The sequence below is a fragment of the Proteus appendicitidis genome (genome assembly GCF_030271835.1).
GTDB classification, from domain to species: domain Bacteria; phylum Pseudomonadota; class Gammaproteobacteria; order Enterobacterales; family Enterobacteriaceae; genus Proteus; species Proteus appendicitidis.
This window is the reverse complement of sequence record NZ_CP127389.1, coordinates 1,263,015-2,185,760: the sequence shown is the minus strand read 5'-3', so window position 1 is coordinate 2,185,760 and position 922,746 is coordinate 1,263,015. Positions and strand designations below refer to the sequence as shown.

Genomic DNA, 922,746 nt, shown 5'->3' with positions numbered 1-922,746 from the left:
CTCGGTTTACAAACCGCTCACGATAAAACATTAAAACAGATTAACCGCGGGCATGATTTTCAGTGCTACCAAGCAACCGCGCGTGAAGCTCGCCGTCGTGGCTTAAAAGTATGTACGCATCTTATTGTTGGGTTACCACGAGAAGATCATCTCCTTAATATGCAAACATTAGAGCGAGTCGTTGAGACAGGCACTGATGGGCTTAAACTACATCCATTACATATTGTTGAGGGAAGTACGATAGCAAAGGCATGGAAAGCAGGGCGTATTAATGCATTGACGCAAGAACAGTATGTTTATACTGCGGGTGAAATGATCCGCCATACTCCCCCTGAAATTATTTATCACCGCGTGTGCGCCAGCGCCAGAAAACCCACTTTATTAGCTCCAGAATGGTGTGAAAATCATTGGCTGGGTATGAATGCACTTTATCAAGATTTATTAAAAAAGGGCGTGCAAGGAAGTGGAATTGGTAAAGTATTTATTCAAAAAGCTAATTAGTCTTTATTAAAAATAATAAAATTTTATGCATTCTAACTGTAAATGCGTTTTCAAAATCTATTGAAAATGCCGCTTTTTCTTGCTTAATATAAAATATCTTGTAACTTTTTTAATCATATTGTACGCTTTCAATATGTACAAAGGAGGCTATTATGGCTCAAACACTTGTAGAAAACAGTGAGAGAGTATCAATTCGTATTACTACAGAAGATAAATCACTGCTTGTTCGTGCGGCTAGTTTGGAAAATACAAACCTAACAGAGTTCGTCCTTCGTAATATCGTACCTGTCGCTCGGCAAATCATTGAAAATAATGAGCGTTTAAAATTATCGGAAAAAGACACATTGCGTGTTATGGAACTTTTAGATAATCCGCCAAAGCCTAATGCTAAGTTACTTGCTGCGGCTTTTGCTTTACCGGACAAAGTATGACAATACCGAATTGGCATGAAGAAGCGATAAGTAAAAAGCATGATAGAAATACATTTAATTGTGGCGATGCAGTGCTTAATCAATTCCTGTATCGTCACGCAAGACAAAATCATGAAAATGGGAGTGCTAAAACCTATTTAGCTATTAATACAAATAACAATATTATTATAGGCTATTACAGCTTATGTCCCGCCTCAATTGAATTCGAACGGACTCCTGAAGTGATCGCACGAGGCTTAGCACGTCATGATATCCCTGTGTTTAGGCTTGCCCGTTTAGCAACTGACTTATCAGTTCAAGGAAAAGGGCTTGGAGGACAATTATTGCTTGCAGCAGGAAAACGCTGTCTTGCTGTTGCGAGTGAATTAGGTGGTGTTGCATTGCTTATAGATGCTAAAAATGAAAGAGTCGCTAATTGGTATATTAGCTATGGAGCTGTACCATTATTAGATTCACCTCTCTCTTTATTAATTTCCTTCAAGACAATTTATACTGCACTGAGAATGGCAAACAAAATATGAATGATTAACATAGCCCTTAATTAAATAATTTAAATTAAGGGCTATATAGCTATATATTATTTTAGAATTGAACAACTACTGAATTAATTCCAAATCATCTAGTGCTTTTTGTAATGAAGGGTAGAAACTCAGTGTACCTTCAATTGGCGTGACTCTCGCTCTTGCTAACGTCTTTAATGGCTGGAAAGGAATGTCACACACAATCACATGGGTATCATGTTTTACATCAGTAACGAAATGTTGGAATGCATGTAATCCACCTGCATCCAATACAGGAACGGCATCCCATTGCATAATAACGGTTTTATAACCTTTACTACGTTCACGTAACTCATTAAAGATACGTTCAGCAGCGGCAAAGAATAATGGACCATTAACACGCACAACTAATAACTGTTTATCATCATCAGTATAAGGAGATTCTGTTATTTTGGTCATATTGGCAATACGACGCATAAATAACAATGATGCCAACACAATACCGATAGTAATTGCAATTACCATATCAAAGAGAACGGTGAGAGATAAGCATAATACTAAGACAATAATATCGTCTTTAGGGGCATGTCGGATCAGATCAATTACTTTACGTGCTTCACTCATATTCCATGCAACAATTAACAGCAATGCTGACATTGCAGCTAAAGGTAAATAAGAAAGAAAAGGCGCTAATACAAGTAAAGTGAGCAATACCAACAACGAGTGAACAATAGCAGAAACGGGTGATGTTGCCCCTGCACGCACATTAGCGGCTGAACGAGCAATAGCCGCAGTTGCCGTAATACCACCAAAGAAAGGTGCGACGATATTACCAACACCTTGTCCCACTAATTCACCATTAGAGTGATGTTTTTTGCCTGTCATACCATCAAGTACAACCGCACATAATAACGATTCAATTGCACCTAACATTGCCATTGAAAAGGCGGCGGGTAATAAAGCAGAAACGGTACTCCAATTTAACTCAAGTGATGTACCAGAGCTTGGTAAATTCCAAGGTAAAACAAACTGAGGCAAAATAGGTGGAATACCTTGCCCTGTTGTTCCATTAGGCAGCATATAGCTAAATTGCGAGCCAATTGTTGCAACGTCATGACCGAACATATTCACAATACCCATTACTGCAGTACCTGCGATTAGAGCGGGTAAGTGTCCGGGTAAACGTAAATTCAGCTTAGGCCAATAAATTAAAACAAACAGCGTTGTCAGACCAATAAGTGTATCACCAATATGAATAGTCGGTAATGCAGAGCCTAGGGCGATAACTTTATCGATATAGGTTTCTGGCACATGTGCTAATTCAAGACCAAAAAAATCTTTTACTTGCATCGTGGCGATTGTAATCGCAATCCCTGAAGTAAACCCAAGTGTTACAGAAACAGGAATATACTCAATAAGCTTACCAAAGCGAGCTAATCCCATAACTACTAAGATCACACCAGACATCAGTGTAGCAATCAATAAGCCACTCAAACCAAATTGTTGTGATACAGGATACAAGATCACAACAAACGCGGCAGTAGGACCTGAAACGCTGTATCGAGAGCCACCAGAAACAGCAATAACTATACCGGCAATCGCTGCGGTATAAAGACCGTATTGCGGGGGAACACCGCTACCAATTGCCAATGCCATGGCTAAAGGTATCGCGATAATCCCGACGGTGATCCCTGCAATAATATCTTTTAATAAACGCGCAAAAGAGTAAGGCTCTTTTACACATGCATCAATAAATGCACTAAAGGGACGAACCCGGTTAACTTTATGAGTTTTCATTTAGGATCAAACCAAAATAAGAAGTCAGATGCCGAATAACGGCGATAAGGAAAAGAGAGGATATCGCTTTTATTCGCTGATAATAATGTGATACATCAAATTATTAATGCATATCTTAAAGCTTAGCAAAAATAAAATCAATTAAACTAATAAGTTAACCTAAATAGATAATGTAATGTATCTTGTTGTATTTATTCTGTTGCTTGCTTGAAAATAAAGTTTAAATTTATTTTAAAATTATAAAAAGCGTTTTATTTTAGAATAAATGTCGTTTATAGATAGGATAATAAAAATCTTTTTACATCATAAAAATCGGATAGACATAAATAACAACTACATAAGTTGTTTTAACTCATTAAAATTAATTATCAGAGATTATTAAATGATAGGAAATTATTAAATAAAACGATTAAGCAAAAAATAAAATAAAAAATGTATTGTATACTAACAACACTGCCACCAAAAAATGAAGAAAGACGGATATAAACAACTCAGTGAAGAGAGACAAAAAAATAGAGCCTAACTAAAAAGCTAGGCTCTATCTTAGAATATGGCGGTGAGAGAGGGATTCGAACCCTCGATACGTTGCCGTATACACACTTTCCAGGCGTGCTCCTTCAGCCTCTCGGACATCTCACCATATTGTTGTTGGATATGTACTTAACATCTCTCAACGGGGCGCTACTATATGGAAAAGGAGCATAAGCGTCAACAGCTAAATGCATTTTTCCTTTAACTTTTGCATCAAGCAGTCAAATAAAAAACAATATGCACAAATGCTAGACAAATTATGCAGTAAACCAATACGTATATAGATTGGCGTATTGAAAAAAGAATGTAGATTTTCGTTAACTGGTTAACATTCTCAACATTTTTATTAACAACTTATTCAAAGAGACTTGAAATCAGAACGTAACCCTCGCACCCTATTATAAAAATGCTGGAGGAAGGCAAAATGAATATTATTTATTATCATCCTTTTTTTGACGCAGAAACATGGATAAACGGTATGAAGGCGCGTTTGCCTGATGCCAATATACGTATTTGGGAACCTGGTGATAACGCACCTGCAGATTATGCCATGGTTTGGCTTCCTCCTTATGAAATGCTTGCAAGTCGCAATCACCTTAAAGGTATTTTTGCGTTAGGGGCGGGTGTTGATGCTATTTTAAAACAAGAACAACAAAAGCCCGGCACATTGCCAACAGGTGTTCCGGTTATGCGTTTGGAAGACACCGGAATGGGGCTTCAAATGCAAGAATATGCGATTGCTAAAGTGATGTATTACTTTCGTCGCATGGATGATTATAAACGCCAACAATCACAACGTTTATGGAAACAACTTCCAGCGCACTCTTATGATAACTTTGTGATCGGTGTTTTAGGTGCCGGTGCATTAGGTGGAAGTGTTGCGACTAAACTTGCTGAACTTGGCTTTAACGTTCGTTGCTGGAGTCGCAGTAAAAAACAAATTAAAAATGTTGAAAGTTTTTATGGTAAAGAGCAACTCAGTGATTTTCTAAGCGAGTGTAATTTACTGATTAACTTATTGCCTTATACGCCAGAAACACATGGTATTTTAAATTTCTCACTCTTTGAGCAACTTAAACCTTCTTCTTATTTAATAAATTTGGCACGAGGTGCGCATTTAGTCGATCAAGATTTATTGGAAGCCATAGATCAAGGCTATATTGCTGATGCAACACTTGATGTTTTTGCTCAAGAGCCTTTAGCGGGAATGCACCCATTTTGGACGCATCCTCGTGTTTCTATTACGCCACATATTGCTGCTTTTACCATTCCGAATATTGCCATGGATACGATTGTTGAAAATATTCAGCGAATTGAAAAAGGAGAGGCCCCTTTGGGAGTGGTTGATATGAAGAGTGGTTACTAAGTCTATTTTATTTATATTTTAATTTTAGATAATAGGCGGCAAACTTTAGTTTGCTGCCTATTTTTTTGTCTGGACTTTCAAAAAAGGTACTTTTTTTAATTTTTATATATTGTCATAAAAATCTGGTTGTAAAAAGATATCGTTTGCAGATTATCTTATTGATTATTGCTTCATGATTTGAAAACAATGAGGCATATATGACGAATAAAGTAGGGATGATTCCTAGTAAACTAATACCTATAGGTGTTTTTGATGGAAAAAAAGAAAAATATCCAGTAGAAGGGCTGGCTAATAGTAATAATATTTATCATAAAAACAATGATAAACAGAAAGAAGAAAAAAAATTTAGCCTAAATAATGCAAATAACTATGTATACTTAGGATCAACAAATACACCTTCACTTAATAATATGGGGATCACCCTTTCAGATGATGGCTCCTTGACCTTAATTAAAGGTAAAACACATGACTTATTTACGGGGATATATCAAAAACACTTTAAAGGAGGATTTAAATATAATCTTTTTAATATAGAGTCCCAAGATGGTGACAATATGAAGTTTAAAGAGCTATATGTTGATCATAATGGTTTTTTGATTGGAAATAAATATAAAAATACAGATAATAGTAGTGATCTCTACAAGATTAAATTTAACAAATTAGAAGAAGAATATAATTTAAATGATACCTCATCAAATGCTATCAGCAGTAACTTTGCTGTTGAATATGAAAAATATATAGTTGATGATAATCTAAAGCAAGATTTATCAAACATTAATAATGTTGTGGAATTAAAAGAAAACAATATAATTAAAATCAACCGTGAAGGATTAGATTTAACCATTAAGCTTAAAGATAATGCGCTTTATGCTCAAGGACTACCTAATAAAATTGCTTCTGAAGATCAAGTTGATGGAGTTGATGGTGCTTCCATGGAAATGGAGGCGTATAAAATAAAAATTCCATTAAAAAATACAGATAAAATATTAGCAATCAAACCAATATTAAATCAAGTACAACTTGTTGTAGATAAAGGAAATAAAATAAAAATATATTATCTTGACCCTTTGAATATTTTTGCAATTAAAGATTATCAATATGAAGTTACTCGTTTAAAACAAGAACCTCCTTTATCTTTTTATTCAGTAATAGGTGAAAATAATTATAAAAATTATCATTCAGGACAACCATTTTCTACTCAAACAATTGGCAATTTTAGTAGCCGAAATATCCCTTTTTTCTCTTCTTTTATTGATAATGCCCGGTTAAATATTAATAAAGCTAAAGAGCAATATGCATTAAAAAAATATAAGGCAATGATGAAAAATATTGCAAAAGCTGTTGATCCTGGATTTAGAGGATTATTTTGTAATATAAAGCAGCTTATTAACTCTTCGACTTCTGTATATAACAGTAAGCCGATGGCATTATATGGTGTTAAAGAAAATATAGGGAAAAGCTATGATGTGTTAAATCGTGCTGTTAAAGGTGTAAAAAATGGTATAACACAAGGTGAGGTGATTCATTCATTAGTTAAGTCGCTAAAAGATAAGGAAAGTATTACCATTAATCACCATAATGATGTTCGCGCCTTCTTTGGTATTAATGCTTTTCAACTGCCAAATAATATAGGGGTTAACGCCTTTTTATTAGCTTCTTATGTAAAATCGCACTCTATCACATTATCAAAAAGTGAAGATAATAAGATTACTTTCTCTTTTATTAATAATAATAAGAATCTTTTGGCTGCGGGTTTATCAGCGGGGATTGGTGGGTATGAAAAAAGATGGGATTTAGGAAATGTTGACTATGGTTTTGTTACTCCTGTCATGGCAAGTGCTTTATTAGGTGCCACTTACGCTAAAAAATCTAATTTCTCATTTAGCCTTGATATTAATGAAATCCCAAATTTTATTAATCAAGGATTAAATCAAAATGAAAATGAATTAATCAATAATTCTACCCTTGAAATTGAACGCAATATAAGTCTTTCGTTAGGAACTGAGGTAAGAAGTGAAGCCAGTTTTGATGTTGATGTAATGATTAACCCCAATATGGAACTCACCGTACCCAGAAATGCTATTGGTATAAACTTTATTTTAAATTTATTAAAACTTGATTTAAATCTTAATGAATTTATCGATTATGGTAAAACCGATGTGACAAAAAAAACAAAAAGGCTTGATCTCAACTTATTAGAACTTGGTGTTGATATTTATCGTGATTTAAAATTTACGCCTTCTACGAGCAATTCTGATAATGTTATTCAGTGGTACCCATTAACGTCTGTAAAAGATTTCGAATTAATGGTAAAAAAAAGAATAAATAGCTTGTTAAGTTTTACACTTTTTAAAAGTGAGAAATTAATAAGCGCAGAAAAATTAGATCAAGATAAAAAAAATATAAAGGGAATTTATAAAAGAGTATTAAAAATAAATAGATTATTAGAAAAATATCCAGAGATATATCATATTTCTAATAGTATATCTAAATTAGATAGCATCTATTTAAATTTATCATCAGATAAAAAGGAAATAAATAAATTAAAAAATAGTATTAATGAAAATTTAATGACTGCTCCATTCCAAAGTAAAGAAGATATTTTTCAGGATCAAATAACAAAAGAAAATAGACAATATAATATTGATCGTTTTTTATCCTCATTAAAGGAAAGAAAAGAGACATTGTCTTCTCAAACAAAAAATAATATGAATGAAAAATTTAAGCCTTATTTTACAGCAAATTATCAGTTAGATAAACAGGGGTGCTCACTGCGTTCTAATTTAGAAACTGAAGTAAATCATTTTGTTGAAGAGAGTAGAAATTCTGAACAGATTGATTTAAATAAAGCCAAAAAAAATCTGGATGATTTATATACTAAATATAAACAGCAGTTTGCTCATGTTGAATATCAAATTGCTTCTACAGATCTAATGTCTGTTAGTGAACTTTCGTATAAAAAGAAAACATTACCGACAGGATTTGTGCGATTAGGAAATAAAAAAGCGATTATACATACTCAAGTTAAAGGGAATATTAATTATATTTATAATGAAGGTAAAGAGAGTGTGGATAAAATATCGACAAATTATTTTTACTAAAAAAATCATTCATTTTGCTTATTGTTAATGTGATGCAACTTATAAAATGACCCTTGTGAAAATGAGGTTTTTAAAAGCATCAATAGTGTTAAATCTTGTTTGATCTTTTATTTTTGATTTTTATAAGATTTATCTCTAATTAATTGATGTTATCGAAAAGATAAGTTTATTAAATTGTAATTTTGCTTAACTTGGTGCTATAAAGTAGTTTCCCATGTTTATCAGACAATATACTTAATGAATATAGCAGAACTTCTTGAGCAAATAGCAGAGAAAGGATGGTGTGTATGGGATGATTTCCTCACACCAGAGGCTGTTCAACAACTACGCGCTTGTTTTGATGGCGATGCACAGCAAGCGCGTATTGGTCGTCATGAAAATCGACTCGCAGAAACCACCATTCGAAGTGATAAAATACGTTGGTTAGAACCTGAAATGGGAACACCCGTTCAGCATTATTTAATGCAAATGGAGTCTATTCAACGTGCTGTTAACCGAGAGTTTTATTTAGGTCTTTTTGAATACGAAGCGCATTTTGCTTGTTATGAGAAAGGCGCTTTTTATAAAAAACACCTTGATGCATTTAAAGAAAATGTCACTCGCCGTTTAACGACAGTCTTGTATCTTAATGAGGATTGGACAAAAGAAGATGGCGGTGAGTTAGTTATTTATGATTTGGAAGATAATGAACTTGCGACAGTCGCTCCAAAAGGCGGACGTTTGGTCGTTTTCCTTTCAGAACAATTCCCTCATGAAGTACTTCCTACTTTTAAAGAGAGAATAAGTATTGCAGGGTGGTTTCGTGTGAATGGTGTAAGAGATAATTTTCTTGATATAGCCAGTTAACAAATACAATAAAATGCTGTTGTCATAAAGTCGTTTTTAATACTTTATTATAAAATTACTTTAAAAGATAAGTAGCATGGGATTAGGCGCGTTTCTTATATTAAGTAGAAGACTTAATAATAAGAGCGCGCTTTTTCTGTTTTAAGAGAACACAGATAGTAAGATTAATATTAACAATAAAAGAGACATGACGAAAAAAGTTGATTTTCTTACCATTAAAAGCACAATAACGCGAAACTTTATGGGGTAAAAATAGAATGAATGAATTTTCGATTGTTTGTCGTCTTTTAGGCACATTATTTCAACGTGAACCCAATGATCCTATCTTAGCGCCAATTATAAAAATGATTGGTGAAGGGAAACTGAGCCAGTTATGGCCATTAGAGCAAGATGAGCTATTTAACACCTTAAAAAATAGTGTTAAAGATTTGGCTATTGTTGAAGCTGATTATCAATCTCTTTTTGGTGGTGATGCGCCTGCGGTATCTGTTTATGCCCATGATTATGAAGAAATCAAAGAAGACGATATTCGTCAATTCCTAGTCACAAGAGGAATGCCTGTTACTGACAATGCAACAGACAGTTTTGGTTCTTTATTACTTGCTGCTTCATGGCTTGAAGATAATTCTGCGCAAGATGAAGTCTTAGCACAAATACAATTATTTGATGAATATCTGCTGCCTTGGGCTGGAACATTTTTAGGTAAGGTTGAAGCTCATGCAACCAGTGGCTTTTATCGTACACTAGCAGGTGTTGCGCGTGGTGCATTATCAGCGTTACGCGAAGAACTCTCTGATGATGAAGAGAGTGATGAGGCAGAAGCAGAGTAATATAAATATTTCTTTGTAAAAGCATTTTATTATTCATAAAAAAGGCAAACCATTAGGTTTGCCTTTGTCATTAATGACGATAAATATTTTTAATTGACCTTGGTGATTATTAAAGCTGGATCACGAATTTACCCGGTTTAACTTCAATTCCTTTAGCCAGTTTAAACGCGGCTGCTTCAGCACTGTTTTTTTCCGGATTAAGAACATAAACAGGATGATTATCAAAGTAAGTTGTGATTGTAGAATCTAAATAAGGTTTTAGTGCTACAACTACAGCATCCATTTTTTCTGGAGAAACTTTGTAGCTATCAATAGCCATTGATTTTATGTATATCGCCCCTTTATCAGCTTGATAAGAAGGTTGACCTGATAACGTAAGCTCCACTTTAGCGTTTGTCTTACCAAAGAATGAATTAATTGTTAGGTCGGTTGTACCAGAAAGATTAATTTTACCTGGCTCCGTGCGACCAATTTGAATGGAAAGATTGCTCAATTTAATATCAGCGGATACAACTTCATCTTCACCAATGTGTTTCTGGAGATTTATTTTTTGACTGATATAGTCATTAATAAGGTTTTCACTCACATCAAATTGCTTGAGCTGATCACATCCTGTGACTAAGCTTGTTAATACTAATATAGCTGTTAGAAAAATTGCTTTCATAAACACTCCTTGATCATTGATAACTAAAAGTTTACCCGATCTTTAAGGAGTAAGCATGGCTGTTTCTATTTTTTTACGATTAAATTGGCGATGTAATGCATAAAGTGTTATTAAACCTACCGTTCCCAGTAAGAACCAAGGCAATTCAGGCATATCAAATTGATTGCCTAAATCATACATCCATCCACCACCGGTATAACCAATTGCACCACCAAACGCCAAACCTAATCGGCTAAAGCCCATATAACTACCACGAGCGCGAGGATCAGCAAGTGATGCACTTAATGTTTCTCGTGCAGGCTCTGCCGTAATAGTACCAAGATAAAACAAGCCAATAATCAAGAAGATGCTTTGTAATGAATGGATCATACCAATAGGGAACATGCTGATGCTCATTAAAAATAAGCCAGCCATTAAACGCTGTTCTAATTTGAAATGTTTCTCGCTCCAGCGAGCAATAGGATAAAGCAATGTTAAAGAAAGCAGCGCTTCAATGGCATACATCCATTTTACTGCAGTTGGCGTGCCCGCAATATCATTGACGATAATAGGAAACATCAACATGACTTGAACGGATAATACAAAATAGCCTGTCAGCGTTAAGACATAACTAACAAAGCGTTTATCAATAAATACCCGTTTTAATCCTTCTTTAATTGGTGTTCGGGTTGTGGATATACGGTAAGCGGGTAATAACCAAGCATTAAATAAGGCTGCGATCACAAAAACACCCGCACCGACCCAGCAAACTAAATGAAAATCATACTGTAATAACCAACTACCGATGAGAGCGCCAATAACAGCGCCAGCGCTATCTTGCATTAATAATAAAGAATAAAAACGACCGCGCTCATAAGGACGGGTTAATTTGATAACTAGCGCTGTGCGAGGTGGATCAAATAAAGTCCCACCTAATGCAGATAAAATGCAAGATAACCAAAGTATCCAAGGTTGATCTGCCATTGCCATTAAAGCAAAACCTAAAGCTCGTAATAACATGCCTGTTATTATCATTGGTTTTGCACCAAAACGGTCTGCAATAGCGCCACCAAAAATGCCAAGACCTTGTTGCACTAATTGTCGAAGCCCTAATGCAAAGCCGACAATAACACCAGCCCAACCTAATTGTTCGACGAAACGAATAGAAATTAGCGGAAAAACGACGAAAAAACCTAAGACAACTAACATATTGTCAATTAGGAGGAAGTATTTACCCAAAGTGCGGGCTTGTGTTACCAGCGCCATTACTCACCATCAATAAGCAAATAATTTAAATAAAATAGGGGGGAATGAAATAATTTATTTCTTCAGCTATTCTGTCTCTAAATGTGCATAATTCCTAGTAAATTAAAGATGATATTTTTTTATTAAGGTTAGTGGCAGAATAAGAAGAGTTGCTTCAGAATTAGACTTATTTATATCAAAGGATAATGAGATCGTAATGTTTGGTTATCGTGGCGGAATTCCTAAAATTCGTTTTGAAACACAAAGAATGGTAATACGTTTAGCATATGAAAGAGATGCTGAAAGATTGGCTGATTATTATACATTAAATCGTCGCTTTTTAATTCCATGGGAACCCGTAAGAGATAAAACACATTATTTGCCCTCCGGTTGGGATCACCGTTTACAATATATGAACGAACTACATCGACAAGAAAGTGCCTTTCATTTTCTGCTATTAACACAAAATGAAGATGAAATTATTGGTGTTGCTAATTACAGCAATGTTATGCGTGGCGCTTTTAATGCCTGTTTCTTGGGATATTCCGTTGGTGAAAAATGGCAAGGTCAGGGCTATATGTCGGAAGCTTTAACGGAAACACTTCGCTATATGCAACGACAGCAAGGGATGCATCGTATTATGGCAAATTATATGCCTCATAATTTACGCAGTGGAAACCTATTAGCTAAACATGGTTTTGAACGGGAAGGTTACGCCAAAAACTATCTACAAATTAATCAAGAGTGGCGAGATCACGTATTAACTGCATTAACAACGCGAACATATTTTAAACGTTAACAATTCCAAACAGCCTCTAATTGCCGACATTGGTTAGGATTAGTGCTATCAATATTAAAAGCATTCAATTTAATTAGTATTGAAATTTTTGCTGAAGCATCGCGTAATGCGAGCATTCACGAGATTTTTATTGAAAATGAAAGAAACAACAAACAGCGTTTGATTGCGATGCTGAAAAACGGTATTAAAAAAGGGCAGATAGATTCAGCACTGGAGCCAGAGAAAATTGCAACATGGTTGCTAGTTATCGCAGAGGGTTCTATGGGAAGAAGTATTATCGATCCTAAATTTAATGAGAGTGAGGATCACGTTATGTTGGAAGCGATGTTGAGAAAAATGCTTACAAGCCATAAGTAGCTATTTTTTAATCGCTTTGGTTAGTCGAAGATAAGCAGAGTCAGCATATTCTTAGCTAATTGAAGATTGATTTTTCGATGTTAGAGACGGAGTATAGTCCCTTTCTTTTTATTCCATTCAACAAAAATTAGAATAACTTTATGAATTTACTTAAATCACTTGCTGCAGTGAGTTCTATGACCTTATTTTCACGGGTACTAGGATTTATTCGCGATGCAATTATTGCGCGTATTTTTGGTGCAGGTATGGCAACAGATGCCTTTTTTGTTGCTTTTAAATTGCCAAACTTATTGCGGCGTATTTTTGCAGAAGGGGCATTTTCTCAAGCATTTGTTCCGATCTTGGCAGAATATAAAAATCAGCAAGGTGAGGAAGCAACGCGTACTTTTATTGCTTACGTTTCGGGTATGCTGACGCTTATTTTAGCCGTGGTTACCGTGATTGGCATTATAGCTGCGCCTTGGGTGATTTATGTTACAGCGCCGGGTTTTAGTAGTTCACCTGATAAATTCCAATTAACAACCGATCTATTACGGATCACCTTTCCTTATATTTTTCTTATTTCACTGGCTTCATTGACAGGCTCTATTTTAAATACTTGGAATCGCTTTTCAGTACCCGCTTTTGCACCAACGCTGCTCAATGTCAGCATGATCTTTTTCGCTTTAGTGGTCGCACCTTATTGTAATCCTCCTATTATAGCATTAGCGTGGGCGGTTGTTGCTGGGGGAATATTACAACTTGGTTATCAATTACCGCATTTGAAAAAAATCGGTATGCTGGTTTTGCCGCGTATTTCATTTAAAAATAGCGGTGTTTGGCGTGTGATGAAACTGATGGGACCTGCAATTTTAGGGGTTTCGGTTAGCCAAATATCTTTAATTATCAACACTATTTTTGCTTCCTTCTTAGTTTCTGGTTCAGTTTCTTGGATGTATTATGCCGACCGTTTGATGGAATTACCGACAGGGGTATTAGGCGTTGCATTAGGTACAATTTTACTTCCTTCCTTATCGAAGAGTTTTGCCAGTGGTAATACTGAAGAATATAGAAAATTAATGGATTGGGGATTAAGACTGTGCTTTTTATTAGCACTGCCTTGTACTATTGGTTTAGCGGTATTATCTGGACCTTTAACTGCGTCTTTGTTCCAGTATGGTAATTTTAATGCTCATGATGCACTGATGACGCAACAAGCGCTAATCGCTTACTGTGTTGGGTTAATGGGGCTGATTATCATAAAAATCTTAGCTCCGGGTTTTTATTCTCGTCAGGATATTAAAACGCCCGTAAAAATTGCTATTGCGACATTAATTCTCACACAATTAATGAACCTTGCATTTATTGGTAGTTTAAAACATGTAGGTCTTGCGCTCTCAATCGGTATTGCGGCATGTTTTAATGCCTCGATGTTGTTTTGGCAGATCCGCAAGAAAAATATCTATAAGCCTTTAGCTGGCTGGCCTGTATTCTTATTAAAACTTGTTATTGCGCTTGCTGTAATGGGCGCTGTATTAGCTGGAATGTTGTGGATCATGCCAAGTTGGGATAGCGGCAATATGTTAATGCGTATCTTACGCTTGTTGTTAGTTGTCGTAGCTGGAGCAGGAAGTTATTTTGTTGCGCTGTATGCGCTAGGGTTTAGACCTCGTCATTTCTCACTACGTGCTTTATAACTGATAACACGAACTCCTCGCTTTTGTATAAAAGCGAGGAGTTGCAAAATTAACAATACTTTTATCAATGTAATTCTCTTCATTTAGAACCTTCCTCTATTTTTAGACTATTTATAATGCTACATAGATCACACTTTTAGTATTTAGTTACGCAGATCTGTATATTCTTAGAAAGAGAAAAAAGTGAGAAAACAGCAAAAATATTTTTTCTCACTATTTTTTTATTAAATTTTTTTTCCATTTTCTAAATGATTTATACAGTTTTTCGGCATTGGAAAGTGTTTTTTAATGGATATTAATAAATTTATCTAAACATTAATCATATCGAATATCTTTAGACAATTTGTTTACTCGTAGTGGGATTCTACATAAAGTAAAAAAATAGACACTATATTCTAAGTACTTACGGTTTGACGAATTATCTTTTTTTAGATAAACTCTCTTGTGTTGGATAGGTTTAAAAATTGACACATCTGTTAAATATTTCTTACTTAATGATGAGATATTGCAAATATTTCAAAATATTGCAGTATATTTTAAAACATTTGATTTTTTTGATTTAAGACATATTATTATTTCTGTATTCAGGTAGATTAACCGTGACTGTAAAGTTATTTGCTTGTTATCGTTCAGTACTACTGAAAGTGATCATATCTATTTTGTCTGCGCTTCAAATAGGTAACACGATTGCTGGGGATAAGCAGTAAACAATAAGTCGCGTGAATAGTGAAATTAACGCTAAATCTATTATTAATAGATAATTAGATTACTGAGAATTCAGTATGGTACACTAATTGTTATTTTCATTTATCCGCCGTTGTTTTCTGTTTTCCCTCTCTTTTCTATTCCTTCTCAATATTTCTTATTTTTTTCATTAATAGCTCAATAACTCAAATATTTCTCTATTTATTCGTTATACTCAAAGCAGTTATAAATCATTAGATATTTCTAGTTTAAAGACTACTTAATAATCACTTCGTGATTTTTGGTAAAAATAAAAATAAGAGTGTCAAGGAGCTACTATGAAAAAAGCAATTATCATTTCTGTATCATTAGCTACGTTATTTCTTGCAGGTTGTACTGCCGACGGAAAAATTAATACCTCAAAACTTACCCCAGTTAACTGTGTTGGCGTATTCGATAAAACTAATGAGAAGCTTGCTTTCACAGCGAAAGACGTTAATGACCGCTTATACAGCCCTAGTAAGCCAATAGACAGTGTCGATGGTTGGATTGAGGCAAAAGATATTAGAGGACTATTGTGTCAGGATGTTATAACTGCTAATGAAGATTAATGATTAAGTAGCATTGGAAATTTAATTGAGTCATTGTTTGAAGTTTTTTTTTAGCTATCTTGAATTAAAATTTAACGCATAATAAAAAACCGATGGTTTATACCATCGGTTTTTTTTGTCACTGCTATTTGAAAATAGAAATGAATTACATTCTATCTACTGTTTCAATACCTAAAGTATCTAAACCTTGTTTTAAGGTTCTCGCGGTTAAACGAGCCAGTTTTAGACGGCTTTGGCGAGTGTTTTCATCTTCAGCAGATAAGATAGGGCAGTTTTCATAAAAGCCGGAGAAAGCTTGCGCCAGATCGTAAAGGTAAGCACACATAACGTGAGGCGTTCCTTCACGAGAAACTTGCATAATTGTCTCATCAAATTGGACTAAACGTAATGCAAGTTGTCTTTCATGAGATTGGGTTAGTGTGATAGGTTGCGTTAACGCATTTTCATCAATTTCTGCACGTTTGAAGATGGAAGCAACGCGAGTATAAGCATATTGCATATAAGGCGCAGTGTTACCTTCGAAACTTAACATTAGATCCCAATCAAAGATGTAATCTGTTGTACGGTTTTTAGATAAATCAGCGTATTTAACAGCACCAATACCCACAACGCGAGCAACGTTATTTAATTCGTCTTTACCCATATCTGGATTTTTTTCAGCAATTAATGTACGCGCTCTTTCTTGAGCTTCATCCAGTAAGTCGGTTAAACGAATGGTGCCGCCAGAACGAGTTTTAAACGGACGACCATCTTTACCTAACATCATACCGAACATATGGTGTTCAAGTGACATTGAATCAGGGATGTAGCCTGCTTTACGAACAATCGTCCAAGCTTGCATTAAATGCTGGTGCTGACGAGAGTCGATATAATAAAGTACACGATCAGCATGTAATGTTTCGTGACGGTATTTTGCACAAGCAATATCTGTCGTTGTATATAGGTAGCCACCGTCTTTTTTCTGAACGATAACACCCATAGGTTCGCCTTCCTTGTTTTTATATTCATCAAGGAAAACAACTGTTGCACCATCACTTTCTACTGCAAGACCTTTTGCTTTTAAATCGGCAACAATACCAGCCAACATTGGGTTATAAAGACTTTCACCCATAATGTCATCTTCGGTTAATGTGACGTTAAGGCGTTGATAAGTCACTTGGTTTTGTTGCATGGTGATATCAACTAATTTACGCCACATTGTACGGCAGTATTCATCACCACTTTGTAATTTTACAACGTAATTACGGGCGCGTTCTGCGAATACTTCATCTTCATCATAGTGTTTTTTCGCTTCACGATAGAACTCTTCGAGATCAGATAACGCCATATCAGCGGCATTTTCATTCTGTTTTTTCTCTAAATACGCAATTAACATACCAAATTGCGTACCCCAATCACCCAAGTGATTAGCACGAACAACATTATGACCTAAGAAAGATAAAGTACGGGCACTTGCATCACCAATAATGGTTGAGCGTAAGTGACCAACGTGCATCTGTTTTGCAACGTTCGGAGATGAATAGTCGATAACAATAGTTTGAGGTTCAACAGGAGTTACATTTAGATGTTCATCTGCTAATGCATCTTCAGCTTGTTTTGCAACCCATTGTGGAGATAAAAAGATATTGATAAAACCCGGGCCTGCGATTTCAACTTTATCTGCAACATCCGTAATATCGAGCTTTTCTAGGATCTTTTCTGCGAGTTGTCGGGGTGGGATCCCCATTTTTTTTGCAGCTCCCATGACACCATTTGCCTGATAGTCACCAAATTGTACTTTGGCTGACTGACGGACAAGAGGTTCGCTATCAGCGGGTGCGCCAGCAGCACACATTGCCACACTGATTTTTTCTGAAAGAAAAGCCTGAATATTCACCGGGTTACCTTAAATTATTGAGAAAATAAAACCTGACGACAAAAGTCTGACAGGTTTCTTATAAAGAATTAGGATTAACCTTGAATTTATAACATATTCCGGCTAGAACATGCTACCATCTCGGGCTTATCTTTAAGGTTTTTTCTCTGTTTTTTCATTAAGGTTATTCAAAATGGTGTTATTTTCTTCAATTTCTCAATTAAATGATTTAACTCACGAGCTTTCTTTGTTTGAAGAAAATATGACGTCATTTGCCGATAGTTTGGGCATAGATTTATCCGTCTATCGCACTGATCATGTATCGTTACGTTGTCACGATTTGGCATTGGCGGAGCAGTGGCGAACAGGATTAAGCCAGTGTGGAAAGTGTATTTCTGATAATGTGATTAATGGACGCCCAATATATCTCTTTCAATTAGAAACACCGTTAACTATTTTGAATCAATCTGTTTCTATTGTTGAATTGCCTTTTCCTACGAATAAAAAATATGAATACCAAGGTTGGGAGCATATTGAGCAAGTGATCTCCGTCGAACCCGCTTTTCTCGTGAATAAAGTGATGTCTTTTTTACCCGAAACGTTACCTGAGAGTGTTAGCTTAAAAATCAGCGAACCTAAAGGTGAGAAAGAGCGTTTACCTAATCCAACGGTGGCTATTTCTAATGGAAAAGTCACTGTGAAGTATCATCCTTATTCGTTACTTGAAATCGTTGAAAGTGAGTGTTGAACGACACTTTCAGAAAATAGTTTGCTTGTGTCAGCACAAAATTCTGATAGCAGAATTGAATGAATTACAAGATTCGACAACTATTGTTAGTAATCGCTGAGAAATGATATTTATTTTCTGATTACTTTCTATATTAAGGATGGAGAGGGATGATATGACTACATTGGAGATTTGTTGTTTTGGCGCTGAATGCGCGTTGGTAGCAGAACGAGCTGGTGCAGACAGAATAGAGCTGTGTACAAGTCCGGCAGAAGGCGGTATTACGCCAAGTTTTGGAATGCTACGACAAGTCAGAGATCTGGTTCGTATTCCCGTTCATCCTATCGTTCGTCCGCGTGGTGGCGATTTTTGTTATACACAAGCTGATTTTTCAGCAATGAAAAATGATATTAGTTTGATCCGTGATATGGGATTTTCAGGGGCCGTTGTTGGTCTTTTAAATGAAGAAGGGCATATTGATTTGCCTAAAATGGAAATTCTAATGGAGCTTGCTGGTCCCTTAGCTATTACTTTTCATCGTGCTTTTGATATGTGCATTAATCCATTATTAGCGCTAGAGCAACTGACTCAGCTAGGTGTTTCTCGTATTTTAACCTCAGGGCAGCAGGCGAATGCAGAATTAGGTTTGCCATTATTACGAACGTTAAATGAAAAAACACAAGGCCCTATCATTATGGCAGGCGCAGGTGTAAGACTGAGTAATATCCAAAAATTCCTAGATGCAGGATTAAAAGAAATACACAGTTCAGCAGGAAAAGTGGCACCTTCAACCATGATTTATCGCAAAGCGGGTGTAACGATGAGCTCTGACAGTGAGATTGATGAATTTACGCATTATTGCGTGGATGAAGATACTGTTGAAGCAATGAAAGATATTATGAGTATTCATGCACCATTAGCATCTTGATTGAAACAGATTGAATCGTTTAGAACTGCGCCTTTTATGGCGCAGTTTTTTTATATCATTGTGTCTAATAACAGCGTATGTGTAATACCGCAGCGTTCAACAAAATCGTCATCATGCGAAACCAGTAACAATGTACCTTGATATTCAACAAGTAGATTTTCCAATAGTTGTTTAGATTCGATATCAAGGTGATTATCTGGCTCATCAAGTAATAATACGGCAGGTGGCTTGGGGCTATGTGTTAAAGCTAATAACGTTGCTTTTAATTGTTCGCCGCCACTGAGTTTTTCAAGTGGTAGTAAAGATTTATCACCTCTAATTCTCAACATTCCAAGACGTGTTCGCCATTGCTCGACAGAAATCGCAGATTGATATTGGTGTAGTGCCTGTGCAACCGGCAATGTTTTATCAAGTAAAGCAAGATGTTGATCGAGATAGCAATAGTCTTTGTTAAGACGAAATTCACCAGAAAGGGGCGCAAATTGTTCAATTAAACATTTTAATAATGTTGATTTTCCACAGCCATTTTTACCTTTAATATGCCAATGTTCATTGCCATAAGCTGAAAATGAAATAGGGTGTTGGTAACCATAAGGAAGTTGAAGATTATTAACAAATACATTTAAACGACGCCCGTCACTTTGATAATTCAATACCATTTTCTGCTGATGAATCTGTGCTTTTTCTTCATCGACACCTTGTTTTTGAGATTGCATATCATCGATTACACGCTGATGCCGTTTTGCTACGGCAGATTGGCGTTGTTCTGCTCTGTTTTTTTGCATATCCAGTAAAAGTAGGCACTGAGAGCCACTTTGCCTAATTGATTCGCCTTGCCGTTTCCGTTGTGCCGCTTTTTGTAATGTTGCTTGTTGCTGGCGTTTCTCATTTTTAATTTGGCTGTTTAGCCGATCACTTGCGGCTTCCAATGATGTTATTTCCGCACTTTTTTGTGCTTCATATAACGTATAATTTCCACCATATTCAGATAAACCTTTCTCACTTAATTCAAGAATAGTATCAGCATATGAGAGCAAGTTTCGATTGTGACTAACAATAAGAGAGCCAGCTTTGTGCTGAGCTAATTGTTTTATTAGCCATTGTTGCCCTTGATAATCAAGATGGTTATCTGGCTCATCTAACAGCAGAAAACTCTCTTCGCATAAAAAAGCGCGACAAAGAGCCAAACGTGTTTGTTCTCCGCCACTTAGATGCGCAATAGGGGTATTTAATGCGACGGGAAGTTGCGCCGAATCTAATAAATTCTGCCACATGACAGGAAGTTGCCATTTACCATCAAGTAACTCAATATCTTCTAAGGTGGCAATGCCGTCATCAACACGTTGGAATGCTTGATACATTTCATGAATATCTAACGCTTGAGCAAGTGTATCGCCTTGTAATCGCGTTAATTGATCAACGTGAACAAAAGGCATATTCCAGTTAACTTGACCTGAAGTTGGTAATATTTTTTGTGCTAATAATCTTAATAGTACGGATTTCCCTTTACCATTGTGGCCAATTAATGCATTTTGCTGGCAAGCCAGTGAGCGAGTTAATGGTGGAAAAAGAGCTTCTTGATTAAATTCGATATTAAGTTGTGAGAAGTGACAGGCTATTGTCATAGTAAGACCTCCTAAGCGAAATAGGTGGCAGACAGCCGAGATCTTTTTTTGATGCGACGAAATAAATTATTGTCTGCCAGTAACAGAAAATGAATACCGAAAAGGTATTTGAGAAATTTTCTGGCAGAATTTAGTTCATCGTAGGGAAGTGCCTTCTTAGAAAGAGAAATAATTGGAGTGATAACGCGCGTATTTAAACATAAATAAAGATGAACAACAAGTGTTCTATTTTAGAATTATTGTTCTGTATTTATTTTGCTTGTTTTAGTTTTTGTATTACACGCGGATAAATAGAGGAGACGCTATTTATCGTAATAAAAACTAAAGGAATACCATAGAATAATGTGCCGTAAGCCATACCAACATGTGGAACATTAAAATAATCGCTATGCTGTGGAATTAAATAAAGATAGTCAATTTTATTTAAATATTGAGGTGTTAATCCACCATAAGGAACTAAGAACTTAAAAATCATGACAGAAAAAAGGCAGAGCATAAAATTTAAAACTAATAGCGCAGAATAAAATAAATTCTTCCCCATTTCTTCTTTAGTTTTTACTTGGTAACCATTGATAATTCGATTAGCAACAATCACAGCATAGAGCCAAAGGATCAAGTTTTCATCACCCATAATCATACTATTGATAATCAGTGCAAATATTCCATAAAAGGGAATAAGAGCAAAAACAAGTTTAGTACGAGCAAATGCAGCCATAAAAACACCTGAATGCACGAGAATAAACTCAAATAAAAATAAAACGGTGAGATTATAAATTGTTTGAACTGAGAAATGTTCAGGAAACCACCAAACGGTAATAATAAAAGCGATATATAAAAGTTGTGTGGCATAGTCAAATAATGAAAAAAAGAGTTGTACCCCTCGTTGTAATGGCGTTAGTGGGAGGCATTTTGCTGATGTGGTTTCTACAAAGGATGAAAAAATAGGATCATCATATTGCAGACGCTTATTCTTTTTCTTTTGCAAAAGAGCGTGTTGTTTTTTTTGTGTTATTTCTTTTTGAGTAGCAACTTTGCTCTTTGGTGTTTTTGCCATAAATTTCTTTAATTGTTTATCTGCAAATAAGGGGGCATACAGGGTGTCTTTAATAAAAACCAAGATGAATATTATGAAAGAAAGGGATATTAAATAACTTGATATCCCTTTAGATCTCAATAAAAAATTAAGGCTTGGTTGCAATTAATATCGCACGTTTAGGCGCAGGATAACCTTCAACAGTTTTTGTTTTATCATCAGCATCTAAAAATGCATCTAAAGAATCCGTAACCATCCAATCTGTTTTACGTTGTTCTTCTAAAGAAGTGACGTTTTCATCAACAATACGCACATCTTTAAAACCACATTTTTCTAGCCAAACTTTCAGCATTTTTGCTGATGGAATAAAGTACACGTTACGCATTTGTGCATAACGTTCACCAGGGATCAGGCATTGAAATTCATCACCTTCAACAACCAGGCTTTCTAACACTAATTCGCCACCAGAAACTAATTGGTTTTTTAATTGCCATAAATGATCAAGTGGTGAACGGCGATGGTAAAGGACACCCATTGAGAATACGGTATCGAAGGCATTTAATTCAGGCATTTGCTCAATACCCACAGGAATTAAATGTGCGCGTTGGTCATTACCTAATAATTTTCTGACGGCTTCAAATTGGCATAAGAAAAGTTGAGTAGGGTCGATCCCTACAACAAATTCTGCGCCTTCACCTAACATTCGCCACATGTGATAACCACTGCCACAACCCACATCTAATACTAAACGACCTTCAAGCGGTGAAAGATGAGGTAAAACACGATCCCATTTCCAATCAGAGCGCCATTCTGTATCGATATTGACGCCATAAAGTGAAAAGGGACCTTTACGCCACGGCATTAAATTTTTTAAAACGTTGCTTAACCCCAGTTGTTCTCCTGCGCTTAATGCTGGAGTGTGCTGAGCAATCACACCATTTTTCAAATCAATCTCAGTAGGCGTAATTTCGGGTAAACCATCGAGCATTCTTTCCCAAGAAGAAAAGTGACCGTGTAACGCATTTGAACGCCATTCTGACAATTGAGCCGGTAATGTATCTAACCAATGAAATAAGCGCTCATCTTGCGCAATAAGTTGATAAAAAGAGCCAAAATTAATCATTAATTATTGCCTTTAATCGCTAAAAGAGAGCCGAAATTAAAACATTGGAACCAAACTTCCGCATGTGGGAAACCTGCATTATGTAAGCGAGTTTTATGCGTTTCAACAGAATCGGTCAACATAACATTTTCTAACATGCTACGTTTTTGGCTAATTTCTAATTCGCTGTAACCGTTAGCACGTTTGAAATCATGGTGCATATTAAACAGTAACTCGCCAATTTCTTTATCTTCAAAACTGAATTTTTCAGAAAGTACGAGCACGCCACCTGGATTAAGACCTTGGTAAATTCGATTTAATAATGTTTGTCGATCATGAGGTTCTAAAAATTGTAAGGTGAAATTGAGCACAACCATTGAAGCGTTGTTGATTTCAATATCAAGAATATCACCTTCAATAATATCAACAGGTGTATCTGCTTTATAAGCATCAATATGGCGCTGACAGCGTTCTACCATGGCGGGTGAGTTATCAACACCAATAATTTTGCAGCCAGCAGCATCAATATTACGACGCATGGAAAGGGTTGCAGCACCTAAAGAACAGCCTAAATCATAGACTTGGCTATTGGGTGTAACGAAGCGACCTGCAAGCATACCAATCATGGAGATGATATTAGAGTAACCCGGTACTGAGCGTTTTATCATATCAGGAAACACTTCAGCGACTTTTTCATCAAAGCGCCAGTCACCAAGGTTAGCAATAGGTGTCGCAAATAAGCTGTCTTGTTGTGATGATTTTGAATTCGACATAACTAAAATAGGTTTAAGGAATAAAAGAAGCAAGCATTCTACCAGAAGCGACGGTGCTCACAAAGTTGCATTATTTAGAAAGAAATTGGAAAAAATAAATAAACCTTTCTGATACCTTGCCGTTATTAGACACAACAGCAAGGATGTCGGTTTTGATCATGGATGATCATGTTATTCCCGCGAGGACTTAGTAATAAAAGGAAAAGATTTGTATCCAAGGAAGGAAATAAATATTAGCAATGATCATCAATACCATTGATAAGTAAGTGGCTGCCATGCCTGAACGACGCCAGCGAAGTTCACGGTGTTTTAATCCATAAGAGTGTAAAAAGCGACCAGCGATTAAAATTGAGCCACAGATGTGTACCATCCAAACAAAAGCACCATTCATTTCCATGACCAGTAATAAGATCATGGAAATTGGAATATATTCTACCGCATTGCCATGAACACGGATGGCTGTTTGTAATTCATAAAAGCCACCATCGCCATAAGCAACCCGATATTGTGTTCTGAGTTTTACGACATTGAGGGACAATTTAATCAATAATAGTGCGCCCAGTACGATGTAAAGCGAGCTAACCATCTTTTCTCCATTGCCAAAGCCAAAAAACGGCGAATTTAATGATAAACCTCAAAGCGACTTCTGTCGCTATAAATAATTATTATTAATTAATTGTTTGGGGATTAGCAAATCCTTGAAAAGATGTATCATATAAACTAGGTCTATACTCTTATCTCCAGGAAGAATTTTCGTTATAATGTCTGCCTTTTTTTGACACTACTCGAAAAAGACTATTGCCAAAATTTCCGCAGCAGAAAGCACAACAAGCTGAGTAAAAGGATATTGTATGCGTACTAATTATTGTGGGCAGTTGAATAGCGCCCATGTGGGCCAAAAAGTGACTCTTTGTGGTTGGGTTAACCGTCGCCGTGACTTAGGTGGACTTATCTTTATTGATATGCGAGATCGCGAAGGTATTGTTCAAGTCTTCTTTGACCCAGAGCAGAAAGAGGCATTTTCTCAGGCTTCAGAACTGCGTAATGAATTTTGTATTCAAGTCACAGGAACAGTACGCGCTCGTCCTGATAGCCAAGTTAATAAAAATATGGCAACAGGTGAAATTGAGTTAGCGGCAGAATCTCTGTCTATATTTAACCGTTCAGAGCCATTACCGTTAGATAGCAATCAAACAAATACTGAAGAGCGTCGTTTAACATATCGTTATTTAGACCTGCGTCGCCCTGAAATGTCAGATCGCTTAAAAACCCGTGCTAAAATCACAAGCTTTGTTCGCCGTTTTATGGATGGTGAAGGTTTCCTTGATGTTGAAACTCCTATGCTGACTAAAGCGACACCAGAAGGTGCGCGTGACTATTTAGTGCCAAGTCGTGTACATAAAGGTAAATTCTACGCATTACCTCAATCACCACAGCTTTTTAAACAGCTGTTAATGATGTCTGGCTTTGATCGTTACTATCAAATCGTAAAATGCTTCCGCGATGAAGACTTACGTGCTGACCGTCAGCCTGAATTTACCCAGATCGATGTTGAAACCTCTTTCATGAGTGCAGACCAAGTGCGCGAAGTGATGGAGCGTATGATCCATGCATTATGGTTAGATATTCTTAATGTTGATTTAGGTGCGTTCCCAGTAATGACTTTTGCTGAAGCAATGCGTCGTTATGGCTCAGACAAACCAGATTTACGTAACCCAATGGAACTTAAAGACATCGCTGATTTAGTCAAAAATGTTGAGTTTAGCGTATTTGCACAAGCTGCCAACGATGAAAAATGTCGTGTTATCGCATTGCGTGTACCGGGTGGTGCAGCATTAACCCGTAAAAATATTGACGAATATACACAGTTTGTTGGTATTTACGGCGCTAAAGGTCTTGCGTGGATGAAAGTCAACGAAAGCGCGAAAGGCATTGAAGGTGTACAAAGCCCTATCGCTAAATTCCTGACTAACGATGTTGTTAACGCTATTTTGGAAACAACAGGCGCAACAGATGGCGATTTAATCTTCTTTGGTGCGGGTCGTAAAGGCACAATGAGTGATGCGATGGGCGCTCTGCGTCTAAAAGTAGGTCGTGATCTTGAACTGACTGATTTAAATGCATGGAAACCATTGTGGGTCATCGACTTCCCAATGTTTGAAGAAGATGAAGAAACCGGTAGCTTAAGTGCGATGCACCATCCATTTACTTCACCAAAAGACTTATCACCAGCTGAATTGACTGCACATCCAGTCGGTGCTGTGGCAAATGCTTATGATATGGTTATTAATGGTTATGAAGTGGGTGGTGGCTCGGTGCGTATTCACCGTAATGAAATGCAACAAGCAGTATTTAGCATTTTAGGTATTACACCGAATGAGCAACAAGAGAAATTTGGTTTCTTATTAGATGCACTTAAATTTGGTACTCCACCACATGCAGGTTTAGCATTTGGTTTAGACCGTTTAGTTATGTTGTTAACAGGTACTGATAACATCCGTGATGTTATTGCTTTCCCTAAAACAACAGCTGCTGCGTGTTTAATGACTAATGCACCAAGCTTTGCTAATGAAGATTCTTTAAAAGAGTTAGCAATTGCAGTAACTCAAAAAGAAGTTAGCGAAGATAAAGAGTAAATGATGAAATATAAGCGCCCGGTATCCGTTTTAGTTGTTATTTATGCAAAAGAGACCAAACGGGTGCTTATGCTAAAGCGTCGAGATGATCCTGATTTCTGGCAATCTGTGACAGGCAGTTTAGAAGAGGGTGAGACGCCTTTTCAAACGGCGTTGCGTGAAGTGCAAGAAGAAGTTGGAATTGATATCATAAAAGAAAATCTGAAGCTGGTGGATTGTCATCGCTCAATTCTTTTTGAAATTTTTGCACATTTTCGGCATCGTTATGCACCAGGTGTTACTCATTGTCAGGAACATTGGTTTACGTTAGCACTACCCGCAGAGCGAGATATTGTGCTAACTGAGCATTCGCAATACCAATGGTTAGACGCGAAACTGGCGGCAAAATTAACAAAATCCGCCAGTAATCAGCAAGCGATTGAAGAATTTGTTATTTAATGATTAGACCACGTTTGGAGATATTTCATGGCAGGTCATAGTAAATGGGCCAATACAAAACACCGTAAAGCAGCGCAAGATGCGAAACGCGGTAAAATTTTCACTAAAATCATCCGTGAATTAGTTACAGCAGCACGTTTAGGTGGTGGTGATCCTGCAACTAACCCACGTTTACGTGCGGCAGTTGATAAAGCATTATCGAACAACATGACTCGTGACACTTTAAATCGTGCAATTGCACGAGGTGTGGGTAATGATGAAAACGATAATATGGAAACCATCATTTATGAAGGCTATGGTCCTGCGGGTACTGCGGTGATGGTTGAATGCTTAAGTGATAATCGTAACCGTACTGTTTCCGATGTTCGCCATGCATTTACCAAAACAGGTGGTAATTTAGGAACAGATGGTTCTGTATCTTATCTGTTTACCAAAAAAGGCGTCATTTCCTACGCACCGGGTGTGGACGAAGATGCCATTATGGAAGCTGCGTTAGAAGCTGGTGCTGACGACGTTGAAACTTTTGATGATGGTGCTATTGATGTTTACACCACACCAGAATCTTTTGGTGAAGTAAAAGATGCAATGGATGCAGCAGGTTTTGTTGCTGAATCAGCAGAAGTTTCAATGATCCCATCAACTAAAGCAGAATTAGATATTGAAACTGCACCAAAATTAATGCGTCTTATCGATATGTTAGAAGACAGTGATGACGTGCAAGAAGTCTATCACAACGGTGATATCTCAGATAAAGTTGCAAAACAACTGGAAGATATCCTGTAATCGTTCTAACGATTATCGAAAATAACGGTGTTTAACGCTGTTATTGAAAGTGCGAAGAGAAGAGCAGAGCAGATTTTTTTGCTCTTTTCTCTCGCCATCGACCATATCGGCAACAGGAATTGATATGGCTATCATTCTAGGTATAGACCCCGGCTCGCGTGTTACAGGCTATGGTGTAATTCGACAACAAGGGCGTCAGCTTATCTATTTGGGAAGCGGTTGTATTCGTACACAAGTTCCCGATCTCCCCAATCGACTTAAGCGTATTTATGCTGGTGTTAGCGAAATTATTACTCAATTTTCGCCGGATGTGTTTGCCGTTGAACAAGTGTTTATGGCTAAAAATGCTGACTCCGCATTAAAACTGGGGCAAGCGCGAGGTGTTGCGATACTCGCCGCAGTAAATAATGATTTACCTGTTTTTGAATATGCAGCTCGCCAAGTTAAACAGACCGTTGTGGGCACGGGCGCTGCTGAAAAAAGCCAAGTACAACATATGGTGCGCTCAATACTAAAATTATCTGCGGCACCACAATCAGATGCTGCTGATGCCTTGGCGATTGCTATCACTCATTGTCATTTTAACCAAAATTTATTACGTGTGGGCGATCCTCGATTAGTGTTAACACGAGGCAGGTTAAGATAAGTTGTTATCTTGGTAAATGTGTTTGGTTTTTTACAGGCTGGATATACGTCCAGCTTTTTTTATGTTATAAACTTGACGTAATTATATTTGCGGAGGCGTTAGGGTGATAGGTCGTATCAGAGGAATTATTCTTGAAAAACAGCCACCAGTGGTGCTGATCGAGGCAGGTAATGGTGTGGGTTATGAAATCAATATGCCAATGACCTGTTTTTATGAATTGCCTGATATTGGTCAAGAAGCCATTATCTACACGCAATTTATCGTACGTGAAGATGCACAATTACTTTATGGTTTTAACCAAAAACAAGAGCGCGCACTTTTTCGTGAATTAATTAAAGTGAATGGTGTGGGACCTAAACTTGCATTAGCCATTCTATCTGGCATGTCTGCTCGTCAATTTGTCACCGCGATTGAAAATGAATCTATCACTTCACTAGTGAAATTACCGGGTGTAGGTAAGAAAACGGCGGAGCGTTTAGTGGTTGAAATGAAAGATCGCTTTAAAGGTCTTAATGGTGATTTATTCGAAAATAATGATATCGAGTTACCAGAAAGTACTTCACCTAAAGCACCAAAAGCGGCAGATATTGAAGCCGAAGCCTCTGCGGCATTAATCGCATTAGGCTATAAACCACAAGAAGCTGCAAAAATGATCAGCAAAGTGGCAAAACTGGGTACAGATAGCGAGACACTTATCAAAGAAGCGTTGCGCGCGGCTATTTAGGAGTAACACATTGTGATTGAAGCAGATCGCCTGATTTCAGCAGAAATTCAACAACCTGAAGAAGAAATTATTGATAGGGCGATCCGTCCTAAATCTCTTGCCGAATATGTTGGGCAACCGCAAGTTCGAGAACAAATGGAGATTTTTATTCAGGCGGCTAAATTGCGTCATGATGCGCTCGATCATCTGCTTATCTTTGGACCTCCCGGATTAGGTAAAACCACATTAGCAAATATCATTGCTAATGAAATGGGGGTTAATTTACGTACCACATCAGGCCCTGTACTTGAAAAAGCCGGTGATTTAGCCGCTATGCTAACTAACCTAGAGCCTCATGACGTATTATTTATTGATGAAATTCATCGTCTTTCACCTGTTGTTGAAGAAATTCTTTATCCAGCAATGGAAGATTATCAACTTGATATTATGATTGGTGAAGGACCTGCGGCTCGTTCAATTAAAATTGACCTCCCTCCATTTACCTTAGTGGGTGCAACCACAAGAGCTGGCTCTTTAACATCGCCATTGCGCGACCGTTTTGGTATTGTTCAACGTCTTGAGTTTTATAATGTTGACGATCTTCAACATATTGTTTCTCGTAGTGCCAATTTTATGGGATTAGAGATGACAGATGAAGGCGCTCGTCAAATTGCGATGCGTTCACGAGGTACACCGCGTATTACTAACCGATTATTGCGCCGTGTGAGAGATTTTGCCCAAGTAAAAGGCAATGGTGCCATTGATGAAGAGATTGCTTCTAAAGCGCTTGATATGTTGAATGTGGATGCAGCCGGTTTTGATTATTTAGATCGAAAACTCCTTTTTGCCATCATTGATAAATTTATGGGTGGCCCTGTCGGATTAGATAACCTTGCGGCAGCTATTGGTGAAGAGCGTGAAACCATAGAAGATGTATTAGAGCCTTATTTAATTCAGCAAGGTTTTATTCAGCGTACACCACGGGGCCGTGTTGCCACTAATCATGCCTATCGTCATTTTAATCGAGTTATGGAAGATTAGATTCTTTACAATAACCCGATAATGGATCATAAAAATAACCCTCACTAGAAATTAATAGTGAGGGTTATTTTTTGCATGAAATCTTATTTATATTTCAATTACTGTTTAGTCGGGGCAAATAAACTTAAAATAAAGAGGCAACTCGCCGCTAAAACCACTGAAGGACCAGCAGGCGTGTCATAGAAAGCAGAGAAGGTTAAGCCACCAGTAATTGCCAACATACCAACCGCGATTGCAATCAGAGCCATTTGCTCTGGGGAACGAGCAAAACGACGTGCTGTTGCTGCAGGGATGATCAGTAACGAGGTAATGATCAGCGCACCGACAAACTTCATAGCTAAACCAATGGTTAATGCGGTGATCATCATTAGCTTTAAGCGTTCTCGTTGAATATTCACACCATCAACAAATGCCATATCTTGATTAATTGTCATGGAAAGTAGTGGACGCCATGAGCGAATAATCACAAATAAAACAATTACAACACCAATAAAAATGCTGATAACGTCTTGATAGTTTACAGACAGCAAATCACCAAACAGATAAGCCATTAAATCAACACGTACATTCGACATTAAACTAACAACCACAAGCCCTAAAGAAAGCGCACTGTGTGCCATGATCCCTAAAAGAGTATCAACAGAAAGTTGAGGTTTTAACTCTAACCAGACCAATAAAATAGCGAGAAGAAGCGTGACTGCAATAACAGCATAAAAAGGCTCGATGTTAAATAGCAAACCAAAAGCAACACCAAGTAGTGAGGCGTGAGCTAAAGTATCACCAAAATAAGACATACGACGCCAAACGACAAAAGAGCCTAAAGGACCCGCCGCCATTGCTAAGAGCATACCGGCAATCCAACCCGGTAACAGCAACTCAATCATGACGACACTCCTTACTATGCTGGTGATGATGACGATAAATACCCAGTTGCTCAGCACCGCGGCTTCCAAACATGGCAATAAATTCAGGGTGAGAAGACACCACGTCAGGTGTACCCGAACAGCAAATATGACCATTTAAACAGAGGACTTCGTCTGTTTTCGCCATTACAAGATGAAGATCATGAGAAACCATCAAGATGGCACAACCTAATTCATGACGAAGCTGATTAATTAAATCATAAAGTGCTAATTGACCATTCACATCAACACCTTGTGTGGGTTCATCTAAAACTAAAAGTTGAGGTTGATTAAGCAACGCTCTTGCTAACAACACTCGTTGAGACTCACCGCCAGAAAGTTTCTGCATAGGCTGATTGATTAATTTAGCCGCATTAACGCGTTCTAAAGCAGGGAGAATATCTTTATCATGAACCCCCGGTTTTAATGTCATAAACCGTTTAACGGTGAGTGGCATGGTGGGATCGAGATAAAGTTTTTGTGGCACATAGCCCACTCTTAGCGCATTTTGACGCTCAACTTTTCCTGAGGTTGGATTTAATAAACCAAGAACTAAACGGATAACCGTAGATTTACCTGCGCCATTAGGACCAAGTAAAGTAAGAATACGGCCTGCTTTTAGATCAAAAGAGATATCTTTTAAAATTTCTCTTTCACCAAAAGAAACACAAACCGATTTTAAACAAATCAAGTCAGACATAAAATTAGCACTTGCAGAATCATTGAAACGTTATAATATAACATTTCCAATGATGATTCACGAGAATTCTTCCTATGTTACATAAAAACAACAAATTTGCGCATCGTTTTTTATTGAAATCATTTTTAGCGACAGCGATGATAAGCTCATTCAGTGCTTCAGTGCAGGCTGATGTCGTCGTTTCCATTAGACCATTAGGATTTATTGCTGCCGCTATCGCTGATGGAGTCACTCCAACACAGGTTTTATTACCAGATGGAGCATCTCCACACGATTATGCATTAAAACCCTCTGATTTGAAAAAAATCACCTCCGCAGACCTGATGGTATGGGTAGGACCTGATATGGAAGTGTTTTTAGATAAGCCATTAAACAGACTTACTGACAATCATAAGTTGGCTTTAGCGGAAACTGACGAAATAAAGTCGCTTTTATTGAAAGATGATGATGACAATGTGCATAAACATGAGGAAAATCACGAACATCATTCTCATGGTGATTATAATATGCACATCTGGTTATCACCAGAAATTGCGTTGTCGTCTGCAAAACAGATCCACGAAAGGTTAATTACACTCTATCCAGATAAAAAAGAACTTCTGGACGTAAACCTAGGTAAATTCAGCGAACAACTCAAGCAAACTGATAAGAATCTTGTTAATATTCTGTCGCCTGTGAGAAATAAGGGTTATTTTGTCTTTCATGATGCTTATGGCTACTTCGAAAAACATTATAATTTAAAGCCGTTAGGTCATTTTACGATCAACCCTGAAATACAGCCGGGTGCGCAGAAATTACATCAAATACGAACACAGTTGGTTGAGCAAAAAGCAACTTGCATCTTTGCTGAGCCACAATTTAGGCCGACAGTAATAGAAACAGTGGCGAAAGGCACTGGGGTTAAAATGGGTGTATTAGACCCCCTAGGAAGTGGGATTGCTCTAACTCAAGAGAGCTATACAAAATTCCTTACCCAACTAGCTAACCAATATGCGAGCTGCCTGAATGAAACACAATAAGGAATTAAGAACGTGCAGCAGAAGAAATCCATTGCACAGGTATATTTAAGTTTACCGCTCCCACATAAGATCATGCTTGGTTCGTTAACTGCAGCAACACTGGTCGTCGCAATTTGGCGACCAGTAGTTCTTCAAAATGAGCAAGGCCGTGAAGTTCCTGTCAGCATTCAGATGCCTCTTGCCAACCAAGATGAAAATACTGATGACATTATCACTGACAGTAGTGATCAACTGACTGATGAAGGCTTAGTCGGTACAGATGATGATTCCGATACAAGTACTGCCGTTGCACAAGTCCCTCATACCTATATTGTCTCTAGTGGTGATTCATTAAGTTCAATACTGACTCAGTTTGGTATTGATTCTGCTGATATCGCAACTATCTCTAATCAAAATAAAGATCTTAGAAACCTTAAAATTGGGCAGCCTATTAGCTGGGAGCTTGATGATAATGGATTGCTAAAAGAGTTAAGTTGGGGCGTTTCTCGCCGTGAAACCCGTGTTTATACTCGTACAGAAACGGGCTTTAATGAGACAAAAGAGTTTCAAAAAGGTGAGTGGAAAAACAGTGTTACCACAGGTGTTATTCGTGGTAGCTTCTCTGTTAGCGCAACGAATGCAGGTTTAACTAATTCAGAAGCGCGCGCAGTGACCAAAGCATTACAATGGCAAGTAGACTTTAAAAAACTACAAAGTGGCGATCAATTTGCAGCGCTCTTTTCTCGTGAAGTGCTTGATGGTCGTACAGAGCAAAGTGAGCTCATTGGCGTGCGTTTACGCAGCGCGGGTAAAGACTACTATGCTTTCCTTGCTGAAGATGGTCGTTTTTATGATAGTCAAGCTGGTGGATTAGAACGTGGATTTATGCGATTCCCAACGGTGAAGCAATTTAGAGTTTCCTCTCAATTTAACCCTCGTCGTATTAACCCTGTTACAGGTCGTTTAGCTGCTCATAAAGGTGTCGATTTTGCTATGCCAGTAGGAACTCCTGTATTAGCAACAGGGGATGGTGAAGTTATTGTCGCTAAATACAGTGGTGCCGCAGGTAACTTTATTGCTATTCGCCATGGTAGCCAATACACAACACGTTATATGCACTTACGTCAGTTACTTGTAAAACCGGGACAACGTGTTAAGCGTGGGGATAGAATCGCGTTATCAGGGAATACAGGACGTTCTACGGGGCCTCATTTACACTATGAGCTGTGGATCAACCAACAAGCAGTCAATCCACTAACGGCAACATTGCCTCGTGCTGATGGTTTAACGGGTAAAGATAAACAAGAATATCTTGCTAAAGTAAAAGAGATTAAACCTCAGTTAGTGCTAGCCGATTGACAATAAACACGATTTTAAAGACATAAAAGCGGATGATTGATATCATCCGTTTTTGTTTTAATGTTTTTTACGCCTATTTGGGGTATCAGTTCAGAGAGTTATCTGATGAATAAAGAAAAAGATACAGATAGCAAAGCGGGTTATGTACCCACTTTTCACCGTGCATATTTGCATCCTCGTCATTGGGGAACATGGTTAGGTGCCGGTGTATTAAGCGCATTAGCTTACATGCCCGTAAAATGGCGTGATCCATTTCTTGCTTCCATTGGTCGTTTTGTTGGACGTAAAGCGAAAAGCGCAAGACGTCGTGCAGATATCAACTTGAGATACTGTTTTCCTACATGGAATAAAACGCAACGTGAAAATGTACTCGACAGTATGTTTGAAACTGCGCCTCAATCTTTTGTGATGTTAGCAGAGCTTTGCTTAAGAGGTCCTGAGCGTATATTAAAACGTACATCTTGGCAGGGATTGGAAATTATTGAGCGTTTTAAAGCGCAAGGTCGTAATGTTATTTTTATGGTACCTCATGGCTGGGCTGTTGATATCCCAGCAATGCTGTTAGCATCAACAGGTCAGAAGATGGCAGCGATGTTTCACCACCAAAAAGATCCTGTTGCTGATTATTTATGGAATAAAGCACGCCACCATTTTGATGGTCGATTACATTCACGCGAAGCGGGTATTAAGCCTTTTATTTCTTCTGTGCGACAAGGTTACTGGGGCTATTATTTACCAGATCAAGATCATGGTGCAGAGCATAGCCAATTTGTGGATTTTTTCGGTACCTATAAAGCGACATTACCCGCGATAGGGCGGTTAATGAAAGTATGCCGAGCGGCTATCGTACCGTTGTTCCCAGTGTATTGTCATAAAACACATCAGCTCAGTATTATTGTTCGAGAGCCAATGGATGATATTGAAGATAAAGATGATGCCTACATTGCACGCAGAATGAATGAAGAGTTAGAAGCATTAGTGACACCAACACCAGAGCAATATACGTGGATCTTAAAATTACTGAAGACACGTAAAGAGGGCGAAATAGAGCCTTACGCTCGTGAAAATATCTTGGACTAGTTTTTACACGAAAATAACTAAATAAAAAACGGGCGCTTTATTAAGTGCCCGTTTTGTTTTGAATATTTATGGCTCAGTATTATTCAACAGTTAGAATACGGCATGTATTGGTGCTACCGATTGTGCCCATTTGGTCACCTTGAGTAACTAACACTAAATCACCAGAAACTAAGAAACCTTTATCACGTAAACGGCCAATGGCTTCATTAGCAGCGGCAATACCATCAGTGTGAGTACTGCAATAAACTGGGGTTACGCCACGATAAAGTGCGGTCTGATTTAATGTTTTTTCATGACGAGACATTGAGAAAATAGGTAAGCCTGTACTGATACGAGACATCATGCGCGCAGTGCGACCTGATTCAGTCATCGCAATAATCGCATTAACGCCTTTCATATGGTTAGCGGCATACATTGTAGACATCGCAATGGCTTCTTCTACCGAATCAAACACCATATCTAAACGGTGCTTAGAAACATTGGCGGCTGGCATTTTTTCAGCGCCTAAGCAGACCTGTGCCATGGAAGCGACGGTTTCTGCTGGATATTGTCCTGCCGCAGTTTCTGCTGAAAGCATAACGGCATCAGTACCATCTAATACTGCGTTAGCAACGTCCATTACTTCGGCACGCGTTGGCATTGGATTTGTTATCATTGACTCCATCATTTGAGTGGCAGTGATAACGACACGATTAAGCTGACGAGCACGACGAATTAATTTTTTCTGTACGCCAACCAGTTCAGGATCACCAATTTCAACGCCTAAATCACCACGAGCAACCATCACTACATCTGAAGCGAGAATGATTTCATCAATAATTTCATCATTAGCAACCGCTTCAGCGCGTTCTACTTTTGAAACAATTTGGCATTCACAGCCAGCATCACGGGCTAAACGGCGAGCAAGGTTAAGATCTTCGCCCGTTCTTGGGAATGAAACGGCAAGGTAATCAACACCGATTTTTGCAGCCGTAATAATATCTTGCTTATCTTTTTCGGTTAATGCATCAGCAGAGAGACCGCCACCGAGCTTATTAATACCTTTATTGTTAGATAAAGGGCCACCGACAGTCACTTCAGTAAAGACTTTTAAACCATCTACTTTGAGGACTTTTAACTGAACTCGACCATCATCAAGAAGTAAAATATCACCTGGAACCACATCAGCAGGTAAGCCTTTATAATCAATACCCACTTGATTTTGATTGCCTTCGCCTTTTTCGAGCGCAGCATCAAGTAAGAATTTATCACCGACATTCAGGAAAACTTTTCCGTCTTTAAAGGTAGATACACGGATTTTAGGGCCTTGTAAATCCCCGAGAATAGCAACATGGCGACCTAATCTTGCTGCGATTTCACGCGTGCGATTAGCGCGAGCAAGATGATCTTCCGCAGAACCATGAGAGAAATTTAATCGAACAACATTTGCACCAGCAATAATAATTTTTTCTAAGTTATTATCACGATCTGTTGCTGGGCCTAAGGTGGTAACAATTTTTGTTCTTCTGAGCCGTCTGGACATGTATTACTCCGTTGACCTTGAAAGAAAGGTGTTGGCAATTGGATAAAACAGAAATCAGGCTGTGTTTTATCCAATATGTTAAGTGAAACGCTTCAAGCTAATTGTAACATACACTACTGTTTTCATTATATGCGAGAGTTAGCTCGCAGATATGCTACCATTTTTCAAAAAGTTATCTAGTCAGGGGCACAATTGTAAGTGTGACAATACTAACAGAATAATTAAAAACGGTTACTTATCAAACCGTGAATCACGTAAAGCTTCTTTGACGCGCTTCAAGTTATCTCTGAATTTTGGTCCTCGGCGTAAAATAAATCCTGTTGCGAGAACATCAATAATAGTGAGTTGTGCAAGGCGGGAGATCATTGGCATGTAAATATCAGTATCTTCAGGCACATCTAGCAAGATGGGCAGGGTCGCTTCAGAGGCTAAAAGAGAGCCTGGCGTTGTAATGGCAATAACGGCTGCATCGTTTTCGCGTGCGATTTTGGCAATTTCAACTAAATTTTTAGTGCGCCCTGTATGCGAAATAATAACAACCACATCGCCATCAGTACTATTTATGCAACTCATACGTTGCATAACAACGTCATCAAAATAAGTGACAGGAATATTAAAACGAGAAAACTTATTCATGGCATCGTGGGCAACGGCTGCTGATGCACCTAAACCAAAAAAAGAGATCTTTTTAGCTTGCGTTAAAATATCAACAGCGCGATTAATTGCCGCGATATCAATATTATTTTTAACGTCTTCAAGTCCCGCCATTGCGGATTCAAAAATTTTATTGGTATAAGAAGAGACAGTATCAGAATCATCAATATTACGATTTACATAAGGCGTACCATTGGCAATGCTTTGTGCTAATTGTAATTTGAAATCAGGAAATCCTTTTGTTGCCATACGTCGGCAAAATCGATTAACAGTCGGCTCACTAACATCAGCCGTTTTAGCCATTAAAGCAATACTTGAATGGATAACTGTTTGTGGCGCAGTTAAAACAGCCTCTGCGACTTTTTTTTCTGATTTGCTCAAGATGTCCAGATTAGACTGAACCCTTTCCAATATATTCATTAAATATACAGATCCTTGGCTTTGCCAATTTCAATAAAAGGAGAAATCTATAACGGTTTTATGAAAATATACTACGCAAAGAACAAGGCTTGCAGTGCAAACCATCGGTAAACAGGGCTTTTTTCGTTAAAGTATGACGTGTGTCTAACTTTCAAAGCTGAAAACAAGAAACAAAACTGTTGTAAAGTTACAAGAAAGGATAAAACACTAGGCATAAAATGAAGCATTACAATATGTGTGGTAAGTTAGAGACTAAAATGTGCAAGTGTATTTACTGAATACATCCAAAAGAGTACATTAATACAAAATTCTGTAACAAAATTACAAAATCTCATCATGAGGAGACGTTCTATGGCAGCGATATCGACTGCTCAGGCCTGTGATCTGGTTATCTTCGGTACGAAAGGGGATCTAGCACGCCGTAAGCTCATTCCATCATTATATCAATTGGAAAAAGCAGGATATATTCACCCTGACTCTCGCATTATTGGTGTCGGTCGTGCTGATTGGGATGTTGAGGCATATAAAAATGTCGCTCACGAAGCGTTAAAAACCTTTTTAAAAGAAGAAATTAACCCTGAAATTTGGCAACGTTTAAGTGATCGCTTAGATTTTTGTAATCTTGATGTTAATGAAACCGACCATTTCATTGAGTTATCAAAGCATCTAAAACAAGATAAATTACCAGCTATCTATTACTTTGCTATGCCGCCAAGTACCTTTAGCGCGATGTGTCAGGGACTAGGTCATGCAAAATTAAATAAAGAGCCTAATCGTGTCGTAATGGAAAAACCATTAGGGACAGACTTAGCGTCTTCTGTTTCTATTAACGATAGCGTGGCGAAATACTTTAAAGAGACTCAAATTTATCGTATTGACCACTATTTAGGTAAAGAAACCGTTTTAAACCTATTAGCACTGCGCTTTGCAAACTCACTATTTGTTAACAACTGGGACAATAAAACGATTGATCATGTCCAAATTACGGTTGCAGAAGAAGTGGGCATTGAAGGACGTTGGGGCTACTTTGATCAAGCAGGTCAAATGCGTGATATGGTGCAAAATCACCTATTACAAATCCTGACTATGATTGCGATGTCACCTCCAGCAGATTTAACGGCTGACAGTATTCGTCAAGAAAAAGTGAAAGTGTTACGTTCACTGCGTCGTATTGATAATACGAATATTCGCGAAAAAACAGTTCGTGGACAATATACGGGTGGCTTTGTTCAAGGTAAAAAAGTACCCGGTTATCTTGATGAAGAAGGTGCCAATAAAACCAGCAATACAGAAACATTTGTGGCAATCCGCGCTGATATCGATAACTGGCGTTGGGCAGGTGTTCCGTTCTATTTAAGAACAGGTAAACGTCTACCAAGTAAATGTTCAGAAGTTGTGGTTTATTTTAAAAAGCCGGCGCTGAATATTTTCAGTGAGACTTATCAAGAGTTACCACAAAATAAGCTGACTATTCGTTTACAGCCAGATGAAGGTATTGATATCGAAGTGCTAAATAAAGCACCAGGGCTTGATCATAAGCACCGTTTACAAACCACTAAGCTGGACTTGAGTTTCTCTGAAACATTCAATCAAACGCATTTAGCAGATGCTTATGAACGCTTATTGTTAGAAGCTATGCGTGGCATTCAAGCGCTCTTCGTGCGTCGTGACGAAGTAGAAGAAGCATGGAAATGGGTTGATTCAATTATCAATGCATGGGAATGCGATAATGAGTTACCTAAGCCATATCAAGCAGGCACATGGGGACCTGTTGCATCTGTTGCAATGATCACCCGTGATGGTCGTTCTTGGAATGAAATTGAATAATTGATTTTGATTGTCCATTCTGAACAAAAAAACACCCAGTTATGCTGGGTGTTTTTTTGTTCAGAAAATATTTTTAAGCATAATTACTTGCTAATAGATGAATAAAACCCATGCTAAAACGAAATTTGTTTCAATAACTATTCATAAAATCGATAAAACATGATGTGATGAAAAATTAAAACTTAAACAAAACCAACCAATTAACTAAAAAAATTTGCTCAAAAGCATTGCTTTAAATAATTTGGCGTGATAGAAATATCATGTAACATTTAACCATCTTATATGAGGGTTCGGAGTATATCGTGCGGATGGTCTGTGCGATGAAAGAATAAATAATCATGACTAGCGCCAAAAGCGTCAAAGTTAAACGTTCTACCTATAAGTTATTCCTTTCTGCTATTTTATCCAGCGAACACTACTGGTGTGGCGCATTATAGAAATCTCTCATCTTAATTCCTGAGTTATCAGGAAATGACGTTGCCTTAACGTTCGGCTACTATTGCCGCCAGAAAGACTATCTACATATTCTCTATCTTCTGCGCAAGAAACGTTTCGGCGTATTTCAAATGTGTATGAGAGATGAAAAAATGATTTATTGGATATTTTTAGCATTAGCTATTGTTTGTGAAGTTATCGGTACTTTATCGATGAAGTACGCCAGTGTAAGCGGTGGTTACACCGGTATGATAGTGATGTGGTTAATGATTGCCACTTCCTATATCTTTTTAGCCATCGCCGTTAAAAAAGTGGCATTAGGTGTAGCATATGCACTGTGGGAAGGTATTGGAATTGTCATTATTACGACATTCAGCGTTCTGTGGTTTGGTGAATCACTCTCACCATTAAAATTAGGTGGTCTAGCAATGTTAATTGCAGGGATCACGTTGATAAAATCAGGCACTAAAAAATCGGCTGTTGCTAAGAAAACAACAGATTCGGTAAAAAGTATTGCCGGTAAAGCCAAGCACGTTGCCAGTGCTGTAAAAGGAGCGAATAAGCCAATTCCTGCCAATATTAAGGAGGCTTAATTATGTTAGCTCAATTTGAATGGTGGCATGGTGCGTTTTTAATACTTGCCGTAGCGCTTGAGATTGTCGCCAATATATTCTTAAAAATGTCTAATGGCTTTAGCCGAATGGGCTTAGGAATATTATCACTGTTTTGTGTATTAGGTGCCTTTAGTGCACTGGCAATGGCAGTTAAAGGGATAGAGCTTTCGGTTGCTTACGCTCTTTGGGGCGCATTCGGAATTATTGCAACTATCGCTGCTGGTTGGATTTTATTTAATCAGAGACTTAATTATAAAGGATGGGGTGGAATTATATTATTACTGATTGGTATGGTAATGATTAAATTTGCCTAAATCTAATTAACTTAATAAATGAGATATTGATAAAACAAAAAATCTAATTATTACAGCAAATAAGTGACATTAAAAAAGCTGAGTTCTTATGAATTCAGCTTTTTTTATACCAACATAAAAGGTTAATAAATAATACCTATTTACATTGCCGCAATAATTTTAATTTCAACTTTATATTCAGGGTGCATTAATTGCGCTTGTACAGTACAGCGCACTGGTGCGCTACCTTTAGCAACCCATGCATCCCACGCTTTATTCATGCCTTCAAAGTCGGCTTTATCAGCTAAAAAAATGGTTGCATCAAGAATTTTAGTTTTATCAGAACCTACACGTTGTAATAAAACGTCAATTGCCGCTAACGTGTCCGCTGTTTGTTCAATAATATCGCCTGATAAATTTTCTGGCACTGCAGTGTAATAAATTGTGTCGTTATGAATAACGGCTTCAGACCAGCGATCTTCGGGGTCGATACGTTTAATTGTCACTATGAGTTCTCCTTTGTATTAACGGCATAGGTGGTACTTTTGGTAATCCACTGGCATAATTTACGTCTTATTTTATAAAAAGAGTATGCCTGTGTCAGACGATTTTGCAGAAAACGGGATTTTAACCCGAACTATTCCAGGATTTCATCCCCGTGAAGCTCAACGACAAATGGCGAAATCAATAACAGAAACTATTGATAAACAAGGTGTACTTATCGCTGAAGCGGGTACAGGTACTGGAAAAACGTATGCTTATCTTGTGCCTGCGTTGCGTTCAGGTAAAAAAACGATTATCTCAACAGGCTCTAAAGCCTTGCAAGATCAATTATATAGTCGAGATTTACCCACGATCATCAAAGCGATTAATTATGATGGTAATACGGCATTATTAAAAGGGCGTTCTAACTATCTTTGTTTAGAGCGACTTGATCAGCAAATGCTAAGTGGTGGTGATCTTGAAGCCGAAGTTTTGTCTGATGTAATGTATGTACGCCAATGGTCAACACAGACCGAAGATGGTGATGTGAGTCGTTGTCATAGTGTTGCGGAAGATAGCCGAGTTTGGCCTTTAGTCACTAGCACTAACGATAACTGTTTAGGAAGTGATTGCCCTCGCTATAAAGAGTGTTATGTTTTAAGCGCACGTAAAAAAGCAATGGATGCAGATATAGTGGTGGTTAATCACCATTTATTTATGGCAGATACGGTCGTTAAAGATACCGGTTTTGGTGAGCTAATTCCGGAAGCTGAAATTATGATCTTTGATGAAGCCCATCAAATTCCAGATATCGCTAGCCACTATTTTGGTCAACAGCTTACGAGTAGACAGCTTTTTGATCTCGCCAGAGATATGACCGTTGCTTATCGCACAGAAGTTCGTGATCAAGTTCAATTGCAAAAAAGTGCCGATAGATTAACGCAAATGGTGATGGATTTTCGTTTAGCGTTAGGTGAGACAGGTTATCGTGGAAATTTACGTGAGTTAGTGCAAGGTGGTGAAACAAAACGTTTTCTCACGTTACTGGATGACGCCTTAGAACTGAGCTATGACGTAATGAAACTTTCGTTAGGGCGAAGTCAATTACTCGATAGTGCTTTTGAACGCGCCACTGTTTATCGCAATCGCTTAAAGCGCCTGATTGATACCACAATTCCGGGTTATAGCTACTGGTTTGAAAGTTATGGTCGCCATTTTTTACTGGCGATTACGCCACTTTCTGTTGCAGATAAATTTCGTGAGCTTATCAAATCACACAAAAGCAGTTGGGTGTTTACCTCGGCAACACTTTCTGTCAATGAGCAGATGTCTTATTACACAGATAGATTGGGCTTAGAAAATGCGACAACACTGATTTTAAACAGCCCGTTTGATTATCAACATCAGACACTACTTTGTGTGCCACGCTATTTGCCACCATTAAATCAACCTTATACGGCGAAACGTTTAGCCACTATGTTAGCGCCTGTTATTTTAAAGAACCAAGGCCGCTGTTTTTTCCTCTGTACTTCACATGCCATGATGCGGGGGCTTGCCGAAGAGTTTAAAGCCAGTTTGCCATTACCCGTATTGATGCAAGGTGAGATGAGCAAAACGCAATTACTGCAAAAATTTGTCTCATCAGGAAATGCACTTTTAGTGGCGACTCAAAGTTTTTGGGAAGGTGTCGATGTGCGTGGCGATACCTTGTCTTGTGTGATTATTGATAAATTACCCTTTACAGCACCTGATGATCCTTTATTAAGAGCGCGTATTGAAGATTGTGAATTGCGCGGTGGGGATGCCTTTAGGGATGTTCAAATTCCTGATGCGGTTATTAGTTTAAAACAAGGTGTCGGGCGATTAATTCGTGATGTACACGATTATGGTGCAATTATAGTTTGTGATGATAGGTTGGTTTCTCGTGCTTATGGCGAAGTTTTTTTAAGTAGTTTGCCGCCATCACCACGAACGCGCTCACTTGAAAAAACAATGACCTTTTTGAGCCAACGCGCACAGCAGAATGAAACACAAGAAATATCGGATTCATAATAGCGATCGCACAGAATGTGTGTTTATTCTGTTGAACACTATTATGATATTATTCTTTCTCTTTTAATTATCGAATTTGCCGGAGTTATGGCGTGTCACTGCGAATTTTAGCAATTGATACTGCAACTGAATCTTGTTCAGTTGCAGTTTGGAATGAAGGTGTTGTTGCTTCACGTTTTGAAATCTCACCTCGTGAACATACACAAAAGATTTTACCTATGGTGAAAAGCGCCTTAGAAGAAGCAAACATTACATTGCAATCATTAGATGCACTTGCTTTTGGACGAGGCCCAGGAAGTTTTACAGGGGTTCGTATTGGTGTGGGTGTTGCTCAAGGTATTGCGTTAGGTGCTGAGTTACCCATGATTGGTATTTCATCACTTGCCACAATGGCTGAAGGTGTCTTTAGAACAACGGGTATAAAACAAGTTCTCGTGGCCATTGATGCTCGTATGGGTGAAATTTATTGCGCTCAATATCAGCGTAATGATGTAGGTGCTTGGGTAGGGGAAGACACTGAAGCGGTGATGAAACCTGAGCAATTTATTGAAGTATTACAATCAACAACAGGAACATGGGCAATAGCCGGTACAGGCTGGCAAGCTTATCCTGATTTAAAAGAAACGCTGCCTTTCACTGTTGTGGAAACTGAAATTACGCTTCCTGCTGCACAAGATATGTTACCTCTTGCTGTAACTGCTTGGCATGAAGGTAAAGCAACTAAAGTTGAAGAGGCTGAACCTGTCTATTTACGTAATGAAGTGACGTGGAAAAAATTGCCCGGTCGTGAATAGATTTGTGAGTATCTATTAGAAATCGAAGAGTAAAGCTATAATAGTACTATAGAGTAACGTCAATAATGACTTGCAATGAGGTGGTTTATGAACAGACAATTAAACTACCGTTTGGTAAGCAAAGCGCTATTTTTATCTGGTGCTTTGTTTCTGGCGGGATGCGTCTCTATACCTGAATCAATAAAAGGTACATCGGCAACACCTGTTACTGATTTAAATGGCGTTTTTGTTGCACCGGAGCTTTATATTGGTCAAGAAGGGCGTTTTGGTGGACGTGTGATTGATGTTAAAAATCTTCAATCGTCAACACAGCTAGAAATTGCTGTTATGCCTCTTTCTCAATACGATGCTGCGCCCGAATTGCAACAACCTTCTGTTGGGCGTCTCTATGCTAATGTTATGCACTTCTTAGATCCTACTGATTATAAAAATCAGTATGTCACTGTTGTTGGTACCATTAAAGGTGTTGAATCTGGCAAAGTTGGTGAGGCTCGCTACCCATTTTTGCGTATTGATGTGACGGGTATGAAACGTTGGACACTGACACAACAAGTTATTATGCCAGCACCTGTTATGATGTGGGGATATTATGGAGATGGCCCATATTGGGGTTATCACCATGGATATGGCGGTTATGGTGGATATCCATATGGAACTGGTCAGGTTGTGCCCATTTTAGAATAAAAAATGGGTATTTAATAACATGACGATATAATATTTTATCTCCATTTGTATGAAACGGTGTATAATCAACGCCTATAATATATTAGGTAACTATCTAATAGAGTTATTAAAGTTGAATAAAAATAAAAGAGAGGGCGGTTTTGACCGCCTTCTTTTTTGTTAATCTAAAAATAAAATATTTAGTGACACACTTCGCATCTTCACAACAGAAAATTGTTTGTGCTGGTAGGATGAGTTAATACTTTGTTAAAAATGAAACATAATATTAACTCAAGAAGTGCGATTAATCAGGAGTACTACTTTGGAAAAAGTCTGGCTTAAACGTTATCCGGCAGATGTTCCGGCTGAAATTGACCCGGACCGTTTCGCATCTCTTGCTGAGATGCTTGAAAACGCTGTCGCAAATTACGCAGATCAACCCGCCTTTATTAATATGGGCGAGGTCATGACTTATCGCAAACTTGAAGAGCGTAGCCGTGCTTTTGCAGCATACCTGCAAAACGGCTTAGGATTAAAAAAAGGTGATCGTGTTGCCTTAATGATGCCTAATTTACTGCAATATCCTATCGCGCTTTTCGGTATTCTTCGTGCAGGAATGGTTGTCGTAAACGTAAACCCACTTTACACACCAAGAGAACTTGAACATCAGTTAAATGACAGTGGTGCAACTGCCATTGTCATCGTCTCTAACTTTGCGCATACACTCGAAAAAATCGTATTTAATACCAGTATTAAACACGTTATTTTAACCCGAATGGGTGATCAGCTATCTCGTCCTAAAGCAACATTAGTTGACTTTGTTGTTAAATATATCAAACGATTAGTACCTAAATATAATTTACCAGATGCAATTTCATTCCGTAGAGCAATGCATTTTGGTTATCGTATGCAATATATCAAACCTGAAATTACAGGAAGTGATTTAGCCTTCTTGCAATACACAGGGGGAACAACAGGTATTGCTAAAGGTGCAATGTTAACGCACCGCAATATGTTGGCAAATCTTGAACAAGCAAAAGCAGCTTATGTACCTGCACTAAATATAGGTAAAGAGCTGGTGGTTACGGCGTTACCGCTGTATCACGTTTTTGCTTTAACCGTAAACTGTCTGCTCTTTATTGAAATTGGTGGTAAAAATTTACTTATTACCAATCCTCGTGATGTGAAAGGGACAATTAAAGAACTAGGACGTTACCCTGTCACGGCAATTACCGGTGTAAATACTTTATTTAATGCTTGGTTACAAAATCCAGAATTCCGTCAGCTTGATTTCTCCAAATTAAACCTCTCTGTCGGCGGTGGTATGCCTGTTCAAAGTAGTGTTGCGAAAGAGTGGGAAGAGCTAACGGGCAAGCACTTGTTAGAAGGTTATGGTTTGACTGAATGTTCTCCTTTAGTCACGGGTAACCCTTATAATCTGAAAAAATACAGTGGCAGTATTGGATTGCCTGTACCTTCAACAGACGTTAAGTTTATCGATGATGAAGGTAACGAAGTTGACCGCACTGTAGGCGGTGAATTGTGGGTTCGTGGACCTCAAGTCATGAAAGGTTATTGGAATCGCCCTGATGCAACTGATGAAGTCTTACATGATGGTTGGGTTGCAACTGGTGATATTGCCACAATGGATGACGAAGGCTTTATTCGCATCATTGACCGCAAAAAAGATATGATCTTAGTTTCAGGCTTTAATGTATATCCTAATGAAGTCGAAGAGGTTGTTACGGCGCATCCTAAGGTTTTAGAATCGGCTGCGATTGGCGTACCAAGTAAAAACTCAGGTGAAACAGTTAAAGTTTTCATTGTGAAAAAAGATCCATCATTAACAGAAGATGAAATAAAAACACACTGTCGTCGTTACCTAACAGGTTATAAAGTACCTAAAATTATTGAGTTTCGCGATGAATTACCAAAATCAAATGTTGGTAAAATTTTACGCAGAGAGTTAAGAAATGAAGAAAAAGGGTTGAAAACCTCAACTGAATCTTGATACAACACTCAATAACCTTTTTCAATTTCGCCGGTTTATACCGGCGTTTTTGTGATTACATAAAAAGTCATTAGACATAAAAACAAGAGAAACCTGTTTTGAATTATCAATTGATTACGACAGACACTGCACTAGATACCGCCTGTAAAGCCGCTTCAGAGGCTTCACAAATAGCTTTAGATACAGAGTTTGTCCGCATACGTACCTATTACCCACATCTTGGTTTGATCCAGATGTATGACGGTAAACAGATCTCTCTTATTGATCCGTTAGCAATTAAGGATTGGACGCCTTTTGTTGAACTATTAACAAACCCAGAAATTATGAAGTTTCTCCATGCAGGAAGTGAAGATCTCGAAGTCTTTTCTCACCAGTTTGGCTGTGTTCCAACACCTATGATTGACACTCAAGTGGTTGCCGCATTCTTAGGGCATCCCATCTCTTGTGGCTTTGCGACATTAGTTGAGAAATATGAAAATGTTGCACTAGATAAAAGTGAATCCCGAACAGATTGGTTAGCGCGTCCTTTAACTGAAAAACAGTGCCAATATGCCAGTGGTGATGTTTTCTATTTGCTACCTTTAGCTGAAAAATTAATTAAAGAGGCGGAAGAAGCAGGCTATATGGATGCAATTGCAGATGAATGCAACATGATTGCAGAACGTCGGCAAGAAACGGTTGTACCAGAGCTTGCCTATCGTGATATTAGCAATGCATGGCAATTAAAAGGTCAGCAACTAGCATGCTTACAAATGCTTGCTCAGTGGCGTTTAAATCAAGCTAAATCTCGTGATATGGCATTAAACTTTGTTGTAAGAGAAGAACATTTATGGTCTGTTGCGCGTTATCTTCCTTCATCATTGGCAGAACTCGATGCATTATCGCTTTCAGGGCAAGAGATCCGTTGCCATGGTCGTCGTTTATTAGATTTTGTTGTTAAAGCAAAAGAAATTAAAGATGAAGATTGCCCAGAGCCTATTGGTAATTTAATTGAACAACCAAACTATAAAAAAGCGTTTAAAGCAATCAAATCGGTTATTCAAGAAATTAGTGAAGACAAGCGTTATAACCCTGAATTATTAGCTTCAAGAAGACAAATAAATCAATTATTGAGTGTTCATTGGAAAATAAAAGAAGGGCAACCTGAACTGACTTCGCGCTGGCGTAAAGCATTATTAGAAGAGAAAGTGACAGAGATCCTTACGCAATATCCATAGCTTCACGCATTGTTTATTTTCTAATCTCTTATATCCAAAATAAGATGGATTATTAGTTCGATAAATAAACAAAATAAAGCATGACGAATAGGAGTCTCTTTTGAGGCTCTTATTTTTTGCACACAAAAAACACCTAGAAAAGGTGAAGGCTATAAATAGGTTAAATAAAATATTAGTAAATATAGATGTTATTACGAAATAACTTGCCTCCTTTGACTTATCACCAATGATTAAAATAGCAACGAGATATAGCGCTATTTGCGCATTCAGGTGCATTCAATTTGTATATAATTAAACACAGAGCCAATCAAATTAATTATAGTTCATGGCTGGCTCTGTGAATAATGACTTATATAAAGCGTAAAATATGATTTACTTTGTAGGTTCTTCACTCTCAGGTAAAGTCACATTTAGCTCTAATACCGAGATATCATCACCTTTTTGTTCAAATTGAACAGAAAGCATTTCTGGATCTATCTGCACATATTTGCAGATGACGCCTAATAAATCTCTTTTCATATCAGGTAAATAAGCTGGCTCGCTATCACCACGGCGGCGTTCTGCTACGATAATTTGTAGACGCTCCTTGGCAATATTAGCTGTTGACTTTTTACGCGACAGGAAAAAATCTAGTAAAGCCATCTTTTACCCCCCAAAAAGGCGTTTCAGAAAGCCTTTTTTCTCTTCTTCAATAAAACGGAATGGATGTTCTTCACCTAACAAACGATTTACTGTATCTGAATAGGCTTTACCTGCATCAGATTCGCCATCTAAAATAACAGGTTCACCTTGGTTAGATGAACGTAAAACAGATTGATCTTCTGGAATAACACCCAATAGTGGAATGCATAGAATTTCAAGGACATCTTCCATACTTAACATGTCGCCACGGTTAACACGACCAGGATTATAACGAGTTAATAGCAGATGTTCTTTAATTGGATCTTCACCACGTTCAGCACGACGTGACTTAGAGGCAAGAATACCTAAAATACGGTCGGAGTCACGTACAGATGATACTTCTGGGTTTGTTGTGATAATGGCTTCATCTGCGAAGTAAAGAGCCATTAATGCACCACTTTCAATACCTGCAGGTGAGTCACAGATAATAAAATCAAAACCCATTTCATCAAGTTCATCTAATACTTGTTCGACACCATCACGGGTGAGCGCGTCTTTATCTCTTGTTTGTGAAGCAGGGAGAATAAACAGATTTTCTGTACGCTTATCTTTAATCAATGCTTGATTTAAAGATGCATCGCCCTGAATAACGTTAACAAAATCATAAACAACTCTACGTTCACAACCCATGATAAGGTCTAAATTACGTAACCCAATATCAAAGTCGATGACAACCGTCTTATGACCTTTTTGAGCGAGGCCGGTAGAAATGGCCGCGCTGGAAGTTGTTTTACCAACCCCACCTTTACCTGACGTAACAACAATAATGCGTGCCATGGAGTGATTCCTTGTCGATGCTCTAAATTAAGTTCTCGATTGTTAATTCATTCTCTTGCAGACTCAGTTGTACTGATTTACCAACAAAGTCTGTAGGAATTTGGTCGCTTAGCCAATATTGACCAGCAATAGAAACAAGTTCAGCAGACAGATGTGTACAAAAAATATGGCTCTCTTTATCACCCGATGCTCCTGCCAGCACACGTCCACGCAATACACCGTAGACATGAACATTACCATCAGCAATTAATTCAGCACCTGCGCTTACATTGCTGATAACGACTAAATCGCTATTTTGAGCATAAACACGCTGACCTGAACGAACAGGAGTGTGGATGATTTTTGTTTTTTGACGAACAACTGTCGGTGCTTCATTCGTTCTATCGTTATTTGCCTGAGTGCTTGGCTTAACTATTTTACCTTCATTTAAGATAGGTAACTGTGCGGCAATTATCGCTTCTTTCTGTTGAGCGTTTGAACTACCACTAATTCCCACGACGCGTAAGCCAGCATCTTCTACAATTCGCCTCAGTTTTTTAAAATCAATATTTTCATCTGCTAAAGCAGAGACATTGATAACCACAGGTGCGTTTTTCAGAAATTGAGGCGCTTGTGCAATTTTTTCTGAAATCGCCTGACGAATAACTTTCGGTGTTCCATCGTTTAAATGGAGTACTGAAAGGGTAAAATTACTGCCTTTTAACTCAATGGGCGTGTTTGACATCTATCTGACTCAGTAAATTTTTTATAATCTGGCACAAAAAACCAGAGACGATATTACGAAAGTATATAAGCATGTTATATTTACTAAAATATTCAGGCAAGTCGCTTATTTTAATAATTAGAGTTTAATGAAAATGATTTGTGCAATTTACCGTAGTACCAAACGTGATCAAACTTATTTATACATCGAAAAAAAGGATGATTTCTCTCGAATTCCGGACGAATTATTACAAAGTTTTGGCGAACCACAGTTTTCAATGTTGCTTAATCTCGCGGATAGACAGCGTTTAGCGCATGCTGACATTGAAAAAGTCAAAAAAGCATTAGTTGAGCAGGGTTTTTACTTACAAGTTCCGCCACCTGTCGAAAGTATGTTAAATGCTTATTTAGATGAATTAAAAAAATCAGAAAAAACTGAATAAATCATCGAGATAAAAGGAGCATAAATGTTCAAATATTCATTCATCGCTGTGATTGTTTCCGGTTTAATGTTATCTGCGTGTACAAATGGACAACAAAAGTTGGCTGAAAGGCAAATTACTGCACCAGAGGCAACGGCAGTTGAAACACAAAAAACACCTCGATGGAAGCAAGTGAATGTTGCATCGTTAGAACAAGCATTTCCTAAAGAAACTCGTACTTCTGCACAATTTCCTGCTTATGTTGACGCATTAAAGTTAAAAGCAGCTCAATTGGGATATAAACAAGAAACAATAGATTTTGCTTTTTCAGAAGCACATTTTATTGAACGAGTTATTAAATCAGACCGTAATCAACCGGAAAAGAAAATAACACTCGATGTTTATTTACCACGCATTGTTACCAATGGCCGTTTAAACCAAGGTGCTAAGCTTTACCAAGAGAATCAAGATACTCTAGAACAAATCAGCAACAAATATGGTGTACCTGCAAACTATATTGTTGCGTTATGGGGACTTGAGAGTGGCTTTGGTAAGGTGCAAGGCAAAGAAGATGTTGTCTCTGCACTTGCAACGCTTGCGTTTGAAGGGCGTCGAGAAGAACTCTTTGCGCGTCAATTAATGGCAGCATTAGAGATTATTGAAGAAGGGCACATCCCTCAAGGACAACGCCTCAAAGGCTCTTGGGCGGGCGCTATGGGACAAACTCAGTTTATGCCATCTTCCTTCCTAACTTATGCCGCAGATGGCAATGGCGATGGGAAAATCGATATTTGGAATACTCAAGAAGACGCATTTGCTTCGGCAGCTAACTATTTAGCGACTGAAGGTTGGAGAAGTGGACTTCCTTGGGGAGAACAGGTTACTTTATCGGTAGATTTTAACCAACAGCTTGAAGGCATTAAGACCGAACAGAAAAAAACGGTCGCTCAATGGAAAGCATTGGGTGTTAAATTACCAGTCAATAGCCAATTGAACGATGATATGCCGGTATGGTTAATTATTCCTGATGATGATTTGCACAGAAGCTATTTAGTAACACAGAACTTCCGTACGATTATGCATTGGAACAGCTCTTACTTTTTTGCTCTCAGCATTGTCACAATGGCTGATGGCGTTGCTAATAAAATAAATTCACTGCCTAACGCGAGCTAATTGCATTTTTACAGTGAAATAAAACACAGCAATTTACCTAAAAGGAACACATTATGTATCAACATCGTGATTGGGAAGGTGCGTTACTTGATTTTCCTGTCAATAAAGTGATTTGTGTTGGGAGTAACTATGCTAATCACATTAAAGAGATGGGGTCCGTTCGATCCGAAGAGCCTGTGATTTTTATCAAACCAGAAACAGCTATGTGTGATATTCGCCAACCTATTGCTATCCCTAAAGATATGGGAGCGGTTCATCACGAGATTGAATTAGCAGTACTTATTGGTCAGCCACTTAAGCAAGCTAATGAAGATAGAGTTGATCGTGCAATTGCGGGTTTCGGTCTTGGTCTTGATCTCACATTACGTGATTTACAAGGTAAATTGAAAAAAGCAGGGCAACCATGGGAAAAAAGTAAAGCATTTGATGGCTCTGCGCCATTATCAGGTTTTATCCCGGTCAATTCATTTGGCGACCCGCAAAATGCGGATTTAATGTTACGTGTTAATGACGAGATTCGTCAGCAGGGTAACAGTCGTGATATGCTAACTCCTGTTTTACCCCTGATCAGCTATATGTCTCGCTTTTTTACCCTACGTCCTGGTGATGTGATTTTAACGGGGACACCTGAAGGTGTTGGTCCTCTAGAATCAGGTGATATGTTGGTATTAAGTGTTAATGAGCATCAGCTGACAACGCGGGTTATTTAATTCGTATTAGATGAGCAATAAGGTAATAACGTAGAGATGACACAGGCTTTTTGGCAGACTAAAACATTAGATGAAATGAGTGATGATGAGTGGGAATCGCTCTGTGACGGGTGTGGGCAGTGTTGTTTACACAAGTTAATGGATGATGATACTGATGAGATATATTTTACCAATGTCGCTTGTAATCAGCTAAATATTAAAACTTGCCAATGCAGTAATTACGAAGATCGTTTCCGTTATGAGCCAGATTGTATCAAGCTTACACGGTATAATTTACCGACATTTGAGTGGCTACCAATGACGTGTGCATATCGCCTGTTAGCAGAAGGCAAAACGTTACAAAATTGGCATCCACTTATTGCGGGTAATAAAGCAAAAATGCACCAAGGCAATATTTCTGTAAGATATATTGCGGTGCCAGAAACGGAAGTTGAAGATTGGGAAGATCATATTCTTAATCGTCCCAAAGGACGTGGTTAATTTCTTATTTTCATTAAAAAGCGCCTTTATAGGCGCTTTTTGTTAAGGGATCTAAGTCATGACAATAGATATTGCTGGGCTGATTGCTCAATTAGGAAAGAAATATCAAGATGTTTACGATAAAAATTTAATTCCTTATAAGTCCAAACCCAAAAATGGTAGTTTGGCGATGAAAAAAGAATCTCTTCACTTATATTTTGAGCCGTATGGTGTTGGTTTAAGTGAAATTACACTGACGCTATTTGATAAAAAAACAAATCAATTTCATTTTCCCCATGCACTTCCTTTCGGATTACAGCCATTAATGACACAAGAGTGGCTACATGCTCATTATGGAAAACCGATCCGCTTTGCTAAAAAGAAAATTGTGATGTCACTTCATTTAGGTGAAGCAGAAGTCTTTGAATTACCCAATAATAATCAGGTTATTTTTATCGCCAGATATCCTTACGTTGGTGAGAATGTGGTGATTTCGCTTACCTTTGAATTACGCGAAAGTTTAGAAAAACGATGGGATGTTAACTATACAGGTTGATATTATATTAATAATAAAAAGTTCCTGATTTAATGCTAATAAGAGAAAAAGTTTTTATCAAAAAATATTTTCAAGAAAAATTATTGACGCAATGGGAAATATAGGACATGATTATTTCCATGGTGGGAGATTTGAATTTCACCAACTAGATGAATAAATGCCTCGCTTATGCGGGGTTTTTTGCATTCTAGCGCTGTGAAAACTCCCGCCATATTTTGTAGCAAAATTTTGAGTCATATTCAGTTATTAAAAAGTACATCAATATTAAATTGATGCGTTTTTTATCGTTTATTACCAGAATTCATTAAAAAAGAGAAGAATGGATTTTCTCTTATCTAAAACATTAAAACTCGCTTCGGCGAGTTTTTTTGTTTCTTCATTTTATAAAAAGGAATTTTATATGAAACGTATTATCCCAATTGTTTTATCACTGCTTATGGTTTCAGCTAGCTATGCCAATCCAGAGGTGACAGTAGAACCTGATCTTGTTACTCAACCATCTGCTGTTGCGCGTGATACTTCAATGCGTGCAATGAATGATGAAAACTGTGGTATTGGTTGTCCATTAGGCGGCAGTGAAACCAGTATTCAACGCGATGTTTATACATTAAATAATAATAGCGAAACCAAGTTTGCAGACTGGGTGGCTTATTTAGTGACTAAAGACAGCATTGGCAGTGGTAAAGCGCGTAACTGGAAAAAAGATCCGGCTTTAGGCAATGATGAAACCTTATCGCCAACGGATTACAAAAATGCCAATGCCACATTAAAAGTTGACCGTGGTCATCAAGCACCTTTAGCTTCATTAGCTGCATTACCTGGTTGGAATGCGCTTAACTATCTTTCTAATATCACCCCACAAAAAGCAGATTTAAACCAAGGTGCGTGGGTGCGATTAGAAGATCAAGAACGTAATTTGGCAAATGAGGGGCATAAAGTCTTTACAGTTACAGGTCCTATCTATGAAAGAGATATGGGTAAATTGCCAAATACAGATAAAGAACACATAATTCCAAGTGCTTATTTTAAAGTGATTTTTCTAAATGATTCACCAGAAAACGCCTCTTATGCAGCGTTTATTATGGATCAACAAACACCGAAAAAAGCAAATTTCTGTGAATTCCAAGTAACAGCGGCAGAAGTGGAAGCTCGTACAGGTTTAACACTCTGGAGTCAGCTACCTGAAAGTGCTCAAGATGTGAAATTGCAATCTGGTGAGTTAGTCAAAAAAATGGGATGTACGGTATTAAAATAAGATTTTAAACTGGTTTCTTAGTCAGTAATAAAAAAGGTCACTCAATTGAGTGACCTTTATCAACATAGTTAAATCGCTATAAGTTAAATCGCTATAGCTGGGGGTTTTCAAAATTAATAAGCTGGTGGCGCTGATTAAAAAACTTCTTATAGGTTAAATAGCAAGCAATAATGGTTGAGATGCTGGCTGTTGCCATCAACATAAAAGTCACCATAATTTGATATTTAACAGCTTGTAGTGGATCAACACCGGCAAAAATAAGCCCTGACATCATGCCTGGTAAACTCACAATACCCACTGTTTTTGCTGCATCAACGGTTGGGATCAATGAAGATTTAATGCTATCTCGAATAATACTCATTGAGGCCAATTTAGGTGTTGCACCAAGGCTTAGCATCTCTTGCAATTGCTGTTGTTGATTTTGAAAACGTTGACCCAAATTATTATAACAAAGCCCGGTTGCTATCATTGCATTACCGGCAATCATCCCCGTAATAGGAATAATTTGAATTGGCGTAAAAGCAATGGAACTGGTGAGTAATAAAATAGTTAAAGTTAATAATGCCCCAGTTGTAATAGCAGTAAAAGAGATCAGAAAAATATCTTTAACGTATTTACTCCGCTTTTTGGCATTATGAGCTGCGTTATAGCAGATAAATAACACCATTAAGAAGGTGAGAATAAAATGGTCAACATGGAAAATATAGGTCAAGACATAGCCAACAATTAATAGTTGAACAATGGCTCTTGCTGTACTCCAAATAATATCTTTTTCTAAAGCTAGTTTTTCTTTGCGACTAATAAAAATAGCCACGAGAACTAATAAAAGCGAGAAAATCAGAGATTCATTGCTTATCGTATGTTCGTTCATAGTATTATGTTCGCTCATAACAAAAGGGTGACTGATAAAGAAATAAAAGGTCAGGCATTATTGTGAGAAGGTAATACGATCACATCATCAGCATGTTTTATTTCATTTTGATCGTGAGTAACCCACAACACGGCAATGTTTTGATCTTTAACATAATGATGAATAACATCATTCACTTTTGTTTTATTATCTTCATCTAATGCACTTGTTATCTCATCAAGTAATAAGATTTTTGGCATAAATTGCAGATTTCTTATCAGTGAAATACGCTGTTTTTCACCGCCAGAAAGTTCATTAATTCCTTTTTTCATAATGGATTCTGGTAAACAAAAATAATCCAAATCATGTATCAATTTCTTATCATCCACTGAGAGTTTTCGTAAGAAATAAGGAAATTTAAGGTTATCGTAAACAGTTTCACCAAATAACATTGGTGTTTGAGTGCAATAAGAAACTTGTTGACGATATTCTTCGGGCGACAGTGTCAAATAATCTTTATTTTCAAAGAAAATTGAACCCTTAGTCGGTGACAATAGAGAAGCAATAATTTTGAGTAAGGTACTTTTACCACAACCTGAAGGCCCTGTGATAAGTTTAAATTCAGAAGGTTGAAGTTCAAAATTGATATCATCAAGGATGGTTTTGCTATCGACTCGATAACTTATTTTATCAAGACGTAAAAGTGCAGTCGTGCTTTCCATTCTTATCCCAAACTTAAAAGAGTGAATAATAATTATTATACAGAATTAACGATATAAAGATCCTGCTTTAAATCAGTTAGTAAGCAAATTTATTACTATTTAAGTATAGGATAATAAGAATGCGAGCCAATAAAAAAGATAAAATTATTTCGCATATTGAGAGTACCAATGCTGTATATCATGGATTATTTCATTCGTTAAACGCTCGCCTTGCTCATTATAAAATCCGTGATCTAACTTATTGTATTTAATGAATTTCACATTAGGCTGATTGATATCTTGGCTTAGCTGATAAAATGCATCGACATTTACATTGGTGTCATTAAGTGTCTGAATAATTAATACAGGGGTGTGGTGATTACTTTTAATGATTTTAAGTAAATCGATAGTAAAAAATTGCTGCCACCATATTTTACTGTGTTCGCTTATAAATTGTTCATCATCTATTTGATTATTTTTTATTGCGTCAGCAAATTGCTGAAAGCCATTTAGAGCATCTTCAACATGTTCTTTCGGTGTGGTATGACGGATATTATAAAGAACATCATCAAGAAAAAAACGACCCCCGCCATTTAGCGCAATAGCAGCTTTAATATCATTACGCTTAGTGACCACTAAATGCACCATCGTGGCACCTTCACTGCCACCAATTAAAATAATATTCGGATACTGTGAGGATAATTTATCTAACACCGCCTCATAGTCTTCGGTTCGTTGCTTGGGATTATCATGACGTTTATAGCTTTCAGGGCAATCAACACGTTCACCTTCATATTGTGAATAAGGTAAGAGGGCAGTAATGCCATATTTTTCCACCATTAAAACATCACTATTTGGTAACCATTGACCAAAAGTTTCTTGGATAAACATATTATTTTTAATGCTGTTACAGTCAGAGCCTTGCATTAACACTAATAGAGTTTGATTTTTTTCAGCTCGTTTATCCAAGTAATAGCTAATTTCACTACCATCTTTTCGTGGGAGTAGATGTGTCGATATTTCTGCATAACTTGCAAAAGAAGGAAGCAAAATAATAAAGAGTAAAAATAGACGTGAAATGCGCATGATCACCTGATTTGTTTTTGTAGGGAGGTAATAAGAAATTTTATTTTAATAATAAGTAAACAGCTAATTTAGTGAGTTATTGTACAGAAACAAGCGATGAAAAATTTATCGTACAGATAATTGCGATAAAATTAATCTACACTGAATAAAATAGCCTGAAAACTCAGGCTATTTTAGGATCATTAATGAATGGGAACGAAATAATCAATTTCTAAAGTTTTTGGTAATTCCATTAAATCGACATCCGTTTCTATACTGACATATCTTTCAATATCAGCCCCTGAGCGGCGGCATAAACCTAATGCAGGTAGCGTATAAAAATAAATTTTCATTGCAAATTGCTTATATTCTTCCAGCGTTCCTTTAAATTGGAATCTGACATAACGTCCTGCCTCAATCATTCTTTTTCTAAAACTACTGGTTTTTGTAAAATGATCTAAGCTATTTAGTCCAATTTCATAGTCAATCTGGATTTTATTTTTACGTAATGTATTGGGTTGGTATGAGATAAGCACCGTACTTTCCGTAAAGTTTTTATCCGTATACAGTAAAAAATCATTCCAAAATTGGTGACGAATATCTTCATGTAATTTGCCGATATCTTCGATAGAGCAAAAATATTGATATTGCATCCCATAAACATAACTTTCAGGTAATTCCATAATTTTAGGAATAGGCAAATCAACAACATCAAAATTGATAGGGGGCTGAAAGTTATCACCACAAAGATTATCAAGTTTACGATATTCCGTAGGTGTTACACCAAATGTGGCTTTAAAACGACGAGTAAATGATTGCTGAGAGTCAAACTGATAACGCAGTGCCACAGTCAGAATGGGTAATTTAGTTAAACGTAATTCTGTTGCCGCTTTTGTTAAGCGTCTTCCTCGAATATACGAAGCCAGTGTTAACCCTGTTGCTTGCTTAAATACACGTTGTAAGTGCCACTTTGTATAACCGGATTTAATTGCCACATCATCAAGTAACAACGGTTTTTCCAGATTTACCTCAATCCAGAGAAGGAGTTCTTTGATAATTTCTATATTAAATGAGGATAAGGTATTGGAGGGGATAAGCCCATTGTACTGAGATGACATGATAATTTCCTGAAAATATTTTGTTCAGTTTACACAAAACTGATACCCATATATTATTACATACTTATGGTATGTTTTAAGGGTTTTATCATGAAAATAAAATCACGGCAACAAGAGAATTCAGAGCAAACACGCGCTGCGTTACGTGAAGCGGCACAAGAACTATTTATAAATCAGAACTATTGTGATGTTTCCGTTGATGAAATATCACGTCATGCAAGAGTAACCAAGGGGGCTTTTTATCACCACTTTAGTAATAAGAAAGCGCTATTAAAAGAGTGCTATCTTTTTCAGGTTGATAAAGTTGTCGAAAAACTGGTTCAAATTCCTACTTATGATGATCAGTGGCAAGAGCTAGAAGCTATTTTTAGTCTCTGTGTTGATCATATTTATCAACATAAAGATAAGCTTATTCCCTTACAAGAAATAATTTCTGTTCTGGGTTGGAAGGAATGGGATGAAATTGATTCACAAATTCTTATCCCTAGAATTAGAAAATGTGTAGATACTCTTTATGATAAACAAGAAATTTGTACTTATTCTCCTGATATTGTTGTGAATTTAGTTTATGGATTTGTCACGCATATTGCGATTAATTTAAAAAATGAAGCGACATTACCTGAAAATGCTTGTAAGGATTTTAAAAAGATATTTTCTGATTTTTTAATGGGAATAAAACAATCGTCAATAAGTGCCAAAGACTATAAATAGCACAAAAGTCATGATAGATGTGATGTACATTGGATAAAAATAAATAAAGTAAAGGATCAGAATATTATGGCAATAGAAATGCCTAAAAGTCATTTCACCGCAACGGGCATTGTATTCATGAGCAGGGTAAATTCCTTCTCCATTTACATTCTAAAATAGGTTGTTGGTTACCACCAGGTGGTCATATAGAAGAAAATGAAGAGCCACAAAATGCCGTATTAAGAGAAATAGAAGAAGAAACAGGTTTACTGTGTGAGTGCCTTTGCTATCAACCTGAATTTAGCCTTAACCTAAATAACAATGATGTTATTGAGCTTGTAAAACCTCTCGCCATTTTAAAAGAACCCATCCACGATAAAAAACAAGGATTTCATTATCACATCGATATGATTTATCTTTGTAAACCGTTAAAAAATAGCCAATTAACAAATAAATCTTTCCAATGGTTTTCTTTGGAAGAAGTTAAAAAAATAGAAACACCATTAAATGTGATAAGACTTATTGAACTAACCGAAAAACTATTAATAGAAAAAATTATTTAAATTTCTTAATAAAGCTAAATTACTCATAATAAATAAACAATAAAAGCAGTTTTTGGAAACTGCTTTATTTTTATTGGAAATAAAATATTTTTAAAACTCACTATAAATTAATCTTAAAATTAAATAAATTAATGTTAATAGGTAAACATACCTATTAAAACTTAAGGTGAAAATGTATAAATAAAATCACAAAAACTAAAAAATAATTAATAAATTATCTTTTTCTGAGTAAAATCACCTTCATTGCGGGATATTATATAGTTAATTTGTATCTTGGTGGCTAAAACAATCGTTTATTTCATAAATGAAAAATGGTTTTCACTACACTCTAAAGTTTTCCCTCATTATTACCGACATTATAAACAAAGGTAGATCCTACGTGCCTTTATATTCTAATGAATAAATCTTAGCCTTATTTTATTGACACCAGGGAATATGCTCTTTATCAGAGAAAGAGTGCATTCTGATATCTTACAAATGTACAGATAACAAACTCTGTATATTTTGATGGAATATGACCATGTTTAAAAATATCAGTATAGAAAAGACCGTTAAGGTCATGCTGGCCATTTTATTTGCGTTGATTATGAGCATTATTTATTTTAGTTATGATGCTTCCACTCGATCCTACAATAATTTCGTTTCATCAAATAGCCTAAGTCAGCAAATGCTACTTATGGGTAAAGCGCGATATCAAATGGCGGTGATCAGGGCAAATATTAATGGGTTAGATGGACAATTACGCGTTAATGAAAAACCCTCAGCAAAATACTTTCACCAAACTGCGGAATATATTGAAATAACGCGTGAAGAGATCCATCGTTGGTCAGATACGGAAAAACTCACCCAAGAAGGGCGAGAATTGGCCGATGATATGACAAAGCGGTTTGATGAACTGCTGGATATCTTCACTGGCGCACTAGATAGACTGCGTAAAGGTGAGCTAACAACACACTCTGCCAGTGTTAAAATGGATGAGCTAAATGATATTACTATGCAATATTATGCTGTTGCTAATGGCATTGAGAATAGCTATATCGATATTGCAAAAACATCCCAAGAACGCTTGATGTTAGTGTCGATCTCTACTGGCACTATCGTTATTCTCTTATTTATCTTCATATTACGTTGGTTCTCTCATACGTTTATTGGCAATATTAAAATCTTAATCAATATCTTTAGTAAGATGAGCCAAGGCGATTTAAGTATGCGTGTAGATAATCACGGTACTAATGAATTTGGTCAGTTATTCAATGAAATGAATAAGATGAAAAATTCATTAAGCCATATGATCTCTTCCGTAAAAAATGCCGTTAATACTATCAGTGTTAGTGCGAGCGAAATCGCGACAGGAAATACCGATTTATCTTCCCGTACTGAGGAACAGGCGAGCGCATTACAAGAAACTGTTGCGAGCATGGAGCAAATTAAAACAACGGTTGAGAAAAATGCGGATAACTCGCGCGAGGCCAGCAAATTAGCGCTAACAGCAACGGCATCTGCTCAAAATGGCGAAAATGTGATGGATAGCGTGGTCGAAACCATGTCTTCAATTTCTGAAAGTGCGAAAAAAATTGCAGATATCAATGACATTATTAACAGTATTGCCAATCAAACGAATATTTTGTCATTGAATGCGGCTGTTGAAGCGGCAAGAGCGGGTGAGCAAGGTAGAGGATTTACCGTTGTTGCGTCTGAAGTGCGTAATTTAGCGAGTCGTAGTGCTGAAGCCGCAAAAGAGATCAATGACTTGATTACGCACTCTGTTAATAAAGTGCATGTAGGTTCGCAACAGGTTGCTCAAGCTGGACGTTCGATGTCAGAGATCGTTACAACTATTAATCAGGTAAATGATTTCATGCAACAGATTGCCCTTGCTTCTAATGAACAAAGCATGGGGATTAACCAAATCGCATTAGCTGTCAGTGAAATGGACACCGTGACTCAGCAAAATGCAGCATTGGTTGAAGAATCAGCAGCTATTACAGCAAATATGGATGATGAAGCTCATCAATTAGCTAAATTGGTTTCACAATTTAAAGTAGATGAAGAGAACGAAACCCTCTCACGTTTCGATTCAACGAAATCAACAGCAGCTATTGATACTCAAGAAAAATAAGTGTTGTATCAACGATAAATAAAAGAAGCCCCCTTGGCTAATCTGGCGAAGGGGGCTTTTTATGATATTTGCTCTTAATGCCTAGAATTAAGCTTTGATCTGATTAACGCACTCATTGCCTGAAGCAATCTCTTGAATGTTGTGCAGGGTTGTTTCACTAATACTGATTAAGGCTTCTTCTGTTAAGAATGCTTGATGCCCAGTAAACAACACGTTATGACAAGAAGAAAGACGACGGAAAATATCATCTTGAATAACGTCATTTGATTTATCTTCAAAGAAAAGATCGCGTTCATTTTCATAAACGTCCATTCCCAGCGCACCAATTTTACCTTGCTTCAACGCATTAATTGCAGCTGCAGAGTCAATTAATGCACCACGGCTGGTGTTAATAATCATCACACCATCTTTCATTTGCGAAAAAGCAGCTTCATTTAATAGATAATGATTATTTGCTGTTAATGGGCAATGTAATGAAATTACATCAGAATTTGCATAAATTGTCGCCAAATCAACATATTCGGCACCTAAATCAAGTACGGCTTGATTTGGATAAGGATCATAAGCAAGTAACTTCATGCCAAAGCCTTTTAATATGCGTAATGTCGCTAATCCTATTTTACCTGTACCAATAATACCGGCAGTGCGATTATGCATATTAAAGCCAGTTAAGCCTTCTAATGAGAAGTTAGCATCACGAGTACGTTGATAAGCTCTGTGTATACGACGATTAAGCGACAGCATCATACCAACAGTATGCTCGGCAATAGCCTCTGGCGAGTAAGCAGGAACACGGACAACCGTTATGCCTAATTCAGCAGCAGCTTCTAAATCAACATTATTAAAGCCCGCGCAGCGTAATGCGAGAATGCGTATATTAAGGCTAGCAAGCTCTTGCAAAACTGCACGGTTTGCATCGTCATTGACGAAAATACAGACAGCATCAGCGCCAACGGCATTTTTTGCGGTTTGTTTTGTTAAATTAAAATCGAAATATTCAATATCATAATGATATCCATTATGTTGATTGACCCATTCCATGTGCTTACGATCATAATGTTTAGTACTATAGGAAACGATTTTCATCCAGTTTTCTCGGCTCTAGATTAAATTTTTATTCAGAGGCTGGAAAAACAAGAATTATCCAACCCCAAGAAGAAAGAAATTAATACTATTATTATAAAACAATTTGACGAGGTAAGTGGATAATTCAGGTTTGTTTAAAAGGAATATGATGTGTTGTTAAGAAAAACAATCAAATGGACAGGGACGATACTATTAGGCACTGGTCTAATAGGCACTGCTTTATGGGTATCTATTCCTCGTTGGCTACCTGTTGTTGCTCATTATTACTTACCTGAAGGTGTAATACTTTCTTTATCACAGCCTAAGTTACAGCGTATGGGTGTTTCAATTGAAAACATCGAATTAAAAACAGCGAGTTGCACTTTAGCGTCTCTTGATAACTTTGTTTTCTCCTATCAAAAAGAACAGCTTGATAAGCTGCAATTTAATAGCCAGCAACTTGCCATTGATGAAAAATGTTTTTCAATGATGCCTGTCAGTAAGCAAGAAGAAACGGCAACCGTTCCTCTTGAGATAAATTCACTACTGGCTTCAATACCTCATCTATCAGTCAATATTGACAATGTGGTCTTAAAAGAAAATGCTCGCTACCAAGGTACATTACAGCTAAAAACACAAAACAATGGACGATTTATCTCTTACCAAGGAAAAAATGCTCAACTTGGTATTTTTATTAGAGATAATCAGTGGCTTGATATTAAACAGTTTAAAGTGAATTTACCTGATGATAATAATATTGAACTTGCTGCTGAAATAGCACTTCCTCTAGATATAGCATCATTACCTGAAAAGGGTTCAGTTAATGCAACATTATTAACTTCTCATTATGCTCACCCTTTAGTGTTTATTCTTGAATGGATAGGACAATCTGGCACTATTTCAGTTGCAGAGCAAGGAGGTGGTCACGCGTTGGCTTTATTACCGTGGACTGTTACATCTGAAACTATTGCCATTGAGCAAGGTCGTTGGGAATGGTTTGGATTAGATCAACCTTTGCGAGGCGGTGTAAATATTAATATTACCCAATGGCAAAAAGGATTGACTGACTTAAGATTAACAGCACGATTAAACGTGATGACAGAAGGCAAAGCGGGGAAAGGAAATTTAGTAATATCGATCCCTGAAACCGCAGTAAATTGGTTAGATGCTCAAATTCCTATTCAAATCACGGGTATTGTTAATAAAGAATTAATGCAAGCCAGTGCGCAATTACCTGTTAAAGTCACAGGCATGTTGACAGATCCTACTGTTGAATTTCAATCTGGCTCTTTATTTCGTTTTAAAGGACCACTCACTGAAACGCTTACCATCACAGATGCTCGTTTACCTTTAGCGGGAACCACACTTTCATCAAAAGGTTTTAATGGTCGTTTAAATGCGATAGTCGTTGCTCAAGATACTATTTGGGGAGATTACCGTATTCATTTTCAAGGTAAGGCAGTTGATTTTTTACCTGATAATGGGACTTGGCAATGGCGCTATTGGGGGGACGGAGATTTATTGCCTTTAAAAGCACGTTGGGATATCGCAGGAACGGGCTATTGGGCTGATAAAGTGGTGAGTTTTGAAAAACTCAATACAGGTTTTGATGTTTTAAAATATCAACATACTACGATGACTGCACCTCGATTATCTTTAGAAAGCCCGTTTCAATGGATAAGAGATGAGAAAAAACCAGCATTTGGGGGAAAAATAAAATTAACTAGTCAACGTATTGATTTTCCTGCTGGTGGTTTTTTAGATAAGACTGATTTTATTGCCACTATTCGAGGTGAATCACCTTTTAATTTTAATCTAAAAGGCGAATTAAGTGCTAAACCCAATATAGGACCTATTGCAATAAATACGCGTTGGGATGGCGCAAGATTAAGAGGGCAAATGCGTTGGCCTTCACAACCTATTAATGTTTTTCAATCGCTCTTGCCAGAAGATTTAGGAATAACTCTTGATAAAGGTGAACTCTATACACAAGCTGACTTTTCTGTTGCACCAGAACAAGGATTAATAGCAGGAGGGCATCTTGTTGTTAAACAAGGTGGAATGTGGCTTAAAGATGGTGTTTTAGAAGGTTTAGATTTTATTTTGCCTTGGCGTTTAAATGGCAACGAGTGGCAATTAGGCGTTAAACAGCCTGTCCAGTTACGGATAAAGCGTGTTAACAATCTTTTTGATATGACGGATATTACGGCTGATCTTCAAGGTTTTTATCCTGCAACAGAAAATAAACCGTTAGTTTTATCTAATGTGAATGTAGCCATGCTTGATGGAACCATTTCATTGGCAAAACTCACCATTCCACAACATGATGCAGCGATTATTTCTCTTGATAACATTCAATTAAGTCATCTTTTTACTTTGTTAAAAGTGACGCAGTTTGCGGCATCAGGTAAAGTGAGCGGTGAATTTCCATTTTTTATTAATAATAACCAATGGATTATTAAAGATGGTTGGCTGGCTAATTCATCTTATTTAACGTTAAGACTTGATAAGGATTTTGTAGATTCTATTGATGAAAATAATATGTCTGCAGGCGTTGCTATGGCATGGTTGCGCTATTTAGAGATCAGCCGTTCTTGGACGCGCGTTAATTTAAGTAATTTAGGTGAGTTAGTGCTAGAGGCAGAAATTAATGGAACGAATCCTCTAGAAGATAAACGTCGAAAAGTTAATTTAAATTATCGACATGAAGAAAATGTCTTCCAATTATGGCGAAGTTTACGATTTGGTTCACAATTGGAAGAGTGGTTAGAAAAGAGCTTATCAGATTTAGGGAGTGAGTCAGAGTGAAACCATTATTCTTAAGAAAACTATTCTTACTAACAGCTTTGATGATGGGAATATCAGCATTAACAGGATGTATTCGGTTAGAAGTCGCCACGCCGGATAAGCCCATTAACATTAATATGAATGTAAAAATTGAACATGAAATTAATGTAAAAATAGATCGCCAAGTAGAAGATCTGTTAAAAAATAACAGCGCCATTTTTTAAAGGATAAATGATGAATTATAAAAAATATCTCTTAAGTTTTGCGCTAATGATAACTTTAGGTAGTGCAAATGCCATAGCATTAACGCTTGATGAAGCAAGATCACAAGGATTGGTAGGAGAAACCTTTAGTGGTTATATTGAGCTTGTGCAAACTAATAACAAGCAAGCGCAGCAACTTGCAGATGAAATAAATCAAGCAAGAAAAGCAAAATACGCTGAAATTGCTAAGACTAATCAAGTGACACCAGAATCTGTTGCTCGCCTAGCGGGTGAAAAATTAGTGGCGAGAGCTAACGAAGGTGAATTTGTTAAAGGGATCAATGGGAAATGGGTAAAGAAGTAGCTCAATCTTAAGTAGATAGTTAATTCCATTTTATTTATTGTAAAAGCACGATTTATTATCATTATTTATCGTGCTTTTTTTCTTTTTTTTTCTTATTAATTAATCGTACTCATTAAAAACAACAATATCATCATTTATTGTCATAATAAAATGAATGTTTGATTCTATATAGCCCGATGCTGGTGGCATATTATCCTTTTTTACATAGTTAACTAAAAAATAAAACTCAGCCTCTCCATCAATCAGTTTTTCAGTGAACTCACTCTCTTTATTGAGATTTATAGGTCTTTCTTCCACATTGTACAATAATTGAAAAGCAATATTACTGCTTGCATTATTGTCATTAATCGTATTTTTTAAATAACCCGTTATATGATCAATACTGGTATTTTCAATTTTTAAGCGAACATCACCGTAACTTTTAGAACAATCTTTGATAGAAATAAGAATAATATGAGGATCTGTGCTTGCTAATTCACCTGCTTCATACGATAAAAAGTCATTTCCGTTAATAGAAAATCTATCACTTGTATTTTCATAAATATAATCTATATCACAGCTTTGTGGAATATAGTGATCACCACGTCTTGGCATTGATGAAAATGAGAATGATGAATAGAGCAAAGTTATAATTAAATAGACGAAATGTATTTTGTTTTTCATATCTAATACTTTATTTTTACTTAAAGACAATTAACTTCTTTTTTTATCAGGTTTTTTTTCGTTTCATCGGAACTCAAATTATAATTAAATTGACACTGTTTATCTTCTCCCCATTTTACTTTGATTAACCCATTGTCAGGAATGGCAGAAAGAAAAATAATATTATTTTCTGTCACTAATCCTTGAGAAATAATATTATTCTCTTTATCTAGCACGGTAACTTTTGACGCAAAAGGAAGGGGGGTTATTGACTTAAAAAGAATACGATAGCCAATTTTTATTGGAAAAGTAATTTTAGATATTGCGCCTAAGGTAGGAATAATATTTTTATTATAATATTCGCTCTCAGCGGATTGAGGAAGTGTTGTAGCATTGAGTTTAATGTTATTTATTCGATAAGGCGTAATATTATTTAAAATTAAGTTACCAAAGATATCTGTTTCTAAATTGGGTGAAAATGATGTTTTAATACCAGTAATGCCTTGTGTACTCACTAATGCAAAGGTCTTACTTAAACGAGGGGTTAGTGTAATTCCTTCTGAATGAAGTAATAATGCACCATTGACTGAAAGATTGAAATTGTAATTATTTTCTGATTTATTTCCAGAGAAAAGGTAAGATTGATAATTATTTTGATAGCGAGTATGAACAGAAAATTGATCAAATTTTCTTTTAGGATGATGTGTATGCTGATAGCTTACTGAATATCCTAAATTATTATTCAGTAATGTACCACCAATGTTTGTATTGTTTGAATAACGTTTATTATTTACTTGATAATTTGTTTGATTATTCATCCAATGATGATGTGCATTGCTTCCTATCGGGATCTGAAAGTTAAATGAAAAATAATGATCTGAAAATCTTTTTTCTTTTTTAAAATCATATTTTAAATTATAGTTTATTTTATTTATTGAAGATGAAAATGATGTTCCAATTTCATATGTTTTAGATGAGTTATCATATAATTTATCATTGTAGTGTAATGATATATAACCTATTTTATTAATATTTTTAGATAAAGAGAATGAGTGATCTTTTTTTATCCTATTTTCTAATAAAAAATTATCTAAATAATGATAAAAGGATACTCTAGAAGTAAAGTAAGTTTGTGTTATCGGCATGTTTTTTTGATAACGAAATTGATATTTAATTTTATCATTGTTATTTTTCTCATAATTAATGTCTGTCGCTAAACCGCCTAATAGACCTAAGTCTAAAGATAGCCCTAATAAATAGTTATGTTTGTTATCACGTTTTCTTATGGCACTGTAAGATGTGATTTTTTGACTAAGCCCATATGAAAATTCACCTAAAAGGAAAAGAGGTTTTTTATTATTATGATAGTTAGTTAATGTACCCGATATAATATTATATTGATAATTTCCTTTATTTAATTGATTCGGTAATGATGTAAAGTAGTGTGTCGAAACTTTTACTCTTCCATCTGTTTCTTTGATTTCCAAAGTGAGTTTTTCACTTCCTATTGAAGGTAATGAATTTAAAAGAAAAGGGCCGGGCGGAACCGTTGTTTCATAGATGATTTTATCATCTTGTTTTATGATAACGTTAGCGTGAGTATCTGCAATACCTTCAATAACAGGTCTATTAGTGTAAAGTGTATTGTTTGCAATTAAATTATTGGATATTAATTGAAAGCCAACTATTTTATCATTTGATAATATTCGTGTTGTGGGTGAAAACTTACCTCCATAAAAAAGAGAAGAAAAAGAATTAATTTGTCGATATGCATAAATTGATGAAAGCTTAGATTGATGGCTATCTTTCCTCCAATTAAATCCACTTTGGCTACGTACACGCCAAGCACCTATATTAATACCTGAGTGTAAATTAAGTTTTTGCTCAGGTAATTTTTTCTGATGATATTTAATCCAATAGGAATATTGAGTGAATAATGCGGTAATTCCGTCATCCCAGTCTTGTTCATTGATTACATAATCTGTTTTTTTTATTAATGCTTTTTGAGGAATAATCAAGTTTAACTTTTGATTGGAAAATTGGTATTTAAAATCAATTGAGCAATCGCTTAAAAGCATAGGCTCTGGGATTGCTTTATTGATGGTATAAAAATCGGTATCAATACCAAGAGATATTAAATCCTTAACAAAAAGAGAGGGCGTTAATTTATTTTCTACATTTTTATAATATAGAAGTTTTACCATTTTTTTTCTATTATTAATATGAATAATAGAATGATAGAACCCTTCAGGTTTTTTATTTTCAAGAAGAAGTTTAATAGTTTCATCACTAACATTAGAAAATGAATGGGAATAAAGAGAAAGAGTATTATTTTTAGCGATGGCATTATTGTTAAAAGCAATTATCAAAATAAATAAAGTAAGCTCTCTTTTTTTTAGTTTAATCTTCATTTATTATCGCCTTATCTGTTGCATTTATTTCAACGCCATATTGGTCGATTGTTTTCCATTTAATCAACCCCTGTTTTTTGATTATTTTTTTTGTATTGTATTTTTTAAATGGTGGTATGGTTTTATTCTTTTCAATAAATACAACACCATCAGAATTAACTTTAAGTAAAGTAATAAAATATGGAGTAGGATTATTTACAATAAACTCATCATTTTTATTTTTTAAAAACTCTATTTTTTTATATGCATCTGCTGCATTTTTTTCTATTGATATAGGTCTATATATTAAGTTATAAATAGAATTCATTGAAATATGTAATAAGTTTGTATTATCATCTTGATCTGATAATGAAGGTATTCTTTTTATATTTATTTTATATAGTGTTTCCTGTTCTTTTTTTTCTATTTCTTCAGTCTTAAAGATCTTTAAAAAGTAGGTTTCGTCTTTTTCTATTTTAAAGAGTGGTGGGGTGATCATAAATGGTAAGTCAGTATTATTACTTTCATCATAATGTGAAATCCAACTCTGTATAAAGTAATCGCTATTTGTATTGTTTTTTATTTCAATGACTTCTTGATTTTTACTTTCAATAAAAATAAATTTATCTTTATTTATTTCTATTGATGTATGACCATAAATAGGAAAAAGTGTAAATATAGATAATATAGTCAGTTTTATTTTTTTAATCATTTTTATTTAAGTCTAATAATTTAAAAGTTAAAAGTTAAAAGTTAAAAGTTAAAAGTTAAAAATAGAAATAGAAATAGAAATAAAAAACAAAGCTGGAATACCAGCTTTGTTGATTTTTAAGATCTTAATCTACAGCAACATCACTATAAATAACATCAAATGATAAGCTAGATCTTACTAAACCTGGAGTTGCATCTAATCCATTTGGTTTCATATAATTCACTTCAAATAAAAAATCTGCAGTCTTAGCATCTTTATCAATATTTAAATTAAATGCTTTAGGTCTTTCATTACTTAATTCAATAATATTTTTATCTGCATCAAAAATGGCAATATCAACATTGCTGCCATTGTCTGCTTGATTTTTTAATAATTTTTTTGTTTGTTTTGGGATTTTTAACTGAATATTAGCAAGACTCTCATTACAATTGGAAAATTGAATGACAAGCGGTTGGGCATCTGTTTTTGCTATATGGTCATCGCCAAAATGACTTGCTTGGACTGGCGGTAATTCAACAGGTTGTATATCTTGTAATTGGCAAGTAGGGGCCGCTGTAACAGAACCATTAATTGTAATTGTGCCTACGTTTTTCTCTGTATATTCAACTGCATTTGATTGTGTGGATAAAAAAGCTGTAGATAAAATGAGTATGGAGAGTAAATTCTTTTTCATTTAAAATTCCATTTATTTATTGAATTAATAAAATTATTTAATTGTTTCTATATTAATTGAAACAATTAAATGTTATTAATTTGCTTTTTATAAATCAAATTGATTTTTTATTGATATATTTATCATTAATATGAATCAAAAAATAAATAATAAAAAATGGCTATAAAAATAATTTTTATTTAGCTATTGATTCGAAAGTTTGATTAATTTTGGTGTTTTTCTCTATCAAGGTGTTTTAATTATAAATTAATAGCGTGTTTTTTATAAAAGAAGAATTGATATGAAAATAGTGCGGGTAAATATAGATATAAAAAAAGCACCAGAGTGAGGTGCTTTTAAAGAGAAATACTAATTATTATTTTACTATAATGCTTCTTTTATTAACGATAGCATCAATTTCTTTTTGTGCTTGCAGGTGAGATTGCTGTGCGTATTCTTCACCATATGCTGTACCTTCAGCCATAATAAACTGTACGTCATTGATACCGATAAAAGCTAAAAACTGTGTTAGGAATGGAACAATAAGATCAGATGGCTGATCTTTATGAACACCACCACGACTGGTTAATACAACTGCTTGTTTATTTTCAAGTAAGCCAATAGCACCCGCTTCAGTATATGTAAATGTTTCACCCGCACGAGCAATAAAATCAATATAGTGCTTTAATTGGGCCGAAACTGAAAAGTTATACATTGGTGCAGCAATGACTATCACATCGTGAGCTTTTAATTCACGGATTAATTCATCTGATAATGCTCGGGCTGTTTTTTGTTCATCCGATAACATTGCTGTCTCTTTACCAAACGCAAATAGCGTAGCTTGATCTAAAGCAGGTACAGGATCTTTAGCAAGATCACGCACTGTAATTAAGTCATCTTTATGATTACTTTGCCAATTTTCAATTAAGTAATCGGTCATTTTATTACTGTGTGAATAGCTATCTAAAATGCTAGATTTCAGTACAAGGATCTTTTTCATTATTTTCTCGTGGTCTATAAAGTGTTCTATTTATTTAAATTTATTAGTTAATCGTAGTTTACTCTATCTTTAAATTATCACATCACAATCCTTTGAATATGCTATTCAAAATTATTGATTATATGAAATCATATACTAAGAATTTTAATCAAGCCTTTATGTGCCAATAGTCTGTTGTGATATCATACGGCCATTAGTTTTGATTAGAATAACCTCAAAAAGGATAATAAAAGGTGACATTATCATCTGCCACGCTCTATCAAGAAATAGAGCAATTATCGCTGCGGGAGCAGCAGCGATTAAGAAAACGTCTACGTGGCGTCGCTAAAATTAATAATGAAGAGTCTAAACAAGCGGTATTAAGTGCAATTAAAGACGATATTACAACAGCACAACAGATGATAATTCGCCGTCGTGCCAATTGTCCTGAAATTACTTACCCAGAAAACCTTCCTGTTAGCCAAAAGAAAGATGCCATTTATAATGCAATACGCGATAACCAAGTTGTTATTATTGCGGGGGAAACTGGCTCAGGTAAAACAACGCAGATCCCTAAAATTTGCCTTGAATTAGGAAGAGGGATCAAGGGTTTTATTGGCCACACTCAGCCTCGTCGTTTAGCTGCACGTTCAGTGGCTGAACGTATCGCTCATGAATTAAAAAGCACGTTAGGAGAATCTGTAGGTTATAAGGTTCGCTTTAGTGATCATGTTGGTGATAATACCCTCGTTAAGCTAATGACAGACGGTATTTTATTGGCTGAATTACAGCAAGATAAACTGCTATTACAATATGACACCATCATTATTGATGAAGCCCATGAACGTAGCTTAAATATCGACTTTATTCTTGGTTATTTAAAGCAGCTATTACCTAAGCGCCCTGATTTAAAAGTCATTATTACTTCTGCAACCATTGATCCTGAACGTTTTTCCAAACATTTCAATCAAGCGCCTATCATTGAAGTTTCAGGTCGAACTTATCCTGTTGAAGTGAGATATCGTCCTATTGGTGGTGACGAACTTGATAATGATAAGGATATGACAGATGGCATTGTTGATGCTATTGATGAATTAAGCAGAGAAAGTGCGGGTGATATTCTTATTTTTATGAGCGGTGAGCGAGAAATTCGCGATACTGCTGATGCGCTGAATAAACTACAACTTCGCCATACTGAAGTATTGCCTTTATTTGCCCGTTTATCTAACAGTGAACAAAATCGAATTTTTCATCCTCATAACGGCAGGCGTATTATTTTAGCCACTAACGTTGCCGAAACTTCATTAACTGTACCAGGCATTAAGTACGTTATTGATACCGGTTTTGCACGTATTAGTCGTTATAGTTATCGAACTAAAGTACAACGACTTCCAATAGAACCTATTTCTCAAGCTTCAGCAAATCAGAGAAAAGGGCGTTGTGGCCGTGTTTCTGATGGTATTTGTATTCGTCTTTATTCAGAAGATGATTTTATTTCTCGTTCTGAATTTACTGATCCTGAAATATTAAGAACTAACCTTGCATCGGTTATTTTGCAAATGACATCGATAGGGTTGGGGGATATTAGTGCTTTCCCATTTGTACAGCCACCGGATAAACGCAATATTCAAGATGGTGTGCGTTTATTAGAAGAACTAGGCGCGTTACAAAATGAAACCGATCACAATGGTGCTTATCGTTTAACCCCAATGGGGAAACAACTTGCTCAACTTCCTATCGATCCTCGTTTGGCGAGAATGGTACTTGAAGCGCGTAAATATGGTGCAGTAAAAGAATTGATGGTTATTACATCTGCACTTTCAATTCAAGATCCGCGCGAAAGACCGATGGATAAACAGCAAGCTTCTGATGAAAAACATCGTCGCTTCCAAGATAAAGATTCTGATTTCTTGTCTTTTTTAAATATGTGGGATTATTTAAAAACTCAACAAAAAGAGTTGAGTCATTCTCAATTTAGAAAGCTGTGTCGGCAAGAGTTTTTAAACTTTATGCGTGTTCGAGAGTGGCAAGATGTTTATACGCAATTACGACAAGTTGTTAAAGAACTCGGCTTTCCTGTTAACAGTGAACCTGCCGATTTTAGAAGCGTCCATGTTGCGTTATTAAGTGGTTTATTGTCGCATATTGGACAAAAAGATGCTGATAAACAAGAGTTTACTGGGGCGCGAAATGCGCGCTTTTCTATTTATCCGGGGTCTGGTTTATTTAAAAAACCACCAAAATGGACAATGGTCGCTGAACTGGTCGAAACCTCTCGTTTATGGGGGCGAATTGCAGCACGCGTAGAGCCAGAATGGATTGAACCTATAGCTGAACATTTAGTGAAACATCACTATAGCGAGCCACATTGGTCAAAAGCGCAAGGCGCTGTAATGGCTAATGAAAAAGTTACGCTATATGGTTTACCTATTGTTGCCTCTCGACCTATTAATTATAGCCAAATTGATCCGTTATTATGCCGGGAGCTTTTTATTCGCCATGCGTTAGTAGAAGGTGATTGGCAAACTCGTCATGCATTTTTCCGTGAAAATTTAAAATTACGGACTGAAGTGGAAGAGTTAGAGCATAAATCTCGTCGTCGTGACATTCTTGTTGATGATGAAACAATGTTTACTTTCTACGATCAACGAATACCACAAGACGTTGTTTCATCACGTCATTTTGATAAATGGTGGAAAGAAGCACAAAAAGCATCACCGGATCTGCTTAACTTTGAAAAGAGCATGCTTATCAAAGATGATGCTAAGCGTGTGAGTGCATTAGATTATCCAAATTATTGGCATCAAGATAATTTAAAATTGCGCTTAACTTATCAATTTGAACCGGGTACAGCGGCTGATGGTGTCACTGTTCATATTCCATTACCGATTTTAAATCAGGTAAAAGAGGAAGGTTTTGATTGGCAAATTCCGGGCATTCGCCATGAATTGATAGTGGCTTTAATTAAGTCATTACCAAAACCTATTCGTCGTAATTTTGTCCCAGCACCTAATTATGCCTCTGCTTTTTTAGAGCGCGTACCTCAAGTTGAAGGTAGCTTACTCGATAAACTCGAAAATGAATTACGCCGTATGACAGGCGTGACTGTTGATAGAGAGAGTTGGCAACTAGACCAAGTTGCTGATCACTTAAAAATGACATTCCGTGTTGTTGGCGATAAAAATAAAACACTGGCAGAAAGTAAAGATCTCAATAAATTAAAAGAGAACTTAAAGGAAAAAGTGCAAGAAACATTATCAGCAGTCGCTGATGATGGCATTGAACAACAAGATTTACATATTTGGAGTTTTGGAGATTTGCCTCAGCGTTATGAGCAAAAACGCGGTGGCTATTCAGTGAAAGCTTATCCGGCACTCGTTGATGAAAAAAACAGTGTGAGTATTAAGCTTTTTGAAACCGAATCTGAACAACAAACTTCCATGTGGGAAGGCGTAAGACGCTTATTGTTATTAAATATTCCGTCACCGATAAAATACCTACATGAGAAATTACCTAACAAAGCAAAACTGGGTCTTTACTTTAACCCTTATGGCAAAGTGTTAGAGCTGATTGATGATTGTATTGCTTGTGGTGTTGATAAACTTATGGCTTCTTATGGTGGTTTAATTTGGCAAGAAGGCGAATATCAAAAACTGCAAGAATATGTCAGAGCTGAGTTAAATGATGCTGTGGTTGAAATAGCAAAACAAGTTGAAGCGATTTTAACTCAAGTATTTGCTATCAATAAGCGTCTAAAAGGGCGGGTGGATATTAGTGTTGCTTTTGCATTATCTGATATTAAAGCCCAACTTGGTCAGTTAGTTTTTCCTGGTTTTGTGACTTCGCATGGATGGAAACGTCTTGCGGATATTCCTCGTTATTTGAGTGCAATTGAAAAACGAATGGAAAAATTGGCCATTGATCCTAATCGTGATCGCGCTCAAATGAGCCGAGTTGAAAATGTTATTCAGCAGTGGCAACAGTGGTTAGGTAAGTTAACAGAGAAACAAAAGCAGCAAGAAGAAGTGCAAAATATTCGTTGGATGATAGAGGAGCTTAGAGTAAGCCTGTTTGCTCAACAGATAGGTACACCATATCCAATATCAGACAAACGTATATTACAGGCGATGGAACAAGTCAGTTTTAACTAATTTAATCGTGACATATATAGACCCACGGGAACTTATGCTTCTTGTGGGTTTTTTATTGTATAGCGAATAAATAGCTACCTATAAATTAGTTACAACATACAATATATTTCTTGCTTTATAAGCACCTAACCATCGATGTTAAAAATCACTGCTTAGCAGAAAAAATTTTTGACTTAAGTGGAATTTATTTAAGTGAAATTTGTTTTGAAGAGAAGTTAGGAAGAGAAGAAGAGAGTAAAAAAAAGAGGTACTGTTTTTCCAGTACCTCTCAGATTGTCTTTAGGATATAGCTAAATAACCTAACGCAGGAATAGCGCCAAATAAGACAAGCGCCAACAGAATTTTTTCACTTAACAATAGTGGCTTTTTATCTTTATATTGTTTTCGGGTGTATAAAAATATCAGGATACCAGGTGCATAAAGTACAACAGAGAGTAATAAGTTAATAACACCTGATGCATAAAGTAGCCATAAGCCATATAGACTTGCAGGTATAGCTATTAATAATAAAGCACGACTACTGCGTGCAATTGCGACTTTAAATAAAAATGCACCAACAAGAAAGTAAGGAACAAGGATCATCTCTGATGCAATGGTCAGCAATGTATTGTAGTTACTTCCCGTCAACCAAATTAAAACTAAAGAGAATTGGACTGCACAGTTGGTAAACCATAATGAAGATGAAGGCGCATCATTTTTATTCTGCTTTCCTAATTGTTTAGGGAAAGAATGATGTAGTGCGGCAATATAAGGCACTTCTGCTGCCATAATTGTCCAACTTAAATAAGCACCACATACAGAGAGAATAAGACCCGCTGCAATAATTATCTCGCCTATGCTACCAATAAGTTGAACAAGTAATGGTGCCATTGACGGGTTTTTCATCGCCGCCAATTCAGCTTGGCTAACTAAACCTTGCGATAATAAAGTGACAAGAATATAGATAATTAATGCGATGACAACAGCAAGTACAGTTGCTAAACCAACATCACGACGATTTTTAGCTCTTGCGGAAACTACGACCGCGCCTTCAATACCAATAAATACCCACAGTGTAATCAGCATGGTATTTTTGACTTGATCCCAAACAGGAACACCCAAATTTACACCTTTAAAATCAAGGGTAAATATATCCATATTGAAAGCTAATAGGGCGACAATAACAAATAATCCTAAAGGAAGAAGTTTTGCCATTGTCGCCATTAAATTAATGCTAGCTGCAGTTTGCACACCACGCAATACAAGAAAATGGACAACCCAAAGTAAGATTGATTCTCCAATTAATGCCTGCCATGTATTCCCATCACCAAAAATAACGTTCTCTGGTGTATCTGTAAAAAAACTAAAGGCAGCAAAAACAATAACAAGATAAGAAACGTTAGCAACAACAGCGCAGACCCAATAACCCCACGCTGAACAAAAACCAATGAATTCGCCAAATCCTTCTTTCGCGTAGGTAAAAATACCACCATCAAGATCAGGTCGCAGGCGAGAGAGGAGTAATAAAGATGTAGCAAGAAAGAGAATACCAATGCCGGTTATCACCCAACCAATAATTAATGCGGCAGGGCTAGCAACTTCGGCCATATTTTGAGGCAAACTGAATACACCTGCACCAACCATTGAGCTTAATACTAAAGCGGTGAGTGATATTAAGCCAAGTTTCTTATTCAAGGATAATTACCTACGTGATTAAAATTGTAAATAAATAGCGTATTTTCTTATTTTTTGGTCAGTAAATAGAATAAATATGAATATCTCAAATTTAAATAAAGATAAAAACACTAAAAAACAGCGAGATTTTACGGAGAGTTGACTTGGTTGTCTATGCATTAAATCATAAAAATTATGCAGTTTTTGTAAAGCGGGGTTGGTTTGATGATATTTTGAGTAAAAAAAACCTCGCATTAGCAAGGTTTTTTTAATTAGAAAGTTTTATTACTTGAATAGGTCAGCGGTAATAGTGACTGTACCACCATCACTTTGCCATTCATTTGTAATATGGTAGTACTTGGCACCTTTTGCTGCCGCACGTTTAGCAACCTGATAAGAAATTTCTGGTGAGTTTACAAAGTATCCGCTAAATGTAATGGTATCAAACGGGTCCATTAATGCAGCTGCTGCTTTGTTAACTTCTTGGATTTCAGTACCATCAGGTAATGTGACAGTGTAACGACCACTAGCACCTGAAGTTTGTGTATCAGCAAATGTTCCTACACTTCTATCAAAATCAGTGTTTGATGCAAGACCTGGTTTCTCAACTTTATTGGCAGCGGCTCCGCCTTCTGCAATAAGTGCGCGACCTGCATCTGAATCATAAGGAACGACAGCCTCTGGTGCTTGAATTGCACGTTTAGGCGCATCTTTTTTGTAGATATAAGCTGTTACTTCTTGGTTACCACCATCATTTGTTGATACGTTACGAACAATAAAGAATGATGCTGCACCTTTTTTAGCTGCCGCTTTTGCAATTGCGTCGTTAATATCAGGGGTTGTAGGGTAGTAACCACGGATAGAAACGGTATCAAATGGTTGTAGCAGAATTGCTTCAGGTTTTGGTAGTTCTTTCACGCCATGAAAGACGCGATAGTTTTCTTTATCTGCTTTTGGTGCATCTTTATGGTATAGATCAGCAGTAACACTCATGTTGCCGCTATCACTAATATCATCTAGACCTTGAATATAGAAACTATCAGCACCGACTTTATCCGCACGACGAGAGACCGCATCAGCGGCTTCATAAATAGCGTTAAAACGACCGATAACTGTAATTCTTTCAAATGGTTTTAGTTCTGCAGCTTGTTCGGGTGTTAATTCCTGAGCAGCCTGCGCAACAGTGATATTAGTTAAAGACAACATCGCTGCTGCGATGACTGAGGTTTTCAGCTTCATACAAAATCCTTCCGCCTTGCGCAATTAATATTGGTCATGTGCTGAACGTAGTGGTTTATCACATAGGGATTAATTATTACATGTAATAATAGCATTTGTCGCATTATTTTATTTAGTGAGTCACCACAGAGTCAAATGACCAGTATATGTTACCAGATATTTACCTGAATATAGTGAATAATTCATAAATATGCCTTTTCGACTAAAATGATCTAATTAAGTTCAATTTTAGCTTTACACAGATATAGATTATTGGTTTTATTTTCAGTAGGTTATTAGAACTCCGATTAATAGCATGCATATTATTATTTTTAACATTTTTTTTGCATGAATGTGAAGTTAACGGAGAAATTTTAACAGAACGCTATGGATAAGAAGGGAAAATTATGCGAATTGGTATACCCAAAGAGCGACTTTCTAATGAAACAAGAGTTGCAGCTACACCCGCTACGGTGACTCAACTCATAAAATTAGGATTTACAGTCGCAGTTGAAAATGGTGCAGGCGTTGCCTCAAGCTTTGAAGATAAAGCTTATCAGGAAGCCGGTGCCGAGATCCTCTCTCTTCAAAATGTTTGGGAATCAGACATTATTTTGAAGGTAAATGCACCACTGGATAATGAAATTGCGTTGCTACAAGATGGCGCAACATTAGTGAGTTTTATTTGGCCAGCTCAAAATGCGGCATTACTCGAAAAGTTAGCTGAAAAGAATATTAACGTGATGGCAATGGATAGTGTGCCACGTATTTCTCGTGCACAATCTCTTGATGCGTTAAGTTCAATGGCAAACATCGCTGGTTACCGCGCTGTTGTAGAAGCTGCCCATGAATTCGGAAGATTCTTTACTGGGCAAATCACTGCCGCAGGTAAAGTGCCACCAGCTAAAGTTATGGTTATTGGTGCTGGTGTTGCAGGTCTTGCAGCGATTGGTGCCGCAGGAAGCCTTGGTGCAATTGTTCGTGCATTCGATACTCGTCCTGAAGTTAAAGAGCAAGTTCAAAGCATGGGCGCTGAATTCCTAGAGCTTGATTTTAAAGAAGAAGCAGGCAGTGGTGATGGCTATGCTAAGGTAATGTCAAAAGCATTTATTGATGCTGAAATGGCATTATTTGCAGAACAAGCAAAAGATGTGGATATCATCATTACAACGGCATTAATTCCAGGAAAACCAGCGCCTCGTTTAATTACGAAAGAGATGGTCGATTCAATGAAGCCGGGAAGTGTTGTAGTAGACCTTGCGGCTCAAAATGGTGGTAACTGTGAATATACCGTGCCTAATGAAGTCTTTACGACAGAACATGGTGTAAAAATCATTGGTTATACTGATTTAGCGGCTCGTTTACCGGCACAGTCATCTCAACTTTATGGTACTAACTTAGTTAACCTATTGAAATTATTGTGTAAAGAAAAAGACGGTAATATCAATATTGATTTTGATGATGTTGTTATTCGTGGTGTGACTGTGATTCGTGCTGGTGAAGTCACATGGCCTGCGCCACCAATTCAAGTCTCAGCACAACCTAAGGCCGCACCTGCTGCAAAACCACAAGAAAAACCCGTTGCTAAACCGGTTTCACCTTGGAAGAAATACAGTTTATTAGCGATAGCCTTTTTATTGTTTGCATGGCTTGCAAATGTTGCACCGAAAGAGTTTTTATCTCACTTTACGGTATTCGCACTTTCTTGTGTTGTAGGTTATTACGTTGTTTGGAATGTAAGCCATTCATTGCACACGCCATTAATGTCAGTGACTAATGCAATTTCGGGCATTATCGTCGTCGGTGCTTTACTCCAAATTGGTAGCGGTGGCTGGGTTAGCCTATTTTCATTTATCGCAATATTGATTGCGAGTATTAATATTTTTGGTGGATTTACTGTTACTCAACGTATGTTGAAAATGTTCCGTAAAGGATAAGGGAGACAATTATGTCCAGCGGAGTTGTTACAGCGGCATATATTGTCGCCGCGATATTATTTATTTTCAGCCTTGCCGGCTTATCAAAGCATGAAACCTCTAAACAAGGTAACTATTTTGGTATTGCAGGGATGGCAATTGCCTTGTTCGCAACCATTTTCGGGCCTTATGCTGGCAATGTGGGTTGGATCATTATTGCAATGGTAATCGGTGCCGTTATTGGTATCCGTTTAGCTAAAAAAGTCGAAATGACTCAAATGCCAGAATTGGTCGCAATCTTACACAGCTTTGTAGGTTTAGCGGCAGTTTTAGTGGGCTTTAACAGTTATCTTGACCACAATACAGCAATGGACCCTGTCATGGTGAATATTCACCTAACAGAAGTCTTTTTAGGGATCTTCATTGGTGCTGTTACATTTACAGGTTCAATTGTCGCTTATGGTAAATTAAGCGGAAAAATGTCCTCTAAACCGATGATGTTACCTAATCGTCATAAATTAAACCTTGCTGCTTTAGTGGTTTCTTTTTTATTGATGGTTTGGTTTGTTAAAACTGACAGCGTTGGTTTACAAGTTTTCTTAATCATCATCATGACAGTGATTGCCTTGGCATTTGGTTGGCATTTAGTTGCTTCAATTGGTGGCGCAGATATGCCAGTTGTTGTTTCGATGCTGAACTCTTACTCTGGATGGGCAGCTGCCGCAGCTGGTTTTATGTTAAGCAATGACTTGTTAATTGTAACGGGTGCATTAGTGGGTTCTTCAGGTGCTATCCTTTCTTATATTATGTGTAAGGCGATGAATCGTTCTTTTATTAGCGTAATCGCAGGTGGATTTGGTACTGATGGCTCAGCTTCAACAGAAGAAGGTGAAATGGGTGAGTACCGCGAAACAACCGCTGAAGAAGTGGCTGATATGCTGAAAAACTCAACCTCTGTCATTATCACTCCAGGTTATGGATTAGCGGTTGCTCAAGCACAATACCCTGTACATGATATTACTGAAAAATTACGCCAACGTGGTGTGAAAGTGCGTTTTGGTATTCATCCAGTCGCAGGGCGTTTACCGGGTCATATGAATGTGTTGTTAGCAGAAGCTAAAGTGCCTTATGACGTTGTATTAGAAATGGATGAAATCAATGATGATTTCTCTGACACTGATACAGTCTTAGTTATTGGCGCTAACGATACAGTAAACCCAGCGGCACAAGATGATCCAAATAGCCCAATTGCAGGTATGCCAGTATTAGAAGTGTGGAAAGCGCAGAATGTTATTGTGTTTAAACGCTCAATGAATACCGGTTATGCAGGGGTGCAAAATCCACTGTTCTTTAAAGAGAATACACAAATGTTGTTTGGCGATGCTAAAGCCAGTGTGGATGCCATTTTAAAAGCACTGTAATAGATACAGATAGCGAATAGTACAAAGCCAGTCAAAATTTGACTGGCTTTTTGTATATAGAGCAATAAGTTTAAATAAGTTTAATCGTGATCACTATCAACAGTAATAGGGCAGGTAAAGCCATCTGGCTTAATGGCTAGTAAATCACATTTGAGATGATCAATGAGCTGTTCTGCAGTATTTCCTAAGAAGGCGGCAGAAAGACCAGTCCTGCCTAAAATACCCAAAACAACAATACCCGCATTTAACTCTTCACACACTTGAGGGATCACTTGCTCTGGCAATCCTTCTTTAACATGTGTTTTCTCTTCAGGGATAGAGAATTTCTGGCGCAACTCTTTCATCGCAATAAGATGCTGACCACGTAATGCAGTGTTATAAAGATTTGGATCAAAATCAGGTAGCTCAATTGCAATATTAATAGGCGCAACAGGATAGGCGCTAAGCAAATGGACATCAGGATTTTTTTGTATGCGATGAGATAAGTCAGTTGTTAGCTCAATCAGTTTGAGATTAAGAGCATCATGATAAGATTCTTCATTCGATAAATTTGCGGCGACAACGATAGTACCGTATTCAGGCCACTCTTTATCTTTGACCATCCAAACAGGGCAAGGGCATTTTCTAAGCAATTGCCAATCCAGAGGAGTAAAAATGAGTGAACCTAATTTATCATGTTGGTGAGCCATTTTTATGAGTAAGTCATGTTGATGTGCAACAACTTCTTCAATAATGGCTTCATAGGGGCGATTATGCCAAATGACTTTTATATCAATCTCTATGCCCGCTTCAAGGTAATAGCGCGCTTGTTGTTTGATCCAAGCAGCCTTTTGACTGATAACACCTTTACGCATTGCATTACGTTCATCGGGAGATAAAAGGGTTGTCATGTCATAAGAGAGATCATAAACAGGTAGAAAAGCTTTTATCCGCCCACCATTACGCTGAACGATATAGACAGCACGGCGAAGTGCTGGTTGGTCATCTTGGTTAGGATCAATGACAACGAGAAGGTTTTGATATTTTTCCATTGTAATATCCTCTTTAGGGCTGGATTTATCCATCTACAATTTAAAGATAACCCAAGAAGATAAAATGCAATAGCACAAAATAGAAAACGGGGCACAAATTTGTGTGCCCCGTTATAAAATTAGCGTGTGAAATGTAACAGATTAAACTTCAACTGATGAAGGAAGTTTGCCTGCAAGTTCACTTAACAGTGTACTATCTTCGATAGTAATGTATTTGCCTTTAACGCTCAACATACCGCTTTTTTGGAAGCGGCCCAGCAAGCGACTAATTGTTTCGACGGTTAAACCCAAGTAATTACCAATATCACCACGAGTCATGGTTAAACGGAATTCACGAGGAGAAAAACCACGCTGTGCGAAACGGCGTGAGAGGTTATAAATAAAAGCAGCCAGACGCTCTTCTGCATTCTTTTTCGATAGCAGTAAGATCATTTCTTGGTCACCTTTGATTTCACCACTCATTAGGCGCATCATTTGTTGACGTAAGTTAGGCATTTTGCCTGACAGATCATCCAAAGTTTCAAATGGAATTTCACAAACCATCGATGTTTCTAAAGCTTGTGCGAAACTTGGGTGTTCAGTATTAATAATGGCGTCAAAGCCAACCAAATCACCAGCAAGATGAAATCCTGTTATTTGCTCGTCGCCTTCTTCCGTGATGGTATAACTTTTAATTGTACCAGAACGTATGGCATAAAGTGATTTCAGCTCATCACCTGCTTTAAACAAGGTTTGACCTTTCTGGATGGGCTTTTTACGCTCGATAATATTATCGAGTTGATCAAGCTCATGCTCGTTTAAAGTAAACGGGATGCAGAGCTGGCTAATACTGCAATCCTGACAATGGATTGCACAACCGCCAGATTGGATTCGGCGAACGACGCGTTTTTCTGGGATCATAAGCTTGCTCATTACAAATAAAAATATTGATATGCGTCAATTTTAACACATACTGCAGTAATTAGTAAGGGGAATAACGATACGTGTGGAAATAATTCTGAATGTAACAAAACATGTATCTTGATAAAAACAATGTTTTGCTTAAAGGTCTATTTAGAACAATTTGCGCTAACCCAATACTCAATTGGTATATTATTCGATTTTCTAACGAAGTCATAGTGCTATTACTAAATTATCCTTGTCAAAAGCCAAAAATGAAGAGGCGCTTCAATATTTTTTACCTTTATATTGACATTTTATTTACGGCTCTACCTTAAATTCGTGTTTTTTATACATAACTCTTTATTTTTATAACAAAAAATTAGGTAAAGTTAACGAGGTGTATTTTTGATACAACTTAATGCTACCTTGAATTAGCTTTTCCTTATAAAAAGTGGGGGATCTGCAAAGAAGTGTGGAATATTGAAACATTCTATTACCTCTTTAGTGGTATTGATATACATCAATGAGGGTTTACCACTATATCCTATCATTTTCACTGATGAGCGTTGTTATGTGAGAATGATAAGATAATGAAAAAAATAGAAAAAAGTGAAAAAAATAGAGGGGAGATGTCGCTAAGTCGTCGCCACTTTGTTCAAACGAGTGCTGCATTAGTTACTGTGCCATTTTTCGCACGAAATGCACAAGCTAATGCAGATAAAAGTTTGCCAATTGCAAAAATGGAAGGAAACCCAGCTACCGTTGTAACGACATGTAGTACTTTTGACTGCGGTGGAAAGTGTGATATACGAGCCAATATTAAAGAAGGGATTGTCACTCGGATCACAACAAGACCTGATAATGAATTAGATGAAACGATGCCTATTATGAGAGCGTGCGTGCGTGGCAGAGGTTATCGTAAATTTTCTTATCATGCTGACAGACTAAAATACCCAATGAAACGTGTGGGCAAACGTGGTGAGGGTAAATTTGAACGTATTTCATGGGATGAAGCGACAACACTTATTGCAGAAAATATTACGCGTTTAACTGAAAAACATGGTGCAGCAAGTCGCTTTTTAACCGTCAATACCGCTGTAACAGGGGGGATCTTCTCTGGTGATACCATGATGAAGAAACTCTTCAATTTAACTGGTGGATACTTACCTTATTATCATTCTGTTAGTTTAGGGAATACGGTCAAAGTGACCCCTTATACTTACGGCATATCTAAAACAGGCAGTTCACTCGATACACTTGAAGATACACCACTCGTGATTTTATGGGGTCATAACCCCAATGAAACTATTTTTGGTCACACAAACCATTATTTTCAGAAAATGAAAAATAAGGGTACTAAGTTTATTGTGGTCGATCCTCGTTATTCAGATACGGCACAGTCTCTTGCTGATCAATGGGTTCCTCTTTTACCGACAACAGATAATGCCTTAATGGATGCAATGATGTATGTCATTGTCACCGAAAATCTTCATGACAAACCTTTTATTGATAAATATGTCATTGGTTTTGATGAAGAGCATATGCCTGAAGGTGTTCCTGCTAATGAGTCCTTGGTTGCTTATTTAACAGGTCAAAAAGATGGAATAGAAAAAACGCCTGAATGGGCAGAAAAAATCACTCGAGCGCCCGCAAATACTATTCGTCAACTCGCACGCGAATATGCCATGACAAAACCCGCGGCTCTTATTCAAGGCTGGGGACCTCAACGCCATATTTGTGGTGAGCGTAGCGCTCGAGGTTCGACATTATTGGCCGCGATCACCGGGAATGTAGGTAAAAAAGGGGCATGGGCGGCTGGTTATGGTGGTATTGGTAATCGTCAATCTCTGCGTGGCCCTAATGTTGGAAAGAACCCAATCAAAGCCCAAATTTCCATTATGAACTGGATGCAAGCAGTTGATGATGCAAGCCAAATACGTGTTGAAGATGGTCTTTTAGGTGTTGATAAACTCGATACTAATATCAAAATGATATTTTCTTTAGCCGGCAACTATTTAGTTAACCAGAACCCAGATGTAAATGCAGCGGCTAAATTATTAGCAGATGATTCAAAAGTTGAATTTATTGTTGCTAGTGACCTATATCTCTCTCCATCTGCAAGATATGCCGATCTTGTTTTACCTGAAACCAGTTTTCTAGAGCGTTGGAACATTGGTAATACATGGGGTACGGGTAACTATTTTCTTCTGTCCGAAAAAGTGGTAGAGCCGGCTTTTGAGCGTCGCTCTGATTATGAGTGGATAACAGACGTAGCAGAAAAAATGGGCGTAAAAGAGGCATTTACTGAAGGTCGAAGTGAAAAAGAGTGGATTGCTCATCTTGTTGATACCAATAAAGCGCGTTTTCAAGATAGACCTGACTTCCCTAATTTTGACGAGCTGGTAAAAACACGTCGTTATCTTTTCAAAGATGAGCCTTTTGTCGCCTTTGAAGAAAACATCAATGATTTTGCGAGTAACCCATTCCCAACACCATCAGGAAAAATTGAGATTTTCTCTAAGCGCCTTTATGACATGAATGATCAGGATATTCCTGCTTTATCTCATTATGTTCCAGCGATTGAAGGCCCTGAAGATAAATTAACAGCAACGTATCCATTACAAATGCTAACTTGGAAAGGAAAAAACCGGGCAAATTCAACACAATATGCCAATCCGTGGTTACAAGAAGTACAACGTCAAGAAGTATGGATAAACCCAATTGATGCTGAAAATAGAGGTATCAAAAATGGTGATATGGTGCGTGTCTATAACGACAGAGGAATAACTCAAATCCCTGCATTAGTAACACAACGCATTATTCCTGGTGTGGTTGGATTGCAAGCGGGCGCATGGTGGATGCCTGATGAAAATGGCGTTGATCATGGTGGATGCCCTAATGTTTTAACATCAACACGAATGACACCATTAGCACATGGTAACTCGCATTTAACCGTTTTAGTTGAGGTAACCAAAGCATGAGTGACTTTAAAGAATATGCACCAGTGAGTGATGAACAGCTCGGTTTCTTTATTGATTCCTCTCGTTGCTCTGGTTGTAAAGCTTGCCAAGTGGCATGCAAAGACAAAAATAATTTAGAAGTAGGACGTCGTTTTCGCCGTATTTATGAAGTAAAAGGTGGCGGTTTTGCACCAACAGGACAAGGCGGTTTCGTTAATAATGTTTTTGCTTATACATTAACCCTATCTTGTAACCACTGCGATTCACCCGTTTGCGTGAAAAACTGCCCGACTACTGCAATGCATAAGCGTGAAGGTGATGGTATTGTCCGTGTCGATACCTCTAAATGCGTAGGTTGTGGTTACTGCGCTTGGTCATGCCCTTACGGCGCACCACAAATGAATGAAGAAACTGGGCAGATGTCAAAATGCGATTTTTGTATCGATTTGTTAGCAGAAGGCAAAAATCCAATTTGTGTTGATACCTGTCCACTAAATGCGATTAAGTTTGGCAAAATTAAAGATCTCAGGGCGAAATATGGGCATTTAAACCAAGTTCAAGGATTGCCTGATTTTACGATGACAAACCCGAATTTAGTTATCAAACCTCATATGGGTGCGACGAAAAAGGGAGGAGTTCAAGCATGAGTGAATGGCCATTAGTTACCTTTACTTTATTCGTCCAAAGTTCTGTGGGTGTGACTATTTTCACCGCACTTTATTTTTGCTGGTTAGAAAAAGCAATTGGTAATCAAAGAGCAACCGTTGCTATGCGTCCTGTATTATTAACAGGTGCTATTTTAGGTTGCTTGGGATTATTAGCTTCAACATTACACATGGGATACCCATGGAATGCTTTTCATGCATTACGCCATATATCTTCATCATGGCTAAGTCGTGAAATCATATTTGCTGCAGTTTATCTTGGTGCATTATGCCTTTATACCTTAGTTGTTTTGATAAAAGGGCATATGAATAAAACCATACTGGCAATTATTGGTTTGCTTGGCATCATCGATATATTCTGTATGGCATCACTGTATTACAACACCTCAATGCTGACATGGATGCACGCAAATACCTATTTTATGTTTATAGGAGCATTATTTGCAGCTGGCTCGGTTATTGCACTATCAATAACGGCATTTCGTGTTAAAGCATTTGTGAATGATGAGTTAGCAAAAAGAATTGTAATAAGTGCATTAGTGGTTGTTTTTCTTGCTGTAACATTACGTATGGCTGTACAGCCGTTCTATTTGGAATGGATGTCAGCAGTCATTTCAACAAATGATGCAATAACGTTCCCTCATACGCCTATCATTGCGTATAATGAAACATTCGGATTAAGAATATCTGCATGGCTTATGTCAGTTCTTGGTATTTTAATGATGGGATACAGTGTATGGAAATATCGTAATGCTGTATTTACTTCAGGATTGCGTATGGTGTTAGCAAGTAGCGCAATAATACTGATTGCAGAAATTCTTAATCGTTTTGCATTCTTTATTGTTAAGTAGTGGAGTAGTGATGTATGAGGCGTTTTATTAAGGTGGAGCTTCCTCCTGAACCGATTATTAATGATAAATGTGTTAGAAAACGCCTCAAGCAAAGCCTATGTGATAGTTGCTCCAAAGTTTGCCCTGTGGGCGCTATCACTTTTGCTCACTTAGATGTAAAAATAGACAATGAACGCTGTTTTCAATGTGGTAATTGTCTATTTACTTGTCCCGTTGACGCGATAGAAAATATCGCGCCCCACGAAAGAACACACCAAGATAATTACCTTGTTGTTAATCATGATGAACCGTTAGCAAGTACAGAAGAATTATTAGTGTGGCACCGCCAATATCAAATTAGAGGAATGAAGATAACGCAACCTTTAGTGGATAAATGGCTTCCTGTTTTAGCAAACTTAAATCTTCAATTAAAAACATTACAAGAGCCTATTTGGCAATTAATAATCACTGAACCTACGGATATTGATAGCGGGCGTCGCTTTATGCTTTTTCGTCAAAAACTAGATGAAAAGCCACTCAATAAAAATCAAGTAAGAACAGGATTAAATGCAAGAAAACAACTTTATCCTGAAGATAGTTGGTTTCAAATTCAGTTAGACAAAGACAGTTGTATTCTTTGCTCTGCCTGCGCCAAAGTGTGTGATGAAGGTGCGATTAAACTTGAAAATAATATATTCATGCTTGATGAAAAGCGTTGTACTGGTTGCATGAGTTGTGAAGTGGTTTGTTTTCCTAAATCTATTCATGTTAATAAACACGTTGCTAAAAATAACGAACCAACACACTACCATTATTATGATGCCCACTGTGAAAAATGCCGTTTAGCCTTCTTATCTTGGAGTCCAGAAGCAAAATTGTGCCCGATTTGCATACAACATCAGAAGCAAGGTTGGTTATAATCTCTCTCAATTACACTTAAGTTACTTATTGCTTAATAAACTCTCATCCTTATAAAAAAAGAGATAGGATGTTGATTTTGTTTATTTATCATTAAATTCCGAGAGTGACCAAATAAAATGGGAGTATATGATGAAAGCAACTGTTTTACCTGCGGAAATGTTAGAAATTGCCATTACAGAGCCAGGTGGTATAGATAAGTTACAACCTCAACTATCACCGATACCGTTACTTCCTCCACATTATCTTTTGATCAAAGTTGCAGCTTCTGGTGTTAATCGCCCGGATATTTTTCAACGCCAAGGCAGTTATCCGCCACCAGCAGATGCTTCACCTATTCCAGGTCTTGAAGTTGCCGGAGAGGTTGTCGCATTAGGGGAAGGCTGCACTAAATGGCAATTGGGAGATAGAGTCTGTGCTTTAGTTGCTGGTGGTGGTTACGCTCAATATTGTATTGCCCATGAGGACATAGCATTACCGTCAATGAATTTAACGGACATTGAAGCCGCGGCATTGCCTGAGAATTTATTTACTGTTTGGGCTAATTTATTCCAGTTAGGAAAACTAAAACAAGGTGAATCTGTTCTTATTCATGGCGGAACATCGGGAATTGGATCAACTGCCATCATGCTTGCTCACACAATTGGTGCGACAGTTTATACAACGGTTGGCTCTGAAGAAAAAGCTACCGTGGCTCGCGCGCTCGGCGCTGATTATGTCATCAATTACAAACAAGCCGATTTTGCTAAAGAAATTCCTATATTAACTGAAGGGAAAGGCGTTGATGTTATTCTTGATATTATTGGTGGGGATTACGTAGAAAAAAATTATCAAGTTGCCAGCAAGTTTGGGCGCGTTATACAAGTGGGTATGATGAAAGGAATGCCTAAAAATTTAAATATGATGCCAATGATGATTAAGCGTTTAATTCATACTGGTTCCACGATGCGATCTCGCTCAATAGAAGAGAAGGCGCAAATAGCACAAGAATTAAAACAGCAAGTGTGGCCACTTATTGCTGAAGGAAAAATTAAACCAATCATTAATGCTATTTTTCCATTAAAAGAAGTAGGGAAAGCACATCAGTTAATGGAGTCCGGTGATTTAATTGGTAAGGTGATGCTTGAAATCCCATCTTATAACGGAAAAGAGTAAAAATAAGAGTGCTTAAAACTTATTTGATATAAGAGGTAAGCACTTCTTTTCCTTTCTAAAAAGCGAATATTCCGAAAAATACATACTAAATATTTTATGTGTTTTTTATGTATTGAAGGAAAAATGAATAACATTTAAATAAATAAATTTTTATTTTAGATAAGTAATTTAATATCTATTCTTTTTTATAGATGTTAAGCGATAGAAATATTCATTGATTCTGATTAAGGTAGGTTTAAGTATTGACCTTGGCAAAAATAATATCATATTTACAGAAATATAACTTAAATCAAAATTGATAGTGAATTTAAGAAACTAACAAATAAAGCTAAATCATTTATCATTAAGATATCATTTGCTTAAATCAAATTAGAAAAATATTAACTGATATCAATAAAATAAAGAAGATTCTTACTCATCATGTGGTATATCATTTGAATAAAGATTAAGTATCGACGATTAATAAACACAAATTTCATTAAAACAGATAATAAAAATTTATATATAGGTGCGATGATGGCAAATCACAAACAAACCTGTCTGAGTGCTGCAGAGCGTGTATACCATACCCGAACCATTGATACTCTTACATGTTATCATCGAGAGATGGCAAAAATACTAATGAATAGTGAGTATTCTTTTCCTAAAGCAAATAAAATGAAAAGAAATAATAGCGAGAGTTTAGACGCTAAAATAAAAAGTAACGCTATTGAAAAAAAAGCAGTAGATAATGCTTATGAAAGTATTTTAGAGACTTTAAAACAGCAAAATAATTATAATCAATCTGATATTGAACCTTATTTTTCCCATCATCATTCACAAGTGATGCAATTGGCGAAATTCGGTTATCTTTCTGCATTAGCATACAACTCGGATAATGTTTTTAATAACCATTCCCCCTTACTAAAAGAACAAGAAAAGAAAATTACAGATGATCTCTGTAAATTAATCGGTTTCTCATCAAAAGATGCATTTGGTCATATCACAACAAGCCATACTCTTGCTTGCTATGAAATATTATGGGCGCTTAGAAATTTAAAAACATTACCAATGGCAATTGCTCGTCATCCAAAATCACGAGATTTGGTTGCAGATAAAAAAGCCTTTGAGTTATTTAATATGTCTGTCACAGATATTTTAGCCATAAGCGAACAACTCAATGAGCGCGGGATTTTTGATGATGTAAGTCATTTAACATGCCGAGGAACGGGCATGACAAAAACAATGCATTTAGGAAAACTGCTTGTTCCTGTTTCCCGTTTTGAATTTTGGAAAAAAGCAATGGATATACTTGGGTTGGGATATGACAACCTTATTGCATTGCCTATTGATGAAACATTTAAAACCGATATTGAAAAAACACGCAGTATTGTTTTTCGCCTGATTGAACAAGGTGAGCCTATTCTTGGGGTTATAGGAATATTAGGCGCACCGTCTTATGGTTGTGTTGATAAGTTAAAACCACTTTTTGAGCTAAGAAAAGAGTGTGAGGAAAAATACAACAATTCATTTTATATCCATATTGATGCATCGCAATTTGGTTATATGAAAAGCTTATTTCTTGATGATAATTATGAAATTATCCCTTATCAGATTTTGTGTGAAAAATTAAAGAAAGAAGCCCCATTACTTGAATTAACATCCGAAATATATGAAAGCATTACACAGCTTTCTCTCGCTGATTCAGTCTCTTTTGAACCGTTTCAAGCTGGATTTTCACCATATCCAACAGGTGTAGTCTGTATTAAAGATGCGCGTATTAGTCGCTTTTTAACAAATCCCCCTAGATTATGCCCAGAGCAAGCAGACGATGTTCCGGAAATTGATGGTATTCAATCTGCACCAGCAGTGGCGTCTATGTGGAGTGTGCATCAACTCTATCCTTTTACTTCATCTGGATATGGGAAATATGCACAAATTCAATGGGAAACGCGTATCAAACTTGAGCAGTTTTTTAATCAAGCCGCAGCTTTCGAAAAAGAAGGTGAGCGCTATTATATTCGTATTTTATCTGCATCTGACTTTAATAAACTAAATTTTGCGATAGTAAAGAAAGGAAATAAGGACTTAGAAACGCAAAATGATCTTAATAAAACAATCTATGAAAACTTGGTTATAAAAAGTCATCATAAACAAGATTTAAGTTTATTAACGCTTTGCGCTCGTAATAGTGATGATGCACCAGCGCAGTTTTGTTCTGAGTGTGGTTTTGATAGCAATGAGTGGGAAACCATCAAACACTTAAATTTGTTGCAGCTTACTATAAAAAGTACTGAGGTCTGTGATGAACAACAAATTGAAGCTGGATATCAATATATTAAGAAAGTGGTTTTATCCGCATTAGACCAGTAGCGATATCGCTTTTTTGTGATATTTCCTACAATTAAAATAAATTTTGTTAAAAAGCGAAGTAGTGGGTTGTTACTCATTATCTTCGCTTTTTTTAAAATGAATTTAAGGTGACGTTGTCACTTATTGCATTATAAAACCGTATGACTTTTTGTGTGTATTTTAATCTAAAGGTGCCTGTTTTGTATTCTTCTTTATTATTTATTTTCTTTTATTTTCATTGATAGCACATAAAAGCAAGCTAGAGAATGATAATCATTCATAATTAAGCCCAGATTTGAAAAAATTAATCATAGATAAATCATATTGTTAATAAGTGAGTCGATTTAAATGTGCATTTAGATATATCTAAAACTTGATTGTTTAGATATATCGGATTATATTGCACTACATGATTTCGATATATCTAAAACAATGAGGGAATATTTATGATGATTCGAGCATTAAACTCACTTTATCAACAGCGTGCTGAAGATGGCGAACATGGTAGTCATGGACATGGTCACGGAAGAGGTCGCTGTGGTGGTAAAGGTAAACATAGTCGTCACCAAGAAAATCATGGCGAGCATTGCTGTCATGGTGAACATGGTCACGGACACGAAGGTCATGGCGAATGCCGCCATGGTGAACATGGTCATGGACACGAAGGTCATGGCGAATGCCGCCATGGTGAACATGGTCACGGGCACGAAGGTCGTGGTGAATGCTGCCATGGTGAACATGGTCGCGGACACGAAGGCCGTGGCGAATGTCGTCATGGTGAACATGGTTCTGGCGAGCACGGAAACCAACGTGGCCGTGGGTGCGGTGGCAGAGGTAAAGGTCAAGGTCGCCAGTTAAAACGTATGTTTGATCATGGTGATTTACGCGTTCTGTTACTTAGCATGATCTCGAAAAAACCAAGTCATGGCTATGAAATTATCAAAGAAATAGATGAGGCTTCTTCAGGATTATATGTACCTAGCCCTGGTGTTATTTATCCAACGCTAACACTACTTGAAGAGCAAGATCTATTAGTTGCTACGATTGCTGAAAAAGGTCGTAAAAGCTACAGCATTACATCTGAAGGCACTGCATTTTTAGCAGAACATCAAGATATAGATGCCAATATTCAAAGAAAACTGGCTTATGCGAGAGATTTATCTCAAAACGCAGGTGGTGTTTCTGAGGAAATTGAATCTGCTGTTGGTAAATTAAAAGCAGTTTTACGCCATAAATTAGTGTTAAAAGAGCTTTCGGTGGAAAAAGCAGGACGTATTGCTTCTATTCTTAATGAAGCAGTTGAGAAAATTGAAGCTATCAATGAGGCATTGATCTCAGAGGAAAGGGAAGATGAATAAAACAGATACTCAGCTACAAAATTCAAGAAGAAATAATGAAATAGATAAAGATGATTTGGAAAATAATCCAGCAGTAAAAGAACAAATTTGTCCTAAAATGCCAGTTTCTTACTTTCGTAGAGCGTTACGTAAACCTGGCAGAATATGATAATGATGGACGGAGGTTATAATGACATGACCTCTGTCAATTCTTCTTCTTTCTCATCCTATTTACTCTCCCCACCGTATTAACACCTCTTTACAGTAAGTAAGGTTTCTAAATAATAGAAGCTAACAACACCGTGATAAAATTATTCTCTTCCAATCTTAACTATCATTTGCTTAGTTTATATTCCTCTTAATCAATAGCTTTATTTTCTTTCTATATTCTCTTTTTTGATGGTTATTTGTGTCGTTTTTCTTAGGTTATTGTACTAACCTCAAAAAAATCACAAATGGTTGTGGAAATGTTCCATATTAGCGATTATTTTATTTAGCGAGTGAAGCCATTATAAAATTTGAAAACTTAAACCAGAGATATGCTTGAAATAATAATAAATTAAATACTGAGTCAAAATAATAAACGTTTGTAAGTACTTAAACGAGAATAAGTACTTAAATAAGAAGAAGTACTTAGGTGAGAATTAGTACCTTCATTCAAACGTAGCCTTACTTATGAAGCAGGAAGCTACCCGCATAAGTAATGGCAAAATGATCAGGTATCGGCTTATTTATTATTAAGAATAGAAATAATGATGCGAATAACCGATTGATATTTATAAAAATATTATCGAATAAAAATAACAATACGCTCACCAGATAGAACAATCGATCAACTAAATTGATTGTTATGTATTTGCCGTACCTGTTAAACCAACATTTGCTAATTTAGGAATATTCGAATGAAAGTAAAAGCATTATCTGCTGTGATAAGTTTAATACTCGCTACACCATTATGTGCAAACGCACAAACTGATATAAGTGCAATTGAAGCAAGGTTAAATGCACTTGAACAACGTGCAACAGCTGCTGAGGCTAGAGCCGCTGCTGCGGAACAAAAAGCGGCTCGGCTTGAGCAATTAATTAACTCCAACAGCCAATCTCAAACGGATCATGTTACAACCGTCGGCATGGAGCAACGCGTTGCGATATTAGAAAAGCAATCTGATGAGGCTCAAGCAAAAGTAAACATTGCACAAACTCAACTTAATGAAATCCAACAAAAACAATCAGATCAGCTTGCTAATACGAAAAATAAAGAAGGTACAGGTTTTTTCTCTACCAATACAAATTGGGGTGATCTCAAATTGTATGGTGACGTTGAATATAATATCGATGCTGCGAGTAAAAAAGGGCAACTAACATCTATGAGAACGATGCCCGGTAATCAAAAAGACTTTGATGATAATGAAAAGTGGTCACTTAATGGACGCATTTTAATTGGTGTGGATGGTGAACGAGAATTAAAAAACGGCAATTATGCAGGTTTTCGTGCTCAGCCTATGGCTGACATGACAGGTAAAATGAATCTAGATGATGCTGTTTTCTATTTTGGTCAACGCGATAAATGGCAATATAAAATTGGTCGTTATGAAGCTTACGACATGTTCCCTTTAAACCAAGATACATTTGTTGAATATTCAGGTAATACAGCAAATGATTTATATGGCGATGGTTTTGGCTATATCTATATGATGAAAGAAGGGCGAGGCCGTAGTAGTGATGGTGGTAGTATGATGGTTAATACACACTATAACGACTGGTATTTTGAGTTAAATGCTTTAGTTGAAGATGGAACTTCTGTTTTTAAAGACAATGAATATCATGGACGTAAACTTGATAACCGCAAAAATGTTATTTATATGCGTCCGGTTGTTGCATGGCAGAAAGATAATTTAACTATTGCAGGAGCAATAGATGCGAACGTGATAAGCAAAGCCTATGGCTATGATGATGAAAATGGAAAATTCCAAGATCAATCGCGACGTACAGGTTATGGCTTAACTGTAAAATGGGACACTTTAGCTGATGATCCTATCAACGGCATTGTTGCAAATTTAAGTACTGCTTATCTTGATGCTAAAGATGAAAATGATTTTTCTATTGGTAGTAATGTTTTATGGCGCAAATTTCAACTTGGTTATATTTATGCTCATAATGATATTAAAGCTTACTATCACAAAAGCGGGAACAACAGTGGTCAAAATGACACCTATTTAACGCTCAATCCTGGTAAGTACAATATCAACACGGTATTTGCGTCTTATGAACTGCCTAATATTTTAGATATGGATAATTTTAAAACCTATTTAGGTGCTTATTATTCACGTATAGATGGTAAAGATGATATTAATGTACACAGCAGTGACAAAGATCGTTACGGCGCTCGTATCCGTTTTAAATATCTATTTTAACTTCATTTTTAGCACTTTTTGTTAGCGATTGATTTTATATAAAGACTTCAAGATACAGAGTATTGTGGCTAATTGAGGTCTTTATATTTTTATATAGTTTGCACAGTTGTAGGGATATAAAACATCAAATACCAGATAAGGAAAAAGCCTTAACTAACTTTTCAGCTGACCACTCTTTAATGTCTGAAACTTGCCCATCACCAATTTCAACTAAACGTAATTCTCCTACTGCGTTTTTGACTACATCAATGGAATAAAAGGGGGTGTTTATATGCTGTGCTACTTTTTTTACAAACTCAGGAACTTCATCATCCGCAGAGAATATTTTCTTATTTAAAACAAAATATCTACGTTCACTCTCATTAATAAATTCCTCAACATAGCGAAGACTTACACCACCTTCAATGTTCCCTCTATACTGCGCAATAAGTTTTAGTATTTCTTTAATTTCATCTGCATTTTTAGCGATGGAACCTCTTGTGGTGGTTAAAGATTTTACATAGTCTTTTACAAAGTAAGCTGGCCATTGAAGTTGGTTAGTTAAGCTTTCAAAGTCAGTATCCATGGTTGTGATAACTGTTTTGGGTGTGAACTCTTTACATTTTTCATACCAACCCGCTATATGGTGGTTTTGGATATAATCTTCAGGCGTTTCGAGCATTTGACCACCATAAGTATTAACAGCATCGTATAGTTGTTGATATTCGTCTTTATTTAGCATCCACCCACGCCAAATAACGGGAGAGTCTGATTTAAAAGGGTGTGAAAACTTATATTTACCTAATGCCATATCTTCTGATGAGAGTAACAAACAATGAATATTTAGCATTTGGGCGCAATGATATTCTTGTTCAAAAGCCTCATCGGGTTTTCCTGTTTTTGAATAGTCATCAGGGTAAATTATTTGCATAAGAAATTCCTTTTAATTAAATAGGTTTGATGAAGAACATCCTAACGCTTTATTTAACGACTTGAACCTTTTTTCTCTTAATTACATGTTCTCTTTTCTAAGTTGTGAGATCTCTCGATTTTTTGAACTTTTTCGACTAGGTATCTGATTTTACTCGTGCCATTGTTTTATTTCCTGCCATAATCGACTTAATGTTTACAGACACTTAACTCGCGTATTAAGTGCAAATGATATTTATTAGGAAATCATTCAATGCCTTTTTATATACAAAACAGTAATTCAAATAGTGACAAAACCGATAAGAAAAATAGAACCAAACCACTATTAATCGGCTTAGCCTTAATTCCTTCATTTGTCTTTGCTAATGATCTTTCTCAATTACCGCAAAAAGAACGCGTAGCTTACTTTACGCAAGCTCAACAAGCAGGGATCACTGGTGTTGCAATTAAAACAAAGCCTGTTCTAGCAAGACCAGCCAAAGAAGGTGAGATCATCACAACGATAATTAAAGGTGAAGGTGTTGAAACAGTTTCAGAACCGGCAAAAGTAGGTGATTGGGTAGTGCAAAATATTTGTCCTGAAACGGGAAATGAAGAAATTTTGGTAAGAAAAAACAAATTTATTCAGCGTTATAGTGAAACAGATAAAAATCAAATCAATATAACGTCTTATCCTGATAACTATCAGCCTTTTATCCCCAAAGGTATCGAAATGAATTATTTTATTGTGCCTGAATCTACGCCAGCGTTTGCAATGAAGGCTCCTTGGGGAGAATTACAACGTTTTCAATCGGGCGATGCTATTGTGCAATCCACAACAGATAGCCAAGATGTTTATCGTATTCAAAAGGCGGCATTTGAATGTACTTATACAATTCTTAAACCTGCCAAATTAGCGCAATAGTATTGAATCTATCTATGCCGGATTGAATATTAACTTTATAATTCATAGTGTTACAATCATACTCTTATCGAAGTTAAGGATATTAAATAGAGAGTAGGTTAAGAAAGTAGGTTAATAAAAGGTAGACGTAATTGGCTTGTTGTCCATTTGCTTTAATAGCTACATTTCGTTAACCTATCTCTATCAATTTCTTCAACTCATTAGGTAAAACCTATTGAACTGATAGCAGGAATGTATTAGCTATTCTCAAATGGAATAGGTACATTAGTCCCATACCAAACAGGAGGAAATACAATGTCTTTAATTAATACCCCAATCAAACCATTCAAAAACATGGCATTTAAAGACGGTCAATTCGTAGAAGTGACTGAAAAGGACGTCGAAGGCAAATGGAGCGTTTTCTTCTTTTACCCTGCAGACTTCACTTTTGTGTGCCCAACTGAATTAGGTGACTTAGCTGATCATTATGCTGAGTTCCAAAAAATGGGCGTAGAAATTTACTCAGTTTCTACTGACACACATTTTACCCATAAAGCATGGCATAGCAGCTCAGAAACTATCGGTAAAATCAAATATGGTATGATTGGCGATCCAACTGGCGCATTAACTCGTAACTTCGAAAATATGCGTGAGAACGAAGGTCTTGCAGACCGTGGTACTTTCGTTGTTGACCCACAAGGTATCATCCAAGCAATTGAAATCACAGCTGAAGGCATTGGCCGTGATGCATCAGACCTGCTACGTAAAATTAAAGCAGCTCAGTATGTAGCTAGCCACCCAGGCGAAGTTTGCCCTGCAAAATGGAAAGAAGGTGATGCAACTTTAGCTCCATCACTGGATTTAGTTGGCAAAATCTAAATAAGAATTAAGCCACTAAAAAAGTTATTTATCGGGTGTTTCGGCACCCGATTTTATTGAGGGTGCAAAAATGTTAGATAATAATTTAAAAGCTCAATTGAAAGCTTATTTAGAACGATTAACCCAGCCAGTTGAGTTAGTAGCAACATTAGACGACAGTAAACATTCTGCTGATATCCAAGCGCTATTAAAAGAAATCGAACCATTATCCGATAAAGTCACTTATCGTGAAGATAATAACGCGAATGTACGTAAACCATCTTTTCTTATTACCAACCCAGGGAAAGAAACAGGTGTTCGTTTTGCTGGTTCGCCATTAGGTCATGAATTTACTTCATTAGTTTTAGCATTATTACAAACTGGTGGACACCCATCAAAAGAAGCACAAGAATTACTTGAACAAATTCGTCAGTTAGACGGTGAGTTTCATTTCGAAACCTATTATTCGCTCTCTTGTCATAACTGCCCTGATGTTGTTCAGGCATTAAACTTAATGGCGATTTTAAATCCGAAGATCACACATACTGCGATTGACGGAGGCATGTTCCAAAATGAAATTCAGGAACGTAATATCATGGGCGTTCCTGCTGTATTCTTAAATGGTAACGAGTTTGGCCAGGGTCGTATGACCTTAGCTGAAATTGTTAACAAAGTAGACAGCAATGCAGAAAAACGTACTGCAGAATTATTAAACCAAAAAGATGCATTTGATGTATTAATTGTGGGAAGTGGTCCTGCGGGTGCATCAGCGGCGGTTTATTCTGCTCGTAAAGGTTTAAATACAGGTCTTATCGGTGAACGTTTTGGTGGCCAAGTTCTTGATACTGTTGATATTGAAAACTACATCTCAGTACCAAAAACCGAAGGTGCAAAACTTGCTGGTGCGTTAAAAGCTCACGTTGATGATTATCAAGTGGATGTGATTGATAGCCAAACGGTTAGTCGCTTAATTCCGGGAGCATCAGAAGGGGAGTTACATCAAATTGAAACAGCATCAGGCGCAATTTTAAAAACTCGTAGCTTAATTATTGCAACAGGCGCTCGCTGGAGAAATATGAATGTTCCTGGCGAAAATGAATACCGTACTCGTGGTGTCACTTATTGTCCACACTGTGATGGTCCACTATTTAAAGGCAAAAGAGTTGCTGTTATTGGTGGTGGTAACTCAGGTGTTGAAGCTGCAATTGACTTAGCTGGTTTAGTTGAACATGTAACAGTGTTAGAATTTGCTCCAGAGATGAGAGCAGATGCGGTATTACAGAAAAAATTACGTAGCTTAAGCAATGTAGAAGTTATCTTAAATGCACAAACCACAGAAGTATATGGCGATGGCACTAAGTTAACCGGTCTAAAATATAAAGATCGTACTAATGATTCTATGCATGATATTGCATTAGCTGGTATTTTCGTTCAAATCGGTTTATTACCTAATACACAGTGGTTAGAAGGTACTGTTGAGCGTAATAAAATGGGTGAAATTGTTGTTGATGCCCGTGGCGAAACTAATATCAAAGGTGTGTTTGCAGCCGGTGACTGTACAACAGTACCTTATAAGCAAATCATTATTGCTGCTGGCGAAGGTGCAAAAGCCTCACTTAGCGCTTTCGATTACTTGATTCGCACGACTGCAAAATAAGTAAATCAAATATAATCAATAAGTTATAGAGAAAGGCATCTTTTTTAAGATGCCTTTTTTTGTACATAAAACCATCAAAAAGGGCTGAAAAGTGCCCCTAAGTGTTCAAGTGTGGACAATATGTGGACACTCTAAACCAGTAATTCTGTGCTACCTTTCAAAGGGTTATATTGAATGGCATCTTGTAAGAAGTCTGGCGCAAAGTGTGCATAGGTCAACGTTTGTTGCAAATTAGTGTGTCCTAAGATGCGTTGTAACGTAATAATACTTCCGCCGTTCATCATAAAATGGGTGGCGAATGTATGGCGTAATGCGTGGGTTGCCTGACCTAATGCCATACTCGGTTTCACTTTTTTAATTGCTCGGCGAAACATGTAATAAGACGTTTCAGTAAAGAGCAATCCTGATTTCTTTGTACAAATCATGTCAGCAACAGCTTGAGAAATTGGCACAATTCTTGGCTTATTGGTTTTGGTGTAAGTAAATCGCACCTTATTTTGGATCACATGTTCACGTTTTAGTTTGAGCGCTTCACCCCAACGGGCGCCAGTGCTTAAACAGAGAACGGCAACTTTTAGGTTGTCACCTTCCAATAATGCTAATAATTGCTGAATTTCATTATCTGTTAGATATGACATTTCAGTCGTTTGCTGTTTTAACCGTGATATTCCTTGAACGGGATGTTTACTTAAAAAGAAATCCGTTTTTTTAAGGGCCGTAAACATACCGCTGAGTGCTGAGATATCCCTATTTATCGTTGAGGCTTTTACGCCAGAAGCGAGTCTAAGCTCACGATAGAGTACCAATTGCTTATCGGTTAATTGGCAAACAGGGGGATTATTCAGTGATTCAGCAATACGTCTCACCCTTAGGTGTGTCATTCTTCCATAAGGTGTATTTTTGCCGAACACTTCCCACCAAATATCAATTAAATCGCTAAGAGGGCGAATATCGGTTGATGTTTCTACCCAATCTTTTGTTTGCTGATTAGCTAGTGAATAACGTTCAAATAAAATAGCTTCTTGCTTCTTTTCAAAGCGTCGTCTGATCCGTTTTCCGTGACGGCCAGCCGGTCTAATGTCCACTTCATATTGACCATTTTCGAGTTTCTTAATTGTCATAAGAAAGCCCTCCAATGGAACAAATGCTTTGCGAATCAATAAATTCACAAAATGCTTGATGTATTGTTATCCAATTTTCTTGTCTGAGCGGGATGATTGCGTGCTGTCTTGCCCACTGTGTGCGAGTGCCGGTGCGATTTGCCCAGCATCAGGATTAACTTCATCGAACATAAACCAGTCTCGATACTTTCTAAATTGTGGGTGCTTAAAGAATTTCATTGCCGATTCTAAAGACATTTTAGCTTTTCCACTTTCATAACCATGATAAGTAACATAATTAATACCAACCAAATCAGCCGCTTGTTTAACATTTAGTCTTTCTGATTCACGTATCAGTTTTAGTTTTTCGTTATCGTACATTGACATTATATAAGAGATCTCTTATTTTATAAGAAAGTTGATACCTCCTTGCCGTGAGGCAAAGAGTCCGAAAGCGCTATAAAGCGCCTGATATAAGAGGGTAGCAGATGAGAGAGAAAATCGTAAGTCTGTCAGATGGCGTGACTGAGGAAAAATTTGCTGAATTAATCGGTAAGCCAGCGAGTGCAGTTGCAGATATGCGCAAAGCAGGAAAGTTACCCATTATTCAAATGAAAAGACCAGGTTCAAGTAGAGCCGAAAACTATGTTTATCTGCCTGCATGGAATAACGGTCTAAAGATGGCATATGAATCGTTACCAAAAGAGATGCGTGACGGTTGGTTAGTGTGGTTAGGGCTGAAATCATGATACGACAAATAACTGAGCATAGTTTTCTGTATCGTGGCTTTACGATTATTAAGTTGCCACGAAAAGCAATGAACCCAGTTACTCGTTATCACGTTTGGTTAGATGATCAGTCATTCGGTAAGTTTGATGCAATGGCTGAGGCGGTTAAATATATTGATGGGTTAAGGAAAGATAAAAATGAAAAGTAATTCAATCGTTAAGAATACACAAAATGGGGTATATATTTGTATTGAAGATAAATACTCACCAATCAATAGTATTGTTTTTGAATTATCACAATTAATACATTTTATTCCAGTTAATAATATTGGTAATACAGTTTTAATTTCTGTAAGTGGAATGGCTGACTTTAGCCCAAGTATTCCGTTTGCAAAATTTTTAAGTTTTTTTCGTTATATCATTGAGCAAAGTCAGAAACTAAATAGCCACTCACATTTATTTACGATAACAATAAATAAAGATTTGTCTTGTGAATGGCAATGTTAGTTAATTAAAAATGTTTACGGCGTGCAGATGGATGTAAATCACCAATATCAAATTTAGAAGAGAATTCTTTTGAAAAATGCATATTGGGAATTAATACGCCAGCAGAATCGACAATAGGGGATGAAATGATTTCATTTTTAAATATTTCAGCTTTTAAGCGAGCTGTCTCATATGAAGGCAGATGCGTTTCTTGCTTTATAACTAAGTTGGTTATGCCGTTGAAATCAGAGAGTGCGATCCAGTGCCAACCATTGGATGTTTCTTCAAATTTAAAATATATCAGGCTCTTATCGTCACAGACATCTAAATCAGCTTGCTCAGTATATAAAATAGTTTCTTCTAAATTATCAATGGATTCCATTCTAGAAGAAAAAGCTGGACTAGCTATTTTTAAATCATTATATACCAGCTCCCAATAAGAGCTTTGTTTAATTGCATGAACATAAAATTTCATTGGATTTCCTTTTTTGCAATGGTTTTTATGCCTGTTTCCTGTCAAGAAATTGCAGGCATAAAAAATATACCATACACCATGTTTCCGATCATGGATAAAAAACCGAATATAAATGGAGAAATAATTTATGAATGAATTAATTAAGCAACGAAACAAATATAAATTAAGTAGTAAATCTTTTACTTATAAAAGTAAAAAGTATTCAAAGGCAGATAAAGCAACATTAACTTTATGTGCCATTGTTATTGTTTCGTTTCTTGTGAAAGTTTCTATCTAGGTGTTGTTATGAATGCCGCGGAGCTTATTCAAGCAAGAGAGCAACTACAAGGTAATGATGATTTTTATCAGCCTAAAGTGGTAAGGCACTATCGCAATGATGGTCTTTCATTTGATGAGCGCGTCAGTGGTATGAATAAAACAGCAGAAGTTAGGGCTGATTTATTAAGTAAGTTAAATAAAAATAGTGATGATATTCAGGTTAGTGAGTTTCTTGATTATTTAAGAAATGAAAATAATCGTATATATCAGATGATTTATTATCTTGCTGAGATAGAAAAAGAAAAGAACGGAACAGATTATTTATTATTAAAGAGGAAAGATAAAATAAAAATAATTAATGCACTTCATCAAATAAAAGTATTAAGCGCATTAATCCCGAATAAATTAGCAATGCCTATTTAATTACACCTAAAAAATAAATGACATTTATTTGTCAGGACTTTTTATATCTGATTATCAGAGGTCTGATTATGTCTAAAGAAAGTGATGTAACCGATTTAATTAATGCCGTTCGAGAAGATGAAAGAAAATCTCGGGCGGTTCTTTTTTCTGCCCGTTTACGCAAATTAGCATCAAGAGCACTAAGTGAACGAATGGAGCCTTCACAAGTATTTCAATTATTAGAAGGTGAAGCCGAGTCTATCGAACATCAAGCGCAGGAATGGAATTATGTCTAAAGAAATGGATTTAGCCTGCGAACAATCACAGTTATTGCTTGATAAACAAATAAAAGCAGTAACAGGGCGTTACGTCGGTGTATCAGCGTTTGAATGTGAAGATTGCGGTCGTGAAATACCCGAAAAGCGCCGTATTGCAGTAATGGGATGCACCCGCTGTGCGGATTGCCAGACAGTGCATGAATTGAAATCTAAGCATTATCGGAGTGTTTAAAATGCAACGATATACGCATGAATTAAAAATAAACCATCAATATTTCAATCAAGTACGTATTGGAGCGAAAAAAGCCGAATTTCGTCGAGCTGATAGAGATTTTCAAGTCGGGGATCTTTTAGTTTTACGTGAATTTAATGCTATTCCTCCAAGAGAATTCCGTCACCTTTTTCATTATGGCGAATATACGGGAAATGTTATTAGAACGGTTATTACAGATATCACCTGTATTAATTCTATTATTCCAGAGTTAGGCGATAAACCTAAATTTGTAATGCTTTCATTTTCTATTATTGAGGATGATGAATAATGGCTAATAAAACCATTCTGAAATGGGCGGGTTCAAAAGCCCGCATCATGGATAAATTAATTACGTATTTGCCAAAAGCAAAGCGCTTAGTTGAGCCGTTTGCGGGTTCTTGTGCGGTTATGATGAATACGGAATATGAAGAATATTTAATTGCTGATGCCAATCAGGATTTAATTAGTTTATATCGTAATGTCGTAGAACATACTGAAATAATGGCACGTAAAGAGTTCTATGCATGGGAAGAAAATAATCATAAAAATGATTACATTTCTATTAGGAAATTATTTAATTCAATTAAGGTATTAGATAAAAGCGAATGTGATAAATATATACAGTCAGCAAGATTTCTATATTTAAATCGTCATTGCTTTAATGGGTTATGTCGATATAACAATTCAGGTGAATTTAACGTGCCATTTGGAACATATGGCCGTGTTTATTTTCCAGAGGAAGAAATCAGGCAATTTGCTGAAAAAGCTACTAATGCCATTATCGCCTGTTTAGAATGGCAAGATACTTTATCACTCGTTGACTTCGGGGATGGTGTTTATTGTGATCCTCCATATATGGGGGATGAGAAATGTTTTACTAAATATCATCACACTGATTTTACTCACGCTCATCAAATTGAATTAGCTCAAGCGCTAAAGGCATTAAATCAATCACAAGGTAACCCGATTACCGTCTCTAATTCCATTCATGCAAAAGAGCTGTATGCCGACCTCGGTTTTATTATTCACGAGATTGATGCGCCTCGTTCTATTTCTGCAAATGGAAATCGCCAATCAGCAAAAGAAATTATCGCCGTATTGCCGGAGGTATGCTGATGGAACAGGGCTATGTTGATATTCAAGATCCAAAAAATGGGGTGCATATTACCGGCACCCGTTTTGCTATCGTTTATTGGAAAAAACAATTTGGGTTAATTGAAGTCACTGTTATTGATGGTCGTGTGCGCCGTGAAGTGATTGCGTGGTATGACTCTGCGGTAAATGTGACTGCTGGCGTTGTTGGTGCGCATGTGAGTCGTGTTATTTGCGCAGAAATTAAGTCTATCTCTGAATTGATAGAGATAATGACTCACGTCGCTAAACTGTGCGAAACAGCCATTGAAATTATTGATCCGAAACGTTTAGGCGGTGTGCTGTAATGGCTAGCCGTTTGATTGATTTTTCTCAGCCTCCTGTTTCCTATCCTGCTGATATACAATGGACATATTGGTGGAATGGGAAACAGCACGAGCCTGTTGTTTATGAAAGACCGCTTACCCGTGAGCAACTGGCTCAGGGGCAAGCGATTTTATTCGATATTGAAAAACTGCCTCGTTTTCTTAAATCCCGCTTATTTAAATACATCGAACATCTTAGAAAAGAGAAAACACCTAAAGAAGTTCATAACTGGCTGGTGTTTAAGTTTCATAAAAGCGTTTATCAGCGTTTGCAAGCTGTTAATGCGCGCTATGGTTTAGCGAAAGATAAGCGTCAATTCTTGTTAGATAGAGATTTTGATCAAGCCATGTTCTTTAATCGCTTGCCCGATGCGCATGACAAAATATTGCGTCATATGGCGAAGTCATTCGCGAATGCGTGTGACAACTTATTCGATGAATTAGCTGATCAGGCAATTGCTGAAAATAACGGTGATCGTGAGGTGTTACTTAACCTAAAAGTGATTAACCCTATTTACCAACAACTAGGACAGTTAATTACCTATTTGCATGTAAAACCGTTGTTTTGGGGGAAGGCTCAAAAAGGGAAATTAACACCAGAAAATGCGTTATCTGGGTTAAACCGGTTAGCAGATGAAAATTGGTGGCTTAAAAAGTTAAAGGCTCATCGTCAACGTTGGCGTGAGTCTTTGCATATTGCCTTTGGTGATGTGAATTCAGATAAGACGCCTTACGCCAGTAAAAATGCAGTACATGAAGTCAGAGCACAGCGTTTAGCAAACATGAATTATCTTGAAATGATGGATATTCAAGATGTTGAAACGGGTGATCGTTTTGATTTAATGGAAAAAGTATTAGCGAGTATCGCTAACCCTAAAATCCGCCGCATGGAATTAATGGCGCAAGCCGCAGGCATTCAAAAAGTTGCGGAAGAACGGGGCGATATTGGTTTATTTATCACCTTAACCACACCTTCAAAATACCATCCCACCAAGCAAATTAACGTTTCTAAAGATGAGAAAAAGAAAAAAGTTCTCATTAACGAGAAATGGAATAACAGCGCATACACTCCGAAAGACGGTCAACGTTATTTAGTGAAAGTTTGGGCGAAAATTCGCACCGCTTTTAAAGATAACGATATTAACGTTTACGGGATCAGAGTTGTTGAGCCACATCATGACGCTACACCACATTGGCACATGATGATGTTTTTGGATAAATCTCAACGTGCATCAGCGATTGAGATCATGCGTAAATATGCCCTTGAAGAAGATGGTGAAGAACGGGGCGCAAAGAAACACCGTTTTGAAGCAAAGCATTTAAATAAAGGCGGTGCTACGGGTTATCTCGCTAAATACATTTCAAAAAATATCGACGGTTATGCGCTAGAGGGCGAGGTTGATGATGAATCGGGAGAGCTATTAACCGAAGTTGCATCAGCTGTTGCCGCGTGGGCATCAACTTGGCGTATTCCTCAATTTCACATGTTTGGCTTACCGTCTAAAGGTGTATGGCGTGAGTGTCGCCGTGTTCGTGGTGTGAGTATCGCTGATAAGTTGGGGGATATAGCGGAAAAAGTAAGAGCGTCTGCCGATGCGGGGGATTTCGCCGCTTATATCGAACATCAAGGAGGCCCTAACGTTAAGCGTAACCTACAAACGTTATTAGTCGCTCGTACTGTTGCTGATGAGCCGAATTGTTATGACGAAGAGGTTTTACGAGTCATCGGATTATATTCACCGTTAAAAAGTGGTGATGTAGTGAAAACGCGTGAACGTCAGTATCGTTTAGTCCGTAAATCTAAGCAGGATATAGAGGCGATTGAGCATAAGCGTAAGTTAGAAACGGGTCGGGTTTTGACTTTAAAAAGCGCGATTAGCGCGCCTCGGAGTCCTGTCAATAACTGTGGATCGGGCAGTTCACCCGATATTAAAAATCCACACGAGAGAGGCTTAAAATCGCCCGTATGGGGGATTTCTGAGCCTGAATATTTCGACCTTCATTCACAATATAGCGATTGGGAGAAATCATTTGGCGAGGTTTTAGAGCATAAAAAGAGTCAGCGGATAATTTCAACCGTGTCATTAAGTGAAAATCAGGAACGTTTGATACCTGAATTCAAAGCCTTTGCCGAAAAAATGGGATTGGATTTACCACCAGACACAATGTGGTCAATGATGATGAACGGTATGCGCCTGAGTTATGGTGATGAAGTGATTTGGTTTGAGAACGGGAAGATTCAAATTTCATCAACGAAAAGTGAAAAAGTTAATTTTGAAGAAGTGAAAAGGAAAAATATTGATAAAAGGAGAGGTCGAGTTATGGATAAAGTTAAAAAATTATGGAAGAAACAGATAGTATGATTAATATTAACTCCTAATAAGAATATCGTACTAATATGGAAATTAAGGTTGTTTTTCTAAAGGAAAGATAATTTTAAAGATAGATATAATATTATATTGGGGTTTGTATAGCATTTCTGAGTAGCGATGGTTTTATTACCAACTTGATTAGTATAAGTTATATATTTTCATTAATAGTTTTGGTGAATGTATATGAAATTGTATGAGCATGGTTCAGAGTGGAGAAGGTGGGATCTTCATGTTCACACTCCAGATTCAGTGTTAGAAACACAGTTTAAAGGCGATTGGGAGGGTTATATAACAGCAATTGAACAGTCTAATTCAGGTATTTCTGTTATAGGTATAACTGACTATTGCTCTATATCCGGCTATGAAAAAGTTTGTAATTATCGGAAAAATGGAAGAATGAAAAATATTGATACAATTATTCCAAATATTGAGTTCCGGATTACTCCAAACACGGATAAAAATAAAGGTATAAATATACATTTATTAATAAATCCAGAGGAAAATGCTCATATTGATGAAATCAAAAATGCATTAAGTCGGCTATTTATTGATCATAAAGGGCAGAATTTTGCTTGTATTGAAGCTCAACTTATTTCATATGGTCGAAGCTTATTACAGAATGTTAATAAAGATAGTGATGCTAGAACATGTTTAAAGGAAGGTATTAATAACTTCAAACCATCCTATGATACTTTTAAGAAGTGGTATAATGGGGAAAAATGGTTAAGGAATAACTCAATAATTGTTGTAGCAAATGGTTCTAATGATGGTGTATCAGGTATCCGAGATGGTGGTTTCTCTGGTATAAAGAAAGATATTTTCGAATTCACTGACATGGTATTTTCTGCTACGCCAAGTGATATTAATTTTTTTACTGGTCAAGGAAATAAGAGCAAAGATGATATTATTAAAGAGCTTGGACGTCTTATTCCTTGCATTCATGGTTCTGATGCTCATTCAATTAATAAATTATTTGATCCCGATGGTAAAAGATATTGCTGGATTAAGGCTGATCCAACATTTAATGGGTTAAGGCAAGTGATTTTTGAGCCTGATAGAGTATTTATTGGAGAGATTTCTCCAGAAAATAAATCTGAATATCAGACGATCAAAAGAGTAAGATATATTGATAGTTCGGGTAAAAATAGATTTCCCCAAAAATGGATTGCTCTTAATAAAGACTTAAATGCAATTATTGGTGGAAAATCTTCTGGTAAATCTATGCTTTTATATCATATAGCTAAGACTATAAATCCAGAGGAAGTTTCTACTAGAATTGAGCTATCTAAATCATCATCATATGATGATATCTCAGATTTGGATTTTGAAGTTGAGTGGTCTAATAATGAAGTATCTAAACTTTCTGATATAAAAGATCCATTACAATTAAAAGCAGTAACATACATTCCACAGCTATATATAAATCAATTGGCAGATAAAGAAGGTAAAGATGATTTTAATGATTTAATCTCTAAAACATTACTTCAAAATGAATCCTATCGAGGTATTGTTAATGAGCTTGAAAATAAAATAAGAACTGTTAATTCTGAAATTCATAACAAAATAGAAACCAGATTTCTTTTACTTAGAGAACACAGTAAACTATCTTTTGAGTTAAGCGAGATTGGTAATGAGGATTCTGTTAAAAATGAAATTTCAGCACTTGAACTTAAGGCTAAAGCTATTAGAGAAAAATCTCAATGGACAGAGGAACAAGAAAAAATATTTTTTAGCTTAACTCATAAGCGACAGTGTACGTTAAAAGCTAGGGATAAATTTATATATATTCAATCTAGCTTGATTAAACTTAAAAAAACCATTAATGAACAACAGGATTACTGGTTATCTTTAATACAGAAACAGCTTATACAAGATTCAGGATTTACTGATAAATCAACAATATTAATTAATATTTTAAATATTATTAAAAGTAATTTGTTGGTTGGATTTGAAAAAACGAAAATAGAAATTTCTAATAAATTAGAATCAATTCCTAGTAGAATAGAGTTGTTAGATATTAAGTTAACGTTAATAGATAAAGAAATTAAGCCATTAGATGAAAAAGTAAAAGATAAAGCATCACTGGAAAAGTTAAATACTCAACTTAATTTTGAAAAAGATAAACTTAAGAAGATTAATATAAAAATTAAAGAGCTAGACTCCATTGCTGATAGAGGAAAAAAATGTATAAGCGAATTGAACGAGCAATATTCTAAATTAATAGAATTATATAAATCTCATTGTGCTGAGGTAAGTCAACATCAAATAGATGATGATATAAAAATTGAGGCAAAAGTTGTTATTGATCCATTAAAGTTTGATTTTTTTGTAAGTTGTTATCATAAATCAGGTTCAATTCGCTCTATTATTAAAGATGTTATGGATGATAATGGTAACTATAATTTTGATATTAATACTCATGGAGATTTTGTAAAAAATACAGCTATTAAAATAAAAAGTAGTGGTGCTCCAACTCTACGAAAAAGTTATACGTTACAAGATGCGTTTAGTAATCTTTATGCTGACTATTTTAGTATTGATTTTTCAGTGAACTATAAAAACGATAGCATTGCTCATATGTCTCCAGGTAAGAGAGGCTTAGTTTTACTCAGTTTGATGCTCGAATTAAGTAATTCAACTCACCCTATATTAATTGACCAGCCAGAAGATAACTTGGATAACAGAACAATATATTCAGAACTTAAGGATTTTGTTCGGAAATGCAAAAATAAACGACAAATTATCATGGTGACACATAATGCAAATCTGGTAGTTGCTGCAGATGCTGAATGTGTTATTGTTGCTGAGCAACGGGGGCCATTAGATTGTATAAATACACATCAATTTGAATATTTGGGTGGTAGCTTAGAACATAGCCTAGATACTGATAAGAATTTTGAATATAAATCAATTAATGAATTAGGAATTAGGCAGCATGTTTGTCATATACTGGAAGGAGGTATTAGTGCCTTTAAAGAACGAGAAAAGAAATATAATTTAATTTAATATATTTATTATAAAAGCATTAACCTTTCAATAAGTTATAAAAGAAAGAGATAATTTAATAATATTTATCTCTTTCTTTTTTATGAGCATTATTAGATATTTATATCTGCAATAACAGGAATAAATCTGCAAGATCAAAAAAGGATCAAAGTTGCTTGAGCGCACTAGATATCACGGGCTTTTGTGGCACTCATGCAGGTGCATAAAAAGAGGTCGATTTAGTGCGCGGGCGTGGCGGGGTCACGATTGCGTTTTGAGGGGGTTGAAAACATTATTCCTCGCAAATTTCCAGCGCGTAGAACGATTAAAACAAGATACAGTTATCGGAATGTCAAACAAATTACATGCGCTTAAAATGGATTGTAGGCGCATTTAATACGGGTTTGAGAGGGTAAAAATTAGGCGGATTCGCCTTATCAAGGGGTAAGCGGTATAATAGAATTGGGTCACTATTATTATTAGTCAGACCGATACTTATACCTTACAGGTAAAACAATACCGCCAGTGTCGGCGGTATTGTTCTTTGTGCGGTGATGTTACTCATCATCTAATGTGTACTTATCAAACTTAATCACTTCTTCACCTAGCCAATCATTAATCTGTAATATCTTGCTTTGCAGTGGCGCCAACTCATTACGAAAGAAAACCTTTGCCGCTTTTTCTACGTCGCCAAAGCCACCGGTATTCTGTGGAATGATCCCCATCATTTGAGGCGGTACACGGTGTGCGGCTAACATATCGTCACGGCTAACATTCTTGATATTCATAAATTCATCTTTTGCCGCAATCTCACTTAGTGGAATAACTTGTACCCCGTCTTTCTTGCCGTTCGGTGCGTGGATAAACAGGTTGCGGAAATTGCCGGGGCCTTTGGAATTTTTCATTGCATCACGAATTTTATCAATATCACTTTGGTTTTGTGATGCATCACTGACGTATAAAATAAATCCGGCATGGCTACCATTGCGATAATACTTAACACGGAATAGGGTAGCGGCTTCATTCAGTAGCACTGACATAGTGGATGCCAGATATTCCGGTAATCCATATAGCTCTTGATTTAAATCGGGTTCGTATAACTGAAACACGCTACCGGGCTTAAATTCATACGGTTTTGAGTGATAGCCATAGCGTACAAACCAATAGCTATCATCAGCAATACCACGGCGGGTATATTTTGCTAACGTTGGTGTGAGTTTTAATAAGTTACCCACCATATTATTACGCCGTTCAAGATAGGCATTGCCAAAGGTTAAGAAGTCGAGCGCAAACCGGCTAAAGTCTAACTTAGAGAGAAAACGGTTAGGCTGGAACGTGCTGACTAAAATATTACGTTTCACATAAATCGCACTGCTATGATGCGTTGCCGCACGAAATAATTTTGATAACCCATCAAAGCTAATTGGTGGCTCATACCAATTATCAATTTGCGCACACTCCAGATAATCAAAAATTTCTCGTTTATCTAACACTGGAACGGGATCACCAAAGGTAAAGGCTTCCATGCTGTTATTGGCGGTTGCCGTTTGTTGTGCTTTAAAACTCTTTTTATTTTTACGGCTCATCAATAAATCTCCACAATGTTATTACTGTTCTCGGTGGTGCCAGTTAATGGTTCGTTGAAAAGGGCGTGCATCGTTGCCCATGCAAGGTCAGCATGTCCGCTTTCTTCACTGCGTGAGGCTTCATAAGTAGGGCGGTTACCGCTTCCGGTGGTAGTACGGCGAATGGAAGTAAAGGATTGAATGATATCAACGCACTGCGCATCGAACTCTAAACGTCCGTGACTAATCACGTCATAAGCTTTAATGACTAAAGCATTTTTGACATTCGGGTTATAAATAAACTCACGCGCAGCAGGAAAAAACTGAATGACATTTTGATAAACACCATGACCTAGCCCAGTGGTATCAATGCCCATATATTCAACATAGAAACGTTCGGTGATTTTTTTAATGGCGTCAGCTTGTGCGCGAAAATCCATGCCTCGCCATTGATGGCGTTCTAATATGCGGAATTTCCCTCCTGGTACTTTCGGCGGAGCGATAACCACACAACCGGCACTATCACCATTTTCACCGCCTTTGCTGGGGTCGTAACCTACCCAAACAGGATTATAGGCATAAGGGCGAAGGGCTAACGGTTGAATGTCATCCCACACCTCCCAACTGTCCACCATGCAATTTTGCATCATGTTAAAGTTGAATAGAGATTCGATATCATCCATAAAGTGACACATAAGCAGGTTGTTATATTCGTCTGGGCTATACTCTTTTTTGAGTTGCTCTAAATCGAATAAATCACAACCGCCCCGCAACGCATCTTCAATATTGACGATTTGTCGCCACTGCCCATCCTCACATAAACGCCCATTCACTAACGCTTCATGTGAGATATCAATATCAACACGATCTTCTTTTTTGCGTCCGCGGTTATACAGCTTGCCCGACCAAAACGGGTACGCTTCATGGCTCATGGTTGACGGTGTTGAAAAGTAGGTTTGTCGCCAATGTTTTTGTATGGCCATACCTGAAGTAACTTTGCGTAACTCCTGAAACTTGGGTATCCAAAAGGTTTCATCCAGATATAAATTGCCGTGATAACTTTGTGCCGTGCGGGCATTAGTGCCAAGGAAATAGAGCGTTGCACCGTTGCTTAACATCAATGGGTCGCCTTTTAATTCAACATCAACCTCCAATGCCATTTTGATAATGTATTCACGGAACATATAGGCTTGCGCTTTACTGGCGGAGAGAAAAACCTGATTACGTCCGGTGGTCAGGGCATCAATAAAGGCTTCACGGGCAAAGTAAAACGTTGCGCCGATTTGACGGGATTTTAAAATATTGCGGATACGGTGATGACCGGCGCGATACCACACTTTTTGATATTCAAACAGCGTATTGCGAAACTCATTTTCTAACTTTTCAATTTGTTCTTCTGAAAAGAAGTTTTTCTCTGGCTGACGGCGTTCGCCTTTATTGCGGTTAGCAATCTTAGGGTTTAGGTCCGTTTCATTACCGCCGTTTTGATATTTTTTTATGCGGGATAACTGCGCCATTTGACGCCCTAATAAATCAATTTCTTTAAAATCTTTTCCTTCTTTATTTTCTTTTAAAACAAGCTTGCAGTAACGCGCTTCAACGGTTAACTCTGCGCGTTCGGTCGGATTAATTTCATCCCAATTATCACGGCGTTTCCAACTGTGAATAGTAGACGCCTTTTCGCCTAGCGATTCCGCTATGCGGGCAATGCGGTAACCTGAAAAATACAGGTGCATTGCTTTTTTTCGGTTATCAAATGTTTCGGTAATAGCCATTGCACAATCACTATTTCTTGCTTAAGTTACGGCTAGTCTATTGACCGTGGATCACCGATTCGCTTCATTCCTTTTGTGCCATTTCTCAAACAAACCTTATTCATTGTTTAACGCCCCTTTTAACCGACAACATACAGACCAACGAATAAACGGATGCAGTCTGGAGTAGTGTGCATGTCGAAGAAATCAAAACCGGTTCGTCTTTGTGTTGAAGGGGCGACAACGGACGGGCGTCGAGTTGACCGCGAATGGTTAACCCAAATTGCAAAAAACTTTGATCCCGCGGTTTATGGTGCGCGAGTCAATATCGATCACTATAACTATTCATGGGCGCCACGCTTTGGTGATGTGGAATCGGTGTATACCGAGGAAATCAAAGAAGGGGCACTGGCAGGTAAGTTGGCATTATACGGTGTGATCAATCCGACACCTGATTTAATTGAACTCAATAAAAAACGTCAAAAAGTTTATACCTCTGTCGAAATTAACCCGAGTTTTTCAGATACCGGTGAAGCCTATCTGGTCGGTCTTGCAGTAACCGATAACCCCGCGAGTTTAGGCACTGAAATGTTGCAATTTAGTGCCAATGCACAAAGTAGCCCACTTTCAGAGCGCAAACAAAGCAAAGATAACGTCTTTACTGCCGCAGAAGAAACACATCTCGAATTTACTGACGAAAAACCAGAAAGCGATAAGCCGGGACTTTTTAGCGTCATTAAAGAGATGTTTTCTAAAAAACAACACAGTGATGATGCGCGATTTACCGATGTGCATCAGGCGGTAGAGCTGTGCGCCCAAGAAGTACAAACCCTTTCAGCAGAAATTACCGCATTAAAAAGCGCAGACCAAAGCGAAGCGGTAAAAGCGCTCACGCAACAACTCACGGAATTAAAAAACCAATTTGAAAATACAGACGCCTCGTTCTCACATCGTCCGCCGGCAACGGGTGGCGAAAATAACGGCGAAGTGCTGACGGATTGCTAAGGTAGTGAACAAACCATGAAAAAAGAAACTCGTTTTAAATTTAATGCGTATATGACGCAACTCGGTAAAATTTACGGTGTTAGCGCCCAAGAGTTTAGCGATACCAAAGTACCGATTGAACCGTCTGCTGCTCAAAAATTAGAAACTACGATCCAGCAATCGGCAGAGTTTTTAACGCACATTAATATTGTGCCGGTTGATGAGCAAGTCGGTGAAGCCATTGGTTTAGGTATCGGTTCGACTATCGCGGGTACCACTGACACAACAGCAAAAGACCGTGAAACAAGCGATCCGATTAAGCTGACCAAAAATAGCTACCTTTGCCAGAAAACCAATTACGACACCCATCTGGAATATTCGAAAATTGATATGTGGGCGAAGTTTACCGACTTTCAAACCCGTATCCGTGATGCGATTATCCGCCGTCAGGCATTAGACCGCATTATGATTGGTTTTAATGGTACGCACCGCGCCGATAACTCTGATCGCAAAAAATATCCCTTACTGCAAGATGTGAATTCAGGCTGGTTACAAAAAGTCCGCGAGCGTGCGCCTGAACATGTGATGGGCAGTATCACGCAAGACGGTACAACAACAGCCAAACCGGTTTATGTTGGTAAAGGGCGCGCGTATCAAAATTTCGATGCGTTAGTCCAAGACACCATTGATAAGGCAATTGATCCAGAATATCAGGACGATACCGGTCTTGTTGTGATTTGTGGGCGCAAATTATTAGCAGATAAATACTTCCCACTGGTCAATAAAGACCAAAACAACAGCGAAAAGCTGGCAGCAGATACCATTATCAGTCAGAAACGTATTGGCGGTTTACCTGCTGTACGTGCGCCGTTCTTCCCTGATAATGCCTTTTTTATTACTCGTCTTGATAACTTGTCGATTTATTTCCTTGCGGATTCTCGTCGTCGCCAAGTGCTGGATAATGCAAAACGTGATCGCATCGAAAACTACGAGTCAGTGAATGAAGATTTCGTGGTTGAAGATTTCCGCGGTGTGGCATTGGTTGAAAATATTGTTTGCAAAGATGCCGAAGAAACACCACCCGAAACCACTGACGTTACCGACGACAACGCGGTAACGGAAGAAACACCGGCTGAAAATAAAAAGGCGAAATAATGGTGTTATCTCCGTGGGAAAAACACCGCATGAGCCTAAGCGCGCAACAGTCCACCCAATTGGGTGGGCATGTGAGTCGCAACACGAAAGGCTATCACATGATGCTGTTACGTCTTGCGACAGATAAAAAAGAGCTAAAACATTTTCAGTCACGCGAGCGCAAAGAGGCTTATAAACGCAAGATATTAGCCAATTATCAGCCGTGGGTTGATGGGGCGCTATCCGGCGGCAGTGGCGTGCAAGATGATGTCTTAATGACGATTTTGCTGTGGAAAATTGATGCGGGTGATTATGAGGGGGCGTTAGATATTGCCGTTTATGCATTAGCTAACCGTTTAGTGATCCCCGGTGTTAACCGCACCACGGGCACCGTGATTGCCGAAGAAATTGCCGATTCGGCAATGCGAGCGTATGCCGTGAAATCACCGGTATCTTTAGCAACGTTAGAGCGTACACGCGCCCTTACCGATAATGAAGATATGCCCGATGAAGTGAGAGCAAAACTCTACAAAATCTTAGGGTTAGTGCTACGCGATAATAATCGCCCACAAGAAAGCTACTGCGTATTAAGCCGAGCCTTAGAGTTAAATATTAATGTCGGAATAAAAACCGAATTAAAACAACTCGACAAAGTGCTCAAAGCCCAGCATGACGCTGAAAAAGTATTGTGACACCACGTCAGGGCGGCACGGAAAAAGCCACTCGCTTTCTTTCGTCCACCGCCCACCTATTTTAAGGTTTTCCTATGGATTATGTTTCTGCTAACCCTGTGCCACAACATGATGAAACCATTAAAAATAATGACTTTTTCCCTGATATTCAGACTCGTGATTTTCAATTGCAAACACGCGTCGATGGCACGGTGACACCGGAACGACTGAAAAGCACGTTACTGAACGCCATGATTGAAGTGAATCGCGAGTTGTATCAGTGGCGCATTGGTCAATCTGCAAAAACATTAAAAGACGTGCCTGCCGAACAGATTAACGGTGAAAGTGAACTGATGGTTTTATATCAGCGTGCGGTGTTCTGTTTTGCAAAAGCCAGTTTAATCGAACGTTATCGCGATATTGATACCACCGCACAAGGTAATAAAAAAGCCGACACCATGACACCGGTGATTGATGAAGTGTGGCGTGATGGTCAATGGGCTTTACAACGTATCAAAGGGGAAACCCATAACACGGTGGAGCTTATCTAATGCGGATTTATACCCAGCAAGGGGATACCGTAGATGATATTTGTTGGCGTTACTTTGGTCAGTCATCCGGCATGATTGAACAAGTATTAGAAGCTAATCCGGGGCTTGTTGAATTAGGGGCAATATTACCCACAGGCACAGTGATTGAGTTACCGGACACGCCACAACAACACAGCACCACACCGATTTTACAACTTTGGGATTAACCCCTTTAAGGGGGAAAGGTATGAAGAAGATGCCCTATAAAGATCCAAGTAATATTAATTGGCTGACTGCGTTATTGGTTAGCTTAATGGCGCTCTTTGGCAGTATCGCCAGTTATGCTAACAAGGTGTTAAAAGGGGAGCCGTTCCGCTTTGGGATTTTAATTGCACAAATTATTGTTTCCATGTTTGCGGGTATGTTTGTTCTGTTAGGTGCCAGTTATTTTCAATGGCAAATGGAGATAGCCGGTAGCTTTGCGGGTATGGCTGGCTGGTCTGGTGCTGCATTGGTGAGTGCATTAGAAAAACAATTCTTAAGGAAGGCATCAGGTGAATAAATTTATCTTCAGTCAGCGCAGTAAAAATAATCTTATTGGCGTTAACCCGCTACTAGTGAAAATTGCTTATCGTGCATTAGCCATTTCTACGGCAGACTTTGCGGTGATAGAAGGTATTCGCACACTTGAAAAGCAAAAAGAAAACGTCAAAAAGGGTGTTTCAAAAACATTAAACAGCCGTCATTTAACAGGCGATGCCATTGATATTTTACCCTCTGTCATTAAACCGGGGATGGAATGGCAACCGCATTTTTTTGAACCCGTATTAATGGCATTCAAACAAGCCGCAGATGAAGAAGGGGTGACATTGCGTTTTGGTAAAAACTGGAAAAGTGATCCCAACTTACCCGTTGAAACTCGTTTTCCTGATTATCCTCATATCGAGGTACTGAAATGAAATTAATCGGTTTAAGGTTTGCTGCGATCACGGGTGTTGCGGTGACTATCTTGTGTTTCTTCTTACTCTTGAAGATGAGTACATTAGAGGCAGAAAATCATAAGCTTAAGGGTGACAATCTCGCCCTTAAGCAAAATGTTATCAGTCATCAAGACGCTATTGAACGCTATCAGAAAGAACTAACCCGTTTATCAGAACTGGATAAACAACACATAAAGGCGCTAACCGATGCAAAAAATGATATTAGCCGGCTTAATGATGAGTTGCGCAATAATACTAAACGGGTGTACATCAAAGCCGATTGCCCCAACTCCGATAATCGCACCACCGCCACCGCCGGCATGGGTGATGCAACCCCCGCACGACTTACCGAAACAGCTCAACAAGATTATTTACGTCTCCTCGAAATGATGGCGGAGAATAAGGCACAAACGGAATATTTGATTGATTATACAAACCGATTATTACAATACATCAATAAGTTAAACCATGAAAAAGCCTGCAAACCTGCGTGATACATTAATTAAAAAGGTAAGCTATTTAGGGGATAACCCCGATAGGCTCTACACCTTTATTGACGGCGGGGCGATTGTGGCAACGGGTGCAAGCAGTCAATCTTATGAGTATCAATACAATCTCAATATTATTATTGATGATTATCCTGGTGACCAAGATGTGTTAATGGCGGTGATCATTGGTTGGATTGAACAACATCAGCCTGATATTTTCCTTAATCCCGATAAACGCCAAAGTCATTTTACCTTTGATGCCTTTATTGATAGCAACCAAACCGCCAGTATCAGCATTGATTTAAAGCTGACTGAGCGTGTCCTCGTTAATGTGCAAGCGGGTAAATTGGTTGTCGGTGCAGTTGAAGAGCCAGCTGATCCGTTTGAAAGTTGGGAGAGTGTGGCTCATGAACGCCGATGATTTCAGCCCGTTAACCCAAGCGTTATCCGCTATGCTGGCAAAAGCCTCACCCAATGAGCGTAAAAAGTTAGCTCGTGAAATTGCCCGTGATTTACGCAAAAGCAATTTACAACGTATTCGCGCGCAAAAAAATCCAGATGGAACGGCATTCACTAAGCGTAAAGCCGCAACGGTTACCGTGTTGCGAGGAATGAAATTTGTCTGGAAAGGGCAACCGCGCAGTTTAAAAAATTGGCGATTACGTAAAACGAAAAAGGGCGAAGTGATCACCGGCTATGATTTGGAAAAGAAAGCCGAACGTAGTTTTTATAAGCGCGATATTTTGCGTTTTATTGAAGTGAAAAAAGACAAAATCAGCACTTCAAAACCCAATAAACAGACTCGCATGTTTAAGCGTTTAGCCACCGCCCGTTATTTGCGCATGACAGCAAATGATAAAGGTGTCTCCCTCTCTTTTGCCCCTCAAGTCGCGGGCATTGCTGCGGTGCATCATTACGGTTTAAAAGAGCGAGTGCGGGGCAAGTCATTAGAAATTCAATACCCTGAAAGAAAGCTATTAGGCTTTTCACCGGCAGATATTAAACATATTGAAAATCAATTACTGGAATTCCTTTCCCGTTAATTGTCCTGTCTTTGAAACAATCCCAACCTCGTGAGTTTTTTTATTTCCCGTTGCACATTGCGAGTATGAATATCGCAGAACTTATCCGAAAAATACAAAACTTGATCCGCACTGGCGTTGTGATTGATGTCAGTGCGGAAAAAGGGTGTCGAGTTAAAACGGGCGACAATGAAACCGACTGGCGCCCGTGGCTTACTGCGCGTGCCGGAAAATCGCGTTCATGGTGGGCGCCGAGTATCGGCGAACAAGTGTTATTGCTGTCAATCGGTGGTGATTTAACCACCTCGTTTGTGTTACCGGCAATATTTAGTGACGATTTTTCAGAGCCATCAACCTCATTAACTGCCCATCGTCATGAGTATAAAGACGGTGCAGTAATTGAATATGAACCCGCAACCGGGGCGTTAATAGTCACAGGAATTAAAACCGCCGAGATTGAAGCCAGCGAATCGGTCACGGTCACATCACCCGATATTACGTGTGTCGCGACAAGCAAAATCACCTTAGATACTCCTACCGTTATTTGTACCAACAACTTAACCACGGGATCACTGACGGTGCAAAAAGGCGGCACAATGACCGGCGATATTACCCATGTTGGCGGACAAATGTCCTCTAATGGCGTGGTGGTTTCAGCCCATACTCACGGTGGTGTGCGTACAGGTGATGGTAATACAGGACAGCCGCAATGAACTATCTCGGTATGAATGTACAAACCGGTGAACGTATTACCGATATTGAGCACGTTCGCCAGTCGGTGAGAGATATTTTTAACACCCCCATTGGTAGCCGATTGATGCGCCGTGAATATGGCAGTTTGCTTGCCGATTTAATTGACGGCCCGGTTAACGCCAAGATGCGACTGCAATTAATGTCGGCGTGTTACACCGCGGTTTATCGTTGGGAGCCACGTATTGTGATGACTGCCATTGATATTCATAGCCAACAGGAACAGGTGATTGTCGATATCACCGGCTATTACGCCCATAACCAACAACCGATTAATTTCTCTCTACCGGTGACATAATGCCAACGATTAACTTAAGTCAATTAACACCGCCCGATGTGATTGAGTCGTTAGATGCAGAGCAACTGTTACGGGAACGCAAAACGACGTTGATTGCCTCGATGCCAACACATTTACGTGATGCGGTGGCTAACACGTTATCATTAGAGTCTGAACCCCTGACCAAGCTGTTAGAAGAAAACGTCTATCGTGAGTTGTTATTGCGCCAGCGTATCAATGAGTCCGCGCGTGCGGTGATGGTGGCATATGCGAGAGGGGCAGATTTAGACCAATTAGCCGCGAATTATAATTTATCGCGTTTAGTGTTACGTCCCGCCAATAACCAGACTATTCCGCCCACACCGGCGATTTTAGAGTCTGACGATGATTTGCGTTTACGCATTCCCGCCGCTTTTGAGGGGTTAAGTGTTGCGGGGCCGGTGGGCAGTTATGAATTTCATGCCCGTAGTGCCGATGGTCGGGTGTCTGATGTGTCCGCGATCAGTCCAACACCGGCAAACGTCACTATTTCCGTGTTATCTCGTGAGGGTGACGGTACTGCATCGGAAGAGTTACTGCGCATTGTTGAACATGCGTTAAACGATGAAGATGTGCGACCGGTTGCTGACCGAATCAAAGTACAATCCGCAAAAATTATCCCTTATCAAATTGATGCGACGTTATTTCTCTTTCCGGGACCCGAATCGGAGCCGATACGCAAAGAAGCAAATCAACGTCTGACGCAATACATTACAGAGCAACACCGCTTAGGGCGTGATATTCGCCTGTCAGCGATTTATGCCGCATTGCATGTGGAAGGTGTGCAACGTGTGGAATTAAAACAGCCCGCAAAAGATGTGGTGCTGGATAAAACGCAAGCTTCGTATTGCATCCAAAGTACCTTGACCCTTGGTGGCTCGGATGAATAGCTTGTTACCGTCAGGCAGTAGCCCATTAGAAAAGGCGGCCGCTATTGCTTGTCAATCCTTGCAAACCTTGCCCGTGCCATTGCGCCAATTATGGAATGCCAGCACATGCCCCGTTGATTTACTGCCGTATCTTGCGTGGGCCTGGTCGGTTGATCGATGGGATGAAAACTGGTCGGAGCCTGTTAAGCGCCAAGTAGTACGGGATTCGATGTTTATTCACCGGCACAAGGGCACCATTGGCGCACTTAAGCGTGTAGTTGAGCCGTTAGGTTACATCATCAAAGTCACGGAGTGGTGGCAAACCGACGATCCGCCGGGCACGTTTCGCCTTGATGTGGGTGTGCAAGAAAACGGTATTACCCAAGAAATCTATGACGAATTAGAACGTTTGATCGCTGATGCTCGCCCTGTTAGTCGGCACCTTTTGGGTTTATCTATCAACCTTGATTCACAAGGTGAGTTTTATCTCTCTGCCGCAACGTTTAGCGGTGATGAGTTAACGGTTTATCCGTATTTTGCAGAAGAAATTACCGTGTCTGGTGCGCCATTAACGGCGGTCGGAGTACACATTATTGATAAAGTTGAGGTCGCACATGAGCGCTAAATTTTTCGCCTTATTAACGGTGATTGGTGCCAATAAACTGGCAAAAGCCACGGCATTAGGCACCACCTTAAAAATTACTCAAATGGCGGTGGGTGACGGTGGCGGAACGTTACCAACACCCGATACACAACAAACTAAACTCGTGGGTGAGAAACGCCGGGCGGGATTAAACACCTTATTTGTTGATCCAAAAAACGACAGCCAGATTATTGCTGAACAAGTGATCCCTGAAAATGAGGGCGGTTACTGGATACGTGAGATTGGTTTATTTGATGATGAAGGCAGTTTAATTGCCGTAGGTAATTGCCCAGAAACCTATAAGCCACAATTGCAAGAGGGAAGCGGACGAACACAGACTATCCGCATGATTTTAACCGTTAGTCATACTGGTTCGGTTGAGTTAAAGGTTGACCCCTCGGTGATATTGGCGACCCGTGAATTTGTCAATGATGCCATTGAAAGTGCCTCAAAACAGACATTGGAGGAGGTGGCTAAGCTTTATGCCACCAAAGCCGAATTAAGTACGGGTTTAAGTAAAGTACAAAAATCAGCGGATGACGCTAACACAAACGCCAATAGTCGCGTACCTAGTACCCGTAAAGTTAATAATAAACCACTGAGCACTGATATTACGTTAACGGCGGGTGATGTGGGTGCTGCGACGCCAGCACAAGTTAACGAAGCCAAAACTGCCGCAAGCAATGCACAGACTGCGGCTAATAATGCTAACAATAATGCCAATGGTCGAGTACCTAATTCGCGTAAAGTGAACAATAAACCATTGAGTGCAGATATTACATTAACGGCGGGTGATGTAGGTGCTGCAACACCGGCACAAGTTAATGAAGCAAAGACTGCCGCAAGCAATGCACAGACTGCGGCTAATAATGCTAACAATAATGCCAATGGTCGAGTGCCTAGCACTCGCAAAGTGAACAATAAACCATTGAGTGCAGATATTACATTAACGGCGGGTGATGTGGGCGCTGCGACGCCAGCACAAGTTAACGAAGCAAAGGCAGCTGCATCTAATGCACAGACTGCAGCAAGCGCAGCACAAACCACAGCAAACAATGCGAATAACAACGCTAACGGTCGAGTGCCTAACACTCGCAAAGTGAATGGAAAACCACTAAGTACTGATATTAGTTTGACTGCCGGTGATGTGGGGGCTGCAACCCCCGCACAAGTGAATGAAGCCAAGACAGCCGCTAGTAATGCCAACACTAATGCCAATGGTCGAGTACCTAACACGCGTAAAGTAAATGGCAAACCACTAAGTGCTGATATTAGTTTGACTGCCGGTGATGTAGGCGCTGCAACACCCGCGCAAGTTAATGAGGTGAAAAATTCAGGGTTTGGATTTAATCAAAATTGGTCAGATGTTACAACGCAAAGACAAGCGAATGTGACGTACACCAATACATACAATAAACCCATTATGATTAGTATTTACGTGGAACTATCTGGCAATAATGCTCCGGGTGTAAAGCTATATATAAATAGTTTATTGGTTGCGTATTCTCATGTTCGGTATGACCAAAATTTGAAAGTTGCTTTTGTAACGTCGGTTATTCCAGTGGGTGCTAAGTATTCTTATCAATTAGATGAAGGCAAAGCAAAAGTCATGGAGTTTAAATAATGAATTATTATCGAGATAAATTGACAGGGATCGTTTTTGCTTATGATGACTTTCAAGTCAAAGAGGGTTGGGTTGAAAAAGGATTAATCGCAATGTCTGATGAAGAAATTAAGTTACATTTAAATCCGCCATTAACCCAAGAGCAATTAACTGCACAATCTTTAGAGCTGAAGCGACGACTCATGGGAGAAGTTCGTACAGAAACCAGCTTGTTACAGTCAAAATTATTATTGGGAAGAATAAGTGAAGATGAAAAAATATCACTTAATCAGTGGTTAGATTACTTAGATGAATTAGAAGCTATTGATATTAGTTTAGCCCCTGATATTGAATGGCCACAAAAACCAGAATAACCTTTGTACCAACCCTCAAACAATCTCGCTTTCGTGCAATTTAACCGCTAATTTTTCATGCTACACGGACACAGTTATAGGAGTCCGTAAGCATGGCACAAGATTATCATCACGGTGTCCGCGTTATTGAAATTAACGAAGGCACCCGCCCCATTCGCACTATCAGCACCGCTATTGTCGGCGTGGTTTGCACCGCTGATGATGCGGACGAAAAAACTTTTCCTTTAAACAAACCCGTCTTATTGACCGATGTGTCACAGGCTATCGGTAAAGCAGGGAAAACCGGCACCTTAGCCAGCACGTTAAAGGCGATTGCAGATCAGGCTAAACCCATCACCGTTGTGGTGCGTGTAGAACAAGGCGAAAGTGAAGCAGAAACCACCACTAATATTATTGGTGGCACTACTGAAGAAGGGCTAAAAACAGGGTTGCAAGCACTGCTAGCATCACAAGCCCAGCATGGCATTAAACCTCGCATTATTGGCGCGCCCGGTCACGACACGTTAGCGGTTGCCAATGAGATTGCAGTAATTTGTCAAAAGCTCCGTGCCTTTGGCTATGTGTCTGCTTACGACTGTAAAAATATCAGCGAAGCAATCAAATACCGTGACAACTTTGGTCAACGTGAATTAATGGTTATTTTCCCTGATTTCACGTCATGGGATAGCACCACCAACAGCGAATCAACCGCTTACGCCACGGCGCGCGCGCTAGGTCTGCGTGCCAAGTTAGACAATGATATCGGTTGGCATAAAACCCTATCTAACATCACCGTTAACGGTGTGACGGGCATATCTAAGGATATCTATTGGGATTTACAAGATCCCGCTACCGATGCCGGTTTACTGAATGAAAAAGGGGTGACGACACTTATCCGCCGTGATGGTTTTCGTTTTTGGGGTTCGCGTACCTGTTCGGATGATCCACTGTTTGCCTTTGAATCTTATACCCGTAGCGCACAAGTCCTTGCTGACACCATGGCAGAAGGGCAAATGTGGGCGGTTGATAAGCCGTTAACACCGTCTTTAGCGCGGGATATCGTTGAAACCATCAACGCAAAATTACGTTCACTGGTCAGTCAGGGTTATTTGTTAGGCGGTGAATGTTGGTATGACCCGACATCAAATAGCAAAGAAGCACTTAAAGACGGCAAGCTCACACTGGATTATGACTATACACCCGTGCCACCAATGGAAAATCTGATGTTACGTCAGCGTATTACCGATAAATACCTGATGGATTTCGGTAACAAAATCAAGGGGTAAATCATGGCGTTACCACGCAAGCTAAAGAATTTTAATTTATTTATGAATGGCGCCAATTATGTGGGCGTTGCCGAAGAACTCACATTACCCAAAATCACCCGCAAGTTAGAAGCCTATCGCGGGGGCGGTATGAATGGTTCGGTGCAAATTGATATGGGCCTTGATGACGGCGCGCTTGATAGTGAGTTTACCCTCGGTGGTGTTGATATTGACGTTTATCGCCAGTGGGGTGCATCTACTATTGATGCGGTTCAATTGCGTTTATGTGGCGCTTATCAGCGTGATGATACGGGGGAAACATTAGCCGTTGAAGTGGTTCTCCGTGGTCGTTATAGCGAAATTGATGGCGGTAACTGGAAATCGGGCGACAACACACAAACCAAAATTACCGTAAAACCCACTTACTACAAGTTAGTGATGGACGGCCAAGAAATCATTGAGATTGATATCGTCAATATGGTGGAAAAAGTGGACGGTAAAGACCTGTTACAAGCACAGCGTGATGCGCTGGGGCTTTAATTAAATGCGGAAAGAGAACATGAAAGAGCCAATCGAAGAACAAAACAAAGAGCAAATTGAGTGGGTTGTTGTGAATGGTGACCAAGCCACGGTGACACTAGAACAACCGATTATTCGCGGTGAAACCAAAATCGACAAAGTGACCGTAGGCGATATCGTCAGAACCATTGCAGGGCGCAATAATGTCACAGCGGTAGTTGATCCTGGTCTTGATACAGTGAAGATTGAACACATCGACCAGACTAATGAGTCAGACGGCAGTTTTTTAACGCGCTTAGGGCAATTAAACGGCGCCACCGCCTGCGTTAAAAACGGGTGTTTACTGTTTATGGTGCAAGGAGGCAATACCACCGCCAGTGGTCAAGCATTACCGCTAGTACAAATTACCCGTAGTGTGGGTGATGGCCACCGTTTTTCATTAGTGGATAGAGGCGCTTATACTGGCGTGACTGCCAATTATTTAAACACCCGTAAGCCACAAGAGAAAACACAATCACAAATAAGGCGCAGAAAACCCACTACAGATAAACCGAAAAAAGAAGAAGAGAAACAAGGGGAGTATCTTGTTGGTGAAGAAGGTAATGTGATGGTGTTGTCACACACTTACGCAAGTAAAAGTAATGCCGAACGTGCTGCGAAAGCCGCGTGGGAAAAAATCCAGCGGGGTGTTGCTTCATTTAGTATTACGCTGGCGAAAGGGCGTGCGGATCTCTTTCCTGAACTGCCGGTACAAGTGAGCGGATTTAAGCCTGAGATTGATGAAGCCTATTGGACGTTGGTCACGGTGAGCCATTCACTGAACAATAGCGGATTTACCACCTCGTTAGAATTAGAAGTCAAAAGCAGTGAGATAGATATGGATAAGGAATAGTGCCTGTGTATAATTACAGGTAATTTCCACATCATAAAGAGGTAACCCGTTTATGATGATTTGTCCTGTTTGTGGTCATGCCGCGCATACTCGTAGTAGTCAGCAAATATCTTCCGATACCAAAGAACGTTATAACCAGTGCCAGAATATCAATTGTGGCGCGACGTTTGTCAGCCATGAAACCGTAACGCGGTTTATTTCAAAACCTCAATTGATTGAACGGGTAGAGCCGCATCTTGATAAGTATTGTCAGCAGGTGTTGGGGATTTGATGAAAAAGCCCGGAGTGTTCCGGGCGTTGTTTATATCTGAAGTGTTCTATTTTTTCTTTGTATCACTTTCATCAGTACAAACTCGTTTTGATTTACTTGTGCTTCCATCATTACAAATAAATTTACCATTCTCACAGTGAGATACACCGCCTTTTTTACCAGAACAAGGGTAGTTTTGAGCGGATACAGTATTGATTGAAAACAAGCTGAGAAGTGTAATTATGAAAGCTGAAATAATAACTTTGTTCATTACAAATATTCCTGTCAGTAAGATTATTTGAGATAAGTTGCAGAGTTATTATTGTAGTATAAGTTTGCATGTTGGAGATGAAGTGTTATCAATATACTGTACGAAATTATTTTTAACATTAAATTTTTCTAATTTTATTTTGTTACTATTAGATACAAATATTAAATCTTAAATATCTTGATAGGAAACGATTAAATTTCACTAAAATTCATGTACTCTTAATGGATATGAAAGATTTATTTAGACAAGGAAAATATGATGATAAGAACATTTCACTCTATTGGGCAAGGTGCATTTTATACAGAGGAATTTGATAATTTTACCTTTGTTTATGATTGTGGTACTGCGACGGTAGGGGTAGATGCTCATGGAAAATCAACTAATTCTAAAGCACGGATAAATACCTACGTGATGAACTATTTTGAAAGTGGAAAAATTATAAACTTTTTATTTATTTCTCATTTTCATAGAGACCATATTAATGGTTTGGAGTATTTATTATCGCACTATGAAGTTAATCATATTTATATTCCCCAATATGATATTTATGAGCGAGTAATTGAACTTATTAATATAAATAATGAAGATGGTCATGAAGAAATAAAAATAAACTTTAACTTGTTCGATAATAAATTAATTTTAGAACCTATTAAAACAATAAAAGCCATATCAACAAATATAAAAGTAAATTTAGTTAAACATGACTATAGTGATAATATAATTGATAATGATATCAGTGATTATGAAGTATCTCCAGATAACTATCTGAATAGTGGTGAACTGTTGTCTTCTCCAATTCCTAATTGGATATTTATTCCTATTAATTATAAAAATGAATCTCGTTCACGTAAATTTAGTGAAAAACTTAAGAAGTTAAACATTGAATTCAGAAATACTGATGATTTTGTTAAAGCCTGGGGTGATGAAGATAAAAGGAATAATATTACCAGTATATTCAAGGGGTTACCAGGAGAAGCAAATGAGAATTCAATGGTAGTTTATTCTGGTTCCAGTATAAATAATTATTTATTTAGTGACATTAATCATATTTCTCTCACTGAAAAAGAAATCGAAGAAGATGAAATTAATTTTGAAAGAAATGTTATTGGAATGAATGAAAGTAGTTGTATATATTTTGGTGATTATGAGGCTAAAAAGAAAGGTGCATTGGAATTAATTAAGAATAGATTAAAAGCGTATTATAACTCTGTTTGTACTATTCAAATACCTCATCATGGTTCATTTGAAAATTATAGTGAAGACATAAACGAAACACATAACATCTATTCTGTTATCTCGTATGGAGAAAAAAATAGGTATGGGCATCCTAGCCCTTGTACAAGAAAGCTTATTGAAAAAAATGCTGGTATTTTGTTCGAAGTTACAGAAAAACCATCAACAATATTACGTTTTTTTATAGATGAAAGATAATTTAAACCACAATTACATATTGAAAAACCTTCAAAACAAAAAGCCTCTCTTTCAAGAGGCTTTCCGAAATGTGGTCAATATGTGGACATTGACGCTGATTAAATCCTTTTATATCAATCTATTAAGTCAGTATAAAAAGCCTCACTTAGCGCATTTGATTACTTAATTCGCACGAGTGCAAAATAAGCAAATCGAAGATAATCAATAAGTTATACAGAAAGGCATCTTTTTTAAGATGCCTTTTTTTGTACATAAAACCATCAATTGATAAAAATAGAATTACCAGCAAATTTAACCTTGTTAGAGCCAAATATATAGTGCTCGAATTGCTGATATTGAGACATCATTGACCCCAAATATTGGTTGAACATTGAAATCCGAATATCATTAACTTATCTTGAGCCTCATATTGATGGAACTTTGTTATTACTATATACCTATCAAATAATTATGGTTATATTCACTACTTATCCCTCATATATTCACTCTTTCTGCTCAACAATAAACATCGTTAAAAAATTATCAAGAACATCAAGTATGAGAAGATTAGGAAATTATTTTGTTATAACTGTTCATTAATTAATCAAATAGTCTAAAGTGAGACATAAATTAAGACAATTAATGTATTTATTGTGTAATATTTTGTTTTGTATGTATTAATTAAGGAAAGTGAGATGTTTCAACCACATATTTTAGTTTTATCTGGTCGTAGTAATGTAGGCAAAACACAGTCTATAAAACTAGTTTACGACAAAATTGTAACCTATGTGTATAAAAGGCTATTAATAGATTTTAAAGGTGAAATTAAAGTTACCAACTATTTGAGTAAAAAAGCGACATCAGATATAAAAATCATGATTGAAATAGGTGATTTTAAAATAGGAGTTGAGAGTCAGGGGGATCCTGTTGCCCCATCAAAAGGTTTGGGACGTCTTTATGAGAGCCTTGAATTTTTTGATAAAGAAAACTGCCATTTAATTATTACTACCTCAAGAACTAATGGAAATACTGTCGATTATATAAAAGCATATCAAAATAAATATGAAATCAAATGGTATGAAAAAAAATTGGAATCTAACGAATTTATGGAGTTAGGCTGGGAAAGAGCAGCCAATTGTATGTATGAAGATGCACTTGAGCTATATCTATTATTTATTAATAACAATAAATATATAAAAAAAGAGAAGTGAAGTGTCTAAACATGAAAAATGGCTTGATAGAGTATTACCAAACCACTCATTTTGTTTGTTAACAACTTGAAGTTTGAAATTCAAGTTAGAACGGTACTCCAACATGCGTGAGCTGAATTAGCTCATGCTAGCAATTATAAAATATACTGAAAAATTACCACCTAAGATTGAAAGAACAATAAATTTGTATGAGGGAATGTTAGAGTTAGTTAGATAATATAAATCTATATATTAGGGGAAATATAATAAACTAATCTTTCTAGAAGTGCCAGAAGACTGTGGGTCTATGAACTGAAGTAGTCAATAATGATTGGTCGCGATTTTAGAGTTTCCCCAATATAATCATTCTGATTTATAGGGAGTTAATCCACCATTATATTGATGAATTTTGAGTTAACTGTAATAATCAATCCTATATCGCTTTATTTGCTACTGAACTTCAGCAAAGCTTCGATAACCTACCATCAGTACCCACTCTATCTTTAAACTTCGAAAAAAACGTTCCATGGTACATTATCCCAGTGATTACCTCACCGAAATAAGCTTTGTTCTATCTGATAATGCCATAATAATTGACAAAATGACGGCTTGTATAATGGCGTCCTTAATTTGAATGAAAAAGGATATTAGTGGGCGATAGTGTGCTTGATTACTTGATTCGCACAACTGCAAAATAAGCAAATTATCGTTAAAAAAATTAATTATTTTATATTGCTTAAAGCATCTCAATTGAGATGCTTTTTTCTGCATTAGTTCCTACTAGCCTTAAAATCCTATTCATCAACTCTAAACAACCTATGCTATTATCACGCAAAATTAATAATCTATAGGGAAGTTGATATGAATATAAATAAAATGTGTTTTAAACAGGTTGTTCCTGCGCTACTTTTCTCTCTGCTATGTGCTAGCTCTTTTTCTGTTAATGCAGATATTGAAGTTCGTGATGAAAGCTTATTTGAAGCGCATCAACGCTTTAAAACCGAAATTATAAACGACAGTTTTGATAATATTGATCCACCTTGGGAAGCTCCGGCAGAAATATTTAATGTGATTAAATATCCGGCAAAACCGGGAGATATGTATGCCTATTTAACACCACCTCCAGCAAATAAAAAAACGAAATTACCTGCTGTAATTTGGTTAAATGGAGGCTATGGCGGAATTGGTGGTGACGATTATTTTTGGCAACCTAAACCGGTTGATAATGACCAGACAGGTGCTACTTTTCGTGATCCTAATATGGTGTTGATGATCCCATCTTTCCGAGGTGAAAATACCAATCCTGGTCGTTATGAAATGTTTTATGGCGAATTAGAAGATTTAGAATCAGCGAGAGAATATTTAGCATCACTGCCTTATATTGACTCTAAACGTATCTATGTTGTTGGGCATAGTACGGGGGGAACACGGGCATTATTAGCGAGTGAATATAGTGATAAATTTAGAGCTATTTTTTCCTTGGGCGGAATACCTGATCTTAAATTAAGGGCTGAAGGTGATATGATAGTTGAATTGCCTTTTGATAGAAATAACGAAGAAGAGTTTAATGTCCGCTCTGTTTATCGCTATATTAAATCAATAAAAACACCAACGTTCTATTTTGAAGGACGTGACTATTTTTGGAATGAGTTTAATGAACTACGAGCAGTTGCAATGGTGCATGATATTCCATTAAAAATATATAGCATTAAAAATGGTGACCATTTCAATATTATTGTTCCTGTCAGTAAATTAATTAAAGATAAAATATTGTTAGATACTGATACGACAAAAGAAAGTAATATTCGATTCACTAATGAAGAGATTAAATGGATCAATAAACAAGTTCGATAATAATTTAATTTATATTTGAAGAGATTTATTTTAATGACTCGCCCTTTTATTTAATTGATAAAAGGGCGATTTTTTCATCTAAAAGCCAATACATTATTTTGAGAAAGATATTAAGTGTATTATGATAAAAAGATTACTATTTAAAAAATGAAGGGATTTATTATGCAAGCTAAACTTGCTTATCAATGGAAACAACAAAGACGTGGGAGACTCTCTTTTTTAGGTCTAGAGATTGCTTGGTCAATTTTCTTTTTTATTGCAGAAAACTTAGCTGATCGATGGTATATAGAGCTTTATCCCGAAAATATCGAGTTAATTACTGAAAATTATTTTTACTATCAATTTTCTTTTACATCATATGGTCTAATGGAAATAGTGTTTCTAATAGTACAAGTCTACATATTTACACTTATTTTATCCCAACGAATAAGAGATATAGGTATAGGCTATCCTGTTATTATTTCACTTATTTTAACGGCTAGTCCTATTTTCTTAACACCATACTTGTTATTTAATGCACCATCTATGTTCATAGTGTGGATTTCTATTTTATTAATAACTGGGCTGGTTGCTTTATTAGCACCATCCGCTTATAAAGTTGATATCAATATAGACTCAAAAGAAAATAATAGTGAAATAAATAACTAAAAAGTAAGTAAATTAAGCAGAAAAAGCATCTGTTAGATGCTTTTTTACTTAATCGGCATTATTTATCTAATAATCAAGATAAGATCTCTATAATACCTTTTTGCCCATCAACCCTTACTTTTTGCCCATTCTTTAATATATTTAGAACATTACGTACTCCCATGACTGCGGGCAATCCTAATTCTCTAGCAGTAACCGCACCATGAGATAATGGTCCGCCACTTTCTGTAATAATGCCTGATGCACGATAAAAGAGGGCTGTCCAAGCAGGGTTAGTTGTTCTTGCAACTAAAATAGCATTCTGCGGAAATTCAGCAAAATTCTCTGGGCCATAAACCAGATAAACTTCACCTTCAACAATACCGGCACTACCAGCTAGCCCCTTTAATTGATGCTCATTTGTATTTAGCGCATTACAACTATCCTCACCATAGATCCATTGTGGTGTGACTGATTTTGCTTTTAGATATCCAGCCTTATTTTGATATATATGATGACGTAACTGATTCCAGTCAGTGGGATTATCTGCAAGAATTGCATCAGCTAAAGGTTTTTCATTAGCAAAATAAATATCCATTGGGCAATCTAAGACGCTACGAATAACCAATCGTTCTCCTAATGCTTTTAGCCCGCGACGCATAGGTAGGGCTAATCGAGTTGTTTGATAATGCTCTAAGTCATCAAGTGCAGTATAAACTCGAGCTAATCGAATAATCTCTTGTAAGAAAAAGCGTAACTCTTCAGGTGCATCAGAGATAATTGAAAATTCTGTTTCTGACTGCAGAATTTTTTTACCTAGTGGATCATCGGTTTGTTTATCATCTGCTAAGTCTGCCATTGCTTTAATTTGAGTTAATACAATATGTGGGGCATCTAACCAAGTAGGATGATATGCATCAAAATCTAATTCTCTATGGCCATGATTAGCTAAGAATAAAGTAAATTGCTGGTGAAAATGAGGATCACATACCTCAATTTCTTGCATAATACTTTCAGGGACAATGGATGTTATAAGTTTTAGCAGTTGAGGGTGCTGACGCACATAACGAGAAAGCGTCCAGAGTTCCGCATTCACTTGTCCTGTTTTAGTTTCAGACATAGCTATTAAATTATCGAACGCGGTATGTGCATATTTTTCTTCTTTAAAGAAGAGTTTTAACAATGCCATCAATGCGGAATAGAGTGAGCGTTGAGTTAACGATATGGCAATATTAGGTAAAAAGTAATCAGCACCTAACTTATTAATTCTTTGCACATAATCCCATAATTGAGGCAAGCTTTTATCTTGCAATGGTTCATTCATCAATGCACCAATAGAGATTAAATATTTATCTAAGTCACGCATCCAAGTAATAGGCAATTCCTGCACCCAACTGAATTTTTGTGCAATTTCGGGCAAAGATTTTAATAGGGTAGGTAAATCATTCATCATCGATGTAGGGAGACGATTACTATACAAGGAAACCGCATTTTGGTTGCCATAAATATAATAATCTTGCATCCCGAACCATTTACCATTAAATGAAGGAAGCCCCATAAGATTAAGGCTAAAGTTTAATGATGAGTGAAAACCAGCTTCACACATATCCCATGTTAATGGCGTGATAGGATTAGGGAACCTTTCTGCCGATTCTTCTCTTGTCCATATAGGGGCGATTTGTGTCACATTACGTGATTGCAAAAGCCACAATTTTCCATCATGAAATGCCCATTCTATATCTTGTGGAAAATCAAAATATTTTTCCGCTGAAATAGCAAGTTCCGCAACTTGTTTGCATTGTTCTGCTGTCAATGAAGATATGGATTTTTGGGCAGGTCTGAGAGGTAAGATTTTAGTACCATTATCAACCATAACAATGGCATTTACTTTTTGAGCAATCGTTTCTTGTTTTAATGCGAAACTTTTTCTATCAATAATAAATTCATCAACAGGATCTTCACCAGCAACGACGGTTTCACCTAATCCAAATGCGGCATTAATTAATACAGTTGAAAGAGAGCCTTGAACCGGATCAACAGAAAAAGCGACACCTGCCGCTTCATTTTCTTGGACGTTAATCATTCTTTGTAACACAACAGCCATCGATGCTTGAGTATGGGGTAAATTTAAATGCTGACGATAGAGCATAACGTGTGTGTGCCATAAAGATGCATAACATTGGCGAATAGCATCTAATAAATTAGGCAACGTCTTAATACCTAATATAGTATCGTGTTGCCCTGCAAAGGCGGCTCCTGGCATATCTTCTAATGTTCCAGAAGATCTTACGGCCAACGCGGTATTATTTAATTGAAGCTCATTTAATTTTGAACTTAAAGAATGAATTAAGTCCTCTGGCATAGGTGATTGTAAAATTAAGTGGCGAATATTTTGACTAACAGCTTCAATTTCTTGCTTTTTTTCTGATAATAAGCGGCTAATTTCAGGTAGTAATGGTGTGATAAATAACTGATAAGCTTGGCAAGATAGAATTAAACCATCAGGAACAGGCAATGACTGAATTGTTTTTGCTAAACTCGCGCCTTTACCCCCACTAATAGAGACTTCAGAAGCAATAGGCTCGTTAATTTTATAAATGAGTTCCATATTCGACCTTATTATTTTTACAAGTGATGTAAAGCACTAATAATGCAAGTAATGCACCGACAATAACATCAATGCCGTAGTGGTAATGCAAATAGACAGTTGCCAAAACAAGTCCTATTAAGATAGGAGACAAACAATACGCTATTTTTCGATAACCTGAAAAATAGAAAAAACCAACAATATAAAGCGTGATCCCTGTATGTAATGAAGGAAAAACATCCATTCCTGTAATTCCTTTATCAACAAGATCAGTTAGAAATAATGTCATGGCACCAGAGTAAACAGGGTAGTTAAAATCAGAAGGAAAAGCAGAGTAAGGACCCGCCGCAGGGATAGCGAAGTAACCAATAAAGCCCCAAAAATACATTAGCATTAAGCCGAAAAAATAGTTTTTAGTTAATATGCTATTTCGGCTAAAAAAGAAGAAAAGGGCGCTGCCAATAATTAAAAAGTAGAAACTAAAATAGCAAAAAGAGAGAAATTCACTTAGCCAACCAGACTGTAAAGAGATTGCCCATTCTGGCAAACTTTTTCCAAACCATAAGAATTTGTCTAGATTATATAAGATGTTATCAAAACTCCATTGGTATAAACCATAGCGAATCGATTTAAACAGAGGGAAAATAGTCCAACAAACGATCAGTTGTAATAAACCAAACCAATAGAATCTAGAATGAGAGGTCGCTTGTTGTGTCTTATATCCAACAAAAATGAGCAATACCCATAAAAAGAAGCCTAAAAATATGGGTATCAACATTTCTGTCGCATTTGTCAACCAACTTCCATACGTTCCCAAGGCCCAAATAATAAACAGTTGTAGAGAAAATAAATGGTTAAAAAGCATCCTGGCTTTCGTGGTTAACATATTTGAGCGCCTTTCTTCCTTATTAAGATAAAACCGAATAGTGCACTGACTAAACTTATACCAATAAACATGGGGAAAAAGAATAGGAGTATGACTAAGATAGGAAACCAAATTGCAGTTGCTATTGCACCACCTAGTATTTTAAAAAAGCTAATAGTATTACGGGCATCAGCAAAATGAGATGCAACAAGTGAGGATAATAATATTGGAAATAAAATATACATAAATAAAAATGAAATATAACGCCAAATTAATATAGAATATTGAGAATTATTTTCTATATTCTGATTATCATTATTTGATTTAAATGGATTATTTTGATAATCAATAAAGGATTCAGCATAAGATTTACCATTCTTATTTTTATTAAAAGCATAGGAAGATGCTTTCTCAAAAATATCAATATTTGGACAATTAACAGAAATTTTATTTAGTGATGTAGAAACTTCTGTATGTATATTTTGCTCCCATTCTCTGATTGACAAATTACCTTTTTGTGAATTTATACAAATATTCTCACCAATATAAACTTCTACTTTTGAACTGAATTTATCTGGGGCTATATAAAACAATCCCATAGGAATAATATCAAAAACTACTCCCTCACTGATCAAGGTTCTAATAATCCTCGCGGCACCTCGTTGATAAGGCAATGGTTGGAAACCCCACTCACTGCTGCCTTCTGGAAATAAGAGTAGATTACCACCCGCCTTTATATGTGCAATTGCAGCATCTGAAGGGCTTGAAAATATATTTGCTTTTATACCTAAACGTTGTCTATCCTTTTTCCTGACTACGGGAATACCCGTAAAAAAACTTCTCATTAAAGGACTATTTAATAATTGAATTGAAGCCAAAGCTTGAATGTTAGAAAATGCTTTTAATACAATGTAACCATCAAAAGCACTGTTCCGATGACTACATAGAATTAACTTTGGATGTGTATTTTCAGCTTGAGATCTACTATGGTAAATAAGTGAGACTTTGGAAAAGTAGATTTCTCTAATTGCACTCGATATGAAGCGATAATAAAAAGGAAGTGGAGAACCAGCAACAAAAGAGGAGGTTTTTCTTATTGATGAAGGCAATATTGAATTAAACATGAGATTTCCTTACATTATTCCTTCTTCAAAAACATATCACGCTCTTAAAAAAAGTAACACTAAAAAATTAAAATTTAAAAAGCATTATTAGAATAAATTATTTCACTAATTTGAGGCTGTTAATTCTAATGAATAAGATGGAAATGAGTATGATTCAACTTAGACTCGCTGAACCACAGGAAGCCAAAAGATTGTGGTATTTACGAAATCAAGCACTGCGATTTGGTTGTGAGAATGTTTATCCATCAGAGATTTTAGCCGCTTGGACTCCTGATGAAATGCCTGAAGGATATCGGCAAGCTATTATTGATAATCCATTTTATGTGATTGATTATAAAGAATATAATATTCCTGTTGCTTCGGGTTTTTTAGATGTTAAAACGGGTTTTGCTGAAGCTATTTTTACATTACCTGAATATATGGGGAAAGGATTCGCTGGACTAATTTTAAAACAACTTAAACATGAAGCAATTAAGAGAGGGCAATCTAAGTTGTTTTTAGATGCAACACCTAATGCGGTATTATTTTATTTAAAGCAGGGTTTTAAAGCATTAGAAGAACGAGATTATTATTCTGATTTAGCGAAAGCAAATTTGCATTGTTACCGCATGTACATTGATTTAGATTAGTTGTTTGTATTTTAACCATCTTAAAAGGATGATTTTTATAATAGACTAATAATAAAAAAAGCTATTCTTAAAATGCGGTATAAATTTATTTTTATCATTTTTTGAATTAGCTTTTATATTAAATAACATGAAATAGCAATTTGCATAATGTTGCGATATTGTAAAGTATCACAATATCTCTAGGATAAATATTATGCAAAATGTGTTATTAACGTTATGGCCGTTATTTGCGTTAATTGCGCTAGGTGCAATTTTAAGAAAAAATAAAACGTTTGAGCCTGCGTTTTGGGTGGGGGCTGAAAAATTAAATTATTTTTTACTTTTTCCCGCTTTACTAATTAATAGTTTGGCAAATGCACCTTTATCTGATCCTCAATTACCTCACTTAGCTGGGGCTATTTTTTCTGTAGTCATTATTGTCACTATTTTGTGTGTTATTTTGAAAAAGATAACAGGTTGGTCTGCTGGGCGCTTTGGTGCGATCGTTCAAGGCAATATTCGATTTAACACCTATTTAGGTTTAGCCATTGTCGCTGATTTATTTGGTGTTGAAGGTTTGGGGATCGCCGCCTTGATATTAGCAACACTGGTTCCTCTATCAAATGTCACTTCAGTACTTTGTTTAACCGCAGGGCAAAATGTGACTTTGCGTCAATTGATATTTCCTATCATAAAAAACCCTTTAATTATCTCTTGTGTTATTGGGATCATAATAAATCTGTCAGGAATGGGGCTTCCTTTTGGTAGCGATCAATTTCTTAAATTGCTAGCAGCAACCAGCTTACCCTTGGGGCTTATTTGTATTGGTGCAGCATTACATTTATCAACACTAAAAGCAGAAAGTAAAATGATTAGTATTAATACGGTTACTCGTTTACTTATTGTGCCGATAATCGCCTATAGTGTCGCCTACTTTTTAGGTTTATCATCACTTGTTACAATACTTCTCGTTATTTTCTTTTCTATTCCAACTGCTCCTACTTCTTATATTTTAACTCGACAATTAGGGGGAGATTCTGAACTTATGGCAGGGATAATTACTGCTCAAACGATATTTTCTACGATTACATTACCTATTATTTTAAATTTTTTAGTACCATAGAAAAATTGACGTTATTTAAAAAATACTATTTCAAAATTTAATGATGTTTTTTTATATCATAAATTCTATTTCGTGATATTTTGAATTTCATAAACTCTAGACTTAGGTATAAAAACTATGAAAATCAACGGTGTTTCAATTCATCACGATAGAATGGAGCAGATAAAGAATACAGAAGAACCATTAAACGTAAGGACATTATGGGAGAAAATAAAAAACTGGTTTGGTTTTGGGAAAGAAGAAATCGTTATCCCATTAATTAAAGAGACTTTTTTTGATCATAGAATAAATGATTTTGAGAAAATAAAAGGATTTTGCAAATTAAGAAATCTTACTGGTGATGCATATAAAGAGAATTTCTTTATTGAAAATAAAAATAATGAAATAATTTTCTCCATTCTTTTGGATGGGAATTTTAATGGTGAGAAAATAAGTTTTATATGTAATATAAATGAGAATAGATCTGATGAAATCAAATTAATAAAAGATATGATTATATCATTAGAAAAAAATGGATTTGATGATTTATTGTTCTATGCTGTAGATAAGGTTATCGAAATAAAGAAGAAAAAAATTGAAAGTGATGAAATTAAAAAAGAAGTTATTAGAGAATTGATGACTGATAATGTAAGTAGATTTAAGGATAAGGAAAAATTCAGTAGGGATTATATATTAAAACATAAATTATGTAAAAAGGCTAAATTTGATTGTAAGCTATTCACAGATAAATTTAAAGAGCTTATTGAAATTGAAAAGGAGAATATAAAAGGAGTATCAGAATATAAAACTCTGTTAGAGAAAATTGAATCCGAGCTGTTTAAAGATCTATCAAGGATGACGCTGAGTATTAATTCAATTCCAATAGCTGATCTAAAAAATAAACCACAATATTTAGACGAGGTGAAGTTCAAAGAGTTAGAATTCGAAAAATTAAAAAATAAATTTACAAACTTGGATGAAAATGATAAAGAAATAATTTACTCCTTATTGTATCAAAAAGGAATTCTTGAATTTAAATCATTTTTGATTGAACAAGATCCATATTCAGGATTAATTAATGTTCCTTATTCAGGAAAAACAACAATAAATGTTATAAAAGATGATAGTAAAAATAAAATAATAATTGAAATAGAAAATAAAAAATCATTACAAGATAAAAATACTGATGATATAGGTAAATTAGACAAATTAGACAAATTAGACAAATTAGACAATTTAGACTATTTAATAAATACAGGGTTAGCGTACGTTAATGAACAACACTATAATTTAGTCAACCTCGTTAGTGAGGTGCTTGTAGAAAAGCCTTTTTCATTGGATAAATATCTTAATATTGCTGACTCTGACTCTAATCTTTCAGCATTATTATTAGTCGGAAATAAAATTACGTTAGAAAATAATATAAAATTAATTTTCGAGTATGATTTTGAAAATAAAACACTTATTCTTGATAATAAAAGTAAATATGAATACGCGATCTTAAAAGATTGACTATTGGGCTAAACAGAGCTTCTTGCTATTATGTAGACAGACCAATAATAAACAAGAGGCTCTTTTTATGTCACAACCTCACAACCCAGAAATTCAAAGAATTATTAATGAGTTAAAACAACAATATCAAAATGCTGTTGATGCATTACGCAATGCCATTATTGATTATGTTCAAGATGGAAAATTACCAGATATAAAACAAAGAGCTGAAGGGATATTTGCTTACCCTCAATTAACTGTACATTGGTATGGTGAAGTTAAAACAGAAGATAAAACGCGTGCTTATGGTCGATTATCAAAATCAGGTAATTATTCTACTACGATTACTAATCCGGCTTTATTTGAAAATTATCTGTCAGAACAACTACAACTTATTGCTGATGCTTACCATGCCACTTTTGAAGTAACTGCTTCAAAACAAGAAATTCCTTATCCTTTTGTGATTGATGGTACAGGCATTGGTTTTGATAGAAAGATGAGTGCCTCTTTAGCAAAATATTTTCCAACAACTGACTTGTCTAAAATCGGTGATGAAATTACCGACGGCTTAATTTGTGATAGGGAAGTGTTGCCACTTTCTCATTTTGATGCATTGCGTACTGATTTTTCACTGGCGCGTTTAAAACATTATACAGGTACATTACCTGAAGACGTTCAGCCATATATTTTATACACAAATTATAATCGTTATGTTGATGAGTTTGTTCGTTGGGCTTGCGAACAAGTTGCAGATAAGAATAGCGCATATTGCGCACTCTCTTGTGCGGGGTTTCAGCAAATTACGGCAGAAACGGTTGATCCTGAAAAGTTAATTTCTGATTTAACTTGGAAGAAATATCAAATGCCAGCTTATCACTTAATTGCTAAAGAAGGTCCCGGAATAACATTAGTCAATATTGGTGTTGGCCCTTCAAATGCGAAAACAATTTGCGATCATTTAGCGGTTTTACGTCCTCATGTTTGGCTAATGATTGGTCATTGTGGGGGATTACGTGAGAGCCAGCAACTTGGTGATTATGTATTAGCTCATGCTTATTTACGTGATGATCATATTTTAGATGACGTTTTACCTCCTGATATTCCTATCCCAAATATTGCTGAAGTACAACGAGCACTTTATGATGCTACGAAGATGATCAGCGGTAAACCAGGGCATGAAATAAAACAGAGATTAAGAACAGGAACTGTTGTTACAACGGATGATCGCAACTGGGAATTACGTTTTTCCGTTTCAGCGAGAAGATTTAACTTAAGTCGCGCCGTCGCTGTTGATATGGAAAGTGCCACAATTGCTGCTCAAGGTTATCGTTTTCGCGTTCCTTATGGCACCTTATTGTGTGTATCAGATAAACCGTTACATGGTGAAATTAAATTGCCTGGTCAGGCTAATCATTTTTATGAAGGTGCGGTATCAGAACATCTGCAAATTGGTATTCAAGCGATTGAGCTATTAAAAGAAGAAGAAGATAAATTACATTCTCGTAAGTTAAGAACGTTTAACGAACCACCTTTCAGATAAACCACAACAAAATAACAGCAAAATAGCATGTTATAAAAATAAGCTTAATTTAAATACCCAATTTAATTTATTAAATTGGGTATTTTTCAGAGTAAACACTAAAAACGTAAATGTCGAGCCGCTTTTCTTAGTCGATCATCTCCACGTCTATCATAACGCTGAGTTGTCATAATACTGGCATGTCCCATAGCATCTTTTACCGTGACAATATCTTCACCGTTATCAAGCATTGCTGAAGCAAAGGTTCTTCTCAAATCATGGGGAGCAAATTTATCAATACCACTTTCTTGTTGGCGTATTTCTAAAATATAGTAAATCGCTTGGTCTGTTATTCGCTCATCAGTAACATCATCGAACCGACGAATTCGAGTAAAAAGGGCGCCATCTTGAGTACCTCTTATTTCATCGATCCATAATTGAACACGATCCCAAGTATCATCAGGCATATAAGACATGCGTTCTTTATTACCTTTACCTCTGACAATAAAGGCTTGATCACGAAACTGAATATGTTCGTAATTTAGAGCCACAATTTCTGAGCGACGCAATCCACAACCTAATAGCACACCTAATATTGCGGCATCCCTTAAACCTTTCGATGAATTGTCTTTTTCACAACTTCTAAATAACGCACGAATTTCACTACTAGTTAGCGCTCGACCTTTGGGTAACCGACTTCCTCTTACTGATTTAACTTGGCGGATATGCTGATAACTTTCAGTATCCATTTGTTTCATTGCCCAAGCTTCTAAAGCGACACCTTTTAATGCGGCAAGATAAGTATTGATAGTGGCAGGGGCTTTATTGGCATCAGACAACATATCAATAATTGCTTGAATATGATGACGACGAAGTGCTCCCCATTGGCAATTTTTAAGAGAAGAGAAACCGATCATCTTAGCAACAATAGTTAGAAACGATCCCATTGTTTGACGACTACGTTTTGAACCTAAACTCATTAAATATGCCATTGCAGGATTAGTATGAGCAGGCGAGGTGAATGTTGCATTCAGATCCAATATTGCTTGTTTTTCAGGCAAGACTAGCGATGTTTCAGGCGTTAAATCCTGATCGTCGTGGTGAAATTCCACTGTGATTTCCTTATTAAATCAACATAACCATGATGAATATTCTAACAGATCCAAAAAAGAAAAAAGCTACTTTTTCAAAGGATCATTTTAATAAGTAGAGATGATCTTGTTTATTTCCTCATCAATAAGGTTGTTTGGTGAGCTTTTTTGGGGTAAATAACAGTCAAACCGAACTAAGGAAAAAAATGAGGTAAATAGCGTTAAGAAAAAGAGTAGGGAATAAGACGGGTAAAAGGGAGTTTATATGGTTTTCGCACCCAAGATTTTCATCTTTTATTGATTTAAAAATAATGAAGATAACGGCAAAAATTGAGTGCGAAATAATCAATGGTTATTTAAATTACTCTTTATAAATTGCGACAACGGGTTTTCCATCATTACCAATTGTGCCACGATACATGCCTTCAGAATTAAAACTCATTGTGTAGTTACCTGTTTTATCTAATACGATAACACCGCCACTACCATCAATCGCTTTAACTTCATCAAGTGCATTTTGAGCTGCTTTTTCTAAAGGTAAATTTTTATATTTAACTTGGGCTGCGATATTAAATGCCGTTAATGTTCTGATAAACATTTCACCAGATCCTGTTGCAGATACAGCAACGGTTTCATTATCAGCATAATTACCCGCACCTATAATTGGGGAATCACCAACTCGACCATAACGCTTATTTGTCATTCCTCCCGTAGAAGTTCCTGCCGCCAAGTTGCCATGTTGGTCAAGAGCGACTGCACCCACGGTGCCATATTTATAATCGTACATCATAGGATCAACAAAAAGAGCTGCTGTTTTACCATCATGATCTAAAACGACTTGTTCTTTTTCTATTGCTTTTTGAAGTTGTTGCCAACGATGTTCAGTTCTAAAATAGGAAGGGTCAACAATAGTAAGCCCTTGTTCTTTAGCAAAAAGATCAGCGCCATTAGAAACCATCATAACATGTGGGCTTTTTTCCATCACAGCAATGGCTGCGTTAATTGGATTTTTAACCGTAGTTACACCGGCAACAGCACCAGCTTTACGAGTTTTGCCATCCATAATAGAAGCATCAAGTTCATTACGACCATCATGGGTAAAAACGGCACCTTTCCCCGCATTAAATAATGGCGAATCTTCCATGACATTAATGGATTTTTGAACTGCTTCTATGCTGGTGCCTCCACTATTTAAAACAGCATATCCAGCATTTAATGCCTCGGTTAGTTTTTCTTTATATTCTTTTTCTTGTTCTGGCGTAATGGTGTCTTTAGTGATTGTTCCTGCGCCACCATGAATGACAAGGCGAATAGGGGGATTGTTATTTGCGAAAACAGTGGTAGCAAACAGAGTGCAAAGTGTCATTGTGGCGAGTTTATACTTAATATTATTCATATAACCCTTCTTATTTTTAATTAAAATTGACGTGGTATCATCATATGGATATTACGATCTTGATCTTAAATTCTAATTAATTGCATCAACGTACTTTGATAACTAACTGCAATAATCACTATATAAAAAGTTTAAGGCATAAGTGGTCTGAACACTCAACTTTCTTTTTAATTTGTCGATCTTTATCATGTAATAGGCGGTTGTTATTATTGTTTTTATTTATTTTAAATAGATAAATCAAAGTGTTACGTGTTTTTAATGTTTCTTGATTAAATGAAGGGAATAAATATAAAACGTAGCTAATAGTGTTTTTTTAAAAACAAAAATAATAATGCTATTTTTATTTTTATTTTTATATGATGAAATTTAAAATATAAAATTTATTAAATGATATAAAAAATACAATTTTTATCATTTTAAATTAGGTAATAATTTAGTTATGAATTGAAATTTCATCAAAATGTTAAGTGTTACTTTAATATTGATTAATGTGTAATAACTCAATGTTACTATTTCATTTGTATTTTAATGTAACGAAAACAGGTTTTCTATATACAATTTGTGTGGTTCCTCGAATAATCAAAAATAGATGGTGGATTATGTGATAAAAGTACTACATTAATTTGAGTTAAGGCTCTATTATAATAACATAACATTTATAATTCATAAGGTTAGCATCTAATATTTTATTTTTTTATAGTGAGTGCATTAGCTTTATCAATACAAATGAACTATTTTTAAATATAAATAAAAAATAAAAATTTAAGACGTCTCATTATTTAACTATTTTCTTACATACAGCGGATAAACATATTTTTGGTATTCTTTTATGGCTAAAGGAAGGTTAAATAATTTATATGAAAAATCAAAAAAAGAGTCGTTTTTTTGTTTATAGCATCATTCTTATCGCGGTTGTTGCCGCGGGAATTTTTTGGTGGAAATCTCAAGCGCCAACTCTTCCTTCAGGATTTGCTCAAAGTAATGGGAGAATAGAAGCAACCGAAATTGATATTTCAACAAAGAGTCCGGGAAGAATAGACTCTATTTTAGTTCAAGAAGGTGATTTTGTTAAAGCGGGTGAAGTGTTAGCAAGCATGGACACTCGAACCCTTAAAGAACAACTTCATGAAGTTCAAGCTCAATTAAACCAAGCAAAAAGCAGTGTGGTCACTGCACAATCTGCATTATCACAACGTAAAAGTGAACAACTTGCAGCTCAAGCAGTTGTTCGTCAACGTATTGCAGAGCTTGATGCTGCACAAAAAAGGCTTAATCGTTCTCGTGCATTAGTAAAAACTAATGCTATTTCTATTCAACAATTAGATGATGATATTGCAAGAACAGAAGGCGCTAGAGCGGCAGTTGAAGCCGCTAAAGCTCAAGAAACCGCAACGATTGCAGCAATAGAATCAGCTAAAGCGGGGATCATTCAAGCTAATACAAAAGTGGATGCTGCAACGGCAACCGAAAGACGCATTTTGGCGGAATTGGATGACAGCATTTTAAAAGCTCCGCGTAATGGTCGAGTTCAATATCGTGTTGCAGAGCCAGGTGAAGTTTTAGGTGCTGGCGGTCGTGTATTAAATATGGTCGATCTAAGTGATGTTTATATGACGTTCTTTTTACCAACAGAAGCTGCTGGTAAAGCGGCATTAGGAAGTGAAGTTCACATTATTTTAGATGCAGCACCTCATATTGTTATTCCTGCAAAAACAACCTACGTTGCTAGTGTCGCTCAATTTACACCAAAAACTGTTGAAACTGATAATGAACGATTAAAACTCATGTTCCGTGTAAGAGCGCGTATAGCACCTGAATTACTTGAAAAACACCTTGAATATGTAAAAACAGGTTTACCGGGTCGTGCTTATATTCGTTTAGATAATAACCAATCTTGGCCAACTGATTTAGAGGTGAAATTACCGCAATGAGTCAAACAATGAGAACGCAAAGTCATTCTCATATCATTGAATTGACTCATGTATCCCAACATTATGGCGATACCAAAGCGCTTGATGATGTGACATTGGCTATTCCTGCTGGAAAAATGGTCGGGTTAATTGGTCCAGATGGCGTAGGGAAATCGAGCTTGATTTCTCTTATTGCTGGTGCGAGAGAAATCCAAACTGGGCAAATAATTGTTTTAAACGGTGATATGAATGATGTAGAACACCGAAGAGCCGTTTGTCCTCGCATTGCTTATATGCCTCAAGGATTAGGTAAAAACCTTTATCACACACTTTCTGTTTTTGAAAACGTTGATTTCTTTGGCCGTTTATTTGGTCAATCCAAACAAGAACGTGCAGAACGCATAAATGACTTACTTGAAAGTACCGGTTTAGCACCGTTTCGTGATAGACCCGCTGGTAAACTTTCTGGGGGAATGAAACAAAAACTGGGTTTATGTTGTGCGCTTATTCATGATCCAGAATTACTTATTCTTGATGAGCCTACTACTGGGGTTGACCCATTATCACGAGCGCAATTTTGGGAATTAATTAATCGTATACGTAAGCGTCAAAAAAATATGAGCGTATTAGTTGCGACCGCATATATGGAAGAAGCTGAGCGTTTTGATTGGTTGGTTGCTATGGATGCCGGAAAAATATTAGCAACAGGTCATGCCGATGAATTAAAAGCCCAAACCCATACTGATGAACTAGAAGCTGCTTTTATCGAGTTATTGCCAGAAGAGAAAAAGAAAGATCACCAAAAAGTGATTATCCCCCCAAGAGATAAAAGTGACGATGATACTATCGCCATTGAAGCGCAAGATTTAACTATGCGTTTCGGACAATTTGTTGCCGTAGACCATGTAAGTTTTCGTATTCCTAAAGGGGAAATTTTTGGATTTTTAGGATCGAATGGTTGTGGTAAATCAACCACCATGAAAATGCTAACTGGTTTACTCGAAGCGAGTGAAGGGCGAGCTTGGTTATTTGGTCAAGAAGTTGATCCTAAAGATATCGAAACGCGTCGTCGTGTTGGTTATATGTCTCAAGCATTTTCACTTTATAGTGAATTGACTGTACGACAAAACCTTGAATTACACGCCAAACTTTTTCATATTCCAGAAGAGGAAATTCCTCAACGTGTTAAGGAAATGAGTGAGCGTTTTAATTTAACTGATGTTGAAGAAATAATGCCTGATGGTTTGCCGTTAGGTATTCGTCAGCGTTTGTCGCTTGCAGTCGCGGTTATTCATAAACCTGAAATGTTGATATTGGATGAACCGACTTCAGGAGTGGACCCCATTGCGCGAGATATGTTCTGGAACTTGATGGTTGACCTATCAAGACGTGACGGTGTCACTATTTTTATCTCAACTCACTTTATGAATGAAGCAGCACGTTGCGACCGAATGTCGCTGATGCATGCTGGTAAAGTATTAGTCACAGATACACCTGCAAATTTAGTTAAAAATAGCCAATTTGATACGCTTGAAGAAGTCTTTATTGATTACCTTAAAAAGGCATCTGGTGAACAAGAAACACCTGAACTTGATGAAAAAATCCTACAACTTCCTGCATCTAGCCATGAAAGTGCAGAAAAAGCATTAAAGCAGCGATTTAGCTTACGACGTTTATTTAGTTATAGCATTCGTGAAGGTATGGAATTGCGCCGAGATCCGGTACGCCTTACTTTAGCGCTATTAGGTACGGTGATCCTGATGTTTATTATGGGTTACGGTATTAGTTTGGATGTTGAAAATCTACGCTTTGGTATTATGGATAGAGATAAAACAGGGTTAAGTCAGGCATATAGCCAAAACCTTTCAGGCTCTCGCTATTTTATTGAAAAAGCGCCTATCACCGATTATGACCAACTGGAAAAACGGTTACGTAGTGGTGATATTACAGTTGCAATTGAAATTCCGCCTAATTTTGCGCGGGATGTAGCCAAAGGTCACACTGTAAAAATAGGTGTTTGGATTGATGGTGCAATGCCTAATCGGGCTGAAACTGTTCGCGGTTATATTCAGGCAATGCATACAACATGGATGCTTGATATGGCTATGCGTCAACCCACTAATGTGGTTGATAAATTGTCACCTATTAATATCGAAACCCGCTACCGTTATAATCCTGATGTAAAAAGTTTACCCGCAATTGTACCTGCAGTTATTCCTCTTTTATTAATGATGATCCCCGCAATGTTAAGTGCGTTGAGCGTCGTTCGTGAAAAAGAGCTAGGTTCTATTATCAATCTTTATGTTACACCTATCACCAAAGCAGAGTTTTTATTAGGTAAGCAATTTCCTTATATCTTATTGGGTATGTTTAACTTTTTCATGCTCTGTGCGCTTTCTGTCTTTGTGTTTGGCGTGAGTTTTAAAGGGAGTATGTTAACGCTTTCTTTAGGCGCATTACTCTATATCACTATTGCCACAGGAATGGGATTACTCATTTCTTGCTTTATGAAAAGCCAGATTGCCGCCATTTTTGGTACTTCAATTATTACCTTAATTCCGGCAACACAATTTTCAGGAATGATTGACCCTGTTTCGTCACTGGAAGGTATAGGTAAATGGATAGGGCATATTTATCCTACATCTCACTTTTTAACTATTTCAAGAGGGACATTCTCTAAGGGATTAAACCTTTTTGATTTACCTTGGTCTTTTATTCCTTTGCTTATCACTATCCCAATTGTTATTGGGTTGAGTATCTTTTTCTTGAAAAAGCAGGAGGCTTAAATGTGGCGCACAATTCAAAATGTGTTTAATTTAGGCGTAAAAGAGCTACGCAGTCTCTCTCGTGATAAAGCGATGTTGGCGTTAATTGTGTTTGCTTTTACTGTGTCTATTTATTCATCAGCAACTGTGACACCCGGCTCGTTACATCACGCACCGATTGCTGTTGCTGATCAAGATAAATCACAGCTATCTGCACGTATTGTAAATAGTTTTTATATGCCTTATTTCTTACCTCCCGCTGAGATTACTCCTGAGCAAATTGATGGTTTGTTAGATAGAGGAACATATACCTTTGCACTTGATATTCCGCCTAATTTTCAGCGTGATCTCTTAGCTGGTCGGAAACCTGAAATACAAGTTAATATTGATGCAACAAGAATGAGCCAAGCTTTTTTAGGTAATAGCTATATTCAAAATATTGTAATGGGTGAAGCAAAAACCTTTTTAGCGAAAAATAGAACCAACGATCCACTGCCTGTTGATTTGGAAGTTAGAATGAGTTTCAACCCGAATCTAACACAATCTTGGTTTGGTTCTGTTATGGCAATTATCAATAATATCACTATGTTATCGATAGTATTAACAGGGGCTGCATTAATAAGAGAGCGAGAGCATGGCACCATTGAACACTTACTGGTTATGCCTGTAACGCCCTTTGAAATCATGCTTTCTAAGATATGGTCAATGGGATTGGTTGTGTTATTGGCATCAGTTATGTCGTTGGTATTAGTCGTGAAATCTTTACTTCATGTTCCTATTGAAGGTTCTGTTCTACTATTTATGTGTGGTGTTGCTTTAAGCTTATTTGCGACAACTTCAATAGGTATTTTTTTAGGAACAATGGCTCGTTCAATGCCTCAATTTGGTTTATTGATGATTATGGTCTTGTTGCCATTAAATATGTTATCAGGAGGGATGACATCGCGAGAAAGTATGCCTCAGTTTGTACAGGATGTAATGCAAACAATGCCCACTACACACTTTGTTAGCTTAGCCCAAGCTATTTTATATCGTGGTGCTGATTTCTCGATTGTGTGGCCTCAATTCATTATCTTAATTGTTATTGGCTCGGTGTTTTTTTCATTAGCTTTATTACGTTTTAGAAAAACCATTTCGGCTATGGCCTAATAAATTTAAATATTAATCGATAAATTAACCTATTTTCTTCTATTGTTAAATATAGAAGGGAATAGGTTTTTTATTAATTTAATTATTTAACATTGGTGTTTTTACTTAACGATTAAATTTCATAAATAATATTCATGAAGGTAAATAATTCATTTAAGTCAAAGCGTTAAGTTAAATTCATTAATAAAGAATTTTATCCATTAATTGAATGACATAGTTTATATATTTTTATTGATTGAGTTAAATTTATTTTTAATAAGGCTAATTTTATGAGAATAATAAAGATATTAAAAAAAGTAATAGGAGAAAGGAAATTTAATAAAGAATAAAAGATTGGCATAGATATAATGGATGTTAAACCAATTAGAGATAATTTGTTATTTAGGCATCAACCGTTTTTTAGATAATAAAACGGGTTTAACAATAGATAGAAGTAAACAGCATTTTGTTTTTAATCCTGATGGTATTTTATCAAATAATAGACATACAGTCGGATATACATGCTTAGAATCACAACCTAATGGTAAAGGTCAATCTGTGATACTCAAAGAGAACAGTAAAATGATGGTGGGTTTTTGGCTAACCAACAGCGCCCCTGATGATACCTTAATGCTAAGAGACTGCCCAAACGAAGCATAGACTATTTTTAGGAAAAGTCACTGAAACATAAGAAAATAATAGAAATAACTTGCGAAACTTTGCCTTGCGTTAGATTTATTACATTTCCCTTTGAAAAGTTATGTACATCCGCACTATAAAAGATAAGATTTTCTTATTGGTTTTAAATATAAGTTTTTCTTATTGGTTTTTAATTTATTAGTTTCTGGCAAGGGTGGAAGCTAATCGAGAGAAAACACATTAAATCACTCATTCTGTTTTTTTATCATTGCTATAACTTAAGAGGTTAAATATGTCATCTACACTTAAGCTTAATGATGGTTTATCTGATATCGGTTCGATAATACATTATGGTATCAGTCAGATCCCAGTGGTCGGAGGTGTACTAGGCACCATTTTTGGTCTTTTATGGCCAACAAATAAGGAAGATATATGGAGCACGATTAAACAGGAAGTACAAAACCTTATTAATGAAGATATTCAAGAGGACGACTGGAATCGCCTTGTGGCCGCAGTAAATGAGCTTCAGGATAAAGTATCATTTATCAATGACCAGTTAATTAATGCCCAGTATGATACTGCTGGCCCTGAACTGATGACAGTAGTTGTAGATATAATTGGAATTGAAGAAAACTTCAAAATAAAAGGGACTAATTTCGAATATGCATTTGCTCCACTTTTTGTCGCCGCTATGAATTTAAAAATTGCCTTATATCTTGAAGGTATTAAATACTCTAATGAATTAGGATTAAGTCAAGATCAAGTTAATCAATTAAAGTCATTGCTTCAATCTGATGTTCAAAGCTCCAAGAGTTATTTATCTCCAATAAATTCTGCAATAGGCAGTACTTATCTTAACAATATACAGACCTACTTTAGTGTTAAGTTATATTATGAAACCAGCGTGTCTTTATTTAATGAACTATGGTCAGGGGATTATGAAGACTATAATGCGCCTGCACCGCTGGAAAATTACTACGTTCCAGTCATGGCAGCTGGATCTTTCTATAAGCTTATAAGCCTAGACGGGCAAAATTTCTCAGTGCCTATGGCATTTGCTGAAGTAGCTGATAACTCAATGATGCCTTCTACAAACATCCAGGGATCTTTATATCAGGACCCAACATCTTATCCAGATGGCTATATTAATTTTATCGATGTTTATACAGACCTGTCAGTGTCACATCGAACTACTGGGTTAATGTTTACCTGTAGTGGGTCTGATGAACAATATGAAATGGGTATGACGCCAAATAACAATTACTCATTTAATGTTGGACAAAACAAAATGAGTATTAATGCTGATGGTGGTGAGTTTATTAATCAGGTGTCCGTGAGAGCGGAATCTTTTGTTTCACAAATTCAGTTCACCACTAATCTTAATAATACAATGGTAGCAGGTCAGCATCCTGATGATGACTCTATACAAGAAGTCACTTTAGTCAGCCCATTTTCAATTAACTCCATGTATGTGGTTTCTGATGTTGCAGGATATATACAATCATCTGGCCATCAAATGTGTGGGATAGCGATTTCAGCAATATATAATAATGAACTCGCGATGCAATATGTCAGCAGTCTATATAAAAACAGTTAAGGATGCGCGTTATGTCAACTAATTATGTTATTCAACCTTTGGAAACAGTTACAGTATGGGACGATGCTGAGCCTATCATTCCAACAGTTAGTAAAAGTGTAATTGTTACTAATAATGGCGAAACGAAATTAGAAGTTGTGAATTACTGGGCGCCACCATCACATGTTTTTTACCCCGATACCACATATTGGGTTGAACCCAATGACACGATTATGGTTCCAGCACCCGAACGATCATTTTACTACTACAGAGTTAATGTAACTAACTCGGATGATACCAAGGTGGGTGCGGCTATCGTTGAAATTTTAGATTAGCATTTACTTGATGGTCAGGTGAGATCTTACGTGGGTTAGGTATATATATTGTATAAACAAGAAAACTGATTAATTAATAGATTAACCTTATTTTTTCTCCAATAGCCTTTAGTTAAGGCATAAATCGATAACCGATCCCCGTTTCCGTCATTAAATGCACCGGACATGCGGGATCGGTTTCTAGTTTTTGGCGTAAATGCCCCATATAAATACGTAAATAGTGACTATGTTCAACGAAATTAGGTCCCCAAACATGTTGCATTAAATGCCGTTGAGTGAGCACTTTACCGCTGTTATTAACCAATTCGCTTAGCAAACGAAATTCTGTCGGTGTTAAATGAACGGGTTCATTTTGACGAGTAACAATACGATTAACCCAATCAATTGTAATATCACCAAACGTAAATTGTGCGCTCTGTGTTTCTTGTTTAACAAAACGGCGTAGTGATGCTCTGACTCTGGCGAGTAGTTCACTAATGCCAAAGGGTTTAGTCAGATAGTCGTCTGCTCCTGCATCAAGCGCTTTCACTTTATCTTGTTCTGAGTCTCGCGCTGAAAGTACGATAACGGGCGTACTACTCCATTGGCGAAAGTCTTGAATAAAACAGAGACCATCTTTATCAGGCAAACCAAGATCAAGAATAACTAAATCAGGTTTTCTTGATGCAGCTTCAATTAATCCTCGTTGGCATTCATTGGCTTCATAAACACGAAATCCTTCGTTCTCTAAAGCCAGCCGAACAAAGCGTAAGATCTCTTTTTCATCTTCAATAATTAAAATGTTATATGGAGTCACTGTTTTATTTCAATCTCATCAATATCAGGGAGTGATTTTAAAGGTAAAACAAAGTGGAAACTTGCTCCACCTTTTTTATGGCTTTCATCAGGGAAATTATTGTTTTCAGAGAAATTGTGGTTTTCAGCCCAAATTTCACCCTCATGTAAGCGAATAATCGCGCTACATATCGCTAAACCTAAGCCAACACCAGGAATTGCGGATTCTTTTACTGCGCGTGAAAATTTATTAAAGATAAGTTGTAGTTGGTCAGTCGGAATGCCATTGCCTTCATCCCATACCTCAACATGAATTTTAGAGGCTTCAATATAGGCTCTTACTCCAAGCTTTGTATTTGGAGTCGTATATTTTACTGCATTTTCAAGTAAGTTCGTGATAACCCGTTCAATTAAATTACCATCACAATAAAGCAGTAAATCGGCCGGAATATCAATTTGTAATGGATGTTTATCAAGTAAATAAGAGAGTGAACGAATAGCACTTCCTGTAATTTCTTGCAACGAATTCCATTGTAAATTCACTTGAATACCGCCAGATTGAATGCGTGCCATATCAAGTAAATTATTGACCAAACGTGAGGTTGTCAGGATCTGCTGTCGAATCTGGTTAACTTGTTCTGTATGGGATGAACCTTCAGCACTTAAATCGAGAAGTAAAATTTCTGATTGCCCAAAAAGCACAGTAAGCGGTGTTTTTAAATCATGAGAAAGTGCGGCTAGTAATGCATTTCTTAATTGTTCTCGTTCGATATTAATTCGAGATTGTTCTGCAATTTCAGCCTGTTGTAATCGTTCAAGCGCATTAGCAATTAAACCATTAAAAGTTTGCAATAGCTGCTGTTGTTCAGGAATAAGCAGTTGGCGAAGATTATTCGGTTCAATCGCTAAAATAGCTAAAACTTGTTGAGAGGCGGTGATCGGATGTAATTGATAAGGCACACTTGGCAAAGTATCTGTGCCTGCACCGGCAATTTGGTCTTTATCGCAACACCAGCGTGCAATTGCATTATCAATAGGTAAATGCCCCATACCTTGTGCATGAAAAGGTGTTAATTCACCTTGTTTGTTAGGGATCAACAAACAAACTTTTGCATCAAACGCACTTGATAAAAAATGGTAACTGGTGCGAACAACATCTTGTAACGTTACCGCTCGACCCAGTTCTCTCGTCATTTCAAATAAGTGACGAGTGCGTTGTTCTCGATAACGTGCAACGCGAGTTTGATAACGCATACCCGCAGTTAAATTACCGACCACTAATCCTACAATAAGCATGACGGTGAAAGTGATCAAATACTGCATGTCGAGTACAGCGAGCGAAAAGTGGGGCTGTACAAAAAATAAGTCAAAACTAATGACATTGATTAATGCTGCAAAAATAGAAGGGCGACGGCCAAAAAAGAGTGCAATTAATACAACACCCAATAAATAGAGTGTCACTAAATTGGCTTTATCAAGTGCTAATAGAAATGTGCGAGAGAATAAGGTTATCGCTAAACATAATCCAATCGCTGTTAAATAGCCTTTTATCTCTTGTCGCCATTTATCATTTTGCAGTGGTGCTGTTTTGGTTTTATAACGAATTTCCTCATCATTGAGAGCAACACTAATAACATGGAGATCGGGGGCGTAGCGTGCTAATTTTTCTGCAAAACGCATCCGTACCCAGCGTTTTAGCCATTGCCATTTTTGGTAAGCACGCTGACCAATAATCACTTTTCCAAGATTATGCTCTCTGGCGTAACGGATCACGGCTTTTTCAGCTTGGTTATCAGAAAGGATAGCGGCTCTTGCACCTAAATGTTGTGCCAGTTTTAGAGAGTGCAAAATAGCTCGACGTTTATGCTCTCCAATTTGATGAAGCTTAGGGGTTTCAACATAAATAGCATGCCATTGGCAACCAAAGGCGGCAGCATAACGCGCTGCCGTGCGAACTAATTTATCGTTACCACCATGAGCGCCAAGACAGACCATCAGACTATCTGTTGTGTGCCAAACAGGAGCCGTTCCTTGGCTATCTCGAAACTCTTTAACTTGTGTATCAACTCTATCTGCCATACGGCGTAAAGCTAATTCTCGTAGTGCGATTAAATTACCTTTACGAAAAAAGTGTTCGATGGCGCGTTCTGCTTGTCCGGCTAGATATACTTTGCCTTCGTGCAAACGTTGTTGTAGATCGTCAGGCGGCAGATCCACCATAACCACTTCATCAGCACTATCAAAAATATAGTCAGGGATCGTCTCTTGAACACGAATGCCAGTAATACTTCCTACGATATCATTAAGACTTTCAATGTGTTGTACATTTATTGTAGCGAGTACATCAATACCCGCATCCAACAGTTCTTCCACATCTTGCCAACGCTTAGGATGCCGGCATTTATGAGGATTACTAAATGCCAGTTCATCCATTAAGATCACCGCAGGGTGTCTGGCTAATGCGGCATCTAAATCAAATGCGATAAGCTTTCTACCATGATGATGAATACGTTGTGGTGGCAATAAAGGTAATCCGTGAAGTAGCGCAGCCGTTTCTTGCCTTTGGTGTGTTTCAACAACCCCCGCAAGCACATCAATACCTTGCTGGTGGAGGCGTTGAGCTTCTTGCAACATGGCGTAAGTTTTTCCTACACCCGCACAAGCACCAAAGAATATTTTTAGTCGTCCACGAGTTGTTGTTCGCGTTGAAGCGAGCAGATCATCGGGTGAGGGACGTTGCCATTGCTGATCGAGTTCCATTTTATTGAGTACTCACTTTTTGCTGCTTTTCTGCACTTAATTTATCAAGTGCCTGATTTAGCATAAACACATTCACAACAGGTTCGCCCATAAACGGCATTAGTGGCGATGTTGTATTGTCTTTTATTAATTGCTCAATTTCATTTTTAGTAAGTTGGCGAGAATATGCAATATTTTCAATTTGATAATAAGCGGCTTGTAATGAAATATGAGGATCAAGCCCGCTCCCTGATGCGGTCACTAAATCAACAGGAACAGCCTGATGATTATCAACCTCTTTTTGCCACGTTTGAACGCGTTTTGCGACTTCATTAAGCAATAATGGATTTGAAGATGCTAATTGGCTAGCGCCTGATGCCATGCTGTTATAGGGCATTTCTGCTGTTATTGATGGACGACTTTTAAAATAATCATCCCGCGTAAATTGTTGCCCAATCAGTTCAGAGCCAATAAGTTTATTATCTTGATAGATCCGTGAGCCATTCGCTTGCCATGGGAAAATAAGGTTAGCTAATCCTGTAACAAGCAAAGGATAAGCCAGCCCAGTTATTAGTGTAAGTAATAATAACATTACTAATGATGATCGAAATAGATGCATAGAGAACTCCTTAAAACCCGATAAATGCTAAGAGCATATCGATGATTTTAATCCCAATAAAAGGGACTAATAATCCGCTGATCCCGTATAAAGAGAGGTTTCGGCGCAATAATGAATGCGCTGAAACAGGGCGATAATGCACACCTTTAAGGGCAAGAGGGATCAAGAAGACAATAATTAAGGCATTAAAAATAACCGCAGATAACATTGCAGATGCTGGTGAATGTAAGTTCATGACATTAAGCATATTGAGCTGTGGATAGGTGACAGCGAAAGCCGCAGGAATAATGGCGAAGTATTTAGCAATATCGTTGGAAATACTAAATGTCGTTAAAGCGCCTCGTGTCATTAGCATTTGTTTACCAATATGCACAACTTCGATTAATTTTGTTGGATTAGAGTCTAAATCGACCATATTACCCGCTTCTTTGGCGGCTTGAGTACCTGAATTCATCGCAACAGCGACATCCGCTTGCGCTAAGGCTGGAGCATCATTAGTACCATCACCCGTCATTGCAACTAATCGACCTTCAGATTGATATTGACGAATTAATGCTAATTTTGCCTCAGGTGTTGCTTCAGCCAGAAAATCATCAACACCAGATTCTGCTGCGATAGCGGCTGCCGTAAGGTGATTATCACCAGTGATCATAACGGTTTTTATCCCCATTTGGCGCAGTTGAGCAAAACGCTCTTTAATTCCACCTTTCACAATATCTTTAAGTTCAACAACACCTAAGATTTTCTGATTTTCAACCACCACCAGCGGTGTTCCTCCCGTTCTCGCTACTTGCTCAACTATCGTGGTGACTTCATCAGGAAAATGACCATGACTGACTTCAATATGACGACGAATAGCATCAACGGAACCTTTGCGGATCAAGCGCTCTTCTAAATTAACACCGCTCATTCTTGTCATTGCAGAGAAGGGAATAAAAGAAGCACCAATTGATGCTAAATCACGTTCGCGTAAATTAAAACGCTGTTTAGCGAGGATCACAATGCTTCTGCCTTCAGGCGTTTCATCTGCAAGCGAGCTTAACTGTGCCGCATCAGCAAGTTGTTTTTCGCTAATACCCGAAAGCGGGATAAAACGAGAAGCTTGACGATTACCGAGTGTAATTGTGCCTGTTTTATCAAGAAGTAAGACATCAACATCACCCGCAGCTTCAACAGCACGCCCACTGGTTGCAATCACATTGGCATCCAGCATTCGACTCATTCCAGCCACACCAATTGATGAAAGTAAGCCGCCAATCGTTGTGGGAATAAGACACACCAACAAAGCAATTAAAGTGACAACAGAGATAATCTCACCATGACCTTGAAACTCGACAGCAAACACACTAAATGGATAGAGCGTTATACAAGCCAATAAGAAAATCAGTGTCAATGCAGTCAATAAGATAGTCAAAGCAACTTCGTTTGGCGTCTTTCTACGCTTTGCGCCTTCTACCATTCCAATCATACGGTCGAGAAATGAATTACCTGCTTCAGCAGTACAACGTATGATTAACCAATCGGATAACACCCGAGTACCGCCAGTGACAGAAGAAAAATCACCACCCGATTCACGAATAACAGGTGCGGATTCACCCGTAATAGCACTTTCATCAACAGAAGCACCACCTTCAATGACTTCACCATCACAAGGAATAGCTTCGCCAGCGTTGACTAAAACGATATCACCTTTATGCAATAAGAAAGAGTCAACGGTTTCTTTTGCGGCATTAATGTCTGCGTGATGTAAACGTATCGCTTTAGATTGTTGTTTAGCCCCACGTAAGCTAGCCGCTTGTGCTTTGCTTCGACTTTCTGCTAATGATTCAGCGAAATTAGCAAATAGCAATGTCACCCATAACCAAAATGTGACTTGTGAAGTAAAGTGATTATCATCAGGGAGATAACCTAACAGCGAAGCAATCCAAATTCCGGTAATTAAGAGCGCACCCACATAAACGATAAACATAACGGGATTACGCCATTGTGCTTGAGGCGTACATTTTTTTATCGCATCAAAGAAAGCCGATATCACGGTTTTTCTGTCAAAGAGTTGAGTTTTTTTCATGACACGTTTCCTTATTTAGCCCAAAACAGTTGTAAGTGTTCTGCAATAGGGCCAAGTGCTAATGCCGGAACAAAAGTTAAAGCGCCGATCATTAATACCGTGAGGATCAATAACAAAATAAATAGCGGTGAAGTGGTAGAGAGTGTTGCCAAGCTTTCTGGCTGACGCTTTTTCACGGCTAAACTACCTGCAATAGCTAAAACAGGTAGCATGACACCAAAGCGACCAATCAACATGGAAAGCCCTAATAATAGATTATAAAAAGGTGAGCTGGCGTGAAGCCCGGCAAAAGCACTACCGTTATTATTAGCCGCAGAAGTAAAAGCGTATAACACTTCACTAAAGCCATGAGGACCTGGATTTAAAATGGCTTCACGACCAACATCAGTAAATAAGGCAAGGGTTGTACCTAATAAAACAACGGCTGGAGAAATTAAAATTGCAATGGCTACCCATTTCATTTCGGCAACACCAATCTTTTTACCAAGATATTCAGGTGCGCGACCAACCATTAATCCCGCGATAAACACAGCTAATAATACATAGAGGATCATGCCGTAAAACCCTGATCCTACTCCGCCAAATACCACTTCTCCTGTTTGCATTAACCACATTGGCACCATGCCACCCAAAGCGGTTAATGAGTCATGCATGGCATTAACTGCACCACAAGATGCCGCTGTTGTGACAGCAACAAAAATAGCACTACCGATTATGCCAAAGCGTGTTTCTTTGCCTTCCATATTTAGCGAGCTTTCTGCACCCGCAAAGATAAACTCTGAATTTCCTTGCCATTCAGCCCAAGTGACCACAGTAACAGCAACGATGAAAATTAATGTCATCGCCCAAAGCAAGGTATGCCCTTGGCGTTGTGTTCCACTTAAACGACCAAAGGCAAAACATAAGGCAGTAGGAATAAGAAATATGGCAAGTATTTGTAAGAAGTTACTTAATGATGTTGGATTTTCATAAGGATGGGCAGAGTTTGCTGCAAAATAGCCACCGCCATTTGTGCCTAATAATTTAATGGCTTCTTGAGAAGCAACAGGTCCCATTGGTAACCACTGTTGTTGTCCATCAAGCCCTTGACTTAATACCGCGGGGTGAAAGTTTTGTATTACCCCTTGGCTGACAAATAACAGTGACCAAATAATTGATAAAGGGAGTAGGACATATAACGTAATGCGCCCAATATCAATCCATGCATTCCCTAATGAGGTACAAGAGGACTGTGTTAGCGCTCTAATTAAAACAAAAGCGACAGCAATACCGGTTGTTGCAGATAAGAAGTTTTGCACTGCAAGCCCCGTCATTTGGCTTAAATAACTCACTGCGGTTTCACCGCTATAAGCTTGCCAATTAGTATTAGTGATAAAGCTAATTGTGGTATTTAACGCTAAATCCCAATTCATATTAGGTGCAACTTGAGGATTTAACGGTAAATAGCCTTGGTTTAGCAACATGACAAATAATAGGATCGCACCCATTAAATTAAAAATAAGTAGGGCGAGCATATAGTGATACCAGCTCATTGGCTGGATTGATTTTCCTGCGGGTTTAAAACCACAACAACGCCAAATAACATGTTCGGTTTGAGTAACCCAATGAGGTAAATCACCTTCGATAAGGCGAGCTAAATAATATCCAAGCATTTTCCCTATCACTAATAATGTGATCAGAAAAATAGCAAGATATATCAACATCGTTATTGCCATTTTTAAAATGCCTCTGCGTTAAATAACACATAGATAAGATAAGCAGTGAGCAAAACAACTAACGTCACAGCACCGAATATCAGCATCAGAACAATCCTTTTACTATTTAGATTGAGTGAGCGTACTGAATGGGCTGTAAAGATGTTGATAAAAGAGTAGTGATAAGTGTAAAAAAAGTATAAAAATGACTTAATAGGTGGTTTATTACCCTTTGATTTATTGAATTAATGTCATACCTTTGTTAGATATGAGGGTGAGTTCAAAGAGTATACTAATTAAATGAGTGGAAATTAGCACTTTCTAGGAGATTTTGAATGAACACCCTCTATCTAAAGGCTAAATGGTTTTTATACTTCTTAAGCCTGTTAATGATTTCATCTCTCTTTATGGTTAAAGCGATGGCAAATTCTGATAAGGCATACTTAGTTACATTGGCACAAGAAGGAAATTTATCTGAGTTAAAACGCCAAATAGAACAAGGTGCAAATATTGAACAACGTGATCTAAAGTTACGCACACCGCTTATGGCAGCCACACATGCAAACCAAATTGAGGTTGCGAAATATCTGATTGAGCATGGCGCAGATGTTAATGCCCGTGATGCTATTCATGATTCACCATATCTTTATTCGGGCGCTAGAGGGTTACAGGAGATCTTAGAACTAACGTTATCGCATGGCGCCTCGCTTAAAAGTATTAATCGTTATGGTGGAACAGCATTAATTCCTGCTTCAGAACGAGGTCATGTAAAAACAGTAAAAACACTGATTGATGCTGGTGTGGATGTTGATCATATTAATCGTTTAGGTTGGACGGCTTTAATCGAAGCTATTATTTTAGGTGATGGTAGCCAAAGATATGAAGAGATTGTGAGTTTACTTATTGAAGGTGGAGCTAACGTTAACCTTGCCGATGGCTCTGGCCACACACCATTAACCTTAGCTAAAGATAAAGGGTATACAAACATCGTTAATATACTTGAACAAGCGGGGGCAAAATAATGTCAGATAATCAATTTATACAACAAGCCATATCGCTTGCAATGGATAATGTGAAAGTAGGGGGAAGACCATTCGGCGCAGTCATTGTGAATAATGGTCAAGTAATTGCAAGTGCTGTTAACCAAATAGTAACGACCAATGATCCTACTGCTCATGCTGAATTGTTAGCATTACGGGAAGCTGGAAAAGTATTAAAGCGAACAAAATTAGATGATTGTATTGTTTATGCCAGTGGGCAACCTTGCCCAATGTGTCTTGCCGCAATGCGCATGGCGGGGATCTCTAAAATTTTTTATGCCTATTCTAATGAGGATGCAGAGCCTTACGGACTATCGACAGCCAATATTGCTAAAGCATTAAGAAAGGTGCCAGAACAGCAAGAAGGTCTTCAATTTGTACAGATAAGAACGGAGGATGAAATGCAACCCAAGCTTTATCAGTATTGGTCAAAACAATCTTAAAAAGATTAATTATTACTATAAATAAAAGCCCTAAAAGTGAGAATTGAAGTAACTGCATAAATAGATACTTTTAGGGCTTTCTATTCTAATATTTATTAATAATCAACAAAATAACTGCTTTTCAGCAGGGGTGACATTTAACAAAGATTGCCAGTTTTTTAATGTTAATGTCGCCAGCATGGCTAAACCTTCATAATATGGGAATGCGCCTTGCAGAGATAACTTCTCTAAATAACGATAAGCCCATGGCAGAAGGTGTTCTGCTAATAGCTCATTTAGTTTTTCAGGTCGAGTTTCTGCAATCCATGCCACCATCATCACCATTAAACCAAAGTGATCTTCCGGCTCGTTTTGAGTTAACGCAATATCAATGCCATTTTCTAGCATCCATTCACGTAAATCTAATGTTGAGTTACCGAATAATACATTTTCATGATCAAGGTAAACAGAACCCCAAGGTGGTGCTGGCAGTGCGTAAGGACCGACAAATAAGCGTTGATATGCCTGTGCTAAAGTTTCTTCCGCTAATGTGGTTTGTGAAAGAAGACTAGCAATGCGTTGCTTTTCTTCATCACTGCCATAAGGCCATTCTTCAACCCATTTTTGACTAGACAGCAGCTCGACAATGTCACTTTTCTCAGTAGGTGCATAATAAAAAGCTGCGCCTAAAATACGGGCAGTAAGAGAAATATCAGTAATAACTTGTTGTTTCATAATATTTTTATAATCCGCTTAGATTTATTGTCTTTACTATATGCGATTTTCTATCTAAACATAATGACGAAGATTAAAAAAGAGCGATACCGTAATATAAAAGGAAAACCGCTATAACAGATAAAAAGAGTGAGCCTTTTAACTATTACAGCGGTTTAGCCGGGTGAGAACTTAATTAACCAACAACTGCCATGCCGACAGTCATATGTAAACCATAGAACACACCGCGCCCTATAAACTCACCCACAAACACTAAAATAAAGCCCAATGCTAATAACGCCACAGAAGGGTTATTTTTACGTAACAGTGGAGCAATCCAGCAACTTAAGCCTAAGACTAAAGCTACTAATTTAATTCCCATCAAAGTGCCATAGTTAGGAACTAAATCTACCGCTTTTTGTACAGAGGTTTGAATAGAGCCTAATTCAAAACCTTGTGATGTTGCCACAATAGCGCTAACAACAATGGCGATAACACTGAGTAATGGCAATGCACTGACGCAGTTTAGGTTAAAGCCCGCAATACGCATTAAGAGTGCCGCTAAAATAGGACCACCGATAAAGGCTGTCAGTACAAAATTAAATGTGGTATAGCCATTATGCCAAGTCGGAACAGTATCAATTTGGTATACACGAGAGATAGCCGTAATAAATAATGCGGCTAATACCATAACCAACGCGACCCATAATTTGCCTAATGCAGCCGGCATTTTATTAAATACAGCCAGTAACCAGTAAATACCACCCAGTGCAAAGAAAATAGAACCGCTGGCAATTTCATTACTTAATGATGAGTGACCCAAACGAAGTAATGAGTTAAATGCGCGTAATGGGGTTCCCATATGCATCATGGATAATAAGAAACCAATACCCATTAATACCCAAAGTCCAAACATGCTGTAATGCACTTTTCGGTTCATTTCTGCGGAAAGCTTACCCGAAAGAATCGCGCATCCCATAATAATAAAGGCGCCAGCAACACTTTGACCGATAACGGTAAAAAACATTAGTGGCCATTCATGCAATCCCACCATCTTACACCTCCTCTGGGTTTGCCAGATGACCAGTGGTATCACCCACAGGACGGCTATTGGCATTTAATTTAAGGACAATATTTGGCTTGGTGTATTTTGCTGAAGGAAGTGGGGCAATTTCAGCTAAATCACCATATTTAGCGCGTAACTCTTCAATAGGTGCCATATCTAATGCACGTAGTGGACAAGATTCGACACAAATAGGTTTTTTGCCTTCTGCGACACGTTCATAGCAACCATCACATTTGGTCATATGACCTTTGACTTCATCAAATTGCGGTGCGCCGTAAGGGCAAGCCATATGACAATAACGACATCCAATACAGACTTCTTCATTAACAACCACAAAGCCGTCTTCACGTTTATGCATCGCACCACTTGGACAAACTTTGGCACAAGCAGGATCGTCACAGTGGTTACAAGAGATCGATAAGTAATAAGCAAAAACGTTCTGTGTATAAACACCATCTTGCTCAGTCCAATCGCCACCTGCATATTCATAAATACGGCGGAAATTGACTTCAGGGGATAAATTTTTAAAATCCTTGCACGCCAGTTCACAGGTTTTGCAGCCGGTGCAACGACTTGAATCAATATAAAAACCATATTGCGTTGACATAACCAGACTCCTTACGCCTTGACGACTTCAACAAGATTACTGTGAGAAGGATTACCCTTAGCGAGAGGTGAAGGGCGTTGTGTCGTTAACACGTTAATACTACCTGCGTGATCAATTCGATTACTGTCTGGGTTATACCAAGCACCTTCGCTTAAGCCGACAACGCCCGGTAAAATACGAGGTGTGACTTTTGCATTGATCCGAACTTCACCACGATCGTTATAAATACGCACTAAATCACCGTGTTTGATACTACGTTTAGCCGCATCAACAGGGTTGATCCATATTTCTTGAGGGCAAGCTGCTTTTAAGACATCAACGTTGCCATACGTTGAGTGGGTGCGTGATTTATAATGGAATCCCGTCATTTGTAATGGGTATTTTTCCATTGCCGGGTCGCCATAGTTTTCAAAACCAACAGAGTAGACAGGTAGTGGATCAATCACATCGCCAGATTCAAGTTCCCACGTCGCTTTTATGTCGGCAAGTTGAGAAGAATAAATCTCAATTTTACCTGATGGTGTGGTTAATGGGTTATTTTCAGGATCTTCACGGAATTGGCGATAAGCAACGTGATGACCTTCAGGGTCACGTTTTTTGAAGATACCTTGAGCACGGAACTCTTCAAAAGTCGGCAGTTCAGGTAAGTTTTGACGAGATTGTTCGTAAAGGTGACGTAACCACTCTTCTTGAGTACGGTTTTCAGTGAATTTTTCACCCACCCCCATGCGTTTTGCAATTTCGCTGGTCATTTCATAGATATTGCGGCTTTCAAAGCGGGGTTTGATTGCCTGATCTGCAAAAATAACATAAGCCATATTACCTGCTGATGCATCCATACAGAAATCCATTTGTTCTGATGCTGTGCAATCAGGAAGTAGAATATCGGCATATTTAGCGGATGCTGTCATATGGTTATCGATCACCACAATCATTTCGCATTTTTTATCGTCTTGCAAAATATCATGAGTACGATTGATTTCAGAATGTTGGTTAACTAAGCAGTTGCCCGCATAGTTCCATACCATTTTGATTGGTACATCAAGCTTGTCTTTACCACGAACACCATCACGGGTTGCGGTCATTTCTGGGCCACGTAAGATGGCATCCGTCCACATAAACATAGAAATGCTGGTGGTAACAGGGTTAGTAAAGGTTGGCATACGAACAAAAGGAATACTGTAAGAGCCTTCACGAGCGCCAGTATTACCGCCGTTAATTCCCACATTCCCCGTTAAAATAGAGAGCATTGCGATAGCACGAGAAGCCAGTTCACCGTTAGAACGACGTTGAGGACCCCAGCCTTGTGTAATATAAGCAGGTTTCGCTGTTGCAATCTCACGGGCTAATTTCACAATGCGTGAAGCAGGAATACCGGTGATCTGCGCTGCCCATTCAGGCGTTTTTGGCTGACCATCTACACCATTACCTAAAATATAGGCTTTATAGTGACCATTTTTTGGCGCACCTTCTGGCATAGTGGTTTCATCGTAACCAACACAATATTTGTCTAAGAAAGGCTTATCAACTAAGTCTTCTTTGATCATGACATAAGCTAATGCATTAACTAATGCAGCATCTGTTCCTGGACGAATAGGGATCCATTCATCTTCACGACCAGCGCCCGTATCGGTATAGCGTGGATCGATGATAATCATTCGTGCATCAGATTTTTCACGAGCTTGCTCAACGTAATAGGTGACACCGCCACCACTCATACGTGTTTCACCCGGATTATTACCGAACATCACGACAAGTTTGGTGTTTTCAATATCAGAAGGGCTATTACCATCTGCCCAACCACCATAAGTATAATTTAAGCCCGCTGCGATTTGCGCCGTACTATAGTCACCATAGTGGTTAAGATAGCCACCACAACAATTCATTAATCGTGCAATTAATGTTGCACCTGGTGGCCAAGATTTCGTCATGGTGCCACCTAAAGTACCTGTACCGTAGTTTAGATAAATAGATTCATTACCATAATCTTTAATTAAACGTTTCATGGTGTCTGAAATAGTATCAAACGCTTCATCCCATGAAATACGTTCAAATTTACCTTCACCACGTTTACCTACACGTTTCATTGGGTAGCGCAAACGGTCTGGATTGTAAACACGGCGACGCATAGAACGACCACGTAAACAGGCGCGAACTTGGTGTAATTCTTCGTAGACATCATTGCCAGTGTTGTCAGTTTCGATGTATTTAATTTCACCATCAACCACATGCATACGTAATGGGCAACGACTACCACAGTTTACAGTGCATGCGCTCCACACGACTTTTTCGCTATTAGCTGTTGGTTTTGTTTCCGAGGCAATGGCTTGATTAAAGGGCAGTGATAATCCACCCGCGGTTATCGCTAAACCACCCGCTGCACCTGTTTTTACAAAACGACGGCGAGATAAGGGAGTGGAAAGTAACGCCATCTCTTTGATGTTTTTCATACATTACTCACTTGATTATTAACATTTTAAGAAAAAAACAGAAGCTAATAAGCTTATAAAGAAATAATTATTGTTATTGTTGTTAAAAAATAAGTACTTTAACGTGGGCAACAAAACCCGACAGTTAGTGTGGATACTACGTATTTCCTGAAATTTGTAGTTGCTTTACATCAAAGAAAAGTGATTTATTACAATGGTTACCAGTTTTTGTGATTACCTTAAGCGTATGTATTAGTTGTGTTTAATTATATCGCCAACATCATTATATAAGTAAATACATAACGATTGGTTAAGTTTTTTTATGTTATCAGTAACATTTATTAAGCCTGTTTGCTTGCTTCTATCTATATGATTTTGTTAGTTCAATAGTTAATTTTAGAAGCTATAATTATCTAACAATTCATTAACCTACCTAGCTAAACAAAAATTAAAATTTGTTTAGCTTTTCGTTGTTTTTAATTATTTAAAAACGTCAAAATATGATTAATAAATGTGCTTTTTTGTAATTGAGATCACAATTGAACGCCCTTTATCTGAGTTTTTATTGCTATCTTGAATTGATTTTTATTTAATCTAATTATTAGCTAAACCGGTTTAGTTTTTTAATTGAACTAAATACTCGCTACATAAATAAAAAAGAATGACAGAGGCTATGATGAATATTGAAAAAGTTGCTCACCAACTTATACCTTTATTAGGTGGTGCTGAAAATATCGCAAGTGCAGCACATTGCGCTACGCGCTTAAGGCTTGTTCTTATTGATGATTCAAAAGCGGATAAAGAAGCAATAAACAAATTAGAGGGTGTGAAAGGATGTTTTAGTAATGCAGGGCAAATTCAAGTTATTTTCGGCACAGGGTTAGTCAATAAAGTACATGCCGCATTTATTGCTGCTGCGGGTATTGGTGAATCAAGTAAATCTGAAGCAGCCAATATTGCGGCTAAAAAGCTCAATCCATTTCAGCGAATAGCAAGACTGCTTTCTAATATTTTTGTGCCCATTATTCCTGCCATTGTAGCGTCAGGCTTATTAATGGGATTGTTGGGGCTAATGAAAACTAACCAGTGGGTAAGCCCTGACAATGCATTATATATTATGCTGGATATGTGTAGTTCGGCGGCTTTTATTATTTTACCCATTCTTATTGGTTTTACTGCGGCAAAAGAATTTGGCGGAAATCCTTATCTTGGTGCGACATTAGGCGGAATTTTAACGCATCCAGCGTTAACTAACGCGTGGGGGGTTGCGGCTGGTTTTAATACCATGAATTTTTTTGGATTAGAAGTCGCCATGATTGGCTATCAAGGAACCGTTTTCCCGGTTTTACTTGCTGTTTGGTTTATGAGTGTACTGGAAAAACAATTACGTAAAGTTGTTCCTAATGCACTCGATTTAATTATCACGCCATTTTTAACGGTAATTATTTCAGGCTTTGTTGCGCTATTAGTTATTGGACCTGTCGGTCGCCTTTTAGGTGATGGTATTTCATTAATATTAAGTACGTTAATTACGCAAGCAGGATGGATTGCGGGGCTTATTTTTGGTGGTCTTTATTCTGTTATTGTTATTACGGGAATTCATCACAGTTTTCATGCGGTTGAAGCAGGCTTATTAGGCAATCCTAATATTGGCGTTAATTTCTTATTACCGATTTGGGCAATGGCGAATATTGCACAAGGGGGAGCTTGTATTGCCGTTTGGTTTAAAACCAACGATGCGAAAATTAAAGCAATTACGATCCCTTCAGGTTTCTCCGCTATGTTAGGTATCACTGAAGCGGCAATCTTTGGGATTAATTTGCGTTACGGTAAACCTTTTATTGCTGCATTAATTGGTGGTGCAGCGGGTGGAGCTTGGGTTGTTGGCTCTCATGTTTATATGACCGCGGTTGGTCTTACCGCAATTCCAGGTATTGCGATTGTGCAAGCGGGTTCAATTAGTAATTATGTTATTGGTTTAGTGATTGCATTCTTAACAGCTTTTGTTCTTTCTCTTTTACTGAAATACAAAGTGGAGTCTGCATAAATGACAAAAAGCGAAGGGTTATCTGCAATTTTACAAGCGGTTATGCGTAATAGTGCTAACGTAGCAAAGGATAAATATTATCCGCGTTGGCATTTAGCTCCAATAACCGGGTTATTAAATGATCCGAACGGATTTTGTTTTGATGGTAAGTATTATCATCTTTTCTATCAATGGGCGCCTCTATCTTGTGAGCATAAAAATAAATGTTGGGGGCATTGGCGCTCAAAGGATCTTATTACTTGGCAACATCAACCTATTGCTTTATTGCCTGATGAATTTTATGACAAAGATGGCTGTTATTCTGGTAGTGCCGTGATCAATCAAGGACAATTAACGCTTTGTTATACCGGAAATGTTAAATTTCAAGATGGAACTCGTACGGCTTGGCAATGTTTAGCCGTAGAAAATAAACAGGGTGGTTTTGATAAGTTAGGACCTGTTTTAGGGCTTCCTGAAGGTTATAGCGGGCATGTTCGTGATCCTAAAATTTGGCGGTACAACGATAAATGGTACATGGTATTAGGAGCGCAAACTCTAGATAAACAGGGTAAGGTTTTACTCTATCGTGCATCTCACTTATATCAATGGCAATTAATAGGTGAATTAGCCGGAAGCCATTTAGGTGGGTTAGGTGATGCGGGTTATATGTGGGAATGCCCTGATCTTTTTGAACTTAATGAACACTTTATTTTATTAGCTTGTCCTCAAGGAATAAAAAAAGAGCAACAGCGATTTTTAAATTCGCATCCTAGTGCTTATTTAATAGGAGGCTTTGATTATTCAACCTTACAATTCCAACATGGTGATTTAATCGAGCTTGATGCAGGTTTTGAGTTTTATGCGCCACAAACCACACAAGTTGATGGTCGGCGTTTATTATTTGGTTGGATGGGTGTTCCGGATGGAGAGGAAATGTATCAACCCACTATTGCTAATGGCTGGATACATCAAATGACTTGTCCTCGTGAATTACAAATAAGAGAAGGGCAACTTTATCAGCAACCCGTAAAAGAATTACAGCAACTCAGACAAAATGCACAATATTGGCAAGGCATTGCAGATGATGCACCGGATATTAACGAATTTTCGTTTGAACTTGAAATAGCGTTATTCGGCTCTCTAGAGATTTACTTTTCTGATACTCTGGTTTTAATCATTAAGAATAACCAAGCAGAATTAAAACGCCGTAGTGTTAAAAACGGGGAATGGCAATCACGTTTCTGGTCTGGTGATATAAAACATCTTCAAATATTATGTGATAACTCAAGTGTGGAAATTTTCTTTAATGGCGGTGCGGGTGTAATGAGCAGTCGTTTTTTCCCTTCAGAAAAACAGACTGTCTGCTTCTTGGGGAAAGACACAATAAAACTCACAACGTGGCAATTAAAGAATGCATTGGTTAGTTAAATACGATTATATAAACGATAAAACAGTTTAAGTTCAGCGAACGTGACATTAAGTAAAATAACAGTGAAAAAACAAAAACGTATCACGATCACCGATATTGCAAAATTAGCAGGTGTTTCAAAAACAACGGCAAGTTTAGTGTTAAATGGTCGAGGTAAAGAGATGCGCGTCTCTAATGATACCATTGCGCGTATTACGACTATTGCTGAACAATATCAGTATCAACCCAATATTCATGCTCGCTCTTTACGTGATAATCGTAGTTATGCGTTGGGATTAGTTATTCCTGATATTACAAACTATGGTTTTGCTTCTGTGGCTTATGAGCTAGAAATATTATGTAGAGAAGCGGGTATTCAGTTACTTATTTCCTGCACTGATGAAAATGCAGCTCAAGAAACACTGGTAATAGAACATCTATTATCACGACAAATAGATGGTTTGATTGTCGCCTCGTGTTTACAAAGTGATGTTGAATATCAACGTTTGAGTCAACAAATTCCCGTTGTGTTATTTGACCGTTATTTTGAAGGGACAACACTTCCTTTTGTTGTTACAGATTCAACTACCACAACGCAACAACTTATTGCAGAGATTGCTTCAACGCAACGCATTGATGAGTTTTACTTTTTAGGTGGACAATCCATGCTTTCACCGACTAACGATCGTCTTTTAGGTTTCACACAAGGGCTTTCGCAAGTGAATATCAAACCAGAGTGGATCATTCATGGGCATTATCACCCAAGCTCCGGCTATGAAATGTTTGGCTCTTTATGTGCTTCTTTAGGGCGAGCGCCTAAGTTTGTTTTTACTTCTGCCTGCGGTTTATTAGAAGGGGTATTACGCTATTTAAGTCAAAATAAACATATGCAAAATGAAGTCTATTTAGCAGGTTTTGATGATCACTATCTTTATGATTCATTATCAATACCAATAGACACTATTGCTCAAAATAACCCCGAATTAGCCTCACACTGTTTCCGGTTGATTATGGGATTAATTAACCAGACAAATTTAGGAACCCATCAAATTTTTGTTCCAGCAAAAATACACCAACGACATAAATAAGATTGAGCAATTTTATGCAATATCATTTATCTTTACTGACTGATAATTATTCTCTATAGAATTAATGTATTAAAAGTGAAGACAGGTAAATGGAACAAATAAAAAATAATAATGAAGATAGGCAAGTAATGCGTGCTTTTGGCCTTGGTGCTTTGCATGTTTTACCTTTATGCCTTGCGGTTATTCCTTGGGGAATATTAGCGGGTTCAATGGCGGTTGATGCAGGGTTAACCTTTGCACAAAGTGTCGGAATGTCTGCAATTATATTTGCAGGGGCAGCACAACTCGTTACTTTAGGATTAGTGGTTTCTGGTGCAGGAATGCTGACCATTATTGTGTCTGTCTTTTTTATTACAGCACAACATCTTTTATACGGGCTAACCTTACGTCCTCATGTTGCCCATTTAAAATGGTATCAACGTATTACAATAGGCTTTTTATTAACGGATGAACTCTTTGCTGTTTCAGCACAACCTAAAGTAAAACTAACACCCGCCTATATGATTGGCGCGGGATTATGTTTTTATTTAGCGTGGGTTGCTGTCAGTATTGTTGGCATTATTATGGCAAGCCAAGTTTCTGATTTATCCCGTTACCATCTTGATTTCTCTATTGTCGCCACATTATTGGCAATTGTTATTCCGTTAATAAAAACATTTAGTACATTAGTTGGCGTTATTGTCTCTTTTTGCCTATCGATTATTTTCAGTTGGTTGAATATAGAAGGTGGCGTAGTTATTGGTGGATTAACAGGCATGTTTATCGCTGTTTGTGTTGCTAGAGTCAGAGGTGAACAAAAATGACATGGTCGTTACTATTTATTTTGGCACTCGTCATTTTCATGTTGCGCTATTTCTTTCTTGAACCGGCGATCCCCGTCAAATTACCGTCAGTGATCAGACAGGCATTAGGATATTCTGCACCTTGTTTATTAACTGCAATTTGCGCACCTATTGTGCTGTTAGAAAAAGGCGAATTTAAAGGTATTTTAGATAATCCTTATCTTTGGGGAACCTTATTATGTATAGGGTTAGCGCTTAAAATACGAAATACCTTAGTCGTGGTTTTGCTGACATTAGTGGGCTTTTATCTGCTTAATGCTTTGTTAAACTAAATACCAAAGTGATTTTATTTAACATGATATTTACATTTTAAAACTATCATTACTGTAACTATCTAAGTTATTATTTTATCAGCCGTCTTTGAACGGCTGATCCTACCTCTCTTTTCTTCATTACCATTCTTTATTCGACTCGTTTCACCTCTCATTTTTAACGTATAGCAATTGATGTTGTGTTAAAAAAATGTGATCTAAATTGCTTTGATTTGGTTTTGCTTTTGCTTTTGGTTTTTTGTTTTGAATACCATCGCAGAATCACTGACTGAATCTCCTTATTCTCGTTATCAATGATACGGAGGCACTTTATATGTTTTCAGAAGAACGGCGGCAGGAAATTTACACCATCATCAGAGAACAAAAGAAAGTTAAAGTGGCTCTACTTGCGGAAAAATTCAGTGTCACATTGGAAACTATTCGCAGTGATTTGAAATACCTTGAAGGAGAAGGGTTGATCAAACGTTGTCATGGTGGCGCCATACTAGGGAAACAAGAAATTAAAAAAATAAGTAAATTTAGTGATAGTTTTGATATTTCATGTTTATTGCACGATCTATTAATCGTGAGAGAACGTAAAGATAGAACGCCAGAAGGCAAAGTCTGTGTACTTGGGTCATTTGTGGTAGATATTATTGCCAATGTTGATTCTTTTCCAAAAGTCGGTGAGTTAATTAATTCTAAAAGCAATTCGATAGGTCCCGGTGGCAAAGGAACAAATCAGGCAATAGCTGCCAGTTTTTCTGATGCGAAAGTGCATTTAATAACAAAAGTTGGTGAAGATCATTTTAGTAAATATGCTTATAAATATTTACAAGAAAGTGGAATTGATTCTTTCACTATTTTTCAAACAGACATAGAGCCAACAGGCAGTTCAATTAGTTATTTAGCAGATAAAACACAAAATAATATTACAGCAACTTATTTAGGGGCGAACAATACATTCTCAGATCAAGAGATTGATATTTCTTTACCTTATGTAAGTGAGGCTGATGTGTTATTGCTCCAAGGTGAAATTAATATAGAAGCCAATATTAAAACGGCACTGTTTGCAAAATCAGTTAATAAAACCGTGGTGCTGAATGTTGCGCCTTATAACGAAAACCTAAAGCAGCTTTATTCAAATCTTGATTTTATTACCTTAAATGCGAATCAAGCATCACATTGGGCTGGCATTGAAATAAACGATATTAATGACGCTAAACATGCTATTGGTGTTATTTCAGGTGATGAAAACAAGAAAGTAATTATCTATATGGATGAGCTTGGCGTGGTCTATTTTGACGGACGAGCCACATTTCATATTCCCCCGATGCCATCGTTACGAGTAGATACGATGGCAGCCACGGATGCTTTTAATGGCGCATTCGCTTCAAAAATAGCGGCAGGAGGCACAATGCATGAGAGTGTATTATTTGCCAGTGCTTTCCTCTCTGCATTTATAGAACAAAAAGGTGTAACAGCAATGCCTGTACTTTCTCAAGTTCAGGCTCGCCTTAAATCAAGGCTCGAAGATATTCGACCACAAATAATCTGCAATGAGAAAAGGTGCATATAATGAAAAAAACACTTCTGGCATTTACCCTATGCAGTTCCATTTTTACACTTCCGGCTTTTGCTCAATACCCTGAAAAGCCGATTACGATTGTTGTTCCTTGGGCTGCTGGAGGTAATACTGATACAGTTGCACGCTTAGCGGCTAAAGGGTTGCAAGAAGAATTAGGCGTGACTGTTAATGTGGTAAATAAAACGGGCGGCAGTGGTGTGGTAGGTCATGATGCTATTAAAAATGCAAAACCTGATGGTTACACTCTGGGGATTGCAACAGTTGAAATTACCATGATGCATCATCAAAGCATGACAAATTTAACTTATCAAGATTACACACCGATTACACGTCTTGCTGTTATTTATGGTGGATTGCAGGTGGGGAAATCTTCGCCATTTAAAAATGTACAGGAAATTATTGATTACGCAAAAGCAAATCCGGGTAAATTAAAAGCATCCGGCAGTGGTTTAAATTCAATCTGGCATCTCAATACTATTGGTATGTTGCGTGCTGCAGGATTGCCTGATAACGCCATTCGTTTTATCCCATCTCAAGGTGCAAGTGCTGCATTACAGGAGCTTGCTTCTGGTGGTGTTGATATTGTGACCTCTTCATTAGGCGAAGCGGACAGTATGGTAAAAGCAGGATTAGTGAAGCACATGGCAATTATGTCAAATGAGAAATCGGCTTTTTATCCTGATGTACCATTATTTAAAGAGGCCACACCTTATAACTGGGATTTACAAGCATGGAATATGCTAGTTGCGCCAAAAGGGCTAGATAAAGAAGTGCAAGATAAACTCACTGCTGCAATGAAAAAGGTGTACGCATCTGGTGAATTAGCCGAGTTTGCAAATAAACAAGGGTTTGAAGTTATCGAATTATATGGCGATGATGCCACTCAATTTATGGCCAATGAAGATAAAAAGTTTGGCGAAATTATAAAGAAATAACTGAGGAAACGGCTGAACAACAGCCGTTTTTATGCCTATGCTAAATCGTCATATTCTATCGCTAATATTTTGTTGCTTTGGTTTATTTCTTATTGTTTATAGTGCGTATTCATTAGGTGATTTTAGTGAATATGGTGCCGCATTTATGCCTTCTATTATTGGCGGTGGCATGATTATATTCTCATTAATAGATATATTTTCACGTAATCAAGAAAGTGATATTCCATTAATTTCATGGCATGAAATAAAATTCGTTTTATTAATTATTGGTATTATTCTTTTTTATGTTTTTGCATCAAATTATTTAGGTTTTATTTTAACGGGTTTAATTATTACAGCACCGTTAATGATGAAATATGCAACAACAAAACCGATATACAGTTTTATTATTTCAGCCAGTGTGGTGTTAGGTGTGTATTACTTATTTACCGCTGTACTGTTAGTACCGCTACCTCAGCTATTTTCATAAATAGAGAACAACAGTATGGATATATTAATTAGCGCACTTGCTTATATTGATTACACAACAATACTTGTCGTTATTGGTGCTTGTTTATTTGGCTTATTCGTTGGTGCCATTCCCGGATTAACATCAACAATGGCTATTGCATTAATGGTGCCATTTACTTTTTTTCTTGATCCTATTCCTGCATTAGCCTTAATGATTTCTGTCGGTGCATCTTCTATATTTGCGGGTGATATTCCTGGTGCTTTATTGAATATTCCGGGCACGCCTGCATCGGCAGCTTATACCAATGATGCACACAGCTTAGTAAAAGAAGGTAAAACTAACCGCGTATTAGGTATGTCGTTAACAAGCTCTGTGATTGGTGGCGTTATTGGCACGATCATATTAGCGTCAACCGCGCCAATTTTGGCTGAGTTTGCTTTAAAGTTTAGCTCTTATGAATATATGTGGCTGTCTTTAATAGGGCTTAGCTGTGCAACGATTGTTTCAGGTTCACATATTAGAAAAAGCTTATTAGCACTGTTCTTTGGTATTGCATTAGCCACCATTGGCTATGATGAATTTACAGGGCAAGCACGCTTTACTTTCGGTGAAGTCTCTTTAATGCAAGGTGTAAGTTTTATTCCAGCAATGATCGGATTATTTGCAATTTCTGGTGCAATTAAATATTACGTTGAGCGTTGGAAAGAAAAGCAAATCACGCTAAGTGAAATGAATGCTGAAAATAACTCTTACAATATTTTTAAAGGAATAGGCGGTGTTGTTCGCCAGCGTAAAGGCGGTATTTTCCGTAGCGGAATAATAGGCACATTAATTGGTGCGTTACCCGGCGCGGGTGCCGATATTGCGGCATGGATCTCTTATGCTGTTTCAAAGAAACTCTCTAAAACACCAGAAAAATATGGGCATGGTTCTGAAGAAGGTATTGTTGATGCATCAGCAAGTAATAATGCAAGTTTAGCCGGAAGTTGGATCCCATCGCTAGTATTTGGTATTCCGGGCGATTCTGCCGCTGCAATTATTATCGGTGTATTGTATATGAAAGATATGCAACCAGGGCCAACACTGTTTTTATTCAACCCTGATAAATTGTATGCTGTCTTTATTATCTTCTTTATCGCGAATCTAATTTTATTACCGATTGCTTTTATTGTTGTCAATTTATTGAAGAAGATCGTTGCTATTGATAATGCGATTATTTATCCAGCAATTATCTTATTTAGTCTCGTCGGCTCTTACGCAATCACTAATACGATGTCTTCTATTGTTGTTATGTTAGTAATGGGAGTTATCGGTTATTTCCTTCAAGAACGAAAATTCCCAATATCACCCATTATTCTGGGCATGATATTAGGTCCAATGTTAGAAAAGAATTTAATCTCATCTTTAATGAAATCTGATGGTGACTTAATTAATTTCGTTAACAGACCTATTTCGATGGTATTAGCCAGTGTATTTCTACTTATTGTAGTTATGCAAATTAGAGGTGCATTTAAATCTAAATAAATAATCTATCTAATACTAAATATTTATTACTAAACATCTATTTATAGAAAGATACTTTTTAAGTATCAGGGAAAACTCATCTTAAATAAAATAAGTTTATTTAAGATGTCAGAAATCAGCAGATAAATAAAATATCGGGTGATCACATGAAAAAAATATTAAATAAGCCAGAAAACTATGTCGATGAAACATTAGCGGGTTTATGCCTTGCTCATAGTGATATTTATCGTCAACCACAGCCAAGATTGATTGCTCGTTCGAAAAAAGTAAATAAGACCAAAGTGGGTATTGTAACGGGAGGTGGATCGGGTCACTTACCTGTATTTACAGGATATGTGGGTGAGGGCTTATTAGATGCGGCTGCCGTAGGCGATGTTTTTGCTTCACCTTCAGCAGATTTAATGGCAGATGCCATTCGTGAAGCCAACAATGGCTTAGGTGTGTTGTTACTGTATGGCAATTATGGTGGCGATATCATGAATTTTGATATGGCGACCGAAACGGTCGATTTTGAAGATGATATTCGTTGTACAACCGTTTTAGCCGCTGATGATGTGGCTTCAGCAAAACCAGAAGAAGCACACAAACGTCGTGGTGTTGCTGGGATGATCTATGGTTTTAAAATGGCGGGTGCCAAAGCTGAAGAAGGAGCAACACTTGATGAAGTTACGCGTATTGCTCAAAAAACCATGGAAAATACCCGAACCATTGGTTGTGCGTTGACATCTTGCACCTTACCCGCAGTAGGACATCCTACTTTTGAAATCGGTGAAGATGAAATGGAAATGGGGATGGGTATTCACGGTGAACCGGGAATTTGGCGTGATAAATTACGCAGCGCAGATGATATTGCACAAGAGATGTTTGATCGCTTACAGGCAGAATTATCATTAAAAATAGGTGATAAAGTCTCTGTATTAGTTAACTCTTTAGGCGCAACGCCATTAGAAGAGCTTTATATTCTGTACAACAAAATAGCACAACTGATTGATAAAACAGGTGCAACAATTGTACATCCATTAGTCGGTCGTTATGCCACATCCATGGAAATGACTGGGGCAAGTTTAACATTGTGTAAATTAGATGAAGAGCTAGAAGCCTTGATGAATGCACCCGCTCATTGTGCATTCTGGAGGGTATAGCTATGAATATTACACTTGATATGCTCAAACAAGCGGTGAGCCGTATCGCTATCGCTTGTGAGCAATCTCAATCAATGCTGTGTGAAGCAGATAGTCGTCTAGGTGATGGGGATCTCGGGATCACGATGCAAAAAGGCTGGCGACAAATTGCGGACGATTCACAAGATTGGTCTGATGATCTCAGCAAAGTACTTTTTCAATGCAGTAAATCATTACAAAAAGCCTGTGCTTCTTCTTTTGGTACATTGCAAGCTACGGCTTTTATGGCAATGGCAAAATACTGCAAAGAGAATCAACTTCAAGAAATCTCGCCTTCTGACATTTCACCGCTATTAACTATTGCATACCAAAGCATGATGGCGAGAGGAAAAGGGGAATTAGGGCAAAAATCCGTACTCGATATTCTTTACCATTTATCTGAAGCGCTAAAACCAACTTTAGCTATCGATAATCTAAAAGCAGCAGCCTTACAAAGCGTCGATAGTACGCTTAATGAATTTCGCCAAAAACCTAATTTATTAGGTCGCGCTCGTATGTTCCCAGAAAAATCTATTGGTTTAGATGATCCGGGTATGTTGGCAATTAAAGTTATTGTTGAAGCAATCTGATTTAATAAAGGTCTTTATATGAAAAAATTATTTGGCGTTACAGTGGCAATGGTTACTCCGTTTAATTCGCACGATCAAGTAGATATTAAAGCGTTATCTGAATTAACTGAAATGCTCGTAACCAAAGGCGTTGATTGCCTTTATCCTTGTGGTACAACGGGTGAGATGTTGCGTTTATCTGCATCAGAGCGTAAAAATGTTGCTAAAACCGTTGTTGAAACAGCGAATAAGCGTTTACCGGTCTTTATTCATGTTGGTGCAATGACATTAACTGAAACCATTGAATTAGCCAAACATGCCGTTGAAATTGGTGCCGATGGTATTGGTGTGGTGACACCACAATTTTTTGGTGCGACAGACAGAGAATTAGAAAACTATTTTGTAACCGTGGCAAATAGTGTGCCGGATAATTTCCCTGTTTATCTGTATAACATTCCACAATGTGCTGCAAATAATATCAAGCCTGAATTAGCGGCCAAAGTACAACAACAGTGTAAAAATGTAATTGGTATTAAATACAGTTTTGCTGATAACAATACAACATTAAGTTATCTTGCGGTTGAAGAGGGTTTTTCAGTCCTTCACGGTTACGATAAATTATTCCTAGGCTTATTAGATGCAGGCTGTGACGGTACGGTTTCAGGTTGTGCTTGTGTATTCCCTGAGCCATTTGTGAATATGTATAAAGCTTATATCGCAGGTCATTACCAAGAAGCAAAATACTGGCAACAATTTTGTGTGAAATTTAGTGATGCACTTAAGTCTGGCGCGAATATGGCAATATTTAAATCGGCATTAACCATGCGTGGTTTAGAAGGCGGACATATGCGTTTGCCGCAACTTGATTTATTGCCTGAAGAAAATCAACAATTAAAAGAAAATCTAACTCAATTATGTAAAGAAGCAGGTATTACTTTTTCACTTAACTAATAAGTGGTTAAACAAATGTCCCCGTTATTTTAGTTGATTGGCTGTATGTTGATCCTTTTAAGCAGTATAGGTTTTTCTATACTGCTTTTTTTCATATTAGAGCATGTTCATATTAGACAATGCATAAGATGTCATGGTTTATTGTGCTAAAAAGTGGCCATATTGCGTGATATCAACATTACCACCGCTGATAATAATACCTATTTTCTTACCTTTTAATTTATCACCAAATTGACGAGCAGCCGCTAAACTTAAACAGCCCGTTGGCTCTACAATTATTTTCATTCGCTGAGCATAAAACTGCATAGCCAAAATTAATTCTTCATCTGTCGCCGTTAAAATATCGTTCACATTGTTACGAATAATATCAAAAGTATAATTGCCTAAGTGCTGAGTTTGTGCGCCGTCTGCAATTGTTTTCGGTGTATCAATATGAATGATTTCGCCTTTGCGTAATGATTGTTGCCCGTCATTTCCGGCTAAAGGCTCTACGCCAAATATTTTACAATGTGGTGAGAGGGCTTTGGTTGATAATAAAGAGCCGGAAAGTAATCCACCACCACCTAATGGAACAAATAGCATATCTAATGCACCAACTTCATCAAACAACTCTTTTGCGGCAGTACCTTGCCCGGCAATAATATGAGGATGATCGTAAGGTGGAATTAATGTTAGACCTTCTTTTTGTGCAAGTTGTTGCCCAATTTCTTCACGATCTTCTGTATAACGGTTATAGCTGATCACGCGACCACCATAGCCTTTTGTGGCTTCCATTTTTGCCTTTGGTGCATCTTCAGGCATGATAATAGTTGCAGGAATACCTAATAGCTTTGCCGATAAAGCTATAGCTTGCGCATGATTGCCTGATGAGAAAGTCACGACACCCTTTTTACGTTGTTCTGCGGTAAATTGAGATAACGCATTCATCGCACCACGAAATTTAAATGCGCCCATTCGCTGAAAGTTTTCACATTTAAAATAAAATTGCGCTCCTGTTAGCTCATTAATAGTGCGAGAGGTTAAAACCGGTGTTTTATTAAGATATGGCAGAATACGTTGATGAGCGTCAGCAACATCTTTATAAGTAGGAGCAAGTAACTTATTCATAAGATTATTCCTTAATAACAACGGCTTCAATTTCAATTTTACTCCCAAAATGTAGCTCTTTTACACCCGCCACTAATCTTGCTGGTCTATGCTCGCCAATCCATTTTGCATATAACTCATTAACGATAGGCCATTCATTAATATCTGTCACATAGACTTTAACTTGAGCAATATCGGTTTTCTTTGCATTAATTCCGAGAAGACAAGCAGTTAAATTTTCAAGTACTTGTGTGATTTGGACTTCAACGGGTTTGTCTGCTAAAGGTTTACCTTGTTTATCTAATGGCAATAACCCAGAAACAAACGACATATTATTTGCAGTAACGACATGAGAGTAATGCCCACCAGGTGAAGAGAGTGCTTCAATATTTTGTTGGATAAGATGTGAGGTCATTGTATTTTCCTATTTCACTTAAGTTAGATAAAATGTACATTCATTTATACATAATGTCTAACTTTAGATCAATAGTTTATTTTTTGCTAAAAGCGAGTGTAAATCTAGGATAAAGAAAAGGATGCGCTAATTCATTTTTAGGTGTGTTAAATAAAAGAAATTTTGACAGAATAAAGAATAAAATCTTTCATAAATAAAACCAATGGATCTAATAAAAAAGAGGTGAAAATATATCACCTCTTTTTGTTTTTTATATGATATTAAATATAAGATTTAATAAGAACAACGTGTTATTTTCCACGCGGTATAAATCGCTATTAATGGCGCTAATGCTAAAAATAAGAAGAGGGCAGATGCAGAAGAAGAAAGCCCTTCAGGAGAACCACTATTAAAACCATTTAAATTAACTATCATACCTGCAAGTGCAGAACCTAGTGCGGTTGCAAACAGTTGTACGGTAGTAATTGAGGCACCCGCAATATCTTTATCTTGTGTGGAAGCGGCTTGCAATATACGTGTTAATAGGTGAGGCCAACCAAAACCAATACCATAGCCCACTAAGAACAAAGCAAATAAAATAATAAAAAGACTCATTGCGTTTCCTGATTGCAACAGTGGATTAGGAATAACAAAAGCCAATACGACTAAACCGATAAAAACAATAATAGGGCCACTTAAAATACTAAAACGCATTTTAGCACCTTGCCAACTTGCACTAATGACTTCAGCAACTGTCCAGCCTAATGCCATTAATGCACTCATATAGCCAGAAGCTAAAGGCGTTTGCATATGTAAACTTTGTAGATAATAAGGGACAAAGATCTCACAAGTCATACCGATGGCCAATAGCGAAATAGTTAAATACAAAAGTGCGTGTAAAGATAGCCCTTTAAATGTATTGGTGGGTAATAGCCGAACGGTAAAACGTTTTTCGCAGAAAATAAGTACACCAATTAAACCAAATACAGCCACAATACTAAGCAAATTAATGGTAAGTGAGGACGAAAGGCTACCCGATGAAATCAGCAAAACAGCGACTGTTAAAATGATCAGTTGAAGATAAGGCAGGCTTTGTGAGGTTGATTTTGGCGCGTCACTGCTATTTTTGGGTAAAATAAACCACAGATAAATACCATAAAAAAGCATGATAGGTAACATAATACCAAAGGCATAACGCCAAGCATCTAATTGAGCAAAAATCCCACCAATAGCAGGGCCAATTAAGGTAGCAACACCCCACATTCCTGAAATTAATGCCATTGCTCTTGGCCATAATGCTTGATCGTAAACGATATTCACCATGGCATAAGAAAGCGCAAATAAAAGCCCCCCACCAAGACCTTGAACAAATCGGCCAATAAGCATCACTTCCATTTTAGGTGCAATTGCACACAACAAACTACCAATAAAAAATAATACTGTACCAGCTAAATACGCACCTTTAGCACCTAATAAATTGAGTAAGCGAGCAGACAATACGGAGCCAATAATTGAAGCTGCTACAAATAACGTGGTATTCCATGCATATAATCCCATTCCGCCAATATCTGTTACAACAGAAGGCAAAATAGTCGTTGCCATTAAAATATTAATCGCGTGGATCACGACACCAAAAGAGAGGGCAAAAGAGATTGCACCATTCCGCCCTGAAAAGAGATCACGCCATTGGCTATTATTATTTGGGTGCATGAGAAAAAATATCCTTCTTTCATTGCTATTACGACATAGCTTCGTTAAATTACCAAGATAAAACTTGGATAAATAGATACTGAGACGCTTAATATGTCAAGAAAAAACTTGGAATATAATTATCCTGCTCAACGAACTGTTGGCGATAAAATTCTATTTTTAATTAAAAAACATGGACCTATGCAAGCAAGTGAAATTGGACAACGTCTTGGTACAAGTGGTGAAGCAGCAAGACAACAATTTGTAAAACTGGCTAATGCAGGATTTGTTGAGGCGATAACTGAACCAAAAGGTGTTGGAAGACCTATTCAATATTGGCATTTAACCGAATTAGGGCAGAAACAATTTCCAGATACTCATGCTGAATTAACTGCGCAAATTTTACTGACTATACGTGAAGAATTGGGTGAAAGTGCTATCGAAAAAATTGTTTTAGCACGAAAGAAACAAAGCTATGAGCGCTACACACAAGCAATAAAAGATGCGGATGAACTCACAGAACGCTTAGATATTTTAGCCACACTACGTAGCCAAGAAGGCTATATGGCACACTGGAAGCAAGTAAAAGATAACGAATATCTTTTTATTGAAGATCATTGTCCAATTTGTGCAGCAGCAAAAGTGTGCCAAGGTTTTTGTAATACGGAAAAAGAGCTATTTTCTGAAACACTTGGGGTAGAACTACAACGTGTTGAATATATCTTAGAAGGTGCCAGACGTTGCGCTTATCGTATTAAAATCTAATGTGACTCAGCCCTGAACGATAAAAGCAAAAACCGCGCGATTAAGCGCGGTTACTGTTCTGTCCTTAGAAATTTAGCTTCGTTTTTATAATGTAATCGCAGAAGCTTTCCAAATTCGTTGCATATATTCTGTTACCGCACGATCCGCAGAAAAATAACCCATCTGGCAGATATTTAACGCCGATTTTTTCAACCAAGCATCTTCATCTTGATAGAGAACATCAACACTATCTTGAGTATCAACATAACTACGGTAATCGGCTAATACCTGATAATGATCGCCAAACTCAATTAAGCTATCGAAAATAGATTTGTACTTATCAGGATCAGTTGGATTAAAGAAACCATTAGCAATTTGATTAAGCGCAGTATGTAACTCAACATCTTCATCGTAATAACGACGAGGGGAATAACGCTGTCTTAATTCCGCCACTTCTTGTGCATTGTGACCAAAGATAAACATATTATCGAAACCGACATGTTCACCAATTTCAATATTAGCACCATCAAGTGTACCGATGGTTAATGCACCATTTAGAGCAAACTTCATATTTCCTGTGCCAGAAGCTTCTGTTCCTGCTAATGATATTTGCTCAGATAAATCTGCCGCAGGGATAATATGTTGCGCTAAACTTACGCCGTAATTAGGAATAAAAATCACTTTTAGTTTATCTTTAATACGCTCGTCACTATTAATCTTACAGGCAATATCATTGATAAGATTGATAATTTTCTTCGCATTATAATAGGCTGATGCTGCCTTACCACCAAAAATAAAGACGCGAGGTACCCAGTTTTTCTCTGGATTTTCTAAAATACGATTATAACGAGTGATAATGCCTAACACATTGAGAAGTTGACGTTTATATTCGTGAATACGTTTGATTTGCACATCAAACAGTGCATTAGGATTAATATCAATATTTAAATCTTCCTTAATGAGCTGAGCAAGATTTTGTTTATTGATATGTTTTGAATCTTTTAGTTGGTACAAGAAATTTTTATCTTTTACCAATGACATTAATTCACCCAATTGTTCTAAATTAGTTCGCCAATTTGTACCAATATGGCTATCAATAACTTTAGAGAGAGAAGGGTTTGCTAATGCCAACCAACGACGCGGTGTGATCCCATTGGTAATATTGCAGAATTTCTTAGGGTAGATCATCGCAAAATCAGCAAATAAAGATTGCACCATTAATTGACTATGAAGTTCAGAAACACCATTAACCTGATGACTAATAATAACTGCTAGCCATGCCATACGAACATTACGACCATTCTCTTCATCGATAATTGAAACACGACGTAATAAGTCGTTATCGTTCGGGAATTGCGCTCTAACTTGTTTCAAGAATTTATCATTGATTTGGAAAATGATTTGTAAATGGCGAGGAAGAGAACGACCTAACATATCAACAGGCCAAGTTTCTAATGCCTCACCCATTAATGTATGGTTGGTGTATGAAAATATATGAATCGTTTGTTCCCATGCCTCATCCCAGCTAAATCCATGCTTATCAATTAACTGGCGCATTAACTCAGGAATAGCAAGAACAGGGTGAGTATCATTAAGATGAATTGCAATAAAATCTTTTAGATTATCAAAGCGTTGATGCAGATGATAATGACGTTGCAAAATATCTTGAACAGAAGCACTCACTAAGAAATACTCTTGCTGTAAACGCAACATTTTGCCTGACGTTGTTGAATCATCAGGGTAGAGAATACGAGAGATATTTTCAGAGCGATCTTTTGCTTCTGTTGCCTCTAAATATTCACCTTTATTAAATTTACCTAAGTTAAATGCCACATTTGATTTGGCTGACCATAAACGAATGGTATCTGTTGCTTGTGTGTTATAACCCGGAACAATAGAGTCATAAGGTTGAGCCATAACATTAAAGGTATCAACCCAATAATTTTTCTCACCTTCTTGTTGTAAACGTCCGCCAAAATCCACTTCAAATTGCAGATCATGGCGAGGAAATTCCCAAGGATTACCTTTTTCAAGCCAGTTATCCGCAACTTCATGTTGTTCGCCATTTTGAATTTGTTGGCGGAACATTCCGTATTCATAACGAATACCATAACCTGTAACGGGATAACCTAATGTGGCACAAGAATCAAGGAAGCAAGCCGCCAAACGACCTAACCCCCCATTACCTAAACCCGGATCTGGCTCTAGTTCAATTTGCTTTTCAAGATCAAGACCTAGCTCTTTTAACGCCTCTTTGACTTCGTGATAAACACCTAAAGAGAGCATGGCGTTGGTTAAAAAACGCCCCATAAGAAACTCCATCGAAATGTAATAAACTTGTTTTACTTTCGGTGAAAGCTCCGCTTTGGTTGATTTTAACCAACGCTCGACTAAGCGGTCTCTAATAGCGTAAGAAGTTGCATTTAACCAATCTGTTGGTGTTGCATATTTTGGCGACGTACCCACGATAAACATAAGTTTATAAACAATGGAACGCTTTAATGATTCAATATCCTTATCGGGTGATAGATAATCAAATTCACATAAATTTTTCATTATAAATCTCTTTTTGTTATCCATGAGTTCAAATAGACTTCATGTCTATAAATTTTGATACAGTGTCGCATACGTTTTTGCAGCGGTTTCCCAACTAAAAATAGTTTGATTCATGCCATCAGTTTGAACTTGTTGCCACTGTTTAGGCATACTCCATAAGGTAAAGGCTCGATTTATCGCTTGGCGCAGAGAATCAGGAGTCGCTTCATAGAACACAAACCCCGTAGCTTGATGATGCGCTAAATTTTCTAATGAACAATCATTAACCGTATCGGCTAATCCACCGGTGTGCCTTACTAAAGGTAGTGCGCCATATTTCAAACCATATAACTGAGTTAACCCACAAGGTTCAAAACGACTCGGCACCATAATCACATCAGCACCAGCGACAACTTGGTGTGAAAAACTTTCGTCATAGCCAATATTCACAGCCACATTTTGCGGATACTGTTGTTGTGTATGTAAAAATGCCGCTTCAAGGTGGCTATCGCCAGTACCTAATAAAACAAACTGACCACCTTGTTCAACGATATCTGGGAGCGTTTCAATAACTAAATCCAACCCTTTTTGCGAAGTTAAACGACTTACCGCTGCAAAAAGAGGGGCATTATTATTGACAGGTAAACCACATTTTTTCTGTAATGCCGTTTTGTTTTCTAAACGCTTATTCAGGTTTTTAACATCATAACGACGTGTAATTAAGCTATCTGTTGCTGGCGCCCAAACTGCCTCATCAATACCATTTAAGATGCCACTTAATCGCTGTTCATCAGCACGTTGGCGTAATAATCCCTCTAAACCGTAACCAAACTCGTGAGTGGTTATCTCTTTGGCATAAGTGGGGCTGACTGTCGTAATGTGGTTAGCATAAAAGAGACCCGCTTTTAGGAATGAAATTTGTCCGTAATATTCCAGCCCATTAATTGAAAAACTGTTATCAGGTAATTCAAGTTGATGCAGATGGTAGGGTGAAAATTCACCTTTATAAGCCAGATTATGAACAGTAAAAACAGATTTTGCGCTGTAATGTTTAACCGCGAGATAAGCACAAGCCAGCCCTGCGTGCCAATCATGAGCGTGAACAATATCAGCCCGCCATAAAGGATCTAATCCCGCTGATAGCTCGCTTGCCACCCAACCTAATAGGGCAAAACGAAAAACATTATCACCATAAGGATGTTGATGTTGATCGTGATAAGGGCTACCTGTACGTTGATAAAGGTGAGGTGCATCAATAAGATAAATATCAACACCTTGGTATTGTCCGTAAAGTAGCGAAACATGACCTGCAAATGTATCGATATTAGTCACTAATTTGAGATCGGGAATATTATCTTTGATAGCAGGAAACGCGGGAATAACAACCCGCGCATCTAAACCTATTTTTTTCTGAGCTAAAGGCAAAGATCCCATAACATCAGCTAATCCCCCTGTTTTTAGCAGGGGGAATAATTCAGAACAACAGTGAAGAACATTCACGAAAATGTCTCCTCATTTTGAGGCTTTTGTTCCGCCGTTGTTTCAGTTGGATTTTCTTTACGTGCTAATTGCTCAAGCATTTCTCTTGTTACAAGCACGATACCTTCTTCAGTGCGGTGGAAACGTGCAGCATCTTCTTCTGCATTCATCCCAATGACAGTACCTTCAGGAATAGTACAGCTACGTTCAATAATACAGCGTTTTAAGTAGCAATGATGGCTCACCGTTACATCAGGTAAAATCACAGAGTCTTCAATATGGCAGAAAGATTCAACGCGAACTAATGGGAATAGGATAGATGAATAGAGCGTTGAACCATTGATAATACAACCATCAGCAATCAATGAGTTCATCATTTGTCCATGTTCACCATGATTATCTTGAACAAATTTGGCTGGCGGCAAAGGTGTCATAAAGGTGCGGATTGGCCAATCTTTCGCATACATATCAAGTTCTGGTGTTACAGAGGCTAAATCGAGGTTAGCAGACCAATATGCTTCAATGGTTCCTACATCGCGCCAGTAAGGTGGTACTGAAGGATCGGAACTGACACAAGAGAGTTCAAATGGGTGAGCAAGAACATCACCGCGTTCGGTGATTTTAGGAATGATATCTTGGCCAAAATCATGATGTGAATTTGGATCACGGCTATCTTCTTCTAATAAATCAAAAAGATAATCTCTATCAACCACATAAATACCCATACTTGCTAATGCGTGCTCAGGATCATCAGGAATACAAGGCGGGTTTGATGGTTTTTCTAAGAAATTGAGCACTTTACGATTTTCATCGATATCCATAATACCAAATTGGAATGCATCTTCTTTAGGAACACGAATACAAGCCACGGTAAATTTTGATTTGTTTTCAACGTGATCAAGCAATAAACGTGCATAATTCATTTTATAAATATGGTCGCCAGCTAAAATCACGACATATTTTGCTTTGTAGCTACGAAGAATATCGAGGTTTTGATAGATAGCATCCGCTGTGCCCATATACCAATGTTCGGTATTACGGCGTTGCTGAGCCGGTAATAAATCAACAAATTCATTCATATCTTCGTTGAAGAATGACCAACCCCGCTGAATATGTTGAACTAAAGAGTGCGACTGATATTGGGTGATTACACCAATACGACGGATCCCTGAGTTAAGACAGTTTGATAGCGTAAAGTCGATAATTCGAAATTTCCCACCAAAGAAAACCGCCGGTTTTGCACGTTTTGAAGTCAATGCTTTTAAGCGTGTGCCACGACCTCCCGCTAATACGAGTGCAATTGCCTCTTTAGGAAGTTGTTGTGCCAACATTAATTTTTGGCCTTGTTCTGTTGTCATCATAGTTATAGCACTCCAATCAAATTACTTAACTTGGGAGGAAATAATGGGTAATTTTTCAGTAGAAGACTGAGTATAAAAAACGCTATTTCGCCAAAGGGTGATACTGTTAGGTTGTACTTCACAATGCTGAGATTGTGTTGGGTGACAGTCCGGCCAGATAGCTGTATCAAGCAAGCAAGACCAAGCCCCTTCAGGTAAAGAAAAAACAGTGCTGTTTCTTAATGGGTTAAACATTAAGATCCATTGTTGCGCTAAAAGAAGTTGTAATGGTGAAGGGGGAAGTTGTTGCCATTCTTCATTACTCATAGGTTGAGCATTTTGATTTAACCAAATGATATTTTGGCTATCTTCTTCCCACCATTTAAGCGAACTTAAAGGTGTAATTTGGTGACGTAATTCAATAAGGTGGCGAATGTAATCAGTTAAGTTGTAAGGCTGTTGAAACCATTTGATCCAACTGACTTTATTATCCTGACAATAAGCGTTGTTATTACCATATTGCGTATTACCCACTTCATCACCGGCGAGTAAATGAGGTGTTCCTCTAGAAAGCAGTAAAGTTGCTAGCATGTTCCTTGTTGCAAGCAATCTGTATTGACTTATTTTTTCGTTAACTATCAAACCTTCTTCACCAAAATTCACACTGTAATTGGTGTTATGTCCATCTAGGTTTGATTCTCCATTCTCCTCGTTATGTTTATTTTGATAACTCACTAAATCCCGTAGTGTAAAGCCGTCATGGCTAGTTATCATATTGACGCTAGAATAGGGAGGTCTGCCGTTTTTGCGATACAGCTTTGCAGAGCCAGTAATATGGTCTGCAAATGTTGCAATGGCCACATCACGCCATAGCCAAAAACGACGAATAACATCGCGATAACCATCATTCCATTCTGTAAATGGAACAGGGAAATTGCCGACTTGATAACCATCAGAGCCTAAGTCCCACGGCTCTGCAATAAGTTTGATACGGGAAAGTAGCGGATCTTGGCGTATCGCTGTCAGTAGTGGTGATTGAGTGTCAAAATAAGGAACTCGACCAAGACTTGTCGCTAAATCAAAACGAAAACCATCAATATGAAATTCTGTCACCCAATAACGCAGGCAATCCATAACCCACTGTACTGTTTCAGGGCGACTTAAATTGAGCGTATTACCACAACCCGTCCAATTTTGAGCTTTATTTTCGTCGTTTAGCCAATAATAGCTTTGGTTATCAATACCGCGTTGCGAAACAATATAACCATCGAATTGATCACTTAATTCTGCGGTATGGTTAAAGACCACATCTAAAATCACTTCAATATTAGCTTTATGTAGGCATCTTACGGCTTCTCGAAATTCATCAATAATATTCCGACCTGAATTAGAATAATATTGAGTCGATAAAGCAAAAGGCGCTAATACGTTATAACCCCAATAGTTTTTTAAACCGATTTTATGAAGATGTGGCTCTGTTAAATGATATTGGACAGGTAATAACTCTAATGCCGTAATACCTAATTTTTTCAGATGTGAAATAAAAGCAGGATGCCCTAATGCGGCATAAGTACCCTGCAATTTTTCGGGTATTTCAGGATGCAGTTTTGTCAGCCCTTTTACGTGCCCTTCGTAAATAATGGTTTCTGACCACGGCGTATTTAAACGCTGATAAGTGCCTTTTTCTTTATAAGAATGGCAAAAACAACCGCTATCATCTGTAATAACGGCTTTAGGTGTAATCGCACTATCATCATGCTCTAATGCATTAAAAACAGGGGAGGTATAAGGTAATGTATTATCAATAATACCTGTCACCTGTTTTGCATAAGGATCTAATAATAGTTGCTGAGGTTGATAGAACAATCCTTGCTCTGGGTTCCATTCACCTTCTACACGATAACCATAATGTAAGCCAGGCCCTGCACCGGGCAAATACCCATGCCAAATTGCGCCTGTTTTACCCGGTAACGGGTAGCGGATCTCTTTACCTGCTTTATCAAACAGGCAAAGAATGACTTTAGTGGCATTTTCACTAAAGAGTGTAAAGTTTACTCCATAGCCATCATAATGACTGCCCATAGGAAAAGGGCGACCATAATCTAAAGACATATTAATCCTTCAATCTTAAATACAGCGTCGCAAGCGGAGGCAATGACAACGACAAAGAATAAGGCTTGCCATTAAATGTACTTGCGGTTGTTGTTATTTCACCTAAATTTCCTACATTACTGCCGTTATAAAATTCAGAATCGCTGTTGAGAATTTCCTGATAAGCACCGGCTTTATTTACACCGACAACGTAATTGTGATGAACAACAGGCGTGAAATTACTGATAATAATAATTTCATTGCCTTGCGCATCTTTACGGCAAAAAGCAAAGACAGAGTTATCGTGATCATCAACGGTAAGCCATTCAAAGCCTTCGCGTTCAAAATCACATTCATAAAGCGGAGCATTAGCTTGATAGGAAAGATTCAAATCACGTACAAAGTGTTGAACGCCTTGATGCGGGCTATTTGGCTCTTCAAGAAGATGCCAATCTAAGCTACTGTCGTGGTTCCATTCACGCCATTGTGCAAACTCACATCCCATAAATAGCAGTTTTTTGCCGGGATAAGCCCACATAAAGCCGAGATATGCACGTAAATTGGCAAATTTTTGCCAATTATCACCCACCATGCGACCAATCAACGAACCTTTACCATGCACAAATTCATCGTGAGAAAGGGGCAGGACAAAGTTTTCGTTATAGGCATAGAGCATGCCAAAAGTCATTTGATTGTGGTGAAATTTACGGTAGATAGGATCACGTTGCATATAAGCTAACGTGTCATGCATCCAACCCATATTCCATTTGTAATTAAAACCTAAGCCACCATCATCAGGCGGTAAGGTAACACCCGGAAAATCAGTAGATTCTTCTGCAATTGTGATAGTACCAGGGCAAGTTGTTCCCAGTAATTTGTTAGTATGGCGAATAAAATCAATGGCTTCTAAATTCTCACGTCCACCGTGTTTATTGGGAACCCATTCGCCTTCTTTTCTGCTGTAATCACGATAAAGCATTGAGGCAACTGCATCGAAACGAAAACCATCTAGCGCAAAATGCTCATGCCAATACAATAAATTACCGGAAAGGTAATTCAGCACTTCATTACGCCCATAGTTATAAATCAAAGTATTCCAATCGGGATGAAAACCTTCACGTCTATCCGCATATTCATAGAGTGATGTGCCATCAAAATTACGTAAACCGTAATCATCTTCAGGAAAATGACCGGGAACCCAATCTAAAATAACGTTAATTTCTGCTTGATGTGCCGCTTCAATAAAGTCACGAAAATCCATCGGGGAACCAAAGCGACGAGTGGGTGAATATAACCCTAACGGTTGATATCCCCATGAGCCATCAAAAGGATGTTCATTAATAGGGAGCAACTCAATATGAGTAAAACCCATTTCTTTAACATATGGAATTAACTGTTCAGCCAATTCGCGATAGCTTAACCAGCTTTGATCGTCAGTATGTCTACGCCATGAACCTAAATGAGCTTCATAAATAGATATAGGTGCATTACGTTGATTCGCTTGCTGGCGCGATAATGGCATGGGGTTAATTGGTGGTAATATATTGATAACTGAAGCAGTTTCAGGGCGTATTTGTGTTTCAAAAGCATAAGGATCGGCTTTTAATCGACGTTCACCATTCGCATCAAGAATAGAATATTTATAACAATCACCTAGAGAAGCTTGTGGAAGGAATAGCTCCCATATTCCACTTTCACGGCGTAATCGCATTGGAAAACGTCGCTCATCCCAGAATGAGAAATCACCTACAACGCTTACACTTTTTGCATTGGGCGCCCATACAGCAAAAGTAATACCATAGATATCACCCAGTTTTGCAGGGTGTGCGCCTAAACATTGGTAAGGGCGAGAATGATGCCCTTGCGCTAAAAACCAAATATCCATTTCTTGCAATAAAATGCCAAATTGATAGGGATCATCAACGATACCTTGCGCATTTTCCCACGTTACATCTAAACAGTAACCAAAACGACGTTTACGTCGGGGGATAGCGCCACAGAAAAAACCACTAGGATGTTTACGCTCTAGTGTTGCTACTTTTCGTCCATTTTTTCTATCAATGACACTGACTGCAATTGCATCTGGTAAAAAAGCACGAACCTCTAAACCTGCCGATGTTTCATGCATACCAAGAAGTGCAAAAGGATCAGACTCATACCCATTGATTAGCTTTTCTATTGCTTTTTTTGTCACAGCTACAGACATCTTATCGTCCTTAGTTGCCAGCAAAATAAATTAATAAATTTTATATATAAATGTCAGCATAGAACGTTAATTTAAGTTAAACAATAAGTGTTTATAACAGAATATTTAAAATCAAAATAATTTACATAAGTTAATATACTTACTTTTTGATTTTAATATATTGAATTTAAATAAATTTATTGACAGGGGTAGAGAAAGATCGCGAATTATAAAAACAACACAATTAGCGTTTTTACCTATTCATAAAAAGAAGGTTACCATTAGATATTTTTAATAAAATAGCTAGAAATTAGTCTTAAAAAGTGTAGTTAATAGAAAAATAATTGCTATTTTTATGAAAAAAAAACACTTATTTCATTAGAGGAATTAACTTTTTTGTTGGGTGAGCCATTGTTCAAAATCAAGATGTGTTTTAGTTTTTTGAACACCCAATGGCGTTAAAGCGTAGTAGCTTATCGGCGCAATTTGAATATTCGGAAATAACACTTTTAAAGTACCGCTATTTATTTCATTCGATAAAATCGAAACAGGGCCAATACCGAGACCTAATCCTTCAATAATGGCTTGAAGAGAAATATGAAAGTGATCAAAGCGATAGTGACGTGAAAATGAACGCTGAGTATTAAGATGAGTCGCCATTAACCATTGCTGCCAATGCCCTGGGCGAGTAAGCGTATCAATAACAGGGCAGTCAAAAACATCTTCAAAACTAGTGACGCTGTAACGTTTTAAGAATTTTTCAGAAGCAATTAAACAATGTTCATCCTCTAAAAAAACAACAGATGAATACTCTTGTTGCTGAAGTTGAGGGCGAATAATCAGATCATCATGACTAATCAAGTGAAATCGCTCGCTATTTGCAGACGCAATTTGGATATTTGCATTAGGATATTGAAGATAAAAATCCTCCATTCGCGGAATAAGCCATTTTAAACAAAGTGTTGTAGGCACACTAATATTTAAAATATCGTTTTTCCCACCATTGCCATAACGAAAACCAATATCATTTAATTTATCAAAAACGTCACTTAACTCTTGCGCTAACGTCAATGCATAAGGCGTAGGGACGCGGCGTAGACCTTGTTTATTAAATAAGGTGACACCAAACCATTTTTCTATAACTTGGATATGACGACTGATAGCACCATGAGTGACACATAATGTCTGTGCGGCTTCGGTATAACTTTGGCTATGGCAAGCGACTAAGAAAGCACGCAATGAAGGTAATGGAGGAAGGTTTCTCATCATAATTGTCTCATCAAAGTTTATTTATCATAAATAAAGCGGCTTTCTGATTAAAACTCACAATACCGTGACATTTTATCACAGGTAAAAATAAAGAAGGCGGGTATGATACAGCGTCTTTAACTTATTGAACTTAAAGGATGATAATGAGTTTTATCGCAGTTATTTTATTGGCAGTATTGTCTGGTGTAATTAGTGGCGTTGTAGGAACTGGCTCTTCTATTTTACTAATTCCCGCGTTGACCTATGTGTTCGGTGCTAAGGAAGCCGTACCTATTATGGCATTAGCTTCAGTGATGGGAAATTTATCGCGTATTTATTTATGGCGTCACAGCATTCGCTTTAAACCACTATTTTATTATCTATTACCCGGTATTCCAGCCGTTATTCTTGGTGCGAATACATTATGGATAATGTCTGAAAAATGGCTAAATATTGGTATGGGAATGTTTTTTATCTTGATGATCCCCGTGATCCACTTAATACGCAAACATCAAATCAAAATGAAAACGTCCCAAGTTATTATTGCCGGTGCTGTTATCGGCTATTTAACGGGAGTTGTGTTTTCCACTGGGCCATTAACTATCCCCATATTTTCTGCATATGGTCTGACATTAGGGCCATTACTTGCGACTGAAGCGGCTGCCTCATTTGTTATTTATCTCACCAAAGCCCTAACATTTAGCCAACTGGGTGCAGTTAATAGCTTTATCTTTATTAGCGGGGTGTTAGTCGGTTGTGGTTTAACCGTAGGAAATTATCTTGGTAAAAAACTGGTATTAAAACTGACACCAAAACTTTTTCAATGGCTATTAGATGCTATGCTGATTTTTGCGGGTGGCTCACTGCTATTTAATGGCATTTATTCTTAATAAAATGGCTGTATTAACAGCCTTTACTTTAAATCTGATAGATAAGGCATGAGTAAAGTCTGCGAAATACCAGCAAATGGCAGTAATTCATTGACTGTGGCCCCGGCTCTTGCCCTTAATGAGATTGAATGTAAAAGAGCAACCACACCCAACGCAATAGCGTGAATATCCGTTCCTTCTTTTAATTCTCCCGCTTCTAACGCTTCTTGCAAGGCATCTTCAACTTGCTGAGTTTGTGCGTTAATAACCTGATTTAGCATTGTTTTTATTGCCGGATCTTCAACTTCACTCACTGCGGTTGAAAGTACCATACAGCCAGCTAAACCTTCGCTATCAGTATAAAAATGGATAGCTGAAATCAAATAGCGCTTTATTCTTTCTGTCACGTTGTCTTGAAGTGATTGTTTCTCAAGTTCATGGCGATAACGTGTAGAAGCAATATGATTAAAGCGTTCAATTGCTTTCTCATACAAGGCCGCTTTATTACCAAATGCGGCATAAAGGCTAGGCTTATTCATTTGTGTTTCAATGACTAAGTCATCCATTGATGTTGCTGTAAATCCTTTGCGCCAAAATAATGCCATTATTTTTTCAAGTGCAGCATCACTATCGTAACGGCGAGGACGACCTTTCTTTTTCATTTTGTACCATTTAGTAATAAATGTATTTACTCAGTATAAAACAAATGTCATTATTTTACTAACTAGTACAAAATAGGAAAATAAAATGATCCGTAATGAAATGCTGTATGGAAAGAATATGCCTTCAATTATTAAGCTTGTTGAAGAAGGGCGTAAACAACAATCTAAACCGCTCAAAGTCGGTATTTTTGTTTGCCCCGGTTTTATGCCGATGGATATTAATGGCACTCAATCGGTATTTACTATTGCAAGTGCAGAAATCTATTTTATATGGAAAAAGAAAGAGTTAGTTGAAGGCTATATTGGCTGGCCGACAATGCCAACCATGACTTTTGATGAGTGCCCAGAAGATCTTGATGTATTAGCAGTTGGAATGGTGCCACCAGAGATTGTTGAAGATGAAGAGACATTGGCATTCTTCGCAAAAATGGGTAATAAAGCGCGTTTTATTATTGGTACATGTTATGGTTCTTTGGTTTTGGGTGCTGCTGGATTATTAAAAGGTAAAAGAGCGACCAGTAATTCAAATGTCGTTCCGATGTTACCTGATATGGGAGCCATAGCAGTAGAAGGAAGCGATGTTGTTATCGATGGTAATATTTATACTTCAGGACCTGCAACTGGTTCATTCGACGCTTCATTATTAGTATTGGAACAATTACTAGGCACACCTTTTGCTCAATTAGTTGAATTAGCGATTGAATATGATCCTCGCCCGCCTTTCGGTACGGGTTCACCCACTTTAGCAGGAGCTGAAATGACCGCTATTTCACAAAGCTTAACCGCTAATTTAAATGATCAATTTCATCAAGCCGCACTTAATGGACTTAAAAAACACCGCTAATTTAAGTTAATTAACGCTAGAATAAGGAAATTAATATTGACGTTTATCTAAACTGTTTTATTTAAAATTCGGAGCATCACAATGACAGAATACGAAAAAATGGTATCAGGTCATCTTTATCATGCCAATAAAGATGATAGTTTAGAGCCACTTAGAGTAAAAGCGCGTGAAATTATTTATGATTTTAATATGACGCGTCCTTCTGACGTTGAAAAGAGAAAGACATATTTAAAACAGCTTTTAGGAAAAACAGGCAATAATTTTACTATAGAGCCGCCATTTCATTGTGACTATGGTCAGTTAATTGAAATTGGTGAAGCATTTTACGCTAATTTTAATTTAACTATCTTAGATTGCGCCCCTGTGAAAATTGGACACAATGTGATGTGTGCGCCAAATGTCAGCATTTTAACTGCAACTCATCCGATTGATCCTGAAATACGTAACAGTGAATTCGAATATGCATTACCGATTACTATCGGTAATTCGGTATGGTTAGGTGCGGGGTGTATTATTTTACCTGGTGTGACTATTGGTGATAATTGCGTTATAGGTGCGGGCAGTGTAGTAACAAAATCTATTCCGGCTAATTGCGTTGCTGTTGGAAATCCTTGTCGTGTGATAAGACAAATTAGCGATAAAGATAAACAAAACGCTGAAAAAAGACTTAGTCTTTATTAATATTTAAAAAATAGGCTCTACAAACATGATTGAGCCTATTCATAAAACTGCTTTTATTCTTTAATAAAACTGAGGTAGTTAAAGAGCGATTTAAAACCAAACTTACGGTATAACGCTAAACCATCTGCTGAGGCATCTAAGAAGCAACGTTCAACGCCTTGTTCACGGCAAAACTCTAAAACATGCTTAATCAAATGTGTTGCATAACCATTACCTTGATAGGCAATATCTGTCCCAATATCATCAAAACGCGCTAATTTATCGTGTATTGTTAACGTTAATGAAGAGACTGGCTGACCATCAACTAATAACGCGTAATGGAAAATAGCTGCGCCATTATCTAATGCTTTTTGGTGATAACGAATATATTCATTAACAATCGTATCATCACTATCATCTCCCACAGGAAACGCCGTTTTTAATGGATGCGCCCACTGTTCAAGGTTGTGATTGGTTAAAATAATATCGCAAGGATTATTTCTGTAAGATGGGAATACCGCGTCAGACAATGTTAAATACATTGCGGTTGTCATGCCATCACCGGTATAACCTGCATTTTTTATTATTTCTTCAAATTCAGGCAATAATGACTCTGGTAATACCAAAATATGATTTTTTTTCTGCGAAGTGAAAAGGGTACTGGCTTGCTGGAATGAACTTTCTGTTGCGCCTTGGCGCAAATAAATAAAGTTAAAAATGGCAGCATCCATTGGTGTCATAAAGCAGTGAGTATGATCACCAATACGAATATTATTTTCACAAATTTCTGACCAAAAGGCTTTTTCTACTATTTTAAATTCTTTATACAGTTGTGCATCCATAATGGTTCTCTAGCTGAATCGTGGTACGCAATAAGGCGTTAATAGAGGTTCCGCTTTTCGTAAACAAGCTCTTGTGCAACTCATTCACATAATAAAGATGACGATGTCACACCAACAGTAACCCATTTTATTATTAGTTTACCTGTTTGCGTAAAATTATCATAAAAAGTCGCTTGTGCATGATATGCAATTCGCTCAGGGTGATGTTCATCACTATTATCAATGTAATCTTCAGTTGCAATAATCTCATTTTGAGCAAAATGGCGTAACTCCATCTCTGGTGTGGAGATAAATGCAAAATAACGGTAAAAACAACCTAGAATAATGGTTTTGGTAAATATAATCTTTTTTATTCTCTCTCTTTTCGTGCTAATTAACGCACCTGATATCAATAAAAACACTTATTTTTCATAAGATTAATCAATAAGGATATTTTAATGTTAAAAATAAAATATCGCTCAAGATCACAAAAAGAATAATGAACCATAACACAAAACAAACAATAGGATATTACATCTAAATTTAAACCACAATGCAGTTTATAGCTCCAATTAAATGACTTTAATTAGATGCTAAATCTGTATAAATTTTAATTTCAGCATCATACTATAACTAGAATTCAAACTGGTTTTTAAATCTAAAATTGATAACAAAAAAAGGCTTACAAACTGCTTTTCACATTCAAAAGCAGAGTAATTAACTTATCTTTATCTATTATAAAGATTATTGTTTTACAAAAAAATTATTGTGGATATGATAGCTCACATATTCAGCATGTTATTTTTTTAAAAAAGGCGTCGTATGTTAGAAAGTATCGGTATTTCAAATATTTGGACATACCTTTTAGGCGTTATTTTTATTACTTTAGTACCAGGTCCAAACTCGATTTTCGTCCTTACTTCCAGTGCGAAGCATGGCGTAAAAGGGGGGTATAAAGCCGCTCTTGGTGTTTTCACGGGTGATGCATTATTAATCTTTTTGGCATTTTTGGGGGTTGCTTCATTAGTCAAGACTTCACCCGTCTTCTTTATTGTCATTAAATACGCGGGTGCACTTTACTTAACCTATTTAGGGTTAAAAACGTTATATGCAACGTTCCAAAAGAAAAAAGAGACGCCAGAACAAGTGTCTGAAGTCGTAGTAAAAGCAAAAGATGGTCTTTATGTTAAGGCGTTATTTTTAAGTATGCTTAACCCTAAAATGATCATTTTCTATGTTTCTTTCTTTATTCAGTTTATCGATCCTAAGTATGAAAGTGCAGGTGTTCCATTCTTTGTATTAGGTGCGATTTTAGAAACATGCAGTATGCTTTATTTATCAGTTCTTATATTTGGCGGTGTTGCTATTACTAATAAAGTAAAACATAACAAACGGTTAGCTTCATTATCAAATAGTTGTATTGGCGCAGTGTTCTTACTTTTTGGTGCCAAACTAGCGTTAACCGCATAAAAATATACTTTTAGTTAAAAAGGTCACTGTAAAGTGACCTTTTTTTGATCTCAATAATTTATTAGAGAAAAATTTTATTATTTAATAACTACTTCTAATATTGAATTATATGTCTCTGTTTTAATAAATTTATTGATTTTTAAATCTGCGTTATCTAATAATTCAATGAACTCTTCTTCAGTACGTTCACCCGATTCATGAAATGCACTCATACAAATCAAATCCATACATTTAGCGATATCAGGTATATTCTTTTTAAAAATAACAGGTTCAATAATAAGTACTTTTGAACCTTCCTTCATTACTTTACGTAAATTTTTAAAAATTTTGATAACGTTGTCATTATTCCAATTATGAATTATATATTTAATTAAATAAATATCTGATTCTGGATAATCTTCAAATAAATCACCAGGAATTAATTTCCAACGACTATCATCACCTAATTCAACTAGCTTCGTTCTTTCTAATACATGCTGGTGATCAAACAACTGTCCTTTTAAAGTAGGATTTTCTTTTAAGACTTCTAATAATAATCCACCTAATCCTCCAGCAATATCTGTCACTATTTTATTATCTGGGAATTTATAATGCTTAATTATAAAATAATTTTCTATTTTTGAAAGCGAGTTCATACCTGCTTGAAAATCATGATCATCTCTTACATTATCTTGCCAATATTGATAAAAAGACATGCCATATAAGTTTTCAAAAGCGGGGTTACCCTGAACTGATTCAACAACATTACCTACTGGGCGCCATAACGTTTCATTTGTTAACATTAATACGGCATCACGCAAGCTATATTGATGATCACTTAATAAAAAGTACCCAGCAGGAGCAAGAGAATAGCGAGATCCTTCTGATTCAGAGAATATGCCTTCAGAAGCTAACATTCTTAATATTCTATTTAGAACAACAGGTATTGAGTTTGTTTTTTCGGCCAGTTCATTAATATTCTTAGAACCTTCTTTTAATAAATCTGCGATATTTAATTTAGCAGCAACTCTTAATGCGGCAGGAATAGTAAAGCTTATGGCTTTCTTCATTATTGCCAGCGCATCAGCTTTGTTTTGTAAATTGAGTGTATAATTTTTCATATTAAATCCTGAAATTACAGAATAACCAAGAATTGACCTAAGTAAAAATTTAAAAAATCTAATAAAGTATAGGCGGTAATTTAAATTTTATATTTTTATCACTTTTAATATAAAATTATAGTTTTCAAATGTAATGATATTTTTATTGAATAACTTCTGCTAAATATTATCTTTGTTTGCCTATGATAGACGGTGTAAAACTCAAAAAAGCAAGAAATGGAGTGCGTAGTACACTTATTTTCACGTTATACTGACACAAATATTCTATTTAAATTAAGTTAACTTATGCACTTTAAGTATGGCGAAACAGAGATAAATACATTAAAAAAACGCGATAAGCGCTTAGCTAAACTCATTGAAAGAATAGGAGAAATTAAGCGCCCCTTAACACCGGATCTATTTACAGCATTAGTTAAAAACATTATTGAACAACAACCGTTAACCAGCGATTACTCAATTTATGTGACGGTATTTACACACCAGAACATATCGCCAAATTATCAGAACAAGAGATACAACAGTGTGGAATGACTATGCGCAAAGCTAGTTATATTATCGGTATTGCTGATGCCGTTATTTCAGAAAGATTAGATCTAAATAAAATTCCTGAGATGACAGATAAAGAGGTTATCGATACGTTAATTCAACTAAAAGGTATCGGGGTTTGGACTGCAGAAATGCTATTAATTTCTTCGCTTAATCGGCCAGATATTTTAAGTTGGGGAGACTTAGCTATTCAACGCGGAATTATGCGTCTTTATCGCCATAAAACGCTAGATAAAGCACGCTTCGAACGTTACCGAAAACGTTATTCACCCTATGGTTCCACGGCATCACTGTATCTATGGGCATTATCTAAAGAACCAGAGTGATTGAGCAATAAACGGAGTTCTTTATTTATTATGTTTGTCAATAATAGCCATAATTCCGTATTTAAAGGACTACCATAATGGAAAATAAACATAATCAACTTATTGAGCGAGCCTGTCGTTTTATTGAAAAAAATAACGGTGACGTATCTCTTGCCTGTATTGCAGAGCATGTTATGGCAAGCCCATATCATTTCCATCGTCTCTTTAAATCAACGATGGGGATCACGCCAAAAGATTATGCCAATGCTTATCGTCAAAAATTAATAAAAAAAGCATTAGCTCAAGATGGCAGTATTACAGATGCGATTTATCAATCAGGCTTCAATGCTAATAGCCGTTTCTATGAAAATGCAACGGCTATATTAGGAATGACGCCAACAAATTGGCGTACAGGTGGTAAGAATATTGCTATCTTTTTTGCTATCGCTCAGTGCTCTTTGGGAAGTATCCTTGTGGCGCAAAGTGAAAAGGGGATTTGTGCCATTATGTTAGGAGATGATGCAGAGCTGTTATTAGAGGATTTGCAAAAACAATTCCCTTTGGCCGAATTAATCGGTGCCAATGAAGAATTTGAGCAAATCATTGCACAAGTCATCGGTTTTATTGAATTACCCAAACAACCCTTATCTTTACCTCTTGATATCCAAGGTACTGTGTTTCAGCAAAAAGTTTGGCAGGCATTATTAGATATTCCTTTTGGTAGCACGATGACTTACCAAGAAATTGCCGACAAAATTGGAGCGCCTAAGGCATATCGCGCAGTTGCAAATGCCTGTGCCGCCAATAAGCTAGCAGTTGCCATTCCATGCCATCGAGTTATTCGACAAAATGGTGAATTATCCGGTTATCGTTGGGGGATTGAGCGTAAAGCTAAGTTGCTTCAGAGAGAAACTTTAAATAATACCGCTGTGGGCAAAAAAGAATAAAAAGTAGTTGTTGCATGATAAGATAATCAGCAATTTATCAATAAATTTATGAGTCAATATTATGTCAGCAATACCAACAGAAATTACTTTTTTTGAGCGTTTAATCCCTTCCATTCTTGAAGAAAAAAAAGTGATTACGATCCGAGATGAAAGTGAAAGTAATTACAAACCGGGAAGCATTGTTGAATTATTTGCTAATGAACATCGTACTCATTATGGAAAATTGAAAATCATCGCGGTATCGCCTTTACGTTATGATGATATCAATGAATATCACGCACAACAGGAAGGTATGACACTTCCAGTGTTAAAAGCGCTTATCAACGATATTTATCCGACAACGAAATCTTTATATCTTATTGAATATCAATTATTAAAATAAGAATAAATAAAAAAGGATCACATTGTGATCCTTTTAATTTAAACAAAATCTTACCTATCTTATATCAATTTAAGTGCTTGCTTTAGCTGGTTAATCTCTAACTTCCATTGCGCTTGTAAAGCAGGTTTTTGATGGTTAGTTTTACGTGCTAAATCAGCTTCTAATTTCTCTTCTAACTCAATTAACTTAAAGAGTTTTTCATCATCATCGTGATGTGAAACTAATGGAGCCGATGAGATATTTTGCAAATTATTGAGTTTATCCACTCGCGGAGCTTCTGATATTTCCTCTTCAGAGATAAGCTGATAAATCACTTCAATATCATGATGTTCCGTTAAAATGCCATTATGAATATACCAAAAACGATTACAACTATTTTCAATTAATTCTCTATCATGGCTAACTAATAAAACACCACCAGGAAATTGGTTAATTTGTTCAGCTAATGCCTTTTTGCCTTCCATATCGATATGATTTGTAGGCTCGTCCAACATTAATAAAGAGTAGTTTGCTAAACTCAGACCAACAAACAATAAACGCGCGCGTTCACCACCACTTAATGTACTCACTTTCTGCCCGTGGCGCGTATAAACAAAGCCAGCATTAATAAGTGCCATTTTTCTCTGTTCATCCGTTAATGGTGCAAAAGGTTTTAATGCATCAGAAAGGGTATCATTATCAACTAATTGAGCAATTTTTTGATCGTAATAACCCAATTCAACGCGGGGATGCAGCTTTATTGCATTTTGTTCACTTATATCAACTAAACTCAGTGACCAAATCATCTTTAATAATGATGATTTACCTGTTCCATTAGCTCCAATTATTGCTACTCGATCACCACTTTTTATACGCTGATTTTCAACAGTATATAAAACGGGTGTATTTTCAGCAGGAATAACAGCAAGTTGATTTAATTCGCAAAGCCTATCCGCACGTAATGTCGTACCAGAAAACTGTAATACCCACTGATTTCCAGACGTCACGTCGGTTTGCTCATCTTTTAAACGAACAATATGTTTTTCCATCTGTTTGGCTTTACGAGATAAACTCTCGTTATCATAAACGTGCCCCCATATTGCGAGTTGCTTCGCACTTTGGGCTATTCTATCTATCTCTTTTTGTTGTGCATCATAGCGATGTTGCGCACTGATATCTTGCTCTTCTTGTGCAACTCGAGCTTGAGAACAGGGTAATCGAAAGATAGATAGCGATTTATCACGAATAATCCATGTACAATTCGTTACGTTGTCTAATAACGTATTATCATGTGAAACCAGAATGAAGCTACCACGCCACTGTTTTAAAAATGTTTCCAACCATAAAATGGTGGGTAAATCGAGGTGGTTGCTTGGCTCATCAAGTAATAATAAATCAGGCTCCGTAATTAACGCTCTCGCTAATAATAAACGAGTGTGTTGGCCACCACTTAATTGCGAAACAAGCAGATCTTTTTCGTGAAGTTTAAATCCCATTTCACTTAGCAATAACTCAGCTCGCCAGCCTTCAGATAATCTGTATTCTTTAGGTAATTTATGAAGTACAGCATCCATTAAAGTCATTGACTGTAATTCAGTGGGTAAGTGTTGTTCTATATATGCCATAACCGTTTGATTAGCGACGGAAATAACACCCGAACTTGGTGATAATTGATGTGAAAGTAATTTTAATAAAGTACTTTTCCCACAACCGTTATAACCAATTAAACCAATCTTCTCACCTTTAATCAGTGCTAAAGAAATATCGTTTAATAATAAACCGTGATTATTATGGAAAGACAGATTTTGTGTAGATAATAATGTGCTCATAGCTTACTCATTTTTAGGCGTAACAACGCCTTGGGCAATATCAAGCGATAACCCTGTAAGCTGAGGAGAGGTAATAGTTAACGTCGCTCAGGCAGGTTAACGCAGTAAATTACTGTGAAAGCCTGAGCTGTGGCGATTACCAAAGAAGTGTGAGTATTCAATAAGATCACACAAAAACATAATTAGCCTCCTTCTCTAAGTTTAAACGTTAATCGGTAGCGTGATTCTATCAAGATAGCGTTATTACATACAATCTTATAGAAGAGATAAAAGGTGTCATTTTGTGTGTTATCGTTATGGAAACTCTATAACTTAAAATAGTGATGTTTTAACACGCAAAATCATAGAATTTCATCATTTTATCGTAATTTTTCGCAGATAAGAACTATCTACCTACATTGGGGGTTTTTATCATGATATATTGCTACCTATTCGCTATAGCTGTCCTATAAAAGGTTAGAAAATGAGTAAATTAAGAGTCGCTATTATTTTTGGTGGTAAATCCACAGAACATCAAGTTTCATTACAGTCAGCAAAAAATATTATTAATGAATTAGATCGAACGAAATTCGACCTTTGCTTAATCGGTATTAATGAACAAGGTCAGTGGCATGAATATTCAGAAACTGACTACTTACTAAATAGCGATAATCCTAAAACTATTTCATTAAGCAAACCTTTAAGAGCGGTTGCTATTATTCCTGGTAGTGTAAAAAACCAATTTATTTCACTTGAAGATGGTCAGGCATTACCTCAAATTGACGTTGTATTCCCAATTGTCCATGGTGCGTACGGTGAAGATGGAACACTTCAAGGCTTATTACACATGATTGATATGCCTTATGTAGGACCAAATATCATGAGTTCAGCAGCTTGCATGGACAAAGATATTACTAAACGCCTACTTGATGGTGCAGGTTTAGCGGTTGCCCCATTTATTACTATTATGGCGCATCAAATTAATGACATTCCTTACAACGAAATGGTTCGCCAATTAGGGCTTCCTTTATTTATAAAGCCAGCAAACCTAGGTTCTTCTGTAGGAATTAGCAAAGTTAATAATGAAGAAGAATTCAGTGCAGCATTAGAAATGGCTTTTGAATACGATCTTAAAGTGATTGTTGAAAGTGCTATTGTAGGCCGTGAAATAGAGTGTGCTGTTTTAGGTAATGAAGATCCTGAAGTTAGTCCTTGTGGTGAAATCGTATTAAACGATGCTTTCTATGCCTATAACACAAAATATATTGATGAAGACGGTGCTAAAGTTATTGTCCCAGCGGTAATGGATGAAAATACAAGTTTGCATATTCGCCAAGTTGCATTAAAAGCATACCGTGTGCTTAATTGCTTAGGTATGGCTCGTGTAGATGTGTTCTTAACGCAAGATAATCGTGTTGTGATTAACGAAATAAATACACTACCTGGTTTTACCAATATTAGTATGTATCCAAAATTATGGCAGAGTGCAGGTTTAGGCTATCAATCATTAATTACTAAATTAATTGAGTTAGCACTAGATCATCATAGAAAAACGGCTATTTTAAAAACCAAGTGTGAAATTTAATTGATATATAAAAAGTGAGAGCTTGATAAAAATCACACACCTTGATCATCTGTCTTTAACGTTATTACGTTTAAAGAAGGGCGCAAAGCACTCACTTTTGGTTCTCAAAAAACAAAACACGCTAAATAACCCTATTTAGCGTGTTTTATAGTTTTAAAAATATAGTTTTTAAAAGCAAGCTTTTAATTAAGCATATTTTCTGGAGCCAGCAACACAAAAAATAACACCAATGGTGACTAATAACATCAATAAATTGACAGATTCATGAAGCAATACAGCAGCAAAGCCTAACCCAAAGAATGGTTGCAATAATTGAAGTTGTCCTACTGCCGCGATCCCACCTTGCGATAATCCTTTGTACCAAAATATAAAACCAATCAACATACTAAAAAGTGAGACATAGCCTAAGCCTACCCATGCCGAAATACTAATTGTAGCGAGATGTTCAGGCATAAGAATAAAGCTAAGAATTAGCATTGGAGGTAAAGATACAATCAATGCCCAACAAATAACCTGCCATCCGCCTAATGCTCTCGTTAAAGTCGCTCCTTCGGCATAACCTAAACCACAAACGATGACTGACGCTATCATTAATAAATCTGCGCTGATTGAAGATGCTCCGCCTTGAGAAATAGCATAGCCCATCACCAATAAACTACCAATAATAGAGAAAAACCAAAAAATAGGGCGAGGCTTTTCGCCACCCCGTATTACCGCAAAAATTGCCGTAGATAACGGTAATAAAGCTAAAAAAACAAGGGAGTGTGCTGAGGTTATTTCTTGTAGCGCAATCGCCGTTAATAATGGAAAACCGACAACAACACCTAATGAGACAACCGTTAATGAAATCCACTGTTTAAAGGTAGGTAGTTTTTCTTTATATAACAGCAACATTGCTAAAGATAATAGCCCTGCAATTGTTGCTCTTGCCGCGGTTAAAAATAAGGGATCAAAACCTAATACAGCCGCTTTTGTTGCGGGTAAAGATCCACTAAAAATCAACATACCTATAAATCCATTTATCCAGCCATTTTTCCGCTCTTTTTGCTTCATTTGTTGCATACGATTTTCCATTTTTATTATGATAAATTTCAATAAAAAACAATTAATTACAATTTTCGCAATAGCAACAGATATATAAAAATCTATTTATATAAAACTTGTATCTACGATGTAACTTGCTGAATTCCATCTTATGGAACACAATTATGACAATCAAATAATTGTCATGGATACAATGTCTATGGTTCAGCCCCGTTATAAGTCTTTAGTTGATAAATTAGCGAGTGAAATACGTATAGGTAAATTATTACCCGGTACGCGTTTACCCACACATCGACATTTAGCCGCAGAGCATAAAATGTCTCTTGCAACAGCAAGCCGTGTCTATGCTGAATTAGAAAGTATGGGCTTGATCATTGGTGAAACAGGGAGAGGAACTTTTGTTCGTGAATTGTCACTTCCGCTAAATCATGGAATAGAAAATCCTACGGCAGCTGATATGTTGGATCTTAATTTCAATTATCCCTCATTGCCTATTCAAGCTGAATTATTACGTACCGAGCTAAAAAGATTATCGACATCAGGCGAAATTGAATCATTACTTCGCTATCAGCCACATAGCGGCAAACTACACGATAAAATAGTGATTTCTCAATATCTTAAAAGTAAAGAAATCACCGTTGAACCTGAAAATATTATTATTACTAACGGCGCACAACAAGGTATCGCGATTACATTATTAAGCGCTTTAAAACCGGGAGATGTTGTAGCGGTAGATGCATTAAGTTATCCCGGATTTAAATTAGCGGCACTCGCTCATCATTTGGAAATATTACCCATTCCCATAACACCTACAGGAACAGATTTAGATAAACTGGAAGAGCTATGCAAAAAAAGGGCAATACGCGCACTGTATTGTATTCCCACACTTCATAATCCAATGGGCTGGGTATTAACATTAAAACAGCGACAACAATTAATTACTTTGGCAAGACAATATCATTTTATGATCATTGAAGACGCGACTTATGCTTTTCTAGTTAACAAAGCACCACCTTCAATTGTTACCTTAGCGCCAGATATTACATTTTATATTTCGGGATTTTCTAAAAATATCGCTTCTGGATTAAGAGTGGGGTTTATTGTTGCTCCAACAAACTCTATTTCATCGTTAGAGCGTTCAATGAGAGTAACCACATGGAATACACCGGCACTAATGACTTCCATTGTCTGCCAATGGGTGAAAGACGGGGTTGTTGATAAATTAGAACGTTTATTACGCAAAGATGCACAGCAGCGACAAAAAATAGTGAGTGAGATATTTGAAGGGCTTTCTTATATTCATCATCCAACTTCTTATTTTTTATGGATACCTTTACCTGAAGAAGTTAGAGCCGATAAAATTGTTGCTTCATTACATCAGTTACAAATATCTGTTGCAACAGCGGAACCTTATGCCACAACGCCCAATATTCCTCATGCAATTCGTATTGCACTAGCTTCAATTGATATTAATTTATTGCGTGATGCATTAATAAAAATCAGAGAAATTATTGAATATCAAATTGATTTATAATGTTTTTACACTTTAACGTCTAAAGAGCAACGCTCATTTAGGCGTTATCTACAGTATTGCTCTAATTAGATGAAATTAATGTTCCAGATAAAGTGTCTGTTTTATAAGCAAAACTAATCGGTGTTATCGTAGATGCATGCTCATTCAATTCAAAATCAGAATACTGACCACCACGAATGATTATCACAAAAATAAGAGTGACAAGCCCTAAACAAAACTAAATTGATTTGAAATATTTTTTCATATCTTGAAAAATCCACCATGGGCACATAGACCCGTGAGTATTATAAATTAGACTGGTTAGTCTAATTAATTAAAGTGATTTTATTAAATCTTGCTTAAGTAGGCGCTGACAAAACAAGTTTCTTGTTAAAGTAAGATTGATTAGGTATTTCAATAAAAGTGACTCAATACAAAAAACCAAACAATAGAATATGACTACTATTTTACTTATTTTTTTACAAATGACATTTATTGTTAAAGAAAAAAGATATTGAGTTATCATTTTTTTAAATTTGTATTAAATAGACATTTTCTCTAAACTAAATATTAGCATAATTGCTCAGAATTAAATATTTTCGTCTAAATTGGATTATTTAAAATAGAGTGTTTTTGTATTGTCCTCACGTAATTGTCATCTAGGAAATTTTGCTAAAATGATAAATAGCTTACTTTGTTTTTATCTTTAAATTAAGTAGTAAAGGAATAAAGTAAATATCTTTAGCGATATTTTTAATCAAAAAAAGGACTGTGTGATGAAAAAACTTATCCTATTCGGTGCAATATCTGGCGGTATACTATTTTGGTCTATACATTTACAAGCAGATAATTTTGATTGTCGAAATGCAGCAACCCAGACTGAAATTAATCAATGTGCATATCAAGATTTTCAACAAAAGGATGAAGAGCTTAACCATATTTATCAACAATATTACACCAAATTAGATGGTGGTCGAAAAGCTCAGCTTAAACAAGCCCAATTGGTTTGGATTAATTTTAGAGACCTCTCTTGCCAATATGAAGCTGACTATTATCAAGGTGGAAGTTTGGCACCAATGGTATATAGCAGTTGCTTAAAAGATAAAACGAAAGAAAGAATTAGCGACCTTAAAAATTATATTGCTCTATATTAAAGATAAATTTTAAATCTAAAAAATATAATCACTAAAAATACATTCTTTTTATAATAGTCAAATAAGTATAGTGGTTGCCATGAAAATAATTTATATATGATATAAATGTAAATTTTGTATTGTTTTGAAACATAAAACCCCTTGACTAATTACTGTTACAAAGTAGTCTGATGCGCAAGTAATAAGCAACAAAGAAGTGAATAAAATGGGTAATATATTAAAACTTGGGCTAGGATTACTTTTTTTATCGTTACCATTTGTTTCAACAGCAACTGATATTCAACTCGAATATGGAGTAAATCTTATCGATTTTAATGGTGATGGTGTTCCTGATGTCGTCGTTAAATCTAGACGAGCATTAAATGATTCAACCTTTGTTGATCTGGTAACTGTTTATATCAAAGGAAGTGATCAAAAAGCTTATATTGTTCCATCCATATATGCTAATGCGTTGAGCCTTTTCAACAATAAGATTAAAGGTACAGATATCACTATCTCTGATTTCAAATTTATTGAGAAAAAAAACCACGTTGTATTGTTAAGCGCTGAAAAAGTAGGAAACAACCTACAAAAAACTACGCCAATCCGCTTTTCAAGTTATTCTATTTTAGAACATAAAAAAGGTGATGAAATTCAGTTTAAATGGCGATTTAATAGCTATTGTGTAACTGAATCATTTTATCTTAGTGTAGAAGATGCGTATTCTGATAATTGTATAGACAAAATCATTAATGAATAAATCTACAATTAAATAACAAATACATCATATTATGATGTGTCCTTTTTTTGTTTTATAAAACAATGTATTGTGAAAATATAAATAATATTCCTTTCTTTATCTGCATTAGGTACTTGTATCATTTCTTGTTCCTTGTTATTAATCTACTGTTAGGATATTTCTTAATCAAAATGATTTTTATGGCGCTGTTTTATCAAAGTCTGTTTAAGAGGGAGATATGAAGGAAATTATTACAGGTTTACTTCTAGCCTCAATATCACTATTTACTGTATCTTGTTCACAAGAAGATACACATAAAGTAAAAGTGGCAATTAATACAGGGCCTGATCAAGTGATTTGGGATGAAGTAATTCGTTTAGCGAAATTAACTGAAGGGTTAGATGTTGAGGTTGTTGCTTTCAATGATTATGTTCAGCCTAATAAGGCATTGAGCGATAAAGAAGTTGATGCGAATGCGTTTCAATCAATTCCTTATCTTCAAGCTCAAATAAAAGAGCATGGCTACCAATTTCATATTGCCAGCAAAACATATATCTTTCCTTTAGCCGCGTATTCTAAAAAAATTAGCGATATAAATGAATTAAAACCTGGTGATGTCGTTGCAATCTCAAATGAAGTTAGCATGAAAGGGCGCGCACTTTTATTACTAGCAGAAAATAATCTCATTACTCTTAATGATAATGTTGGTTTCACGCCAACAGTAGATGACATTATCTATAACCCAAAAGAAATCACTTTTGTTGAAGTAGACTCACCTAAGCTTACTGAAGCATTAAATGATCCCAATATCACAATGGTTATAATCAACAATAATTTTTCCTCTCAAGTAGGGCTTATTGCAACTCGTGATGGATTAATCTTAGAAAATAAGAATTCACCTTATGCTAATGTTATTGTAACGCGTGAAGATAACAAAAATGATGAGAATATAAAAAAATTAGTCTCAGTTCTGCATTCAAGGCAAATCGAGTTAAAATTCAAGGAAATGTATAAAGGTGATGCGGTAAGAGCTTGGTAACGTCCCTTAACTTAAAGGTAAAAAGAAACACGCATTCTTTTTATCTTTAAGTTTATCCTACTGTTTTTTCCTTCTTTTTAACTAGAATAATCAACTTTTATTTAGTCAAATAACCTTGATTAAATACCACTCAACGAATAGAACCTTTTATTTAGCGTTATATTTATGCTTAAACTCGATATGTTTATATAACTGCTGGTTTTTATTCTATATAAAACATTCTAACAACATGAATTTTTTTCAGTATGATAAAGATCCTTCATTAAACATAAGAAATAAAAAAATGACTGACACTCAATTGAAAAAACAATATATCGGCGAGCATAAACTATCACCAGAAACACTAATGATGAGTTATGGCTATGATCCATTACTCTCTGAAGGCTCCGTTAAACCACCTGTATTTTTAACATCTACCTTTATTTTTAAAAGTGCAGAAGAGGGTAAAGCTTTTTTTGATACCGTAAGTGGTCGAAAACCTTTACCAGAAGGTGAAAAGGCAGGTTTAGTTTATTCTCGCTTTAATCAACCTAATAGTGAAATTGTTGAAGATAGACTGGCTGTTTATGAAAATACACAATCTTGTGTATTATTTTCATCAGGAATGTCCGCAATTACCACAACATTAATGGCATTAACACAGCCCGGTGATGTTATTTTACATTCACAGCCGCTTTATGGTGGAACAGAGACGTTAATTGCCAAAACACTTGCTAAATTTGGTATCCAAGCCACACCATTTACTGATGGGCTAAACCTTTCACTTATTCAAGAACAAGCAGATAAAGCCAGTCAAAAAGGGCGCGTATCCGTTATTTTTGCAGAAACTCCTGCAAACCCGACTAATTCATTAGTTGATATTGGAGCATTAAAGAACGTTGCGGACCAATTAGAAAAAGCGCAAGGCTATCGCCCTATTATTGTCTGTGATAACACATTACTTGGCCCTGTATATCAGCATCCGATAGAACAAGGTGCTGATGTCTCAGTCTATTCTTTAACTAAATATGTTGGTGGACATTCAGATTTAGTCGCCGGTGCTGCAATGGGATCTCGTGAACTTATTAATCAAATCAGATTATTAAGAGGGGCAATAGGGACACAATTAGATCCTCATTCTTGCTGGATGCTAGGTCGTTCTTTAGAAACGTTACAAATTAGAATGGAAAAAGCCAATCAGAATGCATTATTAGTTGCAGAATTTCTGCGTGAACACGAAAAAGTAAAAGCAATTCATTATTTACCTTTTGCCGATAAAAATTCTGTTGAAGCTCAGGTTTTTGCTAAACAATGTACAGGTGCAGGATCAACTTTCTCATTTGATATTGTGGGTGGCGAAAGTGAAGCTTTCCGTTTTCTTAATGCAATGAAAATTTTTAAACTTGCAGTAAGTCTGGGTGGAACGGAATCTCTAGCTTGTCATCCTGGTTCAACAACGCATTCGGGTGTACCAATAACATTACGACATAGCATTGGCATTCAAGACACAACTATTCGTTTATCTATTGGAATAGAAAATCCACAAGATTTAATTGCTGATTTATCCCAAGCATTAGCAAGTGCTTAATTAAATTGCCTTGTTAATATTAAAAAACACCAGATAATGTGAATTTCACAATCTGGTGTTTTGTTTTAATAGGTCTGTTTTTGGATCTCAACCCATTCCTCTTTAGTTAAGCGACAAATATTTTCAACTTTCACTTCATCTAAAAATTCTGCGTATTGTTCTTCAATAACGTGATGAAATTTAAATCCGCATTTTTCTTGTGCCTTTTGTGACTTCTCATTATCAGCGAAATAGCCACACCATAAATTATCTAATTCCAGTGTTTCGAAGCTATGGCGACTGATTTCTTTGACGGCTTCTGGTATTAAACCGTTCCCCCAAAATGGCACACCAATCCAATAAGAAACTTCAGCATCATTATCCCCAATCGGGAAATTACTCTCATTTGCGAAAGATAATCCAACCAAGCCGATGGCAAGATCATCATCAATTAACGTAACGGCATAAACTTCATCACGCATAAATATAGTGCGAATAATTTCGGCACTTTCTTCAACGTTTTTATGTACTGGCCAACCTGCAATGGGACCAATGCGTTCATCTTTTGCATATTGATACAAACTTGATGCATCAGAAAGTTTCCATGGGCGTAGTATAAGTCTCTCTGTTTTTAATGTTTTCATTTCAATAATTTCTCTTAATTTTTAAATATTCTACAAATTATCTTACGGCTTTAAGATGCGTGTATTCTAAAGAAAGCAACTAAAAAACCGAATGTCATAAAAGAGGTAAAATCGGTACTTTTAACAACTAAATGAGAGGGAATACTTGTTATTACGTTCAATATCGTCAAATATAAAAACATAAAGTTGGTTAAGTCAGGAGCAAAAAGAGGTAATGGATTTATGCTGAGCCAAGTATTGTCACAACTTAATACTTCACCGCAACATGCCATTATAGGTGAAAGTAATATGATGAATGAAATAGGTTATCCTTTACCATTATCCTATATCGTCGTCATGATTTGCTTAGAAGGGAGGGCGGTAATCAATATTAGTTTTCAAAAACAGGTGATCAAAGCGAATGATATTCTTATTTTAGGCGATGATATGATGGCCGTTTTGAGTCAAAAATCAGCGAATTTTCGCTTATTCTATTGTTTTCTCGATAAATCTTTTGCTTCAGAAATTGCTTATTCTCTTTCTAATACTTTATTTGCTTTTCTCCATGACAATCCTATTTGTCACCCACATAAAGAACAATATGAAGCCTTAAATAGATGGATTCAACAACTAACACATATAGATAACAGTTATTCTGAACACAGAAAATTAATGTTAAAAAACCACTTACAAAATCTCTTTTTTGCTATTACTGAATCAATACCCGCTCATTTCTCTATCGCCAAAAAAGAATTTACTCGTAAAGAAAAGCTCTGTTGGCAGTTTTGGGAATTGATTGGCAAGCATTGTTTAACACATAGAGAGGTGGCTTTTTATGCAAATCAGCTTAACATTACACCGTTCTATTTATCTCAAATAACAAAGCAATTCTTTAATGATGCGCCTAAGACTTTGATTAACCGTCAAGTCATCCTTGAAATAAAGGCATTATTAATGCACACTTCGCTGTCGGTAAATGAATTATCAGTGAAGCTCCATTTTGAAGATCCCTCTTATTTATGCCGATACTTTAAAAGAGAAACGGGTAATTCTTTATCTGGTTACCGTAAACAACACCAACGACAATAAAACTGATGATATGGTATTTATTGTTTTATTTTTAATTAAAGGAGGCAATTATGTTGAAAAAATATCACTATACAGACCGAGGGAAAATATTTTCTTTAGGTTAAGATTTTTATTACTTATTAAGAAATTACTATGATTTACTTTACTTCTGATACACATTTTTGCCATTCAAATATCCTCAATCTTTGTGGTCGTCCATTCAATAGTGTTAGCCATATGAATGATACTTTAATTCATAATTGGAACGCTTACGTCTCCGATAATGATGAAATCTACATTTTAGGTGATTTTCTTTATCGAGGAACAGGACGAGATGCCAATCAAATCTTGCGCCGATTAAAAGGTAGAAAGTACCTTATCCGTGGAAATCATGACAAATTTCTAGACGATCCGGAATTTGATGCATCTGCATTTGAATGGGTAAAAGATTACTTTGAATTGGATTATAAAAAACGAAAAATTGTGATGTTTCATTATCCTATATTGGAATGGGCTGGTTTTTTCCGTGATTCAATTCATTTATATGGTCATGTACACAATTCACAAAAAGATCCGGTTCAACGTAAACGTTTAGATGTTTTAGGAAAAAATGCAATTAATGTCGGTGTTGATGTCAACGATTTTTTCCCTATTAGCATTGAAACCATACTAAAAAAACATCGAAATAATCTTATAAAGATATAACTATTATTTAATTCATTGTTAAATAACAAATTTATTAATTTGCCAATGTTGACTAAAATCATCTTATTGGCAAATAAATCACTCTTGAGCCACAAATACGATAATTCCTTGTAATTAATTTCTGCTAATTTCAGAAGCATAAGAAAAAAGATCAACAACAAAGGTAATTATTGTGAGCCATAAACTGCCTCCTTATATCACAACAGATGCTAACCAAGCTGTTGCTTCTATCGCTTATCGCTTAAATGAAGTTATTGCTATTTATCCCATAACACCTAGCTCTACGATGGCGGAATATGCTGATCGTTGGGCCGTTGCTCACCAGCCCAATCTTTGGGGGGATATACCTCGATTAATGGAAATGCAATCCGAAGGCGGTGCGATAGCAACAGTTCATGGTGCATTACAAACAGGTGCGTTAGCCACCACATTTACCTCGTCTCAGGGATTATTATTAATGATCCCATCACTTTATAAAATAGCAGGGGAATTAACGCCTTTTGTATTACATGTCGCTGCACGCACTGTCGCAACACATGCATTGTCTATTTTTGGTGATCATTCGGATGTAATGGCAATACGACAAACGGGCTGTGCGTTACTTTGTGCCAATAGTGTGCAAGAAGCGCAAGACTTTGCGGTGATTGCGCAGATAGCAACACTCAATAGCCGTATTCCATTTGTTCATTTTTTTGATGGATTTAGAACATCACATGAAATGAATAAAATAATGTCCATTTCTGATGATGAACTCAAACAGCTTATTCCATACTCTGCGATTGAAGCTCATCGCCAACGTGCATTATCGCCAGAATCGCCTGTAATAAGAGGAACTTCCGCTAATCCTGATACTTATTTTCAAGCTAGAGAAGCCTCAAATCCTTGGTATAACAGTGGTTATCAACATGTTGAAGAGGCAATGAATTTGTTTGCCAAAGTGACTGGGCGTACTTATCAGCCATTTGAATACTATGGACATCCTCAAGCAACACGAATTATTGTTCTAATGGGTTCAGCCGCGGGTCCTTGTAAAGAAGTTATTGATATGCTCAATGCGCGAGGCGAGAAACTCGGCTTACTTTGCGTACATCTTTATCGCCCATTTTCGGCGCGCCATTTTCTTGATGCTATTCCAAATTCAGTTGAGTCTATTGCTGTTCTTGATAGAACTAAAGAGCCTGGCGCACAGGCTGAACCTCTCTATCTTGATGTTATTACGGCATTTGCCGAAGCCTATCATCAAGGTGAACGTGAAATATTGCCTCTGACTATTTCTGGTCGTTATGGATTATCTTCAAAAGAATTCGATCCAGATTGTGTTATGGCTGTGTTTAAAGAATTACAGCAATCTAAACCTAAACGTCGGTTCACTGTTGGTATCTATGATGATGTAACACATTTATCAATTATGCCTATAGATGCCAAATTACCTGAACATCATAAACTTAGCGCACTCTTTTATGGATTAGGTAGTGATGGTTCTGTTTCTGCGACTAAGAATAATATTAATATTATTGGTAACAACACACCGTTATATGCCCAAGGCTATTTTGTTTATGACTCAAAAAAAGCAGGTGGATTAACTGTTTCTCATTTAAGGATCAGTCAAACGCCGATTAACTCAACTTACCTCATTAAACAGGCTGATTTTATTGGTTGTCACCAATGGCAGTTTATTGATAAATACCAAATTGTTGAGAAATTAAAAGTAGGGGGCACACTTCTATTAAATACCCCTTATTCAGCGACAACCGTTTGGGCTAAATTACCGCAAGAAGTTCAAGCGTTACTTATTGAAAAAGAAGCGCGCATCTATGTTATTAATGCTTATAAGATTGCGCGTGAATGCCAATTAGGCGCACGAATTAATACCATAATGCAAACAGCATTTTTCCACTTAACATCTCTTTTCCCTGCCGAAAAAATAAATGATTATCTGCATCAGACAATTATTAAAAGTTATCAAAATAAAGGCGAAGCATTGGTTAATGCGAACTTAATGGCGATTTCACAAACATTGTCTGCATTAGAGCGCATTCCTGTGGGAGCTGTATTAACCGAAAGCCCTTATAAATCCCCGATTGTTGCTGATAATGCACCTGATTTTGTCAAAACAATCACGGCCATGATGATAGCAGGGCTTGGTGATAGTTTACCTGTTTCGGCATTTCCACCTGATGGCACATGGCCAACTGGCACAACACAATGGGAAAAACGTAATATTGCTGAATTTATTCCTGTCTGGAAACCGTCATTATGTACACAGTGCAATTATTGCGTTGCCGCTTGCCCTCATGCTGCCATTCGCGCAAAAGTGACCAAGCCTAGCCTGTTAGAAAATGCGCCAACGACCCTTGAAAAACTGCCTGTAAAATCTCGTGAAATGAAAGGGTTAGACTATATTTTACAAGTTGCACCTGAAGATTGTACTGGCTGTAACTTATGCTATGAAGTTTGCCCAGCCAAAGACAGACAAGATCCAAACATCAGAGCGATCAATATGATTGAAAAGCTTGGTGTATTAGAACAAGAAAAACAAAACTTCAATTTCTTCAATCAATTACCTGATTTACATCCTTCTGAATTAGAAAAAATAGATATCAGAACATCACAATTAATTACGCCACTATTTGAATATTCAGGTGCATGTTCTGGCTGTGGTGAAACCGCCTATATTAAATTGTTAACTCAGCTTTATGGCGATGAATTATTAATTGCAAATGCCACAGGGTGTTCATCTATTTACGGTGGTAATCTCCCAACCACACCCTATACCACAAATAGAGAAGGTAGAGGTCCCGCTTGGGCTAACTCCTTGTTTGAAGACAATGCCGAATTTGGTTTAGGTTTTCGTCTCACTTTAGATCAACATAAAAAACGTGTTGAGCGCTTATTAAATCGATTTGCAACAGAAATACCCGCTTCGCTTTATCAAACGTTGACTGATACGAACAATTCTAATCAGGATAAACGCAATGGAATTAATGAGCTATCTACTTTATTAGGTCACAGTAGTGATCCACTAGCCAAAGAGTTACTCCATGATGCGCACTATTTAATGCAAAAGTCTGTATGGATGGTTGGCGGTGACGGTTGGGCTTATGATATTGGTTTTGGCGGGCTTGATCATGTATTGAGTAGCGGTGAAAACGTTAATGTACTGGTGTTAGATACACAATGTTATTCCAATACGGGTGGGCAGCAATCTAAAGCAACCCCAATGGGGGCTATTACTAAATTTGGTGAGAATGGAAAAAACAAAGCTCGCAAAGATTTGGGGATCACCATGATGATGTATGGCAACATTTATGTTGCTCAAATCGCTATTGGCGCTCAAATGAACCAAACTATTAAAGCCATTCAAGAAGCGGAGGCCTATCAAGGACCTTCACTGATTATTGCTTATAGTCCTTGTGAAGAGCATGGTTATGACTTGGCCTTTAGCTATGAACAAATGAAGCAACTGACTGCATCAGGTTTCTGGCCTCTCTATCGGTTTGATCCTCGCCGTGAACAAGAGGGTAAAAATTCGCTAATGTTAGATTCCAGAGTCACTAACCAAGTCGCTTCTGCGGTGTTAAATAAAGAGCAACGTTTTAATCGGCTATTTAAAATCTATCCTGATAAAGCAATGGCATTAGCGGATCAAGCACAACGTAATATTGAGAAGAAATATGCTTTACTTAGTCTATTGGCAGAGAAAGCATAAAGTCAAAGACTGAATAAACTATAAATCCCGCTTTGCTAAAAATCATAACCCCCGTAAAACAGGGGGTTATGATTTTATTAATACCCAATATATTAAACAGATATCATTTTATTTCGGCTGGCATTCATACCTTGGATCATACAAAACCAAGCCAATGCAGAAACGACCATTAAAATAGTGAATAAAGAGGCTGGTGGAAATGCAGTTAAAATAAAACCACTAACAAGTGGATTAAGCGCAGCGCCTAACCAACCGAGTGACTGTGCCGAGAAATAACTGGCTTTCATTCCTAACGGGGCAATATTATCAATCATCATATACTCACCAGGCGCATAAATTAATTCACCAAAGGTAAATACCGCGATAGCTAATGCCCAAAAGATTAGATTATCGCCAGCAAATATAAAACCAAGTAAGCCCAGCATAAAAAATAACGTACCCAGTGTCATTAATTTACGAAGTCTTTCGGCTGTAACATGCTTACCGACAATATATTGTAGAGAGACAACAATGGCAGCATTTACAGGTAATACAACCGCAATGACAGACTCTGCTAATTTTGCATCGTACACCACTAAAATATATTGTGAAATACACGATGCGAAAGAGCCAAATGTTAATGTTCCGAAAAAAGTTGAGAGCACAAACCAACTCAATGCTCTGTCTTTTAGCATTATTTTCGGGTCCCATTTCACACTATTTTCTTCATCTGTATTCACCATTTTTGAGCGTTGAACAAAAACTTGGATCATAAATAGTGGCAATGTTGCAGAAATAGCCGCAAGCCAGAAAGGCAATTGTGTCCCATACATTAATAATAAGGTGCCGATAGGAGGACCCACCGTCCATCCCATATTGATAAAGGTATAGTTTAAAGAGAATATTTTAGGCTTTGCTGAAACCGATAAGGTTTCAGAAAAATACGCTTTTAATACGGTTGAAAACACTAAATAAGAGCAGTTAATTACAGAGAAAAAGATAACGACTAAAATAGTGCTATGGACAAGAGGGATTGCGGCAAATCCGAAAATAAACGTTAGAATTGCCAATATCATATAACGTTTTTTCTCAAATTTATCAGCAAGCATGCCAAAGCCAAGGCTGAAAAAAATTCCCGTTGTTAATGCAATAGACATGGCAATACCAATATCATCGACGGGTAATTGATACTCTCGTGACAAATAGATTGCCATAAACGGTAATGTTGCACCTCTTCCGATGGTAAGAAGAAGTGATGAAAATAGCAGAGCAGTTGTGGAGCGTGTTTTTTTTGAGAACATATTATCTTTATTCTAATTATTTGTATTTTATGGGGTATTTTATTATTTGTGCGATTTTTTACGGGTGAAAAAAGAACAAATTCGCACTGTATATTAATACATGACTTAGTAATTACTGTATAGCTTAAAATTAGAAAAAAAGCTCTTTTTGATCTTGTTTTTTTCCTTGCTGATCTTGTAGTAATGTTTAATTATCCCATTTTTGATAATAGTGTTTATCAAATTCCTCTCTATCAACACATTGTTATTTTTTCTAAACTGAATCAATCACTGTTTTATTTACTGCATTAAATCTGAGGTCGTTATGTCTTTTATTCATCTTGAATTTGAAAAACCTATTGTTGAATTAGACGAAAAAATAGATGCATTGCTCACCTTTAAGCAATCTCAAGATGAACCAACAGGGATTAATTTAGATGAAGAGATCGCACGTTTAAGGCAAAAAAGTCTTTCGCTGACAAAATCTATTTTTACTGATTTAGGTGCTTGGGAAATTGTGCAACTCGCTCGTCATCCCATGCGCCCATATACCCTTGACTATATTAAAGCGGTTTTTACTGATTTTCAGGAGTTGGCGGGTGATAGAGCTTACGCTGATGATAAAGCGATTGTTGCGGGTTTAGCGCGTTTAGACAAAATGCCTGTCATGGTGATTGGGCAACAAAAAGGGCGTGATACCAAAGAGAAAATTCTGCGTAATTTTGGTATGCCATCACCAGAAGGTTATAGAAAAGCATTACGTTTAATGAAAATGGCAGAGCGCTTTCATCTACCTGTTATTATTTTTATTGATTCTGCTGGGGCTTATCCCGGTGTCGGTGCTGAAGAACGAGGACAAGCAGAAGCTATCGCTCGTAATATTCTTGAAATGTCACGATTAAAAACACCTATTATTTGCACTATTACTGGTGAAGGATTTTCTGGAGGTGCGCTCGCTATTGGTGTAGGTGATAAAGTGAATATGCTGCAATACAGTACTTATGCAGCTATTTCGCCAGAAGGGTGTGCTTCTATTCTATGGAAAAGTTCTGATAAAGCGCCAATTGCAGCAGAAACCATGGGAATGACAGCACCTAAATTACAATCATTAGGTATTATCGATGCCATTATTCCAGAGCCATTAGGCGGCGCTCATCGTGATCATCAACAAGCTGCAGAATTTCTTAAACAACAGCTATTAACTGACTTAGCCTTGTTAAAAAGTTATTCAACCGAAGAACTCCTAGATAAACGCTATCAAAAACTCATGTCTCACGGTTACTGTTAATTATTAACGAGTGAAAAGAAAATGAATGATACACTGCCTATATTGAGTAATAGAAATACAGTAGGCAGTGAATTATTTATGCAAATCGATCTTAATTTATTACGTATTTTTTCTGCCGTAGCAGAGCAAGGGCAATTTGCAGCCGCCGCTCGGCTATTATCTATGCCTACTTCAAATATCAGTCGTGCAATTAAGCAACTTGAACAACAACTTAATTGTAAACTTATTGATAGAACAACTCGAAAAATGCGCCTTACTGAGCAAGGAAAAATCCTCTATCAGCAAGGAACAAAAACCTTAACTGAATTAGACAACGTTGTAAGCAATATCACCAGTGATGGACCATTAACTGGCACTTTCCGTTTAACGATCCCAAGTGAATATGGCAGTGAGCTACTTGGTGATATTTTGGCTGATTTTGCTGCACTTCATCCTAATTTACTGATCCAATGTGATACCCAATTAATGCCAAGAAATATCATCGATGATGATATTGATTTACTATTAACTTTTCACCGTGGAAATTTAGCGGATAGTAGCCATCACTCACGCTTAATTAAATCATGGCGCAGTATTGTTGTGGCATCTAATGAATTATTAGAAAAAACAGGAATACCTACACATATTGAACAGTTAAGCAAAATGCCTTGTATTTCTAGTTTAAGCGCCTTAGAAGGGCAACCCTGGATATTTATGGATGAAGATAAAAAACCAATCAGGGTAACCATTAATAGTAATTATCGAGTAAACAGCGCTATATTGGCAAAATCAGCAGTATTAAAAGGATTAGGATTTGCTATTTTAGCCGAGCATTGCTGCCTTGATATGATTAAAGAAGGGAAGTTACGAGCTATTGAGTTTCCTCAACAACCCGCAACAATTAATTTAGTGGCAATATATGCAACTCGCAGTAAGCTCTCACGTAATATAGAGTCTTTTCTAGAATTTTTATCTCAGCGTTTATAAACATTAATCTGTGATTTGTTGAGTAAGTGCTTTATGTTTTGCTTTAACAGGAAAGAGCACTATAAATAAAGTCACAAAACATGAGATCCCCGCAGTCGCAATTGCATAAGCAAACCCCGAATTAAATGCCTCTGGTAACAAAGTGATAAACCCTTTGTCTAAACCATTTGTCGTATTTTCAGTCACCAAACTAACAATATCGATATAATTTACAGATATTCCCAATACTTGGCTTTGGATCACCATATAATGAATTGCTTGTTGCACCATCAATGTACCTAATAAAGCAATTCCCATTGTCATACCGGTTTGTCTTAATGCATTCATGGTTGCAGACGCCATACCAGAACGAGACGGTGGCACACTTTTCATCACTAAAGCACCTATTGCGGGTGTTGATAATCCCATTCCAGCACCTAATACAAACAGATAGCTTCCTGTTATTCCATAGTGGCTATTTGTTGCTAATGTCGCTAATAGACAAGAAGAAATAGCGATAAATAAGAAACCACAGATCATGAGTTTCCTAACGGAGAAATAAGAAGAGAGTCGTCCAAAAGACATAGAAAACAGCGCCATTGCAATAAATTCTGGTGCCATTCTCCATCCCGTTTCTAATGCACTCCAACCTTGTGCTTTTTGCAAAAAGAAAGCGATAAAAAATACATTGCTGTATGTAGCAAAACCCAAGGTAAAAGAAGAAAGGTTATATTGAAAGAATGTACGATCTTTAAATAAGGTCAGTGGTAATAAAGGGCGTTCAACACGTTTTTCTATCATGACGAAAAGGGCAAGAAATATAATCCCCGCAATCAGTGTTGATACCGTTCTATAATGTGACCAACCCACAGAGCCAGCTTCAATCAAACCATAAGTCAGTGATCCTAATCCCAACATACTGGTTAATTGGCCAAAGGGATCTAAAGCAACATTATCAGGATCAGCACTCTCACTTAATCCATACCAACCTAATAAAACGGTAATAATGCCAATAGGAATATTAATAAGAAATATGCTCGCCCAACCACTAGCATGAACTAAAACACCCCCTAAAATAGGACCAATGATAAGCGACAATGCACTAACAGAAGACCATATTCCGATGATACGAACTCGCTCAATATCAATAGGAAAAGCATGAGTAATTAAAGACAATGCGCCCGGAATAAGTGCAGCAGCGGCAATACCTTGAATAATACGACCAAGAATTAATATTTCATGTTGCTGTGCAATTGCACAAATTACTGAGCCTAACGTGAAAATAATCACGCCCCATAGCCACACTTTTTTTCGCCCAAAGCGATCACTTAAAGGACCTGATGACAAAATACAGGCTGATAAACAAAGCGCATAAGCATCCACAATCCACTGCAAGGTTGCCATATCAGCATGTATATCATTTTGAATAGTTGGCAGAGCCACATTCACGATACTAATATCGAGAGTTGCCATAAAAGTACCTAAACAAATGGCACAGATAAGTGACAGTCGTTTTAAATAAGTCATAAGCTTTATTGCCTTAATGATGAATAATATTAGCATAATAATACTCGACTGACCGTCGGTCAATGGTTATTGATAATGAGTTTCATTTATCATCATTGTGAGTCGCTTTAATATAGAGTACTCTTTACCAGCGACTTTGAGGGAGATAAGCAATGTCATTAGAAGAACAAACCACAGATAAACCGAGAACAAAACCCGCAGAGGTTCGTTTAGAAGAGTTAATGAATGCGGCAGAAGCGTTATTTCTTGATAAAGGTTTTGATGCCACAACCGTTAGCGATATCGTAAAAAAAGCAGGGGTAGCAAAAGGAACGTATTATCACTATTTTTCTGCCAAAACAGACGTTCTTGATGCACTCAGAACACGTTATATGGATTGGTATTTAAATAAAATAGATAACGCAATGGACGCCTGCTCACAACAAGATCACCGTGAAAAATTAAAACAATGGTGTGAAATCAGCGTTATTGCTTATGTTGAGAAACAAGAATTACACGATATGCTTTTTCATCAAGTATTTCATCAAAGCAGCAATATTCATGAAAATAGAGCATTACAACAAATTCAAACACTGTTAATTTCGGGTACAGAAAATAAAACGTGGCACGTTACACAACCGGAATTAACCAGTACATTGATTTATCATGGTATGCATGCTGCGGTTGATAATTTAGGTCATAGCGAAGAATATACCGCAAAAACATTAGGTAATATGTTATATCAGCAATTTACTCAATTACTAAAATAAGCCAAATTTTATCGTGACAGTGTCACGATATTAGTTTTCTAAAAGAGAAAAGGGTAATAACTAGCTATTACCCTTTTTATTTATGCCAAACGTGAGTGTATTATTTATCTGAACATTTCATGTACTTTGATGCAAAAATACACAATAAAGCGGATGCAATAAACAATATAGCAATAAGTAATGTTGAATTTAATCCATAATTATCAACAATTAAGCCACCTAAATAAGCACCTAATGCAATAGCTAAATTAAAAATTGCAATATAAGCAGAACTTCCTAATTCAATTCCTTTAGGAACCGCAGTCATTATCCATGTCATTAGTGCTACTGAAACACCACCATACATTAATCCCCAAATTAACATAACGGCGATTGCTATTACTGGAGATGCCACCCAAAACAGAAAACCTAAAAAGACGCTTAAAATGCCGATAATAATAATCGAAACCGCAACATTGAGCCTTTTTGCTGATTGAATACCAAAAATAAAATTACCGATGATACCACTGATACCATAGGCAAATAGAAGTAATGCTAATGTGTTATTTGACAACATAGCCGTCGTTTGAAGTAATGGGCGAACATAAGTAAACACCATAAAATGCGCGCACACGAGAAAGAGTGTAACTAATAATCCTAAGACTAACTTTGTATTTCTAAACTGTACAAAGAAGGCTTTAGTGTGCGAAGACCTTGAGCCTAGTAATGAAGGTAAACAAATAAACATTAATACTAATACGGCGAATGAGAATAACCCCATAACAATAAAAGCACCACGCCAACCTAGATATTCACCAATAAAAACACCCATAGGAATACCTAATACTGATGCTGCGGCAACACCACCAAAAATAAGTGAAGTCGCCAAAGCAACAGATTTTTCTGGCACTAATCTTAATGCTAAGCCACCGGCAAAAGCCCAAATACCACCAATACAAAAACCAACGATAGCTCTGGCAATTAATAGCTGAATGATTGTCGTTGAATAAGCTGAAATGATATTGGAAACAACTAAAAGTAGAGCCAAAAATAAGAGTATTTTTTTACGATCTTGCTTACCAGCACTAATAACAACGATGGGTGAAAAAAAGGCGGCAATAATGGCAGGAATAACTATCATAAAACCAGATATTCCTGTTGATATGCCAAAACTATCTCTAATGGGATTTAATAACCCCACAGGCAACATTTCTGTGGTTACCACTGAGAAAGTGGCAAGGCTTAATGCAATAACGGCCCACCAATGATGATGGTGACTGCAATTCATTTTCTGTGATACTGACGCGATATTCTCCATTGAGACTCCAATTACTCGTTCTTTATTTATCGCGTTTTAGTCTATCTGTCGCTATATTGGAGATAAACACCGTTAAAGTCACAACATTGGGGAATAAAAGTGGCAAATAAAAAGCTCACAATGCCTTTTGATAATATTTCTGATCTTACTGTTTTTATTCGAGTGGCAGATTTATTGAGTTTTACCCTTGCAGCAGAAAACTTAGAGATGTCTCGCTCAGCGGTAGGGAAAAGCATTGTACGTTTAGAAGAACGACTAAGTTTACGTTTATTTCATCGAACTACACGCAGTATTAGTCTAACGGCTGAAGGTGAATTATTTTATCAACATGCACAACTTATCTTAAATGAAATTGAAGAAGCGAGCGCTGCTCTTGATAAACTTAATGAAAACCCAAGAGGGCGTTTACGCATTGATTTACCTGTTGCTTTTGGGAGACGTTATATTCTACCGTTATTACAAACTTATTTAGTGCAATGGCCAGAGTTAGATGCTGAAATTACTTTTTCGGATGAATACACTGATTTAGTTAAATACGGTGTCGATTTGGCTATTCGCATTGGAGGTAATGATGATAGTCGATTAATGCGTAAAGTATTAGCACCTCACCGTTTAATAACCTGTGCATCTCCTGATTATTTTGAACGAAATGACACGCCTCAATCTCCTAATACATTGTCACAACATCAACTAATTGCTTTTTCCCATCAAGGAACAACCGTACCGTGGAAATATCAAACTCATCAAAAAGAGTTTACGCTTCCCGTTAAAGGAAAATTACGTTTAGATAATACAGAAGCTATTTTAGATATGGCATTATCTGGTTATGGAATATGCCAACTAGGCGAGTTTTTAGTAGGTGAATATATTAAATCTGGCAAACTAACTCCTATATTATTAGAATATACGATTAATCTTGCACCAATTTGCGCTGTTTATCCCTCTAAACGCCATTTATCTCCTAAAGTACGCTATTTACTTGATTTTATTGAGAAGCAATGGCAGGGAAAAGCAATATGGCAAATAACATAATCACTAAAATCATGGTAGAAAATACGATAAACAATGGCGAGGCTTATTCAAATAAACCTCGCTGTATTTTATTTATGCTGCCGAAATACGTAAGCTGTTTAATAAAGTATCTAATGTTGATTTGGCTTGTTTTAGCTCAGTTTCACCATCAAGACTGTTTGCTATCCATAAAGCCGTAGCTTCTAAGCTACCATAAATAAATAGAGCCAACATTTTTGAGTCAGACTCTACCAGTATTTTATTCTCAATAAGTTTATCAATCATATTGCTCATAGAGATTACACAATGAGTCGGTAGTTCAGTCAGTTTATCACTTAAAACAGCCCTTGAATCTCGCATAATAATACGCTGAATTTCAGGCTCTAAAGCCATTTCTAAATAGGTATGACAGCGCATTGAAAATGCCAACCAAGGATCATCAATGGTATTTGAGATAGCCTGCAAACGAGCATCCATCTCTGTATCTATTTGTGCAACAACAGCAGATAACAATCCTTTTTTATCGCCAAAATGGTGATATAACGCTCCTCGCGTTAAACCTGCTTGTGCCGTTAAATCATCCATCGATGCTTCTGCATAACCTTGTTCACAAAAGACTTTTCTTGCAGTTTCTAGTAATAACAGCCGTGTTTCTTCCATTTCAGCACGAGTACGCCTAGCCATTTTCTCTCCTTTTTCAAATATACATACGTACTGTTTGTATATTTACATTCAGTTCGTATGTATATATGATTTATACATACGCCATGTATGTATTATCTTGAACCCTTGTAAAAATGGCAAGGGTAAACATAAGGAAAACTATGATAAGTACTTATCAAACGCTATTTAGCTATAAAGGAACCGCATCTTTTACTTTGGCTGGAATGATAGCTCGATTACCGTTACCCATGATGGGTATTGGTATCATTATGATGATTTCACAAATCACAGGCAGTTATGCATTAGCGGGTACAATTTCTGCTAGTTTTGTTTTTACTTATGCTGTGTTATCGCCTCAAATATCACGCCTAGTTGATACTTATGGGCAATCTAGAATTTTACCTCTATTCACATTAATGAGTGTCATTGGAATAGGGGGAATGCTATTGGCAACATGGTTACAGTGGCATATTAGTTTATTATTTATTTTCGCGGTACTAATTGGATTTATGCCATGTATTTCCGCTATGGTAAGGGCGAGATGGACGGCAATTTATAAAGAAGATGATCATTTACAAACCGCATATTCATTAGAAAGTGTATTTGATGAAGTGACCTTTATTCTTGGTCCACCCATTTCTGTCACATTAAGTGTCGCTTTTTTTCCACAAGCAGGATTATTAATGGCGGCTATTTTTCTTATTATTGGTGTATTATTACTCGTTTCACAACGCAATACAGAACCCGCAATAAAATCAATATCTTCTGAATTAACACTTTATAAAACACAATCTGTGATCCGCTTTTCTCTCGTGAAAATCTTAACTGTTATTATGATTTTTATGGGGGCAATTGTAGGCACCATTGATATCTTTAGTGTGGCTTTTGCTAATATTCAAGGAGCGCCCATCGGTGCCAGCCTTGTATTATCAGCTTATGCCATTGGCTCTTGTTTTGCTGGTTTGTTTTATGGCACGCTAAAATTATCAACACCATTGCATCGCTTATTATGTTTAGGTGGTATCGCAACTTTTCTCACTATTTTACCTCTTGTTTTTGTCGGTTCTATTTATAGCTTAAGTTTTGTCGTATTAATTTCAGGAGTCTTCTTTGCGCCCATGATAATCGTGACAATGTCACTTATTGAGAAAATTGTGCCAGAAAATCAGCTTACTGAAGGAATGACATGGTTACTTGCAGGGTTAAATGTAGGTACGGCAGTTGGGGCGATATTAACAGGGCAACTTATTGATTATTCGGGTGTTCAAGCGGGTGTATGGATTGCCATTGGCGCAAGTGCTTTAGTGATGTTAATTGCATTTATTGGTTTTAAACGCATAAATAATTACAACAATAAGATTTAAGCATAATCAATAATAATTAAAGCCTAAGAATATCAGCAAGATTAATGTTGATATCTTAGGTTTTTTTTAATCAGCGATTACGATTTAACAGCATTAAACAAAGGAAATAGCTCCCCCCTAAAATTGCCACTAAAGTTCCTGCGGCAATTTGTGCAGGATAAATCAATATTTGCCCAAGCCAATCAGCCCAAACCATTAAAGTCGCACCAATTAATCCCGAAAGAATTAATTGTGATTTTATTTTTTGAGCGCCAATTAATACCGCCATATGAGGGGCGACTAAGCCAATAAAGGCGATAGGACCAACGGTTGATGTAACTAATGCACATAACAGAGAAACAATGATCAGTAAAATAATACTTGCTTGTGCTGTATGTAATCCTCGCGCTAATGCAAAGCTTCGACCGATAGATATTAATGCCAACCATCGAGTGAGTAATAAAACAACGCCCACAATAAAGATGATAGCTAATGCAAAATAAATAGCTTGTTGCTCTGTTACACGATAAGTAGAGCCTGATAACCACAGTAATATTTTATAGCTACTTAACGAACCTTTTGCTAAGAAAAACTGAATAAAAGCCTCTAAACTCGCGGTTAATGCAATACCTGTTAAGATCAAGCTGGCAGGGGCATATTGGTGTCTTTTACCCAACACTAATAAGATAATCATAACCACACCGCTTCCTAATAACGCGGTTCCCCATTGTGATGTTTGTAAAGTACTTCCCAGAATTAAGCTAGAAAATACTAAAGCGAAAGTGGCACCGGATGAAACACCTAAAATATCGGGGCTGGCTAACGGGTTATAAATTAAACGTTGTAAAATAACGCCAGCAATAGCCAGTGCAACACCAGCAAAGAGTGCTGTTAATAGGCGAGGAAAACGTAAAGCCCCTTGATAAACAGAAGGTACTTCCCAAAACCATTGGCGCTCATTAATATGAATAAACAGGGTAAGCGTCAATCCAAGCATTAATAATGCAGTTATTCCTATAACCGTATAATTTGATAGTTTTTTAGTTTGAGAAATAATTGAAATAGAAAGCTGATCTAGAGCTTGCATTTTCTTACGACTAAACCAAATTAATGCAGGCGCGCCAATAGCGGCAGCGGTAACACCACTTGGAATAACCGTATTAAGCCACTGGCCAGCCCATATTGCCAAGCTATCCGTAATAAGCAATAAACATATTCCCATTAGACCACTGGCAATAAGTTCTTGGCGAGCAGTTCTTGCGCCTAATGTTCTTACAATATTAGGTGCAAGTAATCCGATAAAACTAATCACCCCAACAACGGTAATAGAGACAGAGACTAACCAAGTACTTAATATAATAAAAAAGGCAAATGCAGGTAAAACAGATAATCCTCGAGCCGTTGCGCCTTCATGGCCCAAACGTAATAATGTAAGAATACGAGGGGCAAAAATAAAAATAAGTAAAACAGGGGCTATCCGAGGTAATAGCCAAAAAAACGGTTCCCAGCCATCTTGAGCTAAATCTCCGGCTCCCCACATAAATATATTTTGAGCGAATTGAGCGTTTAATGTCACTAATGCCGTTGCAATAGCACCTAATAAAATATTGACCACCATACCTGAAACAACTAAAGGTAAGCCGGTCATATTGCGAATTCCTGCAATAATAATTACCAGAGAAAAGGCGAATAAAGCCCCCATTGTTGCGGCTACTGCACTATAATCTGCAACCAAGCCTGTGAACCAAATATTAACGATCACTAGGGCTAGCCAAGCACCTGATGAAGTTCCTAAGGTTAAAGGAGACGTTAAATTATTTTGCGTTAATTGCTGCATTAAACTTCCAACAACACCAAATAAACCGCCAATAACAACCGTCATGGCTAAACGTGGTAATTGCGCATGTAAGAAAAAAACATCAGCAAAAGGCATTGTTGTGGCTGAATGAGTCAATAAATATAGTTGGCGAGATAAAGAAAGAGAATTATCAATTTGTAAGCTGATAATGCTTAATAAGATGATCGCCAAAAAATAGAAAGTATATTGCTTAATTTTCATTATTCGGTGCCATATCTAATAAGCTTTCTGTAATTGCATCTGCCATTAATGTTAACGAGGTCATCCCTCCATAATTCCAGACAGGCTTAACTGAATGAAAATGCCCATTTTGTACAAATGGCATCGCTTTCCATAATACCGATTTTTGCAGTTTACTTTCATCAGGAAAAGGCAACATATAAAGAACATAACCATGTGTAATCTGTTGCAATACATTCATTCTTCGTTGATCAATCCCCCAAGGTTGAGGAGGTAATGATATTGCCGATTTCAGCCCCAGCTTATTTATCACATATTCAGTTGTTGAGTTTTCAGTATATAAAAAGACGGAGGTAAGCGTAGAAAAGCGGATCACTTCTACTTCAGGTAATGTGATAAATGCTTGCTGTAACTTTGCTTTTAATTGCGCAAAAGTCGCATTCATTTCATCTAATTTTTGCTGTGCGAGAGCTTGTTTTCCCAAAAGTGAAGCAAGGGTATTAAAATGTGCTAGAGCAACTTGTGCCGCATTATCTTGGCGAGAAAAATTAGGTAAATAAATCACCGGGGCAATGGTTTCTAATACAGGTAATAAGTCTTGTTGGGAGCTTGACGCTAAAATAAGATCGGGTTTTAACGTCGCTATTTTTTCTAAATTAGGCTCTGCTCGCATTCCGACTTCTTCAATAGAATCTGGTGCAATAGGGTGAGCAACCCATTGGTTATAACCTGCAATTTCAGTTGCCCCTACGGGGATAACGTCGAGTGTTAATATTTGTTCAAGTAAATCCCAGTCTAAAACAATAATACGTTGCGGTATGTTAGAAGCCTTTTCATTATTATTTTGCGCTGCATTTGCTGTGGGAATAATGAAGAAAATAACTAAACACAAGGACAGTAAATTAACTATTTTTTGTAATACTACACGCATACCACTGCCACCTTATGTTGTTGTGAACCTTTATTATCAGGGTGCTCAATCAGCTTAATCGGTGTTTCATAAAGTGCAGAAAGTCGTTTATCATCAAAAAGTAATGACGCTTCACCTTCAAACGCAATTTTGCCTTTTTTAAGCGCGATGATATGAGTGGCATAACGTAAGGCAAGGTTAAGATCATGCAAAATAACAATAATACCAACGTGCTGAGTTTGATTTAATTCACTCAACAATTCCATAAGTTGATATTGATGATGTATATCTAATGCTGATGTTGGTTCATCTAAAATTAAAATAGGTGATTGTTGAGCGAGTAACATGGCAACCCAAGCCCGTTGACGTTCGCCACCCGATAAATTATCAGCCAGCGTATCAGCAAAAGGAAGTACTCCCGCTTTTTCCATCGCTATTGTGATAATTTCATCATCTTTTTTATTCCAACGCCCTAATGTTCCACGCCAAGGAAAGCGTCCTAAACGCACTAATTCTCTGACAGTTAATCCAGCAGAAGCAGGGAGTTTTTGAGGAAGAAAGGCGATTTGTTTAGCCAGATCACGAGGCTTATAATGTGAGATATTGCTGTTATTTAGTGTAATAGATCCACTATCTGGAGCTTGCTGGCCTGATAACAAACTGACTAAAGTCGATTTACCGGAGCCATTATGACCTAGCACAATGGTTAGCCCTAGATCTGAAATACGCAGTGAGGGGATTGATAGGATAGTGCGTCCACCGCGATCCATTTGAATATTTGAGAGTTCAAACATGGTCACTCATTTATAAAATGATATTCCGCCTTTTATTGTATGATTAACAACAAAAGGCGGAATAATAAAGAAAATTACCAGCGATATTTAGCATTCAATAAAACAGAACGAGATTGCCCGTAATAGCAGTAATAATCACAGCCAGAGAGATACTCTTTATCAAGAATATTGTTGATATTTAACTGTAATTGCCACTGTTTATTGAAATTATAAATTGCAGCCATATCCCATAATGTTGCACTAGGTACGGTTAAATCACTGCTCTTAGGATTATCTTTAGATTTACCTAAATAACGAACACCCGTTCCTAAAGTTAAATCTTGGGTTCCCGTAATTGGAATAGTGTAACTACCCCAAGCAGAAGCAGTATGTTTAGGAATTAAACCTGCTTGTTGTTTACCTTTATTACCCGTGTCATCGGTTTGCATATCGGTATAAGTGTAATTGGCTTTTAACGCTAAACGTTCGGTTAATTGCATTTCACTTGTTACTTCAATACCTTTTGACGTTACTTTACCGGTTTGGGTTGAAACAAAAGTCGTTGGGTTTGCAACCAGTGCATTCTTCTGTGTGATATCAAACCAAGCAATATTAAAGTAACCATCTATAAAATCAGGTGTATATTTTATCCCTGCTTCAATCTGGTCACCTTTTAATGGTTTATACAGATCATGAGTCGCAGGATCGATAGTGCTCATCACTTCAAAAGACTCAGAATAACTCACATAAGGCGATAGACCATTATCCGCTAAATACATTAATCCTGCATTGAGGCTAAATTCGCTATCAGTGCGTGATTTATCCTCATTTTTTGCTTTGGCTCTATTTTCTGTTTTCACCCAGTCTTGGCGCACACCCGCCATGGCAATCCAACGACTATCAAATTTGGTTTGATACTGTGAGTAAAGGCTATATTGTGTTTTATCAATGGTACGATTGACATTATCAGCAGGATTAAGAGGAATATAGTTGCCGTAAACTGGGTTCCATGGATTAATCTTACCAAAGCTGTAATTATCTTGCTCATCACCTTTGGTTTGGTGATATTGCAATTCAGCACCCGCTAATAACGTATGTTCGAAATTATCCGTATCCCATTCACCAACAACATTATTATCAAAAGAAATGCTTTGGTTTTTACCATCACGGAAAACAACGCCACGATTCAGTTCTGTTGCTGTAATATCTGAATTAGGGAATGCATAAACACTACGCAATAACAGATCGTTATAACCATAATTTAAACGTTGAGAAAAACGCCAAACATCATTGATATTACTTTCTAATAAATAACCTGCTGAAATTTGGGTGCGTTTATATTTATCGTAGCCTGGTTCACCTAAGTTAGTTGACGGTTTAATTTTACCAAAAGGAGATGAAATTAATGTACCGGCAGCAGGGAAGAAAGGATTGGTTGGTGTGCCATCATCATGCAAATAAGTTGCCATGAAGGTTATTGCTGTATCGTCGGTCAGATTAATCGCAACACTTGGTGCAAGGTAAATACGCTCATTATCAGTGCGAGATAATTCCCCATCTGACTTTTTCATTAGCCCAACAAGACGATAACGCACACGTTTATCATCCGTTGTACTTGAAACATCAAAGCCTAACCCACGTTGGTCATTATTTCCGACTTCAAGAAATACTTCATTTTGAGGCTTAAAGCTGGGTTTCTTTTGTACGACGTTAACCGCACCACCGGGTGTTGATTCGCCAAATAATACTGCTGATGCGCCTTTTACCACTTCAATTTGTTCAAAGCCATAAGGCTCCAGCAACCATGTATAATAACCATCACGAAAGAGGCGGCTGTTATCTAAATAAGTGGCAGCTTCGAAACCTCGTACGCGAAGCCAGTCAGTATCGTTATCAGCACCAAAAGGCTGAGAAACAACACCAGAGGTATAACGTAAGGCTTCATCAAGTTTTTGAGGAGCATGTGTTTCGAGATCTTTTTGGGAAATGATAGAAACGGATTTAGGAGTTTCTTGCAGACTGGTATTTACTTTTAGAGCCTGAGCGCTAACGACAAGTTTCTCAACTTGTTCCATTTTTGCTGTTTCTTCTGCAAAAGCCTGTGTAGTCAAAATAAAAGGAAGGGTGGCAGAACAAAGTAATGCCACGGGTTTCAATTTAAACGCACAAAAATTAATCACAATGAGTCACCGAATAATAATCATTACTATTACCGCTATTATTCATGTAATCGATACTAAGGTAAATTAATTTATGCAAATATGTCTATAAATGACAATTTTTCGGTTTAATTAACTGGTTATGTCAATCCAAGCAAGGCGACCACCGACAGAAGTGCTGCGATGGCGTGCATTATGGCTTAAACATAAAGTTCGCATTCCTGCTAATTGCTGTGAATACCATGCACCTCCTCGCATTAAAGAGCGCTGCCCATAATTTCGTAAATAAACCTGATCGTGATCTTGCTGGTTTATTGCTGGATATAATCCTAATGCTTTAAATAATGTGGGCACTTCAAGATCATCTGCAGCCATTATTGCGTTAAAATCACCATCCATTAATCCTGCAGGATAACCATTATCTGCGGGTGCGCCGTTATAGTGTTTTATTGAAGTTGATAAAATAGGTATACCTGCATTTCCCTCACAATAATCAGAAGGAGCATCGTATTTTGCGCTATGAATATCATTAATAGGCAATAACTTACCTGTTGATAACGCTATTGAATGCCATTGCTCTGTTATCGTTGGATCACCACAAAATACGGCATCATTATCTTTAATTATCTGTATCTCTCCGGCATCTAGTTGCATTCCACTTTGCCATTCCCAGAGGTTTCCACATAAATCACTAATACCAAATAAGCTATTGTCATGATACCAATTCGGCCACGGTGGCGATGTTATTGTCGTTGGATCACCAGTAATAAAATCGGTATCACCAGCCTCTTTGCCATCAACTCGATTAGTGCATTGTTCTGGATTTAAAAAACTACGCCCATAATCTGTATTTCCATCTTCAACCTTATTATGGTGACGACACCACAGCATAAGTGCAGCCCATTCAGCATGGGTGCTTAAATGAAATCCCATTCCTGTCTGTTGAGCATATTGTTGAAAACTTAACAAATCTAACTGACTAGCGGGTTTTTGATTGGGTAAACTGAGTAATTCACCTTGATGTAATGAAGCGGGATAACACGCATAGAGAAATGTATCCTTAACTTTTCCATTTACAATAAAAGCAGGGTGAATAGTACTATCAAGATCATCCGATACTTCATTTAATCGAAAACGAGGCATTACATACATATAATTTGGCTGACCTTTTGCAGAATACAAGATAGTTCTTTTTCCTGCTGATTGTGTCTCAACTTTTATCCGTAAAGGATCAGGTGAATAGATATCGAACATGATTATTCCTTATCTTCATCAAGTAATGTCACCCAATAACCTGTTTCCCATTCTACTGGCAAAAATTGGGTATGGTATTCATGAAAAATAGCGTCTGCATCAAGGTGGGAAAAGCGTTCAGGATGTAGCCATTTTGCCATTTGCAAAATAGCAATAAAGCCAAAAGGGCTGTCATAAAAAGAGTGCCAAATAGCATATACTTGTTTGTTTTTAACCGCATCGAGTGTTTTATAAGCAAGGCGTTGCATTAAAACTGTCAGTTGCTGTTTTGCCAAAGCTAAATTTGCGCCAGGCCCTAAATTAATCCAATCGCCAGAAGGGTTATAGCCACTCCAATCAGCCCCCGTTAAAAAGATCTTATCGGATTCAGAGTAAATCACCGTTTCCTGATTCAAAAGACCATAAGTACTTTTTATATATTCTGAACCTAGATTTTTACCACCTGCACTTTGTAGCATTTGTCCCATACTGCCATTACCATATGAGAGGCAACATTCTGGAGTAAAGCCCGCGGCTCGTTCAAATAATACATTAGGGCGTTTAAATGGCTTTTTTCCTAATTGCTGAGAAATATAACTAAGTTGTTTCTCACGAAATTGATTCATTGCTTGGCTTTGTTGGGTATTACCAAGCATATTTCCCATAATCGATGTGCTGATTGGTGTGTTATTAAGTGGGTCGATACTCAAATCAAGCGCCACAACGGGAATATTTGCTTTAGTTAATAAGTCCAACACACCATTAACGCTGATTGCGCGATAAGTCCCAACAGCGACAATAATGACATCTGGTTTTAGCGCGATAAGTTTTTCACTATTAAAGTGCCCACTCGACATCGCCGTAAATTCAGGTAGCGCCAATAATTGTGGAAAAGCTCGCGTATATTGATGATATAAACTTAAATCAGCGGTACGAAAAGCAGAAGGCATTGCGATAAGACGCTCATAAAGAGCGCCTTCATTTAATGAAGCATAAAGTAAAAATAACCCACTATCTGCCACATAAATACGTGTTAGTTCTTGTGGTAATACACTTTCTCTTCCTAGAATATCAACAACTTCTCTCTGTTTTGGTTTTACATAAATAGGCTTTGCATAAACAGGAAAAGGACTCGCTAATAATAAAGAGAATGCACTGGCACCTTTTAGTAATGAACGTCGATAATTATCCATGTTCATTTCCTAAAAATAGTAATTTAATACACCAAGAACTACGCGATCAGTACCAATACTGCAGTAAGTCGAGCTGGTACAACTCGCAACATAGGATTTATTTGTAATATTGCTGACAGTTAATCCTAACTCTAATCCCTGCAATTCACGGTTTATTGACGATAATTGGTAGCGGAAACTCATATCAGCTAACCATACTGCGGGTACTTTAAACGTATTTGTATTATCACCATAACTGGAGCCTAAATAGCGTACGCCGGCACCTAATAATGCACCTTCTAAGTAAGGCTGGTGAAAACGGTAATCTATCCATGCAGAGCCGGTATGAGTAGGCACTTGTACAGGGTGTTTATTTAACGTTGTCGGATCACTCGTTGATGTCACAATATTATGAATATAAGCATAATTGAGCATCATATTAACTCGTGGTGTTAACGCTAATTTACTTTCAAACTCAAGCCCCCGAGAACGAATTTCTCCAGATTGCTGATAATAATCAGGATTTCTTGGGTTATGTGTTGTGACATTTTCTTGCGTTAATTGATAAACAGCAACACTCACTAATTGTGTTGACTCAGGATTTTGATACTTAATACCCGCTTCATATTGTTTTGATTTCATTGGAATAAAAGCTTTTCCATCTGCATCTGTACCTAATACAGGATCAAAACTATCTGATGTACTTACCCAAGGTGAAAATCCATTATTAAATTGATAGCTTAAACCCACACGATGGCTCCATGCCGTGTTATGGCTGGAGCTTGTAGCACCTGAAATTTGATTATGTGTGTCTAAATCAGAGGAATCATAACGACCACTTAGCAGTAAATTCCATTGCTGCCAGCGCAAATGATCTTGTAAATAATATCCATAGCGATCAAATTGTTGTTTTGTTGACGTACGTGAAACAGGGTAAGGCTCAAAATCTGGCTTGTGATGTGATGCCCAAGGATCAAAACTAACTGTTTGTGAACCCCACCAATCTTTAGTCATATTGCCATGTTGATAATCAAAACCAGCCATCACCGTATGATTGATATCCCATGTCGATAATTTACCAATCAATTGAGTATCTGTTACCCATGTTTCTGATTTACTCGGTGCTTCTTGATAAACCGCAGTGAGCAGACGATCACCTGGTAAAAAACCACGGGTATAATCACGACTGATTTCCGTATCAACCTTCATAAAACGGGTATTTTGCTTAAACTGCCACTGAGGTGTTAGATCATACGCGAACAGTGAGGTTAATGATTGTTGCTTACGGTGTGAATTATCATGACTTTGATTATTATAATTTCGATTAGGATCGACTTTTCCATTAGGGTTTGGTAACAAACCTAATGCTTGAGCAGGCAATGTATTATAGTAACCAAGACGAGGCTCTTTTTGATATTGCCCCAATATTGTCCAACTCAATGCATCATTTGGTTTCCAAGTAACAGCGGGCGAGATAAGAAATCGAGTTTGACGAGAAGAGGGTATTTGCGACTCTTGTTCAAGCGCCAAGCCTGAAACACGATATAACCATGTTTCATCCTCATTAAGTGCAGATGTAGTATCAAATTTAATACCATGGTTTTTATTATTACCAGCTTGTAGTTGCACTTGATGCTGAGTTTCTGCTGAAGGGCGACGTGACGTCATATTTATCACACCACCGGCACCACCTTGCCCATATAAAGCAGATGCAGGTCCATGCACAGCTTCTAAACTTTCTAAACTCCAACTATCAATCTGTGGCGCCCAAATACCACTATTACCCAGCATTCTTAGCCCATCTAAATAATAGTCAGCGTCAAAACCACGCATTTTCGAGTAATCAATACCGCTACCAAAAGCGCCAAATTTTTCACTCACAACCCCTGAGCTATAACGCAACGCTTGGCTGATAGATTCAGAAGGTAAATTATCTAATTGCGCACGATTAACGACAGAAACCATTTGTGGCGCTTCTAATAACGTGGCATCACTTTTTGTTGCCGTTGTCTGCTTCTTGGCGATATAACCGACAGGTAATGACTCATTTTCATTACCGCTACTCGCAGTGACCACAATTTTTTCCGTGGTTTCCGCATAAACAGGGGATAGGGCAGTTAATGTAAATAATGTAGGAATAACAATAGAATAGTAGTTACGTCCACTTTTAAAGTGCTTATTTGGACAATGATTATTTTCAGGTAATAGCAACATGATAATTCCATCGAAAATGAAAAATTGATAATGACTGACTCAGGGTCGGTAACATACAACAACGACCGACTGTCAGTCAATATAAATAATAATCATTTTCATTTAAAAATGATGGAGTATAAGTTTTTAATATTATGATCCTAAAAAATGAGCAATTATTTATATATTAATTTTTAATATTAGATTAATTTTATAATAGAAATAAAGTTATAGAGGAGAATACTTAAATTGTATTATTGATACATTGCCATATATTCTACATTATAAAAAGCAAAAATATTTTTTATTAAAATAATCAAGGCATTTATTTATATTAAGTAATTTTATTATTATTTATTATCATCTTACTTTAAGTTTTTTCAAACTAGGCGAAATATGAATAGCATAACCATAGGAAATAGTAAACTAACATCAGCTCAGATTAATAGCGTTTTATCTGGAGAAAAAGTCAATAAAGTCATGACTATCTGGGATAAGATAAAAGATTTTTTCCATATTAGCGATAAAAAGCAAGTTATGACATTGCTTTATGATGTTTATTACAACCCTGATGTTTCATTTTTAGATAAACTAGATAAATTTAAAGAATTAAGGAATTTATCACTAAATGATTATAAAGATACATTTAACATTAAAATAGATAATAATGTTTTTTATTTTGAGATAGGGTATATTCAGAATGGTACACACATATCTCAGTCATATTTTGAAATTGATTGTTCAGAAAAACAAAGGAATAATATTATTAATAACCAAAGTATTAAATCATTATTTAATCAATCACTGAAAATGGATATTAATAATATAGAATTAATGGTAGTAAATTATGTAAATAAAACAAATGAAATGGAAAATAAAAGCACGGAAGAAAAAATAGAATTAATAAGAAGCAATTTATCATTGTTATTGAATGATAATGTTTATAGAGATGAAGAACTAGATTCTTTTAAAAAAGGAAACTCAAAACTAAATGAGGTTGCATCAAAAAAAAATTGCAGTGGAATGACAAAAAAATATGTGATGGATAAAATATGGGAAATAATAAAAGAAAATAGTAATGAAGAATATAATGATTCTCAGACCAGTTTATTACTAAACAATATTTTTAACGATACTTTTTATTCAACCTATAATATAATACATAGTTATCTAGGACTGAAAGAAATTCTTAATAAAGACAGAAAAATATTAGATATAGAGTTTACACCAGAAAAAGTAACTTTTTTTCTTCTAGATGAAAATAATAATAAAATCATATCCAATGAACATTCAAATATAACAAAGGAATTTAATTTAGACTTTGCAGCATTCGAATACATTATAAACAATGAAAACTTATACAATAATGCAACATCACAGGAAGATGAAGGAAATTTAAATAATTTTTTATCTACTTACGATACATTAAGTGAGAAATTAAATGAAAAAGACAAAAGCGAACTGTTTATGAACATGTTGCTTTTAAACAAAAAAAATACTATTTTAAGTGAAAAATTAGAATTAATTAAATCGATATCTAAACAATATAATAATAGTAATATAGATAAAAAACTAGACATTAAAATAACTCAAGAAAAACAAATAAAATTTAATATTAAAACCGGTGGGGTGAAGGAAGACAATGTATTAAAATTCATCATTCCTAATGATGATAATAATTTAGGTTTGCTTAATATAAATAATTTTAACAATGGCGATTTATCTATTGAAAATAAAATAAGTATATTATCAAATTTAGATGAATATAATAAAAACTCAACCATATTAAAAATTTTTTATTATCATAATCTTAATGAAAGTTCAGAGTTAAAGGAAGAATTAAAAAAAGAATTTGACGGAATAATCGAGCCTTTATTGCTGGATGAAAAAAAGACAAATATTTTTGAAACTAGCACAGAACAAAAAGCTATAATAGAAAATTTACCTAAAAGTATCGGTATTTATAGTATCGAACAAATAAATGAAGTATTTAAATATTATAACGATATATTATTTATAAAAAGATTAGACTTACAAGACATTGATAATAATAATGAATATATAATAAATTCAAAAATCGATAATTTAATTTTAAATGGCAATAACAAGAAAGAAACTATTAGCGAAGAGCTTTCCGATGTGCTAAATAAAACAGTTGTAGAAAATATCACCGAAAAATTAAAAAAAATAGAAACAGAGTCTAAAAAAAATAAAATAAATATTTTATCCTCCAATAAAAATGACACAGAAAAATATCTTAATACCTTATTTTCTGGAGATTTTAATAAAATTATAGAAACATACTATAAGGATGGAAAGTTTAAGGATATAACTGATCCACTAGAAATTAAAGTAGATAAAAAAAGTGAAAAAGATGAAGAGATAATTAAAATTAGAGTATCAGAAGAACATGCACAAACTTCTCTAATTAATGCAATTCAAGAATATGTAAAGTCCCCCGCAAGCTTTCTAGCAAATAAACTTAGCAATTCAACAGAAAAAGTTGAATCAATATTAAGATTAGAAGATATAGACCACTCTTTATTGGAAGAAATTAATTATCAAATATCAGGTTTAATGAAAGTTATTACAGAAAAACAAAATAAAAATGATTTAAATGATATTGAAAATTTATTGTTGAAATATAAAAATAACAGTGAAATGATTAGTAACAACGCAAATATAAATAAATTTGCAAAGAAAGAAAAAGATACTACTGGGTCTATAATCAATGATAGTGCGTTAAATGTAGCATTATTAGACAATAAAAATATGTTGGATATTTTATTATCAGAACAATATATGGATTTAAAATATAAAAATGATAAAGAAGAGAAAGATAAACTTGTCAAAGAAAAACAAATCAGTGAAGATTTATTATCTGTAACTCCTCTATTATACAGTGGCTTGGAAATAATAATAAGAATAAATAGAAAAATAAAAAATAAGCCAGAGGTGGAAATTTCAGGACACTATAATCAAATAAGACTATAAAAACATTTATCAAAATTAAAAAAGGCCTAGTAAATATACTAAGCCTTTTTCATTTATCTTATCTACTATTTAATAAATAGGGCAGCGATTAAGCCTCAACACCTTTTTTCGCTAAGAACTCATCATAAGTTCCTTGGAAATTAGTCACTTTTTCAGGTGTGATTTCAATAATACGATTTGCCAGTGAACTGACAAATTCACGGTCATGAGAGACGAAAATCAATGTACCTTGATAAAGCTCTAATGCCATATTCAATGATTCGATAGATTCCATATCTAAGTGGTTGGTTGGTTCATCCATAATCAGAATGTTTGGTTTTTGCATCATCAGCTTACCAAATAACATTCTACCTTTTTCACCACCAGATAAAACTTGAACTGATTTTTTCAAATCATCTTGAGAGAACAGTAAACGACCTAATACGCTGCGTACAGATTGCTCATCGTCTTCTGGTTTCATCCATAAACTCATCCAATCAAACACAGTCATATTGACTTCAAAATCAGTTGCGTGATCTTGTGCATAATAGCCAATGTTTGAGTTTTCAGACCATTTTAAACGACCAGTATCAGGTGTTAATTCACCGACTAATGTTTTGATCATTGTCGATTTACCCACACCGTTATTACCTAAAATGGCCACTTTTTCGCCCACTTCAAGCATCATATTGACGTTTTTAAACAGCGGGGCATTATCATCATAGCCTTTAGAGATATTTTCCACTTCAAGCGCATTACGGAATAATTTTTTCTCTTGTTCAAAACGAATGAATGGGTTTTGACGGCTAGACGCTTTCACTTCTGCTAATTGAATTTTCTCAATTTGTTTTGCACGAGAGGTTGCTTGGCGTGATTTAGATGCATTAGCACTAAAGCGACTCACGAAAGATTGTAATTCACTAATCTGTGCTTTTTTCTTCGCATTATCCGCTAATAAACGCTCACGAGCTTGGGTTGCAGCAAACATATATTCATCATAGTTACCCGGATGAACAGCAAGCGCACCATAGTCTAAGTCTGCCATATGCGTACAGACCATATTTAGGAAGTGGCGATCATGGGAAATAATGATCATGGTACTGTTACGTTCATTTAGCGTTTGCTCAAGCCAACGAATGGTATCAATATCCAAGTTGTTCGTCGGTTCATCCAGTAACAAAATATCAGGATCAGCAAACAGAGCTTGTGCAAGTAGCACACGCAATTTCCAACCGGGAGCCACTTCACTCATAGGACCATTGTGTTGTTCTAATGGAATACCTACGTTTAGCAATAATTCGCCAGCACGAGATTCAACGGTATAACCGTCCATTTCACCAAATTTCACTTCAAGATCGGCAACACGTAAGCCGTCTTCTTCGCTCATTTCAGGTAAATTATAGATGCGTTCACGCTCTTGCTTCACTTCCCAAAGTTCAGTGTGCCCCATAATCACCGTATCAAGCACAGTAAACTCTTCATAAGCAAACTGGTCTTGTTTTAGTTTACCAAGGCGTTCATTAGGATCGAGGAATACGTTGCCGCTACTTGGCACTAAATCGCCACCTAAAATTTTCATAAAGGTTGATTTACCGCTACCGTTGGCACCGATTAAACCATAGCGATTTCCGCCACCGAATTTGACAGAAATGTTTTCAAACAGTGGCTTGGAGCCAAACTGCATAGTAATATTATTGCTGATTAACAAGACGAATACTCATTATTAGTGAATGACAAAAGATAATGGGGCGACATTATGCCACAAGTTCCCCCTATTAAGACAGTAAAGTGACGAATGTCTGTTAAGGAATTTTTGCTGTAAGAGAAAAACGCATTATCTTGTGAGTTATTACCCATAACAAAAGTAAGAAAAAAGAGATAACGCAAATGCGCTATCTCTTAATGGTGATCTTAACTTGAAGCGAAAAATACTTATCGCGAGGGCAACTACTTGGAAGGGAGTAAACCCGGTTCAACCACAGCATAAATTTGATCATCAAGAAGATCGGCTTCAAGAAGCTGAGTCACTAAACGCGCAACATCTCGACGATTAACTAAACCATGAGTCTCTTCATACTGATAAAGCTGGGCTTTGCCTGTTTCTTCACCATTAAGTAATCCACCCGGTCTAACTATCGCATAATCAAAACGACTGGTTTGCAACCACACTTCAGCCAATGATTTTTCTCTTACAGCTTGACCAAACGCTGCTTTTGCTCTGTCAGATAAGGCAATCCAACTATCCCCACATCCTAAAGATGAAACCATTAGCATACGTTGAAAACCCATTTTTTCCGCAATATCAATAACGGTTCGATGGGCTAAATAATCATTTTCACCCCCCATTGTGGAAATGATGTCTGCTTCTTTTCCTGCCAATGTTAAAACAGCTTCAACCGCGTTAGCATCAATCGCATCGCCGATAACTGTTTTGATCCCTTTTTCGTTTAACCGATTCGCTGCCTCTTCGGAACGAACTAAAGCCACAATAGGGCGTTGTTGTGTAACGCCAATATCTGCAATATGTGCGCCGATACCTTTACCGCCGGCGCCAAAAATAACCCATGTTTTCACGCGCAATTATTCCTTATTTAATTGTTGTGCTAATTGACGGAAGGCTGATAATTGCTCTGGTAACAGTTGACGGTGTTCGTCTCTGCCAAGGAAAATCTTAAACATTGCAACGCCTTGATGATTGAAAAATAAGATAGAGGCGGTATCCATACCCATAAATTTACGCTCGATCATTGCAATATATTGGCAATTTTCGGCTTTAATATGGCCTGTCATTCCTTTCTTACCACGTAAGTTAAAATAGCCATGACGATGAAAACCACTGGGTAATTCACCGCTAAATTCTAAAATAACATCTTGAGTATGCACAAGCGTGGTGACATTACCCCATTTCATCACGTTATCCCACACAATATCGAATTGCTCACCACTCATTAATGAGCGTGATGGTAAATGTCTCACAACCTCTAATAAGGTAGTATCAAATTGCGTTGCGATAGTTTCTAGTGTTCCATCAGGCTCAGTCATTAAAAATTGTTGTAACTCTATATTCATGATGTTATTTCCATCTTTTAATTAATATTTAGGGTAATAAAATTAACGGGGTGTATTTAATTGCAAAATTAATTGCTGTAAAGATGTCAGCAAATTGCTTGCCCAAAATCGACCTTCATTGGTGAGTTTCATACAAAGAAAATCGTCTTCAACAAGACCCGCTTGATACCATTGATTTAATAAAGGGGAGAGCTGAGTCGCTTGCGGGCTTAATTTGGCTAAATCAACACGCCCACACTCTATGCCGGCTTGTAGTTCATGACGCCAACGAAAACCACTATCAGTTGTACGACTCATCATCATTAAGGGCTTTTGGTTATCTGTAATTTTTTGATAATAGCTATCCAGTGATCGTTCTATCATCCAAGAATAACCATTAACTGAACCACCAGCCCCAGAGCCAAAAGCAAGGCAATCCGCACCTTGTTTAATTAATAAATTATAGAGATTGCGCTCACGAGTTGTTCTAGCCCAATGACTATTACTTATCTGATGCCAACCCACGTTTTCCATAAAATCACAGCCTTGAAGATAGAGCGCACGCCGTTCTATTGGTGTTGGTACAGTCACTCGCTGATTTTCCACCGCTTTGCCCAATGGTGTATTTGGCAATAAATTCAATGCATATAAATCGACACCATCTAAACCAATATCATGGGCAATAGTAAGATCCTCTTGCCAATTCACTGCATTTTGTCCCGGTAATCCAAATAACAGATCACACACCACAGCAGCTCTATCTCGTAAACAGAGTCCTTTCATAAATTTGGCGGCTTCTTCACCCGTTGATGTCCTTGCCATCCGTTTACGTATTTTGCTATTAAAGGTTTGAATGCCAATAGAAAAGCGGTTTGCACCTGCATCTAAACAAGCATCAATTCGATTATCATCAAAATTTAAAACGCGACCTTCAATTGTGATTTCACAATCTGGTGCTAAAGGAAGTGATTGGCGCAAATGAGTGATCACTCGATAGAGATCTTTTGCTGATAATGCAGAAGGGGTTCCACCACCAAAGTAAACAGCATGAATGGGCGCTGACTGATAAAGTAAGCTATCTGATTCAGCCGATATCTCACGCAATAATGCGTCGGTATAGCGCGTACAGGCTTCTTCATGGTAGTTATTTTGATAAAAACCACAAAACGTACAATGCGTTGCACAAAAAGGAATATGAATATATAACAATCGTTTACACGCAGGCGTTTTACTGTTTAACAGTGTTTGCCATGTAGATTGTTGATCTTCTTTCGCAATAGGTACAGAGCCTCGCCATGGCATCGTGGCATGTCTATCAAGAAAAGGGCTATCACCATCAAGTGCAAAATGAGGAGTAAGATCGATTTCTGCTGAAGATTGGGTGCTATGTGTTGCGACTAACTCTTTCATTATTAAATCATTCCTACTTATTAACATTAACAGGATCAGCGGGATAAAACTGTTGATGCAATAACTCCACCGCATCCACAATACGAGGTCCCATTCCCAAAATAAGGGATTGATCAATTTCAATAATGCGCTGGTTTTTCCATGCTTGAGTCATTGAGACACCAGGAACAGACGCTAATCCTTCAGAGGCTCTTATACCGCCAGTATGATTTTGTTGGCTTTGTGTGGTTATCACGATAACTTCTGGATTAGCCGCGATAATAGCTTCTGCGCTATAAATACGATAATTTTCGTGCGTGGCGATATTATCGCCACCCGCTAATGCCAAAATGGCATCTGCAACACTATTTTTTCCTGCAACTTGAGGAATTCCCCCTCCGGGCGAAAGAAAAAACAACACTTTTACTTTCTGTTTAATGTGATTATTTTTTTCAGCGATAACCGCTAAACGAGATTGTAATGTGTGAATTAATGCTTCAGCCTCAGTTTTCTTATCAAGAGAAGCCGCCAGTGTGCGAATATTTTTCAGCATTAAATCAAATGTTGCAGGTGTTCGTGGTAATGCAATGACATCAACATTATGTTGTGCTAATTGGCGCAACACCATTTTAGGTTCAGCATCATCCCAAGTGACAAAAGTAGAAGGGCGTAAAGACAGAATTCCTTCTGTACTTAACTGCTTCCAATATCCGATATGGGGCAATGCTTGCGTTTGTTCAGGATAAGACGTTGTTTCATCAACACCGACAATCTTATCGCCAGCACCTATGGCATAAACGAGTTCTGTTATAGAGCCACCAGCAATAACCCAACGCTCACTATTATTGTTGTCTTTTGCCATTAAGTTAAAAGGTAACAATAACAAACTAAGTGCGATTGCAATTTTTTTCATAATTAAAATGCCCATGTCAGACCAACTGCAGCATTAATACCTGCGGCAGGAATAGATTCATGAGCAGTTTGATAACGCTTATTCAAAATATTATTTAAATCAAAGTTAATACGGTATTGATCGTTATTACCAAATTCTGTACTCAGTGAAAGATTAACGGTTGTCCAACCTGCATAGTGCTGTTTATTTTCTGGGTTGCTATGATCTTTTGCTTTTGTTGCTGCTCTTAAATATAAGTCCGACATTAAATTCATATTATTGAGCAATAATACATGTTTAGCACCAATACGAGAGGTTAATGTCGGTTCGCCGGTATCCCATGTTTTCAATGTAGAGCCAATAAATTGACGACGCATCACATTAGCAGAAACATAAGGAGTAATTGACCAACCTTGGTATTGAGCCATCACTTCCATACCATAAGTTTTGGCGCGATCGATATTATCGTAATAGAAATAATCTGCGCGACCCGTTTTACTATTTCCTTCGCAAATAGACTCTCCTGCACAGGCGAGTGATGTGATGTAATCTTTGGCTTCAGAATAATAAATCGCGCTATCGATATACCAATTATTCCCTTTATAACGCGCACCAAATTCCACGTTATTAGAATGTTCAGCATCAAGATTTGGATTACCGTAAGTCACCGCACCGCCAGCCGTTGTGTTCATAAATTGCTGAACAAGTGTTGGGAAAACATAACCTTGAGCAAATGCGAGACGTAATTCAGTATCTTTAAATCCAGAATAACGCAAATTAGATGACACAATAAAAGCGTTATCTCTTACAGGATCAGAACCTAATGTCTTATAGCTTGTTCCTGTTTTATTATGATGAATAGTTTCATCACCATCTTGTAATTCTGATTTCAACCAATATTGTCTGGCCCCCATTGTCCATGACCAATCATCTGTTATTTTCCAATCATTTTGGGCGAAAACAGAGATATTAGTTTGTTTACTGCGGTTATGTAACAGGGATTGTTTTTCATAATTTACCGCCGGTGGAAACCCTGTTGTGCTATTTGAAGAGGTTTGCCCAGCAGAGGTCTGTTTTACTTTATCTTGTTGATATTGAGAGCCTAAAATTAACTCATTATTTGCAGGTAAAGTAAAATTAGCCTGTATTGTCATGCCTTGCGTATTTTGCGTATCTTCAGATTGAGTTCTATTTTTTACGGTTAAATTACCAATCATCGGGCTGCCCGTAGGCGTAACAACGCCTACGCGGTTTTCAAATTCTCGCTCTATACGTTGTGTATAGGCATCAATATGAAGTTTTTTGAAATAATCAGTATCTGCATCATAGTCATAAAATAAACCGACTTTTTCACGCTCTAGTTTAGGTACTTTAACGCTAAACTCTTGATATTTTCCTTCATCAGCATAATAAGATTGTGTTGATAAATTATAACGATCGAGCGAAAGCCCTAACTTATGTTTATCCACTTTATAGCCTAACCATGCACCTTGACCGTTATTTCTAAAATGCGTATTAGGTAAACGCCCATCAGGAGTATATCTATCCCCATGATCGGCATAACTTCCATTAAGGCGATATTCAAAATCACCGACAGTGCCTGAAATTAATGCAGATTCTCGCCATCCCATGGTTGCTGAGTCATAAACGACTTTAACATTTCCGCCAAAAGGCTTATCGCCACCTTTTTGAGTAATTAAATTTACGACACCGCCAATAGCTTGCGAGCCATAAAGCACCGAATAGGGACCTTTAACCACTTCAATACGCTCTAATGCAGATTCATCAATTAAAATACCAGCACCAAAGTTTTGACCACCGCGTTGATAGGTCACTTCCTGCCCATCAACCAACAAGAGTACGCGTGATGAAGCCTCGCCACGAATACGAATTTGTTTACGACCAGCAAGGCTATTATCAGTGACTTCAACACCAGGAATATCACGCAATTGATCAGCAATAGAAGAAGAGGTTGATTGCGTTATTGTTTCTTTATCAATGACTTGAATGGTGGCTGGGCTGTTCCATAAAGAAGCTTCGTTACGTGTTGTTGTCACAACAAGTGTATCTTCTTTAGGTGAGGCATTATCAGCGATAGCATATTGAGAGAGTGAGAGTGTTAAAGCAGACAACACGAAGCAAGATTTAAATTGAATGCACATAGTCGCAAACCTTAATGAGATCAGTAATTATTATCATTCGCTTTATAATTTAAGTTTGGATATTCATCAACCTAAAAATGGTAAATAGAATACATCTTTGATTTAGATCAAGGTAAAAATGTGATTTCATGCACATTGGATGCTTAAATAAACAAAAATGGCACAAAAAGAAGGGTTTTTAAGCAAATAAAGAAAAGAGGATAAGTAAGAATACAGGGGGCTTATTCTTACGTATCCTCGTTATTAAGAGGGGTAAAATTAATAACAGAAAATAAAACGCTATTCTAACGAGTTAAGAAAAACTTTAAGTAATTGATTTAATGTTTGTTGCTCTTGTTGTGATAAACCAGAGACTAAACGTTTTTGATTCTCAGTGTGTGCTTCTATCACTTGATTGATTAATTCCAGACCTTGCGGTGTTAGCGAAACTAAAAAACCACGTCCATCTTCTGGATTAACTTTACGAATAACCCAACCCGCTTTTTCTAATTGATCAATACGATTTGTCATCGTGCCTGATGTAACCATCAGAGTTGATAGCATTTCACCTGGAGAAAGGGTGTAAGGCTCTCCTGAACGCCGTAATGTAGCAAGAACATCAAAACTTGATGTGTTTAAGCCGAATTGGGAGAAAACTTTCTCCATTTCGCGGGAAAGATGCAAAGTAACATTCCCCAATCGTCCAATTAATCCCATCGGGCTAATATCAAGATCAGGGCGCTCGCGCTGCCATTGCTTAGTAATTTTATCGATTCTATCCATGCATTCATCATGTCAATTATTTATCTTGACGTCAAGGTATTATCAATTTATCTTGACCTCAAGATAAATTAGTTCAGTAACCACTAAACGAGTGATTTTATGAATCGATACACAACATTACTATTAACGGCATTGGCTCCCATTGTATGGGGGAGCACTTATATTGTGACAACGGAAATGTTGCCAGCTAATGTTCCCATGACATTAGCTGCATTGCGTGCATTACCAGCAGGAATTTTATTATTAATCATCATGAGACAACTGCCACAAGGTATATGGTGGCTACGTGTCATTATTTTAGGTATTTTAAATTTCTCACTGTTCTGGTGGTTATTATTTATTTCAGCCTATCGTTTACCCGGCGGTGTGGCTGCAACAGTAGGGGCAGTGCAGCCTTTAATTGTCTTATTTTTATCTCGTTGGTTATTACAAACGCGCCTATCATGGTTATCTATTTCAGCCGCATTAGGGGGTATTTTGGGTGTAGCAATCCTCATTTTGACACCGAATGCAGCACTTGATCCTATCGGAATAATTGCAGGATTAGGAGGCGCATTCTCTATGGCTGCAGGTACTGTATTAAGTCGTCGTTGGCAACCGCCTGTTACACCTTTAACTTTTACAGCTTGGCAATTAACCGCTGGTGGTGCTGTATTATTACCTTTTGCCTTATTATTTGAACCTGCATTACCTTCATTAACAGGTATTAACCTTTTAGGCTTAGCTTATTTAGCCTTAATTGGTGGAGCATTAACCTATATTTTCTGGTTTAGGGGATTAGCATTATTAGGTCCAAGCTCTGTGGCGTCATTAGGCTTTTTAAGCCCACTAAGCGCGGTTATTTTAGGTTGGGCATTGCTAGGACAACAATTAACAAGTTTACAAATATTGGGGATGATCGTGATATTACTCAGTATATGGGCTAATCAACAGTCAGAAAAACGAGAAAGAGTAAAGCTTCAATCACTTAGTTAGTATTAATGTGCTATTTTAAACGCCATAAATACAGACCATTTAATACCGAATAATAAAGAGAGTGTTGTTATGCCTATATGGGTTGATGCTGATGCATGTCCAAAAGTAATCAAAGAAGTGTTATATCGTGCCGCAGATAGAGAAAAAGTGATTATTACTTTTGTTGCGAATCAACGATTAATTGTACCTGCATCACCTTTTTTACGCACATTACAAGTTTCTGCTGGATTTGATGTTGCTGATAACGAAATTGTCCGCCGCACCAATAAAGATGACTTAGTTATTACCGCAGATATTCCATTAGCTGCCGAAGTCATAGAAAAGGGCGCAGTAGCGCTAAATCCAAGAGGTGAACGTTATACTGACGCAACGATCCGTGAACGTTTAAATATACGTGATTTTATGGATACGATGAGAGCAAGCGGTATTCAAACTGGAGGACCCGCAAGTTTAAGTCAACGTGACCGCCAACTTTTTGCGAATGAATTAGATAAGTGGCTTTTACAACAGAAAAAGCGCGCTTAATTTAAATCAGTAAACAAATGCGATAATAACTTAAATTAATTATTTATTCGGTGATCTCGTTCACTTTCAATTGATATTAAAAGCCAATGAATTTATTTATAATCTTAGGGAAATTTTCCCATCAAGACGAGAGGTAATGATGTCATTTTCTAAATCTATGCTTGCTTTGGCTGTAATGGCGGTCTCCTTTTCTAGTTACGCGGCAAAACAGGCTGATTTGATGATAGTTGACGGCACTGTTCTGACTATGGATCAGCAAAATAAAATCATTGAACAGGGTACTGTTGTCGTAAAAGAAAATAAAATTATTGCCGTTGGTGGCCCGGAACTTTCTAAAGAATATCAAGCCAATAAAGTATTAGATGTTGATGGTGATATTGTGATGCCGGGTTTAATTAATACCCACACTCACGGTTCAATGACTGTATTTCGTTCATTGGCCGATGATGTGCCAGACAGACTTCACCGTTATATTTTTCCACTTGAAAGCAAAATGGTTTCTCGCGAAATGGTCAGAGTAGGTGCTGATCTTGCCAATATCGAAATGGTAAAAGGTGGCGTAACAACTTACGTTGATATGTATTATTTCGAAGATGAAGTAGCCAAAACGGTTGATAAAATGGGTAACCGTGCAGTATTGGGAGAATCTGTTATTAATTTCCCTGTTGCCGATGCAAAAACACCAGAAGAGGGTATCCAATACGCAGTAAACTTTATTAAAGAATATAAAGATCATCCTCGTATTATTCCCGCATTTGCACCACATGCTCCTTATACAAATACCACAGAAAATCTTCAGAAAATTGCTAAGTTATCAATAGAACTTGATGTTCCTGTTATGATCCATTTAGCGGAAACCGATCGTGAACAAGAAGAAATCGCTAAACGTACTGGCGGCAAAAGCCCCGTTCAATATATGGCAGATATCGGAGCATTAAATAATAAAGTTATCGCGGCTCACGCAATTATGGTCGATGATAAAGATATTGATTTACTGAAAAAATATGATGTTGGTGTTGCTCATAATATCAGTGCAAATACTAAATCAGCGAAAGGTGTCGCACCAGTCGTTGCAATGCTAGAAAAAGGTGTTCGTGTAGGTTTAGGAACTGATGGTCCAATGTCAAGTAACACACTCACGACCATGAATGAGCTAAATCTTGTGGGTAAAATCCATAAATTAGAGAATAAAGATCGTGCTGCAATGCCACCATTAACTGTTGTAGAACTAGCAACAATGGGGTCAGCAAAAGTATTACATATGGAAGATAAACTGGGATCTTTAGAATCAGGCAAACTTGCTGATATTATCGTTGTCGATACTAAATCGCCTAACATGGTGCCAATGTATAGCCCTTATGCAGCATTAGTTTATGGTGCAAATGGAAGTAATGTTCGCCATACCATTGTTGATGGAAAAATCTTAATGGAAGATCGCCAATTATTAACAGTTGATGAAAAAGCCATTATTAAAGAAGCACAAGATTTCTCTGATAAAGTGCGTAAAACGGTTATCGACAGTGGTGAAGTTGTTAAATAAAAATCGATAACAATATTTTTATCTTAGGCAGTTTATTTTCAAACTGCCTTTTTTATTGTTTATTTGTGAAGTTTTTCTCTTATTCTTATCTAAACAAGACTAGATAAAGCTAATAAAAGCGAAATATCTCTCTATCATTAAGATAATCCTTATTATTTAAATATTCATTTAAATAAAAACACTAACATGCTGTTTTATCTATTCTTTTCACTTTCACACAATTAGATCTTTAAGTTTATTCTGTTATCTAATTTATTAGAGATGCAATACTATCTAAATATACTTGTACAACAGTGCATCTCTATTTTGCCGTTCTTACTAATACTGCTCATCAACTATGGATAGAATGAAAATGATGATTAAACCCAATAGACTAACGTTATCGCTTATTACATTATCTATTATTAATTCAACGAGTGCTTTTGCTAATGAGATCAATTCAATAGATCCCACTAACCCGCTTAATTATGAGATAAAACTCAACCAAGCAACTATTTTTCTACGGGGTGCCGAACTCAATAATAACGTCACTCTCAATTTACCCGCAGGGCAGAGTGAAGTTGTTTTATCCAATGTTGCAAACAATATTGACCCTAAAAGCTTGTCAATTAGCATTGATAATGACGATGTGATTATTAATACCATTAACGTTAAAAAAACGCCTATTGCCCCTAGTTATCCCTCTGAAATTGCAGTATTGATAGAAAAACAGAAAGATATTAATAAGAGAATTGAAGTATTAAATATCAATATTAATGTGGGCGATGAGCAAATTGCATTACTTAAAGATCAATCTTTCTTTGGTTATGGTGATACTCAAACATTAGAACAATCATCACAAAAATTTGATTTTATTAGCCAAAAAATGACCTCTATTCTTAATCAACAAAAAGCAGCTCGAGAAGAGATAGCTGAACTCACCGAGCAATTAGAAGAATTAACGCGCCAATTAGAAATTGATATGCCAATTATTACAAAAGAGAAAACGCAAATTGTTTTATCTTTAGGCACATCAAAAAACCTAACCAGTAAAATGCGTATTTCTTATATAACACCAGATGCTGGATGGTCACCCGCTTATGATATTCGAAGCCAAGGAATGGATAAGCCGATATTGCTCACCTACAAGGCAGACGTTATTCAAAATACAGGTCTAAATTGGGATAAAGTAAAACTGGTTTTAACATCCACTAATCCATCACTTAATATCACTGCGCCAACCTTATCACCTTGGTATTTGTCTCTTTATAATAACACTGCGAAATTCAGACAATCTAGTGATATGAAGATGGCAATGCCAGCTCCCGCATTAGAAGCAATGAGTGAAGCACCAAGAGAGCGATTAAGTAAAGGAGTGACTCGTTACGTAACCACCAATAATAACGGGATTAATTTAAGCCATGCTATCGCGTTACCTTACAGCTTAAAAAATAGCACAGAGCCTAATACATTAGTGATTAATCAAAAAGAAGTTGTTGCCGATTATCGCTATTTAACGACGCCAAAATTAGTTGAAGAAGTCTATTTACAAGCTGAAGTAAAAGATTGGGAAAACTTGAATTTACTCAATGGTCGCGCGAATATCTACTATATGAATAGCTTTGTGGGTAATAGTTATATTAATACTAACGAATTAACAGAATTACTTAGCATTCCGTTTGGGGTAGATAAAAATATTCAAATTAGCCGTATTAACAATGAGAAGATAAGAAAAGAACCTATCTTTATTGGTACTACGATTGAACAAAAAGAGAGTTATACCATTAAAGTAAGAAACACTTACAATTCTCCTGTAAAAGTAACTATTTACGATCAACTACCACTTAGTCAGGAAAACAATATCAATGTAACAGATGCCGTTTATAAAGATGGCGTACTTGATAAAGATACTGGTGAAATTAAGTGGGATATCACATTAGGTGCAAAAGAAGAAAAATCATTACCTCTAAATTACACTCTTTCTTATCCTAAAAATAGACAAGTTATGGGGTTATAATTTTTCTCATCTAAATTTAAAAGTAAAATAGAAAAAGGTGCATTTGCACCTTTTTCTATTTTCAAGAAGAACTAGTTTTATATTTTTTATTATATTTATTGACTATAATTTTTAGTAAACACAAAAGAAACTAAATAGCTAAATAAATAGTAGTAAAACTTTTAATGGGTATTTTTCTACATAAACTGATTAACACTCTTTTTGATAGTTTCTCTTAACCACAGCACTTTAGAATTATACGCATGACGCTTATGCCATAGTAAAATAAATGAAATATCAAGTTGTTTAGAAACACTGTCTGGCAGTGGGATAGGCAATGTGACTAAATTAGGTAAAGCTTGAGAGATATAATGGGCGCAATATCCAGGCAAGCAAGTAATAAGTTCATGATTTGGTTGAGAGATTGTAAATAAAGTTTGCTCAAATGACGTGTAAGTTATCGCAATATTACGTAAACGGCCGTGCTCTGCCAATATATCATCTAACGCCCAATGCGCACGTTTATCATATTCTGTTGAAATGTGAGAATAGCGCAAAAATGTCTCTAAATTCCAAGGCTCTTGGAATAAAGGATGATCTTTTCGCACATAAACCAATGGGGTATCACTAAAAAGCTCCTCACAATCGATGACTTCAGGTAATAAATGTAACGCCTCTTTAGAGCCTGAGTAATATTCACGACCTAAAAAAGCAATATCAGCATCACCATCAATAATGCTTGATAGCGAGTTATATTCCCAATTTCGTATTTGCACCATTGATTGAGGATAATAATTCAATATTTCCAGAGGAAATTGATTTAATAGCACCTGATGTAAAGGAGATTCTAATATTAAACTGAAATGAACGCCTTTAGGCGTTTCACTATTTTGCTTGCCCGCAATATGGTTACCAATATTAATAAAATCAGAAAGCGATTCTTCAATACTTAGTGTTAAAGGCGTTGGAATTAATCCTTGAGGGCTACGAACGAAAAGGGGATCATCAAACCAAACCCGTAATTTAGCCAATGCTTTACTGACTGCTGAAGGTGAAATAGACAACCATTTTGCAGTTAATGTCACACTGCGCTCTTGTAAAAGAATTTGCAGAATAACTAATAAATTCAAGTCTATTCGATGTAATGGCTTATGCATCACAATTTACCTTTTGTTGTTGTCCTGAAGAACGAAAGAGATGCAAAAAGGTAAAACCAATAAGGCAACTAACAAATAATATAACCATCAGCATATTAATTGCAGATATTCCCAACCATCCCATAGTCCAGATATAGAGAGAGGCAAAACTCAATTGCGAAATCCCTAAAATCGAACTGGCAAGCCCCGCACGCTGACTAAACGGAGAGAGCGCTTGGCTCATTATAATACCAAATAACAGCGCAAACCCCGCACCACATAATGAAAATGAAGCAAAGAACCAACGAGGATCACTGTTTTTTCCAATAAAAAGAAAAATAACGGCACCCAAAAAGCTCGATAAGCCAGTATACAAAATAGTTTCATAACGAAATTTTGTTAATATTTTAGGCATCATAAACGAAGTTGCCATACTGACCATTGAAAGTAATGTAATTACTGTTGAATACTGGCCAGTGGTGTAATGCATTTGCTGCATAATTACGATTGGAGAGATATTAACATAAGTCAGGATCACGCTCATTCCCAAGCACGAAATAAGTAAGCGACTTAAAAAGAAACTATTTAAGAAAGATTCGCCAGTAATTTTGTTACTTTTGCTTTTAGCACATTGCTTTGGTTTAGTTTCTTTTATTCCAAAGAAACAATAAATAAAGATTAATAGCCCATAGATTGCCATGGCATAAAACATCACTGGCCATTTAAACTTTAACAAGATCAGAAAACCTAAAACAGGCGCTAATACTGGAATAATACAAGTAATGCCATTTATCATAGAAAGAACTTTAGCGCGTTGTTTTTCCGCTAATGTATCTCGCAATATCGCAAATGTAACAACATAACAAAACCCAGCACCAATCCCCTGAAAAAAACGTGCGATCAAAAAGTTATTTTCCGTTATCGAAATTCCCGCATAAAATGATGCCAATAAGAAAATAACTGTACCGAGCAATACAACCGGCTTACGCCCTAAATTATCACTACACCATCCTGCAACTAACATGGCTGAAACCATGCCCATTAAATAAATTGAAAAAGCTTGATGTAATGTCGCTTCTGATGCCCCTAAATCACTGGCTATTGCCGTTAAACCGGTTAAATGTAAATCCACACCAAGAGGATAAATAAGTACTAAACAAAAGCTAAAAAGGATATATTTTGTCATCCAGCCACCTCAATTATTCTGATGAAGAGGCATTCTAGTCGTCAAAGAAACTGATACCTAATGACAAAAAAGCAATCTCTAATTTCCATTTTGGAAATAATATATTTATTCCATTATCAAAAATGGTCACGCTTTCTTAGGCATATACACTAAAATCCGATTATATTTTTCCAAATCAAACGCTAATGATGTGTATTCATAATGCTCTTTTCTATTATCAAAATTTAGTATCCTGACGCCATCACAAGGAGGATATATCTCATGTTTTTCCCACATTCTCTTAAATTCAGGTGATGAGCAATTTAGCGTAGCAATTAATTTACGAATATTTGGATCGTTCTTTGTTCTTGCATGGTCACGACGAAAACTAGCCAGCAATCTTTCAGCAATATTTTCCCAATCATCAATACGTGTTTTGTAACGAGGGTCCATAAACAACAAGTAAAGGTAATTACGATTTTCAGCACTGAAGTCTGAAAAATGAAAATAAGTATCTGCCTTTTGATTATAAGCTAATACATCCCAATGCAGATTTAAAACATAACAGAGATATTCTTGTGGAAAATCAGCCAAAATTCGCAAAATAGTTTCAGGAACCTGATGTTCTGTTATTCCTGTTTCTGTTGGCTCCCTCATATGTGATAACAAATAAAGGTGCTGCCTTTCTGCACTATTTAAGCGTAAAGCTGTGGCTAAACTATCTAAAAATTGGCTCGACACACCAATATCTCTTCCTTGTTCAAGCCATGTATACCAAGTTAGCCCAACACCAGAAAGTGCAGCAACTTCTTCTCGGCGCAATCCTGGTGTACGACGACGTCCAGTACCAAGTAACCCCACGGTTTCAGGTGAAATGCTTTGCCGTTTAGTTCGTAAAAAATCGGCTAATTCAGGGCGCGTTCGTTTTCTTTCAGTCATAGCCTATTGCTTTTAGTAATAGTATAAGTGGTTAAATTGTATCAGGATAAACAACTCATTATAGTCTCATTTCTTTAATTATTGAGACAAAAAAATGAATACTCAACAACGCATCGCCTTATTTGTTCTGCTATTGGCAGGATTTGTCACAATTTTTGATTTATTTGTCGTCAATGTCGCTATTGTGAATATTGAACAAACACTCAATGCAACACTAACAGAACTAACATTAATTATCGTAGGATACGAATTAGCCTTTGGTTTATTATTAATTACAGGAGGGCGGCTAGGGGATATTTACGGTCGCCGTACCCTTTACCGCATTGGCATGTTTGGTTTCACTTTAACATCTGTATTATGTGCAATTTCTCCTAATGCTATTTGTCTTGTGATTGCTCGTTGTTTGCAAGGATTAACAGCAGCGCTATTATTCCCCCAAGTTTACTCAAGTATTCGCCTTAATTTTAATGATACACAGGCAAAAAAAGTATTTGGATTATTAGGAATGACATTAGGATTAGCCGCAATAGCAGGGCAAGCATTAGGAGGATTGTTAATATCACTAAATCTTTTCGGACTTGAATGGCGTACTATTTTTTTAATTAATCTCATTATTGGTATTGCTGCATTGGCTCTTTCTCACTATTTAACTCAAAGTGAGACTCTAGATTATATAAGATTAGATATTGGTGGTGTCGTTTTATCTGCTTTTAGCATAACGTTCACATTACTTCCTTTATTAATGCTACCGATCTGGGGATGGAAATTACATAGCACGCTGCTTTTTCTTTGCGGTTTAATGTTATTAACGCTCTTTGTTTACTATGAAAATCGATTAAAGCAACAAGGAAAACAACCTCTTTTTGATCTTGTTTTATTTACTAATCGTCCGTATGTAATTGGGATCGGAATTGTCATTTGTGTATACGCAACATCATCGGCTTTCCCCATGATGATGTCGATATTATTACAAAGTGGATTTAAACGTTCTGTTCTAGATTCTGGATTAATTTTTGTTCCATCAAGTATAGGATTTGTTCTTTCATCATTATTAACACCTAAATGGGTAAGAAAGTTTGGTGAGCAGATTATTTATTGGGGAGCGGCGTGTTACGCTTTAAGCTATCTCTTTTTAATTGGCAGTATTTATTATTTGATATCACCAGAAAATAGCACTCTTGTGATCCCATTCCTATTCTTAGTCGGGTTTACACAAGGCATGATAATGACGCCTATGCTCAATTTAGTATTAGCAAAAGTAAAGCCCGAATTTGTTGGTATTGCTTCAGGATTAACCGCAACATTACAACAAGTTGGTGCCGCTATAGGAGCAACGTGTGTTTCTATTATTTTACAATTTAGTCTTAGCCACACACTTTCAACAAATATGATTGAGCAATATAAGATTGCATTTAGTTTTAGTATGATTTTCAATTTCACTATGGCTATATGTGCCACTTTACTATTAAGAAAGTGTATAAATAATCAATAACTCATCATATAACGCCATTAATAAGCTCACCATTAGTGGCGTTTTTGTATTAACCACCATGAATGATTTTAATCTTAATAATCGTTGTGATATCAGATAAAGTTTAGCTAATCTACTGATATACTCGTACTAATTTTAGTTATTCATCTTCATATTATAGAGATATTCCTATGCCGTGGACTTTTTCCCATCCTTCCATTGTTTTCCCCATAAAACAGTCCCGTATAGGAAGAAACCTTAGTTTACCTGCACTTATTGTAGGAAGCACTTCACCTGATTTACTCTATTCTTTTGGTTTATATCAATCAGCCACAACGGCACATGATTTATTAGGTTGGTTTTATACTGCATTTCCTTTTTGTTTACTGGTCTTTGCGCTAAATTATTTATTGCGAGAGCCATTGAAATACGTATCACCCATTCCTTTGTATGAGCCGATAAAACCCAATATTCGGGCATTCAGTCTATTTGTTTTATCCCTGTATATTGGCGCAGTAACACATATTGTGTGGGATTCTTTTACTCACGAAACAGGAACCGCTGTCAGATTTTTTTCTGTACTACAAGCACAATTATTACAAGGAATGACAGATAGCCAAGAGATTGCTATTTATAAATTATTACAACATTTAGGCTCTGTATTAGGGCTTCTTTATTTATGTTGGAAATACATTCAATATCAGCGTAAACAAGACTACCTAACACAAAAAGAGAACCGTACTAAGTTATATCGCTTAATTGGAATTGGTTTTCTGTCTGGATTATGTGCTTTGCCTTTAGCTTTACAACTCTCAAATAAAGGGCAGGGAATTAACATTAATCGGTTTATTTTCCTTGAGCTTTCTTTAGCAGTTCCTTTTTTCTTTGGTTTAATGATTATCTTAGGAATAGGGTTATATCGTACTAAGAAATAAGTAATACCACTGGTTATTGCTAAAAAAAGCCCCGTAATATAAATTTTACGGGGCTTTTCTTTGGTGTTTTTTGGGTATTTTTTTGGGTATTTGCTTTGGTATATATATTTAATACCAGAAATCTTAGCTATCTACTTATTGTTAAACCACTGCATGACTTCTTCATAACTTCCTTGGTAAATAATTTTATCTTCCTTTTTGCTTAATTGGTAACGATACATAGGATCGTAATACTCTTTAAGTAAAGGTGTTAACCAAGAAAAATGCGCCTCTGTGTTAGACTCTTTTTTCTGTATTTCTAGGGCATTATCTAGCAACTGAGTTAATTCTGTTGCTCTTTGAGAGCCTAATCGGCGGCGGATAGCAAATAAACCATGATGCAAATAATCACTGTAAGCTTGCCAGCCTTTTTCTTCGCCATATGCTTCCAGATAATCATGTGTCATGCGATCAAAATATTCTGCCTTCAAACGTTCTATGCGACGCTCTAAGGGATCATCAACAACAACTATTGATGCCTCAGCCATTTTTGCTCGTAAACATTCAGGCAATCCATTAGCACCAATAGCGCGACCTTCATCCTCAAGTACCCATCGTGTATATTTCGGTGCTTTCTTTAACATTTCAACACCAAGATGGTTTTCAAAGGTAGCTTGAGGAAATTGATCTTCTACAGTGCGACCAAAAGATGAACCTCGATGGTGTGCAATACCTTCAAGATCAATACCTTCAGGTAACGAACGCACTAAAGTCGTTTTTCCATTGCCGGTACATCCACCAATTAAAATAATAGGTCGTTGAACCAATTCATTGGTCATTTCAATAACAGCCTGTCTTAGCGCCTTATATCCACCTTCAATTAATGGATAATCTACACCTATTTCTTTAAGCCATTGCTGAACTATATGAGAACGCATTCCTCCTCGAGCGCAGCAAATATAACCATTAGGAAATTGCTCGCAAGCTTCACGCCAAGCTGCAATACGGTTATCACGAATTTCACCACTCACCAATTGATGCCCTAAAGCAACCGCTTTTTGTGAACCTTGCTGTTTATAACAAGTCCCCACAGCAGCACGCTCTTCATCATTCATTAAAGGCAAATTGATAGCATGAGGGATCGCGCCTTGATTAAATTCAATAGGCGCACGCACATCAATAATCGGTGTGTTATTAGCAAGAATATGTCGAATGTTTTGAGCAGAAAACGCTGATTCCATAATAAAAATTGTTATATCTAGTCTGGCTGAAAGATTGACTACTATACTCTTAAAATCATGTAACGCCCATAATTACAGCCATATTTGAAAATGGAGTCCTGCTTTCAATAAAAAATTTAAGATAATGCTATGGATTGATAGATAAAAAACATCTAACATCTATTTGATGGATTGTATTAGATTAATTCATTGATTAAATACTATAAATAAAAACACTATCTTGTTGAAAACGAACCATAAAATTTATCGTAAAATGACGAGTGTATTACCTTGGATAGAATAAAAAAATATTATCGTATTACTAGCTTGAGCATAATGATATTGCTGTTATCAGGTTGTTCTCGAGGCCATTCTCCTTTTATTAGTATGTTAGGCTCCTATTTCCCGTATTGGATGTTATGTACATTTATCGGCTTATTAGGAGCTTTTGTCATACGTGTGTTACTTATCTATTGGGGTATTGATGATAAATTGCCACTTCCTTTAATCTTTTATTTTGCAATATTGTTATCAATTTCTTTAACTATCTCTTTATTTTATTTTTCTTATTAAATTATGGATAAAAAAATCAAAAAAAAGCTGGCGCTTATAATCACGGTGAGTGTTTTTGTGATTACACTCATCTTATTGTGGAAAAATATTCAATTATCAGCGTTAAACCCACTCAGTGAAGATGCAATAATTGACGCTAACAAAATTAACATATCATCAACTGTGCCAGGTCGAATTAGTGCTATTTACGTCAAAGAAAATAGCAAGGTTAATAAAGGGGATTTACTCTTTACTATCGATCCCACTATGTACGCATTAAGAGTTCAGCAAGCAAAAGAACAACTCATGATTGCTGAAGCAACATTAAGTAACAAACAACGTATTATTATTGCAGAAACATCAAATTCAGAGGTTGCAGAAGCACAAATAAAACGTGCTCAAGTCAATTTGTTATTAGCGACTCAATCACTCAATAGACTAGAGCCATTATTAGCAAAAGGATTTGTGACCGCACAACAAGTTGATGATGCCAGAACATTAAAACATGATGCAGAAGTCACATTAAAACAGGCACAAAAACAAAATGTCGCCTCAGAAGCTTTAATTAATAATACAGATTCAGAAGTAGCATTAGTGAAATCGTTAAAAACCTCATTGGCAATGGCTGAATGGGAATTAAGTAATACTGAAGTAAAAGCGCCAAGCAATGGTTACGTTGCTGGATTAGTGCTATCACCTGGTGAATTTATTATTTCTGGACAGTCTGTATTTACCTTAATTGATACTGATACTTGGTATGCTTCAGCTTATTTTAAAGAGACCGATTTAAATAATATAAAAATAGGCAACTGTGTCGTTATTTATTCAATGATTGATAATAATCACCCTGTTAAAGGCAAAGTAGAAGGTATTAGCCGAGGGATCATGTCAACTGATCTTATTAATATCCCAAGAGACTTGCCCTATGTACCTAAATCATTAAATTGGGTTAGAGTTCAACAACGGTTTCCTGTTAAAGTCACTATCACCAATCCACCAGAAGATCTTATGCGGGTTGGCGCTACAGCAACTGTCAATATAATAGCTAACGACGATGATTGTTAAACCCTCTCTAATAGTGAAACAAGTCAAAAAAGACTTGTTACCCTTTGATTTTCGTTTAGCAACTACTTGGCGCATTGCATTGCTTTGTGCCTTAATGGCTGCTATTGCGATGATTTATGAAATTCCCGAATCCGCAATAAGTTGCTATTTAATTATCTATTTAATCAAAGCTGATGCTGTACAAAATATATTATTATCTGTTGGCGTAATTATTTTATGTTCTATTGTTGTGTGTATTATCTTTGTTCTTTTTAATCTCACGATACAAAACATTATTTTACGATTCTTTTTTATGGCTTTGTTTTCAGCTGTTTTTATGTATTTAGCATCGGCCAGTAGCCTTGGTGACATTGGTAATTTAGTCGCTTTAGTTATCGCCTTTTTAATGACTTTAATTGATGATATCCCTGTAGGAGATGTTGCAACAAGAGCGTTACTTTATGCATTACTGATGGCAGTATCTCCAATGTTATTGGTTATTTTATTTAATTTCTTTGTTGGCATTAGCCCAAGAAAATTACTGTTAAACAGAATTGCCACACGCTTTTCTACTGCAAGTGATTTCTTTTTAGGAAGAAAAGAAAGCCAACTCGAAATTAGTGAATTACTGAGTACGCAAACAGAATGTAAACGTTATTTAATGTTTATTAAAATATTTTATTTACGGGGAAGAGAAGATATTCAATGGTTAGAGAATATTATTGATAACTCTTATAAAATATTAATTATGTCATTAACTTTTGATAAAGACACACCAACTTCTATACGTTTTCTTCTTTCTAAAAGATGTTTAGAAATGGCCGATTATTTTACACATCATCAAATAGATAAAATAAAAGATAAACAACAATCTCAATATACAATAAACAAACTTCATTTATTAAATACTTTTGATAATATTTTATCTAATAAAAGAGAAACTAAACCGGTACAGAAAAAAACACCTTTTTTTGTTAGTGATGCATTTACAAATCCTAATCATAAGTACTTCGCTTTAAAAACTACTATAGCCGCTATTCTATGTTATATTTTTTATGATTATTTTAAATGGCAGGGTATTCATACTGCAATGATCACTTGTTATGTTGTGGCATTAACATCTGTTGGTGAAACAGTTCATAAATTAACATTACGGATCACCGGATGCCTAATTGGGGCGCTAATTGGCATGATTTCACTGCTCTATATTATCCCTAACTTATCTGATGTTTTTGAATTGATGGTGCTGATCTTTTTCTGCTTATTACCTGCAGCTTGGGTTGCTGTTGGTAATGAACGTATCTCTTATGCTGGTGTACAAGTCGGTTTAGCATTTTTATTAACAACATTACATGGATTTAAACCTAGTTTTGATATGGATGTGGTCTCTGATCGTATTTTAGGCATTTTGTTAGGTAATATTGTGATGTACATTATTTTCACAAAAGTATGGCCTTCAAGTATTGTTAATACGATATATAAGCAATTTACTACTCTTTTAGATAACTATACAGACTTAAGATATTCACCCAATAAAGATGACATGCTTGATTTAGTTTCATCTGTTAATGAAACAATTACACAATCTAAAGATAATGTAGACTTACTCATTTTTGAGAAAGAAAATAGAGAGAGAAACAAGGATTTAATGTTATTTTTTAAAGAGTCGTTAAATAAAATTTCTTATATTAGTTATCATAATTATGCTCATAGGTTTATTTTTGAAGACGATCTCACTCATTTAAATATTAGCGAAGAATCAAAAGATGAGTTTAAGAAAACCATTCTTAATAAAGAAATGAAAATGCTACCCACAGATGAAAGAGAGCTGGTGTTTAAAAATTTAATAAGAGAGAATTCATGATGATAAAAGTAGTTATTAATAATAAAAAAAATATTCTGTCATCTCTATTAAGCCTATTACTTGTTGGTTGCGTTGACACAAGCAGTTCATTTAAGCAGTATTCTCAAAATCCTATCGCTTATGATAATACTCAATATCTTTCCTCACCTGCTGAGCAATACTTATCGCTCCCTCAAGAACGAATGGTTAAATCTCACTATGCTTTAGCTGATCTGATAGATTTAGGGCAACAAAATAACCCAGACACACGTATTGCATGGGAATTAGCAAAAAAATCTGCCACAGATATCGGTATGATAGAAAGCACATATTTGCCAATTATCACAGCAACAGCACTCGCAGGATATCAACATGGTAAAATTGATTTACCTAAAAATCCTATTGTTGATGATATAAAAACATCTAGTAGCGCTTTTATTCCAGCACTCACATTTAGATGGCTTATTTTTGATTTTGGTAAACGAGGAGCATTAGTCGATGCTGCCAAACATACTTCATTAGCAATAAATCTTAATTTTAATCTGATGCATCAGAAAATTATTCATGATGTTTCGGTTGCCTATTTTAGCTATGGTGCAGCACAAAAAAAGGTGAATATTACTCAAAAAGCCCTTCAAAGAAGTAAAGATATTTTATATGCCGTTGAGCAAAAACGAGTGAAGGGATTAGCGACCGTATTGGATGTGGCATTAGCAAAACAACAAGTTGCACAAATTGAATTACAAAACGTGTTAGCTAAAGGTCATGAAAAAGATCAATATCAAATCTTATTGTCTGCTATTGGCGTTTCACCTTTTGAAAAAATAACCATTAATTATGCCGATGATAATTTTCTTCCTGATGATATTTCACCACTAACTCATGATGTGATAAAAAAAGCACTTGCACAACGTCCTGATGTTTTAGCGCAGTATGAATTACAACAAGCCGCAATTAAGGCTGCTAATTCTGTCGAATCTGACTATTTCCCTAAAGTATATCTTGCTGGTGCTCTTGCAGGAGGAACTGGTAGCTTTGATGTTCAGGGACTTCCTGATATTAGCCAAAGAACGTCATCTTCTAATATCTTGATTGGAGTCAGTATTCCATTATATGAAGGCGGAATACGTCAATCTAGAATGGCAAATGCACAATCAGAAATTAGGCTAGCTCAAGAAAATTTACGCAAAAGCCAAGATCTTGCAATAAAAGAGATTTCAATTAGCGAAAATACTCTCAAGTCGGCACTTGAGGCAAATAAAGCGTCTAAAAATTTAGTCGAGACAACACAATTAACATATACCGCCAGTGTAGAATTTTACCGTAACGGATTGGGAACCGTAACCGAAATTAATACCGCAGAGATTGCATTATTAAATGCACAAATGTCTCAGATTGATGCCTATACAGGATCACAGATTGCAGCCGTTGATTTAGCATTTGCATTAGGCGAAATAGATAGGGCATTGCCTAATTCAGCATCACATTAAAAATATTTCTTTTATATATTGTTATTTTAGTAGAGGCGGCGTTAATAATAAGTCGCCAGCCTCTAACGTAACGATGAAAGATTATTTATTCAAGTTAATCTGTTCAAAAACAGGTTTATTCATATCTTTAAACTGTGAAAGAGAATATTCGGTATAGTTGAAATCGTTATAGCCTCTTATTTTCATTACACCATTTGTTAAATCAGATAACGTTGTCCAAACAGTGTATTCCGTTTGCGGTTGATTATTGGTGCTTTGACTTTCTCCCATGATATCAACCGTGATATTTTTTGTTCTATCAAAGCGATTCATAATGTGTGCAAGGGTATTCATCGCTTCAGGTGTCGATTTGGCTGTTGGTGCGTAGGTTGAAAAATAAACCGCGCGAATAAAACGACCGACAGACGTATCTGATGAAGGTAATTGAGATGTTGCAATGCCGCTATCAGGCTGTACCACATTGATATTAGCCAATTTACCTGAAGATTTATCAATATTAGTTAATTGACTATAATTATTAAGGTTAGTTAAATGCCAAGGAAAGTCTGGACCATTTGTCATTACACGGGTTGGATTTTGATAAACGTGTAATTTACCGTTTGTGGCTTCAACGACAATACTGCCACCTTTTTTATCATAGAAGGCATAGTGAAAAGGCGATTTTAGATTGCCAAAGTTTTTTAACACGGGGGCCCAAAAATAACCTGACTCAACCGCTTTTTGTACTTCTTCAACTGTTGAAAAATTAGCTAAAGCCCATTCACCTATCGAAGTGACGGGAATAGCTTTATCATAATCCTTTTTATCAAGCGGTGATAATTCAGCTTCTGTTATCATATTGGCGCTAAATGACAAACCTGCACTATTTAAACCTTGTAATAAGTTATGATCATCGCCGTCAAAAAAGATATCTGTTGTAACGGCTAATATGTCATATTTATTGCTATAACTTAGGCTATTTTCACCATTAGGAGCTTTTTTTGTGAATTGTGTATTTTTAGGATAAAAAGTAACCCATGAAGGTAAATCTTCCGTCAGTTCAAGTGTTCTACCTTGGTAAACGTTATTATTTTTATCAAGTATAGCCAAACTAGAGCAGGCTTCACTCGCTACCGAAACAACAAGTAATGAGGATAATAAACCAACCAATATTTTATTACGTTTCATTATAAATTCCTTAATTAAAAAACTACTTTAAAGTTAGTTCAAATAAAGGATATGACAACTATTTGGCAATTAAATAACAAATATTTTTAGAACATTGGGGATCTTGTGATACTTGAAATTGTTAGAACACTTTTACATTACAGTTTACACTTTTTAGCACCTATTTTATTAGGCTATCTTTTCTGGCGTAAGAATTGGAAGATAGCCTCATTGCTTATGATAGGAACAATGGCTATTGATATTGACCATTTGTTAGCAACACCTATTTTTGATCCCAACCGTTGTAGCGTAGGTTTTCACCCATTACATACTGGTTGGGCTGCCTTAGCTTACTTAGGCATAGGATTTTTACCATCATGGAAATTTAAAGCCATTGCGGTAGGGTGTTTATTTCATTTATTTACCGACTCGGTTGACTGCTATTTAGGTGGATTAAAACCAAATTTAGCAATCACGATGAGTTGTGATAAAAATCACTTTATATCTAATTTAAATAACAACTTTATTATCCAAGAATAGAAATAAATTTAATTTTCCCTTTAATTTTTTATTTGGATTTTTTATTTGGATTGCTTAGTAAATTTAATTAACACACCACCGATAATCAGCAAAACACCTATTATTTGCAATAGTAGGTTATTGCTTCCAACACCACTAAATATATCAATAACCAGACTTGAGATCATTTGCCCACAAATAGCTAAAACAGACGTTAACATCACACCCAATAGCGGTAATACGTAGCTATTAATGACAACAAAGAACGCACCAATAATACCACCAGCGAAGGCAATTAAAGGGATCGTTGAGAGTTCAATAGAGTGGTAATCTTTTATCCATAAAACGAAAATAGTTAAAAATATAAAGCCAACTAAGTGATTGATTAAAGAGCTATAAAAAGCATTGCTATTTTGTGCTAGTTTACCATTTAAAGTACGGCTTGTTACAATACAAACACCATTAAATAATGCAATTAAAATAAAAACACTCATTAGTTATCTACCTATAATTAATAATGCACTACCAGAAATAAGTAAAAAGCACATAAATAAATCACGTAAGGTAATTTTTCTTTTTTCAACCCCAAACCATCCCATTGCATCAACAATAACGCTAAAAAGAATTTGTCCTGTAATCATTAAAATAATGCTACCAGAAAGCGACAATGCACTATTTACTGTAATTGCAGCTAATAACACCGTAAATGCTCCAGGGATACCACCTAAATACCATAGGATTTTTATTTTATTATTGTTTTTTTTGCTCTGTTGATTCTTTCTTAAATATAAAATATATATAATTAAAGAGAAAATAGCCCCTATACCGTGTGTTATCCATGATGCGGTTAATGGCGTTGTAAAACTGGCCAAGTAGCTATTACTCATAATCATTAATGAAAGTAAAACACCAGAAAAAATTGCAATAAGAGAGAGAATATACTTGTTATTCATAATATTAAGTCTATATAAATCATTTTTTGTGTGGATTTAAAATATTCCTTTTCGAGAATACTGGCAAGAAAACACACTGTTTACTCTAGGTTGACAATATGAATGATATGAATGTCTTTCCCATCCTGATTGCTGTAGCTGAACACTTAAGTATTACCAAAGCTGCCAAAACATTAAATATGACAAAATCGGCAGTCAGTAAGGCTATCCAAGGTATAGAAGAGAAGTTAGGTGTACGCTTATTTCATCGAACGACAAGAAGTGTCAGTTTAACTGAAGAGGGAATTGTTTATATTGGTTATATTCGAGAGTCTTATAATTTAGCTGTAATGGCAGAAGAGGCTGTTTCACAATTTAGCGATAAAGCAAAAGGTAGCATTAAAATTTCGGCTCCTATGTCATTTGGTACGTTACATATTGCTAAGATAATGCCTTTATTTATGCAGAAATACCCCGAGCTGGATGTACAACTTTTATTTGATGACAAAGTAACGGATTTAGTCGCAGAAGGATACGATCTTGCAATTAGAATTGGTGAATTACCCGATTCATCATTAATAGCACGTCAATTATCACCTTGTTATAGCCAGCTTTACGCCTCTTCAGAATATCTTGATAAATATGGTGAACCCATGCAAGTTTCTGAGCTAAAAAATCACAATTGCTTATCGTATTCATTATATCAAGCTGGCATGGAGTGGATTTTTTATCAAAAAGGTAAAAAATATAGCCATATTCCTAAAGGTAGCTATCGTGTTAATAACAGCGAGGCATTATTACAAGCTGTTTTACAAGGGATAGGTATCGCCTTACTTCCACATTTTATTACTCACACAGACTTATCAAACACAAATAAAAAGCTTATTCCTATTTTGACATCCTTTGATTTACCTGAGCACTTTATTTATGCAGTTTATCCTGACAAGAAAAACCTTCCTCGCAAGATAACGCTATTTGTTGATTTCTTAAAAGAACAATTCGGTGCAAATAGCGACTACCAACGCAACATCGAAAGAAAATCATCACAATAAACGGTTATCATCGCCGAAAAAGTCATCGGCTAGCCACTGTGCTACGGTTTTAGTATTAATTTGATTTGCTTGTAGCTTTTCAATCGCAAAATATTCCGGGAATGAGGCATCAGATCCTTCATACTCTTTTTCGAGTTGTTCTACTTTGGCGAGCGCATTTTCATAGTTATCAAAAATGGCTTCAATATCACGATAGATCTGCCCAAAACCTTCACTAAACCGTGAAACAGGGTAATAAAAATCGGAAAGGGGGATATCACAGCTAAAACTGTTTAATTTCACATCTTCGATTTCTATCCATCGCTCTTTTTCAGTGAGCACTTTAACTTGATTGCCTTCGCTTTGATTATCTTTAATAAATGTCGCTTTTGCTTTTTGAGCTGCATCTTCATTATCAAAAGCCCCTAAAATAAAATTAGGTCCTTCGTAACCCGAAATTCCAACTATACACAAGTAAATTGTATTCATATTTTTTTACTCTTTCCCAAGACAAACCTTTTAGATGATTTTACAACCATTATTAATATCATTTCAGGCATTATAAGCCTCTAATATGCTGCATGACTTCACTTATTTTCTCTCTTTTTAGCCACATAATCTGGTGGTAATTACAAAAAGCTTGATGTAGAGTGCTCAGTCTTTTTTTAATGAAGTCTATTGGGGAGGCTGAATGTTTATTGGCTTTGACTACGGAACATCAAATTGTTCTGTTGCAATTATGAAAGAGGGAAAACCGACTCTTTTGCCTTTAGAAGGTAATGATGTGTATATTCCATCAACCCTTTGTGCGCCAACCCGTGAATCTGTTTCTGAGCACTTATTTCGCCATTTAAATATTAAACCTTCCAGTGAAGTTGGCGAACAATTACTAAGAAAGTCGATCGCGTTTAATCGAGAAGAAGATATTGAATTAGTTCCTGAAGATATTCTCTTCGGACAATCTGCATTAAGTTTATACCTACGTGATCCTCGTGATGTCTATTACGTTAAATCACCTAAATCCTTCTTAGGTGCTTCAGGGCTACATGATATACAAATTAGCTTCTTTGAAGATTTAGTTTGCGCCATGATGGCAAATATTAAGCACCAAGCAGAAAAAAGCACACAAGAAGCGATCACAGATACCGTTATCGGCAAACCTATTAACTTTAATGGGTTAGGTGGCGATGCTTCAAATAGGCAAGCTGAAAGTATTCTTATCCGTGCAGCTAAAAGAGCTGGCTTTAAGAATATTATGTTTGAATTTGAACCTGTTGCTGCCGGGCTTGAATATGAATCGACGTTAACTAAAGACCAAACTGTATTAGTCGTTGATATTGGGGGTGGTACAACTGACTGCTCATTAATTCAAATGGGGCCGAGTTATCAAGGCAAAACCGACCGTTCAAACACATTACTTGCCCATAGTGGACAACGTGTTGGTGGTAATGATCTTGATATTTACCTTGCTTTTAAACAGCTTATGCCTTTATTTGGTATGACAGGATTAACGTCTTCAGGTATTAAATTACCGCTGAAACAGTTTTGGGACCCTATTGCGATTAATAATGTAGAAGCACAAAAAGAATTTTATTCTCGTCAAAACCTTGCTGTATTAAATCAGCTAAGACGGGATGCAAAAGAGCCTGAAAAAATATCGCGCCTTATTGAAGTCTATAATGAAACATTAGGTTACAGCATTGTTCGTCGTGCTGAAGAAGCTAAAATCGCTTTATCAGATTCTCCTGAGTATATTGCTAATATCGCATTATTAAGTGAAACCTTAGAATTAACCATTGAACGCGATCAGATGGTTGAATCTATTGAATCGCCAAAAAGTAAAATGATTGAATTGGTTAATGATGTGGTAAAACAAGGGAGAATAAAACCGGACGCTATCTTTATGACTGGAGGTTCGGCACGTTCGCCTATTTTATGCCAAGCAATAGAACAACAGTTACCCAATGTTCCTATTGTTAAAGGTAATGACTTTGGCTCTGTCACCGCCGGATTGGCGCGTTGGGGCGAGGTTTGCTTTAAATAATTAATATCAAATAATGGGTTTTAAATAACCGGCATTTTCAATATATTAAAACGCTTTACATTCAATCTTTGTATTGATTAGATGTGGGGCGTTTTTCTTTATAAACACGATAAAAACACAGCACCCGATCTAAATACATTAAAAATACTTCACATTTGATATTATATTTTTTAGGTAATAGGCTTCTTTTCTATTTAAATCACAATAAAAACACAAAACCACAACAGAATACATTAATATTTCTTTACATTTAATCGTTATATTGATTAGATGTGAGGCGTTTTTTGTATAAAACACGATAAAAATACAATATTCGACAGGAGAACACATGTACCGCTTCCAAAATGATTATAATGAAATTGCACATCCTACGGTTATTAAGGCAATCACTGATACAATTGGGCAACGCTATGATGGATATGGGATGGATACGCTTTGTCATCAAGCTACGCAATTAATAAAACAGCGTATTCAACAACCTGATGCGGATATTCATTTTTTTAATGGTGGCACCATTACAAATTTAACCGCTATCTCTCATTTTTTACGTCCATACCAAGCTGTTATTTCTGTCAGTACTGGGCATATTGCGACACATGAAACCGGTGCCATTGAAGCAACAGGGCATAAAGTTATCACTACATTTTCGGCTGATGGCAAATTAACACCTGCTCTATTAAAACCTATTCTTGCTGAGCATAATGATGAACATGGGGTTCAACCTAAGCTTGTTTATATAACGAATGCCACAGAAATTGGTACGGTTTATCGTAAAGATGAGTTACAAGCGCTACGTAACTTCTGTAACGAACATAATTTGTGGTTATATCTTGATGGCGCCCGTTTAGCAGCCGGATTAATGTCTGCGCAAAGTGATCTAACTATCGAAGATATCGCCAACTTAACCGATGCTTTTTATATTGGAGGCACTAAAATCGGTGCAATGTCAGCTGAAACGCTAGTAATTTGTCATCCAGCATTAAAATCTGATTTCCGTTTTAGCTTAAAACAAAAGGGTGGATTACAAGCGAAAGGTTGGTTATTAGGCGCGCAATTTGAAGCTTTATTTAAAGATGATCTCTATTTTAAATTAGGCAAACACCTTAATGAAATGGCGTCACAATTAGCCGCATTCTTTACTACACAAGGTTTTGAGTTTTTAGCGCCACCGGAATCTAACCAAGTTTTTGTTATTTTACCAAACACAATTGCAGAAAAATTAACACAGCAGTTTGTTTTTCATCGTGTTTTACTTGAAGATCCTAATTTGAGTTGTTTACGTCTTTGTACTTCTTGGGCAACAACACAGCAAGACATTGATGAATTTAAAACAGCATTTCTTCAATTAGTTTAAAATTTCAGTCTATATTCAGCTCTTATTTTTATGCATTACACGCTTATTAAGTGTGTAATGCATTTTCGATATAATCAGAATTTAATTACCTTAAATCTAAACATAATGATGGAGAGGTGCATTAATAATGTTATATTAATACTTCCTCTCTCAACATAGGTAGGGTAAAAGAATGAAGAAATTGACACTCCAAGAGATGACAGATGCCCAACAAATGCGAGTAAAAACCAGAATAGGTCAAGAGAGAAAGAAATTAGGGCGTGAATTAACCAATGCTGAAATGAATAAAGTCAAAGACTCCATTATTACCGAAATCTCCCTCGAAGTTGAAAAAGCCACCAAAAAAGCACAAGCCCTCAAGAAAAAACAGAAATTAGCTCCTAGTGATGAAACCTACAGTTGGTCAGCCAAAAACCATACTCGGGGATATCGTTAATTTTTTGCCTTGCTAATTAATTCGATGACTAGCAAGGAGTTACCTAAACACAAAAAAATAGCGCCAATCCTTTAAAGATGGCGCTATTTTTCCCTGATGTTGATGCAATATTGCTATATTTCCATTGTTTCAATTAATGAATATAGCTTTTTAAAAGCATGATATTTTTTTTCGTATATTTTGTGTTTTTCTAAATTAGGTGTATGACGTTTTTCAAGCTTAGGTTGAGAAAGAATAACCTGTGATGAATGAGCAGGGTTTACCGCTAATTGTGCGAGCCTTGCTGCACCAAGTGCAGGGCCGACATCACCGCCTTGACGATAATCGAGGGTTTTTCCTGTAATGTCTGCCAGAAGTTGTCGCCAATATTCACTTCTAGCACCACCACCAATTAATGTAATATTATCAGCTAATTGCCCCGCATTTTCTGCAACTTCAATCCCTTGTCGTAACGCAAAACTTACACCTTCAAGAACCGCTTGGCATAAGTCAGCCCGTTGATGCTCATGGGTTAATCCCCAAAAGACACCTTTCGCATTAGGGTTGTTATATGGTGTCCGTTCACCTGAAAGATAAGGTAAAAACAGGAGAGGGCTATCAGCAAAAGTCGCGTGTTCCACTTCTTCAAACATCGCACCGACATCCTCGATCCCTGTTAATTGGCACACCCAATCAAGACATGATGCAGCACTTAGCATCACTGACATTAAATGCCAAGTCTTGGGTAATGCATGACAAAAGCTGTGTACTGCATTATCACTATTTTGGAGAAACTTTTCGCTAACAACAAAATAAACACCCGAAGTACCTAAAGAGAGCATCGCTTGGCCAGGTTGATAAACACCAACACCAATTGCACCCGCGGCATTATCGCCACCACCCGCAATAATAGGGACTTGTTTCATCTGCCATTTTTTAGCGATATCAGCCAATAGATAGCCTGTTATTTGATTACCTTCAAACAACGTAGGCATTTGGCGACGCGTTAATCCTGTCGCATTTAAAAGCTCTTCACTCCAATCTCGCTTTTGCATGTCTAACCAAAGCGTGCCGGCTGAATCTGACATATCACTGGCGAAATTACCGCTCATCTTCCAACGTAAAAAATCTTTAGGTAATAAAACATGTGCAATGCGTTGAAAAACTTCAGGCTCCTGTTCAGCAACCCATTGTAGTTTTGGTGCCGTAAAGCCGGGCATAACTAAGTTACCTGTGATCTTTTTAAACTGAGGATATTGCGCCTCAAGCACTTGGCACTGCTTAAAACTACGACCATCGTTCCATAAGATTGCAGGACGTAGCACCGCTTGTTGAGCATCAAGTAAAACGGCGCCATGCATCTGACCGCTTAATCCAATCGCTTCGATTTTATCCATAGGATAACTTCGTCCAAGCTGAAGAATAGCGTCTTGCGTGGCTTGCCACCATTGCAGTGGATCTTGTTCTGACCATTGAGGGTGAGGGCGTGATATTGCTAAAGAAACAGAATGACTGGCAACAACGTCACCTTGCTCATTCATGATGATCGCTTTAACGCTTGAAGTGCCTAAATCTAGCCCTAAATACATAAAGTTACCTCATGACCTATATCTAATTAATAGACACAGCGGAAAACCCGCTGTGTTATTACATTTATGCAATTAACCAAAAATATAGCGATTCACTAAACTTTCGAGCATTTCTTGGCGTCCACTTTGTAACTGTGGCGCTAATGTATTGTTTTGTGCATATTTCGCCACATCTTCAAGGCTATATTTACCTTGTAAGATATTTTGACCAAACTCTGCACTCCAGCCCGAATAACGCTGTGCCGTAAACTTATCAAGACCACCATCTTGGATCATTCTTGCTGCGATGCGTAATGCCATTGCCATTGTATCCATTCCTGAAATATGCCCATAGAAAAGGTCATATTTATCATTACTTTGACGACGAACTTTAGCATCAAAGTTTAAACCACCCGTTGTAAATCCACCTGATTTAAGAATTTCATACATCACAAGTGCATTTTCTTCTACGCTATTTGGGAATTGGTCTGTATCCCAACCTAATTGTGGATCGCCACGGTTAGCATCAACAGAGCCTAAAATCCCTAACGCAATGGCAGTCGCAATTTCATGATGGAAGCTATGTCCTGCTAATGTTGCGTGGTTGGCTTCAATGTTTACTTTGACTTCTTTTTCAAGACCAAACTGTTTTAAGAAACCATAAACAGTCGCAGTATCATAGTCATACTGGTGTTTTGTCGGCTCTTGTGGTTTGGGTTCAATCAGTAATGTACCTTGGAAACCAATTTTATGTTTGTGTTCAACAACCATCTGCATAAAACGGCCAATTTGCTCTCTTTCTTGGCGTAAATCTGTATTTAACAGTGTTTCATAGCCTTCACGCCCGCCCCATAATACATAGTTTTCGCCACCCAGTGTTTTTGTCGCTTTCATCGCTTCACAGACTTGTGTCGCAGCCCATGCAAAAACGTCAGGATCTGGATTGGTTGCTGCACCTGCACCATAACGAGGATTAGTGAAGCAGTTTGCTGTTCCCCATAATAACTTAACGTTGGTTTCTTCTTGTTTTTTCGCTAATACATCAGTGATTGCCGCCATATTAGAGATATATTCATTGATGTTATTACCTTCAGAAATAACATCGACATCATGAAAACAGTAGAAAGGAACATTGAGTTTATGAAAGAACTCAAAGGCTACATCGGCTTTGCGTTTTGCTTGTTCTAAGGCTTCACCCGGAGTTTGCCACGGTCTATCAAAAGTACCGATACCGAACATATCAGAACCATTCCAACAGAAATTATGCCAATAACAAGCCGCAAATCTTAGGTGATCTTCCATTCGTTTACCTAAAATAATCTCATCAGGATTATAGTAACGAAACGCTAATGGGTTATCGCTTGTTGTGCCTTCATATTGAATTTGTTCAATTTTATCAAAGTAAGACATGGAACCGTCCTTATTTAGTATCAAGTTGTAATTCTGAATGTGATTCAAGCTCAGCAGTCATCTCTTCCTGCTCTTCTGGTGTTAATTTGGCAATGCCAAAGCCCGTGAAACCCCACAGCATGGCAAAGAAGATGCCACTCCAGCACAATACAGCCCAAGGTAAGTAACTTAAGGTTGCAACACCTAACGTACCTGCCATATAAGCGCCTGCAGCTGTCCACGGTAAAATAGGTTCAAAGATAGTGGCGGAGTCTTCTACGGTACGAGCTAGGTTTTTAGGGTGTAAACCTCGTTCGATGTAGGCACCGCGTAACATTTCGATAGGAATAAGGATTGAGATTTGTCCATTACAGGTCACGCCAATCATGGTTAGCCCGCAAGCAATTGTGGCTAAGATCATAGAGCCTGTTGAGTGAACCATTTTTAACAATGCATGGACAATCACCTCTAATGCACCACTTAACGATAAAGTACCGGCAAAAGAGAGGGCGCAGAAACAGATAAGCAGGGTGCTCATCATTGAGTTCATGCCACCACGATTTAATAAGTTACCTAATAATTCAGGGACTTCTTTACCTTGGATCATCGAGACATTAAAGCCATCAACTGCACTTTTTACGATGTCATGTAATCCAAAACCTTGAATAAGATAGGCATTAAACATCGCGATTGCAGCAGAAGCTAACATCACGGGGATTGTGGGTTTCTTTGTTACTGAACCATATAAAATCACTAATACAGGAATGAGAAGGATCAGATTGAAGTTATAAACACTCTCAAGACCATTTGTAATTAATGTCACTTTTTCTGGCACACCTTGACCGGCTAAATCACCATTCATGCCATAAACCGTCATTACAATCGCGGTTAAAATCAGAGAAGGTAGCGTGGTATAAAGTAAGTGCCAGATATGCTGATAAAGGTCGATCCTCGCTGCCATTGCGGCAAGATTGGTATCACCTGATAATGGTGATAATTTGTCACCAAAATAAGCACCCGCAACGACGGCACCAGCGGTTGCAGCAAGGTTAGCATCCATACCGACGGCAACGCCCATAAAGGCAACACCGATGGTTCCCGCAGAACCCCATGACGTTCCCGTACAGACTGACACTAATGATGTAACCAATAATGCCGTAACATAAAGCATTTCTGGGCTGATCATTTTTAAGCCGTAATAGATCATCAGTGGAATGGTGCCACCAATCATCCATGTGCCTATTAATAAGCCCACGCTGATTAAAATTAACAATGCGGGCATGGTTTTAGCAATTTTTTGTGAAATTGCCGTTAAGATCTCGTCATAGCGATATCCTAATCGTTTTACTAATAGCGCTGCTACAACTGTGGATAGCACCATTAAAGGCTCTGGTGGTAAATCAAAAGCAGCGTAGCCTCCACCTAATAGCACCACCATGGTGAATATAGGAAAGAGTGATTCGAGTAATGTAGGTGTTCTCGGGCTGTTTATCGTTTGCGTTTTCATTGTAATTTATTCCAAACTGGCGTGAGGTAAGGTACGAATAAGCCGAGTGAAAACGGTTTCTAATATTGAACGAGGTGTCGCGATATTAATGCGGAAAAAACCATCCCCAACCGCACCAAAACCACGCCCCCAACTCATTTCCACTTCAGCTAATGAAACAAACCAATGTTTTAGTTGTTCTTCAGATAACTGCATTTTTTGGTAGTTGATCCATAGCATGTAGGTGCCATGACTTTGAGTGATAACCCAATCAGGAAAGTAACGTTCACATTGTTCTTTTACCCAACGTCGGTTATCAGCAAGGTACGTTTTTAATTCACCAACCCATTGTTGGCCTTGTAAGGTATAAGCTTGTAAAAAAGCGGGAACTGAAAAATAGCCAGGATTATGAATACCCGCAGCAATTAAGCATTGCTTGAATTTTTCACGATATTCAGGATTGGCAATAACTATATTCGCAACTTCAAGACCTGCTAAATTGAATGTTTTAGCGGGAGAAGTACAAATAAAAGAGTGTTGTTCTACATAAGTATTTACTGATGAAATAGGGTGATAAGTTGCGTCATCAAAAACAAAATCGGCATGCACATCATCAGAAATAATAAAAACCTGATATTTTTGTGCAAGTTCCGCTATTTTTAATAAATCACTTTTTTGCCATACTGTTCCTGTTGGATTGTGCGGTGATAGCAAAATAAAGCAGACAGACTGTTTAAACTTATTTTCCAAGTCATCAAAATCAATTTCATAATAGCCGTCACGATAAATCAGCGGGCTTTCTAATAGTTCACGTTGATTGACACAAACAGCATTACTAATAGGATGATAAGCGGGAGATAACGTTGTCACTTTATCGCCCATTTGCGTAAAGTTCTGAATATAAAGTGAAACAGCCTGAATAATACGAGGGCAAAAGACAATTGTCTCAGGGGCAACAACCCACTGATATTGCGTTTTAAACCAATTAGCAGCAACATTATTCCAATCATGGCTCAGGTCGGTATAGCCATAAATGCCTTTAAGATTAAATTGGGTAAGTTCATTAATAATAAAATCAGGCGCAGGAATATCCATATCTGCAACAGATAACGGGATAACATTGGCGTTACTATTACACCATTTTGCGCTATAGGTATTTTGCCTAGAAATTAATTTATTAAAGTTATTCTGATACATGAGAAATCTCCTCGGCAATCGGGTTTAAAAACAAAATACCTGTTGTAATTAACATTGGTTATTCCTATTTTTTACTTTGCCATTACGAAATTTGGCTTGTGTGATAGTAGTCACATAGCAATGAAAGCAAGTTCTTACAAAATTAAAGCTGTGGTTTAATGCCAAACGAGAAAACTAGGTAGCGTAAAATGAAAAAAGATAAATACTTTCGTATTGTGCTGTTATTCAATGCTAATAAAGTGTATGACCGACAAGTTGTTGAAGGTGTTGGAGAATATCTTCAGGCATCACAGTGCCATTGGGATGTATTTATTGAAGAGGATTTTCGTACTCGGCTTGATAATATAAACCATTGGGTTTGTGATGGTATTATTGCAGATTTTGATGATCCAATTATTGCAAAACATTTAAGCCAATTACCATTAGCAGTTATTGGTGTGGGTGGCTCTTATCATCAAGAAGAAAATTATCCATCTGTACCTTATATCGCCACAGATAATTATGAATTAGTCCAGCAAGCTTTTTTACATTTAAAGCAAAAAGGGCTGAAACACTTTGCTTTTTATGGCTTGCCAGCAAAAGATCATCCTCATTGGTCTAATGAACGAGAGCATGCATTTCGTCAATTAGTCACCAGTGAAAAATATCCGGGTATTGTTTATAACGGCATGGATATTACCCAAGAAAATTGGCAACATGCGCAAAACCGTTTATCCGATTGGATACAAACCTTGCCCCCACAAACAGGTATTATTGCGGTAACAGATGCTAGGGCGCGCCATTTACTGCAAGTTTGCGATAATTTAAATATTAATGTGCCTGAAGAGATCAGCATTATTGGTATTGATGATGAAGATATGACGCGTTATTTATCTCGTATTGCATTATCTTCTGTTGTGCAAGGTTCACGACAAATGGGATATTTAGCTGCGAAGTTGTTGCATCAAACGCTGGAAGGGCATGTCACAGAGAAACCGCAAAGAATATTAGTACCACCGGTTAAAATTGTTGAGCGCCGTTCAACAGATTTCCATTCATTTAACGACCCTACCGTTGTACAGGCTATGCATTATATTTATTACAATGCTTGCAAGGGAATAAAAACGGAGCAAGTTTTAGACGCGGTTAATATGTCGCGTTCTAATTTAGAACAGCGATTTAAAAAAGAAATTGGCAAAACAATTCATACCGTTATTTATGAAGAAAAGCTCAAACGCGCTCAAAATTTATTAGCCACCACAACACTGGCGATACAAGAAATATCTGTGATGTGTGGCTATCCATCACTGCAATATTTTTACTCTATCTTTAAAAAAGAATTTGGTATGACACCGAAAGAGTTTAGGGATGAGTAGTACTAAATAAAAAAATATGGCATTATTAATATCTTATTTTTTTAATATAAAAGAAAAAATATTCTCAATACTACCTACATAAACTACATATATTTTATAGGAATATTTATGTTAGATTCCGACCGTCTTATCTCATTATTTAGAAAGTATGGTTTTGAGTATAAAAAAAACGCATCAGGAGCTGGTTATTATGCATTTACATTTAAAGCCGGTTTTTTCCATAATGCTGAATTGGTTTATACTGAAAATGTTAATCTTCAAGAGATGGAAAAAAGTATAAAAGGACTGGACGATATAGGATATTCAACAAAAAAATCTTTTTTTACAGACTTAAAAGATATAGAAAATAATTTATTTGAAGGTTTTTTCAATGTTGATGATTGGAGAATAAGAATTAAAAATGAGTACAATGATTATTGTGAAAAAATGCTATCTATTTTACCTTTTGGTGCGAAAAACTATAACTATGTACATGTTCCATATGAAAAAGAGAACTCCCCCCCAAAACATGAAGAAAATATTATTGAGGATATTTTAAAAGAAATAAAAAAAAATGAATCTAAATTAATTCTTATTGAAGCACCAGCCGGTTTTGGAAAAACCTGTACATCATATGAGATACTTAAAAATTTAGTTGAAACTGAAGGTACTCCACTTCCTTTCTTTACCGAATTTTCGCGAGATCGTCAAGCAAAAGTATTTAGCCATGTCTTTGTTAGGGAAGTCGATCGTAGTTTTCGTACCGTAAAAAGTGATCTTGTTATCGATGAAACAAAAAATGGTAAAATTGTTCTCGTATTAGATGGATTTGATGAGTTATTAAATGAAACCACAATAAATAAAAATAATGATATTGATTTTGAAAAAGCCCAACCAATGTTAGAAACAATAGGTGAACTTCTTACCAATTCAGCTAAAGTTATATTAACATCTCGTCGCACTGCAATTTTTGATGGGGAAGTGTTTCAAGAGTGGAAAAATAAATATAAAGATAATTTTAATGTCATTAGATATAAATTAAGTATACCTGAAGTTAAAGATTGGTTATCTACTGAAAGGATTGATAAGTTAAAATCTCAACATATTGATATAAAAAAATTATCAAACCCAGTATTGCTAGCTTATCTTCGTTCCATCAATGATGAAAACTTTAATGCTCTATGTAGTCAAAGCTCAAAAATTGTAGATCATTATTTTACATCTATGCTTGAAAGAGAAAGAGAACGGCAAGATCTTCTGATGATCCCAGAAAAACAATCTGCTGTCTTATCTAGTATTGCAATGAACATGTGTGAAAATGACTATACGTCAGATAATAAAGAAAAAATAATAAATTTAATTAAAAGCAAAAACACATTGATTCTTGACGAAACAAGGCTTTTATATCCAGGGAAAGATCGCCCTACTATCGATGCATTAGCCAATAAATTAGCCACACATGCATTTTTTGACAGAAGTAATCAAGGTGAAAATAGAATAGAATTTGTTAATGAATTTGTTTTTGGTAATTATATCGCTCGCGGTATCATTGAAAATGATGCTGACGATTGGCTAGCAGCAGATGAACGATTTGTTGAACCAGCAGTACAATCATATTTGCCTCGTAATAATAGTGAACGCCATTTATTATGGAAACGACTTTTAGGAATGAGAGAATTTCTAACGTCTACCGAACATATGAAATATGAATATTTATTAGAACAACATATTGATTTGGATATTTATTCTAGTACAACCATCACAGGCTTGGAGTTTGAAAATACAGTATTTTTTGAGAAGTCAGAAATAAAAAACTCTGTTTTTAACGAGTGTTCTTTTTCAAATAGCGTTTTTAATTTTATAAACTTTCATGATGTTACATTTATTTCTTGCCAATTTTATAATTGTACTTATCCTATGGATTCTAAGCCTTATGATATAAGTTTTCTAAATTGTACAGACAATAACAACCTAATTTTAGATAATGAACAAATTGAAGAGGATATACCTAATGATGATGAATTAAATTTAGAAAGAGAGATATTAGGTAAATTCATGCCATTAGGTTCTAATTCAATCACTAGATTACATATCTATACAGGTGTTTTATATAAAATTGAAGGTTACTCTAGAAGAAATATAACAAAAGCTATTAAAAGACTGAAAGATAAAGAAATTCTTGAAAGTGCAAATAGTAGTTCATTTACTGCGATAAATAAATTTAATGTTGGTGAAGTTAAAAAAATATTAGGACGCTAGAATGAACAGTACACTCAATAAAATAAATTTTTCCTTTAGTGAATCAACAAAAGAAGACATAGAAGAATTAATTTCATCCAAACTTACAAATCTCGGAATTATGTTTAGAGTTTTTTCTAGAAATAAGGATATTATATCAATCAACAAAAAATTGAGCGATCCTAAATATGGTGATACACATAAAATTCAAGATGCCATAGGTGTTAGAATAGCTCTATATTTCAATGATGATATAGAGATTGTTCATAATATTTTAAATACTATTTTTTCGGAAAGAGAGAAAGATCATAGCATTGACATTATGGGAGCGGATGAATTCTCTGCAGTAAGATATAATATAGTATATGACATTCCAAAAAAACTTCTAGAAAAAGAATATTTATTTAGTGAGCCAATTAGTAAACTCATTGATTCAACTTTTGAACTTCAAATACGGTCTATTCTTTCTGAGGGATGGCATGAAGTAGAACATGATCTTAGATATAAATCTAAACCAGATTGGGCTAATCACGATAATGAAAGCCGTAGGCTTAATGGGATATATGCAACTTTAGAAACATCAGAGTGGACGATGATAAAAATATTCGATGAATTAGCTTACAAACACTATAAATCTAGAAGTTGGGAATCAATGCTACGTCAAAAATTCAGATTGCGGATGCAACCAATGAAGCTCAATGAATCGATTAGTAAATATTTTGATGATAATCCTCAAGTTGCAAAAGAGTTTTTTCGATTATTGAGAAAAGAAGTTATAAATGATATGTCATCAAATAATTTCACACTTCCATTAAATGTAAATAGTCTAATTTATTTTTGCAATATGTTTCATGTGAAAAATGATACAATTGCTTCAATGACTCCATCAATTTTCAAAGATGAATTCTAATAAACTCTATTATAATTTATAGGATATAAAATATTTAAAATATAATTATCTTTTAAGATTATAGCATTTAAAATGCTACTTTAGTTACTAAAGTAGCATTTTTTATTTCAAAATTTAAATACCCCTCATAATAAAAAATAGATTTTATAGGATATATCTACTTTGAAATAGAATTTCATTTTAAAACTACTTTCGACTATTTGCCCACGGATCGCAATCAGGATGGTCGATAACTTCAATCACATCATCAATATCTGCTTCTAAAGAATCAAGATATAACGCTTCCACTTCCGCGCGCGCCCAAGGTGTTCTGCGCAAAAATTTTAAACTCGATTTCACGCTAGGATCACTTCTAAAGCAGTTAATTTTGATAAGTTGTCCTAATTTAGCCCAACCATATTTTGCCACCAGCGCATTTACTTGCATTTCAAGAGTGATGCCATGTAGCGGATCTTTAGAAATATGTCCTGTCATGATTTTCTCAAATACGTTTTCGTTATTTCAAAGGTAAGAAGCGGTGCAGAGTACAAGAAAGTAGAGTGAGAGGCAATGAAAGGATAAAAAACACAAAACCACCCATACACCTTATTGACCGAAATAAAAATAAATAAAGTGTATGAGCGATTGATGTAATTATTTTTTGGGTGAAAAAGCAGAGAAAGAGTGTGTCACTTTTTTAGCGCTAATTATTTTATCTAATTGTTGTTGCAACTGTTTATCATCCATTGTCGCGCGATCATGTTGACGAAGATGCTCAGCCCAAGAAGCGACCATAAACGTTTCCATATAAGTTTGAGCGTTATTATCTGTAATCGCATCAGATGAAACAAACAAGCCCCATGAATAACCACCATCTCTTAAACGAACCGTTTTTAATCGATTCATTAAACTAAGGAATTGTTCTTGGTGAATTGCTTCAATTTGATAATTTACGGTAATTAACACAGGATCTTTATCTGCTGTGATCTCAATAAGCCCCTCATCAAGAATAAAGTGTTCTGAATGCTGTAAGTTGATGTTGTCATGGTCTAATTTGACACGCAAAACACATAACCAAACTAAAATAATCCCAACCGTTGCACACAGCAAAGCTATCGTCACTGAAGTATGTGAAGCGATTTGTCCCCAAACAAGAGAGCCTAACGCCATAGCGCCTGAAAACACAGTTAAATAAAGTGCGAGACCTCTCGCACGAACCCAATTAGGCAATGCTGTTTGTGCAGAGACCATTAATGTGGAAAGGGTGATTATCCAACTAAATCCTGCAAGCATACTGGCGAAAATAGCGAGATATTTTGAAGTCGCACTAGCAAAAATAAATAACACCAATGCAGTACCCAGAGTGCCAAAAGCAATAAGTGTGCTGGTGCTAAATTTTTCACGTAAGGTTGATAAGCTAAATGCACCAACCACCGCGCCAATACCAATGCTAGTTGTTAATAGACCATAAAGTGTCGCATCACCATGTAGTGAGACTCGAGCAACTAGCGGTAACATTGCCCAATAGGCGCTGGCAAAAATAAAAAAGCTGGCGGCTCTTACAATCGTTTTTATCAATGCAGGGCTATAACGCGCATAACGTAAACCGGAGATCATTGCTGCCACAACAGATTCAGCAGGGAGTTTCTCTTCTTCTTTTTTCTCACCTTCCCACCACCAGACAGCAAGAATAATGGCAATAAAGCTCAAGGCGTTAAGTAAAAAAGGAAGATAAAGACCAACCTGAGAAATCAAAATACCTGCAAGTGCGGGACCTATCGCTCGGCTGATATTAATTCCCATACTGTTTAAGGCAATGCCTGATTTTAATTCATTAGGCTTGACAATACTTGGCACAATGGCTTGCCATGCAGGGCCTAAAAATGCGGCACCAGAACCCAAAACAAAGGTAATTAATAATAACCAGCCAATGCTGATAACATCGAAATAAACCAAAATAGCCAATAACGTGGCCGCACAGAGCATTAAAATATTGACGAAAATAAGCAGTTTTCGTTTATCGAAAATATCAGCAATGGCTCCTGCGGGAAGCGCCAATAAGAAAACAGGTAATGTCGTCATGGCTTGAATAGCGGCAATCATCACGGGATCAGGGCTGAGGTTTGTCATCAACCAACCAGCACCCACATCATTCATCCAAGTACCAATATTAGAAAATAGCGTTGCCATCCATAATACGAAAAAAATACGATTACGTAAGGGCGACCATGCAGAGGCGCGTTGCGTTGCCATCGTCTTATCTCTCTTTGTTTGAGATGGTCGATAAATAATTACCGACCATCGTTATCATAAAAATTAGAATGTAAAGCAAGAACAGCCTAAAGCGCCCCAAAATGCATTATCATCTGAAATAGGAATGGATGATTGGCGAGCGATATCATGTTGATGCCCATGAACATGGCAGGCACCACAGCATTGATGTAGCTGATTTAACACCGCGGCTTTTGTCTCTTGTTGCAAGTAAGAATAATGACCTGGTACTTTTATCACTGGCGACCAATCAGGTAATACTGGAATAGACGGTGGTGTTAATGATGAAAAGTCACCATTTGCATACACAATCTTGCCATCCACTACCGTTAAAAGTGATTCAATGGCTTTGATCTCATTTTCAGGCACGCGAAAATAATCAGCAGAAAGGGCGATAAAATCAGCAAGTTGTCCTGCTTTAATTTGACCTTTTTTACCTTGTTCATTGGAGAACCATGAGCTACCCATCGTCCACAACATAAGCGCGGTATCTCTGTCTAAACGATTATCGCCATCATACATTTGCATTCCCCCCACAGTACGTCCCGAAACTAACCAATAAAGCGCTGTCCACGGATTGTAACTAGCAACACGAGTTGCATCTGTCCCTAATCCAACAGGAACTTGTGCATTTAGCATTTTGGCAACAGGGGGAGTTTGTTTCAGGGCTTTTGTGCCATAACGTTGTGCAAAATATTCGCCTTGGAATGCCATACGATGTTGAATTGCTAATCCACCGCCAAGTGCTTTAACACGTTCAATATTTTTCTCACTGATAGTTTCAGCATGATCGAAAAACCAGTGTAATCCATCGAAAGGAATGTCTTTATTGACTTTTTCAAAGACATCTAACATACGGCTAATGGATTCGTTATAAGTGGCATGTAAACGAAATGGCCAGCGATGTTCGACTAAATGGCGGATCACTTTTTCTAATTCAGCTTCCATATTTTCAGGAAGATCAGGTCTTGGTTGTAAGAAGTCTTCAAAATCAGCCGCAGAAAAAACCAACATTTCACCCGCACCGTTATGGCGGTAAAAATCACTACCATCACCGGGGGATACCATTGATGTCCATTGTTGGAAATCTTCAAACTCTTGTTTTGGTCTTTGAGTAAATAAGTTATAAGCAATACGAATAGTTAATTGGTTATTCTTGGCAAGTTCATCAACGACTTGATAATCTTCAGGATAATTTTGAAAACCACCACCTGCATCAATAGCACTAGTTACACCAAGGCGGTTGAGTTCTCTCATAAATTGACGGGTTGAATTAACTTGATATTCAAGGGGTAATTTAGGGCCTTTTGCTAATGCCGAATAGAGCAACATAGCATTCGGTTTAGCGATTAATAATCCAGTTGGATTACCGTGTTCATCACGTTGAATTTCACCTCCCGGTGGATTTGGTGTCTCTTTGGTATAACCAATCGCACGTAAAGCGGCTTTGTTTAGCAATGCACTGTCATAGAGGTGTAAAACAAAAACAGGCGTATCAGGCGAAACCGCATTAATTTCATCTAGCGTTGGCATACGGCGCTCTGCAAATTGAAATTCGCTCCAACCACCAACAACACGTACCCATTGCGGTGACGGTGTCACTTGTGCTTGTGCCTTTAACATCTCAAGGGCAATAGAAAGAGAAGGCACGCCTTCCCACCGTAATTCAAGGTTGTAGTTTAATCCACCACGGATCAGGTGAAGATGTGAGTCATTAAGCCCAGGAATAATAACGTGGTTTTTTAGATCAATGATTTTTGTTTCTGCATTTTGAAACTGCATCGCTTCATCATTTGAGCCAATAAAAAGAAATTTACCTTGATAAATGGCTATCGCTTGAGCGATAGGATTTTCTCTATCAAGAGTATGGATCTCACCATTGATAAATATTTCAGTCGCGAAAGTTTTATTCATGATTTTTGATTTCCTATTTAAAAGGAATTAACCCTTTGTTGAATAAAAGGCGTGAGCGTGCCGCGCTTTATTAGCAATACAGATAACTATTTCTTTTTTAAATAAATTAAAGATAAGAAAGTACGTTTTTTATATTTATTCCAGCAGGTTTATTAAATTGTAGCTTAAGTTTATTTCATTACCATTTAAAACATTTGCTTTAAGGGAACAAAAAAAATGAACAAGATAAAGATAAGGTAATCTATTGATATTTAATTAAATATCTATTATTTACAATTTATTAATTTGAATTATCAATGTGAGATAAGCATTCAAAATCTAATACCGTTATTGATTTGTTCTTTAATGTAATCGCGTTAATATTCACTAAATATGCTAAAGCACGGTTTAATTGTCTGGTTGAGATCCCAAGCATTGCTGCTAATGAGTCTCTTTTTTCTAATTGAAAAGAAGGTCCTTCTTGCTGAGTTTTAAAAAATAAATATCGGCGCAATTTAAATTCTGAAGAATAGGGAGATTGAGAGTGTTTTAACGATGATTGATAAAGTTTTTTGCTTAATTGTTGGCAAATAAAGGTTAAAAAATTAGCGTCTTGTAACGCTTTTTGCCTGACAATGGAAAGCGGTAGCGCTAATAAATAAGAAGGTACTAAGGCTTGTACCGTACTAAACACTATTTCATCTTTGGCTGAGAAAAGTTCTAAATCACCAATAACACAGAAAGCTTGTTCAAAAGAAAAAACCACATGCTCACCGTTTATTTCATAACGTTCAATCTGTAATTTCCCTTCCACTAAGCAGTATAAATGTGTTGCTTGGCTATTTTGCGTTATTAAATATTCTCCCGTTTTCACTTCCATTAAGCGCATAGAAGACAACAACGTATCAGATAAATAAGTATCAAGTTGATGCATTAAAATAAAAGCGTTACGTTTTTTTTCATCGTTAACTATTCTCACTTTTATTTTCCTTTCACGTTGAAGATCTCATTTATTATCGAAAATAGCATACTTTTCAAAAAAGGACATATGTCCTTTTTTAGGCTGGTGGAGATTATTACTATCATGATATTCCTAATATTTAGAGCCTATATTGATGACATTTAATCCTAGTTTATTACCTAAAGTGGAGCTTCATGTGCATTTAGATACCTGTTTAAGCTATTTTTATCTTAAACAGCTAGATCCAACAATAAGTTTTGACGAGTTTAATCAGCAATTTGTTGCTCATAAACCCTGTTTTGATTTGGGTGATTTTTTAAGTAAAGTCACACCACAAATCAATATTCTGCAGACAAAATCAGCAATTACACTGGCTGTTGACGATCTATTTTATCAGTTGAAAGCAGACAATGTTATTTACGCTGAGATACGTTTTGCCCCGTTATTACACACAAAACAAGGCTTAACAGATAAAGACGTTGTTGAGATTGTTATTTCAGCAATGAATGAAGCCGCTGAAAAATATGCTATTAAAGCAGGATTGATTTTATGCACATTACGTCATTTTAGTGCATTAGAGAGTCAGCAAACCGCCAAGTTGGTTGTGAAATACCTTAATAAAGGCGTAGTTGCGCTTGATCTCGCGGCTGATGAAGCGCGCTTCCCTTTAGATAATCATATTGCTGCTTTTGATTATGTTAAAAAAGCAGGAGGTCATTTAATTGCTCATGCCGGAGAAGCAAAAGGCGCTGAAAGCGTTACTGAAACATTGGATAAACTGCAAGTTACTCGAATTGGTCATGGTGTAAGAAGTATTGAAGATAGTGAAGTAATTAATAGACTTAAATCTCAAAATATATTACTAGAGGTTTGTCCAAGCTGTAATATTATCTGCAATATATATGAGCAAATAGAACAACACCCAGTTAATCAACTAAAAAAGCAGGGCGTTAAATTAAATATAAATACCGATGCGCGAACAGTTGCTAATACTTCATTAAATAAAGAGTATCAGTTATTACATGATATTTTTGATTGGTGCGAAAAAGATTTTCAGCAATGTAATATCGATGCTCTTAATGCCAGTTTTATTTCCCATGACGTTCGTAAAAAGCTAATGGATGAACTTAACTACTTTTACGAAAAGTAGCGATCTACTCATCATAATCATGAGAAATAACACCTTTATTTTTAAGGTGTTTTTCTCTTTTTAAGTTAAAACACCTATTATTGAACATCTTTCCAGCCCTTCATTTATTTATGTTGCTAAAGACCAACCTATCTCAGTATCTATCGATGTCGCTGACTTTATTAAAATAATGTGCGGTGAGAAACTTTATAATTAAAATAAAATATAATTATATTAATAAATAACAATAAAATAAGCTGGATATGAATTACTTCAACTTGTTTTTTGCTTTTAAAAGACAATTATTTATAGATAATATTAAGTTAAATATAAAATCCATTTTAATTAAATTAAAAGAGTTGAGTCAAAAAATAAAAACCTACATAATGCGATTATCTCACCGTTAAACTCTTAATTTGTGCGTAACCATATGACATCAAATATAAATGGAATTATCGATAATATTCGCAAAGCAATACAACACTCAACACAAGGTATGATTGGACGCGAGCAACTTGTTGAACTGGTTGTTTTAGCCGCCGTTGCTCATGAACATTTACTTGTTATCGGCCCGCCAGGTACAGCGAAAAGCGCTGTTGTCCGTAGAGTTTCTCAAACATTAGGTGGGGGCTATTTTGAATATCTTCTGGGACGTTTTACCGAACCTTCAGAATTATTTGGTGCCGTTGACCTCAAAAAACTAAAAGAAGGTAAAGTCGAAACGGATATCACAGGAATGCTACCTGAAGCGGATATCGTTTTTCTTGATGAAGTTTTTTTAGGTTCGACGGCTATTTTAAATACCTTATTAGGTATTTTAAATGAACGTCGATTTAAACGTGGTCATACCGATATTATTAGTCCATTAAAGGTGTGTATTGGTGCTGCTAATAGTTTGCCAGATGATCCGAACCTTGCCGCATTCTCAGACCGCTTTCTTATTCATCTTTTTATTGAATCCACTCCCGATCACCAATTAGAAGCCATGCTTGAAGGTGGGTGGGCTTCAAGTTTAACGCCACTTTCAGCTCAACTCGATATTACTCAATTAGATGAATTACACCTTGCTGCTAAAAATGTCGATTTAACGCAAATTAGACCGTTGCTGGCTAATGCCGTACGTTCATTAAGAAATGCAGGGATCACGCTTTCAGATAGGCGTATTGTTCGTGTTCAGCGTCTTATTGCCGCAGCAACCGTACTCAATAATCGAGAGATTGCGACAGAACAAGATCTCTGGCCTTTACTGTATGTCCTTCCTACTGAAGATACACAGCAACAAGGACGTGAAATCTTACGAAAGGAACTCTCACTTTCAATGAATTCGCGGTTATTTAGTTCAGTAGAAGAGGCGACATTACAACCCCAATCCCGTATGAACCGTTTAATTGAGAGAGCCAAAGATGTGCTCCATGCAGAACCAGTATCTAAAGCAGAGATTGAACTGACGTTACGAGAAATAGATGCCAATTTCTCAACAGAGATGTTAAGTGAAGAACTTGCCATATTACGAACTCAATTAGCAATACAGTTTAGCCACTTATTATGAGCCTAACATTTCCACTCACTTGGCAACCTAATTCGACACCACCTAAACCGCAAGGGGTGTTTGCAACAGGTATAACGGCTAAACAGCTTATTGAACGCATTATTCATTTGCCTGATGTTCAGCAACAACGATTGAAAGTGATCACCAGTCAACATCGGCTTATTGTGTTGGGTAAGCAAGCTGATTTACCTTGGATTGACAAGATAACGCTGATTGCGCCTTCTACTCAAACAGCAAAATTATGGCTCCCTATACACCAACAGCTTTTACAGCCTTATGGGCTGGTGGAGCAAGCCTTAGTGCAGCATTTTAAACGCCAGCCACTATTACTTTTACCATCACCTCAAACGGTGATCCCTTTAGATAATCAGTGGACATTAACACCAACGCTACGGGATACACTCACCCAATTGTGTTTTGAGTGAAATATATAATGTGATACAAGGATCGGTTTATCATCATGTCATTATCCACAACACAGCCTATATCGTTACCCGAAGCGCTACAACCTTGGCAAACTTGGCTTAGCTGGTTAGATCCCCAATTAGTTCCCGCATTTTCTGACATATTGCAACGTCTCAGCCGGGTATTAGGTCCTGTACAAGGAAGACAACTCGGTGGTTTACCCGAACAAGATGGTATAGGGCAAATACAGCGTAAAGGGAATTATCAAAACCTACTACTTAGCGAATGGTTAATGGCTGATGAAATGCCTGATGAATTTATGAGACGCGCCATTAATGCAGAACATCTCTTTTTGACGCCACACTATAAATCTCAACAATCTTTAAATCAGATCACTGTCCTTTTTGATACTGGTATTTCGCAACTGGGTGAATGCCGTTTAGTTCATATTGCAATGCTTATTATATTGGCGCAACGAGCAGAAAAGGCGGGTTGCACATTAATGTGGGGAACGTTGCAATCACTCATTCCATTAATGCCGTTAAACACCATAAATGATCTATACGAATTATTGACACGTCGAACTTATTCTCCTGTTTTAAAAGAAAATATTACACATTGGCAAGACGTTATTAGTGAAGATGTTGATGTGCAAAACGGTGAGATTTGGTTAGTTACAGGAGCAAATCAACAATCTATATTGAAACAAATTGCATCAAGTCATCATATCGAATTAACAGGAGATGATTGTTTCAATAAAACCATTGATGTCAAAATTCGCACACCGCATTTTCAACGCCATATTGTATTACCAACACCACCTAGAACATTAAGCACACAAATATTAAAAGGGCAAATAAGAGCAGCTTCAGCGCAAAATACGCATCAACATGAACACAAAATATCGTTGATGTTTTCGCCCGTTATCTCATTTCATGGTAGCGCGGTGGGGGTTACTTTATTAGGTAAACCTGGATTGATGGTGATTAAAATTCCACCGCTTAATAGATTAAATCAAAATAACTCACTTAAAAAACCATTTATATACCAAATATATCCTGATGGTCACACTATTTTAGCGTTACAGTGTCACGGAAAAAAGATAGGCGCATTACTTTCCAATAACAATGGGCTCTATTTTTGGCAATTACCCAAACTCTCTTATATGCCTCGACCTTCCGATGAGGAGTTTTCAGCGGGTATTGGACGAGGTAATACGCTTGCCAGCGCCTATTTAGTTAATCTAAATAAGGAATATTTCAGCTTATTTGTACATGACAGAGCAAGACGGCTGGTGGCTTTTTCATACAATATTTATACTGAAGAAAAAAATACCTTTAAAATCATTGAAGAAAAAGTCCTTGGCATAGAGAAAATAGCAGACAACCTACTTGTGTATATTTATCTCAATGATAGTAATGAATTAATTCAAATGGTCACTCGTGCAGACGTTTCTCAAAAGTGTTATCGGCACCGGTTCTATTTCACCCAGTTTATTTCCTATCAAAGAGGTGTTTTATTTGCCTATCGTCATAAATATACTGATGGTTCTAAATCAATATCTTGCGCTATTTCACTAGGTACTAATCGACAAAGTTGGCATGTTTATAATATGGAAGTTGATGAGGTTTATGGCTATCAAATAGATTTACCTCAGGGATGGCAAGGAATAGGGCTTTTTCATCCAACACTTAATGGCTCTTCAGAAGAAGATTTAACCACCTTAAATATTTTGATGATCAGTCCAAACAAACGAAATATTGCCAGTTATTCAAACGGCGAGATAGAAATTTTATATCGTGCAGATAATCCGTTTACACGTTATTCATTTAGCCCATCTAAAGGTCTTTTTGCTGCATTAACGGATCATGCTCAAGTCGTTGTTTATGATGTATACCAAAAACAATTACGCCTAAATCTCTATACCATTGCACAAGAAGGTGACTCCCCAAATGCATAATGATTATATTCGTCATCCAATGTTATTGGGATATCGTCAAATCGAAGGTTTATGGCTACCTAACGATTGGTTTAATGAAACTCAACGACTCACCTATTTAATAAAACATTGGCAAGTTAATTGTCGAGTTTATCGATTCGAGCAAGGGGATGTTCTCTGCTTTACTGAGAGTAAAACAGTGGATTGTTCATCAATTGAAGGATGGCCTTTAATTCGTTACGGTCGCCTTTATAGCACTGCGCCTTTAGATAATGACGAGATAAAAAAACTGCCTTATGCAGATCTTGCTTTGGTCCGTAGTGGTGTTGTTACAACGCTTTTATTCTCGCAAGCTAAACCTTTATCACTTGCTGACTATCTTGATATAAAAGAGATTGCTTTTGAAGAGACAGATAACTACGCCAATTTGTATGAGATAAAACCTCAAGCATTGTCAGAAGAGCAAAATATTAGAACAATTATTGGTGGCAATATTCCACCGGCAGCAGACCAACAAAAGCAATTTATAAAAACGGCATTTAACAACGTTTCATCGTCTTCTCAAACACAAATACCTCACGTAAAAGCGTCATTATCACTGACTCAGAAAATAATTAATAAATTTCTGACACCTCAAAGTCGTGAAGCTATGCGCGATCCCTCTAAAACGGCATCTCAATTATCACCGTGGCAACATTGGCTAAATAAACTTTCAATAAAAAGTGGATTAGCCTCTATGATGAGCAAGCAACAAGCGGATTATATTAATAAAATGATGAAAATGTTTGAAGACGGTAATGTCGATCAAGCGCTGCGTCATGGTATTCCGCTTAGCCAATCTCAAGAAAATCAAGAAACAACGCCTTCACCTTATTTGGGAAGATTAAAAGGGCGAAATAAACTAGAAATATCCGCGGCTTCACAAGGGCATAAAAGCCTTTATCTAGGAGATGAACTTCAAAATTATTTAAAACAACTTTATCGTCAACAGTTTATAAAACTAGATAAAGCAGGATGTAATGAAGAAGCTCTATTTGTTCTCGCTGAGTTATTACAAGAAAAAGAGGAAGCACTTAGTTATTTAGAAAGCTTTCAACGCTATCAACACGCAGCGGAGCTAGCACGTTTGTGGGGAATGCAACCTGATCGCATTATTCGTTTATATTGCTTGGCGGGTGACATTGATTCTGCTGTTATTTATGCTCGCCTACATAATGCTTTTTCATACATCGTATTACAGTTACAAGAAAAACATCCTACGATTGCAGATAAAATGCGTGAAGAGTGGGCTGAATATCTGGTTGACTGCGAAGATTATTTACAGGCTATCGATATTATCTGGCCGTTAAATAATGAATTAAGTCGTAATAAAGCCAAACACTGGTTAGAAATTGCCTATCAAGCTGGTGGAGAATTAAGCCTACGCAGCCTTGTGAAATCAGTATTTCTATTACCTGACACTTTTCATTTATATCAAGATGATATTAAAAAGGTATGTAACGATCCACTGGCAACTATTCAACGCGCTATTTTAGCCAGAGAAGTATTAGCATTACCTAAGCAGACTAAATTAACAGAACAACTCATTAATCAACTTATTCGACCTATTATTGTTGATCAATATGGCGCAAATTCTGTGTTAGAAAGAAAAGAAATTAGCCAACTTATTCATAAAAGCACCAATAAGCTATTAAAAACAGATATACCCCATAATGATATTCCTGAAGCTAAACGTTATTCCTTAGATGCACAAAATCACTTTATTTCAGCGACTATTCCAAAACAAGGGCTTTACGCTATTTATGATATGGTTGCCTTAAATGATCACCAATATCTTATTGCTTTGGGTGAATCTGGGGTGTTATTAACCGATAAAGCAGGGAAAAAACTTTGGCATAATTTAACACCAACATACCATATTGTTATCGCAGAAAATCACCAAAGCGCTTTATTATTAGCACCAAGAGGTGGTTATTTCCAGATCCATTCATTAGCGATCACAACACAGTCTATTCAAGAGCTTGGCATACTAAAATGTACTGTTTTTGCTCGTCTTTTTGATGGTGTTTTTTGGACAATTGCAGTTAATAATACAGTGCAAGTTGTTGATATTAAAAATGACTTTAAAATAGTATGGAATGTAGATGCATTGAATGGCGATGTTATCGAGATCCTTCGCCACAATAACACTGAATATTGGCTAATTAATAGTGAACCTAAAGAGCGCTGGTTGTATATTTTACCTGAGCGTCGATTAACTCAACGAGAAAGCCTGCTTCACCATTTAAATGAGGGATTAAAATATGATTTTATTTCTAACTCATATTATGACGTAAAGTATGATAAATGCGTACTAGCCTCAGCAAGCTCACACTATACACAACGATTACAACTACCTAATACTCAATCTATTGAAGAGCAACGTACATTTTATTTAATAAAAAAAACAGCCACGTTAATTTATTGGCAAAAAGATGAGTTCACGATATTTCGTTTATATAACAATAAAAATCACTGTACCTTTGAGCTAAAATGGCCCACAGATTTAGCACCGCAATATCGCAATGAATTTAACCAATGGTGTTTTTTCGATAAAACAGGGCGTTTAGTGCATCTTAATTGGGATAGTGGGCGAGTAAATACATTGAGTTTACTTTTAAAATAAAGATCAGCTTAAAAGAAGAATATGATTTTTATTCTTCTTTTAAAAGTGTCTATGCTCTCGCTTTATTCTTACCGGAACAACACACAATACCGAAAACAATCATCACGAGTGAAATAACGTGATATAGATGAATTTTTTCATCTAGCAAGATAATACTCAGCAGACCACCCGATACAGGGATAAGGTGCGTGAATATTTCACTTCGTGTTGTCCCTATCATCGCAACGCCTTTATTCCAAAAAACATAAGATAGCCATGATGGGAAAATAACCAAATAAGCAACGCCAAGCGCAGGGTAAAAGTAGTCACTCCCCATCGTTACAGGGGTTTCCTTCGCATAAAATAGATACACCAGATACATTGGGATCAATATAGCGGTACCAATCAGCGAGCAAAAACCAACAAATGAAGTATGTGTGACTCGCTTGTCTTTAAGACGTAACAACGCACAATAAAATGCCCAGCTCAGTGCTGAAATAATGGTTAACACATCACCAATACCGAATGATGAGAATGAAGCTTCGCCATCAGAACCCGCGTAAGCAAGGTAGATAACACCAATTGTACTGACTATTGCACCAATGACATTGCGTGTTGAAATATGCTCTCTAAAAAATAAGAAATTAATCATCAACACAAGACAAGGTGTGGCTGATATATAAATCGCGGCATTAAGTGAACTTGTATATTGCAAGCCGATATATAACGTAAGTGGGAAACTGACTTGTCCAAGGAAAGCAAAAAGGGTATTGATACCAAGATGTTCAGTAAGTAAATGCCACTCCTTGCGGATAACTTTCCAGTACAAGATGAACATGAGCATTGAGGTAAATCCCCAACGCAACACACTGAGAAGATAAGGGTTGATATAACCAACAAGCAAATGTCCTGCTACGTAGTTTCCACCCCAAAAAATAGCAGCGAGTGCTAGTAGTAAATATGCCATATCTTATCCTAAGTGACCTTTCGGTCACTTATTATTAGTGATTAAATGTTTTTTAGTTTCATCAACAGATTATCGTAATATCTTTCTGCTGTTTGTAACCGCAAAAGACTCCCTAAGTAAAACTCTTTTTTCGCATCAGGGTACTGATCTGTAATAACTTTGATGACCTTATACAGCCAATCTTCACCATGTTTGATATCGATGGTGATGTGTTCTGAATAATAATGGAAATCACCGCTGGTCAGTCCTAGACGTGTACATCCTTTAACAAGTTTGGAGTATTGTGGCGGATCTAATAATTCCGTCATTGCCATAACCCCAAGCAATTTGTATGACTATTTAGAGAATAAGTTTTTTCTTTTTGATCATGCTTAACCTCTAAACTCACTTAAATTTCTCATTTCAATTCTTATCGAAATGTTATTGTTTTTTATAGGTAGACTCTCAACAACTAAACAAAAAGGAGAATGTGATGATTGCTGTTATATTTGAAGTGAAGGTAGAACAAGGGAAAATGAGTCGCTATTTGTCTTTAGCGACTGACTTAAAACCGTTATTACAAGACATCAAGGGATTTATCTCAATAGAGCGTTTTCAAAGCTTATCAACACAAGGAAAGTTATTGTCACTTTCTTGGTGGGAAAATGAAGAAGCCGTTTTACAGTGGAAGAAGAATATTTTACATAAAAATGCACAACAAGAAGGCCGTAGCTCTCTTTTTAATTTTTACAGAATTAGTATTGTTTCTATGACTCGCGAATATTCATTTAATAAAGAAAATCCGTAGACTCTAGATATTGTTACAATAGCATTATCACAATACTCAATAGCGCATTCTATGAGAGAGACGGTAATATTTCAAATGACTAAATCAGAGATAAAGACGGAATATCAGCACAGCGTAGAATCTGCAATAGCCGCTGTTGGCGCAGCGATATCGGATATTTCCAGAGTAAAAATACTTTGTGCTTTAATGGATGGAAGAGCGTGGACAGCTACTGAGCTTAGCATTGTTGCGAATATTTCAGCCTCTACGACAAGCAGTCATTTATCAAGATTACTCAATAGCAATCTTATTTCTGTGATAGCTCAAGGTAAATATCGTTACTTCAGGTTAGCTAATGATGATATTGCAAAAATCATTGAAAATTTGATGAGCTTTTCAACAGAAAATATTTCTCAAGCAAAAATTACAACCCCGAAAAATCTAAGAAAAGCACGCACTTGTTATAATCATTTAGCGGGTGAAGTTGCTGTTGATATTTATCATTCGCTTTGCCAACAAAAATGGATAACAGAAGATGGTCGCGCTATTACAACGTTAGGTCTTGAGCGATTTAAAAATATGGGTGTTGATTTCCAAGCCAAAGGTTCACGCAATATTTGTTGTCCATGTTTAGATTGGAGTGAGCGCCGATTTCATCTTGGCGGACAAATCGGTACGGTTTTTCTTAATCACGCAGAAGTGCAAGGGTGGTTAATAAGACATCAAGGATATAGGGAAGTCAGCATTAGCGAAAAAGGATATAAAATATTTGCTCAGCATTTTAATGTGAAAAGGTAAGGGAAGGTTTGATTATATACAATCAATATATGTAATATTAAACATTACTATCCCTTAATCCCACTACATTAATTCCACTATTAGAAAAATAAAAATCGACCTTTACCTGCCGATTTATATTCGAATTAAAAGTGCGTATGCTCTATTCTAGTTTTAAATAGGTTGAAGAAAAACAAGTATCTATAATTAATTGCTTTATTTCTTCTATTACATAATCATGTTTTCCGCCAATTCGATTCCCGATAATTAATTCATAAGAAGGCATCTTGGCAGGTGGCAAAAAGACATGCATATTCGCCATTTCTGCAATTGCATAGGCAGCATGAGACGGTATTGTTGTTAACATATGCGAATCTGATAATAAAAAAGGAACTGCTGAAAAATGTGTGGTTGATACCACAACCTTGCGCTTTAATCCTAATGTTTTTAATGCTTCATCAACAACACCAACAAAACCACTTGAAGAGACGAGAAGGTGAGGGTAATCAGCATATGCCCTAACATTTTCGGGAATATCATTCTTTTTATCCGTAATACATAAATAATTACTTTTACCTAATCGATAAGTCTTAATTAAATGCGAAGCCATACCTCCCGCTGTAATAGCCAAATCGATTTGATGCCTTAGCAGCATATCCTGAACAATACGTGAATGCGTTTGCCGATATATAACATGTATGCCTTTCAATGATTGATTAATTTTATCCAAAAGTTGCTTACCTAACGCGATTTCAAAATCATCAGATAGCCCTATTGTGACCGTTTTCCCTTCAAAATGCCCTTTAGGAACAGCATAAGAGGCTACCAATCGACATTGACCAAGAGCACTTTCTATTATTGGCGCAAGCTCATTCGAACGTGCCGTAGGCTTTAATCCTCTGCCAGTCCTCTCAAATAATGGATCATGATAAATTAATCTTAGTTTTGATAATGAAGCACTTACTGCTGATTGTGTTAATCCTAACCGTATTGCGGCTCTTGTCGCACTACCTTCTTCAAATAACGCCTCAAAAACCTTCATTAAATTTAAATCCATGGATTCGATATTAATATTATTCATATCAGATAGTCTCTATTTAGTATTGAAGGTTTTTTCCTATCACTCCATCATATTAACAGTGTTTTTACAAAGGTTCATCTAGTTATGGGATGATCATGAATATATTCACAATATAATGATAAATAATAGATTATTATAATTTTAAAACATAAAAAATAATAGAGAAAACATATGATGATAAAAAATAAGATATTATTAAAATTAATACTATTGCTCTTTTGTGTTGATGCTAATGCCATGGCAGAAATAGAACTTGATTGCAAAGATAAAGGAATGGTTACTATTTTTCATACAAACTATAGGATAAGCACAATGAAAAATGGCGATGATTTCTATGTATCACCCGGTGTGAATAGGAAAACTATAAAAGGAATTCAATATAATATTTACCAATTTTTAAGCGGTGATACTTATATTAACAATGGTTATTCTCACGTCATGATATTTAATGATGGTGAAAAAATAGAATGCAAAAAAACAAGAACAAAAAATGTCCACATCACAAATTTATCAATCGCAAAATAAAGAATAAATCATTTCCTTAAACCTATAAATTACTAAATAAAAGGGTAATCAAAAATTATTATGAAAAATAGTTTTAATTCTTTTTTTATTGTTTTTTTAATATTATTTTCTATTACTGAAAAAACCCATGCTGAATATTCAACACCTATCATTTCATCAGAAGCTTGGGTGTTAATGTCATACGATACAGGGGAAATATTAGCAGAAAAAGGGGGCGATGAAAAAGTTGAACCAGCAAGCTTAGTTAAGCTAATGACATCATATTTAATAGCGAAATCAACATATTTAGGCTACATAAAAAATGATGATAACGTTACTATTGATAAAGAAGCATGGGCTTTTGCAAACCCTGTATTAAATGGCTCACCTCTTATGTTTCTTAAAGCAGATGAGCACGTATCTATATATCAACTGAAAAAAGGCTTAATTATCCAATCAGCCAATGATGCTGCTATTGCACTAGCTAAATATATGGCCAGTAATCAGGATAGCTTTGTTGACCAAATGAATAAAATGGCTACCAGTATTGGTATGACTAATACCTATTTTAAAAATGTACATGGTCTTAATAATAATGGAGAGCAATATACTACTGCTTTTGATATGGCATTGTTAGCAAGACACTTAATTAAAGAGACCCCAGATGATTATAATTTATATAAAGAAAAACAATTTACTTATAATGGAATAAAACAATTTAATCGTAATAAATTATTATATCAAAGTAAATTTGATATTGATGGGTTAATAACAGGAACAACATCAGAAAATAAATACCATATTGTCACATCAGGTGTAAAAAAAGGAGTTAGATATATCGCTGTTATTTTAGGTGCTGATTCTTCTATATCCAGATTTAATGAGGCAGATAAATTATTATCATGGGGTTTTGATAATTATACCGTTTATAAACCAGACATAAGTATAGATAGCGCGATAGCTGTTCGTATTTGGTATGCCGATAAATCCCAGCTTCTTGTTAATTATCCACGAGAAACCGCAGTTGATGTTAAAAAAGAAGATATTAAAAAAATTAAAGTAAATTATATTTTTGATAACCCTTATATTTCAGCACCAATCACGAAAGGACAAGTTGTAGGATATGCAGAATTTATCGTTGATGATACCGTGATTGCAACAAGACAATTGATTGCTATTGAGGATGTTGACGATGGGAATATCTTTGAAAATATCTGGGATTATATTTTACAAACATTAGATAAAATTATTGAGGATATAAAATCACTCTTGCACACCTAATTTTTGTTCATTTTTTAGTTGCATCTATATATTTACCTCCTTATCATACAACCGACCGATCGGTCGTACGGTAAGGAAAAATAATGGGCACAGAAACAACATTTGAAAAACTCACTCAAGCATCAATGCTTGAGTTTTCACTATATGGATATAATGGGGCGTCGATATCTAAAATAGCTCATGCAGCGGGCATACAAAAATCATCGTTATATAGCCATTTTAAGAGCAAAGATGCACTATTTATGCATGCATATCGTTGTGCGCTGGATGAAGAACTTATTAATGTTCAAAATGCTTTTTCAGACACACAGATTAATCGTAATGCACCTGGTTTTAGTTACTGTGAAAATTTAGTTGAGCGGTATGATAATACACCAATATTAAAATTTTTCTTACAAACCAGTTACTTATCGCCTTTGCATCTTGCTGATGAGATTAATGAATTACATAGCGCCTATATCCAACGATTAACCTCTGAATTTAAAAATACAATAACGACATATACAGCATTAAAATTTGATACTGATTTCTATACCGAGGTCTATATTTCAATTATTGATAGTATTCAAATTAAATTAGTATATACAAATAAAGAACTTACCAAACTAAGGTTGGATGCTTTAATGACACTTTTAAAGCATTTAATTGGAGAGAATAATGTTAGCTTCAAATAATAATTCAAACACGTTTAGCGCATTATTAGTGGTATTGCTCGCTTTAATAACTGCTTTAGATGCAATGGCCATCGATCTTTATTTACCTGCAATGCCGACTATCGCTAATGATTTAAATGTTACTTCAAGCGATATTCAGCTAACACTTTCTTTCTTCTTAATTGGATTAGCGATTGGGCAGGGTATATATGGTCCTTTATTAGATAGATATGGCAGAAGAACGCCATTACTCGTCGGGATCGGTATTTTTATTTTAGGTTCATTTATTGCCACTATTTCACAAAGCCTCGAATGGTTATTAATCGCAAGGTTAATCCAAGCAGTAGGGGCAGCAGCGGGTTTGGTCACACCAAGAGCTATTGTTGATGATGCTTGTTCATTAAAAGAATCATCAAAAATATTCTCATTATTAATGCAAATCATGATGATAGCCCCCATTTTAGCACCTATTATTGGCGGTTTTTTATTAGGGCATATTGGGTGGAGAAGCATATTTGGTTTTATGACGCTATTAGGGAGTATTCTTTTTATATGGAGTTATCGCTCAATCCCCGATACATTGCCCATAGACAAACGTTCACCTTTAAGCATTAAAAATAGTGTTAAGGCTTATATCAATCAAATTCGCAATATTACCTATATGGGATATATGCTCTCAGGTGGTGTTATTTTAGCCTCACTATTTGTGTATATCAGTGGCTCTTCCTTTATTTTTACGACATATTATGGATTAACACCGACAGAATTTAGTTATATTTTTGCAGCTAATGCTGTTGCTTTAATTATCGGTGGGCAGGTTGATTTTTTATTACAAAAGAAATATCTATCATCTAAGGTTGTCATTATTTTAGGGATACTTATTCATACTGCTATCGGTGCAACACTATTAATTATGATGAGTTTTGGACCAGTTTCTCTATTCACATTTGGTACATTATTAGCTATTGGTGTAGGGTCGTTAGGTTTAATTTTTGGTAATTTAACGGCATTAACTATGGCAAGTGTTAAATCACAATCCGGTGTTGCTTCATCATTAATGGGGATGATCCAATATTTTATTTCAGCCATTGTCGGCTATTTAATTAGCTTAATTTCATCCATTACATATCAATTACCTTTTGCATTCTTGTTATGTGGTATATTCGCCATGATATTTTTAGGTGTTTCTTTATTTAAAATGAGAAAGACCCAAATATCGATTGATAGTAATACATAACAAACCGTAAATTAAAAACTCGTTATTTTTTATAAAAATAACGAGTTTTACTCTCTATTTCATTGCATCATACGATGAACAATATCAATAACCTTAATCAGCGTATTTTGAACGCAGATTTACCTGCAAATACAGCAGCATCACCTAATTCATCTTCAATGCGCATCAATTGATTATATTTCTCAACACGTTCTCCACGGCTAGGAGCGCCAGTTTTCAGATGACCAGCACGTAGCCCCACAGTCATATCGGCAATAAAACTATCGACAGTTTCCCCACTACGGTGGGAAATAAAGGTTCCCCAATTGTTATCTTTACATAACTGAACGGCTTCAATAGTCTCACTAAGGGTACCAATTTGATTCAGTTTGATCAGTGCAGCATTGGCAAGGTTTTCATCGATGCCTCGCTGGATATACTTCACGTTAGTCACAAAAAGATCATCGCCAACTAGCTCTAATTTACCACCAAGTGCTGCATGTAAGATTTTCCAACCAGCCCAATCATCTTCGGCTAAGCCATCTTCAATCAACATTATCGGAAAATCGTTCACTAATCGTGCGTAGTACTGAGTCATTTCTTCAGCATTGAGCTGCGTATTTTCAGTACGCAGAGTATATTTACCATCTGCATAGAACTCGCTAGAGGCAGGGTCCATACAAATAACAATATCTTCACCTGGACGATATCCCGCTTTAGTGATCGCTTCTACAATAAGCTCAAGTGGCTGGCGATTTGAAGAAACGGCAGGGGCAAACCCACCTTCATCACCAACTCCCGTAGATAGCCCTTTTTCCAATAGAACTTGACGCAAAGCTTGATATACTTCACTGCCCCAACGAATTGCTTCGCGCACAGAGGAAGTCCCCCAAGGGGCTATCATAAATTCTTGAAAATCAGCACCTTGCCAACGAGCATGAACACCGCCATTGATGATATTCATACAAGGAACAGGGAGCAAATTAGCGCTAATCCCCCCTAAGTAGCGATAGAGTGGCATATCAGAGAGTTGCGCTGCCAAACGAGATACCGCCAAAGAAACACCAAGAAGGGCATTTGCACCCAATCGACTTTTATTTTCTGTACCATCAAGGGCGATCAAACAGTTATCAATATCTTTTTGATGGCGAACATCATAGCCTTTTAGGGCATCATTAATTTCAGTATTGATGCTGTGGATTGCATCTAACACACCTTTGCCACCAAAACGTTTTTTATCACCATCACGGCGTTCGATAGCTTCGCGAGAACCTGTACTTGCACCAGAAGGAACCGATGCCCGAGCCATGCATCCCTCTGCAGAGGTTACTTCGACTTCTACGGTTGGGTTACCTCGTGAATCAAGAATTTCTCTTGCGATAATATTTTTAATTTCAAAGCTCATAAGTTCGACCTTATTCTATAGATTTGGAAGATGTTTAATCAGGACATCAACAGAAAAATGGTTAATAAATAGGCGTATCGATAAATTTTCATATATCATCCCTTATAAGAAGCAAGTCGTTCGGTCAGCCAAGGAAGTATCTCTTTTTTCCGGCTTATCATGCCGGGTAATGAAACTTGGCTAGAACCAATCAGGCTACTTTCGGAAAAATACAAAACAGAGTTCCGTTGAGTAATATCTGTCACTATTAATACGACCATTTTTAATGAACGATGGTTATGAATCTGTACCATTTCCTGCAACAATGCCGGCAGTAAAGGGGTAATATCATCCATATTGCTCACCTCAATTTGTGAGAGCAAAAGGGGCATATCATGGATACAGTAATTTTTAGCATCACGATTGAGCAATACTGAAATGGGTTGCCCAGCGATATCCGTTTTGGCACGGAGAAGCTCGTTTACGAATTGGTCATAATCAACACCCGCAATATCCCGTAATATCGCCACAGCATGATGATCTTGTGTCGTTGTGGTAGGACCCGTTAATGCAACGGTATCACTAAGTATAGCCCCCATTAGCAAAATAGCCTGAGAGGCGGTAAGTGGCATTGGCACTTCGTGCATCAGAATAGAAAGCAGAACAGTTCCGCTGCATCCTACGGCTCTGATCCAAACATCAGGAGGGTTTCGGGTGATGATGGTTCCAATACGATGGTGATCAATGATCCCGATGATATTGCTATTCATTAGGGAAGGCGGACCTTGCTCAGCATCGGTAAAATCGACTAACCATACAACTTTATCGGTTAAGTCCGTCGTGAGTAAATTGGGCTGAGGAACACCAGCTACGCTAAGGATATAACGGGTTTCTGGGGTGATATCGCCCAAACGCCAAGAGGTTGCAGATCTACCAGTATAATTAAGCCAATCAGCCACAACGAGTGTGCTACAGATAGCATCACTATCAGGATTTTGGTGACCCAAAACATAGATTGAGTCTTCTTTTTGAAGGGGAAATTGTTTATGATCGAGATTTGATTTAGTCGTTTTTTTCATAGCGATACCTGACATACATGCCTATAAGAGGACAAATTAATTGTATATCAGGCGTCATCATCTGGTATTGTGAGAATAACCAGCGGTTGGGAAAGGTGGAACACCATCACCTTGTAAAATTAAGCTTATATCGGTCTTAGTATTAAATCAACCCAAAAGTATTTTCCATAGTCATATATCAAAAATAGCAGAAGTAAAATTCTTCCATTGAGTATATTGAAATAGCTTGAGTAGATGGGGCGAAAAGAACCATCAGTTCAAGATTTACATTTATAGGAGGAAGGCACTGTATTATTGTTCTTTAGATTCAATTTAACATAATATACATTATGCGAATCTTGGTATCTAAATACGGGTAGGCATTGAAATCTCTATTTTTGGCAAGTTGATTATGTTGGTTATTTTTAACTAAAGCTCATTTGCCAATGCTTTTTCTAAGTCTTGAATATAGGCTTTTTGCCTTTTCTTCAGATACGACTTCACTAAAGGTTTTAATAAAATCTAATTTGATATTTTCATTTTCCATATCAAATTCCCATCGTTGATATTATGGCACTTTAGCTATTTTCGTAAATGTGGGCGTATAACCATCTTTGGTATGTTCAATAAATTTATGATCGTTTATCACTTCAATACTGTGTAAATCACTACGCCATTAATAATTTTCTGTCGAGGTAATCACTTTCCACAACATTTCGATATCGCACTAAAAAGTTGCTTTTATATTGAGTGTTGCCATAAATCTCCTCCAAACCACTTTTCCTTCTTATTATATAGTTTTACTTACTATTTATATTCAAAAATTAGAAAAACAATGCCTAAGACTGCCAAACACATAAGAATATGTTATATTTAGATAAGGTTTTTGTTGCAAATGATTAATTGAAGCGGTTGTTTTTTAGCCATTTGTGCTGAGATCTTGATATTTCCCTGAGACTACCTTTGTAGTACAGCATGGGGTTTTGTAAAGAATAAAAAGGAAATGAAATGACACCTAAAGAATACGCTGCCATAACAGCTAAAAAAATAAAAGAAACACCATACTCTTCAGTTGAGTTAATCGAAGAAGCAGAACGTGTTTTAGAAAAGTCAAATATTAATGAAGATAGCAAAAAACAATTCTGGATTGAATTATATTCAGAACTGACTGATTTATTCGGAATGCATTTATCTTTAGGTATGGAAAGCCAAGGCGCTGGTGAATTGAGTAAAATAGTGGCTATGGCTAAAGCAATTATCACTAAAAAGGCAAGCTAAAATATGCAACAAGATCTCTATAATTTGTTAAGTTTAATTACGTACATTATATCAGCCGTAATTGCGCTACTTATGTTGTGGAGTGTGAGAGGTCAGATAAAAGAAGCAGTTGAGTCAAATAAAATAAACACTTTAAACTCTTTACTTGCTTTAGAAGCTCAGATAGCTGAAAGACGCAGGGAATTAAGTTCAGCAGGAATTGCTCTCGGTAAATTTGACACTGAAGAAGTATCTGAAGAATATACTGCTGCCAATCTTAGGTTCGGTGAAGCTGTACAAATGTACTTAAATGGGCTAGATAGACTTTGCTATTGTGTTAAGAAAAAATACCTAGATAATAATGATATGAAGCTAGAGTACAGAACTATAATTTCTGAAGCTATAGCTGACCACCCTGAAAAATTCACAGCAACCACAATATATACAAACATATTAGATATTAATGAACAATGGAAACGAAGTTAACTTCGTTAAGGATAATAATTGACATATCAAGAATATGCTAAAAAAGTAGCTGACGATTTATCTTCCAATATATCTAACTACAAAGAAATTATTTCAAAAGCAGAACAAAAAATAAACCAATCCAATATCTCTGAACAGAGTAAAAATAAATTTTGGTTAGAGCTGTGTAAACAGTTTAAATTAAATAATGAACCTGAATGTGATTACTCAAAACTACATGCAATTAGCGAAAGTCAAGGTGCTGATGAATTAAGCAAGATTATAGCAAAGGCTAAATCTGCGATTGCCCAAAAAACAAATAAGAAGTAATAGTAATCCACACAATTCACTCTATATAAAGACTAACCTGAACCATTCCGGTAAACTCCAATCTCATTTTGCTGGAATGGCTCAGCCCCCTTATGTAACATAGCGTCAAATATTATACGACTTTGTGGTATCTAAATTATTAACTCCATTTCAGAAAGAGTTTTATAACACCTTGATCCTCCATATTCAGATATTCCCATCCGTGTTATTAACTGCCATTTGACGCCAAACAAAAATATCACTGTGTATTACTTCTATAATTACCCACTTATTCATTGATACAGATGTGGTCACATGGTTAATAAACTGAATCTTAACTGGCCTGAATTTTTAGAAAAATACTGGCAAAAAAAACCTGTTGTACTGAAAAATGCATTTCCTAATTTTGTCGATCCTATCACACCAGATGAACTGGCAGGTCTGGCAATGGAGCCAGAAATTGACAGCCGCCTTGTCAGCCTTACTGGCGACAAATGGCAGGCAAGTCATGGTCCGTTTGAAGACTTCAGCGAATTAGGTGAAGAAGGATGGTCACTATTAGTTCAGGCTGTCAACCATTGGCATATGCCGGCAGCTGAACTGGTGAAACCGTTTCGAGTATTACCTGAATGGCGTCTTGATGACCTGATGATCTCCTATTCTGTGCCGGGAGGTGGTGTTGGCCCACATATTGATAACTATGATGTTTTTATCATTCAAGGAATGGGACGTCGCCGCTGGCGTGTAGGTGATGCCTTACCAATGCGCCAGTTCTGCCCTCACCCCGCATTACTGCATGTTGATCCATTTGAACCAATTATTGATGTAGAAATGGCACCGGGAGATATTTTATATATCCCCCCTGGATTCCCTCACGATGGCTTCACCTTTGAAGATACTATGAATTATTCTGTCGGCTTTCGTGGGCCAAATGGACGTGATTTGCTGAGCAGCTTTGCAGATTATGCATTGGAACAAGATCTGGGTGGAATAAATTATGGCGATCCAAATCTAACAGTACGCGACAATGCAGGAAGAATGGAACCTCATGAAGTTGAACGTCTGCGCGCTATGATGATTGAGATGATCAACAAGCCCGGTGATTTTGAACAGTGGTTAGGTCGCTTTGCAACTACACCGCGTCATGAGCTAGATATTGCGCCTTCAGAACCACCTTATCAACCAGAAGAAGTACTGAATGCACTGAATGATGGTGAAAAACTGATCCGACTAAGTGGGCTACGCGTCCTGCGCATCGCAGAGAGTTTCTTTGTGAATACAGAAAATTGGACCACCAAAGAAACGAAGGGAGCAGATGCATTGTGCCAGTTTACAGAAGTTGGCGCAGATGAACTCGGTGAAGCATTGAATAACCCAGCCTTTGTTGCCGAATTAACCGAATTTATCAATCAAGGATATTGGTACTTCGAAGAATAAGCGATATTTGCTGGATATGATAAAACACCTGCTTGCGGGTGTTTTATTTTTTGTTTCCCCCTGCTTCTTTCTCAAAATCAGATGACGTTGGCTTATTAATTATAAGTACGCCCTGTTGACTTATGTCAAATAAACCAAAGTTAAACGAATCGATTCAACTCATTGATGAGCTACCTCTCTTGACTTAATAACCAATGGGGCGAGAATGCACTAATACTTTAATTTATCTGAATAATAATCTGATATTGGAAGGTTTATCATGAGCTATCGTATGTTTGATTACTTGGTACCGAATGTTAACTTTTTTGGTCCAGGTGCTATCTCTGTTGTTGGCGAACGTTGCAAACTATTGGGCGGTAAAAAAGCCCTGCTGGTAACAGATAAAGGTCTACGAGCAATAAAAGATGGTGCTGTAGATAAAACTATCGGTTATCTAAAAGAAGCGGGTATTGATGTTGCCGTATTTGATGGCGTTGAACCTAACCCCAAAGACACTAATGTACTTGAAGGTCTTGCAATGTTCCGCAAAGAACAATGCGACATGATAATTACAGTGGGAGGCGGTAGCCCGCACGACTGCGGTAAAGGTATCGGTATTGCAGCCACTCATGAAGGTGATCTTTACAATTATGCAGGTATTGAAACACTCACAAATCCACTTCCTCCTATTATTGCAGTAAATACCACTGCTGGTACAGCAAGTGAAGTTACTCGCCACTGTGTTCTGACCAATACAAAAACTAAAGTTAAATTTGTTATTGTGAGCTGGCGTAACCTCCCTTCTGTTTCTATTAACGACCCACTGTTAATGATTGGCAAACCCGCAGGACTCACAGCCGCAACAGGTATGGATGCGTTAACTCACGCAGTTGAAGCTTATATCTCTAAAGATGCTAATCCAGTCACTGATGCTTCAGCTATTCAAGCAATTCGCTTAATTTCTCGTAACTTACGCCAAGCCGTAGCCTTGGGAACAAACCTGAAAGCCCGTGAAAATATGGCTTATGCTTCATTGTTAGCTGGAATGGCATTTAATAACGCTAACCTTGGTTACGTGCATGCAATGGCTCACCAATTAGGTGGTTTATATGATATGCCACATGGTGTCGCGAATGCGGTGCTATTACCACATGTACTGCGTTATAACCTGATTGCTAATCCAGAAAAATTTGCAGATATCGCTGAATTTATGGGTGAAAATATCACAGGATTATCCGTGATGGATGCTGCAGAGCGCGCTATTGCAGCTATCGCTCGCCTCTCTACGGATATTGGTATTCCTCAACATCTAAGGGAATTGGGTGTGAAAGAATCTGATTTCCCATATATGGCGGAAATGGCACTCAAAGACGGTAATGCATTCTCTAATCCTCGTAAAGGTAATGAAAAAGAGATCATTGAGATTTTCCGTCAAGCCTTCTAATTTTTCCTAAATGATAAATCCGTCAGTATTATTCTACTGGCGGATTTAAGATCACGCCTTTTCATCTTTTGTCACATCAAATATAATAATACGTATAAATAACAAATAAATGCTAACTCTAACAAGGTAGTTTAATGAGTAAAAGTGGCAAAAATCATACAAAAGAAAAAATAACACAACGAAACTTATTGGAAAAAAAGAAAAATCACCCTGTTCGTCTTTTTATAAAAAGTTGGGATTTCTGGGGTAAATCATTTCTTAGTTTTTTTATTTTTATTCCAATTGTTTATTTTTTAAGTGATAGCGGCACTAAACATATTTTAATTATTATTTATAGTTGTATCTGTATCCCCTTACTTCCGTTCGCTAAAAAATGCAGTGACGACATATTTCTTCATTACTTTTCAAAAGACATTTTCGATGAATATATCAATGGCGGTGGAGCCAAAGGTGGCGGTGCATTATATCTAATGGTGCTAATCCCATTGATCATACCGTTAGCAATAGGATATTTTGTCTATCAAATTAAAAAGTATAGGAAATAATTAACGTTTAGATGTCTTTTTAATACCAAACTTGAATTATCCCCAAACGTTATTATTCTCAGAGTTTCTTTATATGTGGATATATGTAATAAGAAACTTATAAATGGCTAATTAATAACTTTGCTCTTTTTATATATTCACTTAGCCATTTTACCCATATATGTATTTATCTATTTTTATTTATCGATATAATCTAAAAACTGATTTTTATAAAAATATCATAACTCATTGTATGCTTTATTTGACAAGGAAAATAAATAATGAAAAATAATATGATGTCTTTTACTTCAGCATTATGTTGGCTAAGTTTTTGGTTTGGTGCTGTTCTTGTTGGTAGTTCATGGCTATATGCAAAATTACAAGAAAAGGTATTTTTAACAGGGTTAGATAAAGGATTTTTAGAATTAACCTCACCAGATAGCACTGTAGCGTTAATGCTATCTATTGGTGTTATGATGATTGCACTCGGCTTGATTTATGTTCCTTTATATTACTCAGCGATGTTTATCGGTAATACCGTGGCTATTTTAAGTAGAAAGCCGATTAGAATTTAATTCTAACTTAATGCACTTTTTTTAAAATTTTATTAAATTATCTTTCGACGTAAAATAAAAAGAGCCTAAATAATCTTGTTTAGGCTCTTTTTTTTCTATGGTTATTAAAGTGCCTTAGAAGGACAACATAATTGTTTTAGTCCTCTAAAAAGCCATAATAACGAATGCCAAATCAGTAGTAATATAATTAAATTAGCAAAGATAAATAGTGCTGTTGAGAGTAACTGCATAAAATGGCTATTAGCTATCATACTCATATTTAATGATGCCTTTGCTAATGCAGAGACTCCAAAGGAAAAGCTCCAAAATGGTAGTGAAAATGGCTGTTTAATAAACCAAGGGATTAATCTCACCATAAATAAAAGTTGTAATAGACCATAGCCTAATAACATTTTAGCGAAAAAGTCGATATGATTATCATTAATAGCCAAATAAGCACTGCAAGCCACTAAAGCCGGCGCTAATTGAATACCAAAGGATAGCCGTGATTTTTCATCCATTACCCCTTCACTACGTATTCTTTTTAAAATAGCAGGTTCTAAACTTAACCAAGAAAATACGCCAGCACCAAAAAATAAAATACCCAAATCATTAAATCCGAATGCACCACATGCCATGGCACAGATAAAGTTATTCGCCACTGTCGGTAAATATAATACGGGTGTAGTGGCCATTTTAGGATATTCGCCCTTCCATTGATAACCAATCAGCCAACTGGAATACGCTAACTGAGCAAGCGCACCGAGGATAAACAATACAAGAGAGAATAATGGTAAATAAGGGTTTAAACCTATTGATACTAAGACTGTTGTTGCAGGAAATAAACTTGTAAACCCACTGGCAACCGGATGTTTAATTTCATCCAGAATAGCATATCGATGAAATAACCATTTACCCAATAAAAATAGCGTAAGCGTTAACCAAACCAAGCAACCTACACCAATAAATATTTCACCGATAAAAGACGGATAGTGGTGCTCTTTTGCTGCATAGCGCCATGCCATTCCCGTACCAATCATTCCTAATACAACACCAAAATAGCCCGAGGCGAATTGCGAAGAGAGTGCTTTTAATTTATTTAGCAATATCATATTGTTACATTAACTCATATAAATGACATAGTTACATTGATGCTTTTCTTATGAGCATCAAATAATAATATAAATAATAAAATTTATTTTGATTTAATGCATTTAAAATGTATGTTATCAGTATTCACTCATTTTAAGAGTTTTCACCCCTAATGTTCCCGAATATTCTGATGCACGTATAAATACGATAACGATATCTTTATATTGTCCTTTATATCGGAGTTTATAAAAATGAATATCACGTTAAAAAAGATTGGAACACTGTGTGTCGCTTCTGTTCTGCTTTTTTCTCTTGCGGGTTGTTCAAGCATGACAAAACGCGATCGTAACACAGCAATTGGAGCCGGTGCAGGTGCCATTGGTGGCGCAATTTTAACTGACGGTAGCGCATTAGGCACTATTGGCGGCGGTGTTTTAGGTGGCGTTATTGGTCATCAAGTTGGTAAAAAATAATTGATATTGTTATTTGACTAGGCTGGGTTTGTTGCTCAATAAACCCGGCCTCAGCGTTGTTAATTGCTCTGTTTAACCACCTTTGTCTTACAGTTGAAAACAAAAATCTGACTTATTATTAAAGATAAAAATCTTTCATATAAGAAAAGGATCTTGTTTTTAGCCTGATTTATCGCAAAGCCGCTTTTTAAACTTGACTCTTTCTAGTGATAGCCTTTTACTTTCAATCATTATAACTATCGAGGGTAATTAAATGATTATTTTTATCACGGGTGCTTCTGCTGGCTTTGGTGAAGCCATTGCTCGTCATTTTATCAGCCATGGACATAAAGTTATTGGTACTGCTCGTCGTTTGGATAAACTGAATAACTTGCATAAAGAGCTAGGTGAACAATTTTATCCATTACAGCTAGATGTTACAGATAAAAAAGCAGTCAGTGAGATTTATACACAATTACCTGAAAAATGGCGTGAAATTGATGTGTTGGTTAATAATGCAGGATTAGCCCTAGGTTTAAATACCGCCGATAAAGCCAATCTTGATGATTGGGATACGATGATCGAGACAAATAATAAAGGTCTGGTTCATGTCACCCGCGCTATTCTTCCTTTTATGGTAGAAAGAAACCAAGGTCATATTATTAATATCAGTTCAACAGCAGCGTCTTGGCCTTATATGGGCGGAAATGTTTATGGTGCGACCAAAGCGTTTGTTAAGCAATTTAGCTTAGGATTACGTGCTGATCTCCAAGGTAAAAAAGTCCGCGTGACCGATATCGAGCCAGGGCTTGTTGGTGGTACAGAGTTTTCATTAGTTCGTTTTAAAGGCGATAGTGATAAAGTTGAGCAAACTTATGCTAATGCAAATGCATTAACACCTGAAGATGTAGCAGAAGCAGTATATTGGACAGCAACATTACCTGCTCATGTGAATATCAATACATTAGAAATGATGCCGGTGAGTCAGTCATTTGCGGGGTTAAGTGTTCATCGTCAAAACTAAATACACTGAAAACACATTTTTTATTAAGGTATCAGCTATAATGATTAAGATATAATAGTCATTGAGAGTAATAGCTACATAACTTTAGAGGATAGCAACCATGATAAACACACTAACTAAGAAACAAGTCATCAGAACCATGGTGTTCTCCTTATTTCTTGGTTTATCAGTGTCTTCTTTTTCTTCTGTTGCCGCTTCAACTAATGTAACCATTAATGGCAATGGCTATGACAATGTCTTAGATAAAGAACAAGCTCGACAAATGAAAGAAGACTGGGATCAAAAGCGTGAGCTTCGAACCCAAATCAATCAGCGGGAAAAAACCGAATTTAATAAAATAGATAAAGCCATTGATGAGCGAGATGCTTGTCTGAAAAGCGCTAATGTCTATGCATATTGGGAGCCTGAAACTCGTCGTTGTTTAGACAGTAATACTGGTCGCCCTGTTAATCCGTAAGAAAATAGTGTAAAACAATGATGTTTACTCCATAAAACAAGGAGAGAATGATATGAAAAAATATGTATTTGCAGTAATGGCCACACTAGTTGCATTTGCACCTTTAGCCGCGAATGCGGGTTGTGATGAAGTTGTTGAGTCTATTCAACAAAAAATCGTTAATAATGGTGTGCCAGCCGCTAACTTTACTTTGACTGTCGTTGAAAACGATCAAGTTGCACAAACAGAAGGTAAGGTTGTTGGAACATGCGAAAATGACAGTAAGAAGATTGTTTATACTCGTCATTAATCTATAGTTGATAAAATCATATCGACTAATCCTGATATAGGTTGATAACTTTTCAGGTATAAAACGCCCGATAAACTTTATCGGGCGTTTTATGATTTAATGATAAGTGTGAGTATTTTCATTATAGATCTGCATGGTATTTCAACGATTTTATCTGATCCGTTCTATCTTATTTAGTCTTAATGTTGAGTGCGATTTTTATCATTAATTATGCTTGAGGCTAAATCAGAAAAAATAAAAACACCCAATGAATTTAATCATCAGGCATTTAAAAGTAACAAGTTTGGTATCGTTTAAAAACAGATAGCAATCCACTTCGTTACTTATTGATATTTTCTCTTTTATATTCTCTCTTAAGCAGGTACGGCAATTTCTAACTGACTTAAATCGAGGTAACAAGAGAGATCACGTTCTTCAGGACGTAATAAATACGGGATTTCACCAATCAGCGGTGCAGGAATATGCTGAGATAGCCTTTCCACAATTTTCGCGTAATAAGGTAATCCTGGATTTATTCTGTTCGCAACCCAACCTACTAATTTAACACCATCATTGATAATAGATTGCGCTGTTAATATTGAGTGATTGACACAGCCTGGTTGAATACCAACAACCAAAACAACTGGAATTTGTTCTTTCACCACCCAATCAGAATAAAAAGTATTATCATCAAGAAGATAACGCCAACCACCATTACCTTCGATAACAACACACTCTGCTTTTTTACTTAAATTATCTAGCTCATTTGAAATTTTATTAAAATCGATTTCATTTTCACTAACATAACAATTATCAAGCAAAATAGGATTAATTTCGTCGTAGCGAACTTCAACTGGCGATGAATTATGAATAATCATAGCGTCACGATTACGTTCACCATCAGCCGTTTCATGCAATTCTGTTGCAATAGGCTTATAACCCACTGCCGTTGACCCGCCACGATTTAATGACTGAAGAAGTGCTCGGGTTACAACAGTTTTACCCACGTTGGTATCTGTCCCCGTAACAAAAAAGCGTGTTAACATATAATTTACTTCCGTTATGACAGATAAATCAGGTTCATAAAAAATGACAGAGATTAGAGTTTAGGGTAACACTGTTTCTGGTGGCTTGAGGTAGCTCAATTTTTTAGTTAATTGCTCAAAAATAGAGAATTCGTTAATGATCAATTGGCGCATTTACGCATACAAAACAGTTTTGTTACGTTTTATTTAGCTTAATTTAGCCTTGCATTAATTCAATTAACAAAGAACCGTTATACAGCGCTTCTTTCACTAAAGATGCGGCTGGCAATGTACCTTTATTTCTTAACTCTGTTTCTTCAATAATGAGTGACTTTGCATAACGAGGCATAACGTGATCTTGGATATGATCCAACATCAAAGGAAAAAGCACTGATTTAGCACGACACAACGGTGAACCAATTAATATTTTTTGTGGATTAAAGATATTGATCATCACAGCCAAAATAAAACCTAATCGCTGAGCGACTAAATTTACAATTTCAAGCGCGGGTTTATCGCCAACTAATATCGCATCACACAATGTCTCAACGGTTATAGGATATTTGTTTAGCAACGAAGTGGGATCTTCTTGAGCTAATAATTGGGCTTTCTTAATTAATTGAGGAATAGCAATTTCTGTTTCTAAACACCCTTTTGCCCCGCAATAACAGCTATTTTGAGAATCGATAACTTTAGTATGTCCAATTTCGATGGCACTATGGCTGTTAGAATGTAATGTTTTTCCATTGTTTATCACGCCAGCACCAACAATATCATCGATAACAATTTGCAGAACGTCTGAATTGTTTTTTGCCGCACCATATAAAGATTCCGCCATTGTCCATGCAGTTACGCTATGCTGTAAAAATACAGAAACACCTGTTTTTTCATGGATTTTATCGGCAAGTGGGATGTCTTTAATATCATAATAAGGCGAGCTATAAATAACGCCACTAATGGGATCAACAATGGCATTCATTGTAATGCTAATTGCCGTCAATCTTTCAACATGGGATTGATAACGTTCGAAGAATTTATCAATTGCAATTAAAAAGTAATTAAGAAAATCATCGCTGTATTCTTTAGGAAAATCGAATGTATCTTCAGTAACCAGTTTGCTATCTAATTCTCTTAAACTAAAAAGTAAACTGCCTTTATTGATACGGATACAGAGAAATTGCCAGCCTTGGCTTTCTAATTTTAATCCGACAGCGGGTCTGCCGCGAAATCCCACATCAGGGAATTCCGTTTCATGAATAAGGTGTGCTTCAACTAATTCTCGCGTGATCTTTGTAATACTTGCTGGTGCAAGCTCTGCCTTTTTCGACAATGAAATACGAGAAATGGGACCATGTTCATCAATCAAGCGAAAGACTGTGCCAAGATTAAATTGTTTTACGTGATCGATGTGACTAGGTTGGTTCCCCATTGAATGCATCCTTAATTAAAGAGCCATAATTAATTCGAGGCTCCAAATAATTCATTACCGATTATGTCGTCAATTTGTGATAATTGTACAATACTTACATAAAAAGCGTGATCAAAAACACATATAAATCAAGATTTTTGGTGATCTAAGATATTTTTCAATAACAATTGCGTTAATCGATTCGCCGCCGCAGGAATAGCGCGTTTATTATGTGAAACTAACCAAACTTCAGAGAATGCCTGAGTATTTGCAAAGTGTAGATAGTGCACGCCATCGACTTTCATTCGCGTAAATGATTTTGTCACAATAGAAATACCAAGCCCTGCGGCAACTAGCCCTAAAATCGTCATCGCTTCACCCGCTTCTTGTGCGATAGTTGGCGTAATTCCTGACAAACTAAGCAGTTGAATAATTTCATCATAAAGTGCCGTACCAACATCTCTTTCAAAGAAAACAAAAGGATATTGCCCAATATCTTGAATATTGCCCCCTGTTTCTTTGTAAGCAAGCAGTGGATGCCCTTCATAAACCGCTAAAATAAAAGGTTCACGAAACAATAGCTGGTGGTGCAAATTTTCAGGTAATGTCGTGTTTCGCATGATCCCCAGATCAATACGCCCCGTCAGTAACGGTGATATCTGTTGTTTGGTATTCATTTGATGCATATGAATACCGACTTCTGGATAGTTTTCTCTAAACTGCCGCAAACTCAAGGTGACTAAATGCATAAAAGGTGTTGTTGAGGTAAAACCAATTGAAATCTCACCTAATTCACCTTTTTCCATTCTAGCGGCGCGCGTCGCGGCTGCGTTGACCTGCGCCATAATTTGATACGACTCTTTTAAAAACATTTGTCCTGCAGGTGTTAACGAGACTGAACGGTTTGTTCTCTCTAAAAGTCTTGCGCCTATTTCGCTTTCAAGTGTTTGTATTTGTTGGCTTAAAGGAGGTTGAGAAATATTCAATCTTTCGGCTGCTTTACCAAAGTGAAGCTCTTCTGCAACAGCAATAAAGTAACGCAAATGTCTAAGTTCAATATTCATATTTCTCTCATATTGTTATTGATACTTTAAAAGTCTTATTCTTAATGATTAATATATTAGACAAAAAAATCAAATATTTCTAACATTGACATAAATCAAATTTAAGTAATGGAAGTTTAATCAATATGGATACTCACGAAATAGACAGTAAAGGTATGCGCTTAAACACTGATATTTCAGACAATACATCAAGTATAAAAAAGCCTGCTCAACGCCAATCTAACCCTAAACACTATATTCAACGTGATGATGCACTGTATATAAAAGTGACAGTGTCATTTTTTATGGTCGGTTTAGCGACATTCGCCTTACTCTATTTTGTGCAACCCATATTGCCAGTGTTATCGAACGAATTTTCCGTCAGCCCTGCAACCAGTAGTTTAGCGCTCTCACTTTCAACCGCTTTAATGGCATGTGGATTATTAATTACAGGTCCACTTTCAGACGCCTTTGGCCGTAAAAATGTCATGGTTATCGCACTGTTTTGCGCCGCATTTTTTACATTATTAAGTGCAGCCATGAATAGCTGGACAGGCATTTTAATTACGCGAGCTTTAGTTGGGCTTTCATTAAGTGGCGTTGCAGCAGTGGCAATGACATATTTAAGTGAAGAAATTCATCCTGCTTATCTCGCCTTATCAATGGGTTTATATATTAGCGGAAACTCTATTGGTGGAATGAGCGGGCGTGTTATTACAGGGGTACTAAGTGATTATTATTCTTGGCGTTTATCCGTTGTTATTCTAGGTATTTTTGCCCTATTTGCTGCGATTACTTTCTGGAAGATATTACCCGCTTCACAGCACTTTAGACCGACAGCATTAAAACCTCGTAATCTTCTTATAACGACTAAATTGCATTTTAGAGATAAAGGGCTGCCTTTGTTATTTATTGAAGGTGGCTTATTAATGGGTGGTTTTGTTACTTTATTTAACTATATTGGCTATCGTTTATTAGATGCGCCCTATTCATTAAGTCAAACAACTGTGGGTCTGATTTCTATTGTCTATTTAAGTGGTACTTATAGCGCATCTAAAGCTGGCTTATTAACCACTAAATACGGTTTAGGCAAAGTCTTTATTGCTGGGATTTCAATGATGCTAATTGGCATATTGATTACCTTGATTGAATCACTACCCGTTATTTTTATTGGGATGCTTATCTTAACGACAGGTTTCTTTGCTGCACATGCAGTCGCAAGTAGTTGGGTTGGTCGTCGCGCTAAACGAGGAAAAGCCCAAGCCTCTTCACTTTATCTTTTTACTTACTATGCGGGATCTAGCCTTGCCGGTACAGTGGGTGGATTATTCTGGGTGAGTTTCGGCTGGCTTGGTGTAGGATTATTTATTGCCCTATTAATGACCATCGCACTTATAATCGCATGGCATTTAAACAATACGCTTAATAATTAATTATCTAAGTTAATAAAAGATGATACGTATTTGATAGTAAAGGATATTGATTGTACTCCTCTCCTTTTCTACGATGGTGATGGTAAACCAACCATAAAAAAAGGATAAATATGATGATATATTTAAAAAAATTACTTATGGCATTTTCCATTTCTCTTACTTTCTTTCTATCAACAACAGCGATTGCTGCTACTGAATGTCCGCCAACGCACCCTGATTGTGGCGGTGATGTATGGATACAATCTCCAATAAATTTGGCTTCTTAATATCGCTTAATTTTTAATATTTAATACCTTTTTTTCAGAAAATTAATCATAAAAATGACCAAACCTACAGTATACTGTACATAAACACAGTATACTGTTTTTTTGGCATTTTCCCTACTAGACGATGTACTTTTCACTGAAGCTAATGTATTGTTTTAAACAAAGGCTTGTTGTATGTTGTAACTAAATAAGGATATTAAGATGAATCGATATGATTTAATCGAGCAGTTCAATCTCTGTTTTCAGCAATTAGAAATTGAAATAAAAAAGCTAACGGATGTGTTGAAAAATTTAACTTTATTGCCATCAGCAGTATTTGAATTGCCTGAAGTGAGCAAAGAAGAGGAACATGATGAGGTTGTTCGCGTTACAGTGTCACCTTACTATGATGATGAAGCCAGAGATCTCACTTTAAAGCTAATGGCGAATCTTTTTATTTATGACAATGCCCCGCACATCAGCAGTAAACGTGCTATTCGGTTACCCGGAGCGCTCTGCTTTAGTACTGATAACCAAACATTTAAGTTTGTAAAAAAACAAGTTGAGCAAATTAATTTATTAAAAAAACAGCTTTCTGATATTGTCACTAAAGAGTCTGGTATCTCTAAGGAAGAACGGTTTGACTTCGTCCATAACCAACTAAAAGGCTTAATTACACTTAATGCTTATCGCACTATTACCCTACTGTCTGATCCAGATACAGTGCGTTTTGGTTGGGCGAATAAGAATATTATTAAGAATTTAACGCGTAATGAGGTATTAACGCAATTAGAGAAAAGCCGTGAAGCCAATCGCGCTGTTCCCCCTTATACCAGTGAACAATGGGCAGAACGTATCGATAAAGAGATCATTACCCTTTCACAATTACCTGAAAATGCAAAATTAAAAATAAAACGCCCTGTAAAAGTGCAACCTATTGCGCGTGTTTGGTATTCAGAACTTCAAAAACAAGTGCAATATGCATGTCCCTTGCCTTTATTGGCTTTCTATATTGATAAAGAGAGCGACTTTAAACCTGTTATTGGCGAACTTCCTGATTATGATGCCAATAACATTCAAATTCGCCATCGCCCTAAAGCTAAAAAGCTGGAATTAATTATTCCAAGGATGCACTTGTATCTTGAAAAATAGCGAATAGAGAATTCTTATTTCTCAATAAGCTTAATGGAGCTTCCTTGAAGGATTTGCTGAAGATAATCATTAAGCTGAACAAAGTGATTGTCTTCAACATCTAAATGGATTGTTATCACCACACTATCTTTTAATACAAGGATAATATTTTTTCGATCAAGAGTAATTTTTTCGAGCGTATTAATGGCTTCAATATCAGATAAATGGGTCATTAAACCAATTGAATTATCGATATCTTCATCTTCTTCATCAAATCTTGAAAGAATAATAAAATGATCGGGAGAAACAGCATCATCCCCTATTCCGATAATGGTGACATCATCTTCGACATAGCAATTAACTTCTGTCGCAGTAAACGTAATTTCTTCAGTCATTATTTTTCCTATAAGATCTAAAAATCCCGCCATTATAGCGGGATTTAATATCGGTTAAATAAGTGTATTTAACACTTATTTTTTCATGCTACCAACCATATCTTCTGGACGTACCCAGCTATCGAATTCTTCCGATGTTAAGTAGTTCAGTTTCAATGCTGATTCTTTTAGCGTTAAGCCTTCTTTATGCGCTTTCTTAGCAATTTCAGCAGCTTTATCGTAACCAATATGAGTATTTAACGCAGTAACTAGCATTAATGATTCATGCAGTAGTTTATTAATACGTTCACGGTTTGGCTCAATACCAATTGCACAGTGCTCATTGAAACTACGCATACCATCAGCCAGTAAGCGAACTGATTGTAAGAAATTATCAATGATCATTGGGCGATAAACATTCAGTTCAAAGTTACCTGATGCGCCACCAATATTAATAGCAACGTCATTACCCATTACTTGAGCACATAACATTGTTAATGCTTCACATTGTGTTGGGTTAACTTTACCTGGCATGATTGAACTACCTGGTTCGTTTTCTGGGATAGCGATTTCACCAATACCACAACGAGGACCAGAAGCTAACCAACGCACGTCGTTAGCAATCTTCATTAATGATGCAGCTAAACCTTTCAATGCACCGTGTGAATGAACTAATGCATCACAAGTTGCTAATGCTTCAAATTTATTAGGCGCGGTTACAAAAGGCTGACCAGATAATTCAGCGATACGTTTAGCAACACGAACAGCATATTCTGGATGGGTATTTAATCCCGTACCCACGGCTGTACCACCGAGCGCTAATTCACAAACATGAGGAACTGAATCATCGATATGTTTGATGCTGTGCTCAAGCATAGCAGCCCAACCGGAGATCTCTTGACCTAATGTCAGTGGTGTCGCATCTTGCAGGTGAGTACGACCAATTTTAACGATGTCATGGAAAGCTTCGGCTTTCTCTTTGAATACTTTCAGTAGTGATTTTAATTCTGGCAGTAAATCCTGACGTAATGCAATAACAGCAGCGACATGCATGGCAGTTGGGAACACATCATTTGAACTTTGACTTTTGTTAACATCGTCGTTCGGATGGATTTTGCGTTCCATGCCACGGATACCACCAAGTATCTCACTACCACGGTTAGCTAACACTTCATTCATATTCATGTTTGACTGAGTGCCAGAACCGGTCTGCCAGATTGCTAATGGGAATTCAGTTGGGTGTTTACCTGCAAGCACTTCATCTGCTGCTGCGATAATGGCATCAGCGCGCTCTTTTGGTAATAAACCTAAATCCATGTTAACACCTGCGGCTGCTTTCTTGGTGATAGCAAGCGCATGGATAAGTGCAACAGGCATTTTTTCAACTGAAATACGGAAGTGTTCAAGAGAACGCTGCGTTTGAGCTCCCCATAACTGGTCAGCAGGTACTTCGATTTGCCCCATTGAGTCTTTTTCAATGCGAGTGGCTGCCATTTCAATCTCCTTAAGTACACAGAATAATTGATTAATTCCGAATCACTTTCTAGTAACTAACTCGGATACCAGTATCATGCCATAAACAGAATAATAAATATGAGAGCTAAAGCGAGCTTATGAAATTTATAACAGAATGAAATCTGTTGATTTTTTGGAAAAATACGGTTAGCAATCTTATTTTCCTACTAATGTTATTACTTAAGCTTGCATATTTATATCCACATTTATTATGAGCCTTTATTATTCATCATAAATAGAATTACATCACAATTAAATATTGTCTTAATCTAAAAGTGAGTAAGAAAAAAGAATTTTAATCCTTAATTAAATTATCTTATAAATCATATTCATTTTGCTTTAAACTCATTATGTTAGCGATTAACTAAGTAAGTTCTGATTGCGATTTTATTCCACTAAATCTATATTTACAGTTAATATAGATGGCGATGTATATATGTGGATTATCTATATTTAAATTTAGTAAAATTTATCACCAATTTATCGGGTTGTTTAAGGGTTACAAAACAGCCTTTATAACGTACATCGCCAGATGTACACAGAGGATGGACTAGAATTATGAAGAAATCGCTTGTCGCTGTTGGTGTTATCGTCGCACTTGGTGTTGTTTGGACTGGTGCGTCGTGGTACATGGGCAGCAAAATTGAAAGTCGCTTACAGGAAGAAACGAAACTAGCTAATGAACAATTGGCGCAACTTGCTAAAAAAGCACAGTTTGGTGCTGATGTAAAACTTGAAATTCGTGACTATAAGAAAGGGGTTTTCACCTCTAATGCAGACTTTGTTGTCGTGATTTCACCAGATACTAGTGACGCAGACGCAGACCAAGAAAAAAAAGTAGAAGAAGTTGTCTTCTCTACTGATATTGACCATGGTCCATTCCCTCTTTCTGATCTGGCTAAATTTAATTTGGCACCAAAATTAGCGGCGATGAATAATACGTTGGTTGATAACAACTCAACAAAAGAGTTATTCAAACTGACAAAAGAAAAATCTATTCTTAGTGGTCATACTTCTTTAGCTTTCGATGGTGCAGTATCTGGTACTGCGACACTAAATTCTATCGATTTTGCTGAAAACGGTGGCACAGTTAAAACGACGCCTATCACTGTTGAGTTCTCATCTGACAAAAATGCAACAAACTTTGCAACCAAAATTAAAGGTGATCAAGTTGTTGTGACTAAAGATGGTGAAGAAACTTTCACAATTAAAAATATTTCGGGTTCTATTGTTGGAACAAAAATTAACGATGATCAGTACTTATTTAATGAACAATTATTAAATTTTGCTGAAATCGCACATACCAGCAAAGACAAAGCCTCTGATTTCTCGCTGAAAGATTTTTCTCTGACAACAAAAAGTGATATCAAAGATAAGCTCTTTAATATCTCTCAAACTTATTACTTTAAGTCACTGAATGTTGCAGGGCTAGAATTTGGTGCCGGTAAATTTGGCTATTCAATTGATAAAGCTGATCCCGATGCGATGCTGTTATTAACCAAAGTTTATAACAACTCATTGTTACCGTGGAATAAAAACCATTTCGACAATTCAGAAATAGTTGAACAAGCCGTTCGTGATGTTCTGGAAAAAGGCTTAGTTTTCCGTATCGATGAAGCCTCTTTAACAAATAAAAGCGGTGCAAGTAAGTTAACCTTTAACTTAGACTTAAATGCTTTTAACGTTAAAGTATTAGAAAGCCAAGAGAAATCACCAGCAGAGTTATTTAACTATCTGTTTAAAAACATTGATTTCAATGTTGATTTATCTCTTCCGATGTTAGCTGAATTCCGTAACACCACTCAATATCTTGATGCAGCTCGTTACCAAGAAACCGCATTAACAGATGAAGAGAAAAAAGAGATCGAAGTAGCAACAGCGGCTGATATTGAACAGTTGAAAAATGAGTTACAGCAAAATATCAACCAAATTTCTCAAGACGAGAAAGATGCATTACCTCTGATGTTACTTGCTAAAGATAGTAACGCATTAAGCATGAAACTGAACTATGCTGCTGATAAATTTACCATGAATGGTAAAACGTATACTTTTGATGAGTTTATGGAAGTGACCCAAGCGCCTCAAATGTTAGGTTTAGCAGCAATGTTATTCGGCATGGGCGCATCATCTTATGATTACGATGATTCTGATTATTCAGAAGAAGGTTATCAAGAAGAGATGACAGAAGATCCAGCAATTATCGAAGAACAAGACATTTTAATTCCTGAGCAACCAGCACAAGCTCAATAATTAATCTATTGTTAGAACGATAAACTGTTAGAACGGTAAGCTGTTAAAGCAATAGTCTGTTCAAACAATCAATAAATACCCCATTTGCATAATGGGGTATTTTTTTAGCATCGTATTTTAATTATCAATCACAATCTTTAGCCGGAAGCTGGCGATTCCCCCATTCATCTTTACAGCAAGAATCAATGGTTTTATTAATTATTTCTGCCAGTGTATTTACTGTTGAAATAATAGAAGCTAATTGTTCACAAACATGGCTACAGCTAGATTTTTTATCATGCGGTTTAGGAATTTTTGGTAACGTCAAACTATCACAGAGAATTTCTTGTAATACTAAAGAGAAATTCGCAATACCTGTGGTGTAAATATAAGAGCGCCCTCCTGTTTGCTCCGCTAAACGTACATACTCTTTTGTAACGCGATCTCTATCAGCCACACTTGGGAAACGATCGATGTTCGTTACACTATCGTCTGGTGTTCCTTGGTAGGTATATACTTTGACTTTTTCATGTTGAGCAACTGCAATCGCTTCGTCATTTTTTATCTTTGCAGCGTTGGTCAATACGCCTCCGCCACCTTCCATACCTTCATCACCCAAAACAAAAACAGCACGACGAGCGCCATCACGCCAATCAAAATGCTTACTTAAATCAATCACTGCACGACATAAGTCTTCTTTATTACCCGCATGATCACGCCCATCAGCCTCTTTAAAAGGCTTTCTTGCCTGTAAGCGACTTTCAGGTACGCCTAGCCCTTTTAAATAGTCACTAGCTGATTGATCAAATTTAGTATCATCCCATGTACCTTCAATACCTAAAAAAGTTACCCGAAGTTTTGATGGGCACTTTTCCAGTGCTTTTTGTATTGCAATATCAATATCTTTACTTAAATCTGACGACTCATCGGTCATTGAACCACTGGTATCAATAACAACAACTAAATCTAATGCAATGGCACCATCACCGGTAACGACTTGTGAGCCATAAGTAAGATTATTTGCAGATGAAGGCGGAAGTATTTTAGACATTAATTCGTCTTGCACTTTATTAATTTTATTTTCAAAATTGAAATCAGAATTCTCATTCATATTTATATGCCTTGATTTTAAATAATTAGGTTTCTATTAAAAAGCCATCATGTAAATAATTATATTTAGTTGAATATATCTATTTAACAGCAACCTATTATGGCGTTAATCTCCTATTCTTTATTCCTTATTTAATAAAAGAGATGTTCTATTTTTTAGTTCTATTATATTTATGCAAATACATTAAAATAAAAACAAACCGTATTTTCTTTATAAAAATAATATTTTCATTTTTATCTAACTACTTTAAAATGAGGAAAACAAATCACCTATTAAATAAAATCATAACAAAATGATATTTCAGTTATTTTTTTACTCATTTTGCTCCATTAAACCTATCAAAATAACTGATAAGATATTTCAATTATAATGATAAATGTTTTTAAACTTAACATTCAATGTATCAATTTACTTGATAATACACGTCAATTACATTGAATGTTATTGCTAATAAATAAACACTTCTTTTTTCCATCTTTTATTTTTCAACTTAAAAGTGAGAAAAAATGGCATTTTTAGTTTTAAAAATAACCAATTTAAGTTTATTTATTAGTGAATAAAATAAAAATCAGTCATAATAATCTGCAACTCATTTATATTTACCCAATTATAAGAAAATCACTATAAACGATAGATTTTCATTATTTCTATTAAAAGGAAAATAACACGTGATTGACACACAGTTGCCTTTAACCGATTTACATCGCCATTTAGATGGTAATATCCGCCCTCAAACTATTTTAGAGTTAGCAAAACAACATAACATTGCGCTACCCGCTTACGAATTAGAAGCATTGCGCCCTCATGTACAAATTACAAAAAATGAGCCAAGCCTCGTTAGCTTCTTACAAAAATTAGATTGGGGTGTAGCGGTTTTAGCTGACTTAGACGCATGTCATCGTGTTGCTTATGAAAACGTGGTAGATGTGGTTAATGCTGGTATCGATTACGCTGAACTGCGATTCTCACCTTATTATATGGCAATGAAACATCAATTGCCGGTTGAAGGTGTCGTGGAAGCCATTGTTGATGGTGTACAAAGCGCACTGCAATCACACGATGTAGATATTCGTTTAATCGGTATTTTAAGCCGTACCTTTGGTGAAAATGCCTGCCAACAAGAGTTAAATGGCTTACTAAAACATCAAGATAAAATTACAGCACTGGATTTAGCTGGTGATGAATTAGGTTTCCCTGGTCATTTATTCCAACCTCATTTTAATCGCGCTCGCGATACTCACTGGAATATTACGGTTCATGCCGGTGAAGCCGCGGGAGCAGAAAGTATTTGGCATGCTATCAAAGAATTGGGCGCAAGTCGTATTGGCCATGGTGTTAAAGCAATTGAAGATCCACGCTTAATGGGCTACCTTGCCGAGCATCAAATTGGTATTGAGTCTTGCCTAACGTCAAATATTCAAACCAGTACCATCAATTCGTTAGCAGAACATCCTTTAAAAACATTTTTAGAACATGGCATTATTGCCTCTCTTAATACCGATGATCCTGCGGTTGAAGGTATTGAGTTAAAACATGAATATACCGTTGCTGCCCCTGCTGCTGGATTAACGCCAGAGCAAATCCGCCAAACACAAATTAATGGCTTAAAAATGGCATTTATTAGCCAAGCAGAACGTGACGCATTAATTAAGAAAGTAAGTTCACGCTAATACTTTATCGCTTTTTGATTAAAACCATCTGTTTATCAGGTGGTTTTTTTATCTTTATTAAAAATAAATGGAATTATTAATGGCTCTTAGACTAGAATTAATCTTCAAGGGGTCATTTATTATTAAGGAAAAACGATGTGGAATATTCATCCGACAAGAGGTCAATATAAATTATTAGCACAATATCTATCACCACTTGATGCTTCTATTGAAGCAGGTTTTCTTCAATCAGAAGGCATTGATGCGATCCTTTTAGATGAAAATATTGTTTGGAATAACCAAGTATATGCTCAAGCAACTGGGGGCGTAAAATTACTCGTTAACTATAAAGAGTTTGAACAAGCACAGGCAATGCTTAAGGCGCTTTACCAAGGTAAATATACTATTAACGACCAGTTAGAACCCACCGATAGTGAATTAAGGGTTGATGTGAAAAATAATAAATCTGACTATTTAAATATGGGTTTTGTGTTATTAGTTTATCTTGTATTTGGCTTACCACTTCCTTTTAAATCTCATTCCCCGTCATTGGCAGATGAAAAAGAAAATAGTGAAAATCATGATATTCATAACAAATAAAAAAGCACCGATACAAAGTTAACTCGATGCTTTTTCTTATTTATTTGATAATCAATATTTAATTAATTTTATTGATTATCCACCAGCTTAAATTCGTTATTTCTTTTTAGCGTCTTTAGCTTGATTAGCATAGCGCTGTGCTAACACCGCACAAACCATTAATTGTATCTGATGGAATATCATTAATGGTAATAACATTACCCCAACAGTCGCTGCAGGAAATAATACATTCGCCATAGGAACACCATTTGCTAAGCTCTTTTTAGAACCACAAAAAACAATGGTGATTTCATCTTCTTTATTAAAACCAAGCAATCTTGCACTGTACACGTTCACAAAAATAACAATCGCTAACAGAATACAACTCACTACGGCAATCAGTAATAGCGACCAACCATCAATTTTATGCCAGATCCCTTCAACAACGGCCTCACTAAATGCCACATAAACCACTAGCAAAATAGAAGAACGATCCGTTCTATTCACTAATTTCTTATGCTTATCAACCCAACGACCAATTAAAGGACGTGATAAGTGACCAATAATAAAAGGTACCATCAATTGCAGTAAGATAGATTGAATCGCCCCTGCTGTATCAAAATCACTGGCAGAACCTTGCGTTTGCATTAAAAAACCGACTAATACGGGTGACAGAAAAACACCCAAAATACTGGATGCAGATGCACTACAAATCGCAGCGGCGACATTTCCCCCTGCCACAGAAGTAAAGGCAATGGCAGATTGAACCGTTGCAGGCAACGCACAAAGATATAAAAAGCCCATATAGACAGTGGGTGACATCCATTCAGGCACAATAACTTGCAAACCCAGCCCTAAAATTGGGAAAAGAATAAAAGTGCTAGTAAACACGGTAAGGTGTAAACGCCAATGTCCCATTCCTGCTAGTATTGCTTCTCTAGACAGCTTCGCACCATGCAAGAAAAACAGCAGTGCTATCGCAGCGGTCGTAAGATATTGGAACAGGATTTTAATATCACCTTGTGCGGGTAGTAGTGTTGCCAGCGTCACCACACAAATCATAATCATGAGGAAAGGATCGAGTTTTAGTTTTTGCCACCAAGACATTAGATTTAGCGCTCCTTTTTGCTTATAGCGTTATAGTTTGTTTTAAACGATTAGAAATTTCGCCAGCTTCAATCAAACGCATAATGGCTGTTGCTTGTATTGGCGTAACCGGGTTTTCTTCACCCAATGTAATTGCACGATAAATTTGTTGATAGTAAGCAGGATAATCACCAGAAAGCGTAGTGAGTGTGGTTGTTTCTAACTCACCAGACTCTGATAGTATAGTTAGTTCACCATCATTATGGTCCATCCCCCAATTATAAGTTTGATTAGGAAAATAACCGGCTTTTAAGGCATCTTCTTGGGTATCTAAGCCATACTTAACATAGCTTCCTTTTGTCCCATGAATAGCAAAGATAGGTGTCGGTGATGCAACTAACATAGAAGCATGAAGAACAACTCTAAGATTGTCATATTCTAGTAATGCATGAAAGTAATCAGCATTTTTTGCATTAGGGCGTAATTGAGCAATATCAGCAGTAATCGCTTTAGGTTCACCAAATAGGCAAACTGCTTGGTCAAGAACATGAGGCGCAAGATCGTACCAAAGCCCCCCACCAATTCCTGCATCTTCTCGCCAACGTTGACGAACAACTGGGCGAAAACGATCAAAATGCGCTTCATATGCACTGACATGACCTAGTGTTTTATCAGCTAAAAGCTTTTTAACGGTTAAGAAACCAGAATCCCAACGGCGATTATGAAAGACGGAAAGAAGTTTACCGGCATCTGTTGCTTGCTGAGTCAATTTTTCAGCTTCTTCTAGTGTCAGAGTAAACGGTTTATCAACAACAACATGCTTACCTTTGTCCAGAGCCTGTGAAGCCAGTGAATAGTGAGTATTATTCGGTGTTGGAATAATGATTAAGTCTATTGAGGGATCATTAATCAGTGCTTGAGGATCAGCATAAACCGTAATGTGAGGAAAATCTTGTTTAACTTTATTTTCATCAGAGCTTGAAATTGCACTAAGATTTAAGCCTTCGGTTGTTGTTATTAGCGGAGCATGAAAGGTTTTACTGGCATAGCCATACCCGATAATTCCAACATTAAGTTTAATTGCCATCACCCTATCCTATTTTTATCTGTTTTTTTATTAACAAAAATCACTTTCACTTTTGTAGCTAAATAAATAATAACAAAGTTTGTGATAATATCCCGTTTAGTTCTATACATTAGTTCTATACATACGAGTAGGAATAATTAATTAATGAAATTTGATCTCAAAGCAAACACGTCGAATAACCTTTCAGGAAAAGCGCCTATTACAGGGTGGTTGCTTGCGCCATTGGCGTATATGATCTTGTCGATTATTGGCTCTGGGTTGATGTCGGTTCTCTATGTTATTAAATATTTTTCAGATTTTTCGATCCTCCACCAGCTTTCTTTTCATGTAATCTCAAGTTGGTATCTTTCTGCATTAACAACCTGGGTGATGTTCGCCTTCACGTTATATCTGTTAAGACAATTTTTTTATCGCGCTCAAAATTTCCCACGTCTATTTATTTTGTGGTTACTGATTAACTTACTCTTAGCCATTAAAAGCTTTGGTTTTGCTCCTGTTGACGACCAAACAGCGTTAAAATCCCTCCTATGGTCAGTCTTCTCAACAGTCTGTTTTGTGCCTTATATCAAATATGCTAAGCGTGTTCGTGAAACTTTCACACAACTTCGATAACCCCGCATCTTTACCCTTGATATTATATACGCTTGTTTAGCCTCTTTATTTCTGGAGGCTTTTTGTTTCTCTGTTTAACAATTTTGGCATAACAATGACTGATTACTTGCTTCTATTCGTCGGCACCGTATTGGTGAATAACTTTGTACTCGTCAAATTCCTAGGTTTATGCCCATTTATGGGTGTATCAAAAAAATTAGAAACCGCGATCGGAATGGGATTTGCGACGACCTTTGTTATGACGCTCGCCTCGATTAGTTCTTGGCTGATGGATAATTTTATTTTAGTTCCTTTGGACTTACTTTATTTACGCACACTGAGCTTTATCTTAGTTATTGCAGTAGTTGTTCAATTCACTGAAATGGTCGTAAGAAAAACAAGCCCTACACTCTATCGTTTGTTAGGGATCTTCTTACCATTAATTACCACAAACTGTGCCGTCTTAGGTGTTGCGTTATTAAATATCAATCAAGCTCACACATTTATGCAATCAGCTGTGTATGGTTTTGGTGCAGCGGTAGGATTCTCTCTTGTGATGGTATTATTTGCCGCTATTCGAGAAAGATTAGCCGTCGCCAATGTACCTGCGCCATTTAAAGGTGCTTCAATTGGTTTAATTACCGCAGGTTTAATGTCTCTTGCCTTTATGGGTTTTAGTGGTTTGGTGAAACTGTAATGAATTCTTTATGGATAGCAATTGGCGTACTAGGTGCGCTAGGTCTTATCTTTGGACTAATTTTGGGCTATTCCGCACGTCGTTTTAAAGTGGAAGAAGATCCTATTGTCGAAAGAATTGACGCAATATTACCGCAAAGCCAATGCGGGCAATGTGGTCATCCTGGGTGTCGCCCTTATGCCGATGCAGTTGCAAACAATGGTGAGATGATTAACCGTTGTGCGCCGGGTGGCGAACAAGTGATGTTAAAAATAGCTGAATTGATGGGGGTTGATCCTCAACCGCTTGATGGTGACGAAGAAGCGTTAAATCCAATTAGAAAAGTTGCCTTAATTGATGAAGATAATTGCATAGGATGCACTAAGTGTATTCAAGCCTGTCCTGTTGATGCCATTGTGGGCGCAACACGAGCTATGCATACTATTATTGAAGACTTATGTACTGGGTGTGATTTATGTGTTCCCCCTTGCCCTACTGATTGTATAACCTTGGTTCCTGTCAAAGTCACAACCTCTAACTGGAAATGGGATTTAAACACAATCCCTGTTAAAAACATTCCAGCAGAGCCTGAAGAAACACCTGAAGATGAACCGTCATTAAAGACGGAGGATAACGCTCATGTTTAATCTCTTTTCGTTATTTAAAAAAGATAAAATCTGGGATTTTAAAGGCGGTATTCATCCTCCTGAAATGAAATTACAGTCAAGTCGTACACCTATGCGCATAGCGCAATTACCTGATGAAGTCATTATTCCTATTCATCAGCACTTAGGTGTACCGGGTCAACTTTGTGTCAACGTAGGTGAACATGTATTAAAAGGGCAACCGCTAACAAAAGGGATTGGCAGAACATTACCTGTACATGCCTCTATTTCAGGTACGGTCATAGCAATAGAACCCTTTCCAAGTGCTCACCCTTCTGGATTACCTGAAATTGCGGTAAGAATTCAGTCTGACGGTAAAGATGAATGGCGAGAAAAATCACCTATCATCAATTACCAGTTAGAAAGCAGAGATACATTACTTAGCCGTATTCATGAAGCCGGTATTGCAGGATTAGGCGGTGCAGGATTCCCAACCGCATCAAAATTAAAAGGTGGTGGCGATCTCGTTAAAACATTGATAGTCAATGCAGCAGAATGTGAACCTTATATCACCGCTGACGATCGCTTAATGCAAGAACACGCTGATGAAGTGATTGCAGGATGTCAGGTATTAATTCACCTTCTCTCTCCTAATGAAGTCTTAATTGGTATTGAAGATAACAAGCCTGAAGCTATTGAGGCATTAAAACACGCCTTAAATGCAGTACCTGATGAAAAACGTATTTTCATTCGTGTTATCCCAACAAAATACCCATCAGGCGGTGCTAAACAACTTACCAAGATCTTAACGGGTAAAGAAGTACCATCAGGAGGTCGTTCATCTGACATTGGCGTTTTAATGCAAAACGTAGGTACGGTCGTTGCTATCAAACGCGCAATTATCGATGATGAACCTTTAATTGAGCGTGTCGTCACCGTTACAGGTAATGGAGCAAAAACACCGGGTAACTTCTGGGCGCGTTTAGGTACACCCATTTACTCGTTATTAAAACAAACTGGCTTTGTAGCAGGCTCTGAACAAATGGTGATTATGGGTGGGCCATTAATGGGCTTTACCTTACCAGACTTAAATGCCCCTGTTGTTAAGATAACGAACTGTCTACTTATCCCTTCCGTTGAAGAGATGGATACAGATAACCTTGAAGAAGCCTGTATCCGTTGTGGTCATTGTGTTGATGCTTGTCCTAGTGGTTTGTTACCTCAACAACTTTACTGGTTTAGTAAAGGTAAAGAGCATGAGAAAGCACAACAACATAATTTATTTGATTGTATTGAATGTGGTGCATGTGCATTTGTTTGCCCAAGTAATATTCCACTCGTTCAATACTACCGCCAAGAAAAAGCAGAAATACGTGAAATCGATGCAGAGGCAAAGCGCGCGGCTGAAGCCAAAGCACGTTTTGAAGCGAAAAAAATACGTATGGAGCGAGAAAAACTTGAACGTGAAGCAAGACATCAACGTGCAGCAGTTAAACTCGATGATACTGAACAGAGTGAAGTTCAATCCGCACTCTCTCGCGTAAAAGCAAAACAAAATATCGGTAAAATTATTTCTGTTAAAGCAGGTGAAGAGCCAGATAACGCAGCCGCTATTGCCGCCCGTAAAAAACGGAAAGAAGAAGTCAGAGCAAAACAAGCAGCTAAATTAGCACAACAAAAAGCACTAGAAGCATCAAGTGAGAATACAGCGAGTGAGAGCGAAGATGCTGATCCGCGTAAAGCTGCCGTTGCTGCCGCATTAGCTCGTGTTAAAGCCAAGAAGGCACAGCAAGCTTCCCAATCTTCAACTGTTGAAGCACCTGTTCAAAATGCCGAAGCAGAAGAAGTCGATCCGCGTAAAGCTGCCGTTGCTGCCGCATTAGCTCGTGTTAAAGCCAAGAAGGCACAGCAAGCTTCTCAATCTTCAACCGTTGAAGCGCCTGTTCAAAATGCCGAAGCAGAAGAAGTCGATCCGCGCAAAGCTGCCGTTGCCGCCGCATTAGCTCGTGTTAAAGCCAAGAAGGCACAGCAGGCTTCCCAAGCTTCAACCGATGAAGCGCCTGTTCAAAATGCTGAACCAGAAGAAGTCGATCCACGTAAAGCTGCCGTTGCTGCCGCAATTGCTAGAGTAAAAGCGAAAAAAGAGGCTTTACAAGCTCCAACAGAAACAACTACTGATGAAGCGCCTGCTCAAAATGCTGAAGCAGAAGAAGCCGATCCACGTAAAGCTGCCGTTGCTGCCGCAATTGCTAGAGTAAAAGCAAAAAAAGAGGCTTTACAAGCTCCAACAGAAACAACTACTGATGAAGCACCGGCTCAAAATGCTGAACCAGAAGAAGTCGATCCACGTAAAGCTGCCGTTGCTGCTGCAATTGCTAGAGTAAAAGCAAAAAAAGAAGCCGAACAACATCGAGCTAAAGAAGAAGTTACCTTGGACTAATCACAGATGAAATTCAGACCAATACAAAATAACAACAGTAAATTAAAAATTGCGAGTTCACCTTTTACGCATAATCAACAGTCCACCAGCCAAGTCATGCTATGGGTAACGTTAGCTGCATTGCCGGGGATCTTAAGCCAAATCTATTTCTTTGGCTTAGGCACCCTTTACCAAATTATGTTAGCGATTATCGTAGCGCTTGTTACTGAAACACTGTGTGTAAAACTCAAAAAAGAAGATCCCTTACTTTATCTGAAAGATAACTCTGCACTTCTTACTGGTGTATTGCTCGCCATTAGTATTCCGCCTTTAGCACCATGGTGGATCATTGTATTAGGTACTTTTGTTGCCATTGTTATCGCAAAACATATTTATGGTGGCTTAGGACAAAATCCATTTAATCCCGCAATGGTGGGTTATGTCGTTTTACTGATCTCATTCCCAGTACAAATGACATCTTGGATGCCTCCCGTTGAATTACAGGCAGTCTCTTACAATGTCATGGATAGCTTAAGTATCTTCTTTACAGGGCATACATCATCTGGCTTAACGCTTGAAGATTTAAGACGCTCTGTTGATGGCATTACACAAGCAACACCTCTTGATAGCTTTAAAACAGGTTTATTAACTCACTCTATTAACGAAGTCTTAGCGACACCTATTTTACAAGGTGAATTTGCGGGCATTGGCTGGCAATGGGTGAATGTAGCTTATTTAGTCGGTGGATTAATTTTGCTATATAAACGCATTATTAGCTGGCATATCCCTGTTGCCATGATTTCTGTTTTAGCATTATGTTCTGTGATTAGCTGGGGTATTGATCCTACGCGTTATTCACAACCGCTATTACAACTCTTCTCCGGTGCAACAATGTTAGGCGCCTTCTTTATTGCGACAGATCCGGTTAGTGCCTCAACCACCCCTAAGGGGCGCTTAATTTATGCAGGTATGATTGGTTTATTAGTTTGGGTTATACGTGTTTATGGTGGATACCCAGATGCAATCGCCTTCTCGGTATTGCTTGCCAATATCGCTGTGCCACTCATTGATAGCTATACACGCCCTCGTGTTTACGGACATTAATCCAAGGAGAAAATGATGATCGAAATCTTAAAACGTCATGGGTTAACATTAGCTATCTTTGCTGCCTGTACGACAGGTTTAACTGCGGTGGTTTATCACTTAACGGCAAATACCATTGCAGAACAAGTCTCTTTAGAGAAACAAAAATTATTAGATCAGGTGATCCCACAATCAATATATAACAACAATCTTTCTAAAGACTGTTATCTGCTGATGGCTCCTGAATTAGGAAATACCAAGCCCCATAAACTTTATGTTGCCCGTTTAGACGGTAAACCTGTTGCTGCCGCATTAGAATCTACTGCGCCAGATGGATATTCAGGAGCAATAGAGCTTCTTGTGGGTGCTGACTTTACAGGAAATGTACTTGGTGTGCGTGTTACCGCACACAATGAAACACCAGGGTTGGGTGATAAAATTGAAACACGAATTTCGGACTGGATCACAACGCTGAGTAATAAATTCATTTCTAGTGAAAACGATCCACACTGGGCAGTAAAAAAAGATGGTGGCGATTTTGATCAATTTACGGGCGCGACGATCACCCCTCGCGCTGTCGTCAACTCATCAAAACGTACTGCGTGGCTAATACAATCTTTACCAGAGAAGTTAGATACACTCTCTGTCTGTGAGGCAAATTAATATGAACTCAATTAAAGCGCTCTTTTCTCAAGGGTTATGGACCAATAACTCAGCTTTAGTTCAACTACTGGGTTTATGTCCTTTACTTGCCGTTTCTTCTACTGCCACTAACGCATTAGGCTTAGGGCTTGCAACAACATTAGTGCTCTTTTGTACTAATGTGGCGGTTTCAAGTTTACGTCGTTGGGTTCCTTCTGAAATTCGTATCCCAATTTATGTTATGATAATTGCGTCTGTCGTCAGTGCTGTGCAATTACTGATCAATGCGTATGCCTACGGCTTATATCAATCTTTAGGGATCTTCATTCCATTGATCGTCACTAACTGTATTGTTATTGGTCGTGCTGAAGCGTTTGCCGCTAAAAATGAAGTCTTTCCTTCCGCTATTGATGGTTTAGCAATGGGATTAGGCGCAACCGCGGCACTCTTTGTTTTAGGTGCAATACGTGAAGTTTTAGGTAACGGCACATTATTTGATGGTGCAGATTTACTATTAGGTGAATGGGCGCAAGTATTGAGAATTGAGATAGTACATTTAGACTCACCCTTCTTACTTGCCATTTTGCCACCGGGTGCTTTTATCGGCTTAGGCTTTATGTTAGCAGCAAAATACCTGATCGATGAAAGACAGAAAAAGCGCAGCACTTTGACAACGAAAACTTACGAAAAAGAACAAGGCTGTGGTAGTCATATCGTCAAAAATTAATTTGTGAGCATAATGAATCAAGCAAAACGTATTGAAATTCTAACTCGGTTGCGCGATAACAATCCGCAACCAACGACAGAGCTAAAATTTGACTCTCCGTTTGAACTATTGATCTCCGTGTTACTCTCTGCACAAGCAACCGATGTGAGTGTAAATAAAGCAACAGCCAAGCTTTACCCCGTTGCCAATACACCACAGGCAATACTGAATTTAGGTGTTGATGGTCTTAAGAAATACATTAAAACCATCGGTCTCTATAATACTAAAGCTGAAAATGTGATTAAGACGTGTCAAATCTTAGTCGATAAACATAACAGTGAAGTACCTGAAAACAGAGAAGCCCTAGAAGCCTTACCCGGCGTCGGTCGCAAAACCGCTAATGTCGTTTTAAACACGGCATTTGGCTGGCCAACAATCGCTGTCGATACGCATATCTTTAGAGTGAGTAATCGCACAGGTTTCGCTCCAGGTAAAAATGTTAATGAAGTTGAACAAAAGCTGTTAAAGGTTGTTCCAGCAGAGTTTAAAGTTGATTGCCATCATTGGCTTATTCTTCATGGTCGTTATACCTGCATTGCACGAAAACCACGGTGTGGCTCTTGTATTATTGAAGATCTTTGTGAATTTAAAGAAAAAACAGATCCTGAGTAAAAATTTGTCGATTTGTCTGTTTTTATGATGCGATATTACTTGCGTCACTACACACAATCGAATAAAACTATTGCCCACTTTTATTATTAAAACTGCCGACTTTCCGGAAAAATATGTTTCAAGACAATCCGCTGCTTGCACAGCTAAAACAGCAACTCCATGCCCAGACACCGCGCGTGGAAGGCCTTGTAAAGGGAACAGATAAAGGCTTTGGCTTCCTTGAAGTTGATGGTCAGAAAAGCTATTTTATTCCCCCTCCGCAAATGAAAAAAGTGATGCACGGCGACCGAGTTATTGCTGCCGTTCATACAAACGGTGATAAAGAATCGGTTGAACCTGAAGAACTAGTCGAACCTTTCTTAACACGTTTTGTCGGTCGTATTCAGAAAAAAGAAGGTGACAACCGTCTGTGGATAATCCCAGATCACCCGCTTTTAAAAGACGCCATTCCTTGCCGCCCAGCTCAAGGCTTAACACATAGCTTTGTTGATCAAGATTGGGCTGTTGCCGTTATGCGTCGTCATCCACTGAATAAAGGTGATAAAGGTTTTCAGGCTGAAATTACAGACTATATTACCGATAAAGACGATCACTTTGCGCCTTGGTGGGTAACCTTAATGCGTCATCAGCTTGAACGTGATGCACCTGAAATGAGTGACGAAGCGCTCACACTACATGACACTTTACCTCGTGAAGATCTGACTTCTCTCTCCTTTGTCACTATTGATAGTGCTTCAACAGAAGATATGGATGACGCCCTCTTTATTCGTAAAGAAGAGAACGGTCAACTCACACTCTTTATCGCTATTGCAGATCCAACCGCTTATATTCTGCCTAACAGTGAATTAGATAAAATTGCCGCACAACGTGCGCTAACTAACTATCTGCCAGGCTTTAATATCCCAATGTTGCCTCGCGAACTATCAGACAATATTTGCTCATTACGCCCTAATGAGAAACGTCCTGCATTAGTTTGCCAAGTTAACATCACTGAAGATGGCGCTCTGCTTGAAGATATTCATTTCTACTCTGCATGGGTAGAATCAAAAGCTAAACTGGTTTATGACAACATTTCAGATTGGTTAGAAAGTGAAAACGCCCAATGGCAACCTGAAAATGAAATGGTTCATGAGCAAGTGATGTTATTAAAAGAGATGTGTGAAAAACGTCATGAATGGCGTGAAAAACATGCTCTGGTCTTTAAAGAACGCCCTGATTACCGTTTTATTCTTGATGAAGGCGGCAATGTTTTAGATATCGTTGCGGAAAAACGCCGTATCGCAAACCGCATTGTTGAAGAAGCAATGATCACCGCCAATATCTGTGCGGCAAAAGTGCTGGCGAAAAACTTAGGTTTTGGCGTTTACAACGTTCATACAGGCTTTGATCCACTTTATATCGATCAAGTTGTACAGACTTTAAAAGATAACGGAATTGAAACTACGTCTGAAAGTTTATTAACGCTTGAAGGTTTCTGCCAATTGCGTCGCGAGCTTGATAATCAGCCAAATCAGTTCCTTGATAGCCGTATTCGCCGCTTCCAGAACTTTGCTGAAATCAAAGCAGAGCCTGGTCCTCACTTTGGTTTAGGATTAGAAGCTTACGCAACATGGACTTCACCTATTCGTAAGTACAGTGATATTTTAAATCACCGTTTGCTCAAAGCGATTATCAGTAAAGAAAGTGCTGAAAAACCACAAGAAGAAGATGGCATTCGTATTGCAGAGCGTCGCCGTGCTAACCGTATGGCAGAGCGTGATGTAGGTGATTGGTTATATGCACGTTTCTTAAAACCTTTTGCTGGCACTGAAACACCATTTAATGCAGAAATTATCGATATTACGCGTGGTGGTGTTCGTGTTCGTTTAGTTGAAAACGGTGCTGTTGCCTTTATTCCTGCACCATTCTTACATGCTGTACGTGATGAAATTCAATGTAGCCAAGAAACAGGCACCGTCATTGTAAAAGGCGAAACTGCTTATAAGCTCAATGATATCATTCCTGTACGCATTGAAGATGTAAAACTAGAAACACGTAATATCGTTGCTCGCCCTATCTAATACGGCTTAAATCGGTATACAATAAGGCTGATAGTTCACTTAGAACTATCAGCTTTTTTATATCTTTAATTTCTAGTCAAACTAGCGATAAAAAAGGATCTTAAAAAAAGGAAATGCTTTTATGATGCATTGATATTTTCTCTGCGTCATAAATTTAATAAGTAATAGAAAGTATAGAATGAAACACAAAAAAATAGGTGACATCGTCACCTGTAATCTTACTTATCGACTTCGCTGTTTTATGAATAATTAATCAGGGTGACCAGTGATTGTTATTTTAGTGCCTTTCTGATCTTCTTCTAACAATAATTCAGTAAAACCACCCGCGAACTGTTGCTCTATCATTAATTTCTGCGGATTTTCCCATTTATAATCAACAGAAACACCGTCTTTTGTATACTCTTTTTGGATGTTATTGTTCACCTTGATGGTTTTTACAAGATAATCTTCATCATGCTCATTAACATATTTTTTATATGCATCTGCAATTGAAAGCCCTGTGTAAACACAATCTGTTATTGCGCCATTCTCATAAACGTCATCCATGGTCTGTTCAGGTGAAGAGCAATATTTATCATGAACAACCCTGTTCTCAGTTTTGGTTTCTGCAAAAAGTGCAGAAGAATATAATAGTGCGCCAATCATCAAATACGCTTTCATAAAATACCTTTTAAAAGACATCTATTAGTGACAATAAAAAATGCGCTAACCTCAATAGAAAATCAGCGCACTATCATTCATTTCGTTGCTATCTCGCTAAATCAGCCACCAGCCAGTTTAACTTTCATGCCTTTGGCTTCTAATAGCGATTTAATTAAATCACGTTTATCACCTTGGATCTCGATTAAACCCTCTTTGACACTACCACCGCAGCCGCATTTTTTCTTCAGTTCAGCCGCAAGTTTGGCTAACTCTGCATCATCCAGATCGATACCTGAAACAACGCAAACACCTTTGCCTTTACGTCCACTAGTTTGGCGTTGAATACGCACAATACCATCACCGGCAGGACGTACTGGCTTTTGTTCTTCTTCTTTTATACGACCCGTATCTGTGGAATAAACCAAACGAGAGTTATTATCCATGTTAATTACATACCTTGTATATATTCGTCTTACTTTAATATAGAACGATTAATTTGTTGCAATGTTTCATGAGGGTTATCGCTACGAGTGATAGGACGACCAATCACCATATAATCAACACCCGCTGCAATAGCTTGCTCTGGTGTCATTACGCGACGTTGATCGCCAACATCACTTCCTGCTGGACGTATCCCCGGAGTGACTAATAAGAAATCATCACCACAAACTTGTTTAAAACGTGTTGCTTCATGTGCAGAGCAGACAACACCATCAAGACCACAAGATTTTGTCAGTAACGCTAAACGTTCTGCTTGTTCTGCGGGCGTCAATGTTATTCCCAATTCAATTAAATCTGATTGATCCATACTGGTAAGTACAGTCACTGCCGTTAAAAGTGGTGCATCCTTACCAAAGGCAGCAAGGCTCTCTTTGGCAGCACGCATCATACGACTTCCACCACTCGCGTGTACATTGACCATCCATACACCAAGATCTGCAGCAGCAGCGACGGCTCTTGCAACCGTATTGGGAATATCATGGAATTTTAAGTCGAGGAAAATATCAAACCCTTCTTTTTGTAATTGAGTCACAAATTGAGGTCCAAAACGGGTAAACATCTCTTTACCAATTTTTAAACGACAAGACGAGGGATCGATACGCTGTGCAAAATCTAATGCACTTTTTTGGTCTTCATAGTCTAGTGCCACAATAACGGGCGCGCAGGTAAGCTCGGGCGATTTTTTATCACAATGAAATGACATTTTAGGGCCTTTATTTATAGAGAGACTATTAAAAAAGTGACATCATCACTGACCATCTAAACCGCGAATAGGCTTAACGGTATCCCATGAACGACAGGATGGACAATGCCAATATAATGCATGAGAGGTAAAACCACATTTATGGCAACGATAATCTGGTTTCGTGCGAATTTGTTCACCAACCATATAGCGCAATAAGATAAGGCTCTCTTTAGCGCGTCCTTCTTCCGCTTCTGCTAAATGGTAACGCATTAAACGATAGAACAAGCGCATGGTTGGATGACGCTCTAATTGACGATTAATGTATAACTGAGCCGCTTCAATACCTTCTTTAGCTTCAATAATGTCAGCAAGGTACAGCTCCGCAATTGCACCACAATTACTATCTACACATTGACGTAAATAAGTTTCCCAACGAGAAGTATCGCCTAGCGTCTGAAAACATTCAAAAAGCATAGGTAAGGTTTCACTGACCATCTCTTTATCTTGCTCAATGACTTTCATTAAAACATCGATAGCTTTTTGTTTATCATCACGAGCAATATAAATACGACCATACATAATTGAAACACGGGCGCAGAGAGGGTCCATTTGCCCTGCTTTTTGCAACAAATTTAGCGCACTATCAAGATTATCACTGCTCATTTCTTGAAGTGCTAATTCACAATAAAAATGCGAAATTTGTTCTTTTAATTCATGCTGACCTAATTTAACCAGTTTTTCAGCCGTTTCAATGGCCTTTCCCCAATCGCTGATTAACTGGTAAATAGCAAGCAACGATTGTAGTGCGCTTTGGCGAAATTCTTGTTCATCAATAAGCTGCTGAAACATATTTTCAGCACGATCGTAAACACCCGCCGCCACATAATCACGACCTAACTGTTGAACAGCAAGCAGACGTTGATCAAAGGATAATGCAGCACTTTCCATTAATGATTGGTGGATACGAATAGCACGTTCGACTTCGCCACGAGAGCGAAAAAGATTACCTAAAGTAAGATGGGCTTCAAACGCTGAGCTATCTTCTTTAAGCATTTCGAGGAAAAGATCAACCGCTTTATCTTGTTGATCAGAGAGTAAAAAGTTAACACCCGCCACATACTCTCGTGACAGGCGGTCGGCGTTCTGCTGTTTATCCTGTTGAGCGCCACGACGCCCCATATACCAGCCGTAAGCCGCAGCGACAGGTAATAACAGAAACAGCAATTCTAGCATCAGCTATCGTCCTTATTTCGTAGCAGAAGCAACCGTTGGGCGACTTTCTTGGTTTTCTTGTTTTGTTTGGGCGCTTTCAAGACGTTTAATTTTACGTTTTGCTCGGCCTAATGATAAACGAGCGCGTAGATAAAAAACACCACTTACAATCCAGCCAAGCACAAAGCCCACACCGAACAAGGTAGCTAACAAGGTAGAAATACGATACTCACCTTGAGCAATAAGATAATTAAATGTGACTACCTGATCGTTATTGGAGCCTAAAGTCATGGCAATCACCACGATGGCAAGAACAAGAATAACCAAAATAAAAAGTAGGACTTTTTTCACATTATTTCCTTTTTTATTCTCTTTTCTTTAGTAGACAGATAAAGGTAGCATTTTCACTGCGCACAAAGAAAGTCATTTCTTAGAGACATCTGATTTTCGTATATTTTTTCACATAAATACTGAAAAAGACATTCTGTATCTCAAAAATAAAGGCTATTGTCAGGATTAGAGCCATAAACGCCGCTCAATCACCTTAAATGCACACCAAACCAACACTGTGCTGATAAGAATACCGACAATCACATCAGATGCCCAGTGCATTCCTAATACAATACGCCCTACCGTGACATTAATTCCCCATAATAACCCGAGTGACGCTAAAAAATAATGGCGACGCAACATAAAAAGGGCAAAAACAAATAATGCGAGTGTGGCTGAAAATAAACTATGACCAGACGGAAAAGCATAACCTGTTTCAGCTTTCCAATGTTTAAGCTGCCATTTGGGGATCACAGGTGAATGAATTAATCCATTTTGAAGCAATTGTTCTCGCTCAGATCTTGATACTTGATAAAACGCCTCTGGGGTAATGTGCAAATTTTCACTCACCCAAACAACATAAGGGCGAGGCTCTTTAACTGTATTTTTAACCGCAACCTTAATTAATTGCCCAATAGATAATGTAGCAATAATTATCACTGCTAATTGAATGAAATGGTTAAGTTTCAATTTCAAAACCATAAAGAGTAACGCTAACACAACAATAACCGTCACTGTCCCCCAAGGTTTTGCGGCACTATCTGCTATCCATAATGTACTTATACCGCCTAAAGGGTGATCGGTAGGTTGCCATTGCCAACCTAATATCAACACAGCACTTGGTATGATTAAGAGCAACATACTACCTAATAGGATCAACTTTGTTACTTGCTTATTCAATATATTGCCTTTTCTTAAATACACATGTTCTCTTCCATTTACGGCTAAAGACTATCAGTATAAACGATGCAAGTTTAGCAATAAATCATTATGCAAGAAGGCGTAAAATCTGATAGCTTGTAGTGGTGTGAATTTATAAGTGTGTGTTATCCCCATTCCTTGTCTATCAGACATGGAAGCATTTCAGTGTTTTATTTCTCTTTGTTCTCGTTATAAAGTGTATAATCTCGAACAAGAGTTTCACCTGAAATTATGAGTCAAAAATAATGAAATTAAGACGTATCGCAGAAGCAAAACTACCTACTCCTTTTGGTGAGTTTTTAATGGTGGGTTTTGAAGAAATCGCAACAGGAAAAGATCATGTCGCCCTTGTTTATGGTGATATTTCAGGCTCCGAGCCAGTATTATCTCGCATTCATTCAGAATGTTTAACAGGTGATGCCTTATTTAGCCTACGTTGTGATTGTGGTTTCCAACTTGAAGCTGCGCTTTCACAAATAAGCAAAACAGGTCGTGGCGTATTACTTTATCATCGCCAAGAAGGGCGAAATATTGGATTACTAAATAAAATACGAGCTTATGCATTACAAGATAAAGGATTAGATACCGTTGAAGCGAACCTTGAACTAGGTTTTAAAGCTGATGAACGTGATTTTACCCTTTGTGCTGATATGTATAACCTCTTAGGTGTTCATGAAGTTCGATTATTAACCAATAACCCGAAGAAAATTGAAATCATGAAAGCTGCTGGTATCAATGTCATTGAGCGAGTGCCCTTAATTGTAGGACGTAATCCAAGTAATGCACATTATCTTGATACTAAAGCCGATAAAATGGGCCATCTTTTATTTAAGAAAGTGCAATAATACAGCAACAACTCAGCATTAATTCTTTTCAAATCCGAGTCTAAGCGCTCGGATTTTTTATTTATTCCTTTTATTCTATTACCTTATAAATTCATTCTTTATCTATTTTTCTTTCCTTACTTCTTATTTTTACATCTTTTTTATCATTAAATTATATCATGTGAAAATTTGTCATATGTGATTTCATTGACTATCTATCGGTTCCTAAGTTATTTATTAATAAATAAATTTTTATAGGAATACATTATGCCATTACATTTTTCTGGTCGGATTTTCGGCGCGTTGCTATTAGCAGGAACATTATTAACAGGCTGTGATAATAGCGATAAAAATAGCTATTCAATCAAGGTTGGTGTGATTAATGGTGCTGAACAAGATGTAGCTGAGATTGCTAAAAAAGTCGCAAAAGAAAAATATGGCTTAGAAGTCGAATTGGTAAGTTTCAGTGGTTCATTATTGCCTAATGATCCCACTGCAAATAAAGAACTTGATGCCAATGTTTTTCAACATCGCCCTTTTCTTGCCCAAGATAATCAATCTCGTGGTTACAATTTAGTCGCTGTCGGTAATACCTTTGTTTTTCCTATGGCGGGTTATTCAACTAAAATCAAACATATTTCAGAGTTAAAATCAGGTGATACCATTGCAGTTCCTAACGATCCCACCAATTTAGGTCGAGCATTACTGTTATTAGATAAAGAAAATCTTATTACGCTAAAACCAAACAGTGGTTTATTGCCTACGGCTATCGATATTATTGATAATCCTCACAAGCTTAAAATTATGGAGCTAGAAGGCGCGCAATTACCACGAGTTTTAAACGATCCAAAAGTCACTGTCGCTATTATCAGTACAACTTATATCCAGCAAATTAATTTATCACCTACCAAAGACAGTATTTTTATTGAGGATAAAAACTCGCCTTACACCAATATTATTGTGACAAGAGAAGATAATAAAAACGCTGATAACGTCCGTGATTTTATTAAGGCTTATCAGTCACCCGAAGTTGCCACGGCTGCCGAAACCATTTTTAACGGTGGGGCAATTCAAGGCTGGTAAAATTATTAATAATATTGATTGGTCACTTGTGATTAACATGTGACCCAATCATTTATTTACTCTTTTATCTCGATAAGGTTATTCCATTATATTTTTTTGATTCATTAGTAAACTTATATTCCATGAAATATCCTTATTATTAATTGGCGATTTTATTATCACAAACAAAAATTTAATAGTTTAGTTTTAGTATATGTTCTATTTAAAATAGAAAAATGGTATTTTTATTGAGAATAAAACTCGCCTTACACCTATATTATTTATAAAAAGTGTATAAAGTTAATACCTAGTGATTAAATTTAATCTCAATATAAATTAATAGGCTAATTTCACTTTATTATCTAACATAAAAATTAATTTATTATTTTCATCTGCTTTAACTGAAACATTAGCACCATTCCCATATTGATCTCGAATAATACAATCCATTTTTTCTTCTTTCTTACTTGAAAATAATGGTAGCCCAATATTTATACTATAAGTCCAGAAACATAATCCTACTCTTTTTTTATTACTTGATGTTACTTTAATTGAGGGCATATTCTCAAAATGGAAATTCTTTGTATAATAACCAGAAGGATCTAATAAAACCGATTGATCCGTTGATGTACCTATTAATTGATAAATATTTTTATGATAATAATAAAAATCTTTATTTTCCTCACATTCTGCACCTGTTGTTATTGCACCGCCATTACCATTAAATGCAAGGTAATACTTAGACAGCGTTCCACCGGGTATCGATACATTTTTTTCTACTTCTGGGTATATTAGCGGATCAATATTCATATCCTCTTTTGTAAAAATGCGAGGCGGTATAACATTTAATGTTACAACACTCTGCCGATATATAGGACTATTAGATCTAAAAGCGGTTGTATATTGTTTACCATTGACAGTAAATTGTGCACATAGTTTTAAAGTATCCATGATTTTATCAACAGATACATACCATATACATGCTGAATAATTTATTTGCTCATAAAGATTCTCAGTGTGAGGATGAACATAACCTTTTGCTTCTTTAGAAATATGGATATCTGGATTTAACGTTTTATTTTTATCATCAACAATACAAATATTTTTATGCATTTCTTCTTCTGACACTTTAAAATGTCTTTCTTCTTTATCTAGTACAATTAAACCAACACCGATAGGAACTTGATGTTTACCATTTGCATAAATATTTGATTCTTGATCCGTGTGATTAATATAAAAAGTAAATTGTATTACACGTTCAATATCTTCCCAATTACCTACATAATATTTAACTTTTTCATCACCTGATACGACGGTATTTCCTTCAACAATAGCATGCTTAAAAACAACCGCATTACCTTCAACTTTTGCATTTCCTCGAACAACACCTCTATTTTCAATACTCGCGTTTTGTGTGACTACAGCAGAATCATATATTGCTGCATCATCAGATACTTTAGCATTACCTGAAATTATCGCATTATCATAAACTTTAGCATTTTTTGATATTATTGCATTTTCTATTACTCTCGCATTACCAAATACCATTGCATCATCATAAATAAAACAACCATCTTCTCGACTTAAATTACTTTCATCTTCAATCCACCCCCCTGGACTACCAGTATATACTCTTTTAATTTTAAACAGAGTAACGCCATTATATTCTTTGGATTCATTTGTAATAATATATTTTTTCATTATACGCCTCGCGTTTATTTAATATAATCTTGCTAAAATAGAAACACCTCCAAAACAAGAGCCATTGAAATAATATAAAGAAAAAAATAATTAGGTAACATTAAATAAAAAAACAGACCTATTAATAAAAAATAGAAAGACAGTATTTAAAATTTAAATACTGCCTTTTGTGAGAATAACTTAATATTTTTTATATATGTTATTAGAATATTATTTATAACATATTTCTAATTACATAATGCAATATGCCACCATGTTGGAAATAAGCTAATTCAGTTTGAGTATCAATACGACAACGCGCCATAATAGTTTCAGTACGATTATTTGCAAAAGTAATATTAACCGCGACATCTTGATTCGGTATTAATGCATGAAGCCCGGTGATCTCAATTTTCTCATCACCTTTTAGACCCAATGTTTGACGAGAAACCCCTTTAGGAAATTCTAAAGGTAAAACCCCCATGCCGATTAAGTTAGAACGGTGAATACGCTCAAAAGAGCCTGCGATGACGACTCGCACACCTAATAAACGCGTTCCCTTCGCTGCCCAATCTCGGCTAGAGCCAGAGCCATATTCATTACCTGCAATAATTGCCAGTGGTGTATTTTCTTGCTGATAACGCATTGAAGCATCATAAATCGCCAGTATTTCACCCGTTGGAATATGCTTGGTAAAACCGCCCTCTATTCCTGGCACCATTTCGTTACGAATACGAATATTGGCAAATGTGCCTCGCATCATTACTTCATGATTCCCGCGTCTGGAGCCATAAGAGTTAAAATCTTTCGGCTCAACACCATGTTCACGCAAATAACGCCCTGCGGGACTATCCGCCTTAATATTACCTGCTGGTGAAATATGATCAGTTGTCACCGAATCACCTAAAATAGCCAAAATACTGGCTTGATGAATATCTTTAATCGGAGCCGGCGTTTTTGACATACCTTCAAAGAAAGGAGGATGTCGAATATAGGTAGAGTCTGGTTGCCAATCATAGACAGGTGTATCTTGTGTTTGCAGTGATTTCCATGTTTCATCACCTTCAAATACAGCGGAGTACTCTTTATGGAACATCTCTGTTTTAACTTTCTCGACAGCATCAGCAATGGCTTTACTGTCAGGCCAAATATCTTTTAAATAAACGGGAGCACCCTGTTTATCTTTACCTAATGGTTCTTTCGTAAGATCGATATTCATATTTCCTGATAAAGCATAAGCAACCACTAAAGGTGGCGATGCTAACCAGTTGGTTTTCACTAAGGGATGAATTCGACCTTCAAAGTTACGGTTGCCGGATAATACAGCTGCAATAGTTAAGTCATTATCCTTAATTGCACTTTCAATCGGTGCTAATAAAGGTCCTGAGTTACCAATACATGTTGTGCAACCATATCCCACAAGATTAAATCCTAACTCATCAAGATAAGGCGTTAATCCTGCCAAATTAAGATAATCTGTGACCACTTTAGAGCCAGGAGCCAAAGAAGACTTAACCCAAGGTTTACGCTGCAAGCCTTTTTCTACCGCATTTTTAGCCAGTAATCCGGCGGCCATTAAAACATTAGGATTTGATGTGTTGGTACATGATGTGATAGCTGCAATAACGACTGCACCATCGGTTAACTCAAATGCAGGATAATCATCAATTTTTACTTGAGGAAACTGAGCCAGTGGTTTTTTATTGGTTTCAAGATCGACTGCTGCTTTAAATGCCTTAGGTACACTCGGTAGATTGACTCTATCTTGAGGGCGTTTAGGTCCTGCAAGGCTCGCTTCAACGGTTCCCATATCTAACGATAATGTTGACGTAAAGATAGGCTCATCACCTGTATGTCTCCATAGACCTTGCTCTTTGCTATAAGCTTCAACAAGTGCAATTTCTTGTTCTTCACGTCCTGTTAAACGCAAATAATCAAGGGTGATATCATCTATTGGGAAGAATCCACAGGTTGCACCATACTCTGGCGACATATTCGCTATGGTTGCACGATCAGCTAAAGGTAATGACGCTAAACCATCTCCATAGAACTCCACAAATTTACCCACAACACCATGAGCGCGTAACATCTGTGTGACGGTTAATACCAGATCCGTTGCCGTGATCCCTTCACGTAATTTTCCTGTTAATTTAAAGCCAACAACATCTGGAATTAGCATGGAGATAGGTTGTCCTAACATTGCAGCTTCTGCTTCAATGCCGCCTACTCCCCAACCTAAAACACCAAGACCATTTATCATTGTGGTGTGAGAATCCGTACCGACTAAGGTATCAGGATAAGCCACATGGCGCCCGTTTTGCACCTCAGACCAAATCGCTTTGCCTAAGTACTCCAGGTTTACCTGATGGCAAATTCCTGTACCCGGCGGCACGACACGAAAGCGTTCAAAGGATTGTTGTCCCCAACGTAAAAAAAGGTAGCGTTCATAGTTACGCTCCATTTCAATTTCCACGTTTTCAGCAAACGCATTTTTACTGGCATATTCATCAACCATAACAGAGTGGTCAATAACCAAATCAACGGGTGATAATGGATTAACTTTATCCACTTGCCCACCCAAAGATTTTACAGCTTCACGCATAGCGGCTAAATCAACAACAGCAGGCACACCAGTAAAATCTTGCATAAGTACCCTTGCCGGTCGATATGCAATTTCTCGTGATGCATGTGCTGTTTTTTGCCACTCAACGAGTGCCTTAATATCCTCCTCAACAACAGTATCATTGTCGAGATAACGCACTAAGTTTTCTAGTAACACCTTCAGAGACTTAGGAAGACGGGTAATATCGCCTAATTGGCGGGCAACTTCTGAAAGGCGGTAGTACTCATATTCTTGAGATCCGACTAAGAGCGTAGCATGGCTCTCTTTTTTCAAACGTAACGACATAGCTCCTCCTTCTTATTTTTATACTGACAGCATGTTTAAACTATCAAAATAGGTAAGGTTATTTATTAAACATATCATATAACGCCGAATTTCGCTTAAAGACCACACAATTTGTTAACGTAATGTTATGGCTGTCATAGTGTTAATAAATTTTAATCTCGGGATTTTTGCTTAATTAAGATTTAATGGTGGAGGTATGACTACGTAAGGATAACTTTTATGAGTAATAAACAATCTGATTTACTTAAAAATATTATGAATGCGGATAGCTATTTCGCAGAACCTATTACCCCCCCATTTCCGCAAACCTTATCGATGAATCCATTACATTCTCAAAATATAAAAGATTCAGAAGGTTTAGTGCAATTTATCATCGCGTCACCCAAACCTTTTGAGCCGTCCGAAATAGAAAAAATGTCACAGCTTAAAAATATCCAAATTGGACTTATTTCTATTATGGCAAACCATCTTGCAGCATTAAAAAAAGAGGATAATGAAGCCTATTATCGCCCCGAACATTGGTTAGATACTCTCAATCATTTACCACTTCTAGGACACAATAAAGTCGAAACAAAAAAGCTTCATAAACAAACCTATGATTTTTCTGTTGCTCAAGCGTTTATTCAATTATTACTAGGAGCAGCAATCAATGCCACCTCTCCTGCACTTGGCGAATTTATTGATTTTTTACGTACCCAAGGACAAAAAATAGAAGTCGGCTTACGAAAATCATTAGATAGCTATCAAACGATAACGATTGCGGGGATCACGGAGATACTCAATCATAATAATCATCTTATTTTTGTTCCCAAGCTGAAAATTTTGAGCCTGCGTTTTTCTTATCAATCAGCAAAAATGCTACTTGCCAGTTGTATAGGCCGTAAATTTACCCTCTCTTTAGAGTACACCACCATTACCTCTGTATTTGATGCTAGCGCTCTTGATGATCCACTGATTAATCGCCAGTTTTATGATTTTTTAAATAAGTACCGTCAGTTAAGCATTGCAAAATCAGATGCTTTTTTTAGTGGGGATTTTTATTTGAAATGAGTTGAGTAATAGCAGAAATTAGATTTATGAACACGCTTGAAGGCGGGAATAACCCGCCTTTCAGTATTACACGAGTGGTAATTCGATATCTTTAAATAACTCTTCAATCTCTTCGTTAGTTCGCAACGCAACAGCTTGCTCAATCAAATTACGCGTAAGATGAGGGGCAAAACGCCACATAAAATCATACATATAGCCACGTAAGAAACCACTACGACGAAACGCAATTTTAGTGGTGCTATAACTAAACTTATCACGCATATCAATGGCAACTAAATCGCTATCAAGTACAGGATCAAATGCCATGCTGGCAATCACACCAATACCTAAATGCAGTCTTACATAAGTTTTAATGACATCCGCATCGGTTGCAGTGAAAACAATTTTAGGTTTTAACCCTACTTTACCAAAAGCATCATCAAGATCAGAGCGTCCGGTAAAACCGTGGGTATAGGTAACGATATCGTAACCCGCAAGCTCTTTTAACGTCACTTCTCGTTTTTGTGCAAGTGGATGATCTTTTGAAACCACAACAATACGGTTCCAACGATAACAAGGTAGCATCACTAAATCGTTATAAAGATGCAGTGATTCTGTCGCGATCGCAAAATCACTTTTACCTCTGCATACGTCTTCAGCAATTTGCGTTGGTGAACCTTGGTTCATATGCAATGAAACATCAGGATAACGCTCAATAAAACCTTTTATTACTGGCGGTAATACATAACGAGCTTGCGTATGCGTTGTTGCAATTGATAGCGAACCTCTATCTGGATAAGTGTGCTCACCCGCCGCTGATCGAATAGCTTCGGTTTTTGACAAAATCTCTCTAGACAGCCTTACAATTTCTTCACCTGCCGGTGTCACATGCGTTAGATGCTTACCACTACGAGAAAATATTTGTATACCAAGCTCATCTTCTAACATGCGAATTTGTTTACTTATTCCCGGTTGAGATGTATACAAACGCTCTGCCGTGGTCGAAACATTTAAATCGTTATTCACCACTTCAACGATATAACGCAACTGTTGTAATTTCATAGAGAGGCTATCCCTTCAACAAAAGACTTATTATTCCGTTATTCTATTTATATTCATATAACTAAAAAGAATAATAAAGATGTAATTTATAACCACTATATCACTTATTTCATTTCGGTCTAACGTAATTAATAGTGTTATTTAGGTTTTGTTATATCGAATAGTTATAAGCTATAAATAAGCATAAAAAAAGCCAACGTTATCTGTCAGCTTTTATTTCATAATGCGAGTGTTACTAAATTATTTAATCACACCACATGCCATTCTTGCGCCACCGCCACCAAGTGCCTCAGGATCATCAGAATAGTTGTCGCCACCCACATGCACCATAATTGCTTTATCTTTCACTTGTTCAAGTTTAGTGAGTTTTGGTGCTAATACTGCGTAATCAGCAACGCCATGATCATTTACAACTAATCCTGGTAAATCACCTAGATGCCCAGCTTTATTATACGGTCCCAAGTGAACACCGGTTTTTTCAGGATCTAAATGCCCTCCTGCTTTTAACGCTGGTACAGGTTTGCCATCTTTCATATCCGGCTCACAAGAACCATTAGCATGGATATGAAAACCATGAATACCCGGTGTTAATCCAGTGAGTTTTGGCGTAAATAACAGCCCATAATCAGTTTCAGTGATAGTCACAACACCAATATCGTTGCCTGCTCCCGTCGGTAAAGCTTCTTTTAACGTGACATCTAACGTTGCAGCGCTTGCCACAGAAGTGAAGAGTAAGCCAGATAGTAACAAAGGCATCAGTTTCATAGTATCTCCGTCTTATTATTAGCAAAGTAAAATATCAGACAAATAGAAATTAACCATTAATACTGTTTCAATGTATTTAATTAGCATACCTTCTTAATACAAAAAAGCGACTAACTTTCATTAGTCGCTTTTTTATTTATCACGTAATGCCAATATTATTTGGTTTTTTCAACCCATTTGCCATCGACATAAAACGCAGACCAACCTGTAGCCTTGCCATCTTTCTCTGAAGAAACATATTGCTGTTTTGTTTTACGACTAAAACGCACAATAGTTGGATTTCCTTCAGGATCAGCCACCGGAGCTTCTGCTAAATAGCGCATTTTCTCTGCTAAACGGTCTTTAAAGCGAACCAGTTCTTCTACTTTTGGCGCGCGCGTTTCTCTTGATTTAGGGAACGTGTTTGCGGCCAAAAATACACCCGCAGCGCCATCTCGTAAGACAAAGTAAGCATCTGATTTTTCGCATGGCAACTCAGGAAGTGGAACGGGATCTTCCTTCGGTGGTGCAATTTCACCGCTTTTTAAAATTTTACGCGTATTTTTGCAGTCATCATTAGTACAACCCATGTATTTACCAAAACGCCCCATTTTCAGGTGCATTTCAGAGCCACATTTATCACACTCAATAACTGGACCTTCGTAACCTTTTAAGCGGAATTCACCTTCTTCAACTTCATAACCATCACATGCAGGATTATTACCACAAACATGTAATTTACGATGAGTATCAATCAGGTAACTATCCATTGCAGTACCACATTTCGGACAACGACGACGTGCACGTAATGCGTTAGTTTCTGCATCTTCCCCTTCAAGAATATTTAATAATTCATCTTCAGGGATAAGGTTGATGGTTTGCTTACAACGCTCTTTAGGCGGTAAAGCATAGCCTGAACATCCTAAGAATACGCCTGTTGTCGCTGTTCTAATGCCCATATGACGAGAACAAGTTGGACATTCAATCGACGTGATCACCATTGGATTTGGTCGCATTCCACCTTCTTCAGGATCTTTTTCAGCGACATCTAATTGCTGACTAAAATCAGTGAAGAATGCATCTAATACCGCTTTCCAGTTTTCTTCATTATTAGCAACATGGTCGAGGTGATCTTCCATTTGCGCAGTAAAATCGTAATTCATTAAATCGCTAAAATTCTCTTCTAAGCGATCTGTGACAATTTCACCCATTTTTTCTGCATAAAAACGACGGTTTTCAACTTTCACATAACCACGATCTTGAATAGTGGAAATGATAGATGCATATGTTGAAGGACGACCAATACCGCGCTTTTCTAACTCTTTAACTAAAGTTGCTTCGCTAAAACGTGCTGGTGGCTTAGTAAAGTGCTGAGTTGGTTCTAATTCAACTAAAGCCAGTTTTGCCCCTACATCAACTGCAGGTAAGGTTTTATCTTCATCTTTATTACGCATCGCTGGCATGACTTTCGTCCAACCGGCAAAACGTAAAGTACGACCTTTAGCACGTAGTTTATAATCACCTGATTCGACTGTTAATGTGGTTGAATCGTATTTTGCTGGTGTCATTTGACAAGCAACAAATTGATTCCAAATCAGTTGATATAAACGTTTGGCATCGTTATCCATATCTTTTAAAGATTCTGCGATAACGTTGATATCAGAAGGACGGATAGCTTCGTGCGCTTCTTGAGAATTTTCTTTACTCGAATAAACATTTGGTGCTTTCGGCAAATATTTAGCGCCAAAATTCTCATTGATATAATCACGCGCCATTTGAATTGCATCCTGACTTAAGTTAGTTGAGTCAGTACGCATATAGGTTATATAACCTGCTTCATAAAGGCGCTGAGCTAGCATCATCGTCTTTTTCACACCAAAGCTTAAACGCGTACTGGCCGCTTGCTGTAAGGTTGATGTGATAAGTGGTGCGCTCGGTTTGCTCGATGTTGGTCTATCTTCACGATCTTTTACCGTGAAGGTCGCATTTTGTAATGCTTTAACCGCAACCTGTGTTTCATCAGATGAAACAGGGTTGAAGGCTTTATCATTATAATGCGTGACTTCCATACGCAATGGCTGTTCGTCAGGCGTTAACAGCGATGCATGTAATTGCCAATATTCTTCAGGAACAAAGGCTTTAATTTCACGCTCACGCTCAACTAAAAGACGCACAGCAACGGATTGCACTCGCCCCGCAGATAATCCACGGGCCACTTTTTTCCAAAGTAAAGGTGAAACCATATAGCCCACAACACGATCCATAAAGCGACGTGCTTGTTGCGCGTTAACGCGATCTATATTTAACTCACCTGGAGTTTGGAAAGCTTGTGTAATGGCATTTTTAGTGATCTCGTTAAAAACCACTCGACTAAATCGTTCATCATCACCGCCGATAACTTCGCGTAAATGCCACGCGATAGCTTCTCCTTCGCGGTCAAGGTCCGTTGCGAGATAGACATGATCAGCTTTCTCAGCCAATGCTTTTAGTTCAGCCACGACTTTTTCTTTGCCGGGTAGAATTTGATAGTTCGCATTCCATCCATTATAGGGATCAACTCCCATACGGCTGACTAAGGCTGATTTCTCATCCTTTTTAACTTTTTTCACGCCTTTCGTGGCGGATGAGTTTTCGCTCTTCTGGCTGCCAGAACCACTCTTTGGCAAATCACGAATGTGACCCACGCTAGATTTAACTACGTAGTCATTGCCAAGATATTTATTGATCGTTTTGGCTTTAGCCGGGGACTCCACGATAACAAGAGCTTTACCCATAATTACCTTTACCTAATTAAACTTTGTTATGACGGTATTGTTTAATACCCTCAACTAAAAAAATGTTTAAAATCTCTTTTTTATATTGCGTTAGTTTTGCAATATATCAACCTGTTTTTATTCAAAGCTTTTGTTTAAGCTCAAAACTCATAACTTTTTTTGAGGTATTTTAATCACCTCACTGCCTTGATCGGGTACAGGTAAATCATTGTTTGCTACATATAGAGTAGCTAAGCTTTTAAAAATGCCACACTCTACCTGATAAAAAGTGAGGCGCAACAAATTATTTTTCTAAGGAGCACATATTATGTCAACACAAACTACACCGATTACAACAGAGATGCTACTTGAAAAAGCGAATAAAATCATATGTGAACATGAAGATTATTTACAAGGTATGCGTGCTGATTCGGTTGAACAGAAAGGTAATGTCCTCGTATTTAAAGGCGAATTTTTTTTAGATGAACAAGGTTTACCTACTGCAAAAAGCACAGCAGCATTCAACATGTTCAAGCATTTAGCTCATGTGTTATCTGATAAATACCACTTAGAATAAGTCATCTTCGTGATTATTTTTATTTAATCACTGAAGTAAATTAATTTACTCTTAATCGATAGCAAAAAAGAGGCTTTACTTGCCAGTTATTGCGTTCACTCAGATACGCACAACTGGCATAATTAAGCAGTAATAAAGAATAATGATTCAACCTATTCATAATGCCGTTTTTTGTCGCATCTTCATTCACGATTACACTTACCTATCAATACAATCAGTAAGATCAATTATTTTTATTTTCTATTTACGGCTATATTGAAGCCTCCTAGAAAGAGGAAATATTTACCCTGTTGTTGTTATAAGCAATATCAATTATTTCTTTGATTGCCAGTGAAATTTTCACTGGCTTTTTTTTTGTTTTATCAAAATAAAAGCTTTTAAAATAGAAAGTTAGAATATTTATTAAGAAGGCTTAGAAATAGTGACTGGATTAAGGAAGGATGATATCAGCGATAATCCATATCACTGATATCATTATTGCGTACTTATTGACTTATATAACTTAGCAGCTTGGCTTATAGCAGCGGTTTTTTACTTCTTTGCACCCAACGCATCATCAGTTTATCGATACTTTCCATTACGCCACCGGTAACTCGCTCAACCATTTTCTTTTTGGTAACATATTGAACAGAAAGAACTTCAAAATCATTAATATGATCAATCAGCCAATCATCACTTACACCAACTTTATCAATTAAGCCTCTGTTTAGTGCTTCTGAGCCGTACCAATACTCACCCGTTGCAACGCTATCAATATCAAGTTGAGGACGATATTTATGCACAAATGATTTAAACAATAGATGCGTTTCATTTAAATCTTGCTTAAATTTCTCGCGACCTTCTTCAGTATTTTCACCTAATAAGGTCAATGTACGTTTATATTCGCCAGCAGTATGCAACTCAACATCAATATCGTTTTTCTTGAGTAAACGGTGAATATTAGGGATTTGAGCTACGACACCAATCGAGCCAATAATCGCAAATGGCGCTGCAACAATGTTATCTGCCACACATGCCATCATATATCCCCCGCTAGCAGCCACTTTATCGACAACCGCAGTCAGTTTAATTCCCTTTTCTTTTAAGCGTGTTAATTGAGCCGCAGCTAATCCATATCCGTGAACCATACCGCCAGGGCTTTCTAAGCGCAGTAATACTTCATCACCTGTTTGTGCAACAGAAAGAATGGCACTGATTTCTTCACGTAGTGAACCCACTTCATGGGCATCCATACTACCGTTAAAATCAAGCACATATAAACAAGGTTTTACAACGCCTTTTTTACCTTCTTTTGCATTGTTTTTACTCTGTTTATTTTCTTTTTTCTGCTGTTTTTTAAATGCTTTATACCAGACTTTTAATTCAGCATCGTCCATTTTTGCTTGTTGCATAACACGCTGTTTTTCTTCGTAAGCTTCAGCAAGATCAGTGACTCTTAACGTCCCTTTACGATTTTGCTTTTTATTTCCAATCACAACGAAAAACAACACGATAGCGATAATCGCCACAACAACAGTGACAATTTCTGCTAAAAACAGTCCATATTGCAAAATATACTCCACAAAGACCTCTTTTTAAGGTTAATAACACTGACTAAAACCAATATGCCTAGTTTAACGAAATTCTGCTTTAGCGCCAGCAACAAAGGCATGATTATGTTTAATACCATAAAGAAAACAGCCATAATTTGTAAACAAAAAGTCAGACTAAACTGGTCGCTAAGCAAATAAGACGTTACACTTTATTTACTTTTTACTAGACAGGATATCAATATGTTGCAATATCAACCCGATCATAGCGTGCTAAAAGATAAAATTATTCTAGTAACGGGTGCTGGTGATGGCATTGGAAAAGAAGCTGCACTAACTTATGCGCAATATGGCGCAACACTTATCTTATTAGGTCGTACTCTATCAAAACTTGAAGATGTTCAAGAAGAGATAATCACATCAGGTGGTCAACAGCCCATGTTATATCCACTTGATCTACTTACAGCGACAGAAAACGATTTTCAGCAATTTGCTGATACTCTCGTTAAACGCTTTCCTCATCTTGATGGTGTATTACAAAATGCCGGTTTATTGGGTGTTGTTGAGCCTATCATTAATCAACCGAGTAATCTTTGGCATGACGTTATGCAAGTCAATGTTAATGCGACATTTATGCTCACAAAAGCACTCTTACCATTGATGCTTAAAGCACCTCATGCAAGCCTTATCCTCACCACGTCGAGTGTAGGTCGCCAAGGCCGTTATGGTTGGGGCGCTTATTCTGTCTCTAAATTCGCAACAGAAGGCTTTATGCAAGTACTTAATGAAGAATATAACGAGAGTACCTTGCGTATTAACTGTATTAATCCTGGTGGCACTCGTACCGCAATGCGAGCAAGTGCATTTCCAGATGAAAATGCACAAAAGCTAAAAACACCTAAAGATTTGATGCCGTTATATCTCTACCTTATGAGTGATGACAGTATTGATGTGAAAGGACAATCTTTAGATGCACAACCTGGTCGTAAGGCAGGTCCCGCTGAATAATGTACTTTAAGTTTAAGGTAGCAAAATGAATGATGCACAACACCAAAAACGCCAACAACGTTTAAAAGAAAAAGTAGATACCCGAATTGAACAAGCTCAACGTGAGCAAGGTATTGTGATGATTTTTACTGGCAATGGTAAAGGTAAAACAACGGCGGCGATGGGAACTGCAACGCGTGCTGTTGGTCATCAAAAAAAAGTTGGTGTTGTGCAGTTTATAAAAGGGACATGGGAAAACGGTGAACGAAACCGATTAGAACAATTCGGTGTGCCATTTTATGTAATGGAAACAGGTTTCACTTGGGAAACTCAAGATAAAAGCGCAGATACTGCTGCCTGTTTGAATACTTGGCAATATGCACTCAAACTACTTAATAACCCAGAATATGATCTGGTTATCCTTGATGAAATTACCTATATGATTAGCTTTAACTATTTACCATTAGATGAGGTTATTTCAGCCATTAGCTCTCGCCCGCCTCACCAAAATGTCATTATCACAGGAAGAGGCTGCCATAGAAAATTAATTGAGTTAGCTGATACAGTGACAGAAATGCGTCCTATTAAACATGCTTTTGATAGTGGGATAAAAGCACAAAAAGGTATAGATTGGTAATAATCTCTTACTGCCTTTTCAATTATCTTAAAAATAAATAATAATTATATTAAAGCTGGCTCACTTAATATGCCAGCACCAAATATACGCCCTGTTTCATCTATTAATTTAAAGTAAGCTTCTTTATCATCGAATATATCATTTTGTATTTGTTGACTATACACCATAGCCATTTTCATTATATGGAAATGATATTCATTATAGTAATTTTGCTTCTCATTCGGTTCCCGTGAAGTCAAATAGGAATTAGTTACTTTATAAATATTATTAGCTTCTTTCAGCATTTCGCTATTATGAAATTCAATATGACTCAATGTCGGAATAAAATCATCTGTCCGTGTATTTTCATCATTTATCCAATTGTATTTATCTTTTTCTTTATGTGCTTCTAATAAATTAGGACCAGAATAAACATGAATACCATATGGCTTTCTTGATATAAAATCTTGAAATTCAGATTGGGAAAAACACTTAGTTAATACATTTACTACTCCCTTATTACTCCAATCAGGTAAGTAAGTCGGTATAGGCTCATTTAAAGGAACATCACAGTGAAAAACATTATTATCAATAAAAATAGCGTCAGAGCTATTAATAGCGCCATTCACTAGTTGCCCATCAATCCAAACAGAGCGCATTGTTAAGTATAAATGCTCACTATCTTCTTTAGGTGAAAAAATAGAAGTAAAACTATAGTATATTTCCCTAGATGGATTAATTATTCCTCCATGATTTCCAGGGTAAATCATAAAAATTTTCTTTTCCCCGTCAGCACCAACTAATACATGCTTCCCATTCTCTAATTTTATTTCTTTTACTTCACCTGTATTAAGCCAAAAAGCATTTTCATCAATTTGAAAGACTAGCGGTGTTGTTTTATTGTTACTAATGTAAAACACACCAGATTGTGAGTTTAAATTAGTCGTTGGCTCACAACCCGTAGTAAGAGTAGTCGCACATAACATTGTTGTTAAATAAAAAGAACGATGCATATATCGCGTATACCTTATCGTAAAATATACAAATAAAATATTATTATTAATAAAAGTGACTTCTCATCTCATCAATTGTGCATCATAGTTTTATTTATGGAAAAAATAAAGTCATCAAAAAAAGAAGCACCCTATTTCTATGGGTGCTTCTTCATAAAGAATGATATTTTAATTTAAAATAATAAATAATTATTCGCTAATTACTTTTTATTTCCTGCTGATTGGCGACGGCTTGACGCTCTTTTAGCTGGTGATGTTGAAGTACGTGTTGATATCTTAGTATGACGCTTAACCGCACGACGGATCTGATTCGCTTTAATACGACGCTGATCTTTTTCTACTGCAACTTTTGTTACTGTTTCGTCGTTTAATTCAACTAACTGACGTAAATAGTTGATTTGATCTAATCCAAGCTCTACCCAACCACCACGCGGTAAACCTTTTGGTAAATCAATATCACCGTAACGAACACGAATAAGACGGCTGACTTGTACGCCCACCGCTTCCCACATACGACGAACTTCACGGTTACGCCCTTCAGTCAGTGAAACGTTATACCATTGGTTAATCCCTTCACCACCACGGTAAGAAACAGAGCGGAATGAAGCAGGACCATCTTCTAATTGTACACCTCGCGTTAATTGACGAATTTTCGCATCATCAATTTCACCAAAAACACGAACAGCGTATTCACGCTCAACTTCACGGCTAGGATGCATTAAACGGTTAGCTAATTCACCATCAGTTGTAAATAACAGTAATCCACTGGTATTCACATCAAGACGACCGACTGCAATCCAGCGAGCACTGTTAAGGCGAGGAAGACGTTGGAAAACGGTTGGACGACCTTGTGGATCACTGCGAGTACACAATTCACCTTCAGGTTTGTAATAAGCAAGCACACGACAAACATCTTTTTGTGCTTCACGAATATTTAGAATGCGGCCATCTAAGCGGATTTTTGCTGTCGTGGTGACATCAATACGATCACCTAATTTTGCTTTTGTACCATCAATGCTGATACGCCCTTCTTGAAGATAGCCTTCAATTTCACGGCGAGAACCGTGACCAGAACGAGCAAGGATTTTTTGTAATTTTTCAGTGCGTTGCGATTTATCGCTCATGAAACAACCTCATGTGTCGCCTTCACAGGCGTCATAAAAATAGAATTAATTTTTAAAAATCAATTAAATATAAATAACCCATGTTTATTAAAATAAGAAATAAACACAGGTTTATTGATTCAATAGTGAACAATGTTGATGATTTTTCACATAAACCATCAACATTGTGATAAATAGTGACGATAAAACGATGTTGGCAAAATCTAACAATAACTTAGCCGTTTGTCTGCAGATCAAGTTATCGTGTTTAGCGTCTAAAATACGCGTTGATATAACCGATTTCAAAAACAGACACCATGATTTTTATCGCAATGTATAAATTTAACACAAGCGATAAATCCCTTCACCTTTTATCTCTTTATCTCGTGATAAATTTCTTCACTATTGAGTCATTTTCTCCAAACTCAGTTTAATCAGCTAAATGACTTACTGAAATGGCGTAATATCTCCCATACCTTCACGCACAATAACTGGAGTATCTTCTGTTAAATCAATTACCGTTGTCGGTTTTTGCCCTAAATAGCCACCGTGGATCACCAAATCAACTTGCTTGCTTAATAAATCTTCGATTTCTTCTGGATCAGATTCGGCAAAATCATTACCCGGTAAAATCAGGCTTGTTGACATTAATGGCTCACCAATATTTTCTAACAATGCCAGTGCAATAGGGTTAGAAGGAACACGCAAGCCTATGGTTTTACGTTTATCGTTCATCAATCGCTTTGGTACATCTTTAGTTGCTTTTAAGATAAACGTGTAATTACCTGGAGTGTTATTTTTTATTAAACGAAACACGACATTATCAACATAAGCGTAATTGGCAATTTCTGATAAATCACGGCACATCAGTGTAAAATTGTGGTTTTTATCTAATTGGCGAATACGACAAATTCTCGTCATTGCATCTTTATTGTCTAAACAACAACCAATAGCATAGCCAGAGTCTGTTGGATAAATCACCACACCGCCTTTACGTAAAATATCAGCACTTTGTTCAATTAAACGAGCCTGCGGATTATCAGGGTGAATATAAAAAAGTTGGCTCATACATCCCTCAACGAATTTCTAATGTTACTCTTGCCATAGCGACCAAACTGGTTCTACACCACTGGGTAACCATAAATTACGCCCCAATTCTATCCACGAGCAAGGGCGATGAAAATCAGAACCTAACGAAGCTTTTAACCCATAAAGTTGCGCTAATGCTGCGTGTTGTTCCCGTTCTTGTGGTGGTTGTTGGCATTGTGCCACTTCGATTGCATCACCACCGAGTTGTTTAAAATAAAGCGTTAAGCGTTTTAACCATTTAGAGGATAGACCATATCGTCCTGGGTGTGCTAATACTGCAACACCACCAGCTTCATGAATTGCTGTGACAGCGTCACCTATTGAGCACCACTGTGGTGGAACATAGCCGGTTTTACCTTTCGCTAAATAACGTTTAAACACTTTATTAACTGAGGCAACATGCCCTTCATTCACAAGAAAACGAGCGAAGTGCCCTCTTGTAACTTGTCCACCAAGTGCTAAGGCTTTTGCCCCTTCAAATGCATTTGCAATACCCGATTTTTCTAATCGCTCACCTATCATTATCGCGCGTGTTTCACGACATTGGCTTTGTGACGAAAGGAGCGTTTTCATTGCATTATGGTTGATATCAATATTCAATCCAACAATATGGATTTCTATATTCTCCCACAAAGTCGATATTTCGACACCTGATATCAGGGTAAGAGGCAGATTTTTTTCTGCAATATAATCATTAGCTGGAGTAATTGCTGCGGTTGTATCGTGATCCGTAATTGCTAAGACATTAATTTGACGCTCTATCGCTCTCTCAACCAATTCTTCTGGTGAAAGCTCGCCATCTGACGCGGTAGTGTGGCTGTGCAAATCATAAATCACTCTTAAATCAGATAGCACTTCTGTCATCGCTTCTCCCTTTTCATCTTAGCAAGATAATAATTTTTAAAGAGTATGCCATAAAGTACTTGACGAACCTAACGCAATCCAGTTTACTAGTACACAACACGAGCTAGTCTGTTAACTTATTATCTGTCGTTAGCTGTAAGGAGATCTTATGAATATTAATCAACATCTTATCGCTCTTTGGTGGCGCAATACTCTTTTATGGGCGGTTTGATCTCCTGCTTCACGTCAGTGATATCTAAAACCCGCCTACGCGGGTTTTTTTATGCATTAAAAACAGTTAGTAAAAAATAATATAGAGCGATAATAATGAATACATCACTTGCATTCTCATTTAATACCAAGGCAACGCCACTGCCTTACCATAGTGAACCGGCTTTACTTTTCAATACATTATGTGAAAACAAACATCACACATTATTGTTAGAATCTGCACAAGTTGACACTAAAGCAAACTTAAAAAGTTTGTTAATTGTTGATAGCGCATTGCGTATCAGCGCAGTAAAAAATCAAGTCACTATTGATGCATTAAGCGTTAATGGACAAGCTTTATTACCCGCATTAAAAATCGCACTAAAAGAAAAAGCTGTCTTAATACAAGAGAGCGATAAACAGTGTGTTTTTACTTTTTCAGCACCTGCACAAGATATTGATGAAGAAAGCAAATTAAAATCAGCCAGCGTATTTGATGCCTTACGCTTCTTCCTTGCGAATAAAGACGCTAAAGATGCTAATGCTATTTTTGTTGGCGGTTTATTTGCTTATGATTTAGTCAGTGGTTTTGAACCTATTCCTGAATTAGACACCGTTTTTTCATGCCCAGACTACTGCTTTTACTTAGCAGAACAATTAATCGTGATCGACCATCAGAATAAAGATAGTCAATTAATTTCCATTGCCTTTACTGATGATAAAACAGAGTGTCAGCGCCTCACTTTACGACAATCTGAGTTAACTTCACTGGCTAAACAGCCTTTAAAACATCCTATTCGCCGCGCATTAACTGCAGCAGAGTCAACAATACAAGGCAATATGGATGATAAAGGTTATGGCGATATCGTTGAAGCAATGAAAACCTATATTCGTCGTGGTGATATTTTCCAAGTTGTTCCATCACGTCGCTTTCAAGTTGCTTGCCCTTCACCACTTGCCGCTTATCAAGTGTTGAAAGAGAAAAATCCAAGCCCTTATTTGTTCTATATGCATGATGCTTTATTCACGGTATTTGGTGCATCACCAGAGAGCGCATTGAAATATCAAACAAGCGATCGCCAAATTGAAATCTATCCAATTGCAGGAACTCGCCCAAGAGGACGCAACACAGATGGTTCAATCAATGCCGATTTAGACAGCCGAATTGAACTTGAAATGCGCACAGATACGAAAGAACTTTCTGAACATTTAATGTTAGTTGATTTAGCACGTAATGATTTAGCGCGTATTTGCCAAGCAGGTAGCCGTTATGTCGCTGAATTAACAAAAGTTGACCGTTATGCTTTTGTCATGCACTTAGTCTCAAGAGTTGTGGGTAAATTACGTGATGACTTAGATATTTTTCATGCTTATCAAGCTTGTATGAATATGGGTACGTTATCGGGTGCGCCCAAAGTCAGTGCAATGCAATTGATTGCTCGTTATGAAAAAACAAAACGTGGCAGCTACGGTGGCGCTATCGGCTATTTCACTGGCGCAGGCGATTTTGATACTTGCATAGTTATTCGCTCTGCTTATGTTGAAAATAATATTGCAACTATTCAAGTTGGTGCCGGAATTGTGCTTGATTCAGATCCTCAAATGGAAGCTGAAGAGACACGTAATAAATCACAAGCTGTGATCAACGCTATTTTACAAGCTCATACTGATACACAACTGCAGGAGGCTTGCTAATGGCGACTATCTTACTACTCGATAATATCGACTCATTTACTTATAACCTTGTCGATCAATTACGTAGCCTTGGCAATAACGTTGTGATTTATCGCAATAGCGTCACTGCCGATTTTATTGAACAAAAATTACGTGAACTCGATAACCCGATTTTACTGTTATCTCCAGGGCCAGGAGCACCTTCACAAGCCGGTTGTATGCCTGAACTATTAAAACGTGTATTAGGTACATTGCCTGTGATTGGTATTTGCTTAGGTCATCAAGCGATTATTGAAGCTTACGGTGGCAAAGTTTCTTCATGTGGAGAGATCTTACATGGTAAAGCGACATTAGCTGAACACGATAACAGCGAAATGTTTGTGAATTTACCTAACCCTTTACCCGTAGCTCGTTACCATTCGCTTTCAGGAGAACAAGTTCCAGAACAACTCATTATTAATGCTTGGTGCGATAACACTGTTATGGCGGTGCGTCACCGTCAACATAAAACGTGTGGTTTTCAGTTTCACCCAGAATCAATTTTAACCACCAAAGGCGCACAACTTTTAGAGCAAACAATCGCATGGGCATTAACTCCTAAAGGAGACGCATAAAATGGAAACTATCTTCAACAAATTATTTAGCGCACAACAATTGACGTTAGAAGAAAGCCAAACACTGTTTAGCGCCATTATTCGCGGTGAGTTGACAGAATCACAATTAGCGGCTGTTTTGATCAGCATGAAAATGCGCGGTGAACATCCTCAAGAAATCGCTGGTGCGGCGCGCGCGCTACTTGAAAATGCACAACCATTTCCTCGCCCTGATTACACATTTTGCGATATTGTCGGCACAGGAGGAGATGGTGCCAATAGTATCAATATTTCAACAGCAAGCGCCTTTGTTGCGGCTGAAGTAGGTATCAAAGTTGCGAAACACGGCAATCGTAGCGTATCTAGCCGCTCTGGATCTTCCGACTTATTAGCAGCATTTGGTATCCCTTTAGACAGAAGTGCTGCTGATGCACGCCAATTACTGGATGAAGTGGGTTTATGCTTTTTATTTGCACCTCAATATCACAGTGGTTTTCGTTTTGCCGCGCCTGTTCGCCAACAACTGAAAACACGCACATTATTTAATGTATTAGGCCCCTTGATTAACCCGGCTCGCCCGCCATTAGCATTAATCGGTGTGTATAGCCCAGAGTTATTGATGCCAATTGCAGATACATTAAACGTTTTAGGTTATGAGCGTGCTGCTGTTGTTCACAGTGGTGGAATGGATGAAGTTTCACTGCATGCGCCTACTCAAGTCGCTGAATTGCGTAATGGTGAAATTACTAGTTATGAACTGACACCAAGTGATTTTGGTCTTCGCCCTTGCGCCATTACTGATTTAGAAGGTGGTACACCTGAAGTCAACCGTCAATTATTGGCAGATTTACTACAAGGTGAAGGAAAAAGAGCACATACCGAATCTGTTGCAGCTAATGTCGCTTTATTAATGCGTTTACATGGGCAAGAAGATTTAAAAATAAATACTGAAGTTGCTATGCACGCCATTTATAGCGGTAAAGCAATAAATCGTGTAACTGCATTAGCCGCGAGAGGATAAGAGCATGACTGTATTAAACGCCATTGTAAAAGATAAAGCTGAATATCTAATTGCTCGTAAAGCAAGCCAACCATTATCAGAGTTTATGCACCAGATAGTGCCATCAACACGCTCGTTTTATCAGGCATTAACTCAGCCTAATACTGTTTTTATTTTAGAGTGTAAAAAAGCATCGCCCTCAAAAGGTTTAATTCGTGCTGATTTTGATCCCGCGACGATCGCAAAAATTTATCAGCCTTATGCGGCAGCAATTTCGGTATTAACGGATGAGAAATATTTTCAAGGAAGCTTTGATTATTTACATCAAGTTAGCCAAGCCGTACACCAACCCGTTTTATGTAAAGATTTTATTATTGATGAATACCAAATCTATTTAGCGCGTTTTTATCAAGCAGATGCCATTTTATTAATGCTCTCTGTCTTAGATGATGAGCAATATCGCGCTCTGTCAGCCGTTGCTCATCAATTAAATATGGGTGTATTAACCGAAGTAAGCACCGAAGAAGAGCGTCAACGTGCCATTAATCTCAATGCCAAAGTTATTGGTATTAACAATCGTGATTTGCGTGATCTCTCTATCGATTTAGCTCGCACCCAGCAGTTAAGCCAAGGGTTGCCTAAAGATGCAATCGTCATCAGTGAGTCAGGTATTCACACCCACCAGCAAGTTCAAGAGTTAAGCCAATATGCTAATGGTTTTCTGGTAGGTAGCGCTCTAATGTCACAAGAAAATATTGACCAAGCGGTGAGAGCGCTAGTTTTGGGAAAGCATAAAGTGTGCGGGTTAACTCGTACACAAGATGTAAAAGCGGTTTATCAAGCGGGTGCTTATTATGCAGGGCTGATTTTTGCAGAAAAATCCCCTCGTAAAGTGACATTGTCACAAGCACAAGAGTTGATTACACAAGCACCTTTGGCTTTTGTAGGCGTTTTTCAAAACCAATCTATAGCGCTTATTTGTGACTATGCTGAAAAACTTAATTTAGCTGCCATTCAACTACACGGGCAAGAAGATGCTCAGTTTATTGAGCAACTTAGACAAAGAATTCAACCTAGCTGTGAGATTTGGCAAGCAATAAATATGGCAACTCACACAGATATTTCTCTTGTGTCACACGTTAATAAATATGTACTTGATAACGGCACTGGTGGCACAGGAACAACGTTTAATTGGCAAAAAATTCCTAATACATTACGTGAAAAAGCATTACTTGCAGGCGGTCTTAATAGTGAAAACTGTTTAGATGCAGTTAAAACAGGTTGTATAGGGCTTGATTTTAACTCAGGAGTTGAATCGGCTCCTGGCATAAAAGATGCACAACGTCTGAACCAAGTATTTGCACAATTACAGCTAAGCTAAATTTCACAAAAATAAAATTTTAAACAGGATGACATCACAATGAGAAAACTTAACCCCTACTTTGGCGAATTTGGTGGCCAATATGTACCTGAAATCTTAATTCCTGCATTGGATCAACTCGAACAAGCTTTTATTGATGCGCAAAACGATCCCTCTTTTCAGCAAGAATTCCAAGATTTACTAAAAAATTACGCTGGCAGACCTACGGCTCTTACGCTCTGTCGTAATTTAACGGAAGGCACACGAACTCGTTTATATCTAAAACGTGAAGATTTACTGCATGGCGGTGCGCATAAAACTAACCAAGTATTGGGTCAAGCCTTGTTAGCAAAACGTATGGGTAAAACTGAAATTATTGCAGAAACAGGTGCGGGTCAACACGGTGTTGCAACAGCTTTAGCCTGCGCACTACTTAATATGAAATGTCGTATCTATATGGGGGCTAAAGACGTCGAACGTCAATCGCCTAACGTATTTCGTATGCGCTTAATGGGTGCCGAAGTGATCCCTGTTCACAGTGGTTCATCTACCTTAAAAGATGCCTGTAATGAGGCATTACGTGACTGGTCTGGTTGTTACGATCGGGCGCATTACTTATTAGGAACTGCGGCAGGCCCTCATCCTTATCCAACCATTGTCCGTGAGTTTCAACGTATGATTGGTGATGAAGCTAAAGCACAAATTCTAGAGCGTGAAGGTCGTCTACCTGATGCTGCTATCGCTTGTATTGGCGGTGGTTCTAACGCTATCGGTTTATTTGCTTCCTTTATCCCCGAAACTTCGGTGCAACTAATTGGTGTTGAACCTGCGGGTAAAGGTATTGAAACGGGTGAACATGGCGCACCACTAAAACATGGGAAATTAGGGATCTATTTTGGTATGAAATCCCCAATCATGCAGACGGATGAAGGGCAAATTGAAGAGTCATATTCAATTTCAGCAGGTCTTGATTTCCCATCTGTCGGACCTCAACACGCACATTTAAATAGCATTGGTCGTGCTGATTATGTTTCTGTTACCGATGATGAAGCCATCGAAGCATTTAAAGCACTTTCTCGCCGTGAAGGGATTATTCCAGCCTTAGAATCTTCTCATGCATTGGCTTATGCACTGAAATTAATTGCACAAAATCCTGACAAAGAGCAGCTATTAATTGTGAACTTATCAGGTCGTGGTGATAAAGATATTTTTACTGTAAACGATATTTTAGCAGCAAGAGGAGAAATCTAATGAGCCGTTATCAAGTATGCTTTGAAGCATTAGCACAAAAACAGCAAGGCGCATTCGTTCCTTTTGTCACATTAGGTGATCCTTCTCCTGAGCTGTCATTACAAATTATTGATGCGTTAATTGAAGGTGGTGCAGATGCATTAGAGATTGGTATTCCATTTTCCGATCCTCTTGCTGATGGTCCTACTATTCAAGGCGCTAATTTACGGGCGCTGAATGTAGGTGTCACCCCCACGGATTGCTTTGCACTTTTAACAAGTGTACGTAAAAAACATCCTAATATTCCTATTGGCTTATTAGTGTATGCCAACCTTGTTTTTAGTAATGGCATTGATAATTTTTACAGTAAATGCGAACAAGCTGGCGTGGACTCTGTTTTAATTGGTGATGTACCTTTACGTGAATCAAAAGAGTTTCGTGAAGCAGCACAACGCGCCAATATCAGCCCTATTTTTATTTGCCCACCTAATGCTGATGATGAACTTTTACAAGAGTTGGCTGCATCAGGTAAAGGTTATACCTATTTACTATCAAGAGCAGGGGTAACTGGTACAGATAAACGCGCAGAACAATCACTAACACATCTTACTGATAAGCTAAAAACCTATAAGGCTCCCCCTGCATTACAAGGGTTTGGTATTTCAGAACCTAAACAAGTGAAAGAAGCGATTGCAAATGGCGCGGCTGGGGCTATTTCAGGCTCTGCCGTGGTTCAAATTATTGAGAAAAATCTTCATCAACCCGATGTGATGTTAAAAGCACTGACGACATTTGTGAAAGAGATGAAGGCAGCCACCCTCGCCTAATTGCTTTAAATACACCGACTAAGATCCGCTTTAGAGAAATAATTGCGATTTTTCTAAGCGGATTATTCTTAATTTATTATCTATTCAATCCCACTCATTGACTGCTGAAACCGCGATAAACCGCGCTCTTATTTACTCTTCGATATTCTTAATCAAATAATCTTTTTATCTAAAATTGGGCGAATTTTTATTTTTTGGTCATACTTTATAAGGTACTTTATATTTTCTTTTCATAAATACTCAACCAACAATGTGATTACAAGGAGTTTGATAATGAAACTATGGGCAAAAATCTCTGCCGTTATGGCAGCATTGCTGATGGCATTTACCTTATCTGCATGTTCACCTACTGCAACATCAGAGGGCACTGGGGGTTATTTTGATGACTCAGTGATCACCACTAAAGTAAAAACTGCATTAGTCGGTGAAAAAAATCTTAACTCAACACAAATTAGCGTGGAAACATTTAAAGGCAAAGTTCAACTAAGTGGTTTTGTCTCTTCTCAAGCGGATGCTAATCGTGCCATTGAAACAACACGTAAAGTGACTGGCGTAAAAGGTGTTATCAACTCAATGGTTATTCGCTGATCCTCTCTTTATTCTAGTCTTCCTTTAGCCTTACTTTTTAGACCACTTCGGTGGTCTTTTTTTGTCCTGACTTTTGTCTTAACTGTTTAATCTTTCATAAAGCAGATCAATTTTTGCAAAAAAAGACAAATAAGCTAAAAAGTGCCTATCTTTATTCCTCGCTAAAAATAGCTCATAAAAAGAATAAAATATAAATATTATTAATCATTTCAAGGTTGTAATTTAACCACCTAATTACCCTGAATATCTCCTATGTTGATATCATTTTATTCTTTTTCTATTTTCTTCTATCTATTGATAGATAAAGCCGTTTTACTAAATCCAAATATAAAGATGCATTTTAAATACATCAATAAAATACACTCTTTTACTCATTAAAATGCCAGCAACTCTTAATAAATAAAACTACACTTTTTTATTTTGATAATATCAATAAACGAAAGATGCATATTAAATACATTTTAATGAATGTTAAAATGATAAATGTCTTATTTTAGATGTATATTTACCTATTTAACGCTGCTTTTAATAACTCATAATTCAGGTATTAATAATAAAAAAAGAAGCTGTATATAATCTAGAAATGAAATATTTTTAGTAAATCAAAAAGATAAAAAAAAGCGAAGGTAATCTTCGCTTTTTCATTATGAGATATTCTTTTAAAGAAAGAATAATTAGAAACGGTAACCCACACCAAACATAAATACAAATGGGTCTAAACGTGTGCTAATTGATTGTCTATCTTCACCCGCTTTAAATTTAACATCCGTTTCGATGTTCATCCACCAAACAGACGCATTCAGCATCCAGTTTTTATCGAGGTTATAATCTAAACCTGCTTGTGCTGCAAAGCCCCATGAATCCTTGAGATCTAAGTCAGATAAGCCGGCATTTTTACCCGCTGAATTGAATTTCTCATCAAAGAAAGTGGTAAAATTAAGACCTGCACCTAAATAAGGACGTAGTTTATCTTCGCCATTACCGAAGTAATATTGTGCCATTAATGTTGGTGGTAAATGTTTAACAGTCGCAATTTCACCAAAGTTTGTTAATGATACTTTGTGCTCAAAAGGAGTAGCTGCTAATAACTCAACACCGATATTATCAGTGATCATATACCCGAAAGTTAAACCTAATTGGGTATTATTATTAGCTTCAAAATGCCCAATACCTAATACATCATCAGAACCCGCATTAGGACGAACTGTTGCAGTACCTGCACGGAATAAGAAATCACCTGCTTGGTGAGCAAAAGAAATAGAAGGCGCAAGAGTTGCAGCCGCTAAAATAAGCGCAGAAAGTTTTTTCATTATTTAACCCATTCCTGTAATAAGTAAAATCTCCGCTAAAAATATAACCATTTATTGATAATTATGATCTAATGCCGATCACAACTTTGGAATTATTTTTGCAGAAAGTGTTATTTCTCTTTTTATTATTTATCAATACTATTATTTATAATTGATCCACATCAAATTACACATTAATACCATTTTTTCTTATAATTAAATTTATTATTACTGTTATTTTTTGAATAAAAAATATCCTTAAAAGACATATTTAAAAATAAAGTTATTATTGTGTTAATATAATGTTTATTTTATTTTCGGTGATGAGGGTGTTCTGATTATCAACATCAAGAAACAATCCAAATAAGAGAAGTAAGAGAAAATATCCCTTTTTGTTGTTGTAAAAGGTACAATAGCGCGCATTGACACAGTCTATTTTTATAGGAGCAGTTTCATGCCTACCACGGCACGCACAATCTACCGAGACAGTCTTAATTTTTATAAGAATGAACGACGTAGCATTGTTACTCTTTCCGCTATTCTTGCCATTATTTTAGCGTTCATTCATGTCTTCATTGGTCCTAATCCTCAAGAGTACCAATTGATGATTGAATTTGTGGCTAATTTTAAAAATACACAGCTTTCTTCTGCTTCTCCTGCTGAGTTAGAAGCAATGTCAAACAGTGTCGTGGGTATTGCCAAAAAAGTGTTATCACTGTATGCATTTGAAACATTACAGCAAAGCATCTTGGTTCTAACCTTATTGATGTTCGCCATGGCAATTTCCACAGGTCATAACGTCACCTTAGGTCAAACATTTAATGCAGCCCTACCTCGCTTACCTAAAATGTTCCTATTGATTGTACTGTGCTCTATTTTGATTAGCGCGGGTTTTATGGTGATGATTATTCCTGGCATCATTTTATTAATTGGTTTTGCATTAGCCCCCGTTGTTTTAGTACGTCAACAAAATATGGGAAGTGCAATACGTTTGGGCTGGAAAGTTGGGTTTAGTGAGTCGGCTGCGCTGATCCCTGCTTTAGGTATTTGGATCTTATTGCAATTCGGCATTGGTTTTGTGAGTAATCTTACAATTCAACTACCTGATGTTATCCATAACTTCTTATTCTACTTCCTAAAAAATATGGCTTCGGCTTGGATGATTATTTATCTGTTCCGTTTGTTTATGTTGGTTGAAAACAAATACACAACGCAACAGCGCTAATTTATTCTATTATCACCATCTATTAAAAATCCCGTGTATAAGCTAATCACTTATCACGGGATTTTTTATTTATTATGCACCGATGATTATGCACCAATTATTATGTACCAATAAAGTTTAACCAATACACTTAGAGAGTAGATGTATGGCTCATTGTTGGCACATCTAATGTATTCTCATCATTATTTTCAGCGTCTTGTTTTAGCGCCTCTTTCCTTGCCTCTTTCTGTTTTTCTTTGATCTGCTGTCGGCTTTGATACAGTCGGATCACAAAATAAAGATCGGGGGCAATAATCAGGTCATCTTCATTAAGTGAAATTCTATTGCGTTCAATCCAGCGATTTAACTCGGTTCTACGCCCTGCCAAAACCAATTTAACGCCTTTTATTCGTAACTCTCGTATTAATTCATCAATAGCAGCAAATACGCTAACATCGTCATAAGTAAAGCTTACAGCAGCATCTACCGCTAACCATGCGGGTCTTTGAGGTGCGCTATCAACCAGTTGTAGTACTCGTTTTTTAAAATAACCCACATTAAAATATGTCAGGGGTGAATTAAAACGGTACATCATTAAACCATCAATAGGCTCTATGCCATTATCCTTATTCATTGAATGAACCATTCCTTGTTCATCAACACCCAATAATTGATCGCTAGGTCGAAAGACAATACGTAAAAATTGTAATAAACCTAATAAAACCGCAAAGCCAATACCATTGATTAACCCTGCTAATAACACCGCTAATAAGGTAAAAGATGCCAATGTGAATGCTTGTTTATTACGTTTACGATAAGACCAAATATGACGAATACTCAGCAATGACCATGAAGAGACGATCAACACAATGCCGAGTGAAGATAATGGAATATAGGCGAGAAAATCGGTCATAAATAATAGCACTAGTAAGATCACCAGTGCGGCAATAATAGATACTAACTGCGTTTTGCCACCAACTGAATCATTGACTGCAGTACGGCTACTTGCCGCACTGACAGCAAATCCTTGAGAAAGAGCCGACGCAATATTGGCAATACCTAATGCTTTTAATTCTTGGTCTGCATCGACGTCATAACCATTTTTACTGGCAAAACTACGTGCGGTCATCATAAAGCTCACAAAGCTAATTACCGCTAAGTTTATGGATGGAACTAATAATTCGCGTAATACACTGGGGTGAAATCCACTCATCGAGACGACTGGTAAAAATAGGTCAACATTTCCTGCCTCTTTATTCACAATAGCAATACCATAGCTTGCTAAATCAAATTGCCAACTCAGATAAGTCATCACAACCATGGCAATTAATGGCGCTGGCCATCGGCTCCGAAAATAGCGAATACCCAATAATAAGGCGAGTGTTATCGCTGACATCAATAGCGTAGGTAAATGTGCATCCATTAATCGAAATGGAACTTCAATGAGTTTTTCAATTAAGTGGTCTGGGGAAGTATCAAAACCAAATACTTTACTAAGTTGCCCAACCATAATGGTGATCGCCACACCATTTAATAAACCTTGAAGAATAGGACGAGACAGAAAATCAGTAAAAGCCCCTAACCGAAAATGACTGGCTAAAATACACCAAAAACCCGTCATTGCCGTCATGATAATTGCAAGTTGCCATCGTGTATTTTCATCACCAGCAGATAATGGAATAACTACCGCCGCAATAACGGCACACGTTGCTGCATCAGGCCCTGTAATTAATTGTCGAGAAGTACCAAATAATGCATAAATAATCATGGGTAAAATACAAGCATATAATCCAACAATAGCATTAATGCCTAATAATTCGGTATACGCAATGGCAACTGGTAGTGCGACAGCAGCCACTGAAAGCCCTGCTTTTAAGTCATAGCCAAAATATTCACGCTTATAGTTAAATAATAAGCCTAATCCTGGCATCCATTTTATTATTCTTTTTCCGTTCATTGATGTCCTCTTATCAGAAATACTTTTTTATTTATGCATTCATCAAAAAGTGGCGGGTGATAATGATGAGTTAATGAATCATATACTAGTGTAATATTTAAATCCTCTTTCATAACTCAAGCTTGAGTTTTAATTTTACATAAATGCAATTACATTGATTTTTCATTGAGTTATTTCAGATAAAACTCGCATTTTTTGTATAAATTAACACTCTGTCGTTAAAGATATGCAATTGTTTACCCATTTTCTGTCGCTTTGCATTAGAATAGCCAAGTTTATGAATTTAATTACCATAGGTTCCTATCTGTTATGAAAAATGGCTGGCTTAAGCAATTACTTGATTTTGCTCCACTATTAGTGTTTTTTATCTTCTATAAATGGCAAGATATTTTCTATGCTTCAGGTGCATTAATTATCGCGACGTGGATCTCAGTTGGTTTAACATGGCTTATTTTCCATAAAGTTGAGAAAGCGCCACTCATTACCGCTATCGTGGTCACTATTTTTGGCTCCTTAACCATATTCTTCCATTCTGCTGATTTTATTAAATGGAAAGTGACGGCTATATATGCCATTTTTGCCCTCGTTTTAATTGGTATGCAGTTATTTACGCCAAAAACGTTAATGGAAAGAATGTTAGGCAAAGAGCTAGCTATGCCGCCTGCAAATTGGAAAAAACTCAATATTGCATGGGTGATTTTCTTTTTTGCTTGCGCTCTTGGTAATATTTATGTGGCATTTTCTTTGGCAGAAGAGACTTGGGTTAATTTTAAAGTCTTTGGCTTAACTATTTTAACCTTTATCTTTACTATCGCCAGTGTGGTTTATATCTGGAATAACCGTTTACCAGAAGAACAAACCGATGACGAAGCGACAGAAAATAGTGAACACGAATTATCAGATAATATGACAAAGCAAGCATCTAAACCGACATCACACGATGCTCATTCAAAATCTGAATAATCATTTTTATTTTATTGGAAGATATGTGTTCTAAATAATTTAAGTTGTAGCTATTAGAGCATAGCCTGTAGCTACTCTAATAGCGGCAACTTGAAGTATGACGAGTAACTATCTCCTTGGTTTCAACATTATTTACAGATACCTTAATTCCCATGACTGAACAACAATCTTTGCCTAATGGTGAGCTAGTTTTACGTACCCTTGCCATGCCTGCTGATACTAACGCCAATGGTGATATTTTCGGTGGCTGGTTAATGTCTCAAATGGACATCGGTGGTGCAATTTTAGCAAAAGAAATTGCGTTAGGTCGTGTCGTTACTGTAAGTGTAACAGGCATTACCTTTCTTAAACCTGTTGCTGTTGGCGATGTCGTTTGTTGCTATGCGCGTTGCTTAAAAACAGGTAACTCTTCAATTACTGTCAATATTGAAGTATGGGTTAAAAAAGTCGCCACAGAACCTGTTGGCCAACGCTATCGTGCAACAGAGGCGGTGTTTACCTACGTTGCCGTTGGCGAGAACAATTCAGCTCGTCGCTTACCTGAAGGTAAAGCTCACTTCACGCTAACAAGTACCATGGAATAAAACGTCATTACGATAATTTGATTACGACGCTAATCGCGTGACAGGATTAAAAGTTGAGTACTAAAAAAGGCACTTATTAAAGTGCCTTTTATTTATCTGCTATCAGATAGTGATATCGCTTTGTTTAACCGCTAACTTTATAAAAATTAGCTTGCTGATATCCCTGTCATTTTGAACTCAATGAGGATCACTTTTCCTTTATAAGGAATTTTTTCATAACGCCATTGGCGCATCGCTCTTTTAACATCTCTCTCAAATACATTCTTAGGATCAGCAGAAAGTATTTCTACATTATCTACGCGTCCATCAGCATCAACATCAAAACGAACTTTTATAGACCCTTCAATACCCACAGCTTTTGCTCGCGGAGGATATTCAGGTAAACCTTGGCGTAATACATTTGGTACTCTGCCTTCACCACTGCTTGCCACTGCAACTGGTTTTTCATCGCCTTTATCACTTGGCTTAGCTGTCGGGTTAAGATTTTTGAGATCATTACCTTTATTAACAACTAAAGGTTGTGGTCGCTCAACAGGCGGTTTCGGTTTGTCCACTGGTTTTGGCTTAGGCTTAGGTTTTGGTTCTGGTTTTTTCTCTATTGGTTTTTCGATAATAGGTTTTACATCAGGAATAGGTTCTGGCTCGGGTTCTGGCTCAACAACCGGTTCCGGTTCTGGAGGAGTAACTTCTTCAACCACTGGTTCTGGTTCACCTGCAGGCTCGTCTGCTGCAAATGCCAACATCTGTATAGAGATAGGCTCCGGTGTAACTGGCTTATCTTCTACAACATATAACATCGCAGCCGCAACAAGTGAGGCATGTAGACAAAGCGATATGAATACCCAAAGCTTCCAACGCATAACTGATCTTATTTCACCTAAAGAAAAAATAATGCCCCTAGTTTAAATGCAAATAGCAATCATATTCAATAACGTTTAGTAAAATGATTGATATTAACTGTTAAAAAGTGAAATTATGAGTTCCATTCTATGTGTTGTACAAATAAAAGTGCTCTATGTTTTCTAGAAGTATCAAGTTTACGCAGTTTATAAATTCGGAAATTACGACGAGATTGCCCTTCTAACCATCGACGTCGTTTACGTATAGCTTGTCTCATCATCCGCCAACGAGCTACTTCAGTCCTACTGTGTCTCATGCTATCAGCACCTATTTTTTCGAATAAGTGGACTATTATAAGACGTTCATTTTGTGATCCAAGGGGTGATTTATGATTTGCTTGAATTTCATCCATTATTTCAGCATTTCTCACAGAGAAAAAATGAATAAAGAGTTGTATCTTATTACTTATTTAATGCTTATCTCTTAAGAAAGAGATTTGACAGAGATAATAATCCTGATTTAATAGCAACATTCGGCAAATAACAAAAATAATCGACTATTTTTAGTAAATTGCCTTTAGCTTATCCATGCAATTCATTTTCAACGGAAAATAGCTCTACTATGACAACATTTTATACTGTATTAAGTTGGCTAACCTTTTTCTTCTATTGGCTATTAATTGCGGGGGTCACATTTCGTGTCCTAATGCATCGACGACCCGTTACATCAACAATGACATGGTTATTGATCATCTATATTCTGCCATTAGTTGGGGTTATTGCGTATTTTGCTTTTGGTGAATTACACCTAGGGAAACGACGCGTTGAACATGCTAAACAGATGTGGCCTTCTGTTGTTGCGTGGCTCGAAGAATTGAGGAAATGTAAACATATCTTTGCTACAAGTACGAGTGATATTGCTACTCCTCTTTTCCAGTTAACCGCTAAACGCCAAGGTATTAAAGGTGTTAAAGGTAACAAAATTGAACTTTTAACCACCTGTGAAGATTCACTAAATTCAATTACACGCGATATTAATAATGCGCGTGATAATATTGAAATGGTCTTCTATATTTGGCAATCAGGTGGTTTAGTCGATGAAGTAACCGACGCCTTAATCAGAGCCGCTAAACGCGGTGTAAAATGTCGAGTCATGGTTGACTCTGCGGGTAGTTGGAATTTCTTCCGTACTAATGGCCCAAAGGTAATGAGAGCTGCAGGTATTGAATTTGTTGAATCACTGCATGTTAACTTATTCCGTTTCTTCTTACGCCGCATGGATTTACGCCAACATCGAAAAATCGTATTGATCGACAATTATATTTCCTACACAGGAAGCATGAATATGGTCGATCCTCGTTATTTCAAGCAAGATTCCGGTGTTGGTCAATGGATTGATATTATGGTAAGAATGGAAGGTCCTGTATCAACTACATTAGGTATGATTTATGCCTTTGACTGGGAAATGGAAACAGGTGAACGTCATTTACCCCCTCCACCTGATGATAATATTATGCCTTGTGAACAAGAAAGCGGTCATACAACACAAGTCATCGCCTCAGGTCCTGGATTTCCTGATGAGCTAATCCAGCAGTCACTTATTACAGCCATTTACTCTGCAAGAAAAGAATTGGTACTGACAACGCCTTATTTTGTGCCTAGCGATGATCTTGCCCATGCAATCTCAACCGCTGCAATGCGAGGTGTTAATGTAAGTATTATTGTTCCTCGCAGTAATGACTCTTTCTTGGTACGTTGGGCAAGCCGTTCATTCTTTACAGAAATGCTCGAATCTGGTGTAAAAATATTCCAATTTGAAGATGGTTTATTACACACTAAAAGCGTGATGGTTGATGGACAACTCAGTATGGTAGGTTCAGTTAACCTTGATATGCGTAGTTTATGGTTAAACTTTGAAATTACAGTTGTCATTGATGATGAAGGTTTTGGTAGTGACTTAAGCATTGTTCAATATGATTATATTGCCCGCTCAACAGAGCTAACCATCGATGAATGGGAAAAACGACCATTCTTCAATCGTGTATTAGAGCGTATCTGCTATTTCTTTAGCCCTCTGTTATAACAGAAATGTTATAATCAATAGACTACTAAGAACTGGCAATAAATAACTGTGCTAAATTAGTAAAAATGCGATACAAATAACACGATAATTATTGGAACAATAGACAGGCATTACCATGAATGAACCAACTTTAATCAGTGAAGACGATGCTCTAGAACAAGCTTATGATCTATTTTTAGCCCAAGCAGCTGATAATTTAGATGTTGCAGACCAATTATTGTTTAACCTGCAATTTGAAGAAAGGGGCGCAGCGGAAGTGGTTCCATTAGGTAATGATTGGCAATTTATTGTTGGCCAGCCTGTCACACCAGCCCGTTTTAGCGAAGTAATTATTGGTCTTGCTCCAGACGATGATTCCGATATTGATGATATTTTTGGTCGAGTCCTAATTAGTCGCGATCCACTACAGCCTATGTTCCATATTATTTGGAAATCATAATCACTTTTATCTTCACCTGCTTATATTTTAGCAGGTGATTTTTTTATTTCGCTCTGAAATAAAATGAATAAAAGTCACTTATTGCGTGTAATATCTGTTACTCAAAGCATTTAGATGAATGAGCAATAGTTAAAAACATCGTGCCCTCTCTTGTGAGTGTACTGTCTTGTTTTATTGGTGGTGATTTGACCATTCTATCTATTTCAGTTGAAGAAAATTTATTACTTGCTTCATTATAAAAACACAAACATTGGTCTTTACTCACATGGCTATAGACACTTAATGTATCCATACAATATTCAATAACTTTATTTTCTTGTGATTCAGAGCAAGCAGGTAGTAAAAATAAAGATAAAATAACAACTAAGTTTTTTTTCATAGCTATTCCACTGTTGTGTTAGATCTATTTAATTATGAAAAAATTATTTCATTAAAGCAGGGGGTTTATCACGATATAAATCAAACTTGAGTGGATAATTATTATTTATACAAGATAAATAGAGATAATCTTCACTTCCCCCTCTATTTTGTATCTTTAATATTTCTTTATTTGGTACTTATATTTAGTATTTGTACTTACTTTTATTTAATCTTAAATGTAACAGTGGAAAAGGATTACCTTGCCCATCTAATTCTGAACGCCCTATTTGCTCAAATCCAATATGAAGATAAAAGCCAATTGCTTGAGGATTTTGCTCATTTACATCTAATTCATCAATATGCAGTGTATTTATCGCAAAAGTTGTAAGTAATTTACCACAGCCATACCCTCTAGAATTCGCATCGACAAAAAGCATTTCTAACTTATTTTCTGCTGTGCCTAAAATCCCATGAATAACATTATTATTGTCTATCGCAATATAAGTATTAAGCATAGGGAAATACTGTTCTACAATATCCTTTTTAAGCGATAAGATGATATCTTCTGATAGAAAGGCATGCGTTGCTCTAACTGAAGACTCCCAAACTGCAATCATTTCATCATAGTGTGAAGGTTCTGCTTTTATTATAGTTAACATAATTTCCTCTACATAAAATATGGGTATCTTAAAGGTCCTTTATTAACAGTCAAGCATCCCAAATAAAAAGCACACATTTAATGTATATTTAATACGCTTTGATAAGTGAATATCCTACATGAATATCCTACATATAGTGATGCATTTACATTTGTATTCACAAAAAGGCCACATACCGTGACCTTTTAAAAATATTATTTATTAGCTGAAAATTAGAAACGGTAACCCACACCTAATACCCAAGTACCAAATTTCATATCATCTAATTTTGAGTATTCATAAGATGCATCAATTGCTACGTTTGGGATTGGATTAATTTGCAAACCTAATCCATAACTTATAGATACTTTGCTTTCATGCTGTTCAGTATCAGGAATTTTATAATTAACATTAAAAACACTGGTACCGATTAAACCATAGGCATTAATATATTCATTAAAACGATAACTTGGTCCGCCTGAAAATAAATAATAATTTACATCAGCATGCCCTGTACTTTTATCATTCTTATCATAGCAATTATATCTTTTATTATTATAAGAAAACGAGCCTATAATCCCCAAACCATTATCTATCTTACGATCATACTTAATATTAAATCCTTTAGGATCTTCATCTACCTTATCGCTATCTACTTTTATCTGGCTTTGTGCATAGCCTAGAGACAATGTGTTTTTTAATGTAGCGGATGCATTAAATGTCATCATTGATGATAGAATAGCTGTGATTGAAATAAACAATTTATTTTTCATTAAATATCTCGATATTATTTTTTAATTAAGAATATAAGACTAAGAAAGAAATATAATTTAAATTACAATTAATTCAATATTATTGAACTTAAACCTCACTTAAAATAATAAATCAAATTAAAAAATAGATGAACGGTTTATTTTCAATATGAAAACAATAAATATATTGTTTTAAATAAACATTGACAATAAAGGGTTACATTCAAATAAAGAAAAATAAAAAGCATTAAATTTCAGATAAGTTAATTAATTTTTATATTATTTATATTTTATAAAAACTAAAAAGGTCACATAACGTGACCTATTAAAAATATTATTTATTAACTTAAATTTAGAAACGGTAACCCATATCTTATAAAGTGTTTTTTCTTTTATGTATTATTAGCAAGTTGCATTTTTAACCAAAAACTTTGCTGGCATAAATTAAAAAATTCTTTTCTACAAGGAGAAATTAGCTTGTTATTTGACTCTACAATTTCCCAAGTGATCCAATGTTCAGGACATTGAGCGTCATTATCATAGTGTTCTGTTTCTATCTCTTCTGTGCATTTCAAGATGACACCATCAGGAAATAACCAAGTATGAGTTGCTCTGGTTATTTCTGTTAAGTTATCCAAAAAATTCTGGGTACTTAAAATTTGATAGCTATCTTCTTGGTTAACAATTTGAGATATATACTTCGCTAACATCACCTTCTCTCTTGTTTTACTTCTTATTATTTAGTGCGCCCATTATAAATGAACCGAATTTTATTACTCTTGTTTTTCATCAAAAGCATCTGCCATAAGTAAAAATTTAGGCTCTGCTTTTTTATATGCATTAATCATCGGGACTAATCGCTGAAAATGTTCACTAGCACAATGCACATCAAGCGCAGCATGATCAGGCCATTGTTCGACAAAGACAAAGTGACCTGGATCTTTTTCATCAACATATAAATTATAGCTAATACACAGAGGCTCTTTCTTAGTCGCTTCAACAAGTTCGCGATAAAGAGGTAAAACAGTATCTATCGCTTCTGTTTTAATAAAATCTTCGGCAATCACTTTTAACATCACATTTTCCTTACCGTAATTAAATAACACAAGATACTGTATAAAAACACAGATAAATATAATCTAGTTAACTTAAGAGATCTAGATTCTTTACATACGAAAAATGCTTCTTTAAAACAATAAAAACCATCTTAGCTTTTCAGGCTATCCTCTTTATCTTTCTTTAAACACTCAATTTCTAACCAATGAGTAAATAGCTTTGCTTTTTGTATAAACACATTTACATCATCGATTGGGTTTATGCTTTCAGATAAAAGGTAATTAATACTTTTTTGTTGCTCTGGATAGTTTGCTTCTACTATTTTTACGAAGTCTTCTGGTGTTTCAGGCAATATTCATCTTTAAATGATAAAAAAGGCTTGTTTTTTACACTGTAGGCAGTAAATATCAAAAATTTATTCTCAATATCGATAAAAATATACGTTTAAATAATGCGGATTCTCTTTATATAATAGCAATTCATTAAGTAATGCAGAGAAAGTAGGATTGGGGGTTAACGTGTGGCTTGAACAATTTGGTGTACTCAATATCTGGACATACCTTGCAGGCATGTTTTTTATTATCCTTGTTCCAGGTCCGAATACGCTCTATGTGCTAAAAACAAGTGCATCTGGTGGTGTTCGCGATGGGTATCGTGCTGCATTTGGTGTGTTCTTAGGTGATGCTATTTTAATTTTTCTCGCCTTTATTGGGGTTGCATCTGTTATCAAAGCCTCTCCTGTACTCTTTACTATTGTTCGTTTTTTAGGTGCTTTTTATCTTCTCTATTTGGGAATAAAAATTATCCACGCAACTTTTTTCTCCAAAAAAGTACATTCAGAACAAACAACAACGGTACAGAAACACGTTTTTAGAAAAGCACTTACATTAAGTCTAACCAATCCTAAAGCGATTTTATTTTATATTTCATTTTTTGTTCAATTTATTGATTTTAATTATGCACATACTGGATTATCTTATTTAATCCTCGCTTCCATGCTTGAAGCATTTAGTTTTATCTATCTCTCTTTTCTAATATTTGGTGGCGTAGCCCTTGCTCGTTTCTTTGGCTCCCGTAAAAATATCGCTAAATTAGGTAATGGTGTTATCGGGCTTTTCTTTATGGGATTCGCGACTAAATTAGCCACATTATCATCATAATTTTTAATAAAAAAATATCCATTAAAAGAAGCGGCAATCGAAATAAGATTGCCGTTTTTTCATCTAAGATTATTTACGTATATTATAAAATCTTATATCTATTATTTTATTAAATACTATTCATTCTCATTTGAGTTAAGCTTAAAAATTCTTTTTTATTTAATTGTTATTATTTAACCTTATTTATTAGAGATAATTTTGATTAATATTATTAAAATAAACCGCCACTCATTATATTATAAATTATATAACCCTATAAATAGGTATTGAGATGAATAGCCAAATTGTTATTGACTCTAAAAAATGTATTGGCTGTAAGACATGTGAGGTTGTTTGTTCAGTCGGTCATACATCAGAAAAAGATGGGAATGATTTTCTCAATAAAAAGAATTTTCATCCGAGGATCCGCATTATTAAATTAATGCATCAATTTACAGCTTCTGTTTGCCATCAATGTGAAGATGCTCCCTGCGCCCAAGCTTGCCAGACAAAAGCATTAGTGCGTGGTGAAAATTTTGTCGAAACTCATCCTGAAAATTGCATTGGATGCAGAGCTTGTCTTTTAGCTTGTCCCTTTGGCGCTATTGAACTTGAGAAAAAGGCGCATTCCGTACCTACTTCTTGTTTAGATCTTGGTCAGCAGTTTCACATTGATATCGTTAAATGTGATTTATGCAATCATAGAGAACAAGGACCTGCTTGTGTTGAATTTTGTCCTCAAAATGCCTTAATTTTTGTCTCTGATAATGAATTGTCACAATTGACCGCTGAACGTAGAAAAAATTCTATTTTACGTGAACTACCAACAATATCTTATTAAGATTAAGGTCTATGCCGATTAATAATCACCGCGTGATACAAAAAGTTTATAGCCTTATTCAGTTTATATAAGGCTATAACTTCTTACTTTTTTACTGCCTTGAAATCGCTTAACTATAGTTATCTATATCGAAACTACCCTACCATCTGGTATCATTGGCGACTTATCAATTTTCTTGCCATAAATAACTTTGTTTTGCACACAACTGATTATTGGAGCCTATAAGATATTTTATTGATTTATCATATTGTTAAGGTCTCAGAACAGCGAAGAACAAAGCCTTGGTTAGCAAGTTACAGAATAATCAGCAACGATATAGAACCGTAAAAAATGAGCATCCCAAAAGAGCAGTATAATTTCAACAAACTACAAAAACGCTTACGCCGTGATGTTGGGCAAGCTATCGCTGACTTTAATATGATTGAAGACGGCGACAAAATCATGGTCTGCCTTTCTGGTGGTAAAGATAGCTACACGCTACTTTCTATCTTAATGAATCTGCAAAAAAGTGCGCCAATTAACTTTTCACTTGTTGCAGTCAATTTAGACCAAAAACAACCCGGATTCCCTGAGCATATTTTACCTGAGTATTTAAATGAGCTTGGTGTGGAATATAAAATTGTTGAAGAGAATACCTATGGGATCGTTAAAGATATTATTCCTGAAGGTAAAACAACCTGCTCTTTATGCTCACGTTTACGTCGTGGTATTTTATATCGCACAGCGACAGAACTTGGCGCAACTAAAATTGCTTTAGGGCACCATCGTGATGATATTTTAGAAACATTATTCTTAAATATGTTTTATGGTGGAAAACTTAAAGGTATGCCACCGAAATTAATGAGTGACGATGGCAAACAAATCGTTATTCGCCCTCTTGCTTACGCTCGTGAAAAAGATATTGAGCGTTTTGCACAAGCAAAACAGTTTCCAATTATTCCTTGTAATCTTTGTGGCTCCCAGCCTAATCTCCAACGTCAAGTGATTAAAGAGATGCTAAGAGATTGGGATAAGCGTTACCCTGGTCGTATTGAAACCATGTTTAGAGCAACACAAAATATTGTTCCATCACACTTATGTGATACTCAATTATTTGATTTTGCTAATATCAAACATGGTGATGAAGTCATTAATGGTGGCGACTTAGCTTTTGATAAAGATGATATTCCAGCCGTTCCAGTTATGTTCCAAGAAGAAGATGATGAACGTCCTGACTTTAGCCAAAATAAGCTCGATATTGTTGAAGTGAAATAATGCACTATATCCTAAGCCTTGCATTCAGGGCTTAGGATTTTTATGACTAAATAATCGCCAATAATTAATTTGAGCAAAAAAAAACCGATGTTAATAAACATCGGTGTAATAATGGTCAATTATTCTGTATTAAGAACTCAATATGAGAAAAACTACAATTATGGAGCACAACGTTCATCGCTCAACGTTGTATTCACCTGCGAGAGTTATAATGCCAGATGTTCTATTTTAAAAAATTGATATATCTCAAACAGGGTTAGAGAATTCTTTTTTAAATCCATTTAGTTACGATTAATTTGCTGAAATTTTACAACCACCTACTACGCTTTAACCACCAAGTAACAATCACAATCAAAATAAAGAGAGATAAACAAAAAATGGTAAAACCATAAGGAAATTCATTTCCAGGTATTCCGCCTAAATTGACACCAAATAGTCCTGTTAGAAATGTTGTTGGTAAAAATAACATTGCCATTAGCGACATAGTATAAGTACGTCTATTCATCGCATCAGCCATCATGGATGTTATTTCATCTGCAATCACCGCAGTACGAGAAATACTACTGTCCAAATCTTCTAAACGTCGAGAAAGTCTTTCTGAGATTTCTAACATCGTGACTCTATCGCTATCACTCATCCACGGTAATTTTTCAATAGAGAGTCTTGAGAATACATCTCGTTGAGGTGCCATATAACGACGTAAAACAATTAACTGTTTTCTTAATAATGCAAGTTCACCTCTTGCTGGTATTTGTTGATCGAGGATCATATCTTCCAATTCAATTAATTGGTCATGTAGCGTCTCAACAAATTCACCTATTTCATCAGTGACTGCATCAGCCATGGTAATTAGCCAATCGCCGCTATTTTCAGGTCCATTACCGAGTTCTAAAGTATGAATAACCGAATCTACAGAATTGACTCGGCGATGGCGGCTTGAAACAATTGTTTGACTGTTAATATAAATTCTAAAAGCAACAAGCTCATCTGGTCGATCATTAGGATTATTATTAATTGTTTGCAAGTTGATGACGACACCTTCGCCAATGCGTTGTGCTTTTGGTCTGACGTTCTCTGCAAGTAATATATCTTTAGCAATAGGTGGAAGTAATTCTGTTTCTTGTATCCATTGTGCGCTTTGTGGCTTGCGGTAATCTAAATGCACCCAATAGGGATTTTCATTTGTTGCAACACTCTCTGCTGTGATTTCTGTTGATCCGCCATGCCCATTAAGCTGTGCTGTATAAATAGCATCTGAATCTTGTATAACAGAGTCATTAATTGTTTTCACTTAGCTTCCTCCATAACTTTTGCTTTAAAAGTAATACTTGAATTCAATACTCAACTGTCAAATATGATTAATCTACCTTCATTTTATAACGCTATGTTTTGAACCGTTATTCTATACTTTTTTCTAGTTAACTGTATATCAAGACTATTTTTGTTTAATTTATCTATAACCTCTAATTATCTTTATTACTTTAGGATTATTGCACTAAATTAAATGCTGATAGTTACGCTAGTATATTAATACTTAGAACAACAGTAGGTAACTTATTTTATTTGTAGGTAAAAAGTTACCTACTATAATTTATAATAACTATCTAACTGGTGTATACTAAATATTCTTTAATACATTTATTGCACCCTAAAAATAAGGTTCTCAATATGAAAAAATTTATCGCTATTCCTTTATTTTTGCTTTTGGCTGGATGCAATGATGCAACTTCAACTGAAAGTGCCAATACAACATCATCTACGGGAACAATAAAAACACTTCTAGTGGATTCACAACTGTATGATTGTGTTGGTGTCGCGCCAATGAAGTGTATGAAGGTGAAAGAGCTACCTGCTGGCGAATGGTCCCTGTTCTATCAAAATATTGATGGTTTTGAATATAAACCAGGCACTGAATACACATTAAAAGTTAATGTTACAGATATTCCTAACCCGCCAGCAGATGCATCAAGTGTGAAATATACGTTGGTGGAAGTTGTAGATAAAAAATAGAACATCGCACTCAAATCTGACTCACAATAGGTATTCAAGCTTATTGTGAGTATTTCCACTTATTACGCTCAGTTTCCACTCCCTCCTATTTAAATAATTTCTTGTCATTGTACCAATTGTACCAATATTAAACTGATTAATAATTTTCATGCTATTTAATAATTAGCTATTTATAATAGTTTGATTTTTTATTGAGTTTAAAAATAAGCACTCAAACTTTTTTTAAGAGTAATTTCAATCAATTAATATTGAAATCAACATTTATTTTACTAAAAATAGTGTTCTACACATCAACATAGAAACTCTATAATGAATAAATTAGCCCTTATTTTAATTAGCTTAGCTTTATCTTATTCCTCTACATTACATGCCTATGATAAGACACATACCCTATCTGGTGGCTATATTTATGGCAAAATAAAAGGTGACACTGCAAAAGGAGAAATAATCAGTTATCGTTATGAAACAGAAAATGCTTGGGGAATATTAATTTCTCTACTGAGTTTAAATGGAAACCATAAAGAATATTTTATTGAACCTCGTTTTACCATACCTTCAATGACAAAATACCGAACTAAAACCACTGCCCTATTAATCGGTCCTACTTATAGAATAACACCTGAAATTTCTGTTTATGCTCAAATGGGTCCTAATAAATTAAAACATCAAGAAGATAAATATCACCCTGAAATAAATACAACAGATACCCACATTGTTAAGACAACAAGTGTAATTGGTCAAGTTGGCATCGATTATAATCCTGTTAAGAATATCTCATTTAGCTTGGGCTACCTTTATTCTGATACCACGGCAAATAAGCGGCATATCGAATTAAGTGCTTTACAATTATCTCTAGGATTCCGTTTTTAAACGATTTTTTAATAATTATTGATAATCCGTAATTTAACTTAACAATAAAGAAAAACAAATAGATAATTCTGATTGTGCGTTTATCAAATGCCACAATAAATACATTAGACTTGATTATAACTACGTGTTTATATCTATAAATAAAATAAGGTATAATATTTAACATTAAGCACATTGCACAATTAGTCAAAACAATACCATAAAAATGTATTAACATATCTCCTGCAATGTTTATTCCTTTTGAGTCTCCTTCTGTTTTTATAACAGAGGGATTTTTTTTGTTATAAATATTTTATTAATAACTGTAACAGTTAGATACAATAAAAAGCGTGCAAAGAAAGCATTAACAATATAATTTATATTTAGACAAGAAATCACCCTGCTTTATTTTGCTACGCCCCTTTTTATAAAAGGGGTTCTTTTTTATTTATACGCTTTGTTATAACCTCTTTTATTTTCTTGCTTTTTCTTAGCTTTTCGACTAACAGTAGTATATCAACTTATATATTCCGAAAACTCTATTTTTACTATTGATGTTCGAATAAAAAAATACCCCAAAGTCGATTTTAACTTTGAGGTATAGTTTATGCTTAATGATCTGTTGCTAAATTAAAATTTTCATATTGGCTTAATTTTAAGCTTCTAATTTAGTTTTTACATTAATGCTTCAGAATATAAAGCGTATGGCTATAAGCAACATCTTCTGGATTCTCAATGGGATAACCTTTTAACCACGGTTTTATCAAGCGTCCATTTGTGTATTGATAAATAGGCGCGATTGGTGCATCTTCAGCAATAATTTGCTCAGCGCGGTTATACAGACTATTTCTTTCATTTGTATCAATAGTCATGCCAGATAATGTTAATATCTCATCATATTGCTTATTCTGATATTTAGCGATATTACCAGCGTGTTTAGAACCTAATAAGCTTAAAAAAGTAGAAGGCTCGTTATAATCGCCAACCCACGATGCTCTTATAACATCAAAATCTCCCGAATTTCGGCTATCAATATATGTTTTCCATTCCTGATTGCGTAATTCAACTTTCACACCTAACTTTTTCTTCCACATAGAAGCAACGGCAATAGCAATTTTCTGATGATTCTCTGAATTATTGTATAGCAATGAGAGCGTTAATGGATTATGAGGGCCATATCCCGCAGCCGCTAATAAGATCTTAGCCTGGCTATCTAATTCATCTTGATTGTATTCATCATAAATTGTAGGTTCTGGGGTAAAGCCCGCCGTTACATCAGGTGTAAAACGATTTGCTGATTTCTCCCCTGTTCCTAATACTTTATCAGTGATAATGTTTCTATCTATTGCCATCGATAACGCTTTACGTACACGAATATCTTTTGTTGGCCCTGATTGGGTATTAAAAGCATAATAATAAGTCCCTAACTGGTCAGGAATATAAACCTCATTAGGAATATCTTTCATTAATTTATGATATAAATTTTTCGGGAATGACTCTGTAATATCAATATCACCCGCTAAATAACGCTTAGTCGCATGTGATTCATGATTAATCGGCACAAAAGTGACTTTGGTTAATACTGTATTTTTATGATCCCAATAATAAGGATTTGGCGTTAATACGATCTTCTCATTAACGACTCTATCTTTTAAAACAAAAGCTCCATTTCCAACTAAATTGCCAACCTTAACCCATTCAGCACCATATTTTTCAATACTATGATGTGGTACAGGATATAACGAAAAGTTAGTCGTCAAATTTGGAAAATAAGAAACGGGTCGTTCTAAAGTGACTTTTAGTGTCTTTTCATCTATCGCTTCTACACCTAATGATGTTGGTTTAAATTTGCCATCAATAATTTTTTGTGCATTTTCAATAGATGCAAGTGATGCATACCATGCAAAAGGTGAAAGATTTTTAGGATCAACCAGTCTTTGCCAGCTATAGACAAAATCCATTGCTGTTACTTTTTCACCATTAGACCATTTTGCATTATCACGTAAAGTGAAGATCCACACACGATTATCTTCTGTACGCCAACTTTGAGCAACACCCGGAATGGGGCGTCCATGCTCATCTTCTATCGTCAACCCTTCAAATAAATCACGTTGCACTTGAGCTTCTGTTAACCCTACGGCATTAATAGGATCAAGTGATGCTGGCTCATCTTTTAAATGTCGCACGACTTCTTGCTTTTTATCGAGTATCGTTCCTGCTGGGACTACTGCCGCATTTATCTGCGATGTGAGTAATCCTTGAACGACAAGTGCACATGAGATGACGAATATTTTGCGCATGTCTGTTTCGTCCTGTAATCTGTATGAGAGTAAACTGCACAATTATAAGAGCCTGATAAAAAGGCACAATCACTGATTACAAATATTTTATAAATTTTTATGTTTTTAGTGGTGACTATGCCAATAGTGGCAAATTTTAATAATGGTTAAGCATTAACGGTAATTATCGTTAATAATGAGTATTAATAACGGTTAGTCTGACAACTAATAAAGGAGAACAACAATGGCACATCAAGTTACTTTACAAGGAAATGCAGTAGCACTATCGGGTAATTTCCCAACAGTAGGTCAAACAGCTGCAGATTTTTCTCTTGTTGGTAAAGATCTTAATGATGTTTCTTTAGCGAATTTTGCAGGTAAACGTAAAGTTCTAAACATTTTTCCAAGTGTAGATACTGGTGTTTGTGCTGCAAGTGTTCGCCAATTTAACAAAGTTGCAAATGAATTAAATAACACGGTTGTTTTATGTATTTCAGCTGATTTACCTTTTGCTCAAGCGCGTTTTTGTGGTGCAGAAGGCTTAGATAACGTTGTGACATTATCTACAATGCGTGGCGCTGAATTTAAAGAAAACTACGGTGTTGCAATTACATCAGGTCCATTAGCTGGCTTAACAAGCCGAGCTGTGGTTGTTTTAGATGAAAATAACAAGGTTATCTACACTCAGTTGGTTGATGAAATTACAACTGAACCTAATTATGATGATGCGTTAAAAGCACTGAAATAATACTGATAAAAAAATAGACGAGTATTAGCTCGTCTATTTTTATTATGCACAAAATCTTACTACTCAATTATTCTTCAGACTTATCACTCTTTTTATTCGTAAGATTATATTCTCTTAACTTATTCGCAATAGCAGTATGTGAAATACCTAAGCGTTTCGCTAATTTACGTGTACTAGGATAATCACGGTATAAACGCGTTAAAATCGAAGCTTCAAAGCGTTTTGTCATTTCATCTAACGAGCCTTCTAATAAGTTCTCATCAAATAATGTTTCATCCGTATGCTCAGGTAACGTAATATCTTGAACACGCAATGTATTTCCAACTAACTGTGCCATTGCTTGATAAACCGTATTCCGTAATTGACGAATATTACCCGGCCAAGAATATTGCATTAAACAATTTGAGAAATCACTAGAAATGGACGGTACACTCACTTTTTGTTCTTGGCAGTACTGATTAATAAAATGAGTTGCCAACGGAATTATATCGTCCTTTCTTTCCCTTAATGGCGGTAATGTTAATGTTAATACGTTCAAGCGGTAATAAAGATCTTCTCTAAACAATCCTTTTTGTACCAATTCCCACAAATTTTTCTGAGTAGCACAAATAATACGCACATCTACATTAACTTCTTCTTCTTCACCCACTCTGCGAAACGTACCATCATTTAAAAAGCGTAGAAGTTTGATCTGCATTTGTGGTGACATTTCACCAATTTCATCAAGTAAAACAGTGCCACCATTGGCTTGCTCAAAAAAGCCCTTTTTCCCTTCAATGGCATTAGGATAAGCACCTGCTGCATAGCCAAATAATTCACTTTCAACAACATCATCAGGCATTGAAGCGCAATTTAAGCCAAGAAATGGATATCTTAAACGGCTACTCAGTAAATGGCAGGCTTTGGCTAATAAATCTTTTCCTGTGCCGGTTTCACCCACTAATAACAATGGATCATGCATTATTGCCATTTTCTTTGCGCGAGTAATAAGCTGCTTCATTTTAGGTGTTACGGCAATAATTTGGTCAAACCCACTTTGATCGTTAGTGGCTAATTTAGGATAATTATAAATAATTTCATTATATTTCAGTAAAACAAAAGCCCCAACGCAATGATTATATTGGTTATCGTCGGTCAGTTTAATTGGGACTATTTCCATTTCAAAGTTCTGTTTTTTCACAGTAATAGGCACCTTTTGAATAAAGTGCTCTTTTTGTTCTAAAAAACGATGAATATTAAAATTTGGGATCAATTGGTTAAATGTTTTCTCAGCATAATCATCTGGAGATAAACCAAAAAGCTGTCTTGTCGCAGGGTTAAGTAATTTAACCTTACCCTTGGTATCAATAGAAAAAACAGGAACAGGAACAGATTCTAATAATGTCCAAATTGCACGATGTTCTTGCTCTGATGGCATAAATGCAACAGTTCGTACATCAATAACACCATTTATTCGACGTATTTCCGCCATAAGCGGTTGAAATATATTAAAATCTATCTGTGAGAAATTCAGGTAAATAAGACCAATTGGGAATATTTCAATTCCACGCAAATCAATATTTTTTAATACAAGCAGATCTAATAATTCACGGGTTAACCCGATGCGATCTTCACAAGTGACCTCTAAACGCATTATAAACCTTCTTAATACTGAGTGACCCTGAACTAATTCTAGATATTATACATAAATATCAACGAAATAAAGAGGCTTGTCAGCAAAGGTTGACACCACTAGCATTTATTTTTACACAACTAAATTAATCTCCTAATTTTTAACCAAAATTATTTATGCTTTAAAAATGCTGAATAACGAAAATGAAGAGGTTTTTATTATTTTTTTTAATTCAAAATCGATAAGATATTCGACATCTTTTACCAAAGGGCTTAATTCTCGACGGATCACCTTTTTGATAGTTTTACATCCATTATCAAAACAAAAAAGGAGATACTCTAACGCCTTTATTGCCTTTTCTTTCTTATCTGGCTCAGCCAGATATTCAAAAAATTGGGATATCTCTTTTATTTGAAATGACTTAGGCTGCTTTTGATATTGTCTCTTTTTAATCTCTCCGATCGTCTCACTAAGAATAGGGATTAAAATACTGAGTTGGTTATCAATATTTGAAACATTAAATGCCGAACTCAGATAGAGTTTACGCCTTGGTTTAGAGAGTTTCTTTATTACTGAAATTTGCATTTCTTTCATTTTTTAACCTTGTTAGAATAATTATTGATTAACTATTTTCTATTTTTTATAAATAAAAAACCGTCTCTATTTATTAAATAACGAATAGCTTACAAATTAGATAGTTGAAAATATATTGACCAAATAGGTCTATGATACATTTCTGCGGTGACATTTAACGCTATTTATTAAACCAAACTCAATACTATTTTCTTTCAAAAAAGGAATATTTTGATTAAAATTACAAACATTTCACTAGAGAGACACATATAAACCTTTACATACAAACAGTTACAACACCCTTGTTTTTTTGTGTGAACTGACTCTTTTTATAGTTTTTTATCACGATAGTTTTATTTTAAAATGATTACATTAATTAGTAGTAAAAATCATAAAAACATTTTATAGCATTTTGTTCCTTATTTTAAAATAATATCTTATCATCTTCATTGTTTTGGCTATTTTATATAAACAACACCTTGCCAATATTTATATAAAAAAACCGCAGAATGGCTTCTACGGCTTTTATTTAAAACAATTAAGAGGTGAAAAATAATTTATTCTTTCTTTTTACTACCAATAGTATTTTTTAATTTTCCAATTAGCTCTTTTCTAAAATCGCCTAGCTTAGGTTTATTATCATCAATCCATGGTAAAGGACGGCATAATTCCATGGCTTTTATTCCTAAGCGTGCCGTTAATAAACCAGCTCCAATGCCTTGAGCCGCTCTTGTCGATAATCGTGCTGCAAGATCTTGTGAAAGCCAGTCCATTCCGACTTCTCTAACCAGCTCTGTTGCACCCGCAAATGCAATATTGACTAGAACAAGGCGAAAGAGTTTTAAACGACTATAGTAGCCTAATTCGATGCCGTAAATTTCTGCAATACGATTAATTAAACGAATATTACGCCAGCCAATAAAGGCCATATCAACCATTGCCAGCGGGCTGACAGCAATCATTAAAGTTGACTCTGCTGCAGAACGACTAATTTCAGCTTTAGCTTGTTTATCCAAAATAGGTTGAACAAGTTGACTATAAAGTTCTAATACTTCTTTGTCATTATGGGTGTCGTGTAATGCACTTTGCCAACGAATCAATGCAGGGTGTTGTGAGCTAATACCCGCTTGTTTTGCGAGTTTTTCACAAAATGGTCGCCCATTCCCCATTGCATGGCTATAAAGTAACTCTTTTGCTTTATCTCTTTCATCTGCGCGTTGGCGTAAACGATAAATGCGACACCACTCTGTTATCACTGATCCAATACCAGCAATAACGATTAACCCGCCCGCACTGGCTGCACCCAACGCAATCCAGTCAGAATTTACCCATGAGTCATAAATCCACTGTCCGGTTTGGGCAATAACACTGATCCCTAAAATGGTACTTGCAATCGTTAATAAACATTTCCAGAGACTTTTTTTCGGTTTTAAAATTGATTGAACATCGCCTTCTAATTGCCCTTCATTCTCTTCATCCAATTGTGGATCAATAGGCAAAAATTGCTCATTTTCATTAAAACCAACACCTTTTTTCAAGGTGATTTCTTCTTGAAGTATCGGTTCTTTAAAATCAATTCGCGATTTTAATGGTTCCGTCATTTTAATTTATCCCCTAACAAGAACTCCATTGCACTATCCATACGAATATGAGGAACCGCGCTATCTCTTGATATTTGCTGCGGTCTAAAAGATTCGAAACTAAATCCTTGTTTTTCCCAAAATGTTTTTTCAGGTAATCGCTTAGGAACCTCACCGGGAAAATACACCAATGGAGTGTTATCACTTAAACGAAAACCTTTTAAGGCTGGTATTTTTTCGCCATGATGATCAACTATCCCGCTTTTAGTTGCCGCAATAGAAGCGAGTCCCATGCAATCAATACTGATCCCTTCAAAAATAGCATTTTGTTTAGCATCTTGAATAAGCTGTTGAAGCAATGACACTAAATTTTCATGTTGATCAACCGTGATATGGTCGGCTTTTGTGGCCGCAAATAGAAGTTTATCGATACAAGGCGAGAATAAGCGTCTAAGTAAGGTTCTTTTTCCATAATGAAAACTGCGCATTAATTGTGTTAATGCTTGGCGCATATCATTAAAAACATCTGCACCTTGATTTAAAGGTTGTAGACAATCAACCAAAACAATTTGTCGATCAAACCCTTGGAAATGATCACGATAAAAACCTTTTACAACATGCTGCCCATAATATTCATAGCGCTGTTTTAACATACCAATATTAGTACGTTTATCTGCGTTCTTTAATTTAGCAATATCGTATTTTTGTAAATCAACCCATGGGAAAAACTGCAAAACGGGCGCTCCAGCTAATTCACCCGGTAATACAAAACGCCCAGGCTGAATAAAATGAAGCCCTTCGTCTTTACATGCTAATAAATAGTCAGTGTAAGCGGAGGCAATATCAGCTAATAATGTTTCATCAGCTGGCGCAAAAGGATCACATTTTTTAAGCAGTAATTGCCAATGTTGTTCTGGTGACGTTCTTTGGCGATTTATCTTATTCATTTGCTCTGACCATTCAAAATAGTCTTGTTCGAGCATAGGTAAATCTAATAGCCATTCTCCGGGATAATCAACAATTTCTAAATAAAGAGAAGATGTTTCTTTTATAAAACGAGTTAAAGATTCATTAGAACGATAACGTAGTTGTAAACGAATTTCGCTGACCCCTTTCGTAGGAATAGGCCAACTTGGCGGTGTATGATAAAGAGATTCCATTCCCTCATCATAAGTAAAACGAGGAATATTTAAATTGTGTTGAGGAATACGTTTTACACCTAGTAGTTGCTTATTTCGTGCAGCCGAGAACAGCGGTAAACGTGCGCCTGTATGCACATTAATAAGTTGATTAACTAAAGAAGTAATAAATGCAGTTTTACCGCTTCGACTTAATCCCGTTACGGCCAAACGAAGATGTCTATCAACACCACGATTAATAAAAGCGGTAAGTTCATTTTGTAGGCGTTTCATGTTTCTCCCAAGACATTTGACGCGATAGCTTATTAAACCCTGCTTTGATAATAGGTTCAGCTATCAATAGAACCAGCCAACGTAACGGTTTGCTACTTACTCGTTTTAATATACCGCCTGTGATTGCTGCTGGCCCAAATAAAGTGAATAACATTAACCCAAATGTTAACCCTTTTTTAGCTAATTGGGCGAGTTTATTTGTTTTTAAAGAAACGAATACTTGATTGGAATTCACAATAAGCACCTCAATCAGAAATTTTATTGTCTCATAATACAAGCGTTGAAAAAGATAAACGGGCTGAAAGAAAGACGCTCCAAAAATGGAGCGTCTTATCAGATTAAATGGCAAAAATATTACAAATCTCGAAAGCGTTTATTTAACTGATAAGTAGAAGAAGTAATATAACGTTCCATTTGTTGTAAACGTTTTTCACCTTGCATCAATTGATTATCGACCCCGCTTAAAATCTCTTTTAAGCTCTCTTGCTGATCTTCACCTTGCTGGTAATTAGCAGGAGCTGGCTCCATAAAGAAACTTAAGACAAGATAAGCAACAATAGTTAAACCGAAAAAGCCAGCAAACAGCGCAATCACCGCAATAACCCTGACAAGTAAAACAGGAATATTAAAATAATGGGCAAGCCCAGCACATACACCACGGATCATGCCTTCTTGTGGCAAGCGATACAATTGTTTGCTTTGCATCGTCATTGTGATTGCCTCCAGTTAGGATGTTCTGCATCAAGTATTTGTTCTAACGTCTTAATGCGTTCCTGCATTTGCTGAGCTTTATCCACCAGCGCGCTCAGTCGCTGCATTTCTTGATGGGTTAACTGAACATTACCTCCACCTTTCTGATTGTTATAGTGCAACCACAACCAAATAGGGAGAATAAATAAAACGAAAATTGTCAGTGGTATTCCCAGAAATAAATAGCCCATTACATATCCTTTATAAGATGGTTATTACGCTTGCTGTTACTCTTTATTGATATTGATTTTAGCTTTTAATGCCACTAATTGCGCGCTAATTTCATCGTCAGCTTTTAATTCAGCAAACTGTTGATCTAACGATTTTTCCTTGCCTAAACCATAACTTTGAGCTTCACCTTCCATATGGTCAATACGGCGTTCAAATTGTTCAAAACGCGCCATTGCTGCATCCATTTTACCACTGTCTAACTGGCGACGAACTTGGCGAGATGAATTTGCCGCTTGATGACGAACCACTAAAGACTGTTGCTTAGCGCGTGTTTCTGTTAGCTTGTTTTCTAATTCGCTAATTTCGCCTTTTAAACGAGTTAATGTTTCATCGATGATAATGAGTTCATGTTTCAATGTGTCATTAACTGATGCGACACGTTGTTTTTCGATTAATGCTGCACGAGCTAAATCTTCTTTTTCCTTGATAAGAGCCAACTCTGCTTTATCCTGCCAATCTTTTATCTGTTTTTCAGCTTGTTCGATACGACGCTCTAATCCTTTCTTTTCAGCTAAAGTACGTGCAGAAGTTGTACGGATCTCAACTAACATATCTTCCATTTCTTGGATCATTAGGCGGATCATTTTTTCAGGATCTTCCGCTTTATCTAATAAAGAAGCGATATTGGCATTAATAATGTCAGCAAAACGTGAAAATATACCCATGATGTTATCCTTAATAGCTATGCTAATTAGTGACGTTAAATTATTTCAATAATGGCGCACTTGCGTAACGCCGGCATACTTTAGTTAATACAATTTGCGTGCCAACTTTTAAAATTCACTTAAGTTATTAATAATCGGTGATTTATATTATTCGCCTATTTTTCGAACACCTGATAAACTGGTAAAAAATACCTCAATATGGTGAATTTAACCAATGAATGAGAATCTTGAGACAATAATCGGTGTTGATAGTCAATTTATTGATGTATTAGAACAAACCTCGGCGCTTGCTCAATTAAAAAAGCCGGTATTAATTATTGGTGAACGAGGTACAGGCAAAGAGTTGATCGCGCATCGATTACACTATCTTGCTCCTTGGTGGCAAGGACCTTTTATTTCAATTAACTGTTCTGCGCTCAATGACAATTTACTTGATTCGGAGCTTTTTGGTCATGAAGCTGGCGCTTTTACTGGTGCTAAAAATCGTCATCAAGGGCGTTTTGAACGTGCGGATGGAGGTTCTCTTTTTCTTGATGAACTGGCGACGGCTCCTATGCTTGTGCAAGAAAAGCTTCTGCGTGTCATTGAGTATGGTCACTTAGAGCGCGTTGGGGGGAGTCAATCTCTGCATGTTGATGTTAGGCTTATTTGCGCGACAAATGCAGATTTACCCGCAATGGCGGAAGAAGGTAAATTTCGTGCCGATTTACTCGATAGATTAGCGTTTGATGTGATTAGACTTCCGCCATTAAGAGAGCGACGAGCGGATATTATGTTGCTTGCTGAAAATTTCGCTATCTCAATGTGCCAAGAGTTAGGCTTACCTTTTTTTCCTGGTTTTAGCGATAGCGCACGCCAAGTACTTTTAGATTATTCATGGCCCGGCAATATTCGTGAGCTAAAAAATGTTGTTGAACGCTCAGTTTATCGTCATGGAACCAGTGATAACGTACTCAACAATATTATTATTGATCCCTTTGCGGGTCTTCAGACATCAAAAATACCCACATTAAAAAAATCGCCTAAAGAAAATTTCTCACTGCCTACATTACCGTTGGATTTACGCCAATGGCAGAATGATGTAGAAAAAAAATTAGTAAATAGTGCATTAAAAGAGAGTTTATATAACCAGAAAGAGGCGGCTGAGAAGCTATCACTCAGTTACGATCAATTTAGAGGGCTAATTAAAAAACATCAAATAACAAGTTAATTTATTGATAAATAACGGTTTTAATGACTAAAGGATTCTGTAAACGATAGGCAAAAAAAAAGCCAGCACCCGAGCTGGCTAGTAAAAAAATACTGGAAGCAATGTGAGCAATGTCGTGCCTTCTGCGGAAAACCTCTTACCGCTGAAGGACAATACGGATGATAATCTTTATCATTAGCATTTGTAAAGCATTTTATTGAGAATTTTTCTCACTTTGTTTTTTTTGACTATTTGGGGATAGAAAGTTTTTTAAGTTACAATAGCAAAATCGTTTCTCTAAAAGACATTATTTATGCGCCCTATTTTATTTATTGGTACTTTGCTACTCACCTTTACAAGCGCAACTTGTATTGCGGATGTAGCACCAAAAACACAAGCACCATCTATAACGCTTGAGCCAACTCCAATTAATCAAAATGGCTTTGTTTACTGTGTTGATGGCAGTGTAAATACCTTTAATCCACAGCTATCAAGTAGTGGATTAATTATTGATCCTCTAGCTGCACAGCTCTATGACCGTCTTTTAGATGTCGATCCTTACACTTATCGCCTGATCCCAGAAATTGCCGCTCGATGGGAAACATTAGATAACGGCGCGACATACCGCTTTTATTTACGTAAAAATGTCTCCTTTCAGCAAACATCTTGGTTTACACCAACACGAAAACTTACTGCTGATGATGTTATTTTTAGTTTTGAAAGGATGATTAATCCACAAAATCCTTTCAATCAAGTTAATGGCGGGAAATATCCCTATTTTGACAGCTTAAGTTTTGCCAATAATATCCAATCGATAAAAAGACTCGGTCAATATACGGTAGAATTTAGCCTAAAAGAGCCTGATGCCTCTTTTCTATGGCATTTAGCAACACATTACGCCCCTATTCTTTCTGCTGAATACGCCCAAAATTTAGAAAAATTAGGCGATCAAACGCAGCTTGATTGGAAACCAGTAGGAACAGGTCCTTTCTTTTTAGATGAATATCAAGCTGGGCAATTTGTTCGTTTATTTAGAAATAAAGATTACTGGAAAGGTCAACCCAAAATGCAGCAGATTGTTATTGATATGGGTGCCGGTGGTACAGGCCGTATATCTAAATTGCTCACTGGTGAATGTGATGTTTTAGCCTATCCTGCCGCAAGCCAATTAAAAGTCTTACGTGACGATCCACGCCTAAGATTAACGTTGCGTTCTGGTATGAATATCGCTTATTTAGCCTTTAACACCAGTAAGCCACCATTAAATGATCTTAAAGTTCGTCAAGCTATTGCTTATGCCATTAACAACGAACGTTTAATGGAATCTATTTATTATGGTACGGCAGAAACAGCAGCATCAGTGCTTCCTCGCGCATCTTGGGCTTATGATAACCGAGCAAAAATTACAGAATACAATCCTGAAAAATCGAAACAGATTCTTAAACAACTTGGTCTTGATGGGCTGAAATTAAATCTTTGGGTACCTAGCGCCTCACAATCTTATAACCCAAGCCCTTTAAAAATGGCTGAACTTATTCAAGCAGACTTAGCGCAAGTAGGTATTCAAATGAGCATTCGTCCTATCGAGGGGCGATATCAAGAAACAAGTATGATGGATCGCACCCATGATATGACCTTATCGGGTTGGTCAACTGACAGTAACGATCCTGATAGTTTTTTCCGTCCTCTCTTTAGCTGTGCCGCAATTGGCTCACAAACTAACTTAAGTCATTGGTGTTTACCTAACTTTGATGATATTTTGAAAAAAGCGCTTTATAGTCAGCAACTTGCTTCAAGAATGGATTATTATCATGAAGCTCAAGATATCCTTGCTCAAGAGTTACCAGTATTGCCTTTAGCAAACTCTTTACGTATGCAAGCATATCGTCATGATATTAAAGGATTAGTATTAAGTACTTTTGGTAATGCGTCTTTTGCTGGTGTTTATCGAGAGGCAGAAGTCGATGAACAAAATCACAAGAAAGAGGCTGTAAAATAATCCATGATTATTTATTCAATACGTCGATTGCTTTTATTACTTGTGACACTGTTCTTTTTGTCGCTAGTAAGCTTTAGCCTAAGCTATTACACACCTAATGCTCCGTTAAGTGGTGCATCATTCACCGATGCTTACTTTTTTTATGCCCATAATATGATCCATTTTGATTTTGGTATTTCCTCTATCAATGGTGAACCAATCAAAGCGCAATTGATAGAAGCACTGCCTGCGACCATGGAGCTTTGTACATTAGCCTTTCTTTTTGCCCTTATTATAGGTATTCCTGCTGGTATTATTGCGGGAGTGTGGCGTAATAAATCTGCCGATATTATTATCAGTAACTTCGCGCTCTTAGGTTTTTCTGTGCCTGTATTTGGGCTTGCATTGCTGCTAACTCTTTTCTTCTCACTAAAATTGGGTTGGTTACCTGTTTCAGGTCGTATTGATTTGCTTTATAACTTGCAACCTATTACAGGCATTGCATTAGTAGATGCGTGGTTATCTGATCCACCTTATCGCCAACAAATGATCATTAATGTATTACAGCATCTTATTTTGCCTGTAATCACTCTGGCGATTGCACCAACAACTGAAGTTATTCGATTAATGCGAAACAGTACGGAAGAAATTATGTCAGAGAACTACGTGAAAGCAGCCGCAACTCGAGGTCTTTCACGTTTTACAATTATTCGTCGCCATATTCTTCATAATGCTTTACCTCCTATCATCCCTAAATTAGGCTTACAGTTCTCCACCATGCTTACACTCACGATGGTAACAGAAATTGTATTTAACTGGCCGGGGCTTGGTCGTTGGTTAGTTACAGCAATCCGTCAACAAGATTACTCGGCTATTTCAGCAGGGGTAATGTTGGTGGGTTCAATGGTCATTATTGTCAATGTCTTATCAGATATTGTGGGCGCCATGAGCAACCCAATGAAACATAAGGTGGGATATGCCTTTAGATAGCCAATTTTATAAAGAGAAAAAAACACCCTCACCCGCTGCGGTGATTTGGCAGTGTTTTTCTAAAGACGTTATCTCAATGGTAGGATTTTATGGCGTTCTTTTTCTCTTAGTGCTCAGTATTATAGGTCCTTATATTGCGCCTTATGCACTCGACCAACAATTTTTTGGTCATCAACTAACGCCACCATCTTGGTATCAAAACGGTAATGTCTCTTATTTCTTTGGTACAGATGATTTAGGTCGTGATGTATTCAGCCGAATTTTAATTGGCACAAGTATGACCTTTGGTGGTGCATTTATTGTTACTTTTGCAGCAACACTGATGGGCTTAATTATCGGCTGTTTTGCAGGTATGACCCATGGCTTAAAATCTGCCATTCTTAATCATATATTAGACACACTGTTATCCATTCCATCCCTACTGCTGGCTATTATTGTTGTGGCATTTGTTGGAACAAGTCTTGGCCACGCGATGATAGCTATTTGGCTGGCGCTGTTACCTCGTTTAGTCAGAATGATTTACTCTGCTGTTAATGATGAATTAAACAAAGAGTATGTTATTGCTTCTCGACTTGATGGTGCATCTAACATTTCCATTTTATGGTATACCGTATTGCCTAATATTACGCCTGTATTAGTTTCTGAATTAACACGCGCTTTCTCAATTGCTATTCTTGATATTACCGCATTAGGTTTTCTCAATTTAGGCGCCCAACTTCCTTCACCGGAATGGGGAGCAATGTTAGGTGATTCGTTAGAGTTAATATATGTTGCTCCTTGGACGGTCTTAATTCCGGGTGCAACCATTATGATAAGCGTTTTACTGGTGAACCTTTTAGGTGATGGTTTACAGCGTGCCATAAATGAGGGAGTTGAATAATGCCTTTATTAGATATACGCAATTTAACCATTGAATTTATGACACCCGATGGCCCAGTAAAAGCGGTAGATCGTGTTTCTATAACCTTAAATGAAGGTGAAGTGAGAGGTCTTGTTGGTGAATCAGGATCGGGTAAAAGTTTAATTGCGAAAGCGATTTGTGGCGTTACGAAAGATAATATCAATGTGACAGCCGATCGTTTCCGTTTTGATGATATCGACTTACTTAAATTATCACCAAGAGCTAGACGCCGTGTTATTGGTCATAATGTTTCAATGATTTTCCAAGAGCCACAATCTTGTCTTGATCCTGCGACAAAAATTGAGCAGCAGCTTATACAGGCAATTCCCGGCTGGACCTTTAAAGGGCATTGGTGGCAACGCTTTCATTGGCGAAAACGCCGCGCAATTGAACTATTGCACCGTGTAGGTATTAAAGATCACAAAGACATTATGCGCAGTTATCCTTATGAATTAACCGAGGGTGAATGCCAAAAGGTGATGATTGCCATTGCTATTGCAAATCAGCCTCGATTACTGATTGCGGATGAGCCGACTAACGCGATGGAGCCAGCAACACAAACCCAAATTTTTCGTTTACTGACTCGACTTAATCAAAATAACAATATGACCATTTTGTTGATTAGCCATGATTTGCAATGGATGAGCAAATTGGCGAATAAAATTACAGTTATGTATTGTGGTCAAACCGTCGAAACAGCATCCCCTGACGAGTTATTAGTGACACCTTATCATCCTTATACTCAAGCATTGATCCGCTCTATTCCTGATTTTACCAACTCATTAGCACATAAGAGCCGTTTAAATACACTACCCGGCGCGATCCCTTCTCTTGAGCATTTACCTGTGGGGTGCCGTTTAGGACCTCGTTGCCCTTATGCGCAACGACAATGTATTGAAGCTCCTCGGTTACGTTTATTTAAAAACCATGCCGTGGCTTGTCATTTTCCGTTAAATGTGGAGCCAACTGATGTTCGATAAGCTACTTGAGGTGAAAAATCTATCAAAAACATTTCGCTATCGTACTGGATTATTTCGACGTCAGCAGTTAGAAGCCGTAAAACCTATCAGTTTCACGCTAGAACCCAAGCAAACTTTAGCTATTATTGGTGCTAATGGTTCGGGAAAATCTACACTCGCGAGAATGTTATCAGGTGTGACAGAGCCTACAGGTGGCGATATTTTTATTAATGGGCATCAACTGACTTTTGGTGATTATCCTTATCGTAGTCAGCGAATTAGAATGATATTTCAAGATCCCACTAACTCGTTAAATCCACGCCAACGTATTGGTCAAACATTAGAGATCCCTTTACGTCTGAATACAGACTTAAGTGCAATTGAGCGTGAAAAACGAATTTATCAAACATTACGTCAAGTGGGTCTTTTACCTGAACATGCGAACTATTATCCTCATATGTTTGCATCAGGTCAGCGCCAACGAATTGCGCTTGCACGCGCATTGATATTGCAGCCTCAAGTCATTATTGCCGATGAGGCAATTGCTTCGCTGGATATGTCTTTGCGCTCTCAAATTATAAACTTGATGTTAGAGTTACAAGAGACTCATGATATTGCCTATATTTATGTGACACAAAACTTAGGCATGACAAAACATATTAGCGATAAAATCATAGTGATGGATAATGGCGAAGTCGTTGAACGTGGTAATACAGCAGAAGTTCTTGCGTCACCATTACATGAAGTCACTCGAAGATTGGTAGCAAGTCACTTTGGTGAAGCCTTAACAGCAGAAGCTTGGCGTCAAGATTTGATTTAAGTGTAAACAATATAAGCATAATGTTGATTGCACATTATTTCGCCCTTTTCCCTTAACTCCTCGGAGGTGCTAGGGAAATTAAACAAATTTACAAATGTCGTGGTAGAATCAGCCACGTTTATTAACAATAAGCGTGATAACCTAACAGATAAATAAAACTGTGAATGATGTTATTATCGCGATTTACGAAAAAACAAGGATACAGCTATGGGCTTTATGACCGGCAAACGCATTCTTATTACTGGTGTTGCTAGTAAATTATCAATTGCTTATGGTATTGCCAAAGCTATGCGTGACCAAGGTGCAGAACTTGCATTTACTTACCAAAATGAAAAACTGAAACCACGCGTTGAAGAATTTGCAGCATCATTAGACTCAAATATCGTATTAGAGTGTGATGTGTCAAAAGACGAAAGCATCGATACCATGTACGCAGAACTTGCAAAAGTTTGGCCAAAATACGATGGCTTTGTTCACTCTATCGGTTTTGCTCCTGCTGACCAATTAGATGGCGACTACGTTAATGCCGTAACTCGTGAAGGCTTTAAAATTGCTCACGATATCAGTGCATACAGCTTCGTTGCTATGGCGAAAGCAAGCCGTGAAATGCTAAATCCAAATTCAGCTCTATTAACTCTGACTTATTTAGGTGCTGAACGTGCAATCCCTAACTATAACGTTATGGGTCTGGCGAAAGCCTCTTTAGAAGCTAACGTTCGTTATATGGCAAATGCTATGGGTCCTGAAGGTATTCGTGTTAACGGTATCTCTGCTGGCCCTATCCGTACATTAGCGGCATCTGGTATCAAAGATTTCCGTAAAATGTTAAGCCATTGCGAATCAGTAACGCCTCTGCGTCGTACTGTAACAACCGAAGATGTGGGTAATACAGCGGCATTCTTATGCTCTGACTTATCTGGCGGCATCACAGGTGAAATCATTCACGTAGATGGTGGTTTCAGCATCGCTGCAATGAATGAATTAGAACTAAAATAATTCTGTTCTATAAATAATAGAAGCCAGCCTTACTGTTAAGGCTGGTTTTTTTGTGTTTTTTTGTGTTGCTTCTACGGTTTTTACTCTTAACTCTATTAAATACCGGTTTTTTATCTAATATCTCCCTTTTTCCTTTCATTTTTAATATCATGACTCTGTTAGATAAATTTCACTTTTGTTTTTTAGCTTATTCCTATAATCTTTTCTTTATATTAGCGATAAAATAATTACATATTAATAAAAGGATTTAATGTATGAAGAAATTTAGATTTCTGTTTTATATTTTTGCTCTTATTGGTGCAATTATTTTTGTTGTGGCTTTATTCGTTATTAAATCTGAATTAAATGTAGTAAGAAATGGAATAGAAACAACAGGCGTTGTTATTGACCAAAGTGTGAGTAAATCTTCTGATGGTAACTACTTTTATCACCCTATTATTCAGTTCAATACAGAAGATAATAAAGAAATAACGTTTCGCTCACCGGAAGGTGGTAGCCAATCTCGTTTTTATCTTGGTGAAAAGATTAACGTTATTTATCTTCCTAGTGATCCACAAAGAGCAACGATAAACAACTTTTTAGGCTTATATGGCGCGGGAACTATATTAAGTATTTTGGGATTAGTATTTGCATCAACAGGGCTTATCCCTTTGTATTTTATCAGAAGAAGAGCCACAAGGGATCAACGATTAAAACGTGATGGCATGCCTATCAATGTAAAAATATCTGAAATTATTATTAATACTCATATTCGTTTTAATCACCGTTCTCCCTATCAAATTATTGCTGATTATCATGATACATTAAACAATCGATTAATTCGTTATAAAAGTGGTTATATCTTCTTTGATCCCACACCTTATATTAATAGGGAGCTGGTTACCGTTTATGTTGATAAAAAGAACCCCAAAATCTATTACCTTGATATTTCATTTTTGCCTTCATTTGAAGAGTCATAAATAAATGTTCTTTATATTTAAAAATATAGGGAGCATTTATTTTCGTGTAATTTCATCAATTAACTGCCTTGTTCACAAATTTACAAAAGCCTTTTTTATTCGCACCTTTTGAGTTTGCTAATTTCTTAGAACCTCTTATCATCTTATATTAGTAAAGATATTCTGATATCTGTAAGTTAATTCATCACCTCATTGATAGGGAGCTATTCAATATGAAATTGTACTACACGCCTGGTAGTTGCTCACTTTCCCCTCATATCGTTTTACGTGAAACTGGTTTAGATTTTTCAATAGAGCGCATCGACTTACGCGCTAAGAAAACAGAATCGGGGAAAGATTTTCTAACCATCAATCCAAAAGGCCAAGTTCCTGTTCTTCAATTAGATAATGGTGATATTTTGACTGAAGGTGTTGCAATTGTTCAATACCTTGCGGACTTAAAACCTGATAGAAATTTAATTGCGCCACCAAAATCACTAGAACGTTATCATCAAATTGAGTGGTTAAACTTTCTTGCAAGTGAAGTACATAAAGGCTATGGCCCTCTATTTTCACCCGACACACCTGAAAGCTATGTGCCTGTTGTTAAAACTAAATTAAAAAGTAAATTCACTTATATTAATGATGTATTAAGCAAACAAAAATATGCCTGTGGTGAGCATTTTACGGTTATTGATGCCTATTTATTTACATTAAGCCAATGGGCGCCGCATGTCGGTTTAGATTTAACTGATTTAACACACCTACAAAGCTACCTAAAACGCATTGCACAACGACCTAATGTGCATAGCGCACTGGTTACCGAAGGGTTAATTAAAGAGTAAGTTAAAACGTTATAAAAGTTAAAACCGAATAAACGATAAGTTCATTACAATAAAAAAAGCGGACGTAACATTCATATCCGCTTTTTCTTTTCTTAGAATTTGTGTGGTTTAATCTATCTGTGTTGCGCAGAATTTGTGTGTTGGATGCACCATTTGATCTTGAGCAGCAACGAGTTGCAGTTCGTACTCATTCATCTCTTTCGTTTTTAGCATCACTTCATAAACTGCCGCAGCAACGTGTTCTAATGCAGTTTGTAGTTCAACACCTTTAAGTAAATCCACCAGCATTAAACCACTTGTTAGATCACCGACACCCACAGGTTGACGTTCACCAAAATCAACTAATGGACGGCTCACATGCCAACTATGCTCTGCGGTTACTAACAGCATTTCAAAGCGATCATGACGATATCCAGCGCGTGATAAGTGTTTTACTAATACAATCTTTGGACCTTGTTTACACAATTCACGAGCAGCATTGACGCATTCATCAACGTTATGAAGGGCTTTGCCACCACTTAATGTTTCAAGCTCTAATAAATTAGGTGCAATGATATCACTAATAGGTAGTGCATCTTCACATAGCACTCCTGAAACAGCAGGAGGAACAATACACCCTTTTTCAGGATGTCCCATTACAGGATCACAAAAGTACCATGCGTTAGGATTCGCTTGTTTTACTTTTTTAACGATATCAACAATACGCAAACCTTGTTCAGCCGATCCCAAATAACCACTGAGTACGGCATCACATTGTGAGAGTTTACCAATTGCGGCAATACCATCAACAATCTCAGTAATATGTTCTGCTGACATAACACAGCCAGTCCACTTTTCTGGGTATTGTGTGTGATTTGAAAATTGCACTGTATTTAGCGGCCAAACATTTACCCCCATACGACGCATTGGAAACTCAGAGGCGCTGTTACCTGCATGACCGAAAACAACATGTGACTGAATAGAGAGTATATTTTTCATGACATAAACCGATTATTGTGAATACACACAACACCCAAGCTTTATCATCATAGGCGAGGTATATACGTTTATTTATTGTTATTAAGAAAAAGGGCAACTCACCGGCTGCCCTTTACTGTCAATTATTTCCAGATAACGAGGCAGTAATGTTTTTTACCGCGACGCAAAATAGAATAATGACCAAATAAGAAATCTTTTTCTTCAAAGACGTATTCAGGATTGTCTTGTTTTTCGCCATTAATTGAAACTGCGTTAGAACCAATCATTGTACGAGCCTGACCACGAGAAGGAACTAATTCTGCGTTAACCAGTGCTTGTTGCAAATCACTGCCTTTTTCTAACTCAATTGTTGGCATACCATCTTGTGCTAATTGTTCAAGGTCAGCTTGTGTTAAGTCTGCAATTGCACCAGAGAATAAGCTTTCTGTAATACGTTTAGCGGCGATTAAACCTTCTTCGCCATGAACTAAACCAGTAACTAGTTCTGCTAATACACGTTGAGCACGAGGCGCTTGACCGCTATTTTTATCTTCTTCTTCAAGTGCATTAATTTCTTCAATGCTCATAAATGTGAAGAATTTTAAGAAGCGATAAACGTCAGCATCTGCTGTATTGATCCAGAACTGGTAGAATTTGTATGGGCTTGTTTTCTTAGGATCTAACCAAACCGCACCGCCTTCTGTCTTACCGAATTTAGTTCCATCAGATTTAGTAATTAATGGTACAGTCATACCAAATACTTGTTTCTGATTGAAACGACGGGTTAAATCGATACCTGAAGTGATATTACCCCACTGATCAGAGCCACCGATTTGTAATTCAACACCTAATTGCGTATTTAATGACGCAAAGTCATAAGCTTGTAATAGGTTATAGGCGAATTCAGTAAAAGAGATACCCACATCGTCACGGTTTAAACGTTGTTTAACCGCTTCTTTGTTGATCATTTGGTTCACAGAGAAGTGTTTACCGATATCACGCAGGAATGTCAGCACATCCATTTGACCAAACCAGTCATAGTTGTTTGCTAATTCCGCACTGTTTTCACCACTGTTGAAATCTAAGAAAGGTGACACTTGTTTACGAATTTTTTCTACCCATTCGTGAACAGTATCTTGGGTATTCAGTTTGCGCTCGGTGGCTTTAAAACTAGGATCACCAATTAGACCCGTTGCACCACCCACCAACGCCACAGGCTTATGCCCGGCTAGTTGGAATCGTTTTAAACACAGCAAAGGAACCAAATGCCCCAAGTGCAGGCTATCAGCGGTAGGATCGAAGCCACAATAGAGAGCGATAGGACCTTGCTCCAAACGCTCTACTAAAGCTGCCTCATCCGTGACCTGAGCGATTAGCCCACGCTCCTGCAATTGTGTGATTAGGTTCTTGCTAGACATCAATGACTCCATCGGTTTATTGTTTTTTGTCTATTTAAAATATAAGTGAAACACTAGTGGTATAGCATAAAGCGCCACTACATTAAGTACCAGTAGAAAAAGACTTTTTGAGACAAATTTATTAACACACCATTAAGGTGCTAATCGCTCAATGTCCCATCCTTGTGGTGATTTTTGGTAGATAAAGCGATCGTGTAGACGATTTTCTCGCCCTTGCCAAAATTCGACAGAATCAAATGTCACACGATATCCACCCCAGAAACTCGGTAATGGTACTTCTCCATTTTTGAATTTCTGTTTTAATTCCAGAAATTTACTTTCTAAGACGCCTCTTGCGGAAATGCGAGAAGACTGTTGAGAAGCCCACGCTGCAATTTGACTATCTTTAGGGCGACTATGAAAATATTTAATAACTTCAATGGGTGAAAGCTTTTCAGCTTTCCCTAAAAAACAAACTTGTCTTTCTAATGGATACCAAGGGAATAATAAACTGACTCGTTGATTGTGCTCTAAATGACTCGCCTTGCGACTGCCCAAGTTGGTGTAAAAGACTAAACCATGTTCGTCGAAGTGTTTTAATAACACAATACGTTGGTAAGGTTGTCCATTTTCATCAACCGTGGCAACACACATTGCAGTAGGATCACTCAAACGCGCTTCACAAGCCTGTTTTAGCCACTTTTCAAACAAAACTAATGGCTGTTCAGTTAATTCATGACGTCGTAGTCCACCGTTCATATATTCTCGGCGTAAATCTGCAACATCAATAAAATCAAGTTCTGTCATTTTTCACTCTCTCTTTTGAGAAACTGCGTTCAGCATATCACGCTTAACGAGGATTTGTAGGGTAAATCGCCCCTAAAACGGTTTCTCTTGATGCCCCTGTTACAGAAGGCAAATTCCCTGATTCATTGGCAATAGTACGAGCAGCTAACCAAGCAAATGCCAACGCTTCCATATCATCGCCACTTAAACCATATTTATCCGTTGTTGCGACTTCTGTACCCGGTAATAATGAAGCTAAACGATGCATAATTTGCCCATTTCTCGCCCCACCACCACAAACAAGTAAACGTTCACATCCACCGTTTAATTGGATCTGTTGCACAATACTTATCGCGGTTAATTCAACTAGCGTTGCTTGTACATCTTCAGGAAAAACATTAGGTACTCTTGCTAAATGGTAATTTAACCATTGTGTATTGAAATATTCTCGCCCTGTACTTTTAGGTGCTGAACGTGAAAAGTAAGGATCTGAGAGCATATCTTTCAATAAAGTTGCGTTTACAGTACCAGTAGCCGCCCATTTGCCATTATCATCATAGGGGGTTTGGTTATGGACCCAATTCCAGCTATCTAATAGCATATTGCCGGGTCCGGTATCGTAGCCTTTAACTGCAATACCAGGTAATAACAATGAGATATTGGCGATACCACCAATATTTAAAATCACTCGTTTTTCAACAGAGTGTCCTAACACGGCAAGATGAAAAGCAGGTACTAAAGGTGCGCCTTGTCCGCCATAAGCAATATCTCTGCGACGAAAATCACCGACTGTTGTAATCCCCGTTAGGGCAGCAACACGGTTGTTATCACCAATTTGCATAGTAAATGGCATATCACTTTCTGGCTCATGCCAAACGGTTTGTCCATGACACCCTATCGCCGTAATATCACTCGCGCTAAGTTTTACTTTTGCGAGTAACTCTATAATTGCTTGCGCATAAAGTTCGCCCAGTTGGGCATCTAATAGACCGATTTCATGCAAGGTAGTAGGTTGCCCTTGGCAAACAGCTAAAATTCGTTGGCGTAAATGTTGTGGATAAGGCAGAAAGTGATTTTCTTGTTGTGCAACAAACTTATTATTGATTGCAGCTAATACAACATCAACACCATCTAAGCTTGTGCCAGACATCACGCCAATGTACCGCCCTGCTATCATGTTCTTTTCCTTATAATCAAGATGATGCAAATTTTTAACATATAATGTTATATTCTCTTTTTTCAGAAATCTCTTCTGTTTGTACTATCGGCCTTTACTATATAGTAAGCTATATATTATTAAAATCAGTGTCGACATACGCAAAAAACGAGCTATAACTGATACTAGATAACATTGGTATAATCTGAACGATTTCCCTCAGATTTTCTTTAGGAGTGACTATGTTTAAGCATTTACTTATTGGTCTTTTTACAATGACTGTACTTACTGGTTGCGTGAATACAAATTCACTATCCGGTGACACTTATACCGCAAGCCAAGCAAAACAAGCTCAAAATATTACTTATGGTACAGTGGTTTCTGTGCGTGCAGTGAATATTCAGGCGGGTAGCGATGAGAATATTTTAGGCGCTATCGGTGGTGCTGTTCTCGGCGGTATGTTAGGTAACACAGTGGGTGGTGGTACAGGTCGTAACCTAGCAACAGCCGCGGGTGCAATAGCAGGTGGTATGGCAGGACAACAAGCACAAGGTGCTTTAAATACCACTAAAGGTGTTCAAATTGAAGTTCGTTTAGATAGTGGTAAAACTGTCGCTATCGTTCAAAAAGCAGATAATACTGTTTATAGCCAAGGTCAACGTGTTGCAGTTATTGGTAACGGAAATAACTTAACTGTTTCTCCTCGCTAATGAACAACAAAAAACAGGCAACATTAAAGTTGCCTGTTTTATTTATGACTCAATAATAAGTAATCTAAAGAGAGAACGAATATATAATCTAGTTATGGCAATTAAGACTATATAATGATATTTGTTATATACTCGTTATATTTCAAGTTTCAGTATATTTCAAATTTCAATATTGTTGACATCGTTTACTCGCACCAGTGATATATTTTATATATTTCTAGTGAGTCATTCATTTGTTGTATAGCTGAACAATCGAATTGTTTAGAGTATCGTTATCATCATGTCATTAATATTATTTAAATAGAATATATATTAAATTTGAAATTATTAGTCATTTAACCTATTTATATTTTTTTCTAGTTTTTGAATTGTACCTATTAGCCTTTCAATTTCTTCTAGTTGAATACCACCTAGTATTTCTCGTCTCGTTTTTTCTATAACAGAATAATACCAATAAACATTTAACCAAATAGAATCAATTAGTTGAAATGATTACTAATAATTTAAATTGGATTATGAACACAATTATGTACACAAAAAATCATGTACAATGATGATTGTATACAACCATCAATGAATACTAATTTTAGCGCCCATACACCAACTAATGGGATCATTACAGATTCGAAACCTCTTATTGCAGGGTAGATGTAACCCACAATAAGGAGCGCTAAAAATGAGAATGACCTCACGAAAAAAGAGATAATGGAATTATTTAAACCTGACAATCTTGAATGGGTAACAGGTGAAATTGGCGCCCCTCCTTTTGATGTTGCAGGAGTGGCTTATATGGAAAGTGTCGTCTTGTGAAATGCGAAGATGACGGAGAGGATTTTATTGAAGGTGAGTGTGTGGTAGTTGGCTAACAACAGGCAGTTTCTGGCACCTTAAATACTCAAACGCACTTGCTGTGCTTTATCATGTGGTGTAATAAAACTTGTCACCACAAATAAAAGAACAAAAATTAAGCAATTAAATACAAAGTAGCGTACACTGAATCACGATATCCCTATAATGGGTGAAAGATATGAAAGCTTTTAATGTGATAAGAATGTTTCAAGACGCACTAGTAGAAGTTACCTGCCCAAGTTGTTCTTATGTTGCCAAACAAAACAAACATAAACTTAAGAAAAACCTAATCTTATTGTGTCCGAATTGCGGTTACATGTTCTATGCCAATAAAATATAAAACTAAACTCAATATGCTGGCTATTGCCGTAGAAGTTGAACGACAACAACCAGCACATTTGAGAACGTACTTTAATAAACGATTGGCGTTTTATCGTGAGAGAAGCAAGAAATTGCCAGATGCAAATTCTGTGCAGTATTTGAAAGCAGAGTGATTGACATGAGATAATTGGCTTCTCATAGAAAATAATTAGATTTGATAGCCAGTTTTTCGCTCAAAGCTGGCCTTTAAGTTCAATTGATTAACCTTGGCTGTCAGTTCCGCCATCGTTAACATGAAACAGATCGAATAATTCTCTTATTTCATTTTTTACAAATACGCAGTGACAAGAAATATAGATTCTGCCTCATGACAAGTAAAGTGATTCATCTGTATAAAGAGGCTTCGCCTTCAGGACGGGTTTTGAACCTGCGATGCATCCATAGGTATTGCTCAGGAGCACGGAGAATTTCACGCTCGATGATCTTGTTCATATAAACAGCTGCGGCGACCTTGTCTTCCCCTGGATAGCCTGACAACGGGTTGCTGATATACATGTGATAACCTTTTTGATCACTACGTCGAATCATGCTGAGTGTGATCAATTGTACATCAGCGAGTTTTGACAAAGCATAAGTTCCGTTCGTTGTAGCTGCTTTTTTTACCGAGAAAAAAGGTGCAAAAATGCTTCCTTTAGGCCCATAATCCTGATCTGGTGCGAACCACACTGCTTCACCAGCTTTTAGCGCATGAACAAAACCAGATAAATTACGTCTATTAATCAACGCTTTATTTGAACGCATACGCCCTTTTGTCTGTACCCATTCCATTAATAGATTATTGTGTGGGCGATAAGTTGCCATCATAGGATGGCATAAACCCATGGCTCTTCCACACAACTCAAGAGACATAAAATGAATACCGATAACCATTACCCCTCTGTCTGCACTGGTCAGATTTTCAAGCCCTTCAACATCAAACCATTTTTTAACTCTCGCATCACTCCAGAACCAGGCCATTCCTGTTTCCATCAATCCCATTCCAAGAGAAGCAAAGTTTTTATTAACCATCAGACTTCGGGCAAACGGTGTCATTTTGGGAAAGCAGAGTTCGATATTTCTGATAGCAATGCTTTCCCTACGTTTCAAAAAAGGCCTGGATATTTTTCCAAGGTTAGAGCCTAGAATATGTAAAACTGGGTAAGGAAGTTGAACAAGAAGCCACAGCAGAACCAAACCAGACCAAGTAAGCCAGTAGCGGGGGTGGAGTAAATTATAAGTAAAAGTCTGTGACATAAATTTCCTTAATGCTAATAATGAAGGTGATAACGAAAAAGGAAAATAATAAGAAAATTCGCCTTTAGCGATACTTATTCTTTTAGGCAGCGTAAATCCGTATAAATTCAGAAAATTACCATTTCAATCACTGGCAAAGAATTTGATGAGAACGAATGGATTAAATCCTCTTTATGGTATAACTGTATCATCGATGTCGCTGAGGAACTGTTTAAAATGTGGCTCAAGGAATAAGATAATTAACAGCTGAACACTATAGCGAACGAAGATAAAGCCATGCAGAGCTTTCAAGCCGTATCAATCAGGGCAAATCTTCGTGAATCCATACGGCTTGAACTTAATAACGTCCCTTTCTGGCTCATATACAGACCTATGGTATAACAACATAAATTCTAATATTTAGCTAGTACAGTTAATGGTTACAGCAATATGTCATTTTCACCCTGATTGGATTACCTTTTCATTTCCTCTTCCGCTTTCTGCGCTTCTTCCATCTCACGCATTCTCAAGTTATAGATTGATTGCTCTGGCATCTGTACACGGACAGAAATAAAACGACCATTAGGAATATCAATCGGATCGCCATCGTTGAAACCATCAATTTTATTATTAGCAAACTCAGGCGCATTAGGGTGAGTTCGGTGATGCGTTTTAACGAGAATAGAACCGTCTTTGTTAACTTTAGAGTCTACCCAAATAAGAGGCTGTTTATTGACATCGAGTGGAATTTCAATACCACCATCGATACCACCCCAGCCTGCGTCAGCGTTAAACCCAAGAACTCCTTCAATGAGATATTCACCTTGAGCTACTCGAGTAACTGTAGCGCCTTCTGATTCGTCATTAGTGGTAAATGTGCCGTCAGGATTGATGTTGATGACAGGGGAGGCTTTTTTGATAAAACCTTGTGGATCTGTAGTTGTATTGCCACTTCCCCATAATACATTCCAAGAAAGAACATCTCCTCTTTTTGTGCATACTGTCGGCGTACCTGATGAACCATGAAAAAAAATTTTTACCGAATTATTCCAGTCGTATTTTAAATTTATTCCAGAACCCCAGCCACTAAACCAATCACTAGTTCCTGCACCACCACCTTGCCTAAAGAACCCCGTTCCCATTCTCGTATCATTCAATGTATCATTATCAACACCATCAACTTGATTATCATCAAGTATCCTCTTCATATTAAGATTTGGATATTCATCTGAACCAGTGATACCTGATCTGTAATAAAGCTTACTATTAATTGGATCACCACCAATACAAGCGAGTTGAAAGCATGAACCATGACCTGATTTATCACCCCAATTCCTAAAATTAACCAGACCAACAGCCCCCAATCCTGTTCCACCAAACAACCCTTTGATATTGATAAAACCACTGGAATAACCGAACGGATAAGACAAAACATTATTAATTGATATGTAGTGTTGTCTAAAATCATGGTAGCACTGTAAAGCAAGGCTAGTGTCTTTCTCTACAATAACCGGATTTTTATAATCATATATTTTACTTGAAGATAATAACTTTCCTCCTTTAGTATCTGGAAACTTATATGCATCAGCAACTCCATTTCTTTTAATAGATATATCAGGTTCAACTCTAGTTAAAGATAACCAAGCAGCATTTTTTTCGTCACGAGAAACGGTTCCTACAGCATCAGTAAATCGAACTTCACCATCTACCCACTGAATACCTCCTTTTTTAGCATCTAGTTTATTACTAATATCCCCTTGCATCTTCTTAATGCTATCGAGCGTAATAACTTCACCATTTGGCATCTCAATTTTTGTCTGCCCTGTTTCAGACATCCACGTATTCATCGCATCGAGGAAATATTGCGTGTATGCATTTATTGCAACCATCGTTCTTGCTGCATCACTATTATTATCTGGCTCAGTAATATGAATTGAGAATATGGTGTTAGTTGCGGTAGCTAATGCAGGTTGTGCTAATACTAATTCTGTGTCGGAATTAACGGATTTAATCATATACGGAATATTAGTATTTCCCGATTTAATTAAAATCGTCATTCCGATATTAATGGCGGGATTATTATTTTTAAATTTAGTGCCAGTGCCTTTGACAATAGCAGACCCTGACACTGTGTTAACAGTGCCTGTTGTGTATATCATAAATAAGTTTTCCTAGAGGTATAAATGAAATGAAGAGTTAATTAAATATTGAAGTAGTCGCTGAGTTCGATACCGTAGATATTAAATTCTATTTTAAATGCATTACCGCCATCTGCTCCGTATGGACCACCGTACTCTGAACCTATACTGTATATGTCATCCCAATAAACACTATTACTATCATTTCTAAAGCCAAAGCCAGTACGCATATAAATAACATCATCTCTATTATTTCCCTGTATTCTCCAGTTAACAAATTGTGCATCTGGAATAATCATCGGCTTCTTAAGTTTAGAGAATGAAGCACCATTCCGATTACTAAATCGTGTCGTCTCTCCGAGTTTCATAGGTTTATAGTTGGATGAAAATGTAATTTCTTTTTTATCATTATAAATAACAAGACCATATTTAGGCGGGTTTAATTTAAAGTTAGTACAAAATATAACAACATACATTTCACAAGAAGCACTAACAACCAAACCCCTTGCTTTATTATATGAGAATACAGCATCTGAATTTTTTGGTCTTACAAAGATAACAGGATTCATTTCATCGGTAATATGAGTCGGCATTCTCCAGCCATTATCTTTACCTGCATTAATTTTTACAATTTCAGCAAAAATACAATAACCACGCATTGACGGCGTTAATTCACTAATACCGTTCATTCCATGTAGACGAATTCCGTATGATTCACTATTTGATTTTGGATAACCATAAAAATCAAATACAAACTCAGGATCTTCCTCTGCGTCTTCTGAGTTTACTCGTGATCCGGCTGGTCTTTCATCGACATAGAAATTAAAACTATCACCAGATATATTATAATCTGTTACATTTGATGAGAACCAATAATACGAACCAGGGATTTTATATGTCCTAGATACTATTCTAGGAATAATAATGATGTTATATCGTTCATATTCATGGATATTGTGCTTCATGGTATTCCATCCAGTATTTGGGAAGAAATAGCCATACCACCCCATTTTGACAGTCCCAAGATATCCCATCACTTGATTATCATCAGCATCTAAATAATATTCATTACCAATATCTGGCTTAATATAAACACCATACATTAATTAAACTCCTTCTATTTTTCCTATTTCAATCCTAAGTTCTCCTTTAGCACCGTAAACCGCAATCCGTTCATTGGTGATAACGGTATGCGCACCCGTCTTGTTTGTTCCTATATCTAATTCACCCCGGAACGTTCCTTTGTTCATTTCAATATTGCTAGTTTTACCATCAATCAAAAAACCACTTTTCCCCGGAACATAATCGCCAGATTTAATATATTCAGTGACAACAACGGAATTAAGCCACGCTTCATTAATAAAGACTTCACGCATAAACAATTGCCCGTTCTTGGCATACATGAATAATTCCATTTTCCCGTTAACAGGGTTATACCAAACGAAATTATTCGCGTTGTAACCAATATACGACTCAAGCTTTCCATTCTTAACTTGAGCGCTAATGACCTGTCCTGCTGCATTGTATTTCACGTTATTATGAACAATCGTAATATTGATTGAATGAGTGACAACACCGTCGCCTGATTGACTAAATTCAGCCTGCATTTTTTGATTAATCATGCCCTGCTGTTTACCGAATTGCGCTTGTACCTGTTCTTCGGATTTAGCCATGGCTTTATTCGTTTCAGATATTGCTTCTTTATTTGTTGCAACATCAGCACGAATACGACCAACTTCTTTATCTGTATTGCCTAACTTCTGGTTGGTATCGGCTAAATCTTGGTTGGTACCATCAATGCGTTTATTTGTTGCATCATTAGTTGTTTTTAACTCTGTACGGATCTCCGTTGATGTTTGCCCGAACGCCTTATTTAGCTCAGTAATTGAAGTTTGAGTCTCTTTAATTGCAGACGTGTTATCACCAACCGCGGAGTAAATTTCTTTAACTTCCTGTGCCCATGCTTCGTTATCCGTTGCACGAACTTGCCATAGCTCTTTGATCCCAGCCTGTGATTGACCATGACTTACTAACAAACGGCGCGATAGTCTAGAGTCTTCATTACTAAGAATAATTGCTGTCTCAGCATTCCAATCTAATTTATCACTGAGTTGTTTGCCGGCATCTGTTGTCATGAACTGACCGTCTAGCTCATCGAGTATTTCTTTGGTATTACTATTAGGCTCCCCTTTGGCTTCAACAAACACTGATTTTCCAACAGCGTTTATACTACGAACATAAATATAATAGGTATGACCTGCTTTTAGGTTTCGTCCCTGAATAACCCACATCGTACTGAGACCTAGATACTCGGCGCGACTTTCCACTTCGCTAATATCGGTGATCTGTTTTTCTGAAAACCAAAACTCATACTGTGCTCGCAAGCTATTTTGACCGCCAGAACGCGGAATAATACCCAAGCTAAAATAACCGGATTCCACTTCAATATAACTCGGTGGTAACGGTGGGTTAATCGCGAATGAAGTTGTGGCCACCTCGCCTTTTTGTTTCCGATCATTTTGAGGTACGACGGATAAAACGTAATTTCCTTGAGGCAAACCACCAAAACGATACATCGTGTCCGTGGTTGAAGCGGTACCGACAATGCGATCACCGGTAGTGAGTTTTAATAAAAAGTCTACTCCTCGACTGGAATAAGGCGTGTTCCAACTGGCTTCCACCTGCCATGCGCTTGCATCTGATTCGATATCCACAGAAAGGTTTTCAACCGGTGGGATAAATCCACCCAGTGGCGTATCGGGCTTTGGCTCAAATTTAGCGCCTTTATCAACAATCGCCTCTTTTTCGGGTATGTGCTGTACGGCTATAACCGTAAAACTGCCATCACCATTATCAGCTAAACTGATGGCACGAAATAGTCGGCGACGTAAAGACGGGAGTGTCAACGTCCAAATTCCTCCCTCGCGTAATCCTAGCGGTAAAGTATCCAGCTTTATTTGATTAGATGCGGGATAGCTCACCACTTCATAAGATTGTGGATCACCTTGCGCATTGATGAGTGTGACGCTTGATTTACCGCTTTTGGGTGTATCGATATTGCGATCTAAGGTTAATGTTTGAGAGGCATAATCAATGTGTGTTAGACGCCCACCCACTTGATTGTCCGCGTAATAGTTATCGGCAATTTCGATAATATCACCCGGCATATGACGCAAGCCTTCACTACCAACAGTAAATTCAACCGTCTGTGTCTCTAATTTCTCAGTGGTTAATAACCAAAGACCATGACGATGGGCTTGCCCTCTGCTAGTACAACCAAAAGCATCGACGCGCATCACATTACGCCCAAAGCGGGCAATACTGGCATCATCTTCAACTAGTTCAACACTGGTTTTCCAGCCATTATCGGGATCAATAAAACGAACCTCTACAGCGGTATGACGCGATTTTAATGCACTAAAACTATACTGAAAGTTACCATCAATCACATTGGCGTTGGTATAGGGCCACACCACATCAGACGGCCTATCTTGAATAAAGGTTAATGTTCGCCCATTCCAGACAGGCATAATGCGCATCATGGCACACATATCACCCATGACATCATAGGCTTTGCGCATATCCGTAATGTAAGCATTACACGTCATACGGGGTTCTTTTCCACCGAACCCATCATCAACCTGTTCATCACAATAACGACCGATTGCATACAGGGCGAATTTATCGACTTCACTAATATTAAGACGTTTCCCCATGCCATAACGCGGATGGGTTAATAAATCCCATAATATCCATGCGGGGTTGTTAGTAAATGCGGGCTTAAAGGTACCGTCCCAAATCCCCGAATAAATCCGTTTATCCGGATCATAATTACTGGGTACCTGAATAATGCGACCTTTGATAAGGTAATTACGGCGTGGAAATTTATTGCCAAACTGCTCACTATCAAACATCAATCCCGCCACGGCAGAACCCGGATAGGTTTGTGAAATATCCACTAACTCAGAATAGCTCGACCAAACGGTATTATTTTGAATTTTGTCCGAAGTGCTGTCTTGGGTGATGCGGATCATGCGTACACTAAACGGCACAGGCGGTAAATCATCCAACACAACAGCCATTAAATAAGGTGAGTTAGAGCGCTTGCCATTAATTGTGACATTTTTCTCTGTTATCCACGCTCCATTGCGCTGAATTTGGATTTGCAATTGAACAGAAGTCGGTACGCGATCACCATTATCTTTAGTTTCAACCAGTGCTTGTGTACCAAAGGTTAGACGTAAACGGTCAATATTGGGTGAGGTGATAGTACGAGTGACGGGGGAATTATATTTAACTTCGATACCCACTGGTACTTCATTCGCAGACGCGGTAAAGCCACTCATTGCCGGTTGCTCTAATGTCCCTGCCCGCCATTGTGCATACATTCCATTAATCGTGCTATTGCCAGAGCCGTCTATCACAGGCGTATCATCCAAATAAATACACCCCAAATCATCCATCGAGCCTTGAATATGGATCGGTCCTTCAATCGGTCCCTCACTGATTAAATCAATTAATGAGGCTTTTTGACGTGATGTTAAATCGTTTGGTGCCTCATACGGTGTTTTTTGACCACCACCACCCTTACCCATAATACGAACTCCTCTTATCCACCGTGTTTACCGGCATCGATATCTTCGCCGTCACTGTCATCCATAATCTCAACTGATTGTGAAATGACGCGTGAACCACACATAATTTCACCATACGCAATGGGCACCGGCATCCCTTGTGCAACCGCGTTATCAAGATTACTAAAATAGGTATTGCCTTTTTCTTCATCACCACGAGATAAATTAGGCGGTTTAGGCGCGGGGATCAGCATTTGAGCGACACCGCCAATCATCATGGCTGCGCCACCTGCCATCAAAGACGTGGCAACGGTTGCGGAGATCCACGCAGGTCCCCACCACCCCAATGAAAATAAGGCCGCACCCGCAACAAACTGAAAAACACCGACGTTTTTAGCGCCTGATAATTTCGGCACAATATGGACGACCGCATTATCAGGTAAGGCTTCATTGAATTTTTGGTTAATTTCTTGCGGGGAAATATCGGTACCAGCAATGCGAACTTGATACCAACCCTCACGAATGGCGAGGCGTAAAGCTGGAATTTGAATAAAAAGCGCGTGAAGCCCTTCAGAGGCGGTATTCACATTTAAATCAAAGCGACGTCCAAATCGTTGCAAATTCCCATAAAGTCGGAAGGTTGCCAATCGCGGTAACGCCAAATTGAGTGCGTCATTCGTTGCCATCGTTCGTTATACTCCTCGCGTTTGCTAAGTTGGTTTGGAATGTGATGCAAAATCGTTTGATTGCCTAAATAGATCCCTGCGTGGTTGGCGCGAGAGCTGGCATAACAACACAAAATAATATCGCCGGGTTGCGCCTCTTTTTTGACCTGCCGAAAACCAGTGCTCACCATATTATCGAGGTACAGTTCTTTACCTTGGCGCCACCAATTATCATGTCGCTCAAAGTCAGGCAATTCATGCCCTGCCAAATGGTAAGCATCACGAAACAACCCATAACAATCTGTTGAGCCATGAACAAATTGGCGACCTAACAGATGAGGCACTGGCTGATAACAGTGGATTTTTTCATCACAGACCACCCACCACGGCAACGCGCTGTTCACCTGCAGTTGTCGGTCCAAGGGACTGAGATAAGGCTGACCATCGGGGTGACTGTGGACAACCGCAATCACCTCACCCTGCTGTTCGGCGCGAATAAAATCATCAAAAGAAATCGTGAAATGGTTTTTCGGATCGGCATGCTGATTAACACAAGGTAAATACTGTTCACCCCGCGCGGTACTTATCAATAAGCCACACGCCTCTAAGGGCGCTTGCTCTTTTGCCTGCGCCAAAATTGCTTGTTCAATCATAAGAAACACCTTAGGAGGGAATTAACTATTACCAATACGGGACGTGGAGACAAACGCACCTATACGTGATTCGTTTTTTCGTAACTTACAGTCACTCAGACGTTTACCACATTTATCTTTTAACGGATCGGTGGTTTGATTTCCCCATTCATCGGCAACAGGAGGCCCTTTATATCCGCACTCTTCAGAACGATATCCCCAAGGGCAGATATCCGACAAAATCACGCGACCAGGAAGCATCAATCCGTCTGTTTCACTGGGTGTCGCCAACATAAAAGTGGCGGTCACTGAATTTAAACTGGTCATCTGCTCAATGATCCAACGTGTCACAATCTCTTGTGATGGGTCAGCATTAGGATTGCCATGAGGAAAATTGACCGCATCTAAAAATTGGGTGCTGACAATGCGACGTACCACCAGCCCACCAATTGCACTATCTAGCTGACTGGCAATCCCTGTAATCAGCCCGAATAAATTCGACAATGTAATTGTGGGTCGCCCTGATGGGCCTTTGCCATTAAAGGCAAATCCCTCACCTTTCACGGGATAAGGTTCATAGGTGCTTCCTTGCCAGATTAACGGTTCTTTACGCTGATTGAGTCCATCAAAAAAGCGGTACCGAATACCGCCTATTTTGGTTAAATCAAATTCGTAAAGTTCAAGTAGAGCATCTGTAGAGGAGATTTCGGTAACACTAATTCGCATTTCAGGAGGAATATGTTGCATATTAGCTCCAATAAAAAACCCGCCGAAGCGGGTCTTTAAGTTAATATTATTATTTCTTCATATCGTTCATATTTTTATCATACTGTCCTTGTATATAATCAAACATCTCTACTGCTCTTAGACACTCTTTGTCTTTTTTATTATCAAGCTTACATCTGTAATAAGTTAATGTGTTTATACTTGATACAGCACTTATATTTTCTACCTGCCAACGGCAAAACTCAGGATCTTTATGTTCCGCACAAACTATATTAATCGTATCAATAATAAAATCTTTTTCTGAAACTTCAGCTTGTGTAAAAAATGGAAATAATAAAACTATCAATACAAGTTTTTTCATATGTCCTCAATTAATAATATTTAAGATACAACTTGTTCGAATTCAGCTGTTATTTCAGTTCTAATCATTCCAGCAGAAGACGACCATTTTCGACATAGTACCTTAATTAATTCTGATTGATGAGGAGGCTTCCATAAAAATGCGCTGATACCAGCATGTTTTTCTAAAAATGACTCAATCTGCAAGCTTTCACTATTTATATAGATCAGCGTTACATTGTATTTTTTTAGATTATTATTAATACCATCAGGGCGACGCTGTTCATAGCCGTCGCCAAATTTCACTGATTTTACTCGAGGCTCAAACTCCTTTTTCATATCAGGTTTGACTTTCCACTTAAATGTTTCCATCTACATAGCTCCACCATCCCGGCGCTGGCTCATAATATAGTCCTGAGCACCACGTTTACTGATTTCATAAATCTTTTTCAAGGCTTCAGGCCCTATTTGACCATTGCTACCATCATTTTGAATAGTTATATGGTTTATCTGAGTAACACCTACTCCTTGATTAGGCATTTTCGCAATAACGCCCAGCTTTCCATCAGCACCACGACGCAAGGGAAAAATACCTTCCGGCCCAGCTTCTCCCATCAAGCCTGCACCTTTTGCAAACGCGAACATGGTAGGTTTATGAACAATCTGCCCACTGTAAGCGCTTAAACTGGCTGAGTTGTAAACCCCACCGTCCGCATTCGCAACTGGAGCACCAAACCCAAAGCCCATCGCCTCTATTCCTTTAACCAAAGACATTTTAATTAAAATATCAGTTAGCATCTTAAGAATCGATTTCGTAAAGTCCTTAAAGTTGGCTTCTCCTTCAAATAACACGTTGGTTAATTGGCTACTAAACCCATTAAGCGCCATAGAAGTGGCATTTTGCACTTGAGAGTTAACATCAAGCGCGGTGTCTTTATAATTGCCCCATGCTGTTTGCGCACCCGCTAACCAATCAGCACGTTTCTGATCTTCAACTTCATAGGTCTTTTGTTGCTCGGCTAACATATTATTTAGCTGTGGGTTCTCTTTTTGTCCTGCCAGAAGTTGAGCGCGTTCTAAGTAACGTTGTTGCTCTCTTGCTGATTTACCCATACTTTCTTCAATTGCTTTACGTTTTTCCGATTGTTGAGCAATATATTTATCAGCCTGATCTTGCATCTTATTTAAACGTTCTTGCAAAGCAACTTCATCACCCACTAATGCAAGTTTTTCCTTTTGAGCAAGAATATTTTCTTTATTTGATAGTAAAGACTTTTCCGCGCTAGTTAATCGACGCGTCAATTGTGCTTCTTCTAAAATTGCAAATTGTGCCTGCTCTTTCTGAAGATCTTTGCGTTGTTGACTGATAACATCATTAGCGCTTTGATGTTTTTTAAGAATTTCTAACTGGGCTTGTAATGATAGTAAATCACGAGAAGCATTTTCCTCTTCTTTATCACCTGCAGGAACTGTATATGGTTTACTTCGACCAGAACCCGGCATTTGACGGTCTCTTAGTCGATAATTAATCATTTTTTCATATTCTTTATACTCTTCTTCAGATAATGCATGTTTATTAGCGTTCAACTTTGCTAACTCTTCATTTCTCCTTGTTTCCCAGCTTGCATATTTATTATAGAATTCTTGTTTAATTCGGAATTTATTTACCTCTGATTGGTTAGCTACTTTTTCAGCTTGATCCTGAGCCTTTTTAAGATCAATATCTGCTTTTTGCTTATTTAAAGATGCAATATTTTCCTGTATCTCATTTATTCTATATTGAGGTGCAATCCCGACATTATTTAAATTCTTTAATAATTTTTCCTGCTCCCTAATTTGCTCTTCTAGTGTTTTTTCTCTGCCTATATCAAGCATGGCATCCCAGCCTTCTTTTGCTGCATTCTTAATACCCACCCATGCAGACTCTAGATATCCAAGATTTTCAACAATATCATTAGCACCGTCATTGATAGATTGCGCATAAGCATCGATTGCCAATCGTGCTGCTTCGGTTTTATTACCTTGTAATTCGAGCGTTCTGATTTGCTCTAATTGGGATGCTGTAAGGTGGTGGTTCGCTTTTTCTAATTCAAGCGACATTTGAAGCGGTTCATCTTGTAAGCGTTTAAACTGATCAATCGTGGTATCAATCGCCTGCCCTGTGATGTAATTCATCTGTGCAGCTGCTTTTGAAACACGGGAAATCTCATTATTTGAAAATACGCCTGTACCGACAACACTCGAAATGGATGATGCCATTTCACCACGCGTAATACCGCCACCCGCAAGAGTTCTCGCCATTTCATTTAATTGACTTGCTGACTTATTGGCGTAATTACCGGTTAATATTAACTGCTTGTTAAATTGAGAAAACTCTCTTTCCGCATCATAGGCTAATTTTGCAACACCCGTTAAACCTGCAGTAATTCCTCCCAAAATACCACCACGAACCAGTGACCCCATATTAAAGGAATTGGCAATACTCTGAAGACGGTCAGATAATGACTTGCTGTTCTTATCAAACTCTTTGGTTTCTTTGCTCGATTCAGATAATCGACGAATATAAATTTCGGCTGAAGAACTGACACCCAGTTGAGACGCTTGATAACGCAACATTTGTTCACGACTTAAATTTTGAGTAGCAACTTGTTCCTTTAATTTTTGAATAAATCGTGTTTTTTGTTGAGTCTGGGATTCTTCTTCACGATTTACTTTTTGTGTTTTTTCTGCTATCTCAGAAAGAATGTTTTTATAGTCTTGTTGATGAATCCTTCCTTTTTTAAATTCATCTGTAAGTCGTGATTTAATTTTAGTTAATTCATTACTGCGGTTACTAAGCTTAGATATGCTATCTAATTGTTGATAATAACTTTCTGCATTTGCACTATATTCATTACGCATCGATCTCACTTTTGCTTTTAACTGCTCTTCCGCGTTAGAAAAATGCTCCATCGACATTTTTCCCTTGTCAAAGCTTTTAGCGAGGCCTTTAGTCACCTCTATCAATCTCTCCAATGGATCGCTAGCCTTTAATGCATTTTCAGCCTGAATTAAAAAATTATTAGCGAGTTCTGCTGATAGTTTTTTAGCAACAGCTTCATCACGAGCAATCCGCTGATAATAATCCGCTCGTTGTTGCTGAGAAATTTCTTGTTGATTGTTAAGTTCTTGAAGAGACTGCGCGGTGCTTTCTGCTGAACTGCGAGCCGATTGCGCCTGTTGTTCAACCAGTTGAGCCATGCGTCGTTGACTAGCTTCGGCTTTTTCTGCGGTTTCTTGCAGTTGACGTTCAACACGCCCCATTTGCTGGCTGAAATCGGCTGTTTCAGCCCCTAAATTAATCGTGAGATCCGCTATTTGTTGGCTCATATCGTACTCCGCCCGCTATCCCTTCACTGACCGCCATCATGGTTTCATCGTCCATATCAACAGCGGGTTTTCGTAATAACACGCTAAAATCCTCTGGCGATAAATTATCACTGCCACCAAAAACACTGGCGACAGTGAAATTAAGCCCAGAAAAAGCATGATCAATGAGTTGGAGGGTGAAGGGAGTTTCATTAAAGAAGTGTAACCAATCAGCGAGTTCGGTCGCTGTCATTTCGCTGAGCATCCTGCGCCAATCAGCGCGTTTAAATTCATGTGACAAACGCAGGATAAATTGATGTTCACGGGCAACTACTTTTCCAGTGACTCTTCCTGTGCATCACTTTGGATATTTTCATTTTCCGCGTTTTCAACTTGTGCCATCCCACTAATCACCAGCACTTCTTTAGCTGCAAGAGCGAGTGCTTCAGGATTCCATGTTGATAGAACATCATTATAAATTTGCTCAACATCATCAGATCCGCCATGTGCTAATGAACGAGACACTAACCACGCATTTGATTCTGTGTTTGCACGAATAATCAGCGCTGTTTTTTTAACACCTTCTATTTTTTCAATATCGTCGTTTTTTTCTGATTGCTCGACTAAAAAATCAAAATATTCAATGCGTTGCAGTGCTGATAATTCATATAACGCAACAGAATTACCACCATAAGTAAACTCTTTTTTCTTTAAAAACATACTGTTACCTTTTATTCATTGTCTTTTTTAATAACGGGCGCACTTTTTCCTTGCTCTGACGCTGATTTAATTTCTTCAGCAAGAGCTGGACGACCACTATTCGTGATCTTAATCGTGCGGGTGATCACTTCTTTTGCGGGTACCGTTTTTCCAAGCGAACTTACCCAGCCACGATAAATATCGACTGCCCCATTCGGATAACGAATGCGATAGTGACGAACATCACCCAGTTGGAACCAATCAACCAGATCTTTTTGTCCTTGCTCACCCGGCTTCCATGCCAGCGTAATATTGGCTTCACCTGCTGATTTTTCCCCCTGAGCAGTCGCTTTCCAATCTGCATCTTCATCGTCAAGATACGTATCGTCATAACTGTCTGCAGTAATTTCACCCGGCTGTAATTCTTTAATTTTTGCCAGTCGCGTCCAATCCGTATCATCAAATGGCGCTTTTAATGGGTCTTCGGTACCGCTATAAATCCAAAGTGTGGTACCAGCACCTTTTACGGGTGCCAATGGGTTTGGTGTAGGCATAATGATTCCTTTTACATTGAGTAACTAATTTGATAATTGAGATCGACAGAACCCCACAACCCCATTTCTTCATCACGATGGTAGTCGTAGCCATTAGGGGTCATATTTTCGATAAGATCGGACAGTGCGGGAATGGAGGTCAGTGCGGGATAAATCACAGCTTCAACCCATTTATCTAATTCAGCATCAGGGCTATTCGCACTGAGAAAAACTTCTATGTGAACAATCGCTTGCCAGCTATCTTCATCAAGGTTTTCACCTGTTGAGACAGCATCCGTGATATACACGGCAACCGCTGGGAAGTCGTTTTCATCCACAAAAAAAGGGCGACCATCAAATACTGCCGCCCCATTGGCATGAGGCTCAATCGCCTCTTTAATTGCGTGTCGGATCTGTGTGTGCTTGATCACCAAACCCTCCCTTTTATATAAAGCCGTAATTGTTGCTTTAAGGCCGATGCCATTTCTTTAGGCATATCAGATTCAATAAGCTTCTCTGACTCTTCGGTGTAAGCCGTTGTTAATGGTGTGACGAGCGAAATTTTAACCACTTCGATGGGATAACGGCTTTGACCAACGCGCTGAAGAATATGCCAGCGCCCATTATCAAGCTGTTGAATAAAGGCATTAGGAAAAGAAAATTTGCCCACTTTCAACACACTTCCTGCTCCTTTTTGATTACCTCGTTTTCTTGATAATTGAACGCGCGCATTACCCAGCGCGATAGCGGGCAAATTACCCCGATTTATCACTAATCTAGCACGAGGTGTTTTATAGCGACTGCTCGCACGATTAAGTCGAACACGTTGACGAATAAGGCGTTGTGGCACTTTCGTTTCGGCTGAAACCCGTTTAACACTATGGCTAATGACACGGCGAGCAACACGGTTAATCGCCATTGCCGTTGCTTTCGGTACCATTTCATCATTAATGCTATTCAGGTTTTTAATGGCTTGCTCTAATCCTTTCATATCACCCACCTATTTAATCCAAATATGTGGCTTCCCATTAAACTTTTGATATCGAGTGATTTGGTAAGTTTTGCCCTCAATTTCAACAGGATCCTTACGGTCAGGTTGATAGGTTGACGAAAAAATAACATAACTCACCCCATCACCACTCATCGGCCCCAATTCAGGGATAAAGTGAGATTCGAGTGCTTGATAAAAAACACCATTAATACGGATGGGAACCCCCATCCGTTCTTCGGTCACGTTATCCATTCTTTTTACCAACCGTTCAAATGGATTCATCGTTTCCTACCTTATGGCGTACCCACTGGTGCGAATACATTAAGCTTAACGGTGACGCTTTCACTCGATGCATCCGCATCATCCCAAACAACACCTGCAGGTGTGCCACCTGTATCCACCACGACATTGTCTTTAACGGACGCCGTCGCACCGGCTTTTAAGGCAATACCGGCTTTCTTGTTCAGCAAGAAAACACCTTCTGAAAAACCATCACCTTTCTCACTAGGTTGAATATCCGTAATCGCAACACAAGCAATAGCGCCAACGTGCACCAGTTGACCACTTTTAATGATCTCTTTTGTGCTATTAACCAGAGCAATTGTGCCACCCTGTTGTACATAATTTTTAGCCATAAAAACTCCTTCCGATGCCGAAGCACCGGATTTTAGATATAAAAAAAGCCCATCAGGGCATCAGGGTAAAACGAAGAAAAAAGACGTCTTATTTACCGGAAACTTTCAGCAGACCACGATAATCAACTGGCGCTACACCCGCATCAATACGCACTTTCGTAGTGACACCATCTGAGGTAAAGCCTTCAAGCTGATCAATATACGGCACATCAATCCCATTTAAGTACGCCACTTCAATGGTGTCGCTACCTTGACGTGAGGCCATATACCAATCTTTTTCGCTTGCATCATCTAAACGAGGTTCGGCAATAATTTCCGCTAAATCACGCACTGGGTTAATAATATTTGCATTAACATCAGCGCCTTTCACACTGCCTGATTTAACCACTTGGATAGCTTGTGTTTCCAGTGTGGTCGGTACCAACATAAACGCGGGACGAATATTTAATGAGCGTTCGCCTTCTTTTTGTTGACGCATAGCTGTACGACCCGCACTGATGGTTTCTACATCCATCCCGCCGGTGATCATGTTTTTATGATCGGCACTAAATAGTGCTTTTTTATCGCTCATTTTTTCATTGTCGATAAGTACCGCATACACCAAATCGCCGACGGTGGCTTTAGCTGCACGACCGAACTTCATTGGCACATCTGTCAGCATGTTCATATCATCATTGATGATGGCTTGACGGGTAATACTAAATAACTCACCGTAGGTCGCTAGCGCAATAGTTTCGCCTTTATCATCGAGCGTAACGTACTTATACTCGGCACCTTCACGCACTTGACGTAAGGAAGGGAATGCCCCTAATCCCACACGGTGTGCGGTTTTAAAGTCACTGAGTTGCCCTTTTTTCGTCCATTTTTCAAAGGTTTCTTCGTTTTCTTCCCAACCCAGTAAAATCGCTTTGTTTGCGACATCCAGCAGGATATTACCGAAGTCAGACGTGCTGTGCGTAAAGGCCATTCCAATCATTTGCATCGGATTATACGTAGCCACACCAACACCACGCTCCGTCAGTGATGCTCGTGCTAATTCACGCAGGGTCATGCTGTTATAGGCGTTATCTTTTTCATAATCCTGATAACCCGCACGCGCCATCACAGAGGCGCGCACACTGTCACCAACGATATTGCCGTTTCCTGCGTAAATATGAACATTATCTTTATTGGATGGCTCAGGATTTTGTTGTTGTGCAACGGTATTGAGTAATTGTTCCCGCGCTTTTTCAACAGAACAACTCGCATCCGCTAAACAAGTGATCATCAAATCATTATGACGACCTCCGAACATGGCAAATAAATCTTTAATACCATTTAAGCGCACTTGCTCATCAGCATAGGAGACATTAGGTTGAGGCGCAGGTGTCGGCGCTGGATTAGGTTGTTGAGTAGGACTCGTCGTGTTTTTAGGGGTAATTTGATTTTTAATTGCACTTGGCATAGATGAAAATTCCTCAATTCGTTTAGATGTAAGACTTGCCATTGCTTTCACTGGCTCAATCACTTTATCGGCGAAACCGTGTTCAACACACTCATCGCCATCAAGCCATGTTTCCTGATCTAACATGGCAGTAATTTCTTCGGTTGTTTTTCCTGTTTTAGCCACATAAGCAGGAATGAGTACGTTTTCTAACTTGTCGAGCAAGTCAGCATATTCGCGCATATCATTCGCATCCCCCCATGAGACGCCCCACGGTTTGTGGATCATCATCATGGCATTTTTCGGCATAATGACCGTATCACCCACCATCGCAATGACTGATGCCATTGAAGCAGCTAATCCATCGATATAAACCGTGATTGTTGCGGAATGGTTTTTAAGTTGGTTATAAATGGCAATACCATCAAATACCTCACCACCAGGAGAGTGAATATGCAGATTGATATGACTGAGATTACCCAGCGAGATTAAATCTTCCGTAAAGCGTCTTGCACTAATTCCCCACCCACCGATCTCATCATAAATATAGATATCTGCGGTTTGGTCTTCTTTAGCTTGCATGCGAAACCAGTTTTTTTGAGTTACTGGCCCCGACATTTTAGGCATCGTTATCAGGTTCTTGTTGTTTAGCATCTTGTGCCCCTTTGTCATTAGCAGGATCAGTATCAAATACCAGTCCTAATCGTTTATTTTCGTCAATTTCGGTTTTACGACGACGCTTCACATCCGCAGGGTTGCCCCCTTTGGCACGTATCCAGTCGCTTTCTGTTGACGCACCACCGCGTAATAAGGTTTTCCATGCCTCAGACTCTTTCTTCGGATCAATCCACGGCATCACAGGTCCACTGTAAACCGCATTAAACAGGGATTTAGCATCAACATCAGGAGGCACCGCAACCACACCACTGGCTATCGCCATTTTTAACCAATTGCGATACATCGGACGGCTAATACCTGCCACAAAGGTATCTTGGAAAATGTTATAACCTTCAAATGACTCCACCAGCTCTTGTCGCTGAGCACTATAAGTACCGTTATAGTCACGGGCGATACTGGAATAACTCCCGCGACTGCCGGCAGAAACCGCACGTAATTGTCCATTGCGAAACGATTGTAGGTTGGGGTTGGGTCGGTCTGATTTGATCATGCCCACTTCTTCACCCGGCTTTAAGCCGTCGTAAATCATGCCCGGCTGAATATCGATGTTACGTTGTTCATCTTCGTCATATTCACCCTCAGGGAAAGAACCAGCATCCCCTTTTTTGATGTACATCCCCAATGAAGCTGCAATACGTGCGGAGGTTAATTCTGCATCTTCGTAATCTTTTAACGCACTTAACCGCATTAAGATCCCCGAAAACAAACTGACTCCCCGCGCTTGATGAAGCCGACGAGTGAATTTCAGGTGCAACATATTTTCAGCATCGATGGTTTTGATATCCCCTAAATTGGCACTAAATTGGGGGAGGTTTTTATACACCTGATACCCTGTGGGTCGCCCCCACTCATTGAATTTAATGCCTTGAATAATCTTGCTTTCAGGCATATTCATGTGGATCGGCACAAAGTCAGGCTCTAAGGCTTCGAGCCAAAAATAGATATTGGCTTGAGGATCTAGCCCTTTGGCTTTACCTTTGACCAGTTGAGCAAATACCTCACCATCACGGAGCCACGTTCTCACCAATAAACGCTCTAATACAGGGCGACTAAATTGCCCTGTCACTTCGGGTAACACGGACCACTCCGCCCAGGCTTGACGAATTTGTGAGGCTAAATCTTCATGGATTTGCCCTGCACCATCGAGAGGTTGCGGTTCGACAATAATGCCTTTTGCCCCGACAATGCGCTCTTCCATCTTATCGAGAATACCGATAGAGATATCGTGATTGTTATCTAGCCATCGTGCTTGCTCCCGTAACGAAGTCCCACCAAACTGAGTCAGTTGGTTACCATTACGATTTTCACGTTTAGCGGGATGAGTGCGAGTGGGTAAAACGGCTTCATAGGCTTTAATTTGTAAGCGAGAGCGGAGGCGCGAGGCTTGCCAGTTTGGGGCGAAATAACCAATAGCGCTGTCTAATAATGTCATCTAAACCTCGCTAATTTATACATCGGATTGCCTCGTTTTCGTGATATCAACGCCGACAAACGAGATTCCCAACGCTCACGACCTTTTATGATCTCGTTGAGATTTTCCATTGTCATGGCTTGTCCATTAAAGGTGATGGATTTTCCTTTTAATACCGCCTCTTCCGCTAAACGGTATTGCTCAATCATGTGTTCAATTTCTTCTTTCGTCATATCCAGCCTCCGCTGTTTGATACCGGTGCCCATGCTGATACGGTAGGCGTTTCCTGTTTTGGGGTTTCGGGTGAGGGTTTTATTTCAGGCTCTGTGGCGATATCGGCAATTGGCGGGGACGAGGAAAGCATTACATCAGGCAATCTCGCCCATTTAGGCGGTTTTTCCCAATTAATATTCTCGTACCCTTTTAATATCACCAAGGCATGAGCGTAAACCATCAGGTCAAATGCCTCATTAGCACCTCGACCCGGCTTTTCCCAATGCCCTTTTTCATCACGCTCTTCATACGTCAACTCGTCATAGAACGATTCATCCAGCCAATCGGGGAAATGAATATAATTAGGCCCGACGGTATCGCGCGATAACGCAGAACTGATCCGGTCTTTAAGTTGGTCTGTTTGCAGTAAATAAAGAGGCACATCTCCTTTGGCTTGGGCGCGCCGTTCAGAACGACTGGTGTTATCGGGGAATGATTTAGTAATTAACTTACTGCGTTTATGCCCATCGCCCTTAAAGAGATAGACTTTACGGTGTAATCCCTCTTTTCGACAGCGACGCCAAAATTTATAGGCATTATCAGTAACGCCATCTTCACCGCCGGAGTCTACGCCCAACATCATGATTTCCATTTCATGGTGAGGATAATGCTGTAATGAATAGGTTTTCTCTAATACATCCGTGATTAATACTTGCCAATCTTCGGGATACGAACCCGGATCGATTCGACGGCATTCACCGTTGTTGTCATAACGTAGGGATTGGGTGATTTCAAAGCGGTCAATCACCCAGCGTTCGCCTTTTTCACCGTAACCGACCACCTGAACCACAAAGCGTCGTTTTTTACCGCCCTGTACGTCAACTGTGGCAACCAAGAATCGCACACCATCTGGCACAACTGATTCTTCCCAGTTTTCTACACGATTGATTAATTCATCACTCTGACGCTGTTCTTGTGCAACTTTCGGCAGATAAGGCAAACCCCAGTCTGTATTAGTCACTGACTTTAATGTTTCTTCACTGCCCGTTAATTCATATTCTTGCTCTGCACCAACAAACTTATTTACTAGTTGAGCCCATGTTTGATAAGCGGCAGCTGGCCCTTCCATCCAAAATGATGCAAATCTTGAGTAGCGAGGGTTACCCGTTATTTTCCCTGTTTTATCAATTGATTGCCCCTCTATCAGCCATACGCCTTTATTGTTTAATGTTCTTTTTTGGTCATGTTCTATCTTTGATAAACAGTGAGGGCATTGAAGATAAGCATTTTTACCTGCTTCAAAGGGATCATCCGTTAATGAAAACCCAACCATGTTATCTTTTATAGGTTGAAAATATTCACCGCAATGTGGGCAAGGCCAATACCAACGACGGCGATCACCTCGGTTATAAAGTGATAAAATCCCTGTTGTGGGTGGTGCCTCATGAGGCAATGTTCGGCTCCACTTTGTATTTGTTATTTCACGACCAGGAGAGCTTTCCACCAGCGTCATGCCAGCAGACATAAAGGTGGTTGTCCGTTTTGATGCTAGCGAAAATGCATCACCTTCACCGTCAATATTCTCAGGAAAGCGGTCATAATCCGTTAAAGCAACAAAGCGATAGTCTGATGACGACATAATATTGACAGTTGGCCATCCTATTTTTAGGTAGTTTCCCGCTCTAAATGTTTTATCGTGAACGTTATTATCGTTTGTGCGAGGACTTAACCGCTTTGATACCTCTTTACTGACTCTAAATGTTCTATCCAATCGTTTTTTAGAGTGCTCTCTGGCTTTATCCTCTGTCATTTGAATTAATAAAAAATCAGCAGGATCACAGACAATGGTGTAAACAATCCATCCATCAATTAACGCTAAGGATTTACCTGTTCGAGCTGGACCCACAAAAATAACAGCATCATATCGCCTTGATGTTAAACAATTCATAGGCTCAATAATGTAAGGTGTTAATGTGTCATCCCAAGGTAATGAGCTACCACCATCAAGAGGAACTCTCATATATTTTTTAACGGCTTCCGCGACAGGTAATCTGTTTGGTGGTTTTAATAGTGTGGATACATCACGACGAATGGATGAAGCGGAAGCAAATCTTACTGTCATTATTCCTCCATCGCTTCTGCATTATTCACTTCACTGGATAGCAGCTCTCTCATTTCATCAATAACAATTTGAACCTGCACTAATTGTTCTGCATTCCATCCGTGATCTCGCTCTAACCTGTCTGGCCACGTTTCCAGAACCTGAGCAATCGCCTTGACAATAACCGCCATTTCTCGATGAACTTCTGATGCTGGAATAAGTTGTTTTAATGTAGTTTCAAATTTAATTCTTTCATTTTCAGACTGATACCAATCTTTTCTATCTTTAGGAAACATGAGGTCAGGATCTTGAATCCCTTCCCCACCTTTACTGTCATCTGCAAAAATTATTGGCCCAACATCTCGCAATGCATAAACAGGGTTTCCTCTGACTGTATTAGCAATGGGAACATTAGCTTCTAATAATCTCTTTTTAACTGTGCCTCGGTTTAGCCCGAATGCCTCAGCAATCTTTGCAACACTCCAGTTATAGGCGTCTCCCAGATTGCTGACATTAGACATCGACACCTCACTTGGTCAGGTGATTTTCTTGTTTTTTAATAAAAATCAATATGATAAATAGCCTTGAGGTGACAACAATTAAATAATATTGTCACCTCAATACTGTTTATATCTATATATATCAATCGATTATGAGACCTGTTGCTGACACCATGAAAATCAGAAAACTAGCCGTTTCCCGCGTGCGCGTCGCCCCGTGGAGAGGGTACCCCGACGGGAGTACCTTTTGACTTTAGATCAAAGCCTACTATCATTTTCTTTTTATTCTTTAAGGAAAATTGAAATGTTAAATATTAATACGATTCACAGAATAGAAGAGATTATCGAGGCTGGAATAATAAAATCCCACAATATTGATCCCGAAAACCTCACCCTTCTAACAAAACTAAAGATTGCTAGGCGAATGAATCAAATGATCAGACTTTGTCTTTATATCGAATTATATAGAAGAAAAAATGCCACTAATTTTGAACCATTATTAGAAAGAAAAGCATTACATCATGCTATGCGTACTTTGTTTTCTATAGATCCAGTGAAAGCACAACTGTATCAATTAAAAGATATAGTTATTCTATTTCACAACGAAATTAAAGAACTTTCTCTTACTGGTGATGCCAATAATTTTATTGAACAGCTTGATAAGAATGTGGAGTATTACAGCTCTAAAACAACGGCATCTTGGCGAAACACAGACATTGAATATAGATATATGTCCGATTATCACTGGGATGAATTCCCTATTGAAGAAACTCATAGGCTTCTTGGTGAAATAATCTAACACCTATAAATAAGGTGAGATATCTCACCTTTACTTTTGACTACACCACGTTTTGTTAGTGAATTCCCTTGCCATATCTGCAAATACTTTATTCTGAGTTTCCATTACTCTTTTTAACTCAGTGATGGCAACATCTTGTTGATTGGCTTTCATACGCAAATCTGCCAACTCTGCCTTAGCGTCCTGATCTAGTTGATAACTGACAGCTGCATTTTTTAGTGCCACGAAATTAATAAAGGCATCTTTAATAAAAAATTGACCAGCTGGCTGAAAGAAAGGTTGTGAATTTGATTTAGGCTTCACACCTACATCTTGCATTAGTTGCTTAATACGATTGAGTTGTTTTTCTAACTTATCTAACTCAGTGGTATCTACTGAGACTTTGTAAATCAGCTCACCTATTTCTTTTTTAGGATGGTTAATGGTTATCTTTTCAGGAGCCTTACCAACCATTGAAAATTTTAAATTACCATTCGCGTGATAAGTGGCGCTGTACGAGGTTGTCTCAATGCGAGCAGAACCATCATCATTAATCGTTATATTCATTTATTATCTCCAATAAAAAAGCCACCAGCTATTAACTGATGGCTATCTCTATAAACTCTATCACCGCCACTCAATGAATGACGTTTGTAGAATTAATAATGTCTCTCCATTGTCACGCCGTTTCTTCTCTCATAGCTGACGTTGCTACTCGTACTAGAACTGAGTGGATTCATTGTTTTTGATTCTTACTATGCGCTCACAGTGAGGTAATGCAGGTCATAGCTAACATAGGAGACAGCGACAATGCGACGCATAAAAAAGCCCCACTATTGAGCGAGGCGATTGTTTTCTAAAAACTTACGTTGATTATTAACAGATTGGCTTACTGGATATTGGTAATCTATCGTTTTCACACATACTAGTGAAAGCCCTGTGGGCGCCCAAACTCACAGGGTTCTTTTTATCTACTTAATTCAATTTCCCGTATTGCTTTCTTGTCGGCTACTTAATTGGCTTTCCCATTTTAATAGCCCACTCCTCGTATGGCGTGAACTGGTGAATTACTTCTGCTAAATCCAATAACCATTCAGGCCACCAATTACGAACAGCAACACGACACTGACCATGAACATCACCAACATAGATTGGAACGATACACATAAATAAGGCGTAATGGTCATAGTCTTGTTTAATTTGCTCTTTGGTCAGTCGCTTAAAAATAGCCATTACTGCGAACACTCCGTTTTAATGTAATCCTGCAAATACAAAGTTTGCTGTTCGTTCTCGACTATCATTTCTCTGAGACGTAGATAATCTTGCTCAACTGCTTTGTTAAGTCGTGCGGAGGCTTCATTGCTTCCGCTTTCGGTGGAATTCTTGGTGACTGCTGGACACTCGGCTTTGATGTACACCCGCTTAGAACCAGAGCTAACAGCATCACGAAGAGTGTTGATTTCATTCTTTGCACTAGCTAACTCCTGTGAGTAACGAATATCGAGTTGATTTAATCGAGTGATACGGGATTGATAGTCTTTATTGATTTCGACTTGTTGGGATAACTGAGTGGTTGCTGTGTTGTAGTCTTTGCTTAATTTGTTGTAGTCACCTATTACCCACCAAAGCCAGAATGCAAGAATGAGAAAACCACCAGCCGAAAGCTTCGTTAATATGCTCATGAGTTTTCATCTCCTTAAAATTAAGGATACACCCTTTCAAAAAAGAAAAAGGAGACTCTAAAATCAGAGGCTCCTCACATCAGTGCATGCAATTTTGCAGGCTGAGTGCTTTTAATCTTCCGTTTTTTGTATCCGTTTCCATTTGCGCTAAGCCCTCAAGGAGTTCTGATATTTCGTCTACAGCTTCATGCGTTAATTCATGACGAGGAAATAGAGAAATAATGACATTAGGATCTGCCTCTGCATTACTTTTCAGCATAGACATAAAATGTACTGCGATATCAGAATCAGACAACTCTCCAGCACCATAATAAGAAAGGAGAAAGCTCTGTAATGATTCAACACCAAACCGAATATCGCCTAATGAAGTTCTAAAAATAGGACGACAGTGCATAGCGACTTGCCTGATTAGAAACAGTTCACAGACAATGTAAGAAACGGTTTTAATTTTCTTATCTAGATCATTATCCTTCATATTGTCGATTACCCCTCCCTTTCCATTAATGACACCAAATCAGGATCCATTTGAGCAATAATATTCAGCCTTGCCGTTTCAAGCATTTTCTTACGTCCACCGACTCCCCAGTTATTCATTCGTTTACCGCAATAGCTAAGATCACCTTTTTCATTACTAATTTGTAAATCAAGGCGGTTTAACTTGGTCATATTTGAAATTCCATTAAGCGTTGCCTCACGGAATGTTTCATACACACTGATTTCAAACTCGGGCTTAATCCATGCTGCATAACGGATGGCAAGAAGTTCAACAGCCCATACACCTTGCTCATCACCACCATTAATAACTTTAAGTGATTGATTTTCTTCCAGAGGACTTTTTTGTCCTCTGGCGTCAAGGGCAGAAACAAAGCGTTTTACAGAAGCGCTACGAATAAATTTACTGGGTTTTTGCGATTCATTTGCCTCTCCTTTCAATACTGCAGCTGAGTGCAAATCATTCAAACTATATCGACCTGTATTATCAACTCGTACTGATACACCATTAATTATGACTTTTGGGTATTTCATTGCATATTTCCTATAGAAAGAGAGCCTGTTAGCACAGAAAAGCCGCCCCAAGAGAGCTTGCCAGCTATAACGGCAGTTCTCAGGCTCACTTTCTGTAGGCTCTTGGTTATTTAAATGTGCGTGCTATGCACAAAAAGTAAAACTTAGATACAAAAAAGCCCCACGAATGTGAGGCTATAAGATGGGAATAATCGCTGAGTTAAAGTAACAACCAAGCATCTTCAAAGACTTTATCTGTGTAAGGTTGATAGCCCAACTCAACGCTAACAATGGCTGTTGCTAAGGCTATCCCTGTTTTTTTATCTGCTGTATTGATGCGCTCGTTAATACCAACGCCTATTGATACTGCTGCACGATTAATGTAACCGGAGGTATTATTTTCAACTGGCGGTGCATACTTATTAATGATTGCTGATACTGAGTTCAAACCATATTTACGTTGATAGGTTTGGGTTAACTTATAAATTGCTCGGATGCCGTATTCTGGCGACTCAAAGACACAGAATCGAGGATTAGACACTCCTGTTTCAATACCGACCAAACCTTTCCATTTATTAAATGGGTTATAATCAATATTACCCGGATTGTTATTGCGTTCACCGCGAGCTATCTTTGCCATGCCTGACACCTCTGAATATTTGCATTATGTTTCCACGACTCAATAAGATGAGTACGCATAGTGATAAATTAATGCTGACTTCAAATGGATCTGCATGCGTGTAGTCATTCGTTAATATTCGTAACGGAATCGAACCTAGTAGAATAATGAGTACCCACGCTATAAATGACGGGATAAATTTATATTTAGCACCGTTACGGTCATAGTTAATGAGTCGAATAACAGCAAGCAGACATGAGAAAAAGTTGATGTAAATCCAAAACATTGAGATGGTCATCTTCCACCTCCTCTGAATTTATCTATCAGGTTATTAATAACGTTGTTGATACTGTCTGTGAGCGCACCGGGTTTAGATATCGTTACTAACACACCAACCAAACCAGCCGATGAGAACATTGCACCAACAGAGCGATCGACCTCTCTATCTCCGATAATGCCACTCAGTAGTGACGACATGAAATCAGCGCCTAATATCCCGATCGCAAATGCAACCGTGAAATACGCCCATCGTTTTAAAAGCCGGATGTCATGAGCAGACAATACAAATATCACCGCCCCTGCGAACGCACCGATTACAACGCCTGCGTCCATACCCGAATAGAGACCTACAATAGAGACACCCGCTAACGAGGCGGTTGCTGTGCCTGTTAACGGCTCTTGCATATATGTAGTCCTGATTAGTTAATAGAACGCCGACTCACATCTCTTGCGTGAATTTGAGGTGTTGTGATTGATTCTGTGGTCGGCATATACGAAAAAAGACCGCCTAGGCGATCTTTAAGAGATTTATAACAGATTAATGCTGAACTTCCTTATCTATTCAGCATCTTTTTCTTTAGTTAAACAATAACGCAAATTTTGTCTAATCGCTTCAATTGACCAGATCCAAAAAGCTGTTCCGATAAACTCAGAAACTAATGCTTGATAACCTGCTGTCCAAAGCCAGCTAGATAGCCCTAATAATGGTACAACTAAACCATGAGCAAAAACAGAAACACCAATACCAAAACAAATACCGTGTAATAGTTTAACCTTTGGTAAGTATTCAGCAATAACACAATATATCACAGCGATAACTATTGAGAATAATATATGAACACCATTACCGCCCCAATTAATACTATATCCCATCCAATGATAAGTCATAGTATCTATATTTAATCCTAGTTTTTCTAATAAGACGACTGGAGGTGGTGTCGTTTCAAGTGTTCTCGGTGGAATTAGGTCTTCAAAACCAGATTTTACTAAAGCAGAAAAGATACCCGCTATAATACCAACGTATATTGCTATACCAATATGCCTAGAACTTTTTTTCGTTAATTTAAACAAATCAATCATTATATATACTCGCTCTATAAATTGAATATTATGAGTATAGTAGAGATAAGAATATCTGTTTATTATTTTAATTTAGTTAAATACTGCAGATTTATCCTTATAGGATAACAATAAATTTCATCTTAAATATAAACAAACAATCAATGAAAACAAAAAACTTCCAACAAATTTTTTAATTAATAATTATAAATATATAAAAAAACAAAACCCCGCCAAAGCGAGGTCTTGATAAAATTCAGTGTGGTAAGTAATAAATCGCCCACTATTTAAAGATGATAAGGCAGTTCCGGACAAAATGCAATAATACCTATCAATAACTTACTTTTCTAACCCCGTACAGAATCATAAAAAGTAATACTTAAAGGGGATTCAAAGTCTAATGATGAGGCTGTAACTACTGTTATCTGCTTCATCATGTTAGCTAAATAGTTCATCTTATAAAGTTTAAGTTCAGAGCTATTACCATTTTGTCCAAAGTAATTTTCCCCTTTTTTATTTTCTAAATCTGAAACTTCAATCTTGCTTACCCTAAAGCTACCTTGAGGATTTTTATCTGAATGGTTAGAAAAACGAAAACTTGCTTGAAATTCAAGATTGAAATATGTGTAATTTTCACCTGAACCAAACGCCAAACCAACATATGCTGATTCACTCATGTGTTCATCCTTTAGGGTATATGGAAAATGCAAAGTAATAGTACTTTGGCTAGAAGGAAGAACTAGAATACCGTCAAGATTGTGGCTATAAGGGCTATTTACAGAAGATATTATAATCGGTGAATCAGTGCAGTTATTCAACCTAATATCTAGTGGTGTGGTTCTGACTTTTTTTAATTCGGCGGTCTTCTTTTTCCCTTTCAATACTTGCGAGGCAACAGACACTCCAATACCAGTCAGAAGTGAAAAAAAATCAAATCCTCCTCCACGACTGTTTACGCCTTGTGCTCTTAGATAATTCACATGGTGCTTCACAAGTTCTTCATCTTTATCATAACCAACATATTCGTAAAATGCTCTATCCATATCAGTTATCTCCATTAATAAAGAAAATATTTAAGCTGGAATCATTATTCTGTTGCTCCTCAGCTTTTGTTACAAAACCAGGAAGTATGCCGATACCTAAGTTAAAAAAGCGACTAAATCTCTCACTTTTTTTTATTTCCGCCATTTCTAATTGAATGGGTTTTTCTTTATTCTCATTAAATTCTCCTTCAAGTGTTTTCGTAGGATGTTCATGGTCATCCTCTTCGTATACTATTGTGTGGATTTTTTTTGGTATTATGGCATGCCCATTACCATATGAAATTGAGGTGAACACCAGCTTATAGTGATTAGGATAATGTTCACCATCAAAAACAATTAGTGGTAACTCAAATTTTTCATCATTTTTTAGACCGCCCCTTATGGATAAATCAATTGTGCCCGATTCACCTTGACTTAGAGGGAAAAATGTATTTTTAGGCTTTATATTTTCAGCATTATCCGGAATGTCTATATTCAGAATATAAACATTATGATTAGATAAATTACAGATACTGACAGAAAGAGCACTCTCTTCCTCTTCAGAGTCTTTCGTTCTATGTTTAAAACCAAAACCTGCAGCATTTGCCACAGATGTAAATAGGCCTAAAACAGAGGTAGCTTCACTCATTCCATCTGATAAAGGTCCTCTATTTTTCTCTTGATTACTGAGGAGTGCGATTACCCTCCTTTGAGCCATACTAGAAGAATAAAATAACAGCTTGGAATTTGAACTACTAGTGCGAGGTTCCATATTTTTATCACCTAAAATATATTATTTTTATTTGTTTATTAAAATAAATTAACATTAATTTTACTTACATATTGAAGTTAGCAGAAACCTAAATCATGTCAAGAAAGTAATCTAGATATCAGATATTCGTATATAAAATTAGATTTAATAAAGATTAAAAACAATAAGGTAAATAAAAAATCATCTTATCTACTTTTCCTTTGAGTTATTATTTAATCTATAAAATTACTAAATTAACTACATATCATTTACTGACAAGCCGTATTAATTAAAAGAAAAACAAATGAATATTAAAAAACAAATATTAATTATCATTTGATTAGTCCAATAAATATCTGCTCAGCACGACTTTCTTCGATGAAACATTTATTAACTAAACTTTCATAAAAGGGTTTCCAATTTCTGCGCCATGTTCTCTCATTTAATTCAGGAAGTAGCTTGCTAATAGCCTGATATGCGACTGAAGAAGGCATTCTTTTATAACCTCGGCCAGAACAGCGTGGGCAATCTTTAAATGCAGGAATACCACCTTGTAATTCTGTTTGTTCTTCATCTAAAACCTTACCTCTACCTTTACAGCGACAACGATAGGTTAACGTTCCTTTTCCATTGCAGATTTGGCACAACTCACCAACAAGCTCATTTTTTACTTTAGGTTCAACAATAACATCGCCATTAAAATTGATAATGCCTGAGTATTTTATTACATCATTACAATTGTAAACTATACCTTTACCTTTGCATGCTTGACATTCACAAACCGAACCTGCTGAACGGGCATAATCCTCGAACGCCATCTTAGCGAGGATCACTAAACAGTAACCTAGTTTGTTGCCTGCTGATTTAGCCACCAGCCTAGGTGTGATTTTAAGTGCATATTGCGTTAAGTGTTCTAAGGTGCTGAACTTGTCCTCTTCGCTCACATCATTCTTAGCAAAAAAAGCAGACATACCAAATTTAGCGCGATGTTCAGTCATGCCAAGTGCTCCTGCAGTGTCCATCCCCTTCATTCTGTTGGGATCTGTACAGTTTGACGTATCGGTGATCATCGGTGACTTTGGATAAAATTGTTTTAATGCTGACTCTAGTTTCATGCTAATACTCCTCGTGCCGTACACACGTTAAATAAATGCACCGATGCCTAATGAACGGTTTAAAAAATGAAATAACAATTCGACTTGATTGCCATGAGTGGCTTCCCATAGTTTGGGGTCACAATGTAACTCGTCATGGTGAATGCGACACAATGGAATAGTGAATAAGTCGTGAGCCTTAGTACCCATACCGCCCATGCCATGCCCGATAATATGGTGCGGATCATCAGCCTGTTGCCCACACACGCAACACGGTTGAGTTTTCACCCATTGCAACCATTGGGTATTTTCCCAACGTTGCATTTTAGGTTTCAGCAGAAACGATGCTGGTGGCTCCGGAACGACAGATACTTTAATAACCGGCTTTATCGCATCTAAACGTTCATTCATTGCGGATAATGCGGTTACGTTGCTCGGGATAATGTCAGCTTCAGGAAAACCACCGTGAACTCTGCGTTCTTCTTGTTTATCTGACCAATTTAAAATCTGGCGTAATATCGCTTCGGGTAATTCATCGATAACGTTATGCATAACCGCAAAGGTGAAAAAATCAGGTATCGTTAGCTGGTGGCTACTATCTAATCTCAACCGAAAACGAATAGTGTCTAACATCCAATTGATACGATTTTTATGAGCTAATTCAGCAACCCACCCCGCTGATGAATTTCTAATATGGTTATCATGATGCCAACAAGTGCGGATCACACCAGCCTCATTAAATGTTGTTACTAATTCATGGTGATGATAATTATCTTCATCGTTATCAATCTGACAGCATTGAATATGACGGATAACCCACGTATCCATCTGTGAAACTTTATCGATGGTGTGGATCACTTTTTTGTTATTGAGAAATTGAACAATGTGCTTATTGTTTAAAATTGGCTGTTCATCACCTGTTAATGCACCTGAGGGCAACACATCTAAGCTTTTAGGCACATCACTGATGATCACACGGTGGTGCTTTTTAAATTGCTCGAGTAATTCAGCACCCGGTTTAAGTAACACAACACCCAATTCTGGCTGAATGTAGGGAGTTAACAGTAATTTCATTAGATGATATCCCCTACTTTATATTCAGCCCATAGCCCTGCGATCCACTTCACGCCTTTAGCGGTAAACCGTGATTGTGCAAATGAATGGTTATTGGTTTGGTTAGTGCCTGTCTTTATCTCAAAGCGACCAAGGTCTACATGGGTTTGATAAGGCGTAAAAGTATTATTCAGGCGGTACATAATTTTCTTATCTATTAGAAAACAGCGAAAATCCGTTTCTTTCACCTGCAGTAATTTACACACTTGGCGAAACGTCATAGAACCTGTGGATAAAACATAATTATCAACAAACTGAGCCTTAGGTGTAGCAATCGCCAATTCACTTTCTAGCTTTTGTTTTTCTTCTGCTAAGTCTGCAGCTAATCGCAATGCCTCCGGTAATGTTTGAGGAATGAGAGGTTGCATTTTTGACTCTAATTCCTGCCAGCGATCGACAATTTTCGCTGTGAACTGAGGTGATAATCGAGCCACCAGCACTAAGGAGTCTCTTTTATTAAAACGATATTCAGTATATTGATTGCCGTTATGCTCAAAAGGGAACTCAGCCAATGGCTGGGTTAAAATTTGAGCAACAAAAAGCCTATCTGCAGAACGTTTAACATCTGAGTGATTACTGCCTGTTAAACTGGCAATCTCTCTGCTCGACATGGTTAATTCGCGATTCATTGCGGGTAATGCTGAAACTTCCATTGTTCTTTGCATCATGCTATTTCTCTCCACTTTTACTCGTGACCGTACATCACGTTATTAAATGAGCGGATAGTGATTTCTAATTTTCCACCCTTTACGACTTCCATTAACATCACATCCATATGCTTCACTTGCTGATCATCTTCCCAAACACCCGCATGTGTTAATGCATCAAACGGGGCTTTTAAAAAGTTATCAATATCTCTGCGCTGTTTTGTGGGCGGGTATAAGCGAACCAGGACAGAAACATTTTCTTTAATTGCTTTAGGTTTTCGTTTTAACTGCTCATACACAGAAGCAATGGTGTTAATTCGAAACTTACGCCCTTTTTCACTGATCAGCGTTCTACCTTTAATGTTTCGCCAATACGAGTTAACACTAGGTGGAAATGGCAACGTGAGCATGAGTTCAGGCATAAGTCCCCCATAAGCCAATCAGTAATGTCACTACAAACCAAAACCCAACGAACAAAATGTATTTAGTTAGCATTTGCATCCCCTTGGTATTGTTCAAACCAGAAAATTACAGGTTCATCAACAAGCTCAATCATTCCAAAACGCTCCGCTGTTCTAAAATTCACAGATGATTTTCATGCGACACCTCTCGATACAAGCCATTTCGCTTGTTCAATAAATGTTTTACCGATCTGCTCTAATTCATCACGATGAATGTAATCAAACTTTTTACCCATCCACATTTTGTCGAAAACAACTATTGCCCCAGCAAAGAATGCACCGGTTGGTTTCTGTTTTTCATCTGCGGGAACAAACCACTCAGGAACGTCAAAACCAATACGTCCACGAATAAAACAAACGTGATCCGCTTCTTCTGGCCACCATGTTTCTGATGTAGCTGCTTTTAATAAAAAAACATATCGACCGTGTTTTTCACGCATAGCTAATGCATGACTAATGATATGACCAACACCTGTTAAAGGTTGACCTTCGTGATATGAACTACGTGAGTAAGGAGGGTTGCCAAATGCTGAACCGCCGATTTCTTTCAGCTTTTCTGACCAGTCTTGAGTGAGCGCATTATCTTCCTCTGTGTAGAAATGTGGGCATTTGCTGTTTTGACCATCAGTGAATAAATCTAAAGTAAACGGTCCATATTTAGAGTTGATGCCATAGTAAAGGTTATCTGGTGATCGCCATTGGTCACCAATTTCTTTTAATTTATGCGTGGACTTTGATTTCAATAGAGTAAGCTTTCGCGAATACTCATTTATCTTTTTTACTTCAGCAACAACATTACAAATACGATCACCAATCCAATGCATAACTGGTACAGCCATTGAATTACCAAGCGCTCGATAACGGTGCCCATCAGGACAATCGTCAATAGCTTTATTTTTAAAAGGAACTTTAGTGTGATTATCGGGAAATCCTTGTAATCGCTCACATTCAATAGGTGTCAATCGGCGAACAATATTATTAATATTTACACCATGAACATCTGTTTGCGTTAACGTATATGAAATATCAAGCTCATTAAAACCATTGCCATTACCACCATTTTCAGGCTTTCTGCCAATGGTGTTACCAGCAAGAGCAATTGCAGGATGTTGAGATGCCTGTAAACAACCCGTTAATTCAGAGTTAGCCCCCAATGTTGCTGATGTATTCCCACCAGCTTGATGATTAAAAACAATCAAGTCAGTGGCACTTTTATCATCACGGCTTCTTAATGTAGATGCTGAATCATCTTGGGTATACTGACCAAAAGATTGTAATCGGAATGTATCAACAACATGAAAATCACCAGTAAATGCCTCTTGATTTCCAAGCCAGTGTTTAGCACCACAATTTGCTAAGATTGTTCCTGTTGTTTTATTGCCACTTGCAAGGCATTCTCCAGCATTATTGGTAATTTCTTCTGCCTGCGCTCTGCCCGTCTCAATATCCCCTCGCATGCCTGCTTGCTCAAATAATACTTGTGAGACACTAATGTCTTTTCTAGCAGTTGCGATAACGAAGATACGACGACGTCGTTGGGGCACTCCGAAATATTGAGCATCAAGGATCCGCCAACTGATAGTTCTTTGGGGTCCAGACACATAACCCGCGTTTGACCATTTTTTCCCTGCTGGCTTAAGTTCTTCACTTTCTCCAGCGAGTCCAGCAAGGAAGCATCCGAATGCGTTATCTTTACTACTGAGGACTCCTGGCACATTTTCCCAGACGATAATGGCTGGCTCTTTCCCTTCTTTTGTTCTAATTTCATCAATACAATCCGCTAATTCAACAAATGATAAAGTTAATTGCCCTCGCTCATCACTTAAACCACCACGCAATCCTGCAACGCTGAACGCTTGGCATGGTGTACCACCCACCAATACATCAGGCGCAACCACTTCGTTAGCTTTTAATTTGTCAGTAATAGTGGTCATATCACCTAGGTTTTTAATTTCTGGCCAGTGATGACTTAGTACAGCACAAGGAAATGGTTCTATTTCACTAAACCATTCAGGCTTCATGTTCAGAGGTTCCCATGCAACACTAGCTGCCTCAATTCCAGAGCAGACAGATCCATAAGTTAAACGCATTACATTTCCTCCTTGGCTAGTTGCTCTGCTACCTGTTTCCAAATGCCACGCCATGCAGATAATCCAGCAACATCACTCATTCGCCCTAATCCATTTTTTCGAGCTTGAATTGCTGATAACTCCTGAATTTTATTTTTAGGTTTCCAACCAGTACTGAAAATTAAACGGAATGTCTCATCACGCTCAACAGTATCAATAGTGATTTTTTCTTCACCCGCTAAACGCAATGTGACGTTATCCCACTGCTCCCTTAGCTTTTGAGGACATTGAATATTCTTTTTCCAGAAATCATCTTGAGTAATGCGCTTGTAGAGTTGGCAAATTTCTTTGTGTGAGCGTCCGTCAATCGTGCTCATTAAGCGAATATCATTAGCCCATTCCGTGAAATTAGGCTCTTTAGGTGCTTGAAGCCCCATATCTTCGAACACTTCACATTTGCGAGCGAATAACCACTGAGCACATTTTAAATCGTCAGCTGAACCCCATTTTTGGAAGTTAGCGCTGTAAATCACCGCTTCTGGATAACGAGTTAAAAAATCATTTTTCGGCTGGTCGCTGGATTCGTTAGAATTCTGCGACGAAAGGTCTTTAGTGATCTGTAAGTTTTTATCTGAGTTAAGATCTGTATAAAGATAGGATTCCTCACTTTCGACGTTTCCATGATTCTGCATTTCTGCGGTTTCCATTCCGCAGTTTCGACGTTCCGATTCCTCACTTTCGACGTTTCCATTCCTCATTTTCGACGTTTCAGAAATAGACGGGAAAATCATAGAGATAAGTTTATTGCCATCTATCTTGTAGTGAGTAACAGGGGTACCGTTAACCTTTTTTGTCTTAGTTTCAATCACACCAGGGAAATACTTTTTGCGTAATTTATCAACGAGGCGTCGAGCTTGCTCTTCACCAGAAAGCCCGTGAATTTCTTCTGCCAGCTCTTCATGGCTTTTATAGAACCAACCATCATCAGCACTTGATGAAACGCCAGACCAGAAGACAAGCTGATTTAAAATTGCAGACAAGGCGTGAGCTTGTTGATCACCTTTGAAAAAATCTAAATAGGGAACAGGAATAACAATGACGTTTTTCTGCCCTGACATAGCTTGTACAACATCAAAAATAGTCGTCATAGCAACGCCTCACTTAACTCTGGTGTATTTCTCTTTAAATCGTTGCAAGGGTTCACATTGCGGATCATCACAACCATCGAGCATAAAAATGACACGCTGTTTTTCTCTGTCATAACGAACAACATGAACAACGATACCCCTGTGATTTTTGTAGTAGCGATCAAGTTGATTTGGGTTCTCATTGTTCATTGCCCCGCTCTCCACTTGAAAAATAAAAATCAGCCCATGCCTTTTTAAGCGACTGTCTATCTACCAAACCTGTTTTTTGTTGGTAGTTGTTTGGTTGTTCGTCAGACGCTATGATTTCTACATAGCGAAATGACTGACTACCCGAGACAGGTAAACAACGGAATTGCTTTTTAGGTATTAAATGCGCTAATCTACTCATGCTAATTTCTCTTCACACAATTGAAATTTGCAAACCGAAGCCAGAGGCCGTACACCTTTGGCTTCACCCTTTCTAAAGCCCATCATTATTTTTTCTTCCGATGTAATGAGATAAATGCATTAACAAATGCACGACCGCTTGCTATTACGCGATCTAGCATTACGTTAAGTTGTTTTTCTTCTTCACTATCAACAACGCCATCTTCTAAGCTTTTTTCTAAAAAAATTGCCAATTCACCTTGTTTTGAACCGACTTTGTTGTGTAGACGAAATAACTCAGGTTCATCTATCTCGTCAGGCTTAATACGCTCCACCAGCAACATTCCAGACTCACGAGCAATGAATTCAGCAAACAGAACAGTTTTAGAAATATCTTGCATGGCTAACAGTTCGTTTAAATCAAATGAACGACAGCCGTTTTTTTCATACAACTTGTTGTTGAATGAAGTTAACGACATACCCAAAGCACCCGCCATTGCTTCACGCCCGCCTTGTACTTCGTCGCACATTTCTTTCACTACCTGTTTTATTGATTGGTTACTCATTTCCTACCACCATTGATAAATTCTTGTAGTTAACTGCTTTAAACGGTTTTGCTATTGTTTTGGCAGACCATCGGTTTTATTTGGATAGAGATCTGGGCGCAATTGATGAGGTGATACAACCCAACCACCTAACTCACATAATTGGATCACTCGCTCTGCTGGTACTTTGTTATTTTTAATCCAGTTAAAAACTGACTGAGGGGAATTAAAGCCAAACATTCGAGATACCGCAGATGGCACTCCAATTGTTCTAATTGCTTTTTCTGTATAATTTTCTTGGTGCATAAATGCCTCTCCTTAAGTAATACATTAATACTACTTAAAGTAGACAAATAAAACAACTTAAAATAGAAATGACAATGACAGGATTGGTGGATAGAATTCTACTTATGGTAGAAAATAACAAATATGATAGTTTCGCTAAACGACTAACACAGCGAATGGAAGAGGTTAATGTAGATATTCGGCAACTGTCCGAACGAGTTGGCGTGTCTTATGAAATGGCACGTCGATATACATTAGGCACAGCCAAACCTAGAGATGATAAGATGGAATTAGTTGCTAAAACCGTTTTTTCAACCCCCGCATATCTTGATTATGGTGTCGGTATACAAGCTGAATTTAATAAAGACACAGCAATAGTTAGGCAAATTGAAGCCTTTGCATCAGCAGGAAATGGTTATGTTAATAATCCATTCCCAGAAGTGGTTAGATCAATAGAAATACCTCAAGAGCGTGTTTATGAGCTGTTTGGCCGCAGGAATCTAGATGGCGTGATGATCATCAATGTTGATGGCGATAGTATGACTCCAACACTGAACCCTAAAGATTTACTTTTTATAGATACAAAAATAAATCAGTTCAATGGTGATGGTATTTATATCTTTAACTTTGAAGATTCTACCTTTATCAAACGATTGCAACGCGTTAAAGGCAGAAAGTTAGCTGTAATATCAGATAATGATTTTTACCCTCCATTTTTTATTGATGATCATGAAATACATGAAGTTTATTTTCATGGAAAGCTTATAAGAAGCCTACCAATGTCATTTAAACAATTCGCATAAATATTAAAACCAACTAAAAGTTGGTTTTTTTACGCCCTTAATTTCTACTTTTAGTTGTTGACAATGTCTACTTTTAGTTGCATTCTATTTCTAAAGCGAAATAAACTGTGTGAAGAGAGCAGCTATGACAACTGAGCCAGTAATTATACCGCCAGCAAATTTCACTGATGAAGATATCGTTGCTTGGATGAAAGATAAATTATCTTCTGTTGATCATCTGCTTGAGCTTTATGCTAAACGTGGGGAGCTGGTGGCTGACTTATCAAAACTGGATGATGAAATAGACGAGTACAGAATCAAAAGTGCTATTCAGACCCAAAGTAAATGATTTTTATGTGTGAAGAGAACGAGTGAAGAGAAACAATGGCTGGCTGAGTCTTAAACCATTAACGGGGGTGTGGTGATAATGTTCTGCTCAGTCAGCCATTTTTATAGAGTTAGTTTTAGGATTGGTGGTTAGCGTTCTCATGCGAGATGCAACGCTGGTAATGTGATAAGACCTGATAAATCGACTGAGCTACAATTAGGGTAGCCAATACAAAAAACAGAGCGTTCAGGAAATAAGCGAGTATAGCGGCTCGGTGTTAACCACCAATCACTAAAACTAACTCAATAAGCAAGGGTACTGGCATTATTTGTGAAATGTCTTATCAGGATTATGTCAACTCGCTAGTGCCCTTTCTTATTGTGTGAAGTGATAACGTGAGGTTATAGAAATGAGCCAAGAAGATCGTAAGACAAATGTTCCCGACTTTCTTTCCGAATTGGACGCTGGCGTTTTTGAAAATAAAGTCTCTGCTGTTTTAAATGACGTGGCTTTAGGCGTTTTAAATAATGGTGGAAAAGGCAAAGTCACTATTGAATTAGATATTGCTCGCCTTAGTAATTCAATGGAAGAAAAACGAGTTGAAATAACTCATAAACTTAAATTCTCTGCACCAACACCACGCGGAAAACGGGCTGAAGAAGACACCACCAAAACACCAATGTACGTGGGTAAAGGTGGTAAGTTGACAATTATGCAAGAAGACCAAGGTCAATTATTTTCTTTGCAGGGTCAGCCCGACGGGAAATTAAAATCCGTTAATTAGTTTCCTTATTTTTAATTAAACCTATCCATTTAATTTAATGCTTTTAAATAAGTAGGAGTTTATTCATGTCTCAATTAGACGGTAATGCTATTTCGCAAATTAAAAATATGGCAGTGGCTTCATTAACTCTCGAAGCAATAGAGAAATCTCTTTGCCCCGCCATTGTTCTTCCAAATGACTTTAAAGTAAGTAGTTTAGAAAACTTACAAGAAGGTCGCTTCCGTTTTCGTGGTGAAATGAAAACAACCAGCATCAGTGATTTTATTAAATACTCAATCAAAAATGCAATTGATGAAGGTGTTAGCTGCTTTATTGATGCCGATGAAATGAGCGCCAAAACTATTTTCAATATTGGCACAATTGGTGAGCCTGGTCATGCTGATAATACGGCTCTTGTGAAATTAAAACAAACTGCCCCATTCGCAGCACTATTAAAAATTGATGGTGTTAAACATCGTCAAAAAGAATTAGCGGAATGGTTAGAAGACTGGCGTGATTATTTAATGGCGTTCGATGCAGAAGGTAATGTTTTAGATATCAAACAAGCTATTTCTGCTGTTCGCCGTATTACGATTGAATCAACACGCTCTGCCGAACATGAAGATCACGATTTTAGTGCCAAACGTTCAGTATTAGAAAATGTTGAAGCAAGGAGCAAAGATGTTATGCCTACTGCATTCCAGTTTACATGCACTCCGTATGACGAGTTAAAAGAACGTAGCATTAAATTGCGTTATAGCGTGCTTACTGGCGGTGATGTTCCTACTTTAGTGCTCCGTATTGTTCAACTTGAAAACCTTGAAGAACAAATTGCTCAAGAGTTTCGCAATCTGCTTTGTGATGAATTCGATGAAAGTGAAATCGAAACATTCATTGGCAAATTTTCAGCTTAATTATTAATTAATCGCCATCTTATTGGTGGCGATCCGCTAATATTAAAATAAAACATGTGTATGAGTTGTTGAATTTAAAAAGAAGAGCAATATTATTAACATTTGATAATATACACTATCCAACCATCTATAATAGCTAACATTTATTCTGGGATCACATATGATTAACAAAACATTTATATTATTCAATAAATTCATAGATACTATGCTTGCTTTATTTATATCAACTTTCATTATATACGCTATGTATTCTGATAAAGTGGATATAATAAACCTATCAATATTTCTCGCATCTATGTTGATATATTATATTTCAATATGGCGTACTAACTACGTATCTCAAGTGATTTTAAGGGCATTAACTCTAGCAATAATAGTCATATCTGGGGTGTTAATTTATAAAGGAACTAATAATATAGTAAGTGATTTTTTTAAAATTTATTATTTTGAGATCACTATGTTTTTCTCATTTCTATTTTTTGTTAATACATTTTTTTACTATATAAATCAAAATAAAATAAAAAAACGGGAAGTACAAAGAAAGAAAAAACTGAGGGAAGAAAGAGAAAAAAGAGAGAAAAAAGAGAGGGGAAAAATATATAATAGAATAGATAGTTCATTAAATGAACTATCACAAGAAGTAATATTAATAAAAAATATTATAACTAAATAATCAATTGCTCACCGCATTAACTAATATCTATTAAAACTGTGTACGGACAGTGTGGAGAGAAAAATATGTTTTATGGACAAAATAGTATTGTTCCTATAAAGATCAATTATTCAGTGAGTTACCAAGAGAAACCGCTAAACAAAGAACCAGCTAAAAAAACTAATCCTACTTTTATCGGAACAAAGGAACTCGCTAAAAGGATCGGAATAAAACCACACACATTACGTGTATGGGTTAGTGATGGGAAGCAAGCTAAGGAAGGCTTCCCAAAGCCTAGCCACCGATTGAAAGAACTACAGTTCAGAATGAAAGATATTATTGACTGGGAGAATGGTAAACGATTTTAGTCACTTTATCCCACCACTTCTCATAAGCTTCACGTTGTTCTTCTAGGTAGGTGTGCTTATCGTACACCTGCCATATTCCCGGTAATTTATGTCCTAACATTATTTCAGCAATATGTGGCTGTGTTAATTCAGACATCCCTGTTCTCATTGTTTTACGTAAGTCATGCATAGACCAAGTGGTATACTTTGTGAAATAACGTGACATTTTTTTATTAGTCAGCTGAACTATTGAGTTATGTCCTGATTCAACAATCCTATTACCTGACGCAACAGAAAATAAATAACTATCTGATGGGCTGATCTCGAACGCCTCTCTTATTAGCTTTTCGGCTTGAGGTATTATTGGTCTGATTATAGGTTTTCCAGACATAAAACCCGTTTTATGTTTACTTGCAGGAATAACCCAGATCTTTTTATTAAAATCAAAATCTATTATTTCAGCACTGAGTAACTCGCCTATTCTAGAACCAAATAATAATGAAAGTTTAATGAGAATTTCATTTCTCTTATTATAGCTAGGGTTTTCTATAACCTTAAATAACACTATTAACTCTTCACTAGTTAAAATATGCTCTTTAGAAGCCGTTTTAGTTTCAATATCTTTCCCGCTCATACTCTGCAAAGGCTCGACTTTAATGAGTCCTCTTCTTATTCCCCATTTATGGGCTGCTTTGGAATAACGTAATATTCTTTGTGCTATTGAAGGTGTCTCATTAACTAGATCTTCAATTACTGATAACCATATCTGAATGTTAGTTTCATCATGAGGCAAATGCCCTATTTTAGGAAATAAATGAAGCTCAAATGAACGTATAATTAGATCTGCACTTACCTGTTTTTCTTTTAAAGATTTTTCGTACCATAATCTAATCAAAGATTCTATAGTGTGAGCATCAATGGCATTTTGCTTTTTTATCCTCTTTACAACTTTTGGGTTTCTATATTGCTCTAACTCCCCTTTATAGAATAATGCTAAATCCCTTGCTTCTTTTAAGCTTGTGGCCGGATAAGTGCCAATATCCATTCTTTCTGCATTACCATTCCATCGATATCTGTACTGGAAAACCACTTTACCCTTTGGGCTAATGCGTACAGATAGCCCATCTCTATCCGCTTTTGTAACCACTTTTTCTTGAGGTTTACCAGTTACAGTTCTCAAATATGAATCCGTAATAGACATTGCAATATCTTCCTCTTTACCAATCCCTTTACTACGAAATTATGTACACTAAAATGTACATAATTTTAGTGACACTGTAATTGCATTATATGATAACTTATGAATAAAATAGATATAAAAATGAATTAAATTATATAATGCATTGATTCTATAAGGTATTTAATAACATGAATGAATATCCATGATGACATGTAAATATATAAACTTATTCTATAACAGTATAAACCTCATTAATAAAAGGCTCAGATTCTTTTGTTAATTTTATACGTTTTGCTCTACGATCATTTGCACATGTATGCCGACAAATCAGTTTTTTTTCTTCCAGTTGATCTAAGGTTCTCACTAAAGATGGCTGCTCTATTCCTATTGCTTTTGCCAATTGGATTTGTGACTGCTCTGGAGGTAATTGGCTGATATTGTACAAAGTAACCCAGTGGGTTTGGGTTAATTTTAATGGCTTGAGACGATGATCAATTAAAGCACGCCATAATCGAACTAAACGCGCTAAATCAGCTCCTAATGTTGATTCCACTTATCTCTCCTTAATTAGCATTTTCAGTCAACTTATTACAAAGTTTAGATATTCATTTTTAATACAATTATTACCTATTCTTTTTAATTAAAACATTACCTTTAATAACTAATATAGTTATAACCCCATTTATTAGATAAGTAATTATTTTCCAGATATAATTAAAGCTTTTCTTTCTAGCAACGAAAGTTCATAAAGAATAACCTTGTTATAAAAACTAATCTATATTTTTTTACATAATAATTATTATTATTTTAAACTCAACACAAAAATCAAGAAAAACACTCTTCTTATCAATTAATTGCAAATAAAACAGAGCGAGAATACTTTAAAGTTACAATTTTATATTAATAAAGAAAAAATAATAAACCACACAACTACAATAAATAACAATAATGAATTAAGAATATAGTTAATTATTATTTTAACATTAAAAAATAAGTGGAAAATTTAAAATAAATTGAGTTGTTCATTCTCTTTTTCAATTGAGGAACCCAATTTTTTTAATGTTCTTAAATAACGTTGCTGACAAAGTCGTAATATATTTCTTTTCTCTTGTTGATTCATTGTTGACCAATTAAATCGCTCTTGGCGGCTACGATAGCACCCAACACAATATCCTTGCGCATTCATTTCACAGCGCCCAATACAAGGGCTAGGAATATCAAAAAATTCTAATTGTTCTTGCATTTGATTTTCCCTCCCTATTGTTTGTTACAATAGAGTATAGTTAATAGAGATATTATCTGCACAACATGATTTATTGAACTGTTAAAGGCGTAGTAAAATTGAACTTTAGGGCTTTAACGCGTTATAGTACTCCGCCATCAGTTTAACTGTAGGGTTTAATCATTAAAAAAACACAAGAGGTTTATATGCGAGTACTTCATACCATGATCCGTGTGGGCGATTTACAACGTTCCATCGACTTTTATACCAAGGTTTTAGGTATGCAACTTCTACGCACTAGCGAGAATGAGGAATATAAATACTCGTTAGCTTTTGTTGGTTATGGTGATGAAAGCACCGGTGCGGTTATCGAATTAACCTATAACTGGGGTGTAAACAGCTACGAAATGGGAACCGCTTTTGGGCATGTGGCATTAGGTGTTGATGATGTTGCCGCAACCTGTGAAGCCATTCGCCAAGCTGGCGGTAATGTTACCCGTGATGCGGGTCCAGTAAAAGGTGGCTCCACAATTATTGCTTTTGTTGAAGATCCTGATGGATATAAAATCGAGCTAATTGAAAACAAAAGTGCCAGTCACGCTCTAGGTAACTAATTTTTATTAAAACCAGAAAGATAACATGTGTATCTTTCTGGCCTTACTGATTATCAATTTCCGATATTCTATTTTTATCGGATAAGTACAACTTAATGCCTGATATAAATAATCCCAATAAGCTTTGTAACCGTTTTCGGGGTTACTACCCTGTTGTCATTGATGTTGAAACAGGTGGATTTAATGCGAAAACAGACGGTTTACTTGAAATCGCCGCTATTACACTAAAAATGGATGAGCAAGGTTGGCTAAAACCTGATAACACATTACATTTTCATGTTGATCCCTTTGAAGGGGCTAATTTAGAGCCGGCAGCCTTAGAATTTACAGGTATTGATCCAACTAATCCTTTACGTGGCGCAGTCAGTGAATATGAAGCCTTACATGCTATTTTTAAAATGGTACGTAAAGGGATGAAGGATGCAGATTGTAATCGAGCTATTATTGTCGCTCATAATGCAAATTTTGATCACAGCTTTGTAATGGCTGCTGCTGAACGTGCTGGGTTAAAACGTAATCCTTTTCACCCTTTTGCCACCTTTGATACAGCAGCTTTAAGTGGATTGGTATTAGGACAGACTATTTTGGCTAAAGCCTGCATCACTGCTGGCATTCCCTTTGATAGTAAATTAGCGCATGGTGCGTTATACGATACTAATCGTACATCATTACTTTTTTGTGAATTAGTTAATCGTTGGAAAAAGCTTGGTGGATGGCCATTGCCTACACCTTGAAGCCATGATTTCGCTGATACATTTATGAATCGCAGAAAAAGTATGAATAACAGAAAAAAGCCAGTTCAAAAATTGAACTGGCTTTTTTATTGTAAATCTCATTATTTTTATGCGTTTCAATACTGAAACAATAAAAATGAATTACTGTGCTTCTTCTTCACCACGATATTTATCAGCAGTCTCTTTTAATAACTTCTGTAATTCACCGCGCTGATACATTTCTAAAATAATGTCACATCCACCGACTAATTCACCACCTACCCATAATTGTGGGAAGGTTGGCCAGTGTGCATATTTTGGTAGTTCTGCACGAATATCTGGGTTTTGCAAGATATCAACATACGCAAAACGCTCACCACAAGCAGAGATAGCTTGAACTGCCTGAGCAGAAAAACCACAACTTGGTAATTTTGGTGAACCTTTCATGTATAAAATAATTGGGTTTTCATTGATCTGGCGTTCAATTTTTTCAATAGTCGTCATTTGTAAGTCCTTACAGCCTTTTATATTCGATATGCTTTATAGGGGAAAACATGGAAGAAGAATACCACTTTATATTAGAAACCTCTATATAAGTTTAATTCTCGATATAAAACAATAAGCTGGTGTTAAACCATAAGATTATTGATGAGAAAACACACAAGAAAGTATAAAAATAAATCAATACGTTACAGATGTTTATGAGTACATTTTATCTTATTATTTCGCCTCTTATCACCAACACAATCCGTTTTCTAAAAGGATCAAGCAACCCAGTGCAGCAGTAATATCGCTTATTTCACCTTTTATTTTTGCAGTTTGTCCTTTCTTAATTTTAAGAACATTTTCTTCTTCACTAGGTTTTAAAGTATATGAAGCACTGGCTTTATTATTAAATGAAATAGCAACAAATTTCTTAAATTAAAATGAACGTTGTTATTTTTAGCATGCGATTTAAAAATATAAATTATTATAAAATATTTAATATGTTTCTTTATTTGAATTCTATTTAGCTTTATATCCTTTTAAATTAAAAAAGTAAAAAGAAAAGGAAGAGTAACTTTTATATCAAAATCAATATATTAAATTTCATAACCTTTACATTAAGATAAAACGCTACTTTTTTAAAAGAATATAATGTATATAAATGAGTTTGTTATAAATCCTAATGAGTACTAACTATGGACATGATTTTGCTGTTTCTTTTAGTGGGCTGTATTACTGGTTTTTTTGCTGGGCTACTTGGCATCGGAGGCGGTGCAATCATTGTTCCGGTGGTTATGTATGTTGTGAGTCAACAAGCTATTCCAACAGATATGGTGATGAAAATTGCCTTATCTACTTCATTTTCTGTCATTATATTTTCCACAGCATCTTCAGCGTATTCTCATAACAAACATAAAGCCATTTTATGGCAACAATTTCCTTTATTATCCATCGGTACTCTCATTGGTATGCTTGTTGGGACATTTCTGGTACAAAAAATGTCAAATACGATATTGCAAATCGTGTTCTGTATTTTCATGGTATATACCATCTATGGATTATTAACTAAAAAGAAAGAAGCTGAACGTATAGAAAACGTGAAAGATCCTATCGTTTCAAAACCAGCGTTAACCAGTGGTGGCGCATTAATTGGCTTTATATCCAGCTTTATCGGTATTGCTGGTGGTACTATCACCATTCCTCTTTTAAGTCATTGGGGATTTAATACTCGCAAATGCATTGCAACCTCATCAATGATTGGTGTCATCATCGCTTCCGTAGGCACAATTATGGGTATTATCTATGGTTGGAATCAAACAAATATTGATGACTATTACTTCGGTTTTATCTATTTGCCTGCCTTTATTGGCATAAGCATTACCAGCATTCTCTTCGCCCCTGTCGGCGTAAAAGTTGCTTATCGCCTGCCTATTCCAAGAGTTCGCCAAATATTTGCACTATTCTTATTCTTAGTGGTCGTGAAAATGATGTATACACTAATAATGGAGTAAGCAGAAAATATACAATTAGAAGATACCGACTCTGATCACAGTCAATATTTTACTGCTTTACGAGTAACTCTGAGGGATATACTCTTATGAGTATAATTAATCTATATGGCTTATATCTATAGATAAAAGATATTTAGCTGTTATTTCAACAGATTTTTGTTAAAATAATTAGCAAAATAGTAACAACTTAGTGATTCATTTGCCTCATTCTATCAATTCAAATGATTTTGATGGAATGATTTTAGGCACAAAACCCGAAATAGATAGTTTAAAGGAGTACGCAATGTCTTTCGAATTACCAAAATTACCTTATGCGTTAGATGCTCTTGAGCCACACATCTCTAAAGAAACTTTAGAATATCACTACGGCAAACACCACCAAACCTATGTAACCAATTTAAATAATCTGGTTAAAGGTACTGATTTAGAAAGCAAATCCTTAGAAGAAATCATCAAATCTACTGATGGTGGTATCTTTAATAATGCTGCTCAAGTATGGAACCACACTTTCTACTGGAACTGCTTAGCACCAAACGCAGGCGGCGCACCAACAGGTAAAATTGCTGATGCTATCAACAAAGCATTTGGCTCTTTTGAAGAGTTCAAAAAGCAATTTAATGATGCGGCAGCTAAAAACTTCGGTTCAGGTTGGACTTGGTTAGTTAAAAAAGCCGACGGTTCAGTTGCAATTGTTAATACGTCTAATGCTGCAACGCCAGTTTCAGGCGCAGACAAACCACTGTTAACAGTAGACGTATGGGAACATGCATACTACATCGACTACCGTAATGCGCGCGTTAAATATTTAGAAGAGTTCTGGGCATTAGTTAACTGGTCATTTGTTGAAGCTAACCTTGCTTAATAGAGCGTGATAATCAAAGGTGAGTGATTGAGATTCATTTTTGGTGACAAAATAACAAAGGGCCTTCAGCCCTTTGTTATATTCAGATATTCGATAATCTATTATTTAAATTGATCGGATATTTTATAAAGCGGTGATTAGAACAACATAGTCGAAAATAAAACGATCATAACAAGCGCTGCTACTGCTGTACTCAAACCAAATTTCAGATCCGTATCCATCTATTTCTCCCTCAAAATGATTATAATACACATTTTTAACCATAACATTGTCATGGTTAATTATTATTACATATCAATATTTGCTAAAATAGCGACCAGTGCACAATTTATAACATTGATTAATACTTTCACTTTTGAGCTAGATCATACAAAATTCACAGCTAATCGCTAAATTATTGCCAGTGTTTGCCCTATGTATGACTATACTGGCAGTTAAACCATAAAATTAGATAAAAGAGACCAATGAAGGTCAGGAGTTTTCCACACCATGGCAACAATAAAAGACGTGGCAAAACGCGCAGGCGTATCAACCACGACTGTTTCTCATGTGATCAACAAAACACGTTTTGTTGCTGAGAACACACGGGCAGCAGTTTGGGCCGCTATAAAAGAATTAAATTATTCGCCTAGTGCCGTTGCGCGTAGTTTAAAAGTCAATCACACCAAATCTATTGGCCTGTTAGCCACGTCCAGTGAGGCTCCTTACTTTGCTGAAGTGATTGAAGCGGTTGAAAATAGTTGTTATAGCAAAGGCTACACACTGATTTTATGTAATTCACATAATAACCTTGATAAACAAAAAGCCTATTTAGCGATGCTGGCACAAAAACGTGTTGATGGATTGTTAGTCATGTGTTCTGAATATCCCGATCACCTTCTTACACTTTTAGAGGGCTATCGTAATATTCCAATGGTTGTCATGGATTGGGGCAAAGCGCGTGGTGACTTTACAGATACCATTATCGATAATGCTTTCCATGGTGGTTATATTGCAGGTCGTTACCTTATTGAGCGTGGTCATCGTGATATTGGTATTATTCCTGGTCCATTAGAACGTAATACTGGTGGTGGTCGCTTACAAGGTTTCTTAAAAGCCATGGAAGAAGCAAAAATCACAGTAAAAGATGAGTGGATTGTACAAGGCGACTTTGAGCCAGAGTCGGGTTATAAAGCCATGTACCAAATGCTAAATCAAAAACATCGCCCTACTGCTGTTTTTTGTGGTGGTGATGTGATGGCGATGGGCGCAATTTGTGCTGCGGATGAACTTGGTCTGCGCGTTCCTTTCGATATTTCTATTGTGGGTTACGACAATATTCGTAATGCACGTTATTTTACACCCGCACTAACGACCGTCCACCAGCCAAAAGAACGTTTAGGTCAAATGGCATTATCAATGTTGCTTGATCGCATCGTCAATAAACGCGAAGACGCCCAAACAATCGAAGTTCATCCACGATTAGTTGAGCGCCGTTCAGTTGCTGACGGTCCTTTTATTGACTACCGTCGTTAATTCAGATTTATTCAGCTATCTGATTTCTAGCGAAGCCATTCCTCATTTAAGGTTTGGCTATCTCCAAGATAATCTAGCAACCATGTCAAAGCGGGTGATTCACTTTTATCTACCCACGTCAGGCAGCATGGGCTGTCTGGCAATGGTTGTGCTAGTTGTAAAGTAACCAGCTTACCTTGTTCAATTAAAGGCTCAGCGCGGTGCCAAGGCACCATTCCTACGCATAATCCCGCTAACAAGCATTCAAGCCCCATATCCCATGTCGGGACAACCATTCTACGCTGATTATTGAGCGCCCAAGTGTCACGCTTTGGTAAACTGCGTGAGGTATCTTCTAAACATAAACTAGGATAAGGGCGCATCTCATCATCCGTTAATGGATGTTGTGCTTTCGCTAAAGGGTGATCAACATGGCAAACGCAGCGCCAAGGCATAAATCCCATATCTCTAAAACTATAACGTTCACCAATTGGTGAGGCTCTTGTTGCACCAATTGCTAAATCAACACGACCATTAACTAAAGAGTCCCATACGCCATTAAACACTTCAGGGTAGACATACAGCTCAATATCAGGAAAATGGCGGTAGAAATCGAGAATAAGTTGTTGTGTTCTTTCAGGTTTAACAATGCCATCAACTGCTATACTAAATTGACCGCGCCACCCATTAGAAACTTGTTGACAAAGATGCCGAGTGTCATTCATTTTTTTGATAACAGATCGTGCTTCTTTGATGAAAATTTTACCTGCATCGGTTAATTCTACATCACGGTGACGGCGCTCAAACAAAGGAACGGCAAGCCATTCCTCTAATTGCCGAACTGTGTAACTAACGGCGGATGGCACTCTGTGCAATTCTTGAGCAGCGGAGCTAAAACTTCCTGTTCTTGCAACTGCATCAACAACTTCTAAAGAGTATTCTGACCACATAGAGTTTATTCCTTTGAAAATTTTTCACAGCATTAACCAAATATTCCCGTTTCACAAGTAAAATAAGTCTTAGTTACAATATATAAAATGTTCTACATCACATAGCATAGAAAATAAAATGAATTCTAAAACGTCCACACAATCAAAAACACCTATGAGCTTTATGGTGTACCTAGCGGGTTTGAGTATGCTAGGTTACTTAGCTATTGATATGTACTTACCTGCATTCGGTATGATGCAGCGTGAACTCTCTATCAGCGAAGGTGCTATTAGTAATAGCTTAAGTATCTTTTTATTTGGCTTTGCTGTTGCCCAATTACTTTGGGGACCACTTTCTGACAAAGTAGGTCGTAAACCTATTCTACTTATTGGTTTAAGCCTTTTCTCTTTAGGCTGTCTTGGTATGCTGTGGGTTGAGAGTGCAACTGGCTTACTTGCTATGCGCTTCCTACAAGCTTTCGGTGTCTGCTCTGCTGCTGTTATTTGGCAAGCTCTTGTCATCGACCGTTTTGATGAATCTCGCGCTCAGCACGTTTTTGCTTTAATTATGCCACTGGTTGCATTATCACCAGCACTTGCACCTTTAATTGGTGCATCATTATTAAATCACGGCGGCTGGCGTATGATTTTCATGCTGTTAATGGCAGTAACATTAGTTCTAATGTTACCGACATTAATGCTAAAAAACATTAAACAAAAATCAGTCACAGATGCAAACCAATCTACCGCTTCATTTATAACTTTACTCAAATCCCCTCTCTACACAGGTAACGTATTAGTTTACGCTTCTTGTAGCGCGGGTTTCTTTGCTTGGTTAGCTGGCTCACCAATCATTCTTGAAAAGATGGGTTACTCGCCACAGGATATCGGTTTAAGTTATATTCCACAAACTATTGCATTTATGGTGGGTGGTTATGGTTGTCGTATCTTACTGTCAAAAATGACAGGTAAAACACTGCTTCCACTGTTGTTAATCGGTTATGCTGTCAGTATGACTGCGTTATACCTTGTTGCTAAATTTACTGAGCCAACATTAACAACTATTTTAATTCCGTTCTGTATTATGGCTGCAATGAATGGTGCATCTTATCCAATCGCAGTATCTAATGCTTTATCCGCTTATCCTGAAATTAGTGGTAAAGCAGCTGCGTTACAAAATGCACTTCAACTGGGTCTTTGTAGCTTAGCAAGTTTTATTGTGTCTGCCTTTATCAGTCAACAACCTCTGATTAACACCACTGCAATTATGGCATTAACAGCAATCCCAATGGCAGTTGGCTACTTTATTCAGCGCAATAAATCTGTTATCAAACACACGGTTCAAACCGCAGAATAATCCCCTCCTTTATTTTAAGAATCATCTTAAAAAGGCCATTTTATAAAAAATGGTCTTTTTCTTTTCTAGAGAAAAATAATTTACGTCTCTATACTTACCTATACGCTGTATAGCGTTTTGTTTATTTTTCTTTCGGATTTTGAGACATTAAACAAATTATTTGCTGATTATGTCAGATTAGTTGTCTTATTAATTTTATTCGTTCAATTCATACTGAACACAATACCATTTTAATACTATCAATCTGTACACATCCTTTCTTAGCTTTATGTCTCAAAACCCGCTTAGTTTACGCGGAGAGTATATGAGTACATCTTGTGTAGAAGAAGGCCGAAAGACCTCCAACGATCCTTATGAAAAGATCGTAATAGAACTGTTAGCTCACACAGATATTCGAATTAATGGTTCAGAACCTTATGATATTCAGGTTCATAATCAGAATTTTTATAAAAGAGTATTACAGCAAGGCTCATTAGGTCTCGGCGAAAGTTATATGGATGGTTGGTGGGATTGTGAACGACTGGATATATTCTTTCATAAAGTTTTACGTGCAGGTCTTGAAAATAAGCTTCCACAAAACCTACGTGACATTTTCAAGATTGCGGCAGCCCGCCTTTTTAATCTGCAAACACAAAAACGCGCATGGATGGTAGGTAAAGAACATTACGATCTGGGTAATGATCTATTTACTGCCATGCTTGATCCTAATATGCAATATTCCTGTGGCTACTGGAAAAATGCAGACAATTTAGCTCAGGCTCAAGAACATAAATTAGATTTAATTTGCCGAAAATTAGATTTAAAACCAGGTATGACCTTATTAGATATTGGCTGTGGCTGGGGGGGGCTTGCAGGCTACGCAGCCAAACACTTTGGCGTATCTGTTACGGGTGTCACCATTTCTGTTGAACAACAGAAGCTGGCACAAGCTCGATGCCAAGGGCTTGATGTTAATATAATCTTAGAAGACTATCGTGATTTACATGAAAAATTTGATCGTATAGTTTCAGTGGGTATGTTCGAACACGTTGGCCCTAAAAATTATGCCACTTATTTTGATGTCGTTCGTCGTAATTTAAAAGAAGATGGTCTGTTTCTATTACACACCATTGGTTCTAACCGCGATAAGGTGAATGTAGATAGCTGGATAAGCAAATATATCTTTCCTAATGGATGTTTACCGTCTATTCAAAAAATTGCTCATGCCATGGACAATAAATTTGTGATGGAAGATTGGCATAACTTTGGTGCTGATTACGATAAAACATTAATGGCATGGTATCAGCGTTTCTTAGATTGTTGGCCAGATATTGAACCCAATTATACACCGCGTTTTAAACGTATGTTTAGCTATTATCTTAATGCCTGTGCTGGCGCATTTCGTGCCAGAGATATTCAGTTATGGCAAATAGTACTAAGCCCTAAAGGGCATATTGGCGGTTTACAGATCCCTCGTTAATTATTTTTTATAAAAAGAGAAAAGCCAGTTTGATTAATAAACTGGCTTTTTCTTTAATTTTCTTTTCAGAGCAACAACATTAATGATTAATTATGTGAAGCTTGTTCTTCATTTTCAATTTGTTGCGCTGCGAATAAAGCTTGTTGCTGTGCTTGTTGTGCCATAACGCGCTCTACTGTATCGACAATCGCTTGAGTTTGAGGATCAAGCTCAATATTGACTTTATCACCAAGGCGCTTACGACCTAATGTTGTTCTGTCACGAGTTTCTGGAATTAAATGAACACAAAAACGGTTATTAACCACATCGCCCACAGTTAGGCTTATTCCATCAATACCAATAAAACCTTTGTGTAAAATATACTTCATTAATGCTTTATCGAAGATGCGAAACCAAATTTGTAAATTATTTTCTGATGTAATAATTTTGGCAACTTCAGCGGTTGTGACAATATGACCAGACATCACATGACCACCAATTTCATCACCATACTTAGCTGCTCGTTCAATATTGACTTCAGAGCCAACTTTTAATTCACCAAGGTTAGTTAAACGTAATGTCTCTTTCACTAAATCAAAGCTAATATGTGTGCCTTCAATTTTAGTGACCGTTAAACAGCAACCATTATTTGCAACAGAAGCGCCTGTTTCTAAATTGCCGACTAACTCGTTGGGTAATTCAATGATATGGGTACGAAAATCGCCTTTATCTTCGATAGCAATAACCCGCCCTTTTCCCTGAACAATACCTGTAAACATCTTACATCTCCTTGGAACGATAAACTGGTAAACTCACTTTAGGTTTATGCTATTAAGGATAACATAGCTCGTATTAATACAAAGGAACAATTATCGCATTTATTCCTTATCGATTATTGCCGTTAAATATAACGTAAAAACACCTAATAACTTATCAAAATCCTGTGTTTGAAAAGCTAAACTTCTTTCGTTGCTAATTAAACTTTTATCATTAGAATAAGCGGTCTTGAGGATCTCTTTACGTCATGTTAACAATACGACGTTTGTTCCCTTCCTTTCCTTTCGTTTTCTTATAATAAATAAAGGTGTATGCGTGCAGAAGTACATAAAAGAAGCGCGTAGCTTACTTGCTCTCGGTATCCCCGTTATCATCGCGCAATTTTCCCAGACAGCAATGGGTGTGGTTGATACTGTCATGGCGGGTGCTGTAAATGCCACAGAAATGTCGGCAGTGGCAGTAGGTACGTCTATTTGGTTACCAACGATTTTATTAGGCCAAGGCATATTAATGGCATTAACTCCAATCGTTGCACAATTAAATGGTTCAGGACAACGAAAACACATTGCTAATCGTACACAGCAAGGTTTTTGGCTCGCCACTTTCTTATCAATCATGGTCATTGCTATTCTTTATAACAGCCGTTTTATTATTGAAGCGCAACATGATATCGAGCCAGAATTAGCCGAAAAAGCCATTGGATTTATTCACGCCATTATGTGGGGTGCACCAGGCTGCCTTTATTATCAGGTACTGAGAAGCCAATGTGAGGGTTTATCTAAAACCAAACCCGGCATGATAATTGGTTTTGTTGGCTTATTAATTAATATCCCTGTTAACTACGCCTTTATTTACGGTAAATTTGGCGCGCCGCAATTAGGGGGTATTGGTTGTGGTGTTGCAACAGCCTCTGTTTTCTGGGCAATGTTCTTAATGATGCGTTATTACGTGCGTAGAGCGCCAACACAACGTGATGTTATGCCAGAAAAACGTTTAGTCAGCCCTGATTTTCACACGATAAAACGTATTACATTTTTAGGATTACCCGTTGGTTTAGCCTTATTTTTTGAAGTAACACTCTTTGCCGTTGTGGCATTATTAGTTTCACCTTTAGGCGTTACCGCGGTTGCGAGTCATCAGATTGCACTTAACTTTAGCTCCCTGATGTTTATGTTCCCGCTATCATTGGGAATAGCGGCAACAATCCGTGTTGGTCATAACTTAGGGCAACGCTCCACAGCACAAGCCCGTACTTCAGCCATTACAGCACTTGTTGTTGGGCTAATGTTGGCAAGTTGTACTGCGATTTTCTCTATCATCTTCAGAGAAAAAATTGCATTAATGTATAACGATAATATTGAAGTGGTGACATTAGCTTCTCATCTTATGTTATTCGCTGCGCTTTATCAGTTATCAGATTCTGTGCAAGTTATTGGCTCCGGTGTATTACGAGGTTATAAAGATACCCGCTCTATCTTCTTTATCACCTTTATTGCCTACTGGGTAATTGGATTACCTTCTGGTTATATATTAGGACGTACTAATTACTTTGTTGAAGCCATGGGACCTGCTGGTTTCTGGATTGGCTTTATTCTAGGTTTAACTGCCTCAGCAATTATGATGGGTTCCCGTATTTGGTGGATCCAACGCCAATCTGATGAAGTGGTGTTATTACGCTCAGAGCGTTAAAGAGAAACGGTTATTTAGGCAAGGGAATGACACAAATATCAACAAATAGCTTTAAATACGAGCAGTTGAATATAAATTTGTGTTTTTCCTCTTGCCAGAATCGAATCATCTCGTTAATATTCGTCCCCGTTGTCACCCAATAGATAATGCGTCCATAGCTCAGTTGGTTAGAGCACCACCTTGACATGGTGGGGGTCGGTGGTTCGAGTCCACTTGGACGCACCATTTATTTTTCGGCAACATCTCAATACAGTGCGTCCATAGCTCAGTTGGTTAGAGCACCACCTTGACATGGTGGGGGTCGGTGGTTCGAGTCCACTTGGACGCACCATTTCTCTTTCTCTATTTTCTTAAATTTATTCATCTTACCTCCCCTACAAAATAATTAATTCAGCTTGCAATATTCTATTGCGCAACAAAGTGTTTAAAAAACAAGCAGTCAGCGCTGTATTTTGATCACATCACTTAAATTTACCTTTTTTCGATTTTCTTCATAGAAATTAACCTCTATAATACGAAACATAATTTTGTTGAAAGGTTTCAGCGTATTGATTTACGGGCATCTTTAGAAAACAGAACAAATGAATCGTGATAGACTATAATGTAAGATGTCTGCCAACCTTTGATACAAAATAGTGACAAGATTTTTATGATGTTGCTGAACCATTAACATGTTGCGCAACTTATCCATTAGGAATGAGTTTGTACATCCTGTTTTGCACCATTGATACTGTTAATAGAAAACAGCGACATTAATCCTTATTCATCCATTACAATACAACCATTAAATAGACTGCCATGAAAAAGACAAAAATTGTTTGCACCATCGGGCCAAAAACCGAATCTGAAGAAAAACTGAATCAATTACTAGACGCTGGCATGAACGTTATGCGTCTAAACTTCTCTCACGGTGACTATGAAGAGCATGGCAACCGTATCAAAAATCTGCGTAACGTTTGCGCTAAAACAGGCAAAAAAGCCGCTATCTTATTAGATACTAAAGGTCCAGAAATCCGTACCATCAAATTAGAAGGTGGTAATGATGTTGCTTTAGTTGCTGGTCAAACTTTCACTTTCACTACAGACAAAACTGTTGTGGGCAACAAAGACCGCGTTGCTGTAACTTACGAAGGTTTCGCTAAAGACTTAACTGTTGGTAATACCGTTTTAGTTGATGATGGTCTTATCGGCATGAAAGTAACTGCTGTAACTGATACAGAAGTTGTTTGTGAAGTTTTAAACAACGGTGACCTAGGTGAAAATAAAGGTGTTAACTTACCGGGCGTTTCTATCGGTTTACCAGCATTAGCTGAAAAAGATAAACAAGATCTTATCTTTGGTTGCGAGCAAGGCGTTGATTTCGTTGCTGCATCATTTATTCGTAAACGTTCTGACGTTGAAGAAATGCGCGCACACTTAAATGCACACGGCGGCAAAAACATCATGATCATCTCAAAAATTGAAAACCAAGAAGGTTTAAACAATTTTGATGAGATCTTAGAAGCTTCTGACGGTATCATGGTTGCTCGTGGTGACTTAGGTGTTGAGATCCCAGTTGAAGAAGTTATCTTCGCACAAAAAATGATGATCGAAAAATGTAACGCTGCACGTAAAGTGGTTATCACTGCAACGCAAATGTTAGATTCAATGATCAAAAACCCACGCCCTACTCGTGCTGAAGCGGGTGACGTTGCGAATGCCATCTTAGATGGTACTGATGCTGTTATGTTGTCAGGTGAAAGTGCGAAAGGTAAATACCCAGTAGAAGCTGTAACTATCATGGCAACTATCTGTGATCGTACAGACCGTATCATGCAATCTCGCCTTGATTACAAACAAACCGCTGCAAAATTACGCGTCACAGAAGCAGTTTGTCGCGGTGCAGTAGAAATGGCTGAAAACTTAGATGCACCTCTGATTGTTGTTGCAACTTTCGGTGGTAAATCAGCTCGTTCTATCCGTAAATATTTCCCAACTGCGCCAATCTTAGCATTAACAAACAACGAAGAAACAGCTCGTCAGTTACTGTTAGTTAAAGGTGTAACAACGCAATTAGTTAACGAAATCTCTTCTACTGACGACTTCTACCGTATTGGTAAAGAAGCAGCATTAGCAAGTGGTTTAGCTCATGCTGGTGAGCGTGTTGTTATGGTTACTGGTGCGCTGGTTGATAGCGGCACAACAAATACTTCATCTGTTCACGTTCTGTAATTTAACAGTACGTCAATAGTTCAAACGCCACGGTAACCGTGGCGTTTTTTCTTCTCTTTCACTATTTTTTCTCTTTCATTATTTTTTTTAATTCTGCTGATTTTTTTCTCTTACTGCCCTCATTTCTTCTATGCTTTTAATAAACTATTTTATTAATATAAGTAAATAAGGATGTAAAATGTCTAATGACACAAAAAATACCCGCGTTTTTGCTTGTACTACCCTTGCGATTAAAGATAAGAAAAATCGTATTTATCATGGTAGAACAATGGAATTTTCAACAGACAAACCCGCCTCAATATTTGCATATTATCCTAAAGCTCATACATTCCAACAAAATGCTCCCGATGGTACACCAGGATTAAAATATGTCGCTAAATACCCTTTTATCGCCATTACAGCCCCCATTAATTTAGAAGGAACAAAAGACGTACTGGAAGGAGTCAATACACAAGGGCTTTCTTTTAGCTTGAATATGCTTCCTGATTCAAAGCTCCATGATATTAGCCCAGAAGACTACGCAAATTCAGTACCTATCGCAGCAATTGGTGAATGGGCTTTAGCACAATATTCAACCGTTGAAGAATTAAAACAAAACATCCCTAAAACCGCATTTTGGTCACAAAAATTATTGTTATTACGCAATTTACCCAGCCCTTTCCATTATGCTTTTTATGATAAAACGGGAGCCTGTATTGTTGTTGAGGTTTCAGAAGGGAAATTGCATATTTATGATAATCCGACTTATTGCATGACCAATGGTCCCTTATTTCCATGGCATCTTACCAACTTAAATAATTACACTCATCTTTCTAATATTAATATTTCCACCAGCACTCTGGGTAATATTAAGGTAAAACAACCTGATAGTGGGATTGCGTTAGTAACATTGCCAAGCTCTGATACTTCTGTTGATAGGTTTATTCGTGCTGTTTACTACACAACGTATTATCACCAAGTTTCTGATCCAGACACACAACTTGTTGAATTATCGCATATTATGAACCGTTTTGATCGTCCTAAAAATTCCACAATCGATCCTTTACTGGGACATAATACGTTAAAAGCCCTTCATACCAGTGAATTTTCAGTATGGACAACACTCACCGATTTAGAACGCGGGATACTCTTCTTTAGGGGATATAACGATCTAAACTTCCAAAAATTTACACTTGAATCGTTTAAAAATGAAGTAGAGCCTGTTTTCATAAAAGTAAATTTAGGTGGTGTTTTATAGCTATAAATATAAGTAACAATAAAACAATGCAGATAAAATGTTTTTCTATCAGACTTTTATGAATAAAAATCTTTTGTGAAATAACACGCATTTTTTGTACTGAACATTTGCATTGTAGGTGTTATTTTTTCTATTGTTCAACTAATGGTTCAGTAGAATGAGATAAATAAATCCAGCATTTTCTTATATATGTGCCATACTTATTAGTGGTTTCATATAAATGCTACTTGTTCCTTTACACAAACTAATAATAGAGGTTGTAACTATGAAAGCGAAACTTGTACTAGGTGCGGTAATTCTGGCTTCAGGCTTATTAGCAGGTTGTTCTTCTAGTAATAATGCACAATTAGATCAAATCTCTTCTGATGTAAGCCGCCTGAATACTCAAGTTCAGCAACTAAGCGGTGATGTACAATCTGCTCGCGCTGAAGCTAAATCAGCTTACGACGAAGCAGCTCGCGCAAATCAGCGTTTAGATAACCAAGTCACTACTTATAAAAAGTAATTTGACTCACCAATAGGCTGAAAACAGCTTTAGGTAAGCATTAATAGCAAAGCCCTAACGTAATGTTAGGGCTTTGGTTTTTATAAGGTTTTTAATTATTATTAAGTGTATCAATGCCAAAAGCTTTTATACGTTCATTTAAATTAAGATTCGTTGCTAGGTATGAGTTATGCCTGATATTTTTGTCTGTTTGAGTAGATATCTGACTAAATGTATCCTTAATTTTATCAACATTTTTTTGTTGATCTTTCGTCAGTACAAAATATTCCATGCCACTGACTTTTTTTAATTCATTCTCTAGAATATTAAATAGCTCTGTCACTGACTTTGAATACTTTGAGTAAGATACTCTGGAGCTAACCTTATCAGGCAAAGTCTCTATTTCAATTAACTCATATACCCTACATCCCTCTTTAGGAATGACTCGCTGAAGAAGCTCCTCGCACATTAATTGAATATTTTCACTTTTTAGCTTTTTATCCCCAATTAAAAATGTTTTACAGCTATTTCTCGCCTGAGATAACTTATTAAATAGCAAACCAGAATTATCCGCCATGTTAGGCGTGATACTGTTATTTCTCTTTATCAGATTTTCATTATTAGCTGAAACTCTCACTAAATTTCCTTATTATCAGTAAAATAATATGACTTATAGTAAGGTATCTTTAACGCTATTAATTTTATAAAGAGGTCTTTTGCTATTTATAAAATATCATCCACACTTAGTAGGCTGTAACCTCTACAGGAATACCAGAACGACGAATAAGCTCTGCATCGACTTTATTTTTATCGACTTTGCCACTTTCATACCAAGCATTAAATTGCTTTGTGAACGTAAGAGGCATCGTTTGCGGATCGTCATCTTCATTACGTGATAATGGCTGATGAACTTCAATAAACTGTCTACCATCCGCAGTTTCAGTAAATTTAATCGGCTTATTGATAACCTGAACACGGCTACCTTTAGGCACTACGTTAAATAACGTCTCAATATCATTGGGTCTTAAACGAATACAGCCTGAACTCACTCTTAATCCAATACCAAAATCTGCATTTGTACCGTGAATTAAATATTCACCGCGACTATGAGCCAATCTTAATGCATAAGCACCCATTGGATTTTCAGGGCCGGCAGGAACAACGGCAGGGAGCGTGATCCCTTTTGCTGCATAGTTTTTACGAATATTTGCCGTCGGTGTCCATGTGGGATCTTTAATCAATTGAGAAATCGATGTCACCATTTCAGGCGTTTCTCGTCCTAATTGACCAATACCGATAGGATAAACATCAACGGTGCTACCCTCTTTCGGATAATAATAAAGGCGTAATTCGGCAAGATTGATGACAATACCTTTATATACCGTATCAGGTAAAATCATCTGCAATGGAATATTTAATGTTTTACCTGCATCTGGTAAAAGCGGATCAATACCCGGATTTGCTTCCATCATATTGAGCAATCCCACTTGATATTCAGACGCAATAGCTTCTAGTGAACGCTTATCATCCGGCACTATATATGAAACATTCTCGCCGATAATACGCTGGCCATCAGCGGGTAACAGGTATTCTGTCGCATAAGATAAGTGGCTGTTCATCCCTAACAGCGATACTCCCAATAGGGTTAACCATTTATTCATCATTTATCCCGTGTGTTAGAAATAAAATAAACTGACTATTATGATGATAACATTATCATTGTTATGCTATTCATATAATAAGTCAGTTTAGAACATTAATGTGGGATTAGGTAACATTTATGCTACAGCGTATTCTGAAAAACGCTTAATCAGTGTCGTAACCATCGCATGCAAGCCTTGAGTTCGAGAGGGTGTTAAGTGGCTTTCTAGTGCGAGTGATGAAAAATACTGTTTTACATCTGTGGCTAATGCTTGTTCGAGCGTCTTTCCTTGAAATAAGATAATTACCAAGGCAACAAGCCCTTTGACAATGCCTGCATCGCTATCACCAGCAAGAATAAGTTGTTTATTCTCATTAAACGAAACAGCAATCCACACCTGACTTTGACAACCTTCGATAAAATTAGCGGAAATACGTTGTTCATCTGTTAAAGGAGTAAGGCGTTCACCTAACTCCATCATATAGAGATAACGTTGTTCCCAATCCTGACAACGAGAAAAATTGCGTAATAGTTTTGCTTCATCTGGCAAATTGGCTACTGCCATGAATAACCTCTTTTCTTTAATCTTTAACCTAATAACATTTCAACACGTAATAGCGCATTAACCAACGCATCAATATCATTTTTATTGGTATATAAACCAATAGATGCACGACACATCGCAGGAACTTGGTAGTAATCCATAATTGGCATCGCACAATGATGCCCTGTACGGATAGCAATACCATAATTATCAAGAAATGCCCCAACATCATAAGCGTGGTGTTTACCTAAATTAAACGCTATCACACCTTGTCGAAGATCATTACCATAAAGCGTTAAAGATTTTACTTTTTGCAACTGCTCTTGAGCATACTTCATTATACGATTTTCATACTCAGCAATATTATTCATACCTAGCTGTGAAAGATAATCTAATGCCGCACCTAAGCCAATCATTCCTATTATATTAGGTGTTCCCGCTTCAAAACGCCAAGGTGCATCTGCGTAGGTAATATCACCATTAATATGAACATGTTTTATCATTGCGCCACCGCCTTCCCAAGGCGGCAATTCATCCAGTATCGCTTTTTTACCATACAGCAAGCCAATACCCGTAGGACCATACAGTTTATGCCCGCTACAAACAAAAAAGTCGCAATCAAGTTGTGAAACATTAATTGTTTGATGCATGGCACTTTGAGCACCATCAACCAATATATGTAACTCCCCGCCTTGATCAATAGCATATTGGCGAGCATCACGAATAATCTGAGCGATAGGATTCACTGTGCCCAATACATTTGATTGGTGTGTAAGGCTAAATAATTTAGTTCGCTCGTCGATTAAGCTAGGTAATTTAGCTAAATCGAGTGTGCCGTCTTGTAATAGCGGTAACACTCGAACATTAAAACCATACTGTTTTGCCAACATATACCAAGGAACAATATTTGCGTGATGTTCCATTTCTGTGATGATGATATTGTCACCATCATTTAAAAATCGTTGGCTATAAACATTTGCAATTAAGTTGATCCCTTCCGTTGTGCCTTTAACAAAAATAATCTCGTCTTCGCTATTGGCACCTAAAAAATCACTGGCTTTTTTACGGACATTTTCAACTAACGTTGTCGCATTTGCACTTAACGTATGAATGCCGCGGTGAACCGCGGCATATTGTGTTAAGGCAAATTGCTTTTCATGTTCAATGACGCAAGCCGGTTTCTGAGCACTTGCGGCACTGTCGAGATAAACCAGTGGTTTCCCTTTTACTTGTTGTAAAAGGATTGGAAAATCATCTCGCGCTTTTTCAATGGAATGCGTCATAATGCCTTATTTTATACCTCTAATAAGCGCTGATTAATTCTGTCTAACACCTGCGCCTTAATCACGCTATTTTCTAGCGATTCAGTTAATTCAGCCGCAAATGCATGGATGATCATTTTACGGGCATCACTTAAAGAAATACCTCGTGAACGCAAGTAAAATAGTTGCTCATCATCAATTCGCCCCACAGTCGCACCATGGCTACATTTTACATCATCAGCATAGATCTCAAGCTGTGGCTTAGTATCGATTTGCGCTTTCTCACCCAGCAACAGATTATTATTAGTCATTTGACCATCTGTTTTTAATGCTTGAGGTGTTACCGTGATCATACCGTTAAATACGGCTTTCCCTGCATCCATTGCAATACTTTTATGCAGTTGACGACTCTGGCAATTTTTCTCACCATGAACCAACCATGTACGGGTATCCGCTATTTCGCCGGCTTTAGGTAATACAACGCTATTCATCGAAAGCTCTGTATTTTCACCTTTTAGTGCAGAACTTGTATGATGACGACTAAGTTTAGCCCCTAATAAGAAAGCATAACTATTGACACGAGCATCACGACCTATCGTCAGATCGTTATGAGCAAAATGCTGACTTACACCATTCTCAAAACTTAATTTGATATGATTAAAAGAGGCATTATCACCAATCGCAGCAGTTAATCTTGCCCCTGTAAAGTGACGGTTTTCGCTATCACTGCTGATATAGTGCTCAATAACTTGCATCTGTGTATTTGCACCGACATCAAGGTGAAAACGATAATTTGCGCTATTTACTTCTGCACTTTGATCACCTTGAGTAATATTGAGGATATAAAGTGGTTTATCCGCAATAACGCCCGCTTTCAAGGTAATCAACAAAGGATGTGGTGCTAAACTTTCAACTAAATGCAGGAAAATTTCACCATTTACCGCTTTAGGCAATTCACTTTGGTTATCAAGCAAAGTGACTTGATAAGGACCAAAATCTTTGCTGCTTTCTATCGGTGAAAATGTGCCATTTACCATAACAATACGATAGCAATCAAAAGATAATGCGTATTTAGCCATTAAATTTTGCACATCAAAAGCTGGCAACTGTTGATAGCGCTGGCTTAGCGTTTCTTCTAATGGCGTATAGTGCCAATCTTCATGACGATAAGCCGGGAAACCGACTTTCTCGACTTGTAGCCAGTGATTACGCGCATTGAGACTATCGTCGCCTTTACGTTGATGATATAACGCTGAAAACGTTTCTAATGCTTGTTGATTACGCAGTTCAACTTGGCGCTGCTTTTCACGCTTTTCATTGAGGGTCAATAAGCCAGCCATAACCTTGTTCCTCCAATTTTTGCGCCAATGAGAAATCACCAGATTTAATGATTTTCCCCTGATAAAGCACATGTACAAAATCAGGTTTAATATAGTCAAGAATGCGCTGGTAGTGTGTTACAACAATGAAAGCACGTTTACCATCACGTAAGCTATTAACACCATTAGAAACGATTTTTAAGGCATCAATATCAAGCCCTGAATCTGTTTCATCTAAAATACATAATTCAGGCTCTAACGCAGCCATTTGTAAAATATCGTTACGTTTTTTCTCACCACCAGAAAACCCCACGTTAACTGAGCGTGTTAACAAATCTTGTGGCATATCCAATAATTTGATTTTATCTTCAATAAAATCTTCAAAATCAAAGCGATCTAACGGCTCTTGACCACGATATTCTCTCACCGCATTCACAGACGATTGTAAGAAAAATTGGTTGCTGACACCGGGTATTTCAACCGGATATTGAAATGCCATAAAGATGCCTTCACCTGCGCGATCTTCTGGTTCTAATTCCAATAAATCTTTATTTTTAAAGGTGATTGAACCTTCATCGACTTCATATTCATCACGACCAGCAAGTGTTGCTGATAAGGTACTTTTACCCGAGCCATTTGGCCCCATAATCGCGTGAACTTCACCCGCACGAACTTGCAAATCTAACCCTTTCAGGATCTCATTGCCTTCAACACTGACATGTAAATTTTTAATTTCTAACATAATATATGCCTTCGGTATCTTTATTCTCAGAATTTGGTTAATCGTTAACCGACGCTATGTTCTAAGCTGATTGCTAATAATTTTTGTGCTTCTACAGCAAATTCCAGCGGTAATTCTGAGAACACATCTTTACAAAATCCGTTTACAATCATTGAGATTGCATCATCTTCGCTTAACCCACGCTGACGACAATAGAACAACTGATCCTCACCAATACGTGACGTTGTTGCTTCGTGTTCAAGCTGTGCTGAGTTGTTCATTACTTCAACATAAGGGAAAGTATGCGCACCGCACTGCGTACCAATTAACATGGAATCACATTGGGTAAAGTTACGGGCATTTTGCGCACCAGGGAGTACTTTTACGAGTCCACGGTAACTGTTTTGGCTTTTACCTGCAGAAATACCTTTAGAGATAATGGTTGATTTGGTATTTTTGCCGATATGGATCATCTTAGTACCGGTATCTGCTTGTTGGTTGCCATTCGTTAAAGCAACCGAGAAGAATTCAGCGGTCGAATTATCCCCTTTTAAAATCACACTTGGATATTTCCATGTAATCGCAGAACCTGTTTCTGATTGCGTCCATGACATTTTTGCGTTTTCGCCTTCACAAATCGCACGTTTAGTCACAAAGTTAAGAATACCGCCTTCACTATCGCCTCCAGAGAACCAGTTTTGTACCGTCGAGTATTTTACTTCAGCATCTTTATGGATAATGACTTCAACCACAGCAGCATGAAGCTGATAGCTATCACGAACAGGTGCTGAACAACCTTCGATATAACTGACGTAACTACCTTCATCAGCAACCAGAATAGTTCGTTCAAATTGACCTGTTTGAGCCGCATTAATACGAAAATAAGTCGATAATTCCATTGGGCAACGAACCCCTTTTGGAATATAGACAAAAGTACCATCAGATGCGACAGCCGCATTTAGTGCAGCAAAGTAGTTATCATGACTTGATACAACGGTGCCTAAATATTGGCGTACTAAATCAGGATATTCTTGAATAGCTTCGCTAAATGAGCAGAAAATTATGCCATGTTCGGCAAGCTCTTCACGATATGTTGTTGAAACAGAAACAGAGTCAAAAATGGCATCAACCGCAACCGCTTGCCCTTCTCTTACAGGCACACCAAGTTGGTTAAAGGCATCTTCAACTTCTTTAGTTAAATAATCTTGCGCGGCTTGTTTATCACTTGCAACCGCTTCATTTGTACCACCAGCACAACTGCCATTAGCACAGCATGAACTGCAAGATGGCGCCGAATAATAGCTATAATCTTGATAATTAAGCGATGGATAATCTGCTTTTAGCCAATGAGGCTCTTCCATTTCTAACCAATGGCGATAAGCATCTAAACGAAATTCCAGCATCCACTCTGGTTCGTTTCTTTTTGCCGATATTGCACGCACAACCGCTTCGTTTAATCCTTTTTCTAAGGTATCGGTTGAGATATCGGTATAAAAACCTTCTTTATAGTGGTGATCGCTTAGCCATCCCTGAACTTCATCACCAATTTCAACATTGCTCTGAGACATAATCTGACTTCACTATGTTATACCCCGAAGCTCTCACCACATCCGCAGACGTTTTGAGCTTTAGGATTATTAAATTTAAACATTTGATTAAGTCCTTCACGAACATAATCAACAACCAACCCATCGATAAATGGCATTGCTTTTAATGAAACAAAGAGTTTTGCTCCATTGTGTTCATAAACAAGATCATCATCATTTGGGGCAGTAGCGAGTTCAATAACATAACCATACCCTGTACAACCAGAGGGTTTGATACTTAAGGAAAGTCCTTGTTTTTCTGGGTTTTTCTCAACTAAATGACAGATATGCTTTGCCGCATTATCCGTTAATACAATGCCTTGCCAAGCTGTGTCATTAAGAGAAAAAGTTTCAACGTTGTTTGTCATTTCTGACCTCATTTCGAAAGGAGATTGATATCTTTCCTGACACTAATGGTAATGATAACCCTTATCACTTCAACCATGTCTTTTGAAAGGATATTCCATAAATGTGTGTTTTTTGTTCTATTTTTGCAATTACTTTGTTAACAATTAATGTTAACACAATGTAATATAACACTTTTATTCTCTTTCATTACAAAAAATAAAACTTTTAATTTTTCTTATATTTCGCACAATACGCACATAAGTTGCAATATAAATACACTTTATATGTTATCACTGAAATTTAGAGAAAAAAGCATAAAAATGTGTTTTTACATGACAGCTTATTAACTCTGTTCACATTCATTTTTATGCTTATCATGCAGGATAAGATAGCACCACTTATGTGATGACCTCTTATTGGATTGTGTGCTCTTTGAACTTATTTATTGATAGTAATGGTTTGAATATATTTGTTTGTACATTCAAGGATTTGACTATTTTTTTGTTTGTTCGATTGGCTATTGAAGTTGCTAATCAATTGTAGTTGCCATACTCGGTTCGTTTTAAGATCAGCCACTAAAACACCTTCATAACTCACATTCTCTTTTGCGTATTTTCCTTCAAAAAAGACATGTCTACTTTCTACGTTTGGGATGGTTAATGGTTTTATCGATGTAGATATTTCCTTCATGCCATCTATTATCGCAATATTATCAACTATGCCTTGTGCTCCCGCATCCACATCATAACTCATTGCATCGATCATTTTAAAATAAACCAGACGAACATCTGTTAAATCACAAATAGGCTCTGATTTATAAACCATCATTTCTGTTGTGACATCCTGAATATTATCGGGTAATAATTTAAAATAATTTTCAGTATCTTCTCTGCTCATTGTAAATGAAGTGGGATAAGCCATATTAAAACCAGAAACAGTTTGCACTGGAATATTGCTTATATCATTACTCGTTTTAGAGGTAGAATTATTGTCACACCCACTGATTAATAAACCTACAATTAATAATACTGTGGTGTTGAATTTAGAAATAGTTAACATTATTGATCGTCTTATCTTTTATTATGAAGATAATGATTATCATTAAAAATAAAATCTAAATAAAGAAATAATTCTCTTTTCTCTCTCAATTTTTATTCTTTTTGACATTATCTATAAACATAAAAAACGCACAAAGCGAGTATTTCACTTTGTGCGTATAACTTTTTTATTTTTTAAGAAATAACAGATGTTGTTAATCTAGAAATACATACTTGACGACCTTCATCATCAAATATTTCTATTGACCAAACTTGATGTGAACGACCTAAATGAATAGGTTTGCATACACCTCTTACCTTGCCTTCTCTTGCTGAACGAATATGATTCGCATTAATTTCAAGCCCGACAATCTTTTGTTCACCTTCGGTACAAAGATAACCCGCAACAGAGCCTAATGTTTCAGCTAACACAACAGAAGCACCACCATGCAAAAGCCCCAAAGGCTGCTTAGTACGATGATCAACAGGCATTCTTCCTTCAAGATAATCATCACCAAGGCATGTTAATTCAATACCCAAATGGCTCATCATATTGTTTTGTCCAATACGATTAAGATCCTCAATTGTCATTTTACGTTTCCATATCATGGCATAATCTCCAAAAGTGCCTGTAGTGGGTGTTTTAGCTCAACATTATCAATACGTTTCACTTGACTACGACAAGAGTAACCGGTGCTTAAACAACGCATTGTTGGTAACGTTTTTAATGCATTACCCCATGAGAGTTGATAAATGCCCAACGAGTTTTCATAATTATTTAGTTCATGTCCATAAGTACCAGCCATTCCACAACATCCAGTGCTCACAAATTCGAGTTGCTGCCCATAACGTTGGAAAATAGCCTGCCACTGTTTCATACTTTGTGGTAGCGCCGTCACTTCTGTACAGTGCCCAAAAAGATACCATTTTTCAGCATCATCGCGAACTGCTATTGGCTCAGATACCAATTTACTTAGCCATTCATGAACAAGTTGAACATTAAAACCCCCACGTTTATCACCCAGTATTTCACGATATTCATCACGATAACAAAGCACTAACGCAGGATCGACTCCCACCATAGGGATACCTAATTTTGCAACACGATTAAGCATTATTGAGGTTTTTTGTGCTGTTTTACTAAATTGCTGTAAAAAACCTTTAATATGTTGCGCTTTACCATTAGGTGAAAACGGCAGCAAGACAGGTTTAAATCCAATCTTTTCAATTAGCTTGATAAAATCGGCAACCACTTTTGCATCGTAATAACTGGTGAATGGATCTTGAACCACCAGCACATGATGGCTTCGTTGCTTTTCAGATAAACGCTCTAAGTCTTCTAGCGTCATATCTAACGCATTGTGCCCAGCCAATTGCTGCTTTAATGTTGGTGATGACAGCAAAGGTAAATCAACCATTCCTATCGTGTGTTTACTTAATGATTGCACCAAAGGTTGCTTCATAAAAAAGTTAAAGAATCCGGGTGCTTTCGCCATAATCGGCGTAGTTAACTCAACATTAGCGACAATATGATCTTTTAACGGACGTAAATAGCGCTGGTGATAAAGCTCAGTAAACTTAGAACGAAACGATGGCACATCAATTTTAATCGGACATTGCGTTGAACACGCTTTACAAGCCAAGCAACCGTTCATTGCCGCTTTGACTTCATGAGAAAAATCATATTCGCCACGTTTAGCTTTCCAAGTATTACGCGTTTTCTCAATTAAACTTCTTAAGCTAGGTTTATTATTTTCAAGGCTAGATCCAAGTTGTTTTGGGCTAACGCCTTGCTCTGTTAATAAGCGTAGCCACTCCCTTACAAGTGCGGCTCGTCCTTTAGGTGAATGAATGCGTTGTCCGCTGATTTTCATTGAAGGGCACATAGGGCTTTTAGCATCAAAGTTAAAGCAAAGCCCATTGCCATTACAATCTAATGCACCTTTGAAATCTTGGCGCACAGATAAAGGAATTGTGCGATCAAAAGTCCCTCGTTTGATAGTATCAACTTGCTTCATAGGCTCATCGACCTCTAATGGAGGGCAGATTTTCCCAGGATTCAGTCTATTTCGAGGATCGAACACCGTTTTGATTTGACGCAGTTCATGATAGAGCGTTTCACCGAAAAATTCGGGGCTGTATTGCGCTCTAAAGCCTTTTCCATGTTCACCCCAGAGTAACCCACCATATTTGGCTGTTAACGTGACAATGTCGTCTGAGATGGATTTCATCAATAATTCTTGTTGTGGATCGCACATATCAAGAGCAGGTCTTACGTGCAATACACCCGCATCAACATGTCCAAACATGCCATAATTGAGCTGGTGGCTATCAAGTAGCGCTCTAAATTCTGTAATATAATCAGCAAGATGTTCTGGCGGTACACAGGTATCTTCAACAAAAGGAATTGGCTTTGCTTGCCCTTTTGCGTTACCTAATAAACCAACCGCTTTTTTACGCATGGCATAAATACGGTTTATATCCGCCAAATCTTCACAGACTTGATAACCGATAACACCGCTCTGACCCTCTTTCATTAATGAATCTAAACGTTGGCATAATGATGCGACTTGTGAAGCGATAAGATTTTCATCATCACCCGCAAATTCAACAATATTAAGACCTTGCATATCTTTATCAGGTATATCAGTGATCAGCGCTTTAACGGAATGCCACACAATATCTTCACGAGCGAGATTTAATACTTTGGAATCAACAGTTTCAACAGAAAGTGCATTTGCTTTAACTAAAAAAGGCGCATTACGTAATGCTGAGTCAAAAGAATCGTATTTTACATTGACTAAACTGCGCTGTTTAGGAATTGGCGTGATATCGAGTGTCGCTTCAGTAATAAAAGCGAGCGTTCCTTCAGAGCCTGTTAAAATTCTCGTTAAATCAAATCGTTTCATGTCATCACTAAAGACATGACGTAAATCATACCCAGTTAAAAAGCGATTTAATTTAGGGAATTTTTCAAGAATAAGCTTTCGTTGCTCTTTGCAACGAGATAAAACGGTACGATAAACTTTACCGATTGCAGAGCTCTCTTGGGCAATATTTTCAGCTAGTGCGATATCCATCGCTCGCGTTTCAAGAAGTTCACCGCCTAACAAAACCGCTCTAACACCAAGAACATGATCAGAAGTTTTACCATAAACCATTGAACCTTGCCCGGATGCATCAGTGTTAATCATTCCGCCTAATGTGGCACGATTACTGGTAGAAAGTTCTGGAGCAAAAAAGAAGCCATAAGGTTTTAAAAAGAGATTAAGCTCATCTTTTATCACTCCTGCTTCCACTTTTACCCAACGTTCTTCTGGATTTATCTCAATGATGCGTTTCATATAACGAGATAAATCGACGACAATACCATCCGTTAATGCTTGCCCATTAGTACCTGTGCCGCCCCCTCTTGGAGTCAGAGAGAGTGAATGAAATCGAGGTTCATCAACTAAGCGAGCTATAATAGTGACATCCGCTGTTGAACGAGGAAAAACAACCGCCTGTGGCAATAACTGGTAAATACTATTATCTGTTGCCATAGTGAGTCTGTCAGCATAACTGCTGGAGATATCACCGGTAAAACCATTTTTTCGAAGAGTATCAAGAAATTCTGTTGTGAGTTCACTGACTTGCGGTGCTTGCGATATACGTGGGATCATGGGTTATAGCTCTTTAATCTAATAGTCCACATTGCTTAATTTTAGATGTTGAAATGTATGCTAAGAGGTACTCTGCCTCATTTTGTACTTTCAGACCGATACCTATTCACCTTATCATACAATTCTGGCAAATTGCGTAGTGATATAAACAACGTGATATTTGCAATGTTTATTCATCTGCTTCTAGCATTTTTATTCGTGTAGGGATTTAAAACCATGGAAAAACCGCAGATCCATACAGATATACCCAAAGTTTTATTCACTGTTCTTTTTATTTCTTTTTTTATTATCGCCAGTTTTTGGATCTTAAATCCCTTTATTGTGGGTTTCATTTGGGCTGGAATGATTGTTGTAGCAACGTGGCCTTTACTTCTTATTATTGAAAAACGAGTAAAATATCGTTGGCTATCAACCATGATAATGATGATTTTGATATTACTGATCTTCGTTATCCCTATTATCTTATTAATTAGTAGCGTTATTGATAATAGCGCCCCCTTAATTGAATTAGCGAAATCACCTTCGAATATTCAGCCTCCTCAATTATTATGGCTTAACGATATCCCCATGATAGGGAGCAAGCTTTATGATACATGGCACTCTATTCTGGTTTCAGGGGGGAATGCGTTAATCTCAAAAATCCAACCTTATGTTGGGCAAGCTGCAAACTGGTTTTTTGCTCAAGCCTTAAATATTGGTCGATTTGCCCTACATTTGGGTGTGATGTTGTTATTTTCAGGCTTACTGTTTTTACAAGGTGAAAATGTCGTATCTTGGTTGCGTCATTTTGCTATTCGCTTAGCCGGTCAACGTGGTGATGCCGCAATCTTACTCGCTTCTATGTCTATTCGCGCCGTTGCATTAGGTGTAGTTTTAACCGCCTTAATTCAGGCTATTGTTGGCGGTGTTGGTCTTGCTGTATCTGGCGTACCTTATGCTACGGTATTAACCGTCGTTATGTTTATTTGCTGCCTTGCTCAAATAGGTCCTTTATTAGTTTTGATCCCTTCAATTTTATGGCTATTTTGGACGGGTGATACCACTTGGGGCATTGTTATGGTGATTTGGGGTGGTGCTGTTGCAACAATGGATGGTGTATTACGCCCTTATTTAATCAAGATGGGTGCAGATTTGCCTATGGTATTAATTCTCACAGGTGTTATTGGTGGAATTTTAACATTAGGTATGATTGGTTTATTTATTGGTCCTGTTGTTCTTGCTGTTGCTCATAGTTTATTAAATGCATGGGTTAATGAAGTACCAAAACCTAGTCCTGATTTAACTGAAACAGTAGAATTTATGAATAAAAACTTTATTGAAAAAGAATAAATAATAATGGAGCATGTAAGTGTAGCTACTTACATGCTCTAAAAATAACAGAGTAAAGTTTAATAAAGATTATCAATTTAGGAATAAACCATTATATTTCTATATTAAAACTTACATCTTGAAACAAATTACATTTTTTTAAACCTGTTTGTTACCAGCAAGTTATATTCAATTTTAAATAAACCATTATTCTTTTTATTGAGATAATTCTTAGAGCATAATTAACGCATTTCTCTTAATATAAATATCAACGAAACAAATGTTTCATCGAATTAATAATTTCGCCTTTCATATTAATAGATTAATTGGCGGGATTAAAGAATATAAAATATTGCTGTGTGTAGTCTTTGCCTGTCAGCCCATGATAGGCTTTTTTTTTGCCTATTATTTAATAATTGTATAAAAAAAGCTCACATAATATTGTGAGCTTTTTATTTATAACGATGATATTAATTCTATTGTGCTAATTTCACCCAAGTCTTAATTACGGTATCTGGGTTTAACGATAAACTATCAATTCCCTCTTCCATTAGCCATTGTGCGAAATCTTCATGATCAGAAGGTCCTTGACCACAAATACCCACATATTTTCCATTACGTTTTGCGGCTTGGATTGCCATTGATAATAATGCTTTCACTGCATCATTGCGTTCATCAAACAGAGCAGAAACCACACCAGAATCGCGGTCAAGACCTAATGTTAATTGGGTCATGTCGTTAGAGCCGATAGAAAAACCATCAAAGTGTTCTAAGAATTTATCCGCTAATAAGGCATTTGATGGAATTTCACACATCATAATGACTTTTAAGCCATTCTCACCTCGTTTCAAACCGTTTGCCGCTAATTCGTCAATCACCTCTTCAGCTTGGCGTACAGTACGAACAAATGGGATCATGACTTCAACATTCTCTAAGCCCATATCATTACGAACACGTTTTACCGCTTCACACTCAAGAGAGAAGCAGCGACGGAAATCGTCAGAAACATAACGACCCGCACCACGGAATCCTAGCATTGGGTTCTCTTCGTCTGGCTCATAACGATCGCCACCCACTAAGTTGGCATATTCGTTAGATTTAAAGTCAGATAAACGAACAATAACGCGTTTAGGCCAGAATGCCGCAGCTAATGTTGCAATTCCTTCCGTTAATTTACTGATGTAATACTCTACTGGAGATTCATAGCCTGCCATCATTTCATTGATTTCAGCTTTCAATGCTTCAGTTTGGTCGTCATATTCTAATAATGCACGAGGATGCACACCAATCATGCGGTTAATAATAAATTCTAAACGCGCAAGACCGACACCATCATTTGGTAAACCAGCAAAATCGAATGCACGATCAGGATTACCGACGTTCATCATGATTTTAAGCCCTAATTCAGGCATGTTATCGATTGCGGAGCTTTGAATAGAAAAATCCAGTTTGCCATCGTAAACAAATCCTGTATCACCTTCAGCACAAGAAACGGTAACAACTTGGCCTTCAGTAATACATTCTGTTGCATCACCACAACCCACCACAGCGGGAATACCTAATTCACGAGCAATAATTGCAGCATGGCATGTTCTACCACCACGGTTGGTCACAATCGCAGAGGCTTTTTTCATGATAGGCTCCCAATCAGGGTCTGTCATGTCAGTAACCAGCACATCACCCGCTTCAATTCTATCCATCTCATTTAAGTTATGAATAACTTTAACGACACCTGTACCAATACGATGACCAATAGCACGGCCTTCGATGATAACAGAGCCACTTTCATTTAATTGATAGCGCTCCATAACTTGTTGGTTAGAACGAACGGTTTCTGGGCGTGCCTGAACAATATATAAGCGACCATTATGCCCATCTTTAGCCCATTCGATATCCATTGGACGACCATAGTGACGTTCAATTAATACCGCTTGTTTAGCCAACTCTTGAACTTCATGATCAGTCAAAGAGAAACGATTGCGCAGTAGCTCTGGCGTATCTTCGATACGAACTTGTTTACCGTGTTCAACACTGTCTGCGTAAACCATTTGGATCTTTTTAGAACCAAGATTACGACGAACAATAGAAGGTAGACCTTTTGCTAAAGTTGGCTTGTGTACATAGAACTCATCTGGGTTAACTGCACCCTGTACTACCATTTCACCTAAACCATAAGCTGATGTAATAAAGACAACTTGATCAAAGCCAGATTCAGTATCGATGGTAAACATCACACCTGAAGAAGCAAGATCAGAACGCACCATACGTTGAACACCCGCAGATAATGCAACACCACGGTGATCATAACCTTGGTGAACACGATAAGAGATTGCTCGATCGTTAAATAACGAGGCAAATACATGTTTGATTGCAACGAGTATGGCATCAATACCTTGAACGTTTAAAAACGTCTCTTGTTGACCTGCAAAAGAAGCATCAGGCATATCTTCTGCAGTCGCAGATGAACGAACGGCAAATGAAGCTTCAGATTCACCTTCACTTAATGTGAGATAAGCATCGCGAATATCTTTTTCAAACTGAGGCGTAAAAGGTGTATCAATTACCCACTGGCGAATTTGATTACCTGCTTGAGCCAGTTGATTGACATCATCAACATCAACGCTATCAAGTAATTCATAAATACGCTGATTGATACCGCTCTGTTCCAGAAAATCATTAAACGCTTGCGCTGTGGTAGCAAACCCATTAGGAACAGAAACACCCAGTTCCGCTAGGTTTGTGATCATTTCACCGAGGGAAGCATTTTTCCCACCAACACGATCAACGTCATTCATACCTAATTGGTTATACCAAAGCACATTGCACGGGGTGAGGCTATTGCTGGACATTGAGAACAATCCTTTTTTAAACAATTATGAGAGAGAGAAAAAAAGAAAAACCCGCTGTCAAAACGACAACGTAAATAAGCGTATCACAATGTTATGCTGAATATAGAAAGGTGAATCGATCAACCAGAAAACTTTATTTTTTTATCCTTTATAATCGCTAAAAATGCTATAGATAATATTGTTTGATTTGCTAATTCAGCTAAAAAAAGGTGAGTGTTATGATATTAAGCTTGAATTCTATTAATTGTGATAATAATGAACCCATTGATAGGACAGTCTTTTTTATCTCTGATGGCACAGCGATTACGGCAGAGGTATTAGGCCATGCGGTGCTTTCTCAATTTCCATTAAAAATGAAAAGTTATACATTACCTTTTGTGTCTACTGTAGAAAGAGCTGAAGAAATAAAACAGAAAATCTCTGAAATTTATAAAAAGAGTGGCGCTAAACCCCTGGTTTTTTATTCTATTATCAGCCCTGAAGTTAAACAGATAATAAATAGCAGCGAGGGTTTTTGTCAGGATATTGTCCAGTCTCTTGTATTACCACTAGAAAAAGAAATGGGGATCAAGGCATCGCCAAAATTAAATAAAACCCATGGATTGACTGAAAAAAATCTTAGTAAATACGATGCTCGTATTGCCGCCATCGAATACACCCTTTCCCATGATGATGGCATATCATTACGTAATCTCGACCAAGCACAAGTGATCTTAATTGGTGTTTCTCGTTGCGGAAAAACACCCACCAGCCTCTATTTAGCAATGCAATTTGGTATTCAGGCAGCCAACTATCCTTTCACCGCAGATGATATGGATTTCTTAAAACTGCCTGCTGAATTAAAAGAATACCAACATAAATTGTTTGGTTTAACCATTGCACCAGAACGCTTAGCCGCTATTCGTGGTGAACGTCGTGAAAACAGCCGTTATGCCTCTATTCGTCAATGTAGAATTGAATTATCAGAAGTTGAAGCACTCTTTAGAAAGAACAACATTCCTTATCTCAACACCACCAACTATTCTGTTGAAGAAATTTCAACCAAGGTGATTGATTCTATGGGATTAGCAAGAAGAATGTTCTAACGCATTTTTGTCATTTTTTTATTCGGTTTTCACTGAGAAGGCTGTTGAAATTAGCTGAATTTCGTTTATTGTGATCTTAATCACTGGGTAGACTTACCCTGTATATTTATTGAGATGAATTATGCTAAAGACAGACGAACTACGGACTAAGGTGCTAGATAGTCTAGTAACACCAGAAACCTTAGCACAAGAGTTCCCCATTTCTGATGAGATAACCCAAAATATCACATCAGCACGTAAACGAATTGAAGCAATCCTTACCGGAGAAGACCAACGACTATTAGTGATTGTAGGCCCTTGCTCTATTCATGATCCTAAAGCGGCCAAAGAGTACGCCTCTAAGCTTAATCAGCTAAAAGAACGTTATCATGACCGCTTAGAAATCGTCATGAGAACCTACTTTGAAAAGCCACGTACGGTCATTGGTTGGAAAGGTTTAATCTCTGATCCTTACCTTGATAACTCTTGCAACGTCAACGAAGGTATTCGCCTTGCAAGAAAGCTATTAATTGAAATAAATGCATTAGGTTTACCCACTGCAACTGAATTTCTCGATATGGTTACAGGCCAATATATTGCAGATTTAATTAGTTGGGGTGCCATTGGTGCTAGAACGACTGAAAGCCAAGTTCATCGTGAAATGGCTTCTGCGCTTTCTTGCCCTGTTGGCTTTAAAAATGGCACTGATGGTAATACCCGCATTGCGATTGACGCTATTCGAGCTTCTCGTGTTGGCCACACCTTCTTATCGCCAGATAAAAATGGCCGTATGACAATTTACCAAACCAGTGGTAATCCGTATGGTCATATTATTCTGCGCGGAGGTAAAAAACCTAATTATCACGCAAGCGATATTGCTGACGCTGTTGATGCGCTAAAACAAGTAGATTTACCAGAGCATCTTATTATCGATTTTAGCCATGGCAACTGTGAAAAAATTCATCGTCGTCAATTAGAAGTAGCCAGAAATGTTGGTCAACAAATTAAAGATGGCTCACAAGCAATTGTTGGCGTGATGGCTGAAAGCTTTTTACAAGAAGGCTCCCAAAAAGTTGTGCAAAATAAACCTCTTAATTATGGGCAATCAATCACTGATCCTTGTTTAAGCTGGAATGACACAGAACAACTTCTTGAGTTATTAGCACAAGCCGTTGAGAGTCGATTTCAATAGTCTTGTTTTTAAGGGGATAATCCTTATCCCCTTTTATCTTTTATATTCATTATGTTCCTCCTGATCCTCCCTCTTTCTGACTTTATATTCAGGTAAAATATCAGCCTATTTTATTCCATTGTTTTAAATTTCATCACCTACCTCTTTATTACTCACAATATGACTTAAATTTACTTATTTACGTTAAAAAAAGCTTGTCTAAACACTTTTGTTAACGATAATGATTATCATAATGATAACGCTTATTACTCTTAGTGTATTATGAATAAAAAAGCTAATAATTTGGATAATTCTTTAACCAAACAAAATTCTCATTCTTCAATAATTCAATCGATTAATAGTATTGAGTTATTAGGTAAAGATGGCATGGTTTACATTCAACATAACGGAGAGTTGTACCAACTACGCCAAACTAAAGCAGGAAAACTTATCCTGACTAAATAATTTTTTTTGACAATAACGTGCAAGCCACCTATCGACTCAGCTAGGCAGCCAGCTAAATAACTCCATATACAAGGACTTTTTATGGATATTTATGGTATGTGTATGCTGAAGAAACATTTCAAATATTCAGGTATAGCAACAGCACTTTGTCTGTTGTATTCCCCTATTGCCTCTGCACACTCTGAAAATACAGGAACGGACTCTCTTACTGTTATTGGCTATAACGACGATCGATCCTCAGACTTTCACTCTGTTATTGATACTTCTTCGGCTAAAACACAAACCGCATCAACTACTGGTGAAATATTAAAAGATGTTGCTGGTGTGACGTTATCAGGAACCGGTATCACAAATGGCACGAATATTTTAATGCGAGGATACGACCAAAAAGGTATCAAGATCCTCGTTGATGGTATTCATCAACCACTAGAGAACACCATAAATAATTTAGGTGGTATCTTTCTTGATCCCTCTTTAATTAGACGTGTTGATGTAAAACATGGCTCCGCATCCACTTTGCATGGTGCAGGTGCTATGGGAGGCGTTGTCGCGTTTAATACTCTTGATCCTCGCTCCATATTAGGTACGGATAAAAAATTAGGCGCAAAACTATTTAGCTCAGTTTCATCAGCAGATCGCCATTTTTCTTATGGTGGCATGATTGCAGCCAGACACGATATTGCAGAAGGTTTATTTGCGTATAGCCAACGCCAACGTGGTCCTATTCGTCTTGCTAATGGTGATAAATTAGAAAACCACGAGCATATTAAAAATTTCTTTGCAAAAGCCTATTTTTATCCAACTGAAAATCAAACACTTATTATTTCAGCTCGCCATTATGATAATTCAGGTGAACAACGAGAAGTTTTGCATCGAATGGGCGGATTTGGCAAGAATGAAAGTAACCAGATGCAGCGCGACACTCAGCAAAAAAATTATGCGCTCACTCACCATTATGTTTCTGATACAAACTCATGGTTAGATTTAACCACTTATCTTTACTATTCACAGTTTGATATTAACCAAACGTTTTTAACGGATACTAAATTAACAACGTCAGATTTAAAAAAAAATATCCAAGGTAAAATAGGTAAATACGAAGCACGTACACAATCGACTTATGGGCTTAAATTTGAAGATAATGCCAGTATCAATTGGTTTGATACATTCAATCAATCTGTGATTATTGGAACAGAAGCTTATCAGCAGAAAATGCAATCAAATGAAGAAGCAAAAAACTTTCCTTTAGCGAAAATGAATTATATCGCAGGTTGGTTGCAAAGCTCTCTCAGTACACCATCACTCCCTCTCACACTCACAACGGGTATACGTTATCACTATTACAAAAATATACCTGGTGAAGGGCTTGATCCTTTCTTCAGTAAATTTTCGGCGAAAACATTACAAGCAGAAAAACATACATCGAGCTATCGAGGAACCACTGAAAATATCACGTTAGCCTTCACACCAACACGTTGGTTACAACTTTATTCTACCTATTCAACTGCGTTTCGCGCGCCAACTTTAAATGAAATGTTTAATGATTCATTCCATTTTAAAGCAGGTTTTTTTAATGCGCATTGGGTGCCTAATCCAAACTTAAAACCTGAAAGAAATAGCACTTGGGAATATGGCGCTGATTTCTCATTTAAACAGCTTTTATCACAACAAGATAAACTCATTTTAAAAGCCGCTTATTTTGATACTAAATCAAAGGATTACATTACTTATGGTCCGTGGCATTCAAGTTCATTTGCGGGTAAATTAAATCTCCAAGCATTTAATATTCCCAACGCAATGATTGAAGGTATTGATCTTAGTCTGCGTTATTCACACCCATTAATTTCTCTAGGCTTAAGTTATAACCGTACTCATACCCTAGAGTTAACCACACATGAAACCATTTCGCCGGTTCGCCCTGAAATACTGACGACCTTTATTCAACTTCCTGTCGCTAAAACCCCATTCTCATTAGGGTGGTCAGGAAAATTCGCTGGTACTACCGCGAATAAAGGCACACATCGCGGACAAGCGCCTCATGTGAAAGGTAAAACCACAAATCGAATGCAAGAGCTTATTACTCAATATCCAGGCTATGGTATTCATGATTTTTCAATCAGTTATCAATCTCAAAACAATAAAGATATTCAAGCCGCGTTAGCGCTCACCAATGCGTTTAATCGAGAATATTTCTCAGCATTAGGTGTGCCACAAGAAGGTCGAAATATCAAAATGTCCATCAGTTATCGCTGGTAGATGAGGAGCAATAATTTACATAACAAAGGGCTGTATTTAACAGCCCATTAAATAACGGAGATCCATCTGCATGTCTCAGTCATCCCTATTGATTAAATTCAGTTTACTGGCAATTGCAGTTTCTTCTGCTTGTGCCTCTGCACAAGAAAAGACCCAAACTAATGAGAAGAAACAAACAGAAGTGCTTACAGTTTATGCGACAGGTAATGAGCGTGATAGCTTTACATTACCGATGATGTCAACGGTTATAAAAAATAACAATGCGTTGTCAGAAACCGCAGGAAGCGCTTCTGAATTACTTCGTCATGTACCGGGAATTTCAATTTCAGGTGCAGGTCGTACCAATGGCGAAACCATCAGTATGCGTGGATACAGTAAGAATGGAATATTGACACTTGTAGATGGCGTTCGCCAAGGAACAGACACCGGTCATATCGACAGTATTTTTGTTGATCCTCTGCTTATAAAACAAGTTGAAGTGATTCGTGGTCCTTCAGCTCTGTTATATGGTAGCGGCGCCCTTGGTGGTGTTATCGCTTACGATACGGTTGATGCAAGCGACTTGCTTTCAAACAATCAACAAGGCGGTGTTCGAGTTACTGGTCTTGGTAATACCGCCCAGCATAGTCAAGGTTTGGGTGTTACGGCTTTTGGCCGACACGATAACCTTGATGGACTCGTCGCATTCTCAGCCCGTGATAAAGGTGATACCCGCTATGGTGGTGGTTATCGCGCTCAAAATGACGAAACCATTATTAATCTCCTTTCTAAAGGACGCTGGTTAATTGATGATAGCAACACATTAAGTGGACAATTCCGCTATTACCATAACAATACAAATCAACCTAAAAATCCTCAAGTTCCCTCAAATCCTACACTTGCTAATGTAGAAACTGATCGCACCACGACACAAAAAGATGTTCAGTTAACCTATCAATTTGATCCTTCAGATTCACAATGGATTAATTTGAAAACACAGGCTTATTACAGTGAAGTTGATATCAATGCCAAAACGGTACAAAAAGGATTTGAAGGTCGAGAGCAAAAAACCTATGGCGTAAAACTCGAAAACCGCTCACAGGTGGGTACGTACAGCTTTGCATCACATGGATTGACTTATGGTGGCGAGGTTTATAAACAAAAACAATCACCAAGCCAAAATGCAGAAAGCTTCCCACAAGCCGATATCCGTTTTATGTCCGGTTGGGTACAAGATGAAGTCACTTTACGTGATTTACCTGTCTCCCTAATTTTAGGAACACGTTTTGACAAATATAAGAGCCAAAACGATCGTTATGATGACATTACTGCGGATAAATGGTCATCAAAAGGGGCAATCAGTATCACACCAACTGACTGGTCAATGCTGTATACCTCTTACTCACAAGCATTTAGAGCGCCAACTTTAGGTGAGATGTATAACGATGCAAAACATTTTGATGCACCTTTTCCTGGCGCGCCAACAAACTATTGGCGTCCAAACCCTAATTTAAAGCCTGAAACCAATTCAACTACTGAATATGGGTTAGGTTTTCAATTCGACGACTTATTATCTAATAATGATAATCTGAAAATTAAAGCTGCCCATTTCAATACTCGCGCAAAAGATTATATTGATGCAGATGTTGCTATTTTTCAGGGATATACACAATCAACAAATATTCCAAGAGCAACTATTTGGGGATGGGATGTTTCTATGAGTTACCAATCGAAATTCTTCAATTGGGATTTAGCCTACAACCATACTAAAGGGAAAGATAATGCGACTAACGCCTCAATTACCTCAATTGAGCCAGATACATTAACCAGTCGCTTTGATATTCCTGTACCGAGTACCGATTTTTCTGTGGGTTGGGTCGGTCAATTTACCAAAAAAACGGACTTTACCAAGCATGACCGTTTTAATCGTCCAACCAATCGCCAACAATCAGGTTATGGCGTTAATGATTTTTACCTTCGTTATGAAGGTAATGCCTCATTAAAGGGGCTAACAACCTCATTTGTACTGGGTAACGCATTTGATAAAACGTATTACTCTTCTGCAGGTATTCCTCAAGAAGGCCGAAATGCAAAAGTACTTGTGAGTTATCAGTGGTAATTAACAATAAAATCAACGATATAATAGGAGTTTCTGTGAATAAACCTCTTTATGAGAGCTACCTGCAAGCTAAAGCGGACAAAAAAGCATCGTTCGCGCGAGATCTCGCAACTTACTTAAATGTCAGTGAAGCCGAACTCACTCATGCCCGTGTAGGGCACGATGCAAAGCGTCTACGTAATGATGTACAAGAATTATTAAAAGCATTAAGTAAAGTAGGTGAAGTCAAAGCAATTACTCGTAATGATATTGCAGTTCATGAACACCTTGGTGAATACACAAATGCCCGTTTTAACGATCACGCAGGTTTAATCTTAAATCCGCGTGCTATGGATTTACGCTTCTTCTTCGCTTATTGGTCAAGTATTTTTGCACTTACCGAAGAAACAGCAAAAGGAACGCGTTATAGCATTCAATTCTTTGATATGCATGGTGATGCATTACATAAAGTCTATGCGACAGATAACACGAATATGGATGAATGGAATGCACTTATTCAATCATTCTTATCAGAAGAAAATCCTGCTCTTGATATCACTCCTGTTGAACCATACTCAAACACGCCTGTTAGTAATGAATTAGCGGAACAACTTGAACAACAATGGCGTTCAATGACTGACGTTCACCAATTCTTCAAATTACTAAAAGAAAACAACTTAAGTCGTCAACAAGCATTCAAAGCGGTTCCTGATGATCTTGCTTATCAAGTTGATAACAACGCGCTGAAAACCTTATTAGAGCTAGCTAAAGAAGCGCAAAATGAGATCATGATATTTGTCGGTAGCCGTGGTTGTGTACAAATTTTCACAGGTCAAATTGATCGCCTAGTACCGCATCAATTTGAAAATAGCGAGCAAATTTGGATCAACGTTTTCAATCCTGCTTTTACACTTCATTTAATTGAAAGTGAAATTGCAGAAAGTTGGGTAACACGTAAACCAACTCAAGATGGTTTTGTTACCAGTCTTGAAATCTTTGATAACAAGGGACAGCAAATTGCTCAACTCTATGGACAACGCACTGAAGGTACTGCTGAGCAACTACAGTGGCGTGAACAAGTGAACACTCTCACTAAAATCGCCTAATCGGAGAATGATTTAATGAAAAAATGGCTTCTTTTGATCCTGTGTAGCGTCATATCGTCCATCACTTTGGCCAATGAGCGTATCGTTACTATTGGTGGCGATATTACAGAAATTGTTTTCGCATTAGGTGCAGGTGAGCAAGTTATTGCAAGAGACAGCACCAGTTTAGTTCCCGAACAAGTGAAAACACTTCCTGATGTGGGTTATATGCGAATGCTAAACCCAGAAGGGATCTTATCTGTCAAACCAACATTGATCATTACCAGTGAACTCGCTCGCCCTTCTTTAGCATTACGTCGTATTAAAGAAGCTGGAGTTGCTGTTAAAACGATTACTGGTACACATTCATTAGAAGCCATTAATGAAAAAATAGACACCATCGCAACTGTTTTAAATAAAGAACAAGAAGGTCATCAACTAAAAGAGAAGCTCGCCCTCTCTATCAAACAAATTTCAACCACTCCTATCGATAAGAAAGTCATTTATATCATGAGTCATGGTGGTGTTGTTCCAATGGCAGCAGGTCAAAATACAGCTGCAGATACCATTATTTCACTGGTGGGTGGTAAAAATGCCATGCAAGGTTTTACAAGTTATCGTCCACTTTCTCAAGAAGGTGTGATTGCAAGCCAACCTGATATTTTACTAGTAACTAAAGAAGGTATTAAAGGCATTGGCGGAATTGAAAAACTATGGGAACTACCCGGCATAAAATACACACCCGCGGGTAAAAACAAGCATTATGTTGTTGTTGATGACATGGGATTATTAGGCTTTACCCTTTCAACACCAGAAGTCATGCGTCAAATTCGTCAAGCATTGGAGCAATAATGTCTCGTTTTCGTTCACCGTGGATGAGTATTTTAGTTTTACTCTTTTTACTCACCACTGTTACATTAATTTCTGTGAATAGCGGTGCATTAGCCCTTTCGTTTCATACACTATGGAATAGCTCTTTTGATGATATGGAATGGCAAATTTGGCTTGATATCCGTTTACCTCGCGTATTATTGGCTATTCTTGTTGGGAGCGCGTTAGCAATATCAGGCGCAATAATGCAGGGATTATTTAGAAACTCATTAGCTGATCCTGGTTTACTTGGTATTAGTAGCGGTGCGGCACTAATGGTTGCCATTGTAATTATTCTACCGTTCTCTTTTTCGCCAGCTTTTGCATTCTACAGCCATATTGTTGCCGCCTTTGTTGGCGGTTTAATTGTGGCAATGATTATCTTCTCATTGCATCAATTGAGTGATGGTAATTTAGCACGGTTATTGCTTGCCGGTATTGCTATCAATGCGCTATGCATGTCTTTTATTGGTGTATTAAGTTACATCAGTACCGACCAACAGCTACGTCAATTCTCACTTTGGATGATGGGTTCATTAAGCCAAATTGACTGGAAAACTTTATCCATTGCAACCCTTGTGATCATTCCTGTCAGCATTTTGGCATGTTGGCAAAGCCATAAATTAAACCTATTACAACTTGGTGATGAAGAAGCGCATTACTTAGGGCTAAATGTAAGAAGAACCAAATTTATTCTGTTACTTCTTAGCGCCATTTTAATTGGCTGTGCTGTCGCACTGAGTGGTGTTATTGGATTTATTGGACTTGTCGTTCCACACCTTATTCGTATGCGTATTGGTAGTAACCATGTATGGCTATTACCTGCCACTATTTTAGGTGGTGCAACACTATTGCTCGCTGCTGACACATTATCACGAACACTAGTATCTCCAGCAGAAATCCCTGTGGGGCTGATTACAGGATTAATTGGCGGCCCTTATTTCCTTTGGCTGATCTTACGACAACCCGCAGGAAGAATGTCATGATTGAAAAACAAAACACACCATTACTTTATGGAAATAATTTAACTTACCAAATTGGCAATAAGACCATTATTGATGATGTGTCACTTTCACTGAATGCTGGGGAGTTAGTTGCCATTATTGGTCCTAATGGCGCAGGAAAATCATCGCTCTTACGCTTACTAACAGGCTATACAACACCCACACAAGGTCAATGTTATTTTAAGCAAAAAAAATATTCTCAATGGAATAGCCAACAATTAGCGCAAAACCGTGCCGTTATGCGACAAAATAGCCAGCTCTCATTTTCATTTTCAGTCGAAGAAGTCGTTGCTATGGGAAGAACACCTCATGGACAGCAACATAAAAAAATGGCCATTGAAACCGCACTACTCCAAACAGATTGTTTAAAATTTAAAGATAGAGACTATCGTCAATTATCGGGTGGAGAACAACAACGAGTACAACTTGCTAGAGTGCTAGCGCAATTATGGCACCCGACACCACAAGAAGCCGTATTGTTCCTTGATGAACCAACTTCCGCACTTGATCTTTACCACCAGCAACACAGCTTACGTTTATTAAAACAATTGGCAAAAACACAGAATCTTATGGTTTGTTGTGTTTTGCATGATCTTAATTTAGCGTCTCTTTATGCTGATAGAATTTTATTACTGCATCAAGGAAGGTTAGTTTGTGAAGGTACGCCACACAGCGTACTCACAACAGAAAATATACAAAAATGGTATGGTGCAGATGTGAGTGTTAATACTCATCCTGAACATTTATATCCTCAAGTTTTTCTACGCCCTTAAAAAGAACACTACCTAACGTTTTATTACCAAGCCACCTTTTAGCATTACTTTCTAAAAGGTGGCTTAGTTAATTTATTATCAATAAACTTATCAAGTGAAAATAAAATGGTGAAGGCAACACCACATCAATTGATTAGAAAATCTTATTTTAATTTTTCAATGTTTAGTCAAATAAATTGACTTTCAAATACACCTTAATCAATGATTAGCTTGTGTTTCGCACAAAAAAGCATAACAGAACGACAAATAAAAGGTATAACAGTATTATTAAGTTAAAAAAATAAATCAATAAATTCAACAAACTAAAAGTCATACAAAATAACATTTTTAATCAGAAAGATTCAGCAAGTTAAACCTTACTTAAACTATATAAGCCTCACCTATCGTTGTGATAATGATTATCAATCACGAAAAGCACTTTTTGCCTACCTGTTATTTTCCCCATGCTTAAAATAGGTTATAAATAACATACGTTACTATTCTATTTACTTGGGCACTGTGTCCCCACCATTTTTGTGGGAGGTTTTATGGCTGAAAATGTCGTTAATGATATTCTGAAATGGTTAGAAACCCAGTTACAACGTAACGAAGGTATAAAAATCGATACGATTGCAAATAAAAGTGGTTACTCTAAGTGGCACTTGCAACGCATTTTTAAAGACTTTAAAGGCTGCACATTAGGCGAATATGTTCGCAAACGTCGCTTATTAGAAGCAGCTAAATCATTACAAGAAAAAGATATGTCTATTTTAGATATCGCTTTAATGTATGGCTTTAGCTCTCAAGCAACATTTACACGCATCTTTAAAAAGCATTTCAATACTACACCCGCTAAATTTAGAGAAAATGGCAAAATGCCAGACACTCATTGCTTTATGTCATGTGAAAATCACTAATCAATTTCGCATCACGTTATTCTTTATGAAAAAACCAGCTTTTTTAGCTGGTTTTTATGCTTATTGTTTATCGTTTTCTAACGTTGATAAAAATTACGCTATCGCTGTCATAAGCCATTCTTGAAGCTCGTTAAGCTCTATTTTATTGTTAGGATATCGCTGAATGAGTTGCTCAATAAGCCCTTTTAGAGACTCAGGTGTATAACGTTGCCCTACCAACATCTCTGATAATGCTTCTAATGGTGCAGGATCTAAACTGTCTGTATATATTTGGCTTCTAATAACGTTGCCACGCTCAATATCAAAATGCAGCTCTACTCCCCCCCATTTAAAACGATTATCTAAAAGATGTGAAAATGCAGGTGCTTGTCCAAAATTCCACTCCCAACTACTTTGTTTAGTGAAAGTTTCTTCAAAACCGGGTAAATCAGGTAATTTTTGTGGTGAAATAATCTCTGCTTCTACTCGCTCACCATAGTATTCAAAAAAGCTTTCAGTGATAGTTTCACACAGTTTTTCATGGGTAATATTAGGTTTGATCTCAACCAAATTAGCCACTCTGGAGCGTACAGAGGTGATACCTTTAGCTTGAAGTTTTTTCGGATCGGGATTGAGGTAATTAGCTAATCTAGATAAATTAGCATTTATTAATAATGTACCATGATGAAAACCACGATCTTTAGTCTCTTTATAGGCTGATCCAGAAACCTTTCTTTCACCATCATCTTGGGGAACGACTAAATCGTTACGCCCTGATGCCGTAGCATTAATGCCTGCTTTTAATAATCCATTAAGAATAATTTGAGTTGAAATCGTTTTATTATATTCTGGCTTTCCTGCCATAAAGGTAAAACAAGTATTGCCAAGATCATGGAAAACAGCGCCACCACCACTTGAACGGCGTGCTAATTTCACACCATCTTCATCCATTTTACGGGTATTACACTCTTTCCATGGATTTTGCGCTCGACCGATGACTACCGTATTATCGTTACGCCAAAGAAAAAGTACGCGTTGATCAGCGGGCATTTGTCTAAAAATACACTCTTCAACAGCAAGGTTAAACCAAGGATCATAAGACTCTGAAATTAACAGACGCAATTTGCCTGACATAAGGAATACCTATATGAAGAAAATAAGGTATAAGATACCATAACTCTCAATATATTAGGCTGTTAAATGGCACGAAACTACAATCGGCGAGCTTGCCAGAATGTCTTTTTCCAATAGACATTATCAAGGGATGAGCGAGTTACCCCTTTGCTAGTTGATGCGTGGATAAATGTATTATCAGTATCATAAATACCGACATGAAGACCATTTTCACCACCACCGGTTTTGAAGAAAACCAAATCACCTGGCATTAAATCACTTTTACTGATTTGTGTACCATATTTGGTTTGATCAATGGTCATTCGAGGAAGTTTTATATCAAAGCGATCACTGTAAGTTTTATACACAAAGCCCGAACAATCAATACCAGAAGGCGTCATTCCACCATAGCTGTATGGCGTACCATACCATTGCTCAAGCTGCGATTTTAATTGCACTATCACCATGATAGGGTCAGAAAGTTGTGTTTTTAAAGGAGGCGCTGGTGGAATACGCTTAGATGGGCTAGATGAACATCCAGCCAGCAGAATAATACAGAGTAAGAAAGGATAAAAAATAGACTTTCTCATTGCATCCACCATTATTGTTATCATAGATTTTAAAATCTATCTGCTTTTTTAAGCAAAAACAAGTTATTGAAGATGAATGAGTGATGATTGATAGCATAAATCGCACAATTAACAACAGAATTCAAAAAATAAATTCTACAATCATTAAGTTAGTGTGTTTGAGCATCTTTCGCTTTTTGACTGATTAACCACACTCCAATCATGATAAATGCAACACCCGCTGTTTTTGTCCATGAAGGTGTTTCTTGAAACCAAGGTAATATCACTGCAAGAATATAAACAAACACATAACTCAAGCTGATCAGCGGATAGGCTTTATTTAAAGGAATGGTACGTAAAGTGAATAGCCAACAAACCATAGAAAGGACATAACCGACAAGACCAGCAAACACGATAGCAAGTGGCATTACATTGGCCCATAACCATGAAAAATCAAACCACTGTTTTTCTAGCTGTAAAGCCGGTAGTTCAGACATGCCAAACTTTAGCAATAATTGAGCCACCGTCACTAATAGTGCGCTTCCAATTGCCCATAGATAGCCTTTCATGCTTGTATACTCATCAATATAATACCAACCATAATTGACGCGATCCCAATCCAATGTTTCACATTAACCGGCTCTTTATAAACAAACTGGCCAATTAATGTCACCACAATAAAGTTAATACTTAACATGGGATAAGCAATACTTAGAGGAAGGAGCTGTAATAATCGGAGCCAAAATAACATGCCTAAACCAAGCATCGCAATTGCAACAAAAAGCCAGAAAATCGTTTTTCTGGCTTTTGTTAAAGAGTCACTTTGCCAGCTAACCACCGCTTGTTTTTGACATACTTGCCCTATACAGGTCAAAAAACTCACGATCAGCAATAAAACAAATGACATTAATTACGCTTCTCATAAGTTAAAATAGCCACTCGATGGTTTGTCACTAGCTCTTCAGGTCTTGGCAATTGTGCTAATCTTTTAGGATCTTTAAAGGTAATAACAACTGAAACATTCCCTTCTTTTCTTGCTTCTTCTAACCACTGAGCAAAATTATCAGGTTTAATTAATTTATGCTGAGAATCTGGATACTCTTCAATACCATAAGTTAATTCGCCTGTTCTTTCATAAAGGTAAATATCGCTACGTTGTAATTCCCACGCTAATCCCGCACCGACACCAACGCTATTGCTCACAATGTATTTGCTTGCGTTTAATGTCTCGATATTTTGGCGAATAAATTCTTGAGGTAACTTTCCATCTACGCTGCTATTTGGTATTGCCTGACCAATACATAAGCTAACACCTAGCGAACAAGACGCCGCCCATAACCAGTGTTTTCCATTAAGTGTAGAGCAAAGATAACCAATAATACCCCATAATGAAAATGCGACTATCGCTAATACCCATTTAGACCATTCATATGGCATATAAATAGGTTTTGAAGATACGAGCTGAATAACTAAAATAGCGATAACAACAGCAACACCAATAAAGATATTAATATAACCATTTATACGCAGCGCTTTCATTCTAAATTTGCGTGCGCAATCTACGCCATATTTCGCCATTAGCATTGCTAGTGGTGCCATAAACGGCAGCATATATGTCGGTAGCTTACCTTTCGCAATACTAAAAAATAAGAACGGAACGACAAACCAGCATAATAGGAAGAATAATTCAGGACGTTTGCGTCTTTTCTTCCAAGCGTCCATTAATGCGCCCGGCAGTAATCCAAGCCAAGGGATCACACCTAATAAGACAACTGGGATATAGTACCAAAATGGAGAGCTGTGTTGAGCATCTTCACCTGAAAAACGCTGAATATGTTCAATCCAGAAGAAGTAGTGCCAATAATCTGGCTCTGCTTTAGCAACAGCCAATGCCCACGGCAAACTAATTAATGCGGCACTAAATACCGCAAGTAAGCCATAGAGCAACATTTGCATAAATTGTTTTTGATACAGCGTGATAGGGATCATAACAATGACCGGGATAGCTAAGGCTAAAAATCCTTTGGTCATAAATGCCATACCACATGCAAGCCCTAATGTTATCCACGCTAATATTCGTGTTTTGACTGTGGTCACTTTAAGCGCCCAAAAACAGCAAACCATACTCGCAGTAACCCAAAGTGCCAACATAGGATCTAATACACTGTACGTACCTACGCTAAACACTAAGAACATGGATAAATAGATTAAACTAGAAACAAAAGCGACTTGGCGGTTACGCCACATCATTCTTGCCAATAAATAGACAAGTAATGTGCTTAACAGAATAGAAATAACAGAGCCAAAACGTACAGCAAAATTAGTGTGGCCAAAAATTAATTGGCTAACATTATTAATCCAATAACCTGCAACAGGTTTCTCAAAATAGCGGATATCGAGCATATGAGGAACAATCCAGTTCCCGCTCACCACCATTTCACGGCTAATTTCCGCATAACGGGTTTCATCTGGCTGCCATAATAACCGGCTGTTCAATGGAAATAAGTAGGTAAGAACAAAAAAAAGAGCCAAGAGGATGGCCCCTATTTTACTCGCCCGGTTATTCAACATAGTTTCGTTAGACCTCTTGTTGGCACCCTAACCAGCCTTCTCGACCTGGAAAGTCAGATCGAACAACTTTACCCATCGGAAGCATTTCTTTATCTAGTGGTAATAAATCGCTTAACGGGCAGAATTCGATGCCTTCATTTGCAATCATTGCCAGTAACTGCTCAAATTGAGCGGCTTTTGACATTCCTTCAACTTCAGTATGGATAGTATAAACAGGTATTCCCCTGTCTTTTTTGATTTCATCAATAATAAATTGATTAAAATCTTCATCCTTAACTTTTGTACCAACGACTTCATCATAAGTTGGTAATGTTACTGGAATTTGCACCGTACCGATAGAACCATTTTCTAAAATAGGTCTGAAAGGATGTGTTCCTCGACAATCGCTATTGTAATCGAATTGAAAAGTTTCTTTAACTGTTAATACACGTTCATCTGCTCGCCATCCAGCAACTGCCGAACATTTTACAGGGTTTTCAAGTGCTTTTTCCAGTGCTTCAACACCTAAACGAACTTGTTGCATTAATTCTTCTGTTGACCAGCGCCCGACTTTTGCTTGCCAACCTTGATGATCCCATGAATGCAATCCAACTTCATGCCCTGCATCTTGGGTTTCTTTCATCAAATAACCTAAATTTTTAGCAATTTTTTTACCCGGCCATGCTGTACCGGCTAATAAAATATCTAAGCCATACAGTGATGCAGCATTAGATCTCAGCATTTTCCATAAAAATTTGGGCTTTAAAAGGCGCCATAAATGACGCCCCATATTATCTGGACCCACACTAAAGAAGAAGCTGGCATGAATGTTATGTCTGGCAAATACATCCAGCAATTGTGGAATACCTTGTTTCGTTCCTTGATAAGTATCCACATCAACTCTCAAACCAACTTTCTTCATTGTTTATTCCTATTTAGTGCCTAATTCTTCAACTGCGCCACGTAAGAAGAAATCTAATGTTTCTTCTACTGTTTGACGAGTTTCGATACTTGGTTTCCAATCCAATAAACGCTCTGCGTTTTTAATGCTTGGCTTACGGTGTTCAACATCTTGATAGCCTTTACCATAGTAACTGCTACTTTCAATTTTCTTGAAGCCGGCAAATGGAGGAAAATGACCACGTAACTCATGTTTTTCAAAGCAATCTAACAGCATTTCTGCTAATTCGCGAATACTTGCTTCGTTAGTTGGATTACCGATATTGATAATTTGACCATCACATTTGTTATCACGGTTTTCAATAATACGGAATAAAGCTTCAATACCGTCATTGATATCAGTGAAACAACGTTTTTGCTCGCCACCATCAACCAATTTAATTGGTGAACCTTCAACTAAGTTCAGAATTAATTGTGTGATTGCACGAGAACTACCAATACGCGCTGAATTTAAGTTATCTAAACGAGGTCCCATCCAGTTAAATGGACGGAATAGCGTAAATTTCAGATCTTCTTTGGCACCATAAGCCCAAATAACTCTGTCTAATAACTGTTTAGATACAGAATAAATCCAACGTTGTTTATTGATTGGACCAACAATCAGACGTGAATTATCTTCGTCAAATTCTTTATCATCACACATACCATAAACTTCTGATGTGGATGGGAAAATAATACGCTTATTATATTTAACGCAATAACGTACAATTTTTAAGTTTTCTTCAAAGTCTAATTCGAATACACGTAATGGATTACGGGTATATTCAATTGGCGTTGCAATAGCCACTAATGGCAGAATAACGTCACATTTTTTAATGTGGTATTCAATCCATTCTGTATGAATGCTCACGTCACCTTCAATAAAGTGGAAACGTGGATTACCAATAAAGCGCTCAATTGCAGAAGAACCGATATCCATACCATAGATATCATAGTTATCATCTTTCAATAAACGTTCAGTTAAATGGTTACCAATAAAGCCATTCACACCTAAAATCAGAACACGTTTGCGACGTTTAACTTGTGCAGTCGCTTTCGGTCCAACGCGAACATCAGTCACAATACCCATTTCAGTCGCTAAACGACTTCCTTGAACATAAAGACCATTTTCACTTTGACCAGTAACAACTTCGATTGCACCTTTCCCACACGCAATCACTAAAGGTTCTGTTGAAATAACAGTACCAGGACGTTTGCCTTGATTATCAGCAACAGCGCGTGAACGCCAGATAATCATTTTACGTTCACCTAAGAAAGTGAATGCACCTGGGTACGGTTCTGTAACAGCACGCACTAAATTGTGAACTGTTTTTGCATCTGCATTCCAGTCGATTAAACCATCATCAGCACAACGACGGCCAAAGTAAGTTGCTTGGCTTTCATCTTGTACTGTTGTTGAATAATCACCTGATGCAATATGTGGTAATGTGCTAGAAAGTAACTTATCAGCGGCTTCTCTTATTTTTTCATGTAAAATCAGAGAAGTATCATTATCTGCAATGGTCACTTTTTCTTGAGCAACGATATCACCTGCATCCGCTTTCACGGTCATTTTATGCAGAGTAACACCCGTTTCTGTTTCACCGTTCACAATCGCCCAGTTAATTGGTGCGCGACCACGATATTTTGGTAATAAAGAACCATGTAAATTAAACGCGCCTTTAGGTGCCAAATTCAGGATCTCATCACTTAACATGTGACGATAATAGAAAGAAAAAATGACATCAGGTTTCATTTCACGGATACGTTCAATCCACAATGGGTGATTGACATTTTCAGGTGCAAATACTGTCAATCCCATTTCTGCACTCACACGAGCAACAGATGAGAAGAAATGATTTTCATTAGGATCGTCAGTGTGGGTAAATACAGCCTGAATATCATAACCTGCTTTTTCAAGTGCTTTTAAACCAACACAGCCAATATCGTGATAGGCAAATACTATTGCTTTCATTAGTCTTTTTCCTGATCTTTGTTGGGTTTATTAACTCCAACCACTTTTTGGATAAAATACCGAGGACGCGCTCTTACATCATTATAAATTCGGCCTATATACTCGCCTAATAAGCCCATTGCAACGAACTGCGCTCCGATAAACATAAATAAGATTGCAAAAAGTGTGAATACACCTTCAGCTGCCCACATTGCACCGAAAATAATACGTAAAATAATCAGCAATAAGGCTAATACAAAGCCCGATACAGCAATCACACTGCCGACGATACTTAATAAACGTAATGGTGCCGTGGTTAAACAAGTTAATAGGTCATACATCAAATTAATCAGCTTTAAAAAGCTGTATTTTGAATCGCCATATTCACGCTCTGCGTGTGCGACATCAATTTCAATAGTACGACGAGCGAATGTGTTCGCAAGAATAGGGATAAATGTGCTTCTTTCGTGACACTGTAACATCGCTTCAACAATGTGGCGACGATAAGCACGCAACATACAACCGTAGTCTCCCATAGAGCGGCCTGTTGCTTTAGTGATCATTGAGTTGATCATTTTTGAAGCGGTTTTACGAAACCATGAATCTTGGCGGTTACGACGACGAGTTCCGACAACGTCATACCCTTCTTCAGCAGTCGCGACAAGTCTTGGGATCTCTTCAGGTGGGTTTTGTAAATCAGCATCCAATGTGATCACTAAATCACCATCAGCCTGATTAAAACCGGCCATAATTGCGGAGTGTTGACCATAATTACGGTTTAAAATAATTGCAATAACGTGATTTTCTTCAATTGCAGCCGCTTCTTCTAACATCTTAGCTGAATTGTCACTACTACCATCATCAACAAGGATCAGTTCATATTCTTGCTTTAATTGTTTACAGCTTTTAATTGTACGTTCTAAAAGCTGAGGAAGGCTCTCTTCCTCGTTATAAACGGGAATTACAACCGATACTTTCTTGATTTCATCAAATGTTGACACTTAAATATGCTCCGAAAGAATTTCATTGATCGCATCTACAACGCGAATAACATCTTCATTATTCATATCAGGGAACAGCGGCAGCGAGCATAACGTTGCAGAGTTCCATTCTGATTGAGGAAGGGATAAAGAAGGATAGCGCTCACGATAATATTTTTGTGTGTGCGCTGCACGGAAATGAAGCCCTGTACCAATCTCTTTTTTCTTCAACTTCTCCATAAAGGTATCACGATCGATACCACAAGCATTTTTATCAACTCTCACCATAAATAGGTGATTTGCATGTAAATGTGAATATTCAGGAACACTCAACATTTCTAATGGAGAATCTTTGAGTTTTTCACGATACAGAGCAACTAACTCAGCACGTTTAGCATTCATTTCATCTAAACGCCCTAATTGCACCACGGCAATCGCTGCATGAATATCAGATAAGTTGTATTTATAGCCAGGCTCTACAACTTCTGCTTGAGGTTTACGCCCTTGAATTTGTCTATCAAAAGCGTCTACCCCTAAACCGTGGAATTTTAAGCAACGTACTCTATTGGCTAATTCGTCATTATCAGTAACAACTAATCCACCTTCTGCACAAGTTACGTTCTTAATTGCGTGAAAAGAGAAAATGGAAGTTCCTTTTTCTCCAATCCATTCATTTTTATAGCGAGTACCAATAGCATGCGCTGCATCTTCAATAAGAGGAATGCCTGCATCTTGTGCCACTTTTCTTAATGCATCAAGATCGCAAGGTGCGCCCGCATAATGAACCGGAATAATTGCTTTCGTTCTAGGTGTAATCGCTTTTTTGACATCTTCTGCACTCACCATCAAAGTATCACGGTCAACATCAATCATCACTGGCTCTGCACCAAGTAATGTAATGATGTTTATCGTCGAAACCCAAGTTTGTGATGGTGTGATAACTTCATCACCAGCGCCAATTCCCATCGCCATTAAAACAACATGCATACCCGCAGTGGCAGAGCAAATTGCGATAGCATGTTTGCTACCAAATTTTTCACAAAAATCTTGCTCTAATTGATGATTTTGAGGACCTGTTGTAATCCAACCTGAACGCAGTACATCCTCAACGGCTTTGATTTCTTCATCGCCAATCGCAGGGCGAGAGAAAGGAAGGAAGTGACTCATAAAAATGTAGCCTAATTAATGAATGAATGAATAAAGAAAAAACAATTATATACAAACTATTGTTCACCGGCATCCGTCTTATTAAGAAAACATTAAAAAAACCTTAATAATTACTTGGAGATAAGCTAAACAATAACTATATTATTGCAAAACCCGCCAATCAATATGATCAACATCATTGATGCATTTGATATTTGTATTAAATGTAGTTGATAATAATTTTTCGTCCAATAAGAGTGCAGGTACGCCAGAGTCAACCAAATATCCATTTTTTATGAGCCAAACTCTGTCTGCTTTTTGATAGGAATGATTCAAATTATGTGTACTCATAATAACAGCACCACCTTGTTGGCAAAATTTATCAACCCACTTATCCAAAATAGCCAACTGTACGACATCTAAGTTATTCGTTGGTTCATCAAGTAACATTAATTTTCCTTTTAAATCATAACTTGACCATAATTGGATAAATGCACCAACGATTCTGACCCTCTGCCATTCACCTCCCGATAAATGATGAATGTTTTTTGATAATAATTTGTCAATTTTAAAATCATTTAACAGCATATTTAATTGCTGAACATCCATTTTCGATAATTTATGATATAGCGAGAGATAATGAAAAACAGACATAAATGATAAAGCTTCCAATTGTTGTATAACAATGCTCTGCATTCTAGAAAGATCATCATATTTATAATATCTTATTGAAGTTTCGTTTAGAATGATTTCACCATTAAATTGAAGCTCTCCTGCGATCGCCATTAAAAGTGTGCTTTTCCCCGCGCCATTTGCGCCAATTAAGTGGACACGTTCGCCATAATTTACTTGCTCTGTAAATGCGTTAAGCCGCTCATTAACACTTAAATTATCAAGTTTAAGTAACGCCATATTACAAACGCCCCATCTCTTTTGTTGCCAATAACCAGATAAATAAAGGCGCACCAAGCGTTGCTGTAATCACTCCTATCGGAACTTCTGCACCATTTAAAATTAAGCGAGATAGCAGATCAGCAAGCAATAACAATCCACCACCAGCAAGCGCACACGCGGGTAGTAATGTTTTATAATGAGTTATTCCACACAGTCTTAATAAATGCGGCACAACAAGCCCTACAAAGCTTATAGCGCCCGCTAAAGCGACACTTAGCCCTATCAATAACCCAACAGCTAAAATAAACCAATTTCGCCATTGATTAACGGATATACCTAATTGTTTTGCTCTGAATGAACCCAGAGATAAATAATTAAGAATATCGGCTTGTAGAATAAGAATTAAGGCAATGGGTATAAGAGCCAAAAATAAGATTTGATGACGCCAATCAATGCCACTAAAACTCCCCATCAACCAATACATTAATTGTCTTAAATCCAAAGCTGAACTGAAATAAACCAGCCAAGTCATTATCGCGCTTGCCAGAACACCTAATGCCACACCAATTAATAGTAACTGAGCATTAGACAGCTTTCTTATGCGAGTAAAAAACATTAATAAAAGAGTCATTCCTAATGCACCGAATATTGCCGCACCACTTATCAACCAAGGGCTGAAACCCAATTGTAAAACAATGAGTAATACAACACACACTCCTGCACCACTGCTTACTCCTAGTAATCCTGGCTCTGCGAGTGGATTTTGGAATAGCGCCTGCATAATCGCACCTGCAATTGCTAGGCTGGCACCAACAGTCACTACTGCAAGTATTCTTGGTAAACGGATCTGCCAAACAAATAAATGAGCTTCATCTGTTAACCATTGATGTGGAAATAACGTAATCTCACCAACAGAGAGGGAAAAAACAAACAAGAAACATAATACTAATGCCATTAGAAATAGCTTCTTTCTGTCGTCAATACGTTGTCTTTTAGCCAATTTAATTAGAGGATTAACTTCTTTATTCATTTCATTCCCTATCCATGCAACAACGACTCTAACTGTTTTTATTTATAAAATAATTTTTTAGCAACATAACATGTTCGCATTCAATGATGAAAAAATAAATTTAGAACATGTAAGCCAGTCTCTAATAATGAAGAAAAATGGGGATTAGCTATCACAATGTTGATGCAGATAAAATAAAAGAGTCAAAATAAGAATAAAAAGAAAGATAATAGAAAAATAAAAACCTTCCATCCAAATAGAAATACTCATTCAGACTATATTGATAAATATAAACACCCTAATGCGTTTATCATCAAAATAGATACAGATAATAATGATAAAAAAACGGCTTTCAAAGAAAGCCGTTTTGGATGTTTTTGTAAATCTTATTCTTTTGGTGTTGCGCTCTCAACCCGACTTTTTAACTTTTGTCCTGGGCGGAAAGTAACAACACGGCGAGCTGTAATAGGAATGTCTTCCCCAGTTTTCGGATTACGACCTGGGCGCTGATTTTTATCACGCAGGTCAAAGTTTCCGAATCCAGACAGCTTCACCTGTTCCCCATTTTCAAGAGAACGACGCACTTCCTCAAAAAAGGATTCTACAAGGTCTTTTGCATCGCGTTTGCTAACACCAAGTTTTTCAAACAGATTTTCTGCCATTTCAGCTTTTGTAAGCGCCATAGGTCTAGTCCCTCAAGGATGCTTGGAATCGCTGTTTCAATGCTGCTACACAGTTACTCACTGTTGCAGCAATCTCATCTTCTTCCAGTGTATGCTCGATATCCTGCAAGATTATGCTAATAGCGAGGCTTTTATAGCCCTCTGCTACTCCCTTACCACAATACACGTCAAATAAGTTTATGCCAACTATTTGATTTCCGCCAACTTTCTTACATTCGGCTAAAATATCCTCTGCAGCAACATCATTCGGAACAACTACAGCGATATCTCTACGATTCGAAGGGTAACGAGAAATTGCTTTTGCTTGTGGTAAACTGCGATTTGCAATTGCATTCCAACGTATTTCGAATACTACCGTACGACCGTTTAAGTCAAGTTTACGTTCAAGCTCTGGATGAACAACGCCAATACAGCCAATATATTCATTTCTCAGATAAATCCCAGCACTTTGTCCCGGATGAAGTGCTGAATGATTAGCTGGTTTAAATGTAATTTCATCTAGCTGACCTGTCAATTCCAGAATTGATTCAATATTACCTTTCAAATCAAAGAAATCAACAGTTTGCTTATCTAAACTCCAATGTTCTTCATAACGGTTGCCCGCGATCACACCAGCTAACATAAGTTCCTGACGTATTCCATATTCTGCTTGATTATCAGGAACAAAACGCAGACCTGCTTCAAATAACCTAACTCTAGATTGTTGACGGTTCTGATTATATACAGTCGTAGTCAATAATCCGGTTAATAAAGATAGTCTCATTGCTGACATATCTGCTGAAATCGGATTAGGCAGAATTAATGCTTCTTCATTTGGATGTAATAAAGATTGAACCTTAGGATCAACAAAGCTATAAGTAATTGCTTCTTGGAAGCCGTTGTCTACTAGCATTGTTTTAACGCGTTTTAATGACAAGTTCGCTTCACGATGATTAGTCATCACTAAATCAGCGCGTAATGGTACATCTGGAATATTGTTGTAACCATAAATGCGAGCAACTTCTTCAATCAGATCTTCTTCGATTTGAACATCGAAACGCCATGAAGGAACTGTTGCTAACCAACCATCATTCTCAACAGAAACGTTGAATCCTAAGCGAGTTAACGAATCCAGAACTTGTGCATCATCAATCACATGACCTAGTAAACGGTCTAATTTTTTACGTGTTAATTTAACTGGTGCGATATTTGGTAAATGTGCTTTATTGGTTACATCAATCACTTCACCAACTTCACCACCACAAATTTCTAACAGTAACTTAGTTGCACGCTCAATCGCATTGTATTGCAGCGCAGAATCAACGCCACGCTCAAAACGATGAGAAGCATCAGTATGTAAGCCATAGCGACGCGCACGACCTGTGATAGATAATGGAGAGAAGAATGCACTCTCTAAGAAGACATTTTTCGTTTCTTCATTAACACCTGATGATTCACCACCAAAAATACCAGCCATACCTAATGCTTGTTTTTCGTCAGCAATAACTAATACATCTTCTTTTAATGTAATTTCATTGCCATCAAGTAAAGTCAGTTTTTCACCCTCTTTACCCATACGAACAACAATAGCACCGTCAACGCGGTCAAGATCGAACGCATGTAGCGGTTGACCCATTTCAAGTAGGATTAAGTTGGTAATATCAACAATTGGGTCAATAGAACGAATACCACCACGACGTAACTTTTCTTGCATCCATAAAGGTGTTTTGGCTTTCACATTTATATTAGTGAAAACACGACCTAAATAACGTGGGCACGCTTCTGGCGCTTCAATACGCACAGGGAATGTTGCTGAAGAAGTTGCCGCAACAGGCGACATATCAGGTACTTGGCATTCCATTTTGTTGATAACAGCGATATCACGCGCAACACCTAAAATACCTAAGCAATCAGCACGATTTGGTGTAATGCTAATTTCAATCGCATTATCGTTTAATTTTAAGTATTCACGAATATCCATGCCAATTGGTGCATCAGCAGGTAATTCAATAATACCTTCATGATTTTCTGAAATAGCTAATTCAGAAAATGAGCACAGCATACCTTCAGAGGGTTCACCACGTAGTTTTGCTGCTTTAATTTTGAAATCGCCTGGTAATACAGCCCCGACGGTTGCAACCGCAACTTTTAGTCCTTGGCGGCAGTTAGGTGCGCCACAAACGATATCAAGTAATCTGTCACCGCCTACGTTAACTTTCGTTACACGCAATTTATCGGCATTAGGATGTTGTCCACATTCAACAACTTCACCTACAAACACACCGTGAAAATCACCAGCAACAGCTTCAACGCCATCAACTTCAAGGCCAGCCATTGTCAGTTGTTCAGAAAGCGCTTCGCTACTAATCGCTGGGTTTACCCACTCACGTAACCAAAGTTCACTGAATTTCATGAGATAATCCCACCTTATTTAAACTGTTTGAGGAAACGAAGATCGTTTTCGAAGAATGAACGCAAGTCGGTGACACCGTAACGTAACATAGTCAGACGTTCCATACCCATACCGAACGCAAAACCTGAATAAACTTCAGGATCGATACCTACATTACGTAATACATTTGGGTGAACCATACCGCAACCCAACACTTCTAACCATTTACCATTCTTACCCATTACATCGACCTCTGCTGAAGGCTCTGTGAATGGGAAATAAGAAGGACGGAAACGAATTTCCATATCTTCTTCAAAGAAGTTTTTTAAGAAATCATGAAGTGTTCCTTTTAAATTGGTAAAGCTAATGTCTTTATCAACAATTAAGCCTTCAATTTGGTGGAACATTGGTGTGTGAGTCTGATCGTAGTCGTTACGATATACGCGGCCTGGTGCAATGATGCGAATAGGTGGCTGTTTATCTTGCATGGTACGAATTTGTACACCTGATGTTTGTGTACGCAGTAAACGCTTCGCATCAAACCAGAAAGTATCGTGGTCGGCTCTTGCTGGGTGATGAGCAGGAATATTCAACGCATCAAAGTTATGATAATCATCTTCGATTTCAGGGCCAGATTCCACAGAAAACCCTAATTCGCCAAAGAAAGTTTCAATACGTTCAATTGTACGAGTTACTGGGTGTAGACCACCGTTTTCAATACGGCGACCAGGCAAAGACACATCGATTTTCTCAGCAGATAAACGTTCGTTTAATAATGCTGATTCAAGATAATCTTTACGAGTATTCAGCGCTTGCTGAACCTCTTGTTTAGCCTGATTAATGACAGCCCCTGCAGCTGGACGATCTTCCGCGGGTAAGTCGCGCAGCGTGGACATCTGAAGCGTTAAATGACCTTTTTTCCCCAAGTATTCAACACGAACCGAATCCAGCGCAGCAACATCCTGTGCCTCTTCGATAGCTGCTTTAGCTTGAGCAACGAGTTCAGCGAGATGTGGCATCGTTTCCTCTTCCTTTGACCTGATGAGGTCTATTAGTTGTTATCAATGATGACGAATAAAATTGCCCTTTTTGGTTTCTAACCCAGTATTGGGATCTGAAAACAAAAAAGCCTCCATATTGGAGGCTCAGGCGCTACTTTTCGTTTCTTTTCTTACGCGCAAAAGCCCCCTTGAATTAGGCGCTAAAGTAAAAAAAGAAACGGAAAAAAGCGATATTTAACATTGATAATGTCTCTTAAAATATTAACTTATTGAATTTATATCATTAAGCCACAAATTTAGACAAAATAAAAGAGGGAGAAAACTCCCTCTTCCATTGCTTAATAATAATTAAGCCAGAGCACCTTTCGCTTTTTCAACTAAAGCAGCAAATGCTACTTTGTCGAATACAGCGATGTCAGCCAGAATCTTACGGTCGATTTCAATGGATGCTTTTTTCAGACCATTGATGAAACGGCTATAAGACATGCCGTTCTGACGAGCTGCTGCGTTGATACGAGCAATCCACAGTTGACGGAAAACACGTTTTTTCTGACGACGGTCACGGTACGCATATTGACCAGCTTTGATAACAGCCTGGAAAGCTACACGATATACGCGTGAACGTGCACCGTAATAACCTTTAGCTTGCTTTAAAATTTTCTTGTGACGAGCACGGGCGATAACACCACGTTTAGCACGAGCCATATTAAACTCCTAAATGTCTATATTCTGTTAAAAAAGTGATACTTATGCGTATGGTAAGCAAGCTACGACCAGACCTAAATCTCCTTTAGAGACCATGCCTTTTGGACGTAAATGACGTTTACGCTTAGTTGATTTTTTAGTCAGAATGTGACGGAGGTTAGCATGCTTGCGCTTGAAGCCACCACCAGCAGTTTTTTTAAAGCGCTTAGCTGCGCCGCGTACTGTTTTAATCTTTGGCATTTCTATAATCCACTTCGCATTGTTAATAACATAAAATAATAAGGCGAATAGCAATCAGCCTCTAAAGGCTGACGCTATTACTTGAATTGCCCGACTATTTCTTCTTCGGCGCTAACACCATGATCATCTGACGCCCTTCAATCTTATTAGGGAAAGATTCAACAGCTGCCAGTTCTTCCAAATCTTCACGGATGCGGTTAAGCATTTCCATACCGATTTGTTGGTGTGCCATTTCACGACCACGGAAACGCAGTGTGACTTTAGCTTTATCGCCATCTTCAAGAAAACGAATCAGGTTGCGTAGTTTGACCTGATAGTCGCCTTCATCTGTACCAGGACGGAATTTAACTTCCTTAACCTGAATAACTTTTTGTTTCTTTTTCTGTTCTTTGAGAGTCTTACTTTTCTCATAGAGGAATTTGCCGTAGTCCATAATACGACAAACCGGCGGCTCGGCATTAGGACTAATTTCAACTAAATCAGCACCTGCTTCCTCGGCTTTCTCAAGAGCCTCTTTCAGACTAACAACTCCAATCTGTTCGCCATCTAAACCTGTTAAACGAACTTCATGAGCGCGAATCTCACCATTGATGCGATTCTGACGCGTTGATTGAATTCTTTTTCCGCCTTTAATACCTTATTCCTCCAACTGATGAAGACTTCTGCTTCTAATTTCTTGCAGAAGTTTTTCTTTAAATTCGTTAACGTCGATACTGCCAAGGTCTTTTCCTCGTCGAGTACGAACCGCTACTTTGCCTGATTCAACTTCTTTATCTCCACAGACAAGCATGTACGGAACACGACGTAAAGTATGTTCACGAATTTTAAAGCCAATCTTCTCATTTCTCAAGTCTGCTTTTGCACGAATTCCGGCATCTTGCAATTCTTTGACGAGTTTTTGTACATAATCAGCCTGTCCATCCGTGATATTCATCACGACAACCTGCTGTGGTGCTAACCAAGTTGGGAAGAATCCTGCGTATTCTTCTGTCAGAATACCAATAAAACGCTCTAAGGACCCTAGCACTGCTCGGTGTAACATAACAGGTACTTTACGCTCGTTGTTTTCGGCAACATAAGATGCGCCTAAACGACCTGGTAGTGAGAAGTCTAATTGTACTGTACCACACTGCCATGCACGATCTAAACAATCGTAAAGTGTAAATTCAATTTTAGGGCCATAAAACGCCCCTTCGCCTGGCTGATATTCAAATTCAATATTGTTATCAGTTAAGGCTTTTGCTAAGTCTGCTTCAGCAACATCCCATAATGCATCTTCACCGATACGTTTTTCTGGGCGAGTAGACAGCTTAACAACGATTTTTTCAAATCCGAAAGTAGAATATACATCATAAATCAATTTGATGCAGTCATTTACTTCACTTAAAATTTGATCTTCAGTACAGAAGATATGCGCATCATCTTGTGTAAAGCCACGAACACGCATTAAACCATGCAATGCACCTGATGGTTCATTACGATGGCAACTACCGAATTCGGCCATACGTAATGGCAAATCACGGTAAGAACGTAAACCTTGTTTGAAAATTTGTACGTGACCTGGGCAGTTCATTGGTTTGATACAATATTCACGATTCTCTGAAGATGTTGTGAACATGTTTTCTTTGTAGTTTTCCCAGTGACCTGTTTTTTCCCAAAGAACACGATCCATCATAAATGGACCTTTTACTTCTTGGTAATCATATTCTTTTAATTTACAACGTACAAATGTTTCTAACTCACGGAAAATAGTCCAGCCATCATTATGCCAGAAAGCCATACCCGGCGCTTCTTCTTGCATATGATATAAATCAAGCTGTTTACCAATTTTGCGGTGGTCACGTTTAGCAGCTTCTTCTAAGCGATCTAAGTAAGCTTTTAACTGTTTCTTATCAGCCCAAGCTGTACCATAAATGCGTTGTAGCATTTTATTATCGCTGTTACCGCGCCAATATGCACCTGCGATTTTCTGTAATTTAAAGTTATGACAGAAACGCATGTTTGGAACGTGTGGCCCACGGCACATATCAACATATTCTTGGTGATGATAAAGACCTGGTTGAGAATCTTGGCTAATATTTTCGTCAAGAATAGCAACTTTATAGTCTTCACCACGAGAAACAAATGTTTCACGAGCTTCAGCCCAGCTTACGCGTTTTTTAATAACGTCATAATCTGTTTTCGCCAACTCTAGCATGCGTTTTTCTAGAGTGTCTAAATCTTCCTGTGTTAGAGAATGGTCTAAATCCACATCGTAGTAGAATCCATTTTCAATAACAGGACCAATCGCCATTTTGGTGTGTGGCCATAATTGTTTAATTGCATGTCCCAATAAATGGGCGCAAGAGTGACGAATAATTTCAAGACCTTCATCATCTTTTGCGGTGATAATCGCCAGATTTGCATCATGTTCGATTAATTCACAAGCATCTACCAGTTCACCATTAACACGACCAGCAATACATGCTTTCGCAAGTCCAGGGCCGATATCTGCAGCGACATCCATGACAGAAACTGCATTTTCAAATTGACGTTGGCTTCCGTCAGGAAGAGTAATAATTGGCATTTAAAATCCTTATTTACAGTGGTGACCCATACGCAAGATCACTTGTAAGCTTTTTATTTCATATATATTCAGTACGTTACGACAATTTCTCACTTTACCTCGCGAGGTTTGCACTACAGTTATGTACACATATTTATTTTATAAATATCCATAGCATCACTGAGCCTTATCGCAACTCAGGGGGGATATTATCACAGACAGTAAAGATTTATACATTTATCTGCCTATATTTCCCCAAGAAAACACGAAGAAAATACAAAATCAAAAATAGAAAAAACTCACTCATCACATTGTATTAATTGACTCGATATTTTTTTCTTTATCTATTTTTTATTCTCTATCTTTTTGATGGCATGATTACTTTTTTAAAACACTCAGTTAAAAATATATAAGCTTCTTAGCTATAAAAATAGCCTCTGATATTAATCAAAGGCTATTTATCTTAATCTTTAACTAGATCTTTAACTAACGACCAAGAACTGCATAAGAAAATGTAATATGACGCAGGTAGTTATCATCAGTATTAGCGCTGATCTCACCCGTAGTTAAATTAATGCGATGAGTTGGCTCTTGTTTACAAAAAATAAATAAACGAATGCCGACACCATGTGAATAACCGTTTTCACGACTATATTCACCTTCTCCTGCAGGTCTTGTGATTACATGATGGGTCATTAAAACATTTCCATCTTTATCACAAGGAACTTCCTGAAAATCAGCCGTTACGCCAGAAACAGTTTCGAAACGAGTGTCTTTTAGGGCTTCATCATCCGAACCAATTAAGCGAATTCTTGTATAGACAAGAAATGAACCATCAGAGTTAAAAACTTTACCAGTATCAGTATTACCATAACCCGTAGAAACATTGCTAGGAATGTTATTTAGTCCAATAATTTGAATTCCTTTTACATTACGCATGTAGTATCTCCTTATGTTTAAACTACTGTTTAAATATACAGTTAATTTAAGATAGGGTCGATACTTTTTTTACTAAAATAGAAATTAGCAATTAATCATAACCAATTGAATATATTAATAAAATATACCAAATTAAATATAAATATTTAAAAGGTAGATTATTCGATAAAATGTCTTACACCTTCTTCTTTAAAAGAGTTAAAACAAAAGAAATCTCTATTTAAAGACCCAAGTCATTCTTAATGAAACTCACTAATCTGTTAACGTGCGTCTTATAGACAAACTTTGCCTTTTTTATAGGATTTTATTAGTATCAGTACCAATCAAGCGGAAACCGTGGCTTTTAAAATAACATTCTCTGGGGCGGACCAGGATCTTCATTGTTAATATAAAGGTGTGTAACGTGTTTTATCTAAAACCCCGCTCTCGTAAATTAGTCTATGCTATTACCTTTGAAACTCTTGCGATTTTATTAAGCACTGTTTTACTTGCAATATTAAGCCAAAGCCAATCACATAATTCACTACCCGTTGCAATCGCTGTTTCTATTATTGCCTTGATTTGGAACTATATTTTTAATTCTTTCTTTGAATTAATTGAGTCAAAATTAAAAATAAAAAAGCGTACAGTTATGGTACGACTTATCCATGCAATAAGTTTTGAATTAGGTCTGTTCTTCTTTACCATTCCACTTTATATGTGGTGGTATAATGTGGGTTTTATCAAAGCAATAAGCATGGAAATCACTATATTAGTGTTCTTCTTTGTTTATACCTATTTGTTTACACTCGCCTTCGATAAATTATGCCCTCGTGTTTATTCGACAGAAAGTGAAGTGCTGTAATGGCTTAATCTTGTCGATATTCAGTAGGGCTTTTATTAAAGTATTGGCGAAATGCCTGACTAAATGCAGAATGCGAGTCATACCCTACGGCTAAAGCGATATTTTCAATATTTACTGATGTGTATTTTAATAATTCAGCAGCTTTGCTAAGCCGCTGTTGAGTGACATATTGCATCACAGATACACCCACCTCGGCTTTCATTTTTCGCTGTAATGTACTTGCTGATGAATTAAAAGCAAAAGCAATATCATGTGTGGTCAATGGTGTATGTAATTTATTCGCTAACCAAGCATCCAAACTATCACGCCAACCTTTTTGTATTTTCATTTGAGCGAGTAATAAACGTGTGATCGTTGAATATTGATCTGGAGGTTGAGGATATTGATGTAGCCACTCTAATAAACTAATAGCTGCTGGTGATAACGTAAATTGCCCGCCTTTCTCACTTAATTGCCATTGAGAGGTTACAGGGAGTTCCAGAATAAGATTTTTATTATCTATATTACCGGAAAAGGCATGATGAATAGTTGGAGGGATAATCAAACAGTTTTGACTGGAAATCAGAAAATCTTCTCGATTGAAATTAACTTCCATCGAACCTGAAAGCCCGAAAATAATCTGCCATAAATTATCATGCTGATGAGATACCGTCTCTTGTGTATAACATCGCAAATGCAATTGAGGTAATAACAAAAGACACTCCTTTATATCCATCCTGCTATTGAACAATTACTATATCAAAACTCAGCAGAACATCACTATTTAAGAGTGTCTTATCAAAATACTTATTTATGCTAAACGTGAGCCATTTGGTAAAGGCAAGTTAAACTCAGCCAATACAATTGCTCCCGTTTCATCAGGCGCCCCTGTAATTAAGACTTCAGATTTTATACCTGCAATGCGTTTAACTGGGAAATTACATACACATAAAATGCGACGCCCCACAAGATCTTCAGGTGTATAGTTTACCGTAATTTGAGCACTTGAACGCTTTATGCCTAATTCGCCCAAATCAACTTCCATTACATAAGCAGGTTTATTAGCTTTCTTATTTATTTCTGCGCTAATAATCGTTCCCACTCTCATTTCTACACGTAAAAAATCATCCCATTCAATTAAATCTGTCATCTTTTTACCAATCTATTGTGTTTACGGTTATATCACTATTACTGAATTATAGATTAACACGCATGATACTGGCTCACCTGTGGTGAGACGGTCATTTTCTGTTGAGAAAAAATCACTCGCACTCTTTTTTCTATTTCCATCATTCTGAATTTGGCTTATTTTTTAATAGCCTTTTAAATAACAATATTAATTCATAAATTTGTTATGTATAAAAAGTATTCTTAAAAAACGCATTTTTATTAACAACCCCTGAGAATATTTATTATGAAAAAGATAACAGAGTGGACAACATTAGAAGGAAAACTTGTGCGTTTAGTGCCTCTAAGTATGGAACACTATTCAGAACTTTATCAATTAATCGAAAAAGATAGACCCGATGAGCTTTGGTATACCACCGTTCCTTCAGTAACAGAGTTACAACGCGATATTGAGCATAAACTTCAGTTGCAACAAAAAGGGTTAATGTTGCCTTTTACCATTATTTCTAAAGCTAATAACCGTGTGGTTGGCATAACAACCTTTATGAATATTGATAACCAAACACCAAGATTAGAAATTGGTTCAACGTGGTATACCAAAGAAGTACAAAGAACAGGAATAAACACAGAAGCCAAATATCTCTTACTTAAATATGCCTTAGAAGATTTACAGTGCATTGCTGTTGAATTTCGTACTCATATATTAAATCAAACTAGCCGTAGAGCGATTGAGCGACTTGGGGCAAAACTGGATGGTATTTTACGTAATCATAGATTAACGACAATGGGGCAAAAAAGAGATACTTGTGTTTATAGTATTACTGATTATGACTGGGGATCGGTAAAAGTGCATTTAGAATGGCTTATGAAAAAATACTAATACACATTAAGAATATTACGAGTAAAATAACTATTATCTCGTTTAATTTGTTATCATAATTACTCCTTAATCACCTGTTATTGGGAGCTTTTATATTCCATGCACTCTGTTTACCAGTTTTTTCAAGCTATCGGTCTTGGTCTTATTTTGCTTTTGCCTTTAACTAATCCATTAACGACTGTTGCTCTTTGGCTTGGCCTTTCAGGCAATATGACAAAGGAACAACGTAATCAACAATCCTTAATGGCATGTGTATATATTTTCCTCATTATGACCATCGCGTTCTATGCGGGGCGGATCATAATGACAACGTTTGGTATTTCGATCCCCGGTCTTCGTATTGCAGGTGGAATGATCGTTGCCTTTATTGGCTTTAGTATGCTGTTTCCAAACACACCTAATGTCGATGATCCTGTTTCAGACGATGACAATCCACATCATAATCCCAAAGAGCCTAATATTGCCTTTGTTCCTTTAGCAATGCCAAGTACAGCAGGACCCGGAACCATTGCAATGATAATTAGTACAGCGGCTTCAATCCCCTCGCGTACTGATATTGCACAATGGGTATTGTATATCGCCCCTGTGACAAGCTTCTTTTTAATTAGCGTTATTGTTTGGGTATCACTTCGTGGCTCCACCCGCATTATGAAATATTTAGGTCACAGTGGTATTGACGCTATTTCTCGCGTAATGGGATTTTTATTAATCTGTATGGGTGTTCAGTTTATGATCAATGGCGTTCTTGAAATTATTGCTGATTTGCCTGCTTTATTAAAACAGGCTCAAGCAGCTGCTAATTTGCCAGATTAATTATCACCTGCATGGTAAGCCGCCCTGACTTTTGCTAAATAACGCGGTGCTTGAGAAGCCGGATGATTTTTTTCAACATAACGATAAAAATCATCCGCACTCATTGAGTTAATTTTAGCGATAGCATTATCTCTATCTTTATCAAATGTTCTTAATAAAGCGCCAGCGCCATTCACATAAGCAAGAATAGTAGCGTAATAAAGCGTTTCAGGATCAGCAATACCAACAAGGTGGCGCTCTCTTAATAATTGAATATAAGCTGTACCCAAATCGATATTAATGGCGGGATCTTTTAGTTGAGCCGTTGTTGGCTGCCCTGCCTTGCCTCTATTTTGGTAAACATCTCTTCCCGCGGTTGATGCTTTAATTTGCATTAATCCAACTGCATTTGATTTGCTAATAACTTCAGGTCTAAAGTTTGATTCAACTTGGATAATCGCCTTAATTAATGTTTCATCAACATCGTAACGGCTTGAGGCTTGCTGTATATGGTTATCAAAAGGAGTTGATCTCCATTGTGCCGTTGAGATTGAAGCATTATTAACGCGATTCTCTACTGGTTTTTGGCTTAAAAATCGTGATGTTTCTTTTTGAACAGGTTGACGAGCATGATCAGCACAACCAGCAAGAAGCAAAATTGCCAAAGAAAAGATGATGTTTACTTTCACGTTTTATCCTTTTGCATAAAGGGTTGTACAAAGACTGCTTTATATATCAATAAACTATAGATATATTATTCTATTTTCACGCAAAAATGCATGCTAAAATATGGCAAAGCATGAGAAATAAATCAATCTATTACTACTTCTAGTGTGTGCGTTTTATCTCAAATCTATCCTCTTCCCCACATTGCCTTCCAAATATATTAATCAGAATAGGATCTGCCATCACAGGTTTATATCGTGTTATAACTTAATTTTTGAATAAAATTTGAATAAGTAATGTGCATTAAATGCAATGTAAAAGAGGTGTTGAAAGGCAGCGATAAAACTGTAGAGGCATAATCCACCTTGGGTGAATAAAGGAACGTGGTTTTTTATACGTAATAAAAATAAGCTCTTGCACAAATAGTTACGAACTATTGTTAATTTTTGTGACAAAACTCGACAATCTACTTAACATTTATTGGAATACATGTTGTTATCTTATTTCTAGTCATTATCAAATGAAGCTTTTTACACAGAGATAACTTGACTTTTTTGAAATGATATTGATAATCATTATCAATTGAGAAAATAACTCTGCAACTATAAGGCAATAATAATATGGATATATTTCGCTCTGTAAACAAATTTTCACTCACGGCTTTGTGCCTTGTAGCATCTGTATTTTTAACAGCACCTACACAAGCAAAAGATAAACTAAAAGTTGTCACCACATTTACTATTATTCAAGATATCGCTCAAAATGTGGCTGGAGATGCCGCAATTGTCGAATCAATCACAAAACCCGGTGCTGAAATTCACGATTACCAACCGACTCCTAAAGATATTGTAAAAGCTCAAAAGGCTGATCTTATCTTATGGAATGGCTTAAATCTTGAACGTTGGTTTGAACGCTTTTTTAATGAGTTACGTAACGTACCCGCTGTTGTTGTCACTGAAGGCATCACACCAATGGCAATCAGTGAAGGTGCTTACAAAAACAACCCTAATCCACATGCGTGGATGTCACCGAATAATGCATTAATCTATATTGAAAATATTCGCAAAGCGCTTGTTGAACATGATCCAGATAATGCAGCTATTTATAATCAAAATGCGGCACGCTACGCAGAAAAAATTAAACAGCTTGACGCACCATTAAGAGAAAGATTATCTCGTATTCCACAAGAAGAGCGTTGGTTAGTGACCAGTGAAGGTGCATTCAGCTATTTAACTAATGATTATGGCTTTAAAGAAGTTTATTTATGGCCTATCAATGCAGAAGAACAAGGCACACCTCAACAGGTTAAATATGTGATTGATACCGTTAGAGAACATAAGATCCCTGTTGTCTTTAGTGAAAGTACAATTTCAGATAAACCAGCAAAACAAGTCAGCAAAGAAACAGGCGCAAAATACGGTGGTGTTCTTTATGTTGACTCACTTTCCGCTGAAGGTGGCGAAGTTCCTACTTATATTGATTTAATTACTATTACAGTAGATACAATTGCGAAAGGATTTGGGCAATGAGCAATATAAAAGCTAATCCTACGTTGACTGTTGATAATGCCACAGTAACTTACAACAACGGTCATACAGCTATTTTCGATGCAAGTTTTTCTATCACTGGTGGCACTATTTGCGCCCTAGTGGGTATCAATGGCAGTGGTAAATCCACTCTATTTAAAACCATTATGGGGCTGGTAAAGCCCTCTAAAGGTAAAGTGACATTAAACGATAGCCCTATCCAGCAGGCGTTAAAACAAAATATGATCGCCTATGTTCCACAAACAGAAGAGGTTGACTGGAACTTTCCCGTTCTCGTTTCTGATGTTGTGATGATGGGACGCTATGGAAAAATGGGATTTTTTCGTATTCCTTCAAAACGTGACCATGAAGTTGTTGAAGCATCATTAGAACGCGTTGGCTTATCAGGCTTAGGGCATCGCCAAATTGGTGAGCTTTCTGGTGGTCAGAAAAAACGTGTTTTCTTAGCGCGTGCAATGGCTCAGGAAGGTACTGTTTTATTACTTGATGAACCTTTTACTGGTGTCGATGTTAAAACAGAAAATGCCATTATCGAGCTTTTACGCAATTTGCGCGAAGAGGGTCACTTAGTTTTAGTTTCAACACATAACTTAGGAAGCGTGCCTGAATTTTGTGACCACGTTATTTTAATCAATAGAACAGTGTTAGACAGTGGTCCAACTGAAACGACGTTTACACAAAAAAACTTAGAGCACGCATTTGGTGGTGTGTTACGCCACATTAGCTTATCAGGTTCTGATCTTCATGATGATGACGATCCACGTTCACTTACTGTCATTACCGATGATGAACGTGCTGCTGTCTTTTATGGTCATCAAAAAGAGCATACTCCAGCGCACCAAAGCCAACGCAAACAAGGAGATTAGCCATGCTAGATTTACTCCTACAACCTTTTGAATATAACTATATGGTGAAAGCAATTTGGGTGAGTGCCTTAGTTGGTGCTGTCTGCGCTTTTCTTTCATCCTATCTTATTTTGAAAGGTTGGTCGTTAATGGGAGATGCCCTTTCCCACTCTGTTGTTCCCGGTGTTGCTGGGGCTTATATATTAGGTTTACCTTATGCAGTGGGTGCTTTTTTTACCGGTTTGCTCGCTGCATTATCAATGACATTTATTCGTCATATTACCCGCCTTCGTGAAGATGCCGTTATTGGTTTTATTTTCTCCACTTTTTTTGCCTTTGGTCTGTTGCTGGTTTCGCTTAAACCGACAGCCGTCAACGTTCAGACCATCATTCTTGGAAATATTTTAGGTATTGCTGATGAAGATGTATGGCAAGTAGTGATCATCACAGGTGTCTCTTTCTTAGTTTTATTTTGTATTTGGAAAGATTTGCTAGTGGTTTTTTTTGATGAAGTTCATGCAAAATCTATCGGTTTATCACCATTAAAATTAAAAATTATCTTTTTTACGCTTCTGAGCGCATGTACTGTTGCGGCGCTTCAAACTGTTGGCGCCATTCTTGTCATTGCAATGGTAGTGACTCCCGGTGCAACAGCTTACTTACTCACAGATCAATTTAAACGACTTGCTATTATTGCTATCTGTATTGGCACAATCACAAGTGCTGTAGGCGCTTATCTTAGCTACTTCTTTAATGGTGCAACAGGTGGCGTGATTGTCACAATGCAAACATCACTCTTTTTGTTGGCTTTCTTATTTGCCCCTAAACACGGTATGTTAGCCGCTCGCCGTCGTGCTCGTCAGAGTTCACAACAGTTGATCACACAATCTCACCAGCATAAAGGATCAACAAAACCAGAAGAGGTGAAACTATGAATGAGTTGATGGAGTTTTTCATTGAGCCTTTTCAATATCCATTTATGCAACGTGCTATTGTTGCCGCGATTATCATAGGTATCGCCTGTGCTATTTTATCTTGTTATATGGTATTAAAAGGCTGGTCTTTGATGGGAGATGCAATCTCTCATGCCGTTTTACCCGGTGTTGTTCTTGCTTATGTCACCGCGATCCCATTAACAGTTGGTGCCTTTCTTTCTGGATTATTTTGCTCTTTTGCCACCGGTTATTTAAAAGATCACAGTCGCATTAAAGAAGATACTGTAATGGGGATCGTATTTTCAGGCATGTTTGCTGTGGGGTTGGTCATTTTTGCCAGTGTCGATACAGACCAACATTTAATGCATATTTTATTTGGTAATATTTTAGGCATTACACCTGATGTATTAATTCAAATCGGCATTATCTGTGTAATTACCATCACTATTATGCTTATTAAGCAAAAAGATTTTATGCTTTATTGCTTCGATCCTAACCAAGCAAGAATTGTTGGTTTACCTGTCACATTATTACACTATGGATTGCTGTCTATTTTGGCATTAACCATTGTTGCTTCAATGCAAGCGGTTGGGATTATTTTAGTTGTCGCCATGCTTATTTCGCCGGGGATCACCGCGTATTTATTAACACGTAGTTTTTCACGCATGATTATGTTGGCAATTGTATTTTCTGTCGCTTCTAGCGTTATAGGCACATTTATTAGTTTCCATATTGATGGAGCAACAGGTCCTTGTATTGTGCTAACGCAAGCTGTGTTCTTTATTATTGCGCTACTCTGTAATCAGATAAAGTTGGCAAAAATAAAGCGACAAACAAAACCCGCTAGCGCCTGATAATATTTTTTATCTCAGCAAAAACGGGATAATCATCCCGTTTTTTAGCTTTATACTTTATTGATTTAATTAAAGTGTTATTGTCATAGTATAAACATCGCTCGTTATTATTTTATTTGGGTCTACTAAGTAAACAACTTTGCGAGGTGTAAGTATGTGGCAGAATATAGGTCGTTTACTGGAATCAAACTTAGGATTTTCAGCAAAGATAAACGAAAAACTCCACCTTTCTAGTGGCGATATTCATCATACATGGAAAATTTATTATGGTGATACGCCAGTTTTTGTGAAATCTAATTTGCGTGAATTTTTGCCTAATTTTAAAAATGAGGCAGAACAACTCGAAATGTTAGCCAAAAGCCAAACAATTCGAACGCCTCGGGTTCTTGGTATTGGTAATAGTAAAGATGCCAGCTTTCTACTCCTTGAATTTTTGCCTGTTCAACCATTTACACCTCATAGCGCCTATTGTTTTGGACAACAACTAGCAAGACTACATCAGTGGGAAGAACAACCTAGCTATGGCTTTGATTTCGATACCCAAATCGATACAACACCTCAACTTAATAGCTGGGAAAAACGCTGGAGTCACTTTTATTCTGAAAAACGTATTGGTTTTCAGCTACAACTGGCTTCTGAGAAAGGTATGATTTTTGGGGATATCGACGAGATAATCCAAATTGTCAATCATCGTCTTGCTGATCATAATCCACAACCCTCTCTGCTTCACGGCAACTTATGGCCTAAAAACTGTGCTGCGATTGGTCAATCAGAAGGTACGGTGTTTGATCCTGCTTGTTATTGGGGTGATCGAGAGTGTGATATCGCGATGTTACCACTTTGCACAGCCGTGCCTGCAAATATTTTCGATGGTTATCAAAGTGTTTGGCCATTATCAGATAAATTTTTATCACGCCAGCCTATTTACCAACTCTATTTCTTCCTCAACCGTTGTAATTTATTTGGGGGCGAAGAAAATTATTTAGAAGTCAGAAAAATAATTGATGATCTATTAGCAACACCTTAATAGGAAAAGAGTGGAATAGCTCTGAGATAAAATGCATAAAATAAAAAATATAACCTCGCCAGATTCAGTTACGCGAGGTTTATTTTTCCCTTCAGTTAATATAAATGAACCATCCTCGTTCACTTTAAAGCCGTGTTACCATCCTAAAAATTTCATCAAGAAATAACCTATTGCAATAACAATCAGAGGTGACAGGTAAAGCACCATAATTTGTGTAAAAATAGTATGTCGAGGTAATTTAATATTTTGTTGCAACTCTTCAGCAGTCACACCACTTTTCATTGCACGTTCGATAATAAGCTGGTCTTGTATATTTTCTTTCAAATATTTCACTTGGCGATAAATTCGTAATCCTGATGCACTGAATGCTAAGCCAATAAATATAAAAAGAAAGATAACAAAAAAAGTGATATTTTCTTGGCTAAATCCCATTTGTGTATTGGGAATAGGCGAATTTCGCCAGAAAAAACCTAAAAAAGGCGTATTAAATTGCACCATTTCTGCTAATACACGAAAAAAATCATTAATTACGGCATTTACGCCATCGCCGGTTGGGCGTTGTATTGCCGCCAAGCCTATCAATGATACTGCTGTTGAAATAAAGGCAGGAATAAAAATAAGCCAACCAAGTACACGCTTTAAAATGGCATACAATCCTGCATATTGATAACTCATCACATCCTCACTAATAGAATTCGTCAATATCTTATCTGTTTATCGTAGTCTAGTTAACGGCTAATACGACAATAAATTAATAGTAGCTATTCTCTCTATTTATTTTACAAAATAAATAAGAAACTGATTAAAAAGATTTTCCTTGTAACTCTTGCTACAATCGCCACTCGACAACATAGACCTTATTTATGGAGAGTAACATGTCTTTTAAATTCCCTATTGAAGCTGCAATATTTGATATGGATGGTTTATTAATCGACTCTGAACCATTTTGGCAGCGAGCAGAACATGAGGTCTTTGCTGAATTAGGCGTCGATTTGTCCCTTGCATCGGCAATGCCCGATATGGTTGGGTTAAGAATAAACGAAGTCATTGATTTATGGTATAAAGCATCACCTTGGCGAGGCGTTTCAAAACAAGAAGCAAAACAAAAAATGGTTTCTCGTGTTGTCAAATTGGTTGAAGAAACAAAGCCACTATTACCGGGTGTTGAGCATGCCTTAGAGCTTTGCAAATCATCAGGGTTAAAAATTGCACTTGCATCGGCATCTCCTGATTTTATGCTTGAGCGTGTACTTGAGTTGTTTAATATTCGCCACTACTTCTCAGCCGTCGTGTCTGCCGATGAGTTACCACATAGCAAACCACACCCTGAGGTTTATCTAAACGCAGCTAAAGCGCTTAATCTTGACCCTATCCACTGTGTTTCATTAGAAGATTCTCGCAATGGCATGATTGCTTGTAAAGGTGCAAGAATGCGCTCTATCGTCGTGCCTGCAACAGAACAATTTAATGATAAGCAATGGGGCTTAGCGGATGTAAAAATTGCATCACTTAATGAACTAACACAACTGCATTTATTAGGCTAATTTCCATAAATAAAAAGGGTATTTTGCTTTGTAAGATATCCTTTTTGTTCTCTTTTAATATTTATCGCCTCACAAGCCACCTTTTGTACTTTTGCTCTTCCTCTTATATATTTTGCTCACAGCCACTCGCCGTTATCTTATTTTTTAGTTTTTTATCCTAAATTCGATCATTTTTAAATCAATCAAATAAAATATTCCTGTTATCCCTTAATATTTAAGACAATTTTTATCTTTTTTGTCTGTTAGTTATCGCCAAAACCTTTTATACTTCATTACTGTATAAATGAACAGCAAACGAACAGACACGGAATGACAGCAGAAGGACATCTACTTTTTTCTGTAGCAACACTTGTGTTAGCACAGAAACTTGAAATAACGCCAGCTATTGCTCATGGTGATTGGTTTCACATGATCCCTGCTGTCTTATTAGGCTCCCTTCTACCTGATTTGGATCACCCAGGCTCTATTCTTGGACGATTATTCCGTATTATCTCTCTGCCTCTATCAAAGCTCTGTGGCCATCGAGGTTTTACGCATAGTTTACTTGCATTTTGTGGTTTAGCTATTTTGTGGGAAACCCAAGTTTCACCACGTTGGGATATTTCTGCCGATATCTTTCATGCCCTTTTATTGGGTTATCTTAGTCATCTCATTGCCGATATGTTAACTCCTGCGGGCGTTCCTTTCTTGTGGCCTTTAAAAATGCGTTTTGCATTACCTATTTTAGGTAAAAAGAATAATAAAAAAGGCGAGAGATTTATTTCTGTTTTGATCCTTGTTGGCGCACTTTTTTTACCTCCACACCTTACTGTTACCCTGCCTTCGCAAGTCAACAACTGGTTACAGATGTACCACGATAAGCGCACTAACTTTTAACATCCCCTGACAAAACCCTACGTTTTTCTATTTATTTATAAATTCTTACATCTTTTTATACCTACTTTCCTTGTCTTTATAACCAAACGATTATATAAAATACTAATTAATTATAAAAAGTTATTAACAACCCTGTTACTATATAACGAATTGATGCTGTTATATCCTTTCTTATTACCTAAGAACTCATATCGCATACAATCGTTGAATTTATATAAATAAAGATCTCGTTGGAGAGTTAAGATGAATTTTCCGTTAATTATTAACGTACTCGTCTTTGTTGTGCTATTACTCATCTTGGCTAAATTAAGTCAACGTCAGTGGAGCCTTTCAAAGAAAGTTCTTGTTGGTTTAGTTTTTGGTGTTGCTTTTGGACTAGCACTACACGCATTCTATGACTCACACGATCCTATTATTAAAGAATCTATTCTTTGGTTTAATATCGTGGGTAATGGCTATGTACAGCTGTTGCAAATGATCATTATGCCATTAGTATTTGCCTCTATTCTTAGTGCCGTAGCTCGTTTGCATCAAGCATCATCACTAGGAAAAATTAGTGGTCTCACTATTGGTACACTGTTATTTACCACCGCTATTTCTGCCTTAATCGGTATTGTTATTGCTAACTTATTTGGCTTAACAGCAGAAGGCTTAGTACAAGGTGAACAAGAAGCACAGCGCTTAATTGCACTTGAACAAAATTACATGGGCAAAGTTTCTGACTTAACGATGCCACAGCTTATTTTGTCATTTATTCCTAAAAATCCATTTGCTGATTTAACAGGTGCCAGCTCCACATCGATTATTAGCGTTGTTATCTTCGCGACTTTCTTAGGCATGGCGGCGTTGAAATTACTCAAAGAAGATCAGCCTCGTGGTGAGAAAGTTTTAGTCGCGATTGATTGCCTACAATCATGGATCATGAAACTGGTTCGCATTGTTATGATGTTAACACCTTATGGTGTAATGGCGCTGATGACTAAAGTTGTTGCAAGCTCCAATATGCACGACATCATTCAATTAGGAAGCTTTGTTGTTGCCTCATATGTTGCTATTGGCTTAATGTTTGTTGTTCATGGATTACTGGTCAGCTTCACAGGTTTAAATCCGATTAGATTCTTCAAAAAAGCGGGACCTTTATTAGCATTTGCATTTACAAGCCGTTCAAGTGCTGCAAGTATTCCGTTGAATATTGAAACACAAATTAAGCGTGTTGGTGTGCCAGAATCTATCGCAAGCTTCTCATCCTCTTTTGGTACAACAATTGGTCAAAATGGTTGTGCGGGTATTTACCCTGCGATGTTAGCTGTTATGGTTGCACCTACTGTGGGAATTAATCCATTAGATCCAATGTGGATCGCAACTTTAGTTGCTATCGTGACTGTTAGCTCTGCTGGTGTTGCTGGTGTGGGTGGCGGTGCAACATTTGCAGCCCTTATCGTTTTACCTGCCATGGGCTTACCAGTGACATTAGTTGCCCTGTTAATCTCAGTAGAACCGTTAATTGATATGGGACGTACAGCATTAAACGTTAGTGGCTCCATGACAGCGGGTACAATTACCAGCCAAATTATGGGACAAACGGACAAAGCTGTCTTCAACCAAGATGAAGAAACTGAGCTTACCGTAAAATAAACGTTATCTACCTCTATTGATAAAGCCAGTTCATTTGAACTGGCTTTTTTTTGTATCTATATTAAGTTACGTATCTTCTATCTATTTAATTCACCGATATCAATAAAAAACTTATAAATATAACAAGGTAAAATCGTGCAAAAAATGATGCGAGTTTTACGTAAACTCTATAAATATGAAAATAGTCAATATGATCCAGAACGTCAGGTTTCACTGTATTCCCTTGATATCCTGTCAGAAAAAGAAAAAGCCTTGTTGTCTGAGTCCAATTGGCAACCTAATATCATAGAAAGATTTGCTGATCACGCTGATGTTATTTCGAAATTAAATAGCTTAAAGAATAATCCATTACTCACCCAAAAGCGTTGCTTAGATGCTTTTGTTGCAGGTGTCGGAGGTAGTTATCTTAGAGGTCGCTCTGTTTTAGGGGCTTTTCATAAATTGCAAAATTTGCCATTACATAATTATGAAGAAAAGCCTCAATATGCCTGCTGTTGGGTTTGTAGTGATAAAGATCAGCAAAAACATATTAATGACAGCTATTTTCAATATTGCCTCTATTACGGTAATTCTTATACTGGCAATCCTACTTATGCTTACTTGAATTTAAAACATCTACTGACCGTCCCCCCTATCAGCCCAACTCCCACAGATAAAGAGATCTTTAAGCAATTGCTCGATTTATTACGCCATGCGCCTGAAGATGACACTCCGGGTAAGTTTGAAAAGCGGTTAAATGAGGCTAAATTAGTTTCTGGTGATAAATATACCAAACGAGGTATTTTGCACTCACTTGCCTTAGTTGGTGTTATTCCCAATGCCTACATTCCATTATATTTAGATCATTGGGCGAATTTCGGCGATATTACCATTGCAGAAAATCAACTTAATAACACAAAAGGTCGCTCTGATATGGAAATGCCATGGGCGGGCTGGAAAGGTGCTCTTAAAATTGATGAGAAAAAACTGATGGCATACTTTGGCGAGTATTTAGATTAAATACCCTATTATTCCGCATAAATAGAAAGCGCTCAATAAACTAAGGTCAGTTCAATTTGAGCTGGCTTTTTTGTATCTCTATTAAGTCGCATATCTTCTATTTTTGTCATCCTCCAATATCAATAAAAACCCTCTAAACATAACAAGACAAAATCGTGCAAAAAATCATATATCTTTGGTTAGTAATTAATTTGATTGTTATAAATATCTTTACTAACAAAACTTACTCACCACTCTAAGTAATCAATATAATTTATAATAAAAACAATTAATTAAAATTTCAAATTATCATTAGATAAAATTAAAATGTCGTATTTTTGCTATCATTAATGTCGTATTCTTGCTATCATAATATTTGACTTAAGGAGGAAATCATGACAATAAAAGATAAAATTGAAACACGTTTAAAACGTTCAAAACGTAATGTTTTCTTTCGTAAAGATTTTAATGATATAGCAGGTTATGATCAAATAGGTCGGGTTTTAAACTTACTTATCCAAGAAGGTGTTTTGCTAAGAGTTGGGCAAGGTGTTTATACCAAAGCCCGCCGTAACCAAATTACAGGAAAAACAATGCCAGCAGCCCCTGGTGGGTCAGCATCAGTTATTATTGAAACACTTGATCGTCTCAAAATACCTTATTTACTTGGTGATGCCACCAAAGCATACAATGAGGGTAGTTCAACTCAAATTCCTGCATATGTTGAAATAAAAACCCCTCGTCGTTTTAGCCGAAAACTCATAATAGGGAATAGCAAAATTAATGAAAAAACAAATTGATTTATTCCCTGATGTTGCAGATGCTCTCGGTATTGATTCCGTATCTATTGTTGAAAAAGACTTTTATATCATTGAGCTATTAAAAATGATTAAAGATGCAGCTTACCATTCCCATCAACTTGTTTTTTCTGGTGGTACAGCACTATCTAAATCAGGAATAGCATTAAACAGAATGTCTGAAGATGTTGATATAAAAATGGTACCAAATGTTCGGTTTTTATCCAAGTCAAGGGAGCAGCGTAAAAAAATTAGGCGTGAATTAATTGGCTCAATTATAAAGAAAATAGAATCATTAGATTTTTTTAAAATTAACTTAGAGAATGCAATTAAACGTGATGAATATCGCTACTACGAAGTAGAAATACAATACCCTCAAAAGCACCAGCAAGCACCTTGCTTAAGACCCTTCATTAAACTTGAATTTATCGAAACAGAATTATTAGAGCCACCCAAAAATAGAAACATTAGCTCATTAGTTACACAATTAACGGATCAAGGAGATGTAATTGAATCACTTCCATGTGCTACAAATGAATCAACTCATGTGGAGAAACTTATATCAATAATGCGTAGAACAGCATCATTAAATCGTGGTTATGATCGATTTGACGATAAATCATTAGTTAGGCATATTTATGATAATTATTGTATTGTCACTCACCAACCACCTGATTATCAAAAACTCAGTATTTTTATGTATAACTGTATACAACAAGATATAGCACGATACTCAAACCAGTATCCTGAATTTTGCGAGTTTCCACTTAAAGAATTGCAACTAGGGCTAGATAGATTACGTGATGACCCAATTCATGAGCAACGTTATCTAAAATTTGTTTTACCGATGGTCTTTAGCAAAAACAAAATCACATGGAAAAATGCATATGCAACATTTCATACAACAGCCTCTATTTTATTAAATATCCTTAACGAAAAATATTATAATTAAAAAACGCCAGAAAGATTTAACTCTCTGGCGTTTCTATTTTTAGCGAAGCATTAACCATATTTTCTTTAATGCTATCATTCAATCTTATTTCAAATACTCACCATTGCGCAGTGCTTCAATACGCTTATCTAATGGCGGATGAGATAAAAATAACTCGCTGAATGACTTATTACGACCATTGATACAGAAAGCCATCATGCTACTCTCTTCTTGTGGCTCGTAACTCGTTTTCAAACGTTGTAATGCCGCTATCATTTTTTCACGGCCAACAAGCTTTGCAGAACCCGCATCCGCGTGGAATTCACGATAACGAGAGAACCACATGGTAATAATGCTGGCAAGAATACCGAATACAATTTCCAGAACCATTGAAACCCCCATATAAACCCATGGGTTTCCATTGCTATTTTCACTCTCTTCGTCATTAGAGATAAAGTTAGCAACAAATTGAGCGATGATACGAGAAATAAAGATAACGAAGGTATTCACAACACCTTGTAGCAAGGTCATGGTTATCATATCACCATTAGCGACATGGCTAATTTCATGGGCAATAACCGCTTCTGCTTCATCTCGACTCATATTAGCTAACAAACCAGTACTCACAGCCACCAGCGAAGCATCACGGCGAGCGCCTGTTGCAAATGCATTAATATCAGGCGCATCATAAATTGCCACTTGTGGCATTTTAATGCCGACTTGTTCAGATTGTCTTCTTACCGTATCTAATAACCAACGCTCTACTTCTGAAGTTGGGTTTTCAATAACTTGACCACCCACTGAACGTAATGCCATCCATTTTGACATTAATAGTGAAATAAATGCACCACCAAAGCCAAACAAGCCCGCCATGATCATCAAGCCTTGAACACTACGACCTTGTATACCTGTTAAAGATAAGATGATCCCAAAAACAAACATAACAGCTAAGTTTGTTAACAGGAATAAAGCAATTCTCATCATATTGATACTGTTCCTATTTTATCTAATTATCACATTGCTAAAACTGTCTTATAAATAAGGCTTTTTTAGATTTTATCAAGCTTTTTAACCTATTTAATATTAAAAACGATATAACTTTACATTTTGATAAAGAAATAGTCAGTGAACACCTAATATTAGGCATCATTTAAAGCTTAAGTATAAAGTGAGATTGATAATAGATGATATGAATTTTCTGTTTTGTCGAACGAAAGGAATTTATTTAAGAAAGGCTTGTATTGTTGAATATCATAACCACGGGTTTACCATAAAGATGCCACCATTTACGATAATCGATAGAGCCATTATCTCTGTATTTTTATGCACGACTCACAATATATGCAAGTCGTGCATCTGATACGAGCAATAAACTCAATTAACGCTATAAATTACATTTTAAAACGATATGTTGTTGTCATAGAGCCTGATAATGAATGAGCTCGTTGTGAGTGACCATCATAAAGTTTTGGTGTGGTATAGTCGTTTTCTTGCTGGTGGTGCCAGCCGATACCACCACTTAAAGAAACAGAAAGATTTTTTGTAGGTTTCCAGTAGCTAAATAAACCAAATTGCCCTTGTTTTAATCTTTCACCAGAATAGCTGAACTCACTATAGTTGGTACGCGCACCAACAGACAGTTCTTTGCTAATTCTGTATTCAGCTTCCAATGCACCCATAACCTCACCATCACGTACATAGTCGATATCTGCGTAAGCAGGTGAGTTAAAGCGTCCACGGGTATTACCAATTGGGTTACGCGCAAATTGACCAACACCATTAGCTTTTTCTGCATCGGTATATGTCACACCTGTACGTAATGTCCATGGTGATTCTGGAATGCGCCATTCCATAGTACCTGCAAAGTGCCATGCGTCATTATCAAAGTTACGTTTACCCTTATTGGCATCACTTAATGTACGTTTACCATCACTACCGTAATCATGATAATAAACAACACCGCCAACAGTAACATCTGAGGTTAATTTATATTTTGCTTCTAAACCATGTTGACGGAATACATCATCCGCTTGACCATAGAAATAAAATACTTTTAACGGTTTGGAGTTGTAGTTAATGCCACCAGTCAGCACATGGTCGATATTATGTCTAACGCCATTGCCATCGCTGAAATACATTCTGTCAGTATTTGGGCTATCACGACGCATTACTTTACCGTCAAGGAATAGTAAATCTAAGCTCCAGTCGCCCATTGCAGTGTTAGTAGCATAACCATTGTAGCTGTTTAATGATAAACGCTGTGAGTTTGTAAAAATACCGGTATTTTTCAGAGTAAACCAACCCGCTTTACCGTTAATTAATACAGGATCTAAATCGAATTTAACTTTTGCAAAGCGTTGACCAATTTTGTTATAGCCTTTTGCGTCGCCATCATCATTATATAAAATTGCACGAGAGGCGAAGTCTTTACTTGCGCCTAATTTGATACCACCATAATAAGAGACATCAAATCCTAGGATGTCACCTAAATAACCTGATTTGAAATCAGCTTGGAAGTTTTGACCCCAAGCATTGGCAACTTGCTTTCTGTAACGTTGCTCTTCTTTATCAAAACGGTTTTCAGTTTTTAAGTATTTCCACATATTGATTGTAGAAAGTTCAAGTTCTGAATCTGAAATAAACGCGCTTTCTTTAATTGAGTCTTCCCAATTTGCGGCATTAGCAGCGCTTACTGCTAAGAAGCAAGGAGACAACATAAACAATACTATTTTTTTTACTTTCATCTTAATGCAACCTGGTTAATAAATATTTGAATTAAGTTATGCTGACTTATATTCAGCAAGTTTAATAAAACACCATTTTTTTATTTAGCTAAAAAATAACCTTTGATTAAATTTATAGTTGCACCATTTTCAAGCAATAGAGTCATTTTTTGGCGTAAAAAATCCAATATGGATATCTCACCATATTTATATTTACTTATTTTTTTGCAATAAAATCCTATAAGCAAATTATAGATTATTTGCCTTTAGTCACTACCCCTTACGTATAGAACCCTACTCTAAAAATATATTATTTTAGTTATAATATTTTGCTCTAAAAATACATTTTGAACTCATAGAATAAAGATAACTCATCATTTAGGTAAGATTTTAGCTAACGCGTCAATATCCAAAAATGACGCAAATATTTCATAATGTGTATACTATAGTAATTTTATGTCAACTTTAGAGACCATTGTCACAACATGTTACATTTATTGCAATAGACATGCTATCAAATGAGATCTTAATCACAATAAATAATCCTTTTATCTTTTTATTCCACTTATTAAATAAGAAACTCACCTCTTATCTAAAAATCAACCCAGCATTCGCTCTTATAGCTTACAAAACTTATTCAAGATATATTTCGAATTGAAAATTAAGTTACATAAAGTGAAATTTAAATATCCATTCATTAATAATAATTTATATTACTGGCAACTTAATATAGAGAAGAACTAAAAATATAAAGGGTGGCATCTAAGAAACTATTATTGGTTTTCTTAAAAAGATTTTTGATGAAAAGCCTGATAAACATTGATTGGCAATAGTAATTTTATATCTTGGCTAATATAAATATAAAACCCCCCAGCAATTGGTTATCCAACTATTGGGGGGTTACTTTAAGTATCTGTTGTTATAACTGATAACTTAATTTAATAATTTCTTAGGCTTAAGCACTTTTGAGAGATCAACCGCAATTTTAGCAGTTTCATCTAAATAAGGATCTGGCCCCTCATAATCCTTAGGCAAATCATCGAGTGATTTTAACGCAGGCTTACCTTCTAATTTAAAACGCTCATTAATGCGATTTAATTTGATGGCTTCTAGCTCTTTGTTTTCTTTCTCTCTTTCAGCGAAGTTTAAGATAACAAATTTATCTTCACCTTTTGCTTTGGCATCGTTATAACGCTGAATATCAGCAAAGATGTACGAAAACTCTCTGTCATTTGCGATGCGCTTAGTATGCTGCTCAGTTAATGGCGCTAACGCGGCCTTCAGCTTGTCTGAATACTCAGAGAGCTGATAGCTTGCTGGAGAGATACTATCCCAAGGCAATGCGTTATCTTCAAAACTTTCACCCATTTCAGCACTATCAAAGCTTGGTAACAACAAATCAGGGGTTACCCCTTTAAGTTGAGTACTGCCACCATTAATTCGATAGAATTTTTGAATAGTGTATTGCACTGAACCTAAACCAGGCCAATCAGGGCTTAGCATTTGGTCGTAAACACGGGTTAATGGGCGATATTGCTGAACTGTTCCTTTACCGAACGTTTGCTCACCTACAATTAGCGCTCGTCCGTAGTCTTGCATTGCAGCCGCAAAAATTTCAGAGGCAGAAGCACTAAAGCGATTTACGATAACCACCAGTGGTCCTTTATAATACACGACATCATCTTTATCGAAATCTTGTCGTACACGACCATTATTATCTCTGACTTGCACAACGGGGCCACTCGGAATAAATAATCCTGAAAGTGAAATCGCCTCTGTTAATGCGCCACCACCATTACCGCGCAAATCAATGACTAAAGATGAAACATTATCTTTAGCCACTTTTTGTAACTGTGTTTTTACGTCATTGGTTAAACCAACATAGAAGCTTGGAATATCCAAAATTGCAACTTTATCACCGTTAATCACTTTTTCAGTTAGCTTAACAGCTCTGTCTTCTAAACGGATTTGCTCTCTGACTAAAGTGATTGTTCTTGGTTTAGCGCCTTTCTCATCAGAAATAACTTCTAATTTTACTTGGCTACCTTTTGGCCCTTTAATCAACGCAACAATATCATCAAGTCGCCAGCCGACAACATCAACCATCGTTTTATTTTGTTGCCCTACAGCAATAATTTTATCGCCTACTTTCAACTCTTTGCTTTTTGCAGCCGGACCACCGGTTACCATAGAGTTGATCATAGGGTAGTCATCATCCATCTGTAATACAGCGCCAATGCCTTCTAAGGATAGGCTCATTTCAGAATCAAAGGCTTCGGTATTTCTTGGTGATAAATAACTTGTATGAGGATCAATTTCGCGGGCGAATGCCGACATAATGATTTGGAAAACATCTTCACTTTGGCTTTGCGTTTGACGACGTAACGCAGCTTTATAACGCTTAGTGAGGGTCTCTTTAACTTCGCTATCTGTTTTTTCAGATAGTTTCAGCGTTAACCAATCATATTTTACTTTTTCATCCCAAAGTTTATCTAGCTCAGCTTGAGTTTGCGGCCATGGCGCTTTTGTTCTATCTAACTCAAACTTATCTTGACCAGTTAAATCCATGGGTTTATCTAGGCGGTTTAAGGCGTATTGAAAACGTTCAAAACGTCTTTTTTGCGCTAAATTAAAGAGATCATAAAGAGGCTGAAGCTCCCCTTTTTTCAGATATTCACCTACTTTGGTTTTTTCTTTATCAAATTGGGCAATATCTGATGCTAGCAACACATTGTGGCTATAATCTAATAAATTAAGATAGCGATTAAAAATCTTTTCAGAAAAGCTCGCATCTAGCGAGAACTGACGATAATGAGAGCGTTCAAAACGAGAGGTTACTCGCTCGCTCACGGTAGAATGTTGTGGCTCTTGCTTTAATTCGGGTAACTGATCAATAGTTACCATTGCTGGGGTGGCTGGTTTCTCAGCCATCACAACAGAAGTGCCTGTTAACGTTAATCCGATTGCAAAAGCCACATTTAAAAGTTTGTTCATGCTCTGGTTGGCCTCCGTATCAGAACTTTAAATGTTCCGTGCGTACATTCATTGCCAAACCATTAGGCAATTGTACACGTACACCCTCTTTGGCTATCTCTAGCACTGTCGCGTCCATCACGCTGCTACCAACGTTAACTTTTAGCGATTGACCAACAGTAAGAACTGATGTGTCTTTCACTGGAATTAACTTTTCAGTATTTTGGCGTGGTGGTGCTTTACGAGGTGCTTGAGCCGCTTTTTGAGGACGAGGCTGCCGTTTTTCACCATCTTTAGGTGGCTGACGACGCGTATTATTTGGCTTTTTCGCTGCCGGACGTTTGCTGGTCTCCTTATCACCTTCAGCTTCGCGCTTCTTAGCACGTTGTTCTGCTCTCTGAGCTTGAACGCGCGCCTTAGCTTCTGCTAATTGTGTACGAGCATGTTCAATATGCTCAGCTTCCAGTTCGCCGCAGTCATTACCATTCAAATCGACACGTTTTGCTCCTTCTTTAACTCCATAAAGGTAGCGCCAACTTGAGGTATACAAGCGTAATGCCGAACGTAACTGTGTTTTACTCAGTTGAGTTTCATCTTTTAGATCTTCAACAAGATCTTGAAAAATGCCAACTTTCAAAGGGCGGGCTTCGCCCTCAGCGATAAAACACTTAGGGAAACGTTCAGCTAAAAAAGCGATGATTTCTTTACTACTATTCAACTTAGGTTGATTTTCCATGAAATTTCCTGATTACAACGGTTTTGCCAACCAGCGCAGGCATGAACAAGCGACATTATAATAGTGTTGCCAACAATTTCTATGGCAAACGCCTGTTAACTTACACAAAATTCACAATATTTTGCTGTATGACAAGTTTTTAAATGCTCGCAGAGCACGTCACACAACGCTTTAAGCCCATTTTCATCTTTTTTATCAAAACGATCAAAAATAGGACTATCAATATCGAGAACGCCGATAATTTGTCCATTTACTTCTAAAGGTAGAACAATTTCAGACTGACTTGCACTGTCACAAGCAATATGACCACTAAATTGATGAACGTCACTTACTCTTAAAATTCTGTTTTCGGAGTATGCAGTTCCGCAAACTCCTTTTCCAAAACCTATTCTGACACAAGCAATTTTGCCTTGAAATGGGCCAAGGACTAATGAATCACCATCATTAAGATAAAACCCAACCCAATTTATCGTATCTAACTTCTCGTAAAGAAGCGCGCTGGTATTAGCAAGTGATGCGATAAGATCATTTTCACCAGACAACAAGGCTGACAAATTATCAGTGAGTTCCTGATAAAAAAGCGATTTTGGCATCATTAAATCCTATTTGCGTAACTAAAATAGATAACATATCTCGTAATTTAGCCTATTTTATCTTGAGGTTGAATACTCCATTTTCAAGAATTGGCTAAAAAAACGATAATATTCCCTTAACACCCACAAAAAAAATCAGACACTTTGCATTGTAAAATGAAAGGCATAAATATAATAAAAATGCTAACTTGTGAACCATTGAGTATAGGTGCTTTTTTTTAGCTTAATCAAACGATAACTCTTGAGAAAACCAACTTAGGCGAACTAACGAGCAACATAGTGAACAATATCGCAATAAAGGGAAAAAAATCAATACGCTGTCAGGAGTGTGATCACCTCGTGACACTACCTCTTGCATTAAAGCGTGGAGAAGATGCTTATTGCCCACGTTGCCAAGCCAAACTCGCATCTTATCGTTCTTGGTCATTAACTCGTCTACTTATTCTTTCTATTACAATGCTTATTTTGGCATCAATAGCATTTACTCAGCCACTAGTTAAAATTCATCTATTAGGCACAATGATAACCGCGAATGTGCTTGACGGTATTCGCATGATGTCAGAGCAAGGCTCTCCTCTTACAGCAACAATGGTAGCCTTTTGTGCTATTGCTGCTCCACTTAGCCTCCCCATCGCTATTTTATATCTCCATTTAGGCTCTCGCTTACGCCTTAATCTTCGCCCAGTCTTATTAATGTTAGGGAAATTAAAAGAATGGGTAATGCTAGATGTCTATTTAATAGGGCTTGGTGTTGCAACAATAAAATTAGGCGATTATGCAACTGTTTATATTGGCAATGGCTTAATTGCTTTTGTTTCTTTAATGATACTCAGCTTATTAATGCTAATTAACATTAATATGGACCAACTTTGGCAACGCTTTTATCCACAAAAAGAAATAGAAAAAAGCCCTGCAACTTGCCATGCCTGTCATTATCATTTTAAAAGAACACCATCAACACACTGCCCTCGTTGTAAATCTTGCTATACCTCAAGACAGCCAATGAGTTTACAAAAAACATGGGCTGCATTAATTTCAGCAATAATTTTACTAATACCTGCAAATCTATTACCTATTTCTATTTTCTATTTAAATGGTCAGCGTAGTGAAGACACTATTTTTTCAGGTGTACTTTCCTTAGTGAATTCAGGTAATACTCCAATTGCAGTTATTGTCTTCATTGCCAGTGTTTTTGTGCCTTTTTTCAAGATTATAATTATGCTGGGCTTATTATTAAGCATTCATTTTAATTCTCGTATTGACCCCCTACTTCGAATGAAACTATACCGTTTTGTCTCTTGGATAGGACGATGGTCAATGCTTGATCTCTTTGTGATTGGGCTAATGATGTCATTGATTAATCGAGATCAATTGATGACTTTCACAATGGGGCCAGCGGCTTTTTATTTTGGTACTGCGGTTATTCTTACTATCCTTGCCGTTGAATGGTTGGATAGTCGTTTACTATGGGATACTTATGCAACAAGAAGAAAACGACGTTCAGGACACACAAGCCCAAATACGCCGCAAGCGTAGAATTTCGACATTTTGGCTACTGCCTGTCATCGCCATTTTTATTGCTAGTTGGTTGCTTTTCCAACATTGGCAAGATAAAGGCGTACAAATCACGATTGATTTTCAATCCGCATCAGGAATTGTCTCTGGCAGAACACCTATTCGCTATCAAGGCGTTGATGTGGGTTTGGTTAAAGATGTCACGTTAAGCGACGACTTACGTCGAGTTATTGTTACAGCCGATATCCGCAAAGATCTCGCCACAACGCTACGCCAAAACACACAGTTTTGGTTAGTTACACCTAAGGCCAGCCTTTCTGGTGTATCTGGGCTAGATGCTTTAGTTGGTGGTAACTATATCAGCATGTTACCGGGTGACGGTGAAAAGCAGTTTAAATTTATTGCTCAGGAAGTTCGTCCTCAAGCTAATATTGATAAAAATCAGCAATTAATAACCTTAACGACAGAAAAACTAGGCTCACTCAATGTTGACTCTCAAGTTTATTATCGCCAAGTTCCTGTTGGTAAGGTGTATAGCTATGCGATTCGCCCTGATAATCAAGGTATTTTTATTGAACTAAGTATTGATAAACAGTACGCCCACTTAATTCGTCAAGATAGCCATTTCTGGAACGTCTCTGGCTTTCAAGGTAGTTTTAATTTAAAAAGTGGTGTATCAGTAAAAATGGAAAGCGTTTCTGCTTTAATCAATGGTGCTATTGCTTTTGATTCCCCAGAAAACAGCCCTCCAGCACAAAAAAACCAGCAATTCGTTTTACAATCAGCAACCTCCGTAGATGCAGGTAAAGCAATATATGGCGAAGATGGATTAATTATTTCACTAACTAGTGAAGAAAGTTGGGGTGTTGATGCAGGGCAACCTATTCTCTTTAGAGGAATTACTGTTGGGCAAATCATTCAGCGTAATATGAGTGATGATGGGGTTATTTTTGATGCAATTATCGCCCCTGAATATAAACATTATATTTATGAAAATAGTAAATTTGTTGCCAATAGCCGGATTAACGTCAATATGGGTCTAAATGGTATTGAAGTTCAAGGCGCGGCACCTCAAGAATGGCTTGAAGGAGGTATTCATCTTATTCAAGGTACTAAAGGAGCACCTAAAGAACAGTATCGCCTTTATCGTAACGACTTTTTTGCCAAAGCCAGTATTAATGGTAATGAATTACCAGTGACACTCACTTTAAAAGCATCAAGTCTTCCTGGGATACAAAAAGGTTCAGTGGTTCTTTATCATCAATTCCAAGTCGGTGAAATTACTGATGTTCGACCTTTAATGGATGAATTTGATATTGATGTTTATATTTCAAAACAATACCGCCATCTACTCACAGAAAAGAGTGTATTTTGGACTGAAGGGGCAGCTAAAGTATCTGTTAATGGCTCAGGATTAACTGTTGAAGCAACACCACTAAATCGTGCATTAAAAGGCGCAATCAGTTTTGATAATTTCGAAAATATCAATAACAACGTTTCACGTTACAAACTCTATTCATCAGAAACTAGCGCACGAGCTATCGGCGCTCAAATTACGTTAAAAACCTACGACGCAAGCAAACTTTCTGAAGGAATGCCTATTCGTTATTTAGGCATTGATATTGGACAAGTCGAATCATTAATCCTTTCACCTGATAGAAAAGCAGTGACTGTATCTGCTGTTCTCTATCCTGATTATGTCAAAACCTTTGCGAGATCAGGCAGCCGCTTCGCTGTTGTTACTCCCGAATTAACAGCATCAGGATTAGATAACTTAGATTCACTGATACAGCCTTATATCAAAGCAGAACCTGGCAATGGTGGTGTATATCGTCAATTTGAATTACAAACCTCTAATATTACAGATTCACGTTATCTCGATGGATTAAACCTCGTGTTAAATGCCACTGAAGCGGGTTCGGTACAAATTGGCACACCTATTTACTACCGTGGTCTTGAAGTTGGCGCTGTAACAGGTCTTGAACTAGGAAATATGTCTGACAGAGTATTAATTCACATTCGTATTAGTAAAAAATATCAATACCTTGTTCGAAATAATACAGAGTTTTGGCTCTCATCTGGATATAACTTCTCGTTTGGTTTAACTGGTGGCGTTATTCGTAGTGGTACATTCAAGCAATTTATACGTGGTGGGATCACTTTCGCAACACCACCTTCCACACCATTACAAACGAAAGCAAAACAGGAACAGAATTTCATTTTAAATGATAAAGAACCCAAAGATTGGGATGAATGGGGAACGGCAATACCTAAACCTTAAAGATTAGGCAATTCTACTCTATTTTAGATAATTTATTTAAAGCGGATCACAAAAAATGATCCGCTTTTTTTATTTCCAAAAAAAATTTTGGAAATAGATTCCATTTATACTATGCTTAATTTTGTTCGGTCAAAAAGCATTCTGTAAAATAAATGCCACCAACAGAATACAACAAAATACATCATCGCTTAATCTGGAGCTTTATTTATGAAAAAGACAACGTTGAAAATTGCTTGCTATGAAATTGAAGATATTACTTTGAAACACTCTTCTGATAACCAATTAACTTATATTCATATTCCATGTGATTATGACAAAGAATTTTGCATGCAATTAGATGGATGGGATGAAAACACAAGTATTCCAGCCCAATTGAAAGATAAAAATATTCTGCTCTATCGTCATGCTTATGATAAAGATAGCCACCACTGGATTTTAAAAGTGGCATAACGAGATGCTAAAGCGAAATAACATAAAAAAAGCCAGATAAATCATTTATCTGGCTTAGGGAAATGGCTCATTGCGAGCCGTGCGCTAAAAAGTAATTGCTGATTACTGCATAAACAAAGATCGAGGACTAACTCAAACTTTTCTATCTCACAACCTACTGTTAAATATTAGCTAACAATATGTAAAGATCCAGTAAACAACCTAATAGCACACCACTTTCTATTCAAAAAATCTTTATTTTTAATTTTTATTATTTAAATCAGTATGATAAAAATAAAAAATCTTAGTCATATTATCAATCACTTGATTAATTACTCTCACAGAGTGACTTAATCGCATTCTGTATCACTTCTACTGATTTTTTCTTTTCAGGTACATTAGGATCTGGCAGTAAAATAATATCAATTAGCTGTGCTTTTACTTTTCCACTTTCCATTTGTTTCATTGCAATTTCATTAAGTGGATACTGCATCAGTGTTGCTGGATTAATCACAAACCAAGCACCATCAGCACGGCAATTAAGCATCACTTCTTCTCGAGTAAATGGCCAATCGTCACCAAATTGAAGCTTACTGACCGTTGAAATAGGTGCTGCAGAGAATGCCTGAAAAGAAAAAAGCATTAACATTCCTGCTAGTAAAAAACGTTTCATGTGGATGTCTCACTTAAGAAATTAGGTTTTTTCGATTATATAACAATCTATACAGGTGAGTTAATCGCAAAGATAGCTACAGCAAAAATAACCATTGTTCCAAGTAATAGCTCAAACCAACTATTTACTAGCAACCATTGAAAGTTATTTTTCTTACGGATATGAGGAACTAAGACATAGCGATTGATTACAGCTAGGACAAGCATTAACACCACTAAGCTAATTTTAAGCCATAACATACTTTGATATTCAGATGATAACTGTACTGCTGGCCATCCTGGAATTAACATAACAGCACTGATAATACCGGTAATAATAACCAATAAAACAGCAATATGACCAAAAAGTGAAAACCGCTTCATTGTACCAATAATAGGTTTGATCATTCCATCCACAAGCTCGTCTTTATTCCGTAAAAATTGCAAACAAGCGACAAATGGCCATAAACCACCAAACCAATAGGCGGCACTAATAAGATGAATGCTTTGATTAACTTTATAAAATATCGCTTCTGATCCTGTAAACATGGCACCATGACCAATAGATGCATGTAAGATCAACATAATTGAAGCAACAATTAATAAAGAAATATTACGAATATAACGTTGGTGTATAAATAAAACGGCTAATGCAACCGTTGCTAATGCCAATTGCCATTGCCAAACTTGACCAAACGAAGTCCCTAATACCACTTTCCATATTTCAAATGACCAAGCATCTTCCCATCCATCCCCCATAATACCGGATTGCACAATCATCCATAAATAAGTCGTAATAAAGACAGTGACCGTACTAATGGCTAATGCGGGGCGCAAACGAACTTGAATAAGAGGAATGAACTTATCTTTTGCAAGAATGGCAGCCGAGAAGCTCAGTCCGAACATAAACATGACTGCCACAAAATGGAAAAAACGGCATAAAATATAAACGTCTTCAGGTGTCATTATTTTACACTAAATTGATAAGAACCTTTTGTCTTGTGCCCATCAACAGAAACAACGCTCCAATTAACTAAATAATCACCTTCTGCTAAATCACTTTCTAAAGGCAGTAATAATTTAGTGTTATTAACCGGGTCTAAACTCAGTTTTCCTACGGTAATTTCTTTACCGTCGCTATTCGTGACCTTGATTTTACTAAAGGCTAATTCAATACCTTCAGAGAAATCTAATGTGATAACTTTAGGCGCTTGCGCTTGTTCAATCGCAGCACCTTCAGCAGGTAACTGTGATTTTAAGTGTGCATGAGCTAAGGCTTGTTGACATGACATACCAAGGAATAAAACAGCAATAGCCGATAATTTACCCCAAGATGTTTTAAGTGTATTTAATGACATAATAACCTCTTAAATTACAGGTGATTTTTTATTTATGAAAATATTTTATAGCAAATTTACGTCAAGATCTTCGCTTCTTGATATTAGAAATAAAAGGTTGTGAACTAGCACTCAAAATATATGTTATTTAGACCAGTTTCTGTTTCAAATATCACCCATTTTTACACTTTGAGAAAATATAATACCCATATTGACAGTCTAAACAGTTCAATACATAACCAAATACAACTAAAAGTAAAATAATCACTCAGTATAAATAGTATGGGATAGGTCATTTTTAGGATAAAAAACAGACAATGCAAATAAGGGAAGAAATAAAAGATAAGAATAGCAACAATAGAAAGGGAGGAAATGGCAATATAGCAGAATAAAAAACGCCCTGCTATTCATTCACAGCAGAGCGCAATAATTCATTTATTAACTTAGTCTATCTCAAGCTTTATTAATAATTAGACATGAGCAGATGTTGATAATGTGTTCAGATCTTTATCTAACAAGAATAAAGCTTTTCCACTGTCACCCACCATTGCTAATTTATCAAGGATTGATTTGAATAATTTTTCTTCTTCATGCTGCTCTGCAACATACCATTGTAAGAAGTTAAATGTTGAATAATCCTGAGTTGTCATTGCAACATGTGCTAATTTATTAATCTCAGATGTAATATGTTTTTCATGTTCGTAAGTTTTATCGAACAATTCAGATAATGATGAAAACTCAGCAGGTGGCGCTTCAATCGCACCCAATAAAGGCATTGCACCTGTATCACTTAAGTAATCAAATAAACGGTGCATATGTTCCATTTCTTCACGAGAGTGAGCTTTTAAAAATTTAGCTGCACCATCAAATCCTTTATCGTCGCACCAAGCACTCATTTGCAAATACAGATTTGCCGAATAAAACTCTAAGTTTAGCTGTTCATTCAATTTATTGATCATATCTTGATGTAACATATTTTACGTTCCTTACGATGAAAATTAACATTATGGATATTATGCACAGTTAAAAATAAAAATATAGTTATTTAAGTGTGGTTTTATATATTTTCTTCAATTAATTAGCCGTAATAAAAATAAAAACCAATCTCATTTGTAATATGCTTTTTATACTATTTAAAAGCGAAATAGCACTTATTATCATTAAGGCTAAATATGTATTTAATTATTGTGATTAATTACCTAACACATTGAAAACCATAGATATAACATTTAACCACTGGCTTTTTTTCTTTAGTTTTAATATTTATTGATTTCTCTTTATAGTCAAGTTAATTAAGATTAACATTAAATGAAAATAATATTTCACTTATTGGAAAATATTCAAAAATAAGCTTTTTAATATATCAATAAACATATGGGAAGTAATATTTACAATATTCGTCATTAGAAAAATAAAATATCCCTCTATTACTTATTATCATTTCTTATTTTTTATGATTTCTATTTGATATTGCTACATATTAGTTTTTTCAGACAGCAGCTTTTTTCATTTTTTTTCATATAAAAAAATACATAACTCTCAAAAAATAAAAATAATTTCAATTTTTGTGCAGTTTTTCATTTTGACTGATAAGATTAGTAGGTAACTCATATTTGTATGCACAAAAAATTAATATTAAAGCCCTAATCATAATAAAAGGTTAATTAGGAGCCACTATGACAAAAACAGTGTTAGTACCCGTTGATTTTACAGAGCTTGGTTTGTTGGACAAGGTTGTGTCTCATCTAAAAGCATTGTCTGTCGCTGACAAATTGAATATTCATTTTTTATCAGTCATTCCAAGTTATGAGTCTTTTGTTGGATTTGCATTCGCAGGCCAAGATAGACTAGCAAGTGATAAACAACGTATTGAAATTGCATTATCCACACTAAAAGAAAATTTATCACACATTGATATCCCCAATAGTACAACGCAATTTTACGTGTCTATAGGTAATCCTCGGGATAAAATTTTAGAAACCGCAAAAAAAATCCAAGCAGAGTTGATTGTCATTGGTTCTCGTAATCCTGGTATGAAAACTTATCTTCTAGGTTCTACCGCATCTTCAGTGGTTAGTTACGCAGAATCATCTGTATTAGTCGTACGTTAATTACCCACGCCCTACTTTTATAAGAAATCTGGTATTCGCCATAAACCAGATTTCTTATTCTTTTCACCATAAAATCCATTCAAAATGATATTTTATTTTATCATGTTTACTTTTAAGAGTGGTCATTAAAAATATATTCTGAAGCAATAAGATAATTATTAAAAAATGACTGGAAACACACTCACTTTAATACTTTTTATATAATCACTTACATCGATAATCTCTTAATAAATTTATATTGTTCGTAATGTTAAATTATGTAAAGATACTTTTCTATTAATGCTAAATTTAATCAACAGAGTAAAAGGAATTAAAATGAATAAAGAACTTTCTGAAAAATGGCAAGAGCGTTTTTCATTTTTTGATAAATATGGTTCACCTAAAACACCAGAATTTAAAGCTGCTTATAAAGAACTCTCCTTTGGTAAACGTATTCTTATTGGAATGAATATCTGGGCATTTTTCTTTGGCTTTATTTACTTCCTTATTTTAGGTTTATGGCGCAAAGCATTAACATTATTTGCTATTAATATCGCCATTTTTACTATTATTGGTTTTTTACCTGTAAACAATGGTGTTATCAATGCGGTAGGTATCGCAGTTAACATTTTATGGGCTATAACAGCCAACTATGCATACTACTTAAAAGAAACCAAAAATGATCAAAGTTGGAACCCGTTTGAAGGTGTTCTGTAATAATAAAGGGGGCATTGCCCCTTTTATTTTCCCTTATGTCTTTCTTTTTTAATCACACCATATCCTCTTCGCCTTATTTCATAGTAATTATATTCATTACTCTATTTAAATATTCTTATCTAACTTACTAAAATAGAAAATAATGAAATCACACTAAAAATTCGTTTTTATCTCAGAAGAACACCTTGTTAATGCGCTATAATTCATTAACGCTAAATTGGGGAAAACGTATGTCTGAACACTTTCAAGGTAAATTTGAAGCCGAACTAAAATATCACCTTCAAAATCCAAAGAGTTTTATTTATGAATTAACAAAATCAGGAGCCACATTATTTACACCTGAGAATAAAGAAACAGATTGGTATATGGAACATAATAATACTGGGTTTTCAACTCCAACTATCAGTTTATGTATAAGAAAAATGCTACCCTCAGGAATAAATCTTCTTATCGTTAAAGGTCCTGATTTATCACAATGTGAAGCTGTTCGCATCGAAGATGCAGAAAAAACAGTCTCTATGTTTACGACACTTGGCTACCATTGCATTCTCAATTATACAAAATCAAGAGAAATCTATTTTCTAGATAAGTTTCATATCACAATTGATAAACTAGATAAATTAGGCTCTTTTGCCGAGTTTGCTATCATGACGGACGACCAAAGCAAACTCCCACTCTACACTGATCAATTAAGACATTTAGCCGCAAGATTCGGATTTACAGAAAAAGATCTCGAGAAAAATAACTATAAAACACTTATGTTAAACACCCTCAAATCATAAACAAATTTATTCAGTCTAAACATCTCTATAAAAATAATTAAAAACGTTCTCACCTAAGCACCGATATGCTATCAACAGATATTGGTGTTTTGTCGTTTCTAACTCTTTTTTTGCCTTACCGAATAAAAACAAAAAATGAAGCTTTAAATATAAAATTTATTTGAATGCCACATTTATTACATTTATCCCCAAATTTTACTTTTCTTATCTCAAATAAATCTTACTCTTAGTCAAAAAATGTCATTTAGATCTAATTTTAAAGATATTTTTGCGATACCACTTATATTAATGCGCTGTTTTTAATAGAATTAGTAAAAAAATATATTAATAGGAGGGTTTATGCTTGAAAATTACCTTAATATCTTTATTAAGGCGACTTTTGTTGAGAATATGGCATTAAGTTTCTTTTTAGGAATGTGTACTTTTCTTGCTGTTTCTAAAGAAGTAAAAACCTCATTAAAACTAGGTCTTACTGTTACTGTTTTACTTATTATTGCCACACCTATCAATAACTTAATCTATCATTTTATTCTAAAGAAAGACGCGATAGTTGAAGGTATTGATCTTAGCTTTCTTAGATATATCACTTTTATTGGTGTTTTAGCGGCACTTGTTCAAATTTTAGAAATGTTTTTAGATAAATTTATCCCTTCACTTTATCACTCATTAGGGATTTTTTTGCCTTTATTGACTATTCATTGCGCTATCTTTGGTGCCACCATTTTTATGGTTGAACGTGATTACACCTTTACGGAATCAGTGATATATGGTGCAGGATGTGGCATCGGTTGGTTACTTGCGATTATCGCCCTCTCAGGTTTACGTGAAAAAATGAAATATTCAAATATTCCAAAAGGATTGAGAGGATTAGGGATCACATTTATCACAGTAGGGTTAATGTCTCTTGGTTTTATGTCATTCTCTGGTATTTCGCTTTAGCTGATTGTTTTTATCTTTAATTTTATGTGACATTTTCATGCATTCTTAGGATCATTATCGATATGATCTTTACTTATAAGCGGAAGGGTTATAAACCTTCCGTTTATAGAGATTTCGTCTGCTTTCTTATTTTTTCTCTACTACCCTTTTTTTATCATTCTCTTATTTATAACTTTAAGCTCTCTTATTTATTCTATTAAATAAACAAAAATTAATTTAATTTATTGCTGTTTTAATCATTATTACTTTTTTATTTTATAAATAGAAACACTTACAATACTTAAATCTAATTGTTTAAAAACAACCGAGTAAATTACATAAAGTTAATAATAAATCAACAGGTTAACCATCATCTACTAAGATGGTATCTTTTATATCATTTTTATTCTTTATCTTTAACTTTTAATATTTAAGAAAAATTAATTAAAAATCAAAGTGTTATAAAACCAACCAATACATTTAATAAATTTATAAATAAGAACAATAAATAAGCATAAAGAATATTTATAAAATGCCGATACTATTTTTTAGTATTTGAAAAAATCAAAAGGATATATGGCATTAAATCAAAGAGTGACCTAAAAACATATTTTCACTTGTTTTTTGAATTCTTTGTCTATACCAGTTACAGGAAGTAAAAATAGAACTTTAAAATCAATAAATTACACAGTTATATTTTTATGAAAAAGGAAATAACATTACATGTTTAATAACTTCAAACAACGTTATTTGCCAAACGTCTCTTTTAATATGTCGAGTTTAAAAACAACCACTTTAGTTTGGCTTATTACAGGCTCTTTAATCTTACTTCTTGGGCTAGCCTGTGTTTTATTTCTCTCTTCAGTTAATGATTACAAGAGAAACTTGAACACACTAAACAATATCTATCATGAACAGTCGCTCCTAAATAATACTTGGGAAAATCTACTACAAACACGTAATACCTTAAATAGAGCTAGCTCTCGCCACCTATTAATTATTAATAAAATGGCCACCGCCAATACTGACATCTCTTCGCTATTGCAACAAACTAAAGAAAAACTTCAACACGTTGAAAATGGATGGAAAAGTTTCAAGAGTTTTCCTCATAATGTTGAAGATCAAAGTTATATACAACAATTAGAGCAGAAATATACTGAGCTTAATGCAGCACTTATTGAATTTTTAGCCTTTCTAGAACAAGGCAAAACATATGAGTATTTAAATCAACCAACACAAACCTATCAAGACAATTTTGAGCAAGCCTATACTAACTATCATCAACAGCTAGAAAACTATTACACAGCCTCATTGGGGGAAGGTGAATTACTGTACGATAAAATTATTTATAGCTTAATCGCCATTTCAATATTAATTGTTATCTTTTCTTTCTTAGTTCAAGTTGTACTACGAAAAAACTTTATTTCACCTTTAAACGCTATCATGAAAAATATCGAAGATATTAGTAATGGAGAATTAGCGACCGATGTAACCACAAAAGGTCTATTTGAAATAAACATTCTCACTGCCAATATTCAAAAAATGCGAGATCAGATAAAACAAATCGTCAATAACATCAATCACAGCTCTGGCCTGATTAATTCAGAATTAAATGATATTGCTGTTATGAACAATAATCTTGCTATTCGTGTTGAACAACAATCAGCTGCTGTACTCGAAACCTCAGCAGGAATACGACAATTAAGCGTTACATCAAAACAACATGCAGAAAATACACAAGCATCCTGTGAGCTAGTAACAAAAACAGATACGATGATCCATCAAAGCAATGAAATGCTCGCTAACGTTGTTGAAAATATGCATGAAGTTGTCACGTTCTCTGAACAAATAAACGATATTACCTCTACTATCGATAATATTGCCTTCCAAACAAATCTATTGGCTTTAAATGCCGCCGTAGAAGCAGCAAGAGTAGGTGAACACGGAAAAGGTTTTGCGGTTGTCGCTAAAGAAGTAAGAGAATTATCCATTAGCTGTAATTTGGCATCAAAGGAAATAAAAGTACTTGTCGCCAATTCAAGTAAAAAAATAAATCAGTGTTTTCAATTAGCTGCGGACGCAAACGATAATATGGTAGATATTTCTAAACATACTGAAAATATTAATGAAATGATCCACGATATTTCTATTTCTACAAATGAACAAAGTAATGGTATTGCCCAAATTGAAGATGCAATAAATCAATTAGATCAAACAACACAAGCTAACTCAACAATGACACGAGAATTAGTTAGTTCATTAGATTCATTGCAAACACAATCAGATAGACTAAAACAAGAATTAACTGTTTTTCACCAGTAAGTGTTAAGTCTACCCACAGCATAAAAGCTATCTTAATCTTAGGATAGCTTTCTGCTTACTGATTTAACCCAATATTAAAAATGACTAAATTCAGGGATCTCTTTTTTACCGTGTGATTTTAGAAAATCTAACACCCTTCTTGGGGTTACATTTAATATACGCTCTTGTGGAAAATCTATTTGGGCTAATACTTCTAATACTCGATCAAAATTTCCTAGTGAAGAAGCAATGTGTGAGTCAGAGCCTAATGCTATTAATCCGCCTGCATCACGTACTGCTTTCGCTATTTCTATACAATTTTTCTCACTCCCTACTCTAGAATGAATAAATGATGAGTTATTCATTTCTAAAGCAACGTTGTAAGAGGCTGCTGCTTTTGCAACTTCAGCTATATCTATTGGATATTTCGGATTACCTGGGTGTGTAATCATTTGAACACAGCCACTAGCGATTGTTGCAATTAACGCTTTTGTATTATCAACAAGACCTAATGAACTCATGACTGGATCATGAAAACCAGCAAGCACAATATCTAATTTCTTGCTCATTTTCTCACTACAATCCGTTTCACCTTTAATATTTTTAATATTCGCTTCTATACCATAAAGAATACCAACACCATCAATAATACGAGGGATCACCGGTAAGTTAGAAAAATGCCATTCATGAGGTGCATCATCCATATCTGGGCCATGATCAGTAATTGCAAATAATTGAATTCCCTGCTTTTTAGCTTGTTGGAAATATTCACTAACTGTACTGTAAGCATGTGTACTAGCAATAGTATGAGCATGTAAATCAACGGGGTACATAAATAACTCCTTTCTAAAACACCTTATAAATATTGATAAGATGGTTTTTCTTAACTATAAAAACTAGCGAAAATCAATAATCAATTTCAGTAAAAACACCTAATAACCAACAAGCAATGTACTATCTACTTCACTTTTTCTCACATTAGCAAGAAATGAAGATAAATTTTAATAAATATGCTTTAATCTTTAACATACTATTTAATATCAAATAGATAAATAGAGTTTTACTTTAGTACTATACACAAGAGTACTATACACAAGAATTTTGAAAACACATTATATTGTGCAATTTCATGTTAAACCTAGTTTTCAACTTTATAAAAGGCTATTTATGTTCAACTATCCAGCAGTCGCTCATTTTGATGAAGAAAGTGAAACTTACGAAATTACCTACCGTGATTTTGATAATATACACGCTGTTGCTTATACAGAAGATGATATTGAACTAGAAGCCTCTGATATTTTACATGTAGGTCTTGAGGAATTTATTGCGAGCAAATTGCCTATTCCAGCGCCATCCAAAGCTCAAGCTAGTGATTTTATTGTCTACTTACCTCTTATTAGCTGCTTAAAGATTGCATTACACAATGCGATGCTAGAAACAAAGACAAAAAAATCTGATCTTGCAAGAAAGATGAATTTAACGAGTGCGCAAATAGAGCGTTTACTTGAAATTAATCAAACCTCAAAAGTAGATAGTCTAGAGCAAGCACTTTATTTATTAGGCTATGCTATTTCTGTCAGCGTTAATAAAGATATTAACCAACAATAATTAAAAACAAAAATGGCTCTAAATTAATTAGAGCCATTTGTACTAGATTATTTCACAATAAGTACGCAAGATAATTAAAGCTTTTTACTTGCTAAGAAATTCGCATGGTTTGTATAAATAGCAACGATATCCTCACCTCGCCCTACTAACCCTGCAACCTGATTCACCATATCCAGATGATCTTGCGCATAATTATCTTTAATCAGTTTACCTAACCGCATACTTGTGCGACCTACCAAGCCATCATTTTCACGTTCAGCAAAGAATGCACTTAATACACGCATTGAAGCATGAGTAGGATCGAGTAAATTGCCTTTTTCACCCGCAATCAAACCTTGGATATAGCTACCAAATGAATAGTAGTGAACACCATTTACGATTTCTTTACCTTCACCACCACGAACAGCAGGTAGCCCTTGTGGGTACTTTTTATTAAATTCAGTTACATTTTCAGTTGTTAATGCTTCTAACGCTGCGACAGCATCTTGTGAATTGCCGCGGTTACCTGAAAATGTAGAAATAATAGTACCAATAGCTTTCATTACGGCATCAGCAATATATTCTGGCACACTATCCTTGCGCATAATACGTCGTACTAAATCAGCAATCTCTGAACCATGGTTTACACCATTAACAGAGGTAACAGAAGCAATTTTCTTCGCATGTTTTGCTGCAACATAACGGCAAGCTAATGGACCTTGGCTATGACCGATTAAATTTACTTTTTTTGCTTTCGTTTCTTTGAGAACTTTTTGCACAAATTCCCAAAGTTGTTCACCACGAACTTCGTTAGAATTAAATGCAGAAAGAGATGCGGTGAAAACTTTATGACCATCCTTTTCTAAAGCATCCGCGATACCATAAAAATAAGGATAACCGACGATATCATCAAAACCAGATAAACCGTGAACTAAAACAATTGGGTATATTGTTGACATATTTTCCACTCCTTGGGTTTAAATTTATTTAATTTGCTAAACATCATATTAGCAATACTTAAAACAATATTTAGAATACAAAATTTAAAATACCATCTTTGATGTTCAAAGATCATAGTAAAGGTTGTATCTTTACACCTTAATTGTTCTAAGTGTTATTAGCTTAATCTCTATTTTACGATCGTAAAGAATTATTTTAATCAATTTAAACTAATTTAAATTTATAGTCTTAATTAGAACCTGAGAAAATCAGCATACCTTCAATCATACCTTCTGCTTTTTTCAGTTTTTTCCCAATATATGTATCCGAACATTGATCATATTTTGCAAGCTGAATAAATGTTTTACCAAAAACATAATAATTAATAAGTAGCTGATAATCCTCTTTATTATGCATCATCAATCTTTTCATTAAGTCATTGATAATATTAGCATCATGATGAGTACATTTTTTTCTTAACTTTATCCGTTCTGGAATAAATTCTTTTTTATTGTTATTAAATAGGTTGATAGCATTTTGATCATTAGCAACCCATGATCCCCATTCTTCTAAAATTTTTGAAATATTTTCCATATTAATATCCTTATTTTTCTATAGCGTAATGATTGCATCCTACAATCATTTAATGATAATTTATTAATACTTAATGAATGTTGATATCAATATAGTGTACAACGTGTAATTTACAACTCAGATTTATAAAGATATTAAGTTTTAAACTTAATTTATTGATAGAAATGAAAAATAAAGGAGAGAAAAATAGCCACTTTATTTAAAAATTAAATATTTTTTAAATTATAAAAAATATTTTCTCTTAAAATGGCTATAAATATAAAAGAGTAGCAATTATGGTAATACTTCTTCTGGACGTAAAGTGAGTACTTCATATCCTGTTGCTGTTACTAAAATAGTATGTTCTGATTGAGCGGATAACTTTTTATCTCTTGTCACAACCGTCCAACCATCTTTTTTGGTTTTTATTTTAGCACCTCCTTGATTTATCATTGGCTCGATCGTAAAAGTCATGCCTTCTTTTAATTCAACGCCCTGTCCTTTAATACCATAATGTAGTACCTGTGGTGCTTCATGCATTTCTCTTCCTATTCCATGCCCACAGTATTCTCTCACAACACTATATCCATGACTTTGTGCAAAGCTTTGAATAGCATGACCAATATCGCCTAATGTCGCACCCGGTTTTACTTCTTTAATACCTTCCCACATTGCTTGATACGTTGTTTTTGCTAATTTACGCGCAATAGGAGATGCCTCTGGCATAATATACATTTTACTAGAGTCAGCAATAAACCCATTTTTTTCTAGTGTAATGTCAACATTAACAATATCTTTGCTTTTAAGGCGTTCATCTGCTTTTGGCACGCCATGACAAACAACTTCATTGATAGATGTATTTAGCACATACTCATAACCATATTGGCCTTTGCTTGCTGGTCTTGATTGAAGTTCATTGACAATAAAATCATCAACTTTATCGTTAATTTCTAGCGTAGAAACACCTGGTACAATAAAATCATCAAGCATTGTAAAAACTTTCGCCAATAAACGCCCTGACTCACGCATTAATTCAATTTCATCGGCCGTTTTAATCGTTATTTTATCCACTATTCTTTCCTCTTATTCTACTTCTTGCTTAATGGCTTCTTTTTCCAGCATTTCATTAATAATCATTGGAAACGTTTTATCTGGGTTTAATTCTGCTTGAATGCCGATTTTTATCCAAAACTCTGCCTGAGCATTGACAGAGCGTGACATCACATTACTTGCTTTTCGCAAATACTCATGTAATTCATCAGAAATTTTTACAATACCCACGCCAATCCTTATATACATATCATAATAAAACATATACGTTCTATAATAGAATCAAACGTTTCTTCTTTCAATTGCTATTCGATAGTGCTATAGGCATAAAATGCCTAAATAAGAAAATAAGGAGAAATAAGAGTAAATTAAACTCACAATAAGAAGGTGATATTTTTACTTTTCACATACTTCATTACCCCCATCCATAAACTTATAATATTTGGCTTCAAACTATCCTAAATTACGGCTATTTACCTTTGAATACAACTATCCTAAGAATTAGCTGAGAGACAAATCAGAAAGCAAACGCTAATTTAGTATTAATAAAGTTTAGAAATGAATTTCGTATAAATACTAAGGAAAGCAATAATATGAATCTATTCAAAAAAATTGGATCACTTTCACTATTAAGTGGTTTTTTAATACTAATCTCTGGTTGTACAACAATTGAGAGAAATTATCCCACTAGCTTAAGTGTGGCTAATGAGCAAACTGAAAATAAAGCCCTTTCGACAAAATGGGGAGAAAGTTTATCTTCTGTCACTGAAAGTGTTGAAGCGTATCGATTATCACAAACACCTTCACAAACAACATCTATATTTTATCAAAGTGGAGTGCCTTCCAATTCTTATTCAAAAGTTGCGCGCATTAGTGAAAGCCCAGTGCAACTATCAATCTTAACTGAAAATAGAAATATAATGCCATTATACCACACACAAAATAATCAATATTTACTGTATGGAAAACAGAATGATCGCTATATTATTTTCTTACATAACACTAGTCATAAAATAATATATGAAGCCGTTATTACTGTGGATGGCTTAGATGTCATTAGTGGAACAGCAGGTTCTTATCAAAATAGAGGTTATTTATTAAGACCTGGAGATACTTTATTTGTAGAAGGCTTTAGAAAAAATCAGCAACAAGTTGCAGCGTTTCGTTTTGGCGCACCAGAGGAAGGATATGTAAATTATAGCGCTCAAGGTGATAAAAGAAATATGGGTGTAATTGGTGTTGCACTTTTTGAATCAGAAGAAGGCATACAAAAAACAATGAAAAAATGTACTTATTTGCCTAACCCTTTCCCAAATAGTAGCTATGCACCAGAGCCTTGTATTCCTTGATATTTACCCATTCAGCTTTTCTTCTAAAAATAGCGTAAATTATTACGCTATTTTTTTTGAACTTCTGGGTAATAAAGCTACTTAAGATTTATATTAGCATTTAATTCTAGTATACTTTTTTTAGTTCGATTTCTTAACTATATTCAATCTCTAACAACTCTAGTATTAACGCCCCCTACATATCATCCCCAGTCTCTTTTCCTTTATTAATTATATAAACTTATAGGAGTCATCATGCCTGAAAGATCACATCGTATTATATTAACTGGAGGTCCCGGCTCTGGTAAAACAACACTAATAAATGAACTTAAAAATAGGGGTTATCCCTGCTCTTTAGAAGCAGGAAGAGCTATTATTCAAGACCAAAATATTATTGAAGGGAATGCATTACCGTGGGTAGATCCTAACGCTTTCGCACAAGCAATGCTAATTTGGGAGTTACGGTCATGGCATGAAGCAAGCAACAATAAAATGCCTTATTTCTATGATAGGGGGCTCCCTGATATTGCAGGATATTTACTACTATGTGGTTTAGCTATTCCCAAACACCTTGATAAGGCAATTACCTTATTTCGTTATTCTGCAAATGTGTTTATAGCACCACCATGGGCCGAGATTTATATTCAAGATCAAGAAAGAAAACAAACAGAAAAAGAAGCTGAAGAAACTTATTTAGCTATGATAGCGGTTTATAAAAAATATAATTATAACTTAACAGAACTACCCAAAATAGGAATAACAGATAGAGTTAATTTTATTATTAATAAAATCTAAAAAACTATTATCAGCCAGTAGTAATTACTGGCATAGATAATAGTGTTAATTTTTAATAAGAAGCCATGATCCGCAAATCAGGTTTTTCTCCTCGCATAATAGCCCGCTGTTGTTCATGAACTGCTTCATTAATTGCTTTTTGCTCTCCTGGTGTTCGAGTATTCTTGCCACAAACTAATGTAGAACACACTGTGCTGCCTATTCTATGGTTTCCTGAATTACCCGTACTAAAAGTAACGTTATCAGTAGTACAACCCAGTAATAGAAAAGATAATAATAAGGTGATAGCTATGCGCATAATTTTCCCATATAAAATTAAATTTTAAATTGATATTAAAGTATTAATAGGCATCAAAAGTATAATGTGGCTTTTGTTTCCATTTGAATTCAACAGTTTGTTTTTCCTCATTCCAAATAGGCTCAGGAACTGGCATAGTAAAGCTTATTTTTTGAATTGGCTTTAATGTTGAATTGTTATTTAAATACTGATCGTTTATTGATGGTTTTTTCTCATTTAAACCAACTTTAAAAACTTGTCCAAGCCTTTGTTTCTCTTCTTGAACTTCCATTTCAAATCGAGATTGTTTTCCTAACATAAAAACTAAGTTATTATTAACTGCGTGACTATCAGGAATGGGATTATCGGTGTGTGTTTCAATTAATTTAGTCTGAGTGACTTTATTAGTGGTACATCCAGAGATTATAAATACAGAAAGTAATAAAAATAAAAAGTAATACATAAATTGAATATCAATAAGAAATAGGAGTAAATAATTATTCCATAAAATCGATTCACCGACAAAATAAATTTCATCATTTATATAAAAATAAAAAAATCTGCTCATAAAATGATGATAGAAAATAATTTAAACTATGATTCGATAAAAACACAGAACAAATAAATAACCTAACCAAAATAACCAGTGCAAATAAAAATATATTTAACAGAAATAAATAGTAACTCACTATATTAAAGTATTGCCATATAGAAATAAAAAGGACACCAATAAGGCATCCTCAAAATACAATAAGTAAAATTTTATTTTTTATAGTGTGATTTAACAAAAGAGTCTAAATATATTTCTGTTTTATGATGAGTAAACTCTATTTTTTTATCATTTGGAATAAATAACGGTATGCCCTCACCTAATAAAATAGGTATTCTAGTTATTATGAGTTCATCAACAAAACCTTCATTAATAAAGCCTTGCACAGTTTTTCCACCATCAATATACACTCTATTATAACCATCATCTTTGAGTCTTTTTATTATTTCACTCACATTTCCTGATAAAATTTTTACATTACTAGGTAATGACTCTGGTAATTCTTTAATAGTATTACTTAATACAAAAACAGGCTGTACATAGGGCCATTCAATATCGAAACCCATTATTGTTTCAAAAGTTGTTCTTCCCATAACAATCACATCTATTTCACTAAGAAAGTCGGCAAAACCAAAGTCTAAATTTTCAGGGTTTTCAATACTGGTAAGCCAATCAATATTACCTTGTTTATCAGCAATATAACCATCTAAACTTGTTGCGATATAAACTACTATGTTCATTTTTAATACTCATTCTTAGAGAAGGCATTTAATACTAGCATTAAATAAATAAAATTGAAAATAAACTAAGAGAATAGAAATAGAGATGAAATTAAATTAATTAGTTATTAATTTTAAATTAGAATAAATAAGAAAACAATGCGATATAAAAAGTACTTTTATCTTTTAATAAAGAAAAAAGCCTTATAACTTTAATTATTATAAGGCTTATCGCAAAAGAATAAAACTTATTGACCTGCTGACATTTTTTTCATTTGCTCTAAAGAATCTAAAGCTTGTTTACAAGTACTTTCCTGAACATCTTTAGGTAATGCTGCAAATTGTTCTTTAGCTTGAGTATATTGTGCTTTCATCGCTTCTGCTTGAGCTTTGGTTGCATCATTTTTTTCCATTAACTCAACATAAGAGTCAGTTTCTTTAAAATAGTCTTCGCATGCTTTAGATAAATCAGCAGAAACAGCGATAGAAGAAATTGATAATAAACCCAATGCTAAAATAAGCTTTTTCATAAATATCCTTTAAGTATTGTTAACAGCTAGAAAGTAACTTCCATTATTCGTCTTAAGTCAGCATTATCTCAAAGAAGAATAAAATAGGGATAAGTATTATCTTAATTAAAAAAATAAACGCTAATCTAATTGTGATTATTATAATAAGTAGAATCAAAATATGATAATTGAATTTAGTTTATTATTTTTCGTATCAGCTAACACATTGATATATTCTTTTTAACTTAATATGTTATTATCCAAAAATAATTTTTTTTATAGTAATACTGCTATTTGTATGTCGATAATACTTGATACCATAAAATAATCTCCACTAACTAACACAGGTAAAAAAATGGCGATTGATAGAATAGACTGGCACGCTTATGGTGAGTTCCCTGACGACCTTCCACCTGAAAATGGAGGTATACATATAGGGTTTTATTTAACTTGGATTATTGAAAATAACTTAGAAAGTGGAGAGTTGCAAGAAGATGCAATTGAAGAGCTAGAAATGGTACGTAACAGAGAAATGGATGGTCTTTCATTTCTTATTCAAGTTTGTGACGAGAAATTTATTAGTGATGACTTGAATGATGAGGGATACGCATTTACACAATACTATTATGAATCAGAAAATAATAACTATTTTGAAGATTTCGAGCGTGTTTTAGCCCAAGGTTTATCTTCTTCATATTATGTTGAAAACATATGGGACAATTACGACAAAATTGCGCCTGTAATTACAGATGCATATGCAAAGTGGAAAAAAGAAATAAATAATTAAATTAATATCTTTCTAAATTTCATTTATACCCTGCATTATTAGTAATAAGTTATTTAAACAATAATTAACTTATTGCTAATTAAATTAACATTCTTAAATCCTAAAAAATATCTTATCTAATTTATTAATTTTGACGTGATCTATATAAAAGAATCACACGTAATTCTTATATATAGTTGCTCCGTGCTTAATAGGTTCTATTAGTCAGGGGGTGGCCCCCCCATCAACGGAGGCATTTAATGTCTATAAAATGGGTTTTAATCCTATCTGGATTTATTATTGGTACTCTTGCGTTACTCCTTGGTATTAACGGAAATCCACCTAATATGGGGGTTTGTGTAGCCTGCTTTATTCGTGATAGCGCCGGAAGTATGGGCTTACATCACACTGAAACAGTGCAATATCTTCGCCCTGAAATATTCGGCTTTATTCTTGGTTCTTTTATTGCCGCACTTATCTTCAAAGAATTTCAATCGAAAGCAGGCTCTGCTCCTATTATTCGTTTTACGCTAGGTTTTCTAATGATGGCTGGCTGCTTAGTTTTTTTAGGTTGTCCATTAAGAATGGTACTTCGTATCGGAGCGGGTGATTTAAATGCTGTTATAGGATTAGTTGGATTAATAATAGGAATTGGTATAGGTAGTTTATTTGTCAAAAAAGGATTTTCTCTTCCAAGAAATTATAACCAATCACCTATAGAAGGTTTTATTTTACCTACTATATGTATATTCCTATTTGCTTTATTCTTATGGAATAGTGATATATTCAATGCCAGTGTAAAAGGTCCTGGAGCGAGTCATGCGCCAGTGTGGATGTCTATCATCGCAGGGCTTATTATTGGTTTTATTATTCAACGCACAAGATTCTGCTTTATTGGAATGGCCAAACATGTATTTTTATCGCGTAATTATAATATGGCGTTTGGTGTAATCGCATTAACACTCGTTGTTTTTTTAGGTAATCTCTATTTAGGCAAGTTTAATCTTGGTTTTGAAAATCAACCAATAGCTCACAGCGATGGACTATGGAATTTTCTCTCTATGGCACTTGTAGGCTTATGCGGTGTACTCATTACAGGTTGCCCATTACGACAACTAGCTAATGCTGGCCAAGGTAATTCAGATGCGGCTGTAAGCGTTATGGGTATGTTAGTGGGAGCTGCATTTGCTCATAACTTCTCTTATGCTTCAAGCCCTGCTGGAGTTACAGATAATGGGAAACTAGTTATTATTATTGGTTTAGTGTTTGCTGTCATTGTTGCTGCTATTTACACCTATGTTGCAAATAAAGCAAAAGATAATGGGATCAGTAAAAATGGCGCATAACTATTTATTTCTTTTTCATGCGCAATACGCTGTAAAAAAACTTCAGCAGCAACTCCAACAAGATAATTTTTCCGCAAAAATTATTGATGCTCCACGAAAAATATCATCAGAATGTGAGTTAGCTATATCCATTTATTTTTCTGACGATGAGATTTATAAACAGTATATTAATGATAACGTTAGAGCTGTTTATAAAATAAATTCAAACCATTTTGATGTACTTTGGAAAGATGAGTTTTAACATAGTACATAACTAAGTTACTATTTTTAGAACCTAAACAGTTAAAAGGCTACAACAGTAGCCTTTTCTTTATAAATATCACTATGTGGTTGATATAATTTTTTCATCAAAAATAAATTATCTTTCTAAAAACAAAAAACCATCCCTTTTTAGTTGGATGGTTTCTACATCTTTATGTATTTATAGAGTAATTATTTTTTATTACTCACTCTTCTTCTGGTGGATTTTTGAGGATCTGATGAATTTCCTCTTTCAGTTTTAATTTTTGTTTTTTTAGCTCAACAACTTCTTCACCATACCCTCTTCTATCTTTATGTTCTAATCTAACAATTTTATGGTCAAGTTCATTATGTTGTTCAAAAAGAGCGCGAAAATGGGGATCAGTCTGACGAAGTTTTGAAATTAAATCACGATATTCTGGAAACATAAATAGCTACCTTCCTTATTAACAGTGAATTAATTACTCTTATAATATTTACCCAAACTGATTAACCTGTCATTATTTTTATGTTAAAAATAAGACCAACATCAATTAATATTTTTAATTTTTAAAATAACTTAATATTTTTATATTCTCAAGATTATTATAAAATTCAATGTGTAAGAGAATATAAAAAGTAAATCTACTTAATCTAAAAATTATAAAATAATAATAACTACTTATTCATTTATTTCTTCAAACCAAACATCTTCATATCCGTCTCTGTCAATAATAAAATTATATCCTTCTGGTAGATAAAGATAATTTATTACTTCAGGTAATAGTTCTTCCAAATGTTCTGTATGCAATGGTTGATAAAAGTCATCTGTTGCGCAATATTCCTCACAATAGAAAAACCAGCTTATCGTACCGCCTTCTAAGCGCTTTATGCGTGTGCCATAAATAGGATTACCCTTTAGGTTATCTAAAGCAATCGCTACCATTTCTTCTGGCTTTTGAGGTATCACCCCATACTTTTCACACATTATTTTCTGTTGTTCAGAAAACAATAATTTATTGTTTTTATTCATGTTATATCTTTAATTTTACAAAAAAAACTCAAAAAAAGAGTTTATGAGTTTTCGATTATAATTAACTTATCGTTATCTACCAAATATTGATGAAAGAGCGCATCGCTCCCTCTATTCACATAGCAAAAAGTATAAAAACAAGTAGATCTACGAAACTCCGCATGGTCAATGGAATGAAAAAACGTCAATTTGCTTTAAAACTAGACGACATAAAGCATAACAGCACTTTTTACTAAGAAAAAAGCATTTATTGTTAATTTATAAAATGAAAATTCACTACATTTATACTGATCTCTAATAGTTTTTTATACCCATCTATTCGAGTCACTAAGCCCAATGCCGCCACATTGGGCTTTTTTATTGCCAATGGTTGTTGATATCATTGAAATAATAATTGAGAAACAAATAACCCTACAAAACCATACACCTACCCCAAAATGCCATTAACATTCTCTTCCCTGCTATTTTTTAGTTTTATTTATATCCATACCTATTATCTTAAAGTTTAGTGGCCATAAACTATAATTTATTATTACTGTGACGACTCAATTTTATTGTATAAGCAATAAAATAAGAATACCGACTCAATTCCTTTTTTGTCGGCATTAGTAATTATTTATTAGATGAAATATCTTGCTCTTGTAATTTAGAAAGCGCTAATTCTTTCATCCAATCTGCAAGTAATGGTGCTGTTTTTATTGAATCCAATAATGCACGCTCTTTTTTTGTTAAACGAATAACAATCACTTCTGTTTTCATTGTAGACATAATAATTCCCCATTGGTAAAAGAGAAAATATTGGCACAAAACAGTAACAGAACGGTCTGACTTACACGCTTTTACAAAATAATCATTTAAAGATGATTAGCAGTACATTATCGATAGAATATTTGCGATATAGTTCGTTGTTTATTTTTAGAAAAAACATTAACATATTTATGATAAATTAGAAAATAGATAGGTATCATTCATGTTTCTAAACCCCAAAAGAACCGTAAAAGCCAATGTAAGAAAAAGAAACTCAATTTTTCCTGGTTTGGGAACTACATACAGAATTAGTCTTTCTGATGATAGGCCGTCACCGCAAGAAATTCAAAAAATAGAATTTAATAAATTTGCAGATAAAGCCGTTGATGAAGTCTCTACAATGATCGGTTGTTTTGAAAGATCAGAGAAAAAAAGCAAAAGCCCTAACTCTAATAAGCCTCTGCATTATGAAAAATTAGACAATGAGTTTCTTCGACTTACTGTATCATTCTTTCAAATTATTCAAGAAATAAGATATTCTGGCGATACAAGTCAACACGCAAAGAATAGAATTACCACCTCATTATTTGAGATAACTCGTTGGTTAGATAATAAATATCCATCATGGAATAGTGAAAGAGCTGAAGTAGAAAGAAATGGTAAAGAAATTGAAAAAAGAGTTAAAAAAGAATTTAAAGCCAAAAGATTTTATAAAACAAAATTTGCTATTCTAGCAATTGCTACTTTTTTTGCTCCCTTTATTTTTTGCTGGTTTTCTCTACAAAAAAAATATCCTAAATGGTTTAAAGTTATCAGTTTCTTATGGGCTATGTTTTTTGCTATTTTAGTATACAGAGCGCCCAAAATATAACAGCTCGGCTATTATAATATTTCTATTTTATCTTATGGTGTTTTGTTTAAAAAGATGCCATAAGCTAAATTACTCACCTAAGATATATTATTCTATATAATAAATAATTATATTTTTCTTTAATAGAATTAACCTTAAGAAAGATTATATTCTAAATAATTTTTTTTAAGGCTATTTAAATTGATAGAAAAAATAAACAATATAATCATTAAGCATAAATTAACTATTTTTACACAATAAAAAAATAAAAAGGTCGGTTTTTATGCTACTGAATAAACATTTTAGTAAGAATATTATTACTATAAGTATATTATCTTTCTTAGCCAGTTCAGTTTATGCCAAAGAAAGTAGTATACGGGGCGTTCTCCTCTCTAATAAGGAAATTATCTCTAATTCAACTTATAGTGATACAACAAACCTTTATATAGATAAAAGCCACGAAATACAAAATATTACTCTGGAAAACGAAGCAATATTAAGAATGTATGGTGATAGCCTAGCGATAGGTACTATCGTTAAAGATGATGCTAATATTAGTATGTATGCATCTGGTACAAAAGAAACAGCGACTCCCACTATTAAAGATACTATAGTAACAGGCACCAGTAATATTGATATGAGCGCAGGTTCATCATCTATAGGTAAGCTATTTATAGATAAAAATGCTGAATTATATATTGATAACATTAATGATAAATCTACTGATGTATCTAAAAATGATCCTGCTCCTTCAGCTAAAATATTTATAGAAAACTTAACACTAGCAGGTAAAACATATATTTTACCCTCATGGAACGAAGATTATGGTGATGATGGTGATGCCCCTAAACCCGAAAAACCAGGCCCAGAATTAATCACTCATATTAACAATTTAGAGATGCAATCTGGTAGCCAATTGGAAATGGATCATTATATTTCTGGCATGCAATTTAATCGACTTGAATTAAAAACGCTCACCGGCGAAGGTACTTTTATTTTAAGTAGCAGCTTAGCCAATGGTTTAAGCGATAATATTTATATTTCAGATCATGCAACTGGGCATTTTGGATTAAAAATAAATGATAGCGGAGAAGAAATTTCTGATCCTAAAAATACTCAATTAGTTTATGTAAATAGTGGTGACGCTGATTTTAACTTATTAAATAAAGACGGTAATGTTGAAGTTGGTGTTTGGAAATATAAACTAAATAGCAAAACTAATGATGGTCATACAGAGTGGTATCTTGTGGGCGGAAAAGCTGGCGAGCCTGATACTTCTAAACAGCCTGATATTTCTAAACAGCCTGATACCTCTAAACAGCCCGATGTTAGCCAGCCTATATTAAGCAATAGTGCTCAAGCCGTTATTAATATGGCCTCAGCACCGCAGAACATATTAAGCATTGAAACGAGTACTTTACGCCAAAGAATAGGTTTCTTACGTGAAAATAATAATGATCTGGGAGTGTGGATTCGCTATTTAAATGATAACTCTCATTTAAACGATAAAGGTTATAGTCAATTCCATTCAAATTTAAATGGAATGCAAATTGGTATAGATAAGAAAATAGCTATAAATAATGATCAACTGCTATTTGGTTTAATAACTTCTTACACTAAGAGTAAAATAAAATCTGACAATATTAATAATGGTGATATTAATAGCTATAGCGGTGGTGTTTATTTAACTTGGCTTAATCATTCTGGTTTTTATGTAGACTCTTTATTTAAGATGAATCATCTTCATAACGAAATCAATACTAATATGAATGAAGGTAGAAGAGTTAAAGGAAATTACAATCAAAGTGCGATTACAACATCAACAGAAATAGGCTATCCTATTGCGTTTTCAAATGCATTGACACTTACACCATACAACCAGATCCTTTATTCTAATATTAGTAAGTCGCATTATATGTTAGATAATGGCATGAAAGCAAATATCCACAATGCTGATAGCTTAAAAGGTGAATTAGGAACCATATTAGAAAGTAATTTATTAATTTCGAACCACAGTGTTAAGCCTTACATAAAAGCAGCAATATCTCGTGAATTCATTAAAAGTAATGAAATAGAAATTAATAACGTATCCTTTGATAGTCATTATTCAGGGAATACTGGTAAATACGGCGTTGGTTTAACAACTAATATAGGTAATGATGCTCTTTTCTATACTGAAATAAATTATCAAAATGGTAATAAAGTAGAAACTCCAATATATGCAACAGCAGGATTTAGAATGAGCTTTTAATTAATTTATTTTCCTTTTATAAAGTTAATACATAATAAACCTCATGACTTAATGAGGTTTTTTTATTTCAATTTCATATTATTCTGTTTTTGCTGATATCAGTTCAAAACCTTTAGCATTTGTTTTCTTCAAGACTTCTGAATTTCCAGTTTCATAAATATTATCATGAACAATTTTGGCACAAACCTTTACCTCACCTTCACTTTCATCATTTACTTTTATACCAGAGCATGATCTTCTTCCTTCTACATATGAATAATCCACTATAAGAAATATTAAAATGAGAATAACTCAGCGTAAAAAAAGGAGAATAGAATTATTAGAATATGATATTCTCCTAAAAGCCTCTTAAGGGCTTTTAGGAGAAAGCAACTAAAATCTAACTTTTAAAAGTTGCTTCATAATCTTTAGATTTATTCTTATCAAATTGATGCTCCCATTTAGCAATGACTAAAGCAGCGAGTGCATTACCAATTACATTTAATGCTGTTCTTGCCATATCTAATATTCGGTCTATTCCAGCAATAAAAGCCAACCCTTCTAGCGGAATACCTACGCTTCCTAATGTCGCCAATAACACAACAAACGAGACACCTGGCACTCCTGCAATCCCTTTAGATGTGATCATTAGCGTCACTACAAGGGTAATTTCTTGCCAGATACTGAGATCAATACCATACAACTGAGCAATAAAGATGGCAGCAATACTTTGATAGAGTGTAGAGCCATCGAGATTAAATGAATAGCCAATTGGAATAACAAAGCTCGTCACTGATTTGGAAGCACCATATTTCTCCATCTTATCCATAATTCTTGGTAAGACTGTTTCAGAACTTGCTGTCGAATAAGCCAGTATTAATTCATCTTTTAAGATTTTGATTAACGTAAAAATGTTAATACCACAATATTTTGCAACCAATCCTAGTACAACAATTGCAAAAAACAAGATGGCACCATGAACCAGTAACACCAATTTAATAAGTGGGATCAAAGAGGTGAACCCAAAATTTGCAACAGTGACAGAAATAAGCCCGAATACACCGATAGGTGCATACATCATAATCATATGTGTTACTCGGAACATCGTTTCTGAAAATGTTTGTAACACAATTAATAACGGTTCTCTTTTTTCCACTGGTAAGGAAGATAATCCCATACCAAAAATAACGGCAAAGAAAATTACTGGCAACATTTCACCGCTTGACATAGCAGCAAAGATATTAGATGGAACAAGCGATAATATCGTCGCCATTATACCATGTGACTGACTTTCCACTTGTTGGGTAGTTTTTTCATACTGAGATATATCAACTTGGCTAAGTGTTGACATATCAATTCCTACGCCAGGTTGGAATATATTCGCTAGGCTTATTCCAACGATAATCGCTATTGTCGTGATAATTTCAAAATAGAGGATAGTTTTAAACCCTAGCTTACCTAGTTGTTTAGTATTCCCTACCCCCGCTATTCCGACTACCAATGTTGAAATAACAATTGGTACAACTATCATTTTGATTAACTGAATAAATATTTTACCCGCAGGAGATAAAACATTCATAATTAACCATTCTTTGTTTTCATTATCGTGCAAAATTGCACCAACAATAATCCCTAAAATGAGCGCAGTTAGAATTTGCCAACCAAGGCCAAATTTAAATTTGTGAGTTTTATTTGCTGTCATTGTTATATTCCTATTTTTGTTTCTATTTTGTTATACTTTATTTTATGAGTACAAAACAAATAAATATTCTATAAAAAAACGATTAAGGGCAATGCAACAATAATAAACCAACTATCATCACAAGAACTAAACAAAAAAATATAAAAAAGAAACAAAATAACAACAATTAATTAACTTTACATTCTATTGATATACTACGTACTCTAGAAAAGGATACTACGACAACTTGATAAATTAATAGGATTGAATATATCAAGCAAAAATATAAAAAATGCCACGCTCATAGGGTATTTTTTATATTTCTAAACTTTTACCGATACATTACTTCACTTGCACTCTATCTCTCTAATTTTATTAAAGAAAACGAACATTATAGGATTAATAGCACGAATATGATAAAAATTTTCTTTGTTTATAAATAAAATTCGTACATTCTAACAAATAGATGGTGCCAGAGTGGCTGAATACACATTACTGTTTCTAGTGCCATCTTGTTAAGAATTTTTTTTCATCAAAGTTTTTAGGTTTATGCCCTTTTATGGGAACATCAATATCTCTAATAACCGCTTTTCTCCGTTCTTCGGTTATATATCGATCATTGATAGCTTTTAAATTACTAACCGTCATATCAGTCTATAAACAAAAAAGACCGCCTAAGCGATCTTATTAAAACAATAATTGAAAATTAAAGATAAAAAAATAAAAAGATAAATCTCATAAAAATATATATTACAAAGGTAGATAAAACCAAGAAAAATAAAAATTTAATTTATCATTATCAATCAAATGATTAAAATAACAAGAAAAACCACGCATATGGCGGGGTTTTTAGTCTATATTCTACTTTTAAAAATTACGTCCCATACTTTTTCTTTCTAATTGATCTTGGTAAACACGCTGATTATCTTTTATTGTGTTAAAAACACTATCAGAGTACGGATCAACTTTTTGAGAATTTCGATTATATCTGTCAACATCAGACTGGGAAGTTGAACAACCAGATATAAAAAAAATGGCTAATAACGTTAACAGTTGTAGTTTCATATAAATTTTAACTAAATTAAGCGAAGTTTTATGTTTTTCAGTTTATAACACAAAATACATCTAATAAAAAGCGACAATGATACAGTGCCACAAAAACTTATAATGATAAAGTTAAGAGCAATTCTTATATCAAAATATCATCCGATTAATTATTCTTTCAATATATCTAAAATATGCAGGACATAATACAAATAAGCTTCAACCGTTAGTCCTGATAATAAGTACGCTCAGTTCATTTTCTGCTATATCTTCTAATATTGCAGAAAATCTGATTATAGAAGTAAAATCATCAACTGAAAGCACTGTTGTTATCTACGGTGTTCCAAAATACCAAAAATCTTTCAATATCATCGTAATGAGCAAAAGCCAGAACCCACTAAATCTCACAAAAGATACTGATTGTTACAAAGCCGTCGATAGTAAAGAAAATAAATTTTCGGCAAGAACCATAAATACATCATTACTTGATGGGATAATAAACAAGTAACTCATCATGATGTTGCTGACATAATGGAATAGTGAATAAGTCATAAGCGTTCGTTCCCATGCCTCCCATACCATGCCCGATGATATTATTATCATGGTACCAACAAGTCCGTATCACACCGTCTATGCCATGTGGTTGTTAATTAATAATGATGATAACTGTCATGCTTATCGTTAATCTGGCAGCAATGGATATTGCTGCACATAAAAAACCAAATTCAAACAGATAAATACCACAACGATAGAAGCAAAGAATGGTAAATCATTGCTGTTTAATTTATTGAAAATAAGAACTATTATCATTAAAATAGCATTCATGTAAAAAGCTGATTATTTAGTAGGATTTGGATATGACTAAAAAATATTATATTAATAATATGTTCTGGGGCTATTTTATGATGTTAGTGATGGTTTATCTTAATTATAACGATCACACTATTAAAGGCTTATTAATGCTAACTTTAAGCATACCTAGTGCACTTTTTTTTCCTTTTTCCAAAATGCTTATCGAAAAATTCGCATTAAAATATACAACAAAAAAATTCTGGAATACTGGATTATTTATAAATACACCAGCTAAACATGGTGGAGTAGCTCTATACCACTTATTTTGTTTTATATTTTCAATTCCATTTAGCATCATATATCTAGCTTTATATTTCACAAAAAATAGGATAACCAATTAAAATCGATTATCCTATTACCCTACATATTAAATACCAATTGCACCGCTGACTTTTTCAACCAAAGCGTCGTCAATCAAGGCACCAACTGTTGCAATGATAAGGGCATACCCTAAAATTCCAACAGGTCCACCAATAATTAAACTAAAGGCAAAAGCTGTCAATGCCACCGCAGCCATGCCTGTAGCAATTGAAGTGCCTTTAACAAAAAATGGACGCCAATTTCCCGTTTTAACCGCCTTTTTAAATTCAACAAGTAATTCCACGGCATTAATCGCGTGATTGGTATATCCAAGCCCTTTACTAAATTTACCTAAGTTTGAAGCTAACTGTTTTGCATCAATAGATTCTAATGCTTTTATAATAGCAGCTCGATCTTTGGCATTAATTTTATTATTAATATTCTGCCCATATTTCTCATATGTACGTAAAGCATCTTCTACATTTCTGATTGTTTTTCCTTTAGATTGTTCTGCTAACTCTCTAGATAATTGTGCTGCCTTTTTACCAAATTCCTGTGTTACTTTTTCGTAAAATGAAATTGTAAATTTCACGCTATCTTTGATGTCATTAAATTCTTTTTCCTGCTGAGGACTCGGATCTTTATCCTTAAGTTCAATTGCGGGAAAGCCCGAATAGGCATATAAAGGCGGTAAGTTTGAATTTCTAGGAAATACAATGATTGCATCATTAAATTGATGTGGATATAGTGCTTCTATCCTTTTGTTTTCTACCTTATTAGGCAATTCTACTTTTTCTGGATATGAGAATTTTTTATTTTCATTTGAGTAATTTTGAATAATATTTCCTTGTAAACCAAGGCCACTATCACAATGACAACGTAAAGTTTCCAATGTTTCATAATTAGTACCGATGATATGAGAGTGCAATCTGACAGCGTTTTTCTAAACTAACTTGGTCTTTAGTACATGAGTTATCAATCAAGAGATAAATACCATCAGCGACGGTGATGAGTAATATGAGGATAAAGCTGATAATGATGATTAAAGTTTTCCATGACATAGTGCTGACTCCGCCTCTCGACGACTGACAAGCCCTCGCCAAACCTTTCCTCCTGCATAAACCCAGCGTTTAATTTCTTCACAAGCGCCATACTGATCACCTGCGTTTAATTTCTTTAGCAATGTAGAACGTGCAAAAGCGGTGATACCAACATTAAAGGCAAAGGAATATAGAGAAGCTTTTGTTTTATCATCCAATGGAACTTTAACCAGAACATCAACTTGTTGTTGCGTTCTGATAAAGTCTTTCTGAAGTAACTCGTCACATTCTTGATGTGTGTATGTCTTGCCTTGAATAATGTCGTTCCCAGTATGTCCATAACAAACCGTCAGAATTCCAGCAACATCACGGTATGGTTCATAACGTACCCCCTCAAAGTAACCAATCACTGTTAGCGCAATACTTACCACACCGGCGCTTACAACTGCTGTCACTTTCTGTTTTAGGTTCACTACATGTCCTTTTTAGCTTTAGTCAGCATCTCGCCAACTATCTTTTCTATGTCTTGCGGATCGCTAGAACAATTTCGATGAACTAATTCAGCAAATAACGCTGTTCGTTTCCGCTGTTCTCGCTGTGTCATAAAATAAGTTGCTAATCCAAGGAGCATGCTGAATCCCATCCCTATTACAAATCCCCATTCATAAAGTGAAAGACTTGCAAAAAAGGCAGTTAAGCCAGCTGTTCCGTAGGTATCATTGGTTAATTTTTCCATACGCATATATACCCCCTACGGAGTGTCCCTTGATGATTAATGTGAGTGAGTTAAACGTGAGAATATGAATTTGAAAAAATAAAAGATCCACAAATTGAAGCAGAAGAAATGGCTCATGCCATACCTCTGTTATTTTCATTGTTAGCAAAGCTAATAACTGATGATAAAAATAAAGAAGAACGTTTATTCAGAATGTTAGATAAAGCTCTAGAGTGGAATAAAGAACTACCAGTTAAAGAGCAAATAGTGTTAATAGGTCAAACAACTAAAATGGCTTTAACTGGCAAACAGTAGAACCATTAGCTTTTTTTATTTCAATAGAGTTATTAGAAATAACCATTAGCGTGGCACTATTAACAGCCTCTAATTCACAGCTCGTTAATTGCATGCTAGCGAGCTGTTTTTGTAAATCGTCGCCCTTGTTGCATCACTTGTGCTGATAACGTATTAACTAACACTTAGAAATTTTGATTACTCATAACTACCTCTCTTATACGAAAAAAGACCGCCTAAGCGATCTTCAAAATGAGTTATTCGGAATAACCGAACATGTGAACTATCCGATTATAGTGAATACGGTCACTGTGTTAATCTGTAACTCTCATCAATCAATGATTTAAGTTCAGTTTCATCAATGCCGTCATTTAACTTGATAGAAACCCAGTGCTCTTTATTCATGTGATAGCCAGGAAATATCCCATCTTTTAAGCGGAGCGAGCCAACCAATTCAGGGCGAATTTTAACATTAATAACATCAATAATCGTATTAGCATCACCAGAATGCAATTTATCAGCAGAAACATCTATAATGGCGGCAAACCACTTAGTATTCCCAGAATGTCGAAATACAACATAATTTGGATATTTGCGCCATAGATACTCCGGATCTGAACCATAATTATTTTTGATATACTCAATCAAATCACTTCGTTGCATGTCAGAACCTTACCGTTAACTATTACAGATTACAGTTAACTCTGTTTTTACCTTATACGCAATGTGATACAAAAATCAATCTCATTGCGATAACACTATTTCAGCCTTAGTCTGCTCAAACCGTTCCTTTCCCATTTCAACACCCAAAACCTTTCGATTAAGTTTTAGCGCTGCTTTCAGTGTTGCCCCTGATCCCATAAAGAAATCGGCTACTAAATCACCCTCTCGACTGCTAGAACGAATAATATGTTCCATCATGTCTGATGGTTTCTCGCAAGGATGCTTGCCGAGATAGTATTGAACAGGGGGATAAGTCCAAACATCGGTGTAAGGAACATCTGCAGTCACAAAGAATGGCCGTCTTAATAAACCATATTCTTTTATTAATTCTTGGTAGTTTTTTTGTAATGTAAATTGCTCTAGCTCTAACTCACTAAAGTGACGAAATAACGGTGATAGCTTTTCTTGTTTATCAGCAATGTGTGTAAACAGTGTTTGTAACTTTTTATAGTCTTCTTCGTTCGGTAATTGCCATTGACTATTGCTGAACCAATGACTGCACATTGCTTACCTATTGCCCGGTCTATTTCTTTTGCGCTCACCTGCAGTGCTAACCGTGCATTTCTAAAATAATCAATCAATGGCTTAAATACGTCTAGCTTTAGTTCTTTGCATTTTAAAGAAAATTCAGAAATTTTAGCTGTGACTGGTTTTTGATAATGCTCAGCAAAAAGTATTCGTTCTGTTGAAGGAAAAAAGCACGTAGGCTTTCTTTATTTTGTCGTCGCCATGGCCTTGAGGGTTTAGCCCAAATAATATGGCTTAAAACATTAAATCGCCCACGAACAAGTAATTCAGTATCTGACGCAAGTTTAGATCCACAGAATAGATACAAACTGCCATTAGGTTTTAATACCCGCCAAAATTCAGCAAGAACACCATCGAGCCACGATAAATAAACCTCAACACTATCCCACTGATTATCCCATGCGCACGATTTCACTCTGAAATACGGTAGATCAGTCACAATTAAATCAATGCTATGTTCGGGTAGTGTTTTTAATACAGAGAGTGCGTCGTCGTTAAATAGTTGCATCAGAAGTCCTTTTCTACGCAATAAAAAAGCCGATGACTGTTAAGCCACCAGCTTTATAAATTCTTTATATTTTTTAGGCTGTACGCATATAGCTATTTCCTTGCTTTGCGACAAACCCTGCTATTTCAAACTGAGTTAATAGAAACTCACAATTTTCATTACTTAGTCCAGTTTGATTTAAAATTGCTTGTACTGTTTGCCAATCACTTTTTGAGATTGTTTCAAGTACACAACTTGCCTGTATTGTCATATCATACTGTTTTAACATAATATTTCATACCTTTGGTTAGTTGTTGTGCATAACTACACATGTAACTCTGACCAAATAGAACAGCAAGTCTTATTTTTAAATAATAAAAAAGACCGCCTAGGCGATCTTTAAGAGATTTATAACAGATTAAGGTTGAACGTCCTTATCTACTCAGCATCTTTTTCTTTAGTTAAACAATAACGCAAATTTTGTCTAATCGCTTCAATTGACCAGATCCAAAAAGCGGTTCCGACAAACTCAGAAACTAATGCTTGATAACCTGCTGTCCAAAGCCAGCTAGATAGCCCTAATAATGGTACAACTAAGCCATGAGCAAAAACAGAAACACCAATACCAAAACAAATACCGTGTAATAATTTAACCTTTGGTAAGTATTCAGCAATAACACAATATATCACAGCGATAACTATTGAGAATAATATATGAACACCATTACCGCCCCAATTAATACTATACCCCATCCAATGATAAGTCATAGTATCTATATTTAATCCTAGCTTTTCTAATAAGACGACTGGAGGTGGTGTCGTTTCAAGTGTTCTCGGTGGAATTAGGTCTTCAAAACCAGATTTTACTAAAGCTGAAAAGATACCCGCTATAATACCAACGTATATTGCTATACCAATATGCCTAGAACTTTTTTTCGTTAATTTAAACAAATCAATCATTATATATACTCGCTCTATAAATTGAATATTATGAGTATAGTAGAGATAAGAATACCTGTTTATTATTTTAATTATTAGTTAAATACTGCAGATTTATGCTTATAGGATAACAATAAATTTTATCTTAAATATAAACAAACAATCAATGAAAACAAAAAACTTCCAACAAATTTTTTAATTAATAATTATAAATATATATTTAAAAAACAAAACCCCGCAAAAAGCGAGGCTCAAAGATGGCTGCCAGACCTCGTAAGAATAACGTCAATATCCCTACCTAATCTTTACCCATTATTTAGTCGTAAAGCTAACAAGGTTTATTGGCGTTACCGCCATCCTGTAACAGGTAAATATCATGCCCTCGGTGACAATGAAGCCGAGGCGAAAGCAATAGCCATTGAAGCTAACACAAGGTTAGCGGAACAACGTAGCCGACAAGTTATGGCTATTGGTGATCGGGTGGCAAAAATAAAAGGTAAAGAAATCACGGTTAATACTTGGTTGGATAAATACTGGATTATTCAAGAAGAGCGTTTCAAAGAAGGTGATATAAAGCCGAATACTTATAAACAAAAAAGGAAACCAGTAGATTTAATGAGGCAAGCCTTATCCATGAAATCGTTACCTGCTGTTGATGCCAGAGATATTGCTGAAATTCTGGATGAGTATAAATCTAATGGCCAACACAGAATGACGCAAGTGATTCGCTCTGTTTTAATTGATGTGTTTAAAGAAGCACAACATGCAGGTGAAGTTCCTCCTGGTTATAACCCTGCCCTCGCCACTAAACAACCGAAACGAAAAGTAACTCGCCAACGCCTTAATTTTGATGAATGGAAAAAGATATTTGAGATTGCTGATAAACAACATCGTTATGTCGGGAACGCGATGTTGCTTGCACTTATTACGGGTCAACGATTAGGTGATATTTCCTCAATGAAGTTTAATGATATTTGGGATGATCATTTGCATATTACTCAAGAAAAAACTGGCACAAAATTAGCTATTCCATTATCACTACGTTCTGAACAATTAAATATGTCATTACGTGATGTTATTGCCCGTTGTCGTGAGCGTGTTATTAGCCCTTATCTTATTCATTATTTTCATACCACTTCACAATCTAAACGTGGTGATCAAGTTACTGCAAATACACTAACGACTAACTTTAAAAAGGCGAGAAATAAAACAGATATTGATTGGGGAGAAGGAACACCTGCAACATTTCACGAACAACGATCTTTATCTGAAAGGTTATATAGAGCACAAGGTATAAACACTAAAGATTTGCTCGGTCATAAGAACCAAATTCAAACAGATAAATACCATGACGATCGAGGAAAAGATTGGATAAAAATAGTGATTTAATTGCTCAAATTTCAGGTGGTTTTGATAATTCGTTTTGATAACCGTTTCAAAATTGGCAATCATAACCACCCGTAAAACGGGTGGTTATGATTGCCCTATAAGGGCTTGTTACCGACTGCGCCTAAATGACGCTGCTTTCTCTTCGTTCAAGCTAAGTGTCTTTGCTACTTTGGCTTACCCCTTGAAGGGGTTTTCATATTCTTTACTACTCAATTTATCCGAGATTAAATCCGACTTTTCTTGCTCTCTGATATACTTTTGAATTGTGGCTTCATTGAGTCCAACTGTTGTGACATAGAATCCTTCCGCCCAAAACTTTCTGTTGCCAATTTTATATTTGAGATTGGCATGTCTATCAAAGATCATCAACGAACTTTTACCTTTCAAATATCCCATGAAACTTGATACGCATATCTTCGGTGGAATACTCACTAACATATGAACATGATCTGGCATAAGATGCCCTTCGATTATTTCCACGCCTTTATACTTACAAAGGTCTCGAAGGTTCTCACCTATACTTGAACGAATTTTATTAAAAATTACTTTCCGTCTATATTTCGGCGAAAAGACGATATGGTATTTACACAGCCACTTTGTATGTGCTGAGCTTTGTGCTTTAATGCCCATAAACACCTTTCCTTATTTAAGTTACGAATATTAGCTTGAACATCTATATCGTAACGGAAAGGTGTTTTTCTTGGTATAACCTTTAATACCCACCCGCATAGCGGGTGGTTTTATATTTAAGACGCTGACGCGACTTAAACTGGCTAAAGCCAATAATAAAAACGGGAACTAATAAGCTCCCGTTAACTATTTATCAAATTAACAATTACATATGTTTGATAATCGCGTCACCAAACTCGCTACATTTCAGCAGTTTAGCACCTTCTAACTGACGTTCGAAATCATAAGTTACAGTCTTAGCGGCAATCGCGCCTTCCATACCTTTAATGATTAAGTCAGCCGCTTCAGTCCAGCCCATGTGGCGTAGCATTATATAAATCAGCCATTACTAACTATTTGTTTATTAAGGTATATTCACTCTTAATATACTTAAAAGACAGTGATTATACCTTTTTATAACTACTTGATTACCATAATGCTTTTATTGGTTTTGATAACCACATACTAGGATAAAAACACTCTTTAATGAATAATGATTATTACATGCAGGAAGAATATTTAGAGTATCAATTATAGGAATATAGCGTAAACTCTAAATTAAAAAATATAGCACAAACCACAAAAAAACCATTTGTCTAAAGCATGATGAGCAATATAATTATTTGAAAGAAAAATGAAAAACATTTTATACATGACGCGAGAAATTATCACATCGACCTAAAAAATAAAATTCACATACTGCTTTTCTATTCTTTATTGATCAAATAATAAAAACAATAAACATTTATAGTAAAATATAATTTATTTATTGCACACCACCAAAAATACCTGATAAAACTAATTAAGATTTTTATATTTTAAACTATCTTATTTAATTAATCCCTATACCCTTTCTTATAATTATTTCTATTCAAACACTAATTCTTATTTTATCTTCCAAACGAATATACTCATTTAAATTCAATAAAGATACAATAGCAATGCTATCTTGAACGCTTTCATTATAACACACAATGATAGCATCCAAACCTCCTGTATCGTATTGCTCTGAATCTCCACCAGCACCACCTTTTCCTGATACCTTATAATAAATAAATCTTTTAATATATTTCTTTAAATCACTATAGTAAATTCCATACGAATAAATATCTAATTTATTATTTTTACAATCAGTATTATTTAATAATATTTTCTTTGAAGTTAACTTACTCATAATTAATACATTTTTTGGAATTTCATTATTAAGCTGTTTTTTATCCCACCTTTTACCTCCACAATATATGAAATAATTTTCAGCATATAAATCTAAATTAGAATTATTTTTCCCACTTTTCCCATAAACAACAAAATGATGAAAACTTTCAAAAAATAGCTCATCACATGCACTAGAAAAATAGTCTGTTTTTTCACCGTTTTTCTTAAAAAATTTTTTTATTTCTTGCTTTCTGCATTCTTTGCTATTGTCTTTTTTGAATTCTACAATTATAAACTTACTACCTTGGCTAGAAATCAAGTCACCTACCACCTCCGGATTACCAGACAATGGTAAGAATTTTTTATTTTTAAACTCATTAAGAACGAATGCATATTCTATTGTTTTTTCTGACCATTCTAATTTTTTATTATTACTCACGATTATCACCCAAATAAATTTTTACATTTGATATTAGTTTAATTGCAATAAAATCAATACTAATAAAACCCATGGGAATGGTTTCGACCTTCATTATACCTATAACAAAAATTAATTTTTTAGTTTTATTACTAATTTTATTTAATGATAAATTACATTTAATTTATCTTAATTGAGATCAGATTTCATTAAAGTGCTTATGAATGAATTGAATGGAAATAATAAGTATGTTTGATACCGTATTTTAATGAACGATTAGCATTTTATCGTGAGAGAAGTAAGATGCAGCCAAATACGAAATTGGTGCAGCATTTGAAGGTGAAGTGATTTGTAATTTGTGATTTGCACTAGTTTAGATTTGAAATAATTAACATAGAATATAACTTAATTTGATGGTCAGCTTTGAGCAAGGAACGGACATAAAACCATTAATTGCAAAGACCAAACTTTAAGAGGATATTTTCAGTACTTGTAATTTAATTGACATAAATATTATCTGATACACATCCATATTTGATACAATCTATTGGTGGTTAAACACCCCGTTTCCACCTCAGATCTTAGTGTTTTATACTTAAATAGAAAAATAAATTTAAATCAATATGTTCTATTGGATTTTAATATATCAATTACTTTTTATGAGCGCATATATGTACATATTAGACCATGTACAACAATGATTATATACAACCACCAATGAACATATAATTGATTGTAGCCCATCCACACGCCTAACAAATATCACGGCTGGTTAAAGCCTCATCAGCTAGATGATGCAATCACGTTCAATTTGCTGTCTGAATTTTACGCACCCTCGTTTTTGGGGCTCGAATTTAAGATAATTACTTTCCTATTGAATATAACTAATTTAATAGTCCGTCTTGAGCAAAGATCGAAACCTTAAACTGTAATCAGTAATAGATAATATGCAGGCTTGATACCTATAACTGATAATCAGCCACCAAATTTATTAAATTGGTCAGCAATAAAATCAATGTATTCATTTCCTTGACCGTTATTCCTGAATTTTTTTTGCTCCTTAAAATCAATATTGGGTGTAAAATGGATTAGCTGGTTACCTTCATATAGTTTTAAAGGAGAATAAATGGGTGTTGGTTTGCCATGTAATAGATCGCGCACTCCTGATATTGCACTACCGATTAAAACATCACATAATTGAACGGCGGGACTCAATTTGGAGTCAACTTGCTTTACACTTTTCAACTTTAAAGGGTATCTGATACTAGCAATTTCGGACATTTTAAATTCAGCTGGTATCTGACATTTGATCAGCATGGAAAGGTAATCATTATATTGTAGAAGGTTTTTAGAACGGTCATGCTCAATGCCATATGGTCCTTCTGACATTAGTTCGGTACGTGATATTAGTGCTTGAAGGATAATAAATGCAGCATCAGTGGAAGTGCTTGGATTAATGATTGCTTCAATACAATCCGGGTGTTCCTGAGCCAGCGGTCCCAGCACTTCTGGCAATAGCCACCAATCCACAGCCTTAACACTCTTAATAAGAGTTTTTACTGCAGCATGCGTTTTTTCATACATAGCATTTTGAAAGGATAACAGAATATTTTCAAAATCATTGCCAAAATATGCTTTACATACATAGTAAGCCATTGATGCCATGGAAACATTCCCACCATTTTCGTATAAATTTATTCCATTAGCATAGTAAAAAGGCTCTACAGCATACTCAATAAACAATTGAACCAAAATAAAACGTTTATCTGCAATACACGTGACACATGGGAAGTTAGCAAGTAGCTCTTGTTGCAAAGTGAAAATTGGTTTCTGATAACTATCTCTCTTTTTAAGAGAACTAAATTTTAATTCGGGGGCCTTGCGTTTAGGAAAATGTTGTTTGATCAAGTAAAGAGCATCATCATGACTAATCTTTACAGCGCTCGCTCCTTGCCAAGGCTGTGACTTTTGGAGAAGATCTCGTCCAGTGTAGCCTGACTCATCAATTGAAAATATACTCATTTATTTTGTGTCCATATCATATCAGTTATTCCAGCCAAAATACCTTTTTGGTATGCCATGTACCATAGTATTAGCCCCCTATTAATTAAAATTTTCTATGTAATCAACATCCGCTTTTGGCATAAAGCAGACTACTGGCTCACATATAGCTCAATGCTATAACAGCATAAATTATAATCTTGAGCCAGTACAGTTAATGGTTACAGCAATATGTCATTCTCACCAAGCCCGAATTGCTCTTTCATCTCCTCTTCTTTTTGCCTACGCTCCTCTTCCGCTTTCTGCGCTTCTTCCATCTCACGCATTCTCACGTTATAGAGGGATTGCTCAGGCATCTGTACACGAACGGAAATAAAACGACCATCAGGGATATCAATTGGGTCGCCGTCATTGAAACCGTTAATGTCATTACGAGCAAAGTCAGGTGCGTTAGGATGGGTGCGGTGATACGTTTTAACGAGAATAGAGCCGTCTTTGTTAATTTCAGCGTCACCCCAAATAAGAGGCTGTTTATTGACATCGAGAGGAATTTCAATACCGCCATCGACACCGCCCCAGCCTGCATCGGCATTAAAGCCCAGTACCCCTTTAATGAGATATTCACCTTGAGCTACTCGAGTAACCGTAGCGCCTTCTGATTCGTCATTAGTGGTAAATGTGCCGTCAGGATTGATGTTAATAATTGGGGAGGCTTTTTTGATGAAACCTTGTGGATCTGTTGTTGTATTGCCACTTCCCCATAATACATTCCAAGAAAGAACATCTCCTCTTTTTGTGCATACTATCGGCGTACCGGATGAACCATGAAAAAAAATTTTTACCGAATTATTCCAATCGTATTTTAAATTTATTCCGGAACCCCAGCCACTAAACCAATCACTAGTTCCTGCACCACCACCTTGCCTAAAGAACCCCGTTCCCATTCTCGTATCGTTCAATGTATTATTATCAACACTATCAACTTGATTATCATCAAGTATCCTCTTCATATTAAGATTTGGATATTCATCTGAACCAGTGATACCTGACCTGTAATAAAGCTTACTATTAATTGGATCACCACCAATACAAGCGAGTTGAAAGCATGAACCATGACCTGATTTATCACCCCAATTCCTAAAATTAACCAGACCAACAGCCCCCATTCCTGTTCCACCAAACAACCCTTTGATATCGATAAAACCACTGGAATAACCGAACGGATAAGACAAAATATTATTAATTGATATATAGTGTTTTCTAAAATCATGGTAGCACTGTAAAGCAAGGCTAGTGTCTTTTTCTACAATAACCGGATTTTTATAATCATATATTTTACTTGAAGATAATAACTTTCCTCCTCGAGTATCTGGAAACTTATATGTATCAGCAACTCCATTTCTTTTAAGATATATATCAGGTTCAACTCTAGTTAAAGATAACCAAGCAGCATTTTTTTCGTCACGAGAAACGATTCCTACAGCATCAGTAAATAGAACTTCACCATCTACCCACTGAATACCTCCTTTTTTAGTATCTAGCTTATTACTAATATCTCCTTGCATCTTCTTAATGCTATCCAGCGCAATGACTTCACCATTTGGCATTTCAATTTTTGTTTGCCCTGTTTCAGTCATCCATGTATTCATCGCATCGAGAAAATATTGCGTGTATGCATTTATTGCAATCATCGTTCTTGCTGCATCACTATTATTATCTGGCTCAGTAATATGAATCGAGAATGTGGTGTTCGTTGCTGTGGCTAATGCAGGGTGTGCTAATACTAATTCAGTGTCGGAATTCACGGATTTAATCATATACGGAATATTAGTATTTCCCGATTTAATTAAAATAGTCATTCCGATATTAATGGCTGGATTATTATTTTTAAATTTAGTGCCAGTTCCACGGACAATAGCAGACCCTGACACTGTGTTAACAGTGCCTGTTGTGTATATCATGATTTATTTCCTTATTGCTTGCAGGCTAATAGTGTTATTTTGAAATATCTATCTTCGCTGTCATATCTAAATACACCCGGTGTATTCGCTTTTAACGTTGTTGATGGTGAATTCCAATAATAAAAATCATCGACTCGTCCACCATTTTTAATTTCAAAGAACTTATCATCGTTTAACCATAATCGACACCACTTACTATTATGTGTCGTCGCTATGGTGACTACTTGAATAACACGGTCAAAAGATTGTGCCGGTATTGTAATTGTTTCTCCATTACCAAGAGAATAAAACTTAACTATGTCACCTTCGATATTCTCCACTTTTAAAGTGCCCTTAATTTCACAATCCTTGTCAATAATCACATTATTCATTGTGCCTTTAGTGGCTTTAATTTCTCCTCTAAATTTTGCATTCTCAAATTCAGCATATCCATTTTTATTAATTATCCAGCCTGATTTTCCAGCCACATAATTATTTGATTGAATAACATTCCCTATTTTTGCATTTGTAATCGAACCATCTTCAATAAATAAATCTCGAACAAAGAATTGTCCATTTTTGGCATACATGAATAATTCCATCTTGCCATTTGCGGGGTTGTACCAAGCGAAATTATTCGCGTTATAACCAAAGAATGATTCCAGTTTTCCATTCTTAACCTGAGCACTAATTACTTGTCCTGCTGCATTATATTTCACGTTGTTATGAACAATCGTGATATTAATGGAATGGGTGACAACGCCATCGCCAGATTGACTAAATTCAGCCTGCATTTTCTGCTTAATCAAACCTTCTTGTTCGCCAAATTTAACCTGAATTTGTTCCTCTGATTTAGCGAGCGCTTTATCTGTTTTAGATATCGCCTCTTTGTTTGTTACCACGTCCGCAGCAACACGAACAAGCTCCTTATCTGTATTGCCTAACTTCTGGTTGGTGTCGGCTAAATTTTGGTTAGTTGTTTTTAACTCTGTGCGGATCTCCGTAGTTGTTTGACCGAAAGCTTTATTTAGCTCGGTAATTGACGTTTGAGTCTCTTTAATTGCAGACGTGTTATCACCAACCGCGGAGTAAATTTCTTTAACTTCCTGTGCCCATGCTTCGTTATCCGTTGCACGAACTTGCCATAGCTCTTTGATCCCAGCCTGTGATTGACCATGACTTACTAACAAACGGCGCGATAGTCTAGAGTCTTCATTACTAAGAATAATTGCTGTCTCAGCATTCCAATCCAAGCGTTCACTAAGTTGCTGACCGGCTTCAGATGACATAAAGTGTCCACCAAGCTCTGGCAATATCGTTCCTACATCAAACTCCGATTCCCCACGAATAAACTCAGTCCACTCGGATTGATTACCTGTTTTATCCACCAGCCTTGCTCTAAAATAAAACGCTACACCAGCTGATAAACCCGCCATTTCATAGGTTTTAGATGGATAAGGAACATCAGATAACAGCATCAGGCTTTCACCATCATTGGTTTTGCTGTACTGAATTTCAGTTTTTAATGTATCACTAGTGTTTTCACCAAATCCCCAGTCTAACTTAATGCCAAATACTAAGGGCGACGCTCTAAAGTTAACCGGTTTGGGTGGATTACCCATTTTGCCTGTTAACGTTTTTTCGTCAGAATACCCCCAACCGCTTGAGATCTCAGAAGCATTAATGGCTCGAACACGGACTAAATATCGACCGGCATAAACATTAGGAACCTCAATAGAGTTAATGGAGCTACGAGGCATATTAACCCAGTTACCTTCATTTCTACGCCATTGCGCTTCATAAGAGATTGCATTTTCAACTTGTGGCCACTGTGCTCGCATCGTTTCAATGCTAACGCCTTGGCTTACAATGGAGTAAGAGTCGATGACAATATTTTTCGGAGCTTGCTGGTTATTAGGAGGAATAACACTAATGGGCCTTTCATCAATCAATGCGCCAGAATCAACGTGTTCATATTTACTGGGATCATGCTGAATGGCGGTAATAGTAAATTGATTAGATTCATTTTCAGTGACACTGACAACGCGATATTGTTGCGCATACAGCTCTTCTGATTCGACAACCCAAACACATTCTGCCTCTGGTGTCTCACTGTACTCCGTTGTAACCGTGATCACTTTCCCTGATACTGTTTGTATCGTTCTTGCTTGAGATTGCCCTGAAGGAAGATTGAGAATTAAGCGATCACCACTCACAGCACTTGCAACGCGATCTAACGTGATATTTCTGCCATTGATGGCACTCACTCGACCGCCAGTGACTTTCCCTGACAACAGTTCATCAGCAACAGCGATAATGTAACCGGGTTGCGGAATGTTCCCATCCAATCCGACAGAAAATGTCACCATTCTGTCTTTATTGTTTGTCAGTATTCCCCAGCGCCCTTTTCTGTTTGCTTCACTTTGTCGGGTGCAACCAATTGCGGTAACTTCTAATTGATTAAACCCAAACCGAGAAACTAAATCAGGTTCAAACACTGGCTCCATTGCATCAGCATATCCATTTTGCGGATCTGAATACGAAACCAATGCCGTGGAATATTTTTCTTTACTGCTACTGCTTGAATAAATAAATTTTCCATCAATCACATTGGATCGAGTATAGCTATAATCAATATCACGAGGCATATCCGCTAATGTTACAATCTGACCGCCACCCCAATAGGTCATCCCTCGAAAGATGGCTGCAAAATCACGTAGCACGTTATACGCTTCATTTCTATCTTGCACATAAACATCACAGACATAACGAGGTTCTGTGCCATCACCACCTTTCCCATCAGCTACTAATTGATCACAATACTGCGCTATACGGTATAACTCCCATTTATCAATCTGTTGTTGATTTATTCGTTGTCCAAGACCAAATCTATCGGAGATAACAATGTCGTAGAAAACCCATGCAGGATTATTGGTCCATGCCCATTTAAAGGAACCATCCCATACGCCCGTATAGGTACGATCAATAGGATTGTAATTTGAGGGTATTCGGATTATGCGCCCTTTCGGTTTGCACGTTATTTGCGGAATAGAGCCATTGAATTGTTTAGAGTCGAATTCAATATAAAGTAACGCTGTATGAGGATAGGTGAATTTAGCATCAATGACTTCAGTGTAACTTTGCAAAACAACCGTATCACCGATTTTACTGCTATTAGCATCATTAGAGACTTTTCTAACACGTAGTGACCATGATGTTTTCGACTCAGGTAAATCAATTCGATGCGCGCGCTCATAACCTGATGTCGTTTTTCCTTTCACAGCACTATCAATAACGGTTTTCCAACTACCACCATCAGTTTGTAAATCAATGGCGTATTTAACTTCATTACCCACCAAATCCCCATTATCTTCTTGCTTGAATAATGAAGGCCACTTTAGACGAACCCGAATAGCCGATAATTGTGAATTGGTAAATGTATGAACCCACGGTGTTTTACTCGAAATCGTTGAGCCAACATTGATTTCATTTTCAGCGCTAGGCAATCCTTGAATGTAAGTCTGTGCTTGTGTTCCTGATCTAAAATCCCACGTTACACCACTAAAATTTGCATTTCCTTCAGTGTCTTCTAACGGTGTGCCATCAAGAAAGATATTTTGTGCCGTTAACTCTCCAGCAAATTCTCCCTCACCCAAGGCAATGAGTAACTTTGCTTTAGCAATAGATTGTAAATCATCAGGTTGCTCAACAGGCACACGAGGACTACCACCGCCCCCTTTTTGACCGTGAATTATTTTTCTCATTAGATTATTCCAAATAGACTTATTGCTGATCTTCTACATAAATACCTGCGGAAATGATGGCACCACCAATAGTTCTTTCGCCATAAAGCACTGGCACAGGGTAACCTTGAGAAACAGTATTAGTAGGAGAGCCAAATGCATACGAAGGTTTGTTTTCACCCTGATCTTGCATTGCAAGACCTTTCGGTTGAGGTGAAAGCATTTGAATAACACCGCCGATAGCGACTGATGCGCCAACAGCAAATAAAAGGTTACTGGCCCATAATGCGGAACCCCAAGGTAGCCATATAGCGGCAGCAACAAGGACGGCACCAAAAATAGTCTGAAAAACACCACCTCTTTTGCTTCCCATCACAATGGGAACGATACGAATAATTTCTTCTGATATTGGGAAATTAAGATCATCAACACCGATATTCTTTTTCCCTTTAAATACGGCATATGTTAATCCTCGTGATTTACTGGTATTTAAATACTGTTCAAATCCATTTAAGGTACAACAAAGTGCTCTGATTGCTTCTGATGTTGTCGTAATTATGCGCTGATGAGTTTTACCAAATGTTTTGCCTAATATTCCGCTTAACTCTATTGTTACCATTTTTTCTTCTTGCATAAAAACTCCATAAAAAAACCCGCACTTGGCGGGTTATATTTAAGATGTTTGAATGATTAATGATTTACTTTATTTTCAAAATCTTCAGTAAATTTTGATCTTAATGATTCTGGAAAACCGTTTGTTATAGCGTTTATGTCCATCTTATAAAATGCTATTAACTGTGCTCCGTTATATGTAGGTTTTGATTTTTTCATTTCTTCGACAAATTTAGTTACTGCTTCTTCATCAAATTTCAGTCCATCACTTCCCCTAATGACAAAATTAGAAGCAGACCATTTACCTATATCAAAAAATTCACTTTCAATTGATTGATTATTTATTTGTTGATTATTAGTAAGAGATGATTTGCCTCCTCTAATTTCTTCAACAATAGCGCCGCAGCCGGCAAAAATAGAACCGATTAAAGTTAAAAAACAACCGATGGACATAGAAACTACTGCATTAGGAAATAATCTAACAGAATCATATTCCGTTTTAATATTCATTAATATTATCAATCCGATAATTATACTGATAACACCAATAGCAAATGTAAAAAAACCAAATTTTTTCATTATCACTCCATATCAGTTTTTATAATTAAACGTGATCATGTTAATAATTTGATAATAAGAATGAAAGGCAAATATAGAAATAAATACTTTTTATTTAATTAATGATAAATGACGCAATATAATAATTGTTCTATCTCGCCAATAACCACCATAAGGAACTCGCTGGCTTAATCTCCCATAAAGGTGATGTAACAACATACCATCATCCAGAATAATACCAGCATGATTTGCAACATTGGATTGAACCTGCATAACAGCCATATCGCCTGTTTGTGGTTCACCTTCTACTTTCACAAACCCCGCTTCTTGCCAATTATCCATATAGCGATCTTCACCTTGCTCCCACCACGGATAATCAACACGATAATCAGGTAATACAATATTATGTGTTTGCTTGAAATAACTCATTATTAGCCCCCAACAATCCGTAAAACCAAGCACAAATGGACGGCTAATAAGAGGAAGGTCGCCTCGAGGAAGAATTTCACGAAAATCCCCCTCGGGGTAACTGACAATATACCAAGGGATACCCAGTGCATCACATTGAGCCTGATCTAACTCAGAAGGTTGAGTAGTTGCGTCTGGATGACTATGAACAATACCAATAACGACGCCTTGGTCTTCACATAATGCATATTCTTGGGGAGAAATAACGAAGTGCTCTTGAGGTGTTTTAGCTACATTTACACAAGGTAAATACGTCTTTACTCTGGATTTTTGTACGATAACGCCACATGCTTCTTTGGGATATTCCTTTTTTGCATGAGAAAATATCGCCTCTCGTATTTTCTTTTGCATCATTATTATTTCCGTAACAACGAGGTCCCGACAAAACCACCAAAAGGAAGAGGATTATTTTTACCAAATCGCGGTACACACCCCGTTTTCAATAAACCACTACACTTATCTAGTGATGGGTCATCAACAGGATTACCTTGTTTATCAAAATAACCATTTTGCCCTGCATAATCACACCCATCTCCCGATTTATATTGCCCTCGTAAACACCACGTACACATTGAATGTAGTTGCCGAGTAGGTATCATCACACCTTGTAAATCCATTGGACTCGCCAGTGTAAATTCAACAAATTCATTTGTTTCTGCACTTTTACTATCAATATAAAAGACAGATACTCGCTCTTGGGTGGGATCTGCAGAAGCATTCCCATCACTAAAATTTTCTGCATCGAGATAATGAGAAAGGGTATCGTGAATAATCACTTTTGCTTTCAACATATCATCATAATGCAGACATAATGCGGTTATTGAGCTATCTAGGTTAGCCACTGATAATTTAGGATTAGCACTAGATCCCGTTGTAGAGGACTCTAACCCTTCTATTTGAACTGGCCATGCCCCATATTCATTCCCTTGCCACCAAATGGGCTTAGCTTCTATTTCTCCTTTAGCCTTTTGCATCTCCTCTTCCGTGATGGGAATATTGTATGCATGGAATCTCAGAATATTAGGAACACCAAATTCTGTACCATCAACTTCAAAAAGCCGGACAGTATTGCCCGGCTCTAATTTTTGATAATCAGCTGTGATCATGATTTAAATGCCTGAGTAAAAACCAAAGAAAGGGTGTAATTTCCTGCACCGTTCGGAATGAGTTTGTGTTCATCACAACGATACAATCCAAGTGGCTCAAGAGGCGGTTTCCAGAAAAATGACTTTATTCCTGCGTGTTTATCAATAAAGTGACGAATAGCTGAAATGTAATCTTCATCACCCACAAACTCCATTGACCATTTCTGACTGCGTGAATTTAAACCATTACCAGAAACTTGTTCATAACCATCCCCAAACTTGACTTTCCTTGTGTTGTAAGAGACATCTTCAGTCGGGTTTACACGCGGACACCAAGTGAATGTTTCCATTTTTAACGGCCTCCTCGAGTTGCATTCCAAATTAAACCACCCGGCCTAATATCTTTAGACATTAACTCTCGGTAACGGCTATCAACAAATCGACCAATCTCCGCACCAAACTGCTCGAATCCATTCGTTGATTGAGTTTCTGAATTACCGTTACCGTCAATGGTAATGTAAACCTGTGGTGCTGAAGGAGCGCCTTGATTATTACCACCAACAACTCTAACCCCTAAGTTGCCATCTGCAGTTCGAGTTAATGGCATTATAGCCTCACTCCCTGCCTCGCCCATGAGTCCGAGATTAGGCGCGCCCCCCTTAGCAAAGGCAAAATAAGTGGGTGAGCTAACGATTTGATTACTATAAGAACCAAGGCTTTCTGAACTATGTACCCCACCTTTAGCGTGGGCAACACCACCTAAAAATCCACCAACAGCGCCCATCCAGCCACCAGCACCGGCCATTGTATTCAGGCTATTCACGATTGCCGCATTAATGAGTACATTCTGAATAGATTTCAACACGCTAACAGACCAATCTTTCCAGCTGGCTTTATTACCATTTAGTTTATCGCTGATAGTATCAACCATTCCTCCCATTGCATTTTGAACAACAGAGGCTGTTTGAGCAGCATAGTTACCACTTTCTTGAACCCAATCTTTCATTCCACGCGTTATACCTGCGGTCCAGTCAGATTCAGCGAGCGCTATATTTCTATACTTAAGGTCTAATGCATCTAATGCTTTAGACCTGGCTTCAATATCTTCTGTTTTCTTTGCAGATTCATTGTAGATACGGTCTATTTGTTGACTTTCTTCAAAGTAGCTTTTTTCTCTTGAACTCATGCTGTTAGTTTGGATCGCTAACGTAGCTTCATCGTTAAATTTGACTGTGGCTTCTTGCAGTTTTTTACGAGCCTCTTCCATATCACGATGCTTTTTGACGGCATCATCTGCTTTTTGCGTCCATTCTGCGAGAGCAACAGACGAGCGTTCAATTGCTTCTCTTTGCTTATCAGTCCATTTAGCCCCATTTTCATGTGATGCTGCATAAAGAGAAGCGGCTTTTTCGCCTTGTGAAGCCCTAACCTTCTGAACCTCTGTTGCCACACTTAAATCTGCTATCTTCCGCTCATATTGTTCTGCGGTTCTTTCAGCTTCTTTTTGCGCTTTTTCATAGGCGCTTTGTGTTGCCTTTCCTGTTTTAAGAGATTCATTTAGCTTTTCTCTATTTTGAAAAGCTGTCACTAGGTTATTAATATATTTCTGGCGATTTTCGGCATGCTCTGGCGTGTTGGTTAACCCTACATCATCGGCAGAAAATTCGGCCTGTTTAATAACTCTAGCTTCACCCGTTAATGAAGAGAGAATTTTATCTCGCTCAGAGTTATTTATTAGCGTCTGCTGTTTATCATCTAATGGTGCATTAGGAATACGCATAGGAATATTGACGAGTGCCTGCCGAGTAGCGAGCATATTGTTACCAATATTCATGATCTGATTGAACTTCGTTTGCTCAGCATTCATAAACAACAAGGCTTGATGAGCTTTATTTTGCTCTGAAGCCTGTTGTCGAATTAAAAATACTCTTTGTTCTTCAATGTTTTTCAATGCTGACTGAATCCCCGTAGATTTCTCTTGCATTTGAATGAGTCGTTCTTTTTCTGCTGCAAGGTCTTTTTCAGCTTCAGCTAATTGATTAACAACATCAGCCTCACTAGTTAGATGATTTATCATGAAATCACCCATCTTGGGTCCAGGTGATGCAAGTATCTGCTGGTAGCCTCTAATTTGTTTCTCTAGATCATCAACTTTACCTTTTTGCTCAGCAACCAGCCTATTTTGCTCAATGAGTGAGTCATTTGTTTTGTCATAATTATCAGACACATCAGAAAGAGACATCTTTCTTAAATTCTCTTGTACCTGATTAATAGTTTCGGCATATTCTCGAGCAGAGCGCCTCGCTTCCTCTTGATTTTGATACATAATATACCAAGCAGACGCCCCAGCCATCACTAAGCCTGGAACACCTCCAATTAGCCCCATCGCGCCACTCATCAATCGAGAACCTGTTGATGTCACTCTATTAAGATTTTCTTGAGCAATACGTCTAGCTGCAATATTTCTATCTAACTTTGCCTGAGCCTGCGCTAATCTTTTCTCAGCTAATACCTGTTGCTCGACACTTTGTGCAGCAGATACGGCTTGTTGAGCGCGATAGACAGTTGCTCTTGATCTTGCTGTTGCAATTTTAATTCCGTTCAATTGAGCTTGAGCATGAGCTATTTCGCTTTTAGTTGCACGCCCAACCCCAATGGTTGCATTTGCCACACTCGTTGTCAGACCACCAAAATAGCGAGCCAATCCTAGACCAATTAACACACCAGAAACAGAGGCTATAGCATCAATATTGTTCGCGATCCCCTCCATTACAGTTGACAATATACGCGTTGCACCTGATGTTTCATTAACATTGCCGATCCATGCCATGAACGCATTTTCAATCTTCTGTGCAGACCCACTTACCGTGGCTGGCAATTGTTCAAATTCAGCACGTAACTGTTGCGTATTCGTCAGGATAGGAACAATTTTATCCATCGTGAGTAGTCCGCTTTGCGACATTTCACGCAGACCACCAATCGTCGTTCCCATACCATCAGCCAGCATTTTTGCTAATCGCCCACCATTTTCCATGACAGCATTAAATTCTTCACCACGAAGAACTCCCGAACCTAATGCTTGGCTTAGCTGTGTAATAACAGAGCTGGTTTCTTCAGCGCTGGCGCCAGAGAGTTTTAATGAAGTTGCAATGGTTTCGGTGACTTTCGCAACATCACTTGAGGCATAACCCGCATCACGCATGGATTGTGCAACACGGCTGTATAGATTCGTATTCGCTGCAATCGATGTGCCCGTTCTTTGGCTCAGCGTCATTAACTCTTGCTGTGCTTGCTTAAAATCTTCCATCGACGTAGACGCTAATTTTAATCGACCGCTGAGTTGACTCCATGTGTCTGCATAATTGATAAGTTGCTGTGTTGCAAAAGCCCCTGCAAATGCACCCGCAACGCCTGATACGGTATTTTTAATGGACGATAATTCACCATTTAGATCATGGATAGCGCGTTGCATTTCACGAGATGCTCCACTGGCGCGTCGTCCGCCTTGCTCAATGATCCGATAATAGTTTTCTCCCATACGCGAAGCCCGCGCTATTTCAGATTGAAACGAGGAAGAATTAGCAGAAATTTTAATAATCAGTTCACGCAGTTTTGCCATTTTATCCTCGCAAAAATAATTAATTTTCTGAAATAGACTGAAAGAAATTCTCTAACCCATTAGAACTATCATCACTTTCTTGGGTTGCTTTGGGATCCCATCGTAAAAGCACATCAGAAAGCGTGCATTTACCGCCTTGAGAGTGATAAATAGAAGAAACGATATGTGCTGTTTGAATATCACTACGAATATCACCGATAGGATTAATGCGATCAAAAGCCATCCACATCCGAAGTTCACTCAAGCTCATTTGGCGAGTGAGTTCGTCAAGAGTGCGCCCCATGCGGAGCGCCAATGTCATTAAAAAGAAAGTATCAGGCTGGGCTACTTTTTTTCTGCATCATCAACCGAAATAGTTAAATCGAGCGCTTGTTTTAATAAACGAGAATGCACAGGGCCATAAATAGCCATCACATCGTTGATGTCTGATTCATCAAAAACGACATCCCCGTTTTCATCACGCAACACATCAATAAACATCACAACATCGGCACGTAAATTACGTTGTGCAATTTCAATGTCAGATAACGAATGTTCATCTTCAGCATTATCATGATGAATAATTTCACGCCACTTCATCCATGCAGGTGATGACGGTTCACGAAGCATGACGACCGCATTTTCCCATTCAGCAACATTCACTTTCTTTGTGCGAAAGGCATTCTTTTCACTTAAAGCCAGTGATTTTAATGACGGTTTTTTCATGGTTATTCGCTACCTTTATTTAAATTAACAGTCCCGTTTTTAATCGGCTTAGATTTACCTTTTAAACGTAGGGTAAATGAAGCGGAAACCACACCCGAAGTAGAAACACTCCAACTGTTTTGACGCACTTCGGCTAAAAAGGCATAGCCAATACCTGAAGGGAACTCCACTTTAAATGCATGAACTTCATCATTTTCATACGCGGTACGTAATGTTTCTTGGCCTTCATCATCGGTGAAATTACCATTAATGGTGAGTTCTGCAGGTGCGGATAATCCATTGGTAACTTCTTGCTCCTCAGAGCAGAGCGTGGTGACATCAATATCTGATTTCTGCCCACCGGTATAACTGATCTCTTTTGTTGAACAAGAAATCCCTAAAAATACCGCATCAGCTGGATTAACTTCTGTTGCGGGTAATTTCGAGACACTGATTTTAGTGCCTTGTGTTTTTTCATATTTACTAGACATGATCATTTCCTATTGGCATAAAAAAACCCCCCGAAGGTGGCTTTAGTGTGAATAATAAGGCGATGCTACTGCCAAACTTGGCATTCAAATGTTGCTCTAAACAATCCTGTATCAGGCTCGTAGCCTTGTTTTTCTGAAATTTCAACAGGGCTTAATTTTGTTAATGCATTAGCAAATAACAAGCGAAGCTTTCTCGCCTCATCAATCGTATCGGCATAAACATCAACCTGAATATTCGTCATCGTTTCGGCTTGCCCCTTCAGTACATCACCTTTGACATCGTACAAAGAGAAGACACACCAAGGCGCTGTTATTGCAGGGCTTGATTGTGGAGCAACATACGGAAAAACTTTATCAGGTAATACAGGTGATAAAATTGCGTAGATATCCGCCTCTGTCATTTTCCTAGCGCCTCATCAATCGCTCTATTTAATTCGCTAATGGCTAAATTGGCTGCCTTATCCGATTCACGATCAAAAGTGGGACGTATAAAAGGCCTCGGCGCCATTTTAGAAGTGCCCTCTTCAAGAAAGCGCCAATAAAAGGCATTGTTAGGATGATCACTTTTCATGGATGTATCACTGTTTGTGCCTGATGCGTTACTCCCTCGAACATAAACGCCTGAAGAAACCTCGCCTTTATTGCGCATTCTGTGATTACGGGTCACTATATTTCGTGCTAATTTTCCTGTCTTTCGTGGCGCGGACGTTCTGATTTCATCACGTAATAACATTGCGGCCGCATTGGTTGCTTTTCGCATCGCTTGATGACTTTCAGCTCGACTTAAAACATCTAACTCTCTTGATAAGTCGAGTAGATCGGAGAAATCCAAATTCATGGTTGTTTAACTCCCTGTTTACATAGCAATTCTAATCGAGTCAATTTCTCATCAGGAATGACTGACTGAATATCATAAATTTGCTCACGCCAAACCATTCTGCAGGTACTGTTAATATCGGGTCGATAACGCATCCACACTCTAACAGTAACCTCTGACATTTCAGCATTAGCGGATATCAGCTCACGACCAGAAAGATGTTTTACTTCGCATCGCACTGAAGCGATATCAACCCACTCTTTTTTAAGTTGCCCTGAAGGTAACTTAATGGGTACGTTCTGTTGAAATATGACAGTTTGACGCAATCTTCCTGCTTTCATGATTGCCCTCGCATGGGTCTGATACGATATTCACGCAATGCATTACATAGCGACTCGGGGAGTGATTGACCTTCACGATTCTCATACCAAAAACCAACCATTTGCATGAGCCTTATTTTTATATCTTCGGAAAGAAGTAAGCCATAATGATCATTTTCAGGTATTTCATCATCATACAATTTTCGGTTTGTTAATCTTTCCACTTCGGCTATCGCTGATAATAGATTTTGTTGAAGTAAATCATCATCCTGATCACCATCGATATAACATTGGCGTTTCAATTCATCGATAGTTGGAAATGCCATGAAACCTCCAATAAATCCTGCGACCTATCCCGATCGCAGGCACAAAAAAACCGCAATTAAGCGGTATATATGAAACTGAGATACATAAACTCAGATTATTTAGTGGCTCCAGCTTTCAGTAACTTCACAGCATTACTGTCAACCAACATAGAGCCAACGCGTTTCGTCGTATAGAAATGGACAAACGGTTTGTTAGTGTATGGGTCACGTAACATACGAACACCAATACGATCAAGAATAGTGTAACAGCGGTTGAAGTTACCAAAAGCAATCGGCACAGCATCAGCAGATACATCAGAAAATTGCTCATTTTCTGCAATGCCATACCCTAATAATGCTGAAGGTTGCCCTAATTGCAGACCGGGTTGCCACAAATAATTACCTTGAGCATCTTTCAGTGTGCGAACTTGGAATAATGTATTGTTATTCATCATAAATTTAGCACCTGTACGATAAACCTTTCGCATGGTGTAAATCAATTTCATGATTTCATCCGCAGTGATTTCTGTCGGTTTTTTCAATAACAAATGCTGTAACTTACCCCATTCACGTTCTTTGTCGCCTTTATCGTCACTGCCGTATGCCAACAGTCCTTTAGGCTTTTTAATACCGTCACCGTGGGTAAATACCGCTTCTTCCTGCTCTGAAAATTCTGTGGCTAACTCACTGGTGATGAATTGCTCAACATTAAAAAAGGCATCATCGAGCATAGTTTGAGTAGCAGCAGGGTTACCGTAGATTTCACCCCAGAACGGTTCAATAGACGCGAGTTTTGATGTGCTGGTTTCAGGGCGTTTATCCACTTCACCCACCCATCCACTATTAGTGCCACCTTGATTAATCAGGCGTTTAAACTTCTCTGTGCCAACCGTAATCACATTACACTCTTGGCGCATAACCACTTCATCACGCAATGCCGTAATGATATTACGATCCAGTTCTTCGGGTACTGCATAGCCGCCGTCAGGATCTGAACCGACCTGCATTGCTTTACGCTCTAATTCCGCAAGCCCATCATCGGTACCTTTACGCACAAATAATTCAAACGCAGTTTTATGCTCAGAGACATCTTTATTCGTCACGTTACCATCTGGACGTTTTACCGAAGCGAGCTCAGCTTCTAAATTGCTTTTTAATTCATCCAGCTCTGATAATTTTTCATTTAAGGTATCAACGGTTGCTGATAACTTACTTTTTTCAGCTTCAATCGCATCGATACGTTTGTCATTCGACTTTTTAAATTCGTCAAACTGACCTTTTAATTCCTGAGCAACTTCACTGACATCTTTATGATCAATAGGCATAATTTTTCCTTTATTATTTAAAAATAGATTTCAATGTTTCTAATGCTTCTTGCTCAACATCACGCAGAGAAAGTGCATCGTAGCCTTTGGCCATAAAAGCCTTAGCTTGTGTTCGCGAAAGCCCAACATCGCGCAGGACTCGCTCAATACTTTTTTGTGTGGGTAATTCACCACGAGCAAATGCCGACTTCACATCACTGACTCGCGCTTCATCATTGGAAGGAAATGTCACTAAGCTGACTTCCCATAGGTCGATTTCTTTCAGTAGAAAAGCATCTTTACTGCGGTCATATTCATAATCTTTAAGAATGTAACCAATAGAAAGGCCGGAGAGTGATCCGACCTTCATATGAGCATGTGCACGTTTAGATAACGGGTCGTCATCAATTAACAGACGACCTTTTACATAGAGTCCGGTGCTGTCTTCTCGCATCTCGGTATAAATACCAATAGGCTCAGCCATTTGGTGTTGCCAAAGTAAGGCGGGTAATGAACCTTTTTCTTTCCACTGACTCAGGGAATTAAGAAAAGCCCCCGGCATCACAATATCGGCATAACTGTCTTTTACCCCGAAAACGGAGCCGTAGCCTTCAAACTCGCCAGAGTCACTAACAGACTTAATTTTCAATGGCACATCAAGCCGTTGTTTGGTCGTCATCGGCATGCGCTTTCTCCTCTTGTTTTTGGGTTTCTGGTTTAGTGGTCATGTTCATCGGTGTGAGATAAATATCACCACCCTCACGAGGATTTAACTCTTCGAGTTCACGACATTCATTAGGCGAATAAATCCCCCAGTTAATGCCTGTTGAGTAGGCTTCAAATCGCGATTTCATATCACCACGTAATAAAGCGCCAGTATTAAATTTGGCATAAAAAGTCCCTTGCTTACTGGCTTTTACTAGCCCTGCATTAATACGTTGCTCTATACGAATAAGGTAGGGAACAAGTGAGTAGTTAATAAAACCAATACCCAAGTTTTCAATGTTATTGAATGTGGCGCGATCGGTGTTTTGCACCATGTGAAGGGGAACACGAAAAATACGGCAAATTTCCTCTAACTGAAACTTTCGTGTTTCAAGAAATTGCGCATCTTCAGCCGATAAACTGATTTGTTGCCACTTCAACCCCATTTCTAAAATCATCGGTTTGTGTGCATTGGCTAACCCTTGGTGCCGTTCACCGAAGTCAGATTTCAGTCTTTCGTAAGCATCATCTTTTAGATATTGATCCGTTTGTAATACACCACTTGTCACCGCACCGTTTCCAAATAAACGCGAACCATGCTCTTCGGTGGCTAATCCCAAACCAATAGCCTGACGTGCATACGCGATTGGGCTTAACCCCACTAAACCATCAAGAGTAAAAATCCGCACATGCCAGATTTCTTGCTGTGTCAGTGTTTCACTTTTACCATTTGGAAATGTCACCTGATACTCAGGCTCCCATTGGCTATTTAATTTTGGTGTGACACAACTAGGATCGAGAGGTAGTAATTCAACCACTTCGCCTAAGGCGTACACCTTATAAGCATAAAAATTCCCTCTTAAACACAAACAGGCAATTAATAGTTCCCAAAGCTCTTGAGGTGTCATGTAATTATTGGGCTTAACCGCCAGTAATTTGTGTAACCGTTCTTTGGTGGCGCGTTTATTTCCTCTTTCTAATTGTTCATATAAAGAGCATGGCAACATCCCTACCGATTCTGCAAGAACACGAATACAACTAAATACAGAAGTCAGTTGCATAGCGAGTTGTGTACTCACTCTTCGACCAGAATAAGTGTCATAAGACAATCCAATTAACTCACTCAGTTCTGATGAGGTCATCTCTTTCTGAGATTTCTGAAATAACCCAGGGAAAAACATTATTCCTCCTTGTTATTTCTAGGTTGTCCAAGCGCTCTTGAAACAAGGTATGACCATAAAAGGCACAATAAACCCGCGCAAATATAGCCCATCGGTAGATAGATTAACCAAGCGCCCCATGACAACAAAAAGGCACCCGCAATCCCAACCAATAAGGCTGTTATTGTTAAAAATTTCATTAAATTTCCTTAGAGAGAGCGTAAGCCTCGAGAAGCGAGGACATCAGAGAGGTTTTGTTCCTGATCTCCACCATTCACCAATAATCGACTCATGCCTGTAAATAGTGCAACAGGGCCGTCTATTTTGGCTTCAGGGGTTGATTTATTAGGGAAAATATTGTCATTTTTATCCGGTTTAACCGTGACGTTCGACATCATCCAGTTCATAACAGGGTGTTGGCCATGATGAAACTTACCCGCATAAACCAGTGCTTCAATCTCTTTCATGGATTCAGAAAAATTACGCACCGTTTGAGCAACCTCAACAAGGGGTAACCCTTCTTCAGCCAGTGATAAACTAAATTGTGTCGCACTCCACGGGTCAAAACCCAGTTCGTTTAAGTTCTCGCCAGTCACCCATTCAATGATTTCTTCTTTAATTTGAGCATGATCGACAACTTCACCATCAGTTAATTCGAGATACCCCATATCAGCCCATTTGCGGTAAAGCTCCGCCATTTGTTTAGAACAACGCTCAAGTCGGTCTTCGGGTAACCAAAACTTAAAATCAGCATGAACATGACCGTTATCGGGCTGTTTCCATACTTTAGCTGCCGCACAAATATCAATTTTATTAGCAAGGTCAACACCAACCCATAACGGATAAGTTTGTAATTCTTGTTGTGATGCGAGTTCAGGAGCACTATCCCACTTCATCATATCCATCCATGAAGATTCAGCCGTGACCCAAATATTCATGTGTTTGGTGAAGAAGTTAATCCGTGCAGAAACCTGCTCTTTGGCTTTCTTGGCTAAACGGCGTAAATCATCCCAGCGCTTACAAACACCGAGACCCGGATTCGCTTTTTGCCACACAGTTTCATCAAAGGGATCATCGTCTTTATCTAAGGTGTAAATAATCGCGAAAAACGAGTCATCATCCACTTGGCCACGAAGCACTTTAATACCGTAATCTCGTAGTTCGTAACAAATCCCCTCCTTATTAAAACCCGCAGTGGTGATCCCAAAAAGAAGAGACTGCAGACGCGCACCGGTGGCGGTTTCTAATACATCCCACACATCACGAGTTTTGTGTGCATGCAATTCATCAACAATGCCACAATGAATATTTAAACCATCAAGGTTATTGGCATCACTGGAAAGAGGTTCAAACTTAGAGGCGGTTCTTTCTTGATAGATAGCGAGTTTATTAAATTCAAATAAACGACCTAGTGTCGCTTTGGACTTCTTCAGCATATTCTTCGCATCTTCAAATACGATACGAGCCTGATCACGCGTCGTAGCTGCTGAGTAAACTTCGGCACCGCCCTCACCATCAGCACCTGTCATATAAAGCCCAATCCCTGATGACAATGTGGATTTTGCGTTTTTACGTGCAACTTCGTTGTAAGCGGTGCGAAAACGACGGACAAAGACAACATCACCGTCTTCATCTACAACTTCTTTACCCGTTTGTTCATCAATTAACGGAATAACAAAGCCAAAAATATTAATTAAGATAAAAATATGCCAAGGCATTAAATCAATGGGCTTACCGGCCAATGCCCCTTTGACATGAGGAATAAAATTGTAAAAATCGAGTATGTGCTGTGCGCGATCTTCAATGAAATAGATGCCACGCTCAGGCCCATGCTCTAAATCATTCAAAAACCGTTGGCACGCTAAACGTACCAGTTCGCACGCAACAATTTCTCCAGTCACTACCTGTTCGGCGTACTGAATTCCATCTGCTACGATTGCCATTCATCATTTGCGCTTTTTCAAAAATACCTCAAAAGGATCTTCTTCGGCAGGAGTGTTCATCGTGACTTTTGCTCGAGAAGCGGGAGTCATACCAAATTCACTTAACATGGCGCGAATACGTTTCCATGCGTCTGCCTTCATTGCAGCAGATGGATGCGCCTTTATCATCAATCCACTTTCTGTATTGTTTTTGTAGGTATAGCCTTCTTCATCGAGAACATCACAATGATGTCGATATTCAGTGTAAGCTTCGACGAGTAATTCCAATGCCTTAGCATCCATCTGACTCATGACACCCATTGCATCAAGTTCTTCAGCAATACGCTTAAACCAGTACTTACCTTGCTTAGTGAAATGCTTCGGAGTTGGGGGTACCCCTTTTGGCGGTTTTGGCTCTTTTTTATTAATCGGTCGTTTTGATGGGTTCCCCCTCACCAATTGCAGATGTGACGGGGTTTTAGGCGGTCCAGCCATAATAGAAATCTCCTATCAATAATCGCTTGGGGTTCCCCAAAAAAAGTTTTCTAACCTGCGGTGATGTGAAAAGAGGTAAGGGGGCGGTCCTATAGGGCGAGAGAGGTAGAGATTTGACCCTCCCCTCCTACCAATACGTTATAATTTCAATATGAAATTAAATATTTTTATAACTTTATTTTATTGTTATATATCAATAGGTTGTATTTTATATTAGATTCTTTCTTTTGCTGTCTTAGTTCTATGACATGGAATACATAACGACTGCAGATTGTCTTCTGCATCGGTACCCCCATGTGCTTTAGCAATGATGTGGTCCACCGTTTTTGCTTCAGTGGCTCGTCCTGCTCTTAAGCACTCTTGACACAGATACTTATCACGCTTGAGTATACGTGCTCGTAACTTATCCCATTGGGTACCATAACCACGTTGATGACGAGACTTACCACGCTGGTGGGTTTCCCATCCTAAGTTCTGATGATCTTCACAGTAACCGTTACGTTCTGTTGTTGTCTTGGCGCATCCCTGTTTACGACATGCGCGAGGTATGCGAGGTGGCATGCGATTTCCTTTAGTCTATTAACCTGATGTATCTACTGAGAATTTTAATTGCATAGTGTTATCTGACATCGTTTAATCCCTCAATAACAATAGGTTCACCACCTGCAATCTTGGCCCACTTATTCTGTTCTGGAAGCAATTCTTTAAGTTGATTATCGATAGATTGAATTGATTCAATTAACACTGGAACTTCATTGCAATCAAAGAGCATGTATTCATTACGTTGATCGTTGTAAGGATTCCAATACTCATTTATTAAAACGGAAATATGTTTTAACTCACATTGTCTGATTTTAATTAAAGAATGTATTCTTCTGGATAGATACACATCACGACCTATCGCATCATAGTTAATCTGATCATCTGACATAATGTTCTCCAATAAAAAAGCCACCAGCTATTAACTGATGGCTATCTATATAAACTCTATCAACGCCACTCAATGAATGACGTTTGTAGAATTAATAATGTCTCTCCATTGTCACGCCGTTTCTTCTCTCATAGCTGACGTTGCTACTCGTACTAGAACTGAGTGGATTCATTGTTTTTGATTCTCACTATGCGCTCACTGTGAGGAAATGCAGGTCATAGCTAACATAGGAGACAGCGACAATGCGGCGCATAAAAAGCCCCTCTATTGAGCGAGGCGATTGTTTTCTAAAAACTTACGTTGATTATTAACAGATTGGCTTACTGGATATTGGTAATCTATTGTTTTCACACATACTAGTGAAAGCCCTGTGAGCGCCCAAACTCACAGGGTTCTTTTTATCTACTTACTTCAATTTCCCGTATTGCTTTCTTATCTAAAAAATCCACTTACAGAGATAAATCAGACCTTCAATTGCTCCCCATCCGAGCACTGCACATACAATACCGAGAATAAGGAAAGCTGATGTGTAATCGTTAGACATAATTACTCCCTACCACACTCCGTTCTAATGTAATCCTGCAACCCTTTAATCATTTGCTCTGACTGTGCAATTCGCTCTCGGAGTAACCAATAATTTCTGATAGCGGTGTCAGTAGGTCGGGCGGTGGTTGCATCATCCATGCTGGAGGTGGAATTACGGGTGCTCTTTGGACACTCGGATTTGATATACACCCGTTCAGGATTACGCTCACTAATATCACGCAAGCGACTAATTTCATTCTTTGCATTAACAAGCTCCTGTGTGTGTCTTGTATCAAGTTGATTTAGTCGCTCTATGCGTACTTGATAGTCAGTATTGATAGCCTTTTGCTCTTCGAGTGTGGTAGTCAGCTCTTTGTTATGTTCTACCAGTATGTTAATTTTTTTAGCTTGTGTATTAATCAGCACACACCCACCAGCAACAATCCCCACTATCACAACGACAATGTAAAATTTCCAATACTTCATAATTAGTACCGATGATGTGAGAGAGCTATCTGACAGCGCTTTTCTAAACTGGCTTTATCGTTAACACATAAATTATCAATTGAGAGATAAATGCCACCAGCGACTGTAATGAGTAATACAAGAATAAAGCTGATAACGATAATTAAAGGTTTCCATGACATAGTGCTGACTCCGCCTCTCTACGACTGACTAACCCTCGCCATACCTTGCCACCTGCATAAACCCAGCGTTTCATTTCTTCACAGGCACCATACTGATCACCTGCATTTAATTTCTTTAGCAATGTAGAACGTGCAAAAGCTGAAGTGCCGACATTGAATGCGAAGGAATATAGAGAAGCTTTTGTTTTATCATCTACTGGTACTTTAACCAGGACATCAACTTGCTGTTGCGTTCTGATAAAGTCTTTCTGAAGTAATTCGTCGCATTCTTGCTGTGTGTATGTCTTGCCTTGAATAATGTCATTCCCAGTATGGCCATAACAAACCGTCAGAACACCAGCAACATCTCGGTAAGGTTCATAGCGAACACCTTCAAAATAACCAATCACTGTTATCGCAATACTTACAGCACCAGCACTCGCAACAGCAGTCACTTTTTGTTTTAGGTTCATTAGATGTCCTTTTTAGCTTTAGTCAGCATCTCACCGACTATTTTTTCGATTTCTCGCGGATCACTAGAACAATTTCGATGAACCAATTCAGCAAATAATGCTGTTCGTTTTCGCTGTTCTCGTCGTGTCATCAAATAAGTTGCTAATCCAAGAAGCATGCTAAATCCCATCCCTATTACAAATCCCCATTCATACAATGAGAGACTTGCAAAAAAGGCAGTTAAGCCAGCCGTTCCGTAGGTAGCATTGGTTAATTTGTCCATGCGCATATACACCCCCTACGGAGTGTCCGTTGATGATTAATGTGAGTAAGTTAAACGTGAAAACATTAAACTTAAGTTAAAGTGATAGGTCAGCCCAATGTAATTAACCGGAGGAATGGCTGATTTACTTCGGTGTGAGAAATTAAATGACAACAAAAAATGTAAATTATAATTTTACCTCTAACGTAAAAACAGAAGAGGAACTATTAGAAGAAATTAGTGTTTTAAAGTTAATAATAACGCTTTTAGTCAATAATTTACCAACAGATGATAGGGCGTTACTTATAAAAAATTTGCAAAAATTTCCTAATCAAATAACAAGTAACTACATTAAAAATTTCAAAATAATTGACGAATGATTTCATCATACTTAACAGGCTACAGTGATAGCCTGTTTTAGAAGAAAAAAGCTTATCCTGATAACCTTCTCTACCATGAAACAAATTAATCTCTTTTGTACTTTGCTATAATAACTTCTCTTGATTCAATCATAATATTTCTTAATTCAATTCTTAATTGTTTCACTAACAAACGATCAAGACAGTCCACAAGATCAGCATCTAAGCGGGCGTATTTTTTTAATTCTTGAATTAAATTATTTACATTAATAACAAAAGTTGAAAACTTTGCTTCATATTCATCATGTTTACTTAGTAGTAAAAGTAATTTCTGTACCCCAAACTCAACATCTCTCTCTGATTCATAGGATCTTTTTATTGATCCGATACAGCTTCCTCTACGCAGTTCACAATTTAATTCTATATTTGCAATTAATATTGTTGAATCAGTTACAAACCCAGCCAAAGTGTTGCGAAATTCCATAACCCATTCATCTTTAGCTTTTAATGTATTTTGATATTCCGCCAGTCTATAATTATTTTTTAATGCATACCAAGCAATAAACGATGGAATTAGAGCAGCAAAAAAAGAACTAATCACTGTTTCCCATGAAAAAGATGTTGATACCAATATTTTAGGTAATTCTTTAATTATCACAGATAGAGTATTAGTTATTTGTTCAGTGGAATTAGACATTATTATATCCATTTAAGATTACTATTATTAAGTATAAAAGCTATACATTACAGCTAATACCAATATTTATACATTGAACACTTTTATATATTTCAATCAGTATAATACTGTTTACAATAATATTTTTCATCTAAAAGAGAATCTATTTAAATAGTCCTTTATATTCTAACTACCTGATAATTAAATCTGTAAAAGTTACTTACAAATTAATGCTTTTATTTCTTGCTCTGTTTGTTCAAAGCGCACTTTCTCAAGTTCAACTCCAAGAACTCGACGATTTAACTTTAATGCTGACTTTAGTGTTGCCCCTGATCCCATAAAGAAATCAGCAACCAAATCCCCTTCACAACTGCTAGAGCGAATAATGTGTTCCATCATGGTTGATGGTTTCTCACAAGGATGCTTGCCGGGATAGTATTGAACAGGGGGATAAGTCCAAACATCGGTGTAAGGAACATCTGCAGTCACAAAGAATGGCCGTCTTAATAAACCATATTCTTTTATTAACTCTTGGTAGTCTTTTTGTAATGTAAATTGCTCTCGTTCTAACTCACTAAAGTGACGAGATAACAGTGATAGTTTTTCTTGTTTATCAGCAATGTGTGTAAACAGTGTTTGTAACTTTTTATAGTCTTCTTCGCTAGGTAATTGCCACTGACTACTACCAAACCAATGACTGCACATTTGCTTACCTGTTGCTTGGTCTATTTCTTTTGAACTTACCTGCAGTGCTAAACGAGCATTTCTAAAATAATCAATCAGAGGCTTAAATACGTTCTGTTTTAGCCCTTTGCATTTTAAAGAAAATTCAGAACCTTTAGCTGTGACTGGTTTTTGATAATGTTCAGCAAAGAGTATTCGCTCTGTTGAAGGGAAAAAGGCACGTAGGCTTTCTTTATTTTGTCGTCGCCATGGACCTGAGGGTTTAGCCCAAATGATGTGACTTAATACATTAAATCGCCCACGAACTAGCAATTCAGTATCTGACGCCAATTTAGAGCCACAGAATAAATACAAACTGCCATTGGGTTTTAATACCCGCCAGAACTCTGCTAATACCTCATCAAGCCAAGACAGATATGCCTCAACACTATCCCACTGATTATCCCATGCACACGATTTCACTCTAAAGTAAGGTGGATCCGTCGCGATTAAATCAATGCTGTTATCAGGTAGTGTTTTTAATACAGAGAGTGCGTCGTCGTTAAATAGTTGCATCAGAAGTCCTTTTCTACACAATAAAAAAGCCGATGACTGTCAAGCCACCAGCTTTATAAATTCTTTATATTTTTTAGGCTGTACGCATATAGCTATTTCCTTGCTTTGCGACAAACCCTGCTATTTCAAACTGAGTTAATAGAAACTCACAATTTTCATTACTTAGTCCAGTTTGATTTGAAATTGCTTGTACTGTTTGCCAATCACTTTTTGAGATTGTTTCAAGTACACAACTTGCCTGCGTTGTCATATCATACTGTTTTAACATGATATTTTATACCTTTGGTCAGTTATCGTGCATAACTACACATGTAACTCTGACCAAATAGAACAGCAAGTCTTATCTTCTTTTTATAATAAAACGTCAAATTATCTTTTAGTCGTCCAACGTATAGTTGATGAAGGTGTGCTACAGGTTATATCCAAATATTTAGAATTATAATGCATATTAGTCAGTTGTTCTTTTGCAATTAATTTAGACTCATTTATCTTCATTAACATTTCTTTGCGCCCTCTTTTCTTCATGGTACCTATGAATAGTTGGATTGCTTACAAGATATTGGTTTAATAAAACATCAAACGATCACATTTTCACAAATAGACTTTAATTAATTACGGGCAACAAACAAAGATTATTTATTCTAATTTACATATAGTTATATATATTTTTAAAAAAGTTACCCAATATTTATCCACAGGAACAGTCAGATTTGTACACTTGCTTAGTAGCTAATAACTCTTTATCTTAGATACAAGAAAGCCCGCTAAGAGTACCAGTCCTAGCGGGCTTCTATAAAAGGCTATGAATAATGATGTCTCTTTTATTCGTTACTAGCACTTTTCTTTGTCACTGAGAATATTAGTCGCTTATCCAGCCTAAGTAAAGAGACCATAATTAGGATCTGTGCATGCTAGTTTTATCCTTACTCTCATATTTCATGAAACTCATGAAGATAAAGGTGAAAGCTAATTGGAGTTTATCCGTTGGCTCATTTAACACAAGGCTTTATATTTCAGTTAATACTGAAAAAAAATAATATATCCAAAGGGGAATTAATTTCCCCTTTTTTTATTAAAATTTCTAATGACCATAAATAAGATAAAAGTAATTAAGGAACGCATGAAAAAAGAAAACCACGCCGAAGCGAGGTTTCATCCTATAAGTTAGGTGACAACGTATTCACTCTTATCACATTAGCACCCAAAATTCGTAACGAAAAGCATTTAACTATCAATTGTTGTTTTATTTGTCCATTCATCCATTTCTAAAACTGCACCAGTCATAATTAAACAAGCATCAATAAAGGTTTCAGCTATCATAAGTTTTTGTCTAATTTTACCCTCTGAACACTTCATATCCCTTGCGATTGCTGATTTTGAAATATTCTTTATATAATGTTTTTCTATCAAATCGTATTCGTCTTTTCTTCCTACTTTTATTAATTGGCCAACCGCTGAATCAATAATTATCCCATCATCATCACAGCAAGAAACGCGACTCTTATTTGTGCTTGGTAATAATCCTTTAAACCCTGCAGCTATTGGTGAGTAATCCACACTATCCCCCTCATTCGCTGACCACGCTCCCCAACGCGATAAAACTTCCTGTATATCTCTCATGCCTAATACTCCTCGTGCCGTACACACGTTAAATAAATGCACCTATGCCTAATGAACGGTTTAAAAAATGAAATAACAATTCGAGTTGATTGCCATGAATGGCTTCCCATTGTTTTGGGTTGCGATGTAACTCGTCATGGTGAATGCGACATAATGGAATAGTGAACAAGTCGTGAGCTTTCGTTCCCATACCGCCCATGCCATGCCCTATAATATGGTGCGGATCATCAGCCTGTTTCCCACACACGCAACACGGTTGAGTCTTTACCCATTGGAGCCAGTCGGAGCTTTCCCAACGTTGCATTTTAGGTTTCAGGAGAAATGACGCTGGTGGCTCCGGATCGACAGATACTTTAATAACCGGCTTTATCGCATCTAGACGCTCATTCATTGCAGATAATGCGGTTACGTTACTAGGGATAATGTCAGCTTCAGAAAAACCGCCATGCACTCTGCGTTCTTCTTGTTTATCTGACCAACTCAAAATCTGACGTAATATCGCTTCTGGTAATTCACCGACCAAGTTATGCATAACCGCAAATGAGAAAAAATCAGGTATCGTCAGCTGATGGGCACTATCTAATCTCAAGCGAAAACGAACAGTGTCTAGCATCCAATTGATACGATTTTTATGAGCTAATTCAGCAACCCACCCAGCAGATGAATTTCGAATATGATTATCATGATGCCAACAGGTGCGGATCACCCCAGCCTCGTGAAAGGTCGTCACTAATTCATGGTGATGGTAATTATCTACATCATTATCAATCTGGCAGCATTTGATATTACGGATAACCCATGTATCCATTGGTGCCACTTTATCAATTGTGTGAATCACTTTTTTGCTGTTAAGAAATTGAACAATGTGCTTATTGTTTAAAATCGGCTGTTCATCACCCGTTAATGCACCTGAGGGCAACACATCTAAACTTTTAGGCACATCACTGATAATCACACGATGGTGCTTCTTAAATTGCTCGAGTAATTCAGCGCCTGGTTTAAGTAATACAACGCCCAGTTCAGGTTGAATGTAGGGAGTTAATAATAATTTCATGCACTCACCTGTTTATTCAACATCACCATGCGGATCAGTTCATCTGTTTTACTCTCAAAGAAATGGGGTTGGATTTCACGAAGATTATTAGGACTGCTCATGTCCTTTCCAAGCTGACAACATCTAGCAGTAGAAATAGGCGCTCCTGTGATCTCAGGAGCGGTCGAAATTTCATCAATAACAATTAATCCATTCATGTTATTTCTCTCCACTTTTACTCGTGACCGTACATCACGCTTTTACTATGCTGACGAATGGTTATTTCAAGCTTCCCGCCTTTAATAACGTCCATCCATTCAACATCCATTTTTTTAATCTGTTTATCATCGCCCCATACACCCGCATGAGTAAGCGCATCAAAAGGTGCTTTTAAGAAATTATCAATATCTCTAGCTTGCTTAGTTGGTGGATATAATTTCACTGAAACAAACAAATCACTCTCAATAGCTTTAGGTCTACGCTTTAATTGTTCATAGACTGCTGCAATCGTATTTGCTCTAAAGGCTCGCCCTTTTGCACTGACCAAGGTTCCTCTCTTTGTGTTTCTCCAATAGGTGTTCACACTAGGTGGAAATGGCAATGTGAGCATGAGTTCAGGCATAAGTCCCCCATAAGCCAATCAGTAATGTCACTACAAACCAAAACCCAACAAACAAAATGTATTTAGTTAGCATTACTGAACCTCCTGCGACATTTCAGTCGCTTGTTTCCAAATGCTGTTCCATGCTTGACGACCAGAAAACTCACTCATACGGCGAATACCTGTCTTACCCGCTAATTCAAGTGCGATCTCTTCAATACGGTTTTGAGGTTTAGAACGAGAGCCAATCAGGCGTGAGAATGCGCTGTCACGTTCAACGGTATCAACTTGAACCTTTGGCTCATCCTTTGGCTTTTGGCTACGCACGATCAGCTCATCAAAGTGTTTACGTAATTTACGAGGGCTTAAAATGTTTTGGTGCCAGAATGAATCTTTGTTGGCCCAATCGAACAAGGCACAAATTTGCTCATGAGTACGTCCATCGATTTGACGCATCAAACGAATATCGTTCGCCCAGTCATACCAAGTAGGCTCTAGCGCGGATGGATTTAGTTTTTTAACACGACCAAACATCCATTTTGCTGTTTTCAAATCACCTTCATCACCCCATTTTTGGAAGTTAGCGCTGTAAATCACGGCTTCGGGATAACGAGTTAAAAAATCATTTTTCGGCTGGTCGCTGGATTCGCCAGAATTCTGCGACGAATGATCTGTTTCTGTTGTACTCTCTGAAGTAATCTCTGTTGTATTCTCTGTAAGAACAGGCCATTTTGACCCGTTCAGAGCAGCGCATTTTGAACTGTTTGAAGATTTCAATTTGCGCTTATCGATAAGGTCATTTTGAACTGTTCGATTAGATGAGTTATCACTGTTCGATTGGGTCATATTGACCTCATCGGTCAGCAAGTGGTGATCGTAGTTAATCGCATAATAATTAGTACGGTCATGGTTCGATTTATTGATTTGCTCGATGCGTAAAACGCCCTGCTTTTTCAAATTAGTAAAAGCACGTTTAATCGTTGATTCAGAGAAAAAAGGAAATTGATTCTTCCACTCTTCGACTGTGTTATAAATCCAGCGTGAGCCGTCATATTCAACACCTGAAGTAGTTTCAGTTAGCCAATATTGAATTTGCTGTAACAGCATTGCCTCATTTAAACCAAGACGTACCGCTAATTCAGGAATAACGACTAAAGGGCGACTTTTTAGTAATAATAAACTCATCTTGCCACCTCATTACTTAATACGTGTGTACTTCTCTTTAAATCGTTGCAAGGGTTCACATTGCGGATCGTCACAACCATCCAGCATAAAAATGACTCGCTGTTTTTCTCTGTCATAACGAACAACATGAACAACGATACCCCTGTGATTTTTGTAGTAGCGATCAAGTTGGTTTGGGTTCTCATTGCTCATTGCCCCGCTCTCCACTTGAAAAATAAAAATCAGCCCATGCCTTTTTAAGCGACTGTCTATCTACCAAATATGCAGGTTTCTTGTAGTTGTCTGGTTGTTCGTCAGACGCTATGATTTCTACATAGCGAAATGACTGACTACCCGAGACAGGTAAACAACGGAATTGCTTTTTAGGTATTAAATGCGCTAATCTACTCATGCTAATTTCTCTTCACACAATTGAAATTTGCAAACCGAAGCCAGAGGCCGTACACCTTTGGCTTCACCCTTTCTGGATATAGCCATCTTTAATTTCTCTTTTGATGCAACGAAACAAACGCATTCATAAATGTGCGGATCTGTGAAATTAATCCATCCAGCATCATTTTTATCTTTTGCTCTTCTTCGTTATCAATAACGCCATCAGCCAAGCTATCTTTCATAAATAACGCTAAACGCCCCTGCATTTCGTCAACACCACTACGCAGCGCAAACAATTCCGTCTCATCCAGTTCAGCCGGACTAATTCTGTCAACGAGTAAACGATTTGATTCGCGAGCGACAAATTCAGCAAATAAAACGGTCTTAGAAATATCTTGCATCGCTAACAACTCATTTAAATCAAATGAGCGACAACCGTTTTTCTCATAAAGCTTGTTATTGAATGACGTTAAAGACAGACCCAGTGCTCCAGCCATTGCCTCACGCCCACCAGCTGTTGCCTCACACATTTCTTTCACTACCTGTTTTATTGATTGGTTACTCATTTCCTACCACCATTGATAAATTCTTGTAGTTACAAATTCAGAGAATAAGAAGTAACTTATTTGTGATTGCTGAACTTCTTCGGATATAAAATTTGCATTTCTGTTAATTCACCGTTGAAAAAAGCAACCAGTCGCTCTGCGACCTCTAATGAGGTTTTTTGGGCGCCTCTTTCAATACGGCTAAGATTTCCTACATCAATTTGAACAGCTTCAGCTACTTTACTTAACGTAAGATTTTGCTTTATTCGCAAAGTTCTTAATGGTGTTTGCATTACGCCTCCTAATTTTGCGTTTTAAGCATAATATAACACCAACTCAATTTGCGCAATTTACTTTGCAAATAACGCAAAAAGGATTTGTAATTACGGCATGGAAATAGGAAAAAAAATCAGATCAATCCGCTTAGAGCGGAATATGACAATTGCCGAGCTGGCTAACGCTATTGATAGCGATCCGGGTAATGTGTCTCGTCTTGAAACAGGTAAACAAAAATCGTTTACTGAACAACAATTAAGAAAAATTGCTAACGCACTATCAATATCTTTACTTGATTTATTTTCAGATGGTGATAATCATACTGTATATAAACACAGTGATTTGAATCATGACGTAATAAACGAGGATCTTTATAAAGTGCAACTACTTGATATTAGCGCGAGTGCAGGACCTGGTTGCGTGAGAACAAGTGATGTCATAGATGTCATTCATTCCATTGAATATGATACAGAGCAAGCTAGGTTACTATTTGGTTCTCGCCCTGCGCACTCAGTAAAAGTTATCAATGTTCGTGGTGATAGCATGTCGGGTACAATAGAGCCCGGCGACCTTATTTTTGTTGATATTTCGATAGATTATATTGATGGTGATGGTATTTATGTGTTTTCTTTTGATGGAAACATACACGTAAAACGCCTTCAGATAGTTCCCGATGAAATAATTGTTCTCTCTGATAACCCTAAATATACACAGTGGAAAATAAATAGTTCAAATGAGCATAGATTTTGTGTTCATGGGAAGGTTTTAATCAGCCAAAGCCACGAATATAGACGCCACGCATAACAAAACTATCATTTGCATAAACAGCCTGAACATATTTCAGGCTTTTTTTTGCTTGCTTATTTGTAAATTTCGCAAATTAATATTGCGCAATATGCAAATTTGCATTATTGTTATCTCAGATAGCAAGTTTGTATACAAAGTAAATGATTTTTATGTGTGAAGAGAACGAGTGAAGAGAAACAATTGTGTGGAGGGAAATTGGCGTGAGTAATACTACTAATGAAAAACAAAATATCAGGATCTATGCCTTAGTCTTTCATAAGAACGCGCTAACTCTGTCAACCGACAATATTTATGAAGATTTTTGGTTAGAACTACATAAAACCGTCGGTTGGCTTAAGTTTGTAAAACATAGTGAAGAATCTGAATTTGTTAAGAACGGAGCACTGTTTGTAGCCACTGAACTGCGTCCGGTATCTGATTCAACCCCTTACCCAATAGTTGAAGCACGATGTGTTTTGTGGCGTCAGCGGGAAGCTCTTTTAAGCGCTGCAAATACCCTTTCCTTTCTTCTGGGTCAGGAACGTTTAAAGTAATGAAATCACGAATTTCATTTAATGTTTCATCATGCAGTCTGACAGTAATCACTTTGAGAGAGGTGGATATACTACCTTCCTCTGTAAGTAAATTTACAGCATGTCTAGTAGCTTTTACTAATGTAAGTTCAGGAAATGCACCAGCCATTACATCAATTACTCCGCCGGTTATCATTTCCTCTTCACTAAGATATGCAATATTTTTTAATAAAATATCATTATCAATGTCAGAAAGATCTGTCGGTATATTTTCAGGTTGAATTGTATTGGGATAATCCTGTACTGCAACTTCTAGAATTCTTAGTTGTAATGCTCTGTTAAAACCTAACATCTTAATATTCTCTTGGTTGTGTAGGAACTTCCAAGATTACCACCACCGCCTGAGGTGGCAAAATAATCAGGCACAATATTTGAAGTGTGAATCCATTTTTATTTTTTATTAGCAACACCAGGGAAATTTAATCTCGATTAATTCGAGAGGAATTCTTATTACCTAAAAATTGTGTGGAGAGAATAATGTCTTATATTGCAACAGCAACAAATAAACATTTCTATTATCTCGATGTACGGATCGAGGATATAGATATTCAAGATATTGCCAGTGGCCTTGCTAATGAATGTCGTTTTAATGGTCAGATTGATAATTTCTATTCTGTTGCTCAGCATTCTGTATATGCAAGTTATTTAGTTGCACCTGAATTTGCTTTAGAGGCCCTACTTCATGATGCCAGTGAAGCCTATGTAAAAGATCTGCCATTACCGCTTAAAAAGCTATTGCCTGAATATAAATTAATTGAATTACGTGTGGAAAAGATAATCCGCAAAAAATTTGGGCTACCTGAATCTAAATCTGATGCGGTTCATTTTGCTGACTTAATGATGCTAGCCACAGAAAAACGTGATTTAGAAATTGATATGGGTAGTAACTGGTTAATGCTTGAAGGTATTCCAGCAAGTGATTTTGTTGTTAACCCACTAACACCACCACAAGCAAAAGCCTTATTCCTCCGCCGTTTTAATGAACTTTATAAGGGAACTGAAAATGGCTAACGGATCAGTAAACAAAGTAATTCTTATCGGCAATTTAGGTCGTGATCCTGAAATTCGTTATCTTCCCTCTGGTGGTGCTGTTGCCAATTTAGCTGTGGCCACAAGTGAAAAATGGCGTGATAAACAAACGGGTGAAAACCGCGAAAAAACAGAATGGCATCGTGTTGTTTTGTTTGGAAAACTTGCAGATATCGCCAGTGGCTATTTGTGCAAAGGCTCTCAAATTTATATTGAGGGCCAACTACAAACACGCGAATGGGATGATAACGGTGTTAAACGCTATACAACTGAAATTGTTGTAAAAGTTGGTGGTTCGATGCAGATGCTAGGTGGCGCTAGTAAATCAGTAGGTTCACAACCGGCACAGCAAAGCCTGCCACCAGCTCAATCTCAAGCCAAAAGCAATAAGCCACCAATGGATTTTGAGGATGATATTCCCTTCGCACCGATTGGGCTTATGTATCCGCACCATTTAATTAACGTGATTTAAAGGACATTTTCAAAGATGCAAATCAGAGATAGATATAAAAATTTTCAAAAATGCACTATAGATTAGCTGTTATGGAAAATGTGATATAAAACAAACAATATTACAAATAGAAAAAGGTAGTGAAGGTTGATTTTACAATAGTAACAAAGTTACATGCGAAAATTGCAGATACACTGGAACTATAGAAGTTGTGGTAGATGTATTTTTTACTGATGCAGATACAATACACTATCTTTTTATAAGGAGAAGTTATGTCTAAAAACGAGATAATAATTACCATTTCTTTTATGGTGTTATTTATTATTATATCCATTAGTATATTTTTTATTTGGGATATTGATAGTGGCAGTCGATGGGGAACATTTTTTAGTTTCACATCGACATTTAGTATTTTAGCTACTATTTATATTTATAAAACGCAAGAAAACACAAGAAAAATAGATAATGAAAATGAGCTATTAAGTTTTGAAATCATATATAGAAAAGAACTAAGAGATAATACAAGAAAGATGATGAACGAGATTAATCTAATAATAATAGAACTGAAAGATAAATATAATATATTCATTACGGAAAGCATGGATGGTGTTGAAAAAAGACTTTTTGAATTATCTCGTAATAATATAAAAATAAAATTAACTTTACCATTTTTTCGGAAATACACTTCAGACTTAAATTTATCCAGAATAGCACAACTCGACATGAATTTATTTAACACAATAATGTATGAATCATCATATATAGAATCAATAATAAAAAATATGAGTAAACTTAAAGATGTATTAGAAAGTGATGACCAAAGTAGAAATTTTATTATATGCATGATTATTCATCAAATTCATGGTGATAATTTAGCACTAAGAAAAATCATGTTATCTCATAATTACCTTTAATAATATAAAATAAATAGGCTTACATAATAAATAATCACTAGCATCAACTAATATCTATTTAAACTGTGTACGGACAGTGTGGAGAGAAAAATATGCAAATGTTGACTTTAGAGGAGTGGGCACAAGAAAGATATAAAAGTCGCCCACCAAAGTTAGGAACGCTACAACGATATGCTCGTGGTGGCCTGTTCTACCCACCAGCAAGGAAAGAAGGTGGCATTTGGCGCGTGAGAGAAGATGCTGACCTTGTCGGTAATTTGACATCACCGGTTATCAATAACAACGATAACCCTATTTTACAAAGGATCCTCAAAGATGGCTGCCAGACCTCGTAAAAATAACGTCAATATCCCTAATCTTTACCCATTATTTAGTCGTAAAGCTAACAAGGTTTATTGGCGTTACCGCCATCCTGTAACAGGTAAATATCATGCCCTCGGTGATAATGAAGCCGAGGCGAAAGCAATAGCCATTGAAGCTAACACAAGGTTAGCGGAACAACGTAGCCGACAAGTTATGGCTATTGGTGATCGGGTGGCAAAAATTAAAGGTAAGGAAATCACGGTTAATACTTGGTTGGATAAATACTGGATTATTCAAGAAGAGCGTTTAAAAGAAGGTGATATAAAGCCGAATACTTATAAACAAAAAAGGAAGCCGGTAGATTTAATGAGGCAAGCCTTATCCATGAAACCATTACCCGCTGTTGATGCCAGAGATATTGCTGAAATTCTGGATGAATATAAATCTAATGGTCAGCACAGAATGGCACAAGTTATTCGCTCTGTTTTAATTGATGTATTTAAAGAAGCGCAACATGCAGGTGAAGTTCCTCCCGGTTATAACCCTGCCCTCGCCACTAAACAACCGAAACGAAAAGTAACTCGCCAACGTCTTAATTTTGATGAATGGAAAAAGATATTTGAGATTGCTGATAAACAACATCGTTATGTCGGGAATGCCATGTTGCTTGCGTTAATTACTGGGCAACGATTAGGTGATATTTCCGCAATGAAGTTTAGTGATATTTGGGATGACCATTTGCATATTACTCAAGAAAAAACGGGTACTAAATTAGCCATTCCATTATCACTACGTTCTGAACAATTAAATATGTCATTACGTGATGTTGTTGCACGTTGTCGTGATCGCGTTATTAGCCCTTATCTTATTCATTATTTTCATACCACTTCACAATCTAAACGTGGTGATCAAGTTACTGCAAATACACTAACGACTAACTTTAAAAAGGCGAGAAATAAAACAGATATTGATTGGGGAGAAGGAACACCTGCAACATTTCATGAACAACGATCTTTATCTGAAAGGTTATATAGAGCACAAGGTATAAACACTAAAGATTTGCTAGGTCATAAGAACCAAATTCAAACAGATAAATACCATGATGATCGAGGAAAAGATTGGATAAAAATCGTGATTTAATTGCTCAAATTTCAGGTGGTTTTGATAATTCGTTTTGATAACTTTTTGATAACCGTTTCGAAATTGACAATAAAAAACGGGAACTAATAAGCTCCCGTTAACTATTCATCAAATCAACAATTACATATGTTTGATAATCGCGTCACCAAACTCGCTACATTTCAGTAGTTTAGCGCCTTCTAACTGACGTTCGAAATCATAAGTTACAGTCTTAGCGGCAATCGCGCCTTCCATACCTTTAATGATTAAGTCAGCGGCTTCTGTCCAGCCCATGTGGCGTAGCATCATTTCTGCGGAAAGAATGATAGAACCTGGGTTAACTTTATCTTGACCTGCGTACTTAGGTGCTGTGCCGTGTGTTGCTTCAAATAAAGCACACTCATCACCAATATTTGCGCCCGGTGCTATACCAATACCACCTACTTGAGCAGCTAATGCATCAGAAATATAGTCACCATTTAGGTTCATACATGCGATAACATCATACTCTGCTGGGCGTAACAGGATTTGTTGCAAGAAAGCATCAGCGATAACGTCTTTAACGATGATCTCTTTACCTGATTTTGGATTCTTGATTTTAACCCAAGGACCGCCATCTAATAATTCACCACCGAACTCTTCGCGAGCTAACTCATAACCCCAGTCTTTAAAGGCACCTTCGGTAAATTTCATAATATTACCTTTGTGTACCAATGTAACTGAATCACGGTCGTTATCGATAGCGTATTCAATAGCAGCACGAACTAAACGTTTAGTTCCTTCTTCTGAACAAGGTTTAATACCAATACCGCAATCTTGTGGGAAGCGGATTTTAGTAACACCCATTTCATCTTGCAGGAATTTAATCACTTTATCTGCTTCTGCGGAACCAGCTTTCCACTCAATGCCTGCATAGATATCTTCCGAGTTTTCGCGGAAAATAACCATATCAGTCAGTTCAGGTTGTTTAACGGGGCTTGGAGTGCCTTTGTAATAACGTACTGGACGTAGGCAAATATAGAGATCAAGTTGTTGGCGTAATGCAACGTTTAATGAACGGATACCACCACCAACAGGCGTAGTAAGAGGACCTTTAATAGAAACACGATATTCACGGATAAGATCTAAGGTTTCTTCTGGTAACCAAACATCTTTACCATATACCTGTGTTGATTTTTCGCCAGTGTAGACTTCCATCCACTCAATCTTACGTTCTTTACCGTAAGCTTTCTCAACTGCTGCATCAACAACTTTTAACATTGCTGGCGTAACATCGATACCGATACCATCCCCTTCGATATAAGGGATAACCGGATTATTTGGAACAACAAGCTTACCTTTAGCATCTAGTGTAATTTTAGCGCCATTAGCCGGAACAACTACTTTGCTTTCCATCTACCTCTCCTTTCATGTAAGCGCACGCTTTGTTAATTTTTTGTAAGAGACCTGTCAATACTACTTGATTATTCAGCTAACGCCAATCGCTTCTCTTTTAAGGTATAATCAATCTCCCATTTTTTACAAAAATTAACTATGGCAAATCAACTTAAAAATAGCGCTAAATCGAGAAAACATCACACTCCATTCGCACAAAGAAAATCAGTGCGACCAAGAGGTGAGCGTAAAGTCATTATCTTCAACAAGCCCTTTGATGTTCTTGTGCAATTTACAGACGAAAATGGTAGAAAAACGCTAAAAGATTTTATTCCTATTCGTGATATTTATGCGGCAGGACGTTTAGATAGAGACAGCGAAGGGCTTTTAGTCTTAACAAATGATGGGAAGCTGCAAGCAAAATTAACACAACCGGGTAAAAAAACAGGAAAAATCTACTATGCTCAGGTTGAAGGCATCCCAAGCATTGCCTCATTACAACAATTTAGAAATGGATTAGAGCTTAAAGATGGCAAAACATTACCTGCACAAGTCGAAATAGTTGAACAACCCGAATGGCTCTGGGAGAGAAATCCTCCAATTAGAGAGCGCCAAACTATCCCGACAACTTGGTTAAAAATAACGCTATTTGAAGGTAAAAACCGCCAAGTGAGACGAATGACGGCTCATATCGGTTATCCAACATTGCGTCTGATCCGCTTTAGTATGGGAAATATTACATTGGATAATTTATTACCCGGCGAATGGAAGGAGATTGATTTTGTTTAAACCTAATGTGACTGTCGCGTGTATCGTTCATGCAAAAAATAAGTTTCTTGTTGTTGAAGAAACGGTCAATGGAAAAGCAACATGGAATCAGCCAGCAGGACACCTTGAAGCCAATGAAACACTGATTCAGGCGGTTCAACGTGAATTATGGGAAGAAACTGGATTAACACTTCCCGTTCAACATTTTCTTAAATTACACCAATGGATTGCCCCAGATAAAACGCCTTTTCTACGTTTTCTTTTTCTTATTGAAGCACAAGAACAATTTGCAACTCAGCCTCAAGATAGTGATATTGACTGTTGTCACTGGGTTAGCGCCGATGAAATTATTCATAGCCAGCAATTACGCTCACCATTGGTAAGAGAAAGCCTACTATGTTATCAACAAGGTGAACGCTATCCCCTTTCTTTATTAAGTAGCTTTGGAACGCCTTTTAACTAAAGAATAGAAAAGGGAAAACAAAGCATCAAAAACAGAATAAGACTTGATGCACCTGTGTCAGTGATATGGTAAAGTATGGCGCTTATTTTTCCGCAGTGAGATCCAGTCATGTCAGATAACAGCCAAAAAAAAGTCATCGTAGGAATGTCCGGTGGCGTAGATTCATCCGTCTCAGCCTATCTTCTTAAGGAACAGGGATATCAGGTCGTTGGTCTGTTTATGAAGAACTGGGAAGAAGACGACGATACAGAATATTGCTCAGCCTCTACCGATCTTGCCGATGCGCAAGCCGTGTGCGATAAACTTGGCATTGAGCTTTATACCATCAATTTTGCTGCTGAGTATTGGGATAATGTTTTTGAACACTTTTTATCCGAATATAAAGCAGGTCGCACCCCAAACCCAGATATTCTGTGTAATAAAGAAATAAAATTTAAAGCATTTTTAGAATATGCAGCGGAAGATTTGGGTGCTGACTATATCGCAACAGGTCACTATGTTCGCCGTCGTGATGTTGATGGCAAAAGCCAATTGCTTCGCGGTGTCGATAATAACAAAGACCAAAGCTATTTCTTGTACACATTAAGCCATGAGCAAATTGAACAAAGCCTTTTTCCTGTTGGTGAAATGGAAAAGCCTGAAGTCAGAAAAATTGCTGAAAAACTTGATTTAGCGACTGCAAAGAAAAAAGATTCAACCGGTATTTGTTTTATTGGTGAGCGTAAATTTACTGATTTCTTATCGCGTTATTTACCAGCTAAACCGGGTCCTATTGTCACGGTTGATGGAGAAACCATTGGTGAACACCAAGGGTTGATGTATCACACATTAGGTCAACGTAAAGGCTTAGGTATTGGTGGTACGAAAGATGGCGGAGAAGATCCTTGGTATGTGGTTGATAAAGATGTTGAGAACAACATTCTTGTTGTCGCCCAAGGGCATGAACATCCAAGATTAATGTCTGTCGGTCTGATTGCTCAGCAATTACATTGGGTATCAAGAGAGCCTATTACTGAAGCTTTCCGTTGCACTGTTAAAACACGATATCGCCAACCTGATATTGCGTGTACAGTAACACCATTAGGTGAAGATAAAATTGAAGTCCGCTTTGATTATCCTGTTGCAGCAGTTACTCCGGGACAATCAGCCGTCTTTTATCAAGACGAAGTCTGTTTAGGTGGCGGTATCATTGAAACCCGTATTCAGGAGTAGATGTGGCTAAAGATTTTCGTGATATAACGCTTGCATTGGCAGGGATCTGCCAAGCAAGTCGTCTCGTGCAACAAATTGCTTACCAAGGTAGTGCGAATGAGAGCGATGTTGAAGTCATGGTTAACAGTGTGTTTAATCTCAACCCAACTTCAACATTAGATGTTTATGGCAACCAAGTCAGCCACTTAAAATTAGGCTTTCAAACATTGAAAGCCATTCATCAGGCGGTAAGAAGAGAAAAATTAACGCTTGAATTAATGACTTACCAGCAAGGCTTAATTAATCTAGAGCGTCTTATCAATAGAAATGATGATTACAGCTCTCGTTTATCACAAAAAATTTCTCAATTAGAGCGCCAAAAAAGTTATTTTGAACCAATGTCCGAAGGTGTATTTAATGCCCTTGCGGGCGTTTATGTTGATGCAGTTAGCCCTGTTGGCCCTCGCATTCAGGTTCATGGCTCAATTGAACTATTAAAGAACCCTATTATTCAAGCTAAAGTTAGAGCGTTATTACTGACCGGCATTCGAAGTGCCGTGCTCTGGCGTCAAGTCGGTGGTCGTCGTTTTGATTTTTTACTGCATCAAAAGACCATCCTGCGACAAGCTGATGATTTTCTCGCTCAATGTTAATACTTTAAATTCAACCTGGGAGTTGCCAACAATGGAATTATCTTCGCTGACAGCGATTTCACCGATTGACGGTCGTTACGGAAGTAAAACCTCGTCGTTACGTTCTATTTTTAGTGAATTCGGTCTTCTGAAATTCCGTGTACAGGTAGAAGTTCGCTGGCTACAAAAGCTGGCATCTTGCGCCGACATTAAAGAAGTTCCAGCCTTTGAAAAAAACGCAAACGATTACCTTGATGCGATTATTGCTAACTTCAACGAAGAAGATGCAGCGCGTATTAAAACTATCGAACGCACCACTAACCACGATGTAAAAGCCGTAGAATATTTCTTAAAAGAAAAAGTGGCGACTATCCCTGCTTTACATCAGGTTTCTGAATTTATTCACTTCGCTTGTACATCTGAAGATATTAATAATCTGTCTCACGCCATTATGCTGGAAACAGCACGCCAAGAGATCTTACTGCCTGCATGGCGTGAAATTATTGATACCATTAGTAAAATGGCGCAAGAATACCGTGATTTACCATTGCTTTCTCGTACTCACGGTCAACCAGCAACACCATCTACAATTGGTAAAGAGTTTGCTAACGTTGCCTACCGTATGGAGCGCCAATATCGTCAACTAACTCAAGTTGAGATCTTAGGTAAAATTAATGGAGCAGTAGGTAACTACAATGCCCACTTAGCCGCATATCCTGAAGTCAACTGGCACCAATTTAGTGAAGAATTTGTAACGTCATTGGGTATTACTTGGAACCCATACACAACTCAAATTGAACCACACGATTATATTGCGGAGCTTTTTGATTGTATTAGTCGCTTCAACACTATCTTGATCGATTTCGACCGTGATATTTGGGGTTACGTAGCACTGAACCACTTTAAACAAAAAACTATTGCAGGTGAAATTGGTTCATCAACCATGCCTCATAAAGTAAACCCAATTGATTTTGAAAACTCTGAAGGAAACTTAGGGTTAGCCAATGCAGTTATGGGACATCTTTCTAGCAAATTGCCTGTTTCGCGCTGGCAACGTGACTTAACAGACTCAACTGTACTGCGTAATTTAGGTGTTGGTATGGGTTATGCGCTGATTGCTTATCAATCAACCATGAAGGGTCTTAATAAACTTGAAGTGAATGAAAACCATCTTCGTGAAGAATTAGACTGCAACTGGGAAGTATTAGCCGAGCCGATTCAAACTGTAATGCGTCGTTATGGCATTGAAAAACCTTACGAAAAGCTAAAAGAGCTTACTCGCGGAAAACGCATCACAGAACAAGATATGGTCGTTTTCATTGATGGTTTAGAACTACCAGAAGATGAAAAAACACGCTTAAAAGCAATGAAACCTGAAAGCTATATTGGTTTTGCCACTCAACTTGTCGATAAATTAAATTAATTTATCTTTCTAAAAAAGGCAGATAATCTCTGCCTTTTTTTATATCAAAAAATGAGAAAGCTCTCTGTAACTTAAACACGTTACCCGCTACGGTATTTTTTAAGTGATAGATTGACTATGATAACAATATATTTTTTATCTTATAGGATGACACTCATTTCCTATATTTATTTTACAACAGTGAATTTTTGCTGATTGTACTCAAGGTGGAATAATGCGGATCTTAATTATTGAAGATAATATCCTACTTCGCCATCATTTATCTGTGCAATTTCGTGATGCTGGGCATCAGGTTGATGCGGCAGAAGATGCCAAAGAAGCAGATAGTTTTATTGCAGAAGGAACACCTGATGTTGCCATTGTGGACTTAGGATTGCCGGATGAAGATGGCATTAGCCTTATTCGTAGATGGCGAGAAAATAATATTACCCTACCAATAATGGTCTTAACGGCACGAGAAAGTTGGCAAGAAAAAGTTTCAGCATTAAATGCGGGCGCTGATGACTATGTGACAAAGCCCTTTCATTTTGAGGAAATTGTTGCACGTATTCAGGCACTAATGCGAAGAAACATGGGAATTGCATCGCAAACCCTCTCAATCGAACCTTTTGAATTGGATTTATCTCGTAAAGAGTTCATGATTTCAGGCGAACAAATCAAGTTAACGGCATTTGAATATACAATTTTAGAAACCTTGATGCGAAATCAAAATAAAGTTGTTAGTAAAGATGCATTAATGCGTCAGTTATACCCTGATGCCGAATTAAAAGAGAGTCATACTATTGATGTGCTAATGGGCCGACTACGGAAAAAAATCTTAGAGAAATATCCTGATGACGTAGTGGTTACAGTACGCGGACAAGGCTACCGTTTTGATATGAAACCTTAATATGCAAAAAAAACAGCGCTCTCCACTCTCATTACGAACACGTTTTTTGCTTGCAACTAGTGCCATAATTTTGGCACTTACGCTCTCTTATGGGTTAGTTGCCATTGTCGGTTCGATTGTCAGTGTGGATAAAACCACTTTTATGCTGATGCGTAGTCAAAGTAATCTTTACTACAGCTTAGCGCAGTGGAACAAGGGCAAGCTGAATATTGAGTTTCCTACAAATCTTAATAACAACACCACCTCGTTGGTAATTATTTTTGATGATAAAGGCAATGTATTATGGACGCCTCCCGATTTACCTAAAGCCATTGCGGATAGCATTAAACATAAGTGGCGTCATGAAGAAGGCTTATTTGAGATCTCAGTCGATATCAAAACAACACGTTTAATGTTAAAGCAATTACCGCAATATCGTGTTTATCTCAAACGCCTTGAAGAATACACCAGTAATGAGTTTTTAACTCACTCCGTTGTGATTAATCATTATCCTGCCGCTGATAATATGCCTTCTATGGCGATCGCGGTTATCGATCCTATTCCTCAGCGTATGCAAAAAGCCAGTCAAGTTTGGGATTGGTTCTTATATATTATTCTCGCTAATTTATTCTTAGTTGTGCCTTTAATTTGGTTAGCTGCACATTGGAGCTTACGGCCTATAAAGCAAGTAATAGAACAAATCAGTGCATTAGAAAAAGGAATTCGCAATGATTTGGATGAAAACCCGCCAACCGAGTTAAAAGGCTTAGTCCGAAATTTAAATGTGTTATTACGTAATGAACGCAGTCGTTATAGTAAATATCGCACAAGTTTATCTGATCTTACCCATAGCTTAAAAACACCACTTGCCGTGTTGCAATCAACATTACGCTCTTTACGTTCGGGCAAACAGATGACGATAGAGCAAGCTGAACCAATTATGCTCGATCAAATAGAACGAATTTCCCAACAAGTCGGTTATTATCTGCATCGAGCATCCATTCATGGTGATCACGATATTACCACGCGAAAACTCCATTCACTGTCAGGATTACTGGATAATCTTTGTAGTGCATTAAGTAAGGTTTATCAGTCAAAAGGTGTTGATTTAACACTTAATATTTCACCTGAAATCATGTGGTTAGGTGAGAAAAATGATTTTATGGAAGTGATGGGTAATATTCTTGATAACGCCTGTAAATACTGCTTAGAATTTGTTGAAATCAATGTTAGCAATAATGAAAATAGTGTAATGATTATTGTTGATGATGACGGCCCAGGCGTCAGCCCTGAAAAAAGAGAGGCCATTTTCCAACGAGGAACAAGAGCAGATACTCTGCGTTCTGGGCAAGGATTAGGATTATCTATTGCAGTTGATATTATTGAACAATACAGTGGTGAAATTACTATTACGGATAGCCCTTTAGGCGGCGCTCGTATCACCGTAATCTTTGCTGAGCAACAACTGACGACTGAGCGTGAATAATCATTGCTGATAAGAAACTCTTTTTTAAATTACCGCTAAATATATGGCGTTATGCATGATATCTGTTCAGTTATTATCGTGTTACTCGCTATTACTCACATTGCTCAAAGGAATGTTTAGCAGGAAACTAGAATTCATTATACTATGGCTTTAGGCTTCCCGAATTCAGGATATACACAATGGACTATAAACTTAATTTAGATTGGCAATCATTCCTCGAAAGCCATTGGCAAAAACGCCCTTTATTAATTAAAAACGGCTTCTCTCGTTTTGTTGATCCTTTATCTCCTGACGAACTTGCTGGTCTTGCAATGGAAGATGAAGTAGATAGCCGTCTTGTTAGCTGTCAAGACGGACAATGGGGAGTCAAGCATGGGCCTTTTGAGCACTTTGAAGGACTCGGTGATAAAGATTGGTCTTTACTTGTACAAGCCGTCGATCACTGGCATTTTCCTAGTGCGGCATTAATGAAGCCATTTCGTGTGTTACCCGATTGGCGCATTGATGATTTAATGATCTCTTATTCTGTTCCCGGTGGTGGTGTAGGCCCACACCTTGATCAATATGATGTCTTTATTATTCAGGGACAAGGTCGTCGTCGTTGGCGTGTGGGTGAAAAAATCCCAATGAAACAACACTGCCCTCACCCTGATCTGCTCCAAGTTGATCCTTTTGAAGCAATTATTGATGAAGAATTAGAACCGGGTGATATTCTTTATATCCCACCAGGATTTCCACATGAAGGCTATGCGATTGAAGAATCGCTAAACTACTCTGTTGGTTTCAGATCGCCTAACGCTCGTGAGCTTTTCAGTGGTTTCGCTGACTATGTGCTAGCAAATGATTTAGGCAGCTATCGTTATAGCGATCCGGATCTAACTCCGCGTGAAAACCCTGCATTAGTACAACATCAAGAGTTGAATAAACTTCATGCCATGATGGAAGATCTACTTGCTCAACCAGAAGTATTCCGTCATTGGTTTGGTGAGTTTATTTCTCAATCTCGTCATGAGCTTGATCTTGCAGTTCCAGAACCTTTATACGAAAACGCAGAAATTCATGACTTACTACAACAAGGTGAGCAACTTCACCGTTTAAATGGTATTCGTGCATTACGTGTTGGTGATAGCTGTTTTGTTAATGGTGAGTTGATAAATACTGATTATATCGAAGCGGCTGATGCGCTTTGCCAATATGATTATATTGATAAACAACACTTAGGTGAGGCATTATCTGATCCGAAGTTTGTGCGTTTATTAACACACTTAGTTAATCAAGGTTATTGGTATTTTGAAGATTAATTATCACTAACTTTCAATTATAAGTTATAAAGCCCTGATATATTGCTGCAGGGCTTTTTTCATTAATAAATATTAAAAATAAATCTTATTTTAAAATCTAACGAATTAAATAACTTATTGCTTCTTTTAGAAGTATTCTTGTATTTTGAAAGAGAAAAGGAATAACAACAAAAAATGTACTTTGTAAGAAAAAAAGTAGTAATGTATGTTTGCTATTTGTCGCATAAAGAGAAAATGAGATTAAATAAGTTATTAGAAAATAACTAAAAACAATAATAAACGATTGTTGCTCAGATTGTTTAATTACTTCCTTTTGATGAAAGCTTAGTTGATCTTCTATTACAGGTTTTAATAATTTTTCTGTTATGTTTTCCATTCAATATCCTTATATTATATTTATTCACATCTCTTTAATTATAATAGAAAATCAGAAAATTCAATTTCTCAAGGAGTTACTAATATTAAGCCTATATTAAAAGTTTAATAGTGAATAATATGTAAAATCATTAATTAACTCAGCAGAAAAAGAGAGAGGTTGGGAGGTTGGGAATTGTCTGTTGAACAAAATTACGAAAAACGCAAATAAACAAATTTAAGATATTCTCTTTACTAAAAAGTAATAGCCGATATATCGGCTATTACTTTTATCTTAATTGGCTTAATCAGCTAATCACTTTCGCCTTTTCTCTTTCAGCCGTAATTTCAGCGATACGCATAATCACACTCACCGCTGCTTCCATGCCTTCTAAAGAGATAAATTCATGCTTACCATGGAAATTATAACCGCCTGTAAAAATATTAGGACAAGGTAATCCGCGGTAAGAAAGTTGAGCGCCGTCTGTACCACCACGAATAGGCTTGATATTTGGCTCAATATCACAATCAATCATGGCTTGTTTGGCTATTTCAATGATGTGAGGGAATTGAACAACTTTATCATGCATATTGTAATAGCTATCATCAATCGTTAGCTCAATATAGCAATCAGGATGTAGCCCTTTCCCGACTTTCTCTGCAATCGCAATCATATTCTGTTTGCGTTTTTCAAATAAGTTACGATTAAAATCACGGATAATATAATGCATTTCCGCTCTTTCTACTGAACCTTTGATACTTTGCAGATGGTAAAAACCTTCATAACCGTCGGTATTTTCGGGTGTTTCATCAACCGGTAATTCTTGATGAATGCGTGTTGCTAATCCTAATGCATTAACCATCACCCCTTTTGCACTACCCGGATGAACATTGTTACCTACAATTTTGATATTCACGGATGCGGCATTGAAGTTTTCATATTCCAGTTCACCAACACCACCACCATCAACGGTATAAGCCCAGCTTGCACCGAATGCTTTTAAATCTACATAATGCGCACCACGCCCAATTTCTTCATCAGGAGTGAAAGCAATACGAATATCCCCATGTGGTCGATTCGTTTCTTTTAAGCGCACCATCGCAGTAATAATTTCAGCAATACCCGCTTTGTCGTCCGCACCCAGTAACGTTTTGCCGTCTGTAGTAATTAATGTTTTACCAATCATTGAATGTAAAATTGGGAACATAACCGGCGATAACACTTCATCACCAATGCCTAACGCAATATCGCCACCACGATAATCTTCAAGAACTTGTGGTTTTACATGTTTTCCTGAAAAATCAGGAGATGTATCAAGATGCGAAATAAAGCCAATCACTGGCACTGGCCAAGATACATTGGATGGTAAACTTGCCATTACACATCCCTTATCACTGAGCATTACATCAGAAAAGCCCAGTTTTTTTAATTCTTGAGCCAATGCCTTGGCAAGTTTTAATTGTCCATCACTGCTTGGTGACATTTTTGAAGATGGTTTTGATTGTGTATCAAAATTAATATATTCAAAAAAACGTTCTAATAATTTATCCATTTTGCCCCCTAAGATCTCTCTAAGAACAATAATAGGGAACTCTATAAAATAATTATTGCGTCAAATCAGCTTTAGGATCATTAATTAATTCAAACAATTTATGAACATATTCATCAACGACCTGACTTGCAGGACCATAATGTTTTTCTTCAAACTGGCTTTCAACCAAACTGGGTTCAAGATTTAATTCAACGGTATGAGCGCCTGTTAACCGAGCTTCATGGACAAAACCAGCTGCTGGATAAACATTTCCAGATGTACCGATAGAGATAAAAATATCAGCCTCAGCCAAAGCGTGATAAATCTCTTCCATACCAATTGGCATTTCACCAAACCAGACAATATGTGGGCGTAATGGCGATGGAAATTGGCAACAATGACAACGATCGGTTGTTTCTAAGTCCCCTTTCCACTCAAAGACTTGGCGAGATTGAGGGCAACGCACTTTTAGCAATTCACCGTGCATATGCAAAATATGTTTACTACCTGCTTTTTCATGCAAATTATCAATATTTTGCGTAACCAGTAAAAAATTGTCTTTACCTAAACGTTGCTCTAACTTCGCTAATGCATAATGCGCTTCATTAGGTTGAATAGAGGGCTGTTGCAATTGGCGACGACGTTCATTGTAAAACTGTTGAACTAATTGGGGATTGCGTTGATAACCTTCAGGTGTTGCAACATCTTCAACGCGATGTTCTTCCCACAATCCATCTTCTGATCGGAATGTTTTAATTCCTGATTCAGCCGAAATGCCAGCCCCTGTTAATACGACAACTTTGGGTAAATTCATTTCATGTTCCGTTTTATGGGTTAGATGAAAATAGCGACAACGTGAATGTTGTCTACGTAAACTTTTAATTTTACGAAACTTTCTAAGCCGACGATGACGAAGTTTAAGTTTCATCATTACAATCCTTGGTTTTCAAATTTAAATATCGCGTTTCTTATCTTCACTAGTTTAAGCGTTTTTTCTTCTGTGTATGTCAATAAACTTATTGTCCACTTAAAATTCTTGCAGGATCTAGTTTAGTGGCTCGGCGTGCAGGATACCAACTTGCAATCAGGCTTAAGATCACAGTGGTAATAAATACAGAGAAAACGTCAATTAAATGAACTTCTGAAGGTAGAAAATCAACGAAATAAACATCGCCAGACAACACGCTGTGTCCCGTTAATGATTCAATAACAGACACTAATGGCGTTAAATTATAAGCAACCAAGACACCCAATATCACACCTGCGACACAACCAATCATGCCTGATAATAAACCGTACCATAAAAAGATATTACGAATATGGCTATCTCGCGCACCTAACGTTCGTAAAATAGCAATATCACTACTTTTATCTCTTACCGCCATAATCAGCGTTGAAACAATATTAAAACAAGCGACACCAATCACTAAGATCATCGATAAATACATAATGCTACGGATCATCTGAATATCGCTATACATATAGCCGTAGTCACTTATCCAGCTTTTAGCATAGACATATTCTTTACTGTTTAATCCCGCATTATGAATAATTTCATTCGCGAAAAAAGGATCAACCGTTTTCACTTCAATTCCTGTAATACCTTGCCCGTAATCCATATATTGCTGAGCATCGGCTAAAGGAATTAAGGCTAATTGATGATCGAGCATCCCACTTAATTTAAAGATACCACTCACTTGTAAACGGATACGTTTAGGCTGTAATAATTTAGTAGGATCGTCATTATTAGGAATTAACACGGTGAGCCAATCACCTTGTTTTATTTTCAATGCATCGGCAACACCTTGCCCGATAATAATTTGTTGCTTACCGGCCTTAAAATCTTGCCATGCATTGTTTTGTACATATCGAGGCAATAGGCTGATATCACCTTGTTTTTCAGGTGAGACACCCATGACTTGTACTGCCTTTAACTCTGTTCCTTTTTCTAACAATCCAGTAAGTAAAATATAAGGAGCAGCAGCGACAACACCTTGGGTATTTTCAATACGAGGTAATGCTGATTGCCATTGTACAAATGGCTGTTCTACTGAATAAATTTGTCCGTGAGGCACCACTGATAAAATGCGGTTTTTTAATTCACGCTCAAAGCCATTCATGGCACTTAGACCAATAATTAAGACGGCAACCCCAAGCATAATGCCCAGTGTTGAAATAACTGAAATTAAAGAAACCATTCCCGCACGTTTTCGCCCTCTTGAAAAACGTAATGCGGTCACTAATGCAAGTGGCAATTGCGCCATTATTTCACTCCTGAAATTGCGTTTTGTGACTGTAGTTGACCATCTTTCATTTCAAGTTGGCGCTGAAAACGAGCAGCCAGTGATAAATCATGCGTTACAACCAGAAAAGCAGTTTGTTTTTCTTTGTTTAACTTAATCAACAATTCGAAAATCCCTTCTGCGTTTTTCTGGTCAAGATTACCCGTTGGTTCATCGGCAAGGACTAATGCAGGATCGTTCACTAATGCTCTCGCAATCGCAACGCGTTGTCTCTCACCACCAGAAAGCTCTGAAGGACGATGATGAGCGCGATCCTTTAACCCAACCGCTTCAAGTAAAGACATTGCTTTTTCTTTCGCCACAGAAGCGCTCGTGCCACCAATCATCAGTGGCATAGCAACATTTTCAAGTGCGGTAAAATCAGGCAATAGATGATGAAATTGATAAATAAAACCCAATTGGCTATTACGTAGATCAGCCTTTTCAGAAGAGGATAATTTATTAAGTGATTGCCCTTTAAAAAAGACTTCACCTGATGTGGGTGAATCTAACCCACCCAACAAATGTAATAAGGTACTTTTTCCGGAGCCTGAACTTCCCACTATGGCAAGAAAATCGCCCTTATCCATTTTAAAAGAGACTGATTTCAGCACTTGTGTGGAAATAGAACCATCTTGGTATTGTTTACATAGGGCGTGGCAATCCAATAAACCATCTTTATTAATTTGCATTTGTTTTTCTGATGCCATGGGTTGTTTATTCAAAGAAGAATTACTCATAACGTAGCGCCTCTGCTGGCTGAATAGCCGCGGCCCGCCAAGACGGGTATAAAGTGGATAAAAGGGAAATGATAATAGCGGAGAAACCAATCATAAAGACGCGTCCCCAATCAAGTGTTGCGGGCAATTCCACACCTTGAGGAATAAGTCCTACCGCCGGCATAATGACGTTTAATTGACTTGAGAGTAATGCGCCTAACAGACCACCAGCTACCGCCCCTAAAATACCTGCACCTGCCCCTTGTAGCATAAAAATGGACATAATCTGAGAGCGTTTTAAACCCATCGTTTGCAAAATAGCGACTTCACCTTGTTTTTCCATGACCAACAAAGAAAGTGAAGTAATAATATTAAAAGCCGCCACTGCTATAATTAAGCTTAATAATAATCCCATCATATTTTTTTCCATTTTAACGGCTTGGAAAAATTCACCTTTACGTTCGCGCCAATCTCTCCAACTTAGATTTTTATCTAAAGATTGTGTACTGTATTTTTCAATATTGAGAGGATCAGTAAAGAAAAGACGCCATCCTGTAATATTACCCGGCTGATAACGCATTAAACGTGCCGCATCTTGCTGATTAACTAAGATTTGAGAGGCATCTGCATCACCACCACTTTGGAAAATACCTTTAACAGTAAATAACCGTTGGCTAGGTAATCTTCCCATTGGCGTTAATTGGCTTACACTTGGCACAATAAGGCGAATGCTATCTCCTTCTTTTGCTTTTAACTGTTTAGCAAGACCACTGCCTAAAATGACACCATAATCCCCTGCTTTCAGCATAGAAAAATCGCCATAACGAATATGTTTCGTTAAAGGTTCATCTTGCGCTTTTTCTATACCCAGCATGACACCAACGCTGATATTGTCTTTACTTTGCAAAACAACATCGCCTTCTACTAAAGGGGTAACGTTTATGATACCTTCACGCGTCAGTAATCTTTCAGCTATATTTGGATCGCGGGGTAATTGTCCGCTAGGTGATGTCACAATGGCTTGTGGAATATAAGCAAGAATGCTTTCTTGCAATGAACGTTCAAAGCCATTCATGACAGAAGTCACTGTGATCAGTGCCGCTACACCTAACATAATCCCTAAAGCGGATAGCCATGAGACGAAGCGACCGAATTTATCGACCGCACGACCCCGCATATAACGGAGCCCTATATAAAATGAGACAGAATTGTACATGAAATCTGTGCTGTTCCTGTTGCTAATGCGAAGTGTTCAGGGATAATAAAGGGTAGTCTTACTGAATGGAACCACTCTATTCCCAAACTGTGGTTTTTCTTTTATCTTAACCTGCCCGCCAGTTTAAGCTTTAGCCATTAAGCTAAAGATGTGTTGGGAGTTAACTACAACAAAGAGTTCACATTACACGCTTATGTCCTCAGAATATCGTTATCAACTTCCTATAAAACAAGGGGATACTCGTCAGCTAGGCCAACTGACTGGTGCCGCTTGCGCTCTAGAATGTGCAGAGATCATCAAACGTCACTCTGGATTAGTCGTTCTTGTTACTCGTGATATGCAAAATGCATTACGTTTACAAGATGAAATCCGTCAGTTTTGTGATTATCCAGTAGAGACATTATCGGATTGGGAAACACTGCCATACGACAGTTTTTCACCTCACCAAGAGATCATCTCAAACCGCCTTTCTACGCTATACCGTATTCCATCACTTCTCAAGGGAATTTTAATCTTACCTGTCAATACGTTAATGCAGAAAGTCTGCCCTACGGATTATCTCGCAAGTCATGCGTTGGTAATGCAAAAAGGAGAGGTACTTTCTCGTGATAATTTACGTAAAACATTAGATGAAGCGGGATATCGTCATGTTGAGCAAGTATTAGAACATGGAGAATACGCAACGCGTGGGGCATTATTAGATTTATTTCCGATGGGAAGTGAATTTCCTTATCGTATTGATTTTTTTGATGACGAAATAGATAGCCTGCGTACTTTTGATGTCGATACACAACGAACATTAGCTGAAGTTGATCAAATTAATTTATTGCCTGCGCATGAATTCCCCACAGATGCAAATGCGATAGAAACTTTCCGTAGCCAATGGCGTGAACGGTTTGACGTAAGACGTGATCCAGAACATATTTATCAGCAAGTCAGTAAACACATCTTGCCAACGGGAATTGAATATTGGCAATCCCTGTTTTTTGAACAGCCTTTATCTAACTTATTTGCTTATTTCCCTAAAAACACATTGATAGTGACGCAAGATCTACAAGATTTTGCAGAAAAATTTTGGCAAGACATTAATCAACGTTTTGAAAGCCGTCGCGTTGATCCTATGCGCCCCCTATTACCGCCTGATGATATTTGGCTAAATGTTGATAAATTTAATAAAGAATTAAAACAGTGGCCTCGTATTCAACTTAAAACAGAAACGCTGCCAGAAAAGGCAGGACAGACCAATTTAGGCTATCAACCTCTTCCTGATTTATCGATTAACGCGCAAAGCAAATCACCTTTAGATAACTTACGTCGATTCCAAGAACAATTTTCAGGCAGCGTTATTTTCTCTGTTGAAAGTGAAGGACGACGTGAAACCGTACAAGAGCTTTTATCGCGCATAAAAATAGCGCCCAAGCAGATCATTGAATTATCTGATGCTCAAAAGAAAGGTTTTTACTTTATCATTGGTGCTGCTGAACATGGATTTATTGATAACCATCGTCAATTAGCCATGATCTGTGAAAGTGACATGTTAGGTGAACGCGTTAATCGTCGTCGCCAAGACAATCGCCGTGCAATTAATACAGATACATTAATTCGTAACCTTGCTGAATTAAGCATAGGACAACCCGTTGTTCATCTTCAACATGGTGTTGGTCGCTATCAAGGAATGACAACACTAGAAGCCGGTGGCGTTAAAGCTGAATACTTGATGTTAAGTTACGCGGGTAATGACAAGCTTTATGTGCCTGTTTCATCACTGCATTTGATTAGTCGTTATTCTGGTGGTGCAGATGAAAATGCCCCACTACATAAATTGGGTGGCGATGCATGGGTAAGAGCGCGCCAAAAAGCCGCTGAAAAAGTACGTGATGTCGCAGCAGAGTTATTAGATGTTTATGCTCAACGCGAAGTAAAAACAGGCTTTGCCTTTAAAATGGATAAAGAGCAGTACCAATCATTCCGCCAAAGCTTTCCTTTTGAAACAACACCTGATCAAGAAATGGCAATCAATGCTGTACTTAGCGATATGTGCCAAGCCATTTCAATGGATAGACTCGTCTGTGGTGATGTCGGATTTGGTAAAACAGAAGTGGCGATGCGCGCTGCATTTCTTGCCGTCAACAACAATAAACAAGTCGCTATTTTAGTGCCAACTACCCTATTGGCTCAGCAACATTTTGATAATTTCCGTGATCGTTTTGCTAATTGGCCCGTTAACATTGAGATGATCTCGCGTTTTCGTAGCGCAAAAGAGCAACAGCAAATTACAGAAAAACTGGCAGAAGGAACCGTTGATATTGTCATTGGTACACATAAATTGCTTCAACCTAATATTCAGTGGAAAGATTTAGGGCTATTAATTGTCGATGAAGAGCATCGTTTTGGTGTTCGCCATAAAGAGCGAATAAAAGCCATGCGTGCTAATGTCGATATTTTAACGCTAACAGCAACGCCAATTCCTCGTACATTGAATATGGCAATGAGTGGTATGCGTGATCTTTCCATTATTGCAACGCCACCAGCACGTCGCTTATCGGTGAAAACCTTTGTGCGAGAATATGACGACTTAGTAGTGCGTGAAGCTATCTTGCGTGAGACATTGCGTGGTGGACAAGTTTATTACTTGTATAACGATGTTGAAAATATCGAAAAAGCCCGCGAGAGACTAGCTACACTCGTTCCTGAAGCGCGTATTGGCATTGGTCACGGGCAAATGCGTGAACGTGAACTTGAGCGTGTGATGAATGATTTCCATCACCAACGTTTTAATGTGTTACTTTGCACCACAATTATTGAAACAGGTATCGATATACCTAGCGCGAACACCATTATTATTGAACGAGCAGATCACTTTGGCTTAGCGCAATTACATCAGTTACGTGGTCGTGTAGGTCGTTCTCATCATCAAGCTTATGCTTATTTGCTGACGCCACACCCTAAAGCAATGACAAAGGATGCTCATAAACGTTTAGAAGCGATTGCTTCACTGGAAGATCTGGGTGCAGGTTTTGCATTAGCAACTCATGATCTAGAAATTCGAGGTGCGGGTGAATTATTAGGTGAAGAACAGAGCGGTCAAATGAATACTGTCGGCTTCTCACTTTATATGGAATTGCTAGAAAGTGCAGTAGAAGCGCTTAAAGAAGGTAGAGAGCCATCACTTGAAGATCTCACCAATCAACAAACTGAAATTGAATTAAGAATGCCTGTCTTGTTGCCGGATGATTATATTCCTGATGTAAATGTCAGACTTTCATTCTATAAACGAATTGCCAGTGCCATTGATGTAACAGAGCTTAATGATCTAAGAGCAGAGTTAATTGATAGATTTGGTAAGCTGCCTGATGCAGGGCGTTATCTACTGCGTAATGCGGCTATTCGTTTAAGTGCAATGAGCTTGGGTATCACTCGAATTGAAGCCCATGATAAAGGTGGATTTATTGAGTTTGGTGAAAAGAATAAGGTTGATCCAGGATATTTAATCAGCCTACTTCAAGAGCAACCTGCTATTTTCCGCTTAGATGGTCCTTCAAAACTGAAATTTATTACTGATTTAACTGAGCGTGAAAAACGACTCACTTTTATTGATGATATGTTAAGTGCATTTAATGAGCATAAAATAACCGCACTCTAGCGGTTATTGAATCAACAAAAAGGCGTAATCAAAGTCACTTTATTACGCCTTTCTTTTTATATTCTTAGGTTTGTTCTATTGATAAGTTTACTCTTTGCGACAAGGTACTTTTTCATTCATAGAACAATAAGGTTCTTGTTCTAAAATCAGCCTACCATCAGAATCTAACGCGATAATTTCACCAGGTTTAAACGTGGTACGGACTTTGCCCGGTGTTCCATCGATAGTATAAAGCACATCATAACCCACAATTCTACGCTCTTGACGATAAATCGGGATGCACTCTTTAAATTGAGGATAAGGGAAATTAGCAATATTACTGTTATTGAGTGCTTCAATCATATAAAACACTCGGCATTCTTGCTCTGCTGGGTGAAATCGTGACAATTTTTCTGGTGTAAAAGGTGTCGGTAAGCCAATTCGATGACAATACTCTTCTGTCACAAAAACGGTCGATTTAATAGGCGTAGCCGAAACGACATGAGCGTATTGAGGTTGGGGAAATACCCACCTCCATGCAATAAATGAAAGAATAGCTAATACTATGATTAGTCCTATTAGTGTGTACTTTCTGACATTAACACCCACTTTTACCCCTTTTTATTTGTTTTATCCTTAATTGCCACAGATACGTAATAAAAGCCACTGTTTCACGCTAACTGGCTAATATATTTAGTATTCAATAAATGAATTCTCTAATCTGATAGCTTAATTCAACATCCATGCTGATTAACATAATAAGTAAACTACGTATTTATGACATGTTAAATACACCACTTATTTCTGTTTTAATTACTTAATTAAATACTAACTACATTCTTAAGATTTACACATTATATTAAGATAGATCTTAATTTATTAAGCTGAAAATATAAAAATCGTTATGCAACTTATAATACATCATTATGATAACACTAAATTAACAAATGTTGCCTAAAAATAGGCGGTATTTCATATTTAACTCATATTATAAAATTTACTTTTAAAATTTGTAGAATTATTTTATCCACTTAAATGCGGTTAAAAACAACAAGTTAATCTTATTTATAATAATTTTTACTTATTATCTTTCTAATACAAATCTACGAAACACCATAACATTTTATTTGATGAATTAATGAATTAAACATCATTTTTTATTTAAGAAAAGTCTTAAATAATTTAGCGTAATAAATAAAATTAACGCTATCTTTAATATTACAAATTTAACCTTAATAATAAAATTATATTTATCATTACTCTATTGAGTTTTAGAGTTATCGGTTATTTCTGATATAGACAGACAAATCATCTAGTGCTTTATGCTGAGATTATTTATCTTATTTGGATATTCTCATTTAATCATTTAATTTAAAAGAAAAATAGATAAAAAACCCTCATATAATATGAGGGCTTCAAAAGGTAACTTTTGTCTTGTCTATAAAACAAAAGATAAATTAATGAAGTTTTAGTTTAGGTCTAATCACTCGATTGATTGATCCAACTAACATCATAAGCCCAGTTTTGATATAACCATGCAACGCTATTTGATGCATTCGATATAAAGAGATATAAACAATCCGCGCTATGCGCCCTTCGATCATCATGTCTCCCTTCATCAAATTCCCCATCAAACTCCCCACAGTACTAAATTTAGAGAGTGAAACTAATGAGCCATGATCAGTAAACACATAATCTTTCAGTGGTTTGTCTTTTAACATTGCTAAAATATTGCTGTAACAACGACTTGCCATTTGATGTGCAGATTGCGCTCGTGGAGGAACAAAACCACCTTCTTTTCTTGGGCAAGAAGAGCAGTCACCAATCGCAAAAATAGAGTCATCTAAGGTTGTTTGTAAGGTAGGTTTAACAATCAACTGATTAATACGGTTAGTCTCTAGGCCAGCAATCTCTTTCATAAAATCAGGCGCTTTAATACCTGCCGCCCACACCATTAAGTCAGCATCGATATGCTCACCTTCTTTGGTGTTTAATCCACCTTCATCTGCACTTGTGACCATAGTTTTGGTCATCACTCGCACACCTAATTTGGTTAATTCTTGATGTGCAGCACTAGAAATACGCACAGGTAATGCAGGTAAGATACGCTCTCCTGCTTCAACCAAGGTGATATTTAATGCGGAAGGCGCTAATTTTTTTAATCCATAGCTATTAAGCTGACGTACTGCATTATGCAATTCGGCTGAAAGTTCAACACCGGTCGCACCGCCACCCACAATAGCAATATTTACCTTACGATTTTCTTCTTGTGCATTGGTATCTGCTGAGTATTTTAAAAACAAATTTAGCATTTCGTTATGGAAACGATGTGCTTGTTGAGGGCTGTCCAAGAAAATACAGTTTTCTTTAATACCTGGTGTGCCAAAATCGTTTGATTTACTGCCTAACGCCATCACTAAAATATCGTAGTCTAATGTGCGTTCAGGTACGAGTAGCTCTTGCTCTTCATTATAAATAGCAGCCAATGTGATATTTTTTTGCTCACGATCAAGCCCTGTTAAAGAGCCTAATTGGAAATTGAAATGATGATTATAGCCATGTGCTAGGTAACTTAAAGCATCAACACCATCATCTAAAGAGCCAGTTGCTACTTCATGTAAAAGGGGTTTCCACAGATGACTGTTGTTGCGATCGACTAAGGTGATCTCTACTTTTTTGCTGCGTCCTAATTTATTGCCTAATTTGGTCGCCAGTTCTAAACCACCAGCACCGCCACCGACAATAACAATTTTTTTTAATGACATTTAACGTCACTCCATAAAGATATTTACTGTTGTTATTTAAATAGCCTTAGTGAAATCTACTTAAATAACGACAGTTAAATCGTTTCGGCTGTTATTTTTGTTCTTAAGCAAGTTAATTGGAAAGATGGTCATACCAAAGTTGATTTATATCAAAAATATTTGAATATGCATATCTATTTTTTGAGGAAAATGGTTGTTTTTTGCCTTTGAGTGAGAAATAAATCTCCATTTAAAACATAGGGATATTGGTTTTGTTAATTAATACAAGGAGCTAGAAACATAAACATAAAGAGGATTGTTAAAATCAGTCGTGATCATTGAGGTAATAAAAATAAAGGGGTGAAACAAATGCTGAGAAGAGATAGGCAGAGAGAGCTGTATGAACGTTTTAACGACATCAGATAAAAAAATGGATGGAACAAACACCATCCATTTTAAACATATTACTTTAGTCTTACTCTTTGTTATTAAATGCTTTAATTTTAAATAAGTGCTCAGAGAGGCTCTTAAATTTATGCGTTTGCACTTCATCCCAAATGACTGAGTAATAAGGTGATAATTCATCAGCAGAACGCTGATTATCTAAAATCTCATCATTACGGGATAAAATCACTAAAGCGTTATCTTTGTTTTTAGAACGAAAATCTTTAATACATTTCGTTGAGATATCTAAATATTCTTCAGGTCTGTCGATTTTGTCTGTCATGTTTTCGTAAGGAAAAAGATTAGGATTAATCATTACCTGACGAATATTACATAAGAAACCAATACGCTCTGCCCAATATCCACCTAATCCTACGCCGCAAATTAATACTGGCTCTTTCGTGGATTTAATCACTTTATCCGTTTCTTTCAGTAAGTGTTGCATGTCATGACGAGGATGCAACGTACTATAGCTTAAAAAGCGGACATCAGGATCAATAAACTGTAGCTGTAAAACTTTCTCATGATTTCCAGGACTTGTGGAATCAAAACCATGTAAATATATAATCATGCTCGCTCCTGCCATTGCTCCTGTAATTGGGTCAGCAACTGATTCGCTTTTTTCCAACGATCAGAGGTTTGTAGCTCACTCAATGTGTAACGACCTCGGTGATGGTACAATGTGGAGATACGTTCTGCTTTGACAGAGGACAGGTTATCTAACACACTCACCGCCCCTTTTCGGTTATTACATACTAAAAGCATATCACAACCGGCATCTAGCGAGCGTTGCGCCCTTTCTGCATAACTCCCCATAATAGCAGCGCCTTCCATCGATAAGTCATCAGAGAAAATAACGCCTTGGAAGCCTAATTGTTCACGTAAAATAGATTTCAGCCAGTACGATGAGCCACTTGCCGGACGCTCATCAACCTGAGAATAAATAACATGAGCTGGCATAATTGCATCTAATAACTGGCGTTGAATAAAATCTTTAAAGATAGACATATCACGCTGGCGAATATCATTTAAAGAGCGATCATCACGAGGCGTTTCTTTATGAGAATCAGCCCTTACAGCACCATGACCAGGGAAGTGTTTGCCTGTTGATTTCATACCCGCAGAGCGCATACCTTTAATAAAGCTCTCGGCCATTGTCATGGCAATTTCAGGGGAATCATGGAAAGAACGCTCGCCAATGGCGATACAGTTATGACCTAGGTCAAGCACGGGTGCAAAACTGATATCAATATCCATGGCAATCATTTCTGATGCCATTAGCCATCCTGCTTCTTGTGCTAAATGACTCGCTTGATAACTTTCATTTAATGCCGCATAAGATTGAGCTGCTGGTATGCGTGTAAAACCATCACGGAAGCGCTGTACTCGTCCCCCTTCTTGGTCTACTGCAATCACAAGCCGCTCATGAGATGCATCACGAATTTGGCGAACTAATTCATTTAATTGTTCAGCATCGTGGAAGTTGCGGGTAAAAAGGATTAATCCACCGACAAGAGGATGCTTTAAAATTTCACGCTCTTCACTATCGAGTTCATATCCTTCAACATCAAGCATTACTGGACCCATAACATTCCTCTCTTTGTAATTGTGACAAGATAATGTCTTTAATTCGTCAGACTGAAATAGCGACGCAAAGGTTCAGACATTATTAAAAATGATCCATCTTTTGTTTGTTGCCAACGGACTTCATACCACATTAGCATCATATAAAAAATGAATGGCTCCCTTGAGAGAATACGCTTTCTCAACTCCTTAACAGAATAAATATCCGTCTCTTTGGATTGAGCATAATGACAATGATACGAATAATAATAATCCAAAAACGTATTTTGTTGCGCCTCATTGAGTTGGTTTGTTGCAAAGAACGTCATCAATGAATCTGCTGTATCAATATCGGCCGCATATTCCCAATCAATAAATTTTATACCCGAATCACTAAGAAGAATATTCTCAACATGCAAATCCATGTGAGCAGGCGCGTATTTTATGAAATTGCATCGCGGTTGGCGTAAAAAATGTTGTTGCAAGCGTAACCATTTAGCAGATAAACGTTTTCTATCAATACCCTGCCAATAAATTAATAACTCATGATTTAAGTTAAGAGGAAAACCTAACGGTGTGTGTTGATGGAGTATTGCTATTTTTTCAGCTAACGGTTTTAAATAAGTACTAAAAAGTGATTGATGAGTAAGATGTTCGCCCTGTAACCAACAAAGAAAAAACCACTCTTTATAACGTGTGGCAACTTTAGGTGATAAATCAGATCCTGATAGCTGCTTTAAAATGGCGTATTCTTTTCTTCCATGTACATAAAGCGCTCTTTTTTCATCGCCATAATAACGAGCAACCCAGTCAATATCTGCACATTGCACACGAAAAGCACCACCACCGGCTCCGGCTAATGCAGTGATTTTCCATTGACTTAATGCCGTTGCAGGGAAAAGCGCTTGCAAGGCATTAAGCAAACTTGAGTAATGCGGATCACTCAACCTTATGACGCCCGTTCCAAAGAATTTCACCAGAAGAAACCGACATTAACTGCATGCTGATCACACGGTTATCTTTTTTACCATCAACGGTTGAGAATAAAATATAATCAGCTTTCAAATAGCGGGCTAAGCCAATCGCTGCACTACGAAGACCTAGGCTATCTTCACCAGATAAACCAAGCGCTTTTCGTGCTGACATCATTTGCGTATAAGGCACGGTTTGCAATGCACTAATACTATTAACTGATTCAATAATAGTATTAGTCGCATTTACCGCTTGGATATTCCCGCCTGAATTATTTTTAACATTATCAACAACGATAAGTTTACCCGCGTCTAAATCATCAGTAACTGCCATTTCTCTAATTAAAGGTGTGACAGCTGCATTCCAATTAATGCTCGTGATTTTAGGTGGCGTTGGCACAACTTCGATTGGTGGCTCTATCGGTTTAGGCGGCTCTACTGGCTCTGTGGGTGTCACCGGCTCTACAGGTACAGGGGGTTGTTGTGGCAACATAGATGGACAACCCGCTAATAAAAATACAGACATCGCCACAAATAGAACTCTTTTCATGCTCGTGTTACCTTATCCTAAGTAAAGAGATAAACTCTGACATAACTAATGGTTTTATTTGGTATATCACCACTAATTTCGACATCACCATCTCCAAGAATAGTCACATCATTTACATTTCCAGCAGGGGAAACTTCAAGCCCTTGTTCGTTATACCAATAAAAACGATAACGAATAGAAACAGGGTAAGATTGTGTATTTGATAACATGACTGTCGCTTTGGTGCCATTAGCATGGTGTTCAATGGCTGGCTGACCAGCAACAACGCCTACAACTAATACTGAAGGCTCCATAATAATAGCCTGCTGACGATTGAAATAGAGTTTATTATCTGAATGAGATGATAAACATCCTGCAAGCAATGTCGTCATAAACACAACGATAAGTAATGAACAAATAACCTTACCTTGTCTTATCATGTATTACTTCCTGTTATCCTGCTGTTAGCATTACATCCATTACAGGCTTAATAATGGCCCTAATGGTTTCCCGCCAAGTAAATGCATATGAATATGGAAAACTTCTTGTCCACCATGTTTATTACAGTTCATCACTAAGCGATAACCATCTTCAGCAATACCTTCTTGTTGTGCAATTTTTGCCGCAACAACGAAAAGGTGCCCTAATACTTGCTCATCTTCCGCAGTAACATCATTTACAGTAGGAATAAGTTTATTAGGAATAATTAAAATATGAGTGGGTGCTTGAGGTGAAATATCACGAAATGCCGTCACTGTATCATCTTGAAACACGATATTGGCTGGAATTTCACCACGGATAATTTTACTGAAAATTGTTTCTTCTGCCATTTCCATCACCTTATTATTTATTTTAATTCCCGATTAATTCTATTAAACAGGTAAGTTTTGAATATGAAAGAGCTTAGCAAAATTGCGTGTTGTTTGATGCGCTAACTCTTCAACACTGACGCCTTTTAAGACAGCCATATATTCTGCAACATCGCGGACATAAGCCGGTTGGTTTTCTTTTCCGCGATGAGGAACGGGCGCTAAATAAGGGGAGTCTGTTTCAACTAAAATTCTATCAAGAGGAACAATACGCGCTGCTTCTCTAATTTGTTCAGCATTTCTAAATGTTACGATGCCAGAAAAAGAAATATACATTCCAAGATCAAGTAATGCTGTTGCAGTTTCTTTATCTTCAGTAAAACAATGCAAAACACCACCACAATCTTGAACTTTTTCTTCTTTTAAAATAGATAACGTGTCTTCGCGAGCACTGCGTGTATGCACAATAACGGGTTTATTAACTTGGCGTCCAATACGAATATGTTCACGGAAAATTTCACGCTGTAGAGCCGCATTTTCTTGTTGGTAATAGTAATCTAGCCCTGTTTCACCTAAAGCCACAACATCAGGTGCAGCAGCTAAACGTGCTAATTCTTCAATATCATGACCTTCATCTAAATTTAAAGGATGGATCCCACAAGAAAAGGCGATATTGTCACGTTTACCGATTAGCTCACGCATACTCTTAAAGCCCGGTAATGTGGTTGCCACTGCTAACATATATTGAACATCACGCTGCTGTGCTTTTTCGACAACATCATCAATATTTTCATGTAATTTTTCATAATCTAAGCCGTCGAGATGGCAGTGTGAATCAACTAAAAACATAACTTACTCTCATTTATCTGATACGACTTATATACTCGTCATTCTTCAAGTTGCAGGGGTGTTGGCTACGCTAAGTTACCTGAATCACATACATGAGTATGCTCATCGGGATATCTTTGCTTGCCGCCTACCTACAACTCGAATGATTTAGAGTATAGGTGTTTTTTATTACAGCTAAATCATAATTAATATATAGATAATTAATTTTTTGTGGCTAGCTGATTTTCCCAATCTAGTAGCTGCTCTACTAGCAATAATTCTCTATTTAATGCAGGAATGGTCATTAACTGGTAACGACACTGTTTCCATCCATCAATAGTGGATAACAAAATATCCGAAGGCCATTGTGATAACGCCATAATTAATGCTTGCTGGTCTTGGTTCACACAATACACTTGTGCATTGGTTTGGTATTTTAATGCATCAAGCAGCAGGGATAATAACCAATACAAGCGACGCTCGGCATTATCTTGATTTAATTGTGGTAAAAATGAATATAAATCATGTTGTTGTATGCTTGCATATAAAACTTGGCAAAAGGTCTCTCTTTCCTTCCACTCATCTTTCAATAATGAAAGCGCTAAAACTGGAGCATTCTGAGATAAATTTAATGCCGTCACACTATTGGCATAAGGTATGTTTGGTAATTGTTGCTGTAACCAGTGCGTTGCATGTTGGAGATCTGGCGTTGCTAAATGGTAATAAAAACAACGGCTACGCAATGTCGCTAATAAAACCTCTGGTTGCTGACAATTCAGTAAAAAATAGGTGTTTTTAGGTGGCTCTTCTAACGTTTTGAGCAATGCATTTGCTGCCGCTTCAGTTAACGCTTCAACATCTTTTATCCAAACAACCCTAGAACCACTTTGCTGAGCATGATGCTCCAATTTTTCAGTGACTTTTCTTACGGCTTCAATACCAATCGAGGATTTTCCCTTTTCACTTTGCAAAACATGCCAATCAGGGTGTGTTTCAGCAATCATCAAACGACAGCTATGGCATTCATTACAACTTTTTAATCCCTGTTTATTCTGGCACATTAACCAACGACTTAACCCATAAGAGAGTGCTTCTCCTCCCATGCCTTCTATCGCATGTAAAAGCAAGGCATGATGACCTCGCCCTTCTTGATACATGCTAATAAGTTGTCGATATGCCTGATTTAGCCAAGGATACCAATTCATAGTGATTTATTTTCCTGCTGAACTAGCCACGCTGTTAATGTTTGACGGATATCTGCTTGTACTTTTTCAATAGCTTGAGATGCATCTATTGTGATAATAGAGTCATCACCTTTGACTAGTGCCTGATAACGTTCACGAGTACGATAAAAGAAATCCATTGATTCTTTTTCAATTCGGTCTAACTCACCTCGAGCGCGCGCTCTGGCAAGACCAATCGCCGGATCTAAATCAAGATATAAGGTTAAATCAGGGCGAAAATCACCAAGAACGGTATTACGAAGTGACAACATAAGATCTTTATCTAAGCCGCGTCCACCACCCTGATAAGCTTGTGAAGAGAGATCATGTCTATCGCCAATCACCCATTTACCTTCCGCTAATGCCGGTTTTATTACATTTTCAACAAGCTGAACACGCGCGGCATATAACATTAAAAGCTCTGCTTTATCTGTCACTTTTTCGCCATCAATACCTTGCTTGATGAGTTCACGTAGTTTTTCAGCAAGCGGTGTGCCTCCCGGTTCACGGGTAAAAGCCAGATTGGTGATACCTTTTTCTTTTAATGTATCAATAACCGTTTGAATTGCGCTGGTTTTTCCAGCACCTTCTAATCCTTCAATTACAATAAATTTGCTGTTGTTCATAATTATCTTTGTTGTAAGCGTCGGTATTGCGCGACGGCCTTATTGTGTTCATTAAGTGTGGTTGAAAATTTATGACCACCCGTCCCATCCGCAACAAAATAGAGATAACGCGTATCCGCTGGATGTGCAGCGGCTCTAATTGAAGCAACACCGGGCATTGCGATTGGTGTTGGTGGTAATCCATCAATTTGATACGTGTTATAAGGGGTGTAACCATTTAAATCACTGCGATAAATTGTACCTCGGTATTTATCACCTAAACCATAAATCACGGTAGGATCGGTCTGTAATCGCATATTTGTTTTTAATCGATTGACAAAAACAGACGCAACCTTTGTTCTTTCAGCATCAATACCTGTCTCTTTTTCAATAATTGATGCCATGATAAGCATTTCATAAGCCGACTTATACGGTAAATCACTATCGCGTTTAATCCACTCTTCTTCTAATGTTTTTTCCATTTGTTGGTAGGCACGCTTTAAAATTGCGACATCTGTCGTACCCGCAGTGTAATGGTATGTATCTGGCGCAAACCAACCTTCTAGATCAGTAATTTCCGGTTTTATTCCTATTTCTTGGCGTAGTTTATCGCTATCCATCGTATGTGCGACAGCAGCAAGTTGAGGCGCTTGCTCAAAAATAGATTGCCAATCCTTTAAACGGCTGCCTTCAATAAAACGGATTGTAAACTGCGCCTCTTTGCCACTTTTGATCAGCAGTAAAACATCACGTAACGTCATATCCTTCGTTAAACGATAAGTTCCCGCTTTAAATTGGCTTAGCTCTGGTTTGGCTTTTAATAAGATCTGAAAATAATCCCCTTCATTAAGCAGATTATTTTTTATTAATAGTTGCTCCATGGCAACACGCCCTGTTCCTGCTGGCACAGTCAGTAACATTTCATCTTGTTTTACAACAATCTTTTCTTCTAAACCTCGAATATGTTGCATCATATACAATGCAACTGCGCCAAGGCTAATCAATAAGGCAAAAAAAACTATCCATACTATTTTTTTTATCTTCATTTATAACTCATTAAATTCTATTTAAGTGACAAACTGTGTTGTAAAACAACATGATAATAATCCCTATTAGGGTATTGATAGCGCTTATCATCTGAAAAAGTGATTTGTGAAACGGGGATCACTGGCATCAACGCATTTGTTAACCATATTTCATCAGCTTGATAAAGTGTTTCAGGTTTTTCTCTCACAATATCAATTTCCCAATGCTTTTTTTGTGCTAGTTGAAAAATAGATTGACGCATAATGCCATTTACGCCTGAATTAGTCAGGTTTGGCGTAAAAAGCCTATTTCCTTTGCGCCAAAAAAGATTCGCTGCATTAGCTTCAACTAAATATCCTTCATTATCACACACCAAAACATCATCAAATTCTGTTTTTTCTAAATGATATTTGATAAGGACTTGTTCTAGACGGTTGAGATGTTTGATGCCAGCCAACAAAGAATTCTGCCCTAAGATAACTGGGCTTATACCTAACGAAATTCCTTCACTTTGCTGGTGGAGATAATGGGTAGGATAAGATGACAGAGACATTATTACTGTCGGTGTTATAAATCCATTAGAGGAATAGCCACGACCGCCACAGCCACGGCTAATGATAACCTTAATAACACCTTTCGTTTGAGTATCCGAGGCAATATCTATAATGTGGTTTTCTAAATCAGACCAATTTGGATGTGGTAGAAAAAGTGCATCACAGCCTTGTTTTAAGCGATTTATGTGTGCAGATAATAAAATAGGGTTACCATGCTCAACGGCAAGTGTCGTAAAGCAGCCATCACCAAACTGTATTGCGCGGTCGCTTGCATCGATATTTTGTTGCTGTTGTCCATTTACCCAATACATCTAACACACCCTACATCTATGTTATTGATATCAATCTGCACATGATAAAACAACTGGCAGTAAAAGGACAAAATAAAAGACCCAGAATAATCCTGGGCCTTTAGGTATTTTTCAGTTTTCTACAAAAAACGGGTTATACGCGCTTAAAGAGAATTGAACCGTTAGTACCACCAAAGCCGAATGAGTTACACAGAGCATATTCCATGTTCTCAACTTTACGTGCTTTATGTGGAACGAAATCAAGATGACAATTTTCGTCTTGATTATCTAGGTTTATTGTTGGAGGTACGATTTGGTCACGTAACGAAAGGATTGTAAAGATAGACTCAATTGCACCCGCAGCACCTAATAAGTGACCTGTCATAGATTTTGTTGAGCTAACTAATACATCAGTACCTTTACCAAATACATTTTCTACTGCTTGTGCTTCAGCAACATCGCCTGCATTTGTTGATGTACCGTGTGCGTTAATATAACCCACTTCTGATGAGGAAATACCCGCATCTTTCAGTGCATTTGTCATTGCCAGCGCACCGCCTTCGCCATTTTCTGCTGGTGAAGTCATGTGATAAGCATCGCTGCTCATACCAAACCCAATCACTTCAGCATAAATTTTAGCGCCACGGTTTTTAGCGTGTTCGTACTCTTCAAGAACAAGAACACCCGCACCATCACCTAATACAAAACCATCACGATCTTTATCCCATGGGCGGCTAGCCGCTTGAGGATTGTCGTTACGTGTTGATAATGCACGAACAGCACCAAAGCCACCCAAACCTAATGGTGTAGTTGCTTTTTCAGCACCGCCAGCCAGCATTACATCTGCATCACCATAAGCGATAATACGTGCTGCATGTCCAATATTATGAACACCTGAAGTACATGCTGTTGCAATAGAGATTGTAGGGCCACGAAGACCATACATAATGCTTAAATGCCCTGCAACCATGTTAATGATGGTTGAAGGTACAAAGAATGGGCTAATTTTACGAGGACCACCATTCATCATTGATGTATGGTTTTCTTCGATAAGGCCTAAGCCACCAATACCAGAACCAATAGCAGCTCCGATACGACTTGCATTGGCTTCTGTTACTTCAAGACCTGAATCCGCAATGGCTTGCACACCTGCTGCAATACCATATTGAATAAAAAGATCCATCTTACGCGCGTCTTTACGCGAAAGATTATAATCTTCGTGATTGAAATCTTTTACCAATCCAGCGAATTTAGTCGCATGATGACTGGTGTCAAAATCTTCGATAAGGCCGATACCACTCTGTCCGGCACACACTGCTTCCCAAGAAGCTTCTGCGTTATTACCGACAGGAGATAACATGCCTAGTCCGGTCACAACTACACGACGCTTAGACACGCTTATCCTCCAAGGAGGGAAAAAGTTTAGGATTAAAAATATAGGCGGTCGAGTGACCGCCTAGATTAGCAAGCTTATTTACCTGCGTTTTCAACGTAATCAATAGCAGCTTGAACTGTAGTAATTTTTTCTGCTTCTTCGTCTGGGATTTCGATATCGAATTCTTCTTCCAGAGCCATTACCAGCTCAACTGTGTCAAGAGAATCAGCGCCTAAGTCATCAACAAATGAAGCTGAATTTACAACTTCTTCCTCTTTAACACCCAGTTGTTCAACAATGATTTTCTTAACGCGTTCGTCGATAGTGCTCATACTATTAAATTTCCTATCAAAACTCGCTTGCGCGATGATTTTCTTAGTTTATAAATACAGGAAAAGATCTAACCAATCCCGACTGTGTGGACTACTTTATTCGCTATATTTTGCATTATATTGTACGCAAAAAGCAAATATAAAGACGTCCCCATAATTAGATCATGTACATGCCACCATTGACATGCAATGTTTCACCCGTGATATAGCTTGCTTCATCAGAAGCTAAGAAAGCTACAGCACTGGCAATCTCTTTGGCATCACCTAAACGGTTAGCAGGGACTTGAGATAAAATACCTGCTCTTTGGTCGTCTGTTAATGCTCTAGTCATATCAGTTTCGATAAAGCCCGGAGCAACAACATTCACCGTAATGCCACGGGAAGCAACTTCGCGTGCTAATGATTTACTAAAACCAATCACACCCGCTTTTGCCGCCGCGTAGTTTGCCTGTCCTGCGTTACCCATGGTTCCAACAACAGAACCAATGGTAATTATACGACCATAACGTTTTTTCATCATAGCACGCATAACTGCTTTAGACAGACGGAAGACTGATGAAAGATTAGTGTCAATGATATCTTGCCACTCATCATCTTTCATGCGCATCAACAGGTTATCACGAGTAATACCTGCATTATTGACCAAAATATCAATTTCGCCAAATTCAGCGCGCACATCTGCTAAAAATTTTTCGATAGAGTCGTTTTCTGTGACGTTTAACACAAAACCCTTACCCTTACCGTCTAAATATTCGCTGATAGCTTTCGCACCGTTTTCACTCGTTGCTGTACCAATTACTGTCGCACCGCGTGCAACTAAATCTTCTGCAATCGCACGGCCAATACCACGGCTTGCACCAGTAACTAGCGCTATTTTTCCGTCAAATCCCATGAGATCCCTCAGTCATTTCCTAATGCAACATCTAATGATGCAATATCATTAACTGCTGCAGCGTTCATTTCTTTAGAAATACGTTTTGTTAAGCCAGTTAATACTTTTCCTGGTCCGATTTCTAATAATTGTGTGATACCTTTTTCAGCAATAAGTTCAACGGTTTCAGTCCAGCGAACCGGATTATAAAGCTGGCGAACTAATGCATCACGGATTGCATTTGCATCAGTTTGCGCTATCACATCAACGTTATTAACCACCTGAATTTCAGGTTGTTTAAATTCGATTTCTTGTAATGCAACCGCTAACTTATCAGCAGCCGGTTTCATTAAAGCACAGTGAGAAGGCACGCTTACTGCTAATGGTAAAGCTCGTTTAGCGCCCGCTTCTTTACATAACACACCAGCACGTTCTACGGCTTCTTTGTTACCTGCAATAACCACTTGACCCGGTGAGTTAAAGTTGACAGGTGAGACTACTTGTCCTTGTGCTGCTTCTTCACAAGCTTTTGCAATAGCGTCATTATCTAAGCCGATAATCGCATACATTGCACCAGTACCCGCAGGTACGGCTTCTTGCATCAGTTGACCACGTAATTCTACTAATTTAATTGCTGCAGCGAAATCAATAACGCCGGCACACACTAAAGCAGAATACTCGCCAAGACTGTGACCTGCCATCATTTGTGGCATTTTGCCTTGTTTTTCTTGCCATACACGCCAAATAGCAACAGAAGCAGCTAATAATGCTGGCTGTGTTTTCCATGTTTTGTTTAGCTCTTCTTCTGGACCATTTTGAACTAAGTCCCAAAGAGAGTAACCCAATACATCAGATGCTTGAGCAAATGTTTCAGTCACGATTGGATATTGCTCTGCAAGTTCTGCAAGCATTCCAACAGATTGTGATCCCTGTCCGGGAAAAACCATTGCAAAATCAGTCATGTTTATTTTCCTGATAATATTAAAAACGGATAAGTGCAGAACCCCAAGTAAAACCGCCACCAAACGCTTCCAGTAAGATTAACTGACCACGTTGAATGCGATTATCTCTTACAGCTTCATCTAATGCTGTTGGGACTGATGCTGCTGACGTATTGCCGTGGCGATCTAATGTCACCACTACTTTATCCATTGTCATATCCAGCTTTTTCGCGGTCGCTGAAATAATTCTTAAATTTGCCTGATGAGGCACAAGCCAGTCCAGTTCAGATTTATCAATATTGTTAGCTTCAAGTGTCTCATCCACAATGTGGGCAAGCTCCCGAACTGCGACTTTAAAGACTTCATTTCCTGCCATAGTCACATAAGCAGGCAAATCGTCATTTTCTCTACTCTGATAAGGTAATGCTAATAGATCACCAAAACGACCATCAGAATGTAAATGGGTAGAGATAATGCCTTCTTCTTCTGATGCGCCAACAACTACAGCCCCTGCCGCATCACCAAACAGGATGATCGTGCCACGATCTTCTGGATCTAAAGCGTGAGATAATCTGTCAGCACCAATAACCAGTGCTTTTTTAACAGAACCCGCTTTAATAAATTGATCCGCAATACTTAATGCATAAACAAAACCCGAACATGCAGCCGCAACATCGAAAGCAATACAATCACTAATACCTAATGCATTTTGAATTTGGCAAGCTGCACTTGGAAAAGCATGAGAGCCAGATGTCGTTGCAACAATAATCAACCCAATGTCTTGCTTATCAATACCTGACATTTCTAATGCTTTTTCGCCAGCACCCGCACCCATCACGGCAACAGTTTCTTCTTCTGTTGCAATTCGACGTTCATGGATACCCGTTCTGGTAACAATCCACTCGTCAGATGTTTCAACCATTTTTTCTAAATCGGCATTAGTTCGCACTTGTACAGGCAAGTAACTACCAGTACCTAAGATTTTTGTATACATTCTATCAATCGCTCTTGGGTAATACTGTTGTCAGTCGTGAAGCAATTCGCTCTGGAATTTTTCGCTCAACGGCATGAACAGCCTGTTCTATTGCTGCTGTAAACGCGCTTTCATTTGCGCCACCATGGCTTTTAATGACGATACCGCGTAATCCTAACAGAGAAGCACCGTTATACTGGTCGGGGTTCATATGTCCAAAACGCTTAATTAGCCGCTTTTGTAACCACTTCTTCAATATTTTCATCCACCACGACGTTTTTTTATTTTCGGTAGTAGAAGATTTAATCAATGAAAGGAAAACTCTAATAACGCCTTCCATCGTTTTAAGGGAGACATTACCTGCGAAGCCGTCACACACCAATACATCCGTTTTGCCTGTCAGTAATTCATTACCTTCAACATAACCAATATAATTAATATTTGGTGTCGATTTTAATACCGTAGCAGCTTCGCGGATATTATCTAATCCTTTACTCTCTTCTTCACCAATATTTAAAAGCGCCACTTTCGGTGAATCAATATCTGCTATCTCTTCGGCCATTACTGCGCCCATTACCGCAAACTGCACCAGCATTTTGCTATCACAGTTAACGTTAGCGCCTAAATCAAGAACGACGGTCTTGCCTTTTTTCTGATTAGGTAATACCGAAACCAGAGCAGGACGTTCAATTCCATCAATTGCATTAAGTCGAAGTTTTGCTAATCCCATTAATACGCCAGTATTCCCTGCACTTACACAAGCTTGTGCATCCCCTGTTTTCACGAGATCAAGTGCCACTCGCATTGATGTACCTTTACTTGCTCTAATAGCTTGTGAAGGTTTGGCATCATTGGCGACAATATGTTCTGCGGGTATAACTTGTAAACGGGAGATTAGCTCAGCATTTTGATTTGCAAGCAGAGGAGATATAGAGTCTGGTTGACCTACCAGCAATATTTTTAAATGAGGATTAGATGCCAGCGCCCGCAAACAAGCAGGCACTGTGATGCGAGGACCGAAGTCCCCGCCCATCGCATCTAACGCTATGGTTAGATTTGTCAAGGTATCAACGAGCTATAAAGCTAATTACTTGTTGATAACCTTGCGACCACGGTAGTAACCGTCAGCAGTTACATGGTGACGCAGGTGAGTTTCACCAGAAGTTTTGTCAACAGAAACTTGAGTTACTGTCAGCGCGTCATGAGAGCGACGCATACCGCGTTTAGAACGAGTTGGTTTGTTTTGTTGTACGGCCATTGACCTTACTCCTTAGTACTTTTCTTTAAACTGGCTAATACGGCAAATGGATTTGGCTTCTCTGATAATTCTTCAGGGAGTTCACCAAACACCATATCCGCGTCGGACACTTCACAGTGTTCAAAATCATGTACCGGAACCACCGGCAAGTTGAGGATTATTTCATCTTCAATCATTGCCAGCAAATCTATTTCACCAAATTCGTTTACATAAACTGGTTCATATTCTTCCGGTAATGTCTCGGCCCGTTCATCACTGACAACAGGGCTAAAACAATACGTTGCGTGAACATGATACGGAAAATGGCCACCACAACGTTGACATTCTAAAGTCACATCCACATCGGAATGCCCTTTAATCACGGCAAGACGTTGATGGTCAATATCAAATGATAAAGCCACATCAATATTACTGTCCACACTGACCACCGATTCAGCTAAGCGGCTTACTTGCTCTGGAGAATAATGACCGTCATAGTCTAAATTCTTTTGAGCTGCTCGCAGCGCATCAATGGTCAGGGGTAATTTTACCTTTTGCATAAGGCGCGCATATTATCTTTGTAATGGAATATAGTCAAAGAAAAAGGCGGGTTATCTACACCTTTCCACCAAAATTCGCTTTATCAGCGGCGCATAGTTTAGAATGTCAGGCATCATTTTGCTACGGATTTTAAAAAAAATATGTTGCCACTCGTCCTTGCGTCTACTTCACCCTTTCGAGCTGAGTTGCTGAAAAAGCTTGGAATGCCCTTTATACAAGCATCTCCAGAGATTGACGAAACCCCGATGCCCACAGAGTGCGCTCAAGATCTTGTCAGTCGTTTATCCTATGAAAAAGCCAGCGCTTTACAAGTAAAATTTCCACATCACCTTATAATTGGTTCTGATCAAGTTTGTGTGCTGAATAAAAAGATCACGGGAAAACCCCATAATTTTGATAATGCCTTTGCACAATTAAAACAAGCTTCAGGACAATGTGTCTCGTTCTACACCGGATTAACTGTATATAATAGCCTAACTTTAGAACATCAAACGCATTGTGAATTATTTCAAGTTTACTTTCGTCATTTAACTGATGAAGAAATTATCAGTTATTTAAATAAAGAGATGCCGTTCAATTGTGCTGGAAGTTTTAAATCTGAGGGGCTAGGCATTACTCTATTTGATAAACTTGTCGGTGATGATCCAAATTCTTTAATTGGTTTACCACTTATCCGATTGAATAAAATGTTACTCTCGCAAAGAATAAACCCATTATTTTTCTCTGATGATCACAAATAAATTTGGTCATCTTATTTTTTAATCTCATGTAGCGATAAAACGTATTATGAATAAATTAGCATCAGTCTTAACAGCTTTAGTGGTGGCAACAGCATTAGTGGGTTGTTCTGATGAAAAAGACACTGAAATTTCAACAACAAAAGTAACTAACACGACAAATACTATCCAAGACAGTGTGATTTCAGACAAAAAAGATGACAACAAATCTTTATTTAAAAAGAATTTTGTCAGTAGCTGCATATTAGGTTCTGGTATTACTGATGATGCGTTAATTCCTCAAATTGCCGAAGTCTGTGAATGTACTTACGACGGTATTATTAAAAATTACGGAATTACCGAATTTATCCGTGTAGATATGGAAATGCGTAAAAACGGTTCAAAATCACTGCCTAAAGAGTGGGATATTGATAAAGTTGTTGAGCAATGCATGACAAAAGTGGAAGGTTAATTCTGTTTTCCACTCACTTTCTTAGTGGTTTAAGAAAAGCAATACGCCCAACAAACTGGGCGTATTGAATATTCAGATTTTCTGTTGAAATAAAAATTTTCGACTTAAGATTTTTGACTACGTAATACTTGCAAACAATGGCGCAACTGATTATCCATTGGCGCTTCAATTCGCATTTGTTCACCCGTTGAAGGATGAGTAAATGTCAAAGAACTTGCATGTAAAAATAGACGATTAAGTTTAGTTCCTACCAATTGTGAATCAAAATCACGATCACCATAACGATCATCAAATGCAATAGGATGACCTGCATGTAATGTATGCACACGAATTTGGTGTGTTCTTCCTGTCACAGGGCTTGCTTTCACAAGTGTGGCAAATTCAAAACGCTCTTCCACTTTAAAACGCGTTTCAGAAGGTTTTCCTTCATTGCTTACTTTAACGACTCGCTCACCACTTTGAAGAATATTTTTCAATAAAGGTGCCTGAACAACTTTAGTGTGAGATTGCCATTGACCACGCACTAAGGCTAAATAATCTTTTTGCATCTGTTTTAAGCGTAACTGCTCATGCAAAGCGCGTAATGCTGAACGTTTTTTAGCAATTAACAGAACACCCGATGTATCTCTATCAAGACGGTGTACAAGCTCTAAAAAGCGAGCTTCTGGACGCAATGCACGTAAACCTTCAATCACACCAAAACTTAACCCACTACCCCCGTGTACAGCCGTACCAGAAGGTTTATTGATAAGCATTAAATGGTCATCTTCATATAAAATACAATTTGACAATGCAGCGACTTTATCAAGTTTTGGTGATACCGCGACTTCTTCTTTTTCCGATACTCGCACAGGAGGTATACGGATGCTGTCACCCGCATTGAGTTTATATTCAGGTTTAATTCGCCCTTTGTTAACTCGAACTTCCCCTTTACGGATAATTCGGTAAATCATACTTTTTGGTACACCTTTTAAGCGTGCCAGTAAAAAATTATCGATACGCTGGCCTGCTTCATCGCCATCAATGGTGACGAACTGAACTTGATTAAATGATTTCATAGTGGCGATTCTTTGGCTCTCTTAAAATAAAAATAACAAACAACTTTGTGGTGTACAAAATAACATCAAATCTGTCGTCTATTTTAACCTGAATAATGGGAAAAAGACGAAACATTAGCTAATCTCTCATATTTATACAGAAAAAGTCACCAAAGCAGAAAAGTCATCTTGCTATAACCCTAACACCAATGGAATAATGCAGACTCTCCTGATTATGTTTATCAGGTATATTTATGAAAATTTTGTTTGTTTGATTTTCAAAATGCAGCAATGGCGTAAGACATAGTCGAAAATCAAACAATTTAGTATGCCATAAATACATCGCTTATTGAGTTGAAACATCGTGTTCAATTAAAGAGTGCTGAATTTTTGAACTAAAAATCAGACTCACCGACATATTGCACCTCTATACAACCGACAACCGTGAGGTTGACGCATTTGTAAAAGACACGAGGTCATCGGTTATCAATAGTGTAATTACGTATGTTAGTGGCACATTATAAAACGTGAAAATAACGAGTAAGTCACAATATGAAAAGAATGTTAATTAACGCAACTCAGCAGGAAGAGTTGCGTGTTGCCCTTGTCGATGGGCAACGTTTGTACGATCTGGATATCGAAAGCCCCGGTCATGAACAGAAAAAAGCGAATATCTATAAAGGTAAAATTACTCGAATTGAACCCAGCTTAGAAGCCGCTTTTGTTGATTATGGTGCGGAACGCCACGGTTTCCTTCCTATCAAAGAAATTGCCCGCGAATACTTTCCTAGTAATTATCACTCCCATGGTCGTCCTAACATCAAAGATGTCTTAAAAGAAGGCCAGGAAGTTATTGTTCAAGTTGATAAAGAAGAGCGTGGTAATAAAGGTGCAGCATTAACCACTTTTATCAGCCTTGCGGGAAGTTATTTGGTATTAATGCCAAATAATCCTCGTGCAGGTGGTATTTCTCGCCGTATTGAAGGTGAAGACCGTACTGAACTCAAAGAAGCTTTATCAAGCCTTGAAATCCCAGATGGTATGGGTCTGATTGTACGTACAGCAGGTGTTGGTAAATCTGCCGAAGCGCTACAACAAGACTTAAGCTATCGTTTAAGACACTGGGATGCAATTAAGAAAGCCGCTGAAAATCGCCCTGCGCCATTCTTAATCCATCAGGAAAGTAACGTAATCGTTCGCGCATTCCGCGACTACTTACGTCCTGATATTGGCGAAATTTTAATTGATAACGCAAAAGTCGTTGAAATGGCACGTAGCCATATTGAAGCGATTGGTCGTGGTGATTTTGCTAGCAAAATTCGCCATTACACCGGTGCGGTACCTCTGTTTAGCCATTACCAGATTGAATCACAGATTGAATCTGCTTTTCAGCGTGAAGTTCGCCTTCCTTCTGGTGGCGCTTTAGTTATTGATACAACTGAAGCATTAACAGCGATTGATATCAACTCCTCACGCTCAACCCGTGGTGGTGATATCGAAGAAACTGCCTTTAATACTAACTTAGAAGCGGCTGACGAAATTGCACGCCAATTACGTTTACGCGACTTGGGTGGTTTAATTGTTATCGACTTTATCGACATGACGCCTGTACGTCATCAGCGTGAAGTTGAAAACAGAATGCGCGAAGCTGTTCGCCAAGATCGCGCTCGCATTCAAATTGGACGCATCTCTCGCTTTGGCTTATTAGAGATGTCTCGTCAGCGTTTAAGCCCTTCATTAGGTGAATCTAGCCATCACGTTTGTCCGCGTTGTTTAGGCACCGGTACTATTCGTGATAACGAATCACTGTCACTTTCTGTGTTACGTCTTATTGAAGAAGAAGCTCTTAAAGAAAATACACATGAAGTACACGCAATTGTGCCTGTTCAAATCGCCTCTTATTTGCTTAACGAAAAACGTAAAGCAGTAACAGACATTGAATTACGTCAATCTAATGTCAAAGTGGTTATTGTTCCTAATGACCAAATGCAAACGCCTCATTTCTCTGTTATTCGTGTACGTAAAGGCGAAGAAATTACCTCTCTGAGCTACAACTTAGCGCAATTCCATGAGAGTCAGTTAAATGAAGCTGAGGACGATGTTGTTACAGAGCGTAAAGCACCTGAACAACCTGCTATTTCAGCCTTTGGATTGCAAGAAGAAGAGCCTATTGAAGCAACGAAAAGCAAAAAAGCACCTCAACCTCAAGCTAAACCTGTTAAATCAGAACAAGCTCAAGGTACAGGTTTCTTTGCCTCTATCGCAAAATTCTTCTCTAACTTATTTAGTAGTGAGCCAGAACCTGTAGTAACACCAGAAAAACCACAGGAAAATAAGAAAGAGAATAACGACAATCGTCGTGATCGTCGTAATAACAATAATCGACGTAACAACAATAATCGCCGTGACCGTGATAACGATCGTAATCGTGATAACGCAAATAGCGAAGACAATCGCAAAAATCGCAATCAAAAACCACAAACAACGCCAACGACTGAAGTTAGTAGTGAGCAAGAGATTGCAGAGCGCGAAGCTCGTCGCCAGCAGCGTCGTGAACAACGTGCGGAACAGCGTCGTCGTCAAGAAGAAAAACGTCAACAGCAACAAGAAGCGGCTAAAGCACAAGCGGCTCTTGCTGAAAATGATACCGTTGCAAAAGGTAATGCTGATGAGAAGAAAGAAGAACCTCGTCGCCCTGCTATGCAACGCCGTAATCGTCGTCAATTAACACAATCTGTACGCGTGACTGACAATGATAATGCATTAGCTGTTGTACCTGTTGTGACTGAAAAAGCCGTTTCTGAGCCGCCTGTTGCAACAACACAAACTAAAGTTGCGCCAACAGAAAAATCAGCGCCTAAAGCAGTTGCTGTTGCGAAAGTTGAAGCAAATGAAGCACAAGCTGTAAAAGCGTTACCAGATGCAACTAAATCACAAGATGACAATAAAAACGAAGACAATAACGGGCAAGATAATGTTATGCCACGTCGTTCTCGCCGTTCGCCTCGTCATTTACGTGTAAGTGGTCAACGTCGTCGTCGCTATCGTGATGAGCGTACCTTAACAGTATCACCAATGCCTCTGGCAATGGCGGTGGCTTCTCCTGAGCTTGCTTCAGGTAAAGTCTTCATTCGCTACCCAATCACACCAATAAGTGATGCAGCATTTGTTGAAAATAATGTTGAAAATAACAATGACGTTTCTGTTGAAAACCACATTATTACTCATCAAGATCCACAAATGGTCGCTATCGCACCCGCGGTTTCAGAAGCCATTGTTGCTGATATTGCACAGGAAGGATCTACAGAATCGACTTATTCTGTTACGGTTAGCACTGAATCAACCACAGAGGCTGTTGCTGAAATTATTGCAGTAGAGCCGCCAAAAGCAGAGTCTGTTGAAACGAATAACATCATTGGAAGCAACGTTATCAGTGATGTAATTAATGAAGTGAATACAGAAGAGCACGTTACTCGTAAAGAGAACATTTCAGCGGTATTAAATACCACTGAAGCTTACATGCATGAAACTTCACCACAAGTTGAAACAAGTATCGCGCCAGAAGAAGTTGCACAAGATACAGTTACACCAGTAGAAAGTGAAACTTCAACACCTGAACAACCTCAGCCTGTTGAAGCAGTAATAGCAACTGAAGAAACTGTTGAACAACACAAAGAAGTTGCTGTTGAAACTGTTGTTGCCCCTGCCACTAAAGCTGAAACTGTTATTGAAAATCAGCCAGAAGCAAGTGCAATCCCAGTTGTGGATGTTGAAACAGTAACCGAGAGCAAACCAGCTGAAGTTGTTATTCGCCAAGAGCCTGTTGCAGTTGCACGCCAACTACATGCAAGCTCTCCAATGACAAAAGCACCAGCTGCTAATGAAGCTCCTGTGGCAATTGAAATCAAAGCGTGGGAAGCACGTCCAGCTTTTGATAAGAAAGGTCGCACTGGTGCAGGTGGACATTGTTCTACTAATCACGCTTCTTCAGGAATGACTAAAGCTGAAAGTCAAAACTGATAATAAAGTGTTATTAAGAATATCTTGATAATACTGTTAAATTGAGAACCCACTTTTTAGTGGGTTCTTTTTTTTGGGTAACCATTAGCTAATTAACTTGGCGCTAATTAACTTAGTGCTTATTAAGCCAACAATAAAATAAAAAAAAGCCCCTGAATATTCAATTCAGAGGCCTTTCATTTATTATTTTTAGTAAAACAATCAGTCTTTTAGATCAGGAAGATTTTTAATTTCACCCATAGCTTTTAACTGCTTAGATAATTCACGGCGCTCTTTAGACAGATCGGCATTTTTAATAATGTAATCGTCAACACGATCGTCATAGTCACTACGCATATTAGCAATAATGCCCAGTACATCTTCAATCGACATACCCGGTTTAATATATTCACTTAAGTTGTCTAATAAAAGAACACGTTTTTGGTTATCACGGATCTTTTTCTCATTGTCAGTGATCTCACGACGGATTTTGTTTTTACGACGATACATACGCACAAACTCCAGTACGTTTTGGAAAGACGGCTTGTTTGCGTTATCCATTTCCTACACCTTTACAATTGATATTTAAGATAAATAGCTCTGTTTAAGATTATCGCTTAATCGTGTCAATAAACAAGCAAAGTTTACAAATTTAATTGATTTTGCTTAATTAACAATTAATTAGGATGATATGTATTAATAAATATAGTCAACATTTTTTAACCCGCAAATATTCACTTAATTAATGATAAAAAAATGGCTACACATTTTTACTGGTAGCCAAAATCGACACTACAAAGGATAAATTAATAAGTAATTAAATAGGTTGTGCCTTATTTTGGTCTTCATGTTGTAAACCATCAAGTGGCGGTAATGCTTTCGCGTCTGAACGTAAAAACACAGCTGAGAAAAGTGTTGTCCCTATCACAATACATCCCATCACCATATAGGTTGGTGCAAAACCATAATGATCATAACCATAACCTGCTAATGGAGATAATAATGTAGCAACAATAGAGCTAACACATTGGAAGCCGACTAAATAGAGTGTTGAAGATAAACGTTTATCAAAGTGCTGACTGTTATATTTAAAAATTGAAATTAATAAAATAGGTAACTCAACAGCATGTAATAATTTCATACAAGAGATCAAGACAGGTCCTTCAACTAGCCCTGAGCCAATAATACGTGCAGCCATAACACTACTTGCCAACAATAAGCCGTTTTTAGCGCCTATTCTATTAACCAGGAAAGGCGCAATAAACATACCACCAGCTTCTAAGAATACCTGCAATGAATTCAGATATCCGTACATCTCATTACCCTGCTGTAAGGTTGCAAATTGCGATGAGAAAAAAACGGGAAACTGTTGGTCATAAACCCCATAAACACAGGTGCCAATAACAAACAAGATAAGCGCCCAAAAACGAGGCAGCGAAAGTAAATTCAGTGCGTCTTTTATGGTAATAGCCGATGTTTTACCATGCTCTAATTGATTAAATGCGTCTGATTTATCTGTTTTTAACAGTGTTAAAAGAATTAAGAACACAACACCAGAAACAGAAGCCATCACAAAATTATAATTAGGATCGATGTTTATATTGTGCCCAGCAATAAATGTTGCAGATGCCCAACCTAACGATCCCCACATTCTCGCCCTACCGTATTCAAAACCACGAATACGACTAACACGCTCGGTATATGACTCTAATACACCAATACCCGCATTAAATGTCATACCAACATATAAGCCCCCTAGAATAGAACCAACAAAAATATTCCAACGAAGTATTGAGGCGAAACCTAGAAAAAATGGCCCAGAAAGAATAAGTAAGACTGCAATCACTAATAATAAATTCTTTCTTAGCCCTAATTTATCTTGAATAAAGCCGTATAGGGGTTGAGCACATAACGCAATCAGAGAAATTGCAGAGAATATTAATCCAGTATCAGTCGCTTTTAATCCTACATACTGGTTTAACCAAATAGAAACTAATGAAAAAGATGAAGACCAGGTAAAAAAGAAGAAAAATAACAGCGCACTTAAGATCGCATAGTATTTTTTTGAGTCTTTGTTCATTGGTTGAGCGCCTTATAAAGTCATTTCACCTTTAAATGTTAACGTTAACTTTCAAGTTCACAAACAATTATATCGCTTTAATGTGATATAAAGCACATAAGTTAACGTTAACAATTTGAGTTATGTGTACTGGATCTACTTTTATTTTTATTGTCGCTACTGACAATAAAACGCACAAATAGGCATCATATAATCCCTTTTCTTTGATTTCCTTTGTTAAAATAACAGTATCCTCCATAACTCACTTAAAACAATGCTAACTGATTTAAACCACCTAACACTCGCCGTCAATAATGTGAGTAAGAGCTTTGCCTTTTATACTGAAATATTAGGCTTTAAGCCTCTTGCTTTATGGGATAACGGTGCTTATCTACAACTAGGCTCCTTATGGTTATGTTTATCTCACGATAAACGCCATATTACTGAAGACAGTGATTACACCCACTATGCTTTCAGTTTATCTGCAAATAATTTTGAAACCTTTAAACAACACCTTTTATCCCATGACATTACTGCATGGAAAGAAAATAAAAGTGAAGGTGATTCATTCTATTTTTACGATCCTGACCATCATAAACTTGAAGTTCATGTGGGTGATTTAAAAAGTCGCTTAGAAGCTTGTCGTCAACATCCTTATTCAGGCATGCAATTTTTCGACGAAGCCGAAAAAATATAAGGGCTAAATTGTTACTATGAAAAAAGTAATCAATATTAGCGGTGGTACGCTCCTATTAATCCTCACAGCAACACCTTATATTAAACACGACATAAGCGTACTTTGATCTGACATTTCACGTTTACCGCATTATGGTTTACCATGGTCTTAATGAAGCCCAATACAACTCATTGAGTAATGATTTAAAAAAATCATCAATAAATTTATGGTAGGAAACCTTGTCTAATTCAGCGAAAACGCCCACATTTTACATTCATGACTACGAAACTTTTGGTACTCACCCTGCGCTCGATCGCCCTGCACAATTTGCGGGTGTAAGAACAGATATGGATTTCAATATTATTGAAGATCCTCTCGTGATTTATTGCAAGCCTAATGATGATTATCTGCCTCATCCAGAAGCCGTGATGATCACAGGAATAACGCCACAAATAGCGGCAAAAAATGGGATGATTGAAGCTGAATTTACTCGTCAAATTCATCAAGCTTTTAGCCAACCTAATAGTTGTATTATGGGCTATAACAACCTGCGATTTGATGATGAAGTCACTCGCAATATCCTTTATCGTAATTTTTATGATCCTTATGCTTATAGCTGGCAAAAAGGAAATTCGCGTTGGGATTTACTTGATGTTTTACGTGCCTGTTACGCACTGCGCCCTGAAGGTATTATTTGGCCTGAAAATGAAGACGGTTTTCCAAGTTTCCGTTTAGAGTTATTAACCAAAGCAAATGGTATTTCTCATGAGAATGCACATGATGCAATGTCTGATGTTTATGCCACCATTGCGATGGCAAAAAAATTAAAGCAAGCGCAACCACGTATGTTTGATTATTTCTTTAATTTACGTGATAAACGCAAAGTGCAGGCGCTAATTGATATTCCGGCAATGACACCAATTGTGCATGTTTCAGGTATGTTTGGTGCCGCACGTTCTAATTTAAGCCTTGTTGCACCATTAGCGTGGCATCCTGATAATCGCAATGCAGTTATTGTTTGCGACTTAGCCGCCGATATATCCCCTTTATTAACACTCGACTCAGATCAATTGCGTGAGCGTTTATATACGCCACGTAGTGAACTATCCGTTGAGGAGCCACCAGTTCCACTTAAATTACTGCATATTAATAAATGCCCTATTGTGGCACCGCAAAATACATTAAGACAACAAGATGCAGATAGAATTGGTTTAGATGTTGAGACTTGTTTAAAGAATCAGGCAATCTTGTTTTCTCATCCTGAAATACGCAATAAAGTCGTGGAAATATTTGCGCAACAAACGCCTTTTGTTGTATCTGATAACGTTGATTCACAAATTTATAATGGTTTTTTCAGTGAAAATGATCGTAGTGCGATGGAGATTATTCGCTCAACACAACCACAGAATTTACCCGCGTTAGATTTAACGTTTGAAGATGCGAGAATGGAACCTCTGTTTTTCCGTTATCGTGCAAGAAATTATCCTTCAACGTTGAATTATGACGAACAACAACGTTGGTTGACGCATAGAAAAGAGATGTTAACGCCAGAAAAATTAACCGAATATATTAATACTATTCAGTTATTAGCTGAAGAATATGCTGATAATGAAGAAAAATTAAAGCAGCTACAAGAGCTTTATTTATATGCTCAAGAGATAGCGAGCTAATAGATAAAATAAAGGCAGGTTTTACCCTGCCTTTATTTTTTAATTTACTAAACACAATCTACAATAATTATTCTTTGTTCTCTGTATTAGTATCATTATGAGCGCGCCCACATCCACACTCTTCCCCCCAATATTTTAGTTTTGAGGTTTTACCAATACCTGGGTTCATGCTATTGGTTGGATCGTTATGTTTATAGAATGCTTTTAATTGAGGTTTAGCATAATACATATGACCAACGTTATGTTCTGCGGGATATTCTGCTCCACGTTGATCTAATAACGCCAGCATTTCTGCTTTTAATGCTTTAGCATCAACACCTTTTTTAATAATATAATCTTGATGCATAACGTGACACATAAAATGCCCACAATAGAGTTTATAAAGTAATTTACTCTCTATTTCAGGAGGTAGTTTTTCAAACCAATCTTTGTCATTACGACGCAATGCAATATCTAATGGCAACACATCTTCTACGTCATTAACATGAACGGCATGATAACGCACTGCAGCACCTGCGGCGGCAAAACGATGTAAAAAGGCTTTATTCCCCTCTTCTTCGGTACATTCAAAATAATCGCCTGATGCTAGTTTAAAGTATTCTTTTAAATAAGTTGCGGCTTCTTCAATTCCATCATCCGCCATTCTTAACATAAGATGATGCTCATATTTGTCACGAAAATCTGTCATACGTTCAGGTAAATGAGCAGGCCATAGCTTGCTCATAAACTGCATGGTTCTATCCACCATATTTTTAGGTAAAAGAGGCACTTTATTTAATACCGCATCTACTCGCCCTTTTACGGCAAATAGTATTGGCATTTTATCTGTGCCTAATTTATCAATCACCAAAAATGTATCTTTTCCATACACTTCCGCCATTTTGTAATAGCTTCTATGCATATATTCCCCAGCAACAGGCAGCTTTTTAAAATGACTTAAAATATGACGACGAATATCTTCAAGTTCGTCCGGATTATTAGTACCAATATAAAAAACTTGAGTGCGATGATCTGCGGGGAAAGTATCTAACCTCACAGCAAATACAGATAATTTTCCGGCACTTCCTGCTGCTTCATATAAACGCCGTTCATCATTGTTAAAACGAGAAGGTGTATTAGCATCAACATCACGTATACGCTCATGGTATTCATGATCAGAGGCTAGTTTTTCTGTTGTTTGTATCTGTGTCTCATGATAATGACGATTATCTAAATTAGTTAATATTTCTTCGGGTGTTTCACCTAAATCAATGCCTAAATGGTTAACTAATTCAGCTTCACCTTTTTCATTAACACGAGCATAAAGTGATAATTCGGTATAAGCAGGTCCACGGCGAACTAAAGCACCGCCCGAATTATTACAAATTCCGCCTATTACCGACGCACCAATACAAGATGATCCAATAACAGAATGAGGCTCCCGACCTAATGGCTTTAATACTTTTTCTAAATGCCATAACGTACTACCGGGGAAAGCAATAACTTGATTATGCTCTGAAAGAACCTGTATTTTATCTTGACGTAATGTACTAATAATCACGATATCTCTATCATAATCATCACCATTAGGTGTCGAGCCTTCTGTTAATCCAGTATTCGCCGCTTGCATAATAATAATTTTATCGGCTTCAACACAGGTTTTAAAAACTCGCCATTGTTCTAATAGATTAGCGGGAAAGACAACGGCCAGCGCCTTACCTTGCCCTGAACGAAAACCTTTGCGATAACGTTCTGTTTTATGTGCTTGGGTTAATACTTGTTTTTTACCAACGATACTTTCAAGTTTGCGAATAAAATGTTGATTTACAGAACTATTACTCTCATTCATTTTCCCTATCCTATTCCTGTCTTATCTGATTAATCTTTTATTTGCCCATTTTTATTATTACTCATAAGACTATGTGCAAAATATAAACTTATCATTTATATAACTGCTTTTATACTGCTATCCGCACTTCTTAAAAAAATAATCTTTATTTATTTCTAATCACTTTTATTATTTAAAGAGAATTTTGGTATTTGTTTCTTAAATAGAATATAAATAAGCACTATTTTAATATTTTATTCTATTATTAGCTTTTCTCTTGCTAGCTGCTCCCATGCTTGGCAACTTCGGCTTTTATAGCTGTTTTTATTATTGGCTAGCGCTATTTGATATGACAATGTAGGTTCCACCACAGGAAGAACAACCAAATCATCAATAGGATTTTTATTACACATACTGTTGGGTAACAGTGTTATCCCTACACCAGCTTTCACCATTGCAATAATTAAATCTAAATGGTTACTACGACCCGCAATAATAGGCGCTGTATTGTAAATACCACAAGCACTATAAATTAAATCATTAATACGGAAATCTTCAGAAAAGAAGATAAAAGGCTCATTAATCAACTCTTTAAAATGAATTTCCTTTTTTATAGCTAAAGGATGGGATGGCGACATTAATAGCATTAAGTGATCTTCTGAAAAAGGCGTTAATTCAAAAATATCTTCATTAAAAGGCAATACGACTGCGGCAGTTTCAACTCTGCCTTCTCTCATAGCATCAGCCATTTGTTTAGTACCCAATTCAAATATTTTTAGTTCAACCTGAGGATGGCGAGAGCTAAATGCCATAATAATATCAGCAAAATACGTCGAAGCTATTACAGGAGGTAATCCAACATTTAATGTTCCAGTTAATGGTCCAGACTTGTCCTGTAATGCTTTATTCATATTATTAAATTGTGCAAGTATCTGTTTTGCATGTTCAAACAGTATTGCACCATCATCCGTTAATCTAACGCCATCAGTTTCTCTCACTAATAAAATAATACCCAATTCATCTTCTAATTTTTTAATACTACGACTAATTGCAGGTTGAGTGATAAATAGCGCATCAGCGGCTCGGCTAAAGCCATTTAATTGAACAACCTCAACAAAATAGCGTAATGTACGAATATTCATTAGCAATATTTACCTTATTACATTTAGTTATGCCCTTAATGATAATAAACCATTTCATATCAAATAATATTCGCGATAAAACATTAAGCATAATGTAAAAGCATTCATATACTTTTATAGACTATTATTCGGATTTTTTGGAGATAATATGAGTAAGACTGTCGTTGAATATATGTTAAGCCGTTTATATGACTTAGGAATAAGTGATGTTTTTGGTGTGGCGGGTGATTATGCATTTCCCATAGAAGATACTATTTGTAATAGCAAACATATGCGTTGGATTGGCAACTGCAATGAATTAAATGCAGCTTACGCTGCTGATGGTTATGCCCGAATTAAAGGTATGGCAGCGTTATCGACAACATTTGGTGTTGGTGAGTTAAGTGCGATTAATGCTATTGCTGGCTCTTATGCAGAAAACCTACCTATTTTCCATTTAGTTGGTATGCCAGCAAGTGGTGTACAAAAAAGTAAGCGCCTTGTTCATCACACATTAGGTAATGGTTATTTTGATATTTTTTATCAATTAGGCCAACGTCTTGCTTGCGCTCACGCAATATTAACACCTGAAAATTGTATTACAGAAATGGAACGTTTAATTGCGACTGCATTAAAAGAACGTCGCCCTGTTTATATCGGCCTACCTTCTGATTATGCCACTATGCAAGTGATAGAACATTCCCCTGTTACCGCCCCCAAAAGACCAATAAGTGATAAAGAAATATTAGAAAAAGTGGTATCACTCATTATTGAAAAACTTGCACACAGCAATAATATCTGCGTATTACCTGGTATTTTATCCGCCCGTTTAGGATTATCAGATAATGTGCAAGCTTTTATTGATAAGACTGGCTTACCTTATGCCACTATGTTTATGGATAAAAGTATTTTAAGTGAATCTCATCCCCAATATATTGGCATGTATGATGGCAAATTAATGACACCTGAAGTCAGAGAATTTGTAGAAAATAGTGAGTACGTATTAGGGATTGGTGCAATGATGACCGACTTCAATACAGGAAGTTTTACTGCCAATATTAAACCAAAACAACTTATCAACATCATGCCTGAGTATGTTGAGATTGATTCAGTTATCTACACATCGATTTATATAGAAGACGTGCTCTCAGCTCTGACTCAACGATTACCGAATAAAACGTATCATCAGATAAAAGCCAAAGGATTAGGCGAAGCTGTGTTATCTGATAACGGTAAAATTACGGCTCAGTATCTCTATCCTCATTTAGAAAAGTTCTTTAAACCTAATGATATTATTATTGCAGAGACAGGTACATCATCAATGGGATTAGGTTTTGCCCTATTACCAGAAGGCGCTCAATTCCATAACCAAACATTATGGGGTTCTATTGGTTGGGCAACACCAGCATCATTTGGTGCAACCCTTGCAGCGCCTAACAAACGAGTTATTTTAATTACAGGTGAAGGCTCCCATCAATTAACGGTACAAGAGATTAGCCAATTTGTTCGCTTCGGATTAAAACCAATTATCCTTGTGTTAAATAATGATGGTTATTTAATTGAGCGATTATTATGTGATTACCCTGAAGCTTATTATAACGATCTTGCTCAATGGAATTATCATCAATTACCTAAAGCTTTTGGTGCAACAGATTGGCATTGTGAGAAAGTCACAACGATAGATGAATTAAATAAAGCGCTTAAAGTGGCGGGATCAACAGAAAGTGCCTCTTATATCGAAATAGTAACCGAACGATATGAAGCTTCTGAATTAGCACAAAAATTGAAAGAGTCTAAAGATTCGCTTTATTCATTTTAAGTTATCGTATGATTTAAATAACAAAACCTAGCTTAGGCTGCCTTAAGTTAGGAGAAATGGACACTACTTAGTGTTTAATAATTGGATTATTAATATGGAGAATGAGAGTTACCTTTTGTGTTTTACATAAGGCTTTGGCACCTATACTAAACGGGTAACTCTCAACTTTTCAAACTGAACTGTCAAATCTAATCAATAGAAATAAAAATATCTTCTATAAAAAAAAAGCGGCCCCTAAGATCCGCTTTTTTCTTTTTTAATCTATTACTTTTATCCTCGGACAAATATATTTACATCCACTTTTCCGCGATATTCACCCGCTTTTGTACCATCTGGTTTACAAATGGCCCATTTGATACCAAATATATCAGGTTGATTATTCCCCATATTGGTTCCAGTTAGTTCGAGATCTGTATTATTGAACTTTAATAGATCATTATTATTTTCATTAGCACATTTTAAACTTGGTGTTGAAGTTTGCTTATAAGGCAATCCTATAACCCAAGGTTTTTTGTCAGAGACAGTACCATTAATAGGTGCTAAAACTAACTTATTTACATTATTTGGATCTAAACTTCCCTCTTTAATTACCGCTGACATATTTACAGGGTTACCTGTACCACCACAGGACAATGTAAATACAGATTCTTTAATGACTTCATTCGTAAATGTCATGTTTTCATTAATTTGTTGATTAGATACTCCAGTAACAGCACAAGATCGTTTCACTGTTACATTGGCATTTACGTTAACTTTTGCATAGAAATCTCCCTCAACAATTCGGCCAAAACTCCCTACATAAAAAGGAGTCCCCGTATATGTTAGTTTTCCGGGAGTTAACTGAGCATCAATATAAACAGGAAATGAACTTGGAACCGTAACTCTAATATTTTTAATACCACCAGCAGGAACTGTAGTTGTTGCATAATTAGATGGTACATAACATACATTAACGTCAGGCGTTTCTTTATCAACAACACCACTATTTGGCTGAAAAAATTGCCCAGTATAGACACTTTGAAAACTAGAACCAAAATTGGATAGGCTGACATTATAATTAAATTGAGGAGTCACATAAACGACTGTGCCAGAATTCGAAGAATGCGTTAACTTTAAACCATATTTATTAGATTGATTAGGTATTTTAGAAACAAATGTAGAATTACACCTCGATTGTGACTGACTTAATGAAATAATCGCATATACACTATTCCACGAAGGATTACTCTGATTATCGTAAATAGGTTTTCCTTGAAAACTACTCGTTCCCGACAAAGTACCATTTATATATTGAACTTGACTGGGATTGATATTCATATCAATCACCCCTGTTAAGTTTAATGTCATAGCACCCATGTCTGTTCCAGCTAAAACATTAAATGACGAAGTCATTAATACTGAAGTCAGTGATGCCATCATTAAATTACGCATTTTCATAGTTATGCATCCACCTATAAAATAAAGATTATTTTTTATTGGCAAGAAAGAGATAAAATTCTTATTGGTTGCCTGCTATTGACTTCAATATCACTTAAGCCACTATACGAAACGCTGCAACTCTGTTGGTTTTTATTACCCCATTTCACTAACAGCTTGCCATTATCAGGAAGCCCACTCATATAAAGCTGGCCATTTTCACCAACAATACCTGTATTCAAATCATTAGGATTATCAGCATCAATTAACGTAGCAATAGCACCAAATGGGACAACACTTTTATTCTGAGAAAGATTTAAAATAGCTTGAAAGCCAATTTTTGTTTTAAAGGCAACCTTAACAATAGCGCCTTTTGTCGGAACTACATTTTGAGATGTTGATTGTAGAGTCGTATTGTCAGGCAATGTATTTACATTTAATGCAATTGTATTTTGGCGATATTCTGTAAGATATGGTGATAACGCATATCCCTGTCTATTAATCGCACCATTTCCTGAACTTAACTCTGTTCCTGTTGCTCCAGGTGCTTCAACAATAGCCATACTATTGCCCATGCTTCTACCCAGTAATAAACCACCTGAATGTAAAAGCAAACCACCATTCATGCTGCCATTAACATTATAATAGTCACTTGAATAATTATAATTTAGAGAGGATGTACCGTAGTTACCTGAATAATTAGCATATGCTGAACCATTATTAGATTGGCCTTGGTTAGCCCAAGATTGAGAAATACCATAAGATAAGGAGTTATCAAATGCACTACCAGATAATCCAACTTGCTGGTTAGTTCTTCCATTATTATCATGGTTTATCATGTAAGTGCTATTAAAATTGCTGAGTGCCGGCGAATTACTAAACACACTAAATGGAACGCTCACATTAAAACTAATTTGTCTATTTTCAGGCCAGCTATCATCTGATTTTATTCTATCAATACTGTAATTTATGCCAAAGTTAATACCACGAATATTGCTATTATAGCCTGTCGTAAGTTGAGTAACGTTCTTATTTTGCTCCCAATAATTATAACGGCTACCAGATAAATAAATACTACCGTACTGACCTAATGATTGTGATACTGACGTTGTAAAACGACTTTTTTCTCGTTCACCTAACCATGGTGAAGTGCCCTCTTTTAACCGATAATCTTCAGTATTAAATTGATTAAAATCGTAATAATCTTTAGTTGAAAAACGTAATGCCGTTAAGTCAACAGAGGTTCCCGTAGTGGTCATATTCTTAGAATAACGGAATCGATAAGATTGCCCATTTTGAGAACCTATTGTATTAAAGTCAGCATGAGCATGTGTGATATCTGTAGACAGAGCACCCCAATTACCTAATGAAATTCCTATCCCAGAGGAAATAGCGTAATAATCTTTCGCACCTAATACCCCGCCATAAAGAGTGACATCATGAGGTAAACCATAAATACCACTGGCAAGCAAAAAATCTGCCTTTTTAGAGCCAACCGTTGTGCCACCATCAAATCGCCCAGTACTAATTTCATATTTCCAACCACCCGGTCTTAACATTACGGGTAATGATGAAAAAGCAACTGTAAATGTCCTTTCTGAACCATCTTCTTCTTTCACTGTGACATCCAAGTTCCCTCCTGAGCCACTCGCGTAAAGATCGGTTATTTTAAATGCACCGGGTGCAACATAAGTTTGATAAATAACATTCCCATTTTGCCGGATAGTAATTTGGGCATTTGATTGAGCAATTCCACTCACATCTGGAGCAAAACCTTGTTGACTCGCTGGCAACATTTGTTCGTTAGAAACTAAACGCATACCTTTCATTGGAATACTATCAAAGACATCATTTCCGGTTGTCGTTTCACCAATAATAAATTCCGACCGCAAAGAATAAAGATTACGAGAAAGATATGTATTAGAAAATTTATTACTGTTATTACTTTGAGTCTCTGCATTATTTGAATTTCGGGTATACGTCTGTGTCATTGTCGAACGTAAACGCCAATCATAAAGATTAAACCCTGCTCTTAATTGAGCAAAGAAATTATCATTTTTTTGTTTTCCATTATTATTAATTTTATCAACATTACTATCGTTAGAAGAATGACCTCCACTAAACATATAATTGATAAACATAGCAGTAACACCACTATCAAAAGAGGCGGGATCAATATAGCCGACGGCATCATTAGACATAACAATTTGAGGAAAACTAGTGATTAGTTTTAATTCTGATAAATTTACTTTTATTAATGCATCAGGAATATATTCATTAATATCATAAATCACCTGATCACTTTTTAACATATTTAACTTAGGTATTACTTCAGTATTAACACCTAATTTATCTAATAAGCCTCGGGTTATTTCAGGCACCACTTTATTATTAGGTCCTTTTACCAAATTAATGATAAACTCACCATTGTTATTATTATTGACATAAACTAACAAAGATATTCTACCTTCAGGTAATGCATCTTTTTGTGAAAATTGGCTTAAATCAATTTCATTTGCAGATACACCTAATTGTCCATCAAGTAATGCGGGATCAAAATAATCTTCTGCAAAAGAATTAAATGAGAACAAAATAAGTGATGTAAAAAAACTGTATCTAAAAATTGCCATTGATTTATTCATTTTTACACTCTTAATATTTAGCCTTATAAAAAATATATTTTTATTAATTTACTGTTTTTATTTTTTCATCTAATGGGAACATAAACTCATCTAATACTTGCCAATGAATAGATGTAATCTTCTTTTCATTCGAAAATAAGTATTCTTGTGTGCCAAATGGAGGTACGTTTTTCGATAACTCTTGTAGTTCGATCTCTTTTCCATTTATCTTTATTGTGTTAAAAGCTAGATAAATAGGTGAATCATTTTTAGCAATTATTTTATTACCATCAATTGAAAATGATAATTTTTTTTCTGCATCTTTTATTTCTATGCCTTCAAGAGACTTTGGTCGATAATATACTTTAAAGTTTAATGCCCTAATAAAGTTCATCTGTACATTTGGTGTTTCTTCAGATGTTGATGGTATTAATCGAAATTGAGAAATATAAACACTCTCTCTATCTGTTGGTATTGTACTTTCTGAACCAGTAAACTTAATCACCCACTCATAGTACTCTTCAGGTTCTATTTTTTGTAAAAGCGGAGTTAAAATAAAAGGAGGATTCTCTTTTTTATCAATTAATTGTAACCCCGTAGATTCATCTAACCATCTCATACTAGCCTGAACGAGATATGCTTTTTTTTCATTATTTCTTAAACCAATAGAGATGCTTTTACTACCTTCATTATACGTCATTCTTTGCAATGAAAATTCAAATGCATTATTAGCAGACCATGCTAATTGGCAATAAAAAAAACCTAATATCAAAGTAGTAATAAAAAAAATACGACTATTCAAAACGTTCATTTCATTAGTCCTTATATTTGAATTCTTTTGATAATTCACCATAGTCGTTAATTATATGCCAACTAGCTTCTTTTATTGATACTTCTACCAATTCAGTTTTGCTATAAGGTGATAACAATAAGGTTTTGTTATATTTTTCGTTATTAACTTTAATTGATGTTAATGTCATATAATATGGAGTTGGGTTATCTAAAAACCACTTTCCTTCTTGTTCTTTAATAAAGATCTTTTTATAATCTTGTTCTGAAGGTCTTGCTATATTTTCAGGTCGATAAATTACTTTAATCACAAAATTAGTTATTAATACTAATTTTGATTCCTGTGATTCACTTTCATTAGGTCGTTTAGTAGAAGGTATAATTTTTGTATTCAAATAAAAGAGTGACTCTTTGTCATTGGGTAAATTTTGAGTCTCTTTTAATAAAATACGTAAAGATGAAACACTCTTGTTTTCTAAACGAAATACAGGGGGAGTCACTATAAAATTAGATGACAAATTTCCATCAATTTTTTCAGTAACCCCAGCTTGTATTAAATAAGGTTGATTATCATCATTAGAAATATATACACTTTCACTTGAGTTACCTTCAGAAAAAATAACGCGCGTTTTTCCTAAACTAACCCCTTGAGCGTTAGCATTAAAATAACTAAAAGCTAATATTAAAATAATAGAAATTTTTATAATAAAATTATTCATATAATATCTTAATCAACGATATACGAAAAAGTTAACGTTGCCGAAAACTCTCCAGATTCGGGATCACAAACTGTGGGATCTTTGCATTTAACATAGGTATAAAGTGTTTTTTCTAATTGATCTTTACTTATGTTATTCCAAACAGTATCTTCAGATTTAAAAAAATCCGTATTATTATTAGATTGAGCAACATTATTTTTACTTGATACTCTGATACCAAAACTTTTATTGATATCATCATTAAATGTAACCGTATTTAAAGTACTCTTTGCCTTCATTGTCACATAAGTATCAAAAAAGTCATTCGTTTTACAGTCACTCAGTAATACCTTTATCGGAATAGGTTCTATAAGATTATTTTTAATTTTATTCGATTGAATACTACCAAAATCAACTTCATTGCTACTTGTTCCTGAAACTGAGAGTTTGCAGGTCTGTTTATCAATGGTCACATTAAAGTCAAATTCAATACTCTGAGCATCAAAACTAATAAATAGTGCTAGTGTAATAAACAAACTTAACAAATTCCTTTTCAATAGAAATATATTCATATTTACTTTCTCAAGGTTGTATAAGTGTTAATGCTAATATTGCTTTTAGCGTACCAGGATTAACCGCTGAACTGTCTTTCTTAACAAGCTCGACTTCAAAGTCTTTATTTTTATTACCATTTCCTGTTGTAATATAAACAGAACTTGTTCCAGCATTAAAATTAACTAAAGAACATTGATCATTTTTACAATCGTATAGAGCGAAACTCGCATTAGTTGGATTATTCACCGGTGATATTTTGTTATTTGCAATTTGTGTTCCTGATCCCGCTTTTATAACAACTTCCATATCAGGTGTTTCATCAACATAATCTTGGCAAAGATAATTAACTGAAAAAGGTATTTTGTTTTCCTTTTTTACACCTATTTCATCAACATTTTGCATTAATGTTGATTGAGAAAATTTCACCGTTTGGTCTGATAAAGTAAAAGCACATGTTCCTTTTGTTACTGAACCTTTTACTATGACAACCGCAGAGTCATCAACAGCGCTATATCCATAAAAAGAGATACAAGTTAATAATGCGCCCAATATAATTGGTTTAAAATGTGGCTTTATGTTCATTAAATCCACCTAAATCATCTATTGTACGCCATTGAACACTTCCTTTAGTTACACCTGTAGGTAAGGCATATTTTATCGAACTATAAGGCGCGATCATGGCATTGTTATTGGCCAAACTAACACCTAGCTTTATATTGTTGACAGAAAACCCAGCAAAATTGATGTAATAAGGGGAATTATTGACTACCTTTAATTGTTTTCCTTCCACACTAAATCCTAATTTCTTTTGCGCATCCTCAGATGTCATCGGTAAATTTTTAGGTCGGTAGAAAAGTTTTATGACATTATCAAATCCCACACTTAAGCCCGCTGTGTCAGAATTGTTGTTTTGTCCAGGGATCATCTTTGCATGAAAATAAAAAATACTTTCTCTATCTTTTGGTAAAGAATTACTCATGGCATAAATTTTCACTTCATGCCTTGATAAACTATTAATTCTAAAAAGAGGTGGAGTGACTTGAAATACAATTGGGTTTTCATCAGAGGAAATATAGGCTTGTACCAAATAATTTATTTTTGGTTCTTCATTACGAACGATAACACCTACACTACTCTCACCTTCAGGATAAATAATACGTGTAGCGTTTAAACCCACGCCTTTAGAATAAGCGAGTGGCGATATAATCATTAGTAAAATAACAAAAAACTTTCTTATTCTATTTGTAATTTTAATCATTATATTTCTTCTTTAATGAGAGGCTCTATTAAATAGAGCCTCTAAAAATTAAGCAATATTAGTTATAAGCAACAGTAAAAGTAACTGGTACTTTTAATTCATCACTTGTTACTGCACCATTTGTTAAATACAGACCAGCGGTCATCGGAATACGACCTGTACCGTCTTTAATGATCTCTTGTCCTAATGTCAGACCTGTTTCAACATTTGGTTTAACTAAAGTATTACTTGCTGTTGCTAACAATTTTACAGCTAAAGAAGCCGCTGTTGCGTTAGCAAACATTTCAGAATCAAAGTTTGATTTATTACCACGAGCATAAAGATTGATTGTTTCACCAGTTGCTAATGCTGCTGTACAATTAGAAAGCTCTAAATTAAACGTCTTATTATCTCCTAATTGATCGCCGACGTTTTTGCCAGAAACTTCATCACTTGTGAAGGTTCCCCAATCAATTTTAGAACCTTCTGTTGTTGAAGAAACATCACAACTTGCGGCACGAATTAATGCTTCGAATGACACCGTTGTGCCCTGTGTTGCAGCAAAAGCATTACCTGCAACCATAAATCCAGACAACACGATAAACGGAGCAACTTTCTTAATTAAAGACATATTGTTACCTTTCGTTTTTTAAATAAATCGCCTATTGGAATTAGTATTATTCCCTTAATCATCTTAATTAGATGTAAATTAAGAAAATATATTTTCTAATTCTTTTTAAAGAGTAGCACAACAATTAAATTTTACTCGTAAAGCGAGTTTAAATTACATAATGATAATTATTTAAAAAACTTTTTTTATAAAGTTCTTTCTTTATTTTTAGAATATTTAACTAATCTTTAATCGAGCATCAATATAATACTTAAAAAATAAAAAAATATATTTTTGAATATATAAATTTTGTTTTTCATATATATAGACATGTTAAAACTAATATAAAAAAACATTTAATTTAATTTAAATAAGTAAATACACCTAATGATAAATACTTAAGAGCAAACCTATATTCCACATAAAATTATTTTTAATTTTTTTATTTGAATGGGTAAATATACTTAATTTTATTGTATATAAATAAATCAATTGGTTATTTATTATACTGATCGATTCTAGCGCTGTTTATTCAATACAAAAAAAATGGTCTCATTACTGAGACCATTTTATTTATCATTATAACAATTCTTCGAATATTACTTTTCTGGCATTTGTGGCATTGGTCTACGGAACCGACGAGTGATCCATACCATATAAAGTATACCAATTGCGCCCCAAACAAGACCTAACTCCATAGAACCTGGTTCAAGGTTTACCCACAAGACACCCATTGTTGCAGCACCAATAATAGGTAATATCAGGTAATTAATGTGATCCATTAATCCTTTATTACGGCGCTCACGAATATAGAACTGTGAAATAACAGACAGATTCACGAAAGTAAACGCAACTAACGCACCAAAGTTAATTAATGCCGTTGCAGTCACTAAATCAAAGAACACCGCACCTAATGCTAAGAAGCCAACTAATAGCACGTTAAATGCAGGCGTACGCCATTTTGGATGTACATAGCCAAATGTCTTCTCAGGGAATACACCATCACGTCCCATAACATAAAGTAAACGTGCAACACCTGCGTGAGCCGCCATACCTGATGCTAATACAGTCACACAAGAGAACACTAAAATAATGGACTGGAATAAAGCACCCGCAACATACAGCATTATTTCAGGTTGTGACTCTTCTGGATTTTTAAATCGTGAAATATCTGGGAAATACAGTTGTAAAAAGTAAGAAACCGCAATAAAGATGATCCCACCAATCAGCGCTGTTAAGAAAATCGCTTTAGGGATAACTTTACCTGCATTTGGTGTCTCTTCTGATAATGTACTAATACCGTCGAAACCTAAGAATGAGAAACAGAGTATTGTTGCCCCGGTTATCATTGGTATGACTTGCGCATCAACAGACGCAAACGGTCTAAAGGTCCATAACTCCCCTGCACCTTCTCCGTTATAAACACCGTGGATAAGCAGCCCAACGAAGACAACCATGACTGCTACCTGAACAATAACGATCGCTGTATTTAAGTTCGCAACAACGTTAATACCACGCAGGTTAAAGAACGTCATTAAAGCCACTAAAGCAAATACAAAGATCCACGGTTCAACGCCTGGGAATATTGCTTGTAAATAGATTTTCGCCAATAAGATATTGATCATTGGCATAAATAAATAGTCAAGTAAAGATGACCAACCCACCATAAAGCCAACATAAGGGCTCATGGATTTTTGAGCATAAGTATACGCAGAGCCTGCTGAAGGAAAACGCTTAACTAATTTTCCATAGCTGACCGCTGTAAATAAAATTGCAATCAACGCAATCGCATACGAGGTTGCTACGTGACCATTCGTAATGCCAGAAACGATACCAAATGTATCGAAAATAGTCATAGGCTGTAAAAAAGCAAGCCCCATCATGACTACCTGCATTAGAGTCAAGGTTTTACGTAATTGAACTCGATTGTTAGCACCAGTTTGGTTAGTGCCGATAGAGGAGATGACGTTATCTGACATTAGCGAACCCTCCCATAACTTCGGTTTGAGTATTAGATAAACTCAACCGACAGTTACTGGGAAGACTTCGCATCTGCCTATAAACAGAATAGAATGAAGTTTTTAAGGATGTGTATGTGTTTAGGAGACGCCGTGCTCCGTAGTCATCATTGCCCGCAGTGCCGCTAGGCCCGACTGCGAAAGAGAATAATTGTACCATATTAGCATTCCTCTATCATGACAACCCTTTCTCTAAGGGGCTGGCTGCTAATCAAATTATGTTATCTATTCAGACTCAAATGAATCTGACCTCTTGGTGTAGTAATAAGTAAAAATGCAAAAAAAAACCGATGCACTTTAAACGCATCAGTCATATTTTTAGTGGGCGCATTTTGCACGTCTCAGACTTAAATAGCAATACATTTTCATCAAAAAGCCCCCTTTTTTTACGATCTTTTCAATTCGCAAACTAAGTCAACATATAACGCCACATTTTATTAACAATAATTGTGCTTTTATCACAACTTTTAAGTTTTAAATATTTCAAAAGCCATTACTCTACCGTAAGAAAATAAAACACAATGTATTGATAAATAAGAATTAAACTTTAGATTAAAATTAATATCATTGCCAAATCATCAAAATAAAGCATTTAAAATACATTAATAAGATTAATGCTAAGATTTTGTTAACTCATGCTTCTTTTATCGCCCCAAAATAGACTTTTAATAAAAAGTGCCTATTTTTTAGCAACCTGTTTTATATAAATAAAAAGTAAGAGAATAAGTTAAGAAAAAAATGGCTGGTAATAAGTAGAAATCACAATCTAATAGTCCAAATAACACGATGAATAAGATGAATTATTGAGCTAAATATAGACCTCAACATTTAAACTTTCCAGTATTAATTCTGAGCAAATGAAAGAAAATTAGAGATAAAAAAAGACTCCACAAGTGGAGTCTTAATGACACAAACTGAGGGTAAAAAATTAGAAGTTATAGTTCAAACCAATGTTGTAACGACGACCTTCTAATGTGGTATTAAAGTTTTCATAATTAATGCGACGATCGAACACGTTATAAACACCACCAATCACATTAAGTTGTTTGGTTAAGCTGTAACTTGTACCAATGTCAACAAATGCATAAGAAGGTGTACCGGTTGCCATACTTGTGCGTGATAAGTAATCCGATGTTTTACCACGGAAGTTAATACGCGCCCAAGTTTCCATTTCTGGCGTAGTTTCCCAGTTTAAGGTCGCATTTGCCATATGGCGAGGCTGTTTATTCAGTGGTTTACCACTAAATGCACCGCTCTTCTGCTCTGAATCAGTAAAGGTGTAGTTAGCTGCTAAGTTCCACGCAGGTGAAATTGTCCAGTTACCAGTTACCTCAATACCACGCATATTGGCTTTATCTACGTTTTCACGCGTACTGATAAAGTCATATAGGTGACCATATCCTTGTTCTTTAGTACATGCAGGTAACACGCCTTTATCATCACAAATGCGACGCTCAGTAATTTTATCTTTAAAATCAGTATTATAAATTGTAACACTTGCCGTTAAGTTATCACGGTTATCCCAAATAATACCAATCTCTTCTGTTACTGATTTTTCAGGTTTCAGATCTGGGTTACCATAAATGACGGCATTACCACCTGAACCCCCTGTTGCTTGTCCCCAAGTTTTCGTTGCTTGGCGTAAATCAGGTGAACGATAACCAGTAGATACACCACCTTTTAACGTCCATTCATCAGCCATATGCCAAACACCATAAACACGAGGTGTCCAGTGAGTACCGTAGTTTTCGTCTTTATCCATACGTAAACCACCGGTTAAAGCGAAATCATTTGCTAGCGCCCATTCGTCTTCAGCAAACAGCGCCCAGCTATAACGATCTAATTTACTACCTTTGTCTAAATGGTTATTGCTATCTTTTAATTCTTCAAAACGATACTGAGCACCAACACTTAAAGTATGCGCATCTAACATAAATACTGTTTGATTACGTACTGTTGTATCGTTGTATTCCATTTTACGACTTGGGTTATTGTTTTCATCACGCTGAATATAAGTATTCATCGTACCAAAGTCATACACACCATCATGAGTCAGGGCATATTGTTTTAGCTCATATTTACTGAAATCACTGCTCTTAGATTTACGAGAGCGATCAGAGGCTGAATATTCCCAACGAGAATCTCGGTGCTGGCTGTCTTTTTTAAATTCAAATTCAACCGTATTTTTATCATCTGGTGTCCAGCTTAATGTACCACCACCGCTTGCAGTAATTTGACGATTATAACCATTCGCAAATTTATCTTCGCTACGGTGCGAATATTGACCTTGGACTTTTAATCCCAGCAGGTTATCAATCAATGGACCGGCTGCATAAAAACTGCCTTGTTCAGTATTTCCTGAGTTTTGACGCTCTGTCAGCGTGCTATCAGCACGTAAACTTACGTTCCACTCTTTTTGCGCTTTACGAGTAATAATATTGATAACCCCACCCATTGCATCTGAACCATATAAAGAAGACATTGGGCCACGTACAACTTCAATACGTTCAATGGCAGGTAAAGGCGGTAACCAGCCTTGTTCAATACCTGAGTTATCACTATTAGGACGCGTTTCACGCGAGGCAACTCGCTTACCATCAACTAAAATCATGGTATATTTTGCATCCATACCACGAATACTGATATCAGAACTACTTCCACCGCCTGTTACTAAAACGCCGGGAACATCTTTTAATGCGTCAGTCACATCACGGTAAGATTTGGTTTCTAGCTGTTCACGAGTGACAACAGAAACCGATGCAGGTGCATCTTCAACGGTTTGTTTAAACCCTGAAGCGGTTGTTACAAGCAGTTTTTCTACATTTTCTGCTGATGCAGTCATAACAAAACTTGATGCAATAGCCGCAACAACGCCAAGCGCAATTTTATTTTTATTTAACACTACCATTCCCGATTCTCCAAGAATATATATTCTTTAAGTTTTATATAGATGGACAGATCGACAATTGCTCAGAAATTAGGGTAATAAATAAATTTAATTACCCTTAGTTATTTTAATATTATTTTTATATCCCTATTTACTGCATCCCTATATTTATTTCTTTTCTCTTTTACTGCTCTATATTTTATCCACTAAACCATCAATAATAATTTGAGGTATTCCTTGTGAACAATATTCCAATCGACCTTGAACACCATAAACATCGGCAAGGCTTTGTGCCGTGATAACCTTATCTGGCGCGCCTTGCGCAATTAACTGTCCTTGTTTCAACATTAATACATGCTCACCATGTCGTAAGGCGATATTAATATCGTGGACAACGACGACAGTAATAATATTTCTACGGTGTGTTTCTTTAGCCACTAAATCCATTACATGATATTGGTAATTAAGATCTAGTGCGCTTAATGGCTCATCCAATAATAATAAAGAAGGCTGTCTAATTAATGATTGAGCAAGCCCTACTAATTGTTTTTGACCACCAGATAATTCATCTAAATAGCGTAATGCTAAATGCTCAATACCTAATTGCCGTAATAAATGCATGACCTGGGCTTCACTATGTTCATTATGTAATCCACCTGAAGCACGTTGCGCCACAATAATGGATTCTAAAACATGTAAATGAACACCAGCAGGTAATGTTTGTGGCAAATAGACTACATTTTGAGCGCGTTGTGCAAAATTCATCGAAGCCAAATCGTTGCCATCTAAACTGACAACACCTGATGACTTATTTAATCCAGCTAACGCTCTTAATAATGTTGATTTTCCGCTACCATTTGGTCCCAATAATACGGTGACTTTTCCTTTAGGTAATGGCTCCACATCAAGTGCCTTAATGATAAGATGTTTAGCATAACCAGCGCTAAAATCTTGGATCTTTAATCCTTCCATCATTAGATATTCCCCCTATGACGTAAAATCATACTGAGGAAAAATGGCACGCCCACCAGCGATGTCACAATACCCACTGGAATAATGACACCCGGTATTAAATTTTTAGAAGCAATAGATGCCAATGATAAAACTAAAGCTCCAATTAATGCGCTTGCTGGCAGATAGAATCGATGATCTTCACCAAACATCATACGAGCAATATGAGGAGCAACTAAACCAATAAAGGCAATTGGCCCCACAAAAGCGACTGCGAGTGCGGTTAAAATACTGATGCGCAGTAAGGAGCCTAATCTTAAACGCTTTACATCAATACCAAAGCTGATCGCTCGGTCTTCGCCTAATCGCAATGCAGTTAATTTCCATGAACTCATCCATGAAATCACCATAATGACAGCAAAAGCCCCCGTCATCACACCGAGTTTTACCCATGTTGCACGCGCTAAACTTCCCATAGTCCAGAAAACTAGACCTTGGAGAGTGTCTTCTGTTGCAATAAATTGCATCATTGAGACTAGTGCGTTGAACGTAAACACCATGGCAATACCAAAAAGCACCACTCCAGATGTAGGAACACGAGTCCAGCGAGTAATTCCGTCTAATAATAAAGCTGATAATAATGCAAAGAGAAACGCATTCGCCGAAATAAACCATTGGTCAGGAATACCCGGAATACCAATCCCTAAAACAATCGCTAATGCAGCACCAAATGAAGCAGCATTTGATAAACCAAGTGTGAAAGGGCTTGCTAACGGGTTATTTAGAATAGTTTGCATTTCTGCACCCGCTAATCCTAGCGACATCCCTACCACAACCGCCATTAAGGCATAAGGTAAGCGAATATCCCAAACAATCACTCGAGAGCCTGCATCAACAAGCTCCGGTTGAAACAGGGTGGTTAATAATTTTTCAAGTGATAAACCAGAAGGCCCCATAGTGAAATCTAACACCACTGAAGCACAAATAATTAAAACGATAACTCCCAGCCATAGCATGCGTTTATTCATCATTTTCCGATAATGGGCTTTCACATTATCTGATGCATTTTTTTCATGCTCTTGTGTGGCGAGTCTCTCTGACATAATGCTCATATCAACTGTTGTACCTAGTCTTTTTTTTACGTTCTTCTGCTCTTACCTGTGTTTTACATTGGCAAAAACATACCGTACAACTCATCAATTGTTTCTTATGTACAAAAAGCCAATTATTAATTTGAGACAATTCATTCAACAAAGAAGTGAGTCGCAAAATTATTATACGGTGAAATATATTCGCTGTGTAACTTATTATATGGCGATAAGCTGTTGGTTGGCTGTATTGAGCGCTAGAAGGGCTAATTATTATCAGACTCATTACATTAAGCATATTATTTACAATCAACAGCACCATTATTTTATTTTTCAGCAAATAAATTATGCGCTAACAATAAAGCAAATAATAATTATTATCAATGCGATCACTAATATAATTAGGATTTTTGTATCTTTTTTATAATTGGCTGGTCAAAAAAATAAAAAACGTCCGTTTTATAGTGATCGAGATCACAAAACGGACGTTTTAATAACTTGATTTATAGGTTATTTTTTATTCGCAATGTGCGTTGGAAATTCCATTTCATTATAACGAATAAAGCGGGTTTTCTTCACAATCTTGTAAGTAAACCAAATTAATAAAAATAATGGGATACCAATATAGGTTGCAATTGCACCATACCAATCAATCGTATCTTCTAAGAACGCTTGGTAATTTTGACCTAATGTAATAATTAAACACAATATAAAGGCGAAAATAGGACCAATTGGGAAGAAGCCAGAGCGATAAGGTAAGTCATTTAAATCACGACCTTGTGCAACATAACCTTTACGGAAACGGTAGTGACTAATCGCAATACCTAACCATGCAATAAAACCCGTCATTCCCGAGGTATTTAATAACCACAAGTAAACCGTTTGATTTCCGTACATGGAGCTTAAAAAGCATAGACCAGCAACAACTGTTGTCGCATAAAGCGCATTACGTGGCACACCATTTTTAGACAACTTACCAAAGCATTTTGGTGCTTTGCCTTCTCTTGCTAATGTAAACAGCATACGCGTTGATGCATACATGCCTGAGTTACCCGCAGAAAGTACCGCCGTTAAGATAACCGCATTCATAATGGCAGCCGCAGATAATAATCCCGCATTTTTAAAGACTAGCGTGAATGGACTAACGCTAATATCACCCACATCATTACGCAGTAAGCTAGGATCAGTGTACGGGATAATTAAGCTAATGATTAAAATTGCAAAGATATAAAATAATAAGATACGCCAGAAGACTTTACGCACAGCTTTAGGAATATTTTTAGCAGGATCTTTAGATTCACCCGCTGCAATACCAATTAATTCTGTACCTTGGAATGAGAAACCAACAATCATGGCAACACCAATCATGGCAGCAAATCCACCCGCAAAAGGTGCATCACCAATTTCCCAATTATGCCAACCTGCGTTTTCGGCACCTTTCATAATGCCAGTGATCATCGCAATACCCACAATAATAAAGATAATTACTGTGGAAACTTTGATTAAAGAGAACCAATATTCTGCCTCACCAAATCCTTTTACCGAGATATAGTTGAGTAAGAAAATAACGCCAAGGAATAGAGCGCTCCAGATCCAACCATCAACATCAGGGAACCAATAGAGCATCACCAATTGTGCAGCAACAAGGTCAACAGCAATTGTAACCGCCCAGTTATACCAATAGTTCCAACCTAATGCGAAACCAAAGCCTTCTTCGACATACTTAGAGCCGTATGTTGAAAAAGAGCCGGAAACAGGCATAAATGCGGCTAATTCTCCAAGGCTCGTCATTAGAAAATAGACCATTAATCCAATTAAAGCATAAGAGAGTAATGCCCCACCCGGCCCTGCTTGAGCAACAGTTGCACCAGATGCGACAAAAAGCCCTGTACCAATTGAACCACCAATAGCGATCATCGCTAAATGTCGCGCTTTTAACTCTCGGCGCAAAGTGCGTACTGCGCCCGAACCTGCAGTACTATTTTGTTGTTCTGACATAACATTCCACTTTTATATTCACTTTTCTAACGAGGATTGTAACAAATCTGTCGTTCGTGAATAGCAAGGATCTGGGATTATAAGATACCTTCATGATCGGGCGTCAATTATTAGCAATTTATGAAAAATTGCCGATTAAATGTTCAGCATTACAATACGTCAGCAGTTTTTTCAGTGCATCAGAAACATGTTTTTGACGATGATAAACAAGATATAAGGTACGTTGTAAGGTTAGCCCTTCTACTTTTATCTCTTTTAATGAGCCGTTATTAATCTGCTCTTCAATGACTCGACGAGATAAACAACTGATCCCCATTTCATACATCACGGCGTGTTTTATTGCTTCTGAGTTACCTAATTCCATTTCAATGCGGTAGCCTGGTAAAGAAGCAAATAGAAGATGGTTAAGTACATCTCGAGTTCCGGAACCATTCTCTCGTAAAATCCAAGGAGCTGTCTGTAAATCCGCTAAAGTCACTTTAGGCGCTTTAGCTAACGGATGATCAGGCGAGCAAAAAATAACCATCTCATCTAAAAGCCATTTCTGGCTAATCAATTCAGAACTTTGACAAGCGCCTTCAATTAACCCTAAATCAACACGAAATTCGCTCACTAATTTAACGACTTCCTCGGTATTTCCAATACTCATTTCTAGCGGAATATCAGGATAGTTACGATGAAAATTACCCAGCATTTGAGGTAAAATATAATTGCCTATTGTTGTACTTGCAGCGATGCGTAAAGCACCATTTCCAGCTTGGAATAACTGCTCCACTTCAGTTGCTCGTTCAAGTAAAGATAATGCTCTGGGATAAAGTAATCTCCCATGTTCATTTGTGACAAGCCGTTTTCCCACTCTATCAAAAAGCTGTACGCCTAATTGGCTTTCGAGATCAGTTAAAGATGCACTGACAGCAGATTGAGATAAAGCAAGCTGTTGTGATGCTTGCGTTGTAGAACCACTCTTGAGAACTTCAGTAAAGACTTCCAGTTGCCGCAACGTAATTCGCATATCCATTCCACCTTTGAGCCGTCATTGTAATAACATACTATCCACAAACCAGTAACATACCAAGCACATTTAAGAAAATACACCTATATTAATTTTACTGGTTATTATTATAAAAATAATGAATTTAATAAATAAGATTACTTGTTATATGCTTATGCAAAATTCATATAAGCAAGGTTTTTCTATGTCAGAGCAAAGTCAACCTATTACATTGGCGAAAAAATGTTTTACTCCAGTCTATCGCTGGCTTCCTGGTTTATTACTAACAGGCGTATTAACTGCGCTTGCTATTTATATTGGTGATATTCCTTGGTTTTCTAGCATGGGTTTAGGTGCATTAACACTGGCTATCTTATTCGGTATTATTGTGGGTAATACCTTTTATCCTGTTGCAAAGCCTTATAGTGATGAAGGTGTTAAATTCGCTAAGCACTATTTATTACGTACAGGTATTATTTTGTACGGTTTTAGACTGACTTTTCAGCAAATTGCAGATGTAGGTGCAACAGGTTTAATTATAGATGCCATTATGCTGATATCGACTTTTCTTATTGCTATGTGGATTGGTCGCAAATATTTCGGTTTAGATGAACAAACTGTCATCTTAATTGGTGCGGGTAGTAGTATTTGTGGTGCTGCTGCTGTTATGGCGACAGAGCCTGTTGTTAAAGCACAAGCCAGCCAAGTTGCTGTTGCGGTTTCTACTGTTGTGATTTTCGGGACCATTGGTATTTTTCTTTACCCTTGGTTCTACCACTTAAATGCATTTGCAGGTTGGCTACCATTTACCGAAGAAACTTTTGGTATTTTTTCTGGTTCAACAATTCATGAAGTGGCTCAAGTCGTTGCTGTAGGGCACTCCATTAGCCCTGATGCTGAAAATGCAGCAGTTATTAGTAAAATGATCCGCGTAATGATGTTAGCACCGTTCTTAATTATTCTTTCAACTTATTTAAGTAAAAAGAAAAGCAAGGCAAACAATGGCGCACAATCTACTGAAAAAAGCCCAATTACTATTCCTTGGTTTGCCGTATTCTTTATTTTAATGGCTGGCTTTAACTCTTTGAATTTAATTCCAGCGTCTATTGTTAGTTATATTGTGACTATCGATACCATTCTATTAGCAATGGCAATGGTGGCATTAGGTTTAACAACGCATATTAGTGCTATCCGACAAGCAGGCGTCAAACCATTATTGTTAGCGTTATTCTTATTTTTCTGGTTAACCCTTGGTGGTGCGGTGATTAATATCTTTATTCAAACTGTGTTGATGTCTTAATAGGAATATCAAAAAATTAATCCCCTTTGAAATTTCGCCTTGAGAAGTACTTTTTAATTGCGCAACTATTTTTAGTTGCGCTTTTTTGCTTTTATCACCTCAATATGATGTTATACGCTGTATGTTTGTTATCATGGTGTAAAATAAATCTAAGGAGAGAAGTAATGAAATTTGTTGGCGCACATGTCAGTGCTGCTGGTGGCGTCGATCAGGCGGTATTACGCGCACATGAAATAAAAGCGACTGCATTTGCCCTTTTTACTAAGAATCAGCGCCAGTGGAAAGCGGCACCATTATCTACAGAAGTCATTGATAAATTTAAAAAGAACTGCGAACTTTATAGTTATGGCCCTTCTCAAATTTTACCCCATGACAGTTATCTTATTAATTTAGGTCACCCTGAAGAAGATGCTCTTGAAAAATCAAGAGACGCATTTCTAGATGAAATGCAGCGTTGTGAGCAACTTGGCATTGAGTTACTGAATTTTCACCCAGGAAGTCATTTAAATAAGATTGATGTTGATAAGTGCCTACAAAAAATTGCCCAATCAATTAACATCACCTTAGAAAAAACTAAAAATGTTACTGCCGTAATTGAAAATACCGCAGGGCAAGGAACAAATCTGGGTTATCGTTTTGAGCATCTAGCCGCCATTATTGATGGTGTAGAAGATAAATCTCGTGTAGGTGTTTGTATTGATACTTGCCACACTTTCGCCGCAGGTTATGATCTAAGAACGATTGAAGATTGCGAAAAAACATTCGCTGAATTTGAAAAGATTGTCGGCTTTCAATACTTAAAAGCGATGCATCTTAATGATGCAAAAAGCGAATTAGCCAGTCGTGTCGATCGCCACCATAGTTTAGGTGAAGGTAATATTGGTAAAGTGCCTTTTAGTTATATTATGCGGGATAAACGTTTTGATGGTATTCCGCTGATTTTAGAAACCATTAATCCTGATATTTGGCCTGAAGAAATTGCTTGGTTGAAATCACAACAAGACTAACAGCAACGCCAGCAATAATGAGAGCTGCGGCTTATACAATTTGCGGTTTATAGAATATTCGGTTTATAGAATATTCGTTTTATAACCATAAACCGCAAATGACTTTATTTAATCGGTGTTAACTCAATCTTAGTCATCATTTCAGCAAGCAGGCTTCTGTCTTTTATTCCTACATCAGGCTGACTAACTGATAACGCAGAAATAGCGGTTGCAAGGCGCAATGTATGTTCACTCGTTTGGCTCATTAATAAGCCATAGACTAATCCTGCAACCATTGAATCTCCTGCACCAACGGTACTTATCACATCACAATGTGGTGGTTTTGCAAGCCATGCACCAGATGCATTTACCCATAACGCCCCTCTTTCACCCAGTGAAATAACAACATGTGCAATGCCTTTATCTCGCAGTTGATGAGCCGCTTTAATAATATCTGCCATTTCAGTTAATGAATGTCCAACCCACGCTTCTAATTCACGATGATTAGGTTTTATCAACCATGGGGCTGCTTTTAATCCTGCGACTAAGGCATCACGACTGCTGTCAAAAATAATGCATGGACATAATCTTCTTAACTTAATCATCCATTGGGTAAAGGCTTCAGGATCAACACCATTAGGTAAGCTTCCGCTGACAACCACCATATCGAAATGACCAAGCCAATTAAGCGAATCTGTTGCAAAACGCTGCCAATCTTGCGCTGATACTGTAAATCCTGAAAAATTAAAGTCGGTGACTTGCCCTTTTCCCTCGGTTAACTTCACATTAATGCGTGTTCGTCCTGATACTAAATAAAAACGGTTCGCCATCCCATTTTCACTAAAGAAGTGCTGAAACTCTTCTTGATTTTCGCGTCCCATAAACCCGCTAACAGTAATATCGATACCTAAATCACGTAAGACTTTCGCGACATTATTGCCTTTACCAGCAGGATTAAGCCCAGCAGTTCGGACTAAATTAACACCACCTACATCAATAGCTGGACAAGCACCAACCAGATCATAAGCAGGGTTTAAGGTGATCGTAGCGACACGGCGACTCATGCCTTCACTCCCCAATCATTTTTTATTATGAATATTTAGGGTGCTATATATAGCATCAATTAACCTTTTATTCAGTGAAATTGAGTGGGTTCTCCTTGCACTCTATTCACCCTCAATAGAGAATGTTCCCCGTAAAAAGCGACTTATTTTATACATTAACTATATAAAAAAGAAAAAAGGAGTCTCAAATGTCAGTCGTAGTCGGCGTTGGTGTAATTATCACTAATGAAAAGGGTGAAGTTTTATTAGGAAAGCGTTGCGGAAAACATGCCCCTTATTGGTCAATTTTGGGTGGGCATGTTGATGAAGGTGAAACTTTTGAGCAATGTGCTATTCGAGAAATAGAAGAAGAAATTGGTATTGCGATCACAGAGCCACAAGTGATTGGTATTAGCAATAATCTAGAAACTTACCAACAAGAAGGTAAACACACCGTTTCTATTTGTATGATCGCACAACACCAAGGCGACGAACCTAAATTGATGGAGCCAGATAAATGTTCTGAACTTCGCTGGTGTTCTCCAGATGATTTACCAGAGCCACACTTCGAAGCCAGTCGCAATTCTATTGCATTATGGAAAAGTAAGCAGTTTTATCAAGGCTAATTAAAAACACTCTATCACTTTCATTATTCTGGATCTTTTTTGTTCAGAATAATGTTCAGATCTTCCATTTCTACATAAATTTTCACTTATTTATAATGATATTCCTTTATTATTTATAATAATCCTCACACTAATCTATTGATTTATATAATCACCTTTTTCTACTGTATTATTTTTACTCACTTTTTTCTTTTATAAAGCACAATAACCTCTATTTACACCCTTATAGCAAACGTGTATTCTTTACACCATCAAGCTAGTACACTGAGTCAATTTTATAAGGACATCCTATGTCAGAAGTCACATCAATAACAAAGCGCCCATCCATACTTGGTGGTGCAATGATCATTGCTGGCACCGCTGTGGGTGCAGGCATGTTTTCCATTCCTATTGTGACTTCCGGTGTCTGGTTTACCGGTTCTATTTTTCTTCTGATCTACACTTGGTTTTGTTTATTTATGTCTGGGTTAATGATTTTAGAAGTAAACCTTCATTATCCTTTAGGCTCTAGCTTTCATACCATTACCAAAGACTTATTAGGAAAAGGCTGGAGTACTATTAATGGGCTGGCGATTGCATTTGTTCTTTATATTTTAACTTACGCTTATATTTCTGCCGGTAGCTCCATTATTGTGCAAAATTTCGCAAATGTGGTAAGCGTACCCCAAGCTATTGCGGGTTTGGTCTTTGCATTAATTGTTGCTTTCTTTGTTTGGTTATCAACACGCGCAGTGGATAGATTAAGCACCATTTTAATTGGCGGTATGGTAATTACTTTTGTGTTAGCCATTGGCGGCCTATTTACCGAAGTAAAAATGCCTGTGTTATTTAACACCAATGAAAGCAATGCAAGTTACTTGCCTTATGCTTTAGCCGCATTACCTTATTTACTGGCTTCATTTGGTTATCACGGCAATATTCCGGGCTTAGTGACGTATTATCGTAAAGATGGCAAAGCTGTTATGAAAAGCTTGCTTATTGGTACATTGATTTCATTGGCAATTTATATTTTATGGCAGTTTGTTGTACAAGGTAATATTCCTCGTGAAGGTTTCAAGCAAGTGATTGCTGATGGTGGGAATATTGGTAACTTATTGGCACAAATGCGTACAACAACCGCCAATACCTCTGTATCAATGTTATTAGACTTGTTCTCTTATATGGCATTAGCAAGTTCATTTTTAGGTGTGTCATTAGGATTATTCGATTACTTAGCAGACTTCTTTAAGTTTTCAAATACAGGAAGTGGCCGATTTAAATCTGCATTAGTAACGTTTATACCGCCGACTGTTTTAGCCATTATTTTTCCTGATGGTTTCTTATATGCCATTGGTTTTGCAGGGTTAGCGGCTGCCATTTGGGCTGCAATTATTCCCGCATTAATGGCAAAAGCAAGTCGTGAGCGTAATCAAAGTCAAAGCTTTAAAGCTCCCGGTGGTATGTTTATGATTGGTTTCGTCATTTTGTTTGGTATTCTCAATGCCAGCGCACATATTTTAGCGAACTTTAATCTTCTTCCTATCTACCGTTAATGTCTTTGCTAAAAGCCTACATCTAAAGCCAGCCGAGCCAGCCTACATTGGAGCTGGCTTTGTTTTTTTCATCAAATCTTATAAAAAAATGTGCGAATAACTTGCCAAGTTTCTGCACTGCGAGTAATTTTGTCGCCATTATCGTCAATGTTATTTAATGGAAGGTTTTATATGGCAAAAGCCAATGAAATTAAACGTGGTATGGCTGTTAGTTATAACAACAAATTATTACTGGTAAAAGATATCGACATCCAAGCACCAAGTGCTCGTGGTGCAAGTACACTGTACAAAATGCGTTTTACTGATATCCGTACTGGCCAGAAAGTAGAAGAGCGTTTTAAAGGCGATGATATGATTGATACCATCAGCTTAACGCGTCGTGCTGTGAGCTTCTCTTACATTGATGGTGATGAATATATCTTTATGGATAATGAAGATTACACACCGTATACCTTCAAAAAAGATCAAATTGAAGATGAATTACTGTTTATTCCTGAGGAAGGCTTAGCGGGAATGCAAGTATTAACAATGGATGGTCAAGTTTTAGCATTAGAACTGCCACAAACTGTTGATATGGAGATTGTTGAAACTGTTCCAGGTATTAAAGGTGCCTCTGCAAGCGCTCGTACTAAACCTGCAACATTACCAACAGGGTTAGTTATTCAGGTTCCTGAATATCTTTCTACTGGCGATAAAGTTCGTATTCATATTGCTGAACGTCGCTATATGGGCCGAGCTGACTAATCAACTGTCAAATCAACAGTCAAAAGCCCTACTCATTAGCGTATAGCTAATGTCGCTTTAAATAGGTCAGATAATCGTAAGAAACCCAATGTGACAAACGATTATTTGACTTGTTTATCTTTTGCACCCTACCTTTGTCTATCCACAGACGCCTTAAAAATATTGGACGTCAATAACACCATTTTTTTGGGTGTCATCCATCCAACGGATCTCAGCCTTGCCCATATCTTGAGGCAAAATAATAGTTCGTTGGGATTTATCAAAAGACGCGGGAACAATAGATTGAGTAGATGTGAACACTTTGTTGTGTTTGTAACATTGGTATTCAGCTTTATCAAATGTGAAATTCATCTCACATGCAGGATCGACAATCGCACCCCGCAGATAAATCTGCCCTGTTGTTTGCATGGGATCAGATGCCCAAGCTAATGATATCGAACTGGAAACGAGAAGACTGCATACTACGGTCAGATATTTTCTCATAACGACCTCACTTCTTGTTTGCGCTAGCAGGTATGGGGATCACACCTACCCGACATATTTTTATCATAGCAATAAAATATGACATTTATATAGACATAAGAGGAATATTTGATGTCTATCAAATATAAGTGTTCGATGTTTATAAATAAGAAATCAACGTTGATTAAACTTAAGTCAAATATTTTTAACTTTAATAACAGCTCTATAAAAGTATTAAAATTTTATTTAATTAATACAATTATTTTTATTACTAGATCTATGGGAAATTAATTATAAACAATGTTCATTACAGCTAAATTATCATTAATCCATTTAATATCCATAGAGCCTTTGTTGTTAATCAATTTAGAGTTAAAGTGCTTATTCCTTTCTAACTGATATTCAGATTCCTGCATTTCAGTACCATTCCAACAACTTGTTTTAAAAGTGTTTTTATCCGTATCCATTAGACAATTGCCCTCAACAATTGCACCAACAAAAGTTATAGTTCCTGAACCAATGACTTTATTTTCCTTAGCCAAAGTAGGTGTGCTTAATAATAAAGTTAAGCACGTAGCTGCAATACATAACTTATTCAAAACTAATCTCCTATGATTATTGGGATGTGTAAATTTCACAAGCCAATATGTTATTAAAGTCTTAACTAATATCGGCTTGTTACTTTATTTATTTAACTTTTATCTTTAATTAAAGAATAGAAAAAAATTATATAACACTCAAATTACGAGTATCAAAAAAAAATATTCTAAATTTAGGTTAAGTGGATATGAAAAAATCTAACAGAAATGAAACTAAAGCATAACATTTGCATAGACAGCAAATTGCAAAGATCTATTTTTTTATTTTGGTTATAGTCCTAGAATCAAACTCAAACTTATTGTGATCTAGATCACTAAATACACGCAAATTTGTCATTTTATTACTATGAAACTTTCTCATTTTAACCAAAAAGCACTGGCTATTTTTTTACTTAATCTTGCCGGCCTAATTATTTTTCTCTCTTGGTATCTTCCGGCACAACATGGATTTTGGCTATCAATTGACACACGTATTTTTTATTTTTTTAATCAGCACATTTTGCCTGATACTTTTTTTGCTTCTTTTGTGGCTTATACCAATAATAGAAAGTTTGATTTGGTTATTTTGCTGGCGATGGGAGCGCTTTATTACAATACATTCCGTAAAAAAGATTATAGGGGTAAACGCCATCTGATAATTGTGGGATTAGTGATGATAATCAGTGCAGTGCTGATTAATCAATTAGGACAAAATATTCCAATTGAAAGACCAAGCCCGACACTTCATTTTCAAGATGCGCATAGAGTGGGCGTTGTGACGGGCATTCCTACAAAAGATGCCTCAGGTGATAGCTTCCCTGGCGACCATGGCTTAATGCTACTGATCTTCTGTAGCTTTATATTACGTTATCTCTCGTTTCGTTCTTTCTTATGTGCTCTTCTTATTACTGTCGTGTTTTCATTACCAAGAGTTATGGCTGGCGCACACTGGGCATCAGATATATTAGTTGGTTCTATATCTTTAACTTTAGTCACAACAAGTTGGCTATTAATTACACCGTTATCAGATAATATTGTCAGACAATTAGAAAAATATCTTCCTTTTAAAAAATAAAAGAGAAAAGGGAAAACACATCTAATTTATTAAAAGAGAATAAGTGTAATATTGCACTTATTCTTTTGGTCATTTTTTTGACAATTAAATGATATTATTATGACAAAATGAGATCTATTTTAAGTATTAGCACTTTATTATCTAATGTTTTGTAAATTAAGCGCCTTTCCTCTCGCCATTTAGCCCCTCTTTCTGTACACTTTTCTGGTTTCTTCATTATTTATTGTTTAATGTGGATATTTACGTGCTTTAGAGCACGTTTTTCGCGAAATAAGGTTGCCAGAGTTAAATTACACTATATTCTCTGGTTATTTGGTGAATAATTCATGTGCGCTTCTGCACGTAAGGATGTAAGGGAAATCTGTCACAATGAGAACAAAACCGTATATGAGAATGCTTAAGCTCATACCGGCGTTCATTGTTGTAGCTACGCTATCAGCATGTAGCTCACAGAACGCAAATTCACGCTTAGCGAATTCAAGCACTACCCCACTTAATACATCATCAAGCACATCTATTTCCCAAGCATCACAAGATGAATTTGAATCATTGGTGAAGAATCTCGATATAAAATCTAAGATACTTGACCAATATGCAGACTGGAAAGGCGTCGCTTACCGTTTAGGTGGAGATACCAAAAAAGGCATTGACTGCTCTGCCTTTGTACAAAGAACCTTTCTTGACCAATTCGGTGTAGAACTTCCTCGCTCAACCTCAGACCAACAGTTCTCTGGTACTCAGGTTAATAAATCAAAATTACAAGCAGGCGATCTCGTTCTATTCAAAACAGGCCGTACTATGCGCCATGTTGGAATTTACATCGGTAATGATAAATTTGTACATGCATCCACCAGCAATGGTGTGACAGTGTCAGAAATGTCTAATACCTACTGGAACAAACGTTTTTATGCAGCAAGACGTGTTATTGAGAAAAATGACGCGGTACTTGTTGAAAACAACCTTTCGCAAAACGTATTAAGATAATTAATTCCCTTATATCTTATTGCAATAAAAAAGCCTCATTAAATCAATAATGAGGCTTTTTTTATATTCTTTGACCATGCTTAAACCGCACAATAGTTACGTTGGTTTTATAACATTAAATAAGTGTTATAAATAAGAATATGCCGTTGGGAATGGCTCCGCAATAGCAACACCTGCGTTTTTTAAGCAACATAATGCAGCACATTCATCATCGCTATGAAGGAAAAGACAAGGAGTACCATCCCACTCAATCACAACGCTATCAATATGGAGATTACTCAGATACTGACGCAAATTCTGTATTGCTTCATCCAGTGTCATACCATCATGACTTAATAATTTTAAGCCAATCAGCGTATTTTGCTTTCCAGCATCATTTTCAGGCAGTATCTCTACTCTTGTGCCCGCAAAGCCTGCTAGCCACCGATAACTCAGCGGCAGCTTATGAACTACCGAAAGTTGTACATTATCCACAAATCAATCCTGTTTCATCAACACGTTAATTTAATACATCATCAATACGAGTTTGAACTGACTTGCTCACACGCATATTAGAACCTTGTTAATCATACAACATAAATATTACAATTGCTTTACAAGTAAAGCGAAGAGACGTATCAAACCATTCGTTTAGCTTAGTGTTTGCAGATATTGATGTCTGCAATGCTTAATCTCTTCAATTATTCTTTCATTTATTTAACATTTTATCAACTATATAAAATAATTGTATAAAATATTACGCATTCAAGTAAAACAATCCATCAATTTTTATCACGATACTTCATATCAACAAAACAATAATAGATGATTATTAAAATAAATTTTACTTAATTTAACAAAATAACAACATCAAGTATTGATTCAAATCAAAAAATCACACTAATTTGAAACGATTCATGAAATACAACAGAGAAAAATTTGGTGTATTTAGAGGAAATAGAGGCAGGAAAAGAGGAGCACGCTATAAATTTCTGTTATTTATAGCGTGATGTTCTTATTTATAACGACGAGCAAGTAAGATAAAACCCATAGCACACAGTACACAAAATGCCATAGAGCTTACCATTGGCCATTCTGATTTTGCGGGTAGCATAGCAATCGCCGTTCCAACTAACGCACCAACACCAAAACGCACTGTTCCTGCGAGAGAAGAAACTGTTCCTGCCATATGGGGATAATCATCAAGAATAACGGCCATCGCATTCGATGTGATCATCGCGATCCCCCCCACATACATTGCTACGCCCACAACAAGGAAATAGAAATGTAAATTAAGAGCGACCACCAGCAATAAAAAGATCCCCATAAAACATTGAATAGTTAGCCCTAGGCGCAACATATTCAACGCACCAAATCGACGAACATATCGCCCATTAATGCTGGTCATCACAATTAAGAAGATAATATTAAAACCAAAATATAATCCAAATTGATCAAAGGGAATACCATGTAATTCGATGTAGACAAAAGGACCAGCACTAAGAAATGAAAACATGCCAGCAAAAGAAAAACCGGAAGCCAAAATATAGCAAAGAACACGGCGTGTTCTAAACAGGCTAATAAATTGGCTAAATGTCACTCTTAAGCTAAAGCGTTGGCGACGCTCTTTTGGTAATGTTTCTGGAATATAAAAAGCTATTAATGCTGAGGCAATCAAAGCAGCTATCGCGATACTCCAGAAAATAGCATGCCATGAAAACCAATTCATCACCCAAGCACCTAATAATGGCGCTAATAAAGGTGCGATAGTCATAACAAGTGCAACAAAAGACATACTTCTAGAAAAATCATCTCTAGAGAACATATCTCTCATCAATGCATTAATAACAACACTTGCCGCAGCGGCTGCAAAACCATGTAAAAAGCGCATGCCAATTAGCATATCTATTGATTCAGACAATGCACATGCACTAGAGGCAAAAGCAAAAACAATTACGCCGCCCAAAATGACAGGCTTACGTCCCAAACTGTCAGCCATAGGACCATAGACTAATTGCCCAATAGCAAAACCAAAAATATAGATACTTAATGTCATTTGTACTTTGCCACTCGGCACACCAAAATCTTGCGCAATAGTGGGTAAACTTGGCAAATACATATCTATAGCCAATGGCATAAGCATGGAAATAAGTCCCAGTATTAAAATGAGACTAAGGTACGACGAACGTTGCTGTTGCACGCAGATAAACTCCCAAAAACGACAGGATAAATAATAATTATTGAGGTAAGTGAATGCTGTTGATCTCTTCTTCTGTTAATGGACGATATTCGCCCTCAGCTAAAGTCTCATCTAATGTGATATCCCCAATACGCTCACGATGTAATGCACTTACATGATTCCCCACTGCTGCAAACATACGTTTTACTTGGTGGTATTTGCCTTCACTAATAGTGAGCTTAACTTCTGTCGGTGTAATAATTTCTAACGAGGCGGGTTTGGTTAGATCTTTTTCACCGTTAAGTTGAACACCCTTTTGGAATTGTTCAGCAACACCCTCTCCAATCGGCTCTTCTAACGTAACTAGATAAGTTTTCTCACAATGATGTTTTGGTGCCGTAATACGATGAGACCATTGACCATTATCCGTTAATAAAACAAGCCCTGTTGTATCAATATCTAAACGCCCAGCGGCATGTAATTTATGTGCCAGAGGTTCATCAATAAAATAGAGGATAGTGGGATTAACTGGATCGTCTGTTGAACATACATAGCCAATTGGCTTATTCAACATAAAGTAACGAGGCCCTAAAATTTGAGTTAAGACATTTCCGTCGTAAGCTACTTCTTGCTCTGGTGCAATTTTGGTTGAGCCGCTTTTCACCATTTCGCCATCAATTGTTACAAGCCCTGCTCTTAATTCACGAAGGATCAAGCTACGGCTAATACCCAATTGCTGGGATAAAAATTTATCTAATCGCATGAATTTCTCTGAAAAATGGAAGAATACCATCTGATATGAGGTATCTATTAAAAATGAATATTAACAATAAAACAACTAATTAATTTATAAATAAACTATCACGCTCTTTACTCCGTCCTTATTCGCACCACCCATAAAAAAATGTTACGCTGACACCCCGTTTGATTTCTTATGCAGAGTTATGGCTTTTACACTCAGACCTTATCAACTTGACGCGGTTAACGCGACAATCTCTTATTTTCGCCAACACAATACACCTGCGGTAATTGTATTACCTACTGGCGCAGGAAAAAGTTTAGTGATTGCAGAACTCGCTAAAAGAGCGCGCGGACGTGTATTGGTGCTAGCACACGTAAAAGAATTAGTAGAACAGAACCATAGCAAATATGAGGCTTATGGTCTATCTGCGGATATTTTTGCTGCGGGCTTACAACAGAAAGAGAGTAGCGGAAAAGTTGTTTTTGGTAGCGTGCAATCTGTTGCCCGTAATTTATCGCAGTTTAGTGATACTTTTTCTCTTCTTATTATTGATGAATGCCATCGCATTAGTTTGTCTGAAGATAGCCAATATCAGCAAGTCATTAAACAATTACAATCCATTAATCCACAATTACGGATCTTAGGATTAACTGCAACACCTTATCGTTTACCTACGGGTTGGATTTATCAATATCATTATCACGGTATGATCAGAGGCGATGAAAACTGCTTTTTCCGTGATTGTATCTATGAATTGCCTTTACGCTATATGATAAGCAATCATTTTTTAGTTCCACCCACTCGCCTAGATATGCCTATATTGCAATACGACTTTAGCCAAGTAAGAACAAGTCAAAATGGGATATTTAATGAGGAAGATCTAAACCGTGAAATAAAGAGACAAAAACGTATTACGCCTCATATTGTTGCTCAAATTATTGAATATGCGCAAAATTGCCAAGGTGTAATGATATTTGCGGCGACAGTTGAACATGCAAAAGAAATCCTTTCTCTTTTACCACAAGATGAAGCGGCATTAGTTAGTGCAGATACCCCTTCTTATGAGCGTGATGATCTTATTTCCCGTTTTAAACAGCAACAATTACGTTATATGGTTAATGTTGCCGTACTAACAACAGGTTTTGATGCACCTCATGTTGATTTAATTGCTATCTTACGCCCTACTGAGTCTGTAAGTTTATACCAGCAAATTGTAGGACGAGGATTAAGATTATTTGCAGGAAAAACAGAATGCCTGATTTTAGATTATGCGGGTAATCCTCATGATCTCTATCTACCCGAAGTTGGTACTAAAAAGCCCAATCCAAATAGTCAGCCGGTACAAGTTTTTTGCCCTATTTGCCAATTTGCCAATACCTTTTGGGGAATTGTAGATGCTGATGGGGATATCATTGAACACTATGGTCGCCGTTGCCAAGGCTGGGAACTCAATGAACAAGGGCAAAAACAGCAATGTGAATTTCGTTTCCGCTTTAAATTGTGTCCTCATTGTAATGAAGAAAATGATATTGCAGCACGTCGCTGTGTTCACTGCGATGAGATCTTGGTTGATCCTGATGATATGCTCAAAGCGGCATTAAAACTCAAAGGAGCATTAGTTCTACGTTGTGGTGGGATGCAATTTAAATCAGGAAACGATGTTAAAGGCGAATGGTTAGAAATTAATTATTACGATGAAGAAGGCACTTCCGTCTCAGAACGTTTTCGATTAACCACCCCGGCTCAACGAAAAATATTTGAATTAAAATTTTTACGTGAACATCAACGCGCACCGGGTGTCCCCTTTGTTTGGCATAATGCTAACGATATTATTAAACAGTTTGATTTGTTGCGTCATCCCGACTTTATTGTCGCTCATAAAGGTAAAAAAGAGCACTTTTGGAAGATAAGAAATAAGATTTTTGACTATGCAGGTCGCTACCGAAAAGCAGATACCTTGTATTAATCTGGATTTATATTTGCTGTTGGAGGACTTTTTCGTTAAAATGCGCCCCGCTTTATCTATTTTTAGATAAACCAAATCTCGAGCTTGTTGCTGGGTCGCCTGTAACAAGTATGTATTTTCTTTCTTTTTTATAAGAGAAAAAAGATGTTAACTATCAAAGCAACTGTACGTAAAGAGCAGGGTAAGGGTGCGAGCCGCCGCCTGCGTGTGGCTAACCGTTTTCCTGCTATCGTTTATGGCGGAAATGAAGAGCCAATCGCTATCGATTTAGATCACAACGAAGTTATCAACCAAGAACACAAATCAGAATTCTATTCAGATTTCGTAAACCTGGTTATCGATGGCAAAGAAACTAAAGTTAAAGTTAAAGCAGTGCAACGTCACGAGTATAAACCAAAAATTACTCATATCGACTTCCTGCGCGCTTAATAAGCCACCCTTCGAGCTTTATTTTTCGGGACGCCGAGCATATAACGCCACTTAATGTGGCGTTATTTGTTTCTACTGTTTAATTATTTTTCTGATGCTCTACGTTGTAGCTGATCACGCAAATTAGGCGGGGTACCTTTAATGGTGAGCGTATCTGTTGCAGGATCCCAGAATATTCTCTCCCCTAATAATTTCGCATCAAAATTCACAGTTAATCCCCCACCACTTCCTGAGTACTTCATCAGTTGACGTAACGTACTGCGATCTGCTGGGAATGTTTCAGCTAATTCATAGCCTTTTTCTTCAGTAAATTGAGCAAAGTTTTGATCGCCTAAAGACGGTAATTCTTCAGCAAGCTCTGTTAAAGCAATTTCTTCGCCCGATTGTAATTGCTCGTTACAATAGCTATATACTTGCTCACGACAAGTTTGACGTTCTTGCTTACCCATTTCTGAGGCTTCACAAAAATCGTCAACCGCTTGTAATAAACCTTTGTTTTGAACTTTAGCGTTTAAACCTTCTTGAGCGCCTAAAAAGTCCATAAAGAAATCAGAGACTTTACGTCCAACACGACCTTTTAAAAACGTTAAATAACGTAAAGAGTCGGGTGCTGTTTCCCACTCAGTTAAATCGATACGAGCAATAATGTCTGCATGAGGAATATCTAAATAGCGCGTTGATGACACATCAAGGCTGTCATTGACCCACATACTGTTACAACTACTAAGTACAGCAATTAACAGGTAATCCACCGCTAAATAGCGATAGTGGCAAAATAGAACGGTACCACCTTCTGCAAAAGGGTATTTTGCTAATTCATCTTTTAGTCTTACGGTAGCTGCTCGTGAAAAACCTAAAAAGTTTTCTTCGCCTTTACGCTGTAAGCGCAGTGCTTCTGCTAATTCACTTTCTTCATTAAACAGACCATAAGCTTTACTTTTTGCACTGTATACACGATGCAACTCTTCAATCATCTCCTGAACAACAGGTTCAATTTCTAAGAGTGAATCACGTAGCACAACTTCTAATGTCTGCTCATCTCGCTTAATAAGTTGATGCAAAACTAATTGGTTAATATCTAGACTCATGGTCGTCCTCTTCTATTGCGTCTCTTTCTTGTGCGCGTATTCAAACACTCCCTACTTTCAGTATCAAGGGAAAATTAATTAATTTAATAGCGGAAAAAGACCTAGTAATACGGTAATATATAGCGTTTTATTCATTTAGTAGGAATTCAGATTTTATGCCGCAAAAATCCCGTTATAGTGATGAACAAGTTGAGCAATTACTTGCAGAACTTGTCAGCGTTCTTGAAAAACATCATACTCCTACAGATCTTTCTTTGATGGTGTTGGGGAACATGGTGACAAACTTAATTAATACAAGTATTGCCCCTGCTCAACGAATGCTGATTGCTGATTCTTTTGTTCACGCATTGCGTGCTTCAATTGATGAAGGCAATATTCACTAATAAACATAGAAAAATTATTTATAGACATGGTAACGAAACCTCAGTCCTATCGTGAAAAAGTATCCCAAATGATCAGCTGGGGTCACTGGTTTGCGCTATTTAATATTATTCTAAGCTTACTGCTTGGGAGCCGTTACCTGTTTATTTCTGATTGGCCTGCAACCTTTGCGGGTCGTTTTTACGCTATTGTGAGTTGGATGGGACATTTTAGTTTTATTGTCTTTGCTATCTATATACTCATCCTTTTCCCTCTCACCTTTGTAGCTGTTTCTCAACGGCTACTTAGAGTTATTTCCTGCGCCCTTGCCAGTGCCGGATTAACTATCCTTATTTTTGATATCGCCGTTTACCAGCAATTTCAACTCCATTTGACTCAGCTCGTTTGGGATCTTGTCATTAATCCAGATGAAGGTGAAATGGCGCGTGAATGGCAACTTATCTTTATTGGCATTCCCATCATTTTTCTTATTGAAATGCTTTTTGCAACATGGAGTTGGCAAAAATTACGCAGTTTAAATCGCCAACGTTGGGGTAAACCATTAGCGGGTGTCTTTATTACTTGCTTTATATTATCTCACTCTATGTCGATTTGGGCTGATGCTAACTTTTATCGCCCAATTACCATGCAACGAGCTAATTTACCGTTATCGTATCCAATGACAGCGCGTAAATTCCTTGAACGTCATGGTTTTCTTAATCAATCAGAATATGAGCAGCGTGTTATCAGTGAAGGTAACCCAGCAGCACAAGGTATCACCTATCCTCTTGCTCCATTAATCTATGCCAAAGATACCTATTCTTATAACTTGCTGGTGGTTATCGTTGATGGTTTAGGTAACGAAGAAGTACCTGAATTACCAAGCTTGCAACAGTTCGCACAAAATAATCTCTATTTTTCAAAACATTATTCATCAGGCATTAATAATGACACTGCATTATTTGGCCTATTTTATGGTATTTCACCTTCTTATTTAGACAGTGTATTAAGTAGCAGAAAAAACTCTGCACTTTTCGATGCATTAAGTTATCGGAACTACCAATTAGCAATGTTTTCAACTAATGGTTTCCAAACACCACTGTTTAAACAAGCTGTGCTATCAGATTTCACCCTCCCGACATCACGCAGTGGTGATAACAATGCCACAATTGATAGTTGGAGTAATTGGCTGGTGAAAAACAGCCAAACAGCCCCTTGGTTCTCTTTCTTACAAATTAATGGTCACACCAATAATGCGTCTCAACGTGCCACATTAAATGATCAACTAGAGACAATATTTAAGACATTACAAGAAACCAAAGCGCTAGATGATACTGTTGTCGTTGTCACTTCTAGCTATCATCAAGACAACAATAAGAAGCAGATTAACCAATGGCTTTCAGATAAGACCACCTTTAATTTAAGCCAATCACAAGTGCCATTGATGATACATTGGCCAAATATGACGCCACAGGTTATTGATCGAATGACAAGTCATCAAGATATTATGACAACCTTGATGCAGCATGTTTTACATGTCATTAGCCCAGTAGATAACTATTCACAAGGTGAAGACTTATTTGCAAGTACCCGTAATCATCCATGGATTTTTACCGGTGATGAAGAGACATTTGTAGTCTTTTTACAAGATAATACCTTGTTGATAGATAAGCATGGTCGGTACGCTTTATTTGATAAATCAGGACAAGAGATCAGCACGGCAAAACCTGATTTAAAATTATTACTGCAAATTTTAGCTGAGCAGAAGCGTTTTATTGAACGCTAGTACTATTAAATAACGTATAAAATTACGCCACTTAATTAGCAAAGGGTTGCTTTAGCAGCCAAAAACAGTAATATACAGGGCGCAAACGGCATGTAGCGCAGCCTGGTAGCGCACTGTCATGGGGTGTCAGGGGTCGTAGGTTCAAATCCTATCATGCCGACCAAAATTCCTTAGAAAAACCAACCGCTTATGGTTGGTTTTTTTATGCCTGAAATTTGCTTGGTGTAAAACTGGTGTAATACTGGTGTAAAACCCCCATCAGATTTACCTTGTTTAAGTTCCAATTCTCGCCCTATTCTTATGCTATAATCACTCTCCGATTCATTAATAAAACTTATGAAATTAAAAATCTTGCTGAACTAACACTAGAAGAAAAAGACAAAATTAATGTCGATTTATCCGCTTCAGGTGTCGCATATAAAGAACGACAACAACCAGCACATTTGAGAGTGTACTTTAATGAGCGATTAGCGTTTTATCGTAAAAGAATTATGAACATAAAACTAATATTTACCATAATGTATATTTACATCATGGTGAAATAGTTTGTTAGAACGGATACAAAGCGTAAAGATACAAAAGGAATACATTGTGCTCAAAGATAACTTTAATGAATTACAAATTTTTTTTGCTGTTGCGAGGGAGAAAAGCTTTACCAAAGCTGCGGCTAAACTGGGCGTTTCTCAATCCGCTTTGAGCCATGCAGTAAAAGCATTGGAAGAACGTTTAAATACACGGCTTTTAACACGCACCACACGCAGTGTCGCGGCAACAGAAATGGGGGAAAAGATTATCGCTTGTCTTGAACCTCGACTGGCTGACCTTAATCACGAGTTAGAGGCAATTATTCAGCTTAATGGTGTCGCATCTGGCAATATCCGCCTTTCAACGGGGGAGCATGCAGCACGCAGTCTTCTTTGGCCCAAACTCAAACCGTTTCTACGTGCATACCCTGAGATTAATGTCGAATTGGTGGTTGATAATGGGTTTGTTAATATTGTCGATGAAGGTTTTGATGCAGGGATACGTTTAGGGGAAAGTGTTGATAAGGACATGGTCGCCGTTAAGATTGGCCCTGATATGCGACTAGCAATTGTTGGTTCACCGAGTTATTTCGATTCTCAAGGCATACCACGAACACCTCATGATTTACAGCATCATCGTTGTATCAATATGCGACTGCCTACTGCGGGGGGATTGTATCATTGGGAATTTGAGAAAGAAGGGAAATCGTTACGAGTTAGAGTGGAAGGACAGCTCACCTTTAATCTATTATCTGAGCGAATTGATGCGGCGCTGTCTGGGTTTGGTATTGCTTGTGTCCCCGAGGATACCATCCAAGAAGCTGTCAAATCAGGAAAGCTGATCCACGTTTTAAGCGATTGGAGCCCGGCTTTTTCAGGCTATTATCTTTATTATCCAAGTCGAAAACAGCACCCTCCCGCGTTTGCATTATTGATTGATGCACTGCGTTACAGTGAGAAATAGAGGCTGGTAGTGTGAGACTAATGTATTGATGTTTACCAGCCTAAAATAAGTTTATCGATTAATTAGTGCTTGTAACGCAGCAGGATAGCGTTCTCCAACAATTTTAACTGTTTCCAACGCATAGGCAATTTTTTGCAAATCGTTATTCGTGAGTATGACATCAACAGCATTTAAATTTTCCTCTAAACGATGCAGTTTAGTTGTGCCAGGAATAGGAACAATCCACGGTTTTTGTGCCAATAACCAAGCCAGTGCAATTTGTGCTGAAGTCACGCCTTTCTGGCTAGCAAGGTCAGCTAACAAAGTAACCAGTTGTGCATTCGCCTCTAACGCTTCTGTATTGAAACGTGGGACTTTGCTACGAAAGTCATCATCGTTAAATGTGGTATTCGCATTAATTGCCCCAGTTAAAAAACCTTTTCCTAACGGGCTAAAGGGTACAAATCCAATGCCTAATTCTTCAAGCACAGGTAATATTTCATCTTCAGGTTCACGCCACCAAAGTGAATACTCGCTTTGCAGTGCGGTGACAGGCTGAATGGCATGTGCCCGACGAATTGTTTGAGCGCTGGCTTCAGAGAGGCCAAAGTGCTTTACCTTACCTTCCGCAATCAAATCTTTTATTGTGCCTGCAACATCTTCAATCGGTACATCTGGGTCAACACGGTGTTGATATAAAAGGTCAATAACGTCAGTTTTGAGCCGACGTAATGAACCTTCGACCGCTTCACGAATATGTTCTGGGCGGCTATTTAAAAGCTGCTGTTTATTTTCATTACTGCAGTTGAAACCAAATTTTGTTGCAATAATTACCCTATCTCGAAAGGGTTTTAATGCTTCACCAACCACTTCCTCATTCAAGAATGGTCCATAGACTTCTGCGGTATCAAAAAAAGTGACCCCACGTTCGACGGCTGTACGCAGCAATTCAATGGCTTGATGTTTATCTGTGGCTGGACCATAACCGTGACTTAGCCCCATACAACCTAATCCAAGTGCAGAAACTTCAAGTTTAGAATTACCGAGAAAACGTTTCTTCATGATTTATGTCCTGATCATTAATTAGAGTGCTTGCATAACTAAACATCTAGCTTGCGGCCAGCGAGCCATTCGACCATTGCAGGATCGCGGTGTGAGAAAAATGCACTTGTTGCCGTATCCATTGCTGCGATTTGTGTCATTTCATTATCGGTTAGAGTGAAATCGAGAATGTTTATATTTTCTGCCATTCTAGTTTTACGAACTGATTTAGCCAGTGACACAATGCCTCGTTGAAATAACCAGCGCAGAACAACTTGCCCAATACTTTTACCGTATTTTTCACCAATAGCGGTGAGTTGAGGAAGCTGAAATAGTCCATTTCTGCCTTCAGCAAAAGGCGCCCAAGCCTCTGGTTGGATATTCTTACTCTGCATCCATGGCACTGCATGTAGTTGCTGATTGAATGGGTTAACTTCAACTTGATTGACCGCAGGAATAACTTTATTGAATGCTATAAGGTCAGCTAATCTGTCTGGATGAAAATTGCTGACGCCAATTGCCCGAATTTTTCCAGCTTGATAAAGTTCTTCCATTGCACGCCACGCACCGTGAACATCGCCATAAGGTTGGTGAATAAGGTAAAGATCAACATAGTCGAGTTGCAAGCGACTTAATGAACGTTGAAATTGGGCTTTTGCCCCTTCGTAGCTGGCATCCTGTAGCCACAACTTCGTCGTAATAAATAAATCTTCTCGTGCTATTTGGCTCTGTTTTAATGCATTCCCGACTTGGGTTTCATTTTGATAGGATGCAGCGGTATCTATTAAACGATAACCGGTTTCAAGTGCGTCAATAACAGCGCGTTCACATTCGTCCGCATCTGTCATTTGAAAAACACCGAAGCCTAACAATGGCATTTCAACCCCATTGTTTAATTTGACAGTTTGCATAATGCGCTCCTTTTTATTTTCGTTGGAATAAAGCATAGCGTAGATTTATTGATTAGATTAGAGGTTATAATCCTCTAGAGCTTATGAGCAGAATTCATAAATAATAGTTCCTGCCCATAATAGGCGTGAATTATTGTAGGTTTTTTTGTTCAATGAATTGACTAATTAAATCAGTAAGTTGAGTATTGTTCAGATCCGAAAAAGGAAAATGTGTATTTCCTTTAATACCCATCTCAGGCAAATGGATAACGGTCACATCCCCACCATGTTGATTAACCACATCTCGCCATTCTCTGACGTACCCTCCAGCTATCTTGGGCAGGCATAGTGACAGGATTGCTAGGGAAGAGGATTAAATGGAATTTTACTAAGTTTCTGATCGGACGTGACGGCGAACCGATCAAACGCTTTGCGCCGAACACAACCCCAGAAAAAATAGAAGCGGCAATCCTTGTGGCACTTTTGAGATAACAACCATAATTAAATCTCTACATCACAGGAGATTTAATTATGTCTAAGTCACAGTGGGATAAAGATCGTACTATTGGGCAAAAACGACCGCTTAAAATATCACCTATATGGGGGGATATGGGGGATCCGTATTAGACTCGAGTAATAGAGTGCAGTAGTGAATATGATTTATTTCTTAGAAGAAATATCATCAGAAGTGTTCCTATAGCTTATCTTGATAGATGTGATAAGGTCTACTCGCCCAATTTTTTGCTGAATAGGTTATAAAAATATCATTAGAACCATAACGTTATGATGATGTCAGTAGAATTATTTTATTCATGTATTTTTTCATAAGGGATCCGTATTTGATTTTAGAATTCAAAAGACTAACAGAGGTCAATGTTAGCAATATTATTACGCTAAATAACCATCCTGATGTATTACGACACATGCCATTGGGAACCCCCGATTTTAACTACCAAAAGTGTATAGAATGGGTGGCACAAAAAGATGCTCAATGGAAAGAACATGGTTATGGCCCGTGGGCAATTATGATTAATGAGCATTTTGCTGGGTGGGGGGGATTACAATATGAAGACGGTGATGCAGATCTTGCCCTAGTGCTTCACCCAGATTATTGGGGTGCAGGTAAAGTCATCTATGACGAAATTATCAGACGTGCTTTCTGTGAAATGAAACTAGAAAGCATCACTATTTTACTTCCCTTGAGTAGGGTAAAAATTAAAACTATTTTACGGTTAGGTTTTCATCCTGATGGTGAAGTGATGTTTGATAGCATATGTTTTCGTCGGTTCCGCTTAGTAGCAACGCAAAAACCTGTATAAAGCAGGTTGTTATCTAAAAAATATATTAGCGGTCGCGCTAACCATGCATTCCAGAACAGGAATGATTATGAACGCCCGCTCTTCGCTCAAAGCAGGCAATCATAATGAGGTGACTTATATTGCGTATTTAGGTCGAATGGATATATTTATTCAGTTTTATGGATCTTTCTCAATTTAATAATCTACTTAAAACTCAACTAACGAAGGTCAATGCCTGTTATTTAAATAGGTTCACCATCAGTACCGATTATTTCTGCCTCGTTCTTCGGCATATCTATAAGCACCTCATCTTGATTACGAGTAAGAGCCTCAATACCAAACATTCCTTCTTTCACACCTGCAAACCCTATTGAATCACACCACTGGTAATTAAAACCCAAGCCCCAACAATCACACTTTTTATCCTATCTATCATCTCATTTTAACTTGCTCCCAAAATCGATATATAATAAATTACATAACGATAACAAAATAAAAAGTTGGAGAAGCAATGAAGTTATTTATGTTCTACATTGGTGGTAATGCCGGTAAATCAAATATTGAAGTTCACGATATCCAATTTGTTGTGGCAGAAAAACCTACAGATGCTTGGCCTGCGTTAAGAGAAGCATGGTTTGGAGATAAAGACAAAATACATATCGATGGTTATGCAGAAATCACTTGGGTTGATGGATTTAATATTACCCTTAGTGATAAACCTAGCAATAGCAATGATAATTTATATTTTGTTAATGTGGGAGGCTACCATCCATCAAGTCTAGCTGAATTACATGAATTTGATTTATTTGTTGCTAAATCAGCGAATGAAGCTAAAGAGAAGGCTATTGCAACACTTTTAGTAAATAGTCAGCAGCAACATAAAGATAATTTAAAAGATGTTGATGATTGCATTTTATTAAGCAAAATTGGTAATTTTTACATTCATCTAATGCCAAATAATTCAGGTGAACATTTCAAACCTTTATGGCAAGGTTATCAGCCTATTGGTATTGAAAAGACTCAATAATAATTTTTACTGCGCTGTTATTTTTCAGCGTAGTAAATTTTATTTAAGCAATCATCAACCTGTTTTTAAATATGTATCAATTTAAACAACATTGATATTTCCATTTAAAATAATCCCATACTATTTATTTGTAATTTTTGTTATTTAAAATTCATCAACTTCTTAAAATAGAAGCCTTTTTTAGTTTTTGGAAATTTACTTCCATAATATATTTTTCGCTCATAATCTCGGCCAGCATAGTGATTATCACCATAAAATTGACCATATAATGCAGTTTTAGGGCACACTTCATCAGAAAAAAATCTATGATTATTATCCACTTCAATTTTCCTTCTTTAAATTAAACTTAAGACCTCTTTAAATTAATTATAAATATTTATTATTTATAATTTTTAGTCGTTATTTAATACCATACTACTTTTATAAAATAGATCCAGTTTCTAGTCGTACTATTATTTAAATTAAAGAAAAAACATAATTAGACAAAATAAAAATTGAGTGTATGCTATATATCAGACACTCAATAATTAAAAACTTATTATTCATTATCTATTTTTCTATTCGCTATTCCAAAAGGAATATGCACAGAAGGTAATTCAGATGATGATTTTAAATGCAGTCTTTGATCATCAAAGAATATATGAGGTTTTAGAATTCTCAGAACATTGGCCTTCTCTACTCCCCCCATAAAAAAGGCTTCATTAACAGAAATTCCCCATGCTCTCATCGTGTTAATAACACGTTTATGAGATGGCGCATTACGTGCAGTAACAATAGAGATCTTAAGTAATGGAATATATGTAGGATCTTGTTTTACTTTTTCTAATTCCAATTTTTGAATATCAGAAATACGCAGTAAAAACTTTTTTAATGGTCCAGGATTATGAGGAACATTAACCATTTTGGCTTCATGATTATGAAATTGAGACAATTCACCTGAAGTTTTATAAATAACTTCAGCTTCATCATCAGCAATCACACCATCAAAGTCGAACGCAATTCTTAATTCATCAGCATCATCATCATTAACATGACCTTCTAATATCTGCCCTGCTGGATAATTTGCATTAATTGCTTGTAAAACATCGTCATGATCAGCAGATAAAAATAACTCAATATCAAATGCTGGAATATAAATATGAGGTGATTTTCCTTGAAGGAATACAGCTCGGGTGATCCCGAGCTTATAATGTTCAATAGAATTCATCACTCTTAATCCAGTGTCGGGATCATTTCTAGATAACAAAATAACTTCAACGAGTGGATCGTCAGGTCTAATATTATTTAGCTTCAAAAGTCGGCTAATAAAAGGAAATGCAACACCTTTATTCAAAGGTACATCCTGCATTTTATGTTGATATTTTCGATAAGCTTCCTCTCCTTGTGTGCGAAAAATATTATCTGATTCTTCTAAATCAAATAACGCACTAGAAGAAAGCCCTATGACTAATCTCTTCGTTAAATCATACGCCATCGCCAAAATTCTCTGTTAGTTCCTTTTATTATTCATAATATCACTCTTTTAAGAGAGTGAAGATAAGAAAACTTATACAAAAAAGCAGATAAAATCGTAGTATTTACCTGAGCATAAGCACTTTATCATTAAATCATACCCATTAATGATATTGATTATCATTTGCATTTAAGGAATATCCTTATTATTGTTATGACTACAATTCATAAGGAGAAAACTCATGGTTAAGAAAACGATACATTTACGCTCTCAGCATTTTAAAGATTTAGTCAATAAAATGAAAAAAATGAGTGCTGTTAAAAATACAATAAACACTAAATCAGAAAATAGTGATCTTGTTGTTATTAATAATAAAATCCCAACTTTGGTTTCTATAAAGTAAAATAATTTATTGGCTTTTAGTGTGAATAAATAATAACCGCAATTTTCTTAGGGTTGACAGATTAAATGATAATGATTATCTTTTAACTCGTGAATAGTTGAGTATTTTACTTGGTTTTTCACAACGACATTGCTCACATTGCTTCTAGTATTTATTGACCAACTCTCCTAGCGTTGGTCTTTTTTTTATCTGTATTATCCCGCAATCTGCTTAACCCTAAATGGAGGACATACTCTCCTTCGAAATACTATTATCTTGTTAAAGCTAAAATAGTTTATAGTGAATTTAACGCAAGGTAGTAATATTGTATTTGGTTATCACATCTAAAAAGGATCATGAAATAACCACATTATAATTAAACCATATCATCAATAGGGATTTTAAATTATGGGTTTTATTTCCACTATCATTGGAAAAAATAAAGAGCTAACACCAGAGCAGCAATGGGAACAACTTAATAAAAAATATGCAGATAATCCTATAGAGCGTATTCGTGAAAAATTAGTACTCGTATCTAGTGTTGATCATGAATATAAGGAATTTGGTGCGGACAATCATAAATATCAACTAAATTCTCCACTCTCAATAGAGAAAGTTAATCAGCTACAAGTAAAGGCAGGATGTGAATTCCCCGAAGATTATATCGCCTTTATAACTCAAATTGGCAATGGCGGTACAGGCTCTTATGGCGGTGCGGGTCCTTACTATGGCTTATATGCTTTTGATGACGCAATAGATAGAAATGGCGCACAAAATTGTGCATTACCCTGCTTACTTAAACCTAAAATGGATATCGATGAATGGAAAGCACTGTGTCATGTACCTGAAGACTGTAGTGATGAAGACTTTGATATTATTTGCGATAGAGTTCATCAAGGTACGCTTTATTTAGGCACTTGTGGATGCGAATACGATCTTTTATTAGTGGTCAATGGTAAATATAAAGGTCATATTTTATATACCTCTGATTGGGTTAATTCAGATACTCCTTACACATTTTCCTATGAAACTTCATTTACACAATGGTACGAACGTTGGTTAGATGAAGTGATTTTAGGCTATGACACAAGTTGGTTTGGTCATCGAATGGGAGGCAATGAAGAAACATTACTTCATTTTGCCCAAAATAATGAAGATATTACGAAAAAAATTAATGCTATCAACTCACTAACTAAGTTGCCTAAATTATCCAATAGCAGTTTATGTTTTTTAGAACAACAGCTACAAACTGAAAATATTGAGTTATATAAAGCTTCATTAAATGTTTTAGCCACTTATTTTAAAGAACAAGCATTACCTTATATTCAGCAAGCTTTAGTTGCTCCATTTGATGAAAAAACAGACATTGTTATTCCTATTATTTACTCTAAATATAGAGATCAATGCTCTCTTTTCAAAGATAGCCTTTTCCCAATTCTTAAAGTAACGAACAGCGAAGATACATTACGTTTTATCGGTTACTCTTTGGCCGAATTAAAAGCCGTTTTAGTTGAAGATTTTCAACCATTCTTTACTCACCCAAATGTAGAAATAATAAGAAGTGCAATTTATGCAGCTTCTCATGATATTAATTTAAAAGAAAAAACATCAGCATTTTATGAACTCGCAATCTCTGAAAATGAAGAGATCAGCTTAGGTGCAATTCAGGCATTATCTAGCTCAAATTATATCGATAGTGAGTTGTTACCTTATTTACAACAAGCTTGGAAAATGTATCCCAAAGAAAAAAATCCTTATATACGCAACAATATCTCTTCTTATATTGCGAAGGTATATCAGAACAATGAAGTTGATGTAACAAAATGGTAACTGACAGATAAATAGGCATTTTTCTCTTATTTATTTTAAATAGACAATAAGTAGATCTTGTTATTGTCTATTTTTAATTCAAATCTCATTATAAATAAGCATATTGTTATACTAACCAATGAAATAAATTATCAAGAATTTCAACTAAATGTATGCAAACTTTATAGCTAAACCAAGATGATTTTCATTTATACCATTTAACCTCATAGTTAAATTAAAATAAAAACCAATAAAATCACGCAGTTAAATACAATAAAACCCAAAAAACATTTATTACCTCAGAAAACCACTCTAATTCTGCACTTATTCTTATTATTTCTTTTTAAAGTTTGTTACAGATTGATATCTTTTTTTCCCTTATTATTTTTTTTCAGTATTTCATCACTGATAGATATTTAATTTTCCCCCGCCTTGCGCGGGGATTTTTTTATCTAAATTACCCTCTCAAAATATTCAATCGCTAAACTCTCACTATTTTCAAACTAAACCTACTTTCCTATTTTTCCCCCATAGCGTAAACATATTATGCCAATTATGTCTTTTGTAATGGACGAAAAGGAATATGGCAATAAAGCTAAAATTAGTGACAGAGCAAAATGTACATACCTTCATAAACTGGGAAATAAAAGTAATCAACACATCACTCAATTAATTACAGGAACATTAGGAGTTCCTTTTCAATATCAAACGTTATCTTATCAATATAAAAACTATCTAAAAAAATGAGTTTTTATTCTTAATAACTATTTCTTTGTAATATTTTGACAACTTTTTTTGAACTCTGAAATTACTCATTTTATAAGTTTTCTATTTTAACGACAAAATGTATCATGAAAAAATTAAGTAATTTAACTAATATCAAAAAAAGTTAACTTATTAACAAAAATAATCAAAAATAAATTTAATTTTTAAATTTCAGATATTTATATAAATTATAATTAACTCGTGTTAATAATTCAGTACTGAAAAAATCATAAATTCATTCATAAATCTTTATCTACCTGTCATTAACTATCAAGATTTTTTACAGATTGATATATTTTTTTCCTCTAATATTCCTTCCACCAACTTGGTACGAAAAAATACTTATTCATTGTATACAGAAAAACAAATAAAAAATTAACCAAAGAAAGAATATTTAAGGAATATAAAATGAAAAATAATTTTATTATCGGAAGTTTTTTAGCACTTTTATTATCAGCTCCAGCTATGGCAAATAATAATAAAGTAATCGGTTCAGGAACAATTACATTTACAGGTTCAATTATAGAGGGAAATTGTATGACCAACTCAGTAGGAAATACTTTTAAAACAAATTGTTGGAATGGAACTGAAATGGAGGAAACTTTGCATAACATTGAACCCAATAAAGTTTTTGACGCTCAATTGGGTGAAAATAAAGGTACAATGAGCATAAATTGGATCAAAGAAAATGTAGGGATTATGGATATCGAATATAACTAATATAGAAAAATTAAAATCATATATTTTTAATAAACATCAATCTCTATCAAGTAGAAATAGTATTTATTATTAAATAACGAGTATATATTTTAAAGAAATTAGAATTCATTACTATATAAATAATATTTTTATTATGACTATAACATATTAAGTAGATATAGTTTATTTCTATATTTGCTAACTCTATTTTAACTTATTTATATAATTTTAATCGTCTTATCTTTGCTTTGTATGCCCTGTCTTTATCGATAAAATCCATACAAACATTAGGGTTGACAAGTTAAGTGATAATGATTATCTTTTACCTCGTGAATAGTTGAGTGTTTTACTTGGTTTTTCACAACGACATTGCTCACATTGCTTCCAGTATTTACTGTGACCAACACATCATGTGTTGGTCTTTTTTTATATATATTAATAATTAATTATAAAAGCTGGCTTCACCTGCTGGTCGAGTTTTAAAACGACGGTGAGCCCATAAATATTGATCTGGCGCTCTCATAATTTCTGTTTCAATCAACTTATTCATTCTATCTGTGTCATTTTGAATATCTTCAGAAGGATAATTAATCAGCTCTTTACCTATGATTAAACTGTATTTTTTGCCTTTCAGATTTTCATTTCTGACCAAAGTAACAGTTAAAGATGGTGCTCCTGATAATTTTGCTAAAATAGCAACCCCTTTTGAAGTTGATGTTTTTTCAACAGAAAAGAATGGAGAAAATGTTGTACCTTTTAAACCAAAGTCTTGGTCAGGAGCAAACCAAATTGCTTTCCCTTTTTTTAACTCCATAACCATAAACTTCAAGTTACGTCTATCTATCATGCCCTTATCTGAACGGCATCTTGCTTTAGTTTGGATAAACTCCATCGCTTTATTATTATGTGGTCTATACATAGCGTTCACAGGGAAACAAAGCCCCATGATACGTCCACCCAGCTCTAGAGACATAGAATGTATACCAATTAATAGGATCCCAGCATTTTTATCATTTGCATCAGTAAAATTGGCGATCCCCTGGACTTCAAAGAGGCTTTTTAATCGGCGATCACTCCAAAACCACGCCATGCCTGTTTCAAATAATGCGACACCTAATGACGATAAATTATCCATCACAAGCTTGTTAATTTCATTTTTATCTTTATTAGGGAAACATAATTCTAAATTTTTCTTTATGATCGAGACTCTTCTTTTGACAAAGAAACGAGATAACAGCCCAAGATGTTTACCTAAAAAAAGTAACCAAGAATAAGGAAGTTGTACTAATAAAAAAAGAATAAAAACACCAAACCAAGTTAAGAAATATTTTGGATGTAATAGATGCAATGAAAAAACATTTTTAGCGTACACAAGTTTGTCCTTTAGGAACCAAAAAGCATTTAAGCCGCATTGAATTAAACAGCAATTGTTTAAGATAAGTCTTTAAATGTTAATTTAATTTTATCTTAAATTATTTTTATGATTTATCTGATATCTTTTATTCTAATAAATTTTTTTTGTTTCTTTTGATTGAGAAGACAATATCTTAATGCCTTTATTTTGCCATTATAATAATTAATTTATCCATTAATTTATTGTTCTGTAAAAATCAGTAGGCATTAAAGTAAATAACTTTTTGGAGTTTTAAATAATTTATATTAAATACTTACATAACTTTAATAATACTATTTTTATACGCTTTACTAAGTACACTCTAAATTTAAATAACACTAAAAATTGATATAAAAAAAACCTCACCGAAGTGAGGTTTTTTAGATCTTACTTGTATCAATATTGCATTAAGCAATACATACAGTAATAACAGCTCAATAGATTACAGAGCGATTACGTTCGCTGCTGCTGGACCTTTAGCGCCATTTTCGATAGAAAATGAAACTTCTTGGCCTTCTTTCAGAGATTTGAAGCTATCGCTTTGGATCGCTGAAAAGTGTACGAATACGTCTTTGCTACCGTCTTTAGGAGTGATAAAGCCAAAACCTTTATCATCGTTAAACCATTTTACTGTACCAGTCATTGTATTAGACATAAGATTTCCTTTAATTAATTATTTTGCCATAAGGCATTGTTTGCGGTTTGATTTCGGATTTTTACTTATGGTCACTATTTGAAGGAATTCGCAACGAAGAGGTATCAGGGATAACGCTAAACGGTGAACTACTTAAAACTGCACTAACATAAATAGGTCTGTACTTCCAAACCAGTGGCGCTATTAAGTCATATAATTCGTTTTATAGCAAATTATTTTCATCTTTATTTTAAAAAAACTTTTCACCGGCAAAATTAGAAGATAATTATAAGATAAAAACAATTATCTATTTCACCTATCTCATTATTTTAATTTAAGAACATGAATAAAAAAGTAGATACTGTTATTTTTTAAGATAATCAGTATCTACTCTATCATTAATGTACTACATCACCTTAATCAGCGAGTTCTAATAAAATTTCTTCTGTTTTCGTCCATAGAAGTGAACCTCCTTCTTCTGGCCATAAATGCCGCTCAGCATTAGGAAAACGTTGAAATAATAAATTCCCAAAATCTGGAGAATGAACGGTACTGGTATCTTTCATTCCATACCATAAGGTTGTTGGTGTCTTTATTTCTTCAGGTGAAAATCCCCAAGGTTGCATAGCAATCAATAAATCTTGAGTATATCCATCATTGCCTTGTTTAAAGGCTTCTGCCATACATTCTTGATAAACTGGGAGAAAATCAATTGATTTATAAATAGCCAAATCAACTTCGGCACTGTAATTTAGAATAAAATCCATTAACCATTTGGCTGTTATATTTTGCTTAATCCAACTGGTTAACGAATCTGGTGATCCAACAGCCTGACGTTGCATATTAACAACATCATCTGTTAGATTATTTTGTGTATCCGGATAGTCAAATTGATCTTGTCCTGCGACAATAAGTAATTTATCAACATGACAATAAACACAAAGCGCCATAGCAAAAACAGCACCTTGCGAAAATCCTATTACATTAATACTTTTAATATGAAGATGGTCTAATAAAAATAAAATATCTTTAGAAAAAGATTTTAACGACTTTTGAGGATCAAAAGTCGAATCGCCTAATCCTGGGCGAGTGGGTGTAATCAACCGAATATTAAGCTTATTTAAAAGGTCAGCGTCTACTCCTAATAAACCACTCATACCTGCACCGGTGCAAAATAATACTGGCTTACCTTGCTCTGGACCTGATTCATACCACGTTAAAATTCTATTATCTGGTAATGATACATTATATTTTCTTGAGTTTTTAATTTTCATTAGATTTTGTCTTTTATTAATTTTTGATAACACACTACCTGCCAATTTGCATAGCAATGTCTATTTTTAAGTTTTGCTTTTAAAAATTAATGTTGAGACTCGCTAAGGGTAAGATTTCATATAAACTCGCAATAAATTTTGTTTCGTTGCCGATAAATGGATAAACCGAAACTTATTCTTTGTTTTTAAAAACTAAAAATGCGTAGATTTCATACTACGCCCTATTAGTATAATCGAGTTAGCTGTAATAGGTAAGAGTCATCACTGATCATTTTTATTTTAAATTTTTATTATATTTATTGTTTTCTTTTTCTTATAAAAAAAGAGAGCAATAAAATTGCCCTCTTTTTCATTTATAACTGGTTTCTACGTTATTTTACTAATTTACAAGTACGTCCTTCATCTTCAGCAACACGCCCATTAACTGCATCATCTTCTGAAATTGTTGCTAAATTAAATTCATTTTGTCCTTTGCCCCAAATTTGGAAATTCTCACCAACATAACGAGCGCCACTAGCCGCAATAGCTTCTTTTAGAACAATAATTTCATCGTTGTAATACATAACCGCTAACTGTTCAGTAGGGAAAGAAACTCTAATTTTTTGACCTTCACAGTTATAAGTATCCGTTTTAGCAGCCAAAGCAGGAGCTGTTATTAATGAAGAAACTAATGCAATAGCAAAAATAGAAAGTAATTTATTCATTTACACATCCTAAAATAACCAAGTAAAGTTTTACTAATAAAATTAGACTAGACTTCATCTTTTAAAGATGAAATAGGATATCTCCGCATTTTATTAAAACTAAAAGTTTATATGAACATTTTAATTTAAGATTAATTTTAATAAAAAATTATCAATCATTGATGAGTGAGTTAAAATGCAATTTCTTAATTAAAATCAAGTTTAATTAAACCAAATTTCAATACATAACTTTACATTATTATCTGTCTATTTTACTTTATTCAGTGTAATTATCACTATACGATATGCTATTATCCTAGTACCTATAAATTTATTGTAGTTCAATAATTTAAGTCGATCTTATTGAAAAATATCGATAAAGAAAAAAAATAGGAATATTCATGCTTCAAGAGAATGTTGTTAAAGATATTATTGTTTGGATTGAGCAAAATCTTGATTCACGCTTATCACTAGATATTGTTGCTGAAAAATCAGGTTATACAAAATGGCATTTTCAGCGCTTATTTAAAGCATATACAGGAATATCTTTAGGAAAATACATACTCGCCCGCCGTTTATCTTGCGGTGCTTACGCTTTACGTATAACGCGTTGTAGCCTGCTTGATATTTCCTTGAAATATCGGTTTGACTCTCAACAAACATTTTGTCGCGCATTTAAAAAACAATTTAATATTACGCCTTCCGAATACAGAAAAAAGCCAGGTTGGGATATTAGTGAACTGATTTTTCCCGCACTAGAAACAGTTGAACTTAGCGCTAAATATGAAGTCGTTACCTTTCCTTCCCTAAAATTAGCGGGTATGTCTCACCAATACAACAAACCTGTTTCAACGTGGAATTCAGATAAGAAAAAATTTAGAAAAGAATTTTGGCGTAAATTTTTGAAGGATATGCATACAATACCCACAGAGCTATATGCAATGCATCGAGCCTCTGCAAGTACATTAGAAGATACAATGTACATTTATAGTACCGCGGTTGATAAAGAAAAATTATCAACAATATCTAATCTATCTTCAATGTCACAATTAGAATTACCTAGTGGTAATTATTTAGCAATTACTTTTAATATGGATGAAATTTTAGGTTCATTAACAGGTTACGATGATATTATTTACACGGTATATACTAAAGTATTACCAAAAATGAATTTATTACGTAGATCTGGCCCTGATATTGAACAATATACATTAAAAGGATCGGTGAGTTACGATAAATTACTTGAGCAAAGTGAACAATACTTACAAAAAATTAGCTACTATATTCCTGTTCTTTAATCAGTTTCATCTACAAAAAAGATCCCAATTAAATTGGGATCTTTCTATTTAAAGAGATATCTAAAATAATTCTCTTCTATCAATCTTTCTTAGACTTATTAGCAAAGAAAATATCGTCTTGGATATCTTTTGTTCTTATTGTAAACAATTCGTTCATTAAGTTTTCAGTTAATTTTTCAGCATCAGCCATAACTCGTAGATTAAATTCATTAAGCATTTTATCTGCACCGGCTTTATCTGTTTTCACCATAGTGAGATATTTAGCTTCCATTTCTTTTTGCTCTAATGCAGTTTTTGCTTCCCACTCTTGATAAGCTTTTTTCACTATTGGTGCAAGTTTTGGATAATCTGTCATTACCAATGTTTGTAACTTACGATATTTCCAGTAAATAGAATCACTGTCTGCTTGATTGGTTCCTATTCCATAATGTTGCGGATAAGCTTTTAATCCACTGTAATACGGAACAAATGCAGTTAAATCCGCCATACCTAATCCTACATAAGTCACTTCGCCTATTTCTTGAGGAAGTTCTGGGCGGACTTGCATAACATGTGCTTCATAAGTTCTAAATACACTAATTGGACGCCATGGCTCTTCACCATTTAATCCATTGGTATATGGGTCGTGCTCTGTTCCTTCAAAGTGATTACGTAACATCGCTTTCGCCTCTTCAACAGATACTTTTTTCTCTGGCGTTAATAAAGGCGCAAAGTTACGACCATCGCCCACAGCTTGCTTTAATGATGGATTAAATTGTTGCTGAATAACCCATACTCGCGGATCGTTATAAGTACGATCTCGTTCGTCATCTCGTGTATAAGCTTTTGAAAAATTAAACGCGCCTTCTTTTTCAGGATTATAAAGCCCTTTCTCAACAGCAAATTCCACTAGATTTTTCGAGCCTAAAACATCATTACTGTTAATATCATAGTGTTGTAATCGACCTTGGTTTCCTGTCGCAAAGTATTTATCTTTAGGTAATTTTTGTGCGATCCAATGATGCCCAGTTCCAGTTTCTAAGTACCAAAGCTCATTTTTATCAACAACGGCAACACCAAATCCTTCACCAGCACCTTGTTTTTCAATAATACTACCTAATAATTCCACGGCTTCACGAGCTGTTTTTGCTCTTGAAAGCAGGACATCTGGAATATCATCTTCCGTTATCCCGGTCTCTTCAACATAGGGATCAAAAGAGAGTGCTTTAGGTGAAGCAAAAATAGATTCAGTACCACTGACACCCACCCCTAGTTCATTAAATCCTGTTGCACCATGAAGTTGTGTTTTCCAATTCGGTACAGTGGTATAGCGCAATGAATTCTTAGGTAATGGATACGTAAAATTATTAGCACCGTTATGTTCTTTGGTACTATAAATCCCCGTTTGATTCGTTTTAGCAGGATGAATAACGAAATGTTGGGCTTTTAATGCATCGCTGTCTGCGCTACGAGCAATAATCAATGAACCATCATTTGTTGCTTCACTTCCCGCTAACAACGTTGTACAGGCTAAAGCTGAAGAAACTAATGCAATATTAACGGATAAGGCAATAATGCCCTTTTTAAATAAAGACATAAAACTCCCCATTTGCTTGTTATTTATAATTTATAGATCAATTAAGTATCTTTTTAGAATCAAAATAAAAAACCAGATAGATAATTTGATGCGAAATATTAACAATGAAAAAGTATGAGTTTCCGTGATTTACATCTCAATGATTATTATATTTCGAAATAAAAACATTAATTATTCGCATCATATTAATATCAATAAGCTTTATAGAAAGATGCATTTAAAATATAAATACCATTTTTATTATTGATAAAATCTAGAGATGTAATCCAAATGAAATTTAATTATAAAAACAGACTTAAATATTAAATTAAATAACAACTAATTAAATATAATAATGTTCTATGTTAATAAAAGATATTAATAGTAATAAAATTCAGGCATAAAAATAGCCACTAGAATTGTTTACTGTTTTAGTGGCTATTTTATTAATCTTTATTCTTTTATAAAACGCATTAACTGCTGGCGTAATTGCTTATTTTCTTGTTTTAACTGTTCATTTTCATCTAATAAAGTCAATGCTATGGCGATACCATGCCAATCTAATGCGAGTTCTTTATGAAGTTTTAATGCACGATGTATCACCACAATAGCGTTATCATCAAAAAACCATTCCTGAGTTTCAATTTCTAACGGCTCGATCACACCAAGAGCTACAAACTCTTTTAGCTCATCATTTGATATTCCTGTGTGATAACAAAACTCAGTAACAGTAAATACGGTTGTTGTTAATTGACCCATTATTTATTCTCCCAGTCTTTACGTGGATTATAATCGGTCTGGCTATCTGCAATTTGTTGCCATAATTCGCGTGTCTTTTCATCGGGTTTAGGTGGCATTACAATTTTTAAAATTGCATATAAATCACCGCTGACCTTTTTGCTAACTAACCCTTTTCCCTTAATACGTAGTTTTTGTCCTGCCTGACTTCCCGCCGGGATAGTTAACAAGATTTTTTCTTTTATTGTGGGTATAGGAATTTTTGCACCTAATGCAGCTTCCCAAGGAGCTACTGGAACAACGATTTCTAAATCATGATCTTTAACATCAAATAAAGGATGAGGAGCAATACGAATCGTTAACCATAAATCACCATTTTCTCCTCCATTTTCACCTGAAGTACCTTGCCCTTTTAAGCGTATACGTTGTCCATCAATAACACCTGCGGGAATTTTAACATTCAGTGTTTTAGGAATTTCTTTTTCCAAAATACCGAAGACATTATAAACAGGTAAGTGGTAACTTATTGTGCGTTTATGCTCTTCCTGTGATTCTTCCAGAAAAACAGCTAATTCTATTTCTAAATCATGCCCACGCTGTTTATGAGGCTGTTGAGTTCGACGCCCTTCAAATGGGGAGTGTTGACCGAAAAATGAAGCATAAAAATCATCAAAATCTTCTTGGCTAAAGTTTTCTTGACTCTTATTTGAATGTTGTTGTGTAAATTGCCTAAATTTAGGATCGTTACGATGGGCCCAAAGTTCATCATATTCGGCTCGACGTTGTTCATCGCCTAATATTTCCCATGCCTGAGCAATTTCTTTAAAACGCTCTTCTGCATTTGGCTCTTTACTGACATCTGGATGATATTTTTTCGCTAAACGGCGATAAGCTGTTTTAATCGTTTTAGTATCATCAGTGGGTTTAACACCCATAATGGCGTAATAATCCTTTAATTCCATAGTGATATCTCAATTATGTTAAACAATGAATTAAATATTAATGCCCAATACTTGATCAATTATAGAACAAAGAAACTATGTTGATGAGTAAATTCCCACGAAAAGCGTGCTTGCAGCCTAAAAAAATAGGTTTAAACTAAAAAATATTTTAAATATTAAAAATTAATTTAAAAAAATAAAATAATATAAAACAATGTGTTAAATAAAAAATGAATAGTATTATTGTATATTCTCATTAAATTGCATTTGAAATACCTCATTATAAGAGGTAGATTTTATTTGACGCATAATAATTTACTACGTTATCAACTACGGTTTTTCTTTTTAATTAAGATAAAAAGTATAAAAATCAATATATTCACTTTTTCTAGGGCGGTAAAATGGAAAGAATTATTATCCCCACTCACTATATTCATGTACGTGCAACGCCACTTTGGACGAAAGACACTGCCCCTAAATCAATTTGGGAAAGACATTTAGATAAAGGAACTCGCCAAGGGGTTTATCCTAAATTATCGGTTATGCAAGGTACTATTGTTTATTACGCTTATGCAGATGAATTTAGCCCGGAGCCAACAGAGACTCTAGTGATTAATGCAGGTGAATTTGGTGTGTTTCCACCAGAAACGTGGCACAAAATAGAAGCGAAAACTCAAGATACTGTTTTTAACGTCGATTTTTATGTCGATCCTAAAATACTTGCTGAAGGTTAAAGGTTGATTATGGAAAATGAAAACAAAGGCTATTTATTAGAATTGATTAGCGCTGATGGCCAAGATAAGTCCCAAAAAATCTTTCTTAATCCTAAAATTCTGTATATCCCAGACGTTGCAACTCAAGAAATTTTACTCTTAGTTGATGAGTTAAAAAGCAAAGTAAATATTGATTCGCAAGAACTTACCTTAGCATTAACAAATAAAAATAATGGTGTTTCTGTCAATAAAGAGAGCTTTTTGACTGATTTATTAGATGCAGATATGTCGAGCCTAATGGTAAAAGATCTTATCAATATTGTACGTGGCTATGATATGGATGAAGAAACAAATGTCTGTGGTTGGTGAGTTAATTTTATTAAGATAATAATGAACTTATATCACCTTCACTATTGCTAATGAAGGTGATTGCTTCCCTCATTTTTATCGAGAAGATTGAATATTATTTTTCAATAGTTTATCAATCATCCAATATCCTGCTTTTCCTGGCGGATTATTTCTTGACCAAACTAAATCGATATCTATTTTTTTCGGAAACTGGTCATAATTCAGACTGACTAGTAAGTCATGTCCAAATTGCTCAACTAACCAAGTGGGTAATATTGCCCATCCCATTTCTTGCTCTGCCATTTCAAGTAGTAATAAATAGTTAGGCGCCAGCCAATTTTTTTCACTATTAATGACAAACTGAGCGCGACTACTTAGCCGCAATTGACGATGCATGGTTAAATGTTGATAGTTAATTTGTTTTTCTTTCGCAAGTGGATGAGTTTTATGTGCATATAATCCTAACTTACCGCTAACGGGTAAACGGGCAAAAGCAATATCGGCTGGATATTCTATTCGTGATTCCATCATACCAATATGTGCCTGCTTATTTTGTAGCATATTAATGACATTATCATTTTCAGCGACAAGAAATTCAAATTCAATATGAGGGAATTCTTTATCTAGAATTTTTAAAAGTTGCTCAGAATAAGGGGGTTGGTACATATCAGAAAAAACGCAACTTAAACGAGGCTCCATTTCTGGTGATAACTCTATTCTTAATGCTTGTAATCGTTCATCTGCGGCTAATATATCTTCAACTAAGCTTAATACCTTTTGCCCTGCAAAGGTTAGCGTTGATTCTCTCCCCTTTCGTTCGAATAATTCAAAGCCCATATCATCTTCAAATCCTGTAATTGTGCTACTCACTGTAGACTGACTTTTATTTAATTTTCGAGCAGCGGCAGAAAATGATTTTAGTGAGGCTGCTTCAACAAATGTACGCAGAGTTTCTATGGAATAGTTCATTATGGTATCGGTTTTTTCGATGGCTCCTATTTTGTATATATACAAAATATCACCAATAATTGCATCTGTTTTTTGCTAAATAATTAATTTGAGGTGGGATATGAGCCAATATCAAAAAACATTTACTGAGCGCGTTTTTCACGCTGTTTCATTTGAAGTGATAGCTATTGCAATAACAGCGCCACTTAGTGCATGGATTTTGGAACGCTCAATTTTTCAAATGGGAACCGTTGCTATTGTTTTATCAACATTAGCTATGTTATTGAATTTATTTTATAACATGATTTTTGATCACTATTGGCCTTTAATCAAAGGTCCAAGACCAACAAAAATAAGAGTCATGCATGCCATTGGCTTTGAATTAAGTTTTGTGATCGTTGGTTTACCAATATTGGCATTTTTATTAAAGATGTCACTGTGGAATGCATTCTTATTAGAAGTCGGCTTCTTTGCCTTTTTCCTTTTCTATACCTATGCATTTAATCTTAGTTACGATAAATTACGTGAAAAGTGGTTTTATCGTAAACAAAAACGGGTTGTTGCACGTCAATAATTTCTCGAAAACACCTTTTGAACTATCATTAGGTGTTTTTATCACGAATAAGATAAAACATCCTTAGAACAACTTTATTAAACACCTTATAAAACGGTTCTTACTCTCACGTTTTAACAAAAATTATTCAAATATTTTCAGAATCTCCCACTCTATTTAAGCAAACAGAGGCTTAAAAAATCGCAAAAAATAAAGATTTTATTGCTTTTACAATTGATCATGATGAAGATACTTTAATACTTATTGGAAAATACTTATAAAATTGTGTAGAACAATAAATACTGTAGATGCTCAAAAATAAAGTGATAACTGAGCTGTTATTTATTATTAACACCAAAAGAGTAGCAATAAATGATCATTTTTATTAGTTATATCCTTTTTTCGATTATTTTGACCACTATATTAGCCTATTGGTGTTTCTCTGCACTTTTTCCTAAAGCGCCACCCACAACACTTTCTTGCCTTTTAGTCAGAACACTTCTGGGTGTATTGCTCATTATTATAGTTATTAGTCTTATTTTAACTTTATTAAGTCAGATACTCTGATTTATTAAAATGTAAATAAATATAGACAGCCCTTAAAAAAACCAGGGCTTTAATTTTACAAGTTGTGCAGGATAGAGGAAAGTTGCTAAATATTCTAAATCAACAATATTATATGGATGATTATAGAATTTATGATATTTACCATACAATCACTCACTTTCAACTGCAATGATCTGATTAAATCCAATTAGGCTTTTCAATTGTTTGAAACCTTCTTGAGTTTCCTTGCTAGATACCCCATAACAAAATAGTACATCACTATTATTTTCATTCTCTTTAGTGTCGTTATTTATAGTCGCAAGCTAAAGTAAATTACCATTTCAGATCGATTGCATTCATTTTATAATTTTTATTCATCTTAACTAAGGCTTCAAATACTGAAAGATACTGAATGGGATCACTCATAGCGATATTTTTAATAGGCAAACTTTCAAACTTATCTCTATTCAGTTTTACATTGATTAAATAGAGATCATCTTCATCACCAGTTTCATGATTAAATATCTGAGAATATCCAGCCACGATGATATTCTCTATTTCTGAGCAAACCATGAACCCAATAGCGGATACTCTGAGAGCAATAGCATGAACATGCCTTGCATAATCATAATAATATTCTTCTGCGGTTTTTAGCCTTTCGCCATTTGATACTGGTGTGTCTTCAATTTCTGGAAGATCTACATCTATAAATAAGGTTCTTATTTCCTCATCATAATGAAAAGCAACTATTGTTTCTCTAGGCCAGTAAGCTGATAAATACGCATACCTTAATCTCTCATTAACGCCACCAAAGCTAACTGGATGATACTTTGTAATATCACCATGAATGTCTATAAGAAACTCAGGCTTTCCAGTGAAACCTCTGTTGTAAAAATCCTGATAAACAAATGTTTTACCTTCCTCTATTGTCAGCACATTTGTATATTTTTGATTTAATTGCCACTCATCACCTTGGGGTTGTGTTGAGCTTACCTCTCGCCAATTTAATTCTGTAGGAAAACCAATAACCTTATATCTTTCACCATCTTTAACAATGACGTTCGTTTTTTCCAGTTCAGCGATCACTTTATTTACTCTATCTTGATTAATTATGAATCTTCTAAGAAAATCATTCGTTGTTACATATTCTTTATTCATCGCAAGATCAACAAATTGCCAATATAGAAGATCTAACCCTAATGTTTTTGATTTCATGTCATCACCAAAAAATATTAATATTGTAGGTGATACTATCAAAATAATCAGAAAAGCCTCAATTAAGAGGCATAATATGTGATCTTAAGCATTGTCGTTTTTATTCTTATTCTGACTAAATACAAGTGCCAATCAAGCAAACAAAAAGTCCACTTATGTGGTCTTATTAGGAAGAATAAATTTATTATTTTATAATATCTGTAATTACTCTATTTCTAAAACTATGCGAACACCTCAATTTAGCATCTTTATTTGCTTTATCTAAAAGAAAACTTAAAGCGCCATCTAAATCAGAGGCTTTAAAATCAAGCTCCATCGCTATATTTCCTTTTAGTAACAGTTCTGAACTAAAACCATATACTTCATAAACAAAAATATACTTATTTATTAATATGTCATCCTTATTAGTTAATTTTCTCTTAGTTTATCTGGTTATAATATTATAGAATTGAATTATCACCTCAAATACCCAATTTAACGTTTGATGAAAAATCAGCATATATAGTTTTAGCTCGTGATAAAATCTGCAACCTTAATTATCTATTATTGATTAGCAATATATGATTAGTTATCTATACTTGGTTCTGAGGCGATAATTAATTTAAAAGGTAATTTTTATGACTAATAAATTTAAATATTTACTATCTGCTGTTATCTTTATTTTAAGTTACGTACTTATGATTGGTGGTGTATCTGCTGATAATAGTTGCCAAATAGAAATGAGAACCTTAGTAGAAACTCTAAACAATAAAACTTGTTTTAGTACGACTCCCCAACCTGCTTGTAACGTCCCATGCGTTCCCGCACACACACGAGGTGCTAGAGTAGATTTCTACTGCTTAGCCACTGACCCTGGTCCCTTTTCCCAAACAGAAGGACAAAAAGTAGATGCCATTTTAACTGTTTCTATTCCAACTAGCTGTAAACTCCCTTATTCACTCAAATAAAATATACGTTATCGCCTGCCGCGCTTATGTCTCTAATTAAGCTAACCAAATGAAGCCCTTATACTAGGGCTTCACCGAAATTTATGCTATGTAGCCATGGTATTTCAGGCAATAAAAACCACATCATCATTTTTAATTCCACACCCTGCTATACTCTCCAAAAATAACAAACCGGATCTGATATGAACCCCGCAAACTTAACCAAAGAAGAAAAAGACAAAATCAATGTCGATTTGGCTGCTTCGGGTGTCGCATATAAAGAACGACTCAACATGCCAGTTGTTGTATCCGAAGTTGAACGACAACAACCAGCACATTTGCGCGAGTACTTTAATGAACGGTTAGTATTTTATCGTGAGAGAAGTAAGAAATTGCCTGATGGAAATTCGGTGCAGTATTTAAAAACAGAGTGATTACTCAGTTTTTTGTGACTACTCAACAAAGAGGATTTTATTGAAGGTGAATGAGATCTGGTTAGTTAATTTATTTTTCGAACAATCGTGTAGATTCTATAAAACGATATAGGCAATAAAATGTTTTATTTTACTGGGATTAGGAGACTTCAGGAGACGCAGGAGATGATGAGATGGCGGAGGAGGAGAGATTCGAACTCTCGGATGGTTTCCCATCGGCGGTTTTCAAGACCGCTGCCTTCAGCCGCTCGGCCACCCCTCCGCAATGGGGAGCAATATAAACACCTAGGCTTATGTTGTAAAGCCCTTATTGTACTGTTTGCCGTAAAATTAAACGCATTACAAGTCAATGGCTTAATTTATCAACGATTTATGGGTTCTACTTGGGTATTTCCCTTATTTTTGCTAAATTAGCGGTATTATTTTTGATTGGTTGCTACGCACATGTTTGTATTTAACGGAAAAGAAATCGAGACAGATAGCCACGGTTATTTAAAAAATAGCAATGAGTGGAATGAAGATATGGTTCCAACATTAGCAGAACTAGAAGAAATAGAGCTTACAGAACAACATTGGGAGATTATCCGTTTTGTTCGCCAATTTTATTTAGAATTTAATACCTCCCCTGCTATTCGTATGTTAGTAAAAGCACTTGCACAAAAATATGGCGATGAAAAAGGGAATAGCCGTTATCTTTATCGTTTATTTCCTAAAGGTCCGGCAAAACAGGCTACAAAACTTGCTGGCTTACCAAAACCCGTTAAATGTATTTAATATTATCTTTCGATCAAAGAGAATTAAAAATCATTAAAACAGTGTTACTCATAATGGTGGATTGAAAAATCTGCCATTTGTTCATATTCACAAGATGCCGCTGACCAAAATGTAATTTTGGCGCTTTTAGGGCCACCAGCTTCTAACCAATCTTCAAATTCTTTTAATGCATTTTCTTCCGCAAAAGCCTTTACTCCCACGCTACCATCATCACGATTCCAAACATACCCGGTTATTGGCTGTTTTTTCATCCACTGATAAGTAAAAAAACGAAAACCAACACCTTGAACACGCCCTTGAATAATATATTCTCTACCGATTTTCATATGCCCTTCTAGTAACCTTCTTCAAATAAAAATTCTGTCTAGGTTATTGTCTTTTCTTTATACAATAGATAATCTGATTTTGTGAGGTTTTTTATTCATAATGAAAGCAAAGGATTATATTTTTCCAAACCCTTGAAATTTCACTTTATGCCCTCATATATATAACCAATAAGCAAGGCTATATGGAGGTGATACTATGATGACCGCCAGCAAATTTGGGATAGGACAGCAAGTTAGACATAAATTACTCGGCTACTTAGGCGTTGTTGTCGATGTGGATGCTGAATATTCCCTTGATCAACCTAATGAGGATGATATTGCATCTAATGTGACCTTGCGAGCAGCACCTTGGTACCATGTTGTGATGGAAGATGATGAAGGGCAACCTGTTCATACTTATCTTGCTGAAGCGCAGATAACCTATGAAGTTTCAGATGAACACTTAGATAATGACTCATTGGATGAGTTATCACAGTCAATTCGTAGCCAACTACAGGCGCCACGATTAAGAAATTAACCCAATTAATCTACATAACCAGTAATCTGAATGAAATGATAATCGCCGAATTTGTTTTCGGCGATTTTATTTTGGCGTATTACCAAGGAAGACCATGTGCTTCAATTTCTTTTTTAGGACAACGATCCATTACCACACGTAACCCGGCATCTTCAGCTAAGTCTTTAGCATCTTCATTAATAACACCAATCTGCAACCATAATACTTTGGCATTAATTTCAATGGCTTCTTGCGCAATTTCTAATGCTACGTCAGATTGGCGAAAAACATCAACCATATCGACAGCAACAGGAATATCTTTTAATGAGGCATAACATAGTTGCCCCAATAAGGTTTGCCCTGACATGCCTGGATTGACAGGAATAACATCATAGCCTTGTTCTAATAGGAATTTCATGACTTTATAGCTTGGGCGATCTTCTTTATTACTCGCACCAACAAGCGCAATGGTTTTAACGCTTCTTAAAATGTCATAAATGTCTGAATCCACCATTTATCTACTCCGTTCATCATGAAGATTGAAAATATTATGATACATCATAGTATCTTGATCTGTTCATAGCTTATAAGATAAAAAAAAGGTATTTTGAAAACTGAAACAATTACTATATTTATTTTTAAAGGTATCAAATGGAACAAATTGACCGCACGCTCCTAAAAGAAAAAAATATCGCGCTTGTTGCCCATGATCACTGTAAAAGCTCATTACTGGAGTGGGTTGAAAATAATCGTGAACAACTGTCTCTACACAAGCTATTCGCAACAGGAACTACCGGTAACTTAATTAATCACCACACTGGTCTTCCTGTTACTCAAATGCTAAGTGGTCCCATGGGTGGCGACCAACAAATTGGTGCAATGATCGCTGAAAAGAAAATTGATATTATGATTTTCTTTTGGGATCCATTAAATGCCGTTCCGCATGACCCCGATGTTAAAGCCCTTCTACGCTTAGCTACAGTTTGGAACATCCCAGTTGCAACAAATCGTGCAACTGCGAATTTTTTAATTTCATCACCTTTCTTTTCACAAGAATCTACAATTAAAATTCCAGATTACGAAGGCTATTTAAAAGAGAGATTAAAATAATCCTAAGGTTTTCGCTGTATAGGAACACCTTGAGATTTTAGTTCTGAAACAAAACAAGATGGCTGTTGTTTATTAAATAATAGCCATACTTGTTTTTTTGCTCTTGTTAAAGCGACATACATTAAGCGTCGCTCTTCCGCATTAGGATAATCTTCAACACTAGGCAGTAATGCCAATTCAATAATCGACTCTCTTGCTGGTGCTGGAAAAGCGTCTTTACCTTCTTGTAAACCTAAAATAATAACGTAATCTGCCTGTTGCCCTTTTGAAGCATGAAAAGTCATAAACTGTAGGTCTAATTTAGGCCAACGTGTTTTCGCTTTTTTTAATAAATCTGGTTTTAAATAGTGATAACGAGCGAGTAAAAGAATAGTTTCATTTTCTTCTACATAACCACTCATTTTATTGAGTAGATTTTCAAGTTGATCGTCAGATAACAGCACAACTGACTTTTTATTGCCTTTCACTAAACTATTTAAAGGTTTAGATAATTGAGCTGGGTTTTGTTGAATAAACGTATTGGCAACATTTCCTATCGTGTCATTAAAACGATAAGTCGTATCTAATGCACATTCAGCACCTTCACCAAAAGAGTGATGGAAAGAGGTCGTTAATAATAATTCTGCGCCACTAAAACGATAAATGGCTTGCCAATCATCTCCGACTGCAAATAGAGATGTTTGCTTATTTTGCTGTTTTAATGCGGTTAATAATGAAGCTCTTAATGGTGAAATATCTTGGAACTCATCAACAAGAATATGTTTCCATGGGCTAATAAAACGCCCTTTTTCAATAAGATTAATAGCTTGATGTAATAAGCCCGAAAAATCGATGGCATCTTCCTCTTTTAATGCAGTTTTCCACGCTTTTAATAATGGCGATAATAATTTTAAATACTTTTTAAAGGCTTCTGTATATTCGGGTTGTACACTGTCAATCAGCGATTTTTGGCTACCGCCTTGCATCCTTAATAAACTAACCCAACGCTCTAATCTTACGGCAACTTGGTTTTCTAATTTTTTATCATGCCAAAACTCACCATCAGTAATATCCCACTCTAATTCTTGAGATAACCACTCTCGCCACCCTTTTGCTTGTGCTTTTTTCTGTTGGCACTGCTCTCGCCACTCACCTAATAATAAAGCTCTTCTTTTTTCACTATTTATTTCAAGCTCACTAATTTTAGGTTGTTTTTTGGTCGCTTGTTGAATGATGGATAATGCCAGTGCATGGAACGTTTTTGCCATAATATCGGCATTTAAACGACTAGAAAGCCTTTCATTCATTTCTTGTGCAGCTTTACGCCCAAAAGCAAGTAATAATATTTGATCTGGTTGCGCTAACTGGCGACGTAATAACCAGCCTGCTCTTGCGACTAATACAGAAGTTTTGCCACTTCCCGCACCAGCAAGTACAAGAATATTTTCTTCTCCATTAATTACGGCGCGACACTGAGATTCATTTAACGGCGATGATTCAATCGTATTAAAAAATTCCGCATGCTCATTTAATATTTGAGTTACCCATGCAGAATTTTCTTTATTAATAAGTGCTTCACCTTGCTGTAACCATTCTAAACATTGCTGATAAAGAGTATGGCAATTATCAAATTGAGTAAGGCGTTCAAGAGGAAGGGGAATAGCGGAAAAGCTTTCTTTAATAGATTGCTGAATTTCACTAAGTTTAGGCTGTTTTATCCATCTATTTGATTGAGTAATTTCATTAATATTATGGAGTTGCTTCTCAAGCACCTGAGCACTTATTTCGCTCATTTCTTTACTCCAATTTTGCCATGATTGATAAAGATAACGATAAAATTGCTGAGTTTCTTCCCAGTCTGTTCCATGCAATCGAACAACTTTATCTTCAGGCAATAAAAATTCTAATTCCCCCCACACAATTCCTTTTTTACAGTAAATATTAATCAATTCGTTAAAAGGGATTAAATACTGATGTTTTTCACCACTGACTTCAATACCTGCATTTAACAATTTGACTCTATTATAAGGATGCTGTGCTAAACGTTGTCCCATCGGGGTGGATTTCAGTTCCATACGTAATTCCTGCAATAAATAACAAATAGTCTGTTGTTAAGCTCTTTTTAATCGGTGATAAACCCTATATTCTAAGAGGTAATTATCTTCATCTTGTTTATTTAAGGGCTTTTTGTGTTCACTTTGCTAAATGGCGCCCGCCGATTTATCTATAATAGCCACTTTTTATATTATATTCGCATAATAATCGCGCTTACAGGAACGACTTTGTTTCCTTGGGTTTTAGGACAAGAGCCTAAATACACAATTCCTCTAACTTTAGGTGTGGTTGCAGCTGCATTAACTGACTTAGATGATAGGCTTGTTGGTCGTTTAAAAAACCTCGTTATCACTTTATGCTGTTTTCTTCTTGCTTCAGCATCAATAGGATTGCTTTATCCATATCCTATTTTATTCTTTTGCGGTTTAGCCATTTCTACTTGGGGATTTATTTTGTTAGGTGCTTTAGGGCAACGGTACGCAACCATTGCTTTTGGTGCTTTATTAATCGCAATTTATACTATGCTCGGTATGCCTATTTTCCCTGAATGGTATGAACAACCCGTTTTATTGCTATTAGGCGCTATTTGGTATAACTCTTTAACATTGGTTGGTCACTTATTATTCCCAATTCGCCCAGTTCAGGACAATTTAACTCGCTGCTACCAACAGCTTGCAACTTACCTCGAAGCTAAAGCAACATTATTTGATCCTGATATCGAAGATGACTATCAACATTCCCTTTATAATTTAGCAATGGCAAATAGCCAATTAATTGACTCGATGAACCAAACTAAAGTTACATTATTAAGTCGATTAAAAGGTGATAGAGGTCAACGTAGTAGCCGTTTCACACTTCATTACTATTTTGTTGCTCAGGATATTCATGAAAGAGCAAGTTCGTCACATGTTCAATATCAACTATTAAGTAATGAATTACGACATAGCGATGTGTTATTTCGTTTTCAACGTTTACTTTCTATGCAAGCACGAGCGTGTGAACAAGTTGCACAATCTATTCTTTGGCATAAAAAATATCAGCATAACCCTTCATTAGAGCGCGCTATAAATTATTTAGAGAATGCATTAAATCATTTAAAAAATACGACTTCAGAACCACAACTAATAACGCCTTTAAATAATTTATTGCAAAACCTTCAAGGCATTGATGCGCTTTTACGAAGTATTAGTACAGAGCAATATCAAATATCCCATGACCAAAAGGAAGAAACGCAACTTTCTGATGATGGTTTAACAGGATGGCGCGATATTGCACTAAGAATAAGAGAGCACCTTACGCCTAAATCGGCGCTTTTTAGGCATGCCGTTAGGATGTCACTGGTTTTATGTATTGGCTATGCCATTATTCAATTTTTCCAATTGGATAGAGGCTATTGGATATTATTGACCAGCCTATTTGTTTGCCAACCTAACTACAATGCGACTCGCCGACGTCTTACACTGCGTGTAAGTGGTACTATTATTGGTATTTTAATTGGCTTCCCTATTTTATATTTTGTGCCTTCAATTGAAGGGCAACTCGTTTTAATTGTGATAACAGGTACGCTCTTTTTCGCATTTAGAACCATACAATATGCACATGCCACACTATTTATTACTTTATTGGTTTTATTAAGCTTCAATCTGCTTGGTGAAGGTTATGATGTTGCTCTTCCTCGTATTATTGATACCTTAATTGGCTGTGCCATAGCATGGTTTGCAGTTAGTTTTATTTGGCCTGATTGGAAATTCCGTCAACTGCCTGTTGTTATTCAAAAAACAATGACGAATAACTGTTATTATCTTGATGCCATCCTTATTCAATATTACCAAGGGAAAGATAATAGCTTGAGTTATCGAATTGCTCGTCGAAATGCTCATAGCAGTGATGGTGAATTAGCTTCACTGATCTCAAATATGTCATCAGAGCCAAAAAGCTATCAAGCATCCCAAGAAGTAGCATTCCAGTTGCTTTGTTTAAATCATACTTTACTCAGTTATATTTCTGCACTTGGTGTTCATCGTTCAAAAATAGAAGATGAGAATGTGCTTACATTGCTTAATGATACGGTTTGTTATATCGATTCTGCTTTACGTCGCAAAACACCGCAAGACGAAGGATTTAAGCAATCTCATGTAGAATTAATTGAAAGGATTAATCTATTACCTAATGCAGATAATCCTCGCATTCAATTAGTACTTACTCAGATCCGCTTACTATTGGATTTACTGCCACAAATTATTAGTTGTATCCAAATTATTGAGCAAAGCGAATCAAACAGCCTACCTCAACCTCAAGTTTAGACTCATATTGACGTTATTTTCTCTAATTTCCATAAGTACATTAGAGAAAATAACGGTCATTGTTTTTATCTTATTGGAAAGATAATTCGTTGTACCAATCTAATAACTCCATTTTAAGTTGACTAGGTAATACAGAACGATGACACCCGACGATAGCTCCTGCCAATGAGAGTAAAAGTTCACTATTCCTCAAATTGTGGCTATGCATTAATTTTAGATAACACGCTTTAGCACCGATTAAACGCAGTTCTTCAACTTGATTAATGCCAATTTGATTCAATCTTTTTTCTAATATCACGCCTAGATTAGGTAAGTCTTTTATTCTGCAAGGCTTCTTTCGTTGTCCTAAATATTCTTGAATGCTGTAGTGATATGACATATCAATATATTGATCTAATTTTTGCTGATTTTCCCATAGCGAATCCGTTATATGGTAATAACGCAATATGATAGGAATTCCTTTTTTCAAATAGGTATAGGAACTCATTTTTGTTGCCTTATAAAGAGTTTCTAAAAAGCCACTTCCTTTTAAATAAAACTCATTATCTGACGTGATAGCAAACATAACATCATCAATCATTAAGCTAACGCCACCAAATTGAGACTTTGTTGTTAACTCTCCATATTGCGCAATACGCGATAATAAATGAGCCTTCCTTTGCTCAGGTAAAAATAACATTGAAACTCCAACACATACTTTAAGATTAAATTTTATCTTTGAATTCAAAAACATGCATAAGACATCACAAGAAAGACAATAAAGAATTTCCTTTATATTGCCAATAGTTAACGACTCAAAAATAGAGATTTACATAAAATTTGAGAGGAACTTTCAAAAAAAGGAGCTTGATTTAAGCGAAATATAGAGATACTGTATATTCATACAGTATACATGGAACGAGGTAAATATGAAACTCTCAACATCATCTCCGACAAGACAGAACGCCATTCTCCAAGAGATCTCAAATGAGGTATTACCTCTATCTATCCCTTCAACAGTGGCGACTTACGATAGCAACAATAAACAAGGTATGGTGAGTGAACTTCTCTACCAAAATCCGCTCGTCATTAATCACATCCTTTTGCCATTACTGAGACAGTATAGTCATGAATCACGTTGGTTATTGTGGTTAAACCCACAACAAAAACTAAATCGTACTTGGTTAAAAAATGCGGGATTACCACTTAATAAGATAATTCAGTTAAATCATATAAATATGATAACTACTGTTGATTTAATGGAAAAAGCACTGATGAGTGGTAATTACAGTGTAGTACTCGGTTGGTTACCAGAAATATCGTCAGAAGAGATGAAACGATTAGAATCTGCTGCAAGTAAAGGAAAAACCCTTGGGTTTATTATGCGACAGCAAGTTAATACAAATATCCATTTAGAAAGTAGTAATGCATCTAAACGACATTTGAATTCCGTAAAAATTCATTCAATTCACTACCATTAGTGAAATTTAAGAGTTTTCCTAATACTCAAAACACGCTGATATCATTTAAGATAAGTCAAATGTATTTATAACCTAAATCATATAGTTACAACAAATTTAACAAAAATACAGAATCTTCCCCATTGTGGAATAAGACGGATCTTTTTAAAATTTTAAGTCGAATTTTAAAGGATTACTTGTAACTTTTTAAGTTCATTGTAGACTTTATGTCGTTAAGGTTATGCTTTAAATCCCATTTTTGGGATCATCATTTGATGAGAGCATTGGATTCCTAACAATAATTTAACCAAGGGCAAATAATAAGGCTTAAAGCCAAATGCCTAACTTGGATGATAACGAGGCGTAAAATGAAAAAGACAGCTATCGCATTAGCAGTGGCAGTGGCAGCTTTCGCAACTGCAGCGCAAGCAGCTCCAAAAGACAATACCTGGTATACCGGTGGTAAATTAGGTTGGTCTCAATACCAAGGTACTAGTAACCATTTCGGTGAAACTTCTATTGGTAACGGTAACACTCACCGTGATCAGTTAGGTGCAGGTGCATTTGCTGGTTATCAATACAACCAATACTTAGGTTTTGAACTGGGTTATGATTGGTTAGGTCGTATGACTTACAAAGGTTCATATGACAACGGTGCATTCCGTGCTCAAGGTATCCAATTAACCACTAAATTAAGCTATCCAGTAATGGAAGACTTAGACGTTTATACACGTTTAGGTGGTATGGTATGGCGTGCAGATTCTTCTGCAACTAAAAACGCTACTTCTTTATCTCCAAAACAAGAACGTTTCTCTAATAACGACACTGGTGTTTCTCCAGTATTCGCATTAGGTACTGAATACGCGATCACTCCAAACATCGCTACCCGTGTTGAATATCAATGGATCAACAACATCGGTGATAAAGGTACTCTGAATGCTCGTCCAGACAACGGCATGCTGAGTGTTGGTGTTGCTTACCGCTTCAACCAAGAAACTCCAGCTCCAGTTGTAGCTCCAGCTCCAGTTGTAGCTCCAGCTCCAGTTGTTGAGAACAAAACCTTTACTCTGCGTTCAGACGTTCTGTTCAACTTCAACAAATCTACTCTGAAAGCTGAAGGTCAAGATGCTCTGAATGGTCTGTACAATGAACTGGCTAACATCGACCCAACTCAAGGTCGTGTAGTAGTTATCGGTTACACTGACCGTATCGGTTCACAAAACTACAACCTGCCTCTGTCAGAAAAACGTGCTCAATCTGTAGTTGATTACCTGGTTTCTAAAGGTATCCCTGCAAACAGCATCTCTGCAGAAGGTCGTGGTAAAGAAAACCCAGTTACTGGCAACACTTGTGACAACGTTAAAGCTCGTTCAGCTCTGATCGATTGCTTAGCGCCAGACCGTCGTGTTGAGATCGAAATCCAAGGTACAACTGAAGTTGTTGTTCCTGCTGGTAAATAATTCAGATAGTAGAATAATCTACTGTTGATGAATTCAAAACCCTGCCAATGGCAGGGTTTTTCTTTATGGCGATAAAATTAGGTAGATAAAATTAGGTAAAAATATAAAGACAAAAATGTGTTCGGGCCAGTATGAAATATCACAATAAAAACAAATTAATTGTCGAGACCAGTAAGCCAAAATTAATGTAACTTATTTTTCTTTATCGCGTTCTAATAACTCAATAAGCCCATCTTTTAAACTATGCACTTTTAATGCATATTGTTCTTTTCGCTCAGCATCTTCAATTAATTGCACGATCGTTTCTGATAATGTGATCCCTCTTCGTTGTGACAATGCAGATAAGCGCTGCCAAACTTTAAATGTTAAATCGATTGATTTTTTGCGCGTGTGTTGATGCTCAGCATTAAAATAACGTTTTCTTCGTGCTCTAATCGTTTGCTTCATCCTATTAGATAAATCAGGATCCATATGCAAATCTATCCACTCTAAAACTTTTAGTGGTTGCGATTCCAGAAGCAACAATTGCTCGACAGCCTCATCAGCGGCACTTCTTTCTATATAACGGGTAATTAATTCACCTTCACGGTGTTTTTTTACTAGATAGGCCCATTTCCAGCCACATTCTAGGTTCTCTAATTGTTGATATTTCATACAAAATCCCGTGACAACGTAACTATATAGTAGCATATCAACAATTTTACAAAAATACTGCCACTGAACCGAAATTTTTCGATTATTTTATAGACAAATTTATTTTACATAATCTTTCTTATCAATTAATAACAAGCCTTGATAAGGGATAGTTTTCTGAGCGCGTTATGATAGAATCGAGCGTCGCTATCATAAAACCTTAATGACCCATTTTTAACCCGTCATTATAAGGTCGTAGCGGTACATATTCCCTGCCTATGCAGTTGATGACAGTTAAAGAACCGTCTTATTGCAGGATAGATATCGACTTATACGATATCTAATTATCTCTTTTCACTAATCAATAATAAAAACGGTAACCTTGAAAAACAACGAATTAGAATGGCAGGCGTTACGTCCTGATTACGCCTCCTACCAAACTTTCTTTCAAACGGCATCTCAATTACCTGCATCTCTACTTCGTGAGGTTCAACCTCGCCTGTATGAAAGCCTGCAATGGTTAAATAATGCAGATTCAGGGCAGTTTATGCTGTTAAAAGTGGATGATTCTGCTGCTTACTTTGATATGCTGACAGACACATTAATGCAATCAGGGATCAAAACTGATCCTGTTGTTGGCAGTTATCAAGCAGAAACCAATAAAATCAATTGGCAAGATAATGTACAAGGTGCATTTTCATCATCAGAATCTATTACTTGTTGCCAATGGATAGAGCCAGAACAACTCTTTGGTTCATTCTATTGCCATAAAGATGAAGTTACCCTCAGCCCAGGCTTATTGCATAAAGTAAATGGAGGCATCTTAGTCCTCTCTATAAAATCTTTACTTGCACAACCACTAATGTGGTTCCGCCTTAAAAAAATGGTTGAAGAGCAGCGTTTTGAATGGCTTGTCTGGAATGACAATCAATCCTTACCTTTACCTATTGAGAGCATGCCGCTCAATCTTCGAGTTATCTTAGTTGGCGATAGACTTAGCCTTGAAGAGCTTGAATTTATGGAGCCAGAACTAAGTAGCACTGCTTTATATGGTGAATATGAATACGACATGTATTTAGAAGACGAAACCGCTCTTTCTCAATGGTGTGGATTTGTAAATTCATTGTGTCAAAAATATCGCCTCCCTTCTCTATCTGCGGATGCTTGGGAAGTCTTGCTAACACAAGCAGCAAGACAACATGAAGATCAGTTAATACTGAGCCTAGATTTAGAATGGATCTTACGCCAGCTTCGTTATGCCATACGTTTTAATCATGGTGCTTTTCTAAATGCCGATGCATTGAAAAAAGCTGAAGAAAACCGCCTATGGCGACACAGTTATTTGTTAGAACGTAGTCGTGATGAGATTTTACAAGACCAAGTAATGATACAAACAGAAGGTGAAGCTATTGGTCAAATCAATGGGCTTTCTGTCTTAGATTACCCGGGATATCCTGATTTAATCGGAGAGCCGACTCGTATTACCTGCGTTGCACATATAGGTGATGGTGAGTTTACGGATGTTGAGCGAAAAGCAGAGCTTGGTGGCAATCTTCATGCTAAAGGAATGATGATTATGCAAGCTTACTTAAACTCAGAATTACGTTTAGACCAACCGCAGCCATTTAGCACCTCGATTGTTTTTGAGCAATCATATGGTGAGGTTGATGGTGATAGCGCCTCTTTGGCTGAATTATGTGCTTTTATTAGCACACTGGCACAACAACCTATTGATCAGCAAATTGCGGTTACAGGTGCCGTTGATCAATTTGGTCAAGTCCAACCAATTGGTGGCGTAAACCAGAAAATCGAAGGCTTCTTTGATATCTGCCAACAAAGAGGATTAACGGGTGCGCAAGGCGTAATTATTCCTCTTGCTAATATTCGTCATCTTGTACTCAACGAAAATGTGCAACAAGCGGTAAAAGAAGAAAAATTTCATATTTGGCCTGTCACTCATGTAGCAGAAGCGATAACGTTACTGACTCGTCAACCATATTATGAAGAGCAATGTGAACCAGAACAATCAGACTCACACTTGTTAGCTGTTATTCATGATCGTATAACACTCGCAAATAATCAGGATAGACCTAAATTACCTTGGTTCTTACGTCTATTCAGATAATTCTGTTTCAAGTGATCGGAGTTGTTCAGCGTACAAGTGTAAGCTATTCTGTTATCTTACACTTGATAAAGGCTATATAGACAATGGTTGATAAACGCGAATCTTATTCTAAAGAAGACCTCATTGCTTCAGGCCGTGGTGAATTATTTGGCCAAGATGGCCCACCACTGCCATCTGGTAATATGCTAATGATGGATCGCATCATTAAAATGACAGAAGATGGCGGCACCCATAATAAAGGCTTTATCGAAGCAGAATTCGATATCAAGCCAGATTTATGGTTCTTTGATTGCCACTTCGTCAATGATCCTGTTATGCCGGGTTGCTTAGGTCTAGATGCCATGTGGCAACTTGTTGGCTTCTATCTTGGCTGGCTTGGTGGTGAAGGTAAAGGCCGCGCACTTGGTGTTGGCGAAGTAAAATTCACTGGACAAATATTACCAACAGCAAAAAAAGTTACCTATAAAATTGATTTCAAACGTGTTATCAATCGTAAACTGATTATGGGTATTGCCGATGGTGAAGTGTATGTTGATGGTAAGCTGATTTATGAAGCAAAAGATTTAAAAGTTGGCTTATTTAAAGATACGACTGCATTCTAAATCGTCAGTAACTGATAGACTAAAGCCTACTCTTTTTAAGATTAGGCTTTTTTATTTCTGTTATAAAAATAAAACTTATTCTCATCTAGTTTTTCATCCTACCTATCATATTGAAAACTTACCTTTCCAAGAAAGCATAGTGATAACATTTTGATTATGTGAGTAATTTAATCTTATTCAGATCATAACTCCGAATTTCATCTATTCTTTGTTTTTATATCAAAGATAAATTTAACATTTAAAAGTTAAACAAAGACTATAAATTTAGCTTATTGTTATATTTTTAAATAAGTTTTGTGCAATAATGAATGATATTACTTATTTTAATAAGCCATTTTTATGCGTCATTATTAGAAAATAGGATGTTATGAATAATATAAAAAATTTAGTAGCAACTGTATTAATGATATTGTTTCTTACAGGATGCTCACCTGCCCCTTCCATTGTATTATTTGGTGCATCATTTCCTGATTGGTTATTATGTTCTGCCATTGGCATTTTAGGCATGATTATCATCCATATCATACTATCCAAAACTAAAGGGCGCTTCTTTTTGCACCCTGTTATTATTGTATATCCTTGCGTTACAGCATTAATTTCAATGTTAACTTGGTTATTATTTTTTCCTAAGTAAAAAGGACTAGAGATGATATTAGTACGTAAAATATATAGCCTATTACTTCTATTAATCACATTAATTGTATTAGGGATAGTGCTTTGGAATGTTAATAATGCACCAAGAACAGATGATGCTTATATTTACGCAGATACAATTAATGTAGTACCTGAAATTAATGGTAAAATTATTGAGCTTCCTATCGAGAATAATCAGCTAGTCAAAAAAGGCGACTTACTTTATCGAATAGACCCTCAGCTTTATCAAGCTGATTTAAACTATAATTTAGCTAAACAAAAAACGCTTGAAGAACAAATAAAATTAATGCAACGCTCAATCAGTTCTCAAGAAAAAAATGCTGAAGCTATTCATGCACAAGTTGAAAGTGCAAAAGTTCAATTTTTACAATCTCTCGATTCATATAATCGAAAACTCCCTTTAGTTAAAAAAGGCTATGTTTCTAAAGAAGAGATAAATCAAGCATTAACAAAGAAAAATAGTGATGAGGCTGTTTATAAAGCTTTACAATTACAAGCCAAACAAGCAATTCTAGCGATTGATGGTATTGAGGCTTTAGAAGCTCAACGTAATGAAGTCGTTGCTCAAATTGAAAAAGCGAAGCTTAATTTACAATATACAGAAGTCATAGCCCCTTTTGATGGCATAGTAACATCACTAAAAACCACTGTAGGGCAATATACCTCCCCCTCTCAAGCCATTATGACCTTAATTGATACAAAACAATGGTTTGTCATCGCAAATTTCCGTGAAACAGATTTAAAAGGACTTCATAAAGGCTCTCCAGCACAAGTGTTTGTTATGAGCGATACAAATAAATCTTTTTCTGGTGTTGTTGACTCAATTAGTTATGGTGTTGCTCCCACAGATGAAGGAATAATTATTGGCGGTTTACCGTCAGTAAGTCGTTCTATTAATTGGGTCCATGTCTCACAACGGTTTCCTGTAAAAATACGTATTGCTGATCCTGATCCTGATTTATTCCGTATTGGTGCTTCTTCCGTTGTCATTATTCACCGCGATAAATGATAAGTCATTAAGGAAGAACAAAATAATGAAAGAGAACTCAATTTTAGAAAATATTCAGAATGCTTTATTACCTTACCCAGGAAGAATGAACCAAACAGTACGCACAGTAATATCATGCGTTTTGGTTGTAATTATTTCACTATCCCTGCAAATACCCTATATTCCTCTTTCTATTATTGTTGTCTTCTTTCTAACTCAAACAAATATTGTTATTACAAAAATAATCGGCTTTCTATTTATTATTGCAGGTACATTAGCAATATTGGTATCTCTTCTAATCATTATTATAACTTGGAATTCCCCTTTTCTCAGAATATTACTTTCCTCCCTTGTTTTTCTAATTAGCTTTTTTTTAATGAGAACAACAAAAGTCGGAATTCTCTTTTATATTATTTCAATCGTTGTTATTTATTCACAATCCCTTGTTGATATTGCACCTAATGCAGAACTACTTGTTAGATCAATTTTATGGGTTTGGGTTTCTGTTATTTATACTATAGTTGTTACACTGATAGTTAATACACTTTTATTACCCATTGAACCCGAAAAACAGCTTACTAATTTTTTAATTTATCAAATTAAAATTATTAATAAATGCATTGATCCTACAATTTCATCTACCGAAAAAGATCATAATATTGTTCAAGTAGGCATGGACCTACAAGCCATGTATAAATATCTGCGCTTTAGTATTATGCGAGATAAAAATAACACACTAGATAAACAATACTATATTGAAAAAATAACCTTTATTTCTGAAATTCGAAATTTATCAGCAAAACTACCTCAAGAATTAGCTAATGAGGAAGATAAAATATTTGCTGCACAACTAGCCAATACGCTAGAAAATATAAAATTATCACTAGAAAAAAAATCATTATCTGAACAAGATATAATTCATTATAAAACTACAAATAATGTGATTCTAAATAGGATCTATTCGGCACTAAAAAGATATTTAGAAAGTGAAAAAAATTACCTTAGTAAAGAGGAAGTTGAATTAATTTTAAATAAGGTTGATCAACCTAAAGAACGTTTTTGGATCGAAGATGCTTTTACTAATAGTCGATACATCATCTTTGCATTAAAAACATTACTCTCTGTATTAGTTAGTTATTTTATTTATACATTAACTGATTGGACTGGGATTAGCACCTTTATGTTAAGCTGCCTAATTATTGCTCAACCTGGATTAGGCAATGTTCAACGTAAAGTTATTTTGCGTTTATCTGGCGCAGTTATTGGTGCGGCTTTTGCGCTATTTTCAATAATGTTTATCACCAACCAAATAAATTCTATTTTTGGTTTATTATTATTGATAATTCCCGTTTTTTTTCTTGCTGGATGGGTGGCAACGGGGCAAGAAAATATTAGCTATGCAGGTATTCAAATAGCATTTACATTTTCATTAGCTTTATTAGAAACAACGGGCCCTGTTTATGAACTTACGGCTGTTCGGGATCGTATTATTGGTATAATTTTAGGTATCATATTAGGTAGTATAATACATATCTTCATCTCTCCAGAAAGAGAAGGGGCGATAGTTTTAGGAAAACTTGCCTCTATTATAGAATTAGTCAGAAATAAATGGAGTCCGAAAAATAAGCAAGGGATGAAGCTAACACGCGAAGATATTGCAATAAAACTCTTTGAGTGTAATGAATTTATTTCACGAGTAAGTATTGAGCCAACATGGGTAAATAATGAAGGGTCACACGATAATTTTAATCAGCATACACAAGAGATTTTCTATTTATTAAAAAATATCATTTATAACTATGAAAAATTACTTTTACAATTTGATGATAGTAAAAAAACAATGGATCAAAAAGCGATAGAAAGTAACACTGAAATTATTAATCAATATAAAAATAATTTATTCCTCATAACACTTAGATTACAAGGCGCCCGTACTAATCGCCCACGCTACCCTGATCTTAATAAAGTTAAAAATAATAACTTAAAAGAATTAATGCAAAACTTTGAGCTAAGCATGAACAGTTTCTTTAATTTAGGTCGTTAATCTGTTTAATTATAAAATGATAAATGCAAAAGGCTTACAAAATGTAAGCCTTTTTATATCCAATTTGATTGTTTGTTATTTATACTCAAATTGTCCTATGTTCAATATGTACATAGGAATATATATAAATAACCCTCGTTTTGATTGTCGGTAAAATCTTAGTGATAATATTTAATATAGCTAAAAATAAACTATTATCTATTTCACTGCGACGGGTTATTTATTTTACCAGACTCGGGCGATCTTCCATCGCCTGTCGCCAGCCTCCAAGCCAATGTGAACGCGCATCAATGGCGAAATAAGGGCAAAGTTCTTTTGAACGACCTTGCATACCAGCTTGATAACCTTTCGATAATGCTCTTGCTAAACGATCTCGTTTCTGTCTTTTCATATCTAGACAACCCTCACGTTCTAAGTTTAAGCGGAAAGATAATGATTGTTTTTTCAACAACCACTATAAATTGATACGCTTTATTGCACATTTAAGCAAGTAAAGAAGTTAATACAAATGTCATATTTGTGATGTTGAACCAACTATAAATTTAATACTTAATGTTATTATTTATTTTATCTAATAATTCGACTAAAATATTATCTAATCATTTTAATAAGTTATATTAGAACAAATCACAATATGTTGATATTTAATCAATTTTTATAAATAAAAATAACTTTCTTTATTTTTATTTTATGTAACCAATAATTTAATTAAGATAAAATAATGTTTATTTTAAAATTTATGTCAATATAAGACTTGGTTTATATATATAATTTTTTGCTCTATTTTTATTTTTTTGTAGAAAACTCTTTTTAATTACCTTTGTTTTATTAAGGAATTAGCCATCATTGAAGGTAAAATAAGCGATTAATGCCTCTTATATACATCTATTAATTCAGACTCTTTAAATACCAATTCCATATCTTCTGCAAAATAATCTTCTCAATTGAAGAAAGCGTTATGCCTTTGTTGCCAAAATGCCCCACTAATTGCAGTGAGATATTTCCTTTAAGGTTTTCTAACTGATTGTTTTTTATTCTTTTCTAAAGAAACAAAAACCCAATATTCAACTTAAAGACAATTTAAGAGAATATTGGGTTTGAATAAACACGATACTAAGTCAGTTAGTATTGAGCTTGAATTGCTTTCGCTATATCAGAAACCACTTGCTCCCAGCCTTGCCCTAATGTACGCACTAAAGCAGGATAACCATCTTCAGTTTGTGTTAAAACTAAAGAGAATGGCTGATTAATCACTTTATTATTTTCAGTATAAATCCAGTCACCTGAAATAATTACCTGTCCATCATAACGGCCTTGAAAGTAATTAACGGTGACCGTTAATTTCGCTAAGCTATCTTCAACAGGTTGATTAGCAACAACTGTGCCCGGCAATGCTTTTGTTAAACCGGAAATAAGGTTCTGTTGTAATTGCTGATCAAGTGGATTAATCCATAGGTGCTGATTAGCCACGGTATAGTTAATATCCGTCGTTTGATAAACAATTCCTGCATTAATTAGCATATTAGACAAACGGATCGGCTGAACCCAAATTTGAGGCTTCTTGGCTGACTGTGTTGTCGAGACTTGTTCTGACATGCCACCTTGATAAACATCGGGCAACTGATAATACGTTTTATCAATCTGACTTGAACATGCCGTTAACATCAATACAAATACCCCAATGATGTATTTCATTATTTTTCAGCCCTCTTCGGTTCTGGATCTTTACCTTCCTTCGCTTCAAAAATTAATGCATTGCTCTTATTGTTCAATGTTTTCAATAAAGGCTGCATTTCTCTTAAAACCTGATCAACCTGCTGCATATTATCGATCATTTTTCCGTATGCAGGAGAGCCTGGTTGGAAGCCTTGCATACTGCGATTAATCTCTTTCAATGACTGCTGAATATCGTTAGGAAGATTTCTAAATTCATCACTACCAATCATGGCATTCAATGACTTCAGTGTTTCTTTAGCTTCACTGACTGCTTTTTGGCTTTCAGATAATGTTGCAGTCATCTCTTTAAGCATTGGTTCAACAGGAAGATTGTTGATCTTATCCAGTGATGTCATCACTTTTTGCTGAATCTGCGCTAAACCAGAGCTAACCGTCGGAATTTGTTGGTAACCTGCAACTTCTTGAGGTCCTTCCCATTTAGCTTCGTCAGGATAGAAATCAAGATCAATGTAAAGCGCCCCAGTTAAAAGGTTACCTGATTTCAATGATGCTCTTAGCCCATTATTAGAAGCAAAAGTGATTTCTTTAACGAAGTCGAAACTTTCACCGACATCATTGGCAAAACGCTCTGGTTCAACATGGATAAGCACTGGAATACGAAAATCTTTATCTAGCGATTGTTGCATACCTTTAGTGTAATAAGGCACTTGTACAACTGTACCCATACGGATCCCACGGAATTCGACGGGAGCGCCTGCTTGCAATCCTCTTACAGAATCAGAGAAAAACATAATGTAGCTACGATAGTCGGTATATAGCGAGTTTTGAATGCTCTTTTCATTGTCGTAGAGCTTAAATTCTGTTTTAGGTGCAATAGGATCACCGGGTACCCATCCCGCAGGAACATCAAAACTGACACCGCCACTAAAGAGTGTAGAAAGTGATGCCATTTCAACACGCACACCCGATGAAGACATATCAAAAGCGATACCGGAATCTTTCCAGAATCGAACATTTGAGGTCACCATTTTGTCATAAGGTGCTTTGATAAAGAGTTGATAGTGCATATCTCGGCTCTCAATGTTGAACTCACTGGTTTCAACAGAGCCGACTTGGTAGCCTCTAAATAAAACAGGATCACCCGCATTTAATTGACCAGCGGCTTCACTTACCAAATTGATACGAATACCTTTTGCATCTGGTGACGCCAATGGAGGCGAGTCGAGAAGATTAAATTCATCGACTTCTTTACCTTTTAATCCCGGCTGCAATTCGATATAAGCACCCGAAAGCAAGGTACCTAAGCCCGTTACACCCTCTTTACCGACCTGAGGTCTTACAACCCAAAATGCAGTATCTGCGCGTAATAACTCTTTCATCTCTTTATCAAGACGAGCCGTAATAATAACGCGACTAAAATTGCTATCGAGTGTGACACTTTCAACTAAGCCAATATCCACACTGCGACTTTTAATTTTAGTTTTACCAGCTTCAATGCCATCTGCATTATAGGTAATTAATGTAACTTCTGGTCCCTGATGGCTGAAATGATAATAAAGTATCCACGCACCAATCAGTAAAGTGACAAGTGGTATGATCCAAACTGGAGACCAGCTTTTTAGTTTGTTAATTTTTGCTTCAGTTAAAGCAGTTTCATTCTTTTCAGTCACCCTTAGGCTCCTTAATCGTGGGTTTATCATCATCGGTTGTACACTTATCCCACGTCAACCGAGGATCAAACATCATTGCAGAGAACATAGTTAGCACTACAACCAATGCAAATAGCACCACACCAAAATCAGGATAGATGCTCATCAGACGTCCCATTCTGACTAATGAAGCTAAAACAGCAATTACGAAGACGTCAATCATCGACCAACGCCCTACATATTCAACAACTTCATAGAGAAAATGCATTCTAGCAGGATCTCTTTTTCCATTAGATTTGTGTGCATCCCAACACAACCAAGCAATTGCGAGCATTTTTAAACTTGGCACCATAATACTGGCAATAAATATCACCATGGCAACAGGATAAGAGCCATCTTCCCATAACAAAATAACCCCAGCCATAATGGTTGAATAGAGGTTATTACCCAGTGATTCTGTCACCATAATCGGTAATAAATTCGCGGGGATATAGAGGATCAACGAAGTAATCAACAGTGATACTGTCCATTGCAAACTTTTCGGTTTTCTTGCATGTCCTTTCACTTCACAACGACTACATTCATATTGGTCGGCAGGTAAAATTGCCGTACATGAACGGCACAATCTTACACCTTGTTTTAATCCCGGTTTACCCGATTCTATGTCAGGATAAGCAGGACGAGGCTCTAATTTTTCCCATAAGGTATGTCTATCAAGACACTGGAAAGCACGAATTTGAAATAAGCAATAAAGCACATAAGGTGGAAAGCTTAATCCCAACCCAATATCACCATAAGCCATTAATTTTACAAAGCTAACTAAAATTCCCGCAAGAAAAATTTCTGCCATACACCACGATTTTAGTTGAAATAAAATACGCGATAACCAAATTTGTAATTTTCTTGGTAATTTAATGGGTGTGCAAAGAAGCAAGATTGCGATCATGCAAAAAGCGGGCACAATCTGCACAAACAATAGGAAAAAGGCACCTAGCTCAACGTAGTTTTCGCTAAACATCACCGTTGGAATTTGCATCAATGTGACATTATTGGTAATACCCGCCACTTCCATACTAACAAAAGTGAATTGGCTCGCCATTAACAACATAAATAATGCGCTGATTGCTAATGCAACAGGTTGATAAAAAGGTTGGCGCCAACGTGCAGTTAGCACAGTATGGCAACGAGGGCATGTTGCTTTTGTTCCTTGTACTAATTCAGGAACACTGACCACCAGATCGCACTGAGGACATAATATTTGCTCATGTTTATGTTCATGACGATGTTGTTGACCAGAGCACACAGCGACACCTCTTATTTAGAATAATCAATAAAAGAATATTTAATCTAGGAATTAAAACGGGGCATAATGCCCCGCTTTCAGTTGGCTACTCGCCGTTTTGCATCATTTCCAGCTCTTGCCATCTATCAAAAGCCGTTTCAAGCTCTTGTTCTTTATCTGCAAGCGCCTTTAAGACTTTTTCTGTCTCTTCATGAGGACGAGTAAAGAAATCTGCCCCACTCACTTCTTCTTGTAATGCACTTAACTGCGTTTCTAAGCTTTCTAATTTAGCAGGAAGTTGCTCAAGTTCTCGTATCAAATGATAACTTAATTTGTTATTACGAGTGTTCTTTTTAGAGCTATCTTTCACTTTTGCTTCTTTTTCAGCTTTTTCTGGTACGTTGCGTGATTTGTTTGTCTCACTCTTTAGTGAAACCGTCTGCGCTCGTTGTTGCTGAGCATCGTAATATCCGCCAACATAGCTGTTAATAACACCATCACCTTCAAAGATCCAACACTCAGTAACACTATTATCAACAAATTCACGGTCATGGCTAACCAGTAAAACAGTGCCTTGATAAGCATCAACCAGCTCTTCTAATAATTCCAATGTTTCAACATCGAGATCATTGGTTGGCTCATCGAGGATCAGTAAGTTACTCGGTTTTAAGAATAAACGTGCCAGTAACAGACGGTTTCTCTCACCGCCTGAAAGTGCGCGAACAGGCGTCATCGCACGTTTAGGTGGGAATAAGAAGTCTTGCAAATAACCAAGCACATGGCGAGGACGACCATTTACCATCACCTCTTGCTTACCTTCAGCAAGGTTATCCATTACTGTTTTATCAGGATCAAGTGCCGCACGGTGCTGATCAAAGTAAGCCACTTCAAGCTTAGTACCACAATGAACTCGTCCGCTGTCTGCTTTTAAATCGCCTAACATGAGTTTCAATAAAGTGGTTTTACCGCAACCATTTGGCCCCACCAGCGCAATTTTATCGCCACGTTGTACTTTGGCAGAAAAGTCACGAACTAGCTTACGCATTCCAATGCTGTAATTAACATCTTCAAGTTCAAAAACAATTTTACCAGAACGCGTCGCTTCTTCGACCTGCATACGAGCACTGCCTAGCACTTCACGGCGTTCGCTGCGCTCTACACGCAGTGCTTTTAATGCTCTTACACGACCTTCGTTACGAGTACGTCGTGCTTTAATGCCTTGGCGTATCCACGCTTCTTCTTGTGCTAATTTACGATCAAACTCTGCGTTTTGTTGTTCTTCAACACGCAATGCTTCTTCTTTGCTTTCAAGATATTTATCGTAATTTCCCGGCCATGAAGAAAGTTTGCCACGATCAAGATCGATAATACGCGTTGCCATATTACGGATAAATGAACGGTCATGGGAAATAAATACGATACTACCTTGGAAATCTTTTAAGAATTTCTCAAGCCAAAGGATCGTTTCAATATCAAGGTGGTTTGTTGGTTCATCTAAAAACAGTACTCTTGGTGCGCTGACTAATGCGCGCCCTAATGCTGCTTTTCTTAACCAACCACCGGATAAAAAAGAAAGCTCTGCTTCACCATCTAAACCGAGTTTTTCTAGCACTTCGGCAATTCGGCTATCAAGTAACCACAAGTTACGACTATCAAGTACTTCTTGTAGCTCAGCCATTTTATTGAGATTTTTATCAGAAGGATCTGTCTCAATTAGTTTAGAAATATGGTGATAATCCGTTAGGTATTTAGCATCTTCTTCAACACCTTCGGCAACAAAGTCAAAGATAGTGCCTTCAATATCTCTTGGCGGATCTTGTTGTAAGCGAGCAGTCACAAGATCTTGTTCATAAACAACTTGACCATCATCTAAAGGTTGCTCTTTAGATAACACTCTTAATAGTGTTGATTTACCCGCACCATTGCGCCCAACTAAACAAACGCGTTCATTTTCTTCAATAAATAAATCGGTGCTATCTAATAGTGGGGCATCGCTGAAAGATAAATAAGCCCCAGTCAAACTAATTAACGGCATTGTAAATTATTCCTCACTAGCATGAGTTAACAGCCAGCAATTGTGAATTTGGCGGTTACGTGCAAAGTCTTGTGATAATGTTTTCTGTGTTATCTCTTTTGCACACAACCCAATTTTTGCTAACTCGTCATGTTCCATTTTGAATCCACGTTTGTTATTTGAGAACATAATTGTTCCACCTTTTCTCAACAAACGTTTTAGATGTTTCATTAGTTCAATGTGATCACGCTGTACATCAAAGGTGTTTTCCATTCGTTTTGAGTTAGAAAACGTAGGCGGATCGATAAAGATCACATCAAATTGTTCGTTGCTCTGCATTAACCATTGAATGCAATCTGCTTGCATTAAACGGTGTTGTCTACCTGATAAGCCATTCGCTTGAAAGTTTTTCTCCGCCCATTCAAGATAAGTACGAGACATATCAACGGTTGTTGTGCTTTTTGCACCACCAATTCCCGCATGAACAGAAGCTGTACCGGTATAAGCAAAAAGATTTAAGAAATCTTTTCCATTACTCATTTCACCCAGCATTTTTCGTGCAATACGGTGATCTAAGAACAACCCTGTATCGAGATAATCTGTTAGATTTACCCAAAATCTTGCACCAAACTCATCAACTAAGAAAAAATCACCTTTTTCGGCCATTTTTTCATACTGCTGTTTACCTTTTTGGCGTTGACGCGTTTTTAAAATCAGTTGATCCGAACGTAATGCCAATACTTCCATTGTTGCGCTAATCACATCAAATAAACGCTGGCGAGCTTTGTGCTCATTAACTGTTTTAGGTGGTGCATATTCTTGAATAACCACTTTATCGCCATAACGATCCACAGCAACATTATATTCAGGTAAATCAGCATCGTATAAACGATAACATTCAATTTGCTGTTGTTTTGCCCATTTCGCGAGTTTTTTCTCATTTTTACGTAAACGGTTTGCAAAATCTTCCGCAAGCCCGGTGTTAATCGTTGATGGTGTATCAGAAAGTAAATAGTTTTTTTGTACACAATCAAGAGGGCCATTTTTTGCTTTGAACTCTCTTTCAGCACGTAATTGAATGCAACTTAACAGTTCAGGTGATGCACTAAATAGTGACAATCTCCAACCTGGGAAGTGTGCTTTTATCGCTCTTCCTAACTGGCTATGCAGTGCAATTAATGCAGGCTCGCTTTCTAAACGCTCACCATACGGTGGGTTACTGATAATTGTCCCTTTTATTTCTGTTGAAACTGGGTTTGTCAGTTTAGCTGCATCACCGTGAGCAAATGTGATCAGTTCAGCAACATCCGCTCTGCGAGCATTGGCTCTTGCCATATCCAATACACGTTTATCAACATCAAAACCATAGAAACGCGCAGTGGTATTCTTTTTACCTTCACGGAAACGAGCAAAAGCTTCATGAGTCACTTGTTTCCATAATGCTTCATCGTGACCTAACCAATGACGAAATCCCCAATGCACACGATTTAATGCTGGAGCGCAATCTGTCGCCATCATCGCTGCTTCAATTAATAATGTACCGGAGCCACACATTGGATCGATTAATGGTGTGTCAAGTTTCCAGCCTGAACGCATAATAATTGCAGCAGCTAAGTTTTCTTTTAAAGGCGCTTGCCCTGTTAAGTCACGATAGCCACGTTGATGTAAACCATCACCACTTAAATCTAAAGATAGAGAGGCTTTTTCTTTATGAAGGTGAATAGTTAAACGGATATCAGGAGATTGTTTAGCGACATCCGGACGTTGCCCTACTTTACGTTGAAATGAGTCAACGATGGCATCTTTCGCTTTTAATGCACCATATTGGCTATTGCGAATAATGTCATTCGTGCCATTAAAATGAATAGCAAAAGTCTGATCAACAGTAAAAATCTCACTCCAATCAATTGCCTGCACACCAAGATATAAGTCTAGATCACTATAAACATTGAATTCATTTAACGGCAACATAATACGCGACGCTAAACGGCTCCAAAGTAAAGACTGATACATGGTTTTATCATCAGCACGGAAATAAACACCGCCTTGTGTTATCTGGCAAGCCTGAGCACCTAAGTGTTCAAGTTCAGATTTTAATAGTTCTTCCAGACCTCGGCCTGTGCTGGCAAACAGAGAGCGCATAATATTGTTACCACCTAAAATAAAATTGTTGGGCATTATAGCTAATTGTATTACGTTGTCATAAAGTTACTGGCTATAAAAAATAATAATGTCTTTTTGGGAGCACTGATGATCAACGTTTCACGCCTTTATATACACCCAGTTAAATCAATGAAGGGAATTCGACTTTCTCATGCATTTGCTCGTGAGAGCGGATTCACGTTTGATCGCGATTTTATGATAACCACCCCTGAAGGGACTTTTATCACGGCACGAAAATTTCCCGTTTTGCTGTGTTTTATTCCCACTGTCATGGCAAATGGTATTTATATTCAAGCTCCTGATGGTGAAGGTATTGCTATCACCTATCAAGATTTTGAAACCACATTGCAACCGACAGAAGTTTGGGGCAACCATTTTACCGCGTATGTGGCTCCAGATGAAATAAATCAGTGGTTCAGTCGTTATTTAAAAATGGATGTTCAACTTCGTTGGACTGGCGAAAAATCGACACGTCGAGTGAAAAAAAATCCAGAAACCGCTGTTTCTTTCGCTGATGGTTACCCTTACTTATTAATTAATGAAGCCTCATTTCAATACTTACAACAGCGTTGCCCTGCTTCCATTAATATTGAGCAATTTCGAGGCAATATCCTCATAACAGGTGCAAAGCCTTTTGAAGAAGATACTTGGCAGACTATTCGTATTGGCTCTGTTGTGATGGATCTGATGAAACCTTGTAGTCGTTGCATTATGACCACAATTAGTATTGATAAAGGCGTGAAACATCCTAACACAGAACCCCTCGCAACACTGCAAACATTCCGTAGTGATGAAACAGGCGATGTCGATTTTGGTCAAAATGTCATCATTCGTCAAACAGGGATTATTCGTGTGGGGGATACAGTTGAAGTATTAGCTTATAAAGAAGCAAAGCACTATATTGTAACAGCACCTATAGAAACACAAGCCACACCAGCGGTGGAAAGCACTCAAGCACAAACTGTTAGCATTGAATTTAATGGTGTAGCTTTTGAGGGTAATAACCAAGAAGTGTTATTAGAACAGCTTGAAAATAATGGCTATGCTATCCCTTATAGTTGCCGTGCCGGTCTTTGTGGCTCTTGTGTTATCCAATTAGATGAAGGCGATGTTAATGCATTAAAAGCCGGAGCAATTAAACGCTCAGGTAAAATTTTAGCCTGTAGCTGTGTTCCTAACGGCAATGTGAGACTTTCACTTAATAAAAAATAACGCTTATCTTTATCACAAATTAAAAGAAGGTAATTTGCCCTTATCTTCTTTTTTTATTTTAAATAAAATAGTTTATTTAATAAGAATTATCTTATTAAGAACTCAATAATAAATTATCAATAAACTTATTTTACTTTTAGAAAAAGATGACAGGAAGAGCGTAATGAAGATTTGATTTTAGGGAGTGTTGTTTGGGGGTGGATTTACTTTTAGAATGTTATAAATAATAACTGACGATAAAAAGAGTAAGTCCTTTTTACTCTTTTTGTTAAATAACTTTCTCGTACAAAAATGATCCTGACTCTGACTTTTTATGATAATTGCTTAACCTGTCATTCATAATTTTTATTGGGTCACAAAAATTAAGTGTTCTATCGAATAACGTTAACTGTGGTTGAGCTAATAAACATAAACAAGCTTGAGCGCCCACTTCGGTCACTAAAAAAAGAGCTGTTTCATTTCCTTCTTTTAATGAAGCTTCTACCACTTGAGACAAATAAGGGTTGATTTGATTATTGTTAACTTCAAAATACCAACTCTTAGGCATCAGTGGTTTTAAAAAGCGATGGGCTATTAATGCATTTAACGCTAATTCAGCTCTTGATTCTGATGGCATATCTATTTGGCGAATTTGCTCATCGTATCCATAATAAAGAGCTGCATCATCAACGGTAAAAGATGCTGATTGTTGAGCGCTCTCACTCAACATTTTGCTTGGAAAGCGGGAACGAAAAACCATCCCATTTGCTAAATCAAGCATTAATTTTTGTTGCTCAACATCAAAATACCAACGCCAGCGATCATCGGGTTTTATTATCACTAATTAATCCCCCTTCGATTCATTACCCTGTTTTATACTCTAACAAACAATCAAAATTAAATGACCTAAATAAAATATTTAATATCACCTAACAAAAACAGGATTCATTTTACTATTAATTAAGCACAATCAGTGCAATTTAATAAAAAATAACCAACTAGGGGCAATATAAACGAGTTAGGGGCAGAAGAAAAGCCCCTAACTCATTATTAAATGTATTTAGATATGATTAATTATAGATTTGATAAGTGCAGGACCTTGATAAATGAATCCTGAATAGACTTGAATTAGAGAAGCACCCGCATCCATTTTTTCTCTGGCTGCAGTTAATGAATCAATTCCACCGACACCAATAATAGGTAATGCACCTTTTAATTCTTCATTTAATTGTCGAATTATTTGTGTACTTTTTGATTGTACCGGGCGACCACTTAATCCCCCAGCTTCATTACAGTGATCTAATCCACTGACTAATGATTTATCTAATGTAGTATTTGTCGCAATAACACCATCAATATGATGACGAACTAAGCTATCTGCAACTTGAATTAATTCTTCATGTGTTAAATCAGGTGCAATTTTAACAGCAACAGGAACATATTTTTGATATTTACCCTGCAACTCTAGTTGTTTATTTTTAATTGCTGATAGCAGATCGTCTAATGCTTCACCATATTGTAGTGTACGCAAACCTGGGGTATTTGGTGATGAGATATTGATTGCGATATAACCGGCATGAGCATAGACTTTTTCCATACAAATCAGATAATCATCTTTGCCTTGCTCTACTGGAGTATCTTTATTTTTGCCGATATTAATACCCAGCACGCCACCATAACGAGATTGTTTTACATTTTCAATTAAGTTATCAACGCCAAGGTTATTAAAGCCCATTCGGTTAATTAAACCTTCCGCTTCCACTAAGCGGAATAAACGAGGTTTATCATTTCCCACTTGAGGTCGTGGTGTCACTGTACCAACTTCAATAAAACCAAATCCCATTGCACCCAATGCATCTATACAATCACCGTTTTTATCAAGACCGGCAGCAAGACCTAGTGGATTTTTAAATGAGAGTCCCATACAGGATACGGGTTTAGAAGGAAGTGACTGCTGAATAAGAAATTGAAATGGGGAATGAGATAAACGTTTTAACTGACGGAAGGTAAAATCATGGGCACGTTCAGGATCTAGCCGAAACAATGCCTTCCTTACTAAGGAATAATACATACGATCTCCATTGAGAATATCGGGTATTAGGAATGATATGTCTACGACAATTTAAGCGTCGAGCATCATATAGATAAAAGCACGAAAAGTAAACGCTTCAATTTCACAATTCACCATAAAAAATCCCCAGACTATGAATTGAGTCCCATTTATTCTCTTATTGGATGAATGACCAGTCATACAACACAAATGGATTTAACTAACTAAAAAAATGAAAATTTAGGATTTTTTTCATATTTAGAAAAGGATGAAATAAGTAAAAATAGTTAAAAATAGCTCAAAGAAAACAATTAATTACATAAAAGCATAACACGAATTAGAAAACTCACTATTGTTGTCATCAAATAAAGTTAAATTTGGAAAGCAAACAGTGTGTAAACGTCGATGAATATTAAAAAAACGGAGACTATCTAGTGAAAGACCAAAACACACTCAGTACACACCTACCTTTACTTTCCAATATCCGCAAGCTCCTTAACCAAGGTCGAAAAAAGACTGCACAAGCAGTTAACAGTATAATGGTTCAAACTTATTGGGAAATTGGTCGTTTAATTGTTGAAGATGAACAACAAGGAAATACACGGGCAGAATTTGGCAAAGGAGTTCTAAAATCACTATCTACCGAATTAACTAAAGAATTTGGAAAAGGGTTTGATGCCTCGAATCTTCGTCATATGCGACAATTTTATCTTAAATTTCCAATTTGTGACGCAGTGCGTCACGAATTAAGCTGGACACATTACAGAACATTACTTCGCCTAAAAAATGAACACGCTCGTCAGTGGTATATTAATGAGGCAATAGCACAATCTTGGTCTGCTCGCGCCCTAGAAAGGCAAATAGGGGCTTTATACTATGAGCGCTTACTTTCAAGTCAACAGAAAAAACAAGATATTTTACCTATATTAATTGAAGGTCAACAAAAAGCCTCAAGCCTTGAAACTTCAGTCAAAGATTACTTACGTGATCCATACATTTTCGATTTTCTCGGCCTACCGAGTAACGCATTACAGGAAAATAAGTTAGAACAAGCTTTAATTGATAACCTAAAAGAATTCTTACTTGAACTTGGTAAAGGATTTGCTTTTGTCGAGCGTCAACAACGCATTAACACTGATGATGGTGATTATTATATTGACTTAGTATTTTATAACTTCCACTTAAAATGCTTTCTACTAATTGACTTAAAAATGCATAAGCTCACTCACCAAGATGTTGGACAAATGGATATGTATGTACGAATGTATGAAGAAAAAAAACGCCGTAATGATGATAATCCAACAATTGGTCTTATTCTTTGTACTGAAAAAAACCACACGGTAGCCCAATATTCAATTCTTAATGAAAGTAAGCAATTATTTGCTTCAAAATATATGCTAGCACTACCAAGTGAAACAGAGTTAATTTCAAAACTAGAAGAAGAGCGTCAGAAATTACTTGAACAAAAAAATCTAGAATAAAAAAATCACGCTGTATTTATTTTCTATCGTTATTAGCTGCCTATTAATCAAGCCAAATATTCACCATAAAAAATCCCCAGACTATGCTGGGGATCTAATTATCTTGCTGCTTTTATACTATTTACTCACTCATAAAGTGATATAAAACGTAATATTAATCAGCTAACGCCTTGGTAATTTTCTCATATAAATCACCAGATAAATTCTCAAGTTCTTTCAGTTTTAATAACTCTGCACGCATTTTTTCTTGGCGCGTTGCATCATAACGTTTTAAACGAATAAACGGTTCAATAAGGCGTGATGCAACTTGTGGGTTACGGCTATTTAAATCAGTCAGAATTTCTGTCAATAATAAATAACCTGAACCATCTTCAGCGTGGAATGCCACAGGGTTATTATTCACAAAAGCACCAATTAGCGCACGAGTACGATTAGGGTTTGCAAGTGTAAATGAGCGATGAGATAACAGACTACGTACTTTCTGTAGCACCTCTTTTGCTGGACTCATGGCTTGTAAACTAAACCATTTGTCCATTACTAAACCATCTTGATGCCATTTGTCATCGAACTCTTGTAATAACGCATCTTTACAAGGTAACTGAGCCATTACAGCAGCATTAAGTGCGGCGAGCGCGTCGGTCATATTGTCACTGTTATGATATTGCACACCAACAAGCTGATTGCCCGTTTGCTCATTTTCAACCGCTAAATAAGCTAAACAAACATTACGCAAATCACGTTTTGCAATATCATCATGATTAACACGATAAGCACCGATATGCATTGAATGGTAAACAGCAGAGAACTCGTCTGCCATTTCAGTTGCTAGTGTTTTACGAATAAAACCAAGCGCTTTATGGATAGCAACTGGATCAATAATACTAAATGATTCACCGGCTTCGACATCTGTTGGTAATGTCAGAATAAGTGCAGCTAATGCAGGATCGATATCTTTATCAAGTAATACTGCACGGAAAGCATCAACCACCATTTCAGGCAAAATGCAGCTTTCACCCTTTTGAACTCGAGCAACATTTTCTTTTATATAGCGACCTAATAATGCTTGAGCTGCATCCCAACGTGAAAATGCATTACGTGCATATTTCATTAAGAAAGAGAGTTGCTCATCCGTAAATGGATAATCAAGTTTTACAGGCGCAGAGAACTCACGCAATAAAGATGGGATCGGTTGTTCTGGCACATCGTCAAAAACAAACTGCTGCTCTTCACGTACCACATTCAATACATTAGAAATAGTTTGACCTTGTGAACGCAGTGGGATCACATTGCCTTTGGTATCATATAATTCAATATCTAATGGAATATGTAATGGCTGCTTTTCAGTTTGATCGGCTGTCGGTGGTGTCATTTGACTAACCGTTAAAGTGTATTGCTTTTTATTAGCATTATAACTGTCACGAACGGTCAGTTGTGGTGTACCTGATTGGCTATACCAACGACGGAATAAGGTAAGATCAACATTAGAAGCATCTTCCATTGCTTGAATAAAATCGTCACAAGTTGCAGCACTGCCGTCGTGACGATGAATATACATTTGAATACCAGCTTGGAATTGCTCTTCACCTAATAAGGTGTGGATCATTCTGATCACTTCTGAACCTTTTTCATATACTGTTAAAGTATAGAAGTTGTTCATTTCGATCACACTATCAGGACGAATTGGGTGTGCCATAGGGCTTGCATCTTCTGCAAACTGAGCAGTACGCATCACTCGTACATTATTGATACGATTCACAGAGCGTGAACCTAAGTCAGAGCTAAATTCTTGATCACGGAAAACAGTTAAGCCTTCTTTTAAACTTAACTGGAACCAATCACGACAAGTAATACGGTTACCTGTCCAGTTATGGAAATATTCATGACCAATAACAGACTCGATACCTAAGTAATCTTTGTCAGTTGCCGTTTCACTTTTTGCTAGCACATATTTAGAGTTAAAGACATTCAGCCCTTTATTCTCCATTGCACCCATATTAAAGAAATCAACAGCAACTATCATATAGATGTCGAGATCATATTCTAAATTAAAGCGAGATTGATCCCATGCCATCGCATTTTTCAATGATGTCATAGCCCAATCTGCACGATCCAAATTACCTTTATCAACAAAAAGCTCTAAAGCAACTTCACGGCCACTTTTGGTGATAAAAGTATCTCGTAATACATCAAAATCACCCGCTACCACAGCAAATAAATAACTTGGTTTTGGATGTGGATCTTCCCATGTTACCCAATGGCGACCATCATCCAGTTCACCTTGTGCAATACGGTTACCATTGGATAATAAATAAGGATACTGTTTTTTGTCTGCCGTAATTGTTGTGGTGTAACGAGCTAATACATCAGGTCTATCTAAATAGTAAGTAATATGGCGAAAGCCTTCAGCTTCACATTGTGTACATAATGCATCACCAGAAACATATAACCCTTCTAACGCGGTGTTAGCCGATGGATTAATCTCGTTAACAATTTTTAATGTAAATTGCTCTGGCAGTTGTTCAATGATGAGTTTGCCGTTTTCTTCTTTATAGTGTGTCCAAGCAACATCATTCACTGCGATTGATTTTAATGTTAAGTCTTCACCATCTAACACTAATGCTGTCGCATCTGAGTTTAGGCGTTTACATTGGCTTATCGCCGTAACCTGGGTGTTTTCTTTGTCTAAAATAAAATCAAGATGTAAATCGGTGATTGTGTAGTCAGGAGCACGATAATCTTTGCGAAATTTCGCGATTCTTTGTTGTGTCATAGAAAAAACCTTTTAGTTAACACGACTATTTAACGGTTATATTGCCAAAGCTTACCCGTCAAAAACCTGTTTAGCCAGTCGAAAATTCAATTGAAAACATTAAAAGTCAACAGAATGTTAATAGCTTATTAATATATGTAATCAATTTATTTGGTAAATGATGCTAATATACTCCCAAATTATGTTTAACGTGGTAAACTCATCTAAGTTTTACAGCTTGTTTTTATGTCGCAGAGAAATATTGTTGAATAGTGACGCTTTGTCGTCATATTCGGGTATACTCTCCAACCTTAACGATTTAGCAGACACAAAAACGCTCCGTGAGGATGCTTGACGCGCTATGATTTTAGACGCTACACCGATTATTACATCACTGTTGGATACCGATGCATATAAGCTCCACATGCAACAAGCGGTTTACCACCATTATAGTGATATTCCTGTCGTTGCTGAGTTCCGCTGTCGGAGTGATGAACGTCTAGGTGAATATGCAACAACCTTACGCCATCAAGTTAATATGATGGCAGACTTGTCATTAACGAATGAAGAATTTAACTATCTTCAGAGCCTCCCCTTTTTCAAAAATGACTATCTGCAATGGTTTAAGCATTTTCGCTTTAAACCTGAACAAGTCAAAATTTCAACAACAGCTGAAAACCAATTGTCGATCAGAATAACGGGGCCTTGGCGCGAAGTTATTCTATGGGAAGTTCCTTTGTTGGCTTTAGTGAGTGAAATTGTACATCGTACTCGTTCTCCTCAAATCACGCCTGATGACGCAGTTAATCAACTACGTAAATTAATTGATATCTTCTACCGTGATGCTGCAGAGCAACAGGTTGACTTAGCTGATTTTAAATTAATGGATTTCGGTACTCGCCGCCGTTTCTCTTATGATGTACAGTGTGCCATTGTGGATGAGCTAAAAAATCATTTCCCTTATCTTATTGGTACAAGTAACTATCATTTAGCTGAACGTATGCATTTGGCTCCTGTGGGAACGCAAGCTCACGAGTGGTTTCAAGCTCATCAGCAGATTAGCCCTGAACTGGCAAATAGCCAGCGTGCAGCCTTGCAATCTTGGTTAGATGAATATCCAGATCAATTAGGTATTGCATTAACAGATTGCATTACAATGGATGCGTTTTTGCGTGATTTTGATAAAGCCTTTGCAGAGAGCTACCAAGGTTTACGTCACGACTCCGGTGATCCGATTGAATGGGGTGAAAAAGCGATCGCGCATTATGAAAAATTGGGTATTGATCCAATGAGTAAAGTATTAGTCTTTTCTGATAGTCTCGATTTTCAAAAAGCACTGGTCCTTTATAAGCATTTTCATAAGCGCATTCGTCTAATCTTTGGTATTGGCACTCGACTTACTTGTAACATTCCTGAAATAACGCCTCTTAATATTGTAATTAAGCTGGTGGAGTGCAATGGTAAGCCAGTTGCTAAATTATCAGATAGCCCAGGTAAAACGATTTGTGACGACAATGACTTTGTTGACAAGCTACGCAAAGCCTTTGACGTTCCTCTTGTTAAACAGGCCTGTTAATTAGCTAAAAATCTTCATTAATAAAAGAAAGGGTAATAATTGCCCTTTCTTTTGTCATAACATCTGCTTTTATCAATATTTCATCTATTTTTATCAATTTATTTTATACAAAAGCTTTTCTCTTCTTTATTGACTCTTTAAACTAAAATTTCCTACTTGTTTCCTGCGCTATTGCAAGTAACATAGAAAAACTGTCCGACAGGGGCAGAATGAATTAACCAAACAATTATTTTAATTAAACGAAGAGAGATTTATTTATGATCGTTGCGCCTGTAGTCGACGTACTGCAAGGCCGTATCGCGGTTGGCGAAGACGTCACCGTTCGCGGTTGGGTACGTACAAGAAGAGATTCAAAAGCTGGTATCTCATTTCTTACCGTCTATGACGGTTCCTGCTTTAATCCAGTACAGGCCATCATTAATAATAATTTACCGAATTATCAAGATGAAGTGCTGCACTTAACCACAGGCTGTTCTGTGGAAGTCACCGGTAAAATTGTTGAATCTCCGGGCCAGGGACAGAACTTTGAAATTCAAGCCACTAATGTTGTTGTGGTAGGAATGGTCGATGATCCGGAAACTTATCCGATGGCCGCCAAACGTCATAGTATTGAGTACCTACGTGAAGTTGCTCACCTTCGTCCTCGTACTAACTTAATTGGTGCAGTTGCTCGTGTTCGTCACACATTAGCACAAGCACTACATCGTTTCTTCGATGAACAAGGCTTCTTCTGGGTTTCTACGCCACTAATTACAGCGGCTGATACAGAAGGTGCAGGTGAAATGTTCCGTGTTTCTACATTAGATATGAACAACCTGCCACGCACAGATAAAGGCGAAGTCGATTTCAGTGAAGACTTTTTTGGTCGTGAAGCGTTTTTAACGGTTTCTGGTCAGCTAAATGGTGAAACTTACGCCTCTGCATTAAGCAAAGTGTATACTTTCGGCCCCACATTCCGTGCTGAAAACTCAAATACCAGTCGTCACCTTGCTGAATTCTGGATGGTAGAGCCTGAAGTGGCATTTGCTGATCTTAACGATATCGCAGCTCTTGCTGAAAAAATGCTGAAATACACCTTTGCAGCTGTATTAGCAGAGCGTAAAGATGATATGGAGTTCTTTGCACAACGTGTCGATAAAGACGCTATCACACGCTTAGAGAACTTTATCACCTCTGACTTTGCTCAAATTGATTATACCGATGCAGTTACTGTGCTTGAAAACTGTGGTGAGAAATTTGAAAACCCAGTTTATTGGGGTGTTGACCTCTCTTCTGAGCATGAACGTTATCTTGCAGAGAAACACTTTAAAGCACCTGTTGTGGTGAAAAACTATCCGAAAGACATCAAAGCATTCTATATGCGTATGAATGAAGACGGTAAAACAGTTGCAGCAATGGATGTATTAGCACCAGGAATTGGTGAAATCATCGGTGGTTCTCAACGTGAAGAGCGTTTAGATATGTTTGATAAACGTTTAGAAGAAATGGGAATGAATAAAGAAGATTACTGGTGGTATCGCGACCTACGTCGTTATGGCACTGTGCCTCATTCAGGTTTCGGTTTAGGTTTTGAACGTTTAGTTGCTTATGTGACCGGTGTCGCAAACGTTCGTGAAGTTATTCCGTTCCCACGCACACCAAGAAATGCAGATTTTTAATTTAGTGATTAATTAGTATTCAGCTGGAAATTTGCATTGTTGTTTTATTGTACTAGTTTTACTTAAGTCAAGAAGCCAACCTCAAGGTTGGCTTTTTTTATGCATGGCTGTTATTTGATTCAAAAGTTCCCCCAAATACACACTTTGAAATACATAGTTACAATTTGTTACACTTTTTTCGTTTTTGTAGCAAATTGGGGGTAGATAAAATTTTTTACCAATGGAACACTGTCACCCGACACAGACGACACTTAACTCTCATAAATAGTTCCATAAAAATTAAGAAACTATTTCTGGCAGTGGCAAAGGTGTCTGAATAACACCAATGAGGGTAATAATAATGATGAAGCGCAATCTTCTTGCAGTGGTAATCCCAGCTTTAATGTTTGCTGGTGCAGCAAACGCAGCTGAAATGTATAACAAAGACGGCAACAAAGTAGACATCTACGGTAAAGTTGACGTTCGTCATTACTTCGCTGATAAAGATTCACATGAAAGCGGTGATGCTTCTCGTGCACGTATCGGTTTCAAAGGCGAAACTCAAATCAATAAAGATTTAGTTGGTTTTGGTCGTTTTGAATACGAAGTTAAAACTAACAACACTGAAGGTAGCGAAGGTAATGCGAAAACTCGTTTCGCTTACGCTGGTTTTAAATTCGCTGACTACGGTTCAATGGACTTCGGTCGTAACTACGGTGTAATTTACGACACCAATGCATGGACAGACGTACTGCCTTTATGGGGCGGCGACTCAATGTCACAAACTGACGTTTACATGACTGGTCGTACTGGCAACGTTCTGACTTACCGTAACACTGATATGTTTGGCTATGTTGATGGCTTAGGTTTTGCTCTGCAATACCAAGGTAAAAACAACGAAAACACCAACAATGCACGTCAAGGCTCAAAAGCTAATGGCGACGGTTTCGGTTTCTCTACAGCTTATAACTTAGGCTGGGGTGTAACTCTGGGTGGTGGTTATTCTAACTCTGCTCGTACTTCTGCTCAACAAGATGGCGTTAACGCGACAGCTCGCGGTAGCCGTGCAGAAGCATGGAACTTCGGTGGTAAATTCGAAGCTAACAACGTTTACTTAGCAGCAATGTACGGTGAAACCCGTAACATGACTACTTATAAAGACGGTATCGCTAACAAAACTCAAAACATCGAGTTAACTGCACAATATGACTTTAAAGATTTAGGTCTGAAACCATCTTTAGGTTATGTTCAATCTAAAGGTAAAGATTTAGATGCTAATGGTGCTTCACGCGTTTCTGATGCTGATTTAGTTAAATATATCTCTGTAGGTTCTTTCTACAAATTTAACAAAAACATGACTGCAGTTGTTGATTACAAAATCAACCTGCTGAAATCTGATAATGCTTTAGGTCTGAACGACGATAACGTAGTTGGTTTAGGTCTGACTTATCAGTTCTAATTACCGCTTATAGGTAATTAAACAGTCAAGTTAATTGATTTGAAAAGCAACACTTCGGTGTTGCTTTTTTATTTGCACAATTTAACCATCACTTCCCTATTTGCCTCTTTTGTACCTAAACCAATCGCACTCAACTAATTTATTAAATGCAATAACTTCCCTTGCCTCTCTTTTTTGAAAATCAAAAAAGTTTATCCCACTAAACAATTATGTCTTTTTAGTGATTATTTTTACATGTTAATGTAATCACAGGATATTCACTTATTTACATCTTGATTTGCTATTTATTCTCACTTAGTTCACAACTTCTTGTTAATTTCACTACAAACAGTTGGCAAAAAGCCCTCATAGCGTTACTCTTGATACTCATATTTCGGCTTCGTTTTGAGCTTAGGGAACAATTACACTATGTTTGAGAAAATCATTGCTGCACCAGCCGATCCTATTCTGGGTTTAGCTGATAGTTTCCGTTCTGATCCTCGTGAAAACAAAATTAATTTAGGAATTGGTGTTTACAAGGATGAGACAGGTAAAACACCTGTTTTAACCACTGTTAAGAAAGCAGAAAAATACCTGTTAGAAAACGAAACCACTAAAAACTACCTTCCTATTAGCGGTATCCCTGAATTTGGCAATGTGACCCAAGCACTTCTGTTTGGTGAACAACATCCTATTATTACTGAAAAGCGCGCACGCACAGCTCAAGCACCGGGTGGTACAGGTGCTTTACGTATTGCTGCAGATTTTATTGCTCAACAAACCACAGCAAAACGTGTCTGGATCAGTAATCCAACTTGGCCTAACCATAATAATATTTTCCAAACTGCAGGTCTTGAGATCTGTAATTATGATTATTATGACGCAGAAAATCGCGGGTTAGATTTTGACGGTATGTTAGCAAGCCTTGCAAATGCACAGGCTGGTGACGTTGTCTTATTCCACGGTTGCTGTCATAACCCAAGCGGTATTGATCCAACAGAAGAACAATGGCGTCAATTAGCGACATTATCAGCAGAGAAAGGCTGGTTACCTGTTTTTGACTTTGCATACCAAGGTTTTGCCCGTGGTCTTGAAGAGGATGCACAAGGCTTGCGTCTCTTTGCAGAAAAGAATCCTGAGCTTATTGTTGCTAGTTCATATTCTAAAAATTTCGGTCTTTACAACGAACGTGTAGGCGCATGCACCATTGTTACCAAAGACAGCGACACGGCTGAAAAAGCCTTTAGCCAAGCAAAAGCAATTATTCGTGCAAACTACTCAAACCCACCAGCACACGGCGCTTCAGTGGTAACTACTATTCTTTCTAACCCAGAGTTAAAAGAAGAGTGGATTGAAGAGCTGACAACCATGCGTGAACGAATTCAACGTATGCGTCAATTGTTAGTGACTACACTACAAGAAAAAGGCGCTAAACAAGACTTTAGCTTTATTATCGACCAAAATGGTATGTTCTCATTTAGTGGTTTAAATAAAGAGCAAGTTGAGCGTTTACGTGCTGAATACGGTATTTATATCGTGGGTTCAGGTCGTATTAACGTTGCAGGTTTAACCCTTGAGAATATGGTTCCACTGTGTGAAGCCATTGTTGCAGTACTCTAATTGCCTTCTAAAGTGTAATTAAGATAAATGCCACGTTATTAGCAACGTGGCTTTTTTATTGGCATAAAAGAAAAAAGAAATATAAACCACACTTTTTTATTTATAAAAAAAGCTCTTTATAATAAAGAGCTTTTCGTTAATTAATGGATATTATCAGTATTACCAGATTGGCATTTCATCTTGTAAAAAAGGATTATATTGTCGTTCGTGCCCTAAATTAGACATAGGTCCATGTCCCGGAATAAACAAATAATCATCGCCTAAAGGTAAAACTTTATTTTTGATTGAAGCAATAAGATCGGCATGGTTTCCTCGAGGGAAATCGGTACGACCAATACTTTCTTTAAATAACACATCTCCCATAGAGATAAGTTTATTCTGATGATTTACAAAAATAATATGTCCCGGCGTATGACCAGGGCAATGTAAAACAGATAACGAAATTGTTTTACCAATTGTGATAGTATCGCCTTCATTTAACCAGCTATCTGGTCTAAATGATTTTCCGCAAGGGAAATTAAACATACGGCACTGTTGTTCTAATTCTTCTAATAAGAAATTATCATCTTCATGAGGACCGTAAACAGGAACATTGAAGTGCTCAACAATTTGTGAGGTGCCTGCAATATGGTCGAAGTGCCCGTGTGTTAATAATACTTTGGTCAATGTTAATTGGCGTTCTTCGATTTGCGCAATAAGCGTTTCGACATCGCCACCAGGATCAACAATTGCCGCTTCCTTCGTTTCATCGCACCAAATAAGGGTGCAATTTTGCATATAGTTTGTCACAGGTACAATGTGATACATCATGAATCACTCCACTCTATTATCTAATTCTCAATAGATTACCATGAGCGGACTGGTCCTGTATCAATATGCACAAAATTACTTCTTGGATAATAGCCTACACCACCTGCTTTCATTCTTAATGCAACTTGACGCACTTTAGAAAGATCAGTGCCGAGTAAACGAAAATCCATTGCTTGTCCACGCGTGTGATAGCTCTTCTTTGCCACTCCGCTACTACTATGACGTAGATTATTATTCGTTACTAAAGAGCGATAACCTGAAATAAGCTCTACAGGTTTATTGTTATTAAGCATCACTTGCAATAAATAGATTTGGTCAAACAGTGCGGGATCAATGGTTTTGATTTTGTTTTGACGATAATCTCTAAAAAGGTGGTTTAATTTAGCAAGTTCCTGTTTATTATAACGTTTCCCATCAAAAAACTCGGCTTTAATAGTTTCGCCAGTATTTAAATTATTAAAGCGAAGGATTTTTGGTCGAGGTGTCGCTAATGAAGCAAAAGCATGAGAAGGCAATAACCCTAACCCCACTGCGGCCATACCAAGCCCCAGCCATTTACGGCGATGTGAATCAATAATATCCATAGTATATGCACTCAACAATTATTTCAGAAGGAAGAACCTTTATTATGACAATATTTTTCTCGAATTGTTTCTTATAGTTTGTATAGTATTGTAAATAACACTTCCTTCCAATTTAATGCCATTAGTAATTTTATAAGTTTAGTTATTTATACTAAATTCTATTTTTATCATTCTATTTTTAATAGAAATTTTAAAAATATTTTATAATTTATTATATTTTTAACCATCTTATAAATAATCAGAATAAAGCCTCATCATCTTATTGATTTATATAAAATAAAGGGCAGCCGATTGAGCCACCCTTTATTCAATTTATATTTATTTATATTAAAAGTATTTCTTAATATTCTCTAAATAAGGTTGTGAATTGATCGTTATTTTGTCATAACCATAAATATCTGCACGATATTGAGGTGCATTTTCCGGAGCCACCCATGCTGTTTGATAATATAAATAAACCGGAATCCGTTCAGGAATTGGCGCATATTGTGTTGAACCACGTTTTAGTGCCGCATCAATTCTATCTTGTTTCCATCCAGCATCACCCAATAAAATTGAAGCAAGTTCAGAGGCCTTATTAACACGAATACACCCTGAGCTGATTGCCCTCATATTTTTTGCAAACAGTGAATGATTTGGTGTGTCATGCAGATATATCGCATCTGAATTTGGCATATTAAACTTATAACGACCTAATGAGTTTGTTGGTCCAGGAGCCTGCCAAATTCGGTAAGGGAAGTTATTAGCACTCATATTTTGCCAATCAATATCGTAAGGGTTAATAGGATAAGCATCATTCCCCCACCCTGAATAAATGGTATATCCCTTACGACTAAAGTAACTAGGATCTGCTTTACCTCTAGGTACAATATCTTTACGAGTCATGCTTATTGGCACATTCCAAGGTGGATTAACCACGACATTATTTAGCGCACTACTCATAATCGGTGTTTTTCTATCAGGGCGACCAACAATAACTTTTGAGTCGAGAATAAGCTCGTTATTGGCATAAAAGTAGAGTGAGAAATCAGGAATATTAACCCAAATTCCAGTGTTACCAACAGCAGGCGTTAGGCGAAGACGTTGAATATTTAATGCCATAATGCTAGCACGCTGTGCTGGCGTTATATTTAACCACACTCGCGTTTGTCGCCCAATAACACCATCTGGCTCCAATCCATGGGCAGTTTGAAATAATTTAACAGCCGCAACTAAAGACGGATCATAAACCGTTGTCGCAATTTCCTGCTCGTTTGCTGCCAACTCAGGAATTAATTTTAAATTACGTAAAATTTGTCTCAGCGGTATAACTTCTTGTGATGATTGATTTGGCTTTAATGATGTCGTTCCTTTCATTTCAGGCCAAACAACTGAATCATGTAACTGCTTTCGTACTTCCTCTTTCATTAAGGCGTAATAAGGATGAGACGGTGCATAAGAAATAATAAAGCTACCTAAAGTGTTATTTTGAATATTTTGCTGTAATTCCACGACTGATTTATCAGTTGGTGATGGTAATGTTTGAGTCACATCACGATACAGTAAAGATATGCCTGATTTATTTACTTGCTCAACAAAACTGATATAGCCTAAAAAAGCATCTGATAAAATAAGATCACGCGCTTCTTTTGTTAATTCAGGCGCATCTAATTGTATTAGCCATTGCCCAAACTGAGGTTGGGTTCCCGACATCGCCACTTCAGCAATTTGTTGCTGTAATTGCTGGACTATTTTTTCATCTTGCCAGATTAATGCTAAGTCATTTGCTTGGTAAACTTTTACTAGCTGGTTTAAATATAACGGTTTATATCCCGGCTGGCTCCATGACTGTAGTTTTGTTCTTACTGCTAACTCAGTCAATGGTGGGGCTTTCATAACCACAGTTGCAGGTGCTGGCATAATTTCATTATTCACAGGAACTAACGTCGTGTTTTCTGTTTCGGGTGCAGATAAAGTCACCGACTCTGTTTCTGTGGCTATTGCATAATGACTAGAAAGGAGTGTACCTATAACAACTGAATATGCGATTGCTCTTTTAATTGGTTGATACGTCATAAATCCTCTACCCTCATCCCTTATTATTATTTTGGTATCCTAGAATATTAGATGAGCTAGGCAAAGAGTTTTATAGGAATAAACTAATATTTTTAAAGTTTTGTAAGCCCTTGATAGAAATTTAATTTTATTTAATCAAAAAAAGACTATTTAGCTATTTTTATATTCAAATATATAATTTAAGTTAAAAGCACAATAAAAGAACAAAAGCAGACATACTGAAAATAAGCATTTAGGAAATAATAAAGAATTATGAATGGATAAATAAGATTATTTAAATGGAAGGTATTTTAAAATAGAAAAAGGCGCAGTTTCCTACGCCTTACAAATAAAGGTAAACAAAGCGTAAAGATTAATACTCTGAATTGATAACCACTTCTTCACCAAACTGACCTGCTTTTGGCAGTGGTTGGTAAGAAGAGTTAGCAGCACGCAGAATACGAATACCACGGATATTCAGTTCATCTGCTGCTGCGATATCAGCATCAGCATCACCGTAGTAAATTTTCAGTTTGTGATCACGCATCCAGCTTACTTTGTTATTTGCGCCAGGTTGGTCACCAGCAAAAATAACAGGCTGCATTTTATCAGCAGGAATATTTAAGCCTTCTTGTACATATTTGGTCACAGTCTCAGTTTTAGTTTGAGTACGACCCGTAATGAAATAAACAGTATCCCCACGTTTTAAGTGCATCTGAACAAGATCGATACCGACTTGTTTAGGCATACTGAATTTATCCCACTCGTTATTCATTTTTTCCCAGAATTCTGGGTTTTTCAAGTAGCTGAAATCGTTTGGAGAGTATTCTAGTTTACCACGGTAGAAACCAGGGCTTGAGAATAGAACGGTGTCATCAATATCAAAACCAACCGCCATCGGTGCTTGACCTTCAAGGCTTTTTTCAATATCAGCAACAGAAACCCAATGAATTGGTTGTTGTTGTGCGAGTTGTGCAACAGTAACACCTGGGCTAACAACTTCTGGCAGATGTACTTTTGCCATTGCTGCGCCGTTTAAGCTTAACGCTAAAGCAATTGCACTAAAAGCTAACGTGACTTTACGCATTCTTTTTCCTTTAAATTTTTATATTAATCACATACGGTAATAATAATAAACATCATAATTACATTTAAATGAGATATGGCGCACGTTATACCACTTAAAATTTCATTTTTTTGTTAATTTGCTTTCATTTTTTGATCTATGTAACACTTTAAAAAAAGAAGGCGCTACAATCATAAGCCCGTAGCGCCTTTATTCTTACCCCTTGGGGCTGATAATCGAATAAAATTATTCTGTTATTTCAGCAACATTTGATGATGCAATTTTATCTTTTTCAGCCTGTTGACCAAAACCTTTTAAGCCAACAACATGTACATGTTCAGTGCCATTGAACACTTTACGTACTAATTTATAGGTTGTTCCTTTTTCTGGGCTGATATTTTCTGGTGCCGCAATAATTAACTGCATATCAAGGCGATCGCAAAGCTCAAATAGCGTTGCAATAGATTTCGCATCTAAACGCGCCGCTTCATCAAGGAAGAGTAAGCGACAAGGAGAGATATCTTTTCCTCTTAAGCGTCGTGATTCTTCTTCCCAGCTTTGTACCACCATCACCAGAATTGACATCCCCGTACCAATCGCTTCACCTGTTGATAAAGCACCACTTTCTGCTTTTAACCAACCTTCTGGCCCACGATTCACTTCGACGTCCATTTCAAGGTAATTACGGTAATCTAACAGCTCTTCACCCACGGTTTGTGGCATACGTTGACCAATATCCACTTGAGGGTTTAAACGCTGATAAAGCTTCGCCATTGCTTCAGAGAAAGTAAGATTTTGGTTTTTAAATAGATCTTGATATTGGTTATCTTCTTCAGATAACACATCCAATAATACTTGATGACTTTCACGAATATTGACATTGAGTCGGACACCACGCACCTGACCAAATGAAACCGCTTGCAAACCTTGGTTTAACATACGGATACGATTTTGCTCACGCTGAATAGTTTTACGAATAATATTCGCGACACTTCGTGAACTAATCGCTAATTTTTGCTCACGGCTTGTTAACTCTTCCGTTAAACGAGCAAGTTCGATTTCCATCTGTTCAATTGCATCAACCGGATCATCCGTTTTAATGATGTCTTGGCGGATACGCTCTCTTAAATGCTGGTATACCGCAATAAAGAACTGAACTTTACGATCAGGGTATTTTGCATCTTCTGAGCGACGTAACGCATCACGTAAATATTCATTATCAGCAACCGCTTGGCGTAAAGCACCTAACGCTTTATCCGACATTGAGCGTAGTTCATCAGCAGAAAGATAAGCAAAGTCTCGTCGATGTAAGCGACGCTCCATACCATTTTCTTTCACTAATCGCATAACCGCGCACCAACCCGCTTTTGCACTCACAACATGCTCACGAATTTGAATGTAGTCACGTTCAAGTTTACGAATTTTCTTGGTTAGGTTATCTCGCTCAGCTTCACTCAGTGCGATATCTCGCTCAAGTTGACTAATACGCGCGCGGTTTGCACTTACCGCAGAATAGCGTTGATCACGCAGCTCTTTAGCTCTTGTCTCTGCACCAATATCGATATGAACGCCGGTATCACGCATCTCTTGCTCAAGTTCTCTGAGCAATTCAGATTTAGTGTCAAAGGAGCTTTTTAATGATGCAAGTACTTGATTAAATTGAGCGCATTGTGCTTGTTGCTGACGATAAAGTTCTCTTGCTGTAGCACGTTCTGTTTCTGCCATTTCTAAACGGTGACGTAGTTTCTCATTGAGATCACTATTTTCACTGACAATCTCAACGGCGTCACTATAACTAAAGTGTGGGCGGCGCTGTACCACTTCCACCAGCAAGAAAGCCTGTTGTTGATAATGTTGTTGCTCTGCTTTTGCTTGCTCGTAATCTTGCGCTAATTGTTCATGCGCTTGTGGATCACTTTGCAAAATTGAAGCGATAGGCTCTAATGTTGCTAATGCTTTTTCGTGGCGCTGTAAGTGACGCATTGACTCTTCAGCGGCATACAGCTCTTCACGTAACTCTTCAACACGATCAATTAGAGTTTCATCCATCAAGATATTAACTTGAGGAATAAGTTTATTAAGAAGATTCAGCGATTCTTTAGTCCGCGCATAATGTTGACGCTGTTGCTGAGTACTCTCTTCGTATTGCGCTAAAGCTCTTTCTAGCTCGTTACGTCGTTGATTCAACTGACGAATATTTTCTTCAGGATCAGCCTCAAATGCCACAGAAATATGTTGTCCCACAAACTGACTAAAGGCATGGTGAGCACGTTGGATCTTCTGTACATCAAAAGCTTGTGTTGCGTAAAGCTCAGCAAGCTCATCACGCTGACGTGATAAAATTTCTAATTGATTTTCACGCGCTGCTCGACCAAATAGTGGGATTTCAGGGTAGCGAGAATAACGCCATTGTCTATCTGAACTTTTGATAAGAACGGCTTTATCCATCTCTTGAGCATTAAATACACTATCATCGAAAGATTGTGGGTCGCCTTCAATAAAATAGAGATCTTCAGGGCAATCTTCTAATGTTTCTAATTGCTCCTGAACTTGAGATAAGTCTTGCACAACAATTGCATGACGTGCAGGACCATATAATGCAGAGAAATAAGGCGCATCATCTAACGTAATATCATCATAAATTTCTGATAATAAAACACCATTAAAACGTTCCGCTAGCGTAATTAAGCGCCCATCTTCAGCGCCACTTGGCTGACTTAAACGTTCAATTTGCGCTTCAATCTGTTGTTTGCGAGTTGCCGTTTCATCACGTAATACTGTTGCTTCACGCTCTTTTTCAAGTAACTGTTGCATATATTCTGTTACTTGATGACCCGTTTCAAAAGATTGACGAGTCTGTTCACATAATTGCGTTAACGCATCTTGTGCCGCAAGCCATGCTGGTGCTTGTTTTTTCAGCTTTTCAATTTGTTGTTTTAGTTGATCTAGCTCCTGACGCATTTGCATGCGGTGTTCACCAGACTCATTAACATAATCGCTAAGCTCTTCAATTTTGGCTTCTAATTCATCTTGAAGAATTAACAAATCATCAGGCTCCATCGGTTTGCCATGATATTTATTAAACTCTTCAAGTTGCCGCTCTGCGTTATTTCGTTGATGTAAACGCTGTTCTAATTCAGCTAACTGCATACGAATAGGATGAACCCTATCCGCTTGATGTCGATGAGAAGACCATTCACGCAATGCCGTTTTTGCCGCATCCCATGCATTTTGACGTTCAACTTCACCGACAATTGAACTTACCAGCTTATAGGCTTGGTCAAATTGCGTTTTAGCCGCTTCAGAAACATTGAGTTTCTGCTCCATAGAAAGCAATGAATGTGTAATGGTTTGAATTTTAGCCTGAATTCGTTCAGCCCATTGTTCAGCATTCGTTTCATCTAAATCATCAATACCACATTGTGCTTTAGCACGCTCTAAAGCCTGTACAGCTTGACGATATTGAATTGCACGAGTTTGCTGCACATCTAATGCTTGCTGATAATCCGCTAACTGATTTTTCAGTTCATCAACTTCTTCTTCTGCTGCTCCTACGCGTTCTTCAAGCTCTTCTTTCTTAGATGTCGCTTCTTCAACCACTTCACTTTGTTCTTCTAAGCGAAAAGTTATTTCTTCAACATCAGCAACATAGCGGTCAATTTTTTCTTGTTGGCGAACCGCATTTTGCACTAAGTTTAGTCGGTCGCTTGCTGCTTGATAATCCGCTTCAAGATCTGAAGATAACGATTGTTGCTCTTCTAACTCTTTACCCATTTCAACAAATCGATACGCTTCGTTATTAATGGATTTACGCTGACTCCATAACTCACGACGCACGGTTAAAGCTTCATCAAGATGAACACGTCGTTCATTGGCATGGCGCATATAGTCAGCGGCAACATAAGATGTCGCTTCTGTAATTAAATGCTTAAATAAGTCACGATCAGATTGAGTGACGCGAATAGCTTCAAGCGTCATTCGGTTTTCACGTAATGCCCCTTCCATATCTTGGAAAGCTTTTCTTACACCACTATTTTCAGGTAGTAAATAATCACGTAAAGAGCGTGTAATCGCACTTGAAATACCGCCATACAATGAGGCTTCAATTAAACGATAGAATTTGGCACGATCACTTGCTGAGCGTAAACGTTTAGGAATAACCCCTAAATCAAACATCACCGCATGGAAATCAGTGATAGAGTTAAATTGTCTAAAAACAACCCCATCAATGGCTTCAACTTTTTCTTTTAATTCATTCAGCGGTAAAACACGGGCTTGGCGATCTGCAACAGCTTGCGTTAAAATTTCTGTTGGGTTTTCTGCCATTGGCAGCCCTTGGATCATAAAGGGTTTGATATCAACTTTCTTATCACGTCCTGCAATTTGCTGTAAACGAACACCGACCACAGCACGTAAGTGGCGCGAGTTAATCACATCTAGAACGGCATAACACACACCCGGACGCAATTTCCCGTATAACCCTTTATCACGAGATCCACTTGTCGATCCTGCTTCTGTGGTATTACGGAAATGAAGTAAAGTAAGATCAGGGATCATAGCTGTAATAAATGCAGCCATAGTGGTTGATTTACCCGCACCATTACCACCTGATAACGTAGTCACCAACTCATCTAAATCAAAAGTACGAGCAAAGAACCCATTCCAGTTGATAAGTGTTAATGAGCGAAATTTTCCCCGTTCAATCATTTATTTTCTCCCTCCGCACCCTCTTCACTGGATTGTAATTGCTCATCTTCATTTTCTTCATCATCGTTAAGTGTTTCTGAGCTATCTTCAAGCGCCATTGCTTCACCATCTCGGATCATTCGCATTTGAGCCTCAAGTGGAGAATCGCCACTACGTACATCAGCACCAAAACGGAAAACAGATTCTGTGATCGAGAAACGCTGCATATCATTTAATAAAAATGAAATCATGCCCAAGCGACGTAAACGATTTAAAGAGGTTCTCATTTTTTCTTGTAATTTTTGCAAATCAAGATCAGAACCTGTTGAGCGTTGATTCACTAAACGTAAAAGTTTATTTTCATCTGCTAATGTTCTTAATTCATCAAACAGCTCTTGAACGGTGAATATTCCCTGATTTGCTAATCGCTCAGGGCTAAGGTAAAGATAACAAAGAATTTTCCCCACCAGCATATCCATTTCAGAGAGGACAGAGCGTGGAATAAGTGTGGTTGAACGAGGTCGCAAATAGAAGAAACCTTCTGGCGCTCGAATTAATTCAACGTTATAACGCGCATAAAAGTCTGATAACTCATCTTGAAAATCCATCAAAAAGGCATGATTATCCAGAGAGTCTATACCGATATGGCGACCTGCACGTAACTGGCTATCCAGTTCAGGAAAAAGTGAGTTCGCTAATGCCTGCGCCAGTTTTGCTGGCATAAATTGTTCAGTATGTATCGATGACATGCGCTTGCACCTTAGCTCCATATTCGTTAATTTCTGACCATTTTGCAGGTAATCCTGCTAGCTCAGCTTTCGCTATACCTAATCGTACGGCTTGATCAATGACAATACGTGCAACATCGAAATGTTTCTGTTGCGGATAACGATTAAGGTATTCAACTAACACTGAACTGAGATCTAATGCTCGTTGTTCTAATTTGTAAGAAGCAAGCTCTTGTTCTACCCATTGTGCTATCTGTTCGTTCACTTCACTGAACATTTGATATTCAAGCTCTTCGGGTAACTCCCCCGTGACTTCGTCATCACGTAGAGCCAGTTCTTCATCACGCATATCAAACAACCGATCAGCATTAGCGTAAGTTAATGCCCATGGGCTGTCGAAATAGTTTTGTACAGATTGACGTAAGCGGCGAGAGAAAATACGATTTTTATCCATATCAATCGCTGTACGAATAAATTTATGGACATGTCTATCGTATCCAATCCATAAATCAATAGATTGCTGACCCCAACTAATAATGCGGTCTAACTTACTTTGAAGTTCAAACACGAGTGTATCTATTTGCTCAACATGACCCGTATTCATGTTTGCTTCCTGAATACGTAAGAGATTGGCTTGAAGTTTGTCGCCGGCTGCTTCAAGCGTATCTTGCAGCTCTCTTAATGTACCGGATGTTTCAGATAATAGCTGTTCACAGCTTGAAATAGCCGCTTGCCAATCTTGATTTAATAACGCAGCAATATCTTCTTTTACTGTATTTTGCTGCTCATCCATAATTCGCTGAGACAAATCAATGCTATCGAAAATTTCCGCTACTGAATATTTTAAAGGCGCGAAAACATTACGATGCCAATGATATTCATCACCGCCATCTTCAGCAGAGCTAGCCGCTGAATCAAGCTCTCCCGCCACAATAGAAAGTTGCATAGATAAGCGCAATGATGAAAATTCGCGTTGGCGAATATAATAATCACTAATTCCAATCCCCAATGGGGTTAAACGGTATATTGCATTACCTTCTACCAATTCACTGGTAAAACGGTTAAAAAGTCGCTGCTTTACCATGTCATTAATGGCATTATTCGCGCGAACTTGTATTGATTCTGCGGGTTGTTCAAAGCCTTTACATACTTCTCTAAAGGCATCAATTAACTCCCCTTCACTGATTTCGCCATCAAGGCGCTCGCTGTTTAATACAGCGACAGCCATCAAAAAAGCTAATCTTTCTGGTGGCAGTGAGATTGAGAAATCATTTTTTCTCGCCCAAGACACTAACTCAGGAACGGTCTGGGTAAAATCACTCATAGTACATCCTTAATTTACACGCTTTTGTGCCATGACATGAATGTAACGCCCCAGACTGATATAGGGCTCTTGCCGACAATATCGTTGCTCTAATGCAAGCAACGATGGAAAATCTTTATTTTGTAACTGGCGACTTTGCAAATAATCATGGAAAACACGGACACCCGTTTTTCCTAATATAGTCATCGAAAACTCACCTAACCATTGATAAACATCTTCTGGTTGCAATGGGTTTTGAGGTGATAGCGATTTTTTTCTTCTACGTGGGATCTCAGGATTTGCCAGATGAAAATTTCCTAAAATCGCATTTCTCATGACAATACCATTCGCATTGTAAAACATCAGCGATAAGATACCATTAGGTAGCAACATATCGGTAAGAACATTTACGGCGTCTTTCTGATCCGTGATCCATTCCAATACTGCATGAAATAGAATTAAGTCAACCCCTTCATCTATATGCTCTTTAATCTCTTGAGCTGCACAACAAATAAACGTCATGTTCTCGATAACACCCTCTTCAATCGCAGCCTCTTGTGCGCGATTAAGCATCTCTTGTGATAAATCACATAAGATAATTTGGTGTCCTAATTTAGCAAGCTGGCGAGAGAAATAACCTTCTCCGCCACCTGCATCTAAAATACGCAAACTCCGGTTAGGTAAAAGGGTCAATAATTGTTGTAAATCTTCCCAAATCACCGCTTGACGTATTTTACCCTTTGTTGTGCCATAGATATTGCGGGAGAATTTATCTGCAATATCGTCAAAATTACGATCTGACATTAAAACGCCTCATGATAACAACTTACTACTTGCGCTCTTTGCGTTCTGATAAATTCAAAAATATGAGACACTGTACATAAATAAAGACGGTAATTTTACCAGTGTTCTATGATACTGACTGTTTTCTCTAAAGAAATAAGTCATGAATCAGACTATTCGCAAAGCGCAGTATAAATATAACGCTTCTTAATGAAAAAATTAACGGTCAAACGTTTATCGTTTTATAAATAATTAAACGGTTCTTTATTTCTATTGATAAAAATTTAGTGAAACGTTGTTGTGTTAGCTATTTTGACACAACGTCTTGGAATTCCCCTAGTTTTCACTAAGCTTTCGCTATCAATTGCATGTATTTCACTCAATCTAGGATGATTTATGCTATTTTTGCTCAAAAAATATGTTGCAGGCTTTCTGATGCCCTTGCCTTTGCTCTTATTAATCGCCTTTTTTGCATTAGCACTACTTTGGTTTACACGTTGGCAGAAAACGGGGAAAGGCCTACTCACTGTTGTGCTTGTTCTGTTAACCATTCTAGGCATACAACCTGTTGCCGATACACTATTAATGCCAAGTGAAAAAGAGTATCAAGCTCGTTATGAATTACGAGAAAATTCGCAACAAGATGTGAACTACATTGTTGTTTTAGGCGGTGGATTTACTTATAACCCAGAATGGGCGCCAAGTTCTAACCTTATTAACAATAGTCTGTTTCGCGTTGCTGAAGGTGTAAGACTTTATTATCGCAATCCTAATTCGACACTGATTTTTACAGGTGGCGCAGGTGTTAATCCGATAAGTAGTGCAGAGGTAGCAGCTCAGGTGGCACAATCTTTAGGTGTCCCGGCAGAGAAAACTATCGCATTATCAATACCGAAAGATACTGAAGAAGAAGCCTATGAAGTTGATAAATTAATTGGTAAGAAACCCTTTTTACTTGTAACGTCTGCCAACCATTTAGCGCGCGCTGAACGTTTCTTTTTAGCACGAGGCATGCACCCTATCGTTGCCCCAGCTAACCAATTAGCTATCACTTCACCATTACATCCGTGGGAGAAATATTTTCCCTCTGCCACTTATTTTCAACACAGTGAACGTGCATGGTATGAGTTTTTAGGATCGATGTGGCAATCAATAAAGCCGGCTGGACAACCTATAGAAAACCCAGAGAATAATCATTCACTATCAGATAAAGTAAATGCAGATGACTAGCGCGCCAACCTTTAATGGTCAATTTTTATTCAAATTAAACGAGTTTTAAGCAGACAAAGAAACGCTTGAACTGCACCCCAAAAGTTGGACACCAACTTTGGGGTACTTTTCTATGGCTAAATATTCTCTTGATTTTAAACTAAATGTGATTAATTTTTATAGGCACGATAACTAAGGTGTATCTAATTTTAATATTTTAGCCGTTGATGCCCGAATATCACGGCAAGCATCTGCATCTATTTTGAGATCAATACCATAACTTGGAATAATCGTTTTAAGACGTTCTTCCCAGCCGTCGCTTTCTAGCTGATCTTTAAAGCAAGATTCAATGATATTGATAGCAATAAATGCCGCCGTAGAAGCCCCTGGTGACGCCCCCAATAACACCGACAATGATTTATCTTCACTGCTAATTATCTCAGTACCAAATTCTAAGACACCATGATACTTAGCTTCTGGTTTGATAATCTGAACACGTTGTCCAGCGACAGCTTCCTGCCAATCTTCATGTTGCGCCTGAGGATAGAATTGTTTAAGCATTTCAAATTGATGTGCAGAAGTTTGTAATACTTGACCAATTAAATATTCAGTCAATGACCAGTTATCTTTTGCTACATCAAGCATCGGCTCAATATTATTTGGTCGAATTGACTCAAATAAATCTAAATAAGATCCGTGTTTTAGAAACTTACTTGAAAACCCAGCATAAGGACCGAAGAGTAGAGAACGTTTACCCGCAATAATACGAGTATCAAGATGTGGAACAGACATCGGTGGTGAGCCTACATCAGCTTTCCCATAAACTTTAGCGTGGTGACGAGTACTTATCTTATCTTCATCACAGCGTAACCAAATACCACTAACCGGGAATCCACCGTAACCTTTACCTTCTGGAATACCTGATTTTTGTAATAAATCGATAGCGCGTCCACCTGCACCAACGAATACATATTTAGCTGAAATAATAAATTTATTATGAGTAGTAAGATCTCTGATTTCGAGATCCCAACCACCGGAATTATTTCGTTTTACATCAATAACATCATGTTTATAATGCAGCTCAAAATTATCTTGTTGGGAAAGTTGCTTAACTAATAGATGAGTTAATGCACCATAATCTACATCAGTACCTGTCGCAACGCGAGTCACTGCAATTTGTTGATTAGGTTCTCGTCCTTCCATTATTAATGGAGCCCAATCTTCAATTTGTTTTTTATCTTCACTGTATTCCATATTTTCATAACAGTGATTAGCAGACATTTGGCGATAACGTTGATGAAGAAATTTAACGTTATCGGCACCCCAAACAAAACTCATATGTGGGCAAGCATGAATAAAGTCTCGAGGATCAGCAATTTTGCCTTTTGTGACTAAATAAGACCATAATTGACGAGATAAATCGAATTCTGTATTGACCTCTAATGCTTTGCTAATATTAACCGTTCCATCAGGATTAGATGGCGTATAATTTAGCTCACAGTTAGCCGCATGACCTGTTCCTGCATTATTCCATGAATTAGAGCTCTCTTGGCCACAATCATTTAGCCTTTCGAACATAGCGACTTTTAAACTTGGCTCAAGCTCTTTAAGTAATGTACCGAGCGTTGCACTCATGATACCAGCGCCAATTAATGCAACATCGACCTGCTCACTGATAGGTTTACTCATAATGATCTCGATTAATTGGTTGTTTTATTAGGTTTAAAACATAATCCTGCATCTTCCTTATAAACAACATAAGCACGACGCCAAGGTTCATTATCTAAAAGACGCCATTTATGACCAGTACCACTGTTATCTTGTGCTAATAACACATCACCCGGTTTAATAATGAAGGTTGAACCATCTTTTGTTTCAAATTCTAATGTGCCAGATAATGTAATAACATAGCGAGGAACGGGATCTTGATGCCAGTCATAAGAACCACCAGAGGTTGTTTCTCTAAAAGATAATTCTGAAACGGGAATAGGCAAACTTTCCCTATCACCCTGTGAACTATCTTTAAATTCGATAACTCCTTCTTCAAATAATGAATTACCATCTTCTCCAGTCCATAAACGAATACAACGGATCATCTCTTCAAACTCCTTTAATAATTGATACCTAAGCTTCTATAATTATTTATTATAGTTAATATTTATTATTATTCCCTATAATCAACAGCACAATTAAGTGTTTTTATTATTAAAAAATATAGCAGTAATCAAATAATATGAGTCGTTATTAGATTAAGTATTCAATAGCATGGGCAGAACAAATATAATGTTACTTCCAATAAACATACCGAAAATTTGTGATATTTTTCCGTTATTCTTGAATATATTAATTTTTCTGTTCAACCTTTTTAACCCATTGCACAAATTAAGATTTTACAGATCTGATAAAAAATTCTTTTTGTTAAAACGAGAATAATCAATATTTTAACAATAATTAACTCAATAATATTAAGTAGTTAAATCATCTTAAAGAAGAAAATAAAAACGGCACTTAAATGAAATTAAGTGCCGTTGATATTATTTGTTGTCGCTCAAAGACTAAAATTCTTGGTTAAGCGCTCGATATGCGGCTCTTGCTGCAACAAGATCATCTTGTGTATCTACACCCACACCAGGAACTTCTAATGCTTTTGCAACATGAATTTTTTCACCATACCACAGCACACGCAGTTGCTCTAACATTTCAATAGATTCTAATGGGCTTGGTTCCCAAGTAATATATCGACGAATAAAGCCTGCACGATAAGCATAAATACCAATATGGCGTAGATAATGCTCACCAATTTCATCATGCGATAAATTAAAACGGTCTCTTTCCCAAGGAATGGTTGCACGAGAAAAATAAAGTGCGAAACCTTTTGCATCCATCACAACTTTCACTGCGTTAGGGTTAAAAGCTTCTTTTGAGTCAACAATAGGCACTGCTAATGTTGCCATTCCTGTACCACAATTTGCCAAATTTTCGGCTACTTGGGCAATAATGGCGGGTGGAATAAGAGGCTCATCACCTTGTACGTTAACGATTATTTCATCATCTGCAAATTGATATTTTTCAATCACTTCTGCTAAACGTTCTGTACCTGAATGGTGATCTTCGCGAGTCATACACGCTTCCCCGCCCGCTTTTTCAACTGCTGCAACAACCTCTAAGTTATCGGTTGCAACAATGACGCGGTTTGCACCAGAGCGCATAGCCTGTTCCATCACACGAACAATCATAGGTTTGCCATGAATATCCGCAAGGGGCTTACCCGGTAAACGGGTCGATGCATATCGACCAGGGATAATGACTGTAAACATGAAGTTATTTTTCCTCTTCTAGTGATAATTCTCTTGCTTCATTCTCCAGAAGAACGGGGATGTTGTCACGAACAGGATAAGCTAAATGATCAATTTTGCAGATAAGCTCTGAATTTTCTTTATCAAAGATAAGTTTGCCGTGGCAAACTGGGCAAGCAATAATTTCAAGTAAGCGGTGATCCATTTTTTCCCTCTCAAGGGTTAATCATTTTATATGGTAAAAGGATATCATAAGGAAGGATCAGCGTTAATACTCAAAACCTCTGGTTTAGTGATAATTCGAAAATTATTTTAGTTATTAATAAATTTATTATTTTCTCTTTTACTATAAGCAACAAAAAAGCCACATTAATGTGGCTTTTTATCGTTGAGTCTACAACATCATTAATAAAGAATTACATTCGGCTTTTATTGATAATAATTTAACCTTTTTATTATCTTTATTGCATTCTAATTAACGAAATGACTCTTTTATATTACTTATTCAGCTTGGTGGTAAACTATTTCTGCTTACCTACCTAAAAATAGGCATAAACGATAATTTAATCTCAATGTTAAACTATCGTTTTATCTACATTTTTAACAAGGAGGAACCTTATTTAAAATCCGATAACATCAGCCGCTTCTAAACCTGCTGCTGTTCTGATAACAGAAAACTCAACGTCTTGACCTTCTGTTAATGCTTTATTTTTTGTATTGGCAATCGCTTTTTTATTGACATAAACTTCTTGTTCAATATCTCTTGCAACAATAAGACCATAACCTTTGTTATTGTCAAACCATTTTACGCGACCCATTCTTAATTGTAATGTCATGATAGATAAACTCCTTTTGTTCTTTGTATAGCTTTATTTTCCTATACAAATGCATCCTACTTTTTATTAAGTCTTCTTATATAAAACCCCAATTAAATTCTGAACACATTAATTTAAGTAGTGCATTTTATTATTCAATATAAATGTTCAAAATCGTGATAGCTAAGCTTAATAAGCATCATAAAGCTCAATAAATATTTACAGTATCAACATGACAAAAAGATGACATGTTGATATTTATTGCGCACTGATAAAAAAGATAACCGGGTATAGAGATAATTAGTCAACAGTCAAAATATTTTTTATCATTCGTTGTGCGTACAAGCCGACGCTATTCACTGCACAAAATATTAACCCTACATTCAAGATCCACAAACTCTCCACACAAGGCTTTTGAGTAGATAGAGTATTGGCGAGTTAAATTGAACTACGACAAAAGCGATATACGACTGTAGGTAGGTAATCTTTTATGTAACGCTATCCTGATTTCCACTATAAATATCATTGTTTCAGATCAGATACAAGTTTTTTTCGAGCCGTAAATTAAATTGCTGACTTGTTTTAGCACAGATTGACTATTTAATTTAGCGCTAACGGGCAAATACCACCAATTATCTTGCGCAAAATGCTGGCATTTAACGGCATCCTTTTCTGTCATAATAAGAGGTTCTAAATAAGGTGTTAAGCCCTGTAATTCTTGAGCGCTATAATCACTATGATCACTAAATGCTTTTGTTGTGATTAACTCAATCCCTTTTTCATGTAAAGAGTTAAAAAATCGAGGTGGATGACCAATTCCAGCGATAGCAACAGCCTTTTTAATTTGCTGAACGGGTTTCTTTTCACCCGTTTTAAGATTAACAGCAATATCACCCTCTAGCACCATGCCTATTTCGTCACCTTGGCTTACTCCACCATTAACGATAATTGCATCTACTGAATTTAAGCGCCCTGCACGCTCCCGCATAGGCCCTGCTGGTAACCACCAGCCATTGCCAAACCGACGTTGGCCATCAATAACAACAATTTCATAATTACGCTGTAATGCATAATGCTGTAAACCATCATCAGTGATGATCACATCAAGCTCATATTGAGCTAATAATGCTTTCACGGCATCTCGTCGGTTAGGTGCAACTGCAACGGGAGCACCTGTTCGATGATGAATCAATACAGGCTCATCACCTGCCATGGAAGGTAATGTTTCGGATGTCAAAAGTAATGGATAATGGTCTGATTTCCCGCCGTAACCACGAGACACAACACCTGGTTTAAATCCCTGCTGTATTAATTGCTCAACAAGCCATATCACAACAGGTGTTTTGCCATTTCCACCTGCGGTTAAATTGCCAACAATCACAACAGGAACGGGAGCTTTCCATGATGCTAACCACCCTTTTTGATATGCAAAGCGCCTTAACAGTGTGATCGCGCCATACAACCATGAGAATGGAAGCAATAGGATATAAAACCAAGATTTACCAGACCAAATCCGTTCAATCATTTGCCAAATTGCATCCTGTGAAGTTGAGCATAAATACCTTTTTTCTCAATCAAATCAAGGTGTGCGCCACGTTCAATAATTTCACCGTCTTCAATAACTAATATTTCATCCGCTTTTTCAATAGTTGATAAACGGTGAGCAATCACTAAAGAAGTTCTATTCTTCTGTAGTTCATCAAGTGCTGACTGGATAGCACGCTCTGATTCTGTATCTAGTGCTGATGTTGCCTCATCAAGAATAAGAATAGGTGAATCTCGCAGTAACGCTCTTGCAATTGCAATACGTTGACGTTGTCCACCTGAAAGTAACACACCATTTTCACCAATTTCAGTATCTAAGCCTTTATCCATTTTTTGGATAAAATCCATCGCATGAGCCATTTTCGCCGCTTTTTCAATATCTTCACGGGTATACTGTTCTTCACAGGCATAGACGATATTGTTTGCCACAGTTTCATTAAAAAGGTGAACATTTTGAGAAACTAGTGCGACTTGGTTACGCAAAGATTTCAATGTGTATTCACGAATATCATGACCATTAATCAATATCTCACCTTCATTAATGTCATAAAAACGTGTGATCAAGTTAGCGATAGTAGATTTACCTGAACCTGAACGTCCAACTAATGCAACAGTTTTCCCTGCTGGAATAGTAAATGACATGTTTTTCAGTGCTGGCGTATCTTTTGTGACATATTGGAAAGTGACATTACGAAACTCAATATCACCTGTTGGTTTTTTCAGTTCAAGCTTACCAGTGTCTTTTTCTTGCTCCATATCGAGGATAGCAAATAGTGTCTGACAAGCAGCCATACCACGCTGAAATTGAGCATTCACATTAGTCAGTGATTTCAATGGGCGCATTAATGCAACCATTGAGGAGAAAACAACCGTTATTGTACCCGCTGTTAATGTATCCATAATTTCAGGGAAGCTTGCTGCATACAGAACAAATGCTAATGCGAAAGAAGCAATCAATTGAATAATAGGATCTGAAATTGATGACGCAACAACCATACGCATACCTTGACGGCGAATATGATTACTCACATGATTAAAGCGTTTATTTTCAACTTCTTGACCATTAAAAATCAGAACTTCTTTATGCCCTTTTAGCATTTGTTCTGCACTAGTGGTCACTTGCCCCATACTATTTTGAATTCGTTTACTGATCGTTCTAAAACGAGTCGATACTAAACGGATAACAACAGCAACAATAGGCGCGATAACGATGAGGATCAGAGATAATTGCCAGCTATAGTAAAACATCAAACAGAATAGCCCGATAATATAAGCACCTTCACGGACAACAGTAATTAATGCACCTGATGATGAAGAGGCAACTTGTTCTGAATCATATGTGATACGAGAGAGTAAAGTCCCTGTTGATTGCTGATCGAAAAAGCTCACCGGCATACCCATAATATGAGAAAACAGTCGGCGACGCATATTCATTACTACTTTTCCTGATACCCAAGAAAGACAGTAACTTGAAATAAAGTTAGATATACCACGCAGAACTATCAGTCCAATAACGGCAAATGGCATCCATTTTAATACGTCATTGCTGGCTTTACCAAAACCTTCATCAAGAAGCGGTTTTAATAAAGAAATCATAAATGCATCCACACCCGCATTGATAATTAGTGCAATTGCAGCAGTGATTAAACCCGCTTTGAAAAGTCGGATCATTGGCCATAGGCGGCGGAATGTTTGCCACGTTGATAGATCTATATCATTCATATATATTACCAAACTTTTAATAATTAGCCGGACATTCTACTCGGGAAACGTCAAAACACCAAACCACTGATGATACCAACGAGGTAAAATATCTCGTCTATAGGTAAATACATCAATATTATCTTGATTAAACTCGATAGAAACTTGCCCACTAATAGAGGTTGTTAGCCAGTTAATAGCTTCTTTTTTATAACGATGATGCACTTTATCAGAAGGTAAACGCCAAGGGCTATAACGAGCAGCAGAAACAAGCGCAAATTTAGGTGATACTGCTTGAATAAACATCAATGTGGATGATGTTTGACTACCATGATGAGGGACTTGTAAAACATCTGCCTTCAGTTGTTCTTTTTTTACTCTTACTAATGAGGCTTCAGCTTCTTTTTCTATATCTCCCGTCAAAAGAATATTGTGTTTACCATCGCTGATATTAATCACACAGGATTGATTATTCTTCGGGGAGAGTGATTTATTCGGTGGCCATAATGCATCAAATTGAAGATCTTTCCACTGCCATGATTTATTGCTTAAGCAAGGTAAATGCGAAGGAGCGTCAAAACTACTGCGAATGCTTAAGTTAGGATAAGCTTTTATTAAATCCTTCATACCACCCGTATGATCAAGATGATCATGACTAATTATCAGTGCAACAGGTTTAAGCCGATGGCTTTTTAGATAAGGAATAATGACACTTTTTGCAATTGAACCACCATTTCTCCAACGTATTCCGGTGTCATAAATAATCGCCTCCCCTTCTTTTTCAATAATAACCGCCAAACCATGTCCAACATCTAGCATAGACATTCGCCATTGATAATGTGAAGAAGCTGCGAATTCACAATATAAAATAGTCGCAATAGCCACAATACAAATAAAATGATGATGCCACCATGACATTTTGAGGATTAAAATAATACCTATTCCCAAAAACCCTAATAATAAAGGGATAGCACCGCTATCTTGCCAAAATGGTAAAAATAATGGCGCACACCAAAAAGCAAGATTAATAGAAAGATCAACCCAATGCCAAATTATCGGTTGTAAAAATGAGAGAAAAAATGTCAATAATCCAATCATTATTAACGGTACGGTAATAAAAGAAATAACAGGAACTGCCCATAAATTAACGATGAAACTAAAAAAATTAGCACCATTAAATAAATATAATTGAAATGGTAATAAAATAATTAATAAACCAAATTGTAAATGTATCAATCTTAAAATAAACCACCGCTTTTGATAATTATATTTAGCTTTTAATGGGTACATCCAATACCAAAAAATGATGGCGAATACAGCAGAAAATGAAAGCCAGAAACTGGCTGAAAGTATAGAAAGAGGTTCCACAATAAGAATGAGTGAGGCACTCCAAAGCGCCCATTGCCAAGGTAAAAATAATCGACTCCCCCAATGCAAAATCACCCAAACGGTTAATCCAATAACAGCTCTTGTAGCGGGTATTCCCCAACCTGATAACGCAGCATAGAAAACACCACATAGCCAAGCGATAACTAATGGAAACTGTGGATTAATCCACCTTATAGGAAAAAGAAATTGAATACCTCTTGCAATAACCCAACCAGCAAAGGCAGCTAAACCTATATGTAAACCTGATATCACAATTAAATGTGCAACTCCTGTTTTCATATAAAGATCTTTTTTCTCAGGTTCGATATATCGTTTATCACCTAAAACTAAAGCAATAATTTCACCTTTATTTTTTGCTGCTTGCCAATAAGCGGAGATAGTCTGAATAAGTTGAGTACGCAGTGATATATCATCTCGGATAAACTTAGCGATCATCACTTTACCCGCTAACGTTTCTTTCATAGAAACGGCATATTTTTGGCTATCAAACCCACCTTCATTTAAATAGCTATGTACAGCTCTGAATTGAATTTTAAACTTCCAATATTGCCCTACTGCTATATTTTTAGGTGGATTTCGCCAATACACGTTAGCATAAACAGATGATGAAAAGAGCGTTTTTTTCGTAATAGGTATTTTGATAATAACGTTACCATCTGTTAATTGACGATACTCCATAACGTTGGTTTCAAGTGTTGCTATGTTATCAGCAAACTGTTCCGTTCTTGTCATTAGCGATGACGCAACCATATTTGAATAAACCCAGAAAAATAGAGATATCGCTAAAAATCGGAATGAGCAAAAAGGAACAAATAATAGAAATAGTGCAACAAGAATAATAATAGAATAAATAGTTTGGCTAAAAAGTGTATGTTGAACTAATAACGGTAAGCAACCTAATATCATTGCTAAAGCAATATTGTCTAAAGTTAACTTTGTGAAATAGAGTTTTTGAAAATAAGCTGAATGAAAGCACTTCCGTTTTATTGATACCACCCTTAACTCAAAAAAACTTATTATTCGATTTAATAAAATCATTTCCAGCATCCTTACCTTCAATCATTCTTTAAATATCATGATATTACCATTTAGTTAAAGAAAGACTTTTAGGTCATTTTTTAGCGATGCTTTATAAAAAGAAAAAGATCTCTTGTTACATACAATAAATTTTGCGAAGAAACTCGTAAAAAACAAAACAACTAAGTAATACAGGTAATTAAATAGAGAAATTACCACTAAAGCAGAATACAGTAGTAAAGAAGGAGCAAGAAAGGTAAGTACTAGAGAGATAAAATAAATAGAGCAAATTAATCAATTCAAGATGAGAAATTAAAGATTGGAAAAGATTAGAGAGCAGGAAAATATACTAAACGTCATAATAATTGATAATAAAAAAACGGCACCTAAGCACCGTTTTTGAGAAAGTTAACTAACATCGTGCCATTTCGACAGGAGTTATTATTCCGTATAAATATTTACACGGTCACGTAACTCTTTACCTGGCTTAAAGTGTGGAACGTATTTACCTTCCAGATCTACTTTATCACCAGTCTTCGGGTTACGACCCGTACGCGGCGCACGGTAGTGTAGAGAAAAACTGCCGAATCCGCGGACTTCGATACGCTCACCATCAGCTAAAGTATCAGCCATATGATCAAGCATTTCTTTTACAGCTTCTTCAACCGTCTTAGCCGAAAGATGAGATTGTAGGCCTGCAAGTCTCTCGATTAACTCAGACTTGGTCATATTACCTCCCTAAACTACCGATAAATAGGCAACGATTAACGTTGCCTTTCGTTAATAACTTAAATTATTCGCCTTTAGCTGCTTTGAAAGCTTCAGCCATAGCGTTGTTTGAAAAACCAACTTCTTCTTTGTTGTTTACAGAAGCGATAGCGTCTTTCTCGTCTGCTTCGTCCTTAGCACGAACAGATAAGTTGATAACGCGGTTTTTACGATCAACGCCAGTGTATTTAGCTTCTACAGCTTCGCCAACATTCAGAACCAGAGTTGCATCTTCAACGCGGTCGCGTGAAGCTTCTGAAGCACGCAGGTAACCTTCAACACCGTCAGCTAATTCTACAGTTGCGCCTTTAGCGTCAACAGCAGTTACTTTACCAGAAACAATAGCACCTTTTTTGTGAGCAGACAGGTAATTATTGAATGGATCTTCTGATAATTGTTTAACGCCCAGTGAGATACGTTCACGTTCAGCATCAACTTGCAGAACTACAGCAGCGATTTCGTCGCCTTTTTTGTATTCACGAACTGCTTCTTCACCTGCAACATTCCAAGAAATGTCAGATAAATGAACCAGACCATCAATACCGCCGTCTAAACCGATGAAGATACCGAAGTCAGTGATAGACTTGATTTTACCTTCAACACGGTCGTTCTTGTTGTGAGTTTCTGCGAACTGCTGCCATGGGTTAGATTTGCACTGTTTCAGACCCAGTGAAATACGACGACGTTCTTCATCGATGTCAAGAACCATAACTTCAACAACATCACCAACGTTAACAACTTTAGATGGGTGAATGTTTTTGTTAGTCCAATCCATTTCAGAAACGTGTACCAGACCTTCAACGCCTTCTTCGATTTCTACGAAGCAGCCGTAATCAGTCAGGTTAGTTACACGACCAGTCAGTTTAGTACCTTCTGGATAACGTTTAGCGATAGCTACCCATGGATCTTCGCCCAGTTGTTTCAGACCTAATGATACGCGAGTACGTTCACGGTCAAATTTCAGGACTTTAACAGTGATTTCGTCGCCAACATTGACAATTTCGCTTGGGTGTTTAACACGTTTCCAAGCCATGTCAGTGATGTGCAGTAAGCCGTCAACACCGCCCAGATCAACGAATGCACCGTAGTCAGTAAGGTTTTTAACAATACCTTTAACTTCCATGCCTTCTTGCAGGTTTTCTAATAACTGATCGCGTTCTGCGCTGTTTTCAGATTCGATAACCGCACGACGAGACACAACAACGTTGTTACGTTTTTGGTCTAATTTGATGACTTTGAACTCAAGCTCTTTGTTTTCCAGATGAGTTGTATCGCGAACTGGGCGAACGTCTACCAGTGAACCTGGTAAGAACGCACGAATGCCGTTCAGTTCAACAGTGAAACCACCTTTAACTTTACCGTTGATGATACCAACAACAGTTTCGTTTTCTTCGTAAGCTTTTTCCAGCATCAGCCACGCTTCGTGACGTTTAGCTTTCTCACGAGACAGAACGGTTTCACCGAAGCCATCTTCAACCGCGTCCAGAGCAACATCAATTTCGTCGCCCACTTGGATTTCTAATTCGCCTTGAGCGTTTTTGAATTGTTCTACAGGAATAGCAGATTCTGATTTCAGACCTGCATCAACCAGAACAACGTCTTTATCGATAGCAACTACAACGCCGCGAACGATAGCGCCAGGACGAGTTTCGATTGTTTTTAGGGATTCTTCAAAGAGTTGAGCAAAAGATTCTGTCATGTTAATGATCTTCAAGTAAATTTAATTAACGTCCATTTAGCATCCGGCCGAATGGGGTTGTTTCACATACCTCGTTACATCCTTTGTGACAAGGTCATCGGGCATTGTTGTGTTTTCATTAACACGTCAACCCGATTTTGATAATTACCTAGTATAAACGAAATAAAAATTAATTACGCTGATAATTGCAGATTTTTTTTAGCATAAGTCAACGATTTTTCAATGACTTCGTCAATTGACAAACTTGTAGAATCGAGAATTAATGCATCTTTCGCCGCAACAAGTGGCGCAACAGCGCGATTCCGGTCACGGTGATCGCGTTCTTTTATCTCGGATAAAAGGCGCTCAAAGTTAACATTAAAGCCCTTTTCCTGCAACTGTAACATGCGACGACGCGCACGCTCTTCTGCACTCGCTTCTAAAAATATTTTCACTTGAGCATCAGGAAAAACGATTGTTCCCATATCTCGGCCATCAGCAATTAAGCCAGGCGCTGTACGAAATGCGCGCTGACGACGCAGTAATGCTTCTCTTACACGAGGAAAAGTCGCAGCTTGTGATGCCGTGTTTCCAACTGTTTCTGTTCGAATTTCAGTTGAAACATCTTCACCTTCAAGAATGACACTTAAGCCATTCTCATTAGGAATAAAACGCACATCTAAATTTGCAGCCAAGGGGACTAAAGCATCTTCTGAGGTGATATCAACATGGTGATGTAAAGCCGCTAATGCCAATACACGATAAATAGCGCCAGAATCGAGTAAATGCCAGCCAAACGCTTTCGCTAATGCTTGGCATAATGTTCCTTTACCTGCTCCGCTAGGCCCATCAACAGTTATAACAGGGACGATAACCGCCATGAGTTTCTCCTTTTCGTGGGCACTGCATTTCTGTATTTGTTGCTCTTATTACATTGATATAATAGGCATAGTATTCAAACAGAGAAAAACAGTATTAATATATGCGCGACATTATACGCATACAATGTATAGGAAGAAACAAGCAGATAAGCACTAAAGAGTCTTATTTAATATTATTTTTTCGAGATAGGCTATTTTTTAGAAAAATCAATCTGACCACAATAAAAAATCGGCAGTATTGTTCTTCAAAAAGTCCAATACTGCCGATTTAATTGATTTAATTTTGACTCATTTTAATTAATGATTTTCACATTAATGACTACGTTGAGAATTACTACGTTGAGAAAGTGTTTCTAGTTTCTCAAAATAATCAGGGAAAGTTTTTGCGGTACATCCCGGATCAAGAATAGTAATTGGCGTATCTGAAAGCGCCACCAGCGAAAAACACATTGCAATACGGTGATCATTATAAGTTTTGATATCCGCAGTAGTTAGCTGTTTTGGTGGCGTTACTTTTAAGTAGTCGCGCCCTTCTTCAACTATCGCACCCACTTTTTGTAACTCTGCTGCCATTGCCGCTAATCGGTCAGTTTCTTTTACACGCCAGTTATAAATATTGCGGATAACCGTTTCGCCTTCAGCAAAAAGTGCCGTGGTAGCAATGGTCATTGCTGCGTCAGGGATAGTATTCATATCCATATCAATACCTTTTAACGTTCCACGTTCACACTCTATATAGTCATCACCCCAGCGTACTTTTGCTCCCATTTTTTCCAGCACAGAAGCAAAATGAATATCCCCTTGTAAGCTATTTTTACCGATACCTGTAACTCGCACAGTGCCGCCTTTAATGGCTGCAGCGGCTAAGAAGTAAGAAGCTGATGAAGCATCACCTTCTACAAGATACTTTTCTGGTGATTGATATTGCTGCCCACCTTTTATAACAAAGCGTTGGTAGTCTTGATTTTCAATTTTTCCACCAAAGGTATTAATTAATGCTAAGGTAATATCAATGTAAGGCTTTGATACTAACTCGCCTTTAATGGTGATAATCGTATCTTGTTCAGCTAAAGGTGCCGTCATTAATAATGCAGTCAAAAATTGGCTAGAAACACTCCCATCAACCTCAACATTACCACCTAAAAAACCACCACATAAGCGAATTGGCGGATAATCCGTTTGTTCAAGGTAGTCAATTTTTGCGCCACCTTGGCGTAAAGCGTCAACTAAATGCCCAATTGGACGCTCTTTCATACGGGGTTCACCCGTGAGAATAATATCGTGCTCACCAAGACTTAATGCTGCCGCTAATGGGCGCATTGCTGTACCAGCATTACCTAAAAATAGCTCTAATGGCGAATTGGTTTTAAATTTCCCACCTAGCCCTTTAATATCACATACCGTATTGTTATTTGATAATTGGTATTGCACACCTAACGCTTTTAATGCATTAAGCATATGACGAATATCATCACTATCTAATAGGTTGGTTAGACGAGTTTTACCTTTAGCTAAAGCCGCTAATAACAACGCACGGTTAGAGACACTTTTTGATCCTGGTAAATTAATAACACCTTCGATATGAGCGATAGGTTGTAATGTTAACGATTCCATAAACAGGTAAAAACTCCAATAGACAAATAAATTAACTGGGGATGCTATTTAATTAAATATAAAATCATTTAGGTACTTATATTTTTATTTATTAATTCTGTACTGGGTAATTCAATTTTAATTGTTAACATCTTAAATATTGAATGAATAAGAAAACCTGTATTTTCAGCAGATTTTCTTATTCTAGATCTTATTTATTACGCATGGCGACGTTCAAAATCAGCCATAAAGTCAACTAATGCTTGAACACCTTCCAATGGCATTGCGTTATAAATTGAAGCACGCATACCACCTGATACACGGTGACCTTTTAATGCAACTAAACCTTGTGCTTCTGCCTCTTTTAAGAATACAGAGTCCAGCTCAGGAGAAGACATTTGGAAAGGTACATTCATGAGTGAACGATTTTCTGTGGCAACGCGATTGATATAGAAATCACTATTATCAATTGCACTATAAAGAAGTGTTGCTTTTTCGTAGTTACGTTTTGCCATCTCTTGCAAACCACCTTGCTCTTTCAGCCATTTAAAGACCATACCTGATAAATACCAAGCAAAAGTAGGTGGTGTATTAAACATGGAATCATTTTCAGCAAGCACAGTGTAATCAAACACAGAAGGCGTTTCTTTACGCGCTTTACCTAATAGATCTTCACGAATAATAACAAGCGTTAAACCCGCAGGACCAATATTCTTTTGTGCGCCCGCATAGATAACACCAAAACGGCTAACATCTATCGGTTGAGATAAAATAGAAGATGAATAGTCAGCAATAACAATTTTGCTGTCATCAAAATCTGGCTCTTCATGAATGGCAATACCATCAATGGTTTCATTTGGGCAATAATGCACATAAGCTGCATCAGCACTTAATTGCCACTCTTTCATTGGTTTAACGCCAATTTTGCCATCAACTTCTGTTTTAATTTTAATGATATTTGGCGAACAATATTTTTCAGCTTCTTCAGCTGCACTTTTAGCCCAATAACCACCGTCAATATAATCAGCGCTTGCTTTATCGCCTAATAAATTGAGAGGTAAAGCAGCAAAATGACCACGAGCACCACCGTGGCAAAAAAGAATTTTGTAGTTTTCTGGCACATTGAGAAGATCGCGAAGATCTTGTTCTGCCTGATGAGCAACCTCAAGAAACTCTTTACTGCGGTGGCTAATTTCCATAACCGAACGCCCAAGTTCATGCCAGTTGCATAATTCTAATTCTGCACGACGAAGGACTTCTGCCGGTAACATAGCCGGACCTGCACTAAAGTTATATACCTGACTCATTCAAATTCACCCTATCTGAATATGTTTTTACAAAATGACCTTTATCGGTTGTATCATTCCCGTTAAATTGGCGCAATGATTATTGTGAACTAACGCATAATATGCAGAATATAAAAATAATGGTTAGGAGTGTTTTATGTCGGGGAGTGTAAATAAAAAAGAAGAAGCGAGCTGGGGAATGCTTCTTCATGGAAAAAATAGTCTAAAATCGCTCGCTTTAGCAGGAGGTGTCGCATTACACGCAATTAATGTCTATATTACGATCACAACGCTACCTTCAATTGTGCGTGATATTGGTGGGCTTAATTTATATGCGTGGAACACCACCGTTTTTATCCTAGCTTCAATTCTCTCTTCCGCATTAACTTCACGATTACTGAGCGTACTTGCACCTCGCAATAGTTATCTTTTTGCCACAATTTGCTTTTTAGCCGGTTCTGTTATTTGTGCAACAGCGCCCTCAATGCAAATACTACTTATAGGGCGATTTATTCAAGGGGCTGGCGGAGGAATGTTACTGGCTCTTGCTTACTCTTTAGTCCGAGTGATGTTTCCTCAACCTCTTTGGTCTAGAGCCATGGCATTAATGTCTAGCATGTGGGGGATCTCGACACTATTAGGTCCTGCGCTAGGGGGAATATTTGCTGAATATGATGTTTGGCGCGGTGCATTTTGGTCTATTTTATTTGTAGGTATTCCTTACGCTATTTTATTATTTACTATTCTTCCTACCGAAAATAATGCCGATAATATCGTCGCGAAAACGCCATTACCTTATCAACAACTTATTTTATTAATGTTGGCTGTATTATCTATTTCTATTGGTAGCCTTTATAACGTTATTTTATATAATGCCTTATCCTTTATATTTGCTTTTATCTTTATTCTACTGTTAATCCATATTGATAAAAAATCAAATGATGGCTTATTTCCTAAAGGGACATTTTCTTTTTCTGCACCGTTAGCACCAATATATCTCACCATGGCTTTATTAGGAATTAGTGTACAAACAGAAGTCTTTGTGCCCTATTTCTTGCAAATTATCCATAATATTACGCCACTGCTTTCAGGCTATTTAGCAGCATTAGTTGGTGCGGGTTGGTCTTTCTCTGCCATTATGTCTTCATCAAGTAAACAATCTACTGCTCACAGGTTAATGCGTTTTGGTCCAATGATTAATTTCTCAGCCATCGTGATCCTTGGTTTATTTATCTCTAATGCGCTAACCATACCTTATGGGCAGATTATCATTATTTGTATCGCTCTCTTTTTTACAGGTGCCGGAATTGGTATGGCATGGCCCCATTATTTAACCCGTGTTTTACATGTTTCTCAGGGACAAGAAGCTCAAAAAGCAGCCACATCCATTACCACAATCCAGTTGTTTTCAACGGCTGTTGGTGCATCTATTTCAGGGACTGTGGTTAATATGGCAGGATTAACAGATCCGGGAGGTATTCTTGGCGCACAAAATGCCGCACATTGGCTATTTATTGTGTTTGCAATAACGCCATTAATTGCTTTCTTTACAGCGAGAGTTGTTGTTTCTAGAGCCAAAACAAATTAGTTATTTCCCCCTTTAAAATAACAAAGCCTCATTAATGAGGCCTTGTTATTATTCAAACTATTTTAAATTAATACTTTTCGAAATTCTCTTGGATCTTCGCTGGATCTTGCGTTTCAGTCAGAGATAACTGTAATAACACTCTTGCTTTTTGTGGGTTTAAGCGCTCTGACGCAACAAAACCATATTTTGCATCATCAACTTCACCATTTTGTGTAGTAAATCCTACTGGTACACGGCTTGCTCGTACAACAACGACACCTTTTTTTGCACCATCAGCTAAGGTATCAAAAATATCAGTATATAAGTTACCGTTACCCACACCGGCACTGACAATACCTTTGTAGCCATTATCAATAAAGGCTTTTGCTGGTAAATCAGATGCATTGGAGTAGTTATAAACAATACCAACTTTTGGCAATTCGGTTAATTTACTCACATCAAATGCGGCTTTATCTGCACGAGGTAATGCTGCAGTATAATAATGAACCTTACCGTTATGCACATAGCCTTGAGCGCCTGCATTAACAGGCTGGAATGCTTGTACTTCAGTAGTATTCATTTTTACAACATCTTTACCACTGATAACCGCATTATTCATTGTGACTAATACACCACGATTTTCAGAGGCTTTATCACTTGCAATCACAACCGCATTAAAAAGATTTAAAGGACCTTCAGCACCTAATGCCGTAGCAGGTCGCATTGCGCCTACCATTACAACAGGTTTTTTACAGGCAGTTGTTAAATCAAGAAAATATGCTGTTTCCTCCATGGTATCAGTACCATGTGTTATCACGAACCCGTCGGTTTTATCGCAATCTTCATTAATTTTTTTAGCGAGTTTTAACCAAACTTGGTCATTCATATCTTGAGAACCGATATTAACGACTTGCTCACCTTTCAAATTAGCCACTTGCTTCGCTTCAGGCACCGCATTGATCAACACATCAATGCCTAATTTACCTGCCGTATAGCTAGACTGTGTTGCTGAATCACCGCCGCCTGCAATCGTTCCACCTGTTGCAAGAATAGTGACATTAGGCAAAGCGAAAACAGAACCACTGATTACAGCTAACAAACTGGCAAGCAATGTTTTCTTCATCATTTTTTCGATCCCTTATAAATTAATAAATAAATGAATCTAATTATGATGACTTTTAATTATAAATTCCGTGATAAATCGAACGAATTTATTAAAAAAACTCATATATCAAATAAATAATGAGTTTTTTATATAGATAGTAATTTTTAGTCATAAGAAATCGTTAGTGCATTACAGGGGATTTCAGTATCATGTGCGCCTAATTATCACCAGCAAAATATTGATGAAACCTGCCATGTCACAAACATTTATTCCTGGCAAAGATGCCGCACTGGAAGATTCTATCGCTAGCTTTCAGCAAAAATTAACCGACTTAGGATTTAACATTGAAGAAGCTTCATGGTTAAACCCTGTTCCTAACGTTTGGTCTGTTCATATTCGCGATAAAGATTGCCCTTTATGTTTTACTAACGGTAAAGGTGCCAGCAAAAAAGCAGCATTAGCCTCTGCTCTGGGCGAATACTTTGAACGTCTTTCAACCAATTATTTCTTCTCTGATTTCTGGTTAGGTGCTGATATTGCAGAAAGTGAATTTGTTCACTATCCAAGTGAAAAATGGTTTCCACTAACAGAAGATGATTCTGTTCCTGCGGGCTTATTAGATGCGCGTTTACGCAAATTTTATGATCCTGAAGGTGAGTTATGTGGTAGTGAGTTAGTTGATTTACAATCAAGTAATCATGATCGCGGAATTTGCGCTCTGCCATTTATACGTCAATCTGATGAAAAGCCTGTTTATATTCCTGTAAACATTATTGCTAATTTATATGCTTCTAATGGTATGTCAGCAGGGAATACAAAGAATGAAGCACGAGTTCAAGGGCTTTCTGAAGTTTTTGAACGTTATGTAAAAAATCGCATTATCACTGAAAGAATTAGCCTACCTGAAATTCCTAAAGAAGTTTTAGCTCGCTACCCTGCTGTTATTGAAGCAATTAAAACGTTAGAGCAAGAAGGCTTCCCAATCTTTAGCTTTGATGCCTCTTTAGGCGGTCAATTCCCTGTTATTTGTGTCGTGTTATTCAACCCACAAAATGGCACCTGTTTTGCCTCTTTTGGTGCTCACCCTGATTTTGGTGTGGCTTTAGAGCGTACTGTCACTGAATTATTGCAAGGGCGTAGCCTTAAAGATCTCGATGTCTTTAATCCGCCAAGCTTTGATGATGAAGAAGTTGGTGATCATACTAACCTTGAAACACACTTTATTGATTCAAGTGGTTTAATTAGTTGGGATCTATTTAAGAAAGATGCCGATTACGCATTTGTTGACTGGAACTTCAGTGGTACAACAGAAGAAGAGTTCCACACCTTAATGTCTCTTTGCCAGCAGTGCGATGCAGAAGTATATATTATGGACTACTCACACCTAGGTGTTTACGCTTGCCGTATTTTAGTACCGGGTTTATCTGATATTTACCCTGCTGAAGATTTACAATTAGCCAATAACATTATGGGTGTACATTGGCGCGACACTATTCTTTCTCTACCAACGAGCGAAGGCACTCAAGAAGAGTATCTTTCTCTTATTGGTCAATTTGATGAAGATGGTTTAGATGACTTTACACGTATCAGAGAGATGATTGGCATTGCTCCGGGCAAAGATAATGGTTGGAGCCATTTACGTGTAGGTGAATTAAAATCAATGTTAGCTCTTGCGGGTGGCGATCTTGATCAAGCGCTCGTTTGGGTTGAATGGACTCAAGACTTTAATGCTTCTTTATTTACGCCGGAGCGTCAAAACTATTATCGCTGTTTACACAATCTCTTATTATTACAACAAGAGACTGAACGTGAACCAGAACAATATATGTACGCATTTTCTCGTATGTATGGCGAAGAAACATTACAAGCAGCTTTAAATGCAATACAAGGCAAACAAGCATTTTACGGATTACAAACTATTGATCCTGATTTAGCTAATTTACCTGTTCATCAGTCGTTACTTGCTGCCTATGAGAAATTACAGAAAGCAAAACGTCAATCGACTAAATAAACCTATTTTGTTTAAGGTTATTTATTAAATAATAATTAATTTTAACTGAATAATAAGCGCATATTTAAATTGAAACACTCTATTGAAAAGTAGAGTGTTTTATTTTGCTAAAAATAAAATATTGACAGATTTGTCAATATGACAAATTTGCCATCTGACAAAATTGTCAAAATATGGCAAAAATGACGATTCAAGGCATTAAATATGACACTATAAATACATATTGAACTTTTGCACCAAGAATATTACTTAAATCTAGTTTAAATTGCTATTTGTTTAACCAGATCCCAAAAATTTAAAAACCTTATTTTTATAATGGATATATGTCTGGAGTAATCATTAACGATTAACCACAAATAAAGTAATGTTTATATTTATGACAAAAGTAAAGAAGGCGTTAAATTTGATTTTTAATTCTTAACATACGGGGTTTAAATAATACTTTATATTTACTTTCTACTTTATTTATCCAGCTAGTCTAAAATTTTTTGATAATTTTTAAAAAATTTTTTCATTTTATTAATCAAATAGTTATAGCAAAAACAACGGGTTTTCACGCACTAAAAATGAGGTTCTAATGAGTGACCATGATCCATATCAATTTTAGAAGTAAGCCCCTTTGCTACTATTATTGCGTGCTATAATTATTCCAACATATAAGAGAGTGTTAGTATGAAAGCTGACAGCCCTTTTAATTTATTATCACCTGCAGATATGGCAAAAGTTGCCGATGATGCATGTTGTTATAAAGCAAATAAACATATTCCAGCGACTTACTTATCTGCATTTACCGCGGGTATGTTTATATCAATTGCTTTTGTTTTTTATATTACTGCTACTACAGGTACCGCATCTGTTCCATTTGGGCTGGCTAAATTAGTCGGTGGGATCTGCTTCTCTCTGGGGTTAATGCTCGTCGTCGTTTGTGGCGCTGACTTATTCACCTCTACTGTTCTTACTATTATTCCTAAAGCAACCGGACGTATATCTTGGTGCAAAATGTTTGCAAACTGGATAAATGTCTATCTTGGTAACTTTGTTGGCGCACTCTTTTTTGTCGCCTTAATGTGGTTCGCAGGTCAGCATATGGCGGCGAATGGGCTTTGGGGGCTTAATGTCTTACAAACCGCACAACATAAAGTTGAACACGCTTTTATTGAAGCCGTTTGTTTAGGTATTTTAGCTAACTTAATGGTTTGTCTTGCAGTTTGGATGAGCTATGCAGGTCGTACGCTTATTGATAAACTCTTTGCATTAATTTTACCTATCGGTATGTTCGTTGCTAGTGGTTTTGAGCACAGTATCGCTAACATGTTTCTTATCCCTTTAGGTATTGTTATTAAGAATTTTGCACCCGCTGAGTTCTGGACTAAAGTAGGTGCATCACCCGAACAATTTTCAGATTTAACAGTTTCGAATTTCCTCGCTGACAATTTATTACCAGTCACTATCGGTAACGTTATTGGCGGAGCAGTCCTAGTCGGTTTGGTATACTGGTTAATGCATCTGCGTGGCGATAAACATTAATCCACGCAGGTATGACTGATTTCTTAAGTTCCATTGTAAAAAGGTAGAAGTATCATGTCTGATTTAAATGAAAAATTTGCTGAAGCATGGAAAGGTTTTTCTGAAGGTGAATGGCAGAACGGTGTTAACGTTCGTGACTTTATTCAAAAAAACTACACTCCATATGAAGGCGACGAATCTTTCCTAGCAGGTTCCACTAAAGCAACTGATACACTTTGGGAACAAGTTATGGAAGGCATCAAAATCGAAAACCGCACACATGCGCCGGTTGATTTTGATACTTCTGTTGCTTCAACTATCACATCTCACGATGCGGGTTATATCACTAAAGATTTAGAACAAATCGTAGGTTTACAGACTGATGCACCTCTGAAACGTGCGATCATTCCATTCGGTGGTATCCGTATGGTTGAAAGTTCTTGCCACGCTTACAACCGTGAGCTGGACCCAGAATTGAAAAAAATCTTTACTGATTACCGTAAAACTCACAACCAAGGCGTTTTCGATGTTTATACTCCAGACATCCTGAAATGCCGTAAATCTGGTATCTTAACAGGTTTACCAGATGCATATGGTCGTGGCCGTATTATCGGTGACTACCGTCGTGTTGCACTGTACGGTATTGAGTTCCTGCGTAAAGATAAATTTGCCCAATTCACCTCTTTACAAGAAAGAATGGAAAAAGGCGAAGATCTGGAAATGACTATCCAACTGCGTGAAGAAATCGCAGAGCAGCACGCTGCTTTAGGTCAAATCCAAGAAATGGCTGCGAAATACGGTTACGATATTTCTCGTCCAGCACAAAACGCAAAAGAAGCAGTACAATGGACTTACTTCGGTTACTTAGCCGCTGTTAAATCTCAAAACGGTGCTGCAATGTCATTTGGTCGTGTATCTACTTTCTTAGATATCTACATCCAACGTGATATTGAAGCAGGCTTACTGACTGAAGAACAAGCTCAGGAATTAATTGACCACTTAGTCATGAAATTACGTATGGTTCGTTTCTTACGTACTCCTGAATATGATGAACTGTTCTCTGGTGACCCAATCTGGGCAACAGAATCTTTAGCAGGTATGGGTTTAGATGGCCGTACTCTGGTAACTAAGAATACTTTCCGTTTCTTAAATACCCTGTATACAATGGGTCCATCACCAGAACCAAACATGACCATCCTGTGGTCAGAACAACTGCCTATCAACTTCAAAAAATACGCAGCTAAAGTCTCAATCGATACTTCTTCAATCCAGTACGAAAATGATGACTTAATGCGTCCTGACTTCGACAGCGATGACTATGCAATCGCATGTTGTGTTAGCCCAATGGTTGTTGGTAAACAAATGCAGTTCTTCGGCGCTCGTGCGAACTTAGCGAAAACCTTACTGTATACCATCAATGGTGGTGTTGACGAAAAACTGAAAATCCAAGTAGGTCCAAAACACGCTCCAATCATGGACGAAGTATTAAACTTCGATACTGTGATGAACCAAATGGATCACTTTATGGATTGGTTAGCAACTCAGTACGTAACTGCGCTGAACGTTATCCACTACATGCACGATAAATACAGCTATGAAGCAGCTCTGATGGCACTTCATGATCGTGACGTATATCGTACAATGGCATGCGGTATCGCAGGTCTGTCTGTTGCTGCTGACTCACTGTCTGCAATTAAATATGCAAAAGTTTCTCCAATCCGTGATGAAAACGGTTTAGCAATTGACTTCAAAATTGATGGCGAATACCCACAATTTGGTAACAACGATGCTCGTGTAGATGACATCGCTTGTGACTTAGTTGAACGTTTCATGAAGAAAATTCAGAAACTGCGTACATACCGTAATGCGGTACCTACACAGTCAATCCTGACTATCACTTCAAACGTTGTTTACGGTAAGAAAACAGGTAATACTCCAGACGGTCGTCGTGCAGGCGCACCATTCGGACCAGGTGCTAACCCAATGCACGGTCGTGACCAAAAAGGTGCGGTAGCTTCTCTGACTTCTGTTGCGAAACTGCCATTTGCTTATGCGAAAGATGGTATTTCTTACACCTTCTCAATCGTACCTAATGCATTAGGTAAAGATGATGATGTTCGTAAAGCAAACCTTGCGGGTCTGATGGATGGTTACTTCCACCATGAAGCGGGCATCGAAGGTGGTCAACACCTGAACGTCAACGTGATGAACCGTGAAATGCTGTTAGAAGCAATGGAAGATCCTGAGAAATATCCTCAGTTAACTATCCGTGTTTCTGGTTATGCAGTTCGCTTTAACTCACTGACTAAAGAGCAACAGCAAGACGTTATCACCCGTACATTTACACAAACAATGTAATAAAGATAACTATATGCATTTATTTACTGAGAAAGTAAATAAAATCGCTTAGAATAAAGGCCCCTACTTTGGGGTCTTTTTATTAGACAGTTTTGGAGTAACCCTGTTATGTCCGTACTTGGTCGTATCCACTCATTTGAATCCTGCGGTACTGTTGACGGTCCCGGAATACGTTTCATTGTTTTCTTTCAAGGATGCCTAATGAGATGCCTCTATTGTCACAACCGTGACACATGGGATACTCATGGTGGGCAAATCGTCACAGTTGATGAACTAATGAAAGAGGCGGTTACCTATCGTCATTTTATGAATGCTTCTGGCGGGGGTGTTACTGCTTCAGGTGGCGAAGCAATTTTGCAAGCAGAGTTTGTGCGCGATTGGTTCCGCGCTTGTCAGAAAGAAAATATCCATACCTGCTTAGATACTAACGGCTTTGTTCGTCGTTATGATCCCGTTATTGATGAATTAATGGATGCCACTGACTTAGTAATGCTCGACCTCAAACAAGTCAACGATGAGATCCACCAAAAGCTCGTTGGTGTATCAAACCAGCGCACACTTGAATTCGCACGTTATTTAGCAAAACGAGGCCAAAAAACATGGGTTCGTTATGTTGTTGTACCAGGTTGGTCTGATGATGATGATTCTGCTCATCGTTTAGGCGAATTTATTAAAGATATGAAAAATATCGAAAAAGTAGAACTTCTTCCTTACCACGAACTCGGCAAACATAAATGGGTAGCTTTAGGAGAAGAATACAAGCTAGATGGTATTCATCCACCGTCAAAAGAGACGATGGAAAATGTAAAATCAATTCTTGAATCTTACGGCCATAAAGTGATGTACTAAGCTTTTCTACTTAAGATTAATTTAAGAAGCAGCGGTTTTAAGCGCTGCTTTTTTTGTTTTTATATCATTAAAAACATTCAAAATAAATAAAGTCATTTTTTTAATTATATGAAGTTAAATTAAATTATTTAAATCATTTTGTATTAATAAAAGAATAATTGTTCCCACAAGTAAAAATACACATAATAAGATTATCCTTAACCTATATTAAGTTGAATATAGTTGATTAATAACAAAACAAAAAGATATTATAGAAGACTTATATTTATAAACAAAGATATTGGGATTAAGGTACAGGAAATGGAACAAAACAATAATTCATCGCTAACAGAGCCACAAGAGGTATTTACGCCTATTCCTCAAGCACGAGGTGCCGCAGGGGGTGTTCGCTGGTTAGGGCTAGGATGGGATTTAATAAAAGAACGTTTTTGGATGTGGATAGGCGTTATTATTATCTACTTTATCGTTAGTCTTATTATATCGACCATTCTTGGATTTATTCCGCTAATTGGTCCAATCATCTCTCCTTTTATTACTACTGTATTAGCCGCAGGTGTTGTGGCAATTGCTCATCAACAATATGAGACTCAACGTCTTGATGTTGATACTTTATTCTTTGGTTTTTATAACAAACGTTATCTTAGCTTGATGGGTGCTTACGGTATTAGTTTTCTAATTTTACTTGCTGGGATTATTCTTGCCCTTATCGTCAGTAGTGCTGCTATGATGGATATTTTTTATGCTATCAATAGCGATTATCCTGAAGAAATTATTGCTGAAATGATGGTAGATAACTCTTCTGGCTTTATGCTGTTTTTTATCATTATGGCTATCTTTGGTGCGCTAAGTACGGCGGCTTATTGGTTTGTCCCAGCGCTGGTGTTAGTCAACGGCTATAAAGCATTCCCTGCAGTTAAAGCGAGCCTTTCGGCAGTAAAAATAAATTTAGCTGGTGGATTCTTCTTCTTTATTTTACTGTTCTTTATTATCGCAATTAGTGTTATTCCATTTGGTTTAGGGTTATTAATTACTATTCCTCTTTCTTATACTGCAATGTATGGCTCTTATCGTGACATTTTTTATCACCATAATGTAGGTAACCAAGGAAATAATGGTGGAAATGGTGGAAATGGAACGATTTCTCTTAATAAAACCGCTGAATCAAATATTGGTAAATTAGTCAGTTAATTCTTAATAATTGGCTTACTTAAATAAAAAAGCAGTAGAGCATAAGTCTTACTGCTTTTTATTATCTAGATACATTGCTTGTATTATTAACCCGCAAACGGATTTTTATTATCGTAAGATTTATTATAAAGTGCATCAGATATTAAATAATTATAAATTTCATCAATAATTTCAATACCTTCTTTTTCACTTCTTTGTTCTTCTATTTGACTATTCTCACCAGGATAAAGCACTTTCTCCACATGAGGAGCTGGCTTAATTGCATTTAACTCCCCCATAGCCTGTGAAATATGTTCTCTAAATAATGAGGCATCAGTAAAGAAAGCAGGATTAATAACAATATGTAATTGCCCTAGCTCTCGCCCTTGTGTTAAATCATGATACATCGAACTGACATGTTTACCGAAAGGAAGCCCCAGCAAAATACCAGACAACACATCAACCATCATCATTAAACCATAACCTTTAGGTCCCGCAATAGGTAATAAACCTTTTACTGCGAAGGGATCTGTCGTAGGTTTACCACTTTCATCAACTGCCCAAGTATCAGGAATATCGACATGACGCGAGCGCGCATCGAGTACCTTGCCCCATGCCTGTACAGTTGTCGCCATATCAAATGTAATATGTTTATCGCCTACTCCTGGCGCTGAAAAAGCGATAGGATTAGTGCCGTAATAGACTTCAGAGCCACCAAAAGGAACAACCATGGGATCAGATTGACACAACGAAATACCCACCATGCCTGCTTGTGATGCTTGTTCAACAAAATAAGACAGCGCGCCACTATGACCAATTCGTCTTACACCAACAACTGCAACGCCCTTCTCCTGTGCCATTTTAATTGCGCATTCCATTGCATCTTTCGCTGCAACATGCCCAGCACCATTATCACCATCAAATACAGCGCTACATGGCCCCGTTTCAGTATACGTAAAATTAGGCGCCGTATTTGTACCGCCTTTACTGATCCGCTCTGCATAATATTCCACACGCACAGCACCATGAGAATGAATACCTTTGGCATCAGCATGGACTAAGACATCAGCCACCGTATCAGCATGAGACTCACTCAATCCTGCATGATGTAATTTATTTTTGATTAATTGATGTAACTGCTGTTTAGAAACTATCATAGAATATGCTCTTTTGTAGGGTTCTAATTAAATAGAAATGTTATAAATAGCGAAGGTAAATTCGAGCGATAGGTCTAATTTAACAGCATAAATAGGATCTGCCGTGATCGGTTTAACCAATGGCGGATTGCGTTATATTTTTGTTAAATAGTCATTCTTTTATTAAAAAGCTTTTTATAATCCCTCTCATAATAAACAAAAAAGTGGCATAATTTCTTACACCACTCTTTGATACGTTAGTTTAAAAATAAACTGATTATGGAACAGGAACTGCTTCGCCTTTAAAGGTATCCAAAATAAATTTTTTGGTTTCAGGCGCTTTTAGTTGTGCCATTAATTTAGTAATACGCGGATCGTTTTTATCTTCTTCTCTTATAACAACCACATTGGCAAACTTGCTGTTAGCCGCAGGCTCTGTATAAATTACTTCTTTGCTTAAATCTAGCCCAGCATTAATGGCAAAGTGCCCATCAATAGAAGCGACATCTGCTTCACCATTTTTATAAATTTGTGGCAACAATGGACCATCATAGGTAAATAAAAACTTAATATTACGAGGATTCTCAACGATATCATCAATCGTAGAATCATCAGGATCAATGCCATCTCGTAATTTAATTAAACCCTCATCTTGAAACAGTTTTAATATATGTCCATGTTGTGCCAGATTATTACTACTAATCATTTTTGCACCATTAGGTAAATCTTGTAAGCTTTTATATTTCTGCGAGAAAAAACGATATGGGTGCATATGCACTGCACCTGCTGATACTAATTTCCAATCAGGGTGATCAGCTAGTGTTTTATTTAAATAAGGCACATGTTGAAAGAAGTTTGCATCCAATTCTTTTTCCGCTAATGCTTGATTAGGAATAATATAGTCATTAAAAATTCGAATATCTAACTCTAATCCTTCTTTGGCTAGTTGCGGTTTAATAAATTCTAGAATTTCCGCATGAGGTGTACTCGATGCACCAATAATTAATTTATTTTCTGATTTTTCATCTGATGGTTTGCAAGCAGAGAGCGCTAGGCTAATAAGTAGCAGTGATCCCAGTTTTTTAAATACTGTTAGTTTCATTATTGTAACCTTATTTTTAAATTTGATTTTTAATTGAATTAATTCTTTAATTATCGTTTATCTATATTTCTTACAACACTATCTCCCAATAACTGAATACATAGCACAATAAATAAAATCACTAATGTTGCAATCCAAACTACATCAAGATGGCTACGCTGAAATCCCTCTAGATAAGCTAAGTTACCCAATCCACCTGCCCCAATTGCACCTGCAACTGCAGTTCCTCCCACTAAAGAAATCAGCGTGACAGTTAAACCAGAAATAAGTGCGGGTGATGATTCTGGCAATAACACTTTAAATATTAGTGTAGGTAAATTAGCACCCATTGAGAGACTTGCTTCTATAACGCCTTTATCTACTTCACGTAATGCTAATTCAACCAATCGAGCATAAAAAGCAGCGGCTGAAATCACTAATGCAGGTAGTGCTGCATTAACACCTAATATGGTTCCCACAATTAATTTAGTAAAAGGGAACAATAAAATAATCAAAATAATAAAAGGAACGGCTCTAAAGATATTCACAATAAATGAGAGTGTTCGATAAATAAAAATATGTTCTTTATAACCCTCTTTTGCTGTTAAAAATAATGCCACACCAATTAAGATCCCTAATAAGCAGGATAATGCACCAGAAACAAGTGTCATATATAATGTATTTAATGTCTCTTCACCGAGTACATTAAGTTTTAAATGCGGTAAATAGCTATTCAACCAAATTTGTATTTCATCCATATCACACGACCGCTATATCAAATTTATTATTCTCAAGATATTGGATGATTTCATCCGATTTATTATTTAACTGTAAATAAATAAACCCGTTTTCTTGTGAAAAACTGCCTTTTATTAAATTAACAGGCTCATTAAATTTAGAAATTAAATCATAAAGTAAATAGTCATGTTTTTTACCCTCTTGCAGTAACAGTTTTATTACTGTGCCTTGCTGCTTTATATTATCAATATCATCACTGCTATCTGTTACATGTACTGATTGTGATAAAAACTGTTGTGTCACTTTATGTTTTGGTTGGTTAAATATTTTGACTACTTCGCCTTGTTCAATTATTTTTCCTTGCTCAATAACCGCTACTTTATTGCATATCGCTTTTACAACTTGCATTTCATGTGTGATCAACACAATTGTAATATTCATTTTTTGATTAATTTCAGCGAGCAGTGCTAAAATTGTTTGTGTTGTTTTTGGATCTAATGCAGATGTTGCTTCATCACATAATAAAACATCCGGATTATTTGCTAATGCCCTAGCAATACCAACACGTTGTTTTTGCCCACCACTTAATGTTGATGGATATTCATCAGCTTTATCAGCAAGCCCTACTAACGCCATTAATTCACTCGCACGCTGAAAACGTTGCTTCTTATCTAACCCTGAAATTTCAAGTGGGAATTCAATATTCTCTCTAACGGTGCGTGACCACAGTAAATTGAAATGTTGAAAGATCATACCAATTGAGTGACGGATTTTACGGATCTCACGTTCACTGCTGGTAGTAATGTTGTATTTACCAACAATCACTTCTCCTTTTGTTACAGGCTCTAAGCGATTCAATAAACGAATTAAACTACTTTTTCCTGCACCGCTATAACCAATGATGCCAAAGATATCTCCCTGCTCAATATTCAAATTAATATCATCAACAGCAATAGTTTGCTTTTTCCCTCGCTGATAAATTTTGCTGACATTTTTTAGTGTTATCATTTTAATCAACTCACTTATTAAATAGAAATCTAGACGGCTAAACATCTAGAAATCCAAGTTAATGTCAATATGAGAAATTGTCAAGCAAGGAATGAAAAAGAGATAAACAAAAAAGACATACCTTAGAATTAAATTATTTTTGATACGCTCTTTATTGAGATTTAACTCTGATATAATCAGATACTCTGGCTTTAATGACTTATAAAAAACAAATAAATAGCGTTAAATATTTAATACAGTTAATAAAAAACCCCCGGCCTAAGCAGGGGGTTAAATTATTAATACTCAATTAATTAGATAATAATTAACCGATATATTCTAAACCTTTCATGTATGGGCGTAACACTTCTGGAATTTCAATACGACCATCAGCCATTTGATAGTTTTCCATAATTGCAACTAAAGTACGACCTACTGCTAAACCCGAACCATTTAAGGTATGAACAAGTTGTATTTTCTTATCACCTTTAGAACGGAAGCGTGCTTGCATACGACGAGCTTGGAAATCCCACATATTTGAGCATGAAGAGATCTCACGGTAAGTATTTTGAGCCGGAACCCAAACTTCTAAGTCGTAAGTTTTACGTGAACCGAAGCCCATATCGCCAGTGCAAAGCACAACTTTACGGTAAGGTAGATTCAGTAATTGCAGCACTTTTTCAGCGTGACCAGTCAGCTCTTCTAATGCTTCCATTGATTTTTCAGGATGAGCGATTTGAACTAGCTCTACTTTATCAAATTGGTGCATACGAATTAAACCACGCGTATCACGACCATAAGAGCCTGCTTCTGAACGGAAGCATGGTGTGTGAGCCGTCATTTTTAATGGCAAGTCGTCTTCTTCAAGAATGACGTCTCTTACCATATTTGTCACAGGCACTTCTGCTGTTGGAATAAGTGCGTATTGGCTTTCTGCTTCTTCTTCTAACGGTTTAGTGTGGAATAAGTCTTCACTAAATTTAGGTAACTGACCTGTACCGTACAAAGTTGCATGGTTAACCAAGTAAGGAACATACATTTCTTGGTAGCCGTGCTTTTCTGTGTGCAGATCCAACATAAATTGTGTAATAGCACGATGTAAACGTGCAACTTGACCTTTCATCACAACAAAACGTGAACCGGTAATTTTTACCGCAGAAGCAAAATCTAAACCATCTGTTAGCTCACCTAAAGTCACATGATCTTTTAATTCAAAATCATAAGTCTTTGGAGTACCCCAACGAGAAACTTCCACGTTTTCGCTGTCATCTTTGCCATTTGGAACCGCATCATCTGGCATATTTGGGATAGTTAAAACGTAATCACGAATTTCCGCTTGAAGCACTTCAAGTTCGGCTTTTGCAGCTTCAAGTTTTTCACCTAACAGGTTAACTTCTTGACGAAGTGGCTCAATATCTTCACCACGCGCTTTTGCCGCACCAATGGACTTCGATCGAGAATTACGTTCTGCTTGCAGGGATTCAGTTTCAACCTGTAACACCTTACGGCGTTCTTCTTGTTGACGAATTTTTTCCACATTGAGGGTGAAACCCCTGCGAGCCAGTTTTTCGGCGACCGCGTCTAGCTCATTACGCAGTAGATTTGGATCGAGCATGCTTATCCTGTGCTTATTGATAGATTAATAAAAACCTTCTCTCCTATCTTATAAAAAAGATATCTGAGACAAGGCATAGTTAAGAAATTAATGATAATTTAATAACCTTACCGCATCTTTACATTTTGCGATAGCGTTTTGTCGTACTATTTTGATCTTGTTGAGCAAGCCAGTCTAATTTCTCTGCAAGCTTGATCTCTAACCCTCTTTTCACTGGGTAATAGTACTGCGTATCAGCCATTTCTTTAGGGAAATAGACCTCTCCGGCTGCATAAGCATTAGGCTCGTCATGGGCGTATCGATATTCAGCACCAAGCCCCATTTCTTTCATTAATTTTGTTGGTGCATTACGCAAATGCTCAGGTACATCATAATCAGGTTTACTTTTAGCATCAGCAATGGCTGCTTTAAATGCGGTATAAACAGCATTACTTTTGGGAGCGCAAGCCAGATATACAATTGCTTGAGCAATAGCACGCTCACCTTCTGCAGGACCTACTCGCGTAAAACAATCCCATGCAGCTATTGCCACTTGCATAGCACGAGGATCGGCATTTCCCACATCTTCGGATGCAATCGCTAATAAGCGACGAGCAACATAAAGTGGATCGCCACCGGCTGTTATGATCCTTGCATACCAATAAAGCGCAGCATCAGGCGCTGAGCCTCTTACCGATTTATGCAATGCAGAGATAAGATCGTAAAAGCGATCACCTTTATTATCAAAACGGGCACTTCGTTCACCACTGATTTCTGTCAGTAATGCCGGTGTTAATACTCGTTTTCCTTGATTATCAACTTCAGCGATATCCGCCATCATTTCAAGTAAATTCAATGAACGGCGCGCATCACCATTAACCAATTGTGCAATCATTTTGCGTGTATCATCTGGCAGGATAATATTACGTCCGCCTAAACCCCTTTCAGGATCGTCCAGCGCTTGTTGTAGAACTAACTCAATATCAGCTTCGGTTAATGAACGTAATAGATAAACTCTTGCTCTGGATAGCAACGCTGAATTTAATTCAAAAGAGGGGTTTTCTGTTGTTGCACCAATAAAAGTGATCGTGCCGTCTTCGATATGAGGTAAAAAGGCATCTTGTTGACTCTTATTAAAACGATGAACTTCATCAACAAATAGGATCGTTCTACGTCCTGCATTGCGGTTTTGGCGCGCAATTTCAATAGATTCTCTGATTTCTTTAATACCCGATGTCACCGCAGATAATCTTTCTATATCAGCTTGCGCATAGCGGCCAATGATCTCAGCAAGGGTGGTTTTACCCGTACCAGGAGGTCCCCATAAGATCATAGAATGCAATTGACCCGCTTTAATCGCTCGAGGCAATGGTTTACCTTCAGCAAGTAAATGAGTTTGTCCGATATATTGCTCCAACGTTTCAGGTCGCATTCTTGCCGCTAAAGGTTGGAACTCATTGCGTGAAAAATCGAGTGATAAATTACTCAAAATATCCTCACTGACGTTGGTCATCCACAGTCACACCCGCAGGAGGCGTAAAGCGAAACGCGGATGCATCGATTGGTGCGGCAGTCTGTGCAGTTAATTGATAATTACTTACCTGACCGTCTTGCTCTGTAGCTGCAAATTGCTGAATTTGTCCGTTAGGTAATACAGTTATCGTAAAATGTTTTAAGTTATTTTCTACTTTAGGTGTTAACTCAAAACGATCACCAGACTGTTTTACATCATAGTTTTGCCACTCTTTACTGTCATTACGGGCGATCAGCATAAAAGGCGTATTGGTTGTGGCACTTTCCAGCCAAGTTGCCGTAACTTGCTCGACAAAAGGATTGTAAAACCACAATGTTTTACCATCAGAGATCAATGTGCTCTCATCCGGTGCTGTCATTTGCCAATTAAACAAATCAGGGCGCTGTACTTTTAAACTGCCTTCCCCTTTTTGAATAAGAGAGCCTTCATTGCTGGTCACGGTTTGACTAAAGTTTGCTTGAAAACTATTTACTTTATTTAATCGTTGTTGCAAATCCTGACGTGCATCAGCCCAAGCGGCTTGGCTACTTATTAATGTCATCGCACACACTGCAAATAATACTTTTTTCATTCTACAAGCCTCGGCATGAGATAACGCCGACATAATGTCGGCGTATAAATTATTGATGATGTTGTGCAGATTACCACGCTATCTCATTAGCTGATAACTGTGTTTTCAAGATATTACATATCTGAAGGCGGTGGTGAAAGGACATCACGCGTATTGTTGTGATTTGGCGCACTGACAATACCTTGCATTTCCATTTGTTCCACAATTCTTGCTGCACGGTTATAGCCAATTCTAAATTGACGTTGTACTCCAGAAATAGAAACACGTTGTTTTTCAACCACAAATTCTACAGCTTGGTCAAATAACGGATCAAGCTCTTCACCATCATCATATCCACCACCACTATTGCCTTCACCTTCTTCGCTACATTTAGTAATGGCTTCAATATACTGAGGACGACCGCGTGCTTTCCAGTCGGTTGCTACTGCATGAACTTCATCATCACTGACAAAAGCACCGTGAACACGTTCTGGCGGATAACCATTAGGAGCATAAAGCATATCACCCATACCGAGTAAAGACTCTGCGCCACCTTGGTCTAAGATAGTTCGAGAATCGATTTTACTTGATACAGTAAATGCGATACGGCTAGGAATATTGGCTTTAATTAACCCTGTAATAATGTCCACAGAAGGTCTTTGTGTTGCAAGTACAAGATGGATCCCCGCGGCACGCGCTTTTTGTGCCAAACGAGCAATCAATTCTTCAACTTTCTTACCTACGGTCATCATTAAATCAGCAAACTCATCAACAACAACCACGATATAAGGCTCTTTTTCAAAAATTGTTGTTGTTTCAGGTATACCACCAATTCTCTTACGAATATCGTCAGTAATAGGAATTGGGCGCCCCATCGCTTCTGCTTCTTTAATTCTTTCGTTATAGCCAGCAAGATTACGCACGCCTAATGCTGACATTAGTTTATAACGGCGTTCCATTTCAGCCACACTCCAACGCAGAGCGCTTGCGGCATCTTTCATGTCGGTAACCACTTCGGTTAGAAGATGTGGAATACCTTCATAAACCGAAAGCTCAAGCATTTTAGGGTCAATCATAATAAAGCGAACATCTTCTGGTTTCGCTTTATAGAGAATGCTGATGATCATCGCATTCACACCGACAGATTTACCGGAACCTGTTGTACCGGCAACAAGTAAGTGAGGCATTTTAGCCAGATTGGCAACAACTGGCTGACCTCCGATATCTTTACCTAAAACAACAGTCAATGGAGAACGGCTATCACGAAACGCATTGCTATCTAATAACTCATGCATATATACGGTTTGGCGTTTTTTGTTAGGTAATTCCAGCCCTACATAAGGTTTACCCGGAATAACTTCAACAATACGCACCGCAATAGCAGACAATGAACGCGCTAAGTCGCGTGATAAATTTGATATACGTGCCGCTTTTACACCTGGTGCAAGTTCAAGCTCGAAACGAGTGATAACAGGTCCCGGTGAAATACCAACCACCTTGGCTTTAACACGATAATCATTAAGACGTGCTTCAATAAGTTTACCAATACGCTCAAGCTCGAACATATCAACAGGTTCATCTTCTACTGGTGGCGTTGTTAGTAGATCCAAAGAAGGCATTGGTGTTGTTGGTTTTTGCAACGGTCTATCATTACGCATCAAGAATGGGTGAATTAACGATTCTTGCTGTTGCTGTTGCTGTTGCTGTTGCTGTTGCTGTTGCTGTTGCTGTTGCTGTTGCTGTGCAAAATGCTGAGCCATATTAGGCTGAGGCTCAATACGTGATTGTGGTGCAGTTTGAGGTGCAACTTGTGGCGTAACAGGTTCTGAAACAATCGGTGTAAACACTGGCTCTGTCGGATCTTCATCCAATAGATCATCAATTGGCGAGAATGCCTCTAATGCTGTTAGCTCTCTTTCTAACTCAATTTTAGGGCTGTACTCTTCCTCTTCTTCATCACGAGGCGAAATTTGTAGAAATGCATTGCTGGCTGGATATTCAACTTTTTTCTCAATAGTTTGCGTCGGTTGCGCTGATTGTGAAGCAAATGAATGTTGAATATGAGGTTGATAACCTGTGGTTGCTTGTAATGAAGGTGCTGATGTTGATATTTGAGGTAAAACTTCATCTTCGTCATCATCTAACGAAACATCATCACCATAGCGATCCTGCAATTGTTGCTTAAATTGTGCTGCTAATTGTTGCTGATATTGCTCATCTTCATCAATATCACTGTTATTTTCTTCTGAAGAAGAGAATGTATTTGCGGTAACCGTTGGTTCATCACGATAATCATCTTGTTGATGATTAAATGAAGATAATGGCGTTGTAATATTTGGCTGATTGTCTGCTCCAATAATAGCTTCTGGATCAGCACTATCGTTCTCACCATAACGTTCGCGTTGCTGTTCGAGGAATTGCTGACGCAACTCTTGTTCGAAATTCGCTTGTTCTTGGATATCAGCTAATTCATCTTCAGGTTCAGATTGAACGGCTTCCTCACGACGACGTAGTTCTGCTTCACGTTGTGAAGGTATATGAATACCATAAAGTTCACGACGTGTTGGCAGTCGTACTGGATTTGGGCGAGGTAATTCAGGGCCTAATCCTTGTTTAATTTGAGAGCCATGACTAACAAGAACACTCGTTGCCACACCTGATGCCACCGTAGCTGCTGCTTGCGTTAAAGAGTCTGTATCAGGTGCTAACGAGAATGTAGGTTCAGCTCTGCCTGCTGGCATAACACTATCTGTTGATACGGACGATGGCTGTGCCATAGGTTTGTCATCAAATGGCATCTCAGCAGGTGTATTTTTTTCTGGCATTGAGTAAGCGAGATCTTGAGGAGCATTGGCTTCTGATTGCGCTTCTTTTTTCAAAAATGCTTCTGGAATATCAAAACGGTAATGTTCTGGTTCTTCCTCTGTATGAGTGGGTTGCGAAACCGTTTCTGGCACAAAAGGAGCAGCTTGTTGCGTCAATGTTTGCGCATGCTCATCTGTTATGTCGTTTGTTGCAGAGAAAGACGGCAAATCATCTTCTTGCTCTGCTTTAACTTGTAATGTGTCTATCTCTTGCTGACGAGCTAGTTCAAGTGCCGAAGGCGCAGAAAATAAAATATCATCACTCTCTTCTGTTGTTAATTCTGTTTGCTGATTTTCTTTTTGATTTGAATTTTCAGCTATTTCTGTAACAACGTCTTGAGTATCCTCTTCTTCATCTTCGTAATCAGCTTCATTTTGACCTCTATTGGCAATAAAACCAACACCGCCCAAAATTACGGCACCAATTTTTTCTGTGATTGTTAACCAAGACCAGCCAGTAAACAATGTAAAGCCAATTGCCCACACAGATAACAGAGCAAGAGTAGCACCTAAAACATTAAACCACGGTAATAAGGCTTTACTAAACAAACTGCCAATAACACCGCCAGAGCTGAAATTGTAGATATCATCAAAATTAAGATCAGCCAATGCACAAGAGGTAAAGATCAGAGCCAAAGCACCAATCGTGCGAAGTGCAAGGGAAAAGAAGTCGGTATATTCACGGTTTTGTTGGTAGCGTAAAGAATTCCAGCACCCAAAGACCACGACAACAGGAATTGCATAGGCAAGTAAACCAAATGCAGAAAATAGAATATCAGCTAACCATGCCCCGATACTACCGCCTAAATTTTGAATAGGCTCATTCCAAGTGGTTTGTGACCAGCTAGGATCAGAGGGATGAAAGCTAAGTAACGAAACCATTAAAAAGACAGCGCCAATGCCGATGAGGATGAGAATAGCCTCCCAAATACGGCGACGGTTGCTTATCTTTGTTAAACGAATATTTTTATCTTCTGTATATTCCTGGCTCAAAGATGGCTCTCCAGGTTTAACTGAGGGTGAATTAAAACGGAACAACGCTGAGATATCCCAGCGTTGAAACTGTATGCATAAACAGGAGTGTACCTAACTTTTTCCTGCTTTGCACCAACCTATTAAGTTGGCTTAGCGAGTTTTAATTACAAGACGGTTACTTTGTTTAACTTCTTCCATAACCACGTATGTACGTGTGTCATTAACACCTGGAAGACGTAACAGTGTTTCACCGAGTAATTTACGGTAAGCGGACATATCAGGTACACGAGTTTTCAACAGATAGTCAAAATCACCAGAAACTAAATGACATTCTTGGATTTCTTCAAGTTTTTGAACAGCCATATTAAATTGTTCAAAAACATCTGGCGCACCGCGGTTTAATGTGATTTCCACGAATACCAGTAGTGATGCATCTAAGTAGTGTGGGTTTAACAGTGCAGTATAACCAGAAATAAATCCTTGGCGTTCTAAACGACGTACACGCTCTAAACAAGGCGTTGGTGATAAACCTACACGCTTAGATAGTTCAACGTTTGAAATACGACCATCTTTTTGAAGCTCATTTAGAATATTCCGGTCTATTCTATCAAGATCTTTACCCGGACGTTTTTTATTATCAATCATCTCTATACTCTCTTTCTCTTTTTCTCTTACTTTATTTTCCTATACCCATACCTGTACACCTTCAGCATCACTGTCGAAACTTCGGTATCAAACGGTCAGAGCAAACTACCAATCTATTTTCTTTTAATCCCAGATAAAAGTTCTATTTTATCCAAATACTCATTAGCAAATATCGTAAAGTAACTATCCTATACCCTGTCTGTCTAAAAAATAATACGTATAACATCCGAGGATAATTATCTTTAACAATCATGTTTTCGCAAATGTACAGCGGATTGTCAAAGCAAATGAGTAAAAATCAGAACAAGGCGCTATGTTATTCTCTATATACGCAAGATAAACATCAATTGTAAAGCAAAATGTTTCAGGTTAATTCGATGATGTTAGCCCAATATAACTCTATAATTATTAAACTATATTAGTATTAACTATTGCTAAAATAGCTAAAATATTATGTCTATTTCTCGTCATTGGCTTTTTTTAACGTCTTATTTCTCCTACAATCCCTCAATTCGCATCACGCCTAATCAGAGATGAGGTACACATGAGCACCATCAAACATAGCAAACTTATTATTTTAGGTTCTGGCCCTGCGGGTTATACCGCCGCCGTTTATGCTGCAAGAGCAAACTTAGAACCAGTACTGATTACGGGTGTTGAAAAAGGCGGTCAGCTGACAACGACAACAGAAGTCGAAAACTGGCCCGGTGACCCAGAAGGGTTAACAGGTCCTGGATTAATGGACCGCATGTTTCAGCACGCTGAAAAATTTAATACAGAGATTATCTCTGACCATATTAATAAAGTCGATCTGAAAAACCGTCCATTTCGCCTATTTGGTGATGAACAAGAATACACTTGTGATGCTTTAATTATCGCAACAGGTGCTTCTGCACGTTATATCGGTTTACCTTCAGAAGAATCTTTTAAAGGCCGAGGCGTTTCAGCTTGTGCAACCTGTGATGGATTTTTCTATCGTAATCAGAAAGTCGCTGTTGTCGGTGGCGGAAATACCGCTGTGGAAGAAGCTCTTTATTTAGCAAATATTGCATCAGAAGTTCATCTGATCCACCGCCGTGATTCTTTCCGTTCTGAAAAGATCTTAATTAACCGTTTAATGGACAAAGTTAACAGTGGCAACATTATTTTGCATACTGATCGTACCTTAGACGAAGTTCTTGGCGATGATATGGGTGTAACGAAAGTTCGCTTAAAAGATACTAAGAGCGATAAAACCGAAGAATTAGATGTTATGGGTGTCTTTATCGCTATTGGTCATAGCCCTAATACTGCTATTTTTGATGGCCAATTAGAATTAGACAACGGTTACATCAAAGTGCAATCAGGTACGCAAGGTAATGCAACACAAACCTCTATCGAGGGTGTTTTCGCCGCAGGTGACGTAATGGATCACATTTATCGTCAAGCAATTACCTCCGCAGGTACAGGCTGTATGGCTGCTTTAGATGCAGAACGCTACTTAGACGCACTAAAATCCAACTAAAATCATCACTTCCTTTCAAGGCGCTATTTCAGTAGCGCCTTTTACCATGTAACATACTAGCCTGGTTGCCAAAGCGTATAACTACTTACCCTTGGCCTTTCTGATACTTTGTATCTCACCTGCAGATTTGAATCTTTTCTTATGGATAAAACTAAACAAAGTGAATTGGTTCGATGGCTGAAACAGCAAAGTGCTCCAGCCCGTCGATGGCTACGGCTATCAATGATCCTAGGTGTTGTAAGCGGCTTATTAATTATTGCACAAGCATGGTTATTAGCTGTTTTACTTCAAGCATTTATCATGGACAGTCTGAATCGTGATATGCACATACCTACCTTTCTCACCCTTATTGGTATTTTTATCTTACGCGCTGTGGTGATGGCGATAAGAGAGCGAGTAGGTTATCGCTGTGGTATGGCGGTCAGGCAACAAATTCGTAAAATTGTTCTTGATAGACTTGAAGAGCTAGGTCCTGTTTGGGTTAAAGGCAAACCCGCAGGGAGTTGGGCTACAATTATTCTAGAGCAAATAGAAGATATGCAAGATTACTATGCGCGTTATATTCCGCAAATGTATCTTGCTACCATTGTGCCTATCCTTATTCTTATCACCATCGTCCCTGTTAACTGGGCTGCTGGCTTGATTCTATTTTTCACCGCCCCACTGATCCCGCTATTTATGGCATTAGTGGGATTAGGCGCAGCAGATGCTAACCGCAGAAACTTCCTCGCATTAGGTCGTTTAAGTGGTAACTTCCTCGATAGATTAAGAGGGTTAGATACATTACGGTTATTTAACCGTGGTAATGCAGAAGTTAAACAAATCACCGAAGCAACAGAAGATTTCCGCAAACGTACAATGGAAGTGCTAAGAATGGCATTCCTTTCATCAGGCGTATTAGAATTCTTTACCGCGGTTTCGATTGCTGTTGTCGCTGTTTACTTTGGTTTTTCTTACTTAGGTGAACTCAGTTTTGGTAGTTATGGTTTAGGTGTCACACTTTTCTCAGGCTTTTTAGCGCTGATCTTAGCCCCTGAATTCTTCCAACCTCTGCGTGATTTAGGAACTTACTATCATGCCAAAGCACAAGCCGTTGGCGCTGCAGAATCTCTGGTTGAGTTTTTAGAAGCCGATGGTGAAAAACCACAATTCACAGGCAATGAGCGCCTTAATACCACAGAAAGTATTGAGATAACGGCTCATGAACTAGAAATTCTATCTCATCAAGGTGTCAAACTCGCAGGTCCATTAAACTTTACTATTAACCCTAATCAACGAATTGCGATTGTGGGTCTAAGTGGTGCAGGCAAAAGCTCGCTATTAAATGTGCTGCTCGGCTTTTTACCTTATCGTGGCTCCTTAAAAGTTAATGGCGTTGAATTGACGCAACTCTCGCCTGATGCATGGCGTCAATGTTTAAGCTGGGTTGGTCAAAATCCGAATTTACCCGAACAAACCTTGCTGGATAATATTCGCTTAAGCAATCCTAATGCCAGTGATGAACAAATCAACCTTGCTATTGAAAAAGCCTATGTCAGCGATTTTATTCATGAGTTACCTGACGGCTTAAATACGATTATTGGCGATAGTGCTGCACGCCTTTCTGTTGGTCAGGCTCAGCGTATTGCTGTTGCGCGTGCTTTATTGTCGCCTTGTCAATTTTTGTTATTAGATGAACCGGCAGCAAGCCTTGATTCTCATAGTGAACAACGTGTTATGCACGCACTGAATAATGCCTCATTAAATCAAACGACCTTGCTTATTACGCATCTACTTGAAGAGACATTAGGTTACGACCAAATTTGGGTGATGGAAAAAGGTCAGATTATTGAAACTGGCACTTATGCATCATTAAGCCAACAGAATGGCACTTTTGCTCGCCTTCTTGCTCATCGTAAAGAGGAACTTTAATCATGAGAGTATTGCTTCCTTTTCTTGCGCTCTATCGCCGTCACTGGTTTATGTTATTGCTGGGGATTATCCTTGCAATTCTGACTTTACTGGCAAGTATTGGTCTTTTAACACTATCGGGCTGGTTTTTAGCAGGTACATCTCTTGCGGGTTTTGCGGGTATTTATAGCTTTAACTATATGCTACCAGCAGCGGGTGTTCGAGGTGCAGCAATTTTTCGTACTGCGGGTCGTTATTTTGAAAGACTTGTCAGTCATGACGCAACGTTTCGCGTATTATCGCACTTACGTGTATTCACCTTTAAAAAGATCCTCCCTCTTTCACCGGGTGGAATTGCACGTTTTCGTCAAGGTGAATTACTTAACCGCTTAGTTGCTGATGTTGAAACGCTCGATCACCTTTATATTCGCGTTATTTCCCCTATTATTGCCGCTTTTGTTGTCATTATGGCAATTATGTTTGGTCTTGGTTTAATCGATGCTCGTTTAGCCAATACGCTGGGTGGCATTATGCTTACCTTGCTGATTGTTTTGCCTTTCGTATTCTACTACGCAGGAAAACCTATTGGCCGTGATCTCACCGACTTACGAGGTCAATATCGCACAGTATTAACCAGCATGTTGCAAGGACAAGCCGAGCTAACTGTTTTTGGCGCATTACCTCGTTTTAGACAAAATTTGGCGCAACTTGAAGCTAAATGGCTGCGTAGACAAGCACAACAAGCAAACTTAACCGGCTTATCGCAATCATTAATGATCCTCGCATCAGGTCTAACAGCAACATTAATTTTATGGCTTGCGGCTGATGGTATCGACAATAGTTTTATGCCAGAAGCGTTAATTGCCTTATTTACATTCTGTGCATTGGCAGCATTTGAGTCTTTAGCGCCTGTTACTGTTGCTTTCCAGCATTTAGGTCAAGTAATGACATCTGCAACACGTATTTCTCATTTAATTGAGCAAAAACCGGATGTCACTTTTCCTGAAAAAGGAGGAGAAACAAACAATCATGCCACACTGACAATGCGCGATATTTGCTTTACTTATCCAGCTCAACCAATGCAAGTCATCAATCACGTTGATTTAACGATTGAAGCAGGACAACACATTGCCTTATTAGGAAAAACGGGGTGTGGTAAATCGACTCTGTTGCAGTTGATCAATCGGGCTTTTGATCCGACTCACGGTACTATCAGCTTAAATAATTTGCCTATTGCTGATTATGATGAAGCGACATTACGTTCAATGATGTCCGTTGTCCCTCAACGCGTTCATGTCTTTAGCCACACATTAAGAGAAAATCTATTGATGGCCAAAGAACAGGCAACAGATGAAGAGCTTAAAGATGTTCTTCAGCAAGTGGGTCTTGGGCAGCTACTTGAAAATGATGAAGGCTTAAATGCATGGATGGGTGATGGTGGTAGACAGCTCTCTGGTGGCGAGCAGCGACGTTTAGGTCTGGCAAGAGCGTTACTCCACAATGCCCCTCTTGTATTGCTTGATGAGCCAACAGAAGGCCTTGATGCCGATACAGAACAGCAGATCCTTGCGCTCTTACATCAGCATTGCCAAGGTAAGGCTGTATTAATGATCACTCACAGACTTCACGGTTTAGATAAAATGGATAAAATCTGCGTTATGGATGGCGGAAAAATCGTTGAAACAGGCACTCATGCTTCGTTGTTACAACAACAAGGGCATTATGCTAAATTTCATCAAAGACAGGCTCTATTAACACCAACTCACGAGGCATAATATGCCGTTGTTTCAATTGGATGATAGTGATTTAGATTTTCCAGAGCCTCACTTAGCGTTAAAAGAGCCTAATGGTTTATTAGCGATAGGGGGAGAAATCTCCCTTTCGCGATTACGTGTTGCGTATCAATCGGGTATTTTCCCTTGGTATTTCCCTAATGAAGAACCATTATGGTGGTCACCCGATCCAAGAGCCGTTTTACCGGCTGGTGATTTGCATATTGGGCGCAGTTTACGTAAATTTATTCGGCATCAGCCTTATAAAATTACGTTAAATCATGCCTTTACTTCAGTGATTGAAGCATGTTCTGTACGTGAAGAAGGAACGTGGATAGGTCCTGATATCAAAGCAGGTTATGAAGAACTTCATCAACAAGGTGAAGCTCACTCTGTTGAGGTTTGGGAAGGTGATGAACTCGTTGGAGGATTATATGGTGTAAACATGGGTGCCGTTTTTTGTGGCGAATCTATGTTTAGCCGTAGAGATAACGCTTCTAAATGTGCCTTTATTGCTTTTTATAACCATTTTCTTCGTTATGGGGGTCAACTATTTGATTGTCAGGTGCTAAACTCTCATACTGCCTCGTTAGGTGCGACTGAGATCTCTCGTGAACATTATTTAGTTACGTTATCTCGTTGGAAAAAAGTGATTATTGATAAAAAGTGTTGGTATCAGCAATCGTTGGAATTATAATCACTGCTTGTTTTTGTAAAGCCCTTCTTATTTAAGACAGAATTGAGAATGTCATTCTGTTATTTATGCAAAAAGGTTTATACAAAAATTTTATCTTACACACCCATTATGTGGTTAGGGTGCTGTTATTTTATTGCTACAAATACCACAAAATAAAGAATTACGACTTCTGTTATTACTTTTACTTTAGCAAAGTAAAACGCAAGTTGCGGTAAGGATGTTAAGTGCAATAGCAAGGTAAACACCATTGCTATCCAATAACATTCCTTTACATAGGACAATATTTTCGGCATTATCTTGCCGTTTAAAAAATATGGTTATTAAAACTTAGAGGATTAGATGGCCAAAGAAGACAACATTGAAATGCAAGGCACTGTACTGGATACTCTGCCAAACACGATGTTCCGCGTAGAATTAGAAAACGGACACGTCGTTACCGCTCATATCTCAGGAAAAATGCGTAAAAACTATATTCGTATCCTGACAGGCGACAAGGTTACCGTTGAGCTGACCCCATATGACCTGAGCAAAGGCCGTATCATCTTCCGTAGCCGTTGATCCCAATCTGTTCTCTCCCGCTATTGTCATATAACGGGTGAAAAAAAACACCACAGGCAAGGCATTTATTGATGCTCACCTGTGGTGTATGCTTTTATAACTTATATAGCTTAGTGAGATTAACCGCTATCTTTAGATAACAGTATCTTCATTCTTAGCCAGTTTCTCTTGGCTAACAAACTCATAATTCAATTTGCCTGCCAGCTTATCGAGTGTTACTGAAACTGAACCGCCATTAACAAGAGAACCAAATAAAATCTCGTTAGCTAATGGTTTTTTCAAGTTTTCTTGAATAACACGCGCCATTGGTCTTGCGCCCATCGCTTTGTCATAGCCTTTATCACATAACCATTGACGTGCTTCTTGGCTAACTTCTAGCGATACCCCTTTATCATCTAACTGCACTTGCAGTTCAACAATAAATTTATCCACAACCATAGAGATAATTTCTGGTGATAAGGCATTAAACCAAATAATACTATCTAAACGGTTACGGAACTCAGGTGAGAAGGCTTTTTTGATTTCGACCATCGCATCAGTGCTATTATCTTGCTCTGTAAACCCAATCGATTTACGTTGCGTTTCACGCACGCCCGCATTAGTTGTCATCACTAAAATAACATTACGGAAATCGGCTTTACGCCCATTGTTATCCGTTAATGTGCCGTTATCCATTACTTGTAACAGGATATTGAATACATCAGGATGCGCTTTCTCAATTTCATCAAGTAACACAACGGAATATGGATTTTTAATAACAGCGTCTGTTAATAATCCACCTTGGTCAAAACCAACATAACCAGGAGGAGCACCAATTAAGCGACTGACCGTATGTCTTTCCATATATTCTGACATATCAAAGCGTAGCAGTTTAACATTCAACGCTTTTGCTAACTGTACAGTGACTTCCGTTTTACCTACCCCAGTAGGACCCGCAAATAAGAACGAACCCACCGGTTTATTATCTTCGCTTAATCCAGCACGGCTCATCTTAATCGATTCAGATAAGGCATGGATTGCTTGATCCTGACCGAATACCAACATTTTTAATTGGTTATCGAGATTTTTCAGTATTGATTTGTCGCTACTAGAAACTGTTTTTTCAGGAATTCGTGCAATTTTAGCCACGACCGACTCAATATCTGAGACATTAATGGTTTTTTTACGTTTGCTTGGTGCAATTAAACGTGTTTTTGCACCCGCTTCATCGATAACATCAATAGCTTTATCAGGTAGATGCCTATCAGTAATGTATTTAACCGATAAGTCCACCGCAGCCTGAATAGCTTTATTGGTATAACGCACATCATGGTGTGCTTCGTATTTCTGGCGCAATCCTTTGATGATCAAAACCGTCTCATCTGGAGATGGCTCAATTACATCAATTTTTTGGAAACGACGCGCAAGCGCTCTGTCTTTTTCAAAGATATTGCTAAATTCTTGATAAGTCGTAGAGCCTATAACACGAATTCGACCACCAGATAACAATGGCTTAATTAAGTTTGCCGCATCAACTTGTCCTCCCGATGCCGCTCCTGCACCAATAATGGTGTGGATCTCATCAATAAATAAGATGCTTTTTTCATCTTTTTCGAGGGTTTTCAGTAATGCTTTAAAGCGTTTTTCGAAATCACCACGATATTTTGTTCCCGCTAATAGCGAACCAATATCGAGTGAATAAATTGTGTAACCTTTCATCACATCAGGCACATTATCTTGCTCAATACGCCATGCAAGCCCTTCTGCGATAGCTGTTTTACCAACACCCGATTCACCCACTAATAATGGGTTATTTTTGCGACGACGGCATAATACTTGGATTGTTCTTTCTAATTCAGCTTGACGCCCAATTAGGGGATCAATTTTACCTTGGCGCGCTAACTGATTAAGGTTAGTGGTAAAATTATCCATATGATCGTCACTTTGAGGCATCTCTTGTTGAGATTGTGCGTTCATATCATTCATGTCAGAAAGATCTTCGTTTTGTTGATCTTCTTTTGAAATGCCATGAGAAATAAAGTTAACGACATCAAGGCGACTAACGTCGTGTTTACGTAATAGGTAAGCTGCGTGAGACTCTTGTTCACTAAAAATAGCCACCAGCACATTTGCGCCAGAGACTTCATTTTTACCTGATGATTGAACATGAAAAACAGCGCGCTGTAATACACGCTGAAAACTCAGCGTTGGCTGTGTTTCTCTGTCCACATTTTCAGGCAGAATTGGGGTTGTTTTACGAATAAAGACTTCAAGCTCTTCGCGTAAGACTGCTAGATCGACTTTACAAGCTTCCAATGCTTCGCGTGCCGATTTATTACTTAATAGCGCCAACAGCAGGTGCTCTACAGTCATAAATTCGTGTCTGTTATCACGGGCTTTCGCGAATGCAACATTAAGACTCAGCTCTAATTCGTGATTAAGCATAAGCACCTCCTCCTTAAAAGACTAACCGGATCATGCCTGTTCAAGAGTACATAAAAGTGGGTATTCGTTTTCTCTCGCATACAGATTAACTTGCGCCACTTTTGTTTCAGCAATGTCCGCACTATAAACCCCACAAACTCCTTTTCCTTTATGATGAACGTCCAACATAATTTGCGTTGCTTTTTCCTCGCTAAGGAAAAAATACATCGTAAGCACTTCTACAACAAAATCCATGGGGGTGTAATCATCATTATTCAAGATCACCTTATACATTGATGGTGGCTCATTTTTCTGATGAACATCTTCCCTTAACGTGGTTTCTGTTAAAAAATCAAACTGACCCATTGTTTTGTATTACTCATAGTTTTGTTAAACGTCACTTTCAATTATGACATTTAGTTTACCATCTCACAGGAAAGTCTGCCTATCAACGCTTTTTTATTCCTTCTTTTTACATTCAAAAAATTACAAAGCGTTAGCTACATCAAAATTTCATCTACCCGAAACACTTTCTACCCTCTTCACCTCTTGACGATTGAAACAATAAAATAGAGTATGTTTTATGAACAGCTCAGTAAATATACTGAAAGTGATGTTAAACAAATAAATACAAGTATATGAGAGAAGCTAAGTATGGAGACAGGTACAGTAAAGTGGTTCAATAACGCTAAGGGTTTTGGTTTTATTACCCCAGCAAAAGGTGGCGATGATATTTTTGCCCACTATTCAACAATCAGAATGGAAGGTTACCGCACACTTAAAGCGGGGCAGAAAGTTAATTATAGCACGATAAAAGGACCTAAGGGTGATCATGCCGACCTTATCATTCCTATTATCGAATAGAAGGTAATTACAGCATAGGTGATCCCAATAAAAATACCTTTTACTCATAATAGTTGGGTATTTTTAGTCAAATAGAATACCTAATTCATTCAAATAAAAGCCCTTTATGTTTCAAGGGCTTTTATCTTATGGTTAGCTTATAGTTAGCATTTAGCTTGCGTTATTCTCTCGCGAGAGCATCTATTGGATTCATTTTTGCTGCACTTCTTGCAGGTAAAAATCCAAAAATAACACCAATGGCAGTCGAACAAATAAAAGCACTCACTAATGCGATAGGCTGGAATACAAAATGCCAATCAGGCAACATCACACTTGCCACCATAGCAATACCAAATGAAAGACCTATTCCCAGTACCCCGCCAACTAAACACACCAATACGGACTCGATAAGGAATTGTTGCATCACATCACTTGCTCTGGCACCCACCGCCATTCTAATCCCAATTTCTCGCGTTCTTTCTGTCACTGAAACTAGCATAATATTCATGACACCAATCCCACCCACGACTAATGAAATAACGGCCACTAAAGTGAGAAACAGTTGCATTGTTTGAGTTGTGCTTTCGGCAGCCTTAATAAAGCTATCAAGGTTATAAGTAAAAATATCTTTTTTACCGTGCCTGATCGTTAATAACCGGATAATTTGTTGCTCCGCAACGCTGGCATCATAGCCTTCCGTTGCTCTTACTGTAATGCTATCAAGATAACTTCGATTTAAAATACGGCTATTTAGCGTGCTGTAAGGTACCCATACTCTGAGCGATTGACCATTGCCAAAAGCCGATTTCTTCTCTGCAATAACACCAACAATGGTCGAGGGAATATTGCGAATAATGATTTGCTCACCAATAACTTCTTTTTTGGTAGGGAAAAACCGCTGACGGGTATTTTCATCAATAACGACAACTTGAGCTTGCCGCTCGATCATATCAGGTGTAAATGAACCACCTTGCGAAAACTTCATGGCATACACAGTGAAATAATCGTCACTAACACCCGCAACAGATGCAGGCGAGTCTTGATTTCCACGGCGTAATCGTGTGCTAAATTGCACTTGTGGTGTAACAGCTTGTACATAAGATTGTTGTTTTAAAGCAAAGACATCTTGCAATGTTAACGATTGTCTATCTTCTGGTGAATCGCTGCCAAAATCTTTCCCTGGATAGATATCAATAGTATTAGAGCCAATCGCTTTTATATCTGCCAGCACCATGCTTTTAGCGGCATCACCAATCACAATAATAGTGACGACAGAGGCTATACCAATAATAATGCCGAGCATCGTTAGCAACGTGCGTATTTTATTCACAACCATTGCACGCCAAGCCATATCTAATGCTTGTGTAAAACGCCCGAATATTTGCCCAAAATACGAAGAAGCTAAAACAGGGGGTGTCTCTTTTTTAACTTTATTTGCTGTTCTTTGATGGTAATTATCATTAATAATCTTACCATCTTTTATTTCTATAATTCGCTCAGCCTGTGCTGCAATTAAAGGATCATGGGTTACGATAATAACCGTGTGCCCTTGTTCATTTAATTGCTTAAGAATAGACATAACCTCTTTGCCAGAATGACTATCCAATGCCCCTGTTGGCTCATCTGCAAGAATGACTTCACCACCATTCATTAATGCTCTAGCAATACTTACGCGCTGTTGCTGACCGCCAGAGAGTTGATTAGGTCGATAATCAACGCGATCCCCTAATCCTAAGCGTGTTAATAGTTCACGCGCCCTTTCTTTTCTTTGAGTAGCATTTTTATCTGCATAAATCGCAGGAATTTCAACATTCTGTTCTGCACTTAAATGCGACATTAAATGGTAGCGCTGAAAGATAAAACCAAAATGCTCGCGGCGTAATGCTGCAAGTTGGTCGCCTTCCATTTTCGCAACACTTTGACCTGCGACTTTATATTCACCGCTACTTGGTTTATCTAAGCAGCCTAAAATATTCATTAAAGTCGATTTACCGGAGCCAGAAGCCCCGATAATCGCCACCATTTCTCCAGCATTAATCGTTAATGAGACTTTATTGAGAACAACGGTTTCTTCTTCACCATTGGTATATAAACGGCTAACCTCATCTAGCTCTAATAATGCGGGCATTATGCTTCTCCTGAAGTTTTACCCAGAATAACCTCATCGTTTTCTTTCAATCCGCTGAGAACTTCTGCATAAACATCAGTACGCATACCTATTTTTACTGTGCGTCTTTCTGGCTGACCATTAACCAATACATCAACATAATATTCATTAATACCAGCATCCTCACCTAATACCGAAAGCGGAACAAGAAGCACCCCTTTTTTAGTTTCGATAAGGATTTTAACTTGTGCAGTCATTTGCAACCGTAATAAATGTTGTTCATTAGGCACTTCAAAACGCGCATAGTAGAAAATAGCATCATTAATTTTTTCAGGTGTCGGAAGAATATCTTTTAATTTACCGCTAAAGGCTTTATCTGGCGCGCCTAAAACAGTAAAAGAAGCGCTGAGATCAGGCTTTAAATAAATAACGTCAGCTTCGGATACTTCTGCTTTTACCAGCATTGTGTCTAAATCAGCTAAAGTTAAAATCGTAGGCGCTTCTTGCGCGGCAATCACTGTTTGACCTTCAAGAGTTTTAATAAACGTGACAACACCATCCATTGGCGCAGTTATCCGTGTATATTGCAGATTCGTTCTTGCGGTATCTAATGTCGCTTGGTTCTTTTTAATTTGAGCTTGATAAGTGATGATGCGCGCTTTTTTCACTTCAACATCAGTTCTAGTACGATCAAGCTCTTCTTGCGCAATAACATGGGTAGCAATCAACTTTAATTGTCGCTGATATGTCAATTGCGCCAAACGCAATTCAGCCTGTGCTTGTTGAAGATTGGCTTTAAGCTCATTATTTGTTTCTTGAGATTCTGTGACGTCATTTTGTGCTTTTTTAGGATCAATAATCGCCAATAAATCACCTTTTTTAACGGCATCGCCCTCTTTTACATATAAAGTTTGTAGCTGACCACTAACCTGCGCACCTACATCTACTTTACGCACAGCATCAAGCTTACCAGTTGCGGTGACTTCTTTTGACAGATCACCTCGTGTGATCTGCTGTGTTTGATATATCGGTGCCTTATCTTTTGGCAAAAAAAAGTACGTCGCAATTGCTGTAACAATTAAAATAAGGGTGAGCACTTTCCCTCGCTTTTTTAAAGATAAAAAAGCCATAATTCTTCCTTCTTAAACATAAAGATGACATAACTCATACAAAGCTTTAGCTATGAGATTTTATTCTCATAGCTAAATAAAATACGTGTAGATGTTGTGAATTTATCTTACTTACATAAATGTAGTGAATTTGAATTAATTCGCCTTGCCTCTTGCAAGCCATGCAACACGAGAGAACATACTTTTCAGTATGGAAGGGATGGAGTCTACTCCACGTTGAGCCGCATTGTTAGCTACCGTTAGTGCGAGATCAGGCTTAGATGAACGTTGAATGGCTTTAATGATCACGCGTCGAGTTGGCCATTTTTCATTATCTGGCACACCTGCGACATCATGATATACATTGCGAAAGCCTTCTTTATATAAAAAATGTTCCATATCTAACGCAGGAAGCTTCGTTAATCTATCACGCTCTGCATCATTGCTTTTTAATGCAAAATCCTTAACGGTCGCGGCATATTTCTTACCCGCTTCATCACCATCTACTAAGGTATGCCATTCTATACCCATATAAGTTGCGTACTTTAATAATGGCTTAAGCCCACATTGAGCAAACTCAATGACTTTTATTCCTTCCGCTTCAAAGAAATAATTACATTGCCTTGCCAATTCATTCATTAACCAAATCTCTGTTTCACCTTCAACCAATAACCAACAGCGCGCAAATAACGCAGAGGGTCGGTTATAACGAATATGAAATGAGATACGCCGCTCTTCATCAGAATGTAGTTGCTGATCTCCAACACGGTAAGCCGCAACTTTATCGGTATCACGCACTAAACGACAAACGCTTTGCAGCGGTGCGAGTGAAAGCAGTTCACCTGAGTTTGTAGTTGTGATCCGTTGTAATGAGAAAAGATTGAGTAATCCCCAAGCCACCGAAAGCATAATAGGATGTAAACGCGTTTCTGGGTTTTCAACAATCACAATAGGTCTTGCATAAGGATCAAGTGCAACACTACCACGAGATTGTAAGATAGAAGAAAACATCCCCAAGATAATTAATCGAATACTTCTCTGATTGGGTTTTGCCAACACTTTATTGATATTTTCTAAGGCATGCCAGCCACGTACATGAGGCTCGTTAACTTTGCGATGGTGAGCGCGGGATTTAAACAGCAACGAACCGTGATCTGCAAAATAGTGTCCTAACAGTTGTTGCATTGCATCAAGACCTTCACGCAAATCTTCATCTGACAACTCGTCAGGATTTCTGACTAACGCTTTGGTTAACTCGCTCATTTTATTATTAAACGCTTCTCGATGAGGATTATTATGAGAGTCGATAACGTCAGAGGCGAGATCACGAACAAAACGCGCATCTTGTAAACGAAGAACTGGATAAAGCCTCACTATCTCTGCAATGATTTCTTGAGTTTGCCCATTAGGTAAGCGAATTTGCTTGCCTTCTTTATCAAGAAAATAGCGGAATGTTTTTACATTCTTTTGTTCATCTAATTCCGCACTGATACGGTAATAGATATGTTTAAGATCATCCCCATTTTCAACCCATACAGGCGCGATTTTATGGAAGCGATAAGAGCGATGACGCCCTGGGCGAGATTCAGTAAACGTTAAAATAATTTGTAGGCTTTTTTTGCCATTTTCTTCAGGTTCATTCGGCAAACGATGGAAATCATCAGGTGTAAATGCATATTGATAGGTTTCAATACCCAAACTGAGTGTTAACGCATCAAGTAATGAGCTTTTACCCCACGCATTTTCACCCACTAAGACTGTATTCATATCAAGAGGTAATGAAAGACGATTAAGTCCACGGAATCCAACTATTTCCACTCTTTCTAAATACATAAATTCCCTCGTCAGTTGCGACTAAGCTATGGTTTTATTTTATTCTTCCTATCTTCACTTTATGCTTAATCAGCAATAATTTCACTTAATGTATATTTTCATTAAATCACAGTTCAAGATAGCCGTAATAAAATTTACTCAACTATTCGATATATACCCATTTTGTTCGCTTTTCAATCAATTAAAGCCTCTTACACCTAAACATGGTAGGCTCGTTAGCCTTAATAAATATTTTAGACTTATCTTAATTTCTGTATCCACAACATCATAAGTAAATGTTATAATCCAATTCACGTTATTAGTTTATTTTATAATTTAAGCACACTCAGTAAGGAATAGAAATGCTATCAGGATTATTAATTATCCTACTTCCGCTTTTTGTAGGGTATTTGATTAAGTTAAACAATCGCCCATTACTTCATCTGGCAAACCGCCTGCTTAGCGCGATGGTTTACGTTATCCTATTTCTAATGGGCGTTAGTTTAGCCATGCTAGATAATATTGGTGAAAACTTAGTCTCGATTCTTTCTTATGCTAGTGTTTTCTTTTTATGTACATTTGGTGCCAACTTACTGTTTTTATGGTTACTGGATAAAAAAGATCCTTGGCACGTCCCTGCGCATAAACAGTCCAAGCCCCCTTCACGCATAAAAATGGTACTTGAATCGCTGCAATTATGTGGTGTCGTTGTTGTGGGTTTCTTTGTCGGTTTAACAGGCTGGTCAATTTTCCATTATGCCTCTCATGCCAGCCAAGGCGCGCTTATCTTCTTACTTTGGTTAGTCGGATTACAATTACGCAATAGCGGAATGAGTCCTAAGCAAATTCTTATCAATCGTCGAGGAACAACCATTGCCGTCGTGATGGGCGTTAGTGCGCTTGCTGGTGGTGCTTTAGCTGCTTACTTACTAGGATTACCGATGAAAATGGGATTAGCGATTGCATCAGGTTATGGTTGGTATTCATTATCGGGTATTGTGCTCACTGATGCATTTGGTCCTGTTATTGGTAGTACTGCATTTTTCAATGACTTAATGCGTGAATTAGCGGCAATTATGCTTATTCCTATCATTGTTAATCGTTATAGAAATACGGCATTAGGAATTTGTGGTTCAACATCTATGGACTTTACCTTGCCTGTTTTACAACGCAGTGGCGGTGTTGCCATTGTGCCAGCAGCGATTGTGCATGGATTCGTGTTAAGTTTAATCACACCAATCTTGATGGCGTTCTTTACTTCATAGAAAAATCAGTAACAATAGAACGATAACGTTCTCTTTTTACAATGGATTAACCATGAATCAACAGCGTGTATTAGTACTTGGTGCCAGTGGGCATATTGGTCAAAATCTTATTCCAGCTCTGATAAAACAAGGTCATCAGGTCACTGCTGGCGCTCGTAGAATTGACTGGATGATGTCTCAAGGTTGGGAAAATACACGCTGTATCTTTGTCGATTTACATGATCCAGAAACCTTAAACAGTGTCATGCACGATACAGATATCGTTTATTATCTTGTTCATAGTATGGGAGATGCGCATAATCTAATTGAACTAGAGCGCCAAGCTGCCATTAATGTTGTTGAAGCACTTGAAGGCTCGAACGTTCAACAAATTATCTTTTTAAGTGCCTTACAACATGAAGATCAACAATACTCTCCTCACCTTATTGCACGAAAACTGACAGGTGAAGTATTAAGAACCAGCTCCATCCCGGTAACAGAAATTCGTACCTCAATGATTGTCGGTCCTGGTTCAGCCGCTTTTGAAATTATGCGTGATATGGTTTATAACCTCCCCATTCTTACGCCACCTCGCTGGGTTCGGTCAAAGTCCTCCCCTATTGCCTTAAAAAATTTAATTCACTATTTAACAGAAATTATTCATCACCCTACACATCAGCACCGGATTTTTGATGCAGGTGGCCCTGAATACATCAGCTATCAAACACTTTTTGAGCGCTTTATTAAAATTTCGGGTAAAAAGCGGATGCTAATTCCCATCCCAATGCCAGCGAGTTTAATTTCGGCAGGATTTATCAGTATGATAACGTCTGTGCCCACCTCGATTGCCAAAGAGCTGATCCAAGGGCTGAAATACGATCTTCCTGCCAACGATGAGCGATTACGTAAACTGATCCCTCAGTCTCTAATTAAATTTGATGATGCAGTAAAAGAAACACTCGCTGATGAAGAAGCCGCGTTAGATAACCAAGATTGGGGTTACTCTTCGGCGGTTCGTAGTCGCTGGAAACCCGGCTATGGCTATTACCCTAAAAATGCGGGTTGCACAGTATCCACACCTGCAAGCGCGGCATCCCTTTGGCATACAGTGCAACAAATCGGCGGTGAACAAGGGTATTTCTATGGTAACGCCTTATGGAAAACACGCGCCATTATGGATGATATTGCAGGGAATAAAGTCACTTACGGACGACCTTCTCGAGAAACGTTAGAACTTGGCGATATGATTGATGGTTGGCGAGTGATTAAACTGGAGCCTGAAAAACAGCTCACACTGTTATTTGGAATGAAAGCGCCCGGTTTAGGCAGACTCTCTTTCACGATCCACGACAGTGGTCATCTGCGTTCAATAGATGTTCGTGCTTGGTGGCACCCTGCAGGATTTAGTGGATTACTTTATTGGTTTGCCATGATGCCTGCGCACTTATTTATTTTCAAAGGTATGGCTAAAACAATAAGTACTAACGCTTACAAACTGGATAAAAATTCACCTACCAGTGAAAAAAAATAGCCGAGTTACCCATTTTTACGTAAAAAAACCACTTTATTATGCAGTTTTAGTTGCATAATTATTCTCACCGTTTTATTATTTGAACCAGTTAATGACTATTCAGAAAAAACGCATGAGTATTCAATTAAAAAACATAAATTGTTTCTACGGTTCGCACCAAGCACTCTATGATATTAATCTAGAATGCTCTGCTGGTGAAACAATGGTTCTATTAGGACCAAGTGGTGCAGGTAAAAGCTCCCTAATGAGAGTTCTTAATTTATTAGAAATGCCACGTTCAGGCGAATTAGAAATTGCGGGTCTGCATTTTGACTTTAGCCAACAGCCTAACGCAAAGGCAATTCGTTCATTACGCCAAAATGTGGGCATGGTATTTCAACAATATAATTTATGGCCACATTTAACGGTTCTTGATAATTTAATTGAAGCACCTTGCCGTGTATTAGGTTTATCAAAACCACAGGCCAAAGAAAAAGCAATGAAATTACTTGGACGTTTACGTTTAAGTGAATATGCAGAACGTTTCCCACTGCATTTATCAGGGGGGCAGCAACAACGTGTTGCTATTGCTAGAGCCTTAATGATGGAGCCTCAAGTTCTCTTATTTGATGAACCAACGGCAGCTTTAGATCCTGAAATTACCGCTCAAGTTGTTGATATTATCAAAGAACTTTCTGAAACGGGTATTACACAAGTGATTGTGACCCACGAAGTTGAAATTGCACGCAAAGCCGCGAGCAAAGTTGTATATATGGAAAACGGTCGTATTATAGAGCAAGGTGATAACTATCGTTTCACAGCTCCACAAACGGAAGCTTTTGCTAATTACTTGTCACACTAAATCAGGATCAGACAATGAAAAAAATATTATTTGCGGCACTTCTGACCAGTATTACACTTTCTGCAACTGCGGCTGAGAAAGAAACAATCCGTTTTGCAACGGAAGCAACGTATCCTCCATTTGAAATGATTGATGCAAATAATCAAATTGTGGGATTTGACGTTGATTTAGCAAATGCAATGTGTGCAAAAATTAATGCGGACTGTACCTTTACCAATCAGTCATTTGATAGTTTAATTCCTAGCCTGAAATTCCGTCGTTTTGAAGCATTAATGGCAGGCATTGATATTACGCCAGAGCGTCAAAAACAAGTTGATTTCACTGATTCTTACTATGATAACTCAGCAGTATTTATCACAGTAACAGGTAAAATCTCTGATGTTGCGAGCCTAAAAGGTAAACAAATTGGTGTACAAAATGGGACAACCCATCAGAAATTCATCAATGAACAACACAAAGAGATGAAAACAGTTCCTTATGACAGTTATCAAAATGCGGTATTAGATCTGAAAAATGGTCGTATCGAAGCTATCTTTGGTGACACGGCTGTAGTTAATGAATGGCTGAAAAAGAATCCTGAATTAGGTATTGTAGGTGATAAAGTTGCAGATCCTAACTATTTTGGTACTGGTCTTGCGATTGCAGTAAGAAAAGGCAATGCTGATTTACAAGATAAATTAAATAAAGCATTAGCTGAAGTAAAAGCTGATGGCACCTATGATGTCATTTATAAAAAATGGTTTGAATAACGATATTTCAATAACAACAATAGTTTAATAGATGAATGAAATAACAACTCTAGCAGGTGCGGCCGTCACAACGGTCTCACTTGCTATTTCTGCTCTTATCATCGGATTAGTTCTTGCCATGCTGTTTACAGCTTGGGAATCCGCGAGATGGAAAGCCTTTGCTTTCTTAGGAACATGCTGGGTAACACTAATTAGAGGACTACCAGAAATGCTGGTGGTTCTTTTTGTCTATTATGGCACCTTGCAAGGTGTCATGATGCTAATGGATGGTATTGAATTAGGTGCTTTCACCTTACAAATTGATTTTGGTGATACTGAATCTTTACCTTTCTATTGCGGTGTTATCGCCCTTTCACTTCTTTATGCTTCTTATGCTTCACAAACTTTACGTGGTGCATTAAAAGCCGTACCAACAGGACAATGGGAAGCCGGCCAAGCATTAGGCATGGGTCGTATTACTATTTTCTTCCGCTTTATCATGCCTCAAATGTGGCGTCACGCTTTGCCGGGTTTAGGTAATCAGTGGTTAGTACTCTTGAAAGACACCGCGTTAGTCTCATTAATCAGCGTCAATGATTTAATGCTACAAACACAAAGTATCGCCAATAGAACTCAAGAGCCTTTTACTTGGTATAGCATTGTTGCTCTGATTTATTTAGCAATTACATTGGTCAGTCAATATATCCTGAAATGGCTAGAAATGAGAACGACCCGATTTGAACGGAGTGCCTCATAATGTGGGATTATATTGTTGATATATTACCGGGATTACCAACCAGCCTTTCTTTAACAATTGTGGCGCTATTGGTTGCATTTACTTTATCGGTATTAATGACCTTTATTTTGGCACTAAAAACACCGGTTATTAGCCAAATAGTAAAAGCTTATATTACCTTATTTACGGGTACACCATTATTGGTGCAGTTCTTCTTAATCTATTATGGTCCTGGGCAATTTCCTGCGTTGAAAAACTTCCCATTGATTTGGGAGTTATTATCAACACCTTGGTTTTGTGCAATGGTCACATTAGCATTAAATAGTGCGGCATATTCAACCTTACTTTTCTATGGTGCTGTAAGAGCTATCCCATCAGGGCAATGGCAATCTTGCCAAGCGCTAGGCATGTCTCCAATACAAACGGCAAGAGTGATATTACCTTACGCATTTAAGCGTGCGCTTTCATCATATTCAAACGAAGTGGTCTTAATATTCAAAAGTACCTCACTTGCCAGTACCATCACTTTACTTGAGTTAACAGGTTATAGCCGACAAGTTTTTGGTCAAAGTTATGATGTAATGGTTTTTGTTGCAGCCGGTATTATTTATCTGTGTATCAACGGAATATTGACTCTTTTAATGAGATTAATTGAGAAAAAAGCCTTAGAGTTTGAGCATCGTAATTAAAAACGTGTAAACCGAACTGTCGATATAAAAACACCCCAGTAGGTTATGAACTGCACCCCAAAAGTTGGACACCAACTTTGGGGTGTTTTTCTATGTTTGAATAAATAACAAATAATTATTCTATTCTGGTGTAGCCTGTTTTTCTATTAACGCTTCTTTGTGGCTTACTCGATAAGCATTCAACGCTAATAAACTGCCAAGTAACATCACAATAGCTAACGCTAATTTCGGTTGTACTGGTGAAGCCAACGCGGTTAAACCAAAGGCTGCACCACCTGCCATTTGAATAAAACCCACTAATGCAGAGGCAATACCTGCTGTTTTTGAATAAGGTTCAAGTGCATAACTTGTCGCGGGTCCCATAATAAAAGCAAGCCCCGCACAAGCACTTGCCACAGGAAGCATATAGATCAACCAATGATCCTGCATTGCGGCTGGAATAAGCAACAAGCTACCTAACAAGCTCACACAGCCTAATCCCATCAGCCCACTCCCTAAGATCAAACAAACAGGTCTGCCGGCACGGTGAATAACGCGGTTTGCATAAAAACTAACAAACATGATCCAAAAACCATTTACACCAAAAACAATAGAAAAAATCAGTGCTGATAATTTTGCATCATTCATCAATACAATTGGGGCGAATGACACATAGGTTAATGCCATCCCCATTGTCCCCGCATTCACTAAAGCAAAAGTCAAAAAGCGTTTGCTGCATAAAATCTCAAGGTATGTTTTACCTAATTTTTGCTTTGATTGAGCAGTATTTTCAGGCTTTGTTTCTGGTAAAAAGCGGGTGATCAAAATCAACACAAACACTGAATAGAAAATTAAGAACCCGAAAGGAGCACGCCATCCCCAATATTCTGCTAATAATCCACCTAATAATGGCGCCAATGCAGGGATAATATTTAACGTACCATTTAAAAAACCAAAAACGCGGGCGGCTTCATTACCATTAAAACAGTCACGAACACAGGTAAAAGCGACAACAGAAGTACAGCACACAGCTGAAGCTTGTAATAATCGCGAGATAATAAAAAGCGTTGAGTCTGTCGAAATTGTTGCAATAACAGAACCCACAATATAGATAAGTATTCCCGCGATAGCGATAGGTTTACGACCAAACCTATCCACTAAAGGTCCCGATATAAGTTGCCCTACACCTAAGACTAAAATAAATAAAGCGATAGTTGATTGGATAAGGGATACGCTACTTCCTAAATCTTGAGCAATCGTAGGTATCGTCGGTAAATAGAGATCGATCCCCAAAGGTCCCAATAACACCATCACTAATAACAACGCTTTTAAGTTCTGCATAAAATAGAATGCCCATCTAATAAAAAAGAAAACGCCCGATGTTATCCATCGAGCGTTAAATGCTTATTTATACTAACACTCAATTACTATTTTGTAATAAATATCTTAGTCATCTTGTAATACTAATAACGTAAGGACTTCATAGTGAGAAGTATGCGGAAACATATCAAACAATTGCACTCTATCTATCTGATAATGTGAAAGTTGCTGGATATCTTTTGCCATGGTTTGAGCATTACAACTTGAGTAAAGGATAAAGCGAGGTTTCATTTTATTTAGATAGCCGCATAATGCCTCACCAATACCTCTTCTTGGTGGATTAACAAGCACTAATTCAGGAACAGACTCTTTTGCTAATGCATAGCCTGTTGAATCTAACGCTTGAAACTCGACATGTTCTAGCCCTAATTCCTGAGCTGATAAACGTGCGCATTCAATAGCCTCTGGGCTAATTTCAATACCTGTTAATTGGGTTGATTTATCTGCACAATGCAACCCAAAGCCCCCTGAACCACAAAACATATCCCACAAATGCGTGATATTTAATTCTCTTACCCAACGACCTGCTGTGGCATAAAGTGATGAAGCCACCGCTGGATTAGTTTGAAAAAAGCCTCTTGGGCGAATATGCAATGGAATTTGGTTAAATGATTCATCCAAGAACGTTTTTTCAGTCAGAATAATTTCTTGCTCGCCTTCCAAAATAGCCATATGAACAGGTTGAATATTCACGGAGATAACCGCTAATTGAGGCAATTGCGCTTGTAACCAAGGAAGTGCTTTGCGAAGTTGTTCTAGTTTTTTTTCTGAGCGCAAAACAAAGCGCAACATCATAGTGCGATTACTTCGACTCTCAGTTAATAAAATAAACTTGAGTTCACCGCGGCGCCGTTCGATGTCGTAAGGCACTAACCCTGCTTTTGCAATAAATGTTTTTAAAACAGGAAACACGGGTGCAAAAGAAACTGGGTACAGTGGACATTCACATAAATCGACAGCCATACCGTCTTTCGTTTTTAAGCCTAAGACAGGTCTTTCGACACTCCCACTGACGACCATTTTTGCTTTATTACGAAACTGTGCCTGTTGGCTTTCTACTGGCGCTAATTTATCAAAAGCATAATCTTCTGGAAGTAATGCTAATAAGCTGTGCTGTTTTTTCTTGATTTGTTCAGGATAAGCAAGAGAAAGCCACTCACAAGAATGACATTCACCCGCACTAAATCGTGCGCATTGCATAAGATTTTGCGACCGTTATGGAGATTAATATTAATGTACAGTATAGGAGGAGTCAGTTGATGCGCTATTTATCTCAACATCTTCTTCGTCTTCTTCGTTTTCACTTTCTTGCTTTTCGCCATACAAGAAACCGTTATTAAAAATTTCCCTGACGACTTCAGCAGATTGCTCTTCTGCTTTTTGTAAGAATAGGTCAAATTGATTAAGTGAGATACCCGCAGCAACTGGGAATGATTGGCAGAAGACTAATTTTGGTAAGTTCTCATCACTAATTTCTAGAAATGTTTTAATAAATAAAGAGCTTGCATTAATTTGGCTTAGATTTGCCATTAATGGCACTATGGCTGACGGTTTTAGCTCAGCGATAGCGGTAAATACAAGTACATCCTCAAGAATATCAATTTTGGCATCAAAAATACCACTGATATATTGAAGATGCGGTAAATGTAACGCCTGACAAGAGTCACATTCATAATAAGCAATCTGTAATTCATCAAGCCAAGACTTTAGCTGATCCAGATCGGTAGTCACAACAGCGTTCATTCAAATAACCTTTACGCGCAAAAAATAGAGTGCCTTTTGGCATTGACGCTATTTTGCCACTTTTTCTATCTTGACGGCACTAATAAATAGAAAAACTAAGAAAATTAAGCCAATTTACACATTGTTTTTTCTTAGTTTCTAATACATTTTTGAGGGAAAACAGATAGCTATTCTCTGTTATTCTCTTTTTTCTTTTTACTATTTAGGGATTTATGGTCAATCCCTAAAAAAGTTAATCGATAAATAGCACGCCATACAATATGGATAGCGGGCGGGATCATGCAGATAACCCCTAAAACAACTAATGTTAATTGTCCTGTATATGTTCCTAGCCACTGCGGAGAGGTCATATATTGATTGATATAAAGATAAGCAATCACCAATAAAACAATCCCGATTATTTCAATGATGATAATGGGTTTTGGCATATCTGATAGTGATTTCATATCTCGATTTGAAGGCTTTTCCATGATTTCTCCGCTAAATTGCTGTGTTGCAGTCCTATCTCATTATCCAGCAAATTGGTATAATTTATCACACTAAAAGGCAATAACTGTTTTTGTTTAGCCTAATAAAAGGGCATAGTAACAACCAATAGAAACTATTATGCCTGAATTTTATTTCCTCAATAAGGAGTGTCGTATGTTTGTTGTCATTTTTGGTCGCCCTGGTTGTCCATACTGTGTTCGTGCAAAACAACTGGCTGAAACTTTGTCTGAAAAACGTGACGATTTCGATTTCCGCTATGTAGATATTCAAGCTGAAGGAATTACAAAAGCTGATTTATCTAAAACTGTCGGTAAACCTGTTGAAACTGTGCCACAAATTTTTATTGATGAGAAACACATTGGTGGTTGCACAGATTTTGAAGCTTATGCTAAAGAAAATTTAGGCATCTACAATTAATTCAAAAGCGCTAAAACAGGTTATTTATCAATATGTTTTAGCGCTTTCTCTTTTTGCATCATCCATCTTTTCTTTATCTTCTCACTCTTTTCCCAAAAAAATTCTATTTTTTTTCATTAGCCAGCGAACTTTCTTTCTAACTCGTAGTCTGAATTAGTGCCACTGCTTTTCTTTGATGTCCCCAAATATTGAGGAGCCCGATAGTTTCAACCCTTTTGGTGAAATAACTGTCGGGTTTTTTATTGCTTGAAATTTAGTAACACTCACCTTGCAATGTCACAATAATACGACGATTACCACCGTGATTACGATGTTCACCAAGATAAATTCCCTGCCAAACCCCTAAATTCAGTTCACCTTGACTAATAGGAACCGTAACACTTTGCCCAAGTAAGCTACTTTTAATATGCGCAGGTATATCATCACTGCCTTCATAAGTGTGAAGATAGTAATCTTCGTTCTCTTTTACGCTTTGATTAAAGAAATTTTCAAAGTCGCTTCGTACTGTCGGATCAGCATTTTCATTAATCGTTAATGAAGCCGATGTATGTTGAATAAAAAAATGAGCAATTCCAATTTTATATTGTCTTAGTTCCGGTAATTCTTGAATCAATGCTTGTGTAATTAAGTGAAATCCTCTTGGTCGTGCATTAAGGACTATATTTTTCTGGAACCACATAAAGTTATACCTCGTTGAAGATAAGAAAAAGAACGATGTGAGAGCAATAACATAAGCGCAATACTCTTTTTAAGAGTGCTTTAACTCAGTTTGCTATAAAACTGACAAATCTTTTAAAAAAAGCACAATTAAATAAGAAAAAAACACTTTACCCCTATTACTCCCTCATTTACCCTTAAAAACTTGCGTATTATGTATCATAAACATCGCTTATCAGTACGACATGTATGGAGCCTACTTTGCTGGAACAATTCAATTTAGCCGTATTTTCAATGATGAATGCAACACCTGCGGCATCTCCTTTAGAAATCGGTACGGCGATAATTATTGCTAAGTACCTTGTCTATCTTTTTCCGTTATCTTTAGTGTTCTATTGGTTATGGGGTAATGAAAAACATCTTAGCCAGCACAGAACATTGGTATGTAAAGCGGCTATCTCTTTAGTTATCGCACTTTCTATCTCTTGGGTGATTGGTGCTATTGCGCCTCATGCGCGCCCTTTTGCAGCCAACATTGGCTACAATTTTCTTGATCACGATGCAACACCATCATTCCCAAGTAACCATGGTACGTTTGTTTTCACCATTGCTTTAGCTTATCTCTTTTGGCATAACAGCAAACGTATTGGCTATATTATGCTCGGTTTAGGGCTTGCGATTGCTTGGTCGCGTATCTATCTTGGTGTACATTGGCCAATCGATATGATTGGTGCCTTTATTGTTGCTCTACTTTCTTGTGGCCTTTGCCAGATCTTCTGGTCTAAAGGTGGAGACATACTCCAAAAATGGGTACAACAGCTCTATCAGCTCTGTTTTGCTTATCCTATTCGCAAGGGTTGGACAAAGGCATAACCTTTCTTATACCGAAAAAGACCACATTTATTGTGGTCTTTTTTTATATTTAGCTTAAGTAATGCCCTTCTTCAATATATTAATATATAAATAAAAATATTCTCTACTATTATAGTATTTGTCCAAAAAATAAATATGTTGTTATTTTAATCAAAATGAAACTTTTATATTCGTTATATAGCAACCTACCAAACTCATTTATTAACAAATTCATTGTCGTATTTATAAACAATATTCTACTTATAAATGAAATATAGCTATATTCATTTCATAAAATAAAGGAAATTCATTAATAAATAATCATATTGCATCGTTTCTATATTCTTTTGTCTAGTTTTAAACATTAATTAAAGAAAATAATTTATCATTATATTTCAATCATATGCGTGGTTAATATAATGTTTTAATTGTAAACAAAAATAACCTAATTGATTTTAATCATTTATTTCCTAGTTAATAAAAATACCTAAAAATAATCATTAACATATGAATATTTAAGTATTTAGCTTTATTTTGTATTTACTTTAAAATTGGAAAGTTATTTCAAAATGTTTTAAAAACCGCCTCGAAAAACACAAAATATAAAAAATGTTACATTTTCAGCTTTTTTAGTTATATTTAGCATTTGAGATGGTGATCACGGTAGTTTATCCTGAAAAACACTATATTCTGCAACTCTTAAGTCTAGATATAAACTTATAGAATATTTTTTCAAATTTTGGAAGGGTTTAACTCTTTTGAAATTTAAAGATTTTGTATGTGGTAATTGAAGATATTGAGATAACACCAGGTACTCAATGCACTCATTTATTCATAATTAAATTTATGCAGTGATTCATTTCTAAAAAGAAATACAATCGCGCTCTTATTTTTATTCATTATTTTTTTTACCGCGTTATTTCGGAGAGTATTATGGATACAACCAAAGTTGGTTCTATCGCGTCGGGTAACACCCAAGGTGATTACAAAACATGGCGTAAGTCAGATACAGTATGGATGTTAGGTTTATACGGTACGGCTATCGGTGCTGGTGTTCTATTTTTACCTATCAACGCAGGGATTGGTGGTTTAATTCCTCTGCTTATCATGTTAGTACTTGCGTTCCCTATGACCTTCTTTGCACACCGTGGTATGTGCCGCTTTGTGTTATCAGGTAAAAACCCAGGTGAAGATATCACTGAAGTTGTTGAAGAACACTTTGGTAAAACAGCAGGTAAATTAATCACCCTGCTCTATTTCTTCGCAATTTATCCTATTCTATTGGTTTATAGTGTTGCTATCACCAATACAGTAGAAAGCTTTATTGTGAACCAAATGCACATGGCTGCACCACCTCGCGCAATTTTATCGCTGATACTGATTATTGGTATCATGTCGATTATCCGCTTTGGTGAACAAGCTATCGTTAAAGCAATGAGCGTTTTAGTATTCCCATTTGTTGCGGTCCTGATGGTCTTAGCACTGTATCTGATCCCAGAGTGGAATGGTGCGGTTCTTGATACTCTCTCTTTTGATCACGCAACTACATCAGGTATGGGTCAAGGTCTATTAGTAACCTTATGGTTAGCTATCCCTGTAATGGTGTTCTCTTTTAACCACTCTCCAATCATCTCTGCGTTTGCTGTTGCAAAACGTGAAGAATACGGCGAAAACGCTGAGAAAAAATGTTCACGCATTTTAGCTTATGCACACATCATGATGGTTATCACCGTAATGTTCTTCGTGTTTAGCTGTGTATTTAGCTTAACACCAGAGAACTTAGCTGAAGCAAAAGCACAGAACATCAGTATTCTGTCTTACCTTGCTAACCATTTTGAAGCGCCTGTTATCGCTTATATTGCTCCATTTATTGCTTTCGTTGCGATCACTAAATCATTCTTAGGTCACTACTTAGGTGCTCGTGAAGGTTTCAATGGTTTAATCATCAAATCACTGCGTGAGAAAGGTAAAACAATCGAAAAAGATCGTTTAAACAAAATCACTGCACTGTTTATGCTGGTTACAACTTGGATTGTTGCAACATTAAACCCAAGCATTTTAGGTATGATTGAAACATTAGGTGGCCCAATCATCGCGATGTTACTGTTCCTGATGCCAATGTATGCAATCCGTAAAGTACCAGCAATGAAGAAATATGAAGGCCATATCAGCAACGTATTTGTTGTAGTCATGGGTCTTATCGCAATCTCAGCAGTTTTCTATAGCTTAATTAACTCTTTCATTAGTTAATAAGACATCTAATGGCTACTTTCATAAAAGAAAGTAGCCATTACAGCTTTAGACTTCAAAGCTGACACTTCTCACTCTAATAATCACACAGTTGCGCCTTTAAATTAATTAGGGAGGCGAATATTATGGTTAGCGTCTTTGATATTTTTAAAATCGGTATCGGCCCTTCAAGCTCCCACACCGTAGGTCCAATGAAAGCAGGTAAAGAATTCGTCGATTTACTTGCTGAAAAAAATCTTCTCTCTTCTGTTTCCCGCGTTATCGTTGATGTTTATGGCTCTTTATCTTTAACAGGTAAAGGTCATGCAACGGATATTGCTATTATTATGGGACTCGCAGGAAATTTACCTGATACTGTCGATATTGATTCTATTGCCCCATTTATTAAACAAGTAGAAGCAACCGGTCGCTTAATGCTGGCAAATGGCATAAAAGAAGTCGATTTTCCGGTTGAAGGCGGTATGAATTTTCATAAAACTAATCTTCCCCTCCATGAAAATGGCATGACCATTACCGCTTATAACAGTGAGCAAGTTTTATTGAAAAAAACCTATTATTCTATTGGTGGCGGTTTTATTGTTGATGAAGAACATTTTGGCCAACCTGCAGAAAATACGGTTCAAGTTCCTTATCCTTATCAATATGCGGCTGATTTACGTCGCCATTGCAAAGAAACAGGGCTTTCTTTATCAGCATTAGTGATGCAAAACGAATTAGCATTACGTAGCAAAGAAGAAATTTCGGCTCATTTCGCGGCTGTTTGGGACGTGATGAAGTCAGGTATTGAGCGCGGTGTAAATACCGAAGGCTTATTGCCGGGGCCATTACGCGTACCTCGCCGTGCTTCTGCATTACGTCGTATGCTAGTCACAGAAGATAAAACGACAACCGATCCAATGACAGTTGTTGACTGGATTAATATGTTTGCACTTGCTGTGAATGAAGAAAATGCAGCTGGTGGACGTGTTGTTACAGCGCCAACAAACGGTGCCTGTGGCATTATCCCAGCAGTATTGTCTTACTATGATAAATTTATTCGTCCTGTAAATGAAAATTCTTACACTCGCTTTTTCTTAGTTGCTGGTGTTATTGGTTCACTTTACAAAATGAATGCATCTATCTCAGGCGCTGAAGTCGGTTGTCAAGGTGAAGTCGGTGTTGCTTGTTCAATGGCAGCAGGTGCGTTAACTGAGCTTTTAGGCGGTAGCCCAGAACAAGTTTGTATTGCAGCAGAAATTGCGATGGAGCATAACTTAGGGCTTACTTGCGACCCAGTGGCAGGACAAGTACAAGTTCCGTGTATTGAACGTAATGCTATCGCAGCCGTACAAGCTGTAAACTCATCTCGTATGGCTTTACGTCGTGTTAGCGATCCTCGTATTTGTTTAGATAAAGTCATTGAAACAATGTACGAAACAGGCAAAGACATTAATGCTAAATATCGTGAAACCTCTCAAGGTGGATTAGCCATTAAAATTTCTTGTGACTAAATCTGAAAGTCTGAAATACAGATATTTATGATAGATAAGGCGCTGATATCAGCGCCTTTTTTGTTTATTAACATCAATCTCAACACTCTTCTTTTTTTAATATCCTCTTTTTTGTATGAGATTAAATTGTCATCCTTAGTTAAAATAGTTTTTTTGAAAAAAATAGGCGCTAACCTCAAAAATTATTTAAATGACGTGATGATGAACGCGTTATCTAAAGTAAATAACTACAAATTAATCAATCTATTGGCCATATTTAGATTATTGTCTAGAGTTGATAAGTAAAGATCACTAGAGACATCATTAACGGGATAAAAAGAGAACTAAAATGAAATCAGATATTCAAATCTCCCAAGAAGCGCACCTCTTACCTATTCAGGACATTGCTAAAAATTTAAATATTGATCAAGACGATATCGAGTTTTATGGCAAGTACAAAGCCAAATTTAGCCACAGCATTTGGCCAAAAATTGCGACAAAAAAGCCCGGAAAATTAGTTTTAGTGACAGCAATAAACCCAACACCGGCTGGTGAAGGTAAAACAACGGTGACTGTTGGATTAGGGCAAGCACTGAGTCATCTAGGAAAAAATGCCATTATTGCATTGCGTGAACCCTCTTTAGGTCCTTGCTTTGGCATTAAAGGTGGGGCAACCGGTGGTGGTTATTCACAAGTTGTTCCGATGGAAGATCTCAACCTTCATTTTACTGGCGATTTTCATGCTATTACCTCTGCCAATAACCTACTTGCAGCCATGCTTGATAATTCGATTTATCAAGGTAATCCTTTAAATATCGATCCTAAAAAAATCGTGTTTAAACGTTGTATGGATATGAACGATCGTACTTTACGTCATATTGTTGTGGGATTAGGTGGCGAAAAAGACGGTATCACCAGAGAAGATAATTTTGTTATTACTGTTGCCTCTGAAATTATGTCTATCCTATGTTTAGCCGCGGATATTGATGATTTAAAACAACGACTTTCTCGCATCATTGTTGCTTATTCTTATCATGGTGATCCAGTTACAGCAAACGATCTACAAGCTGTCGGGGCAATGGCAAGTTTATTAAAAGATGCTATTAATCCTAATTTAGTACAAACACTCGAAAATACTCCCGCCATTATTCATGGAGGTCCTTTTGCTAATATCGCCCATGGATGCAATAGCGTAAGGGCGACAAAACTTGCGCTTCAACTTGCTGATATTACGGTGACAGAAGCTGGTTTTGGTGCTGATTTAGGTGCTGAAAAATTCTTTGATATAAAATGCCGGATCAGTGGATTACGACCTGATTGTGCCGTGATTGTTGTCACCACCAAAGCGCTAAAATATAACGGTGGCTTAGGTAAAGGCGAATGGAACAATGAAGATTTAGTTGCCCTTGAAAAAGGCATTGTAAATCTTGAAAAACACATTGAAAACCTTAAAAAATATGGCTTACCCGTCATTGTCTCTCTTAATGCTTATATCACTGATAGTATTGCAGAGCACCAATTTATCGAACAATTTTGCCAAGAGAGAGATTGTCGCTTCGCAATGACTAAAGTATGGGAAAAAGGCGGCGAAGGTGGTATTGAATTGGCTAAGCAAGTGATTGATACGCTTGAAAATGAACCGAGCCAATTTCAATTAATTTATCCTGATGATGTCTCACTTAGTCAAAAAATCGATATTGTTGCCAAAGAAATTTATGGCGCAGATGGTGTGACTTATAGCCAACATGCTCGTAAAATGTTAGAAAAGATAGAAAGTATGGGTTTTGCTCATTTCCCTGTTTGCATGGCAAAAACGCAATATTCACTCTCAGATGATCCCTCATTATTAGGTCGCCCGACTGACTTTACAATAAACGTTCGTGAAGTGTATGTTTCTGCTGGCGCTGGCTTTGTTGTTGCCTTAACAGGCTCTATCACAACGATGCCCGGATTACCGAAAACACCTGCTGCTATCGCGGTTAATGTTGATAATCAAGGTAAAATAGATGGGCTTATTTAAGTGATAAAATAGAAATATCCCTCTATTTTATTGAATATAAAAAAATCCGTAATCGTTAAACAATTACGGATTATTTATATAAAAATAACAGCTAGTCTTTCTTTTTGGGTGAAAAACTCAGTAACGTTTTGATATATCCATTATTAGTGAATTAACCAAAAATAGCATTAAACCAACCGGATACTGTTTTAACCACAAAATCCCAAATACGACTAAAGAAACCGCCTTCCTCAACCGCTTCTTTTACAACTAATGGACGTTGTTCAATCACTTCATCATTTAATAAAAAGTTAACTGTACCTACAACCTGATTTTGAGTTAACGGTGCTTCTAATACAGGATTGGTTAAAGTAAAAGAGGCTTTCAGATTTTTCAATTCACCTTTAGGAATGGTAATTGAGGCATCATTAGCAACTCCTAATGCCACTTCGCCTTTATCGCCATACCACACTTTTTGAGTTGTCAGTGGTGTATCTGCTTTTACAGGAGTTACCGTTTCAAAAAAGCGGAAACCCCAGCCTAATAATTTTTCACTTTCCGCAAAACGCACTTTGTCTGATGGTGTTCCTAAAACAACAGCAATCAGGCGCATATCACCTTCAGTTGCCGAAGAAACAAGGTTATACCCTGCTCCATTAGTGTGACCTGTTTTCACACCATCGACATTCATATTTTTATTCCACAATAAACGGTTACGGTTTGGCTGACGAATATTGTTGAATGTAAATTCTTTTTCTTTATGAATTTCATACTCTGAAGGAACATCACGGATCATGGCTGCGGTGAGCAATGCCATATCTTGTGCGGTGGTATATTGCCCATCAGAATCTAGCCCATGAACGGTTTTAAAATGTGTATTTTTTAAACCGAGATTCTTAGCATAGGAATTCATTAAATCAACGAAGGTTTCCTGACTACCCGCAACATGTTCTGCTAATGCAATACTGGCATCATTACCAGATTGAATAACCATACCGCGATTTAAATCAATCACTTTGACCTGATCACCCGGTTTCAAGAACATCAATGATGATCCTTTCAATACCGGATTGCCCGTTGCCCACGCATTACGCCCAACAATAACTGTATCGTCAGGTGACATACGACCTTCTTTAATCGCTTGCCCAACAACGTAGCTACTCATGATTTTTGTAAGACTGGCGGGATCTAAACGCTCATCAAGTTTTTCTGATGCCAGAATTTTTCCGCTGTTGTAATCCATTAATACATAAGATTTTGCCTCTATTTGAGGAGGCACTGGATTATTTACTGCAAATGAAGGACTAGAAATAATTAGCAGTAAACCCATTCCCGCGGTAACCTTACCCAGAACAGATGGAATATTTTTTTTCATTACCGATCACCCTTTTATATCAATTTGTTAAAGCTTTCCTACTATATGGCTTTCTGGAATAAGACGCCAACATTGATATATAGAGATTTATCTTATATTCATATTTAGCGCCCTATAGAGGGAAATTTTATTACTTATCGTGGTTTAGGAGACCTTTATGTTAAAAGTCTGGGGTAGAAAAAACTCATCTAACGTTAAAAAAGTACTTTGGTGCTTAAAGGAATTAAATGTTCCTTATGAACAAATCGACGTTGGTGGTCCTTTTGGTGGACTCAATGAAGCAAATTATTTAGCAATGAATCCCAACGCTTCTATTCCAACCTTACAAGATGATGACTTTGCTTTATGGGAGTCTAATACCATTATTCGTTATTTATGTACAAAATATGAAAATAACACTCTCTATCCCATTGATCCTAAACAACGTGCGAACGTAGAAAAATGGATGGATTGGTCAAATGGCAGTTTATTTGCTCCCATCCAACAAATGATGATCATGATTGTTCGTACGCCTAAAGAGCAGCAAAATCCCGAGATTGTTAACGCATTGAAAGAGAAGCTTAATAAATTAATTAAAATTGCTGACGACCAACTTGCAAAAACAACTTATTTCGCAGGAGATGCATTCTCTCTTGCCGATATGGCGATCGCACCATTGGTCTACCCGTGGCTTGAGGTTTGCAAAGATAGACCAAACTTCCCTCACATTGAACGTTGGTTTGCACAATTAAGTGAAAGAGCTATTTTCCGTGATATCGTGTTACTGCCTGTAAATTAAGTTAATTCATTGGCATTTTGTCGGGATCTGGATAATGGTAATGAAATCCAAGATCTCGACAGATCTCCTGACCATCAATTTCTCGTATTAAAGGTTTCTCTTCTTCAGCAAATTCTGGCGGAATAAGATCAAGTTGGCTCGACACTCTTGAGTAAAAGTCTTTCTTTTTAGGGTGAATTGGGGCACATAAATTATATAAATGGCCACCTTCATTCTGCGCAAGAAGTTGCTCAATAGCAAAAATGACATCATCCAAGTGGACTAAGTTAACGCATTGATGAGCGCCTTTTACCTGTTTTTTACCTGATAAAAAACGTCCAGCATGACGACCCGGCCCAACTAATCCGGCTAATCGAAGAATATCAACTGTCGTCAACGGTAAACGATGTAGCCAGTTCTCAACTTCTGCTAACATTTTTGCTGATTGTGTTTCTGGTCGAATATCCATTTCTTCCGTGATATTACCTGTTTGATTGCCATATACAGAAGTAGAGCTAATGTAAATGACTCTCGTAACATGACGAGACATTGCGCTATCCACCAACGTCTGAATGGCTTCAACATAATCATAACCGCCACCAGCAGCACTGGGTGGTAACGTGATAATGAGAACGTCAGTTTCCATTAAGTAATCAAAATCATCTCTATCACATTCAATTGCGGGTGTTAAATTCACTAAACAGCAGTCAACGCCACTCATTCTTGCTGCTTCTACGCCATCTTCGGTGGTTTTAGTCCCTTTAACTTGATAGCCTGCATCACGCAACGCAACGGCAAGTGGTAAACCTAACCAACCTAATCCTACGATGGTTATTCGTTTCATTTTGCTCCCCTACTTAAATGGCTTAGTCAAAGTATGCTATAAAATTTTAATTTCGCCATTACTTATAAATACTACTTATTATTTCGTGAACATTTAGCCTCTCTCTATATACTCGCCTACTTGTGCCATTAAGTAAATAAGAGAAATATTAAAATCATATTAAAAACATAAGGTTACAAAATAATTAAATTATTATTAAAAAATAGGTTGCTTTATGCTTTGTAAATCATGTAGGTTGAAAGGCAGACAAATTCTAAATGCAGGTTACTCAATATTGATGACTCAATATTGGTTAACGGTAACGGGCATTACTAAATAACAAATAGTGTTATTAGCTAGGAAAATAATTATGTATAGCATTCAACTAAACCACCATCATCACCATCACCCTGACTAGTCTTTCAGGCGATGAGTGCTGGAAGACGTTTAAGAAACGCTTCCGGTGGTCTGAATGCAGACAAACAATAAAAACCCCGGAAGGCAACTTCCGGGGTTTTTTTATAGCTAATTTTCATAACAAAAACATGGACAATGATAGGGTAATAATATGTTAGATAAAGCAAGATTAAGGATCGCAATGCAAAAATCAGGGCGTTTAAGCGATGATTCTCGTGCTCTTTTAGCGCGTTGTGGCATCAAAATTAACTTAAACCAACAGCGCCTGATTGCTTACGCTGAAAATATGCCAATCGATATTTTACGTGTTAGAGATGACGATATTCCGGGATTAGTCATGGATGGTGTTGTTGATTTAGGGATCATCGGTGAAAACGTTTTAGAAGAAGAGTTATTAAAACGTCGCTCACAAGGTGAAAACCCAAGTTATCTGACACTACGTCGTCTTGATTTCGGTGGCTGTCGTTTATCTCTCGCAACCCCTGTCGATTTCAATTATCAAGGTGTGGAATGCTTAAATAATACTCGCATCGCAACCTCCTATCCCAATCTGCTCAAACGCTATTTAGATCAAAAAGGCATCAAGTTTAAATCCTGTTTATTAAATGGCTCGGTTGAAGTCGCCCCTCGTGCAGGTCTTGCTGACTCTATCTGCGACTTAGTTTCTACTGGCGCAACATTAGAAGCCAACGGTTTAAAAGAAGTTGAAGTGATTTATCGCTCAAAAGCATGCTTGATCCAACGTGACGGTGACATGGAAACCGATAAACAAGCACTTATCGACCGCCTACTAACGCGTATTCAAGGTGTTATTCAAGCTCGAGAATCAAAATACATTATGTTACACGCACCAAGTGATTGTCTTGAAGATGTCATTGCGTTACTTCCGGGTGCTGAAAGACCAACTATTTTACCTCTGGCGGGTGACCAAAATCGCGTAGCAATGCACATGGTGAGTAGCGAAACCCTATTCTGGGAAACAATGGAAAAGCTTAAAGCATTAGGTGCAAGTTCAATTCTTGTTTTACCAATTGAAAAAATGATGGAATAAGGTGAAATGATGAAAACGGGTTTTAATACATTAACTTACTGGAATAAATGCACGAAAGAACAGCAACAAGTGCTATTAACTCGCCCAGCTATTTCTGCATCAGGTTCAATTACAGAACAAGTTGCTAGCATCATTTCACAGGTACGCAATGATGGAGATAAAGCGCTTAAAGCACTTAGCCAAAAATTCGATAAGGCAGCGCCAGAAAGCGTTTTGGTGTCAAAATCACAAATCGATGCAGCTTCATCAAGACTTGATAGCAAAATAAAACAGGCAATAGCACAGGCGATGAATAATATTCGTCGCTTTCATGAGGCTCAAATTCCTAACACTATCAACGTGGAAACTCAACCTGGTGTATTTTGCCAACAAGTAAGCAGACCTATTGATGCAGTAGGGCTTTATATTCCTGGAGGTTCGGCACCATTACTCTCAACCGTAATGATGTTAGGTATTCCAGCCCGTATTGCAGGTTGTCGCAAAGTTATTCTTTGCTCACCGCCCCCTATTGCTGATGAAATTTTATATATTGCTCAACAAATTGGTATTGATGAAATCTTCCAAGTTGGTGGTGCTCAGGCGATTGCCGCCATGGCATTTGGTACTGAATCTATTCCTAAGGTTGATAAAATTTTTGGCCCCGGCAATGCCTATGTAACCGAAGCAAAACGCCAAGTAAGCCAATCGCTACAAGGTGCAGCAATCGATATGCCAGCAGGTCCTTCTGAAGTATTAGTGATTGCGGATGCAGATGCAAACCCTGCATTTATTGCCGCAGACTTACTTTCGCAAGCTGAACACGGCCCTGATTCACAAGTTGTATTATTAACACCTGATGAAACCCTCGCTAAAGCCGTTATTGCTGAAACAGAAACACAACTAGCGCTATTAAGCCGTGCTGAAATCGCTAAACAAGCACTTACAGAAAGCCGCGTCATTATTACTCGTGATCTCGATCAGTCTATTGAAATTAGTAACAGCTATGGCCCAGAACACTTAATTATTCAAACCAATGATGCTGATAGTCGTGTTGATAGCATTACCAGCGCTGGATCTGTTTTTCTTGGTGCTTGGTCACCTGAATCTGCGGGAGATTATGCTTCTGGTACTAATCACGTTCTACCGACTTATGGTTATACAGCAACCTACTCAAGCTTAGGCTTAGCTGATTTTATGAAACGTATGACAGTACAGAAACTGACAGCACAAGGTTTATCTGATTTAGCACAGACTATTGAAATATTAGCGCAAGCAGAACAACTCACCGCACACAAAAATGCGGTCACACTTCGCGTTAACGCTTTAGCTCAGGGGAAAAAGAGTGATGAAAACTAAATTTGATATCAATACGCTTGCAAGAAAAAATGTACGTGAATTAACACCTTATCAATCTGCTCGGCGCTTAGGGGGAAATGGTTCTGTTTGGTTAAATGCAAATGAATACCCTCTCGCGCCTGACTTTGCTTTTAATGAAAAAAACTTAAATCGTTACCCTGAATGTCAGCCTGTGAATGTGATTAATCGTTATGCTGCATACGCAGGTGTTAATTCAAATCAAGTCTTAGTTAGCCGTGGGGCAGATGAAGCGATTGAACTACTTATTCGTGCTTTCTGTGAGCCAGGTAAAGATGCCGTACTTTATTGTCCACCAACATACGGGATGTATAGCGTTAGTGCTGAAACCTTCGGTATAGAACAGCGTGTTGTTCCCGCACTTGCTGATTGGAGCCTAGATGTTAAAGCCATCGCATCACAACTTGATAATGTAAAGCTTATCTACCTATGCAGCCCCAATAATCCGACAGGAAATATTGTTGATCCTTCGCTTATTCGTGATGTATTAGCGTTGGCTAAAGACAAAGCCATTGTTGCGGTAGATGAAGCTTATATTGAATTTTGCCCACAAGCGTCAATTGTTTCATGGCTTGAAGATTATCCGAATTTAGTTATTTTGCGAACCTTATCGAAAGCTTTTGCTTTAGCAGGGCTTCGTTGTGGCTTTGCGCTTGCCAACCCACCAGTCATTGAATTATTACTAAAGGTGATCGCACCGTACCCACTTTCAACACCTGTTGCAGATATTGCTGCGCAAGCATTAACAGAAGCAAGTATTGAGATAATGAAAAAGCGAGTGGCCGAAATTACACGCAATAGAGCCATTTTATCTGATACGTTAAAAAAATTGCCTAATGTTGAACAGGTTTATAACAGTGAAACCAACTATATTTTAGTGAAATTCACTGATGCGACTCTGGTTTTCCGTACTTTATGGGAGCAAGGGATTATTTTACGCGATCAACAGCGTCAATATGGGCTTAATGGCTGTTTGCGTATTTCTATCGGTACAGCAGAAGAATGTGATAGCGTGATTAATGCCATAAAAAATATTCAAACTGCAAACGTATAAAACATTAAAAACGATAACAACAAAAAATCGCAACTGAGGGATCTCAACCATGAGCCAAAAAATTCTTTTTATCGATCGTGATGGTACTTTAATCACTGAGCCACCAACTGATTACCAAGTTGATAGACTTGATAAACTTGCCTTTGAAAATGGCGTGATCCCCGCACTGACAGCGCTGCAAAAAGCGGGTTATAAACTGATTATGATCACAAATCAGGATGGATTAGGCACAGAAAGTTTTCCTCAAACAGATTTCGATCCTCCTCATAATTTAATGATGCAAGTTTTCTCATCACAAGGGATCACCTTTGATGATGTTTTAATTTGCCCTCATAAGCCTGAAGACAACTGCCCTTGTCGCAAACCAGAAACAGGGCTTGTCACCCAATATTTAGTTGATGGCGCACTCGATAAAGATAACAGTTATGTTATTGGCGATAGACAAACTGATATTCAGCTAGCTGAAAATATGGGTATCAAAGGCATACTTTATAATGCCAACAAGCTCCCTTGGGCTGTTATTACAGAGCAGCTGACTAAAAAAGATCGTTATGCCCACGTTGAGCGCAAAACAAAAGAAACACAAATCGCGATCGATGTTTGGCTAGATCGTGAAGGAAATAGCCAAATCAGCACTGGTGTTGGTTTCTTTGATCACATGCTTGATCAAATTGCCACACACGGCGGCTTTCGTATGAATATCAATGTAAAAGGTGATTTAGTTATTGATGATCACCACACGGTAGAAGATACCGGTCTTGCTTTGGGTGAAGCATTACGCGAAGCATTAGGTGATAAACGGGGTATTGCTCGCTTTGGCTTTACATTACCAATGGATGAGTGCCTCGCAAGCTGTGCATTAGATATTTCTGGTCGTCCACACCTTGAGTACAAAGCCGAATTTAAATATCAACGTGTCGGTGATTTAAGTACAGAGATGATTGAACACTTTTTCCGTTCTCTCTCTTACACCATGGGTTGCACATTGCACCTGAAATCAAAAGGCAAAAACGATCACCACAAAGCTGAAAGCTTATTTAAAGTCTTTGGTCGTACATTACGCCAAGCCATTCGTGTTGAAGGCAATACTTTACCAAGCTCAAAAGGTGTTCTGTGATGAAAGTGGTTATTCTTGATACGGGCTGTGCCAATTTATCCTCTGTCGCTTACGCTGTTAAGCGACTCGGTTATGATCCAATTGTGTCCTATGAAAAAAACGTGGTGTTATCTGCGGATAAACTCTTTTTACCCGGAGTAGGAACAGCAAGAGCGGCAATGGAACAGCTCAAAGCTCGTGAGCTAATTCCTTTAATTAAAGCCTTAACACAACCAGTTTTAGGTATTTGTTTAGGTATGCAAATATTGGCTTCACTAAGCGAGGAAGGTAAAGATATCCCTTTATTAGGTTTAGTTGATGGCACCATAGATAAGCTTGATACAGCGGGTTTACCATTACCTCATATGGGTTGGAACCAAGTATTAGCAAAACCGGGGCATCCTCTTTTTCGTTCACTTGATGACAATGCTTGGTTCTATTTTGTTCATAGTTACGCTCTAGCGCTCAATGAATCGACGATTGCTGAAACTGAATACGGCTCTCGCTTTAGTAGCGCAATTCAAAAAGATAATTTTTATGGAGTGCAATTTCACCCAGAACGTTCAGGTAAAGCGGGCGCTCAACTTATCAAGAATTTTTTGGAGATGTAACCCATTATGATTATTCCAGCATTAGATTTAATTGATGGGAAAATAGTTCGTCTTCATCAGGGTGATTATGCAAAACAGCGTGATTATGATGATAATCCGCTGACACGCTACCAACAATATGAAAAAGATGGCGCAAAGCTACTTCACCTAGTGGATTTAACGGGTGCAAAAGATCCTTCTGCTCGCCAAATTCCACTGTTAAAAAAACTTGTTGCTTGTGTCAATGTGCCCGTACAAGTGGGAGGTGGCATTCGCACTGAAGATGATGTTAAATCACTGCTCGATGCAGGGGCAAGCCGTGTTGTTATTGGCTCTACCGCAGTCAGCCAGCCTGAAATAGTGAAAACATGGTTTGAGCGCTATGGTGCAGATGCCATTGTATTAGCTCTCGATGTTCGCATTGATAAACAAGGCAAAAAGTGGGTAGCTGTCAGTGGTTGGCAAGAGAACTCCCCTTATACGCTTGAAGATATCATCAAGCTTTATCAAAGTGTGGGTTTAAAGCATGTATTGTGTACCGACATTTCTCGTGATGGCACATTAGCTGGCTCTAACGTTGAACTGTATAAAGAAATTAGCCAGCGTTTCCCTGATATTTTATTCCAAGCTTCGGGCGGTATTGGTGATTTACAAGATATCGCAGATCTTCCAGCATCTGGTGTTGCCGGCATTATTGTTGGTAGAGCATTATTAGAAGGCAAATTTACATTAAAAGAGGCGATATCATGTTGGCAAAACGCATAATTCCTTGTCTTGATGTCCGAAATGGGCAAGTCGTTAAAGGTGTTCAATTTCGTAATCATGAAATCATCGGTGATATTGTTCCTCTTGCTGAACGCTATGCTAAAGAAGGCGCTGATGAACTGGTATTTTACGATATTACCGCCTCGTCTGATGGCCGCGTGGTTGATAAAAGCTGGGTGTCGCGCGTTGCTGAAGTGATTGATATTCCATTTTGTGTTGCAGGTGGTATTCGCTCTGTTGAAGATGCAGGGAAAATTCTCTCATTTGGTGCCGATAAAATTTCGATTAACTCCCCTGCACTTTCAGATCCCTCTCTGATTTCGCGTCTTGCAGAACGTTATGGTGTGCAATGTGTTGTTGTGGGTATTGATACATGGTTTGACGAAAAAACAGGCGAGTATTTAGTTTATCAATTCACAGGTGATGAAAAACGGACTCAGCAAACACACTGGAAAACCCTTGACTGGGTACGTGAAGTGCAGCGATTAGGTGCCGGTGAAATTGTTTTAAATATGATGAATCAAGATGGTGTCAGACAAGGCTATGACTTGAAACAATTGGCTCAAGTACGCCAAGTTGCGGATGTTCCTCTTATTGCCTCTGGCGGTGCGGGTGAAATGTCACACTTTCTTGATGCATTTAAATTAGCCAATGTTGATGGCGCTCTTGCAGCCTCTGTTTTTCATAAACAAATAATTAATATCAACGAATTAAAACAGTATCTTGCAAAGAATGACGTTAAGGTAAGAATATAATGAATAGTGAAACATTAGCGCAATTAGATTGGAAAAAAGTCGATAATCTCATGCCTGTGGTTATCCAAAATGCCATTTCAGGTGATGTATTAATGCTAGGTTATATGAACAAAGAAGCATTAAATGTCACTTTAGAAAGTGGAAATGTGACCTTCTATTCACGCACTAAACAGCGTTTATGGACAAAAGGTGAAACCTCAGGCAACTTTCTTAAATTAGTCAATATTTATCCTGACTGTGATAACGATACTTTACTTATTTTAGCCAATCCTATTGGTCCCACTTGCCATAACGGTACTGAAAGTTGTTTTGCTCCAGCACAAAGCCAATGGGGATTTCTCTACGAGCTTGAAAATATATTACGTGAACGTAAAAATGCCTCACCAGATAGCTCTTATACTGCTCGTCTTTATGCCAGTGGTACAAAACGTATAGCGCAAAAAGTGGGAGAAGAAGGTGTAGAAACCGCATTGGCTGCTACTGTGAATGACAGAGAAGAGCTAAAAAATGAAGCCTCAGACTTGCTCTATCACTTAATGGTCTTACTGCAAGACCAATCATTATCACTCAGTGATGTTATTGGTTGCCTACAAGAACGCCATAAAAAAGCAGAGTAATTGATATCACATTAATAGAGATAACAAAAAGCCGATACAAAAATAAAGTATCGGCTTCATTTTTTAAAAATAAAAAGTAATCGCTTAATTAGCTTTTTATCTTCTAAGCATTACATTGCTTGGCGGAATAATTCGATAACATCACTTTCAGAACCCTGAACTGGGTTAGTGATTGCACAAGCATCTTTCAGCGCATTTTCAGCTAATGTTTTGAAATCTTCTTCTTTCACGCCTAATTCTTTCAGACCTGCAGGAATACCAACATCTTTAGCCATTTTACGAATTTCTTCGATACACGCTTTCGCACCTTGCTCATCGCTCATTGCAGAAACATCAACACCCATAGCTTGTGCGATATCTTTTAAACGACCTGCTGCAGCTTGAATGTTGTAAGCTTGAACATGTGGTAATAAAACCGCATTACACACACCATGAGGTAAGTTATAAAAACCACCTAATTGGTGAGCCATAGCATGTACATAGCCTAAAGATGCGTTATTAAATGCCATACCTGCTAAAAACTGTGCATAAGCCATGTTTTCACGCGCTGTTGCATCACCGCCATTATCAACAACTTTACGTAAAGATCCGCTGATCATAGTGACTGCTTTTAATGCACACGCATCAGTGATTGGATTTGCAGCAATTGAAACATACGCTTCAACAGCATGAGTTAATGCATCCATACCTGTTGCAGCGGTTAAACCTTTTGGCATACCAATCATTAATTCTGAATCATTTACAGATAAGAGTGGTGTAACGTTTTTATCAACGATAGCCATTTTGATATGACGCGCAGTATCTGTGATGATACAAAAACGCGTCATTTCTGATGCAGTACCTGCTGTGGTATTAATTGAAATCAGTGGTAATTGAGGTTTAGCAGAACGGTCAACGCCTTCGTAATCTGCAATTTTTCCACCATTAGAAGCCACTAACGCAATACCTTTGGCGCAATCGTGTGGTGAACCACCACCTAAAGAAATCACACAGTCACATTGATGTTCTTTCAGCAGAGCTAAACCCGCTTCTACGTTTTCAACAGTAGGGTTTGGTGCAGTACCGTCATAAACTACGCTAGAAATACCAGCCTCGGTCAGTAATTTACTTACTTTCTCAACAACACCCAGTTGATTTAAAATGCTATCAGTTACGATCAACGCTTTATGAAAACCGAAGTCTTTCATTGAACTTACGGCATCAGCAAGACAACCCGCACCAATTTTATTTACAGAAGGGATATAGAATGTAGAAACAGCCATTATTGACTTCCTTTTTAGTAATTAAATCTATGTTTTAATATGTTCTATTCTTTTTGTTCTTAAATTGATCATCATCAAAATAATAAATAAATATCAATTTATTTATAATATTAGTACACGAATATAATATTGGTAATTTAATTACTCTATTAATTCAATAGGATAATACTATTAACATGTTATTGTTTGTAATAAAATAATTTGAAAAGCTTATCAAAATAATCAAAACCAACTGTAAACATCACAGCAGAATATTTTTTTTAAAGTCGTATAATGACTTCAAATAAATAACTTATTAATTCAGGAGTCATTGATGTCTTTGACTATTTTTGAGCAACTCACTGCTTTATTAGATAAAAACCACGCTACTTACCGTGTAATGGAACACCCTACCGCAGGTCGTTCTGAAGAAGTTGCAAAAATTAGAGGAACACAATTAGGACAAGGCGCAAAAGGACTTGTTTGCCATATAAAAGGTAATGGTGTTAAACAACATGTGCTGGCAATATTACCCGCCGATAAACAAGCTGACCTTTCAAAACTTGCTCACCAAATCGGGGGGACAAGAGCATCTTTAGCAAGCCCTAAAGAAGTGGATGATCTCACCCAGTGTGTCTTTGGCGCAATTCCCCCTTTTAGTTTTCATCCTGCATTGAAGCTTGTCGCAGACCCTTTGCTTTTTGAACGCTTTGATGAGTTAGCGTTTAATGCGGGTACATTAGAGCGCTCTATTATTCTGAATACGCAAGATTACAAACGTATTGCACACCCCGAATTAATCTCTTTTATTCGTGACGAAGAAAACGAAAAATAAAAACGGTCAACTTATCTTTAACAATTACCCTAGTTATAAATTCAGCTAAGGGTAATTGTTAGCATGATATCTATTCCTGCTGTATGTATAGATTTACATCCTTAAAACTAATATTAGATAATCTAATCCGAAAACAACCCAATATTTAATTCTAATAAAAAGAAAAAAATCAGAATAAATTCCACTAATTTCTTATTACCCTATCAATAACGCTAAAAAATGTACAAGACAGAGATTATTAATAAATTTACTCGTTTCAGCACTCAATAATTTACTAAATAGGTTTTATTTTATTGACCTGAATTAGTAGTACATTTAAGTTAGCATCAATAAAAATACAATAATGTAAAACTTCATTTACAATTCGGTTATTTTCTAACATATAAATAAATATATAAACAATGTACCAATAGGTGCAGGGAAATTTTCATGCAAACTTCAACTAAAAAACAACCACTTTATAAAGTGCTATATGTGCAAGTTATCGTTGCCATCTTACTCGGTATCTTGCTTGGACATTTTTACCCTGACGTTGGTGAATCCTTTAAACCACTTGGTGATGGATTTATCAAAATTGTAAAAATGATCATCGCGCCTGTTATCTTCTTAACAGTCGTCACTGGCATTGCCGGTATGAATAATATGAAAGCTGTGGGTACAGTCGCGGGTAAATCCATGATTTACTTCCTGACTTTCTCTACCATTGCATTAATTATTGGTTTAATCGTTGCAAACGTTATTCGCCCTGGTGATGGTTTAAATATCTCTCCTGCTTCATTAGATGCGAGCAAAGTAGAAAGTTATGTTTCAAAAGCGCATGACTCGTCTATTGTTGGTTTCTTAATGAATATCATTCCTGAAACAGTTGTTAGTCCATTGGTTAACGGCAATATTCTACAAGTACTGTTTGTTTCTGTTGTCTTTGGTATTGCATTAGCCTCTATCGGGACTCGTGGCGAGCCAGTTCTTAAGTTCTTACAAAACTTCTCAGAGCCAGTATTCAAAATGGTCGGCATGCTAATGAAATTAGCACCTATCGGCGCTTTTGGGGCAATGGCCTTTACCATCGGGAAGTACGGTATTTCCTCAATCAGTAACTTAGTATTGCTCGTTCTGACTTTCTACATAACTTCATTATTGTTTGTTCTTGTCGTGTTAGGTGCTGTTGCAAAATATAATGGCTTCTCTATTCTCTCTTTAATTAAATATATTAAAGATGAACTTTGGTTAGTATTAGGTACTTCTTCTTCAGAAGCAGCTTTACCTAGCTTAATGCGTAAAATGGAAAATGTAGGCTGTAAAAAATCCGTCGTCGGCTTAGTTATTCCAACAGGTTACTCCTTTAACTTAGATGGCACTAACATCTATATGACCATGGCGGCTCTATTTATTGCGCAAGCTACAGGCATTGATCTTTCATTAACAGAGCAAATCACCCTACTCTTAGTTGCAATGATAAGTTCAAAAGGTGCTGCGGGTGTTACTGGTGCTGGCTTTATTACTTTAGCAGCAACCTTATCCGTTGTTCCTAGCGTTCCCGTTGCAGGTATGGCATTAATTCTAGGGATTGACCGTTTTATGTCAGAATGTCGCGCATTAACCAACCTTGTGGGTAATGCTTGTGCCTGTATCGTTGTTGCTCGTTGGGAAAATGCCTTAGATAAAGAAAGAATGAATGATGTCTTTAGTGGTAGAGCATCAAGCGAATTTATTGAAGAGGCTCCATTAGCGACTATTGAAACTGAGTCTGATAACTCAATTAAAATCCCAGTAAAATAAAAATCATTTTCCATGATCCATAAAAGAGCGCTTATGCGCTCTTTTTTTTAAAATAATCAAACAAAAACAAATAATTAGATAAAATCCCCTTTCTCATTTCTTCCCTTCCATCTTTTTTACATTTAAACCATTTAATTCACCAAAAAATAAAGCCAAATACACATATTCTTAAATAAACATAATAAATTAAAACAAAATATAATTTCATTAACTTATTGATTTATGAAAAATAAATTCCACAAATAGAGATAAGTTGAAATTAAATCTATTTTTTTAGATGAAGAGCACAATATTTGATAAAATCAACTTTATTTTATTGACCTGATTTACTCATACCTTTAAGTTACCTGTTACAACAAAATAAATGTAAATAATAATTTACAACATAATGACTTTTTAATTATTCAAATATCTTTCAGTTACAGGGAATTTTTATGCAGACTTCATCCCGCAAGCTCCCCTTTTATCGTGTGTTATATGTCCAAGTAATTATCGCTATCATTCTGGGTATTCTGCTGGGCCATTTTTATCCTGATGTGGGTGGATCTTTCAAACCGCTAGGTGATGGTTTTATCAAAATCGTCAAAATGATTATTGCACCTGTGATTTTCTTAACTGTAGTCACAGGTATTGCTGGCATGAATAATATGAAAACAGTAGGAAAGGTAGCTGGTAAATCAATGATTTACTTCTTAACCTTTTCGACTATTGCGCTGATTATTGGATTAATAACCGCGAATATTATTCGTCCTGGTGATGGTTTAAATATCTCTCCCGAATCATTAGATAGTAGTCGAGTAGAAATGTATGTCACACAAGCACACAGTTCTTCTCTTGTTGATTTTTTAATGAATATCATCCCAGATACTATCGTTAGCCCATTAGTTAACGGCAATATCTTACAAGTATTGTTTGTTTCTGTGATTTTTGGCCTAGCATTAGCATCAATAGGTTCACGGGGTGAACCTGTATTAAAATTCTTACAGCATCTTTGCGACCCGGTTTTTAAGATGGTGGGTATGCTAATGAAGCTAGCACCTATTGGTGCCTTTGGTGCCATGGCTTTTACAATAGGTAAATATGGTATTTCTTCTATTGGCAATTTAATGTTGTTAGTGATTACCTTTTATCTTACTGCATTACTTTTTGTACTCGTAGTATTAGGTGCTGTTGCCAAATATAACGGCTTCTCCATTCTCTCTTTAATTAAATATATTAAAGATGAGTTATGGTTAGTATTAGGTACCTCTTCATCTGAAGCTGCCCTCCCCACATTAATGAGTAAAATGGAGCAACTGGGCTGTAAAAAATCTGTCGTTGGTTTAGTTATTCCAACGGGTTATTCTTTTAATTTAGACGGCACCAATATCTATATGACCATGGCAGCTTTATTTATCGCTCAAGCAACAGGTGTTGATTTGTCATTAACAGAACAAATTACGTTACTGTTTGTTGCTATGATCAGCTCAAAAGGTGCTGCGGGTGTTACAGGAGCCGGTTTCATTACTCTTGCCGCAACATTATCGGTTGTTCCTAGTGTTCCTGTTGCTGGTATGGCATTAATTCTAGGGATTGACCGCTTTATGTCAGAGTGTCGTGCATTAACTAATCTTGTGGGTAATGCTTGCGCTTGTATTGTTGTCGCTCGTTGGGAAAATGCCTTAGACAAAGAGAGAATGAATGGTGTTTTTAGTGGCAAAATATCAAGAGAAGACTTTGCCGATGATAAATTAGTCTCTGATAATGTAAATGAAGAACCTCATTATGTGAAAGTCACTGAGCAATAGATTAGGCTTTTTCTTAACTCAATTTCTTAACTTAATAATGATAAAAGAGAGTGTTTAAATAAATACTCTCTTTTTATTATGCTATTCATTTTTAATTAAAATGCTACTGACAATTATTGTCACTTTAATGGATTAAAATAAGTGTAATAGAAAAATATCTTTAATGACTTTTTAAAAAATACTCATCCCATTTGATACCGCAATATTAAATCTATAAAAAAGGTGCCCAAATTGAGCACCTTTTATTGTTATATTTCAATTAATATAACCGAGTATTTAATCTTTCTTATTCCATCCACTCAGTATGGAATACGCCATCTTTATCAGTACGTTTATAAGTATGCGCACCAAAGTAGTCACGTTGAGCTTGGATTAAGTTTGCTGGTAACACTTCTGCACGATAGCTATCGTAGTAAGAAATAGCTGCAGAGAATGTTGGAGTAGGAATACCCGCTTGCACGCCATAACAAACAACATCACGCAGAGCTTGTTGGTAATCGTCAGCGATTTGTTTAAAGTATGGCGCTAACAGCAGATTTGCAATGTTTGCATCTTCGTTATAAGCATCTGTGATTTTTTGTAGGAATTGAGCACGGATGATACAACCCGCACGGAAAATCTTCGCAATTTCACCGTAGTTTAAATCCCAGTTATATTCGTCTGACGCTGCTTTCAGTTGCTGGAAACCTTGCGCATAAGAGACGATTTTACCTAAATACAGTGCACGACGAACATTTTCAATAAAGGCTTTTTTATCACCAGAGAATGCTTTAGGTGTAGGGCCAGATAATACTTTAGAGGCAGCAACACGTTGATCTTTTAATGAAGAGATATAACGAGCAAATACAGACTCAGTGATAAGAGTAACTGGCACGCCTAGGTCTAAAGAGCTTTGGCTAGTCCATTTACCTGTACCTTTATTTGCCGCTTCATCAAGAATAACATCAACAAGGTATTTACCTTCGTCATCTTTTTTACGGAAAATATCAGCTGTAATTTCAATCAGATAGCTACTTAATTCGCCTTTATTCCACTCAGTAAAGGTTTCTGCTAATTCTTCATTAGTTAAACCTAATGAGTGTTTTAATACTGAATATGCTTCTGCAATCAGTTGCATATCGCCATATTCGATACCGTTATGAACCATTTTCACATAGTGACCTGCGCCATCAGCACCGATATAAGTTACACAAGGTTCACCTTCAGCAACAGCCGCAATTTTTTCAAGGATAGGAGCAACTAATTCGTAAGCTTCTTTTTGTCCGCCCGGCATGATTGAAGGACCTTTTAATGCACCTTCTTCACCACCAGAAACACCGGTACCAATGAAGTTAAAGCCTTGTGCTGATAATTCACGGTTACGACGAATAGTATCTTTAAAGAAAGTATTTCCGCCATCGATAAGGATATCGCCTTTATCTAAATGCGGTGTCAATGCAGCAATTGTTTTATCCGTTGCTTCACCCGCTTTTACCATTAATAAAATACGGCGCGGTTTTTCTAACGAATCAACAAACTCTTCAATAGAATAATTCGGAACCAGTTTTTTACCTGGATTTTCAGCGATAACTTCGTTGGTTTTATCGCTTGAGCGGTTGTAAATAGATACAGAATAACCACGGCTTTCAATATTTAGCGCAAGGTTACGTCCCATAACTGCCATACCAACCACGCCGATTTGCTGTTTTGACATGAAAATAACTCCCGTCTGAAAATAAACCTGCCAGTATCAATGTACTGACAATTTGTTAACCTGATCACATAGTAACTCACTCTCTCACTTGGTGGTAGTTATTGATGTAATTGGTATCACAATCTTTTAGACAAAATGAAATTATTCCTCTACTACTGATAATAATTTATTGAAAAATTCCTTCAAATTGCTCATTATTCTCAAGTCGGCATATGCCGTCTTTATAGAAGGTAAAACAAACTGTATGGAATGGATCTTAGATCCGACAATCTGGGTAGGGCTTTCCACCTTAATTGTTCTCGAAATCGTACTTGGTATTGATAACCTTGTTTTCATTGCTATTCTGGCAGATAAACTCCCAGCAAAACTAAGAGATAAAGCTCGTGTAACCGGCTTATTGTGCGCCCTTGTTATGCGGATTGTGTTGTTATTTAGTCTCTCTTGGCTTATCACTCTGACAAAACCTCTTATTACACTGTTTGATCATCCTTTCAGTGCAAGAGATTTAATTATGTTGCTCGGAGGGATATTCTTGCTGTTCAAAGCCACTATGGAGCTTAATGAACGACTAGAAGGTAAAGATCACGACGAAGGGAAACAACGCAAAACGACCAGCTTTTGGTCTGTCGTTGCACAAATTATCGTGCTGGATGCGGTATTCTCGCTTGACTCAGTGATAACCGCTGTTGGTATGGTTGATCATTTAGGCGTTATGATTGCGGCTGTTACTATTGCAATGTCCTTGATGATCCTTGCAAGTAAGCCTCTAACAAATTTCGTCAATAACCACCCAACTATTGTTATCTTGTGTTTAAGCTTCTTGCTGATGATTGGTTTTGCATTAGTTGCCGAAGGCTTTGGCTACGCCATTCCAAAAGGTTACCTATATGCAGCGATTGGCTTCTCTATCATGATAGAAGTCTTTAATCAGCTTGCACAATTTAACCGTCGCCGTTTCTTATCGGCTTCTCGCTCTTTGCGTGAACGTACAGCAGAAGCGGTGCTACGTATTATTAATGGTAAGTCTGAATCTTCTGAATTAGATCCTCACACATCTGATTTAGTCTCCAGTTCAGAAGAAGTGTTTGATCCTCAAGAACGCCAAATGATTGTGCGTGTGCTTGGTTTAAGCCAACGTAATGTTAACAGTATCATGACGTCTCGCCATGATGTTGAATACGTAGACTTAAATGCAACACAAGATGATATTCGCCAATTATTGGAGAAGGAGCCTCACTCTCGTCTAGTGATCACTGATGAACAATACAGTGATGAACCTGTCGGCGTTGTTAATGTTATTCAACTGCTGAATCAACAATTACGTAATGAGCCATTAAACTTACGCTTATTAGTGACACAACCGTTGATCTTCCCTGAAGGTTTATCATTGTTACAAGCATTAGAACAATTCCGTAGTGCGCATACTCACTTCGCATTTGTTGTTGATGAATTTGGCTCGGTAGAAGGGATCGTGACACTCACTGACGTTATGGAAACTATTGCGGGTAATTTGCCTGTTAGTTCTGAAGAAAACGATTCACGTCATGACTTGGTTCAAAACGAAGACGGCTCATGGACTGTAAACGGTTTTACACCACTTGAAGACTTAGTACTCTATGTTCCAATCAAACTGGATGAAAAACGTGAGTATGAAACCTTAGCTGGCTTATTAATGGAGCATTTACAACGTGTTCCAACCGTTGGTGAGAAGATCCTTATTGATGGCATTGAATTTGAGCCATTAGAAGTGAACAACCATCGAATTAATAAAGTTCGAATTGTAGAGCCTAAAACTGACGATAATGAGGACGTGGACGAAGCGTAATCTCAATTAGTTCTCTAAATATCCGCCTTTATGGCGGATATTTTTTATCTGAAGACTACTATGTCTACTGAAAAATATGCATACCAATATCATTGTTAAAATCGTTTGGTTAACCTCTATTGAGGGAGGAAGACAATCACCCCCACCTTTAACTGGTTTTTATTATCCAACGACTCAACTGCCTAATGAGCCAAATAGTTGGAGCCTTGCGATTGAAATCACTCACACACAGCAAGAGTCTGAACATTGGATAAGTGAGGGCTATATGCAGTTTCTTGTTGAACATGCTCCTCATCACTTATTAGAAGAATTAGAAAAAATTGAAATTTATGAAGGCTCTAAAAAAGTTGCAGATATTTTTATTCGATTTAAATAATCATCTAATTCATAAATTAAATATCGTTAGGCGGGAAACAGGTAATAACGTTGATGAAACGTAATATAGATTATTTTTAATAAAATGCTTTCCAGAGATCTTTAGGATTTGTTTTTTCGTTTAAGATATAAGGATCATGAGCATCTATTTTACACTGCGCTACTATTTCCTCTGGCCAAATAGGACGACGACTGGTTAATATTGCAATATAACGTGGGATACTAATAATAAAAATAATTGGAGACATCAATGGCATTAAAATTTTTAACAGCCCTTTAAATAGCGTGCTGACATAAAAGAACGTAAATCCATAACTCTCTTTTTTATTGGCTATGGGCAAACAAAACTCCACTTGCTGAATAAGGTGTTCCGGTCTCTCTTCCATATAACGGCGAATAAACTCCCAATGATATTTTAGCAATTCAAAATTACCGGTGGAGGCAGGAAGGCAAAAGGTATCAATAATGGTTTTATTATCATCAGCAAGTACATGACCACTAATATAATAGTCATTTTTCATACTCTTCGCGTAATCAAGCCCCGTGGTAAAAAAGACTTTTTCCCAGGGAACGGTAATAATAGAGCCATCAGTACGAAAAGCGTAAACCATCTGATTCTTACGATCAAAGCGTATGGGATAATGTGTCCATGCAAACCATTCTGTTTTCAATAAAGAGAACATAAAGAATCCCATTACAAGAAATAGAGATCCTATAATAATAGTAGATACTATATTTTCTTTAGAAAATTGCTGAAAAAATATAAAATAAAAAATAATCCATAATGCACTACCTAAAAATGCAGTAGTACCTAAGGAAGAAAAAAGACTCACAAATCCTTTTGAAGAATAATATTTATCCACCATTTCAAGATAATGAGAATTTACTGCAATCACTTTTACATCTGGAATCAATTCTTCATTTTCTAAATCAATACGGCTATTTTGCTCCAGCTTACCGGCTATTTCTTCATTATTTAATGGGCGATTAAGCTTAAATAAATCACAATCAAAATTAAATATAAGTTTTGATATAGAAGTAATATTTAATTCTATGGAGACAACTTATAGTATAAATATAGTTAATTACTCAATATGCGTGTAAAAATACAAGCATTAAATTTAATTATTTATTTATGAATGTTATGAGATTATATCAGGTAGGTTGCTTTTAATTTTATCCAATAAAAAAAACGGGCTTTGTTTTGATACAAAGCCCGCCAATAAAATTTAAAACAATAATTTCAGATTAATTCAATACGATGAAAATTAACCTAAAGTACTTGGTACAAGAATTTCAGTAGCAACAATGACAATAACAAGACCGACTAACACAGGTACAGAAACACGTTTCATCACTTCGAAAGGTGAAATTTTTGCCATACCTGATACCGCAACCACAACACCAGAAACGGGTGATAATGTACGACCTAAGTTTGAAGCTTGTAACATTGGAATGGTTAAATAAGCTGGGTTAACACCCATATTGCTTGCTAAACGAGGAATTAATTCAACGAACGCATAGAATGGTGCGTTACCAGAGCCAGTAGTCATTGCCGCTAACATCGTAATTAATACCAGTGCAATCATCATCACAATCGCACCGGAGCCTAATGACTGAGCACCTTCAATTAATGCATTGATAAAGCCAACGGTTGTTAAACCTTGAGCAAATACCCCTGCTGCGACTAATAACATCACAACTTGTGCAAATGCGTCTGCCATACCGCGGTAAGCTACTTCTAAACCTTCAAAAACTTGTTTTGCGCTAAAGCTACGAATAAATTCGATAACAGCCGCTAAAATCATACAGATAATAATAATGGCAACAATATGAAGCTCTGGTAACCATTTACCATCAAAAACAAGAACACCGATAATTGGCGTGAAAGGCAAAATTGCATAGAAACTTGGTGCGTGAGTTTTGATCTCATTCACGTCTAACATTTCTGTTTCGATATGCTCTTTACGGTCAAGATAACGCTGCCAGAAGAAGTGAGCAATACACATACCAATAATTGCAGCAATGGAAATAGGCAACGTGGTTTTAAATGCGAAATCAATCAGTGGCATTTGAGACGCTTCAGCGGCTAAAATAACATCACCTGATGTTGGTGCTAAAATAATAGAAGCTGGAGACGCACAGATTGCAGCCGCCGCTCCGCGGCTAATTCCCATATTCACCATAACAGGGAACAGCGTTGCCATTAATAACACACCTAGCCCTGTTGCTGATGAAACAGCCAGTGACATCAAACATGCAACGATATAAGCCGCCACCATCAGCAGATAAGGTGAATTAATCATTTTTAGTGGGCGTGAGGCTAATTTTACAACAACATCATTAGCACCAATATGCGTCATATAAGAGGCAAAACCACAAAGTATCATGATCATCATACCTAAATCGCCACCACGGCTCATTAGTAGATTTTTCACATACTCGACAATATCAATTAAACCGTAGCCTGTTGCAGTCGCACTCGCAGGTAAAACAGCCCTTCCCATAATTACGCTGATGATCAGTAATAACAGACCACCCGTCATTAAAACGCCTGTTGGTGAATAGCCTTTTACGATATAACGTCCAACACCTACGGCAACTAAGGCGCCGATAAGAATTTCAATCATTTATTTATCCTGTCTAAAATAGTCATTTATAAAATGAAGTTTTTTATTTTTATCATCATTTTTGCGTTTAGTGCGATTGACACACTCTGCCCAAAGGCAACGTTGCAGTGTATGACATATATCAAAAAAAACGACTATTTTTTTGTATATACATAGCACGAATGCTTACTTTTCATTCAAAACATAAATTAAATGATAGATATAAAGCAAAAAGCACACAATTATCAAAATAGTGTGCTTTTATTAAGAATGTGATGAAGTTAAAAATCGTGAAACTAGATTTTCTTCAATAGCTGATTAAGCGCCTTTACTTCAGGGCTTTCAGCATCTTGTTTATTTAGCCAATTATCGATAGCTTGTTTGGCTTTTTGCTGTAATTGATCGCGCAATAATTTTTCAATATTAAGTTCATATTGAATAGCATTCCAATCACCATAAAGCCTTAGTGGAATTTCAATTTTAGCCAATTGGCGGATAAATTCGTTTTCTTTGCCCCAACCTTTTTTGATATTAACAAATAACATCACATCAAGATCATGACGTTGAAGATCTACTTTGCCCTGCCCTTTAATTTGATAAGCCTCTGCTTGAGCATCAAGTGAATTAACGGTTACTTTTCCTTTTGGTGCTAACTTAAATTGGGCAATCACATTATCTGCTTGGGTATAACTTTCGATATCTTCAGGGTAAATCACTTTATCTGTCGCTTGAGCGACTGATTGCTGAATAACCTGTGGTACATTTAATCCCTGCATTTTAAATTGGGTAACAGAGGTATTAAGTGTACCTTGCCAATAATGATAAAAAGCTTTTCGGTTATATCCCGTTCCTTCTAAATTCCCTTTTGCTGAAATTAATCCACTGAAATTTTCAGGTTGATTAAAGACACGCAATAGTGGCTGTAATGGAATATTGTTCATTGTGATATCCATGCTGATATGCGCTGGCACAATGCTTGTTGAGATAACCGTTGGCAGTGAAAAATCACCTTGAAGGATTTGTCCTGTTAAGGTTTGAATATTCAGTGAATTAGGGTTATTTAACGCATCAAGTTTAAAATTGTTAATTTCTAAATCTTTATAAAGAAGCTTATTCAGGGCTAATTTCAAGGTAAACTCAATATCACCCCAATGCGTTAAATCATATTCTTTATTTTCAATGGTAACTGAAGTAATAATCGGTTTTGCCATAATAGTGGCATTCGGTGCGGGTGCCGCATAAGCAGAGTTAAATAATGAAAATGAAGAAGATGCTGAATTCTTTATAACAGGTGTTGAACGTGCCATTTCTGTTATTTTTGTCGGTGCTAATTCAGGTAATAGTGTATTTAAATTTAACACATCACCGCTTAATTCAGCTTGATAACGTGTTTTTTTATCAAATTCAGCGCTAATACGGCCTTGTAATTGGCTGTCGTTTGCCGTGAGATTTAAATTATCAAGAGATATCGCCTTGATACTGTCATTTTTAATGGTGAAATCAGAGGATAACCCCCCTGAGATCCCATTTTCAGGAAGCTCAGTACCAGACAAAATATAATCTAGCTGTGTAATTTTGCCGTTAATTTGATAAGGGTAAGCGCTCATATCCGCATTAGCGTTAACATTAAGCATTACCTCACGACGGTCACGATTCACTTTCGTGCTCATCTCAAGGCTAACTTGTTTTTTCTCGTCTGTTTTCAACGATATATCAATATCACGTAAATTAAGTTGCTCACCGTCTTTCATTTGCCAAATAATTAAGCTGTCTGAAATTTTTACTTTGGCGATGTTCAACTGCCAATTATTGGCTCTAGGTTCGACAACTGGGCGAGAAATATCGCGAGGAATAGAAATTGGTGATACTTTAGGAATAGCTTTACTTTCAGGTGTTTGGCGAACTACGGCACCTTTAAGCATAACTTCTTTTACCTCAAGTTGATGAGAAAGTAGCGGTAATAATTCAACATCAAGACGCATATTATCGGCAGTAATAAAAGGCATTTCAGCACCGGGTGCTGTCAATGACATCTTACCACTGATAATGCTTAACTTTGGCCACACATGCCAACGCATATCATCTTGTAATGTGAGTTTATAACCGCTTTGTTTTTCAACCCTTTCAACAAGGTATCCACGGAAATCATTCGGGTTAATGAGTAAAACTAACGCTGTTAAGCCTGCCAAAATAACCACAAGCAAAATAGCCAGTGTTGTCAAGAACCTTTTCATATAATTACCCGCTTAATGAACATGATAATGACGATTATAAAGATAGTTAATCTTCACTAATCCGACTACCAACCGCACCTTGTTGATTTTTATATTTTGCATCTTGACGACGATTATAAGGTCTATCAGCAGAACCCGACATAGGTTCAAAGCTTAATGCACCAATAACCATACCCGGTCTTAACGCGAGAGGAAGTTTACCTGAATTAAAAAATTCTAATACGATTTGTCCATGCCAGCCAGGATCAATGCGATGAGCAGTAACATGCACCATTAAACCTAAACGAGCTAATGATGAGCGTCCATCTAACCATCCAACAACATTATCAGGCAAAGTGACGGATTCAAGTGTCACCGCTAACGCTAATTCACCAGGATGCAAGAAAAATGCTTCACCTTCAGGTAACACAATTTCATCACTCATTACACGTTCTAGTGCAGCGTTTACTTCAGCCTTAGGACCACTCAAATCAATATAAGCAGCAGTATGACCTTGGAAAACACGAAATTGATTTCCTAAGCAAACATCTGCTGTTGCGCCGTTAATTCGCTCGACGGGCGGGCGGGGTTCAATGACTAATTTACCTTCATCCAGCCACTGAATAATATCACGGTCGCATAATCGCATTTTATTTCCTTCTTCAAGTTAAACAGGCAGTTTCATCATGCATGAAAGCTGCCCACAAATGAACCTATTATTCGCAGAACTGCCCAATTTTTGCTTTCAGAATATCAATCGCAACGCGGTTTTTACCCCCTCTAGGTACAATAATATCGGCATATTGTTTAGAAGGTTCAATAAACTGGAAGAACATAGGACGAACGGTTTTATTATATTGTTCAATGACTGAGTCTAAGCTACGTCCACGTTCATTCACATCACGTTTAATTCTGCGCATTAAGCAAATATCTAATGGCGTATCAACAAAGATAGAGAAATCCATCTCTTCACGCAGGCGTTTATCTGTTAATAACAAGATGCCTTCAATAATAATAACTTTTTTAGGTTGAAAAGGAATGGATTCTGCTTTGCGAGTGTGAGCAACGTAGTCGTATTGAGGGAGTTCGATGGTTTTTCCTGCTTTTAGTTCACACAAATGCTGATATAAAAGTGCGTGATCCATCGAATTTGGGTGGTCATAATTGACCTTATATCGTTCTTCCATCGTTAAATTACTTTGGTCACGATAGTAACAATCTTCTGGTATCACCCCGATATTATGATCACCTACTTGCGCTCTTAATTCGCGGTAAAGTGTACTTGCAATAAGACTTTTACCCGAAGCAGATGCTCCAGCGATACCTACAATTGTGCACTGATGTGCTGTGTCAGCCATAATCAAAAACCTGGTTTGAAATAAAAAGAGGGATAACGTAATAATATGTAAATATTACGCTAGCGCAGATTATAGTTTTGAAATCACTCTGGTTCCAGCGTAAAACCAGAAATCTATTCGTTTTTTATCAAAAACAGTCGGAAATTGCATGTAAAAAATGGAAAGCCAGATGGCTCTCCATTTAAATCAGCAAATAATTCAACGTATTTTTTTACTGTAATTACACTGCGCGGAAAGAAATTTCCGTTGGGATTGCATCACCATCCCAATACATTTGAGCAGATACTGTTGACGCGATTTCGCGATAAATATCAGCAAACTCGCCTTCAGGATCACGCATTACTGTTGGTTGCCCGCGATCTAAGTCTTCACGTAAAGAGATATGAAGAGGAACTTGACCTAATAATTGGCAATGATACTTTTCTGCCAATTTCGCCGCACCACCTGTACCAAAGATAGGTTCAAGGTGACCACAGTTACTACAAATATGTGCGCTCATGTTTTCAATAATACCTAATACAGGCACATTGACTTTCTTAAACATGACGATCCCTTTCATCGCATCCACCAGCGCGATATCTTGTGGCGTTGTTACCACAACCGCAGCGGTTACAGGGATATTTTGCGATAAGGTTAGTTGAATATCACCTGTTCCCGGTGGCATATCGATAACCAGATAATCCAAGTCAGGCCACAGCGTATCTTGGAGCATTTGCATTAATGCTTTGCTCGCCATAGGACCACGCCATACCATTGCATTATCATCTGTAACTAAATAACCGATAGAGTTAGACGCTAAACCATAAGCCATAATCGGTGCCATATGTTGTCCATCAGGAGACGTTGGACGCTCCATTGTGGTACCCAACATATTCGGAATAGACGGCCCATAAATATCAGCATCAAGAATACCTACTTTAGCACCTTCTTGTGCAAGCGCTAATGCAAGGTTAACTGCTGTACTTGATTTACCAACGCCACCTTTACCAGAGCTAACAGCAAGAATATTACGTACACCATTAACGCCCGGCAGATCATTTGCACGGCGTAAGGTTGAAATATTGTGCTTGAGTTTCCATTCAATGGCTTTTGCACCAGTGATGTTGCGAAGTTCAGATGTTTTTTCTTCGATTAGGGCTTGGAAAGGCTTTTTCCAAACAAATGGCATCACTAACTCGATATGAAGAACATCGTCAATCATCGCACATTGATGTAATGCTTTTAGAGAAAGCAGATTACGCTTCAATGTCGGGTGTTCAAAAGTAGACAAGACACCTGAAACTTTTTCGTTCAGAATCTCAGGGGTGGTCTGCTCGGGGGATTTATCACTCATCCCGGCTCCTCTCGTTTTCATTATTTATTAAATATATGAGTGCATCTATCATATCAGATAGTAGATGACTACGATAATGCCTTACCTCAATTTGCCAACTGAAATTTCTCTTGCAAAAACTCGATTATTGCCCTAGCGACATCATGACGGATCGGTTAACATCAAAGTCCCTTTTATTAATTTTATGGAAGTAAGATCCTTACTATGTCTCACGTCGCGAATAAATTATTGGTAACCTGCGCGTTACCTTATGCTAACGGTTCAATTCATCTCGGTCATATCCTTGAGCACATTCAGGCTGATATCTGGGTCCGTTATCAACGAATGCGCGGCAAAGAAGTTCATTTCATCTGCGCTGATGATGCTCACGGCACGCCAATTATGCTGAAAGCTCAACAACTGGGTATTACACCAGAAGCCATGATTGAAGAAATGAGCAAAGAGCATCAGCAGGATTTTGCTGGCTTTAATATCAGTTACGACAATTATCACTCTACACACAGTGAAGAGAGTCGCCAATTATCGACTAAAATTTATCTTGCACTGAAAAAAAATGGTCACATCAAAAGCAAAACTATTTCTCAGCTTTATGATGAAGAAAAAGGCATGTTTTTGCCTGACCGCTTTGTAAAAGGCACTTGCCCTAAATGTAAAGCGCCAGACCAATATGGTGATAACTGTGAAGTTTGTGGCTCTACTTACAGCCCAACCGAATTAATCAACCCACGCTCTGTTGTATCAGGTTCAACGCCTGTTATGCGTGAAACTGAGCACTATTTCTTCGACTTACCTGCATTTAGTAATATGTTACAAGAGTGGATCCGCTCTGGCGCTTTGCAAGAGCAAGTTGCAAATAAAATGCAAGAGTGGTTCGACAGCGGTTTACAACAGTGGGATATCACTCGTGACGCACCTTATTTTGGATTTGAAATCCCAGATGCACCGGGTAAATATTTCTATGTATGGCTAGATGCACCAATCGGCTACATGAGTTCTTTCTTAAACTTATGTGAAAAACGTGGTGATTTAAGTTTTGATGAGTTTTGGAATAAAGACAGCAAAGCAGACCTTTATCACTTTATTGGTAAAGATATCGTCTATTTCCACAGCTTATTCTGGCCAGCCATGTTAGAAGGTAGCGAATATCGCAAGCCAACCAACCTGTTTGTTCACGGTTATGTCACTGTAAATGGCGCGAAGATGTCAAAATCTCGTGGCACCTTTATTACAGCGCGTGCTTACCTTGATCATTTTGATGCAGATTGCCTACGCTATTACTATGCAGCAAAACTTTCCTCACGCATTGATGATATTGACCTAAACTTAGAAGACTTTGTTCAACGTGTTAACAGCGATATTGTTAATAAAGTCGTTAACCTTGCATCACGTACAGCAGGTTTTATCAGCAAGCGTTTTGATGGCAAATTAGCAGATTCTTTAGATGATGCTAAGCTTTATCAACACTTTGTTGATATGAAAGAAACTATCGCACAGTCATTTGAAAATCGTGAATTTGGTAAAGCAGTTCGTGAAATCATGGCATTAGCGGATGAAGCCAACCGCTATATTGATGAAAAAGCGCCGTGGGTTGTAGCAAAACAAGAAGGTCAAGATGCACAGCTACAAGCTATCTGTACAATGGGTATTAACTTATTCCGCGTGCTAATGACATATCTGAAACCGGTTTTACCTTCATTAACAGAACGCTCAGAAGCCTTTTTGCAAACCGAATTAACATGGGATGCGCTTGCACAACCACTTTTAGGTACAGAAATCACCAAATTCAAAGCACTGTTTAACCGTATTGAAATGGATAAAGCCAATGCAATGGTTGAAGCATCTAAAAGCACCATTGCACCTGTAAAAGAAGTCACAGGACCATTAGCAGATTCACCAATTCAAGAAACGATTAAGTTTGATGATTTTGCGAAAATCGATATGCGTATCGCTGAAATTAAACAAGCTGATTTTGTTGAAGGATCAGATAAGTTACTGAAGCTAATTTTGGACTTAGGTGGTGAGACTCGCCAAGTCTTTTCTGGCATTCGTACAGCATACCCAGATCCGAAAGTGTTGGAAGGTCGTTTAACGGTAATGGTGGCAAACTTAGCACCTCGTAAAATGCGTTTTGGTATTTCAGAAGGCATGGTAATGGCGGCAGGACCTGGCGATAAAGATATCTTCTTACTTAGCCCAGATTCTGGTGCAAAACCGGGTCAGCAAGTGAAATAACAACCAAGATTCATTTGCCAAATCAATAAATGGCGGGGTTCTATAAGAGCCCCGCTCTTTTTTTATTGTGATCCGTAGCACACTTTCAAAATCGGTGTATGATAAATCTGTTAGTTGATTTGGGACACTTAATTATGAAATCTAAACGGGCACGATTGCAGATTACACTTTGGCATTATCTACGATCTTTTTTGGTACTTTATCTTTGTCTCTTTGCGGGTAATCTTATTTCAGCCCTTCTACCCTTCGCGGTTCCAGGCAGCATTGTTGGCTTACTTATTCTCTTCGGTTTACTTGCTTTCCAGCTTATCCCTTTGCGCTGGGTTAAACCCGGGGCCAATATCCTCTTAAAAAATATGACATTACTCTTTATTCCTATCGGAGTGGCAGTAATGAATTATTATGACTTATTAAGTCAGCAACTTTTCCCTATTGTTTTAGCAAGTGTGGTAAGTACCTTTGGTGTTATGGCATTAGTCGCTTATTGCTCACACTATGTTCACCGTGAGCGCATTATCGTGGGTGCAAAACCTGACATAGTTGAGGACGTTGTAGAAAAAACGCAACAGAAAGACGACGATACAGCGTTAAGTGAGAAGAAAAAATGTTAATGTTAATGAATATTTGGTGGTCACTTCCTTTGACCATAATTGTCTTTTATTTATCACGTAAACTTGCTGCTCGTTATAAATTGCCTATATTGAATCCCTTACTTATAGGTATTGCGGTTATTATTCCTATTTTATTAATCACTCATACACCTTATGAGCATTATTTTGCCGGTAGTCGTATTTTAAATGACTTATTACAACCGGCTGTGGTTGCTTTAGCAATTCCACTTTATCAGCAATTACACCAAATTCGCGCACAGTGGAAATCATTAATCAGTATTTGCTTTATTGGTAGTATTGCTGCGATGGTCAGTGGGACTGCCATTGCATTATGGGCTGGTGCAACACCCGAAATTGCCGCATCAATTTTACCTAAATCAGTGACAACGCCTATCGCAATGGCTGTCGCAGATTCCATCGGTGGTATTCCTGCAATCAGTGCTGCTTGTGTTATCGCAGTAGGTATTTTAGGTGCCATTTTTGGTCATTCACTCTTTAAAATACTGCGTATTCCTACTCACGCATCTCGTGGTTTGGCGATGGGAACCGTTTCTCATGCCGTGGGAACAGCAAGAGCGGCTGAAGTGGATTATATTGAAGGTGCTTATAGTTCACTGGCATTAATGACCTGTGGGATTATTACTTCATTAACTGCACCGTTTATCTTCCCGATTATTTTGCATCTCTATAGTTGATCTCATTTTTGCTTCCTTTTTTCTCAAATCCCCGATTTAATTAAATTTATTTCGGGGATTTTTACTATAAATTTGAGATACATCTCTCAATTAATAAATTTGTTGCAATAGTTTCATTGAAAATATGATTTTCATCACATATAAGAGTGGGTAAAGATGCCTAGAATCTTATAATACAGAAAGATTAATGGGAGACTCATGTATGCATACTCGTTTTCAGGCAATTTGGTCAGATTTATCCCCTCAGTTACAACAAGCACTTGCTCCTTATCTTGAGCAGGATGAATTCCCTGCAATGTTCACGGCAGAACAGGTCAATGCCATAAAAACACAGTTACAATGTAATGATGATGCCTTAGCCCTAGCACTTTTACCGGTTGCCGCAGCTTGCGCTGTCGCGCCAATCTCTAATTTCAAAGTGGGTGCGATTGCTCGTGGCGAAAGTGGTAATCTCTATTTCGGTGCCAATATGGAATTTGCTGGCGCACCGCTACAACAAACCGTTCATGCTGAACAAAGTGCCGTGACTCATGCATGGTTACGTGGTGAATCTCGCTTAATCTCAGTCACTGTTAACTATACACCTTGTGGTCATTGCCGCCAGTTTATGAACGAATTGAACAGTGGCACTCAAATTCAAATTCAGTTACCGGGTAGAAAAATGGCAACATTAGGCGATTATTTACCTGATAGCTTTGGCCCGAAAGATCTCAATATCACCTCTTTATTAATGGACAAAGTTAATCACGGTTACAAAATTGATAACCCTAGTGAATTAGCGCAACAGGCACTACAAGCGGCTAATCGTAGCCATGCGCCTTATAGTGGCTCGCACAGTGGTATTGCTGTTCAAATGAAGAATGGCAAAATTTTCCAAGGTAGCTACGCTGAAAATGCCGCATTTAATCCAAGTTTACCGCCATTACAAGCGGCATTAATTTTATTAAACATGGCGGGTGAGAGTGTTATGGATATTGAATCTGCTGTCTTAATTGAAAAAGCAGAGACAATTTTAACGCAATGGGATGCAACACAAGCAACATTAACTGCTTTAGGTTGTCACCAAATGCAACGCATCACTTTGTAAAAAGTTTTAACTTATTCTTCTAAAAATCTCTCCTAAAAAAGCATCAGCATGTAAATTTTGCTGATGCTTACCAGAAAAAGTTGTAACAACTGTATCTATCTCTCATTTCTAAGCATAAAAATCATAAAAAAATAACATAAGCTGTACATATTTTTATTATTTTGTAGGATCTACAATTGTCATGTGACTAACTGCCTTACAAGAGTATTTTTCATGGAACTGGAACACGAAAGTAAACGCCCTCTCTACATCCCGTATGCAGGTCCAATCCTGCTTGAATTTCCCCTGTTAAATAAAGGTAGTGCTTTCAGCGAAGAAGAACGCAGCACCTTTAACTTACATGGTTTACTGCCTGAAGCAGTTGAAACCATCGAAGAACAGGTTGAACGCGCTTATCGCCAATATCTTGATTTCAAAAACGATAACGATAAACATATTTACCTACGAAATATCCAAGATACCAATGAAACCCTGTTTTACCGTCTCTTGGAATCCCACCTAACTGAAATGATGCCAATCATTTACACACCAACAGTGGGTGAAGCTTGTGAACATTTCTCTGATATTTATCGTCGCGCTCGCGGTTTGTTTATCTCTTACCCTAACCGCGCCAATATTGACGATATGCTACAAAACGCCACCAAACAGAACGTAAAAGTAATCGTTGTAACAGATGGCGAACGTATCCTTGGTTTAGGTGACCAAGGTATCGGTGGTATGGGTATTCCTATCGGTAAACTCTCTTTATATACCGCATGTGGTGGCATTAGCCCTGCGTATACACTGCCTGTTGTACTTGATGTGGGAACTAACAACCCGCAACGTTTAAACGATCCTCTGTATATGGGATGGCGTCATCCTCGTATTACAGGTGATGAATATAACGAGTTTGTTGATGAGTTTATCCAAGCTGTTAAACGTCGCTGGCCAAATGTTTTACTACAATTTGAAGATTTTGCACAAAAAAATGCGATGCCTTTATTAAATCGTTATCGTGATGAATTATGTTGCTTTAATGATGATATTCAAGGTACAGCATCGGTCACTTTAGGTAGCCTAATTGCAGCAAGTCGTGCTGCGGGTCGCCAATTAAAAGACCAAACTGTCACTTTCTTAGGCGCAGGCTCTGCGGGTTGTGGTATTGCTGAGCAAATCATTGCCCAAATGAAATCTGAAGGTTTAAGTGATGAGCAAGCGCGTGAACGCATCTTTATGGTTGACCGTTTCGGCTTATTAACAGACAAACTGCCAAATTTACTTGATTTCCAAAGCAAACTTATCCAAAAAAGCGAAACTATTGCTAATTGGGAAACCGAAAGCGATGCGATTTCACTGTTAGAAGTGGTTAAGAATGCAAAACCAACTATTTTGATTGGTGTTTCAGGGCAAGCTGGCTTATTCACTGAAGAAATTATTCGTGAAATGCACAAACACTGTGAACGCCCTATCGTAATGCCATTATCTAATCCAACGTCTCGTGTAGAAGCGCGTCCTGAAGATATTATCAACTGGACTGATGGACAAGCATTAGTGGCAACAGGCAGCCCATTTGCACCAGTTAAATACAAAGATAAAGAATATCCAATTGCACAGTGCAACAACTCTTATATCTTCCCAGGTATTGGATTAGGTGTTATCGCATGTGGTGCCAAACGTGTTACTGATGCCATGCTGATGGTGGCAAGTCGCGCATTAGCAGATTGCTCACCAATGGCAAAAGAGGGTGATGGCTCTCTATTACCTTTACTGTCTGATATTCAACAAGTTTCTCGCTATATCGCCAAACAAGTTGCAAAAGAAGCACAAGTACAAGGTGTTGCTACTGTGACTTCTGATTCAGCATTAGAAGAAGCCATTGAACGTAACTATTGGTCACCAGAGTACCGTATTTACAAAAGAACTTCGTTCTAAATAGTTTGAAATACTAAGTACCATTCCGAAAAGCGCGTCATTACTTAATATGAGGCGCTTTTTTCTTGCTTCCCTATCCCTGCTCAAGTAGCCTTAAGTATTATGAAAGTCATTCGTTATTTGCGTCATTAAGGCAAGGACATGCTAAAACGCCTCATTTATCTTTTTCTCACACTTTTTATTCTACTGGCTGTCACCTTGATTGCCTGTGATCGCTGGATCGGGTGGAAAACTAATCCTTATATATTTGAAGACGTAGATACATTACCCGCTAAAAAAGTAGGAATGGTGTTAGGAACATCAAAGTACTATACCAGCGGTTATATAAATCAGTTTTATCAATACCGCATCCAAGGCGCTGTAAATGCTTATAATAGTGGCAAAATTCAGTATTTATTGCTCAGCGGCGATAATGCAAAACACAGCTATAATGAGCCAAATACGATGCGTAAAGATCTCATTAAAGCGGGCATTCCTGCCTCTCGTATTGTGATGGATTTTGCCGGTTTCAGAACACTTGACTCAGTAGTGCGAACAAAAGAGGTATTTGGTACAGATGGATTTACCATTATTACTCAACGTTTTCACTGTGAGCGAGCTGTTTTTATCGCATTAGAAAAAGGCATTGATGCACAATGCTTTGCGGTTGCATCCCCTAAAAGTATGTTTAAAGTACGCGTACGCGAAGTATTTGCCAGAGCTGGTGCAATGATTGATGTTTATATTCTAAACCGCGAACCCCGCTTTTTAGGGCCGCCAGAAACTATTCCCGCAATACAATCTATTCCTGAAGGCATTAAAGGCTATCCTGCGGTTTCACCAGAGGAAGTCGAATCACTTCCTCTGAATGAAAATAATCATGAAAAAAGCTAAAAGAATTGCGCTAATTTTGAGGCTGATTTACGCCAGATCCACTCTATTGGCCCTTGTGGAAAATAACGTAACCAAATCACAGCAAAAGCAATATTGATTGCCCAAATAACAGCAACAAAAGGCATCAGTTCAGGTAAAGTAAATTGATTAAATAGACCCATACGCTGAAATAAATAAATACCAATAACACTTTGCATTAAATAGGTCGTTAACGCCATTTTGCCAACACAACGTAAAGCATAGGCAAAATAAGAGTGTTGAATAATATTCCAACTCCAATAAAACAGCGCAATATACCCCAAACTTTGCATCACTTGGATCAACATAGTTAAAGGTTGTGCAAAAATAGCCGCCCAGCGGTAATCCCAATCAAGGTAATAATCCACCAGCACAATAACCGTTTGTACGCTTAAACTGATTGTGAGGAAATAAAGTGCCACACGACCATAATGAGCGCGACTATATTTCTGTTGCAACCAACCTGATGCCATTAATGCAGAACCCATTAACATCGCACCAAATAAAAACCAACTGTATTGACGAACTAGATTGAAAACAAAAAGACTTAGCTCATTTAAACGATAATAAACACTATTTAAATAAGGTCCTGTTTTCCAATCTGATTCAGCCAATTGAGAGTATGGCGTGCTATACCAAACGGTATCAATAAAATCACGATAATAGTAAAACAGCGCACCTAAAATCAGTGCGCCACAAAAATAGAGTATCGCTCCTAATATAAATTGGTGCTTTGTCGCGATTGATTTGATAAACGCAAAAACAAATAAACCACATATACTATATGGAAATAAAATATCCCCTTCCCAAATAAATAATGTGTGAATAACACCAATTAATGCCAATACAACTAATCGCGATAAATTAAAACGAGTCCCTTTATACAAAAGGAGATAAAGCGTACCACCAAATAACAGCGCAAAAATAAAGAGGAATTTTCCTTGAGCAAACAGATTTAATGCCATCCATGTTATACGATCACCAAAAGAGGCTTCTCCCGAATGTAACGGATTAAATGAAGCCACTCTTAATAATGCAAAACCTGAAATATTGAGCAATAAAATGCCAAGGATCGCCATTCCTCTCAACGCATCGAGTGCTTCGATACGTTGATGAGACGATTCATTCATTTTTATTTAAAATCTCAAAGATGACGAACAGCGCGCAGAAACTCCTGACGCGTATTTTGACTAGATTTAAATAACCCACCTAATGAAGTTGTTGTTGTTGCACTCGTTGCATCACGAATACCACGAGCTTTAACACAATAGTGAACCGCATCAATAGAAACAGCCACATTTTTTGTGCCGAGTAACGTTTGTAATGCGATAAGGATTTGCTGTGTTAAGCGTTCTTGTACTTGAGGACGCTGAGCAAAGAATTGTACAATTCGATTAATTTTAGATAACCCAATCACTTTATCTTTCGGGATATAAGCCACAATTGCTTTACCATCAATAGTGACAAAGTGATGTTCGCAAGTGCTTGTTAATGTGATATCTCGTACTGTCACCATTTCATCAACTTGCATTTTATTTTCAATTAGCGTGATTTTTGGGAAGTTGTGGTAATCCAGCCCTGAGAAAATTTCATCAACATACATTTTAGCGATACGACGAGGCGTTTCAGCTAAACTATCGTCGCTTAAATCTAGATTTAACAGCTTCATCACTTCTGTCATATGATGTTCAATTTGCTGTTTGCTCTCACTTGGAGAGAGTTGTGGTTCACGAAGAGGCGTTTCCAAACCGCGTTCAACTAACGCAGCGTGCACCCATTGCGCCTCTTTACTTAATGATGACATTGGACTCTCCGATAAACACATTAATTAAGTAGCTGTTATCGCACTTAGCAACAACAACCTACACTTTAGATGACCTCAATCACATTATCCAGCAATACCGCATTTTTCGTTATGAAATTATTGCATTTTTGTATGAGCTATTTTTAGTTTACTGACGCTCTTTTTCTTTTAAACACACCAGAAAGCCGCCAATTATCAATACAATAAAAGCAACATAAAGTGCAGGTTCTAATTTTCCTGTCAATGCTGATGAAAGTGAAGAAATTACAGGACCTACTAATTGCCCGATGGCATAAAAAGTGGTGAGCAAACCCGCCATATAACGCCCATGATCAGGCGCTAATTCACGACCTCGTAAAAATGCCAGTTGTACTGCGCACATTAAGCCGCCACCAATTAAAAATGCCCCTATTGCCAACCCTGTAATGGTAGGCACCCACAGCGCAATCAGTATGCCTAACGCTTGCAACCAAAGCGTAATAGCTAAGCGTAACTGCGTGTTTAATACATTACGTGTGAAAATAGCGATCCCAATACATAATGCCGCTGAAGCACCAAAGACAGGCCAAACAAATTGTGCGATTAAGCTCCCCGGGAAGCGTTCTGCCGCCATTTGAGAAAGAAACGTTGCGGGTAAAATATAGCCAAATCCGGCAAAGGTATAACCCCAAATCAGTCTTTTTATCGCTGGCGTAAGCGTTAAAGAGGTGACTTTTACTTCTTCTCTGCTCATTTTCCAAGGTTTTGGTAGATGGTAGCTCACATATATGGCACAAATAAAAGCAAGAGAACCATAAATTAACCATCCCGCCATCGCATTCATTTGCCATTTCATAATTAACACAGCAAGAATACCGCTAATGAATATACCGGCACCCGTTCCTGCATAAACAGCCACACTTAATATAGGTTTATTTAGGCGAGCCAGTAACTCGTTAGCCCATGAAGCCACCAGCACTAATGTCCAGCCACTTGCCCAACCAATAAAAAAGCGTGCAATACTATGTGTAAAAGCATCATTTAAAAAAGCAGACAACAGCGTGATGATCACGGCTCCCCAAAGCCCCGCCCACAAGCGATATCCCACACCTTTAACGGCTCTCATCGCATCATAGGAGCCAGCTAGATAACCAAGATAATTAAATGCAGCGACAATCCCCGCACTTGTTAGCGTTAATTGATATTCTGCAATCATCAACGGCACTTGCGGTGTGAATGTAAAGCGCCCTATTCCCATTGCAACCACTAAAGCAAGAAACCCGCTAAAAGCGATATGAAAAGCTTGTGCTGAATGACTTTGGTGATTTGAAGTATTCATGGATATCCATTATTTTGTTTTATCATTTTAAATGTGCTGCTTATTAATAACAGAATAGTTAACATATTAAACCCAATTAGATAACATTTCCGTAATAAGAAGTTTCATTTCTTTCTATTCACAAGATGATCTCTGACATGATGATGTTCATCGTGATAGATTAGTATCATGAAATAAAACAGAACATTTCGATAGATCTTGGAGTATATGATGAGTCAATGTCACGTTAGCGGTTTATTATCTCTTGATGAAGCGCTAGAAAAACTACTTGAAAAACCGCTGGCAATTACCAACACCCTTAACATTCCATTAAATAACGCCGCAGATTATATTCTAAGTGAAGATATTACTTCTCCACTGAATGTTCCACCTTTTGATAATTCGGCAATGGATGGTTACGGGCTTCGTTACGCTGACTTAGATGCTCAAATTCCACTTCCTGTTGCGGGTAAATCGTTCGCTGGTATTCCTTTTGAAGGAGAACTTCCAGCGGGGCAATGTGTACGCATTATGACTGGGGCAATGGTTCCTGCTGGTGTTGATACTGTCATTATGCAAGAAGAAGCCGAAGTGACCGAACACGGTGTCCATTTTTCACAGCCTGCTAAAAAAGGTCAAAATATTCGCCGGATTGGTGAAGATATTAAAGAAAATGACATTGTATTACCTGCTGGTACTAAACTTTCAACAGCACAATTACCTTTAATCGCCTCTTTAGGTGTGGCAACAGTACACGTTTATCGTCGTTTAAAAGTTGCAGTTTTCTCAACGGGTGATGAATTACAAACCATCGGTCAGTCATTAAAAGCGGGTCAAATTTATGATACCAACCGCTTTGCGGTACGTTTAATGCTTGAAAAACTAGGATGTGAAGTTTTAGATTTAGGCGTTATTCCTGACTCACCAGAGAAACTGCGTGAAACCTTTAAAAAGGCTGATCAAGAAGCAGATTTAGTGATCAGCAGTGGTGGTGTTTCTGTAGGTGAAGCTGATTATACCAAACAAATTCTTGATGAAATTGGCGAAATTGGTTTTTGGAAATTAGCCATTAAACCGGGAAAACCCTTTGCTTTTGGTCGATTACACAATGCATGGTTCTGCGGATTACCGGGTAATCCAGTATCAGCAACCGTGACATTCTATCAATTGGTTCAACCGTTAATTGCACGCCTATCTGGTTTTAGCCATTGGAAAGCACCGCAACGTTTCCAAGCTATTGCACAATCTCCATTGAAAAAATCAGCAGGTCGTCTTGATTTCCAACGCGGTATCGCCAGTATTAATGCCGATGGCGTATGGCAAGTGGAAACATCTGGGCATCAAGGCTCCCATGTTTATAGCTCCTTTAGTGTTGCTAACTGCTTTATCGTTTTAGAGCGTGAACGCGGTAAAGTCACAGCTGGCGAAACGGTTACTATTGAGCTATTTAATTCTCTGTTAAAAAGCGAATAGCCTTTATGAGTATTGAATTAACGGATGAAGAAACTCTACGTTACAATCGCCAGATTGTATTAAGAGGCTTTGATTTTGATGGTCAAGAGGCGCTGAAAAGTGCCTCTGTACTGATTGTTGGCGCAGGAGGCTTAGGATGTAGTGCCTCACAATATCTTACAGCCGCGGGAGTGGGAAAACTCACCTTATTAGATTTTGATACGGTTTCACTTTCTAATCTTCAGCGCCAAATTCTTCATCGCGACGCCACGATTGGTCAACCTAAAGTACTATCTGCAAAAGCAACATTAGAAGCCATTAATCCTCATGTCACGATAGAAACCGTTGATGCGTTACTTGAAGATGAAGCGTTAGCAGAGCTTATTAGCCACCATAATATTGTTATGGATTGTACTGATAATGTGACAGTCCGTGAGCAACTTAATCGCCTCTGTTTTCATCAGAAAAAACCGCTCGTTTCTGGTGCGGCAATTCGGATGGAAGGTCAAATCAGCGTATTCACCTATCAAGATGAGGAGCCTTGCTATCGCTGTTTAAGTCATCTTTTTGGTGATAATGCTTTAAGCTGCGTTGAAGCTGGCATAATGGCACCTGTTGTGGGCGTAATTGGTACTTTACAAGCCGTTGAAACCATCAAACTACTTACAGGGTATGGTGAACATTTACATGGTAAGGTGTTGATGTTTGATGCAATGCGAATGCAATTTCGTGAATTCAAATTACCTAAAAATCCACATTGCGAAGTGTGCTCTACCAATTTGCCGGACAAGTAACCATACTTATATTTGAATAAGGTAAGTCTATCTTCTTTAAACTTACCTTATTTCACGCAATCTCTAAGTTGTATTCATATCCATCGTTAAGTCGATGTAACAAGCTTGTAGTATTCACTCTGATTTAATTCTACTATGACCGCCCGCGTCAAAACGCAACAGGATGCCCTATAAGCAAAATCATCATTTAAGCACGCATTCTACGTGCTAAAAAAGCAATACAAGGTAGAAGAATGACATTTCAAATTGCAGACACTCTCTATTACAACGGGCTTATTTATACCGCTGATCATAATGACAATATTGTTGATGCTATCGCGATCAGCCAAGGTGTGATTATTGCTTCAGGTAAAAAAGAGGAGCTACTTTCTTACTGTAATGAAAATACTGAGCAGATTGATTTACAGGGAAGAATGGTCATACCGGGCATTATTGATGCACATATGCACCCATTCTGGGGAGGCGCAACACTAGCGGGTTGCCATCTTGATTATCAATCACTCTCTATCGATGATATTTTATTACGTATTCAGAAATACCTTGATGAAAACTATATTGATAGCGACACTGAATGGTTAAAAGTTTCCGCATGGTATCGTGAAGGTATGCAACCTGAAGGTGTGCAAATGACACGTTATCATCTTGATACTTTAAATACGACGCGCCCTATTTTGCTCTTTTCTAGCGATTGTCATAGTGTTCTTGCTAATTCTCGCGCTTTAGCGCTGTTAAATATCACCGCTGAAACGCCTGATCCACCTGATGGAAATATTGAACGTGATAGTGATAGAACCCCTATTGGTATTCTTGAAGATGCGCCAGCAATGCAAGCCATTGACAGCTTGCCTCCACTGACTGAAGCTCAAAATTTACAAATAGCTCGCCATGTTCAAAAATTATTAAATGAACAAGGCGTAACCACTATTATGGATGCTCGTGTGGGAGAGCCTCAATTACGCGCCTTCAACACGTTAAGACAAGCGGGTGAATTAACCCTGCGCATAGAGAATGCCGTTGAAATCACGCCAGATGATGTACCTTGTATTGAAGATATTCCAAACGCGGTACGCCATGCTGCCACTCGCTTTTCACAATGGCATCAAATCAGCGAAGATGCTCAACCCAGTGTTGCTATCCGCCATATCAAACTTTTTCTTGATGGTGTATTACAAGCGCCAATTATGACAGCGCGCTTACACTCGCCTTATCGTATTAATGTTGGCACGGATGATACGCCACACTGGCAAGACTCTGAACATATTGGCGATCTCTATTTCTCACCTGAAATTTTAACGCCGTTAGTCACAGAAATTGCCCGTGCGGGTTATCACCCTCATATTCATACTGTTGCTGAAGGTGCAATTAGTACTGCACTTGATGCGATTAGTGCAATGCGTAACGCCTTACCTGAAAAAGATATAAGACCGGGGCTTGCACATAATGAATTGATGTGTGAAAAAGATTATGCCCGTTTCGTACAACTCAAAGCCTACCCGTTCCTCTCCTTCCAATGGGCAGCCGTAGAACAGAGCAATATCGAAAAAGATATTGAAATGCTGGGGAAATCTCGCTGTGGCTATTTAGAGACGGCTGGCAAGTTTATTGATACTGGCGTTACTGTTGCTTTTGGTAGTGATTGGCCAATTGATCCACTTAATGAATGGTACGATTTTAAAGTCGCGATGACTCGCCAAAAAGATGCAGCAAGCCCACGCCTTGATAATGATCGTAACCTTACGTTAATTGAAGTCTTGCGTGCGGCTACCATTAATGCCGCTCAAGCATTAGATATGGATAGACAAATTGGATCATTAGAAGTCGGAAAATTTGCCGATTTAATCGTATTAGATAGAAACCTGTTTGAAATATCGGCAGAAGATGTTGAAAATGTCAGGGTATTGTGTACGATCATTGCGGGGAAACCCACAATTTAGCTGAATAATATAATTAATAAACCCGCCTTTAAGCGGGTTTATTTTTATCTATGCACTTAATCCTATGAGAATTAACGTAAATTTTTCCTGCTATAAAGCAATTCCCATTACTGTGCTCACTTCTTTTAATCCTTCACGCTCATAAAAACGCTTAGCCGCACCATTTTCAGCTAATACAGATAACTCAAGATGCGTCATTTTTTCTGATTTAGCCCACTCTTTCATTGCCGTTAATAATAAACTACCTGTACCTTGGCTACGAATAGAAGGGTCAACAACAATATCATAAATATAAGCGTATTTACGCTGAACCAAGCAGTTAAACATCGGTGTTTCTTGAATTTGCGCTATGCTAAATCCAACCACTTTGCCATCTAAATCTGCAACCAAAAGATGAAACTTATTATTTTTTATTCCATTAATAATAAATGCTTCATCTTGCTTACCTGGCTTTAATCTATCGGGTTGTAAATTCGCCATTTCATTAAATAAATAAGTGTAAAGCGTATTAATTTCTTCTACATCAGACAAAATTGCTTTTCTTATTATTATCATTTTTTACCTTTATTTATTGTAGGTTTTTACAGGCGGTGCGGTATACGTTTCAAATTTATCTAATAATTGAATAGAACATTGTTCCACAATCGCCATATGGCGATATTTTTCATGTAGAAACTGCTCATCTGCCATTTTATCAATCATCATCAAAAGTGGATCGTAAAATTGATTAATATTAAGTATGCCCAATGGTTTTTGGTGCAAACCAATTTGGCTCCATGTAAAGACTTCACTAAACTCCTCTAATGTACCGAAACCACCAGGTAAAGCGACAAAACCACCAGCCAGTTCTATCATTTTGCTTTTACGCTGATGCATAGTTTCAACAACATGCAGTTCAGTCAGATTTTTATGCGATATTTCACGCCCTTCTAATAGCGTAGGAATAACACCAATCACCTTTCCGCCTTCGGCTAATACAGTATCAGCAAGAATCCCCATGATGCCGACACTAGCACCACCATAAATTAAGGTAATATTACGTTTAACTAGCTCTTTGGCAAAAATAATGGCTTGTTCTTTATAAATATCTGAAGCACCTAAACTAGAACCACAATACACTGCGATAGATTTTATTTTACTCATTTTTTATTCTCTTTTAGCTAGTTAAATCGAGCTTGGAATTATACTGAAGGTGTTTTTAATAAAAAAGGTTAAAAAAAGTGTTTTTACGCTTTTTATTTCATATATATATTTAATCATCATTAATACTTATATTTATGAGAAATTATTTTTTATTTTATTAAAAATAAATTAAGTTATATTTTAGCTAATCTCATTCAACTAAATTAAAACAAAAAATATTTATTAATGAATAGCTATATTAAAGCAGGTGATTTTATTTTATATTATGCGATCCTTTGTTATCTGCCAACAGAGAACACATAACGATTAATTATTGATGAGGTTTTATAGGATGTTGTCAGCCAGACACTCAGCTAAATTACAGGTGTTTTACCCTGTGCTTCTTTTGCTTCTCTCCATGCTTTCAATTCAAAGCGGCGCATCCCTTGCTAAAAGCCTATTTCCTGTTATTGGCGCCCCAGCAGTAACAGCGTTACGTCTATTATTGGGTACTTTGATCCTATTTTTTATCTTTAAGCCATGGCGACTCAAATTTAACCGCGAGTCAATTATGCCACTGTTTCTATATGGTTTATCTTTAGGGGCAATGAATTACCTTTTCTACCTTGCTCTTGAAACCATTCCTTTAGGGATTGCAGTTGCCCTTGAATTTACAGGTCCTTTAGCTGTTGCTATGTTTTCATCGCGCAGAGCCATCGACTTTTTATGGATAATTTTAGTCATTGCAGGCTTAGGATTATTGCTACCTATTGGCGATAATATTCACGGGTTAGATCCTCTAGGTATTCTTTATGCGCTGGGTGCGGGTGTCGGCTGGGCATTATATATTGTATTCGGACAACGTGCAGGTAAAGGCTACGGTGCGGCAACGGTTTCAATTGGCTCTCTAGTTGCTGCCTTTATTTTCGTTCCTATTGGTATGTTACAAAGTAGCCCTGACATTATGTTTAGTTGGTCAATTTTGCCGATTGCATTAGCCATTGCAATTTTATCGACCGCATTTCCTTACACCTTAGAAATGATTGCTCTAACACGTTTACCCGCCAAAACATTTGGTACTTTAATGAGCTTAGAGCCTTGTATGGGTGCCTTTATTGGTATTATTTTCTTACACGAACATTTGACGTTAATACAATGGGTTGCCTTAGCCTTTATTGTATTAGCCTCTATTGGTTCAACAGCGACAATGAAAAGCAAAACCAAAATTGAAGAAGTAAAATAGATATTTAACTCATTTTACTCAGTAAAAAATCAATATTAATGTAAAAGGATCTTATGATCCTTTTTACTTATTAAATAATAACTTTACTGACCTATCATTGCTATTTTTCGCTCATTGTCTTACTCTAAATAGACTATTTCGATAGATTAGATTTTTTTAATAGATGACCTATCAATTTAATAGTATCAATCGATAAGACTAACCATTAATAATTTACTATCATCATTAACAGAAATTAAGATATTGAGTTATTAATTATTTAGGGAGAACGATTATGAGTACTGCTAAATTAGTCAAATCCACACCTTCAACTCTGCTTTATACCCGTAATAACCTTGATGACAGTGTAAAACTGCACGCTATTGAATTATTGCAACAGATGGTGACGCAGTTTATCGACCTATCTCTCATCACAAAACAAGCGCACTGGAATATGCGTGGCAGAAACTTTATTTCTGTTCATGAGATGGTTGATGGCTTCCGCGATACCATTAATCAGCACACAGATGAGTTCGCAGAGCGTGTTGTTCAATTAGGTGGCACAGTATTAGGCACCGCGCAAGTTGTCGGTAAAAAAACACCACTGAAAGCTTATCCACTGGATATTCATGATGTGCAAGATCATCTAAAAGCACTGGCTGATCGTTATGCAGTTGTTGCTAATGATATTCGTAAAGCTATTGACGAAGTTGAAGACGAAGATACTGCCGATATGTTTACTGCTGCATCGCGTGATCTTGATAAGTTCTTATGGTTTATTGAAGCCAATATTGAGAACTAATTCTTAATAAAAAATCACCATTATGACGTTAAAAGGCTGCCTATTTTTTAGGTGGTCTTTTTATTTGTCTTTTTCTTTAGGCATATCCGGTTGATAAATTGGAAAAACTGGCAGTGCCGTTAATAAGCGTGAACCGTAGTTTTTAGTTAACAGACGTCGGTCATAAATGACAATTTCACCATGACAATGATGACTACGAATAAGGCGTCCAACTTGCTGAATTAAATTAAACGATGCACTGGGTAAGCTTTGCACTTCAAAAGGATAGCGTTTGAGTGATTTTAACCACTCCCCTTCAGTTACAATCACCGGATCAGTCACTGGAGGAAAAGCAATTTTATGGATATGTACCTGCGTTAGATAATCGCCTTTTAAATCTAACCCTTCAGCAAAAGATTGTAAGCCAATTAAGACACTATTATCACCCGCATCAATGCGCTTGCAATGTGTTTCAACTAATCGATAGCGTGGCTGATCGCCTTGCACTAATAAGCATAAACGCAAATCTTTCACTTCTTCTAAAAAGCCATCCATTGCACGTTGGCTGCTAAATAAAACCAATTGCCCTCGGTGATTATTCTCTTGCATTTCTTGGCGAAAATAACGAGCCATCTCTTTTAAATGATCACGTTCATGGAGCATAGTTGGCTCATAGTGCATTTTGGGGATCACGAGTTTGCCTTGCTTTTGATGCTCAAAAGGTGAAGACAACGTAATAAAGCGATCATCAAATTGCTCGCTTAACCCCGTCAATTCTTGGATACGAGAATAGCTATTTAATGAACGTAATGTTGCAGACGTAATCACCACATGAGGAATATTTTTCCATAATAATTGCGTCAATTGTTCACTAACCCGAATACCTGCACAATGAAAATAGAGATGAGACTGTTTTTTATCGTAACGGCGAGTTAACCATTTGGATACTGGTGCTTTTGAGGTTTGCTCTAATGTGGCTAAGCGCCAAAGTTTCGCCATATTTTCTAAATAACCCACCATCCTACTGGTAGTTAAAATGGCACGATGTAAACGCACAACATCTTCTTTTGCTGTCCGTTCTGTTAAATCGTTTAAAATCGCTTCGCCCAGCATTTTTAAACCATCCGTTAGTTTAAATAATGTCTGGCAACTTAACAGAAGTTGTTCAGGTAATTCCCCCAATGGAAAGAGATATTCATCTTGTTCACTGCGCTCAGGTAATAGCGCTCGCGTGAATGTATCAACCTCTTGATAGGCTTCACGTAACTTAGCAATATGCGCATCAAAACGAATAGGATCAGCCAATTTAGGCGGTTTTACAGGAATAAATTGCGCTAAATATTGGCTAACATGTCGAGTGATATTATCAAGCTGATTATTAAGGGAAACTAAGGTTATTTCTCCTTCGACTTCAAGGGCATCTCGCGCAACATCAGGAATATGATGCCCTTCATCAAGTACTAAAAGCAGATTTTTAGCATCAGGCAACACGGATTCACTTTCCATTGCCGCCATCACTAAAGCATGATTGGTAATAACCACATCGACTTCGTCAATTTCACGACGTGCAATAAAGAAAGGACAACGATGATAGTATTGGCAATTACGCCCTAAGCAATTCATTTTATCAGTACTGATTTTACGCCATAAACTGTCTGTTAGCGCTCGTTTATGATGATCACGTAAACCATCCCAACCGAAACTGGTAAAATCATTTTTGAGTTCTTGGCAAATATCCCTTTCTGCGCTGGTCGCCACATCCACTTTATCTTCAAGCAAAAACATTAAGTCAATTTGCTCGCCTTCCGTTGCACAAATTGCATCTAAATTACGAGGGCATAAGTAACGCCCACGACCAAAAGCGCCAGTAAACGTAAGATCAGGAATGATTTTTTTAAGTAATGGCAGATCTTTACTATAAATTTGATCTTGCAGTGCCACATTTGCCGTACTGATTATCAGTGGTTTTTTCTCATCACGGCTAATTGCAATACCCGGAATAAGATAAGAGAGTGTTTTACCCACGCCAGTTGGGGCTTCAATAACAAGATGGCGTCCCATTTCATCAGAAAAAGTCTTGGCTACCTCAGCAATCATTTCACGCTGTGGCGCTCGAGGAATAAACCCTTCAATATGTTCTGGTAAGGCTTTATACCACTGACTTATTTGATTTTTAACGGATTGCGAAAGGGACATAACCACTCTGTAACTGATTTCAAGAAAGGCGCTATTGTCTCATAACACTGTATAAAAATCAGTAGTTACCTTCATTTACTCTCCTTTTTCATCAAAGAATGGATAACTTCTCGAAATTATTGCTCTTTGTTATGGATTATTCATTCAACTCTTCATAGTATGAGTATTGATTACGTAACATCCAAAATAGTCTTATAAAAATATTTTTCTTTTGTTCTATTAAGCACAACAACACCAGTTAAGAGATATCTATAATGACTTCCGCAAAGCGCCCTATTTTTAACTTAGAACTTGATTTACTCCGAACCTTTGTTGCTGTTGTCGATGGAAATACCTTTGCAGCAGCAGCAGAATCTGTTTGTCGTACACAATCTGCTGTAAGCCAGCAAATGCAACGGCTTGAATCACTGATAGGCAAAGAGCTGTTTGCTCGCCAAGGCCGAAATAAAACACTGACAGAAGCCGGTACACAACTGCTTAATTACGCTCGCCGTATTTTACGTTTGAATGATGAAGCGTGTCTTTCATTGATGCATGAAGAGATTGATGGGATCTTAAAAATTGGCTCTCCCGATGACACCGCCAACACGATTTTACCGGATCTCCTCGCACGTTTTTCTGGTGCCTATCCTCGTTTGATTATGGAAATTATTGTTAAACGTAGCCCGTTTTTAATGTCTATGTTAGAAAATAACGAGCTTGATTTAGCTATTTCTACCGAAGAACATGTGGGTTATCCAAAAATTGTATTACGCGTTTCCCCCTCCTTATGGTATTGCGGAAAACACTTCAGGTTTGATCTTGATGAACCTCTACCATTAGTTGTATTAGATGAACCTAGCACTTACCGCGATATGATGATAAATCACCTTGATCAACAAGGTATTCGTTGGCGGATTGCTTATGTTGCGACAACACTTTCGGGTGCCAGAGCCGCAGTACGTGCCGGTTTAGGCATTATGGCGCGTTCCATCGAGCTTTCAGGTGATGATTTACGTATATTAGGCGAAAAAGAAGGTTTACCGGCTTTACCCGCGATCCGTTATAACCTTTATTTTAATTCTAATAGCCCAGGGAAAGCGGCACAAATTCTGTTTGACTCATTAAAAAACGAACAAAATGAAGTGATTAATCATGCAGATATCACGCTGCAACAAGAATAACCAAAATAGATAAAATCATAGCAATAACATATTAAAATAGGACACCGATTATGACCCATTTTCATGGTATTTTTCCTTATCTTGTTTCCCCTATTGATCAAACAAAAGGCACTGTTCTTGAATCCTCATTGCGTCGATTGATCGATCATTTGATCGCGTGTGGCGTTCATGGTTTAAGCCCCTTAGGTAGCACAGGGGAATACGCTTATCTCTCTCAAGCGCAACGAAATGAAATTGTGCGTATTACTGTTGATCAAACAGCAGGTCGTGTTCCTGTTATTGCGGGTGTTGCGGGCTTTTCAACCGCAGATGCTTGTCATCAAGCTGAACAATATGCCCAATTAGGCGTTGATGGCATGGTATTGATTTCACAAAAAATGTACCCATTAAGCGAAACTGCACAAGCGGGTTATTTCCAAACTATCGCCGAAGCGTTTCCTGAAAAATCCATGACCATTTATACCAATCCGGGGCTTTTGGGTGATGTCCTTCCTATTTCTTTATTCAATGAACTTAGCTATATCCCGAATATTGAATATATTAAAGATGCATCAAGCAATACAGGTCGCTTACTCACCATGATCAATACTTTTGGCGAGCGCGTTAAAATATTTAGTGCTTCAGCTCATATTCCGTTGTTAGTGTTAAAACTTGGCGGTGTAGGTTGGATGGCAGGACCAGCTTGTGTATTACCAAAGCAATGTGTTGAACTGTATGAACTCGCAACAAAAGGCGATTTTGATACAGCATTAGCAAAACAAAAAGAGATGTGGCAAATCAATGAAGCGTTTACAAAATACTCGCTCGCATCATGTATTAAAGCATCCCTAAATATTCAAGGTTTTGAAGTTGGCTCCCCTATTTTGCCGCAAGAGCCACTAAATGAAGCAGCAATGAACGATTTACGCCAAATTATTGCTCGCCTTGATTAATAAGCTATTCTTATTTAGAAATAACAAAGGCTGGATTTTTCTTATTCTGGTCTTTGTTATCCACTTAACCAAAATTTCTTATCTAAAACATAGCTCAATACTGTACCATATTGAATAAGAATGGAATAATAGCCACTTTTATTGTAAAAACGATTTGTTCTATCATCATAACGAGGAGAAAATGTATGCCCATTTCCGTCAGTGAAATAATGGAAATATTGCCTCATCGTTATCCATTCTTATTAATTGATCGCGTTATTTCTACGCCCGCTGAACTTGCCAGTGGCAAATTAACCGCCATTAAAAATATCACAACCAATGACACCGTTGTTTTTGGCGAGTTTTACCCACCTTTATTACTCCTTGAAAGCATGGCTCAAGCTTCGGGCATTCTTGCACATTACTATCTTTCACCCATGGGTGAAGATCAGCGATGCTATTTTGCCAGCATAAAAAATGCTCGGTTTTATGATGTGGTAAAAGCAGGCGATCAGCTACTTATTGAGATCCAGTTTCGCCGGCAGCGACGCACTATTGTGAGCTTTTCAGGTACGGTGAAAATTGGGGAAAAGATAGTTTGTACATCTGAATTTATGTGCGCAAGGCAATAGATAAAGGATTGGTAGATAAAACCAATCCTTCATACAATCATCTTATTTGTATTATTTCGGCTTAACCTTCTATTCTTTAACACGTAATAATTGTGTTATTTCTGAAATGGTTACATTGTCGAAATGCAGTATTTTTTCAACTAATTGTGCCGATTGTTCAGCGTCTATCACCAAAGATGCATTATCGTAAAATTTACTGATCACATCTTTATCTACCATTGGATTTTTCGGATTACCATACTGAATATCTAATCTCTCCGTGAGCTTCTCGCCATTTTTTAATGTTACGAAAATTAATCCGGGGAAATAGGTAGGAAATGGAATTTCTCCTTTTTCGGGATAACGATAACTTACCCGCTTCGCTAACGATTGAATATCTTCCCGTTGGAGGTTTTCAGGTAATAATGAAGATAGCGTTAAAGCATTATCTAAAAAGCCCGCAGCAAATAACCACGGTAAACTAAATTTAGCGCCATAAGCTGTTTGAGGCGCCCATTTTGTTTCAGGTGGCTCGCAAATCAAGGCAGCTGCTACCGGATCGACAACACACTCGACACTCTCGATATCATCAGCGGTGATCCCTTTTTTCAGCAAATTACGCCCGCAATCAACCGTTGCATGAGCAAAATGGCACACCGGATAAGGTTTAATAGAGACATTTAAAAATTCCCATACCTTACCTAATCCCAATGCGACTTGCTCTGGTTGCGCTTGCTCTCGGATACCATGTGTTTGATAAAGGCTATAACGACCTTCAAATATTGTTTCAGGACCTGTCATTCCACCTTTTGCTAATGATGCTGCGATAATACCTGATTGCGCAGCCCATCCCGCATGAAAGCATTTAGAAGATGAGCTATTAGTAAGATATTCAGCCACCCCTCCGGCTTGGCTTCCTGTTAACCCTAATGCATTCACAGTTTGTTCAGGCGTTAATTTTAATAGTGAAGCAGCACAAGCCGTTGCACCAAAAATGCCGGCAATTGCGGTGGCATGAAAACCACGCTGATGAAATCCGCTATGACTTGCTAAGCCTACTCTGGCAGCGACTTCCCAGCCAATCACCCATGCCGTTAAAATATCTTGTGATGATGCACCGATAGCTTCACCCAATGCAAAAGCAATCGGTGTTAATACTGCACTACCATGTGTAATGGAATCGGTATGTGTATCATCAAAATCTAAAGCATGAGCTGCAATACCATTGGCAAGGGCTGCTACGATTGTACTTGCCGTTTGTGAACTTCCCCAAATCGGGATATCACCTTGACTATCAGGTAAAAAAGCAACACCTTGTCGCCCTTGAATTGCACTTTGTTGCACACTGCCAGCCAAAGCAACGCCTAATGTATCTAATAAATGAATTTTGGCTCGGCTCACTACTTGCTCTGGTAAATCAGAAAATGTGGTTGTAGTAATAAATTGAGCTAACTGCTGACTTAATGTCATAAACACCTCGAAATAGATAAGAAAAAGCCAGCAATATCACCGGCTTTTAGATAATAAGAAGGTTGGATGTAATTAAGTCACTTAGTCATTTAACCAGCCAGAGGCTTTGGTTTGTGCGACAACGCGATCAACCTGAGCTGGCGCATTCCCCACATAAGTCGTTGGATCTAACAAGGCATCAAGTTCTTCTTGCGTAATATGATCACGAATACGGGTATCACGATTAATCGCTTCTACAAAGGTAATACCCTCTTCTTGCCCTGACATTGATGCTTCATACACAATTTCATGTGCCGTTTGTTTACCTGCTTTATCAGATAATGCAAACATCACTCGTTCAGCCAGCATAAAGCCGCCCAAAATATCCATATTTTTGCGCATTTTTTCAACATGAACATTTAACCCGCCTAATACTGTTTTCATATTATCAAAAATAACAGACAGCATTAGGCACAGTTCTGGCATGATTTTCCATTCCATTTTCCAGATTGCGCCATCACGTTCGTGTTGATGTTTCATCATATCGGTTAAAACAGAAAGGTTTGCTTTTAAGGTGTTGCTGACACAAGCGGCATTTTCAACAATAGCCGGATTGCGCTTATGAGGCATCGTCGAAGAGCCAACTTGCCCTTTACTGAAAGGCTCTGATAATTCATCAATTTCGTTATGTGCTAATATCAAAATTTCATTAGCAATTTTACCTAATGTACCGCTAATTAAGCCAATCAACATGCCATATTCGCTGAATCTATCACGCGCAGGTTGCCATGAAATTTCAGGCACATCTAAGCCTAAGCGTTTTAACACACGCGCTTCTAATTCATCGGCTTTATCACTTAAAGAGGCTTTTGTGCCCACAGCACCCACGACACTACCGACAAATAAACGCGGTTCAATTTCTTTAAGACGTTGATAATGACGCGCTAATTCTGTTAACCAAATCGCAGTTTTATGGCCAAAAGTAATTGGCAATGCTTGTAGTGCTAATGTGCGCCCTACCATAGGTGTATTTCGGTGTTTTTCACTTAATGATAATAATGAACGACCTAATATTTTGATATCACGAAGGAAAGTCTGATGAGCATCTTTAAGTTGCAGTACAAGACCTGTATCAATCACATCTTGTGTGGTGGGACCAAAGTGAACATATTCACCGTAATGTTCAGGGCAAGCATGTTCTAAACCGCGAATAGTTGGCACTAATGGATGGCGCGTCAAACGCACTTGTTCTAAGATATAATCCATATCAAGCTTTTCAAGTTTTGCGGTATCTGCAATCACTTTTGCAGCATCTTTTGGGATCAAACCTAATTCAGCTTGCTCAATCGCTAATGCGGCTTCGTAATCAAGCCAATTTTGCATTCTGGTTTTATCAGAAAAAATAGTTCTCATTTCTTCTGTTGACCATAAATTCTTTAATAAAACCGAATCAAAAACGCTGGTTCCCATAATTATTTCCCCTGTTAAAAGAATAATAAAAAAATCGTTTTTTTAATCAAACGACTTGTTAGATTGTTATTTTATTTATGCAATATAATCTCAATAAAAACACTTTGATAATTTTAATCTAATTTAAAATATTTCTAATCAATTAAAAAGTAACACCAATTCAATATGTTATAAATAATTCTTTATTTATTACTTATAACTTTTGAATCTTAAATGTTATTTAAGATTTAATTAGAATAATTAATGCTAAAAAGTTAGAGGAAGATCATCATTTTTAAAAAATAGCTATTTTAAAAATAAATAAGTTTGTTATAAATAATAGAAACAGAATAAGCGCAGAGCAAAAAGTAATTAAAGGTTTTATTTAATTACCGGGGAACTCTATTTCTATATTTGGAGATATTAATAATGAAACAAAATAAACAAACAAAACTAATACACAGTGGACGCCAAGAAATTAAAACCTCAGGTCCAGTTAATCCACCTGTTATGAGAGCCAGTACTATTGTTTTTGATTCTATTAAAAGCTGGCGTGATGTCCGTGATCGTCGTGCGACAGAACGCGTATTGAGTTACGGCGCGCGTGGTACTGAAACCGCTTTTGCACTAGAAGCGTTAGTGACAGAGCTAGAAGGTGGTCATCGCGCTCAATTGTTCCCTACCGGATTGGCTGCTATCGCAGTGACCATTATGGGATATGCGCGTAGTGGTGGTCATGTATTATTTGCAGACTCTGTTTATGAACCTGTGCGTAAAATTGCCTCCGCTTTTCTTGAACCCAATAACATTGCTTATAGCTTCTTTAAAACAGACGGTTCAGATTTTGAGCAAAAAATTCAAGACAATACACAGCTTATTTTTGTCGAATCACCAGGTTCATTACTTTATGAAATGCTCGATTTACCTGAAATCTGCCGTATTGCGCATGAAAGAAATATTCCTGTTGGTGTTGATAATACATGGGGTTCCGCATGGCTTTATAACCCATTGGAATTAGGTGCCGACGTCTCAGTTATTGCAGCGACTAAATATTTATGCGGCCACTCTGATGTGATGATGGGCATTATGGTTGCAAATGAAAAAGCGTGGGAAAAAATTGGTGCATTGCCTGAAGCATTAGGCCAAGCCAGTAGCCCTGATGATGCAGCATTAGTGCTTCGTGGCATGAGAACACTGGGACAACGTATTGCCGCTCATGGAAAATCTGCTCTTGCTATTGCGCAATGGCTAGAAACACGCCCTGAAGTTGAAAAAGTGTGGTTCCCTGAATTACCTAATCATCCTCGTCATGATTTATGGAAACGTGATTGTAAAGGCAGCAATGGTTTATTAACCATTGAATTTAAACAAGGTTATACCGCTAAACAATCAGAACAATTTATTGATGCTCTTGAGCTTTTTGGTATTGGGGCATCTTGGGGCGGATTTGAAAGCCTTGCTTTACCTGCCAATGTTGTTGGGGCAAGAAGTGCCTCTGATTGGCGCGAAGGGCATGGTCCTTTTGTGCGTTTACATATTGGTCTGGAGGCAACAGAAGATCTCATTGCAGATATTACACAAGCTTTTTCAGTATTAAACAAATAACAAAAATATTGCACCATTACCGGGGAATTCACTATGACAGGTTTAATCATTGCCGCGCTGGTAACAGCGTTGGTGGTTTATTTACTGGCTAGAGGTTATAAGCCTCAGCCAGTATTATTACTCGGGGGCTTGTTGCTATTGCTCCTAACTGCTTCTCTCGACCTTAATCCGTTATTACCAGAAAATAAATCAACGCAATTTAAGTATTTTGATATTTTCCAAATCTTTACGGATATTATGAGTTCTCGCTTAGCGGGGCTAGGTTTAACATTAATGGCTATTGCGGGTTTCTCTCGTTATATGGAACACGTTGGCGCAAGCCGTGCTTTATTCGCTATTTTTGAAAAACCTTTAAAAGCAATTAAATCGCCTTATTTACTGTTGGTTATTTCATTTTTAGTTACCCAAATCTTGGTTATTTTTATTCCAAGTCATGCTGGTTTGGGAATGCTATTAATGGTCACCATGTATCCGATTTTAATTCGTTCTGGTATTAGCCCTCTTTCTGCTTTAGCAGTTATTGGATGTTGCCAATTTATCGACCATGGTCCCGGCTCTGGTAACGTCATTATGGCGGCAAAAACAGCGGATATTGAACCTGCCGTTTATTTTGTTCAGCACCAGTTACCTATTACTATTCCTATTATTATTGCTGTTGCGATCACCCATTTCTTTATTCAACGCTGGTGGGATAAACGTGAAGGATTTGTTTTTGACCCAACAACAATTGATGCCGTAAAAGAAGAAGGAAACAAAATTCCACTGTCTTATGCCTTATTACCTGTGATCCCTTTAATTCTAATTATCGGCTTCAGCCCTTTGCTGCACCCTTATATTAAATTAGAAGTCACCACGGCAATGATCATTAGTACAGTAATTGCACTTCTTTTTGAATATGTTCGCTTACGTGATGCAAAAGCGGTGATGAACAGCTTTATGTTGTTCTTCGAAGGTATGGGTAAGCAATTTGTCTTAGTGGTATCACTTATTGTATCTGGTGAATTCTTTGCGAACGGATTACTAAAAAGTGGTGCTGTCGATACACTCATTAGCTCTGCTCAAGATGCGGGTTTTGGTATTGCCGCGATGATTATTGTGATGAGTGCGATCCTTGCATTAGCCGCATTCTTAATGGGTTCTGGTAATGCTGCTTTCTTCTCATTTGCAGCCTTAACACCCAAAATTGCAGCCTTCTTAAAAGTGGATGTCATTACCTTAATTTTACCAATGCAAATCATGACAAGCTTTGGTCGTACGGTTTCACCGATTACCGCAGCCATTGTTGCCATTGCAGGTATTGCGAATGTTTCACCATTCCAAATCGTTAAACGAACCGCTATTCCTATGGCTGTGGCTGCCATTGTGAACTTAGCAATGACATTCTGGTTCCTCTACTCGTAAAAATTGCGTTGCATTTTAAATGAAGTCTTAAGTTGCGTTACCCCTTTCCCTTAAATTCATTTACTCCTGAATTTAAGGGATTTTTTCTTATCATTGACTGTAACCTTTGATTGAAACCAATAACACAACTTGTACTGTAATTAAGGCTATTTATGTAGGTAAATAGCCTTTTTTACATCTTCATTCATCCTATTTAACGCGATAGAACGTCTCTTTTTTATTCTATATTTTTCCTCAATTTGGAGACTTAGCGCTTGTTTCAACCTCATATCTAGATATACTTTTGCGCAACATTCATCTGCAAATGAACATTATGAAAAAAATAATTATCGTTATTATCGCACTACTTGCTTTTGGCTCTATCGGTGGCGTTTTCCTTGCGGGATTAAATATTTATACCCGTTCAACGACACCAATAGAAGACAAACAAGCGCTACCTGAAACATCGCCAGCGCAACAATTTCCAGCAATACCCGACAGTTCACCGTCCACAAAATAAATGAGGTTGCACTATGGAATATGATTACTTTGTCACGCCCCAGTGGCTATTTGAACATCAAAATGATAGCGACCTTGTGATCCTTGATGTTAGCGCACCAATGCCAACACAAGATATTGATTATCAAAAATATTATCTTGAGCGTCATATTCCTCATGCTCACTTTTTTAACTTGGATGAGATTGCCGATAAAACAACAACATTGCCACATATGTTGCCATCCGATGTGTTATTTTCAGAAACCTTGACGCAACTAGGTATTTCTAATACCACAACAGTCATTATTTATGATCAAGGCAATTTATTTTCAGCGCCACGAGGTTGGTGGACATTGACAACATTAGGTTGTCGTAATGTGCGTATTCTTGCTGGCGGTCTACAAGCATGGATTGATGCTGGATTTGAAACCCAACAAGGTGAAACTATTGCTACGCCAGCAACTTCGCCTTTTGTGGTTGAACGTCACGCCCAACGTTATGCCAATAAACAGCAACTTCTTGATAATCTCGCGACCAAGCAAAAACAGATGGTTGATGCACGTTCTGCTGATCGTTTTTATGGCAGAGCGCCGGAGCCTCGCCCGGGGCTACGCAGCGGGCATATTCCCGGCAGTAAAAA

Annotated in this window: 862 protein-coding genes, 5 tRNA genes, 14 pseudogenes, 1 riboswitch and 2 other annotated features (2 of these 884 running past the window's edge); of the genes and pseudogenes, 415 read left to right on the top strand and 466 right to left on the bottom strand. The window is 37.1% G+C overall.

All coding sequences use genetic code 11. From position 1 onward, the window contains the following. The 3 genes from mnmL to QQS39_RS10205 form a co-directional block, all read left to right on the top strand. Positions 1-501, top strand: the 3' portion of a protein-coding gene (gene mnmL / locus QQS39_RS10215) for a tRNA modification radical SAM protein MnmL/YtqA (RefSeq protein WP_285804458.1). 429 nt of this gene lie to the left of the window's left edge; the window shows 501 of its 930 coding nt (coding positions 430-930); its start codon lies beyond the left edge, outside the window; its stop codon occupies positions 499-501. 152 nt (positions 502-653) lie between these two features. Next, a complete protein-coding gene (locus QQS39_RS10210) occupies positions 654-932 on the top strand; it encodes a type II toxin-antitoxin system TacA family antitoxin (RefSeq protein ID WP_099075495.1) in 279 nt (92 codons plus the stop codon). Continuing rightward, positions 929-1,453: a GNAT family N-acetyltransferase gene (locus QQS39_RS10205; protein ID WP_151435279.1), complete on the top strand. Its 525-nt coding sequence runs from the start codon at positions 929-931 to the stop codon at positions 1,451-1,453. Before QQS39_RS10210 ends, QQS39_RS10205 begins: the two co-directional genes overlap by 4 nt. Positions 1,454-1,528: 75 nt before the next feature. On the opposite strand, the gene dauA is transcribed toward QQS39_RS10205, so the two are convergent. Further along, a complete protein-coding gene (gene dauA / locus QQS39_RS10200; protein WP_151435278.1) occupies positions 1,529-3,229 on the bottom strand; it encodes a C4-dicarboxylic acid transporter DauA in 1,701 nt (566 codons plus the stop codon). Positions 3,230-3,780: 551 nt separating this feature from the next. After that, positions 3,781-3,868: transfer RNA gene (locus QQS39_RS10195), tRNA-Ser, on the bottom strand. A 316-nt stretch (positions 3,869-4,184) separates the two neighbouring features. On the opposite strand from QQS39_RS10195, the gene ghrA reads away from it, so the two are divergent. The 4 genes from ghrA (at position 4,185) to QQS39_RS10175 (ending at position 9,903) form a co-directional block, all read left to right on the top strand. Further along, positions 4,185-5,126 (top strand): glyoxylate/hydroxypyruvate reductase GhrA, encoded by a 942-nt coding sequence (gene ghrA, locus QQS39_RS10190; protein ID WP_285804457.1) that lies wholly within the window; start codon positions 4,185-4,187, stop codon positions 5,124-5,126. Positions 5,127-5,323: 197 nt separating this feature from the next. Then, positions 5,324-8,227: a hypothetical protein gene (locus tag QQS39_RS10185; RefSeq protein WP_285804456.1), complete on the top strand. Its 2,904-nt coding sequence runs from the start codon at positions 5,324-5,326 to the stop codon at positions 8,225-8,227. 237 nt (positions 8,228-8,464) lie between these two features. Beyond that, a complete protein-coding gene (locus tag QQS39_RS10180; protein ID WP_285804455.1) occupies positions 8,465-9,073 on the top strand; it encodes a 2OG-Fe(II) oxygenase in 609 nt (202 codons plus the stop codon). Positions 9,074-9,330: 257 nt separating this feature from the next. After that, a complete protein-coding gene (locus QQS39_RS10175) occupies positions 9,331-9,903 on the top strand; it encodes a TorD/DmsD family molecular chaperone (RefSeq protein WP_285804454.1) in 573 nt (190 codons plus the stop codon). Between the two features lie 109 nt (positions 9,904-10,012). Here QQS39_RS10175 and QQS39_RS10170 read toward each other — a convergent pair whose 3' ends face one another. Further along, the gene (locus QQS39_RS10170; RefSeq protein WP_151435273.1) at positions 10,013-10,567 is read right to left on the bottom strand and encodes a lipoprotein; all 555 of its coding nucleotides are present in this window, start codon (positions 10,565-10,567) and stop codon (positions 10,013-10,015) included. Between the two features lie 42 nt (positions 10,568-10,609). Further along, entirely contained in the window at positions 10,610-11,812 is a 1,203-nt protein-coding gene (gene mdtH, locus QQS39_RS10165; protein WP_151435272.1) for a multidrug efflux MFS transporter MdtH, read from the bottom strand. Between the two features lie 196 nt (positions 11,813-12,008). Here mdtH and rimJ point away from each other — a divergent pair, with 196 nt between their 5' ends. The 4 genes from rimJ to QQS39_RS10145 all read left to right on the top strand — a co-directional run bounded on the left by rimJ (position 12,009) and on the right by QQS39_RS10145 (position 15,918). Next, positions 12,009-12,590 (top strand): ribosomal protein S5-alanine N-acetyltransferase, encoded by a 582-nt coding sequence (gene rimJ / locus QQS39_RS10160; RefSeq protein WP_151435271.1) that lies wholly within the window; start codon positions 12,009-12,011, stop codon positions 12,588-12,590. Positions 12,591-12,632: 42 nt separating this feature from the next. Next, positions 12,633-12,947 (top strand): hypothetical protein, encoded by a 315-nt coding sequence (locus tag QQS39_RS10155; protein ID WP_151435270.1) that lies wholly within the window; start codon positions 12,633-12,635, stop codon positions 12,945-12,947. A 140-nt stretch (positions 12,948-13,087) separates the two neighbouring features. Beyond that, positions 13,088-14,623, top strand: coding sequence for a murein biosynthesis integral membrane protein MurJ (murJ, locus tag QQS39_RS10150; protein ID WP_285804453.1), 1,536 nt, complete (start codon positions 13,088-13,090; stop codon positions 14,621-14,623). A gap of 1,022 nt (positions 14,624-15,645) precedes the next feature. Then, a complete protein-coding gene (locus QQS39_RS10145) occupies positions 15,646-15,918 on the top strand; it encodes a hypothetical protein (RefSeq protein ID WP_151435268.1) in 273 nt (90 codons plus the stop codon). A gap of 145 nt (positions 15,919-16,063) precedes the next feature. Here the strand turns inward: QQS39_RS10145 and argS are convergent, their stop codons facing one another. Then, a complete protein-coding gene (argS, locus tag QQS39_RS10140) occupies positions 16,064-17,794 on the bottom strand; it encodes an arginine--tRNA ligase (protein ID WP_285804452.1) in 1,731 nt (576 codons plus the stop codon). Between the two features lie 172 nt (positions 17,795-17,966). Between argS and QQS39_RS10135 the strand changes: the two genes are divergently transcribed. Further along, positions 17,967-18,521 carry a VOC family protein gene (locus QQS39_RS10135; RefSeq protein WP_285804451.1) on the top strand — a complete coding sequence of 185 codons (555 nt, stop codon included), beginning with the start codon at positions 17,967-17,969 and terminating at the stop codon, positions 18,519-18,521. 154 nt (positions 18,522-18,675) lie between these two features. Next, complete coding sequence (gene cutC, locus QQS39_RS10130; protein ID WP_151435265.1) at positions 18,676-19,428, top strand: copper homeostasis protein CutC; 753 nt, start codon at positions 18,676-18,678, stop codon at positions 19,426-19,428. A 50-nt stretch (positions 19,429-19,478) separates the two neighbouring features. Here cutC and QQS39_RS10125 read toward each other — a convergent pair whose 3' ends face one another. The 5 genes from QQS39_RS10125 to QQS39_RS10105 form a co-directional block, all read right to left on the bottom strand. Further along, entirely contained in the window at positions 19,479-21,053 is a 1,575-nt protein-coding gene (locus QQS39_RS10125; protein WP_285804450.1) for an ATP-binding cassette domain-containing protein, read from the bottom strand. 250 nt (positions 21,054-21,303) lie between these two features. Beyond that, positions 21,304-22,107 (bottom strand): hypothetical protein, encoded by an 804-nt coding sequence (locus QQS39_RS10120; protein WP_285804449.1) that lies wholly within the window; start codon positions 22,105-22,107, stop codon positions 21,304-21,306. A 127-nt stretch (positions 22,108-22,234) separates the two neighbouring features. Then, the gene (gene cmoB, locus QQS39_RS10115) at positions 22,235-23,209 is read right to left on the bottom strand and encodes a tRNA 5-methoxyuridine(34)/uridine 5-oxyacetic acid(34) synthase CmoB (RefSeq protein WP_151435262.1); all 975 of its coding nucleotides are present in this window, start codon (positions 23,207-23,209) and stop codon (positions 22,235-22,237) included. Then, on the bottom strand, positions 23,209-23,961 hold the full coding sequence (cmoA, locus tag QQS39_RS10110; RefSeq protein WP_285804448.1) for a carboxy-S-adenosyl-L-methionine synthase CmoA: 753 nt from the start codon (positions 23,959-23,961) through the stop codon (positions 23,209-23,211). The genes cmoB and cmoA overlap by 1 nt, the downstream gene beginning before the upstream one ends. 187 nt (positions 23,962-24,148) lie before the next feature. Beyond that, positions 24,149-24,547, bottom strand: coding sequence for an MAPEG family protein (locus tag QQS39_RS10105; RefSeq protein ID WP_023582071.1), 399 nt, complete (start codon positions 24,545-24,547; stop codon positions 24,149-24,151). A 265-nt stretch (positions 24,548-24,812) separates the two neighbouring features. Here QQS39_RS10105 and aspS point away from each other — a divergent pair, with 265 nt between their 5' ends. The 6 genes from aspS to ruvB all read left to right on the top strand — a co-directional run bounded on the left by aspS (position 24,813) and on the right by ruvB (position 30,208). Then, positions 24,813-26,597, top strand: coding sequence for an aspartate--tRNA ligase (gene aspS, locus QQS39_RS10100; RefSeq protein WP_285804447.1), 1,785 nt, complete (start codon positions 24,813-24,815; stop codon positions 26,595-26,597). A 3-nt stretch (positions 26,598-26,600) separates the two neighbouring features. Further along, complete coding sequence (gene nudB / locus QQS39_RS10095; protein WP_285804446.1) at positions 26,601-27,035, top strand: dihydroneopterin triphosphate diphosphatase; 435 nt, start codon at positions 26,601-26,603, stop codon at positions 27,033-27,035. A 27-nt stretch (positions 27,036-27,062) separates the two neighbouring features. Continuing rightward, entirely contained in the window at positions 27,063-27,818 is a 756-nt protein-coding gene (locus QQS39_RS10090) for a YebC/PmpR family DNA-binding transcriptional regulator (protein ID WP_285804445.1), read from the top strand. A gap of 124 nt (positions 27,819-27,942) precedes the next feature. Then, the gene (gene ruvC, locus QQS39_RS10085; RefSeq protein ID WP_006536599.1) at positions 27,943-28,464 is read left to right on the top strand and encodes a crossover junction endodeoxyribonuclease RuvC; all 522 of its coding nucleotides are present in this window, start codon (positions 27,943-27,945) and stop codon (positions 28,462-28,464) included. Positions 28,465-28,567: 103 nt separating this feature from the next. Beyond that, entirely contained in the window at positions 28,568-29,188 is a 621-nt protein-coding gene (gene ruvA, locus QQS39_RS10080; RefSeq protein ID WP_069369076.1) for a Holliday junction branch migration protein RuvA, read from the top strand. A 12-nt stretch (positions 29,189-29,200) separates the two neighbouring features. Continuing rightward, on the top strand, positions 29,201-30,208 hold the full coding sequence (gene ruvB / locus QQS39_RS10075; protein WP_285804444.1) for a Holliday junction branch migration DNA helicase RuvB: 1,008 nt from the start codon (positions 29,201-29,203) through the stop codon (positions 30,206-30,208). 98 nt (positions 30,209-30,306) lie between these two features. Here the strand turns inward: ruvB and znuB are convergent, their stop codons facing one another. Both znuB and znuC read right to left on the bottom strand, forming a co-directional pair. Then, positions 30,307-31,092: a zinc ABC transporter permease subunit ZnuB gene (znuB, locus tag QQS39_RS10070; protein WP_075671069.1), complete on the bottom strand. Its 786-nt coding sequence runs from the start codon at positions 31,090-31,092 to the stop codon at positions 30,307-30,309. After that, positions 31,085-31,810: a zinc ABC transporter ATP-binding protein ZnuC gene (gene znuC / locus QQS39_RS10065; protein WP_151435258.1), complete on the bottom strand. Its 726-nt coding sequence runs from the start codon at positions 31,808-31,810 to the stop codon at positions 31,085-31,087. The genes znuB and znuC overlap by 8 nt, the downstream gene beginning before the upstream one ends. A 74-nt stretch (positions 31,811-31,884) precedes the next feature. Here znuC and znuA point away from each other — a divergent pair, with 74 nt between their 5' ends. From znuA to lpxM, 3 genes are all read left to right on the top strand, one after another. Continuing rightward, a complete protein-coding gene (znuA, locus tag QQS39_RS10060) occupies positions 31,885-32,829 on the top strand; it encodes a zinc ABC transporter substrate-binding protein ZnuA (protein ID WP_151435257.1) in 945 nt (314 codons plus the stop codon). A gap of 12 nt (positions 32,830-32,841) precedes the next feature. Next, positions 32,842-34,167, top strand: coding sequence for a murein DD-endopeptidase MepM (mepM, locus tag QQS39_RS10055; RefSeq protein ID WP_151435256.1), 1,326 nt, complete (start codon positions 32,842-32,844; stop codon positions 34,165-34,167). A gap of 105 nt (positions 34,168-34,272) precedes the next feature. Then, the gene (lpxM, locus tag QQS39_RS10050; RefSeq protein ID WP_151435255.1) at positions 34,273-35,247 is read left to right on the top strand and encodes a lauroyl-Kdo(2)-lipid IV(A) myristoyltransferase; all 975 of its coding nucleotides are present in this window, start codon (positions 34,273-34,275) and stop codon (positions 35,245-35,247) included. A 79-nt stretch (positions 35,248-35,326) separates the two neighbouring features. On the opposite strand, the gene pyk is transcribed toward lpxM, so the two are convergent. Both pyk and QQS39_RS10040 read right to left on the bottom strand, forming a co-directional pair. Then, positions 35,327-36,769: a pyruvate kinase gene (pyk, locus tag QQS39_RS10045; RefSeq protein WP_109397575.1), complete on the bottom strand. Its 1,443-nt coding sequence runs from the start codon at positions 36,767-36,769 to the stop codon at positions 35,327-35,329. 231 nt (positions 36,770-37,000) lie between these two features. After that, on the bottom strand, positions 37,001-37,843 hold the full coding sequence (locus QQS39_RS10040) for a MurR/RpiR family transcriptional regulator (RefSeq protein ID WP_151435254.1): 843 nt from the start codon (positions 37,841-37,843) through the stop codon (positions 37,001-37,003). A gap of 351 nt (positions 37,844-38,194) precedes the next feature. Between QQS39_RS10040 and zwf the strand changes: the two genes are divergently transcribed. From zwf to mdtI, 3 genes are all read left to right on the top strand, one after another. Continuing rightward, positions 38,195-39,670 (top strand): glucose-6-phosphate dehydrogenase, encoded by a 1,476-nt coding sequence (gene zwf, locus QQS39_RS10035; protein WP_088495462.1) that lies wholly within the window; start codon positions 38,195-38,197, stop codon positions 39,668-39,670. A 587-nt stretch (positions 39,671-40,257) separates the two neighbouring features. Next, a complete protein-coding gene (mdtJ, locus tag QQS39_RS10030; protein ID WP_072068468.1) occupies positions 40,258-40,698 on the top strand; it encodes a multidrug/spermidine efflux SMR transporter subunit MdtJ in 441 nt (146 codons plus the stop codon). Between the two features lie 2 nt (positions 40,699-40,700). Beyond that, positions 40,701-41,033 (top strand): multidrug/spermidine efflux SMR transporter subunit MdtI, encoded by a 333-nt coding sequence (gene mdtI / locus QQS39_RS10025; protein ID WP_151435253.1) that lies wholly within the window; start codon positions 40,701-40,703, stop codon positions 41,031-41,033. Between the two features lie 140 nt (positions 41,034-41,173). Here mdtI and QQS39_RS10020 read toward each other — a convergent pair whose 3' ends face one another. Next, positions 41,174-41,518 carry a RidA family protein gene (locus QQS39_RS10020; RefSeq protein ID WP_098942664.1) on the bottom strand — a complete coding sequence of 115 codons (345 nt, stop codon included), beginning with the start codon at positions 41,516-41,518 and terminating at the stop codon, positions 41,174-41,176. An 85-nt stretch (positions 41,519-41,603) separates the two neighbouring features. Here QQS39_RS10020 and yoaA point away from each other — a divergent pair, with 85 nt between their 5' ends. The 5 genes from yoaA (at position 41,604) to rnd (ending at position 48,232) form a co-directional block, all read left to right on the top strand. Further along, entirely contained in the window at positions 41,604-43,547 is a 1,944-nt protein-coding gene (gene yoaA / locus QQS39_RS10015) for a DNA repair helicase YoaA (RefSeq protein ID WP_285804443.1), read from the top strand. Positions 43,548-43,639: 92 nt separating this feature from the next. After that, positions 43,640-44,341, top strand: coding sequence for a tRNA (adenosine(37)-N6)-threonylcarbamoyltransferase complex dimerization subunit type 1 TsaB (gene tsaB, locus QQS39_RS10010; protein WP_285804442.1), 702 nt, complete (start codon positions 43,640-43,642; stop codon positions 44,339-44,341). Positions 44,342-44,428: 87 nt separating this feature from the next. Beyond that, on the top strand, positions 44,429-45,025 hold the full coding sequence (locus tag QQS39_RS10005) for a Slp family lipoprotein (RefSeq protein ID WP_151435250.1): 597 nt from the start codon (positions 44,429-44,431) through the stop codon (positions 45,023-45,025). Between the two features lie 301 nt (positions 45,026-45,326). Next, entirely contained in the window at positions 45,327-47,015 is a 1,689-nt protein-coding gene (fadD, locus tag QQS39_RS10000; RefSeq protein WP_151435249.1) for a long-chain-fatty-acid--CoA ligase FadD, read from the top strand. 98 nt (positions 47,016-47,113) lie between these two features. Then, complete coding sequence (gene rnd / locus QQS39_RS09995; protein WP_285804441.1) at positions 47,114-48,232, top strand: ribonuclease D; 1,119 nt, start codon at positions 47,114-47,116, stop codon at positions 48,230-48,232. A 372-nt stretch (positions 48,233-48,604) separates the two neighbouring features. Here rnd and minE read toward each other — a convergent pair whose 3' ends face one another. From minE to minC, 3 genes are read right to left on the bottom strand one after another with little or no spacing between them, the layout of a single operon-like run. Next, the gene (gene minE / locus QQS39_RS09990; RefSeq protein ID WP_023582089.1) at positions 48,605-48,874 is read right to left on the bottom strand and encodes a cell division topological specificity factor MinE; all 270 of its coding nucleotides are present in this window, start codon (positions 48,872-48,874) and stop codon (positions 48,605-48,607) included. A 3-nt stretch (positions 48,875-48,877) separates the two neighbouring features. Then, on the bottom strand, positions 48,878-49,690 hold the full coding sequence (minD, locus tag QQS39_RS09985) for a septum site-determining protein MinD (protein WP_023582090.1): 813 nt from the start codon (positions 49,688-49,690) through the stop codon (positions 48,878-48,880). 22 nt (positions 49,691-49,712) lie between these two features. Next, positions 49,713-50,414 (bottom strand): septum site-determining protein MinC, encoded by a 702-nt coding sequence (gene minC / locus QQS39_RS09980; RefSeq protein WP_285804440.1) that lies wholly within the window; start codon positions 50,412-50,414, stop codon positions 49,713-49,715. A 133-nt stretch (positions 50,415-50,547) separates the two neighbouring features. Between minC and QQS39_RS09975 the strand changes: the two genes are divergently transcribed. The 6 genes from QQS39_RS09975 (at position 50,548) to QQS39_RS09950 (ending at position 54,967) form a co-directional block, all read left to right on the top strand. After that, complete coding sequence (locus QQS39_RS09975) at positions 50,548-50,835, top strand: YcgL domain-containing protein (RefSeq protein ID WP_069369136.1); 288 nt, start codon at positions 50,548-50,550, stop codon at positions 50,833-50,835. 24 nt (positions 50,836-50,859) lie between these two features. Then, a complete protein-coding gene (locus QQS39_RS09970) occupies positions 50,860-51,987 on the top strand; it encodes a lytic murein transglycosylase (RefSeq protein ID WP_285804439.1) in 1,128 nt (375 codons plus the stop codon). A 53-nt stretch (positions 51,988-52,040) separates the two neighbouring features. Then, on the top strand, positions 52,041-52,697 hold the full coding sequence (locus QQS39_RS09965; RefSeq protein WP_100159367.1) for a fumarylacetoacetate hydrolase family protein: 657 nt from the start codon (positions 52,041-52,043) through the stop codon (positions 52,695-52,697). A gap of 36 nt (positions 52,698-52,733) precedes the next feature. Then, on the top strand, positions 52,734-53,177 hold the full coding sequence (gene ycgN / locus QQS39_RS09960; protein WP_198623624.1) for a cysteine cluster protein YcgN: 444 nt from the start codon (positions 52,734-52,736) through the stop codon (positions 53,175-53,177). Between the two features lie 58 nt (positions 53,178-53,235). After that, positions 53,236-53,712 (top strand): DUF6392 family protein, encoded by a 477-nt coding sequence (locus QQS39_RS09955; protein ID WP_285804438.1) that lies wholly within the window; start codon positions 53,236-53,238, stop codon positions 53,710-53,712. A gap of 523 nt (positions 53,713-54,235) precedes the next feature. Then, entirely contained in the window at positions 54,236-54,967 is a 732-nt protein-coding gene (locus tag QQS39_RS09950) for a DNA/RNA non-specific endonuclease (RefSeq protein WP_285805891.1), read from the top strand. A gap of 91 nt (positions 54,968-55,058) precedes the next feature. Here QQS39_RS09950 and fetB read toward each other — a convergent pair whose 3' ends face one another. From fetB to QQS39_RS09930, 4 genes are all read right to left on the bottom strand, one after another. Further along, positions 55,059-55,838 carry an iron efflux ABC transporter permease subunit FetB gene (gene fetB, locus QQS39_RS09945; RefSeq protein WP_285804437.1) on the bottom strand — a complete coding sequence of 260 codons (780 nt, stop codon included), beginning with the start codon at positions 55,836-55,838 and terminating at the stop codon, positions 55,059-55,061. A gap of 50 nt (positions 55,839-55,888) precedes the next feature. Next, positions 55,889-56,539, bottom strand: a complete 651-nt coding sequence (gene fetA, locus QQS39_RS09940; RefSeq protein ID WP_285804436.1) for an iron efflux ABC transporter ATP-binding subunit FetA — start codon at positions 56,537-56,539, stop codon at positions 55,889-55,891. Positions 56,540-56,683: 144 nt separating this feature from the next. Further along, the gene (locus QQS39_RS09935) at positions 56,684-57,604 is read right to left on the bottom strand and encodes an alpha/beta hydrolase family protein (protein WP_285804435.1); all 921 of its coding nucleotides are present in this window, start codon (positions 57,602-57,604) and stop codon (positions 56,684-56,686) included. Positions 57,605-57,786: 182 nt separating this feature from the next. Then, complete coding sequence (locus QQS39_RS09930; RefSeq protein WP_285804434.1) at positions 57,787-58,701, bottom strand: helix-turn-helix domain-containing protein; 915 nt, start codon at positions 58,699-58,701, stop codon at positions 57,787-57,789. A gap of 90 nt (positions 58,702-58,791) precedes the next feature. Here QQS39_RS09930 and QQS39_RS09925 point away from each other — a divergent pair, with 90 nt between their 5' ends. From QQS39_RS09925 to QQS39_RS09915, 3 genes are all read left to right on the top strand, one after another. Beyond that, positions 58,792-59,412, top strand: a complete 621-nt coding sequence (locus QQS39_RS09925) for a TetR family transcriptional regulator (protein WP_285804433.1) — start codon at positions 58,792-58,794, stop codon at positions 59,410-59,412. A gap of 113 nt (positions 59,413-59,525) precedes the next feature. Further along, entirely contained in the window at positions 59,526-59,954 is a 429-nt protein-coding gene (locus QQS39_RS09920) for an NUDIX hydrolase (RefSeq protein ID WP_349497263.1), read from the top strand. Between the two features lie 520 nt (positions 59,955-60,474). Further along, on the top strand, positions 60,475-62,073 hold the full coding sequence (locus QQS39_RS09915) for a methyl-accepting chemotaxis protein (RefSeq protein ID WP_285804432.1): 1,599 nt from the start codon (positions 60,475-60,477) through the stop codon (positions 62,071-62,073). A gap of 87 nt (positions 62,074-62,160) precedes the next feature. Here QQS39_RS09915 and QQS39_RS09910 read toward each other — a convergent pair whose 3' ends face one another. Next, the gene (locus QQS39_RS09910; RefSeq protein WP_151435235.1) at positions 62,161-63,159 is read right to left on the bottom strand and encodes a 2-hydroxyacid dehydrogenase; all 999 of its coding nucleotides are present in this window, start codon (positions 63,157-63,159) and stop codon (positions 62,161-62,163) included. Between the two features lie 150 nt (positions 63,160-63,309). Here QQS39_RS09910 and QQS39_RS09905 point away from each other — a divergent pair, with 150 nt between their 5' ends. The 3 genes from QQS39_RS09905 to QQS39_RS09895 are packed head-to-tail and all read left to right on the top strand — an operon-like array spanning position 63,310 to position 66,492. Beyond that, the gene (locus QQS39_RS09905; protein ID WP_285804431.1) at positions 63,310-65,946 is read left to right on the top strand and encodes a YdbH family protein; all 2,637 of its coding nucleotides are present in this window, start codon (positions 63,310-63,312) and stop codon (positions 65,944-65,946) included. Then, on the top strand, positions 65,943-66,149 hold the full coding sequence (locus QQS39_RS09900) for a YnbE family lipoprotein (RefSeq protein ID WP_100159376.1): 207 nt from the start codon (positions 65,943-65,945) through the stop codon (positions 66,147-66,149). Before QQS39_RS09905 ends, QQS39_RS09900 begins: the two co-directional genes overlap by 4 nt. Positions 66,150-66,159: 10 nt before the next feature. Next, positions 66,160-66,492 carry a YdbL family probable chaperone protein gene (locus tag QQS39_RS09895; RefSeq protein ID WP_151435233.1) on the top strand — a complete coding sequence of 111 codons (333 nt, stop codon included), beginning with the start codon at positions 66,160-66,162 and terminating at the stop codon, positions 66,490-66,492. Positions 66,493-66,591: 99 nt separating this feature from the next. On the opposite strand, the gene QQS39_RS09890 is transcribed toward QQS39_RS09895, so the two are convergent. From QQS39_RS09890 to QQS39_RS09870, 5 genes are all read right to left on the bottom strand, one after another. Then, the gene (locus QQS39_RS09890) at positions 66,592-67,185 is read right to left on the bottom strand and encodes a fimbrial protein (protein WP_285804430.1); all 594 of its coding nucleotides are present in this window, start codon (positions 67,183-67,185) and stop codon (positions 66,592-66,594) included. Then, entirely contained in the window at positions 67,176-69,545 is a 2,370-nt protein-coding gene (locus QQS39_RS09885) for a fimbria/pilus outer membrane usher protein (protein ID WP_285804429.1), read from the bottom strand. The genes QQS39_RS09890 and QQS39_RS09885 overlap by 10 nt, the downstream gene beginning before the upstream one ends. Then, on the bottom strand, positions 69,535-70,236 hold the full coding sequence (locus QQS39_RS09880) for a fimbrial biogenesis chaperone (protein WP_285804428.1): 702 nt from the start codon (positions 70,234-70,236) through the stop codon (positions 69,535-69,537). The genes QQS39_RS09885 and QQS39_RS09880 overlap by 11 nt, the downstream gene beginning before the upstream one ends. A gap of 124 nt (positions 70,237-70,360) precedes the next feature. After that, the gene (locus tag QQS39_RS09875; protein WP_285804427.1) at positions 70,361-70,909 is read right to left on the bottom strand and encodes a fimbrial protein; all 549 of its coding nucleotides are present in this window, start codon (positions 70,907-70,909) and stop codon (positions 70,361-70,363) included. Positions 70,910-71,264: 355 nt separating this feature from the next. Beyond that, complete coding sequence (locus QQS39_RS09870; RefSeq protein WP_285804426.1) at positions 71,265-71,888, bottom strand: FMN-dependent NADH-azoreductase; 624 nt, start codon at positions 71,886-71,888, stop codon at positions 71,265-71,267. Positions 71,889-72,121: 233 nt separating this feature from the next. Between QQS39_RS09870 and hrpA the strand changes: the two genes are divergently transcribed. After that, the gene (gene hrpA / locus QQS39_RS09865) at positions 72,122-76,018 is read left to right on the top strand and encodes an ATP-dependent RNA helicase HrpA (protein WP_285804425.1); all 3,897 of its coding nucleotides are present in this window, start codon (positions 72,122-72,124) and stop codon (positions 76,016-76,018) included. Positions 76,019-76,297: 279 nt separating this feature from the next. On the opposite strand, the gene QQS39_RS09860 is transcribed toward hrpA, so the two are convergent. Then, on the bottom strand, positions 76,298-77,692 hold the full coding sequence (locus QQS39_RS09860) for a basic amino acid/polyamine antiporter (RefSeq protein ID WP_151435226.1): 1,395 nt from the start codon (positions 77,690-77,692) through the stop codon (positions 76,298-76,300). Between the two features lie 264 nt (positions 77,693-77,956). Then, positions 77,957-78,910, bottom strand: a complete 954-nt coding sequence (gene ydgH, locus QQS39_RS09855; protein ID WP_151435225.1) for a DUF1471 family protein YdgH — start codon at positions 78,908-78,910, stop codon at positions 77,957-77,959. Between the two features lie 386 nt (positions 78,911-79,296). On the opposite strand from ydgH, the gene pntA reads away from it, so the two are divergent. Further along, complete coding sequence (gene pntA, locus QQS39_RS09850) at positions 79,297-80,826, top strand: Re/Si-specific NAD(P)(+) transhydrogenase subunit alpha (protein WP_285804424.1); 1,530 nt, start codon at positions 79,297-79,299, stop codon at positions 80,824-80,826. Positions 80,827-80,837: 11 nt separating this feature from the next. After that, complete coding sequence (gene pntB, locus QQS39_RS09845) at positions 80,838-82,226, top strand: Re/Si-specific NAD(P)(+) transhydrogenase subunit beta (RefSeq protein WP_109372271.1); 1,389 nt, start codon at positions 80,838-80,840, stop codon at positions 82,224-82,226. An 80-nt stretch (positions 82,227-82,306) separates the two neighbouring features. Here pntB and uspE read toward each other — a convergent pair whose 3' ends face one another. Both uspE and fnr read right to left on the bottom strand, forming a co-directional pair. After that, on the bottom strand, positions 82,307-83,257 hold the full coding sequence (gene uspE, locus QQS39_RS09840; protein WP_151435223.1) for a universal stress protein UspE: 951 nt from the start codon (positions 83,255-83,257) through the stop codon (positions 82,307-82,309). A 141-nt stretch (positions 83,258-83,398) separates the two neighbouring features. Beyond that, positions 83,399-84,157 carry a fumarate/nitrate reduction transcriptional regulator Fnr gene (gene fnr / locus QQS39_RS09835; protein ID WP_036912995.1) on the bottom strand — a complete coding sequence of 253 codons (759 nt, stop codon included), beginning with the start codon at positions 84,155-84,157 and terminating at the stop codon, positions 83,399-83,401. Positions 84,158-84,729: 572 nt separating this feature from the next. Between fnr and QQS39_RS09830 the strand changes: the two genes are divergently transcribed. The 9 genes from QQS39_RS09830 to QQS39_RS09790 all read left to right on the top strand — a co-directional run bounded on the left by QQS39_RS09830 (position 84,730) and on the right by QQS39_RS09790 (position 96,749). Continuing rightward, positions 84,730-87,120 carry a DMSO/selenate family reductase complex A subunit gene (locus QQS39_RS09830; RefSeq protein WP_285804423.1) on the top strand — a complete coding sequence of 797 codons (2,391 nt, stop codon included), beginning with the start codon at positions 84,730-84,732 and terminating at the stop codon, positions 87,118-87,120. Continuing rightward, entirely contained in the window at positions 87,117-87,746 is a 630-nt protein-coding gene (locus QQS39_RS09825; protein ID WP_151435221.1) for a DMSO/selenate family reductase complex B subunit, read from the top strand. The genes QQS39_RS09830 and QQS39_RS09825 overlap by 4 nt, the downstream gene beginning before the upstream one ends. Then, positions 87,743-88,615, top strand: a complete 873-nt coding sequence (locus QQS39_RS09820; RefSeq protein WP_151435220.1) for a dimethyl sulfoxide reductase anchor subunit family protein — start codon at positions 87,743-87,745, stop codon at positions 88,613-88,615. The genes QQS39_RS09825 and QQS39_RS09820 overlap by 4 nt, the downstream gene beginning before the upstream one ends. 14 nt (positions 88,616-88,629) lie before the next feature. Beyond that, positions 88,630-89,514, top strand: coding sequence for a 4Fe-4S binding protein (locus QQS39_RS09815; protein WP_151435219.1), 885 nt, complete (start codon positions 88,630-88,632; stop codon positions 89,512-89,514). A 127-nt stretch (positions 89,515-89,641) separates the two neighbouring features. Further along, the gene (locus QQS39_RS09810) at positions 89,642-90,667 is read left to right on the top strand and encodes an NAD(P)H-quinone oxidoreductase (RefSeq protein WP_285804422.1); all 1,026 of its coding nucleotides are present in this window, start codon (positions 89,642-89,644) and stop codon (positions 90,665-90,667) included. 516 nt (positions 90,668-91,183) lie between these two features. After that, entirely contained in the window at positions 91,184-93,019 is a 1,836-nt protein-coding gene (locus tag QQS39_RS09805) for a tyrosine decarboxylase (protein ID WP_285804421.1), read from the top strand. A 425-nt stretch (positions 93,020-93,444) separates the two neighbouring features. Next, a complete protein-coding gene (locus QQS39_RS09800) occupies positions 93,445-94,356 on the top strand; it encodes a PadR family transcriptional regulator (RefSeq protein ID WP_285804420.1) in 912 nt (303 codons plus the stop codon). Continuing rightward, entirely contained in the window at positions 94,349-94,504 is a 156-nt protein-coding gene (locus QQS39_RS09795) for a hypothetical protein (protein ID WP_164996164.1), read from the top strand. Before QQS39_RS09800 ends, QQS39_RS09795 begins: the two co-directional genes overlap by 8 nt. 733 nt (positions 94,505-95,237) lie before the next feature. Further along, the gene (locus QQS39_RS09790) at positions 95,238-96,749 is read left to right on the top strand and encodes a carbohydrate porin (protein ID WP_151435215.1); all 1,512 of its coding nucleotides are present in this window, start codon (positions 95,238-95,240) and stop codon (positions 96,747-96,749) included. 124 nt (positions 96,750-96,873) lie between these two features. On the opposite strand, the gene QQS39_RS09785 is transcribed toward QQS39_RS09790, so the two are convergent. Beyond that, on the bottom strand, positions 96,874-97,659 hold the full coding sequence (locus QQS39_RS09785; protein ID WP_285804419.1) for an ATP-grasp domain-containing protein: 786 nt from the start codon (positions 97,657-97,659) through the stop codon (positions 96,874-96,876). Positions 97,660-97,911: 252 nt separating this feature from the next. Between QQS39_RS09785 and QQS39_RS09780 the strand changes: the two genes are divergently transcribed. From QQS39_RS09780 to ahpF, 3 genes are all read left to right on the top strand, one after another. Further along, on the top strand, positions 97,912-98,562 hold the full coding sequence (locus tag QQS39_RS09780) for a hypothetical protein (protein WP_285804418.1): 651 nt from the start codon (positions 97,912-97,914) through the stop codon (positions 98,560-98,562). 294 nt (positions 98,563-98,856) lie between these two features. Beyond that, entirely contained in the window at positions 98,857-99,420 is a 564-nt protein-coding gene (gene ahpC / locus QQS39_RS09775; protein WP_151435213.1) for an alkyl hydroperoxide reductase subunit C, read from the top strand. Positions 99,421-99,490: 70 nt separating this feature from the next. Next, entirely contained in the window at positions 99,491-101,056 is a 1,566-nt protein-coding gene (gene ahpF, locus QQS39_RS09770) for an alkyl hydroperoxide reductase subunit F (RefSeq protein ID WP_196734543.1), read from the top strand. A gap of 131 nt (positions 101,057-101,187) precedes the next feature. Here the strand turns inward: ahpF and QQS39_RS09765 are convergent, their stop codons facing one another. Together QQS39_RS09765 and QQS39_RS09760 are read right to left on the bottom strand one after the other, a co-directional pair. Next, positions 101,188-102,177, bottom strand: coding sequence for a phage integrase (locus QQS39_RS09765; RefSeq protein WP_285804417.1), 990 nt, complete (start codon positions 102,175-102,177; stop codon positions 101,188-101,190). A gap of 66 nt (positions 102,178-102,243) precedes the next feature. Further along, positions 102,244-102,543 (bottom strand): helix-turn-helix transcriptional regulator, encoded by a 300-nt coding sequence (locus QQS39_RS09760; RefSeq protein ID WP_109849560.1) that lies wholly within the window; start codon positions 102,541-102,543, stop codon positions 102,244-102,246. Between the two features lie 101 nt (positions 102,544-102,644). Between QQS39_RS09760 and QQS39_RS09755 the strand changes: the two genes are divergently transcribed. Genes QQS39_RS09755 through QQS39_RS09745 form a run of 3 tightly spaced genes read left to right on the top strand, consistent with a single transcriptional unit; the run spans position 102,645 to position 103,391 of the window. Then, positions 102,645-102,905, top strand: coding sequence for a Cox family DNA-binding protein (locus QQS39_RS09755; protein WP_099432912.1), 261 nt, complete (start codon positions 102,645-102,647; stop codon positions 102,903-102,905). Next, positions 102,902-103,093, top strand: a complete 192-nt coding sequence (locus QQS39_RS09750; protein WP_285804416.1) for a hypothetical protein — start codon at positions 102,902-102,904, stop codon at positions 103,091-103,093. The genes QQS39_RS09755 and QQS39_RS09750 overlap by 4 nt, the downstream gene beginning before the upstream one ends. Next, positions 103,083-103,391, top strand: a complete 309-nt coding sequence (locus tag QQS39_RS09745) for a hypothetical protein (protein ID WP_099432914.1) — start codon at positions 103,083-103,085, stop codon at positions 103,389-103,391. The genes QQS39_RS09750 and QQS39_RS09745 overlap by 11 nt, the downstream gene beginning before the upstream one ends. A gap of 4 nt (positions 103,392-103,395) precedes the next feature. On the opposite strand, the gene QQS39_RS09740 is transcribed toward QQS39_RS09745, so the two are convergent. Next, positions 103,396-103,845: a hypothetical protein gene (locus QQS39_RS09740; RefSeq protein WP_285804415.1), complete on the bottom strand. Its 450-nt coding sequence runs from the start codon at positions 103,843-103,845 to the stop codon at positions 103,396-103,398. 285 nt (positions 103,846-104,130) lie between these two features. On the opposite strand from QQS39_RS09740, the gene QQS39_RS09735 reads away from it, so the two are divergent. The 8 genes from QQS39_RS09735 (at position 104,131) to QQS39_RS09700 (ending at position 111,871) form a co-directional block, all read left to right on the top strand. Next, the gene (locus QQS39_RS09735; RefSeq protein ID WP_285804414.1) at positions 104,131-104,526 is read left to right on the top strand and encodes a DUF5347 family protein; all 396 of its coding nucleotides are present in this window, start codon (positions 104,131-104,133) and stop codon (positions 104,524-104,526) included. Between the two features lie 68 nt (positions 104,527-104,594). After that, the gene (locus tag QQS39_RS09730) at positions 104,595-104,801 is read left to right on the top strand and encodes a DUF2732 family protein (protein ID WP_228407300.1); all 207 of its coding nucleotides are present in this window, start codon (positions 104,595-104,597) and stop codon (positions 104,799-104,801) included. After that, positions 104,794-105,015, top strand: a complete 222-nt coding sequence (locus QQS39_RS09725) for a TraR/DksA family transcriptional regulator (protein WP_109397523.1) — start codon at positions 104,794-104,796, stop codon at positions 105,013-105,015. Before QQS39_RS09730 ends, QQS39_RS09725 begins: the two co-directional genes overlap by 8 nt. Before the next feature lies 1 nt (position 105,016). Further along, entirely contained in the window at positions 105,017-105,325 is a 309-nt protein-coding gene (locus QQS39_RS09720; RefSeq protein WP_285804413.1) for a DUF3850 domain-containing protein, read from the top strand. Further along, positions 105,325-106,152: a DNA adenine methylase gene (locus tag QQS39_RS09715; RefSeq protein ID WP_285804412.1), complete on the top strand. Its 828-nt coding sequence runs from the start codon at positions 105,325-105,327 to the stop codon at positions 106,150-106,152. Before QQS39_RS09720 ends, QQS39_RS09715 begins: the two co-directional genes overlap by 1 nt. Continuing rightward, entirely contained in the window at positions 106,152-106,475 is a 324-nt protein-coding gene (locus QQS39_RS09710) for a DUF5405 family protein (RefSeq protein WP_109397520.1), read from the top strand. The genes QQS39_RS09715 and QQS39_RS09710 overlap by 1 nt, the downstream gene beginning before the upstream one ends. Next, complete coding sequence (locus tag QQS39_RS09705) at positions 106,475-108,856, top strand: replication endonuclease (protein ID WP_285804411.1); 2,382 nt, start codon at positions 106,475-106,477, stop codon at positions 108,854-108,856. The genes QQS39_RS09710 and QQS39_RS09705 overlap by 1 nt, the downstream gene beginning before the upstream one ends. Positions 108,857-109,048: 192 nt before the next feature. After that, positions 109,049-111,871 carry a TrlF family AAA-like ATPase gene (locus QQS39_RS09700; protein WP_285804410.1) on the top strand — a complete coding sequence of 941 codons (2,823 nt, stop codon included), beginning with the start codon at positions 109,049-109,051 and terminating at the stop codon, positions 111,869-111,871. Positions 111,872-112,407: 536 nt separating this feature from the next. On the opposite strand, the gene QQS39_RS09695 is transcribed toward QQS39_RS09700, so the two are convergent. Together QQS39_RS09695 and QQS39_RS09690 are read right to left on the bottom strand one after the other, a co-directional pair. Continuing rightward, positions 112,408-113,436 (bottom strand): phage portal protein, encoded by a 1,029-nt coding sequence (locus tag QQS39_RS09695; protein WP_285804409.1) that lies wholly within the window; start codon positions 113,434-113,436, stop codon positions 112,408-112,410. Next, positions 113,436-115,190: a terminase ATPase subunit family protein gene (locus QQS39_RS09690; protein WP_285804408.1), complete on the bottom strand. Its 1,755-nt coding sequence runs from the start codon at positions 115,188-115,190 to the stop codon at positions 113,436-113,438. Before QQS39_RS09690 ends, QQS39_RS09695 begins: the two co-directional genes overlap by 1 nt. A 174-nt stretch (positions 115,191-115,364) precedes the next feature. Here QQS39_RS09690 and QQS39_RS09685 point away from each other — a divergent pair, with 174 nt between their 5' ends. The 20 genes from QQS39_RS09685 (at position 115,365) to QQS39_RS09590 (ending at position 128,459) form a co-directional block, all read left to right on the top strand. After that, positions 115,365-116,174 (top strand): GPO family capsid scaffolding protein, encoded by an 810-nt coding sequence (locus QQS39_RS09685; protein WP_161748362.1) that lies wholly within the window; start codon positions 115,365-115,367, stop codon positions 116,172-116,174. Positions 116,175-116,189: 15 nt separating this feature from the next. After that, a complete protein-coding gene (locus tag QQS39_RS09680) occupies positions 116,190-117,308 on the top strand; it encodes a phage major capsid protein, P2 family (RefSeq protein ID WP_285804407.1) in 1,119 nt (372 codons plus the stop codon). Further along, the gene (gene gpM / locus QQS39_RS09675) at positions 117,308-117,979 is read left to right on the top strand and encodes a phage terminase small subunit (RefSeq protein ID WP_285804406.1); all 672 of its coding nucleotides are present in this window, start codon (positions 117,308-117,310) and stop codon (positions 117,977-117,979) included. Before QQS39_RS09680 ends, gpM begins: the two co-directional genes overlap by 1 nt. Positions 117,980-118,053: 74 nt before the next feature. Next, complete coding sequence (locus QQS39_RS09670; RefSeq protein WP_159287578.1) at positions 118,054-118,509, top strand: head completion/stabilization protein; 456 nt, start codon at positions 118,054-118,056, stop codon at positions 118,507-118,509. After that, the gene (locus QQS39_RS09665) at positions 118,509-118,715 is read left to right on the top strand and encodes a tail protein X (RefSeq protein ID WP_161748360.1); all 207 of its coding nucleotides are present in this window, start codon (positions 118,509-118,511) and stop codon (positions 118,713-118,715) included. Before QQS39_RS09670 ends, QQS39_RS09665 begins: the two co-directional genes overlap by 1 nt. Before the next feature lie 20 nt (positions 118,716-118,735). After that, on the top strand, positions 118,736-119,050 hold the full coding sequence (locus tag QQS39_RS09660) for a phage holin family protein (RefSeq protein ID WP_232806239.1): 315 nt from the start codon (positions 118,736-118,738) through the stop codon (positions 119,048-119,050). Further along, on the top strand, positions 119,043-119,447 hold the full coding sequence (locus QQS39_RS09655) for a M15 family metallopeptidase (RefSeq protein ID WP_285804405.1): 405 nt from the start codon (positions 119,043-119,045) through the stop codon (positions 119,445-119,447). Before QQS39_RS09660 ends, QQS39_RS09655 begins: the two co-directional genes overlap by 8 nt. Further along, positions 119,444-119,962, top strand: coding sequence for a lysis protein (locus QQS39_RS09650; protein ID WP_285804404.1), 519 nt, complete (start codon positions 119,444-119,446; stop codon positions 119,960-119,962). The genes QQS39_RS09655 and QQS39_RS09650 overlap by 4 nt, the downstream gene beginning before the upstream one ends. Next, a complete protein-coding gene (locus tag QQS39_RS09645) occupies positions 119,937-120,377 on the top strand; it encodes a phage tail protein (protein ID WP_161748357.1) in 441 nt (146 codons plus the stop codon). The genes QQS39_RS09650 and QQS39_RS09645 overlap by 26 nt, the downstream gene beginning before the upstream one ends. After that, positions 120,364-120,999: a phage virion morphogenesis protein gene (locus QQS39_RS09640; protein ID WP_161748356.1), complete on the top strand. Its 636-nt coding sequence runs from the start codon at positions 120,364-120,366 to the stop codon at positions 120,997-120,999. The genes QQS39_RS09645 and QQS39_RS09640 overlap by 14 nt, the downstream gene beginning before the upstream one ends. Before the next feature lie 65 nt (positions 121,000-121,064). Continuing rightward, positions 121,065-121,691, top strand: coding sequence for a phage baseplate assembly protein V (locus QQS39_RS09635; RefSeq protein WP_142836795.1), 627 nt, complete (start codon positions 121,065-121,067; stop codon positions 121,689-121,691). Further along, entirely contained in the window at positions 121,688-122,026 is a 339-nt protein-coding gene (locus QQS39_RS09630; RefSeq protein ID WP_161710260.1) for a GPW/gp25 family protein, read from the top strand. Before QQS39_RS09635 ends, QQS39_RS09630 begins: the two co-directional genes overlap by 4 nt. After that, the gene (locus QQS39_RS09625) at positions 122,026-122,934 is read left to right on the top strand and encodes a baseplate assembly protein (RefSeq protein ID WP_285804403.1); all 909 of its coding nucleotides are present in this window, start codon (positions 122,026-122,028) and stop codon (positions 122,932-122,934) included. Before QQS39_RS09630 ends, QQS39_RS09625 begins: the two co-directional genes overlap by 1 nt. Next, entirely contained in the window at positions 122,927-123,538 is a 612-nt protein-coding gene (locus QQS39_RS09620) for a phage tail protein I (protein WP_109397499.1), read from the top strand. The genes QQS39_RS09625 and QQS39_RS09620 overlap by 8 nt, the downstream gene beginning before the upstream one ends. After that, on the top strand, positions 123,528-125,180 hold the full coding sequence (locus QQS39_RS09615; RefSeq protein ID WP_285804402.1) for a phage tail protein: 1,653 nt from the start codon (positions 123,528-123,530) through the stop codon (positions 125,178-125,180). Before QQS39_RS09620 ends, QQS39_RS09615 begins: the two co-directional genes overlap by 11 nt. Beyond that, entirely contained in the window at positions 125,180-125,533 is a 354-nt protein-coding gene (locus QQS39_RS09610; protein ID WP_159363702.1) for a tail fiber assembly protein, read from the top strand. Before QQS39_RS09615 ends, QQS39_RS09610 begins: the two co-directional genes overlap by 1 nt. A gap of 92 nt (positions 125,534-125,625) precedes the next feature. Further along, entirely contained in the window at positions 125,626-126,798 is a 1,173-nt protein-coding gene (locus QQS39_RS09605; protein WP_161748353.1) for a phage tail sheath protein, read from the top strand. A 3-nt stretch (positions 126,799-126,801) separates the two neighbouring features. After that, the gene (locus tag QQS39_RS09600; protein ID WP_285804401.1) at positions 126,802-127,317 is read left to right on the top strand and encodes a phage major tail tube protein; all 516 of its coding nucleotides are present in this window, start codon (positions 126,802-126,804) and stop codon (positions 127,315-127,317) included. Between the two features lie 19 nt (positions 127,318-127,336). Beyond that, the gene (locus QQS39_RS09595; RefSeq protein ID WP_285804400.1) at positions 127,337-128,188 is read left to right on the top strand and encodes a contractile injection system protein, VgrG/Pvc8 family; all 852 of its coding nucleotides are present in this window, start codon (positions 127,337-127,339) and stop codon (positions 128,186-128,188) included. 52 nt (positions 128,189-128,240) lie between these two features. Continuing rightward, on the top strand, positions 128,241-128,459 hold the full coding sequence (locus QQS39_RS09590) for an ogr/Delta-like zinc finger family protein (protein ID WP_161669303.1): 219 nt from the start codon (positions 128,241-128,243) through the stop codon (positions 128,457-128,459). Positions 128,460-128,505: 46 nt separating this feature from the next. Here QQS39_RS09590 and QQS39_RS09585 read toward each other — a convergent pair whose 3' ends face one another. Continuing rightward, positions 128,506-128,709 (bottom strand): YdcA family protein, encoded by a 204-nt coding sequence (locus tag QQS39_RS09585; protein ID WP_285804399.1) that lies wholly within the window; start codon positions 128,707-128,709, stop codon positions 128,506-128,508. Positions 128,710-128,964: 255 nt separating this feature from the next. Between QQS39_RS09585 and QQS39_RS09580 the strand changes: the two genes are divergently transcribed. After that, positions 128,965-130,140, top strand: coding sequence for a ComEC/Rec2 family competence protein (locus tag QQS39_RS09580; protein ID WP_285804398.1), 1,176 nt, complete (start codon positions 128,965-128,967; stop codon positions 130,138-130,140). A gap of 674 nt (positions 130,141-130,814) precedes the next feature. Then, positions 130,815-131,330, top strand: a complete 516-nt coding sequence (locus QQS39_RS09575; protein WP_285804397.1) for a hypothetical protein — start codon at positions 130,815-130,817, stop codon at positions 131,328-131,330. 342 nt (positions 131,331-131,672) lie between these two features. On the opposite strand, the pseudogene QQS39_RS09570 reads toward QQS39_RS09575, so the two are convergent. After that, positions 131,673-131,964 (bottom strand): annotated as a pseudogene (locus QQS39_RS09570) (integrase core domain-containing protein); the annotation flags it as partial. A gap of 206 nt (positions 131,965-132,170) precedes the next feature. Here QQS39_RS09570 and QQS39_RS09565 point away from each other — a divergent pair. Both QQS39_RS09565 and QQS39_RS09560 read left to right on the top strand, forming a co-directional pair. Next, positions 132,171-133,163, top strand: coding sequence for an alpha/beta hydrolase family protein (locus QQS39_RS09565; protein ID WP_285805868.1), 993 nt, complete (start codon positions 132,171-132,173; stop codon positions 133,161-133,163). Positions 133,164-133,325: 162 nt separating this feature from the next. Continuing rightward, on the top strand, positions 133,326-133,811 hold the full coding sequence (locus tag QQS39_RS09560) for a hypothetical protein (protein WP_285805867.1): 486 nt from the start codon (positions 133,326-133,328) through the stop codon (positions 133,809-133,811). A 73-nt stretch (positions 133,812-133,884) separates the two neighbouring features. On the opposite strand, the gene QQS39_RS09555 is transcribed toward QQS39_RS09560, so the two are convergent. From QQS39_RS09555 to QQS39_RS09545, 3 genes are read right to left on the bottom strand one after another with little or no spacing between them, the layout of a single operon-like run. Beyond that, complete coding sequence (locus QQS39_RS09555; RefSeq protein ID WP_285805866.1) at positions 133,885-136,398, bottom strand: PEP/pyruvate-binding domain-containing protein; 2,514 nt, start codon at positions 136,396-136,398, stop codon at positions 133,885-133,887. Further along, positions 136,382-137,263 (bottom strand): phosphatase PAP2 family protein, encoded by an 882-nt coding sequence (locus QQS39_RS09550; RefSeq protein ID WP_285805865.1) that lies wholly within the window; start codon positions 137,261-137,263, stop codon positions 136,382-136,384. The genes QQS39_RS09555 and QQS39_RS09550 overlap by 17 nt, the downstream gene beginning before the upstream one ends. Further along, a complete protein-coding gene (locus QQS39_RS09545) occupies positions 137,257-138,366 on the bottom strand; it encodes a 1-acyl-sn-glycerol-3-phosphate acyltransferase (protein WP_285805864.1) in 1,110 nt (369 codons plus the stop codon). Before QQS39_RS09545 ends, QQS39_RS09550 begins: the two co-directional genes overlap by 7 nt. A 143-nt stretch (positions 138,367-138,509) precedes the next feature. Between QQS39_RS09545 and QQS39_RS09540 the strand changes: the two genes are divergently transcribed. From QQS39_RS09540 to QQS39_RS09525, 4 genes are all read left to right on the top strand, one after another. Continuing rightward, positions 138,510-138,995 carry a GNAT family N-acetyltransferase gene (locus tag QQS39_RS09540; RefSeq protein WP_151435196.1) on the top strand — a complete coding sequence of 162 codons (486 nt, stop codon included), beginning with the start codon at positions 138,510-138,512 and terminating at the stop codon, positions 138,993-138,995. A 193-nt stretch (positions 138,996-139,188) separates the two neighbouring features. Continuing rightward, complete coding sequence (locus QQS39_RS09535; RefSeq protein ID WP_285805863.1) at positions 139,189-140,097, top strand: AEC family transporter; 909 nt, start codon at positions 139,189-139,191, stop codon at positions 140,095-140,097. 117 nt (positions 140,098-140,214) lie between these two features. Further along, positions 140,215-141,588 carry a hypothetical protein gene (locus QQS39_RS09530; RefSeq protein WP_285805862.1) on the top strand — a complete coding sequence of 458 codons (1,374 nt, stop codon included), beginning with the start codon at positions 140,215-140,217 and terminating at the stop codon, positions 141,586-141,588. A gap of 67 nt (positions 141,589-141,655) precedes the next feature. Further along, positions 141,656-143,107, top strand: a complete 1,452-nt coding sequence (locus QQS39_RS09525) for an AMP nucleosidase (protein ID WP_285805861.1) — start codon at positions 141,656-141,658, stop codon at positions 143,105-143,107. Positions 143,108-143,205: 98 nt separating this feature from the next. Here QQS39_RS09525 and QQS39_RS09520 read toward each other — a convergent pair whose 3' ends face one another. Together QQS39_RS09520 and QQS39_RS09515 are read right to left on the bottom strand one after the other, a co-directional pair. Then, entirely contained in the window at positions 143,206-144,198 is a 993-nt protein-coding gene (locus QQS39_RS09520; RefSeq protein ID WP_151435192.1) for a tyrosine-type recombinase/integrase, read from the bottom strand. 340 nt (positions 144,199-144,538) lie between these two features. Next, a complete protein-coding gene (locus QQS39_RS09515; protein WP_285805860.1) occupies positions 144,539-145,573 on the bottom strand; it encodes an isoaspartyl peptidase/L-asparaginase family protein in 1,035 nt (344 codons plus the stop codon). An 857-nt stretch (positions 145,574-146,430) separates the two neighbouring features. Here QQS39_RS09515 and QQS39_RS09510 point away from each other — a divergent pair. From QQS39_RS09510 to QQS39_RS09485, 6 genes are all read left to right on the top strand, one after another. Beyond that, the gene (locus QQS39_RS09510; RefSeq protein WP_285805859.1) at positions 146,431-147,504 is read left to right on the top strand and encodes an HlyD family secretion protein; all 1,074 of its coding nucleotides are present in this window, start codon (positions 146,431-146,433) and stop codon (positions 147,502-147,504) included. 8 nt (positions 147,505-147,512) lie between these two features. Beyond that, positions 147,513-150,269 (top strand): ribosome-associated ATPase/putative transporter RbbA, encoded by a 2,757-nt coding sequence (gene rbbA, locus QQS39_RS09505; RefSeq protein ID WP_285805889.1) that lies wholly within the window; start codon positions 147,513-147,515, stop codon positions 150,267-150,269. Beyond that, positions 150,270-151,397 carry an ABC transporter permease gene (locus QQS39_RS09500; RefSeq protein ID WP_151435188.1) on the top strand — a complete coding sequence of 376 codons (1,128 nt, stop codon included), beginning with the start codon at positions 150,270-150,272 and terminating at the stop codon, positions 151,395-151,397. A gap of 351 nt (positions 151,398-151,748) precedes the next feature. Next, complete coding sequence (locus QQS39_RS09495; RefSeq protein WP_285805858.1) at positions 151,749-152,036, top strand: hypothetical protein; 288 nt, start codon at positions 151,749-151,751, stop codon at positions 152,034-152,036. 271 nt (positions 152,037-152,307) lie between these two features. Continuing rightward, positions 152,308-153,612 (top strand): insecticidal delta-endotoxin Cry8Ea1 family protein, encoded by a 1,305-nt coding sequence (locus QQS39_RS09490; RefSeq protein ID WP_285805857.1) that lies wholly within the window; start codon positions 152,308-152,310, stop codon positions 153,610-153,612. Positions 153,613-153,623: 11 nt separating this feature from the next. Next, on the top strand, positions 153,624-153,926 hold the full coding sequence (locus QQS39_RS09485) for a hypothetical protein (RefSeq protein WP_151435185.1): 303 nt from the start codon (positions 153,624-153,626) through the stop codon (positions 153,924-153,926). A gap of 112 nt (positions 153,927-154,038) precedes the next feature. Here QQS39_RS09485 and kdpE read toward each other — a convergent pair whose 3' ends face one another. The 5 genes from kdpE to kdpA are packed head-to-tail and all read right to left on the bottom strand — an operon-like array spanning position 154,039 to position 161,841. Next, positions 154,039-154,722 (bottom strand): two-component system response regulator KdpE, encoded by a 684-nt coding sequence (kdpE, locus tag QQS39_RS09480; protein ID WP_196569222.1) that lies wholly within the window; start codon positions 154,720-154,722, stop codon positions 154,039-154,041. Continuing rightward, entirely contained in the window at positions 154,719-157,460 is a 2,742-nt protein-coding gene (gene kdpD, locus QQS39_RS09475; protein ID WP_285805856.1) for a two-component system sensor histidine kinase KdpD, read from the bottom strand. The genes kdpE and kdpD overlap by 4 nt, the downstream gene beginning before the upstream one ends. Before the next feature lies 1 nt (position 157,461). Beyond that, on the bottom strand, positions 157,462-158,058 hold the full coding sequence (gene kdpC / locus QQS39_RS09470) for a potassium-transporting ATPase subunit KdpC (protein ID WP_285805855.1): 597 nt from the start codon (positions 158,056-158,058) through the stop codon (positions 157,462-157,464). A 10-nt stretch (positions 158,059-158,068) separates the two neighbouring features. Then, positions 158,069-160,126, bottom strand: a complete 2,058-nt coding sequence (kdpB, locus tag QQS39_RS09465) for a potassium-transporting ATPase subunit KdpB (RefSeq protein ID WP_285805854.1) — start codon at positions 160,124-160,126, stop codon at positions 158,069-158,071. Between the two features lie 11 nt (positions 160,127-160,137). Continuing rightward, the gene (kdpA, locus tag QQS39_RS09460; protein ID WP_285805853.1) at positions 160,138-161,841 is read right to left on the bottom strand and encodes a potassium-transporting ATPase subunit KdpA; all 1,704 of its coding nucleotides are present in this window, start codon (positions 161,839-161,841) and stop codon (positions 160,138-160,140) included. A gap of 314 nt (positions 161,842-162,155) precedes the next feature. On the opposite strand from kdpA, the gene QQS39_RS09455 reads away from it, so the two are divergent. Further along, complete coding sequence (locus QQS39_RS09455; protein ID WP_151435179.1) at positions 162,156-162,842, top strand: ankyrin repeat domain-containing protein; 687 nt, start codon at positions 162,156-162,158, stop codon at positions 162,840-162,842. Next, positions 162,842-163,303, top strand: coding sequence for a nucleoside deaminase (locus QQS39_RS09450; RefSeq protein WP_151435178.1), 462 nt, complete (start codon positions 162,842-162,844; stop codon positions 163,301-163,303). Before QQS39_RS09455 ends, QQS39_RS09450 begins: the two co-directional genes overlap by 1 nt. Before the next feature lie 102 nt (positions 163,304-163,405). Here QQS39_RS09450 and dmsD read toward each other — a convergent pair whose 3' ends face one another. From dmsD to dmsA, 4 genes are all read right to left on the bottom strand, one after another. Continuing rightward, positions 163,406-164,017, bottom strand: a complete 612-nt coding sequence (gene dmsD, locus QQS39_RS09445; RefSeq protein ID WP_151435177.1) for a Tat proofreading chaperone DmsD — start codon at positions 164,015-164,017, stop codon at positions 163,406-163,408. A gap of 175 nt (positions 164,018-164,192) precedes the next feature. Next, on the bottom strand, positions 164,193-165,050 hold the full coding sequence (locus QQS39_RS09440) for a DmsC/YnfH family molybdoenzyme membrane anchor subunit (protein WP_285805852.1): 858 nt from the start codon (positions 165,048-165,050) through the stop codon (positions 164,193-164,195). Between the two features lies 1 nt (position 165,051). Continuing rightward, on the bottom strand, positions 165,052-165,669 hold the full coding sequence (locus QQS39_RS09435; protein WP_151435175.1) for a DMSO/selenate family reductase complex B subunit: 618 nt from the start codon (positions 165,667-165,669) through the stop codon (positions 165,052-165,054). A gap of 11 nt (positions 165,670-165,680) precedes the next feature. Next, a complete protein-coding gene (dmsA, locus tag QQS39_RS09430) occupies positions 165,681-168,119 on the bottom strand; it encodes a dimethylsulfoxide reductase subunit A (protein WP_285805851.1) in 2,439 nt (812 codons plus the stop codon). Positions 168,120-168,774: 655 nt separating this feature from the next. Here dmsA and QQS39_RS09425 point away from each other — a divergent pair. The 12 genes from QQS39_RS09425 (at position 168,775) to QQS39_RS09370 (ending at position 180,891) form a co-directional block, all read left to right on the top strand. Continuing rightward, positions 168,775-170,145 carry a sucrose-specific PTS transporter subunit IIBC gene (locus tag QQS39_RS09425; RefSeq protein ID WP_151435173.1) on the top strand — a complete coding sequence of 457 codons (1,371 nt, stop codon included), beginning with the start codon at positions 168,775-168,777 and terminating at the stop codon, positions 170,143-170,145. Further along, positions 170,146-171,552, top strand: coding sequence for a sucrose-6-phosphate hydrolase (locus tag QQS39_RS09420; RefSeq protein ID WP_285805850.1), 1,407 nt, complete (start codon positions 170,146-170,148; stop codon positions 171,550-171,552). A gap of 63 nt (positions 171,553-171,615) precedes the next feature. Continuing rightward, positions 171,616-172,620 carry a LacI family DNA-binding transcriptional regulator gene (locus tag QQS39_RS09415; protein WP_285805849.1) on the top strand — a complete coding sequence of 335 codons (1,005 nt, stop codon included), beginning with the start codon at positions 171,616-171,618 and terminating at the stop codon, positions 172,618-172,620. 89 nt (positions 172,621-172,709) lie between these two features. Continuing rightward, entirely contained in the window at positions 172,710-173,423 is a 714-nt protein-coding gene (locus QQS39_RS09410) for an AzlC family ABC transporter permease (RefSeq protein WP_285805848.1), read from the top strand. Further along, a complete protein-coding gene (locus QQS39_RS09405; protein ID WP_151435170.1) occupies positions 173,420-173,734 on the top strand; it encodes an AzlD domain-containing protein in 315 nt (104 codons plus the stop codon). The genes QQS39_RS09410 and QQS39_RS09405 overlap by 4 nt, the downstream gene beginning before the upstream one ends. A 313-nt stretch (positions 173,735-174,047) precedes the next feature. Next, entirely contained in the window at positions 174,048-175,292 is a 1,245-nt protein-coding gene (locus tag QQS39_RS09400) for a PfkB family carbohydrate kinase (protein ID WP_151435169.1), read from the top strand. After that, positions 175,292-176,236 carry a tripartite tricarboxylate transporter substrate binding protein gene (locus tag QQS39_RS09395; protein ID WP_285805847.1) on the top strand — a complete coding sequence of 315 codons (945 nt, stop codon included), beginning with the start codon at positions 175,292-175,294 and terminating at the stop codon, positions 176,234-176,236. The genes QQS39_RS09400 and QQS39_RS09395 overlap by 1 nt, the downstream gene beginning before the upstream one ends. A gap of 31 nt (positions 176,237-176,267) precedes the next feature. Then, positions 176,268-176,705: a tripartite tricarboxylate transporter TctB family protein gene (locus QQS39_RS09390; protein WP_285805846.1), complete on the top strand. Its 438-nt coding sequence runs from the start codon at positions 176,268-176,270 to the stop codon at positions 176,703-176,705. Positions 176,706-176,720: 15 nt separating this feature from the next. Next, positions 176,721-178,211, top strand: a complete 1,491-nt coding sequence (locus QQS39_RS09385; protein WP_285805845.1) for a tripartite tricarboxylate transporter permease — start codon at positions 176,721-176,723, stop codon at positions 178,209-178,211. Between the two features lie 146 nt (positions 178,212-178,357). Then, the gene (locus QQS39_RS09380; protein WP_151435166.1) at positions 178,358-179,353 is read left to right on the top strand and encodes a dihydroxyacetone kinase subunit DhaK; all 996 of its coding nucleotides are present in this window, start codon (positions 178,358-178,360) and stop codon (positions 179,351-179,353) included. A gap of 2 nt (positions 179,354-179,355) precedes the next feature. Then, positions 179,356-179,961, top strand: coding sequence for a dihydroxyacetone kinase subunit L (locus tag QQS39_RS09375; protein ID WP_285805844.1), 606 nt, complete (start codon positions 179,356-179,358; stop codon positions 179,959-179,961). 18 nt (positions 179,962-179,979) lie between these two features. Beyond that, positions 179,980-180,891, top strand: coding sequence for a dihydrodipicolinate synthase family protein (locus QQS39_RS09370; protein WP_285805843.1), 912 nt, complete (start codon positions 179,980-179,982; stop codon positions 180,889-180,891). A 138-nt stretch (positions 180,892-181,029) separates the two neighbouring features. On the opposite strand, the gene QQS39_RS09365 is transcribed toward QQS39_RS09370, so the two are convergent. The 3 genes from QQS39_RS09365 to QQS39_RS09355 all read right to left on the bottom strand — a co-directional run bounded on the left by QQS39_RS09365 (position 181,030) and on the right by QQS39_RS09355 (position 184,081). Next, complete coding sequence (locus QQS39_RS09365; RefSeq protein WP_285805842.1) at positions 181,030-181,998, bottom strand: threo-3-hydroxy-L-aspartate ammonia-lyase; 969 nt, start codon at positions 181,996-181,998, stop codon at positions 181,030-181,032. 4 nt (positions 181,999-182,002) lie between these two features. Next, positions 182,003-182,392 (bottom strand): RidA family protein, encoded by a 390-nt coding sequence (locus QQS39_RS09360; RefSeq protein WP_151435163.1) that lies wholly within the window; start codon positions 182,390-182,392, stop codon positions 182,003-182,005. A gap of 273 nt (positions 182,393-182,665) precedes the next feature. Then, the gene (locus tag QQS39_RS09355; protein ID WP_285805841.1) at positions 182,666-184,081 is read right to left on the bottom strand and encodes an MFS transporter; all 1,416 of its coding nucleotides are present in this window, start codon (positions 184,079-184,081) and stop codon (positions 182,666-182,668) included. A gap of 93 nt (positions 184,082-184,174) precedes the next feature. Between QQS39_RS09355 and QQS39_RS09350 the strand changes: the two genes are divergently transcribed. Next, positions 184,175-184,825 (top strand): helix-turn-helix transcriptional regulator, encoded by a 651-nt coding sequence (locus tag QQS39_RS09350; RefSeq protein ID WP_285805840.1) that lies wholly within the window; start codon positions 184,175-184,177, stop codon positions 184,823-184,825. Between the two features lie 84 nt (positions 184,826-184,909). On the opposite strand, the gene glgP is transcribed toward QQS39_RS09350, so the two are convergent. The 6 genes from glgP to QQS39_RS09320 form a co-directional block, all read right to left on the bottom strand. Next, entirely contained in the window at positions 184,910-187,360 is a 2,451-nt protein-coding gene (glgP, locus tag QQS39_RS09345; protein ID WP_285805839.1) for a glycogen/starch/alpha-glucan family phosphorylase, read from the bottom strand. Positions 187,361-187,405: 45 nt separating this feature from the next. Further along, the gene (gene glgA, locus QQS39_RS09340) at positions 187,406-188,839 is read right to left on the bottom strand and encodes a glycogen synthase GlgA (RefSeq protein WP_285805838.1); all 1,434 of its coding nucleotides are present in this window, start codon (positions 188,837-188,839) and stop codon (positions 187,406-187,408) included. After that, positions 188,836-190,179, bottom strand: coding sequence for a glucose-1-phosphate adenylyltransferase (gene glgC, locus QQS39_RS09335; protein WP_285805837.1), 1,344 nt, complete (start codon positions 190,177-190,179; stop codon positions 188,836-188,838). The genes glgA and glgC overlap by 4 nt, the downstream gene beginning before the upstream one ends. Before the next feature lie 21 nt (positions 190,180-190,200). Further along, positions 190,201-192,270, bottom strand: coding sequence for a glycogen debranching protein GlgX (glgX, locus tag QQS39_RS09330; RefSeq protein ID WP_285805836.1), 2,070 nt, complete (start codon positions 192,268-192,270; stop codon positions 190,201-190,203). 1 nt (position 192,271) lies between these two features. Then, positions 192,272-194,455, bottom strand: a complete 2,184-nt coding sequence (gene glgB, locus QQS39_RS09325) for a 1,4-alpha-glucan branching protein GlgB (protein WP_285805835.1) — start codon at positions 194,453-194,455, stop codon at positions 192,272-192,274. 366 nt (positions 194,456-194,821) lie between these two features. Next, positions 194,822-195,703, bottom strand: coding sequence for a LysR substrate-binding domain-containing protein (locus QQS39_RS09320; RefSeq protein ID WP_285805834.1), 882 nt, complete (start codon positions 195,701-195,703; stop codon positions 194,822-194,824). Between the two features lie 143 nt (positions 195,704-195,846). On the opposite strand from QQS39_RS09320, the gene QQS39_RS09315 reads away from it, so the two are divergent. Further along, positions 195,847-196,572 carry a sulfite exporter TauE/SafE family protein gene (locus QQS39_RS09315; RefSeq protein WP_322618353.1) on the top strand — a complete coding sequence of 242 codons (726 nt, stop codon included), beginning with the start codon at positions 195,847-195,849 and terminating at the stop codon, positions 196,570-196,572. 23 nt (positions 196,573-196,595) lie between these two features. Here the strand turns inward: QQS39_RS09315 and QQS39_RS09310 are convergent, their stop codons facing one another. Beyond that, the gene (locus QQS39_RS09310) at positions 196,596-197,213 is read right to left on the bottom strand and encodes a TetR/AcrR family transcriptional regulator (RefSeq protein ID WP_285805833.1); all 618 of its coding nucleotides are present in this window, start codon (positions 197,211-197,213) and stop codon (positions 196,596-196,598) included. An 85-nt stretch (positions 197,214-197,298) separates the two neighbouring features. Here QQS39_RS09310 and QQS39_RS09305 point away from each other — a divergent pair, with 85 nt between their 5' ends. Continuing rightward, positions 197,299-198,057: a DJ-1/PfpI family protein gene (locus tag QQS39_RS09305; RefSeq protein ID WP_285805832.1), complete on the top strand. Its 759-nt coding sequence runs from the start codon at positions 197,299-197,301 to the stop codon at positions 198,055-198,057. Between the two features lie 81 nt (positions 198,058-198,138). Continuing rightward, on the top strand, positions 198,139-198,738 hold the full coding sequence (locus tag QQS39_RS09300; protein ID WP_285805831.1) for a sugar O-acetyltransferase: 600 nt from the start codon (positions 198,139-198,141) through the stop codon (positions 198,736-198,738). 53 nt (positions 198,739-198,791) lie between these two features. Here the strand turns inward: QQS39_RS09300 and QQS39_RS09295 are convergent, their stop codons facing one another. Then, positions 198,792-199,559 carry a GNAT family N-acetyltransferase gene (locus QQS39_RS09295; RefSeq protein ID WP_151435150.1) on the bottom strand — a complete coding sequence of 256 codons (768 nt, stop codon included), beginning with the start codon at positions 199,557-199,559 and terminating at the stop codon, positions 198,792-198,794. Between the two features lie 80 nt (positions 199,560-199,639). Beyond that, positions 199,640-199,960, bottom strand: coding sequence for a hypothetical protein (locus QQS39_RS09290; RefSeq protein WP_151435149.1), 321 nt, complete (start codon positions 199,958-199,960; stop codon positions 199,640-199,642). Positions 199,961-200,360: 400 nt separating this feature from the next. Between QQS39_RS09290 and leuE (QQS39_RS09285) the strand changes: the two genes are divergently transcribed. After that, positions 200,361-201,008, top strand: a complete 648-nt coding sequence (gene leuE, locus QQS39_RS09285) for a leucine efflux protein LeuE (RefSeq protein WP_151435148.1) — start codon at positions 200,361-200,363, stop codon at positions 201,006-201,008. A 77-nt stretch (positions 201,009-201,085) separates the two neighbouring features. Here leuE (QQS39_RS09285) and QQS39_RS09280 read toward each other — a convergent pair whose 3' ends face one another. Continuing rightward, a complete protein-coding gene (locus QQS39_RS09280) occupies positions 201,086-202,108 on the bottom strand; it encodes a methyltransferase (RefSeq protein WP_285805830.1) in 1,023 nt (340 codons plus the stop codon). 285 nt (positions 202,109-202,393) lie between these two features. Between QQS39_RS09280 and QQS39_RS09275 the strand changes: the two are divergent. The 3 genes and pseudogenes from QQS39_RS09275 to yqfB all read left to right on the top strand — a co-directional run bounded on the left by QQS39_RS09275 (position 202,394) and on the right by yqfB (position 204,288). Then, positions 202,394-202,980, top strand: a pseudogene (locus tag QQS39_RS09275) (DNA-3-methyladenine glycosylase family protein). A gap of 77 nt (positions 202,981-203,057) precedes the next feature. Next, a complete protein-coding gene (gene ada, locus QQS39_RS09270; RefSeq protein ID WP_285805829.1) occupies positions 203,058-203,906 on the top strand; it encodes a bifunctional DNA-binding transcriptional regulator/O6-methylguanine-DNA methyltransferase Ada in 849 nt (282 codons plus the stop codon). Between the two features lie 61 nt (positions 203,907-203,967). Then, positions 203,968-204,288, top strand: coding sequence for a N(4)-acetylcytidine aminohydrolase (gene yqfB / locus QQS39_RS09265; RefSeq protein ID WP_151435145.1), 321 nt, complete (start codon positions 203,968-203,970; stop codon positions 204,286-204,288). A 59-nt stretch (positions 204,289-204,347) separates the two neighbouring features. On the opposite strand, the gene QQS39_RS09260 is transcribed toward yqfB, so the two are convergent. Further along, positions 204,348-206,096 (bottom strand): ABC-F family ATP-binding cassette domain-containing protein, encoded by a 1,749-nt coding sequence (locus tag QQS39_RS09260; protein ID WP_285805828.1) that lies wholly within the window; start codon positions 206,094-206,096, stop codon positions 204,348-204,350. Between the two features lie 463 nt (positions 206,097-206,559). Here QQS39_RS09260 and ddlA point away from each other — a divergent pair, with 463 nt between their 5' ends. Beyond that, positions 206,560-207,660 carry a D-alanine--D-alanine ligase gene (gene ddlA / locus QQS39_RS09255; protein ID WP_151435143.1) on the top strand — a complete coding sequence of 367 codons (1,101 nt, stop codon included), beginning with the start codon at positions 206,560-206,562 and terminating at the stop codon, positions 207,658-207,660. A 186-nt stretch (positions 207,661-207,846) separates the two neighbouring features. Here the strand turns inward: ddlA and QQS39_RS09250 are convergent, their stop codons facing one another. Continuing rightward, on the bottom strand, positions 207,847-208,722 hold the full coding sequence (locus QQS39_RS09250; protein WP_285805827.1) for a DMT family transporter: 876 nt from the start codon (positions 208,720-208,722) through the stop codon (positions 207,847-207,849). Between the two features lie 181 nt (positions 208,723-208,903). Between QQS39_RS09250 and QQS39_RS09245 the strand changes: the two genes are divergently transcribed. The 5 genes from QQS39_RS09245 (at position 208,904) to QQS39_RS09225 (ending at position 214,695) form a co-directional block, all read left to right on the top strand. Next, the gene (locus QQS39_RS09245; protein ID WP_285805826.1) at positions 208,904-210,238 is read left to right on the top strand and encodes an aminotransferase-like domain-containing protein; all 1,335 of its coding nucleotides are present in this window, start codon (positions 208,904-208,906) and stop codon (positions 210,236-210,238) included. Positions 210,239-210,993: 755 nt separating this feature from the next. Next, positions 210,994-211,371 carry a lysozyme inhibitor LprI family protein gene (locus tag QQS39_RS09240; protein ID WP_151435140.1) on the top strand — a complete coding sequence of 126 codons (378 nt, stop codon included), beginning with the start codon at positions 210,994-210,996 and terminating at the stop codon, positions 211,369-211,371. A gap of 205 nt (positions 211,372-211,576) precedes the next feature. Beyond that, positions 211,577-212,110, top strand: a complete 534-nt coding sequence (locus QQS39_RS09235; RefSeq protein ID WP_285805825.1) for a carbapenem self-resistance protein CarG family protein — start codon at positions 211,577-211,579, stop codon at positions 212,108-212,110. Between the two features lie 217 nt (positions 212,111-212,327). Continuing rightward, complete coding sequence (locus QQS39_RS09230; RefSeq protein WP_151435138.1) at positions 212,328-213,128, top strand: MetQ/NlpA family lipoprotein; 801 nt, start codon at positions 212,328-212,330, stop codon at positions 213,126-213,128. 283 nt (positions 213,129-213,411) lie between these two features. Then, positions 213,412-214,695 carry a cystathionine gamma-synthase family protein gene (locus tag QQS39_RS09225; RefSeq protein WP_151435137.1) on the top strand — a complete coding sequence of 428 codons (1,284 nt, stop codon included), beginning with the start codon at positions 213,412-213,414 and terminating at the stop codon, positions 214,693-214,695. Between the two features lie 65 nt (positions 214,696-214,760). Here QQS39_RS09225 and QQS39_RS09220 read toward each other — a convergent pair whose 3' ends face one another. After that, entirely contained in the window at positions 214,761-215,318 is a 558-nt protein-coding gene (locus QQS39_RS09220; RefSeq protein ID WP_285805824.1) for a GNAT family N-acetyltransferase, read from the bottom strand. 222 nt (positions 215,319-215,540) lie between these two features. Here QQS39_RS09220 and QQS39_RS09215 point away from each other — a divergent pair, with 222 nt between their 5' ends. From QQS39_RS09215 to nifJ, 3 genes are all read left to right on the top strand, one after another. Continuing rightward, on the top strand, positions 215,541-216,386 hold the full coding sequence (locus QQS39_RS09215; protein ID WP_285805823.1) for a helix-turn-helix domain-containing protein: 846 nt from the start codon (positions 215,541-215,543) through the stop codon (positions 216,384-216,386). A 132-nt stretch (positions 216,387-216,518) separates the two neighbouring features. Then, complete coding sequence (locus QQS39_RS09210) at positions 216,519-217,070, top strand: metallophosphoesterase (protein ID WP_285805822.1); 552 nt, start codon at positions 216,519-216,521, stop codon at positions 217,068-217,070. Between the two features lie 172 nt (positions 217,071-217,242). After that, positions 217,243-220,779, top strand: a complete 3,537-nt coding sequence (gene nifJ, locus QQS39_RS09205) for a pyruvate:ferredoxin (flavodoxin) oxidoreductase (protein WP_285805821.1) — start codon at positions 217,243-217,245, stop codon at positions 220,777-220,779. A gap of 92 nt (positions 220,780-220,871) precedes the next feature. Here nifJ and ydeE read toward each other — a convergent pair whose 3' ends face one another. Beyond that, positions 220,872-222,059: an efflux MFS transporter YdeE gene (gene ydeE / locus QQS39_RS09200; RefSeq protein ID WP_151435133.1), complete on the bottom strand. Its 1,188-nt coding sequence runs from the start codon at positions 222,057-222,059 to the stop codon at positions 220,872-220,874. A gap of 304 nt (positions 222,060-222,363) precedes the next feature. Here ydeE and accA point away from each other — a divergent pair, with 304 nt between their 5' ends. Both accA and QQS39_RS09190 read left to right on the top strand, forming a co-directional pair. Continuing rightward, positions 222,364-223,326 carry an acetyl-CoA carboxylase carboxyl transferase subunit alpha gene (gene accA, locus QQS39_RS09195; RefSeq protein ID WP_100158242.1) on the top strand — a complete coding sequence of 321 codons (963 nt, stop codon included), beginning with the start codon at positions 222,364-222,366 and terminating at the stop codon, positions 223,324-223,326. Between the two features lie 78 nt (positions 223,327-223,404). Further along, the gene (locus QQS39_RS09190) at positions 223,405-224,292 is read left to right on the top strand and encodes a LysR family transcriptional regulator (protein ID WP_151436744.1); all 888 of its coding nucleotides are present in this window, start codon (positions 223,405-223,407) and stop codon (positions 224,290-224,292) included. Between the two features lie 3 nt (positions 224,293-224,295). Here QQS39_RS09190 and QQS39_RS09185 read toward each other — a convergent pair whose 3' ends face one another. Next, positions 224,296-225,798, bottom strand: coding sequence for an MFS transporter (locus QQS39_RS09185; protein WP_285805820.1), 1,503 nt, complete (start codon positions 225,796-225,798; stop codon positions 224,296-224,298). Between the two features lie 152 nt (positions 225,799-225,950). Between QQS39_RS09185 and QQS39_RS09180 the strand changes: the two genes are divergently transcribed. Next, complete coding sequence (locus QQS39_RS09180) at positions 225,951-226,547, top strand: TetR/AcrR family transcriptional regulator (protein ID WP_100158240.1); 597 nt, start codon at positions 225,951-225,953, stop codon at positions 226,545-226,547. Between the two features lie 100 nt (positions 226,548-226,647). On the opposite strand, the gene QQS39_RS09175 is transcribed toward QQS39_RS09180, so the two are convergent. Further along, positions 226,648-227,844 (bottom strand): MFS transporter, encoded by a 1,197-nt coding sequence (locus QQS39_RS09175; RefSeq protein ID WP_285805819.1) that lies wholly within the window; start codon positions 227,842-227,844, stop codon positions 226,648-226,650. A 120-nt stretch (positions 227,845-227,964) separates the two neighbouring features. Between QQS39_RS09175 and QQS39_RS09170 the strand changes: the two genes are divergently transcribed. Next, positions 227,965-228,876 (top strand): LysR family transcriptional regulator, encoded by a 912-nt coding sequence (locus tag QQS39_RS09170; RefSeq protein WP_285805888.1) that lies wholly within the window; start codon positions 227,965-227,967, stop codon positions 228,874-228,876. A gap of 72 nt (positions 228,877-228,948) precedes the next feature. Here the strand turns inward: QQS39_RS09170 and QQS39_RS09165 are convergent, their stop codons facing one another. Beyond that, the gene (locus tag QQS39_RS09165; protein WP_285805818.1) at positions 228,949-229,539 is read right to left on the bottom strand and encodes a TetR/AcrR family transcriptional regulator; all 591 of its coding nucleotides are present in this window, start codon (positions 229,537-229,539) and stop codon (positions 228,949-228,951) included. A 140-nt stretch (positions 229,540-229,679) separates the two neighbouring features. Here QQS39_RS09165 and QQS39_RS09160 point away from each other — a divergent pair, with 140 nt between their 5' ends. Continuing rightward, entirely contained in the window at positions 229,680-230,882 is a 1,203-nt protein-coding gene (locus QQS39_RS09160; protein ID WP_285805817.1) for an MFS transporter, read from the top strand. Between the two features lie 70 nt (positions 230,883-230,952). On the opposite strand, the gene fhuB is transcribed toward QQS39_RS09160, so the two are convergent. The 7 genes from fhuB to QQS39_RS09125 form a co-directional block, all read right to left on the bottom strand. Then, positions 230,953-232,920: a Fe(3+)-hydroxamate ABC transporter permease FhuB gene (fhuB, locus tag QQS39_RS09155; RefSeq protein WP_285805816.1), complete on the bottom strand. Its 1,968-nt coding sequence runs from the start codon at positions 232,918-232,920 to the stop codon at positions 230,953-230,955. Then, on the bottom strand, positions 232,910-233,830 hold the full coding sequence (locus QQS39_RS09150; RefSeq protein WP_285805815.1) for an iron-siderophore ABC transporter substrate-binding protein: 921 nt from the start codon (positions 233,828-233,830) through the stop codon (positions 232,910-232,912). The genes fhuB and QQS39_RS09150 overlap by 11 nt, the downstream gene beginning before the upstream one ends. Then, on the bottom strand, positions 233,821-234,603 hold the full coding sequence (locus QQS39_RS09145; protein WP_151435126.1) for an ABC transporter ATP-binding protein: 783 nt from the start codon (positions 234,601-234,603) through the stop codon (positions 233,821-233,823). The genes QQS39_RS09150 and QQS39_RS09145 overlap by 10 nt, the downstream gene beginning before the upstream one ends. 74 nt (positions 234,604-234,677) lie before the next feature. Beyond that, entirely contained in the window at positions 234,678-236,762 is a 2,085-nt protein-coding gene (locus QQS39_RS09140) for a TonB-dependent siderophore receptor (protein WP_285805814.1), read from the bottom strand. Between the two features lie 111 nt (positions 236,763-236,873). After that, positions 236,874-237,995, bottom strand: a complete 1,122-nt coding sequence (locus tag QQS39_RS09135; protein WP_285805813.1) for a hypothetical protein — start codon at positions 237,993-237,995, stop codon at positions 236,874-236,876. Positions 237,996-237,997: 2 nt separating this feature from the next. Beyond that, on the bottom strand, positions 237,998-239,167 hold the full coding sequence (locus tag QQS39_RS09130; RefSeq protein WP_285805812.1) for an ABC transporter substrate-binding protein: 1,170 nt from the start codon (positions 239,165-239,167) through the stop codon (positions 237,998-238,000). Between the two features lie 9 nt (positions 239,168-239,176). Further along, positions 239,177-241,360, bottom strand: coding sequence for a TonB-dependent siderophore receptor (locus tag QQS39_RS09125; RefSeq protein ID WP_285805811.1), 2,184 nt, complete (start codon positions 241,358-241,360; stop codon positions 239,177-239,179). Positions 241,361-241,735: 375 nt separating this feature from the next. On the opposite strand from QQS39_RS09125, the gene QQS39_RS09120 reads away from it, so the two are divergent. After that, positions 241,736-244,333, top strand: coding sequence for a hypothetical protein (locus QQS39_RS09120; protein WP_285805810.1), 2,598 nt, complete (start codon positions 241,736-241,738; stop codon positions 244,331-244,333). Between the two features lie 88 nt (positions 244,334-244,421). Here the strand turns inward: QQS39_RS09120 and QQS39_RS09115 are convergent, their stop codons facing one another. The 7 genes from QQS39_RS09115 to QQS39_RS09085 all read right to left on the bottom strand — a co-directional run bounded on the left by QQS39_RS09115 (position 244,422) and on the right by QQS39_RS09085 (position 252,565). Next, the gene (locus QQS39_RS09115; RefSeq protein ID WP_151435120.1) at positions 244,422-246,020 is read right to left on the bottom strand and encodes an ABC-F family ATPase; all 1,599 of its coding nucleotides are present in this window, start codon (positions 246,018-246,020) and stop codon (positions 244,422-244,424) included. 239 nt (positions 246,021-246,259) lie between these two features. Beyond that, positions 246,260-246,886, bottom strand: coding sequence for an NAD(P)H-binding protein (locus QQS39_RS09110; RefSeq protein ID WP_285805809.1), 627 nt, complete (start codon positions 246,884-246,886; stop codon positions 246,260-246,262). Between the two features lie 6 nt (positions 246,887-246,892). Beyond that, positions 246,893-247,381, bottom strand: a complete 489-nt coding sequence (gene hutX, locus QQS39_RS09105; RefSeq protein WP_409282779.1) for a heme utilization cystosolic carrier protein HutX — start codon at positions 247,379-247,381, stop codon at positions 246,893-246,895. Between the two features lie 42 nt (positions 247,382-247,423). Continuing rightward, positions 247,424-248,770 (bottom strand): heme anaerobic degradation radical SAM methyltransferase ChuW/HutW, encoded by a 1,347-nt coding sequence (hutW, locus tag QQS39_RS09100; protein WP_285805808.1) that lies wholly within the window; start codon positions 248,768-248,770, stop codon positions 247,424-247,426. A gap of 13 nt (positions 248,771-248,783) precedes the next feature. Continuing rightward, positions 248,784-249,662, bottom strand: a complete 879-nt coding sequence (locus QQS39_RS09095) for a heme/hemin ABC transporter substrate-binding protein (RefSeq protein ID WP_285805807.1) — start codon at positions 249,660-249,662, stop codon at positions 248,784-248,786. 2 nt (positions 249,663-249,664) lie between these two features. Next, complete coding sequence (locus QQS39_RS09090; protein ID WP_285805806.1) at positions 249,665-251,803, bottom strand: TonB-dependent receptor plug domain-containing protein; 2,139 nt, start codon at positions 251,801-251,803, stop codon at positions 249,665-249,667. Between the two features lie 279 nt (positions 251,804-252,082). Next, entirely contained in the window at positions 252,083-252,565 is a 483-nt protein-coding gene (locus QQS39_RS09085) for a MarR family winged helix-turn-helix transcriptional regulator (protein ID WP_151435114.1), read from the bottom strand. A 99-nt stretch (positions 252,566-252,664) separates the two neighbouring features. Between QQS39_RS09085 and QQS39_RS09080 the strand changes: the two genes are divergently transcribed. The 4 genes from QQS39_RS09080 (at position 252,665) to QQS39_RS09065 (ending at position 257,601) form a co-directional block, all read left to right on the top strand. Further along, positions 252,665-253,540 (top strand): EamA family transporter, encoded by an 876-nt coding sequence (locus tag QQS39_RS09080; protein WP_285805805.1) that lies wholly within the window; start codon positions 252,665-252,667, stop codon positions 253,538-253,540. Between the two features lie 69 nt (positions 253,541-253,609). After that, a complete protein-coding gene (locus QQS39_RS09075; protein WP_196571274.1) occupies positions 253,610-254,065 on the top strand; it encodes a YaiI/YqxD family protein in 456 nt (151 codons plus the stop codon). Positions 254,066-254,204: 139 nt separating this feature from the next. After that, a complete protein-coding gene (locus QQS39_RS09070) occupies positions 254,205-255,605 on the top strand; it encodes an amidohydrolase (RefSeq protein ID WP_109374035.1) in 1,401 nt (466 codons plus the stop codon). Between the two features lie 352 nt (positions 255,606-255,957). Then, positions 255,958-257,601, top strand: a complete 1,644-nt coding sequence (locus tag QQS39_RS09065; protein ID WP_285805804.1) for a DUF4139 domain-containing protein — start codon at positions 255,958-255,960, stop codon at positions 257,599-257,601. A 176-nt stretch (positions 257,602-257,777) separates the two neighbouring features. On the opposite strand, the gene yidZ is transcribed toward QQS39_RS09065, so the two are convergent. The 3 genes from yidZ to QQS39_RS09050 all read right to left on the bottom strand — a co-directional run bounded on the left by yidZ (position 257,778) and on the right by QQS39_RS09050 (position 260,820). After that, positions 257,778-258,737 carry an HTH-type transcriptional regulator YidZ gene (gene yidZ / locus QQS39_RS09060; protein ID WP_285805803.1) on the bottom strand — a complete coding sequence of 320 codons (960 nt, stop codon included), beginning with the start codon at positions 258,735-258,737 and terminating at the stop codon, positions 257,778-257,780. Beyond that, a complete protein-coding gene (locus tag QQS39_RS09055) occupies positions 258,730-259,902 on the bottom strand; it encodes an MFS transporter (RefSeq protein ID WP_285805802.1) in 1,173 nt (390 codons plus the stop codon). Before QQS39_RS09055 ends, yidZ begins: the two co-directional genes overlap by 8 nt. A 126-nt stretch (positions 259,903-260,028) precedes the next feature. Continuing rightward, complete coding sequence (locus tag QQS39_RS09050) at positions 260,029-260,820, bottom strand: helix-turn-helix transcriptional regulator (RefSeq protein WP_285805801.1); 792 nt, start codon at positions 260,818-260,820, stop codon at positions 260,029-260,031. A 94-nt stretch (positions 260,821-260,914) separates the two neighbouring features. On the opposite strand from QQS39_RS09050, the gene QQS39_RS09045 reads away from it, so the two are divergent. Continuing rightward, on the top strand, positions 260,915-262,312 hold the full coding sequence (locus QQS39_RS09045) for an MFS transporter (protein WP_285805800.1): 1,398 nt from the start codon (positions 260,915-260,917) through the stop codon (positions 262,310-262,312). A 170-nt stretch (positions 262,313-262,482) separates the two neighbouring features. Continuing rightward, positions 262,483-263,226 (top strand): DUF4184 family protein, encoded by a 744-nt coding sequence (locus QQS39_RS09040; protein WP_151435109.1) that lies wholly within the window; start codon positions 262,483-262,485, stop codon positions 263,224-263,226. A 131-nt stretch (positions 263,227-263,357) separates the two neighbouring features. On the opposite strand, the gene mnmH is transcribed toward QQS39_RS09040, so the two are convergent. Next, the gene (gene mnmH / locus QQS39_RS09035; protein WP_285805799.1) at positions 263,358-264,446 is read right to left on the bottom strand and encodes a tRNA 2-selenouridine(34) synthase MnmH; all 1,089 of its coding nucleotides are present in this window, start codon (positions 264,444-264,446) and stop codon (positions 263,358-263,360) included. Between the two features lie 315 nt (positions 264,447-264,761). Between mnmH and QQS39_RS09030 the strand changes: the two genes are divergently transcribed. The 4 genes from QQS39_RS09030 to QQS39_RS09015 are packed head-to-tail and all read left to right on the top strand — an operon-like array spanning position 264,762 to position 269,354. Continuing rightward, a complete protein-coding gene (locus QQS39_RS09030; RefSeq protein WP_322618352.1) occupies positions 264,762-264,998 on the top strand; it encodes a YtcA family lipoprotein in 237 nt (78 codons plus the stop codon). A 3-nt stretch (positions 264,999-265,001) separates the two neighbouring features. Further along, on the top strand, positions 265,002-266,042 hold the full coding sequence (gene mdtN, locus QQS39_RS09025) for a multidrug transporter subunit MdtN (RefSeq protein ID WP_285805798.1): 1,041 nt from the start codon (positions 265,002-265,004) through the stop codon (positions 266,040-266,042). Then, positions 266,032-267,885 (top strand): FUSC family protein, encoded by a 1,854-nt coding sequence (locus QQS39_RS09020; protein WP_285805797.1) that lies wholly within the window; start codon positions 266,032-266,034, stop codon positions 267,883-267,885. Before mdtN (QQS39_RS09025) ends, QQS39_RS09020 begins: the two co-directional genes overlap by 11 nt. After that, the gene (locus QQS39_RS09015; protein WP_151435104.1) at positions 267,882-269,354 is read left to right on the top strand and encodes a TolC family protein; all 1,473 of its coding nucleotides are present in this window, start codon (positions 267,882-267,884) and stop codon (positions 269,352-269,354) included. The genes QQS39_RS09020 and QQS39_RS09015 overlap by 4 nt, the downstream gene beginning before the upstream one ends. An 81-nt stretch (positions 269,355-269,435) precedes the next feature. Here the strand turns inward: QQS39_RS09015 and QQS39_RS09010 are convergent, their stop codons facing one another. Further along, positions 269,436-270,524: a linear amide C-N hydrolase gene (locus tag QQS39_RS09010; protein ID WP_265576325.1), complete on the bottom strand. Its 1,089-nt coding sequence runs from the start codon at positions 270,522-270,524 to the stop codon at positions 269,436-269,438. Positions 270,525-270,626: 102 nt separating this feature from the next. Between QQS39_RS09010 and QQS39_RS09005 the strand changes: the two genes are divergently transcribed. Continuing rightward, complete coding sequence (locus QQS39_RS09005; RefSeq protein WP_151435102.1) at positions 270,627-271,040, top strand: DUF6122 family protein; 414 nt, start codon at positions 270,627-270,629, stop codon at positions 271,038-271,040. A 41-nt stretch (positions 271,041-271,081) separates the two neighbouring features. Here the strand turns inward: QQS39_RS09005 and QQS39_RS09000 are convergent, their stop codons facing one another. Then, complete coding sequence (locus QQS39_RS09000; RefSeq protein ID WP_151435101.1) at positions 271,082-271,513, bottom strand: DMT family transporter; 432 nt, start codon at positions 271,511-271,513, stop codon at positions 271,082-271,084. Between the two features lie 3 nt (positions 271,514-271,516). Beyond that, complete coding sequence (locus QQS39_RS08995; RefSeq protein WP_151435100.1) at positions 271,517-271,972, bottom strand: DMT family transporter; 456 nt, start codon at positions 271,970-271,972, stop codon at positions 271,517-271,519. A gap of 98 nt (positions 271,973-272,070) precedes the next feature. On the opposite strand from QQS39_RS08995, the gene QQS39_RS08990 reads away from it, so the two are divergent. Further along, positions 272,071-273,003 (top strand): LysR family transcriptional regulator, encoded by a 933-nt coding sequence (locus QQS39_RS08990; RefSeq protein WP_151435099.1) that lies wholly within the window; start codon positions 272,071-272,073, stop codon positions 273,001-273,003. On the opposite strand, the gene QQS39_RS08985 is transcribed toward QQS39_RS08990, so the two are convergent. Further along, complete coding sequence (locus QQS39_RS08985) at positions 272,995-273,471, bottom strand: hypothetical protein (protein ID WP_285805796.1); 477 nt, start codon at positions 273,469-273,471, stop codon at positions 272,995-272,997. The genes QQS39_RS08990 and QQS39_RS08985 overlap by 9 nt on opposite strands. A gap of 202 nt (positions 273,472-273,673) precedes the next feature. Here QQS39_RS08985 and yegD point away from each other — a divergent pair, with 202 nt between their 5' ends. The 3 genes from yegD to QQS39_RS08970 all read left to right on the top strand — a co-directional run bounded on the left by yegD (position 273,674) and on the right by QQS39_RS08970 (position 276,816). After that, the gene (gene yegD, locus QQS39_RS08980) at positions 273,674-275,026 is read left to right on the top strand and encodes a molecular chaperone (RefSeq protein ID WP_285805795.1); all 1,353 of its coding nucleotides are present in this window, start codon (positions 273,674-273,676) and stop codon (positions 275,024-275,026) included. 328 nt (positions 275,027-275,354) lie between these two features. Beyond that, positions 275,355-276,380 (top strand): threonine aldolase family protein, encoded by a 1,026-nt coding sequence (locus tag QQS39_RS08975; protein ID WP_285805794.1) that lies wholly within the window; start codon positions 275,355-275,357, stop codon positions 276,378-276,380. Between the two features lie 172 nt (positions 276,381-276,552). Then, positions 276,553-276,816: a YjbD family protein gene (locus QQS39_RS08970; RefSeq protein WP_023582219.1), complete on the top strand. Its 264-nt coding sequence runs from the start codon at positions 276,553-276,555 to the stop codon at positions 276,814-276,816. 113 nt (positions 276,817-276,929) lie between these two features. Here the strand turns inward: QQS39_RS08970 and xylB are convergent, their stop codons facing one another. The 4 genes from xylB to QQS39_RS08950 all read right to left on the bottom strand — a co-directional run bounded on the left by xylB (position 276,930) and on the right by QQS39_RS08950 (position 282,435). Continuing rightward, positions 276,930-278,384, bottom strand: a complete 1,455-nt coding sequence (xylB, locus tag QQS39_RS08965) for a xylulokinase (protein WP_285805793.1) — start codon at positions 278,382-278,384, stop codon at positions 276,930-276,932. 72 nt (positions 278,385-278,456) lie between these two features. Next, positions 278,457-279,773, bottom strand: coding sequence for a xylose isomerase (xylA, locus tag QQS39_RS08960; RefSeq protein WP_285805792.1), 1,317 nt, complete (start codon positions 279,771-279,773; stop codon positions 278,457-278,459). A gap of 10 nt (positions 279,774-279,783) precedes the next feature. Continuing rightward, positions 279,784-281,259, bottom strand: coding sequence for a Na+/H+ antiporter NhaC (gene nhaC, locus QQS39_RS08955; protein ID WP_088495624.1), 1,476 nt, complete (start codon positions 281,257-281,259; stop codon positions 279,784-279,786). A gap of 6 nt (positions 281,260-281,265) precedes the next feature. Then, positions 281,266-282,435, bottom strand: coding sequence for a MalY/PatB family protein (locus tag QQS39_RS08950; protein WP_196571293.1), 1,170 nt, complete (start codon positions 282,433-282,435; stop codon positions 281,266-281,268). Between the two features lie 188 nt (positions 282,436-282,623). Here QQS39_RS08950 and QQS39_RS08945 point away from each other — a divergent pair, with 188 nt between their 5' ends. The 3 genes from QQS39_RS08945 to QQS39_RS08935 all read left to right on the top strand — a co-directional run bounded on the left by QQS39_RS08945 (position 282,624) and on the right by QQS39_RS08935 (position 286,917). Further along, a complete protein-coding gene (locus QQS39_RS08945) occupies positions 282,624-283,790 on the top strand; it encodes a XylR family transcriptional regulator (RefSeq protein WP_151435091.1) in 1,167 nt (388 codons plus the stop codon). Between the two features lie 108 nt (positions 283,791-283,898). After that, positions 283,899-286,028 (top strand): NACHT domain-containing protein, encoded by a 2,130-nt coding sequence (locus QQS39_RS08940; protein WP_285805791.1) that lies wholly within the window; start codon positions 283,899-283,901, stop codon positions 286,026-286,028. Position 286,029: 1 nt separating this feature from the next. Then, complete coding sequence (locus tag QQS39_RS08935) at positions 286,030-286,917, top strand: nucleotidyltransferase family protein (protein ID WP_285805790.1); 888 nt, start codon at positions 286,030-286,032, stop codon at positions 286,915-286,917. A gap of 186 nt (positions 286,918-287,103) precedes the next feature. Here the strand turns inward: QQS39_RS08935 and QQS39_RS08930 are convergent, their stop codons facing one another. The 4 genes from QQS39_RS08930 to QQS39_RS08915 all read right to left on the bottom strand — a co-directional run bounded on the left by QQS39_RS08930 (position 287,104) and on the right by QQS39_RS08915 (position 292,039). After that, a complete protein-coding gene (locus QQS39_RS08930) occupies positions 287,104-287,391 on the bottom strand; it encodes a VF530 family protein (protein ID WP_285805789.1) in 288 nt (95 codons plus the stop codon). A gap of 159 nt (positions 287,392-287,550) precedes the next feature. Next, the gene (locus QQS39_RS08925) at positions 287,551-289,149 is read right to left on the bottom strand and encodes an MFS transporter (protein ID WP_285805788.1); all 1,599 of its coding nucleotides are present in this window, start codon (positions 289,147-289,149) and stop codon (positions 287,551-287,553) included. 63 nt (positions 289,150-289,212) lie between these two features. Then, the gene (locus QQS39_RS08920; RefSeq protein WP_285805787.1) at positions 289,213-291,081 is read right to left on the bottom strand and encodes an amidohydrolase; all 1,869 of its coding nucleotides are present in this window, start codon (positions 291,079-291,081) and stop codon (positions 289,213-289,215) included. Between the two features lie 280 nt (positions 291,082-291,361). Beyond that, positions 291,362-292,039 carry a Crp/Fnr family transcriptional regulator gene (locus QQS39_RS08915; RefSeq protein ID WP_285805786.1) on the bottom strand — a complete coding sequence of 226 codons (678 nt, stop codon included), beginning with the start codon at positions 292,037-292,039 and terminating at the stop codon, positions 291,362-291,364. Positions 292,040-292,175: 136 nt separating this feature from the next. Here QQS39_RS08915 and add (QQS39_RS08910) point away from each other — a divergent pair, with 136 nt between their 5' ends. The 5 genes from add (QQS39_RS08910) (at position 292,176) to QQS39_RS08890 (ending at position 299,708) form a co-directional block, all read left to right on the top strand. Continuing rightward, complete coding sequence (gene add / locus QQS39_RS08910) at positions 292,176-293,171, top strand: adenosine deaminase (protein WP_285805785.1); 996 nt, start codon at positions 292,176-292,178, stop codon at positions 293,169-293,171. A 409-nt stretch (positions 293,172-293,580) separates the two neighbouring features. Next, positions 293,581-294,699: an AAA family ATPase gene (locus tag QQS39_RS08905; RefSeq protein ID WP_285805784.1), complete on the top strand. Its 1,119-nt coding sequence runs from the start codon at positions 293,581-293,583 to the stop codon at positions 294,697-294,699. Beyond that, positions 294,696-295,124, top strand: coding sequence for a bpX5 domain-containing protein (locus tag QQS39_RS08900; protein ID WP_285805783.1), 429 nt, complete (start codon positions 294,696-294,698; stop codon positions 295,122-295,124). The genes QQS39_RS08905 and QQS39_RS08900 overlap by 4 nt, the downstream gene beginning before the upstream one ends. A gap of 35 nt (positions 295,125-295,159) precedes the next feature. Beyond that, entirely contained in the window at positions 295,160-297,064 is a 1,905-nt protein-coding gene (locus QQS39_RS08895; RefSeq protein WP_285805782.1) for a hypothetical protein, read from the top strand. Further along, entirely contained in the window at positions 297,057-299,708 is a 2,652-nt protein-coding gene (locus QQS39_RS08890; protein WP_285805781.1) for a bpX6 domain-containing protein, read from the top strand. Before QQS39_RS08895 ends, QQS39_RS08890 begins: the two co-directional genes overlap by 8 nt. A 49-nt stretch (positions 299,709-299,757) precedes the next feature. Here the strand turns inward: QQS39_RS08890 and QQS39_RS08885 are convergent, their stop codons facing one another. Beyond that, complete coding sequence (locus tag QQS39_RS08885; RefSeq protein ID WP_285805780.1) at positions 299,758-300,654, bottom strand: DMT family transporter; 897 nt, start codon at positions 300,652-300,654, stop codon at positions 299,758-299,760. A gap of 41 nt (positions 300,655-300,695) precedes the next feature. Continuing rightward, a complete protein-coding gene (locus tag QQS39_RS08880; RefSeq protein ID WP_265576295.1) occupies positions 300,696-300,962 on the bottom strand; it encodes an iron-containing redox enzyme family protein in 267 nt (88 codons plus the stop codon). A 164-nt stretch (positions 300,963-301,126) separates the two neighbouring features. Between QQS39_RS08880 and QQS39_RS08875 the strand changes: the two genes are divergently transcribed. Further along, positions 301,127-301,441: an antibiotic biosynthesis monooxygenase family protein gene (locus QQS39_RS08875; protein ID WP_196571300.1), complete on the top strand. Its 315-nt coding sequence runs from the start codon at positions 301,127-301,129 to the stop codon at positions 301,439-301,441. Positions 301,442-301,516: 75 nt separating this feature from the next. After that, positions 301,517-302,218 (top strand): ArsR/SmtB family transcription factor, encoded by a 702-nt coding sequence (locus QQS39_RS08870; protein ID WP_285805779.1) that lies wholly within the window; start codon positions 301,517-301,519, stop codon positions 302,216-302,218. A gap of 142 nt (positions 302,219-302,360) precedes the next feature. Here the strand turns inward: QQS39_RS08870 and QQS39_RS08865 are convergent, their stop codons facing one another. Further along, positions 302,361-303,239, bottom strand: coding sequence for a LysR family transcriptional regulator (locus QQS39_RS08865; RefSeq protein ID WP_285805778.1), 879 nt, complete (start codon positions 303,237-303,239; stop codon positions 302,361-302,363). A gap of 210 nt (positions 303,240-303,449) precedes the next feature. On the opposite strand from QQS39_RS08865, the gene QQS39_RS08860 reads away from it, so the two are divergent. The 4 genes from QQS39_RS08860 to QQS39_RS08845 all read left to right on the top strand — a co-directional run bounded on the left by QQS39_RS08860 (position 303,450) and on the right by QQS39_RS08845 (position 306,953). Continuing rightward, positions 303,450-303,803, top strand: a complete 354-nt coding sequence (locus QQS39_RS08860) for a hypothetical protein (protein WP_285805777.1) — start codon at positions 303,450-303,452, stop codon at positions 303,801-303,803. Between the two features lie 60 nt (positions 303,804-303,863). Next, the gene (locus QQS39_RS08855) at positions 303,864-305,063 is read left to right on the top strand and encodes a serine hydrolase (protein WP_285805776.1); all 1,200 of its coding nucleotides are present in this window, start codon (positions 303,864-303,866) and stop codon (positions 305,061-305,063) included. Between the two features lie 83 nt (positions 305,064-305,146). Continuing rightward, positions 305,147-305,737, top strand: a complete 591-nt coding sequence (locus QQS39_RS08850; RefSeq protein WP_196734356.1) for a TetR/AcrR family transcriptional regulator — start codon at positions 305,147-305,149, stop codon at positions 305,735-305,737. Next, entirely contained in the window at positions 305,721-306,953 is a 1,233-nt protein-coding gene (locus QQS39_RS08845; protein WP_285805775.1) for a multidrug effflux MFS transporter, read from the top strand. The genes QQS39_RS08850 and QQS39_RS08845 overlap by 17 nt, the downstream gene beginning before the upstream one ends. A gap of 97 nt (positions 306,954-307,050) precedes the next feature. Here the strand turns inward: QQS39_RS08845 and eno are convergent, their stop codons facing one another. Beyond that, a complete protein-coding gene (gene eno / locus QQS39_RS08840) occupies positions 307,051-308,337 on the bottom strand; it encodes a phosphopyruvate hydratase (RefSeq protein WP_285805774.1) in 1,287 nt (428 codons plus the stop codon). A gap of 95 nt (positions 308,338-308,432) precedes the next feature. Further along, complete coding sequence (locus QQS39_RS08835) at positions 308,433-309,395, bottom strand: DHHA2 domain-containing protein (RefSeq protein WP_285805773.1); 963 nt, start codon at positions 309,393-309,395, stop codon at positions 308,433-308,435. Positions 309,396-309,436: 41 nt separating this feature from the next. Further along, positions 309,437-309,515: riboswitch (Fluoride riboswitch) on the bottom strand. Between the two features lie 867 nt (positions 309,516-310,382). Between QQS39_RS08835 and QQS39_RS08830 the strand changes: the two genes are divergently transcribed. From QQS39_RS08830 to QQS39_RS08800, 7 genes are all read left to right on the top strand, one after another. Continuing rightward, complete coding sequence (locus QQS39_RS08830) at positions 310,383-310,652, top strand: hypothetical protein (protein ID WP_151435069.1); 270 nt, start codon at positions 310,383-310,385, stop codon at positions 310,650-310,652. Positions 310,653-310,655: 3 nt separating this feature from the next. Beyond that, positions 310,656-311,117, top strand: coding sequence for a hypothetical protein (locus QQS39_RS08825; RefSeq protein ID WP_151435068.1), 462 nt, complete (start codon positions 310,656-310,658; stop codon positions 311,115-311,117). A gap of 18 nt (positions 311,118-311,135) precedes the next feature. Then, positions 311,136-311,426: a hypothetical protein gene (locus tag QQS39_RS08820; protein WP_151435067.1), complete on the top strand. Its 291-nt coding sequence runs from the start codon at positions 311,136-311,138 to the stop codon at positions 311,424-311,426. Positions 311,427-311,720: 294 nt separating this feature from the next. Further along, positions 311,721-312,842: a ribosomal protein uL16 3-hydroxylase gene (locus QQS39_RS08815; RefSeq protein ID WP_285805772.1), complete on the top strand. Its 1,122-nt coding sequence runs from the start codon at positions 311,721-311,723 to the stop codon at positions 312,840-312,842. A 259-nt stretch (positions 312,843-313,101) separates the two neighbouring features. Continuing rightward, positions 313,102-314,265 carry a 1,3-propanediol dehydrogenase gene (dhaT, locus tag QQS39_RS08810; RefSeq protein ID WP_285805771.1) on the top strand — a complete coding sequence of 388 codons (1,164 nt, stop codon included), beginning with the start codon at positions 313,102-313,104 and terminating at the stop codon, positions 314,263-314,265. Between the two features lie 134 nt (positions 314,266-314,399). Then, the gene (locus QQS39_RS08805; RefSeq protein WP_265576294.1) at positions 314,400-314,810 is read left to right on the top strand and encodes a hypothetical protein; all 411 of its coding nucleotides are present in this window, start codon (positions 314,400-314,402) and stop codon (positions 314,808-314,810) included. 260 nt (positions 314,811-315,070) lie between these two features. Beyond that, the gene (locus tag QQS39_RS08800; RefSeq protein ID WP_151435064.1) at positions 315,071-315,364 is read left to right on the top strand and encodes a hypothetical protein; all 294 of its coding nucleotides are present in this window, start codon (positions 315,071-315,073) and stop codon (positions 315,362-315,364) included. A gap of 104 nt (positions 315,365-315,468) precedes the next feature. Here the strand turns inward: QQS39_RS08800 and tehA are convergent, their stop codons facing one another. Beyond that, positions 315,469-316,455, bottom strand: coding sequence for a dicarboxylate transporter/tellurite-resistance protein TehA (gene tehA / locus QQS39_RS08795; protein WP_151435063.1), 987 nt, complete (start codon positions 316,453-316,455; stop codon positions 315,469-315,471). A gap of 231 nt (positions 316,456-316,686) precedes the next feature. Here tehA and osmB point away from each other — a divergent pair, with 231 nt between their 5' ends. The 4 genes from osmB (at position 316,687) to QQS39_RS08775 (ending at position 318,657) form a co-directional block, all read left to right on the top strand. Beyond that, positions 316,687-316,908, top strand: a complete 222-nt coding sequence (osmB, locus tag QQS39_RS08790; RefSeq protein ID WP_006536908.1) for an osmotically-inducible lipoprotein OsmB — start codon at positions 316,687-316,689, stop codon at positions 316,906-316,908. A 253-nt stretch (positions 316,909-317,161) separates the two neighbouring features. Next, entirely contained in the window at positions 317,162-317,911 is a 750-nt protein-coding gene (ydfG, locus tag QQS39_RS08785) for a bifunctional NADP-dependent 3-hydroxy acid dehydrogenase/3-hydroxypropionate dehydrogenase YdfG (protein WP_151435062.1), read from the top strand. Between the two features lie 139 nt (positions 317,912-318,050). Continuing rightward, positions 318,051-318,368, top strand: coding sequence for a DUF1283 family protein (locus QQS39_RS08780; RefSeq protein WP_265576324.1), 318 nt, complete (start codon positions 318,051-318,053; stop codon positions 318,366-318,368). A gap of 52 nt (positions 318,369-318,420) precedes the next feature. Continuing rightward, positions 318,421-318,657, top strand: coding sequence for a DUF1161 domain-containing protein (locus tag QQS39_RS08775; protein ID WP_151435060.1), 237 nt, complete (start codon positions 318,421-318,423; stop codon positions 318,655-318,657). Positions 318,658-319,010: 353 nt separating this feature from the next. On the opposite strand, the gene bioD is transcribed toward QQS39_RS08775, so the two are convergent. The 3 genes from bioD to QQS39_RS08760 all read right to left on the bottom strand — a co-directional run bounded on the left by bioD (position 319,011) and on the right by QQS39_RS08760 (position 322,133). Continuing rightward, a complete protein-coding gene (gene bioD, locus QQS39_RS08770; protein ID WP_088495662.1) occupies positions 319,011-319,682 on the bottom strand; it encodes a dethiobiotin synthase in 672 nt (223 codons plus the stop codon). Positions 319,683-319,878: 196 nt separating this feature from the next. After that, complete coding sequence (gene mlc, locus QQS39_RS08765; protein ID WP_432711554.1) at positions 319,879-321,090, bottom strand: sugar metabolism global transcriptional regulator Mlc; 1,212 nt, start codon at positions 321,088-321,090, stop codon at positions 319,879-319,881. A gap of 128 nt (positions 321,091-321,218) precedes the next feature. Then, on the bottom strand, positions 321,219-322,133 hold the full coding sequence (locus QQS39_RS08760; protein ID WP_285805769.1) for a LysR family transcriptional regulator: 915 nt from the start codon (positions 322,131-322,133) through the stop codon (positions 321,219-321,221). Between the two features lie 125 nt (positions 322,134-322,258). Here QQS39_RS08760 and QQS39_RS08755 point away from each other — a divergent pair, with 125 nt between their 5' ends. From QQS39_RS08755 to tus, 3 genes are all read left to right on the top strand, one after another. Continuing rightward, the gene (locus tag QQS39_RS08755; RefSeq protein WP_151435056.1) at positions 322,259-323,545 is read left to right on the top strand and encodes an MFS transporter; all 1,287 of its coding nucleotides are present in this window, start codon (positions 322,259-322,261) and stop codon (positions 323,543-323,545) included. A 110-nt stretch (positions 323,546-323,655) separates the two neighbouring features. Then, on the top strand, positions 323,656-323,811 hold the full coding sequence (locus QQS39_RS08750) for a hypothetical protein (protein ID WP_265576292.1): 156 nt from the start codon (positions 323,656-323,658) through the stop codon (positions 323,809-323,811). Between the two features lie 201 nt (positions 323,812-324,012). After that, positions 324,013-324,942 carry a DNA replication terminus site-binding protein gene (gene tus / locus QQS39_RS08745; RefSeq protein WP_285805768.1) on the top strand — a complete coding sequence of 310 codons (930 nt, stop codon included), beginning with the start codon at positions 324,013-324,015 and terminating at the stop codon, positions 324,940-324,942. A 14-nt stretch (positions 324,943-324,956) separates the two neighbouring features. Here tus and QQS39_RS08740 read toward each other — a convergent pair whose 3' ends face one another. Together QQS39_RS08740 and fumC are read right to left on the bottom strand one after the other, a co-directional pair. Beyond that, on the bottom strand, positions 324,957-325,316 hold the full coding sequence (locus QQS39_RS08740) for a hypothetical protein (RefSeq protein ID WP_285805767.1): 360 nt from the start codon (positions 325,314-325,316) through the stop codon (positions 324,957-324,959). 75 nt (positions 325,317-325,391) lie between these two features. Further along, complete coding sequence (fumC, locus tag QQS39_RS08735) at positions 325,392-326,789, bottom strand: class II fumarate hydratase (protein ID WP_075673810.1); 1,398 nt, start codon at positions 326,787-326,789, stop codon at positions 325,392-325,394. Positions 326,790-327,368: 579 nt separating this feature from the next. Here fumC and QQS39_RS08730 point away from each other — a divergent pair. Then, positions 327,369-329,060 carry a YdgA family protein gene (locus QQS39_RS08730; protein ID WP_285805766.1) on the top strand — a complete coding sequence of 564 codons (1,692 nt, stop codon included), beginning with the start codon at positions 327,369-327,371 and terminating at the stop codon, positions 329,058-329,060. Between the two features lie 124 nt (positions 329,061-329,184). On the opposite strand, the gene QQS39_RS08725 is transcribed toward QQS39_RS08730, so the two are convergent. After that, positions 329,185-330,150: a VWA domain-containing protein gene (locus tag QQS39_RS08725; protein WP_432711553.1), complete on the bottom strand. Its 966-nt coding sequence runs from the start codon at positions 330,148-330,150 to the stop codon at positions 329,185-329,187. A 668-nt stretch (positions 330,151-330,818) separates the two neighbouring features. Between QQS39_RS08725 and add (QQS39_RS08720) the strand changes: the two genes are divergently transcribed. Beyond that, positions 330,819-331,820 (top strand): adenosine deaminase, encoded by a 1,002-nt coding sequence (gene add, locus QQS39_RS08720; RefSeq protein ID WP_285805765.1) that lies wholly within the window; start codon positions 330,819-330,821, stop codon positions 331,818-331,820. A gap of 135 nt (positions 331,821-331,955) precedes the next feature. Then, on the top strand, positions 331,956-332,399 hold the full coding sequence (locus QQS39_RS08715) for a hypothetical protein (protein ID WP_285805764.1): 444 nt from the start codon (positions 331,956-331,958) through the stop codon (positions 332,397-332,399). Positions 332,400-332,495: 96 nt separating this feature from the next. Here the strand turns inward: QQS39_RS08715 and QQS39_RS08710 are convergent, their stop codons facing one another. Beyond that, entirely contained in the window at positions 332,496-333,485 is a 990-nt protein-coding gene (locus QQS39_RS08710; protein ID WP_151435050.1) for a bile acid:sodium symporter family protein, read from the bottom strand. A 22-nt stretch (positions 333,486-333,507) separates the two neighbouring features. After that, positions 333,508-334,551, bottom strand: a complete 1,044-nt coding sequence (locus QQS39_RS08705) for an oxidoreductase (protein ID WP_285805763.1) — start codon at positions 334,549-334,551, stop codon at positions 333,508-333,510. Positions 334,552-334,695: 144 nt separating this feature from the next. On the opposite strand from QQS39_RS08705, the gene QQS39_RS08700 reads away from it, so the two are divergent. The 9 genes from QQS39_RS08700 (at position 334,696) to QQS39_RS08660 (ending at position 344,005) form a co-directional block, all read left to right on the top strand. Continuing rightward, on the top strand, positions 334,696-335,163 hold the full coding sequence (locus QQS39_RS08700) for a DUF2569 domain-containing protein (protein WP_285805762.1): 468 nt from the start codon (positions 334,696-334,698) through the stop codon (positions 335,161-335,163). 94 nt (positions 335,164-335,257) lie between these two features. Beyond that, a complete protein-coding gene (gene rsxA / locus QQS39_RS08695) occupies positions 335,258-335,839 on the top strand; it encodes an electron transport complex subunit RsxA (RefSeq protein ID WP_006536930.1) in 582 nt (193 codons plus the stop codon). Beyond that, positions 335,839-336,465, top strand: coding sequence for an electron transport complex subunit RsxB (rsxB, locus tag QQS39_RS08690; protein ID WP_151435047.1), 627 nt, complete (start codon positions 335,839-335,841; stop codon positions 336,463-336,465). The genes rsxA and rsxB overlap by 1 nt, the downstream gene beginning before the upstream one ends. Further along, the gene (gene rsxC, locus QQS39_RS08685) at positions 336,458-338,863 is read left to right on the top strand and encodes an electron transport complex subunit RsxC (protein ID WP_285805761.1); all 2,406 of its coding nucleotides are present in this window, start codon (positions 336,458-336,460) and stop codon (positions 338,861-338,863) included. The genes rsxB and rsxC overlap by 8 nt, the downstream gene beginning before the upstream one ends. Positions 338,864-338,869: 6 nt before the next feature. After that, complete coding sequence (gene rsxD / locus QQS39_RS08680) at positions 338,870-339,946, top strand: electron transport complex subunit RsxD (RefSeq protein WP_285805760.1); 1,077 nt, start codon at positions 338,870-338,872, stop codon at positions 339,944-339,946. A 15-nt stretch (positions 339,947-339,961) separates the two neighbouring features. Continuing rightward, positions 339,962-340,588, top strand: a complete 627-nt coding sequence (rsxG, locus tag QQS39_RS08675; protein ID WP_151435044.1) for an electron transport complex subunit RsxG — start codon at positions 339,962-339,964, stop codon at positions 340,586-340,588. A gap of 1 nt (position 340,589) precedes the next feature. Beyond that, positions 340,590-341,294 (top strand): electron transport complex subunit E, encoded by a 705-nt coding sequence (locus tag QQS39_RS08670; RefSeq protein ID WP_151435043.1) that lies wholly within the window; start codon positions 340,590-340,592, stop codon positions 341,292-341,294. A 12-nt stretch (positions 341,295-341,306) separates the two neighbouring features. Continuing rightward, on the top strand, positions 341,307-341,945 hold the full coding sequence (gene nth / locus QQS39_RS08665; RefSeq protein ID WP_285805759.1) for an endonuclease III: 639 nt from the start codon (positions 341,307-341,309) through the stop codon (positions 341,943-341,945). Between the two features lie 113 nt (positions 341,946-342,058). After that, positions 342,059-344,005: an exoribonuclease II gene (locus QQS39_RS08660; RefSeq protein WP_151435042.1), complete on the top strand. Its 1,947-nt coding sequence runs from the start codon at positions 342,059-342,061 to the stop codon at positions 344,003-344,005. 249 nt (positions 344,006-344,254) lie between these two features. Here QQS39_RS08660 and QQS39_RS08655 read toward each other — a convergent pair whose 3' ends face one another. The 6 genes from QQS39_RS08655 to pgpB form a co-directional block, all read right to left on the bottom strand. Then, the gene (locus QQS39_RS08655) at positions 344,255-344,665 is read right to left on the bottom strand and encodes a hypothetical protein (protein ID WP_151435041.1); all 411 of its coding nucleotides are present in this window, start codon (positions 344,663-344,665) and stop codon (positions 344,255-344,257) included. Positions 344,666-344,766: 101 nt separating this feature from the next. Beyond that, positions 344,767-345,090, bottom strand: a complete 324-nt coding sequence (gene yciH, locus QQS39_RS08650; RefSeq protein WP_151435040.1) for a stress response translation initiation inhibitor YciH — start codon at positions 345,088-345,090, stop codon at positions 344,767-344,769. Between the two features lie 29 nt (positions 345,091-345,119). After that, positions 345,120-345,851, bottom strand: coding sequence for an orotidine-5'-phosphate decarboxylase (gene pyrF / locus QQS39_RS08645; RefSeq protein WP_285805758.1), 732 nt, complete (start codon positions 345,849-345,851; stop codon positions 345,120-345,122). Between the two features lie 45 nt (positions 345,852-345,896). After that, a complete protein-coding gene (gene lapB / locus QQS39_RS08640) occupies positions 345,897-347,066 on the bottom strand; it encodes a lipopolysaccharide assembly protein LapB (RefSeq protein ID WP_285805757.1) in 1,170 nt (389 codons plus the stop codon). Between the two features lie 12 nt (positions 347,067-347,078). Next, positions 347,079-347,336, bottom strand: a complete 258-nt coding sequence (locus tag QQS39_RS08635; protein ID WP_409282946.1) for a LapA family protein — start codon at positions 347,334-347,336, stop codon at positions 347,079-347,081. 225 nt (positions 347,337-347,561) lie between these two features. Beyond that, positions 347,562-348,275 (bottom strand): phosphatidylglycerophosphatase B, encoded by a 714-nt coding sequence (gene pgpB, locus QQS39_RS08630; RefSeq protein WP_151435036.1) that lies wholly within the window; start codon positions 348,273-348,275, stop codon positions 347,562-347,564. 266 nt (positions 348,276-348,541) lie between these two features. Here pgpB and ribA point away from each other — a divergent pair, with 266 nt between their 5' ends. Both ribA and nlpA read left to right on the top strand, forming a co-directional pair. Continuing rightward, a complete protein-coding gene (ribA, locus tag QQS39_RS08625; protein ID WP_109400383.1) occupies positions 348,542-349,141 on the top strand; it encodes a GTP cyclohydrolase II in 600 nt (199 codons plus the stop codon). A gap of 246 nt (positions 349,142-349,387) precedes the next feature. After that, the gene (gene nlpA / locus QQS39_RS08620; protein ID WP_151435035.1) at positions 349,388-350,203 is read left to right on the top strand and encodes a lipoprotein NlpA; all 816 of its coding nucleotides are present in this window, start codon (positions 349,388-349,390) and stop codon (positions 350,201-350,203) included. 315 nt (positions 350,204-350,518) lie between these two features. Here the strand turns inward: nlpA and QQS39_RS08615 are convergent, their stop codons facing one another. Both QQS39_RS08615 and acnA read right to left on the bottom strand, forming a co-directional pair. Further along, a complete protein-coding gene (locus QQS39_RS08615) occupies positions 350,519-351,883 on the bottom strand; it encodes an LbetaH domain-containing protein (RefSeq protein ID WP_285805756.1) in 1,365 nt (454 codons plus the stop codon). 214 nt (positions 351,884-352,097) lie between these two features. Continuing rightward, on the bottom strand, positions 352,098-354,770 hold the full coding sequence (gene acnA, locus QQS39_RS08610; protein WP_285805755.1) for an aconitate hydratase AcnA: 2,673 nt from the start codon (positions 354,768-354,770) through the stop codon (positions 352,098-352,100). 219 nt (positions 354,771-354,989) lie between these two features. Here acnA and QQS39_RS08605 point away from each other — a divergent pair, with 219 nt between their 5' ends. Next, entirely contained in the window at positions 354,990-355,820 is an 831-nt protein-coding gene (locus tag QQS39_RS08605; protein WP_151435032.1) for a hypothetical protein, read from the top strand. A 66-nt stretch (positions 355,821-355,886) separates the two neighbouring features. Here QQS39_RS08605 and cysB read toward each other — a convergent pair whose 3' ends face one another. From cysB to topA, 3 genes are all read right to left on the bottom strand, one after another. After that, complete coding sequence (gene cysB / locus QQS39_RS08600; RefSeq protein WP_151435031.1) at positions 355,887-356,861, bottom strand: HTH-type transcriptional regulator CysB; 975 nt, start codon at positions 356,859-356,861, stop codon at positions 355,887-355,889. A 240-nt stretch (positions 356,862-357,101) separates the two neighbouring features. Continuing rightward, on the bottom strand, positions 357,102-357,626 hold the full coding sequence (sodC, locus tag QQS39_RS08595) for a superoxide dismutase [Cu-Zn] SodC (RefSeq protein ID WP_285805754.1): 525 nt from the start codon (positions 357,624-357,626) through the stop codon (positions 357,102-357,104). 155 nt (positions 357,627-357,781) lie between these two features. Then, entirely contained in the window at positions 357,782-360,379 is a 2,598-nt protein-coding gene (topA, locus tag QQS39_RS08590; protein WP_151435029.1) for a type I DNA topoisomerase, read from the bottom strand. 307 nt (positions 360,380-360,686) lie between these two features. Between topA and QQS39_RS08585 the strand changes: the two genes are divergently transcribed. Then, positions 360,687-360,935 (top strand): YciN family protein, encoded by a 249-nt coding sequence (locus QQS39_RS08585; protein ID WP_069369238.1) that lies wholly within the window; start codon positions 360,687-360,689, stop codon positions 360,933-360,935. A gap of 515 nt (positions 360,936-361,450) precedes the next feature. Here QQS39_RS08585 and sohB read toward each other — a convergent pair. Beyond that, positions 361,451-362,497 (bottom strand): protease SohB, encoded by a 1,047-nt coding sequence (gene sohB / locus QQS39_RS08580; protein ID WP_285805753.1) that lies wholly within the window; start codon positions 362,495-362,497, stop codon positions 361,451-361,453. A gap of 213 nt (positions 362,498-362,710) precedes the next feature. Between sohB and QQS39_RS08575 the strand changes: the two genes are divergently transcribed. Further along, complete coding sequence (locus QQS39_RS08575) at positions 362,711-363,472, top strand: YciK family oxidoreductase (RefSeq protein WP_196566073.1); 762 nt, start codon at positions 362,711-362,713, stop codon at positions 363,470-363,472. A gap of 25 nt (positions 363,473-363,497) precedes the next feature. After that, a complete protein-coding gene (gene cobO / locus QQS39_RS08570; RefSeq protein ID WP_285805752.1) occupies positions 363,498-364,088 on the top strand; it encodes a cob(I)yrinic acid a,c-diamide adenosyltransferase in 591 nt (196 codons plus the stop codon). Positions 364,089-364,132: 44 nt separating this feature from the next. Here cobO and QQS39_RS08565 read toward each other — a convergent pair whose 3' ends face one another. From QQS39_RS08565 to rnm, 4 genes are all read right to left on the bottom strand, one after another. Then, positions 364,133-365,080, bottom strand: coding sequence for a hypothetical protein (locus QQS39_RS08565; RefSeq protein ID WP_151435026.1), 948 nt, complete (start codon positions 365,078-365,080; stop codon positions 364,133-364,135). A gap of 200 nt (positions 365,081-365,280) precedes the next feature. Then, positions 365,281-366,204, bottom strand: a complete 924-nt coding sequence (gene rluB, locus QQS39_RS08560) for a 23S rRNA pseudouridine(2605) synthase RluB (protein WP_023582283.1) — start codon at positions 366,202-366,204, stop codon at positions 365,281-365,283. A gap of 426 nt (positions 366,205-366,630) precedes the next feature. Continuing rightward, positions 366,631-367,251 carry an L-threonylcarbamoyladenylate synthase gene (locus QQS39_RS08555; RefSeq protein ID WP_151435025.1) on the bottom strand — a complete coding sequence of 207 codons (621 nt, stop codon included), beginning with the start codon at positions 367,249-367,251 and terminating at the stop codon, positions 366,631-366,633. Positions 367,252-367,275: 24 nt separating this feature from the next. Further along, positions 367,276-368,136 (bottom strand): RNase RNM, encoded by an 861-nt coding sequence (gene rnm, locus QQS39_RS08550; protein ID WP_285805751.1) that lies wholly within the window; start codon positions 368,134-368,136, stop codon positions 367,276-367,278. A gap of 306 nt (positions 368,137-368,442) precedes the next feature. Here rnm and QQS39_RS08545 point away from each other — a divergent pair, with 306 nt between their 5' ends. From QQS39_RS08545 to QQS39_RS08515, 6 genes and pseudogenes are all read left to right on the top strand, one after another. Then, positions 368,443-370,020 (top strand): anthranilate synthase component 1, encoded by a 1,578-nt coding sequence (locus QQS39_RS08545; RefSeq protein ID WP_285805750.1) that lies wholly within the window; start codon positions 368,443-368,445, stop codon positions 370,018-370,020. After that, positions 370,020-371,613: pseudogene (trpD, locus tag QQS39_RS18760) on the top strand (bifunctional anthranilate synthase glutamate amidotransferase component TrpG/anthranilate phosphoribosyltransferase TrpD). The gene QQS39_RS08545 and the pseudogene trpD overlap by 1 nt, the downstream one beginning before the upstream one ends. Positions 371,614-371,617: 4 nt before the next feature. After that, positions 371,618-372,973, top strand: a complete 1,356-nt coding sequence (trpCF, locus tag QQS39_RS08530) for a bifunctional indole-3-glycerol-phosphate synthase TrpC/phosphoribosylanthranilate isomerase TrpF (protein WP_151435021.1) — start codon at positions 371,618-371,620, stop codon at positions 372,971-372,973. 39 nt (positions 372,974-373,012) lie between these two features. Beyond that, positions 373,013-374,203, top strand: coding sequence for a tryptophan synthase subunit beta (gene trpB, locus QQS39_RS08525; protein WP_036937130.1), 1,191 nt, complete (start codon positions 373,013-373,015; stop codon positions 374,201-374,203). After that, entirely contained in the window at positions 374,203-375,009 is an 807-nt protein-coding gene (gene trpA, locus QQS39_RS08520; protein WP_151435020.1) for a tryptophan synthase subunit alpha, read from the top strand. Before trpB ends, trpA begins: the two co-directional genes overlap by 1 nt. A 273-nt stretch (positions 375,010-375,282) precedes the next feature. After that, positions 375,283-375,597, top strand: coding sequence for a BON domain-containing protein (locus QQS39_RS08515; RefSeq protein ID WP_151435019.1), 315 nt, complete (start codon positions 375,283-375,285; stop codon positions 375,595-375,597). Between the two features lie 674 nt (positions 375,598-376,271). On the opposite strand, the gene ompW is transcribed toward QQS39_RS08515, so the two are convergent. Then, complete coding sequence (gene ompW / locus QQS39_RS08510; protein WP_151435018.1) at positions 376,272-376,907, bottom strand: outer membrane protein OmpW; 636 nt, start codon at positions 376,905-376,907, stop codon at positions 376,272-376,274. A 433-nt stretch (positions 376,908-377,340) separates the two neighbouring features. Between ompW and QQS39_RS08505 the strand changes: the two genes are divergently transcribed. Beyond that, positions 377,341-378,111, top strand: coding sequence for a YciC family protein (locus QQS39_RS08505; RefSeq protein ID WP_109372378.1), 771 nt, complete (start codon positions 377,341-377,343; stop codon positions 378,109-378,111). 130 nt (positions 378,112-378,241) lie between these two features. Here the strand turns inward: QQS39_RS08505 and QQS39_RS08500 are convergent, their stop codons facing one another. Then, positions 378,242-380,047 carry a SulP family inorganic anion transporter gene (locus tag QQS39_RS08500; protein WP_285805748.1) on the bottom strand — a complete coding sequence of 602 codons (1,806 nt, stop codon included), beginning with the start codon at positions 380,045-380,047 and terminating at the stop codon, positions 378,242-378,244. A 309-nt stretch (positions 380,048-380,356) separates the two neighbouring features. Between QQS39_RS08500 and QQS39_RS08495 the strand changes: the two are divergent. Both QQS39_RS08495 and yciA read left to right on the top strand, forming a co-directional pair. Continuing rightward, positions 380,357-380,905 (top strand): annotated as a pseudogene (locus QQS39_RS08495) (septation protein A); the annotation flags it as partial. A 257-nt stretch (positions 380,906-381,162) separates the two neighbouring features. Continuing rightward, positions 381,163-381,594 carry an acyl-CoA thioester hydrolase YciA gene (gene yciA, locus QQS39_RS08490; RefSeq protein WP_285805747.1) on the top strand — a complete coding sequence of 144 codons (432 nt, stop codon included), beginning with the start codon at positions 381,163-381,165 and terminating at the stop codon, positions 381,592-381,594. 146 nt (positions 381,595-381,740) lie between these two features. Here the strand turns inward: yciA and tonB are convergent, their stop codons facing one another. Further along, complete coding sequence (gene tonB, locus QQS39_RS08485) at positions 381,741-382,454, bottom strand: TonB system transport protein TonB (RefSeq protein WP_196571172.1); 714 nt, start codon at positions 382,452-382,454, stop codon at positions 381,741-381,743. 113 nt (positions 382,455-382,567) lie between these two features. Then, positions 382,568-382,750, bottom strand: a complete 183-nt coding sequence (locus QQS39_RS08480) for a YciY family protein (RefSeq protein ID WP_036913581.1) — start codon at positions 382,748-382,750, stop codon at positions 382,568-382,570. A 305-nt stretch (positions 382,751-383,055) separates the two neighbouring features. Here QQS39_RS08480 and cls point away from each other — a divergent pair, with 305 nt between their 5' ends. Next, complete coding sequence (gene cls, locus QQS39_RS08475; RefSeq protein WP_151435014.1) at positions 383,056-384,516, top strand: cardiolipin synthase; 1,461 nt, start codon at positions 383,056-383,058, stop codon at positions 384,514-384,516. 109 nt (positions 384,517-384,625) lie between these two features. Further along, on the top strand, positions 384,626-384,955 hold the full coding sequence (locus QQS39_RS08470) for an HI1450 family dsDNA-mimic protein (RefSeq protein WP_409282945.1): 330 nt from the start codon (positions 384,626-384,628) through the stop codon (positions 384,953-384,955). 97 nt (positions 384,956-385,052) lie between these two features. Here QQS39_RS08470 and QQS39_RS08465 read toward each other — a convergent pair whose 3' ends face one another. From QQS39_RS08465 to QQS39_RS08440, 6 genes are all read right to left on the bottom strand, one after another. After that, positions 385,053-385,334, bottom strand: a complete 282-nt coding sequence (locus QQS39_RS08465; protein ID WP_151435012.1) for a hypothetical protein — start codon at positions 385,332-385,334, stop codon at positions 385,053-385,055. Between the two features lie 184 nt (positions 385,335-385,518). After that, the gene (locus QQS39_RS08460; protein WP_285805746.1) at positions 385,519-385,974 is read right to left on the bottom strand and encodes a GNAT family N-acetyltransferase; all 456 of its coding nucleotides are present in this window, start codon (positions 385,972-385,974) and stop codon (positions 385,519-385,521) included. A 212-nt stretch (positions 385,975-386,186) separates the two neighbouring features. Continuing rightward, complete coding sequence (locus QQS39_RS08455; RefSeq protein WP_196734311.1) at positions 386,187-386,726, bottom strand: Ail/Lom family outer membrane beta-barrel protein; 540 nt, start codon at positions 386,724-386,726, stop codon at positions 386,187-386,189. A 371-nt stretch (positions 386,727-387,097) separates the two neighbouring features. Next, positions 387,098-387,415 carry a hypothetical protein gene (locus tag QQS39_RS08450; RefSeq protein WP_151435009.1) on the bottom strand — a complete coding sequence of 106 codons (318 nt, stop codon included), beginning with the start codon at positions 387,413-387,415 and terminating at the stop codon, positions 387,098-387,100. A 63-nt stretch (positions 387,416-387,478) separates the two neighbouring features. Continuing rightward, a complete protein-coding gene (locus QQS39_RS08445) occupies positions 387,479-387,781 on the bottom strand; it encodes a putative quinol monooxygenase (RefSeq protein WP_285805745.1) in 303 nt (100 codons plus the stop codon). 131 nt (positions 387,782-387,912) lie between these two features. Next, positions 387,913-388,113: a hypothetical protein gene (locus tag QQS39_RS08440; RefSeq protein ID WP_285805744.1), complete on the bottom strand. Its 201-nt coding sequence runs from the start codon at positions 388,111-388,113 to the stop codon at positions 387,913-387,915. A gap of 217 nt (positions 388,114-388,330) precedes the next feature. On the opposite strand from QQS39_RS08440, the gene leuE (QQS39_RS08435) reads away from it, so the two are divergent. The 3 genes from leuE (QQS39_RS08435) to ttcA all read left to right on the top strand — a co-directional run bounded on the left by leuE (QQS39_RS08435) (position 388,331) and on the right by ttcA (position 390,995). Further along, positions 388,331-388,921 (top strand): leucine efflux protein LeuE, encoded by a 591-nt coding sequence (gene leuE / locus QQS39_RS08435; protein WP_265576322.1) that lies wholly within the window; start codon positions 388,331-388,333, stop codon positions 388,919-388,921. Between the two features lie 271 nt (positions 388,922-389,192). Beyond that, on the top strand, positions 389,193-389,741 hold the full coding sequence (locus QQS39_RS08430) for a 4Fe-4S dicluster domain-containing protein (RefSeq protein WP_285805743.1): 549 nt from the start codon (positions 389,193-389,195) through the stop codon (positions 389,739-389,741). A 330-nt stretch (positions 389,742-390,071) separates the two neighbouring features. Continuing rightward, the gene (ttcA, locus tag QQS39_RS08425; RefSeq protein ID WP_151435004.1) at positions 390,072-390,995 is read left to right on the top strand and encodes a tRNA 2-thiocytidine(32) synthetase TtcA; all 924 of its coding nucleotides are present in this window, start codon (positions 390,072-390,074) and stop codon (positions 390,993-390,995) included. A 307-nt stretch (positions 390,996-391,302) separates the two neighbouring features. On the opposite strand, the gene zntB is transcribed toward ttcA, so the two are convergent. Continuing rightward, on the bottom strand, positions 391,303-392,286 hold the full coding sequence (zntB, locus tag QQS39_RS08420) for a zinc transporter ZntB (protein ID WP_285805742.1): 984 nt from the start codon (positions 392,284-392,286) through the stop codon (positions 391,303-391,305). Positions 392,287-392,663: 377 nt separating this feature from the next. On the opposite strand from zntB, the gene QQS39_RS08415 reads away from it, so the two are divergent. Both QQS39_RS08415 and QQS39_RS08410 read left to right on the top strand, forming a co-directional pair. Continuing rightward, on the top strand, positions 392,664-393,005 hold the full coding sequence (locus QQS39_RS08415) for a DUF4377 domain-containing protein (RefSeq protein ID WP_151435002.1): 342 nt from the start codon (positions 392,664-392,666) through the stop codon (positions 393,003-393,005). A 309-nt stretch (positions 393,006-393,314) separates the two neighbouring features. Then, positions 393,315-393,875, top strand: a complete 561-nt coding sequence (locus QQS39_RS08410) for an outer membrane beta-barrel protein (RefSeq protein ID WP_285805741.1) — start codon at positions 393,315-393,317, stop codon at positions 393,873-393,875. 659 nt (positions 393,876-394,534) lie between these two features. On the opposite strand, the gene QQS39_RS08405 is transcribed toward QQS39_RS08410, so the two are convergent. Beyond that, on the bottom strand, positions 394,535-396,154 hold the full coding sequence (locus QQS39_RS08405) for a peptide ABC transporter substrate-binding protein (protein ID WP_285805740.1): 1,620 nt from the start codon (positions 396,152-396,154) through the stop codon (positions 394,535-394,537). A gap of 223 nt (positions 396,155-396,377) precedes the next feature. Here QQS39_RS08405 and tpx point away from each other — a divergent pair, with 223 nt between their 5' ends. Further along, on the top strand, positions 396,378-396,881 hold the full coding sequence (tpx, locus tag QQS39_RS08400) for a thiol peroxidase (RefSeq protein WP_285805739.1): 504 nt from the start codon (positions 396,378-396,380) through the stop codon (positions 396,879-396,881). A 67-nt stretch (positions 396,882-396,948) separates the two neighbouring features. Here tpx and tyrR read toward each other — a convergent pair whose 3' ends face one another. The 8 genes from tyrR to pspA all read right to left on the bottom strand — a co-directional run bounded on the left by tyrR (position 396,949) and on the right by pspA (position 403,704). Further along, positions 396,949-398,514: a transcriptional regulator TyrR gene (gene tyrR / locus QQS39_RS08395; protein WP_151434998.1), complete on the bottom strand. Its 1,566-nt coding sequence runs from the start codon at positions 398,512-398,514 to the stop codon at positions 396,949-396,951. A 153-nt stretch (positions 398,515-398,667) separates the two neighbouring features. Then, positions 398,668-399,087: a hypothetical protein gene (locus QQS39_RS08390; protein WP_265576287.1), complete on the bottom strand. Its 420-nt coding sequence runs from the start codon at positions 399,085-399,087 to the stop codon at positions 398,668-398,670. A gap of 536 nt (positions 399,088-399,623) precedes the next feature. After that, a complete protein-coding gene (locus tag QQS39_RS08385; RefSeq protein WP_285805738.1) occupies positions 399,624-400,667 on the bottom strand; it encodes a YcjF family protein in 1,044 nt (347 codons plus the stop codon). Continuing rightward, on the bottom strand, positions 400,664-402,058 hold the full coding sequence (locus QQS39_RS08380) for a YcjX family GTP-binding protein (RefSeq protein WP_285805737.1): 1,395 nt from the start codon (positions 402,056-402,058) through the stop codon (positions 400,664-400,666). Before QQS39_RS08380 ends, QQS39_RS08385 begins: the two co-directional genes overlap by 4 nt. Beyond that, a complete protein-coding gene (locus tag QQS39_RS08375) occupies positions 402,039-402,293 on the bottom strand; it encodes a phage shock protein PspD (RefSeq protein ID WP_265576286.1) in 255 nt (84 codons plus the stop codon). The genes QQS39_RS08380 and QQS39_RS08375 overlap by 20 nt, the downstream gene beginning before the upstream one ends. A gap of 119 nt (positions 402,294-402,412) precedes the next feature. Next, positions 402,413-402,769 (bottom strand): envelope stress response membrane protein PspC, encoded by a 357-nt coding sequence (pspC, locus tag QQS39_RS08370; protein ID WP_151434995.1) that lies wholly within the window; start codon positions 402,767-402,769, stop codon positions 402,413-402,415. Further along, positions 402,766-402,999 (bottom strand): envelope stress response membrane protein PspB, encoded by a 234-nt coding sequence (gene pspB, locus QQS39_RS08365; protein WP_151434994.1) that lies wholly within the window; start codon positions 402,997-402,999, stop codon positions 402,766-402,768. The genes pspC and pspB overlap by 4 nt, the downstream gene beginning before the upstream one ends. 36 nt (positions 403,000-403,035) lie before the next feature. Then, on the bottom strand, positions 403,036-403,704 hold the full coding sequence (pspA, locus tag QQS39_RS08360; RefSeq protein WP_285805736.1) for a phage shock protein PspA: 669 nt from the start codon (positions 403,702-403,704) through the stop codon (positions 403,036-403,038). Between the two features lie 214 nt (positions 403,705-403,918). Between pspA and pspF the strand changes: the two genes are divergently transcribed. The 9 genes from pspF to gstA all read left to right on the top strand — a co-directional run bounded on the left by pspF (position 403,919) and on the right by gstA (position 413,320). Then, positions 403,919-404,914, top strand: a complete 996-nt coding sequence (gene pspF / locus QQS39_RS08355; RefSeq protein ID WP_285805735.1) for a phage shock protein operon transcriptional activator — start codon at positions 403,919-403,921, stop codon at positions 404,912-404,914. A 292-nt stretch (positions 404,915-405,206) separates the two neighbouring features. Further along, positions 405,207-406,892 (top strand): ABC transporter substrate-binding protein SapA, encoded by a 1,686-nt coding sequence (gene sapA, locus QQS39_RS08350; protein WP_151434991.1) that lies wholly within the window; start codon positions 405,207-405,209, stop codon positions 406,890-406,892. A gap of 3 nt (positions 406,893-406,895) precedes the next feature. After that, positions 406,896-407,861, top strand: coding sequence for a putrescine export ABC transporter permease SapB (gene sapB, locus QQS39_RS08345; protein WP_151434990.1), 966 nt, complete (start codon positions 406,896-406,898; stop codon positions 407,859-407,861). Further along, positions 407,848-408,741: a putrescine export ABC transporter permease SapC gene (gene sapC, locus QQS39_RS08340; RefSeq protein ID WP_099075271.1), complete on the top strand. Its 894-nt coding sequence runs from the start codon at positions 407,848-407,850 to the stop codon at positions 408,739-408,741. The genes sapB and sapC overlap by 14 nt, the downstream gene beginning before the upstream one ends. Next, the gene (gene sapD / locus QQS39_RS08335; protein ID WP_151434989.1) at positions 408,741-409,742 is read left to right on the top strand and encodes a putrescine export ABC transporter ATP-binding protein SapD; all 1,002 of its coding nucleotides are present in this window, start codon (positions 408,741-408,743) and stop codon (positions 409,740-409,742) included. Before sapC ends, sapD begins: the two co-directional genes overlap by 1 nt. Continuing rightward, on the top strand, positions 409,732-410,541 hold the full coding sequence (gene sapF, locus QQS39_RS08330; RefSeq protein ID WP_196734294.1) for a putrescine export ABC transporter ATP-binding protein SapF: 810 nt from the start codon (positions 409,732-409,734) through the stop codon (positions 410,539-410,541). The genes sapD and sapF overlap by 11 nt, the downstream gene beginning before the upstream one ends. Before the next feature lie 207 nt (positions 410,542-410,748). After that, the gene (gene fabI / locus QQS39_RS08325) at positions 410,749-411,537 is read left to right on the top strand and encodes an enoyl-ACP reductase FabI (protein ID WP_072067955.1); all 789 of its coding nucleotides are present in this window, start codon (positions 410,749-410,751) and stop codon (positions 411,535-411,537) included. A gap of 254 nt (positions 411,538-411,791) precedes the next feature. Further along, on the top strand, positions 411,792-412,496 hold the full coding sequence (locus QQS39_RS08320; RefSeq protein WP_151434987.1) for a DUF3592 domain-containing protein: 705 nt from the start codon (positions 411,792-411,794) through the stop codon (positions 412,494-412,496). 212 nt (positions 412,497-412,708) lie between these two features. Further along, positions 412,709-413,320 carry a glutathione transferase GstA gene (gene gstA / locus QQS39_RS08315; protein WP_151434986.1) on the top strand — a complete coding sequence of 204 codons (612 nt, stop codon included), beginning with the start codon at positions 412,709-412,711 and terminating at the stop codon, positions 413,318-413,320. Between the two features lie 108 nt (positions 413,321-413,428). On the opposite strand, the gene pdxY is transcribed toward gstA, so the two are convergent. The 4 genes from pdxY to anmK form a co-directional block, all read right to left on the bottom strand. Continuing rightward, positions 413,429-414,298, bottom strand: a complete 870-nt coding sequence (pdxY, locus tag QQS39_RS08310; protein WP_151434985.1) for a pyridoxal kinase PdxY — start codon at positions 414,296-414,298, stop codon at positions 413,429-413,431. A gap of 122 nt (positions 414,299-414,420) precedes the next feature. After that, positions 414,421-415,695, bottom strand: coding sequence for a tyrosine--tRNA ligase (tyrS, locus tag QQS39_RS08305; RefSeq protein WP_151434984.1), 1,275 nt, complete (start codon positions 415,693-415,695; stop codon positions 414,421-414,423). 132 nt (positions 415,696-415,827) lie between these two features. Further along, on the bottom strand, positions 415,828-416,481 hold the full coding sequence (pdxH, locus tag QQS39_RS08300; RefSeq protein ID WP_151434983.1) for a pyridoxamine 5'-phosphate oxidase: 654 nt from the start codon (positions 416,479-416,481) through the stop codon (positions 415,828-415,830). A 43-nt stretch (positions 416,482-416,524) separates the two neighbouring features. After that, complete coding sequence (gene anmK, locus QQS39_RS08295; protein WP_285805734.1) at positions 416,525-417,637, bottom strand: anhydro-N-acetylmuramic acid kinase; 1,113 nt, start codon at positions 417,635-417,637, stop codon at positions 416,525-416,527. A 221-nt stretch (positions 417,638-417,858) separates the two neighbouring features. Here anmK and QQS39_RS08290 point away from each other — a divergent pair, with 221 nt between their 5' ends. Continuing rightward, positions 417,859-418,326 (top strand): outer membrane lipoprotein, encoded by a 468-nt coding sequence (locus QQS39_RS08290; RefSeq protein ID WP_023582334.1) that lies wholly within the window; start codon positions 417,859-417,861, stop codon positions 418,324-418,326. 327 nt (positions 418,327-418,653) lie between these two features. Here the strand turns inward: QQS39_RS08290 and QQS39_RS08285 are convergent. Then, positions 418,654-418,767: pseudogene (locus QQS39_RS08285) on the bottom strand (transcriptional regulator SlyA); the annotation flags it as partial. Positions 418,768-419,353: 586 nt separating this feature from the next. Here QQS39_RS08285 and QQS39_RS18725 point away from each other — a divergent pair. Together QQS39_RS18725 and QQS39_RS08280 are read left to right on the top strand one after the other, a co-directional pair. Further along, positions 419,354-419,515, top strand: coding sequence for a YnfU family zinc-binding protein (locus QQS39_RS18725; protein WP_432711552.1), 162 nt, complete (start codon positions 419,354-419,356; stop codon positions 419,513-419,515). Further along, positions 419,499-419,669 carry a DNA polymerase III subunit theta gene (locus QQS39_RS08280; protein WP_285805733.1) on the top strand — a complete coding sequence of 57 codons (171 nt, stop codon included), beginning with the start codon at positions 419,499-419,501 and terminating at the stop codon, positions 419,667-419,669. Before QQS39_RS18725 ends, QQS39_RS08280 begins: the two co-directional genes overlap by 17 nt. 211 nt (positions 419,670-419,880) lie before the next feature. On the opposite strand, the gene lpxP is transcribed toward QQS39_RS08280, so the two are convergent. The 22 genes and pseudogenes from lpxP to QQS39_RS08170 all read right to left on the bottom strand — a co-directional run bounded on the left by lpxP (position 419,881) and on the right by QQS39_RS08170 (position 442,395). Further along, on the bottom strand, positions 419,881-420,789 hold the full coding sequence (lpxP, locus tag QQS39_RS08275) for a kdo(2)-lipid IV(A) palmitoleoyltransferase (RefSeq protein WP_285805732.1): 909 nt from the start codon (positions 420,787-420,789) through the stop codon (positions 419,881-419,883). Between the two features lie 452 nt (positions 420,790-421,241). After that, on the bottom strand, positions 421,242-422,927 hold the full coding sequence (locus tag QQS39_RS08270; protein ID WP_285805731.1) for a phage tail fiber protein: 1,686 nt from the start codon (positions 422,925-422,927) through the stop codon (positions 421,242-421,244). Between the two features lie 41 nt (positions 422,928-422,968). Continuing rightward, the gene (locus QQS39_RS08265) at positions 422,969-424,009 is read right to left on the bottom strand and encodes a DUF6453 family protein (protein WP_285805730.1); all 1,041 of its coding nucleotides are present in this window, start codon (positions 424,007-424,009) and stop codon (positions 422,969-422,971) included. A 3-nt stretch (positions 424,010-424,012) separates the two neighbouring features. After that, positions 424,013-427,501 (bottom strand): TipJ family phage tail tip protein, encoded by a 3,489-nt coding sequence (locus tag QQS39_RS08260; protein WP_285805729.1) that lies wholly within the window; start codon positions 427,499-427,501, stop codon positions 424,013-424,015. A gap of 14 nt (positions 427,502-427,515) precedes the next feature. Continuing rightward, on the bottom strand, positions 427,516-428,166 hold the full coding sequence (locus tag QQS39_RS08255; RefSeq protein WP_285805728.1) for a tail assembly protein: 651 nt from the start codon (positions 428,164-428,166) through the stop codon (positions 427,516-427,518). After that, positions 428,070-428,798 carry a C40 family peptidase gene (locus QQS39_RS08250; RefSeq protein ID WP_285805727.1) on the bottom strand — a complete coding sequence of 243 codons (729 nt, stop codon included), beginning with the start codon at positions 428,796-428,798 and terminating at the stop codon, positions 428,070-428,072. The genes QQS39_RS08255 and QQS39_RS08250 overlap by 97 nt, the downstream gene beginning before the upstream one ends. 21 nt (positions 428,799-428,819) lie before the next feature. Next, complete coding sequence (locus tag QQS39_RS08245; RefSeq protein WP_285805726.1) at positions 428,820-429,524, bottom strand: phage minor tail protein L; 705 nt, start codon at positions 429,522-429,524, stop codon at positions 428,820-428,822. Positions 429,525-429,573: 49 nt separating this feature from the next. After that, positions 429,574-429,864, bottom strand: a complete 291-nt coding sequence (locus QQS39_RS08240; RefSeq protein WP_285805725.1) for a hypothetical protein — start codon at positions 429,862-429,864, stop codon at positions 429,574-429,576. Positions 429,865-429,884: 20 nt separating this feature from the next. Further along, positions 429,885-430,214, bottom strand: a complete 330-nt coding sequence (locus QQS39_RS08235; RefSeq protein WP_285805724.1) for a phage tail protein — start codon at positions 430,212-430,214, stop codon at positions 429,885-429,887. Continuing rightward, on the bottom strand, positions 430,215-433,211 hold the full coding sequence (locus tag QQS39_RS08230) for a phage tail tape measure protein (protein WP_285805723.1): 2,997 nt from the start codon (positions 433,209-433,211) through the stop codon (positions 430,215-430,217). Beyond that, on the bottom strand, positions 433,180-433,455 hold the full coding sequence (locus tag QQS39_RS08225; protein WP_241253972.1) for a phage tail assembly protein T: 276 nt from the start codon (positions 433,453-433,455) through the stop codon (positions 433,180-433,182). The genes QQS39_RS08230 and QQS39_RS08225 overlap by 32 nt, the downstream gene beginning before the upstream one ends. 65 nt (positions 433,456-433,520) lie before the next feature. Further along, complete coding sequence (gene gpG, locus QQS39_RS08220; RefSeq protein ID WP_285805722.1) at positions 433,521-433,910, bottom strand: phage tail assembly chaperone G; 390 nt, start codon at positions 433,908-433,910, stop codon at positions 433,521-433,523. A 71-nt stretch (positions 433,911-433,981) separates the two neighbouring features. Then, a pseudogene (locus QQS39_RS08215) lies at positions 433,982-434,443 on the bottom strand (phage tail tube protein); the annotation flags it as partial. 11 nt (positions 434,444-434,454) lie between these two features. Continuing rightward, a complete protein-coding gene (gene gpU, locus QQS39_RS08210) occupies positions 434,455-434,850 on the bottom strand; it encodes a phage tail terminator protein (RefSeq protein WP_285805886.1) in 396 nt (131 codons plus the stop codon). Continuing rightward, a complete protein-coding gene (locus QQS39_RS08205) occupies positions 434,850-435,413 on the bottom strand; it encodes a phage tail protein (RefSeq protein ID WP_285805721.1) in 564 nt (187 codons plus the stop codon). The genes gpU and QQS39_RS08205 overlap by 1 nt, the downstream gene beginning before the upstream one ends. A 9-nt stretch (positions 435,414-435,422) precedes the next feature. After that, on the bottom strand, positions 435,423-435,665 hold the full coding sequence (locus QQS39_RS08200) for an ATP-binding protein (RefSeq protein WP_285805720.1): 243 nt from the start codon (positions 435,663-435,665) through the stop codon (positions 435,423-435,425). Between the two features lie 41 nt (positions 435,666-435,706). Beyond that, on the bottom strand, positions 435,707-436,048 hold the full coding sequence (locus QQS39_RS08195; RefSeq protein WP_285805719.1) for a DUF2190 family protein: 342 nt from the start codon (positions 436,046-436,048) through the stop codon (positions 435,707-435,709). Between the two features lie 88 nt (positions 436,049-436,136). Next, complete coding sequence (locus tag QQS39_RS08190; RefSeq protein ID WP_285805718.1) at positions 436,137-438,125, bottom strand: ClpP-like prohead protease/major capsid protein fusion protein; 1,989 nt, start codon at positions 438,123-438,125, stop codon at positions 436,137-436,139. Next, positions 438,091-439,581 (bottom strand): phage portal protein, encoded by a 1,491-nt coding sequence (locus QQS39_RS08185; protein ID WP_285805717.1) that lies wholly within the window; start codon positions 439,579-439,581, stop codon positions 438,091-438,093. The genes QQS39_RS08190 and QQS39_RS08185 overlap by 35 nt, the downstream gene beginning before the upstream one ends. Beyond that, complete coding sequence (locus QQS39_RS08180) at positions 439,578-439,793, bottom strand: DUF6148 family protein (RefSeq protein WP_004247869.1); 216 nt, start codon at positions 439,791-439,793, stop codon at positions 439,578-439,580. The genes QQS39_RS08185 and QQS39_RS08180 overlap by 4 nt, the downstream gene beginning before the upstream one ends. Then, positions 439,790-441,895 carry a phage terminase large subunit family protein gene (locus tag QQS39_RS08175; protein WP_285805716.1) on the bottom strand — a complete coding sequence of 702 codons (2,106 nt, stop codon included), beginning with the start codon at positions 441,893-441,895 and terminating at the stop codon, positions 439,790-439,792. The genes QQS39_RS08180 and QQS39_RS08175 overlap by 4 nt, the downstream gene beginning before the upstream one ends. Next, positions 441,895-442,395: a DUF1441 family protein gene (locus tag QQS39_RS08170; protein WP_161681291.1), complete on the bottom strand. Its 501-nt coding sequence runs from the start codon at positions 442,393-442,395 to the stop codon at positions 441,895-441,897. Before QQS39_RS08170 ends, QQS39_RS08175 begins: the two co-directional genes overlap by 1 nt. A 283-nt stretch (positions 442,396-442,678) precedes the next feature. Here QQS39_RS08170 and QQS39_RS08165 point away from each other — a divergent pair, with 283 nt between their 5' ends. Continuing rightward, positions 442,679-443,173 carry an ECs1072 family phage-associated protein gene (locus QQS39_RS08165; protein WP_285805715.1) on the top strand — a complete coding sequence of 165 codons (495 nt, stop codon included), beginning with the start codon at positions 442,679-442,681 and terminating at the stop codon, positions 443,171-443,173. Positions 443,174-443,203: 30 nt separating this feature from the next. Here the strand turns inward: QQS39_RS08165 and QQS39_RS08160 are convergent, their stop codons facing one another. The 22 genes and pseudogenes from QQS39_RS08160 to QQS39_RS08055 all read right to left on the bottom strand — a co-directional run bounded on the left by QQS39_RS08160 (position 443,204) and on the right by QQS39_RS08055 (position 457,318). Beyond that, positions 443,204-443,719: a hypothetical protein gene (locus QQS39_RS08160; RefSeq protein WP_285805714.1), complete on the bottom strand. Its 516-nt coding sequence runs from the start codon at positions 443,717-443,719 to the stop codon at positions 443,204-443,206. A 441-nt stretch (positions 443,720-444,160) separates the two neighbouring features. Continuing rightward, entirely contained in the window at positions 444,161-444,385 is a 225-nt protein-coding gene (locus QQS39_RS08155) for a hypothetical protein (protein ID WP_285805713.1), read from the bottom strand. Continuing rightward, positions 444,385-444,834, bottom strand: coding sequence for a lysis protein (locus tag QQS39_RS08150; protein ID WP_285805712.1), 450 nt, complete (start codon positions 444,832-444,834; stop codon positions 444,385-444,387). The genes QQS39_RS08155 and QQS39_RS08150 overlap by 1 nt, the downstream gene beginning before the upstream one ends. Positions 444,835-444,913: 79 nt before the next feature. Then, positions 444,914-445,309, bottom strand: coding sequence for a hypothetical protein (locus tag QQS39_RS08145; RefSeq protein WP_196736589.1), 396 nt, complete (start codon positions 445,307-445,309; stop codon positions 444,914-444,916). 8 nt (positions 445,310-445,317) lie between these two features. Beyond that, positions 445,318-445,860 (bottom strand): KilA-N domain-containing protein, encoded by a 543-nt coding sequence (locus QQS39_RS08140; protein WP_285805711.1) that lies wholly within the window; start codon positions 445,858-445,860, stop codon positions 445,318-445,320. 199 nt (positions 445,861-446,059) lie between these two features. Next, positions 446,060-446,479 (bottom strand): structural protein, encoded by a 420-nt coding sequence (locus tag QQS39_RS08135; RefSeq protein WP_285805710.1) that lies wholly within the window; start codon positions 446,477-446,479, stop codon positions 446,060-446,062. Continuing rightward, a complete protein-coding gene (locus QQS39_RS08130) occupies positions 446,457-446,744 on the bottom strand; it encodes a phage holin family protein (protein ID WP_285805885.1) in 288 nt (95 codons plus the stop codon). The genes QQS39_RS08135 and QQS39_RS08130 overlap by 23 nt, the downstream gene beginning before the upstream one ends. Positions 446,745-446,752: 8 nt before the next feature. Further along, positions 446,753-447,142: a putative holin gene (locus QQS39_RS08125; RefSeq protein ID WP_014656499.1), complete on the bottom strand. Its 390-nt coding sequence runs from the start codon at positions 447,140-447,142 to the stop codon at positions 446,753-446,755. 153 nt (positions 447,143-447,295) lie between these two features. Then, the gene (locus tag QQS39_RS08120) at positions 447,296-447,817 is read right to left on the bottom strand and encodes a YagU family protein (RefSeq protein WP_285805709.1); all 522 of its coding nucleotides are present in this window, start codon (positions 447,815-447,817) and stop codon (positions 447,296-447,298) included. A gap of 326 nt (positions 447,818-448,143) precedes the next feature. Beyond that, entirely contained in the window at positions 448,144-448,839 is a 696-nt protein-coding gene (locus QQS39_RS08115) for a hypothetical protein (protein ID WP_285805708.1), read from the bottom strand. Position 448,840: 1 nt separating this feature from the next. Further along, complete coding sequence (locus QQS39_RS08110; protein ID WP_285805707.1) at positions 448,841-449,590, bottom strand: hypothetical protein; 750 nt, start codon at positions 449,588-449,590, stop codon at positions 448,841-448,843. Positions 449,591-449,901: 311 nt separating this feature from the next. Beyond that, positions 449,902-450,684: an antitermination protein gene (locus QQS39_RS08105; RefSeq protein WP_285805706.1), complete on the bottom strand. Its 783-nt coding sequence runs from the start codon at positions 450,682-450,684 to the stop codon at positions 449,902-449,904. 27 nt (positions 450,685-450,711) lie between these two features. Further along, positions 450,712-451,737 (bottom strand): DUF968 domain-containing protein, encoded by a 1,026-nt coding sequence (locus QQS39_RS08100; RefSeq protein ID WP_285805705.1) that lies wholly within the window; start codon positions 451,735-451,737, stop codon positions 450,712-450,714. Beyond that, positions 451,737-452,444: a phage antirepressor KilAC domain-containing protein gene (locus tag QQS39_RS08095; protein WP_109391846.1), complete on the bottom strand. Its 708-nt coding sequence runs from the start codon at positions 452,442-452,444 to the stop codon at positions 451,737-451,739. The genes QQS39_RS08100 and QQS39_RS08095 overlap by 1 nt, the downstream gene beginning before the upstream one ends. 17 nt (positions 452,445-452,461) lie before the next feature. Beyond that, on the bottom strand, positions 452,462-452,845 hold the full coding sequence (locus QQS39_RS08090) for a RusA family crossover junction endodeoxyribonuclease (protein WP_109373182.1): 384 nt from the start codon (positions 452,843-452,845) through the stop codon (positions 452,462-452,464). Positions 452,846-452,907: 62 nt separating this feature from the next. After that, positions 452,908-453,018, bottom strand: a pseudogene (locus QQS39_RS08085) (HNH endonuclease); the annotation flags it as partial. Continuing rightward, positions 453,019-455,028, bottom strand: a complete 2,010-nt coding sequence (locus QQS39_RS08080; RefSeq protein WP_285805704.1) for a phage N-6-adenine-methyltransferase — start codon at positions 455,026-455,028, stop codon at positions 453,019-453,021. Beyond that, complete coding sequence (locus tag QQS39_RS08075) at positions 454,974-456,101, bottom strand: phage replication protein O (protein WP_285805703.1); 1,128 nt, start codon at positions 456,099-456,101, stop codon at positions 454,974-454,976. Before QQS39_RS08075 ends, QQS39_RS08080 begins: the two co-directional genes overlap by 55 nt. Before the next feature lie 9 nt (positions 456,102-456,110). Continuing rightward, entirely contained in the window at positions 456,111-456,290 is a 180-nt protein-coding gene (locus tag QQS39_RS08070; protein WP_099660103.1) for a DUF4222 domain-containing protein, read from the bottom strand. Next, the gene (locus QQS39_RS08065; RefSeq protein WP_164526113.1) at positions 456,280-456,489 is read right to left on the bottom strand and encodes a hypothetical protein; all 210 of its coding nucleotides are present in this window, start codon (positions 456,487-456,489) and stop codon (positions 456,280-456,282) included. The genes QQS39_RS08070 and QQS39_RS08065 overlap by 11 nt, the downstream gene beginning before the upstream one ends. An 85-nt stretch (positions 456,490-456,574) precedes the next feature. Continuing rightward, entirely contained in the window at positions 456,575-457,033 is a 459-nt protein-coding gene (locus tag QQS39_RS08060) for a YmfL family putative regulatory protein (RefSeq protein WP_196571122.1), read from the bottom strand. 51 nt (positions 457,034-457,084) lie between these two features. Beyond that, complete coding sequence (locus QQS39_RS08055) at positions 457,085-457,318, bottom strand: transcriptional regulator (protein WP_006533952.1); 234 nt, start codon at positions 457,316-457,318, stop codon at positions 457,085-457,087. Between the two features lie 74 nt (positions 457,319-457,392). On the opposite strand from QQS39_RS08055, the gene QQS39_RS08050 reads away from it, so the two are divergent. The 6 genes from QQS39_RS08050 to QQS39_RS08025 all read left to right on the top strand — a co-directional run bounded on the left by QQS39_RS08050 (position 457,393) and on the right by QQS39_RS08025 (position 461,104). Continuing rightward, the gene (locus QQS39_RS08050) at positions 457,393-458,100 is read left to right on the top strand and encodes a LexA family transcriptional regulator (RefSeq protein WP_285805702.1); all 708 of its coding nucleotides are present in this window, start codon (positions 457,393-457,395) and stop codon (positions 458,098-458,100) included. 124 nt (positions 458,101-458,224) lie between these two features. Continuing rightward, the gene (locus tag QQS39_RS08045) at positions 458,225-458,428 is read left to right on the top strand and encodes a hypothetical protein (protein WP_161770162.1); all 204 of its coding nucleotides are present in this window, start codon (positions 458,225-458,227) and stop codon (positions 458,426-458,428) included. A 388-nt stretch (positions 458,429-458,816) separates the two neighbouring features. Then, positions 458,817-459,191: a YfdP family phage-associated protein gene (locus tag QQS39_RS08040; protein WP_006533955.1), complete on the top strand. Its 375-nt coding sequence runs from the start codon at positions 458,817-458,819 to the stop codon at positions 459,189-459,191. Positions 459,192-459,256: 65 nt separating this feature from the next. Beyond that, on the top strand, positions 459,257-460,084 hold the full coding sequence (locus tag QQS39_RS08035) for a YfdQ family protein (protein ID WP_285805701.1): 828 nt from the start codon (positions 459,257-459,259) through the stop codon (positions 460,082-460,084). Positions 460,085-460,244: 160 nt separating this feature from the next. Continuing rightward, positions 460,245-460,757, top strand: coding sequence for a hypothetical protein (locus QQS39_RS08030; protein ID WP_285805700.1), 513 nt, complete (start codon positions 460,245-460,247; stop codon positions 460,755-460,757). A 65-nt stretch (positions 460,758-460,822) separates the two neighbouring features. After that, positions 460,823-461,104: a MerR family transcriptional regulator gene (locus QQS39_RS08025; protein WP_285805699.1), complete on the top strand. Its 282-nt coding sequence runs from the start codon at positions 460,823-460,825 to the stop codon at positions 461,102-461,104. Here QQS39_RS08025 and QQS39_RS08020 read toward each other — a convergent pair. The 3 genes and pseudogenes from QQS39_RS08020 to QQS39_RS08010 form a co-directional block, all read right to left on the bottom strand. Beyond that, entirely contained in the window at positions 461,073-462,284 is a 1,212-nt protein-coding gene (locus QQS39_RS08020; protein ID WP_285805698.1) for a tyrosine-type recombinase/integrase, read from the bottom strand. The genes QQS39_RS08025 and QQS39_RS08020 overlap by 32 nt on opposite strands. 211 nt (positions 462,285-462,495) lie before the next feature. Beyond that, a pseudogene (gene slyA / locus QQS39_RS08015) lies at positions 462,496-462,816 on the bottom strand (transcriptional regulator SlyA); the annotation flags it as partial. Between the two features lie 450 nt (positions 462,817-463,266). Further along, a complete protein-coding gene (locus QQS39_RS08010) occupies positions 463,267-463,506 on the bottom strand; it encodes a DUF1289 domain-containing protein (RefSeq protein WP_151434980.1) in 240 nt (79 codons plus the stop codon). Positions 463,507-463,691: 185 nt separating this feature from the next. Between QQS39_RS08010 and gloA the strand changes: the two genes are divergently transcribed. Together gloA and rnt are read left to right on the top strand one after the other, a co-directional pair. Next, a complete protein-coding gene (gene gloA / locus QQS39_RS08005; protein ID WP_036937247.1) occupies positions 463,692-464,099 on the top strand; it encodes a lactoylglutathione lyase in 408 nt (135 codons plus the stop codon). A 95-nt stretch (positions 464,100-464,194) separates the two neighbouring features. After that, positions 464,195-464,833: a ribonuclease T gene (gene rnt, locus QQS39_RS08000; RefSeq protein ID WP_069369299.1), complete on the top strand. Its 639-nt coding sequence runs from the start codon at positions 464,195-464,197 to the stop codon at positions 464,831-464,833. Between the two features lie 141 nt (positions 464,834-464,974). On the opposite strand, the gene QQS39_RS07995 is transcribed toward rnt, so the two are convergent. Next, complete coding sequence (locus QQS39_RS07995; RefSeq protein ID WP_151434979.1) at positions 464,975-465,316, bottom strand: Grx4 family monothiol glutaredoxin; 342 nt, start codon at positions 465,314-465,316, stop codon at positions 464,975-464,977. 677 nt (positions 465,317-465,993) lie between these two features. Here QQS39_RS07995 and QQS39_RS07990 point away from each other — a divergent pair. Both QQS39_RS07990 and sodB read left to right on the top strand, forming a co-directional pair. Next, a complete protein-coding gene (locus tag QQS39_RS07990) occupies positions 465,994-466,809 on the top strand; it encodes a sulfite exporter TauE/SafE family protein (protein ID WP_151434978.1) in 816 nt (271 codons plus the stop codon). A gap of 283 nt (positions 466,810-467,092) precedes the next feature. Beyond that, positions 467,093-467,671 carry a superoxide dismutase [Fe] gene (gene sodB, locus QQS39_RS07985; RefSeq protein WP_072062546.1) on the top strand — a complete coding sequence of 193 codons (579 nt, stop codon included), beginning with the start codon at positions 467,093-467,095 and terminating at the stop codon, positions 467,669-467,671. 137 nt (positions 467,672-467,808) lie between these two features. Here the strand turns inward: sodB and cydH are convergent, their stop codons facing one another. Continuing rightward, positions 467,809-467,892 carry a cytochrome bd-I oxidase subunit CydH gene (gene cydH / locus QQS39_RS18720; RefSeq protein WP_103004765.1) on the bottom strand — a complete coding sequence of 28 codons (84 nt, stop codon included), beginning with the start codon at positions 467,890-467,892 and terminating at the stop codon, positions 467,809-467,811. 268 nt (positions 467,893-468,160) lie between these two features. Between cydH and purR the strand changes: the two genes are divergently transcribed. Continuing rightward, the gene (gene purR, locus QQS39_RS07980) at positions 468,161-469,186 is read left to right on the top strand and encodes an HTH-type transcriptional repressor PurR (RefSeq protein ID WP_023582340.1); all 1,026 of its coding nucleotides are present in this window, start codon (positions 468,161-468,163) and stop codon (positions 469,184-469,186) included. Positions 469,187-469,212: 26 nt separating this feature from the next. On the opposite strand, the gene punR is transcribed toward purR, so the two are convergent. Next, the gene (punR, locus tag QQS39_RS07975; protein WP_088495752.1) at positions 469,213-470,115 is read right to left on the bottom strand and encodes a DNA-binding transcriptional activator PunR; all 903 of its coding nucleotides are present in this window, start codon (positions 470,113-470,115) and stop codon (positions 469,213-469,215) included. A gap of 118 nt (positions 470,116-470,233) precedes the next feature. Between punR and punC the strand changes: the two genes are divergently transcribed. Next, entirely contained in the window at positions 470,234-471,451 is a 1,218-nt protein-coding gene (gene punC, locus QQS39_RS07970) for a purine nucleoside transporter PunC (protein WP_285805697.1), read from the top strand. Between the two features lie 304 nt (positions 471,452-471,755). Beyond that, positions 471,756-472,910 carry a cyclopropane fatty acyl phospholipid synthase gene (gene cfa / locus QQS39_RS07965; protein ID WP_151434976.1) on the top strand — a complete coding sequence of 385 codons (1,155 nt, stop codon included), beginning with the start codon at positions 471,756-471,758 and terminating at the stop codon, positions 472,908-472,910. Between the two features lie 86 nt (positions 472,911-472,996). On the opposite strand, the gene QQS39_RS07960 is transcribed toward cfa, so the two are convergent. Continuing rightward, positions 472,997-473,668 carry a riboflavin synthase subunit alpha gene (locus tag QQS39_RS07960; protein ID WP_151434975.1) on the bottom strand — a complete coding sequence of 224 codons (672 nt, stop codon included), beginning with the start codon at positions 473,666-473,668 and terminating at the stop codon, positions 472,997-472,999. 313 nt (positions 473,669-473,981) lie between these two features. On the opposite strand from QQS39_RS07960, the gene QQS39_RS07955 reads away from it, so the two are divergent. The 6 genes from QQS39_RS07955 to QQS39_RS07930 all read left to right on the top strand — a co-directional run bounded on the left by QQS39_RS07955 (position 473,982) and on the right by QQS39_RS07930 (position 479,308). Then, positions 473,982-475,355, top strand: coding sequence for an MATE family efflux transporter (locus tag QQS39_RS07955; RefSeq protein ID WP_151434974.1), 1,374 nt, complete (start codon positions 473,982-473,984; stop codon positions 475,353-475,355). Positions 475,356-475,503: 148 nt separating this feature from the next. Further along, positions 475,504-475,580: transfer RNA gene (locus tag QQS39_RS07950), tRNA-Val, on the top strand. Between the two features lie 29 nt (positions 475,581-475,609). After that, positions 475,610-475,686 (top strand) — tRNA-Val (locus QQS39_RS07945). A 467-nt stretch (positions 475,687-476,153) separates the two neighbouring features. Next, positions 476,154-477,566 (top strand): pyruvate kinase PykF, encoded by a 1,413-nt coding sequence (pykF, locus tag QQS39_RS07940; RefSeq protein ID WP_151434973.1) that lies wholly within the window; start codon positions 476,154-476,156, stop codon positions 477,564-477,566. A 178-nt stretch (positions 477,567-477,744) separates the two neighbouring features. Continuing rightward, positions 477,745-478,803 carry a linear amide C-N hydrolase gene (locus QQS39_RS07935; RefSeq protein WP_151434972.1) on the top strand — a complete coding sequence of 353 codons (1,059 nt, stop codon included), beginning with the start codon at positions 477,745-477,747 and terminating at the stop codon, positions 478,801-478,803. A 265-nt stretch (positions 478,804-479,068) separates the two neighbouring features. After that, positions 479,069-479,308 carry an Lpp/OprI family alanine-zipper lipoprotein gene (locus tag QQS39_RS07930; protein WP_036913221.1) on the top strand — a complete coding sequence of 80 codons (240 nt, stop codon included), beginning with the start codon at positions 479,069-479,071 and terminating at the stop codon, positions 479,306-479,308. A 91-nt stretch (positions 479,309-479,399) separates the two neighbouring features. On the opposite strand, the gene QQS39_RS07925 is transcribed toward QQS39_RS07930, so the two are convergent. From QQS39_RS07925 to ydiJ, 11 genes are all read right to left on the bottom strand, one after another. Further along, positions 479,400-479,924, bottom strand: a complete 525-nt coding sequence (locus QQS39_RS07925) for a hypothetical protein (protein ID WP_151434971.1) — start codon at positions 479,922-479,924, stop codon at positions 479,400-479,402. Between the two features lie 106 nt (positions 479,925-480,030). Continuing rightward, positions 480,031-480,948: a L,D-transpeptidase family protein gene (locus tag QQS39_RS07920; protein ID WP_285805696.1), complete on the bottom strand. Its 918-nt coding sequence runs from the start codon at positions 480,946-480,948 to the stop codon at positions 480,031-480,033. Positions 480,949-481,065: 117 nt separating this feature from the next. Further along, a complete protein-coding gene (gene sufE, locus QQS39_RS07915) occupies positions 481,066-481,494 on the bottom strand; it encodes a cysteine desulfuration protein SufE (protein ID WP_196734283.1) in 429 nt (142 codons plus the stop codon). Between the two features lie 23 nt (positions 481,495-481,517). Then, on the bottom strand, positions 481,518-482,756 hold the full coding sequence (sufS, locus tag QQS39_RS07910) for a cysteine desulfurase SufS (protein WP_285805695.1): 1,239 nt from the start codon (positions 482,754-482,756) through the stop codon (positions 481,518-481,520). Positions 482,757-482,767: 11 nt separating this feature from the next. Continuing rightward, a complete protein-coding gene (sufD, locus tag QQS39_RS07905; protein ID WP_151434967.1) occupies positions 482,768-484,075 on the bottom strand; it encodes a Fe-S cluster assembly protein SufD in 1,308 nt (435 codons plus the stop codon). Beyond that, positions 484,050-484,796: a Fe-S cluster assembly ATPase SufC gene (sufC, locus tag QQS39_RS07900; protein WP_023582353.1), complete on the bottom strand. Its 747-nt coding sequence runs from the start codon at positions 484,794-484,796 to the stop codon at positions 484,050-484,052. The genes sufD and sufC overlap by 26 nt, the downstream gene beginning before the upstream one ends. A gap of 44 nt (positions 484,797-484,840) precedes the next feature. After that, positions 484,841-486,343 carry a Fe-S cluster assembly protein SufB gene (sufB, locus tag QQS39_RS07895; protein WP_151434966.1) on the bottom strand — a complete coding sequence of 501 codons (1,503 nt, stop codon included), beginning with the start codon at positions 486,341-486,343 and terminating at the stop codon, positions 484,841-484,843. Positions 486,344-486,360: 17 nt separating this feature from the next. After that, positions 486,361-486,729, bottom strand: a complete 369-nt coding sequence (gene sufA, locus QQS39_RS07890) for a Fe-S cluster assembly scaffold SufA (RefSeq protein ID WP_036913225.1) — start codon at positions 486,727-486,729, stop codon at positions 486,361-486,363. Between the two features lie 418 nt (positions 486,730-487,147). Next, positions 487,148-487,768: a hypothetical protein gene (locus QQS39_RS07885; RefSeq protein ID WP_151434965.1), complete on the bottom strand. Its 621-nt coding sequence runs from the start codon at positions 487,766-487,768 to the stop codon at positions 487,148-487,150. A 173-nt stretch (positions 487,769-487,941) separates the two neighbouring features. Further along, on the bottom strand, positions 487,942-488,355 hold the full coding sequence (gene menI / locus QQS39_RS07880) for a 1,4-dihydroxy-2-naphthoyl-CoA hydrolase (protein WP_285805694.1): 414 nt from the start codon (positions 488,353-488,355) through the stop codon (positions 487,942-487,944). Further along, positions 488,352-491,408, bottom strand: coding sequence for a D-2-hydroxyglutarate dehydrogenase YdiJ (ydiJ, locus tag QQS39_RS07875; RefSeq protein ID WP_285805693.1), 3,057 nt, complete (start codon positions 491,406-491,408; stop codon positions 488,352-488,354). The genes menI and ydiJ overlap by 4 nt, the downstream gene beginning before the upstream one ends. Before the next feature lie 216 nt (positions 491,409-491,624). Between ydiJ and ydiK the strand changes: the two genes are divergently transcribed. Further along, the gene (ydiK, locus tag QQS39_RS07870) at positions 491,625-492,737 is read left to right on the top strand and encodes an AI-2E family transporter YdiK (protein WP_285805692.1); all 1,113 of its coding nucleotides are present in this window, start codon (positions 491,625-491,627) and stop codon (positions 492,735-492,737) included. A 455-nt stretch (positions 492,738-493,192) separates the two neighbouring features. On the opposite strand, the gene ppsA is transcribed toward ydiK, so the two are convergent. Continuing rightward, positions 493,193-495,565, bottom strand: a complete 2,373-nt coding sequence (gene ppsA / locus QQS39_RS07865; protein WP_196734278.1) for a phosphoenolpyruvate synthase — start codon at positions 495,563-495,565, stop codon at positions 493,193-493,195. A 218-nt stretch (positions 495,566-495,783) separates the two neighbouring features. Between ppsA and ppsR the strand changes: the two genes are divergently transcribed. The 10 genes from ppsR (at position 495,784) to QQS39_RS07815 (ending at position 507,226) form a co-directional block, all read left to right on the top strand. Next, a complete protein-coding gene (gene ppsR / locus QQS39_RS07860; RefSeq protein WP_151434960.1) occupies positions 495,784-496,650 on the top strand; it encodes a posphoenolpyruvate synthetase regulatory kinase/phosphorylase PpsR in 867 nt (288 codons plus the stop codon). Between the two features lie 121 nt (positions 496,651-496,771). Further along, positions 496,772-497,821, top strand: a complete 1,050-nt coding sequence (locus QQS39_RS07855; RefSeq protein ID WP_285805691.1) for a 3-deoxy-7-phosphoheptulonate synthase — start codon at positions 496,772-496,774, stop codon at positions 497,819-497,821. A gap of 261 nt (positions 497,822-498,082) precedes the next feature. Further along, positions 498,083-498,265, top strand: a complete 183-nt coding sequence (hemP, locus tag QQS39_RS07850; RefSeq protein ID WP_151434958.1) for a hemin uptake protein HemP — start codon at positions 498,083-498,085, stop codon at positions 498,263-498,265. An 81-nt stretch (positions 498,266-498,346) separates the two neighbouring features. Beyond that, the gene (locus QQS39_RS07845; RefSeq protein WP_285805690.1) at positions 498,347-500,521 is read left to right on the top strand and encodes a TonB-dependent receptor domain-containing protein; all 2,175 of its coding nucleotides are present in this window, start codon (positions 498,347-498,349) and stop codon (positions 500,519-500,521) included. A gap of 70 nt (positions 500,522-500,591) precedes the next feature. Further along, positions 500,592-502,619 (top strand): TonB-dependent hemoglobin/transferrin/lactoferrin family receptor, encoded by a 2,028-nt coding sequence (locus QQS39_RS07840; protein WP_285805689.1) that lies wholly within the window; start codon positions 500,592-500,594, stop codon positions 502,617-502,619. A 35-nt stretch (positions 502,620-502,654) separates the two neighbouring features. Beyond that, positions 502,655-503,704 (top strand): hemin-degrading factor, encoded by a 1,050-nt coding sequence (locus QQS39_RS07835; protein ID WP_151434955.1) that lies wholly within the window; start codon positions 502,655-502,657, stop codon positions 503,702-503,704. A 15-nt stretch (positions 503,705-503,719) separates the two neighbouring features. After that, positions 503,720-504,535 carry a heme/hemin ABC transporter substrate-binding protein gene (locus QQS39_RS07830; RefSeq protein WP_285805688.1) on the top strand — a complete coding sequence of 272 codons (816 nt, stop codon included), beginning with the start codon at positions 503,720-503,722 and terminating at the stop codon, positions 504,533-504,535. Continuing rightward, entirely contained in the window at positions 504,535-505,539 is a 1,005-nt protein-coding gene (locus tag QQS39_RS07825; protein ID WP_285805687.1) for a FecCD family ABC transporter permease, read from the top strand. The genes QQS39_RS07830 and QQS39_RS07825 overlap by 1 nt, the downstream gene beginning before the upstream one ends. Next, the gene (locus tag QQS39_RS07820; protein ID WP_196570651.1) at positions 505,536-506,330 is read left to right on the top strand and encodes a heme ABC transporter ATP-binding protein; all 795 of its coding nucleotides are present in this window, start codon (positions 505,536-505,538) and stop codon (positions 506,328-506,330) included. Before QQS39_RS07825 ends, QQS39_RS07820 begins: the two co-directional genes overlap by 4 nt. 527 nt (positions 506,331-506,857) lie before the next feature. Next, complete coding sequence (locus QQS39_RS07815; protein ID WP_069369334.1) at positions 506,858-507,226, top strand: helix-turn-helix domain-containing protein; 369 nt, start codon at positions 506,858-506,860, stop codon at positions 507,224-507,226. 93 nt (positions 507,227-507,319) lie between these two features. On the opposite strand, the gene lplA is transcribed toward QQS39_RS07815, so the two are convergent. From lplA to QQS39_RS07720, 20 genes are all read right to left on the bottom strand, one after another. Beyond that, positions 507,320-508,339 (bottom strand): lipoate--protein ligase, encoded by a 1,020-nt coding sequence (gene lplA, locus QQS39_RS07810; RefSeq protein WP_151434952.1) that lies wholly within the window; start codon positions 508,337-508,339, stop codon positions 507,320-507,322. A 77-nt stretch (positions 508,340-508,416) separates the two neighbouring features. Next, a complete protein-coding gene (locus tag QQS39_RS07805; protein WP_109397694.1) occupies positions 508,417-508,908 on the bottom strand; it encodes a C40 family peptidase in 492 nt (163 codons plus the stop codon). 149 nt (positions 508,909-509,057) lie between these two features. Further along, positions 509,058-509,456 (bottom strand): 4-amino-4-deoxy-L-arabinose-phosphoundecaprenol flippase subunit ArnF, encoded by a 399-nt coding sequence (gene arnF, locus QQS39_RS07800; protein ID WP_151434951.1) that lies wholly within the window; start codon positions 509,454-509,456, stop codon positions 509,058-509,060. After that, the gene (arnE, locus tag QQS39_RS07795) at positions 509,453-509,794 is read right to left on the bottom strand and encodes a 4-amino-4-deoxy-L-arabinose-phosphoundecaprenol flippase subunit ArnE (RefSeq protein WP_285805686.1); all 342 of its coding nucleotides are present in this window, start codon (positions 509,792-509,794) and stop codon (positions 509,453-509,455) included. The genes arnF and arnE overlap by 4 nt, the downstream gene beginning before the upstream one ends. Continuing rightward, complete coding sequence (gene arnT, locus QQS39_RS07790) at positions 509,794-511,458, bottom strand: lipid IV(A) 4-amino-4-deoxy-L-arabinosyltransferase (protein ID WP_285805685.1); 1,665 nt, start codon at positions 511,456-511,458, stop codon at positions 509,794-509,796. Before arnT ends, arnE begins: the two co-directional genes overlap by 1 nt. A 7-nt stretch (positions 511,459-511,465) precedes the next feature. Further along, the gene (gene arnD, locus QQS39_RS07785) at positions 511,466-512,359 is read right to left on the bottom strand and encodes a 4-deoxy-4-formamido-L-arabinose-phosphoundecaprenol deformylase (RefSeq protein ID WP_151434948.1); all 894 of its coding nucleotides are present in this window, start codon (positions 512,357-512,359) and stop codon (positions 511,466-511,468) included. Positions 512,360-512,368: 9 nt separating this feature from the next. Further along, entirely contained in the window at positions 512,369-514,351 is a 1,983-nt protein-coding gene (gene arnA / locus QQS39_RS07780; protein WP_151434947.1) for a bifunctional UDP-4-amino-4-deoxy-L-arabinose formyltransferase/UDP-glucuronic acid oxidase ArnA, read from the bottom strand. Further along, a complete protein-coding gene (gene arnC, locus QQS39_RS07775; RefSeq protein ID WP_151434946.1) occupies positions 514,351-515,331 on the bottom strand; it encodes an undecaprenyl-phosphate 4-deoxy-4-formamido-L-arabinose transferase in 981 nt (326 codons plus the stop codon). Before arnC ends, arnA begins: the two co-directional genes overlap by 1 nt. Beyond that, complete coding sequence (gene arnB / locus QQS39_RS07770; protein ID WP_285805684.1) at positions 515,332-516,477, bottom strand: UDP-4-amino-4-deoxy-L-arabinose aminotransferase; 1,146 nt, start codon at positions 516,475-516,477, stop codon at positions 515,332-515,334. A 141-nt stretch (positions 516,478-516,618) separates the two neighbouring features. Beyond that, positions 516,619-517,368 (bottom strand): vitamin B12 ABC transporter ATP-binding protein BtuD, encoded by a 750-nt coding sequence (locus QQS39_RS07765; protein WP_285805683.1) that lies wholly within the window; start codon positions 517,366-517,368, stop codon positions 516,619-516,621. A 1-nt stretch (position 517,369) separates the two neighbouring features. After that, positions 517,370-518,380, bottom strand: coding sequence for a vitamin B12 ABC transporter permease BtuC (btuC, locus tag QQS39_RS07760; protein ID WP_285805682.1), 1,011 nt, complete (start codon positions 518,378-518,380; stop codon positions 517,370-517,372). A 365-nt stretch (positions 518,381-518,745) separates the two neighbouring features. Continuing rightward, positions 518,746-519,042 (bottom strand): integration host factor subunit alpha, encoded by a 297-nt coding sequence (gene ihfA, locus QQS39_RS07755; protein WP_023582381.1) that lies wholly within the window; start codon positions 519,040-519,042, stop codon positions 518,746-518,748. A 4-nt stretch (positions 519,043-519,046) separates the two neighbouring features. Then, complete coding sequence (pheT, locus tag QQS39_RS07750) at positions 519,047-521,434, bottom strand: phenylalanine--tRNA ligase subunit beta (RefSeq protein WP_285805681.1); 2,388 nt, start codon at positions 521,432-521,434, stop codon at positions 519,047-519,049. 14 nt (positions 521,435-521,448) lie between these two features. Next, positions 521,449-522,432 carry a phenylalanine--tRNA ligase subunit alpha gene (gene pheS, locus QQS39_RS07745; protein WP_023582383.1) on the bottom strand — a complete coding sequence of 328 codons (984 nt, stop codon included), beginning with the start codon at positions 522,430-522,432 and terminating at the stop codon, positions 521,449-521,451. 100 nt (positions 522,433-522,532) lie between these two features. Further along, positions 522,533-522,656, bottom strand: a sequence feature (Phe leader region). Continuing rightward, positions 522,608-522,655 carry a pheST operon leader peptide PheM gene (gene pheM / locus QQS39_RS18715; RefSeq protein ID WP_120655563.1) on the bottom strand — a complete coding sequence of 16 codons (48 nt, stop codon included), beginning with the start codon at positions 522,653-522,655 and terminating at the stop codon, positions 522,608-522,610. It overlaps the preceding feature by 48 nt. A gap of 106 nt (positions 522,657-522,762) precedes the next feature. Then, the gene (gene rplT, locus QQS39_RS07740) at positions 522,763-523,119 is read right to left on the bottom strand and encodes a 50S ribosomal protein L20 (RefSeq protein WP_151434941.1); all 357 of its coding nucleotides are present in this window, start codon (positions 523,117-523,119) and stop codon (positions 522,763-522,765) included. A 42-nt stretch (positions 523,120-523,161) separates the two neighbouring features. Then, positions 523,162-523,359, bottom strand: a complete 198-nt coding sequence (rpmI, locus tag QQS39_RS07735; RefSeq protein WP_004263702.1) for a 50S ribosomal protein L35 — start codon at positions 523,357-523,359, stop codon at positions 523,162-523,164. Between the two features lie 94 nt (positions 523,360-523,453). Next, a complete protein-coding gene (infC, locus tag QQS39_RS07730) occupies positions 523,454-523,993 on the bottom strand; it encodes a translation initiation factor IF-3 (protein WP_285805884.1) in 540 nt (179 codons plus the stop codon). A gap of 3 nt (positions 523,994-523,996) precedes the next feature. Beyond that, positions 523,997-525,925, bottom strand: coding sequence for a threonine--tRNA ligase (gene thrS / locus QQS39_RS07725; protein ID WP_285805680.1), 1,929 nt, complete (start codon positions 525,923-525,925; stop codon positions 523,997-523,999). A 465-nt stretch (positions 525,926-526,390) separates the two neighbouring features. After that, on the bottom strand, positions 526,391-526,843 hold the full coding sequence (locus QQS39_RS07720; protein ID WP_196736641.1) for a hypothetical protein: 453 nt from the start codon (positions 526,841-526,843) through the stop codon (positions 526,391-526,393). 403 nt (positions 526,844-527,246) lie between these two features. Between QQS39_RS07720 and QQS39_RS07715 the strand changes: the two genes are divergently transcribed. After that, positions 527,247-527,687, top strand: coding sequence for a PACE efflux transporter (locus tag QQS39_RS07715; protein ID WP_151434937.1), 441 nt, complete (start codon positions 527,247-527,249; stop codon positions 527,685-527,687). A gap of 4 nt (positions 527,688-527,691) precedes the next feature. On the opposite strand, the gene QQS39_RS07710 is transcribed toward QQS39_RS07715, so the two are convergent. Both QQS39_RS07710 and QQS39_RS07705 read right to left on the bottom strand, forming a co-directional pair. Further along, positions 527,692-528,381, bottom strand: coding sequence for an AraC family transcriptional regulator (locus QQS39_RS07710; protein ID WP_285805679.1), 690 nt, complete (start codon positions 528,379-528,381; stop codon positions 527,692-527,694). A 96-nt stretch (positions 528,382-528,477) separates the two neighbouring features. Next, positions 528,478-528,816 carry a tRNA-binding protein gene (locus QQS39_RS07705; RefSeq protein WP_151434935.1) on the bottom strand — a complete coding sequence of 113 codons (339 nt, stop codon included), beginning with the start codon at positions 528,814-528,816 and terminating at the stop codon, positions 528,478-528,480. Between the two features lie 264 nt (positions 528,817-529,080). On the opposite strand from QQS39_RS07705, the gene QQS39_RS07700 reads away from it, so the two are divergent. Both QQS39_RS07700 and QQS39_RS07695 read left to right on the top strand, forming a co-directional pair. Further along, positions 529,081-529,674 carry a GNAT family N-acetyltransferase gene (locus QQS39_RS07700; RefSeq protein WP_151434934.1) on the top strand — a complete coding sequence of 198 codons (594 nt, stop codon included), beginning with the start codon at positions 529,081-529,083 and terminating at the stop codon, positions 529,672-529,674. 99 nt (positions 529,675-529,773) lie between these two features. Then, positions 529,774-530,487: a MarC family NAAT transporter gene (locus QQS39_RS07695; protein ID WP_151434933.1), complete on the top strand. Its 714-nt coding sequence runs from the start codon at positions 529,774-529,776 to the stop codon at positions 530,485-530,487. Here QQS39_RS07695 and QQS39_RS07690 read toward each other — a convergent pair. Beyond that, positions 530,484-531,155, bottom strand: coding sequence for a transglycosylase SLT domain-containing protein (locus tag QQS39_RS07690; protein WP_151434932.1), 672 nt, complete (start codon positions 531,153-531,155; stop codon positions 530,484-530,486). The two genes, QQS39_RS07695 and QQS39_RS07690, sit on opposite strands and share 4 nt — an antisense overlap. 597 nt (positions 531,156-531,752) lie before the next feature. Here QQS39_RS07690 and QQS39_RS07685 point away from each other — a divergent pair. From QQS39_RS07685 to QQS39_RS07665, 5 genes are all read left to right on the top strand, one after another. Then, complete coding sequence (locus tag QQS39_RS07685; protein WP_196570638.1) at positions 531,753-532,661, top strand: metal ABC transporter substrate-binding protein; 909 nt, start codon at positions 531,753-531,755, stop codon at positions 532,659-532,661. Continuing rightward, the gene (locus QQS39_RS07680) at positions 532,658-533,545 is read left to right on the top strand and encodes a manganese/iron ABC transporter ATP-binding protein (RefSeq protein ID WP_151434930.1); all 888 of its coding nucleotides are present in this window, start codon (positions 532,658-532,660) and stop codon (positions 533,543-533,545) included. The genes QQS39_RS07685 and QQS39_RS07680 overlap by 4 nt, the downstream gene beginning before the upstream one ends. Positions 533,546-533,547: 2 nt before the next feature. Next, positions 533,548-534,459, top strand: a complete 912-nt coding sequence (locus tag QQS39_RS07675; protein ID WP_099073583.1) for a metal ABC transporter permease — start codon at positions 533,548-533,550, stop codon at positions 534,457-534,459. After that, positions 534,456-535,313 (top strand): metal ABC transporter permease, encoded by an 858-nt coding sequence (locus QQS39_RS07670; RefSeq protein WP_151434928.1) that lies wholly within the window; start codon positions 534,456-534,458, stop codon positions 535,311-535,313. Before QQS39_RS07675 ends, QQS39_RS07670 begins: the two co-directional genes overlap by 4 nt. Positions 535,314-535,467: 154 nt before the next feature. Further along, positions 535,468-536,340: a fructosamine kinase family protein gene (locus QQS39_RS07665; RefSeq protein WP_285805678.1), complete on the top strand. Its 873-nt coding sequence runs from the start codon at positions 535,468-535,470 to the stop codon at positions 536,338-536,340. Between the two features lie 135 nt (positions 536,341-536,475). Here QQS39_RS07665 and QQS39_RS07660 read toward each other — a convergent pair whose 3' ends face one another. After that, a complete protein-coding gene (locus tag QQS39_RS07660) occupies positions 536,476-537,015 on the bottom strand; it encodes a YniB family protein (RefSeq protein ID WP_196736649.1) in 540 nt (179 codons plus the stop codon). Positions 537,016-537,215: 200 nt separating this feature from the next. Between QQS39_RS07660 and hxpB the strand changes: the two genes are divergently transcribed. The 6 genes from hxpB (at position 537,216) to QQS39_RS07630 (ending at position 543,122) form a co-directional block, all read left to right on the top strand. Beyond that, entirely contained in the window at positions 537,216-537,884 is a 669-nt protein-coding gene (hxpB, locus tag QQS39_RS07655; protein ID WP_285805677.1) for a hexitol phosphatase HxpB, read from the top strand. A gap of 309 nt (positions 537,885-538,193) precedes the next feature. Continuing rightward, complete coding sequence (locus QQS39_RS07650; protein WP_151434925.1) at positions 538,194-538,760, top strand: metal-dependent hydrolase; 567 nt, start codon at positions 538,194-538,196, stop codon at positions 538,758-538,760. 243 nt (positions 538,761-539,003) lie between these two features. After that, positions 539,004-540,395, top strand: a complete 1,392-nt coding sequence (locus tag QQS39_RS07645; protein ID WP_151434924.1) for an L-cystine transporter — start codon at positions 539,004-539,006, stop codon at positions 540,393-540,395. Positions 540,396-540,539: 144 nt separating this feature from the next. Beyond that, positions 540,540-541,394, top strand: a complete 855-nt coding sequence (locus QQS39_RS07640; RefSeq protein WP_285805883.1) for a hypothetical protein — start codon at positions 540,540-540,542, stop codon at positions 541,392-541,394. 374 nt (positions 541,395-541,768) lie between these two features. Beyond that, positions 541,769-542,173: a DUF6088 family protein gene (locus tag QQS39_RS07635; protein ID WP_151434923.1), complete on the top strand. Its 405-nt coding sequence runs from the start codon at positions 541,769-541,771 to the stop codon at positions 542,171-542,173. Next, complete coding sequence (locus QQS39_RS07630; RefSeq protein ID WP_285805676.1) at positions 542,157-543,122, top strand: nucleotidyl transferase AbiEii/AbiGii toxin family protein; 966 nt, start codon at positions 542,157-542,159, stop codon at positions 543,120-543,122. The genes QQS39_RS07635 and QQS39_RS07630 overlap by 17 nt, the downstream gene beginning before the upstream one ends. A gap of 84 nt (positions 543,123-543,206) precedes the next feature. Here QQS39_RS07630 and htpX read toward each other — a convergent pair whose 3' ends face one another. The 5 genes from htpX to QQS39_RS07605 form a co-directional block, all read right to left on the bottom strand. After that, positions 543,207-544,085 carry a protease HtpX gene (gene htpX, locus QQS39_RS07625; RefSeq protein WP_285805675.1) on the bottom strand — a complete coding sequence of 293 codons (879 nt, stop codon included), beginning with the start codon at positions 544,083-544,085 and terminating at the stop codon, positions 543,207-543,209. Between the two features lie 407 nt (positions 544,086-544,492). After that, positions 544,493-545,845, bottom strand: a complete 1,353-nt coding sequence (locus tag QQS39_RS07620; RefSeq protein WP_285805674.1) for an OprD family outer membrane porin — start codon at positions 545,843-545,845, stop codon at positions 544,493-544,495. A 912-nt stretch (positions 545,846-546,757) separates the two neighbouring features. Continuing rightward, the gene (gene prc, locus QQS39_RS07615) at positions 546,758-548,818 is read right to left on the bottom strand and encodes a carboxy terminal-processing peptidase (RefSeq protein ID WP_151434920.1); all 2,061 of its coding nucleotides are present in this window, start codon (positions 548,816-548,818) and stop codon (positions 546,758-546,760) included. 19 nt (positions 548,819-548,837) lie between these two features. Then, complete coding sequence (proQ, locus tag QQS39_RS07610; protein ID WP_285805673.1) at positions 548,838-549,533, bottom strand: RNA chaperone ProQ; 696 nt, start codon at positions 549,531-549,533, stop codon at positions 548,838-548,840. 95 nt (positions 549,534-549,628) lie between these two features. Next, a complete protein-coding gene (locus QQS39_RS07605) occupies positions 549,629-550,126 on the bottom strand; it encodes a GAF domain-containing protein (RefSeq protein WP_088495806.1) in 498 nt (165 codons plus the stop codon). Between the two features lie 279 nt (positions 550,127-550,405). Between QQS39_RS07605 and yebS the strand changes: the two genes are divergently transcribed. The 3 genes from yebS to QQS39_RS07590 all read left to right on the top strand — a co-directional run bounded on the left by yebS (position 550,406) and on the right by QQS39_RS07590 (position 554,372). Next, positions 550,406-551,662, top strand: coding sequence for a membrane integrity lipid transport subunit YebS (yebS, locus tag QQS39_RS07600; RefSeq protein ID WP_285805672.1), 1,257 nt, complete (start codon positions 550,406-550,408; stop codon positions 551,660-551,662). After that, positions 551,604-553,922: a PqiB family protein gene (locus QQS39_RS07595; protein WP_151434918.1), complete on the top strand. Its 2,319-nt coding sequence runs from the start codon at positions 551,604-551,606 to the stop codon at positions 553,920-553,922. Before yebS ends, QQS39_RS07595 begins: the two co-directional genes overlap by 59 nt. A gap of 207 nt (positions 553,923-554,129) precedes the next feature. After that, the gene (locus QQS39_RS07590; protein WP_075673379.1) at positions 554,130-554,372 is read left to right on the top strand and encodes a DUF1480 family protein; all 243 of its coding nucleotides are present in this window, start codon (positions 554,130-554,132) and stop codon (positions 554,370-554,372) included. A gap of 307 nt (positions 554,373-554,679) precedes the next feature. Here QQS39_RS07590 and QQS39_RS07585 read toward each other — a convergent pair whose 3' ends face one another. The 4 genes from QQS39_RS07585 to ftnA form a co-directional block, all read right to left on the bottom strand. Continuing rightward, complete coding sequence (locus QQS39_RS07585; protein WP_285805671.1) at positions 554,680-555,024, bottom strand: YebY family protein; 345 nt, start codon at positions 555,022-555,024, stop codon at positions 554,680-554,682. Positions 555,025-555,071: 47 nt separating this feature from the next. After that, positions 555,072-555,968 (bottom strand): copper homeostasis membrane protein CopD, encoded by an 897-nt coding sequence (gene copD / locus QQS39_RS07580; protein WP_285805670.1) that lies wholly within the window; start codon positions 555,966-555,968, stop codon positions 555,072-555,074. Continuing rightward, positions 555,968-556,360, bottom strand: coding sequence for a copper homeostasis periplasmic binding protein CopC (gene copC / locus QQS39_RS07575; protein WP_151434915.1), 393 nt, complete (start codon positions 556,358-556,360; stop codon positions 555,968-555,970). The genes copD and copC overlap by 1 nt, the downstream gene beginning before the upstream one ends. Positions 556,361-556,809: 449 nt before the next feature. Beyond that, positions 556,810-557,313 carry a non-heme ferritin gene (gene ftnA, locus QQS39_RS07570; RefSeq protein WP_075673382.1) on the bottom strand — a complete coding sequence of 168 codons (504 nt, stop codon included), beginning with the start codon at positions 557,311-557,313 and terminating at the stop codon, positions 556,810-556,812. 702 nt (positions 557,314-558,015) lie between these two features. Here ftnA and QQS39_RS07565 point away from each other — a divergent pair. From QQS39_RS07565 to QQS39_RS07545, 5 genes are all read left to right on the top strand, one after another. Continuing rightward, positions 558,016-558,450, top strand: coding sequence for a universal stress protein (locus QQS39_RS07565; protein ID WP_072062602.1), 435 nt, complete (start codon positions 558,016-558,018; stop codon positions 558,448-558,450). Positions 558,451-558,765: 315 nt separating this feature from the next. Next, on the top strand, positions 558,766-559,146 hold the full coding sequence (locus QQS39_RS07560; protein ID WP_023582416.1) for a DUF2628 domain-containing protein: 381 nt from the start codon (positions 558,766-558,768) through the stop codon (positions 559,144-559,146). A 230-nt stretch (positions 559,147-559,376) separates the two neighbouring features. After that, entirely contained in the window at positions 559,377-559,928 is a 552-nt protein-coding gene (locus tag QQS39_RS07555; RefSeq protein WP_285805669.1) for a class IV adenylate cyclase, read from the top strand. Between the two features lie 339 nt (positions 559,929-560,267). Further along, positions 560,268-560,867, top strand: coding sequence for an NADH:ubiquinone reductase (Na(+)-transporting) subunit E (gene nqrE / locus QQS39_RS07550; RefSeq protein WP_151434913.1), 600 nt, complete (start codon positions 560,268-560,270; stop codon positions 560,865-560,867). Positions 560,868-561,569: 702 nt separating this feature from the next. After that, positions 561,570-563,168 (top strand): methyl-accepting chemotaxis protein, encoded by a 1,599-nt coding sequence (locus QQS39_RS07545; RefSeq protein ID WP_285805668.1) that lies wholly within the window; start codon positions 561,570-561,572, stop codon positions 563,166-563,168. Between the two features lie 74 nt (positions 563,169-563,242). Here QQS39_RS07545 and QQS39_RS07540 read toward each other — a convergent pair whose 3' ends face one another. Further along, positions 563,243-563,980 (bottom strand): phosphatase, encoded by a 738-nt coding sequence (locus QQS39_RS07540; protein WP_285805667.1) that lies wholly within the window; start codon positions 563,978-563,980, stop codon positions 563,243-563,245. Between the two features lie 334 nt (positions 563,981-564,314). Between QQS39_RS07540 and QQS39_RS07535 the strand changes: the two genes are divergently transcribed. Further along, the gene (locus tag QQS39_RS07535; RefSeq protein WP_285805666.1) at positions 564,315-564,755 is read left to right on the top strand and encodes a type II toxin-antitoxin system HicB family antitoxin; all 441 of its coding nucleotides are present in this window, start codon (positions 564,315-564,317) and stop codon (positions 564,753-564,755) included. Positions 564,756-564,829: 74 nt separating this feature from the next. Here the strand turns inward: QQS39_RS07535 and QQS39_RS07530 are convergent, their stop codons facing one another. The 4 genes from QQS39_RS07530 to QQS39_RS07515 form a co-directional block, all read right to left on the bottom strand. Further along, positions 564,830-565,693, bottom strand: coding sequence for a lipase family alpha/beta hydrolase (locus QQS39_RS07530; RefSeq protein WP_285805665.1), 864 nt, complete (start codon positions 565,691-565,693; stop codon positions 564,830-564,832). Between the two features lie 229 nt (positions 565,694-565,922). Further along, a complete protein-coding gene (locus QQS39_RS07525) occupies positions 565,923-566,267 on the bottom strand; it encodes an antiterminator Q family protein (protein ID WP_285805664.1) in 345 nt (114 codons plus the stop codon). A gap of 273 nt (positions 566,268-566,540) precedes the next feature. Next, positions 566,541-567,317 carry a type I methionyl aminopeptidase gene (map, locus tag QQS39_RS07520; protein ID WP_100158067.1) on the bottom strand — a complete coding sequence of 259 codons (777 nt, stop codon included), beginning with the start codon at positions 567,315-567,317 and terminating at the stop codon, positions 566,541-566,543. Positions 567,318-567,329: 12 nt separating this feature from the next. Then, positions 567,330-567,527, bottom strand: coding sequence for a ParD-like family protein (locus QQS39_RS07515; protein ID WP_036913277.1), 198 nt, complete (start codon positions 567,525-567,527; stop codon positions 567,330-567,332). 362 nt (positions 567,528-567,889) lie between these two features. On the opposite strand from QQS39_RS07515, the gene QQS39_RS07510 reads away from it, so the two are divergent. Both QQS39_RS07510 and QQS39_RS07505 read left to right on the top strand, forming a co-directional pair. Beyond that, a complete protein-coding gene (locus QQS39_RS07510; protein ID WP_285805663.1) occupies positions 567,890-568,645 on the top strand; it encodes a hypothetical protein in 756 nt (251 codons plus the stop codon). 234 nt (positions 568,646-568,879) lie between these two features. Continuing rightward, positions 568,880-569,419, top strand: coding sequence for an AAA family ATPase (locus QQS39_RS07505; RefSeq protein ID WP_151434906.1), 540 nt, complete (start codon positions 568,880-568,882; stop codon positions 569,417-569,419). Between the two features lie 52 nt (positions 569,420-569,471). Here the strand turns inward: QQS39_RS07505 and QQS39_RS07500 are convergent, their stop codons facing one another. From QQS39_RS07500 to QQS39_RS07485, 4 genes are all read right to left on the bottom strand, one after another. Next, positions 569,472-569,717, bottom strand: a complete 246-nt coding sequence (locus tag QQS39_RS07500) for a hypothetical protein (RefSeq protein ID WP_151434905.1) — start codon at positions 569,715-569,717, stop codon at positions 569,472-569,474. Between the two features lie 43 nt (positions 569,718-569,760). Beyond that, positions 569,761-570,264 (bottom strand): hypothetical protein, encoded by a 504-nt coding sequence (locus QQS39_RS07495; RefSeq protein ID WP_285805662.1) that lies wholly within the window; start codon positions 570,262-570,264, stop codon positions 569,761-569,763. A gap of 194 nt (positions 570,265-570,458) precedes the next feature. Next, positions 570,459-570,986: a dihydrofolate reductase family protein gene (locus QQS39_RS07490; RefSeq protein ID WP_151434903.1), complete on the bottom strand. Its 528-nt coding sequence runs from the start codon at positions 570,984-570,986 to the stop codon at positions 570,459-570,461. Between the two features lie 227 nt (positions 570,987-571,213). Further along, positions 571,214-571,495 (bottom strand): DUF5339 domain-containing protein, encoded by a 282-nt coding sequence (locus QQS39_RS07485; protein WP_151434902.1) that lies wholly within the window; start codon positions 571,493-571,495, stop codon positions 571,214-571,216. A 334-nt stretch (positions 571,496-571,829) separates the two neighbouring features. Here QQS39_RS07485 and QQS39_RS07480 point away from each other — a divergent pair, with 334 nt between their 5' ends. From QQS39_RS07480 to QQS39_RS07470, 3 genes are all read left to right on the top strand, one after another. After that, the gene (locus QQS39_RS07480; RefSeq protein ID WP_285805661.1) at positions 571,830-572,261 is read left to right on the top strand and encodes a DUF7832 domain-containing protein; all 432 of its coding nucleotides are present in this window, start codon (positions 571,830-571,832) and stop codon (positions 572,259-572,261) included. Positions 572,262-572,500: 239 nt separating this feature from the next. Beyond that, the gene (yedE, locus tag QQS39_RS07475) at positions 572,501-573,586 is read left to right on the top strand and encodes a YedE family putative selenium transporter (RefSeq protein ID WP_285805660.1); all 1,086 of its coding nucleotides are present in this window, start codon (positions 572,501-572,503) and stop codon (positions 573,584-573,586) included. After that, positions 573,576-573,827: a putative Se/S carrier-like protein gene (locus QQS39_RS07470; RefSeq protein ID WP_196736834.1), complete on the top strand. Its 252-nt coding sequence runs from the start codon at positions 573,576-573,578 to the stop codon at positions 573,825-573,827. The genes yedE and QQS39_RS07470 overlap by 11 nt, the downstream gene beginning before the upstream one ends. A 205-nt stretch (positions 573,828-574,032) precedes the next feature. Here the strand turns inward: QQS39_RS07470 and QQS39_RS07465 are convergent, their stop codons facing one another. From QQS39_RS07465 to QQS39_RS07455, 3 genes are all read right to left on the bottom strand, one after another. After that, entirely contained in the window at positions 574,033-574,254 is a 222-nt protein-coding gene (locus QQS39_RS07465) for a DUF465 domain-containing protein (RefSeq protein ID WP_075672624.1), read from the bottom strand. Positions 574,255-574,487: 233 nt separating this feature from the next. Continuing rightward, a complete protein-coding gene (locus tag QQS39_RS07460; RefSeq protein WP_196736833.1) occupies positions 574,488-574,838 on the bottom strand; it encodes an immunity protein Imm33 domain-containing protein in 351 nt (116 codons plus the stop codon). 612 nt (positions 574,839-575,450) lie between these two features. After that, positions 575,451-575,606 carry a hypothetical protein gene (locus QQS39_RS07455; protein WP_194952313.1) on the bottom strand — a complete coding sequence of 52 codons (156 nt, stop codon included), beginning with the start codon at positions 575,604-575,606 and terminating at the stop codon, positions 575,451-575,453. A 202-nt stretch (positions 575,607-575,808) separates the two neighbouring features. On the opposite strand from QQS39_RS07455, the gene QQS39_RS07450 reads away from it, so the two are divergent. Both QQS39_RS07450 and QQS39_RS07445 read left to right on the top strand, forming a co-directional pair. Continuing rightward, a complete protein-coding gene (locus QQS39_RS07450; protein WP_151434897.1) occupies positions 575,809-576,456 on the top strand; it encodes a hypothetical protein in 648 nt (215 codons plus the stop codon). Positions 576,457-576,718: 262 nt separating this feature from the next. After that, positions 576,719-578,686: an autotransporter outer membrane beta-barrel domain-containing protein gene (locus QQS39_RS07445; protein WP_285805659.1), complete on the top strand. Its 1,968-nt coding sequence runs from the start codon at positions 576,719-576,721 to the stop codon at positions 578,684-578,686. Between the two features lie 379 nt (positions 578,687-579,065). On the opposite strand, the gene gltP is transcribed toward QQS39_RS07445, so the two are convergent. Further along, positions 579,066-580,367: a glutamate/aspartate:proton symporter GltP gene (gltP, locus tag QQS39_RS07440; RefSeq protein WP_151434895.1), complete on the bottom strand. Its 1,302-nt coding sequence runs from the start codon at positions 580,365-580,367 to the stop codon at positions 579,066-579,068. Positions 580,368-580,823: 456 nt separating this feature from the next. Here gltP and QQS39_RS18710 point away from each other — a divergent pair. Continuing rightward, a pseudogene (locus QQS39_RS18710) lies at positions 580,824-580,935 on the top strand (electron transport complex subunit RsxA); the annotation flags it as partial. Positions 580,936-581,871: 936 nt separating this feature from the next. On the opposite strand, the gene QQS39_RS07435 reads toward QQS39_RS18710, so the two are convergent. Next, positions 581,872-582,015, bottom strand: coding sequence for a DUF968 domain-containing protein (locus tag QQS39_RS07435; RefSeq protein WP_285805913.1), 144 nt, complete (start codon positions 582,013-582,015; stop codon positions 581,872-581,874). A gap of 232 nt (positions 582,016-582,247) precedes the next feature. Here QQS39_RS07435 and QQS39_RS07430 point away from each other — a divergent pair, with 232 nt between their 5' ends. Further along, positions 582,248-582,583 (top strand): colicin E1 family microcin immunity protein, encoded by a 336-nt coding sequence (locus QQS39_RS07430; RefSeq protein WP_285805658.1) that lies wholly within the window; start codon positions 582,248-582,250, stop codon positions 582,581-582,583. Between the two features lie 26 nt (positions 582,584-582,609). On the opposite strand, the gene QQS39_RS07425 is transcribed toward QQS39_RS07430, so the two are convergent. From QQS39_RS07425 to QQS39_RS07410, 4 genes are read right to left on the bottom strand one after another with little or no spacing between them, the layout of a single operon-like run. Further along, positions 582,610-583,434 carry a colicin-like pore-forming protein gene (locus QQS39_RS07425; RefSeq protein ID WP_285805657.1) on the bottom strand — a complete coding sequence of 275 codons (825 nt, stop codon included), beginning with the start codon at positions 583,432-583,434 and terminating at the stop codon, positions 582,610-582,612. A gap of 10 nt (positions 583,435-583,444) precedes the next feature. After that, positions 583,445-583,603, bottom strand: a complete 159-nt coding sequence (locus QQS39_RS07420; protein WP_285805656.1) for a hypothetical protein — start codon at positions 583,601-583,603, stop codon at positions 583,445-583,447. Further along, positions 583,585-584,055, bottom strand: coding sequence for a lysozyme (locus tag QQS39_RS07415; RefSeq protein ID WP_151434891.1), 471 nt, complete (start codon positions 584,053-584,055; stop codon positions 583,585-583,587). The genes QQS39_RS07420 and QQS39_RS07415 overlap by 19 nt, the downstream gene beginning before the upstream one ends. Continuing rightward, on the bottom strand, positions 584,055-584,324 hold the full coding sequence (locus tag QQS39_RS07410) for a hypothetical protein (RefSeq protein WP_151434890.1): 270 nt from the start codon (positions 584,322-584,324) through the stop codon (positions 584,055-584,057). The genes QQS39_RS07415 and QQS39_RS07410 overlap by 1 nt, the downstream gene beginning before the upstream one ends. Before the next feature lie 102 nt (positions 584,325-584,426). Between QQS39_RS07410 and QQS39_RS07405 the strand changes: the two genes are divergently transcribed. Beyond that, complete coding sequence (locus tag QQS39_RS07405) at positions 584,427-584,612, top strand: hypothetical protein (protein ID WP_285805655.1); 186 nt, start codon at positions 584,427-584,429, stop codon at positions 584,610-584,612. Positions 584,613-584,897: 285 nt separating this feature from the next. On the opposite strand, the gene QQS39_RS07400 is transcribed toward QQS39_RS07405, so the two are convergent. The 4 genes and pseudogenes from QQS39_RS07400 to QQS39_RS07385 all read right to left on the bottom strand — a co-directional run bounded on the left by QQS39_RS07400 (position 584,898) and on the right by QQS39_RS07385 (position 587,289). Continuing rightward, on the bottom strand, positions 584,898-585,254 hold the full coding sequence (locus tag QQS39_RS07400) for an MmcQ/YjbR family DNA-binding protein (RefSeq protein WP_285805654.1): 357 nt from the start codon (positions 585,252-585,254) through the stop codon (positions 584,898-584,900). An 81-nt stretch (positions 585,255-585,335) separates the two neighbouring features. Then, positions 585,336-586,350 (bottom strand): annotated as a pseudogene (locus tag QQS39_RS07395) (DNA-methyltransferase). A gap of 73 nt (positions 586,351-586,423) precedes the next feature. Next, a complete protein-coding gene (locus QQS39_RS07390; protein WP_285805653.1) occupies positions 586,424-586,618 on the bottom strand; it encodes a hypothetical protein in 195 nt (64 codons plus the stop codon). 149 nt (positions 586,619-586,767) lie between these two features. Next, positions 586,768-587,289, bottom strand: coding sequence for a YagU family protein (locus QQS39_RS07385; protein WP_072062621.1), 522 nt, complete (start codon positions 587,287-587,289; stop codon positions 586,768-586,770). A gap of 236 nt (positions 587,290-587,525) precedes the next feature. On the opposite strand from QQS39_RS07385, the pseudogene QQS39_RS07380 reads away from it, so the two are divergent. Beyond that, positions 587,526-588,657 (top strand): annotated as a pseudogene (locus QQS39_RS07380) (phage integrase Arm DNA-binding domain-containing protein). Between the two features lie 174 nt (positions 588,658-588,831). Here the strand turns inward: QQS39_RS07380 and tnpA are convergent. The 31 genes and pseudogenes from tnpA to QQS39_RS07225 all read right to left on the bottom strand — a co-directional run bounded on the left by tnpA (position 588,832) and on the right by QQS39_RS07225 (position 615,952). After that, positions 588,832-589,287: an IS200/IS605 family transposase gene (tnpA, locus tag QQS39_RS07375; protein WP_285805652.1), complete on the bottom strand. Its 456-nt coding sequence runs from the start codon at positions 589,285-589,287 to the stop codon at positions 588,832-588,834. Between the two features lie 205 nt (positions 589,288-589,492). After that, positions 589,493-589,660: pseudogene (locus tag QQS39_RS07370) on the bottom strand (isocitrate/isopropylmalate family dehydrogenase); the annotation flags it as partial. Between the two features lie 537 nt (positions 589,661-590,197). Further along, complete coding sequence (locus QQS39_RS07365) at positions 590,198-590,920, bottom strand: hypothetical protein (RefSeq protein WP_285805651.1); 723 nt, start codon at positions 590,918-590,920, stop codon at positions 590,198-590,200. Between the two features lie 954 nt (positions 590,921-591,874). After that, positions 591,875-592,921: a DUF3800 domain-containing protein gene (locus QQS39_RS07360; protein ID WP_049210459.1), complete on the bottom strand. Its 1,047-nt coding sequence runs from the start codon at positions 592,919-592,921 to the stop codon at positions 591,875-591,877. 200 nt (positions 592,922-593,121) lie between these two features. Then, on the bottom strand, positions 593,122-594,861 hold the full coding sequence (locus QQS39_RS07355; protein ID WP_285805650.1) for a phage tail fiber protein: 1,740 nt from the start codon (positions 594,859-594,861) through the stop codon (positions 593,122-593,124). An 11-nt stretch (positions 594,862-594,872) separates the two neighbouring features. Then, complete coding sequence (locus tag QQS39_RS07350) at positions 594,873-598,604, bottom strand: TipJ family phage tail tip protein (protein ID WP_285805649.1); 3,732 nt, start codon at positions 598,602-598,604, stop codon at positions 594,873-594,875. A gap of 19 nt (positions 598,605-598,623) precedes the next feature. Then, positions 598,624-599,217: a tail assembly protein gene (locus QQS39_RS07345; RefSeq protein WP_023582499.1), complete on the bottom strand. Its 594-nt coding sequence runs from the start codon at positions 599,215-599,217 to the stop codon at positions 598,624-598,626. A 56-nt stretch (positions 599,218-599,273) separates the two neighbouring features. Next, positions 599,274-599,774 carry a hypothetical protein gene (locus QQS39_RS07340; protein WP_023582500.1) on the bottom strand — a complete coding sequence of 167 codons (501 nt, stop codon included), beginning with the start codon at positions 599,772-599,774 and terminating at the stop codon, positions 599,274-599,276. Positions 599,775-599,864: 90 nt separating this feature from the next. Continuing rightward, positions 599,865-600,572, bottom strand: coding sequence for a C40 family peptidase (locus QQS39_RS07335; protein WP_285805882.1), 708 nt, complete (start codon positions 600,570-600,572; stop codon positions 599,865-599,867). Between the two features lie 5 nt (positions 600,573-600,577). Continuing rightward, positions 600,578-601,327 (bottom strand): phage minor tail protein L, encoded by a 750-nt coding sequence (locus tag QQS39_RS07330; protein WP_282743877.1) that lies wholly within the window; start codon positions 601,325-601,327, stop codon positions 600,578-600,580. Further along, positions 601,324-601,656 carry a phage tail protein gene (locus QQS39_RS07325; protein ID WP_248620134.1) on the bottom strand — a complete coding sequence of 111 codons (333 nt, stop codon included), beginning with the start codon at positions 601,654-601,656 and terminating at the stop codon, positions 601,324-601,326. The genes QQS39_RS07330 and QQS39_RS07325 overlap by 4 nt, the downstream gene beginning before the upstream one ends. 2 nt (positions 601,657-601,658) lie before the next feature. After that, positions 601,659-604,925, bottom strand: coding sequence for a phage tail tape measure protein (locus QQS39_RS07320; protein WP_285805648.1), 3,267 nt, complete (start codon positions 604,923-604,925; stop codon positions 601,659-601,661). Between the two features lie 19 nt (positions 604,926-604,944). After that, a complete protein-coding gene (locus tag QQS39_RS07315; RefSeq protein WP_227335946.1) occupies positions 604,945-605,208 on the bottom strand; it encodes a phage tail assembly protein T in 264 nt (87 codons plus the stop codon). A gap of 41 nt (positions 605,209-605,249) precedes the next feature. After that, positions 605,250-605,630, bottom strand: a complete 381-nt coding sequence (locus QQS39_RS07310) for a phage tail assembly chaperone (RefSeq protein ID WP_088495895.1) — start codon at positions 605,628-605,630, stop codon at positions 605,250-605,252. A 2-nt stretch (positions 605,631-605,632) separates the two neighbouring features. After that, on the bottom strand, positions 605,633-606,100 hold the full coding sequence (locus tag QQS39_RS07305) for a phage tail tube protein (RefSeq protein WP_036913331.1): 468 nt from the start codon (positions 606,098-606,100) through the stop codon (positions 605,633-605,635). A gap of 65 nt (positions 606,101-606,165) precedes the next feature. Beyond that, complete coding sequence (locus QQS39_RS07300) at positions 606,166-606,501, bottom strand: hypothetical protein (RefSeq protein WP_161769481.1); 336 nt, start codon at positions 606,499-606,501, stop codon at positions 606,166-606,168. Beyond that, positions 606,498-606,938, bottom strand: a complete 441-nt coding sequence (locus tag QQS39_RS07295; protein WP_198813431.1) for an HK97-gp10 family putative phage morphogenesis protein — start codon at positions 606,936-606,938, stop codon at positions 606,498-606,500. The genes QQS39_RS07300 and QQS39_RS07295 overlap by 4 nt, the downstream gene beginning before the upstream one ends. Next, positions 606,935-607,258: a phage head closure protein gene (locus QQS39_RS07290; protein WP_248620129.1), complete on the bottom strand. Its 324-nt coding sequence runs from the start codon at positions 607,256-607,258 to the stop codon at positions 606,935-606,937. Before QQS39_RS07290 ends, QQS39_RS07295 begins: the two co-directional genes overlap by 4 nt. Next, positions 607,255-607,563, bottom strand: coding sequence for a head-tail connector protein (locus QQS39_RS07285; RefSeq protein WP_100159853.1), 309 nt, complete (start codon positions 607,561-607,563; stop codon positions 607,255-607,257). Before QQS39_RS07285 ends, QQS39_RS07290 begins: the two co-directional genes overlap by 4 nt. Positions 607,564-607,658: 95 nt before the next feature. Then, positions 607,659-608,867: a phage major capsid protein gene (locus QQS39_RS07280; protein ID WP_248620128.1), complete on the bottom strand. Its 1,209-nt coding sequence runs from the start codon at positions 608,865-608,867 to the stop codon at positions 607,659-607,661. 13 nt (positions 608,868-608,880) lie between these two features. Next, positions 608,881-609,525, bottom strand: a complete 645-nt coding sequence (locus QQS39_RS07275) for an HK97 family phage prohead protease (RefSeq protein WP_285805881.1) — start codon at positions 609,523-609,525, stop codon at positions 608,881-608,883. Beyond that, positions 609,503-610,732, bottom strand: a complete 1,230-nt coding sequence (locus QQS39_RS07270; RefSeq protein ID WP_023582514.1) for a phage portal protein — start codon at positions 610,730-610,732, stop codon at positions 609,503-609,505. The genes QQS39_RS07275 and QQS39_RS07270 overlap by 23 nt, the downstream gene beginning before the upstream one ends. Further along, positions 610,732-610,911 carry a hypothetical protein gene (locus QQS39_RS07265; RefSeq protein WP_088495902.1) on the bottom strand — a complete coding sequence of 60 codons (180 nt, stop codon included), beginning with the start codon at positions 610,909-610,911 and terminating at the stop codon, positions 610,732-610,734. The genes QQS39_RS07270 and QQS39_RS07265 overlap by 1 nt, the downstream gene beginning before the upstream one ends. Before the next feature lie 9 nt (positions 610,912-610,920). Beyond that, positions 610,921-612,654, bottom strand: coding sequence for a terminase large subunit (locus QQS39_RS07260; protein WP_285805647.1), 1,734 nt, complete (start codon positions 612,652-612,654; stop codon positions 610,921-610,923). A gap of 3 nt (positions 612,655-612,657) precedes the next feature. Beyond that, positions 612,658-613,128 (bottom strand): phage terminase small subunit P27 family, encoded by a 471-nt coding sequence (locus QQS39_RS07255; protein ID WP_285805646.1) that lies wholly within the window; start codon positions 613,126-613,128, stop codon positions 612,658-612,660. 213 nt (positions 613,129-613,341) lie between these two features. Beyond that, positions 613,342-613,689 (bottom strand): HNH endonuclease, encoded by a 348-nt coding sequence (locus tag QQS39_RS07250; protein WP_285805645.1) that lies wholly within the window; start codon positions 613,687-613,689, stop codon positions 613,342-613,344. A gap of 58 nt (positions 613,690-613,747) precedes the next feature. Next, entirely contained in the window at positions 613,748-614,059 is a 312-nt protein-coding gene (locus tag QQS39_RS07245; RefSeq protein WP_285805644.1) for a hypothetical protein, read from the bottom strand. A gap of 546 nt (positions 614,060-614,605) precedes the next feature. Continuing rightward, a complete protein-coding gene (locus tag QQS39_RS07240) occupies positions 614,606-615,070 on the bottom strand; it encodes a lysis protein (RefSeq protein ID WP_285805643.1) in 465 nt (154 codons plus the stop codon). A gap of 2 nt (positions 615,071-615,072) precedes the next feature. Then, positions 615,073-615,231, bottom strand: coding sequence for a hypothetical protein (locus QQS39_RS07235; RefSeq protein ID WP_285805642.1), 159 nt, complete (start codon positions 615,229-615,231; stop codon positions 615,073-615,075). Then, positions 615,213-615,683: a lysozyme gene (locus QQS39_RS07230; protein ID WP_285805641.1), complete on the bottom strand. Its 471-nt coding sequence runs from the start codon at positions 615,681-615,683 to the stop codon at positions 615,213-615,215. The genes QQS39_RS07235 and QQS39_RS07230 overlap by 19 nt, the downstream gene beginning before the upstream one ends. Continuing rightward, entirely contained in the window at positions 615,683-615,952 is a 270-nt protein-coding gene (locus QQS39_RS07225) for a hypothetical protein (RefSeq protein ID WP_004250558.1), read from the bottom strand. Before QQS39_RS07225 ends, QQS39_RS07230 begins: the two co-directional genes overlap by 1 nt. A gap of 140 nt (positions 615,953-616,092) precedes the next feature. On the opposite strand from QQS39_RS07225, the gene QQS39_RS07220 reads away from it, so the two are divergent. Next, positions 616,093-616,305, top strand: coding sequence for a hypothetical protein (locus tag QQS39_RS07220; protein WP_109400952.1), 213 nt, complete (start codon positions 616,093-616,095; stop codon positions 616,303-616,305). An 85-nt stretch (positions 616,306-616,390) separates the two neighbouring features. Here the strand turns inward: QQS39_RS07220 and QQS39_RS07215 are convergent, their stop codons facing one another. From QQS39_RS07215 to QQS39_RS07160, 12 genes are all read right to left on the bottom strand, one after another. Next, on the bottom strand, positions 616,391-616,981 hold the full coding sequence (locus tag QQS39_RS07215; RefSeq protein ID WP_109400951.1) for a hypothetical protein: 591 nt from the start codon (positions 616,979-616,981) through the stop codon (positions 616,391-616,393). Between the two features lie 195 nt (positions 616,982-617,176). After that, positions 617,177-618,199, bottom strand: a complete 1,023-nt coding sequence (locus tag QQS39_RS07210; protein ID WP_285805640.1) for a DNA-methyltransferase — start codon at positions 618,197-618,199, stop codon at positions 617,177-617,179. A 73-nt stretch (positions 618,200-618,272) separates the two neighbouring features. Then, on the bottom strand, positions 618,273-618,449 hold the full coding sequence (locus QQS39_RS07205; protein WP_231310469.1) for a hypothetical protein: 177 nt from the start codon (positions 618,447-618,449) through the stop codon (positions 618,273-618,275). A gap of 974 nt (positions 618,450-619,423) precedes the next feature. Then, a complete protein-coding gene (locus tag QQS39_RS07200; protein ID WP_285805639.1) occupies positions 619,424-619,819 on the bottom strand; it encodes an antiterminator Q family protein in 396 nt (131 codons plus the stop codon). 28 nt (positions 619,820-619,847) lie between these two features. Further along, positions 619,848-620,873, bottom strand: a complete 1,026-nt coding sequence (locus QQS39_RS07195) for a DUF968 domain-containing protein (protein WP_285805638.1) — start codon at positions 620,871-620,873, stop codon at positions 619,848-619,850. After that, positions 620,870-621,070 carry a hypothetical protein gene (locus QQS39_RS07190; protein ID WP_285805637.1) on the bottom strand — a complete coding sequence of 67 codons (201 nt, stop codon included), beginning with the start codon at positions 621,068-621,070 and terminating at the stop codon, positions 620,870-620,872. Before QQS39_RS07190 ends, QQS39_RS07195 begins: the two co-directional genes overlap by 4 nt. A gap of 17 nt (positions 621,071-621,087) precedes the next feature. Then, positions 621,088-621,474, bottom strand: coding sequence for a RusA family crossover junction endodeoxyribonuclease (locus QQS39_RS07185; protein ID WP_285805636.1), 387 nt, complete (start codon positions 621,472-621,474; stop codon positions 621,088-621,090). A 72-nt stretch (positions 621,475-621,546) separates the two neighbouring features. Next, positions 621,547-622,638, bottom strand: a complete 1,092-nt coding sequence (locus QQS39_RS07180) for a phage replication protein O (protein WP_285805635.1) — start codon at positions 622,636-622,638, stop codon at positions 621,547-621,549. 12 nt (positions 622,639-622,650) lie between these two features. Next, positions 622,651-622,830 (bottom strand): DUF4222 domain-containing protein, encoded by a 180-nt coding sequence (locus QQS39_RS07175; protein ID WP_099659597.1) that lies wholly within the window; start codon positions 622,828-622,830, stop codon positions 622,651-622,653. Next, a complete protein-coding gene (locus QQS39_RS07170; RefSeq protein ID WP_098943307.1) occupies positions 622,820-623,029 on the bottom strand; it encodes a hypothetical protein in 210 nt (69 codons plus the stop codon). The genes QQS39_RS07175 and QQS39_RS07170 overlap by 11 nt, the downstream gene beginning before the upstream one ends. An 88-nt stretch (positions 623,030-623,117) precedes the next feature. Continuing rightward, entirely contained in the window at positions 623,118-623,576 is a 459-nt protein-coding gene (locus tag QQS39_RS07165) for a YmfL family putative regulatory protein (protein ID WP_109850089.1), read from the bottom strand. 56 nt (positions 623,577-623,632) lie between these two features. Next, entirely contained in the window at positions 623,633-623,848 is a 216-nt protein-coding gene (locus tag QQS39_RS07160; protein WP_206449794.1) for a helix-turn-helix domain-containing protein, read from the bottom strand. A 97-nt stretch (positions 623,849-623,945) separates the two neighbouring features. Here QQS39_RS07160 and QQS39_RS07155 point away from each other — a divergent pair, with 97 nt between their 5' ends. After that, positions 623,946-624,635 (top strand): XRE family transcriptional regulator, encoded by a 690-nt coding sequence (locus QQS39_RS07155; RefSeq protein ID WP_109850091.1) that lies wholly within the window; start codon positions 623,946-623,948, stop codon positions 624,633-624,635. Positions 624,636-625,007: 372 nt separating this feature from the next. Here the strand turns inward: QQS39_RS07155 and QQS39_RS07150 are convergent, their stop codons facing one another. Further along, positions 625,008-625,502, bottom strand: coding sequence for a hypothetical protein (locus tag QQS39_RS07150; RefSeq protein WP_109372913.1), 495 nt, complete (start codon positions 625,500-625,502; stop codon positions 625,008-625,010). Positions 625,503-625,687: 185 nt separating this feature from the next. Between QQS39_RS07150 and QQS39_RS07145 the strand changes: the two genes are divergently transcribed. The 5 genes from QQS39_RS07145 to QQS39_RS07125 all read left to right on the top strand — a co-directional run bounded on the left by QQS39_RS07145 (position 625,688) and on the right by QQS39_RS07125 (position 629,047). Continuing rightward, a complete protein-coding gene (locus QQS39_RS07145) occupies positions 625,688-626,221 on the top strand; it encodes an HD family hydrolase (RefSeq protein ID WP_285805634.1) in 534 nt (177 codons plus the stop codon). Beyond that, entirely contained in the window at positions 626,214-626,711 is a 498-nt protein-coding gene (gene ssb, locus QQS39_RS07140; protein ID WP_285805633.1) for a single-stranded DNA-binding protein, read from the top strand. Before QQS39_RS07145 ends, ssb begins: the two co-directional genes overlap by 8 nt. Before the next feature lie 251 nt (positions 626,712-626,962). After that, a complete protein-coding gene (locus QQS39_RS07135; protein WP_285805632.1) occupies positions 626,963-627,604 on the top strand; it encodes a hypothetical protein in 642 nt (213 codons plus the stop codon). A gap of 92 nt (positions 627,605-627,696) precedes the next feature. Further along, on the top strand, positions 627,697-627,939 hold the full coding sequence (locus QQS39_RS07130) for an excisionase (protein ID WP_036894694.1): 243 nt from the start codon (positions 627,697-627,699) through the stop codon (positions 627,937-627,939). Next, a complete protein-coding gene (locus tag QQS39_RS07125; protein WP_196571483.1) occupies positions 627,920-629,047 on the top strand; it encodes a site-specific integrase in 1,128 nt (375 codons plus the stop codon). Before QQS39_RS07130 ends, QQS39_RS07125 begins: the two co-directional genes overlap by 20 nt. Before the next feature lie 120 nt (positions 629,048-629,167). Here the strand turns inward: QQS39_RS07125 and icd are convergent, their stop codons facing one another. Next, a complete protein-coding gene (gene icd / locus QQS39_RS07120) occupies positions 629,168-630,421 on the bottom strand; it encodes an NADP-dependent isocitrate dehydrogenase (RefSeq protein WP_151434827.1) in 1,254 nt (417 codons plus the stop codon). Positions 630,422-630,559: 138 nt separating this feature from the next. Here icd and rluE point away from each other — a divergent pair, with 138 nt between their 5' ends. The 8 genes from rluE to QQS39_RS07080 all read left to right on the top strand — a co-directional run bounded on the left by rluE (position 630,560) and on the right by QQS39_RS07080 (position 638,532). After that, on the top strand, positions 630,560-631,189 hold the full coding sequence (gene rluE, locus QQS39_RS07115) for a 23S rRNA pseudouridine(2457) synthase RluE (RefSeq protein ID WP_285805631.1): 630 nt from the start codon (positions 630,560-630,562) through the stop codon (positions 631,187-631,189). Further along, positions 631,182-631,631, top strand: a complete 450-nt coding sequence (locus QQS39_RS07110) for an NUDIX hydrolase (protein WP_285805630.1) — start codon at positions 631,182-631,184, stop codon at positions 631,629-631,631. Before rluE ends, QQS39_RS07110 begins: the two co-directional genes overlap by 8 nt. A gap of 108 nt (positions 631,632-631,739) precedes the next feature. Then, the gene (gene mnmA, locus QQS39_RS07105) at positions 631,740-632,843 is read left to right on the top strand and encodes a tRNA 2-thiouridine(34) synthase MnmA (RefSeq protein ID WP_196571480.1); all 1,104 of its coding nucleotides are present in this window, start codon (positions 631,740-631,742) and stop codon (positions 632,841-632,843) included. Between the two features lie 2 nt (positions 632,844-632,845). Next, positions 632,846-633,475, top strand: coding sequence for a high frequency lysogenization protein HflD (gene hflD, locus QQS39_RS07100; protein ID WP_151434823.1), 630 nt, complete (start codon positions 632,846-632,848; stop codon positions 633,473-633,475). A 31-nt stretch (positions 633,476-633,506) separates the two neighbouring features. Further along, positions 633,507-634,877: an adenylosuccinate lyase gene (gene purB / locus QQS39_RS07095; protein WP_285805629.1), complete on the top strand. Its 1,371-nt coding sequence runs from the start codon at positions 633,507-633,509 to the stop codon at positions 634,875-634,877. A gap of 214 nt (positions 634,878-635,091) precedes the next feature. After that, positions 635,092-635,766, top strand: a complete 675-nt coding sequence (phoP, locus tag QQS39_RS07090; protein ID WP_109409361.1) for a two-component system response regulator PhoP — start codon at positions 635,092-635,094, stop codon at positions 635,764-635,766. Between the two features lies 1 nt (position 635,767). Further along, on the top strand, positions 635,768-637,231 hold the full coding sequence (gene phoQ / locus QQS39_RS07085; RefSeq protein ID WP_285805628.1) for a two-component system sensor histidine kinase PhoQ: 1,464 nt from the start codon (positions 635,768-635,770) through the stop codon (positions 637,229-637,231). A gap of 179 nt (positions 637,232-637,410) precedes the next feature. Continuing rightward, positions 637,411-638,532, top strand: coding sequence for a ribosomal protein uL16 3-hydroxylase (locus QQS39_RS07080; protein WP_151434819.1), 1,122 nt, complete (start codon positions 637,411-637,413; stop codon positions 638,530-638,532). A 97-nt stretch (positions 638,533-638,629) separates the two neighbouring features. Here the strand turns inward: QQS39_RS07080 and QQS39_RS07075 are convergent, their stop codons facing one another. The 6 genes from QQS39_RS07075 to lolC all read right to left on the bottom strand — a co-directional run bounded on the left by QQS39_RS07075 (position 638,630) and on the right by lolC (position 644,635). Further along, positions 638,630-638,908: a hypothetical protein gene (locus tag QQS39_RS07075; protein ID WP_285805627.1), complete on the bottom strand. Its 279-nt coding sequence runs from the start codon at positions 638,906-638,908 to the stop codon at positions 638,630-638,632. Between the two features lie 286 nt (positions 638,909-639,194). Next, positions 639,195-640,439 (bottom strand): peptidase T, encoded by a 1,245-nt coding sequence (gene pepT, locus QQS39_RS07070; RefSeq protein ID WP_151434817.1) that lies wholly within the window; start codon positions 640,437-640,439, stop codon positions 639,195-639,197. Positions 640,440-640,491: 52 nt separating this feature from the next. Further along, positions 640,492-641,349: a Sir2 family NAD+-dependent deacetylase gene (gene cobB, locus QQS39_RS07065; RefSeq protein WP_285805626.1), complete on the bottom strand. Its 858-nt coding sequence runs from the start codon at positions 641,347-641,349 to the stop codon at positions 640,492-640,494. An 85-nt stretch (positions 641,350-641,434) separates the two neighbouring features. Continuing rightward, positions 641,435-642,682, bottom strand: a complete 1,248-nt coding sequence (gene lolE, locus QQS39_RS07060) for a lipoprotein-releasing ABC transporter permease subunit LolE (RefSeq protein ID WP_151434815.1) — start codon at positions 642,680-642,682, stop codon at positions 641,435-641,437. Beyond that, positions 642,682-643,392 (bottom strand): lipoprotein-releasing ABC transporter ATP-binding protein LolD, encoded by a 711-nt coding sequence (gene lolD, locus QQS39_RS07055; RefSeq protein ID WP_408633989.1) that lies wholly within the window; start codon positions 643,390-643,392, stop codon positions 642,682-642,684. Before lolD ends, lolE begins: the two co-directional genes overlap by 1 nt. 40 nt (positions 643,393-643,432) lie before the next feature. Further along, entirely contained in the window at positions 643,433-644,635 is a 1,203-nt protein-coding gene (gene lolC / locus QQS39_RS07050) for a lipoprotein-releasing ABC transporter permease subunit LolC (protein WP_285805625.1), read from the bottom strand. A 193-nt stretch (positions 644,636-644,828) separates the two neighbouring features. Between lolC and mfd the strand changes: the two genes are divergently transcribed. Beyond that, complete coding sequence (mfd, locus tag QQS39_RS07045) at positions 644,829-648,278, top strand: transcription-repair coupling factor (protein ID WP_285805624.1); 3,450 nt, start codon at positions 644,829-644,831, stop codon at positions 648,276-648,278. An 87-nt stretch (positions 648,279-648,365) separates the two neighbouring features. On the opposite strand, the gene umoD is transcribed toward mfd, so the two are convergent. The 21 genes from umoD to yceD form a co-directional block, all read right to left on the bottom strand. After that, positions 648,366-648,866 carry a flagellar biogenesis regulator UmoD gene (gene umoD, locus QQS39_RS07040; RefSeq protein ID WP_151434812.1) on the bottom strand — a complete coding sequence of 167 codons (501 nt, stop codon included), beginning with the start codon at positions 648,864-648,866 and terminating at the stop codon, positions 648,366-648,368. An 848-nt stretch (positions 648,867-649,714) separates the two neighbouring features. Continuing rightward, the gene (locus tag QQS39_RS07035; protein WP_285805623.1) at positions 649,715-651,022 is read right to left on the bottom strand and encodes an NAD(P)/FAD-dependent oxidoreductase; all 1,308 of its coding nucleotides are present in this window, start codon (positions 651,020-651,022) and stop codon (positions 649,715-649,717) included. A gap of 454 nt (positions 651,023-651,476) precedes the next feature. After that, positions 651,477-652,016, bottom strand: a complete 540-nt coding sequence (gene ycfP, locus QQS39_RS07030; protein ID WP_151434810.1) for an alpha/beta hydrolase YcfP — start codon at positions 652,014-652,016, stop codon at positions 651,477-651,479. Next, positions 652,013-653,032 (bottom strand): beta-N-acetylhexosaminidase, encoded by a 1,020-nt coding sequence (gene nagZ / locus QQS39_RS07025; protein WP_036937719.1) that lies wholly within the window; start codon positions 653,030-653,032, stop codon positions 652,013-652,015. The genes ycfP and nagZ overlap by 4 nt, the downstream gene beginning before the upstream one ends. Positions 653,033-653,070: 38 nt before the next feature. Next, positions 653,071-653,955 (bottom strand): phosphotransferase, encoded by an 885-nt coding sequence (locus QQS39_RS07020; protein WP_285805622.1) that lies wholly within the window; start codon positions 653,953-653,955, stop codon positions 653,071-653,073. Then, positions 653,948-654,529 carry a penicillin-binding protein activator LpoB gene (locus QQS39_RS07015; protein WP_151434807.1) on the bottom strand — a complete coding sequence of 194 codons (582 nt, stop codon included), beginning with the start codon at positions 654,527-654,529 and terminating at the stop codon, positions 653,948-653,950. The genes QQS39_RS07020 and QQS39_RS07015 overlap by 8 nt, the downstream gene beginning before the upstream one ends. 17 nt (positions 654,530-654,546) lie before the next feature. Then, entirely contained in the window at positions 654,547-654,948 is a 402-nt protein-coding gene (locus QQS39_RS07010) for a YcfL family putative periplasmic lipoprotein (protein WP_285805621.1), read from the bottom strand. A gap of 39 nt (positions 654,949-654,987) precedes the next feature. Then, positions 654,988-655,338, bottom strand: coding sequence for a purine nucleoside phosphoramidase (hinT, locus tag QQS39_RS07005; RefSeq protein WP_151434805.1), 351 nt, complete (start codon positions 655,336-655,338; stop codon positions 654,988-654,990). A gap of 42 nt (positions 655,339-655,380) precedes the next feature. Next, complete coding sequence (locus QQS39_RS07000) at positions 655,381-656,166, bottom strand: metal-dependent hydrolase (protein WP_285805620.1); 786 nt, start codon at positions 656,164-656,166, stop codon at positions 655,381-655,383. 200 nt (positions 656,167-656,366) lie between these two features. Next, complete coding sequence (gene holB / locus QQS39_RS06995; protein WP_285805619.1) at positions 656,367-657,350, bottom strand: DNA polymerase III subunit delta'; 984 nt, start codon at positions 657,348-657,350, stop codon at positions 656,367-656,369. Beyond that, a complete protein-coding gene (gene tmk / locus QQS39_RS06990) occupies positions 657,347-657,994 on the bottom strand; it encodes a dTMP kinase (RefSeq protein ID WP_151434802.1) in 648 nt (215 codons plus the stop codon). The genes holB and tmk overlap by 4 nt, the downstream gene beginning before the upstream one ends. 2 nt (positions 657,995-657,996) lie before the next feature. Further along, complete coding sequence (gene mltG, locus QQS39_RS06985; RefSeq protein ID WP_285805618.1) at positions 657,997-659,019, bottom strand: endolytic transglycosylase MltG; 1,023 nt, start codon at positions 659,017-659,019, stop codon at positions 657,997-657,999. A gap of 17 nt (positions 659,020-659,036) precedes the next feature. Beyond that, the gene (gene pabC, locus QQS39_RS06980) at positions 659,037-659,864 is read right to left on the bottom strand and encodes an aminodeoxychorismate lyase (RefSeq protein WP_285805617.1); all 828 of its coding nucleotides are present in this window, start codon (positions 659,862-659,864) and stop codon (positions 659,037-659,039) included. Between the two features lie 133 nt (positions 659,865-659,997). Then, entirely contained in the window at positions 659,998-661,239 is a 1,242-nt protein-coding gene (gene fabF, locus QQS39_RS06975) for a beta-ketoacyl-ACP synthase II (RefSeq protein ID WP_151434799.1), read from the bottom strand. A gap of 74 nt (positions 661,240-661,313) precedes the next feature. Then, on the bottom strand, positions 661,314-661,550 hold the full coding sequence (acpP, locus tag QQS39_RS06970) for an acyl carrier protein (protein ID WP_004247087.1): 237 nt from the start codon (positions 661,548-661,550) through the stop codon (positions 661,314-661,316). A 157-nt stretch (positions 661,551-661,707) separates the two neighbouring features. Next, complete coding sequence (gene fabG / locus QQS39_RS06965; protein WP_109372881.1) at positions 661,708-662,442, bottom strand: 3-oxoacyl-ACP reductase FabG; 735 nt, start codon at positions 662,440-662,442, stop codon at positions 661,708-661,710. Between the two features lie 8 nt (positions 662,443-662,450). Beyond that, positions 662,451-663,383, bottom strand: coding sequence for an ACP S-malonyltransferase (gene fabD, locus QQS39_RS06960; protein ID WP_151434798.1), 933 nt, complete (start codon positions 663,381-663,383; stop codon positions 662,451-662,453). A 19-nt stretch (positions 663,384-663,402) separates the two neighbouring features. Continuing rightward, a complete protein-coding gene (locus QQS39_RS06955) occupies positions 663,403-664,356 on the bottom strand; it encodes a beta-ketoacyl-ACP synthase III (RefSeq protein WP_151434797.1) in 954 nt (317 codons plus the stop codon). Between the two features lie 4 nt (positions 664,357-664,360). Further along, on the bottom strand, positions 664,361-665,398 hold the full coding sequence (gene plsX / locus QQS39_RS06950) for a phosphate acyltransferase PlsX (RefSeq protein ID WP_151434796.1): 1,038 nt from the start codon (positions 665,396-665,398) through the stop codon (positions 664,361-664,363). Between the two features lie 24 nt (positions 665,399-665,422). Continuing rightward, entirely contained in the window at positions 665,423-665,593 is a 171-nt protein-coding gene (rpmF, locus tag QQS39_RS06945; RefSeq protein WP_006537252.1) for a 50S ribosomal protein L32, read from the bottom strand. A gap of 5 nt (positions 665,594-665,598) precedes the next feature. After that, complete coding sequence (gene yceD, locus QQS39_RS06940) at positions 665,599-666,132, bottom strand: 23S rRNA accumulation protein YceD (RefSeq protein ID WP_023582576.1); 534 nt, start codon at positions 666,130-666,132, stop codon at positions 665,599-665,601. A gap of 141 nt (positions 666,133-666,273) precedes the next feature. Here yceD and QQS39_RS06935 point away from each other — a divergent pair, with 141 nt between their 5' ends. Both QQS39_RS06935 and QQS39_RS06930 read left to right on the top strand, forming a co-directional pair. Further along, positions 666,274-666,873, top strand: coding sequence for a Maf family protein (locus tag QQS39_RS06935; RefSeq protein WP_151434795.1), 600 nt, complete (start codon positions 666,274-666,276; stop codon positions 666,871-666,873). A 46-nt stretch (positions 666,874-666,919) separates the two neighbouring features. Next, complete coding sequence (locus QQS39_RS06930) at positions 666,920-667,321, top strand: hypothetical protein (RefSeq protein ID WP_151434794.1); 402 nt, start codon at positions 666,920-666,922, stop codon at positions 667,319-667,321. Positions 667,322-667,425: 104 nt separating this feature from the next. Here the strand turns inward: QQS39_RS06930 and rluC are convergent, their stop codons facing one another. Next, a complete protein-coding gene (rluC, locus tag QQS39_RS06925) occupies positions 667,426-668,379 on the bottom strand; it encodes a 23S rRNA pseudouridine(955/2504/2580) synthase RluC (RefSeq protein WP_099076193.1) in 954 nt (317 codons plus the stop codon). 531 nt (positions 668,380-668,910) lie between these two features. Between rluC and rne the strand changes: the two genes are divergently transcribed. Further along, the gene (gene rne, locus QQS39_RS06920) at positions 668,911-672,378 is read left to right on the top strand and encodes a ribonuclease E (protein WP_285805616.1); all 3,468 of its coding nucleotides are present in this window, start codon (positions 668,911-668,913) and stop codon (positions 672,376-672,378) included. 201 nt (positions 672,379-672,579) lie between these two features. Here rne and tmaR read toward each other — a convergent pair whose 3' ends face one another. Both tmaR and QQS39_RS06910 read right to left on the bottom strand, forming a co-directional pair. Next, positions 672,580-672,918 (bottom strand): PTS system regulator TmaR, encoded by a 339-nt coding sequence (gene tmaR, locus QQS39_RS06915; protein WP_036937771.1) that lies wholly within the window; start codon positions 672,916-672,918, stop codon positions 672,580-672,582. A 256-nt stretch (positions 672,919-673,174) separates the two neighbouring features. Continuing rightward, positions 673,175-674,437, bottom strand: coding sequence for an MFS transporter (locus QQS39_RS06910; protein ID WP_151434792.1), 1,263 nt, complete (start codon positions 674,435-674,437; stop codon positions 673,175-673,177). Between the two features lie 253 nt (positions 674,438-674,690). Between QQS39_RS06910 and fosA12 the strand changes: the two genes are divergently transcribed. Beyond that, entirely contained in the window at positions 674,691-675,113 is a 423-nt protein-coding gene (gene fosA12 / locus QQS39_RS06905; RefSeq protein WP_151434791.1) for a fosfomycin resistance glutathione transferase FosA12, read from the top strand. Positions 675,114-675,331: 218 nt separating this feature from the next. Next, a complete protein-coding gene (sbcB, locus tag QQS39_RS06900; protein ID WP_285805615.1) occupies positions 675,332-676,762 on the top strand; it encodes an exodeoxyribonuclease I in 1,431 nt (476 codons plus the stop codon). Positions 676,763-676,829: 67 nt separating this feature from the next. Here sbcB and dld read toward each other — a convergent pair whose 3' ends face one another. Together dld and QQS39_RS06890 are read right to left on the bottom strand one after the other, a co-directional pair. Beyond that, positions 676,830-678,590, bottom strand: coding sequence for a D-lactate dehydrogenase (dld, locus tag QQS39_RS06895; protein WP_196736469.1), 1,761 nt, complete (start codon positions 678,588-678,590; stop codon positions 676,830-676,832). A gap of 233 nt (positions 678,591-678,823) precedes the next feature. Then, positions 678,824-679,711 (bottom strand): LysR family transcriptional regulator, encoded by an 888-nt coding sequence (locus tag QQS39_RS06890; RefSeq protein ID WP_151434788.1) that lies wholly within the window; start codon positions 679,709-679,711, stop codon positions 678,824-678,826. Positions 679,712-679,859: 148 nt separating this feature from the next. On the opposite strand from QQS39_RS06890, the gene QQS39_RS06885 reads away from it, so the two are divergent. Next, positions 679,860-681,509 carry an alpha-keto acid decarboxylase family protein gene (locus tag QQS39_RS06885; protein WP_285805614.1) on the top strand — a complete coding sequence of 550 codons (1,650 nt, stop codon included), beginning with the start codon at positions 679,860-679,862 and terminating at the stop codon, positions 681,507-681,509. Between the two features lie 270 nt (positions 681,510-681,779). Here QQS39_RS06885 and QQS39_RS06880 read toward each other — a convergent pair whose 3' ends face one another. The 15 genes from QQS39_RS06880 to yieE all read right to left on the bottom strand — a co-directional run bounded on the left by QQS39_RS06880 (position 681,780) and on the right by yieE (position 699,389). Beyond that, positions 681,780-682,946, bottom strand: coding sequence for a hypothetical protein (locus QQS39_RS06880; RefSeq protein WP_151434786.1), 1,167 nt, complete (start codon positions 682,944-682,946; stop codon positions 681,780-681,782). A gap of 35 nt (positions 682,947-682,981) precedes the next feature. Beyond that, a complete protein-coding gene (locus tag QQS39_RS06875; RefSeq protein WP_265576268.1) occupies positions 682,982-685,567 on the bottom strand; it encodes a fimbria/pilus outer membrane usher protein in 2,586 nt (861 codons plus the stop codon). 43 nt (positions 685,568-685,610) lie between these two features. Beyond that, positions 685,611-686,357, bottom strand: a complete 747-nt coding sequence (locus QQS39_RS06870) for a fimbrial biogenesis chaperone (RefSeq protein WP_285805613.1) — start codon at positions 686,355-686,357, stop codon at positions 685,611-685,613. A gap of 4 nt (positions 686,358-686,361) precedes the next feature. Further along, positions 686,362-687,054, bottom strand: a complete 693-nt coding sequence (locus tag QQS39_RS06865; RefSeq protein ID WP_196736474.1) for a fimbrial biogenesis chaperone — start codon at positions 687,052-687,054, stop codon at positions 686,362-686,364. Between the two features lie 8 nt (positions 687,055-687,062). Further along, a complete protein-coding gene (locus QQS39_RS06860) occupies positions 687,063-687,569 on the bottom strand; it encodes a fimbrial protein (protein ID WP_285805612.1) in 507 nt (168 codons plus the stop codon). Positions 687,570-687,615: 46 nt separating this feature from the next. Continuing rightward, on the bottom strand, positions 687,616-688,170 hold the full coding sequence (locus QQS39_RS06855; protein ID WP_151434782.1) for a fimbrial protein: 555 nt from the start codon (positions 688,168-688,170) through the stop codon (positions 687,616-687,618). Beyond that, entirely contained in the window at positions 688,148-688,846 is a 699-nt protein-coding gene (locus QQS39_RS06850; protein WP_285805611.1) for a fimbrial biogenesis chaperone, read from the bottom strand. The genes QQS39_RS06855 and QQS39_RS06850 overlap by 23 nt, the downstream gene beginning before the upstream one ends. 58 nt (positions 688,847-688,904) lie before the next feature. Then, on the bottom strand, positions 688,905-689,456 hold the full coding sequence (locus tag QQS39_RS06845; protein ID WP_151434780.1) for a fimbrial protein: 552 nt from the start codon (positions 689,454-689,456) through the stop codon (positions 688,905-688,907). 578 nt (positions 689,457-690,034) lie between these two features. Then, complete coding sequence (locus QQS39_RS06840; protein ID WP_151434779.1) at positions 690,035-691,414, bottom strand: APC family permease; 1,380 nt, start codon at positions 691,412-691,414, stop codon at positions 690,035-690,037. Then, positions 691,404-691,613, bottom strand: coding sequence for a hypothetical protein (locus tag QQS39_RS06835; protein ID WP_074454084.1), 210 nt, complete (start codon positions 691,611-691,613; stop codon positions 691,404-691,406). Before QQS39_RS06835 ends, QQS39_RS06840 begins: the two co-directional genes overlap by 11 nt. Before the next feature lie 768 nt (positions 691,614-692,381). Then, positions 692,382-694,361: a ligand-gated channel protein gene (locus QQS39_RS06830; protein ID WP_285805610.1), complete on the bottom strand. Its 1,980-nt coding sequence runs from the start codon at positions 694,359-694,361 to the stop codon at positions 692,382-692,384. 171 nt (positions 694,362-694,532) lie between these two features. Then, complete coding sequence (locus QQS39_RS06825) at positions 694,533-695,315, bottom strand: ABC transporter ATP-binding protein (RefSeq protein WP_098943438.1); 783 nt, start codon at positions 695,313-695,315, stop codon at positions 694,533-694,535. Next, the gene (locus QQS39_RS06820; RefSeq protein ID WP_285805609.1) at positions 695,315-696,403 is read right to left on the bottom strand and encodes a FecCD family ABC transporter permease; all 1,089 of its coding nucleotides are present in this window, start codon (positions 696,401-696,403) and stop codon (positions 695,315-695,317) included. Before QQS39_RS06820 ends, QQS39_RS06825 begins: the two co-directional genes overlap by 1 nt. Positions 696,404-696,889: 486 nt before the next feature. Then, positions 696,890-698,377, bottom strand: coding sequence for an amino acid permease (locus QQS39_RS06815; RefSeq protein ID WP_100157914.1), 1,488 nt, complete (start codon positions 698,375-698,377; stop codon positions 696,890-696,892). Between the two features lie 118 nt (positions 698,378-698,495). Further along, a complete protein-coding gene (gene yieE / locus QQS39_RS06810; RefSeq protein WP_151434776.1) occupies positions 698,496-699,389 on the bottom strand; it encodes a DNA-binding transcriptional regulator YeiE in 894 nt (297 codons plus the stop codon). Positions 699,390-699,573: 184 nt separating this feature from the next. Here yieE and QQS39_RS06805 point away from each other — a divergent pair, with 184 nt between their 5' ends. Then, positions 699,574-700,668, top strand: a complete 1,095-nt coding sequence (locus QQS39_RS06805) for a YeiH family protein (RefSeq protein WP_285805608.1) — start codon at positions 699,574-699,576, stop codon at positions 700,666-700,668. Between the two features lie 164 nt (positions 700,669-700,832). Continuing rightward, complete coding sequence (gene nfo, locus QQS39_RS06800) at positions 700,833-701,675, top strand: deoxyribonuclease IV (RefSeq protein ID WP_151434774.1); 843 nt, start codon at positions 700,833-700,835, stop codon at positions 701,673-701,675. A gap of 104 nt (positions 701,676-701,779) precedes the next feature. Here nfo and fruK read toward each other — a convergent pair whose 3' ends face one another. Continuing rightward, complete coding sequence (fruK, locus tag QQS39_RS06795) at positions 701,780-702,718, bottom strand: 1-phosphofructokinase (RefSeq protein ID WP_285805607.1); 939 nt, start codon at positions 702,716-702,718, stop codon at positions 701,780-701,782. A 188-nt stretch (positions 702,719-702,906) separates the two neighbouring features. Here fruK and QQS39_RS06790 point away from each other — a divergent pair, with 188 nt between their 5' ends. The 3 genes from QQS39_RS06790 (at position 702,907) to yeiP (ending at position 705,599) form a co-directional block, all read left to right on the top strand. Further along, complete coding sequence (locus tag QQS39_RS06790) at positions 702,907-703,323, top strand: nucleotide triphosphate diphosphatase NUDT15 (protein ID WP_285805606.1); 417 nt, start codon at positions 702,907-702,909, stop codon at positions 703,321-703,323. A gap of 290 nt (positions 703,324-703,613) precedes the next feature. Next, complete coding sequence (gene mtr, locus QQS39_RS06785) at positions 703,614-704,855, top strand: tryptophan permease (RefSeq protein WP_285805605.1); 1,242 nt, start codon at positions 703,614-703,616, stop codon at positions 704,853-704,855. A 171-nt stretch (positions 704,856-705,026) separates the two neighbouring features. Beyond that, entirely contained in the window at positions 705,027-705,599 is a 573-nt protein-coding gene (gene yeiP / locus QQS39_RS06780; RefSeq protein ID WP_088493223.1) for an elongation factor P-like protein YeiP, read from the top strand. Between the two features lie 153 nt (positions 705,600-705,752). Here the strand turns inward: yeiP and QQS39_RS06775 are convergent, their stop codons facing one another. Continuing rightward, positions 705,753-706,082 carry a hypothetical protein gene (locus QQS39_RS06775; protein WP_151434770.1) on the bottom strand — a complete coding sequence of 110 codons (330 nt, stop codon included), beginning with the start codon at positions 706,080-706,082 and terminating at the stop codon, positions 705,753-705,755. Between the two features lie 266 nt (positions 706,083-706,348). Continuing rightward, positions 706,349-706,660 (bottom strand): hypothetical protein, encoded by a 312-nt coding sequence (locus tag QQS39_RS06770; RefSeq protein ID WP_151434769.1) that lies wholly within the window; start codon positions 706,658-706,660, stop codon positions 706,349-706,351. A 346-nt stretch (positions 706,661-707,006) separates the two neighbouring features. Here QQS39_RS06770 and QQS39_RS06765 point away from each other — a divergent pair, with 346 nt between their 5' ends. Then, the gene (locus tag QQS39_RS06765) at positions 707,007-707,714 is read left to right on the top strand and encodes a phosphatase PAP2 family protein (protein WP_151434768.1); all 708 of its coding nucleotides are present in this window, start codon (positions 707,007-707,009) and stop codon (positions 707,712-707,714) included. Positions 707,715-708,083: 369 nt separating this feature from the next. Beyond that, positions 708,084-708,698: a bifunctional murein DD-endopeptidase/murein LD-carboxypeptidase gene (mepS, locus tag QQS39_RS06760; protein WP_151434767.1), complete on the top strand. Its 615-nt coding sequence runs from the start codon at positions 708,084-708,086 to the stop codon at positions 708,696-708,698. Between the two features lie 126 nt (positions 708,699-708,824). Here the strand turns inward: mepS and QQS39_RS06755 are convergent, their stop codons facing one another. From QQS39_RS06755 to rsuA, 3 genes are all read right to left on the bottom strand, one after another. Next, on the bottom strand, positions 708,825-709,172 hold the full coding sequence (locus QQS39_RS06755; RefSeq protein ID WP_069368284.1) for a YejG family protein: 348 nt from the start codon (positions 709,170-709,172) through the stop codon (positions 708,825-708,827). Positions 709,173-709,692: 520 nt separating this feature from the next. Beyond that, positions 709,693-710,877 carry a Bcr/CflA family multidrug efflux MFS transporter gene (locus QQS39_RS06750; RefSeq protein ID WP_265576253.1) on the bottom strand — a complete coding sequence of 395 codons (1,185 nt, stop codon included), beginning with the start codon at positions 710,875-710,877 and terminating at the stop codon, positions 709,693-709,695. 37 nt (positions 710,878-710,914) lie between these two features. Next, a complete protein-coding gene (rsuA, locus tag QQS39_RS06745) occupies positions 710,915-711,619 on the bottom strand; it encodes a 16S rRNA pseudouridine(516) synthase RsuA (RefSeq protein ID WP_196735806.1) in 705 nt (234 codons plus the stop codon). Between the two features lie 181 nt (positions 711,620-711,800). Here rsuA and radD point away from each other — a divergent pair, with 181 nt between their 5' ends. Further along, positions 711,801-713,564, top strand: a complete 1,764-nt coding sequence (gene radD / locus QQS39_RS06740) for a DNA repair helicase RadD (protein ID WP_285805604.1) — start codon at positions 711,801-711,803, stop codon at positions 713,562-713,564. A gap of 144 nt (positions 713,565-713,708) precedes the next feature. Then, positions 713,709-713,993: a 50S ribosomal protein L25 gene (gene rplY, locus QQS39_RS06735; protein WP_023581385.1), complete on the top strand. Its 285-nt coding sequence runs from the start codon at positions 713,709-713,711 to the stop codon at positions 713,991-713,993. A gap of 83 nt (positions 713,994-714,076) precedes the next feature. On the opposite strand, the gene yejK is transcribed toward rplY, so the two are convergent. Continuing rightward, on the bottom strand, positions 714,077-715,081 hold the full coding sequence (gene yejK / locus QQS39_RS06730; RefSeq protein ID WP_099074944.1) for a nucleoid-associated protein YejK: 1,005 nt from the start codon (positions 715,079-715,081) through the stop codon (positions 714,077-714,079). Between the two features lie 155 nt (positions 715,082-715,236). Here yejK and QQS39_RS06725 point away from each other — a divergent pair, with 155 nt between their 5' ends. From QQS39_RS06725 to QQS39_RS06705, 5 genes are all read left to right on the top strand, one after another. Then, the gene (locus QQS39_RS06725) at positions 715,237-715,464 is read left to right on the top strand and encodes a YejL family protein (protein WP_004247042.1); all 228 of its coding nucleotides are present in this window, start codon (positions 715,237-715,239) and stop codon (positions 715,462-715,464) included. A 26-nt stretch (positions 715,465-715,490) separates the two neighbouring features. After that, the gene (yejM, locus tag QQS39_RS06720; protein WP_285805603.1) at positions 715,491-717,227 is read left to right on the top strand and encodes an LPS biosynthesis-modulating metalloenzyme YejM; all 1,737 of its coding nucleotides are present in this window, start codon (positions 715,491-715,493) and stop codon (positions 717,225-717,227) included. A gap of 86 nt (positions 717,228-717,313) precedes the next feature. After that, positions 717,314-717,390, top strand: a tRNA-Pro gene (locus QQS39_RS06715). Between the two features lie 178 nt (positions 717,391-717,568). Continuing rightward, positions 717,569-717,772, top strand: coding sequence for a DNA polymerase III subunit theta (locus QQS39_RS06710; RefSeq protein WP_285805880.1), 204 nt, complete (start codon positions 717,569-717,571; stop codon positions 717,770-717,772). 46 nt (positions 717,773-717,818) lie between these two features. Further along, complete coding sequence (locus tag QQS39_RS06705) at positions 717,819-718,715, top strand: LysR family transcriptional regulator (RefSeq protein ID WP_285805602.1); 897 nt, start codon at positions 717,819-717,821, stop codon at positions 718,713-718,715. A 51-nt stretch (positions 718,716-718,766) separates the two neighbouring features. Here the strand turns inward: QQS39_RS06705 and QQS39_RS06700 are convergent, their stop codons facing one another. The 3 genes and pseudogenes from QQS39_RS06700 to QQS39_RS06690 form a co-directional block, all read right to left on the bottom strand. Beyond that, positions 718,767-719,756 (bottom strand): aldo/keto reductase, encoded by a 990-nt coding sequence (locus QQS39_RS06700; protein WP_285805601.1) that lies wholly within the window; start codon positions 719,754-719,756, stop codon positions 718,767-718,769. A 38-nt stretch (positions 719,757-719,794) separates the two neighbouring features. Beyond that, a complete protein-coding gene (locus QQS39_RS06695; protein ID WP_285805600.1) occupies positions 719,795-720,646 on the bottom strand; it encodes an aldo/keto reductase in 852 nt (283 codons plus the stop codon). A 130-nt stretch (positions 720,647-720,776) separates the two neighbouring features. Next, positions 720,777-720,990: pseudogene (locus QQS39_RS06690) on the bottom strand (alpha/beta hydrolase); the annotation flags it as partial. Here QQS39_RS06690 and QQS39_RS06685 point away from each other — a divergent pair. The 3 genes and pseudogenes from QQS39_RS06685 to QQS39_RS06675 form a co-directional block, all read left to right on the top strand. Then, positions 720,980-721,117, top strand: a pseudogene (locus QQS39_RS06685) (glutathione peroxidase); the annotation flags it as partial. The pseudogenes QQS39_RS06690 and QQS39_RS06685 sit on opposite strands and share 11 nt — an antisense overlap. Positions 721,118-721,464: 347 nt before the next feature. After that, complete coding sequence (locus QQS39_RS06680; RefSeq protein WP_151434759.1) at positions 721,465-721,944, top strand: GNAT family N-acetyltransferase; 480 nt, start codon at positions 721,465-721,467, stop codon at positions 721,942-721,944. A gap of 490 nt (positions 721,945-722,434) precedes the next feature. Further along, on the top strand, positions 722,435-722,950 hold the full coding sequence (locus QQS39_RS06675) for a DUF1543 domain-containing protein (RefSeq protein ID WP_196570154.1): 516 nt from the start codon (positions 722,435-722,437) through the stop codon (positions 722,948-722,950). Positions 722,951-723,090: 140 nt separating this feature from the next. Here the strand turns inward: QQS39_RS06675 and QQS39_RS06670 are convergent, their stop codons facing one another. Further along, positions 723,091-723,270, bottom strand: coding sequence for a hypothetical protein (locus QQS39_RS06670; RefSeq protein WP_151434757.1), 180 nt, complete (start codon positions 723,268-723,270; stop codon positions 723,091-723,093). Positions 723,271-723,488: 218 nt separating this feature from the next. Continuing rightward, positions 723,489-724,424, bottom strand: coding sequence for a 5'-nucleotidase (locus tag QQS39_RS06665; protein WP_151434756.1), 936 nt, complete (start codon positions 724,422-724,424; stop codon positions 723,489-723,491). Positions 724,425-724,644: 220 nt separating this feature from the next. Here QQS39_RS06665 and QQS39_RS06660 point away from each other — a divergent pair, with 220 nt between their 5' ends. From QQS39_RS06660 to QQS39_RS06650, 3 genes are all read left to right on the top strand, one after another. Then, on the top strand, positions 724,645-724,806 hold the full coding sequence (locus QQS39_RS06660; RefSeq protein WP_196570153.1) for a hypothetical protein: 162 nt from the start codon (positions 724,645-724,647) through the stop codon (positions 724,804-724,806). 387 nt (positions 724,807-725,193) lie between these two features. Beyond that, positions 725,194-726,615, top strand: coding sequence for an SMI1/KNR4 family protein (locus QQS39_RS06655; RefSeq protein WP_285805599.1), 1,422 nt, complete (start codon positions 725,194-725,196; stop codon positions 726,613-726,615). Positions 726,616-727,767: 1,152 nt separating this feature from the next. Further along, the gene (locus QQS39_RS06650; RefSeq protein WP_285805598.1) at positions 727,768-728,079 is read left to right on the top strand and encodes a hypothetical protein; all 312 of its coding nucleotides are present in this window, start codon (positions 727,768-727,770) and stop codon (positions 728,077-728,079) included. A 421-nt stretch (positions 728,080-728,500) separates the two neighbouring features. On the opposite strand, the gene lpxL is transcribed toward QQS39_RS06650, so the two are convergent. From lpxL to QQS39_RS06630, 4 genes are all read right to left on the bottom strand, one after another. Continuing rightward, entirely contained in the window at positions 728,501-729,430 is a 930-nt protein-coding gene (gene lpxL, locus QQS39_RS06645; RefSeq protein WP_285805597.1) for an LpxL/LpxP family Kdo(2)-lipid IV(A) lauroyl/palmitoleoyl acyltransferase, read from the bottom strand. A 463-nt stretch (positions 729,431-729,893) separates the two neighbouring features. Further along, on the bottom strand, positions 729,894-730,106 hold the full coding sequence (gene cspE, locus QQS39_RS06640; RefSeq protein ID WP_006537332.1) for a transcription antiterminator/RNA stability regulator CspE: 213 nt from the start codon (positions 730,104-730,106) through the stop codon (positions 729,894-729,896). A 395-nt stretch (positions 730,107-730,501) separates the two neighbouring features. Next, positions 730,502-731,359: an alpha/beta fold hydrolase gene (locus QQS39_RS06635; RefSeq protein WP_285805596.1), complete on the bottom strand. Its 858-nt coding sequence runs from the start codon at positions 731,357-731,359 to the stop codon at positions 730,502-730,504. Between the two features lie 371 nt (positions 731,360-731,730). Continuing rightward, positions 731,731-732,063 (bottom strand): MliC family protein, encoded by a 333-nt coding sequence (locus QQS39_RS06630; RefSeq protein WP_285805595.1) that lies wholly within the window; start codon positions 732,061-732,063, stop codon positions 731,731-731,733. Between the two features lie 380 nt (positions 732,064-732,443). On the opposite strand from QQS39_RS06630, the gene QQS39_RS06625 reads away from it, so the two are divergent. Beyond that, on the top strand, positions 732,444-733,340 hold the full coding sequence (locus tag QQS39_RS06625; protein WP_151434750.1) for an AraC family transcriptional regulator: 897 nt from the start codon (positions 732,444-732,446) through the stop codon (positions 733,338-733,340). Between the two features lie 79 nt (positions 733,341-733,419). On the opposite strand, the gene QQS39_RS06620 is transcribed toward QQS39_RS06625, so the two are convergent. The 3 genes from QQS39_RS06620 to cbpA form a co-directional block, all read right to left on the bottom strand. Continuing rightward, positions 733,420-734,916, bottom strand: coding sequence for a C69 family dipeptidase (locus QQS39_RS06620; RefSeq protein WP_285805594.1), 1,497 nt, complete (start codon positions 734,914-734,916; stop codon positions 733,420-733,422). A gap of 432 nt (positions 734,917-735,348) precedes the next feature. Further along, a complete protein-coding gene (gene cbpM, locus QQS39_RS06615; protein WP_151434748.1) occupies positions 735,349-735,654 on the bottom strand; it encodes a chaperone modulator CbpM in 306 nt (101 codons plus the stop codon). Next, on the bottom strand, positions 735,654-736,595 hold the full coding sequence (cbpA, locus tag QQS39_RS06610) for a curved DNA-binding protein (RefSeq protein WP_151434747.1): 942 nt from the start codon (positions 736,593-736,595) through the stop codon (positions 735,654-735,656). Before cbpA ends, cbpM begins: the two co-directional genes overlap by 1 nt. A gap of 380 nt (positions 736,596-736,975) precedes the next feature. On the opposite strand from cbpA, the gene QQS39_RS06605 reads away from it, so the two are divergent. After that, positions 736,976-737,308, top strand: a complete 333-nt coding sequence (locus QQS39_RS06605; RefSeq protein WP_151434746.1) for a TehB family protein — start codon at positions 736,976-736,978, stop codon at positions 737,306-737,308. Positions 737,309-737,317: 9 nt separating this feature from the next. Further along, entirely contained in the window at positions 737,318-737,656 is a 339-nt protein-coding gene (locus tag QQS39_RS06600) for a DUF1869 domain-containing protein (protein ID WP_196735792.1), read from the top strand. A gap of 75 nt (positions 737,657-737,731) precedes the next feature. On the opposite strand, the gene QQS39_RS06595 is transcribed toward QQS39_RS06600, so the two are convergent. Next, complete coding sequence (locus QQS39_RS06595) at positions 737,732-738,604, bottom strand: LysR family transcriptional regulator (RefSeq protein WP_285805593.1); 873 nt, start codon at positions 738,602-738,604, stop codon at positions 737,732-737,734. A gap of 100 nt (positions 738,605-738,704) precedes the next feature. Here QQS39_RS06595 and QQS39_RS06590 point away from each other — a divergent pair, with 100 nt between their 5' ends. Then, positions 738,705-739,157, top strand: coding sequence for a multidrug/biocide efflux PACE transporter (locus QQS39_RS06590; protein WP_151434743.1), 453 nt, complete (start codon positions 738,705-738,707; stop codon positions 739,155-739,157). 858 nt (positions 739,158-740,015) lie between these two features. Here QQS39_RS06590 and QQS39_RS06585 read toward each other — a convergent pair. Both QQS39_RS06585 and QQS39_RS06580 read right to left on the bottom strand, forming a co-directional pair. Then, the gene (locus QQS39_RS06585; protein WP_151434742.1) at positions 740,016-740,897 is read right to left on the bottom strand and encodes a hypothetical protein; all 882 of its coding nucleotides are present in this window, start codon (positions 740,895-740,897) and stop codon (positions 740,016-740,018) included. Between the two features lie 184 nt (positions 740,898-741,081). Continuing rightward, entirely contained in the window at positions 741,082-741,213 is a 132-nt protein-coding gene (locus QQS39_RS06580; protein ID WP_285805592.1) for a hypothetical protein, read from the bottom strand. A 301-nt stretch (positions 741,214-741,514) separates the two neighbouring features. On the opposite strand from QQS39_RS06580, the gene QQS39_RS06575 reads away from it, so the two are divergent. Beyond that, positions 741,515-741,844: a hypothetical protein gene (locus tag QQS39_RS06575; protein WP_151434741.1), complete on the top strand. Its 330-nt coding sequence runs from the start codon at positions 741,515-741,517 to the stop codon at positions 741,842-741,844. A gap of 182 nt (positions 741,845-742,026) precedes the next feature. Next, entirely contained in the window at positions 742,027-742,257 is a 231-nt protein-coding gene (locus QQS39_RS06570) for a DNA polymerase III subunit theta (protein WP_285805591.1), read from the top strand. 174 nt (positions 742,258-742,431) lie between these two features. Here QQS39_RS06570 and QQS39_RS06565 read toward each other — a convergent pair. Next, a tRNA-Ser gene (locus tag QQS39_RS06565) sits at positions 742,432-742,519 on the bottom strand. 182 nt (positions 742,520-742,701) lie between these two features. Between QQS39_RS06565 and tusE the strand changes: the two genes are divergently transcribed. Then, the gene (gene tusE, locus QQS39_RS06560; RefSeq protein ID WP_023581360.1) at positions 742,702-743,031 is read left to right on the top strand and encodes a sulfurtransferase TusE; all 330 of its coding nucleotides are present in this window, start codon (positions 742,702-742,704) and stop codon (positions 743,029-743,031) included. A gap of 44 nt (positions 743,032-743,075) precedes the next feature. Here the strand turns inward: tusE and QQS39_RS06555 are convergent, their stop codons facing one another. Next, positions 743,076-743,357, bottom strand: coding sequence for an acylphosphatase (locus QQS39_RS06555; protein WP_151434739.1), 282 nt, complete (start codon positions 743,355-743,357; stop codon positions 743,076-743,078). A 196-nt stretch (positions 743,358-743,553) separates the two neighbouring features. On the opposite strand from QQS39_RS06555, the gene hspQ reads away from it, so the two are divergent. Further along, complete coding sequence (hspQ, locus tag QQS39_RS06550) at positions 743,554-743,874, top strand: heat shock protein HspQ (RefSeq protein WP_006537351.1); 321 nt, start codon at positions 743,554-743,556, stop codon at positions 743,872-743,874. Positions 743,875-743,953: 79 nt separating this feature from the next. On the opposite strand, the gene QQS39_RS06545 is transcribed toward hspQ, so the two are convergent. After that, a complete protein-coding gene (locus tag QQS39_RS06545; protein WP_151434738.1) occupies positions 743,954-744,367 on the bottom strand; it encodes a CoA-binding protein in 414 nt (137 codons plus the stop codon). A gap of 137 nt (positions 744,368-744,504) precedes the next feature. On the opposite strand from QQS39_RS06545, the gene QQS39_RS06540 reads away from it, so the two are divergent. After that, positions 744,505-744,963: a methylglyoxal synthase gene (locus QQS39_RS06540; protein ID WP_069368776.1), complete on the top strand. Its 459-nt coding sequence runs from the start codon at positions 744,505-744,507 to the stop codon at positions 744,961-744,963. Positions 744,964-744,965: 2 nt separating this feature from the next. Here the strand turns inward: QQS39_RS06540 and helD are convergent, their stop codons facing one another. Next, entirely contained in the window at positions 744,966-747,017 is a 2,052-nt protein-coding gene (gene helD / locus QQS39_RS06535) for a DNA helicase IV (RefSeq protein ID WP_285805590.1), read from the bottom strand. A gap of 114 nt (positions 747,018-747,131) precedes the next feature. Here helD and yccS point away from each other — a divergent pair, with 114 nt between their 5' ends. Continuing rightward, the gene (gene yccS, locus QQS39_RS06530; RefSeq protein WP_151434736.1) at positions 747,132-749,300 is read left to right on the top strand and encodes a YccS family putative transporter; all 2,169 of its coding nucleotides are present in this window, start codon (positions 747,132-747,134) and stop codon (positions 749,298-749,300) included. A gap of 70 nt (positions 749,301-749,370) precedes the next feature. Here the strand turns inward: yccS and QQS39_RS06525 are convergent, their stop codons facing one another. After that, entirely contained in the window at positions 749,371-749,979 is a 609-nt protein-coding gene (locus tag QQS39_RS06525) for a TfoX/Sxy family DNA transformation protein (RefSeq protein WP_100159601.1), read from the bottom strand. A 229-nt stretch (positions 749,980-750,208) separates the two neighbouring features. On the opposite strand from QQS39_RS06525, the gene sulA reads away from it, so the two are divergent. Both sulA and ompA read left to right on the top strand, forming a co-directional pair. Continuing rightward, the gene (gene sulA / locus QQS39_RS06520; RefSeq protein ID WP_151434734.1) at positions 750,209-750,760 is read left to right on the top strand and encodes an SOS-induced cell division inhibitor SulA; all 552 of its coding nucleotides are present in this window, start codon (positions 750,209-750,211) and stop codon (positions 750,758-750,760) included. A 347-nt stretch (positions 750,761-751,107) separates the two neighbouring features. Then, positions 751,108-752,199, top strand: a complete 1,092-nt coding sequence (gene ompA / locus QQS39_RS06515) for a porin OmpA (RefSeq protein ID WP_151434733.1) — start codon at positions 751,108-751,110, stop codon at positions 752,197-752,199. A 192-nt stretch (positions 752,200-752,391) separates the two neighbouring features. Here ompA and matP read toward each other — a convergent pair whose 3' ends face one another. Beyond that, the gene (matP, locus tag QQS39_RS06510; RefSeq protein WP_196735781.1) at positions 752,392-752,853 is read right to left on the bottom strand and encodes a macrodomain Ter protein MatP; all 462 of its coding nucleotides are present in this window, start codon (positions 752,851-752,853) and stop codon (positions 752,392-752,394) included. 361 nt (positions 752,854-753,214) lie between these two features. Between matP and QQS39_RS06505 the strand changes: the two genes are divergently transcribed. Both QQS39_RS06505 and fabA read left to right on the top strand, forming a co-directional pair. Beyond that, positions 753,215-754,957 (top strand): AAA family ATPase, encoded by a 1,743-nt coding sequence (locus QQS39_RS06505; RefSeq protein WP_285805589.1) that lies wholly within the window; start codon positions 753,215-753,217, stop codon positions 754,955-754,957. Positions 754,958-755,040: 83 nt separating this feature from the next. After that, complete coding sequence (fabA, locus tag QQS39_RS06500) at positions 755,041-755,559, top strand: bifunctional 3-hydroxydecanoyl-ACP dehydratase/trans-2-decenoyl-ACP isomerase (protein ID WP_023581351.1); 519 nt, start codon at positions 755,041-755,043, stop codon at positions 755,557-755,559. A 318-nt stretch (positions 755,560-755,877) separates the two neighbouring features. Here the strand turns inward: fabA and QQS39_RS06495 are convergent, their stop codons facing one another. Further along, positions 755,878-756,066 (bottom strand): hypothetical protein, encoded by a 189-nt coding sequence (locus QQS39_RS06495; protein ID WP_265576351.1) that lies wholly within the window; start codon positions 756,064-756,066, stop codon positions 755,878-755,880. Here QQS39_RS06495 and QQS39_RS06490 point away from each other — a divergent pair. Genes QQS39_RS06490 through QQS39_RS06480 form a run of 3 tightly spaced genes read left to right on the top strand, consistent with a single transcriptional unit; the run spans position 756,002 to position 759,245 of the window. Continuing rightward, complete coding sequence (locus QQS39_RS06490; RefSeq protein WP_285805879.1) at positions 756,002-756,193, top strand: YtcA family lipoprotein; 192 nt, start codon at positions 756,002-756,004, stop codon at positions 756,191-756,193. The genes QQS39_RS06495 and QQS39_RS06490 overlap by 65 nt on opposite strands. A gap of 12 nt (positions 756,194-756,205) precedes the next feature. Continuing rightward, entirely contained in the window at positions 756,206-757,222 is a 1,017-nt protein-coding gene (gene mdtN / locus QQS39_RS06485) for a multidrug transporter subunit MdtN (RefSeq protein ID WP_285805588.1), read from the top strand. Between the two features lie 25 nt (positions 757,223-757,247). Then, positions 757,248-759,245, top strand: a complete 1,998-nt coding sequence (locus tag QQS39_RS06480; protein WP_285805587.1) for an FUSC family protein — start codon at positions 757,248-757,250, stop codon at positions 759,243-759,245. 220 nt (positions 759,246-759,465) lie between these two features. Here QQS39_RS06480 and rmf read toward each other — a convergent pair whose 3' ends face one another. From rmf to rlmKL, 6 genes are all read right to left on the bottom strand, one after another. Continuing rightward, entirely contained in the window at positions 759,466-759,636 is a 171-nt protein-coding gene (gene rmf / locus QQS39_RS06475) for a ribosome modulation factor (protein WP_023581348.1), read from the bottom strand. 731 nt (positions 759,637-760,367) lie between these two features. After that, positions 760,368-760,940 (bottom strand): membrane integrity-associated transporter subunit PqiC, encoded by a 573-nt coding sequence (gene pqiC, locus QQS39_RS06470; protein WP_285805586.1) that lies wholly within the window; start codon positions 760,938-760,940, stop codon positions 760,368-760,370. Continuing rightward, positions 760,940-762,592, bottom strand: coding sequence for an intermembrane transport protein PqiB (pqiB, locus tag QQS39_RS06465; RefSeq protein ID WP_151434726.1), 1,653 nt, complete (start codon positions 762,590-762,592; stop codon positions 760,940-760,942). Before pqiB ends, pqiC begins: the two co-directional genes overlap by 1 nt. Continuing rightward, positions 762,585-763,874, bottom strand: a complete 1,290-nt coding sequence (pqiA, locus tag QQS39_RS06460; protein ID WP_285805585.1) for a membrane integrity-associated transporter subunit PqiA — start codon at positions 763,872-763,874, stop codon at positions 762,585-762,587. Before pqiA ends, pqiB begins: the two co-directional genes overlap by 8 nt. A gap of 85 nt (positions 763,875-763,959) precedes the next feature. After that, entirely contained in the window at positions 763,960-765,888 is a 1,929-nt protein-coding gene (locus QQS39_RS06455; protein ID WP_285805584.1) for an ABC transporter ATP-binding protein, read from the bottom strand. A 6-nt stretch (positions 765,889-765,894) separates the two neighbouring features. Next, the gene (gene rlmKL, locus QQS39_RS06450; RefSeq protein ID WP_285805583.1) at positions 765,895-768,009 is read right to left on the bottom strand and encodes a bifunctional 23S rRNA (guanine(2069)-N(7))-methyltransferase RlmK/23S rRNA (guanine(2445)-N(2))-methyltransferase RlmL; all 2,115 of its coding nucleotides are present in this window, start codon (positions 768,007-768,009) and stop codon (positions 765,895-765,897) included. A 108-nt stretch (positions 768,010-768,117) separates the two neighbouring features. Here rlmKL and QQS39_RS06445 point away from each other — a divergent pair, with 108 nt between their 5' ends. Then, positions 768,118-769,242, top strand: a complete 1,125-nt coding sequence (locus tag QQS39_RS06445) for a YcbX family protein (protein WP_151434722.1) — start codon at positions 768,118-768,120, stop codon at positions 769,240-769,242. Positions 769,243-769,510: 268 nt separating this feature from the next. On the opposite strand, the gene QQS39_RS06440 is transcribed toward QQS39_RS06445, so the two are convergent. Together QQS39_RS06440 and pyrD are read right to left on the bottom strand one after the other, a co-directional pair. Beyond that, positions 769,511-770,062 carry a cell division protein ZapC gene (locus QQS39_RS06440; RefSeq protein ID WP_151434721.1) on the bottom strand — a complete coding sequence of 184 codons (552 nt, stop codon included), beginning with the start codon at positions 770,060-770,062 and terminating at the stop codon, positions 769,511-769,513. A 219-nt stretch (positions 770,063-770,281) separates the two neighbouring features. Beyond that, a complete protein-coding gene (gene pyrD / locus QQS39_RS06435) occupies positions 770,282-771,292 on the bottom strand; it encodes a quinone-dependent dihydroorotate dehydrogenase (RefSeq protein ID WP_036912193.1) in 1,011 nt (336 codons plus the stop codon). Positions 771,293-771,705: 413 nt separating this feature from the next. Here pyrD and QQS39_RS06430 point away from each other — a divergent pair, with 413 nt between their 5' ends. Next, positions 771,706-772,752 carry a PDDEXK nuclease domain-containing protein gene (locus QQS39_RS06430; RefSeq protein WP_285805582.1) on the top strand — a complete coding sequence of 349 codons (1,047 nt, stop codon included), beginning with the start codon at positions 771,706-771,708 and terminating at the stop codon, positions 772,750-772,752. 154 nt (positions 772,753-772,906) lie between these two features. Here QQS39_RS06430 and pepN read toward each other — a convergent pair whose 3' ends face one another. After that, entirely contained in the window at positions 772,907-775,522 is a 2,616-nt protein-coding gene (pepN, locus tag QQS39_RS06425; RefSeq protein ID WP_285805581.1) for an aminopeptidase N, read from the bottom strand. Between the two features lie 340 nt (positions 775,523-775,862). Here pepN and pncB point away from each other — a divergent pair, with 340 nt between their 5' ends. The 4 genes from pncB to QQS39_RS06405 all read left to right on the top strand — a co-directional run bounded on the left by pncB (position 775,863) and on the right by QQS39_RS06405 (position 781,772). Then, positions 775,863-777,077, top strand: a complete 1,215-nt coding sequence (gene pncB, locus QQS39_RS06420) for a nicotinate phosphoribosyltransferase (protein WP_285805580.1) — start codon at positions 775,863-775,865, stop codon at positions 777,075-777,077. Positions 777,078-777,334: 257 nt separating this feature from the next. Further along, positions 777,335-778,735: an asparagine--tRNA ligase gene (gene asnS, locus QQS39_RS06415; protein ID WP_151434718.1), complete on the top strand. Its 1,401-nt coding sequence runs from the start codon at positions 777,335-777,337 to the stop codon at positions 778,733-778,735. A 340-nt stretch (positions 778,736-779,075) separates the two neighbouring features. After that, positions 779,076-780,173: a porin gene (locus QQS39_RS06410; RefSeq protein WP_285714138.1), complete on the top strand. Its 1,098-nt coding sequence runs from the start codon at positions 779,076-779,078 to the stop codon at positions 780,171-780,173. A gap of 408 nt (positions 780,174-780,581) precedes the next feature. Continuing rightward, positions 780,582-781,772: an amino acid aminotransferase gene (locus QQS39_RS06405; RefSeq protein ID WP_072069660.1), complete on the top strand. Its 1,191-nt coding sequence runs from the start codon at positions 780,582-780,584 to the stop codon at positions 781,770-781,772. Between the two features lie 159 nt (positions 781,773-781,931). Here the strand turns inward: QQS39_RS06405 and QQS39_RS06400 are convergent, their stop codons facing one another. The 8 genes from QQS39_RS06400 to cmoM all read right to left on the bottom strand — a co-directional run bounded on the left by QQS39_RS06400 (position 781,932) and on the right by cmoM (position 793,787). Next, a complete protein-coding gene (locus QQS39_RS06400; RefSeq protein WP_151434717.1) occupies positions 781,932-782,582 on the bottom strand; it encodes an MBL fold metallo-hydrolase in 651 nt (216 codons plus the stop codon). 35 nt (positions 782,583-782,617) lie between these two features. After that, entirely contained in the window at positions 782,618-783,166 is a 549-nt protein-coding gene (gene mepK, locus QQS39_RS06395) for a peptidoglycan L,D-endopeptidase MepK (RefSeq protein ID WP_151434716.1), read from the bottom strand. A gap of 327 nt (positions 783,167-783,493) precedes the next feature. Then, positions 783,494-785,221: a L,D-transpeptidase gene (ldtD, locus tag QQS39_RS06390; RefSeq protein ID WP_285805579.1), complete on the bottom strand. Its 1,728-nt coding sequence runs from the start codon at positions 785,219-785,221 to the stop codon at positions 783,494-783,496. A gap of 352 nt (positions 785,222-785,573) precedes the next feature. Continuing rightward, positions 785,574-786,287 carry an acid phosphatase AphA gene (gene aphA, locus QQS39_RS06385; protein ID WP_151434714.1) on the bottom strand — a complete coding sequence of 238 codons (714 nt, stop codon included), beginning with the start codon at positions 786,285-786,287 and terminating at the stop codon, positions 785,574-785,576. 225 nt (positions 786,288-786,512) lie between these two features. Next, positions 786,513-790,973 carry a chromosome partition protein MukB gene (mukB, locus tag QQS39_RS06380; RefSeq protein ID WP_151434713.1) on the bottom strand — a complete coding sequence of 1,487 codons (4,461 nt, stop codon included), beginning with the start codon at positions 790,971-790,973 and terminating at the stop codon, positions 786,513-786,515. Further along, positions 790,970-791,701 carry a chromosome partition protein MukE gene (gene mukE, locus QQS39_RS06375; RefSeq protein WP_196570117.1) on the bottom strand — a complete coding sequence of 244 codons (732 nt, stop codon included), beginning with the start codon at positions 791,699-791,701 and terminating at the stop codon, positions 790,970-790,972. Before mukE ends, mukB begins: the two co-directional genes overlap by 4 nt. Next, the gene (gene mukF / locus QQS39_RS06370) at positions 791,682-793,004 is read right to left on the bottom strand and encodes a chromosome partition protein MukF (protein WP_151434711.1); all 1,323 of its coding nucleotides are present in this window, start codon (positions 793,002-793,004) and stop codon (positions 791,682-791,684) included. The genes mukE and mukF overlap by 20 nt, the downstream gene beginning before the upstream one ends. 9 nt (positions 793,005-793,013) lie before the next feature. Then, the gene (gene cmoM / locus QQS39_RS06365) at positions 793,014-793,787 is read right to left on the bottom strand and encodes a tRNA uridine 5-oxyacetic acid(34) methyltransferase CmoM (protein WP_196570116.1); all 774 of its coding nucleotides are present in this window, start codon (positions 793,785-793,787) and stop codon (positions 793,014-793,016) included. 375 nt (positions 793,788-794,162) lie between these two features. Between cmoM and elyC the strand changes: the two genes are divergently transcribed. Further along, positions 794,163-794,996 (top strand): envelope biogenesis factor ElyC, encoded by an 834-nt coding sequence (gene elyC, locus QQS39_RS06360; RefSeq protein ID WP_285805578.1) that lies wholly within the window; start codon positions 794,163-794,165, stop codon positions 794,994-794,996. A gap of 171 nt (positions 794,997-795,167) precedes the next feature. Here the strand turns inward: elyC and mqo are convergent, their stop codons facing one another. The 13 genes from mqo to serC form a co-directional block, all read right to left on the bottom strand. Continuing rightward, positions 795,168-796,664 (bottom strand): malate dehydrogenase (quinone), encoded by a 1,497-nt coding sequence (gene mqo, locus QQS39_RS06355; protein WP_285805577.1) that lies wholly within the window; start codon positions 796,662-796,664, stop codon positions 795,168-795,170. Positions 796,665-796,675: 11 nt separating this feature from the next. Further along, complete coding sequence (locus QQS39_RS06350) at positions 796,676-797,071, bottom strand: cupin domain-containing protein (RefSeq protein WP_151434707.1); 396 nt, start codon at positions 797,069-797,071, stop codon at positions 796,676-796,678. Between the two features lie 459 nt (positions 797,072-797,530). Next, positions 797,531-798,292, bottom strand: a complete 762-nt coding sequence (kdsB, locus tag QQS39_RS06345) for a 3-deoxy-manno-octulosonate cytidylyltransferase (protein ID WP_285805576.1) — start codon at positions 798,290-798,292, stop codon at positions 797,531-797,533. A 4-nt stretch (positions 798,293-798,296) separates the two neighbouring features. Beyond that, a complete protein-coding gene (locus tag QQS39_RS06340; protein WP_004244593.1) occupies positions 798,297-798,476 on the bottom strand; it encodes a Trm112 family protein in 180 nt (59 codons plus the stop codon). Between the two features lie 415 nt (positions 798,477-798,891). Continuing rightward, a complete protein-coding gene (locus QQS39_RS06335; protein ID WP_023581324.1) occupies positions 798,892-799,107 on the bottom strand; it encodes a cold-shock protein in 216 nt (71 codons plus the stop codon). A 514-nt stretch (positions 799,108-799,621) separates the two neighbouring features. Next, positions 799,622-800,611 (bottom strand): tetraacyldisaccharide 4'-kinase, encoded by a 990-nt coding sequence (lpxK, locus tag QQS39_RS06330; RefSeq protein WP_285805575.1) that lies wholly within the window; start codon positions 800,609-800,611, stop codon positions 799,622-799,624. Next, positions 800,608-802,353: a lipid A ABC transporter ATP-binding protein/permease MsbA gene (gene msbA / locus QQS39_RS06325; protein WP_151434705.1), complete on the bottom strand. Its 1,746-nt coding sequence runs from the start codon at positions 802,351-802,353 to the stop codon at positions 800,608-800,610. The genes lpxK and msbA overlap by 4 nt, the downstream gene beginning before the upstream one ends. A 36-nt stretch (positions 802,354-802,389) precedes the next feature. After that, the gene (locus QQS39_RS06320; RefSeq protein WP_285805574.1) at positions 802,390-804,627 is read right to left on the bottom strand and encodes a DNA internalization-related competence protein ComEC/Rec2; all 2,238 of its coding nucleotides are present in this window, start codon (positions 804,625-804,627) and stop codon (positions 802,390-802,392) included. Positions 804,628-805,179: 552 nt separating this feature from the next. After that, positions 805,180-805,467 carry an integration host factor subunit beta gene (gene ihfB / locus QQS39_RS06315; RefSeq protein WP_006537420.1) on the bottom strand — a complete coding sequence of 96 codons (288 nt, stop codon included), beginning with the start codon at positions 805,465-805,467 and terminating at the stop codon, positions 805,180-805,182. A 64-nt stretch (positions 805,468-805,531) separates the two neighbouring features. Beyond that, on the bottom strand, positions 805,532-807,205 hold the full coding sequence (gene rpsA, locus QQS39_RS06310) for a 30S ribosomal protein S1 (RefSeq protein ID WP_006537421.1): 1,674 nt from the start codon (positions 807,203-807,205) through the stop codon (positions 805,532-805,534). Between the two features lie 173 nt (positions 807,206-807,378). After that, positions 807,379-808,065, bottom strand: a complete 687-nt coding sequence (gene cmk, locus QQS39_RS06305; protein WP_099074997.1) for a (d)CMP kinase — start codon at positions 808,063-808,065, stop codon at positions 807,379-807,381. Positions 808,066-808,377: 312 nt separating this feature from the next. Further along, complete coding sequence (aroA, locus tag QQS39_RS06300) at positions 808,378-809,679, bottom strand: 3-phosphoshikimate 1-carboxyvinyltransferase (RefSeq protein ID WP_285805573.1); 1,302 nt, start codon at positions 809,677-809,679, stop codon at positions 808,378-808,380. A gap of 197 nt (positions 809,680-809,876) precedes the next feature. Then, a complete protein-coding gene (gene serC, locus QQS39_RS06295; protein ID WP_151434702.1) occupies positions 809,877-810,965 on the bottom strand; it encodes a 3-phosphoserine/phosphohydroxythreonine transaminase in 1,089 nt (362 codons plus the stop codon). Positions 810,966-811,101: 136 nt separating this feature from the next. Here serC and QQS39_RS06290 point away from each other — a divergent pair, with 136 nt between their 5' ends. Further along, on the top strand, positions 811,102-812,532 hold the full coding sequence (locus QQS39_RS06290; RefSeq protein WP_285805572.1) for an MFS transporter: 1,431 nt from the start codon (positions 811,102-811,104) through the stop codon (positions 812,530-812,532). Positions 812,533-812,599: 67 nt separating this feature from the next. Here the strand turns inward: QQS39_RS06290 and ansB are convergent, their stop codons facing one another. Further along, on the bottom strand, positions 812,600-813,637 hold the full coding sequence (gene ansB / locus QQS39_RS06285; protein WP_196570105.1) for an L-asparaginase 2: 1,038 nt from the start codon (positions 813,635-813,637) through the stop codon (positions 812,600-812,602). Between the two features lie 232 nt (positions 813,638-813,869). Between ansB and ycaO the strand changes: the two genes are divergently transcribed. The 5 genes from ycaO (at position 813,870) to QQS39_RS06260 (ending at position 821,528) form a co-directional block, all read left to right on the top strand. Beyond that, entirely contained in the window at positions 813,870-815,627 is a 1,758-nt protein-coding gene (ycaO, locus tag QQS39_RS06280; protein WP_285805571.1) for a 30S ribosomal protein S12 methylthiotransferase accessory factor YcaO, read from the top strand. Positions 815,628-816,299: 672 nt separating this feature from the next. Beyond that, complete coding sequence (focA, locus tag QQS39_RS06275) at positions 816,300-817,154, top strand: formate transporter FocA (RefSeq protein WP_151434698.1); 855 nt, start codon at positions 816,300-816,302, stop codon at positions 817,152-817,154. Between the two features lie 54 nt (positions 817,155-817,208). Next, on the top strand, positions 817,209-819,491 hold the full coding sequence (gene pflB, locus QQS39_RS06270) for a formate C-acetyltransferase (protein WP_151434697.1): 2,283 nt from the start codon (positions 817,209-817,211) through the stop codon (positions 819,489-819,491). A 108-nt stretch (positions 819,492-819,599) separates the two neighbouring features. Continuing rightward, positions 819,600-820,340 carry a pyruvate formate lyase 1-activating protein gene (gene pflA, locus QQS39_RS06265; protein ID WP_036938126.1) on the top strand — a complete coding sequence of 247 codons (741 nt, stop codon included), beginning with the start codon at positions 819,600-819,602 and terminating at the stop codon, positions 820,338-820,340. A gap of 300 nt (positions 820,341-820,640) precedes the next feature. Then, positions 820,641-821,528 (top strand): BPSS1780 family membrane protein, encoded by an 888-nt coding sequence (locus tag QQS39_RS06260; RefSeq protein ID WP_196735755.1) that lies wholly within the window; start codon positions 820,641-820,643, stop codon positions 821,526-821,528. Positions 821,529-821,614: 86 nt separating this feature from the next. Here QQS39_RS06260 and allD read toward each other — a convergent pair whose 3' ends face one another. The 9 genes from allD to lrp all read right to left on the bottom strand — a co-directional run bounded on the left by allD (position 821,615) and on the right by lrp (position 833,611). Continuing rightward, positions 821,615-822,664 (bottom strand): ureidoglycolate dehydrogenase, encoded by a 1,050-nt coding sequence (allD, locus tag QQS39_RS06255; RefSeq protein WP_285805570.1) that lies wholly within the window; start codon positions 822,662-822,664, stop codon positions 821,615-821,617. A 256-nt stretch (positions 822,665-822,920) separates the two neighbouring features. Beyond that, the gene (locus QQS39_RS06250; protein ID WP_151434693.1) at positions 822,921-823,745 is read right to left on the bottom strand and encodes a MetQ/NlpA family ABC transporter substrate-binding protein; all 825 of its coding nucleotides are present in this window, start codon (positions 823,743-823,745) and stop codon (positions 822,921-822,923) included. A gap of 50 nt (positions 823,746-823,795) precedes the next feature. Further along, positions 823,796-824,482, bottom strand: coding sequence for a methionine ABC transporter permease (locus QQS39_RS06245; protein ID WP_151434692.1), 687 nt, complete (start codon positions 824,480-824,482; stop codon positions 823,796-823,798). A 1-nt stretch (position 824,483) separates the two neighbouring features. Next, a complete protein-coding gene (locus QQS39_RS06240) occupies positions 824,484-825,515 on the bottom strand; it encodes a methionine ABC transporter ATP-binding protein (RefSeq protein ID WP_285805569.1) in 1,032 nt (343 codons plus the stop codon). A 259-nt stretch (positions 825,516-825,774) separates the two neighbouring features. After that, positions 825,775-827,064: a serine--tRNA ligase gene (gene serS, locus QQS39_RS06235; protein ID WP_151434691.1), complete on the bottom strand. Its 1,290-nt coding sequence runs from the start codon at positions 827,062-827,064 to the stop codon at positions 825,775-825,777. 118 nt (positions 827,065-827,182) lie between these two features. Beyond that, positions 827,183-828,532, bottom strand: coding sequence for a replication-associated recombination protein A (locus QQS39_RS06230; protein ID WP_285805878.1), 1,350 nt, complete (start codon positions 828,530-828,532; stop codon positions 827,183-827,185). Between the two features lie 7 nt (positions 828,533-828,539). Beyond that, complete coding sequence (gene lolA, locus QQS39_RS06225; RefSeq protein WP_075672453.1) at positions 828,540-829,148, bottom strand: outer membrane lipoprotein periplasmic chaperone LolA; 609 nt, start codon at positions 829,146-829,148, stop codon at positions 828,540-828,542. A 113-nt stretch (positions 829,149-829,261) separates the two neighbouring features. Then, complete coding sequence (locus QQS39_RS06220; RefSeq protein ID WP_285805568.1) at positions 829,262-832,984, bottom strand: DNA translocase FtsK 4TM domain-containing protein; 3,723 nt, start codon at positions 832,982-832,984, stop codon at positions 829,262-829,264. 132 nt (positions 832,985-833,116) lie between these two features. After that, positions 833,117-833,611 (bottom strand): leucine-responsive transcriptional regulator Lrp, encoded by a 495-nt coding sequence (gene lrp, locus QQS39_RS06215; RefSeq protein ID WP_004244566.1) that lies wholly within the window; start codon positions 833,609-833,611, stop codon positions 833,117-833,119. A gap of 544 nt (positions 833,612-834,155) precedes the next feature. On the opposite strand from lrp, the gene trxB reads away from it, so the two are divergent. The 5 genes from trxB to infA all read left to right on the top strand — a co-directional run bounded on the left by trxB (position 834,156) and on the right by infA (position 840,032). Continuing rightward, the gene (gene trxB / locus QQS39_RS06210; RefSeq protein WP_023581304.1) at positions 834,156-835,115 is read left to right on the top strand and encodes a thioredoxin-disulfide reductase; all 960 of its coding nucleotides are present in this window, start codon (positions 834,156-834,158) and stop codon (positions 835,113-835,115) included. Between the two features lie 141 nt (positions 835,116-835,256). Next, positions 835,257-837,026 carry a heme ABC transporter permease/ATP-binding protein CydD gene (gene cydD / locus QQS39_RS06205; RefSeq protein WP_151434689.1) on the top strand — a complete coding sequence of 590 codons (1,770 nt, stop codon included), beginning with the start codon at positions 835,257-835,259 and terminating at the stop codon, positions 837,024-837,026. A gap of 2 nt (positions 837,027-837,028) precedes the next feature. Beyond that, complete coding sequence (gene cydC, locus QQS39_RS06200) at positions 837,029-838,780, top strand: heme ABC transporter ATP-binding protein/permease CydC (protein ID WP_151434688.1); 1,752 nt, start codon at positions 837,029-837,031, stop codon at positions 838,778-838,780. A 1-nt stretch (position 838,781) separates the two neighbouring features. After that, the gene (gene aat / locus QQS39_RS06195) at positions 838,782-839,474 is read left to right on the top strand and encodes a leucyl/phenylalanyl-tRNA--protein transferase (RefSeq protein WP_285805567.1); all 693 of its coding nucleotides are present in this window, start codon (positions 838,782-838,784) and stop codon (positions 839,472-839,474) included. Between the two features lie 339 nt (positions 839,475-839,813). After that, positions 839,814-840,032 carry a translation initiation factor IF-1 gene (gene infA, locus QQS39_RS06190; protein WP_004244560.1) on the top strand — a complete coding sequence of 73 codons (219 nt, stop codon included), beginning with the start codon at positions 839,814-839,816 and terminating at the stop codon, positions 840,030-840,032. Positions 840,033-840,164: 132 nt separating this feature from the next. Here infA and clpA read toward each other — a convergent pair whose 3' ends face one another. Both clpA and clpS read right to left on the bottom strand, forming a co-directional pair. Then, on the bottom strand, positions 840,165-842,456 hold the full coding sequence (gene clpA / locus QQS39_RS06185) for an ATP-dependent Clp protease ATP-binding subunit ClpA (RefSeq protein WP_285805566.1): 2,292 nt from the start codon (positions 842,454-842,456) through the stop codon (positions 840,165-840,167). 30 nt (positions 842,457-842,486) lie between these two features. Then, positions 842,487-842,801: an ATP-dependent Clp protease adapter ClpS gene (gene clpS, locus QQS39_RS06180; protein ID WP_151434685.1), complete on the bottom strand. Its 315-nt coding sequence runs from the start codon at positions 842,799-842,801 to the stop codon at positions 842,487-842,489. A gap of 288 nt (positions 842,802-843,089) precedes the next feature. Between clpS and cspD the strand changes: the two genes are divergently transcribed. Then, positions 843,090-843,299: a cold shock domain-containing protein CspD gene (cspD, locus tag QQS39_RS06175; protein WP_023581298.1), complete on the top strand. Its 210-nt coding sequence runs from the start codon at positions 843,090-843,092 to the stop codon at positions 843,297-843,299. A gap of 160 nt (positions 843,300-843,459) precedes the next feature. On the opposite strand, the gene macB is transcribed toward cspD, so the two are convergent. From macB to QQS39_RS06160, 3 genes are all read right to left on the bottom strand, one after another. Beyond that, the gene (gene macB / locus QQS39_RS06170) at positions 843,460-845,406 is read right to left on the bottom strand and encodes a macrolide ABC transporter ATP-binding protein/permease MacB (RefSeq protein WP_151434684.1); all 1,947 of its coding nucleotides are present in this window, start codon (positions 845,404-845,406) and stop codon (positions 843,460-843,462) included. Continuing rightward, entirely contained in the window at positions 845,406-846,515 is a 1,110-nt protein-coding gene (macA, locus tag QQS39_RS06165) for a macrolide transporter subunit MacA (RefSeq protein WP_285805565.1), read from the bottom strand. The genes macB and macA overlap by 1 nt, the downstream gene beginning before the upstream one ends. A gap of 135 nt (positions 846,516-846,650) precedes the next feature. Next, positions 846,651-848,327 (bottom strand): ATP-dependent nuclease, encoded by a 1,677-nt coding sequence (locus tag QQS39_RS06160; RefSeq protein WP_285805564.1) that lies wholly within the window; start codon positions 848,325-848,327, stop codon positions 846,651-846,653. A 341-nt stretch (positions 848,328-848,668) separates the two neighbouring features. On the opposite strand from QQS39_RS06160, the gene QQS39_RS06155 reads away from it, so the two are divergent. From QQS39_RS06155 to artM, 6 genes are all read left to right on the top strand, one after another. Next, positions 848,669-849,571, top strand: a complete 903-nt coding sequence (locus tag QQS39_RS06155) for a LysO family transporter (protein ID WP_285805563.1) — start codon at positions 848,669-848,671, stop codon at positions 849,569-849,571. A gap of 52 nt (positions 849,572-849,623) precedes the next feature. Continuing rightward, the gene (locus tag QQS39_RS06150; protein WP_151434680.1) at positions 849,624-851,081 is read left to right on the top strand and encodes a DUF2867 domain-containing protein; all 1,458 of its coding nucleotides are present in this window, start codon (positions 849,624-849,626) and stop codon (positions 851,079-851,081) included. Between the two features lie 112 nt (positions 851,082-851,193). Next, positions 851,194-851,922 (top strand): arginine ABC transporter ATP-binding protein ArtP, encoded by a 729-nt coding sequence (gene artP / locus QQS39_RS06145; RefSeq protein WP_151434679.1) that lies wholly within the window; start codon positions 851,194-851,196, stop codon positions 851,920-851,922. A 14-nt stretch (positions 851,923-851,936) separates the two neighbouring features. Continuing rightward, on the top strand, positions 851,937-852,671 hold the full coding sequence (gene artJ, locus QQS39_RS06140) for an arginine ABC transporter substrate-binding protein (protein ID WP_023581291.1): 735 nt from the start codon (positions 851,937-851,939) through the stop codon (positions 852,669-852,671). Positions 852,672-852,702: 31 nt separating this feature from the next. Next, positions 852,703-853,407, top strand: a complete 705-nt coding sequence (gene artQ / locus QQS39_RS06135) for an arginine ABC transporter permease ArtQ (protein WP_151434678.1) — start codon at positions 852,703-852,705, stop codon at positions 853,405-853,407. After that, positions 853,407-854,075 (top strand): arginine ABC transporter permease ArtM, encoded by a 669-nt coding sequence (artM, locus tag QQS39_RS06130; RefSeq protein ID WP_151434677.1) that lies wholly within the window; start codon positions 853,407-853,409, stop codon positions 854,073-854,075. Before artQ ends, artM begins: the two co-directional genes overlap by 1 nt. Before the next feature lie 120 nt (positions 854,076-854,195). On the opposite strand, the gene QQS39_RS06125 is transcribed toward artM, so the two are convergent. The 4 genes from QQS39_RS06125 to QQS39_RS06110 form a co-directional block, all read right to left on the bottom strand. Then, positions 854,196-855,395 carry a multidrug effflux MFS transporter gene (locus QQS39_RS06125; protein ID WP_151434676.1) on the bottom strand — a complete coding sequence of 400 codons (1,200 nt, stop codon included), beginning with the start codon at positions 855,393-855,395 and terminating at the stop codon, positions 854,196-854,198. Positions 855,396-855,500: 105 nt separating this feature from the next. Then, on the bottom strand, positions 855,501-856,634 hold the full coding sequence (gene rlmC / locus QQS39_RS06120; RefSeq protein ID WP_151434675.1) for a 23S rRNA (uracil(747)-C(5))-methyltransferase RlmC: 1,134 nt from the start codon (positions 856,632-856,634) through the stop codon (positions 855,501-855,503). Between the two features lie 30 nt (positions 856,635-856,664). Further along, a complete protein-coding gene (locus tag QQS39_RS06115) occupies positions 856,665-857,177 on the bottom strand; it encodes a type III secretion system chaperone family protein (RefSeq protein WP_196570082.1) in 513 nt (170 codons plus the stop codon). A 167-nt stretch (positions 857,178-857,344) separates the two neighbouring features. Next, on the bottom strand, positions 857,345-857,647 hold the full coding sequence (locus QQS39_RS06110) for a YbjC family protein (RefSeq protein ID WP_196570081.1): 303 nt from the start codon (positions 857,645-857,647) through the stop codon (positions 857,345-857,347). Positions 857,648-857,819: 172 nt separating this feature from the next. Between QQS39_RS06110 and QQS39_RS06105 the strand changes: the two genes are divergently transcribed. Continuing rightward, on the top strand, positions 857,820-858,083 hold the full coding sequence (locus tag QQS39_RS06105) for a GrxA family glutaredoxin (RefSeq protein WP_036912158.1): 264 nt from the start codon (positions 857,820-857,822) through the stop codon (positions 858,081-858,083). A gap of 253 nt (positions 858,084-858,336) precedes the next feature. Here the strand turns inward: QQS39_RS06105 and QQS39_RS06100 are convergent, their stop codons facing one another. Then, positions 858,337-858,762 carry a secondary thiamine-phosphate synthase enzyme YjbQ gene (locus QQS39_RS06100; RefSeq protein WP_285805562.1) on the bottom strand — a complete coding sequence of 142 codons (426 nt, stop codon included), beginning with the start codon at positions 858,760-858,762 and terminating at the stop codon, positions 858,337-858,339. A gap of 239 nt (positions 858,763-859,001) precedes the next feature. On the opposite strand from QQS39_RS06100, the gene ybjG reads away from it, so the two are divergent. The 4 genes from ybjG to QQS39_RS06080 all read left to right on the top strand — a co-directional run bounded on the left by ybjG (position 859,002) and on the right by QQS39_RS06080 (position 865,331). After that, positions 859,002-859,613 carry an undecaprenyl-diphosphate phosphatase gene (gene ybjG / locus QQS39_RS06095; protein ID WP_151434671.1) on the top strand — a complete coding sequence of 204 codons (612 nt, stop codon included), beginning with the start codon at positions 859,002-859,004 and terminating at the stop codon, positions 859,611-859,613. 912 nt (positions 859,614-860,525) lie between these two features. Beyond that, positions 860,526-861,842, top strand: a complete 1,317-nt coding sequence (locus QQS39_RS06090) for an HAAAP family serine/threonine permease (RefSeq protein ID WP_151434670.1) — start codon at positions 860,526-860,528, stop codon at positions 861,840-861,842. A 125-nt stretch (positions 861,843-861,967) separates the two neighbouring features. Beyond that, complete coding sequence (locus QQS39_RS06085) at positions 861,968-863,332, top strand: L-serine ammonia-lyase (RefSeq protein ID WP_285805561.1); 1,365 nt, start codon at positions 861,968-861,970, stop codon at positions 863,330-863,332. Between the two features lie 328 nt (positions 863,333-863,660). Beyond that, the gene (locus QQS39_RS06080; protein ID WP_151434668.1) at positions 863,661-865,331 is read left to right on the top strand and encodes a formate--tetrahydrofolate ligase; all 1,671 of its coding nucleotides are present in this window, start codon (positions 863,661-863,663) and stop codon (positions 865,329-865,331) included. 151 nt (positions 865,332-865,482) lie between these two features. Here QQS39_RS06080 and QQS39_RS06075 read toward each other — a convergent pair whose 3' ends face one another. Then, positions 865,483-866,685, bottom strand: a complete 1,203-nt coding sequence (locus QQS39_RS06075; protein ID WP_023581278.1) for a serine hydrolase — start codon at positions 866,683-866,685, stop codon at positions 865,483-865,485. Positions 866,686-866,842: 157 nt separating this feature from the next. On the opposite strand from QQS39_RS06075, the gene QQS39_RS06070 reads away from it, so the two are divergent. Next, entirely contained in the window at positions 866,843-867,463 is a 621-nt protein-coding gene (locus QQS39_RS06070; RefSeq protein WP_196570075.1) for a glutathione S-transferase family protein, read from the top strand. 1 nt (position 867,464) lies between these two features. On the opposite strand, the gene QQS39_RS06065 is transcribed toward QQS39_RS06070, so the two are convergent. Then, a complete protein-coding gene (locus QQS39_RS06065) occupies positions 867,465-868,286 on the bottom strand; it encodes an SDR family oxidoreductase (RefSeq protein ID WP_151434666.1) in 822 nt (273 codons plus the stop codon). Between the two features lie 372 nt (positions 868,287-868,658). Continuing rightward, positions 868,659-868,789: a sequence feature (His leader region), on the top strand. A gap of 44 nt (positions 868,790-868,833) precedes the next feature. Here QQS39_RS06065 and hisG point away from each other — a divergent pair. From hisG to hisIE, 8 genes are read left to right on the top strand one after another with little or no spacing between them, the layout of a single operon-like run. Then, positions 868,834-869,733, top strand: a complete 900-nt coding sequence (gene hisG / locus QQS39_RS06060) for an ATP phosphoribosyltransferase (RefSeq protein ID WP_151434665.1) — start codon at positions 868,834-868,836, stop codon at positions 869,731-869,733. Between the two features lie 6 nt (positions 869,734-869,739). Further along, entirely contained in the window at positions 869,740-871,068 is a 1,329-nt protein-coding gene (gene hisD, locus QQS39_RS06055; protein WP_285805560.1) for a histidinol dehydrogenase, read from the top strand. Then, positions 871,058-872,140: a histidinol-phosphate transaminase gene (hisC, locus tag QQS39_RS06050; protein ID WP_285805559.1), complete on the top strand. Its 1,083-nt coding sequence runs from the start codon at positions 871,058-871,060 to the stop codon at positions 872,138-872,140. Before hisD ends, hisC begins: the two co-directional genes overlap by 11 nt. Before the next feature lie 49 nt (positions 872,141-872,189). Next, positions 872,190-873,257, top strand: coding sequence for a bifunctional histidinol-phosphatase/imidazoleglycerol-phosphate dehydratase HisB (gene hisB, locus QQS39_RS06045; RefSeq protein ID WP_151434662.1), 1,068 nt, complete (start codon positions 872,190-872,192; stop codon positions 873,255-873,257). Then, complete coding sequence (gene hisH, locus QQS39_RS06040; RefSeq protein WP_285805558.1) at positions 873,257-873,847, top strand: imidazole glycerol phosphate synthase subunit HisH; 591 nt, start codon at positions 873,257-873,259, stop codon at positions 873,845-873,847. Before hisB ends, hisH begins: the two co-directional genes overlap by 1 nt. A gap of 6 nt (positions 873,848-873,853) precedes the next feature. Then, positions 873,854-874,591: a 1-(5-phosphoribosyl)-5-[(5-phosphoribosylamino)methylideneamino]imidazole-4-carboxamide isomerase gene (hisA, locus tag QQS39_RS06035; protein ID WP_285805557.1), complete on the top strand. Its 738-nt coding sequence runs from the start codon at positions 873,854-873,856 to the stop codon at positions 874,589-874,591. Continuing rightward, entirely contained in the window at positions 874,573-875,346 is a 774-nt protein-coding gene (gene hisF, locus QQS39_RS06030; RefSeq protein ID WP_285805556.1) for an imidazole glycerol phosphate synthase subunit HisF, read from the top strand. Before hisA ends, hisF begins: the two co-directional genes overlap by 19 nt. Next, entirely contained in the window at positions 875,346-875,963 is a 618-nt protein-coding gene (hisIE, locus tag QQS39_RS06025; RefSeq protein WP_265576207.1) for a bifunctional phosphoribosyl-AMP cyclohydrolase/phosphoribosyl-ATP diphosphatase HisIE, read from the top strand. The genes hisF and hisIE overlap by 1 nt, the downstream gene beginning before the upstream one ends. Before the next feature lie 110 nt (positions 875,964-876,073). Here hisIE and yiaY read toward each other — a convergent pair whose 3' ends face one another. After that, positions 876,074-877,225, bottom strand: coding sequence for an L-threonine dehydrogenase (yiaY, locus tag QQS39_RS06020; RefSeq protein ID WP_151434658.1), 1,152 nt, complete (start codon positions 877,223-877,225; stop codon positions 876,074-876,076). 313 nt (positions 877,226-877,538) lie between these two features. On the opposite strand from yiaY, the gene QQS39_RS06015 reads away from it, so the two are divergent. The 3 genes from QQS39_RS06015 (at position 877,539) to QQS39_RS06005 (ending at position 881,605) form a co-directional block, all read left to right on the top strand. Then, positions 877,539-878,039, top strand: a complete 501-nt coding sequence (locus QQS39_RS06015; RefSeq protein ID WP_151434657.1) for a YbaK/prolyl-tRNA synthetase associated domain-containing protein — start codon at positions 877,539-877,541, stop codon at positions 878,037-878,039. A 429-nt stretch (positions 878,040-878,468) separates the two neighbouring features. Next, complete coding sequence (locus QQS39_RS06010; protein WP_151434656.1) at positions 878,469-879,818, top strand: dicarboxylate/amino acid:cation symporter; 1,350 nt, start codon at positions 878,469-878,471, stop codon at positions 879,816-879,818. A gap of 434 nt (positions 879,819-880,252) precedes the next feature. Then, a complete protein-coding gene (locus QQS39_RS06005; protein WP_285805555.1) occupies positions 880,253-881,605 on the top strand; it encodes a dicarboxylate/amino acid:cation symporter in 1,353 nt (450 codons plus the stop codon). A gap of 286 nt (positions 881,606-881,891) precedes the next feature. Here the strand turns inward: QQS39_RS06005 and gndA are convergent, their stop codons facing one another. Continuing rightward, positions 881,892-883,298: an NADP-dependent phosphogluconate dehydrogenase gene (gene gndA, locus QQS39_RS06000; protein WP_069368813.1), complete on the bottom strand. Its 1,407-nt coding sequence runs from the start codon at positions 883,296-883,298 to the stop codon at positions 881,892-881,894. 244 nt (positions 883,299-883,542) lie between these two features. Here gndA and QQS39_RS05995 point away from each other — a divergent pair, with 244 nt between their 5' ends. Beyond that, positions 883,543-885,123, top strand: a complete 1,581-nt coding sequence (locus tag QQS39_RS05995) for a TerC family protein (RefSeq protein ID WP_151434654.1) — start codon at positions 883,543-883,545, stop codon at positions 885,121-885,123. A 76-nt stretch (positions 885,124-885,199) separates the two neighbouring features. Then, positions 885,200-885,499 carry a hypothetical protein gene (locus QQS39_RS05990; protein WP_151434653.1) on the top strand — a complete coding sequence of 100 codons (300 nt, stop codon included), beginning with the start codon at positions 885,200-885,202 and terminating at the stop codon, positions 885,497-885,499. 76 nt (positions 885,500-885,575) lie between these two features. Here the strand turns inward: QQS39_RS05990 and QQS39_RS05985 are convergent, their stop codons facing one another. From QQS39_RS05985 to apbC, 6 genes are all read right to left on the bottom strand, one after another. Then, complete coding sequence (locus QQS39_RS05985) at positions 885,576-886,181, bottom strand: DUF6708 domain-containing protein (protein ID WP_285805554.1); 606 nt, start codon at positions 886,179-886,181, stop codon at positions 885,576-885,578. Between the two features lie 585 nt (positions 886,182-886,766). Then, a complete protein-coding gene (gene dcuC / locus QQS39_RS05980) occupies positions 886,767-888,128 on the bottom strand; it encodes an anaerobic C4-dicarboxylate transporter DcuC (protein ID WP_109409728.1) in 1,362 nt (453 codons plus the stop codon). Between the two features lie 275 nt (positions 888,129-888,403). Next, complete coding sequence (gene asmA / locus QQS39_RS05975) at positions 888,404-890,341, bottom strand: outer membrane assembly protein AsmA (RefSeq protein WP_285805553.1); 1,938 nt, start codon at positions 890,339-890,341, stop codon at positions 888,404-888,406. Positions 890,342-890,387: 46 nt separating this feature from the next. Next, a complete protein-coding gene (gene dcd / locus QQS39_RS05970) occupies positions 890,388-890,969 on the bottom strand; it encodes a dCTP deaminase (protein ID WP_006537532.1) in 582 nt (193 codons plus the stop codon). Between the two features lie 67 nt (positions 890,970-891,036). Then, the gene (gene udk, locus QQS39_RS05965; RefSeq protein WP_151434650.1) at positions 891,037-891,678 is read right to left on the bottom strand and encodes a uridine kinase; all 642 of its coding nucleotides are present in this window, start codon (positions 891,676-891,678) and stop codon (positions 891,037-891,039) included. A 220-nt stretch (positions 891,679-891,898) separates the two neighbouring features. Beyond that, positions 891,899-893,011, bottom strand: coding sequence for an iron-sulfur cluster carrier protein ApbC (apbC, locus tag QQS39_RS05960; protein ID WP_151434649.1), 1,113 nt, complete (start codon positions 893,009-893,011; stop codon positions 891,899-891,901). A 204-nt stretch (positions 893,012-893,215) separates the two neighbouring features. Here apbC and metG point away from each other — a divergent pair, with 204 nt between their 5' ends. The 6 genes from metG (at position 893,216) to sanA (ending at position 900,420) form a co-directional block, all read left to right on the top strand. After that, positions 893,216-895,243 (top strand): methionine--tRNA ligase, encoded by a 2,028-nt coding sequence (metG, locus tag QQS39_RS05955; RefSeq protein WP_109373468.1) that lies wholly within the window; start codon positions 893,216-893,218, stop codon positions 895,241-895,243. A 134-nt stretch (positions 895,244-895,377) separates the two neighbouring features. Continuing rightward, the gene (locus tag QQS39_RS05950) at positions 895,378-895,854 is read left to right on the top strand and encodes a CidA/LrgA family protein (RefSeq protein WP_109373467.1); all 477 of its coding nucleotides are present in this window, start codon (positions 895,378-895,380) and stop codon (positions 895,852-895,854) included. Further along, positions 895,854-896,549, top strand: a complete 696-nt coding sequence (locus QQS39_RS05945) for a CidB/LrgB family autolysis modulator (protein WP_151436727.1) — start codon at positions 895,854-895,856, stop codon at positions 896,547-896,549. The genes QQS39_RS05950 and QQS39_RS05945 overlap by 1 nt, the downstream gene beginning before the upstream one ends. Positions 896,550-896,751: 202 nt before the next feature. Continuing rightward, the gene (cdd, locus tag QQS39_RS05940) at positions 896,752-897,636 is read left to right on the top strand and encodes a cytidine deaminase (RefSeq protein WP_196736720.1); all 885 of its coding nucleotides are present in this window, start codon (positions 896,752-896,754) and stop codon (positions 897,634-897,636) included. Positions 897,637-897,849: 213 nt separating this feature from the next. Beyond that, positions 897,850-899,547, top strand: coding sequence for an NAD-dependent malic enzyme (locus QQS39_RS05935; protein ID WP_151434647.1), 1,698 nt, complete (start codon positions 897,850-897,852; stop codon positions 899,545-899,547). A gap of 141 nt (positions 899,548-899,688) precedes the next feature. Then, the gene (sanA, locus tag QQS39_RS05930; RefSeq protein ID WP_109373464.1) at positions 899,689-900,420 is read left to right on the top strand and encodes an outer membrane permeability protein SanA; all 732 of its coding nucleotides are present in this window, start codon (positions 899,689-899,691) and stop codon (positions 900,418-900,420) included. Here sanA and yeiB read toward each other — a convergent pair. The 3 genes from yeiB to QQS39_RS05915 all read right to left on the bottom strand — a co-directional run bounded on the left by yeiB (position 900,417) and on the right by QQS39_RS05915 (position 903,560). Beyond that, positions 900,417-901,568 (bottom strand): DUF418 domain-containing protein YeiB, encoded by a 1,152-nt coding sequence (gene yeiB / locus QQS39_RS05925; protein WP_285805552.1) that lies wholly within the window; start codon positions 901,566-901,568, stop codon positions 900,417-900,419. The genes sanA and yeiB overlap by 4 nt on opposite strands. Before the next feature lie 14 nt (positions 901,569-901,582). Continuing rightward, complete coding sequence (gene folE / locus QQS39_RS05920; protein ID WP_151434645.1) at positions 901,583-902,242, bottom strand: GTP cyclohydrolase I FolE; 660 nt, start codon at positions 902,240-902,242, stop codon at positions 901,583-901,585. Between the two features lie 148 nt (positions 902,243-902,390). Further along, positions 902,391-903,560, bottom strand: a complete 1,170-nt coding sequence (locus QQS39_RS05915) for a YbfB/YjiJ family MFS transporter (RefSeq protein WP_151434644.1) — start codon at positions 903,558-903,560, stop codon at positions 902,391-902,393. Between the two features lie 210 nt (positions 903,561-903,770). Between QQS39_RS05915 and moeA the strand changes: the two genes are divergently transcribed. The 3 genes from moeA (at position 903,771) to QQS39_RS05900 (ending at position 907,719) form a co-directional block, all read left to right on the top strand. Further along, positions 903,771-905,012, top strand: coding sequence for a molybdopterin molybdotransferase MoeA (moeA, locus tag QQS39_RS05910; RefSeq protein ID WP_285805551.1), 1,242 nt, complete (start codon positions 903,771-903,773; stop codon positions 905,010-905,012). Positions 905,013-905,017: 5 nt separating this feature from the next. Next, entirely contained in the window at positions 905,018-905,785 is a 768-nt protein-coding gene (gene moeB, locus QQS39_RS05905; RefSeq protein ID WP_196570341.1) for a molybdopterin-synthase adenylyltransferase MoeB, read from the top strand. Between the two features lie 233 nt (positions 905,786-906,018). After that, positions 906,019-907,719, top strand: coding sequence for an amidohydrolase (locus QQS39_RS05900; protein ID WP_285805550.1), 1,701 nt, complete (start codon positions 906,019-906,021; stop codon positions 907,717-907,719). 90 nt (positions 907,720-907,809) lie between these two features. Here the strand turns inward: QQS39_RS05900 and QQS39_RS05895 are convergent, their stop codons facing one another. Both QQS39_RS05895 and QQS39_RS05890 read right to left on the bottom strand, forming a co-directional pair. Further along, a complete protein-coding gene (locus QQS39_RS05895; protein WP_285805549.1) occupies positions 907,810-908,274 on the bottom strand; it encodes a GNAT family N-acetyltransferase in 465 nt (154 codons plus the stop codon). 9 nt (positions 908,275-908,283) lie between these two features. Further along, complete coding sequence (locus tag QQS39_RS05890; protein ID WP_285805548.1) at positions 908,284-908,862, bottom strand: LOG family protein; 579 nt, start codon at positions 908,860-908,862, stop codon at positions 908,284-908,286. 331 nt (positions 908,863-909,193) lie between these two features. On the opposite strand from QQS39_RS05890, the gene rhtA reads away from it, so the two are divergent. Both rhtA and dps read left to right on the top strand, forming a co-directional pair. After that, positions 909,194-910,084, top strand: a complete 891-nt coding sequence (gene rhtA / locus QQS39_RS05885) for a threonine/homoserine exporter RhtA (protein ID WP_151434638.1) — start codon at positions 909,194-909,196, stop codon at positions 910,082-910,084. Between the two features lie 274 nt (positions 910,085-910,358). Continuing rightward, on the top strand, positions 910,359-910,865 hold the full coding sequence (dps, locus tag QQS39_RS05880) for a DNA starvation/stationary phase protection protein Dps (protein WP_151434637.1): 507 nt from the start codon (positions 910,359-910,361) through the stop codon (positions 910,863-910,865). A gap of 60 nt (positions 910,866-910,925) precedes the next feature. On the opposite strand, the gene dinG is transcribed toward dps, so the two are convergent. Continuing rightward, a complete protein-coding gene (dinG, locus tag QQS39_RS05875; protein WP_285805547.1) occupies positions 910,926-913,040 on the bottom strand; it encodes an ATP-dependent DNA helicase DinG in 2,115 nt (704 codons plus the stop codon). Between the two features lie 254 nt (positions 913,041-913,294). Between dinG and QQS39_RS05870 the strand changes: the two genes are divergently transcribed. From QQS39_RS05870 to fabZ, 3 genes are all read left to right on the top strand, one after another. After that, positions 913,295-914,203 carry a LysR family transcriptional regulator gene (locus QQS39_RS05870; protein WP_151434635.1) on the top strand — a complete coding sequence of 303 codons (909 nt, stop codon included), beginning with the start codon at positions 913,295-913,297 and terminating at the stop codon, positions 914,201-914,203. Positions 914,204-914,253: 50 nt separating this feature from the next. Beyond that, positions 914,254-915,135: a dihydrodipicolinate synthase family protein gene (locus tag QQS39_RS05865; protein ID WP_151434634.1), complete on the top strand. Its 882-nt coding sequence runs from the start codon at positions 914,254-914,256 to the stop codon at positions 915,133-915,135. 185 nt (positions 915,136-915,320) lie between these two features. Then, entirely contained in the window at positions 915,321-915,746 is a 426-nt protein-coding gene (fabZ, locus tag QQS39_RS05860; RefSeq protein ID WP_151434633.1) for a 3-hydroxyacyl-ACP dehydratase FabZ, read from the top strand. A gap of 69 nt (positions 915,747-915,815) precedes the next feature. Here the strand turns inward: fabZ and QQS39_RS05855 are convergent, their stop codons facing one another. Continuing rightward, entirely contained in the window at positions 915,816-917,195 is a 1,380-nt protein-coding gene (locus QQS39_RS05855; protein ID WP_285805546.1) for an MmgE/PrpD family protein, read from the bottom strand. Positions 917,196-917,276: 81 nt separating this feature from the next. Next, positions 917,277-918,644, bottom strand: coding sequence for an adenylosuccinate lyase (gene purB / locus QQS39_RS05850; RefSeq protein ID WP_151434631.1), 1,368 nt, complete (start codon positions 918,642-918,644; stop codon positions 917,277-917,279). A 408-nt stretch (positions 918,645-919,052) separates the two neighbouring features. Here purB (QQS39_RS05850) and metC point away from each other — a divergent pair, with 408 nt between their 5' ends. From metC to sseA, 4 genes are all read left to right on the top strand, one after another. Further along, on the top strand, positions 919,053-920,228 hold the full coding sequence (metC, locus tag QQS39_RS05845; RefSeq protein WP_285805545.1) for a cystathionine beta-lyase: 1,176 nt from the start codon (positions 919,053-919,055) through the stop codon (positions 920,226-920,228). A gap of 33 nt (positions 920,229-920,261) precedes the next feature. Next, positions 920,262-921,629, top strand: a complete 1,368-nt coding sequence (gene dcuC, locus QQS39_RS05840) for a C4-dicarboxylate transporter DcuC (RefSeq protein ID WP_099075077.1) — start codon at positions 920,262-920,264, stop codon at positions 921,627-921,629. A gap of 313 nt (positions 921,630-921,942) precedes the next feature. Continuing rightward, on the top strand, positions 921,943-922,128 hold the full coding sequence (locus tag QQS39_RS05835; RefSeq protein ID WP_151434629.1) for a hypothetical protein: 186 nt from the start codon (positions 921,943-921,945) through the stop codon (positions 922,126-922,128). Between the two features lie 13 nt (positions 922,129-922,141). Further along, on the top strand, positions 922,142-922,746 hold the 5' portion of the coding sequence (gene sseA / locus QQS39_RS05830; protein WP_285805544.1) for a 3-mercaptopyruvate sulfurtransferase. The gene runs 238 nt beyond the window's last position; 605 of the gene's 843 nt are visible here — the first part of the coding sequence; its start codon is at positions 922,142-922,144; its stop codon lies beyond the right edge, outside the window.

Excerpts from the sequence above, each read along its gene's own strand:
- QQS39_RS10210 (WP_099075495.1), top strand. The coding sequence starts at position 654 with ATGGCTCAAACACTTGTAGAAAACAGTGAGAGAGTATCAATTCGTATT.
- QQS39_RS10205 (WP_151435279.1), top strand. The coding sequence starts at position 929 with ATGACAATACCGAATTGGCATGAAGAAGCGATAAGTAAAAAGCATGAT.
- dauA (WP_151435278.1), bottom strand. The coding sequence starts at position 3,229 with ATGAAAACTCATAAAGTTAACCGGGTTCGTCCCTTTAGTGCATTTATT.
- ghrA (WP_285804457.1), top strand. The coding sequence starts at position 4,185 with ATGAATATTATTTATTATCATCCTTTTTTTGACGCAGAAACATGGATA.
- QQS39_RS10185 (WP_285804456.1), top strand. The coding sequence starts at position 5,324 with ATGACGAATAAAGTAGGGATGATTCCTAGTAAACTAATACCTATAGGT.
- QQS39_RS10180 (WP_285804455.1), top strand. The coding sequence starts at position 8,465 with ATGAATATAGCAGAACTTCTTGAGCAAATAGCAGAGAAAGGATGGTGT.
- QQS39_RS10175 (WP_285804454.1), top strand. The coding sequence starts at position 9,331 with ATGAATGAATTTTCGATTGTTTGTCGTCTTTTAGGCACATTATTTCAA.
- QQS39_RS10170 (WP_151435273.1), bottom strand. The coding sequence starts at position 10,567 with ATGAAAGCAATTTTTCTAACAGCTATATTAGTATTAACAAGCTTAGTC.
- mdtH (WP_151435272.1), bottom strand. The coding sequence starts at position 11,812 with ATGGCGCTGGTAACACAAGCCCGCACTTTGGGTAAATACTTCCTCCTA.
- rimJ (WP_151435271.1), top strand. The coding sequence starts at position 12,009 with ATGTTTGGTTATCGTGGCGGAATTCCTAAAATTCGTTTTGAAACACAA.
- murJ (WP_285804453.1), top strand. The coding sequence starts at position 13,088 with ATGAATTTACTTAAATCACTTGCTGCAGTGAGTTCTATGACCTTATTT.
- QQS39_RS10145 (WP_151435268.1), top strand. The coding sequence starts at position 15,646 with ATGAAAAAAGCAATTATCATTTCTGTATCATTAGCTACGTTATTTCTT.
- QQS39_RS10135 (WP_285804451.1), top strand. The coding sequence starts at position 17,967 with ATGGTGTTATTTTCTTCAATTTCTCAATTAAATGATTTAACTCACGAG.
- cutC (WP_151435265.1), top strand. The coding sequence starts at position 18,676 with ATGACTACATTGGAGATTTGTTGTTTTGGCGCTGAATGCGCGTTGGTA.
- QQS39_RS10125 (WP_285804450.1), bottom strand. The coding sequence starts at position 21,053 with ATGACAATAGCCTGTCACTTCTCACAACTTAATATCGAATTTAATCAA.
- QQS39_RS10120 (WP_285804449.1), bottom strand. The coding sequence starts at position 22,107 with ATGGCAAAAACACCAAAGAGCAAAGTTGCTACTCAAAAAGAAATAACA.
- cmoB (WP_151435262.1), bottom strand. The coding sequence starts at position 23,209 with ATGATTAATTTTGGCTCTTTTTATCAACTTATTGCGCAAGATGAGCGC.
- cmoA (WP_285804448.1), bottom strand. The coding sequence starts at position 23,961 with ATGTCGAATTCAAAATCATCACAACAAGACAGCTTATTTGCGACACCT.
- QQS39_RS10105 (WP_023582071.1), bottom strand. The coding sequence starts at position 24,547 with ATGGTTAGCTCGCTTTACATCGTACTGGGCGCACTATTATTGATTAAA.
- aspS (WP_285804447.1), top strand. The coding sequence starts at position 24,813 with ATGCGTACTAATTATTGTGGGCAGTTGAATAGCGCCCATGTGGGCCAA.
- nudB (WP_285804446.1), top strand. The coding sequence starts at position 26,601 with ATGAAATATAAGCGCCCGGTATCCGTTTTAGTTGTTATTTATGCAAAA.
- QQS39_RS10090 (WP_285804445.1), top strand. The coding sequence starts at position 27,063 with ATGGCAGGTCATAGTAAATGGGCCAATACAAAACACCGTAAAGCAGCG.
- ruvC (WP_006536599.1), top strand. The coding sequence starts at position 27,943 with ATGGCTATCATTCTAGGTATAGACCCCGGCTCGCGTGTTACAGGCTAT.
- znuB (WP_075671069.1), bottom strand. The coding sequence starts at position 31,092 with ATGATTGAGTTGCTGTTACCGGGTTGGATTGCCGGTATGCTCTTAGCA.
- znuC (WP_151435258.1), bottom strand. The coding sequence starts at position 31,810 with ATGTCTGACTTGATTTGTTTAAAATCGGTTTGTGTTTCTTTTGGTGAA.
- znuA (WP_151435257.1), top strand. The coding sequence starts at position 31,885 with ATGTTACATAAAAACAACAAATTTGCGCATCGTTTTTTATTGAAATCA.
- lpxM (WP_151435255.1), top strand. The coding sequence starts at position 34,273 with ATGAATAAAGAAAAAGATACAGATAGCAAAGCGGGTTATGTACCCACT.
- pyk (WP_109397575.1), bottom strand. The coding sequence starts at position 36,769 with ATGTCCAGACGGCTCAGAAGAACAAAAATTGTTACCACCTTAGGCCCA.
- QQS39_RS10040 (WP_151435254.1), bottom strand. The coding sequence starts at position 37,843 with ATGAATATATTGGAAAGGGTTCAGTCTAATCTGGACATCTTGAGCAAA.
- zwf (WP_088495462.1), top strand. The coding sequence starts at position 38,195 with ATGGCAGCGATATCGACTGCTCAGGCCTGTGATCTGGTTATCTTCGGT.
- mdtJ (WP_072068468.1), top strand. The coding sequence starts at position 40,258 with ATGATTTATTGGATATTTTTAGCATTAGCTATTGTTTGTGAAGTTATC.
- mdtI (WP_151435253.1), top strand. The coding sequence starts at position 40,701 with ATGTTAGCTCAATTTGAATGGTGGCATGGTGCGTTTTTAATACTTGCC.
- yoaA (WP_285804443.1), top strand. The coding sequence starts at position 41,604 with ATGCCTGTGTCAGACGATTTTGCAGAAAACGGGATTTTAACCCGAACT.
- QQS39_RS10005 (WP_151435250.1), top strand. The coding sequence starts at position 44,429 with ATGAACAGACAATTAAACTACCGTTTGGTAAGCAAAGCGCTATTTTTA.
- minE (WP_023582089.1), bottom strand. The coding sequence starts at position 48,874 with ATGGCTTTACTAGATTTTTTCCTGTCGCGTAAAAAGTCAACAGCTAAT.
- minD (WP_023582090.1), bottom strand. The coding sequence starts at position 49,690 with ATGGCACGCATTATTGTTGTTACGTCAGGTAAAGGTGGGGTTGGTAAA.
- minC (WP_285804440.1), bottom strand. The coding sequence starts at position 50,414 with ATGTCAAACACGCCCATTGAGTTAAAAGGCAGTAATTTTACCCTTTCA.
- QQS39_RS09975 (WP_069369136.1), top strand. The coding sequence starts at position 50,548 with ATGATTTGTGCAATTTACCGTAGTACCAAACGTGATCAAACTTATTTA.
- QQS39_RS09970 (WP_285804439.1), top strand. The coding sequence starts at position 50,860 with ATGTTCAAATATTCATTCATCGCTGTGATTGTTTCCGGTTTAATGTTA.
- QQS39_RS09965 (WP_100159367.1), top strand. The coding sequence starts at position 52,041 with ATGTATCAACATCGTGATTGGGAAGGTGCGTTACTTGATTTTCCTGTC.
- ycgN (WP_198623624.1), top strand. The coding sequence starts at position 52,734 with ATGACACAGGCTTTTTGGCAGACTAAAACATTAGATGAAATGAGTGAT.
- QQS39_RS09955 (WP_285804438.1), top strand. The coding sequence starts at position 53,236 with ATGACAATAGATATTGCTGGGCTGATTGCTCAATTAGGAAAGAAATAT.
- QQS39_RS09950 (WP_285805891.1), top strand. The coding sequence starts at position 54,236 with ATGCGTGCAATGAATGATGAAAACTGTGGTATTGGTTGTCCATTAGGC.
- fetB (WP_285804437.1), bottom strand. The coding sequence starts at position 55,838 with ATGAACGAACATACGATAAGCAATGAATCTCTGATTTTCTCGCTTTTA.
- fetA (WP_285804436.1), bottom strand. The coding sequence starts at position 56,539 with ATGGAAAGCACGACTGCACTTTTACGTCTTGATAAAATAAGTTATCGA.
- QQS39_RS09935 (WP_285804435.1), bottom strand. The coding sequence starts at position 57,604 with ATGCGCATTTCACGTCTATTTTTACTCTTTATTATTTTGCTTCCTTCT.
- QQS39_RS09930 (WP_285804434.1), bottom strand. The coding sequence starts at position 58,701 with ATGTCATCTCAGTACAATGGGCTTATCCCCTCCAATACCTTATCCTCA.
- QQS39_RS09925 (WP_285804433.1), top strand. The coding sequence starts at position 58,792 with ATGAAAATAAAATCACGGCAACAAGAGAATTCAGAGCAAACACGCGCT.
- QQS39_RS09915 (WP_285804432.1), top strand. The coding sequence starts at position 60,475 with ATGTTTAAAAATATCAGTATAGAAAAGACCGTTAAGGTCATGCTGGCC.
- QQS39_RS09910 (WP_151435235.1), bottom strand. The coding sequence starts at position 63,159 with ATGAAAATCGTTTCCTATAGTACTAAACATTATGATCGTAAGCACATG.
- QQS39_RS09895 (WP_151435233.1), top strand. The coding sequence starts at position 66,160 with ATGAATTATAAAAAATATCTCTTAAGTTTTGCGCTAATGATAACTTTA.
- QQS39_RS09885 (WP_285804429.1), bottom strand. The coding sequence starts at position 69,545 with ATGAAGATTAAACTAAAAAAAAGAGAGCTTACTTTATTTATTTTGATA.
- QQS39_RS09880 (WP_285804428.1), bottom strand. The coding sequence starts at position 70,236 with ATGATTAAAAAAATAAAACTGACTATATTATCTATATTTACACTTTTT.
- QQS39_RS09875 (WP_285804427.1), bottom strand. The coding sequence starts at position 70,909 with ATGAAAAAGAATTTACTCTCCATACTCATTTTATCTACAGCTTTTTTA.
- QQS39_RS09870 (WP_285804426.1), bottom strand. The coding sequence starts at position 71,888 with ATGAAAAAGATCCTTGTACTGAAATCTAGCATTTTAGATAGCTATTCA.
- ydgH (WP_151435225.1), bottom strand. The coding sequence starts at position 78,910 with ATGAAGCTGAAAACCTCAGTCATCGCAGCAGCGATGTTGTCTTTAACT.
- pntA (WP_285804424.1), top strand. The coding sequence starts at position 79,297 with ATGCGAATTGGTATACCCAAAGAGCGACTTTCTAATGAAACAAGAGTT.
- pntB (WP_109372271.1), top strand. The coding sequence starts at position 80,838 with ATGTCCAGCGGAGTTGTTACAGCGGCATATATTGTCGCCGCGATATTA.
- uspE (WP_151435223.1), bottom strand. The coding sequence starts at position 83,257 with ATGGAAAAATATCAAAACCTTCTCGTTGTCATTGATCCTAACCAAGAT.
- fnr (WP_036912995.1), bottom strand. The coding sequence starts at position 84,157 with ATGATCCCAGAAAAACGCGTCGTTCGCCGAATCCAATCTGGCGGTTGT.
- QQS39_RS09830 (WP_285804423.1), top strand. The coding sequence starts at position 84,730 with ATGAAAAAAATAGAAAAAAGTGAAAAAAATAGAGGGGAGATGTCGCTA.
- QQS39_RS09825 (WP_151435221.1), top strand. The coding sequence starts at position 87,117 with ATGAGTGACTTTAAAGAATATGCACCAGTGAGTGATGAACAGCTCGGT.
- QQS39_RS09820 (WP_151435220.1), top strand. The coding sequence starts at position 87,743 with ATGAGTGAATGGCCATTAGTTACCTTTACTTTATTCGTCCAAAGTTCT.
- QQS39_RS09815 (WP_151435219.1), top strand. The coding sequence starts at position 88,630 with ATGAGGCGTTTTATTAAGGTGGAGCTTCCTCCTGAACCGATTATTAAT.
- QQS39_RS09810 (WP_285804422.1), top strand. The coding sequence starts at position 89,642 with ATGATGAAAGCAACTGTTTTACCTGCGGAAATGTTAGAAATTGCCATT.
- QQS39_RS09805 (WP_285804421.1), top strand. The coding sequence starts at position 91,184 with ATGGCAAATCACAAACAAACCTGTCTGAGTGCTGCAGAGCGTGTATAC.
- QQS39_RS09800 (WP_285804420.1), top strand. The coding sequence starts at position 93,445 with ATGATGATTCGAGCATTAAACTCACTTTATCAACAGCGTGCTGAAGAT.
- QQS39_RS09795 (WP_164996164.1), top strand. The coding sequence starts at position 94,349 with ATGAATAAAACAGATACTCAGCTACAAAATTCAAGAAGAAATAATGAA.
- QQS39_RS09790 (WP_151435215.1), top strand. The coding sequence starts at position 95,238 with ATGAAAGTAAAAGCATTATCTGCTGTGATAAGTTTAATACTCGCTACA.
- QQS39_RS09785 (WP_285804419.1), bottom strand. The coding sequence starts at position 97,659 with ATGCAAATAATTTACCCTGATGACTATTCAAAAACAGGAAAACCCGAT.
- QQS39_RS09780 (WP_285804418.1), top strand. The coding sequence starts at position 97,912 with ATGCCTTTTTATATACAAAACAGTAATTCAAATAGTGACAAAACCGAT.
- ahpC (WP_151435213.1), top strand. The coding sequence starts at position 98,857 with ATGTCTTTAATTAATACCCCAATCAAACCATTCAAAAACATGGCATTT.
- ahpF (WP_196734543.1), top strand. The coding sequence starts at position 99,491 with ATGTTAGATAATAATTTAAAAGCTCAATTGAAAGCTTATTTAGAACGA.
- QQS39_RS09765 (WP_285804417.1), bottom strand. The coding sequence starts at position 102,177 with ATGACAATTAAGAAACTCGAAAATGGTCAATATGAAGTGGACATTAGA.
- QQS39_RS09760 (WP_109849560.1), bottom strand. The coding sequence starts at position 102,543 with ATGTCAATGTACGATAACGAAAAACTAAAACTGATACGTGAATCAGAA.
- QQS39_RS09755 (WP_099432912.1), top strand. The coding sequence starts at position 102,645 with ATGAGAGAGAAAATCGTAAGTCTGTCAGATGGCGTGACTGAGGAAAAA.
- QQS39_RS09750 (WP_285804416.1), top strand. The coding sequence starts at position 102,902 with ATGATACGACAAATAACTGAGCATAGTTTTCTGTATCGTGGCTTTACG.
- QQS39_RS09745 (WP_099432914.1), top strand. The coding sequence starts at position 103,083 with ATGAAAAGTAATTCAATCGTTAAGAATACACAAAATGGGGTATATATT.
- QQS39_RS09740 (WP_285804415.1), bottom strand. The coding sequence starts at position 103,845 with ATGAAATTTTATGTTCATGCAATTAAACAAAGCTCTTATTGGGAGCTG.
- QQS39_RS09735 (WP_285804414.1), top strand. The coding sequence starts at position 104,131 with ATGAATGCCGCGGAGCTTATTCAAGCAAGAGAGCAACTACAAGGTAAT.
- QQS39_RS09730 (WP_228407300.1), top strand. The coding sequence starts at position 104,595 with ATGTCTAAAGAAAGTGATGTAACCGATTTAATTAATGCCGTTCGAGAA.
- QQS39_RS09725 (WP_109397523.1), top strand. The coding sequence starts at position 104,794 with ATGTCTAAAGAAATGGATTTAGCCTGCGAACAATCACAGTTATTGCTT.
- QQS39_RS09720 (WP_285804413.1), top strand. The coding sequence starts at position 105,017 with ATGCAACGATATACGCATGAATTAAAAATAAACCATCAATATTTCAAT.
- QQS39_RS09715 (WP_285804412.1), top strand. The coding sequence starts at position 105,325 with ATGGCTAATAAAACCATTCTGAAATGGGCGGGTTCAAAAGCCCGCATC.
- QQS39_RS09710 (WP_109397520.1), top strand. The coding sequence starts at position 106,152 with ATGGAACAGGGCTATGTTGATATTCAAGATCCAAAAAATGGGGTGCAT.
- QQS39_RS09705 (WP_285804411.1), top strand. The coding sequence starts at position 106,475 with ATGGCTAGCCGTTTGATTGATTTTTCTCAGCCTCCTGTTTCCTATCCT.
- QQS39_RS09700 (WP_285804410.1), top strand. The coding sequence starts at position 109,049 with ATGAAATTGTATGAGCATGGTTCAGAGTGGAGAAGGTGGGATCTTCAT.
- QQS39_RS09695 (WP_285804409.1), bottom strand. The coding sequence starts at position 113,436 with ATGAGCCGTAAAAATAAAAAGAGTTTTAAAGCACAACAAACGGCAACC.
- QQS39_RS09690 (WP_285804408.1), bottom strand. The coding sequence starts at position 115,190 with ATGGCTATTACCGAAACATTTGATAACCGAAAAAAAGCAATGCACCTG.
- QQS39_RS09685 (WP_161748362.1), top strand. The coding sequence starts at position 115,365 with ATGTCGAAGAAATCAAAACCGGTTCGTCTTTGTGTTGAAGGGGCGACA.
- QQS39_RS09680 (WP_285804407.1), top strand. The coding sequence starts at position 116,190 with ATGAAAAAAGAAACTCGTTTTAAATTTAATGCGTATATGACGCAACTC.
- gpM (WP_285804406.1), top strand. The coding sequence starts at position 117,308 with ATGGTGTTATCTCCGTGGGAAAAACACCGCATGAGCCTAAGCGCGCAA.
- QQS39_RS09670 (WP_159287578.1), top strand. The coding sequence starts at position 118,054 with ATGGATTATGTTTCTGCTAACCCTGTGCCACAACATGATGAAACCATT.
- QQS39_RS09665 (WP_161748360.1), top strand. The coding sequence starts at position 118,509 with ATGCGGATTTATACCCAGCAAGGGGATACCGTAGATGATATTTGTTGG.
- QQS39_RS09660 (WP_232806239.1), top strand. The coding sequence starts at position 118,736 with ATGAAGAAGATGCCCTATAAAGATCCAAGTAATATTAATTGGCTGACT.
- QQS39_RS09650 (WP_285804404.1), top strand. The coding sequence starts at position 119,444 with ATGAAATTAATCGGTTTAAGGTTTGCTGCGATCACGGGTGTTGCGGTG.
- QQS39_RS09645 (WP_161748357.1), top strand. The coding sequence starts at position 119,937 with ATGAAAAAGCCTGCAAACCTGCGTGATACATTAATTAAAAAGGTAAGC.
- QQS39_RS09640 (WP_161748356.1), top strand. The coding sequence starts at position 120,364 with ATGAACGCCGATGATTTCAGCCCGTTAACCCAAGCGTTATCCGCTATG.
- QQS39_RS09635 (WP_142836795.1), top strand. The coding sequence starts at position 121,065 with ATGAATATCGCAGAACTTATCCGAAAAATACAAAACTTGATCCGCACT.
- QQS39_RS09630 (WP_161710260.1), top strand. The coding sequence starts at position 121,688 with ATGAACTATCTCGGTATGAATGTACAAACCGGTGAACGTATTACCGAT.
- QQS39_RS09625 (WP_285804403.1), top strand. The coding sequence starts at position 122,026 with ATGCCAACGATTAACTTAAGTCAATTAACACCGCCCGATGTGATTGAG.
- QQS39_RS09620 (WP_109397499.1), top strand. The coding sequence starts at position 122,927 with ATGAATAGCTTGTTACCGTCAGGCAGTAGCCCATTAGAAAAGGCGGCC.
- QQS39_RS09615 (WP_285804402.1), top strand. The coding sequence starts at position 123,528 with ATGAGCGCTAAATTTTTCGCCTTATTAACGGTGATTGGTGCCAATAAA.
- QQS39_RS09610 (WP_159363702.1), top strand. The coding sequence starts at position 125,180 with ATGAATTATTATCGAGATAAATTGACAGGGATCGTTTTTGCTTATGAT.
- QQS39_RS09605 (WP_161748353.1), top strand. The coding sequence starts at position 125,626 with ATGGCACAAGATTATCATCACGGTGTCCGCGTTATTGAAATTAACGAA.
- QQS39_RS09600 (WP_285804401.1), top strand. The coding sequence starts at position 126,802 with ATGGCGTTACCACGCAAGCTAAAGAATTTTAATTTATTTATGAATGGC.
- QQS39_RS09595 (WP_285804400.1), top strand. The coding sequence starts at position 127,337 with ATGAAAGAGCCAATCGAAGAACAAAACAAAGAGCAAATTGAGTGGGTT.
- QQS39_RS09590 (WP_161669303.1), top strand. The coding sequence starts at position 128,241 with ATGATGATTTGTCCTGTTTGTGGTCATGCCGCGCATACTCGTAGTAGT.
- QQS39_RS09585 (WP_285804399.1), bottom strand. The coding sequence starts at position 128,709 with ATGAACAAAGTTATTATTTCAGCTTTCATAATTACACTTCTCAGCTTG.
- QQS39_RS09580 (WP_285804398.1), top strand. The coding sequence starts at position 128,965 with ATGATGATAAGAACATTTCACTCTATTGGGCAAGGTGCATTTTATACA.
- QQS39_RS09575 (WP_285804397.1), top strand. The coding sequence starts at position 130,815 with ATGTTTCAACCACATATTTTAGTTTTATCTGGTCGTAGTAATGTAGGC.
- QQS39_RS09565 (WP_285805868.1), top strand. The coding sequence starts at position 132,171 with ATGAATATAAATAAAATGTGTTTTAAACAGGTTGTTCCTGCGCTACTT.
- QQS39_RS09560 (WP_285805867.1), top strand. The coding sequence starts at position 133,326 with ATGCAAGCTAAACTTGCTTATCAATGGAAACAACAAAGACGTGGGAGA.
- QQS39_RS09555 (WP_285805866.1), bottom strand. The coding sequence starts at position 136,398 with ATGGAACTCATTTATAAAATTAACGAGCCTATTGCTTCTGAAGTCTCT.
- QQS39_RS09550 (WP_285805865.1), bottom strand. The coding sequence starts at position 137,263 with ATGTTAACCACGAAAGCCAGGATGCTTTTTAACCATTTATTTTCTCTA.
- QQS39_RS09545 (WP_285805864.1), bottom strand. The coding sequence starts at position 138,366 with ATGTTTAATTCAATATTGCCTTCATCAATAAGAAAAACCTCCTCTTTT.
- QQS39_RS09540 (WP_151435196.1), top strand. The coding sequence starts at position 138,510 with ATGAGTATGATTCAACTTAGACTCGCTGAACCACAGGAAGCCAAAAGA.
- QQS39_RS09535 (WP_285805863.1), top strand. The coding sequence starts at position 139,189 with ATGCAAAATGTGTTATTAACGTTATGGCCGTTATTTGCGTTAATTGCG.
- QQS39_RS09530 (WP_285805862.1), top strand. The coding sequence starts at position 140,215 with ATGAAAATCAACGGTGTTTCAATTCATCACGATAGAATGGAGCAGATA.
- QQS39_RS09525 (WP_285805861.1), top strand. The coding sequence starts at position 141,656 with ATGTCACAACCTCACAACCCAGAAATTCAAAGAATTATTAATGAGTTA.
- QQS39_RS09515 (WP_285805860.1), bottom strand. The coding sequence starts at position 145,573 with ATGAATAATATTAAGTATAAACTCGCCACAATGACACTTTGCACTCTG.
- QQS39_RS09510 (WP_285805859.1), top strand. The coding sequence starts at position 146,431 with ATGAAAAATCAAAAAAAGAGTCGTTTTTTTGTTTATAGCATCATTCTT.
- rbbA (WP_285805889.1), top strand. The coding sequence starts at position 147,513 with ATGAGAACGCAAAGTCATTCTCATATCATTGAATTGACTCATGTATCC.
- QQS39_RS09500 (WP_151435188.1), top strand. The coding sequence starts at position 150,270 with ATGTGGCGCACAATTCAAAATGTGTTTAATTTAGGCGTAAAAGAGCTA.
- QQS39_RS09495 (WP_285805858.1), top strand. The coding sequence starts at position 151,749 with ATGTTAAACCAATTAGAGATAATTTGTTATTTAGGCATCAACCGTTTT.
- QQS39_RS09490 (WP_285805857.1), top strand. The coding sequence starts at position 152,308 with ATGTCATCTACACTTAAGCTTAATGATGGTTTATCTGATATCGGTTCG.
- QQS39_RS09485 (WP_151435185.1), top strand. The coding sequence starts at position 153,624 with ATGTCAACTAATTATGTTATTCAACCTTTGGAAACAGTTACAGTATGG.
- kdpD (WP_285805856.1), bottom strand. The coding sequence starts at position 157,460 with ATGGAACTCGATCAGCAATGGCAACGTCCCTCACCCGATGATCTGCTC.
- kdpC (WP_285805855.1), bottom strand. The coding sequence starts at position 158,058 with ATGCATCTATTTCGATCATCATTAGTAATGTTATTATTACTTACACTA.
- kdpB (WP_285805854.1), bottom strand. The coding sequence starts at position 160,126 with ATGAAAAAAACTCAACTCTTTGACAGAAAAACCGTGATATCGGCTTTC.
- kdpA (WP_285805853.1), bottom strand. The coding sequence starts at position 161,841 with ATGGCAATAACGATGTTGATATATCTTGCTATTTTTCTGATCACATTA.
- QQS39_RS09455 (WP_151435179.1), top strand. The coding sequence starts at position 162,156 with ATGAACACCCTCTATCTAAAGGCTAAATGGTTTTTATACTTCTTAAGC.
- QQS39_RS09450 (WP_151435178.1), top strand. The coding sequence starts at position 162,842 with ATGTCAGATAATCAATTTATACAACAAGCCATATCGCTTGCAATGGAT.
- dmsD (WP_151435177.1), bottom strand. The coding sequence starts at position 164,017 with ATGAAACAACAAGTTATTACTGATATTTCTCTTACTGCCCGTATTTTA.
- QQS39_RS09440 (WP_285805852.1), bottom strand. The coding sequence starts at position 165,050 with ATGGTGGGATTGCATGAATGGCCACTAATGTTTTTTACCGTTATCGGT.
- QQS39_RS09435 (WP_151435175.1), bottom strand. The coding sequence starts at position 165,669 with ATGTCAACGCAATATGGTTTTTATATTGATTCAAGTCGTTGCACCGGC.
- dmsA (WP_285805851.1), bottom strand. The coding sequence starts at position 168,119 with ATGAAAAACATCAAAGAGATGGCGTTACTTTCCACTCCCTTATCTCGC.
- QQS39_RS09425 (WP_151435173.1), top strand. The coding sequence starts at position 168,775 with ATGAATATTGAAAAAGTTGCTCACCAACTTATACCTTTATTAGGTGGT.
- QQS39_RS09420 (WP_285805850.1), top strand. The coding sequence starts at position 170,146 with ATGACAAAAAGCGAAGGGTTATCTGCAATTTTACAAGCGGTTATGCGT.
- QQS39_RS09410 (WP_285805848.1), top strand. The coding sequence starts at position 172,710 with ATGGAACAAATAAAAAATAATAATGAAGATAGGCAAGTAATGCGTGCT.
- QQS39_RS09405 (WP_151435170.1), top strand. The coding sequence starts at position 173,420 with ATGACATGGTCGTTACTATTTATTTTGGCACTCGTCATTTTCATGTTG.
- QQS39_RS09400 (WP_151435169.1), top strand. The coding sequence starts at position 174,048 with ATGTTTTCAGAAGAACGGCGGCAGGAAATTTACACCATCATCAGAGAA.
- QQS39_RS09395 (WP_285805847.1), top strand. The coding sequence starts at position 175,292 with ATGAAAAAAACACTTCTGGCATTTACCCTATGCAGTTCCATTTTTACA.
- QQS39_RS09390 (WP_285805846.1), top strand. The coding sequence starts at position 176,268 with ATGCCTATGCTAAATCGTCATATTCTATCGCTAATATTTTGTTGCTTT.
- QQS39_RS09385 (WP_285805845.1), top strand. The coding sequence starts at position 176,721 with ATGGATATATTAATTAGCGCACTTGCTTATATTGATTACACAACAATA.
- QQS39_RS09380 (WP_151435166.1), top strand. The coding sequence starts at position 178,358 with ATGAAAAAAATATTAAATAAGCCAGAAAACTATGTCGATGAAACATTA.
- QQS39_RS09375 (WP_285805844.1), top strand. The coding sequence starts at position 179,356 with ATGAATATTACACTTGATATGCTCAAACAAGCGGTGAGCCGTATCGCT.
- QQS39_RS09370 (WP_285805843.1), top strand. The coding sequence starts at position 179,980 with ATGAAAAAATTATTTGGCGTTACAGTGGCAATGGTTACTCCGTTTAAT.
- QQS39_RS09365 (WP_285805842.1), bottom strand. The coding sequence starts at position 181,998 with ATGAATAAGTTACTTGCTCCTACTTATAAAGATGTTGCTGACGCTCAT.
- QQS39_RS09360 (WP_151435163.1), bottom strand. The coding sequence starts at position 182,392 with ATGACCTCACATCTTATCCAACAAAATATTGAAGCACTCTCTTCACCT.
- QQS39_RS09355 (WP_285805841.1), bottom strand. The coding sequence starts at position 184,081 with ATGCACCCAAATAATAATAGCCAATGGCGTGATCTCTTTTCAGGGCGG.
- QQS39_RS09350 (WP_285805840.1), top strand. The coding sequence starts at position 184,175 with ATGTCAAGAAAAAACTTGGAATATAATTATCCTGCTCAACGAACTGTT.
- glgP (WP_285805839.1), bottom strand. The coding sequence starts at position 187,360 with ATGAAAAATTTATGTGAATTTGATTATCTATCACCCGATAAGGATATT.
- glgC (WP_285805837.1), bottom strand. The coding sequence starts at position 190,179 with ATGATGACAACAGAACAAGGCCAAAAATTAATGTTGGCACAACAACTT.
- glgX (WP_285805836.1), bottom strand. The coding sequence starts at position 192,270 with ATGTCTTTAGATTATGGTCGCCCTTTTCCTATGGGCAGTCATTATGAT.
- glgB (WP_285805835.1), bottom strand. The coding sequence starts at position 194,455 with ATGTCTGTAGCTGTGACAAAAAAAGCAATAGAAAAGCTAATCAATGGG.
- QQS39_RS09320 (WP_285805834.1), bottom strand. The coding sequence starts at position 195,703 with ATGATGAGAAACCTTCCTCCATTACCTTCATTGCGTGCTTTCTTAGTC.
- QQS39_RS09315 (WP_322618353.1), top strand. The coding sequence starts at position 195,847 with ATGAGTTTTATCGCAGTTATTTTATTGGCAGTATTGTCTGGTGTAATT.
- QQS39_RS09310 (WP_285805833.1), bottom strand. The coding sequence starts at position 197,213 with ATGAAAAAGAAAGGTCGTCCTCGCCGTTACGATAGTGATGCTGCACTT.
- QQS39_RS09305 (WP_285805832.1), top strand. The coding sequence starts at position 197,299 with ATGATCCGTAATGAAATGCTGTATGGAAAGAATATGCCTTCAATTATT.
- QQS39_RS09300 (WP_285805831.1), top strand. The coding sequence starts at position 198,139 with ATGACAGAATACGAAAAAATGGTATCAGGTCATCTTTATCATGCCAAT.
- QQS39_RS09295 (WP_151435150.1), bottom strand. The coding sequence starts at position 199,559 with ATGGATGCACAACTGTATAAAGAATTTAAAATAGTAGAAAAAGCCTTT.
- leuE (WP_151435148.1), top strand. The coding sequence starts at position 200,361 with ATGTTAGAAAGTATCGGTATTTCAAATATTTGGACATACCTTTTAGGC.
- QQS39_RS09280 (WP_285805830.1), bottom strand. The coding sequence starts at position 202,108 with ATGAAAAATTATACACTCAATTTACAAAACAAAGCTGATGCGCTGGCA.
- ada (WP_285805829.1), top strand. The coding sequence starts at position 203,058 with ATGGAAAATAAACATAATCAACTTATTGAGCGAGCCTGTCGTTTTATT.
- yqfB (WP_151435145.1), top strand. The coding sequence starts at position 203,968 with ATGTCAGCAATACCAACAGAAATTACTTTTTTTGAGCGTTTAATCCCT.
- QQS39_RS09260 (WP_285805828.1), bottom strand. The coding sequence starts at position 206,096 with ATGAGCACATTATTATCTACACAAAATCTGTCTTTCCATAATAATCAC.
- ddlA (WP_151435143.1), top strand. The coding sequence starts at position 206,560 with ATGAGTAAATTAAGAGTCGCTATTATTTTTGGTGGTAAATCCACAGAA.
- QQS39_RS09250 (WP_285805827.1), bottom strand. The coding sequence starts at position 208,722 with ATGCAACAAATGAAGCAAAAAGAGCGGAAAAATGGCTGGATAAATGGA.
- QQS39_RS09245 (WP_285805826.1), top strand. The coding sequence starts at position 208,904 with ATGGTTCAGCCCCGTTATAAGTCTTTAGTTGATAAATTAGCGAGTGAA.
- QQS39_RS09240 (WP_151435140.1), top strand. The coding sequence starts at position 210,994 with ATGAAAAAACTTATCCTATTCGGTGCAATATCTGGCGGTATACTATTT.
- QQS39_RS09235 (WP_285805825.1), top strand. The coding sequence starts at position 211,577 with ATGGGTAATATATTAAAACTTGGGCTAGGATTACTTTTTTTATCGTTA.
- QQS39_RS09230 (WP_151435138.1), top strand. The coding sequence starts at position 212,328 with ATGAAGGAAATTATTACAGGTTTACTTCTAGCCTCAATATCACTATTT.
- QQS39_RS09225 (WP_151435137.1), top strand. The coding sequence starts at position 213,412 with ATGACTGACACTCAATTGAAAAAACAATATATCGGCGAGCATAAACTA.
- QQS39_RS09220 (WP_285805824.1), bottom strand. The coding sequence starts at position 215,318 with ATGAAAACATTAAAAACAGAGAGACTTATACTACGCCCATGGAAACTT.
- QQS39_RS09215 (WP_285805823.1), top strand. The coding sequence starts at position 215,541 with ATGCTGAGCCAAGTATTGTCACAACTTAATACTTCACCGCAACATGCC.
- QQS39_RS09210 (WP_285805822.1), top strand. The coding sequence starts at position 216,519 with ATGATTTACTTTACTTCTGATACACATTTTTGCCATTCAAATATCCTC.
- ydeE (WP_151435133.1), bottom strand. The coding sequence starts at position 222,059 with ATGTTCTCAAAAAAAACACGCTCCACAACTGCTCTGCTATTTTCATCA.
- accA (WP_100158242.1), top strand. The coding sequence starts at position 222,364 with ATGTCTTTTATTCATCTTGAATTTGAAAAACCTATTGTTGAATTAGAC.
- QQS39_RS09190 (WP_151436744.1), top strand. The coding sequence starts at position 223,405 with ATGCAAATCGATCTTAATTTATTACGTATTTTTTCTGCCGTAGCAGAG.
- QQS39_RS09185 (WP_285805820.1), bottom strand. The coding sequence starts at position 225,798 with ATGACTTATTTAAAACGACTGTCACTTATCTGTGCCATTTGTTTAGGT.
- QQS39_RS09180 (WP_100158240.1), top strand. The coding sequence starts at position 225,951 with ATGTCATTAGAAGAACAAACCACAGATAAACCGAGAACAAAACCCGCA.
- QQS39_RS09175 (WP_285805819.1), bottom strand. The coding sequence starts at position 227,844 with ATGGAGAATATCGCGTCAGTATCACAGAAAATGAATTGCAGTCACCAT.
- QQS39_RS09170 (WP_285805888.1), top strand. The coding sequence starts at position 227,965 with ATGCCTTTTGATAATATTTCTGATCTTACTGTTTTTATTCGAGTGGCA.
- QQS39_RS09165 (WP_285805818.1), bottom strand. The coding sequence starts at position 229,539 with ATGGCTAGGCGTACTCGTGCTGAAATGGAAGAAACACGGCTGTTATTA.
- QQS39_RS09160 (WP_285805817.1), top strand. The coding sequence starts at position 229,680 with ATGATAAGTACTTATCAAACGCTATTTAGCTATAAAGGAACCGCATCT.
- fhuB (WP_285805816.1), bottom strand. The coding sequence starts at position 232,920 with ATGAAAATTAAGCAATATACTTTCTATTTTTTGGCGATCATCTTATTA.
- QQS39_RS09150 (WP_285805815.1), bottom strand. The coding sequence starts at position 233,830 with ATGCGTGTAGTATTACAAAAAATAGTTAATTTACTGTCCTTGTGTTTA.
- QQS39_RS09145 (WP_151435126.1), bottom strand. The coding sequence starts at position 234,603 with ATGTTTGAACTCTCAAATATTCAAATGGATCGCGGTGGACGCACTATC.
- QQS39_RS09135 (WP_285805813.1), bottom strand. The coding sequence starts at position 237,995 with ATGTTCGATATCTATTCACCTGATCCTTTACGGATAAAAGTTGAGACA.
- QQS39_RS09130 (WP_285805812.1), bottom strand. The coding sequence starts at position 239,167 with ATGGATAATTATCGACGTTCATTACTAAAAGGTGCCAGTGCATTCTCT.
- QQS39_RS09125 (WP_285805811.1), bottom strand. The coding sequence starts at position 241,360 with ATGTTGCTATTACCTGAAAATAATCATTGTCCAAATAAGCACTTTAAA.
- QQS39_RS09120 (WP_285805810.1), top strand. The coding sequence starts at position 241,736 with ATGAATAGCATAACCATAGGAAATAGTAAACTAACATCAGCTCAGATT.
- hutX (WP_409282779.1), bottom strand. The coding sequence starts at position 247,381 with ATGAATATAGAGTTACAACAATTTTTAATGACTGAGCCTGATGGAACA.
- hutW (WP_285805808.1), bottom strand. The coding sequence starts at position 248,770 with ATGAAAGAGTTAGTCGCAACACATAGCACCCAATCTTCAGCAGAAATC.
- QQS39_RS09095 (WP_285805807.1), bottom strand. The coding sequence starts at position 249,662 with ATGAAAAAAATTGCAATCGCACTTAGTTTGTTATTGTTACCTTTTAAC.
- QQS39_RS09090 (WP_285805806.1), bottom strand. The coding sequence starts at position 251,803 with ATGTGCATTCAATTTAAATCTTGCTTCGTGTTGTCTGCTTTAACACTC.
- QQS39_RS09085 (WP_151435114.1), bottom strand. The coding sequence starts at position 252,565 with ATGGATAGAATCGATAAAATTACTAAGCAATGGCAGCGCGAGCGCCCT.
- QQS39_RS09080 (WP_285805805.1), top strand. The coding sequence starts at position 252,665 with ATGAATCGATACACAACATTACTATTAACGGCATTGGCTCCCATTGTA.
- QQS39_RS09075 (WP_196571274.1), top strand. The coding sequence starts at position 253,610 with ATGCCTATATGGGTTGATGCTGATGCATGTCCAAAAGTAATCAAAGAA.
- QQS39_RS09070 (WP_109374035.1), top strand. The coding sequence starts at position 254,205 with ATGTCATTTTCTAAATCTATGCTTGCTTTGGCTGTAATGGCGGTCTCC.
- QQS39_RS09065 (WP_285805804.1), top strand. The coding sequence starts at position 255,958 with ATGATGATTAAACCCAATAGACTAACGTTATCGCTTATTACATTATCT.
- yidZ (WP_285805803.1), bottom strand. The coding sequence starts at position 258,737 with ATGCATAAGCCATTACATCGAATAGACTTGAATTTATTAGTTATTCTG.
- QQS39_RS09055 (WP_285805802.1), bottom strand. The coding sequence starts at position 259,902 with ATGACAAAATATATCCTTTTTAGCTTTTGTTTAGTACTTATTTATCCT.
- QQS39_RS09050 (WP_285805801.1), bottom strand. The coding sequence starts at position 260,820 with ATGACTGAAAGAAAACGAACGCGCCCTGAATTAGCCGATTTTTTACGA.
- QQS39_RS09045 (WP_285805800.1), top strand. The coding sequence starts at position 260,915 with ATGAATACTCAACAACGCATCGCCTTATTTGTTCTGCTATTGGCAGGA.
- QQS39_RS09040 (WP_151435109.1), top strand. The coding sequence starts at position 262,483 with ATGCCGTGGACTTTTTCCCATCCTTCCATTGTTTTCCCCATAAAACAG.
- mnmH (WP_285805799.1), bottom strand. The coding sequence starts at position 264,446 with ATGGAATCAGCGTTTTCTGCTCAAAACATTCGACATATTCTTGCTAAT.
- QQS39_RS09030 (WP_322618352.1), top strand. The coding sequence starts at position 264,762 with ATGATATTGCTGTTATCAGGTTGTTCTCGAGGCCATTCTCCTTTTATT.
- mdtN (WP_285805798.1), top strand. The coding sequence starts at position 265,002 with ATGGATAAAAAAATCAAAAAAAAGCTGGCGCTTATAATCACGGTGAGT.
- QQS39_RS09020 (WP_285805797.1), top strand. The coding sequence starts at position 266,032 with ATGATTGTTAAACCCTCTCTAATAGTGAAACAAGTCAAAAAAGACTTG.
- QQS39_RS09015 (WP_151435104.1), top strand. The coding sequence starts at position 267,882 with ATGATGATAAAAGTAGTTATTAATAATAAAAAAAATATTCTGTCATCT.
- QQS39_RS09000 (WP_151435101.1), bottom strand. The coding sequence starts at position 271,513 with ATGAGTGTTTTTATTTTAATTGCATTATTTAATGGTGTTTGTATTGTA.
- QQS39_RS08995 (WP_151435100.1), bottom strand. The coding sequence starts at position 271,972 with ATGAATAACAAGTATATTCTCTCTCTTATTGCAATTTTTTCTGGTGTT.
- QQS39_RS08990 (WP_151435099.1), top strand. The coding sequence starts at position 272,071 with ATGAATGATATGAATGTCTTTCCCATCCTGATTGCTGTAGCTGAACAC.
- QQS39_RS08985 (WP_285805796.1), bottom strand. The coding sequence starts at position 273,471 with ATGAATACAATTTACTTGTGTATAGTTGGAATTTCGGGTTACGAAGGA.
- yegD (WP_285805795.1), top strand. The coding sequence starts at position 273,674 with ATGTTTATTGGCTTTGACTACGGAACATCAAATTGTTCTGTTGCAATT.
- QQS39_RS08975 (WP_285805794.1), top strand. The coding sequence starts at position 275,355 with ATGTACCGCTTCCAAAATGATTATAATGAAATTGCACATCCTACGGTT.
- QQS39_RS08970 (WP_023582219.1), top strand. The coding sequence starts at position 276,553 with ATGAAGAAATTGACACTCCAAGAGATGACAGATGCCCAACAAATGCGA.
- xylB (WP_285805793.1), bottom strand. The coding sequence starts at position 278,384 with ATGTATTTAGGGCTAGATTTAGGCACTTCAAGCGTTAAAGCGATCATC.
- xylA (WP_285805792.1), bottom strand. The coding sequence starts at position 279,773 with ATGTCTTACTTTGATAAAATTGAACAAATTCAATATGAAGGCACAACA.
- nhaC (WP_088495624.1), bottom strand. The coding sequence starts at position 281,259 with ATGAAAACGCAAACGATAAACAGCCCGAGAACACCTACATTACTCGAA.
- QQS39_RS08950 (WP_196571293.1), bottom strand. The coding sequence starts at position 282,435 with ATGTATCAGAATAACTTTAATAAATTAATTTCTAGGCAAAATACCTAT.
- QQS39_RS08945 (WP_151435091.1), top strand. The coding sequence starts at position 282,624 with ATGAAAAAAGATAAATACTTTCGTATTGTGCTGTTATTCAATGCTAAT.
- QQS39_RS08940 (WP_285805791.1), top strand. The coding sequence starts at position 283,899 with ATGTTAGATTCCGACCGTCTTATCTCATTATTTAGAAAGTATGGTTTT.
- QQS39_RS08935 (WP_285805790.1), top strand. The coding sequence starts at position 286,030 with ATGAACAGTACACTCAATAAAATAAATTTTTCCTTTAGTGAATCAACA.
- QQS39_RS08930 (WP_285805789.1), bottom strand. The coding sequence starts at position 287,391 with ATGACAGGACATATTTCTAAAGATCCGCTACATGGCATCACTCTTGAA.
- QQS39_RS08925 (WP_285805788.1), bottom strand. The coding sequence starts at position 289,149 with ATGGCAACGCAACGCGCCTCTGCATGGTCGCCCTTACGTAATCGTATT.
- QQS39_RS08920 (WP_285805787.1), bottom strand. The coding sequence starts at position 291,081 with ATGAATAAAACTTTCGCGACTGAAATATTTATCAATGGTGAGATCCAT.
- add (WP_285805785.1), top strand. The coding sequence starts at position 292,176 with ATGACATTTAATCCTAGTTTATTACCTAAAGTGGAGCTTCATGTGCAT.
- QQS39_RS08905 (WP_285805784.1), top strand. The coding sequence starts at position 293,581 with ATGACATCAAATATAAATGGAATTATCGATAATATTCGCAAAGCAATA.
- QQS39_RS08900 (WP_285805783.1), top strand. The coding sequence starts at position 294,696 with ATGAGCCTAACATTTCCACTCACTTGGCAACCTAATTCGACACCACCT.
- QQS39_RS08895 (WP_285805782.1), top strand. The coding sequence starts at position 295,160 with ATGTCATTATCCACAACACAGCCTATATCGTTACCCGAAGCGCTACAA.
- QQS39_RS08890 (WP_285805781.1), top strand. The coding sequence starts at position 297,057 with ATGCATAATGATTATATTCGTCATCCAATGTTATTGGGATATCGTCAA.
- QQS39_RS08885 (WP_285805780.1), bottom strand. The coding sequence starts at position 300,654 with ATGGCATATTTACTACTAGCACTCGCTGCTATTTTTTGGGGTGGAAAC.
- QQS39_RS08880 (WP_265576295.1), bottom strand. The coding sequence starts at position 300,962 with ATGACGGAATTATTAGATCCGCCACAATACTCCAAACTTGTTAAAGGA.
- QQS39_RS08875 (WP_196571300.1), top strand. The coding sequence starts at position 301,127 with ATGATTGCTGTTATATTTGAAGTGAAGGTAGAACAAGGGAAAATGAGT.
- QQS39_RS08870 (WP_285805779.1), top strand. The coding sequence starts at position 301,517 with ATGACTAAATCAGAGATAAAGACGGAATATCAGCACAGCGTAGAATCT.
- QQS39_RS08865 (WP_285805778.1), bottom strand. The coding sequence starts at position 303,239 with ATGAAGGTTTTTGAGGCGTTATTTGAAGAAGGTAGTGCGACAAGAGCC.
- QQS39_RS08860 (WP_285805777.1), top strand. The coding sequence starts at position 303,450 with ATGATGATAAAAAATAAGATATTATTAAAATTAATACTATTGCTCTTT.
- QQS39_RS08855 (WP_285805776.1), top strand. The coding sequence starts at position 303,864 with ATGAAAAATAGTTTTAATTCTTTTTTTATTGTTTTTTTAATATTATTT.
- QQS39_RS08850 (WP_196734356.1), top strand. The coding sequence starts at position 305,147 with ATGGGCACAGAAACAACATTTGAAAAACTCACTCAAGCATCAATGCTT.
- QQS39_RS08845 (WP_285805775.1), top strand. The coding sequence starts at position 305,721 with ATGTTAGCTTCAAATAATAATTCAAACACGTTTAGCGCATTATTAGTG.
- eno (WP_285805774.1), bottom strand. The coding sequence starts at position 308,337 with ATGAGCTTTGAAATTAAAAATATTATCGCAAGAGAAATTCTTGATTCA.
- QQS39_RS08835 (WP_285805773.1), bottom strand. The coding sequence starts at position 309,395 with ATGAAAAAAACGACTAAATCAAATCTCGATCATAAACAATTTCCCCTT.
- QQS39_RS08830 (WP_151435069.1), top strand. The coding sequence starts at position 310,383 with ATGACACCTAAAGAATACGCTGCCATAACAGCTAAAAAAATAAAAGAA.
- QQS39_RS08825 (WP_151435068.1), top strand. The coding sequence starts at position 310,656 with ATGCAACAAGATCTCTATAATTTGTTAAGTTTAATTACGTACATTATA.
- QQS39_RS08815 (WP_285805772.1), top strand. The coding sequence starts at position 311,721 with ATGGTTAATAAACTGAATCTTAACTGGCCTGAATTTTTAGAAAAATAC.
- dhaT (WP_285805771.1), top strand. The coding sequence starts at position 313,102 with ATGAGCTATCGTATGTTTGATTACTTGGTACCGAATGTTAACTTTTTT.
- QQS39_RS08805 (WP_265576294.1), top strand. The coding sequence starts at position 314,400 with ATGAGTAAAAGTGGCAAAAATCATACAAAAGAAAAAATAACACAACGA.
- QQS39_RS08800 (WP_151435064.1), top strand. The coding sequence starts at position 315,071 with ATGAAAAATAATATGATGTCTTTTACTTCAGCATTATGTTGGCTAAGT.
- tehA (WP_151435063.1), bottom strand. The coding sequence starts at position 316,455 with ATGATATTGCTAAATAAATTAAAAGCACTCTCTTCGCAATTCGCCTCG.
- osmB (WP_006536908.1), top strand. The coding sequence starts at position 316,687 with ATGAATATCACGTTAAAAAAGATTGGAACACTGTGTGTCGCTTCTGTT.
- ydfG (WP_151435062.1), top strand. The coding sequence starts at position 317,162 with ATGATTATTTTTATCACGGGTGCTTCTGCTGGCTTTGGTGAAGCCATT.
- QQS39_RS08780 (WP_265576324.1), top strand. The coding sequence starts at position 318,051 with ATGGTGTTCTCCTTATTTCTTGGTTTATCAGTGTCTTCTTTTTCTTCT.
- QQS39_RS08775 (WP_151435060.1), top strand. The coding sequence starts at position 318,421 with ATGAAAAAATATGTATTTGCAGTAATGGCCACACTAGTTGCATTTGCA.
- bioD (WP_088495662.1), bottom strand. The coding sequence starts at position 319,682 with ATGTTAACACGCTTTTTTGTTACGGGGACAGATACCAACGTGGGTAAA.
- mlc (WP_432711554.1), bottom strand. The coding sequence starts at position 321,090 with ATGGGGAACCAACCTAGTCACATCGATCACGTAAAACAATTTAATCTT.
- QQS39_RS08760 (WP_285805769.1), bottom strand. The coding sequence starts at position 322,133 with ATGAATATTGAACTTAGACATTTGCGTTACTTTATTGCTGTTGCAGAA.
- QQS39_RS08755 (WP_151435056.1), top strand. The coding sequence starts at position 322,259 with ATGGATACTCACGAAATAGACAGTAAAGGTATGCGCTTAAACACTGAT.
- QQS39_RS08750 (WP_265576292.1), top strand. The coding sequence starts at position 323,656 with ATGATGATATATTTAAAAAAATTACTTATGGCATTTTCCATTTCTCTT.
- tus (WP_285805768.1), top strand. The coding sequence starts at position 324,013 with ATGAATCGATATGATTTAATCGAGCAGTTCAATCTCTGTTTTCAGCAA.
- QQS39_RS08740 (WP_285805767.1), bottom strand. The coding sequence starts at position 325,316 with ATGACTGAAGAAATTACGTTTACTGCGACAGAAGTTAATTGCTATGTC.
- fumC (WP_075673810.1), bottom strand. The coding sequence starts at position 326,789 with ATGGCAGCCACTCGCATTGAAAAAGACTCAATGGGGCAAATCGAAGTA.
- QQS39_RS08730 (WP_285805766.1), top strand. The coding sequence starts at position 327,369 with ATGAAGAAATCGCTTGTCGCTGTTGGTGTTATCGTCGCACTTGGTGTT.
- QQS39_RS08725 (WP_432711553.1), bottom strand. The coding sequence starts at position 330,150 with ATGAATGAGAATTCTGATTTCAATTTTGAAAATAAAATTAATAAAGTG.
- QQS39_RS08715 (WP_285805764.1), top strand. The coding sequence starts at position 331,956 with ATGTGGAATATTCATCCGACAAGAGGTCAATATAAATTATTAGCACAA.
- QQS39_RS08710 (WP_151435050.1), bottom strand. The coding sequence starts at position 333,485 with ATGTCTTGGTGGCAAAAACTAAAACTCGATCCTTTCCTCATGATTATG.
- QQS39_RS08705 (WP_285805763.1), bottom strand. The coding sequence starts at position 334,551 with ATGGCAATTAAACTTAATGTTGGAATTATCGGGTATGGCTATGCCAGT.
- QQS39_RS08700 (WP_285805762.1), top strand. The coding sequence starts at position 334,696 with ATGAAATTTGATCTCAAAGCAAACACGTCGAATAACCTTTCAGGAAAA.
- rsxA (WP_006536930.1), top strand. The coding sequence starts at position 335,258 with ATGACTGATTACTTGCTTCTATTCGTCGGCACCGTATTGGTGAATAAC.
- rsxB (WP_151435047.1), top strand. The coding sequence starts at position 335,839 with ATGAATTCTTTATGGATAGCAATTGGCGTACTAGGTGCGCTAGGTCTT.
- rsxC (WP_285805761.1), top strand. The coding sequence starts at position 336,458 with ATGTTTAATCTCTTTTCGTTATTTAAAAAAGATAAAATCTGGGATTTT.
- rsxD (WP_285805760.1), top strand. The coding sequence starts at position 338,870 with ATGAAATTCAGACCAATACAAAATAACAACAGTAAATTAAAAATTGCG.
- rsxG (WP_151435044.1), top strand. The coding sequence starts at position 339,962 with ATGATCGAAATCTTAAAACGTCATGGGTTAACATTAGCTATCTTTGCT.
- QQS39_RS08670 (WP_151435043.1), top strand. The coding sequence starts at position 340,590 with ATGAACTCAATTAAAGCGCTCTTTTCTCAAGGGTTATGGACCAATAAC.
- nth (WP_285805759.1), top strand. The coding sequence starts at position 341,307 with ATGAATCAAGCAAAACGTATTGAAATTCTAACTCGGTTGCGCGATAAC.
- QQS39_RS08660 (WP_151435042.1), top strand. The coding sequence starts at position 342,059 with ATGTTTCAAGACAATCCGCTGCTTGCACAGCTAAAACAGCAACTCCAT.
- QQS39_RS08655 (WP_151435041.1), bottom strand. The coding sequence starts at position 344,665 with ATGAAAGCGTATTTGATGATTGGCGCACTATTATATTCTTCTGCACTT.
- yciH (WP_151435040.1), bottom strand. The coding sequence starts at position 345,090 with ATGGATAATAACTCTCGTTTGGTTTATTCCACAGATACGGGTCGTATA.
- pyrF (WP_285805758.1), bottom strand. The coding sequence starts at position 345,851 with ATGTCATTTCATTGTGATAAAAAATCGCCCGAGCTTACCTGCGCGCCC.
- lapB (WP_285805757.1), bottom strand. The coding sequence starts at position 347,066 with ATGCTAGAATTGCTGTTTCTGTTATTACCTGTCGCTGCGGCTTACGGC.
- QQS39_RS08635 (WP_409282946.1), bottom strand. The coding sequence starts at position 347,336 with ATGACTTTAGGCTCCAATAACGATCAGGTAGTCACATTTAATTATCTT.
- ribA (WP_109400383.1), top strand. The coding sequence starts at position 348,542 with ATGAAATTAAGACGTATCGCAGAAGCAAAACTACCTACTCCTTTTGGT.
- nlpA (WP_151435035.1), top strand. The coding sequence starts at position 349,388 with ATGCCATTACATTTTTCTGGTCGGATTTTCGGCGCGTTGCTATTAGCA.
- QQS39_RS08615 (WP_285805756.1), bottom strand. The coding sequence starts at position 351,883 with ATGAAAAAATATATTATTACAAATGAATCCAAAGAATATAATGGCGTT.
- acnA (WP_285805755.1), bottom strand. The coding sequence starts at position 354,770 with ATGTCGTTACGTTTGAAAAAAGAGAGCCATGCTACGCTCTTAGTCGGA.
- QQS39_RS08605 (WP_151435032.1), top strand. The coding sequence starts at position 354,990 with ATGAGTAATAAACAATCTGATTTACTTAAAAATATTATGAATGCGGAT.
- cysB (WP_151435031.1), bottom strand. The coding sequence starts at position 356,861 with ATGAAATTACAACAGTTGCGTTATATCGTTGAAGTGGTGAATAACGAT.
- sodC (WP_285805754.1), bottom strand. The coding sequence starts at position 357,626 with ATGAAACTGATGCCTTTGTTACTATCTGGCTTACTCTTCACTTCTGTG.
- topA (WP_151435029.1), bottom strand. The coding sequence starts at position 360,379 with ATGGGTAAAGCTCTTGTTATCGTGGAGTCCCCGGCTAAAGCCAAAACG.
- QQS39_RS08585 (WP_069369238.1), top strand. The coding sequence starts at position 360,687 with ATGTCAACACAAACTACACCGATTACAACAGAGATGCTACTTGAAAAA.
- cobO (WP_285805752.1), top strand. The coding sequence starts at position 363,498 with ATGAATGATGCACAACACCAAAAACGCCAACAACGTTTAAAAGAAAAA.
- QQS39_RS08565 (WP_151435026.1), bottom strand. The coding sequence starts at position 365,080 with ATGCATCGTTCTTTTTATTTAACAACAATGTTATGTGCGACTACTCTT.
- rluB (WP_023582283.1), bottom strand. The coding sequence starts at position 366,204 with ATGAGCGATAAATCGCAACGCACTGAAAAATTACAAAAAATCCTTGCT.
- QQS39_RS08555 (WP_151435025.1), bottom strand. The coding sequence starts at position 367,251 with ATGAGCCAACTTTTTTATATTCACCCTGATAATCCGCAGGCTCGTTTA.
- rnm (WP_285805751.1), bottom strand. The coding sequence starts at position 368,136 with ATGACAGAAGTGCTATCTGATTTAAGAGTGATTTATGATTTGCACAGC.
- QQS39_RS08545 (WP_285805750.1), top strand. The coding sequence starts at position 368,443 with ATGAATACATCACTTGCATTCTCATTTAATACCAAGGCAACGCCACTG.
- trpCF (WP_151435021.1), top strand. The coding sequence starts at position 371,618 with ATGACTGTATTAAACGCCATTGTAAAAGATAAAGCTGAATATCTAATT.
- trpB (WP_036937130.1), top strand. The coding sequence starts at position 373,013 with ATGAGAAAACTTAACCCCTACTTTGGCGAATTTGGTGGCCAATATGTA.
- trpA (WP_151435020.1), top strand. The coding sequence starts at position 374,203 with ATGAGCCGTTATCAAGTATGCTTTGAAGCATTAGCACAAAAACAGCAA.
- QQS39_RS08515 (WP_151435019.1), top strand. The coding sequence starts at position 375,283 with ATGAAACTATGGGCAAAAATCTCTGCCGTTATGGCAGCATTGCTGATG.
- ompW (WP_151435018.1), bottom strand. The coding sequence starts at position 376,907 with ATGAAAAAACTTTCTGCGCTTATTTTAGCGGCTGCAACTCTTGCGCCT.
- QQS39_RS08505 (WP_109372378.1), top strand. The coding sequence starts at position 377,341 with ATGCCTACCACGGCACGCACAATCTACCGAGACAGTCTTAATTTTTAT.
- QQS39_RS08500 (WP_285805748.1), bottom strand. The coding sequence starts at position 380,047 with ATGAACGGAAAAAGAATAATAAAATGGATGCCAGGATTAGGCTTATTA.
- yciA (WP_285805747.1), top strand. The coding sequence starts at position 381,163 with ATGACTGAACAACAATCTTTGCCTAATGGTGAGCTAGTTTTACGTACC.
- tonB (WP_196571172.1), bottom strand. The coding sequence starts at position 382,454 with ATGCGTTGGAAGCTTTGGGTATTCATATCGCTTTGTCTACATGCCTCA.
- QQS39_RS08480 (WP_036913581.1), bottom strand. The coding sequence starts at position 382,750 with ATGAGACACAGTAGGACTGAAGTAGCTCGTTGGCGGATGATGAGACAA.
- cls (WP_151435014.1), top strand. The coding sequence starts at position 383,056 with ATGACAACATTTTATACTGTATTAAGTTGGCTAACCTTTTTCTTCTAT.
- QQS39_RS08465 (WP_151435012.1), bottom strand. The coding sequence starts at position 385,334 with ATGAAAAAAAACTTAGTTGTTATTTTATCTTTATTTTTACTACCTGCT.
- QQS39_RS08460 (WP_285805746.1), bottom strand. The coding sequence starts at position 385,974 with ATGTTAACTATAATAAAAGCAGAACCTTCACACTATGATGAAATGATT.
- QQS39_RS08455 (WP_196734311.1), bottom strand. The coding sequence starts at position 386,726 with ATGAAAAATAAATTGTTTATTTCAATCACAGCTATTCTATCATCAATG.
- QQS39_RS08450 (WP_151435009.1), bottom strand. The coding sequence starts at position 387,415 with ATGTTAGCGAAGTATATATCTCAAATTGTTAACCAAGAAGATAGCTAT.
- QQS39_RS08445 (WP_285805745.1), bottom strand. The coding sequence starts at position 387,781 with ATGTTAAAAGTGATTGCCGAAGATTTTATTAAAACAGAAGCGATAGAT.
- leuE (WP_265576322.1), top strand. The coding sequence starts at position 388,331 with ATGTTTTTTATTATCCTTGTTCCAGGTCCGAATACGCTCTATGTGCTA.
- QQS39_RS08430 (WP_285805743.1), top strand. The coding sequence starts at position 389,193 with ATGAATAGCCAAATTGTTATTGACTCTAAAAAATGTATTGGCTGTAAG.
- ttcA (WP_151435004.1), top strand. The coding sequence starts at position 390,072 with ATGAGCATCCCAAAAGAGCAGTATAATTTCAACAAACTACAAAAACGC.
- QQS39_RS08415 (WP_151435002.1), top strand. The coding sequence starts at position 392,664 with ATGAAAAAATTTATCGCTATTCCTTTATTTTTGCTTTTGGCTGGATGC.
- QQS39_RS08410 (WP_285805741.1), top strand. The coding sequence starts at position 393,315 with ATGAATAAATTAGCCCTTATTTTAATTAGCTTAGCTTTATCTTATTCC.
- QQS39_RS08405 (WP_285805740.1), bottom strand. The coding sequence starts at position 396,154 with ATGCGCAAAATATTCGTCATCTCATGTGCACTTGTCGTTCAAGGATTA.
- tpx (WP_285805739.1), top strand. The coding sequence starts at position 396,378 with ATGGCACATCAAGTTACTTTACAAGGAAATGCAGTAGCACTATCGGGT.
- tyrR (WP_151434998.1), bottom strand. The coding sequence starts at position 398,514 with ATGCGTTTAGAGGTCACTTGTGAAGATCGCATCGGGTTAACCCGTGAA.
- QQS39_RS08390 (WP_265576287.1), bottom strand. The coding sequence starts at position 399,087 with ATGAAAGAAATGCAAATTTCAGTAATAAAGAAACTCTCTAAACCAAGG.
- QQS39_RS08385 (WP_285805738.1), bottom strand. The coding sequence starts at position 400,667 with ATGACGGAACCATTAAAATCGCGAATTGATTTTAAAGAACCGATACTT.
- QQS39_RS08380 (WP_285805737.1), bottom strand. The coding sequence starts at position 402,058 with ATGAAACGCCTACAAAATGAACTTACCGCTTTTATTAATCGTGGTGTT.
- pspC (WP_151434995.1), bottom strand. The coding sequence starts at position 402,769 with ATGACGATGCAAAGCAAACAATTGTATCGCTTGCCACAAGAAGGCATG.
- pspB (WP_151434994.1), bottom strand. The coding sequence starts at position 402,999 with ATGGGCTATTTATTTCTGGGAATACCACTGACAATTTTCGTTTTATTT.
- pspA (WP_285805736.1), bottom strand. The coding sequence starts at position 403,704 with ATGGGTATATTTTCACGTTTTGCTGACATTATTAATGCCAATATCGCT.
- pspF (WP_285805735.1), top strand. The coding sequence starts at position 403,919 with ATGAATGAGAATCTTGAGACAATAATCGGTGTTGATAGTCAATTTATT.
- sapA (WP_151434991.1), top strand. The coding sequence starts at position 405,207 with ATGCGCCCTATTTTATTTATTGGTACTTTGCTACTCACCTTTACAAGC.
- sapB (WP_151434990.1), top strand. The coding sequence starts at position 406,896 with ATGATTATTTATTCAATACGTCGATTGCTTTTATTACTTGTGACACTG.
- sapC (WP_099075271.1), top strand. The coding sequence starts at position 407,848 with ATGCCTTTAGATAGCCAATTTTATAAAGAGAAAAAAACACCCTCACCC.
- sapD (WP_151434989.1), top strand. The coding sequence starts at position 408,741 with ATGCCTTTATTAGATATACGCAATTTAACCATTGAATTTATGACACCC.
- sapF (WP_196734294.1), top strand. The coding sequence starts at position 409,732 with ATGTTCGATAAGCTACTTGAGGTGAAAAATCTATCAAAAACATTTCGC.
- fabI (WP_072067955.1), top strand. The coding sequence starts at position 410,749 with ATGGGCTTTATGACCGGCAAACGCATTCTTATTACTGGTGTTGCTAGT.
- QQS39_RS08320 (WP_151434987.1), top strand. The coding sequence starts at position 411,792 with ATGAAGAAATTTAGATTTCTGTTTTATATTTTTGCTCTTATTGGTGCA.
- gstA (WP_151434986.1), top strand. The coding sequence starts at position 412,709 with ATGAAATTGTACTACACGCCTGGTAGTTGCTCACTTTCCCCTCATATC.
- pdxY (WP_151434985.1), bottom strand. The coding sequence starts at position 414,298 with ATGAAAAATATACTCTCTATTCAGTCACATGTTGTTTTCGGTCATGCA.
- tyrS (WP_151434984.1), bottom strand. The coding sequence starts at position 415,695 with ATGTCTAGCAAGAACCTAATCACACAATTGCAGGAGCGTGGGCTAATC.
- pdxH (WP_151434983.1), bottom strand. The coding sequence starts at position 416,481 with ATGACAGAACTTGATTTTATTGATGTTGCAGATTTACGCCGAGAATAT.
- anmK (WP_285805734.1), bottom strand. The coding sequence starts at position 417,637 with ATGATAGCAGGGCGGTACATTGGCGTGATGTCTGGCACAAGCTTAGAT.
- QQS39_RS08290 (WP_023582334.1), top strand. The coding sequence starts at position 417,859 with ATGTTTAAGCATTTACTTATTGGTCTTTTTACAATGACTGTACTTACT.
- QQS39_RS18725 (WP_432711552.1), top strand. The coding sequence starts at position 419,354 with ATGAAAGCTTTTAATGTGATAAGAATGTTTCAAGACGCACTAGTAGAA.
- QQS39_RS08280 (WP_285805733.1), top strand. The coding sequence starts at position 419,499 with ATGCCAATAAAATATAAAACTAAACTCAATATGCTGGCTATTGCCGTA.
- lpxP (WP_285805732.1), bottom strand. The coding sequence starts at position 420,789 with ATGTCACAGACTTTTACTTATAATTTACTCCACCCCCGCTACTGGCTT.
- QQS39_RS08270 (WP_285805731.1), bottom strand. The coding sequence starts at position 422,927 with ATGATATACACAACAGGCACTGTTAACACAGTGTCAGGGTCTGCTATT.
- QQS39_RS08265 (WP_285805730.1), bottom strand. The coding sequence starts at position 424,009 with ATGTATGGTGTTTATATTAAGCCAGATATTGGTAATGAATATTATTTA.
- QQS39_RS08260 (WP_285805729.1), bottom strand. The coding sequence starts at position 427,501 with ATGGGTAAGGGTGGTGGTGGTCAAAAAACACCGTATGAGGCACCAAAC.
- QQS39_RS08255 (WP_285805728.1), bottom strand. The coding sequence starts at position 428,166 with ATGGCAACGAATGACGCACTCAATTTGGCGTTACCGCGATTGGCAACC.
- QQS39_RS08250 (WP_285805727.1), bottom strand. The coding sequence starts at position 428,798 with ATGATTGAACAAGCAATTTTGGCGCAGGCAAAAGAGCAAGCGCCCTTA.
- QQS39_RS08245 (WP_285805726.1), bottom strand. The coding sequence starts at position 429,524 with ATGCAACATATTCCTCCTGAAATGCGAATTAGTGTTACCGAAATCTCC.
- QQS39_RS08240 (WP_285805725.1), bottom strand. The coding sequence starts at position 429,864 with ATGAAAAAACTTGTATTGATAGTTTTATTATTTCCATTTTTTACACAA.
- QQS39_RS08235 (WP_285805724.1), bottom strand. The coding sequence starts at position 430,214 with ATGGAAACATTTAAGTGGAAAGTCAAACCTGATATGAAAAAGGAGTTT.
- QQS39_RS08230 (WP_285805723.1), bottom strand. The coding sequence starts at position 433,211 with ATGAGCCAACAAATAGCGGATCTCACGATTAATTTAGGGGCTGAAACA.
- QQS39_RS08225 (WP_241253972.1), bottom strand. The coding sequence starts at position 433,455 with ATGCTCAGCGAAATGACAGCGACCGAACTCGCTGATTGGTTACACTTC.
- gpG (WP_285805722.1), bottom strand. The coding sequence starts at position 433,910 with ATGTTTTTAAAGAAAAAAGAGTTTACTTATGGTGGTAATTCTGTTGCG.
- QQS39_RS08205 (WP_285805721.1), bottom strand. The coding sequence starts at position 435,413 with ATGAAAGGATTAGAGCAAGCCATTAAAAACCTGAATAGCATTAATGAT.
- QQS39_RS08200 (WP_285805720.1), bottom strand. The coding sequence starts at position 435,665 with ATGGATAACGTGACCGAAGAACGGATGGGGGTTCCCATCCGTATTAAT.
- QQS39_RS08195 (WP_285805719.1), bottom strand. The coding sequence starts at position 436,048 with ATGGCTAAAAATTATGTACAACAGGGTGGCACAATTGCTCTGGTTAAT.
- QQS39_RS08190 (WP_285805718.1), bottom strand. The coding sequence starts at position 438,125 with ATGCTAAACAACAAGAACCTGATAACGATGCCTAAAATGTCGGGGCCA.
- QQS39_RS08185 (WP_285805717.1), bottom strand. The coding sequence starts at position 439,581 with ATGACATTATTAGACAGCGCTATTGGTTATTTCGCCCCAAACTGGCAA.
- QQS39_RS08180 (WP_004247869.1), bottom strand. The coding sequence starts at position 439,793 with ATGACGAAAGAAGAAATTGAACACATGATTGAGCAATACCGTTTAGCG.
- QQS39_RS08175 (WP_285805716.1), bottom strand. The coding sequence starts at position 441,895 with ATGACAGTAAGATTTGCTTCCGCTTCATCCATTCGTCGTGATGTATCC.
- QQS39_RS08170 (WP_161681291.1), bottom strand. The coding sequence starts at position 442,395 with ATGTCTAATGTCAGCAATCTGGGAGACGCCTATAACTGGAGTGTTGCA.
- QQS39_RS08165 (WP_285805715.1), top strand. The coding sequence starts at position 442,679 with ATGTTAAATATTAATACGATTCACAGAATAGAAGAGATTATCGAGGCT.
- QQS39_RS08160 (WP_285805714.1), bottom strand. The coding sequence starts at position 443,719 with ATGAATATAACGATTAATGATGATGGTTCTGCTCGCATTGAGACAACC.
- QQS39_RS08155 (WP_285805713.1), bottom strand. The coding sequence starts at position 444,385 with ATGGCTATTTTTAAGCGACTGACCAAAGAGCAAATTAAACAAGACTAT.
- QQS39_RS08150 (WP_285805712.1), bottom strand. The coding sequence starts at position 444,834 with ATGAGCATATTAACGAAGCTTTCGGCTGGTGGTTTTCTCATTCTTGCA.
- QQS39_RS08145 (WP_196736589.1), bottom strand. The coding sequence starts at position 445,309 with ATGAAGGATAATGATCTAGATAAGAAAATTAAAACCGTTTCTTACATT.
- QQS39_RS08140 (WP_285805711.1), bottom strand. The coding sequence starts at position 445,860 with ATGAAATACCCAAAAGTCATAATTAATGGTGTATCAGTACGAGTTGAT.
- QQS39_RS08135 (WP_285805710.1), bottom strand. The coding sequence starts at position 446,479 with ATGGCAAAGATAGCTCGCGGTGAACGCAATAACAATCCGGGTAATATT.
- QQS39_RS08130 (WP_285805885.1), bottom strand. The coding sequence starts at position 446,744 with ATGTTTTGGATTTACATCAACTTTTTCTCATGTCTGCTTGCTGTTATT.
- QQS39_RS08125 (WP_014656499.1), bottom strand. The coding sequence starts at position 447,142 with ATGCAAGAGCCGTTAACAGGCACAGCAACCGCCTCGTTAGCGGGTGTC.
- QQS39_RS08120 (WP_285805709.1), bottom strand. The coding sequence starts at position 447,817 with ATGATTGATTTGTTTAAATTAACGAAAAAAAGTTCTAGGCATATTGGT.
- QQS39_RS08115 (WP_285805708.1), bottom strand. The coding sequence starts at position 448,839 with ATGGATAGAGCATTTTACGAATATGTTGGTTATGATAAAGATGAAGAA.
- QQS39_RS08110 (WP_285805707.1), bottom strand. The coding sequence starts at position 449,590 with ATGGAACCTCGCACTAGTAGTTCAAATTCCAAGCTGTTATTTTATTCT.
- QQS39_RS08105 (WP_285805706.1), bottom strand. The coding sequence starts at position 450,684 with ATGAAACTAGAGTCAGCATTAAAACAATTTTATCCAAAGTCACCGATG.
- QQS39_RS08100 (WP_285805705.1), bottom strand. The coding sequence starts at position 451,737 with ATGAAATTACTGTTAACTCCCTACATTCAGCCAGAATTGGGTGTTGTG.
- QQS39_RS08095 (WP_109391846.1), bottom strand. The coding sequence starts at position 452,444 with ATGATGCAAAGAACAATGGAAGTTTCAGCATTACCCGCAATGAATCGC.
- QQS39_RS08090 (WP_109373182.1), bottom strand. The coding sequence starts at position 452,845 with ATGCCTGAACTCATGCTCACGTTGCCATTTCCACCTAGTGTTAACTCG.
- QQS39_RS08080 (WP_285805704.1), bottom strand. The coding sequence starts at position 455,028 with ATGGCGTGGCATTTGGAAACAGGTAGCAGAGCAACTAGCCAAGGAGGA.
- QQS39_RS08075 (WP_285805703.1), bottom strand. The coding sequence starts at position 456,101 with ATGACGACTATTTTTGATGTTGTACAAGCTATGTCAGGGCAGAAAAAC.
- QQS39_RS08070 (WP_099660103.1), bottom strand. The coding sequence starts at position 456,290 with ATGAACAATGAGAACCCAAATCAACTTGATCGCTACTACAAAAATCAC.
- QQS39_RS08065 (WP_164526113.1), bottom strand. The coding sequence starts at position 456,489 with ATGAGTAGATTAGCGCATTTAATACCTAAAAAGCAATTCCGTTGTTTA.
- QQS39_RS08060 (WP_196571122.1), bottom strand. The coding sequence starts at position 457,033 with ATGAGTAACCAATCAATAAAACAGGTAGTGAAAGAAATGTGCGACGAA.
- QQS39_RS08055 (WP_006533952.1), bottom strand. The coding sequence starts at position 457,318 with ATGCACCAAGAAAATTATACAGAAAAAGCAATTAGAACAATTGGAGTG.
- QQS39_RS08050 (WP_285805702.1), top strand. The coding sequence starts at position 457,393 with ATGACAGGATTGGTGGATAGAATTCTACTTATGGTAGAAAATAACAAA.
- QQS39_RS08045 (WP_161770162.1), top strand. The coding sequence starts at position 458,225 with ATGACAACTGAGCCAGTAATTATACCGCCAGCAAATTTCACTGATGAA.
- QQS39_RS08040 (WP_006533955.1), top strand. The coding sequence starts at position 458,817 with ATGAGCCAAGAAGATCGTAAGACAAATGTTCCCGACTTTCTTTCCGAA.
- QQS39_RS08035 (WP_285805701.1), top strand. The coding sequence starts at position 459,257 with ATGTCTCAATTAGACGGTAATGCTATTTCGCAAATTAAAAATATGGCA.
- QQS39_RS08030 (WP_285805700.1), top strand. The coding sequence starts at position 460,245 with ATGATTAACAAAACATTTATATTATTCAATAAATTCATAGATACTATG.
- QQS39_RS08025 (WP_285805699.1), top strand. The coding sequence starts at position 460,823 with ATGTTTTATGGACAAAATAGTATTGTTCCTATAAAGATCAATTATTCA.
- QQS39_RS08020 (WP_285805698.1), bottom strand. The coding sequence starts at position 462,284 with ATGTCTATTACGGATTCATATTTGAGAACTGTAACTGGTAAACCTCAA.
- QQS39_RS08010 (WP_151434980.1), bottom strand. The coding sequence starts at position 463,506 with ATGCAAGAACAATTAGAATTTTTTGATATTCCTAGCCCTTGTATTGGG.
- gloA (WP_036937247.1), top strand. The coding sequence starts at position 463,692 with ATGCGAGTACTTCATACCATGATCCGTGTGGGCGATTTACAACGTTCC.
- rnt (WP_069369299.1), top strand. The coding sequence starts at position 464,195 with ATGCCTGATATAAATAATCCCAATAAGCTTTGTAACCGTTTTCGGGGT.
- QQS39_RS07995 (WP_151434979.1), bottom strand. The coding sequence starts at position 465,316 with ATGACGACTATTGAAAAAATTGAACGCCAGATCAATGAAAACCCAATT.
- QQS39_RS07990 (WP_151434978.1), top strand. The coding sequence starts at position 465,994 with ATGGACATGATTTTGCTGTTTCTTTTAGTGGGCTGTATTACTGGTTTT.
- sodB (WP_072062546.1), top strand. The coding sequence starts at position 467,093 with ATGTCTTTCGAATTACCAAAATTACCTTATGCGTTAGATGCTCTTGAG.
- cydH (WP_103004765.1), bottom strand. The coding sequence starts at position 467,892 with ATGGATACGGATCTGAAATTTGGTTTGAGTACAGCAGTAGCAGCGCTT.
- purR (WP_023582340.1), top strand. The coding sequence starts at position 468,161 with ATGGCAACAATAAAAGACGTGGCAAAACGCGCAGGCGTATCAACCACG.
- punR (WP_088495752.1), bottom strand. The coding sequence starts at position 470,115 with ATGTGGTCAGAATACTCTTTAGAAGTTGTTGATGCAGTTGCAAGAACA.
- punC (WP_285805697.1), top strand. The coding sequence starts at position 470,234 with ATGAATTCTAAAACGTCCACACAATCAAAAACACCTATGAGCTTTATG.
- cfa (WP_151434976.1), top strand. The coding sequence starts at position 471,756 with ATGAGTACATCTTGTGTAGAAGAAGGCCGAAAGACCTCCAACGATCCT.
- QQS39_RS07960 (WP_151434975.1), bottom strand. The coding sequence starts at position 473,668 with ATGTTTACAGGTATTGTTCAGGGAAAAGGGCGGGTTATTGCTATCGAA.
- pykF (WP_151434973.1), top strand. The coding sequence starts at position 476,154 with ATGAAAAAGACAAAAATTGTTTGCACCATCGGGCCAAAAACCGAATCT.
- QQS39_RS07935 (WP_151434972.1), top strand. The coding sequence starts at position 477,745 with ATGTCTAATGACACAAAAAATACCCGCGTTTTTGCTTGTACTACCCTT.
- QQS39_RS07930 (WP_036913221.1), top strand. The coding sequence starts at position 479,069 with ATGAAAGCGAAACTTGTACTAGGTGCGGTAATTCTGGCTTCAGGCTTA.
- QQS39_RS07920 (WP_285805696.1), bottom strand. The coding sequence starts at position 480,948 with ATGAATAAATGGTTAACCCTATTGGGAGTATCGCTGTTAGGGATGAAC.
- sufE (WP_196734283.1), bottom strand. The coding sequence starts at position 481,494 with ATGGCAGTAGCCAATTTGCCAGATGAAGCAAAACTATTACGCAATTTT.
- sufS (WP_285805695.1), bottom strand. The coding sequence starts at position 482,756 with ATGACGCATTCCATTGAAAAAGCGCGAGATGATTTTCCAATCCTTTTA.
- sufD (WP_151434967.1), bottom strand. The coding sequence starts at position 484,075 with ATGGCTGGCTTATTGACCCTCAATGAAAAGCGTGAAAAGCAGCGCCAA.
- sufC (WP_023582353.1), bottom strand. The coding sequence starts at position 484,796 with ATGTTAGAAATTAAAAATTTACATGTCAGTGTTGAAGGCAATGAGATC.
- sufB (WP_151434966.1), bottom strand. The coding sequence starts at position 486,343 with ATGTCTCAGAGCAATGTTGAAATTGGTGATGAAGTTCAGGGATGGCTA.
- sufA (WP_036913225.1), bottom strand. The coding sequence starts at position 486,729 with ATGACAAACAACGTTGAAACTTTTTCTCTTAATGACACAGCTTGGCAA.
- QQS39_RS07885 (WP_151434965.1), bottom strand. The coding sequence starts at position 487,768 with ATGTTAACTATTTCTAAATTCAACACCACAGTATTATTAATTGTAGGT.
- menI (WP_285805694.1), bottom strand. The coding sequence starts at position 488,355 with ATGATATGGAAACGTAAAATGACAATTGAGGATCTTAATCGTATTGGA.
- ydiJ (WP_285805693.1), bottom strand. The coding sequence starts at position 491,408 with ATGATCCCACGTATATCGCAAGCACCGCAAGTCAGTGAACTCACAACA.
- ydiK (WP_285805692.1), top strand. The coding sequence starts at position 491,625 with ATGGAAAAACCGCAGATCCATACAGATATACCCAAAGTTTTATTCACT.
- ppsA (WP_196734278.1), bottom strand. The coding sequence starts at position 495,565 with ATGTCCAGCAATAGCCTCACCCCGTGCAATGTGCTTTGGTATAACCAA.
- ppsR (WP_151434960.1), top strand. The coding sequence starts at position 495,784 with ATGATATTAAGCTTGAATTCTATTAATTGTGATAATAATGAACCCATT.
- QQS39_RS07855 (WP_285805691.1), top strand. The coding sequence starts at position 496,772 with ATGCTAAAGACAGACGAACTACGGACTAAGGTGCTAGATAGTCTAGTA.
- hemP (WP_151434958.1), top strand. The coding sequence starts at position 498,083 with ATGAATAAAAAAGCTAATAATTTGGATAATTCTTTAACCAAACAAAAT.
- QQS39_RS07845 (WP_285805690.1), top strand. The coding sequence starts at position 498,347 with ATGGATATTTATGGTATGTGTATGCTGAAGAAACATTTCAAATATTCA.
- QQS39_RS07840 (WP_285805689.1), top strand. The coding sequence starts at position 500,592 with ATGTCTCAGTCATCCCTATTGATTAAATTCAGTTTACTGGCAATTGCA.
- QQS39_RS07830 (WP_285805688.1), top strand. The coding sequence starts at position 503,720 with ATGAAAAAATGGCTTCTTTTGATCCTGTGTAGCGTCATATCGTCCATC.
- QQS39_RS07825 (WP_285805687.1), top strand. The coding sequence starts at position 504,535 with ATGTCTCGTTTTCGTTCACCGTGGATGAGTATTTTAGTTTTACTCTTT.
- QQS39_RS07820 (WP_196570651.1), top strand. The coding sequence starts at position 505,536 with ATGATTGAAAAACAAAACACACCATTACTTTATGGAAATAATTTAACT.
- QQS39_RS07815 (WP_069369334.1), top strand. The coding sequence starts at position 506,858 with ATGGCTGAAAATGTCGTTAATGATATTCTGAAATGGTTAGAAACCCAG.
- lplA (WP_151434952.1), bottom strand. The coding sequence starts at position 508,339 with ATGTCAGGCAAATTGCGTCTGTTAATTTCAGAGTCTTATGATCCTTGG.
- QQS39_RS07805 (WP_109397694.1), bottom strand. The coding sequence starts at position 508,908 with ATGAGAAAGTCTATTTTTTATCCTTTCTTACTCTGTATTATTCTGCTG.
- arnF (WP_151434951.1), bottom strand. The coding sequence starts at position 509,456 with ATGAAAGGCTATCTATGGGCAATTGGAAGCGCACTATTAGTGACGGTG.
- arnE (WP_285805686.1), bottom strand. The coding sequence starts at position 509,794 with ATGTCATTTGTTTTATTGCTGATCGTGAGTTTTTTGACCTGTATAGGG.
- arnT (WP_285805685.1), bottom strand. The coding sequence starts at position 511,458 with ATGTTGAATAACCGGGCGAGTAAAATAGGGGCCATCCTCTTGGCTCTT.
- arnD (WP_151434948.1), bottom strand. The coding sequence starts at position 512,359 with ATGAAGAAAGTTGGTTTGAGAGTTGATGTGGATACTTATCAAGGAACG.
- arnA (WP_151434947.1), bottom strand. The coding sequence starts at position 514,351 with ATGAAAGCAATAGTATTTGCCTATCACGATATTGGCTGTGTTGGTTTA.
- arnB (WP_285805684.1), bottom strand. The coding sequence starts at position 516,477 with ATGAGTCACTTCCTTCCTTTCTCTCGCCCTGCGATTGGCGATGAAGAA.
- QQS39_RS07765 (WP_285805683.1), bottom strand. The coding sequence starts at position 517,368 with ATGGCGTTACTTAAACTTGATAATTTAAGTGTTAATGAGCGGCTTAAC.
- btuC (WP_285805682.1), bottom strand. The coding sequence starts at position 518,380 with ATGAATAAAGAAGTTAATCCTCTAATTAAATTGGCTAAAAGACAACGT.
- ihfA (WP_023582381.1), bottom strand. The coding sequence starts at position 519,042 with ATGGCGCTTACAAAAGCTGAAATGGCAGAAAATCTGTTTGAAAAACTT.
- pheT (WP_285805681.1), bottom strand. The coding sequence starts at position 521,434 with ATGAAATTCAGTGAACTTTGGTTACGTGAGTGGGTAAACCCAGCGATT.
- pheS (WP_023582383.1), bottom strand. The coding sequence starts at position 522,432 with ATGCCACATCTCGCTGAACTCGTTGCTCAAGCTAAAGCAGCTATCGAA.
- rplT (WP_151434941.1), bottom strand. The coding sequence starts at position 523,119 with ATGGCTCGTGCTAAACGTGGTGTTATCGCCCGTGCTCGTCACAAGAAA.
- rpmI (WP_004263702.1), bottom strand. The coding sequence starts at position 523,359 with ATGCCAAAGATTAAAACAGTACGCGGCGCAGCTAAGCGCTTTAAAAAA.
- thrS (WP_285805680.1), bottom strand. The coding sequence starts at position 525,925 with ATGCCAATTATTACTCTTCCTGACGGAAGCCAACGTCAATTTGAAAAT.
- QQS39_RS07720 (WP_196736641.1), bottom strand. The coding sequence starts at position 526,843 with ATGCGTAATGTAAAAGGAATTCAAATTATTGGACTAAATAACATTCCT.
- QQS39_RS07705 (WP_151434935.1), bottom strand. The coding sequence starts at position 528,816 with ATGACAGATTTAATTGAATGGGATGATTTTTTACGTGTAGAAATGAGA.
- QQS39_RS07700 (WP_151434934.1), top strand. The coding sequence starts at position 529,081 with ATGAAAAAGATAACAGAGTGGACAACATTAGAAGGAAAACTTGTGCGT.
- QQS39_RS07695 (WP_151434933.1), top strand. The coding sequence starts at position 529,774 with ATGCACTCTGTTTACCAGTTTTTTCAAGCTATCGGTCTTGGTCTTATT.
- QQS39_RS07685 (WP_196570638.1), top strand. The coding sequence starts at position 531,753 with ATGGATATATTTCGCTCTGTAAACAAATTTTCACTCACGGCTTTGTGC.
- QQS39_RS07680 (WP_151434930.1), top strand. The coding sequence starts at position 532,658 with ATGAGCAATATAAAAGCTAATCCTACGTTGACTGTTGATAATGCCACA.
- QQS39_RS07675 (WP_099073583.1), top strand. The coding sequence starts at position 533,548 with ATGCTAGATTTACTCCTACAACCTTTTGAATATAACTATATGGTGAAA.
- QQS39_RS07670 (WP_151434928.1), top strand. The coding sequence starts at position 534,456 with ATGAATGAGTTGATGGAGTTTTTCATTGAGCCTTTTCAATATCCATTT.
- QQS39_RS07665 (WP_285805678.1), top strand. The coding sequence starts at position 535,468 with ATGTGGCAGAATATAGGTCGTTTACTGGAATCAAACTTAGGATTTTCA.
- QQS39_RS07660 (WP_196736649.1), bottom strand. The coding sequence starts at position 537,015 with ATGAGTTATCAATATGCAGGATTGTATGCCATTTTAAAGCGTGTACTT.
- hxpB (WP_285805677.1), top strand. The coding sequence starts at position 537,216 with ATGTCTTTTAAATTCCCTATTGAAGCTGCAATATTTGATATGGATGGT.
- QQS39_RS07650 (WP_151434925.1), top strand. The coding sequence starts at position 538,194 with ATGACAGCAGAAGGACATCTACTTTTTTCTGTAGCAACACTTGTGTTA.
- QQS39_RS07645 (WP_151434924.1), top strand. The coding sequence starts at position 539,004 with ATGAATTTTCCGTTAATTATTAACGTACTCGTCTTTGTTGTGCTATTA.
- QQS39_RS07640 (WP_285805883.1), top strand. The coding sequence starts at position 540,540 with ATGATGCGAGTTTTACGTAAACTCTATAAATATGAAAATAGTCAATAT.
- QQS39_RS07635 (WP_151434923.1), top strand. The coding sequence starts at position 541,769 with ATGACAATAAAAGATAAAATTGAAACACGTTTAAAACGTTCAAAACGT.
- QQS39_RS07630 (WP_285805676.1), top strand. The coding sequence starts at position 542,157 with ATGAAAAAACAAATTGATTTATTCCCTGATGTTGCAGATGCTCTCGGT.
- htpX (WP_285805675.1), bottom strand. The coding sequence starts at position 544,085 with ATGATGAGAATTGCTTTATTCCTGTTAACAAACTTAGCTGTTATGTTT.
- QQS39_RS07620 (WP_285805674.1), bottom strand. The coding sequence starts at position 545,845 with ATGAAAGTAAAAAAAATAGTATTGTTTATGTTGTCTCCTTGCTTCTTA.
- prc (WP_151434920.1), bottom strand. The coding sequence starts at position 548,818 with ATGAACAAACTTTTAAATGTGGCTTTTGCAATCGGATTAACGTTAACA.
- proQ (WP_285805673.1), bottom strand. The coding sequence starts at position 549,533 with ATGGAAAATCAACCTAAGTTGAATAGTAGTAAAGAAATCATCGCTTTT.
- QQS39_RS07605 (WP_088495806.1), bottom strand. The coding sequence starts at position 550,126 with ATGCCAAAATCGCTTTTTTATCAGGAACTCACTGATAATTTGTCAGCC.
- QQS39_RS07595 (WP_151434918.1), top strand. The coding sequence starts at position 551,604 with ATGCAACAAGAAGAAAACGACGTTCAGGACACACAAGCCCAAATACGC.
- QQS39_RS07590 (WP_075673379.1), top strand. The coding sequence starts at position 554,130 with ATGAAAAAGACAACGTTGAAAATTGCTTGCTATGAAATTGAAGATATT.
- QQS39_RS07585 (WP_285805671.1), bottom strand. The coding sequence starts at position 555,024 with ATGAAACGTTTTTTACTAGCAGGAATGTTAATGCTTTTTTCTTTTCAG.
- copD (WP_285805670.1), bottom strand. The coding sequence starts at position 555,968 with ATGACACCTGAAGACGTTTATATTTTATGCCGTTTTTTCCATTTTGTG.
- copC (WP_151434915.1), bottom strand. The coding sequence starts at position 556,360 with ATGTCATTAAATACACTTAAAACATCTTGGGGTAAATTATCGGCTATT.
- ftnA (WP_075673382.1), bottom strand. The coding sequence starts at position 557,313 with ATGTTACATCAAGATATGATCAATAAATTGAATGAACAGCTAAACTTA.
- QQS39_RS07565 (WP_072062602.1), top strand. The coding sequence starts at position 558,016 with ATGACAAAAACAGTGTTAGTACCCGTTGATTTTACAGAGCTTGGTTTG.
- QQS39_RS07560 (WP_023582416.1), top strand. The coding sequence starts at position 558,766 with ATGAATAAAGAACTTTCTGAAAAATGGCAAGAGCGTTTTTCATTTTTT.
- QQS39_RS07555 (WP_285805669.1), top strand. The coding sequence starts at position 559,377 with ATGTCTGAACACTTTCAAGGTAAATTTGAAGCCGAACTAAAATATCAC.
- nqrE (WP_151434913.1), top strand. The coding sequence starts at position 560,268 with ATGCTTGAAAATTACCTTAATATCTTTATTAAGGCGACTTTTGTTGAG.
- QQS39_RS07545 (WP_285805668.1), top strand. The coding sequence starts at position 561,570 with ATGTTTAATAACTTCAAACAACGTTATTTGCCAAACGTCTCTTTTAAT.
- QQS39_RS07540 (WP_285805667.1), bottom strand. The coding sequence starts at position 563,980 with ATGTACCCCGTTGATTTACATGCTCATACTATTGCTAGTACACATGCT.
- QQS39_RS07535 (WP_285805666.1), top strand. The coding sequence starts at position 564,315 with ATGTTCAACTATCCAGCAGTCGCTCATTTTGATGAAGAAAGTGAAACT.
- QQS39_RS07530 (WP_285805665.1), bottom strand. The coding sequence starts at position 565,693 with ATGTCAACAATATACCCAATTGTTTTAGTTCACGGTTTATCTGGTTTT.
- QQS39_RS07525 (WP_285805664.1), bottom strand. The coding sequence starts at position 566,267 with ATGGAAAATATTTCAAAAATTTTAGAAGAATGGGGATCATGGGTTGCT.
- QQS39_RS07510 (WP_285805663.1), top strand. The coding sequence starts at position 567,890 with ATGAATCTATTCAAAAAAATTGGATCACTTTCACTATTAAGTGGTTTT.
- QQS39_RS07505 (WP_151434906.1), top strand. The coding sequence starts at position 568,880 with ATGCCTGAAAGATCACATCGTATTATATTAACTGGAGGTCCCGGCTCT.
- QQS39_RS07500 (WP_151434905.1), bottom strand. The coding sequence starts at position 569,717 with ATGCGCATAGCTATCACCTTATTATTATCTTTTCTATTACTGGGTTGT.
- QQS39_RS07495 (WP_285805662.1), bottom strand. The coding sequence starts at position 570,264 with ATGAGCAGATTTTTTTATTTTTATATAAATGATGAAATTTATTTTGTC.
- QQS39_RS07490 (WP_151434903.1), bottom strand. The coding sequence starts at position 570,986 with ATGAACATAGTAGTTTATATCGCAACAAGTTTAGATGGTTATATTGCT.
- QQS39_RS07485 (WP_151434902.1), bottom strand. The coding sequence starts at position 571,495 with ATGAAAAAGCTTATTTTAGCATTGGGTTTATTATCAATTTCTTCTATC.
- QQS39_RS07480 (WP_285805661.1), top strand. The coding sequence starts at position 571,830 with ATGGCGATTGATAGAATAGACTGGCACGCTTATGGTGAGTTCCCTGAC.
- yedE (WP_285805660.1), top strand. The coding sequence starts at position 572,501 with ATGTCTATAAAATGGGTTTTAATCCTATCTGGATTTATTATTGGTACT.
- QQS39_RS07470 (WP_196736834.1), top strand. The coding sequence starts at position 573,576 with ATGGCGCATAACTATTTATTTCTTTTTCATGCGCAATACGCTGTAAAA.
- QQS39_RS07465 (WP_075672624.1), bottom strand. The coding sequence starts at position 574,254 with ATGTTTCCAGAATATCGTGATTTAATTTCAAAACTTCGTCAGACTGAT.
- QQS39_RS07460 (WP_196736833.1), bottom strand. The coding sequence starts at position 574,838 with ATGAATAAAAACAATAAATTATTGTTTTCTGAACAACAGAAAATAATG.
- QQS39_RS07455 (WP_194952313.1), bottom strand. The coding sequence starts at position 575,606 with ATGTCTACAATGAAAACAGAAGTGATTGTTATTCGTTTAACAAAAAAA.
- QQS39_RS07450 (WP_151434897.1), top strand. The coding sequence starts at position 575,809 with ATGTTTCTAAACCCCAAAAGAACCGTAAAAGCCAATGTAAGAAAAAGA.
- QQS39_RS07445 (WP_285805659.1), top strand. The coding sequence starts at position 576,719 with ATGCTACTGAATAAACATTTTAGTAAGAATATTATTACTATAAGTATA.
- gltP (WP_151434895.1), bottom strand. The coding sequence starts at position 580,367 with ATGACAGCAAATAAAACTCACAAATTTAAATTTGGCCTTGGTTGGCAA.
- QQS39_RS07430 (WP_285805658.1), top strand. The coding sequence starts at position 582,248 with ATGACTAAAAAATATTATATTAATAATATGTTCTGGGGCTATTTTATG.
- QQS39_RS07420 (WP_285805656.1), bottom strand. The coding sequence starts at position 583,603 with ATGTCATGGAAAACTTTAATCATCATTATCAGCTTTATCCTCATATTA.
- QQS39_RS07410 (WP_151434890.1), bottom strand. The coding sequence starts at position 584,324 with ATGCGTATGGAAAAATTAACCAATGATACCTACGGAACAGCTGGCTTA.
- QQS39_RS07405 (WP_285805655.1), top strand. The coding sequence starts at position 584,427 with ATGGCTCATGCCATACCTCTGTTATTTTCATTGTTAGCAAAGCTAATA.
- QQS39_RS07400 (WP_285805654.1), bottom strand. The coding sequence starts at position 585,254 with ATGCAACGAAGTGATTTGATTGAGTATATCAAAAATAATTATGGTTCA.
- QQS39_RS07390 (WP_285805653.1), bottom strand. The coding sequence starts at position 586,618 with ATGTTAAAACAGTATGATATGACAATACAGGCAAGTTGTGTACTTGAA.
- QQS39_RS07385 (WP_072062621.1), bottom strand. The coding sequence starts at position 587,289 with ATGATTGATTTGTTTAAATTAACGAAAAAAAGTTCTAGGCATATTGGT.
- tnpA (WP_285805652.1), bottom strand. The coding sequence starts at position 589,287 with ATGGGCATTAAAGCACAAAGCTCAGCACATACAAAGTGGCTGTGTAAA.
- QQS39_RS07360 (WP_049210459.1), bottom strand. The coding sequence starts at position 592,921 with ATGAGTATATTTTCAATTGATGAGTCAGGCTACACTGGACGAGATCTT.
- QQS39_RS07355 (WP_285805650.1), bottom strand. The coding sequence starts at position 594,861 with ATGATATACACAACAGGCACTGTTAACACAGTGTCAGGGTCTGCTATT.
- QQS39_RS07350 (WP_285805649.1), bottom strand. The coding sequence starts at position 598,604 with ATGAGAAAAATAATTCACGGTCAAAAAGGGGGCGGTGGTAGTCCTCGT.
- QQS39_RS07345 (WP_023582499.1), bottom strand. The coding sequence starts at position 599,217 with ATGCAAGAAGAAAAAATGGTAACAATAGAGTTAAGCGGAATATTAGGC.
- QQS39_RS07340 (WP_023582500.1), bottom strand. The coding sequence starts at position 599,774 with ATGAAAAAATTTGGTTTTTTTACATTTGCTATTGGTGTTATCAGTATA.
- QQS39_RS07335 (WP_285805882.1), bottom strand. The coding sequence starts at position 600,572 with ATGCAAAAGAAAATACGAGAGGCGATATTTTCTCATGCAAAAAAGGAA.
- QQS39_RS07330 (WP_282743877.1), bottom strand. The coding sequence starts at position 601,327 with ATGATCACAGCTGATTATCAAAAATTAGAGCCGGGCAATACTGTCCGG.
- QQS39_RS07325 (WP_248620134.1), bottom strand. The coding sequence starts at position 601,656 with ATGGAAACATTCACTTGGTGTCCGCGTGTAAACCCGACTGAAGATGTC.
- QQS39_RS07320 (WP_285805648.1), bottom strand. The coding sequence starts at position 604,925 with ATGGCAAAACTGCGTGAACTGATTATTAAAATTTCTGCTAATTCTTCC.
- QQS39_RS07315 (WP_227335946.1), bottom strand. The coding sequence starts at position 605,208 with ATGGGGCGCACTCTTGACGAACTCACTCGCCAAATGAGCTTGAGTGAA.
- QQS39_RS07310 (WP_088495895.1), bottom strand. The coding sequence starts at position 605,630 with ATGAAAAAACCGTCATTAAAATCACTGGCTTTAAGTGAAAAGAATGCC.
- QQS39_RS07305 (WP_036913331.1), bottom strand. The coding sequence starts at position 606,100 with ATGTCTAGTAAATATGAAAAAACACAAGGCACTAAAATCAGTGTCTCG.
- QQS39_RS07300 (WP_161769481.1), bottom strand. The coding sequence starts at position 606,501 with ATGACAGAGGCGGATATCTACGCAATTTTATCACCTGTATTACCTGAT.
- QQS39_RS07295 (WP_198813431.1), bottom strand. The coding sequence starts at position 606,938 with ATGAATTTGGATTTCTCCGATCTACTCGACTTATCAAGAGAGTTAGAT.
- QQS39_RS07290 (WP_248620129.1), bottom strand. The coding sequence starts at position 607,258 with ATGAAAGCAGGAAGATTGCGTCAAACTGTCATATTTCAACAGAACGTA.
- QQS39_RS07285 (WP_100159853.1), bottom strand. The coding sequence starts at position 607,563 with ATGGCATTTCCAACTATCGATGAATTGAAACGCCAATGTTATATCGAT.
- QQS39_RS07280 (WP_248620128.1), bottom strand. The coding sequence starts at position 608,867 with ATGCCTATTGATCATAAAGATGTCAGTGAAGTTGCTCAGGAATTAAAA.
- QQS39_RS07275 (WP_285805881.1), bottom strand. The coding sequence starts at position 609,525 with ATGACGACCAAACAACGGCTTGATGTGCCATTGAAAATTAAGTCTGTT.
- QQS39_RS07270 (WP_023582514.1), bottom strand. The coding sequence starts at position 610,732 with ATGTTTTTCCCTGGGTTATTTCAGAAATCTCAGAAAGAGATGACCTCA.
- QQS39_RS07265 (WP_088495902.1), bottom strand. The coding sequence starts at position 610,911 with ATGAAATTTTTAACAATAACAGCCTTATTGGTTGGGATTGCGGGTGCC.
- QQS39_RS07260 (WP_285805647.1), bottom strand. The coding sequence starts at position 612,654 with ATGGCAATCGTAGCAGATGGAATTCAGTACGCCGAACAGGTAGTGACT.
- QQS39_RS07255 (WP_285805646.1), bottom strand. The coding sequence starts at position 613,128 with ATGGCTGGACCGCCTAAAACCCCGTCACATCTGCAATTGGTGAGGGGG.
- QQS39_RS07250 (WP_285805645.1), bottom strand. The coding sequence starts at position 613,689 with ATGCCACCTCGCATACCTCGCGCATGTCGTAAACAGGGATGCGCCAAG.
- QQS39_RS07245 (WP_285805644.1), bottom strand. The coding sequence starts at position 614,059 with ATGTCAGATGATCAGATTAACTATGATGCGATAGGTCGTGATGTGTAT.
- QQS39_RS07240 (WP_285805643.1), bottom strand. The coding sequence starts at position 615,070 with ATGAAGTATTGGAAATTTTACATTGTCGTTGTGATAGTGGGGATTGTT.
- QQS39_RS07235 (WP_285805642.1), bottom strand. The coding sequence starts at position 615,231 with ATGTCATGGAAACCTTTAATTATCGTTATCAGCTTTATTCTTGTATTA.
- QQS39_RS07230 (WP_285805641.1), bottom strand. The coding sequence starts at position 615,683 with ATGAACCTAAAACAAAAAGTGACTGCTGTTGCGAGTGCTGGTGCTGTA.
- QQS39_RS07225 (WP_004250558.1), bottom strand. The coding sequence starts at position 615,952 with ATGCGCATGGACAAATTAACCAATGCTACCTACGGAACGGCTGGCTTA.
- QQS39_RS07220 (WP_109400952.1), top strand. The coding sequence starts at position 616,093 with ATGACAACAAAAAATGTAAATTATAATTTTACCTCTAACGTAAAAACA.
- QQS39_RS07215 (WP_109400951.1), bottom strand. The coding sequence starts at position 616,981 with ATGTCTAATTCCACTGAACAAATAACTAATACTCTATCTGTGATAATT.
- QQS39_RS07210 (WP_285805640.1), bottom strand. The coding sequence starts at position 618,199 with ATGCAACTATTTAACGACGACGCACTCTCTGTATTAAAAACACTACCT.
- QQS39_RS07205 (WP_231310469.1), bottom strand. The coding sequence starts at position 618,449 with ATGACAACGCAGGCAAGTTGTGTACTTGAAACAATCTCAAAAAGTGAT.
- QQS39_RS07200 (WP_285805639.1), bottom strand. The coding sequence starts at position 619,819 with ATGAGAGATATACAGGAAGTTTTATCGCGTTGGGGAGCGTGGTCAGCG.
- QQS39_RS07195 (WP_285805638.1), bottom strand. The coding sequence starts at position 620,873 with ATGAAATTATTATTAACTCCCTACATTCAACCTGAACTGGGCGTTGTA.
- QQS39_RS07190 (WP_285805637.1), bottom strand. The coding sequence starts at position 621,070 with ATGAATGGATTAATTGTTATTGATGAAATTTCGACCGCTCCTGAGATC.
- QQS39_RS07185 (WP_285805636.1), bottom strand. The coding sequence starts at position 621,474 with ATGCCTGAACTCATGCTCACATTGCCATTTCCACCTAGTGTGAACACC.
- QQS39_RS07180 (WP_285805635.1), bottom strand. The coding sequence starts at position 622,638 with ATGAGTTTATTATTACTAAAAAGTCGCCCTTTAGTCGTTATTCCTGAA.
- QQS39_RS07175 (WP_099659597.1), bottom strand. The coding sequence starts at position 622,830 with ATGAGCAATGAGAACCCAAACCAACTTGATCGCTACTACAAAAATCAC.
- QQS39_RS07170 (WP_098943307.1), bottom strand. The coding sequence starts at position 623,029 with ATGAGTAGATTAGCGCATTTAATACCTAAAAAGCAATTCCGTTGTTTA.
- QQS39_RS07165 (WP_109850089.1), bottom strand. The coding sequence starts at position 623,576 with ATGAGTAACCAATCAATAAAACAGGTAGTGAAAGAAATGTGTGAGGCA.
- QQS39_RS07160 (WP_206449794.1), bottom strand. The coding sequence starts at position 623,848 with ATGCAAACACCATTAAGAACTTTGCGAATAAAGCAAAATCTTACGTTA.
- QQS39_RS07155 (WP_109850091.1), top strand. The coding sequence starts at position 623,946 with ATGGAAATAGGAAAAAAAATCAGATCAATCCGCTTAGAGCGGAATATG.
- QQS39_RS07150 (WP_109372913.1), bottom strand. The coding sequence starts at position 625,502 with ATGTTAGGTTTTAACAGAGCATTACAACTAAGAATTCTAGAAGTTGCA.
- QQS39_RS07145 (WP_285805634.1), top strand. The coding sequence starts at position 625,688 with ATGTCTTATATTGCAACAGCAACAAATAAACATTTCTATTATCTCGAT.
- ssb (WP_285805633.1), top strand. The coding sequence starts at position 626,214 with ATGGCTAACGGATCAGTAAACAAAGTAATTCTTATCGGCAATTTAGGT.
- QQS39_RS07135 (WP_285805632.1), top strand. The coding sequence starts at position 626,963 with ATGTCTAAAAACGAGATAATAATTACCATTTCTTTTATGGTGTTATTT.
- QQS39_RS07130 (WP_036894694.1), top strand. The coding sequence starts at position 627,697 with ATGCAAATGTTGACTTTAGAGGAGTGGGCACAAGAAAGATATAAAAGT.
- QQS39_RS07125 (WP_196571483.1), top strand. The coding sequence starts at position 627,920 with ATGGCTGCCAGACCTCGTAAAAATAACGTCAATATCCCTAATCTTTAC.
- icd (WP_151434827.1), bottom strand. The coding sequence starts at position 630,421 with ATGGAAAGCAAAGTAGTTGTTCCGGCTAATGGCGCTAAAATTACACTA.
- rluE (WP_285805631.1), top strand. The coding sequence starts at position 630,560 with ATGGCAAATCAACTTAAAAATAGCGCTAAATCGAGAAAACATCACACT.
- mnmA (WP_196571480.1), top strand. The coding sequence starts at position 631,740 with ATGTCAGATAACAGCCAAAAAAAAGTCATCGTAGGAATGTCCGGTGGC.
- purB (WP_285805629.1), top strand. The coding sequence starts at position 633,507 with ATGGAATTATCTTCGCTGACAGCGATTTCACCGATTGACGGTCGTTAC.
- phoP (WP_109409361.1), top strand. The coding sequence starts at position 635,092 with ATGCGGATCTTAATTATTGAAGATAATATCCTACTTCGCCATCATTTA.
- phoQ (WP_285805628.1), top strand. The coding sequence starts at position 635,768 with ATGCAAAAAAAACAGCGCTCTCCACTCTCATTACGAACACGTTTTTTG.
- QQS39_RS07080 (WP_151434819.1), top strand. The coding sequence starts at position 637,411 with ATGGACTATAAACTTAATTTAGATTGGCAATCATTCCTCGAAAGCCAT.
- QQS39_RS07075 (WP_285805627.1), bottom strand. The coding sequence starts at position 638,908 with ATGGAAAACATAACAGAAAAATTATTAAAACCTGTAATAGAAGATCAA.
- pepT (WP_151434817.1), bottom strand. The coding sequence starts at position 640,439 with ATGGATAAATTATTAGAACGTTTTTTTGAATATATTAATTTTGATACA.
- cobB (WP_285805626.1), bottom strand. The coding sequence starts at position 641,349 with ATGATGAAACTTAAACTTCGTCATCGTCGGCTTAGAAAGTTTCGTAAA.
- lolE (WP_151434815.1), bottom strand. The coding sequence starts at position 642,682 with ATGGCGCAATTGCCACTTGCATTAGTGACCGCATTACGTTTTTCAAGA.
- lolD (WP_408633989.1), bottom strand. The coding sequence starts at position 643,392 with ATGCAAATTAATAAAGATGGTTTATTGGATTGCCACGCCCTATGTAAA.
- lolC (WP_285805625.1), bottom strand. The coding sequence starts at position 644,635 with ATGTACAATTCTGTCTCATTTTATATAGGGCTCCGTTATATGCGGGGT.
- mfd (WP_285805624.1), top strand. The coding sequence starts at position 644,829 with ATGTCCTCAGAATATCGTTATCAACTTCCTATAAAACAAGGGGATACT.
- QQS39_RS07035 (WP_285805623.1), bottom strand. The coding sequence starts at position 651,022 with ATGTCATTAAAAAAAATTGTTATTGTCGGTGGCGGTGCTGGTGGTTTA.
- ycfP (WP_151434810.1), bottom strand. The coding sequence starts at position 652,016 with ATGATTATATATTTACATGGTTTTGATTCCACAAGTCCTGGAAATCAT.
- nagZ (WP_036937719.1), bottom strand. The coding sequence starts at position 653,032 with ATGGGTCCAGTAATGCTTGATGTTGAAGGATATGAACTCGATAGTGAA.
- QQS39_RS07015 (WP_151434807.1), bottom strand. The coding sequence starts at position 654,529 with ATGAAAAGAGTTCTATTTGTGGCGATGTCTGTATTTTTATTAGCGGGT.
- QQS39_RS07010 (WP_285805621.1), bottom strand. The coding sequence starts at position 654,948 with ATGATAAGACAAGGTAAGGTTATTTGTTCATTACTTATCGTTGTGTTT.
- hinT (WP_151434805.1), bottom strand. The coding sequence starts at position 655,338 with ATGGCAGAAGAAACAATTTTCAGTAAAATTATCCGTGGTGAAATTCCA.
- QQS39_RS07000 (WP_285805620.1), bottom strand. The coding sequence starts at position 656,166 with ATGTTTTTAGTTGATTCACACTGCCATCTCGACGGCTTAGATTATGAA.
- holB (WP_285805619.1), bottom strand. The coding sequence starts at position 657,350 with ATGAATTGGTATCCTTGGCTAAATCAGGCATATCGACAACTTATTAGC.
- tmk (WP_151434802.1), bottom strand. The coding sequence starts at position 657,994 with ATGAACAACAGCAAATTTATTGTAATTGAAGGATTAGAAGGTGCTGGA.
- mltG (WP_285805618.1), bottom strand. The coding sequence starts at position 659,019 with ATGAAGATAAAAAAAATAGTATGGATAGTTTTTTTTGCCTTATTGATT.
- pabC (WP_285805617.1), bottom strand. The coding sequence starts at position 659,864 with ATGTATTGGGTAAATGGACAACAGCAACAAAATATCGATGCAAGCGAC.
- acpP (WP_004247087.1), bottom strand. The coding sequence starts at position 661,550 with ATGAGCACTATCGACGAACGCGTTAAGAAAATCATTGTTGAACAACTG.
- fabG (WP_109372881.1), bottom strand. The coding sequence starts at position 662,442 with ATGGGATTTGACGGAAAAATAGCGCTAGTTACTGGTGCAAGCCGTGGT.
- fabD (WP_151434798.1), bottom strand. The coding sequence starts at position 663,383 with ATGACTGATTTTGCAATGGTTTTTCCCGGACAGGGATCACAATCTGTT.
- QQS39_RS06955 (WP_151434797.1), bottom strand. The coding sequence starts at position 664,356 with ATGTATACAAAAATCTTAGGTACTGGTAGTTACTTGCCTGTACAAGTG.
- rpmF (WP_006537252.1), bottom strand. The coding sequence starts at position 665,593 with ATGGCCGTACAACAAAACAAACCAACTCGTTCTAAACGCGGTATGCGT.
- yceD (WP_023582576.1), bottom strand. The coding sequence starts at position 666,132 with ATGCAAAAGGTAAAATTACCCCTGACCATTGATGCGCTGCGAGCAGCT.
- QQS39_RS06935 (WP_151434795.1), top strand. The coding sequence starts at position 666,274 with ATGTTGCCACTCGTCCTTGCGTCTACTTCACCCTTTCGAGCTGAGTTG.
- QQS39_RS06930 (WP_151434794.1), top strand. The coding sequence starts at position 666,920 with ATGAATAAATTAGCATCAGTCTTAACAGCTTTAGTGGTGGCAACAGCA.
- rluC (WP_099076193.1), bottom strand. The coding sequence starts at position 668,379 with ATGAAATCATTTAATCAAGTTCAGTTCGTCACCATTGATGGCGATGAA.
- rne (WP_285805616.1), top strand. The coding sequence starts at position 668,911 with ATGAAAAGAATGTTAATTAACGCAACTCAGCAGGAAGAGTTGCGTGTT.
- tmaR (WP_036937771.1), bottom strand. The coding sequence starts at position 672,918 with ATGGATAACGCAAACAAGCCGTCTTTCCAAAACGTACTGGAGTTTGTG.
- QQS39_RS06910 (WP_151434792.1), bottom strand. The coding sequence starts at position 674,437 with ATGAACAAAGACTCAAAAAAATACTATGCGATCTTAAGTGCGCTGTTA.
- fosA12 (WP_151434791.1), top strand. The coding sequence starts at position 674,691 with ATGCTAACTGATTTAAACCACCTAACACTCGCCGTCAATAATGTGAGT.
- dld (WP_196736469.1), bottom strand. The coding sequence starts at position 678,590 with ATGAATGAGAGTAATAGTTCTGTAAATCAACATTTTATTCGCAAACTT.
- QQS39_RS06890 (WP_151434788.1), bottom strand. The coding sequence starts at position 679,711 with ATGAATATTCGTACATTACGCTATTTTGTTGAGGTTGTTCAATTAAAT.
- QQS39_RS06885 (WP_285805614.1), top strand. The coding sequence starts at position 679,860 with ATGAGTAAGACTGTCGTTGAATATATGTTAAGCCGTTTATATGACTTA.
- QQS39_RS06880 (WP_151434786.1), bottom strand. The coding sequence starts at position 682,946 with ATGAAAATGCGTAATTTAATGATGGCATCACTGACTTCAGTATTAATG.
- QQS39_RS06875 (WP_265576268.1), bottom strand. The coding sequence starts at position 685,567 with ATGAATAAATCAATGGCAATTTTTAGATACAGTTTTTTTACATCACTT.
- QQS39_RS06870 (WP_285805613.1), bottom strand. The coding sequence starts at position 686,357 with ATGAACGTTTTGAATAGTCGTATTTTTTTTATTACTACTTTGATATTA.
- QQS39_RS06865 (WP_196736474.1), bottom strand. The coding sequence starts at position 687,054 with ATGAATAATTTTATTATAAAAATTTCTATTATTTTAATATTAGCTTTT.
- QQS39_RS06855 (WP_151434782.1), bottom strand. The coding sequence starts at position 688,170 with ATGAACATAAAGCCACATTTTAAACCAATTATATTGGGCGCATTATTA.
- QQS39_RS06850 (WP_285805611.1), bottom strand. The coding sequence starts at position 688,846 with ATGATTAAAATTACAAATAGAATAAGAAAGTTTTTTGTTATTTTACTA.
- QQS39_RS06845 (WP_151434780.1), bottom strand. The coding sequence starts at position 689,456 with ATGTCTTTAATTAAGAAAGTTGCTCCGTTTATCGTGTTGTCTGGATTT.
- QQS39_RS06840 (WP_151434779.1), bottom strand. The coding sequence starts at position 691,414 with ATGTCAGATAACGTCATCTCCTCTATCGGCACTAACCAAACTGGTGCT.
- QQS39_RS06835 (WP_074454084.1), bottom strand. The coding sequence starts at position 691,613 with ATGGTACAATTATTCTCTTTCGCAGTCGGGCCTAGCGGCACTGCGGGC.
- QQS39_RS06830 (WP_285805610.1), bottom strand. The coding sequence starts at position 694,361 with ATGGTAGTGTTAAATAAAAATAAAATTGCGCTTGGCGTTGTTGCGGCT.
- QQS39_RS06825 (WP_098943438.1), bottom strand. The coding sequence starts at position 695,315 with ATGATGGAAGGATTAAAGATCCAAGATTTTAGCGCTGGTTATGCTAAA.
- QQS39_RS06820 (WP_285805609.1), bottom strand. The coding sequence starts at position 696,403 with ATGAGCATTATGTCAGAGAGACTCGCCACACAAGAGCATGAAAAAAAT.
- QQS39_RS06815 (WP_100157914.1), bottom strand. The coding sequence starts at position 698,377 with ATGTCAGAACAACAAAATAGTACTGCAGGTTCGGGCGCAGTACGCACT.
- yieE (WP_151434776.1), bottom strand. The coding sequence starts at position 699,389 with ATGCGAATTACGTTGCGGCAACTGGAAGTCTTTACTGAAGTTCTCAAG.
- QQS39_RS06805 (WP_285805608.1), top strand. The coding sequence starts at position 699,574 with ATGTCAGAGCAAAGTCAACCTATTACATTGGCGAAAAAATGTTTTACT.
- nfo (WP_151434774.1), top strand. The coding sequence starts at position 700,833 with ATGAAATTTGTTGGCGCACATGTCAGTGCTGCTGGTGGCGTCGATCAG.
- fruK (WP_285805607.1), bottom strand. The coding sequence starts at position 702,718 with ATGAGTCGCCGTGTCGCTACGATCACCTTAAACCCTGCTTATGATCTG.
- QQS39_RS06790 (WP_285805606.1), top strand. The coding sequence starts at position 702,907 with ATGTCAGTCGTAGTCGGCGTTGGTGTAATTATCACTAATGAAAAGGGT.
- mtr (WP_285805605.1), top strand. The coding sequence starts at position 703,614 with ATGTCAGAAGTCACATCAATAACAAAGCGCCCATCCATACTTGGTGGT.
- yeiP (WP_088493223.1), top strand. The coding sequence starts at position 705,027 with ATGGCAAAAGCCAATGAAATTAAACGTGGTATGGCTGTTAGTTATAAC.
- QQS39_RS06775 (WP_151434770.1), bottom strand. The coding sequence starts at position 706,082 with ATGAGAAAATATCTGACCGTAGTATGCAGTCTTCTCGTTTCCAGTTCG.
- QQS39_RS06765 (WP_151434768.1), top strand. The coding sequence starts at position 707,007 with ATGAAACTTTCTCATTTTAACCAAAAAGCACTGGCTATTTTTTTACTT.
- mepS (WP_151434767.1), top strand. The coding sequence starts at position 708,084 with ATGAGAACAAAACCGTATATGAGAATGCTTAAGCTCATACCGGCGTTC.
- rsuA (WP_196735806.1), bottom strand. The coding sequence starts at position 711,619 with ATGCGATTAGATAAATTTTTATCCCAGCAATTGGGTATTAGCCGTAGC.
- radD (WP_285805604.1), top strand. The coding sequence starts at position 711,801 with ATGGCTTTTACACTCAGACCTTATCAACTTGACGCGGTTAACGCGACA.
- rplY (WP_023581385.1), top strand. The coding sequence starts at position 713,709 with ATGTTAACTATCAAAGCAACTGTACGTAAAGAGCAGGGTAAGGGTGCG.
- yejK (WP_099074944.1), bottom strand. The coding sequence starts at position 715,081 with ATGAGTCTAGATATTAACCAATTAGTTTTGCATCAACTTATTAAGCGA.
- QQS39_RS06725 (WP_004247042.1), top strand. The coding sequence starts at position 715,237 with ATGCCGCAAAAATCCCGTTATAGTGATGAACAAGTTGAGCAATTACTT.
- yejM (WP_285805603.1), top strand. The coding sequence starts at position 715,491 with ATGGTAACGAAACCTCAGTCCTATCGTGAAAAAGTATCCCAAATGATC.
- QQS39_RS06700 (WP_285805601.1), bottom strand. The coding sequence starts at position 719,756 with ATGAAGAAACGTTTTCTCGGTAATTCTAAACTTGAAGTTTCTGCACTT.
- QQS39_RS06695 (WP_285805600.1), bottom strand. The coding sequence starts at position 720,646 with ATGCAAACTGTCAAATTAAACAATGGGGTTGAAATGCCATTGTTAGGC.
- QQS39_RS06675 (WP_196570154.1), top strand. The coding sequence starts at position 722,435 with ATGAAGTTATTTATGTTCTACATTGGTGGTAATGCCGGTAAATCAAAT.
- QQS39_RS06665 (WP_151434756.1), bottom strand. The coding sequence starts at position 724,424 with ATGGCGTATGATTTAACGAAGAGATTAGTCATAGGGCTTTCTTCTAGT.
- QQS39_RS06660 (WP_196570153.1), top strand. The coding sequence starts at position 724,645 with ATGGTTAAGAAAACGATACATTTACGCTCTCAGCATTTTAAAGATTTA.
- QQS39_RS06655 (WP_285805599.1), top strand. The coding sequence starts at position 725,194 with ATGGGTTTTATTTCCACTATCATTGGAAAAAATAAAGAGCTAACACCA.
- QQS39_RS06650 (WP_285805598.1), top strand. The coding sequence starts at position 727,768 with ATGAAAAATAATTTTATTATCGGAAGTTTTTTAGCACTTTTATTATCA.
- cspE (WP_006537332.1), bottom strand. The coding sequence starts at position 730,106 with ATGTCTAATACAATGACTGGTACAGTAAAATGGTTTAACGATGATAAA.
- QQS39_RS06635 (WP_285805596.1), bottom strand. The coding sequence starts at position 731,359 with ATGAAAATTAAAAACTCAAGAAAATATAATGTATCATTACCAGATAAT.
- QQS39_RS06630 (WP_285805595.1), bottom strand. The coding sequence starts at position 732,063 with ATGAATAAATTACTTTCTATTTTTGCTATTGCATTAGTTTCTTCATTA.
- QQS39_RS06625 (WP_151434750.1), top strand. The coding sequence starts at position 732,444 with ATGCTTCAAGAGAATGTTGTTAAAGATATTATTGTTTGGATTGAGCAA.
- QQS39_RS06620 (WP_285805594.1), bottom strand. The coding sequence starts at position 734,916 with ATGTCTTTATTTAAAAAGGGCATTATTGCCTTATCCGTTAATATTGCA.
- cbpM (WP_151434748.1), bottom strand. The coding sequence starts at position 735,654 with ATGGGTCAATTAACAACAACCGTATTTACTGTTACTGAGTTTTGTTAT.
- cbpA (WP_151434747.1), bottom strand. The coding sequence starts at position 736,595 with ATGGAATTAAAGGATTATTACGCCATTATGGGTGTTAAACCCACTGAT.
- QQS39_RS06605 (WP_151434746.1), top strand. The coding sequence starts at position 736,976 with ATGGAAAGAATTATTATCCCCACTCACTATATTCATGTACGTGCAACG.
- QQS39_RS06600 (WP_196735792.1), top strand. The coding sequence starts at position 737,318 with ATGGAAAATGAAAACAAAGGCTATTTATTAGAATTGATTAGCGCTGAT.
- QQS39_RS06595 (WP_285805593.1), bottom strand. The coding sequence starts at position 738,604 with ATGAACTATTCCATAGAAACTCTGCGTACATTTGTTGAAGCAGCCTCA.
- QQS39_RS06590 (WP_151434743.1), top strand. The coding sequence starts at position 738,705 with ATGAGCCAATATCAAAAAACATTTACTGAGCGCGTTTTTCACGCTGTT.
- QQS39_RS06585 (WP_151434742.1), bottom strand. The coding sequence starts at position 740,897 with ATGAAATCAAAAACATTAGGGTTAGATCTTCTATATTGGCAATTTGTT.
- QQS39_RS06580 (WP_285805592.1), bottom strand. The coding sequence starts at position 741,213 with ATGGAGCTTGATTTTAAAGCCTCTGATTTAGATGGCGCTTTAAGTTTT.
- QQS39_RS06575 (WP_151434741.1), top strand. The coding sequence starts at position 741,515 with ATGACTAATAAATTTAAATATTTACTATCTGCTGTTATCTTTATTTTA.
- QQS39_RS06570 (WP_285805591.1), top strand. The coding sequence starts at position 742,027 with ATGAACCCCGCAAACTTAACCAAAGAAGAAAAAGACAAAATCAATGTC.
- tusE (WP_023581360.1), top strand. The coding sequence starts at position 742,702 with ATGTTTGTATTTAACGGAAAAGAAATCGAGACAGATAGCCACGGTTAT.
- QQS39_RS06555 (WP_151434739.1), bottom strand. The coding sequence starts at position 743,357 with ATGAAAATCGGTAGAGAATATATTATTCAAGGGCGTGTTCAAGGTGTT.
- hspQ (WP_006537351.1), top strand. The coding sequence starts at position 743,554 with ATGATGACCGCCAGCAAATTTGGGATAGGACAGCAAGTTAGACATAAA.
- QQS39_RS06545 (WP_151434738.1), bottom strand. The coding sequence starts at position 744,367 with ATGGTGGATTCAGACATTTATGACATTTTAAGAAGCGTTAAAACCATT.
- QQS39_RS06540 (WP_069368776.1), top strand. The coding sequence starts at position 744,505 with ATGGAACAAATTGACCGCACGCTCCTAAAAGAAAAAAATATCGCGCTT.
- helD (WP_285805590.1), bottom strand. The coding sequence starts at position 747,017 with ATGGAACTGAAATCCACCCCGATGGGACAACGTTTAGCACAGCATCCT.
- QQS39_RS06525 (WP_100159601.1), bottom strand. The coding sequence starts at position 749,979 with ATGTTATTTTTACCTGAGCAAAGGAAGGCTCATTTATTATCGCGTATT.
- sulA (WP_151434734.1), top strand. The coding sequence starts at position 750,209 with ATGAAACTCTCAACATCATCTCCGACAAGACAGAACGCCATTCTCCAA.
- ompA (WP_151434733.1), top strand. The coding sequence starts at position 751,108 with ATGAAAAAGACAGCTATCGCATTAGCAGTGGCAGTGGCAGCTTTCGCA.
- matP (WP_196735781.1), bottom strand. The coding sequence starts at position 752,853 with ATGAAATATCAACAATTAGAGAACCTAGAATGTGGCTGGAAATGGGCC.
- fabA (WP_023581351.1), top strand. The coding sequence starts at position 755,041 with ATGGTTGATAAACGCGAATCTTATTCTAAAGAAGACCTCATTGCTTCA.
- QQS39_RS06495 (WP_265576351.1), bottom strand. The coding sequence starts at position 756,066 with ATGCCTAAAATGCCAATGGCAGAACATAATAACCAATCAGGAAATGAT.
- mdtN (WP_285805588.1), top strand. The coding sequence starts at position 756,206 with ATGATATTAGTACGTAAAATATATAGCCTATTACTTCTATTAATCACA.
- QQS39_RS06480 (WP_285805587.1), top strand. The coding sequence starts at position 757,248 with ATGAAAGAGAACTCAATTTTAGAAAATATTCAGAATGCTTTATTACCT.
- rmf (WP_023581348.1), bottom strand. The coding sequence starts at position 759,636 with ATGAAAAGACAGAAACGAGATCGTTTAGCAAGAGCATTATCGAAAGGT.
- pqiC (WP_285805586.1), bottom strand. The coding sequence starts at position 760,940 with ATGAAATACATCATTGGGGTATTTGTATTGATGTTAACGGCATGTTCA.
- QQS39_RS06455 (WP_285805584.1), bottom strand. The coding sequence starts at position 765,888 with ATGCCGTTAATTAGTTTGACTGGGGCTTATTTATCTTTCAGCGATGCC.
- rlmKL (WP_285805583.1), bottom strand. The coding sequence starts at position 768,009 with ATGCGCTCTCTGTTTGCCAGCACAGGCCGAGGTCTGGAAGAACTATTA.
- QQS39_RS06445 (WP_151434722.1), top strand. The coding sequence starts at position 768,118 with ATGATCAACGTTTCACGCCTTTATATACACCCAGTTAAATCAATGAAG.
- pyrD (WP_036912193.1), bottom strand. The coding sequence starts at position 771,292 with ATGTATTATTCCTTAGTAAGGAAGGCATTGTTTCGGCTAGATCCTGAA.
- pepN (WP_285805581.1), bottom strand. The coding sequence starts at position 775,522 with ATGACACAACAAAGAATCGCGAAATTTCGCAAAGATTATCGTGCTCCT.
- pncB (WP_285805580.1), top strand. The coding sequence starts at position 775,863 with ATGATTTTAGACGCTACACCGATTATTACATCACTGTTGGATACCGAT.
- asnS (WP_151434718.1), top strand. The coding sequence starts at position 777,335 with ATGATCGTTGCGCCTGTAGTCGACGTACTGCAAGGCCGTATCGCGGTT.
- QQS39_RS06410 (WP_285714138.1), top strand. The coding sequence starts at position 779,076 with ATGATGAAGCGCAATCTTCTTGCAGTGGTAATCCCAGCTTTAATGTTT.
- QQS39_RS06405 (WP_072069660.1), top strand. The coding sequence starts at position 780,582 with ATGTTTGAGAAAATCATTGCTGCACCAGCCGATCCTATTCTGGGTTTA.
- QQS39_RS06400 (WP_151434717.1), bottom strand. The coding sequence starts at position 782,582 with ATGATGTATCACATTGTACCTGTGACAAACTATATGCAAAATTGCACC.
- mepK (WP_151434716.1), bottom strand. The coding sequence starts at position 783,166 with ATGGATATTATTGATTCACATCGCCGTAAATGGCTGGGGCTTGGTATG.
- ldtD (WP_285805579.1), bottom strand. The coding sequence starts at position 785,221 with ATGACGTATCAACCAATTAAAAGAGCAATCGCATATTCAGTTGTTATA.
- aphA (WP_151434714.1), bottom strand. The coding sequence starts at position 786,287 with ATGCGTAAAGTCACGTTAGCTTTTAGTGCAATTGCTTTAGCGTTAAGC.
- mukB (WP_151434713.1), bottom strand. The coding sequence starts at position 790,973 with ATGATTGAACGGGGAAAATTTCGCTCATTAACACTTATCAACTGGAAT.
- mukE (WP_196570117.1), bottom strand. The coding sequence starts at position 791,701 with ATGTCATCGATACATACTGAACAATTTATGCCAGCAAAACTGGCGCAG.
- mukF (WP_151434711.1), bottom strand. The coding sequence starts at position 793,004 with ATGAGTGATTTTACCCAGACCGTTCCTGAGTTAGTGTCTTGGGCGAGA.
- cmoM (WP_196570116.1), bottom strand. The coding sequence starts at position 793,787 with ATGTCAGATCGTAATTTTGACGATATTGCAGATAAATTCTCCCGCAAT.
- elyC (WP_285805578.1), top strand. The coding sequence starts at position 794,163 with ATGCTATTTTTGCTCAAAAAATATGTTGCAGGCTTTCTGATGCCCTTG.
- mqo (WP_285805577.1), bottom strand. The coding sequence starts at position 796,664 with ATGAGTAAACCTATCAGTGAGCAGGTCGATGTTGCATTAATTGGCGCT.
- QQS39_RS06350 (WP_151434707.1), bottom strand. The coding sequence starts at position 797,071 with ATGATCCGTTGTATTCGTTTATGGACTGGAGAAGATGGTAATTCATTA.
- kdsB (WP_285805576.1), bottom strand. The coding sequence starts at position 798,292 with ATGTTTACAGTCATTATCCCTGGTCGATATGCATCGACCCGTTTACCG.
- QQS39_RS06340 (WP_004244593.1), bottom strand. The coding sequence starts at position 798,476 with ATGGATCACCGCTTACTTGAAATTATTGCTTGCCCAGTTTGCCACGGC.
- QQS39_RS06335 (WP_023581324.1), bottom strand. The coding sequence starts at position 799,107 with ATGACATTACAATTAAGAATGGGTCGCGTAAAATGGTTTGACAATAAC.
- lpxK (WP_285805575.1), bottom strand. The coding sequence starts at position 800,611 with ATGATTGAACGGATTTGGTCTGGTAAATCTTGGTTTTATATCCTATTG.
- msbA (WP_151434705.1), bottom strand. The coding sequence starts at position 802,353 with ATGAATGATATAGATCTATCAACGTGGCAAACATTCCGCCGCCTATGG.
- QQS39_RS06320 (WP_285805574.1), bottom strand. The coding sequence starts at position 804,627 with ATGATATTAGGTTGCTTACCGTTATTAGTTCAACATACACTTTTTAGC.
- ihfB (WP_006537420.1), bottom strand. The coding sequence starts at position 805,467 with ATGACCAAGTCTGAGTTAATCGAGAGACTTGCAGGCCTACAATCTCAT.
- rpsA (WP_006537421.1), bottom strand. The coding sequence starts at position 807,205 with ATGACAGAATCTTTTGCTCAACTCTTTGAAGAATCCCTAAAAACAATC.
- cmk (WP_099074997.1), bottom strand. The coding sequence starts at position 808,065 with ATGGCGGTTATCGTCCCTGTTATAACTGTTGATGGGCCTAGCGGAGCA.
- aroA (WP_285805573.1), bottom strand. The coding sequence starts at position 809,679 with ATGGAATCGTTAACATTACAACCTATCGCTCATATCGAAGGTGTTATT.
- serC (WP_151434702.1), bottom strand. The coding sequence starts at position 810,965 with ATGAGTCAGGTATATAACTTTAGTGCAGGTCCGGCTATGTTACCGGCA.
- QQS39_RS06290 (WP_285805572.1), top strand. The coding sequence starts at position 811,102 with ATGTCGGGGAGTGTAAATAAAAAAGAAGAAGCGAGCTGGGGAATGCTT.
- ansB (WP_196570105.1), bottom strand. The coding sequence starts at position 813,637 with ATGATGAAGAAAACATTGCTTGCCAGTTTGTTAGCTGTAATCAGTGGT.
- ycaO (WP_285805571.1), top strand. The coding sequence starts at position 813,870 with ATGTCACAAACATTTATTCCTGGCAAAGATGCCGCACTGGAAGATTCT.
- focA (WP_151434698.1), top strand. The coding sequence starts at position 816,300 with ATGAAAGCTGACAGCCCTTTTAATTTATTATCACCTGCAGATATGGCA.
- pflB (WP_151434697.1), top strand. The coding sequence starts at position 817,209 with ATGTCTGATTTAAATGAAAAATTTGCTGAAGCATGGAAAGGTTTTTCT.
- pflA (WP_036938126.1), top strand. The coding sequence starts at position 819,600 with ATGTCCGTACTTGGTCGTATCCACTCATTTGAATCCTGCGGTACTGTT.
- QQS39_RS06260 (WP_196735755.1), top strand. The coding sequence starts at position 820,641 with ATGGAACAAAACAATAATTCATCGCTAACAGAGCCACAAGAGGTATTT.
- allD (WP_285805570.1), bottom strand. The coding sequence starts at position 822,664 with ATGATAGTTTCTAAACAGCAGTTACATCAATTAATCAAAAATAAATTA.
- QQS39_RS06250 (WP_151434693.1), bottom strand. The coding sequence starts at position 823,745 with ATGAAACTAACAGTATTTAAAAAACTGGGATCACTGCTACTTATTAGC.
- QQS39_RS06245 (WP_151434692.1), bottom strand. The coding sequence starts at position 824,482 with ATGGATGAAATACAAATTTGGTTGAATAGCTATTTACCGCATTTAAAA.
- QQS39_RS06240 (WP_285805569.1), bottom strand. The coding sequence starts at position 825,515 with ATGTTTAGCCGTCTAGATTTCTATTTAATAAGTGAGTTGATTAAAATG.
- serS (WP_151434691.1), bottom strand. The coding sequence starts at position 827,064 with ATGCTCGATCCAAATCTACTGCGTAATGAGCTAGACGCGGTCGCCGAA.
- lolA (WP_075672453.1), bottom strand. The coding sequence starts at position 829,148 with ATGAAAAAAGTATTATTTGCAGTGTGTGCGATGACATTAATAAGTAGC.
- lrp (WP_004244566.1), bottom strand. The coding sequence starts at position 833,611 with ATGATTGATAATAAAAAACGTCCGGGTAAAGATCTTGATAGAATAGAC.
- trxB (WP_023581304.1), top strand. The coding sequence starts at position 834,156 with ATGAGCACCATCAAACATAGCAAACTTATTATTTTAGGTTCTGGCCCT.
- cydD (WP_151434689.1), top strand. The coding sequence starts at position 835,257 with ATGGATAAAACTAAACAAAGTGAATTGGTTCGATGGCTGAAACAGCAA.
- cydC (WP_151434688.1), top strand. The coding sequence starts at position 837,029 with ATGAGAGTATTGCTTCCTTTTCTTGCGCTCTATCGCCGTCACTGGTTT.
- aat (WP_285805567.1), top strand. The coding sequence starts at position 838,782 with ATGCCGTTGTTTCAATTGGATGATAGTGATTTAGATTTTCCAGAGCCT.
- infA (WP_004244560.1), top strand. The coding sequence starts at position 839,814 with ATGGCCAAAGAAGACAACATTGAAATGCAAGGCACTGTACTGGATACT.
- clpA (WP_285805566.1), bottom strand. The coding sequence starts at position 842,456 with ATGCTTAATCACGAATTAGAGCTGAGTCTTAATGTTGCATTCGCGAAA.
- clpS (WP_151434685.1), bottom strand. The coding sequence starts at position 842,801 with ATGGGTCAGTTTGATTTTTTAACAGAAACCACGTTAAGGGAAGATGTT.
- cspD (WP_023581298.1), top strand. The coding sequence starts at position 843,090 with ATGGAGACAGGTACAGTAAAGTGGTTCAATAACGCTAAGGGTTTTGGT.
- macB (WP_151434684.1), bottom strand. The coding sequence starts at position 845,406 with ATGCCCGCATTATTAGAGCTAGATGAGGTTAGCCGTTTATATACCAAT.
- macA (WP_285805565.1), bottom strand. The coding sequence starts at position 846,515 with ATGGCTTTTTTATCTTTAAAAAAGCGAGGGAAAGTGCTCACCCTTATT.
- QQS39_RS06160 (WP_285805564.1), bottom strand. The coding sequence starts at position 848,327 with ATGTATTTAGAAAGAGTGGAAATAGTTGGATTCCGTGGACTTAATCGT.
- QQS39_RS06155 (WP_285805563.1), top strand. The coding sequence starts at position 848,669 with ATGCTATCAGGATTATTAATTATCCTACTTCCGCTTTTTGTAGGGTAT.
- QQS39_RS06150 (WP_151434680.1), top strand. The coding sequence starts at position 849,624 with ATGAATCAACAGCGTGTATTAGTACTTGGTGCCAGTGGGCATATTGGT.
- artP (WP_151434679.1), top strand. The coding sequence starts at position 851,194 with ATGAGTATTCAATTAAAAAACATAAATTGTTTCTACGGTTCGCACCAA.
- artJ (WP_023581291.1), top strand. The coding sequence starts at position 851,937 with ATGAAAAAAATATTATTTGCGGCACTTCTGACCAGTATTACACTTTCT.
- artQ (WP_151434678.1), top strand. The coding sequence starts at position 852,703 with ATGAATGAAATAACAACTCTAGCAGGTGCGGCCGTCACAACGGTCTCA.
- artM (WP_151434677.1), top strand. The coding sequence starts at position 853,407 with ATGTGGGATTATATTGTTGATATATTACCGGGATTACCAACCAGCCTT.
- QQS39_RS06125 (WP_151434676.1), bottom strand. The coding sequence starts at position 855,395 with ATGCAGAACTTAAAAGCGTTGTTATTAGTGATGGTGTTATTGGGACCT.
- rlmC (WP_151434675.1), bottom strand. The coding sequence starts at position 856,634 with ATGCAATGCGCACGATTTAGTGCGGGTGAATGTCATTCTTGTGAGTGG.
- QQS39_RS06115 (WP_196570082.1), bottom strand. The coding sequence starts at position 857,177 with ATGAACGCTGTTGTGACTACCGATCTGGATCAGCTAAAGTCTTGGCTT.
- QQS39_RS06110 (WP_196570081.1), bottom strand. The coding sequence starts at position 857,647 with ATGGAAAAGCCTTCAAATCGAGATATGAAATCACTATCAGATATGCCA.
- QQS39_RS06105 (WP_036912158.1), top strand. The coding sequence starts at position 857,820 with ATGTTTGTTGTCATTTTTGGTCGCCCTGGTTGTCCATACTGTGTTCGT.
- QQS39_RS06100 (WP_285805562.1), bottom strand. The coding sequence starts at position 858,762 with ATGTGGTTCCAGAAAAATATAGTCCTTAATGCACGACCAAGAGGATTT.
- QQS39_RS06090 (WP_151434670.1), top strand. The coding sequence starts at position 860,526 with ATGGATACAACCAAAGTTGGTTCTATCGCGTCGGGTAACACCCAAGGT.
- QQS39_RS06085 (WP_285805561.1), top strand. The coding sequence starts at position 861,968 with ATGGTTAGCGTCTTTGATATTTTTAAAATCGGTATCGGCCCTTCAAGC.
- QQS39_RS06080 (WP_151434668.1), top strand. The coding sequence starts at position 863,661 with ATGAAATCAGATATTCAAATCTCCCAAGAAGCGCACCTCTTACCTATT.
- QQS39_RS06075 (WP_023581278.1), bottom strand. The coding sequence starts at position 866,685 with ATGAAAAAAAATATTCCATCTGTTCTGGGTAAGGTTACCGCGGGAATG.
- QQS39_RS06070 (WP_196570075.1), top strand. The coding sequence starts at position 866,843 with ATGTTAAAAGTCTGGGGTAGAAAAAACTCATCTAACGTTAAAAAAGTA.
- QQS39_RS06065 (WP_151434666.1), bottom strand. The coding sequence starts at position 868,286 with ATGAAACGAATAACCATCGTAGGATTAGGTTGGTTAGGTTTACCACTT.
- hisG (WP_151434665.1), top strand. The coding sequence starts at position 868,834 with ATGTTAGATAAAGCAAGATTAAGGATCGCAATGCAAAAATCAGGGCGT.
- hisD (WP_285805560.1), top strand. The coding sequence starts at position 869,740 with ATGATGAAAACGGGTTTTAATACATTAACTTACTGGAATAAATGCACG.
- hisC (WP_285805559.1), top strand. The coding sequence starts at position 871,058 with ATGAAAACTAAATTTGATATCAATACGCTTGCAAGAAAAAATGTACGT.
- hisB (WP_151434662.1), top strand. The coding sequence starts at position 872,190 with ATGAGCCAAAAAATTCTTTTTATCGATCGTGATGGTACTTTAATCACT.
- hisH (WP_285805558.1), top strand. The coding sequence starts at position 873,257 with ATGAAAGTGGTTATTCTTGATACGGGCTGTGCCAATTTATCCTCTGTC.
- hisA (WP_285805557.1), top strand. The coding sequence starts at position 873,854 with ATGATTATTCCAGCATTAGATTTAATTGATGGGAAAATAGTTCGTCTT.
- hisF (WP_285805556.1), top strand. The coding sequence starts at position 874,573 with ATGTTGGCAAAACGCATAATTCCTTGTCTTGATGTCCGAAATGGGCAA.
- hisIE (WP_265576207.1), top strand. The coding sequence starts at position 875,346 with ATGAATAGTGAAACATTAGCGCAATTAGATTGGAAAAAAGTCGATAAT.
- yiaY (WP_151434658.1), bottom strand. The coding sequence starts at position 877,225 with ATGGCTGTTTCTACATTCTATATCCCTTCTGTAAATAAAATTGGTGCG.
- QQS39_RS06015 (WP_151434657.1), top strand. The coding sequence starts at position 877,539 with ATGTCTTTGACTATTTTTGAGCAACTCACTGCTTTATTAGATAAAAAC.
- QQS39_RS06010 (WP_151434656.1), top strand. The coding sequence starts at position 878,469 with ATGCAAACTTCAACTAAAAAACAACCACTTTATAAAGTGCTATATGTG.
- QQS39_RS06005 (WP_285805555.1), top strand. The coding sequence starts at position 880,253 with ATGCAGACTTCATCCCGCAAGCTCCCCTTTTATCGTGTGTTATATGTC.
- gndA (WP_069368813.1), bottom strand. The coding sequence starts at position 883,298 with ATGTCAAAACAGCAAATCGGCGTGGTTGGTATGGCAGTTATGGGACGT.
- QQS39_RS05995 (WP_151434654.1), top strand. The coding sequence starts at position 883,543 with ATGGAATGGATCTTAGATCCGACAATCTGGGTAGGGCTTTCCACCTTA.
- QQS39_RS05990 (WP_151434653.1), top strand. The coding sequence starts at position 885,200 with ATGCATACCAATATCATTGTTAAAATCGTTTGGTTAACCTCTATTGAG.
- QQS39_RS05985 (WP_285805554.1), bottom strand. The coding sequence starts at position 886,181 with ATGTTCTCTTTATTGAAAACAGAATGGTTTGCATGGACACATTATCCC.
- dcuC (WP_109409728.1), bottom strand. The coding sequence starts at position 888,128 with ATGATTGAAATTCTTATCGGCGCCTTAGTTGCCGTAGGTGTTGGACGT.
- asmA (WP_285805553.1), bottom strand. The coding sequence starts at position 890,341 with ATGAAAAGGTTCTTGACAACACTGGCTATTTTGCTTGTGGTTATTTTG.
- dcd (WP_006537532.1), bottom strand. The coding sequence starts at position 890,969 with ATGCGATTATGCGACCGTGATATTATTCAGTGGCTGGATGAAGGTAAA.
- udk (WP_151434650.1), bottom strand. The coding sequence starts at position 891,678 with ATGGCTGACACAGCACATCAGTGCACAATTGTAGGTATCGCTGGAGCA.
- apbC (WP_151434649.1), bottom strand. The coding sequence starts at position 893,011 with ATGAGTGATAAATCCCCCGAGCAGACCACCCCTGAGATTCTGAACGAA.
- metG (WP_109373468.1), top strand. The coding sequence starts at position 893,216 with ATGTCTCACGTCGCGAATAAATTATTGGTAACCTGCGCGTTACCTTAT.
- QQS39_RS05950 (WP_109373467.1), top strand. The coding sequence starts at position 895,378 with ATGAAATCTAAACGGGCACGATTGCAGATTACACTTTGGCATTATCTA.
- QQS39_RS05945 (WP_151436727.1), top strand. The coding sequence starts at position 895,854 with ATGTTAATGAATATTTGGTGGTCACTTCCTTTGACCATAATTGTCTTT.
- cdd (WP_196736720.1), top strand. The coding sequence starts at position 896,752 with ATGCATACTCGTTTTCAGGCAATTTGGTCAGATTTATCCCCTCAGTTA.
- QQS39_RS05935 (WP_151434647.1), top strand. The coding sequence starts at position 897,850 with ATGGAACTGGAACACGAAAGTAAACGCCCTCTCTACATCCCGTATGCA.
- sanA (WP_109373464.1), top strand. The coding sequence starts at position 899,689 with ATGCTAAAACGCCTCATTTATCTTTTTCTCACACTTTTTATTCTACTG.
- yeiB (WP_285805552.1), bottom strand. The coding sequence starts at position 901,568 with ATGAATGAATCGTCTCATCAACGTATCGAAGCACTCGATGCGTTGAGA.
- folE (WP_151434645.1), bottom strand. The coding sequence starts at position 902,242 with ATGTCATCATTAAGTAAAGAGGCGCAATGGGTGCACGCTGCGTTAGTT.
- QQS39_RS05915 (WP_151434644.1), bottom strand. The coding sequence starts at position 903,560 with ATGAATACTTCAAATCACCAAAGTCATTCAGCACAAGCTTTTCATATC.
- moeA (WP_285805551.1), top strand. The coding sequence starts at position 903,771 with ATGAGTCAATGTCACGTTAGCGGTTTATTATCTCTTGATGAAGCGCTA.
- moeB (WP_196570341.1), top strand. The coding sequence starts at position 905,018 with ATGAGTATTGAATTAACGGATGAAGAAACTCTACGTTACAATCGCCAG.
- QQS39_RS05900 (WP_285805550.1), top strand. The coding sequence starts at position 906,019 with ATGACATTTCAAATTGCAGACACTCTCTATTACAACGGGCTTATTTAT.
- QQS39_RS05895 (WP_285805549.1), bottom strand. The coding sequence starts at position 908,274 with ATGATAATAATAAGAAAAGCAATTTTGTCTGATGTAGAAGAAATTAAT.
- QQS39_RS05890 (WP_285805548.1), bottom strand. The coding sequence starts at position 908,862 with ATGAGTAAAATAAAATCTATCGCAGTGTATTGTGGTTCTAGTTTAGGT.
- rhtA (WP_151434638.1), top strand. The coding sequence starts at position 909,194 with ATGTTGTCAGCCAGACACTCAGCTAAATTACAGGTGTTTTACCCTGTG.
- dps (WP_151434637.1), top strand. The coding sequence starts at position 910,359 with ATGAGTACTGCTAAATTAGTCAAATCCACACCTTCAACTCTGCTTTAT.
- dinG (WP_285805547.1), bottom strand. The coding sequence starts at position 913,040 with ATGTCCCTTTCGCAATCCGTTAAAAATCAAATAAGTCAGTGGTATAAA.
- QQS39_RS05870 (WP_151434635.1), top strand. The coding sequence starts at position 913,295 with ATGACTTCCGCAAAGCGCCCTATTTTTAACTTAGAACTTGATTTACTC.
- QQS39_RS05865 (WP_151434634.1), top strand. The coding sequence starts at position 914,254 with ATGACCCATTTTCATGGTATTTTTCCTTATCTTGTTTCCCCTATTGAT.
- fabZ (WP_151434633.1), top strand. The coding sequence starts at position 915,321 with ATGCCCATTTCCGTCAGTGAAATAATGGAAATATTGCCTCATCGTTAT.
- QQS39_RS05855 (WP_285805546.1), bottom strand. The coding sequence starts at position 917,195 with ATGACATTAAGTCAGCAGTTAGCTCAATTTATTACTACAACCACATTT.
- purB (WP_151434631.1), bottom strand. The coding sequence starts at position 918,644 with ATGGGAACCAGCGTTTTTGATTCGGTTTTATTAAAGAATTTATGGTCA.
- metC (WP_285805545.1), top strand. The coding sequence starts at position 919,053 with ATGAAACAAAATAAACAAACAAAACTAATACACAGTGGACGCCAAGAA.
- dcuC (WP_099075077.1), top strand. The coding sequence starts at position 920,262 with ATGACAGGTTTAATCATTGCCGCGCTGGTAACAGCGTTGGTGGTTTAT.
- QQS39_RS05835 (WP_151434629.1), top strand. The coding sequence starts at position 921,943 with ATGAAAAAAATAATTATCGTTATTATCGCACTACTTGCTTTTGGCTCT.